This is a genomic window from Aristophania vespae (genome assembly GCF_009906835.1).
Taxonomy (GTDB): Bacteria; Pseudomonadota; Alphaproteobacteria; order Acetobacterales; family Acetobacteraceae; genus Aristophania; species Aristophania vespae.
Map to the genome: position 1 here is coordinate 541,028 of NZ_CP047652.1, position 693,973 is coordinate 1,235,000.

General features: G+C 42.4%; 576 protein-coding genes, 20 tRNA genes, 2 rRNA genes, 1 other RNA gene, 41 pseudogenes, 1 CRISPR repeat array and 1 riboswitch (1 of these 642 only partly in view). Of the genes and pseudogenes, 330 read left to right on the plus strand and 310 right to left on the minus strand.

All coding sequences use genetic code 11. The features are described 5' to 3' along the window. The first annotated feature begins 387 nt into the window (after positions 1 to 387). From GT348_RS02420 to GT348_RS02460, 9 genes are all read left to right on the plus strand, one after another. Complete coding sequence (locus GT348_RS02420; protein WP_160618357.1) at positions 388 to 1,269, plus strand: N-acetylmuramoyl-L-alanine amidase family protein; 882 nt, start codon at positions 388 to 390, stop codon at positions 1,267 to 1,269. Between the two features lie 234 nt (positions 1,270 to 1,503). Continuing rightward, positions 1,504 to 3,078, plus strand: a complete 1,575-nt coding sequence (locus GT348_RS02425; protein WP_160618358.1) for a 2-isopropylmalate synthase — start codon at positions 1,504 to 1,506, stop codon at positions 3,076 to 3,078. 67 nt (positions 3,079 to 3,145) lie between these two features. Beyond that, entirely contained in the window at positions 3,146 to 3,913 is a 768-nt protein-coding gene (locus GT348_RS02430; protein WP_160618359.1) for a sulfite exporter TauE/SafE family protein, read from the plus strand. 181 nt (positions 3,914 to 4,094) lie between these two features. Next, positions 4,095 to 5,138 (plus strand): rod shape-determining protein, encoded by a 1,044-nt coding sequence (locus GT348_RS02435; RefSeq protein WP_160618360.1) that lies wholly within the window; start codon positions 4,095 to 4,097, stop codon positions 5,136 to 5,138. A 27-nt stretch (positions 5,139 to 5,165) separates the two neighbouring features. Further along, positions 5,166 to 6,101, plus strand: a complete 936-nt coding sequence (gene mreC, locus GT348_RS02440) for a rod shape-determining protein MreC (protein ID WP_160618361.1) — start codon at positions 5,166 to 5,168, stop codon at positions 6,099 to 6,101. Positions 6,102 to 6,179: 78 nt separating this feature from the next. Beyond that, positions 6,180 to 6,680 carry a hypothetical protein gene (locus GT348_RS02445; protein ID WP_160618362.1) on the plus strand — a complete coding sequence of 167 codons (501 nt, stop codon included), beginning with the start codon at positions 6,180 to 6,182 and terminating at the stop codon, positions 6,678 to 6,680. A 77-nt stretch (positions 6,681 to 6,757) separates the two neighbouring features. Continuing rightward, positions 6,758 to 8,704 carry a penicillin-binding protein 2 gene (gene mrdA / locus GT348_RS02450; protein WP_160618363.1) on the plus strand — a complete coding sequence of 649 codons (1,947 nt, stop codon included), beginning with the start codon at positions 6,758 to 6,760 and terminating at the stop codon, positions 8,702 to 8,704. A gap of 57 nt (positions 8,705 to 8,761) precedes the next feature. After that, positions 8,762 to 9,904 (plus strand): rod shape-determining protein RodA, encoded by a 1,143-nt coding sequence (gene rodA, locus GT348_RS02455; RefSeq protein WP_160619413.1) that lies wholly within the window; start codon positions 8,762 to 8,764, stop codon positions 9,902 to 9,904. Positions 9,905 to 9,967: 63 nt separating this feature from the next. Further along, positions 9,968 to 10,624 (plus strand): LysE family translocator, encoded by a 657-nt coding sequence (locus tag GT348_RS02460; RefSeq protein WP_160618364.1) that lies wholly within the window; start codon positions 9,968 to 9,970, stop codon positions 10,622 to 10,624. 42 nt (positions 10,625 to 10,666) lie between these two features. Here the strand turns inward: GT348_RS02460 and glyS are convergent, their stop codons facing one another. Beyond that, positions 10,667 to 12,775: a glycine--tRNA ligase subunit beta gene (gene glyS, locus GT348_RS02465; RefSeq protein WP_160618365.1), complete on the minus strand. Its 2,109-nt coding sequence runs from the start codon at positions 12,773 to 12,775 to the stop codon at positions 10,667 to 10,669. After that, entirely contained in the window at positions 12,768 to 13,649 is an 882-nt protein-coding gene (locus GT348_RS02470) for a glycine--tRNA ligase subunit alpha (protein WP_160618366.1), read from the minus strand. The genes glyS and GT348_RS02470 overlap by 8 nt, the downstream gene beginning before the upstream one ends. A gap of 267 nt (positions 13,650 to 13,916) precedes the next feature. Here GT348_RS02470 and GT348_RS02475 point away from each other — a divergent pair, with 267 nt between their 5' ends. The 3 genes from GT348_RS02475 to aspS all read left to right on the plus strand — a co-directional run bounded on the left by GT348_RS02475 (position 13,917) and on the right by aspS (position 18,225). After that, positions 13,917 to 14,729: a DUF2076 domain-containing protein gene (locus tag GT348_RS02475; protein WP_160618367.1), complete on the plus strand. Its 813-nt coding sequence runs from the start codon at positions 13,917 to 13,919 to the stop codon at positions 14,727 to 14,729. A gap of 26 nt (positions 14,730 to 14,755) precedes the next feature. Further along, the gene (locus GT348_RS02480; RefSeq protein ID WP_160618368.1) at positions 14,756 to 16,309 is read left to right on the plus strand and encodes an FAD-dependent oxidoreductase; all 1,554 of its coding nucleotides are present in this window, start codon (positions 14,756 to 14,758) and stop codon (positions 16,307 to 16,309) included. 107 nt (positions 16,310 to 16,416) lie between these two features. After that, a complete protein-coding gene (gene aspS / locus GT348_RS02485) occupies positions 16,417 to 18,225 on the plus strand; it encodes an aspartate--tRNA ligase (RefSeq protein ID WP_160618369.1) in 1,809 nt (602 codons plus the stop codon). Positions 18,226 to 18,291: 66 nt separating this feature from the next. On the opposite strand, the gene xth (GT348_RS02490) is transcribed toward aspS, so the two are convergent. Together xth (GT348_RS02490) and erpA are read right to left on the minus strand one after the other, a co-directional pair. Beyond that, a complete protein-coding gene (gene xth / locus GT348_RS02490) occupies positions 18,292 to 19,062 on the minus strand; it encodes an exodeoxyribonuclease III (protein WP_160618370.1) in 771 nt (256 codons plus the stop codon). Positions 19,063 to 19,084: 22 nt separating this feature from the next. After that, positions 19,085 to 19,423 carry an iron-sulfur cluster insertion protein ErpA gene (gene erpA, locus GT348_RS02495; protein WP_160618371.1) on the minus strand — a complete coding sequence of 113 codons (339 nt, stop codon included), beginning with the start codon at positions 19,421 to 19,423 and terminating at the stop codon, positions 19,085 to 19,087. 164 nt (positions 19,424 to 19,587) lie between these two features. On the opposite strand from erpA, the gene GT348_RS02500 reads away from it, so the two are divergent. The 10 genes from GT348_RS02500 to GT348_RS02540 all read left to right on the plus strand — a co-directional run bounded on the left by GT348_RS02500 (position 19,588) and on the right by GT348_RS02540 (position 28,277). Beyond that, positions 19,588 to 20,766, plus strand: coding sequence for a deoxyguanosinetriphosphate triphosphohydrolase (locus GT348_RS02500; RefSeq protein ID WP_160618372.1), 1,179 nt, complete (start codon positions 19,588 to 19,590; stop codon positions 20,764 to 20,766). Between the two features lie 135 nt (positions 20,767 to 20,901). Then, positions 20,902 to 22,716 (plus strand): arginine--tRNA ligase, encoded by a 1,815-nt coding sequence (gene argS, locus GT348_RS02505; RefSeq protein WP_160618373.1) that lies wholly within the window; start codon positions 20,902 to 20,904, stop codon positions 22,714 to 22,716. 200 nt (positions 22,717 to 22,916) lie between these two features. Continuing rightward, positions 22,917 to 23,636, plus strand: a complete 720-nt coding sequence (locus GT348_RS02510) for an SPOR domain-containing protein (protein ID WP_160618374.1) — start codon at positions 22,917 to 22,919, stop codon at positions 23,634 to 23,636. Positions 23,637 to 23,646: 10 nt separating this feature from the next. Further along, entirely contained in the window at positions 23,647 to 24,393 is a 747-nt protein-coding gene (locus GT348_RS02515; protein WP_160618375.1) for a segregation and condensation protein A, read from the plus strand. After that, a complete protein-coding gene (gene scpB / locus GT348_RS02520; RefSeq protein ID WP_160618376.1) occupies positions 24,383 to 24,994 on the plus strand; it encodes an SMC-Scp complex subunit ScpB in 612 nt (203 codons plus the stop codon). Before GT348_RS02515 ends, scpB begins: the two co-directional genes overlap by 11 nt. Next, the gene (locus tag GT348_RS02525) at positions 24,987 to 25,445 is read left to right on the plus strand and encodes a twin-arginine translocase subunit TatB (protein WP_236646557.1); all 459 of its coding nucleotides are present in this window, start codon (positions 24,987 to 24,989) and stop codon (positions 25,443 to 25,445) included. The genes scpB and GT348_RS02525 overlap by 8 nt, the downstream gene beginning before the upstream one ends. After that, on the plus strand, positions 25,442 to 25,594 hold the full coding sequence (locus GT348_RS09320) for a hypothetical protein (RefSeq protein WP_236646558.1): 153 nt from the start codon (positions 25,442 to 25,444) through the stop codon (positions 25,592 to 25,594). The genes GT348_RS02525 and GT348_RS09320 overlap by 4 nt, the downstream gene beginning before the upstream one ends. Next, positions 25,587 to 26,408 carry a twin-arginine translocase subunit TatC gene (tatC, locus tag GT348_RS02530; protein WP_160618377.1) on the plus strand — a complete coding sequence of 274 codons (822 nt, stop codon included), beginning with the start codon at positions 25,587 to 25,589 and terminating at the stop codon, positions 26,406 to 26,408. Before GT348_RS09320 ends, tatC begins: the two co-directional genes overlap by 8 nt. 3 nt (positions 26,409 to 26,411) lie before the next feature. Continuing rightward, positions 26,412 to 27,674: a serine--tRNA ligase gene (serS, locus tag GT348_RS02535; protein WP_160618378.1), complete on the plus strand. Its 1,263-nt coding sequence runs from the start codon at positions 26,412 to 26,414 to the stop codon at positions 27,672 to 27,674. Between the two features lie 297 nt (positions 27,675 to 27,971). Then, on the plus strand, positions 27,972 to 28,277 hold the full coding sequence (locus tag GT348_RS02540) for a hypothetical protein (RefSeq protein ID WP_160618379.1): 306 nt from the start codon (positions 27,972 to 27,974) through the stop codon (positions 28,275 to 28,277). A 67-nt stretch (positions 28,278 to 28,344) separates the two neighbouring features. Here the strand turns inward: GT348_RS02540 and GT348_RS02545 are convergent. After that, positions 28,345 to 30,794 (minus strand): annotated as a pseudogene (locus tag GT348_RS02545) (helicase-related protein); the annotation flags it as partial. Between the two features lie 251 nt (positions 30,795 to 31,045). Here GT348_RS02545 and GT348_RS02550 point away from each other — a divergent pair. The 4 genes and pseudogenes from GT348_RS02550 to GT348_RS02570 all read left to right on the plus strand — a co-directional run bounded on the left by GT348_RS02550 (position 31,046) and on the right by GT348_RS02570 (position 35,492). Beyond that, positions 31,046 to 31,939, plus strand: a complete 894-nt coding sequence (locus tag GT348_RS02550; protein ID WP_160618380.1) for a ferredoxin--NADP reductase — start codon at positions 31,046 to 31,048, stop codon at positions 31,937 to 31,939. A 27-nt stretch (positions 31,940 to 31,966) separates the two neighbouring features. Next, positions 31,967 to 33,379 (plus strand): glutathione-disulfide reductase, encoded by a 1,413-nt coding sequence (gorA, locus tag GT348_RS02555; protein WP_160618381.1) that lies wholly within the window; start codon positions 31,967 to 31,969, stop codon positions 33,377 to 33,379. Between the two features lie 123 nt (positions 33,380 to 33,502). Beyond that, positions 33,503 to 34,368 (plus strand): annotated as a pseudogene (locus GT348_RS02565) (FUSC family protein). Positions 34,369 to 34,391: 23 nt separating this feature from the next. After that, positions 34,392 to 35,492, plus strand: coding sequence for an FUSC family protein (locus GT348_RS02570; protein WP_160618384.1), 1,101 nt, complete (start codon positions 34,392 to 34,394; stop codon positions 35,490 to 35,492). A gap of 57 nt (positions 35,493 to 35,549) precedes the next feature. On the opposite strand, the gene GT348_RS09160 is transcribed toward GT348_RS02570, so the two are convergent. Then, positions 35,550 to 35,987, minus strand: a complete 438-nt coding sequence (locus GT348_RS09160; protein WP_201740059.1) for a hypothetical protein — start codon at positions 35,985 to 35,987, stop codon at positions 35,550 to 35,552. Between the two features lie 205 nt (positions 35,988 to 36,192). Here GT348_RS09160 and GT348_RS02580 point away from each other — a divergent pair, with 205 nt between their 5' ends. The 4 genes from GT348_RS02580 to gltX all read left to right on the plus strand — a co-directional run bounded on the left by GT348_RS02580 (position 36,193) and on the right by gltX (position 40,675). Beyond that, positions 36,193 to 37,578 (plus strand): class II 3-deoxy-7-phosphoheptulonate synthase, encoded by a 1,386-nt coding sequence (locus GT348_RS02580; protein ID WP_160618385.1) that lies wholly within the window; start codon positions 36,193 to 36,195, stop codon positions 37,576 to 37,578. Positions 37,579 to 37,627: 49 nt separating this feature from the next. Next, a complete protein-coding gene (locus GT348_RS02585) occupies positions 37,628 to 38,809 on the plus strand; it encodes a nicotinate phosphoribosyltransferase (protein WP_160618386.1) in 1,182 nt (393 codons plus the stop codon). After that, positions 38,806 to 39,246 carry a hypothetical protein gene (locus GT348_RS02590; RefSeq protein ID WP_160618387.1) on the plus strand — a complete coding sequence of 147 codons (441 nt, stop codon included), beginning with the start codon at positions 38,806 to 38,808 and terminating at the stop codon, positions 39,244 to 39,246. The genes GT348_RS02585 and GT348_RS02590 overlap by 4 nt, the downstream gene beginning before the upstream one ends. A gap of 94 nt (positions 39,247 to 39,340) precedes the next feature. Beyond that, a complete protein-coding gene (gltX, locus tag GT348_RS02595; RefSeq protein WP_160618388.1) occupies positions 39,341 to 40,675 on the plus strand; it encodes a glutamate--tRNA ligase in 1,335 nt (444 codons plus the stop codon). Between the two features lie 279 nt (positions 40,676 to 40,954). On the opposite strand, the gene GT348_RS02600 is transcribed toward gltX, so the two are convergent. After that, entirely contained in the window at positions 40,955 to 41,728 is a 774-nt protein-coding gene (locus GT348_RS02600; RefSeq protein WP_160618389.1) for an RNA methyltransferase, read from the minus strand. Positions 41,729 to 41,731: 3 nt separating this feature from the next. Beyond that, entirely contained in the window at positions 41,732 to 43,102 is a 1,371-nt protein-coding gene (gene cysS, locus GT348_RS02605) for a cysteine--tRNA ligase (RefSeq protein WP_160618390.1), read from the minus strand. A 92-nt stretch (positions 43,103 to 43,194) separates the two neighbouring features. Here cysS and GT348_RS02610 point away from each other — a divergent pair, with 92 nt between their 5' ends. Beyond that, positions 43,195 to 44,577, plus strand: coding sequence for an MATE family efflux transporter (locus GT348_RS02610; protein WP_160618391.1), 1,383 nt, complete (start codon positions 43,195 to 43,197; stop codon positions 44,575 to 44,577). Here GT348_RS02610 and GT348_RS02615 read toward each other — a convergent pair. After that, positions 44,574 to 45,782, minus strand: a complete 1,209-nt coding sequence (locus GT348_RS02615) for an MFS transporter (protein WP_160618392.1) — start codon at positions 45,780 to 45,782, stop codon at positions 44,574 to 44,576. The genes GT348_RS02610 and GT348_RS02615 overlap by 4 nt on opposite strands. A 314-nt stretch (positions 45,783 to 46,096) precedes the next feature. Between GT348_RS02615 and rpsD the strand changes: the two genes are divergently transcribed. Together rpsD and GT348_RS02625 are read left to right on the plus strand one after the other, a co-directional pair. Continuing rightward, the gene (gene rpsD, locus GT348_RS02620) at positions 46,097 to 46,714 is read left to right on the plus strand and encodes a 30S ribosomal protein S4 (RefSeq protein WP_160618393.1); all 618 of its coding nucleotides are present in this window, start codon (positions 46,097 to 46,099) and stop codon (positions 46,712 to 46,714) included. A 102-nt stretch (positions 46,715 to 46,816) separates the two neighbouring features. Further along, positions 46,817 to 48,367, plus strand: a complete 1,551-nt coding sequence (locus GT348_RS02625; RefSeq protein ID WP_160618394.1) for a peptide chain release factor 3 — start codon at positions 46,817 to 46,819, stop codon at positions 48,365 to 48,367. Between the two features lie 3 nt (positions 48,368 to 48,370). Here GT348_RS02625 and GT348_RS02630 read toward each other — a convergent pair whose 3' ends face one another. The 7 genes from GT348_RS02630 to aroB all read right to left on the minus strand — a co-directional run bounded on the left by GT348_RS02630 (position 48,371) and on the right by aroB (position 57,809). After that, a complete protein-coding gene (locus GT348_RS02630; protein WP_236646559.1) occupies positions 48,371 to 49,192 on the minus strand; it encodes an exonuclease/endonuclease/phosphatase family protein in 822 nt (273 codons plus the stop codon). Positions 49,193 to 49,230: 38 nt separating this feature from the next. Beyond that, positions 49,231 to 49,914 carry a carbonic anhydrase gene (locus GT348_RS02635; protein WP_160618395.1) on the minus strand — a complete coding sequence of 228 codons (684 nt, stop codon included), beginning with the start codon at positions 49,912 to 49,914 and terminating at the stop codon, positions 49,231 to 49,233. A 167-nt stretch (positions 49,915 to 50,081) separates the two neighbouring features. Beyond that, positions 50,082 to 52,718, minus strand: coding sequence for an alanine--tRNA ligase (alaS, locus tag GT348_RS02640; RefSeq protein WP_160618396.1), 2,637 nt, complete (start codon positions 52,716 to 52,718; stop codon positions 50,082 to 50,084). 152 nt (positions 52,719 to 52,870) lie between these two features. Further along, positions 52,871 to 53,281 (minus strand): GtrA family protein, encoded by a 411-nt coding sequence (locus GT348_RS02645; protein WP_160618397.1) that lies wholly within the window; start codon positions 53,279 to 53,281, stop codon positions 52,871 to 52,873. Between the two features lie 99 nt (positions 53,282 to 53,380). Continuing rightward, positions 53,381 to 54,487 (minus strand): OmpA family protein, encoded by a 1,107-nt coding sequence (locus GT348_RS02650; RefSeq protein ID WP_160618398.1) that lies wholly within the window; start codon positions 54,485 to 54,487, stop codon positions 53,381 to 53,383. A gap of 341 nt (positions 54,488 to 54,828) precedes the next feature. Further along, positions 54,829 to 55,935, minus strand: coding sequence for an OmpA family protein (locus tag GT348_RS02655; RefSeq protein ID WP_160618398.1), 1,107 nt, complete (start codon positions 55,933 to 55,935; stop codon positions 54,829 to 54,831). A gap of 227 nt (positions 55,936 to 56,162) precedes the next feature. After that, positions 56,163 to 57,809, minus strand: a complete 1,647-nt coding sequence (gene aroB, locus GT348_RS02660; protein WP_160618399.1) for a 3-dehydroquinate synthase — start codon at positions 57,807 to 57,809, stop codon at positions 56,163 to 56,165. Between the two features lie 178 nt (positions 57,810 to 57,987). Here aroB and GT348_RS02665 point away from each other — a divergent pair, with 178 nt between their 5' ends. The 3 genes and pseudogenes from GT348_RS02665 to GT348_RS02675 all read left to right on the plus strand — a co-directional run bounded on the left by GT348_RS02665 (position 57,988) and on the right by GT348_RS02675 (position 60,155). Then, the gene (locus GT348_RS02665) at positions 57,988 to 58,176 is read left to right on the plus strand and encodes a hypothetical protein (RefSeq protein ID WP_160618400.1); all 189 of its coding nucleotides are present in this window, start codon (positions 57,988 to 57,990) and stop codon (positions 58,174 to 58,176) included. A 9-nt stretch (positions 58,177 to 58,185) separates the two neighbouring features. Next, positions 58,186 to 59,093, plus strand: a pseudogene (locus GT348_RS02670) (tyrosine recombinase). Positions 59,094 to 59,186: 93 nt separating this feature from the next. After that, complete coding sequence (locus GT348_RS02675) at positions 59,187 to 60,155, plus strand: acetyl-CoA carboxylase carboxyltransferase subunit alpha (protein WP_160619415.1); 969 nt, start codon at positions 59,187 to 59,189, stop codon at positions 60,153 to 60,155. Positions 60,156 to 60,179: 24 nt separating this feature from the next. Here GT348_RS02675 and GT348_RS02680 read toward each other — a convergent pair whose 3' ends face one another. Further along, on the minus strand, positions 60,180 to 60,929 hold the full coding sequence (locus tag GT348_RS02680) for a competence/damage-inducible protein A (RefSeq protein WP_160618401.1): 750 nt from the start codon (positions 60,927 to 60,929) through the stop codon (positions 60,180 to 60,182). A gap of 99 nt (positions 60,930 to 61,028) precedes the next feature. Between GT348_RS02680 and GT348_RS02685 the strand changes: the two genes are divergently transcribed. After that, positions 61,029 to 61,937, plus strand: a complete 909-nt coding sequence (locus GT348_RS02685; protein ID WP_160619416.1) for an SMP-30/gluconolactonase/LRE family protein — start codon at positions 61,029 to 61,031, stop codon at positions 61,935 to 61,937. Here GT348_RS02685 and GT348_RS02690 read toward each other — a convergent pair. Both GT348_RS02690 and GT348_RS02695 read right to left on the minus strand, forming a co-directional pair. After that, on the minus strand, positions 61,912 to 62,331 hold the full coding sequence (locus GT348_RS02690; RefSeq protein WP_160618402.1) for a (deoxy)nucleoside triphosphate pyrophosphohydrolase: 420 nt from the start codon (positions 62,329 to 62,331) through the stop codon (positions 61,912 to 61,914). The genes GT348_RS02685 and GT348_RS02690 overlap by 26 nt on opposite strands. 5 nt (positions 62,332 to 62,336) lie before the next feature. Then, positions 62,337 to 63,203 carry an ATP-binding protein gene (locus GT348_RS02695; protein WP_160618403.1) on the minus strand — a complete coding sequence of 289 codons (867 nt, stop codon included), beginning with the start codon at positions 63,201 to 63,203 and terminating at the stop codon, positions 62,337 to 62,339. A gap of 86 nt (positions 63,204 to 63,289) precedes the next feature. On the opposite strand from GT348_RS02695, the gene yajC reads away from it, so the two are divergent. Beyond that, on the plus strand, positions 63,290 to 63,637 hold the full coding sequence (yajC, locus tag GT348_RS02700; protein WP_160618404.1) for a preprotein translocase subunit YajC: 348 nt from the start codon (positions 63,290 to 63,292) through the stop codon (positions 63,635 to 63,637). Between the two features lie 86 nt (positions 63,638 to 63,723). On the opposite strand, the gene GT348_RS02705 is transcribed toward yajC, so the two are convergent. From GT348_RS02705 to GT348_RS02715, 3 genes are all read right to left on the minus strand, one after another. Next, entirely contained in the window at positions 63,724 to 64,332 is a 609-nt protein-coding gene (locus GT348_RS02705; RefSeq protein WP_160618405.1) for a superoxide dismutase, read from the minus strand. A gap of 103 nt (positions 64,333 to 64,435) precedes the next feature. Then, on the minus strand, positions 64,436 to 65,305 hold the full coding sequence (locus tag GT348_RS02710) for an NAD(P)-dependent oxidoreductase (protein WP_160618406.1): 870 nt from the start codon (positions 65,303 to 65,305) through the stop codon (positions 64,436 to 64,438). Positions 65,306 to 65,464: 159 nt separating this feature from the next. Further along, positions 65,465 to 66,004 (minus strand): LabA-like NYN domain-containing protein, encoded by a 540-nt coding sequence (locus GT348_RS02715; protein ID WP_236646561.1) that lies wholly within the window; start codon positions 66,002 to 66,004, stop codon positions 65,465 to 65,467. A gap of 287 nt (positions 66,005 to 66,291) precedes the next feature. Between GT348_RS02715 and rpoZ the strand changes: the two genes are divergently transcribed. From rpoZ to gloA, 19 genes and pseudogenes are all read left to right on the plus strand, one after another. After that, positions 66,292 to 66,657 (plus strand): DNA-directed RNA polymerase subunit omega, encoded by a 366-nt coding sequence (gene rpoZ, locus GT348_RS02720; protein WP_160618407.1) that lies wholly within the window; start codon positions 66,292 to 66,294, stop codon positions 66,655 to 66,657. A 109-nt stretch (positions 66,658 to 66,766) separates the two neighbouring features. Beyond that, complete coding sequence (locus GT348_RS02725; RefSeq protein WP_160619418.1) at positions 66,767 to 69,052, plus strand: RelA/SpoT family protein; 2,286 nt, start codon at positions 66,767 to 66,769, stop codon at positions 69,050 to 69,052. Between the two features lie 6 nt (positions 69,053 to 69,058). After that, positions 69,059 to 69,472 (plus strand): holo-ACP synthase, encoded by a 414-nt coding sequence (acpS, locus tag GT348_RS02730; protein ID WP_160618408.1) that lies wholly within the window; start codon positions 69,059 to 69,061, stop codon positions 69,470 to 69,472. Between the two features lie 73 nt (positions 69,473 to 69,545). Beyond that, entirely contained in the window at positions 69,546 to 70,385 is an 840-nt protein-coding gene (lepB, locus tag GT348_RS02735; protein ID WP_160618409.1) for a signal peptidase I, read from the plus strand. A gap of 2 nt (positions 70,386 to 70,387) precedes the next feature. Then, the gene (gene rnc / locus GT348_RS02740; RefSeq protein WP_160618410.1) at positions 70,388 to 71,134 is read left to right on the plus strand and encodes a ribonuclease III; all 747 of its coding nucleotides are present in this window, start codon (positions 70,388 to 70,390) and stop codon (positions 71,132 to 71,134) included. Then, a complete protein-coding gene (gene era, locus GT348_RS02745) occupies positions 71,127 to 72,032 on the plus strand; it encodes a GTPase Era (RefSeq protein WP_160618411.1) in 906 nt (301 codons plus the stop codon). Before rnc ends, era begins: the two co-directional genes overlap by 8 nt. A 93-nt stretch (positions 72,033 to 72,125) precedes the next feature. Beyond that, complete coding sequence (gene pyrH, locus GT348_RS02750) at positions 72,126 to 72,863, plus strand: UMP kinase (RefSeq protein ID WP_160618412.1); 738 nt, start codon at positions 72,126 to 72,128, stop codon at positions 72,861 to 72,863. 62 nt (positions 72,864 to 72,925) lie between these two features. Continuing rightward, complete coding sequence (gene frr, locus GT348_RS02755; protein ID WP_160618413.1) at positions 72,926 to 73,492, plus strand: ribosome recycling factor; 567 nt, start codon at positions 72,926 to 72,928, stop codon at positions 73,490 to 73,492. A gap of 10 nt (positions 73,493 to 73,502) precedes the next feature. Beyond that, positions 73,503 to 74,246 carry an isoprenyl transferase gene (locus GT348_RS02760; protein ID WP_272915582.1) on the plus strand — a complete coding sequence of 248 codons (744 nt, stop codon included), beginning with the start codon at positions 73,503 to 73,505 and terminating at the stop codon, positions 74,244 to 74,246. Further along, complete coding sequence (locus GT348_RS02765) at positions 74,243 to 75,055, plus strand: phosphatidate cytidylyltransferase (RefSeq protein ID WP_160618414.1); 813 nt, start codon at positions 74,243 to 74,245, stop codon at positions 75,053 to 75,055. The genes GT348_RS02760 and GT348_RS02765 overlap by 4 nt, the downstream gene beginning before the upstream one ends. Positions 75,056 to 75,068: 13 nt before the next feature. Next, positions 75,069 to 76,258 (plus strand): annotated as a pseudogene (gene dxr, locus GT348_RS02770) (1-deoxy-D-xylulose-5-phosphate reductoisomerase). Continuing rightward, complete coding sequence (rseP, locus tag GT348_RS02775) at positions 76,251 to 77,333, plus strand: RIP metalloprotease RseP (protein WP_160618415.1); 1,083 nt, start codon at positions 76,251 to 76,253, stop codon at positions 77,331 to 77,333. The pseudogene dxr and the gene rseP overlap by 8 nt, the downstream one beginning before the upstream one ends. A 179-nt stretch (positions 77,334 to 77,512) precedes the next feature. Next, a complete protein-coding gene (bamA, locus tag GT348_RS02780; RefSeq protein ID WP_160618416.1) occupies positions 77,513 to 80,107 on the plus strand; it encodes an outer membrane protein assembly factor BamA in 2,595 nt (864 codons plus the stop codon). Positions 80,108 to 80,154: 47 nt separating this feature from the next. After that, complete coding sequence (locus tag GT348_RS02785; RefSeq protein WP_236646562.1) at positions 80,155 to 81,069, plus strand: OmpH family outer membrane protein; 915 nt, start codon at positions 80,155 to 80,157, stop codon at positions 81,067 to 81,069. A gap of 20 nt (positions 81,070 to 81,089) precedes the next feature. Further along, the gene (lpxD, locus tag GT348_RS02790; protein ID WP_160619421.1) at positions 81,090 to 82,130 is read left to right on the plus strand and encodes a UDP-3-O-(3-hydroxymyristoyl)glucosamine N-acyltransferase; all 1,041 of its coding nucleotides are present in this window, start codon (positions 81,090 to 81,092) and stop codon (positions 82,128 to 82,130) included. Between the two features lie 116 nt (positions 82,131 to 82,246). Continuing rightward, positions 82,247 to 82,717: a 3-hydroxyacyl-ACP dehydratase FabZ gene (gene fabZ / locus GT348_RS02795; protein ID WP_272915586.1), complete on the plus strand. Its 471-nt coding sequence runs from the start codon at positions 82,247 to 82,249 to the stop codon at positions 82,715 to 82,717. A 14-nt stretch (positions 82,718 to 82,731) separates the two neighbouring features. Next, positions 82,732 to 83,582: pseudogene (lpxA, locus tag GT348_RS02800) on the plus strand (acyl-ACP--UDP-N-acetylglucosamine O-acyltransferase). Further along, entirely contained in the window at positions 83,576 to 84,415 is an 840-nt protein-coding gene (locus tag GT348_RS02805) for an LpxI family protein (RefSeq protein ID WP_160618417.1), read from the plus strand. Before lpxA ends, GT348_RS02805 begins: the two are co-directional and overlap by 7 nt. Positions 84,416 to 84,432: 17 nt before the next feature. After that, a complete protein-coding gene (gene gloA, locus GT348_RS02810) occupies positions 84,433 to 84,846 on the plus strand; it encodes a lactoylglutathione lyase (protein ID WP_160618418.1) in 414 nt (137 codons plus the stop codon). Here gloA and GT348_RS02815 read toward each other — a convergent pair. Beyond that, entirely contained in the window at positions 84,806 to 85,015 is a 210-nt protein-coding gene (locus GT348_RS02815) for a hypothetical protein (RefSeq protein WP_160618419.1), read from the minus strand. The genes gloA and GT348_RS02815 overlap by 41 nt on opposite strands. A gap of 141 nt (positions 85,016 to 85,156) precedes the next feature. On the opposite strand from GT348_RS02815, the gene rpmH reads away from it, so the two are divergent. The 6 genes and pseudogenes from rpmH (at position 85,157) to argB (ending at position 89,378) form a co-directional block, all read left to right on the plus strand. Continuing rightward, positions 85,157 to 85,291, plus strand: a complete 135-nt coding sequence (gene rpmH, locus GT348_RS02820) for a 50S ribosomal protein L34 (protein ID WP_160618420.1) — start codon at positions 85,157 to 85,159, stop codon at positions 85,289 to 85,291. 3 nt (positions 85,292 to 85,294) lie between these two features. Continuing rightward, entirely contained in the window at positions 85,295 to 85,648 is a 354-nt protein-coding gene (rnpA, locus tag GT348_RS02825; RefSeq protein WP_160618421.1) for a ribonuclease P protein component, read from the plus strand. Next, positions 85,645 to 85,866: a membrane protein insertion efficiency factor YidD gene (gene yidD, locus GT348_RS02830; RefSeq protein ID WP_160618422.1), complete on the plus strand. Its 222-nt coding sequence runs from the start codon at positions 85,645 to 85,647 to the stop codon at positions 85,864 to 85,866. The genes rnpA and yidD overlap by 4 nt, the downstream gene beginning before the upstream one ends. Before the next feature lie 157 nt (positions 85,867 to 86,023). Continuing rightward, positions 86,024 to 87,775: a membrane protein insertase YidC gene (yidC, locus tag GT348_RS02835; RefSeq protein WP_160618423.1), complete on the plus strand. Its 1,752-nt coding sequence runs from the start codon at positions 86,024 to 86,026 to the stop codon at positions 87,773 to 87,775. Between the two features lie 6 nt (positions 87,776 to 87,781). Further along, positions 87,782 to 88,435 carry a ribosome biogenesis GTP-binding protein YihA/YsxC gene (gene yihA / locus GT348_RS02840; RefSeq protein WP_160618424.1) on the plus strand — a complete coding sequence of 218 codons (654 nt, stop codon included), beginning with the start codon at positions 87,782 to 87,784 and terminating at the stop codon, positions 88,433 to 88,435. 26 nt (positions 88,436 to 88,461) lie between these two features. Further along, positions 88,462 to 89,378, plus strand: a pseudogene (gene argB / locus GT348_RS02845) (acetylglutamate kinase). 33 nt (positions 89,379 to 89,411) lie between these two features. Here argB and GT348_RS02850 read toward each other — a convergent pair. After that, positions 89,412 to 90,419, minus strand: a complete 1,008-nt coding sequence (locus tag GT348_RS02850; protein ID WP_160618425.1) for a GGDEF domain-containing protein — start codon at positions 90,417 to 90,419, stop codon at positions 89,412 to 89,414. Positions 90,420 to 90,544: 125 nt separating this feature from the next. On the opposite strand from GT348_RS02850, the gene dapD reads away from it, so the two are divergent. Together dapD and dapE are read left to right on the plus strand one after the other, a co-directional pair. After that, positions 90,545 to 91,375: a 2,3,4,5-tetrahydropyridine-2,6-dicarboxylate N-succinyltransferase gene (gene dapD, locus GT348_RS02855; RefSeq protein WP_160618426.1), complete on the plus strand. Its 831-nt coding sequence runs from the start codon at positions 90,545 to 90,547 to the stop codon at positions 91,373 to 91,375. An 8-nt stretch (positions 91,376 to 91,383) separates the two neighbouring features. Further along, the gene (gene dapE, locus GT348_RS02860; protein ID WP_160618427.1) at positions 91,384 to 92,526 is read left to right on the plus strand and encodes a succinyl-diaminopimelate desuccinylase; all 1,143 of its coding nucleotides are present in this window, start codon (positions 91,384 to 91,386) and stop codon (positions 92,524 to 92,526) included. Positions 92,527 to 92,533: 7 nt separating this feature from the next. Here the strand turns inward: dapE and truA are convergent, their stop codons facing one another. Genes truA through def form a run of 3 tightly spaced genes read right to left on the minus strand, consistent with a single transcriptional unit; the run spans position 92,534 to position 94,795 of the window. Further along, entirely contained in the window at positions 92,534 to 93,373 is an 840-nt protein-coding gene (gene truA, locus GT348_RS02865; RefSeq protein ID WP_160618428.1) for a tRNA pseudouridine(38-40) synthase TruA, read from the minus strand. Beyond that, positions 93,324 to 94,238 carry a methionyl-tRNA formyltransferase gene (fmt, locus tag GT348_RS02870; RefSeq protein WP_160618429.1) on the minus strand — a complete coding sequence of 305 codons (915 nt, stop codon included), beginning with the start codon at positions 94,236 to 94,238 and terminating at the stop codon, positions 93,324 to 93,326. Before fmt ends, truA begins: the two co-directional genes overlap by 50 nt. Positions 94,239 to 94,243: 5 nt before the next feature. Further along, complete coding sequence (gene def, locus GT348_RS02875; RefSeq protein ID WP_160618430.1) at positions 94,244 to 94,795, minus strand: peptide deformylase; 552 nt, start codon at positions 94,793 to 94,795, stop codon at positions 94,244 to 94,246. A 195-nt stretch (positions 94,796 to 94,990) separates the two neighbouring features. On the opposite strand from def, the gene GT348_RS02880 reads away from it, so the two are divergent. Both GT348_RS02880 and GT348_RS02885 read left to right on the plus strand, forming a co-directional pair. Beyond that, entirely contained in the window at positions 94,991 to 95,515 is a 525-nt protein-coding gene (locus GT348_RS02880) for an Hsp20 family protein (protein ID WP_160618431.1), read from the plus strand. After that, positions 95,508 to 95,756: a DUF1150 family protein gene (locus tag GT348_RS02885; RefSeq protein WP_160618432.1), complete on the plus strand. Its 249-nt coding sequence runs from the start codon at positions 95,508 to 95,510 to the stop codon at positions 95,754 to 95,756. The genes GT348_RS02880 and GT348_RS02885 overlap by 8 nt, the downstream gene beginning before the upstream one ends. 32 nt (positions 95,757 to 95,788) lie before the next feature. Here GT348_RS02885 and lptB read toward each other — a convergent pair whose 3' ends face one another. From lptB to GT348_RS02915, 6 genes are all read right to left on the minus strand, one after another. After that, positions 95,789 to 96,535, minus strand: coding sequence for an LPS export ABC transporter ATP-binding protein (lptB, locus tag GT348_RS02890; RefSeq protein ID WP_160618433.1), 747 nt, complete (start codon positions 96,533 to 96,535; stop codon positions 95,789 to 95,791). Continuing rightward, positions 96,535 to 97,452: an LptA/OstA family protein gene (locus tag GT348_RS02895; protein ID WP_160618434.1), complete on the minus strand. Its 918-nt coding sequence runs from the start codon at positions 97,450 to 97,452 to the stop codon at positions 96,535 to 96,537. Before GT348_RS02895 ends, lptB begins: the two co-directional genes overlap by 1 nt. Before the next feature lie 69 nt (positions 97,453 to 97,521). Beyond that, positions 97,522 to 98,211 carry an LPS export ABC transporter periplasmic protein LptC gene (gene lptC, locus GT348_RS02900; RefSeq protein WP_236646564.1) on the minus strand — a complete coding sequence of 230 codons (690 nt, stop codon included), beginning with the start codon at positions 98,209 to 98,211 and terminating at the stop codon, positions 97,522 to 97,524. Then, entirely contained in the window at positions 98,208 to 99,185 is a 978-nt protein-coding gene (locus GT348_RS02905; RefSeq protein ID WP_160618435.1) for a KpsF/GutQ family sugar-phosphate isomerase, read from the minus strand. The genes lptC and GT348_RS02905 overlap by 4 nt, the downstream gene beginning before the upstream one ends. An 11-nt stretch (positions 99,186 to 99,196) precedes the next feature. Continuing rightward, on the minus strand, positions 99,197 to 99,844 hold the full coding sequence (locus GT348_RS02910; protein WP_160618436.1) for a ribonuclease D: 648 nt from the start codon (positions 99,842 to 99,844) through the stop codon (positions 99,197 to 99,199). 59 nt (positions 99,845 to 99,903) lie between these two features. Continuing rightward, positions 99,904 to 99,990: transfer RNA gene (locus GT348_RS02915), tRNA-Leu, on the minus strand. Between the two features lie 351 nt (positions 99,991 to 100,341). Between GT348_RS02915 and GT348_RS02920 the strand changes: the two genes are divergently transcribed. From GT348_RS02920 to GT348_RS02935, 4 genes and pseudogenes are all read left to right on the plus strand, one after another. Beyond that, positions 100,342 to 101,757 (plus strand): NAD(P)-dependent oxidoreductase, encoded by a 1,416-nt coding sequence (locus GT348_RS02920; protein ID WP_160618437.1) that lies wholly within the window; start codon positions 100,342 to 100,344, stop codon positions 101,755 to 101,757. Continuing rightward, a pseudogene (gene gltB / locus GT348_RS02925) lies at positions 101,757 to 106,270 on the plus strand (glutamate synthase large subunit). Before GT348_RS02920 ends, gltB begins: the two are co-directional and overlap by 1 nt. A gap of 75 nt (positions 106,271 to 106,345) precedes the next feature. Further along, the gene (locus tag GT348_RS02930) at positions 106,346 to 108,181 is read left to right on the plus strand and encodes a M3 family oligoendopeptidase (RefSeq protein ID WP_160618438.1); all 1,836 of its coding nucleotides are present in this window, start codon (positions 106,346 to 106,348) and stop codon (positions 108,179 to 108,181) included. Positions 108,182 to 108,194: 13 nt separating this feature from the next. Continuing rightward, positions 108,195 to 109,562, plus strand: coding sequence for an ABC1 kinase family protein (locus tag GT348_RS02935; protein WP_160618439.1), 1,368 nt, complete (start codon positions 108,195 to 108,197; stop codon positions 109,560 to 109,562). A gap of 228 nt (positions 109,563 to 109,790) precedes the next feature. Here GT348_RS02935 and GT348_RS02940 read toward each other — a convergent pair whose 3' ends face one another. Next, positions 109,791 to 110,162: a hypothetical protein gene (locus tag GT348_RS02940; protein ID WP_160618440.1), complete on the minus strand. Its 372-nt coding sequence runs from the start codon at positions 110,160 to 110,162 to the stop codon at positions 109,791 to 109,793. A gap of 122 nt (positions 110,163 to 110,284) precedes the next feature. On the opposite strand from GT348_RS02940, the gene uvrB reads away from it, so the two are divergent. From uvrB to GT348_RS02975, 7 genes are all read left to right on the plus strand, one after another. Beyond that, positions 110,285 to 112,423 carry an excinuclease ABC subunit UvrB gene (uvrB, locus tag GT348_RS02945; RefSeq protein WP_160618441.1) on the plus strand — a complete coding sequence of 713 codons (2,139 nt, stop codon included), beginning with the start codon at positions 110,285 to 110,287 and terminating at the stop codon, positions 112,421 to 112,423. Between the two features lie 190 nt (positions 112,424 to 112,613). Continuing rightward, a complete protein-coding gene (locus tag GT348_RS02950; RefSeq protein ID WP_236646565.1) occupies positions 112,614 to 113,558 on the plus strand; it encodes an aldose 1-epimerase in 945 nt (314 codons plus the stop codon). Further along, entirely contained in the window at positions 113,555 to 114,046 is a 492-nt protein-coding gene (greB, locus tag GT348_RS02955) for a transcription elongation factor GreB (RefSeq protein WP_408865155.1), read from the plus strand. The genes GT348_RS02950 and greB overlap by 4 nt, the downstream gene beginning before the upstream one ends. A gap of 25 nt (positions 114,047 to 114,071) precedes the next feature. Further along, positions 114,072 to 115,058, plus strand: coding sequence for a glutathione synthase (gshB, locus tag GT348_RS02960; RefSeq protein WP_160618443.1), 987 nt, complete (start codon positions 114,072 to 114,074; stop codon positions 115,056 to 115,058). Between the two features lie 459 nt (positions 115,059 to 115,517). Beyond that, complete coding sequence (locus tag GT348_RS02965) at positions 115,518 to 116,162, plus strand: class I SAM-dependent methyltransferase (protein ID WP_160618444.1); 645 nt, start codon at positions 115,518 to 115,520, stop codon at positions 116,160 to 116,162. A gap of 128 nt (positions 116,163 to 116,290) precedes the next feature. Further along, positions 116,291 to 117,520 (plus strand): cbb3-type cytochrome c oxidase subunit I, encoded by a 1,230-nt coding sequence (locus GT348_RS02970; RefSeq protein ID WP_236646566.1) that lies wholly within the window; start codon positions 116,291 to 116,293, stop codon positions 117,518 to 117,520. 36 nt (positions 117,521 to 117,556) lie between these two features. After that, complete coding sequence (locus GT348_RS02975) at positions 117,557 to 118,489, plus strand: heme o synthase (RefSeq protein WP_236646602.1); 933 nt, start codon at positions 117,557 to 117,559, stop codon at positions 118,487 to 118,489. Between the two features lie 196 nt (positions 118,490 to 118,685). Here GT348_RS02975 and GT348_RS02980 read toward each other — a convergent pair whose 3' ends face one another. The 7 genes and pseudogenes from GT348_RS02980 to GT348_RS03005 all read right to left on the minus strand — a co-directional run bounded on the left by GT348_RS02980 (position 118,686) and on the right by GT348_RS03005 (position 126,162). Continuing rightward, complete coding sequence (locus GT348_RS02980) at positions 118,686 to 119,765, minus strand: Tim44 domain-containing protein (protein ID WP_160618447.1); 1,080 nt, start codon at positions 119,763 to 119,765, stop codon at positions 118,686 to 118,688. Between the two features lie 91 nt (positions 119,766 to 119,856). After that, positions 119,857 to 120,000: a metallopeptidase TldD-related protein gene (locus GT348_RS09655; RefSeq protein ID WP_369692623.1), complete on the minus strand. Its 144-nt coding sequence runs from the start codon at positions 119,998 to 120,000 to the stop codon at positions 119,857 to 119,859. Between the two features lie 114 nt (positions 120,001 to 120,114). Continuing rightward, positions 120,115 to 121,047, minus strand: a complete 933-nt coding sequence (locus GT348_RS02985) for a Tim44 domain-containing protein (protein ID WP_160618448.1) — start codon at positions 121,045 to 121,047, stop codon at positions 120,115 to 120,117. 3 nt (positions 121,048 to 121,050) lie between these two features. Beyond that, positions 121,051 to 122,397: a TldD/PmbA family protein gene (locus GT348_RS02990; protein ID WP_160618449.1), complete on the minus strand. Its 1,347-nt coding sequence runs from the start codon at positions 122,395 to 122,397 to the stop codon at positions 121,051 to 121,053. Further along, positions 122,397 to 123,659: a M16 family metallopeptidase gene (locus tag GT348_RS02995; RefSeq protein ID WP_160618450.1), complete on the minus strand. Its 1,263-nt coding sequence runs from the start codon at positions 123,657 to 123,659 to the stop codon at positions 122,397 to 122,399. Before GT348_RS02995 ends, GT348_RS02990 begins: the two co-directional genes overlap by 1 nt. A 24-nt stretch (positions 123,660 to 123,683) precedes the next feature. Then, positions 123,684 to 125,083 (minus strand): annotated as a pseudogene (gene thrC / locus GT348_RS03000) (threonine synthase). 20 nt (positions 125,084 to 125,103) lie between these two features. Next, positions 125,104 to 126,162 carry an L-dopachrome tautomerase-related protein gene (locus tag GT348_RS03005; RefSeq protein ID WP_160618451.1) on the minus strand — a complete coding sequence of 353 codons (1,059 nt, stop codon included), beginning with the start codon at positions 126,160 to 126,162 and terminating at the stop codon, positions 125,104 to 125,106. A gap of 101 nt (positions 126,163 to 126,263) precedes the next feature. On the opposite strand from GT348_RS03005, the gene GT348_RS03010 reads away from it, so the two are divergent. Beyond that, entirely contained in the window at positions 126,264 to 127,970 is a 1,707-nt protein-coding gene (locus tag GT348_RS03010; protein ID WP_160618452.1) for a tetratricopeptide repeat protein, read from the plus strand. On the opposite strand, the gene GT348_RS03015 is transcribed toward GT348_RS03010, so the two are convergent. The 3 genes from GT348_RS03015 to GT348_RS09660 are packed head-to-tail and all read right to left on the minus strand — an operon-like array spanning position 127,924 to position 129,613. Next, complete coding sequence (locus GT348_RS03015; protein ID WP_160618453.1) at positions 127,924 to 128,205, minus strand: hypothetical protein; 282 nt, start codon at positions 128,203 to 128,205, stop codon at positions 127,924 to 127,926. The two genes, GT348_RS03010 and GT348_RS03015, sit on opposite strands and share 47 nt — an antisense overlap. Beyond that, positions 128,202 to 129,272: a PepSY-associated TM helix domain-containing protein gene (locus GT348_RS03020; RefSeq protein WP_256375728.1), complete on the minus strand. Its 1,071-nt coding sequence runs from the start codon at positions 129,270 to 129,272 to the stop codon at positions 128,202 to 128,204. The genes GT348_RS03015 and GT348_RS03020 overlap by 4 nt, the downstream gene beginning before the upstream one ends. Continuing rightward, positions 129,227 to 129,613, minus strand: a complete 387-nt coding sequence (locus tag GT348_RS09660; protein ID WP_160618455.1) for a PepSY-associated TM helix domain-containing protein — start codon at positions 129,611 to 129,613, stop codon at positions 129,227 to 129,229. Before GT348_RS09660 ends, GT348_RS03020 begins: the two co-directional genes overlap by 46 nt. Positions 129,614 to 130,503: 890 nt before the next feature. On the opposite strand from GT348_RS09660, the gene GT348_RS09665 reads away from it, so the two are divergent. Beyond that, the gene (locus GT348_RS09665; RefSeq protein WP_369692624.1) at positions 130,504 to 131,883 is read left to right on the plus strand and encodes a TonB-dependent receptor; all 1,380 of its coding nucleotides are present in this window, start codon (positions 130,504 to 130,506) and stop codon (positions 131,881 to 131,883) included. Beyond that, positions 131,820 to 132,722: a TonB-dependent receptor gene (locus tag GT348_RS09670; RefSeq protein WP_369692629.1), complete on the plus strand. Its 903-nt coding sequence runs from the start codon at positions 131,820 to 131,822 to the stop codon at positions 132,720 to 132,722. Before GT348_RS09665 ends, GT348_RS09670 begins: the two co-directional genes overlap by 64 nt. Here GT348_RS09670 and GT348_RS03035 read toward each other — a convergent pair. From GT348_RS03035 to tsaD, 6 genes are all read right to left on the minus strand, one after another. Continuing rightward, entirely contained in the window at positions 132,694 to 135,450 is a 2,757-nt protein-coding gene (locus GT348_RS03035) for a [protein-PII] uridylyltransferase (protein ID WP_160618456.1), read from the minus strand. The genes GT348_RS09670 and GT348_RS03035 overlap by 29 nt on opposite strands. Before the next feature lie 96 nt (positions 135,451 to 135,546). Continuing rightward, the gene (gene mutS / locus GT348_RS03040; protein WP_160619424.1) at positions 135,547 to 138,183 is read right to left on the minus strand and encodes a DNA mismatch repair protein MutS; all 2,637 of its coding nucleotides are present in this window, start codon (positions 138,181 to 138,183) and stop codon (positions 135,547 to 135,549) included. 206 nt (positions 138,184 to 138,389) lie between these two features. Beyond that, complete coding sequence (gene murJ / locus GT348_RS03045; protein WP_160618457.1) at positions 138,390 to 139,946, minus strand: murein biosynthesis integral membrane protein MurJ; 1,557 nt, start codon at positions 139,944 to 139,946, stop codon at positions 138,390 to 138,392. 33 nt (positions 139,947 to 139,979) lie between these two features. Then, positions 139,980 to 140,471 carry a glutathione peroxidase gene (locus tag GT348_RS03050; RefSeq protein WP_160618458.1) on the minus strand — a complete coding sequence of 164 codons (492 nt, stop codon included), beginning with the start codon at positions 140,469 to 140,471 and terminating at the stop codon, positions 139,980 to 139,982. A gap of 86 nt (positions 140,472 to 140,557) precedes the next feature. Continuing rightward, positions 140,558 to 141,535 carry an NAD(P)H-dependent glycerol-3-phosphate dehydrogenase gene (locus GT348_RS03055; protein ID WP_160618459.1) on the minus strand — a complete coding sequence of 326 codons (978 nt, stop codon included), beginning with the start codon at positions 141,533 to 141,535 and terminating at the stop codon, positions 140,558 to 140,560. Beyond that, positions 141,532 to 142,647, minus strand: coding sequence for a tRNA (adenosine(37)-N6)-threonylcarbamoyltransferase complex transferase subunit TsaD (tsaD, locus tag GT348_RS03060; RefSeq protein WP_408865152.1), 1,116 nt, complete (start codon positions 142,645 to 142,647; stop codon positions 141,532 to 141,534). The genes GT348_RS03055 and tsaD overlap by 4 nt, the downstream gene beginning before the upstream one ends. 69 nt (positions 142,648 to 142,716) lie before the next feature. On the opposite strand from tsaD, the gene hemC reads away from it, so the two are divergent. Together hemC and GT348_RS03070 are read left to right on the plus strand one after the other, a co-directional pair. Then, complete coding sequence (gene hemC / locus GT348_RS03065) at positions 142,717 to 143,763, plus strand: hydroxymethylbilane synthase (protein WP_160618461.1); 1,047 nt, start codon at positions 142,717 to 142,719, stop codon at positions 143,761 to 143,763. A 1-nt stretch (position 143,764) separates the two neighbouring features. Beyond that, a complete protein-coding gene (locus GT348_RS03070; protein ID WP_160618462.1) occupies positions 143,765 to 144,445 on the plus strand; it encodes a uroporphyrinogen-III synthase in 681 nt (226 codons plus the stop codon). 25 nt (positions 144,446 to 144,470) lie between these two features. On the opposite strand, the gene secB is transcribed toward GT348_RS03070, so the two are convergent. After that, positions 144,471 to 145,013 (minus strand): protein-export chaperone SecB, encoded by a 543-nt coding sequence (secB, locus tag GT348_RS03075; protein WP_160618463.1) that lies wholly within the window; start codon positions 145,011 to 145,013, stop codon positions 144,471 to 144,473. A gap of 212 nt (positions 145,014 to 145,225) precedes the next feature. Between secB and GT348_RS03080 the strand changes: the two genes are divergently transcribed. From GT348_RS03080 to GT348_RS03110, 7 genes and pseudogenes are all read left to right on the plus strand, one after another. Next, positions 145,226 to 145,939, plus strand: coding sequence for a Tim44/TimA family putative adaptor protein (locus tag GT348_RS03080; protein WP_160618464.1), 714 nt, complete (start codon positions 145,226 to 145,228; stop codon positions 145,937 to 145,939). 34 nt (positions 145,940 to 145,973) lie between these two features. Continuing rightward, positions 145,974 to 147,161: a murein transglycosylase A gene (gene mltA, locus GT348_RS03085; RefSeq protein ID WP_160618465.1), complete on the plus strand. Its 1,188-nt coding sequence runs from the start codon at positions 145,974 to 145,976 to the stop codon at positions 147,159 to 147,161. Then, positions 147,158 to 147,979: a DNA-methyltransferase gene (locus GT348_RS03090; protein WP_160618466.1), complete on the plus strand. Its 822-nt coding sequence runs from the start codon at positions 147,158 to 147,160 to the stop codon at positions 147,977 to 147,979. Before mltA ends, GT348_RS03090 begins: the two co-directional genes overlap by 4 nt. Next, positions 147,980 to 148,552 (plus strand): Smr/MutS family protein, encoded by a 573-nt coding sequence (locus tag GT348_RS03095; protein WP_236646567.1) that lies wholly within the window; start codon positions 147,980 to 147,982, stop codon positions 148,550 to 148,552. Between the two features lie 139 nt (positions 148,553 to 148,691). Further along, a complete protein-coding gene (locus GT348_RS03100; RefSeq protein WP_236646568.1) occupies positions 148,692 to 149,822 on the plus strand; it encodes an ABC transporter substrate-binding protein in 1,131 nt (376 codons plus the stop codon). Positions 149,823 to 149,892: 70 nt separating this feature from the next. Next, a pseudogene (locus GT348_RS03105) lies at positions 149,893 to 150,908 on the plus strand (FecCD family ABC transporter permease). Continuing rightward, a complete protein-coding gene (locus GT348_RS03110) occupies positions 150,908 to 151,705 on the plus strand; it encodes an ABC transporter ATP-binding protein (protein ID WP_160618467.1) in 798 nt (265 codons plus the stop codon). Before GT348_RS03105 ends, GT348_RS03110 begins: the two are co-directional and overlap by 1 nt. Positions 151,706 to 151,775: 70 nt before the next feature. Here GT348_RS03110 and hemF read toward each other — a convergent pair whose 3' ends face one another. Further along, positions 151,776 to 152,690, minus strand: a complete 915-nt coding sequence (gene hemF, locus GT348_RS03115) for an oxygen-dependent coproporphyrinogen oxidase (RefSeq protein ID WP_160618468.1) — start codon at positions 152,688 to 152,690, stop codon at positions 151,776 to 151,778. 217 nt (positions 152,691 to 152,907) lie between these two features. Between hemF and GT348_RS03120 the strand changes: the two genes are divergently transcribed. Beyond that, on the plus strand, positions 152,908 to 153,792 hold the full coding sequence (locus tag GT348_RS03120; protein WP_160618469.1) for an S-methyl-5'-thioadenosine phosphorylase: 885 nt from the start codon (positions 152,908 to 152,910) through the stop codon (positions 153,790 to 153,792). A 63-nt stretch (positions 153,793 to 153,855) separates the two neighbouring features. On the opposite strand, the gene GT348_RS03125 is transcribed toward GT348_RS03120, so the two are convergent. Continuing rightward, positions 153,856 to 154,560: a dienelactone hydrolase family protein gene (locus GT348_RS03125; protein WP_160618470.1), complete on the minus strand. Its 705-nt coding sequence runs from the start codon at positions 154,558 to 154,560 to the stop codon at positions 153,856 to 153,858. Positions 154,561 to 154,795: 235 nt separating this feature from the next. Between GT348_RS03125 and groES the strand changes: the two genes are divergently transcribed. Both groES and groL read left to right on the plus strand, forming a co-directional pair. Beyond that, positions 154,796 to 155,086, plus strand: coding sequence for a co-chaperone GroES (gene groES / locus GT348_RS03130; protein WP_160618471.1), 291 nt, complete (start codon positions 154,796 to 154,798; stop codon positions 155,084 to 155,086). Positions 155,087 to 155,136: 50 nt separating this feature from the next. Beyond that, entirely contained in the window at positions 155,137 to 156,786 is a 1,650-nt protein-coding gene (groL, locus tag GT348_RS03135) for a chaperonin GroEL (protein WP_160618472.1), read from the plus strand. Between the two features lie 128 nt (positions 156,787 to 156,914). On the opposite strand, the pseudogene GT348_RS03140 reads toward groL, so the two are convergent. After that, positions 156,915 to 159,892: pseudogene (locus GT348_RS03140) on the minus strand (ATP-dependent DNA helicase). 104 nt (positions 159,893 to 159,996) lie between these two features. On the opposite strand from GT348_RS03140, the pseudogene GT348_RS03145 reads away from it, so the two are divergent. After that, positions 159,997 to 161,609: pseudogene (locus GT348_RS03145) on the plus strand (lysine--tRNA ligase). A gap of 28 nt (positions 161,610 to 161,637) precedes the next feature. Next, a complete protein-coding gene (locus tag GT348_RS03150) occupies positions 161,638 to 163,695 on the plus strand; it encodes a lysylphosphatidylglycerol synthase domain-containing protein (protein ID WP_160618473.1) in 2,058 nt (685 codons plus the stop codon). Here GT348_RS03150 and GT348_RS03155 read toward each other — a convergent pair. Then, positions 163,663 to 164,202, minus strand: coding sequence for a 2'-5' RNA ligase family protein (locus GT348_RS03155; RefSeq protein WP_160618474.1), 540 nt, complete (start codon positions 164,200 to 164,202; stop codon positions 163,663 to 163,665). The two genes, GT348_RS03150 and GT348_RS03155, sit on opposite strands and share 33 nt — an antisense overlap. A gap of 136 nt (positions 164,203 to 164,338) precedes the next feature. Here GT348_RS03155 and GT348_RS03160 point away from each other — a divergent pair, with 136 nt between their 5' ends. The 5 genes from GT348_RS03160 (at position 164,339) to cyoD (ending at position 169,494) form a co-directional block, all read left to right on the plus strand. After that, positions 164,339 to 165,103 (plus strand): Bax inhibitor-1/YccA family protein, encoded by a 765-nt coding sequence (locus GT348_RS03160; RefSeq protein ID WP_160618475.1) that lies wholly within the window; start codon positions 164,339 to 164,341, stop codon positions 165,101 to 165,103. A gap of 455 nt (positions 165,104 to 165,558) precedes the next feature. After that, the gene (cyoA, locus tag GT348_RS03165; RefSeq protein ID WP_236646569.1) at positions 165,559 to 166,515 is read left to right on the plus strand and encodes a ubiquinol oxidase subunit II; all 957 of its coding nucleotides are present in this window, start codon (positions 165,559 to 165,561) and stop codon (positions 166,513 to 166,515) included. A 14-nt stretch (positions 166,516 to 166,529) separates the two neighbouring features. Then, entirely contained in the window at positions 166,530 to 168,530 is a 2,001-nt protein-coding gene (gene cyoB / locus GT348_RS03170) for a cytochrome o ubiquinol oxidase subunit I (RefSeq protein WP_160618476.1), read from the plus strand. Between the two features lie 17 nt (positions 168,531 to 168,547). Continuing rightward, the gene (gene cyoC / locus GT348_RS03175; protein ID WP_160618477.1) at positions 168,548 to 169,159 is read left to right on the plus strand and encodes a cytochrome o ubiquinol oxidase subunit III; all 612 of its coding nucleotides are present in this window, start codon (positions 168,548 to 168,550) and stop codon (positions 169,157 to 169,159) included. Continuing rightward, the gene (cyoD, locus tag GT348_RS03180; RefSeq protein ID WP_160618478.1) at positions 169,159 to 169,494 is read left to right on the plus strand and encodes a cytochrome o ubiquinol oxidase subunit IV; all 336 of its coding nucleotides are present in this window, start codon (positions 169,159 to 169,161) and stop codon (positions 169,492 to 169,494) included. Before cyoC ends, cyoD begins: the two co-directional genes overlap by 1 nt. A gap of 153 nt (positions 169,495 to 169,647) precedes the next feature. Here the strand turns inward: cyoD and fdxA are convergent, their stop codons facing one another. The 4 genes from fdxA to GT348_RS09325 all read right to left on the minus strand — a co-directional run bounded on the left by fdxA (position 169,648) and on the right by GT348_RS09325 (position 172,856). Next, positions 169,648 to 169,980, minus strand: coding sequence for a ferredoxin FdxA (fdxA, locus tag GT348_RS03185; protein ID WP_160618479.1), 333 nt, complete (start codon positions 169,978 to 169,980; stop codon positions 169,648 to 169,650). A gap of 100 nt (positions 169,981 to 170,080) precedes the next feature. Continuing rightward, positions 170,081 to 170,350: an RNA-binding S4 domain-containing protein gene (locus GT348_RS03190; RefSeq protein WP_160618480.1), complete on the minus strand. Its 270-nt coding sequence runs from the start codon at positions 170,348 to 170,350 to the stop codon at positions 170,081 to 170,083. Positions 170,351 to 170,370: 20 nt separating this feature from the next. Further along, entirely contained in the window at positions 170,371 to 172,293 is a 1,923-nt protein-coding gene (locus GT348_RS03195) for a helicase-related protein (protein WP_236646570.1), read from the minus strand. Continuing rightward, a complete protein-coding gene (locus GT348_RS09325) occupies positions 172,290 to 172,856 on the minus strand; it encodes a DEAD/DEAH box helicase family protein (RefSeq protein ID WP_236646571.1) in 567 nt (188 codons plus the stop codon). The genes GT348_RS03195 and GT348_RS09325 overlap by 4 nt, the downstream gene beginning before the upstream one ends. Positions 172,857 to 172,933: 77 nt before the next feature. Here GT348_RS09325 and GT348_RS03200 point away from each other — a divergent pair, with 77 nt between their 5' ends. The 4 genes from GT348_RS03200 to GT348_RS03215 all read left to right on the plus strand — a co-directional run bounded on the left by GT348_RS03200 (position 172,934) and on the right by GT348_RS03215 (position 176,576). Then, positions 172,934 to 174,358, plus strand: a complete 1,425-nt coding sequence (locus tag GT348_RS03200) for a leucyl aminopeptidase family protein (protein ID WP_160618481.1) — start codon at positions 172,934 to 172,936, stop codon at positions 174,356 to 174,358. A gap of 173 nt (positions 174,359 to 174,531) precedes the next feature. Continuing rightward, the gene (locus tag GT348_RS03205; RefSeq protein ID WP_160618482.1) at positions 174,532 to 174,945 is read left to right on the plus strand and encodes a MarR family transcriptional regulator; all 414 of its coding nucleotides are present in this window, start codon (positions 174,532 to 174,534) and stop codon (positions 174,943 to 174,945) included. A 54-nt stretch (positions 174,946 to 174,999) separates the two neighbouring features. Next, entirely contained in the window at positions 175,000 to 176,142 is a 1,143-nt protein-coding gene (locus tag GT348_RS03210; protein WP_160618483.1) for a DegT/DnrJ/EryC1/StrS family aminotransferase, read from the plus strand. Beyond that, positions 176,139 to 176,576: a hypothetical protein gene (locus GT348_RS03215; RefSeq protein ID WP_160618484.1), complete on the plus strand. Its 438-nt coding sequence runs from the start codon at positions 176,139 to 176,141 to the stop codon at positions 176,574 to 176,576. Before GT348_RS03210 ends, GT348_RS03215 begins: the two co-directional genes overlap by 4 nt. 51 nt (positions 176,577 to 176,627) lie before the next feature. On the opposite strand, the gene GT348_RS03220 is transcribed toward GT348_RS03215, so the two are convergent. Both GT348_RS03220 and GT348_RS03225 read right to left on the minus strand, forming a co-directional pair. Then, positions 176,628 to 177,812, minus strand: coding sequence for an AI-2E family transporter (locus tag GT348_RS03220; protein ID WP_160618485.1), 1,185 nt, complete (start codon positions 177,810 to 177,812; stop codon positions 176,628 to 176,630). Between the two features lie 44 nt (positions 177,813 to 177,856). Then, positions 177,857 to 179,746 (minus strand): ABC-F family ATP-binding cassette domain-containing protein, encoded by a 1,890-nt coding sequence (locus GT348_RS03225; RefSeq protein ID WP_160618486.1) that lies wholly within the window; start codon positions 179,744 to 179,746, stop codon positions 177,857 to 177,859. Positions 179,747 to 179,858: 112 nt separating this feature from the next. Here GT348_RS03225 and ndk point away from each other — a divergent pair, with 112 nt between their 5' ends. After that, complete coding sequence (ndk, locus tag GT348_RS03230) at positions 179,859 to 180,281, plus strand: nucleoside-diphosphate kinase (RefSeq protein WP_160618487.1); 423 nt, start codon at positions 179,859 to 179,861, stop codon at positions 180,279 to 180,281. 85 nt (positions 180,282 to 180,366) lie between these two features. On the opposite strand, the gene purN is transcribed toward ndk, so the two are convergent. Then, positions 180,367 to 180,966: a phosphoribosylglycinamide formyltransferase gene (gene purN, locus GT348_RS03235; protein ID WP_236646572.1), complete on the minus strand. Its 600-nt coding sequence runs from the start codon at positions 180,964 to 180,966 to the stop codon at positions 180,367 to 180,369. Beyond that, a complete protein-coding gene (purM, locus tag GT348_RS03240) occupies positions 180,967 to 182,022 on the minus strand; it encodes a phosphoribosylformylglycinamidine cyclo-ligase (RefSeq protein ID WP_160618488.1) in 1,056 nt (351 codons plus the stop codon). A 124-nt stretch (positions 182,023 to 182,146) separates the two neighbouring features. Between purM and GT348_RS03245 the strand changes: the two genes are divergently transcribed. From GT348_RS03245 to GT348_RS03255, 3 genes are read left to right on the plus strand one after another with little or no spacing between them, the layout of a single operon-like run. Then, a complete protein-coding gene (locus tag GT348_RS03245; protein WP_160618489.1) occupies positions 182,147 to 182,866 on the plus strand; it encodes a DnaA/Hda family protein in 720 nt (239 codons plus the stop codon). A gap of 2 nt (positions 182,867 to 182,868) precedes the next feature. Next, positions 182,869 to 185,082, plus strand: coding sequence for an RNA degradosome polyphosphate kinase (locus GT348_RS03250; protein WP_160618490.1), 2,214 nt, complete (start codon positions 182,869 to 182,871; stop codon positions 185,080 to 185,082). After that, on the plus strand, positions 185,066 to 186,559 hold the full coding sequence (locus GT348_RS03255) for a Ppx/GppA family phosphatase (protein WP_160618491.1): 1,494 nt from the start codon (positions 185,066 to 185,068) through the stop codon (positions 186,557 to 186,559). The genes GT348_RS03250 and GT348_RS03255 overlap by 17 nt, the downstream gene beginning before the upstream one ends. Positions 186,560 to 186,585: 26 nt before the next feature. On the opposite strand, the gene GT348_RS03260 is transcribed toward GT348_RS03255, so the two are convergent. From GT348_RS03260 to GT348_RS03285, 7 genes are all read right to left on the minus strand, one after another. Continuing rightward, a complete protein-coding gene (locus GT348_RS03260) occupies positions 186,586 to 189,249 on the minus strand; it encodes a DUF4175 family protein (protein ID WP_160618492.1) in 2,664 nt (887 codons plus the stop codon). 13 nt (positions 189,250 to 189,262) lie between these two features. After that, positions 189,263 to 190,585, minus strand: a complete 1,323-nt coding sequence (lysA, locus tag GT348_RS03265; RefSeq protein WP_160618493.1) for a diaminopimelate decarboxylase — start codon at positions 190,583 to 190,585, stop codon at positions 189,263 to 189,265. A gap of 479 nt (positions 190,586 to 191,064) precedes the next feature. After that, positions 191,065 to 191,424: an MFS transporter gene (locus tag GT348_RS09330; protein ID WP_236646573.1), complete on the minus strand. Its 360-nt coding sequence runs from the start codon at positions 191,422 to 191,424 to the stop codon at positions 191,065 to 191,067. Continuing rightward, entirely contained in the window at positions 191,415 to 192,251 is an 837-nt protein-coding gene (locus GT348_RS03270) for an MFS transporter (protein WP_236646574.1), read from the minus strand. Before GT348_RS03270 ends, GT348_RS09330 begins: the two co-directional genes overlap by 10 nt. A 133-nt stretch (positions 192,252 to 192,384) precedes the next feature. Continuing rightward, positions 192,385 to 192,461, minus strand: a tRNA-Arg gene (locus GT348_RS03275). A gap of 26 nt (positions 192,462 to 192,487) precedes the next feature. Continuing rightward, positions 192,488 to 192,564: transfer RNA gene (locus GT348_RS03280), tRNA-Arg, on the minus strand. A 67-nt stretch (positions 192,565 to 192,631) separates the two neighbouring features. Next, entirely contained in the window at positions 192,632 to 193,009 is a 378-nt protein-coding gene (locus GT348_RS03285; protein ID WP_160618494.1) for a hypothetical protein, read from the minus strand. A gap of 141 nt (positions 193,010 to 193,150) precedes the next feature. Here GT348_RS03285 and guaA point away from each other — a divergent pair, with 141 nt between their 5' ends. Continuing rightward, the gene (guaA, locus tag GT348_RS03290; protein WP_160618495.1) at positions 193,151 to 194,746 is read left to right on the plus strand and encodes a glutamine-hydrolyzing GMP synthase; all 1,596 of its coding nucleotides are present in this window, start codon (positions 193,151 to 193,153) and stop codon (positions 194,744 to 194,746) included. A gap of 97 nt (positions 194,747 to 194,843) precedes the next feature. Here guaA and GT348_RS03295 read toward each other — a convergent pair whose 3' ends face one another. After that, a complete protein-coding gene (locus tag GT348_RS03295; protein ID WP_160618496.1) occupies positions 194,844 to 195,926 on the minus strand; it encodes a zinc-dependent alcohol dehydrogenase family protein in 1,083 nt (360 codons plus the stop codon). A 307-nt stretch (positions 195,927 to 196,233) separates the two neighbouring features. Here GT348_RS03295 and GT348_RS03300 point away from each other — a divergent pair, with 307 nt between their 5' ends. Both GT348_RS03300 and pyk read left to right on the plus strand, forming a co-directional pair. Next, positions 196,234 to 197,100: an SH3 domain-containing protein gene (locus GT348_RS03300; protein WP_160618497.1), complete on the plus strand. Its 867-nt coding sequence runs from the start codon at positions 196,234 to 196,236 to the stop codon at positions 197,098 to 197,100. 16 nt (positions 197,101 to 197,116) lie between these two features. Next, positions 197,117 to 198,544, plus strand: coding sequence for a pyruvate kinase (gene pyk / locus GT348_RS03305; protein ID WP_160618498.1), 1,428 nt, complete (start codon positions 197,117 to 197,119; stop codon positions 198,542 to 198,544). A gap of 61 nt (positions 198,545 to 198,605) precedes the next feature. On the opposite strand, the gene GT348_RS03310 is transcribed toward pyk, so the two are convergent. After that, a complete protein-coding gene (locus GT348_RS03310) occupies positions 198,606 to 199,496 on the minus strand; it encodes a prephenate dehydrogenase/arogenate dehydrogenase family protein (RefSeq protein WP_160618499.1) in 891 nt (296 codons plus the stop codon). Positions 199,497 to 199,509: 13 nt separating this feature from the next. Then, a complete protein-coding gene (locus GT348_RS03315) occupies positions 199,510 to 200,535 on the minus strand; it encodes a lysylphosphatidylglycerol synthase domain-containing protein (RefSeq protein WP_160618500.1) in 1,026 nt (341 codons plus the stop codon). Positions 200,536 to 200,672: 137 nt separating this feature from the next. On the opposite strand from GT348_RS03315, the gene hpnA reads away from it, so the two are divergent. The 13 genes and pseudogenes from hpnA (at position 200,673) to cls (ending at position 216,228) form a co-directional block, all read left to right on the plus strand. Then, positions 200,673 to 201,662, plus strand: coding sequence for a hopanoid-associated sugar epimerase (hpnA, locus tag GT348_RS03320; RefSeq protein WP_160618501.1), 990 nt, complete (start codon positions 200,673 to 200,675; stop codon positions 201,660 to 201,662). 22 nt (positions 201,663 to 201,684) lie between these two features. Beyond that, a pseudogene (locus GT348_RS03325) lies at positions 201,685 to 202,838 on the plus strand (glycosyltransferase). Beyond that, a complete protein-coding gene (hpnC, locus tag GT348_RS03330; RefSeq protein WP_236646575.1) occupies positions 202,816 to 203,703 on the plus strand; it encodes a squalene synthase HpnC in 888 nt (295 codons plus the stop codon). The pseudogene GT348_RS03325 and the gene hpnC overlap by 23 nt, the downstream one beginning before the upstream one ends. Positions 203,704 to 203,795: 92 nt before the next feature. After that, the gene (gene hpnD, locus GT348_RS03335) at positions 203,796 to 204,674 is read left to right on the plus strand and encodes a presqualene diphosphate synthase HpnD (protein ID WP_160618503.1); all 879 of its coding nucleotides are present in this window, start codon (positions 203,796 to 203,798) and stop codon (positions 204,672 to 204,674) included. A 2-nt stretch (positions 204,675 to 204,676) separates the two neighbouring features. Further along, positions 204,677 to 205,966 carry a hydroxysqualene dehydroxylase HpnE gene (hpnE, locus tag GT348_RS03340; protein WP_160618504.1) on the plus strand — a complete coding sequence of 430 codons (1,290 nt, stop codon included), beginning with the start codon at positions 204,677 to 204,679 and terminating at the stop codon, positions 205,964 to 205,966. 90 nt (positions 205,967 to 206,056) lie between these two features. Then, the gene (gene shc / locus GT348_RS03345; protein ID WP_236646603.1) at positions 206,057 to 208,000 is read left to right on the plus strand and encodes a squalene--hopene cyclase; all 1,944 of its coding nucleotides are present in this window, start codon (positions 206,057 to 206,059) and stop codon (positions 207,998 to 208,000) included. After that, entirely contained in the window at positions 208,000 to 208,623 is a 624-nt protein-coding gene (locus tag GT348_RS03350; protein ID WP_160618506.1) for a phosphorylase family protein, read from the plus strand. Before shc ends, GT348_RS03350 begins: the two co-directional genes overlap by 1 nt. Positions 208,624 to 208,770: 147 nt before the next feature. After that, complete coding sequence (gene rpsB, locus GT348_RS03355) at positions 208,771 to 209,559, plus strand: 30S ribosomal protein S2 (RefSeq protein WP_160618507.1); 789 nt, start codon at positions 208,771 to 208,773, stop codon at positions 209,557 to 209,559. A gap of 114 nt (positions 209,560 to 209,673) precedes the next feature. Then, on the plus strand, positions 209,674 to 210,579 hold the full coding sequence (gene tsf / locus GT348_RS03360; RefSeq protein WP_160618508.1) for a translation elongation factor Ts: 906 nt from the start codon (positions 209,674 to 209,676) through the stop codon (positions 210,577 to 210,579). A gap of 71 nt (positions 210,580 to 210,650) precedes the next feature. Further along, complete coding sequence (recO, locus tag GT348_RS03365) at positions 210,651 to 211,373, plus strand: DNA repair protein RecO (protein WP_160618509.1); 723 nt, start codon at positions 210,651 to 210,653, stop codon at positions 211,371 to 211,373. A 125-nt stretch (positions 211,374 to 211,498) separates the two neighbouring features. After that, complete coding sequence (locus GT348_RS03370; protein WP_160618510.1) at positions 211,499 to 212,389, plus strand: alpha/beta fold hydrolase; 891 nt, start codon at positions 211,499 to 211,501, stop codon at positions 212,387 to 212,389. Positions 212,390 to 212,583: 194 nt separating this feature from the next. Continuing rightward, a complete protein-coding gene (gene parC / locus GT348_RS03375) occupies positions 212,584 to 214,785 on the plus strand; it encodes a DNA topoisomerase IV subunit A (RefSeq protein WP_160618511.1) in 2,202 nt (733 codons plus the stop codon). Between the two features lie 31 nt (positions 214,786 to 214,816). Continuing rightward, positions 214,817 to 216,228, plus strand: a pseudogene (cls, locus tag GT348_RS03380) (cardiolipin synthase). Between the two features lie 123 nt (positions 216,229 to 216,351). On the opposite strand, the gene GT348_RS03385 reads toward cls, so the two are convergent. Beyond that, the gene (locus tag GT348_RS03385) at positions 216,352 to 217,020 is read right to left on the minus strand and encodes an endonuclease/exonuclease/phosphatase family protein (protein ID WP_160618512.1); all 669 of its coding nucleotides are present in this window, start codon (positions 217,018 to 217,020) and stop codon (positions 216,352 to 216,354) included. A gap of 91 nt (positions 217,021 to 217,111) precedes the next feature. On the opposite strand from GT348_RS03385, the gene metC reads away from it, so the two are divergent. After that, positions 217,112 to 218,329: a cystathionine beta-lyase gene (gene metC, locus GT348_RS03390; RefSeq protein ID WP_160618513.1), complete on the plus strand. Its 1,218-nt coding sequence runs from the start codon at positions 217,112 to 217,114 to the stop codon at positions 218,327 to 218,329. A 106-nt stretch (positions 218,330 to 218,435) separates the two neighbouring features. Further along, positions 218,436 to 219,668: a pyridoxal phosphate-dependent aminotransferase gene (locus GT348_RS03395; protein WP_160618514.1), complete on the plus strand. Its 1,233-nt coding sequence runs from the start codon at positions 218,436 to 218,438 to the stop codon at positions 219,666 to 219,668. Positions 219,669 to 219,717: 49 nt separating this feature from the next. Here the strand turns inward: GT348_RS03395 and GT348_RS03400 are convergent, their stop codons facing one another. From GT348_RS03400 to GT348_RS03410, 3 genes are all read right to left on the minus strand, one after another. Continuing rightward, the gene (locus GT348_RS03400) at positions 219,718 to 221,229 is read right to left on the minus strand and encodes a YifB family Mg chelatase-like AAA ATPase (protein WP_160618515.1); all 1,512 of its coding nucleotides are present in this window, start codon (positions 221,227 to 221,229) and stop codon (positions 219,718 to 219,720) included. A 6-nt stretch (positions 221,230 to 221,235) separates the two neighbouring features. Beyond that, positions 221,236 to 222,513 (minus strand): phosphoglycerate dehydrogenase, encoded by a 1,278-nt coding sequence (gene serA / locus GT348_RS03405; RefSeq protein ID WP_160618516.1) that lies wholly within the window; start codon positions 222,511 to 222,513, stop codon positions 221,236 to 221,238. Between the two features lie 88 nt (positions 222,514 to 222,601). After that, positions 222,602 to 223,393 carry an inositol monophosphatase family protein gene (locus GT348_RS03410; RefSeq protein WP_160618517.1) on the minus strand — a complete coding sequence of 264 codons (792 nt, stop codon included), beginning with the start codon at positions 223,391 to 223,393 and terminating at the stop codon, positions 222,602 to 222,604. A 70-nt stretch (positions 223,394 to 223,463) separates the two neighbouring features. Between GT348_RS03410 and GT348_RS03415 the strand changes: the two genes are divergently transcribed. The 4 genes from GT348_RS03415 (at position 223,464) to smpB (ending at position 226,517) form a co-directional block, all read left to right on the plus strand. Continuing rightward, the gene (locus GT348_RS03415; protein WP_160618518.1) at positions 223,464 to 224,204 is read left to right on the plus strand and encodes a 3-deoxy-manno-octulosonate cytidylyltransferase; all 741 of its coding nucleotides are present in this window, start codon (positions 223,464 to 223,466) and stop codon (positions 224,202 to 224,204) included. After that, on the plus strand, positions 224,192 to 225,031 hold the full coding sequence (locus GT348_RS03420) for a prephenate dehydratase (protein ID WP_160618519.1): 840 nt from the start codon (positions 224,192 to 224,194) through the stop codon (positions 225,029 to 225,031). Before GT348_RS03415 ends, GT348_RS03420 begins: the two co-directional genes overlap by 13 nt. 74 nt (positions 225,032 to 225,105) lie before the next feature. Continuing rightward, positions 225,106 to 226,005: a 4-hydroxy-tetrahydrodipicolinate synthase gene (dapA, locus tag GT348_RS03425; protein ID WP_160618520.1), complete on the plus strand. Its 900-nt coding sequence runs from the start codon at positions 225,106 to 225,108 to the stop codon at positions 226,003 to 226,005. Positions 226,006 to 226,019: 14 nt separating this feature from the next. Next, positions 226,020 to 226,517, plus strand: coding sequence for an SsrA-binding protein SmpB (gene smpB / locus GT348_RS03430; protein ID WP_160618521.1), 498 nt, complete (start codon positions 226,020 to 226,022; stop codon positions 226,515 to 226,517). 95 nt (positions 226,518 to 226,612) lie between these two features. Here the strand turns inward: smpB and GT348_RS09615 are convergent, their stop codons facing one another. Then, complete coding sequence (locus GT348_RS09615; protein WP_272915649.1) at positions 226,613 to 227,308, minus strand: cold-shock protein; 696 nt, start codon at positions 227,306 to 227,308, stop codon at positions 226,613 to 226,615. Positions 227,309 to 227,559: 251 nt separating this feature from the next. Beyond that, positions 227,560 to 229,659, minus strand: coding sequence for an ATP-dependent DNA helicase RecG (recG, locus tag GT348_RS03440; protein ID WP_160619430.1), 2,100 nt, complete (start codon positions 229,657 to 229,659; stop codon positions 227,560 to 227,562). A 113-nt stretch (positions 229,660 to 229,772) separates the two neighbouring features. Between recG and mfd the strand changes: the two genes are divergently transcribed. After that, positions 229,773 to 233,258 carry a transcription-repair coupling factor gene (gene mfd, locus GT348_RS03445; RefSeq protein ID WP_160618523.1) on the plus strand — a complete coding sequence of 1,162 codons (3,486 nt, stop codon included), beginning with the start codon at positions 229,773 to 229,775 and terminating at the stop codon, positions 233,256 to 233,258. Positions 233,259 to 233,688: 430 nt separating this feature from the next. Here the strand turns inward: mfd and GT348_RS03450 are convergent, their stop codons facing one another. Together GT348_RS03450 and hmpA are read right to left on the minus strand one after the other, a co-directional pair. After that, positions 233,689 to 233,886 carry a hypothetical protein gene (locus tag GT348_RS03450; RefSeq protein WP_160618524.1) on the minus strand — a complete coding sequence of 66 codons (198 nt, stop codon included), beginning with the start codon at positions 233,884 to 233,886 and terminating at the stop codon, positions 233,689 to 233,691. 928 nt (positions 233,887 to 234,814) lie between these two features. Then, positions 234,815 to 236,029, minus strand: a complete 1,215-nt coding sequence (hmpA, locus tag GT348_RS03455; protein ID WP_160618525.1) for an NO-inducible flavohemoprotein — start codon at positions 236,027 to 236,029, stop codon at positions 234,815 to 234,817. Positions 236,030 to 236,263: 234 nt separating this feature from the next. Between hmpA and GT348_RS03460 the strand changes: the two genes are divergently transcribed. Next, positions 236,264 to 236,725 carry an RrF2 family transcriptional regulator gene (locus GT348_RS03460; RefSeq protein WP_160618526.1) on the plus strand — a complete coding sequence of 154 codons (462 nt, stop codon included), beginning with the start codon at positions 236,264 to 236,266 and terminating at the stop codon, positions 236,723 to 236,725. A 15-nt stretch (positions 236,726 to 236,740) separates the two neighbouring features. Here the strand turns inward: GT348_RS03460 and GT348_RS03465 are convergent. Continuing rightward, positions 236,741 to 237,510, minus strand: a pseudogene (locus GT348_RS03465) (RlmE family RNA methyltransferase). Next, positions 237,507 to 238,685 (minus strand): Ppx/GppA phosphatase family protein, encoded by a 1,179-nt coding sequence (locus GT348_RS03470; RefSeq protein WP_160618527.1) that lies wholly within the window; start codon positions 238,683 to 238,685, stop codon positions 237,507 to 237,509. Before GT348_RS03470 ends, GT348_RS03465 begins: the two are co-directional and overlap by 4 nt. A gap of 147 nt (positions 238,686 to 238,832) precedes the next feature. Between GT348_RS03470 and GT348_RS03475 the strand changes: the two genes are divergently transcribed. From GT348_RS03475 to GT348_RS03495, 5 genes are all read left to right on the plus strand, one after another. Beyond that, a tRNA-Gln gene (locus tag GT348_RS03475) sits at positions 238,833 to 238,906 on the plus strand. A gap of 550 nt (positions 238,907 to 239,456) precedes the next feature. After that, the gene (gene guaB, locus GT348_RS03480) at positions 239,457 to 240,947 is read left to right on the plus strand and encodes an IMP dehydrogenase (RefSeq protein ID WP_160618528.1); all 1,491 of its coding nucleotides are present in this window, start codon (positions 239,457 to 239,459) and stop codon (positions 240,945 to 240,947) included. Between the two features lie 46 nt (positions 240,948 to 240,993). Continuing rightward, on the plus strand, positions 240,994 to 242,301 hold the full coding sequence (locus GT348_RS03485; protein WP_160618529.1) for an RsmB/NOP family class I SAM-dependent RNA methyltransferase: 1,308 nt from the start codon (positions 240,994 to 240,996) through the stop codon (positions 242,299 to 242,301). 93 nt (positions 242,302 to 242,394) lie between these two features. Next, positions 242,395 to 244,227 carry a cation:proton antiporter gene (locus GT348_RS03490; protein WP_160618530.1) on the plus strand — a complete coding sequence of 611 codons (1,833 nt, stop codon included), beginning with the start codon at positions 242,395 to 242,397 and terminating at the stop codon, positions 244,225 to 244,227. A 205-nt stretch (positions 244,228 to 244,432) separates the two neighbouring features. After that, positions 244,433 to 245,137 (plus strand): response regulator transcription factor, encoded by a 705-nt coding sequence (locus GT348_RS03495; protein ID WP_160618531.1) that lies wholly within the window; start codon positions 244,433 to 244,435, stop codon positions 245,135 to 245,137. A 59-nt stretch (positions 245,138 to 245,196) separates the two neighbouring features. Here GT348_RS03495 and xth (GT348_RS03500) read toward each other — a convergent pair whose 3' ends face one another. Beyond that, positions 245,197 to 245,991, minus strand: coding sequence for an exodeoxyribonuclease III (xth, locus tag GT348_RS03500; protein ID WP_160618532.1), 795 nt, complete (start codon positions 245,989 to 245,991; stop codon positions 245,197 to 245,199). A 95-nt stretch (positions 245,992 to 246,086) separates the two neighbouring features. On the opposite strand from xth (GT348_RS03500), the gene GT348_RS03505 reads away from it, so the two are divergent. From GT348_RS03505 to rpmG, 5 genes are all read left to right on the plus strand, one after another. After that, on the plus strand, positions 246,087 to 247,130 hold the full coding sequence (locus tag GT348_RS03505) for a dipeptidase (RefSeq protein ID WP_160618533.1): 1,044 nt from the start codon (positions 246,087 to 246,089) through the stop codon (positions 247,128 to 247,130). Between the two features lie 432 nt (positions 247,131 to 247,562). Beyond that, on the plus strand, positions 247,563 to 249,461 hold the full coding sequence (gene uvrC, locus GT348_RS03510) for an excinuclease ABC subunit UvrC (RefSeq protein WP_160618534.1): 1,899 nt from the start codon (positions 247,563 to 247,565) through the stop codon (positions 249,459 to 249,461). Between the two features lie 102 nt (positions 249,462 to 249,563). Next, positions 249,564 to 250,139 carry a CDP-diacylglycerol--glycerol-3-phosphate 3-phosphatidyltransferase gene (gene pgsA / locus GT348_RS03515; RefSeq protein ID WP_160618535.1) on the plus strand — a complete coding sequence of 192 codons (576 nt, stop codon included), beginning with the start codon at positions 249,564 to 249,566 and terminating at the stop codon, positions 250,137 to 250,139. 117 nt (positions 250,140 to 250,256) lie between these two features. After that, on the plus strand, positions 250,257 to 251,354 hold the full coding sequence (locus GT348_RS09165) for a hypothetical protein (protein WP_201740061.1): 1,098 nt from the start codon (positions 250,257 to 250,259) through the stop codon (positions 251,352 to 251,354). Positions 251,355 to 251,523: 169 nt separating this feature from the next. Continuing rightward, positions 251,524 to 251,691, plus strand: a complete 168-nt coding sequence (gene rpmG / locus GT348_RS03525) for a 50S ribosomal protein L33 (protein WP_160618536.1) — start codon at positions 251,524 to 251,526, stop codon at positions 251,689 to 251,691. 65 nt (positions 251,692 to 251,756) lie between these two features. Here the strand turns inward: rpmG and GT348_RS03530 are convergent, their stop codons facing one another. Together GT348_RS03530 and eno are read right to left on the minus strand one after the other, a co-directional pair. After that, positions 251,757 to 252,086, minus strand: a complete 330-nt coding sequence (locus tag GT348_RS03530; RefSeq protein WP_160618537.1) for an FtsB family cell division protein — start codon at positions 252,084 to 252,086, stop codon at positions 251,757 to 251,759. A gap of 110 nt (positions 252,087 to 252,196) precedes the next feature. After that, entirely contained in the window at positions 252,197 to 253,483 is a 1,287-nt protein-coding gene (gene eno / locus GT348_RS03535; protein WP_160618538.1) for a phosphopyruvate hydratase, read from the minus strand. 113 nt (positions 253,484 to 253,596) lie between these two features. On the opposite strand from eno, the gene GT348_RS03540 reads away from it, so the two are divergent. Beyond that, positions 253,597 to 253,887: a hypothetical protein gene (locus tag GT348_RS03540; RefSeq protein WP_160618539.1), complete on the plus strand. Its 291-nt coding sequence runs from the start codon at positions 253,597 to 253,599 to the stop codon at positions 253,885 to 253,887. 198 nt (positions 253,888 to 254,085) lie between these two features. Here GT348_RS03540 and kdsA read toward each other — a convergent pair. The 4 genes and pseudogenes from kdsA to tpiA form a co-directional block, all read right to left on the minus strand. Beyond that, positions 254,086 to 254,909: pseudogene (kdsA, locus tag GT348_RS03545) on the minus strand (3-deoxy-8-phosphooctulonate synthase). Next, positions 254,906 to 256,563 (minus strand): annotated as a pseudogene (locus GT348_RS03550) (CTP synthase). Before GT348_RS03550 ends, kdsA begins: the two co-directional pseudogenes overlap by 4 nt. A 64-nt stretch (positions 256,564 to 256,627) precedes the next feature. After that, entirely contained in the window at positions 256,628 to 256,954 is a 327-nt protein-coding gene (gene secG / locus GT348_RS03555; protein WP_160618540.1) for a preprotein translocase subunit SecG, read from the minus strand. Positions 256,955 to 256,991: 37 nt separating this feature from the next. Beyond that, positions 256,992 to 257,762, minus strand: coding sequence for a triose-phosphate isomerase (gene tpiA / locus GT348_RS03560; RefSeq protein WP_160618541.1), 771 nt, complete (start codon positions 257,760 to 257,762; stop codon positions 256,992 to 256,994). A 148-nt stretch (positions 257,763 to 257,910) separates the two neighbouring features. On the opposite strand from tpiA, the gene GT348_RS03565 reads away from it, so the two are divergent. The 12 genes and pseudogenes from GT348_RS03565 (at position 257,911) to GT348_RS03615 (ending at position 271,118) form a co-directional block, all read left to right on the plus strand. Continuing rightward, complete coding sequence (locus GT348_RS03565) at positions 257,911 to 259,863, plus strand: peptidylprolyl isomerase (protein ID WP_160618542.1); 1,953 nt, start codon at positions 257,911 to 257,913, stop codon at positions 259,861 to 259,863. Continuing rightward, complete coding sequence (gene trpE, locus GT348_RS03570) at positions 259,863 to 261,344, plus strand: anthranilate synthase component I (protein WP_160618543.1); 1,482 nt, start codon at positions 259,863 to 259,865, stop codon at positions 261,342 to 261,344. Before GT348_RS03565 ends, trpE begins: the two co-directional genes overlap by 1 nt. Further along, positions 261,341 to 261,904: pseudogene (locus tag GT348_RS09345) on the plus strand (anthranilate synthase component II); the annotation flags it as partial. The gene trpE and the pseudogene GT348_RS09345, both read left to right, overlap by 4 nt. Further along, positions 261,893 to 262,987: an anthranilate phosphoribosyltransferase gene (gene trpD, locus GT348_RS03575; protein ID WP_236646605.1), complete on the plus strand. Its 1,095-nt coding sequence runs from the start codon at positions 261,893 to 261,895 to the stop codon at positions 262,985 to 262,987. The pseudogene GT348_RS09345 and the gene trpD, both read left to right, overlap by 12 nt. A gap of 93 nt (positions 262,988 to 263,080) precedes the next feature. Then, positions 263,081 to 263,941, plus strand: a complete 861-nt coding sequence (gene trpC, locus GT348_RS03580; protein WP_408865156.1) for an indole-3-glycerol phosphate synthase TrpC — start codon at positions 263,081 to 263,083, stop codon at positions 263,939 to 263,941. A 132-nt stretch (positions 263,942 to 264,073) separates the two neighbouring features. Beyond that, positions 264,074 to 265,078 carry a pyruvate dehydrogenase (acetyl-transferring) E1 component subunit alpha gene (pdhA, locus tag GT348_RS03585; RefSeq protein WP_408865157.1) on the plus strand — a complete coding sequence of 335 codons (1,005 nt, stop codon included), beginning with the start codon at positions 264,074 to 264,076 and terminating at the stop codon, positions 265,076 to 265,078. Positions 265,079 to 265,083: 5 nt separating this feature from the next. Beyond that, the gene (locus tag GT348_RS03590) at positions 265,084 to 266,439 is read left to right on the plus strand and encodes a pyruvate dehydrogenase complex E1 component subunit beta (protein ID WP_160618545.1); all 1,356 of its coding nucleotides are present in this window, start codon (positions 265,084 to 265,086) and stop codon (positions 266,437 to 266,439) included. Positions 266,440 to 266,446: 7 nt separating this feature from the next. After that, positions 266,447 to 267,706 carry a pyruvate dehydrogenase complex dihydrolipoamide acetyltransferase gene (locus GT348_RS03595; RefSeq protein WP_160618546.1) on the plus strand — a complete coding sequence of 420 codons (1,260 nt, stop codon included), beginning with the start codon at positions 266,447 to 266,449 and terminating at the stop codon, positions 267,704 to 267,706. Positions 267,707 to 267,708: 2 nt separating this feature from the next. After that, positions 267,709 to 269,115 (plus strand): dihydrolipoyl dehydrogenase, encoded by a 1,407-nt coding sequence (gene lpdA / locus GT348_RS03600; RefSeq protein WP_160618547.1) that lies wholly within the window; start codon positions 267,709 to 267,711, stop codon positions 269,113 to 269,115. Between the two features lie 4 nt (positions 269,116 to 269,119). After that, on the plus strand, positions 269,120 to 270,091 hold the full coding sequence (gene lipA / locus GT348_RS03605) for a lipoyl synthase (RefSeq protein WP_160618548.1): 972 nt from the start codon (positions 269,120 to 269,122) through the stop codon (positions 270,089 to 270,091). Further along, positions 270,091 to 270,540 carry a type II toxin-antitoxin system RatA family toxin gene (locus GT348_RS03610; RefSeq protein ID WP_160618549.1) on the plus strand — a complete coding sequence of 150 codons (450 nt, stop codon included), beginning with the start codon at positions 270,091 to 270,093 and terminating at the stop codon, positions 270,538 to 270,540. The genes lipA and GT348_RS03610 overlap by 1 nt, the downstream gene beginning before the upstream one ends. 149 nt (positions 270,541 to 270,689) lie before the next feature. Beyond that, positions 270,690 to 271,118, plus strand: coding sequence for a hypothetical protein (locus GT348_RS03615; protein ID WP_160618550.1), 429 nt, complete (start codon positions 270,690 to 270,692; stop codon positions 271,116 to 271,118). Between the two features lie 519 nt (positions 271,119 to 271,637). On the opposite strand, the gene GT348_RS03620 is transcribed toward GT348_RS03615, so the two are convergent. The 10 genes from GT348_RS03620 to GT348_RS03665 all read right to left on the minus strand — a co-directional run bounded on the left by GT348_RS03620 (position 271,638) and on the right by GT348_RS03665 (position 282,639). Then, positions 271,638 to 271,820, minus strand: coding sequence for a hypothetical protein (locus GT348_RS03620; RefSeq protein WP_160618551.1), 183 nt, complete (start codon positions 271,818 to 271,820; stop codon positions 271,638 to 271,640). A gap of 1,054 nt (positions 271,821 to 272,874) precedes the next feature. Beyond that, the gene (locus tag GT348_RS03625; protein ID WP_160618552.1) at positions 272,875 to 273,054 is read right to left on the minus strand and encodes a hypothetical protein; all 180 of its coding nucleotides are present in this window, start codon (positions 273,052 to 273,054) and stop codon (positions 272,875 to 272,877) included. Positions 273,055 to 273,675: 621 nt separating this feature from the next. Next, positions 273,676 to 274,605 carry a hypothetical protein gene (locus GT348_RS03630; protein ID WP_160618553.1) on the minus strand — a complete coding sequence of 310 codons (930 nt, stop codon included), beginning with the start codon at positions 274,603 to 274,605 and terminating at the stop codon, positions 273,676 to 273,678. Between the two features lies 1 nt (position 274,606). Further along, complete coding sequence (locus GT348_RS03635; protein WP_160618554.1) at positions 274,607 to 275,863, minus strand: ATP-grasp domain-containing protein; 1,257 nt, start codon at positions 275,861 to 275,863, stop codon at positions 274,607 to 274,609. A gap of 91 nt (positions 275,864 to 275,954) precedes the next feature. Further along, positions 275,955 to 276,914, minus strand: coding sequence for a phosphotransferase (locus GT348_RS03640; protein ID WP_160618555.1), 960 nt, complete (start codon positions 276,912 to 276,914; stop codon positions 275,955 to 275,957). Positions 276,915 to 276,919: 5 nt separating this feature from the next. Next, positions 276,920 to 278,059 (minus strand): trans-sulfuration enzyme family protein, encoded by a 1,140-nt coding sequence (locus GT348_RS03645; protein ID WP_160618556.1) that lies wholly within the window; start codon positions 278,057 to 278,059, stop codon positions 276,920 to 276,922. A 76-nt stretch (positions 278,060 to 278,135) separates the two neighbouring features. Beyond that, positions 278,136 to 278,915 (minus strand): 2OG-Fe dioxygenase family protein, encoded by a 780-nt coding sequence (locus GT348_RS03650; protein WP_160618557.1) that lies wholly within the window; start codon positions 278,913 to 278,915, stop codon positions 278,136 to 278,138. 36 nt (positions 278,916 to 278,951) lie between these two features. Continuing rightward, on the minus strand, positions 278,952 to 279,254 hold the full coding sequence (locus tag GT348_RS03655) for a hypothetical protein (RefSeq protein ID WP_160618558.1): 303 nt from the start codon (positions 279,252 to 279,254) through the stop codon (positions 278,952 to 278,954). A gap of 904 nt (positions 279,255 to 280,158) precedes the next feature. Further along, complete coding sequence (locus GT348_RS03660) at positions 280,159 to 282,018, minus strand: lytic transglycosylase domain-containing protein (protein WP_160618559.1); 1,860 nt, start codon at positions 282,016 to 282,018, stop codon at positions 280,159 to 280,161. A gap of 30 nt (positions 282,019 to 282,048) precedes the next feature. Further along, entirely contained in the window at positions 282,049 to 282,639 is a 591-nt protein-coding gene (locus tag GT348_RS03665) for a YjbE family putative metal transport protein (protein ID WP_160618560.1), read from the minus strand. Positions 282,640 to 282,770: 131 nt separating this feature from the next. Between GT348_RS03665 and purB the strand changes: the two genes are divergently transcribed. From purB to GT348_RS03710, 9 genes and pseudogenes are all read left to right on the plus strand, one after another. Continuing rightward, positions 282,771 to 284,105, plus strand: coding sequence for an adenylosuccinate lyase (purB, locus tag GT348_RS03670; RefSeq protein WP_160618561.1), 1,335 nt, complete (start codon positions 282,771 to 282,773; stop codon positions 284,103 to 284,105). 102 nt (positions 284,106 to 284,207) lie between these two features. Further along, positions 284,208 to 284,972 carry a phosphoribosylaminoimidazolesuccinocarboxamide synthase gene (gene purC / locus GT348_RS03675; protein ID WP_160618562.1) on the plus strand — a complete coding sequence of 255 codons (765 nt, stop codon included), beginning with the start codon at positions 284,208 to 284,210 and terminating at the stop codon, positions 284,970 to 284,972. Next, positions 284,969 to 285,211 (plus strand): phosphoribosylformylglycinamidine synthase subunit PurS, encoded by a 243-nt coding sequence (purS, locus tag GT348_RS03680; RefSeq protein ID WP_160618563.1) that lies wholly within the window; start codon positions 284,969 to 284,971, stop codon positions 285,209 to 285,211. The genes purC and purS overlap by 4 nt, the downstream gene beginning before the upstream one ends. After that, positions 285,208 to 285,633 (plus strand): Rap1a/Tai family immunity protein, encoded by a 426-nt coding sequence (locus GT348_RS03685; RefSeq protein WP_160618564.1) that lies wholly within the window; start codon positions 285,208 to 285,210, stop codon positions 285,631 to 285,633. The genes purS and GT348_RS03685 overlap by 4 nt, the downstream gene beginning before the upstream one ends. Next, entirely contained in the window at positions 285,630 to 286,331 is a 702-nt protein-coding gene (purQ, locus tag GT348_RS03690) for a phosphoribosylformylglycinamidine synthase subunit PurQ (RefSeq protein WP_160618565.1), read from the plus strand. The genes GT348_RS03685 and purQ overlap by 4 nt, the downstream gene beginning before the upstream one ends. After that, positions 286,328 to 288,532, plus strand: coding sequence for a phosphoribosylformylglycinamidine synthase subunit PurL (gene purL / locus GT348_RS03695; RefSeq protein WP_160618566.1), 2,205 nt, complete (start codon positions 286,328 to 286,330; stop codon positions 288,530 to 288,532). The genes purQ and purL overlap by 4 nt, the downstream gene beginning before the upstream one ends. Further along, positions 288,532 to 288,761 (plus strand): annotated as a pseudogene (locus GT348_RS03700) (BolA family protein). The gene purL and the pseudogene GT348_RS03700 overlap by 1 nt, the downstream one beginning before the upstream one ends. 111 nt (positions 288,762 to 288,872) lie before the next feature. Next, positions 288,873 to 289,208 (plus strand): Grx4 family monothiol glutaredoxin, encoded by a 336-nt coding sequence (gene grxD, locus GT348_RS03705; RefSeq protein WP_160618567.1) that lies wholly within the window; start codon positions 288,873 to 288,875, stop codon positions 289,206 to 289,208. 169 nt (positions 289,209 to 289,377) lie between these two features. Further along, entirely contained in the window at positions 289,378 to 289,683 is a 306-nt protein-coding gene (locus tag GT348_RS03710; protein WP_160618568.1) for a hypothetical protein, read from the plus strand. Positions 289,684 to 289,701: 18 nt separating this feature from the next. Here GT348_RS03710 and GT348_RS03715 read toward each other — a convergent pair whose 3' ends face one another. The 5 genes from GT348_RS03715 to GT348_RS03735 are packed head-to-tail and all read right to left on the minus strand — an operon-like array spanning position 289,702 to position 295,585. Then, positions 289,702 to 290,094 (minus strand): YraN family protein, encoded by a 393-nt coding sequence (locus tag GT348_RS03715; RefSeq protein WP_337251989.1) that lies wholly within the window; start codon positions 290,092 to 290,094, stop codon positions 289,702 to 289,704. Then, the gene (gene hemB, locus GT348_RS03720; protein WP_160618569.1) at positions 290,090 to 291,082 is read right to left on the minus strand and encodes a porphobilinogen synthase; all 993 of its coding nucleotides are present in this window, start codon (positions 291,080 to 291,082) and stop codon (positions 290,090 to 290,092) included. The genes GT348_RS03715 and hemB overlap by 5 nt, the downstream gene beginning before the upstream one ends. Before the next feature lie 21 nt (positions 291,083 to 291,103). Beyond that, a complete protein-coding gene (locus GT348_RS03725; RefSeq protein WP_160618570.1) occupies positions 291,104 to 292,576 on the minus strand; it encodes an APC family permease in 1,473 nt (490 codons plus the stop codon). 37 nt (positions 292,577 to 292,613) lie between these two features. Then, complete coding sequence (locus tag GT348_RS03730) at positions 292,614 to 294,074, minus strand: APC family permease (RefSeq protein WP_160618571.1); 1,461 nt, start codon at positions 294,072 to 294,074, stop codon at positions 292,614 to 292,616. Between the two features lie 41 nt (positions 294,075 to 294,115). Further along, positions 294,116 to 295,585, minus strand: a complete 1,470-nt coding sequence (locus GT348_RS03735) for an APC family permease (protein WP_160618572.1) — start codon at positions 295,583 to 295,585, stop codon at positions 294,116 to 294,118. A gap of 115 nt (positions 295,586 to 295,700) precedes the next feature. Between GT348_RS03735 and glyA the strand changes: the two genes are divergently transcribed. After that, complete coding sequence (gene glyA, locus GT348_RS03740) at positions 295,701 to 296,996, plus strand: serine hydroxymethyltransferase (RefSeq protein ID WP_160618573.1); 1,296 nt, start codon at positions 295,701 to 295,703, stop codon at positions 296,994 to 296,996. A gap of 79 nt (positions 296,997 to 297,075) precedes the next feature. Here glyA and GT348_RS03745 read toward each other — a convergent pair whose 3' ends face one another. Further along, positions 297,076 to 298,257, minus strand: coding sequence for a DEAD/DEAH box helicase (locus GT348_RS03745; protein WP_160618574.1), 1,182 nt, complete (start codon positions 298,255 to 298,257; stop codon positions 297,076 to 297,078). 62 nt (positions 298,258 to 298,319) lie between these two features. Between GT348_RS03745 and GT348_RS03750 the strand changes: the two genes are divergently transcribed. The 4 genes from GT348_RS03750 (at position 298,320) to GT348_RS03760 (ending at position 301,304) form a co-directional block, all read left to right on the plus strand. Continuing rightward, complete coding sequence (locus tag GT348_RS03750; RefSeq protein ID WP_160618575.1) at positions 298,320 to 299,276, plus strand: mitochondrial fission ELM1 family protein; 957 nt, start codon at positions 298,320 to 298,322, stop codon at positions 299,274 to 299,276. Further along, on the plus strand, positions 299,273 to 301,015 hold the full coding sequence (locus GT348_RS03755) for a hypothetical protein (protein WP_369692627.1): 1,743 nt from the start codon (positions 299,273 to 299,275) through the stop codon (positions 301,013 to 301,015). The genes GT348_RS03750 and GT348_RS03755 overlap by 4 nt, the downstream gene beginning before the upstream one ends. Next, on the plus strand, positions 300,984 to 301,160 hold the full coding sequence (locus GT348_RS09680) for a hypothetical protein (RefSeq protein WP_369692628.1): 177 nt from the start codon (positions 300,984 to 300,986) through the stop codon (positions 301,158 to 301,160). The genes GT348_RS03755 and GT348_RS09680 overlap by 32 nt, the downstream gene beginning before the upstream one ends. Before the next feature lie 69 nt (positions 301,161 to 301,229). Continuing rightward, positions 301,230 to 301,304: transfer RNA gene (locus GT348_RS03760), tRNA-Val, on the plus strand. A gap of 1,031 nt (positions 301,305 to 302,335) precedes the next feature. Here GT348_RS03760 and GT348_RS03765 read toward each other — a convergent pair. The 4 genes from GT348_RS03765 to GT348_RS03780 form a co-directional block, all read right to left on the minus strand. Beyond that, positions 302,336 to 302,587, minus strand: a complete 252-nt coding sequence (locus GT348_RS03765) for a hypothetical protein (protein ID WP_160618576.1) — start codon at positions 302,585 to 302,587, stop codon at positions 302,336 to 302,338. 198 nt (positions 302,588 to 302,785) lie between these two features. Then, entirely contained in the window at positions 302,786 to 303,073 is a 288-nt protein-coding gene (locus tag GT348_RS03770; RefSeq protein WP_160618577.1) for a hypothetical protein, read from the minus strand. A 165-nt stretch (positions 303,074 to 303,238) separates the two neighbouring features. Next, complete coding sequence (locus tag GT348_RS03775) at positions 303,239 to 304,915, minus strand: hypothetical protein (protein ID WP_160618578.1); 1,677 nt, start codon at positions 304,913 to 304,915, stop codon at positions 303,239 to 303,241. 80 nt (positions 304,916 to 304,995) lie between these two features. After that, entirely contained in the window at positions 304,996 to 305,217 is a 222-nt protein-coding gene (locus tag GT348_RS03780) for a hypothetical protein (RefSeq protein ID WP_160618579.1), read from the minus strand. Positions 305,218 to 305,455: 238 nt separating this feature from the next. On the opposite strand from GT348_RS03780, the gene GT348_RS03785 reads away from it, so the two are divergent. The 4 genes from GT348_RS03785 (at position 305,456) to GT348_RS03800 (ending at position 310,014) form a co-directional block, all read left to right on the plus strand. Next, on the plus strand, positions 305,456 to 305,605 hold the full coding sequence (locus tag GT348_RS03785; RefSeq protein WP_160618580.1) for a hypothetical protein: 150 nt from the start codon (positions 305,456 to 305,458) through the stop codon (positions 305,603 to 305,605). Positions 305,606 to 305,742: 137 nt separating this feature from the next. Then, on the plus strand, positions 305,743 to 306,072 hold the full coding sequence (locus GT348_RS03790; RefSeq protein WP_160618581.1) for a helix-turn-helix domain-containing protein: 330 nt from the start codon (positions 305,743 to 305,745) through the stop codon (positions 306,070 to 306,072). Positions 306,073 to 307,923: 1,851 nt separating this feature from the next. Next, positions 307,924 to 308,340 carry a hypothetical protein gene (locus GT348_RS03795; protein WP_160618582.1) on the plus strand — a complete coding sequence of 139 codons (417 nt, stop codon included), beginning with the start codon at positions 307,924 to 307,926 and terminating at the stop codon, positions 308,338 to 308,340. 1,314 nt (positions 308,341 to 309,654) lie between these two features. Next, positions 309,655 to 310,014, plus strand: coding sequence for a hypothetical protein (locus GT348_RS03800; RefSeq protein WP_160618583.1), 360 nt, complete (start codon positions 309,655 to 309,657; stop codon positions 310,012 to 310,014). A gap of 1,225 nt (positions 310,015 to 311,239) precedes the next feature. Here the strand turns inward: GT348_RS03800 and GT348_RS03805 are convergent. Further along, positions 311,240 to 313,603: a TonB-dependent receptor gene (locus GT348_RS03805; RefSeq protein WP_160618584.1), complete on the minus strand. Its 2,364-nt coding sequence runs from the start codon at positions 313,601 to 313,603 to the stop codon at positions 311,240 to 311,242. 504 nt (positions 313,604 to 314,107) lie between these two features. Then, positions 314,108 to 314,890, minus strand: coding sequence for a 5'/3'-nucleotidase SurE (gene surE / locus GT348_RS03810; RefSeq protein WP_160618585.1), 783 nt, complete (start codon positions 314,888 to 314,890; stop codon positions 314,108 to 314,110). A 152-nt stretch (positions 314,891 to 315,042) separates the two neighbouring features. On the opposite strand from surE, the gene GT348_RS03815 reads away from it, so the two are divergent. From GT348_RS03815 to GT348_RS03830, 4 genes are all read left to right on the plus strand, one after another. Then, positions 315,043 to 315,117 (plus strand) — tRNA-Val (locus GT348_RS03815). Positions 315,118 to 316,088: 971 nt separating this feature from the next. Next, positions 316,089 to 316,934, plus strand: coding sequence for a DUF1460 domain-containing protein (locus tag GT348_RS03820; RefSeq protein WP_160618586.1), 846 nt, complete (start codon positions 316,089 to 316,091; stop codon positions 316,932 to 316,934). 766 nt (positions 316,935 to 317,700) lie between these two features. Next, on the plus strand, positions 317,701 to 318,099 hold the full coding sequence (locus tag GT348_RS03825) for a S24 family peptidase (protein ID WP_160618587.1): 399 nt from the start codon (positions 317,701 to 317,703) through the stop codon (positions 318,097 to 318,099). Between the two features lies 1 nt (position 318,100). Then, entirely contained in the window at positions 318,101 to 319,357 is a 1,257-nt protein-coding gene (locus tag GT348_RS03830) for a Y-family DNA polymerase (protein WP_160618588.1), read from the plus strand. A 133-nt stretch (positions 319,358 to 319,490) separates the two neighbouring features. On the opposite strand, the gene GT348_RS03835 is transcribed toward GT348_RS03830, so the two are convergent. Together GT348_RS03835 and GT348_RS03840 are read right to left on the minus strand one after the other, a co-directional pair. Next, positions 319,491 to 320,798: an MFS transporter gene (locus tag GT348_RS03835; protein ID WP_160618589.1), complete on the minus strand. Its 1,308-nt coding sequence runs from the start codon at positions 320,796 to 320,798 to the stop codon at positions 319,491 to 319,493. Between the two features lie 1,481 nt (positions 320,799 to 322,279). Next, positions 322,280 to 322,681 (minus strand): hypothetical protein, encoded by a 402-nt coding sequence (locus GT348_RS03840; protein ID WP_160618590.1) that lies wholly within the window; start codon positions 322,679 to 322,681, stop codon positions 322,280 to 322,282. Between the two features lie 229 nt (positions 322,682 to 322,910). Here GT348_RS03840 and GT348_RS03845 point away from each other — a divergent pair, with 229 nt between their 5' ends. The 3 genes from GT348_RS03845 to GT348_RS03855 are packed head-to-tail and all read left to right on the plus strand — an operon-like array spanning position 322,911 to position 325,481. Further along, entirely contained in the window at positions 322,911 to 324,314 is a 1,404-nt protein-coding gene (locus tag GT348_RS03845; RefSeq protein WP_160618591.1) for a cytochrome ubiquinol oxidase subunit I, read from the plus strand. 11 nt (positions 324,315 to 324,325) lie between these two features. After that, entirely contained in the window at positions 324,326 to 325,345 is a 1,020-nt protein-coding gene (cydB, locus tag GT348_RS03850) for a cytochrome d ubiquinol oxidase subunit II (RefSeq protein WP_160618592.1), read from the plus strand. After that, on the plus strand, positions 325,332 to 325,481 hold the full coding sequence (locus GT348_RS03855) for a DUF2474 domain-containing protein (protein WP_160618593.1): 150 nt from the start codon (positions 325,332 to 325,334) through the stop codon (positions 325,479 to 325,481). The genes cydB and GT348_RS03855 overlap by 14 nt, the downstream gene beginning before the upstream one ends. Positions 325,482 to 326,761: 1,280 nt before the next feature. On the opposite strand, the gene GT348_RS03860 is transcribed toward GT348_RS03855, so the two are convergent. Genes GT348_RS03860 through GT348_RS09350 form a run of 3 tightly spaced genes read right to left on the minus strand, consistent with a single transcriptional unit; the run spans position 326,762 to position 328,025 of the window. Next, positions 326,762 to 326,998: a hypothetical protein gene (locus tag GT348_RS03860; protein ID WP_160618594.1), complete on the minus strand. Its 237-nt coding sequence runs from the start codon at positions 326,996 to 326,998 to the stop codon at positions 326,762 to 326,764. 2 nt (positions 326,999 to 327,000) lie between these two features. After that, on the minus strand, positions 327,001 to 327,627 hold the full coding sequence (locus GT348_RS03865) for a hypothetical protein (protein ID WP_160618595.1): 627 nt from the start codon (positions 327,625 to 327,627) through the stop codon (positions 327,001 to 327,003). An 8-nt stretch (positions 327,628 to 327,635) separates the two neighbouring features. Continuing rightward, the gene (locus GT348_RS09350) at positions 327,636 to 328,025 is read right to left on the minus strand and encodes a hypothetical protein (protein WP_236646577.1); all 390 of its coding nucleotides are present in this window, start codon (positions 328,023 to 328,025) and stop codon (positions 327,636 to 327,638) included. Positions 328,026 to 328,313: 288 nt separating this feature from the next. Here GT348_RS09350 and GT348_RS09355 point away from each other — a divergent pair, with 288 nt between their 5' ends. After that, the gene (locus tag GT348_RS09355) at positions 328,314 to 328,634 is read left to right on the plus strand and encodes a hypothetical protein (protein ID WP_236646578.1); all 321 of its coding nucleotides are present in this window, start codon (positions 328,314 to 328,316) and stop codon (positions 328,632 to 328,634) included. Between the two features lie 53 nt (positions 328,635 to 328,687). On the opposite strand, the pseudogene GT348_RS09685 reads toward GT348_RS09355, so the two are convergent. The 6 genes and pseudogenes from GT348_RS09685 to GT348_RS03895 form a co-directional block, all read right to left on the minus strand. Further along, positions 328,688 to 328,825: pseudogene (locus tag GT348_RS09685) on the minus strand (helix-turn-helix domain-containing protein); the annotation flags it as partial. Between the two features lie 53 nt (positions 328,826 to 328,878). After that, entirely contained in the window at positions 328,879 to 329,265 is a 387-nt protein-coding gene (locus tag GT348_RS03875) for a hypothetical protein (RefSeq protein ID WP_160618597.1), read from the minus strand. A gap of 1,568 nt (positions 329,266 to 330,833) precedes the next feature. Continuing rightward, positions 330,834 to 330,924 (minus strand) — tRNA-Ser (locus GT348_RS03880). A 35-nt stretch (positions 330,925 to 330,959) separates the two neighbouring features. Next, a complete protein-coding gene (locus GT348_RS03885) occupies positions 330,960 to 331,529 on the minus strand; it encodes a phosphoribosylanthranilate isomerase (RefSeq protein ID WP_236646579.1) in 570 nt (189 codons plus the stop codon). Positions 331,530 to 331,599: 70 nt separating this feature from the next. Continuing rightward, a complete protein-coding gene (gene pyrF / locus GT348_RS03890; protein WP_160618598.1) occupies positions 331,600 to 332,313 on the minus strand; it encodes an orotidine-5'-phosphate decarboxylase in 714 nt (237 codons plus the stop codon). After that, the gene (locus GT348_RS03895; RefSeq protein ID WP_160618599.1) at positions 332,310 to 332,660 is read right to left on the minus strand and encodes a lipopolysaccharide assembly protein LapA domain-containing protein; all 351 of its coding nucleotides are present in this window, start codon (positions 332,658 to 332,660) and stop codon (positions 332,310 to 332,312) included. Before GT348_RS03895 ends, pyrF begins: the two co-directional genes overlap by 4 nt. Positions 332,661 to 332,906: 246 nt before the next feature. On the opposite strand from GT348_RS03895, the gene GT348_RS03900 reads away from it, so the two are divergent. The 4 genes and pseudogenes from GT348_RS03900 (at position 332,907) to GT348_RS03915 (ending at position 339,199) form a co-directional block, all read left to right on the plus strand. Beyond that, positions 332,907 to 336,065, plus strand: coding sequence for a glycosyltransferase (locus GT348_RS03900; RefSeq protein ID WP_160618600.1), 3,159 nt, complete (start codon positions 332,907 to 332,909; stop codon positions 336,063 to 336,065). A gap of 17 nt (positions 336,066 to 336,082) precedes the next feature. Next, positions 336,083 to 337,491: pseudogene (locus GT348_RS03905) on the plus strand (dipeptidase). Beyond that, positions 337,455 to 338,504, plus strand: a complete 1,050-nt coding sequence (gene pdxA, locus GT348_RS03910; RefSeq protein WP_160618601.1) for a 4-hydroxythreonine-4-phosphate dehydrogenase PdxA — start codon at positions 337,455 to 337,457, stop codon at positions 338,502 to 338,504. Before GT348_RS03905 ends, pdxA begins: the two are co-directional and overlap by 37 nt. Then, positions 338,501 to 339,199: a pyridoxine 5'-phosphate synthase gene (locus tag GT348_RS03915; protein WP_160618602.1), complete on the plus strand. Its 699-nt coding sequence runs from the start codon at positions 338,501 to 338,503 to the stop codon at positions 339,197 to 339,199. The genes pdxA and GT348_RS03915 overlap by 4 nt, the downstream gene beginning before the upstream one ends. 5 nt (positions 339,200 to 339,204) lie before the next feature. On the opposite strand, the gene GT348_RS03920 is transcribed toward GT348_RS03915, so the two are convergent. Then, complete coding sequence (locus GT348_RS03920; protein ID WP_160618603.1) at positions 339,205 to 339,840, minus strand: hypothetical protein; 636 nt, start codon at positions 339,838 to 339,840, stop codon at positions 339,205 to 339,207. 166 nt (positions 339,841 to 340,006) lie between these two features. Here GT348_RS03920 and GT348_RS03925 point away from each other — a divergent pair, with 166 nt between their 5' ends. Further along, on the plus strand, positions 340,007 to 340,231 hold the full coding sequence (locus tag GT348_RS03925) for a DUF3126 family protein (protein ID WP_160618604.1): 225 nt from the start codon (positions 340,007 to 340,009) through the stop codon (positions 340,229 to 340,231). A 66-nt stretch (positions 340,232 to 340,297) separates the two neighbouring features. On the opposite strand, the gene GT348_RS03930 is transcribed toward GT348_RS03925, so the two are convergent. The 3 genes from GT348_RS03930 to GT348_RS03940 are packed head-to-tail and all read right to left on the minus strand — an operon-like array spanning position 340,298 to position 345,213. After that, positions 340,298 to 342,058: an aminopeptidase P family protein gene (locus GT348_RS03930; RefSeq protein ID WP_160618605.1), complete on the minus strand. Its 1,761-nt coding sequence runs from the start codon at positions 342,056 to 342,058 to the stop codon at positions 340,298 to 340,300. A 6-nt stretch (positions 342,059 to 342,064) separates the two neighbouring features. Then, positions 342,065 to 342,997, minus strand: coding sequence for a 50S ribosomal protein L11 methyltransferase (locus GT348_RS03935; protein WP_201740073.1), 933 nt, complete (start codon positions 342,995 to 342,997; stop codon positions 342,065 to 342,067). Beyond that, positions 342,997 to 345,213 carry an ATP-dependent helicase gene (locus GT348_RS03940; protein ID WP_236646608.1) on the minus strand — a complete coding sequence of 739 codons (2,217 nt, stop codon included), beginning with the start codon at positions 345,211 to 345,213 and terminating at the stop codon, positions 342,997 to 342,999. Before GT348_RS03940 ends, GT348_RS03935 begins: the two co-directional genes overlap by 1 nt. A gap of 28 nt (positions 345,214 to 345,241) precedes the next feature. Here GT348_RS03940 and GT348_RS03945 point away from each other — a divergent pair, with 28 nt between their 5' ends. Together GT348_RS03945 and GT348_RS03950 are read left to right on the plus strand one after the other, a co-directional pair. Then, entirely contained in the window at positions 345,242 to 345,952 is a 711-nt protein-coding gene (locus GT348_RS03945) for a JAB domain-containing protein (protein ID WP_160618606.1), read from the plus strand. After that, positions 345,927 to 346,613, plus strand: coding sequence for a JAB domain-containing protein (locus GT348_RS03950; protein WP_160618607.1), 687 nt, complete (start codon positions 345,927 to 345,929; stop codon positions 346,611 to 346,613). Before GT348_RS03945 ends, GT348_RS03950 begins: the two co-directional genes overlap by 26 nt. Positions 346,614 to 346,616: 3 nt before the next feature. Here GT348_RS03950 and GT348_RS03955 read toward each other — a convergent pair whose 3' ends face one another. The 5 genes from GT348_RS03955 to rpmE all read right to left on the minus strand — a co-directional run bounded on the left by GT348_RS03955 (position 346,617) and on the right by rpmE (position 349,978). After that, entirely contained in the window at positions 346,617 to 347,741 is a 1,125-nt protein-coding gene (locus GT348_RS03955) for a 5-(carboxyamino)imidazole ribonucleotide synthase (protein ID WP_160618608.1), read from the minus strand. Further along, on the minus strand, positions 347,738 to 348,232 hold the full coding sequence (gene purE, locus GT348_RS03960) for a 5-(carboxyamino)imidazole ribonucleotide mutase (protein WP_160618609.1): 495 nt from the start codon (positions 348,230 to 348,232) through the stop codon (positions 347,738 to 347,740). Before purE ends, GT348_RS03955 begins: the two co-directional genes overlap by 4 nt. A gap of 12 nt (positions 348,233 to 348,244) precedes the next feature. Continuing rightward, entirely contained in the window at positions 348,245 to 348,850 is a 606-nt protein-coding gene (locus GT348_RS03965; protein WP_160618610.1) for a DUF1013 domain-containing protein, read from the minus strand. Between the two features lie 215 nt (positions 348,851 to 349,065). After that, positions 349,066 to 349,563, minus strand: a complete 498-nt coding sequence (locus GT348_RS03970) for an Hsp20 family protein (RefSeq protein WP_160618611.1) — start codon at positions 349,561 to 349,563, stop codon at positions 349,066 to 349,068. A gap of 187 nt (positions 349,564 to 349,750) precedes the next feature. Continuing rightward, positions 349,751 to 349,978 (minus strand): 50S ribosomal protein L31, encoded by a 228-nt coding sequence (gene rpmE, locus GT348_RS03975; RefSeq protein ID WP_160618612.1) that lies wholly within the window; start codon positions 349,976 to 349,978, stop codon positions 349,751 to 349,753. 234 nt (positions 349,979 to 350,212) lie between these two features. On the opposite strand from rpmE, the gene mscL reads away from it, so the two are divergent. Together mscL and GT348_RS03985 are read left to right on the plus strand one after the other, a co-directional pair. Beyond that, on the plus strand, positions 350,213 to 350,683 hold the full coding sequence (gene mscL, locus GT348_RS03980) for a large-conductance mechanosensitive channel protein MscL (RefSeq protein ID WP_160618613.1): 471 nt from the start codon (positions 350,213 to 350,215) through the stop codon (positions 350,681 to 350,683). Next, positions 350,683 to 351,027 (plus strand): hypothetical protein, encoded by a 345-nt coding sequence (locus GT348_RS03985; protein ID WP_160618614.1) that lies wholly within the window; start codon positions 350,683 to 350,685, stop codon positions 351,025 to 351,027. Before mscL ends, GT348_RS03985 begins: the two co-directional genes overlap by 1 nt. A gap of 7 nt (positions 351,028 to 351,034) precedes the next feature. Here GT348_RS03985 and secF read toward each other — a convergent pair. Continuing rightward, positions 351,035 to 351,963: pseudogene (gene secF / locus GT348_RS03990) on the minus strand (protein translocase subunit SecF). 5 nt (positions 351,964 to 351,968) lie between these two features. Continuing rightward, a complete protein-coding gene (gene secD, locus GT348_RS03995; RefSeq protein ID WP_160619436.1) occupies positions 351,969 to 353,504 on the minus strand; it encodes a protein translocase subunit SecD in 1,536 nt (511 codons plus the stop codon). Positions 353,505 to 353,653: 149 nt separating this feature from the next. Between secD and GT348_RS04000 the strand changes: the two genes are divergently transcribed. Then, positions 353,654 to 354,640, plus strand: a complete 987-nt coding sequence (locus GT348_RS04000) for a Gfo/Idh/MocA family protein (RefSeq protein WP_160618615.1) — start codon at positions 353,654 to 353,656, stop codon at positions 354,638 to 354,640. Here the strand turns inward: GT348_RS04000 and GT348_RS04005 are convergent. Beyond that, positions 354,626 to 356,440, minus strand: coding sequence for an ABC-F family ATP-binding cassette domain-containing protein (locus GT348_RS04005; RefSeq protein ID WP_160618616.1), 1,815 nt, complete (start codon positions 356,438 to 356,440; stop codon positions 354,626 to 354,628). The two genes, GT348_RS04000 and GT348_RS04005, sit on opposite strands and share 15 nt — an antisense overlap. Positions 356,441 to 356,599: 159 nt before the next feature. On the opposite strand from GT348_RS04005, the gene cydD reads away from it, so the two are divergent. The 4 genes from cydD (at position 356,600) to recQ (ending at position 362,288) form a co-directional block, all read left to right on the plus strand. Next, positions 356,600 to 358,285: a thiol reductant ABC exporter subunit CydD gene (gene cydD, locus GT348_RS04010; protein WP_160618617.1), complete on the plus strand. Its 1,686-nt coding sequence runs from the start codon at positions 356,600 to 356,602 to the stop codon at positions 358,283 to 358,285. Continuing rightward, a complete protein-coding gene (gene cydC, locus GT348_RS04015) occupies positions 358,282 to 359,919 on the plus strand; it encodes a thiol reductant ABC exporter subunit CydC (protein WP_160618618.1) in 1,638 nt (545 codons plus the stop codon). The genes cydD and cydC overlap by 4 nt, the downstream gene beginning before the upstream one ends. Before the next feature lie 84 nt (positions 359,920 to 360,003). After that, positions 360,004 to 360,417: an OmpA family protein gene (locus tag GT348_RS04020; protein WP_160618619.1), complete on the plus strand. Its 414-nt coding sequence runs from the start codon at positions 360,004 to 360,006 to the stop codon at positions 360,415 to 360,417. A gap of 20 nt (positions 360,418 to 360,437) precedes the next feature. After that, positions 360,438 to 362,288, plus strand: coding sequence for a DNA helicase RecQ (gene recQ, locus GT348_RS04025; RefSeq protein WP_160618620.1), 1,851 nt, complete (start codon positions 360,438 to 360,440; stop codon positions 362,286 to 362,288). On the opposite strand, the gene GT348_RS04030 is transcribed toward recQ, so the two are convergent. Then, positions 362,279 to 362,776: a copper chaperone PCu(A)C gene (locus GT348_RS04030; RefSeq protein ID WP_160618621.1), complete on the minus strand. Its 498-nt coding sequence runs from the start codon at positions 362,774 to 362,776 to the stop codon at positions 362,279 to 362,281. The genes recQ and GT348_RS04030 overlap by 10 nt on opposite strands. A gap of 180 nt (positions 362,777 to 362,956) precedes the next feature. On the opposite strand from GT348_RS04030, the gene nrdR reads away from it, so the two are divergent. The 3 genes from nrdR to thiL are packed head-to-tail and all read left to right on the plus strand — an operon-like array spanning position 362,957 to position 364,873. Further along, the gene (nrdR, locus tag GT348_RS04035; RefSeq protein ID WP_160618622.1) at positions 362,957 to 363,439 is read left to right on the plus strand and encodes a transcriptional regulator NrdR; all 483 of its coding nucleotides are present in this window, start codon (positions 362,957 to 362,959) and stop codon (positions 363,437 to 363,439) included. A 2-nt stretch (positions 363,440 to 363,441) separates the two neighbouring features. Beyond that, entirely contained in the window at positions 363,442 to 363,924 is a 483-nt protein-coding gene (gene nusB, locus GT348_RS04040) for a transcription antitermination factor NusB (RefSeq protein WP_160618623.1), read from the plus strand. A 4-nt stretch (positions 363,925 to 363,928) separates the two neighbouring features. Then, entirely contained in the window at positions 363,929 to 364,873 is a 945-nt protein-coding gene (gene thiL / locus GT348_RS04045) for a thiamine-phosphate kinase (RefSeq protein WP_160618624.1), read from the plus strand. A 16-nt stretch (positions 364,874 to 364,889) separates the two neighbouring features. Here thiL and GT348_RS04050 read toward each other — a convergent pair whose 3' ends face one another. After that, positions 364,890 to 366,071, minus strand: a complete 1,182-nt coding sequence (locus GT348_RS04050) for a hypothetical protein (RefSeq protein WP_160618625.1) — start codon at positions 366,069 to 366,071, stop codon at positions 364,890 to 364,892. A gap of 63 nt (positions 366,072 to 366,134) precedes the next feature. On the opposite strand from GT348_RS04050, the gene GT348_RS04055 reads away from it, so the two are divergent. The 4 genes from GT348_RS04055 to xylB all read left to right on the plus strand — a co-directional run bounded on the left by GT348_RS04055 (position 366,135) and on the right by xylB (position 370,581). Next, positions 366,135 to 366,947 (plus strand): SDR family NAD(P)-dependent oxidoreductase, encoded by an 813-nt coding sequence (locus GT348_RS04055; RefSeq protein ID WP_201740062.1) that lies wholly within the window; start codon positions 366,135 to 366,137, stop codon positions 366,945 to 366,947. Between the two features lie 97 nt (positions 366,948 to 367,044). Further along, on the plus strand, positions 367,045 to 368,022 hold the full coding sequence (glk, locus tag GT348_RS04060) for a glucokinase (protein WP_160618627.1): 978 nt from the start codon (positions 367,045 to 367,047) through the stop codon (positions 368,020 to 368,022). Between the two features lie 226 nt (positions 368,023 to 368,248). Then, on the plus strand, positions 368,249 to 369,064 hold the full coding sequence (locus tag GT348_RS04065; protein WP_160618628.1) for a hypothetical protein: 816 nt from the start codon (positions 368,249 to 368,251) through the stop codon (positions 369,062 to 369,064). 59 nt (positions 369,065 to 369,123) lie between these two features. Beyond that, the gene (gene xylB, locus GT348_RS04070; protein WP_160618629.1) at positions 369,124 to 370,581 is read left to right on the plus strand and encodes a xylulokinase; all 1,458 of its coding nucleotides are present in this window, start codon (positions 369,124 to 369,126) and stop codon (positions 370,579 to 370,581) included. A 4-nt stretch (positions 370,582 to 370,585) separates the two neighbouring features. Here xylB and GT348_RS04075 read toward each other — a convergent pair whose 3' ends face one another. Next, entirely contained in the window at positions 370,586 to 371,461 is an 876-nt protein-coding gene (locus tag GT348_RS04075) for an N-formylglutamate amidohydrolase (protein ID WP_160618630.1), read from the minus strand. 311 nt (positions 371,462 to 371,772) lie between these two features. Between GT348_RS04075 and GT348_RS04080 the strand changes: the two genes are divergently transcribed. Further along, the gene (locus GT348_RS04080) at positions 371,773 to 372,951 is read left to right on the plus strand and encodes a Gfo/Idh/MocA family protein (protein ID WP_160618631.1); all 1,179 of its coding nucleotides are present in this window, start codon (positions 371,773 to 371,775) and stop codon (positions 372,949 to 372,951) included. Between the two features lie 19 nt (positions 372,952 to 372,970). On the opposite strand, the gene ruvX is transcribed toward GT348_RS04080, so the two are convergent. Then, positions 372,971 to 373,453 (minus strand): Holliday junction resolvase RuvX, encoded by a 483-nt coding sequence (gene ruvX, locus GT348_RS04085; protein ID WP_160618632.1) that lies wholly within the window; start codon positions 373,451 to 373,453, stop codon positions 372,971 to 372,973. Positions 373,454 to 373,524: 71 nt separating this feature from the next. Here ruvX and gatC point away from each other — a divergent pair, with 71 nt between their 5' ends. The 7 genes from gatC to GT348_RS04120 all read left to right on the plus strand — a co-directional run bounded on the left by gatC (position 373,525) and on the right by GT348_RS04120 (position 380,349). Next, a complete protein-coding gene (gene gatC, locus GT348_RS04090; RefSeq protein ID WP_160618633.1) occupies positions 373,525 to 373,812 on the plus strand; it encodes an Asp-tRNA(Asn)/Glu-tRNA(Gln) amidotransferase subunit GatC in 288 nt (95 codons plus the stop codon). Beyond that, complete coding sequence (gene gatA, locus GT348_RS04095) at positions 373,812 to 375,299, plus strand: Asp-tRNA(Asn)/Glu-tRNA(Gln) amidotransferase subunit GatA (protein WP_160618634.1); 1,488 nt, start codon at positions 373,812 to 373,814, stop codon at positions 375,297 to 375,299. The genes gatC and gatA overlap by 1 nt, the downstream gene beginning before the upstream one ends. Further along, on the plus strand, positions 375,296 to 376,753 hold the full coding sequence (gene gatB, locus GT348_RS04100; RefSeq protein ID WP_160618635.1) for an Asp-tRNA(Asn)/Glu-tRNA(Gln) amidotransferase subunit GatB: 1,458 nt from the start codon (positions 375,296 to 375,298) through the stop codon (positions 376,751 to 376,753). Before gatA ends, gatB begins: the two co-directional genes overlap by 4 nt. 92 nt (positions 376,754 to 376,845) lie before the next feature. Next, positions 376,846 to 376,938 (plus strand) — tRNA-Ser (locus GT348_RS04105). A 1,067-nt stretch (positions 376,939 to 378,005) separates the two neighbouring features. Continuing rightward, positions 378,006 to 378,428, plus strand: coding sequence for a hypothetical protein (locus GT348_RS04110; RefSeq protein WP_160618636.1), 423 nt, complete (start codon positions 378,006 to 378,008; stop codon positions 378,426 to 378,428). Between the two features lie 476 nt (positions 378,429 to 378,904). Beyond that, a complete protein-coding gene (locus tag GT348_RS04115) occupies positions 378,905 to 379,210 on the plus strand; it encodes a hypothetical protein (protein ID WP_160618637.1) in 306 nt (101 codons plus the stop codon). Between the two features lie 413 nt (positions 379,211 to 379,623). Continuing rightward, complete coding sequence (locus GT348_RS04120; protein ID WP_160618638.1) at positions 379,624 to 380,349, plus strand: hypothetical protein; 726 nt, start codon at positions 379,624 to 379,626, stop codon at positions 380,347 to 380,349. A 600-nt stretch (positions 380,350 to 380,949) separates the two neighbouring features. Here GT348_RS04120 and galE read toward each other — a convergent pair. Together galE and GT348_RS04130 are read right to left on the minus strand one after the other, a co-directional pair. Next, the gene (galE, locus tag GT348_RS04125; protein ID WP_160618639.1) at positions 380,950 to 381,945 is read right to left on the minus strand and encodes a UDP-glucose 4-epimerase GalE; all 996 of its coding nucleotides are present in this window, start codon (positions 381,943 to 381,945) and stop codon (positions 380,950 to 380,952) included. A gap of 102 nt (positions 381,946 to 382,047) precedes the next feature. After that, positions 382,048 to 382,121: transfer RNA gene (locus GT348_RS04130), tRNA-Cys, on the minus strand. 182 nt (positions 382,122 to 382,303) lie between these two features. Here GT348_RS04130 and GT348_RS04135 point away from each other — a divergent pair. Then, positions 382,304 to 383,770 carry a TolC family outer membrane protein gene (locus GT348_RS04135; protein WP_408865153.1) on the plus strand — a complete coding sequence of 489 codons (1,467 nt, stop codon included), beginning with the start codon at positions 382,304 to 382,306 and terminating at the stop codon, positions 383,768 to 383,770. Between the two features lie 94 nt (positions 383,771 to 383,864). Continuing rightward, a complete protein-coding gene (locus GT348_RS04140) occupies positions 383,865 to 386,570 on the plus strand; it encodes a valine--tRNA ligase (RefSeq protein ID WP_160618640.1) in 2,706 nt (901 codons plus the stop codon). A 165-nt stretch (positions 386,571 to 386,735) separates the two neighbouring features. On the opposite strand, the gene ilvD is transcribed toward GT348_RS04140, so the two are convergent. Further along, positions 386,736 to 388,589 (minus strand): dihydroxy-acid dehydratase, encoded by a 1,854-nt coding sequence (gene ilvD, locus GT348_RS04145; protein ID WP_160618641.1) that lies wholly within the window; start codon positions 388,587 to 388,589, stop codon positions 386,736 to 386,738. A gap of 146 nt (positions 388,590 to 388,735) precedes the next feature. Here ilvD and msrA point away from each other — a divergent pair, with 146 nt between their 5' ends. After that, positions 388,736 to 389,299: a peptide-methionine (S)-S-oxide reductase MsrA gene (msrA, locus tag GT348_RS04150; protein ID WP_160618642.1), complete on the plus strand. Its 564-nt coding sequence runs from the start codon at positions 388,736 to 388,738 to the stop codon at positions 389,297 to 389,299. 52 nt (positions 389,300 to 389,351) lie between these two features. Here the strand turns inward: msrA and GT348_RS04155 are convergent, their stop codons facing one another. The 5 genes from GT348_RS04155 to ubiE are packed head-to-tail and all read right to left on the minus strand — an operon-like array spanning position 389,352 to position 394,755. Continuing rightward, the gene (locus tag GT348_RS04155) at positions 389,352 to 390,677 is read right to left on the minus strand and encodes an ABC transporter ATP-binding protein (protein WP_160618643.1); all 1,326 of its coding nucleotides are present in this window, start codon (positions 390,675 to 390,677) and stop codon (positions 389,352 to 389,354) included. Beyond that, on the minus strand, positions 390,674 to 392,239 hold the full coding sequence (locus GT348_RS04160; protein ID WP_160618644.1) for an ABC transporter permease subunit: 1,566 nt from the start codon (positions 392,237 to 392,239) through the stop codon (positions 390,674 to 390,676). The genes GT348_RS04155 and GT348_RS04160 overlap by 4 nt, the downstream gene beginning before the upstream one ends. Before the next feature lie 48 nt (positions 392,240 to 392,287). Then, a complete protein-coding gene (gene dut / locus GT348_RS04165; protein ID WP_160618645.1) occupies positions 392,288 to 392,767 on the minus strand; it encodes a dUTP diphosphatase in 480 nt (159 codons plus the stop codon). Between the two features lie 16 nt (positions 392,768 to 392,783). Beyond that, on the minus strand, positions 392,784 to 393,968 hold the full coding sequence (gene coaBC, locus GT348_RS04170; protein ID WP_160618646.1) for a bifunctional phosphopantothenoylcysteine decarboxylase/phosphopantothenate--cysteine ligase CoaBC: 1,185 nt from the start codon (positions 393,966 to 393,968) through the stop codon (positions 392,784 to 392,786). Between the two features lies 1 nt (position 393,969). Beyond that, complete coding sequence (ubiE, locus tag GT348_RS04175; RefSeq protein ID WP_160618647.1) at positions 393,970 to 394,755, minus strand: bifunctional demethylmenaquinone methyltransferase/2-methoxy-6-polyprenyl-1,4-benzoquinol methylase UbiE; 786 nt, start codon at positions 394,753 to 394,755, stop codon at positions 393,970 to 393,972. A gap of 30 nt (positions 394,756 to 394,785) precedes the next feature. Here ubiE and mutM point away from each other — a divergent pair, with 30 nt between their 5' ends. From mutM to glmS, 10 genes and pseudogenes are all read left to right on the plus strand, one after another. After that, positions 394,786 to 395,637, plus strand: a complete 852-nt coding sequence (gene mutM, locus GT348_RS04180) for a bifunctional DNA-formamidopyrimidine glycosylase/DNA-(apurinic or apyrimidinic site) lyase (protein WP_160618648.1) — start codon at positions 394,786 to 394,788, stop codon at positions 395,635 to 395,637. 104 nt (positions 395,638 to 395,741) lie between these two features. Next, positions 395,742 to 396,008, plus strand: a complete 267-nt coding sequence (gene rpsT / locus GT348_RS04185) for a 30S ribosomal protein S20 (protein ID WP_160618649.1) — start codon at positions 395,742 to 395,744, stop codon at positions 396,006 to 396,008. 325 nt (positions 396,009 to 396,333) lie between these two features. Further along, entirely contained in the window at positions 396,334 to 397,761 is a 1,428-nt protein-coding gene (dnaA, locus tag GT348_RS04190) for a chromosomal replication initiator protein DnaA (RefSeq protein ID WP_236646609.1), read from the plus strand. 87 nt (positions 397,762 to 397,848) lie between these two features. Then, complete coding sequence (dnaN, locus tag GT348_RS04195) at positions 397,849 to 398,973, plus strand: DNA polymerase III subunit beta (RefSeq protein ID WP_160618651.1); 1,125 nt, start codon at positions 397,849 to 397,851, stop codon at positions 398,971 to 398,973. A 21-nt stretch (positions 398,974 to 398,994) separates the two neighbouring features. Beyond that, positions 398,995 to 400,137, plus strand: a complete 1,143-nt coding sequence (recF, locus tag GT348_RS04200) for a DNA replication/repair protein RecF (RefSeq protein ID WP_160618652.1) — start codon at positions 398,995 to 398,997, stop codon at positions 400,135 to 400,137. 257 nt (positions 400,138 to 400,394) lie between these two features. After that, a CRISPR array of direct repeats spans positions 400,395 to 400,666; the repeat unit is 28 nt; unit sequence GTGTTCCCCGCGCGTGCGGGGATGAACC. Positions 400,667 to 402,693: 2,027 nt separating this feature from the next. Next, positions 402,694 to 403,110: a hypothetical protein gene (locus GT348_RS04205; RefSeq protein ID WP_160618582.1), complete on the plus strand. Its 417-nt coding sequence runs from the start codon at positions 402,694 to 402,696 to the stop codon at positions 403,108 to 403,110. Between the two features lie 1,802 nt (positions 403,111 to 404,912). Continuing rightward, positions 404,913 to 407,356: pseudogene (gene gyrB / locus GT348_RS09620) on the plus strand (DNA topoisomerase (ATP-hydrolyzing) subunit B). Positions 407,357 to 407,746: 390 nt separating this feature from the next. Continuing rightward, the gene (locus tag GT348_RS04215) at positions 407,747 to 408,685 is read left to right on the plus strand and encodes a DUF3108 domain-containing protein (RefSeq protein ID WP_160618653.1); all 939 of its coding nucleotides are present in this window, start codon (positions 407,747 to 407,749) and stop codon (positions 408,683 to 408,685) included. A 27-nt stretch (positions 408,686 to 408,712) separates the two neighbouring features. Beyond that, positions 408,713 to 410,044, plus strand: coding sequence for a bifunctional UDP-N-acetylglucosamine diphosphorylase/glucosamine-1-phosphate N-acetyltransferase GlmU (glmU, locus tag GT348_RS04220; protein WP_160618654.1), 1,332 nt, complete (start codon positions 408,713 to 408,715; stop codon positions 410,042 to 410,044). Between the two features lies 1 nt (position 410,045). Further along, positions 410,046 to 411,871 (plus strand): annotated as a pseudogene (gene glmS, locus GT348_RS04225) (glutamine--fructose-6-phosphate transaminase (isomerizing)). Positions 411,872 to 412,041: 170 nt separating this feature from the next. Here the strand turns inward: glmS and GT348_RS04230 are convergent. Beyond that, the gene (locus GT348_RS04230; protein ID WP_160618655.1) at positions 412,042 to 412,653 is read right to left on the minus strand and encodes a LysE/ArgO family amino acid transporter; all 612 of its coding nucleotides are present in this window, start codon (positions 412,651 to 412,653) and stop codon (positions 412,042 to 412,044) included. 274 nt (positions 412,654 to 412,927) lie between these two features. After that, complete coding sequence (locus GT348_RS04235) at positions 412,928 to 413,635, minus strand: GNAT family N-acetyltransferase (RefSeq protein WP_160618656.1); 708 nt, start codon at positions 413,633 to 413,635, stop codon at positions 412,928 to 412,930. An 887-nt stretch (positions 413,636 to 414,522) separates the two neighbouring features. Here GT348_RS04235 and GT348_RS04240 point away from each other — a divergent pair. The 4 genes and pseudogenes from GT348_RS04240 (at position 414,523) to GT348_RS04255 (ending at position 422,404) form a co-directional block, all read left to right on the plus strand. Then, on the plus strand, positions 414,523 to 415,758 hold the full coding sequence (locus GT348_RS04240; protein WP_236646580.1) for an MFS transporter: 1,236 nt from the start codon (positions 414,523 to 414,525) through the stop codon (positions 415,756 to 415,758). A gap of 251 nt (positions 415,759 to 416,009) precedes the next feature. Beyond that, complete coding sequence (locus GT348_RS04245; RefSeq protein ID WP_160618657.1) at positions 416,010 to 416,513, plus strand: GlcG/HbpS family heme-binding protein; 504 nt, start codon at positions 416,010 to 416,012, stop codon at positions 416,511 to 416,513. Between the two features lie 143 nt (positions 416,514 to 416,656). After that, positions 416,657 to 418,732, plus strand: a complete 2,076-nt coding sequence (locus tag GT348_RS04250; protein ID WP_160618658.1) for a DUF262 and DUF1524 domain-containing protein — start codon at positions 416,657 to 416,659, stop codon at positions 418,730 to 418,732. Positions 418,733 to 419,864: 1,132 nt separating this feature from the next. Continuing rightward, positions 419,865 to 422,404: pseudogene (locus GT348_RS04255) on the plus strand (cation:proton antiporter). A 9-nt stretch (positions 422,405 to 422,413) separates the two neighbouring features. On the opposite strand, the gene GT348_RS04260 reads toward GT348_RS04255, so the two are convergent. Further along, positions 422,414 to 423,799: a peptide MFS transporter gene (locus tag GT348_RS04260; protein ID WP_236646581.1), complete on the minus strand. Its 1,386-nt coding sequence runs from the start codon at positions 423,797 to 423,799 to the stop codon at positions 422,414 to 422,416. Positions 423,800 to 424,040: 241 nt separating this feature from the next. Here GT348_RS04260 and bfr point away from each other — a divergent pair, with 241 nt between their 5' ends. Beyond that, complete coding sequence (bfr, locus tag GT348_RS04265) at positions 424,041 to 424,529, plus strand: bacterioferritin (protein ID WP_160618659.1); 489 nt, start codon at positions 424,041 to 424,043, stop codon at positions 424,527 to 424,529. A gap of 1 nt (position 424,530) precedes the next feature. Here bfr and GT348_RS04270 read toward each other — a convergent pair whose 3' ends face one another. Both GT348_RS04270 and alr read right to left on the minus strand, forming a co-directional pair. After that, positions 424,531 to 424,791 (minus strand): (2Fe-2S)-binding protein, encoded by a 261-nt coding sequence (locus GT348_RS04270; protein ID WP_160618660.1) that lies wholly within the window; start codon positions 424,789 to 424,791, stop codon positions 424,531 to 424,533. 267 nt (positions 424,792 to 425,058) lie between these two features. Continuing rightward, positions 425,059 to 426,141, minus strand: a complete 1,083-nt coding sequence (gene alr, locus GT348_RS04275; RefSeq protein WP_160618661.1) for an alanine racemase — start codon at positions 426,139 to 426,141, stop codon at positions 425,059 to 425,061. Between the two features lie 330 nt (positions 426,142 to 426,471). Here alr and GT348_RS04280 point away from each other — a divergent pair, with 330 nt between their 5' ends. The 3 genes from GT348_RS04280 (at position 426,472) to spt (ending at position 429,743) form a co-directional block, all read left to right on the plus strand. Then, the gene (locus GT348_RS04280; RefSeq protein ID WP_160619440.1) at positions 426,472 to 428,226 is read left to right on the plus strand and encodes a fatty acyl-AMP ligase; all 1,755 of its coding nucleotides are present in this window, start codon (positions 426,472 to 426,474) and stop codon (positions 428,224 to 428,226) included. Between the two features lie 66 nt (positions 428,227 to 428,292). Beyond that, positions 428,293 to 428,541: an acyl carrier protein gene (locus tag GT348_RS04285; RefSeq protein ID WP_160618662.1), complete on the plus strand. Its 249-nt coding sequence runs from the start codon at positions 428,293 to 428,295 to the stop codon at positions 428,539 to 428,541. Positions 428,542 to 428,543: 2 nt separating this feature from the next. After that, entirely contained in the window at positions 428,544 to 429,743 is a 1,200-nt protein-coding gene (gene spt, locus GT348_RS04290; RefSeq protein WP_160618663.1) for a serine palmitoyltransferase, read from the plus strand. A gap of 128 nt (positions 429,744 to 429,871) precedes the next feature. Here the strand turns inward: spt and GT348_RS04295 are convergent, their stop codons facing one another. Then, entirely contained in the window at positions 429,872 to 430,804 is a 933-nt protein-coding gene (locus tag GT348_RS04295) for a hypothetical protein (protein WP_160618664.1), read from the minus strand. Next, positions 430,797 to 431,759 (minus strand): diacylglycerol/lipid kinase family protein, encoded by a 963-nt coding sequence (locus GT348_RS04300; protein WP_160618665.1) that lies wholly within the window; start codon positions 431,757 to 431,759, stop codon positions 430,797 to 430,799. Before GT348_RS04300 ends, GT348_RS04295 begins: the two co-directional genes overlap by 8 nt. 160 nt (positions 431,760 to 431,919) lie before the next feature. Here GT348_RS04300 and GT348_RS04305 point away from each other — a divergent pair, with 160 nt between their 5' ends. Genes GT348_RS04305 through GT348_RS04325 form a run of 5 tightly spaced genes read left to right on the plus strand, consistent with a single transcriptional unit; the run spans position 431,920 to position 436,646 of the window. After that, positions 431,920 to 432,849, plus strand: a complete 930-nt coding sequence (locus GT348_RS04305) for a metallophosphoesterase family protein (protein WP_160618666.1) — start codon at positions 431,920 to 431,922, stop codon at positions 432,847 to 432,849. Further along, positions 432,849 to 434,006, plus strand: a complete 1,158-nt coding sequence (locus GT348_RS04310) for an LptF/LptG family permease (protein ID WP_160618667.1) — start codon at positions 432,849 to 432,851, stop codon at positions 434,004 to 434,006. Before GT348_RS04305 ends, GT348_RS04310 begins: the two co-directional genes overlap by 1 nt. After that, complete coding sequence (locus GT348_RS04315; protein WP_160618668.1) at positions 434,003 to 435,091, plus strand: LptF/LptG family permease; 1,089 nt, start codon at positions 434,003 to 434,005, stop codon at positions 435,089 to 435,091. Before GT348_RS04310 ends, GT348_RS04315 begins: the two co-directional genes overlap by 4 nt. Continuing rightward, on the plus strand, positions 435,088 to 435,894 hold the full coding sequence (locus GT348_RS04320) for a sterol desaturase family protein (protein ID WP_160618669.1): 807 nt from the start codon (positions 435,088 to 435,090) through the stop codon (positions 435,892 to 435,894). Before GT348_RS04315 ends, GT348_RS04320 begins: the two co-directional genes overlap by 4 nt. Beyond that, complete coding sequence (locus GT348_RS04325) at positions 435,891 to 436,646, plus strand: nucleotidyltransferase family protein (protein ID WP_160618670.1); 756 nt, start codon at positions 435,891 to 435,893, stop codon at positions 436,644 to 436,646. Before GT348_RS04320 ends, GT348_RS04325 begins: the two co-directional genes overlap by 4 nt. Here the strand turns inward: GT348_RS04325 and GT348_RS04330 are convergent. Both GT348_RS04330 and GT348_RS04335 read right to left on the minus strand, forming a co-directional pair. Further along, a complete protein-coding gene (locus tag GT348_RS04330; protein WP_456304171.1) occupies positions 436,632 to 437,420 on the minus strand; it encodes a glucosamine inositolphosphorylceramide transferase family protein in 789 nt (262 codons plus the stop codon). The two genes, GT348_RS04325 and GT348_RS04330, sit on opposite strands and share 15 nt — an antisense overlap. Continuing rightward, positions 437,333 to 437,521: a hypothetical protein gene (locus GT348_RS04335; protein ID WP_160618672.1), complete on the minus strand. Its 189-nt coding sequence runs from the start codon at positions 437,519 to 437,521 to the stop codon at positions 437,333 to 437,335. Before GT348_RS04335 ends, GT348_RS04330 begins: the two co-directional genes overlap by 88 nt. A gap of 105 nt (positions 437,522 to 437,626) precedes the next feature. On the opposite strand from GT348_RS04335, the gene GT348_RS04340 reads away from it, so the two are divergent. After that, a complete protein-coding gene (locus GT348_RS04340) occupies positions 437,627 to 438,436 on the plus strand; it encodes an inositol monophosphatase family protein (protein ID WP_160618673.1) in 810 nt (269 codons plus the stop codon). Positions 438,437 to 438,487: 51 nt separating this feature from the next. Continuing rightward, complete coding sequence (locus GT348_RS04345) at positions 438,488 to 439,219, plus strand: lipid-binding SYLF domain-containing protein (RefSeq protein WP_160618674.1); 732 nt, start codon at positions 438,488 to 438,490, stop codon at positions 439,217 to 439,219. 113 nt (positions 439,220 to 439,332) lie between these two features. Here GT348_RS04345 and mltG read toward each other — a convergent pair whose 3' ends face one another. The 8 genes from mltG to GT348_RS04385 all read right to left on the minus strand — a co-directional run bounded on the left by mltG (position 439,333) and on the right by GT348_RS04385 (position 447,760). Further along, entirely contained in the window at positions 439,333 to 440,148 is an 816-nt protein-coding gene (mltG, locus tag GT348_RS04350) for an endolytic transglycosylase MltG (protein WP_160618675.1), read from the minus strand. A 265-nt stretch (positions 440,149 to 440,413) separates the two neighbouring features. Further along, the gene (gene fabF / locus GT348_RS04355) at positions 440,414 to 441,706 is read right to left on the minus strand and encodes a beta-ketoacyl-ACP synthase II (protein WP_160618676.1); all 1,293 of its coding nucleotides are present in this window, start codon (positions 441,704 to 441,706) and stop codon (positions 440,414 to 440,416) included. Positions 441,707 to 441,811: 105 nt separating this feature from the next. Further along, positions 441,812 to 442,054: an acyl carrier protein gene (locus GT348_RS04360; RefSeq protein WP_160618677.1), complete on the minus strand. Its 243-nt coding sequence runs from the start codon at positions 442,052 to 442,054 to the stop codon at positions 441,812 to 441,814. 159 nt (positions 442,055 to 442,213) lie between these two features. Further along, positions 442,214 to 442,957: a 3-oxoacyl-[acyl-carrier-protein] reductase gene (gene fabG / locus GT348_RS04365; protein WP_160618678.1), complete on the minus strand. Its 744-nt coding sequence runs from the start codon at positions 442,955 to 442,957 to the stop codon at positions 442,214 to 442,216. 12 nt (positions 442,958 to 442,969) lie between these two features. Beyond that, the gene (gene fabD, locus GT348_RS04370) at positions 442,970 to 443,914 is read right to left on the minus strand and encodes an ACP S-malonyltransferase (RefSeq protein ID WP_160618679.1); all 945 of its coding nucleotides are present in this window, start codon (positions 443,912 to 443,914) and stop codon (positions 442,970 to 442,972) included. 36 nt (positions 443,915 to 443,950) lie between these two features. Then, a complete protein-coding gene (locus GT348_RS04375) occupies positions 443,951 to 444,676 on the minus strand; it encodes a glycine betaine ABC transporter substrate-binding protein (protein ID WP_160618680.1) in 726 nt (241 codons plus the stop codon). Between the two features lie 117 nt (positions 444,677 to 444,793). Further along, positions 444,794 to 446,899, minus strand: a complete 2,106-nt coding sequence (locus tag GT348_RS04380) for a M13 family metallopeptidase (protein WP_160618681.1) — start codon at positions 446,897 to 446,899, stop codon at positions 444,794 to 444,796. Positions 446,900 to 446,932: 33 nt separating this feature from the next. After that, positions 446,933 to 447,760: an acyl-ACP desaturase gene (locus tag GT348_RS04385; RefSeq protein WP_160618682.1), complete on the minus strand. Its 828-nt coding sequence runs from the start codon at positions 447,758 to 447,760 to the stop codon at positions 446,933 to 446,935. 133 nt (positions 447,761 to 447,893) lie between these two features. Here GT348_RS04385 and bioB point away from each other — a divergent pair, with 133 nt between their 5' ends. After that, a complete protein-coding gene (gene bioB / locus GT348_RS04390) occupies positions 447,894 to 448,901 on the plus strand; it encodes a biotin synthase BioB (RefSeq protein ID WP_160618683.1) in 1,008 nt (335 codons plus the stop codon). Between the two features lie 41 nt (positions 448,902 to 448,942). On the opposite strand, the gene GT348_RS04395 is transcribed toward bioB, so the two are convergent. The 7 genes from GT348_RS04395 to GT348_RS04420 are packed head-to-tail and all read right to left on the minus strand — an operon-like array spanning position 448,943 to position 454,500. After that, positions 448,943 to 449,713: a hypothetical protein gene (locus tag GT348_RS04395; protein ID WP_160618684.1), complete on the minus strand. Its 771-nt coding sequence runs from the start codon at positions 449,711 to 449,713 to the stop codon at positions 448,943 to 448,945. Next, the gene (locus GT348_RS04400) at positions 449,710 to 450,666 is read right to left on the minus strand and encodes an MlaD family protein (RefSeq protein ID WP_160618685.1); all 957 of its coding nucleotides are present in this window, start codon (positions 450,664 to 450,666) and stop codon (positions 449,710 to 449,712) included. The genes GT348_RS04395 and GT348_RS04400 overlap by 4 nt, the downstream gene beginning before the upstream one ends. 2 nt (positions 450,667 to 450,668) lie before the next feature. After that, positions 450,669 to 451,382, minus strand: a complete 714-nt coding sequence (locus GT348_RS04405) for a P-loop NTPase family protein (protein ID WP_160618686.1) — start codon at positions 451,380 to 451,382, stop codon at positions 450,669 to 450,671. 7 nt (positions 451,383 to 451,389) lie between these two features. Beyond that, positions 451,390 to 451,980: an MlaE family ABC transporter permease gene (locus GT348_RS04410; RefSeq protein ID WP_236646410.1), complete on the minus strand. Its 591-nt coding sequence runs from the start codon at positions 451,978 to 451,980 to the stop codon at positions 451,390 to 451,392. A gap of 14 nt (positions 451,981 to 451,994) precedes the next feature. Continuing rightward, the gene (locus GT348_RS09370; RefSeq protein ID WP_236646411.1) at positions 451,995 to 452,198 is read right to left on the minus strand and encodes a hypothetical protein; all 204 of its coding nucleotides are present in this window, start codon (positions 452,196 to 452,198) and stop codon (positions 451,995 to 451,997) included. Beyond that, entirely contained in the window at positions 452,195 to 452,971 is a 777-nt protein-coding gene (locus GT348_RS04415; protein WP_160618687.1) for an adenylate/guanylate cyclase domain-containing protein, read from the minus strand. The genes GT348_RS09370 and GT348_RS04415 overlap by 4 nt, the downstream gene beginning before the upstream one ends. Beyond that, on the minus strand, positions 452,971 to 454,500 hold the full coding sequence (locus GT348_RS04420; RefSeq protein WP_160618688.1) for a cache domain-containing protein: 1,530 nt from the start codon (positions 454,498 to 454,500) through the stop codon (positions 452,971 to 452,973). Before GT348_RS04420 ends, GT348_RS04415 begins: the two co-directional genes overlap by 1 nt. A 128-nt stretch (positions 454,501 to 454,628) precedes the next feature. Here GT348_RS04420 and ygfZ point away from each other — a divergent pair, with 128 nt between their 5' ends. Both ygfZ and hisI read left to right on the plus strand, forming a co-directional pair. Next, positions 454,629 to 455,462, plus strand: coding sequence for a CAF17-like 4Fe-4S cluster assembly/insertion protein YgfZ (gene ygfZ / locus GT348_RS04425; protein WP_160618689.1), 834 nt, complete (start codon positions 454,629 to 454,631; stop codon positions 455,460 to 455,462). Further along, positions 455,459 to 455,884: a phosphoribosyl-AMP cyclohydrolase gene (hisI, locus tag GT348_RS04430; RefSeq protein WP_160618690.1), complete on the plus strand. Its 426-nt coding sequence runs from the start codon at positions 455,459 to 455,461 to the stop codon at positions 455,882 to 455,884. Before ygfZ ends, hisI begins: the two co-directional genes overlap by 4 nt. Positions 455,885 to 455,904: 20 nt before the next feature. Here the strand turns inward: hisI and fghA are convergent, their stop codons facing one another. Together fghA and GT348_RS04440 are read right to left on the minus strand one after the other, a co-directional pair. After that, positions 455,905 to 456,762, minus strand: coding sequence for an S-formylglutathione hydrolase (gene fghA, locus GT348_RS04435; RefSeq protein ID WP_160618691.1), 858 nt, complete (start codon positions 456,760 to 456,762; stop codon positions 455,905 to 455,907). 2 nt (positions 456,763 to 456,764) lie between these two features. Further along, positions 456,765 to 457,880 (minus strand): S-(hydroxymethyl)glutathione dehydrogenase/class III alcohol dehydrogenase, encoded by a 1,116-nt coding sequence (locus GT348_RS04440; RefSeq protein ID WP_160618692.1) that lies wholly within the window; start codon positions 457,878 to 457,880, stop codon positions 456,765 to 456,767. A gap of 101 nt (positions 457,881 to 457,981) precedes the next feature. Here GT348_RS04440 and GT348_RS04445 point away from each other — a divergent pair, with 101 nt between their 5' ends. The 4 genes and pseudogenes from GT348_RS04445 (at position 457,982) to GT348_RS04460 (ending at position 462,012) form a co-directional block, all read left to right on the plus strand. Then, positions 457,982 to 458,857 carry a bestrophin family protein gene (locus tag GT348_RS04445; RefSeq protein ID WP_160618693.1) on the plus strand — a complete coding sequence of 292 codons (876 nt, stop codon included), beginning with the start codon at positions 457,982 to 457,984 and terminating at the stop codon, positions 458,855 to 458,857. Between the two features lie 69 nt (positions 458,858 to 458,926). Next, positions 458,927 to 459,517 (plus strand): CarD family transcriptional regulator, encoded by a 591-nt coding sequence (locus GT348_RS04450; protein ID WP_160618694.1) that lies wholly within the window; start codon positions 458,927 to 458,929, stop codon positions 459,515 to 459,517. Between the two features lie 91 nt (positions 459,518 to 459,608). Beyond that, positions 459,609 to 460,408 (plus strand): annotated as a pseudogene (locus GT348_RS04455) (SDR family oxidoreductase). Positions 460,409 to 460,425: 17 nt separating this feature from the next. Beyond that, positions 460,426 to 462,012, plus strand: a complete 1,587-nt coding sequence (locus tag GT348_RS04460; RefSeq protein WP_160618695.1) for a tetratricopeptide repeat-containing glycosyltransferase family protein — start codon at positions 460,426 to 460,428, stop codon at positions 462,010 to 462,012. A 365-nt stretch (positions 462,013 to 462,377) separates the two neighbouring features. On the opposite strand, the gene GT348_RS04465 is transcribed toward GT348_RS04460, so the two are convergent. Together GT348_RS04465 and GT348_RS04470 are read right to left on the minus strand one after the other, a co-directional pair. Beyond that, positions 462,378 to 466,556, minus strand: coding sequence for a translocation/assembly module TamB domain-containing protein (locus GT348_RS04465; protein WP_160618696.1), 4,179 nt, complete (start codon positions 466,554 to 466,556; stop codon positions 462,378 to 462,380). Next, on the minus strand, positions 466,556 to 468,526 hold the full coding sequence (locus GT348_RS04470) for an autotransporter assembly complex protein TamA (protein WP_160618697.1): 1,971 nt from the start codon (positions 468,524 to 468,526) through the stop codon (positions 466,556 to 466,558). The genes GT348_RS04465 and GT348_RS04470 overlap by 1 nt, the downstream gene beginning before the upstream one ends. Before the next feature lie 170 nt (positions 468,527 to 468,696). On the opposite strand from GT348_RS04470, the gene GT348_RS04475 reads away from it, so the two are divergent. The 15 genes and pseudogenes from GT348_RS04475 (at position 468,697) to GT348_RS04535 (ending at position 484,955) form a co-directional block, all read left to right on the plus strand. Further along, a complete protein-coding gene (locus GT348_RS04475; RefSeq protein WP_236646412.1) occupies positions 468,697 to 469,446 on the plus strand; it encodes a lysophospholipid acyltransferase family protein in 750 nt (249 codons plus the stop codon). Positions 469,447 to 469,502: 56 nt separating this feature from the next. After that, on the plus strand, positions 469,503 to 469,679 hold the full coding sequence (locus tag GT348_RS09375; protein ID WP_236646413.1) for a hypothetical protein: 177 nt from the start codon (positions 469,503 to 469,505) through the stop codon (positions 469,677 to 469,679). A 60-nt stretch (positions 469,680 to 469,739) separates the two neighbouring features. Then, the gene (gene miaB / locus GT348_RS04480) at positions 469,740 to 471,101 is read left to right on the plus strand and encodes a tRNA (N6-isopentenyl adenosine(37)-C2)-methylthiotransferase MiaB (protein WP_160618698.1); all 1,362 of its coding nucleotides are present in this window, start codon (positions 469,740 to 469,742) and stop codon (positions 471,099 to 471,101) included. 63 nt (positions 471,102 to 471,164) lie between these two features. Next, positions 471,165 to 472,216, plus strand: a pseudogene (locus GT348_RS04485) (PhoH family protein). After that, entirely contained in the window at positions 472,185 to 472,673 is a 489-nt protein-coding gene (gene ybeY / locus GT348_RS04490; RefSeq protein WP_160618699.1) for an rRNA maturation RNase YbeY, read from the plus strand. The pseudogene GT348_RS04485 and the gene ybeY overlap by 32 nt, the downstream one beginning before the upstream one ends. Continuing rightward, positions 472,670 to 473,593 carry a hemolysin family protein gene (locus tag GT348_RS04495; protein ID WP_160618700.1) on the plus strand — a complete coding sequence of 308 codons (924 nt, stop codon included), beginning with the start codon at positions 472,670 to 472,672 and terminating at the stop codon, positions 473,591 to 473,593. The genes ybeY and GT348_RS04495 overlap by 4 nt, the downstream gene beginning before the upstream one ends. Before the next feature lie 65 nt (positions 473,594 to 473,658). Next, positions 473,659 to 473,841: a hypothetical protein gene (locus GT348_RS09380; RefSeq protein ID WP_236646414.1), complete on the plus strand. Its 183-nt coding sequence runs from the start codon at positions 473,659 to 473,661 to the stop codon at positions 473,839 to 473,841. Further along, positions 473,817 to 474,293, plus strand: a complete 477-nt coding sequence (locus GT348_RS04500) for a DsbA family protein (RefSeq protein WP_236646415.1) — start codon at positions 473,817 to 473,819, stop codon at positions 474,291 to 474,293. The genes GT348_RS09380 and GT348_RS04500 overlap by 25 nt, the downstream gene beginning before the upstream one ends. A gap of 16 nt (positions 474,294 to 474,309) precedes the next feature. Continuing rightward, on the plus strand, positions 474,310 to 478,860 hold the full coding sequence (locus tag GT348_RS04505) for an AAA family ATPase (RefSeq protein ID WP_160618701.1): 4,551 nt from the start codon (positions 474,310 to 474,312) through the stop codon (positions 478,858 to 478,860). Positions 478,861 to 478,909: 49 nt separating this feature from the next. Further along, entirely contained in the window at positions 478,910 to 479,647 is a 738-nt protein-coding gene (locus tag GT348_RS04510) for a metallophosphoesterase (RefSeq protein ID WP_236646416.1), read from the plus strand. Continuing rightward, the gene (locus tag GT348_RS04515) at positions 479,637 to 479,966 is read left to right on the plus strand and encodes a chorismate mutase (RefSeq protein ID WP_160618702.1); all 330 of its coding nucleotides are present in this window, start codon (positions 479,637 to 479,639) and stop codon (positions 479,964 to 479,966) included. Before GT348_RS04510 ends, GT348_RS04515 begins: the two co-directional genes overlap by 11 nt. A 136-nt stretch (positions 479,967 to 480,102) precedes the next feature. Beyond that, positions 480,103 to 480,480 carry a glycerol dehydrogenase gene (locus GT348_RS04520; protein WP_160618703.1) on the plus strand — a complete coding sequence of 126 codons (378 nt, stop codon included), beginning with the start codon at positions 480,103 to 480,105 and terminating at the stop codon, positions 480,478 to 480,480. A 1-nt stretch (position 480,481) separates the two neighbouring features. Beyond that, on the plus strand, positions 480,482 to 482,677 hold the full coding sequence (locus tag GT348_RS04525; RefSeq protein WP_160618704.1) for a pyrroloquinoline quinone-dependent dehydrogenase: 2,196 nt from the start codon (positions 480,482 to 480,484) through the stop codon (positions 482,675 to 482,677). A gap of 175 nt (positions 482,678 to 482,852) precedes the next feature. After that, positions 482,853 to 484,127 (plus strand): citrate synthase, encoded by a 1,275-nt coding sequence (locus GT348_RS04530; RefSeq protein WP_160618705.1) that lies wholly within the window; start codon positions 482,853 to 482,855, stop codon positions 484,125 to 484,127. A gap of 357 nt (positions 484,128 to 484,484) precedes the next feature. Next, the gene (locus tag GT348_RS04535; RefSeq protein WP_236646417.1) at positions 484,485 to 484,955 is read left to right on the plus strand and encodes a hypothetical protein; all 471 of its coding nucleotides are present in this window, start codon (positions 484,485 to 484,487) and stop codon (positions 484,953 to 484,955) included. Positions 484,956 to 485,020: 65 nt separating this feature from the next. On the opposite strand, the gene GT348_RS04540 is transcribed toward GT348_RS04535, so the two are convergent. Then, positions 485,021 to 485,257, minus strand: coding sequence for a hypothetical protein (locus GT348_RS04540; RefSeq protein ID WP_160618706.1), 237 nt, complete (start codon positions 485,255 to 485,257; stop codon positions 485,021 to 485,023). Positions 485,258 to 485,462: 205 nt separating this feature from the next. Between GT348_RS04540 and GT348_RS04545 the strand changes: the two genes are divergently transcribed. Then, entirely contained in the window at positions 485,463 to 486,212 is a 750-nt protein-coding gene (locus GT348_RS04545) for an orotate phosphoribosyltransferase (RefSeq protein WP_160618707.1), read from the plus strand. Between the two features lie 75 nt (positions 486,213 to 486,287). Further along, positions 486,288 to 487,060, plus strand: a pseudogene (locus GT348_RS04550) (glutamate racemase). Between the two features lie 609 nt (positions 487,061 to 487,669). On the opposite strand, the gene GT348_RS04555 reads toward GT348_RS04550, so the two are convergent. The 5 genes and pseudogenes from GT348_RS04555 to fabI form a co-directional block, all read right to left on the minus strand. Further along, positions 487,670 to 488,617, minus strand: a complete 948-nt coding sequence (locus GT348_RS04555; RefSeq protein WP_160619443.1) for a polyprenyl synthetase family protein — start codon at positions 488,615 to 488,617, stop codon at positions 487,670 to 487,672. A gap of 306 nt (positions 488,618 to 488,923) precedes the next feature. Then, positions 488,924 to 489,946, minus strand: a complete 1,023-nt coding sequence (locus tag GT348_RS04560; protein WP_160618708.1) for a ribonucleotide-diphosphate reductase subunit beta — start codon at positions 489,944 to 489,946, stop codon at positions 488,924 to 488,926. Positions 489,947 to 490,006: 60 nt separating this feature from the next. Beyond that, positions 490,007 to 491,874, minus strand: a pseudogene (locus tag GT348_RS04565) (ribonucleoside-diphosphate reductase subunit alpha). Positions 491,875 to 492,184: 310 nt separating this feature from the next. Continuing rightward, positions 492,185 to 493,273, minus strand: a complete 1,089-nt coding sequence (gene aroC / locus GT348_RS04570; RefSeq protein ID WP_160618709.1) for a chorismate synthase — start codon at positions 493,271 to 493,273, stop codon at positions 492,185 to 492,187. Positions 493,274 to 493,278: 5 nt separating this feature from the next. Then, entirely contained in the window at positions 493,279 to 494,130 is an 852-nt protein-coding gene (fabI, locus tag GT348_RS04575) for an enoyl-ACP reductase FabI (protein WP_160618710.1), read from the minus strand. A 176-nt stretch (positions 494,131 to 494,306) separates the two neighbouring features. Between fabI and pdxH the strand changes: the two genes are divergently transcribed. The 6 genes and pseudogenes from pdxH (at position 494,307) to GT348_RS04605 (ending at position 499,675) form a co-directional block, all read left to right on the plus strand. Next, positions 494,307 to 494,954: a pyridoxamine 5'-phosphate oxidase gene (pdxH, locus tag GT348_RS04580; protein WP_160618711.1), complete on the plus strand. Its 648-nt coding sequence runs from the start codon at positions 494,307 to 494,309 to the stop codon at positions 494,952 to 494,954. Positions 494,955 to 494,979: 25 nt separating this feature from the next. Next, the gene (locus GT348_RS04585; RefSeq protein ID WP_160618712.1) at positions 494,980 to 495,885 is read left to right on the plus strand and encodes a universal stress protein; all 906 of its coding nucleotides are present in this window, start codon (positions 494,980 to 494,982) and stop codon (positions 495,883 to 495,885) included. A 127-nt stretch (positions 495,886 to 496,012) separates the two neighbouring features. Then, entirely contained in the window at positions 496,013 to 497,074 is a 1,062-nt protein-coding gene (locus tag GT348_RS04590) for a 3-deoxy-D-manno-octulosonic acid transferase (RefSeq protein ID WP_160618713.1), read from the plus strand. A gap of 225 nt (positions 497,075 to 497,299) precedes the next feature. Further along, positions 497,300 to 498,285, plus strand: a pseudogene (lpxK, locus tag GT348_RS04595) (tetraacyldisaccharide 4'-kinase). Further along, a complete protein-coding gene (locus GT348_RS04600; protein ID WP_160618714.1) occupies positions 498,252 to 499,193 on the plus strand; it encodes a lysophospholipid acyltransferase family protein in 942 nt (313 codons plus the stop codon). The pseudogene lpxK and the gene GT348_RS04600 overlap by 34 nt, the downstream one beginning before the upstream one ends. Before the next feature lie 125 nt (positions 499,194 to 499,318). Continuing rightward, positions 499,319 to 499,675, plus strand: coding sequence for a hypothetical protein (locus GT348_RS04605; protein WP_236646418.1), 357 nt, complete (start codon positions 499,319 to 499,321; stop codon positions 499,673 to 499,675). A gap of 57 nt (positions 499,676 to 499,732) precedes the next feature. Here GT348_RS04605 and GT348_RS04610 read toward each other — a convergent pair whose 3' ends face one another. Together GT348_RS04610 and GT348_RS04615 are read right to left on the minus strand one after the other, a co-directional pair. After that, entirely contained in the window at positions 499,733 to 500,872 is a 1,140-nt protein-coding gene (locus GT348_RS04610; protein ID WP_160618715.1) for a penicillin-binding protein activator, read from the minus strand. After that, positions 500,869 to 501,051, minus strand: a complete 183-nt coding sequence (locus GT348_RS04615; protein ID WP_160618716.1) for a hypothetical protein — start codon at positions 501,049 to 501,051, stop codon at positions 500,869 to 500,871. The genes GT348_RS04610 and GT348_RS04615 overlap by 4 nt, the downstream gene beginning before the upstream one ends. Between GT348_RS04615 and rsmI the strand changes: the two genes are divergently transcribed. Then, the gene (gene rsmI / locus GT348_RS04620; RefSeq protein WP_236646419.1) at positions 501,036 to 501,941 is read left to right on the plus strand and encodes a 16S rRNA (cytidine(1402)-2'-O)-methyltransferase; all 906 of its coding nucleotides are present in this window, start codon (positions 501,036 to 501,038) and stop codon (positions 501,939 to 501,941) included. The two genes, GT348_RS04615 and rsmI, sit on opposite strands and share 16 nt — an antisense overlap. Before the next feature lie 6 nt (positions 501,942 to 501,947). On the opposite strand, the gene GT348_RS04625 is transcribed toward rsmI, so the two are convergent. From GT348_RS04625 to GT348_RS04635, 3 genes are all read right to left on the minus strand, one after another. Beyond that, positions 501,948 to 502,553 (minus strand): LolA family protein, encoded by a 606-nt coding sequence (locus tag GT348_RS04625; RefSeq protein ID WP_160618717.1) that lies wholly within the window; start codon positions 502,551 to 502,553, stop codon positions 501,948 to 501,950. A 32-nt stretch (positions 502,554 to 502,585) separates the two neighbouring features. Continuing rightward, the gene (locus GT348_RS04630) at positions 502,586 to 503,974 is read right to left on the minus strand and encodes a glutamate--cysteine ligase (protein WP_160618718.1); all 1,389 of its coding nucleotides are present in this window, start codon (positions 503,972 to 503,974) and stop codon (positions 502,586 to 502,588) included. A 132-nt stretch (positions 503,975 to 504,106) separates the two neighbouring features. Further along, on the minus strand, positions 504,107 to 504,856 hold the full coding sequence (locus tag GT348_RS04635) for a 16S rRNA (uracil(1498)-N(3))-methyltransferase (protein ID WP_160618719.1): 750 nt from the start codon (positions 504,854 to 504,856) through the stop codon (positions 504,107 to 504,109). A 72-nt stretch (positions 504,857 to 504,928) separates the two neighbouring features. Here GT348_RS04635 and ubiA point away from each other — a divergent pair, with 72 nt between their 5' ends. Next, positions 504,929 to 505,843 (plus strand): 4-hydroxybenzoate octaprenyltransferase, encoded by a 915-nt coding sequence (ubiA, locus tag GT348_RS04640; protein WP_160618720.1) that lies wholly within the window; start codon positions 504,929 to 504,931, stop codon positions 505,841 to 505,843. Here ubiA and GT348_RS04645 read toward each other — a convergent pair. From GT348_RS04645 to GT348_RS04665, 5 genes and pseudogenes are all read right to left on the minus strand, one after another. Next, positions 505,840 to 507,252 carry an MFS transporter gene (locus tag GT348_RS04645; protein ID WP_160618721.1) on the minus strand — a complete coding sequence of 471 codons (1,413 nt, stop codon included), beginning with the start codon at positions 507,250 to 507,252 and terminating at the stop codon, positions 505,840 to 505,842. The two genes, ubiA and GT348_RS04645, sit on opposite strands and share 4 nt — an antisense overlap. 7 nt (positions 507,253 to 507,259) lie before the next feature. Further along, positions 507,260 to 508,521: pseudogene (locus tag GT348_RS04650) on the minus strand (sugar porter family MFS transporter). Positions 508,522 to 508,754: 233 nt separating this feature from the next. Beyond that, positions 508,755 to 510,122 (minus strand): ribosome biogenesis GTPase Der, encoded by a 1,368-nt coding sequence (gene der, locus GT348_RS04655; protein WP_236646611.1) that lies wholly within the window; start codon positions 510,120 to 510,122, stop codon positions 508,755 to 508,757. Further along, positions 510,115 to 511,560, minus strand: a complete 1,446-nt coding sequence (locus tag GT348_RS04660; protein ID WP_160618723.1) for a PQQ-binding-like beta-propeller repeat protein — start codon at positions 511,558 to 511,560, stop codon at positions 510,115 to 510,117. Before GT348_RS04660 ends, der begins: the two co-directional genes overlap by 8 nt. Next, positions 511,560 to 512,255 carry a hypothetical protein gene (locus GT348_RS04665; RefSeq protein WP_160618724.1) on the minus strand — a complete coding sequence of 232 codons (696 nt, stop codon included), beginning with the start codon at positions 512,253 to 512,255 and terminating at the stop codon, positions 511,560 to 511,562. The genes GT348_RS04660 and GT348_RS04665 overlap by 1 nt, the downstream gene beginning before the upstream one ends. 110 nt (positions 512,256 to 512,365) lie before the next feature. Here GT348_RS04665 and GT348_RS04670 point away from each other — a divergent pair, with 110 nt between their 5' ends. Next, the gene (locus GT348_RS04670) at positions 512,366 to 513,286 is read left to right on the plus strand and encodes a glycosyltransferase family 2 protein (RefSeq protein WP_160618725.1); all 921 of its coding nucleotides are present in this window, start codon (positions 512,366 to 512,368) and stop codon (positions 513,284 to 513,286) included. A 4-nt stretch (positions 513,287 to 513,290) separates the two neighbouring features. Here GT348_RS04670 and GT348_RS04675 read toward each other — a convergent pair whose 3' ends face one another. The 6 genes from GT348_RS04675 to GT348_RS04700 are packed head-to-tail and all read right to left on the minus strand — an operon-like array spanning position 513,291 to position 518,497. Then, complete coding sequence (locus tag GT348_RS04675) at positions 513,291 to 514,610, minus strand: dihydroorotase (RefSeq protein ID WP_160618726.1); 1,320 nt, start codon at positions 514,608 to 514,610, stop codon at positions 513,291 to 513,293. Positions 514,611 to 514,635: 25 nt separating this feature from the next. Continuing rightward, the gene (locus tag GT348_RS04680) at positions 514,636 to 515,550 is read right to left on the minus strand and encodes a glycosyltransferase family 9 protein (protein WP_160618727.1); all 915 of its coding nucleotides are present in this window, start codon (positions 515,548 to 515,550) and stop codon (positions 514,636 to 514,638) included. Further along, a complete protein-coding gene (gene dnaQ, locus GT348_RS04685; RefSeq protein WP_160618728.1) occupies positions 515,547 to 516,245 on the minus strand; it encodes a DNA polymerase III subunit epsilon in 699 nt (232 codons plus the stop codon). Before dnaQ ends, GT348_RS04680 begins: the two co-directional genes overlap by 4 nt. Positions 516,246 to 516,257: 12 nt before the next feature. After that, positions 516,258 to 516,878: a dephospho-CoA kinase gene (gene coaE / locus GT348_RS04690; RefSeq protein WP_160618729.1), complete on the minus strand. Its 621-nt coding sequence runs from the start codon at positions 516,876 to 516,878 to the stop codon at positions 516,258 to 516,260. 6 nt (positions 516,879 to 516,884) lie between these two features. Beyond that, complete coding sequence (gene aroE, locus GT348_RS04695; protein ID WP_160618730.1) at positions 516,885 to 517,727, minus strand: shikimate dehydrogenase; 843 nt, start codon at positions 517,725 to 517,727, stop codon at positions 516,885 to 516,887. Next, positions 517,727 to 518,497, minus strand: coding sequence for an N-formylglutamate amidohydrolase (locus GT348_RS04700; RefSeq protein ID WP_160618731.1), 771 nt, complete (start codon positions 518,495 to 518,497; stop codon positions 517,727 to 517,729). Before GT348_RS04700 ends, aroE begins: the two co-directional genes overlap by 1 nt. A gap of 126 nt (positions 518,498 to 518,623) precedes the next feature. Here GT348_RS04700 and argH point away from each other — a divergent pair, with 126 nt between their 5' ends. Further along, complete coding sequence (gene argH, locus GT348_RS04705; protein ID WP_160618732.1) at positions 518,624 to 520,057, plus strand: argininosuccinate lyase; 1,434 nt, start codon at positions 518,624 to 518,626, stop codon at positions 520,055 to 520,057. Between the two features lie 4 nt (positions 520,058 to 520,061). Beyond that, the gene (locus tag GT348_RS09170) at positions 520,062 to 520,202 is read left to right on the plus strand and encodes a hypothetical protein (protein ID WP_201740032.1); all 141 of its coding nucleotides are present in this window, start codon (positions 520,062 to 520,064) and stop codon (positions 520,200 to 520,202) included. 801 nt (positions 520,203 to 521,003) lie between these two features. Here GT348_RS09170 and GT348_RS04710 read toward each other — a convergent pair. The 8 genes from GT348_RS04710 to GT348_RS04745 form a co-directional block, all read right to left on the minus strand. Then, the gene (locus GT348_RS04710; protein ID WP_160618733.1) at positions 521,004 to 521,504 is read right to left on the minus strand and encodes a hypothetical protein; all 501 of its coding nucleotides are present in this window, start codon (positions 521,502 to 521,504) and stop codon (positions 521,004 to 521,006) included. A 26-nt stretch (positions 521,505 to 521,530) separates the two neighbouring features. Continuing rightward, positions 521,531 to 522,325, minus strand: coding sequence for an MBL fold metallo-hydrolase (locus GT348_RS04715; protein ID WP_236646420.1), 795 nt, complete (start codon positions 522,323 to 522,325; stop codon positions 521,531 to 521,533). Beyond that, positions 522,322 to 523,104 carry a TatD family hydrolase gene (locus tag GT348_RS04720; RefSeq protein WP_160618734.1) on the minus strand — a complete coding sequence of 261 codons (783 nt, stop codon included), beginning with the start codon at positions 523,102 to 523,104 and terminating at the stop codon, positions 522,322 to 522,324. The genes GT348_RS04715 and GT348_RS04720 overlap by 4 nt, the downstream gene beginning before the upstream one ends. After that, positions 523,101 to 524,639 carry a methionine--tRNA ligase gene (gene metG, locus GT348_RS04725; protein ID WP_160618735.1) on the minus strand — a complete coding sequence of 513 codons (1,539 nt, stop codon included), beginning with the start codon at positions 524,637 to 524,639 and terminating at the stop codon, positions 523,101 to 523,103. The genes GT348_RS04720 and metG overlap by 4 nt, the downstream gene beginning before the upstream one ends. A gap of 19 nt (positions 524,640 to 524,658) precedes the next feature. Next, positions 524,659 to 525,612, minus strand: coding sequence for a DNA polymerase III subunit delta' (locus GT348_RS04730; RefSeq protein WP_160618736.1), 954 nt, complete (start codon positions 525,610 to 525,612; stop codon positions 524,659 to 524,661). After that, entirely contained in the window at positions 525,609 to 526,277 is a 669-nt protein-coding gene (gene tmk, locus GT348_RS04735; protein ID WP_160618737.1) for a dTMP kinase, read from the minus strand. Before tmk ends, GT348_RS04730 begins: the two co-directional genes overlap by 4 nt. Beyond that, positions 526,261 to 527,523, minus strand: coding sequence for a D-alanyl-D-alanine carboxypeptidase family protein (locus GT348_RS04740; RefSeq protein ID WP_408865141.1), 1,263 nt, complete (start codon positions 527,521 to 527,523; stop codon positions 526,261 to 526,263). The genes tmk and GT348_RS04740 overlap by 17 nt, the downstream gene beginning before the upstream one ends. Positions 527,524 to 527,592: 69 nt before the next feature. Further along, positions 527,593 to 528,627, minus strand: coding sequence for a lytic murein transglycosylase (locus tag GT348_RS04745; protein WP_160618738.1), 1,035 nt, complete (start codon positions 528,625 to 528,627; stop codon positions 527,593 to 527,595). 154 nt (positions 528,628 to 528,781) lie between these two features. Here GT348_RS04745 and GT348_RS04750 point away from each other — a divergent pair, with 154 nt between their 5' ends. Further along, entirely contained in the window at positions 528,782 to 529,348 is a 567-nt protein-coding gene (locus tag GT348_RS04750; protein WP_160618739.1) for a DedA family protein, read from the plus strand. A gap of 6 nt (positions 529,349 to 529,354) precedes the next feature. Next, entirely contained in the window at positions 529,355 to 530,416 is a 1,062-nt protein-coding gene (locus GT348_RS04755; RefSeq protein ID WP_160618740.1) for a D-alanine--D-alanine ligase, read from the plus strand. A 3-nt stretch (positions 530,417 to 530,419) separates the two neighbouring features. Here GT348_RS04755 and GT348_RS04760 read toward each other — a convergent pair whose 3' ends face one another. Next, entirely contained in the window at positions 530,420 to 530,878 is a 459-nt protein-coding gene (locus GT348_RS04760; protein ID WP_236646421.1) for an MlaD family protein, read from the minus strand. Between the two features lie 156 nt (positions 530,879 to 531,034). On the opposite strand from GT348_RS04760, the gene GT348_RS04765 reads away from it, so the two are divergent. The 3 genes from GT348_RS04765 (at position 531,035) to GT348_RS04775 (ending at position 533,868) form a co-directional block, all read left to right on the plus strand. After that, positions 531,035 to 531,877: an undecaprenyl-diphosphate phosphatase gene (locus GT348_RS04765; protein WP_160618741.1), complete on the plus strand. Its 843-nt coding sequence runs from the start codon at positions 531,035 to 531,037 to the stop codon at positions 531,875 to 531,877. A gap of 120 nt (positions 531,878 to 531,997) precedes the next feature. Next, a complete protein-coding gene (locus tag GT348_RS04770) occupies positions 531,998 to 533,548 on the plus strand; it encodes an APC family permease (RefSeq protein WP_160618742.1) in 1,551 nt (516 codons plus the stop codon). Between the two features lie 245 nt (positions 533,549 to 533,793). Beyond that, positions 533,794 to 533,868 (plus strand) — tRNA-Met (locus GT348_RS04775). A 136-nt stretch (positions 533,869 to 534,004) separates the two neighbouring features. On the opposite strand, the gene GT348_RS04780 is transcribed toward GT348_RS04775, so the two are convergent. Together GT348_RS04780 and prmC are read right to left on the minus strand one after the other, a co-directional pair. Further along, positions 534,005 to 534,454, minus strand: a complete 450-nt coding sequence (locus GT348_RS04780) for a DUF4167 domain-containing protein (RefSeq protein WP_160618743.1) — start codon at positions 534,452 to 534,454, stop codon at positions 534,005 to 534,007. A gap of 190 nt (positions 534,455 to 534,644) precedes the next feature. Beyond that, positions 534,645 to 535,490, minus strand: a complete 846-nt coding sequence (gene prmC / locus GT348_RS04785) for a peptide chain release factor N(5)-glutamine methyltransferase (RefSeq protein WP_160618744.1) — start codon at positions 535,488 to 535,490, stop codon at positions 534,645 to 534,647. A 43-nt stretch (positions 535,491 to 535,533) separates the two neighbouring features. On the opposite strand from prmC, the gene GT348_RS04790 reads away from it, so the two are divergent. Next, positions 535,534 to 536,007 carry a hypothetical protein gene (locus GT348_RS04790; RefSeq protein ID WP_236646422.1) on the plus strand — a complete coding sequence of 158 codons (474 nt, stop codon included), beginning with the start codon at positions 535,534 to 535,536 and terminating at the stop codon, positions 536,005 to 536,007. Between the two features lie 3 nt (positions 536,008 to 536,010). Here the strand turns inward: GT348_RS04790 and prfA are convergent, their stop codons facing one another. The 6 genes from prfA to GT348_RS04820 all read right to left on the minus strand — a co-directional run bounded on the left by prfA (position 536,011) and on the right by GT348_RS04820 (position 543,103). Beyond that, entirely contained in the window at positions 536,011 to 537,078 is a 1,068-nt protein-coding gene (gene prfA / locus GT348_RS04795) for a peptide chain release factor 1 (protein WP_160618745.1), read from the minus strand. A 12-nt stretch (positions 537,079 to 537,090) separates the two neighbouring features. Then, positions 537,091 to 538,332, minus strand: a complete 1,242-nt coding sequence (gene hisS / locus GT348_RS04800) for a histidine--tRNA ligase (RefSeq protein ID WP_160618746.1) — start codon at positions 538,330 to 538,332, stop codon at positions 537,091 to 537,093. Continuing rightward, entirely contained in the window at positions 538,332 to 539,474 is a 1,143-nt protein-coding gene (gene ispG / locus GT348_RS04805) for a flavodoxin-dependent (E)-4-hydroxy-3-methylbut-2-enyl-diphosphate synthase (RefSeq protein ID WP_160618747.1), read from the minus strand. Before ispG ends, hisS begins: the two co-directional genes overlap by 1 nt. Positions 539,475 to 539,543: 69 nt before the next feature. After that, positions 539,544 to 540,743 carry a helix-turn-helix domain-containing protein gene (locus GT348_RS04810; protein WP_160618748.1) on the minus strand — a complete coding sequence of 400 codons (1,200 nt, stop codon included), beginning with the start codon at positions 540,741 to 540,743 and terminating at the stop codon, positions 539,544 to 539,546. A gap of 87 nt (positions 540,744 to 540,830) precedes the next feature. After that, positions 540,831 to 541,880, minus strand: coding sequence for an NAD(P)H-dependent flavin oxidoreductase (locus tag GT348_RS04815; protein ID WP_160618749.1), 1,050 nt, complete (start codon positions 541,878 to 541,880; stop codon positions 540,831 to 540,833). Further along, positions 541,880 to 543,103: an aspartate kinase gene (locus GT348_RS04820; RefSeq protein WP_236646613.1), complete on the minus strand. Its 1,224-nt coding sequence runs from the start codon at positions 543,101 to 543,103 to the stop codon at positions 541,880 to 541,882. The genes GT348_RS04815 and GT348_RS04820 overlap by 1 nt, the downstream gene beginning before the upstream one ends. A gap of 206 nt (positions 543,104 to 543,309) precedes the next feature. On the opposite strand from GT348_RS04820, the gene ubiG reads away from it, so the two are divergent. Continuing rightward, the gene (gene ubiG, locus GT348_RS04825) at positions 543,310 to 544,077 is read left to right on the plus strand and encodes a bifunctional 2-polyprenyl-6-hydroxyphenol methylase/3-demethylubiquinol 3-O-methyltransferase UbiG (protein WP_236646423.1); all 768 of its coding nucleotides are present in this window, start codon (positions 543,310 to 543,312) and stop codon (positions 544,075 to 544,077) included. Between the two features lie 68 nt (positions 544,078 to 544,145). Here ubiG and GT348_RS04830 read toward each other — a convergent pair whose 3' ends face one another. The 7 genes and pseudogenes from GT348_RS04830 to GT348_RS04860 all read right to left on the minus strand — a co-directional run bounded on the left by GT348_RS04830 (position 544,146) and on the right by GT348_RS04860 (position 549,971). Next, complete coding sequence (locus tag GT348_RS04830) at positions 544,146 to 545,393, minus strand: lactonase family protein (RefSeq protein WP_160618750.1); 1,248 nt, start codon at positions 545,391 to 545,393, stop codon at positions 544,146 to 544,148. A gap of 371 nt (positions 545,394 to 545,764) precedes the next feature. Then, positions 545,765 to 546,304: a DUF2147 domain-containing protein gene (locus GT348_RS04835; protein ID WP_160618751.1), complete on the minus strand. Its 540-nt coding sequence runs from the start codon at positions 546,302 to 546,304 to the stop codon at positions 545,765 to 545,767. Next, positions 546,276 to 546,542 carry a glutaredoxin 3 gene (gene grxC / locus GT348_RS04840; RefSeq protein ID WP_160618752.1) on the minus strand — a complete coding sequence of 89 codons (267 nt, stop codon included), beginning with the start codon at positions 546,540 to 546,542 and terminating at the stop codon, positions 546,276 to 546,278. The genes GT348_RS04835 and grxC overlap by 29 nt, the downstream gene beginning before the upstream one ends. Positions 546,543 to 546,563: 21 nt before the next feature. Next, positions 546,564 to 547,292, minus strand: coding sequence for a ComF family protein (locus tag GT348_RS04845; protein WP_160618753.1), 729 nt, complete (start codon positions 547,290 to 547,292; stop codon positions 546,564 to 546,566). A gap of 8 nt (positions 547,293 to 547,300) precedes the next feature. Beyond that, positions 547,301 to 548,703 (minus strand): annotated as a pseudogene (gene pgmG / locus GT348_RS04850) (phosphoglucomutase/phosphomannomutase PgmG). Positions 548,704 to 548,712: 9 nt separating this feature from the next. After that, the gene (locus GT348_RS04855; protein ID WP_160618754.1) at positions 548,713 to 549,582 is read right to left on the minus strand and encodes a UTP--glucose-1-phosphate uridylyltransferase; all 870 of its coding nucleotides are present in this window, start codon (positions 549,580 to 549,582) and stop codon (positions 548,713 to 548,715) included. A gap of 303 nt (positions 549,583 to 549,885) precedes the next feature. Continuing rightward, a tRNA-Leu gene (locus GT348_RS04860) sits at positions 549,886 to 549,971 on the minus strand. An 85-nt stretch (positions 549,972 to 550,056) separates the two neighbouring features. Between GT348_RS04860 and lipB the strand changes: the two genes are divergently transcribed. Continuing rightward, entirely contained in the window at positions 550,057 to 550,734 is a 678-nt protein-coding gene (gene lipB / locus GT348_RS04865) for a lipoyl(octanoyl) transferase LipB (RefSeq protein WP_160618755.1), read from the plus strand. On the opposite strand, the gene GT348_RS04870 is transcribed toward lipB, so the two are convergent. Together GT348_RS04870 and GT348_RS04875 are read right to left on the minus strand one after the other, a co-directional pair. Then, positions 550,715 to 551,356 (minus strand): LolA family protein, encoded by a 642-nt coding sequence (locus GT348_RS04870; protein WP_160618756.1) that lies wholly within the window; start codon positions 551,354 to 551,356, stop codon positions 550,715 to 550,717. The two genes, lipB and GT348_RS04870, sit on opposite strands and share 20 nt — an antisense overlap. Further along, on the minus strand, positions 551,353 to 551,700 hold the full coding sequence (locus GT348_RS04875) for a BolA family protein (RefSeq protein WP_160618757.1): 348 nt from the start codon (positions 551,698 to 551,700) through the stop codon (positions 551,353 to 551,355). The genes GT348_RS04870 and GT348_RS04875 overlap by 4 nt, the downstream gene beginning before the upstream one ends. Positions 551,701 to 551,771: 71 nt before the next feature. On the opposite strand from GT348_RS04875, the gene GT348_RS04880 reads away from it, so the two are divergent. From GT348_RS04880 to GT348_RS04895, 4 genes are all read left to right on the plus strand, one after another. Further along, complete coding sequence (locus GT348_RS04880; RefSeq protein ID WP_160618758.1) at positions 551,772 to 552,356, plus strand: J domain-containing protein; 585 nt, start codon at positions 551,772 to 551,774, stop codon at positions 552,354 to 552,356. A gap of 115 nt (positions 552,357 to 552,471) precedes the next feature. Continuing rightward, positions 552,472 to 553,416, plus strand: coding sequence for an AAA family ATPase (locus tag GT348_RS04885; protein WP_408865158.1), 945 nt, complete (start codon positions 552,472 to 552,474; stop codon positions 553,414 to 553,416). Next, a complete protein-coding gene (locus GT348_RS04890; protein WP_160618760.1) occupies positions 553,413 to 555,251 on the plus strand; it encodes a cobaltochelatase CobT-related protein in 1,839 nt (612 codons plus the stop codon). The genes GT348_RS04885 and GT348_RS04890 overlap by 4 nt, the downstream gene beginning before the upstream one ends. Positions 555,252 to 555,331: 80 nt before the next feature. After that, positions 555,332 to 556,246 (plus strand): hypothetical protein, encoded by a 915-nt coding sequence (locus GT348_RS04895; RefSeq protein WP_160618761.1) that lies wholly within the window; start codon positions 555,332 to 555,334, stop codon positions 556,244 to 556,246. On the opposite strand, the gene dnaE is transcribed toward GT348_RS04895, so the two are convergent. The 16 genes and pseudogenes from dnaE to GT348_RS04975 all read right to left on the minus strand — a co-directional run bounded on the left by dnaE (position 556,243) and on the right by GT348_RS04975 (position 575,462). Continuing rightward, the gene (gene dnaE / locus GT348_RS04900; protein ID WP_160618762.1) at positions 556,243 to 559,671 is read right to left on the minus strand and encodes a DNA polymerase III subunit alpha; all 3,429 of its coding nucleotides are present in this window, start codon (positions 559,669 to 559,671) and stop codon (positions 556,243 to 556,245) included. The genes GT348_RS04895 and dnaE overlap by 4 nt on opposite strands. Positions 559,672 to 559,688: 17 nt before the next feature. Beyond that, the gene (locus GT348_RS04905; RefSeq protein WP_160618763.1) at positions 559,689 to 560,405 is read right to left on the minus strand and encodes a CBS domain-containing protein; all 717 of its coding nucleotides are present in this window, start codon (positions 560,403 to 560,405) and stop codon (positions 559,689 to 559,691) included. Positions 560,406 to 560,422: 17 nt separating this feature from the next. After that, a complete protein-coding gene (locus tag GT348_RS04910) occupies positions 560,423 to 561,124 on the minus strand; it encodes an ABC transporter ATP-binding protein (RefSeq protein ID WP_160618764.1) in 702 nt (233 codons plus the stop codon). Continuing rightward, positions 561,117 to 562,364: a lipoprotein-releasing ABC transporter permease subunit gene (locus GT348_RS04915; protein ID WP_160618765.1), complete on the minus strand. Its 1,248-nt coding sequence runs from the start codon at positions 562,362 to 562,364 to the stop codon at positions 561,117 to 561,119. The genes GT348_RS04910 and GT348_RS04915 overlap by 8 nt, the downstream gene beginning before the upstream one ends. Beyond that, positions 562,364 to 563,680, minus strand: a complete 1,317-nt coding sequence (proS, locus tag GT348_RS04920) for a proline--tRNA ligase (RefSeq protein WP_160618766.1) — start codon at positions 563,678 to 563,680, stop codon at positions 562,364 to 562,366. The genes GT348_RS04915 and proS overlap by 1 nt, the downstream gene beginning before the upstream one ends. Before the next feature lie 12 nt (positions 563,681 to 563,692). Continuing rightward, a complete protein-coding gene (locus tag GT348_RS04925; protein WP_160618767.1) occupies positions 563,693 to 565,351 on the minus strand; it encodes a ribonuclease J in 1,659 nt (552 codons plus the stop codon). A gap of 26 nt (positions 565,352 to 565,377) precedes the next feature. Next, positions 565,378 to 566,198, minus strand: a pseudogene (locus GT348_RS04930) (type III pantothenate kinase). 10 nt (positions 566,199 to 566,208) lie between these two features. Continuing rightward, positions 566,209 to 566,943 carry a biotin--[acetyl-CoA-carboxylase] ligase gene (locus GT348_RS04935; protein WP_160618768.1) on the minus strand — a complete coding sequence of 245 codons (735 nt, stop codon included), beginning with the start codon at positions 566,941 to 566,943 and terminating at the stop codon, positions 566,209 to 566,211. Between the two features lie 28 nt (positions 566,944 to 566,971). Then, positions 566,972 to 567,046, minus strand: a tRNA-Val gene (locus GT348_RS04940). 84 nt (positions 567,047 to 567,130) lie between these two features. Then, positions 567,131 to 567,418 (minus strand): HU family DNA-binding protein, encoded by a 288-nt coding sequence (locus tag GT348_RS04945; protein ID WP_160618769.1) that lies wholly within the window; start codon positions 567,416 to 567,418, stop codon positions 567,131 to 567,133. Between the two features lie 142 nt (positions 567,419 to 567,560). Then, positions 567,561 to 569,897, minus strand: a complete 2,337-nt coding sequence (gene lon / locus GT348_RS04950) for an endopeptidase La (protein WP_236646615.1) — start codon at positions 569,895 to 569,897, stop codon at positions 567,561 to 567,563. Between the two features lie 353 nt (positions 569,898 to 570,250). After that, a pseudogene (clpX, locus tag GT348_RS04955) lies at positions 570,251 to 571,518 on the minus strand (ATP-dependent Clp protease ATP-binding subunit ClpX). A 90-nt stretch (positions 571,519 to 571,608) separates the two neighbouring features. Further along, positions 571,609 to 572,247, minus strand: a complete 639-nt coding sequence (locus GT348_RS04960; RefSeq protein WP_160618770.1) for an ATP-dependent Clp protease proteolytic subunit — start codon at positions 572,245 to 572,247, stop codon at positions 571,609 to 571,611. 153 nt (positions 572,248 to 572,400) lie between these two features. Beyond that, the gene (tig, locus tag GT348_RS04965) at positions 572,401 to 573,729 is read right to left on the minus strand and encodes a trigger factor (RefSeq protein WP_160618771.1); all 1,329 of its coding nucleotides are present in this window, start codon (positions 573,727 to 573,729) and stop codon (positions 572,401 to 572,403) included. 58 nt (positions 573,730 to 573,787) lie between these two features. Further along, positions 573,788 to 573,872 (minus strand) — tRNA-Leu (locus tag GT348_RS04970). Between the two features lie 129 nt (positions 573,873 to 574,001). Beyond that, positions 574,002 to 575,462 carry an NAD(P)H-hydrate dehydratase gene (locus GT348_RS04975; protein WP_160618772.1) on the minus strand — a complete coding sequence of 487 codons (1,461 nt, stop codon included), beginning with the start codon at positions 575,460 to 575,462 and terminating at the stop codon, positions 574,002 to 574,004. Positions 575,463 to 575,612: 150 nt separating this feature from the next. On the opposite strand from GT348_RS04975, the gene GT348_RS04980 reads away from it, so the two are divergent. From GT348_RS04980 to GT348_RS04990, 3 genes are all read left to right on the plus strand, one after another. Next, entirely contained in the window at positions 575,613 to 575,975 is a 363-nt protein-coding gene (locus tag GT348_RS04980; RefSeq protein ID WP_160618773.1) for a hypothetical protein, read from the plus strand. A 376-nt stretch (positions 575,976 to 576,351) separates the two neighbouring features. Continuing rightward, entirely contained in the window at positions 576,352 to 578,223 is a 1,872-nt protein-coding gene (locus GT348_RS04985; protein WP_160619453.1) for a DEAD/DEAH box helicase, read from the plus strand. Then, the gene (locus GT348_RS04990) at positions 578,220 to 579,515 is read left to right on the plus strand and encodes a class I SAM-dependent RNA methyltransferase (RefSeq protein ID WP_160618774.1); all 1,296 of its coding nucleotides are present in this window, start codon (positions 578,220 to 578,222) and stop codon (positions 579,513 to 579,515) included. The genes GT348_RS04985 and GT348_RS04990 overlap by 4 nt, the downstream gene beginning before the upstream one ends. 9 nt (positions 579,516 to 579,524) lie before the next feature. Here the strand turns inward: GT348_RS04990 and GT348_RS04995 are convergent, their stop codons facing one another. The 8 genes and pseudogenes from GT348_RS04995 to GT348_RS05030 all read right to left on the minus strand — a co-directional run bounded on the left by GT348_RS04995 (position 579,525) and on the right by GT348_RS05030 (position 586,890). Continuing rightward, positions 579,525 to 579,881, minus strand: a complete 357-nt coding sequence (locus GT348_RS04995; RefSeq protein ID WP_160618775.1) for a HesB/IscA family protein — start codon at positions 579,879 to 579,881, stop codon at positions 579,525 to 579,527. A 27-nt stretch (positions 579,882 to 579,908) separates the two neighbouring features. Next, positions 579,909 to 580,304 carry a DUF59 domain-containing protein gene (locus GT348_RS05000; RefSeq protein ID WP_160618776.1) on the minus strand — a complete coding sequence of 132 codons (396 nt, stop codon included), beginning with the start codon at positions 580,302 to 580,304 and terminating at the stop codon, positions 579,909 to 579,911. 7 nt (positions 580,305 to 580,311) lie between these two features. Further along, positions 580,312 to 581,522 (minus strand): annotated as a pseudogene (locus tag GT348_RS05005) (aminotransferase class V-fold PLP-dependent enzyme). Beyond that, on the minus strand, positions 581,515 to 582,708 hold the full coding sequence (gene sufD / locus GT348_RS05010; RefSeq protein WP_160618777.1) for a Fe-S cluster assembly protein SufD: 1,194 nt from the start codon (positions 582,706 to 582,708) through the stop codon (positions 581,515 to 581,517). The pseudogene GT348_RS05005 and the gene sufD overlap by 8 nt, the downstream one beginning before the upstream one ends. A 2-nt stretch (positions 582,709 to 582,710) precedes the next feature. Then, a complete protein-coding gene (gene sufC, locus GT348_RS05015; RefSeq protein WP_160618778.1) occupies positions 582,711 to 583,481 on the minus strand; it encodes a Fe-S cluster assembly ATPase SufC in 771 nt (256 codons plus the stop codon). Between the two features lie 3 nt (positions 583,482 to 583,484). Further along, positions 583,485 to 584,968: pseudogene (gene sufB / locus GT348_RS05020) on the minus strand (Fe-S cluster assembly protein SufB). Between the two features lie 12 nt (positions 584,969 to 584,980). Then, complete coding sequence (locus tag GT348_RS05025; protein ID WP_160618779.1) at positions 584,981 to 585,445, minus strand: SUF system Fe-S cluster assembly regulator; 465 nt, start codon at positions 585,443 to 585,445, stop codon at positions 584,981 to 584,983. 170 nt (positions 585,446 to 585,615) lie between these two features. Beyond that, positions 585,616 to 586,890, minus strand: a complete 1,275-nt coding sequence (locus GT348_RS05030; protein WP_160618780.1) for a DUF445 domain-containing protein — start codon at positions 586,888 to 586,890, stop codon at positions 585,616 to 585,618. Positions 586,891 to 587,018: 128 nt separating this feature from the next. Between GT348_RS05030 and GT348_RS05035 the strand changes: the two genes are divergently transcribed. Further along, positions 587,019 to 589,811 (plus strand): phosphoenolpyruvate carboxylase, encoded by a 2,793-nt coding sequence (locus GT348_RS05035; RefSeq protein ID WP_160618781.1) that lies wholly within the window; start codon positions 587,019 to 587,021, stop codon positions 589,809 to 589,811. A 59-nt stretch (positions 589,812 to 589,870) separates the two neighbouring features. Here GT348_RS05035 and GT348_RS05040 read toward each other — a convergent pair whose 3' ends face one another. The 7 genes from GT348_RS05040 to GT348_RS05070 all read right to left on the minus strand — a co-directional run bounded on the left by GT348_RS05040 (position 589,871) and on the right by GT348_RS05070 (position 597,344). Beyond that, on the minus strand, positions 589,871 to 590,185 hold the full coding sequence (locus GT348_RS05040) for an AzlD domain-containing protein (RefSeq protein WP_160618782.1): 315 nt from the start codon (positions 590,183 to 590,185) through the stop codon (positions 589,871 to 589,873). Beyond that, complete coding sequence (locus GT348_RS05045) at positions 590,182 to 590,931, minus strand: AzlC family ABC transporter permease (RefSeq protein ID WP_160618783.1); 750 nt, start codon at positions 590,929 to 590,931, stop codon at positions 590,182 to 590,184. Before GT348_RS05045 ends, GT348_RS05040 begins: the two co-directional genes overlap by 4 nt. Positions 590,932 to 591,006: 75 nt before the next feature. After that, complete coding sequence (locus GT348_RS09560; protein ID WP_160618784.1) at positions 591,007 to 591,600, minus strand: chloride channel protein; 594 nt, start codon at positions 591,598 to 591,600, stop codon at positions 591,007 to 591,009. Positions 591,601 to 591,608: 8 nt separating this feature from the next. Continuing rightward, positions 591,609 to 592,289, minus strand: coding sequence for a chloride channel protein (locus tag GT348_RS09565; RefSeq protein ID WP_160618785.1), 681 nt, complete (start codon positions 592,287 to 592,289; stop codon positions 591,609 to 591,611). Between the two features lie 37 nt (positions 592,290 to 592,326). Further along, a riboswitch (Fluoride riboswitch) is annotated at positions 592,327 to 592,408 on the minus strand. A 427-nt stretch (positions 592,409 to 592,835) separates the two neighbouring features. After that, complete coding sequence (fusA, locus tag GT348_RS05060; RefSeq protein WP_160618786.1) at positions 592,836 to 594,941, minus strand: elongation factor G; 2,106 nt, start codon at positions 594,939 to 594,941, stop codon at positions 592,836 to 592,838. A gap of 153 nt (positions 594,942 to 595,094) precedes the next feature. After that, positions 595,095 to 595,391: a 50S ribosomal protein L28 gene (gene rpmB, locus GT348_RS05065; RefSeq protein ID WP_160618787.1), complete on the minus strand. Its 297-nt coding sequence runs from the start codon at positions 595,389 to 595,391 to the stop codon at positions 595,095 to 595,097. 159 nt (positions 595,392 to 595,550) lie between these two features. Next, positions 595,551 to 597,344, minus strand: coding sequence for an ABCB family ABC transporter ATP-binding protein/permease (locus tag GT348_RS05070; RefSeq protein ID WP_160618788.1), 1,794 nt, complete (start codon positions 597,342 to 597,344; stop codon positions 595,551 to 595,553). Between the two features lie 66 nt (positions 597,345 to 597,410). Between GT348_RS05070 and GT348_RS05075 the strand changes: the two genes are divergently transcribed. Further along, positions 597,411 to 598,259, plus strand: coding sequence for an NUDIX hydrolase (locus GT348_RS05075; protein ID WP_160618789.1), 849 nt, complete (start codon positions 597,411 to 597,413; stop codon positions 598,257 to 598,259). A gap of 65 nt (positions 598,260 to 598,324) precedes the next feature. Then, positions 598,325 to 599,440 carry an AI-2E family transporter gene (locus tag GT348_RS05080; RefSeq protein WP_160618790.1) on the plus strand — a complete coding sequence of 372 codons (1,116 nt, stop codon included), beginning with the start codon at positions 598,325 to 598,327 and terminating at the stop codon, positions 599,438 to 599,440. Between the two features lie 18 nt (positions 599,441 to 599,458). On the opposite strand, the gene GT348_RS05085 is transcribed toward GT348_RS05080, so the two are convergent. The 7 genes and pseudogenes from GT348_RS05085 to GT348_RS05115 form a co-directional block, all read right to left on the minus strand. Then, positions 599,459 to 599,535, minus strand: a tRNA-Pro gene (locus GT348_RS05085). Positions 599,536 to 599,603: 68 nt separating this feature from the next. Beyond that, positions 599,604 to 600,380, minus strand: coding sequence for a MerR family transcriptional regulator (locus GT348_RS05090; RefSeq protein ID WP_160618791.1), 777 nt, complete (start codon positions 600,378 to 600,380; stop codon positions 599,604 to 599,606). Positions 600,381 to 600,394: 14 nt separating this feature from the next. Further along, positions 600,395 to 600,685 (minus strand): integration host factor subunit alpha, encoded by a 291-nt coding sequence (locus tag GT348_RS05095; RefSeq protein ID WP_160618792.1) that lies wholly within the window; start codon positions 600,683 to 600,685, stop codon positions 600,395 to 600,397. A gap of 68 nt (positions 600,686 to 600,753) precedes the next feature. Further along, positions 600,754 to 601,731 carry a beta-ketoacyl-ACP synthase III gene (locus GT348_RS05100; RefSeq protein ID WP_160618793.1) on the minus strand — a complete coding sequence of 326 codons (978 nt, stop codon included), beginning with the start codon at positions 601,729 to 601,731 and terminating at the stop codon, positions 600,754 to 600,756. A gap of 11 nt (positions 601,732 to 601,742) precedes the next feature. Further along, positions 601,743 to 602,842, minus strand: a pseudogene (gene plsX, locus GT348_RS05105) (phosphate acyltransferase PlsX). A 71-nt stretch (positions 602,843 to 602,913) separates the two neighbouring features. Then, positions 602,914 to 603,120 (minus strand): 50S ribosomal protein L32, encoded by a 207-nt coding sequence (gene rpmF, locus GT348_RS05110; RefSeq protein WP_160618794.1) that lies wholly within the window; start codon positions 603,118 to 603,120, stop codon positions 602,914 to 602,916. 192 nt (positions 603,121 to 603,312) lie between these two features. Next, positions 603,313 to 603,915 (minus strand): DUF177 domain-containing protein, encoded by a 603-nt coding sequence (locus GT348_RS05115; RefSeq protein WP_160618795.1) that lies wholly within the window; start codon positions 603,913 to 603,915, stop codon positions 603,313 to 603,315. Positions 603,916 to 604,259: 344 nt separating this feature from the next. Here GT348_RS05115 and GT348_RS05120 point away from each other — a divergent pair, with 344 nt between their 5' ends. Beyond that, on the plus strand, positions 604,260 to 604,712 hold the full coding sequence (locus GT348_RS05120) for an outer membrane protein assembly factor BamE (protein WP_236646424.1): 453 nt from the start codon (positions 604,260 to 604,262) through the stop codon (positions 604,710 to 604,712). 27 nt (positions 604,713 to 604,739) lie between these two features. On the opposite strand, the gene GT348_RS05125 is transcribed toward GT348_RS05120, so the two are convergent. After that, positions 604,740 to 605,210, minus strand: a complete 471-nt coding sequence (locus GT348_RS05125; RefSeq protein ID WP_160618796.1) for a MarR family winged helix-turn-helix transcriptional regulator — start codon at positions 605,208 to 605,210, stop codon at positions 604,740 to 604,742. 188 nt (positions 605,211 to 605,398) lie between these two features. Between GT348_RS05125 and rpsU the strand changes: the two genes are divergently transcribed. Further along, positions 605,399 to 605,602: a 30S ribosomal protein S21 gene (gene rpsU, locus GT348_RS05130; RefSeq protein WP_007283570.1), complete on the plus strand. Its 204-nt coding sequence runs from the start codon at positions 605,399 to 605,401 to the stop codon at positions 605,600 to 605,602. Between the two features lie 80 nt (positions 605,603 to 605,682). Here the strand turns inward: rpsU and GT348_RS05135 are convergent, their stop codons facing one another. After that, positions 605,683 to 607,080 (minus strand): glycosyltransferase family 39 protein, encoded by a 1,398-nt coding sequence (locus GT348_RS05135; RefSeq protein ID WP_160618797.1) that lies wholly within the window; start codon positions 607,078 to 607,080, stop codon positions 605,683 to 605,685. Then, a pseudogene (locus GT348_RS05140) lies at positions 607,077 to 607,546 on the minus strand (Lrp/AsnC family transcriptional regulator). Before GT348_RS05140 ends, GT348_RS05135 begins: the two are co-directional and overlap by 4 nt. 175 nt (positions 607,547 to 607,721) lie before the next feature. Between GT348_RS05140 and trxB the strand changes: the two are divergent. Together trxB and GT348_RS05150 are read left to right on the plus strand one after the other, a co-directional pair. Next, positions 607,722 to 608,705: a thioredoxin-disulfide reductase gene (gene trxB, locus GT348_RS05145; RefSeq protein ID WP_160618798.1), complete on the plus strand. Its 984-nt coding sequence runs from the start codon at positions 607,722 to 607,724 to the stop codon at positions 608,703 to 608,705. A 153-nt stretch (positions 608,706 to 608,858) separates the two neighbouring features. Next, entirely contained in the window at positions 608,859 to 609,752 is an 894-nt protein-coding gene (locus GT348_RS05150; protein WP_160618799.1) for a LysR family transcriptional regulator, read from the plus strand. 119 nt (positions 609,753 to 609,871) lie between these two features. On the opposite strand, the gene GT348_RS05155 is transcribed toward GT348_RS05150, so the two are convergent. Together GT348_RS05155 and GT348_RS05160 are read right to left on the minus strand one after the other, a co-directional pair. Next, positions 609,872 to 610,165, minus strand: a complete 294-nt coding sequence (locus GT348_RS05155; RefSeq protein ID WP_160618800.1) for an HU family DNA-binding protein — start codon at positions 610,163 to 610,165, stop codon at positions 609,872 to 609,874. A 269-nt stretch (positions 610,166 to 610,434) separates the two neighbouring features. After that, positions 610,435 to 610,884 (minus strand): MucR family transcriptional regulator, encoded by a 450-nt coding sequence (locus GT348_RS05160; protein ID WP_160618801.1) that lies wholly within the window; start codon positions 610,882 to 610,884, stop codon positions 610,435 to 610,437. Positions 610,885 to 611,008: 124 nt separating this feature from the next. On the opposite strand from GT348_RS05160, the gene GT348_RS05165 reads away from it, so the two are divergent. Further along, entirely contained in the window at positions 611,009 to 612,277 is a 1,269-nt protein-coding gene (locus tag GT348_RS05165) for a UdgX family uracil-DNA binding protein (protein ID WP_236646425.1), read from the plus strand. 27 nt (positions 612,278 to 612,304) lie between these two features. Beyond that, a complete protein-coding gene (locus tag GT348_RS05170) occupies positions 612,305 to 614,566 on the plus strand; it encodes an FUSC family protein (protein ID WP_160618802.1) in 2,262 nt (753 codons plus the stop codon). Here GT348_RS05170 and GT348_RS05175 read toward each other — a convergent pair. Beyond that, positions 614,531 to 615,193, minus strand: coding sequence for a LabA-like NYN domain-containing protein (locus tag GT348_RS05175; RefSeq protein ID WP_160618803.1), 663 nt, complete (start codon positions 615,191 to 615,193; stop codon positions 614,531 to 614,533). The genes GT348_RS05170 and GT348_RS05175 overlap by 36 nt on opposite strands. A gap of 155 nt (positions 615,194 to 615,348) precedes the next feature. Continuing rightward, positions 615,349 to 615,438 (minus strand) — tRNA-Ser (locus GT348_RS05180). A 392-nt stretch (positions 615,439 to 615,830) separates the two neighbouring features. On the opposite strand from GT348_RS05180, the gene rplU reads away from it, so the two are divergent. From rplU to obgE, 3 genes are all read left to right on the plus strand, one after another. Next, entirely contained in the window at positions 615,831 to 616,145 is a 315-nt protein-coding gene (gene rplU, locus GT348_RS05185) for a 50S ribosomal protein L21 (protein WP_160618804.1), read from the plus strand. 29 nt (positions 616,146 to 616,174) lie between these two features. Continuing rightward, a complete protein-coding gene (gene rpmA, locus GT348_RS05190) occupies positions 616,175 to 616,441 on the plus strand; it encodes a 50S ribosomal protein L27 (protein WP_160618805.1) in 267 nt (88 codons plus the stop codon). Positions 616,442 to 616,546: 105 nt separating this feature from the next. Then, positions 616,547 to 617,548, plus strand: coding sequence for a GTPase ObgE (gene obgE, locus GT348_RS05195; RefSeq protein ID WP_160618806.1), 1,002 nt, complete (start codon positions 616,547 to 616,549; stop codon positions 617,546 to 617,548). A gap of 136 nt (positions 617,549 to 617,684) precedes the next feature. Here obgE and GT348_RS05200 read toward each other — a convergent pair whose 3' ends face one another. The 5 genes from GT348_RS05200 to budA all read right to left on the minus strand — a co-directional run bounded on the left by GT348_RS05200 (position 617,685) and on the right by budA (position 623,140). Further along, the gene (locus tag GT348_RS05200; RefSeq protein WP_160618807.1) at positions 617,685 to 618,290 is read right to left on the minus strand and encodes a LutC/YkgG family protein; all 606 of its coding nucleotides are present in this window, start codon (positions 618,288 to 618,290) and stop codon (positions 617,685 to 617,687) included. Then, complete coding sequence (locus GT348_RS05205; RefSeq protein ID WP_160618808.1) at positions 618,287 to 619,705, minus strand: lactate utilization protein B; 1,419 nt, start codon at positions 619,703 to 619,705, stop codon at positions 618,287 to 618,289. The genes GT348_RS05200 and GT348_RS05205 overlap by 4 nt, the downstream gene beginning before the upstream one ends. Continuing rightward, positions 619,702 to 620,445, minus strand: a complete 744-nt coding sequence (locus GT348_RS05210; RefSeq protein ID WP_160618809.1) for a (Fe-S)-binding protein — start codon at positions 620,443 to 620,445, stop codon at positions 619,702 to 619,704. Before GT348_RS05210 ends, GT348_RS05205 begins: the two co-directional genes overlap by 4 nt. A gap of 188 nt (positions 620,446 to 620,633) precedes the next feature. After that, the gene (alsS, locus tag GT348_RS05215) at positions 620,634 to 622,328 is read right to left on the minus strand and encodes an acetolactate synthase AlsS (RefSeq protein ID WP_160618810.1); all 1,695 of its coding nucleotides are present in this window, start codon (positions 622,326 to 622,328) and stop codon (positions 620,634 to 620,636) included. A 62-nt stretch (positions 622,329 to 622,390) separates the two neighbouring features. Beyond that, on the minus strand, positions 622,391 to 623,140 hold the full coding sequence (budA, locus tag GT348_RS05220; RefSeq protein ID WP_160618811.1) for an acetolactate decarboxylase: 750 nt from the start codon (positions 623,138 to 623,140) through the stop codon (positions 622,391 to 622,393). Between the two features lie 130 nt (positions 623,141 to 623,270). Between budA and GT348_RS05225 the strand changes: the two genes are divergently transcribed. After that, positions 623,271 to 624,170, plus strand: coding sequence for a LysR family transcriptional regulator (locus GT348_RS05225; RefSeq protein ID WP_160618812.1), 900 nt, complete (start codon positions 623,271 to 623,273; stop codon positions 624,168 to 624,170). A gap of 118 nt (positions 624,171 to 624,288) precedes the next feature. Here the strand turns inward: GT348_RS05225 and GT348_RS05230 are convergent, their stop codons facing one another. After that, complete coding sequence (locus GT348_RS05230) at positions 624,289 to 624,543, minus strand: DUF2312 domain-containing protein (protein WP_160618813.1); 255 nt, start codon at positions 624,541 to 624,543, stop codon at positions 624,289 to 624,291. 315 nt (positions 624,544 to 624,858) lie between these two features. Between GT348_RS05230 and zwf the strand changes: the two genes are divergently transcribed. The 26 genes and pseudogenes from zwf (at position 624,859) to GT348_RS05355 (ending at position 654,836) form a co-directional block, all read left to right on the plus strand. Continuing rightward, entirely contained in the window at positions 624,859 to 626,331 is a 1,473-nt protein-coding gene (gene zwf, locus GT348_RS05235) for a glucose-6-phosphate dehydrogenase (RefSeq protein ID WP_160618814.1), read from the plus strand. 85 nt (positions 626,332 to 626,416) lie between these two features. Next, positions 626,417 to 626,875, plus strand: coding sequence for a hypothetical protein (locus GT348_RS05240; RefSeq protein ID WP_236646426.1), 459 nt, complete (start codon positions 626,417 to 626,419; stop codon positions 626,873 to 626,875). Between the two features lie 50 nt (positions 626,876 to 626,925). Then, positions 626,926 to 627,323: RNase P RNA component class A (gene rnpB / locus GT348_RS05245), an RNA gene on the plus strand. A gap of 283 nt (positions 627,324 to 627,606) precedes the next feature. Then, positions 627,607 to 628,095: a division/cell wall cluster transcriptional repressor MraZ gene (gene mraZ / locus GT348_RS05250; protein ID WP_160618815.1), complete on the plus strand. Its 489-nt coding sequence runs from the start codon at positions 627,607 to 627,609 to the stop codon at positions 628,093 to 628,095. Next, on the plus strand, positions 628,088 to 629,029 hold the full coding sequence (gene rsmH / locus GT348_RS05255; RefSeq protein WP_160618816.1) for a 16S rRNA (cytosine(1402)-N(4))-methyltransferase RsmH: 942 nt from the start codon (positions 628,088 to 628,090) through the stop codon (positions 629,027 to 629,029). Before mraZ ends, rsmH begins: the two co-directional genes overlap by 8 nt. Continuing rightward, positions 629,026 to 629,820, plus strand: a complete 795-nt coding sequence (gene ftsL, locus GT348_RS05260; RefSeq protein WP_160618817.1) for a cell division protein FtsL — start codon at positions 629,026 to 629,028, stop codon at positions 629,818 to 629,820. The genes rsmH and ftsL overlap by 4 nt, the downstream gene beginning before the upstream one ends. Positions 629,821 to 629,856: 36 nt before the next feature. Further along, a complete protein-coding gene (locus GT348_RS05265; RefSeq protein WP_160618818.1) occupies positions 629,857 to 631,821 on the plus strand; it encodes a peptidoglycan D,D-transpeptidase FtsI family protein in 1,965 nt (654 codons plus the stop codon). A gap of 30 nt (positions 631,822 to 631,851) precedes the next feature. Further along, positions 631,852 to 633,341: pseudogene (locus tag GT348_RS05270) on the plus strand (UDP-N-acetylmuramoyl-L-alanyl-D-glutamate--2,6-diaminopimelate ligase). Then, entirely contained in the window at positions 633,338 to 634,777 is a 1,440-nt protein-coding gene (locus tag GT348_RS05275; protein ID WP_160618819.1) for a UDP-N-acetylmuramoyl-tripeptide--D-alanyl-D-alanine ligase, read from the plus strand. Before GT348_RS05270 ends, GT348_RS05275 begins: the two are co-directional and overlap by 4 nt. After that, the gene (gene mraY, locus GT348_RS05280; protein WP_160618820.1) at positions 634,762 to 635,853 is read left to right on the plus strand and encodes a phospho-N-acetylmuramoyl-pentapeptide-transferase; all 1,092 of its coding nucleotides are present in this window, start codon (positions 634,762 to 634,764) and stop codon (positions 635,851 to 635,853) included. The genes GT348_RS05275 and mraY overlap by 16 nt, the downstream gene beginning before the upstream one ends. Before the next feature lie 5 nt (positions 635,854 to 635,858). Then, a complete protein-coding gene (gene murD, locus GT348_RS05285; protein WP_160618821.1) occupies positions 635,859 to 637,184 on the plus strand; it encodes a UDP-N-acetylmuramoyl-L-alanine--D-glutamate ligase in 1,326 nt (441 codons plus the stop codon). 5 nt (positions 637,185 to 637,189) lie between these two features. Next, positions 637,190 to 638,398 carry an FtsW/RodA/SpoVE family cell cycle protein gene (locus GT348_RS05290; protein WP_160618822.1) on the plus strand — a complete coding sequence of 403 codons (1,209 nt, stop codon included), beginning with the start codon at positions 637,190 to 637,192 and terminating at the stop codon, positions 638,396 to 638,398. Position 638,399: 1 nt separating this feature from the next. After that, a complete protein-coding gene (locus GT348_RS09690; protein WP_369692585.1) occupies positions 638,400 to 638,726 on the plus strand; it encodes a glycosyltransferase in 327 nt (108 codons plus the stop codon). A 173-nt stretch (positions 638,727 to 638,899) separates the two neighbouring features. Continuing rightward, a complete protein-coding gene (locus GT348_RS09695; protein ID WP_369692586.1) occupies positions 638,900 to 639,505 on the plus strand; it encodes a glycosyltransferase in 606 nt (201 codons plus the stop codon). A gap of 45 nt (positions 639,506 to 639,550) precedes the next feature. Then, the gene (gene murC / locus GT348_RS05300) at positions 639,551 to 640,957 is read left to right on the plus strand and encodes a UDP-N-acetylmuramate--L-alanine ligase (protein ID WP_160618823.1); all 1,407 of its coding nucleotides are present in this window, start codon (positions 639,551 to 639,553) and stop codon (positions 640,955 to 640,957) included. An 11-nt stretch (positions 640,958 to 640,968) separates the two neighbouring features. After that, positions 640,969 to 641,883, plus strand: coding sequence for a UDP-N-acetylmuramate dehydrogenase (gene murB, locus GT348_RS05305; protein ID WP_160618824.1), 915 nt, complete (start codon positions 640,969 to 640,971; stop codon positions 641,881 to 641,883). Positions 641,884 to 641,935: 52 nt separating this feature from the next. Continuing rightward, entirely contained in the window at positions 641,936 to 642,916 is a 981-nt protein-coding gene (locus GT348_RS05310) for a D-alanine--D-alanine ligase (protein ID WP_236646427.1), read from the plus strand. A 12-nt stretch (positions 642,917 to 642,928) separates the two neighbouring features. Continuing rightward, positions 642,929 to 643,891 carry a cell division protein FtsQ/DivIB gene (locus tag GT348_RS05315; protein WP_160618825.1) on the plus strand — a complete coding sequence of 321 codons (963 nt, stop codon included), beginning with the start codon at positions 642,929 to 642,931 and terminating at the stop codon, positions 643,889 to 643,891. Next, positions 643,891 to 645,228 (plus strand): cell division protein FtsA, encoded by a 1,338-nt coding sequence (ftsA, locus tag GT348_RS05320; RefSeq protein ID WP_160618826.1) that lies wholly within the window; start codon positions 643,891 to 643,893, stop codon positions 645,226 to 645,228. Before GT348_RS05315 ends, ftsA begins: the two co-directional genes overlap by 1 nt. Before the next feature lie 62 nt (positions 645,229 to 645,290). Continuing rightward, complete coding sequence (gene ftsZ / locus GT348_RS05325; RefSeq protein ID WP_160618827.1) at positions 645,291 to 646,745, plus strand: cell division protein FtsZ; 1,455 nt, start codon at positions 645,291 to 645,293, stop codon at positions 646,743 to 646,745. Between the two features lie 73 nt (positions 646,746 to 646,818). Beyond that, entirely contained in the window at positions 646,819 to 647,757 is a 939-nt protein-coding gene (gene lpxC / locus GT348_RS05330) for a UDP-3-O-acyl-N-acetylglucosamine deacetylase (RefSeq protein ID WP_160618828.1), read from the plus strand. A gap of 103 nt (positions 647,758 to 647,860) precedes the next feature. Further along, positions 647,861 to 648,961 (plus strand): outer membrane protein assembly factor BamD, encoded by a 1,101-nt coding sequence (locus GT348_RS05335; protein ID WP_160618829.1) that lies wholly within the window; start codon positions 647,861 to 647,863, stop codon positions 648,959 to 648,961. A gap of 69 nt (positions 648,962 to 649,030) precedes the next feature. Further along, positions 649,031 to 650,752, plus strand: coding sequence for a DNA repair protein RecN (gene recN / locus GT348_RS05340; RefSeq protein WP_160618830.1), 1,722 nt, complete (start codon positions 649,031 to 649,033; stop codon positions 650,750 to 650,752). Then, positions 650,749 to 652,836 (plus strand): NAD-dependent DNA ligase LigA, encoded by a 2,088-nt coding sequence (ligA, locus tag GT348_RS05345; protein ID WP_160618831.1) that lies wholly within the window; start codon positions 650,749 to 650,751, stop codon positions 652,834 to 652,836. Before recN ends, ligA begins: the two co-directional genes overlap by 4 nt. 57 nt (positions 652,837 to 652,893) lie before the next feature. After that, complete coding sequence (locus GT348_RS05350) at positions 652,894 to 654,273, plus strand: hemolysin family protein (RefSeq protein WP_160618832.1); 1,380 nt, start codon at positions 652,894 to 652,896, stop codon at positions 654,271 to 654,273. 2 nt (positions 654,274 to 654,275) lie between these two features. After that, complete coding sequence (locus GT348_RS05355; protein ID WP_160618833.1) at positions 654,276 to 654,836, plus strand: isochorismatase family protein; 561 nt, start codon at positions 654,276 to 654,278, stop codon at positions 654,834 to 654,836. A 41-nt stretch (positions 654,837 to 654,877) separates the two neighbouring features. Here GT348_RS05355 and GT348_RS05360 read toward each other — a convergent pair whose 3' ends face one another. The 11 genes and pseudogenes from GT348_RS05360 to ispH form a co-directional block, all read right to left on the minus strand. Beyond that, on the minus strand, positions 654,878 to 656,350 hold the full coding sequence (locus GT348_RS05360; protein ID WP_160619457.1) for a glucoamylase family protein: 1,473 nt from the start codon (positions 656,348 to 656,350) through the stop codon (positions 654,878 to 654,880). A gap of 381 nt (positions 656,351 to 656,731) precedes the next feature. Continuing rightward, entirely contained in the window at positions 656,732 to 657,055 is a 324-nt protein-coding gene (locus tag GT348_RS05365; protein ID WP_160618834.1) for a hypothetical protein, read from the minus strand. 2,280 nt (positions 657,056 to 659,335) lie between these two features. Beyond that, positions 659,336 to 664,011 (minus strand): annotated as a pseudogene (locus GT348_RS05375) (type ISP restriction/modification enzyme). Positions 664,012 to 664,064: 53 nt separating this feature from the next. After that, complete coding sequence (locus GT348_RS05380) at positions 664,065 to 664,514, minus strand: restriction endonuclease (RefSeq protein WP_160618837.1); 450 nt, start codon at positions 664,512 to 664,514, stop codon at positions 664,065 to 664,067. Positions 664,515 to 665,281: 767 nt separating this feature from the next. After that, positions 665,282 to 665,358 (minus strand) — tRNA-Arg (locus GT348_RS05385). 21 nt (positions 665,359 to 665,379) lie between these two features. Continuing rightward, positions 665,380 to 665,456, minus strand: a tRNA-Pro gene (locus GT348_RS05390). Between the two features lie 80 nt (positions 665,457 to 665,536). Then, positions 665,537 to 666,048 (minus strand): annotated as a pseudogene (gene gpt / locus GT348_RS05395) (xanthine phosphoribosyltransferase). A 100-nt stretch (positions 666,049 to 666,148) separates the two neighbouring features. Then, positions 666,149 to 666,224: transfer RNA gene (locus GT348_RS05400), tRNA-Asn, on the minus strand. Positions 666,225 to 666,301: 77 nt separating this feature from the next. Beyond that, complete coding sequence (gene rnhA / locus GT348_RS05405; RefSeq protein ID WP_201740079.1) at positions 666,302 to 666,733, minus strand: ribonuclease HI; 432 nt, start codon at positions 666,731 to 666,733, stop codon at positions 666,302 to 666,304. Positions 666,734 to 666,797: 64 nt separating this feature from the next. Beyond that, positions 666,798 to 667,748, minus strand: a complete 951-nt coding sequence (locus tag GT348_RS05410) for a homoserine kinase (RefSeq protein ID WP_160618839.1) — start codon at positions 667,746 to 667,748, stop codon at positions 666,798 to 666,800. A 5-nt stretch (positions 667,749 to 667,753) separates the two neighbouring features. Beyond that, positions 667,754 to 668,788, minus strand: coding sequence for a 4-hydroxy-3-methylbut-2-enyl diphosphate reductase (ispH, locus tag GT348_RS05415; RefSeq protein ID WP_160618840.1), 1,035 nt, complete (start codon positions 668,786 to 668,788; stop codon positions 667,754 to 667,756). Positions 668,789 to 668,946: 158 nt separating this feature from the next. Between ispH and GT348_RS05420 the strand changes: the two genes are divergently transcribed. Next, positions 668,947 to 669,549, plus strand: coding sequence for a hypothetical protein (locus GT348_RS05420; RefSeq protein ID WP_160618841.1), 603 nt, complete (start codon positions 668,947 to 668,949; stop codon positions 669,547 to 669,549). 69 nt (positions 669,550 to 669,618) lie between these two features. Here the strand turns inward: GT348_RS05420 and GT348_RS05425 are convergent, their stop codons facing one another. The 6 genes from GT348_RS05425 to GT348_RS05450 form a co-directional block, all read right to left on the minus strand. After that, positions 669,619 to 671,034 (minus strand): hypothetical protein, encoded by a 1,416-nt coding sequence (locus tag GT348_RS05425; protein ID WP_160618842.1) that lies wholly within the window; start codon positions 671,032 to 671,034, stop codon positions 669,619 to 669,621. Continuing rightward, complete coding sequence (locus GT348_RS05430) at positions 671,031 to 672,395, minus strand: hypothetical protein (protein ID WP_160618843.1); 1,365 nt, start codon at positions 672,393 to 672,395, stop codon at positions 671,031 to 671,033. The genes GT348_RS05425 and GT348_RS05430 overlap by 4 nt, the downstream gene beginning before the upstream one ends. Beyond that, a complete protein-coding gene (locus tag GT348_RS05435) occupies positions 672,392 to 673,726 on the minus strand; it encodes a hypothetical protein (protein ID WP_160618844.1) in 1,335 nt (444 codons plus the stop codon). The genes GT348_RS05430 and GT348_RS05435 overlap by 4 nt, the downstream gene beginning before the upstream one ends. Positions 673,727 to 673,924: 198 nt before the next feature. Beyond that, entirely contained in the window at positions 673,925 to 675,007 is a 1,083-nt protein-coding gene (locus GT348_RS05440; protein ID WP_160618845.1) for a glycosyltransferase, read from the minus strand. A gap of 46 nt (positions 675,008 to 675,053) precedes the next feature. Next, the gene (locus tag GT348_RS05445) at positions 675,054 to 675,683 is read right to left on the minus strand and encodes a hypothetical protein (RefSeq protein ID WP_160618846.1); all 630 of its coding nucleotides are present in this window, start codon (positions 675,681 to 675,683) and stop codon (positions 675,054 to 675,056) included. Between the two features lie 217 nt (positions 675,684 to 675,900). Further along, the gene (locus GT348_RS05450; protein ID WP_160618847.1) at positions 675,901 to 676,452 is read right to left on the minus strand and encodes a DUF4142 domain-containing protein; all 552 of its coding nucleotides are present in this window, start codon (positions 676,450 to 676,452) and stop codon (positions 675,901 to 675,903) included. A 36-nt stretch (positions 676,453 to 676,488) separates the two neighbouring features. Here GT348_RS05450 and GT348_RS05455 point away from each other — a divergent pair, with 36 nt between their 5' ends. Beyond that, positions 676,489 to 676,884 (plus strand): DUF423 domain-containing protein, encoded by a 396-nt coding sequence (locus tag GT348_RS05455; protein ID WP_160618848.1) that lies wholly within the window; start codon positions 676,489 to 676,491, stop codon positions 676,882 to 676,884. Between the two features lie 272 nt (positions 676,885 to 677,156). Here the strand turns inward: GT348_RS05455 and GT348_RS05460 are convergent. From GT348_RS05460 to ffh, 10 genes and pseudogenes are all read right to left on the minus strand, one after another. Beyond that, a pseudogene (locus tag GT348_RS05460) lies at positions 677,157 to 678,358 on the minus strand (pyridoxal phosphate-dependent aminotransferase). Then, a complete protein-coding gene (locus tag GT348_RS05465; RefSeq protein ID WP_160618849.1) occupies positions 678,358 to 679,560 on the minus strand; it encodes a pyridoxal phosphate-dependent aminotransferase in 1,203 nt (400 codons plus the stop codon). The pseudogene GT348_RS05460 and the gene GT348_RS05465 overlap by 1 nt, the downstream one beginning before the upstream one ends. 41 nt (positions 679,561 to 679,601) lie before the next feature. Beyond that, positions 679,602 to 680,705, minus strand: coding sequence for a 3-isopropylmalate dehydrogenase (gene leuB / locus GT348_RS05470; protein WP_160618850.1), 1,104 nt, complete (start codon positions 680,703 to 680,705; stop codon positions 679,602 to 679,604). After that, a complete protein-coding gene (leuD, locus tag GT348_RS05475) occupies positions 680,705 to 681,331 on the minus strand; it encodes a 3-isopropylmalate dehydratase small subunit (RefSeq protein ID WP_160618851.1) in 627 nt (208 codons plus the stop codon). Before leuD ends, leuB begins: the two co-directional genes overlap by 1 nt. Further along, positions 681,331 to 682,758: a 3-isopropylmalate dehydratase large subunit gene (gene leuC / locus GT348_RS05480; RefSeq protein ID WP_160618852.1), complete on the minus strand. Its 1,428-nt coding sequence runs from the start codon at positions 682,756 to 682,758 to the stop codon at positions 681,331 to 681,333. The genes leuD and leuC overlap by 1 nt, the downstream gene beginning before the upstream one ends. A gap of 18 nt (positions 682,759 to 682,776) precedes the next feature. Then, positions 682,777 to 683,169: a 50S ribosomal protein L19 gene (rplS, locus tag GT348_RS05485; RefSeq protein WP_160618853.1), complete on the minus strand. Its 393-nt coding sequence runs from the start codon at positions 683,167 to 683,169 to the stop codon at positions 682,777 to 682,779. Positions 683,170 to 683,191: 22 nt separating this feature from the next. Beyond that, a complete protein-coding gene (gene trmD, locus GT348_RS05490; protein WP_160618854.1) occupies positions 683,192 to 683,899 on the minus strand; it encodes a tRNA (guanosine(37)-N1)-methyltransferase TrmD in 708 nt (235 codons plus the stop codon). Positions 683,900 to 683,957: 58 nt separating this feature from the next. Further along, on the minus strand, positions 683,958 to 684,437 hold the full coding sequence (gene rimM, locus GT348_RS05495) for a ribosome maturation factor RimM (protein ID WP_236646429.1): 480 nt from the start codon (positions 684,435 to 684,437) through the stop codon (positions 683,958 to 683,960). A 25-nt stretch (positions 684,438 to 684,462) separates the two neighbouring features. Beyond that, complete coding sequence (rpsP, locus tag GT348_RS05500) at positions 684,463 to 684,807, minus strand: 30S ribosomal protein S16 (RefSeq protein ID WP_160618855.1); 345 nt, start codon at positions 684,805 to 684,807, stop codon at positions 684,463 to 684,465. Positions 684,808 to 684,858: 51 nt separating this feature from the next. Then, a complete protein-coding gene (ffh, locus tag GT348_RS05505; protein WP_160618856.1) occupies positions 684,859 to 686,277 on the minus strand; it encodes a signal recognition particle protein in 1,419 nt (472 codons plus the stop codon). Positions 686,278 to 686,447: 170 nt separating this feature from the next. Between ffh and GT348_RS05510 the strand changes: the two genes are divergently transcribed. Then, a tRNA-Ser gene (locus GT348_RS05510) sits at positions 686,448 to 686,538 on the plus strand. A 913-nt stretch (positions 686,539 to 687,451) separates the two neighbouring features. Here the strand turns inward: GT348_RS05510 and GT348_RS05515 are convergent. From GT348_RS05515 to GT348_RS05555, 9 genes are all read right to left on the minus strand, one after another. Beyond that, on the minus strand, positions 687,452 to 688,030 hold the full coding sequence (locus GT348_RS05515; RefSeq protein ID WP_160618857.1) for a DsbA family protein: 579 nt from the start codon (positions 688,028 to 688,030) through the stop codon (positions 687,452 to 687,454). 60 nt (positions 688,031 to 688,090) lie between these two features. Then, a complete protein-coding gene (locus GT348_RS05520; RefSeq protein WP_160618858.1) occupies positions 688,091 to 689,383 on the minus strand; it encodes a DEAD/DEAH box helicase in 1,293 nt (430 codons plus the stop codon). A 503-nt stretch (positions 689,384 to 689,886) separates the two neighbouring features. Beyond that, positions 689,887 to 690,486, minus strand: a complete 600-nt coding sequence (gene metW / locus GT348_RS05525) for a methionine biosynthesis protein MetW (RefSeq protein ID WP_160618859.1) — start codon at positions 690,484 to 690,486, stop codon at positions 689,887 to 689,889. After that, positions 690,476 to 691,654 (minus strand): homoserine O-acetyltransferase MetX, encoded by a 1,179-nt coding sequence (gene metX / locus GT348_RS05530; RefSeq protein WP_160619458.1) that lies wholly within the window; start codon positions 691,652 to 691,654, stop codon positions 690,476 to 690,478. The genes metW and metX overlap by 11 nt, the downstream gene beginning before the upstream one ends. 47 nt (positions 691,655 to 691,701) lie before the next feature. Then, positions 691,702 to 692,154 carry a hypothetical protein gene (locus GT348_RS05535; protein ID WP_160618860.1) on the minus strand — a complete coding sequence of 151 codons (453 nt, stop codon included), beginning with the start codon at positions 692,152 to 692,154 and terminating at the stop codon, positions 691,702 to 691,704. A 128-nt stretch (positions 692,155 to 692,282) separates the two neighbouring features. Next, positions 692,283 to 692,933 carry an oxygen-insensitive NAD(P)H nitroreductase gene (gene nfsB, locus GT348_RS05540; RefSeq protein ID WP_160618861.1) on the minus strand — a complete coding sequence of 217 codons (651 nt, stop codon included), beginning with the start codon at positions 692,931 to 692,933 and terminating at the stop codon, positions 692,283 to 692,285. Between the two features lie 406 nt (positions 692,934 to 693,339). After that, positions 693,340 to 693,416: transfer RNA gene (locus GT348_RS05545), tRNA-Met, on the minus strand. Between the two features lie 31 nt (positions 693,417 to 693,447). After that, positions 693,448 to 693,562, minus strand: a 5S ribosomal RNA gene (gene rrf, locus GT348_RS05550). 85 nt (positions 693,563 to 693,647) lie between these two features. Beyond that, positions 693,648 to 693,973: ribosomal RNA gene (locus GT348_RS05555) — 23S ribosomal RNA — on the minus strand; it runs 2,416 nt beyond the window's last position.

Sequence of the window (693,973 nt, forward strand, 5' to 3'; positions counted from 1 at the left end):
GGAGAAAACGAAATCTGAATATGTTATTTTAACATACCCAAATTATATTAAGCATTCTGGAACGTATCGAATCATAGTGAATGAAGAGACTATTAAATAATCAGCCTCTATCCTTTCAGATCCAATATGCTACCTTTTAAGGTCAGTGATGCAGGGTTCTTAGCCACATCGGAGCGCAATTTTGTCCGGGGCTTTAAGGATCATCTGCATAGACCAAACCTTCTTAACACGAAAATGGCCTAAAAGCAGAGCAATAGCAAGCGAGCAAACTAAAACTCTTATTCTTACTAATCGTTTAGTCGTTTGAAAGGCTAACTATCGCCTATTATCATCTTACTATTAAAGGAATCGTCTTTAGATTTTGGGCTTGGTGAGGAGAGAAGATTTATGCTGACGAGGCGCTTTTTAGTCAGCTTTTTAACAGGGGGGTTATTTCTACCCCAAACATTGTGGGCACGCGTACGAAAGGCGCGTCGAATAAAGCACCGTAAGGTCGTAAAATCTCATCATGTTGCCCACCCTGTAAAAGCAAAAAAAATACTTCATGCGCCGGCTGTACACCGCAATGCCCCTCCGCCCAAACCTGTTATCATGCTAGATCCTGGTCACGGTGGTAAGGATCCTGGCGCGATTGGCGTTTCTGGTGCTTATGAAAAGCATATTGCCCAGGCAGCAGCACATAGCCTTCATAATTTGCTCCAGGGTTCAGGGCGTTACAATGTTGTCATGACACGCTCTGAAGATAAATTTATCCCTCTTCAGGGCCGGGTTGAGCTTGCACATAAACACCGTGCCAAGCTTTTTATTTCTATGCATGCTGATGCTTTGCTCAATCGTAATGTAAGAGGGGCAAGCGTTTATACTCTCTCTAGTGGAGCATCAGACCGACAAACGGCTTTCTTGGCTCAAAGAGAAAATAGCGCTGACCGCTTTGCTTCTGCTTCTTTTCATGGTTTGTCACCAGAGGTGCAACAAATTTTAGCAAGCCTTGTGCATGAAGAAACAAGACGGGGCTCAGCCCACATGGCGGCAAGTGTTGTGAAATCATTTCGAAACCGAATAAATTTATTAACGCATCCCGCTCGTCATGCAGGCTTTATGGTGCTGAAATCAGCCGATATTCCTTCTGTGCTGGTAGAGATGGGTTTTATGTCCAACAGGTTAGATGAAGCCGCTTTGAAGCAGGCTAAACACCGCCAACAAGTTGCCCTAGCAATGAAGCACGCAGTCGATGCTTATTTTGCTTCACAGAAGCATCCCTTAGGTTAAAACAGACAAATAAAAATCTTTTCTTTGAAAATATCTTGGTAAAGTTAAAATGATCTGCTTGCGTTAAATAAAATCGTTGTCTATCAATGTCAGTGATATGAAATTTTTTAACTGCCTTCTTCTTCGACTTATTAGCCCCTGAACGCTGAGCTGTGCAGGTAATGGCCGGCTGCGTTCAGGGGACGAGAAACAAAAATTTCCTCAACGTAGTCTAGATAAGGCAGTTACCTGATAATGACATTTCAACATCCTTCATTTGGTTTAATTTCTGACGATCGCGTTGTCATATTTGACACAACCTTGAGAGATGGTGAGCAATCTCCTGGCTTTTCTATGAATATAGATGAAAAGCTTCGTGTTGCTCATGCTCTGGCAGAGCTTGGGGTTGATGTGATTGAAGCAGGTTTTCCTGTTGCTTCAACGGGTGATTTTGAAAGTGTCCAGACAATTGCCGACAATGTGAGAGGGTCTGTTATTTGCGCTCTCGCACGTAGTGGTGGCAAACGCGATATTGAAGCTGCTGGCGAAGCTTTAAAAAATGCAGAACGCAGCCGTATTCACAATTTTATTTCAACCTCTCCTCTCCATATGAAATATAAATTACGTATGGAGCCTGAAACTGTTTTGGAGATCATTGCCAAAGGCAACCAGCAAGCCCGTCATTTTACAAATGATGTTGAATGGTCAGCCGAAGATGGTTGTCGTACTGAGCCTGATTTTTTATGCCGCTGTGTAGAAATGGCTATTAAAAATGGCGCAACGACAATCAATATACCTGACACTGTAGGTTTTTCTACTCCTGAAGAAATTCAGGCTATTTTTGCAATGTTGCGTGAACGTGTGCCAGGCGCAGATGAGGTGATTTTTTCAACTCATAATCATAATGATTTGGGGCTGGCCGTTGCCAACACGCTGGCGTCTATTGAGGGGGGCGCTCGTCAGATAGAATGTACCATTAATGGTATTGGTGAACGTGCTGGTAATGCTGCTTTAGAAGAAATAATCATGGCGCTTCGTACGAGGCGTGACCGTTATGGCAAGAGCAATAACATCAAAACCGAAAAACTTTTGGGTTTGTCGCGCCTACTAGCCAGCATCACCGGCTTTGACGTTCAACCTAATAAAGCCATTGTGGGGCGCAATGCTTTTGCTCATGAAAGCGGCATTCACCAAGATGGTGTTTTAAAACATGCTGGCACTTACGAAATTATGACACCAGAAAGTGTCGGCTGGACAAGTTCCTCAATGGTAATGGGAAAACATTCAGGTAGGGCCGCATTTCGCGATAAACTTCAGTCAATGGGGTACAAGCCATTAGAAGAAGCGGCTTTTAATGAAGCGTTTCAGCGTTTTAAAGATCTGGCTGATCAGAAAAAAATAGTATTTGAAGATGATATCCGGGCTTTGATTGATGAAAATGAGCGTGGTCATAATCAGCTGCAATTAGTGGAGCTCGAAGTCCAGGCCGGCACAACTTCCCCATCGAAAATTACGCTTACACTATCAGATAATGGCGAGATCAAAAAAGTGTCTACACAGGGTAATGGTCCTGTTGATGCTGTCTTTAAAGCCATTAATGAGGCGTTTCCACATCAGGCAACATTGGGGTTATTTTCTGTTGCCAACGTAACTCAGGGGACTGACGCTCAGGCGCGCACAACTGTACGCCTAGAAGAAAACGGCCGGTTGGTCGATGGTCAAGGCGCCGATGTAGATACGGTTGTTTCGGCAGCAAAAGCTTATTTGCATGCTTTAAACAAGCTTCTAGTCAAAAGGCAACGGACAGCGCCAGAAGAGATAATTTCCTAACTAGATAATTTAAAGGTGTCTTTTTACTATGAAGAGGCACCTTTTTTTATGCCCAGGAGATAGGAAAATGGTTCATGGATGGGTCTATACAATCTTTGGGCTACTTGTCGGTTTTTTAGTAGGAATGACAGGGGTAGGGGGTGGGTCTCTAATGACGCCACTCCTTATTTTATTTTGTGGCATTAAGCCCCATATGGCTGTTGGGACTGACCTTTTTTATGCTGCCATTACAAAGTTATCGGGCACAGCCCTTAATCGACATTTAGGCACAATTGATTGGAAAATTGTTCTATGGCTGATGTTGGGAAGTGTGCCAGCATCTATATTATGTTTGACGTTTATAGATAATATAGATGGTTCGGACTTTTTAACGCATATTATTCGTATTGTTCTTGGCTTTTCGCTGCTTTTAACAGCTCCTGCCGTTATTTTTCGTCCCCAGCTTCATGATTGGGCTCAACGCCATGCCTTAAATGGCATTGCAAGAGTAAGACTCCTAACTTGCTTGTTAGGGTTTGTTTTGGGTGTAATGGTGACTCTCTCTTCTGTGGGGGCCGGCGCCATTGGGATGGCGGTTTTGCTGATTTTATATCCTGCTTCTTCTTTCCGGGTCTTAGTTGCTACAGATATTGCCCATGCTGTGCCGCTTACCCTCATAGCGGGAGGTGGTCATTGGCTAACTGGAGCCGTGGATATTGGAGTCTTATGGCGTTTACTAGCAGGATCTATTCCTGGTATCATGTTGGGAACAATTTGCGTGGGACGCTTAAATGAGACTTTTCAGCGCTGGTTTATGGGAATTTTGCTTATAATCATAGGCTTACATATAATTTAACAAATTATTTTTCACTTTCTTACGTGAAAGACTTGATTAAGCAGGGGGCGTTGAGGCTAATACTGTCTCAACTGGTTGCCAGTCCGACTTTAGCACAAGCATTATAAGTTATGGGTAGGTAATCGGCGCATAAATATTTTCCATCGCCTTACATGTTAAGGTGTTCTGCCAGGAGTTTCGGATGTTCTCTCGTCTGCTGGGTCTCATGTCGGCTGACATGGCAATTGACTTAGGCACAGCCAATACACTCGTCTATGTTAAGGGGCGGGGCGTTGTGCTCAATGAACCCTCAGTTGTAGCTGTTACTGATATAAGAGGTCGTAGACAGGTTTTGGCCGTCGGGGACGAAGCGAAACAAATGGTCGGGCGTACTCCTGGAAATATCACGGCTATCCGTCCTTTGCGTGATGGTGTTATCGCTGATTTTGAAAGTGCGGAAGAAATGATTAAATATTTCATCCGCAAAGTGCATAACCGTAAGTCATTTTTTAGTCCTCAAATTGTTATTTGCGTGCCTTCTGGTTCTACAGCCGTTGAACGGCGTGCCATTCAGGAAGGGGCTGAAAGTGCAGGGGCACGGAAGGTCTATTTAATTGAAGAGCCAATGGCGGCTGCTATTGGTGCCGGTTTGGCAGTGACCGAGCCATCAGGCAGCATGATTGTCGATATTGGTGGTGGTACAACAGAAGTTGCCGTAATTTCACTTGGGGGCATCGTTTATGCTCGCTCTGCCCGCGTTGGTGGAGACCAGATGGATGAGGCCATTATAGCCTATATTCGGCGCAACTATAATTTGTTAATTGGTGAGAGCTCGGCTGAACGCATTAAAATTGAGCTTGGTGCTGCGTCTCTACCTCCAGAAGGTGGTGACGGTCCTACACAGACCCTCAAAGGTCGGGATTTAGTTAATGGTGTACCGCGCGAAGTGACAGTCGGACAAGCGCAAATTGCCGAAGCTTTAGAAGAGCCGGTCAGCCATATTGTAGAAGCTGTTGCGACGGTTCTTGAAAATACGCCTCCCGAATTAGCAGCGGATATTGTCGAAAAAGGTATCGTACTGTCAGGTGGTGGTGCACTTCTTAATCGTTTAGATGATGTTTTGCGTGATGCGACGGGCCTGCCTGTTTTTGTTGCAGAAAATACGTTATCCTGTGTAGCATTAGGTACAGGTCGTGCATTAGAAGAAATGCCACGCCTTAAAAATGTTTTGAGTAGTATGTATTAAGTGTCTGTGAGGTTTGTTCAATAGAGAATGCTCTCAATTCACGCAAGACAGGTTCTGGCCGGTATATTATTACCTATTTTGATTGTATTAACGATCGGAATAGTATTTATCGGGCAAGTATGGCCATCGGGTTTTTCTTTCTTACGCTTAGGCGTGATGGAAAAAATGGCTCCTGTCTATGCGGTTTTGACTTATCCTCAAAAGCAAGTCGAGATGTGGCTTACCGATCTAAAAGGCGTTACTGATCTTGCCGCTGAAAATAGTCGCTTGCGGCAAAAAAACCATGATTTGCAGTTGCAAATTGAGCTGGCTCAAAAAGTTGCAACAGAAAATAAGCGTCTGAAATCCCTTTTACATTGGGGCACTAACCTTAAAATTACTTATGTTGCAGGCCAGGTTATTCGTGATGAAACAGGGCCTTATTTACGTGCCGTATTACTTGATATAGGTCAGCAACATTCCCTGCGCTTGGGTAGTATAGCCGTTGATTCTTTAGGGCTTGTTGGTCGCGTTAGCGAGGTGGGACCACATGTTGTCAGAATTCTGCTTATTACGGATGCGGCAAGCCGTATTCCTGTGACTATGGCTTCGTCACAGGGAGATGCCATTATGGTGGGGGATAATTCGTCTTTGCCTCGTTTGCTTTATTACTCCTCTGACTATAGACCTCTGGAAGGTGAGCAGGTTGAAACACGCTCACAAAAAGGGATAATAGGTGGTGTCCTTATTGGTCACGTTCATTACAGTAAATTAGGGCGGCCTGTTGTTGTACCTGTTGCTGATATGGCTCATCTTTCTTACATTCGTGTTTTTGACGAAGGTGAGGGGGTAGAAGCGCCCCCCGCAGAGGGTAGGGTCCGTGAGCGTGTGCCGATTCAGCCTGTATCACCAAGATATAGACCATCATCAGGGTGGCATGGATTAGATAAATTTTGGCCGTTTACGCACACAAGTAATGGTTAAATACAGGTCGCATCAAAAATCTTAAAAAGAGGTAATACCGCCTTGTCTCCGCTTTTCCTCTTGAGGTTATAAAAGATTATGAGAAGGTTTTTTAGGAATAGAACAGTTCCTTCCCTCGTTATAATCTTTACAGCTATTTTTTTCTCTGCGCCTTTTGCCCTTCCAGGGCAAAGTGAAATACAGACGGCCATTATATTAGGTACAGTTTGGTTTTGGTGTTTATATGCGCCATTATCACTACCTCTATTATTTTTGTTTTTTAGTGGCTTGATAGCTGAGCTTTTTCGTTCTGGTCCGCCAGGTATATTGCTTTTATGGATGTTAGCGACATACGGGGTTGCGCATGGATGGCGCTTTAAGTTGGCCCAAGGGCGGTTTTTGGCTTCTTGGGGAGCATTTTCACTGACGATGATAGGCGGGGTTATCTTAGAATGGATGCTTATGTCCTTAAGAGCAGGGACATTGCTCTCGCCTTTGGTGGCTTTGTTCCAATTTGCACTAACGGTGGGTATCTATCCCTGTTTATACGTAATTTTTATATGGGAGCGTCGTATTTTTAACAGTGATAAAGATCTATAAAAAAGTTTGCAGATTGACCTACGAGTCGTTAAATTAGCTAAGTGTTGAACCCCCCATTGATCAAGCATTTTGTCTGAATGTTTTTTAAGCGCTCTCCAAAGCGTCCAAAAGCCTCAAAAAGGTCGGGACATTTTTCTCTCAGTCGTGAGGATGGCGCTTCACGGGCAGGGCGAAGTGTGTTTACAAGGCGTGCCCTGCTTTTAATAGGCGGGCAGATTGCTGTTGTAGGCACTCTTGCAGAACGCCTATATTCTCTTCAGGTCATTAAAGGCGACACCCTTAAGGAAAAAGCACGCCGAAATAGAATTAGCAAACGCCTTCTCGCACCACCACGCGGTACGATTTATGACCGTAGTGGCATTTTGGTTGCCGGTAATCGTGTTAACTGGCGCGCTTTGCTTATGCCTGAAGAAACGACTGATATTGACGCTGTCGTTCACCATTTTTCCAAAATTATTCCTCTTGATGAAAATGATCGTGCTCGCATTGAGCGCGATAAAAAACATCTCAAGCGATATGTTCCCCTAACTTTAAAAGAGTTTTTAAGTTGGGATGATATGGCCCGTATCGGGCTTAATGCGCCCCGCTTGCCAGGGGTGCTGATCGATGTTGGCACAACGCGGGAATATCCGCATAAAGACTTGATGGCGCATATTGTTGGTTACGTGGCACCGCCAAATGAAAAGGATGTGCAGCGTGATAGTACACTTGCTTTGCCGGGTATGCGTGTGGGAAGGGCCGGACTTGAGCTGACACAGGAGCCTGATCTTAAAGGCGAACCTGGTTCGGTAGAAATGGAGGTTAATGCTTTAGGGCGTGTTATTGGCGAGATTGAACGTGTCGAAGGTGTGCCTGGTCATAAGGTAGGTTTGACAATTGATACTGTGCTACAGGCACAGGTTCTGTCTCGTTTGGGAGAGCGCATTGCAAGTGCTGTCGTTATGGATTGCCGTAATGGCGAAGTAATGTCTTTAGTTAGCACGCCCTCTTTTGATCCTACTTTATTTGATTCAGGCGTAAGTCATAAGCAATGGAAAGAGTGGATTACTGATCCACGCACGCCACTTGTTGATAAAGCCGTTGCAGGTGTTTATCCCCCTGGATCGACTTTTAAGCCAGCTGTAGCGTTGGCAGCACTTAGCTCAGGAAAAGTTTCACCAACAGAACGTTTTAATTGCCCTGGTCATTACGATATGGGTGGCGTGCGCTTTCATTGCTGGAATCGCTATGGCCATGGCCAACTTACCATGCATGAAGGGCTAAAATATTCGTGTGACGTCTATTTTTATCAAGTAGCACGCCGCTGCGGTATGGAAGAAATCAAAAAAGCAGCTGAAAGTTTAGGGTTAGGTACTAAATTATCTATTGAACTTCCGCATGTGCATGCCGGGCTTATACCTACGCCACAATGGCGTAGAAAACACGGTTTTCACTGGAATGGAGGTGATACTGTTAATGCAGGGATTGGGCAGGGTTTTGTTCAGGTCACGCCTTTAGCTTTAGCTACTTATGTTTCAAGTATTGCCTCAGGTAAACGTGTTCATCCTCATCTTATTCGCACATTAGATGATAGGGGTCTTACTAACAGAGACCATTTGCTTCCCTCTGAATTACCATTTTCAAAAGAGCAGCTTGATGTAATTCGGCGTGGCATGTTTGCTGTTGTTAATGAACCACATGGAACAGCACCCGCTGCCCGACTTGGTTTGCCAGGAATATTAATGGCTGGGAAAACAGGCTCAGCTCAAGTCAGGCGTGTATCAAGAGCGATGCGGGAGAGTGGGCATTTTAATTCTATGAATTTGCCCTGGCAGTATCGCCCGCATGCACTTTTTATATGTTTTGCGCCTTATGATAATCCCCGTTATGCTGTGTCAGTTGTTGTTGAACATGGCAATGCTGGCGCAAGAGAAGCCGCACCTTTAGCACGTCAGATTATGACCGATACTTTATTGAGAGATCCGGCAAGTCGTTCGACATTGTCGCGTGGCGTTGTTGCGAGTGCTGATCCGTTCGATGATTGAAGAAAAGGACGCTCTTTTAGGAGGATTACTGTGGTAAATACGACCATACCTAAAACGATGCGTCGCCTTTTACGCTCCGAGCCAGACTTACATATTTTGTCGCGATTATGGCGAATAAACTGGTTTTTTGTATTATTGGTGTGCCTTTTGGCAGGTGTTGGCTATGTAGCGCTATATTCTGCCGGAGGCGGTAATGCTAAACTTTTTGCAACACCGCAAATCATACGGTTTGGCTTTGGGTTAATTATGATGCTGTGCGTGGCATTTTTTCCTCCCAAAATGCTACGTATGCTTTCAGTCCCCATATATGGCTTTTCTATTATATTACTGACATTAGTGCTCAAAATGGGCCATGTGGGTAAGGGGGCAGAGCGCTGGATTAATTTGGCCGGGTTTCAGTTTCAGCCTTCTGAATTTGCTAAAATTGCACTCGTTTTAATGTTGGCGACGTGGTTCCAGAGAGTAAGCCGTAAGGAAATGGGCAACCCCTTAAGGCTTATTATTCCTGCTATCATAACGCTTTTACCTGTTATATTAGTGCTTAAAGAGCCTAATTTAGGGACAGGGGCTATTATAGGCACTATTGGGGCCTCTCTATTTTTTGCGGCGGGTATGAGGTGGTGGCAAATTTTTATTCTGGCAGCCCCAATACCTTTTTTAGGTAAATTTATTTACGCGCATTTGCACGATTACCAAAAAGCACGGATCGACACATTTTTACATCCTGAGCATGACCCGCTCGGTGCAGGTTATAATATTATTCAATCCAAAATTGCCTTAGGTTCTGGCGGAATGTGGGGTGAAGGTTATCTGCATGGCAGCCAGGGACAACTTAATTTTTTACCAGAAAAACAAACTGATTTCATATTCACAATGATTGGTGAAGAGTGGGGTTATGTAGGCTGTATAGCCGTTATCGCTCTTTTATCGCTAATTGTCTTAAGTGGTATGTTTATGGCTTTGCGTTGTCGTAATCGCTTTGGGCGGTTAGTGGCACTGGGCATTTCAATGGATTTTTTCCTTTATTGTGCTGCCAACCTCTCAATGGTTATGGGGGCTATTCCAGTGGGAGGGGTGCCGTTACCACTTATTTCTTATGGTGGTTCGGCTATGCTCACAATGATGTTTGGCTTTGGACTTTTACTTTCAAGCTGGGTACATCGTGATGAACCTGATCCAGAAAATACAAAGTTTTTCTAGTGCGTTTTATTTAAAAGGTGTATTGGAGCAATTTATTTTATAAAGCATTAGGGACTAGGACCGGTGCATCAATATATCGTTCCACTTATAGCATTTTTAGCGACGTCTATCGTTTTTACTCTCACCCCAGGGCTAGATACTGTGATGATTCTCCGCACTGCTGCTGGAGATGGGCGTAAAATGGGGATGGGTGCTGTATGCGGAATTGCTATAGGGCTTGGAATTTGGGGGTTGGCAGCTGCCTTAGGGTTAACAGCGCTTTTAGAAGCCTCCAAAACGGCTTTTTTTCTTTTAAAATGTGCTGGTGCTGTTTATTTAACGTGGCTCGGTCTGCACTCCTTAATCAGGCCAAGAACCAGCTTTGCTACAGAAATTAAAAAAGTTTCACCGCGAGTGTCAAAAATCAAAACTGGCCCGTTTGGTATAGGCATACGCAGAGGCCTTATGACGGATTTACTTAATCCAAAGGCTGGTATTTTTATTATGACGTTTTTTCCACAATTTATACCACCTCATACCAATGTTGCTCTTTTTACGCTTATTATGACAGCCATTCAGATGATTCTTGCGTTTCTGTGGCTGAGCTTGCTGGTTATTTTGACGGTGCCTCTAGGAGGAATTTTGAAAAAACCAGCTGTAGTGAAATGCTTGGACCGTCTGTCAGGAATTGTGTTCATTGGTTTTGGTATCAAAATTTTTATGACACGCAACCCTATCTAAAAAGAATGAGCTAGGAGGCCTTAAAACCTCCTAGCTTTTTACCTAACCTTCGATTTTATTAAAATCAGCGATAGAGTGAGCCTCCTGGCAAAATGCTGCTAATAAAAGGAGTCTGTTCTTACGCTGTTCTGGCTCGTTTGCATTGACAGTTACATTTTCGAAAAAGCTGTCCATGACAGGGCGTAGGGTCGCTAAATGCCGCATTGCGCCCCTAAAGTCATCTGCTTTGAGGCATGCACTAATAGATGGCTCAACAGTTTGAATGGCTTTTTCCAGGTTTCGCTCCTCATCTAATGTAAAGAGAGTGGAATCAGCCTGACCTTTATGCGGTCCGTCTTTTTTATTCTCAATACGCAAAATGTTAGCCCCACGACGGTAAGCTGCGAGAAGATTTTTGCCCTCTTCATGCTCAATCATTTCAGATAGAGCATCAACCCGGCTTAAAAGCCTGACGAGATCACCATCAAGGTGCTTTTCAAAGAGGGTTTCGCCTTTTTGAGCAGAGGTAACAGCTAAGGTTGCGTCAAGAATATCATGACGTTTCCCTTCTGTTTTGAGCTGTACTTTCAAACGTTCCGTAAAAAAGCCTTCGAGATCTTTTAAAGCATTATTTTCTGTAAGCTGCCGCTCAGAAAGATTCTGTGCTGCCTGGAAAAGAAGTGCTCCCAGATCAATACGCAAATTATTATCACGAATAATTCGTATCACGCCTAACGCTGAGCGCCGCAATGCATAGGGATCCCCAGAACCTGAAGGGACTTCCCCAATACCAAAAAACCCTGCAAGCATATCCAGGCGGTCAGCCAGCGCAACGGCATTTGAAACGGAGGCTGTTGCAGGGGTGTCGTCTTGCCCGCGAGGCTTATAATGCTCTGCTATAGCTTGGGAAACGGCTATGTCTTCACCATCATGAGCAGCATAATAGCCCCCCATAATGCCCTGTAGCTCAGGAAACTCTCCGACCATACCTGTTGTCAGGTCAGTTTTGGCCAATAAGCCTGCTCTTTTAGCCTGGTTTATTTGGGTCTCAGAAAGTCCCATAGCCTTAGCAACAATACCAGCCAATGCGCTTATGCGCTGTGAGCGCTCTTCTTGCGTGCCTAATTTTGCATGAAAAGTGACAGCTTCAAGATCTTGAACACGATCAGCCAGAGGTGTTTTACGGTCTAGATCCCAAAAATGTCGTGCATCTGCAAAGCGTGCACGTAAAACACGTTCATTGCCGGCAATACACAAGCTGCCATGATCGTCAAATGTACGATTTGCGACAAATGCAAAATAAGGTGCAGCTTTGCCCTCTTGTGTTTTTAGCGCAAAATATCGCTGATTTACCCTCATGGAAACTTGCATCACTTCAGCTGGTAAATCCATAAATTGAGACTCAATCGTCCCAAGTAGGGGGACCGGATATTCAACCAGGCCACTTATTTCTTCGGTAAGAGCATCATCTTCAACAAGCTTTAAAGATTTTTCCTGGGCTAAAGCAGCTACGCCTTTTTGGATAATGTCTCTGCGCTGAGAATCATCTGTAACGACAAAGCGTTTTTGTAGCTCTTCTCGCCAGTGTGATGCATTTTTAACAGTAAATGTTCCCGGTGCCAAAAAGCGGTGCCCCTCCGAAATATTACTCGAAGTAAGACCGTGCGCATCGTCGTCTTCTCGCATTAAGGAGAAAGGTACAATCTCACCATCAAGAAGACAGGTGATATAATGCAGAGGGCGGACCCAGGAAAAGAGAGAGCCTTTTCCCCATCGCATGGCTTTGGGCCATGGGAAATTCCATAATAAATCAGGAAAAGTTTCAGCAATAAGGTTTGCAGCTGAGCGGGCAGGAAGCTCGCGCTCTAAAACCCAAAATCCATTGTCCTTTTTAAGCTCATCCTGAGTAATATTATGTTTACGCATAAAACCGGCTAAAGCTTTTTCAGGAGCCGTTTCACGCGGACCGCGTTCACTATGAATGCGCGCAGGGATTTGTGTGTCAATAGTTAGGCTTAGAGCAAGACGTCGCGTGCCGTAGGTAGAAAAAACCTCTTTAGGATTAAGATCGGCAAGGGCCTTGTGAACGAGTTGAGATAAATCCCGCGCGGCACGGGCCTGCATTCCAGCAGGTATTTCTTCGCTCAAAAGCTCAAGAAATAATTCAGCCATGAGCGTCTTCTCCCTCTTCTATAGTGAGCCAGGCTTCACAGGCCGCCTTAGCAAGAACACGTACACGGCCAATATAAGATGCGCGTTCTGAAACAGAAATTACACCACGTGCATCAAGTAAGTTGAAAAGATGAGAGGCTTTTAAACACTGGTCAAATGCGGGCTGAGCGACGCCGGCTTCAGAAAGACGAAGGGACTCTTTTTCGCAGTCATTAAAGTGGTTTAACAACATTTTTGTGTCAGCAAGCTCGAAATTATAGCGTGAATAATCTTTTTCAGCACGTAAAAAGACATCGCCATAAGTTAGGCCCTGACCATTAAAATCAAGGTCATAAACATTTTCAACGCCCTGAACATACATAGCCAAGCGTTCAAGCCCATAAGTTAGTTCGGTCGAAGGCATAACAGTTGGAATGCCACCTACTTGCTGGAAATAGGTAAATTGTGTGACTTCCATCCCGTCGCACCAAACTTCCCACCCTAGACCCCAGGCACCAATTGTGGGGTTTTCCCAGTCATCTTCAACAAAGCGAATATCATGTTTTTCGGGGTCGATACCGATAGCACGATAGCTTTCCAGTAAGAGATTTTGGCTTTCCTGCGGTGTGGGTTTAAGTAAAACCTGATATTGGTAATAATGCTGGAGACGGTTGGGGTTTTCTCCATAACGTCCGTCTGAGGGACGACGGCAAGGTTGCACATATGCCGCAGCCCAGGGCTTACGACCTAATGCACGTAACGTTGTATAAGGAGAGAGAGTGCCCGCTCCAAGTTCTGTATCATAAGGCTGTAATATAGCGCAGCCTTTTTCTGCCCAGAATTGATGGAGGCGTAAGATAAGATCTTGGAAGCAAGGAGGCCGGATTAAAGACAATTCACTAGGCTCCGTTTAGAGATATAATTCAGTCTATCTTAGCCTATGAAATATCATATCTCCAGAGTGTGAAATATGTTGATATTTAATTGCTGAGAATTAATAAATCATCGTGCAAATTAACGTTAAGTTAACAAGCTTATTAAGCTTCACCTATAAATGGCCTTAGAGAAGTCCTGTTATCTTGCGGTCGAAGGTGATAAATATCATATCTAAGATCAGAATAACTGCTTTTTGCTAAAGTGGTGAGAAAAGGATGGCATTCTTATGAACTCTGAAGAACGGGATCTCATTAGTCGCTTTGTGGCACGCGTGGGGGCTGGTCATTCAGCTCCAGGTGCTCAGGGTGGACAGGTTGCCCTAGCCCCTATTGATCCGGAAGCTGATCGCTTTATTGCTGAAAATTTTGAAAAATATCCAGAGGCACGTTATCGTATTACGCAGCTTGCTGTTGTTCAGGAAGCGGCTTTGTCTCAGGCCCAGAACCGTATTCGTGACCTTGAGTTTCAGCTTCAGCAGGCTCGCTCACAGCTTATGCAAAATAATCAGCAGCAGCAGCAATCAGGTGGGTTTTTGGGTGGCCTTTTTGGGGGGCGCAAAACACCACAACAGGCTCCTAATGCTTACCCACCAGGATGGGGACCGCAGGCAAATATGGCACAAAGACCGCCAATGCCCCAGGGTGGTTATCAAAATGGATATGCGCCACCACCAGGGTACCAGCCTGGTATGTTTCAGCGTTCTGGCTCAGGATTTTTGGGCTCGGCCTTGTCAACTGCCGCAGGTGTTGCTGGTGGTATGATGGCGGCTAATGCGCTCGAAGGGCTTTTTAGCGGTCATCACGGTGCTGCCGCCGGTGGTGCAGATAACGCGGCCGGTTTTGGCGGAGATAATGCTGCTGGAGCGGCTGGTGGCTTCGGAGGATCCGATCCTTTTGATGGTGCCGGGACAGAAGGGTCAGGCTTTAGTGATGGTGATTTTTCACAAAGTGGTTCTGACGATTTCTTTGGTAATGATAGCGGCGGCTTCGATGGTGATTTCGGTGGTGACTTCGATGGCGGCGGTTTTGACGATTTCTAAACTATAAAAGAAAAAAGGAGGGCAGAATGTCTGATAGCGTCGAAGGCCAAACATTTCATGATGTCGCAGCATTAAACAGTCTGGAAGAGGGGAAAATACACCCTCTTTCTGTGGCTGGTCACGCCATAGTTTTAGTGCGCCGAGGTGATGAGGTGCAGGCTCTCGGTGGTAGATGCCCTCATAAAGGGGCTCCCATTGATCAGGGAGCCCTATGTCACACAAAAGCAAATGGTGACGTGCTGGTTTGCCCATGGCATAAGGCTGTTTTTTCAGCAGCAACGGGTGAGCTTGTTGAGCCAATCGCTTTTGCGCCCTTACCGACTTATCCCGTCGAGGTCATTCAGGGACGTGTTTTGGTTGGAATCAGGCCGAAAGAATTACCCCAACCTGCTCCTATCAAGAAAGACGAGTCCGTATTAATTATCGGTGGTGGTGGGGCTGCGGCAAGCGCCATCTATACCCTTCGGCAAGGTGGTTATGCGGGTAAAATTACGATGATAAGCAGAGAAAAAATTCTCCCTTATAATCGTACAGCCTTAAGTAAAACGGTCATTTTGAGCGACCCTGAAAAGCTTAAATTACCGTTCTTGCTTGATGAGTCCTATTATCAACAGAATAATATAGAAGTTATTTACGATACTGTTGTTGCTTTTGACCCTGCCACGCACATAGCGACGTTGAAAGATGGTTCAACGAAGCGTGGAGACAATGTTATTTTAGCCATGGGTGCTAAACCTAATCAGCTTGACGTTCCTGGCGCCGATCTTGAAGGCGTTATGACACTACGCAACCTCAAAGAAGCCCAGCATATGGCAGAGGTTATCAAGCCCGAAGATGTCGTTGTGCTCGTTGGCGGTGGGTTTATCTGCCTAGAAGTAGCATCGGCATTAAGACAAAAAGGTGTGGGCGTTACAGTTATCTTAGCCGAATCTGTTCCTATGGAATCGCAGTTCGGACGTGAATTGGGGCTTATGCTTTTGCATCTTCATGAAGAAAATAGTGTAGCCTTTATCCGTGACAGTAAATTGGTCAAGATTCATGGTGATAGCAAAGTTAATGCCATAGAGCTTGATGACGGCACGGTTATACCCTGCTCGCATGTCTTATCAGCAGTGGGTGTCACACCTGATTCCGATTTTATTGAGGGCCTTCCCAAAGACAATGACGGCTCTTTGATTGTTAATGATGAGATGAAATTAACGGACAAAATATATGCCGTTGGTGATGTCTCTGCTATGCATCGTAATGGCAGAAATTGCCGCTTTGAGCATTGGCGTCATGCACAGATTCAGGGGCGTATTGCTGCTAAAAGCATTATGGGCGCTCCACTGGATGGCGTACCCACTCCATGGTTCTGGACACAACAATTTGGTAAAAAGCTGGAATATTTGGGCTGGGGTGAGCCTTTTGACCGTGTTATCATTGAAGGCGATATGAGAAAATATGATTTCATAGCGACCTTCAGAGCAAAAGAACGCATCGTAGGAATAGTCAGCTCTGGCCGGGCTGCCGCAATGGCAGAGGCCGCTGTAAATTACGACCAATTCATAGAAGATGACTCAGATAATTCATCCATGTGATATGATTTAAACGGACAGGGCTTGACATAAGGGGGTTGGCTCGGCTTCCTGCCCATCTTAAATCGTGGTTAATTTTATATAACAGCCGAGGAATAAGGGTAAGATCCATGCACCAGTACCGTACACACACATGCAGCGCATTACGCGCAAATGATGCAGGGAAGACCGTACGGCTCTCTGGATGGATCCATAGTAAGCGCGACCACGGGGGCTTACTTTTTATAGATCTGCGTGACCATTACGGTATGACGCAGATTGTTATCCCTGAAGAAGGGGAGCTTTTAAAGCAGGCTGAACGTTTACGGGTAGAAAGCGTTATTACTGTTACGGGCGAAGTTGTTGTGCGTGAAAATGGCCAGCGTAACCCGCAACTACCCACGGGTGATATTGAGCTGCGTGCCAAGGATATTACTGTTCAGTCGGCTGCCGAAGTCCTACCTTTCCAGGTGGCAGGGCAAGAAAATTATCCAGAAGATTTACGTCTTAAATATCGTTATCTCGATCTTCGTCGTGACAAAATGCAGCGTAATCTTTTATTACGCAGCCGCGTTATTGCAAGTATGCGTAGGCGCATGCAGGAGCAGGGCTTTGTAGAGTTTCAAACCCCTATTCTTACAGCATCTTCACCAGAGGGAGCACGTGACTTCTTGGTGCCAGCCCGTTTGCATCCTGGCAAATTTTATGCTCTTCCGCAGGCGCCTCAGCAATTTAAGCAGCTCGCTATGGTGGCAGGTTTAGAGCGCTATTTCCAAATAGCACCCTGTTTCCGTGATGAAGCTTCCAGAGCCGATCGTAGTCCTGGTGAATTTTACCAGCTCGATTTTGAAATGTCATTTGCCACTCAGGAAGATGTATTTGGCGTTTTAGAACCTGTCTTAGCTGGGCTTTTTGAAGAATTTACGCCAGAAGGCTGGAAAATCTCAGACGGAGCTTTTCCTCGTATACCTTTTGCTGATGCCATGCGCGATTATGGTTCTGATAAACCTGATTTACGTAACCCTCTTATTCTGAAAGACGTGACAAAAGTCTTTGACGGTTCTTCTTTTGGTTTATTTGCCAAAATTGCAGCTTCAGGTGGAAAAATTAAAGCAATTCCAGCTCCAAATGCTGGTGATAAGCCCCGTACATTCTTCGATAAATTAAATAACTGGGCACGTGAGCAGGGTGCTGGCGGCCTTGGTTATGTTATTTTTGAAGCAGAAGGCGGCAAAGGCCCGATTGCGAAAAATCTGGAAGCTGAACGTTTGCAGGAATTGCGTGATATTTGTGGCCTAAAAGCTGGTGATGCTGTTTTCTTCGCTGCGGGCACAGATAAAGATTATGCTGTCTCAAAATTTGCGGGAACTGTTCGCACCAAAATTGCTACAGAACTCGACCTTATTGAGAAAAATGCCTTCCGTTTCTGCTGGGTTGTTGATTTCCCAATGTATGAGCATAATGAAGAAACGGGGAGAATTGACTTCTCACATAATCCATTCTCAATGCCGCAAGGCGGCTTAGATGCTCTTAACAACCACGATCCTTTGACCATTAAGGCTTATCAATATGATATTGTCTGTAATGGTGTAGAGCTGTCTTCTGGTGCTATCAGAAACCACCGCCCGGATATAATGTTGCGTGCTTTTGAAATTGCAGGTTATGGCCCGGAAGTCGTTGAAGAGCGTTTTGGTGGTATGTTAAATGCGTTCCGTTATGGCGCTCCTCCTCATGGTGGTGCAGCTCCAGGTGTGGATCGTATTGTCATGTTATTGGCTGATGAACCAAATATCAGAGAAGTTATTTTATTCCCACTCAATCAGGGTGGTGAAGACTTGATGATGGAAGCACCAGCTCCAATTGAGCCAGCACGTTTAAAAGAGCTTTCGCTCAAGCTCGACTTGCCTAAACCTAAAGTCACAGCGGCGCCTCAGAACTAGGATAGGGCGTTAAGATAGTTTCAAGTCCTCTCTTTGAAAAAGAGAGGACTTTGTGGCCAGTCTTTATTAACGGACTGTTACAATAAGAGGAACGTGGTCAGAAGGTTTTTCGCGAGCACGTTCTTCACGATCAACCACCACTTTTTCTAGCCTATCGGCTAATGTGGGTGATAATAAAGCGTGATCGATACGCAGGCCCGAGTTTCTTTGAAAAGCGGCAGCCTGATAGTCCCAAAAACTATAAATTCTTTCATCAGGGTGCAGGGCGCGCAAAGCATCGGTCAGACCTGCCCATAAAAGACGCCGAAATCCCTCGCGGCTTTTGGGGTGTGTTAAGGCGTCATCTGGTGATAGGGCTCCAGGTGCTAAATCTCTGTCGTGAGGGCAGACATTATAATCACCAATAAAAGCAAAAGGCTGACCAGCCTCTAAAAGGGTCTGAGTTCTTCTATATAAAGCATCGAAAAAAGAAATTTTGGTCTTAAAGCCTGCTTCTCCACCTGAATTTCCGTTAGGAAGATAAAGATTACCCAAAGTTAGTCCGTTTATAGATGCCTCAATATAGCGAGCCGCTGGGTCATCAAAACCCGGGAGATGATCGGTCACTAAAGTTAAGGGAGTGCGGCTTATAAAAGCCACCCCATTATAAGATTTTTGCCCTTTAACGAGACAATGAAACCCTTCCTCTTCGAAAAGAGAAGGGAACTGCTCTGTCTCACATTTTATTTCCTGTAAGGCGAGGATCTGACAATCAGGATGTTGTTTCAACCACTCTAAAACCAAATGGGCACGCATTCGGATAGAATTTATGTTCCAGGTGGCAAAACTAAATGACATTGTCAGAAACCTTTAAAGCGTTTTAGGCAAGGGAAAAGCTGCTACCGCATCCACAGGCAGAGGCAGCATTGGGATTATGCACAACAAAATGGGCTCCCATTAATTTATCAATAAAATCTAGCTCAGCATCTTCTAGAAGGGGCAGACTAGCAGAATCAACTATAACGCGCGCCTGACCTTGTTCGAAAATCTGGTCATCCTCATTTTGCTGGCGGTCTAGCTTGAATTGATATTGAAAGCCGTTACAGCCTCCAGCATTTACGGCCACGCGTAAGGCTAAACCTTCTGTCTCATTTTGGGCTTCAATGATCTCAGCAATGCGTGCAGCCGCAGAAGCAGAAATTCGAAAATTATCAGACATAAAATTTCTCTCAGAAAAACTCTGTGGCAGGTCGTTTTTAAAAAAGGAGCGATACGTCCCTTAACTTGACTATAGTTTATGAAAAGAGAAGAATCGATGCTTAACTGGAAAAGACCTTTCATTGATAAAGATGGGAAGTCTGTCAGGAAGAGAGAAGAGGACTTATGACAGCACCTTATGCCGTTCAGCTCGAAGAAGCACGCGGGCGCTTTTATAGTGAGGTAGAAGCCTTGTCTCCTTTCCGTTCTCCCTGGCAACGAGACCGAGACAGAGTGCTTCATTCAACCGGTTTTAAGACACTGCAATATAAGACTCAGGTCTTTCTCAATCATGAGGGGGATTTTTTCCGAACACGCCTGACTCATTCGCTGGAAGTTGCGCAAATAGCACGTTCTGTAGCGCGTAATCTTGGAGTCAATGAAGATCTGACTGAGGTGATCGCTCTAGCTCATGATTTAGGGCATACGCCTTTTGGTCATGCAGGAGAAGATGCTTTGGCTCATGCCATGAAAGAGTGGGGAGGATTCGACCATAATCTGCAATCCCTAAGGCTCGTGACAGAAGTTGAATCTCGTTATCAGGCCTTTGATGGTCTTAATTTGACATGGGAGACATTAGAAGGTCTTGCCAAGCATAATGGCCCGGTAAAAAAACCATCTTCCTGGCTTGTGGATTTCGATCAGGCCTATCCTCTAAAATTGACTAGTTATGCTTCAATAGAAGCTCAAATTGCTTCTATTTGTGATGATATTGCCTATCATGGTCACGATTTAGATGATGGGTTAAGAGCAGGTCTCTTAAAATTTGAAGATTTAGAAGAAGTGCCCCTTCTTAAAACATATCTTGATGAGGTGCGGGCTTTAGATTGGAAGAAGAGAGATCCGGTTGATCGTGATCAACGTATACGTCATGAATTAGTAAGGCGTGTTATTAATGCCCTGATCAGTGATCTTACGGAAAATAGCCTTCTCACACTTAAAGACTTAGCTCCACAAAGTGCTGATGATGTCAGGTATGCAGGCAGGGCCATTATTGGTTTTTCTATGGATATGGCAAAGAAGAACAAGGAAGTGAGAAAATTTCTTTACGCTAATATGTATCGTCACTGGAGAGTATTGCGTATGGCACGCAAGGCTCGCAAAGCCTTGACAGAAATTTTTTCAATTTTGGGAGATGATCCAAGGTTATTACCAAGCTCATGGCGCGAAAAGGCGATAATGAAGCAGAAAACCGGAGATGAAACGGCCTGTAGGCGTGTTGTCGCTGATTATATTGCAAGTATGAGCGACCGTTATGCCATGGAAGAGCATGCTCGTTTGACAGATCTGTCAATTCTCGTTTGAGTCTGACATGCTTCAGCACATATCATTCAGGCTGAAAGAGATGATTTAAAAAATATCATACTATCTCTATAAGCAGATTTATAATTTATTATTCTGTCATTATTCAGTTTAACGGCCCTACAGGAATCTATGTCTATGCCAACTTCCTCTGAAATCTCTAAAGCCTCTGATTGTCTTTTTTCGCAGATGTTAGAGAAGGTGGTAAACTGCCTGGAAAGCATTGAACCTACCCTGCCAAAAGAGATTTTAGGACGTATCGAAGTTACGCCAACGCGTGATCCTGCTCATGGTGATATGGCAACCAATGCAGCTTTATTGGTTGCTAAACCAGCTCGTTGTAAACCACGTGATATCGCTGAAAAGTTAGCTCATGCACTCAGAGATATTCCTGAAATTGAAAAAGCAGAAATTGCAGGGCCTGGCTTTGTTAATCTCACCCTCAAGGTATCTGTTTGGCAAAATGTCGTTTCGAACATTTTGTTAAAAGGGGATAAAGACTATGGCCGCTCCCGGTTAGGGCAGGGAAAACGGGCTAATGTTGAATATGTTTCGGCTAATCCGACTGGCCCTATGCATGTTGGACATTGCCGAGGTGCCGTCGTTGGTGATGCTCTAGCAAATCTCCTGTCTAAAGCAGGTTATGAGGTTACAAAAGAATATTATATTAATGATGCTGGCACCCAAGTCATTGCTTTAACTTGGGCAACTTATTGGCGTTACCTCCAGGCCATTAATATCGATATTCCTGCCGAGGATTTTGATAAATTAGCACCTAATGGGCTTCAATATCAGGGTGATTATTTAATCCCTGTCGGTAAATTTTTGGCAGATAAATTTGGGCGTTCTCTAGCTGGTGATAATAATGGGGTTGGCCCTGAATCATTGTGGTTTGAGACAGTGCGCCAGACAGCACTTGATCACATGATGATGGCCATTAAAGAAGATTTGGCAGCCCTTGGTATTCATCATGATATTTTCTCAAGCGAAGCTTCGGTTCTGGCAGAGGGTGATGTGAATCAAGCCATCACAAAGCTTCAGGATAAAGGGCTTTTATATGAAGGTGTGTTAGAGCCGCCTAAAGGAAAGCTACCTGATGACTGGGAAGCTCGTCCTCAAACTTTGTTCCGGTCAACTGATTTTGGCGATGATACTGACCGTGCCCTGCGTAAGGCTGATGGGACCAATACATATTTTGCGAATGATATAGGATTTCATGCGCGCAAAGCACAACGTTCTGATTTGCTGATTGACGTTTTAGGGGCTGATCACGGGGGATATGTTTCTCGTATGAAGGCGGCCATCTCGGCCCTAACTGACGGTAAAACAGAGTTTGAAGCTGTATTATGTCAAATAGTGCGGGTGGTAAAAGACGGCGAACCAGTTCGTATGTCTAAAAGAGCAGGCACCTTTATAACATTGCGTGACCTTCTGGATGAAGTGGGACGTGATGCCGTGCGCTTTATTATGCTCACGCGTAAGGCCGATGCTCAAATGGAGTTCGATCTTAACGCAGCCGTTGCGCAGACACGCGATAATCCTGTTTTTTATGTTAATTATGCTCATGCGCGGTGCTGCTCTGTCCTGCGGCATGGCATAGAAATCTATGGTCAGGAGCGTGTCAGTGAAAAAGCTCTTTCGCAAATAGATCTGTCGAGCTTAACAGCGCCAGAAGAAATAGCAGTGCTACGTCGTCTTGCCGCGTTACCGCGGCAGATAGAGGCGGCAGCTTCGGTGCGTGAACCACATCGTATTGCAACATATTCCATCGATCTGGCATCTGATTTCCATGCTCTGTGGAATCGGGGCCGTGAGAACGCAAGTCTCCGCTTTATTCAGGAAGATGCACCTGAGCAAACTTTTGCTCGCTTGGCACTTGTGGCTGCGATTGCCATAACCATAAGAGCAGGTTTGAATATTCTCGGAGTACAGGCTCTGGAGGAACTACGCTAAAATGTTCGACCGTGACGATGATAAGATGCCCAATATTACCCCCCTCAAGCAGATGATCGCCTTCATGGCGCCAATTATGCTGATGGGCCCCGTCAGAGATTAGGGGGGAGAGGCTCCCCCCTGGTGAAAGACCAACTTATGGTCGGCAAAATGGGATTCTTACAAGTTTATTGGGCCATGACCCTGCGACTAGAAAATTGATGGGGGGTGCGCTGATCATTGTCGTCCTTCTGCTTTTGGCTGTTGGAGGGTGGTCTCTTATCGGAAATCGTCACCACGGGGTGCCTGTGATTGCGCCACCGCCTTTAGCTGTGCGTGATCGTCCGGCTGACCCAGGTGGAATGCAGGTTATGAGTGATGATACGGTTAAAAGTGATGTTACTGGTAAAGGGCAGGTGCATCTTGCTCCTCCTACTGAGCAACCAGATGAACGCGTTTTAGCTCGTAAAAGTGAGCAGCCCGTTCAGTCACAATTCCCTGTAGATAAAATATCAAAACCGTTACAAAGCGATATTCCGCCTGTTCAATCGGTGCCTGGTCCTTCTGCTCCGTCAGAGCCCGAATCGGCATCTGTATCCAAAATCCAAAAAAGCGCGCCAGTGGTTAAAAAAGCTGAGGTTAAAACCTCGCAAGAAGCGCGTCATTTACCGCCGCCTAAGGCAGTAACTCATACTGGCTCCTTCCAGGTTCAGCTTGTTGCGCTGGAGGGTAAAGAAAAAGCACGTCAAGCGTGGCAGCAGCTTCAACGGCGTGTTCCAAATATATTGGGCCATAAAACGCCCCTTTATAGTCAGGTTTTACATAATGGCCGCAGCTTTACACGTGTAAGGATCGGTGGTTTCGCTGATCTTAAAGCGTCAAAAGCTTTTTGTGCTCAATTAAAAGCTCATTCTGTTACCTGTGCCCCTGCGTCTTTTTAGGGAAAGCTAGGTGACAGAAAAGCTTCACCTTTCTTTAGATGGTTATGAAGGTCCGTTAGATCTTCTATTGGAGCTTGCGCGACAGCAGAAGGTCGATTTAGCTCAAATTTCGGTCCTGCAACTTGCAGAACAGTTTTTGGCTGTTGTGGAAGAGGCCAAACGTGAAGCGCAACTTTCACGTTTGGAGCTAACAGCTGATTGGCTTGTTATGGCAGCCTGGCTCACATGGCTTAAGTCTCGACTTCTTCTCCCTCATCTGGAAGCAGAAAGTGAAGAAGCTGCTGAAATGCTCCATGAGCGTTTGGCAGAACTTGAATATATGAAGGCGCTTATAAAATGGCTAGAAAATCAGCCTCAATTGGGAGTTTCCGTTTTTGAGCGGCCTATTTCTGAAAATCATAACCATATAGATCGCTCGTGCCTTAAAGCAGAATTTTCGTCTCTTATTGCATCTTACTTAACATCTCGGAGAAGAACTCACAAAAAGCGCGTCTATAAGCCACGTGCTTTTAATTATTGGAGTGTTCAAAAAGCACGAGATATTTTGTCGCGCTTACTAGGGCAGCCTTATAGTGATAAATGGCAGTCATTGACCATGTTGCTACCTACTTTATCTGAGCTAAGCGCAATAGAAGCAAAAGCTGCCATTGCTGGAGCCTTTATGGCGGGGCTGGAAATGGCCAGGTCAGGAGTATTGGAACTAAGGCAGGAAACTAGCTTTGCTCTCATTGAGTGGCGGGGTTGCAATGACGTTTAGAGATGAAGACAAAAACCATATTATAAGTTTGGTCGAGGCTTATCTTTTTGCGAGTGCTGACCCTATTTCTAGTAAAACGCTGCTTTCTTATTTGGCAGCACAGAATTATCATTTAGAAAGTGAAGAGCTTTCTCTTATTCTTGAGGGGCTTGAGGAGCGTTTAAATGGTCATGCCTTTGAGCTTTGCGCTGTGGCACGTGGCTGGCAATTCCGTACCAAAAAAGAATTTGCTTCTGCTTTGACAAAAATAATAGAAAAACCGCGTCGTTTAACGCGCGGGGCTATGGAGACATTGGCCGTGGTCGCTTTTCATCAACCTTGCACAAGAGCCGAGATCGAGGCTATCAGGGGGGTAAGTCTTGGTCAGAATATTCTTGATACTCTCATTGAAGAAGGATTGATGACGCCGAAAGGACGTAAAGAAGTACCAGGACGGCCTGTTTTATGGGGTACAACACCAAAATTTTTAAAATTATTTGGTCTTAATTCTTTAAGCGATCTTCCTAAAAAAGAAGAACTTGTTTTGGACCCGGCTACAGCCGAAAATAACGAGGTTATTATGCCTGTTATTGCTCAGGCCAGGAAAAACAAAGATGTTTGACTTTAGCTGGACTGAAATTGCGCTTTTCGCTGTCGTCGTTCTGATTTTTATCAAGCCCAAAGATTTGCCAATAGCGATGAGGACTTTATCCAAAGGAATCAAAGCTCTTAGACGGATGGCAGGCGAGTTTCAGCAGCATATTGATGATATGGTGCGAGAGGCTGATCTTTCAGAAGCGCGAGATCAACTCAAGGAACTGCGTCAATTTAATATTAAAGACCAGGTAACGCGCGCGATTGATCCTGATAAAAAAATGAGGCAATCGCTTGATTTAAATGAGTCCGAGCTAGATTATCATCACGTAGAGGCTTCGCCTCCTTTACCTAAAGTGCCAGAACCAGATAGCCATAAGCCTGGGGGAGAGCTTCCTTATAATGCCAGGCTTCAGGCTCAGGCGGAGGCTTTGGAAAAAGCACCTGCCATTATCCCCCAACCACGGCTGTCCGTTTGATCGAAGAAGCAGATTACTGGCAGACACCTGCTATCATTCCGCCTGAAATAGCTTTACATCATGGCAAACGTATTCGGATTTTATCCGACCCATCATTTGACCTTAAAGAGTCTAATGGCGCGCTTGAGGGTGAGAAACGAAATGACTGACGATCAAAACCCGATTCATGATAAATCTATGCCGCTCATAGATCATATTATTGAACTAAGACGTCGGTTAATCTGGTCACTGGCAACATTTATTATTGCCTTTGGTATTTGCTATCATTTTTCTGGCGATATTTATCGTTTTTTAGCGGCACCTTTGGCTGAAATAATGCGCCAAAAGGGCGAGCAGCCTCATCTTATTTATACAGCTTTATATGAAGCCTTTTTTACCTATGTTCGCGTAGGTGTTTTTGGCGCTTTATTTTTATCTTTTCCCATGATTGCTATCCAGATCTGGATTTTTATTGCTCCAGGTCTTTATCGCAATGAGAAAAAAGCTTTTGCACCTTTTTTAGTGGCAACACCTGTCTTATTTTTACTGGGAGCAGCCTTAGCTTATTATTTAGTATTTCCCTTTGCATGGAAGTTTTTTCTCTCCTTCCAGCAATCAGGGGGGACAGATCAAATGGGCATTGAGTTACAGGCTCGCGTTTCAGAATATTTAAATCTGGTGACAAAAATGATTCTGGCTTTTGGTGTCTGCTTCGAATTGCCAGTTGCCCTAACATTAATTGTCAAAGCTGGGTTGGTAAAAACGGCTTCATTAAAAAAGGTGCGCCGATATGCTTATGTTGCAGCCTTTGCTGTAGCGGCCGTTGTGGCTCCACCCGATGCAATTACAATGTTGAGCCTCGCAATCCCGTTAGTCTGTTTATATGAATTTTCAATCCTTGCGGCCAAATTAGTTGAGCCGCGTCGTCTGGAGGACGAAGAAGAAACGTCCTCAGAAAGTAATATAAGTGGGGGAGTTCCTTAATTTATGCATGACCTCAAAATCCTGCGGGCTGATCCAGACGCTTTTGATGCCGCTCTTAGTCGCCGAGGCATTGCTCCGGTTGCTCAAAGTTTGGTACAGGAAGATGAAATGCGCAGAGCGGCTTTGGCAGAGCTGCAAAAAGCGCAGTCTGAACGTAAAATTATTGCTCGTGATATCGGTCAGGCAAAAAGACAGGGCCAGGATAGCGCAGAGTTAGAAGCAAAGGCCATTGCCTTGCGCGACCATATTGCCACTCTTGAAGCACGCGCTAATACGCTTCAGGAAGCTATAGATAATGTTTTAAAAACTCTACCTAATCGTTTAGATGACTCTGTTCCCGATGGGCGCGATGAAAGTGAAAATCTTGTCATTCATCAAAAGGGGGAAGTGCCCAAATTTACATTTACGCCTAAGCAGCATTTTGAATTAGGCGAAGCTCTGGGGATGATGGATTTTCCCACAGCAACCAAGATCTCGGGTGCGCGCTTTGTCATGTTGCGCGGTGCATTGGCAAGGCTTGAGCGTGCGCTAGGCCAGTTTATGCTTGATACACACACGCAAGATTTTGGGTATGAAGAAACAACAGTGCCACTGCTCGTAAATGACGCGGCCATGTATGGCACTGATAAATTACCTAAATTTGCTGAGGATTCTTTCCATACAGAAGATGGAAGGTGGCTTATTCCAACGGGTGAGGTGCCTTTAACGGCAACCGTTATGGGAGAGATGCTTTCTGCTAATATGCTGCCCAAAAGGCTCACAACCTTATCGTCTTGTTTTCGGTCTGAGGCTGGTTCGGCAGGAAGAGATGTGCGCGGTATGTTGCGTCAGCATCAATTTACAAAATGTGAGTTAGTTTCAATAGTAAAGCCCGAAGAGAGCGAGGCAGAACATGAACGCATGACGCGTGCTGCCGAAACAGTGCTTGAGCGGCTCGGCCTACCTTTCAGACGTGTGTTATTATGCGCTGGAGATACAGGCTTTGGTGCTGCTAAAACATATGACCTTGAAGCATGGCTCCCTGGTCAAAATGCCTGGCGTGAAGTGTCTTCCTGTTCCAATACAAAAGACTTTCAAGCACGCCGGATGAATGCGCGTTATAGAGCTGAAACGGGTCCTGCTTTTGTTCATACACTTAATGGATCTGGATTAGCAGTAGGCAGGGTCATGATCGCCCTGATGGAAGTTTATCAAAATGAGGCAGGTCAAGTTACGATCCCTGAACCTTTGCGTCCTTATATGGGCGGATTAGAAATTATCGGTTGAGGTTTATATGCTCAGTACGCTCCCATGAAGCGGCTGAGCATATCTAACATGCCAGACAATTTTTGTAAGTTATGGCGTTCATTACGATAAAAGAACGTTAACTTAATAAAATACTAACAGAAAAATATTTCATAATTTTGTGTTTATTATTGACCATATTATGAAACAATTAAGAAAAAATCAGCACAATAAATCAGATTAATATTATTAATCCTCTTAATTACGGCGCTTTTTCTACAAAAAGAGAGACGTGCTTCAAATTGAAATGAATTTTACCAGACTCATGAAGGAGGGTTCATGAAAAACGCTGTATCGCTGGGTATTTTTCTTGTTTTTGCTGTGGCTATTTTAGGGTTAGTGCAGCTTTATCTAACTTTTGTGGGTATTTGGCATGTATGGGGGCTTATAGCGGCTATCATCGCCATTGTCGTTACATTTGTCTTTAGAACGTCAGTTCTGCTTCTTATAGGTACTTACATGGGAGCGGTACATGTTTGGGGTTGGCCCTGGTGGGGTGCGGTCCTTATCGCTATCCCTGCGGTTTTCTTCCTCATTCCTGGAGCAATTTTAATTTTCTTCAAAAAATTCGGAATGAAAAATTAACATCTTCCATATTTAAGATGCATTTTAAAAAGAGGGTCCAAGTTTTTCTTGGCCCTCTTTGCGCATTTTACGAGCGAGATTTACCAAATGGCTTCTTTTTCTTTTCAGCGCCTTTTTTATTTTTTGAAGTAGGACCACTATCCTTAGATTGGTCTTTAACTTTACGGCTCTTAAAAGATTTTGGTGCTCCATGCCTCTTTAAACGCCGTGAGCTTTCTTTCATTCGACTTTGTGTGCGCAGAACGCTTTCAATCCAGTCATTAAGCTTGGTGGCATTATATTCTGCATCTTCCAATGCTGGATAATAGTCAGGAAAACGCATAGCCAGCCAGCGCCAGCTAACAAGCCTTTTATGGCGTTTTTCAGCGCGTTCAAGCTCAGTGTTATCGGCTTTTGTTGGAACTGGTAGGCGGCCAGTTCCAGGGGATGAACTATTTTTCCACTCGCATGGTTGGCAGCCCAGTCAATCAGGCGTTGAATGCCATTATCACGCATATCTACCGGGCACATCGCATAGGTCCATCGAGTGATAAGATCGAGATTTTCAACACCTTCTAATGAAGCTGCAATTTCAAGGGCCTGTTCCATATCTGCCAGACGATAATTTGGGTCATCAGGACGAAGAACGGCGCGCTTAATGCGGGTGAGTACACCATAAAGACTATCTGAGCCGATTTCCTGTGCAACAGCTTGTACAATGTCAGCATCAGGTTGCACAAAAGGCCGCAAATCTTTCATTGTTTCAGGTGGGGCTTCTAGCATATGACGAATAAAAGAAGGACTACCACCTCCTTCTAAAACACAAACTAACCCATCTTCATGTTTGCCAAAGCGTCCGGCGCGACCACCAATTTGCTTCACTTCCTGAGAGGTAAGATTGCGTGTATTACGGCCATCATATTTGCGTAACGTACTAAAAATTACGCGTTTTATAGAAAGATTTAATCCCATACCGATAGCATCTGTTGCAATCAGAATATCGGCCTCTCCATTATTAAAACGCGCTGCCTCTGCACGTCTCACCTCTGGACTAAGAGCGCCATAAATAACGGCAACGCGTTTATTGCGCTCAAGTAACTGGGCCCGGTAATCCAATACTTCACGGCGAGAAAATGCAATTAGAGCATCGCCCTGACGCAAATTATCTAATGATAAAGTGCCACCAGTTCTTAAAGGACTTTTACGTTCAAGGTGAATTTCATCTACCGGATCGTTACATAAAGCAGCAATACGTTTGACGAGCGGGATACAGTCAGCAGCGCCTAGAATGAAAATATGGCGCGCTGGTACTCCCATGATAGCAGCCGTCCATGCGGCACCCCGATCGGTATCTGTGAGCATTTGCGCTTCGTCAATAATGGCGACATCGACGGGATTATGAAAAGGGCACATTTCAACCGTCGCGGCGAGATGGCGTGCTGTAGGGTCTATAATACGCTCTTCACCAGTGGTGAGAGATATTGGGACATTGCGACTTAACATAGCCTCGCGAAATTCATGTGCCAAAAGCCGCAAGGGTGCTAATGCAATACCAGATTTAGCTTCTGCCAGAGCGGCCAGGGCAGTGTAAGATTTTCCCGAATTTGTGGGGCCTGTTACCAGCGTAATCCGTCGTTTAAGGGCGCGCGCTGTTCGGAAATGACCGGCAAAACGATCTAAGGCAGCAACGCGGGCAATAGCTTCGTTTCCGGTGCCGGTCTCATTTAAAATAATTTTATTAGATTTGTCTTTTTTAGACAGACCTTTGCGCCATAAAGATACTTCAGGCCGTAACTTTTTGATTTCTGTAGGGTCAAAAAAGAAAATTTCTAGACCATCAGGCTGTGTCTCGCGTTTGGCGATAGGAAGGCGATTTTCGGCAATCCATTTTAGAACTTCACGTCTTGAGCAATGAAGAAGAGAGGGTATCTCTTCATAGCCAATAAGTGTTTCTTCCCATTTCTGAAGATGAATAAGCTCTTGTTGGCGCCGTTTTTCAGCACGTAAACGGATGGCCTCCTGTTCCTGCTGGCGCTTTTCTTCTGAAAGTATAAGTTCATCTTCAAAGCCCAAATCCACAGCCCCAAAAGCACGTGCGATGGATTGGGATAGTCGTTCAAGCTGTTTTGCAGAAGGAAATGCACCCGAATCAATTAGATCAGCTCTGACTTCTTCCAAAACTTGTTTGGGGTTGTCCCCAATATCACGCCACCTCTCTTCTAATACAGACTCGAGAAGTTCCGAGAGAGTCTCTCCGGTGATAAGGGGATCATTGACGCGTTCAGCAGCACTTAAGACATCGCTCTTACTGACCCATATATCGCCAGCTCTTTGGGCGCTATTCATAAGATTATTGGCCCATTGCCTCCGCCTTACCTGACATAGAGCCTGTATAAGTTCTGGGACACTGATTGTGTCTTTGTCAGTGCCTAAGCGTCTTGCAACCTGGCGGAGCAGGGCCGGTCTTTCTTTTGGTGTTATTTTAAGATCAGTCCCTAACCCTTTTTCAGCAAGTGAAAGAGCGTGTTCTGCGGGTGAGGGGTATAATCATGCATATGCTAGGAGACCTGTTTTGGCGAAATACCAGCAAAAATTAACATCAGTAAAAAATTCTAAAAAACCAGAAAATGAGTATTATCAAGCTTTTTTATAACAATTCTTTGTTGATGATGGGTTTGGGTGGCTTTCCGTGAGCTGTGACAATGCGATAGAAACATGTCACACTTAAAGTAATAGGCCTCTGCCTTAATTCCTTTTCTTCTTATTGTCCAACGGAGACTAAGACGGATATGACAACTCCATTTCCAGCTGATGCAGCCCCAACCCCAACTATGGATGCTCCATTAAGCGGGCTTGTTCCACATGAAGGGCATGAGCGCCAATATCGTTTGGAAAAGCCGAGCAAAGAATACGGCCATCTTTATCCAGCTGAAGTAAAGCAGGTTCATCATTGGACCAATCGTCTTTTTAGTTTTACGACGACTCGTGATCCAGGTCTGCGCTTTGAAAATGGCCAATTTACAATGATTGGCATTGAAGTTGAGGGTAAACCCCTTTTGCGTGCTTATTCCATTGCTTCTGCCAATTATGAAGATGAAATGGAATTTCTTTCTATTGCCGTAGAAAATGGTCCTCTCACATCACGCTTGCGCCACGTTAAGGTTGGAGACACTGTTCTCATTGGTCGTAAACCTGTCGGGACGCTGCTTTTAGATAATTTAAAGCCTGGTCGTAACCTATATTTTCTTTCTACCGGCACGGGCCTGGCTCCTTTTATGAGCCTCATTAAAGATCCCGAAGCTTACGATCGTTATGATAATATCATCCTCACTCACACAGTGCGTGAAAGAGGAGAGCTTGCTTATAAAGATTTTATTGAAACGATTTTACCTGAGCATGAATTTCTGGGAGATGACATCAAGGCTAAGTTGAAATATTATCCTGCTGTCACGCGTGAAGATTTTCCCGTGCAGGAACGTATTACCAGCTTGATCCAGAATGGACGTATTTTTCGTGATCTAAACATTCCTGGGCTTGACCCAGAACATGACAGAGTCATGATTTGTGGTTCACCTGAAATGCTTGCTGACACAGAAAAATTGCTTGAAGAACGTGGTTTTGTAGAAGGCAACATGAATAACCAAGGTTCTTATGTTGTCGAAAAGGCATTTGCTGAACGCTAACTCTTAGCCAGTAAGGAACGAAAAGTGATGCAGGAATTTGACCTCTTTGTCATTGGTGCAGGCTCTGGTGGTGTGCGGTGCGCACGCATTGCGGCACAGAATGGCGCTAATGTTGCTATAGTTGAAAGACAACATTGGGGAGGGACCTGTGTTAATCTTGGATGTGTCCCTAAAAAGCTAATGGTTTATGCCTCCGAAATGGGGCAATCTTTAAAAGATGCGCCCTCTTATGGCTGGGATGTCCATATAAACGGCCATGACTGGGCGCACTTTATTGAGGCTAAGGATAAAGAAATAGCGCGCTTAAATGGGGTATATGTTTCTTTGCTTAAGCGTGCAGGCGTTACTTCCTTTACAGGTAATGCACGCCTGAAAGCGGGTAATATTATCGAAATTACCCCATCCCCTTTAGAGCCTGATGCACCTACCCTTATAGTTAAAGCCAAAAAAATTGTTTTGGCGACTGGTTCGACCCCGGTGCGCTTAGATATTCCTGGTGCTGAGCACGCTCTTGTTTCAGATGATGTTTTTTCTTTAAAAGAGCGTCCACAACATATAGCAATTATTGGTAGTGGCTATATTGGACTGGAATTTGCCAGTATTTTCAATAATCTTGGGTCCGATGTTGAGTTAGTTTATCGCCAAAATCTACCCTTAAGAGGGTTTGACACAGATTTGCGCGAACATATGCATGCCCTGATTGATATGAAGGGCATAGTGCAACATGTTGAAACGACACCCAAAAAAATTGAAAAAACTGACGCGGGCTTAGAGCTTACTCTCTCTACGGGTAAAGTGCTTAAAGTCGATGCTGTATTAATGGCAACAGGCAGGCGTCCTGCGATTGATGAGTTAGGGCTTGAGGAAGCGGGTATAGAAACTGATAAAGGTGCTGTTAAAACAGACTCTTCTTTTGCTACATCAGTGCCCTCAATTTATGCTATTGGCGATATTACAAACCAGTATAATTTGACGCCAACGGCTATTGCAGAGGGTCATTTATTAGCTGAGGCTTTATTTAATCCTCAGGGAAGAGACTGGTCTTTTGAGACAACGCCTAAAGCTGTATTTTTCTCCCCACCTATGGCGAGTGTTGGTTTGACAGAGCAAGAAGCTGTTAAGCAACATGATCTTGAAATTTACAGTTCACAATTTACGCCTATGGCGCAAACACTTCCCGGCCGTCCTGGCAAAACATTTATGAAATTAATTGTTGATGCCCGCAGTGGTGTGTTGCTTGGAGCACATATGATTGGCCCTGATGCGCCAGAAATCATACAGATGTTAGCCATAGCCGTAACAGCGAGCTTAACTAAAGCTGAGCTTGATCGCACTCTGTCACTTCATCCAACCTCAGCCGAAGAATTTGTGACCATGCGTACACCAGACCGAAAAGTGCCGAGAGCAAAAGCTAGTACTTCGTCAGGTGAGGCTCCTTGAAAAATAAAAAGAATTAAAAGGATGATGAAGCAATCGTTGTTGAAGCCTAATAATTACAACGCTGTTTTTTTTGCATTACGCACAACGATTGTTTCACTTATTGCTCTTGGCATAGCTTTTTGGATGGAGCTAGGAGAGCCACAATGGGCGGCTATGACCGTTTGGATTGTAGCACAGAGCTCTCGTGGCATGAGTCATTCCAAAGGGAAATGGAGGATTATCGGGACATTAGGGGGGTGATCGCAGCAATCATTCTCATTGCATCATTTCCGCAATATCCTTGGCTTTTCTTTATTGCTCTCGCTTTATTATCAGCCCTTTGTACGGGGCTTTCTTCTGTTACGCATAACTTTCGAAGTTATGCCCTTGTACTAATTGCCTATACATGCGCCATCATCTCATTAAGTGCCCTTGAAAGACCTGATCAGGTCTTTAATGTTGCTGTAGCACGGGGAACCTACATTATATTGGGTGTTGTGTGCGAAATGGTAGGAGGCATGATCTGTGTGCCAAACTCGGCGCGTAATGCCTTAGAGGATTTGCATAAGCGTTTATCAAACTTGATGGGTGATTCTGCCAAAGCAATAGCTGGTGTACTTCGTGGAAAAGAAGGGTCGGTAGATAAACTCAGTACTCTGTTAAGTTCCCTGCAAGGTTTTAATGACGGGCTTGAATTTATCCGTAGTGCGACGCAGCGGGCAGGGGGTGATACTGATCGTGCTCATATTGTCCTAACCCTGGTTGCGGTTGTCTTATCGCGGGGCCTAGGTTTGCACTCACGCATTATGTCAGTGGGTGATTTGCCCGAAAATATTAAAAATGATCTTGATTTTTTGGCAGATAAATTGGAGGAGCTACCTGATATTCTTGCCATTCGAGGGCAGGGCGCTATTGCAATTGATAAGTTAGAGGAATTAAAAAGTTATAGTAACAAAAAGCTAAAGCAATATTTAATGAAAGATGATGATGCCTCCTTAAAGGGGGCATAATTTTTTCGGGTGTTGAGTTTTTTGTGAAGGATTTTATTGTTGCCTTATCCGGGCATCATTTCGATAAAAAACAATATCCTCTTACCCAATATCATAAATTAAAACGCCAACCTGACTGGCGACTTGCTATTGCAAATGGGTTAAGGACAATAGTTGCCATATTATTAGGGGCTTTGATATGGGAGGTTACGGCATGGAACGAAGGAGCAGCTTATCTTAGTCTGATTGCCGTTGTCTGTACTCGCTTTGCCACTTTTGATAATACTGTTTTAATTAGTCGTTTATTTTTTTACGGGGCGTTATTGGCTGTAATAGCCAGTATTATACCTGTATTTTTTATCATACCCCTTACATCAAGTTTTGTTCTTTTTGGTACGTTTGTTGGGTTTATGATGTTTTTGGGCGGGCTTGCCCTGCGTTATCCTCCTACCTCCGTAATTGCAGCGTCTTTTTCAAATTTCTTCCCCTGGGTTTTAGGGCTTGATAATCAAACACGACTGAATGAGCTAAACTGGTTTAATACGTCTGCGGTTTTGCTATTAGCTCTATGGAGCGGTGTGGTGGTTTTCCAGATAATTTTGCCGTTTTCGGCCCCTCAGGCATGGCGCACTTTAAGGCGTCATTTGGTTGGAGGGTTGAAACAGCTTATTGTCCGGTCAACGCATGTTCCTAAAATGGCCCAGATAGATTGGGTTGCAGATACGGCATCACGTATGGAGCAAGTCTTTCGCTATGCTGGGCAGCTCCCAGAACACCACTTAAATGCCATGGTGAAAGGAACCCTCTCTATTATGACCGTAGGTCGTAATCTTTTGGTGCTAGAGAATTTTGCCCAAATGGGCCGTCTGCCCCAGGAAGTTGCTCAAGAAGGTGAAAAGCTCGTACGTGAGCTTATTAAGCCTGTCTCTGATGAAAGCATAGCAGGCCCACCTTCAGCGTTGGATCTTCATTCTAGTCTTTCATATTTGCGAAAAATTCTTATAAATTCACAAAGTTTTTCAGAAAGGCGGGATATTGTTTTGGCGTTAGGGGCGCTTATTATTGTGCGTTTTGAATTTTCTGCCAGTCGCATTTTTCTGACAGAAACAGTCATATTTACCGGAAAATCAGAAGGGCTAGGCTAATATTTGGATCTCGTTAAGAAGCGAGAGCTCTGTGAGATGCTCTCGCTTTAAATAAACTTAATATTGAAATCCATTACCACGCGGGGCGACCCACCCATTTCCAGTTGCATCACCTAGTTCGCCACTTTGGGTAGGGTTACTGTCCTGGTAGGCAGTGCCAAACTTGCTAAGATCAGCTCCTGTGGTTTTGTCGCGTTGCACTTTTGCCTGGTGGTCAGGGTCTGGGCCGTTTTGAAATTCCATCGAAGGAGCTTCCTGATAACCTGGCGGTGGTGGACGGTTGCCACGGGCGCGGTAGTGCTCACCACCATGAACAGTTTGTTTTTTAATGGTTGGGCTTGCTTTTGATGACGTTCTATCCTGTTGATAGGGGGCGCTGAACTGAACTTCCTGCGCTACAGCATTAGAGCTGAGGGGAGCAGTCTGAGCGAGTCCGAGGATCAACCCAGTGGCGCTGAGTAGAGAAAGTTTATTACGGCCAATAATTAGTTTCATGATTCTTCCTGAGTGAAGAGAAAGCATAATTTGTTTTATAATTGCCTTCTAAATTAAAAGGTTCAACCCCTTTAACTTCAGGAAAAAATCTTATCTTTAGAAACTCGTAAAGAAATGTTAGCGCGTACATAATGTTTTAGGGCATAAAGGTTATGCCATTTTTTAAAATACGGGGTGGGCCCCCTGACTACATTTGGAGGAAATAATGTCCCAGGCAGATGAGTCCCTTCATCTTATACAGAAGGGATGGGCATTAAATAGCTGGCGTAATAAGCCAATTCGTCAGGCGCCTGTTTATGCAGATCAGGCTGCATTAGAGGCTGTAGAGGCGCGCCTACACCGTTATCCACCACTCGTTTTTGCAGGGGAAGCACGGCGCCTTAAAGCAAGATTAGCGCAAGCTGGACGGGGAGAGGCCTTCGTCCTGCAAGGTGGAGCCTGCGCTGAAAGTTTTAATGAATACACAGCCGATGTAGTGCGTGATACATTCCGTGTATTACTGCAAATGGCTGTTGTATTGACTTTTGGGGCCAAGGTACCAGTCATCAAAATTGGGCGTATGGCAGGGCAGTACGCCAAGCCGCGTTCTTCTGATGTTGAAAAGAAAAATGGCCTGGAGCTTCCTGCTTATCGTGGGGACATTATCAATGGGCCAGAATTTACGGCCCAGGCTCGTGAACCCGACCCAGCCCGTATGGAAACAGCTTATTTCCAGTCAGCTGGGGTAATGAATTTACTCCGGGCCTTTTCGCATGGTGGCTATGCTAATTTACACCGCGTTCATGGGTGGAACCTGGATTTTGTAGCGCGTTCACCAATGGCGGAACTTTACCAAGATTTGTCAAATCGGATTGATGAGACATTATCATTTGTTAAAGCATGCGGTCTAAATAGTGAATCAGCTCATATTGATGAAACCGAGTTTTACACATCTCATGAGGCGCTTTTACTCCCCTACGAGCAGGCACTAACGCGAATTGATAGCACATCTGGGCATTATTATGACTGCTCGGCGCATTTCCTATGGATTGGGGATCGTACACGCCAACCAGACGGGGCTCATGTTGAGTTTTTACGCGGGGTCGAAAATCCAATTGGGATCAAAGTTGGGCCTACAACCACAATTGAAGATCTTGAACTTTTATTAGAGCGCCTTAACCCTCAGGATGAAGAGGGCCGCATTACGCTCATTTCTCGTATGGGGCAGAGCAAAGTGCGGGAGTTCTTACCTCCTTTATTAGAAGCTGTTCAGCGCACAGGTCGTCATGTCACCTGGCTCTGTGACCCTATGCACGGAAATACAACGACAACTTCAACCAATGTTAAAACACGTTCTTTTGAAGATGTTTTAGCGGAGGTTATTGGATTTTTTGATGTATTTAATAAGGCTGGCTTGCGGCCCGGTGGTGTTCATTTCGAAATGACAGGCCAAAATGTTACGGAATGTATCGGAGGAGCTCATTGTCTATCAGAAAATGATCTTGGCCAGCGATATGAAACATTTTGCGACCCTCGTTTAAATGCAGAGCAGTCATTAGAAATGGCGTTTTTACTCTCTAAGGCGCTCACAGAGGCAGTTGCTACGAAATAATGACTCCATAAGGGTTTTCCAGCCTAAACGTGCGCAAAGGAACGTGTATATGACATCTCCCATACAGGAATTAGTTCAGGCAAGCGGTCCTTTGCAATCGCTGCAAGAAAAAGAAATTTACGACAGAACTGATGCTTATTTTGTAAGAACGCGAGAAATTGTTAAGCATTTTGGTGACGTTCGCGTAACTTATGCAGTCTTTATTCGGCGCCCTGTTCTTGCAGCCTATGGGTTGGCATTAAGCTGGTTGCGTAATGTTGCTAAAGCGCAGGGTTTTTCTTTTGACTGTCAGGAAAATTACGCCGAAGGAGAGTGGGTCGGAGCAGGCGAAGCTTTATTTTATCTCACTGGCCAGTTTTCTGAGCTTGTGATGTTAGAAACCCTGCTTTTACAAAAAGTCGGCTCAGCATGTGTTGCGGCATATAATGCTTATCAAATGGCAATAGCTTTACCCGAAGTTCCTTTTCTTGCCATGGAAGCACGCCATTGTGCCGGGGCAGAAATGCAGGAACTCATGGCTTATGCGGCTGCCGTAGGTTCACGCTCTGCTCAAAAAGAGGGGGCAAAAGGCTTTATAGGCAATGCTAATCACGGCACAGCTGGTTTCTTTGGCCGTGAAAAAGGGCTTGGCACTATGCCGCATGCTCTTATAGGTTATGCAGGTTCTACGCTAAGAGCGGCCGAAATGTATGTTAAAGTTTATCCAGATGAGCCTCTTGTCGTGCTTGTCGATTATTTTGGCCGTGAAATTTCAGATGCGATAGAAGTATGCCGTCATTTTCCTGAATATGCCGCCCGCGGTGATTTAAGCGTGAGAATAGACACTCACGGTGGGCGCTTTATGGAGGGTTTGACAATGGCCTCATCTTACGAAGTGCTAGAGCGTCACAATCCGGGAATCATTCGCCATTATTGCTCGGATAAAGAGCGGCAATACTTGGTAGGTATGGGAGTTTCTGCTGCCGCTATCTGGCGCATGAGAGAAGCACTGGATGAGGCAGGTTTTCCTAAAGTTAAAATCATTGTTTCATCGGGTTTTAGTATTACAAAATGCATTACGATGAAGCAGGCAAAAGCTCCAATAGATGTTGTAGGCACTGGCTCTTTTTTGCCTAAAAGCTGGTCAGAAACTTACGCTACGGCTGATATTATCGCTTATAATGATAAGCTACGTGTAAAAGTAGGCCGCGAATTTTTACATCATAAATTTTGTCAGAAGCAGGACATATGAGTACATCAGAGACAGCGCCAGCAGCTCAGGAATGGGTTGTAAAAATCATTGATCAATCCGGTGCCACAGAAGATAATATTATTGAGCAGGTTAAGGGATTTCTTGACCTCGCCCATGCCAATGCTTTTGCACGTGCTTATGTGCGCGATAGCATCGAAAGATGCCGCGTTCCGGGCGCTTCTAGTAGAGAGGTGCTGGAAAGTTGGTTCTCTTTTGGTGAAAATGCCGAAGTTATCGATGCGGGAGATGATGGCTGGAAGGCTAACTCCGAACTTGATGATTTTGTCTCATCACCTGCAACGCCGATGGAACGCGATTGGCGCAGTCTTGATCCACGTCGTTTAGTTGAGGAAGACGGGGTATTTTTTGACGATAAGACCATAAATGATCACAATGATGAGGATGATTCTGAAGTGTCAGAAATTATCCGTCATTAAAAGCTATTACAATGTCTATAAGGGTCTATAAGAAATACTCTTTTTCAAAATGTCCCTTTTGAACTTTCTTTGAATATACTGAGACCATCCTGATATGAAACTTCGTTTTGCACCTTCTCCTACAGGTTCTCTCCATGTTGGTAATGCCCGCCTGGCCGTTGCAAATTACCTTTTTGCTCGCAAGCATAAGGGAACATTCCTGCTGCGCATGGATGATACTGATACACAACGTGGTAGAAAAGAATATGAAGAGGGGATTAGACGCGACCTAAAATGGCTTGGTCTGGAATGGGACGAAAATGAGTGGCAGTCTAAAAGATTAGAGCGTTATGCCGAGGTTGTTGAAGAGCTTAAAGCATCAGGCCGCCTTTATCCCTGTTTTGAAAGTGAGCTAGAGCTTAAAATCAAGCGTGAGCAGCGTTTAAGAGCAGGTAAACCACCTATTTATGACCGTGCCATGCTCAAAATGACCCAGGAACAAAAAGAAAGGGCAGAGGCTAACGGTAAAGTCCCTTACTGGCGCTTTAAACTTACAGATAATATTCGCCACTGGCATGACCTTGTCATGGGTGATACGAGCGTTAAATTAACAGCAGTTTCGGATCCTGTTCTGATACGGGCAGATGGAAGTATTCTTTACACTTTAGCCTCTGTTATTGATGATCTTGATATGGGTGTTACTCATATTGTTCGTGGTGAAGATCATATTACCAACACGGGCGTACAATTAGATATTGCCGAAGCTCTGGGAGCTAAGCCAGATCACTTTACCTTTGCCCATTTGCCACTTTTGCTTGGTAGTGCAGGGGAAAAACTTTCAAAGCGTATTGGAGCTTTGGCTCTTTCTACATTGCGTCATGATGGTATTGAGCCGCAGGCTATTGTCGCTTATCTCGCTCGTTTAGGCACTTCTGATGACCCGGAAGTAGCTCCTATGGATGTTTTGATACGCGATTATGATCTTGGGCATGTTTCAAAATCTGCTGCACGTTTTGATATGTCTCAGCTATTAGCTCTAAATCGGCGCACTTTGCATAGCCTTCCTTTTGATGAAGTGCGTGATCGTCTTCCTCAGGGAGCAGACGAAGCCTTTTGGCTAGCTATTAGAGGCAATATTGATCTTATCTCCGAAGTTTCTCACTGGTGGGATGTTTTTCATGGTTCAATCGTCCCTCCTTCTTTGACTGAAGAGCACGAATTTCTTTCCAAAGCTAAAGATCTTCTTCCTCCAGAACCATGGGATGAAACTTTCTGGAAAACATGGATTGGTAGCCTCAAGGCCGAAACAGGTCGTAAGGGTAAAACCCTGTTTATGCCTTTACGCTTGGCCTTAACGGGTGAAGATGCTGGCCCTGAATTAGCTCATATCATGCAGGTAATGGGGCGCGCTAAAGTTATTCAGCGCCTTGAAGATGCTCTTAATAGCTAGGACGATTGTCAGACAAGTTACTCAGTAAAAATAAAAAAAGCGCCTTTGTGAAAAGGCGCTTTTTTTATTAAGAAGTTTTTCGCAGACTACCAGACTACCAGACTACCAGACTACCAGACTACCAGACTACCAGACTACCAGACTACCAGACTACCAGACTACCAGACTACCAGACTACCAGACTACCAGACTACCAGACTACCAGACTACCAGACTACCAGACTACCAGACTACCAGACTACCAGACTACCAGACTACCAGACTACCAGACTACCAAATTTATTGATCCTGCCGCCCATGGGCCAAGGCCCTTACGACTCCATGAAGGGTACGGAGCTCCTGCTCAGTCACTTCTCCACGGGCAAAAAGATGTCTGATATTACGTACCATGCCCGGCTTCTTTTGTTCATTACGTAAAAAACCTGTTTTTTCCAAATCATGAACAAGGTGATTCACAAAGTTTGTGACTTCCCCTTTTGTCGCAACATGAGTCTCATTTGTCATAAGTGAGCGCTCAGGGGTTTGGTCGTGGGTTAAATACCATTCATAAGCCATGACGAGCACAGCTTGGGCAAGGTTGAGCGACATAAAATCGGGGTTAAGAGGGTAGCGAATGAGCGTGTCAGCACGCGCCATGTCCTCATTATCCAAACCTGCTCTTTCAGGACCAAATAAAATACCTGCTTTTAAGCGACGCTGGCTTACGGCACGTAGCTCTGTAGCGGCTCCACGGGCTGTCAAAAGTGGTTTTATGATATGACGAGGGCGTGGGCAGGTCGCAAAAACACGATGAAGATCGGCAACAGCCTCATCAACCGTATCAAAAACCTTTGCTTCTTCTAAAATACGGTCAGCCCCAGAAGAAGCAAACCAGGCTCGCTCTTGTGGCCAGCCATCACGGGGCGCTACCAACCTAAGGTGAAACAGCCCCCCATTAGCCATCGCACGGGCAGTCGTGCCGATATTAACAGCTAATTGAGGGCGCACGAGGATGATAACGGGGTCAAAAGGACCTAAAGGAGCAATGTCAGCTCCACCATCGCGTCCGGTCATGCTTTATCCTTTACGCCACGTTGTGCCATGGGGGCCATCTTCTAATAAAATACCTTGCTCTGCCAGAGCATTGCGAATGGCGTCAGCTTTGGCAAAATTCTTGTTTTTCTTTGCGTCTAAACGTTCGGCAATGTGGTTTTCAATAATTTCTGGGGAGAGAGACACATCACCTTGAAACCATTCACTAGGTGTTTGGTTGAAAAGCCCAAGAAGTTTGCCGCTATTATAAAGCTCATTTGCAGCATTCTGGTCACCTCCAATAGCGAGATCAGCAAGCCTATGGAGGTCAGATAAAGCGAGAGATGTGTTAAGGTCGTCGCACAGGGCTTTAAGTAATGGAGCTGAAAGAGCGTTACTATTTTTAATAGGGGGTGTTTTCTCTAGGGCTCGGTAAAAGCGATCAAGAGTTTTCTTGGCCTCTTCAAGTTTTTCCCAGGAAAAATCAAGTGTCGAGCGGTAGTGGGATCCAAGATATAGAAGGCGTAATGCTTCTGCTGGTGAATGCTCGAGGGCTTCTCTAATTGTATGGAAATTGCCTAGTGATTTAGACATTTTCTCTCCATTAGAGAGTAACATTCCCACATGCACCCAGTAGCGTGCAAAATCACCATGAGGGTGAGAGCATAAAGATTGTGCTCTTTCATTTTCATGGTGAGGAAAGAGCAGATCATTACCCCCCCCATGAATATCAAAGCTCTCACCCAAATAATGATAGGCCATTGCTGAACATTCTATATGCCAGCCCGGTCTGCCACGTCCATAGGGGCTTTCCCATCCTGGTTCTGATGGGGCAGATGGTTTCCAAAGAACAAAATCACCAGGATCACGTTTATAAGGGGCAACCTCAACACGAGCACCAGCACGCATGTCATCTAATGAGCGCCCTGATAAATTGCCATAACTCTCAAAAGAATGGACATCAAAAAGAACATGTCCTTCAGCCTCGTAAGCATGGCCTTTTTCGAGAAGTTCGCCAATCATGACGAGCATATCATCAATATGGGCTGTGGCGCGGGGTTCTATATCAGGAGGCAGAATGGAAAGTTCCTGCAAATCCTTGTGAAAATCTGTAGTTGTTCTATTTGTAAGGCAGGCAATATCCTCACCTAATGTTTCAGCCCTTTTTATGATTTTATCATCAATATCAGTTATATTACGGACATAGGTAACATTTTTGTAAAGCGTTCTAAGAACACGGACTAATATATCCGCACAGAGCATGGCTCTAAGATTTCCAAGATGAACCCGGTCATAGACAGTAGGGCCACAGAAATAAAGACGAACATTTTCCCGATCCAGAGGAACGAATTCTTCTAGAGTGCGGCTGTGGCTATTATAAAGATAGAGCGTAGGGATTGGGTTTTGTTGATTCATAAGCTGTTCAATGCGCCAGAGATGCGTTTAGTGCAACAGACTTCATACATCAAAACATTTGTTTTGTATAAGAAGCGCGTTATGAGAGAATAATGAACTTGCAGACCTCATCAAATCCGAATCAAATTCCTTATAGCAAACATGCATCATCTCTGATTCGTGTAGGATTGCCGCTAGCTCTTTCTCAACTTTCAGAAATGGCTATGGGAGTCACCGACACAATTCTTTTAGGTGGCTTAAGTGTCAGTGCCGTAGCCATAGGCGGTATTGCTAATAATTTCTTTTTTTCAACAATGGTGATTTTTCAGTCTCTTTTGGGAGGGGTGGGCGTTATGCTCGCTCATTCACGAGGGGCACAGGATCACGGCCACGAAATCTCTCATGATGGGCGTAGCGTCATGAGTGCAGGGTTTATTCTATCGCTCTTTGCTTTTGTGCCGTGTTTGCTTATTTTATTATGTTCGTCATGGCTGTTTAGCATCATTGATGAGCCTACTGAAGTGATGACGAACAGCACACATTTTATCAATATTTTACTTTATTCCCTCTTCCCACAAATAGCTATTGTAGGCTTGTTTCGTGTTGCCCTTCCTTCTTTGGGGGCCGAATCATTGCTTTTATGGATCATGCCAGCTATGGCCCTGTGCAATGGCATAATGAATGCAGCGCTCATTCATGGGTGGTTTGGCTTTCCAGCTTATGGGCTTTTTGGTTCTGCTCATGCAACAAGCCTGACAGGGTGGGCAATTGCCTTAGCAATGGTCTTTTTATGTTGGCGCCGCCCCGAAGTGCGCTATGTGATGCACCCTGTAGCGGTAAAATTATCGGTTTTTAAAGAGTTGCTGCGTCTGGGGATACCCATGATGGCTGCCACAGCAGCTGAGCTGCTTATGTTTCAAATAACAACTTTAAGGGCAGGGACTTTAGGCACGCAGAGCTTGGCTGCCCACCAAGTGGCCCTGAATACAGCTTCGCTCTTATTTATGGTGAGTTTAGCAATTGGGCAGGCGGTCAATGTTCGGGTGGCTTACTGGCGTGGGGCCGGAAAAATGCCTCAGTCACGACGGTCAGCTGTTACAGCTATGGGGTTAGTGTTTATTTGGACAGCTCTCTCAGGCGCAGTTCTTATTTTCTTTCCTCAATATATTGTGGATCTGTTCTTCTCAGGAGCTCCAGCATCGCCTGAGACTGTGACTATGACCATTACCCTGCTTAAAATCGCCGGTATTTTCCAAATGGTTGATGGTTTTCAGACTGTTTTTGGTGGAGCTTTGCGTGGCTGCGGAGATGTTTATGGCCCTATGCTCATTACAGTTTGCAGCTATGGTGTTGTTGGAATTGGGTTAGGGGAATGGTTGGCCTTTCATCATCATGATGGTGTGGCCGGTTTATGGATTGGTCTTGCTGTAGGGCTAGGTGTGGCAGCCCTTGCTTTAGGGGCAAGGACTTACCGTATTATGCACCGTCCTATTTAATGAGCGGCAGAGCGTTTCATCAGATACATTGCGACCAGGTAAATCAGGAGACCACCGGCTGAAAGTAGGGCTCCACCCCAACCTACTGAGCCAAGGCCAAAGCCAGATTCAATAAGCTGAGCAGCAATCCAGGGACCTAAGGCATTAGCCATGTTAAAGGCTGAGTGATTGAGGGCAGCAGCTAACGTCTGGGCCTCACCAGCCACGTCCATAAGACGTGTTTGCAAAGCGGGGCTCAACATGATGCAGGCAGCAGGAAGCAAAAAGCAGAATATAAGGGCCAACCAGGCGTAAGGTAGGGTAAGCCAAAAGCCGATCATAAAAATGATGCTCGCTATAAGGGCTATTAGAACTGTTTTATTAAGGTTGCGGTCCACCATAATGCTGCCAAAGGCATTACCAGCAACCAGACCCAGCCCATAAATCACCTGATAAATGGAAATGATCCAATGGTTGAGGTGGGTTACTTCAGCCAAGGCTGAAGTAAGGAAGGTATAAACGCCGAATAATCCCCCAAAACCAATAGCCCCTGTTAAAAGAGTAAGCCAAACCTGCCCGCTTTTAAGAGCATTAAGTTCAGAAAGAGGGTTAATATCAGGGTGTGGTTTGTCTTTGGGAATGTAATAAAGCACGCTGAGAATGCAAATAAATCCCAGAAAGGCGATAAATCCGTAAATGATACGCCATGAAACATATTGCGAAGCTACACCAAAAGCAGGCGCTCCAATAAGGGTAGAAAGCATTATGCCAGAGAAAACAAACCCAATGGCCCGACCGCGATGTGCATGATCAACAAGTGATGCGCCAATGAGGGCGGCAATGCCAAAAAAAGCGCCGTGAGGTAGCCCCGTAATAAAGCGCATTGCTTCAATATAAGGAAGTTGGGTGCATAATATAGTTGCAATATTGCCAATGATAAAAAGACATAATAGGGCCAGTACCATAGAGCGACGGGATAATTTTGCCCCTGCAACGGCAAGTACAGGGGCGCCAATAACCACTCCCAAAGCATAGCTTGATATAACAGGTGTAGCCTGCTCAATGGTTAGATTGAGAGAATGAGCAAAGGCAGGCAAAATGCTCATAATACCAAATTCGCCAGCTCCGACAGCAAATGTGCCTATAGCCAGCGCAGTTAAAGCTGGCTTGACGCCATGAAGAGGACGTACGCGCTCTACCGCATCATGTGTAATTGCAGCGTCCATAATTAAAATAGTCCAGTATGGAAAAAATGAAAAAGATAGATAATCGACGCTTACAAGAGAGGATCTTATCTGCCAAGAGTAAAGATAAAAATGAAGATAACTTGACAAAATAACCTTACTGCTGTAACCGCCCATCTATTGCTGGGAAAGTGGGTGTCTCGGCGGTTTTAGCGTAGATAGACTGTGTATCTGCACTTTAACTGTAGCGTGATATTCCGTTCTCCTCCGATGAGGGAGGAGAAACTACCAGCGCAACAAAATGATGTGCCTCTGCACAGTTTAGGGCATATCTGATCGAGAATTAGGGATAACCTATGTCTAAACGTCTCGCCAGTAAGTATAAAATTAACCGTCGCCTTGGTGTTAACCTTTGGGGTCGTGCAAAATCTCCAGTTAACCGTCGTGAATATGGCCCAGGTCAGCACGGTCAGCGCCGCCGCTCAAAACCATCTGACTATTCTGTTCAGTTAATGGGTAAGCAAAAGCTTAAAGGCTATTACGGTAATATCAGCGAGAAGCAATTCCGTCGTTATTATGATGAAGCTGTTCGTCGTAAAGGTGATACATCTGAGAACATGATCGGCCTTCTTGAGCGCCGTCTTGATGCTGTTGTTTATCGCCTGAAATTTGCAATTACGCCATTTGCTGCACGTCAGTTCATCAATCATGGTCATATTCTTGTTAATGGCAAACGCGTTAACATTCCTTCCTACCTTCTAAAAGAAGGTGACGTTGTTGAAGTGCGCGAAAAATCCAAGCAACTGGCCATCGTGCTTGATGCTGTTCAAAGCGCAGAACGTGATACACCAGACTATCTGGAAGTTGATCATCGTCAGATGAAAGGTACATTCATTCGCGTACCTCAGCTTTCTGACGTTCCTTATCCTGTTCAGATGGAACCAAACCTGGTCGTCGAGTATTACTCCCGTTAATATCGGTTTTTATCGATTACCGGTTTATTTGGCTACGGGACGCCGGACGGGATTTATCCGTCCGGCGTTTTTCGTTTTAAGTTTTTTTCATTGTAGGCCTTCATGTCTGACCAATCTCATCCAACTGATATAACGCGTGAAATTTCAAGACGGCGGACATTTGCAATCATCTCCCACCCTGATGCTGGTAAAACAACACTGACAGAGCGCATTTTGCGTGCTGGTGGGGCTATTCAAATGGCAGGTAATGTGCGCGCCAAAGGCGAGCGCCGTCGTACACGTTCTGACTGGATGGGTATTGAACGTGACCGTGGTATTTCAGTTGTGACATCGGTCATGACCTTTAATTATGGCGGTTGCGTATTTAATTTGCTTGATACCCCAGGCCATGAAGACTTCTCGGAAGATACATACCGCACTCTTACGGCTGTTGATTGTGCCGTGATGGTTATTGATGCCGCTAAAGGTATTGAGGCACGCACCCGGAAGCTTTTTGAAATTTGCCGCCTGCGTGACATTCCTATTGTGACATTTATCAATAAAATGGACCGTGAAGCGCAGGATTGTTTTGCTCTTCTCGACGAAATTTCGAGCACGCTGGCTTTGGATGTTTCACCAGCAACATGGCCAGTTGGTCGTGCCGCCAAATTTATTGGCACATATGACATTCGCACAAAAAAACTTCACACAAAGGAGCCTTTGCCTGAAGGTGATCCACGCCGTGTAGAATTAGAAGAAGAATGTGCTTTAGCAGAGGGGGTTTTACCAGCCTTTGACAAAGACTCATTTGATGAGGGGCATTTAACGCCTGTTTTCTTTGGTTCTGCCATGAAAGAAATTGGCGTTACCGATCTTCTTGATGCCCTTGTTGCTTATGGTCCACCACCTCGTGCACAGCAAACTGAAACGAGAGAAGTGCGGGCAGATGAGGAAAAAGTCACGGCCTTAATTTTTAAAATTCAAGCCAATATGGATCCTAATCACCGTGATCGTATGGCGTTTGCACGGGTGTGTTCTGGGCGCCTGACACGCGGTATGAAGCTTAAACATGTGCGTATCAACAAACAATTTGCACTTCACACACCTCAATTTTTCTTTGCTCAAGACCGGCAATTAGTGGAAGAGGCTTTCGGTGGTGATGTTGTTGGTATCCCAAACCACGGCACTCTACGTATTGGTGACACGCTCACAGAAGGTGAGGATTTACGTTTTACAGGTGTGCCTTATTTTGCTCCTGAAATATTAAGGCGTGTGCGTTTGGATGATGCTATGAAAGCTAAAAAGTTACGTCAGGCTCTTGTGGAGTTGGCCGAGGAAGGTGTTGTTCAGCTTTTCCGGCCCCAGGATGGGGCTCCACCAATTGTGGGTGTTGTAGGGACATTGCAGCTTGATGTGCTTCAGTCTCGTCTGGGTGCTGAATATAACGTGCCTGTAGGGTTCGATAGTACGCCCTTTAATTTGGCTCGCTGGGTGACTGGGGATAAAACTGCACTTGAAGACTTTGCGTCTCTTAACCGCACAGCCATGGCTGATGATGTGGATGGCGACCCGGTCTTTTTAGCCAGCTCTTCTTTTATGATGAGCCGCGCTGCCGAGCAAAACCCTAAACTTAATTTTCATGACATTAAGCAAATAGGGTTGGCAGGAGAATAAGACCTATAATGGGTCTAACTTGATAGAGACAGGGCAGTGGTCACTTAAACGCTTTGTGTCTCTATCAAGTTGATAGGTCATTACGCGTAAACTATCAGGCACGAGCCATTTTTGTGCTTTGCCACCAAGAATAATATGATCAATAAAGCGTGACCCGCCCTGACAGGGACTAGCTAGGCCGGCTGTGACAAGTGTTAGGGGTGCGTCCTCTCTCAAAGAGATAAAGGCCGGATCTTGCAGAGTAAAACGGCGGTTGAAATCACCTAAAATAGCGTAAGGAACAGCTTCATCTTCACGCTCTAAAATCCAGTTTTCCAAAATAGAAAATTGCTGTGCAAGGATAGGGCAGGAATGTTTTTTCTCTGTTAAGCGGCGCGCCCAACATCCTGTTTTTAAATGCACAATCAGCAAGCGTAAACTTTGATTATCCCAATGGAGGGTAATGTCCAGGCCTGTTCTTAGGGCGTGTTTCGCACCTGGAGGCGCAACGTTAAGGGCCGTTACTTCAGGATTTACGGTAAATGAAATTGGCTTTTTAATAACCAAACCGACACGCTGCACTATAGGTTCTGATGAAAGAACAATATTATATTGTGCAGGATCAAATATTTTTTCTAATGCCTCTTTCGTCTCTACTTCTTCTACAGCGATGACATCGCTATCGAGATGAGTGGCATAAAATTTTAAGCGTGAAAAATCTTGTTCGGAACGAAATGGAATATCGTCAGGAACATTTAAGTCACCGCGATGGCGTAAAGTGAGCCACTCTAAATTCCATGTTGTTAATTTCAAAGGGTGGGCAAAAGAGGGATATGCCCACCCCAATATGCTTAAAACAAGAAAGCAAAATCGGAAAATAAGCACTATTCTTTAGAATTTTTCCGCGTTTTAAGGATTTTAAGCATTTCTTTTGATGGAATGAATTTACCAGTATCTTCATCAATAACGGAAATTTTTCCGTTTTTAATATCGTAATACCAACCTTCAATGCTCACTTCATTGCGTGACAAAGCTTTGGCAACGGCTGGATGAGTTTTAAGATGGGTCAATTGAAGCAAAATATTCGCTTCAGTCAGAGACTGCACATCTTTGGGGCCAGCATCTTCGGCACGTAAATCACTAAATTGCGCCCGTGCCGCTTCGGCACTCATAAGCCAGCGTCGCACTGTGGGCATCGTATTTAGTTTTTCGCTATTAAGGTCTAATAGCGCATGCATGGCGCCGCAGTTCGAATGCCCACAAATAATAATGTTCTTAACTTTAAGAATGCCAAGAGCATATTCTATGGCAGAAGAAACACCACCTACCATTTCGCCATAAGCAGGCACGATATTGCCGACATTACGAATAATAAAAAGTTCACCAGGTTCAGTCTGGGTAATCATCCCTGGGCTGATACGACTGTCTGCACATGTGATAAAAAGGACAGGAGGAGACTGATCGTAAGCAAGGCTCTGAAAAAGATCTTTATTCTGAGGATAAACTTCATCCTCAAACTTACAAACTCCTTCAAGAACTTCTATGAGAGAATTTTTATTAAAAGCCATGTATAGTTCCTCTATCAGAGTGTTTTCACTTGCTTAAAGGATGCAATCCTTCACAGGCTTTTAAAACTATGCGCGGAAACAGATAAATAAACACCTTAAATTTTTGTAAGGCATTGTTATTTAAGGCGCTTTACAGAACTTTTTTGCCTCTAAAGCGCCCCTAATATCTAGGCCTGTTTCAATTTTTCGCGGATCATATCAAAGACAGCATTTTCTGCTGTTTCTGTGCCGCCAGCCTGTGCCATGTTGGGGCGACCGCCGCCACCTTTTCCGCCCATTAGAGGCGATGCTTCCCTGACTAAATCGACGGCATTAATACGATCAGTCAGGTCAGGTGATATGGCAATAATTAGACTGCCGCGATCATTAGCATTTGAAAGAAGCGCAATAACACCACTTTTAACTTGTTTGAGAAGTGTTTCAGCTAACCCTTTGAGATCACGAGGATTAATGTCGCCTAATAAACGACCCATAAATTTTATATTATTGATTTCTTCCAAAGCTTCTGACGCATTAGCCATTACGAGCTTTTGTTGTAATGAAGAAATCTGATTATTAAGAAGCTTGCGCTCTTCTAACAGGGACTCAAGCTTTTGGGGCAATTTTGCTGGCGTTACTTTTAGAAGATCAGAAACTTGCTGCAATAAAGCTTCATTTGAATGAGCAACATCCTCAGCAGCCTTACCACATACAGCCTCAATGCGTCTTACACCCGATGAAATTCCCGTTTCTGAAAGAATACGAAAAAGTCCGATTTCACCCAAACGCTTTACGTGCGTGCCACCACAAAGTTCAATAGAGTAAGCAGAACGTTTCTCATCTCCATCTCCCATTGTAACAACGCGTACTTCGTCGCCGTACTTTTCTCCAAATAGTGCCATAGCTCCTTCAGCAACAGCCTGCTCTTTGGTTAAAAGCCGGGTTTTGACTTCACTATTAGCACGTATCAGGGCATTGACTTCCTGCTCAACAGTGTGAATTTCTTCAGCTGTTAAAGGACGTGGTTGGCTAATATCAAAACGCAAACGGTCAGGTGAATTTAAACTTCCCTTTTGCGTAACATGCTCACCAATTTGGCGCCTAAGGGCTTCATGTAATAAGTGCGTAGCTGAGTGATGAGCGCGCGTTTGTGAACGACGGTCATGGTCAATATCTGCATGTACGGTCATGCCGGGTTTAAGTATGCCCTGGACAACCTTACCGTAATGTACAATGAGATCACCGTTTTTCTTTTGAGTATCGGTAATCTCCACTAACAAATTATCAGCTTTTAATGTGCCATGATCCCCAACCTGACCGCCACTTTCACCATAAAAAGGTGTTTGGTTAAGGACTATGGCAACATCTGTGCCTTCAGGGGCTTCAGCAAGTTCATTTTGGCCGTTAAAAACCGCCTGTACCTCGGCTTCAGCACTTTCAGAGACGTACCCTAAAAATTCGCTGGCACCGAAACGATCACGGGCATCAAACCATATGGTTTCAACATCTGTATCTCCAGAGCCAACCCAGGCAGCGCGAGCACGCTTGCGCTGCTCAGCCATAGCGGCTTCAAACCCTTTTTCATCAACACCGTGGCCACGTTCGCGGAGCACATCCTGTGTCAAATCTAGGGGGAAACCATAGGTATCATACAGTTTAAAGGCGACATCGCCAGCCAGAATTCCCTTATCAGAAAGACGTGAAGCTTCGTCATCAAGCAGGGCAAGGCCTCGTGTTAGAAGAGCAGCAAAGCGTTCTTCTTCACCGCGGATAGTTTCTGTAATAAGGGCTTTATGTTGAGCAAGCTCGGGATAGGCATTACCCATCTGCCCAATCAGGGCGGGTAATAGGCGATAAAATACCGGTTCTCTTGCGCCCATTATATGAAGATGTCGCATGGCTCGGCGCATTATGCGGCGCAACACATAACCACGACCTTCTCTTGAGGGGAGAACGCCATCAGCAATCAGGAATGCTGTAGAGCGTAAATGGTCAGCAACCACGCGGTGGCTTGTTTTAAAACTCCCATCAGCATCTTGGTTTAAGATGTCGGCTGATGCTTCTATTAAAGCGCGCAGCGTATCAGTGTCGTAATTGTCACGCTTGCCTTGCATCACAGCGGCGAAGCGTTCTAATCCCATTCCTGTATCAATTGAAGGACGAGGAAGATTTGTGCGTTCGCCAGAACTTTGCTCGAAATATTGCATGAAAACCAAGTTCCAGATTTCAACAAATCTGTCACCATCTTCATCCGGGCTTCCAGGAGGGCCACCTGCTACTTCTGGGCCGTGGTCATAAAATATTTCGGAGCAGGGGCCGCAGGGGCCAGTATCTCCCATACGCCAGAAATTATCTGATGTAGAAATACGTATGATTTTATCGTCGGAAAAGCCTGCAATTTTTTTCCAAAGCGTAGCGGCTTCTTCGTCTTCTGCATAAACTGTAGCAAGGAGCTTGTCTTTAGAAAGACCAAAATTTTTCGTAAGCAGGTTCCAGGCAAACTCAATAGCCTCAGCCTTAAAATAATCACCAAAGCTGAAATTGCCCATCATCTCAAAAAAAGTATGATGTCGGGCTGTATAACCTACATTATCAAGGTCATTATGCTTACCACCGGCACGCACAACCTTTTGAGCTGTTGTAGCTCTTTTATAAGGGCGCGTTTCCTGGCCCGTAAATATGTTTTTAAAGGGCACCATACCTGCATTCGTAAAAAGCAGAGTAGGGTCATTTTGCGGAACTAATGAGGCTGAAGGCAGAATCTGGTGCCCTTCAGCGGCAAAATGATCAAGGAAAGCGGAGCGAATGTCGTTCGTGCTGGTCATGGGCTTGTATTTCTGGTTCCAGACATAGAGGTGAAATTTCCTATGTTCCTAACTGATTGTTACGGTCTTGGAAATGGAAACGGCACTGAGTTGGAAAATGAGGTTTATATTTAATAGAGAAAAGCTGGTATTTTCAAAGATTTTACAAAAATTTATGGTTTATTTGTAGCAAAAAATACACAACGTCGCGTTAGTAAAAAATTAGCTATCATCCCACCTAATGCCCCGCAAAAGAGAATTAACAAAGTCTCGTTTCTCATATGGGGTACATAATGGTGCAAGATAAGTGTAATACCCCGGTTTATAAAAAAACCTGGTATATTTGCTAAAATAAAGCGTACCCACTGAAAAGCTGGTTTTTGGCTGTCTCGTGAGCTTTTTCGGAAGGTCCAAATTCGGTTTAAGCACCAATTCCATGAGGCAGACGTAAAATAGGCGCACAAAACTGCAATATGAAAGGGGCTAAATTCTAGGCATAAATTTAGTGTTAACCAGTCAATTAAAAGACCGGTTGTTCCTACAAGACCAAAGCGAAAAAATTCTGTCAAAAAAGCCCAGTTCATGGGCGTTTATGTCATTCATTTCCTTGGTGATCAACACATAAAAAAGGGTATCTCTATCTCTAGAGACACCCTTTTTTGTGAACTAGAAGTCTGAGGAGATTATTTTAGAATGATCTCGACGCGACGGTTCTGAGGCTCACGAGTGTTAGGAGCTGTAGCTACGAGCGGATGAGCTTCACCATAACCGTGAATATTGATCGCTGTAGCAGGGACGCCATCACGTACGAGCTCAGCTTTTACGCTGTTAGCACGACGGAGGGATAGACCCATGTTGTATTTCTGACCACGTGGACCAGGATGAGCAGCGGAGTTATCGGTGTAGCCGTTAACTTCGATGCGTGTTGTCTGGACGTGAGTAGAAGCCTGAGCTGCCTGAGCTACGATCTCACGAGCGCGTGGTGTGAGGTTAGCTTTATCCCAGTCGAAGAAGACGAGATATGTGCGAGCAGGCGTTCTCTGAGGAGGAACGACAACATGTGCTGGTGGAGGAGGTGGTGGTGGTGCATTATCAAAGGCATAACGCAGACCGAGGATGAACTGGTGCTGGTAACGCGTGCCAGTTTTGACCTTGTTGCCTTTAATGTCTTTGTATGTGCCGATATTAACACCGGACTCGCTGCCTGTTTGTGTCAGGAAGCGGTATTGTGTTGTAACAGCAAGACCTGGAACACCTGGGATGTCATATGCTGCACCGACGATTGCCTGTGCTGCAAAGCCACCGCCTGTGCGTGACATTGAGTTTTGTCCGCCTGGAACGTCATGATGCAGACGGTATTTTTCCCACATATAACCAGCACCGATACCAACGAACGGTGTGACAGGGACATCAATGCCGAACTGAGCAAGATCAATGTCATAAAGAACATTGATTAATCCGCCATAGCCCTGGTTTGAGCCTCTTGTATAACCTCTTGGTGAGCCGTTTTTGCCACCAAAGATTTTGTTATATGACTGAGCATAAACACCTTCGACTTCAAGACGAAGGCCGTTGCCAAAGCCCCAACCAGCAGACAGGAAGCCTGTGTAGCCATCAAGCTGATGCTGACGCCCTGTGTTGCCTGTCGCAGGGGTTGTCATGCGCTGATGCTGAGTAAGGTTGTAACCAGCCCCTAAGTCGATGTATGGGCCTGTGATTGTGCTAGCCAAAGCAAGCGATGGTGCCGCAACCATCGACGTCACGGCGAGAAGTGCAGTGCGTATACGCATTTCTTACTCGTCCTTATTATGAATTATTCATAATTTGTTCACCACATATAACCAGCATATCATAATGCCTTAAAGGGTGACCAACTAGCCTCTTTCTTAAAGTAAACAGTTTATTAGTCAAAGGATATTTTTGAAGTCCCTGCCTATCTACCAAGATGTTGTTGCATAAAAGGCACGCATCGATTTTCATGCTTATAAGTATTACAAACCTTGCTTATTACAGCTGTGGCCTTACTCGTGCAGGTCAATAAGTTTTGGAAGTAAATTGATTTATCACACATAAAAAAGGGTATCTCTATCTCTAGAGACACCCTTTTTTGTGAACTAGAAGTCTGAGGAGATTATTTTAGAATGATCTCGACGCGACGGTTCTGAGGCTCACGAGTGTTAGGAGCTGTAGCTACGAGCGGATGAGCTTCACCATAACCGTGAATATTGATCGCTGTAGCAGGGACGCCATCACGTACGAGCTCAGCTTTTACGCTGTTAGCACGACGGAGGGATAGACCCATGTTGTATTTCTGACCACGTGGACCAGGATGAGCAGCGGAGTTATCGGTGTAGCCGTTAACTTCGATGCGTGTTGTCTGGACGTGAGTAGAAGCCTGAGCTGCCTGAGCTACGATCTCACGAGCGCGTGGTGTGAGGTTAGCTTTATCCCAGTCGAAGAAGACGAGATATGTGCGAGCAGGCGTTCTCTGAGGAGGAACGACAACATGTGCTGGTGGAGGAGGTGGTGGTGGTGCATTATCAAAGGCATAACGCAGACCGAGGATGAACTGGTGCTGGTAACGCGTGCCAGTTTTGACCTTGTTGCCTTTAATGTCTTTGTATGTGCCGATATTAACACCGGACTCGCTGCCTGTTTGTGTCAGGAAGCGGTATTGTGTTGTAACAGCAAGACCTGGAACACCTGGGATGTCATATGCTGCACCGACGATTGCCTGTGCTGCAAAGCCACCGCCTGTGCGTGACATTGAGTTTTGTCCGCCTGGAACGTCATGATGCAGACGGTATTTTTCCCACATATAACCAGCACCGATACCAACGAACGGTGTGACAGGGACATCAATGCCGAACTGAGCAAGATCAATGTCATAAAGAACATTGATTAATCCGCCATAGCCCTGGTTTGAGCCTCTTGTATAACCTCTTGGTGAGCCGTTTTTGCCACCAAAGATTTTGTTATATGACTGAGCATAAACACCTTCGACTTCAAGACGAAGGCCGTTGCCAAAGCCCCAACCAGCAGACAGGAAGCCTGTGTAGCCATCAAGCTGATGCTGACGCCCTGTGTTGCCTGTCGCAGGGGTTGTCATGCGCTGATGCTGAGTAAGGTTGTAACCAGCCCCTAAGTCGATGTATGGGCCTGTGATTGTGCTAGCCAAAGCAAGCGATGGTGCCGCAACCATCGACGTCACGGCGAGAAGTGCAGTGCGTATACGCATTTCTTACTCGTCCTTATTGATAAAAGACTAAAACTTAAGTCAAAGGTTCCGGGCTTTATTGCAAATTCACGACCCGGCACGCATCACCAGCAATAGCGGGTAAAAAGTAAATATTTTCTAGCTAAACAAATATTTCTTTGGATTTAAAACTTAGAAGACAGCCACATGTTACATAAAAGACACAGTTTGTAACATGTGATCATGCATTTTCTGACCCTATTATTACCTTAGTCGACGCAGCCTTCTTCCAGGTAAAGCTCCCTGACCAGGGTCTGATCAACATCTCTACACGTAAAGGCCTGACCAATACCATGTAGTAATATGAAACTTAGCTTTCCGTCGCGCATTTTTTTGTCATGTGCCATGTGATTAAGAAGAGTTTTTGCACTTAATGTTGCGGGAAGTTCGCTGATTTTTGAGGACATAGCTAGAGTTTTTAGATGGCTATCTAGGCGTTTTAGATCATCTTTTTGTGCCAGACCCATTTTGACAGAAAGAGAGAGGGCCAGGTGAAGGCCAATGGAAACAGCCTCTCCGTGCAAAAGGCGACCGTCATAATGAAACTCTGCTTCAAGAGCATGGGCAAAACTATGACCAAGATTGAGTAAGGCTCTTCCTCCCTGATGAGCCTGTTCACGCTCATCAGCGCAAACTATCTGTGCTTTAAAGCTACAGGCTCTTTTTACGGCTTCTGTCAAAATGGCTGTATTTCCGTCTAGCAGATCGGCGCCATTAATTTCACACCAGGAAAAAAGTTCAGGATCCGATATTAGGCCAGCTTTAAGAATTTCAGCATATCCGGCAATGAGCTGGCGTCTAGGAAGCGTTTTGAGAGTTGAGATATCAGCAAGAACAATTTGAGGTTGCCAAAAAGCACCGACCAAATTCTTGCCGGCTTTTGTGTTAATGCCTGTTTTGCCGCCTACAGAGCTATCAACTTGAGATAATAAAGTTGTTGGAATTTGGATAAAATTAATTCCTCGCATGGCTGTTGCTGCCACAAAGCCAGCCAAATCACCAACGACACCACCACCCAAGGCAATAATGGTTGTACCGCGTTCAATCCCCAGAGCCAGAACATCTTCCATAACGCGTTGATAGGTTGAAAAAGATTTACTCTCTTCTCCAGGTGAGACGCAAATGACATCAAGCCTTATCTCGCTTTCAGCAAAAGAGTCTCTGGCCGTTGCGAGATGAAGTTCAGCTACGTTGGAATCGGTAATGATGATGGCATGCTTATTTTTTAAATGAGGACGGATGTAAAAAGCTGCTTTTTTTAATAAGTTAGGCCCAATGATAACTTCATAGTGATGAGAGGGAAGAGTGACGGCAACCTTTTGGACGGGGTTAACGGACTCAAGAGCGGTGGTTAATTTCTTCACAGCTTCATCCACGGTTTCATCTCCAAAAGTAATAACAATATCAGCTTGTGCATAAAGCGGATGGCGTTTGGTTGCGAGGCGTTTGAGCGTATCATGTAAATTTCCCTCACGAAGTAAGGGTCGTTTTGCTCTGCTGTGGGTAAGGCGTGCATGTAAGGTTGTTAGCGGAACATGAAGCCATATTGTGCAGGCGTGAGGTGTTTTTCTTATAAGATCGCGTGTGCGTTTATCCATCCATGCACCGCCACCTGTTGCCAGGACACATGCTTCTTCTTTCATAAGGCGTGAAATAACCTTATGCTCACCTTCACGAAAATGGGCCTCTCCATGCTTTGAAAATATTTCTGCTATGGAACATCCTGCCGCCTTCTCGATTTCAGCATCAAGATCAATAAATTTTGTCCCTAAAACCTGAGCTAATTTGCGACCCAGAGTCGTTTTGCCAGCGCCCATATGGCCAATTAAGACGATGATACATGGCGATACTGGCATGAAGGCAGTCCCTGATATAAAAGAAAAACTTAATATAAAACTTATCTATCATGAAGCATCAAAGAAGCCATAATTTTGTTATCAGGGTTTTATTAATGTTCTAACGGCCATAAACGAGGCTGAATTAATATGATTCAGTCGGTGTTGTAATGGTTAAAAATAATATGAGGGCGTTTAAATGCAGCGGTCATCAAAATTGGTTTTTACGTTTTTGGGTCTTATCATTATAGCAGGCTTGGGCGGTGCAGCTGCTTACTTGGGTACAGCAAGACCACCTGCACCAACCATGACTCATCATGTTTTAGCAAAACCTCATCAATCAAGCACACCGTCAGGACTGCCTGATTTGCCTTTTCCCAAACCGTAAGACTCGTTCATGAAGAAAGATTTGCCGCCTTCTTCAGAAGCACTCATTGAAGCTTTTCTTGAAATGTTTGCTTCAGAAAGGGGGCGGCTCTGAAAACGCGCCTTGCTTACAAAGCTGATTTGGAAAATTTTGCCTGTTGGCTGTCACCGCGCTCAGTATCAGATGGGCGACGCAAAGATATTCGTGATTATTTAACGCAGCAGGGCAGTGAAGGATTAACCGTGCGGTCATTAGCGCGGCGTTTATCGAGTTTGAGGCAGTTTTATCGCTTTTTACTTCAGGAAGAGGTTATAAAAGATGATCCAACTTCTGATCACCCTGGGTTTCGGTATAAAAGCGGTTTACCTCATCCATTGACTGAAGAAGAAGTAAAACGTCTTATTGAAGTTGGTACGTGTCATCATGATGATCCAAGGCGCGATAAAGTTTCAAAAGCTGCTTTGGAGCTTCTCTATACCACTGGGTTACGTATTTCAGAGCTTTTAGGTTTGTCAGCAAAGGCTGTGCAGCGTGATGGCCCTATGTTGCTTGTTAGGGGAAAAGGGGGGAGAGAAAGACTAGTTCCTTTCTCCGAAGCTGCACGGGATGCAGCAATAGAGCTTGTAAATTATGACGCTGTTTTAGATAGTCCTTGGCTTTTCCCTGGAAGAGATCCGAGGCGACCTTTAACACGTCAGGGGTTTGACCGTATTTTATATGCTTGTGCTTTAAAGGCAGATATAGATCCCAAAAGGGTAAGCCCTCATGTTTTGCGGCATTCTTTTGCAACACATCTGCTCAATCGCGGCGCTGATTTACGAGCTTTGCAAGTGCTTTTGGGTCATGTGGATATTGCCACGACACAAATTTATACTCAGGTCATGAGCGAACGGCTTAAGGAAATTGTGAATAATTACCATCCTTTGGCGGTGTCGTAATTTGTGGCGTTTAAGAGTCACAAGTCACAAATTTTATGTCTCTTTAAAAATTAGGACTGTTTCTTGAGCGATGGCCATGCTATCGCGCAATCTATGCGCCAGTTTCTAGATTTTGAGAAATCAGTCGCCGAGCTTGAAACAAAGATCGACGAATTACGTCAAATGGGTCGTCGCGATGATGGCTTCGGCTTAGATGGTTTGAATATTGATGAGGAGATTGCTCGTCTGTCAGACAAGGCAGATAAGCAGCTCCGTAATTTATATGGCAAACTAACACCGCTGCAAAAAGTGCAGGTGGCACGCCACGCCCAGCGTCCGCATGCACTTGACTATATTTCAGCCTTGACCACTGATTTTACGCCATTGGCTGGGGATCGTGTTTTTGGAGACGATCAAGCCATGGTTGGTGGCCTTGCCCGTTTTCGGGGGCAGTCAGTTGTCGTGATCGGGACTGAAAGAGGGTCTGATACCGAAAGTCGGCTAAAACATAATTTTGGTATGGCCCGGCCAGAAGGTTACCGTAAGGCACAGCGCCTGATGGAGCTTGCAGCTCGCTTTGGTTTGCCTGTTTTAACCTTTGTGGATACAGCAGGGGCCTGGCCTGGGATTGATGCCGAAGCCCGCGGACAGGCTGAGGCTATAGCACGCTCTATTGACGTTTCATTGCAATTGCGTGTGCCGGTTATTGCAACAGTGATTGGAGAAGGTGGCTCTGGCGGGGCCATTGCTATTGCTTCGGCCGATCGTGTTTTTATGCTTGAGCATGCAATATATTCGGTTATCTCCCCTGAGGCAGCCGCGTCAATTTTATGGCGTGATCCTAAATTAGCACCCGCAGCGGCAGAAGCGTTAAAATTAACGGCCCAGGATCTTAAAAAGTTAGATCTGGTTGATAATATCGTTGCTGAACCAGCAGGAGGAGCACAGCGCCAGCCTGAGCTCGTTATGGAACGGGTTGGGGATTTGATCGAAGCAGAATTGCCCACTCTTTTGGCACTAACTCCTGAAGCGTTATTGGAAAAAAGACGTCAGCGTTATCTCGCTATGACGAGGCCGAAATAACGCTTTTCAAAAAGATAAAACTTATTACGGGTCACCCTCAAAAGGGGTGGCCTTTATATTTTGTAAAATCAGTTTAATTCTTTTTCCTGCTTCCTGAACAGATTGAGCATCATATCCTTTAGCGACTAATGCGACTCCTTTTTTCTCTCCTTTTTCGAAGGGATAAGAGCCAAGATCGAGCGTAGGATATTCTTCCTGTAATTTTGTTAGAGGCTCAGCGATGGAGCTTTCATAAACATTAAATCCATACCAGGATAGGGATTGTAGGGGTTTCCCTTTAGGGAGGCGCGGTACAAGCCAATTAACCATGGAATGAAAAATACTCGGCACGCCAGCCATGACGTAAATATTTTTGATAGAAAAGCCTGGAGCTACAGAAATATCGCTTTTAATTGGTTCTGCCCCCTGGGGAAACCAGGCCATACGTTGTCGCGCTTTATTAAAACTTCCCGGCTCAAAACATTTTTCAAGAAGAGTGAAGGTTTCTTCGTGGCATGTAAGAGGCAAGCCTAAAGCATCAGCGATAGAGCTACTTGTAATATCGTCGTGAGTGGGGCCGATACCGCCGCTCGTAAATATGAAGTCAAAGCGTGTACGGCACTCATTCAGCGTGCTGATAATACGCTCTCTTATGTCTGGGATAGTACGGGTTTCCTCAAGTTTAATGCCCTGGCAATTTAAGGCATGTGCGAGCACCACTGTATTGGCATCCTGTGTACGCCCAGAAAGTATCTCGTTGCCAATGACAATAAAACAGGCAGTTTGCGGAGCCATGAGCTTATCCCACTATCATTATTTTTAAACAATCAATCTAGTGTAAGCTTAGTTTATGTAAGATGAAACTCCATACCAGTTTTGAAGAGTGAGATTTTGATGAAAACATCAGAGAAAAATAAGCCAGCCTGTGTCCTGGATCTCAAAGCTCAGCTGGGTGAAGGGCCTATATGGATAGCTAAGGAAAAAGCTTTATATTTTGTTGATATAATTGGGGAAACACTTCATCGTTTTAACCCGACAACTCAAGATCTGACATCCTGGAAGGCACCATCTCGCATTGCGTTTATATTGCCTGTGAGTAATGGTTCTTTTCTGGTTGGAATGCCCGATGGATTGCATCATTTTGATGCTCAAAAGGGCGCATTTTCTCAAGCCTGTTTTATAGAGCCAGATAAGCCGGGTAATCGCCTTAATGATGGTTGTGTTGACCAGCAAGGTCGGATTTGGTTTGGCACAATGGATGATGATGAGGAAAAAAAGACCGGCTCAATTTACCGTGTAGAGCACAAAGAAAATTCTTTGCAGCTTAGTCATTGGGATGAGGGTTATATTGTATCAAATGGCCCTGCTGTCTCACCTTGTGGGACAGTGCTTTATGTTTCTGATAGTCCCCAGCAGCGCATTTATGCTTTTGATCTGGATAAGAGCGGAGCACTCAAGGGTAAACGGTTATTTGCTACATTAGATCACGGTTACCCTGACGGATTAGTAACGGATTCACAAGGTAATTTATGGTGTGGAACATTTGGTGGAGGGCGTATTGTGCGTTTTAAACCAGATGGAACAGAACTTCCTTTCATTCCAATGCCAGTTTCAAATGTAACTAAAATTGCGTTTGGGGGCGATGATTACCGCACGGTTTTTGTCACCACCGCCCGAAAAGGTTTGTCTAGTGAAGAGCTGGCCAAAGAACCACTAGCGGGCGGTCTTTTTGCCTTTAGAACTGATATTGCAGGGACTCCGCAAAAGTCTTTTTTGCTTAATCAAACTGCAAAAGAGCTTTGAGCTTAGGAATTAAGGGAAGGTCAGGTTTGGGCATAGGATAAGAGTCAAGTTCAGAAGCTCTTATCCATCGAAATTCCTGCCCTTCTTTTCCTTCAATCGTGCCTTTCCATTTTTTAATGATGTAAAGAGGCATAAGCAGATGAAATCTTTCGCAATCTTCACTGATAAATGTGAAAGGTGATAAATCCTTTTCTTGCGCAATGATGTTTAATTCTTCAAATAATTCACGCGTAAGTGCTTTTTCCGGGCTTTCTCCTGGCTCAATTTTTCCTCCGGGAAACTCCCATAATCCTTCTTGTGGTTTTCCTTTAGGTCTTTGAGCCAAAAGAATATTTTGTTGTTCGTCAATTAATATAGCGGCCGATACTAAAACCAGTTTTTTAGAAGATGTCATCGGGGCTAAGCCTTTAATTCTGAGGAAAGAGCCGTAATAAATTGAGCGGCAACCCGTCCAGACCGGCTTCCCCGTGCTAAAGACCATTGAAGGGCTTTTTTAGTCAGTGTTTCTTCATCAATAGGAAGAGACTGGGCGCTTGCATAAGTTTTGACAATTGCAAGATAATCATCTTGCGAGGCACTATAAAGCCCAATCCACAAGCCAAACCGGTCAGAAAGAGAGACTTTTTCTTCAATGGCCTCCCCTGGATTAATAGAAGAACCTGTCTCATTTTCTATCATATCGCGGGGCATAAGATGCTTACGATTTGAGGTGGCATAAACCACAACATTGTCTGGTCGACCCGCAATGCCTCCATCTAAAACAGATTTGAGTGATTTATAGTCTGCATCCTGAGATTCGAATGAAAGATCATCACAAAATAAAATAACGCGGCGTGATGATTGGCGTAATATAGCAAGTAATTTTGGCAGGGTAGATAATTCGTCACGGGGAATTTCTATTAAGGCCAAAGGGGGCAAATTTTTTGAACGTTGGGTTTTATTGACCTCTAAGGTGCATGCTTTGACGAGCGACGATTTACCCATACCGCGCGCGCCCCAAAGCATGACATTATTTGCCTCTAGCCCTTGTGCAAATTGTTGCGTATTTCTGAGTACGATGTCCCTTTGTCTTTGGATGCCACATAAATGTGATAATGGTACAGACTGCACTTTGGGAACAGGAAGGAGAGTACTTATAGCCCCCTGCCATAAGAAAGCATCAATATCATAGCTTTCAAGTAAGTTTGCATCTTGTTGGGGCGGGGCCAGGCGCTCAAGACTGTCAGCTATACGGTTTAAAATAGGTAACAAATCGGATTGTGACATAAGAGACCTTTTTATGAGCGCTTGACGTTAATTCTCCTGACGATATGGTTCGTTACATTAATTTTCAAGATGGAAGCAAGAATCCCATGAATACAATATTTTTCTCAACGGCTTATGCAGCTGACACAGCAGGAGGGGCTTTTTCTGTTGCAACCCTTATGCAATATGGTCCCCTAATTCTAATTTTTGTCGTCTTTTATTTCTTGCTTATCAGGCCACAGCAAGTGCGTCAGCGTCAGCTGCGTGAGAAACAGAACTCTCTTCGTCGTGGAGATAAAATTGTTACAGCAGGCGGAATTGTTGGTGTTGTGCAGGCAACACGCGAAGATTCACCAGAGGTAGAAGTGGAAATTGCTTCAAATGTGCGTGTAAAAATTGTTCGTACGACCATAACAACAGTTATTCCACGCGATAAACCTGCCAATGATGCCTAAGGTTTAAAACTGTTAAAAAAGCCCTGCATTCGTTAAGAATGCAGGGCTTTTTTGTTTAATGCCAAGCTTAAAAAGTTACTTGCTCATTAAGCTGTTTGGAGCAAATGCTCAGCTAATTCATAATTAGCCAGGCGGTCGAGGAAGTTTGTTGTGTAATCAGGACGGCGGTTGCGGAAATCAATGTAGTAAGCATGTTCCCAAACATCAAAGGTCAGAAGGGGACGGTCCTGTTTTTCAGCAATTGGTGTGCCCGCATTGCCTGTTTTCGTGATTTTTAATTTGCCTTCTGGGCTAAGAACCAGCCATGCCCAACCTGAACCAAATTGTGTGGTAGCGGCCTGTTTGAAAGCAGCTTTAAATTCATCGACAGATCCAAAATCTTCAATGATCTTTTTTTCTAATTTAGCAGGAATCTTGCCACCTTTAGGGTTTAGACATTCCCAGAAGAAGCTGTGATTCCAGTGCTGCCCGGCATTATTAAAGACAGGTGTCAAATCAGCATTATTGTGAGAGAGCTGGACGAGCTCTTCGAGAGACTTACCCTGCAGGGAGGCATTACCTTCTACAAGGGTGTTAAGCGTATTGATATAAGCCAGGTGATGTTTGCCATGATGAAATTCAAGAGTTTCTTGGCACATGCCTGCTTCTGCCAAAGCGTCTGCTGCATAAGGTAAGGACGGCAGTGAAAATGACATAATCAGCTCCTAATATGGGTGAGAAATATAAGGTTCGTATCAGACTAGCTATGGAGCCTAAGCCACGGCGTCAAGCACTACGTGGCTATAAGATCGTTGTAAATTATGAAAGTTCTGCTTCTATCTGGCCAATTAGTGCAGAATAATCCTCATCTTTATGAATCTCATTTAAGTGCTCAAAGGCTTGAGTGGCAATGGCCATACCTAAAAGGCTCGCACTGTGATTGCGCCCAGAATCTAACAATAACAACATGTCTTTAACCATTAAACGTGTTGGAAATTGTGATGAAAAAGATTTTTCCTGCGCCATTTTTAATTTGCGCTTGTGGTGAGGACTTATAACGGCAACTTCTTGCAGGGTATTAAATAGAGTATCGCGTTTAATGCCGGCTGCCAGCCCGTAAGATACAGCTTCACCAATAATGCTCATAGTTGCGCCCATAATGCCATTAATGACTAATTTGAGCCGTGCCGCGCTGCCTCTACCGCCAGTGTGAATAGTAACACGGCCAATAATGTCCAAAATAGGTTTTGCCCTTTTAAGGTCAGCTTCATGACCACCTGCTAATAAAATAAGGTCACCTTTTTCAGCTTCAGGCGTGCTGCCAGACATTGGGCAATCAAGGCTCTGAACCTCATAACCACTTAATATAGAAGCCAGATTATCAGCCTGTGCCGGCGATACTGTTGATGTATCCAAAAGGAGCTGACCAGCTTTTAGCCCTGCCAAAAGACCATATCGCCCCTCTAAAACATGTTTTTCTGCTTTGTCATCAGGTACGCAAAGGATGATAACGTCTGATTGCTCAGCCACTTCGCGGGGGGATGTGAGCATTGATACGGCTTTATCGTCACTTGGGACTTCACCTGAAGGTGTGTAAGCGAGAATCTCGTAACCAGCCTTAGCAAGATTTCTGCCCATAAGTGACGCCATTGCGCCATATCCTATAAAGCCAATGACTCGATCATGCATCTTTTGCGCTCCTGACTAAATCTCTCAAAGAGTTATTTTTTATTTAGACTGCTAAGCCAAAGATAAGATTGGTCTAGCTATCTCATTTTATAACTCTTTTTTGCGAGGGATTTCTTTATATTAAATGCCATTAAAAGCGTTGTTAGCGTGATTGTGATCTTAACCAGTGCGGATAAAATGATGAGCAATATCATTTAACTCAATAAATTGGTCAGCTTGACGGCGCAGATCATTGCTAATCATGGGTTGGGGCGTTTTAATTGTAGAAATGAGCGTGACTCGTATGCCTTTATCTTGCAAGGCACTAACAGCGCGGCGCAAATCAGAATCGCCACTCATAATTACGACATGGTCTAACCTCTTGGATTGCTGGAGCAAATCTACCGCCAAATCAACACTGACACCGCCTTTAATGCGTTTCTTGCCACAGTGATCAGTATATTCTCGCGCCTTTTTAATAATTAAGTGATATCCATTATAAACGAGCCAGTCTGCCAGGGGACGTAACGGCGAGTGCTCGTCTGATTCGATCATGCTGGCATAATAATTAGCTCTTATAAAATGAGTATTTTCGACAAAGAACTGTCTTAACCCTTTGAAGTCAATTTCAAATCCCAAAGCACGACTCGCGTGATAAAGATTTAATCCGTCTATAAAAAGCGATGTCTTGTCATTACGGCTAAAAAGCACATGTTTCATATTTCTTAATTTTCTCAGTGTATGTGATATAGTGGGTTATTGTTTTTATATTTTATGAACGCTAAGTATTTAAGCACTAATATGAGTCTATTTCATCCTCAAAAATGCATGAGCATAATTTATTTGATCATAGTTTAGGTTTGATGAGATAGTTTGAGAAAGCTGGCTTTTGACAAGATTGCGTTAGATAGCTGAGTCGTGATATCTATGATACTCAAGCTATGGGATTTTTTCAGATATATGATAATCCCGCCATTATTCGAATGCGATAAAAGGATTTTAGCCCTATGGCGCGCGTAACCGTTGAGGACTGCATTGAAAAAGTTTCTAACCGTTTCGAGTTGGTTCTCCTTGCTGCCCAGCGTGCAAGAGGTTTAAGTCGGGGCGAAGAACTGACTATTCATCGTGAAAACGATAAAAACACGGTTCTAGCTTTGCGTGAGATTGCTGATGAAAGTGTCTCTCTCGAAGGACTTCGTAACGGTATTGTTCGTTCAATGGGGCATCAGCCAGAAGTTGAGCCTGCTGATGAAGAAGTTATGGATCTTATTCCAACAGATCAAAATATCTTCGGTCTTCAGGACGTGACCGCTGAGGAAGAAGCAAGCTACATGGCTTCTGACGATGCTTCTAGAGGGTCTAGAAGACGTTAAGCAGGTTTTCACACAACCTGGCTTAAGTCTTTCTCCTTTCTGATGAGTGAGGTGAGTTATGACTGCGCATTCCTCATCTTTACCTCATGGAAAAAGTGAAACAGGAAAAATGAGGGCAGATGGCCCTCAGCCTGACGGCCCCCACGCTGCTGAAAAAGATTTTCATCCTCCGATCACGGGGCTAATGAGGCGGCTGGAGGGTTATCTTTCTCAAACTGAAATAAACGAGATTAAAGCCGCTTATGATTTAGCGGCAGAGGCACATGACGGCCAGTGCCGCGATAATGGTGAGCCATATATCTCTCATCCTATTGCTGTTGCTCATATTCTTGCCGGCTTCAGGATGGATAAGACCTCTATCATAGTCGGTTTGCTCCATGACACGATAGAAGACACTAATGTAACTTATGAACGTCTTGAAAAGCAGTTCGGACGTGATGTTGCTGTTATTGTTGATGGTGTCACAAAGCTAACACGTTTAGAGCTGCAATCAGACCGTACAAAGCAAGCGGAAAATTTTCGTAAGCTTGTTTTAGCAATGTCGCGAGATATACGCGTCCTCATCGTTAAGTTGGCTGACCGTCTGCATAATATGCGCACTCTGCATTATGTGCAGCGTGTCGATCGCCGGCAGCGCATTGCTCGCGAAACCCTGGATATATATGCACCTCTTGCCGAGCGTATCGGTATGGATCGTGTTAAGACCGAGTTACAAAATATTGCTTTTGTTAATCTTGAGCCAGAAGCTGATGCTTCTATCAGGGCAAGATTAAATTATCTGCGTGGGCAGGGCGCAGATATGATTGAAGAAATTTCTAAAGAACTCAAAAATTTATGCATTGAAGCTGGGATAAAAGAGGTTGAAGTTACAGGGCGAGAAAAATCGGCCTATTCAATTTGGGAGAAAATGAAACGCCGTAATGTCGCTTTCGAGCAGCTTTCTGACATTATGGCTTTCAGAATTTTTGTACCGACAAGAGAAAGCTGTTATCTCGCACTAGGGGCGGTCCATGCTGCCTATCCTATGATTGCGGGCCGCTTTAAAGATTATATTTCTACTCCCAAGGCCAATGGCTATCAGTCGCTTCATACAGGCGTAACGCTTTATAGGCCGCATAGTCAGAAAATCGAAGTTCAGATTCGAACTCCAGCAATGCATGATTTGGCAGAAAATGGTGTTGCAGCGCATTGGGCCTATAAAGAGAATCCTCAAGATGGCGATGAAACGGCCATGCTTTCAGAGGGCTTTAGCAGTTACACAAGAAAGCTTCGTTGGGTTCAGGATCTTCTCGATATTTTAGAAGATAGTCAGGAACCTGATGAATTTTTAGAAAATACAAAGCTTGAACTTTATCAGGATCAAGTTTTTTGTTTTACGCCTAAGGGTGAGCTTATTTCTCTCCCTCGTGGTGCGACACCCGTTGATTTTGCCTATGCTGTTCATAGCCAGGTAGGGGATCGATGTGTAGGTGCAAAAGTTAATGGCCGTTTAGTCCCTTTGCGTCATATTCTGGAAAATGGCGATCAAATTGAGATTATGACGGCCAGGGGAGGGGTGCCTTCTCCCTCTTGGGAACGTTTTGTTGTTACAGGTAAAGCAAGAGCCCGTATTCGCCGCTTTGTGGCGGCGCAGCAGAAGCAGATAAATTTAGATAATGGGAAAGCAGCCATTGCCCGTGCCTTTAGGCAGGAAGGTGTCAAAGGCACTGAGAAAGTATTAGAGGGACTGTTAAGCTCTTTAAAACAAAATTCTCTGGCTGATCTTTATATTGCTGTTGGTAGTGGGCAACTTAATCCGAGAGATATTGTTGGTGCTGCCTATCCAGAATTAGGGCGTCGCGGGCGGGCACCGCGTATGGTGCCTGGTTTGTCGGGTAAGCAGTCTTCTTTAAAAGAAACTCGTTCCGAGCGGCGCGATGATCATTTTGAAGCAGAAATATTAAGTGGTATTGGTCGAGGCATAGAGATCAATTTTGCTGGCTGTTGCCGGCCACTCCCTGGAGATAATATTATAGGGATTATTTCGCAGGGGAAGGGTATCTCGGTCCATCAAAAAACCTGTCATAATTTAAGCGCTTTTGCTGATACGCCTGAGCGATTAATGGAAGTCGAGTGGAGTGCTGATGTTCTCAATGCCAAGGGTAAAGAAGGGCGAAAATTTATAGCGCGGCTAACTGTTGTCGCTGGTAATGATCCGGTAGTGTTAGCCTCCCTGACAAATATAGCATCTCGTCACGAAAGCAGTGTTGTTAATTTAAGAATAACGCAGCGTCAGCTTGACTTTATGGAGATAGTTGTAGATGTGCAGGTATGTAATTTGAGGCATTTGATGAATATTCGAACGGCTTTTAATACAGCCGAAGGCGTTATTCACGTTGAACGAGCTAAAGGATAATCGGGGATGATCCTCGGAATAGGTGCCGATATTTGTCTTATATCGCGTATAGAAAAAGTGATAAAAAGGCATGGGGATCTATTTTTGAAAAAGATTTTTCTTCCTGAAGAGCGTTTATATGTTGATCAGTTAAACCCTAAAATGCGTTTAGGGGGTTATGCCAAACGCTGGGCAGCAAAGGAAGCCTGCACAAAAGCGCTAGGAACGGGCTTTACGAATGGAGTGCATTTTCACGATATTTTGGTAACAAGACAGGAAAATGGTGCCCCAGGTTTAGTCTTGCAGGGAGCAGCAGCAAAGGTACTTGAGCAGCTCGTTCCAAAAGGACATGAAGCTCATCTTTTGCTCACATTGAGCGATGATCCACCTTTTGCAATGGCCAATGTCCTTATTCAGGCTTTGCCAATAAAGACAGTCTAAACAGCATTATATTACAAAGAAATTTGTTTTAACGACGATTTTAACTATGACCGTGTAAGGATAAAAAAGCACAATGAGTAAGGCCAAAAATTCAGCTTCTGGAAAAAAAGAGGAAAGCTTAGGCGATTTTATACGTCAATGTCTTATTATCATTGTCGGTGTGTTCTTTATTCGTTCGTTACTGATAGAGCCATTTAACATTCCGTCTGGTTCTATGATTCCAACGTTACAAATAGGTGATTTTGTCGCTGTCTCTAAATATAGTTATGGTTATTCACGATACTCTTTTCCATTCTCATTGCCGCTATTTGAAGGGCGAATTTTTGGATCCACGCCTCATCGTGGCGATGTTGCCGTGTTTCGCTATACGCAGGATACATCTATTGATTATATAAAAAGAGTTATAGGCCTTCCTGGCGATCATATCCGTTTGGAAGACGGTAAACTTTACATTAATGACAGAGAAGTGCCACGCGATAATCTTGGCCATTATGCTGTTAATGATGAAAATGACCGTTTATTAAGCGGCACGCGCTATCTCGAAAATCTACCTCGTGAAGATGGCAAGAAAATAGTCAAACACGAAATATTAAAAATGCGCGAAGATGATGAGGCAAATAATACAAAGGAATATGTTGTTCCTGCAGGATGCCTCTTCATGATGGGTGATGATCGCGATGATAGTGCCGATAGCCGCTTTCAGGGTGGTCGCGAGACAGGAAAATGTGCAGCCCCGGCGGGTAATGATTTTTTAAAAGCAACAGATAAAGATTTAGGTTTTGTGCCGACAGAAAATCTTATTGGGCGTGCACAAAGAGTCATGTTTTCTATAGATTTAAAACACCCTTCCTGGGCTTTTTGGTATTGGCCAACTGAGATCCGCTGGGGGCGTACATTTCACGGTATCAATTAATTATGGATTATAACGAGAAAATTATAGCGCTCCAAAAAAGACTAGGGCATGTTTTTATCCATTCCTCATTATTGCAGGAAGCCTTAACTCATCGATCTGCTTTAGTGCGCCGAACATCTCGTCGCGCTAAAAGAGTTGTGCAAGAGCAGCATTTTGGAAGAGCCTCCCAAAATTCCAATGAGAGGCTCGAATTTATCGGTGACAGGGTCTTAGGACTTGTTGTTGCAGAATGGTTATTTGAGCGTTTTCCCAAAGAGCAGGAAGGGGCATTAGGCGCGCGTCACGCTCATTTGGTGTCACGACCAGTTCTTGCTGCAATTGCTGAAAAAATAGGTCTTTCAGAGGCTCTTTTAATCGCACAGCATGAAGAAAATGCCGGTATCAGAGAGCTTGCAAGTGTGAAAGCTGATGCGATGGAAGCTATTTTGGGGGCCCTTTACCTAGATGCGGGTCTTGAAAAAGTTAAAAAGCTCATTCATCGGTTTTGGAAAAATGAAATTGACCGTGAAAAAACACCGCATAAGGAACCTAAAACACTCCTTCAGGAATATGTGCTAGGTAAAGGAAATGATCTTCCACGTTATGAGCTTCTTTCTTCTGAAGGACCCTCTCATGCACCTATTTTCCGGGTAGAAGTAACAGCCTTGAATCATGTTGGAAAAGGCGAAGCTAAGAGTAAACGACTAGCTGAAAGTGCAGCAGCAGTCGATCTTCTCAAAAAATTAGGGCAGGAAACAAAAAGTGTCTGATCATAACCAAACCCATTGTGGTTTTGTAGCGTTAGTTGGTGCACCAAATGCTGGAAAATCAACACTTCTCAACCGTATGGCCGGTGCTAAACTCTCTATTGTAAGCCCAAAAGCGCAAACAACGCGCTTTCGTACATTAGGCATTGTTATGAGAGAGCAAAGCCAGATTATTTTTGTGGATTTACCAGGAATTTTCAAACCAAGGCGCCGGTTAGATCGGGCGATGGTTAATGCTGCGTGGAACGGGGCTCAAGATGCAGATATCACTCTTTTCTTAATTGATGCACGTAAAGGCCTGCAAGACGATGTGCTTGAAATTGCCGAAAAGCTAAAAAAGAGTGAGAAACGTGTTTGGGTGGCAATTAATAAAACAGATTTAGTATCACCAGATCAGTTATTGCCTTTAACTAAAGAAATATCTCAGCTTTTAAACGCAGAGCATATTTTTATGATCAGTGCTCAAAAAGGAAGTGGTGTCGATGATTTGCTGAATTCATTGGCAAAAACTTTACCACTAAGTCCTTATTTATATCCTGAGGATGATCTTACAGATTTACCCGATCGCCTGCTTGCTGCCGAAATTGTTCGTGAACAAGTGTTTTTTCAGACGCAGGAAGAGATACCTTATCAAACAACAGTTGAAACTGAATCATATAAAGACCGTCCCGATGGTTCAGTGCGGATAGATATTACTATTTATGTTTCACGTCCCGGGCATAAAGCCATTTTAATTGGAGAAAAAGGGCATCGTATCCGTGAGATTGGTATGAAGGCCCGTCAGCAGTTGGAATCCCTTTTAGGGCACCCTTGCCATCTTTTTCTTAATGTCAAAGAAAGAGCAAAATGGGATGAGGAAACAGCCCGCTTAAAAGCTCTTGGCCTTGCAGATTTTGCGTAAGTAAAAAAGAGAATAGTGGCTTTCTCTTGTTGAGTCTAAATGAGGGCTGTAAGAGGAAGCGAAGAACAAAACTTTATGGGGGAGTGGAAAATTATGAATGACATTAACACAAAAGAGAGCCTCCCATATAAGAGAGTCTTGTTAAAGGTTTCGGGTGAAGCCCTCATGGGCAAGGGCAGTTTTGGTGTTGACCCAGAAATGGTAGAAATGGTTGCGGCTGATATCGCACATGTTGCCGAAAATGGCGTGCAAGTATGTCTTGTTGTGGGTGGAGGAAATATCTTTCGTGGCGTAGCCGCTGCCACAAAAGGGATGGACCGCGCTCAGGGTGATTATGCTGGCATGCTGGCAACGGTTATTAATGCTCTGATGCTGCAAAATGCTCTCGAACGCCGCGATGTTGGAACGCGCGTTATGTCAGCCATTCATATGGCCTCTATTGCCGAGCCTTATATACGTCGTCGTGCCGTGCGTCATATGGAAAAAGGGCGCGTTGTAATTTTTGCTGCGGGGACGGGTAATCCATTTTTTACAACAGATACAGCGGCAGCCCTAAGAGCAAGCGAAATGGAGTGTGATGCTCTTTTCAAAGGCACACAAGTTGATGGTGTGTATTCTGCCGACCCACGTACCAACCCAGATGCCAAACGTTATAACGAACTGAGCTATACAGAAGTTTTAACACGGGATTTGCGTGTCATGGATGCAACAGCCATTAGCCTATCGCGAGAAAATGCATTGCCGATTATCGTGTTTAATATGCATGCCCCAGGCGCTTTTTCTGCTGTTATCCGTGGTGAAGGGGCTTTTACAAAAATCGTGGAATCTTAAGAGATTACCTTAATTATTTTTATGAATGCGGTTAATCAAGCTAACCCAGAAAGGGATATATCATGACTGTGGAGCTTAACGATCTTGTAGCTGACCTAAAAAGGCGAATGGAGGGTGCACTTGAAAGCTTAAAGCGCGATTTTTCTGGTTTGCGCTCTGGTCGTGCAAGCCCCAATTTATTAGAGCCAGTGCGTGTAGAGGTTTATGGTTCTGTCGTTCCGTTATCTCAGGTGGGATCTATTGCTGTACCTGAAGCGCGTATGCTGACAGTCTCAGTATGGGATCGTAGTGCCGTAGGTGCCGTTGAAAAAGCAATTCGTGATAGTGGTTTAGGCCTTAATCCAGCTGCTGATGGACAAACTGTTCGCGTTCCTATTCCTCAATTAACTGAGGAAAGGCGCGTCGAACTTGCCAAAGCTGCAGCTCGTTATGCCGAAAATGCCCGCATAGCTGTGCGGGGTGTCCGTCGGGATGGTATGGATAAAGCCAAATCATTCGAAAAAAAGAGTGAAATCAGTCAGGATGACCTAAAAGGGTGGAGTGACTCGATCCAAAAATTGACTGACGACTATATCAGTAAAGTCGATACACTTTTATCTGAGAAAGAACGCGACATTAAACAGGTTTAATGGCTTAGTTTTGTCAGCTTCCCTTCCCGATAGCCTTAAATTTACATCTGATTTTACCCCTCGTCATGTTGCCATCATTATGGATGGTAATGGGCGATGGGCGCGTTCGCGTGGTGCTTCAGTGGCTTATGGCCACCGGGAGGGGGTTGAAGCTGTACAACGTTGTGTGCGGGCTGCTATCAAACAGGGTGTGCAGTTTCTAACGCTTTATGCCTTTTCTTCAGAAAACTGGAAGCGCTCGGAAGAAGAAATTGGAAATCTGACAGCTTTATTGCGCTTTTATTTACGCCATAAACTTTCAGAGCTTCATGAGCAGAATGTTAAGCTCCAAATTATAGGTGAGCCGGAACGTTTCGGTAAGACTCTGAATAAAGAACTACAAGAGGCCCAGGATAAAACTGCAAATAATAAAGTTTTAACCTTAACACTGGCTTTGTCTTATGGCGGTAGAGCTGAGTTGGTGAAAGCCACCAAACTTTTGATAGAAGAGGTGGTTAAAGGGCAGTTATCTCTTGATGATATCAATGAGCAGCATTTATCAAATTGCCTGCAAACTGCCTCTATTCCTGACCCCGATATTTTGGTGCGCACGAGTGGGGAACATAGATTATCGAATTTTCTTTTATGGCAGTCTGCCTATTCAGAACTCTTATTTCTAGATGTTTTGTGGCCTGATTTTCAGGAAAACCATTTTTCTGAAATTATTGATCATTATGGTCGTCGTAATCGTCGTTTTGGAGGCCGTCCACGATGAAGCCATTTTCACAATGGTCCGAATTTCATAAGCGTGTAGCCTCAAGCATCGTGCTTATTCCTGTTGCTATTTTGTGCCTGTATTATGGGCAATGGTTATATAATACTCTTATTCTTCTCGTTATGGTTGGTCTGGTATGGGAAGGAGAGACCCTGTTAGGTCAGAAAATGACCGGTTTAAGGGCTGTTCTTTTTCTTTTATGGCCATTGGCGGGAGGATTAATTGCCCTTAAAGGTGATTATTTATCATTACTTTATTTATGTGGCGGCGCCCTGCTTTTTGGATTTCAAGCTTGGCTTCCGGTGATTATTTCTATTGTGGGGGGCACTTCACTTTTATTACTGAGAATGCGCCCAGACGGATTGTTAGAAGTTTTTTTCGTTTTAGGAACAGTTATTGCCAGTGATAGCGGTGCCTATATGGTAGGGCGCTTAATAGGCGGTCCTAAACTAGCCCCTAAAATATCCCCTGGTAAAACGATCTCAGGCTCTATTGGTGGTATTTGCACCGCTATTCTGCTCTCGGCAGTTATTGTGAGGTTAGGGCTAGGAAGTTGGTCGATAGAGGCGCTTATTTGCGGTGCAATATTAAGCATAGCCGCTCAGGGCGGTGACCTTTTGGAAAGCGCTTTTAAAAGGCGGCTCGGGGTAAAAGATTCAGGAAAACTTATTCCAGGGCATGGCGGATTATTGGACCGGTTTGATGGGTTGTTAGCAGCTGCCCCTTTGGCAGCTATATTTGCATATTTATCTGGCCCACATCCTTTTTGGCAGTTTTGGCATTATTTTGAACAGGTCTTTGGAAGATAAGAGGAACATTTAAATGGCGGTTGGTTCTGGCACACAGAGACGGCGTATCAGTGTTTTGGGTAGTACGGGCAGTATTGGAGTCTCAACGGTTGATCTTCTCAAAGATTTAGGCGAGAGCATCGAAGTCCGTGCGTTAGTAGGGGGACGAATGCGTCTCTTTTGGCGCAACAGGCGCGCGCCCTTAAAGCCGAGCTGGCGGTCATTCACGATGAATCGCGCTTTAATGAACTTAAAGAGCTTCTTAAAGGCACTTCAACAAAAGTAGCAGCTGGTCGTCAGGCTGTTATTGATGCTGGTGCGTTAGAAGCAGATTGGACAATGGCTGCCATTACCGGCGCTGCCGGATTGGAGCCTACATTAGCAGCAGCCCGCAATGGAAAAGCTGTCGCTTTGGCCAATAAAGAGGCGCTCGTTTGCGCAGGCAACATAATGCTCAAACTGGTTGCAGAAGCCGGGGCGCAGCTTCTCCCTGTTGATTCTGAGCATAATGCCATTGCTCAGTCTTTGGCTGGTTGTGATATTGAGCTTGTTGATAAAATCATTCTCACAGCATCAGGTGGGCCTTTTAGAAGAGCTTCCTTAGAAGAAATGGCTCAGGCTACTCCCGAAAAAGCGTTAAAACATCCGACCTGGTCTATGGGCGCTAAAATTACCATTGATTCTGCGTCTATGGCTAATAAAGGTCTTGAGGTTATAGAAGCGGCACGCATTTTTGGGCTGACTGATGATAAAATAGATGTCATCGTCCACCCTCAATCCGTTGTGCATGGTATGGTTGCTTTTAAAGATGGGAGCTTTGTCGCACAGCTAGGAAGTGCAGATATGCGTATTCCTATTGCTCATTGCTTAGCGTGGCCTACACGTATGAGAACGCAATGCGAGCGTCTTGATCTTGCCAAATTATCGAAACTTGATTTCGAACCAGTTGATGAAACACGCTTTAGACCACTGGCCTTAGCACGTCAGGTTCTTAGAGAAGGAGGAGTAGCACCAACTGTTTTTTCTGCTGCAAATGAAATAGCAGTTGATGCTTTCCTTAGTGGAAAAATCCGCTTTCTGGGAATTGGTGAATTAATTGATGCGTCTTTGCAAGCAATGCCGGAAAATCCTGAGCCAAAAAATTTAGAAGACGTTTTATATTGGGATAAGAAAGGCCGTGAATTAGCAAAAGAGCAAATTGCGAGGATTAATGCTCATGCATAGTCTCTATAGCATTATCGTCGGATTGTTGGTTTTTGGCGTGATCGTTTTCATTCACGAGTTAGGTCACTATCTAGCGGCGCGCTGGTGCAAAATTCGTGTAGATGTCTTTTCAATCGGTTTCGGGCCAGCTTTATGTAAGTGGCGTGATCGGGTTGGAACGCAGTGGCAACTTAGCGCTTTTCCACTAGGGGGATATGTAAAGCTTCATGGCTTTGAAGCTGATGCCACTCAAGAAAACCCTGAAGGCGATGAGCAAGCCTTTCATCGTAAACCCGTCTGGGCACGCGCATTAGTAACTGTTATGGGGCCTGTTTTTAATATTGTCCTGACAATATTATTATTTATCGTTATTTTTAGCCTTTATGGCCGCCCTGAAGTTAAGCCCGAAATCAGCATGATTGCCCCGCAAAGCCCGGCCGAACAGGCTGGACTGCAAAAGGGAGACAATTTTGTAAAATTTGATGGAAAAAAGATTTTGGGTGCTGCTGATTTGCAGTCATTGATTTTTTCTCATCCTGGTCAAAAGGTTACTTTATCAGTTAAGCGACAAGAGAGCACGATAGATATCCCTGTTACTTTGGGAACACAGATGCAGGGTGATAAAAAACACGGCCAACTTGGTGTTGGATTCGCTGTTACACAGGCGCACCCCATGCCGTTTTATAAGGCAATTCCGGCTTCATTTATCAGCACTGGAAAGCTTTTTTCACAGATTTTTGAAAGTTTGTGGCAGATTATTAGTGGCCAGCGAAGCCCCCGCCAATTGGCTGGAACAATTGGTATTATCGCCATGTCTGGTCAGGCAGCAGATAGCGGGACAGCAAGTTTGCTTTTCTTTGTGGCTATGCTTTCAGCCAATCTAGGTCTCATTAATCTGTTTCCTATTCCGATGCTGGATGGCGGACATTTGGTATTTTATGCAGCAGAAGCCATTAGAGGTAAGCCTGTGTCTCTGAAAGTAAGGGAAATAGCTTTACAGGTAGGTTTTTTCCTGGTTATGGCGCTGTTTCTTTATACGGCCTTCAATGATGTAACGGGACTAGGATGGATAAAATGGTTAACAACACATTTATAACTAAAAACTAGTTGTACACTTTTGAATTAGAGAGGTTGGAAAGATCACATCTTTTGTCTAAAAGAGACAAGCCCTTATAAGGGCAGCTCTTGCATAAGAAGGAGATTTTTGGGTATTTCTCCGTAACATGTGAATGTTATGAAATATCTGCAAGAATCTGGGAACGAGGGATACCGATTTTGTCAGGATTGCGCTCTAAAGGTTTCCGACCCGTAGCTGTTCGGTTGGTTTTACTGGCTTCGGTCTGTTTGTTTCCGGCAGCCACGAATGTGGCGGAAGCACAAACATCTCAGCAGCATAAGACTGTTCATCGCAAGGCGACCCGTAAAAAGGCGTCTCATGGACATGTGCAGTCAGCAAAGAAAGTTGCTGCAAGGCATAGTGCTTCCAGAGCCAAAAAAACCCATACTGCGCAGTATCTGCCTGGCGGTATTATCCAGTCTATTCTGGTTAAAGGGAACTCCCGTATCGAGACAGGTACGGTTCTTTCTTACATGGTTGTGCAGCCTGGAGATTCGTTTAACAAAAACGGCCTTAACCGTTCTCTCAAAACACTTTATGCAACGGGATTATTCCGCGACATAACGATAGAGCGACAAGGTTCAACTCTGGTGGTTAACCTTGTTGAAAATCCTGTCGTGGATAAGATCGTCTTTGAGGGGAATCATTCACTCAAAGATAATGATATTTTAAAAGAAGTTGACCTCAAGCCGCGTGCGGTTTTCTCCTCTCAGACAGTTGCCTCTGATCGCCAAAAAATTCTTAATCTTTATGCGAAACATGCACGCTATGGTGCAACGGTTACGCCACAGATCATTCGTCTTTCAAATAACCGTGTTGATGTCGTTTTCCGCATAAATGAAGCGCGTCAGACTTTGGTGAAAAAAATTGCCTTTGTCGGCAATAAGTCCTTTAGTGAATCCGCTCTATCTAGTGTCATTTCTTCTAAAGAAACAGCCTGGTATCGCTTCTTCTCATCGGCTGATGAATATAATCCAGAACGTATGCGTTATGACGCTGAGCTGCTAAGACGATATTATCTGCATAATGGATTTGTTGACTTCAAATTAATTGATGCAACAGGTGAGTTATCGCCTGATCACAAGACGTTTTATATTACCTTTACGATTAAAGAAGGTCCACGTTATAGGCTCGGTAAGATTGATGTGCGTTCAGATGTGCATGGTGTTACTAAAAAGATGCTGAAAAAGCATATAGAGCTGTTTAAGAATCAGTATTATGACGGCACTGCAATTCAGAATAATGCCAATGATATGCAAGAATGGTTGCAGGAATCGGGCCATCCTTTTGCGTTAGTGCGCACAGAAATTGCACGTAACCCTGAAAAGAAGATTGTTAATCTCTTATATGATGTAGTGCAGGGTCCACGTGTATATGTCGAACGTATAGATATTAATGGCAATACTGTTACACGAGATCCCGTTATTCGTCGTAATTTGCCAATGGCAGAAGGTGATGCTTACACACCTTATGACCGGAAATATGCTAAACTTGGTTTAAAAGATTTAGGTTACTTTAAAACCGTTACGATTGACCAGACGCAGGGCTCAGCCCCAGATAAAGCTAATCTTGCTGTTAATGTGACTGAAAAGCCAACTGGTGAGTTCTCTCTAGGGGGTGGTTACTCAACAGACGTCGGTGTTCTGGGTAATTTAGGGCTAAAGCAGCATAACTTACTGGGCACAGGCCTCGATGCAGGTTTCTCTGGAACAGTTGCTTATTACGAGAAACAGGCTGATCTTTCGATTACTGATCCAAATTTCTTGGGTCGCAACTTTGTTGCCGGCGCTGATATTTATTACATGCAAAATAATTATCAGACTTACCAAAGCTATAACGAAGATCAGTACGGTCTTTCATTACGTTTGGGATATGCATTTAACCGCTATCTCTCGCAGTCATGGACCTACTCTTTGGTTAATCGTAAAGTCGGTAATGCAATGCCAGGGCGTAGATATTGTTCTTATGACCCTCAGGGCTGTCTTGATGATACCCCATCTATTTATGTGCAAGACGCAGCTGGATGGTCATTATTATCGCAGTTAAGCACGACAGTGACTTATGATCGCCGCGATAATCGTGTTAACCCCCGTTCTGGTTATGTTTTGCGTGCGACGGGTGATTTTGCAGGCTTAGGTGGAAACACAAAATATCTGCGTGGTAAATTTAGTGCTGCTTACTATATCCCTCTTGATTCCATAACAGCCAGCCACGACTGGACCATTCAGTTAAAAAGTGGTGTCGGTTATATGGGAGACTGGAGTTCTAGCGGTCATCGTAGCATTATCGATAACTTCTATCTTGGTGGCGACAGTTTGCGTGGCTTCTTACAGGGTGGTGTTGGACCTCGCTCAGGACATTATAGAGGCAGTGGTGCAAACTGTTCTAATGGATGGTGTCCTGGAGCAGGGCAGGAAGATCTGCTTGGTGGCCGCTTTATGTACACAGCCTCAGCCCAGCTAAATTTCCCCTTCCCGTTTGGAGATAAGCTGGGTATGTCAGGGCGTGGCTTTATTGATGCCGGTAGCTTAACGGGTGTCCGTGTAAAACGCCTTCATACGAGTGCAAGCCAAGATGGCAAGGATTACACACCAATTACGGGTAATACATACACGCCTCGCGTTGCTGGCGGTCTAGGTCTTTCCTGGAGGAGCCCATTTGGACTGGTTAATATTGATGGTGCTGTACCTATTCATAAAGAACGTGGTGACAGACTTTACCCAATCCGTTTCGGTTTTGGTCAGCAGTTCTAATACTAAGCTTCCTTATCGTCTCCAGCTTAAAGGCTAAAGAGGTTTTTATGTCTATGCGTTTTAAGTCTTATTTATCTGTCGCATACTCCATGGTTGCTCTGGGGAGTGTGTTAGTCGCTTCTTCAGCACAGGCAGATTCTGGATCAGATAAGGCAAAATCAAGCGGTGCGGGCTGGTTTATGCCCAAATCTGAGCAGCCTGCCGCATCACATGCTCCTGTGTCTCATCGCAAGGCTGCGCCTGTCGTATCAAGAAGTGAGAATCAGGCTACAGATCCAGCTCTTAAGGCCCCACCAGTTCTGCCCTTGCCGCCTGTTCCTGCGACGCCGGCAATTGCGAAAAAATCGCCTCCGCCAGCAGCTGTGATTGGCGTTATAAGTGTTCCAGGCGTTATGCAGCTTTCAACAGCCGCTCAGGAAATGCAGCAGGTTTTGGGCGCGCGTCGTGATCATTTAGCAAGAGAAGTTCAAAAAGAAGAAGCGTCTTGGCGTGCAGAGCAGCAGAAGTTACAGGTCCAAGCGCGCAAGCTGACATCTGACCAAATCCAAATCCGTGAGCGCCATCTGCAAGAGCGTCGTGCCAAAGATCAGAGAGATTTTGGCAATAAGGCACGCATCATTCAAGAAGCCTACCAGGTTGCTTTTCATCAGCTCGAGCGTGAACTTGAGCAAAGAGAAGGAATTATCGCTCGCGTGGCTGCAGCCCATGGCATGAACCTTATTTTACATGCCGAGCAAACTGTTCTGCATGTAGGTGAGCAGGACATTACCGAGGAAGTTGCCGAACAGCTTAATAAAATTCTGCCTCATGTTTTTATTCCAGGAGATGGTGTTGACCCTGAGGTGTTAGCTAAATCTGGAAAAATGCCAACAACAGCAGATGAAGAAAAGCAAATGCAGCAGGCATCAGCTCCGCAGGTGGTTAACTCACCAGCTAAATCTGTCGTGCGTCAGAAGCAATAAGTTTGGTTGTTCCTAATCTTATGAACCAGACCGAATCGCATACGGGGGATCCACGTTTTTTTCAAAGACGTGGTCCTTTTGCCTTATGTAAAGTTGTTAAACAGCTCGGTTTGGAAATTGACCTTGATACAGAGCACGCTCAGAAAAATTTTATAGGTGTTGCGCCTTTACATAGTGCAGGGCCCAATGAGATCAGCTTTTTAGATAATCGACGTTATATTGATTTATTGAAAGAGACGCGTGCAGGTGCGGTTATTGTAGCAAAAGCCTTTGCAGATAAGGTTCCTGAACATTCTGTGGCGCTTATAAGCAAAGATCCCTATCAGAGCTGGGCCTGTGTTGCGCAATTTTTCCACCCTGCAGCTCCTTCAACCGGAAAAATTCACCCAAGTGCGGTTATTTCTGAGAATGCTATTATTGGAAATAACGTTGAGATCAGTGCACTTGCCGTTATTGGTGATAAAGTCAAAATTGGTGATGGGTGTATCATAGCTAGCCATGCTGTAATTGAGACAGGTGTGGAGATAGGGGCTAATTGTCGTATTGGTGCGCATGTAACAATCTCACATGCATTACTGGGTGAGAGGGTAGTTTTATATCCCGGTGTCCGAATCGGACAAGATGGTTTTGGTTTTGCTGTTACGCCTGAAGGTTTTGAAACTGTTCCGCAATTAGGTCGTGTAATTTTGGAAGATGGTGTAGAAATCGGCTCTAATACGACAATTGATCGGGGTTCAATGAAAGACACAATTATCGGTGCGGGCAGCAGGATCGATAATCTCGTGCAAATTGGGCATAATGTCCAAATGGGGCGTTGTTGTATTGTCGTTTCTCAGGCGGGTATTTCAGGTTCAACGACCCTGGAAGATTTTGTTACCATAGCTGCTCAAGCGGGTTTAATTGGTCACATACATATTGGCAAAAAAGCACGTGTCGGCGCGCAATGTGGTGTGATGTCTGATGTAGAGGCTGGCTCAGATGTGATTGGTAGCCCCGCAATGCCATTTAAAGAATTTTTCAGAAATGTGGCGACGCTGCGTAAACTATCTCGCAAGTCTTAATCATAATGGTATTTTAGTAAGAGTTTTGATAGAGAGTGATGCTACTCCTTACAAAATGCTCTTTGAGCATGATGTGTAAGAGGGCTTGGGAGTTAAGCAAGGGAAGGTTGTAATAAGTGAACTTAAAAGCTGAGCAAGAACATACTGTTCCCGAGAGTGTCGATATATTGCAGATAATGCAGGCAATACCGCATCGTTATCCTTTTCTTCTTCTCGATCGGATGGAAGAGATTAAGGCCGGCGAGTCTGCTGTCGGGATCAAAAATGTAACAGCCACAGAACCTTTTTTTCAAGGGCATTTTCCTGCCAGACCTGTCATGCCAGGGGTGTTAATAGTCGAGTCCATGGCTCAGACTGCTGCAACATTGGTTGTTTTAACACTTGGTAAAGAATTTGAGGGAAAACTTGTTTACTTTATGACCATTGAAGGTGCAAAATTTCGTCGTCCGGTAGGACCTGGCGACCAATTGCGCATTCATGTTCAAAAAGAAAGGGCTCGGGCAAATGTCTGGCGCTTTCATGGTGTAGCCAAAGTAAATGATGTTACAGTGGCTGAAGCAACATTCAGCGCCATGATTATGGGCTAAGCTTAATGGAAAACATGACGGCGGATTTAACAGGCCTTTTTATACATCCTACGGCACTTGTTGATCCAAAGGCATCATTGGGGGCTAATGTATATATTGGTCCCTGGTGTTCGATAGGGCCTAACGTCGTGTTACATTCAGGTGTCAAGCTCCATGCATCTGTCATTATTGATGGGCATACGACGCTTGCTGAAGGGGTAGAAATTTATCCCTTCACAACAGTGGGTTTGGCGCCACAAGATCTTAAATATAATGGTGAGCCTACAAAGTGCGTTATTGGGGCTCACACTATTATACGTGAGAATGTTACTATCCATCGTGGAACGATACAGGGATTAGGCATTACACGTATAGGTAGCCATAGTTTGATTATGGCTAATGCACATATTGCTCATGACTGCACATTAGGTAATGACGTCATTATCGTAAATAACGTTGTTATGGGCGGGCATGTATCGATTGGTGATAATGCGCGTGTTATGGGGTCAGCTGCCATTCATCAATTTGTAAGGATTGGCCAGGGGCTGTCATAGGCGGCCTTTGTGGTGTGGAAATGGATGTTTTACCCTATGGAAGTGTTTTGGGTAATCGAGCACGGCTTGTTGGTTTAAACTGGGTAGGTTTAAAGCGTTCTGGTGTTAATACCGAGGAAATGCAAATTCTTCGTCGCGCTTTTCGTCATTTATATCCGCGATTGGGTAATAACAAAGAGGTTTTGAGCCAAAGAATACGGGAAGTAAGGGAGCATTACGGTCATATGTCTCGCATTCGTGAAATGCTTGATTTTATGGAAGCCCCTAGTCAGCGTGGTTTGACCCGAGCAGCACAAAAGGACTCTGACGATTATGCTGAAGGTTTATGTTAGCGCATAATATCGGTATTTTGGCTGGTGGTGGCCCACTACCTGCGGAGTTGGCCCTTAAACTTACTCAGCAGGGTTATCAGGTTTTTATTATAGGGTTTCAGGGATTTGCTGAAGCTGAGCTTATTAAAAAATACCCTCATCGATTAATTCGTTTAGCTGCCGCAGGTGAAATATTGCGCGCCCTGAGAGCGCATAATTGCAAGGATATTATTTTATTAGGTCCTGTAAAAAGGCCATCATGGAGAGATTTACGACCAGATGCTGAGGGAACCAGAATCCTGGCACGCCTGGGTAAAGCAATCTTTAGAGGAGATGACGGCCTATTAAGCTCTATCATCTCAATATTAGAAGAAGAGGGTTTTCGTGTAAGGGGAGCTCATGAGTTTCTTAACACTGAGTTAAGTCAAGAAGGCGCTCTTGGCTTATTGGAGCCTTCTTTATCGGCCTGGGAAGATATTAAGCGTGCTGCACATATTTTGACGGTTATGGCACCTTTGGATGTTGGCCAAGCTTGTGTTGTGCGCAACGGCCTTGCCTTAGCGATAGAAGCTCTTGAAGGCACCGATAAAATGCTGGAACGCTGTCGGTTTTTAGACCAGGAAAATTGCGGGGGTATCTTGCTAAAGATGCCGAAATTAGGGCAAGATTTAAGGGCTGATATGCCTACCATAGGCCCAATGACTATAAAAAATGCAGCTCTTGCGAAATTAGACGGTATTGCTTTTATCGCTGGAAAAACTCTTTTTTCGCATAAAGAAAGCTGCATAAAGGCAGCTGATGAAGAACGTTTATTTCTTTACGGGCTCTCTGATAGCCTGATTAAAGAGTGTTAGAAAAAGGAATATATAAAGTGAGTAGTTTTTTACACACAATGGTGCGCGTTCGTGATTTAGACCGTAGCCTATCATTTTATAATTTACTGGGTATGCGTGAATTACGGCGCACAGAAGTGAGAGAAGGGCGCTATACACTCGTTTTTATTGGATTTGCCGATAACAAAAATGGCCAGGCTGAAATTGAACTTACTTATAATTGGGACCAGAAAAATGATTATGAGGTAGGAACCGGCTTTGGCCATTTTGCTATTGGAGTGCCAAACGTTGCTGATGCAGTTGAAAAAGTACGTTTAGGCGGTGGAAAAGTGACGAGGGAAGCGGGTCCAGTAAAATTCGGAACCACGGTTATTGCTTTTGTCGAAGATCCAGATGGTTATAAAATGGAGCTTATTGAGAAACCCGAAGCTTCTGAAGCTCATTCAGAGTAGCTTCAAGAGAGTCGATGATAATCTGAGCTTTTTGTTTAACATCTGCCTGCTGATGGTTGCTGAGTGAGTCAGCGATCATCATGGCTGGTGTTAGTTTATTTCGTAAGTCATGACGAAATTTGGACAATAAATTTTCAATATCTGTTTGATTGAGTAGAACATCAGTCATAAGTGTTTCCTTAAGTTAGGATTGACAGTTTACACTGAGCTGCTTAAAAGCACCATCAAATGGGTGAAGAGCGCGTTAAATGCGCTCTGTTCTTATATGCTTTTTTTAGAAAAGCGTATCAGTTTTTAGAGGAATGAGATCATGAAGCGCACGTATCAACCCTCACGTTTAGTCCGTAAACGCCGTCACGGGTTCCGTACGCGTTCTGCTACTGTAGGCGGACGCCGCGTTTTGGCTAATCGCCGCACAAAAGGACGTAAAAAACTTTCTGCTTAACCTATGATACAGCCGACGCGCCTTAAAAAAAGGTCACAATTTTTGAATGTGGCCAAAAGGGGAGCCAAGGTTGTGACCTCTGGTCTTATTGGTCAGGTTCTGCCTCATAATAATGAGGGTGAATTACGGGTTGGGTTTACGGTTACAAAAAAAATCGGCAATGCCGTGATTCGTAATCGTGCAAGACGACGATTAAAAGAAGCTGCTCGTCATGTGATGCAAGAGAGTGTCCTTGTTCCTGGAGATATGGTTCTTATTGGTCGAAGCCAGACCCTGGCACGGCCATTTGAACAGTTAAAAGGGGATGTAAGGCGCACTTTAAAAAAGATGCATGAGGGTAATGGAGAAAAAAAGTGAGATCTGTTCTCACTTTTTTCTTTTTATTTTTGATAAAACTTTATCAAATAACAATTAGCCCGTTTATAGGGCGTAATTGCCGCTTTTATCCTACATGTAGTGCCTATGCAGTGAGTGTTATTTCCCGCTATGGTCCATTTTATGGTGGGTGGCTAACATTAAAGCGCCTGCTCAAATGTCATCCATTTCACAAAGGTGGCTTTGATCCTCCACCTTAAAATTAAAAATTAGGGTTTAATACACCCTCAATCCGTTTTAAGTGTTGAGGGAAATTGTACTTTGTGAAAAAAACCCTTTTAGTCGTTTAGAGGGTAATTTTTCCGCCGCCAAGGGGAAAATAACCCCTCAGCATGATGAAAGAGTGGCTTCAGCTCGATGGAAAATAACAAGCGTATTATTCTGGCCGTAGTGATATCTGCTGCGATTCTCTTAGGCTTCAACTTCCTTGCTCCCAAGCAGGCCCATCATGATGTCCCTGCTGCTGAGCATAATACCTCTCATGAGATTGTGACCTCAAAAGACTCTGTAGCCCAGCCTGCTCGTGTAGCTGGTGAGGAAAAATTGGAGTCAGGTCAGTCAGATCAAATTGAGCATCGCCTTGCTATAGTGGGGCGGGATGTCAGAGGTTCTATTAATCTCAGGGGAGCACGTTTAGATGATTTAGTGCTCACTGGTTATAAAGAGACACTCGCTAAAGATAGTCCTCAAGTGCGTCTGCTAGAAAAAGCAGGAGCTGCAAAACCAAGCTATGTTTATGTGGGCTGGGAAAATGACGCAGGTTCTGCTGTTAAACTGCCAACACTTAATACAGTTTGGTCAACGCAAAGTGAGCAATTAACGCCAGAACATCCCGTTACCTTATCCTGGGATAATGGTGAGGGGGTAGAGTTTTTAATTCATTTAAAGCTTGATGAACATTTTCTCTTTACAGTTCAGCAAGAAGTTAAAAACCACTCTCAAAAAGCCATTTCTCTCCGGCCTTTCCAACGTGTGCAGCGCGACTATTTACCAGAAGAAACAGGGTCTTTCACAGCATATGAAGGACCTATCTCGGTAATGAATGGCCGTTTGGCTGATAAAGGTTACAAAAGCTTACGTGAAGGCGTGGGAGAGCCGGGTCATATTTCGTGGTCAGCTACTGGCAAAGGTGGCTGGGGTGGTATTACTGACAAATACTGGCTGACATCAATTGGGGCCGACCCATCATCGTTAGTAACGGCACAATATTCATATTTGCCTGAAAATAGAGGCATTTATCAGGTTACATTTAAAACACGCGATGCCCTAACCATCGAGCCTAATGCTTCTTTAGGGCTAGGAAGCTATATTTTTGCAGGAGCGAAAGTTCCTAGCCTGCTTCAGAGTTATAGCAAGCAGCTCTCTTTACCTGATTTTGATAAGGCGATTGATTTTGGCTGGTTTAGCGTCTTAACCCGGCCCATCCTTTATCTTCTGCACTGGTTATATGTGCATATAGGTAATTTTGGTCTTGCTCTGATGGCTTTGACCTTAATCGTAAAGATTGTGCTTTATCCTCTCGCATCTAAAGCCGCCGTTTCGTCTGCTCGTATGCGTCTTTTGGCGCCTAAAATTACTGAAATCAGAGAAAAATTTAAAGACGACCCTATGGTCATGAATCAAAAAGTCATGGCTCTTTATCGGGAAGAAAAAGTTAATCCGGCTGGTGGCTGTCTGCCTATTCTCATTCAGGCTCCAATCTTTTTCTGTCTTTATAAAATGCTGAATCTAAGTATCGACGAACGTCATGCACCATTTTTTGGCTGGATCCGTGATCTGTCTGTGCCTGATCCGACCAATTTGCTCAATCTTTTTGGATTGATTCCTTATGATCCAACACATATTGCCTCTTTCCTGCATTTAAGCATTTGGGGTGCGGCGCTAGGTATTACATTCTGGATTTTACAGCGTCAGAGCATGGTCAGCATGGACCCTATGCAGGCCCGTATTATGCAGTTCATGCCGTTGGTTTATGTGTTCGTAATGTCTAGCTTTCCAGCGGGACTTTTAGTCTATTATACTTGGAACAACGTGCTGACATTTATTCAGCAAGCCATTATCGGACGTAAAACAAAACTTCCGGTACCCATAAACAAAATTAAAAAGTAGAGTGTGATGGTAAAAGAAATTCCAGGTCCTCCATCACCTGAGCAAATGGAAGAAGGACGCAAACTTTTTGCAGGAGACTGTGCTTTCTTCTTTGGGGCTCAGAAACTTGAGCAGTTATTTGAAGGAAACAGGCCGGAACTTGCTTTTGCCGGACGCTCTAATGTAGGAAAATCGAGTCTTATTAATGCTCTGACAGGACGTAAAGCGCTTGCCAGAGCCTCATCCGAACCAGGACGGACGAAACAGCTTAATTTCTTTAATTTAGCTGATAGACTGACGTTGGTTGATATGCCTGGTTATGGTTTCGCCAAAGCTTCCAAATCTGTGAAGGAAGACTGGCAAGGTATGATGTTTGATTATCTGCGTGGACGTCCTAATCTAGTAAGGGTGGTTCTTCTTATTGATAGTCGGGTAGGGCTCAAAGCTTCCGATCGCGAAATATGTGATCTGCTTGATAAGGCAGCAGTTGTTTATCAGGTAGTTTTAACAAAGTGCGATGCGATTAAGGAAAATGAGCTTAAAAAGAGACTCGAGGAAATACAGAGTTTTTTAAAAACGCATCCTGCTGCGTTCCCGTTTATTTTGCCTACCAGTAGTGAAAAATCGCTAGGTATTGCAGAATTAAGGGGCATTTTGTCGCAATTTTCTGAACCTGTATAACGGCTTTAAGGGGAGCTTTTGTGCTCATGTCTGAAAAATCTCTGCCAGAGGAACTGTTAGCGGCTGAATGTTTAACAGAGCAGCAAAAAGCTGCTGTGTTGGCTGGAGCTCTCCCTTATTTACGTCGTTATGCGGGAGATACGATCGTCGTTAAATATGGCGGTCATGCGATGGTCAGGGATAATCTTGCTGCAACATTTGGGCGTGATATCTCCTTGCTTAAGCTTGTTGGTGTAAATCCCATTGTTGTGCATGGTGGGGGCCCCCAGATAAGCGCCGTTTTGCAAAAGCTAAATATCCAATCGCAATTTATTGACGGCTTACGTGTCACTGATCAATCAATGATCGAAGTGATTGAAATGGTCTTATCAGGAACGGTTAATAAGCAAGTTGCTGACCTAATTAATCGAGCTGGGGCTTTGGCTGTTGGAATATCTGGCCGTGACGGTAAACTTATCCAGGCCCGAAAATTAGAACATGTCAGTCAATCAGAAGATGAAAGTAAAACCGTTGACTTAGGTTTTGTGGGCACCCCGAAACCGTTGATCCTCGAGTTTTATATGCTTTGCTAGGTGCCGGGCTTATCCCTGTTGTTGCGCCAGTCGGAGCAGGGGATAATGGCGAAATTTATAATATAAATGCAGACACAGCAGCTGGCGCCATAGCGGGAGCTGTTAGAGCGTCTCGTTTATTAATGCTGACTGATGTTCCAGGTGTTTTGGACGAAAATGGTAAGAGAATCGAGGAACTTACGGCTGATGAGGTGAGGTGGCGTATTAAAAAAGGCCTGATTACCGGAGGCATGATTCCCAAAGTTGAAACATGTTTAAAGGCTGTTCAGGCTGGCGCCAAAGCTGCAGTTATTCTTGATGGCCGAGTCCCGCATACATGTTTGCTAGAGCTTTTTACTCACGCAGGACCAGGAACTCTTATTAAGGGATAAATTCTTCTACCTAGAATTATCCCTGTTAGAAAATCAGGCATTTTGGTGAGCAAAATACCAGGGTCTACCTTTTTTGTCAGAAGTGGTCTTTCTAAGCGCTAAGGTTGCCTGCTCAAGCAGATCCTCAATAGTGTCTGGGCTGTCTGCCTCACGGCAGGCTAGTCCCATCTGGAGCGATAGGGTCGTGTGTTTAAGGAATGGCAGCATAATGCCATGACGCGTCATTACTTCTGCACGTTCTGCCGAGGCAAAGCGATCTGCTCCGTCTAACCATAAAGCAAAGAGTGAGCCACCAATTCTTCCGATAGAATCGGTGGGTCTTACAGCATGTTTTATGACAGAAATACTATGGCCTAAGGCACGGTCTTCAATGTCAGGACCATGTGCTTTGGAAAGAGAAGATAAACCATTAATTTGTATGAGAATAAGTGTGCCTGCCAGGCCGTCACGATCAAGGCGAGGAAAAGAGCGGGAAATCCTTTCTTTTAAACCTTCCCATGTGAGGGCACCTGTAGCAGGGTCATGCAAAGTGCGTTTAATGGCTGTGAGATAGATATTTTCCATTTCCAGTATCAACGCGACGGTTTTCCAGAAATAGGAAACGATCTTTTTTTCGCTATTGTGCCATGCTTTTTCGCGCCAAAGTAACAAAATAACCCACTCATTTTGGCGTAGAGCCTGGTAAGTGACCAGAGCCTCTAATTCTTCAACATTAAAGGTAAAAATATCTTCTTTGGGTACGCCTGGGGCAGTCAGATGTTTCATAATCGTTTGATCTATGAAACCTGATAAGGAAGAGGCCATTCCAAAAGGATCATGGAAAGGCGTTACATTTTCTTCAAATGTAAGCTCAGCTTCCTCTGAAATATTATAGCTTCTTAAAATAGCACCCTGACTATTAAATGATCTGAAAAGCAAATCAGAGGCGGTGCGAATGCCTTGTTGAGGTGTTACGCTCGTGCGCAAGGCTTCTAATAAGGCAGAAAATATGTCTTTCTTTCCTGAAGGAGAATAAGAGGTGGTGAGAGGCTGTTGAATCATAGACTCTATATTCTTCCTTTAACCTTAAAAAGAATGTTAACGCCTGACAGACGTTGACTTCCTGAGCTAGGGCCCTCATGGTCCAGACGTTTGTTCTATTATTAGATAATTTGGGTTAATACGTCATGCAATATGATGAACTTCGACAATTGATTGAAAAATTATGGGAAGAGCGCGAAACGCTTACTCCTTCAACATCTGGCAAATCTCGTGAAGCTATCGAAGCGGCTTTACAGGGGCTTGATTGTGGAGAGCTACGTGTAGCAGAAAGTAACGAGAATGGCACGATAGTTAATGAATGGCTTAAAAAAGCTGTTTTAATGTCATTCCGGCTTTATGATTCAGAGCCTATGGCGCAAGCCTGTGGTGGTGCCCCCGGTTTTGATAAAGTGCCCTTAAAATTTCAGGGTTGGACAAAAGAACAATTCGCTCAGGCAGGCTTTAGAGCTGTGCCAGGTGCTATTGTTCGCCGCTCTGCTTATATTGCCCCAGGTGTTGTTTTAATGCCTAGCTTTGTAAATTTAGGGGCTAGAGTTGATAGTGGCACGATGATCGACACATGGGCTACTGTTGGATCTTGTGCTCAGATTGGTAAAAACTGTCACATTAGCGGCGGTGCCGGTATTGGTGGCGTTTTGGAGCCACTTCAGGCGTCACCTGTAATTATTGAAGATAATTGTTTTATCGGTGCCCGCTCTGAAGTAGCAGAAGGCGTGATTGTTGAGCGTGGTTCGGTGCTTTCAATGGGGGTCTTTTTAGGGGCCTCAACAAAAATTATTGATCGCGCTACTGGTGACGTTCATATGGGTAGAGTGCCAGCTTACTCAGTTGTAGTGCCTGGTAGTTTACCACCTAAAACACCAGGTGGACCTTCTTTGGCATGCGCTGTCATTGTTAAAAAGGTTGATGAACGTACACGTTCAAAAACATCAATTAACGACCTCTTACGTGATTAAAAGTGATTATGCCCATATCTTCCTCAACTGATCCTATTTTACTGCTCCAGTCACTATTGAAGTGCCGCTCTGTCACACCGGCTGACGATGGTGCTCTAGGCATTGTGGCATCTATTTTGGAAGAAATGGGTTTTATAGTCACTTTACTTCACTTTGGCCCTGCCGAATCGCCGACACCTAATCTTTATGCACGTTTGGGTGCCGGCAAGCCGCATTTATGCTTTGCAGGGCACACTGACGTAGTGCCTCCTGGAGGTAACTGGTCTCACGATCCATTCTCAGGGGAAATTGACGGCAGCTATATTTACGGTCGCGGTGCTGCCGATATGAAAGGGGGTATTGCCTGTTTCTTGGCAGCAATAGCGCGTTACCTCAAAGAAAACCCTCTTAAAGGAAGTCTCTCGCTTCTCATAACAGGTGATGAAGAAGGCCCAGCTCATTTCGGGACAAAAAAGGTGCTTCAATGGATGGAGACGCAGGGAGAAATACCTGATTTTTGCCTTTTAGGTGAACCAACAAACCCTCAGGAAATGGGTGAGGTTATTAAAATAGGCCGGCGCGGAAGTTTAAATGCCACTATAACCATAAAAGGCATGCAAGGTCATGTTGCATACCCTCATCTCGCTGATAATCCTGTTCATAAGTTGATTCCTTTGCTTCAGGCCTTAACACAGGATCCACTAGACCAAGGCAGTGAATGGTTTGCACCGTCCTCATTACAAATAACGTCTATTGACGTAGGAAATAAGGCAACTAACGTCATACCTGCTCAGGCGGAAATAAAGCTTAATATACGTTTTAATGACCTACATTCAGGCTCAAGCCTCTCAGCATGGTTAAAAGAGCTTGTTGAACGTCATGCAGCGGGTTCTGAAATTGATATTTCAGTCAGTGGAGAGGCTTTTCTCACTAAGCCGGGTATGTTTGTTGAACATATAAGCAAGGCCGTTGAAGACGTAACTGGTCGTAAGCCACGTCTTGATACAGGGGGGGGCACATCAGATGCCCGCTTTATCACGCATTATTGCCCTGTAGCAGAATTTGGACTGGTGGGCGCAACCATGCATAAGAGTGATGAATGCGTATCACTATCTTCTTTGGAGAGCTTAACGCGGATCTATCAAAATATTCTACAGCGCTTAGGGCTGTAGAGCTCTGTCAGGGGCTTTTAAAAGGATTTTCGGGGTAGCCTACCCCTATAAAGCATAACCCACTTGCAGGAGCTGTAGGTCCTGCAACGCAGCGGTCACGGGCCAGAAGAACATCTTTCATTTTTTCTGGTTGCCATTGGCCGCGCCCAACCAAAGATAGACTTCCGACCATATTTCTTACCTGATGGTGCAAAAAAGAGCGTGCTTGTGTTTCAATAAATATAAGCTCACCCTGTTTTATGATCGTTAACTCATCGAGAGTCCGTAAAGCATTTTTTGCCTGGCAGGCTGCGGCCCGAAAAGAAGAAAAATCATGCTTACCCAATAAATAATTGGCGGCTTTCTGCATAGCCTCACAATCAAGAGGGGGTTTAACGTGCCAGACAGTTCCTTCATTGAAAGTAGGGCGAGAAGGGCGGTTTAAAATAGTATAACGATAACGCCGCCATAAAGCAGAAAAACGTGCATTCCAGTCTAATGACACAGGGGCTGCGTCTAATATGACAATTGGATGCGGTTTGAGATGAAAATTTATGCCGTCTCTCATAGACCGTGCATTGATATTTGCATCCGCCGGAATATCCATATGGGCGACCAGACCCGCACTATGTACTCCAGCATCTGTTCTTCCTGCTGTAATGGTAGAAACAGAACGCCCCCCAAATAGTTTTGACGCAGCCTCTTCTAGCAGCTGCTGCACAGAAAGGTGATGGTCTTGTTTTTGCCAGCCAACATAATTTTGACCATCAAACTCAATGCGAAGGGCCCATCGTTTTATATTTAGGGAAGCTGCATCATTATTCAAAACAGGCTCCTTTAGCGACCATGAAGCCGCGTAAAAACGCATCAGCATCCATCATGGCGCGACCAGGCTTTTGAAGAGTTGTTAAGCGCAACAGACCCTGGCCGCAGGCAATTGTAAGAGCGTCATCCAAGATAGTGCCTGGAGGCGCTATTTTTTGGTTTGGTTCAATTATTTCAACAGAGCCAATGCGTATAGTTTGTCCATTGAGAGTGGTGAAATTACCAGGCCAGGGTGTAAAAGCACGTATCTGGCAATCAATTTCCTGCGCTGTGCAGCTCCAATCGATGCGGCCATCCTCACGATATAACCGGGGAGCATAAGTGGCGCCATTTTCAGCTTGTGCAATAGGGTGAGGCTGCTCAATAAGGCTTTTTACAATAAGTTCAGCACCGAGAGCTGATAGGCGATCATGGAGTGTGGAGGCGGTATCAGCAGTTGTTATATCTGTTTCAGCCTTTAAGAGAATATCTCCTGTATCGAGCCCTTCATCCATTTGCATAATGCAAATACCGGTTTTTTTATCACCAGCACGGATGGAGGATTGTATTGGAGAGGCGCCACGCCACCTGGGCAATAAGCTGGCATGAATATTGAGACATCCTTTTTGAGGAAGGGAAAGGATGTCCTTAGGTAAAATAAGCCCATATGCAGCAACGATAATCGCATCAAGCTTACTGTCTTTTAGAAATTCAATTTCCTCTTTATTACCCTTGAGTTTCAGAGGGGTTCTTACGTCGATATTGTAACTTTCAGCCGCGAGATGCACCGGTTGGTAATGTAATGCTTTCCCTCGTCCTGCCGGGCGCGGGGGTTGGCTATAAACCGCAATAATTTCATGCCCTGCATCTATCAGTGCTTTAAGAGCAGGAACGGCAAAATCGGGTGAACCCATGAAAACAAGGCGCATAAATTTTAGCGCTTTCTTTTTTGTTCTTTGGCAAGCTTACGCAAAACCATATTTCGTTTTAGGCTCGATAGATGATCAACAAATAAAATGCCATCAAGGTGGTCAAGCTCATGCTGAATACAGGTTGCTAATAAACCAGATGCTTTGAGATTAACTGGCTTACCATCCTGATCAATGTAATTGACTACTATTGATTCTGGGCGTTCTACTTCTGCAAATTGATTGGGGAGAGAGAGGCAACCTTCCTCATGAACAGAAAATTCTTCGCTCTCTTTCACAATCTCAGGATTAATAAGTACCATGGGTTCTGGTGGAGCATCTTTTTCAGAAATATCCATTATAAAAAAACGCTGACTTATGCCCACCTGGGGAGCTGCCAGACCAATGCCTGGTGCTTTATACATGGCAGAAAACATACCTGGTAAAAGCGAACGTATCTTTTCTAAATCCTCTTTAGGGACTTCGCTAGCAACTTGCTTTAACACAGGATGGGGCGCCACCAGAATGGGCATAGGGGCGATTTGATCGATGTCTTCGAGAAATTTAAATGTGCTCATATAGCGCTATTTACCGGGAGATTAAGGTTAGTTCCAGCCTTATAAGTAAGTAATCTTTTAAAAAATGAAAGAGAAAAGAGATAACCCCGCTCTTGCATGTTGGTGGTAAAGCTCACTATTTAAGTAAGGTCTGAAATGCCTTTGGTGAAAGGATTTCATACTTGTGTCTCGCTCCTGGAGGAGGCTTTTTGCTAAGTGTCTAATCGTCTTTTTACGTCGCCTATGTTTTTAGGCTTTGATCATCTTGAGCAAATGCTCGAGAGGGTATCGAAATCAACTTCGGATGGGTATCCCCCCTATAATATTGAGCAACTCAGCCATACAGCCCTGCGCATAACACTTGCTGTGGCGGGGTTTGTTATGGATGATCTTCAGATCACGCAAGAAGATAATCAGCTTGTCATTCGTGGCCGCCAGGCTGATGATAGTCAGGGGCGTGTATTTTTGCACAGAGGGATCGCTGCACGCCAGTTTCATAAGGCATTTGTTTTAGCCGAGGGTATAGAAATTAGCGGTGCGTGGCTTGATAATGGCTTATTACACATTGATTTAATGCGCCCTAAGCCCGAAGTGCGCGTTAAGCATATTGCAATCTCACAAGGTCAGCAAAAGTCGCATATTGCGGCTAAACCTCCAGTCTCAAAACCGGTTGAACGGAATCAGACTGTGCGTAAGCTGGATATTTACGATAGAAAAAATGAAAGTGACGAACGTGGATAAAATTTCTCGGAAAGTTCCTGGTTCTGTCGATCGTAAATCTCAAAATAAAATTATGACAGGACAGGAATTTAAAGGGTTAGGCATGGCTCAAACGGCTTATCTCAGGCCAGCATGCCATGATGGGGTTAATGTTGTGGCTATTCATGCGGCTGATGGCACACCTATTGCGGTTGCTGAAGATGAGGCTAGTGCCGTAGAGGTTATTTTGCAGTCAAAGCTTATACCCAGCTTTTTGCAATAAAAATATTATGCCCTTGAAAAAGGGCATAATAATTACATCGTGAAATGTTCGCCTAAATAAACCCGCCTTACATCTTCATTAGCGACAATCTCTTCAGGTGTTCCTTCCATTAAAACCTGGCCGCTATGAAGAATATAGGCCCTATCTATAACCTCTAATGTTTCTCTCACATTATGGTCTGTGATGAGTACGCCAATGCCCCGATCCTTAAGATGAGAAACAAGACTACGAATTTCGCTCACAGCAATAGGATCAATACCTGCCAAAGGCTCATCAAGTAAAATATAATTAGGTTGGCTTGCCAAAGCGCGTGCAATTTCCAGGCGCCGGCGCTCGCCACCAGACAGGGCCAGGGCAGGGGCGTGGCGTAAATGAGTTATGCCAAATTCTGCCAATAGCCCATTTAACATATCATGGCGCTTTTCAGTTTCAGGCTCTACGACCTCAAGGGCTACCATAATATTTTGCTCTACATTTAAACCACGAAAAATACTGGCTTCTTGTGGCAGGTAACCAACACCCAAACGTGCACGGCGATACATGGGGAGTTGCGTTATATCTGTTCCATCTAACATAATCGCGCCGGTATCAACCTGTACAAGCCCTACAATCATATAAAAGCTTGTCGTTTTTCCAGCTCCATTTGGCCCAAGCAAACCGACAGCCTCACCACGCTGAACGTGTAGAGACACGTTTTTAACGACGGGCCTTTTTTTATAAGTTTTACCAATGCCGTGAGCTACAAGGCCTGGCCCGTTATACAAGCTTTGTGAGTCCATTATTGGCTGGCCTCGTTGGGAACAATCAGCCCTTGAATGGGAGAATCATGGCCCGGTAGCATAGTCGCGATTCCTGTTTTCATATTAACAACCGCCTGAGACCCGTTATTTTGGTTCTGACCTTGTGTGATATGGACATGACCAATCAAACGTGCAAGCTCTGGACCAAAGAGATAGACACCACGATCTCCAGTTGCAACCTGTTTGTCAGTTTTAATAATGACATGACCCCAGCCATAAGCCCGGTCTAATTTTGAAGCATTGCTGTTTGTATTATTCTGTTTTTGCGCTTTTTGATTGTTAGATAAACCAACCGATTTTAAAATATCTGCTGTAACGCGTCTGCCATCATCATTTGTGACTGTTGCATCGCCTCGGCCAATAGTGACATGGTCTTTTGGGTAATATTCAACGAGGTCGCGTGCTGTTAAAACTTGATGAGGGGTCGTGAATTTCATGTTTTTGCCCGTCATGAGCATGACATTTTTATCAATGTCATAGATCCCGTGATCCCCCCAGCCCTGATTGGCTTTATTATAGACATGCACATGTCCTATAGCCTCAACACGGTATAGTTCCATATTACCGCCCATGACATCATTAGTCTTTTTTGAAGACTGACTTTGATCAGCTGACGAAGCTTTGTGTCTTAAATATCCAATAAGGACATCAGCATCCAAAGTAATATCGCCTCTTACAGCGCGTGCCCCTCCCGTTAAGGTAACCGTTTGTTTATTGCGGTCATAAATTTCTTCTTTTTTCCAATAAAGATGAATCGGTTCCCCATGTGATTGATCTGGCGGAGAGTCAGCTTTCGTTTGATAATCTGACTGAGGGGCAGTTGTCTGCTGTGCATAGCCCGAAACAGGCAGCAAAAGTGAAGCAGTGACGAGCAGTGCGCTTAAATGCTGAGACATTTACTTATTATGTCCCTTTCTTTGAAGAAGCAGAAGTTGCTTTAGGGGCTATATCGTTAAAATGCGTCGTTAATCCTGGACCAATAAATTGGATTGTACCAGCATTTTGGTCAAGAAAAGCCCCTGTGCATCCTGAACACCAAAAGGTCCCTCAGCATGTACCCAGTCAGAAGTAGCAATGACATTCTGTTTAAGGTCAAGATCAGCTGACGGACCATTAATGATGATCCCATCATTACGATAAAGCACAACATGGCCAGTAAGATTCAGCGTTTGCTCCTGTCTCATATAGACTCCTTTATCAGCCCGTATGAACAGCCAAACATTATTATTCATTAATATATCGGCTTTGGGTTTGGTGAGATTAATGCGATCTTCACCAATTTGCTGCGCATTTTCTGAAGTTAGCATATAAGGGCGGCTTTTAGCATCAATATCGCGATAAATAGCCTGCTCAATCGTGCCTTTTTGCTGCCTGAAACGTTTCATATTTTTCATGACCTCACTATTTTGATGAATTAAGTGAGTAATTTCAGGCCATGCAGCTAAAGAGATTAGAATAAAGGCAGCAATAGAAGGAAGCGCCCATCGTGCCAATTTTAAATTTGCCTGTCGGCGAGCCATTTCCTCTGCATTGGGGTGGCGACGAACTCTCTGAAAGGCTTCATCACGCAATTTGTTTAATTTAGAGAGTTCCTCAGAGCTTTTCTTGGCAAAATCGTCCCTTTGCGGTGGAGGGGGGGGCTTTATTTCGCTCATAAAACACCAGTACGCAAAAGATCATGTAAATGCACAATACCTAAAGGACGGTGGTTTTCATCAACAATAAATAAACTGCTGATAGGTGTGTCTCGGTGCGTCATAAAATGCAAAACATCCTGAACACGCATATCAGTTCTGGCTGTTGCCGGATGTCTATTCATGACATCTTTTGCAAGCGTCTTTTCCAGATCTTTTGATAAAGCAGGCCTTAAATCGCCATCTGCGATGAGTCCGATTAAAATACCATCTTCATCTATCACGCCCATGCAGCCAAAAGCCTTTCGTGTCATTTCCATGACAACTTGTTTCAAAGGCATAATAGCACTTCCTAAAGGCATTTCTTTAGATTTGTGCATAATATCGCTAATAGGTCTTAAGCGGGCGCCAAGCTGGCCTGCGGGATGAAACTTGCTAAAATCTTCATAAGAAAACCCTCTTTGGGCCAGTAAACTCGACATAAGGGCATCGCCTAAAGCAAGTTGCATAAGGCTTGATGTCGTGGGAGCAAGTCCTATTGGGCACGCTTCAGAGGATTGAGGAAGACATAGGCAAAATTGTGAGGCACGAGCGAGAGTCGATTCTGAATTGCTCGTGACAGCAATAAGAGGAATGTTCTGAACTTTTGCATATTGGAGCAAAAGAGCAAGTTCAGCTGTTTCACCAGAGGTTGAAAAGGCAAGGAGATTATCGTCTTTTTGTATCATCCCTAAATCCCCGTGGGCGGCTTCGGTGGGATAGATAAAAAAAGACGGTGTTCCAGTTGATGCTAAACTAGTTTGGATTTTTCTGGCTATATGCCCAGATTTGCCAACACCCGTCACTGCCACGCGCCCTTTAGACGCTATAAGGTGGTCAACAACTTGGCAAAAAACCTTGCCAAGCGGCCCTTTAAAGGCAGTTTCAAGTCGCTCTAGCCCTACACGCTCTTTGGCAAGAGTAGTTTGAGCCGTAGTAAGAGACGAGTGTGACATAGATATTCTAATCAGCCTTTATGCGAAAAAATATCCGGGTCAGTATAACCTAAAAGATCCAAGTTGGCACGAGCTGGTAAAAAATCATAGCAAGCTTGCGCTAAATCGCGGCGTTTTTCGCGAATAAGCAAAGCTTCAAGTTTTTCCCATAAGGCATGAAGATGAAGTACGTCTGAAGCTGCATATGTCTTTTGAGCTTCTGTGAGGGTTTGCGCACCCCAATCTGAACTTTGCTGTTGTTTTGACAGATCAACGCCTAATAAGTCACGACATAAATAAGCAAGACCATGACGGTCTGTGAATGTGTAGACTAAACGCGCAGCTATTTTTGTGCAGATGACAGACGACACTGTAATTTTAAAAGCATGCTGTAAAACGGCGACATCAAAACGTGCAAAATGCATTAATTTTGTGATTTTATCATTCTGCAATAAGGCTTTAAGGTTGGGACTATCGTAGCCTTTACCGCCTAAATCAACTGGTCTGATCTGAACAAGATGTGCCTCTCCATTGCCACTGGAAAGCTGTATAAGGCACAAACGGTCGCGATGGGGGTTAAGTCCCATTGTCTCAGTATCAATAGCAACTAATGGGCCCAAATCTAGCCCATCCGGTAAGTCTCCGTCATAGAGATGGACGAGATTTTGCGGATTATTCATAATGCACCGGAAATAAATATTACAGACATACCGATACCAGACTAAGCCGGTGTATGCTTTGGTGCCCAGAAGAAGACTCGAACTTCCACGTCCTTGCGGACACAGGTACCTGAAACCTGCGCGTCTACCAATTCCGCCATCTGGGCAAAGAGACTCCGGTTAACTTCTTTAAAAAAAGAGGAACCGGTATTGGTGGGTTTTCTCTAGCGGTCAGATAAGAAAACGTCAACTCATAAAAAGAGCCATATAAAGCCCAAAATATATTTAAGTCCGAAACGGACATAATTTTTATAAGTGATTAGCATTACAATTTTTAAAAAGAGTTTTATTTTTTAAAATATGTAAGCAATGCTGACTATTATTTAATATGAAATTATAGTCATCTGCTTTAAGCAATCTTTAGTGATTTTATCATTCAAACCATAATTATGGCTCGTTAGTTGTCTGCTCATATAGAGTTTTCAGCTCAAGGGCGCATTAAAGGAGGACTTAATTTTATGACTGAGCCTATGCTTAGATTTGTAAGTCAACCTCAAAAACGTCCTACAAAACGGCCAGCAATTAAGAGGCGTGCCGATTTCAAGGAAATATATAAAGGTTTTTCTATTGCTCAGGCGGAGGAGCAGTCTTCACGTTGTTCGCAATGTGGAATCCCTTTTTGTTCTGCCCACTGTCCTTTAGGTAATAATATACCAGACTGGTTACGTCTTGCTGCAACGCATCGATTAAAAGAAGCTTATCTTTTATCGTCCGCAACCAATAGTTTTCCTGAAATTTGTGGCAGAATCTGCCCACAGGATCGGCTCTGTGAGGGTAATTGTGTCATTCATAAAGGTTTTGAGAGCGTTACAATTGGGGGTGTAGAGCGTTTTATAACAGAAACGGCTTTTCAAAATGGTTGGGTTGAACCGAATTACCCTGAAAATGAACTGGGAAAAAAGGTAGGTATTATAGGTTCTGGTCCTGCCGGTTTGGCATGTGCAGAAAATTTGCGTGCTAAAGGTTATGAAGTCCATATTTATGAGCGTCAGGCTCAGGCGGGAGGGTTGTTACGTTACGGCATACCCGGCTTTAAGCTCGAAAAAAATATCGTAGACCGCAGAATTGAGCTTTTAAAAAAACAGGGCGTTATTTTTCATCTTGGGCAGGAAATAGGTGAAGGACCAAAAGCATTATCTTTTGATTCAATTCGAAATCGTTACGATACGCTATTCATAGCAACAGGGGTTTATCAGGCACGTAGGGCTCACGTGCAGGGTGAAGATCTGAAGGGCGTTGTTAAAGCTCTAGAGTTTTTAATACAGGCTGAAAATCCAGAGCCAGATTACAATGCCAAAGGGAAAAAAGTTGTCGTTATTGGCGGGGGCGACACGGCCATGGATTGTGTGCGAAGTGCCATTCGGCAAGGGGCACAAAAAGTAACCTGCGTCTATCGCCGGGATCGCGAAAATATGCCTGGTTCACGTCAAGAAGTTATGAATGCGGAAGAAGAAGGTGGCATATTCCATTTTCTTGCTGCTCCAGAGGCTTTTATAGGTCATGAATCTGTTGAAGCTGTGCGCTTAAAAGAAATGCGTCTGGGTGTCATGGACGCCAATGGACGGCGAGCTGTTGACCCGACGGGAACTCATACTCAGCTTGACGCCGATATGGTCATTTGTGCCTTAGGCTTTGACCCCGAAGATTTACCTTCCAAATGGAATGAACCTAAACTTGCTGTTACATCCTGGAAAACGCTCTCAGTGAAAGACCAGCATTATGAGACCAGTCTTCCCGGCGTATTTGCCGGTGGAGATATTGTCAGAGGTGCAAGCCTTGTAGTCTGGGCCATTGCTGATGGCCGTGGGGCAGCTGAGGCGATGCATAAATATCTTGTTAAACAAGCAGCTCAAGAAATAGAGGAGGCCCTCTAATGTCAGCACGTCTTTTTGTAAAAGAATATCAAGAAAATCTTGAGCGCTTAAAAGATGTATATTCGCCTGAGCAAGAGCATGACGCCTGTGGTGTAGGTGTTATTGCATCACTTAATGGCGAGGCAAACCGTAATGTTGTTGAAGCTGCCATTGAGGCCCTTAGTAACATATGGCACCGTGGAGCTGTCGATGCTGATGGCAAGACAGGGGATGGTGCTGGCATACATGTAGAAATTCCACAGGATTTCTTTGCCGAAGCAATCCATAGCACTGGTGTCAGTAAAATTGATGGCATCATTTCTGTAGGAATGGTGTTTCTGCCACGTAATGATTTAGCGGCTCAGGAGCGTGGTCGCCAAATTATTGAAAGTGAAATTCTGGATTTCGGTTATGAGATCTATGGTTGGCGACAAGTTCCCATTAATACGGCCTGTATTGGTGAAAAAGCGAATGAAACACGGCCAGAGATAGAGCAAATCATGATCCGCAATGCGTTGGGTCATGAGGCAGATATTTTAGAGCGCAACCTTTATATTATACGGCGCCGTATAGAAAAGGCTGTGACAAATGCCCATCTGGATTTGTACCTTTGCTCCTTATCTTGCCGTTCAGTTATTTATAAAGGCATGTTTTTAGCAGAGAATTTGACAGATTTTTATCCTGATCTTCTTGATAAAAGATTTGTCTCACGTTTTGCTATTTATCATCAGCGTTATTCAACAAATACGTTTCCAACCTGGAAGCTGGCGCAGCCTTTTCGCCGTATTGCCCATAATGGTGAAATCAATACCCTTTCCGGTAATATCAACTGGATGCGCGCTCATGAAACGCGCTTATCTAATCCAGATCTCGATCCTTATATGGACTCTCTCAAGCCTGTTATACAGGCAGCAGGGTCAGACACGGCTGCGCTTGATAATGTGTTCGAGCTTTTAACTTTTGCGGGTCGGGATGCGCCTATGAGTAAGGCGCTGCTTATCCCTGCTTCAATAGGGGCAAGTTCGTCCATTTCTCCCAAAATAAAGGCATTTTACCGTTATTGTTATTCTGTCATGGAACCTTGGGATGGGCCTGCGGCAATTTGTGCAACAGATGGTAACTGGGTTATTGCCGGACTTGACCGTGCTGGTTTGCGCCCCTTGCGTTATAGCATTACCAGAGATGGTCTTTTGGTGGTCGGATCTGAAACAGGCATTGTCCGCCTTCCTGATGAAATTATCATTGAGCGTGGCCGCTTAGGTCCAGGGCAGACACTGGCACTTAATCTTCAGGAAAAGCGTCTTTATAAACCACATGAGCTGGAAGAGGCCCTGGCTTCACGTGATAATTTTGAGAAATGGGTTAAATCAACACGCAACGTTCAGCCTCTTATTGCCAATGCAGAAGAAGAAAGTGATTTATCAGAGACAGAGCTTTTTCAGCGCCAAAAAGCGATTAGCCGTACTTATGAAGATTTAGAAACAATTCTGCATCCTATGGTAGCCAATGGTTCCGAGGCTATTGGCTCCATGGGTGACGATACGCCTCTGCAAATTCTTTCTTCTTATTATAGGGGCTTGGGTAATTATTTTCGCCAGGGTTTTAGCCAGGTCACAAATCCACCTATCGATAGCTTGCGTGAAACAAGGGTTATGAGTCTTGTTACGCGTCTGGGAAATTTGGGTAATATTTTGGCGCAATCACCAAATCAGTGTGATTTATTACAGCTTCCAAGCCCTATTTTAACTAATGGCGAATTTGATCGCTTGAGAGCCCTTTGTGGAGATCAAGGGGCTATCATAGATTGTACTTTTCCCATTGAAGCAGGTCAGTCAGGTTTAAAATCCGCTCTCAATTCCATTTGCAATCAGGCCGAAGACGCAGTGCGTGGTGGCTGTGCGCATATTTTCCTAACTGATGAACATAGCTCCGCTGATCGTGTAGCGTTACCGATGGTTTTGGCAACTGCTGCCGTACATATTCACCTGGTACGTTATTCTTTACGCACTTTTACGTCGCTCAATGTCCGTAGCTCAACAGTGCTTGATGTGCATAGCATCGCTGTCAGCATTGGCGTTGGGGCTACCACAGTTAATCCTTGGCTGACCCAACATTGTATTGCCGACAGACTTAAGCGCGGCTTGTTTGGAAATATGACCCTTAATGAAGCCATGAAGCGTTACCGCACGGCTTTAGATAAAGGCTTGCTTAAGATCATGTCCAAAGCGGGCATTTCGATTGTCTCTTCTTATCGGGGCGGTTATAATTTTGAAGCTATTGGCCTATCCAGAGCGTTAGTTGCAGAATATTTTCCCGGTATGTCATCGCGTATTTCTGGTATTGGTTTACCCGGCATTGCGCGTAATGTTTTGAAAGCGCATCAAAAAGCCTGGTCTGATTCTAAAATTGAGATGCTTCCCATTGGAGGGCGGTATAAATTACGGGTAAAAGGAGAAGTTCACGCTTTTAGTGCCTCTGTTGTGCATATGTTGCAGATGGCCGTAAATGCCAATAGCTATAAGCTTTATCGCCGCTATGTCGAGGCGCTAGAGGCCCAACCTCCCATATCGTTACGTGATTTATTGGAGTTCAAGCCCGTTGCTCAGCCAATATCTGTTGATGAAGTTGAGGGCATTACCCAAATTAGGCGCCATCTTGTTGCACCAGGAATATCTTTAGGTGCTTTAAGCCCCGAAGCTCATGAAACCCTGGCTATCGCCATGAACAGGATTGGTGCGAAATCAGATTCAGGTGAGGGGGGTGAAGATCCTGCTCGGGCCTATCCTCGCCCTAATGGTGACAATGCCTCTTCAGCAATTAAGCAGGTTGCTTCTGGTCGCTTTGGTGTTACAGCTGAATATCTTAATAATTGCCGCGAAATAGAAATTAAAGTTGCTCAGGGAGCTAAACCTGGTGAAGGCGGTCAGCTTCCTGGTTTTAAGGTAACAGAGCTTATTGCCCGGTTACGTCATGCAACACCGGGTGTAACCCTGATTTCGCCCCCTCCGCATCATGACATTTACTCAATTGAGGATTTGGCTCAGTTAATTTACGATCTTAAACAAATTAATCCCGATGCAACTGTAACTGTAAAGCTTGTTGCGCGGACAGGTATTGGCACCATTGCCGCAGGTGTGGCCAAAGCCAAAGCAGATGCTATTTTAATTTCTGGTCATTCTGGTGGAACAGGAGCAAGCCCTCAATCTTCTATCCATTATGCTGGCCTGCCATGGGAGATGGGTTTAAGTGAGGCACATCAAGTGCTTATGCTTAATCGTTTGCGACATCGTCTCACCCTTCGTGTCGATGGGGGATTAAAACGGGGCGTGATGTAGTGATAGCCGCTATGTTAGGGGCTGAAGAATTTGGTATTGGTACAGCTGCTCTTGTTGCTATGGGGTGCATCATGGTGCGCCAGTGTCATTCTAATACGTGCCCTGTTGGTGTTTGTGTTCAGGATGAAGCTTTAAGGGCAAAGTTTGAAGGCTCGCCTGAAAAAGTAATTAATTTATTTACGCTTATTGCTGAGGATGTGCGTAATATTCTGGCCCAGCTTGGTGTGCGTTCACTTAAAGAAATTATTGGTCGCACTGATATGCTGCACCAAGTCTCACGTGGGGCAGAGTACCTAGATGATCTAGATTTAAATTCGCTTTTGGTTCAGGCCGATACAGGTGGATTTGCGCGTTATTGCACACGTAAAGGGCGCAATGAGGTGCCTGATACACTTGATGCTGAGATTATCGCTGATGCACGGCCTCTTTTTGACCGTCGTGAAAAGCTGCATCTTCATTATATTGTACGTAATACGCACCGTGCGATTGGAACACGTATTTCCTCGCTTATTACACGTAAATTTGGAATGAGCAGCCTACCTGAAGGCCATTTAACCCTCACATTGAAAGGATCTGCGGGACAGTCTTTAGGGGCCTTTGCTGTAAAAGGTATGCGCCTAGAAGTCGAGGGTGATGCGAATGATTATGTTGGTAAAGGATTATGTGGAGCAACAATCATCATTCGCCCCAATCGTAATTCGACACTCCTGACATATGAAAATGCTATTATAGGCAACACCGTACTTTACGGGGCAACTTCTGGAGCACTCTTTGCGTCTGGTCAGGCAGGAGAACGATTTGCAGTTCGTAATTCTGGAGCCGTGGCTGTGATTGAAGGCTGTGGGTCTAATGGATGCGAATATATGACCGGTGGTACTGTTGTTGTGCTCGGTGCTGTAGGTAATAATTTTGGTGCCGGCTTTACGGGCGGAACCGCCTATGTGTTTGATGTTGATGGTGAGTTTGAAGCGCGCCTTAATACAGAAAGTGTCACATGTAATCGTGTGTCGTCTCCTCGATGGGAAAATGAACTTCGTGGTTTGGTAGAGCGGCATGTAGAAGAGACTCAGAGCCAATATGCGGCTAGTTTGCTCAATAATTGGGAAGAGGTTCTCCCTAAATTCTGGCATATTGTCCCCAAAGATTATGCCAAAATTATTGGTTATGCAGAGGAAGATTTAACGCGTCTTTCAGCGTAAATTTTTAGTTAAAAAGGTAATGTTTTTGTAAGAAAAAGTGTTTTCACGCGCTTCCTGGCAAGGTAAGCTGAATATATGACACATATTCAGCTTGCTTTTTCATATCCGCTTATGTCTTCAAAAACTTCATCTGCTGGGGGGGCCGTAAATTCAGCACCACGGTGGGACTTGTCCGATCTTTATCAGTCCCCACAAGATTCTAAAATTGAGGACGACTTTGCTCGGCTTGAAAAAGAGGCGCAATCTTTTGAAAAACGCTGGAAGGGACAGTTAAAAGTTTCTTCAGCGTCAGACCTAGTTCAGTCTCTAAAAGATTATGAAGCTATAGAAGAAGGCTTAGGCAAAATTGCATCTTATGCGCAGCTCCTTTTTGCTGCCCACACGACTGATGCAGAAATTGGACGTTTTGCTCAGGGTGTTCAGGAAAAAGTAACATCCTTATCAGCTCATCTTCTCTTTTTTGCTCTAGAGCTTAACCGCTTAGATGATGAGTTTATTAATTCCCTTTATAAAGATGCAGAACTTGCAAAATGGGAACCATTTATCCGTGATCTTCGTGTATTTAAGCCCTATCAGTTAAATGATGACGTAGAACGCGTTTTATTAGAAACGTCAGTAACGGGTCGTCAGGCCTGGGTCAGGTTATTTGACGAAACAATGGCTGCCATGACTGCCAAAATTGGTGATGATGATCTCCCTTTAGGTGAGGTCTTTAACCGCCTGACAGAGTCTGATCGGCATAAACGGCATGAAGCTGCTCAGGCTATTAGTGCATCTTTGGCAGATCAGCAGAAATTACTTGTGATGATCACAAATAATTTAGCCAAAGATAAAGCCACAATGGACAAGCTGAGAGGCTATCCACGCTCTGTCAGCAGTCGCAACCGTGCGAATATGGTTGAAGATGAAGTTGTTGATGCGCTCGTTGAAGCTGTCGATTCCTCATTTTCTAAATTGTCGCACCGTTATTACAGCCTCAAGGCAAAGTGGCTGGGGCTTGATAAGTTAGAGCATTGGGACCGTAATGCTCCGCTTCCTAAAAGTGATGATAAAATCATGAGCTGGGAAGAGGGAAAGAAAATTGTCCGTAAGGCTTATAGTGATTTTGATCCAGAGATGGGATCATATGCAGGAAAATTTTTAGACAATCCCTGGATTGATGCTGCTGCAGTGCCAGGCAAATCTTCGGGGGCTTTTGCTCATCCCGTTGTGCCCTCGGTCCATCCTTATCTTTTAATGAATTATCATGGGCGTGCACGTGATGTTATGACTTTGGCCCATGAAATGGGGCACGGCATTCATCAGATTTTGGCAGCACAATCACAAGGTTATTTGCGCTCATCTACCCCCCTGACTTTAGCAGAAACAGCGTCCGTCTTTGGAGAAATGCTGACATTCCAGTCACTCTTGGAACAAGAAAAATCACCTGAACGGAAACGCCATTTAATTGCGTCAAAAGTTGAAGACATGCTCAATACGGTAGTAAGGCAAGTTGCTTTCTATCAATTTGAAGTTAAGCTCCATCAGGAGCGACAAAAAGGCGAGGTGTCTGCAGAGCATATTGGCCAGTTATGGCGCGAAGTGCAGGAACGTAGCTTAGGGCCAGCTTTTAATTTTACATCTGATTATGATTTATACTGGTCATATATTCCGCACTTTATTCACTCTCCTTTTTATGTATATGCCTATGCATTTGGAGATTGTTTAGTAAATGCGCTGTATGGTGTTTACCGTGAGCGTCCCGAAGGTTTTGCTGAAAAATATAAAAATATGCTCGCAGCGGGCGGTACACTCCGCCATAAAGAACTTTTAGCCCCATTTGGTCTTGATGCAGGTGATCCAGCTTTTTGGCATAAAGGGTTGGATGTGATTAGCAGCCTCATAGATCAGCTTGAAGCTGACCCTGCTTAAAAGGAGCATTATAATGGCACGTGAACGTGATCTCGATAAAACCGGTTTTATCGACAATGTCGGACGTGTCGTTCGCGCGTCTGGAGCAATGGGCGGAGTGGCTGCTCGTTTGGCAGGCCATAAATTTGGATTTAAATCTGATAAAGAAAGCCATGCTGAAGGGCTGCGCCTTGCTTTAGGCAATCTTAAAGGCCCTTTGATGAAAGGGGCACAGCTTCTTTCTACAATCCCTGGCGCTTTGCCTGAAGAATATGCCGACGAACTTGCCCATCTTCAGTCAAATGCGCCTCCAATGGGATGGAGTTTTGTCCAGCGTCGTATGAGGGCAGAGCTGGGTGGAAACTGGGAAAGCCATTTTCGCTCTTTTAGTCATGAAGCTGTTGCAGCCGCCTCTTTAGGGCAGGTTCATCGGGCTGTGTTGAATAGTGGGCAGGAAGTAGCGTGCAAACTGCAATATCCTGGTATGCAGGGCGCTATGGAAAGCGACTTGAGACAGTTAAGAACTGTTTTGGGTGTTTATGGTTTTTTTGGAAATACGATTCGCCAGGACGAAGTTTATGTCGAGCTGGCTGAGCGCATGCGCGAAGAGCTTGATTACCACCGAGAAGCCAGTCATCTGAGGCTTTACCGCCTTATGCTCAAAGGTATTTCGGATGTCACTGTCCCAGAACCCATTTCAGAGCTGACCACGACGCGGCTTTTGACTATGGAGTGGGTGCAGGGACGGTCTATGAGGACTGTTCTGGAGAGTAATTTATCTCAGGAGCAGCGTAATAATATAGCGCGTGGCTTATTTTACGCCTGGTACCGCCCTGTTTATCATTTTGGAATTATTCATGGTGATCCTCACATGGGTAATTTTACAATCAGGGAAGATGACGGGATTAATCTGCTAGATTTTGGCTCTGTTCGTGTGTTTTCGCCACGTTTTGTGGGCGGTGTCGTCAGTCTTTTTAAAGCGTTACAGGAAGATGATGAAGAGGGCGCTTATGAGGCTTATCAGGATTGGGGCTTTCGCAATCTTTCGCGTGAAACGGTGAAAGTTCTCAATGAGTGGGCACGTTTTTTCTATCGCCCCCTCATGACAGACCAGGAATGCTCTATGCAGGAAAGTAACGACCCTGCCGAAGCTCGTGCAACCCTAGAAAAAGTATATGACGGTTTAAAACGTACAGGGGGTGTTACCCTGCCAAGAGAATTTGTCATGATGGACCGTTCTGCCATAGGTTTGGGAAGTGCCTTTTTACGCCTTGGCGCGCGACTGAACTGGCATAAAATGTTTATGGAGCTTATTGAAGGTTTTAGCGTAGATGCTTTAGCTTCGCGTCAAAGAGAAGTTTTGGAACGAGCCGGCGTAAAACCAACACGCTCTAATATTTAATAAATAGTTATTACGAGGGAAATTCCATTTTTTAAAAGTCAGTTCACGAGATTTTCTGCCAAATTCTTGCGATTTGAAGCGTGACTGAACTGGCTTTGAATGTTTATAAATGTCAGATAATATTTAAAATCTGGATGCTTTAGCTCTACGTTACAAAGACGTTTTAGAGCGTGCTGATGTAAAACCAGCACGCTCTAATATTTAGTAAGTGGCTATTATAGAGAGATTTTATTTTTTCAAAAACTTGTTCAGAAGATCTCCTACAAGGTTTTCGTTATTACCGCCTTTTTTGTCAGACCCACTTGAAAGAAATGTGTCTAAAAGGCTTGAAAGGCCAGAATGGCGGTCCTGTCCTTCTTCCTGATTTTCATTTCCGCCCAAAAATCCTTGGATCTGCTCTAAAAAATTGCCAATTTCACTATGGCCGCCTTTGAAACTTTCGGCGATGCTGTGCAGATCCTGAGACCATTCCTGGGCCTTTTGATTACCCTGACTAGAAGCATCTTGAAGCTTGTTTAGAAGGTTTTCTAATTTTTGAAATCCATCTTGAATTTGATCATTAAATTGAGAGTAGCTTTGTGAAATGTTTTTAAGGTCCATAAGAATGTGATCCTCACTCAAAAACTGCGATGAAAAGAAATATAACATTCATTTTGTTAAGAAGAGGAATATAAGCCAAATAGAACTTGCATAGAGTTTTTTTTATCCCCATCTTTGACTAGATGACTGCAAAAAAATCCCGCACCCGTAAAAAAATAATTGCGCCCCGCCAGACGGATTTTTTTCCTGAAAGGCAACCAATCAAGCCTAAAACAAGGCGCCTTGTTGTGCGCTCTGATTATGAGCCATCAGGCGATCAGCCACAAGCTATAAAAGAACTTGTAAAAGGGCTGGAGGCACAGGAGCGTGATCAGGTGCTTTTAGGTGTTACAGGTTCGGGTAAAACTTTTACGATGGCAAAGGTTATCGAAGCCGTTCAGCGTCCTACCCTTATAATGGCGCCTAACAAAACTCTGGCTGCTCAGCTTTATGGGGAAATGAAACAGTTTTTCCCTGATAATGCGGTTGAATATTTTGTCTCTTACTATGACTATTATCAGCCAGAAGCTTATGTGCCGCGCTCAGATACATTTATTGAAAAAGACAGCCAACGTAACGAGCATATAGACCGTATGCGCCACGCGGCAACGCAGGCTCTGCTAGAGCGCAATGACGTTGTTATAGTGGCATCTGTTTCTTGTATTTATGGTATTGGCTCTCCAGAGCTTTATGCTGCTATGACGGTGCATTTGGAAGTTGGCGGAACTATAGAGCGAGACTCTCTTATTCGCTCGCTGGTAGAGCTTCAATATGTCCGTAATGACCTCGCTTTTGAGCGTGGCTGTTTTCGTGTTCGGGGTGAGCAGATTGATATTTTCCCCGTTCAAAATGAAGATAGAGCCTGGCGCATCAGTCTATTTGGAGATGATATTGAATCTATTTCTGAATTTGATCCACTTACTGGGCAAAAGACAGCAGAATTAGAAGAAGTCACTTTATACGCAAATTCTCACTATGTAACGCCACGTCCTACACTTAACCAGGCTATGGAGGGCATTCAAAAAGAACTCGATGAGCGGCTTAAACTCTATAATGAAGAAGGGAAACTTCTCGAAGCCGAGCGTTTGCAACAGCGCACGAATTTTGACCTTGAAATGCTGGAAACAACTGGCGTTTGTAAAGGTATTGAAAATTATTCTCGCTATTTGACGGGGCGCCGGCCAGGCGATCCACCTCCAACGCTTTTTGAGTATTTGCCCGAAGATGCTCTGCTTATGATTGATGAAAGCCACGTTGCTGTGCCCCAAATTGGGGGTATGGAGCGAGGAGATCACGCCCGGAAGGAAACTTTATCAAATTACGGTTTCCGGCTGCCATCTTGTTTAGATAATAGACCGCTCTCTTTTTCTGAGTGGGATGCGTTCAGACCTCAAACCATTTTTGTTTCAGCCACACCAGGACCGTGGGAAATGGAACAAACCGGAGGTGCTTTTGCAGAACAGATTATTAGGCCAACAGGCTTAATTGACCCTGTGACAATCGTGCGTCCGGTTGAAGGACAGGTTGATGATTTGCTGCATGAGGTGAAGCAAACGATAAAAGAAAAGGGGAGGGTTCTTGTAACAACGCTGACAAAAAAAATGTCAGAGGAGTTAACAGAATATCTTTCAGAAAATGGGGTGAGAGTACGTTATCTTCATTCTGATATTGATACATTGGAGCGTATCGAAATTATACGTGACCTCCGTTTAGGCACGTTTGATGTGCTTGTGGGCATTAACTTGTTGCGTGAGGGGCTTGATATTCCCGAATGCGCACTTGTTGCTATTTTAGATGCTGATAAAGAAGGATTTTTGCGTTCCAGAACGTCTCTCATCCAGACAATTGGCCGCGCTGCGCGGAATATTGAGGGGCGTGTTATTCTTTATGCTGATAAAATGACTGATAGTTTGCGTTACGCAATTGAAGAGACAGCACGCCGGCGTGAAAAACAAATTGCCTGGAATGAGGCTCACGGCATTACGCCCCAGACGGTAAAAAGTCGAATTGCAGACTCAATCCACACTGAAGAAATAGCTCTTGCACATGAAAAAGATGTTGAAAAAGATAGTAAAATATCACTTGATACATTACGCAAAGAGATGCGTCAGGCGGCTTCAGAGCTCGACTTTGAAAAAGCGGCCAAACTCCGTGATGAGATTTATCGGCGTGAATCCGAAGAACTGGGTATTCCAGTTTCACAGTTAGATAAAACAAATTTCTCCCATGCTTTAAAGCTGGCACCTCAAAAAAAGCAGCGTGGCCGTAAGAAAAGAGATTAAATCGTGACAGAGACCGGAGTTGCTCACATAATTAAGCTTAAAAAGGGTAACGCACCTCTCACGTTTTTTCTTGAAAAAAGTGGAGCTATTGTTGGCTGACAGAGTGACTGGAGAGAAATTTTCGACCCTTGTGAGAATAAAAATTTAGGACCTGAAAAAATAGCGTGGTCGTAAGAAAAGGGATTAAATCGTGACAGAGACCGAAGTTACTCACATAATTGAGCTTAAAAAGGGTAACGCGCGTCTTACGCTTTTGCCTGAAAGAGGCGGAGCTATTGGTAGCTGGCAAAGTGACCAGAGAGAGATTTTTTATCCCTGTGAGAATGAAAATTTAGCAGCTCAAAAAGGGGCTCTCATTGCGGGATATCCCCTTTTCCCTTATTCCAATCGTATTGATCAGGGGCGTTTTTCTTTTGGGCATCGTGATTACCAATTATCGCCTAATATGGTAGGTTGTCCTCATGCTATACACGGTAATAGTTGGGAAAATCCCTGGAAATTGTCACATAAAACTGACTCTCACGCCATTTTAACATTTGATTTTAAACCTGATAATAACGAAAAATCTGACCCTCACTGGCCTTTTGCTTACCGAGCCACCCTGGTTTATCAATTGTTTGAGAAAAAACTAGAGATCAGCCTCGTCATTGAAAATCGTGACCAGATTGATCAGCCTGTTGGATTTGGCTTTCATCCTTTTATAAAATGTGATCCAGCTTCCACTTTGTCTTTTAAGGCAGATAATCTCTGGCTTATGACAGAAGACGGCCTTCCTCTTGAGTTGATAGAGAATAAAGACGAGTGGTCTTTCTCAAAACCAAATCACTTTTATGAACGTGACTTTGATCATGTTTATAGTGGATGGGAGGGGGATATTATTCTTAACAGAGGCGATAATAATCCTTCAGTCATGGTCAAAGCGGATCCTGTATTTAGTCACCTTGTTATTTTTTCTCCTAAAGAGAGTGATTTTGTAGCTATTGAACCTGTTACAATGATGACGGATGCTATTAACCACCCTGAAATTGTTGAAAGAGGTCTGCATGTTTTGTCCCCCGGTAAACGTATGGGAGGGACAATTTCTTTTGAAATTCTTGAAAATGTGCAAACGTCCAGAAGAAAAAAAACGACATAATGGAAAAACCATCTTTAAAGCGTTATCTCTCTCCCAAAGGGGCGGAGGCAATGCGGGCCGAGCTGAAGCATCTTTCACAAATTGAGCGCCCTCAAATTGTAGAAATTGTTTCATGGGCTGCTAGTAATGGAGATCGTTCTGAAAATGCCGATTATCAATATGGAAAAAGGCGTTTAAGGGAGATCGACCGTCGCCTGCGATTTTTAACAAAACGCCTTGACGAGGCAATTATTGTTGACCCCTCGCAGCAAACAAATCGTGAGCGGGTTTTTTTTGGCGCCACAGTTTGTTACGTCGATGAAAATGACCATGATCATAAGGTTACTTTATTAGGTGTTGATGAATCCTCTCTCGAAAGGGGAGAGGTTAGCCTAGTTTCACCTATTGCAAGAGCATTAATGCGGGCACGTGTTGGTGATGAAGTGACTTTGCAAACACCTTCAGGCCCTGTACTAATAGAAATAACTTCGATAACGTACCCAGACTGATTGTTATTTTAGAGGAAATAAGGCCATGGCATCCCATTCACCATCTCTTCGCGTTGCAGTCCAGATGGACCCATTAGAGGGGGTGAACATTAAAGGGGATTCCACCTTTGCGTTAATGTTAGAGGCACAGCGTCGTCATTACGAGTTATATGAATATCATCCGACGTCTTTGGCTTTAACTGAAGGGAAAAATATTGCAGGTCAGGGCAGGCTTCAAGCAAAAGCCCGTCAGGTAAAAGTGCAAGCAGTTTTGGGTGACCATGCTCACTTTGGTGCCACTGAGCTGATAGATCTTGGCCAGACTGATATCGTACTCATGCGCCAGGACCCTCCGTTTGACATGGGTTATATCACGGCAACTCATTTATTAGAGCATGTTCACGGTGTAGGTGAGGGCAAGACACTGGTAGTTAATGACCCCGCTGCCGTGCGTAATGCTCCTGAAAAATTACTGGTTACACACTTTCCGCATTTAATGCCGCCTACTCTCATAACGTGGGATAAAGACGCGATAGCCTCTTTTAGAAAGGCTCATAAGGATATTATCTTAAAGCCGCTTTTTGGTAATGGTGGTGCTGGTATATTTCGCGTTAAAGCTGATGATGAAAATTTCAGTTCTCTTTTAGAGGCTCATTTCTTCCACTCCAGAGAGCCTTTGATGGTGCAACGTTACGAAGCAGCAGTCCGCAAAGGTGATAAACGCATTATTTTAGTCGATGGTGAGCCTATTGGCGCCATCAACCGCGTGCCTGCAATGGGAGAAGCTCGCTCAAACATGCATGTTGGTGGTCGGGCAGAGCGTGTTGATCTGACAAAGAGAGATCAAGAAATCTGTGAGGAAATTGGGCCATATTTGAAAAATAATGGGCTGATATTTACTGGCATTGATGTGATTGGTGACTGGTTGACGGAAATCAATGTTACCTCGCCAACAGGTTTACAGGAGCTTGATCGCTTTGATGGAATTAACAGCGCCGCCCTGATCTGGAATGCGATAGAGAAAAAGCTTTAAGCAGAAATAAAGAAATATAATTTTTGCCCAAAATAGAGTCTATCAGGAGTCGTCCTCGGATGCCTTCTCTTCCTTAGGGGGGCGAAGGTCATCATATTTTAGAGGGAGAGAAATGGTGATATCCTTGCCATCCTGTTGTAGCTCGGTCGGAGTTTTATCACGTGTAAAACGGTTGATAAACCAAGGAATTATACGACTTTTATAGTGGACAAAAGCCAGACCACCCCATGCTAAAAAGGTAACCATACCAATAGCAAAATTTAAAAAAGAAAAGTGAAAAATGTTTTCTTCCCTTTACTTCTATAGGTTTACTTTGCAATCACACTATTTCATTAAATTATATCACGTCAATCTTGCCAGGCGGATCATCTGAGGGGCAAGAACGAAATATGGATGAGCGTAATAGCGCTGATACAAGCCCTCTTGTTATAGGGCAGAGATAATAAGGTCGGGTGGTCTATGAAGTCTTCCAATCAACCTCGGAATGCTCTTGATGCTGAAAGCGTAAAAGAGGCTTATCGGCGCTGGGCAGGGGTGTATGATACAGTTTTTGGTGGAGTTTCAGCTTTTGGGCGGCGTAGAGCTGTTGCTGCTGTAAATTCCCTGCCAGGGAAAAAAGTGCTGGAAGTTGGTGTGGGCACCGGATTGGCTTTGCCCTTATATAATCGCGACAAACAAATCACAGGCATAGATCTTTCCAAAGATATGCTTAAAAAAGCCCGCCAGCGTGTTATTAATGCTGAGCTGCATAATGTAGATGACCTCCTTGAAATGGATGCAGAAGCGATTAGCTTTCAAAATGATAGTTTTGATATTGCTGTTGCCATGTTCGTTGCTTCGGTCGCACCGCATCCTAAAGTTTTGCTTGAAGAATTAAAAAGAGTCGTCAAACCTGGCGGTCATATCCTTTTTGTAAATCACTTTCTTGCTCAGGGAGGTTTTAGGCTAAAAATAGAGCAGCTTATGGCAACAGCTTCCAAGGCATTAGGGTGGCACCCAGATTTCGCTTTGGAAAACTTACTTTCAGAGCAGGATTTGCAAAAAGCGACAATTATGCCTGTGCCACCTGCTGGACTTTTTACCCTCGTGACATTACCTCAATAAAGAGTTAAAAGACTGGCGTAGTTTTTTTAGAAAAAACTGTCAGTTTATGTGTCACTAGCCTTTTTAAAGGGCGTAGAAACGTTTTTCTTTGTGAGAAACGTTTCTGGTGAGTAATTTAGAGATCGAGTATGATCGACTATTCAAAGAAATACCCTAAGTTTTTTTTCACCCGCGATAGCCTTATAGGCGCAGCTTTTTTGATATTGGCTTTATTTGCGGGATTATTAGGCGGCGCTATGATGCTTCCTTTTATAGAAATTAGGCCTAGTTCTGGGATAGTCGTTAGCCATATGCTGCTTATGGCCTTTTTTGTTATTACACCCGGTATTTTAGGAGGCATGGCTTACTGGCTTTTGCCGCAGTCATTAGGAGCGCAGAAAATGGCGCTCCCTGTAGCCTCCTTAATAGCATGGCTGTTATTGGCTATAAGCGTTATTATTCTTCCTTTAGTGCCAGTTTTGGGCCTGATTTTGTGGTCTATATCCATGGTTGCATTGTCGATTGATCTTATTGCGACAATTTTAGAAGAGCGTGTGAAAAAATTTAGGCAGCTTTCACCAATAGTGTGGTCTTTTCTTTTCAGTGCTATTAGCCTGCTTCTTATGGCGCCTATAATATTGGCTCTTATTGTTAAAGGGAAAATTGACTTTAACTCAGCATATTCTCTGATGTTATTTTTCAAAATTCCCGAAATGAGCTTTTTACTTTTGCCTGCTCTTGGAGTAGTGGCGGAAGCTCTTTCGCCTTTTAAAGAAAATTTAACAATAAAATTAGCCCCTTATATAATGGGTATTATCGGTCTGGTTGCACCGACTTTATGGATTCAGACGCTATTTTGTGCTTTGCCGCATGGTTTCCTGAATTATATTATGCCTTTATCTCAGATTGTGCCTGCAATGGTTTTTCTGGCCTGTCTGTGCAGCTCTCTATGGAATGCTTCATTCAAGCGTGGCGCTGCTCCATTCTGGGCTCTTAATGCTATGATTTTGCTATTTTTGGGGGGAATGTGCTCACTTTTTATTCCACCTTCATATACAGCATTATCTGTGCTGGGAGATATAAGCCACGGCCATCAGGCCATCATATTTGGTAGTGTTATGGCGCTCTGTGCTGGGTTCTATGCCTGGCTCTCTCAGCTATTTTCTGAGATGTCCAAAAGCTTTACACAAGCTGGCATTGCTCATGCTTTTCTCACATTATCTGCAATGCTCTGTTTTATGGTGCCTCAAATTCAGTGGCTTGCTATTACTTTGGCCGGCATTAGCTTACTGGGCTTTAGTATATTGGGTTTTCAGGCCTGCTTTATAATTAAGAAAAAGCAAATTATTTCTTTACAAAGGTCCTTTCCGAAAGGCTGAAAAACTGTGGCACACTCTGTAAGCTCACTATCTTATATAGCTCGTTTGAAAGAGCTTTTTAAAATTGAGGGGCAGGATGGAGATGCCTCACTTAAAGAATGGGTGAGCTTATTGAAGCCACGCGTTATTTCTTTAGTTGTGTTTACAGGATGGGCGGGTATGGCCGTTGCCCCCCATCAACCGTCTTTTATGATTGGTCTTATTACCATTACATGTATTTGCCTTGGTGCCGGAGCGGCAGGGGCTATTAATATGTGGTATGACCGCGATATAGATGCAGTGATGAAGCGCACGTCAGTAAGACCGGTGCCATCTGGGCGTGTATCTCCTGAAAGCACATTAATTTTTGCAATTGTTCTTTCTGTTATTTCTGTGCTGATGCTGTGGTTTGCTACTAATCTTTTGGCAGCCTTTATTCTTGCTTTTTCGATCTTTTTTTACGGTGTGGTTTATACAATGTGGCTTAAACGCCGCACACCTCAAAATATTGTAATTGGTGGTGCAGCTGGTGCGTTCCCGCCCATGATTGGGTGGGCAGCAACAATGAATTCGCTTGATGTGCTGCCGATAGCCATGTTTGCAATTGTTTTTTTATGGACTCCACCTCATTTCTGGTCCCTTTCGCTTTATGCTTGTAAAGATTATGACCGGGCAGGTATTCCTATGCTACCTGTCATAAAAGGGGCTCGTTATACACGGTGGAATATTTTTATATATACATTAATACTCACTGTTGTATCATTAGTACCAAGCGCTGTTGGGCAATGTGGGTGGTTTTATACTGTCTCTGCTTTACTGCTTGATGGTGGTTTTATTTTGTTTGCGTTAAAAGTTCTTCTTGACCAACAGGACGAAAAAGGGGTTAGCTTAACTGCGGATAAACCGGCGCGTTTTGCATTTAGATATTCTTTGGCTTATCTATTCTTCCTCTTTAGCGCCCTGCTTATTGATAGGATGTTGTTATCATGATGAGCGAGCATGATCTGTCAACACGTCGCAGAATAAGTCGGCTTTTGGGAATAGTAATAGGGCTTTTGATTATTGCCCTGGCTCTTTTTAATATTGCTCTGTCCCGGCTCTGCTAAGTGTTTTTTGTGTTTTTCATTTAGGGTAAACTTGTTCTGTTTTTGCAAAAAGGCCCCGCATGATGGGGCCTTTTTTAGTCTTATCCAGCCTGTTGAATAGCAGAGAGAACCCAATTTCCTCTTCTATAAGTACGGACAAAAGTCCATAATTCGGTAATGGTTTGCGGCTCAGTGTGGCTACCATCAATGACATTACCCAAGCTATCTATAGTGACATCAAAAAGAGAATAACGCATCGCGACTGTGGCATATGTAAAGCGACCTTCACGCCACGTTTCTGATAAATCACCATGTAAGAATTGCACGTTAGAAACTATATTACGTGCACCGCGATTTGCTAAATCGGCAAGCTGCTCGTTGAAATATTGTGCCATTTCGGGGGTTGTCATGGCTCTAATGGCGTTTAGATTTTGAGCACTCCAGGCGGCTTGTATATTTAAAAGCAAAGCCTGAAACGTGATGTAATCTTGGAACTTTATTGAAAGGAGCATATCAAGTTTTTGTTCAAGATTTTCCTTAAATGCATTCAGACTTTGCGTTGCAGCGTTAGATTGGTCTGACCCTTTGCGCATTTCTATAACAAAGGTAACGAAGAAAATGATAACCAAAAATTGAGTTAAAATTCCAAAAACTGACCACCCGTTAGAAAAGCCTCCAAAGAGACCATCTCCACTTAAAAGGCCAAATAAACCGGCACCAAAAAATCCTCCAGTAAATCCTGCCCTAACTGGATGACGATCAGCATAAGAGGGGCGATGAGCCTTAGTTATGGAAAAGCGTTCCAGCATTTCTGGTGCGCTAGAATTAGTTCCATTGCTGGTTTCAGTATCAGATTGACGAGGTGAATCTAAAGGCTCCGTGCGATGAGAATGAGAACGCGGAAGAATTGGCGTTGTTTTAGGGATGATTCGTGTGTGCGAGCGTTCCACCGTGCTAGTGTCATGTGGCGTGTCTATAGTGGGCTGGCGCGGTGTTACCGAACGCTCTATGGGAGCTGACCAATGTGGGGTGCTATATGTCCTACTAGGAGAACTCCATGTATGAGAGCCCCGGCTTCCAAAAGAAGATCCCCTGCCTGCACGGGCTAAACTATAGGGTGACTGAATGAGCAGAAGTACTGTTAGCAAGCCTAATATAAAAAAACATGAAAATTTACCCATGGATTAAAGTTCCGCAATAGTCATTTCTGTCAATTTGGACAGAAGGGGCGTTGATGATGTATTTAATAAAAAGATCACTGCCTGGTTATAATTAAGTGAGTAAATTTTTTAAATCACCAGCAATGATAAAACCAGAAAAAGACTCAGAAACTTTTCCGTTTCTCATCATGAACCCAAAAGCACCACAGTTATAATCTTTAGTTAGAAGATTAACTACATGGTTCATCATTTTCATATTTTAATATTGTTATTTTTCGACTTCGCTAAAGCGTTTTTTTTATTTTTGCGTCTAGGGTAAACTTGTTCTGTCATTGTAAAAAGGCCCCGAGTAACGGGGCCTTTTTTAGTCTTATCCAGCTTGTTGAATGGCAGAGAGAACCCAATTTCCCCTTCCATCAGCACGGACAAAAGTCCAAAGCTCGGTAACGGTTTGCGGTTCAGTCTGGCTGCCATCAATGACATTACCCAAGCTGTCTGTAGTGACATCAAGAAGAGAATAACGCATTGCAACTGTGGCATAGGTAAAGCTACCCTCACGCCATGCTTCTGATAAATCACCCTGTAAGAATTGCACGTTAGAAACTATATTACGTGCACCACGACTTGCTAAATCAGAAAGTTGCTCGCTGAAATATTGTGCCATTTCAGGGGTTGTCATGGCCTTGATGGCGTTTAGGTTTTGGGCACTCCAGGCTGCCTGTATGTTTAAAAGCAGCGTTTGAAAAACATTGTAATCTTCAGCCCCTAATGAAACTGGCATAGTCTGCTGTGGCTCAAAGCCTGTATTTGGCATGTTTGTCATAGTGCTAGGTTGAGATGGCCTTCTCCATAACCGTCTGATTAGTGAAATAAAGAAGACGATAATCAGAACCTGAATTATGATTCCAAAAAAAGACCAGCCATTGGAAAAGCCTCCCAAAAAACCATGTCCGCTTAAAAGACCAAATAAACCAGCTCCAAGAAAGCCGCCAGCAAGTCCTGTCATAATAGGGTGACGGGCTGCAAAAGAGGGGCGGTAGGCGCCGGCCATAGGAGAGCGTCCCATCATGCCAGGGCCAGCGCCATATGGAGCTCTTGTAGCAGGTTGGCGCGGTGTTACGGAACGCTCCATGGGCCGTGACCAGTTAGGGGTAATGGAGGTTCTTTTGGGAGCACTCCATGTATGTAAGCCGCGGCTACCGAAAGAAGAACCCCTGCCTGCACGGGCCAAACTATCGGGTGTCTGAATGAGCAGAGGTACTGTCAGCAAGCCTAATAGAAGAGAGCGTGAAAATTTACCCATGAATTAAAGTCCTGCAATAGTCATTCCGTCAATTCGGACAGAAGGGGCGTTGATGATGTGTTCAATGAAAAGGTCATTGCCTGGTTCTAGCCGAGCAAACATATCATTTAAATTACCAGCAATGGTAAACCCGGAGAGAGGCTCGGCGATTTTTCCGTTTCTGATCATAAAACCAGAAGCACCGCGGCTATAATCTCCGGTTAAAAGATTAACTGCATTGCCCATCATTTCCGTGATTAATATGCCTTCACTAACGTCGTTCATTAATTGTTCTGGTGAAAGTGAACCAGGGCGTAATGTCACATTACTGACCCCAGGATGAGGCATTGATTTATATGATCTAACTGCATGACCATTAGATAGTAAGCCCAACTGGCGGGCACAACGTGTATCAAGCAGCCAATTTTTCAGTGCGCCATTTTCAACAAGATTTAAATGAGTAGTATGGTTGCCTTCCATATCAAAAGGCCGAGAACCAAGCCCTCTAAGGCGTAATGGATTATCTTCAATCGTGACAGAAGGTGAGAAAATATCCTGTCCCATTTTTTCTGTTAAAAAAGAAGTTTTTTGAACAATTGCGGCCCCATTAAGCGCACTGACTAAATGCCCTATTAAAGAAGGGGAAACACGTCGATCAAATATAAGGGGTAGAGAGGCTGTTTTAGGTTTTTTTGGATTTAGCCGGCGTAAGGCGCGTTCTGCAGCCTCACGACCAAGCTCTTCGATTGATCTGAGATCAGAAAAATGAAGGGCGCTATGGCTCGCATAATCACGCTCCATTGCCTCACCATGACCAGCAACGACACTTATGGCCCTACTAAAATGAGTGCGTTTAAAATAATGCTGGAAACCATTGGTAGAGGCATATCCCGTCAGGCTCGAACCATAGCCAGCGGATGAGCCATTACTATTGGTGATATTCTTGTGATCAAGAGCAATTTGTTCCATCTCATAGGCTTGCTCTACTAAAGATTTTGTATCTAAGGCTGTTTCTCTATCGACCAAATCAAGCTGATCAACAGCATGAGCATCAAGTTTTTTTGGTGAAGCTTCTGGAAGACCATCATAAGGAGAGTCAGGGAGAGCATCAGCCATGGCACAGGCACGCTCTGCACAGTGGCGAAGAGCTTCTTTTGAAAGGTCATTACTGGATATTAAAGCCAGCTTTTTTCCTTTAAAGACACGCAACCCCAGACCGAGCTGTTCTGAATGTTTGATACCTTCAATAACGCCTTTGCGGACGAGAGCGCTATTGCTCTCACTTTGTGATATCATAGCATCAGCTTGATCGGCGCCACAAAGTCGAGCCTGTTCAAGAGCCTGGTTAAGTAGCGTGTCAATATTCTTCATTAAGAAAGTATCTCGTGAATTTCTTGAGGTGTGGGGATATTTTCTGCCAGGCCCATCGTCGTGACTGTTGGCTCTGCACTAAAAATTTTATGGGCAATACGCACGATGTCAGCATCTGTAACATTATCGATGCGTTCAACAGTTTCTGCTGTGGGGATGACGCGGCCATAAAGCTGTAATTGCCGCCCAATTTGTGCACAGCGGCTTCCAGCACTTTCTAGAGACATAAGTAGCGAAGCTTTTAGCTGAGTGCGCGCGCGTGCAAGTTCTTCGGTTGTGACCCCATCAAATAGCCGGCGTAATTCATGTAATATGGCTGGCACAAGCTCACCTGTTTTTTCAGGGCCAGTACCTGCATATAGACCGAAAATGCCATTATCATCAAAGGGACTTGCAAAACTATATACGCTATAAACTAAACCGCGCTTTTCACGAATTTCCTGAAAAAGACGTGATGACATGCCTCCACCGAGCAAAGTGGAAAGAACCATAGAGCCATAATAATCATCATTTCTATAGCCAGGGCAGGGGAACCCTAACAGAAAATGAACCTGGTCTAATTTACGTGGCGTTTGATGTATGCCCCCAACATATTGAGACGGTACAGCCTGAGGAGGGATATGTGTTGCCAGATCAGCAAAATGCTTTTCAACTAGTGCAACGACCTGTTTATGTTCGAGGTTGCCAGCAGCAGCAATAACAGTGTTATGGGTGCTGTAATGCTCATTCATATAAGAAATGAGCGTGTCCCGGCTCATTGATTGAACAATTTCCTCACTTCCTAAAATGGGGCGCCCCATTGGTTGGTTGGGAAAAGCCTGTTCCTGGAAATAGTCAAAGATAATATCGTCTGGTGTATCGTTAGCTTGCCCTATTTCTTGTAAAATAACGCCTCTTTCGCGCTCAATTTCATCGGGACTAAAAACACTATGTGTTAAAATATCTCCGAGAATATCAATGCCTAGAGCAAGATCTTCTTTTAGCAGTTTAACGTAATAGGCTGTATTTTCACGTGCTGTATAGGCATTAATATGCCCACCGACATTTTCTATCTCTTCAGCAATTTGAGCTGCTGTCCGGCGTTTTGTGCCCTTAAAAGCCATATGCTCTAAAAAATGAGCAACACCATTATTAGAGGCGTTTTCATGGCGTGAGCCAGAAGCGACATAAACGCCAAACGAGACTGTTTCTACACGTTCGATGCGCTCTGTTACAATCCTCAGGCCATTGCTAAGGGTCGTTTGTTCAATAAGTGGACTCATGAATGCCTATTTTTCAAAAATAATTTATTGGTTTTGCACATGCGCTTTTATTGCATTTTGCACAGCAGCAAGATCATTAGGAAGAGTAATAAAGCGCTCTTGACGTGCAAATAAATCTGCTAGATGTGGCGGTAAGGCTGCATCTTGTCCTGTTGCTTTTTTGACTGCGTCAGGAAATTTAGCAGGATGTGCGGTCGCGGCGACGATCATAGCAATGTCAGCCTCTTTAAACTGACGTCCTGCTTCCAGGCCTATAGCACTATGAGGGTCGGCAATATAATGAGAGTTTTCGAAGAAGTGACGCATTGCCTGAATAGTCTGCTCGTCATCTAGGCATGTTGCATTAAAGTTTTCGCGAATTTTTTCCCAAGCATCATGCGGAACAGCCATGCGGCCCGTTTGTCTGAATTCCTGCATGATCGCATTACAGCGATGCGGATCTTGCTCAAGCATTTCAAATAAGAGACGTTCAAAATTAGATGAAACCTGAATGTCCATTGAGGGTGACAGGCTAGGTTCAACGACTTGAACACTCATGTCATTACTCAGTAAAAAGCGGGTCAGAATATCATTTTTATTAGAACCAACCTGCAATTTTCTAATGGGTAACCCCATCTGGCCAGCTGCCCATGCGGCTAATATATTGCCAAAATTACCTGTAGGCACTGCAAAAGAGACTGCGCGTTCTGGGGCACCTAATGTCAATGCCGAGCGAATATAATAGGGAATTTGGCAGGCGATGCGTGCCCAGTTAATAGAATTTACAGCAGAAAGAGAAACGCTTTGCCGGAAGTTTGAATCAGCAAACATGGCTTTGACCATGTCCTGACAATTATCAAAATCGCCTTCAATGGCGATATTGAGAACGTTATCATCCAGCACAGTTGTCATTTGTCTGCGCTGTACTTCTGACGTACGTCCTAGGGGTGCAAAATAACGATATTTACGCGTTTTTTGCCCTTAAATGCCTCAATGGCTGCCGAACCCGTATCACCAGATGTAGCACCTACGATCGTGACATATCGGTCTTCTCTTTCCAGCACATATTCAAATAGCTGGCCAAGCATCTGCATGGCCATGTCTTTGAAAGCCAGAGTTGGACCATGAAATAATTCAAGCGAGAAAAGACCCGTTTCGACTTCGTTTAGCGGAACAATTGCTGCGTGGGAAAAATTCTTATATGCCTCTCGGCTCATAGCTTTAAGAGCGTCAAGCTCAATGTCGCCAGCTGTGAATAGAGACAAAATTTCAGCGACCAGGTCGGGGTAGGAAAGACCGCGCCAATGGTTAAATGTCTCGCGTGAAATTTGAGGCCATGAAGTTGGCAGATATAAACCACCATCAGGTGCAAGGCCGCTAAGGAGGATATGAGAAAAAAGCAGGGCACTATGATTATCAGTGCCGCGCGTAGATCGATAATGCATAAGATCTCTATCGGTAGCAATCATGAAGGGAGGTCAATTTCAAGTAACTGAGGTGCTGCTAAAGAAGAATTGGCAGGGCTAGCTGAGTTTTTGTCACGCGCTTTAGTTAACACAATAAGCCCGCTTTTTGAATGAGGGTGCGTTGTACAAAGTGTCATGTCCTCTGCCTGAGTCAGTCTGGAATCATGTGCCAGGCGTGTAGGATGTTGATTTTTGATAATTTCAATTAAATCGCCATGCTCAACATCGATCATATATAAGGTGTCATCTTTTGTGATTGTCAGGCCACCTATACTATATTTATTGCGCCATTTATCCATGGCCTCAAGCAGCTCAGCAGGGCTTAATGAAGGGTCAGTCAGCAAGGCTGTGTCGATAGAGTAAAAGGGCCCTGCAGGTGTTTGATAAAAAAGCCTTTTACCATCATGGGTGAGTGCAAGATAACGGACATTTCCACCAGTTTTGACCTGCCCTTTGGCTGTTTTTTCAAGCTGGCCATCACGTTTATAGGGTCTTTGAGCACTCAGACTTTGGGACCATTCCAATACACGGCGTGCCTTGCCTGATTTTAGGTCAATAATAACAAGGGCAGGTGATCCTTCATCAGCCAAAAATGCAAATTCATCATTGACCTGAAGCGCAGAAAAACGGCTTTTTTCCACAATAACATTATGAAGGGAAATATGCCTTAAAACCGTACCATTGCCGGAAATGTTGTAAAGTTCGATCTCCGGGCCTTGAGAAACTGCCCACAGGCTTTTGTCATTCCCAGTGATAGCTGAAAAGCCCGGCAAGGTTGAAAAATTGCGAACTTGCCCATTTTTGAGGTCAATATTTGTAATTTTACCTTCTTTGTCTAGGCTATAAATTGTGCCATCGGCAAGAGATGTAATGACCGGCGATATTATATCAGAAACTTGAGGAAGCTCATAAATATGTAAGGTTTGTGACGTCCGGTCTGGCGCTTTTGCCGCGGTCAATGCCGATGTTTGTGTAGCAAAAGCCGGCGTTCCATAAAGGACAAATAAACACGCTAAAGGTGCAAATGATGAGCGAAATAGCAATGAAGGCATAATCATACTACTATGTTTGTGTTTTTTGTATCATTTGGCAAGGTCAATAAGTCATTCTAAATGATTATTAAGATCCTTTTTGTTCATTTTTAAGGGTACATTCCATAATGACAAATTTCTTGGAAAAAGCCCGCCAGGCTTTTAACGATGGAACCCTTGATCAAGCTGCTCAATATACGCGTTATTTTTTGGCCCAAAATCCCGATGACCCTCAAGGGGTGCATCTTTTGGCAACAATAGCCCTTATTCAGAAAAAACCAGCAACTACCATAGCTCTTATCGGACGTATTTTACCCTCTCTGTCAGATCGTGATCCAATTTTGGCAGGCAGATTATATCAAACTCTGGGCCGCGCTTTATTGATGGAAACTCATTATGAGGCAGCTCGTTCAGCTTTTGTACTTTCGGTTACCTATTTTCCAGAAGAGGCAGCGGCACATGCGGGGCTGGGAGAAGTTTTTCTTCAAATGGGCAAATATGAAGAAGCAGCCAATGCTTTATCTAGGGCAGTCAGATTAGCTTCAAAAGAGCCTGTTATTTGGGGCTTGCTTGGTGAGGCTTATGCTCAAGCGCAACAATATGAGCAAGCTGCTTCAGCCTATAAACAGGCCATTAAATTTTGCCCTTCTGAAACAAGCTTTTATGCCAATCTTGGTGCAGTTCTTTTTCATCTCTCACAATGGGAAGATGCTAAAATCAATTTGGAAAAAGCGGTTTTATTAGGCAATGAAAAATATGAAACTTTCTTATCATTAGCCCTTACTTTGCTATCGCTAGGTAAAATTTTAGAAGCGCAAAATATTTTTGAAAATTTATTAAAAAAACATCCTGAAAATCTGCACATACGTCTTAATATCGGTAGTTTTTATTACGAAATTGGAGAGCGTCATAAAGCGGAGGAAATATTTTTATCAATTGAACAAAAGGCACCAGATTCAGAACTTGCATTACAGGCAAGTTTCAATCGTAGCGCTATTCTCTTAGAAAAAGGCTTATGGCAGGAAGGATGGGATTGTTATGAAAAAAGACATTTTTTCACGCAGTCGAAAGTGAAGTCCAGCCTGCCTCTTTGGGATGGTGCAGAAGGAGAAGGGGCCGTTGCTTTATCACTAGAAGGGGGGCTGGGAGATAGTCTGACCTTTTTGAGGTTTCTTCCTTTGGCGGCTAAAAAGCGGCGTCTAAAACTTGAATGCCCGGCAGAATTTCAAACATTATTGTCATTTATGCCAAATTTGGACTTAAAAAATCTAGCTTCTCCCAAAGATAAAATTGTCGCACGGCAAAGCCTTAATAGCCTGCCTTATGTACTGCACATTAATGAAGCTCCATCGTCAGAGCCTTATTTTAATATCCCGGGAGAAAAAGAGACAGATTTAATTGGTCTAAGCTGGTCTGGTAATCCTCAATATGCTTTCGATAAAAGGCGTTCATTATCTCTTGAACTATTAGAACCTTTAAAAGACATTCCTCATATTCGGTTCTTAAATTTACAGCGTGAAGGTGAGTGCCCAACATGGATGGAAAAACCGCCTCTTCATAATATTACTGACCTGGCTCGTGCTGTTAAACGATGCGCCTTAATTATTTCTATTGATAGTTTGGTTGCTAATATGGCGGGTGCAATAGGTACGCCTTTATGGTTATTGCACCGACGAGGAGGAGACTGGCGGTGGAAGCATCATTTTTGGTATCAAAATGTAACACTATATGAGTCATCTTCTGATGAAACATCTGACCAGACGAGATGGTTCGTTGCCATAGAAAAAATCAAAGAGGCTCTTTGGGCTTGGTCCAGACAAGGAGATAGGCATTGATCAGAGTTAAAATAATGGTTACGACCGGCCAGGCAAAAAACCATAAGAAAAGGGCATTCAGATCTTTATTTACGACAATGATGGATAAGCTTGTAATGGGGCAAATATAAAGACCTAAATTGGCTATTTTAGGCGGTATTCTAGCAAGAAAATATAAAATTGGCCTGTGAGCAGGGGCAAGGCGTAAGCGTGATATTCCCCATAAAACCCAGCATATAAAAATTGTTAAGCTCACAGTTTCTGGCTCTTTTTTACTAGATTTTTCCTGAAAAAACATAGTTTCAGCAGGGGATAAAGCCCAATTAGACCTATAATGAAAGCAGCCATATCGATCATAATAAAAACGGCCAAATGAGGTGAGATAAAACCGCGCGTTATTATATCTATAAAAAAGAGTCCAAGTCCCGATAACGCTAGGAAACTATTTAATATGTAAAACCCGTTTTTAAAAATAAGAGCAATAAGATAACTACTAATCCAAATGCTTGAAAAAACAAGAATTTCCCACTGATCATGGTTAGAAAAACTTGGAGCATCAAGCCGTGCGCTCCATAAAAGCGCTAAACTTGCTAAAGGAAGTCCAATAAGAGTGCCATTATTAAGGGCACGATATATTAAAGGCGAAATAAATAAAAAGGGTTTTCGGTTTTTATTATATTTTTGATTATAATTTTTATTGTAAAAAAGAATTAGGCCACTTCCAATAAGAGCAGACCCTATAAAACCCAATATTCCATAGATTATTCTTAGGCTGCTATCAGCCCAGTGCAAATCATGCATGCCCAGAAAGAAATGGCGCAGAGTAGGGCATTTGAGCCGAACGGGGCTTGAAAGACCATTGGCACTAATGTGAGGTCTATTCGCACAAAAATTTGTATCATCCCCCCGAATAAAATTTATGCCTTGAGGTGTAAGCAGAAAAAAACTTCCTTCACTATTGCCCCATTCTTTTTCACCTTTTTTAAGAAGCTCATTTAAAGAGCTATCATGAATAGCTTGTATGGGAGTTGTCGTAATGGGCGGGCTGGCTTCGAAATAGGCACTAATTTTATAATATTGTAAAAAAATCCCGGAAAAACTTATGATTATAAGTGCAGGGAGAGAAATACACCCCATAATTAAATGGAAATCCAGCCACCGCCTTATTTTCTGAGCCGACGGGCGGAAAAGACATAAATCGGAAATGAATTTTTTAATATGAAGCCAGGTGCCTGTAATTAACGTAATAAATAATCCGATTGATACGATAAATATAATCAGAGATCCCCATAATGCCGGCAAATGTAAATTATCATGTAAGATAACAAAAAATACCCCCCGATATTGTCACTTTGAGGAATGATCTTTCCTGTATTTGGGTTTAGGGCAGGCCCATGAAATATATGACCATCAAAATGCCATATGCGTATGACCGGATCTCGACGAGAAGGAAGACGTAAAAAGCTGAATTTATTTTTTTCTAACTCTGAATAAAAAATTTTTTCGGCTTGCTGTAAGCCTTGTTTGGTTAAGTGGGCTTTAAGAGCCGTTTGAGGTTGCATCCACTGCTGAAGTTCGAGGTTAAATGTAGCCAGGCTGCCTGTAAAAAATAAGACAAAAAGAATCAGACCTGCGTAATAGCCAACCCATTTGTGACAAAACACCAACCATGATCTGACTTTGGGGGCATAAGTAACCTTGAAGAAAAATTTCCGTAATCATTATAGAGGATGATTAGTTTGTTCAAGATAAAAATATAAATGAAGAGTTGTAATATATGCTTAGTATAACTAAAGTAATTTACAAATAAAGTAATAATATTTGTAACTATAGAAAAATAATTTTTTTATAGTTGTTTTTTCAATAAGATTTTTTTATTATATTTTAAGCTAACCAGCTAACCAGCTAACCAGCTAACCAGCTAACCAGCTAACCAGCTAACCAGCTAACCAGCTAACCAGCTAACCAGCTAACCAGCTAACCAGCTAACCAGCTAACAAACAGCTAACCAGCTAACCAGCTAACCAGCTAACCAGCTAACCAGCTAACCAGCTAACCAGCTAACCAGCTAACCAGCTAACCAGCTAACCAGCTAACCAGCTAACCAGCTAACCAGCTAACCAGCTAACCAGCTAACCAGCTAACCAGCTAACCAGCTAACCAGCTAACAGCTAACCAGCTAACCAGCTAACCAGCTAACCAGCTAACCAGCTAACCAGCTAACCAGCTAACCAGCTAACCAGCTAACCAGCTAACCAGCTAACCAGCTAACCAGCTAAAGATATTTTTAGTGAAGCTCTGCCGCCGAAATTTATATCCATTCATTTCCAACATGGCCTTTTATTTAGTTATTAAGCCAAAAAACACTGAAAACCTTTAACTTATCGGTTTTAGTAATATCTATCTTATTTCTTATAAATAAAATTTGATAATTTTTTTTAATGGGTGAAACGAAATTTTAAATAAATCATTAATTTCCCATTTTAAAGTTGCAATTAATTCTCAATATCAATAGGAAAGCCTGACGGTTTATCTAGCTGAGTTTAAGTAAAATATGTCCATGCTTTTGTTAGTCCCTGTGAAAAAACATAGTGCTTTTTTCTTTTTGTCACTTTTAGTTGGAAGCAGTATGTGTGCTTTCACGGCTATATCTTATGCCAAGCCCACTCTGGCTGATGAAACAAAAATTGATGCCAGGAAAACCAAAGAAGAGCCTGCAATTAAGCCAGAAGATAGAATTATTGTTCATGCTCGTAAGCAAGAGCAAATGGAAGTTCGCTCCTCTGGTCAATTAGGGGTGTTAGGCAACAAAAAAGCTTTGGATGTCCCTTTTAATATTAAAAGTTATACATCGAGCTTGGTTGTTAATCAGCAATCACAAACATTAGGTCAGGTACTGCAAAATGATCCGGCAGTGCGAACGACTTATGGTTATGGCAATTTTTCAGAACTTTTTATCATTCGCGGCTTTCCCGTTTACGGTGATGATGTTGCTATTAATGGCCTTTATGGTATAGCGCCGCGCCAGCTTGTTTCTCCTCAACCTTATGGTCAAATCCAGCTTTTGAATGGAGCTAGTGCGTTTTTAAATGGTGCTGCTCCTGGTGGTACTTCCATAGGGGGCACAATCAATTTGCAATATAAACATGCCGAAGCAACGCCAATTGCGCGTATTACGGGTGACTATACTGGTACTGGTATTGGAGGAGGGAGTATCGATATAGGGCAGCGTTTTGGAGAGCATAAAGCTTTCGGGATGCGCCTTAATGTTGCAGGTCTTTCAGGTCAGACTTCAATAGATCATGAGCGCCGTCACTCAACAATTGTGAGTTTCGATACAGATTGGCATGATGATAAAACACGCATTAACCTTGATATGAATTATCAAAATCAAGGTGTGAAATGGGGGCGTCCTTCAGTCATGATGGCCGCAGGCAGTACGCATGTGCCACGCCCCGTAAAGCCTTCTCACAATTTTGGTCAACCTTGGACTTATAATGAGCTAAATTATATTTCAGGTATGCTTAATATTGAGCATGATTTGACTGATAATATCATGCTCTATGGAGCGTTCGGTGGATTAGGGGGTGATGAGGCAGGGGATTACTCAACCTTTACGCTTACTAATCCCGAAACCGGGGCCGGCACAACAGGTGTAATGTATGTGCCCTATGTTCAAACAAATGAAAGTACGCGTGGTGGTATGCGCGCTCATTTTAATACTGGCCCTGTAAAGCATGAAGTTAATCTAGGTGGTTCTGCTTTATGGAGGAAGTTGCCACAGCATGGTCTATGGGGAGTTCCAGTCCTAGTAATATTTATGACCCTCATTATGTTCCTCGGCCAGATCATAATTTTGTTGGGGGAAATATTAATAACCCTAAAAAGAAGTCAACCGAACGTCTTTATAGTCTTTATTTCTCAGACACTATGACGTTTTTAAACGGCTATGTTGCGCTCACAGGTGGTTTCAGGTTTCAAAATATCATGACTAATAGTTATGATTATAATAGTGGATTGCGTGACCAACATTATGACCGTAATGCAATTACGCCTGTTGTAGGATTAGTGGTTCATACAACACGCCATTCATCACTTTATTTTAATCGTATAGAAGGTATTGCTCCAGGTCCGCAAGCTTCGGGAAATGTGGTTAATGTCGGGCAAATGTTTGCACCTTACCGCACGGTGCAATATGAAATTGGTGGTAAATATGATCTCGGCACTTTAACGGCGTCATTAGCCTTTTTTAGAATGTCACAACCAAATGCCTATGCTCAACCTTATGGCGATACAGGGCAGAATATCTTCACAACAAATGGCCGTCAGCGTAACCAAGGGCTAGAATTTAATTTTAATGGCCAAATTATAAAAGGACTGAGATTTAACGGGGGTACTGCTATTACAGATGCCGTGCAAAGACGTACAGCCAATGGCAAATATGATGGTAATAAGGCAATAGGCGTTGCCGGCTATACAATTAATGGCAATATTGAATATGACATACCCCATGTTCAGGGTTTAACTTTAACAGGGCGCGTTACGCATACAGGCCATCAATATGCTGATAATGCAAATAAAGCGCGCGTTTCTAACTGGACCAGTTTTGATGTTGGCAGCCGCTATACATTTTTGCTGGAAAAACATCCTATGACTTTGCGCCTTGGTGTCGAAAATCTTGCCAATACGCGTTATTGGGCCTCAGCCTATGGAGGTTACCTTACAGAAGGGCTGCCACGAACCTTTAAGTTTTCTGTAACGGCTGATCTTTAAGAACCGTTAATAAGGCCGATCGTAAACGCTTTTGATCGGCCTCTTGAGTAAATTTACGTCCTTCTTTATCGCAAATATAAAAAACATCCACAGCTCTTAATCCATAGGTTGCGATATGAGCTGACGAAATCAAAGCGTTTTCTTTATGCAACACAGATGTGATGTCATGCAAAAGAGCAGGCCGGTCTCTGCCATTGACTTCCATAATCGTAAAACGTTCTGACGCATTATTATCAAATATGACACGAGAAGGAATGTAAAAAGCCCCCATACGCCGTGTTTCAGGCAGGGTAGCATGTGATAATGCCTCTTCTAGCTTGATATTTTGAGTGAGTACATCGTGAATTGTCTGGTGCAGACGCTCAATTTGCGAGTTTTCCTCAAAAGCTTCGTCATGACTGTCCTGAACCCAAAATGTATCCAAAACCATATTATTAGAAAATGTATGGATGCGGGCATCAGAGATTGTTGCACCACACAAAGCTAGGGCCCCAGCAATTTTGGAAAAAAGACCGTCCTGATCCGGGCAATAAATCGTAAGTTCAGTGATGTCACGACTGGGTAATGGTAAAATATCGATCGTAATATCGTTATCACCATTAGAGCTACTTATTAAATGGGCATGCCTTATGAGGGTGTCTTGATCAAAGCTTAGCCAGTAGCTTGGGCGCCCCAGAGACATGAATTTATGAATTTCAGCCTCATCTAAAGTTGCGCTCATTAAAGGAATGAGAGGTTTTTTTATTTCATTAACACGATTATCGTCTTCTCTTGCCTTTAAGCCACCATCAAGAACATCTGATATTCTAGAGTAAAGTCTGTGTAAAAGTGTTGCTTTCCAGGCATTCCAGGCTCTGGGGCTTACGGCGCGTATATCTGCAATTGTAAGAAGCAGTAAAAGACGTAATCTTTCAGGCGACTGGATAATATCAGCTAAATCTAAAATGATATTGGGGTCATCAATATCACGTGTAAAAGCTGTGTGTGAGAGCAAAAGATGGTGTAGTAAAAGCCACGAAACAGTATCACTATCTTCTTGGCTGAGGCCAAGCTGGGTGCAAATCTGCATGGCTATGTCAGCCCCCGCACTGGCGTGATCTCCACCAAATCCTTTGCCTATATCATGAAATAAAACAGCAAGGTACAGCTCTTGTCTGGCTTGGAGATTTTGTACCAGGCTGTAGGCGAGAGGGATTTCGTCCGCCATTTTTCCTGCTTCGATTTGGCGGAGGATACGTACAGACTCAATACTATGTTCGTCCACAGTGTAAATATGATAGCTGTCAAATTGTGTCCGTCCCACAATGCGAGACCAGTAAGGCAAAAAACGCCCTAGCAGGCCGGTTTCGTTAAATAAGGGGAGGATAAAGGGCCGTTCAACAGCATTAGGTAACCTTTGTGCCAAATTTTCATAAGCAGGGTCGCATAAAAGATTAAGAAAAATTTCAGTAATTTCTGGGTCACCGCGTAAAATTGCGGCATAGCGTTCATTATTAATTAAATGCTGAATAGCTGAAGGATGTAATTCGATTTGTGTGCGTCTTGCACAATCAAGAATTTGAAAAAGTTCTTTATGTTTGGGAGACGGAAATTTGTTATTAAAAGCCAGTCGCCCATTAATGAGGAAAAATCCTTCTGGCCCTTCTTCAATAAGAGGGGGTGTTCCATTTTGCTGGTTCAGAACATGAAGCATGATGGCAGGTTGCAGCACGCGCCCCAAGCGTAAGACTATGCGAGCCATTAAAAAATAGTGGCGCATAAATCGCTCTACGCCTTTTTGGTTCCCGTGAGCTGCATAGCCCATCCGTGCGCCTATAATAGGCTGAACATCAAAGGTAAGACGTTCTTCTCCTCGACCAGTGACATAATGAAGATGGAATCGTACTGTCCATAAAAAGTTCCACACTTTTTGTGCACGGTAGCTTTTACGAGGTGATAAAAGTCCTAAAAGAATGCAGCTTGGTGCTAACTCAAATTCGCGATCAATAGGGTCATGTTCAGGGATCAAAACACCCAAACTGGCACGACTAATCCAGTTGAGTACTTGCAGGTCACGTAACCCACCGCGCCCTTCCTTTAGGTTGGGCTCAACCAGATATGGTGTCTCACCATAACGTTGGTGGCGGATTTCTCTTTCCCTGATTTTTGCTTCTATAAATTCCGTTAAATACCGACCAGTAAGATAATTTTGTATTTCAGAGCGCAATTTTGACGCTAATGAAAAATCACCATAAAGCGGACGAAGATAGAGCAATGTAGTGCATATCGTCTGGTCATGCTGAGCGCTTAAAATGCACCCCTTAATGGAATGTGTGGCATGTCCAACCTTTAAGCCCAAGTCCCATAAGCTATAAAGAATATATTCTATCTGTTTTAAAAGCGTAGATGATGGGTCATTATTAGTAATAAAGAGGAGATCGACATCGCTAAAAGGCGCTAGGAGACCGGCTCCATAATTCCCAGTAGCGCAAAGACAAAAACTTTCCTTAAAGGCTTCATCTTCGATACCAGCATATTTTGCCAGGCGAATCAGTGTTTCATCCATAGCGGTTGCTAAAGAGCGACCAGCAGTTACACCTGAAAATGCTCTATCTTCAAATTGCTGACGTATCTGCTCACGCCTTTGCCCTAAGTCCCGCCTTATAAGAGTGACAGCCTCGTTACGGTGGCACTTATATGGTTCTGTTGCTGAAAAAACATCAGAAGTTTTAGGCGGGGACAGGGGCATATGGAGCAGTGCCTAATAATAGAGTTATAAAAAATAAAACACTAACTTAGCTATTAAGAACTTCGCGCTAATATCTATCAAGTTCAAGATAGGAGATCAGGAAAAAGTTTTTTTAGCCAAATCTTTTAACCGGTAGAGTATTTCATGAGCCTGGCGCGGGGTCAGAGAGTCGGGTTCAAGTAGGGTCAGGCTTTGTTCCAGCTCTTTAAACTGAGGAGATGTTTCTGCTGCCCTATTATTGGCTAGATCGCCAAAAAGAGGCAGAGCTTCGGGTGTATCCTGTCCCAGTTTTGTTTGGTCTTTTTCCAGCTGAGCAAGAATTTTTTGCGCTCTACCCAGAACAGTTTTAGGTATACCTGCAAGTTTTGCCACATGTAAACCCCAACTTTTGCCGGCTAATCCTGTTTTAACCTCATGCTGAAAAATTACTTTCCCTTCCCATTCACGCACAGCCATGGTGTAGGCAGCCAGTTTTGGCAATCGACCCACTAAATGGCCTAATTCGTGAAAATGTGTTGCAAAAATTGTGCGAGATTGCAGTTGTGAGTGTAAAGTTTCTAACGTAGCCCATGCAATGGCCAGGCCATCTAAAGTAGATGTACCACGACCGATTTCATCTACAACGACCAAAGAATAGGGGCCAGCCTGGTTCAAAATAGCAGCTGTTTCAGTCATTTCAACCATAAAGGTTGAACGTCCTCTTGCTAAATCATCGGCAGCACCGACGCGTGAGAAAAGCCGATCTACTAATCCAATTTCAGCAGATTCTGCGGGAACAGGTAGTCCCGCCTGAGCTAAAATTACTGCCAAAGCGGTTTGGCGTAAAAAAGTAGATTTTCCTGCCATATTAGGCCCTGTAAGCAAAGCGATATGCTTTTCAGGGGGAAGATTGCAGTCATTTGGTATAAATCTAACTTTTGGGGATGATTTCTGCTTCAAAGCGTCTTCTACGACAGGATGACGGCACGCTTTAAGAGAAAACTCTTTGCCATTTGACAGTTTGGGGCAACACCATGTGCCAGAATTATATAATTTTGTGCAGCATAACAATACATCCAGTTTTGCTAAAGCTACGGCTACTTCATCAAGGGCTGGTGTTGAAATAATATGGTCGCATAAATCGTCAAAAAGATGACGCTCTAGAAGAGCAGCTTTTTCTCCTGCCTCCGAAATTTCCTGATCAAGCTTTGACAGTTCTTCTGAAGAAAAGCGCGCTAAATTAGCTGTACCCTGGCGGAACGTAAATTCACTTTGATTTTTCAATTTACCAGAGGCTGCGACTGTCACTTCAATAACGTAGCCAAGCTGATTGTGATATTTAACTTTTAAATTAGGAACTCCATATTTTTCGGCCAGCTGTACTTGAAGCTGAGCTAATTTACGGCGCCCTCCATCACGTAACTCTCTTAATTTATCTAATTCCAAGTCAAAGCCTGGAGCTATAACGCCACCATCTTCAATTTTGGAAGGAAGTTCAGTCGATAATGCACCAATCAATCTGTTTAGTAATGTATCAGCACGTCCATAAAGCGTTGAAGCAATAGAAGCGATATAAGGCGGTAACCCCTTAGCTTTATAAGATGTTAAAAGTTCCGTAATGCTTTCGGCTGCTCTGAGCGTATCACGTACAGTAGCTAGGTCACGCGGCAGGGTTCGTTTGCTTGAAATACGGCCCAAAGCTCGTGCGCAATCGGGCGTGTGCTTAAGGATATTACAAAAAGCTTCAGTCAACTCAGGGTGTTTTTGCAACCAAAACCAGCCATTTTGTCGTTTCTGTATAACTTCCAGATTACTACTTGGCGCAGAAAGCTGACGCGCTAAAAGCCGCATACCTGCGGCAGTGAGGGTTTGGTTGACGCTATTAAAAAGTGTATGCTCAGAGCCGCCATCACGCGATTGTAAAATTTCCAAACTTTGCCGCGTTGCAGGGTCAATACCCATAATATTTTTTAAGCCTTCTTGTAGAGGTCGGCTTAATCGAGGTAAGCGCCCAGCCTGGCTACGTTTTACGTAATGAATAAGAGTTGCGCAGGCGGTAATTTGTTCATCAGGAAAATCTCCCAACGCGCTTATATGTGATATTTTATAAGCTTCTGAAAGAATTTGCTCCGTGTCTCCAGCTGTAAGCCGACGAGGGGGTGGAGTAAGGCGTTTATGATAATCCTCTGGAATCAAGTTAGGTTGTGCCAAAATTTCTGAAGGATCCAGGCGGGCAAGAAGTTCGCTCAGGCTGGAAAGAGTGGCAGAGACTGTCTCTATTGTGCCTGTTGAAATATCGATCCAGGCTGCACCAATAACAGGATTATTTTTTTTACCAATATCGATAGCGCATAAAAGAATATTAGCTCTTCCCGCTTCAAGAAGTTCATCTTCAATCAGTGTGCCGGGCGAAACTATACGGACAATTTCTCGTCTTAAGGGGCCTTTTTGCCCTTTTGTTGGTTTCTCTGTTTGCTCAGCAACAGCAACGCGGAAACCTCTTTTGATAAGACGGGCTATATAAACCTGCACCGTATTGGCAGGTACTCCACACATAGGAATAGGTTTGTCATTATGGGTGCCGCGACTTGTCAGGACAATATCAAGAGCCATTGACGCCGTTTGGGCATCGCCAAAAAAAAGTTCGTAAAAATCACCGACGCGCAAAAAAAGCAAGGCGTCGGGTTCCTGTTCTTTTAGTGCAAACCACTGCGCCATACTGGGTGTTGCATTTTCTGGAGATGGAATGGGCATTGGAGTAAAATCTGCACTATTGAGAGACATGCTAGTAAAGACCTACGTAATAAATTTAACTATGAAACAGACGGATTTCTAACGTTTTATCAATTTAGAAAAGCGTCATTATAATATGTGAAAAAGCTAGGATGGGCATGGTTTTCCATTTTGGTTTTATAAAATCATATTCCCATTTTTTAGTTTAAGGGTCATATAAACATCAATTAGTTTTTAGAAAGACGCCTTTTGAGAATAGCTTTAATGTCTTTTAAATTAAGTAACTTAAAGCCAATGAGTAAAACTCCGTAAAAGATGGCACCGCCTATAATTAATATAAAAAGTGAAAAAATTCTGGGAACAGGTGACCAAGTCAAAGCCCCTGAGAGTGTGAATTTATAAGTCAAATGAATAGTGACCGCCATTATAATACAGGCTGCACTTATTTTTCCTACACGCTTAATATTATATATTGTAAGTAGCAATATGTCTTTACGCCATAAAATAATTCCCATGATAACAAGATTGGTAAATCCTGCCAGGGCACTAGCAAGTGGGGGGCCGATATGAGCAAGTGGGCGGTAAAGAAGTAAATTTAGGATCAAATTCAAGGCTAATGTCACAAAGCCAATTTTAACAGGTGTGGCTGTATCGCCCTGTGCAAAAAAGGCTGGGGCCAATAATTTAATAAGCACAAAAGCAGGCAAACCTATTGCAAAAGCTTGCAAAGACTGGGCTGAATAAATGATGTCTTTTTGTGTGAAGTGCCCATAGCCAAATAAGCCTCCCATAATAAGGGGGGCTAGTGCAATTAACCCAAATGAAGCTGGTAATATTAATATAAGGGCGTAATCAAAGGCTTTATTTATGCTAGCCTGCATGCCTGTCTTATCATTAGCGACAACATGCTTGGTAAGCAAAGGGAGTAGGGTCGTGCCTAAGGCGCTACCCAAAACACCTAGTGGTAATTGATTAACCCGGTCAGCAAAATAAAGCCATGAGATTGAACCTGTAGGAAGCAATGTTCCAATGATTGTATCAATGGCAAGATTAAGTTGTGTCACACCCGAACCAACAAGCCCGGGGATCATTCTTTTAAAAAGAATCTTAATGTCAGGGGTAAAATGCGGAAAAGCAAAATGTGGTAATAAATTAAATTTTTTTGCTGCCCAACATAGCGCCCCTAACTGGACAACACCCGAAATAGTAATTCCCCATGCGCTGCTTAAGGCAACGTTGTGAGTAACATAGGCACCAAAAATTATGGCGCTAATACCCACTATATTAAATGTGACATAAGCAGCAGCTGCTGCGCCAAAGTGGCGCCGTGCATTTAATATTCCGGCAATAAGGGCCGCTGCGCAAATAAACACCATATAAGGCATTGTCACGCGAGTAAGAGAGACGGCCAACATAAACCGTTCTGAAGAGCCATGCTTAAAACCTGGGGCGATAAAGCTAATGACCCAGGGCATAAAAATCTCGCAAATTGTTGCGAAAATCACGAGTAAAGTAAGTAAACAGGTTAAAGCTTGGCCAGCAAACTTTAAGGCATTAGAGGCCCCTTTTTGCTCATAACGTGCTGCAAAAAGGGGTAGAAAAGCGGCATTAAAAGCACCTTCTCCCAAAAGGCGGCGAAACATATTAGGAAGCCGAAATGCAATTTGATATGCATCTTGCAGAGGGCCTGCACCAAGAAAAATCGCTAAAAGCTGGTCTCGTACAAGCCCTAGCAAACGCGAGAGCATTGTCCAGCCACCTACAGTGAGAAGGTTACGCAGCAAATGGGCATCTCTTTTAAAGAAGGGTTAAAAAGTTTAATCTGTTACACGCTGAATAGCTTTAAGAAACCGTGTGGATTTGGGGCTCGTAAGTGGAGTGAACCATTTTACTAACTGACCTTCACGGTTAAAGAGATATTTGTAAAAATTCCAGCGTGGTAATGAGAAATATCCACCTTCTTGAGCTAACCACTGGAAAAGGGGGATTGCCTTTGTTCCTTTTACGTTTGATTTTGCGGCAAGAGGGAACGTAACGCCATAATTTTTTTCACAAAAACCAAATATTTCTTCTGAACTTGCTAATTCCTGTTTGCCAAAATCACTGCTCGGAATCCCAATAATGACAAGACCTTTTGGAGTCTTTTTACTTACGTCTTCCCATAATATTTGCAGGTCATCATACTGGGCGGTATAGCGGCATTTCGACGCCGTATTGACAAGAAGAATTGGCCTGTTTTTCCAGTGAGATAATTTTATCTCACCACCATTAAGAGCGGGCAGCGTAAAATCATAGACCGTTCTGGTCATAAGTCACTCCCTAAGCAAAAATAGATTTTAAAAAAGAAAAAGAACTTTTCATGAAAATTCTGATTATTAAAAATAAATTAAATTGCTTATTCTAATCGGGAAGGGCGATCAAGCAGCTCGTCACGTGCCTGTTCTGGCGTTAATTCGCCTTTTAAAAGGCGATAAACAGCATCCATGATAGGGGTTTCGACTCCGTAGCGAGGACCGAGATCGCAGATAGTCGCTGCAGAAAGAGCGCCTTCTGCTACGGTGCTACGTTGTGCCAATATCTCTGAAAGAGAATTCCCTTTGCCCAAAGCTACGCCAAGACTGTAATTGCGTGATCCTGCTCCAGTGCATGTCAGGATGAGATCTCCAACACCTGCTAGGCCATAAATTGTCCTGCTCTGGCCTCCCATAGCCTCCACTAAACGCCCCAACTCAGCTAGTGCCCTGGTAATAAGGGCTGCACGTGCATTTTCGCCTAAGTTTGCACCTATCGTTATGCCAGCCCCTATGGCAATAACATTTTTGGCGGCTCCGGCAAGCTGCACGCCGATAGGGTCAGTGCTTGCATAAAGCCGCAAGTTTGGTGTGGTGAGTTTTCGTGCTGCTTCTTGCACAAAAAGCCGGCTTGATGCAGCCAGGGTGGCTGCTGTTGGTAGTCCTTCTGCAACTTCAATCGCAAAATTGGGACCAGACAAAACCGCCTTAGGATGGTGCGGCATTGTTTGTTCCATAATTTCAAGCGGAAAAAGAGCAGTGTCTTTTTCCAAGCCTTTACAGCAGGCGATAACCGGCACAGAGGCAGGTAAGATGTCATTTAAAGTTGTGCTGATTGTTCTAAGAGCTTGAGTAGGGACAACCAAAAACGCCACATCAGCTTCACGGGGTAGTGTTGTTGTTACGTTAATCGATGCAGGTAATTTAATTTCGGGTAAGCGGGGTAAGCGTCCGGTTTCTGCTAGTTTACCAGGCTCTGAGCGCGACCATAACGTTACATTTCCAATACGGCTATAGGTGCAGGCAAGACCAATTCCCCAGGCACCAGCACCAATAACGGCAATATTTAAAGATTTGCTCATAACATTGCCTCAGTAGCAGCTATGGTTTTTTGCCCTAAACTGGCAGAAAACACTTTTCTTTCAGAAAGGGGCCAGCGCGGTCTGGGGGGGAGGGCAATATCCCGCGGACGTTCACCTTGTCGCAAACGCTCTAATGCAGCCCAGCCAATCATAACGGCATTATCAGTGCATAAAGCGAGAGGTGGAGCAGAAAATGCTATATTGTGACGGGATGCAACAGCATTTAATGTAGCTCTTAGTTTTTTATTAGCAGCAACACCACCAGCAACGACGAGAGTTGTAACGGGTGGAGCCATTTGCAAAGCGTGCTCTATACGGTCTTCCATAATGTCGGATACGGCTTGTTGAAAACTGGCAGCGATATTGGCAGCTATAAGGCGTGGCAGGGCTTGCTGGCCATAAGGTTGTATGATTCGGGCAACAGCCGTTTTTAAACCTGAAAAAGAAAAATCGCATCCTTCACGGCCTTTTAAGGGACGGGGTAAAGGAAATGATTTTGGGTCACCTTCTTGAGCTAGAGCTTCCAAAGCAGGGCCTCCTGGCCACCCAAGCCCTAGCATTTTGGCGACTTTATCAAATGCTTCGCCGGCGGCATCATCGATAGTGCGCCCTAAAGGGCGATAGGCTCCAATGTCTTCAATCAGCAAACACTGACAATGTCCTCCAGACATGAGCAGGGCAAGGTAAGGAAATGTTAACGACTCGATCTCCTGCTTTTTTAAAGCATAAGGAAGGCGCGGGGTTAGGATATGGCCTTCAATATGATTTATGCCAATAAAAGGTTTTTTTTGAGCGATTGCTAGTCCTTTTGCATAAGAGCTACCAACGATAAGACCCCCAATTAAACCGGGGCCAATCGTTGCTGCAAAATAGCGAATATCTTGCAAAGAGAGTTGCGCGCGCTGAAGTGTAAGATCGACAAGTTGAGGCAAAACCTCTAAATGCGCTCTTGCGGCAATTTCAGGAACAACGCCACCGAGAGCGGCGTGGCTTTCTTGCGATAAAACAGCCTGGCTCAAAATAGTGCCTTCACTATCTAAAATAGCACAAGCTGTATCGTCACAAGAAGTTTCGATGGCTAACAGAGGAGTAACGCTGGAAAGGTCGTTCATAACGGGCATATTATGACGAATTTTACGCGCTCATGACAGCCCCTAAGTAAACGGGTAGATGTATTAATTATGAATTCTTTATTGTCATCCTCAAAATCTCTCCAGGCTGTGGCGGCTGAGGCTGTCAAGCGTTCTCACGCGCGCACGCCTCCTACATCTAGCCATTTACCTTTACGTGTTGGCACGCGAGCGTCTCCTTTAGCTCTTGTGCAAACGCGTAATTTCTTAACGCGCCTTACCCGTTTTTGTCCTGTTTTGAGGGATATGGGGGCCTTTCAGGAATTTCAAATTAATACTTCTGGTGATCGAAGCGCTCTTAGATTGGCTGATATTGGTGGTAAGGGACTTTTTTCTAAAGAAATACATGAGCGTCTTTTAGAAGGTGGAATTGATTTTGCTGTCCATAGTCTGAAAGATTTAGAAACTAACCTTCCTGAAGGTCTCGTTTTGGGCTGCACGCTAAAACGTGAAGATGCCCGTGATGTTCTGCTTCTAAAAGACCGTAAAATTACCTTTAATCCTGACGATCCTTTATCGTGTCTTCCTAAGGGGGCCAAGATTGGTTGTGCCTCAGTGAGAAGACAGGCTCAGCTTCTTCACCTGCGTCCTGACCTCAAATTTTGTCTGATTAGAGGAAATGTACAAACAAGACTCGATAAAATGAATGCAGGGCAATGTGATGCAACATTACTCGCTCTAGCAGGGTTACGGCGTTTGGGCATGGAAGACCGTGCAGATGTCATATTAGAGCCTTCAGTTATGGTTCCAGCCTCAGGGCAAGGTATTGTTGGGGTAACAATCAGGGAAAGTAACGTAGAATTAAGAGAGCTGCTTTCTGCTATTGAAGACCCTGAAGCACGGGCTGTAGCCACGGCAGAGCGAGCTTTACTTGCTGAGTTAGACGGTTCATGTCGCACGCCCATCGGGGGTTATGCCCAGCTTAAAAATAATGAACTCCATATGATCGGTTTAATTGCGAGTGAAGATGGTTCATTTTTACTACGACGTGAGACAAAAGGTGCTTTACATGAGGCGGCAGAATTAGGACGAGAACTAGCCATAGAGCTTAGGCGTGATACACCGTCTCATGTGTTTGACGCTATGACACGGGATTAAAATGGTTCTAAAGCGCACTATTTTAGTGACACGTCCTGAGCCTGGCTTAGCAGAGTCAGTTTCTGAGCTTGAAAATAGGGGATGGGACGCTATTGCATGCCCATCTCTGATTATTCATCATAATCAGCCTTTTTCTAATATTGATTGTGATGCTTTACTCATCACCAGTGCCCAGTCTTTGCCAGCTTTGGCGATGCAATCGCGAGACCAATTTTTACTGACTGTGGGAGAAAAAACAGCTTTTAAAGCGCGACAACAGGGCTTTAGAAATGTCTGCTCTGCTAAAGGGAATGCTCTTTCTCTTATACAGTTATGCAAGGAAAAAGGGCTTATTGGAAAAAAGCTTATTTTAGCTTGTGGGCAAGGATGGCGAGGCCAAAATTATGGAGACTCTCTAACAGAGTCTCTACAGGCTCAAGCTATGATAGCCTATAAAGTTGAACGAGCTACTCTTATGCCTTTAAAAGCTCAATTGGCTTTAAAAGAGCAAAAAGTAGCAGCCATATTATTTTACTCGGCGGAGACTCTGTCGGCTTTTATGAATTTATGTCCAAAAGAGCTGCATGAGACTTTAAAAAATGTAAGGGCAATTTGTTATTCAAAGGCGATAGCCGATAAAGCCGCTTTTTATGCGTCTTGGGCTGCTATTGAAGTTGCCACTTATCCCTCTATTCAGAGCTGAAAAGAGGGATAAGAAATTTTAAAGCTTAAGCTTCGCCAGCTGGCTCTGGGAAGTTTTGAGCGCGTTTTGCCTGCCAAAGAGACACGAAATCAATTGGCTGTAATACGATGGGAGGGAAACCGCCATCACGCGTTACATCGCTGATAATCGCACGGGCAAAGGGGAAAAGTAGGCGAGGAACTTCAACGAGCAGAATAGGCTCAATCAGTTCTTGGGGCGGATTATCAAGTGTGACAATGGCTGCATAGGTTAATTCAGCAATAAAGACTACACGCTTGCTGTTACCATCTTCAGCTGCCTGCGGGTCAGTTGCTTCTGCACGAATAGAAAGTGCAACTTCAAAAACAGCCTGTTCCTGTTCAAGACGATTAGCCTGAACGTCAATATTAACGTTAACTTCCGGTGCGCTTCTTAATGTGGCAAAGGTAGCGGCGCCTTGCGGAACTTCAAACGAAAGATCTTTGGTATATTGTAAATTAATTGATAGAGGCATAGCTGGCGGAGCAGCAGTCTCTTGTGTTGATTCAGTAGTATTTTCTGATAAGGGTGAGTTATCTTGCGTAGACATAAGTTTTAACGCTTTCTCAATGATTGTCTTAGTCTCAGATTATGGCCTAGCATGTATAAAAGAATTGGCCAAGTTGTGTATTCTTTATTACATTTCGTTTAGATTTTTTCTGAAATGGTTGAGATTAAATCGTAGTCAGCTTAATTTATAAGGCGATGCATTACAGTATGGCTCTTAAGAATGTGCTTAAGGGCCAGATATTAGGACCGAAGATGACAAACTTCCCTTGGGATATTGTTTTACTGGCTATTATAGCCCTGCTAATGGGGGCTATTCTTTTTTATGTGTTGGGTCGCCGCATAGGAGCTCAAAGTATGAAACAAGAATCTGCACCAGTTGTGCGTCATCCATCGCCTCAGCAGGAAAATCAGAAAGAGTCACGCCTTCGGCCGCCGCCTTTGCCCCAAAACAATGCTACGGAAGAAGAAAAAACGGACTACGCTTTACCTGCCGAGAATACACCTTTGGCACATGAGCTGAAGACGCTGCAAATGGGTGTTTCAGATTTTTCAGCCGAAGGTTTTTTACGTCAGAGTGAAATTTTCTTTCGTGAAGTTCTTTCTGCTCTTGCTAAGGGAGATCAGTCTTTCCTTCAGTCTCGTTTAACGCCCGAGGCCTATGACGCTTTTAAGGCTGTTTTGGAAAATAGACAGAAGCACGGCTATCAGGCGCATTGTGAAATCAAAAGGATTGAGCGGCTGGAATATAATAGTCTTGCTATTATTCCTTCTAACCATGAAGGGACTGAGTCAGAAGATTATCTGTTTCAGATCCGCATTACATCCTGGCAAATAAATTATGTTGCAGATGATAAAAAAACCATCATTGAAGGCACGGAAGCTTTGACCGAATTCCATGATCAGTGGGGGCTTATTTGCTCAAAGCATAATGGTACATTGAAACTTGCGTCAGCAACAATTTTCTAATTTTAAAAAACGGGGCAGAACTCTGGTAATATTTATGAAGCGTTTTCTTTTTCTTTCTTTTTTATTACCTCTCATAGCTGCTTGTACAACCCAAAGAACAGGTGATAATGGGTTATTAAAGGCAGTTAGCTATAATGAGCTCTCCGGCTGGGAAAATGAGGATTATAAAGCCTTACTTCCCATTATTTTAAAAAATTGTCGCAGATTAGCTTCACTTCCTAAAGAAACATCCTTAGGAGGCATGGCTTCTTTGCCTTATGGTTTAAAAAGTGGGGATTGGGTCGGAGCATGTTCTGCCGCGCCCAAAAACCAGACTGTAACTGAAGAAGAAGCTAAAGCATATTTCGAAAGCTGGTTTCAGCCATATCTTGTAAACCAGGAGGCACTTTATACAGGCTATTACGAGCCGCAAATTAGTGCTTCACGGCGTAAGACATCTAAATTTAATGTGCCTCTTTATCGGCGCCCCCTTGATTTAATTCGTGCCACTGCAACAAATGGTGACACGGTCTATGGGCGATGGGTTGGTAAAGAATTTAAACCTTATGACGACCGTGCCAAAATTGATAATGGCTCCCTGAAAAATAAGGGACTAGAAATAGCCTGGCTTAAAGACCCCGTTGATTTGTTCTTTCTGCAAATTCAGGGTTCAGGCCGCCTTTTATTGCCTAATGGTGACGTTATAAGAGTAGGCTATGATGCGCGTAACGGACAACCTTATGTCCCTATTGGGCGCGTGCTCGTTAAGCGGGGTGCAATGGCCAAAGAAGATGTGACAATGGAGTCTATTCGCGACTGGCTTTCTGCTCACCCAGGTGAAATTAAGAGTGTTTTAGAAGAAAACCCTAATTATATCTTCTTCAAAACCCTTCCTACCCCTGCACAAGAAGGGCCGATAGGTGCGTTTGGTGTAGGATTGACTCCAGGAAGGTCAGTGGCGATTGACCGTCAGATTGTTCCTTTTGCTGCACCTATCTGGGTTGAGACAGGCTTTCCAAGCAGTGATGGCTCATCAGAAATTTGGCAGCATTTAACCTTTGCACAGGATGTCGGTAAAAATATCCAGGGTGTTGGTCGGGCGGATCTTTTCACTGGTTGGGGAGAGCAGGCAAGATTTGTAGCAGGGGCCCTGCGTCATCATGGGCGCATGGTAATCTTATTGCCTCATCCCTCTACCGAAATATTAGATTGGTCTGTTTTCACGGATTCTACAGCTCAATGATCCGTACACGTCGTGAGACGGTAGGAAAGCACCAGCTCATACGCGGTGATTCAGGGCGCGTGTTAAAGCGGCTTGCCAAAGGGAGTGTAGATGTAATTATTACATCTCCTCCCTATAATATTGGTCTTGGTTATCGTAGCTATAAAGATCGCTTAAGCGAAGAAGAGTATTTATCGTGGATGGAGGAGATTTGCTCTCTCCTACATCGTATTTTGAACGATAAAGGCTCTTTCTTTTTAAATATTGCTGGCTCAAGCACTCAACCATGGTTGCCATTTGAGCTTGTTGTCAGATTGCGAAAATTTTTTATTCTGCAAAATCATATTTCATGGGTTAAATCTATTGCTGTTAAAGACGTAACTCATGGCCATTTTAAGCCCATAAATTCAAAGCGTTATCTAAATCGGAATCATGAGCATATTTTTCATTTAACAAAAATGGGAGATGTTCCGTTACGGCGCGTTGAAGCTGGTGTTCCTTTTACAGACAAAAGTAATATTAATCGTCGCCAGCATGAGCAGGATAAACGCTGCCGCGGGGATACATGGTTTCTGCCTTATGAGACAGTGCGAAGTAAGGAAGGAAAATTCAGTCATCCTGGCACTTTTCCAGTATCTCTTCCTCTGACATGTTTGCAACTTCATGGTGTGCGTCCTGATTTAACTGTGTTAGATCCTTTTATGGGTACAGGCACAACGCTCGTTGCTGCGGAAAAATTGGGTTTACAAGCTATCGGTATTGAAGCTGATACAGCTTACGTCAAAATAGCGCGGGAAAGATTGCGTGAGCTCGTGACGCTTGATCAAAAGGCTTCATGAGTGGCCAAGAGATTTCTAAAAGAAGATGAACTAAAATTGTGGCGTACTGTCATGCAAGACGTGATGCCCTTACATTGTGCATCTCAAAAGAATCTTCCTGAAAAGCGTCTTCCAGAAAAACCTTCTCAGCCCAAAATTGAAAACTTTCAGACAGTTTTGCAAGAAGTAAAACCGTTAAATCTTCATTCCGCTTCATCGTCCATATCGACGCTTCGCTCAAAACATCATGAATTATTTGTTGGAGTCCGAGCTCCTGGCTTGGATAATACTCAGTGGCGCAAATTGTCTCGGGGCAAAATAGCGGTCGATGCGAAGTTAGATTTGCATGGATATACTGTTCAGGAAGCTTTTGACCATCTCAATTCTTTTATTCATAGGGCTAAAATACTGCATTGGCGCTGTGTCGAAATCGTGACGGGCATGGGAAGTGGTGAGCGAGGGGGAATGATCAGGCGAGAATTACCATTATGGCTACAAAGAAAAGATATTCGTCCTCATATTTTAGCTGTGGTTCATCCACATAAAGGTAATCAAGGTGCTGTTCGTGTACTTTTGCGAAGAAAACGCAGCTAAATAATCTTTAGTTCAGATGATGAGGGGCCTAATAATAAAGGAAGTTTTATCTTGGCTTGGAATTTCCGTATCATTATAAAGAGATAACGCGAATGATTATCATTCTGAGATTCTTTTGCAAAAATGTTAGGAGCACATTGTGTCTTTAAAATCTGTTTTGCATGCGGTTACGATTGCTTCATGTTTTTTGGGAGCTAGTGCCTTAAATGTAGCGCAAGCACGTAACGTAACAGATATTACAGGGCATGTTGTGTCCTTGCCTGACCATCCCAAGCGTATCGTCTTAGGGGAGGGGCGGCTAATTTATGCTTTAGAACCTCTTGAGGGGGAAAACTTATTTAAGCGCATAGTGGGATGGCAGGGCGAATTTCGCTCTGCTGATACTCAATATTACGATCAAATGCTTAAAAAATTTCCTGAAGCTGGGAAGGTTGCTGTTATTGGTCGCAGCTCTGCTGATACGGTTAGCCCCGAAAAAGTCCTTGATCTACACCCTGACCTTGTCATTTTCACAACAACAGGTCATGGTCCCGGGCAATCTAGCGATGTTGTAAGGCGTCTTAAATCAGCTCACATACCGATTATTTTTGTAGATTTCAGAAAAGATCCCATAAAAAACACAGTTAAAAGCATGACAATTCTTGGTCAGGCTTTAGATCGGGAGAACGAGGCCAAAGCGTTCACTGATTTTTACGAAAATCGTCTTAATCAAATTGAAAATATCGTCAAAGATATTCCGGCTTCTGAAAGACCACGTGTTTTTATTAACATGCTAGCAGGTGCCCGCCAAACATGCTGTCATACAGCAGGAAAAGGCAATATGGGGTCCTTTATCGAAGCTGCTGGTGGTCAAAATGTTGCAGCTAATATGCTACCCGGTTATTTGGGTGATATTTCAGCCGAAGCCTTGATTTCACTTAATCCTGATGTGTTAATTCTGGATGGGACACGTGGTCCCGGGGCTACGGCACCTGGTTTGAAAATGGGCGCACAGGTTACGCCTGAAATCGCACGTCAGTCATTCTTATCGTTGCTAAAAGCGCCAGAATTAGCCAATTTACAGGCAGTAAAAAATAAAAAAGCTTATGGAATTTGGCATTCTTACTATGACAATCCCTTTAACATTTTAGCTGTTGAAGTCATGGCAAAATGGTTCTACCCCGAGCGCTTTAAATCTCTTAATCCTGATGCAGATCTGAGTGAAATGCAAAAGCGTTTCACAGCCCTTCCAGTTGGTGGTACCTACTGGATCGATACAAATGCTCTCTAAAAACCAGCATCCAGAACAAGCTGATTTATCGCCTGAACATACGCAAAAATTGCTGTCTCATCTTGTAGGGATGAGACAGTCATATGCTGGCTTGGTCAAACACCGTATTTTGGTTTTGAGCATATTACTGGTGCTTATTTTAGGCTCGCTGTTGCTAGACTTTTCGTTAGGGCCAGCAGGTCTAACACCTTCTCAGCTTATTCATGCATTATGCCATCCTTCTGATGGTACAGCGTCCATCATTGTATGGCAGTTGAGACTTCCTTACGCTTTGATGGCGATCTTAGTAGGGCTTTCATTAGGCATTTCTGGTGCGGAAATGCAGACCATTTTAGATAACCCCCTTGCCAGCCCTTTACCTTAGGTGTTTCAGCAGCGGCGGCTTTTGGGGCTTCACTGGCCATAGTGTTAAATTGGCGCATTCCTTATGTACCAGAAAACTGGATGATACCCATTGAGGCATTTATATTTGCTGTGGGATCAGCCTTATTATTAGAGCTGGTGTCTCGTACGCGCTCCTGCTCAACATCTGTAGTGGTTTTGTTTGGTATTGCGCTTGTATTTACGTTCCACGCTTTTGTAGCGCTTATGCAATTTGTTGCAGATGAGGACTCACTCCAGGAACTCGTTTTTTGGACAATGGGTAGTTTAACGCGTGCTGACTGGGGAAAAATTCTCGTCCTGACTGTAGGGTGCGCTATTGTTCTTCCTTTTTCGTGGAAATCAGCTTCAGCCATGACAGCCTTGCGATTAGGTGAAGATCGTGCAGCGAGCTATGGTGTGAACGTCCAACGTTTGCGGATGATGTCGCTTTTACGCATTAGCATCCTGTCTGCTTTGGCAGTCTCTTTTGTGGGAACAATTGGTTTCGTTGGTCTTGTAGCCCCGCATATTGCAAGGCGGCTTTTAGGTGAGGATCATCGTTATTATCTTCCCGGTGCTGCTTTATGTGGCTGCCTCATTATGTCACTATCTTCCATTGCGGCTAAAAATTTAATTCAGGGTGTCGTTATTCCTGTTGGTATTGTTACAGCTCTGGTTGGCATTCCATTTTTCTTAGGCGTTGTATTGCGGAGGCGCATTTAATGTCTGGCTCTGCTCATTCTACACGCGAGAGTTCATTATCTGTCGAAGAGTTAAGTGTTAAGTACGGAACACGACAAGTTATTGATAATCTAACATTGGCACCTATTAGAGCAGGTCGCATTACCGCTATTTTGGGACCTAATGGTTCAGGAAAATCGACATTATTACGCGCTATTGCCGGTTTAACGCCGTCACATGGAAAAATTTCATTAGGTGAGCATAAGCTTTCATCTTTAGCTCAGGCTAAGAGGGCACAGCTCAGTGCATATCTTCCGCAAACATTACCGCCTACAGTTCATTTACAGGTCTTAGAAGCTGTTATGGTGGCTCGTAGGGCAGGGGATGCTGTTTCAGCAGAATTGGCATTAGATGAAAGTGTTGCAATTTTAGAGCGACTTGGAATAGCGGCTTTGGCTCTGCGTTACATGGATGAGCTTTCAGGTGGACAACGCCAACTTGTTGGGCTTGCTCAGGCGCTGGTAAGAAGACCTTCTCTTTTGTTACTTGATGAGCCTTTAAGTGCTCTGGATTTGCATTACCAGATCGCTGTTATGGAGGCGGTTCGTCATGAAACAGAAATGCGTAACTTAGTGACACTTATTGTCGTGCATGACCTCAATATCGCACTGCAAAGGGCATCTGATGTGGTTTATGTCAAAGAAGGGAAACTCATTGCGCAAGGTGGTGTAAAGACAGTAACAACCCCCAAGATTTTGGCAGATATTTACGGCGTTAAGGCACGGATCGAAATGTGCTCACGCAATAATTTGCATATTTTGGTAGATGAGGTTGTTTAAAATATTTTTGCTGAAAATAGTAGAAAGGCCCATTTTCGTATGAAAAAAGGGCCTTTTTTTAATTAAGAGCTTATGGCCAGCGAAGGTCAGGAGGAAGGCTCATTAAAATGGCTTCGGTGTTTCCACCAGTCTTTAGTCCAAAGACAGTTCCCCGGTCGTAAAGAAGGTTAAATTCAGCATAGCGACCCCGGCGAATAAGCTGAGCTTCGCGATCTTCTTCAGTCCAGGGTGTAAAGAGGCGTTTACGTACAACTTCTGGATAGGCTTTATAAAATGCCTCACCAACATCTCTAGTAAATGCGAAATCTTCTTCCAAATCTTCAGAGCGTAACCAATCGTAAAAAATACCACCTAAACCGCGTGGTTCTTTGCGGTGGGGTAGATAAAAATATTCATCGCACCATTTTTTAAAACGCGGATAATAAGACGGGTCGTACTTGTCACAAGCTGCTTTAAAAGCTGCATGAAACTCTTCTGCATCTGAAATGGCGCTCTCACTTTTTGGGAACATTGGTGTAATATCCCCTCCACCTCCGAACCAGCCACGTGATGTTACAATCAGGCGCGTATTGAAATGAGCGGCTGAGACATGGGGATTACATGGGTGAGATACGAGAGAGATGCCCGTAGCAAAAAAACGGGGATCTTCTTCGGCTCCTGGAATTTGTTTTCTAAATTCCGGAGAGAATTCTCCCCAAACTGTGGAGACATTAACCCCTACTTTTTCAAAAACACGACCGCGCATGACGGACATAACACCGCCACCACCGCTTGAGCGTGTCCAGGCTGTTCTTTCAAAGCGTCCTGCCTCATGGCGGTCCTTCAGGACCTGAGACTGACCAGCGACAGCCTCATCTTCAAGCTGTTCGTAAGAAGCACAAATACGGTCTCTTAAAGATTCGAACCAAGCTTGTGCTTGCTTTTTAAGAGCGTCATGAGGAACATCTTGTCGTATTAAGTCTTTGAAGCTCGGCGTCGTGGTCATGAAGTTTATCCTTCTGTCTCGCCTTAATCTAATATTGATATAGCCAGAGGACTGCCCTGGCGCTGATAATGACTATACAAGATTGCACCTCACAGAAAAGGGAGCATGTGTTGCAAATTATTAAAACCAGCTATCACCTTTTCTAAAATTCTATGTGCATTAAAGGGTTTAACCGTTATGAAAAGCTGGTCTTTTGTTAAAATAAGGGGTCGTAAACATGGCTGAGAATAAAATGGTTAAACCTGTCATTGGCGTTATTGGTGGCTCAGGATTATATGAAATTGATGGTTTAAAAGACCGCCAGTGGCGCCGTTGCGAGACTCCGTGGGGTGAACCGTCTGATGAGCTACTTTTTGGCACATTGGATGGAGTCTCTTGCGTATTCCTTCCACGCCATGGGCGCGGCCATCCAATTCCACCTTCAGAGCTAAATTTTCGGGCTAATATCGCAGCACTTAAAAAAGCTGGCGTTACCGATATTTTGTCACTTTCAGCAGTTGGATCGTTAAAAGAAGAATTAGAGCCAGGTCGCTTTGTATTGGTAGATCAGTTTATTGATCTTTGCCAAAATCGTAAGCGTTCCTTTTTTGAAAAAGGCTGCGTTGCCCATGTCGGTATGGCCGACCCTGTTTCCCACCGCCTATTGGATGTGCTGGAAAAGGAAGCGCATGATCTTTCTATTCCTTTAAAACGCGGCGGTACTTACGTTGTTATTGAGGGACCGCAATTTTCTACAAGAGCAGAGAGTGAACTTTATCGCTCATGGGGCTGCTCAGTCATTGGCATGACAAATATGCCTGAAGCCCGTCTCGCTCGGGAAGCAGAAATGAATTACGCAACAGTGGCAATGGTCACAGATTATGATTGCTGGCACGACGAACATGAGGCTGTTACGGTAGAAGCTGTCATTAAAATCATGCAAAAAAATGCCGATCATGCTCGTGCATTAATAAAAGCCGCAATTCCTGTTTTGGGGCAAGAAAGAGAGCTTTGCTCAAGCGGGGCAGAGAGAGCACTTGATAATGCCATTATTACGGCACCTCAGGCTCGTGATGAAAAAGTGGTCGAGACATTAAAATTTATAGCTGATCGCGTTTTGTAAAAATAACGTCTGAAAATGGTCGGATATTAGGGGAGTTTTTGAACACTCCCTAATATTGGGCTTTTAATGAGCTTCTAATTTTTCTGAAAAGAAAGCCAGTGTCCTTTCCCATGCTAATTCACTAGCCTCTGCATTAAAGCTGGCGCGGTCGGTGCACCCAAAACCATGCTCGGCATTTTTATAAACATAGAGTGGAATGTCAGGATAAGCGTCAAGAATCATGTCTAAATCTGCTTCGGAAACATAAGCATCATTATCTCCAAAATGAAGCTGAACAGGGCACCGAGGTTCAGGAGAGGTGTTTTGTGCGATTTCACCGCCATACCATGCGACAGAGGCATCAACCTTTAATGACTGCGCTGCTTTCCAGGCAAGCGAGCCACCAAGGCAAAAACCTATAATGCCAATAGGTCTCTCAGGATTTTCATGACGCAAGGCATTGATGCAGGCTTCGATATCCTCAAGGGCCTTTTTCTGATCAAGTTGTGCATATATTTCCATGCCTTTTTTCAGGCCGTCTTCATCATAAGGGAAAATAGCTTCAGGTTGCACGCGGTCAAAAAGGGCAGGGGCAATAACCTGGTAGCCAACATGGGCCAGCTGTTCGCTAACATTACGAATATAATCGGTAAGCCCAAAAACTTCCTGCACAACAATCAGTCCTGCTTTGGGTTTGCCGGTTTTTTGTACGGCCTCAAAAACATCAAATGAGTGACCGTCAGCAGATGTAAGTTGTGCTGTTGCTGATAGGATTGGGTTAGAGGGCATAATCAACCTCCTCGAATGGTTATAAGACTAACAATGAATCAGACATTAATGAGTATGGTTAAAAAAAAATCTTTTTAGAAGAGGGGACGCTTCTTGACGCGTTGATAAGGCGATATTATCTCTCAGATGCGCCTCTTATGATAAAAAGAGACGCACAGAGGTGCGCTGCTGTTTTTGAGCGCAATAACCCGGCCACGCTGCTTTGAACAAGGGCTGGCCTAGAATGGAGCGATCCATGACGAAGTTTCGTCCTCTACATGACCGTGTAGTCGTCCGTCGTTTGGACGGTGAAGCAAAAACTGCTGGTGGAATTATTATCCCAGATACCGCTAAGGAAAAACCAATGGAAGGCGAAGTTGTCGCTGTTGGACCTGGCGAGCGTAATAATAACGGGCAGCTTGTCCCGCTGGATGTAAAAACAGGCGACCGCGTTCTGTTTGGCAAGTGGTCTGGCACTGAGGTCAAGGTTGATGGTGAAGAGCTATTGATCATGAAAGAAAGCGATATTCTGGGCGTTGTAGGCTAATTTAGGCTTTTCCCCTTCGCTTGTTTTAAACCTCAAAGGAGTTGAGTGTTATGGCTGCTAAAGACGTAAAATTTGGTGCTGATGCACGCGAGCGTATGCTCCGTGGTGTTGATATTCTTGCTAATGCTGTGAAAGTGACATTGGGTCCAAAAGGCCGCAATGTTGTTCTTGATAAAAGCTTTGGCGCACCACGTATCACAAAAGATGGTGTTTCAGTTGCTAAAGAAATCGAACTAGCTGACAAGTTCGAAAATATGGGCGCACAAATGGTGCGTGAAGTTGCTTCTAAAACCAACGATATTGCTGGTGATGGTACAACGACAGCCACTGTACTGGCCCAGGCAATTATTCGTGAAGGTGCAAAAGCTGTTGCTGCTGGCATGAATCCTATGGATTTAAAACGCGGCATTGATAAAGCTGTTGGCCAGGTTGTTGAAGAGCTAAAAACACGCACCAGCAAAATTTCTTCTCCAGCTGAAATTGCTCAGGTTGGTACAATTTCTGCCAATGGTGAGTCCGAGATTGGTGAGATGATCTCCCAAGCTATGGAAAAAGTTGGCTCAGAAGGTGTTATCACTGTAGAAGAAGCACGTGGTCTTCATACCGAACTTGATGTTGTCGAGGGTATGCAGTTTGATCGCGGTTACATCTCTCCTTATTTCGTGACAAATACAGAGAAGATGACAGTGGATATGGATAACCCACTTATCCTTATTCATGAAAAGAAAGTTTCTTCTCTTCAGCCAATGCTTCCACTTCTTGAAAGTGTTGTTCAGTCTGGCCGTCCACTTCTTATCATTGCAGAAGATGTTGATGGTGAAGCCCTTGCAACTCTCGTTGTGAACAAGCTTCGTGGTGGTCTGAAAATTGCCGCTGTTAAAGCGCCTGGTTTTGGTGATCGTCGTAAAGCTATGCTTGAAGACATCGCTATTCTTACAGGTGGCCAGCTTGTCTCCGAAGATATTGGTATCAAGCTTGAAAACGTCACTGTTGATATGCTTGGTAACGCTAAAAAGCTGCATATTGACAAAGAAAACACCACAATCGTTGAGGGTGCTGGTCAGACAGATGCTATCAAAGCACGCTGCAACCAGATTCGCGCTCAAATTGAAGAGACAACATCTGACTATGACCGTGAGAAGCTGCAAGAGCGTCTTGCTAAATTGGCAGGTGGTGTTGCTGTTATCCGTGTTGGTGGTAGCACAGAAGTTGAAGTTAAAGAGCGCAAAGACCGCGTTGATGATGCATTACATGCAACACGCGCCGCTGTTGAAGAAGGTATCGTCCCAGGTGGTGGTACAGCTCTTGCCCGTGCAAGCCTCAACCTAGGTAACCTGACATTCCATAACGAAGATCAACGCGTTGGTGCAGAGATCGTTCGTAAGGCTCTTCAGGCTCCACTTCGTCAAATTGCTCACAATGCTGGTGAAGATGGTGCGGTCATTGCTGGTAAAGTTCTTGAGAAATCAGACTATACAACTGGCTTTGATGCTCAAAAAGGCGAGTATAAAGACCTTGTTGCCGCTGGTATTATCGACCCAACTAAAGTTGTTCGTACTGCGCTTCAAGATGCTGCTTCTGTTGCCGGGTTGTTAATCACAACCGAAGCTATGGTTGCCGAGCGCCCAGAGAAAAAAGCGCCTGCAATGCCTGACGAAGGTATGGGCGGAATGGGTGGCATGGGCGGAATGGGCTTCTAATGTGAAGCACACCTTATCTTTCATATTGTGTGAAAGATAAAAGCTCATAAAAAAAGGCTTTCACTCTTTAATGAGGGTGAAAGCCTTTTTCGTTAAAAACCAATTTTTAATAAGACTACCCTGAAAAATTAAGTAGAGAGGTCTGAGTTTAAAAATTCAGCAATTTCTTCAAGAGCTTCTGACAGGGGTAAACGTTTCACGTCCACGCCTTCGGGAAAAGCAGAGAGAAGACGTGTTGGTAAACGGCGATCTAGCATGACAAAAACGCCTTTATCATTTTTGCGGCGAATAAGACGTCCAAAAGCCTGACGTAAACGTATACGTGTTACAAAATCGTCATATTCATATGAGTTTCCGTTAGAAAGATAACGCCGCCTTTCACGGTGTAAAATATCTGGCCGCGGCCATGGGGTACGTTCAAATACCACCATGCGTAAAGCATCCCCAGGAATATCGACACCATCTCTCATGGCATCAGTTCCAAGAAGGCAGCTATTACGTTCAGTGCGGAAAATATCAACTAAAGTTGCATTATCCATCGCATCTATATGCTGAGCATAAAGAGAAATATTTTTACGCCCTAAAGGCTCTTCTATATGCTTATAAACCGCTTTAAGGCGGTTAATAGCTGTAAAAAGACCTAAAGCGCCGCCATTGCTTGTTTCAAAAAGAGCCTGGAATGCCCTGCTCAAAGACGTTATTTCCGAAGATATATCTGTAATAACATAAGCCCTCGTTTGCTGAGCATAATCAAAAGGACTTAACAAGGCGGCCCGCACAGGGGGCTTTAAAAAATGGGGTATTCCTACTCTTTGCTCTGCACGGTGCCAGGCTTCCTCGTCATTTCTCTGCTCTCTTTGATCGCGCAATGTTGCAGAGGTAATCAATAAGCCATGGGTTGTAGTTTGTAGAATGCTTGCAAAGGGTATGGTGGGATCAAGCCAGTGACGATGAAGAGCTATATCAAACCCCTCAGATCCTAATCTTGGAACAGAAAAGCGATCGCGTCTTATAAAATCAATATAAAGTGGCAATTCATTTTGCTGAGGTGGCACGGCTAATGCCCTCAGCATAGAGAGCCAACCCTGCACGGGCGTAAAAGCGCGTCGGTAAAGGCTGCGGGTTGTGGCCTCAACTCTTTGTATTAGAGCTGGATCTAGCTCGTCTTCCTGCTCAATTATGCTTGCAAAATAATTTATAAGCCGATCAAGAGGGGACAAAACTTGTTGTAAAGCCTCAATAAGAACCTCTGCTTTATGCAAAACGTCCTCACTTGCCGGGTGCAGGTCAATTTCCTGACGATTATAATATTGTTCAGCGTCTTTTGTTTTTGTATTTTGAATAAGTCTTGTTTCAAGAAGATGATCCAGAGCATGAAGAAAATTTTCTGCCGGATTTTCGAGTGGTTCTTGTGAAAACTGCGAGTTAACTGCCTCTTCTGATAAAGTTTCTTCATCGGTCTTAAGGGCCGCAGATGCCCGTGCATCCCGTGCTTCCTGAAGTCTAATGCTCCAGCGGGGTTGTGGTAAAGCCAACGTGGCAGATGTAAGGAGTGCCTGTAAAATATCTTTAATAGGGGGGAAGATTTCTATTAAATCATCCATACGGCGCTGTAAGCCGCGTGCCCGGGAGCGCCCCCCTTCAGCACCTAAAAGCCAGCGTCTTAGCTCAGCAGCTTCCAGTCCCGAAAAAACATGAGCAAAAGCGTTATCACTGGCTTCAAAAATATGATGTCCTTCGTCAAAAATAATATGAGTGGGAACACCATTTTCATCTGTTAAATCTGCCGGAGCCAGGGACTTTGGCACTAAAGCATTCCATGCTGCCTGAGACAGTACAAGGGCATGATTTGCTATAACAAAATCAGCATGACGGGCTTTGCGGATAGAATTTTCTATAAAGCAGCGTTGATAATGCTGGCATGCAGAATGAATACATTCGCCCCGTCTGTCAGCAATCGTTGTGATAAGGCTATGGCCAAATAAATCTCCAAACCAGCCTGGCAAATCACCTCCCTGTAAATCTCCATCAGACGTAACTTCAGCCCACCTGACCAGAAGAGAAAGAGCAATCAGTTGAGGATTGTTTTGAGTGGGGCGGTTGAGGGTGCTAACAGTAATATCTTCTAAATTTAAAAGACAAAGATAGTTTTCTCGTCCTTTTCGAATAACGACCTTTTTTCTGCGGATCGTAGGATCAGGATAAAGCTTTGTGATTTCTTGTTCGATCTGGCGTTGCAGATGGCGCGTGTAAGTACTAATCCAAACTGTGCCGCTATTGGTTTCGGACCATATACTTGCAGGAGCAATATAGCCAAGAGTTTTGCCTGTTCCCGTCCCTGCTTCAGCTAGCACAATATTGGGTGCATTGATGGCAGTACGAGGTTGAAAACTATAACTAGCTACCGAAGAAAAATCTGCCTGACCTGTACGCGTCTCTGCATCAGGCCCAAGAATTTCTGCCAGACGTTTGCGTGCGTCCAAAACTGATACAGATTGAGAGCCAGGAGGAGGGCGGGGCGCTTCTTCTTCCCACTGAGGGAGGCGCTGCCAAATTTTGAGCACATCCCCAAAATAAGGCTCAATCTTATGGCTAGAGAGATTTTCTGCTTCGTCTGAATGAACATTAAGCGCTAATTTTACTGTTTCAGCCCAGCTCCATCCAGCCTTGCTTAAAGGGCAAGGGCAAGCGTCAGGTTTTTATGGAGGAGAGGATCAGTTCCATATTCGCTTAATTGTGAGAGCAAATGATGCGTTATATTATAAAGAACATTAGCTTCAAGATGAGGGTTTTCCTCTTCTTTCAATAACCCCAGTGCCAGAGAGAGACCTCGTGGTGTTGGTGTTAAAGATTGAGCTGGATGAATAAATAAAAAGAGCTCTAGCAAATCCAGCCATGGTACAGGCTGTGTTTCAGGAGGGAGATCTAATAAGCGTAGTGTTTCTGGCCCATGAACTAATAATGGAGGGGGATAATCTTTTAGAATTGGTCTTAATTCATGGTTTGGTAAACGCAACATTTCACCATCTGGTGTCACAAAAGAAGAGACACCAGGCTTTGCAATCAAAGCAGGAAGATCGAACGGAGAGAGAAACGTTTCAGACATTTGCAGTATTTTATCTGTAAAAGTCGTTGATGCCGAGAGTTTAATCTCTTAGAACAATCAGCACTTCTTGACCCTGACTTAAAGGGTTACTATTTTTTAGGTCTATGCATAATATGTTAAGCCACGCTTTGCCTGATTCTTCTTTGCTTAAACTCTGGCCTTTTGAGGAAGCACGAAAATTAAGCGAGAGGGTTAAAGATAGAGATTCTGAAAAGCCCATTTTATTAGAAACTGGGTATGGTCCTTCTGGTTTACCACATATCGGCACATTTGGCGAAGTGGCTCGTACAACCTGGGTTCGTCAGGCTTTTGAAGCTATGACAGGCCGTAAAACACGGCTTTTAGCTTTTTCTGATGATATGGATGCGCTCCGTAAAGTTCCAACCAATGTTCCACAGCAGGATATGTTGCAACAGCATTTAGGGTTGCCGCTTTCTTGCATACCAGACCCTTTTGGAACACATGAGAGCTTTGCAGCGCATAATAACGCCCTTTTATGCGAATTTTTAGATAATTTTGGTTTTGACTATGAATTCGCCTCAGCTACAAAATATTATAAAAGCGGCACATTCGACAAAGCTCTAAAGCGCGTTCTGGAAGTTCATGACAAAATTATAGCCGTTATTGCTCCTACTCTAGGTGCTGAGAGACGTGCGACTTATTCTCCTGTGTTACCGATCCATCCAGAAACGGGTCGTGTAATGCAAGTGCCCATTTTAGAGGTAAACCCTGAGGCTGGCACAGTTGTTTGGGAAGATGAAACCGGAAAGCGTTTTGAGACCTCCGTTTATGGTGGGCAGGCCAAAATGCAGTGGAAGGCAGATTGGGCCATGCGCTGGTATGCGCTGGGTGTCGACTATGAGATGTCAGGCAAGGATCTTATTGAGAGTGTAAAGCTTTCTTCAAAAATCTGCCGTCTGTTAGGTAAAGAGCCACCTGTTACGCTCACTTATGAGCTTTTCTTGGATGCTCAAGGGCAAAAGATTAGCAAGTCCAAAGGCAATGGGTTGTCTGTAGAGGAATGGCTACGCTATGGCACGACGGAAAGTCTAGCCCAATACATGTTCCAACAGCCAAGCCGGGCTAAACGTCTATATTTTGATGTTATTCCCCGTGCAACAGATGATTACCTGACGTTTGTTCAAAAAAGTGAGCAACAAGAGGGGCTGATCTTTATAATAACCCAGTGTGGTTTTTACATAATGGTGAAATACGCCATAAAGATACAAGCCCTATTTCTTTTACAGCCCTTCTTAACTTGGCAAGTGTAGCAAATGCTCATGAAGCGGCAACATTATGGAAGTTTTTGGGGCGTTATGACAGCTCGCTCTCTCCAGAAACACACCCTTATCTAGACCGTTTAGTCTCTCATGCCCTGACTTATTTTAACGAGCGCGTAAAACCAACAAAGGTTTATCGTGCGCCAACAGAACGAGAAAGAAAAGGTTTAACGGATTTAGCCGCAGCTCTTGAAGGCATTCCTGCCAACTCAACCCCAGACGAAGTCCAAAATGTCGTTTTTGAAGTTGGAAAAAGATATTTTGAGAAGTCTGAATTAAGAGCCTGGTTTGGGTGTCTTTATGAAGTTTTGCTAGGACAGAGTGAAGGACCACGTTTTGGTGTTTTTGCTGCTTTATTTGGCTTAGCTGAAACAATTTCTTTAATTAAAGAGGCCTTGGCGCGCCCTGAGGTAAAATTAGGGGAAGCAGAAGATTAAACAGGGGACGGGTAAATCATAGGGTTTTATGTCCAAAGATTATTCTTCTAAACCCATAAAGCACGCTCTCCCACAACAGACAAAGTGGAGGCGTTTTTTTAAGCATTTGCCTGCTTTTTTTGGTCTAGTGCTTTTATTCGCTGCTGCCATAGTGATTTGGCGGCAGCTAAAGCATCTTTCTATTCATGATGTAATAGCCAGTGTTAAAGCCCTGCCTGCTTCGTCCTTATGGGCCGGGGCCGGGGCTACCTTTTTGGCTTATGCTATTCTGACATTTTATGATGGTCTTGCCTGCCGGCAAGTAAAAGCCAAAATTTCCTGGTTAAAAGCCTCCTTTGTTGCTTTTTGTGCCTATGTTTTGTCTCATAATTTAGGCTTTGCAGCAATTTCCGGTACAGCGGTTCGTTATAGATTATATCGCAATTGGGGTGTACCTGGACAAAAAATAGCGTCTATAGTTGCTTTTTGCTCTGTAACTTATTTACTGGGTACAACAGGTTTAGTTGGAATAGTTCTATCCTGGCAACCCAATACTATTCCTATATTATCTCACTACGGCACCTGGTTTCCAAGATTATTGGGTGCAGCTTGCTTTAGTGTGCTGTTACTTTATGTCGTTCTGTCATGCTGGTATAAAAAAATCACTTTTTTTGGACATGAAACTGAGCTGCCAGGTTGGAAAATGGCTCTGGGGCAAATATCAGCCAGCATGGCTGATATGTCGGCAACGGCATTGATTATCTGGTGCCTTATTGGGCCATTACCGCCAGAAACGACGTTAACTTTTGGCAGCTTTCTGGGTATTTATCTCGTTTCCTACACGGCTGGTTTGGTAGCAAATATTCCTGGTGGGTTAGGGGTGTTTGATGGGGCTATGATTGCCGCTCTTTCACCATGGTTGCCAGTTTCACATATCATGGCAACTATTCTTGTCTTTCGTATCATGTATTATTTGGTGCCTTTGATTTTGGCAGGTTTTTTATTTGCTTCGCACGAAGTCCTTTTACGTAGCAAATATTTCTTACCCAAAAATCGATTGACTGAGGGGTCAGGGCAGGCTTTGCGGGAATTTGAGGCTGACTTTAGTATAAGAGCTGCTTGCGTTATACAAATTCTGCTAGGTATAGCAACAATCTGTTATGCTCTTTTTGCACCATTACCTACATCACTTTCGTCAGTCTATACTTTTTTTATTCAAATTTCTGCACTACTTTTAATTATATTTGGAGTTGTATTAATAGCCGCTGCCATGGGGCTAATGCAACGCGTGCTATTGGCATGGCGTGTATCTGTATTGTTACTACTATTTATAGAAGCCATATTAGTTTTTCGTCATGATTCCTGGTTTGTGTGTCTTTTGATACTGAGTGCTTTGCTTGTTTTACTGCCTTTTCGCTCAAGTTATTATAGGCGGGCTTATTGGCGCTCTGAGCCACACTCACCATTACTTTTTTTCTTTTTAAGTTTATGTATCGTGAGTTTAATTGGTTTACGCTGGATTGCCGTAAATGAGCATTTAGGTGTGATATGGTGGCATCCATTACTCTTTGATGCTCGCCTGATAAAAGCCCGTTTACTCATGTTTTGTGTGTTGTTTAGTTGTTTTATTGGTTTTTGGTTGGCATTAAGAAAAGCAAAGTTACATCCTTATCACTGGAGTACTCAGTCAGCTGCTTTATATGCCTGCCTAGCACATGACGAGCCTGCTGAAATTATTATGGAAAAGCTCGGTGTAACGCCAAACGGCCTATTTTATGACGAAACTAAACAAGCTGCACTGGCTTTTGTAAAAAAAGACTTTTTTGTTTTGGCAGTTGGAGAGCCAGTAGGGGCTGCTCATAAAGCAAGGGCAGCGATTTTGCGCTTGAGAGATTACGCTTTGCAAGAAAATTGTATGTTGGCTTTTTTGCAGTCAAGTGATCGTTTTAATGAGCTCTATAATAATCTGGGACTGACGTGCCTTTATATTTCTAGAGATAAAATATTATTTTGCTCTCTTGAAGATTTTCTTATGCTTAAATCTTATGTTGAAGAATTTTCTAAAAATAATGGGTCAGATAGCTGGTCCGTAACTTTCCAAAACTGATATTAAACCGTAGTTTTTTGAGTCGTACACTTCGATTAAGTTGATTTGGTCAACTTTAGAGATTGAAGCTGAAAATAATCCATTAAGCTCTAACCAGGACATAAGTTCTCGTTCCTTGCCAGAGGGTAATATTCCTAATTCCAAAAAAGGTGCAAACCGCCTTCTTGGTGTTGAGGCTCCTGCACGTTGGAGCGCGAAATCAATTTTTTGTTTTAATCTGATAAGCTCAGATGAAGCTACAATAGAAACGCCGATTTTATAATTCTCATTATAATTTTGGAACGCTACACTTTTTACGGCAACTGAAAAAGCAGGCCAGGTAAGGCGTGACAATTCATAATCAATTTCTTCTAACAATATAGAGTTATCAATATTCCCCAGACAGCGGAGCGTGATGTAAGAGCTATGTTTTTCTTTCCATTGAACTCCCTCCAAACTGCTCTTTAATATTGCGAGACGTTGCTCTAATGCTGGTGAAGCAGGAATAGTGACAGCCAAATTAACCATATGTAATGATTGTGCCTTTATTTATGATCATTATGTGGGACGCTCTTGACAGGTCAGGAATAATCCCCACATCGTTGTATAACTAAAAAGCCTTTTGTAATAGGTTTTTACCAGCTTTTTCCGGATAATAGGTAATATGGCATTTCATTACGATTATAACTCTACTGGAAGCCAGCAAGGCTATGCTGCTATGGACGCAGGATTGCGTTCATATATGCTCCGTGTTTACAACTGGATGGCTGTTGCCCTTGCTTTAACTGGGGTTGTAGCTTTCGCAATCATAAATACATCTCTTAAAGAGGTGTTTTTTCACGTTGCACGCACCTCTTCAGGATTTGCTCTTGCGCCAACTTTGTTAGGTTACGTTGGCATTTTTTCTCCACTGGTCTTTGTTCTTGTCCTTTCTTTTGGCGTAAACAGATTGTCGCGCTCCACCGCTCAGCTTCTTTTTCTTGTTTATAGCGCGGTGATGGGGATAAGTCTGGCTTGCATATTCTTTGCATATACAGGTGCTTCAGTCGCACGAACCTTTTTTATAACGGCTGGTTTATTTGCGGCTGTTTCTCTATGGGGATATGTGACAAAACGCTCATTAACGGGCTTTGGCGCCTTTTTGACCATGGGACTGATAGGCCTGCTAATAGCCATGGTTGTGAATATGTTTTTTGCCAGCTCCATGATGTCGATGATTATTTCTTTTGTTGGGGTGTTGGTCTTTACGGGCTTTACAGCTTACGACACACAACGCATTAAGTTTTCTTACCAGCAGCAATATGCTTATTTAAACCCTGATGAGTTAGCAAAGAACAGCATCTATGATGCCTTATCCATGTATCTCAACTTTGTTAACCTTTTTCAGTTTCTTCTTCAGTTTATGGGTGTCAGATCAGACAATCGCTGACCGTAAACATTTGAATTCTTTGGTGTGAAGAATGAAAAAAAGAAGGCAGAGCAACCAAACTGTCTTCTTTTTTTGTGCTTAAAATAAACTGTGTTTCTGGGTTATTGTACCCAATATTAAAAAACCGTAATTCACGTTTACATTTGCGTGAAATCCGATAAGATACGAATCAGACCAAACGTTTCCTGTAATGGCCTAAGCAATTACCGTTTGTTCTCGCTTAGTTTTCCCTTGTAATGATTAAATACAAGAGAATGAGTCTAGGGAAACATAAGGGGAATTGTCCCCGAAACATTGGTAAATAAGTGCAGGGGCGAGAAGTCTCACCTCTGCCGTCAGGACTGGAACGAAGGAAGGCAAAAAATGACGACGTTCTCATGCGCTAGGGCGGTCCTGACAGTGTCAAATTGTTATCTGGTTATTTTTGGCCAGAACGACAGATAAAGGCAGGATCCATGAAAAGACTCTGGCGATTTTTCCCGGCGTTGCCTGCATTGATGCTTTCTGGGTGTACGGTTGATCTTCTTCAACCGCGCGGCCCGATTGGAGATGGCAATAGCTTTATGATGGTGCTTGAATGGGCCGTCATGATGTGTGTTGTCGTCCCTGTCATCATCGCAACATTGCTGATTGCTTGGAAATATCGGGCATCAAACAAAAAGGCTGAATATTGGCCAAACTGGTCATTCTCACACAAAATTGAAACATTTGTGTGGGGTATTCCAATTGTAATAATTCTCATATTGAGTGTTGTTAGCTTCTGGAGTACACATTTTTACGACCCATATAAGCCTTTAACGCATGACCAGCTTGTTAAAGAACATGCTGAAAATCAAAAGCCTCTAAATATTCAGGTTGTTTCACTAGATTGGAAGTGGCTCTTTATTTACCCTGATCTGGGTATTGCAACAATTAATGAACTAGATGTACCGACAAAGACGGAACTTAACTTCCACATCACATCTGATGCAGTTATGACATCCTTCTTTATCCCGCAGCTTGGTTCTCAGATCTATGCAATGGCCGGAATGCAAACAGAGCTTCATTTGCTAGCTCGTGAGCCTGGCATTTATAAAGGTATGGCAGCTCAATATACGGGTAAGGGCTTCTCAGACATGCATTTCCAAACAATTGCAATGCCTGTCGATCAGTTCCAGTCCTGGGTTGAGAATGTTAAAAACGGTGACAGCAAATTTGCTTCTGGTGAGCCTCTAAATGGTTCAACATATGCAAAATATTCTGCGCCACAGGTTAACGCGCCAGTGACATATTTTGCTGATGCACAGTCTGATCTTTTCCAGTATATTGTAGCTAAATACAATAACGGTGCAGTTAAAGATCGTGCCACAGGCAAGATTATGCACATACAGCCTGCTTCCAACAGTGCTGCTTCTGACGACACCGGCATGTAAGGAATTACCGAAAGATGCTCGGAAAACTTAGTTTATCTGCTATTCCATATGATGTGCCCATTTTGGTGGGAACATTTATTGGCGTGGCAGTCATAGGAATCGCTGCTTTGGCAGTGATCACCTACTTCGGCAAATGGGGATATTTGTGGCGTGAGTGGTTAACAACTGTTGACCATAAAAAGCTCGGCGTCATGTATATCGTGTTGGCAATTGTTATGCTTCTGCGTGGCTTTGCTGATGCTGTTATGATGCGTACGCAGCTAGCGCTCGCTTATGGCAATAACCCTGGCTATCTTCCTCCTCATCACTATGACCAGATCTTCTCTGCTCATGGCACCATCATGATTTTCTTCATGGCTATGGCGTTCATGACAGGTCTGTTCAACTTTGTGGTTCCTCTTCAGATTGGTGCACGTGACGTTGCGTTCCCATTCTTGAACTCCGTGAGCTTCTACATGACTCTTGTCGGCGCTGTGCTGATTAACGTGTCATTGTTCATTGGTGAGTTTGCGAATGTGGGCTGGCTCGCTTACCCACCTGTATCGGAACTAGCATTTAACCCTGGTGTTGGTATTGATTACTACATTTGGGCTGTGCAGATATCTGGTGTAGGTACGCTTCTTACAGGTGTGAACTTCTTCACAACTATTGTTAAGATGCGTGCTCCAGGCATGAAAATGATGCAGATGCCAATCTTTACATGGACGGCATTCTGGGCAATCGTCATGATCCTGATTACCTTCCCTGTTCTGACAGTTACACTGGGTCTGTTAAGTCTTGATCGTTATTTAGGTATGCATTTCTTCACCAATGATGGTGGTGGTAGTGTCATGCTTTATATCAACCTGATCTGGGCTTGGGGTCACCCTGAGGTTTATATCCTCATTCTGCCAGCTTTTGGTGTCTTCTCCGAAATTGCAGCTTCGTTCTCTGGTAAGCCACTCTTTGGTTATAAAACCATGGTTTACGCAAGTGGAGCGATCAGCGTTCTCGGTATGCTCGTATGGGTTCACCACTTTTTCACCATGGGAGCAGGGGCAGACGTCAACACCTTCTTCGGCATTGCAACAATGCTGATTGCGGTTCCGACTGGTGTGAAGATCTTTAACTGGCTCTTCACCATGTATAAAGGTCGTGTCCGCTTTGAAGGGCCAATGAACTGGATCGTTGGCTTTATGATCACCTTCTCAATTGGTGGTATGACCGGTGTTATGCTGGCTATGCCTGCTGCTGACTGGGTGCTTCATAACTCATTGTTCTTAGTGGCTCACTTCCATAACGTGATTATTGGTGGTGTGTTCTTTGGCTATGTAGCAGGTATGAATTACTGGTTCCCAAAAGTATTCGGTTACAAACTGAGTGACGCTTGGGGCAAGTGGGCATTCCGCTTCTGGTTCGTCGGATATTACGTTGCTTTCGTACCACTATATATTGTGGGCCTTGAAGGCATGACACGTCGTTTGAACCACTATAACAACCCAGATTGGCATCCATGGATGTTGGTTGCGTGCGTTGGTGTGTTCATTCTTGCTCTTGGCGTTGTTTGCCAGGTTGGTCAGCTTGTCACAGCTATTATTGATGCTGTAAAAGGTAACAAAGCTGATGCTAATGATCTTTCTGGTGATAACTGGGGATCAGGGCGTACACTTGAATGGGCAATCTCATCACCTGTACCTTCCTACAACTTTGCGCGTATTCCAGTCGTTAGAGGTATGGATACATTCCATATCGATAAAGAGCTTGGTCGCCCAGCTGCTGTATCTGAGCTTGCGCCAATCCATATGCCTAAAAACACGGCTGTTGGTGCGGTTATCGGGTTCTTCACGTTCCTGGTAGGCTTTGCTCTGGTCTGGCATATTTGGTGGTTGGCTGCTATTGCCTTCGTCGGTATTATCATTTCCACGATTTACCGCAGTGCTGATCTTGATGTGGATTATTATGTCCCAGTATCTGAGATCAAAGCTAACGAAGATGCATTTGCCAAGCGCATCGCCGCTGCGCAAGCAGCTGAATAAAGGGAGAGATGATCACTATGTCTCATGACACGACTCACTCGCCCTCAGTAGGTCACGAAGAACACGAGGATCATGGTTCCACCACGGTCTTCGGCTTCTGGATCTACCTGATGACGGACTGTATCCTTTTTGGAACACTCTTCACTGTTTTTGCTGTGATGTGTCATCAGTTCGCTGGCGGGCCCACAGGTAAAGAACTTTTTGACATTAAAAATGTCGAGATCGAAACAGCGATTCTCTTGGTGTCTTCGATCACTTACGGCTTTGCAATGCTTAGTGCATTTGCACAGCGTAAATCCGGCGTTTTAGTCTGGCTGTTCATTACCTTCCTTCTTGGACTTTCCTTCGTAGTGTTGGAAGTCAAAGAATTTGCTGAACTTATTGCCGATGGAAATGGTCCTGATCGCTCTGCGTTCTTGTCCTCTTTCTTTACGTTGGTGGCTACTCACGGCCTTCACGTAACCTTTGGTCTGATCTGGATGGTTGTACTGTTCTTTCAGGTCATGGGTAAGCAGGGACTTGGCAGTCGGATGGTAACCAAATTAACGTGCCTGAGCTTGTTCTGGCACTTCTTGGATATCGTTTGGATTTGCGTCTTTTCCTTCGTTTATCTTGGGAGTGTGATGTAATGAGCCATTCGCACAATGTAACTCACGAAGGTGAGAGCCACGGTTCTTACGGTTCCTACATCACAGGCTTCATCCTTGCGGTGATTTTGACAGTAGCGGCTTTCGCTGTTGTCGTAACCAAAGCCTTTGACTTTTGGACAACATTAGTTGTTGTGAGTGCTCTGGCTGTAGTTCAGATTGTTGTTCATGTGGTGTTTTTCCTTCACATGAACACAAGCTCTAAACAGCGTTGGAACTTAATGACGTTTATTCTCACAGTTTTGTCTGTGTTAATTATCGTTGCTGGTACGCTGTTTGTTATGTGGAATACACAAATGCACATGATGTCTCGCTAAGAGAAGCAGGCATTTAGTCTATTCTGAAAAAGGCCGGTAAGTTTTCTTACCGGCCTTTTTTTATGCTCCATTTATGAAATTATAAGACGTAAAAAAACCTGACATCTTATAAAAAGATGCCAGGTCTAAAAGGGAAAAATAAATTATAGAGGCTTAGTCCTGATGTGGGGCTTCTGAAAGATATTGCGCCTTATCTGACTTGCCATTCCATTCTTCTGCATCTGCCGGTGCAGTGCCCTTTTGGCTAAGATTTGGCCAAACTTTTGCAAATTTAGCGTTAGTTTCCATCCAGGGGCCTGATCTCTCATCGCTATCAGGGAAAATAGCCTCTGCCGGACATTCAGGTTCACACACGCCACAATCAATACATTCATCAGGGCTGATAACAAGAAAATTTTCACCAGCATAAAAGCAGTCTACCGGACATACTTCTACGCAATCCATGTATTTGCAGCGAATGCAGTTTTCTGTGACCACATAGGTCATTGCCGTCTCCAATTGTTATGTAGGCCCGCAACAAGCCTAAAGTCGAGAAATTTAAGAATGATATGCCGAAAGTTGGGGGTAAGATGCAAGCTTTAATCACTCATTCTTTTATATCGAGATATAATTGCATTGCTTCGGGTGCAGGCCCTCGACGATTACCAAGTTTTAGAACTTGCCATACTTTAATAGTCATAGGAGCAGAGGGCAAAGGAAAAGTGAGAATATCTCCCACCCTAACTTTGCTGTGCGCTTTCAAAATGCGTTGTCCATTTAGCCTTACAGTTCCTTTTTCTATGAAATTTGAACAAAGATTTCGGCTTTTGGCAAGGCGAGCATAAAAAAACCATAAATCAAGTCGTTGTGCATCCATATTATGTTTAGATGTAAAATTTAATGCTTAAGTGTATGTAGTATAGCAAAAGGTGAATCACTTTTCAGGATTTTGGGGTTTTGTTTTTTACGAGAATATTTTTTTCTTCTAGCTTTTACCTCTTGAGATATTAGCATTAAAGGCATAGCCGGCCCGTATAAGGTTGGAGAAAGAGCACATGGTTTTTTATGAGCAATTCCTAATATTTTAAGCATATGTGATAGATCTTTTTGCTTTACACCCATAAGTGAACCAAGATTAGAGGGTGCTGGAGCATAATGTTTATGTCTCAACGTTTTAGACAAAAGCTTAAAAACATTTTCGAGTTTGTTAATCAAAAATATTTTGCTTCCTAAAGCTACGGTGCCAGGAGGTGCGATCATTTCATCACTGCGGGTTGAATTCCACAAATTATGAAGCTGTGTCAGTATTTGGTAAGCGTCTTGTTTGAAAAGAAAGGGGCAAAAAATATATCTTTGTCCCACTTCTATACCTAAATGGAACAAATATTTTCTGTCTTTTTTCGTGAATGACGTATCACTTAAAAGTAAGGGTGTAATGCCGCCATCTTCATAAAGACGATGTATAAGCCCTCTAAATTTAGGTTCAGCGTCAAGTTTCTCTTTAGCTACGAACAAAGAACGAAATATTAACTTGATTTGTTTCGTAATAAGAAAGTTTAAATGCTCTAAAACGGCTTTGCGTTGGTTCGTATCCTGAAATTCACCATCTAAAAGTACTAATTCGGGCGAAAAATACGTATCTCCACGTGTTAATCGCGCAATAGCAGATCCGTTCCATGTAATAATATTGTCTTTTTCGATAGTAATTGATGATTCGTCTTCATCTAAAAAGCGCCGTATTTGCCGAGGTATTTCTTGTAATAAGGCGCGTCTGGCTGTTTTTAATAATATTGGTTTTTCTGCTTTAGATGTTAGAGGATCCAATTCAATGGAAAAGCCTTTAATATAGGCAATTTCATGTCCTTCAACGATAATGCGATTTTGATCAGTAATTTCATATAGAAAATCTGTTTTGTTATTTGTGAAATTGCGCTTCATAAGCATGGCAGCGCGCTTATTAACAAAGCGCGCCGTAAGGCGCTCATGTAAAGCATCAGAAAGTTTATTTTCAACGTCGTGACTACGGTCTTGCCAATAATGGTTTTTACGTAACCAATGGGGATGAGAGGCGATATATGAGCAAATTCGCACACCTAAAAGGCGCTGCATAAGAGTATCTATGCCACCTTCGCTTTGATTAAGGCCTCGTAATTGCCCTTCAATCCAGGAAGCAGGTATTTTTCCTTCTTCTAATATATACTGGAAAAGCTTTGCACAAAGTTGTGCGTGGCTGCCATCACCAATTTTTTTAAAATCGGGGATTTGACATATTTCCCATAAAAGGCGCGTTAGGCGCGAATGACGTATTTTTTTGATAATGTCATGAGAGGAAATAAGTGTTTCAAGAACATCTAAATCAGATGAGGCACGACCTTTTACAAGCTCAGAGCGGGGCGGTTTAGTCTGTAAACTATGCAATAAAGTAAAAGGCGTGCTGAAATCCAAATCTGTTTCGCGCCAGTAAATTTGTTTTAAGGGAGTGAAGTCATGATTTTCAATTATTTTGACCATGTCGGAAGGTAACTGAGGGCAGCTTCCTTCCAGAGTCCCGAAAGTCCCATCCTTCATACCGCGCCCAGCCCGACCGACAATTTGAGCAATTTCCTGTGCTGAAAGATGACGATAATTAAAGCCGTCAAATTTTCTTAGAGAGGCAAGGGCGACATGGTCAACATCCATGTTAAGACCCATACCAATCGCATCTGTTGAAACCAGATAATCAACTTCACCTTTCTGATAAAGCTCAATTTGGGCATTACGCGTGCGGGGGCTTAGCCTTCCCATAATAACGGCGCAACCGCCTCTTTTTTGACGCATCATTTCAGCAAGAGAGTAAACTTCTGCTGCGGAAAAAGCGACAAGAGCCGTGCGTGGGGGAGGCGTGTTAAAGAAAGAGGGCCAATAAAATGAAGTTGAGAAAGGCGTGGGCGGGTTTCTATTGTGATATTGGGAATTAATTTACGCAATAAAGCGCGTATGGTGTCTGCACCTAAAAAGAGTGTTTCTGCCTTACCCCGTGCATTTATAAGGCGGTCGGTAAAAATATGGCCACGGTCAGGATCACCTGCAAGTTGAATCTCATCTATTGCTATAAAATCTACTTTTCGGTCCACAGGCATGGATTCAACAGTGCATGAAAACCACTGTGCTTTAGGTGGGATAATTTTTTCTTCACCTGTTATGAGCCCGACTTTATCTTCGCCTTTTATTTTGACAAGTCGTTCATAGTTTTCGCGTGCTAACAGTCTTAAAGGAAAACCAATAATACCACTTTCATAAGCAACCATTCTGGTTAAAGCATAATGAGTCTTACCAGTATTGGTTGGTCCCAATATAGCGTGTACGAGACTAGCTGGTTTTGATAAGAAAGACGTATCGTGCATCTATTTCCTGCAACGCGTAAAATTAAGTAAGATTAACTGAAAAAACTTTTTGTTTATAAATTTATTAAAGGTGGTGAATGATTATTAATAGATCTATCCCTCTTATTGAGGAAACAAACGCAAAAGAGTCACGCCCTCTCTATTTTGTCAAAAAAGGTGATAACGATAGATTAAGAGAGCTAAGTGGGGATCACTGGCCTTACCTTAAAGCGCAGCGTGCTGAAATCAAACAAAAAGAGTTTTTCCTGCTTCCCTCAAATGAGGGAATATCAGGTGCTATTTTTTGCTATGATAACGAAAAAAATCCTGATGCCTATGGTTGCTTAGCGCAAAAATTACCTGAGGGTGCATGGTTTCCTCACGCACAGGATGAAACAATTCTTGAAGCTCTCTTTTTAGGATTTTGCCTGGAAGCCTATCGTTTTTCTTTATCTCATAGATCATCGCATGATGCTATGGATCAAAAAAAACCAGCTGGGTGTCAGCTTATTGTTCCTTCATTTTTTGCAAGAGACAAACTTAAAAATCTCAAAAGCCTGGTTCAGACAATCTGGCTAGGGCGTGATCTTATTAATATGCCTGCTAATCTTCTAGGGCCGCAGGAACTAGCCCAAAAAGCGGCAAAAGAATTACGAAAACGAGGTGCCGAAGTTGATATTATTCAGGGCGAAGCCTTAGAAAAAAATTACCCATGTTTGGCAGCTGTTGGGGCTGGGTCAGACAGGAAAGCAGTCGTGTTATCTGCAAAATGGAAAGCAAGGGATAATGCACCCCTTATTGCTCTGGCTGGAAAAGGGGTTTGTTTCGATACAGGCGGGTATGATCTTAAACCTAGTGCCTCCATGCTTAAAATGAAAAAAGACATGGGGGGAGCAGCCTTAATGTTGGGGCTTGCCTGTGCACTTATTGATACCCATCAGGATGTTGCAATTGAACTGCGTATAGGGTGCGTAGAAAATAGTGTTTCTGGTCGTGCTATGCGCCCTGGAGATGTTTTAAAAACGCGGCAAGGCCTGACTGTTGAAATTGGCAATACAGATGCTGAAGGCCGATTAGTGCTGTGCGATCTCATTACTGAGTTGGGGGAGTTAAAGCCTGATGTCATTGTGGATGCTGCAACCCTCACTGGTGCTGCCAGAGTGGCTCTGGGCCCCGATTTGCCAGCATTATTTTGTAATAACGAGATCTTGGCCAATCAAATCATAATTATTGGAGGAGAAATATTTGATCCATTATGGCGTCTGCCTCTTTGGCCTGGCTATGAATCTTGGCTGAAAAGTAAAGTTGCAGATTGTAACAATATTTCCATGCGTCCTATGGCTGGTGCCATTACGGCATCGTTATATTTGCAAAAATTTGTCCCAAATAATCAAAAATGGGTTCATATTGACAGTTATGCATGGAATGATGATGACAGACCTGGCCACCCTCAGGGGGGAGAGATGATGGCGATGAGGACGTTATTTTCGCTATTTTCAGGTAATTTTACAGTAGAGTCATAAATAAAGGGCATAGCTGGTGAGTGGATAATGCAATCCAAAAATTGTTACGGTTCCCGTATACTTGCAAAACCGTTCCAAATAGGCGATAGGGACGGCGTTTTTATAGGTCAAAAAAGCTGCCTTGAAGTGAGTGAAATTTCTTAGGCTAGTTTGTAGTAAGGTAAAATGATTTTATGAATCGTAACAAGAAAACTAACCAGTCGCTTATTTTATTGCGTGATACAATCGTTGAAAGTGTAAGACGTGAAGGCCCTGATCTTTCAGCACGGCAGCTAGCTGTGTTTTTGACTTGTTATTTAAAAGAGGGGGCTCACACTGTACGCGGTTTGGCGCAGCTTTTAAATGTGTCAAAACCTGCTATTACCCGTGCGTTAGATCGCCTGGGAGAATTAGATTTAGCGCGTCGTAAAACAGATCCTCTCGATCGCCGTTCAGTCCTTGTGCAGCGCACGTTAAAAGGGGCAGCATATTTGCGCGAACTAGGGCATATTATGAATGAGGCTGCTGAGGGAAAACTGTCTTTTGAGGAAGAAAAAACGGTTAAGTTACAAAATGTAACGGCTTTTCGTTCTTTAAAAGTTGGCTAAAACTCTTAATTCAAAGGTTTATTGTCACTATAAGTAGTTATTTAAGGTAATTTTATGTCTGGGTCTGTTCCGTTTTTAAACCTATCTGCACAACGGACCCGCATAAACTCTTTGCTAAAACCCAGACTTGACCGTGTTTTTGAGCATTGCCAGTTTGTATTAGGGCCAGAAGTTCAGGAATTTGAGCAAAGGCTTTCTCATTATTGTCATGCTCGACATGCTATTGCGGTTTCCTCGGGGACCGATGCTCTTTTAGCTGTGTTAATGGGTGAAGATATTGGCCCAGATATGGCAGTTTTTTTGCCATCTTTTACTTATACGGCTACGGCTGAGGTCGTTCTATTACTTGGGGCAACACCAATTTTTGTAGATGTTGATCCTGAGACATTCCAAATTGATATAGCCTCTTTAAAAAAACGCTATAATACCGTTCTATCCCTAAAAAAATTAGTGCCCAAGGTCATCATAGCTGTAGATTTATTTGGCCAACCAGCACCTTGGGACGAGTTGAAAGAATTTGCAGCGTCAAGAAAATTAACGCTTATTGCCGATTGTGCTCAGTCTTTTGGGGCAGTCTATAAAAATAGAAAATTAGGGTGTGAAGCTCTGGCAACAACGCTTTCTTTCTTTCCATCAAAACCTTTAGGCGGTTATGGAGATGGGGGCGCTATTCTCACTAATGATGACGAAAAGGCAGCTCTTTATCGTTCTTTAAGATCTCATGGAGAAGGAAAAGAGCGCTATAATGTGCAGCGAATTGGTTTGAATGCCCGCTTAGATACGCTGCAAGCCGCCATTTTGCTTACGAAATTAGACGTATTTGAGCAAGAATTGCAAAAGCGGGAAGAAATTGCGCGCTATTATGACAAACATCTTCCACTAAATATTACACCACCTCAACGTGTTCCTTACAGTAAAAGTGCGTGGGCAATTTATTGTGTGACCTTGGAATCTCGCGAAAAGCGTGATTCTTTGAGACAAACCCTTACAGACAATAATATAGGTTCAGCTATTTATTATCCAAAGCCGCTTCATTTTCAGCCGGCTTATAAAAAATACCATGATGGCACAGCTTTGCCCGTTTCTGAGTCTAAAGGGGGGTATGTACTTGCTTTACCTATCTATCCCGATCTTAAAGATGATGAGCGTAGTCAGGTTATAAAAGTAATTAAGAAATGGGCGAAAGATAATTCATGAAACTAAAAAATCTTCTTTTATTGGGCTATGCAGTCATAGTTCTTGTGCCGGTTATTCTCGTATGGACAATGGCTTGGCCTATTTTAAAACCTGTTCCGTTTCCTGTTATAGACTCAGGAAGGTTAGTTGTACCCGTTGAACGCTCTCTCAATAGCGAGGAAGTTCGGTTTCTTGACCAGTGGGTAAGGCAGCATAAAACAGCCTGGGGCACAAAAGGTGAGCAGGCACCAGGTCTTGCTTCAGCTCGTTTTGTTCTTGAAGGAAAAAATCACGAGAAGTTTTATCTGTCTCTCTGGCATTTTCGTCATGGTGATGACGTTGCTGGTTTTCAAAATGCCGCTACAGGCCCTTACAGAATGAGATCTCTTAATAAAGGTGAACTCGCTCCTCTTATGAAGCTTTTTTCTGACTTACCCTGGAAAGCGAAAAAGTAACAAGAGATGAAATAATAAAAAGGGAACCTGGCCGGGTTCCCTTTTATGTATTTAGGATTTGTCATCCTCTTTATCTTCTTTTTTCCGATCCTGTTCTTTTTTCTGAGCTTCAAGTTCTTCTTTATTCACTTCTGAAACGGCAATTCGTGTGCGTTCACCATCTTCTAAAGGGGGCATGGCTTTGTCAAAAACAGCGAGTAAGGCTGCTGTGATGGGTGAAGCTAGAACCAGTCCCGGAACACCTAGAATTGAACCAAAAACCGTTTGGGACAAAACGGCCAGAGCTGGCGGCATGTGAACAGCTCTACGTTGGATGAAGGGCGCGAGTACATTGCCTTCTAAAAATTGAATCACGCTATATAAAATTGCGACAAAAAGAGCTTCTTTCGTACTAACTGAAAGACTGATCAGTAAGGCAGGTATGGCGCCCATAATGGCGCCAATATAAGGGATGAAGTTACATAATCCTGCAACAACGCCCAAAGCGAGAGCTAAAGGGACACCAATTAAAGAAAGACCCAGCCAGGAAAAACACCCAACAACAAACATATCAAGTGCTTGTCCAGCCGTCCAAGCCCATAAGGTGGTTCCGGCAGAAAAAAGAAGTGTTCTTGTGGCTTCACGTTGTGCTGGAGGTACAAATCGTAAAAAGCCATTAATGTAAATAGAAGGAGAGATGGCAAAATAAAATGCCGCAATCAGGACAACAAAGAGCGTGCCTAGCAACCCAAAAGCACTGCTCAAAAGACCAGTTACCGAACCAGCCAGACCAAAACCTAAACTACCCAGAGGGTTATTATTGTCGTTCCCTCCTATAGAGGCGGGAAGATGATCAAGAATAATTTTACCTAATGTCGTATGAGATAAATGCTCTTTCAGATCTCCAGATTGCGTTATAAGCGCTGATTTCAAGCTTAAAAACTGATCTCCAATAGCCGGGCCATTGCTCCAGATGAGGGCTGTCAGTAGAGCAATAATAATCATTACGACAATACTAACGGCAGCAGTATAGGGTATGAATCGTAAATGCTTGCGTAAAAGTCGTGCCAAGCCGTGCAGCACAATAGCTAATAAGGTTGCAGCAAATAAGACAGTGATAACGTCTCCCACAAGCCATAAAGCGACTATAATGAGGGTTAGCACTGTTATAAAACGAAAAATTGTGACTAGTTGCCCTAAAGCGCGCGAAGGGGTTTCTTGTTCCGGAGGGGGAGAGCGGTAAAAGAAAAAAGCCATAAAACGCAGCCTTACATAAGGGTCAGAAAGGAGAAAAGAAGCGTTTAATTATCGCTCTTTTCAAGTTCATCTTGTGCTTCAAACCATTCAAGTTCGGTTTGTTCTAATTTGTCCGTGATTTGAGCTAACTCGCTATTCAAATTGACTATGTCATCATTTTTGCCTGAAACATATAGTGAGGGTGAGGCGAGTTTTTCTTCAAGTCTTTTTTTCGCTTCTGTGAGTTTTGTTATACGGCTTTCGGCCTCTTTAATCTTACGTCTTATTGGTGCCAGTAATTTAGTTTTCTCTTTTTGTGTCACTCTTTTTTGAGCATTATCCGAGATCTTTTTAACCGTATTTGGTGAAGATTCCGTTTGTGCACGGCGTGCTCTGTTTTCTAGCCAGTTTTTATAGTCCCCCATATCTCCTTGAAACGGAGTTATGGTCCCGTTTTCGGCAATCCATAAATCATCAGCTACAGATTCAACCAGATAGCTATCATGGCTGATGAGAATGACAGCCCCTTCAAATTCGCACAAAGCGCGGATTAAAGCGTCACGTGCATCAAGATCCAAATGGTTGGTCGGTTCGTCTAACAAAAGTAAGTGAGGGGCGTGGCGTGTGGCCAATGCCAAAACAAGGCGCGCTTTCTCACCTCCTGAAAGGCTGCCCACAGCTGTTTCTGCGCGTTCTGAATCCAAACCAAAGCGAGCAAGCTGTGCCCTGATCTCTGTTTGTGTCGCTTTGGGCAGAGCGTGAGCCATATGGTCAATGGGACTATTTTGAGCGATCAATTCTTCACTTTGATGCTGTGCAAAATACCCTACTTTAAGGCGGGGATTAGCAGCAAAGTCACCTTTAAGTGGCTCTAATCTTCCTGCTAAAAGCTTGGCAAATGTTGATTTTCCATGCCCATTTTGCCCCAAAAGAGCAATGCGGTCCTGCATATCAAGCCGTAGGTTAAGATTGCTTAAAATGGCTTTTCCGTCATAGCCCACTGCAACATTTTCTAGCCTAATCATGGGAGGTGGCAAAATTTGAGGTTCAGGGAACGAAAAAGTGGTAGGCGTTGCCTCTATAACGGACTCAATTTGAGGTAGTTTTGCCAGAGCTTTGAGGCGTGCCTGAGCTTGCCGTGCTTTTGTCGCCTTGGCCCTAAAGCGCGCTACAAATGATTCCATTTTAGCGCGTTGCTGAGAAATTTTTTCTGCCGCTCGATTCTGCTGTAAAGCCTGTTCAGTTTTTATTTGTATAAATCGGTCATACCCACCCGGTGTGAGAGAAAGCTTTCCCTGATCAAGATGAGCAATGGCCTGCACGGTATTATCAAGCAAAGACCGATCGTGACTTACCATAAGGACGGCGCCAGGATATTTTATAAGCCAGTTTTCAAGCCAGAGTGTTGCTTCAATATCAAGGTGATTTGTAGGCTCATCAAGTAAAAGTAAGTCTGGAGCCAGAAATAATGCACTTGCCAGAGCAACACGCATGCGCCACCCACCAGAAAAGTCAGAGACGGCTCGCTGTTGGGCTTCCTGGCTAAAGCCTAACCCTGCCAGAATGATACTGGCGCGTGTTGGTGCTGTATAAGCATCAATAGCAAGAAGACGTTCATGAATCTCTGCCAGGTCATGAGGATTATGAATCGTCTCTGCTTGATGAAGAAGAGCGGTGCGCTCTTCATCACTTGCTAATACTGTTTCAAGGAGGGATTGATCTCCTGAAGGGGTTTCTTGTTTGACGCGCCCCATAGTTGCGCGGTTAGAAAGGGTAATTGTTCCATCATCAGGAGCAATATCTCCCGCTATAGCCGCTAAAAGAGTCGATTTTCCTACGCCATTGCGTCCGACCAAGCCAACTTTGCGTCCAGGATCAATATTGAGTGAGGCTCCTTCAAGAAGGGGGCGTCCAGCAATGCGGAGTGTGAGATTATTGATAACAAGAAGGCTCAAAAGGGGACCTCAAGCGCTTTTAGCGGTAAAAAAGTGATCTGCACCCTATCAGACTCTTCTTTTTTCCTCTAGTGAAACCTAGAACTTTCCCTTTTAAAGAAAGGATTATTCCATGGCCTTAGAACGTACACTTTCTATTATTAAGCCTGACGCTACTGAGCGTAATTTAACAGGTAAAATTAATGCCGTTTTCGAGGATGCAGGTTTACGCATCGTTGCTCAAAAACGTATTCAGCTTTCAGAAAAAGAGGCAGGTGCTTTTTACGAAGTGCATAAAGAACGCCCTTTCTTCGGTGAGCTAGTTTCTTTCATGATTTCGGCACCTGTTATTGTGCAGGTTCTCGAAGGTGACAACGCTGTTGCTCGTCATCGCGAAGTTATGGGCGCTACAAATCCTGCCGAAGCAGCAGAGGGAACAGTGCGTAAACTCTTTGCAAAAAGCATTGGCGAAAATTCAGTTCACGGTTCAGATAGCCTAGAAAATGCTAAACGTGAAATCAGCTTCTTCTTTGCTGAAACTGAAATTCTTCCATAAGAATGATTTTACAGGCGGTGTTATGTAACACCGCCTGTAATCTTCAAAAATTTAAAAAGATTAAAAAAGCCCAAAATGCTTAAGATTATGAGCGTTTTTCAGTAATGAAACGAGCCAAAGTTTCGGGATAAAGACGGTGTTCTTGCACAAGAACGCGTTGGGCTAAATCGTCGGCTGTGTCATTTTCAAAAACAGGTACTTTGGCCTGTGCGAGTATTGGGCCTTCATCCACACCCGGCGTGACTAAGTGAATTGTGCAGCCATGTTCTTTAACGCCAGCTTTTAAAGCAGCTTCATGAGTATGAAGCCCGGGAAAGGCTGGGAGTAAACTAGGGTGGATATTAAGCATGCGGCCAGACCATTTTGTCACAAGGTAAGGCGTTAAAACACGCATATAACCAGCGAGACAAACTATTTTAACGCCCGTTTTTTCCAAAATCTGGTTAATGTCTCTTTCGTGAGCTTCACGGTCGCGTCCATAGGATTTGTGATCGACAAAAGATGTCTCAATCCCAAATTTACGGGCGATATCTAAGCCAGGGGCATCGGGTTTATTGCTCAATACCAAAGCAACGCGCGCTGGGTAGTCAGGCTGAGCACATGCCTCAAGCAGGGCCATCATGTTACTGCCCCGACCGCTAATTAAAATAGCAATCGGGGTTTTTTCAACAATGTTTGCCATCATTTAAAAAGAAACCGGCTTGCTAAAATGAATGCCCGGCTCTGTGGTAATGTGTCCCATAATAAAAGCTGGTTCATTTAGTGTCTTTAATTGTGTCATAACCTCATCTGGATTGCGCGTTACCAGCACCATGCCAACACCACAATTAAAGACTTTAAGCATCTCTTCTTGTGAAACAGGGCCTTCTTTGGCAAGCCAGCCAAAAACATCGGGGCATTGCCAGGCGGAGCCGTCAATAGTGGCACCTAAACCTTCAGGGAGCACGCGTGGTAGATTTCCAGGAAGACCACCACCTGTAATATGGCTGCATCCTTGCAGTAAATTATTCTGGTGGAGGTGCAGCACAGTTTTAACATAAAGCCTGGTTGGCTCTAAAAAGGCCTGAGCCAGTGTCTTACCCTGAGCAAATGGAGCAGGATCGTTCCATTTTAATCCCGTTTTTTTTACAACACTGCGAACCAGAGAAAAACCATTGGAATGAACCCCTGATGAAGGCAGCCCAATTAGAGTATCTCCGGCTTTGATATCAGCAGGGAGTAACTGCCCACGCTCTGCTGCGCCAACACTAAATCCAGCCAGGTCGTAATGACCGCTCTCATAAAGTCCTGGCATTTCAGCTGTTTCGCCACCAACCAGGGCACAGCCACTTTCCTTACAGGCACGTGCTATGCCTTCAACAATGCGTTTAGCTACATCTACAGTAAGATGGCCCGTAGCCATGTAATCAAGGAAGAAAAGAGGCTGAGCGCCCTGAACAATCAGGTCATTGACGCACATGGCAACAAGGTCGATACCAATATCATCATGCTCTCCGCTTTCTACAGCGAGCATAAGCTTTGTACCGACCCCATCAGTACAGCTAACAAGAACAGGGTCTTTAAACCCTGCTTTATTAAGGTCAAAAAGAGCGCCGAATCCACCAAGACCTCCCATAACACCGGGGCGTGACGTTGCTTTAGCTGCTGGTTTGATGGCTTCGACAAGTGCATCTCCTGCCGCAATATCAACTCCAGCTTCGGCATAAAGTGCACCGTGTGAAGTTTCGGAAGTCGAGGTCATTAGAAAAGAGCCCTTATAAAGAGTTGATGCTGGCGCTATTCTAAAGCATCCTATGAAAAGACGGAATAGCCAGATGTGCGGGCTATGGAATGAAATAGTTTGAAAAGAGCAGGAAAGAGGGTTTATGAGCGAAAAACAGGCGCAATTAACGCTAGATTTTCAGCATAAAAGCCGTTTTTCCAAGCGTAGTTTTATTAACGGCTCGTCAAATGCTTCGGCCCGAACTTGGCTGTCTCGCAATTCATGGCCAGAAAATCGCCTATGGTTATGGGGCCCACCAGGAACAGGAAAGACACATTTATTACAAATTTGGTCACAAACCCACCATGTTCCTTTTTATGAAGCAAGTGAGTTTGATCATGCAAAACTAAGTGAAATTTTAGAATTTGATGAAAGCAGAACACCCATCAAAGCCATTATAATTGATCATTTAGATGACCTAAAAGATGAAGTTTCTTTGCTGCATTTAATCAATCGTGCTTATCAGAAAAAAATTAAAATATTAATGGCAGCGCGTCAGCCACCTGCATGGGGGCGCTTTACTCTTCCTGACTTAACAAGTCGTTTAAAGGCAACATTAACAACTTATATTGAAGAGCCTGAAGATAAGCTGCGAGCGACTTTACTGCTATCTTTGCTGGCTGAGCGTCAGCTTGTTGTTCCCCAACCAGTAACTGACTGGTTGTGGCGAAGATTGCCCCGTACAGGTGAAGCACTTGTCGAGGCTGTTTCGCGTTTAGATCAGGCTGCTTTAGCCAAGGGTGTGTCAATTTCACGGCCACTCGCTCTGGAGGTTTTGGCCGATTTACTGAACCCTGAGAGTCAACCAAAAGAGGAGAAATGATCATGGAACAGGCCACAACAAAATTACATGATTTTTCGCCTAAGGCTCAGGAATCGGAAATTACCACTATTCGCACTTCGCCAAAACGCTTTGTAAATAGAGAACTTTCATGGCTCGATTTTAATCAGCGCGTTATTGAAGAATCTGAAAATAAACGTAATCCCTTACTTGAGCGTGTACGCTTTCTTTCTATTAGCGCCAGAAACCTGGATGAATTTTATTCAGTTCGTGTGGCTGGGCTTGTAGGACAGGTAAGAGAGGGTATTTCGACCTTAAGCCCTGATGGTGCAACGCCGGAACAACAGCTCGAAGCTGTGCGTTTTAAAGCACGTCATCTTAAACAAGAGCAGCAACGTATCTGGCAAAATTTACGTAATGAACTTGCTGAAACAAATATCAAGATGCTGGAAGCTGCTTCTTTAAAAGCCGATGATAAAGAATGGCTTTCTGATTATTTTGATGAGCAGGTTTATCCGGTTTTAACGCCTTTAGCAGTTGATCCTTCTCATCCTTTGCCTTTCATACCTAATATGGGTTTGACTCTTGTTTTATGTCTGAATGATCCACTTAGTCATAAGCATGTAATGGATGGGATTGTTTTACTTCCTGGACAAGTACCCCGTTTTTTACGCTTGCCCAATAAGGGAGACGAAATAAGATTTGTCCTTTTAGAAGAGATTATCACATTATTTGCATCACGTTTATTTCCAGGTTTAACAATTACGTCTTCTGGTGTTTTAAGAATTATCCGTGATACTGACGTTGAATTTGAGGATGAAGCGGAAGATTTGGTCAGCGCCTATGAAACAGCTTTAAAACAAAGACGTCGTGGTGTTGGCATTCATCTTGAGTTGGAGGGTACTCTACCCGAAACTCTAGGGCGTGAACTTTATAAGGAAATGGGAGTAGGGCCTAGCGACGTTGTTGTACTTCCCGAAATGGTCGGTATGGTCGATCTTGCCCAGCTGGTTGTTAAAGACAGACCAGATCTGATTTTTCCTCCCTACACACCGCGCTTTTCTCAAAGAGTATTGGATTTTGATGGTGATTGTTTTGCCGCAATCAGATCTAATGATTTTATCGTCCATCACCCCTTTGAGAGTTTTGATGTTGTTGTGCAATTTTTGCAACAAGCTGCTTTAGATCCGAATGTTTTAGCAATTAAGCAAACACTTTACAGAACGTCACGTGATAGTCCGATTGTGCATGCTCTTATTGAAGCCGCCGAAGCAGGAAAATCTGTTACTGCTGTAGTCGAATTAAGGGCACGTTTTGACGAAGAAGCTAATATACGCCTTTCTCGCTCGCTAGAGGCGGCCGGGGTGCAGGTTGTTTTTGGGCTGGCACATTATAAAACTCATGCAAAACTTAGTCTTGTTGTACGGCGCGAAGGCAAAAAATTACGCTCTTATGCCCATTTTGGAACAGGAAATTATCATCCTGTAACGGCTAAAATTTATACAGATTTATCGTTTTTTACCTGTAACAGTGCCCTGGTAGATGACTCTGCACGTCTATTTAATTACGTAACTGGCTGTATTGTTCCTGAAAACATGGAGGCCGTGGCTTTTTCTCCCGTAAATATTAGGCAGTCCCTTGAAGATTTGGTCAGGGAAGAAATTGAGCATGTAAAAGCGGGTCGACCTGGCCATATCTGGTTAAAAATGAATAGTCTGGTCGATCCCCAACTGATCGACTTGCTCTATGAGGCGTCTCAGGCGGGTGTTAAAATTGTCGCCATTGTAAGAGGAATGTGCTGTTTACGCCCTCATGTGCCAGGTCTGTCTGAAACAATTCAGGTGCGTTCAATTGTCGGTCGGTTTTTGGAGCATTCTCGTATTTTTGCTTTTGGCAATGGCCGTCATTTGCCTTCTCGTCAGGCCAAGCTTTTTATTTCCTCTGCTGACTGGATGCAGAGAAATATGAATAAGCGCGTAGAGGTTATGGTGCCAATTACCGACCCCACAGTACACGCGCAGATATTAGGCCAAATTATGACGGTTAATTTACGAGATACCCTCCAAACGTGGAAGATGACCTCACAAGGAAGTTGGCATCGTCTATCTACTGATCAAAGGCAGTTTTCTGCGCATGAAAATTTTATGAAAAATCCGTCTTTGTCTAAAGGTGGCAATAGTAATAGCCGTACCAAGCCTGAACCCTATATTGTTCCTGAATTAAACTGGGAGGAGACCAGTCATGGAGCTTCATCATAAAAAACGTGCTGCAATTGTTGATCTTGGCTCTAACTCAGTACGTATGGTCGTGTTTGAAGGCGTTACACGTAACCCTGTCATTAGTTTTAATGAAAAACATACACTTCGTTTAGGAAAAGGACTGGATAAAACGGGCCTCCTGAATGAAGAAGGGGTCAAAAAAGCCAAAAACGTATTAGCACGCTTTGCCATTATCGCTCACGCTATGAGAGCTGATCCCTTTCACATTGTAGCGACAGCCGCTGTACGTGATGCTACTAACGGAGCTGCTTTTATCAAAGAAGCCCAGTCATTGCTGCCTAATGCACAATTTCGCATTTTAAATGGCGAGGAAGAAGCAGATTACGCTGCTAATGGTGTTTTATGTGCATTGCCAGAAGCTAATGGTTTGGTCGCTGATATTGGGGGAGGGTCTTTAGAGTTAATTCACATTGCACAGCAACGTTACCATAAGGCAACGAGCACACATTTAGGTGTGATACGTCTTAGAGAACGCTCCGAGGACTCGGTTAAAAAGGCTTATTCTCTTGCTCAAGACTGTCTGAAGCAGGTTGATTGGCTCGCCAAAATGAAAGGCAAGGCGTTATATCTGGTAGGAGGAGGTTTTAGAACGCTTGCACGTTTAGATATTGCTCGCAGAAATTACCCTTTAAATATCGTACATCTTTTGCGTTATTCTGCTCAGGAAGCGAATGATCTTGCTTTATGGATTTTTCAATCTTCTTCAGAAAAATTAGAAAAACTAGGCAATGTTTCGCGTAAAAGAGTTACTGACGCCCCTTATGCTGCTGCCGTCTTGCTAAGTTTAATTAAGGAAATGGCACCTTCCGAAATTATATTTAGTGCTAATGGTTTGCGTGAAGGCTGGTATATGCAGCACGTAGCAGAGTCATTATGGAAGCAAGAGCCCATGGTGGCGTTGCTAGAAGAACTAGCCGGGCGTTTTAGCCGCAATGTAATGGCCCCCGAACTTTTATATAACTGGACTACACCTTTATTTAAGGGACCAGAGGGGCTAGGAGAAACAGGCTATTTAGCAAGATTGCGTTATTTCTCCTGTCTTGTTTCTGATATTGGAGCTTTTGCTCACCCTCAATATAGAGCTGAACAATCCTATCGCCTTATTCTTTATAATCAGGGCGTAAGTTTTGATCACCAGACAAGGGCATTTTTAGCGTTAGTGATCGGGATTAGATACGGTATCTCTCGCAAAGACCCATTACTCGATATTTCGAGAGACATATTGGATGAAAATTTATTTACTCACGCCCTGACATTGGGCACGCTTTTAAGGCTTGCTTATAGTTTATGCGCAGGAACCGATTTTCTGCTAGGTGCATGCCACTTATCTTTGCAAAAGAACGTTCTTTCGCTTGATCTCAAGGCAGGATCAATTCGTTCAGTCGGTAGTGCCGTTGAACAGCGTCTAAAACGTTTAGCCACTGAGTTAAATAAGCCGTTTGCTATTGTGACTTAGTAAATCTATCTCAATAAAGCAGCTTCTTATAAATCAGGATGAGAAAAAGGCCTCAAAAGTCGGTTCAGATAATCCAGCTCTGCTTTAGGCCGTGTTTGGTCAGAAGCACGTCGACGCAATTCCTGCTCTAGTAATTTGTAATTTTTGTTTTTCTGACTATCAGGAATATGCGCATCTGATGCTGTTCCCTCATCTAACTTACGCCCCAAAGGATCGCGGTTTTTGGACTGCGAGCCATCTTTATCATCATCCATGTCATCGTCATCCTGATCTGAACTTTGATCTGACGAGCTAGAACCATCATTTTTCTGGTGTTGTTCCTGCGGAGATTGTGGAGGTGGAATAAACCCAAGGCGCCCTTTAGATGATTTTTGAAGAGATTTCAGATTATCCTTCATATCTTTCTTAGCTTGAGACAGATCTTCCAGAATTTTCTGCTCCCATACAGCACTATCATGATCGTGCCGTTGGGCAATGGCCTGTAATGCTTTTTTCATGTCTGAGAAAGCATTATTAAACCCGGCATTCTCTTTGTGCGTTAGCGTCTTTCCTCGTGTAATAAGAATGTGAGTTAGCGTTTTAAGAGCCTCTTGTACCTGGTAATTCTCTTGACGTTCATCTGCAAAACGTTGCTTTAAAAGCGGATCTTGTGGTTCGGGGGTAGGGGCTTCTGTTAATGTAGGAGGCGGTGTTATACCTAGCTGCCGTAACAATTCGGCAGTTGAAAGCTGAGATATATTCTGGTTCTGAGGCTGAGATTTTGGTTGTGAGCTGGAAATGCGCATATGGGCAGCATTAAGAAGTAGTGTTTCTTTTCTGATTAAATCACGCAAAGCAGCATATTGATCACGTGCTTCTTCTTTTGCCTGCATTTGTAGCGATAAAGATTTTAAATCCATAGGCTGGGCCTGGCGCATTTGCTCGGCCATATCAGCCATCTCAGCAAGGTAGTTTTTAGCTTTATCTATATTTCCCTGCACTGTTTCTCGCTGTATCTGATGAGAAAGTTTTTGCCAGGGAGCCCCTTTTTCGGAGGGCATGGGCATGATAATTCCCGTTTGGCTAGCCTGTAGAAACATAAGTTTCATGCGATAATCTAGCGCATTTTTGAGCCTCTCCAACCTTGTATGAAGCTCTTCCTGTTGCGCTATGGATGAGGGGTGTTTTTCCCCCATATCATTGATTTGTAATAAAACATCTTGTTGAGCGGCCCTAAATTCGGCCATAGAGGCGGCAACATTAAGCCCTGCTTTATCACGATCCTCGACATATAGAGCTAAAAACCATAATTCATTGGTTAAATCAGAGCTTATTTCTTTATGTTTTACATGTTCAATAATATTAATCAGGCCAACTAATATATCACGTGGCATTGGCAGGGCACTTAGAAGAGTCAGGTCGTTCAAAGCTTGAGAGCTTGTTTCTTCATGCAAAGCTAATCTTCGGCGAATATCCAGTAATGACCGTGATAGAGCATTATGAAATGGTCTTGCTGCAATCTTTATCGTCTGCGGTGTTGTTTCTGAAACGAGGCCAGAAACACTTTCAGCGCGCAATTTTGCACTAACATTTTGGCCCGCAAATGGATCACTAGAGAGATCTAGAATTGCTTTGCCCTGAGAATTTTTGGGCGTGCCTTTAAGGGGTAAATCCCAGTGCGCTATACGCGGTTTTTGTCCTGAAATAGGATGCTGATTTGGTAATGTTAAAACAAGTTGAAGGGACTTTAGCCCGTTTGCCTGTTCTGCTTCCCAGGAAATTACTGTCCTCCAGCTTTCTTTTAAAGTCTTGGCCTTTTCTTTCCAGGCTATGAAAGGGGGGAGGTCTTTTTCAAATTTAATGTTCCACCACGCTAATTTACGCCCTCTCATACGTAGCGCAATTTTGCTGGTGTGAATGACGCGTCCCTCTATTTTCCAGCTTTGGTGCTCAAGCTTTTTTAGGTGTAAAAGCTTTGCTCCTTTTAGATGTGGAGTGGCGCTACTGCCCGTTATGACAGCAAAAAAACGCGCTCCTTGAAGAATAGGGGCATCTATTTTGTGAAGATTTTGTTGCAGAAATATAGTTGGAGCGCCTGTAAATGAGGGCGGATCTATCCAAGCCTGTACATGGGCGAGAGGAACGGCATCATCATCCATTCCCGGAACAAAACCTGCCTTGAGGCGCAATAAGCTTTCAGGAGCAGTGTGAAATAAAGAAAACCCCACAATAAAGATGAAAAAAAGAGCACATAAGGCTTCACCAGAGTTTTTAAAAAAACGAGGTGCTCTAACTTTAAGACCTTTAATGTTTTTCTTAAGGCGTTTTTGATGTTCAAGCCAAATATAATTTTGGGCAGTAAAAGCGTCTTTTTGCTCTGTCGTGACAGGATGGTCTTTTAAGTCAGATAAAGGATAGCCATGCAGGTGCGTAGAGCGCTCAATAACACGATCAAGCTCATCAATAGTGGGAGGCGTGATTTGTTTTTTGCGATAGCGAAAAATAAAGACCAATAGAGCAAAATATAATAGCTCTAAAATAGCATGAATAATATCAGGAAGTTTTTGAGGAAGATGAAATAAGGAAGCAAGGAGCCATAATAATATGAAAAAAATTGGCCAGCACAATTTATACCAAATCTGCTCTAATTTTATAACACGCTTAGCTTTTAAACGCGCTCGGGTCAGTTCTTTGGAGAAGAGGCCGGCCATATTTTAAAAAACTTTAGCTTTCAAGCCATTCTGGTAAGCGCTCCGTGCGGAGAATGTCATCAAGTGTCTGTCTTTCACGAATGACGGCCCATTTATCATCTTCAACCATAATCTGAGCAGCTAATGGGTGTGAGTTATAAGTAGAGCTCATAACAGAACCATAAGCCCCTGCATCTAGGAAGGCAACCAAGTCACCTCTATGAAGCTCGGGAAGAAGGCGGTTATGTGCAAAAACGTCGCTGCTTTCACAAATAGGTCCGACAACATCATAATGTGTAAGGGGGGTATCTTTTGCAAAGGCTTTTAAAGGAAGAATGCCATGCCAGGACTCATACATGGCAGGGCGGACCAGATCATTCATGCCAGCATCAACAATGGCAAAGTTTTTTGTGCCTTTTTTGATATCTATAATTTGTGAAAGTAAAATCCCGGAGGGAGCAGCCAGCCAGCGTCCGGGTTCTAACCGTAATTTAACGTCCAAATTTCCAAGCGTGTTATAAATAACATTGGCTAACATTGAAGGTAATGGCGCTTTTTCATTACGGTAACGTATGCCTAACCCACCACCGCAATCTAATTCTTCTACCGTAAGGTTGGCTTGACGGAGAGAGCGCACAATATTCGCTAATTTCTCAAAACCGGCCAAATAGGGGTGCTCAGTTATAATCTGGCTTCCTAAATGAACAGCCAGTCCAATAACATGGAGCCCCTTAAGTTCGGTCTGGGCTTTGCGATAAAGAGGAATAATATCGTGATACTGAATGCCAAATTTATTTTCGGCACGGCCTGTTGTAATTTTTGCGTGAGTTCCTGCATCAACATTAGGATTAACGCGTAAAGCTACGCGAATTTTTTTACCTGAAGACAGTGCTAGTTCATTTAAGCGAAAGAGCTCTTCGGCACTTTCTACGTTAACTTGAGCAATTGATAGTGAGATTGCCTGCCTAAGTTCATCATCTGTTTTGCCAACGCCAGAAAAGACAATGTTTTCTGGTTTAATGCCTGCGGCTAAAGCGCGGTTGAGTTCTCCACCACTAACAACATCAGCCCCATAGCCAAGATTACGGAGTAAAGTGAGGCAGGCTTTGTGATCCTGGGCTTTTACAGCAAAATGGAACTGAATGGGGAGATTACGTTCTTTAAACGCCTTTTGAAACTCTTGCGCACGCTGTCTGAGGGTCGTAGCACTTATGACCCAACTAGGAGTACCCACCTTTTGAGCAATCTCACTCAGGGCCACTTTTTCCATCATTAACCCTTTATCGGGGTCAATAGAAAATTGAGGGCGGCTAGAGAGCAGAGAAAAGGGGATGGGATCAGTTGCAGAAGATATCATATAATAAATGCTGGCCACAATGGAGATGGAAAGGCGATTTAGAGACTGCTTACATCCTATTAATCACAATTAATAGATTTTTTTAAGACGCAAAAGTTAGCATGACCCTGGTTTGAAGAGCCAGTAATATTAGGTGAAATTATGTCCGCTTTTGTAAAAAAAATTCATCCTTATAATTCTAAATGAAAATCTTTTTTATTTTTTCTAAAAAATACCTTTTATATATCGCATTTAAGTCAAGGCGACAGATTAGGAAATCATGCCATAATTTGGCTATGCAACTCTGGCACAGTTATAGAAAAACGCTGGATTAACCGCAGAATGCGGTAAAAGCTGTTTTCATGATTGAGAGAGTTTTTGTCTTATCCTTATTATCTGTGCAGGCTATCTACATCACGCACATGGTAAAAAATAAATTATGTGATCTCTGCTATAGAAAAGCAGCATTAACTTTTGGCGTCTAATGAATGGTGCAGTGATTATGCAGGATGTTTATGCTTGTTAAACCGCAATATAACAGCAAGACCAAAACCTAATATTGATGTTGCAGCTCCTAAAAGAAAAATAGTTTTATATCCGAGTATGTCAGCCACTAACCCTGCAACTGGGCCGGTAAAACCATAAGCCAAATCTTGAAAAGCTGAAAAACCACCTAATGCAGTCCCTCGAAGATGAGGTGCAACAATACGTACGACTTCGCGTCCCATTCCTGGAAATACCATCGAGCAGCCTAGCCCGGTAAAAAAGGTCCCGGCCAGGGCAATATAAGGGTTTGAAGCATCCCAAATCAGGGTTTGACCTAGCGCTTCTATAAGGAGTGAACCGATCGTTACAGACAAACCCCAATACGGTCGGGTAAATTGCCACAGAGCATACGAACTAGCACAAATCCTACACCAAAAAATGTAAGTCCCAGCCCTGAGTGAGGCCAGTGATTGGCATGAAAGTAAAGAGAGAAAAAAGCACCAATAACAGCAAACCCTATCCCCTGAAGGCACACAATAGTCCCATAAGGCCAGATTTGCGTTATGATTGTAAAAAATGATGGTCTTTTTAAATCAGGGTGGGCAGGTACAGGTGGAATAGGCCAGATTGCCATTAAGCCTAGGCTAGGCAGAATGAGGCTGATCAACATGGCTCCGGAAAATTGGACATGGTTAAATAGGTAAATTCCTAATGGTCCTCCTATGGCAAGAGCGCCATACATGGCTACTCCGACTAAGGCCATAGCTTTGCCCGAACGCTCAGGCCCGACAAAGCCAATACACCAGCCTATAATGCCGACCATTACAAAGCTTTCGCCAATACCCAGAACAATGCGCCCAACGATTAGAATGGTATAAGCAAGCCATGGATCGTTAGTGACGAGCCCAGAGCAAAAAGAAAAAGTAGCACCCAATAAATAAAGACAGAGCCCGCGACTGACTGATAATTTTGCGCCTTGTTGATCAGAAAAACTTCCTGCTAAGCCGCGTGTAAGGATTGTAACAAGAAAGGCGCTTCCAACGCTCAAACCTGCCCAAACATTATTTAATTTTAACGTGTGAGCTACAAAAAGAGGTGTAACTGAAAGCGATATGCCCACATATAAATAGCATATAAAAAGAATAAATGTGAGAATCAGTAATCTTTTATGATTAATATCTTGCGGTAGCATATTTGGCATAAAAGTCTCTTTATCATTCTTTAAAGGGAAGAGACATAACAAATATTTTACGCTTATTGTGACACAAAAAATGTCACTTCATATTAAGGCACTAACACATAATACCTTAAATTTAATAGTTTTGAATAGAGAATGGTGCACCCGAAAGGACTCGAACCTCTAACCCCCAGATTCGTAGTCTGGTGCTCTATCCAGTTGAGCTACGGGTGCCAGGCATGAAAACATGCTTTATATTATGGTGCACCCGAAAGGACTCGAACCTCTAACCCCCAGATTCGTAGTCTGGTGCTCTATCCAGTTGAGCTACGGGTGCGTTGTGGGGCGCTTTCTAGCTTCAATTCAAAGACTGTGCAACCCCTTTAATAAAAGTTTTTAATTTTTTATCGACGTATCAATGTAACACGGGCGCGACAACGGGGAGATGCATAGGTGCCGCCAATAGCCTGTCCAACAGGGTAGGCATCAAAAACCTGACGATAAACCGAGTTATTCATGCTCTTTTCATTAAGTTCAGCATGAAAATTCTGAGACCCTTTTTTGTAATGTCCTCTTAAAACTTTAGGACCCATGCCAGGGTTAAAAATGAGATGATCTCCTCTTACTTTCAGCATGGAGAGATCATCCTTGGGGCATGATCCTTCTTCGGTAACAAGTTTGCCTGTCCAGGTCCCGTAGGCATTTTGAGCGGGGTCGGTAGCGGCACAGCCGGCTAGAAATGTCATTCCGATTGCGGAAAAACAAAAAAACGAAAAGCGCATGACTAATCCTGTAAGTTGAGAGAATGCTCAAAGAAACTTTTTAATAGTTATCACAAAAGGATGACGTTTTAGTTTTCAGGCATTATAAATAAGCCATATCCGTAAAGAATTAAGCCATATCCCAGAGGCGAGGTCAGAACCTTGACGCAAAAAAGCGCAGAAAACCTTCACCATCTTGATGAAACTCTTCATGAGGATAGAATCCTTATACTTGACTTTGGAAGTCAGGTAACGCAGCTCATTGCGCGTCGCGTGCGTGAAAGTGGCGTTTATTGTGAAATATGGCCCTTCACGGCGAATGATGAAAAAATCAAGGCATTCAATCCCCGCGGTATCATTTTATCAGGCAGCCCTGCCAGCGTGCATGATGAAAAAGCGCCGCAAATCCCTTCGGCTGTTTTTGCCTTAAACCGTCCTATCTTGGGCATTTGCTATGGCCAGCAAGCACTATGTCAAAAGCTCGGTGGTAAAGTAGAAACGCACGAACACCGCGAATTTGGCCGGGCTTTTATCACCGTTGCGGAAGAATGCTCCCTTTTTCATGGTTTATGGGCCGTAGGCAACCGCGAGCAAGTTTGGATGAGCCACGGTGACCGTGTGACATCACTACCTCCAGGCTTTAAGGCTGTTGCTTATTCTGAAGGGGCACCTTTTGCGATTATTGCTGATGAGTCGCGCAAAATATACGGGGTTCAGTTTCACCCAGAAGTGGTTCATACCCCTCATGGTGCTGCCTTGATTCGCAATTTTACCCATGATGTTGCTGGTTGTTCAGGATCCTGGACAATGGCAGGCTTTCGTGATCTCGAAATAGAGCGGATTCGTGAGCAGGTCGGTGATGGCAAAGTTATTTGTGGCCTGTCCGGTGGGGTAGATAGCTCTGTTGCAGCGAAATTAATACATGAAGCAATTGGCGATCAGCTTACATGTATTTTCGTTGATCCAGGTATTTTACGCTCTGGAGAAGCCGATGAAGTTGTACGCACATTCCGTGATGAATTTAATATCAAATTAGTTCATCGTGACGCTTCTGATCTCTTTTTAGGTGAGTTAGCTGGCGTTACTGATCCTGAGATCAAACGCAAAACAATTGGCCGCCTATTTGTTGAAGTCTTTGAAGAAGAAGCTCTTAAGCTTGGCGGCGCTCAGTTTTTGGCACAAGGCACACTTTATCCTGACGTCATTGAAAGTGTGAGCTTTACAGGTGGGCCTTCTGTTACAATCAAGTCACATCATAATGTTGGTGGCTTGCCAGAACGCATGAATATGAAGCTCGTTGAGCCTCTTCGTGAGTTATTTAAAGATGAAGTCCGTGCCCTTGGCCGGGAGCTTGGTATTCCAGAAGTGATTGTTGGCCGTCACCCATTCCCGGGTCCAGGACTTGCGATTCGTATTCCTGGCGATATCACACGCGAAAAGCTTGATATTTTACGCAAAGCTGACGCGATCTATCTCGAAGAAATTAGATCAGCAGGGCTTTATAATGAAATCTGGCAGGCCTTCGCAGTTCTTCTACCCGTTAGAACTGTTGGTGTCATGGGCGATGGCCGTACTTACGACCAGGCTTGTGCGCTACGTGCCGTTACAAGCACAGATGGCATGACCGCCGAAGTCTATCCTTTCAGTTTCGAATTTCTAAACCGCGTATCAGGCCGCATTGTCAATGAAGTCCGCGGCATTAACCGCGTTACATATGACATTACCTCCAAACCACCTGGTACGATCGAGTGGGAATAAGATAGCAACTATCTGAAAATAATAAAAAAGCCTGTGTTAGCAAAACACAGGCTTTTTTATTTGTAAGGGCATTACTGCACGTTATAATAACAACCCATCACAAGTTAATAATGACCTTCATTGCTTTTTCATCTGCTGCGTGTTTGAAGACATCATAAGCTTTGGGCAATTCATCAAATTTGAAATGATGAGTGGCGAGTTTGTCCATGGGGAGGGTGCCTGAGCAGCATGTTTTCATTAACATACCGGTAGTATTGGCATTAACGAGGCCTGTGGTGATGGTCAGGTTTTTGATCCAGAGTTTTTCGAGTGAGAAATTAACTGATTTCCCGTGAACACCAACATTGGCAAGATGCCCGCCTTCTTTTACAATTTTCTGGCAAACATCCCATGTAGCTTCAATACCAACAGCTTCAATGGCACAATCAACGCCGCGGCCATTAGTAAGTTCGCGAATTTTTTCTACGGCATTTTCTTTGCCGGAATTAATAACCTGGGTGGCACCCATTTCTCTGGCCATGGCGAGGCGGTTATCATCTACATCAACCAAAATAATTTCAGAAGGGGAGTAGAGCTGAGCTGTAAGTAAGCACCCCATACCAACCGGGCCAGCCCCTATAATGGCTACGGAGTCACCTGGCTTAACGTCACCATACTGAACACCAATTTCATGGGCAGTGGGTAGAGCATCTGACAATAAGACAGCTACATCCTCATTTAAACCCTCAGGAAGAAGATAAAGCGAATTATCGGCATATGGGGTGCGGACATATTCAGCCTGGGTGCCGTTTATCATATAGCCCAAAATCCAGCCGCCGCCATTTAAGCAGTGAGCGTAAAGCTGTTTTTGACAATTTTCACAAGTTCCGCAGCGTGAAATGCAGGAAATAATAACCTTATCGCCTTTTTTAAAGTTGGTGACAGCGGCTCCAACTTCTTCAACAATCCCTATGCCTTCATGTCCTAAAATACGGCCAGAGAAGTGTTTTTCTTTTTTCTTAGCTGTTTCCTCAATTTCGGGGTTTTTGCCTTTTAGAATCCCTAAATCTGTTCCACAAATAGTGGTTTTGGTTAATTTAATAATAGCATCAGTGGGGTTTAGAATTTTTGGTTTAGGACACTCTTCAAAGCGGAGGTCATTGGCACCGTGATAAACCATTGCTTTCATAGTATTAGTCATAGGAGTCTCTCCCAAATTAGAGTGTTAACCTATAGGTAGGATATTGCTATTTTAAATTATCTAAGTAAATTAAAAGTTTTTTTGTTTTTAAGATAAAAGCATGATGACTGACATAACCAGTTTTGTCTAATGGTTTATAATGTAATTTTTAAACTATTTATTTCTCCTACCTGATCTAATAAGAGAGACAGGTTAGCCTAACCATTTGGAGGCGTGTTTTTAGTTCATGTCTTGTTGCTAAAAAATTTTTCTAAAATAAAATAAACTTAACTTGCTCCAAAGGCTAACCCTTGGCAGGGATAACAATATGAAGTTGCTGCATTTTCATCATGTTAAGCTAGTCTCATTGGCAATACTGCTTTTAATGACAGTAATGCTTTGTTGTTCTTATGAGACATATGCAGTTACCGCTCATCATAGCTCTCATGCAAAACTACGTTCAAAGAAAATAACACCTCATAAAAACAAGAAAAAACACAGAAAAATTCGTGTTTTGAAAAAGCATTCTCAGCCTGTTTCTGCTGGCCCCAAAGCGGCTGCGATAACTGCTGGAACTGCCGCAGTAGCCGCTGGGGCCGTGGCTCAAAAACCTGCGCAGGCAGAAGCACAACCAGCCTTGCCTGAACTGGAAAAAGGAACCGAAACGGGGTATCCAATTCCACGTTTTGCTTCTTTAAGGGCTGACCGTGTTTATATGAGGAGAGGACCGGGCGAACGTTACCCCATAGACTGGGTTTATCATCGACGTGGTCTTCCTGTGAAAATAGAGAGAGAATTTGGGGTCTGGCGTCTTGTTGAGGACTCTGATGGGCAAAAAGGATGGGTGCATCAGGTCACTCTTCGTGGAAGCCGGACCTTTGTAGTTATGGGGCCAGAAAAAGCGCTCAAAGGAGAACTTAACGGAGCAAAACAAAAACATGCTGACCCGCTTATAGTGGGATATCTTGCAGAGCAAGACGTTTCTCATAAAGATGAGCATGATATTTATCTTGTGAATTCGACTGGGACAGGTCAGAAGATAATAGCTATTTTAAAACCAGGTACGGTCGGCCGGCTTATTGAGTGTCCACAAGGTACGCTATGGTGTCATGTTTCTGTAAGTAACTATGATGGTTGGCTTGATCGGCGTCTCATCTGGGGGCTGTTACCAAATGAATTTATACAACCTAGCTAAATAAATTGAGGATTTTATGACTAAAAATATGCATCATCGTCGTACTAAAATAGTTGCAACGCTGGGGCCGGCATCATCTTCGCCCGAAATGATTCTGACTTTAGCGCGCGCTGGGGTGAATGTATTCAGGCTCAATTTTTCTCATGGATCGCACGAAGAACACGCTGCTCGTCACAAAGCAATTCGTGAGGCCGAAAAAGTAGTTGGTCACCCTATCGCTATCCTGGCTGATTTGCAGGGTCCCAAGCTGCGCGTTGGTGTTTTTGCTGCCGGGCCAATCATGCTTAAGCAGGGTCAGCGTTTTCGCCTAGATTTAGACAGAACTCCTGGAGATCAAAACCGTGTTTGCCTGCCGCACCCAGAAATTATTCAGGCAGTAGATGTCGATCACCGTCTTTTATTGGACGATGGTAAATTGGCTCTGAAAGTCATCTCTAAAACAATTGATTCTCTGGAAACAGAAGTCCTTGTGGGAGGCAAATTATCAGAGCGTAAAGGTGTTAACGTTCCTGACGTAATCCTCCCGATTCCTGCTCTAACCGAAAAAGACCGTGCTGATTTTGATTATGCATTGTCTTTAGGTGTTGATCTGGTTGCTCTTTCTTTTGTGCAAAAACCAGAAGATGTAAAAGAAGCGCAGGAAATTGCGAAAGGGCGTGCCTGGATCGTTACGAAGCTTGAAAAGCCACAAGCTGTAGATGCCCTTGAAGAAATTATCCATCACTCTGATGCTTTAATGGTGGCTCGCGGTGATCTTGGTGTAGAACTTCCAGCCGAAGAAGTACCTGTTACGCAAAAACGGGCTATAGCTGAAGCACGCCGTCAGGGGCGCCCTGTGATTGTTGCGACTCAAATGCTTGAAAGCATGATTGAGAGCCCAACACCTACACGAGCAGAAGTTTCCGATGTTGCTAATGCCGTGTATGATGGAACTGATGCTGTTATGCTTTCAGCAGAAAGCGCAGCGGGCAGCTATCCGCAAGAAGCTGTCGAAATGATGGTGCGCATTGTCTCTCGTGTTGAACGTGATCCACATTGGCGTGCCCGTATGGATAAAATGCGTCCACAAACAGAGCATACCATTCAGGGTAGCCTTGCACAGGCAGCATGGGATGTTGGTCATTCCCTAAATGCAGCGGCTCTGGCTGTTCATTCAAGAAGTGGTCGGGGTGTTATTACAGTGGCGCGCGAACGGCCTCATAACCCTGTCGTTTCTCTCACAAACGAAACAGTAGCACGTCGTCTAGGCCTGGTTTGGGGTGTTTATCCTGTTGTCATCAATATGAGTGATGAAGCCATGGGTATTGAAGATTTAGACGGCCCAACCGCAGCTATTGTAAAAGACAACCATATGGCTAAAGAGGGCGAGCATGTTATTTTGCTTGCTGGTTTACCTTTTGGTCATGCAGGTAGCACAAACACACTACGCGTTATTAAAATCTAACGCGCAATATGTTGTTTGAAAAAGCCCGGCTATCATAGCCGGGCTTTTTTGTTTTGGCTTCTTAAGCTTGATGATTGGCAATAAGAGTTTGTCTAATGCGTCTGCCGCGTTTGATACGGTCAGTAATATCCTCGCTTTTTTCATCACGAATAGCCTGAGCCATTTTTTCTGTTTCTTTTTGAAAACGCTCAAGGATTTCAAGAATTACATCCCGATTTGCCAGGAAAATATCCCTCCACATAATCGGATCTGAAGCTGCGATACGTGTAAAATCGCGAAAACCCGATGCAGCATATTCCAGAACATCTGCTCTTAAATCACTCGAAAGGCGGTCGGCGGTGTCGCAAATTGTAAAAGCAAGAAGGTGAGGAAGATGACTGACCATAGCGCACACATGGTCATGATATTCGTCTGTGATACGCCGTGTTCTGGCACCGCATTTTTGCCATAAGAGTTCTATTTTAGAAATGGCACTTTCTGATGAATTTTCGGGGGGAACTACCAAGCACCAGCGATTTTCAAATAAGGTAGAAAATCCCGCATCGGGTCCTGAAAATTCTGTGCCAGCCATAGGATGGGCCGGTATGTAATGAATGTTCTTGGGCAATAAAGAAGAAATTTTCGGCCCTAACTTTCCTCGAACAGACGCCACGTCGCTTAAGATGCTACCTGGTTGCATATGCTTTAGAGCATCTGATGCTAGTGTTTCAATTGAACCAGTAGGGGTACAAAGTATTACGGCATCAGCATTTTTTACACCCGCGGCAAGATCGGTTGTGTAAAAATCGGCAAGCTCAAGCTCTTTTGCACGTTTGACCACTGAAGGATCATGGTCAATAGCGATTAAATATCGGGCAATATCTCCATTTTCTTTAGAGCGACGAAGAAGTGAGGAACCTATTAAACCAGGTCCTACAACTGCCAAACTCTCAAAAACTGGAGATTTATTCATGCTTTTATAAGCCTTATTTGGAAGGTGACGTTTCTTTTAAATTGCGAATATGCCTTATTTCAGCAATTTGCCATAGTAAAAGTACAGGCACACCAATAACGATATCACGGCCGCGTCTTAAAAGTGACAAACTAAACGAAATATCAGTGCTGACACCAAAAACGAGGCCGAGAGCTATGTAAGCTCCTTCCTGCACGCCAAGTGCTGCTGGTACTAAAAATCCTACAGTCATCATACCGCACACGACGCCTTCAATGGCTATCGCATTAAAAATAGAAATATTTGCTCCTAAAAAATGAAGTCCGACCCAGGTAATAACAGCACTGCCCAGCCAAAAAATAAGATGTATAAAAGCACCATAAGCAATGTTTTTAGGATGTTTCCATAAGTCATCAAGGGCGTTTTGGAATGAGTCGGATTTATTTTTGAAACTTTCATGCCAGCTTGCGGCAATATGGCGAGATAAAAAATAGCCTATTTTTGCTAAAATATTGCCGCTTTTATGCTGCGACCAAATAAAACTTGAAATACCAATAGTAAGTATAAGAATGCCAGCAATTAAGGGGATAATAAATTTACCGGCGTCCTGATGCCCAATAAGGCATAATATTGCTAAAATGATAAAGACGATCTGTCCTAAAGTTTCGCTAGTAATATCAATGATATTGGATGCTATGGCTTCTGCCCAGCTGACCCTGTTTTTAGGGTTGGCAGGATGCTCGCAAACTGTTGCTTTAAGTCCGGCTAACATACCGCCTAATTGTGAAAATGGTAAACAGGTAGAGGCAGCATCCCTTACAAAGCGCGCCATGGTCAGGCGTGATAAGGCGATTTTGGGTGTGCTTGCCTTCCAGGAAACGCCCAGGCCAAAGTTAATGATAAGCTGAATGATTACAAGAGCGAAAAACCCCAATAATCCCACTTTTTTAAGTGCAACATAAACTGGGTCGATACCTGCTTTTGCGCTCAAAAAGGTAAATAATAAAATTCCCGCAAAAGTGAGAAGGTATGGAAGGGTTTTCTTAACATTAAGAGCCATAAATTTATCAGCATTTCACTCTATTTAAGGTGGATGAAGGTAAATACCATTAAATGCATTAAGCTGTATTTTACAGGAGAGCATAAGCGTATTATACCCTACCAGGTGGAAATTACTAATTTTGATATGAGATTAAAATGGCCTCTGATATAACACTCGTTACAGGTGCAACAGGGTTTGTAGGATCTGCCGTAGCGCGTGTTTTGCGGGGCAGGGGCCATAATTTACGATTACTTGTGCGTTCGACCTCTGATAGAAGTAATATCAACGATCTTGAGGCAGAAATTGTTGTAGGGGATTTATCAGAACCCGCAACACTGACCGAAGCCTTTAAAGGTGTTCGTTATCTTTTTCATGTTGCTGCTGATTATAGATTATGGGTTCCTGATCCAGACGTGATGATGCGTGCCAATGTTGAAGGCACAAAGCAGCTCATGCTTATGGCTCAGAAAGCAGGCGTGGAAAAAATCGTTTATTGTTCTTCGGTTGCTGCATTAGCTACGGCTCATGATGGTATTCCAGCTAATGAAGATAGCCCTGTTACAGAAGATCAAATTGTTGGGGCTTATAAACGGTCTAAATATAGAGCCGAACAGCTTGTGCTAAAAATGGCCAAAGAAGAGGGGCTGCCTGTTATTATTGTTAATCCCTCAACTCCAATTGGACCTCGTGATATTAAGCCTACCCCTACAGGGCAAATGATTTGGGACTGTGTCAGAAAAAGAATGCCTGCTTATGTTGATACAGGGTTAAATATCGTTCACGTTGATGACGTTGCTGAGGGGCATGTCCTTGCCTTGGAAAGAGGCAAATTAGGAGAAAAATATATTCTTGGCGGTGATAATCTTATGTTAGGCGATTTTTTTGCCTTGATTAGTCGCGAAGCTGATATTGCCCCGCCAAAAATTAAATTAAATCAGTCCCTTCTTTATCCAGTTGCCCTTATTTCTGAAGGTTTGGCAAGGGCTTTTAAAATTGAGCCACGTGTCACAAGAGAAATGCTGGCCATGTCACGAAAATTAATGTTTTTTTCGAGTGATAAGGCAAAAAAAGACTTAAATTATACGCCCAGACCTGCGGAAGAAGCTGTCGCGGACGCAGTTGCCTGGTTTAAAAAGAAAAATTAATCATCCTAAAGTGAAATCTGTAATGGCTGCATTAATATCATTTATAACGTGGTTATACCTTATATTTTGTCGCGGCTATTACTGGGTAAGTGGGCCATGGCTTGAAAAAGTCAAAGGTGAGGATGCTCAGCTTAAATTAAAAAAATTACCAAAAGTTTCTATTATCATTCCAGCCAGAAATGAAGAGAGTTCTATTGAAGCCTGTTTGAATTCTTTGTTAAATCAGGATTATAAAGGCTTTTACAATATCATTCTTGTCGATGATGAGAGTGAAGATGCGACATCAGCTATCGCTAAAGTTGTGCCTGATCCTCAGAAGCGCCTAACGATTATAAAAGGTGCTAAGCGTCCTGATGGTTGGAGTGGTAAACTCTGGGCTGTGTATCAAGGTCAGAAAAAAGCTTTTGAAATAATAGAAAATGAAGATTTTGTTTTTTTGACTGATGCAGATATTGTACATGCACCGGATCATATTTCCAGTCTTGTTACAAAGGCTGAGAAAAACCATCTTGATTTAGTTTCTGAAATGGTAATGCTAAATTGCACAGCCTTTTGGGAAAAATTGCTCGTACCAGCTTTTGTATATTTTTTCGCACTCCTTTATCCTTTTCGTAAAATAGCCGATCAGCAGTCATCTATAGCAGGTGCGGCGGGCGGGACTGTTTTACTTAGATGTGAAAAGTTAAAGGCCATAGGTGGTATTGAATCTCTACGTCAGGCGCTTATTGATGACTGCACATTAGGTGCTTATGTCAAAAAGGCCGGTGGCCGCCTATATCTGGGCATGAGCCGACAAGCCTGGTCTGTTCGTGAATATAATAAGCTAGGCGATATTTGGCATATGATTGCACGTAATGCTTATGTGCAACTTCAATTTTCTCCCTTGCGCCTTTTATTAGCCATCTTGGGTATGTCTCTTATTTGGATCGTCCCTCTTATGTGCTTCTTTTTTGGCAAAAAAAAGACCCGCTGGGTGGGGGGACGGTTTACGCTATAAGTTGTGCTAGTTTTATACCAACTATTCGTTGGTTTAATCTCTCTATATGGCGAGTGCTACCTCTGCCATTTGTTGCATCATTTTACATGCTGGCAACGCTTGGGTCGGCTATGCAACATTATCGCGGTTCTGGAGTGACGTGGCGGGGTCGCTCATATGAAAGAAAAAATAATGGTTAAAATTGATGATAGCGTTTGGGGTAAGGAAGATGTTACCTCCTCAAAAGGCATGAAGGATGAAAACTTTCCAGTAGGGTCCTTTCTGATAGCGCCTATTCACCGTCCTATTGTGCATCACTATTATCATTTTGCTCGTGTCGCTGATGATATGGTTGATAACGTGTCTCTTACGTCTGAAGAAAAAAAGGCTCGTCTTGTCGCGTTGAGAGAGGTTCTTTTAGGCCTTAGGGAGGCACCCAACCGCGCTGATGCGCAGTCTGCGGCTAAGCTGCGCCAGAGCCTTATGGCAAGAGACCTGCCTCTTTCTTTGGCTTCAGATTTAATTACAGCCTTTATAATGGATGCAGAAAAAAACCGTTACCAAAGCTGGGATGAGCTGCTTCATTATTGTCGTTATTCAGCAAATCCGGTAGGGCGCTTTTTGCTTGCCTTGCATCATGAGAGTGAAGAAACATTAGAGGCCTCAGATGCGCTCTGTACTTCATTGCAAATCATTAATCACTTACAGGACGTGCAGTCTGATTTAAATAAGTTAGATCGGTGCTACGTTCCTCTTGAGTGGCTGAATGAAGAAAAAGTCACACTTAAAGATTTAACACTAGCTCGTTCCAAACCCGGAGTCAGGCGTGTTTTTGACCGCATGTTGGCAAAAGTTGATGGGTTAAATACAAAAGCGAAACGTCTGCCCTCCTTAATTCGTGATAGACGTATGCGCCTTGAAGCAGCTGTGATTGTTAATTTATGTGTGCAGTTAACAAACCATTTGCACTATAATGATCCAATTGAAAAACGTGTGGCTCTTACGCGCAAAGATGGTGTTTATGCTTTGCTGAAATCAATAAAATATTTTTCGGTCTCAGCTTAACAATCTCCTAATTTGTTGATGGGCTAAAACTGAAAAATAGCATAGAATGTCAAAAGCGGTTTAGCTCAAACGGGGTGAGAAAGAAGAGAACAATGAGTCCTGGTTATAAAAAGGAAGCTCTTGGGTTAGTTTGTGCTCCTGCTGATCTAGCCCATGTCGAAGATATTGTTATTTCTTCAGGCACGTCTTTTGGGAAAGGTATGCGTATTCTTTCTCCGATGAGACGCCAGGCTATGTTTGCCATATATGCTTTTTGCCGTATTGTTGACGATATAGCCGATGGTGATAGTGGTGATAAAAATCCTGCTCAGGCATTAGAAGCGTGGTTTGGGCGGCTTGAGGCTATTTATCAAGGCAAAGCGTCAGATGCCCTGGATCGTGTTTTAGTGGCTGCGATTGAGCGTTTTCACTTAAAAGAAAAAGATTTCCGTGCTGTCATTGATGGTATGTTGATGGATTGTCGCGGCCCCATCATTGCCCCTGATGAAGTTACTTTAGATTTATATTGTGATCGTGTTGCCTCGGCTGTTGGACGTCTTTCTGTAAGAATATTTGGTACACCTCAAAAATATGGAGAGATACTTTCTCATCATTTAGGTCGTGCCCTGCAACTTACAAATATTTTGCGCGATATTTCTGAAGATGCACGTAGAGGAAGGCTCTATCTTCCAAAAGAATTACTAGATCGGTTTGATATCCCTGCTGATCCTTTCGAGGCCTGTTATGCACAAGGTTTGGAAGGGGTGTGCCAGATTCTGGCTGCAAGGGCCCATGACCATTTTCGAGCTGCTGAAATGATTATGAAAAAATGTCCAGCTCACACAGTTAGACCAGCGCGGCTAATGGCGGCTTCTTATAAAGTGACCTTATCAGCGCTTGAGAAAAGAGGTTGGCGTAACCCTGAAGCCTCGTTGAAAATCAACAAGCTAAAGAAAAAAGTTCATTTAGCTATAGCCTTTGCTGGAATTTAATTGTGAGCCACGTTCATATTATTGGTGGAGGGTTGGCCGGCCTGTCGGCAGCTGTCGAATTAGCCCCACAAGCGCAAGTCACCTTATATGAAGCTGGCCCTGTTTGTGGCGGTAGAGCCCGTTCTTATTATGATCGCACGTTAGAAGTCACAATCGATAACGGCAATCATATGCTGTTATCTGCTAACCCTTATAGCTTTCGTTACCTTGATCTTATTGGTGCCAGAAATACACTTAAAGGCCCTGGAAAGCCCATCTTTCCTTGGTATGATTTAGATGATGGTTTAAGATGGTGCCTGCGTCTTTCAAAAGGAAAAATTCCATTTTGGCTGCTTAGCCGGCGGTCGCGTGTGCCTGGAATGGATCTGAAAGAGGTCCTTTCTTTAAGACGCCTCATGAAGGCCAATGACAAAATGACCGTGGCTGAGTGTTTGAGCTCAGGTGAATTCACGCGTCGTCTTTTAGCGCCTCTGGCAATTTCGGCACTTAATACTGACCTGGAAAGTGCTAGTGCTGCTTTATTGGGAAATATTATTAAAAAGACTTTAGCTCAGGGTGGGCAGGCTTGTTGTCCGTGGGTAGCAAAAAATGGTTTATCTGAGTCATTTGTAAACCCGGCACTAACTTATCTGGAAAAATTCTACAGCAGAATATTATTTGGTACACGTGTCTCTGCTTTGAGGCGGGAAAATGGCAGAGTAATATCCTTTAGAACGTTTGACCGAGAAATTGTACTGGGGGCCGAAGATTCAGTTATTCTGGCTGTGCCTGCGCCGGTCGCGTCTAGCTTATTGCCTGAGCTTGAAGTGCCTAATGCCTTTGAAAGCATCGCAAATGCTCATTACCGCCTCCCTTATAAAATTAAGGCAAAAGGTGATGTTGGAAAGGCTGGTTTTATTGGTCTTGTCGGCGGGATGGCTGAGTGGGTGTTTTTACATGACAATGTTCTATCAGTCACTGTAAGTGCTGCTAATCGTTATTCAGAATATTCAAATGAAACTATGCTTGATATGATTTGGGAAGAGATTTCTCAGGCTCTGGGAGCTGTAATTGAAGGATCTTTACCGCTAACAACGCCTGCCAGTAGGTTTATAAGAGAAAAACGGGCCACATTTGCAGCGACGCCTGAGCAAAATAAACGCCGGCCAGGAGCCAAAACATCAAGTGAGAACTTGGCATTGGCAGGAGATTGGACCGATACCGGTTTTCCCTCTACAATTGAAGGTGCCATCCAGTCAGGATTAGAGGCTGTGGCAGCCCTTGGTTTTCGTTCAGCTCTAAAACGCTCTTGACGCCGTGAAAAATATTTTCTCAATAGCGGCATTAATGATCATAAATCAGCGAAGTGTGAGATGACTAAGGAGAGATCAGTGAGTGAGACCATGTCTTATCCAGGTGACCTAGGTAATGTCGTCGACCGCGCGATCAAAAGTGCTCACGGCGCCTTAAGTAACCGTCAGCACGAAGATGGTCACTGGGTTTTTGAACTGGAAGCAGATGCGACAATCCCTGCTGAATATGTTCTTTTGGAGCATTTTCTGGATCGGATTGATCCAGAAAAGCAAAAGAAAATTGGTGTTTATCTAAGAAGAATACAGGGTAGTCACGGCGGTTGGCCTCTTTATCATGATGGGGATTTTGATATCTCTGCCACGGTAAAGGCCTATTTTGCCCTAAAAGCAATTGGGGATGACCCTGAGGCGCCTCATATGAGACGCGCTCGCAAAGCTATTTTAGCACGTGGTGGTGCTGAAAGAACAAATGTTTTTACACGGATTCAGCTTGCTTTATTTGGAGAAGTTCCCTGGGATGCCGTTCCGGTCATGCCTGTTGAACTTATGTTACTGTCGCGTAAAGCCTATGTTTCCTTATGGAACATGTCTTACTGGTCGCGTACGGTCATTGCTCCCTTACTTGTGCTTGGTGCTTATAAGCCTTTAGCAAAAAATCCTAAAAATATTCATGTGCCAGAATTATTCGTTACACCGCCAGCACAGGTTAAAGATTGGATCAGGGGACCTTACCGCTCTCATTGGGGACGGTTTTTTAAATATTTGGACTCAGTGTTACGTAAAATTGAGCCTCATTTTCCTAAAAAAACTCGTAAAAAGGCGATCAAAAAAGCGATTGCTTTTATTGAAGAGCGCTTAAGTGCTGGTGGTTTAGGGGCAATTTATCCTGCTATGGCCAATGTTGTGATGATGTATCGCATACTCGGCGTTTCAGATAATGATCCTAAAGTTGTGCAAGCTTGGCAGTCTATTCAAGATCTTCTTATAGAAAAAAATGGTGAAATTTATTGCCAACCCTGCGTGTCTCCCGTGTGGGATACAGGCTTGTCTGGTTTAGCCATGTTAGAAGCGGCAACAGGCCCTAAAGCTGTTGAACGTGAGGAAACCTTTAAAAATTTAAAGAAAAGTGCTTCCTGGCTAAGAGATCGGCAGATTTTGGATGTAAAGGGTGATTGGGCCATTAACACACCTCATTTACGTCCAGGGGGATGGGCATTTCAATATGAAAATGACTATTACCCTGATGTTGATGATACTGCCGTTGTTGGCATGCTACTTCATCGTCTTGATCCTGAAGAAAATAAAGAAGCCATTGAGCGGGCACGGGAATGGATCATTGGCATGCAAAGCACCAATGGCGGTTGGGGCGCTTTCGATATCGATAATGACCTGGATTTTCTAAATCAAATCCCCTTTGCTGATCACGGTGCCTTACTTGATCCACCAACTGTAGATGTTTCAGCTCGTTGCGTTTCGTTTCTTTCGCAATTAGGTCATCCTGAAGATCGTGCCGTTATTGAAAAGGCCATTACCTATATACGTAAGGAGCAGGAACCAAGCGGAAGCTGGTTTGGACGTTGGGGCACAAATTACATTTATGGCACATGGTCTGCTTTATGTGCCCTAAATATTGCCGGCGTCGACCATCAGGATCCTACAATTCTTCGGGCTGTAGAGTGGCTCGAATCTGTTCAGCGTGAAGATGGTGGTTGGGGAGAAGATTGTGCCAGCTATGAAGGTGCTGCGCAGGGCGTCTATAAACAAAGTCTTCCAACTCAGACAGCATGGGCAGTTTTAGCGCTCATGGCTGTTGGCCGTCGAGACACTGAGGCAGTTAAACGTGGCATAGCTTATCTGACTAAAGAGCAGGATGAAAAAGGAGAATGGAACGAAAATCCATATAATGCGGTTGGATTTCCTAAGGTTTTCTATCTGCGTTATCATGGCTATAAGCAATTCTTTCCGCTCACGGCTCTTTCACGCTATCGCAATTTGGAATCGAGCAACTCTGGTCGTGTAGAGTTCGGGTTCTAATGCTTGGTATTCTTACGGGTTTAAGAGAAGAGGCAAAACTCGCTGTTAAGGCTTTTCCTGACGCACTCATCGTCATGAGTTTGGCAGATGAGGAAGGTGCTAAAAAAGCCTTACAGACTCTTTTAAACTATGGCGTTACTGAACTGCTTTCTTTTGGGTGTGCTGGTGGTTTGGATCCTTCCTTGCCACCAGGTACAATCATTGTGCCAGATCATGTTTGGCACAAAGGTCAGGCTTTTTACTGCACACCAAAAATGAAAGCGCGCTTTAGTAATGAAAATAGCTTAAATGGAGGAATTCTTCATAGCCCTAAAATAATCGAAACAGCGGCAGAGAAAAAAAGCCTTCATGAGCAAACTGGTTGTTCTGCTGTAGATATGGAAAGTGGTATAGTCGCCCAGTCCGGTCTTCCTTTTGCGGTTTTGCGTGTCATATGTGATGATGCTGCTCAGGATTTGCCTCCTGCTGCTTCGGAGGGACTGAAAGAGGGAGAGATTTATATTCCTGGTTTATTGGCTTCTCTTTGCCGTAAACCCTCTCAGCTAGGCACTTTGATTAAATTAGGGCAAGATGCCACTAAAGCTCGAAAAAGAATGGCTGAATTTTTGCTTGAATTAAGTTAAAGAGAGCTTGTTTTTTCCACTATAAAAAGCTAGGAAGAGCCGCTTACCTCATAAGAGGTGAGTATTTCACACGCATAGTCCAGATATTCTGGTGTCCATATAGGGCCAAACTATGCGGAGGATTAACCAGAGAAGAGGTTGCTTATTATGGCAATGCCTAATTTTACAATGCGTCAGTTATTAGAAGCTGGTGTGCATTTTGGTCACCACACGCGCCGCTGGAACCCAGCAATGGCGCCTTATCTTTTTGGTGTGCGTAACCAGGTTCATATTATTGACCTTCAGCAAACAGTACCTTTGTTAGACCGCGCTTTAAAGCAGGTTCGTGATACTGTTGCTTCAGGTGGTCGTGTATTGTTTGTTGGCACAAAACGTGCTGCATCCGAGCATATTGCAGAAGCTGCACAACGTTGTGGCCAGTACTATGTCAACCATCGTTGGCTCGGTGGGATGCTGACAAACTGGAAGACCATCACCGGCTCCATCAAACGCCTTCGCGCTATTGATGAAATGCTTTCTGGTGACACATCTGGTCTGACAAAAAAAGAAATCCTTGATATTACACGTGATCGCGAAAAATTAGAGCGTTCACTCGGTGGTATTAAAGACATGGGCGGTTTGCCTGACCTTCTTTTTGTTATCGATACCAATAAAGAAAAATTGGCTGTTGAAGAAGCAAACAAGCTTGGCATTCCTGTTGTTGCTGTCCTTGATAGTAACTCAGATCCAAAGGGTGTTAACTTCCCTGTTCCAGGCAATGATGATGCTATCCGCGCTATTACCCTTTATTGCGATCTAGTTGCTGGTGCTGTGCTTGACGGTATTTCTGCTGAATTAGCTGCTTCTGGTCAGGATATTGGCGCTTCTGAAGAGCTTCCAATCGAGGCTGTTGTTGCTGAAAGCACCGCTGCTACCGAAGAAGCTCCTGCAAGCTAAATAGCAGAAACATGCTTTACGTGCTTTTGTAAAAAAGTACATTCAAAAGACTGAAACCATGCAACCGGCTATTATTTAGTTGGTTGCATGGATTTTTACATAAAAGGTGATGATATGGCTCAGATCACAGCAGCCCTAGTACGCGAGCTTCGCGAGGCAACAGGGGCAGGCATGATGGACTGCAAAAAAGCCCTAACAGAAGCAAATGGTGATATTGAAGCCGCTGTTGATTGGCTTCGTAAAAAAGGTCTTTCTCAGGCAGCTAAAAAATCCGGTCGTGTTGCTGCTGAAGGTCTTGTTGGTGTTGCGTCTGGCAAAAACAAAGCAGCGATGGTTGAAGTCAACGCTGAGACAGACTTTGTTGCCCGTAACGAAGCTTTCCAGAATGCTGTAGAGCAAATCGCTCACGTTGCTTTGGAAGTTGGCGATGATGTTGAGGCGATTAAAGCAGCTAAATTGCCTTCTGGTCGTACAGTTGCAGATGAATTAACACACCTTATTGCTACAATTGGTGAGAACATGACATTGCGGCGTGCCGCTGTTCTGACTGTTCCATCTGGTGTTGTTGCCAGCTACGTTCATGGTGCTTTGCGCCCTGGTATTGGTCGTATTGGTGTGCTTGCTGCTCTTGAAGCGCCTTCAGAGTCAGAAGCTATTCAAACACTGGGCCGCCAGGTTGGTATGCATGTTGCAGCTACACGTCCGTCAGCTTTAGATATCGTCAGTGTTGACGCCGATGCCTTGGAGCGTGAACGCACAGTTGTTGCTGAGCAGTCACGTGCTTCTGGCAAGCCTGAAGCAATCATTGAAAAAATGGTCGAAGGCCGTATCCGCAAATTCTATGAAGAAGTTGTTCTTCTTGAGCAGGTATGGGTACATGACGGTGAAAGCCGTGTGAAAAAGGTTGTAGAAAAAGCAGGGGCAAAATTAGTTGCCTTTGAACGCTTCCACCTTGGTGAAGGTATTGAAAAAGAAGAAAGTGACTTTGCTGCTGAAGTAGCAAAAGCTGCTGGAAACTAAGTTTTTCTTGACCTTCTTAAAAGGCTCCCATGAAATAGTGGGGGCCTTTTTTGTTTGGTGAGGAATAAATTATGGAGTGGGAAGCTCCCGCAATTATTTTGCGCTCTGAATTACAAGGTGAAACGAGCCTTATTGTAACGGTTTTTACCCAGACTCACGGTGTGTCGCGCGGTATGGTCAAAGGCGGTAATTCTTCTCGCCACCGTTCAATATGGCAGGTTGGTAATATTATTATGGTGCGCTGGAAAGCCCGCCTGGCTGAACAATTAGGGAATTTCACCGCAGAACCCGTAAAAATAATTGCTGCCCGTTTGCTAGATTTTCCTTTATCTCTGGCATTAATGACAAGCTCTTGTGCTTTGCTCGTAAGCACCTTGCCAGATAAAGAGCCTTATCCAGATTTGTTCAATCATTTAGTACGTTTATTTAATGCTATGGCAGTCTTTCCGAATGAACCTCCATTTGCTGATTACATAAGATGGGAAGTGCTTCTTTTAGAGCAATTAGGTTATGGTCTTGATTTAACGCAATGCACTGTAACTGGACGTAAAACAGATCTTAAATTCCTGTCTCCCAGAACAGGTAAGGCTGTAAGTGAGGAAGGAGCGGGAGAGTGGAAAAGTAGGTTGTTTATTCTACCTTCTTTTTTGCTAAATGATCATGAAAGCGGAACGTTGGAGCAATGGAAACAAGGACTTTTAATAACAACACATTTTTTGGAAAAAGCAGTATTTGGCTCTTTTCATAGAGATTTACCTGCTGCCAGAAAAAGATTACTTGAAAAATTATCGTAAAATATTTCTTGAAACAACTTGTAATTTAACGAACTGCAACACATCTTGCATTGAAGCAAGAGGCTATCTCTTGCTGATTTATTTTATATTTATTTATCTATTTATATTTATGCGAGATTTATATTATGTCATATGAAGAAGAACTATGTTTTTCAAGCCCTTCTATTGAAGTAGTTGAAAATTCACTTTGGTATTACGCTGATAGACCTGTTGCAGATAAAGTAAAAGATATTGTTCTTTTATTACACGGGAAAAATAATACTGGATTTGGAGTGTGGTCCTGGTCTTATTTTAATTCAATGCCCCGCGATGGATTTTATCCTGTTGCATTAACATTACCTCACTCTAATACAGCTGATTTAAATATATCAGGCAAATATGTAGCCGCTGCAATTTATATTTTGCGTCGGAAATTTCCAGCACATCATATTCATATTGTGGCCCATAGTATGGGAAACATATCAGCTGCGTGGGCTTTTCATTACCGTCCTAGCTTTATGTCTAAGCATGTAACTAGTTTTTGTAGTATTGGAGCTGTTTATGCAGGTGTAGCAAATTTATATCCTGGCAAACCAGCTACACCAGCCGATCTTCAGGTTATTGCTGGCTCAAATTTCCTTAAAGAAATTAACTCTGCACCATTTCCTGATCCTGTTCGTTATCTTTCTATTATTTCAGAAACAGACGAAGTGACAACAGGTAACGCTCTGACTGCGAAAGAAATAGCGACTTTCCCGGCAGGGACAAAGGGAAAGGTTGTAACGCCTCAGGAAGTTTTCGGTTTGAATACAAAAATTAGTCACGTTGAAGAAGTTGCTGTAAGCTCTGTTTATGAAATAGTCAGAGCATTTTTACGAAATAAAGAAATTAATTTATTAAAGGTTAAAAATTTATATTATGAAGGCATGCAAATAGACGGATTAAATCTTACCTTAAATTCTGGTGATAAAATTTCTCATCATGGTGATAGTCCGTTAGTGACTCAAGAGCCGCCTCTTAATGACGTCGTTATTTAAAAAATAATATTACCTGGAAAATTTAGGGGGAGTATAGCTTTTGCTATATTCCCTCATCTCATTGACATAAAAAAACGGACTTTTGTACAAAACAAAATTATGGAAAGCCTCTTTTAGTGTTAATGATAGACCTCACCGTACTTAAAGACTAATTTACTTGTGTTACATAATCTAAATAAAAGCGGAAAACGAGAATGGATCATGCAGGCCACATTGAAGATACGCGCTTAGCAGAGGCTCTGAGCGAGCGTTATGTAGCCTATGCGTTATCAACAATCATGTCACGTTCTTTGCCAGATGTGCGTGATGGTTTAAAGCCAGTACATCGGCGTTTGCTTTACGCCATGCAGCAACTTAAGCTTGATCCAAGTTCTGGTTTTAAAAAATGTGCCCGTGTCGTGGGTGATGTTATTGGTAAATATCATCCTCATGGTGATGCTTCAGTCTATGATGCTTTGGTTCGCTTGGCCCAGGACTTTGCCGCGCGTTACCCCCTGGTTGAGGGGCAGGGTAATTTCGGTTCAGTTGATGGCGATGGCGCGGCGGCTATGCGTTATACAGAAAGCCGCATGACCGAAGTGGCTAAGGTTATGTTAGATGGCATTAACGATGATGCTGTCGATTTCCGACCCACTTATGATAATGAAGATCATGAACCTGTTGTTTTGCCTGGGTTCTTTCCCAATCTTTTAGCTAACGGCGCGGCAGGTATTGCCGTTGGCATGGCAACAAGCATTCCCCCTCATAATGCGGCTGAAATTTACCGCGCTGCCTGCCTTCTAATTGAAAGGCCTGAAATTTCAATTCAAGAGCTTTTGGATGTTATACCAGGGCCAGATTTTCCTACTGGCGGAACCTTGGTTGAAAGCCGGGAGGCTGTTCTTCAAGCTTACGAAACAGGAAGAGGTTCTTTTCGTACGCGGGCAAAATGGGGTGTTGAAAAAAATCGTAACGGTACATGGTGCATTATCGTTACCGAAATTCCATACCAAGTTCAGAAATCAAAGTTAATTGAACAGATTGCAGCATTAATGGAGCAGAAGAAACTTCCGCTTCTTGGTGACGTGCGAGATGAAAGTACAACAGATATTCGTTTGGTTTTAGAGCCAAAAACGCGCCAATGTGATGCCGAAGTGCTAATGGAAACACTCTTCCGTAACACAGCACTTGAAACCCGTTTTAGTTTAAATATGAACGTCCTTAATCATGACCGTGTGCCGGGGGTCATGTCGCTTAAAGACGTTTTAAAGGCGTGGTTAGATCATATTCATGTCGTGTTTGTCCGTAGATCGCAACATAGGCTAGATGCTGTATTAAAGCGTTGTGAAATTTTAGATGGCTTTTTGCTGGTTTATTTAAATCTTGATGAAGTTATTCGTATCGTTCGCGAAGAGGATGAGCCCAAAAAAGCGCTTATGGTAGCATTTGATCTTACTGAGTTGCAGGCAGATTACATTCTTAATATGCGTTTGCGCTCACTAAGAAGATTGGAAGAACTGGAAATTAAGCGGGAAAGAGATAGTCTTGCCAAAGAACAAGCTTCGCTCGAAAAATTATTGGGATCAGAAAAACGACGCTGGAAAAAAATCTCTGGAACGCTGAAGATTTTGGAAGAACGTTTTTCAAAAGGAACTTACGGTTCACGTCGTACAATTATTTCTGAGCCGCCTGCAGAGATTGACACATCGTTGATTTTAGAAACTGAGCGTGAACCCGTGACGGTTCTTTTGTCGAAAGAAGGGTGGGTTAGAACAATTAAGGGTCATGGCATTGACCCCGCTACTCATCGTTTTAAAGAGGGAGACGAAGCAGGTTTTACCCTGGAGTGCCAAAGCACTGATAAATTATGCTTGGTAGGACAGGCAGGAAGAGCATTCACATTAAAGGTATCCGACCTTCCGGGAGGAAGAGGATTTGGGCAGGCTGTTCGAACTTTATGTGATATGGCGCAGGATGATCAGCCTCTGGCCTTATTTGTTTTGGGACAGGAAGAAGAAAAATGGCTGCTCGCCACAGCACGAGGCCGCGGCATGATTGTTTCGACCAAAAATTTGGCTGCTGAAAAAAGAACAGGACGCCAGGTTTTTAACCTCTCTGAAGGAGAAGAGCTGGTAAGTTGTATTAAATGTGACGGAAGCCATATTTTATGTTTAAGCGAAAATAAGCACGCTCTTATATTCCCGCTTGAGCAAGTGCCTGAAATGACAAAAGGCAGGGGTGTCTCCCTGCAAAAAATGGAAGATAGCCCTCTCAAGATTATTCGTATTTTTTCACTTGATGAAGGACTTATTTGGAAAGAGGGGCAACGCGTTAGACCTGCAAGTGATTTGTCAGGTTATTTATCTCGTCGTGGTGCCAAGGGACGGTTAGCACCCCAATGGATGTTAAGAAAATAAAAAAGGGTTTTATTAGCCTTTAGGCAGAAGCATGAATCATATAACGCTATTAACGATTTGCTACGGGGTCATAAGCCTAATATGTTCTATTAGCGTTACGATTCATATCCTTTTAACGAAAAGAGACACAGCCTCATGTGCGGGGTGGATCGGCGTCTGTTGGCTGATGCCTCTTTTTGGGTCCGTACTTTATCTCATGTTCGGAATTAATCGTGTCCATCGTCGTGCCCAAAAAATGATGGATGAAGAGGGCACCGAACATTATCTCCCCCTCAAAGAGCTGCGTCACGAGGTAAAGGGCCAGTTTCTTCCATTGGTTAAAATGCTTGACCGTTTGACAGGTCACCCGCTTTTGGGGGCAATATTGTACGCTGTCTTCATGATGGTGATAATGCCTACCCAGTTATGCTGGAGGCGATAAGCCAGGCTCAGCATTCAGTGCTTTTATGCTCATATATTTTCAGACATGATATTATTGGTGAAAAATTTGTAGAGGTTTTATCTGAGGCCAAAAACCGTGGGGTTGAGGTCCGTGTCTTAGTTGATGGTATTGGTAGCGGCTATATTTATAGTGATATTCTCCGTTCTTTGGACGAGAAAAACATAAAATGTGCACGTTTTATGCATTCTTTTTTGCCTTGGAGAATGCCTTTTATTAATCTAAGAAATCACAGAAAAATTCTTGTTATTGACGGCAAAATTGGCTTTCTTGGGGGCCTCAATATAGGCGCCGAAAACCTTTTGCGTGTGACCACTCATCAACCTGTCGCTGATACGCATTTTCGCTTTGAAGGACCTGTTATTACACAATTAACAGAGGCTTTTGTGAAAGACTGGGCCTTTACAACTAATGAGGTTCTTACCGGTCCTCGTTATTTTCCTCAACCAGTTCCTATTGGCAATGTGCCAGCGCGTATTGTGACGTCTGGTCCTGACGCTGATATGGAAAAAATTGAATATGCCATGCTTCAGGCCATAATTTTGGCCAAAAAAGAAGTATGGTTTATGTCTCCTTATTTCATTCCGGATAATCGCTTTGCAACTGAGCTTGGCCTGGCCGCCTTAAGAGGGGTTGAGGTCAATATACTAGTTCCCAAAGAGAGTAATCATAAATTTACTGATTATGCCCGTAATGCCTGCTTACCACGTCTCATAGATGTTGGGTGCCATATTTGGCTTGGAGGCCCACCATTTAACCATTCTAAGCTAATGGTTGTGGATAGAAATTGGAGCTTTGTTGGAAGTTCTAATCTTGATAGACGGTCTTTAAGACTGAATTTTGAAATTAATGTTGAGATTCATGATTTTATTACGGCTTCACATTTAGAAGGCTTTATAAAACGTCATTGCAGTGAAAAACTTACCAAAGAAGATTATCAAGCCTGGTCATTGCCGGTAAGGCTGCGTAATGCCGTATTAAGATTATTTACACCTTATCTGTAACCGGTAAAGTTTCCGGCTCTAATGTGAGTGTTATAGGTCGGTGGTCAGAGCTTAGGCGAGGGAGAGCCCTGGCTTTTAAGCGTCTAAAACCGCGTGCCAGGCAATGATTAAGCTTCAGATTATTTACGCTTTATCTGTAACTGGTAAAGTTTCTGGTTCTAATGTGAGTGTTATAGGCCGGTGGTCAGAGCTTAAGCGAGGGAGAGCCCTGGCTTTTAAGCGTCTAAAGCCGCGTGCTAGGCAACGATCAAGGCGTAAAGGAATACGGTTGAGCATTAGATGAGTTTTCTCTCTCGGTCCAATATCGCGAAAGCCTTTAAGCAAGGGAGGACCGACAATATTAAAATCACCTATAATGATCGCACGTTCAGTTAAATGGCTACGTATAAGGCGTAATTGTCGACGATTTAGCATTGGTCCATGAGAGAGATGGACATTCGCGATTGAAAACATTCCAAAACCAGTTTCAAAAGTTAAAATTTGAGCTGATCGAAGAGCACATATGCCTGGTTGTAACGGTAATAAGGTAGGTGTTTCAAACGGAATGCGGCTCCAGCAAGCCGTGCCATGGGGGCGCCCGGGCAGAACAGACCGGTGATAATATCCACCAATAAGACCCGGAAGTTGATCAACGCCAAATTTCACTTCCTGTAGTAAAACTATGTCTGGTTTTGTAATGCGGATTAAAAGAATAATATCCTCTATCGTTGCTCCCTGTTCATGCAACAGGTTCCAGCTCACTAAAGTGAGAGACTGCAAAGAGGCGGGAGAGGGAATATATTCATTAAACATAAAATCTACTATGCGTAATAAAAAGGCAGATAAAGGTTAAATTCTTTCAGAATTTTGCGAATAAATTTAAAATTAGAAAGAGAACTCTTCTATGACGCAGAAAAATGGCAAAAAATTGGACAATACAGGGTGGTCCCGTCTTTCGACCCTGCTAACTCATTCAGCCCGGCCCAAACCGCCATCAGAAGGTGTTTTCGTCAATGGTCCTGTTACGCGTGGATCGACGGTGCTTTTTCCGACCGTTAAAGATTTAAATAGTAATGATGAAAAGCGCTATAACCATGAGCTGACATATGGAGCCATGGGTAATGATACTCAGTTTTCGTTAGAGGCACTTATAGCAGCCATAGAAGGGGGGCAGCATGCGCAAATAGTGGGTTCAGGCTTATTGGCCTGCACATTTGCGTTGCAAGCTTTTTTAAAATCAGGTGATCATCTGCTTTTGCCTGACTCTGTTTATGGTCCTACACGGCGCTTTGCTCTTAAAACTTTGTCGCGTTTTGGAATTGAAACAAGTTTTTACCCTCCTTTAGCTGGTGAAGAAGAATTAAAATCCTTTCTAAAACCAAATAGTGCGGTCATTTTTGTCGAAAGCCCCGGCAGTCATACTTTTGAAGTGCAGGATATAAAAATGATTGCACGTTTGGCGCACGAAAATGGGGCAAAGCTTCTTTTGGATAATAGCTGGGGTATAGGAGCCTTTCAGCCTTTTGAGCATGGGGTAGATGTTTCTATTCAGGCTCTCACAAAATACCCCTCAGGTCATTCAGATGTCGTATTAGGGGCGGTGACAGTCGCTGATAAAGCAGATTGGAAGTGTTTGCGTGACGAGGCCATATATATGGGACTTTGTGCAAGTTCGGATGATTGCTGGCTCACATTAAGGGGGCTTAGAACAATGGCCTTACGGTTAGAGAAACAGTCAGAAACAGCTTATGATCTGGCTGTCTGGCTCAAAAGCCGTCCTGAGATTTCTATGGTGCGCCATCCTGCTTTGCCTGAGTGCCCAGGGCATGAATTTTGGAAAAGAGACTTTCATGGGGCAAGCGGCGTTTTTGGCGTAGAGCTCCAGTCTGATGTCTCACTATCTGCCATGGAAAATATGCTCAATAATCTGCATTATTTTGGCATTGGTGCAAGTTGGGGAGGGTATGAGAGTCTCGTTTTGCCAACTCAAGGCAGTATCACACGTTGTTATAAATCGGGTGTACCGCAAAATGCGGCTTTTCGCCTACAAATAGGGCTGGAAAGTTATGAAGAACTTCGTCAGGATTTGGAAAGAGGTTTAGAGAGTTTAAAAACCAAATAAGTATTTCCTGAATAATATTAGTATGTCCTATTTAGGATGAGTACTTTATTAGTCATAATTAACCAAAAAGGACCATTATGCCTTTGCTGTCAGAAAGAAAATTTTCATGAAAATTTTGAAAAAATCGAACAAGCTTAATCATGTGCTTTACGATATTCGTGGCCCTATCATGAATCGCGCAAAGCAAATGGAAGAAGAAGGCCAGCGGATTATTAAGCTTAATATTGGCAATCTGGCTGTGTTCGGTTTTGAAGCCCCTGAAGAAATTCAATTAGATATTATTAGGAATTTGCCTAATTCAGCCGGCTACTCAGATAGTAAAGGTATTTTTGCAGCGCGCAAAGCCATTATGCATTACTCTCAGGAGCAAAATGTCCAGGGCGTGACATTAGATGATATTTATTTGGGAAATGGTGCTTCCGACTTAATAAATATAGCTACTAATGCCCTGCTAAATGACGGTGACGAATTACTTTTACCAGCCCCCGATTACCCTCTATGGACCGCAGTCACAAGCCTGTCAGGTGGCACTCCTGTGCATTATCTGTGTGATGAAGAAAAAGGGTGGATTCCTGATCTAGACGATATACGGTCTAAAATTACACCCCGCACCAAAGGTATTGTTGTTATAAATCCCAATAATCCTACTGGTGTGCTATATCCTGACGATGTTCTTAAAGACATTATTTCTATTGCTCGTGAACATGGCTTAGTCATTCTCTCTGATGAGGTCTATGACAAAGTGCTTTATGACGATGTTAAGCATACGGCGCTGGCAAGTTTATCTACAGATGTGCTGACACTGACATTTAATTCTTTGTCAAAGAGTTATCGTGCCTGTGGTTATCGTGCTGGATGGATGGTGATTTCTGGTGATAAAAGCGGGGCTCAGGATTTTATTGAAGGCCTGAATATGTTGGCCAATATGAAATTATGCGCCAATGTACCCGGCCAATGGGCTGTTCAGACAGCATTAGGTGGGTATCAAAGTATAAATGATCTGGTCGGGCAAGGGGGACGATTGCGCCGCCAGCGGGATTTGGCTTATGAGCTCATTACAGCCATTCCTGGTGTAAGTTGCGTAAAGCCGCAGGCAGCACTTTATATGTTTCCAAGGCTCGATCCTGATATTTATCCTATTAAGGATGATCGTCAATTTTTCTTGGAGTTGCTCGAAGCCACTCGTGTTATGTTGGTGCAGGGCACAGGGTTTAACTGGCCACAGCCTGATCATTTCCGTATTGTGTTTTTGCCTCATGAGGCCGATCTACGTGAAGCCATCAGGCGCATTGCAGAGTTCTTAGAAGAATATCGTAACAAACATGCAAAGAAAAAGTGATTCTAATCTGGTTTAAGTTACACGGTAAAAGAGGGCAGAGATTGTAAAATCACTGCCCTCTAAGGCGGTAGCTTAGGGCTTCTGCAATATCAGCCCGTCTTATGGAATTTGAACCATCTAAATCAGCTATCGTACGAGCGACACGAAAAAGCCGCGTAATAGCTCTGTTAGACAAGCGCATTTTGACTGCTGCTTGCTCAGCTAATGATTGTGCATCTTCTTCTAAATTAAATTCTTCAGGCAAAGCGATGGCATTACAAACACCTTGGCGTTTTAATTGTCTTTCTCTTGCTTTGCAGACGCGCTTACGAACAGTTTCGCTATTTTCTCCCTGAGGAGCACGACTAATTTCAATAGGAGAGACTGGCCTTATTTCAACTTGTAGATCAATACGATCTAACATAGGCCCTGAAATGCGAGAAAGGTAATCAGCTCCACAACGTGGTGCTTTATGACATGCGCGCTCACTATCACCTAAATAGCCACAACGGCAGGGATTCATGGCGGCAATAAATTGAAAACGTGCTGGGTAAGTTGCATGTCGGGTTGCACGGGCTATGGAAACAGACCCCGTTTCTAAAGGCTGCCTTAAGGATTCAAGGCATGAGCGTGAAAACTCTGGAAGTTCATCTAAAAAGAGAACGCCATTATGCGCTAAACTTACTTCACCAGGTTTTGCTTTTGCGCCGCCTCCAATAATAGCAGGTAAAGTGGCACTATGATGGGGAGCTCTATATGGTGGTCTTGTGACGAGACGCCCTGCTTGCAACATGCCACTTATACTGTGAATTTGACTCGTTTCTAATATTTCCTCACGTGTCAAATCTGGCAGAATTCCTGCAAGGCGATTTGCCAGCATCGATTTTCCTGTTCCCGGTGGGCCACTCATTAATAATGAATGGCCACCAGCAGCGGCAATTTCCAAAACACGTCTACCTAATTTCATGCCTTTGACATCGGCGAGATCAGGACCGTAATCAGGTTCTTGAAATTGAGGTTCTGAAACAGGTGTTAAAATTTGTTCGCCGCGAAAGTGGGAAAGAAGGGCTAAAAGATTATCCGCTGCCAAAATATCGATATTAGGATGTCCCCAACGTGCTTCCACACCTTGAGACTTTGGACAAATCAGGCCTAAATCTAGAATGGCAGCTCCTAATGCTGCGCATAAAACGCCATTAATGGGATTGAGGCGCCCATCAAGAGAAACTTCACCGATTGCTGCGTAATTTATTATGCTTTCGGAAGGAATAACACCCATAGCCACGAGTAAACCAAGTGCTATAGGAACGTCAAAATGAGCACCTTCTTTGGGTAAATCAGCAGGAGTCAGATTGACTAAAATACGCTTGGGAGGAAGAGCCAAGCCCATGGCAGCCAAAGCAGCTCTGACTCGCTCGCGTGCTTCTCCCACTGCTTTATCTGCCATGCCAACAACTAAGAATGCAGGCAACCCATTCGATATTTGAACTTCTACCGTAACAGGCACCGCCTCAAGACCAGAAAAAGCAAAGCTTTGTATTTTTGCAAGAGTTGGGGCGGTGACGTTAGAGGAAGAAGACATTAGCTTTTATCGAGTAACTGCCCTGATAAGGCGCGTGCGTAATGTGCCTTCTAGTTGGCGTAATTCTTTTAATATAGTTTGTTCAATGGCTGATTTATCTTGCCCGTCATAAGCTTCTGCTTCCACGACAACGTAACCAATCTCACCATCTGTTTGCAGGAACTGAGCCGTCACATTGCACGCAGCTTGTGCAAAAATTTCGTTAATGTGACGTAATGTGCCAGGCCGGTTAGCATGAACATGCATAAAGCGCATGCCACCTGGGCGCTCGGCAAGCTGAACTTCAGGAAAGTTAACGGCACCGAGAGTGGATCCAACATCGGAGTAGCTTACAAATTTGCTAGCGACTTCTACACCTATGCGTTCTTGAGCCTCGATTGTTGACCCACCAATATGAGGTGTTAGAAGCACGTTTTCTAACCCCTGTAGAGGAGTAGAAAAACGCTCTTGCGGGCTTTTAGGTTCTACAGGAAAAACATCGACAGCAGCGCCCATAAGATGGCCGTCTTTTAGGGCAGCAGCGAGAGCATCTACATCAACAACATTACCGCGCGCATTATTAAGTAAAATGCTGTTAGGCTTCATAGCCCGTATTTCAGCTTCTCCAATCAAATTATTTGTATCAGCAGTTTGTGGGACGTGCAGCGTTACAATATCAGATTGTGCTAAAAGCTCATGAAGGCTGGAGACTGCAACAGCATTACCGTGGGGTAAACAAGGCACTGTGTCATAATAAATGACACGAAGGCCAAAAGCTTCCGCCAAAACAGAAAGTTGTGAGCCGATAGAGCCATACCCAACAATACCGATTGTTTTGCCACGAACTTCCCAGGAATTTTCGGCAGACTTATCCCAGCCACCCTCATGGCACTTGGCGGAGCGGGAAGGAATCCGTCGTAAAAGCATTACAATCTCGCCCATTACCAACTCGGCAACAGAGCGTGTATTGCTGTAGGGTGCATTAAAAACGGGGATAGCAGCCATACGTGCTGCGCTGAGATCGACCTGGTTAGTGCCGATACAGAAGCAGCCAATAGCCATTAATCTATCTGCTGAATCTATAACATCTTTTGTAAGCTGTGTGCGGCTGCGAATACCAACCATATGCACGCCTTTGAGGGCCTCTTTTAAAGCGTCACCTTCAAGAGCTTTTTTAAGATGAGTTACCTCAGTGTAGCCGCGTTCATTTAAGTAAGAAACAGCACTTTCATGAATACCTTCTAAGAGCAAAATGCGAATCTTGTTTTTAGGAAGTGAAAGCTGTTGTGAAAGCGCTGTATCCATTTCCATGCATCCTCGTGAAAGCTTTATCTGCTTATTAAAAGTGAATATTGCCGGTGTTAATTATTTTAAAGTAAATTATTAAAAGCAATCAGGAAAGAGCTTTTACAGCTTCTCCTAATAAATTAGGTGACCCACAGGCCAAAACATTGCCCTTGCTCTCTAATGTTAGGGCGTGGCCATTCCAGTCAGTGATAGTGCCCCCAGCTCCTTTAATGACTGGAACTAAAGCCGCCCAGTCCCATGGTTTGAGAGTGTCTTCGGCGATAAGGTCGATATGACCCAGGCTTAACAGCCCGTAAGCATAGGCATCTCCACCCCATGATGTACGTTTCACACTATTTTGTAGCTTTTCGAAACGACTTTTATTTTCCTGACTAATAATTTCGGGAGAGGTGCAGGAAAGTTCGGCCCTGCTAATAGTGTTGCATTGCCTCGTGCCGGCTGAACCAGTGATATTAGGAGACATAAATTGTGTTTTTTCTCCTTCTATGCCGATCCATCTTTCTTCAGTAATAGGTTGGTCAACCAGCCCTAATACGGGTTTTCCTTTATGGAAAAGAGAAATTAATGTGCAAAAGCTCGGACGTCCCGTAACGAAAGATCGTGTTCCATCAATGGGATCCAAAATCCAGAGCCATTCACCTGATAAATGCCCCTCTTGTCCTTCTTCTTCACCTAAAATGCTGTGAGAAGGGTATTTGCGCATTATAATTTCACGCATAGCCTGTTCTGCTTTGCGATCAGCCATTGTTACAGGACTATTATCCTGTTTAGTATCTATTGTGATATTTGCTCTAAAATAAGGCTTGATGCATGCTCGTGCAGCGTCAGCGCAGTCCCGAGCAATCGGTAAAAATTGTGAAAAATTATCGACTATCATGATAAACACTTAACCCCTAATATTTAACCTTTATTGAAGCCCCATTAGAGACATAGCATCAAGAGTTTTTATGCGCCCTATCGTCATTATACCATCCAGACTTGCCTCAACACGCCTGCCGCGTAAGGCGCTAGTTGATATTAACGGCGTTTCTATGATCGAACGTGTTATAAAGCAGGCCCTCTTTGCTCAAATAGGTCCGGTCATTTTAGCGTCAGGTGATGAAGAGATCATCACAGCAACACAGCATATTAAAGGTGTGAGGGCTGTTTTAACGGATCCGGCCCTGCCCAGTGGGTCTGATAGAGTGTGGGCGGCCTTACAAGAAGTTGATCCTCATAATGACTATGACGTGGTTATAAATTTACAGGGTGACCTTCCTCTTTTTAACCCAGATGATTTAAAAGCCGTTTTAAAACCGCTTGAAGACCAAGCCATTTCAGTTGGGACGTTGGTTGCTCCAATTTATGATCTAAATGAGTGTAACGAGTCTTCTATTGTAAAAGTTGCATGTGCTTTTCCAGAAAATAATAATTTGGCGCGTGCCCTTTATTTTTCACGACAGCCCATTCCATGGGGTGAGGGGCAATTCTGGCATCATGTTGGTGTTTATGCATGGCGCAGAGAAGCTCTGGCAAAGTTTGTCACCCTGCCACCATCTCTTTTGGAGCAAAGAGAAAAATTGGAACAATTGCGTGCTTTGGAATCTGGTATGATAATTGGCTGTCATTCAATTAAAGAAGCCCCTATGGGTGTTGATACAGAAAAGGATTTGGCTTTGGTTAGAAAGATTGCACAATGTCAGTCATAGCGTTTCAAGGGCGTCCTGGAGCTTATTCAGATCTGGCCTGTCGTGCAGCGCGGCCTGGATGGCGTAGCCTGGCCTGTCGTACTTTTCTGGAAACGATTGAAGCTGTAAAGCTGGATCAGGCTCAGGAAGGGCTTTTACCTTGTGAAAATTCACTTGCCGGTAGAGTGCCTGAAATACACACATTATTACCAGAATCAGGCCTCAAAATTGTTGGTGAGCATTTTCAGCGCGTAGAGCACGCTCTGTTAGGGGTAAAAGGGGCTAAATTATCAGATATAAAGCGCCTTCACACGCATCCCGTTGCTCTTGGACAAATTAGAAATTTTGTTAAAGACCATAATTTAGAGGCTGTTGCTGAATTTGATACAGCAGGATCTGCTGAGCTAGTAGCCGAGTGGAATAATAAAGAAGATGCCGCAGTCGCTTCTACATTAGCAGCAGAACTTTATGACCTGACCATTTTACAAGAAAATATTGAAGACGCTGCTCATAATACAACCAGATTTTATCGCGTTTCAAAAAACGCACAAAATTTTGATTATGATCCTGGCTTTCCATTGATGACGACGCTTCTTATTCAGGTAAAAAATATAGCTGGGGCACTTTTTAATGTGCTGTCATGTTTCAATGAGCAAAAAATAAATATGACTCGCCTTGAAAGTTATATGTTGGATGGAACATTTACAGCCACGCAATTTTTAATAGATGTGGAGGGCGCTCCAATAAATGACAATCTTAGAAAAGCATTGTCAGATTTGAAAAATGTTAGTCAGGAGTTACGTGTTTTGGGCGTTTACCCTCGTAGCCCTTTACGCGATAAGCTCTAAAAGTTATGGCTCTGTCACAGATAGTTGCAGAGCTTTATAAAATTTAAAAAGCCAAAATTGAGTGAGACAGAGTTATGGGACAAACAATCAACAATATTTACCGCGGCTCCTTTACCGCTCTGGCAACCCCAATGAATAAAGATAAAACTCTTGATATTGGGGCTTATACTGCAATGATTGAGCGCCAGATCGAAGCAGGTACTCAGGGTTTAATACCAGCCGGGACAACAGGAGAAAGTCCCACTCTTTCTCATAAAGAACATGGCCATATTATTGAGCATTGCGTTAAAACGGCAAATGGCCGTGTCAAAGTGATGGCTGGAGCAGGGTCTAACAGCACAAACGAAGCTGTTAGTATGGCCAAACATGCAGAATCTGTTGGAGCTGATTCCTTGTTGGTTGTCGTGCCTTATTATAACAAGCCAACGCAAGAGGGCTTATATCGCCATTTTATGGAAATTGCAGATTCAGTCTCAATTCCTATTTGGTTATATTGCGTCCCTGGCCGTTCTGTTGCGGATTTGACACCTCAAACAGTTGCACGCTTGGCTAGCCATCCCAATATAGTTGGCACAAAAGACGCAACAGCAAATTTAAGCCGCCCCATTGAAGTGCGTCGTTTAGCTGGAGAGGATTTTAATCAACTTTCTGGTGAGGATAATACGATAGTTTCCTTTCTGGCTGCAGGTGGTCATGGCTGCATTAGTGTGACCTCTAACGTTGCACCACATTTATGTGCTGATATGCATCTTGCTTGGCAGGAAGGGCGCGTTCAGGAGGCCATTGACATTCAGGATCGTCTGACGCCTCTTCATAATGCTTTATTTGCTGAAACCAATCCTGGACCGGTGAAATATGCTCTTTCGCGTATAGGGTTATGTAACTCTGTTTTGAGATTACCCTTGTATGAGCCTTCTGAGGCAACCAAAGCACAGATTGACGAGGCTTTAAGAACCTTGGACCTTCTTGATTAACAAAGGAACCAAGCATGTCGGCTAAAAAAACAAAAGGAGGGATGGTATCTCGCGGTATTGTTGCACAAAACCGCAAGGGCCGTTTCAACTATACTATTAAAGAAACTCTTGAGGCTGGAATTGTCCTCAAAGGCCCTGAGGTTAAAAGCTTACGGCTCGGACGTGCAACATTGTCAGAAGCATATGCATCGGAGCGCAATGGTGAATTATGGCTTTTAAATTCCTATATTCCTGAATATCAAGGTGGCGTTTTATCGCGCTTTGATACGCGCGCTCCCAGAAAATTGCTTGTTCATAGAAAACAAGCCAATCAGTTAATTGGTTCTATTACGCGTGATGGAGCTTCTCTCATACCGCTAGATATTCATTTTAATGATCGCGGTATCGCTAAAGTAACCCTTGGTTTAGGGCAGGGGCGAAAGAAGGAAGATAAGCGTCACGCTATTGCAGATAGAGATTGGCAGCGTGACAAAGCCCGCCTGATGCGCAGCAAAGGTCGGGATTACGGCTAATAAATTCTAAGCATGATATAAAAAAAGCCCTTCTTTTTAAAGAAGGGCTTTTCTTTTGCCAAAACGCCGTAAGACCGAAGTCTTACTAAGCTATCTTAAGCAAGTGTGAGTTCTACAGCCTCAGGGCCTTTATTACCCTGAACAACTTTCATATTGGTCTGTTGACCTTCCATGAGAGTGCTTAAGCCAGAGCGACCTAAAGCGGAAGCGTGGACGAAAACATCTTTGCTGCCATCTTCTGGTGTGATGAAGCCAAAGCCCTTTGTGGCATTATACCACTTAACAGAACCACACATTTCGGCAGCATTTGTCAAATCTGGTGCTGGGAAAGAGCGGTCCTGGCGAGGCGGATTGCTGCGTGGAGCTGGTGCCAATTCTGCAGTGCTTGTATCAACAGAAAGAACTTCTGCGACTTGGCGCCCTTTAGGCCCTTGTCCGATACGAACAACCAAAGTTGTGCCAGGAGCAGGAGCTGTATGCCCGCTATCTGTTAAGGTATTGGCATGTAAAAATACATCACCACTACCATCGCTCAGCCCAACAAAGCCAAACCCTCTTTCGGTGTTAAACCACTTAACTGTAGCACCGACCTCTGGGCCGGTTGGTGTAACTGGTGCACTTGCACCACGGCCACCACCGCCGCCGCTAAAGCGGCGAGGACCACCATTGCCGCCTCTAGGAGCGCCGTAGCCTCCACGATCGTCAAAGTAAGAAGGTTGGCTTGTAAAATCGCGGTCAAATCCGCCGCGGCGCGGGGTATAAGAGCTGCGGTCGGTTCTATTATTTCTCAACTGTCTCGTCCCGATAAACTGGGTCATGGAAGGTACAAACTAGTCTTTCTAGTCTGCATTTGATTTTCTTGTAGAGAACCATTTGGCTCCCTAAGATTTACACTAGCACGCTTTTTTCTTTCGTCACCATATAAATTATTAAAAATTGAAATAAAATCGATAAATTTTATTTTACAGGTAGCAATTTCGTGAAACGTGACCAAAATTTAATTAAGTTTTAAGTAAGAAAAGGCATTTTATTTACTTGCTTTTTAGCCTGAACGAAAAAGTCGTTCAGGTGAAGCGCGATCAAAAAGATGTACTAGTGATATATGAACTTCTTTTAACTTATGATTTTCTTGATCTTTTTTTAACAAAATCGTTTCGGCTTCTTTGCTCATGCTGTCGATCAGTAGAGGAAGTCTCATCTCATCAGCAAGCCGAAATCCTGGCAATCCCGATTGTCGACTACCAGCCAAGTCGCCACCGCCGCGTATTTTAAAATCTTCATCAGCAATATGAAAGCCATCTTCTGTCTCTCGCAAAAGGCTTAATCGCCTGCGGGCTGTAAAGCTTGCAGCATGATTATGCAGAAGAAGGCAGAATGAATCTTCGCTTCCACGTCCGACACGTCCTCTTAATTGGTGTAACTGCGCTAGACCAAAGCGCTCAGCTTCTTCAATAACCATGATTGTTGCGTTAGGTATGTCGACTCCCACTTCTATAACGGTGGTCGCGACCAAAAGACGTGTTTGTCCTTCTTTAAATGCATCAAGAGCTTCTTGTCTGACAGTATGATCCTGCTTTCCGTGAGCAAGCCCAACTATGGGACCAAATCGGCTGGTCAGACAGGCCCAACGATCTTCAGCCGCCGCTGCGCTTTGCGTTTCGCTATTCTCAATGAGAGGACATACCCAAAATATTTGCTTTCCTTGATCAAGACTTCTTTGAATGCCGCTTAAAATATCATCCAAGCGGCTCATATCATGGAGTGTTGTACGGATAGGGCGACGATTTGCAGGTTTTTCTTTTAAAAAGCTCACGCCCATATCTCCCCATTCGGCGAGTTGCATTGTGCGCGGGATTGGAGTTGCCGTCATGACCAAAAGGTCTGTGTTAGTGCCTTTATTGCCAAATTTAATACGCTGCTCGACTCCAAAGCGATGCTGTTCATCGATAATGGCCAAACCAAGGTCTGAAAATTCTACCCCTTCTTGAAATAGCGCATGTGTGCCAACGATGATTTTGGCATGTTCTTGGGCAATTTCATTAAGCACATGCTGGCGCTCTTTCCCTTTAACGCTACCACTTAAAAACACAGAAGACACAGGACAAAGACGCGAAATTGTTGCAAAATGCTGACGGGCTAAAATTTCTGTAGGAGCCATCAATGCGGCTTGAGCACCTGCTTCATTGGCTTGCAGCATGGCCATCATAGCCACAAAAGTTTTGCCTGATCCTACATCTCCCTGCAAAAGCCTCACCATTTGAGTGGGAGATGCTAAATCGCGAGAAATTTCCGCGATTGCCTGTTCTTGGGACATAGTAGGTTCATAGCCGAATCGCTGACGCAATTCAGCTTGGTAAAGGCCATTACCTTTTAATGATCTGCCTGAACGCTGTTGAAGGGAGCGCCGAGCGAGGGCCAGGCAAAGTTGATCTGCTAATATTTCATCAGCAGCCAAGCGCATTTTAGCTCTTTCAATAAGAGGTTCGTAATGCGCTACATCCTTTAATTTTTCAGGTTCATGTAAAATTGTGAAAGCCTGTTTGAAACTGGGCCATTGGCGCCGCTGGATAAGCTCAGCATTGTGCCATTCGGGCAAATCAGGCAATCGCGCTAAAGCCCCTTTCATGGCGCGGCGCACAATAGAAGGAAACAAACCTGCTGTTAAAGGCCAGACAGCCTCAATTTGAGGGAATGAAAAGCGCTTTTCCCATGGAAGAAAATAGTCAGGTTGTGAAATTGATACCTTATTTTGATAAAAACTAATTTTTCCTGAAATAATAATGTCGGAGCCTATTTCGGGTAAGGTGATTTTGCCTTTACGAAATAAGGCAACTTCGAGCCTGCCAGTTTCATCTTCAGTATGGATGATGAAGGGTTGAGAAGGTTTTGTCGGTTTTTTAAAACTAATAATCCTAATATGACCGGTAAATATATCACCTTGGTTAAGGCTATAAGCCTCACTGACTGTAGAAATTTTGCGACGGTCTATATAGCGTTCTGGTAGCGTGAAAATAAGATCGGAAATTTTTTTCCCACCGCTTATTTTACTTAATAAACTAGCATGATGAGGCCCAATTCCAGAGAGGCTCGTTAAAGGCTCTAAAAGTGGGGTCAGAAGAGGAGGGGGCTGAGATATAGGCATGGAAATATAATGATTATGTCTTAAAAACTGGAAGAGATAGCCTTTAAAGCTATAAAGTAATAAAACCAAACATGAAAACCATAGTTTCTTTTAGGGGGCAGGGCTTCAGACTTATGGCGCATGAAAACGATCATATCTCTTCATTTGGTCCAACTATATGGGGGGTACCTGATGGGAGTATCGCTTTTCTCTTACGACATCGTCTTTCTGAACATTCTGGCCCAGTTTTACATATTGCCCGTAATGATTCTGAACTAGCAGAATTAGGCGATATGCTTGCTTGGCTTATGCCTGAGGTTGAAATTTTACGTTTTCCTGCGTGGGATTGTTTGCCTTATGATAGAATATCGCCAAATCCGACTATTACAGCCGAGCGCGCTGCGACCTTAAGTCACTTATTACAGCCTGCGCCCAAATGTGGCAGGATCGTTCTTACAACGGTTAATTCATTAATTCAGCGTGTACCGCCACGCAAGAGTTTTGAAGGACAGGTTTTATCTGTAAAATCTGGTGATCAGTTAGAGGCTACTCATCTTATTAATGTGCTTATAGGAAGAGGTTACAGCCGCGTCGATACAGTGATGGATCGTGGAGAATTTGCGACAAGGGGAGGGATTTTTGATTTATTTCCTGCTGATGCGCAAGATCCTATTCGCTTGGATTTTTTTGGTGATGAAGTAGAGAATATACGGTCTTTTGACGTTGCTACCCAACGGTCTACCAATGAGATAAAATCATTTAGTCTAGGGCCTGTTTCTGAATATTCGCTCGATCCTGCCAGTATAAGCCGGTTTAAAAATGGTTGGCGCGATTCTTTTGGCGTTAACGCGCTACAAGATGTGCTTTATCAACAAATTACCGAAGCCAGACGTGCGGCCGGTGCAGAGCATTATCTTCCTCTCTTTCATGAAGGGGATGGTAGTTCAATGGAAACCCTTCTTGATTATTTGCCTAATGTAGCAATCAGTTTTGAGCGTGATGCGGCTGAAATGTTTAAAGCACGTCTTGAAATGATAGCCGATCACTATCAGGCGCGCCTTAGTGCCGTTCATGAGGGAGAGCTTCCTTATAGGCCGCTGGCACCTCATAGATTATATCTGGACCAACATGGCTGGGACAGCATGTTAGCAGATAAATTTAAGGTGCAGCTAAGTCCCTTTGCCAAGCCAGATGGAATGGAAGGTGTTGATCTTAAATACCGCCCTGGCCCAGTATTTTCCAGTTTGGGAGGTACTGCAAAAGAAAAGATTTTTGATGTTTTTGGTGAACAGGTCAAAAATTGGGCCAAAGAAGGTAAACGCACATATATAACAGCCTGGAGCCGGGGGTCACGCGAAAGAATAGCGCATATCCTTAAAGAACATGGCATTGAAACCCAGCTTTATGATGACTGGCATCAGGCAGCTGGTATGGATAAAAACTATATTGGCATGTTGGTGTTGTCACTTGAGCGTGGCTTCGTTACCGACCGCCAAGCTTTTGTTTCTGAACAGGATTTGCTTGGTGAACGTTTAGCAAAACCTCCAAGACGCAAACGCAAGACGGGTGATTTCATTACCCAAATTGGTGAAATTGCTGAAAATGATCTCGTAGTGCATGAAGAATATGGCATAGGTCGTTATGTCGGCTTAGAGACCGTTAAAGAAGATCGTGTTGCTCATGATTATCTCTCAATCCTTTATGATGGTGAGCAAAGGCTTTTACTTCCTGTAGAAAATATTGATCTTCTTAGCCGTTACGGTTCTGAGCAAGATGGTGTTCAGCTCGATCGTTTAGGGGGAGCTTCATGGCAAGCGCGTAAAGCCAAAATGAAAACACGTTTGCGTGAAATGGCAAGCGAATTAATACGCACTGCTGCATCACGTGCCATGAAAGAAGCACCTTCCATGTTACCTGCAGAAGGGTTGTGGGACGAATTCTGTGCACGCTTTCCTTACATCGAAACTGATGACCAATCACGCGCCATTGCTGATGTTTTAGAAGATATGGGTAGTGGCCGCCCCATGGATCGCCTAGTTTGTGGTGATGTTGGATTTGGTAAAACAGAAGTTGCTTTAAGGGCTGCATTTGTTGCAGCGTTGTCAGGTATGCAGGTTGCTGTAGTTGTGCCAACAACTTTGCTTGCAAGACAGCATTATATGAGTTTTACAAAACGCTTTGAAGGCTTGCCTGTTAATATAGCTCAATTATCACGCTTATTGACGGCAAAACAGGCTAGTAAAGTCAGAGAGGGCCTGAGTGACGGTACAATTGATATTGTCATAGGCACACACGCTTTGTTAGCCAAAACTATTTCATTTAATAGACTTGGTCTTCTCGTTATTGATGAGGAGCAACATTTTGGTGTTTCTCATAAAGAAAAGCTCAAAACATTATGTGAGGATGTACACGTCCTGACTCTTTCTGCAACGCCATTGCCGCGTACATTACAGCTTTCACTGTCTGGTGTGCGTGAAATGAGCCTTATTGCGACACCTCCTACTGATCGTCTCTCAGTTCGTACATTCATTACACCGTTTGATCGTGTGATGATTCAGGAAGCTATCCAGCGTGAGCGCTTTAGAGGGGGGCAGATTTTTTGTGTTGTACCTCGCTTGTCCGATATGGGGCCTTTGTCGGAGCGTCTTAAGGAAATTGTTCCGGATGCTACAATTGCAGAAGCGCACGGGCGTCTTTCTCCTACTGAGCTTGAAAAAGTTATGACGGAGTTTTCTGAAGGGAAATTCGACATTCTTCTTTCAACTAATATCGTTGAGAGTGGCCTCGATATGCCGGGGGTAAACACAATTATAATTCATCGGGCAGATCGATTTGGCCTTGGCCAGCTTTATCAGCTTAGAGGGCGTGTGGGGCGCGGAAAGCAAAGGGGCTATTCATATTTGACCTGGCCGCAAACTCACCCTCTTTCAGCCGCATCAATAAAACGTTTGGAAATTATGCAAACGTTGGATTCATTGGGAGCGGGATTTGTTTTAGCGTCTCATGATTTGGATATGAGAGGTGCGGGCAACCTCCTGGGTGAAGAACAATCCGGTCATATTAAGGAAGTTGGTATAGAATTATATCAACAAATGCTTCAGGAAGCTGTCATTGATTTACGTAAAGAAAGGGGCAAAGCAGTTACGGAAGATGAGAAATGGACCCCTATTATTTCTCTAGGACTTCCTGTCTTATTACCTGAAACGTACGTCACTGATTTGTCAGTTCGTTTAAGTCTTTATCGTCGTATTGCAAATTTAAAAGATGAATCTGAGCTTGATGCCATGAGGGTAGAGCTTGTTGATCGTTTTGGACCATTACCCACAGAAGTCGAAAATCTTTTAGAGATTGTTATTCTTAAAAAATTATGTCTGGAAGCTGGTGTTGAAAGGTTGGAAGCAGGTCCTAAAGGGATGGTGTTGCAGTTCCGTAATAACCGTTTTGCCAATCCCGAAGGGCTTTTAAAATGGATTGATCGCAACCAGAAAGCAGGTGTTAAAATCAGATCTGATCATAAATTAGCGATGATCAGAGAAATGAAAAATGCTGTCAGGCTCTCTATGGCCCGTAAAATACTTACCTCGCTCTGCAAGTTGGTTGAAAAAGCGAATGAGGCATAAAATGACTTAGATGAGGGAAGCTTGTTAAATTACAAAGCTGCATGAAAGATTAAGCTTAGTACAAACTTAAGCAGCTATAGTTATTCACTTTAGTTTTTAATTTAGGTGATTATAGGAATGTACAGCGTCGAAATGGGTATTGTTTTTTAATTAAAACAAATTCCTGTTCGGAAGTGTGCTGCTAAATTACTTTTTCCTTGTTAATTTTTCAAAACTACATTTGAGGAGTTTTAAAATAAGCTCCTTACTTTTTTTGGGGGGCTGGCTGGTATATGTCACCCATTTGATAATATTTGTCTGTAGAGAAAAGTTCCGTTTTTAAAAATTTTCTTTCAAATTTGAGTTGATAAGGCCGACAACCAAACTCTTAACTCTTAACTCTTAACTCTTAACTCTTAACTCTTAACTCTTAACTCTTAACTCTTAACTCTTAACTCTTAACTCTTATAGCTGCTTGATGGTCGTTTACGGCATTAGCTTCTGAAGCGGCTAGTAGTAAAATTGGCCGTTGATAAAGACGATTCGTGCTTTGTGGCCAAAGACAAATTGTTTCATTATCTAGAATTTGCAGCCCTTTCACCGTGATTTCAATCTCAGCAATATGCGAAATTTGACGGTGAACAACCACATGATCCCCAGTTTGGGATCATCTGCTGGTATCGTTAAAATCAACGACAAAATTGAAGGATTCTGACGGGAAAATTTGATTCATGCTATCGTCGCGAATCTCTAATTCATAGCGGTATAATTGCTTGTTATAACCGTCATTTGTAGGGATCATGATTGTAAAAATTTCATAATCCCGCCGAATTTTCGATAAAAAACACCTGATTGAATCGCGTCTATAATACTGATCTTTTTAAATAGCTGGCGTAAAATCGGAACCGCCGATTTAGAGATATTAGCGTCCCTCTCATGTTATGTCGTGTTTTGCAAAATAGTCAGGGTCGGAATGGCTTTTATATATAAAAGGCCAACATCTTTAGGTGGAAATCCAAAAGCTTTTCCAAAGAGGAAAGGCAATTTCTGTCAAAAGTTTACGCTTGCTATTGGCCGGGTGAGAAAGGCCGGCGGTTGTTAAATTTAATCGATTGTCTGCTTTTTCATATGTTATCTTAAAGCGATCAAATAGGCTCTGAGATAATTAGAAAAAAATTATGAAAATTGCGTTTTTTGTCATGATTCCATTATTGCACTTATAATAAAAAATTATTTTTCATCAGGGAAAAAGTTGCCATTTTTCCTTAGGGCAAAATATCAATATGGGATTAATTTGATATAGGGCAATAAAACAGAGCGTAAGGTAAAATAGACTCTAACTAGAAAAATAGGTCAGAGTTAGAGGATAATTCTTTATCACCTATCTTATTTGTTCAACCGGGTAATGGCAGCTCTTCTATATATGGACCTATATATTCCGGTTCGCAGCTACATGCTGCATTTTGAATGTGATTTGTTACGTCAAAAAAAGAGGGGTCAAAAGGATATTACTCCTTTTACCCCCTTTTTGTTGAGCATTATGTCACAATTAATGTTTCATAATGTCACCATCAAAATTAAGCGCTTGCAACAGCCAAATAAGGATCAGAAGCTGATCCGAATAATTCGTAACGCACTTGATCTTTGGGTAAGCCTAATGCTCTAAGGCGCTCAACAGTGTCTCTCATAAAGTCCATTGACCCACAAATATAGTAAATGGCTTCAGGGTCTAAAGTAGCCTCGATCCAGTCAAGTGTAATACGACCTTTATGGAAGGTAATATTGGTAGCCTGTTCTTGCGGCTCTTCAATTGTGTAAAACAGATCGGCTTTAAGCACATTGCGAGAAGCAAGCTCTTTAATACGATCAGCAAAAATATCGCTCTGAACGTTATGAGCCCCGTGAATGTAAGTTATAGAACGGTCCGTCGTTTTAACAACGAGTTCTTCAAGCATTGAGATCATGGGTGTCAGGCCAACACCAGTACTTAAAAAGATAATGGGGCGTTCTGAAGCTTCATCAATGTAAAAATCGCCAGCTGGGGCAGAAACTTCAAGTATAGCGCCTACATCGCATGATGTATGAAGCCAGTTTGAAACAACACCTTTATCATGACGTTTTACGGTGATTTTGTAAGACTCATTTGAAGGGGCAGAAGAGATGCTGTAATTGCGTCTTTGTGGGCCGTGACCAGCAATATTAAATTTAAAACTTAAATATTGCCCCGGTTTGTGAAGCATGACGGCTTTGCCATCTTCTGGAACAAGCACTAGGGAAATGACATGATCATTTTCGCTAATACGTTTTGCGACTTTAAAGCGGCGCCAACCAACCCAACCGCCAAGCTGAGATTCATGATCACCGTAAATCTGAGCCTCACGATTAATAAGAACATCAGCTAAGAATGTGTAGGCTTCAGCCCAGGCAGCCATAACCTCTGGTGTGGCTGCATCGCCTAATACGTGTTCAATTGCTCCCAAAAGAGCTTTGCCAACGTATGGGTAATGCTCAGGTAAAATGTTTAAACCAACATGCTTTTCAGCAATGCGCTCAAGCATACCCTGAAGCGAGCCTGGGTGATCAATATGTTTGGCGTAAGCCAAAACAGCTAGGGCTAAAGCTTTAGGTTGTTCACCATCTTTTTGGTGAGACATGTTGAAAAGATTTCTGATCTCCTCATTGGCAAGCATGCGTTTATACATTTCATGAGTAATGTCTAACCCTTTGGCACTTAGGGATGGAACACAAGCTTTGACAATTTCACGTGTTTGGGGAGAGAGGGGGGCAACCATAATAAGCAACTCCAAATATGTATATGATTTACATCTTTGTAATAGACCTTTATAGAAACTTGTCAATCTAAGAAAATTAAAATTTTGATAACCTTTCAAAACGCTTTTTGCGGCGAGGTAGGAAAGACCAGCATCCGTTAGAGTGGACTTTTTTCTCTTAGAAACGATAAAGTAAGTCTCAATTGTTCGGTGATAGGCTGGTCTATGATAAAGATGAGTAAGGAGGAATAGATTTTGAGATTAACGCTTCACACTGATTATGCGTTAAGGACGTTAATTTATTTAGCGATTAAAAATGAACGTCTTGCTTCCATAAAGGAAATTGCTCGTATTTATTCAATTTCAGAAAACCATCTTGTGAAGGTTATTCATCGCCTTGGTAAGGCAAAATTTATCCAAACGCATCGTGGGCATAAGGGGGGGATAAAGTTAAATTATCCCGCTGAGCAAATTAATATTGGTGACGTTATACGCTTTACTGAAGAAGATTTGGCGATAGTTGCATGTATGCAGTCCGATGAAGCATCTCCTGCTTGTTTGTTAGAAGGGGCCTGCGTTTTAAAAAGAAGCATGCAGGAAGCTCAGTCAGCTTTTTTAAATGTTTTCGATAAATTATACTTATCTGATATCGCAACACCTTTAGAAAGTGCACGTATAAACGCAGCTGAAAAAGCCCTTGCTTTGGAAGTTGAATAATGGCTGTGTGTGAAATTAGGTTTCTGGCGAAGCTTTAAAGCCTGTAGCAACAACGTAAAGCTCGCTTGATTCCTTGCGAGAAGAGGGGGGCTTTACATGTTTTACAGTCGCAAAATTGCGCTTCATGATATCAAGCATGGTTTTTTCTGAACCACCTTGAAAAACCTTTGCAATAAAAGTGCCATTTTCAGCAAGAATCTGTATGGCAAAATCTAACGCGTTTTCTGCCAGTCCTATAATACGTAAGTGATCAGTTGCGGCGTGTCCTGTCGTATTAGGTGCCATGTCAGACATGACAATATCGGCTGGACCCCGAGCATATTTTTCAAGGTTTCAGGCATGTGTGAGGCCATGAAATCACCGACAATAATTTCAGCACCAGAGACAGGGTCAACCGGCAGAAGATCAACCCCTACAATTTTGTCTGCTCCTCTTTTCACAGCAACCTGAGACCATCCGCCAGGGGCAGCGCCTAAATCAACAATTTTCAAACCGGGGCGGATAAGGTGAAAGCGATCATCAATTTCTATTAATTTAAAAGCAGCTCTTGAGCGCCAGCCTTGTTGGCGGGCGGCAGCAACGTAAGGATCATTAAGTTGCCTATTTAACCACCGTTGCTGAGACGCCGTTTTTTTTCGTGCTGTTTTGAGAGTCTCGGTTTTAGTTCTTAAAGTACGGGAAGCACCGGCATCATCTGTGCTTGAGCGCATGCCTGGAGTTGAAGACTGTTTTAAAGGCTTACCTGGAATACGTGACTGTGCGGGGGGCTTTTTACTCGAACTCATATAGAAAGGGCCAGGGCTCCTGAGCGTGGTTGCTCATTAAAATAATGTTTGTTGTTATCTTCCCGCCTTAAGCGGAATTGATGATCGCGAGCCATACGAATAACTAACCCATCACGCAACCCTCTATCAGCTACTGTTATCATATCAGTTGGCCACATAGCCTGAATTGCTTCGTAAATTGCACAGCCTGCGAGCACTAAAGAGGCGCGACTTCGGCCAATGCAGGGGTGCAATTCCAGCGCCGTTTGCGACATAGATTTAATTTTGTGAATAGATTGCGCTAAGGCATTACAGCTTAAAATAGTGCCATCAATTTGGTAGCGATCATATCGTTTAAGATCAAGAGCAATACCTGCCAGAGTTGTTATAGTGCCAGAAATGCCAATCATATGTACGTTTTGTTGAGCAACTTCACGTTTGATACAATATATAGACTCGAAACTCTCTAATTTGCTCGTTATATAACGAACTGCTGCATTATAAGCTTCTTTTAAAGTTAATTGGTCAAAAAGCTCTGTAAGGCTGACTATGCCATGTTTTAAGCTGGTCATGCCAGATAGAAAATATTTTCGAGAGGTGTGGTCAGTCCTAACCCAGGAAATCTCTGTCGAACCTCCGCCAATATCAAAAATTAAAGCCCGGTTAGGACATGGTTTTCTTGCATAAAGAGAATGGTGCATGTGCTGATTATAGTAACGAGGGCTTGATAAAAGCGAACCACAGCTTTCAAGGGCGAGTTCGGCTTCTTCTCTGTCAGAAATAACATCTATTCTCAGGCCAGTTTCCTCAAAAACACGTCTCAAAAATTCTTGCGCATTCGCCGCCTGGCGGCAAACTTCGGTTGCAATGGCAGAAATATTTGAAACAGGCCAATTATGTATTTTCTTAACAAAAAGGCGTAAAGTTCTAATAGTGCGGTTGATAGCGCACTCATCAAGCAGTCCTGTCTTGCTTAAACCTTCTCCTAAAAGAACAGAAGAGCTATAACGTTCAATGATTTTAAGCGCGTCTCCTGTGTCTTTGACAACTAAAAGCCTGCAACTTGTTGTCCCTAGATCAATCGCAGCATAATAAAATGGCGTTTTATAAGGCGTTATGGGCGTTTTAATTTTATGAGAGTGCACATAATGAGGAAACGATTTTCTCTTCTGATATGTGAGATTCGTTTTCATCATTAATCCCCTCCCTTTATTATTCACCTTAATCTAGGCATATTCGGCTCCAGAAAGGGCATTATAGAGCAATTTTACGGAGTAAAAGTAAAATTTTTGAGACAGCTCTTGCCAGATGCTTCAGATATAGCTAAAAACCCTTTCACCGCTTGGGAGATAGTTTAGCGGTAGAACTACCGGCTCTGACCCGGTCAGCCCTGGTTCGAATCCAGGTCTCCCAGCCATTCCAGAAAATACAACTTCTATAGAGCCCTTTAAACTGCATGGGCTTATTTTGCTGTCCTATAAAGGCATAAAGAGCGGTGGAAGTCTTTTAATCATCTGGGTAAATCAGATTTAAACGAGTAGATTAATTTTAAGCTTAAAAAATAGCTTACGAAACTTGAAATGATTTTTTTTCAAAATAGGCTTGATGTTGTTCAATTTTTAGCAGTTAAGCCAAAAAATATAGCAGTGAATCTAATAGCACCGTGAGCGAGCACGTAGATCTGATTTAATTAAGCGATCAAAAACTAAGGTAAGCTCTTAAATCGTAAAAAGACTGCAAATGTAAATATTAAACAACTAAATAATATAGTAAAATAAGATTTTTCATTTTTCCACTGTAATTTTTTTCGCATAATGCAGTTTTTTAAAAGAAAATAAAATCTGTTTTGCGGAATTCTCTTTTCATAAGAGGTGAATGTAAGCTATGTAGTCTTGCCAACGGCCGGCGCGGCTTATTGGCCCCCGGTTATACCGCATTTATAGGTATTTATTGTTCGGGGGCAGTCTATGAGTAGTTTTTTAAATAACAACGCGCTTTATGGTCGTATCAGAGATGCATTAGCTTTTGATGATGTTCTTGTCGAACCTGCTGCGTCTTCTGTTTTACCTGCTCAAGTCTCGCTTGCAACGAATTTAACCCGCAAAATCAAGCTCAATATACCGTTACTTTCTTCTGCGATGGATACGGTTACAGAAGAGGCTATGGCTATCGCTATGGCTCAGCAAGGTGGCCTTGGGGTTATTCACAAAAATCTTTCTATCGAAGAACAGGCTGAGCAAGTTCGTCGTGTTAAAAGATTTGAATCTGGCATGGTGGTTAATCCTGTCACTGTTGGACCTGATCAAAGCTTGGCCGATGTTCATGCCATTATGGCTCATCATAGAATTTCGGGCTTGCCAGTTGTTGAGGCTGATGGACGGCTAGTTGGTATTTTAACCAACCGCGATATGCGTTTTGCTACTGATCTCTCTATCCGCGTTCGTGATCTCATGACGCATGATAATCTGGTGACAGTGAAGCATGGTGCCCCGCATGAGCAAGTCAAAGACCTACTTCATAAACATCGCATTGAAAAATTGCTTGTTGTTGATGACCAGGGCCGTTGTACTGGTTTAATTACAGTGAAAGACATGGATAAAGCCATTGCCCACCCATTAGCTGTTAAAGATGAGCAGGGTCGGCTTCTTTGTGCGGCGGCTATCGGAGTAGGTGATGATGGTCTCAAACGGGCAAAAGAGCTTGTTAATGCAGGTATTGACGTTTTAGTTGTTGATACGGCTCATGGTCATTCTCAGGGCGTATTAAAAACGGTCTCTCATCTAAGAAATCTATATAAAAATGTGCAGATCATCGCAGGTAATGTCGCAACGCCTAAAGCCGCTCATGCCCTTATTGATGCAGGGGCTGACTGTGTCAAAATTGGCATAGGCCCAGGATCAATTTGTACGACTCGTGTTGTTGCTGGTGTAGGTGTGCCGCAATTCTCAGCAGTGCTGGAGACGGCTGCTGCCTGTCACGAAAAACAAACACCCGCCATTGCAGATGGTGGTATTCGAACATCTGGTGATATCGTTAAAGCTATCGGTGCTGGGGCAGATATCGTTATGATCGGATCACTTTTAGCTGGGTGTGAAGAAAGCCCTGGCGAAACTTTCTTGCATCAGGGACGTACTTATAAAGCCTATCGGGGTATGGGGTCGTTAGGAGCCATGGCACGTGGTTCGGCAGATCGTTATTTCCAGGCTGAAGTAAGTGATAGCCTTAAATTAGTCCCAGAGGGGATTGAGGGACAAGTTCCCTATCGTGGTGTTATGGCAGCGGTTATTCATCAGCTTGTTGGCGGGTTGCGCGCTGGTATGGGTTATACAGGTTCAGCCAATATTGAAGCCTTACAAACCAATGTCCAGTTCCGGAGAATCACAAATGCGGGCTTGAGAGAAAGCCATGTGCATGATGTGACAATCACACGTGAGGCGCCAAATTATCACTTTGACTAAATCTTCCCTCTTTTCATAATGCACTAAACAGGGTAGGCGAGGGATTATGACCCCTGCTGCCCGACTTTCTGGGGCGATTGATCTGCTTTGCGCGATTCAAAACGCCCCCTTTCGCCCCGCTGACGCTACAGCTAATAATTTTTTTCGTGATCGCCGTTATATAGGTGGCGGCGATCGCCGCTTTATTTCCACGTTAATCTGGGACGTTTTACGTGGCTGGAGGCGTTTACATTGGCACTTGCGGGCTATTCCTGGTGAACGCAACAGCGATATTTCACCCAGATTATTATGTGCCGCGCAGCTTATTTTTTCTGGGCAGGAATGGGGAGACGTTAGAGAGCTATTTTCGGGTGATCGTTATGCTCCTCAATCTTTGACTGAGCGTGAAACGGCTATTTTAAAAGAGCTTTCTGGCAAGACACTTAGCGATGTAAAGCAACCTAAAGCGGTGAAATTTGAGCTACCCGATTGGGTTTTGCCTTATTTCGAAGATGATTTTGGTGAAAAATTAGAAGAAGAAATGAGTGCCTTGCTCACTCTTCCTACACTTGATTTACGTGTTAATCTTTTAAAAACAACGCGTGAAAAAGCAAAAATCTCACTTAGAAAAGAGGGCTTTGAAGCGACTGAAACCCAATACTCCCCTTGGGGATTACGTTTAAGAGGGCGCCATCCCATTACGTCATCCAGAGCATTTCAGGATGGATTAATTGAGATTCAGGATGAAGGTAGTCAACTTATTGCAGCGGCTGTAGAGGCTAAGCCGGGCCAGAGAGTACTTGATTACTGCGCAGGAGCGGGAGGTAAAACACTGGCTCTTGCTATGACAATGGAAAATAAAGGTCAGGTGATTGCCTGCGATGTGTCTCAGCCAAGATTGGAAGGGGCAATTAAAAGATTGCGCCGCGCTGGTGTACATAATGTGACACGCCATTTACTAGCTGAAGGTGATAAATGGGTTAAACGCCGGGAGGCCAGTTTTGACACTGTGCTTGTTGATGCTCCTTGTTCAGGAACAGGAACATGGCGCCGTAATCCTGATGCACGTTTAAGGTTTTCAGAGCAGGATTTAAAAGAATTAACGGTAAAACAGGCCAAGATATTAAAAATTGCATCAAAATTGGTGCGTCCCGGTGGGCGATTAGTTTATGCAACCTGCTCATTATTATCTGCCGAAAATGATAAGCAGAGAGATCAGTTTTTAACTGAAAATGATCAGTATGAATTAGCTCAACCAGAAGAAATGTCATCTTGGTTAACGGAGAGCTTGAAACAAAAGGCAAGTTTTTCTTTGACCCCAGCTCAAAATGGAACTGACGGCTTTTTTGTATCTGTCTTTAAAAGAAAAGCATAATTTTGCTTTATCTTTGTAATTTTAATAGATGCTCTGTTTTATCACGAAGAAAATAGCATCAAATTAGTACCGAATCCGGAGGATGGAGCTGTAATGAAGTATGAAGTTCTGCTTGGTTTAGCAACAACTTTCGGTGCAGGTATGTTGGCACAATGGCTTGCATGGCGATTTCGCTTAGCAGCCATTGTGATTCTTTTTGCCTTAGGTCTGTTATTTGGTCCCGTATTTGGCATACTTCATCCATCTGTAACGTTAGGATGGACGTTTCGTCCCATTATTTCTCTTCTTGTAGCGCTTGTTGTTTTTGAAGGCGGCATGGCGCTTGATATCCGTCAGTTAAGAGAGGCGGGAGAGGGCATATTACGCCTGACAATGATCGCTCTGCCTATAAATTGGATCTTGGGTAGCCTGGCAGCTCATTACGTTGCGCATTTTGACTGGGGGACGGCCTTTTTATTTGGGGCTATTGTTGTTGTAACAGGGCCTACTGTTGTTTTGCCTTTGTTGCGTCATACAAAATTACAGCCAAGAATTGCTGCTTTTTTGCGCTGGGAAGCCATAATTAACGACCCTATTGGTGCAATTTTAGCGGCTATCATTTTACAAATTGTTATTTTGAAAACCGATAATGGTACGGCTTTTTTCTTCACCCAAACTGTTCCCGATATGCTGGTTGCTGGGGCAGAGGCTATAGCAGCGGGCATCATACCAGCCTATTTAGTACGCTACCTTTTTACGCGGGACTTAATGCCGGAAATCATGAAAGTACCCGCGCTTTTAACGATTGCATTACTTATTTTTCAGCTTTGCACCATAGAAATGGATGGTGCGGGTCTTATAGCAGTAACAATATTTGGTATGGCTGTTACTAATCTTCATATTCCAGGAGGAAATGAACTCAGGCGAACAAAAGAATCACTTGTTGTGCTGATTGTATCTGTACTTTTTATTCTTCTTACGTCTGATCTGCAACGTTCTGTATTGGCGCGTGTCTCCTGGCCTATTTTATTATTAACTTTAGTCATGCTGTTTGTTGTGCGGCCAGTGGGTATTTTTATTTCCACATTAGGCACAAATATGTCTTGGCAAGAGCGTCTTTTTCTTGGCTGGATTGCTCCAAGGGGGATTGTAGCTGCCTCTGTTGCTGGTGCGATAGGTATTCAGTTAACCGATGCCGGATTTAAATCTGGCGAACTCATTATGCCGGCTGTTTTTGCTCTAATCGCCGTGACTATGATTTGCCATGGTTTTTCGCTAAGGCCATTTGCACGTTATTTAAAATTAACACTTTCAGACGAGCCGGCTTTGGCGCTTTTGGGAGCTAATCGCATTACTGTTGACTTGGCAGATTGTCTCAATAAAGAGTCAATTCCGGTCCTGATCGTAGATAATAATGTGACCGACCTAATGGCGGCAGCCAAGGCAGGAATTCCTGTCCTTAAAGCAGAACTGCTCTCAACTTATGGACAAGTCTCTTTAGAGGAAAGACCAGCTGATTATCTTGTCGCGATGACGGGTGATAATATTTATAACGGCATGGTTTGTGGTCTTTTGGCACCTAATATGGGGCGGCAAAGAGTTTACCAAATCAGCCCTGGTGTTGCACGGTTAGATTATTATAGAGGTGTCTCGCGGGATGCTCGTGGCAAAATTGTAGGTGAGCCTTCCTGGAGTTATTCATTTTTTGACACGCTCTATAGTCGTGGCTGGCGGTTTGTAGCCAAAAAAATTGAAAAAGACGAAGAGTATGAATTTGGTGTAGATGAAAATCGCTACGATATTCTGCTTGTAAGACGTGGCAGTGCGATCATCATTCGTTCGGCTGAGGATATTGATCAGCCAACATCTATGAAAGGTGACTATATTGTAAGTTTACAACCCGTCGAACAGGAAGAAGCAAAAGTAAGTCCTCAAGATCAAAGTTAATAAAAGCAGTATTATCAACAAAAAATGAACACACCCTTTTGTTTTTAAAAACCATATTATTCTCGCTTCAAAGGTTAAAAAGATGTATTATCGTCGAAAATAGCGGATATAATAGCTAATCTTACGTTTATAACGTTTTAAACTGAGTGAGAGAAAACACCTTGGTGCTCACATAAACTTTTATATTTAGAACGGGGTTTTTTTTATGGCAGGACAGCGCCCAATTTTAGTTGTTGATGACGATGAAATATTTCGTCGCATATTGGCTGAACAACTTAAAGAGGGAGGCGACTTTGACGTCAGCGAGGCTGCTAGTTTGAAAGAAGCTCAATCGTGCTTTGATGTCAAAGATGTGCGCTACGATGCCGTTTTGCTCGATGTCACACTGCCAGATGGTGATGGTCGTGATTTTTGCAGTGAGTTGAGAAAAAAAGGGCATAAAATGCCCGTTATTATGCTTACTGGTTCTGATGAGGAAAAAGATGTTATTCGTGGCCTGGACGCTGGGGCTAATGATTATATTGCCAAGCCTTTTCGCCCAGCAGAGTTAATGGCGCGTTTAAGAGCCCAACTTCGTATTTTTGAAAATAGCGAAGATGTTGTCTTTGAAATTGGTCCCTATATATTTCGACCTTCCCAAAAACAACTTATTGACCAAGCTGCCAATCGTCGTATTCATCTAACAGAAAAAGAAACAGCAATTTTAAAATTTCTGTATCGTTCAGGAAAGCAGCCTGTCGTACGTCAAGTCCTTTTAAATGAAGTTTGGGGTTATAATGCTGGCGTAACAACCCACACTTTGGAGACGCATATTTATCGCCTGCGTCAAAAAATAGAGCAAGATCCTAGTACTCATGCACACCTTCTAATAACAGAAGGTGGTGGTTATAGACTTAATATAGAACCTTAATATTTAGAGTTCATTGCCGCCTTAATGTTAAGTGGCAATGAACTTCGTTTTTGCCTTTATCAAAGAGTGAGTTCTGCGATTACGGGCACATGATCTGATGGTGGTGCCCAGTCACGGGCGTGAGCTAAAATTTCTATAGCTTGTAGGTTTTCTTTAAGATCATTAGAAATCCATATATGATCCAGCCTTCTGCCTCGATTAGATTTTTTCCAATCGCGATTACGATAAGACCACCAAGTATATAATTTTTGTGGTTCTGGGTAGATCAGACGCATAGCGTCAAGAAAGCCTTGCTTTTCCCATTGATTATGGCGTTCTGTTTCTGGAGGTGTGTGGCAAACAACTTTTAAAAGCTGTTTATGGCTCCAGACATCATGCTCTAAAGGGGCGGTGTTTAAATCACCGACTAAAATACTTCTTTTGGGTTGGTTCTTTTCAAACCAGGCCGTTGCTTCTTCTATAAAGGCAAGTTTGTGGGCAAATTTTGGGTTGGTTTCTGCATCTGGAATATCACCACCAGCAGGAACATAAAAGTTGTGAATTGTGATTGGGCCGGAAGCAGTTTTTAATTGAGCGGCTATATGACGGCAATCAAGCCTTCCGCACCAATCGGGGGTGTCTGCGACATGAATTAATTCATGTTTTGAAATAATAGCTACCCCATTATATGATTTCATGCCCTTAAAATAATAATGAGGGTAACCTAGCTTTATAATGTCTTCAAACGGAAATAAGGGATCAGGAACCTTTGTTTCTTGAAGGCAAATAACATCGGCCTGTGTCTCATTAATAAGCTCTTTTAAAAGAGGAAGGCGTAGTCTTAAGGAATTGATATTCCAAGTAGCAATTTTCATAATGTAAAGGTGCCTTTAAGTAGTCGCTTCATACTGACCAATAGGATAGGGTAATTTTTCCACTCTAGAGAGATAGTGAAAGATTGCTGATCGTAATGTCTAAAATTCTTACATTTGATACGCATATAGATATTCCTTGGCCAGAAAAAACCGCGGAGGGACTTCCTGCCTGGAAGATAACAGATCCAGATGATCTTTCTAGCTTATGGCAAAGCGAAACAAAACGACGTTTTACGCTTCCTAAAGCGCAGGAAGGAGGGCTAGATGCCGTATGTCTTGTTGCTTACTCGCCTCAAGGCCCTTTAACCAAAGAGGGGCATGAAGCAGCGTGGAAGCGCGTAAATGCGATGTTAAAAACGATCCAAGAAATTCCTCTTTCATCTTCTTCTTATAAAGTTAAGCTTTGTTTGTCTGCTGATGATGTTAACCAGGCTTTTAATGAAAAATATTTCTCCATCACACCTGTTATTGAAAATGGGTATGTTATCGGTGAAAATATAGAAAATATTCAGATTTTGAGTGAGGCTTACGGCGTTCGTTATATAACCCTCACCCATAATGGTCATAATCTTTTAGCCGACTCGGCCATTCCTAAAGGAAATGATAAAAACATAATGCATGGTGGTCTTTCTGAATTGGGGAAAGAAGCCATTAAAAGCATGAATCAGGCTGGTATCGTGGTCGATATCTCTCATGCCTCACGCGATAGTATGATGCAGGCCGTCTCTCATTCTGATGTACCTGTCGTAGCTAGTCATTCATCTATAAAGGCTTTGTGTGATCACCCGCGAAATTTAGATGATAAACAGTTACAGGCTTTGGCTGAGGCCGGAGGAGTTGTTCAGATAACGGCAATGAGCCCTTTTTTAAAAAGAGGCGGTGGGGCTACATTGGCCGAGTTTATGGCTCATATTCGTTATGCTGTTGACCTGATTGGTATTGATCACGTTGGACTATCTTCTGATTTTGACGGAGGTGGCGGGATAAAAGGGTGGTCTGATGCCAGTCAAACAGCGCAAGTTACCAAGGCTTTAGAGATAGCAGGTTTTGATAATAGCGAAATTAGAGCTTTATGGGGTGGAAATATGTTGCGCTTATTAAAACAGGCTGAAATTTATTCACAAACGGCAAAAAAATAATCTTGGGGGTTGTAATGTCATGTTGAAATTCCAAATTTTATTTGGAGTTTCAACTATTGATATCGGTAATAATTTTATTGCTGGTGTCTTTTTTAATTAATTATTTTAGAAATTTTTGTGTCTACAAAATTACAGAGTCGTGACGAAAAAAGTCCCTGGTATAAAAGCTTTAGAATTGGCAAAGAAAAAAGAATAAATTGTCCACTATTTTTTGAAAAGTGGGGTTGACAGAAAGAATCGGTCAAAAATTTAAAGTTTTATTTGGTTAATCAGAAATCTCTTTTAAGAATTCTTGTTTTTCAATGAGTTATATTAATTGTCTAAATTTTGTGCAATCTAATGAGACTAGAGGTAAACCCTAGTCTGTGAGCGTTTGCCCCGCAACTATCCACAGCCTTCTCCACAAGAATAGTGGATGAGTGAGACCAAGGAATGTCATCACACGATAACGACTTAAAAAATCAGAATTCTGGGCAGGAGATTGGCGTAAAAGCCATTCGGAAAGCATTAAAAACAATTCCCGATAATCCTGGTGTGTATCGCATGCTAGGTGAAAAGGGGGATGTTCTTTATGTCGGCAAGGCGCTTAATTTAAAAAAGCGTGTTTCATCTTATACGCGTCTAAATCAGTTACCAGATCGTTTAAAACTCATGGTTTCGCTCACAGCTTCCATGGAAATTGTGTTAACGACGACTGAAGCCGAAGCTCTTTTGCTAGAAGCAAATTATATTAAGAAGATGAAGCCAAGATTTAATATCTTGTTGCGAGACGATAAGAGCTTTCCTTGGTTAATGTTGACAAAAGACCATAAATTTCCGCGTTTATTAAGACAAAGAGGGAAACCAATACCAGGTGCTCTATATTGGGGGCCTTTTGCTTCGGCTTGGGCAGTGGACCAAACACTCCAATTATTGCAACGTGCTTTTTTGCTGCGAACTTGCTCTGATAGTGTTTTATCTTCGCGATCAAGGCCTTGCTTGTTATATCAAATCAAACGTTGCTCAGCTCCATGCGTCGATCGCATTAGCAGTGCAGAATATGACAAGTTAGTAACACAAGCACGAGAGTTTTTGTCTGGAGGGGGGCAGGCCTTACAGCAAAAATTAACGCAGGAAATGGAAAAAGCTTCTGAAGATATGGCTTTTGAAAGAGCTGCTCTTATTCGGGACCGTATCAGAGGTTTTACATCTATTCGGGCTTCAAATGCGATAAATCCCACAAACACTCAAGAAGCTGATGTCATAGCAATATGGCAAGAAGCTGGTCAGAGCTGTGTGCAGGTCTTTTTTATTAGGGGTGGTCGTAATAACGGAAACTGCGCTTTTTATCCATCTCATGACGCAACTGCACGTGCTGAGGATGTGTTGCCAGCCTTCATAATGCAGTTTTATGAAAATAAAATGCCGACCTCTCTCATTTTAACGAATGTTGAGCTGCCAGATAAATCATTGGTTGAAGAAGCTTTGACTTTAAAAAAAGGGAGCAAGGTCCAATTAAATGTTCCTTTAAAAGGTGAAAAAAAGACTGTACTTGATCATGCTATTTTAAATGCCCGTGAAGCACTTGAGCGTAAATTGGCGGAAAGCACGGGTCAGGCTAAATTACTTGCCAAAGTAGCTGAATTATTTGATTTAGAAGCTCCACCACAGCGTATAGAGGTTTACGACAACTCCCATATTATGGGACAAGCACCTTATGGTGTAATGATTGTTGGCGGTGCTGAAGGGTTTGATCGTCGTTCTTATAGAAAATATTCCATTAAGGGACCCGTAGCACCAGGCGATGATTTTGGCATGATGCGCGAAGTCATGACACGGCGCTTTTCTCGTCTTGTGAAATCAGAAGGTAATAAGAACGATAGTGCTCTTCAAAAACCTGATTTACTTCTTATTGACGGCGGAAAAGGGCAGGTTAGCGCAGTGAAAGAAATCTTGGAGACATTGGGCATCACTGATATTCCTCTCGTTGGTATTGCAAAAGGTGTAGACCGCAATGCGGGGCGTGAATGGTTTTTTGTACAAGGTAAGGAGCCTTTTCAGTTACCAGAGCGTGATCCAGTTCTTTATTATCTGCAACGTCTTCGCGATGAAGCCCACAGATTCGCGATTACAACTCATAGAGCAGGGCGTTCTAAAGCTTTGATACATTCAAAATTGGATGATGTGCCAGGTATAGGTGCTGTACGAAAAAAAGCTCTTTTAGCCCGGTTTGGATCTGTTAAAGGTGTGAAACAAGCCACTATTGAGGAACTGAGATGCGTGCCTGGTATCAATAAGGAAACAGCTAGCGTGATTTATGGATATTTTCATCCAGAAGTTGGGCGATCTTAGGTTATTAAAAAGATTATCTATGGTAGAACTTTGTTGCCTTTCACTAGCTTATTAAAGTTGCTAATTTTGAGAGCCCTAATTTGAGCCACTAGGTGTAAATGGATGCTGCTTAATCTTCCTAATATTCTGACATTTTTTCGTATAGTCTGTATTCCGCTTTTAGTGGTCTTGCTAGCGGTGCAGACTGGATTGTCAGATGTGTTAGCTCTAATCGTTTATTTTTTGGCTTGCGTTACTGATTATTTTGATGGGGCTATTGCGCGAAAAAGAAACCAGCTTTCAGAGTTGGGGCGCATGCTTGATCCAATTGCGGATAAATTACTCGTAGGGGCTCTTTTAGTGGCGCTGGCGGGGCTAGGACATCTGAAGTTTTTTTCGCTTTATGCGGCTATTATTATATTGCTGAGAGAAATCGCTATTAGTGGTTTGCGCGAGTTTATGGCGACGCATCAAGATAAAATACCCTCAACGCGACTGGCTAAGTGGAAAACAGGCTTGCAAATGTTGGCTCTAGGTTTTCTTATTATTGGTGAAAAAGGAATAATAAGATTGCATCTTGCTTGGCTCCCAGCTTCTATGTTAGGCGCAGTTTTGCTTTGGATAGCGGTTGTGCCTACTATTATGAGCGGTTGGGGTTATTTAAAGGCTGGAGCAAAACGTCTTAAAACGGTACAATAATATAAACCGTTATTTTTTGATAAAACATAAAGCTGTTGGTCTATACATATTGTAATTAAGCGTTATGTTCGTTTATTACGATTATTACAAAAGGCGACTTAAACGAGAGGAAGAGGAATGAAGAAAGTCGCCACATGTATGGTATGGCTTACTTTAAGTGCATGTTCCGGCTTCGTTAAGCATACAGAAGACACTTTTTGGCCGTTTGGTAATCCTAATGCGCCTAAAGGTCAGAGCGAGAATATGCGCCGTGTCAGGGGAGATAGCGTTATAGCGCGCCCCATAGTTGCCGAAACAGACGATATTTGGCCTGGTCAGCCTGACCCGATGCCAACCTTGCAAGATGTTAGTAACCCAGATAGCCACTTTAATGCGTCTTTCCATCGTTCTCTTAAAACACTTAATGACGATTTAGACCAACAGCAATTTGAAGATGGAGAGAGTTTATCTATAGGTGAAGAAGTCAGTACCCGGACAGGAGTACAAAGACGTAGTTCATCCATAGGAGCCCCTTTACCATCTAGCGTTCCTGATAACGCGCCTGCTTATTTAAAGGGGCCTAATCGCGATACAGTGGCCATCCCTAATGGTGATGGGACTACAACGCTTGTTGCTCCTGACGGCTCTGTCAAAGTAGTACGTGGCAATGCCAGTACAGCTCTTGAAAATGCGAAACGGGCAGCCTCAAAGGCCAGTCAAGAGCACCGTATAGCCCCTAGTTCTTCAGCCGCTAAGCCAAGAGTGGCACCTACTGTAAAGGCAAAGGCTGGTAGGGCAAAAAAAAAGATCTCCAGTCATCCTAAAGCTACAAGAAAAAAAATTACCAGAGCTGCGAAAAAAAAGACTTTGAGCCGCCGCAGGGTTGTAAGGAAAAAGCTTAATAGGGCGGCTGTAAAAAAGAGGACTGTGAGCCGCCATAAAGTTACAAGAAAAAAAATTACTAAAGCTGCGAAATCAAATCGCAAAACGTTAAATAGAAAAACGGCAACCCGCAAAAAGATCATTAGACGCAAAAAAGTAACGCGCTCTGCGGCCCGTAAAAAGGTGTTAAAACGTAAGACATATTCTTATAAGAATCATGTCCGCACAAAAAATATCAAAAAATCTTTGCCTCGAAAAAGAAAAAAGAGTGCGGTTCAACATGTGAAAGCGCAGCATAATGTGCGGCATAAAAAAGTGATTAAGCGAAAAACGAGAAAAATTCGTAAGAAATAAACGTTAGAAAAGAAATAATTTTAATTTTTTTGTGAATTACGTTTATTCTATTGAGAGAAAGACTTGACCTCAGAGGCACAAGATTGCATTGTTCGCCCCAAAGAGGAAACTATGCTGCTTCGGGAGTTCAGGCGGCATTCCATCATGTTGCAGCAATCCGAGGGTGATTATGGCTAAAACAAACGTTATTAAAATCCGTCTCGTTTCATCTGCTGATACGGGCTATTTTTATGTCACAAAGAAAAATGCACGTTCAGCTACTGGTAAGTTAGAAGTGCGTAAATACGATCCTGTCGCACGTAAGCACGTTCTCTTCCGTGAGGCGAAAATTAAATAATCTCTTTAAAGAAAGAGTTTTTTAAGCGGCCTTTTTAGGCCGCTTTTTTTTTATGTTTGTTATTCTCAATAAAGCTTATCATGTTCACTATAAGGAACGATAATATCGTTTTTTTCGCTCATATTGAGCATTGTACGGCTGCGTTCATCGAGCAAATCTTTATCAAGTGCATTTTCGCTTAAGGCCGTAACGCGCCTTTTCCATATATTTTGCTCTTTATGAGCATCTTCCAGGGCTAGCTCAGCTTGGTGCTCTAATTTTAATTGCGTCTGGTAAGCTTTTATCCCATGGTTGCCATGAAGAGCATTCCAGATGAAATAACCCGTCATCAGAATAAAAAGCGAAGGGGGCAGAATAGCGCTAAAAGCCCGTTTGATAAAAATAATCATTTTCATACTCGGCTCACTCTCTCTTATGCTGCGCTATTTTATAAAGCATAAAAGATAATAAAAACCCCCCTTCTTTGTAGAAGAGGGGTTTTATTAAAGAAAATAATGTCTTCGAGTTAGGCAAGATTTGCTTTTAAAATAGAACGTCCTGCAAATTTTGCGCTTTTGCCAAGTTGCTGTTCAATGCGAATAAGTTGATTATATTTCGCCATACGGTCTGAACGTGACAAAGAACCTGTTTTAATTTGACCACAATTCACAGCAACAGCCAAGTCAGCAATTGTGCTATCTTCTGTTTCGCCCGAACGGTGGCTCATGACACAGTGATAACCAGCTTTGTGAGCCATTTCTACAGCATGTAATGTTTCGGTCAATGTGCCAATTTGGTTCACTTTAACCAATAGAGCATTAGCAACATGCTTTTTAATACCATCAGCAAGGCGAACAGGGTTGGTTACAAATAAATCATCACCAACAAGCTGTACGCGATGGCCAAGGCGTTTTGTTAATTCAGCCCAACCTTCCCAGTCATCTTCAGCAAGGCCATCTTCGATTGAAACAATCGGGAAGCGATTTGTAAGATCTTCGAGATATGAAATCATACCCGACGAATCAAAAGTTAGACCTTCACCTTTAAGGACATATTGTCCATTTTTATAAAACTCGGTGGAAGCGCAGTCTAAAGCGAAGACGATATCTTCACCAAGTTTGTAACCTGCATCTTCTACAGCTTTAGAAATATATGAAAGACCTTCTTCAGCTGATTTTAAGTTAGGAGCAAACCCACCTTCATCACCTACGTTAGTGTTTAAACCATCTTTATGAAGGTTCTTTTTCAGGCAGGTGAAGATCTCAGAACCCATCCGGACTGCTTCAGCAAGTGAAGAAGCACCAACTGGCTGAATCATGAACTCCTGAAAATCGATCGCATTATCAGCATGTTCACCACCATTAATGATATTCATCATGGGCACTGGTAGGGTATGAGCAAATGTGCCACCGACATAACGATAAAGCGGTAATTCAAGCTCTTCGGCCGTGGCACGTGCAACAGCAAGAGAGACTCCGAGAAGAGCATTTGCACCCAAACGGCCTTTATTAGGTGTTCCGTCTAGATCAATCATAGCTTGATCGATAGCAATCTGGTCTTCAGACTCCATGCCAAGCAGAGCTTCAGCAATTTCTGAGTTAACGGCGTTAACAGCTTTTAAAACGCCTTTACCATGGTAACGTGCTTTATCACCGTCGCGAAGCTCTACGGCTTCATGAGCTCCTGTAGAGGCGCCTGAAGGAACAGCTGCACGACCGACAACGCCAGAAGCTAGCTCAACATCGACCTCAACCGTTGGATTTCCACGGCTGTCAAGGATCTCGCGAGCTGTGATATCAACAATAGCACTCAAAGGAATTCTCCTAATTAGGACAAAGGGTAAAAGACTAATAATTAATTTGTAGCCCAGTTCCCTTATTATATGTTTATTTCAACATCTTACAGCATAGCTCAAGGTTAATGAATGTGAAGCCCTTTCCGTTTTTTGGAGCCTTAATTTTTCTTTTATTAGGCATTGTAATCTTTTTTATGGGAGGCTGGATGTTTCTGGCTGGCGTTTTGATGCCACTTCCTCATCTTAGTATAATCCTACTTACCTTGTGTGGGTGTTTAATTGCTTTTCAAGGTGCTTATCACTGGGGAATGATAGGTCAGATTCCGCTTATTATTCTCCCGCAAAGAGAAGGAAGAGCTGACTATATTCGGATGCTACTAGGAGGGGGGCACTATTATGGGCCTGGTTTTCCCTTTGTTTAGGACTTCTTGCCACGGTCCAAACTGGGTACTGCCTGGAATTACTGGGATTTTGGGGAATAATAGCCAGTGAGCGTAGCTTGAAGCGTAACGCCAGCTTGCCCCCTAGCTATTATTTAATCAAAGTTATTTTTGTTTTTTTAACAAGTCTAGGATTGATTTTTGCCCTTATATCACCGCAAGGACGTTTTTAAACGAGGGTTAAAAATCATTTCCCTTAACAAGAGTATCAATCGTCTTTAATCTTTTAAGAAGAGACTTCAGGTCACGTAGCGGGATCATCGTAGGACCATCACTTGGTGCATGGTCCGGGTCTTGGTGAGTTTCAATAAATAGGGCCGCAACGCCTATGGCTGTTGCCGCTCTTGCTAAAGGCTCGACAAATTCTCTTTGGCCACCTGTAGCATTTCCCAGGCCTCCTGGCTGTTGGACCGAATGTGTAGCGTCAAACACAATCGGGCATCCAGTTTGTGCCATAATAGGAATGCAGCGCATATCATTGATAAGCGTGTTGTAACCAAAGCTTGTGCCTCTGTCACACAGCATGACACGTTTATTACCAACAGAGGCTAATTTAGCGACTGCATTTTTCATATCAGCTGGTGAAAGAAACTGCCCTTTTTTAATATTAATCGCCTTATTTGTTCTGCCTGCGGCTAATAAAAGGTCAGTCTGACGGCACAAAAAGGCCGGTATTTGAAGAACATCTACAGCTTCAGAAACCGGTGCACATTGTTCTGGCAGATGTACATCCGTCAAAACAGGTAAAGCTAACGTCTCGCGGATTTCAGCTAAAATTGGCAAACCGTCACTAAGCCCAACACCACGGGCACCGTCAATCGAACTACGATTTGCCTTGTCAAAGCTGCTTTTATAGATCAGGCCTATTTCCAGCTCTGAGCAAATTTCTTTGAGAGCTGTGGCCATTTCAATAGCATGGGCACGTGATTCAATCTGACAGGGCCAGCGATTAATGTAAATGGCTGAGTCTGTCCAACTTTGAGAGATCCAATATTAAAACTCATGATTCAGTCTTTTCATCTAAAAAAGGTGCTGTTTCATGACGTTCGACCGCAGCCCCAACAAATCCAGCAAAGAGGGGATGGGGGTCAAAAGGTTTTGAAAGAAGCTCAGGGTGATATTGCACGCCGATAAACCAGGGGTGATCGGGATATTCTACAATTTCAGGCAAAATCCCATCTGGTGACATGCCAGAAAAGCGCAAACCGGCGGCTTCAAGCTGACTTTTATAATGAAGATTAACTTCCCAACGGTGGCGATGACGTTCCTTAATTTCAGTTTTGCCATAAATCTCTGCTACGCGAGACCCGTCAGCAAGTTTTGCCGTATAGGCGCCAAGTCGCATCGTGCCACCGAGATCGTCACCTTCACGGCGGCGCAGTAGCTCATTACCCTTAGCCCATTCGGTCATGAGAGCGACAAGGGGTTCTTCAGTAGGGCCAAATTCTGTTGAAGACGCTTTAGGAAGATTAGCTAAAGAACGAGCACATTCAATCACAGCCATTTGCATACCAAAGCAAATGCCTAGAAAAGGAATTTTATGCTCACGGGCAAAGCGTATGGCATTAATTTTGCCTTCTGAGCCACGCTCACCAAAGCCACCAGGCACTAATATTCCGTCTAAATCTTGCAAGATAGAAGAAACATCGTCAGTTTTTTCAAGTGCTTCTGAATCAATCCACTCAATTTTAACGCGTGCGTCATGAGCTATACCGCCATGAAGCAGGGCTTCAGTCAGAGATTTATAGCTATCAAGCAGAGCGGTATATTTTCCTACAACGGCTATGCGTGCTTCTTTTTTAGGATGACGGATCGTTTCTACTATTTTTTCCCATTTCGTAAGATCAGGCGATTCTTCGAAATCTAGGCCAAAATAGCGTAATACTTCTCTGTCCATACCCTGCTGATGATAAGCAATAGGGCAGGCATAAATTGTATCAACATCTAAAGCGGCTATAACAGCTTCTGGACGAACATTGCAGAAATTGGCAATTTTCTGGCGTTCATTTTTAGGAATGGGTCGGTCAGAACGACATAAAAGAATCTGTGGCTGAATGCCTACATTTTGCAGTTCTTTAACAGAATGTTGAGTCGGTTTTGTTTTAAGCTCACCAGCAGAGGGGATATAAGGCAGCAATGTCAGATGCACACACATTGTGCGATCATAGCCCAGATCATTACGTAATTGGCGAATAGCTTCTAAAAAAGGAAGGCTTTCAATATCGCCAACTGTGCCGCCAATTTCTACCAACACAAAATCATAGCCATCTGTGCCATTTACAACGGCTTCTTTGATAGCGTCAGTAATGTGAGGAATGACCTGAACGGTAGCACCCAGATAATCACCGCGTCGTTCCCGAGCGATAACGTCAGAGTAAATACGCCCTGTCGTCGTATTATCTGAACGGCGTGCATGAACGCCTGTAAAACGTTCATAATGGCCTAAATCTAAATCTGTTTCAGCTCCATCATCGGTGATGAACACTTCTCCATGCTGATAGGGGCTCATCGTGCCCGGATCCACATTAAGATAGGGATCCAGCTTACGAAGGCGGACATTATGCCCCTAGCTTGAAGAAGAGCAGCCAATGCGGCTGAAGCAATACCCTTGCCGAGTGAGGAAACAACCCCACCAGTAATAAATACAAAGCGCGTCATGGGAGTTCTTTATATAGTGAAGGCCAAATTGGGAAAAGCGTCTTCTTTCATGCTCGTGAAATTATTATTTAGCTGGGGGTGAAACTGGTTCTTTGTTAGTTGTCTGTGATGCAGCATTTTGAGAGGGGTGAGCCAGAATATCATGTTCATTCTTACCCCCTGATGCACCACGATTCATGATGTCCAACACCAAACAAAGAACCATAAAAAGAGCAGCTAAAACGGCAGTTGCCCTGGTTAACAGATTTGCAGTGCCTCGTCCCGTCATAAAGGAACCAACACCTTGACTGCTTCCAATGCCTAACCCGCCGCCTTCGCTGCGTTGAATAAGAATGACACCAATCAGAGCGAGGGCAACCAAAGTATTGAGAACAAGCAGTAAAGTGGTCATGAAAAAAATCCTAAAAGCGTAACGAGACTAAATTAATTTAATCTTTTGGGGCAGACTGAATAATCTTTATAAATTCATCGGCTTTGAGGCTAGCCCCACCGACAAGAACACCATCTACACCATTAATGGAAAAAATGTCTGCTGACTGATCCGATTTTACAGAGCCACCATAAAGCAGTGGAGTCTGTGAAGCGGTTTTAGGCTGATGTTTTTCCAGTAATGTCCTGATAATGGAAATATTTTCCTGTAATTCATCCATTGTTGGAGTGATGCCAGTTCCAATAGCCCATACAGGTTCATATGCAATAATGCCTGAAAAATTTTGTGGTAAGGAGCCTAGAATCTGCTCTTCGAGAATCTGAGCTGTTTTTCCTTCCTGTCTTTCTGCAAGTGTTTCACCAATGCATATAACGGGGATCAGCCCAGCTTCTAAAGCTGATTTAACCTTTTCACAAATAAATTCATTGCTTTCATGGTGTTTCTGACGTCGCTCGGAATGTCCTATAATCACGTAGCGAACACCAATGTCACTCAACATGGTCGCAGAAACATCACCGGTAAATGCCCCTTCTTTCGCTGGGTAACAATCTTGAGCCCCTAAAGCGAGAGAGTCTGAAGCAATCTGCATTTCTGAAATAATTTTTTCTACGCTTACAAGTTGTGTAAATGTAGGGCAAATGACAGTTCGGACAGAGTGATGAGATTGTTTTTTGCAATATGATGCTAAATCACGCGCTAAAAGAAGTGCGTGTTGCTGCTGGGACAGCATTTTCCAGTTTCCAATAACGAATTTTAATGTGTTTCTCATTAAATTTTTCCTTGTGAATCTCTCATAGGACGGTCTGGAGAAATGAGTGATACTAGCAAATCTAGCGCATGAGCGTTATGTTGTCGCAAATTAGCAAACATTCATCGTTTGCACCATCCAAACTTTGATAAAGAGACGTTGGGCCTCCATGATCACTGTATTACGGCATTTTTTTGTTGATACCTGGCTGGGCCGTGCTGCGGCTCTTATCGTATTCTTATCTTTTATCGGCCTAGGCGGTACGTTTGTAGGTCTCGGTGGAGGAGGTTTTGGCGATACGGGTAATCATGTTGTCAAACTCGGCAAACTGAGCGTAACGCCACAAGAACTGGCTCACAGCATCAACCAGCAGGTTGTTTTTCTGCAGCAAACCGGTATTGCACCAGAAGCAATGCAATCTCCTGCTGCACAAAATGAAATTAGTCATACAGCGTTACGCAATATTATTGTTGCTAAAGAGGCCGAACTGGCCGCACGCAGAAATGGTATTTTCTTAAGCGATGACACGATCGTTAAAACCGTTCATGAAATGCCTGAGTTTAAGGATGAAAAAGGCCAATTTGATTCTGTCAAAATGGACAATATCCTTAATCGCAACGGACTTGATCATGCCTTTTTAGTCAGTCAGACGAAGAGACTTCTTTACTCACAAGCAACCATGCTGGGTTTTGGAGGAATGGTAACTGTTCCTACTTCTGTTGTGGACCACATAACGTCATATTTTACAAAAATTAGGTCCGCTGATATTGCCGAATTTCCTTTTGCTGCCGGACCTGGTGCTACCTCTGTCAATGATAAGTCACTAAAACGATTTTATAGTAACCATCTGGATTTGTTTAAAGAACCCGAATTACGTCATGCGCGTATAGTGGCCTTAACACCTGAAAGTGTATCTAAAACGTTGGAAGTGCCTGATTCCGTTCTGCAAAATCTCTATAAAGAACGCAGTCGCGATTATAATGCACCAGAGACAAGAACCGTTCAGGTTTTAGCGTTTCACAATGAAGCTGACGCTAAACAAGCATCTCAAAAATGGGGTTCATCTCAGAACTGGGATGCAGTCCAAAAGCTGTTTCCAAAAGCTATACCTGCCTCTTTGGATGATGCTCGCCAAAGTGACTTCCCTGATGAAGATTTGGCAAAAGCTGTTTTTGCGCTCAAGGTTAATGTTACGAGCTCACCTGTTAAAACAGCAGCAGGGTGGAGTGTGGTGCGGGTATTAAAAATTACGCCGCCGCGTCATGTCAGTTTTGAGCAAGTGCGTGATAAAATGCGCGACGAAGTACGTCAGGGCGAAGCAAATGTAGCTCTGAGAGCCCGACTTAAATCTTTTGAGGAGGCAATAGCAGGGTCTACTACTTTAGACAAAATTCCTGACAATATTGGTGCTATTCCTGCTGAAGGTAGTCTGGATGAGCATGGTTTAACACAATCTGGTTCGCCAGCACCGTTACCTGGTAATGAAGAGCTTCAAAAGGCAATCATAAAGCAAATTTTTAGCCAAAAGAAAGGGGAATATCCTCGCGTTATTTCTCTAAAAGATGGCAGTGCTTTTGCTATATTGGTTGAAGATATTATTCCTGGGCGCCAAAAAAGTTTTGAAGAAGCTCACACGCAAGTTTTACTGGCATGGCAGGCTGATCAAAAAAAACGTGAGGCTAATATAAAAGCGACTGATTTCTATCAAAAAGCCAAAAAAGCACAAAATTTAGAAGAAGTGATTGATAATAAAGATAAGGCTATCCATTTCAGAAGGGATATGAAATTTTCAGTCACTCAAACTCATAAGGATTTGCCAGCTCTTGTTTCTCATGCCGTTGTACGGATGAAGAAGGGCGAGATTGTCATGCTTGAAAGTGCTGATTCATTTTGGCTTATTCACTTTAAAGGTGAGCAATTACCTCCGCAAAATGAATATGTGGCTGTGCAACAGCGCCTAAAGCAGCAACTTGCCCAGGGACTACAGGACGATATAGCTGAAACGATTGGAATGGATTATACACGCCAAATTCCGCCAAAAAAATTCAATCCGACCTTATTTAATCAGGTTAGTCAATCAGCTCTTCAACAGGTTCTGGCGACAATTGGACGCACGCAATAATGTCTGAAATAGCCTATTTAACAGTTGCAGCAGACCTGCTTACACCGCTTTCAGCTTTTATGAGACTTTCGCATATTGATGAAGGGCCATATCGGCTTTTCTTTGAAAGTATAGAAGGTGGAACAGCAAGGGGACGTTACTCTATTATAGCCCTCAAGCCTGACACGGTGTGGATGTGCCAAGATGGCAAAGCCACACGCGATGGTATTGAGCAGCAAGAAGGGCCGCTTGCCTCTTTAAAATTATTGGTGGAAGAAAGTCAGATCGATTTGCCTGACGAATTGCCTCCAATGATTGGTGGTGTTTTTGGGGTTTTGGGGTACGATATGGTACGCCAAATGGAGCATTTACCCCAAATGCCTAAGAATGATCTCTCTATCCCTGAAGGGGTAATGATCAGGCCTGGGTTATTCATTATATTTGATACGGTTAAAGACGAGCTTGTTATAGCTGTTCCAGTCCGAAAAAATCAAACAACTCCAGAAGCAGAAGCTCTTATCCGGCGCGTTTATGAGGCACTGACAGGACCTCTTCCTGTTGAACAGGAAAAAACAGCACCTTCCACTGGAAATTTGGCTGAACCTCGTTCAAATATGACTCACGAAGCTTTCTTGCAAAAGATAGCTCAGGCCAAAGACTATATTGCAGCGGGTGATGCTTTCCAAATTGTTCCCAGTCAGCGTTTTGAGACAGAATTTCCTCTTTCGCCTTTAGCGCTTTATCGTAGCCTGCGTCGTGTAAATCCTGCTCCTTTCCTTTTTCTGATGGAACTTGGTGTTTATTCTTTGGTAGGATCGTCACCAGAAATATTAGTTCGTTTGCAGGATGGTGAAATTACGGTAAGGCCACTTGCTGGAACGCGCCCTCGTGGTCATACGCGTAAAGAGGATGAAGCGTTAGAAAAAGAGCTTCTTGCGGACGAAAAAGAACTTTCCGAACATCTTATGCTCATAGATCTAGGGCGCAATGATGTAGGGCGAGTTTCTCAGCTCGGTACGGTCAGTGTGCCAGAAAAATTCATGATAGAGCGTTATAGTCATGTAATGCATATTTCTTCTACGGTTACTGGCCGTGTGCGTCCTGAATTAAGCAATCTGGAAGTTTTATCGGCAGCTTTTCCTGCTGGGACCCTTACAGGAGCGCCTAAAATCAGGGCTATGGAAATTATTGATGAGCTAGAGCCTACACGCCGTGGCCCTTATGCTGGCTGTGTAGGATATTTTAGCGCAGATGGTCGGATGGATACCTGCATAGGTCTACGTATGGCCCTTTTAAAGGAAGGGAAAATGTATGTTCAGGCTGGTTGTGGCGTTGTTGCCGAATCTGATCCAGAAGCTGAATATCAGGAGACCCGTGCCAAAGCGCGAGCATTATTTAGAGCAGCAGAACTTGCTCTGCAGCAGGCCACTAATGGTCAGGATTTGCAAATTAAAACAACACAGACTGGTCGTAATCCACAGCCATCAGGAGGGGTGAAATGATCTTTCTTATAGATAATTATGACAGTTTTACATTTAATATTGTTCATCACTTCGGTGCGTTAGGTGTTGAATGTGATGTACGGCGCAATGATGCTCTATCTGTTGAAGAAGCAATAGCTCTAAATCCCGACGCTATTGTTATATCTCCAGGACCCTGTGACCCTGACAATGCCGGTATATGTTGCGATCTTATTGAAAAAGCTGCCGGCAAAATTCCTATTCTTGGAGTTTGTTTAGGGCATCAGGCCATAGGGCAGGTATTTGGTGCTAAAGTCGTGCGTTCACCTGTGCCGATGCACGGTAAAATAAGTGCCATTACTCACGATAGTAGCGGTGTTTTTACCAATTTGCCACAATCAGTAAAAATGGTTCGTTATCACAGCCTTACATTAGACCCAGAAACTATACCTGCTGAGCTTATTGTGAATGCAAAAAGCGATGATGGTGTGATTATGGGAGTAAGGCACCGTGACTATCCGGTGCATGGTGTACAGTTTCATCCTGAGAGTATTGCGTCTGAAGCAGGGCGTGATTTACTAGCTAATTTTCTGGCTATAGCTGGAATAAAAAGAGGTGAAAAAAAAGGCTCTTTCTCCCAGATTTTAAAACAAGCAGCAACTGGTAAATCCTTAACATCTTTGCAGGCAGAGTTAGCCTTTGAAGATATTATGAAGGGACATGTTCCTGAAAACCAGCTCGCTTCTTTTCTGACAGCATTATATATCAGAGGGGAGACAAAAGAAGAGCTCTTAGGCGCTGTGAAAGCTGTCAGGCGCTGCATGCTTAAGGTAAATAATATAGCTGAAAATGCTATAGATGTGTGTGGCACTGGAGGAGACGGGCTTGGAACACTTAATGTTTCAACGGCTGTATCATTTGTTTTGGCTGGATTAGGTATTCCCGTAGCAAAGCATGGAAATCGGGCACTTTCCTCTTTGTCAGGTGCTACAGATGTTTTGGAAGCACTAGGTATTCCTTCTGATTCCGACATAGATAAACAGGAAAACCGCCTGCGTGAAGATGGTATAGCGTTTTTAGCGGCTCCTCATCATCACCCAGCAATGAAATTTGCCCTGCCAGTGCGTAAAGCATTAGGTTTTCGCACCTTATTTAATCTACTAGGCCCTCTTTGTAATCCTGCTCAGGTAAAGCGCCAGCTTGTAGGTGTTTTTGATGAAAAATGGTGCGAACCTATTGCCGAAGTTCTTGGTGCATTAGGTGGAACGCATATTTGGGCTGTCCATGGTAAAACTGACGAAGGCGGTATTGACGAAGTTACATTGGCCGGCCCAACCAAGGTAGTCGCCTGGGAAGAAGGGAAATTATGTCATTTTACTCTTGAGCCAGAAATGGTAGGTTTACCAAATATGCCCATTCATCTTTTGCGTGGTGGTGGTGCTGAAAGTAACGCTCAGCGTATGATCGCTTTATTTGAAGGTGAAAAAGGCTGCTATCGTGATACAGTCTTATTTAATGCCGCTATTGCACTCCATATTGCAGGCCACGGCAATGTGATAGAAAATGGAAATATTTCGTCGAAAGTGCTGAAAGAAAATATGGAGCGAGCTTCTTACTCGCTGGATAAAGGTCTGGCACTTAAGACACTTAACCGTGTTAAAAAATCTTTTTTGACTAACGCTTGAATGCGCTAGTGTTATTGTCATTCTAGTTAGAAAACCAGGACAAGTATGATTTTCTTTAAACAGCAACCGACAGTCGCTTTTGCCCCACCAGAAATGAGTGAATCGTCTTCGGTTTCTGGCGTAGAATCGGCCAGTTCCTCTTGCGAAAATTCGTCTAAGGGAATGGATGTTCTTGAGCGCATTTGTACACGTATTCGCCTAGATGTTGAGCAACGCTCACAGCTAATGCCGTTAAAAGAAATAACAGCGAAGGCAAGAGAGGTTACGACACCAACAAGAGGGTTTGGCCAAGCGTTACAGCATGTGACGGCGGACCGACGTATCGGGTTAATTGCAGAAGTTAAAAAAGCATCCCCCTCTGCGGGAATTTTACGCCCTGACTATGATCCGGCCAAAATTGCCCAGTCTTATCAGGCAGCAGGTGCAACATGTATTTCTGTTTTAACAGAAGGTTCATGTTTTCACGGTAGCGTCGAAGATCTGCAAAAAGTTAAAGAAGCTTGTAGTCTTCCTATTTTGAGGAAAGACTTTATTTTAGATCCATGGCAGGTACATGAAAGCCGTTTGATTGGTGCTGATTGTATTTTGTTAATCATGGCTATCTTGCCAGAAAATCAGGCTGCCGATCTTATCGCATTAGCACGAGGACTAGAAATGGACGTGCTGATCGAAGTTCATAATGAAGAAGAGCTAAATCGGGCTCTTGCTTATGATAGTTCGCTTATCGGTATTAATAACCGCAACCTTAAAACGCTCGAAACAGACCTGCAAACGACCCTTGATCTGGCACCTCTTGTGCCACCTGATAAGCTGGTTGTTTCTGAAAGTGGCATTAAAACGCATGCTGATTTAGAAAAACTGGGTGAGGTCGGAGCTACTGCTGTGCTTGTTGGGGAAACACTTCTTAGAGAAGATGATCCTGGCTTGGCGGCGCGTCGCCTTTTAGGATTTTAGTCTCGTAGGCTCTGTAATATAGTGCTTTAAGATTACAATCTGTCATACATATCTGCCATAATAAGCTTAGAGCATTATTAGTCTATTATGAGCGAACAAATATTAATGTGCTGTAAGTCCTGGGAGGCTGCTGTGGGTACAAAGAATAAAGAGCCGTCTGCTCCTGAAAAATCCGTGTTAACGTTTGATCAAAAAAAACAAGCTCTTAAGGATATGCTGCTTATAAGACGCTTTGAAGAAAAAGCAGGGCAGCTTTACGGTATGGGTCTGATTGGTGGATTTTGCCATCTTTATATCGGCCAGGAAGCCATTGTCGTAGGGATCGGCCTGGCAATGAAAAAGGGCGATCGTTCGGTAACGTCTTATCGTGATCATGGTCAAATGCTTGTTGCTGGTATGTCGGCACGTGGTGTTATGGCAGAATTGACAGGACGTTCAGGCGGTTACTCTCATGGTAAGGGTGGCTCTATGCATATGTTTTCCAGTGAAAAAGAATTTTACGGAGGACATGGTATTGTAGGGGCGCAGGTATCTATTGGCACTGGTTTGGCCTTTGCCAGTAAATACAGACAGGATGATAAGGTCGCCATTGTGTATTATGGCGAGGGTGCAGCTAATCAGGGCCAGGTTTATGAGAGCTTTAATTATGCTGCTCTGCATAAACTTCCCTGCTTATATGTTCTTGAAAATAACCGATATGGTATGGGTACCTCAGTTGAGCGTGCCTCTGCTTCTAAAGACTTTTCTAAAAATGGGGAACCTTGGGGCATTCCAGGCCAAAAGGTTGATGGCATGAATGTCGCAGCTGTGTTTAAAGCGGCGAAAGAAGCGCTTGAGCATTGCCGTTCAGGAAAAGGCCCTTATTTGCTGGAAATGGAAACATATCGCTATCGTGGGCATTCTATGTCTGACCCGGCAAAATATCGTCAGCGCTCTGAAGTAGAGGATATGCGTAATACGCGTGATCCTATAGAGGCGCTTAAAGCAGAAATGCAGCAAGAAGGTTTTAGCGAAGAGTCTTTTAAAGCTCTCGATAAAGAAATTAAAAGTGTCGTTCAGGATGCTGTAACCTTTGCACAAGAAAGCCCTGAACCAGACGAAAAAGAATTGTGGACTGATATTTTGGTGGAGGCATAACTTATATGGCAACTTCTATCTTAATGCCCGCCTTATCACCTACAATGAAAGAGGGCACCTTAGCGCGTTGGCTTAAAAAAGAAGGTGATGCGATTTCTTCGGGTGAAGTTATAGCTGAAATCGAGACTGATAAAGCTACAATGGAACTTGAGGCCGTAGAAGAAGGTATTTTAGGGCGTATCTTAATCCAAGAAGGTGCATCCGAAATTGCTGTTAATACGCCAATTGCTATTATCGTAGAAGAGGGAGAAGAGGTCCCGGCTCTCGATAAAGTCGTGAATGAGACAAAAGAGAAAGCGCCTGATTCTTCTACATCTCATAAAAAGCCTTCTGTTAGCCCGATTAAAGCAGCTCAGATAAATGAGCCTGAATGGGGTGAAACGCGGGAAATGACCGTTCGTGAAGCGCTTCGCGATGCTATGGCCGAAGAAATGCGCCGTGATCCAGATGTCTTTTTATTGGGTGAAGAAGTTGCTCAATATCAAGGAGCCTACAAAATTAGTCAGGGTTTGCTTGATGAGTTTGGTGAGCAGCGCGTTATTGATACACCTATAACGGAGCATGGTTTCACCGGTATGGCTACTGGTGCAGCTATGACAGGGCTAAAGCCTATTGTAGAATTCATGACAATGAATTTTTCGCTTCAGGCTATAGATCATATCATTAATTCAGCAGCCAAAACGCGTTATATGTCAGGCGGACAAATGTCCTGCCCGATTGTTTTTCGTGGGCCAAATGGTGCAGCAGCCCGAGTAGGGGCACAGCATTCACAGTGTTTTGCAAGCTGGTATGCTCATGTACCAGGTTTAAAGGTTGTTGCTCCCTGGTCTGCGGCTGATGCTAAAGGTCTGCTTAAAGCGGCTATTCGTGACCCTAACCCGGTTGTCGTTTTAGAAAATGAAATTTTATATGGGCGCCAATTTGAAGCTCCTGTAGATGAAAATTTTGTCCTGCCTATTGGAAAAGCTAAAATCGAGCGAGAAGGTAAAGATGTAACCCTCGTTGCTTTTTCTATTATGGTTGGTGTTGCCCTGGAAGCTGCCGAGATTCTGGCAAAAGAAGGAATTGAGGCAGAAGTTATAAATCTTCGTTCTATTCGTCCATTAGACAAAGAAACGATTATTTCCAGCCTTCGTAAAACCAACCATATTATATCAGTTGAGGAGGGGTGGCCTGTTGCCGGGATTGGAGCTGAAATATGCACAATCGCTGTCGAAGAGGCGTTTGACTGGTTAGATGCACCTCCAGCACGTGTTTGTGGCCTTGATATACCGCTCCCTTATGCGGCCAATCTTGAAAAATTAGCTTTACCTAAAGCTGAATGGGTTGTCGAAGCCGTGCGCAAACAGTTTGGAGGGTAAACTTTCGATGGCTACATCAATTTTAATGCCTGCTTTATCCCCGACGATGACAGTTGGGACACTAGCCCGTTGGTTAAAGAAAGAAGGTGACAATGTCTCTTCTGGTGACCTCCTTGCTGAAATCGAGACTGATAAAGCAACTATGGAACTTGAAGCCTCAGATGAAGGTATTTTGGGGCGGATATTAGTACAGGAAGGCACAGGAAATATTGCCGTTAATACCCCCATCGCCATTTTAGTTGAAGAGGGCGAAGAGGTTCCGGCTGATTTACCGGTGACGGGTGAAATTAAAAAAACCCCAGAACCTTCTAATCAGTCTGATATTAAACAGCATGACAGGAATGGTTTATCTGCGAAAAACTTGTCCGAAAAAAAAGAGGGTGAGGCAAAAGGAAAAAGATTATTTGCTTCTCCTCTGGCCCGCCGCATAGCAAAGGAGAAAAACCTTTCTCTTGATCACGTAAAAGGATCTGGCCCTAATGGTCGTATTATCAAACGTGATGTTGATGAGGCGGCTCAAAAACCAGCTCATAATGCTTCTCAAAGCACGGCTAAGCAAAGTGAGAGCTCAGCTTTGGGTAAAGTAGAACGCATTAAGCATTCTACAATGCGTAAGGTCATTGCACGGCGTTTAACTGAATCTAAGACGCAAGTGCCGCATTTTTATGTATCAACTGATATTGAGCTTGATGCTTTATTAGCCTTAAGAAGCAAGCTAAATGCGTCTTTAGCCGGAGAAAATATCAAGATCTCGGTTAATGACCTCATGATCAAAGCCGTAGCTTTGGCCTTAAGAAAAAGGCCAGGCTTGAATGTTCAATATACTGACGATGAAATGCTTCATTTTGAAGATATCGACATTTCTATGGCGGTTTCGATCCCAGATGGTTTGATCACACCAATTATTCGCAAAGCTGACCAAAAATCTCTACGCCAAATTAGCCGAGAGGCGAAAGATTTGGCAGGGCGTGCCCGTTCAGGGAAATTAACGCCTGAAGAGTTTCAGGGGGGGACATTCTCTATTTCAAATATGGGAATGTTTGGTGTGCGTGATTTTGCAGCTATCATTAATCCGCCACAAGCCGCAATTTTAGCCATTGCTGCGGGGGAAAAACGTCCTGTTATTCGGGATAACCAAGTTACTGTGGCCACGATTATGACGGTAACACTCTCTGTAGATCATAGGGCAGTGGATGGTGCTCTTGGTGCACAGTGGCTTAATACTCTTAAAGAACTTGTTCAAAACCCATATGCATTGGTGCTCTAACTATGTCTGACTTATTTGATCTCATCGTCATTGGCGGTGGCCCAGGTGGATATGTAGCAGCTTTGAGAGCAAGCCAGCTAGGGTTAAATGTGGCCATTGTTGAAAGTACTCATTTTGGTGGTGTTTGCTTAAATTGGGGCTGTATTCCAACCAAGACGCTTTTACGCAGTGCTGAAATCTTTCATAACTTACAGAATTTGAAAGAGTTTGGCCTCGCAGCTGATAATCCCACTTTTGATCTTGAAAAAATTGTTGCAAGGTCGCGGGGTGTAGCTGATAGAATGCGCAAAGGTGTTGCTCATCTCTTAAAAAAAGCAAAAGTCACTACTTTTGATGGGCGTGCTAAACTTGCGGGCCGTTCGGGAGAGGCTCACAAGGTTGAGGTTACAAAAGAGGGGCAAGTAGTTGCAACTATTCGTGCACCTCACGTTATTCTGGCTACCGGGGCTCGCGCCCGTCAGCTCCCTGGTTTGGAAACTGACGGAAAATTAGTGTGGAGCGCCAAAGAAGCTATGGTGCCAGATAGTTTCCCAAAAAAATTACTCGTGATTGGGTCAGGTGCTATTGGGATTGAGTTTGCTTCTTTCTATCGTGACTTAGGAAGTGAAGTAACGATTGCGGAAGTGGCAGATCGCATTTTAATTGCTGAAGACCCAGAAATTAGTGCACAGGCGCAAAAAGCTTTTGAAAAGCGCGGTATAAAGATTTTAACCTCAGCCAAAGTCGGCGCGCTTAAAAAAGACTCTAATAGTGTTTCGACTACGATTGAAACCCCAAAAGGCAAAACTGCTCTCACTGTCGATCGTATAATTTGCGCCGTTGGTATAGTCGGTAATGTTGAAGATCTTGGCTTAGAATCTACTAAAGTAAAAATTGATCGTACACATATTGTGACTGATGAATTTTGCCGCACAGATGAGCCCGGACTTTATGCCATTGGTGATGTCGCTGGTGCGCCCTGGCTTGCTCATAAAGCAAGTCATGAAGCTGTAATATGTGTTGAAAAAATCTTAGGAAGAACACCAGAGCCACTTCATGCTCTCTCAATTCCAGGATGCACTTATTCTCGTCCACAAATCGCTTCTGTCGGGATGAGCGAAGAAAAAGCCAAAGCAGCTGGTAAAACAGTTAAAGTAGGCCGCTTTCCTTTTCTGGCAAATGGCAAAGCCGTGGCAATGGGTGAGCCAGATGGCATGACAAAAGTTGTTTTTGATGCCACAACGGGTGAACTGCTTGGTGCTCACATGATTGGGGCTGAAGTGACTGAAATGATTCAGGGTTACGTTATAGCTCGTGCTGGTGAATTAACCGAAGCAGAGTTGATGGAAACGGTTTTTCCTCATCCCACAATTTCTGAAACCATGCATGAGTCGGTTTTGGCAGCTTTTGAGGGTGCATTGCATATTTAAATTAATGTCTACTCGCCTCGTCATTAATCATCAAAACAAGCTTGTGTCTCTTCGCCACCCTGAAAAGGCACATAAGCCCGATAATCCTATTCAGCGCAAACCAGAATGGATTCGCGTAAAAGCGCCCACTCATCCCATTTATCATGAGACGAGAGCGCTTATGCGTGAGCATAAACTGGCTACTGTTTGTGAGGAGGCTGCATGCCCTAATATCGGGGAATGTTGGTCGCAACGTCATGCGACTATGATGATTATGGGCGAAATCTGCACACGTGCCTGTGCATTTTGTAATGTTTCGACCGGGCTGCCTTTAGCGCTGGATGAAGCTGAGCCAGGACGTGTTGCAGAAGCTGTAGCAAAATTAGGACTCAGACATGTGGTTATTACGTCGGTTGATCGTGATGACCTGAAAGATGGAGGAGCGCGTCATTTTGCTAAAGTGATTGAAGCTGTTAGGGAAATGTCTCCGACGACGACAATAGAAATTTTAACACCGGATTTTTTGCGTAAAGAAGGTGCATTAGACATTGTCGTTGCTGCAAAGCCTGATGTTTTTAATCACAATATCGAGACTGTTCCGCGTCTTTACCCAACAATAAGGCCTGGAGCCCGCTATTTTCAGTCACTTCGTCTTTTGAGCGATGTTAAAAGACTTGATCCTATGATGTTTACAAAATCAGGATTAATGCTAGGGCTAGGTGAGGAAAAAGCTGAGGTAGGACAGGTTATGGATGACTTTCGTATAGCGGATGTCGATTTTTTAACATTAGGTCAATATCTTCAGCCAAGTGTCAAACATGCGGCGGTGAAACATTTTGTGACCCCAGAAGAATTTAAAGATTATGCTGCAACAGCCCGTGTGAAAGGCTTTTTGCAAGTTAGTGCTTCTCCTTTGACACGATCATCTTATCATGCTGATCAAGATTTTGCTTTGTTAAAGAGTGAACGGGCACGTCGGTTGGGAGAGGTTGCCTAATGCCCACACACGCTGAACAAAGACTCATTCCTTATACGCCAGAGCAGTTATTTGATCTTGTCGCTGATGTCGGAAAGTATCCTGATTTTTTACCATGGTGCATTAAAGCCGTTGTAAAATCTAAAACAGAGACGGAGTTGGTTGCAGATTTGAGTGTAGGATTTGGTCCTTTTAGGGAGTCTTATACCAGTCGAGTGACATTAGAACGCCCAAATAAAATATATGTTCGTTATGAAAGTGGGCCCTTCAAATATCTAAAAAATATTTGGACTTTTGCGCCACATCCAAATGGGTGCATGGTAGATTTTTACGTGGATTTTGAGTTTAGATCGCGTTTATTACGTAATGCGATTGGCATTGTATTTAATGAAGGTATTCGCCTAATGGTTAAAGCCTTTATCACGCGTGCTCGTGAAATTTACGGTCCCCCACAATTCCCTTCTAAATAGGATGTTAAATAAAAATTAAGAATATATAAAAGATTACTTAGATTTTTTAATATATAACTAATCCTACCTAAAGTGATTGTTTTCTCTTTTTATTCGCTTTAGAATAATTTTGGTTTCACTTATAAAGTGAATATTATTGGAGGATAGTAATGAAAAAACTTTCTCTTACAGCTTTGGCAGCTGCAAGTGTTTTAGCTATTTCTGCACCAGCTTTTGCAGCAACAGCTCACCATACTCATCATGCTAAACATCACAAAGGGCATGCTGCTAGACATAAGCATCACCATCAAGCCAAGCAGGCTGATCACTCAGTTTCAGCTGCTGATGATCTAAACGGTGTTTCGCTTCAAAAAGCTCGCACACCTGTCATGACACCTCCAGCAGTTGTAACTGTTCCGCAAAAAGACGCAAAAGCTCTTTCTAAAGAAACAGGCAATAAAATGATGCCTGTAGCTCCAGTAACACAACCAACGGCTCCAGTAGTACAACCTGCTGTTCCAATGGCGCAGCCTGCTGCTCCAGTACAGACGCCTTCTGCTTCTGTAATGCCAGCTCCAATGCCTGCAGCTCATCCATAATTAAATTAACTGATTAATTGCTTATGGAGAGGGGCGGTCCTGAAATAGGGCCGCCTTTTTTTATTGTGAGGTAATATATTTTAGTCTGTCACAATTTTTATAACCAAAAAAATTTGCTACACAAAAAGAGCGATAGTAAAAGAGACGTTTTGATTAAAATATAAAAGAAGCCAGCTTATAATTTATAGTAGGCTTCTCCTGACTAATTTCCTTGCTTTCTATTATAAAAATCTAAATATCGAGCTGATGTGCCTCAAAGCCCGTTACAGTAAACTCAGTAGCTCTAAACCAGCATCTAGGAAAAAAATTATTAAAAAATGTGCAACAGCACCCTGTTATTTAAGATTGGTTATTTACAGTCAGTGAGGCTAGGGTGTTTAGGTGTTTAGGTGTTTAGAAAAATTAAATTTTTTAACGCATAGTGTCGTATTGATTTGAAAGTTTTATTCAGAAATTCCTTTGAGACTTAAAGGGGTGCGTATCAGCACCCCTTTAGCTGTTACGTGGTGATATAAAGTCTTATTTACTTTTTTGTAGCGTCTCGCTTATATCAGCTTCATCCACTGTATTTTTAACCGCACGTAATACAACATTCAGGCCATAAAGGGCTTCATTACCAAGATCTAGCTCAGGACGGGTTGTCATACTGTCTAATAACAGGGCAATAACTCCCGAGGCTTCGCATAGTGATAAATCAGTCATTTTATTTACCCACTTTCGTAACAAATACAGAGTATAAACTGCTATATATTTGGTATATGGCAGCTTAATTTATATTAAGACGAACAAATTATTAACAATTTGTTTAAAAATACTTTGAAGCTAAATTATTTACATTGTCAATTAAGTTTAAAGAGAAATGAACTTAACGTTACGATTTAATGAATTTTTCTCGTGTAAGTAGTATTGAGTTAGATAAAACACATTAATTGATATAATATCAATTTAGGGTTGTATTTTTGGTAAATATTTAAATTATTTTTTATAAGTAATAAAATTTTATTTATAAGTATTAATATCATAAAAAATAATTAAATATTACAAAAATTCTAGAATAAAGTACCATTTACATAGCCTGTTTGTTAATTCTTACAGTTAACCGGCTAGCCACAAAGAATCCACTATGAGACAGATCCAGTGTTAAAGTGTTTTGTGCTCGATCTGTGCGTTAAATCATTTGCACAATCTTTGTGAGTTAAATGGGTACGTAAGCACATATATTTTTTAAGAAGCTGATACCATTGATAGTCTGTATCATCTTTAGTGGCGCTGATTTGACGATTATAAAAAATGATTATGGGTCACATCAGACTGCCTCAAAGATAAATTTTTAATAGCTTGTAATTGCATAATTTTTATCGTTTCAACTCAGACTGCCCGAAATAAAGAATATGAGTATGGTCAATGCAATTTAAACGCTTTCTTTCTTCATAAGTACGTCAAAGACGTAATGTTTATAGTAAAGTTGCATATCTAAACGTATAAATGAGCAAATTTTATGGCAGATTATGCATTTATATAGTCCCTGCATATATGGGAACATAAGATAAGGGTAGGTGAGGGGATAAGGGAAGGGGCATAGTAACGTGCCCCCAGTTGTTGATAAACAGACAAAAAATTGACTATTTTTTTGTAAGAAAACTTTTTTCGAGAATGGTAAGACAAAATACTTATTACCATAGAATGTTAAATTTTAAGGCTCGTTTGGTCTTATTTAAGATCAAAGTTCTTTTAAAAACAAAATTATAAGTGATGTTTATTTTTTTTGGCGATCAATTTCTGTAGCGGCCTGGTCAAGTGTTTTCTTTAAAGCTTTTAAAATGACAGCAAGACCCATAATGGCTTCGCTACCGAGATCAAGATTTTTTCTCTTTGTCATACTATCAAGTAAAAGGGCTATGACAGCTGAAGCTTCCATTAATGATAGGTTAGACATGATCCTATTCTCTCATCTTATTATAAATAAGAATTATCATAATTCACTTCATAAAAAAGTCATGAAGGATTTTCTAACTATTACTGAAAAAACTAGATTTTCTTTGATAAAAATCTGTTATTTTTACTCTAAATACTTAATCATATAATAGTTATAAGTATTTTTAGTGATTTTGTGAGATAAAATTTATACTAATACTTTTTATGCAGATTTATAAATTTATTTAATAGAAAATTATTAATAAAAATAACAATATTTTAAGAAATAATAATTAAATATATAGTTATTAGGTAAATATATGTAGAATAATTTATTTATAACTTATCATTTCAATAACCAAGAGCTGGTTGCACCTCAAAAAGCAATAATAGTAAGCTATGTTTGCAAGGTTTATAAAAATATTTAAAATTTTATAATTTAAATTATAAGATAAAAAAACTTAGTAGTTACTTTTGATTATAAATTCAGTAAATTATATAATAACATTATTATATATATGGTGAATATTTTTTATAATATCTATAGTATTTATATTAACATTATTTAAATAATTACACGTTTTTCGTAAAAATACTTATTGTTCTATAGTTATATCATTAAAATAATAACTTATTGTAATTATTATTTTAAATATGTACTTAATTTTTTCATTTTGTTTATAGCAAATTTACTAACATCATTGTTAGATAAAGAAGTTGTTAAGATGAGAAGTAATAATACAAATAATTTCATGTTGCTAAATTTAATAGAAGAATCTAAAAGTTCTAAAAGTAGTGTGATACAAGGAGAAATATTAATAATAATGTTAACTGTCAAAGGATTTGTTAATTCTATTCCTTTTTGAAGCATCCATAATGGTAAAATATTACCTAATATAACTATTATCTGTAGGTACATCCAGAAATTAGACTGAACCGTTATCAACATGGTTTTATTTGGTATTAATAGGTAGCACACAGCTATAAGTAGTGGAAATCTGAATGACTGTACATTTACAGCACTAAATCCCTTATTTGAAAGTGATTTTGATATATATGTGCCCAGGGTCAAACTTGTTGAGGTAACAATACATACAAAACCAAGGACCAAAGCAAATATATAATTTGAGTCAAAGGGGTTAGAGCGCTGTTTTTGCACAGCTAAAATCATTAAAAGTGCAACTGAAAGTAACAAAATTACAGCTGTGATAATGTTTTTCTTGTCTATAAAGTTTCTTTGACTAATTTCTATCAAAACTGAAATAATCGGACTGAGGGCGAAAATTATAGCCACCATAATAGATGGCTCGGTCCATTTTAAGCCAATAAATAATCCTGCCCAAGAACCTAAAGTAGATATATTTAGCAACAGAATTAACTTACGAGACTTTATTATACTTTCTAATTTTATAGATGAAAATATAATAGTATTTAAAAAGAACCACCCCCAGGTAAATATAAAAGTCCAAAATAAGAGTACAAACAAGTTTATACTCTGTAATAAGTTAGAGAGGAACACATCTATGGTAGCTCCAAAGACGCAATATCCAAGAATGTAAGCTGGGCCTTTCACTTTAATAAACTTCGAACATACCTTTTTTTTCAAGCTCAACTATATATTGGTAGTCAGCATTAATTTGATGGATGTCACTATGACATAAGGCGATCCAGCCCGGCGAACTGCAAACATCTTTTGTAAGTCTGATATTCTGCCCAATGCTAGGTATGTTTGACTTTTTATAAGACGCCAAATTAAAAATAACGTCTAAATATTTAACTGATTTAACAATCCCTGACCTGGAAGATATTAGCTCTTTAATTTTTAGAAATTTTTGCGGTCTGTATTCTTCTGAAATGGTTTTTAAAAAGCTTTCTGTAGAGCAGATACTCGATATAAGCTCATCGATTTGTGTTTTTTTCAATGCGAGGGATGACAATAGGGGAAAACCCGCCCCGTGTAGTCGAGCTCCTGTCTCAATTAAGGTCCATCCATCATGAGTTAAAAAAACTTCAGAATGGCCTGCTCCAAATTTGATATTAAGAGAATCCAGGCAGTTAAAAACGTAATTTTTAAGCTTTAACTGTTCCTGCTCATCTAGTGAAGTTAACTCCGTAAATTCACATACTGAGTTGGAACCATTATGTTTGCCTTTTCCCATTTTCCATATGGCGCAGATTTTATGATGTCCATCATAACTAACGGTATCAACTACATATTCTTCACCTTCAATGAGAGGTTGCAGAATAATAACTTCATTCTTTAAATTAAGCTGATTTCTTGTTTCAAACAAATTCTTTGAGTAATTTTTTACATCCTCAATAGTGCTGCAAACAAAGACTGAGTCTGTCCCGCCGCTATCAACAGGTTTTAATATAAGTTTATTATAATTTTTAAGTAATTTTGACGCATAATCCGTAGCTTCATTTATATTCGTTATTTTATAAGTAGGAATATGATTAATATTGTTGTTTTTTAAGCATTCCTGCATAAGATATTTATTGCGTCTGGTAGAACTTGATTTTGTTTCATTTCCTGCAAGATCGAGAAGTTCTGCCAAATTATCGGCAAGTTCGATCCCTGTTTCACAACCAGCAATGACAGCGATAATATCATATTTTTTTAATTCTTTGACGGTATCTAGCCCTGCATATTGCAGGCTCATGAAAAAATCATCTTTTTTATAGCTGTTTGTTATTACTTGCGGTATGTCACTTCTACTTTGGATATGTAGGCATCTATATCCTTCTTTGTTAAATGCAGGAGCGAGTTGATTTCCCGATGAATAAGCGTCAACGAGAACAACGATCTTTTTTGCGTCTTTAATGTTCATACGGCTTTAGTTACTCCATAGTATAAATAACGTATTAAATGCTCACAATTTACAACTTGTTTTACTGACAAGCTTGATAATTAGTGTTTAATCATGTTTTAGCTGGAAAAATATTGGTGAGTTCAGCAAAATCTGTATTCTGAATACTTTGAGCTGACTTCATCATTTCAAGGTATTTATCAGCCTTATTTTCGTTTGGTTGATATATTTTATATCTCCAATATCTCCATAACGACGTAAGTATGGCAGCATATTCTGTATATCTTTTTAAAACTTTTATTTCATTATTTTCTAATATTCTTGCAGAATAATAGCCAGAAATCAGATATTTTGATTTTTCAGGCGATAATATTCCATTGACGCAACAAGTGCCGACTAAAGCCATAGCAATGTCAAAAACAGAATGGTAAATGCATGCTAACTCAAAATCTATCATGCCAACAAATTGATCACCATTGACAAGCAAATTATCAAAGAAAAGGTCAGAGTGAATAAAAGAAGTAGGTAAGTCTTTAATTTCACTTATGGCAAGAGCTTTAAGTCTATTCTTTGCCCAGCCTTCATAATTCTTGTCAATATTTGCATTAAGAGCGGCCATGAATTTGTCCTGCTCATAAAATAATGAATTTGTTAAAAAATTAGGTGCAGGGAGGGTGTGCAACTTTGCCGTAGCAGCTCCAAGTTGCATAAGCATATTTTTACTAAAGTCATGGCAGATTGTGCCGTCTATGTAAGTTCTTAATAGGGAGGGTTTCTCCCTTAATATAACAGAATTTCTTTTTTGTATTTTAGGCTTGATGAGTAAAGATGTCTTGTAGTGATGCGCTTCAAGCCACTCAAGGGTTTTTGCCATGAGTTCAACGTCTTCACGGCTTTGCTCTTCGATAATGCTAAAAACACAATGACCAATATTAGTTTCAAGGAAATAGTTCGTATTTCCCGAACCTTTTCCCAAAAAAGAACTATCTTCTACAGTTATACCGTAAAAAGCTTCTATATGCAGCACTTCGTCATCGCTTAATGTTAAAGTGCTTTCTGTTTCTTTACTCATATTGTTCACTTAAGTGCCTGATGCAAATCTTCATACAAGTCATCGACATCTTCGATCCCGACTGACATTCGTATTAATTGCCGTGTAACACCTGATTTTTTTTGTTCCTGCTCGCTTAGGCTTCTAAATGAAGATGACGCCTGATAGGGAGAGTTTAATGTCGTTTCTAGATCGCCTAAGCTATTTGAAGGAATAATTAAATTTAGCTTTTTCTGAAAGCTTGTCGTGTCAAATTTTTGAGCAATTTCAAAGCTCACTAACCCACCAAATCCGCGCATCTGCTCGCGCGCAATTTCATGATTGTGATGGCCTGCTAGGCCAGGGTAATAGACTTTTGTAACATTTGGATTTTCATTTAAGCGGGAAGAAAGTTCCATCGCATTGTGATTAACCTTGGCCATGCGTATTGCCAAAGTGCGCAAACTTCGTTCTAGAAGATGGCATGATTGAGCATTCAGACATCCTCCAAAATCATTCATATATTCAGTCATTAAAGAAATGGATTTTTCACTTCCTACGGCAATACCGCCTGATATATCACCGTGGCCACCTAAAAATTTTGTAGCGCTGTGCAAAACCAAGTCGATACCATATTCAAGGGGATTTTGGTTTATAGGTGTTGCTATAGTATTATCTATAACTGTAAATAAATTTTTGCTTTTAGCGAACTTCGCCAATAACTCAATATTTATAATTTTGAGCATTGGATTGGTAGGAGTTTCAATATATATTAATTTTGTATTTTGTTTTACACAATCAATAACGCTATTTACTTCACAATTTTCTGATATGGTATAAGTTATCCCAAGTTTTGTAAGGTGGTTCTGAACAAATTTAAGGGCCCCGGAGTAAACACCATTTTGTAAGACGATGTGATCACCCGATTTTAAATGAGCAAGCATGGCGGTGGAAAAAGCCGCCATGCCAGAACTAAATACTAAAGCAGCTTCGCCACCGCTTTCTAAGGCACACATTTTATTTGCAACAGCCCGTTGATTGGGCAAATTGCCATGTCTTGGATACACATCCTCTTTCATATCGAGGTGCTTATGCGAGCTTGCTGGAAATAATGGAGACAAAATGCCTCCATTCATCTTGTCGATAATTGTTCCGCTGTGAACCGCAATAGTTTCTTTAGATAACACTGTAACTGCCTGTTTTCTGATATTAAAAACGCGCTAGTACCATCACATTAATGATACCCGACACATAGAGTTTCGATTATGAGGGACTGTTTGGCTTTGCAAACATAGGCGTAAAATCAATAAGTATAACATCGCGATAGCCGACATTTGTGTGTCCACTAACGCTTACTGGCTTTACCTGGTGCCATACCTGGTCATCGACTATGCCAATTGAATCCAGCGGATTTAGCAGAGTATGTTCACAAAGAATATTGTCCTTGCTGTTATCTGTAATGATATTTTCACCGCCAGATAATCCTTCGCGATTGATCAAATGTATCCAGGTGCAGGGTTCACCGTCCTTATGAAGTCGATTGGGTACAGCAACACCCGGAGATCCCGTCATTGCTTTTGTTCGAATGAAATGAATACCCACTTCCATAGGAACAGTTGATGAATAGTGAGCTAAGGGAGAATTTTTAAAATCGTGTAAGATAAAGGATGTAATGAGATTATTTAACAAAATATCGTTAGGAACAGGCTGAAATTTTCGTGCTTCATCTATAACTTCGTCATTAAACTTTATATCCTGCTTATAGCAAGAAGCATGCTCAGTACAATGAGGGATTAAAAGATTTAAGCAGGGTAAAAATACATATTTACTATGTTGCCGGTAACGACCAGAATCTTCACCATATGGATCGCGTTGAAGCGTATCAAAATGTTTTTGAATAATGTCCAAGTCGGATTTTTGTGTGTCTGAAAGGCTAAAATCGTCTGAATCTAATTTGCAATATCCCAGATTTTTCATACTTAAATATGCATCTACACGGCATGGTAATGCGTTTTCGAGTTTTTTGCTGTTTTGATTGATCATTGTGTTACCCTCCCTTATTCTTCTGGCTGCAACATTTCAGGACAAAAATCCGGCTTTATAAAAGTTAAGCGGTTCTTCCTTAGTGTCATGCAGAAGACGCGCATCAGTCACAGCAGCATTTTCGGGGTATTTATCAATTTTACATATATGAGCTGTTTTGACATGAAACGCATGAACAAGCTGATGTTTAAGGTTTATTTTAAAATATAGATATGTGCTATTTTTATTGTGACTGTTTTTTTCTTCAATATTCAAAGTAAATATACTAGAATATGAAGTGAAAGTTATAGGTAAACAAACCAACAAAAACACTACATTATAAGAACCATAAACTTCCATAAGTCATGCCTTTTATATGCACATTTTTGTTTTATTTTGTTGTCGCCACGCTTTTTTTAGAAAAGAAATAATTATTAAAACTATTCCAATAAATAAAAAAAACTTCAGTGACTTCAAACAAAAAAAACTCTATGGAGGTAACTTAGTAAACAGGTATGAATTAATTATTAAGATGAATAAAAAAATATTTATCAAAATAAAAATTTTACTTAACATTATGTTATTATTTTGATGAGAGCATAGAAAGTTTATTTGAGATTTTATATAATAAAGAGTAAATATTTCATTTTATGTAAAGTTATATTTAAAAAATAACCAAATATCATCTTAATAACTGCCTTTTTTTATTAGAAAAGATAAATATTTTTTATTATTTTAATTTTAGCGTCTAATTTTCATAAATTGTCTAATATGAGTTTTGTAAAAAACGTGCAAATTCATCAAAATCTGACTTTATTGGATTACTTCGATTAAAGAGACTTGTGAAACAAGACATAATATTGGCGAGTATTAAAGCATTTTATATATTAAAAAATAGCACTTAAGACCGTGATTTTACTATGTAAGATATGTTTCCGTAGAGGAAATATGGTGGTCAAAAAGCTATAAATATAAAAGCCACCTTTAACTGTGTAATTTTTTTGCAACCGATTGATTTTCAAACTGATAGAAATAAGCAGCGTTTTAGCTTGGACATAGTCATTACCATAAAAATGTTAGAATCCAGCTTTGATGCACATAACAAAATAATATGCAGTAAATGCGGTAACGAGAAAAAAAGAAACTCCAAATTTTTGCATAACCACAAAAAAAGAAATGACGATAGATAGTCGTCATTTCTTCATAAAAAATAGCCTAGGGCTTTGCGTTTTAAGGGTTTCGCTATGCCGTAGCAGACAAATAATTACTCATAAAAAGCCACGTCAGTCATAATATGTTCAATATATAAACGCGTTTCTTTGAGTGGAAAATTAATAGTCCATGTCAGCAAATTTTCATCATCTGTCTGAGGCATTTTGGAAATGTTATCGTTGGTTACAGCTTGAGAGGCATTAAGGCGGCTTACTCTTGTGGGGCCTGCATTATAAGCTGCAAGAGTATAAGGAATAATGCCGTTAAAGCGGGTTAAAAGCTCAGAAAGATAAAAACTGCCAATTAAAAGATTAGTTTGAGGATCAAGTAATAAAGGTGCACTAACAGTTCCTACATTGTGTTTTCGGCTTACTTCTTGAGCTGTAGGTAGCCGTAACTGTGTTAGCCCATAAGCAGGAGAGGGACTTATGGCTTGTGGATCACCGCTACTCTCCTGCCTTACTAAAGCAGGTAACAAACCTTTAGGAAGTGAGACCAGCTTTTGGTTTTCAAGAGCCAGGTTCTGATTATAGGGAAGAGGATGTCCTTCTGGATATAAAATCTCACCTGCTCTGGCTAATTTTCGAGAGGCTAAGATGGCAGCTTTAGGCACATTTAAAGATAATGAAAGATGAGCAACTGATACTTGCTCACTCAAATGAGGGGTGTGAGCATATAAGTAAGTCATAAAGATTGTTGAATTTTCCGTATCGCCTTGCGCAGCAAGTTCACGGGCAGCGTTTGACAAATCAAGTCGGCTAATAGTCGTGCCCTGAAGTGCCTTAAGCTGAGTAAGTTTACTATGTAATATTGATTTAAAGCGTGTTGAGCGTTGCTCAATTGCAAAAAAAGGAGAATGCGTTATGTGGGCCAAGGCATATTGCCCATAAAAACTAGTGGGATAGGCGGCAGCCTGATTAAAAAATGACTGGGCCTGAGAGCTATTATTTGTAAATTCAGCACATCTACCAAGCCAATAAAATCCCTTGGCTCGTATATTAACTGACGCGTCTTGAGCCAAATGCTGAAAAAATATTTCTGCCTGAGCAGGATTTTTTAAAGAAACAAGACTGACATAACCACTCAGGAAAAATGCTTCATGCTGAATGGGCATTTTGGGAAAAGTGAGAAGTGGGGCAAGAAGATTAAGGGCTTTTTCGTTATCAGTTGTGTTATTATTGCCCATAAAATAACGCGCATAGGCCAAATTTTCAAAGGCCCATAATGTGGGATCTTTTAAAGTAGTTTTTTCAAGTTTCAGACCTTTTTCCTGCCATAGATTAAAGCCTTCATCAAATCTATTATTGCGACGCAAATAATTTAATCTAAGCCTTATAAGTGTAGGATCTTGCTGTTGTGAATCAACAATTGCAAAAAGCTGATCTGCGTTATTAAGCGAAAAACGCTGCGAAAAACGTGCCTGAGCCAGCGTCTGCTGAGGTAAAGTTAAGCGCTTGATCTGCCTAGAAGCAGCAAGTTTCAGGCCCTTTTTTTCCAAATTCTGATAACGTATCCAGTTATCTTTAATAGTCAGGTTTGTTCGATAGGTTTTAAGAAAATTTTGCTCATTATTATTATCGCTTAGCCCTTCACGCCAAAGCTTTCGAGCCTGATCTGCTGCATTATGCAGAAAAGGGTCACAATGGATGATGGTAGAAAGTTGCGTAAGTGGAAAAATAGGGCAGTATTTTTTTAAAACTGATGGATCAGTTTCGTGATTTAAGGCATTTTCAAAGCGCCATACTATGCGTGTCTGCAACGGCCATTCAGGCTTTATTTTTAAAAAATCTCCATATTTCTGGACAGGAAATCCTGTTGCTCCTGGAGATGTAAGAGTTAACCATTCTGTCAGGCGAGGTGAATAGGGGCTTGCTTGGGCCATAAGAGGAGGGGGGAAAGCGACTAACCCCACCCCCAAAAAACGTGCTTAGTCCGAAGAAATCTAAGAAAGTTTCCAAATTTCATAAATACCTTGCATGAATAATTTCAGCCCGACCACTAACACAATAAAGAGCCCAACCCAATTTAACCATTTAAAACGCTTTAAAAACCAGGTGGTAATATTAGCAGCTAGAGCAATGATTATGACCGAAATAATTAAGCCTATGGTCATAATAAGGGGGTGTTTTTCCGCTGCTCCTGCTACAGCAATTACATTATCAAAGCTCAAGGCTAGATCGGCTATAATAATTTGTAAAATTGCTTCGCCTACCGAAGAAGAATCCGAGATTCTTAAATTATCCTGCGAGTTTCTGAAATTTATAAATGTTTTCCAGCATATCCAGAAAAGCAAAAGCCCACCAATTAATTTTAATCCTTCAAATTTTAAAAGGTGATTGGCGATAAGGGCCAAGGCGATGCGCAAAACAGCGCCTGCAACTGTGCCAGATAAAATGGCGGTCCATTTTTGCTTTTCATTCAGCCGCTGAACAGAAAATGCGATAATGGCTATATTTGAACCAGCTAAGGCAAAATCTATAAGAAAAACTGCGATCAGGGCTGAAAGAGAGTTTAAAAAAGTTACAATTGTCAAAGTCGTACCTCTCCAATCAGAAAAAAACGAACCTATATTAATATGGAGTAATATATTGCCTGACTCTGGGCAAAAGAGAGTTAATTAGCTAAGCACATCCTCAAATTTGTTTTTCTATTGGAGTTGCCCTCATGGTCCCTCGTTATTCTCGTCCTCAGATGACAGCGATTTGGTCGAATGTTAACCGTTATCGCATCTGGTTCAAGATTGAGGCTTTAGCCTGCGAAGCAATGGCTGAAAAAGGCGATATTCCTTTGGAAGCAGCTAAAATTATCAGAGAAAAAGGCGATAAGGCTATGGCCGCTTTTTCTGATAAGGATGTTGCTCGCATTGATGAAATTGAGGCCGAGACTCGCCATGACGTTATAGCATTTTTAACATGGTTGGCAGAAAAAATTGGCCCTGAGAGCCGTTTTGTTCATCTAGGCATGACCTCATCAGATGTGCTCGATACCTGCCTAGCAGTGCAGCTTACGCAAGCAGCAGACCTTTTATTAAAAGATCTTGATTCTGTTTTGGCGGCTTTAAAAAAGCGTGCGATAGAGCATAAGCAAACTGTTACAATAGGCCGTAGCCACGCTATCCACGCTGAACCAACCAGCTTTGGTCTGAAACTGGCAGGTCATTATGCTGAATTTAAACGCAATCGTAAAAGGCTTTTAGCCGCACGTGAAGAAATTGCTATTTGTGCTATTTCCGGTGCTGTGGGGACATATGCTCATATTGATCCATCAATTGAGGCTTATGTCGCAAAAAATCTTGGCCTTAAAGTAGAAGACGTATCAACACAGGTTATACCGCGCGATCGCCATGCAGCTTTTTTCTGCACATTGGGTGTAATTGCGAGTGGTATTGAGCGTCTCGCTACTGAAGTGCGCCATTTACAGCGTTCTGAAGTTAGAGAAGCAGAAGAGTTTTTCCATGCTGGCCAAAAAGGCAGCTCGGCCATGCCTCATAAGCGTAATCCAGTCCTGTCAGAAAATCTGACCGGTCTTGCCCGCCTTGTTCGGTCATATGTTGTGCCGGCTCTTGAAAATGTCACTCTTTGGCATGAACGTGATATCAGCCATTCTTCAGTAGAAAGAAATATTTGCCCTGATGGCACGATTGTTTTAGACTTTGCGTTAATGCGTCTTTCATCAATGATGGAAAAACTTGTTATCTATCCTGATCAGATGAACGCCAACCTTGAAAGTCTGGGTGGTGTTGTGCATTCTGGCGAAGTGCTTCTGGCGCTGGCACGCGCAGGTTATACGCGTGAAGAAGCTTATAGTGTGGTTCAAAGAGCAGCTATGGCAACCTGGACAAAACTTAATACACCAGAGGGTAAAAGCTTTAGAGAAAATCTGGAATCTGACCCTGCCGTTTCAGGACGTTTGGATAAAGAAGTCATTGAAGATGCCCTTGATCCAGCACGTCACCTCAAAGCTCTTGATATGATTTTTGAGCGTGTATTCGCTGATTAAACTTTTTAAGGGAGGTAGGAACATGATAACCCTCCCTTTCTTCCACCTCTCTATGCTAAGAGAGACAATTAATAGTCATTTCTCGAACAAGGATTAGATTTCATGGCCCGTGGTCGGCAAATCTATGAAGGTAAAGCTAAAATACTTTACGAAGGACCAGAAGCAGGTACCATCATCCAATATTTTAAGGATGATGCCACTGCTGGGAATGGGGCCAAAAGTGGGATTATTACAGGGAAGGGTGTCCTAAATAATCGCATTAGTGAATATTTAATGCTCCGTCTTAAGGAGATTAATATTCCTACCCACTTCATCCGTCGCCTCAATATGCGTGAACAGCTTGTTCGAGAAGTGGAGATTATTCCGCTTGAAGTTGTTGTTCGTAATGTTGTAGCGGGGTCTCTGGCAAAACGTTTTGGACTAGATGAGGGAGCTCGTTTACCCCGCGCTCTTATTGAGTTCTACTATAAAAATGACGCACTTAATGATCCGCTAGTTTCAGACGAGCATATTATTACGTTTAATTGGGCCTACCCCCATGACCTAGATGAAATTAGTGCCCTTAGTCTAAGAGTGAACGATTTTCTTACAGGGCTTTTTGCCGGTATTGGCATTACGCTCGTTGATTTTAAATTAGAATTTGGTCGTTACTGGGAAGGCGACGAAATGCGCATCGTCCTTGCCGATGAGATTTCACCTGATAATTGCCGCTTGTGGGATTCTCGCACTAACGAAAAATTAGACAAAGATCGCTTCCGGCGCGATATGGGCAAGGTTGAAGAGGCTTATCAGGAAGTTGCGCGTAGGCTTGGCATTTTGCCAGAGTCTGGAAATGGGGAAAATATGACCTCGGAGGGAATGCTGTGAAAGTTCGCGTTTTTGTTTCATTAAAAGAAGGCGTTTTAGACCCTCAAGGAAAAGCTGTCGGACATGCTCTTGAAGCGCTGCATTTCAAGGGTGTCAAAGACGTTCGTATTAGTCGCGTTGTCGACCTTGAGTTAGATACTTCTTCAGTAGAGGAAGCAAAGAAAGAGGGTGAGGCCATGGCCCATGCTTTGCTTGCCAATGAGGTGATTGAAGATTTTAATGTAGAGGTGCTTTCATGAGAGTGTTGACATCTGCTTTATTCGCTGGGGCTCTGGCGGTGTGCTCTTTTTCTGCTTTGCCAGATTCAGCCCATGCTCAGCGCGTTTCCAAACTGACTGGTAAGGCTCTGGGGCAAATGTGCACCAGTAAAAATGGCCAAAAATTATGTAACGCTTATCTGACAGGCATATTAGATAGCGAGGTTTGGTCACGTGACTACGCTGTTTTCAATAAAGATGCGGCACCAGTTGCTTTTTGTGTAGCTCCTCAGAAAACAATGTCTCAAATACGCGATACAGTCGTTTCATGGTTGAAAGGGAATAATGACGCTCTTTCTCAACCAGCAGGCAAGGCTGTTTATCGTGCTTTACACGAAACTTATCCTTGCGGCGCAAAGGTGAAAACAAACACACCTTCTGCAAAAGGGGAGATGTCTAAATGAAAGCAGGTATTGTCGTCTTTCCCGGCACGAACCGGGAGCGCGACATGGTCCATGCCCTGACAAGTGCGTCGGGCCAGGCACCTCAGATGTTATGGCATCAGCAAGACACGATCGAAGGGCTTGACCTGGTTGTGCTTCCTGGTGGCTTTAGCTATGGAGATTACCTCCGTAGTGGGGCAATGGCAGCGCATTCTCCCATTATGAAAGCTGTTCGCTCTTTTGCAGAAAAGGGCGGTTATGTACTCGGCGTATGTAATGGTTTTCAAATTTTGACAGAAGCCCAGCTTTTGCCTGGGGCATTGCTGCGTAATGCGGGCATGCGCTTTCTTTCTCAGGATTGTCATTTAAAAGTTGAAACAAATGACAGTGCTTTTACACGCAATTGGGCAAAAGGGGATGTGTTTAGAACTCCTATGGCTCATGGCGATGGTAATTACACTGCATCATCTGAAACAATCAAACAATTAGAAGACGAAGATAGAATAGCTTTCCGTTATTGTTCTTCCGCAGGTGATGTTGACCCTAATAATCCTTCGGTCAATCTGAATGGAAGTGCACAGGCTATTGCAGGTATTTTGAGCAAAAATAGACGCGTTTGTGGTCTTATGCCTCATCCAGAAAACTTAACTGATCCTCTAACAGGTGGCACGGATGGTTTGCCTCTCTTTAAAGGGCTTATGGAGACGCTGAGCGTATGAGCGTAACTGTGGATGTTAATCTTGCTCAGTCTTTTGGATTGACCAATGATGAATATGAAAAAGTTCTTTCCATCATGGACCGCACACCAACTCTGACAGAGTTAGGTATTTTTTCGGTAATGTGGTCAGAGCATTGCTCTTATAAATCTTCACGCCTTCATCTAAAAACGCTTCCTACAAAAGCGCCATGGGTCATTCATGGTCCAGGTGAAAATGCAGGTGTGGTTGATATTGGCGACGGGCTTGCCGCTGTTTTTAAAATGGAAAGCCATAACCACCCCTCTTTTATTGAACCCTATCAAGGGGCTGCAACTGGTGTGGGTGGTATTTTACGCGACGTTTTTACAATGGGTGCCCGCCCTGTTGCTAACCTAAATGCTTTACGCTTTGGTGATCCCAAACATGCCGATACACGCCGCGTTGTTGACGGTGTTGTCAGAGGTATTGGCGGTTACGGAAATTGCGTTGGTGTGCCTACAGTAGGTGGGGAGGTTAATTTCCACTCTGCTTATAATGGTAACCCTCTTGTTAATGCCATGACAGTCGGTATTGCTGCGCAAGATCGTATCTTCCTTTCTGCTGCTGCTGGTGTGGGTAATCCTGTCGTTTATGTCGGATCGAAAACGGGTAGAGACGGAATTCATGGGGCAACCATGTCTTCGGCAGAATTTGACGAAGAATCCAGCTCTAAACGTCCGACAGTTCAGGTAGGCGATCCTTTTACAGAAAAATTGCTTATTGAAGCCTGCCTTGAATTGATGGCTACCGATGCTGTGGTTGCCATTCAGGATATGGGGGCAGCAGGACTTACGTCGTCAGCTGTAGAAATGGCCAGCAAGGGTAGTGTCGGTATCGAGCTGGATCTTGATCACGTGCCTCAGCGTGAAACGAATATGACAGCCTATGAGATGATGCTGTCAGAAAGCCAGGAGCGTATGCTCATGGTCCTTCGTCCTGACCGAACAGAAGAAGCTCGCCGCATTTTTGAGAAGTGGGAACTCGATTTTGCCGTTATAGGTCATTTAACGGATACTGGTCGCATAACTGTGCGTCACCTCGATAAAATTGAGGCTGACATTCCTTTGGGCCCTCTGGCTGATGAAGCACCTATTTATGATAGGCCCACTCAGCGCCAAACCCCACCTGAAAAACTTGATGTTCCAGAGTCTTCTGTTACTCTCGAAGAAGCACTGAAAACATTAATCGGTTCGCCTGATCTTGCATCTCGTGCATGGATTTGGAACCAATATGACAGCACTGTTGGTGGTCAAACGATCAAACGCCCAGGTGGAGCTGATGCAGCCATTGTGCGTGTAGAGGGCACAAATAAGGCACTGGCGCTGACTACCGACTGTACACCGCGCTACGGCCAGGCCAATGCCTATAATGGTGGTGCACAGGCTGTTATCGAAGCTTGGCGCAACATTACGGCAACTGGTGCTACACCTTTAGCCGTGACCGATAATCTTAATTTTGGTAGCCCGGAAAACCCTGCCATTATGGCTCAGTTTGTTGATGCCATAAAAGGTATGGGAGAGGCTTGCCGAGCATTAGATTTTCCTGTGGTTAGCGGAAATGTGTCTCTATATAACGAAACACGCTCCGAAAATGGACGGGCGCTGGCCATTCAACCCACACCTGCTATAGGTGGTCTGGGTGTTTTAGAAGATGTTACAAAAGCCATTGGACTAGCCTTTCCTGAACAGGGCGAGTTGTTTTTGGTTGGCGACACTGAAGGTGAGCTGGGTCAGTCTCTTTGGTTGCGTGAAGTTTGTGGCCGTGAAGAGGGAGCGCCTCCCACAATTGACCTAAAAGCAGAAAAACGTAACGGCGATTTTGTTCGTGAACAAATTTTGCAAGGAACTGTCAAAGCCTGCCATGACGTCTCGGATGGTGGCCTCCTTGTAGCTCTTACAGAAATGGCTCTTGCGAGTGGGCATGGTTGTGCGCTAACTGAAACGCCTAATAATGTTGCTTCACATGCTTTTTGGTTTGGTGAAGACCAAGCGCGCTATGTTGTTGTAGTCAATGAAGGGGAAGCCTTTATTAAAACAGCACAAAAAGCCAATGTTCCCGTAAGGCATTTAGGCAAAATCGAAGGTGATCATATTTCGGTCGCTTCGGAATTTTCTCTAAATATTGAGACCTTACGTAACCTCAATGAATCCTTTCTTCCTAGCTTAATGGGAGAGACGCTATAATGCCGATGTCCGCAGAAGAGATTAAGGATATTATTCGTTCAGCTCTGCCAGACGCCCAAATAGAAATCCAGGATCTGGCTGGAGATGGGGATCATTATGCATGCCAAGTCATTAGTGAGTCTTTTCGGGGCTCACAATGGTGAAACAGCATAAGCTGGTCTATGATGCGTTTGGTGGCCGCATGGGTACAGAACTACATGCCTTGTCAGTAAAAACGAAAGTTCCGTAGCCACTAAATAGTGTTGTGGTCTAAGGACTTGACGTTTTGCCTCAGTCACCCAATCTTTTGGCCATCATTGATACCGTGTCTCTAATGAGAGATGCATAAGGATAAAGTTAAATGCCCGATACAGTTTTTCAAAACATTCAAAACATGGTCGATTCAAACGACATCATGCTTTTTATGAAAGGAGATAAGCTGTTTCCTCAATGCGGTTTTTCGGCACGCGTTGTGCAAATCCTAAACCATATTGGTGCTCCTTTTGAGACATGTAATGTTTTAGACGATCCTGCAATTCGTCAGGGAATCAAGGATTTTTCGCAATGGCCGACTGTGCCCCAGCTTTTTGTTAAAGGTGAGTTCATAGGAGGATGCGATATCGTGACTGATATGTACCAGAATGGTGAACTCGAAACTTTATTGATTGAAAAAGAAATTTTAAAAACAAATCAGTAAAGTAACAAAGAATTTTTGATAAAAGCGGTGTCCAGCACCGCTTTTTTCGTAGTTAGCTGTTAAGATTACAAAAAATTTTAATTTTATTTTCTTTTTTTTGATGTAAATCTTGCTGCTGACGCCAAAAATTTTGTAAATTTTTCAAAATTATTGGCTAGGGAGTCCTTGAATGTCTCATTCGCGCTTACTAAGAGGGTTTGTACTCGTTGGGATAATGAGCATTGCTCTCTTAGCGGGAACTTCAGCTAAAGCTGCGCGCGAGATTAACGATTTTGAAGCTAGAAAGCTTACATTTAGTGCTTTGATAGCTCCTCCAGTCCGCCATCACTATAAATCACGCTCAAAATATCATCGTTCACGTCGCTCTTATGCCCTAGCCAGTCGCAAAAAGAATCGTTCAGTGATCCGTAGAGTAACGTATCGTGGTCGTGTCGTAACGCATCACAAACGCAATAGACATCATCGTCGTGGCTAAGAAAATATTTTAGAACAGTTAAGAAAGTCGTATGGCATCTTTAATGTGTTCTATCTGGCCGGACCAATCCGTAATGATGACGTCAAAACGGATATTAGGTCTGAGCCATTCTGGTTTTAATTGTATAATATAATCGAAAGCAGCCAGTAAGCGCCGGGCTTGCTTCTTGCTAAGAGCATATGCGCCTTCATAAAGACTGCGTCTATGCTTTACTTCAATAGCAAGAAGCCACTCGTCATTGGCAACTAAAAGGTCGATTTCGCCTAAAATTGTACGATACCGGTGGGCCAAAAGCTTATAACCCAATTTTTCCAGAAATAGAATCACGTCCTTTTCCGCTTCGAGGCCAGCTTTATAAGCAATGGCCCCTTTGCGACATTTATATGTTTTTATGTGAGATAACGGGTTAATGTTGGTCTCTTATAAGACGAGCAGCTTCAAGGGCAAAATACGTCAAGATACCGTTGCACCCAGCTCTTTTAAAGGCAAGGAGGCTTTCCATAATCGTTTTTTCACGATCAAGCCAACCATTTTGAATAGCAGCCATCATCATCGCATATTCACCCGAAACTTGATAGGCAAAGGTCGGAACCAAAAAAGTCTCTTTAACACGGTGAATGACATCAAGGTATGGCATGCCTGGTTTAACCATGATCATATCGGCGCCTTCATTCAGATCAAGCTCAACTTCTCTTAGAGCTTCGTCTGAATTAGCCGGGTCCATCTGATAAGTCTTTTTATCGCCTGATAATAGCTCACCCGAACCTAGTGCCTCTCTAAATGGGCCATAAAAAGCTGACGCATATTTTGCAGCATATGACATGATACGTGTATTAACGTACCCATTATCATCCAAAATTTTACGTATAGCTCCGATACGTCCATCCATCATGTCAGAAGGAGCGATAATATCAATGCCTGATTTAGCCTGATTTAAAGCTTGCTGACTCAGGACCTCAACTGATTCATCATTCAAAACATAGTTATTAACAACGATACCATCGTGACCATGTGTCGTATAAGGATCAAGTGCAACATCCCCGATTAAGCCCAGATCGGGATAGGCTTCCTTTAATATTCGTGCGGCACGGCATATTAAATTATCAGAGTTAAGAGCCTCAGTCCCTTTTTCGTCACGAACAGAAAAAGGTGTGACAGGAAAGAGGGCAATAGCCGGAATAGAAAGATCAACAGCTTGTTTTACATGCTCAACAAGCAAATCTAAACTAACACGCTCAACACCAGGCATAGTTTTGACAGCCTGACGCTGGTTTGTGCCTTCACATACAAATATAGGCCAAATAAGATCATCAATATGAAGTTTATTTTCAGAAACCAGACGCCGTGTAAAGCCGTCATGGCGATTGCGTCTAAGTCGTGTGTGAAGGTCGTTAGTCATGTAAATAGTTCTTTCTAAGACTTATTCATGAGAGGCTTTGGCAGCAGCTTTTTTAACTAGTCTGCTGTTATTCATGCCATAAAAAAAATAAATTACAATTCCGATTAAGAGCCATATGACTAATCTTAGCCATGTTGCACCATCCATCGAAACCATGACAGCACCGCAGCATATGATGCCTAATAGCGGCACTGTGAAACTTCCCCCTGGAACACGAAAAAGACGTGGCATTTCAGGGGCACGTATTCTTAGTACCATGACCCCCAAACAAACAATGATAAAGGCGAGTAATGTGCCAATAGAAGTCATTTTTCCTAAAATACTGATAGGAAGGCATGCTGCTAAAATACTACTCGTAACCCAGGTAAGAATATGGGAGATTATCGGGGTACGGGTAAGAGGGTTTAGCTTTTGAAAGGTGTTGGGAATAAGCCCATCATGTGACATTGATAATGCCACTCGGCTTTGTCCAAGTAAAAGGCCATAGAGCACAGAAATATAGCCTAACATGATGCCAATTTTAACTAAAACACCAAACCATGTAATGTGGATTTTGTTCAAAACAGTAGCGACAGGGTTAGGGTCATTAGCCAGTAAATGATAATCTACAACCCCGACAAGCACAGAAGAGAACACGGCATAGATAATTGCTGTTACAATTAGACTTCCTAAAATACCAATAGGTATGTCTCTTTGTGGGTTGCGGGCATCTTGAGCGGCTGTCGAAACGATATCAAACCCAATATAGGCAAAAAAGATCATTCCAGCAGCACGCATTACCCCACTAAAACCAAATTCACCATAAGTGCCCGTATTAGCAGGAATAAAAGGATGAAAATTACTGCCTTGAATATGAGGTATGCAAATAATGGTTACACTAGCGATTATGAGCAATTTGATTGCGACAATAAAAGCATTAATGCGGCTGGATTCAGCCACCCCCATCATTAATAAACCAGTGACCAAAAAAAGAATAAAAACGGCTGGAGCGTTAAACCATGCCTGTACGGTTGATCCATCAGCTAAGGTAACAGGGGAGAAAGTAGATGCTGTAAAACGTGGATCAAGCACTATGCCCCAATCACGCAAAAGAGAGGCGAAATATCCGGACCAGCTTGAAGCAACAGCAGATGCATTCACTGTATATTCTAAAAACAGATCCCAGCCTATGATCCAGGCGGCCCCTTCGCCCATCGCAACGTAAGCGTAAGAATAAGCTGATCCTGCAATAGGAATCATGCCCGCAAGCTCAGCATAGCAAAGTCCTGCAAATCCGCAGGATATAGCGGCAATAATAAAAGATAATGTTACAGCTGGGCCGGCATGTTGGCCCGCTGCGACACCACTAAGAGAAAATAAGCCCGCACCAATTGTTACCCCTACGCCAAGAGCAATTAATTGCAATGGACCAAAGACGCGTTTTAATTCTGGGGTAGAGGTCTTTTTTGAGGCTAAAGAATGAAGCGGTTTAGTGCGCCAAAAGGGCTGTTTCATTAATTATGCCTCCTGATATTTTGATATCATAATAAAATCACTTTCGACCCGATAAGGTCTCGCGTCTTAATAAACTTTTTTTTGCTCCATAAAAAGCATAGAAAATCATGCCAGCAACCCACCAGACAAATAGCCTGGTCCATGTTCCTATATCCATAGAAACCATAACAGCGCAGCAAGATATAATACCCAGTATAGGAATTAAAAAAGTGCCGCCAGGAACTTTAAAAGAGCGAGTAATATCAGGTTTTCTTAGACGCAAAGCCAAAACACATATACAGACTACAATAAAAGAAAATAACGTAGCTATAGATGTTAGATTACCTAGTAAACTTATAGGAAATATACCTGCTAAAATCGCACTTACCACAAATGATATAATATGCATGTTCCATGGTGTGGCTGATTTTTGATGCACTTTACCAAAAAAACCAGGTAAGAGCTTGTCTTTGGCCATAGATAGACCAACGCGACTTTCTCCCAAAAGTATTCCATATAAAACAGAAATATATCCTAGCGTCACACCCAATTTAACTAACGTTGCCAGCCAAGGCATGTGCGCAATATCTATGGCTGTAGCAACTGGATTAGCATCATGTTCCATTAGGTGGTAATTAACCACACCAACCAAAACGCCTGCAAAAACCACATATATGATAGTACAAGCTATTAAAGTACCTATAACTCCAATGGGAATATCACGTTGAGGGTTTTTGGTATCCGCAGTCGTTGAGCACACAACGTCAAAGCCTAAATAGGCAAAAAAGGCCATACCTGCGGCTCTCATGACGCCACTAATCCCAAACTGACCAAATTCACCGCTATTAGGCGGAATAAATGGCTGATAGTTACTCAGCTTGATATGAGGGAAACAAACAATCAGAACACTTGCAATGACAAGCACCTTGATTGTTACAATAACAATATTAATGCGGCTAGACTGCGTCATACCGCGCATTAAAAGGAGCGTCACAAGAAATAAAATAACAACAGTGGGAAGATTGAACCACGCTTGTGCAATAGACCCATCTGATAACGTAACTTTTGTAAAAGTAGAGGCAGTAAGGCGAGGATCAATGAAAATACCCCAGCCCTTAAGAAGAGAATTGAGATAACCAGACCAGCTTGATGCGACTGTTGCGGCGGCTAATGTATATTCTAAAATTAAATTCCACCCTACAGTCCACGCAGCAATTTCTCCTAAAGCAATATAGCTGTAGCTATAGGCTGCTCCTCCTGATGAGATCATCCCAGCAAGTTCTGCGTAGCATAACCCAGAAAAACCGCAGGCTATGGGGGCAATAATAAATGATAAAATTACGGCCGGCCCTGCATGTTGTCCAGCAGCAACGCCGGTGAGAGAAAAAAGTCCCGAACCGACAGTTACCCCTACACCCAGCATAATTAAATGCCAGGGGCCAAAAATACGTTTTAAGCCCGTATCATCCTGTGACGCAAAGGACTGAAGAGGCTTTAAGCGCCCAAAAAGCTCTTTCATTTATTTAAAACTTCCATTCAGACCTTGCTGTTATCAAATGATTATGTGTCAGTTAAATTTTTAATTGCTGCATTTTTAGGGTTAAGTAAACTTTTTTTAGCCCCATAAAATGCATAAATAACCATTCCAGCAACCCACCATAGACCAAGCCTTATCCAGGTGCCTTTATCCATCGAAAGCATAATCGTTCCACAGGTAATAATACCCAGCACCGGAACAAGAAAAGTCCCGCCCGGAACCCGAAACCAGCGCTCTAAATCAGGTTCTCTAATACGCAGGGCAATGACACCCAGGCACACTACGATAAATGCGAATAATGTGCCGATAGAGGTCATGTTACCCAACATACCAATGGGAAGCGTTCCGGCCAGAATGGAGCAGGCGATAAAAGAGAAAATATGAGCTGTCCAGGGGGTTTTTGTTTTTTGATGTAAGTGAGCCAGTTTTTTGGGAAGTAGCCCATCATTGGCCATGGTTAAACCTATACGGCTTTGACCAAGAAGCATGCCATATAAAACAGTGATATAACCAATAGTCACACCTAATTTTACCAGGCTTGCAAGCCATGGCATGTGAACTTTATCAATAGCCGTTGCGACAGGGTTAGCATCATTAATCATAGTGCGGTAATCAACCACACCAATTAACACGGCTGCAAAAACAACATAAATCAAGGCGCAGGCAATAAGGGTTCCAATCACACCTATGGGAATATTGCGCTGAGGATTTCTTGTATCTGTTGTAGCAGAAGATACGATATCAAAACCAACATAGGCAAAAAAGGCCATACCAGCCGCTCTCATAACGCCACTAAAACCAAAATGACCAAATTCTCCTGTGTTAGGTGGAATAAAAGGTTCATAATTGGTGTGCTGGATATGAGGGAAACAGACGATAATAACGCTGGCGATAACCAGCATTTTAATTATGACAACAACAGCATTAATGCGGCTTGATTCAGTCGTTCCACGCATTAAAAGAAGTGTAATGCATAATAAAATAAACGCGCTTGGCAGATTGAACCAGGCTTTTTCTATTGAGCCATCTGCCATTACAACATCAGTAAAACTGGCGTGTGTCAGACGAGGGTCAAGTGTAATACCCCATCCACGAAGTAAGGATGAAAGATAACCCGACCAGCTTGAAGCTACAGCTGCGGCCCCAACTGTATATTCTAAAACCAGGCTCCACCCAACAGACCAGGCAGCAGTCTCGCCCAATGTGACATAGGTATAAGAATAGGCAGAACCTCCAGATGAAATAACACCTGCGAGTTCAGCATAACAGAGACCAGCAAATGCACAGGCAATAGGGGCAATGAGAAATGAAAGTATGACAGCCGGTCCGGCATGTTGTCCGGCAGCAACACCTGTGAGAGAAAATAGACCCGACCCGACGGTAATACCAACGCCAAGTATGATTAAATGCCAGGGACCAAAGATGCGCTTAAGGCCTGTTTGATTCGACGCATTACTTTCTATGGATTTCCTACGCAGGAAAGCATGGCTCATAAAGTGGTCCCTTGGTAACAAAACAAAATAATATTTCCTTTATAGTAGAGAATAGACTGCCTTTGCGTGTAAGCATATATAGTACGGGCCAATTTTTTCGGAGATATTAATAACAATGGCTGAACATGCTGATCAGTTTGACCTAAAATCCTTCTTTCATCAGTCACTTTCTAAAAGAGATCCTGACATAAATGCTTTACTCGGAGCTGAACTAAAACGCCAGCAAGACGGCATTGAGCTTATTGCCTCTGAAAATATGGCGTCTTTTGCAGTGATGGAAGCGCAAGGTTCCGTTCTGACGAACAAATATGCCGAAGGTCTTCCAGGGCGCCGTTATTATGGTGGCTGTGGAGAAGTCGATAAAGTTGAAGAAATCGCTATTGAGCGCCTGAAAAAACTTTTTGGTGCCGAGTTTGCTAATGTGCAACCTCATAGCGGAGCCAATGCTAACCAGGCCGCTTTTATGGCTCTTGCAAAGCCAGGAGACACTATTTTAGGCATGAGCCTCGCAGCAGGTGGTCACCTTACTCATGGTGCTGCCCCTAATTATTCTGGGAAATGGTTTAACTCAGTTCAATATGGCGTCCGCGGCGAAGATGGCCTGCTCGATTATGAGCAAATGGAACAGCTAGCTCGTGAACATAAGCCCAAAATCATCGTAGCAGGTAGCTCAGCCTATCCACGCGTGATTGACTTCCCCAGATTCCGTAAAATTGCTGATGAAGTCGGCGCTTATTTAATGGTTGATATGGCCCATTTTGCAGGGCTTGTGGCTGCTGGCCTTTATCCAAGCCCTGTTCCTTTTGCAGACATCACAACCACGACCACTCATAAGACATTAAGAGGGCCTCGTGGCGGTGTTATTATGACAAATAACCCCGAACTAGCCAAAAAAATTAATTCTGCTGTTTTCCCTGGGCTTCAAGGTGGCCCATTAATGCATGTTATTGCTGGTAAAGCCGTTGCTTTTGGTGAAGCCCTTCAGGCTGACTTTAAAACTTACCAACAAAATGTGCTTAATAATGCACGCGCATTAGGTGATGAGTTAAAGAAACTAGGTTTCGACATTGTTACGGGTGGCACTGACAGCCATTTGGTTCTAGTGGATCTTCGCCCCAAAAAAGTAACTGGCAAACAAGCCGAAGCTTTGCTTGAAAAAGCAGGAATTACGGCAAATAAAAATGCCATTCCTTTTGATCCTGAAAAACCTTTTGTTACATCAGGTATTCGCCTCGGTGCTCCTGCTGCAACGGCTCGTGGCTTTGGCGAAGTTGAGTTCCGTAAAGTGGCAAACATGATCAATGATGTTCTCAGCGCTGAAGAAGGTGATGAGGCTACGATTCAGCGTGTAAGGGAAGAGGTACTGGAACTTTGCCGTCGTTTCCCAATTTATGATCGTGCTTCAGCATAAAATATTTTAGAAACTATGTTGGGATGTAATATCCCAACATAGTAATCTTGATATACTCTGATTTAGACGTGTTTAAAAATTAGCGTGTTAAATCGTCAGGCGTAATAATGCGGATGCGGTGCTGAATATTTTTTTCAATATCACGCAATAAATGACGTTGGTCAAAGGTAATGAGAGAAAGAGCTTTTCCTTTTTTACCTGCCCTTGCAGAGCGTCCTATACGGTGAATATAAATTTCACTGCTTTTAGGAAGATCGAAGTTAATAACGATACTGACATTATCAATATCTAAGCCACGAGCAGCAATATCGGTAGTGACAAGAATAGAACATTGTTTGCCTTGAAAGTGATCCAAAACTTTTTTGCGTTCTCCCTGAGAACGTTCACTATGGAAAGATTCGGCTTTAAATCCCCAACTTCTCACTTTTTTGGCCAATTCATTGGCACTTTTTTTTGTATTAACAAAAACTATAATTCGCTCTTCTGTAGCAAATTGCGTTAAAATATTTTGAACCGTGCTTTCTTTTTCCTCATCATGAAGAAAAATGGCGCGCTGCTGTAAACGGCGCGGTGTCTTTGTTTCTTCTTCAATTTCAATTTGCACCGGGTTGCGGGTCACTTTTTTGGCAAGTGCCATGACCGTATCGGGCAATGTTGCTGAGCAAAAAATTGTTTGAGGATGATCAGCCAGATAAGGGATGAGAGCTGTCATACTCTGACTAAATTCTTCATCAAGTAAGCGATCAGCTTCATCAAGAACCAAATATTCAATATGACTTAGATCAAGCTGGCCATTTTGCACAAAATCAAGCAATCTTCCGTGGGTGGCAATGATAATTTCAACGCCTCCCTCCAAAGAACGAAGTTGCTGTTCTCTGGAAGTGCCTCCACAAATGAGCCGTGTCTTAACACCAATGTCGCGCCCTAATTGACGACATACACCAGCTGTTTGAGTAGCCAAATCACGTGTTGGTTCCAAAATAAGAATCTGTGGGTAAGGTTGATAAAACTCACCCTCTTTTTGTTTCTTTTCTGCTAGTTTCTGTAAGGCGGCTAAAAGAAAAGTTGCTGTTTTTCCACTGCCTGTTTGGCTGGGCAAAAGAACATCTTTATTTTTAAGTAAAGCAGGAAGCCCTTTTTGCTGAATTAAAGTTGGCTTGTTAAAGCCTAGTCTCTGCACAGCTTTGCAAAGAGCTGGGAGAAGTCCTAATGCTTCAAAATTTTGGAGTGGAGCGGAAGAAAGAGCTGTATTTTGTGTCATAAAATTACTATTACACTTATGATAAAGGCGTTTAAAGCATAGCCATTAAATAAAGAGTATATATGCACGCAACGCTTATAGCCGAAAATTATGCCGGTATGCTTTCTCAGGGAAGGGGTCTGCTTGAGCGGGCAGGGTTTAGCTGGGATTTCCAGCCCGTTAATTTTAAAAAAAACTCTTCTTTTTCATCCTTAAAATTTCGCTTAGGTGCTGACCCTCTAAAATATGTTAATCCACTTACAGTTAAAGCTGAAAGTGACTTCCTTGTCAGCATTGGCGGTAAAGGGGCCATTATTGGTAAGGCTTTAGGGTCTATCTGTAAGTTACCTGTTATTCAAATACAAAATCCTCGCATATCACTTAAGAACTTTGCTTTAGTCATAGCGAACCATCACGATAAACTTAAAGGCGAAAACGTTTTTGCTATTCGCACAGCTTTGCATGGCGTAACAGATCAGGCTCTTTCGCAAGCTCGTCATAGATGGTCTTCTCGCCTCATTGGAGGAGAGAGCAAAATATTGGGTGTTCTTTTGGGAGGTTCAAATGGACGATATGTGTTTGGAGAAAAAGAGGCCGTTTTTATCGCACATCAAATACAGGCTTTTATAACAGCGCATAATATGAGCTGCATTATAACGCCATCAAGGCGTACAGATCCCAAAGCTCTTAATAGGATGGAAAAAATATTAACACCTTATAATGTCAGAATTTTAAAAGGTGAGGGAGAAGATAATCCTTATCTTGGCATTCTAGCCTGCTCAGACTGCCTTGCCGTCACAGAAGATAGCGTCTCAATGATTTCGGAGGCCATAGCAACAAGATTGCCGGTAGGGATATTGCCGTTATCAGGTCAGTCTAGCCGTCTAAAATATTTTATTAATATTTTAAAAACGGAAAATCGTGTTACGTCTTTTGGGGTCAACATGAAAATTAATCATACCGAAAAACTTGACGATACCCCTCTAGCCGTTGAAGAAATAAAAAGACGGATATTTTTATTAAGAAAGAGTTTAGCATGATCAATGTTTCTACATTTGGCCCTCAAGGTGGGAACATTCTTTACAAAGCTCTTTCTCATCCTTTAGCTGTCGAACCTCTCAAAGCGTTAGAAAATTCTTTAAAAGGTAAGAAAATAGCGCTTTATGACCCAGAAAATTACTTTGACAGTTTTATTGGGCTTTATCCGAATTTCGAGATTAGTACATTTTTAACACATGATACAGAAAAATTAGGTCAAGCGGCACCTTATGGAAAAGTGTGGCGCTCTTTATTAGATCTGCCATCTTGTGAAGAAAATCATGTCTTAGTGCTTTCTTTTGAGAAAGCAAAAATGGAAAATCGTTTCACTAATTTGCTCAATGGCCGTAGCTTATACACACTTGAAGCGGCACGCTTACCGGCAAAATTTCTTCAGGCTGGACTTCCATATTTAGATAAACGCAATTTTGCGACAAATTTCGCATTTTTTCGTGATAATGATAATTTTTCTACCCGCTTATTTACGGCTAATTATTGGTCAAATTACGGAGCGGATAAAGTTTGTTACTGGTTTCAGCTTTATGATGAAAATGGTCGGGTTATCGCCCAATGGGACCAGACTATAGAAGAAGCTGGAGCCAGTGTTACTATTGATAGTAGAGATATTCGCAAGCGTTTTTCATTGCCCGCCTTTACAGGCCAATTATTTATTCACGTTATTGGCGCGCGAGGGCATGATGTTGTCAAATATGCGCTAGATACGACTGGGCAAGGCGATAATCCTAGTCTTTCAGTCACACATGACGCTAATGCATGGCCATCTAATCATTATGCTTCTCTTCCGGCGCCAGGTGAAAATGAAAAGCTTTGTGTATGGCTTCAAAATAGCCATGGCGTCTCAATAGCACCAAAGACATTATCTTTTAGAGTGATGGGAACAAAAGAAGAGCGCACATTTGATCATAAGCTAGAGCCTTACCAAACTTATGGTTTAGATATGGCTGCTCTTTTTCCAGAGGTAAAATGGCCTGCCCAGTTTGAAATGAAAGCAGCCAAAACCATGGTACGGCCGCGCTATGAAATAATAGAGGGTGAGCGAACAAGAATTGCACATTTAAATGTGATGCGGTCTGATCTTGTGCCTGAACCTCAAATAAAAGATTTGCATCCCTCTTTAGGCCGTGGGTTCTTACTTCCTTTCCCAATTTTAGATCCAAAATATTTTGAAAATTTTATACAGCCTAACCCCATGTCTGAGGCACTTGAAACAATGCCTTTACGTCTGGATTTGTTTGATCGGCAAGGTAATATTTTAGGAGCGCATTTTTTAGGAAATCTCAAGCGTGATCATAAAAAAGCTGTGGCTATTAATGAGCTGGTAGAAACCGCGGGACATGGTGAGTTAGTTTACGATTTTAGAGAAGGGGGTATTGCTGATGGTTGGCTTCATGCCATGATGCGATATCACAATGTCTCTTCGGGTCATAAGGCTGAAACAAGCTTTGGTGCTCATATTTTCAATACACTCATGACATGGCGGTCTGAACCACAATCTTATTCTGGTCCTGCTCCAGGCTTATCAACGCGCTTATTTTTAAAATTGGGTCGGAATCTAGAAAATCAAAAGCTAAAAACATTTTGCCACCTTATCTATCCTTGCTCTGCCTCAAATAGATTTCCTTCAGTAACGGTTTTATACTTATTGGCCCAAAATGGGAGTTATGTTACCGAAAAAAACGATTTCTGTCGTGCCCTCTGGCTCTTTGTTTTTCTATCCTAACAATATTTTTTCCAGTGATGATTTAGAAAAAGCAGGTGAGGGCGGATATATTATTATTCGTGACTTAACATGTCGCCTTTTTGGATATCATGGCGTTGAAAATGAGCAGGGTGGATTTTCTTTAGATCATATGTTTGGCTTTTAATGACCTTATTCATCTCGTGGCCTATTGCCGCGAGAATAAGAAATTGTTAAAAACCTGGCTGCAAGAAAAGGATGCGTAGCTCAGCGGTAGAGCACTGCCTTCACACGGCAGGGGTCACAGGTTCAATCCCTGTCGCATCCACCATATTTTTTCTTAAAAATGGTAGTTTATAGCGGGTTGTAGTGTTTGGGGGCTGTCTCCTCTCTTGTGTATCATTTCCCGTTTTGTCCCGTTTCTTATCATTTTTTCTCGTTCTTTCTTGTCCATTGATTTGAGGCTCAGTAAAATATGAAGCGGCGATAGCGTGCGGGTGCAGAGCCCCATTAGGTTACTTAATTGAGATATTTAGGCATTTCTTCTTGCTCTGCTTCACGTTCTCTGTCTTATTTTTTCATCACTGCGCGTGCTCTGGCCCCATCTTCTGCTGCATTTGGCCCATAATATAAAACTTCCTCATATTGTAATCCTGTCTAGACAGACAATAGAGGTATTGAAAGTTATGGGATTAGCTAAACGGCGCTATCTTCTCATTTATGATGGTATAATAGGGAAATTCTGATAACGTGAGACTGCCGTTTTTTGAGTAAAACGGAAAACAGGAAATTGCCTAAAGAATGCCGATATAATGGTAATCTGTATACCTATGTTTAGCCCAATAAACTTATCTTCAAGGATCATATTCAGTTTTGCCTCCGTTGTTTCCAAGAGGTCGGCCGGTGTTCATTTAGGAGGATGGGCCTGGTGAAGATCAAGACGTTGGAGGAAGCGATGTTTCGGTTTTTTGAATAACCCCATAATGAAAGATGGGGTAGAGCGAGTTAGTGATTACGGAGACAGGCGCTCTTGTCAGGTAGTAAAAAGTAAGACATTTCCGCTCTTTTTTATCAAAAGATGAGAAGACTGTACGATGATCTTAAAAATCTGTTTGAAGACGCTTCAATTGATAAAATGCCAATACGGAAAAGGATAGTGACGAAACTATCGTGGGAAAAACAATATGAAGGGTGCGGTCTCGGGTCTGTCCTAGCCACATATTGCACACACTAAGAGTTCTTCCCGTTACAGAGATCCTTACGATGGTATAGGGGCTGATGCAACCCACTTCAATCGTTATGCTTGAGACGCGTTGGAACGGGGAAATCTCTCGCACCATTATTATATTATCATTCTGACTATCAATGCCCGAATAACCATATGAACTGTTTACAAATGCCCAAGCTGATGATTGTGCTCAGGCTGGCGCTGTCAGATGCTACATAGAGGCTATCAAAAATGTGCTGTTCTCTGTCAGCAAACTGTGCGGGGGATATATACCAGTTCGTGGTTCCGGGATTGATGAATAAGAAGAATGTATCAAGAATATCAATGGTAGGCGAGCCGTAAAAAACAGGATTGGTTCGTGCAACCAGAGCTCTATATGCTGTCATAAAGACGGCTGTTACATCCAGTTAGGTGGCCGCATCCGGTGCTTCAGTTACGGAAGCTGAAAAGCTGAGATTAGTATAATCGTTATTTGATGGGTTGGGGGAAGCGGAAAGGAACGTTATTCTATCTGTTATTCCCTTGTCAGTTATCTGGTAATTATATCCTCCGGCAGTAATGAAGTGCGATGAGATCGTTATGGTCTATGTATCAGAACTGACAGCTTCTGAAGGGGTGAAGTCATAGCTGGTTGAAACGCCGGCTCTATCTGCAGAGCCGGGCATGGCGTAGTAATATCCCCCATTTCTTGAACTATTTATGATAAAAAAGCATCTGCCATTATCAGAAATCCTGATAGGTCTGGCGCCAGTAGCGACGCCGCCTATTTTGTAAATCCTGCCGCATTCGCAAATATGAGCCAGAATGCCACCAGCAAAGGCAATTAGATCCCCATTACCGGCCTGATTGAGATAATCGATTGGCCCGGACATCTGCGCATAGGCGCTGAGACCAGGCGTTAGATAATAAGTAAAACGAGCAGCTTTTTTCTCTTTTGAGGGAAGGGGTCTGCACAGAGATTAAGGCAGCGTTGCGTGGCGACTGAGGCGCCGCGCATATCATAGATTTGCCAGATAATGCGAGGTGCCGGAGAGGCATTATTTTGCCATAACAGTCCAGTTTGTGCCGTTACAGAAGGCGACAATCACGAAAGAGCCGCCGCCAGAAACGATATCGCCCCAATTATTGACAGCGCTATCATTGACGCTTTGTATCTGTCCCCCTATAGCGGCAGAGCAGGCGGGCAAAGAGGCATATTTGACGCCTTTAAGTTTCAGTCCGTCATTAAGGGTTGTAAGCCCGTTTTGCCTGTTGATCTGTAACGGAAAATCAAGGGAAGCTCCAGAATCATCTTTGCGGGCGATATAGAAATCGGAGCCGGCATTATTTCCGCTCTCAGCCGTTGAATCGGTTCCGGCTTCCCATCGTGTTGAACCGGCACTTTCGAAATTGACATAACGCCATGTTCCCGCAGCGTCGTTAACTCCTAGTGAAGTGCCGCGCACATTACCCATTTTATCGACCCAGAACAGATTACGACCTTCTGCATCAGTGCCCCGGAAGAAATTTCCGCTTTCTCCATTTATGAACTCACCTGCCACGTAATTATCGACAGCAGCTGTGACTGACATGCCGCGTGTCCATCTTGCGCAGATATTATAACGCGCATTACTTCCAACACCATTTGTCTGGTAAACGGTTTCGCCGTTTCCGTTTTTAGCTGGTGCAGGTGCTGTTATGCTTTCAAAGGGCGTGCAGTTTATTTCAATCCCCTCAGACCATTCAGAACCAAGACCCCAAGGGCTATGACCTGCCAATATAGAGGACTGGGCGCTGCCTGTGGCATATGAGAGGATAAAATGGTCGCGTGTGATCCCGCCATCTCTTGGCGCATTAATCAGATTGACATTATCCTCAACCATAATCCCCGAGTTTGAATTGACATTAAGCGCCCTGTTTTCAAGTTCTGTGCTGATTGAAGAACCGAACCCGTTGCCAGAACTGCTGGTCTGACCATCCTGTCCTGTATCAGCGGCGAGATAGAGGCAGGCAATCCAGTTTCGGAACTTTCCATTATTGGTAAGATTATTGCTATTGGGCGACTTGTGGTTGGGCAGACATTCAATGTCCATGCCGATATTAGTTGTACTTGGTCCTTGCCAAACACTGGCAGGATCCATGATGAACTTATAGTTTGTCGCAATCAGGCACGGTTGGGTGTAAGGGGAGAAAATATTACCCGTGCAATGAGACGGATCTCCGATGGCAGTCCCTTGGAATCTGTTATTACCCAGAAAATAAGTGCCTATTGGAGAATAGACCTTTGTATTTGAAGGCCATGCCCAGTTATAGTTGGGATATATGCCTCCATAAAACTCACCACTATTTAACATATAGCCGGCAGATGTCTTAGGAAAAAAGATCGGAAGTGTCCCAGCTGATTTGACGGCGTCAGAGATTACAGTGCCATCATCGGTTGAACCATCGCCCACAGCGCCGTAGTCCATAACGGTTGGTACCGTTTTGAAGTGGGTGAGCGGAGACGTGAGGCTTGCTGGCGATCCCGTTCCAGAGACGCGCTGATTGCCATCAAGCATAGCGCCCTTGATTGCCGGACTATTTAGGGTTGCATTCTGGACACCTGCCTTGACTGCAAGGGCATTTTTCAAGCCCGTGGGGCCTTCAAGAGAAGCGTGTGACGTTAATGTTGGAGCAGATTGCGCCAGTGCGAGGGAGGGAAAAAAGACACAGCCTATAATAAAAAAGCGTTTCATAGATTTTATATTTCCATAACGGGCCAATAGAGTAATTGACCTAAAAAAAAGAGAGGGGCGAAAAGGCCCATAAAGGGAACTTATGTGTTGGCTGTCCTGATTATATTCAGGGCAGAAAATGAGAGAGAAACAATAAATGGCGATGCGTCCTGCTCGTTAGAAAAAGCAAGGCGCACTGTGAGACACCACATAATGGCGTCCCAATATTCAGGGGTAGAATCAGTGCATCTTCTGGTCTGAAACTGGTAAGCAAGTGTTCTTTGAACAAGCGCATTCTGGTTGCGGCGGAGCGTCAATGCCATGCAAGTGATCATTATATTATTGATGATATTTTTGGCCATGTTATTACCTGAAAGATCAGGGGATTAACCTCGTTTTCTGCCAGTCACGCTATAATGCTGACCGTGTGCCAGTTAGGCTCCGGAAAAAGCTAGATTTCATACCAACCACAAAATAGTAACTGAAGATTATATCATAATAAAAGAGAATAAGCAATATGATTTTCTTTGAATGATAAATCTAAAGTGTTTCATTCCACATATGAAAATTGAAAACATTACATATAAAGGCTTAAAGCGTTTCTTTACGATAGGAAATGCAAAAGGGTTTTTGGATGATGTAACTCTTATCCGTCTTGTGCTTGTAAATCTTCAGGCGGCTTCTTTCAGGAAGATATTATCAGCCACTTAATTTCGACGTCCATTTTCTGAAAAAAGATCAGGCCAAATATTGGTTCATGACTGTTTCTAAGAACTAGTGCCTTATTTTTTTGTCGTTCATGATAAAAAATTTATTAACCGAATCTGAAAATTATTGTGGCTTTTAAAATGCACTCTTCCTTGGCCATGCCTGCCAGAAAGCGACAGAAGGAAGCCGTTATCACTCCTGAAAAAACATTTTTTAAAAAACTTGCTGAAAGCTTGTTTATTTTCCGCCAAGCTCTTAGTGCCGTCTTAAATGGCCGCTCTGACTTGATTCTTTTTCTGGCATTAAGACTTGAGAAAACACAGAGTGTTAAGGCTAATGCGCTAATGAAAATACTGACCACTTATGAGATGGCAGTAGCTCGTGAGAGAAAAAAATATTTTCAGGTGAAATCATTATCTACGAGGAATAGGAGGGCCAAGATGAGGCTTTCAGTTGAGAGGCTTATATAGAAATATTGTGAAGTTAATGGGGTGGTTCAGCCCCGCACGTAAAAGAAGCTCATAGCCCAGAGTTTATGAGGCACGATTCATGGCTCATTTCCAATCAGTGGCTTTTTTAGACGCATTAGTAAAAGCACAAGAAAATGGTCAATTTTTTTGGTAATAATTTATTTTATTAAATGGGTAAAATAGCTTGATCTATTTTGCGTAAATTTTTCTAAATCATTGATAATTATGTATTTACTTAAAATCTCAATATAAAATTAACTTAAACTGTCTCAATCTTTTATAAGTCAAACTTTATAAATATGTCTCTCAAAAAGCCTCATAATGAAAAATCATATTTCATCTCATCACCAGTAATGTAGCAACTTAAAATTGTGTCTGTTTTTTACGGTTTTACTAACGCTATAACAAACTTAAGGCTCTAATCAGACTTAATTTAAAGAAAGTTAGTCACAACCTATAAGGGCATTATTACCCCATCATAAATATGCAATCACGCTTTGTTTAAAAAATTAACAAACTCTCAAAATTAAGAAATGATTGTTATAGAGAAAATTATCATCACTTAATAATTGCAACTTACTAACCCTTGACTTTACAAAAAATAAGGGCGTGTTCATAATAAACGGGCCATAGTGGCTGCCACCACCATGGTTTTATCATAATCTAAGTCAGTCTAAGAAAGAAAACTTAGATTATGACTATTTACGTTATGAGCATGTTAAGTCATGCAAATGCTAGTCTATTAAATTATACCAGTATGGTGGGTATCAGGCCGGTGCTTACTTTGCGTCTTGCTCTAAAAAGGCAAATTGTAAAGTTAAAATGCTGCCTCGCACGCCTATTACACAGATTTTTTATATATACATTTTCGCACAAAAGTCATAGCTTCGCAGAACCGGTGAATATAGGCAGGGGTCATTTATTGCCTTTTTATCAGGCACCCTGGCCATCAGTTCTGAAAGAGGTGACCGCCATGTTACAAGGGTAGCATAGCGTCATGAGGCCTAATACGGACTATGAGCAGTGCATCGAAGGTCACTCCGCCGCTCATAATCTAAACAAAATACACAAATTTTCTTTCTTAATCCATAGTTTTAATGTTTTTAAAATTAAAAATTAATGCCAGACTTTAACCCTAAACCAACTTATTTGTTATCAGTATAACAACCTATAGTTGTTTTTTTCATTTCGAGCTCTTACTAAAAACAGAATAAAATATTGCTTCTAATCCAATCTGATCCAAGAAAGATAATTACAACTTATAAGTGTATAAACATTTTTTATAAATTTATATTCACGTCTTATTTAAAACATTAATAAAGTCTCAATAAAAAATAAATAGCTTTGTCTCTGCACATGCTGGAAACATTGTATTTCTGTAGTCACACTCTGATAAGAGCTCAGCTCATTCTCTCATGTGCAAAAATATTTTCCACTCTGACACGTTTGGCCATAAGCAAGCGGTCCATCCATCCACTTACGCGCGAAAATTATCACGTAAAACAACTTTAGGTTGAGAACGCTGCCGACTCATCTTCGCATATGTAAAAAATATAATCTCTTAGATGTTACTCTATTTTTCTTGGCCCTTTTTATAGCCTCTTTATTGTGTTTTTTTTGGCATATTTTTTAGTCCGACTTAGTTATTTTCCTAATGTTTAGCAAATTTTTAATAATGACCGCTAAGTATAATTCTAATAAAAATAATTTAAGCTTTGTTAAGCGCAAAAGAAAAAAACGCCCTTGACGAATAGGAAATAATAGTTCTATCCAAAAAGCAGGCCGCAAGAGTGTTGACGCACTCAAGCGGCCCTAACCGCAACCGTCCTTTAAAGCAGAAAGGAACTGGCCATGGCTAACCCTGGTGGTAGCATGTCTTATAGTGTCATTTCTAGTGGCTTTTCACCATTAGAGCGCTATTCATCACAATTTTACGATGCCCCTGCAAATTTATTTTCCTATTACGTAACAATTTATATTAAGACACGCATCTACTTCCGAACGAAAAAAGAGGTTTTAGAAAGGCGCTATGGTCGCGGCGCAATCTCTTTATTTCGGTTTCTTCGGAAGTCAGACATAATCCCACATTCATCTTTTTCAACTCATGGTTGTAAAATGGCAAGCCACTTTACCAAACTCGCTGTTCAAGCCATTAGCGCAGGCTCGTTTGGTGTTTGGCAAGACTCTTATAGAAGGCTCTACTTCTCTAAGATTTTTGAGCCATTTAAGGCCTATGAGCAAAAAAAGATGATGAAAGGAATTTCATAAGATAAGGCGGTTATCGTAAAATTGGGCCATGAGAGATAGTCTCTCTCATGGTCTGGGTTGCTGATAAACGCCTTATCTGGACTGAAATATTATTTAAAATTAGAAAAATAATGTGAATTTTTAAAGAAGATTTCCGTAGGTTTGAGGTAGTTTTGAATTCCCAAAGAAATTGTCATGTTTTTAAACACAAACCAGCCTTTTAATGGAGCATCCAGTGTTTAAAGCGTATATTTCCTTGGTATGAGGTAGGCTTTTAACTACCAAATAAATAGAGGCCTTTTTTCTTAACTCAGCGTGGCCTTCTAAAAAAGCATTCTATTGTTTAAAGCAGGTTTGAATTTTGCAGAGCTTAAGCGAATAAAGGCAATATTTTAAAAGCTGTATTTCGAAAGTTTGATGCAATTCCTAGCCATAAAAAGAATTATCAAAGTCTCTTTTCAATGCGTGATAGTTTTTTGAGTAAGTGTCAGTTTTTCAAAAGCAGCTTTAATATTTGCAGAGTTTGAGCGGGCGAAAATAAAGTTCACAACCAATATTTTCAGGCTTAAGGCAGTTTCCAAATATAAAAAAACAATTTTCTTTTTTAACGTGGAGTAGTTTCTAAAAAGAGCGTCAAATTCTCAAAATCAAGCTTAAATTTTTTAGAGCCCAAGTGGGTGAAGGCAAAGTTAGAAACATATATGTCTCAAAATTGAGATAGTTTTTAAATATGTAAAAATATTACTGTCTTTTCTAAACCGTAATGGCTTTTGAAAAAGTGTTTAGCTTTTGAGATGAGTTTGAATTTTGCGAAATTAAAGCGAATGAAAACCCGTCTCTAAAATAAATTTCACAGGATTGAGGAAGTTCTTAGCTTTAGAAAATTCCCCCCATTTTTCAGCACGAAATAGGTTTTGAAAAGTGAGGTAGCTTTTCAAACTAGATTTGAATTTTGCAGAGATTAAGTGGATAAAATGAAATTAAAACACATATTTTGCGAGCTTTAAAATAGCTTTTGGTCATAAAAAAATTGCCATTGTTTCTTTTCTATAAAAAGCAGCCTTCTAAAAGTAGCCCGGTAGCGTGAACTTTAGAATTTATTTGTGCGCAAATTAACCAGAGTAAGGCTTATAGTATGGAGTGAAGCAAATGAAATACTCATAAATGCTGCATATGCCCAAAATGTTAAGCAGCTATTCATTAAAAGTATCTTTTCGTTGCTTCATTTAAGACAAAAAATAATTATAAATATTAATTTCTAAATTAGAAAAATATCTAGAAGTTAATTAGAAAGAATGATATTAAAATTTCGTTAACAGTTATTAAGGTTATATTATGAAACATTTATTTGTTGGTCTTGTTCTCGCTTTTAGTTTTTGTAGTACTGCTTTTGCAAGTAAAGGTGGAAGTCTTAAATATTTTCTTATAGGATATGGCCATGATAGTTGTGAATCTTATTTAAATTCAAACGATAAAATCACTAATCTCAGTGTCAAAAATTGGGTGGCTGGTGCATTCAGTGTATTAGACTTCGCGATGGTATATCAAACAAAAAAAGAATATCTTATGAAAAAAGGATATTCAGGTAGCGAAGTATTAAGCCATTTTGAAGATACTTGTAGAAAACACCCTAAATATATTATCCATCAAGCAGTAGGAGCTACTTACAAGGAATTAATTTCAGGTATAGATTAAGTAAGTAAATTTTTCTTCAATGTCTGAATTTTATTAGCAAATGTTGTACGGTTGTACAAAGGAAGAGCGTAAAGCGCTAAACTATTTAGCGTTTCTATGATACTTAATGAAGTGAACGTAGCATTTACGCTATAACTTCCTTTGTACGATTATGAATTTTTAAGTTTTTCAAGAATGGGCCAAAAGCAGATTTGTTCTGCCAGCCCGTTCTGCGTAATTAATGGTTTAGACTGTAGATTATCTATGTTTAAGCTAAGTCGATTTCTTTTTTATAGTTTTGTCTGAAAAATGTGACTGGCGCGTCATAATTATATATGGCATGTCAATTTCGTTTAATGATGTAGATGATGTGCTTGCAGATAAAAAAGGGATTTATAACATTATTTTTTTCTAGACAGCTCTTTTATGTTTTGATTTGGAATGCCTAATCATATACTAAAAATTTATTTATTATTAGGCTTGCATATAAAGACTTTGTATATAAAAAATTAGCTAAAATAAGAGAGCTCTGACACGCAGTTGTAGGATTTTATAATTTCCTATCAGCGAGTTAGCTTTATAAAATTTTTATATGCTTATCAATTATTACCTTGTAATCTATGGATGTTTACAATTTTAGTTATTTGTGAATTGGGAAATCTACATAATTCAATTCAGTAAAAATTTTTTGAGTATCAAATTTAATTTATTGTGCAGCTCATTTGAATTTGATGAATAAATAAAGTTATATTTGAAATTCAGAATAAAATTATTGAGTAAAAAATCGCCTCTTAATTGTATTGAGAGGTGAGGATAGTTCGATGCTCTTTCTAAACGTGCTTATTGATGCTTTTTTTTAATATGAGACTAGTTATGTAGAACCTGCAATGTGAGATGTGGCGTCATTGACTCTTGGTTGTCATGTTGCGGGTGAGCAAATCGTTATGACTTATAATTTTAAAATAGCTGATTGATGACCACTAGCTTTGCTCCTTTAATACTTTAAATGGTTGATGCATAAAAATATTATCGCATATGGTAGTGACGCAAGATAGAAGTTAGTGGTAATTAAGGTCAATAATTTTTATGCATAAATAAACTGCAATCTATAGCTGAAGCTATAAAATAACAAGTATGTTATTTATTTAAAAATAATTTTTAAAATCATTTTATAACTTTATATAAAAAAATATCCCGCAATCATTACGGGATATTTAAGTAACTATGGCTACAAGATTTTTTCTAATTAATAATTTGCACTCAGATTAAATAAGAATGACCTGCCAAGTGAAGGTGTGACGCGGTTGCTAAATAAGTTGCTATAATTTAGGCGATTAGCAAGGTTATAGCCATTCATTGCAATACGCCAGTGATCTCCAAAATCGTGAGAAATTACAGCATCGAAGTCAACTGTTGCGGGCACTCTTGCCGTATTGGGGGCATTGAGCCAAACACCTTCTCTCCATGTAATGCCACCACCAAAGTTGAGATTATAGAGTGTATGAGGGGCAATAGTGTAAGTGCTCCATAATGTGGCTGAATTTTTAGGCACATATTGAATGCGCTTGCCTACATTAGCTGCCGATTTAGAGTCTGTGACGCGGCTGTCATAAAAGGCATAAGTTCCGATTATGCTCCAGTTTCTTGTAATATTGCCCGACGCACTTAATTCAATACCTTGGTTTCTTTGACTGTCTGATGATGAGCTAACATCACCTGTAGCGGGATCGGTAATTGTGGAATTGCTTTTTTCTAGTCGGAAAAAGGCTGCGGTAAAGCCCATACGGCCATTAAAGGCATTATATTTTGTACCAAATTCATAAAGGCGACTGCGCTCTGGTTTAAAGTCAGTGCTTGTCATAAAGGGCGCATTGCTGTTTGTGACATAAAGACTTGTTGGGGTCGTTGATTCTGCCCAGTTAAAATAAACCATAATATCGTCAGTTGGGGTGTACATTAGACTGACGGTTGGATTAATTGTAAATTGGTTTTGAGTAAAATGGCTGTCAGGCGTTGTTGCTACACCGCCAGTTGCGTCATATGAGCTATACCATTGATCAAGACGAAACCCACCTTTGATAGAAAACCAGTTTGTTAACCAAACTTGGTCAGAGAAGAAAAAGCCAATATCTGTCGCATTTCCGTCTTTATAACATTTTCTGCCAACCCCACCGGGGATATTAGCTAAGCCCCCTGGATTTTGCGCGCAAGTTAACCGTTCTAAACCCGGTACGTCTTTTGAGGGGTTTACAAGATTTGTACCGCCGCGCGTATGATTATAGGGGTAGTTTTGGCGATGATCTTCTATATGCTCAATATCAAATCCCGAAATGACTTCATGTCTAATACTGCCAGTTTTAAAGCGGGCAATTGCCGAAAATACATCCTGGATAGACCAGTCGCTCTGGCGATAGGGGTTAGGGCCACCTAAACCACCATTACGGGAAATTTCAGCGCTGGAAGGATTTGAAGAGAAAAACGCTTTTTGGCATTTAACGTTACAATTAGGCTGAGAAGCAGAATAATAACGGTGATATATACCGCCTTTAGTATCGTTATAAAGCGTAAGCCAAGGGGCAACTTTGGCGGTGAGGCGGCCCGTGATCATATCAGTACTAATATCATCATGATCAAAAGTTGTGCCATACCAGTTTTTACGATTAATACCATATTCAGTAATGGGCTTAGCAACAGAAGCCCCAGGTTTGTTAACGACCCACACACCATAATCAGGTATGCGATTATCATTTTGATGGAAATAATCGAGTGTATAAGAGATATCTTGTCCCATTCCAAAAGTTATGGAAGGCGCGATACCCCAGCGGTGTGAATGAACTTGATCTCTACCAACAACATTATTTTCATTGCCCATGGCAGAAATTCTGACGGCTGTGGTTTCGTTTAATTGCCGGTTAATATCTAATGTACCGCGATAATATGAGCCAGAGCCACCAGAGAAACCTGCCTGATAACTATTTCCGGCGTGAGGGGCCTTTGTTACGATATTTATGGCGCCGCCTGTAGTGCCATTACCAAAAACTTCAGAAGAGGGGCCTTTAATGACAGAAACATGGTCATAATAAAAGCTGTCTCGCGTATAAACGCCAAAATCTCTCAAGCCATTTTCATAAATATCATTCTGTGCCTGAAAACCACGAATAAGAAACTGATCTCCTGACATCCCCCCTTCGCCTTCACCAACGGAGGCCGTAATGCCGGGAACATTGCGCAAAGCTTCATCTAGTGATTTGACATTTTGCTGCTTCATTAATTCTTGTGGCACAACATTGACAGCTTGCGGCGTGTGCATAGCATCTTGAGGCATGCGACTTAGCCCCATAGATTCATGCAAAATATTCATGTCACTGGGACGATGTGCCTGTACTGTCAGATGTTCTTCATGCTCTGATTTGATGGCTGTTGTTTTGTTGTTTTGAGTGGAAGTTTCTGCCTGTGTAGTCCCAGCTTGCTGAGAAGATAATAAATTGTCCTTATCCCTATCAGAAGCCGCATCTGCTGGTTCAAACGGTAAGCCTGAACAAAGAAGAGTAATCATTCCCGTGGCAATTGGCGCAGGGCGGAGATAACGGCGGATAGGGGAGGGACTCATGATTAAAATCGTTTCATATGATGAAAAACACGTCCTTTGAAGACCACAGTTGCGAACAATTTGCAATTGCAAATTGAGATAATTTTTAGAATTATGTTGAGAGTTTGAAATATGTGACAGTGAGAAAATCTTAAATAAGAGAATTATAATGATTTTTTACCAACCGCGGTTTTAAGCGGAATTCTCTAGGAGATATCACAAGGTGGTTCTAAATTGAGCTGGTTCACGGCCTAATAAACTGGCCTATTACCCCAATAAATTTAATCATTAAATTTTGTTGCCAGCAGGAAGTTTTAGGAAGGGAGAAGCTTTTTAAGCTCGTCCCTTCAATTTACATTTTCAAGAAATAATTTGTTGCTAAATTTGCGTAATTAAATCAGTTATCCAGCCTATCAGCCTATCAGCCTATCAGCCTATCAGCCTATCAGCCTATCAGCCTATCAGCCTATCAGCCTATCAGCCTATCAGCCTATCAGCCTATCAGCCTATCAGCCTATCAGCCTATCAGCCTAACTGTTGTTCAATTTGTTCAAGAGTATCATGATGAGTGCGCTCAAATTGTAGCGGAGAGATTGTAATATAATTTTGCGAAAGATTATAAGCTTCTGAACTTATATTATCGTCTTTTTTGTCGTCTTTATGACGTAATTGGAGCCAGAAATAATCTTTATTGCGTGGGTCAGTCTCGGCTTGGACATCAGCTCCGTTTAATAAACCTTTGCCTTGCGTTGTAAATTTGCGGTTTTTTACATTTTCATTTCCACAATTTGGAAAATTAACATTGAAGCAGACTTTATGTTCAAGTTTGAGTTTTAGAATTTCGCGAATAATTTGAGCACCATATTTGCGTGATGTTGCCCAGGGAATATTGTCTGGATCTGCATAGGCCTGACTTAAAGCAATAGAGGGTATATCAAGAAGCATGCCAGTCATCGCAGCCCCGACAGTGCCTGAAAAAAGCGTTTCAGTGCCTAGATTAGCGCCGGAATTAATGCCCGAAAGGATTAAATCAGGAGGATGTGTTTTCATAAGGTGCTTGGCACCCATAATGACACAGTCAGCAGGAGTGCCGGTAACAGCGTAATCTTTTTCGTCTTTTTGTATAAGACGAAGAGGATCATGAATGCTAATGCTATGTGAAACACCGCTTTGGTCACGAAAAGGCGCTACAACCCACACTTCGCGTGCTAAAGATTGGGCAATTTCCTTCAAAATCATTAATCCGGGAGCCCCATAGCCATCGTCATTTGTCACAAGAATTCTATTAAAAACGTAATCAGATGGCATGTTTTTTTCTCCTATAAGGGGTGTGTCGTCCCTAGTTTATAGCGACAAAGGTAAAACCAAAAATTATAATCTTTTAAGAAATGTAAAAATTTGAATTTTCCCTCTTGTCATATGCCGTGGAGTTATATAGAAACTGCCTCACCAGATGGCGAGGGCGCATAGCTCAGCGGTAGAGCACTACCTTGACATGGTAGGGGTCACAGGTTCAATCCCTGTTGCGCCCACCATCTGTTTTCATAAAAATCGGCGGTTTAAAGCAAATTGTGGCGCTAAATAGCTGCCTTTTTCTGCGTTTTTCGTTTTGCCTCATATTTTATTGTAATTCTCCACCTTTATTTTGACTGATCTCTGTTTACTTACTTGAAGGCAAAAAATGGAAAACCCCCTACAAATTGTAAGTTACATTTACAGGTGAAGATGCAAGTCAGGTCACTAGAAAGATTTTAAAAGGACATTTCTGCTCGTTTCGGGTTTAGCCGAAATTTTGGCACAATTTTTCTTATGTTCATTTCCGTGCGCGTGGGGAACAGTGGGGGAGTGGCACCCGCACAACGCCTACATAATTGTCTCTGAACAGCTTTAAGTGTTTTTAAAGGAAAAGCATCAGTTTTTTTCTTTATGGGGGGCGAGTAGGGTCAGTGACAAATTTACCGTTACTCAAGACAATATTGCCGCAATCAATTGTTTATGTAATAGCGGGACAAAGATAGAGCATTAAGAAACTGTTTTCAGACTGGCTGACGATGAAAGCGATAAAGGTGATTACGTCCGTTACTATGGATGTCCTTTTTGTGTAAGTAAATCGATCAACGAACAGGCAAGGGCGGTGCCGATCGCTGCTTAGATGCTTGTTTCCAGCTGGGCCAGTTTATTTTGCTTATAAAGGGTATGGAGTTTATTGCCAGCAAGTAGGGTCGCGCTGCCACTATTTTTTACGTCTTTCAGCCTTAAGCTTTTGCGTCTAGAAATCATATAATTTTACCAAAGTCTCTTCACATACTTTGGAGGCTTTTTATTTTGGGATGATTCATCTTTAAACGCATGGGAAACACATTTGGTTTTTTAAATAATAGGATGCTGACTAAGAAAAAATTATTTGGAAAAGCTATGTAAAATAAACTTGTATATGGTAACTTTGCTCCAAACATGTTTATTAGTTAAGGTAATTAATTAGTTCACAAGCTTTTAGGAGAATGGAATGTATAAGCGTGCCGTGCTGTTGATTGCTGTTTTCCTCAGCGGATGCGTAGAACATTCTGTTATTTCCAAAACCGCTACTCTACCCAATAATGAAATTGTTGATATAGCGGGCACTAAGGCAAATATAGATGCTGGCACACTAGAAAAATTACATAATCTTTTTGCGTATCGTGCCAGCTGGCCCACTGCGCTAACTCATGGCCGTATCGTTGAGCTGGTCTCTCGAGAATTTCTTGGAACCCCTTATCTCAGCAATCACCTTATAGGTTCGCAAAATACGCCTGAGCAGTTGGTCATTGACTTGCGTGTTTTCGATTGTTTCACCTTTATTGATTATGTTGAAGCATTAAGCACCTCTCATAACGTAGATGAGTTTGTGCAACGACTCATAAATATACGCTATGCTGACGGCGAGATTACCTTTGCCCAACGTAAACATTTTTTTACTGACTGGGCAGAGAAGAACCAGTTAGTAGCAAAAGATATTACTGCTCAAATAAGCCCAGATGCCGTAAGCGTGGTAAAAAACCTTAATCAAAAAGCCGATGGCAGTAGTTATTTACCTGGTTTGCCTGTTATACAGCGTGATATCACATATATTCCTAGTGCCAAAATTAATGATAAACTGTTAGCCAGGTTGCGTACTGGGGATTACATTGGAATTTACACCAATTTACCTGGTTTAGATGCCTCGCACACCGGTATTTTTATCATGACCCAAAATGGTCCCGTCTTTCGCAATGCTTCTTCGCGTAAAGAAAACATGAAAGTGGTTGACTATCCATTTATGAATTATGTCAAAACGACACCTGGTATAATCGTTATGCGATCTTTAAGTAAATAAACTGAATTGCATTTGGCAATATGTGTTTTAGTTCTGCTTTGCTAAGTCTTACAAAAGCATGTAATATTTATAACGTGTTAAATTAACAAGATGTATTTTGTTAGTTATATTTAAATTATTTTATAAATAAAATTCAATATATTTTTTAACTATAGTTGTATAGTTGTATAGTTGTATAGTTGTATAGTTGTATAGTTGTATAGTTGTATAGTTGTATAGTTGTATAGTTGTATAGTTGTATAGTTGTATAGTTGTATAGTTGTATATTACAATAAGGATTATACTGCTTATATTATCGTATTTTTTGTTTTAAACGCGAGCTGCTAACGGTTTTGTGGTAATATCCAGTCGAATGATTCTGGCGTTCCCTTAAGGTAATATCGACTTAACCTCTTTAGCGTATTTTTTGCTTATGCTTCTGGTGTTATTTTGATCGTGTTGGTCAGATTATTATATAAGATATAATATTTTTATATTGTTTATATTTAAGTCAATAAAACTACATAAGAGCGGCGCTATTAATATTATATCTTACTAACGTAATTATAAATTTTGTCAGATATAATATTAAAAAGGTAGCATATTACATCAGTATGACTTAATCTCATTTAAGAGGTTTCTAAAATTTATACTTAAATAATTTTTAAAGTATTATAATATTAAATACATACATGAATAATATTAAAAATAAAATTATTTTATTTTATGGTTAATAATTGATTAATACCTGTTGATTTCTTGAAAAACTCCCCTTATTCTTCGGTTTATGGCGCAAAAATCAGGTAATGATAATTATAATGGTGATAAAACCACAGGGTTTGCATCACCAGCTCAAGACTATGTTGAAAATACGATTGATCTTACTGACACGCTGGAGTTGCGTCGTCCGAGCCGATATCTCGTGCGTGTCACTGGTGATGAGCTAGATCATAGAGGGATCCGACATAATGATATTATTGTCGCAGATTCTGCTCGCGCTCCTCGTGCTGGAGGGGTGGTTATTGCCTGTGTGAGTGGTGAAATGCTTGTCTGTGAAATAGGTCAGGATAAGAGGGGCTGGTATTTACGCCCTTCCAGGGCGTTAGATATGCCTGTTTATCTTTCTGAACATATAGATGCCTCTATCTGGGCTGTGGCTGTTAGTCTTGTAAGAGAAGAGCTTTAAGGTGCCTGTTTTTGGTTTAATTGATGGAAACAGCTTTTACTGCTCATGTGAGCGTGCTTTTAAGCCTTCTATACAGAAAAAGCCCGTGGTGGTGCTTAGTAACAATGATGGTTGCTCAATCGCCAGAACTGCTGAAGCCAAGGCTCTTGGTGTAAAAATGGGTGAACCTTATCATGTTTGTAAAGAGCGTCCTGAACTTTCCGATGTGGTTTGGTTTTCTAGTAATTACGTTCTTTATGGAGATTTATCGCGGCGCTTTTATCTTAGTCTTGCAGAGAGGCTTCCAAAGGTAGAGCCTTATAGTATTGACGAGATGTTTATTGATTTAAGCGGCTTTGACGATGTAGCAGGGCTGTGCGCATTGCTTCGATCTGAGGTGATGCGTGTTGCGAAAATACCAACCTGTATAGGGTGGGGGCCAACAAAAACACTAGCAAAACTTGCTAATGCGATTGCAAAAAAACATACTGAACTAAACGGCCTTTGTGATCTGACCAACGAACAGACACGTAAGAACTGGTTGGACCGTTTGGATATTGATGAAGTATGGGGGTTGGGAAAGCAGAATTGTGCAAAATTGCACAAGCTTGGTGTCAGAACAATTGCAGATTTTGTAGCACTGCCACCAGAGCATGTTCAAAAGTTGCTTTCTGTTGTAGGAAAACGCCTCCAATTAGAGCTTAAGGGGCAGTCATGTCTTTCTTTTGCAGATATGGAAACCAATAAGAAATCTATAGCAACAACAAAGAGTTTTGGCCGGGTTGTAACGCAATGGAAAGAAATGCGTGAAGTGATAGCCACTTATGCAACGAGAGCGGCCGAAAAATTACGTGCAGAAGGATTACAGGCAGGTTATTTGTCGGTATTTATCCATACAAACAGACATAGCGGAGATCCTTATTATTCCAACCAAAGAGGTGCAGTTATTGAGCCTACTTATGATACGGCAGTGCTCATTACTGAATCTATCAGGCTACTGAAACCCTTATGGAAAAATGGATATCGCTATTATAAAGCAGGTATCATCCTTAATGATTTGTCGTGTCTGTCAAATCAGTCTGACTTATTTAGCACGTATGATAAAGAAAAAAGCGGTACGCTTATGCAGGTTTTAGATGACATTAATGCACGTTATGGGCGCGGCACATTAAGGCCCTCATCAACGGCTCTTCGCCCATCCTGGGGAGCACGCTCGGCTATGCGTTCGCCACGTTATACAACTCATTTAGACGAGATAGTGAAAGCCAGGAGCTGGTAGTAAAGTAAAGTTTGAAAAGGCCACTTAATCATCACAATGGACAAAACAATGGACAAAGTGGTGAATTATGACATGTTTTGAAACTAAAAAAGCCGCCTCTTTTGGAGAGGCAGCTCGTTTTAGCGGGCTGATTTTATTCAGCAGCTTGAACAGTTGTGATTTCTTTTTGTTGTTCTTTTAAGTGACGGCGTGCTTCAGGAGACACTGTCAGCGCCATGGTTAGGCCAGCAGAAATCAGATAAATAATGGCAAATGCCCAAATAACGTAAGTTAAGCTGGACCCAAAAAGGACGCCGCATAGGCTCACAATAGCCGGACCAACCCATGTTGACGCTCCAGCACCCAGGCCAAGGACAGCAAGGGCTGCGGCTTTTTCTTTTGGGCAAATCTGGGGCATAAGACCTGAAAGCGGAACAAATGAAGCAATGGCCGCACCATAAAGTACACCAACACCAGCAGCGGCCCAGAAATTTCCAGGAAACCAGAGTGGAACATAGTAGAAAAGTGGAATTGTAATAAAGCCACCAATACCACCAAAAATTGCAATAACGTTCCTATAACCAAATTTGTCAGCCACCATACCAGAAGCAAGATTAAAAATAATATTGCTTAAAAAAACGATGGATAACAGATTAAGCCATTGCCCTAGAGAAAATCCTAAATGATCTACGAAAAATGCCGGCATGATAGCCAAAAATGCATATTCTGAGGATGTATCAATTGTTCTAACAATACCAGCAATAAAGGTTTTTGGTTCACGCCACATAATTGAAAGTGAGCCAAAAAAGATCTGACGTGTAGGAACATGGTCAGGCAAAAGGCGTTTGGAGCCAGTAGGTTCGTGAGTGAAAAGTAGAGCAATTAAGCCGCCAATTACCACTAGGCCAAGTGAGCACCAGAAAGTGTTCAGTTCGCCAATTTCAGGAATAGCATAACGGGCAAACTGTGAGCCAAGAGTAGGGAGGCCGGCTGCAAAAGAAAACCAGAACCAGCCAGCGGCTGAACCAAGCATGCGGGCGGGTGTGGCAGCTGCAATCCAGACTAAAAAACCATAGGCGAAGAGAGGATAGGCAAACCCTCTGAGGGCGTAAAAGAAAAGGATTAATGGGCCATTATTGGGACCAAGGCCAAAGACAAGAAAGCAAACTTCAATGGCAGCCCATAAAACAAGGCCTAACCACATGACTTTCTTGGGTCCCCATAAATCAGAAAGAGGGCCAGAGAGCCATGCGGCCAACATGACGGTAATACCATAGAAAGTGAATAATTGGTTCACAAATCCTTGAGTATGACCATTATGAAGCATATAGGTATCAAGATACCCTGCCTCAACACCATCACCAATCATAAAAAGAAGTAGACCGACGAACGCCCATAGAAGAGGTGCAGGAATCCCTATACGTTCAACCAAGGCGCGTTTTTCAGTCGTCGCGACGGACATAAATTGTCTCTCCACCGAAGAGGGCACGTCACAGGCGGGGCTCTTTGCCTCATTGCCAAGAGAAGGCGCGGGACGTGGCATTAATAAAAGGCCCTACGAGAGTGCTCGGACCTATGTAAAAAAAGCAAACGTCAGGTGTAGAAATAAAATTCTAAAACATTCCCGTAAAAAAATTGGGAAAGACGCTGCGAAGTTGGTTAATCAGATATTACAAAAAAATAATTTTGTAAAGAGAATTTAATAAAAATTTTCTAATTATAATTTTAAGATGGTTTACTTATTATATATAATAATTATAAATTATATATACCTATAAATTTTTTACATTATTAATAAATATTATCTGTTACTTAAAAATAAAACTATTATTATGTTTATTATCTAAAAAATATTGATCATATAGCCTTAAAAAGAATTTTATAAAAAATTTTAAAGTTTCGTTCTGCTAAGGTAATTATGCGCCGTAAGATATATCTTGGCTAAAAGTGAATTTTGGCAAAAGTTGGCAAAACTTAGGAACGTTTTGTGTCAAAAGATATATCTAAAAGTACGATTAAAGTTCAGGCACAGAAAATGCATAACTCTTATTTTAGAAACGGGGTATCTATTAAAACTGTTAGAGGACTAATTCTGTTCGAAAAATAAATAGGCTGGTTCAAACTTGCCTATTTATATTACACTTATTGACTTTTTGGGGTCGTAATAACCGGCATCCAAAATAGCTTTAGCTTTTTTAGGAGACGTTGAGACTTTAGGGGGTTTCTTTCAGAAAAGATCAACAGGCCAATCTGTATAGTTTTGTAAGACAAGACTTTTTGGCGATAACAAACTCATATTACGCAATCTTTTAACTAAAAAAACCTTATCGCATGTCTCTTCTGTAAGATGGGTATAAACTCAATCTTAACAGATGTAATTTAGGTAAAAGCGTTCTGAGCAAGATAAAATAATAATTTCATATTTTATATATTTTAAGCGTTTGCGCAGCTCATCCGAAAATAAGATTTTCGAGATTTCCAATGTCTCTAAGATAAAAAATAACCTTTTAAAGCAATTATTGATAAGATATTTAGTTATTTAAAAGATTTTTAAAATGATAAAGTTAATTCTTTACATATTTAGTAATTTCCCCAAAATAGTGAAATAGTGAAATAGTGAAATAGTGAAATAGTGAAATAGTGAAATAGTGAAATAGTGAAATAGTGAAATAGTGAAATAGTGAAATAGTGAAATAGTGAAATAGTGAAATAGTGAAATAGTGAAATAGTGAAATAGTAACTTATAATAATAATTTAAAATTGATATAATTTTATAATTTATAACATGTTTTGTTAAAATATGAGATAAAATTCTGTTTAGAAAATAACGACTATAATTCTACTATCAGTGCAAAAAAAACTTCATATTTGAAAATATATCCAAATATGAAGTTTAATCTAAGCTTGATTTTTATTTTGTAAGGTAAAATGTAGGACAGAGTTTTATAGGTGACGGCCAATATGGTGTGCCTGTATTTCAACGTCTTTTTTAAGCTTATCATAAGCCATGAAAAGAGGTGACTGGGCTTCTGTACCTAAAATTGCCCAAATCGTGTCTTGATCGTGAAAATTGGGGTTGCGGTATTTTTTATCTTTTTCGCTTTCAGGCAATAATTCTTCCAAGCGATTAGGTTTTTTTATAAGTGCCGCTTCATAGGCTTTTTGTGCTTTTTGAGGAAGATTTTCAGATTCAATGAGTTCGGTAAGCTTGCTGTCAATCTTTTCACGAATTGATGCAGCATTTTCGTGAAACCATCTTATCGCTTTATTATCATTATTTTTGCGAACCTTTTCTAAAAGCTCTTTAGTTTCAACAAAAAATTGATCGTTAATCTTGTCAGCCATAAGTTCTTTCCTTTTTATGACAAGAAAAATTATTATAAAGATTACTTTATAAAAAAGTTAAATTTTTGTTTTTATTTTTGTAGAAAAAGCTATATTTTATAAACAAATTAAGTAATTGTTAATTATATTTATAAAATATTTTGAAAGCGTTAATATTTAATTATACTATGCAAGTCTAATTTGCTTGTTACATAAAGTTAATTTTTTCATTCTGTGCATGTGAGGCAATATGCAACATCCTCATGAGATAGCACTTTTGTTAGCGCGCTGGCAGTTTGCGTTTACTATTGGGGTGCATATCGTTTTTCCTGCCTTTTCAATTGGTTTAGCGGTTTATCTTGCTGTGCTAGAGGGCATTTGGCTCAAAACAAAACAGCAGGTCTATCTTACTTTATATCGTTACTGGGTGAAGGCCTTCTCTCTGGTTTTTGGCATGGGGGTCGTTTCCGGTGTTGTCATGGCCTATGAATTTGGCACAAACTGGTCGGGTTTCTCCATGAAAGCGGGCCCGATAACGGGTGTGCTTTTATCATATGAAGTTCTTACAGCGTTTTTTTTAGAGGCAGGCTTTTTGGGTATCATGCTTTTTGGCATGAATAAGGTTGGCAAAAAGTTGCATTATGTAGCCACGTGCACCGTTGCGTTAGGAACATTAATTTCTGCAACTTGGATTTTAAGTTCCAATTCCTGGATGCAAACACCACAAGGTTATAAAATTGATCCTGTAACAGGGCGTTTTTTGCCTGAGGACTGGTTAGCAATTATCTTTAATCCTTCATTTCCATATCGTCTTGTCCATATGGGGCTTTCTGCTTTTTTGTCAGTGGCTTTTGCAGTAGGGGCTGTAGGGGCATGGCATTTATTAAAAAGTAAAAAGACAGAGCAGTCAGATAATCATCCTGCACGTGTAATGTTTTCTATGGCACTTTGGATGATTACGTTTGTAGCCCCATTACAGCTTATTGTTGGCGATATGCATGGGTTAAATACGCTCAAATATCAGCCTGCTAAAATTGCTGCCCTTGAAGGGGACTGGGAAACAGAAAGCCGGGCCCCCGAAATATTATTTGGCATACCTGATATGAAAGAAGAACGCACAAAATATGCCATTAAAATACCTTATGCTGGTTCTCTGATTTTAACGCATAGTCTGGATGGAAAAGTCCCAGGTTTAAAAGATTTTCCTGCTAATGAGCGGGCTCCATCTCCAGTAGTTTTTTTCTCTTTTCGCATCATGGTCGCTTTAGGATGCTTAATGATATTAGTGGGTTTTGGCTCACTCTGGCTGAGATGGAGAAAGAAACTTTTTAAAAGTTCATTCTTTTTAAAATTGGTACTGTGCATGGCACCTGCCGGGTTTGTGGCCATGTTATGCGGTTGGGTTACCACAGAAGTGGGGCGTCAGCCCTGGACAGTGTATGGACAGTTACGCACTGCAGATAGTGCATCGCCCGTTTTAGCATCGAGCCTGACTTTTTCCTTAATTCTGTTCGTAATCATCTATTGTTTTGTTTTTGGAACCGGGTTCGTCTTTCTTTTACGTATGCTGAGAGTGTCACCCGAAACTCCGAATAATCAAGACGGAAAGGTGCGCATTGGTATGCAACCTCACAAAGTAGATAGCTCTAAATAAGGAAGCACAAAATGCATGATTTATCATATTGGCTTCCTTTAGTTTGGGCCGCGATTGTTGTTTTTGCCATAAGTACATATGTGGTGCTTGATGGTTTTGATCTGGGAGTTGGCATGTTATTTGCCATAGAAAAAACTCCAAATCACCGAAATATAATGGTCAATACCATTGCTCCAGTATGGGATGGTAATGAAACCTGGATGGTTTTAGGGGGAGCAGTGCTTTTTGGAGTGTTTCCAGGGGGCTATTCCACATTGCTACCAGCGTTTTATATTCCTATAACCGTTATGCTTTTATCTCTCATTTTTAGAGGCGTTTCCTTTGAATATCGCTCATTAGCTCACACAGATAGTCAGAAAAAATTCTGGAATTCTGTTTTTTGGATAGGATCAGCAATAGCTACATTCTGTCAGGGGGCGATCCTGGGTGGATATGTTCAGGGAATTTCGGTCACAAATGGTGTTTTCTCAGGTCATGCCCTGGATTGGTTGAGTCCCTTTTCTATTCTTTGTGGCCTGTCAGTTATGTGCGGTTATGCTTTATTGGGAGCAACATGGTTAGTATGGCGAACTTCAGACGAGTTGGAAGAAAAAAGTCGTAATTGGGCCAAACTGCTATCTGTAGCCATGTTTTTGTGTATTGTAGCTGTGAGTGCATGGACACCTTTTTTACAGGCTCCATATTTACGCCGTTGGATTGTCTGGCCTAACATAATATTTGTGAGCCCAGTTCCTGTGCTCGTGCTTGTCACTGGCATTGTCATGTGGCGTTCTCTGCAAAAAGGCGGCGTAAAATCACCTTTTTTCTGCGCCATAATCTGGTTTTTACTATCTCTTTTGGGGCTTGCTATAACAATCTGGCCTTATGCCGTACCACCATCATTAAAAATCTGGGATATCGCATCTCCCGTTTCAAGCCAGATATTCGAGCTTGTGGGAACGGCTTTTTTAATCCCAATAACCTTAGCTTACACTCTTTATTCTTATCATATTTTTCGCGGAAAAGTGACGAAATCTGATGGCTATCATTAAAATTGTCCAACAGGAAGATGAAAAAACACCTCAATCACTTTGGAAAAGATTGGGGTGGTTTGTGCTTATATGGGGCAGTGGCACAGCAACAATAATGATTATAGCCTCTTTGCTACATTTTATCATTCCTAAGTAAATAATAGGAATGACTGAGTTGCGGGCATTTATTGTGATCGTCATTTGATAATATTAACCAGAATATTTTAACAAAAGAAGTTACCTAATATGTAAGTTTTAAATGACATTCATTGCTCTATAATAAAAAAGGCTATTATCTGTAGAAATTGTAGCAGATCGCGTTTGTAAGAAGATATTTTCTTGCATATTATAATCTCACTTTCTGAAAAGGTTCTGATAAGTGAGATTATAGTAATAAAAATATCTTTATAAATTTTGTAATAAAACATAAAAAACTATTATTACTATGGTAAAACTCAAATAATTATATTATTTAACTAAAGAAAAATAAAATAATATATCTTTATATTATGATATAGAAGTTTACTATATGCAAATAAATATAGTTTTCTCAAAATGAAATACCTAAATAATTAGTTTTTTATTTATAAAAAATGTAGAAGGCTTATAATTTTCTATAAATTATGTTTCATGAGTGTGCTTAAGAGCCATAGTGAAAAAAAATAGCTGGGTGTAAAGACACCCTTTAATCAGTTAATGTTTAAAATTCTCTAGCTCGATTATATTAACTTATGGTCCAAAGCGGTAAAGCTTACAAATAAGTTCGAAAAATTATGTGGGACAAATAACATATTAGGCGCCCCTTACATGGTTTATCTGCAATCAGTATAAATCCGAATGAATAGTTACGTTTGATTTTGTGTTTTTACAAAACTGGTCTTCATTTATCTTTAAAATTATCCCTCATTGTTTCTAAAGAATGATTTCATCTTGATAGAAAGCCATGTGAAGCAATTCTTGTTAAAATTATATAATATTGTAAAATTTATTTTTATAAATTTGTTTTGTATAATGTATGAAGAAAGAAACATATATTATGATTTTAGATAAACATATTTTTAAATAAGATTATAAATATGATGATAAATAATTATTTTAATATACTTTACATATATATTAAAATAAATCCCATAAGTTTAATTTTTGTATATTATAATACTAAGTTATTCAAAATATAACTACATAACATATCCATTTTTATTTAATTTATAAGGGTTTAATAAAAGTCATATTAAAGCTTTTTTTTCGTGACTTGAACTTGTCTCGTCTTGTCATCCCATATAATCGACTATTGATTGCACAATTTGAGTTCGTCGCTTTGTTGTGGCGGTTCGGCACTGAGAGTCTATCGATCAGCCCGCGACTGCTTTACTAGCATAAAGCAGATGGGGCTTAATCTAAGAGCCGATCAGGCTTTTACAACCAGTAATGTTATCATTATGATTTTTTGTTATTAAGCCGATTTATCAGTTCTTCGGCTGTATTGGGCTTATCGGCCTCGGCTTGAGCCATGTTCTGTACCACTCTTATGGTCTGCTGAGCCAGAGATAAAGCCTCGTCATCTGCCTTGAGCTGTGCGGCATTGCGGCCTGACCGATTGGCATACCAGATCAGCCCTCCGAGGGAGCCTATAATCAGAGACAATATTGCCAGCCCTATGTTTATGCCTACCATAACTAGCTCTGTCGCTCGCTTATAGCATAATTGTAAATAGGCGGGATGTTCAGAATTCCATTATTAATGATTCTATCAAGAACACTGATTAAAGAGCTGTCCCAGTCGCCAGGCGTAATGGTAATTGCCACGATGCGCCCTTTGACCTTCACATCGACATTCTGGCAGCTATTAAAGCGCCATACTTGTCCTTCATTGCCTGTTAAAAAGCGCATAATACGTCTTTTTAGCCATGGGATAGTAAAGCTAAGGCCATCTCCCTTATAGAGGTTCCACGTCAAAATACGTTTAAAGAGATCATCATTGATAGTTGTGCCAAGATAGTTTTTTTGAACTATAATTTCGTCAATTGCTATGCGGTTAATATCCTGATCATTCAGGGCACCGCCATATTGTTGTAACTGCACATAGCTGATTTTATATCGAAATTGCCCGTAAAGACAGTAAGCGCAATAATCAAGAAAGCCACCAGTGAGGTAGGACCCAATATAAAGAGGGAAGGGATGCTCAGCCAGCCACGTAAGTGTTTCTGTCGCCATCTGGTTAAAGGCATCGAAAAACGCAACAATATTACTGTCATCAGTAAATTGCTGATAGGCATAGGCCGGGGCTATAAGTGTTTTTTTCATGCCGTGCCTCAGTTTCTTTCAAGAGAAATTTTGTCCGTAGTGGTCACGAAGTAACTTTCTGGGTTACCATGAATGATATGACTATTTTTGAGAGGGGAACTCAGAACACCATCCAGATAGACGTCAAATGAAAGTTGAGTAATCAGGTTAGCTGGAATGAGCTGCAAGATGGCGGCCTCAAAAACGGTTCCCAACTGTAAAAGATTGATTGGTTCTCCGCACTGAATGGCGTTGATGTAATCAGCAAGCGATGGTGCACAGAGCTGTGTGGCGGCGTCATTATCAATGATATTGACCGCTGAAGTTTGCCAGTGACAGACAATTTTGACATTTTGTTGCAAGGGCCGCACCCAGGGAATGTCAATTCGTGTTGTTCCGTCCAAAAGTGTTGCGGACATGGTGCGCGGGTTGGTTTCGAGTATGCCACCACCCTTATAAAGAGAACTTTCTGAGCCATGGGGTCACTCTCAAACTTATCGCACCATTGCTTATCAAACCCTGCAAATGGGTTTAATGGTGGTTTGTGTTTCGTTTTAAATGAGGCACATTCTCTTGGTTCAAATACACCTGTCCATCCACGTTCTGTGCTGGTATCGAGGATTGAACCCACATTGTAACCCTGTTTTTGAAATTCTGAGAGTTTACGAAGAGTCAGTTCAATAGCTCTAGGGGTTAGAGGTGTTTTTTTGCGTTTGCGCATCTCCAGCCACCCATTCCAGGCATCAAGAGGAAGCCAGTCAGGAAGCTTCATTTCTAATTCTGAAGATGAAATATTTTTTGTTGTGCAAAATATAGGCGATATATTGAGGTTATTAGGCGTTATTTCAGGGTTATATAAAGCAGCGGAATTTAGTGCCGCTTTTGAGGTATTACAGTCCGGTTTATTGGCACGTGATGCCGCTAGAAAGCCGGCACCTAATTCCGTTTTTTCGTCATATCCTGCCATTTTATTTTCAGTGATTAATTTAAAACAATTTCTGCAAAATTCGCGAGATGGCTTTATATAACCTTTCAAAGTCAGGTCATTTTTTGCTTTTCTGATTGTCCGCTCGCTCAAACCTGTCGCGTTAACTAACAATCTAGTAGAAGGCCATGCGTACCCAGCATCATTGGCAAAATTGGCTAAAACTAGGAGCAAATGTTTTTGAGTAGGGGAGGCAGGAACCTTAATAGCCCAGTTAATGGCTTTGTTACTCATAATACCCGCTCCTTTTTTCCTAAAAAGAGCTCGTAATCTGGCTTGGTTACTGTTCAAGCATGGTTGAAACCTTCAATAAATAAAAGCTTGCCAATATGTACTGGATTTATTGAATAGATTTTAGACCATGTAATGTTTGTTATTGTTGCAATCAAAGTTGCTTTTTTCCATCTTTGAAAGAACATTATTTTGCAAAGTGTTTTTGGCGTAATGATTACGCTTTGAAATATGTTTTTTGCCCAAGCGGAAAGGAAAGTATATATATTATTTCCAGAAAAATAAGTTTTCACTTTCTCTATATAAGCGTAGCTTGATTTCAGACGATTTTTCAGGACATTAATTGCGCAAATTTTGCTTTTATAAAGGCTTTTTTTACCGCTTAAGTCTTTGTTAATGAAAATATCAGCTATGGTCAAAAAAGCATAAAAGCTCTGTGTCAAAAGATAAGAAATCCTGAGCTCAATTATGAAAAAGGAAGTCATAGTGAATAACTCCCAAAATTATTATGTTTACGTTTGTTTTTAACAAATAAATAAGCAGGCGCAGTTGTAAAATTAAGATGATGCTAGTGTTCTGACTGGGTTCCTTTTATAGAAGATACGTATCTATTCGGCAGATAGTGCAAATGAAAAGAAAATATATTCATCTCAGTTGCAGCTTGATATGAACTAACTAATTTTTTTTCTTGTTTTATTTGGCTTTTGCTGGAAAGTCTTAAAATTTCCCCCAATTATTCTAACAATATTATTATAGACTTCGTACTTTCCATCTAACCGCTCAATAATTGGGCGCAAATGGTCGGCTACAATTCTGCTTGTTGTTGTAGTTTCATTATTCATGATAAACTGATTGCCTTCATTACATGAAGCGCGCGGAATGGGTCGCCAAACTTCGTTCCGCGTGTCTCAATTGTGATATTTTTGTTCAGTAATCATATATATTACAAATATAGGTATAAGAAAATTTTTTTAAAAGTTATGTTAGAATTTAAAATTAAAATTCAGTTATTAATAATTACTTGAAAACCTAAATAGTTTGGATGAATATGTTGTTTCATCATTACTCTGCCTGCCTTTAAGCGACCAATTCATGGCCGCGAATATATAATCAACAGGCGAGGAAAAGCACCAGCTTATGGTCGGTTAAGAAATTTTCCCTCTTGGTATAGGCCTTGGTGCTTAGGCAATAAGCGCTCTTTCAAATCTATTCATATTTTGCCAAATGGCTGCGTTGGTGAGGCTACCAGGAAAGAAGGTCTTTGGCACAAAACCTGCCTATTGAAAACTTTTCTTAATTGTATGTTACTGATGCGCATTAGAGCTTTTGCCACACGATAGGCATAAAATTACCTTAATTATATACCAAAAGATGAAATAATTATAGACAAATCGTTACTTTTGCCACAAAAGCAGTTCCAAAGCGTAACGAATAGCACAGAGTTAAAAAATTGAAAAAATGGACTGAAAGAATTACGGACGAAATTATTGAAAGGACCGAGACATTTGCCCTGACCTCTGTCCAGGCATTAAAGACCCGGGAAAACCAGCTTTCGTCAATTCAAAAAATTAAGGAGTTTTTGGCATGAATGAGGCCAAATTAAAATCGCGCCTAGTTAATCATGCTGTGAACTTAACTTTAGGGGCGTTAGTTGCTTTATTTTCTATAGCCGCTGTCATGATACTGGGCCTAAATTAAGAAAATAAAGTAAGTGAAGTTTTTTTTCATATTGATGGACGCATTAGCGAAAAAACAGTGCGCAACGAAGTGCATCTTTTAAGATATATTAAGGGTTTTGGCGCACTGTTCGTAATGGCTAAAAACTAGTCAATCTCGGCAAGTTTATCATCACTGACATTTTGGCACACCAGCAATGTTAGATGGGACTAGCAAAAAAATTTGTGGTGCATTTATATGCATCAAAATGAATAAACCTGAATAAATGCCTGCGTCAAAAACCGCAGTTAAATGCGGGTTTTGCAGCTACTTACTTCATTTTACATAAGAGATATGGCGGAAGGAGTGGGATTCGAACCCACGGTACGCTATTAACGTACACACGCTTTCCAAGCGTGCGCCTTAAGCCGCTCGGCCATCCTTCCGTATAAGGCTTGGGGAACATAGCAGGGTTTTGATATCATGCAACCCCATTAAGGGCATTTAAGACAAATTTTTCTATTTTTTCCAATGATTTGATGCCTTTGCTTGATTCAACCCCCGATGAAACATCAACAGCCTGAGCTTTGCTTATTTTAATAGCTCGGGATACATTTTCGGGAGTTAGTCCACCTGCTAAAAGCCAAGGCGCGGGGGAGTGCCATTTTTCGGTTAATGTCCAGTCAAATGTGCGGCCCAGCCCTCCTGGTTGGCTGTCTTTGCTACTTGATGGGGCTTCTATAACGTAACCATCAATAAGTGTTTTTTGAGTTGGTAGGTCGGCTAAGGAGTCAATACCTTTGGCCTGCCAAACTGGAATGTTGAATTGTTTCCGAAATAATTCAGCTTGCTCAGTTGAGGTATAAAGCTGCAATATATCTAAATTTACTTTTCTAAGAATTTTTTCGACATCTTCAAAGGTTGGTTTTACAAATAAGCCAACTCTTTTAGGCCCTCCTTCATGAGAGGAGGGAGCGGATTTATGTAAAATTTGAGCATGATCTGCGGAAATAGAACGCGGAGAGGGGGGTAAAATACATACCCCACCCATTGCACCTTAAGCTTTGCACAAAGCTGCATTTCTTTTGGTTGTTTTAAGCCACAAATCTTAACCTCTGCCATTATAGCTGTAACTCAGCTTTAATGGCTCTGGCTGCCTGTGCGGGGTCCGCTGCTTTGGTAATAGGGCGTCCTACCACAATCCAGTCGGCTCCTGCTTGTGCTGCCTGTGCGGGTGTCATGACTCTCTGTTGATCGTCAGCCTGATTACCTTTAGGTCTAATTCCTGGCACAACCAACAATGCATTCTCACCTAAAGCGTCACGCAAAGCTGTAATTTCGTGTGCAGAGCAAACAAGTCCATCCGCTCCCGCTTTAATTGCCATTTTACCAAGTCTTATGACCTGATCTAAAGGCGTATCAGCTATACCAACAGCATTTAGAGTTTGTTGGTTCATACTGGTCAATATTGTTACCGCCAACAATTTAGGTCTCGTTTGAGAGGTAGAAGTTTTTTGTTCTATCGCTTCTCGGGAGCGTTCGATCATTTCGGGTCCGCCAAGAGCGTGAACCGTCAAAAGTTCGGGTGATAGATTATTTAAAAGAGAACGAAGTCCAGAAGCTACAGTATTAGGGATATCATGAAGCTTCAGATCTAGAAAAAGTCTCTGATTTTGCGAAAGATCTTTAACAGCTTCCAGGCCGCAGCCATACGTAAATTCAAGGCCTAATTTAATGGCATCTACTGAATCTTCTAAAGCAGAAACCCACTTTCTGGCTTGGTTGATATCAGCTGTATCAATGGCTGCGATTAATTTAGTAGAACGCGATGTCATTTGAGAGTACTTTTATCTTGTGAAATGAATTCATGATCTACATTAGATGTAGAGTTGGGGACAGATATTTGCAAAGAGGCAACTTTATCCTGAAGTTCGCTATTTTGTTTTTCTAAAGAACGAATTTGATTTTCAGCCCGGCGGGCACGTCTTCTTTGCTGAAATTCGCCAGCCCATCCAACGATTAGCCCTACAAATAAGAAAAAGATAGAAAGCCCAAAGGCAAGCAGACCAATTGAAATATGGAAGCCTTTAGAGATAATCCACATCTCAGAAGGAGAGGGATTAGACAAAGAAAAAACGGTAAGAAGTGCTAAAAAACACACAATAATGAGAAGTCTGATCATGTTTCATCCTAGAATAATGATAAGAGAGTTTAACAAAAAGGAAAAAAAAAGTAATTTTTGATGTTTAAGCTTTTTTGAAATTCTTTCTCAGAAAGTGAAGTTTTTGCATAAGCTACCGTTACATAAGGCAGAGTGTTTTTTGTTTTTGTAAATATAGCATGCTTGTCCTATAAATTTCCTAAGATAATTTTGTTATTAAACTGGCTTAACTGCTCGAAAATAAGCTCATAAAGGATTTTTGCATCTGTGACACGATACCATAGTGAAAAGAACATGCATCCTACTGAGAAAAAAGAAATTGGCCCACCTCTTTGGTGCCAATTTGATGCAAAATGGTATTGCAGACGTTATTGCATGCTTTTGAGCGATGCCGAGAAACAGGCAGATGACCAAGCGTTAGAAGCAATTTGGCAAGAAAATGCACGGGAAAATAAACGTTCACCTAACCGTTTTTTTGATGAAGAATGGTATTTGCAACATAATGGAAATGTCTATCAGCATGTTCGTCCCGGCGGTATTTTTGAGACAGGTTTCCAACATTATATAGATATTGGGGCCAAAAGCTGTACGCCTCACTGGCTTTTTAAAGAAGAAGATTACTTCAGAAAAAATCCTGACTTAAGTTACAGAAAAATTTCATCATATGGATTTTTAAACAGCTACGATCATTATTTAAAAATTGGTGACAAAGTTGGAAAAAAAGCTAATCGTTTTTTTGATCCAAGCTTATTTATAAAAGAATGTTTAAAAGATAATATTGATATAGATCTTAATGAAGGGGCTTTTTGTCAGTTTTTATCTCTCAATAATCCACTAGTTTCATTAGTAAGAACGTCCTGGTATTTTGATCCCAAATGGTATATTTCAGCTTATCCAGAAGTAAATACGTTAATTGAGCGTGGAATTTATGCTTTCCCGTTGCAACATTATCTCTGTAATAATGAGCCAACGCGCTTTGACCCTAATCCATATTTTAGTGAATCCTATTATCTGACGCTCTATCCTGATATTGCACGGGCTGTAGATGAGGGACATTTCAGAAACGGCTATGAGCATTTTTTAAGGTCTGGTCTTTATGAAAGACGACGCCCCAGAGCTGAAATAGAGCTCGATCTTTCTTTAAGCCAGGGGAAAAATGCGCACTTTTTAATTGAGCATGAAGTTGAAGATGTTTTTGCGCTTTATATAAAACAAAAAGAAGAAAATTTTTCTATAAAGCCAGCTAGTTGCTCTATAGAGGAAGCAAAGCTGCTTTCAATTAAAAGAATTGCAGCTCTTTTACCCTCATTATATCGCGAACCTCTCTGTTTTACTAAAACATCTCTACCTCAATTGAGCGTTATTATTATTTCAGAGGGGGACTATCTCTCAACTATTGCAACTCTCGCTTCTCTTTACCATAATTTTACTGGCAAAGAAGAAATCATAGTTGTTAGTAATGGCAATCCTACTGAAAAAGCTTTGTTAAAGCAGGCTTTTCATGGTGTTCGTTTAATTTATCCGTCAGAATGGCAAAATGATAAAGCCCTATTTAATATCGGATTAGAAAAATCTAACGCTGATAATATAGTAATGCTTTATAACGGGGTAACTTTTCATAGTGGCGCCATCTCAATTATTTTATCTGCTTTAGAAAATGATGAAATTGATGGAGGTGGCGGACAGGTTATTTCATCTAAGCATTCTGTAATTGAAGCGGGTTGTTATATAACTCGAGATAGTGCTGTTACTGTTAATGGGCTGGGAGAAAAGCCTTTTGCCCCCAAGCTCAACTTTAGACGCAGGGCTGATGCTTTTCAGCGTGGCGTATTTTTTGGCCGCAAACATGATTTACAACCAATTTTAGCTAAAATAAGCTCTTTAATTGATAAAACAGGCTTTTTAACACTTAGTGCGACTTTGAGTGCACTAGGAAAAAAGCTTGTTTATATACCGGAATTACTCGTTAATGATCTGGAAATGAGTCAAATATCATTTCCGCGGACTCAATCGCTGCCATTACATTTCAGGCAAGATTTTGCGTCTTATTTGGTGACTAAACCGCTTAATATAGAACAGGAAATAGCTGTAAATGTGCAGCAAAGCGGGAAAAAAGCTTTATTAATTTATCCTCGCTTACCTCTGAAAAAAGAAGGTGGGCATTCCCGTCGTGTTTTTGATCTTATAAAGATACTTTGTCAGAATAACTGGTCTGTAGTTTTTGTCGCTCTTAATGATGGAAATGAAGACCGGCTGACAATTTTCTCAGATTTCCCTCAAAATGTAAGTTGTTACATTGGGAAAAACTATGTTGATGAATTTTTGGAGCAGGAAAAAGCGCCCTTTGATCTAGTCTGGGTAAATGGCGCTGATACGCTCACACTTTTAGCGCCTCAGCTAAAATCGAAAATCTCACCCACACAAGCTCTTATCTTAGATATAGCTTCATTAGAAGGTAATGGGTTGAAGGCTTCAGAAACCTATTTAAGAAGGTGTGTAGGAGCAGAATATGACAAACAACGTTTGTATGAGGAGCTGCGCAGAGAGTTATCTGAAGCATGGATTTGTCAGGCCATTTTAACTGATAATAAATGGGAGGCTGACTTAATAAAGCCACTAGGAATATCTAATGTTTTGGCTGTTCCAAATGTTTATCATGATACTTTAAGTTCATCGTTAAATAGCGAGAAAAAAGGGCTTCTTTTTCCAGTTCCTTTGTTAGCATCAGGCGATGCGGCTCATGATGGCATTGATTGGTTCTGCTTACATGTGATCCCGCATTTAAAAGAACTTTTGCCTGAAGAGATACCGATCTGGATAGGTGGATATCATCATCCCAGTGTTAATTTAGAATTTTACGAACGATTTGCGTGGTTAAGAGGACTTACTAAATTTGTAAGCTTTGAAGATCAACTTGCACAGTCACAATTAATGATTGTTCCGACCCGTGTTATGAATACGGTCCCACCAGAAATATTGGATGCAATCAAAGCAGGATTGCCCGGTGTTATGGGCTCATCCATTATGAAATGCCTAGAATTTGAAGATGGTAAGACCTGTCTTGATGGTGGATTTAACGATCCACAGCATTTTGCGTTAGCCATTGCAGAACTCTACACAAATGACACATTATGGAAAGAGATCAGTCAAACAGCTTCTAATAAAATAGCGGAAACACATAGTTTAAAACAGTTTGAAACGGCAATATTAAATATTATAGAGCCTTCTTCAAATAGAATTCATTTTGATCATAAATCAAATCTTGTTCAAAACGAAAAGAAACGTCGCTTTAAACCTGCGCCACTTTTTTTAACCGTAAAATCTAAATCAGAAGAAAAAATAGAATCCTCTTTATTAGAAATAGAAGAGGAAAATAATCCAGATATAGCACCTAAAATTCGGCTGGGTGTCTCTCTCAATACATAATTTAGGAATAAATCATAATGTCTCATATAAATGATATTAAAGACGTTTTACATCATGTAGATGCTCAACTGGATCATGCCCTTGAGAGACTAAAAGCCCTCTTAAAAATCCCAAGTATTTCTACCCAGCAAAAACATCGCGGTGATTGTCGTAAGGCAGCTGAATGGTTGCGTAACGAACTTGAAACATTAGGGTTTGATGCGAATTTACGTGATGTTTCATGGGCTGCTCCAGGACATCCAATGGTGCTTGGATTTAATCATGAAAAACTGCCTCAAAAAACGCGGGTTTTATTTTACGGCCATTATGACGTTCAGCCTATTGATCCTGAAAATTTGTGGGATACGCCCCATTCGAACCTGTAATTAAAGAGATAGATGGCAGAAAAGTGATTATCGCCAGAGGGGCAAGCGATGATAAGGGGCAGGTTATGACCTTTATTGAGGCTTGTCGTGCCTGGAAAGAGGTAAAAGGCGCCTTACCTGTAGATGTCACTATTTTACTAGAAGGAGAGGAGGAATGTGGGGGGGAAAATTTAAACCCCTTTTTAGAGGCGAATAAAAATGATTTAACGGCTGATCTTGCCTTAATTTGCGATACATCAATGGTAAATCGTACAACACCTGCTATCACAACGTCCTTACGTGGATTATTAGCAGAGGAAGTTGTTATTCGTTGTGCGAAATTAGACCTACATTCGGGCATTTATGGCAATGCTGCTACTAATCCGATTGCGGTATTGAGCACTATTTTAGCAAAAATCAGAGATGAAGATGGTCGCGTTGTCTTGCCCGGCTTTTATGACGGTATAAAAAAAATTACTGACCATAAACGCACTCAATGGAAAAAACTTTTTCCTAATGATGGAGCTTTATTGCATGAAGTTGGCCTTTCCACTGCCGCAGGGGAAAAGGGATATTCAGCTATAGAGCAAGTATGGGCACGGCCAACTTTTGAAATAAACGGCATATCAGGAGGTTATGAGGATGAAGGCTTTAAAACGGTTATTCCCGCACAGGCAATGGCTAAAATATCATTTCGGTTAGTCCCTGGCCAGGACGCCCATAAAATACGCGATAGCTTCAGAAATTTTATACGTCAGAACCTACCCCAAGACGCTGAAGCTAGTTTTACAACTTATGGTGCATCTCCCGCTTTTGCGCTTTCTGAACATAATCCCTATCTTTCCAATGCTCTTGAAGCGTTAGGAGAAGAATGGGGCACAGAAGCCGTAGAAATAGGCTCAGGCGGGTCTATTCCAGTAGCAGGCGATGTACGTCAGACTTTATCTATAGATGCATTAATGATTGGGTTCGCTCAAAATGATGACCGTATCCACTCTCCTAATGAGCAATATGGTATAGAGTCTTTTCATAAAGGAATACGCTCATGGGTGCGAATTTTGGCAAAGTTGGCACAGAATTAAACTTTCTCGCTCAAAAGGCACCATTAGCTCTTACAATGGGCGACCCTTCGGGGATTGGGCCATGTTTGACAATTAAAGCTTGGAAGCATTTTAGAAAAAAAGGCCCAGTATTTTTCTGGGTAGGAGATGTAGAGTTAATTGAAGGAGAAATCCCTGTAAAAATAATTAACTCTCCTTATGAGGCTTTGGAGATTTTTCCTCATGCTCTGCCTATCATTAATATTCCGTGTGCCGTTCAGGTAAAGCCTGGCCATCCTTGTTTTCGCAATGCTGGGGCAGTTATTAAGAGCATTGATTATGCTGTTGAAGCTGTCAAAAAAGGAGAAGCACAAGCTATAGTAACTAATCCTATAGCCAAATATATTTTATCAGAGGCTGGCTTTAAATATCCTGGCCATACCGAATATCTTGCTCATTTATGCGATCTTTCAGAAAGAGAAGTGATGATGTTGGCATGTCCCTCTCTTAAGGTCGTTTTAACGACCATCCACGTGTCATTACGACAGGCTATGGATGATCTTAATACTCAACATATTATTGACGTAACGCTCACAGCTAATGAGAGCTTAAAGCGAGATTTTGGAATTAAAAATCCTCGTATAGCCATGGCTGGGTTAAATCCTCATGCAGGTGAAAAAGGACTAATGGGCGTTGAAGAAGGATTTATTATTTCACCTGCAATCAAGTTTTTGCAGGAAAAAGGCGTAAATGTTTTTGGCCCTTTGCCACCTGATACAATGTTTAGTTCTATAGTGCGCCCTCAATATGACGTGGCCATATGCCATTACCACGATCAAGGGCTTATTCCCATCAAGACGTTAGATCAGGCTCATGGCGTAAACGTAACGCTTGGTTTGCCCATTATACGAACTTCACCAGATCATGGCACTGCCTTTGATTTGGTAAGAGGAAAAGGGGATTGTATGGCAGATCCGAGTAGTCTTTTTTCAGCAATAGAAATGGCTGCTGAAATGAGTGCTAAAAAACAAGCTTTTGAGGAAGCATTAAAGTGATTCGTTTAGGTGTTAATATCGACCATGTTGCTACTCTTCGAAATGCGCGCGGTGAATTTTATCCTGACCCATTTGAAGCAGCCCAATATGCTATCAAAGGTGGAGCAGACGGCATTACAGCGCATTTACGTGAAGATCGGCGCCATATACGTGACGAAGACATAATTCGTTTACGCCGTTTATCGGTGCCGCTTAATTTTGAAATGGCTGCCACAGAAGAAATGGTTGCTTTTGCCTGTGATATTAAGCCGCATGCTTGCTGTTTAGTACCAGAAAAGCGTCAGGAGCTCACGACAGAAGGCGGTCTTGATGTTTATAGATTTAAAGAAGACTTAAAATCTAAGATTGAGAGACTAAAAGAAGCACATATCCGGGTTTCTTTATTTATTGATCCTGATCCTCTGCAAATTGAAATAGCAGCTAAATTAGGTGCTCCTGTGATAGAGTTACATACTGGGTCTTATGCCCAGGGAGCAGGTGGCGAACTTGAGAGATTGCATAATGCCGCTCTATTCGCTCAAAAATTGGGGCTTGAAGTTCATGCCGGTCACGGCCTTACTTACGAAAATGTAGGTCCTATTGTCTCTTTACCGGGGTTAAAAGAGCTTAATATAGGGCATTTCCTAATAAGTCAGGCCGTATTTTTAGGAATTGAAGAAGCTGTTAAGCGAATGAAGACTTTGCTAACGCGCTGACTTTTTCACTTAGCTGATTGTGTATCCGTCTTAGTTTCTGGAGGAGGAGCTGGACGGATAACAGGTTTAGTCTGATCATCATCAAGATACGGTACATATTTCCCAGATTGATCGGAATAAGTAGCCGTAGTGCTTTGTGGCGGTGTTCTAGCAGCATGAAAGGCAGAAATGGGGCCAAGAGGCCATATACCAGGTGCTACATGCATAGTTGATTCACGCTGGCGCGCACAGCCGCGTGTGATCATAGAACAAATACCGTCTGTTCCTATATATTCGTCATTATTACCTGAATAATGAATTTCAGAAACGCGATCATGATCCATGCGAACAATCATGCGGCAGCTTGATCCTGCTCCCCCCATAAAGGTCTGGTAAAGCTGAATAATTCCCCCAATAGGAATTAACGTAGAATCTTGTGGAACTGGAACAGTTCTGGAAATTTCATATTGCCAAATTTCGGTACTATCATTTAGCTTTTTTGAACTATTCGGTGTCCCAGCACATGCTTGTAAATCGTAGCCGGTCATTCCTACCATTTCAAATTGAGCGCGATGCGCTTCTCTCGAATCAAAATAGCCACATCCTACGAGCGTGAAGGGAATAGTGCCTAACAAGGCGTATTTTTTCATCAGACGATGCATGCAACTATCCAGGGTTGTAATGAGTAAGGCTTGAGCAAAAGAAAAAGATATATTTATCTAAGTGCCTTATCATAAAGATATGAGTTTGGAAAAGAGCTGTCTTTCTATGAAAGCCTATATGCGGTAAAAGTTAGGTTCTGAAATAAATTGAATAATGAGAAATGATATGGCTGATATCAGTGCCGCAGAAATCCCCCGCCTTCAACAAACTTTGCAACGTTTGCTTGGTTCTCCTAATCTAACAGTCAATAAGCCAGCGCGCAAAGGTATGAGCGTAGAAATTGCGGTTGCTGGTGAAGTTATTGGCACTGTTTACCGCGATGAAGATGAAGGAGAGGTTTCTTACGCAGTTAATTTAACCGTTCTAGAAGAAGACCTTCCTCCCGCGTAATTATAGACCCAAAAAATTTACGTCTTTTTCACCTAAAGCTTGTTTTTTGGGTTTTATAGTGCCCCTTCAATAAAGAGGGGCACAGTTCCTAATAAGCCACGGATGTAATTCTTTTTCTAATAACGGAAGCAAGGTTTTGCGTACCTGGCTATGATAGCCATTTAGCCAGGCAAGCTCCTGTTGAGATAAAAGTTTTACATCAATTAATTTTCCATCAATTGGTGCAAACGTTAAAACCTCAAATTCTAAAAAATTATTTTTTACTTCACTCGAAAAAGTTTCTTTAACCAAAAGCAGATTTTCTATGCGAATGCCATATTGGCCTTCTGCATAATAGCCAGGTTCATTCGAAATAATCATACCTGGCTGTAATCCAATCGTTCTGGGTGCAGGCGAAATAGACTGCGGACCTTCATGAACAGAAAGATATGACCCGATCCCGTGGCCTGTACCATGATCATAGTCAAGCCCTGCCTGCCATAAAGCATAGCGAGCCAGACTATCTAGCCGATAACCAGGAAGATTTTGAGGAAAACGCGCCTGAGTAACGGCAATATTTCCTTTTAATACTCTTGTATAAGCATCTCGTAATGAATCAGGAGGATCATCAGGCCCTAACCATATTGTACGGGTTATATCTGTTGTACCAAATGGATATTGTCCGCCACTATCAAATAAATAAACATTATTAGGAGTTAAAACCTTATCCTGCCCTTTTACAGCCCGATAATGAGGATAAGCACCATTTGACCCTACCGCAGAGATAGTTTCAAAACTTTCTTCTTTAAAGTGCTCTGACTGAGACCTAAATTCATGTAGTTTTTCGGCCAGTTCAGTTTCTGTTTTGCCAATGCCACTATGTTCAAGCCAATGTAAAAACCGCACTATAGCAACGCCATCTTCTAAATGAGCGTTACGACTGCCTCTTTGCTCAATCGAGTTTTTAATAGATTTTGGTAGTGTGCAAAGATCAGGTAAATAAACGATATTTGCGTTTGTTAATTCTAACGAAAACCAAAAAGGCGTTGTCGAAGGATCAATTCTGACTATGTGCCCATTTAGCTCAGTTAATTTTGCTCTTAACTCAGATGGCGGAAAAACCCGAATATCTTCATCTAATTTCTGAGTGATTCTCGTTGGTTCAACAAAAAAATCTACGGTATTATCAGCATAAAATATGCCATATCCATGTGCTATTGGCGTCATGGGAATGTCAGAGCCACGAATATTAAGCAGCCATGCTAGTGAAGTGCCATCAGCTAGTATCATAGCATCCTGACCAGCTTCTTTTAAGGCGTCAGCTAATTTTTCGCGTTTTGAGAGGCTACTTTCTCCAGAAAAAACTAACGGATGTGGCTGGATTGGGTTCTGAGGCGGTTTGGGCTGATCTGACCACGCCATATCAATGGGATTTTCTTGCAGAGGAACAAGCTCTATCTCTTGGCACAACCATGATTCATATTGTGCTTTACTGACAAGACGCGGATCAAAACCAATTTTGAGGCCGCAAGCCTCTTTTTTCAGCCAGTCCTTAGGAGGTGAAAGGCTTATATGGCGTCTTTCCCATAGATGATGATCTACCTGCTGTTCTAACTGAACAGTATAACGCCCATCAGAAAAAACGCAGCCTTTATCTTCTAGTAAAATGGCAAGACCCGCACTTCCTGTAAAGCCTGTTAGCCACGCCAGACGCTCAGCATAAGGGGCCACATATTCCCCCAAATATTCATCACCACGTGTGATGATGAAACCAGAAACACCGAGCTGTTTTAAGCTCTTGCGTGTTTTTTCTAAGCGCTCTGAATGACTAAGTGCAGCATCTTGCATTGATACCTAACCTTTAACGTTAAATGGTTTTCTAAGAATAAGCGTTGCCCATGGACCTTCTGTAAGCATTTCCTCTAAAATTAGCCCTTGTCTTTGATGGGCCTGATGCACCATACGGGCTTGTGTTTGTAATAAACCTGCTAAAATAGCCGTCCCACCTGGAGCTAATGAATGACCAAGAGAACGGGCCATTCGGCATAAAGGGCGCGCCAATATATTGGCAAAAACTAAATCATAAGGCGCATTTTTACGCACAGACTCTGTATGCCACCCATTGCCAAAACGACAATCAAGGAAGGGGCCAATATTATTTAATTTGGCGTTTGAAGCCGCAACACGCACCGACCAGGGTTCAATATCAACTGCTAAAACAGGCCGCTTTAATAGCTTTGCTGCCGCCATAGCCAAAATTCCAGAACCACACCCCATATCAAGAATTTTATGCGGTTTTCTGTAAGCAATTTTTTCTAAAGCTCTTAAGCAGCCCCGTGTAGAGCCATGTTCACCAGAACCAAAAGCAATGCCTGCATCCAAAGTAATGGTTAAACGGTTTGAAGAAGGTTCTTTTTGAAGGTGCGTTCCTCGAATAGAAAAGAATTTACCAACATTTTGAGGAGGAAAAGCCTCTTGAGTGCGGGCAAGCCAGCCTTCAGCTTCTGTTGGTTGGCGCAAAAGCTTTGCTTCAACACCTGTAAGAATTCTTGCTACCTCAAGGGCAGATTCCAGCTCCTCATCTTTTTGGCCAATTTCTTTTACACCCTCAAGGCGCCAGAAAATTTGCTCGTCATCTTCCTCAAATATACCAACTGTTTCGCAGGCTGTCATAAGAGCTTGCTCAAAGAGTGGAGCAAATTCTTCTTCTACCGTGATAGACACAGTTTCTAACGCTATGGCACGACGCGACCCAATATGACGAGGCGCTATAGAACGGGCAGTCATCACTTCATGATCTCCACAAAGCTGGCCAATATGCGTTTGGGACCAGTTTCTTCAAAGTTAATTAACAAACTATCACCATCTACATCTAGTACAATACCTTCACCAAAGCGAGGATGTTTTACAGATTTTCCTATAGATATGGTGCTGGCTCTAGGTGTAAATTCTGTGTTGAAAGACGTTGCTTTTTGCCCGAATTTCATGCGTTGCCATGCGCTGCTTCCAAAAGAGGAAGTACGCTGTTTAGGCGCAACACGCTTTATTAAATCATCAGGAAGCTCTTCAATAAAGCGGCTAGGTATAGAATCTTGCCAGTTCGCATAAATGCGCCTACTAGCTGCATGCAAAATTATGGCCTTTTTCCGCGCTCTCGTTAATCCAACATAGGCAAGGCGCCGTTCTTCTTCCAAAGCAGCATTCCCCCCTTCATCCAGAGAACGTTGAGAAGGAAAAATACCTTCTTCCCATCCAGGCAAGAAGACAATATCAAACTCTAACCCCTTAGCGGCATGAAGAGTCATGATACTAACGCGCTCTTTATTTTGATTTAGAGCGTCTGAATCCATGACCAGGGCAATATGTTCTAAAAAAGCTTCAAGTGTTGGAAAATCGGCTAATGCTCTAATTAACTCATGAAGATTATCCAAACGCCCTGGAGCTTCTACAGAGCGATCATCCCGCCACATTTGTAGATAGCCAGACCGCTCAAGTAACTGCTCAGCTGCCACGACATGCCCTTCTTTAGAAAGCGTCTGTCGTGCACGTTCAAAACTGTCTAAGAGATCAGTCAGGCTATCAGCAGACTTACCCTTAAGTTTCTTTTCTCCAAGAAGCTGAGTTAAGGTCTCTTGCAAGCTATTTTTTCTTAATGTGGCCTCATTACGTAATTTTGAGAGGGCAACATTACCAAAACCTCTTTTGGGAAGATTGACAATGCGTTCAAAAGCCAAGTCATCTTGAGGTTGTATTAAAGAGCGTAAATAGGCAATGGCGTCTCTAATTTCTGCCCGTTCGTAAAAACGCAGTCCACCTATCACCTGATAAGGCAGATTTGCACGAAGAAGGGCTTCTTCGATAGGGCGGGTTTGAAAACCAGCCCTTACTAAAACAGCCATTTCAGCATAGGAATTATTTTCTTTATGAAGATTTTGAATTTGCTGCGCAATCACACGTGATTCTTCATCAGAATCTAACAGACTTATAACGTGAATTGGTTCGCCTTCTTCGCTGCTGTTAGCAGCATGAAGTGTTTTTCCAAGTCGGCCTTCATTATGCAATATAATGCCTGCTGCGGCGGCTAAAATACGCGGTGTAGAGCGATAATTACGTTCTAGCCTGACAATACGCGCCCCAGGAAAATCTTTTTCAAAACGTAAAATATTTCCTATATCAGCGCCACGCCATGAATAAATGGACTGATCATCATCACCGACGCATGCTATATTTGCGGCTTCGTTATTATCTCGTTTTGCTAAAAGACGTAGCCATAAATATTGTATGGTGTTTGTATCCTGATACTCATCAACCAGAATGTAGCGAAATCTTTTATGATATAATTTTAAAACTTCGGGATGTTGGCGGAAAATCGTGACCATATGAAGCATGAGGTCACCAAAATCACAGGCATTAAGGTCTCTTAAGCGGTTTTGATAAGCTTCATAAAGTGACACATCATAATCAGCTGACAGATTTTTTTGATGAGCCGACGTAATATTTTGCGGAAGAAGTGCCTGGTCTTTCCAAACCTGAATTTGGTTAAGAAGCTGAGCTGGTGGCGTATTTTTTATATTAATACCACTCGCTATCATTATTTGCTTCAAGAGTCGTAGTTGGTCATCTGTGTCGATAATAGTAAAGTTATGGTTAAGCCCGACCAGATCCGCATGGCGTCTTAACATTCTAGCACAGAGAGCATGAAACGTGCCCAACCACAGTCCCTCGGCAGGAGAGCCCAGAATAGAACTTATACGTTCTTTCATTTCCCGTGCAGCTTTGTTTGTAAAAGTGACTGCTAAAATTTGATCGGGCCATGCTAGTTTTTGTATAAGGATATGAGCAAAACGTGCTGTCAAAACGCGCGTTTTGCCAGTCCCGGCACCAGCGAGGATAAGAAGAGGACCTTCAGTCGTTTCGACTGCCTGCTTTTGCTCTATATTGAGCTTAGACAGATAGTCAAATGACAAAAGATCAGAAGGAGGGGTTAAATTTTTATCACACACGATGCGAATATACTGCGGAGTAGCCTGAATGGCCAAGAGTAATCCTTCATCTTTATCTCCAAAATTACTGGCTACAGGTCATAGACAAAGAATGCGCCAACGCATTCTTGATCATGGAGCGTCATCCTTTGCTGATTACGAGTTAGTTGAGATGTTGCTTTATCCTGCAATTCCACGCCGTGATACAAAGCCTCTTGCCAAGTCACTCATTGATCATTTTGGCTCTTTTCTAGCTTTATGTCAGGCAACGCCAGATGAGCTAACAAAATTTAAGCTTAATGCAAATGCGATAACGCTTTTAATGTTACCACGCATTTGTGCTGTTTCTTTAGGATCGAAGGAAACAAAGAATTTATACTGCTTTGATGACTGGTCCAGGTTAATGACCTATGTCAACCGCTATACAAGTAACAATATTACGACGGGCACTTCTATTCTCTATATGAATAGCCGAAACGAACTTCTCTTGGATTCATTATTGCCTGCAGGAAGTGAAATCTCGACATTGCATCGTTATATAGCAGAGCAAGCACTGCACCTAAATGCAACAGCTTTGATAATTGTTTATATCAGCCCCAAAAGACCGGCCAATGTTATTTCACAACATGTGCAAGGATTAAAACAAGCTTTATCACCCCTGTCAGTAAGTATTCATGACGTTCTTTTGTTAGGAGAGGGATGGACATCAAGTTTACAGCAAGAAGGTATGTTAAATGGCGATTTTGAAAAAAGATTATAGCATTGAAACTCTGCTTGATAAAATGGATAGTGGCGAATTTAATGCAGAAGACAAAACTCTCTTATTTCGGTGCGTGGTTAGATTATTTAGTCAGAATAAAAAGAATTCTGAAAAATTAACAACTTTGTTATTAGCAAAATTTGATACTCTTGCTGAGTTAATTTGCATTACCCGTTCTGAATGGAAATCCTTTAATTTTAAAGATGATCAATTTTATTGTTCATTAGTTTTGCTTAAAGAATTTGCCCAACGTTTTTATCAGGCAAGTTTGCCGATTGGAGATGTGCTTCAAAATGAGGACCTGCTTATCGCCTATCTCGTAACCTGTATGGCAAGAGAACGTGTTGAACAATTTCGGGTTTTATTTTTAGATAAAAAGAACACGCTTATATTAGATGAAATACAAGGGAAAGGCACAGTAAACCAAACACCTGTATATCCAAGAGAAATAGCGCGGCGTTGTCTGGAGTTAAAAGCCACTTCAGTTATTTTGGCTCATAATCATCCCAGTGGTTCTTCTGTTCCTTCAAAACCAGATATTTTAATGACTCAAAAAGTCCAACAAGCCTTAAATCTTATAAAGGTAAAAGTAATTGACCACTATATTATAGCCCGAACAACACATAGTAGTTTTCGTGAGTTAGGATTGCTCGAGCTATAAATCTTACAGATTGGGCAAAAACTCAGAAAGGACCAATTCACCAGGCAAACCACCTTTAGGAAATAGCCTGTTAATATGCCCCATTTTACGTCCTGGCTTGACTTCTTTTTTACCATAAAGATGTAAGCAACCATCGTCTTCTTTTAATAAAAAAGGCAGTAAAGACATATCTTCGGGACCGATAAGATTATGCATTACAGCATCAGAATGACGACGTGATGAGGGTAGGGGTAAACCGGCAACGGCACGTATATGCATTTCAAACTGGTCAACTGCACAAGCATCCATCGTCCAGTGTCCAGAATTATGGGGACGAGGTGCGATTTCATTGATGATGAGTTGACCTTTATGGTCGTGAAACATTTCAACGCCCATAATACCAACTAAATTCAGCTTTTCGGCCAGCTTTATTGCCAAATTCTGGGCTTGTTGCGCCAGGTCGGGACTAATGGGAGCAGGGGCTAATGAAATCCGTAAAATGCCGTCTTTATGTCGATTTTCGCTTGGATCAAAAACGCGGTAGTTTTCTGAGTTCTGTCTCACTACCATAACGCTAATTTCACGCTGGAAATCTACAAATTTTTCTGCCACCAAAGGGTAAGAAAGTGTGTCGGCTTTTGACAATAAAGCTTCAAAATCACTCTCTTTATTAAGACGATATTGCCCTTTGCCATCATAGCCTAAGCGAGCTGTCTTAACGATACAGGGAAAACCAAACTCTTTTAATGCTGCTAAATCAGCCGCAGAGTGCAGGGCTATCCAGGGAGCTACTGGTAGTTCTAACTCAGTAAGGGTCCGTTTTTCGCTAATGCGATCTTGACTAATCTCTAAAATAGAGCTGGCTGGATAAACGACGCAATTTTCTTCAAGCTTGCGTAAACCTGCTGCACTGATATTTTCAAATTCAAATGTGATGACATCGCAATCCCGGGCAAAAGCTTCTAAAAGCGTTGCATCGTCATATGATCCAACTGTGCAGGCAGCCGCAACTTCCCCAGCAGGAGACGGCATGGTGTCAGTAAAAATATGAACTCTAAAGCCTAGTTTAGCGGCGGCCATGGCTCCCATACGTCCAAGCTGACCGCCTCCAACAATACCTATTGTTGAACCAGTTTTTAATGTCTTCATAATACCGGACTTTCGGCCACACTTGCCGTTTGTTTTTGACGGTAATCTTCCAAACGATGTCTTAGAGCTTCGTCATTTATTGCCAAAATAGAAGCCGCAAGCAAGCCCGCATTTATGGCCCCTGCCTTTCCTATAGCTAATGTACCAACGGCAATCCCGGCAGGCATCTGCACAATAGAAAGTAAGCTATCTTGACCTTTAAGGATGCGGCTTTCTACTGGCACGCCTAAAACAGGTAGAGAAGTCCAGGCAGCACACATACCGGGCAAATGAGCCGCACCGCCTGCACCTGCAATAATAACTTTTAACCCACGCTCCAGAGCAGTTTTTGCATAATTAGCCAGACGATCTGGAGTACGATGCGCTGAAACAATTCTGGATTCATAGGGAATTTGCAGCCCATCCAGCAGCTCACACGTATTTTTCATCGTCTCCCAGTCAGACTGGCTTCCCATAATTACGCCGACCAAAGGTGAGTCACTTACTGACATAAAAGTAACCTTTTATTCTTCTTCTTCTTGTCGTGAAGGCGTGGAGAAAAGTTTCTCAGCGGCTGAGAAGGGATCTTCCTCAATTTCGTCTTCAGATGGCATATGCTGTGTGGCTTCGGCAACGGCTGCGTTGAGATCAGTCTGCGTACAGAGTCCCAAAATTACAGGGTCACGAGGCTTAATATTAGCGCTATTCCAGTGTTGCTTATCGCGAATTTTAGCAATTGTATCTTTTGTTGTGCCGAGCAAACGAACAATTTGTGTATCGGAAAGCTGAGGAAACTGACGTAATATAAAGGCAATGGCATCGGGGCGATCATTACGCTTAGAGACTGGCGTATAACGAGCCCCTTTAGCACGTCTTGCAACAGGGTTAGCTGTAGCAATAATCTTTAATTTGGCTTTTGGATTAGCTTCACATCTCTTAATTTCGCTCATTGTGAGCTGATTATTTTTGATGGGGTCATATCCATTAATACCGGCGGCAACCTCGCCATCGGCTATAGCCTGAACTTCGAGAGGGTGCATGCCGCAAAATTCGGCGATCTGGGTAAAAGTCAGACCAGTTTTTTCAATAAGCCAAACGGCTGTGGCTTTAGGCATCAAGGGCAAGGTCATGTCGGCTTATTCCTTCATAGCGGAGCAAGTACGGGCCGGCAGAGCGCAGGCACCACTTGGGCCACTCTGAAATTTACCTGCTTATAATATCTCAAATATTATAAGCGCGGCACCTGCATTAAGCACGGCGACGAGGCGTAAAATGCGTCAGAGCTTCTCAACGGTCAAGAGGTTAAACAAGCTTTATGTTGTTTAACCTCTTAAAAATTCGCTTTTTAAGCTGCTTGGATGGTAGAATTATGAGCTAACTGACTATTTTGTTCATCTGTGAGATCACGATTGTAATGACCGGTCGCCACATTTAAAATAGGAATGCGCCTTGGTTTAGTAGCTTCTGGCAATAAGCGCCGAAGCTTAATCGTTAAAAGCCCATTTTCAAGACACGCTTCTTCTACCTCTGTATGATCAGCTAAAGTAAAGCGTCTTTCAAAAGCTCTGGTCGCAATGCCACGATAGAGCCAATTATGCTGCTTGTTATTTTCTGGAATATTACCGCGAATAACAAGGTTATTATCTTCTAGCGTTATATCGAGATCATCAGAGCTAAAACCAGCTATCGCCATAGTTAAAGCGTAATCGGTTTCGTTAGTTTTTTCTATATTATAGGGTGGATAACTAGAGGGAGACTGTGCATTAGCTGCGTTACCCGCAAGCCTGATCATGCGGTCAAAACCAATCGCGCTTCTAAAAAGCGGGGCGAAATCATAATCCATTATTTCCTCCTTAACTGGCAGGATTACTTCATGCTTTCCCGTAATAAGGCAAAAGCACCGTAACAATGTAAAACCCATATCCCTAGAGGCTATACAGGTCTTAAAAAGGAGATAAGATGGATTAAAATTTTTTCAAGAGGTCAGAAAAAAAGGTAATTTGCTTAAGCAAATTACCTTTAAAAACGTCTTATTTCTTAATGGCACCAATGCCGGCAAAACGCTTATTAAATTTAGCGACCTGGCCCCCTGTATCTAGCATACGCTGTACGCCTGTCCATGCAGGATGAGTTTTAGGGTCAACATCCAAGCGGAGAGAAGCGCCTGCTTCACCATAGCATGAACGTGTTTTAAATTCTGTTCCGTCAGCCATAATGACGGTGATTTCGTGATAATCGGGGTGAATGCCGGATTTCATAGTTTTTTACCTCGTTAAGAGCTCCGATGCCGACCGGAGCGGAATAAGCAGCTCTCATAACGGATTTTGTATAAAATTAAAAGGAAACAAAAGCATAAAAATGACATAAATAATGCTCTTATTATCTTTTAATTGGGGAAATTATCTTAAAAATATCCCTTCGTTTAAGCTTCGAGGTCAATAAGATTAAAATAGCATATTTGCTTTAAAACCTAGAGAAGGATACCGTTAGTTATGGATATTAAGAAAGATTTAAAGTCAATTAGAACACCCGGATGGATTGGTGATTTTCGTAAATTCATCATGCGCGGCAACGTTTTAGATCTAGCCGTTGGTGTGGTTATTGGTTCTGCCTTTACAGCTATTGTAAATAGTGCAGTCAAAGATCTATTAACCCCAGCATTAGGTGCAGTGACAGGGGGAGTGGATTTTTCTAATATCTTTGTCACCCTCAAAGGCCCAGTTAAGGCAACTTTGGCCGAAGCACAAAAAGCAGGGGCCGTTACTATTAATGTTGGTGTTTTCTTAAATGCTGTTATACAATTTTTAATTGTTGCTTTTTGTATTTTCTGGCTCACACGTATTGTAGCTAAAATTGTGCGCAATGAAAAAGAAACAGCTAAAACAACTGAGCCACCAGCACCAAGTCGCGAGGAAGTTCTTTTGTCAGAAATAAGAGATATTTTAGCATCACGGTCGTCTTAATGGGTGTAACTAACCGTCTGTTAAAAAATATCATTGTCACTGCGGCTCTTTCATTAACCGCAGTGACAATGAGTTGCAGTTTTACGCCTAAAACAGCCCAACAATTTCAATATACCACTTCACCAAATGCTAGGTTTTATGCCTATTTGATGATTAACGGGATTGCCCAAGGTGCTTTCTTGACAGGAGAGCTCGATAAAAACATCCTGCCCGTTATAGATGCTCAAGACAAAAAAGCACGTTTAGCTGTTTTAAATTATATGAAACATAAAAGGGGACAAAACGCATTTCAGACAGACATCGCTTTAACACGCTATCTGTCCGAAATACGAAACCCATATTAAAACGGCTTTATTTACGCCCTCTCATTCTTTCCATAAAGAGAAGAAGAGGAGCGGCGATAAAGATCGAAGATGATGTTCCAACAACAATGCCAAAAAGCATGACTGTTGCGAACCCCATCAATGTACTTCCGCCAAATAACGCAAGTGGCAGAGCAGCCAAAAAGACTGTCATTGACGTGCCCAATGTGCGATTCAGCGTTTCGTTAATGGAAAGATTCAGCAAATCCTTAAAGGGCATTTTACGATATTTACGCATATTTTCACGAATACGGTCATAAACAACAACTTTATCGTTTGTTGAATAACCCAAAATCGTAAGCAGAGCGGCAACCATAACAAGATCAAACTCAATTCTTGTTATAGCTAAAAATCCTATCGTTTTTGTCAGGTCAAGGATAAGCGTGATGACAGCACTTAAAGCGAACTCGCGTTCAAATCGGAACCAGATATAAATGAGAATCATGCCCAGGCTGAAGAGAAGGGCTAACATTCCATTGCGAAATAATTCAGAAGAAACAGAGGCACCTACAGCATCAGCACGCTGAATTTGTATATCCGGTATAGCCTGGACTAATGTCTTTTTAACATTATCGACCAAATTTTGTGTCTTTTTTTCTTCTCCACTGCCTTTGCCACGAGGAAGATTGATCGCAATACGAACATCATTAGGAGACCCAAAGGTCTGAACAGCAGCAGTGTCGATTTTTGCTTTATCAAGCAATTGTCTGACATGCTCAGGCTCCTGAGGGGTAGGGGCATGTGTTTCAACCACAATCCCCCCCTAAAATCTAACCCGAGATTCAGGCCAGGCGTAAAGAAGAGAACTACAGAAGCGATAGACAAAATTGCCGACACAATGAGGCCAGCATGCCGGCCCCGCATGAAGTCAATCTTCCGATTATCGCGAACAAATCGAAGGAGAGGACGAGAAAGCATAGCGTTTATACCGGCAATTCTTTAGGACGGGTATGCGCATACCATCTGATGATGAGCAAGCGCGAGAGGACAAGAGTTGTGAATAACGTTGTGACAATACCTATCGTAATCGTCAAAGCAAAGTTTCTAACAGCCCCTGTGCCAAACACAAAGAGCATTACGTGGGCTAAAAAGGCTGTAGCATTACTATCAATAATAGTGCTTGTAGCCCGCTCAAAACCAACCTGTAATGCCTGAAGTGGAGCACGTCCACGAGCAACTTCTTCTCTGATGCGCTCATTAATCAAAATATTCGCATCGACAGCCATACCTAAAGTGAGAAGAATACCAGCCATACCTGGTAATGTCAGCGTTGCTTCAAATAAAGATAATATGGCAAGCATGAGAACAAGGTTTGCAAGCAAAGCCCAATCTGCATATAGGCCAAAACGTCCATAAAAGAGCAGCATAAAAATTACGACCAGAACAAAACCAGCCGCTAAACTGATCATGCCAGCATGAATTGAAGCTTCTCCCAGGCTTGGACCTATGGTTCGTTGCTCAATGACACTTAAAGGAGCGGGAAGAGCTCCAGCCCTGAGTAATAAGGCAAGGTCAGAAGCTGTGCGTGCTGTGAAATTACCTGTAATTTCACCTGTACCACCAGTGATTGGGCTATTAATGACTGGATCGGTAATAATCTTACCATCCAGGACGATGGCAAAAGGTTTTCCAACATTGGCTGTTGTAATACGAGCAAAGTCGTCAGCACCCTTATTGTCAAACTTAATATGCACGGCCCATTTGCCATCGCTCATAGTTGCAGCCGCATCAGATAAGTTTGCGCCATCAACCTCAATCTGATCCATGACAGCTAATTTACCACGTCCATCAGGGGTTGGGAGCATGGTGGACCCTGGCACCTGTATTGTAGGATTAGGGGCCATAAGGTGAAAGGTCATGCGTGCTGTAGTGCCAAGAAGCTCTTTAATACGCTCAGGGTCACTAATGCCCGGTAGCTCGAGAACGATGCGATCATCCCCTTCACGTGCAATACCTGGGTCAATAGCACCTGTGCTGTCGATACGACGGCGCACAATCTCGATTGAACGGGTAACAGCTTCACGAGCTCTCTGTTTAACTGCCTCAGCTTTTAAACTGAGCGTTAAACGTTTATCTTCTTCACCTACTGTAAATTCGTCGGGTACAGCCTGGGGAATAGAAGCCAAAACTTTTTTGGCTGCGTCTCTTTCGCTTTCACCTCTTGGCAAAAAGCTGACTGTGCCTTCTGCGTCATTGCGCTTAATCCCAATAAAGCCTAGCTGCTTGGCAATAAGGCTTTGACGAATCTGCCCTTCAAGTGACTGAAGACGATCATGCTTAAGCGTATCAGTATCAAGCTGAAGAAGTAGATAAGACCCCCCTTTAAGGTCCAAACCGAGATGAACTTGATGCCAGGGGAGAGCAGATGTTGGGTTTTTAAAAAAATTGGGGACGCAAAGCACAAGGCCAATTAAGCAAACACCCAAAACACCCAGCATTTTTAGACGACTATAGTACATCATATATGGATGAATAACCTTAAGGGGTTTTAGAAAATATAAATTTACGCTGCGAAAATGCCTCTTCCTCGCACGAGATGCAACCTTTAAGCATGAAATAGCTTTGAGTTCTTGTTTATTCTTTTTAGGAACGTAGTAAATAAGGCTGTATGAAAACTGCACATTCTCTCAAAATTGGCATTATAGGCTCAGGACATTTTGGTCGTTTCCACGCCCTGAAATCTCAAGAAAATAAAAAAGAAACGCTTATTGGCCTTTATGATATTGAACAAAAATCCAGCCAAAAACTGGCCAAAGATGTTTGCTCAAAATCTTTTTTGACATATGAAGCTTTATTATCAGAAGTTGAAGCTGTCATTATTGCGACCCCCGCCGAAAGCCATTTTAAGCTAGCTTGCGAGGCGCTTGAAGCTGGCAAGCATGTTCTTATAGAAAAACCTATTGCCTCAACTCTTGAGCAGGCACGTGTCTTAATTTCTCTTGCTGAACAAAAAAGGCTTGTGCTTCAGGTTGGGCATTTACTGCGTTATTCTGCTGAGCATAATGCTATTAAACAACGTATCAAAAAACCTCTTTACATAGAGGCCACACGTATTGCTCCCTATAAAATGCGCGGCACAGATGTATCAGTTGTTTTAGATCTGATGATCCATGATCTTGATTTTATTTTGTCACTTATTGATAGCGAAATTTTAACAATAGATGCTTTAGGGGCGGCCGTATCAAGCACATCTGAAGATATAGCAAATGCCAGAGTTAGATTTAAAAATGGTTGTGTTGCAACAATTACAGCAAGCCGAATTTCTTTTAAAACAGAAAGAAAAATGCGTATTTTTTCGCAAGAAGGATATTTATCTGCTGATTTTATGACGCGTCAGCTCACCTACATTAATCGTGAGCGTGGGTTAATGTTACCTGGGACAAATGGCTATAAGCGCGAATCAGTCACGTGGCGTGACCATGACAATCTTTTAGCCGAACATGAAGCTTTTATAGCGTCTTGCCTGGAAGGTAAGCCTGTAATTGTCGATGGTTATGCTGGCCTGCGCGCTTTAGAAGCGGCTTTAAAAGTGTCGGAAAATATTGCTCATTCTTATCAATTAATGAAAGAATCGCAGCTTTTAAGCCAGCCTTAACTCTTCTTGTTTGGCTTCAAGCTCCAGCCATCTTTCTTCGGCGTGAGTTAGTTCTGCTTCTTTTTGTTCGAGCAAAAGGGTAATTTTCTCAAATTTATGAGGATCACGCGTATAAAGATCTGCGTCACTTAAGGCCCGGCGACATAATTTTATATCAGCCTCAAGTGAGGCTATTTTATCAGGTAAGCCATTGAGCTCACGCTGCTCTTTATAGCTTAATTTGGTAATTGCCTTGTTCGATGAAGTCGCAGCATTTTTAGCTTCAGTCTCTGAACGAGCTTCACGCAAAACTTTCCTTTCATTTAGCTCGGTGCCCCTTCTTTGAGCTAACATGTCTGAATAACCACCAGCGTAATTGACCCAAACTCCGTCTTCTTCTGGGGTTATGACCGAAGTTGCTAAACGATCAAGAAAGTCACGATCGTGACTTACAAGCAGAATTGTGCCGTTATAGTCACTCAACATTTCTTGCAATAAATCGAGCGTTTCCAAATCAAGGTCATTTGTGGGTTCGTCTAAGACAAGAAGGTTCGAGGGTTTTGCTAAGGCACATGCCAAAGCCAGCCGGCCTCGTTCTCCTCCGGAAAGGTGACTCACTGGGGTCCTGGCCTGTTCAGGGCGAAAGAGAAAATCTTTCATATAGCCGATCACATGCCGCTTTTCTTGACCTATTTGGATTATGTCACCATGTCCGCCAGTTAGCACGTCAGCTACGGAACGATCACCTTCTAATATTGATCGTTGTTGATCTAGCGAAATAAGTTTTAAGGAAGGACTTAATGTTACTTCGCCAGTTTGTGGTGTGAGCAAACCAGTCAAAAGTTTTAAGAGAGTCGTTTTACCAGCTCCATTAGCGCCACAAAGCCCAATAGCTTCGCCTTTAAGCACTTTAAGAGAAAAATCTTTTACGAGGGTTTTTGTCCCGTATGACCAGGAAATATTCTGTGCAGAAATGACAATTTTGCTTGTATTATCAGCCTCCTGGGCCTCAATTTTTAAACTGCCCTGCTTTTGTGCATTAATTTCACGCCGTGCCTCTCTTAGCTGCGCTAATTCAGCAACACGACGCACGTTTCTTTTGCGACGAGCCGTGACGCCATAGCGCATCCAATCTTCTTCCCGGGCAATTTGCCGAGATAATTTATGAGCTTCACGCTCAGCTAACTCTAATTGTTCATCACGCCATTGTTCGAAATGAGAAAAATTTGCCTCTAAAGTCCTGGTCTCTCCTTGATGGAGCCAGAGAACTGACTGACATATGGTTTCAAGAAAACGACGATCATGGCTAATGACCACAATCGCAGCTCCTAAAGATAAGAGTTCTCGCTCAAGCCACATGATGCAAGGTAAATCAAGATGGTTGGTTGGCTCATCGAGCAAAAGAAGATCTGGTTTTTTAGCTAAAGCCTGAGCCAGGGCGCAACGACGTGATTCGCCTCCTGATAAAGCCCGACAATCTTCATCACCTGTAAGACCTAATTCTGTTAATAGGCTACGTGCCTTATAATGCTCTTCTTCGGGCAGGCCATCACAAACGGCGTCGTAAGTCGTTTTCCAAACCGTGAAATCTGGCTCCTGAGGAAGATAATGAATTTTAATACCAGGTTGAATAAAACGCTCGCCATCATCACAGTGGATTTCGCCCGCAGCTATACGCAATAACGTTGATTTGCCGCTTCCATTGCGTCCTACCAGGCACAGGCGATGTCCTGGCTCTATCGCAAGATTAGCGCCCTCAAGAAGGGGGCGACCACCCAAGGTATAAGAAATATTTTGTAGATTAAGGATCGGAGCTGACATGATAGAAGTGTGAACGATAAAAAGGCACAAAATTCAAGCGCAAAATTTAATTAATTATTTTATGTCTTGCAAAGTCGCTTGCCTTATTTCGCTAATTTTTTTTAACAGGTTATAAAATACCCCTATTTATCCTGTAAAAGAGCTTTTATATGGAAGGCTATGGTTGCTGATAAAAAAGAAGCTAAGCTTTGGGTCCGCCAACAAAATGCGCTGTATAAGAAGGCCGTTTGGGGCGTCGTTTTTTTGGGTTTCCTCAATGTCATATTAGGCTGCATACAGGCCTGGTTTTTGGCAAGTGCGCTTGCGCATATTCTTGATTCGTCAATGGACGGATTTGTGCAGGCAGTTTTGTGGTTTTTTGTTACCTGCCTTTTACGCATCCTTCTCAATTTTACACAGCAACTTATTGCCAATTCCCTGGGACAAAAGGCAAGGAGCCAGCTTAGAAAAAAACTTTTGTCACAAATTTTTGCAGCCGGACCAGCTTTATTAAGGTCTCACCATAGCTCTAAAGTAGCAGGTCTTTTGGTAGATAATGTAGAAATGCTGGAAGGCTATTTTTCGCGCTGGCTTCCTTCATCATATTTATGGGCTTTAGCGCAATGGTTTGTAGTAGCCGTTGTTTTTTGGCAAAATCGCAGTGCAGGCATAATCCTAGCTACTGCCAGCCTTTTTTTACCTATATTTCAGGCCATTTTTGGTATTGCGACAGCACGTACATCGCGTAAACAATTTCTTGCTTTAAGCCGCTTGCAAGGAAGGTTTTTGGATAGATTAAGAGGCCTGGCCACTATTGTAATGGCAGGACGATCAGAGCAAGAAGCTGAGGCTTTGCAAAAATCAGCAGATGAGCTTCGTCAGCGTACTATGAAAGTCCTTCGTGTGGCTTTTTTGACATCAGCCACAACGGATCTTGTCATGATTGCTGCACTGGTTGGTATTGTCATTACAGAAAGCCATTTTTTGCTTCATACAGGTAATATATCTCAGGCAACAAATGCCTTATTTGCTGTTTTTATGGTGCCCGAAGCATTTGCCCCTTTTAGAAGCTTTTCCGCAGCCTATCAGGATCGGGCTCGAGCTACAGAAACAGCTGAGGTAGCGTTATCTCTACCAAAGCCACAATATGATAACGAACAGCACGAATTTAATTTAGGTGACTCCGAGGCTGTGGAGCTTAAATTTGATGATGTGAGCTTTCACTGGTCCGATGATAGAGAATGGGTGTTAAATCATATTAGTTTTACGCTTCGACCCAATGAAATTTTGCTGCTTAATGGTCCATCTGGAGCTGGTAAATCTACTCTTTTGGAGCTGGTTTTAGGTTTTATAAAACCAACGAATGGCACTATATTTTTTAATAATGAAGATATTACAAAAATTAAGCCAAAAGAGCTTGCTCACCATATAAGTTACTTAGGTCAAAAACCTCTATTATTTTTTGGAACGCTGAAAGAAAATATTCTTTTTGCTCGTCCAGATGCATCAGAAAAAGAGCTTCAATCTGCCATTAAAGCGGCTGCGATAGATAAATTCCTGCCACAACTTCCTCATAATATTGATACAATGATAGGTGAGGGCGGGTTTGGACTTTCGGGGGGACAGGCTCAACGTGTTGCCATAGCAAGAGCCTACCTTAAAAATGCTCCTCTTATTTTAATGGATGAACCAACAGCCCATTTAGATAAAGAAACGGAAGCAGAAATACTTTCCTCTTTAACGAATTTAGCTAAAAATCGTACAGTTATTATTGCAACACACTCTGCCCAATTTACAGCTCTTAAAGACGTGAAAACTTTAAATCTTCCATTACATCAATATGTGACAGAAAAGGGAAAATCATGAAATCTCTTTTCACAATAATCAGCCTGTGGCGCCCTCATTTAGGTCGTCTTTTGCTTGGTGTTTTAGTGTCTTCTTTTTCACTTTGGGCTTCGCTACTGCTGATGGGACAATCTGGATCAAGATTAACGGGCGCTATTTTAGGTTTTGGTGCAAGTTTTTATTTGCTTCGTCTGGCTGGTCTTTCTAGAATCATCTTGCGCTATGGTGAAAGATATATAACTCACGATGCCTTATTTAGGGCTTTGGCTGACTTGAGAGTATGGTTTTTCCGCAGGTTAGCGCGCACTTCGGCAATGGGAATCGGACAAAAACGTTCAGGAGATCTTTTATCAAAGTTAGTGGCTGATATTCAAAGTCTTGATAATTTATATATTCGCGTATTTGTGCCGCTTATAGTTGCATTTTTTTCGGTGCCTTTGCTTTTTATATTATGTGCCAAGGGAAGCATCCAACTGGCATTCATAATTACGGCTTTATTCTGCCTTTTGGTGTTTGTTGTGCCATTCATCACAGGGATATTATCTTACAAAATGGGGCCACTACTGCTTGAGGCTCGTTCATTGCTTTATTCGCAAATTTTGGATTTAGCTTCAGGTTTACGCGAAGTACACTTATTTGGAGCAGAAGAACGCCTGAAGAGCGCGATAGAAAAAAAAGAACATAAATTATATCAGCTACAAAAACGTGAAAATATGCATATGGCTCTCTGTAACGGTTTAGCCAGTCTTATTTCACGCTTAGGGGTTTTAGTTGTTCTCGGTTATGCAGGGGGGCTTTATTTTCACCACCCTGACATGCTGCATAATTTCATGCTCTTTTTTGTCGTTATTACATTATTTGACCAATTTGTAGATCTGCCACGAGCAGGATTTTTAGCCGGGCAAATTTTTCACGCTGCTCATAGGGTAACAGAACCTGCTATGAGTAAAAACCTCATTGAAGATCATGATGGGCAGACAGCCCCGTCATCTTATGAGCTTGTTGCACGTGATCTAAGTTTTGGTTGGGATGATCTTCATATTTTATATGAAAATGTTCATTTTTCTTTAAAAGAGGGTGAACGTGTCGCCCTTATGGGGCCCTCTGGAAGCGGGAAGTCTAGCCTGGTCGCTCTTATTATGGGGATTGTAAAACCCAAAAAAGGCGAAATTTTATTTGGGGGTGTTTCGCTTTCCAGCATTAAAACTGAATCACTTCGTCACAAGATTGGGTGGTTATCTCAAGCCAGTCATCTTTTTAGCGATACAATTCGCAATAATCTTCTTTTAGGGCAAAAAAACGTACCCGATAAAGCTTTGTGGGATGCCCTTGAAAAAGCTCAGATAGCTGATTTTGTCCGCTCTTTACCAGAGGGGCTTGATAGTTGGATTGGTGAAAATGGCTCTACTCTTTCTGGCGGACAGGGTCGTCGAATTGCTTTGGCGAGAGTGCTTTTAAAGCAAACACCCATTATTATATTAGACGAACCCACCGAAGGGCTTGATAGGGACACTCAAAAAGAATTTATCAAAACTCTTAATCATCTTGATCCCAAAATTTCTGTTTTACTCATTACGCATAGCTTAACAGGGGCAGAGAAATTAGACCGAGTCATTATGTTGGAAAATAAAAAACTGACCAATCGCCTGGTTTAATCGTTTATATGCATGATTAAAGATTGACCAATGAGGCAAGGAGGGGCACTTAGTAAAGAAGATTTCTAATCAGGAAGACGCAATATGTCTCGTCGTTTCGATATTTTTCGTGCCTCTTATCTTAAAGCGGCTATTCCTCTTATGGCAATTGGCCTGCTGGCTGGGTGTGTGTCATCTACTCCCAGAGATAGCTATGTCGTGTTTTTTGAACGCGATTCTGTGACTTTAAGTGATGCTGGACAGGAAGTTGTTCGTCAGGCAGCAAAAGCCGCACACAACATGCATGCCCGGCATATTTATGTACTTGGTTCAGCCGGCAAAATGGGCGACCCCGATGTGCTTCATGAGCTAGCCACGACGCGTGCATTAGCTGTTGTGGAAGTGCTTGAAATTGATGGCGTAGACCCGAAAATTATTTCCAAAGATAAATTTCCTTTAAAAGATATTGATGATTCCCGTTTAGCTCTGCGACGCGTTTCAATTAAAATTGCCAAGTAAGTTTTATAAGAGGTCTCTTTTTGTCATTTGATCATTTATGCGAAAATCCTTCTCCTAGAGAAATTTTAAAACAAGTTTTCGGATTTGATGACTTTAGAGGCCTTCAGGAAGAGGCTATTTCCACCTTAATGCAGGGCGAGGATGTACTCGTTCTCATGCCCACAGGAGGTGGTAAAAGTCTTTGCTACCAGGTTGCTGCTTTATGCAGAGACGGAATGGGACTGGTTATCTCCCCACTTATAGCCCTTATGGAAGACCAGGTTACAGGGCTTAAACAGGCAGGAGTGAGAGCGGCTGCTCTCCATTCAGAGCTAGATTATAATGAGCGTATTGACCTCTGGAATCAGCTAAAAAGAAATGAAATTGATCTTTTATATCTTTCTCCAGAAGGGCTTTTGACACCTTCTACGCTTGAATTTCTTAAGCACAGATCAATTTCTCTTATTGCTATAGATGAAGCCCATTGTGTTTCAGCCTGGGGGCATGATTTCAGGCCGGAATATAGGGAGTTATCTTTATTAAAAGATCAATTTCCTTCTACTCCCAGAATTGCCTTAACAGCTACTGCTGACGAACGCACCCGAAATGATATTTTAAGTGTGTTAAAAATGGAGCGGGCTCGTATTTTAACAGCTAGTTTCCATCGAAAAAATTTATTTATTCAGGCTCAACCTAAATATTCCGAAACACGTCAATTATTAGCAACGCTAGAGACAAAATTTAAAGAAGGATCGGCTATAATTTATTGCGGTAGCCGAAGAAGAACAGAGCGTATTGCTACTTATTTAACTGATCGGGGTTATACAGCCTTACCATTTCATGCTGGTTTGTCGCCCCTTGAAAAAAAAGCGCTTTTATTACGCTTTCGCTCAGGTGAATCAATGATCGTTGTGGCGACCATTGCTTTTGGCATGGGAATTGACCGCCCCGATGTGAGGGTCGTTATTCACCTCGATATGCCACATTCACCTGAATCATATTACCAACAAATTGGCAGGGCAGGGCGCGATGGCGATCCTGCCTATACTTTGCTGCTTTATGGGGGAGAAGATATAGCTAGGGCACGTTATTGGCTTGATCAATCTGCCGCGCCTGAAAGTGAGCGCCACTCAATGCGTTCACGCTTGGAAACTATGATTGCTCTGACAGAAACTGTGAATTGTCGAACACAAACTCTCTTAGCCTGTTTTGGTGAAGAACTTACTCACAAATGTAATCATTGTGATAATTGTGTTAACCCCATTGCTACATTTAACGGTGTTGAAGCCGCTCAAAAAGTTCTTTCAGCCATTTATCGCACCGGAGAGCGTTTTGGGGCTGTAATGATAGCCAATGTTTTACGAGGGCGAAAAACAGAACTTGTGGAGCGCCATAATTTAGAAGCTCTTTCTGTATTTGGAATTGGTAAGGATAAAAGTGAGCAATGGTGGCGAATGGTTATTCGCCAGCTTATCGCCAAAGGAGCTGTAAAATTAGGCAATGATCATGGAGGCTTGGCACTTAACAGAGACATTGCTCGTCCTCTTCTGAGAGGAGAAGAAGAACTTGCCTTAAAAGAAGATGAAGGTTTGTCTAAAACACTTGGACAAGCCAAGAAACAGGCTTTTCAGGAAGATGATCTTTCAGATTACGAAACTGAACTTTTTCAGGCTTTAAAATCATGGAGACGAGGAGAAGCTTTTGAACAAGAAATCCCGCCTTACATAATTTTTCATGATACAACCCTGCGTGAAATTGCCCGACATAAGCCCCAAAAACTTGATGACCTTGAAGGTATAAAAGGTGTAGGCAAAAGTAAGTTGGAGCGCTATGGGCGAGCAGTTATTGACGTGATTAAAAATCCTTCAATTGTTAATCAGCTTCATTCATGATTTTGATATGAAAAATCTGCTGTTACATTTAACCCGCCCAGAAAATGGAATGTAAAAGGTGCTGTGTCCTTAACCGGCTCTTGTTGTTTTAATTTATAACATACAAGATGGTAGCCTTCTTTAGGAAAAACCATGACAGAGGCATGTGGGACGGCCAAATGTTTAAAAATATCAAAATTGGCTGATTCGTTAGATGTTTTTACTTGATCACTATGGTTGGCTGAAATGCGATCGCATATTGGGGACGTGATATTTTGCAATAACATATCATTCGGACTTTTATTTTCGATAATAAAAAAACCTTGCAAAATTTCAGGACTATTGCTTGAGGGCATAATAACCCCATCTCTGACCACGAGATGTTTATCTATATTTGATTTTTCCTGAGTAGATGAAGTTTTAACAGGAAAACTGGCACTTTTGGCCATAGACGGAAAAATTAACATCGATATCGCAACAAAAATATAAAGCCGGGGTGTCATTTTCATAAATACTCCTTCATAAGCTATATAATGTTTAAGTCATCAAACGATAGTAACATTTTCTGAGATTAAAATAGTAAAATTCAAAATGTAAGTTCAAAATTTATAATGGTCTTAACGCAAAGCTAAGATTAATTTTTTATAAACGTTAGTAAAGCGTATAAATAGGGAACTGTGAATTAAGTTATGCATTGTCCATTCTGTGGAAATCAAGAAACTTTGGTTAAGGATAGCCGCCAAAGTGAGGACGGCGCCGCAATTAGGCGCAGACGCTATTGCCCAGAATGTTCACAACGTTTTACAACTGTTGAACGCGTTCAGCTTAGAGAAATAACAGTTATAAAAACGGATGGAAGGCGTATTCCTTTTGACAGGGACAAATTAGCACGTTCTATAAAAATAGCTTTGCGTAAAAGGCCAATTGATGAGGTCAAGCAGGAGCGTCTTGTCAATGAGCTGGTCAGAAAATTAGAATCTTCTGGAGCTCAGGAAATTTCTTCACAATTTATTGGTAAAATAGCCATGAATGCATTGCGTAAAGTGGATAGTGTGGCTTATGTCCGTTTTGCAAGTGTCTATCAAGATTTTCGTGAAATTGAAGCATTCTCAAAAATTCTTGCTGACATGACACCCAATTCTGTATCCATTAAGGAAACATCTCAGGAGTAAGCATGAAATCTTCCCCTCAGGAACATTCTGTTACAGATCGTAAAAGAAGCCGTACAATCGCGCGCGTCGCAGCCGTTCAGGCACTTTATCAGTGTGAACATAATAAAACTGGTGCCGAACCTGTTTTAAAAGAATTTGCTTCTTTTCGTCACGTTGTTCCCAATGCTGACTTTGCTGATGGTCATATACCAAATGCTGATCTGTCACTTTTAAATAAGATAGTGCGCCAGGTATTAGCTGAACAAAGTTTAATTGACGATGCCATCAAGGCTTTATTGCCAACTAATTGGCCTTTAGAACGCCTTGACCCAGTATTACGCTCGCTCCTGCGTGCGGCAATATATGAGTTACAGGCAGGAACTCCCAAAGAAATTATAATTAATGAATATTTAGATGTAGCCCATGGCTTTTTTAGTGGTGATGAGCCTAAAATGGTTAATGGAATTTTAGATAGCTATAAACGGCAAGATGGTAATATAAGCTAAGCTTATGGGTGAGTTCGATTTTATTGGCCGTCATTTTAAGTCATTAGCTGGTGAGGGGGCTTTTGATTTGAGAAATGATGGCGCTGTCATCTCTCTCACGCCTAACCATGAGCTTGTAGTTTCAACTGATACAATGGTTGAAAACCGGCATTTTTTGCCTTTTGACCCACCAAAAACAATTGGTCAAAAATTATTGCGGTGTAATCTTTCTGATCTCGCCGCAATGGGAGCTGAACCTCTCAGCTATACTCTAAATGTGACAGTACCCTTAAGCCACAAATATAGTGACGAATGGTTTAAAGCTTTTGCTGAAGGACTGGCCGAAGATCAAAAGCGTTTTAAACTCTTTTTGCTAGGGGGAGATACCACAGCTAGTGACGGCCCTATGGTCTTTACCCTAACTATTTTTGGGCGGGTTTCAAGCGGTAAGGCCTTAAGGCGTGATATGGCAAAAGAAGATGATAGCGTTTGGGTAACAGGAACATTAGGCGCTGCCGCCTTAGGGTTACATGCCCGTCTTAAAGAGTTGGACGATCCCTCACATTTACTTACAAAAGCCTATTTATTGCCAGAACCCCGTCTTGGTTTGTCTCTGCATGGAATAGTTAGTGCTTGCATGGATATTTCAGATGGTGTCTTGCAAGATGCAAATCATATTGCCGAAGAATCAGGGGTACATATAGACTTATATGAATCCGAGCTTCCCATGATAGAAGCCACACGTAACGCTCCCTCTCAGTGGGAAAAAACACGTTTATTGGGAGGAGATGATTATGAACTTCTTCTTACATGTCCTAAAGACAAGGAAGATGATTTAGTTAAGGAATGTCTTAAACATCAGGTTAAAATAACCCGTATTGGACGTGTATCAAAGGGGCATGGGGTGCAGATGCTGGCTAAAAATGGTCAGCCTATAAAATTTGATAAACTAGGCTGGCAGCATTTTTAACAATTTTTTCTAGAGTTTATCTCTTTACAAGTGGCTTTTCATAAAGTCTGTGGCGTTTATGCGGGTGAGGGACCAAAGCCTCAGCCAGGCTGCGCATGCCTGTGTCAGATTCCTGAATCCACCCTAATTCTACCCATCTATAAGGCTGTTTTTTGCTTCTTTGCATCAATTCACGAATGGCAAGAGACGGTAAAAGCGAGCCCAAAATGGTGCCTCTTAATTTACTACTCACCCCTAAAAGAATAACACGGGCTGATTTAAAACGATGAGTGAATAGTCTGTGGGCAAAACGCAACCACCCACTTAAAGAAGGCGCCCCCCCTAAGTCGGCAGTGATGTCATAGATATTTGGTATCACCATAGCCATAGCGACTGGTTCACCATTTTGATCAATTTGGACGTAATGCTCAGGCCTTAAAAGTGGCTTTATTTGCTTAACCATGGCCTGCATTTCATAATCCTGCATCGGAACAAAATTATATTTATGTGCCCAGGCATCATTATAAAGTTTTCTTAAAATCTCACTTTGAGCAACTATTTCTTTTTTCGAGAGCGAACGTGTCGTAATTGATTTAAGACGACCTTTGCCAATTTGCATTCCCCCTGGCACAGGAAAATGCTCTTCAATCTCAGGCGTTATTTCAAGGCTGTAGCTAAGAAGGTCTTCAGTTTTTTCATAACCATTTTTTTCAATTAAACGACTTAATTGAGGAGGATGCCAGGGCATTGCGACCATGGGAGGCGTTTCTTGCCCTTCAACCATGCAGCCTGTCTCACCATTACCACTAAGAGTGACTGGACCACGCACTCGTACAGCTCCACGATCAATCAGCCAATTTTCTGCTGCCTGGAGAAGGGCTGCAACAATCAGAGAATCTGGCACACAATCTAAAGCGCCAAACTGACCGATCTTGGTTTGCCAATATTCTATCGCACGCTGGTCCAATATAGCAGCAATTCTTCCTACGGGAGTTTTGCCTCTCCAGGCTAAAAAATATTGAATATCAGCATGACGAAATATCGCAGCTTTTCTGGGGTCTAAAAGTCCCTCTTGCTCCATATCAAATGGCGCTACAAAACCCTTCATATTTTTATAAAGTAATCTGGGCAGTGTTATAAACGTTCGCAATTCGCGCCGCGATGTAACAGGACGAATTTCGATCTTATCAGACTGAGAATGAGAAGCTTCACGTTGCATGAAAGAGGCTATACGCGTACAGAAGAAATCAGACTAGAGGGTAATAGGAGATAAATGGGCATTATGAGTAAAAAAGAAGAAAAGACGATTCCTAACTCCGTGAAACATCACGTTCTTATTACAGGTGGTTCAAGCGGCATCGGAGCTGCTTTAGCATCTTATTATGCCCGTCCTGGGGTCCATATAACTTTATGGGGCCGCAATGAAGCCCGCCTCCAGGAAACTGCAAGAAAAAGTCAGGAAAAAGGCGCCAGCACTTCTATTCTGGCAATTGATTTAAGCAATGCTGCGCAAGCAGTACAGGCCCTGATAGAAGCTGACAATATTAATCCTGTTGATATTTTGATTTTATCGGCTGGCATGGCCGATATACGCCCAGCAGGAGCCAAGACAGAAACATCTGAGACAGCTTTGCAAATGTCATTGGTTAACTTTGCGACTCCAGTTGCCATGGCTACAGAGGCGGCAAGTAGGATGGCAGAACGCCAAACAGGTAGAATTGGCATTTTGGGATCAGTAGCTTCTTTTCATGATTTACCACTAGCAACGGTATATAGCGGATCAAAAGCCGGATTAGGCAGATTTAGCACTGCTTTAAGAGCTGCCATGGAACCCTATAACGTCAAAGTTACGCTTATTGCACCCGGTTTTATCGATACGCCTATGAGTCAGCGCCTTGAAGGTAACCAACCTTTTCTCGTCCCTGTAGATAAGGCTGCGCGCCAAATTGCGCGATCAATTAACAGAGGACAAGCAAAACTAGTATTTCCGTGGGTATTTCAGCTAACACGTTTGTTAGAAGCTCTACTTCCAAGTGCTATTTCTCATAGAATTTTAAGAGCATTAGATATTATGCAACATCCACCTGAAAATTGATCCTGCTAATATTTTACGAATATGGTAATTTCATCTGTAAGACAGTTAATCCTTTATTAGAACAGCTATAACGGATCATGAGAGGAGATTACTAATTATGAAAGAGATTGTAGTCGTCGATATTGGTGGCACTCATGCTCGCTTCGCTATTGCAACAGTAGAAGACGGAAAAGTTGTGACCTTAGAAGAGGCGACAACGCTTAAATGTGCGGAACATGCTTCCTTAGCTTTAGCATGGGAGGCTTTTGGTCGAAAACTTGGTCGTCCAATTCCGAATGAAGCTGGCATAGCCATCGCTTGTCCGATCTCGGGTGACATTTTGAAAATGACTAATAATCCGTGGGTTATTCAGCCATCCCAGCTAGCTCAACGTCTTAATCTCAATAATTTTGTCGTAACTAATGATTTTGGGGCTATAGGACACGCTGTTGCACAGATTGGATCTGATTACATGCAACATCTATGTGGTCCTAATATTGATCTACCCAATGAAGGCGTGATCAGTATCATCGGGCCAGGAACGGGCTTAGGTGTTGCGTGCGTCTTACGACAAAATGGCCATTACCACGTTATGGAAACAGAAGGGGGACACACTGACTTCGCCCCTCTCGATTCATTAGAAGATCGGATATTAGTTGCTCTCAGAGAGCGTTTTCGCCGCGTTTCTGTTGAAAGAATAGTTTCCGGGCCGGGGCTCACAAATATTTACGAAGTTATTGCCGAGCTCCAAGATTTACCAATCACTCTCAAAGATAATCGTCTCCTTTGGACTACAGCCATTGAAGGCACAGATACGATGGCTTCAGCTGCGCTGGAACGCTTTTGCCTTAGTTTAGGTGCTGTTGCTGGTGATATAGCCCTCACTCATAAAGCGAGTGGTGTGGTTATTGCCGGTGGTTTAGGATTGCGCCTGGCCCATACTTTGCCTCATTCTGGTTTTGCTGAACGCTTTGTCGCTAAAGGGCGGTTTGAAGCTATGATGAGTGACATACCCGTAAAAATCATAACTCATCCACAACCTGGTCTTTATGGGGCTGCTGCTGCTTATGCCTCTAAGTTTAAAGACGTCTCTTAAGCGAATTACACTTAAATAAGAGTCGTTTTATTTTGCCTTTTCAAAGAGGCTATTTAATTAACCTCTTTGAAAAGTTCTATTACAAAATTAACTGTTCTTGACAATTTTTAAATAAATTAATCAAATTTTCGTTATTATTCATCATTTTTAAAAAATACTTAACGATTTTACAAAATATTTAGGTGTATATAATAAAGCGTAAACCTTATCGTCATCCGCAGAGGGAATGATGGCTATTATTGCATCTCATTTATTATGGCCTGGCTCATCGCTGGACGTTCGCCCTATATCTAGTTCTACAACTGAACATTTTGTTAAAAATAATGCAGATGACATGCAATTTGCGCCTGAAAAATACTCTCTTGATAAAGATTTCAAAGATAGTGTTACGCTGTCAGAACATGCACAAACATATTTAAATAGCCAACAAAGTAAAAGTGCAGAAAAAATTTATCATGTTCTAGAAGCAGCTTCACAGGTCATTTCAAGCAGTACAACGTCCGATGCAGAAAAATTTGCAGCCATATCTACCGCCTATCACCTTTTTTTTGAAAATAGCAATATAGGTAATGTAACAGGAAGTTTTGCCGTTGCTTGGGGTAAATTTAAGGCGGCTACAGCTGATAGTGACTTTATGAAATATTATAGTGTGCAACAGCAATTTGTACCTAGTATTAGTCCGACCAATGATGCTTCAATTCAGGATGATCACTCTAATTCATGGGCTCAATATTTTGTAAATTCAAAAAATACAGAGAATTTGCATGATAAAACGTCGCCATTAGATTCAATGTTCTCTGGTACAGAGCATAGATATCATGCACTTTTTCCAAAAATGAGTTCACAGGATATTAAGCGTTTTATGGTGGCGCGAAACAGTATTTATGCGCGAGATCAGCATAAACAACGTGGTGAAGCTTTATTTTCTTTTGTAAAAGTTAAAGCAGCACATACACCTCTGGAAAAGAAAATTTTAGGAAAGCTGTTAAATTTATCTGAGCGCGAATTAGACGGCTCACTGTTAAGTTCTCATAAGCTATAATAGGTTATTTTTTTTAATAATAAAAATAATGATATCGCTATAAATAAGGCTTTTTTGTTATGTTTATCGGCATTGATATTGGAACTTCTGGCATTAAAGCTCTTTTGGTTGATGAAAAGCAAAATATTATAGGTTCATGGACAGAACCTCTAACTGTTCGACGTTTACATCCAAGCTGGTCAGAGCAAGATCCTGATCAATGGTTAAAGGCCATTTATCATACTTTAGACATGTTACAAGATCAGTATCCTCAAGAGGTATCTTTAGTAGAGGCAATAGGATTATCAGGTCAGCAACATGGGGCCGTTTTTTTAGACGAAAAAGGCCAAGTTCTACGCCCATGTATTTTATGGAACGACACGCGAGCTGATAAAGAATGTGCCATATTTGAAAATCGCTTTCCTGATGGTCCCAAAATTCTTGGCTCTATCACAATGCCAAGTTTTACAGCACCTAAAGTGCTTTGGGTTGCAAAAAACGAACCAGAAATTTTTTCCAAAACGCGTCATGTTTTGCTGCCTAAAGCTTGGGTGCGGTATGCTCTAACGGGCATAATGGCCGAAGACATGTCGGATGCTTCAGGAACAGCATGGCTAGATGTGAAAAAGCGGAGCTGGTCTGAAGCTGCTTTAAAAGCCTCGGGCATAAATATGTCTTACATGCCTGATTTATGTGAGGGAACTGACCGGGCTGGTTATTTAAAAGCAGACCTTGCTTCACGATGGAAAATGAAAAAACGCCCTATTTTTGCTGGCAGTGCTGGAGATAACGCGGCAGGGGCTATTGGGTTAGGCGCGATTAATAAAGGAGACAGTTTTGTTTCCTTAGGAACGTCAGGTGTTTTATGGATGACGACGGACTCATATTGTCCCAATCCTGAAACAGCCATTCACACCTTTTGTCATGCATTACCAAATAGATGGCACCAAATGGGCGTTATGTTGTCAGCTGCTGCTTCTTTTAAATGGTGGGCTGATCTTTGCCATGAAAAAGAAGAAACACTTCTGGCTGAGCTGCCTAAAACTATTAAAGAACCTTCACCTGTTTTATTTGCGCCTTATTTGGCAGGAGAACGTACTCCCTATAATGATGGGCGTGTAAGAGGTGGGTTTGTCGGCCTTACGCAAGATGCAACACGTGCTCAGATGACACAGGCTGTTTTGGAAGGTGTAGCTTATTCATTCCGTGACGCTTTTGAAGGTTTTTTAAAGACAGGACAGGCACCTCTAACCGCCGATGTAATAGGGGGAGGTTCCAAAAGCACATTATGGGTAAGCATAATTGCATCTGTCCTTAATATGCCTCTTAACAAAATTAAACATGGAGAGCAGGGAGGTGCTTTTGGGGCAGCACGATTAGCGCGTTTAGCTCTTACAGGTGAAAAAATTGAAGAGGTCTGCACATCGCCAGAGCGCATAAACTGTATAAAGCCTGATAAAGAATTAAAGCAGGCTTACGCAGAAAATTATAAACGTTACCGTTTACTTTATCCTGCTTTGAAAGCGTTTAGAAACTGAAATATTATAAAAATAACTTACGGTTTTCTTCATTTAACAACCATCTTGAGACATTACATAATATAGATGTCATATCATCTTTGATGGTTTGAAAGTGACGTGTTAACGCTAAAGTTGCATGATTTAAATAAAGAGAGCGACATATTTCAATTTGCAAAGAATGAAAATGTTTATGAGGCATTCCATAATAATGCGTTATAAAACCACCAGCATAGGGTGAGTTAATCTGCACATTATAGCCTCTTTCTTCAAACGCCAACTGAACAAACCTTAAAAGTGCTGGTGAACACGATCTGCCATGACGATTACCGAGAACGATGTCACATTTTCGCGTCTGAAAAAGAGGTGGCATTGAATGGATATCAAATAAAACAGCAAAACCAAATTTTTGATAAATAACACTTAGAGCTTCATACAATTTTGTATGAAAAGGTGACCAATATAACCCTAATCGTTTTTCAGCGTCTTCTACAGGTAAAGTATGACTGTAAATTACCTTACCAGGGCCAACACAACGCGGAATAACTCCATATCCTGCCTGAACGCGCTGTGTAATTAAAAGATTTTTTGCATCAAGAGGAGGCGTAAATAAAATTGGGTCTAATTCACGCCAGTTTCTATTTACATCACAATAGCTTCGCGCAAAAAGGGCTTTTATCAGCCCTATATCATTATGGGGCACATCTTCCAAAATCTGATCAACAAAGCGATCTTCCATTTTTTGTAAATCAAGAAAAGGAAGCTTTGTCTGGTTTATAAATTGGCTAGGATAAACACGCCCCGAATGTGGTGACGATATAAAAAGCGGGGACTCAGTCGCTTCTATAAAAGAAAAAGAGTCGTGAGATATGTAGCTCTCTTTTTCTATAGAAAAAATCAATTATAGGCTCCGTTCAAAAATCCCTACATAATTTTATTAAAAATTTGCTATCACAACATGGTATTTGAAACAATTTATAGATTATTTTGCAAAAAATCCGATCTTAAAATGTTTATAATATTATTAACTATTATTCCTTTTTTTCAAAAAGAATAAAATAAATTATAATGTTAAATAAATTAAACTAGGTAACAAATATGTTATTAATTGTGCAGAAAAAATTTATATATTTAGTTTATGAGAATGTCCCTAACACCATTCAAGCTGGATTGATTACTCCAGGATTTTAAAAATGAGGAGGGGTTCATTCAATGAGAATAAACTTAAATCAAGAAAATGCCTCTAAAAATAAACAACAATCAGGCACTCTTCCTCCACTTTCCAATAAAGTAGCTGGCCGGGTTTTTCCTAACTTTACCCGCCTCCTGGCCTGCGAACCTCGCAAATTTGGTTATGCTATTGTTGGGTTGGGAAATTATGCCATAAATCAAATTTTGCCAGCTTTTTCAGAGTGTCAGCACGCCTGTGTTACCGCCTTAGTCAGTGGCAATAAAGAAAAATCCAACCGTATTGCAGAACAATATGGCATCGAAAAATCTCATCTCTATTCTTATGAGGATTTTGACAAAATTGCCGATGATCCCGAAATAGATGCCGTATATATTATCCTTCCAAACTCACTTCATGCCGAGTTTACAATACGCGCTTTTAAGGCTGGCAAACATGTTTTGTGCGAAAAGCCTATGGCTGTGACAGTTGAAGAATGTCAAAATATGATAAAGGCCGGGAAAGAAGCCGGAAAGAAATTAATGATTGGCTATCGCTGTCATTTTGATCCGGTAACTCAAAAGGCCATTTCTATTGCTTGCGGTGACCAGCTAGGCAAACTTAAAATTATAGAAACGACTAATGCTCAGATGCTCAACCCGACTGACTCTGCCGGCCAATGGCGTTTAAATAAAAAACTCGCTGGTGGAGGATCATTAATAGATAATGGAATTTATGGTATTAACGGAAGCCGATATCTTCTAAACGAAGATCCAATAGAAGTTAAAGCTACATTTGTTCCCACTGACAACCCTATCTTTAAAGAAGTTGAAGACAGGATCTTGTGGGCAATGTTCTATCGCTCTGGTGTCGTCTCTCATGGGATTTGTTCTTATAGTACAAATGTAACATCACATTTTAGCTTGATAGGCGACAAAGCCACTTTATTGCTAGATCCCGCAACAACTTATTGGGCTAATAAAGTTAGCTTACGTCAATCCATGCATCATATCTCATCGTTCAAATCAACATTTAAGTTTGATCAACTAAACCAGTTCTCCGCTCAATTAGACCATTTACCTATCTCTATTGCTCGAAAAAGTGAAACTCTGGCAACCGGAGAAGAGGGTATGCAGGATTTGCGTCTCATAAAAGCTATATATGAAGCCGCCTATAATAATAGTTCAGTTTCGACTGACTGGGGCGATTGGCGTCAAGCTTGAAAATTAATTCAGCCCCAGCTTAATAAGCTGGGGTTTTCCTTTGAGCCGTGGCATCTAACCAGCCCTGTAAAATATAAGAGGCGGCTAATTTATCGACGACTTCATTACGCTTTTTACGCGTAAGGTCCATTTCTTTAACCAAAAATCGATTTACAGCACTGGATGAAAGTCGCTCATCCCATAAACTATAGGGAAGGTTTAGTCTTTCTGCTAAATCTTTTCCCCAGTCCCGTGCAGCATGTGCAGCTGGTCCGTCTGTGCCATCTAAAGAAAGAGGCAAGCCTATTACCAAGGCTGCCACATCTTGAGCCTTACAAATATTATTAAATTCTTGTATTAGAACTGATAATTTCTGCCTTTTAATGGTCTTGAAAGGAGACGCTAAAATTAGCTGAACATCAGTTAGAGCAAGGCCAAGTTGTTTGGAACCTGGGTCTATGCCCAAAATACGGCGCGGTGCTTGCACCTGCTGGCGGAGATCGTGTGGATTGAAATATAACATATTCAAGCTTTATGATCTATAAACATGCTGAAAAGCTACCTTAATTTTATTTCTTATTCTTAGGACCACCCATGTCGCTCGATGCGAAAACAGTTTCAAAAATGGCGAGGCTTGCACGGATTGGCCTCTCATCAGAAGAAATCTCAACATATCAGCAGGAAATGCAAGGCATTTTAGGCTGGGTTGAACAATTAAACGAAGTCGATATCACCAACGTTAAACCTATGGTTGGGACAGATCTTGCCCGTGCCCGGTTACGTGAAGATCGCGTTACAGATGGCAACTGTCAGGAAGCCGTTCTTTCAAACGCGCCTGACCGAGACGGACCTTTTTACACAGTGCCCAAGGTGGTTGAATAATGTCTTATCAGTTTGACCTTACATTAACTCAAGCACGTGATGCCTTAAAGGCAAAAAAATTAACAGCTCAAGAGTTAATAAAATCACATAGCGAAGCTATTGAACGCCTGGATGGCCGTTTAAATAGTTTTATAACCCGCACATTAGACCAGGCTCTTGAAAAAGCGAAAGAGGCCGATCAAGCCTTACAACGCGGCGAGGGAGGATCTCTCACGGGCATTCCGCTCGGAATTAAAGATCTGTTTGCAACACATAATGTTCGCACAACAGCAGGAAGCAATATTCTAAAAAACTTTATTCCACCATATGAAAGCACCGTTACAGCTAATTTGCTCAAAAACGGCGCTATCTTTATGGGTAAGTTAAATCTTGACGAATTTGCTATGGGGTCAACCAATCTGACTTCAGCATTTGGTGGTGTCGAAAACCCTTGGAAAAAAAAGGGTTCAGATAAGCGTCTTGTAGCTGGTGGTTCTTCAGGTGGCTCAGCTGCTGCTGTGGCAGCTGGTCTGGTTCTTGGTGCTACGGGCACTGATACAGGCGGCTCTATCCGTCAACCTGCTTCATATTGTGGTATTACAGGCATTAAACCAACATATGGGCGTTGCTCACGTTTTGGCACCATTGCTTTCGCAAGTTCACTCGATCAGGCAGGGCCAATGGCACGTAATGTGAGCGATTGCGCTATTATGCTTGAAGCAATGGCAGGGTTTGATCCAAAAGATTCTACCAGTGTTGATGTCAAAGTTCCTCATTACGAAGCGGCACTGGGTAAAAGCATCAAAGGCCTGCGGGTTGGTGTACCCAAAGAATATCGTACTAATGGACTATCAGCCGAAATTCAGGCTTTGTGGGATCAGGGTATTAGCTGGCTTAAAGACGCTGGTGCTGAAATTATTGAGATTTCATTGCCTCATACCAAATATGGACTACCCACATATTATATTGCAGCCTTGGCAGAAGCATCCTCCAACTTAGCGCGTTATGATGGTGTTAGATTTAGTGAGCGCGTGCCAGGTAAAACTCTAGACGAGCTTTACGAAAACACACGCGGCACAAATTTCGGTAATGAAGTAAAACGCCGTATCCTTCTTGGTACCTACGTGCTTTCTTCTGGTTATTATGACGCTTATTATTTACGCGCTCAAAAAGTCAGATCTCTCATAAAGCAGGATTTCCTCAATGCTTATGAGAAAGTGGATGTTATTTTGACACCAACCGCACCATCAGGTGCTTTTGCATGGGATGAAAGCCCTACAGATCCCGTGCAGGTTTATCTCAATGACATTTTCACAGTACCCGCCAGCCTTGCCGGCGTTCCTGCATTATCTGTTCCTGCTGGGCTAAGCAGCGAAGGCGTACCGCTTGGGCTACAGTTAATTGGCCGCTACTTTGATGAAGAGACCCTTATTTCAGCAGGTTACGTGCTAGAACAGGCTGCGTCATTTAATCATCGTCCCACACTCCACGCAGGAGTTACAGCATGAGCGCTTATCGTATCCAAGGTGAGACCGGAGAATGGGAAGTCGTCATCGGCCTAGAAGTCCATGCTCAGGTTGTCAGTAAATCGAAGCTATTTTCTGGTGCTTCGGCTGAATATGGTGCTGAACCTAACACGCATGTAAGTCTGGTTGATGCTGCTTTTCCGGGAATGTTGCCTGTTTTAAATCAGGAATGCGTTGCTCAGGCTGTCAGAACCGGATTAGGTCTAAAAGCAGAGATCAATCTTTTTAGCCGTTTTGATCGTAAAAATTATTTTTATGCTGACCTTCCTTTTGGTTATCAAATTAGTCAATTTGAATTTCCGATTGTTGGTAAGGGCGTTGTCGAAATTGAGCTTGCTGACGGCACGAAACGCCAAATTGGTATTACACGCCTTCATCTGGAGCAGGATGCAGGCAAATCCATTCACGACCAGGATCCGACACGCTCTTTTATTGATTTAAATCGTGCTGGCGTTGCTTTAATGGAAATTGTCAGCGAACCTGACATACGCTCACCAGAAGAAGCCGGGGCTTATTTACGCAAACTTCGTCAAATATTACGCTATCTCGGCACTTGTGATGGCAATATGGAAGAAGGCTCAATGCGTGCAGATGTTAATGTATCTGTTCGTAAAGAGGGTGAAGAATACCGCACAAGATGTGAAATTAAAAACGTCAACTCCGTGCGTTATGTCATGCAGGCAATTGAGGTTGAAGCAACACGTCAGGTCGAAATTTGGGAATCTGGTGGCACTGTAGATCAAGAAACACGCCTCTTTGATCATTTAAAAAGTGAGACACGGTCTCTTCGTAATAAAGAAGACGCTCACGATTACCGTTATTTCCCTGATCCTGACCTGCTACCCCTCGAAATTGAGCAGAGCTGGGTAGATGAACTTAAAGCGGCCCTCCCTGAGCTACCAGAAGATAAAAGAGCACGCCTTGAAAAAGAATATGGTGTCTCTGCATATGAATCAGCTGTTCTGACTGCTGAACAAAATGTAGCTGATTTCTATGAAGAAGTCGCAAAAGATGCTGACGCCCGTTTGGCAACTAACTGGATATTAGGCGATTTCTTCGCAGCTCTAAACCGCACAGGTCGTTCTATTGAAGATAGCCCTGTTAGTGCCCAGGGCCTGCGTGAATTGCTGAGTCTCATTAGTGATTCGACAATTAACGGAAAAATCGCAAAAGAAGTCCTTGAAGACATGGTCGAAACTGGTGAATCAGCCAAAGAGATTGTGGAACGTAAGGGTCTTAAGCAAGTTACAGATACTGGTGCTATTGAGAAATCAATACAAGACATCTTGGATGCAAATGCTGATAAGGTTGCCGAGTACAAAAGCGGAAAAGACAAGCTTTTTGGCTTTTTCGTTGGACAAACGATGAAGGCAATGAAAGGAAAAGCTAATCCTGCCATTGTAAATGAACTGCTCAAAAAACTATTAAATGCATAAAAATTAAAAAATATGTTCTTAAGGGTTTGACGAATAAGCATTTTACCCTTAAGAACAGTTTTGCAAACGCCGTGTGATCTGCGTGACAAAGCGGAGGGGTGGCCGAGTGGCTGAAGGCGGCGGTTTGCTAAACCGTTGTACGATGTCAAGTCGTACCGTGGGTTCGAATCCCATCCCCTCCGCCAGCAGTTCTAAAAAGACACCCGAAAATTATATTATGATCTGGAGTTTTTTAGATAGCTTTGTTTATATTAAAAATTTGCTCCCTTCTGTCTAACATTTGTGTTTTTGGTTTTTAGATTAAAATTTAGAATTTTTGCTAAAAGCCTTTTATATCAGCCAGAAATCAAGCATTCGTGAAGAAAATTTTTATCGAACAATGTCACTACCAAAATATGTGCTTAATCAACTGAATAATGCACATTTTTACATGTAGACTTTATAATCAAATAAAGCTTGTCAGTTGCATAACTTAAGCTATCAAATTAAAAACACGATAAACTATTATAATATTAAAAAACTCAATTTTTATGATTAGTAGTTACACATTGTCAACTTATATTTAAAAATATTTACATTTAGTAAGACAAAGGGTTTAAAGTTTCATTAAACTACGTCTTGAGGCTTTTACGAAAAATATTATATACTGCAATCACTATGAGTGCTGTAATATTTCCTCTGCAAAGCCTCACCTAAAACCTAACACCAGAAGAACATTAATCTGGCCTTTTATACACTATGGAAACTAGAAAATATTAAGTTGTCATTTTATGATGCAGATGGAGTCAAAGAAGTTTGTAATGCTAGATTCAGTTTAGCAGGAGTAAACATAAATAATAATTGATTATTGTGTTTCTAAAAAACTACGGAAACTTACAGTATTTTCTTAAAAAGAATGCTACCTTCCTTATCTAGAACAATCATACAATGGCATTATAACAAAATATACAGAATAGGATGTTATAAATCATGAAATGGTTTTATATTTACTGAAATTAACCGAAGAATCCTATAAATATCTAAAAAATTTAATATAACTATGTGACAATTTTTAACTACGCAAAACGAGAAAATATTTATTAATCCATACAGATTTTATTTTTTTACAAAATAAAAATTTTAGTTCAGTTGACAATTTTTTAAAAAAAAGTAATTAATCCAAAATTATGATTTAAAAGGGTGAAATCTCGTAATTACAAGACTAACTCTAGATTAATTCCGACATATTCGGGGTTTCTTATAAGGTGAAGAAATGGCAAACAATTTAATTTATGATGACAAAAGAATCTCTATCAACAAAAGCATAGTTTCTATAAAAAAAATACCTTACTTAAAAAAGGAAAAATCTATTTCAGTTAGAGCTATAAATACTGTCTATATAAAGATAGGAAAAAGATATCTTTATATATTAGGTGTATTCTTATGGGGAGCTTTTAGCTGGGGGATGCTTAAAAGTTTTTTTGGAGATCTAAATGGAGTCCAATCTATTTTATGTGTATATTTGTCAGTTTTCTTTATAATAATGTTTGGTAAATGCCTTGTCGGTTCCATCGTACCATTCAAATGGCTCATTTTGCAGACATCCAGCAAACGGGTAAAAGCAGTAAAAAGTCTAAAACTTGACTATGTTGATACTCTTAAAAAGAAAATTGAAGAAGCCATTTCTGAGCACTGATTTTTGTAAATATATATGTTATTGTTTTTGTTCAATCTGTTCTTTCCTTTATAGGAAATAATTAGTTATTATTGGACTTAAAATAGCATAATTATTTATTACTTTAGATTTTGGTAATCATGTCACTATTTGCTATATTTTCATACATTATGTCATGATTACCAAAAGCAAATGACTGCTAAACCATGATTTAGCTTTTTTTGTAAATTTAAGAAATCTTTAAATTGCTTTTTAGAAGCTGTTGAAGTTAGGGTTACTAATAAGCGGAAAAAAAATCGAAACTTAGATTAATTTTTTCAGTTTAACTATAATTAATATTTTTTTATTCTAATTAACTATTTTTATATTTATTAAGAAAATATTGTAACTTGTCTAAATTTTATACAGAGCATTTAAATTAACATATTTTTTATTGCTTTTTGATTTAAATAGCAGAATACCGGATTATCCGTCCAACCTTCGGGAAGTTTAAACTTATGGGCACACATGACTTTGTAGAAAATGCATTACAAGAAGTTTACGACTGGGTTGCGAGTGAAGGGGATACTCGTATTCTCAAAACAGACTCTATTTTGCATGAAATGGTCAAAATTGCAATTTACTCCGCAGAGAGATCTGATTGCAGGATAGCCGCTTTTGGATTGCTACTTCTTGGTAAAAAGCCAACCAGAGAAGATATTCTTTGGTTAGTGAATGATGACAGGCTCGGTCCAGTTCCTGATTTCCCTAAATGGACCGAAAAAGATGTGGTTCGTAATCCTTTTAAAGCAGGAAGTCATTAGTCAATAAAATTAAAAAAAGACGTTTTACAATACTTAATTTTATCCAAGATTTGCATAATTATATGTATGAACACTTGGCGAGAAATTGAGTAAAAACGAGGTAAAATTTTGTTAAAACCTCTAATTGTGAGAGTGAATAGATCTAAATATATAATAAGCAAGCTGTCATAAAAATTTAATTCATGATATTTAGATCAATACAGCTTTCACTCTCAATTAAGCAATCAAAAATAAAAAAAACTTTTTAATAATTTTATTATAATTACATAAATTTTTAAAATTTTAATTTACTTTAGTTTTTTTAATTGCGATTTTTTTAACAAACGTTTCAAATACAGTTTTAAATTATATGGCTAAGCTTGACTTTTTACCTTATTTAAGCAAGCAGGTTGCTTGAATTTGGAGTGAAAGATATGTCTAAAAATTTCGTTATACTAGGAATACTAACTTTATCCTGCTTAGCTTTTTCACAAGCGCAATCAAAAGATGTTATGCTTGATACTCCTTTTATTCCTCTTCCAACTCATATATCAAAAACCAGTTCAAGCACATTAGCTAAACTGGAAACGCCTCATTCAAAGTATATTACGGCTCTACATTCTCGACGAGCCAAAGATGAACAGCTTTTGACAAAAAAAGGCCTTTCAACTCATACAGCACGTTTAGCAATTTGGGCCATAGCTCACAAACCACAATCTAATTGTGCTATATATGCAATGCATTTAGCTGGGTATCATGAAATGAAATTTGTGAGGCCCGATCTTTTTAAAAAGTTTGCCTCAAATGATGTTGATAATGCCCTTGTTAAGGAAATTACAGATAAGCATTTATGTGAGAGAAAAAATTTAAATATAAAACTTTCATCACCCCCGCCATATGTTCACGCAAACTCTTTAGCCTCTTTATTTAAAAAACAGGACAAAAAAGCGGTAGCACTTTTAAGACATGCAGGAGTTACACAAAAAAACGCTGAAGAAGCCGCCTGGGTGGTTTCTCACCATCCTAACTCTTCCTGTGCGTGGCAAGTAGAAAGAATTTTAGCTGATGAAAAAGAAGGCTATCATAATTCAGATGATGAAAAAGACGCTGTTTTTAAAATTGAACATAATAATGAATGTGCAAAAATTTATTATAAATAAGCAGGGATTACATATTTAAAAACATTTCTTTTTAAAAAAGCCTTTTTTAAGCAATTTTGGCTCGCTTTTTGTGTAATGCAACTTAAAGCGGGTTAAAGATTATAAGATTTTACATCGTATTAATGTATTTAAATTGGAAAAAATTTTATGATTAACTTTCAAAATAGCTTAATAAAATTACTAATATATTTTGCACTTTGATCATTATCATGTTTTTAAAATTTACATATATTTATAAAGCTAAAATTATTATTTTTCATTATTTAAATCAGTATGCAATCTAACTTCCTGAATAGACGTATTTATTTTTAATATATATAATATCGAATAAATGTTCTGATTTTTTACTTAAAGAAATTATTTTTACAAATAAAGTTAATTTTTATAAAAATTCGTATTTAATAAATTTTTTGCAATATTTACAATTTTTCTGAAATAACTATTAATACATGGTCACTAATTAAAGTTAGTTTTTAAAATAAAATTAAATATTTATTTTTTACTTAATTTTCAAGTTTCATTTCGAATATTATAATTTAATTTCTTGATAAAATTAGCTGCTAATTTCACTAAATATTAGATAATCAGTTCAAGTTTATATTATCTGTGACCTGTTTTATAGCCATACGGATTATTTTTTCTCCAATTTAAAGCAGATTCAATAATAACGCCTATATCACCATTACGAGGTTGCCACCCACATTCTGATTGAAAAGCTCTTGAATCTGCAACTAAAAATGCAGAATCACCTGGGCGCGGTTCAGCCCATGACCAGGGGAGCTTTTTGCCCGAAATACGCTCTATTTCTCTAATAATTTCTAAATTACTGAACCCTTTTCCACTCCCAAGATTATACGTAACGGAACCATATTTTAATTTTTCAATTACGCGAATATGAGCATCAGCTAAATCAGTAACATGAACATAATCGCGTATGCATGTTCCATCATGTGTTGGATAGTTATTGCCATATAACTTTAGGGGAGGACGTAGTCCTAAAAGAGCATCTATAGCAAGTGGTATAAGGTGAGTTTCAGGTTGGTGATCTTCACCTAATCTTCCTTCTATATCAGCACCGGCTGCATTAAAGTAGCGCAGGCACGCATAACGCATATTATAGACACGATCTGCCCATTTTAAGACCTGTTCAATGTAAAATTTACTTTCGCCATAAGGTGAGGAGGGGCGAATAGGCGCAGTGGCAGGAATAATTGAAGAAAAATTTTCCCCACCGAATATAGACGCTGTAGAGGAGAAAACAAAATTTTTTACGTTATATCTTATGCAAGATCTAATAAGATTTAGTGATGTTATAATGTTGGCACGCAAATAATGCGTAGGGTGCTTAATTGAATCCGCAACTGAAGACAAAGCTGCAAAATGTAGCACCACATCCCAGGGGCCTTGTGAAAGAACACGATCTGTTTCTTTTGCATTATTAAGATCAACCCGCTCAAGCTTTACATTTGGCGGCAAGGCCATTTCGTGGCCTGTTAAAAGATTATCAATTACAACAACTTCATGACCTGCTTCAACAAGACCAAGCGTTACGTGGCTGCCGATGAATCCCGCTCCTCCCGTAACCAAACAACGCATAAAGCAAGACTTTTATCGAAAAAACTATGTTGAACCCGTCACTCATTCAATTATGCAGAGTGGTCTCAATTTTTAGAGACAAACAATAATATGACAGATTTTTGGAGGTCTGGGCGGGAATCGAACCCACGTTCGCGGATTTGCAGTCCGCTGCATCACCATTCTGCCACCAGACCTAGAAAGGTGAACGTTGTATTACCTTTTATAATCGTTTCGTCAAGGGGAATTTGACAAAATAAGGTGCTTTTTGAAAAAGAATAAAATCCTCATCTAAATTAAATGACTTTATATTTTATTCCTTGTGCTTATAGCGTAAGGTTCAGTCATTATGAGCACGGACCTGAAAAGAATTGTTTTTATGCGTTTTTCATTCAAATTTGGTTTAGGCTTATATTCTGCCCTGGTTAGTCAAAATCTTATGGCGCAGACTTATGACGGGAAGGGGTCGCCAGACTTTGTGCCCCATACTCTACGCCAGGCCCTGGCTACGGCTTATTCAACTAATCCACAATTAAGAGAAGCTCGAGCACAATTACGATCTATTGATGAGCAAATGCCTGCTGCTCAAAGCGGGTGGCGTCCTATAATTCAAGGATCAGGAGCCCTAAGTTATTACGAAGGTAATAATGATAGTGTCTCGATGCAATCTGTTAATATACCAGGCCAAAAACCAATCCAAATGCCGATACATAGCGGCCAAAGCTATGCGACGCCTGGATATTCCGCAGGAGTGACAATAACCCAGCCCATTTATCAGGGTGGTCGTACTATTGCAGGCATTCGGCTGGCCAAAAACCAGATTATGGCGCAAAGGGCACGCTTAATTGCTACCGAACAAGAAGTTTTATTGGCGACAGTCAATGCTTATGTAAGTGTGGTACAAAATGAGCAACTTCTACAGATCAGCTTAAATAATGAAAAAGTACTAAGACAGCAGCTTAATGCCACAAATAAACGTTTTCGCTTAGGTGAGCTTAGCCGCACTGACGTTGCTCAGGCTCAGGGCGCCTTGGCAACTGCCTCAGCACAAAGGCAGGAAGCCGAAGGTATTTTACAGCAGTCCCAGGCAACATATGCTCAAACGGTAGGTGTCCCGGCTGCCCCTAATTTAAAACCACCGCAAGCTTTAATTTTACCTGTTAAAAATGAAAAAGAAGTCATTTCTCAGGCTGTGCATAACAACCCTAGCGTTATTGCTGCCCTTTTTACCGAAGCACAACAAAAAGACTCTGTTTCGGTTCAGATGGCGGCAATTTTACCTAAGGTTAGTGCTGAATTAGGATATCAAAATACACGCAATCAGGGTTCAGGTCATTCAAGTGCTGATAATAAATATGCCCAGCTTGCCTTTCAGATTCCAATTTATCAAGGTGGAACGGAATATGCCGCCGTCAGGCAGGCACGACAAAATGCAGAAACAGCTCACCATGAAGTCAATGTGCAAAGAAGGTTAGCCTTACAGAAAGCTGCGGCTAGCTGGCAACAAATGCTTGCTTCAAAAGAAAGCATTAAAAGCAACAAACTTGCTGTTTCAGCCGGGGTTGCAGCGTTAGCAGGGGTTGAGAGACAGGCACTTTTAGGCACAAGCAGTACGTTAGAAGTTTTGCAGCAACAGCAAACACTTTTGCAAGCTCAGCAAACATTGGTGCAAAATATTGCGACCTACGTTTTTAGTTCATATTCAACAGCAGCAGCTATTGGCCGTTTAACAGCGATAGATCTTAAACTGAATGTCCCTTTATATGATGAAAAAGCTTATTTTAAAGCTGTTGATGGTCGTCTATGGGGAACGGGAGATTACGCTGTTAATCAACCAGGACGTTAAATTTTGCCATCATTTTTAAAAGAGCTCTTCGATTAAAGTTCAAGCTACGTTAATCTAAGCCAACCATAAATTTGACCCTAATTATTGGAAAACCATGTCAGAGCAATATAACTCTTCACTCAAAGAGTCTCAGTTAGAAAAAAATTTCATACCTCAAAATTACGAGGCCGAGTGCTATCGAATTAGTGAAGAAAGAGGGGACTTTAAAGCCGATCCGACAAAAGAAGGAGACGCTTTTTCTATAATGTTCCCGCCACCAAATGTTACAGGCACACTTCACCTAGGTCATGCTCTGACCTTTACTTTACAAGATATATTAATTCGCTGGAAACGCCAGAAGGGTGCTAATGTGCTGTTTCAACCTGGAACAGATCATGCGGGCATAGCCACACAAATGGTGGTTGAACGTGCACTCGATAAAGAAGGCATTAGTCGAAAAAAAATTGGCCGCGATGCTTTTACAAAGCGTGTATGGGAATGGAAAGAAGAATATGGCGGCACAATTATCAATCAGCTTCGCAAATTAGGCATTTCAGCTGATTGGGAGCGTGAACGCTTTACGATGGATGAGGGCCTTTCAAATGCTGTAAAAAAGGTTTTTGTTCAGCTCTATAATGAAGGCTTTATCTATCGCGATAAGCGCCTTGTAAATTGGGATCCGGAATTTCGCTCAGCTATTTCTGATTTAGAAGTCAATAACCGTGAAGTAAAAGGATCAATGTGGTATATTCGCTATCCTTTAAAAGATAGTGATAAGTCGATAACCATTGCGACAACACGCCCCGAAACCATGTTGGGTGATGTCGCCGTGGCTGTTAATCCACAAGATGAACGATATAAAGATCTTATCGGACAAACATTAATTCTACCTCTTACAGGTCGTGAAATAGTTATTATTGGAGATGAGCATTCTGATCCTGAAAAAGGCACAGGCGCTGTAAAAATTACACCTGCTCACGATTTTAATGATTTTGAAGTTGGTAAACGTCACGATCTTTCGGCCATCACAATCTTAGATGAAGGCGCTTTAATATGGTTAGACGAGATTGAAAATGACCTTCAGTCCGTTGAAGGTTTGGCCGACCCAGCCTTTGTAAAAGCTTTGGCTGGGTTGCATCGTGATGAAGCACGCAAAAAAATTGTAGCCGAACTGGAACGTCTCGAATTTCTGGAGAAAATAGAGCCCCATACCCTTCAAGTGCCGACGGCTGACAGGGGCGGGGCCATTGTGGAACCGCGCCTTACATTGCAATGGTATTGTGATGCTGCCAAATTGGCTGTTCCGGCTATAAAAGCTGTCGAAACAGATAAAATTGTTTTTGAACCTCGTCAGTGGGAAAATACATTTTTTGCCTGGATGCGTGATTTGCAACCATGGTGTATTAGCCGCCAGCTTTGGTGGGGTCATCGTATTCCGGCATGGTATGGCTCTGACGGCAAAACTTACGTAGCTGAAACTAAAGAAGAGGCACAGGCACAGGCAGGTGAATCTATTGTCTTGCAACAAGATGAAGACGTGCTTGATACATGGTTCAGCTCAGCTCTTTGGCCGTTTTCAACATTGGGATGGCCAGAAAAAACCGATAGCCTGAAACGTTATTACCCAACATCAGTCCTTGTTACAGGTTTTGATATCATCTTTTTCTGGGTCTCAAGAATGATGATGATGGGATTACACTTCATGCAGGAAGTGCCATTCCATAAAGTCCTTATTCATGGCTTAGTGCGTGATGAAAAAGGGCAGAAAATGTCCAAATCAAAAGGCAATGGTATCGATCCACTTGATCTTATCGCAGAATTTGGTGCGGACGCCACTCGTCTGGCTATTTGTGCCGGGGCAGGACCTGGACGTGATATTAAGTTAGGCCGCACTCGCGTTGAAGAACATCGTGCCTTCATTACCAAATTATGGAATGCAGCTCGTTTCCTTCAAATGAATGGAGCCGCGTTTGACTCAAGCTTTAATCCTGAAACAGTTCAAACTACTCTTGGACGATGGATTATTGAAGAAGCACGTCAGGCAGCCGACACTGCCAACGCCGCGTTAGAGGCTTCGCGTTTCGATGATTACGCCCGTTGCTGCTATCATTTCATATGGAATATTTTCTGCGACTGGTTCCTCGAGCTTTCAAAGCCGCTTTTAAATAGCACTGGCAGCCAAACAGAAGAAATTAAAAAAGTCAGCGCTTACACACTCTCTATTATACTGCGTATGATGAGCCCAATTACCCCATTTGTAACATCGACTTTATGGACAAAACTGGGCTATGAGGGTGCTGTAGAAGAAACAAAATGGCCAGTTCTACCTAAAATTCTACACGCAGAAGACGCTCGTGAGGAAGTAAACTGGCTTATAAAACTGATTACAGAAGTACGGGCTGTACGTTCAGAAATGAATGTTCCTCCCTCTCAGAAAGCACCTATAATTTTAAAAGATGCTGCTCAGCATAAATTTGCATGGGCTGAGCAATGGGAAGAGGCTCTCAGCCGCATGGCAAGAGCATCATCCATAAAAAGTCTGACAGGTGAAGCGCCAAAAAGTTCTGCCCAAATCGTGCTGGATGAAGCTACAATCATTATTCCACTAGAAGGATTAATTGACCTGGATGCTGAAAGAGCGCGCTTAACAAAAGAAATATCTCGCCTTGAAGGAGAGATTGATAAGGTAGAGCGCAAATTAAGCAATGAAAATTTCGTAGCGCGCGCTAAGCCAGAAGTTGTTCAAGAAAATCGTGACAGACTTGAAATATTTCAAGCAGAAATTACCAAACAGAAAGCCGCTTTAACGCGCTTAAGCTGACTGTAAATTATAGCCAGAAAGAACATTGTGATGACTTTCTGGCTATTGAACCACCAATGTGAAGTAAGAACCTTTTAGTAAGCCACTAAATTTTAACATTAATGCTAAATTTAGTGGCTTATACTCAGTCAAAATACGCTAAAATATTCTTTCTTCAAAAATATACTAACGCTTTTTAACAATAATCTGACTCAGATCACGAACTGCGCCATGTGCTGCACTTGTGGTCATGGCTGCGTAAGCTTGCAGGGCACGAGACACTTGACGTTCACGTTCTGGCTGCCACGCATTTTTGCCTTTCTGATTCATAATATCACGGCGTGCTGCCAAAATATCTTCAGATACTGAAAGATGAAGGCGGCGTTTTGGAATATCGATTTCGATAATATCACCTTCTTCAACCAGACCAATAAGTCCACCTTCAGCAGCCTCTGGCGAAATATGTCCAACTGAAAGTCCTGAACTTCCGCCAGAAAAACGTCCATCAGTAATAAGGGCACATTCAGCACCTAACCCGATAGATTTTAAATAACTTGTGGGGTAGAGCATCTCCTGCATGCCAGGGCCACCTTTTGGCCCTTCATAACGAATAACAACAACATCTTTGGCAATAATGGATTTTGACAAAATGGCCTTTACAGCATCTTCCTGGCTGTCAAAAACGCGTGCACGTCCGGTAAAATTGAGAATAGATTCATCTACACCGGCTGTTTTAACAATAGCACCATCTTCGGCCAAATTCCCATAAAGAACAGCTAAACCACCATCTTGAGAAAAAGCATGGTCCTTGTCACGAATAACACCATTGGTGCGATCAGTATCTAATTCTTTATAGCGATTTGCCTGAGAAAAAGCCTCGGTGGTACGAACACCACCTGGGGCTGCCTTAAAGCGTTTAACAGCTTCTGGGTTACCATGTGTAATATCCCATTGCTGCAAAGCCTCATCTAAAGAAGAACTATGAACAGAGAATACATCTTTATGGAGTAAACCGGCACGGTCTAATTCTCCCATAATGGCAGGGATGCCACCAGCACGGTGAACATCTTCCATATGCACATTTGCTTTGGCAGGAGAGACTTTGCACAAATTAGGCACTTTACGAGATAAGCGATCAATATCACTCATTGTAAATTCAATTTCAGCCTCATGTGCTGCTGCCAAAAGATGAAGAACCGTATTAGTAGATCCTCCCATGGCGATATCCAGGGTCATGGCATTATCAAAAGCATGACGCGTTGCTATTGATCGTGGCAGTACTTTTATATCATCCTGCTCATAGTAACGTCGTGCCAATGCCACAATTGAACGACCAGCTTCTAAAAATAATTCGCGTCTGTCAGCATGTGTCGCCAGCAAAGACCCATTTCCAGGCAAAGACAGGCCCAAAGCTTCGGTTAAACAATTCATTGAATTGGCAGTGAACATTCCTGAACATGAACCACATGTAGGGCAGGCTGAGCGCTCAATTTGCTCAGATTCAGCTTCTTGTACACGATCATCCGCAGCAGCAACCATTGATGTCACAAGATCAACGGCTTTTTCTATACCATCAATATTAGTGCGCCCTGCTTCCATCGGACCACCAGATACAAAAATAGTTGGAATATTAAGGCGTAAAGACGCCATTAACATGCCCGGAGTAATTTTATCGCAGTTGCTGATACAAATTAAAGCATCAGCACAATGAGCATTAACCATATATTCGACGGAATCAGCAATAAGCTCACGTGAAGGGAGAGAATAGAGCATCCCTCCATGTCCCATGGCGATACCATCATCAATGGCTATAGTGTTAAACTCACGCGCAATACCGCCAGCCTCTTTAACAGAAGACGCAACTAAATCACCAAGATCTTTTAAATGTACATGCCCCGGAACAAATTGCGTGTAAGAGTTTGCAATTGCGATAATGGGCTTGCCAAAATCTCCCTCTTTCATCCCGGTAGCGCGCCAAAGAGCCCGTGCACCGGCCATGTTACGTCCGTGAGTACTGGTGCGTGATCGGTAAGCGGGCATAAAGAACCTCATTCTAAAAGACTATTTTTGGTAATAAAAAACTAAAATTTTACGGTTATCAAGCAATATATGAAAAAATAATATATCACTAGCTATAAACTTATTTTAAGCACATAATTAATATCGTTATCAAAAGGAGATTTATCATGCCTGAGTCTGCGACTAAAAAAGCAAAGACTAAGTCTATAATTTTAGGTGGTGGCTGTTTTTGGTGCGTTGAAGCAATTTTCAATGGCCTTAGAGGTGTAATATCTTCAAATCCTGGTTATGCTGGGGGGCATTTAAAAAATCCTTCTTACGAAGCCGTATGCACTGGTCAGACAGGCCATGCCGAAGTTGTTGAGGTCATGTTTGACCCGCAAGAAATTTCGCTTGAAGATATTTTACGTGTATTTTTTACAACACATGACCCAACCCAGCTTAATCGGCAGGGAAATGACATTGGCACACAATATCGCTCTGTTATATTTGGCGATGAAGAGCAAAAGAAAGTCGCTCAAAAAATTAAAGAAGAAATTGAGGCTGAAAAATTATGGCCCGATCAGATTGTGACATCTATAGAAGGGCCCGCACAGTTTTGGGAAGCCGAAACAAAGCATCACGACTATTTTGCACGTAACCCAGATACGGCCTATTGCGCCGCTGTCGTTGCTCCTAAAGTGGCAAAAGCACGTAAATTATATAGAGATCGTCTTAAAAAAGCAGATTAATTCTTGCCAAAAGCCTTGTTTTCTACTGACAAGGCTTTTGGCAAATATAAAATTAATCTTCATCTTCTAGTAAAAGTCGATCGGATTCTTCATCATAAATGAAAATCCCGGCATAACGCCCCCACGAAATTACAGTGTTTAATGTCTGGCGCGCGTAATTCTCTGACATTGTCTTTTCAAGCAAAGCTCTAATAGGCTCTGCGCTTAAACTATGATTTGAGCGCTCATCAAGAATATTGCGAATATGTCTAAGCAAGGGAAGAGCATGAAGAAGGGCGGTCCTCATAATATCGCGACGCGCATCAGCATCACCTTCAACAAATAACCTACCTCTATGAGTCAGAATTATATCACCATCTTCTAGCTCAGCTAATTCTAAAAGCTGCAATGTTTCACCAAGGGGAAGAAGATCATCCAACGTCATTTGTAAACGTTGGGCTAGTTCGGGTAAGTCAGCATGAGCAGAAAAAGGCTCATTTCCCAAAACCTCAATCAACCCCGCTAAAGTTTCGATTGAAAGATCCGGCAAGGGGATAAAGTTTTCATCTTCAAGCTCTTTGGCCGAATTGTTAGCTGAAATCTCCAAAATTTCAGCTTCAGAAATAGTTGGAGCCCGAGGCGTCATAAGTGAATAAACCTGATCTACAAAAGCCCTGAAAGAAGCATCTTGCCGGTTTCTCGGATGGGCAAAAGGAACAGGAATTTCAAACGAAATTTTCCCCGGGGATGTAGAAAAAAGCAGAATTCGGTCACACATTAAAACAGCCTCTTCTATAGCATGGGTGGCTAAAACCATTGCTTTAAGAGGCTGTAAGCGCCGTTCGCTCCATAATTCAATTAAGTCTGTACGTAAATTTTCTGCACTTAAAAGCTCAAGATTTAAAAAAGGCTCATCTAAAAGAAGCAAATCTGGATTACGAACCAGGGCACGGGCAAGGGCCGTTCTTTGACAAAAGGCCTCTGATAATTCACGGGGGAAAGCGCCTTCATAACCATCAAGATCCATAATTTCAGTAATATGGGCCACACGCTCGTCTTTTTCCTTGGCACTTAAAGAAGTCGCTTCAAGCGCAAGACGAATATTTTCACTAATGGTCAGCCAGGGAAAAAGAGCATCATTTTGCAATACAATTGAAACATGCTCAAAATCTTTAGGTTTAACAGGCCGGTCTTTCCAATAAATTTGCCCTCCAACAGGTTGATCTAACCCGCCCATAATATCTAATAAGCTTGACTTTCCTGAGCCTGAACGCCCAACAAGGCCAAGAATTTCGCCCTCTTTAACAGCTAAACTCACTTTTTCTACAACAACAATATCTTGCACCCGAGACTTACGCGAGGCTTGTGTGCAATCTTCCAAACGAAGAAGAGTTGTCATGAGTGCATCCTAAATCTACGATGAATATGAAAGCAGAGTGGTAATAAAAAGAAAAAAGTTAGCCCGTAAGACAAAGCCGTAACAAAAGCAAAAATACCGAACTGGCTCCAGTAATTGCCTGTTCTAACAGCATTGAGCAAAATAGTACCTAAACCATGCTCCCATAAAAGATGGTGAGACGGAAGCATAATCCCTGTAAGCAATATAAGATTCCATAAGGGATATGAGGCTAATAAACATCCTCTAGCTAAACTTGGCAATAAAAGAGGCAGTTTAACCCGAAACCAGATAACATATTTGCTTAAACGTAACCTATAAGCCATTTCCAGCAATTTATTACGCGTTACATCTTCATCTCTGTAAAAAACACTTTCTCCGTAAGCACCCTGCACCGCCAAGGCTAAGAGGAAAACGCTTGGTAAAAAGCTTCCTAATAAAGGAAATAATATAAAGCAGGGGAAAATTAAGCTGAAATAAGCCCAGTGACGGGCTCTAAAACGGAAATTTCTGGAACTCGTTAACGTTAATCCACCAACCATAACCCATAAGGCAAGGGCTAACCCCAGAGACACAGCCCATAAAATTAAACTTGAAAGGCCATTGAGCAATAAAGGCAAGACCGAGCCCGAGCCCATAGAGAACGCGATAAGTGAAATTAACAGACATAAAATGAATATTGTGAGATTAGACCATGATTTACCAAGCTCACGGGAATAAAGCTCAATATTAGTTAGTTTTATAAGCGAAGATGACAGAACATCATAACGTTTTACACGCTTTAAAAGAGGCTTTACAAATAATCTGTGAAAAAAGGCAACAAAAATAATAGTTGCTGCAGTCGTTTTACAAAAACCAATCAGATCAGATGCTTTAAAAGAAGCCAGAACATGGCCGCCTATACCGCGCTCTCCTGATGCTCCCCAAGAAGAAATAAGCCATTCCGCACCAAGAAATCTAACCCAAAAATTTGGCATGTCCAAAGCAATAGCCCGCGCCATGGCCGGATAAGCTATCGGGATTTGCAATCTCCAAAATTGCTGCCACGGTTTTAAACGTAATGCCCTGGCACTTTTAACCAATAAAGGTGGAATTTGCCCCTCAATATTAAGAACAGCCGCCACACAACGCACGATCAAGCCAGAAGAAGCGATAAGGGCTACAGTCCAAAACCCATTAAAAATAAAAGCAAAAAAACCAACTAACGCTATAGCTGGGATGATAGATAATATTTTAACAAAAAACCGTAATGAAGAACGAAAGAAAGCTGAAAAGGAAGAACAAATAAGGAGGCCCAAAACGACAATAATGGCCGAAAAAAAGGCCACACAAGCTTCTAAAAAGCTTGTGGCACAGTCATACCAAAAAGAATGCTGCCAAAAAAGCGAGAGTTCAGTAAAAGGCCAGGTAATGCCTAAAAAAGGGAGCCAGTAGCGGGCACTAAAAATAATGACCGCAAAAACAGAAAAGACGAGAAAAGCGCCGTTTTTTATACTGCGCTCCCTTATCATGAGATAGTGACCAATTCGCCTTAAATCCGACGAAAAATCTAAAGAACGTCTCATAACATATTTGTAGGTGACCGGCTGATCATTTATCAGGTCTTTCTAAAGTTAAGACCTTTTTAAATGGCCAGTGCTGCCAAACCCTTTCTCACCTCTCTGAGTATCATCCAATGTCTCGCATATTTGCCATGCCAGCCTAACAACTGGAGCTAATATACCTTGGGCGATACGCATTCCCCTTTCAATCGTAAAGGGTTCTGAGCCGCCATTCATAATGATGATACCAATTTCACCGCGATAATCTTCATCAATAGTACCTGGCGTATTAGGTAACATAATTCCATGTTTGAGAGCCAAGCCTGAGCGAGGTCTTATTTGCAGCTCATAACCCGCAGGGATAGCAGCTTTTAAACCAGTGGGAATAACAGTCCTTTCACCAGCCTTGAGGGTTACAGAATCTGTAATTGCGGCAACAAAATCAACGCCAGCAGCACCAGAAGTTGCATAATGAGGAAGATCAAGCCCCTCAAAATGAGGCAGAGTGACTACGTTAACTTTAACAAATGAAGAATTATCGTGACTATCCATATTTATAAAACACCATTTATAACTGACTAAAATAAGCGGAGATTTTCTGCGCCAATCGCGCTGCAATTTCTTTTTTAGTTTGCATAGGCCATGTTTCTATAGCGTGACCATCAAGAATTGATACCTGATTTCGGTCTGATCCAAAAACACCTGCTTTTACATCATTGGCTATTAACCAGTCACATCCTTTTCGCTCTCTCTTTTCCCGAGCATAATCCAAAACATTTTCTGTTTCAGCGGCAAAACCAACAACTAATGCAGGACGCTTTTGATGGCGACAAATTGTGGCTAAAATATCAGGATTTTCAACAAGCTTGAGCTTTGTCAAATCCTGATGACCCTTTTTAAGCTTTTCACTATGTTCCTGCTCTGCACGCCAGTCACTTACCGCGGCAACAGCCACCATACCATCGGCAGGAAGTGCCTTGAGGCACTGATCAAGCATCTCACGTGCTGTAACAACATTAACACGATCTACATGCAAAGGCGTTGCCAAAGAGACAGGCCCACTCACCAAAGTGACTTTTGCCCCTAATTTGGCCAGGGCCTCTGCAATGGCATAACCCTGCAAACCAGAAGAATGGTTAGAAATGTAACGAACTGGGTCAATAGGCTCGCATGTTGGCCCCGCCGTAACAAGAAAATGTTTATTCAAAAGCGGTGCAGGTAGCTTTAAATGGCCCTCTAAAACACAAATAATGTCTTCAATAGGCGATAAACGCCCCAAGCCATAGTCTCCACAGGCCATTTCACCTTCAGCAGGGCCTATGAAATGAACATCTCTTTGCTTTAAAAGCGCTATATTGGCCTGAGTAGCAGGATGCTCCCACATACGGACATTCATGGCCGGCGCTACAAAAATAGGCGCCTTAGCAGCTAATAAAATTGTCGTTGCAAGATCATCTGCCAATCCATGAGCCATACGCGCCAGAAGATTAGCCGTAGCAGGGCAAACCAAAATAGCATCAGCCATACGCGCCAGAGCTATGTGGTTTATTTTACTCTCCTGGCCAGGAGCAAAAAGCTCACTATGAACTTCATTTCCACAAAGAGCTTCTACAGATAATTTGGTGACAAAAGCTTCGGCAGAAGCCGTCATCACCGGAATAATGTCATAACCTTTTTTCTTTAATTGGCGTGCTATTTCCAGCGATTTATAGGCTGCAATCCCACCACCAATGATTAAAAGGATATGCTTCATTTTATAGACGCCATCCTGAATGAATAGCCACAATCCCACCAGATAGATTTTGATATTTTACATTTTCTAATCCAGCCTCACGCATCATATCAGCTAATCTATCCTGATCGGGAAACATGCGAATACTCTCAGCCAAATATTGATAGCTTTCCGAATCTCCAGCAATCATTTTCCCCATTTTTGGCAAAATCTGGAATGACCAGAGATCATAAACAGGGGAGAGGGCTGCTACAGCGACTTTTGAAAACTCTAAACAGCAAAAACGGCCACCAGGCTTTAAAACACGCCTTACCTCACGTAATACAGCATCTTTGTCAGTGCAGTTACGCAAACCAAAAGCTATGGAAACACGGTCAAAAGAAGCATCTGGAAAAGGAAGAGATTCGGCATCAATTTCTTTAACATCGAGTCGATCAATCAACCCTTCTTTAATCGCTCTTTCGCGTCCAACCTCAAGCATGGCAGGGTTGATGTCAGAAAGAATAGCGTGCCCACCACCGCGCTTAAGCCAGCCAAAGGTGATATCACCCGTACCGCCAGCAAGATCAAGCAGCTTCAAATTAGAGCGAGGCGCTAATTCCGTTATAAAAATTCGCTTCCAGATACGATGAATACCAAGCGACATAGCGTCGTTCATGATATCATATTTGCCAGCGACACTCTCAAAAACCTGCCTGACGAGGGGCTTTTTTTCCTCTCGTGGGACATGTTTAAAACCAAAATCCGTCATATCTTCATGAGAAGAAGCGGAAGAGGAGGAAGAATTTGTATGAGCACTATCAATCATAGAACCATCGTTAGCTTATCCTAAGCCATTATGCCAGAATTGCCTGAAGTAGAAACCATAATGCAAGGTTTGGTCCCTGTTTTAAAGGGAAAAACCATCACGCATATTGCTATTAATCGCCCGGATTTACGCAAACCTTTTCCGCCTGGGTTAAAAGAAACGCTTGAAAAACATAGTGTCATTCAACTCAGGCGCCGGGCTAAATATATATTGATAGATTTTAGCAGCGGCCACAGCTTACTTATTCATTTAGGGATGTCAGGGCGAATTTTTATTGATCACCCGCCTTTGCCTCCCAGTTTACGTAAACATGAACATTTTAGCCTGACCACTCAGGATGGCTTAAAAATCGCTCTGATTGACCCACGGCGATTCGGTTTGGTGACTTTTTTTGCCACAGAAAAAGAAAAAACTTTTCCTCTATTAGCTCATTTAGGCTTGGAACCTTTGGAACCAGAAGCCTTAAAAACAGAAATTTTAGCGGCTAAAATAAATCACAAGCGCTCTCCCATAAAATCTATATTGCTGGATCAAAGAATAATCGCTGGTTTAGGTAATATCTATGTATGTGAGGCTCTTTTTCGCGCTTCTATCCACCCCGAACGTTCAGCTTCAAGCCTCAAAGAAACAGAAATCGAAGCCCTTTGTAACGTTATTCCGGTCATTTTGCGCGAAGCACTAGCAGCAGGGGGATCAAGCTTGCGTGATTATGTAAAAACCGATGGGCAAAAAGGAGGGTTTCAAACGTTGCACCAGGTTTATGGTAAAGAGGGAGAACAGTGCCCGTCCTGTCCTGGACTTCCATCTTGCGAAGGTATTAAAAGACTCTTACAATCAGGCCGATCAAGTTTCTATTGCCCATATCACCAGAAATTATTTTAATATTAATGGTTATAACGCACTAAAAAACTTGACGCCTTTCTTCTCAGAGAGTAGATGGCAAGCATTATTGAAGAAACTTTTTCGTAGGAAGACCGGGAAGACACATGGCAAATAACCCTTCGGCTCGCAAACGCATCCGTCAGAACGTACGCCGCCGTTTGCGTAATACAGCTCGGCTATCCCGTATGCGCACTTTCGTGAAAAACGTTGAGAAAGCCATTTTAGCAGGCAATAAAGAAGCTGCTTCTGAAGCACTTCGTCTTGCTCAGCCAGAAATGCAGCGCGCAGCAAGCAAAGGTGTAATTTCTAAAAACACCATTAGCCGCAAAATTTCTCGCCTATCTGCTAAAATTAAAACTTTGGCAGCATAAGGCCCCCAAAAAATGGGTTTTATATGACACGATCTCTCTGTTTTATGAGACGTGTGGCGCGCCCTTTTTAGGGCGCGTTATTTTTGCACGGTTTTTTTTCGTTCTGTCTTAATTAGAGATTAAATCTTAGGCCGCAGAGTAGAGAAGAAGCTTGCGTCTCATGAAGTGTGTGATTAATCATACAAGATGAGAATAAAATAAGAGTCTAGTCAGGCAGTATTTAATTATGTGCCAAAACAGCAATGGGGCTGTTTTGCAAAATATTGTCGCATTTGATCGGGAAGCGGAGAAACAGAAGGTGGAAAAGACACAGTCCCAGGACGTCATGACCTCTTCTGCAAAGTCTCTTTTAGAGGCAGCATGGGCGCGTATACGCGAAAAATTAAAAACTGAAGTTGGTGAAGTCGAATATCGCACATGGCTACGCCAGATTGTGCTTGGCCCGTTAGATGAAAATGAGATCGTACTTTATATGCCGTCCCGCTTTTTGCGTGACTGGGTACGTGAACAATATGGCGAGAGATTGCAAACGCTCTGGCGCCACGAAACACCAATTGTTCAGCGCGTAGAGTTACAGGTCAAAAAAGAGTCTTCCCAAACTCTGGGTGCTGCACCGTCTTCAGAGTCTACAGAAGGCGCACCAGCCTTTATTATAGCGGATGACGATCATGATGGCGCCGTGACAGGTCAGGATTCAAACCTGCTTCATGCCCATGAAGCAAAAAATGACCTAGCAGCACCGCTTGATCCACGCTTTACTTTTGATAGCTTTGTTGTAGGCAAGCCAAATGAGTTTGCCTATGCCTGTGCAAGACGAGTAGCAGAAAAACCTTCTAGCCCCGGTTTTAATCCACTCTTTCTTTATGGCGGAGTAGGGCTGGGTAAAACGCACTTAATGCACGCAATTGGCTCAGAATTAACTAAAACGGGAACTGTCTCTGTTGCCTATATGTCAGCAGAAAAGTTTATGTATCGTTTTATTGCATCAATTCGGTCGCAATCAACAATGGAGTTTAAAGAACAGCTCCGTTCGGTTGATGTGCTCATGATTGATGACCTGCAATTCCTTATTGGAAAAGATAATACCCAAGAGGAATTTTTCCACACCTTTAATGCATTGGTCGATGCAGGTCGACAAATTATCGTGAGTGCTGACAAAAGCCCTTCTGACCTTTCAGGACTAGAAGACAGACTGCGCACAAGGCTGGGTTGTGGTATGGTGGCCGATATCCATGCCACAACATTTGAATTGCGCCTATCTATTTTAGAAGCAAAAGCGCGGGCTTCTGGCACGCCTGTTCCCAGTAAGGTGCTGGAATATCTAGCACATAAAATTACGTCAAATGTTCGGGAGCTAGAAGGGGCTTTAAATAGACTTATTGCCCATGCAGATCTTGTAAACCGGCCAGTTACCCTGGAATCTACGCAAGATGTGCTTAAAGATATGCTTAAAGCACATGAGCGCCGCGTAACAATTGATGAAATTCAACGCAAAGTTGCAGAACATTGGAATATCAGACTGACTGATATGTCTTCTGCACGGCGGGCCCGTGCTGTTGCGCGTCCACGACAAGTTGCCATGTATTTAGCCAAAAATCTTACAAGCCGCAGCTTGCCAGAAATTGGACGTAAATTTGGTAATCGAGATCATACAACAGTAATGCATGCTGTAGCCCGTGTTGCAGAACTTATGGAACAAGATCCTTCTTTTGCAGAGAGTGTAGAGCTTTTAAAACGCATGCTTGAGAGTTAAAGCTAGTTTCTGGACAAATATTTCCATATTACTTAAGATCTGCTATGATTTCGGAATAAAAATTTTGCGTAAGGACTTGGGATAAAGATGAGATTCAAGGCTGACCGTGCACCATTGCTCCGTGCACTTGCCCACATCCACGGTGTTGCCGAAAAGCGTAATACCATACCCATTCTCGCCAATGTTTTGCTAAATTACGATGGTAACACCCTCAAATTAACCGGCACAGACATGGAAATTGCCGTTGTTGAGGAAATTCCCGCCCCTGGTGGTGAAAAGGGATCAACCACTGTTCCGGCATCTGTTCTTTTTGAAATTGTGCGCAAATTGCCAGATAGTGAGTCCATCGAATTTACACAGGGCGAAACTGACACACCCTTGACCTTAAGAGCAGGACATTATGCGACTGAGCTTAATGTCCTTCCAATAGATGATTTTCCTGCCATGGTTGCAGGAGAATTACCGCATAATTTTAAAATTCCCGTTTTGGCCTTACGGTCTCTCATTGATCGCACAAAATTTGCGATGTCCAATGAAGAAACACGTTATTATCTAAATGGCATTTATCTGCACGTTAAAGATGATAACGGCACAAAAAAACTTCGCTCCGTTGCAACAGATGGCCATAGATTGGCACTTGTTGATGCTGAGTTACCTGAAGGGGCAAGCACCATCCCCGGTGTTATTATCCCTCGTAAAACAGTGACAGAACTCAGAAAACTTCTGGACGAAAATGATGCAGAAGTGGAAGTAGCACTTTCTGACACACGCATTCAGTTTAAAGTCTCTTCCGTGCTTCTTACATCTAAACTCATAGATGGTAATTTTCCAGAATATGAGCGCGTCATACCAAAAGATAATAAACGCTGCCTTCGTATTTCAAAGCAAGCTCTGGCCTCTGCTGTTGGCCGTGTTGCGGCCATTAGTCAGGAACGCTCACGCCCTATCAAATTAACTTTAGGGCAAAATCGCCTTACTCTTTCTGCTACCAGCCCAGATCAGGGCATTGCGCAGGAAGAATTGGGTGAAAATAGCGTCACTTACAATTCCGAACCATTGGAAATTGGCTTCCAGGCACGTTATTTAACTGACATAACAGACCAAATTGATGCAGAGGCCGAGTTCTCATTTGCTGATAACGCCTCTCCAACACTTATTCAGGATACGCAGCATTTATCAGCACTTTTTGTGCTGATGCCAATTCGCGTATAACTTACTCTTTATGAGAGACTATTGAGGCTTAAACGTCTTACCTTAACTGACTTTCGCAATTATGAAAGATGCGTATGGGAGCCTAAAGCTCCCATCGCTGTCCTTACAGGCGAGAATGGAAGCGGGAAGACAAACCTCTTAGAGGCTATTTCGCTTTTATCTCCCGGGCGGGGGTTGCGTAACGCGCCTTTAAACCAATTTTACCGACAAAATGCGCCGCACTCTCAAACAGTACAATGGGGCATTGCAGCACAGCTTGAAAATAGGGGGCAAGAATTTTCGCTCTCAACTGGCTCTCAACCGCGTGCCACAACGCAGCTTTCACACACTAAAAATGCCAGACGTGTTTTTTTAATTGATGGTGAAGCCAAACGGAACCAAAGCGAAATAGCCGCAATAGCCAGATGCGTTTGGCTAACGCCTCAAATGGACCGCTTATTTACAGAAACAACCTCTGGGCGAAGACGCTTTTTTGACAGGCTTGTAATGGGCTTATACCCTGACCATGCCTCTCAAATGGCCGCACATGAGCGTTCTGTTATGAGCCGGAACCGACTATTAACAACGCCTCATCCCGATGCGCTATGGCTTAATTCTATTGAGGAATCAATAAGCCGCCATGCCGTTGCGGCTACGGCAGCACGCATGTCCTTTATAGAACGCATGAATGGTCTCTCTCTTTTTGAAAAAGACTTTCCCTGCACAAATATCATTATTCATTGCGAAATTGCAGCACTTTTAAAAAATCATCCTGCTTTATATGTTGAGGACTGGTTACGTGAGCAGCTAAAAACCTCACGCGAGACAGATGCCGAAAAAGCTTCAACCTCGTACGGGGTTCATAAAAGCGACTTTTCATTAATTGACAGAGCAACAAAGCGATCTGCTGCATTATCCAGCTCTGGACAACAAAAATTAATGCTTCTTGGCGTTATTTTACATCAAGCTTTGTTAGTGCATGAAACATGGGGAACAATGCCTTTTCTCTTGCTTGATGAACCTTTGGTGCATTTGGATAAAAGCAAAAGAGGCGCTTTGCTCACCACGCTCACTCACCTAAAAAGCAACGTCTTTTTAACCGGCACTGAATATGAAAATTTTGAGCCAATAAAATCACAAGCCGCATTTTACACCGTTAAAAATGGTTTTATTCAGTCTCGATAAGATATTTATCGCTGCTCTAACCCCCTTAAAAATTAAAGGGAAAATTAGCTTTTTCACCCCCTTAGCCTTTGCAAAATTCAGACTCATCTTACGAACTTAATTTTTTAAAACTCACTTCGTTAAGAAGAAATTTCAACTTTCTTTATAGCTGATAACAGCCTTAATCCTGCAAAATATCTGCCTTAAAAACAGGCAAAATAATCGGTAACTTTCTTGACAAGGAATTTCCCTTTATATAACAATAATTTCCAGCAAGAGTGTTCCCCGCGCGTGCGGGGATGAACCGGGTAACGATCAGGAGCGCGGGAGTTTGTAGAGGTGTTCCCCGCGCGTGCGGGGATGAACCTTTCTGTGCCAATAGTGATGCGTTGTATTGAGCGTGTTCCCCGCGCGTGCGGGGATGAACCACTGACACTAGACGCAACGGAAGACGCGCTCTGGTGTTCCCCGCGCGTGCGGGGATGAACCTTTAATCCGTTTTTCTCCCGGTAATCCTCAAAAGTGTTCCTCGCGCATGCGGGGATGAACCAAACTCATTGCTGGTTACGCGTCCACAACTGGCATGTTTTTCGCTTATGCGATGATGAATCTTTTTCACTGGAAAATGGGTTAAATCCCTCATCATGTTCTAAATTACCATTTTTATTTTGCTATACATAAACAAGTTTCATAGTTTGAACAAACAGACCACGAGCAGAGTGGCCTAAAGAAGCTGCTATAATTTATGTCTGACAAAATATTTTTTAAATCTCGCAAAAAACAAAGGTAAATAGCTATTTTTATGGCCATAATTTAATGGCCTTATGTGTAATGAAAAGCACAAAGCACAAAGCACAAAGCACAAAGCACAAAGCACAAAGCACAAAGCACAAAGCACAAAGCACAAAGCACAAGAATAAAATGCTTAAAACTAATTAAAAGCAACAAATTACTGAAAAGCAGCTACAAAAAAGCTTCTGAAAAACAACTCTAAATCACATTTTTTTGCACTAAAAGAATCAGCCAAAACTAAACTGTTGCCCGCACATTTTGCAGAGCCATTTACCTGCCTGACAAAACCATCTTTCACGTTTCAAATCAGGAAACGAAGTAGCACTTTGAGCTAGCGAAAATAATACCAGCTTTTAAAAAGAACTACCCTAAACCTAGCTGTTGACCGCACATTTTGCGGGGCTATTTACCCGCCTGACAAAACCATCTTCCACGTTTCAAATCAGGAAACGAAGCAGCACTTTGATCTAGCAAAATTATTACCAGCTCTAAAAAGAATTAGCCTTAACTTAGCTGTTAATTGCACATTTTGCAGAGCCATTTACCTGCTTGGAAAAACTAACCTCCACGTTTCAAATCAGGAAACGAAGCAGTGCATTGAGCTAGCGAAAATAATACCAGCTCTAAAAGAGCTACCCTAAACTCACCTGTTAACCGCACATTTTGCAGGGCTATTTACCCACCTGACAAAACCATCTTCCACGTTCCAAATCAGGAAACGAAGTAGCACTTTGAGCTAGCGAAATTACTACCAGCTCTAAAAAGAACTACCCTAAACCTAGCTGTTGACCGCACATTTTGCGGGGCTATTTACCCGCCTGACAAAACCATCTTTCACGTTTCAAATCAGGAAACGAAGCAGCACTTTGATCTAGCAAAATTATTACCAGCTCTAAAAAGAGCTACCCTAAACTCACCTGTTGACCGCATATTTTGCAGGGCTATTTACTCGCTTAATAAAACTAACCTCCACGTTCCAAATCAGGAAACAACGCAGCGCATTGAGCTAGCAAAATTATTACCAGCTTTAAAAAGAACTGGCCTAAACTTAGCTGTTAATTGCACATTTTGCAGGGCCATTTACCTGCCTGATAAAACTAACTCACACGTTCCAAATCAAAAAATAACGCAGCACTTTGACCTAGCAAAAATTATTACTAGCTTTATTGGGCCAGAATAATTTTTGAATTTTTTATAAAACAAAAATGGAATATTCATTTGATGGCGATGATTTATGAGTCATTTTCAAAAGAAAACCCCAAAAGAGGGAGTTTTCAAAACAAGCGATAATTAATTACGAAAAATTCAGCCTCCAAAATTGGAGCTGCAAAAAACAAAACACTAAAAAGTGATATTCAAAAAACAGCAAAAAACAGACCCGAGTACATCATTCATAAAAAAATGAGAATTTTATAAAACACAAAAAACAGGCAGCTTAACATTGGCAACATCAAAGCTTTTTTAGACATATTTGTTCTTGAAATAAAAAAGACTTGGGCTGTGTAGGGGGTGTTTTTGAGGTGTTTTATAATGTGGTTTTTATCTGCCATGCCGAGTTAATTTTTTGCACGAATCGGTATGTTTTTGGATGTTTAGCAAATTTTTAATAATGACCGCTAAGTATAATTCTAATAAAAATAATTTATGATTTGTTAATTTTAAAAAGAAAAAACGCTCTTGACGGATATGAAGTAATAGTTCTATCCAAAAAGCAGGCCGCAAGAGTGTTGACGCACTCAAGCGGCCCTAACCGCAACCGTCCTTTGGAATAGAAAGGAACTGGCCATGGCTAACCCTGGTGGTAGCATGTCTTATAGTGTCATTTCTAGTGGCTTTTCACCATTAGAACGCTATTCATCACAATTTTACGATGCCCCTGCAAATTTATTTTCCTATTACGTAACAATTTATATTAAGACACGCATCTACTTCCGAACGAAAAAAGAGGTTTTAGAAAGGCGCTATGGTCGCGGCGCAATCTCTTTATTTCGGTTTCTTCGGAAGTCAGACATAATCCCACATTCATCTTTTTCAACTCATGGTTGTAAAATGGCAAGCCACTTTACCAAACTCGCTGTTCAAGCCATTAGCGCAGGCTCGTTTGGTGTTTGGCAAGACTCTTATAGAAGGCTCTACTTCTCTAAGATTTTTGAGCCATTTAAGGCCTATGAGCAAAAAAAGATGATGAAAGGAATTTCATAAGATAAGGCGGTTATCGTAAAATTGGGCCATGAGAGATAGTCTCTCTCATGGTCTGGGTTGCTGATAAACGCCTTATCTGGACTGAAAAATCATTCTGAATTGAAAAAGAATGATGCCGTTTTTTAAGACAAATTTTTCTCAAAATTAAAGTGGTTTTCAACCACCACAAAAATTATCACTATTACTGCTCAGTAATACGTCAGCTTTGAAAAAATGTTTAGCTTTTCACGTTAGGTGTGAGTTTCGCTAAGCTTGAACGAGTGAATACGAAGTTAGAACCATATATTTCTTATAGCTGAGATAGTTCTTAGATATAAAAAAATCACCATCGCTTTTTAACCCGAGTGGTCTTCGAAAAAAGCGTTAGCTTTGGCGAAGTAAGTTTAGATTTTGCAAAGCTTGAGCGGGTGAAAAAAGCTATTTTACACCTTTTATTTTTTTACTAAATTAAACTAGTAATAAATATTCTATTACACTAAATAAAAAAGTTTTTTTACAATGTAAAATGTGGAATGCGTTTCATGTAAAAATTTTATTTTAATATAGGTTAATATCACGCTGTTTTTTACAGTAGAGAATTCTAATTTAACGAAGTTAAGTCATTTAAAATAAGGAATTTTGAGCAGAATAACAGTTTTTTCCTTTATGTAGTCTGTGTTGACACTAAAAGGCTAAAATAAAAGATCGATGATAAAAAATTATATTTATAAAAAAGAATTATCCTAAACTTCCATAACTGGCTCTTTTTGTTTTTATATGCCGATAAAAGAAACAATGTCAGCGCGTGAGGCAAGAGCTAAGACAAATTGAGTAATTAGCGGCTATAGAAGTTCCACGATGTTTTATATCTAAAATGAAATGCGGCCCATTTAATGGGAAGTGGGATATAAGATGTAAGATATGGGATATACTGGTTATCCGACCTCCTATGAGACCGGCTCCAATTATTGGAGCTTTGAGGATAGCAGTTCTAAAATTTAAGCGACTATAGAGTATGGATTCCAAAGAAATTGAGGTGGCAGGGCTTCTGGTAATTTGGTTAATCTCATTTTAGCCCAGGAGCGTTGCGATTTGGTTTTGGCTTTTATTAAAGCAATGCACAAGCAAGGTAAGGGTATAAGGGTATAAGGGTATAAGGGTATAAGGGTATAAGGGTATAAGGGTATAAGGGTATAAGGGTATAAGGGTATAAGGGTATAAGGGTATAAGGGTATAAGGGTATAAGGGTATAAGGGTATAAGGGTATAAGGGTATAAGGGTATAAGGGTATAAGGGTATAAGGGTATAAGGGTATAAGGGTATAAGGGTATAAGGGTATAAGGGTATAAGGGTATAAGGGTATAAGGGTATAAGGGTATAAGGGTAAGGCAATAGGTGAAAAAGCTTTTTAATCAAAAATAATATTATTTCTTTTAAATAAAAATAAAGTACTAGAAACGTCTTTGTGAAAATGCTAACAATATTGTTAGCCGCAATGATATATATATTTAAAATCGAGAGAAGATTGCGGTTAGGGCCGCTTGAGTGTTGCTGCACTCTTGCAGGCCTGTTTTTTATAAATTTATTGCTTAATAGTCAGTGAGTGGCTAATGCTTTTTTCTCTTACCTGATTTTAAAAATATTTTTACTAGGGCCATATTTGCCGACATCATGGCGGCTTTGTCATACTGACAGGCCAAATGAGACATTAAGTTGCGTTATGAAAGCCGGCTTAATTAAGCGGGCGAACAGACTGGCTAAAATATAAAAATCACTCTATATTGAGCGTAATTTTTGGACCGTTATTGGAGTGATGCGCAGGCATGACAGAAACGCAAAATCAGCCAGGAAACTCTTCCAACAATGAAGAGGATTACGGAGCTTCCTCCATATCTGTATTAAAAGGATTAGATGCCGTTCGTAAAAGACCAGGCATGTATATCGGTGATACAGATGATGGTTCTGGCCTTCATCACATGGTGTTCGAAATTATTGATAATGCCGTTGACGAAGCACAGGCTGGCTTTGCGACCTATTGCATTTTAACCTTAAACGAAGATGGGTCTGTCTCGGTAAGAGATAATGGGCGCGGTATTCCTACAGATTTGCACGAAGAAGAGGGGATTAGTGCTGCCGAAGTTGTGCTGACCAAACTTCATGCAGGCGGTAAATTTAACCAAAACTCCTATAAGGTTTCGGGCGGTTTGCACGGTGTTGGTGCCGCTGTGGTGAATGCTCTGTCTGAATGGATGGAAGTACGCATTTGGCGCCAGGGTAAAGAGCATTTTATTCGCTTTCAGCATGGTGAGCGCGTTGCTCCACTGTCTGTTATTGGTGAATCAGAAGAAGAGCGGGGCACATTAGTCACGTTTTTGCCAAGTACTGGCACTTTTACAAAAACAAAATTTGAGCTTTCTATTTTAGAACGCCGGGTAAGGGAGCTTGCTTTCCTCAACTCCGGTATGAAAATTATTTTACGCGATGAGCGTACGAGTGAGCCTAAGGAAATTACCTTCCACTATGAAGGCGGTTTGAGTGCTTTTGTCGAATATCTCGATAGCTCAAAAAATTCACTGATTGCGGCGCCTATTACTGGTGAAGTTGATGAGCCTAATAGCGGCATCAAGGTAGAATTTGCTCTTTCCTGGAATGATAGTTTCCATGAAACTATGCTTTGCTTTACCAATAATATTCCCCAGCGTGATGGGGGGCTCACTTAGCTGGTTTTAGGCAAGCTCTTACGCGCGCCGTGGGTAAATATGCTTCGGAAAATTTTAAGAAAGAATCAGCTAATCTGACTGGTGAAGATATGAGAGAGGGCATGACGGCTGTTCTTTCAGTCAAAGTACCCGATCCCAAATTCTCTTCTCAGACCAAAGATAAGCTTGTTTCATCAGAAGTGCAGCCTGTTGTGCATTCTGTCGTGGCTGATGTGATTAACCACTGGTTTGAAACACACCCCAAAGAAGCACGTTCTATTGTTTCTAAAGTTATAGATGCTGCAAGTGCGCGTGAAGCAGCCCGTAAGGCACGTGAGTTAACACGGCGCAAAGGTGTGCTGGATGTTTCATCTCTGCCAGGTAAGTTAGCCGACTGCCAAGAACGCGATGCCTCTAAAGCAGAAATTTTTATTGTTGAGGGAGATTCGGCAGGGGGTACAGCCAAGCAGGGGCGTGATAGACGCTTTCAGGCTATTTTGCCTTTGAGGGGTAAAATTCTCAATGTGGAGCGCGCCCGTTTTGACCGTATGCTTGGCTCTGCTGAAATCGGCACGCTCATTACAGCTTTAGGAACAGGTATTGGTCGTGGCGAGGTAGATCAGGGCGGTTTTAGTGCTGAAAAACTGCGCTATCATAAGATTGTCATCATGACAGATGCTGACGTTGATGGCTCTCATATTCGCACATTGCTTTTGACATTCTTCTTTAGGCAAATGCCTGAACTCATTGAGCAAGGTTATTTATATATTGCTCAGCCGCCATTATATCGTGCAAAACGTGGGCAGGAAGAGCGTTATCTTAAAGATGATGCCGCATTAGAAGAGTATTTGTTTGATAAAGCGCTCAATAATGCAAAACTCACCTACCATAATGACCACGTTTTAGAAGGTGAGGCCCTAAAAGAAGAAGCCCAGCGCCTTTCTATTATTGCTCATGACATACAGGCTCTTTCTTCGCGAATTCCGCTGTGGATTGTGGAGCAGGCCGCTAATGCGGGTGTATTATCGACCGATCTGCAAAAGCGTGAGGCCCATATTCAGGACTTCCAAAAAAGGCTTGATGAGCATTCGACAGAAAATGAGCGTGGCTGGAAAGTTACGACAGATGAGCATAGCCTGACATGTGCGCGTTCTGTCAGGGGCGTGGGTGAAATTTACAACTTTGAGGCTTCTTTCCTCCGTTCTACAGAGGCTAGACGTTTGGCCTCTCAATATGAACATCTTGCCGAATTATTTGAAAAGCCAGCAATACTCTCTATGGATTCCAAAGAGGTTGAGGTAGCAGGGCCTGGTAATTTGGTTAATCTCATTTTAGCCCAGGGGCGCCGCGGTCTGACCTTCAACCGCTTTAAAGGCCTTGGTGAAATGAATGATGAACAGCTTTGGCATACAACCTTGGATCCTTCCACACGCACCTTATTACAGGTTAAAATTGGCGACCTTGAAGAAGCGGGGCAGGTTTTCTCTACCCTTATGGGTGATGTTGTTGAACCAAGACGCGAATTTATTGTCGATAATGCGTTAAAGGTTGCTAATCTTGACGTTTAAGCCACAGCATTAGGGTTTAACTAGTTCGATACCAAAAAACATGCTCTGTGAGACAATGTCAAAAGGACTAATGGAAGAGCTTAATAAAGTTCTGAAATTAGGCCTGTTAGGCTGTTATCTTGCGGAGCCTTTTATAGATTATGGCACTCTCTTTAATCTACCCCGCTGGCCTTACCTGGCTAAATGTTAAAAGACATGTTCTGTAAGGCTAGCTTAAAGAGACTGATGGACTTACTTAAGAATAAAGTTTTGAAACTGGACTTATTAGGCGGTTATCTTGCGGGATTCTTTATAGATTTCGGTGCTGTTTTTTAATCTGGCTAGCTGGCCTTATTCGGTTAAATGTTAAAAGACATGCTTTGCAAGGCGACTTTAAAAGGACTAACGGAAGTGCTTAAAAATAAAGTTCTGAAATTAAGCCTATTTGGCTGTTATCTTGCAGGGTCTTTTATGGCTTCAGCTGCTGTGTCTCGCAGTTTTGCACAGACGATGCCCGCTCATATAACAAATTCAAAAGTTCCAGAGACAGACTCACAAACTAAAAATAGTGCTGTCACATTACGCTATGCAGTATTTGTGCATGGCCTTCATGTTTTGGATGCAGAAGGCGCTTATGTTCTCAAGCCTTGGGGATATGGCGGTAATGCACATTTAAAAACTGTTGGTTTAGCAAGCTGGTTTTTACAGCTAAATATTTCTGCTCAGGTTGAAGGACGGTTTGACGGTACTATGGCTGTACCGCTTGATTATAAAGCTCATGGTCTTTCACGCAAAAAAGAACGTAGCGTTCATATTAAATTTGACGATTCCGGCCCTCATATCGTTAGTCTGGAGCCCAAGGACAAAGAGCGTGATCCTTTGCCAGAAGCAGAGCTAAAGCATTCCATTGATATGCTTAGCGGTCTTGCGACCCTGTTCCAGTCTTTAGCCGTAACGGGCAAGTGTGATCTTTCTGGTACTTTATATGATGGTTTGCGTTTAACTCATATAGAGGCGCATGGTCCTTTTGCTGATAAAGTTCCCGATAGTCATGGGTCTTATTATTCGGGCAAAGAAGCGCAAAGATGTGATTTTGAAGGTCATCAAATTGCAGGATTTGTAAAAACCTCTCATCACAAAGATCTTTTACGCACGCCACAACCTGGAAAAGCCTGGTTTTTAACCTTAAAAGATTATGGCATTGTGCCAGTAAAAATTGAATTTCATCATCCTAAAATTGGGAATGTTGAAATGGTTATGCAATCAGTTCCGTCTTCGGCCAAAATGGATGTTCCTGGCAAAAAAGGGCAGATGACATCTCCTTCTGAAAAGCCTCAGACAAAGCCCTAAATTTTCTTCGCTAAAAGGATGAGAGTTATGACGCCTTCTTTAACCGCTGTTATTTTGGCTGCTGGTAAAGGCACGCGCATGCGGTCATCTAAGCCAAAAGCTATGCAGCCTTTGGCACATAAACCGATGGTAGCGTATCTTATTGACTCAGTTGCCCGCCTGACTGACAAAATTATAGTTGTTATTGGCCCGGATATGGCTGATTTGGAGCAGGCTGTAGCGCCCCATAAAGTCATTATTCAGACTGAGCGAAAAGGCACAGGACATGCAGCCCTCACAGCTTCTGAAGCATTTGGTGAGGGAGATGTCATTATCTTAAATGCTGATAATCCTCTTGTATCTTCTGAGACGCTAGCCTCTCTGGTTAAATTACGCCGCACTGAAAAAGCGGCTCTGACCGTCATTGGAATGAATTTAGACGACCCTGCGCAATATGGTCGTTTGGTTCAAAATCAGCATGGCGAGATAGAGCGTATTGTTGAATATAAAGATGCGACAGAGCAGGAACGGTCTATCACGCTTTGTAATGCTGGCATGATTTGTGCACCGGCGTCTTCTCTACGGAAGTGGCTGAAAGACATTACACCACATAATGCCCAAAATGAGCTTTATTTAACTGACATTGTCGGCTTTGCCGCTAAAGAAGGTTCTGTACTCTGCCTACAAGCAGATCAAGATGAATTAGTTGGCATTAATTCCAGGGCAGAATTAGCCCGCGCTGAGCAGTTATTACAAAAAAAGCTTCGCTTAAGGGCCATGGATAATGGTGTAACCCTCATTGATCCTTCGAGTGTTTATTTTAGTGCTGACACCATTATTGAGCCAGACGTACTCATAGAACCTAATGTTTTTATAGGGCCCGGCGTTACTATTAAAACAGGAGCGCATATAAAAGCTTTTTCACATCTTGAAGGGTGTGTTGTGGGAGAAAATTCCCTTATTGGCCCTTATGCGCGCCTGCGACCTGGCACAATTTGCGAAGAAGGCACACATATTGGCAATTTTGTTGAATTAAAAAATACAACTCTTGGTAGAAAGAGCAAAGCTAATCATCTTACTTATTTGGGTGATAGTGAAATTGGCCCCAATGTTAATATAGGTGCCGGCACCATTACGTGTAATTATGATGGTTACTTTAAGCACAAAACCACAATTGGTGCTCATTCTTTTATTGGGTCTAATACCATAATGGTTGCCCCACTAAAAATTGATGACAATACGCTTATTGCAGCAGGAAGTGTCTTGACCAAAGATGTTCCTTCGGGTGCTATGGCTTTTGGTAGAGCGCAACAGGTTAATATTGAAGGGCGCGGTTCAGCCTATAAAGAAAGGCTGAAAGCTAAAAAGGATCAAAGCTAATATGTGTGGTATTTGTGGAGTTATAGGTCACCGTCCGGCAACGCCTCTTGTTTTTGAAGCTTTAAGGCGGTTGGAATATAGAGGCTATGATTCAGCGGGTATTGCTACGCTTGACAACGCAAAACATATTACACGCTGTCGCGCAGCCGGTAAGTTAGATAATTTAGAAAATGCCCTCAAAGAAACGCCTCTCGAAGGTTCAATTGCCATAGGTCACACAAGATGGGCCACTCATGGTTTACCCACAACCAATAATGCTCATCCTCATCAGGTAGGGAAGGTAGCCATTGTTCATAATGGCATTATTGAAAATTTTGCCTCTCTCAAAAAAGAACTGGAATCTTTAGGGCGTCATTTTACAACTGAGACAGATTCCGAAGTCATTGCCCATCTTCTTGATCTTTATCTTCAGGAAGAAAATGACCCCAAAAGGCTGCTTTCAGGACATTAAAACGCCTGGAAGGGGCATATGCCCTGGCCATGATTTTTGAGGATTATGATAATCTTCTCATTGGTGCCCGTCATGGTGCTCCTTTAGCCATAGGTTACGGCGAGGGTGAAATGTTTTTGGGCTCTGACAGCCTTGCTCTTGCTCCTTTATCTTGCCAGATCACCTATTTAGAAGATGGCGATTGGTGTGTGCTAACCCGCGAGGCTGTTCAGATTTTTGATTTTGATGGTCAAAAGGTTGAACGCCCTATTCAAACAGCCTCTTTCTCTTCTGGCTCAATTGGCAAAGACGGCTATAAGCATTTTATGGAGAAAGAACTTCATGAACATCCTGTTGCTATTGGCCAGACCCTCCAGCGTATTATAGACCCTGTCACAAGGCGTATTACTTTACCTAGCCCTCCATTTGACCCTGCCTCTTTACCACGCATTACCATTACGGCATGCGGCTCAGCATATTATGCAGGGCTCGTTGGGCGCTATTGGCTTGAATCAATTGCAAAGCTACCTGTTGAAAGTGATGTTGCCTCTGAACTTCGCTATCGCGATGTGCCGCAACCCAATCAGGGCATGGCGTTGTTAATTTCTCAGTCAGGTGAAACGGCTGATACTTTGGGCGTTTTACGTTCCCTAAAAGCTCAGAACCAGCATATTGTTTCCATATTAAATGTTGAGCACTCCACAATGGGACGCGAAAGCGATGTTGTGCTTGGCATGGTTGCTGGCCCTGAAATTTCAGTTGCTTCAACTAAAGCTTTTACAGCACAATTATCAGTTATAGCGGCTCTAACAATTACCCTTGCGCGCCTGCGCGGTACTATTGATGACAAGAGAGAGGCTGAGCTTACATCTCATTTATTGGATTTACCTTCTAAAGTTGTAGATGTTCTAAGCCATATTGACTCTATTAAATCTATGGCGCGTGTTATTTCACAGGCGAGAGATGTTTTATTTTTAGGACGTGGCAGCTGTATGCCCATCGCCCAGGAAGGTGCCCTCAAATTAAAAGAAATTACGTATATTCATGCTGAGGCCTATCCTGCAGGGGAATTAAAGCATGGTCCCATAAGTCTTATTGATCAGACTGTTCCGGTGGTGGCTATTGCTCCTTCAAACATTCTTTTTGATAAAATGATCTCTAATTTGCAGGAAGCAAAAGCAAGAGGAGGGCGCATTCTTGCCTTTACTGATGAGGCAGGTGCATCTCGCTTAGAGGCAATAGCTGATGAAATGGTAATTTTACCAACTGTTGATGCTTTTGTTGCACCAATTCTTTATGCCGTTCCTGTGCAATATCTTGCTTATGAAGTGGCCCTTCTTAAAGGCACTGATGTTGATCAGCCCCGTAATTTAGCCAAATCCGTGACAGTGGAGTAAATGAGGCGCTCTTCAGCTCAAATACTGAGAACTAACAAAGCAGCTCTAACAAGTTAGACAAAAAAGTCCGGCCATATCGTAAAATTGGATATGATCGGACTTTTTTATAAGAAAATCTCACTGATTAATTTTTAAGCATCAGATTAGTCGTCGGAAAATTATTTTTAAAGTCAAAAATTAAATATTAAGACGGCACTTAAAAACAGCATAAATAATGCAGTCGCTGCATCGAGCAATTGCCAGGCTGCGGGCTTACGGAATATTGGCTGAAGAAACCGTGCTCCAAATGTGAGAGCGGTAAACCAGACGACACTAGCAATACAGGCGCCTAATCCGAACATCCATTTACCGGCTCCTGCATAATGTGTGGAAAGACTTCCAACAAGCACCATAGTATCCAGATAGACATGAGGATTAAGAAAAGTGAAAGCCATACAGGTTAACAACACTTTTTTACGGCTACCGGCACTTTCATTAGCTGGTTTAAGTGCGTCAGCTCCTATAATAGCCCGTCTAGCGGCCATGAGGCCGTATATAGCCAAAAACGCAGCACCGGCAAATCTGAGCACTGGTAAAATAACTGGCCATGTCCGCACAAGGTGACCCATTCCGGCCACACCTGAAAAGATAAGAACAATATCGCCCAAAGAGCAAATTGCTACAACCAGCCATACAAAATTACGTTGGATTCCTTGCCGGAGGATAAATGCGTTTTGGGCACCAATAGCCATGATGAGGCCAGCACCGGTAACAAAACCAGCTAAAATTGCAGATAAATACATAAACCCCTATTTAATAAAATAAGCAAAAAACAAGTATTTTTAGGCAGTTACAACGCTCTTAGAGACAAAGCCGATAAGAAACAACCGCCAACAAATTGTCGCTAAGTGGCTCAGGCAGAATTTTTGGAAAAATACGCATTTCGATTAGGAACATTTAAACTCATTCTCACGCTCCCTATCACACACAAAGGCATATATTTTCATAGGCGATAAGTAAAGCTACTCTTAATGAAGCTCTCTAACGATGAGACAATAATTTTTTGCGTTTTTTCCTTTACGGTTTCACTCTGGCAAGAGGTGTTTTTTGCTGGCCATTATCATCAAAATTTGAGGGGTCAAGCCAGTTATTATAAGCCTTGGAGATCTCTGGATATTCACTATCTAGCATAGAAAACCAAGCTGTATCTCTGTTACAGCCTTTTGTAACCAAAGCTTGACGAAAAATGCCTTCAAAAGAAAAGCCAAAACGTAATGCGGCTGCGCGAGAAGGTGCATTAAAGGAATTACATTTCCATTCCAAACGGCGGTAACCAAGTTCTTTAAATACGTAATGAGATAAGAGGGCCATCACTTCAGTCGATATACGGGTGCGCTGCATTTTACGAGAATAAGTAACGCTTCCTATCTCTACCACGCCATTAGCAGGATCTATTCTCATAAGAGCCACGGTGCCGACTGGCTTTTTCGTTTCAGCGTCAATGACTGCGTAATGAATTGCATCTTTTAAATGCTCGTTTTGACGAACAAAACTGACATAACTTTCTAAATCAGGAAAAGGACCGTAAGGAAGATAAGTCCAATCACGCTGATCTTCTGCCTCTTGATATGCATTAAAAAGTTCACTTGCATGTTTTTGGGCAATAAGAGGCTCTAAAATAGAATAATTACCAATTAATGATCGACGATCAGGATATTTTGCGCCTTTCCATTTGGGAAGAGCAGCACCTATAGGCTGATTAAATTCATTAAAATGAGTAGTCATTTCGGTTCCTGGTTTTTTAAACTAAACTGTAAAATTTTAAGCCGTAAAATATATTAGACTAAATTTTAAAATTATCACATTAACCAAAAATCATATAAAGAGAACATTTTATACTATGTTACTAAAAGCTATTTTTAAAATAGGCTTATTAAGTAATGACCATTTTTCAGCGTTAAGAAGAATATTATATTGTGATTTTAATTAGGAAACAGACATAGTATTACAAAAAATATTTTAAATAATTCTATCTCAATTTTTTAAAATTTTATTACAATGAAATTTCTGATTTTGAATATTGTTGTATATTTTTAATCTGTAAATTTATTTTTGGTAATTTCAATTTATTACTATGATTATAAATGATATTGATATTCATTCTTTCTTTTAATCTAAAGCCTAAACTTACTATTTTGTTGCTCTTTATATTCACGGTTAATTTAGCATCAAGATATAATTATAAACCCTTGTCATAGTTATTATCTTTATTTTTCTGCTAATTTCTAAAATAACCAGAGGCTAATTTAACTCTAACCTTGGCGCTTCTGACATATTCAAGCATGCATTAAGGCTATAAGGCTATAAGGCTATAAGGCTATAAGGCTATAAGGCTATAAGGCTATAAGGCTATAAGGCTATAAGGCTATAAGGCTATAAGGCTATAAGGCTATAAGGCTATAAGGCTATAAGGCTATAAGGCTATAAGGCTATAAGGCTATAAAAACGCAAATTTTCTTTAATGCAACTAGCCTGCTGAAATATTTTGCAAAAAGTTAATTTTATAATATCGCCATATCTATCTTAAATTTTCCTTTTAATTTAAATAACACTCGATTTGGAGCTTAAGCATCCTCTTCCTGCGTTTTATCTGCCATTAAAAGGTTACATCTTTGTCCTCGAACAATATAAATCAGCCAGATTTCACTACTACGCAGGGCGAACATGATGATGCAAATAAGCTTATTGTTTCAGTTCTTGTTGGTGTGGCTGTTACCCATGCATGTAGTGACTTTATCCAATCGGTCTTACCGTCAATTTATCCATTATTAAAAGATAATTATGCCCTGACCTATGCACAAATAGGTATGATTTCGCTTATCTACCAGCTTGTTGCTTCTATCCTACAGCCATGGATAGGGCTTTATGCAGATAAACATTCAATGCCTTTTCTTCTACCAGGTGGTATGATTATCACCCTTTTAGGTATAGGCTTATTGGCTGTTGCACCTACTTATCATATTTTACTTCTTGCCTGTGCCCTAATTGGGGTAGGTTCGGCTACATTCCATCCTGAAGTATCGCGCATTGCCCGCATGGCCTCCGGGGGGCGATTTGGTACGGCTCAGTCTGTCTTTCAGGTTGGTGGGTATGTAGGTAATGCATGTGGCCCTCTTGCTGCAGCTCTTATAATCATTCCTTATGGGCAAGTTTCAGTATCATGGCTGATGCTGGTAGCTCTTTTGGCTATTTTTATACTTCATTATATGAGCCGCTGGGCCAAAACCCATGGCCATGCCAAAATGAAAAAACATATCAGCTCTAATTTACGTCAACTTTCACGTAAAGAAATATGGACAGCTTTAAGTGTTGTCGGGCTTTTAATGTTTGCAAAATTTACCTATATCGCTTCGATAAGTAATTACTACACTTTTTATCTTCTTGAACGCTTTAAAACACCGCTTCCTACAGCGCAGCTTTATCTTTTTACTTTTCTCACATCTGTAGCTGTTGGCACAGTCATAGGCGGTCCTATTGGCGACCGCATTGGTCGGAAAGCAGTCATTTGGGTTTCCTTTATTGGGGTTATTCCTTTTTCAATCCTTATGCCGCACGCTAACTTATTTTGGACAGTAATTTTAACAGTCTGTATTGGTTTGGTAATCTCATCCGCTTTTTCTGCTTTGCTCGTTTATGCTCAGGATGTTTTTCCTACCCGCATTGGTATGGTAGCAGGAATGATGTTTGGCACTATGTTTGGTATTAGTGGAATTTCTGCGGCAGCACTCGGTAAATTTGCAGATTATTACGGCATTGTTACTGTTTATGATGCCTGTGGTTTTTTACCATTTTTGGGTTTTGCAACATATTTAATGCCAGAAACTCATATCAAAAAGATAAAACTGTAAAATTTTAGGACATGCTGCCAAAATATAATTGGCAGCAAAATTCCTTTTTCTTATTTTAGTAAAAAGAAAATGTTCTTTACATACAGAATTAAACAATAGACTACTAATTCACATTTAAATTTAGTTTAAAAATAATAAAGTTATTTTAATTTCTTATTTTATTCATTGTCAGACCATTGCTCGCAAAAACGTGTATAGTTTTTATAAAGACTATCTTTATAAATTACTCATATGAAAAGGAGAACATTTGAATGAAAAAAACTGCTTTGGCTTTAATATTCGCTGCTAGTTCGTTTGGATCAGCATACGCCGCTTCTGGGGTTGTCAATATTCCTAGCATCGAGGCTAATATTGCAAACAAGCTTGTTGCAGAAGCTGTTAACGCTTGTGCGGCAAAACATTTAGCGGTTACGGCAACTGTTGTTAATGCAGCAGGACAACGTGTTGCTATGCTAAGCGGTAATGGCGCGCCAATCGATACAGCTTCCATCTCCTATCGCAAAGCTTACACAATTTATTCATGGGGAACAGCAAAACATAAAAATACAACAAGTGAATTATTAGCTGCTAAATTAGTTGGACCAGAAGATGGCTCACTGACAACAGTAGCCGGTATTCTTGTATTACCAGGTGGCGTCATTCTTAAAAGCAATGGTCATACAATAGGTGGGTTAGGGGTATCTGGCGCTCCTGATGGTATGGATGATGAAGGTTGCGCCAAAGCTGCTGTCGAAAAATACAAAAGTCAGTTTTAATTATTTTTCAAAAGTTTGTGTTTCATTTTTTAATGTAACATAATAAAAACTGGCTTGTTTAAAAATAAGCCAGTTTTTTGTTATGAAAAATATATTTATTTTTTAAAAATTATTAAGAAGTTCTTTTTAAAAGAGACCATATTATGAAAGCCAGAGAAACCAATCTCCTTAATTTATTAAAAAATACACCTCAATTTATTATACCCATTTATCAAAGAACATATTCATGGACTGAAAAACAATGTGAGCAGCTATGGAATGATATTATTGATGCTGGCTCAGATGAAAAAATATTATCTCACTTTATTGGTTCAATTGTATATATTGAGAGTGATTTACAACAAATATCGAGCCAATCTTCTTACCTAATCATAGATGGTCAGCAAAGACTAACAACATGTGTATTATTGTTAGAGGCTTTGTCACGTCACCTTAATAATAACGAACCTTTGGATGGTTTTTCATCCAAAAAAATACGCAATTACTATCTTCTAAACCCATTAGAAGATAATGATATGGCATTTAAATTAATCCTGACACAGCTTGATAAAGAGACTTTATTAACATTATTGGAGCAAAAGCCTTTACCTAAAGATTGTTCTATAAATATAGCCAATAATTTTTCTTTTTTTGACAAAAAAATTAAATCTTTAGACGGAAATTTAAAGGCTGTTTGTAAAGGTTTATCGAAGTTAGTCATTGTTGATGTCGCCTTGGATCGCAGGCAAGATAATCCTCAGTTAATATTTGAGAGCATGAACTCCACAGGAAAGGCACTCAGTCAGGCAGATTTAATTCGTAACTATATCTTAATGGATTTAGACCAGAAGAAGCAAAAATATTCATATGAACAATACTGGCATCCAATGGAAACTGCTTTTGGACAAGAAAATTACAACAATTATTTTGATAGTTTCATGCGTCATTATCTTACTATGAAAACAGGGAAAATTCCTAAAATTGATGACGTTTATGAAGAGTTCAAAATTTATGCCAGAAAAAAGAAATTTGCCTCAGTTACAAATGAGTTGCTGTTAGAAGATATAAAATTATTTTCTGATTATTATTGCGCAATGGCTCTAGGACGAGAAGAAAATAAGGATTTATCTCTTAGTTTTCGTAATTTACGAGAGCTTAAAGTAGATGTTGTGTATCCATTTCTTCTTGAGCTTTATGATGACTATAAGTCTAAAATATTATCTTATGAAGATTTTTTAGAATCTTTGCGTCTTATTGAGTCTTATTTATTCCGCCGTTCAGTCTGCGGTTTGGCTGCCAATTTTCTTAATAAGGCTTTTGCCTCATTTGGAAAATCTCTTAAAAAACATAAATACCTTGAAAGCATCAAGGCTCACCTTCTTCAATTAACGTCGCAGCAGCGTTTTCCCACTGATGCAGAATTTAAGGAATGTTTTTCAACCAGAGACCTTTATAAATTTAGAAATAAAAATTACTGGCTTCGTCGGCTTGAAAATTTTGGCCGTAAAGAATGCATCTTTGATGAAGAATATAGTATCGAGCATATTATGCCACAGAATAAAAATTTATCTATTCAATGGCAAAAGGACCTTGGTCCAGATTGGCAAGTAATCCAAGAATTATGGCTTCATAATGCAGGTAATTTAACACTTACAGCTTATAATTCAGAATTTAGTGACCGACCTTTTCTTGAAAAGCGCGAGATGGAAGGGGGATTTCGACATAGTCCGTTATGGTTAAATCAGGGTTTAGGTCAGGTCGAAGTCTGGAATGAAAATGAAATTAAAAAAAGAGGGAAGAGGCTTGCAGAGCGTGCTGCAACATTATGGCCTTATCCTTTTTTAAAAGAAGATATTTTAAAAACTTATCAGAAAAAAAATGCCGCATATAGCCTGGATGACTTTAACTCTCTAACAGAAGGATCTTTTACCCGTTCTTTATTTGATCAACTACGTAAAGAAATTTTACTCATTGATCCAAGAGTAAAAGAAAAAATTTGCAAAATTTATATTGCTTACAAAGCCAAAACGAATTTTGTTGACATTGAAGCTGATTCAAAAAAATTACGATTATGCTTAAATATGAAATTTGAAGATTTAATTGATCCTAAAAATATGGCCCGAGATGTTACTCATATAGGCCACCATGGAAATGGTGATGTTGAAATTTTATATAACTCACCATCAGAGCTAGATGATGTAATGAAGCTTATCAGGCAATCTTTTGAACGAAATAGTTAAGCCATCAGAAAAGTTTTTGATTATATAGCCCTTTTTCATATTAAGGCTGTAAAAATAATTATAGTTATTTATAATATTTTTTTTGCGTAATATGAAAAAGTTGTTATTTAATAAAATATATATGACAGACAAGCTAAAGATGCGATATTTTTTTATTATATAACTGTAGGATTTTTCAAATTACGCATTACAAAATTAGTCTTACTTTAACTTTTACCTGACGATTTAAATCTGATTTCTGTCTATAACATTACCATAATAAGGGTAACATAATCTTTTTCTAACTTAATACTCTAAATTCTTGTTCTGAGGAGAGCATTAATTTTAGGCTGTTTCTTTAAAAGCTATTTTTGTGTTATTTCAGTATATATTTTAAACTTACAAAGCAGACTCAAATAAAAAAATATTTTATTTATAGAAGAATTATATAATCTGTTCAGAATGAAAATTGGTGAAAAACAGTATATATATATTGAACTCTAAAATATAACATAAAATTCTAACAATATAGAATAATAAATCTTGCTTCACATTATACAAAATTGCAAATGTCTTTATGGTTGAGACAAAAATTTGCTATATTTTTGGCTATATAACAAAATTGATATTTTAAAGAAACTACAACACATTGATAAAATTCTTGTTTTATTATTCATTTTTACTACAAAGTCTAAGATGAAAGAAACGTTAAATCTTTTCCATCTTTAAAAGTTGTATCTAGCCTCAATGAAAAATTTTTGATAGCTCATCACATATTAGAATTATTCATTCATAACAAAGGTTAGTAAGAGCAAAAAGTACTTGATTTTTTTAGCATAAATGTCAAAATTGCTGTGACTAAATGTTAAGGCTTGCTGGATGGTTTGGTCGCATAAAATAAACTAATTTTTGTCAGAAAAGATTTTTTCTGTGAACTGGAAAGAACATGTTAACACAGAGCTGTTAGCAACTGGCTTATTGCATTGTTGCCAAACCATAAGAGTAGCATAGGACTTCATATTATATCTTGTGCGACTTTTAGACTATTATAGAGAAAATGAACTAAAATTATCATTTTCTAACGTCTTATAAACGATAAAATGTGTTATAAGGCTGATGTAATTGAATTAAAAAAAACTGCGAAAGAGAGCACATAATGGAAACAGGACTGGCAGCTATCATTCTTACGCTTGCATTCCTGCTTTTATTGGTAAGCTTCATTCAGCCTCTTGCAAAAAAAATTCATATGCCCGACACGGTGCTTATTGCAATTGTGGGCATTATTTTAGGTGCTGTAGCCTCAATTGTGGTTAACTCAATGGGACTAGACCTATTTGAGGGGGCCGCAGAAACTCTCATCTCATTCCCTATTAATAGTGAAGGGTTTCTCCTTATTTTCTTGCCTATTCTGGTTTTTCAGGGAGCCATGAATATTGATGTAAGGAGCTTAGCCCATGAAACAGCAACCGTGCTGCTTTTGGCCGTTGTTGCTGTAGTTGTGTCAACTGCGACAATTGGCTTGGCACTTTATCCTTTCGCTCAGCAATCACTTACGGTCTGCCTTTTATTAGGTGCAATTGTTGCGACAACTGACCCATCTGCTGTAGCAGGTATTTTTAGAGAAATTGGCGCAGCTTCGCGGTTAAATCGTTTGGTTGAGGGTGAGGCGCTTCTTAACGATGCGGCGGCCATTGCTATTTTTTCTATTTTAGTAACAGCTGTTTCAGCACATCATCAGATACAATTTGAAGAAGCTATTATAGATTTCTTTAGTGAATTTGTGGGCGCTATGATTGTTGGCGTTGCTGTAGCTCGTCTTACCTTATTAGTTATATCAGCCATAAACGGTTTTCCTGCAGCCGAGGCCACGCTCACCATTGTTCTTCCTTATGCCGTTTATATTTTGTGCGATGATATGTTTGGATTTTCTGGCGTCGTCGCAACAGCCACAGCAGGCTTGACCGTCTCTGCTTATGGTCCTTCAACCTTTAGACCGCAAATCTGGAACTTTATTAAAGAATTATGGGAGCAGTTAGTATTTTGGGCTAGCTCTCTGGTCTTTATTTTATCGACCATGCTTGTCCCTAAGCTCATGTTTGGGATAACAAAATGGGACGTAATATTAATTCTCATAGTTACGTTCGCGGCTATTTTTGCTCGGGCTGCCGTTATTTTTGGTCTTTTGCCAGTACTTAGCTTTACGCGCCTTTCTCCACCAGTTCCAACACGGTTTAAAACTACTATGGTTTGGGGTGGCTTAAGAGGGGCTATTACCCTGGCTCTTGCACTGGCTGTTACTGAAAACCCTAATATTAATTCTCCGATCACCCATTTTATTGGGATTATTGCAACTGGCTACGTGCTGATCACCTTATTGGTAAACGGCACAACATTGCGGTGGCTTGTAATCTTTTTGAAACTTGACCGCCTTTCACCAGTTGATGAGGCTATGCGCCACCAGATTATTGGTATTGGCTTGGGTCATGTTGCAAAAAGAGTTGAGGAAGTTTCTAACGAACTTGGTTTTAGCAAGCGTACTCGTAATGGCGTTATTGGTCAGTTAGAACGCAGAGCAGAAAAAGAAAAAGCTGCTAATGAATTTGAAACAGCTTTAAGTGACCGTAACAGGGTTACTGTTGCGCTCATTACCATTGCTAACCAAGAACGAACCATATTACTCGATCTTTTTAGAGTACAGGGCCTTTCAAGCCGTCGGGTAATGGAAACATTACTCCGCACTGCTGAAGCCATGATTGACGGGGCTCGCCTGGAAGGACGTTATGGCTATGTAAGAGCTCGTAAAAAACGCTTACCTCCTTCATATCGCTTTCAGATAGCACAATTTTTACATCAGCATTTTCATATTGATCGTCCTCTCATGTACTGCATGATGGAACGTTTCGAAATGCTTATCATTGCTCACTTGGTGTCAACGTCATTAATACGCTTTGTACATGAACGTATGGAACCTATTCTTGGGCTTCGTATTACCGAAATTGTGTCTGAAGTTTTAGGAAGACAGGGAAAATTAATTGACGATGCGCTTGAAGCCTTAAGATTGCATTATTCTGGTTATTCAGAAGCTCTTGAAAGTCGTATTTTACGTCAGGTTGCTCTGCGTTTTGAAGATGATGAATATAATACCCTTTCTCGTGAAAATTTAATCTCTGACGAATTATTACGTGAATTGCATAAGTCCATTGAGCAACATAAAGCCCGTTTACAAACACCTTTACGCTTTAATTTACGTAGTGGTATTGAGCAGCGTTTAAGAGCATTTCCAGCTTTTAATGGCGTCCCTGATGCCGCTCTTCACAAGCTTGCTGACAAAGTTTCTATCAATTTTCTTTCTCCTGGGGAATTGCTATTAAAAGACAAGCAGCGTGTCACGACTATTTATGCACAGGTGGCTGGCATGATGGAGTTTCATTATGAGGGTCGTGATATACGCTTAGGGGCGGGGACCTTGTTGGAGCTGCAAGTTTATTGCGCGGTGACAGAGCCGTTGCTTCTGTTCATTCTCTGCAATTTTCTCACCTTTTGGCTATTCCAAGAGCTGATTTTGAACAATTAATGAACGATTATCCCATTGTTAAACGACAAGTCATCAAACGTGATGATATGCGTTTGGAAGGGAAACTCACTCCCAAAGTGCTTGTCACAGATAATGGCCAGGCCATAGAAGCGGCTTAATAGCCTGTGCTAAGAAACATTTTTGGGAATTAAAAGCTTTTTGAAATAAAGAGCACAAAACAAAAATATTAGCGTTGCGCATAACGCTGCCATGGCGTGTATAAACCAAAATAAAATCCCTGGCATGACAGCAACTTGCGACGCTAATTTTCCTACCATAAGATTGGAAAAGGTAAGGTGAAGCGTAAAAAATGACACAAGTAGGGTATTTAAGCTCACCGGAGCAACGCGAGAAAATAAAGCGAGCCCGATAGAAAATACCATTGAAAAACCAATATCGTTAATTGTATGAAAAACTACACCCCACCAAAGGCTAATGGTATGAGGGGCGGGGTAGAAAAATTGAGCTAACACAAGGCAAAGCGGGCCCAAACTAGCAATCAAACTTCCCCAAAAAACCTTCCAAATTTCGGCTACCGGATTATGTTTTTTCTCGAAAAAACGCCAGAACCATAAGACAAAAATGGCAGTTGCTGAACTTATAAGCCCGTCAAGTGACAATAAAGTACTTACAGGAAAGTCATAGCCCCAAAAAGTCAGCTGATAATGCTCTTTTCCCCAAAGAAGATATCCGTCAAATATTTCTTCATTGGGAATGGCTCCGATAGCAAAAACAAAAACGAGCATTATGAGTAAAAATACGCGTTTTTTTTCTATCGCTGATAAAATAATAACCTCTTTTTTATGCTGTTTTTTCGTTTCTGGTGGCAACCATTTTCGCCCCATTAAATAGCATATCAATCCCGCAGCCATCCCTATGCCAGCAGCTAAAAACCCCCAATGCCATGCTATTTTCCCTAAAAATGCGCAAAGAATGGGAGAGATAATAACTGCAATTTGCACGCCCAAAGAATAAAGCTGATAAGCATCAGCGCGCCTTTTATCATCTTGCGCATAAAGGGCACCGACCTGTGCTTTCATAGTGCTGCTACAGCTACTGCCTATTAAAAGACATAAAAGAGCAAAAACAAAGCTACTTTCAAAGCTCATGAGTCCATGGCCAAAAGTCATAAGAACGGCACCAATAATTATGATGCGTGTTCGACCTATAAAACGATCAGCAAGCCAGCCACCAAGAAGAGGTAAAGCCGAAACGGCAGCCATAAACAGCCCCATAATACTAGCTGCAAGAGCAGGGAGGCCTATAGGATTATAAAGATATTTAATTAATGTAAGGAGGGGATTTATGCCCCATACATGTTCTAAATGTTCTGGCTTAAGAATATAATCTTGCATGTAAATGACAAGAAGAGCCAGCATTCCATAAAGAGAAAAAGCTACCCATGCTTCAGCAGCAACAATAACCCACAAACCTTTTGGATGACCCCATAAAACTGTAGCTTGAGGCAATGTAGTTTCTTCTGGATCAGGCAAATTTTCAAAAGTTTGAGTCACAATCTCTTATCTTTCGTCTCAAAAATAAGTTTTAGTCCAAGGAAACAGAAATATTAACAAGTAATTAAAAATATAAATTCCATTATTCTCAATTGATAGTAATTATGATAATTATTCTTAACTAGTAAGATGTAATGTATTTTTTATTATTTTTATGGACAAATAACAATTGATGTTTTAACTATAATAAAAATTAGCTCCTTATTTTGAAATTCTTGTCTTGACGCTATGAGAGGGTATTATGGCCATTAGAGACCCAAAAGTTATTGAATATCTTAACACTCAGCTAACAAATGAGCTTACGGCTATCAATCAATATTTCCTTCATGCTCGCACCTTGCAACATTGGGGTGTGACTCTGCTTGGGAAAAAAGAATATGCCGAATCTATTGAGGAAATGAAACATGCTGATTGGTTAATTGAACGTATTTTATTTCTTGGTGGCTTACCAAACGTTCAACGTTTAAACTCAATTTTGATTGGGCAATCTGTCGAAGAAATTCTTAAATGTGACCTAAAATTAGAAGAAAAGGCCATAGCAGATTTAAGAGAGGGAATCGCATATTGCGAAAAAGTCCAAGATTACGTTTCAAGAGATCTTCTATTAACCATCCTTAAAAATGAGGAAGAGCACGAAGACTTCATTGACCGTCAATTTGATCTTATTAAACAAGTTGGGATTGAACGTTACATTCAAAAAAATTCAGCCCCGGCAACCGAACAAGAATAAACTACCGCTCTTTGTCGTGAACGATACACGGCGAGGCGGGTTTAACAGCATGATTATCGTAAAGTTCAATAGGCGCACCATTTATTATGGTGCGCTTTTTTTGTAATTCTTCCTTAAAAAGGCATTTCACATTTTTAAGGCAGTTGCCACACTTAACCTGACATTTCTTGCGTGCATATAATTCAGCAAGCTTCGAGGCACCATCGTGAATGACAGTTTCGATATCACGATCTGACAAGCCATTGCATGAGCAAATGATCATTAGATTGCCTTAAACAAACTTGAATGCTTTATATTTAATGCAACTAATAATTGTTCGCAAGAAATTTTAATGATTTCTTTAAAAAAATATCGCAGAAAGAGCCATCACTAAAAGTCGTATAATATTTATTATGCCAACTCATATTCTTTGAACCTTAGCTTTGAACCTTAGCTTTGAACCTTAGCTTTGAACCTTAGCTTTGAACCTTAGCTTTGAACCTTAGCTTTGGGCTTTGGGCTTTGGGCTTTGGGCTTTGGGCTCAAATAGCTAGTTTCTATATATACGGTCAAATCTATGGCCTAATGATGTCAAAATCTCATACCCAATTGTATCAGCACTAGCGGCTAATTGATCCAGGTTTTGGTTAGGCCCCAAAATTGCTACATAATCCCCTTCTTCTAATTTGACTGTTTCTAATTGACCAATATCAACCGTCACACTATCCATTGAAACACGGCCTATAATTGGCAAAGCCTTATTATGAAGCCAAAAAGATCCTTTTGAGCTTAAATATCTAAATAACCCATCTGCATAACCTATTCCTATCGTCGCTAATTTTGTCTCTTTCTGAGCCTGCCAAGTAAGACCATATCCAACAGAAGCACCTTTTGAAATTTGCCTAATTTGGCAAATCGGTGCTTCTAGCGTCACAACTTGAGAAAAAGGCTGAAAACCTTTTTGCGGTGCTATTCCATATAACGCTGCACCAGGACGCACTAGGTCATAATGATAATCTTGTCCTAAAAATATTCCTGACGAGGCTGATAGTGACCGTGGAATTTTAGGAAAATAGGACGACAACTCGTCAAAAAGTTTTTTTTGCGCCTCATTTGCAGGATGCTCAGCAATATCAGCGCAAGCTAAATGACTCATGACAACAATAAGAGGTAATTCTTTCAGCCATTTTTCCTGTTTAATATCTTGCTCTGACAAACCAAAACGAGACATGCCCGTATCAAACTGTAAAGCAGCCGGAAATGCTTTTTTCCGCAGCCTACAGATCTCAAGCCACTCTTTCGCTTGGCTAAGCGTATTAATAACTGGAATAAGCCCCTCTTCTGCCAGATAGTCTCCTTGACCTAACAAAAAACCATTAAGAACAAAAATGCGTGCTTTAGGCGTAATTTTTTTTAGCTGTACACCTTCTTTTGGTAAGGCGACAAAAAAACTATCAACATAACCACTAAGTGTTTCTGCAACTGGCTCAATGCCTAACCCGTAAGCATTGGCTTTTAGCACCGCACCACATTCAGCATTATGGGCTAAAGAACGCAGTTTTACATAATTTTGTCTTAACGCAGAAAGATCTATCGTTAACCGTGCCGCATTAGATTCAAAATTATATTCCACAAAAGACCTTTTTTAACTTATAATAGTCCGCGATAGTGAGAAGGACACTCAGAATCATGGATAATAGTGTTTGACAATGTTTAGATTTTAAAAATTATCTTTTAAAAGATTGAAAAATCCTGACAAGTCATAAAGTTTCTTACTTTATATAATGAAAAGCCTCTGATCTGCCTTGAGCTTGAGAGGGTTTATGTATTAGAGACATTTCAGAAAATGGAACTTTCTTCGTTTGAAGGGTTGTTTGCTTTTTACCCATGAGGGTAAAAGGCCGTATTAGATTTTAGTATAAGGTCCACTTTTAGAGTGGATCAATTTGGAGCTAGTCAAGGTTTGACAGAGGCTAAGCACACTTCCACTAGCCCTCTTTGTGCAACACCAAGCCGGTCAGGTTTAGTGCGGCGCTATGGGGATTTTTCAAGCTTTCCAGAAGCATTAGATTATGCTGCCCAGGGTAAAACAGGCTTTAACATTTACTCCGGTAAAGGAACTTTACTGGAAGCGCTGCCGTACAGTCTGCTTCGCAGCCAAGCGCTCTCTGTGGCTAAGCGCCTTCTAAATCAAGGGTTAAAGCCGGGTGATAGAGTTGCTTTAGTCGCTGAAAGTGACGGGGACTTTGCTCGAATTTTCTTTGGCTGCCAATATGCAGGCCTCGTTCCCGTCCCTCTTCCTCTCCCCGTCGCTTTTGGCGGAAAAGAGGGTTATATACAAACCCTGCGTGGCATGATTGAATCTGCTCAGGCAAAAGCAGTTATCGTGCCAGATATCATTGGAAGCTGGCAAGACGAGATACTTGCTGATTTAAAGCTTATTTTTGGTGGCTCTCCAGCAAAACTTCTTGCCCTACCAGATGCAGATATTGCTTTGCCAACAATCAAAGCTGAGGATCTTTCTTACCTACAATTTTCCTCAGGAAGCACACGGTTTCCAATGGGCGTCAGTGTCACACAAAAGGCTGGAATGGCCAATGTGTCAGGCATAGCCCGTGACGGCTTAAAGGTTTTTCCTTCAGAATCTACAGAAGATGACCGATGTGTGTCCTGGCTACCACTTTATCATGATATGGGGCTTGTCGGATTTTTCTTAACCCCGATGACATGCCAACTTAGTGTTGATTTGCTTCCAACGCGTGAGTTTGCAAGACGTCCTCATATATGGCTCGAACTGATATCACGCAATAAAGGTACCCTCGCCTATAGTCCTTCTTTTGGGTACGAGCTATGTGCAAAACGCGGTGCCCGTGAAGATATTGATTTATCAAAATGGCGGGTCGCTGGAATTGGTGGCGATATGATAAGGCCACAAATTCTAGCCGAATTTGCTAAAACCTTTAGTAATAAAGGGTTTGACAAAAGAGCTTTTGTCGCAAGTTATGGCATGGCTGAAACTACGCTCGCCATCAGTTTTGCTCCTCTTAATAGAGGGATTGAAACAGACACAATCGATTTACGTTATCTTGAGGAAAATAATTTAGCACGTCCAGTTTCTGCTGAGACAGAAACATCTCGTACTTTTGTACTTTGCGGTGAAGCACTTCCTGGTCACAAAATTGAAGTTCGTTCACCAGAAGGCAAAGTCCTACCCGAAAGAGCAGTCGGGACAATTTTTGTACATGGGCCAAGCCTCATGTGCGGTTATTTTAACAGACCAGACGAGACAAAATCTGTTTTAGCCGATGATGGTTGGTTAAATACCGGAGATCTTGGTTATTCTCTTAAAGGTCAAATCGTTGTTACAGGTCGTGCCAAAGATTTAATTATCATTAATGGTCGTAACATTTGGCCACAAGACCTCGAATGGTCTGCCGAGCATGAAATAAATTCTCTTCGCTCACGTGACGTTGCTGTTTTTTCAGTTAATAACGCCGATAAAGGTGAGGAGGTTGTCGCTCTTATTCAATGCAGGCTAAGTGAAGAAGAAACACGTGCTGCGCTTAAAGCTGACGTAACAAGCCTCTTCCGGCGTCTTCATGGCGTGGATGTAAATGTCATTTTAGTTCCGCCACGCACTTTGCCTCAAACTTCATCTGGCAAATTAACCCGTGCAAAAGCAAAGGCCATGTTGCTTGCAGGTGATTTTGGCAAATAGAAAAATTAGGTCTAATATAATACGTAATAACTAAATTATGAGTTGAGACCGAAAAGGTTTAAAAACATGACAGACAGCGTAGCCGATCTTGCCGAGATGATTACACAAAAACTTTTGGCTAACCCTAAAGTTCCACGAGATATTAATGGGAACAGCCGTATCGTAGAAGATCTTGCTTTTGACAGTCTAGCAGTGATGAACTTTGTCATGGAAATTGAAGACACGCTTGACGTTTCAGTTCCCCTAGACAAACTTGCTGATATTCGCACGATTAATGATCTTGCTGCTTGTCTGCATGACATTAAGGCTCAATAAATATGACCAAGCTTTTTGAGAAGCACGCTGCCCTGAAAGCTGCTTATGACAGCTTAAATAAGCTTAGCCCGCGTAACCCTTTCGGTGTTGTCATTGACCGTCCTCTTTCCGCAAGTGTTGGACTTATTGAAGGGCGAGAAACCCTTCTCTTTGGTACTAACAACTATCTTGGGCTTAGCCAATCAACCAAAGCGCAGGAAGCAGCTATTGAAACTGTGCGCACAATGGGCGTGGGTACAACAGGCTCTCGGATAGCCAACGGGACTTTCTCACTCCATCAAAAGCTTGAACAAAAATTAGCTGAAGTGTTTCAACGTCGTCATGCCATGGTTTTTTCAACCGGCTATCAGGCTAATCTTGGCACAATTTCAGCATTAGTAAATAAAGATGATACACTTTTTTTAGATGCTGATAGTCATGCCAGCATTTATGATGGGGCCAAATTATCTGGTGCTCAGATCATACGCTTTCGTCATAATGACCCTGCTGATCTGGACCGTCGTCTAACCCGCGCTAAAGATACACCAGGTGCCAAGCTTGTTATCGTTGAAGGTATTTATTCAATGACTGGCAACGTTGCACCATTAAATGAGTTTGTCGAAATCAAAAAGCGCCATAATGTAGCTCTTATGGTTGATGAAGCTCACTCTTTTGGTGTGTTAGGCGAGAATGGTCGTGGCGTTGCAGAAATGCAAAACTGCGAAAAAGACATAGATTTTATTGTCGGAACCTTCTCTAAATCATTGGGCACTGTTGGTGGCTATTGTGTCACTGACTATGATGAAGTTGATCTTATGCGACTTTGCTCTCGCCCTTATATGTTTACAGCGTCTTTACCTCCCGAGATCATGGCTGCGACACTTTCTGCCCTAGATGAGATTCGCACACGCCCTCACCTTCGTCAGCAATTACAGCTAAATGCTGCAAGGCTTCACTCAGGGTTTAAAGAGCTTGGTTTACCGACGGGTGAATCTGTTTCTCCTGTTGTTGCCGTTACATTAGAAGATGTTCCAACAGCAATCACTTTTTGGAATATGCTTTTGGAAGCAGGAGTTTACGTCAACCTCTCGCTTCCGCCTGCCACACCAGACAACCGTCCTTTACTCCGCTGCTCTGTCATGGCAGCTCATAGTTATGGACAAATTGAACAGGCATTAGAAGCTTTTGGAGATATAGCCCGTAAGCTCAACGTTATATCCTGATTTTTGCTTAAATATTTTTATAATGCGGCCTGAATCTTTATTAAGGTTTCAGGCCGCATTATTTTACAATTGCGTTACTATATGAATAACGCTGGCGTTACGTAATTTTGTGCAAATTCAAAAAATTATTATGTTTGTGAGCGCAATTTTCTGAGACGCCAAATGATTAAAGGCAAACAAATTATAGGGTGTTTTTTTTCAAAATCAGAAACTATAATTTTCTTGCCCGTATGACGTTCTATTTTCCATAAAATATAAGATAAACCATTCTCAAATGTAAAAGCCGCTTTTATCAGACGCATTACATTAAGAGGACGCCCCAATCTCTCAATACGATTCCAGGATTTTTTAGCCTTTAACCGATTTCGTTTAGTAATATAAGGTTGCAGCTCAGCGCTGTGAAATTCGACACTAATATGCGCCTGCTTCCAGGCCGCTAAAAGGCACTCAGCAAAGCGGGCCTCTTGTCCTTGTAAAATATTATGGCTTCTTCCTTTTTTTTCTACACGCAACTCAGCTTTGTAGGTATGCGCAAAAAGGGTATGCCAGTAAATTTCTGCTGGGGCTCTCTCTGGCCCTAACAAAGCTGCCCAGCATGAAGCCGTAATAATGCAGCGTTCAATGGCTTCTAAAATCTTATCTGCGGAATGGGTATCACGAACCCAAAGGAGCCTGACTGGTTGGCAAAAACGTGCCCAAATGGTGGTATCAGTTGTTGAAAAAGAACTACGTGCTAAAAATTGTTCATAAGATAATGTGGCAATTTTAGCCCTATATATTTTTCCCTGATGAGTTGTTTCTGCATAACGAACATTAGGAGGAAGGATTTTATTAGCATATTGATTAAGCGAGGAACCTGAAAAATCCGCGCTTGATTCTGTAATAATATAAAAATCCAAAATCCCTGTTGGGTCAGAATCTCTTAAAAGAGAGCCGTAAAAAAGAACCCCCATGGGCAATTTTGGCAGCTCATTAGCTAAGGCCTCAGCAAAAAGAGCTACAGGCTCAGCTACAGAAGTCGTAAGCTCGCTAACTAAAATTTCTTTTAACAAATTAGACATGAAGAAACCTGAAGCTAGGCCCCTGCTCTAAAAGCAATTTCGAATCAGAAGGTGGATGAAAAACCTCACCATCCAACACGAAATCACTATCAGTTTCAATGCTCATCGAGGTGGTCATCTGACTAATATAATCGGGATGTTGTCTTAACCATTGTGGCGCTTTACCGCGCAAAAGATTACAGATTGCCGAAGGCAGGTTAGCAGGAAAGCATGACACATTTAAAAAATGAAACCCCTTGGCGTTTCCACCGGGACTCCAGAAAGGCCATATACCATGAGAAATTTTTTCTAAGCCTGTTGCCAGAAAAAGGAAACTTGCATCATCATGTGTCAGCAATCCTTCTGAAGTCTGGGCTGACCAGCTCAATTTGTTACCATTAAGCCATTTTTGCCTAGATTTTTTTATAAATAAGCTCGCCACACTCGATAAAATAGTCAAAAAAACAGCCAAATCATGCGGGGCAAATTTTAATACGGTTGGAGAATGGGCAATACGAACGGCTCGAGCATATCCCGTGCAGCCTCCAAACATACCTAATACAGGCGTACGATCATCACCTGGCCAGGAAAGACGAAGAGGTGAACGCCTTTTATAAGCTAATGATTGCGGTTTGAAGAGACGATCAAGAGCCTCGGTTCCTCTTTTTCCAAACCCGACATCACCAGCAATTAAGTTTGTATTACCCGAAGGGATAACAGCAATATTAGGAAGATTTTCTTTGGGGTAAACGGACTCAATCGCCGTTAAACACCCACTAACAGTGCCATCACCGCCATTAATCACAATTGTCGTCACACCCTGCTCATAAAGAGCACGCATGTCTCTAACAAGATGTTCATCGTGATGAGACCGAATACAGAAATCTCCAAAGATGTTTTTTGCTTTGGAAAGAAACTGCTCGCCATCAATGCGATTTTTACGACTGTTCGGATTATGTATAAAAGCAGGCTTCACGTGGCGATAAGTCTTTATTCTTAAAAGGATCCAAAAAAGTAAGGGAAGTCATACCCTGCCTGCTCCATAAAAGCTAGGTGACTTGATCTATCATAACCTTGCTATAACAGCTAGAAAGGATCTGTCTATGGTTTAGTAAATATTTTAAGTGATCCGTACCATGCTTACCGATTCATCCGCCTCACTACCGTTACCCAAGCAAGAGGCAAGTGTACGTTTTGCCCATATTTCCGACCCTCACCTCCCTTTGCCCAATATTCCCATAGGGTCCTTTTTCAATAAACGTTTATTTAGTCTTGCCCTATGGAAAGGCGAGCGACAAAAACAGCATCTTTTTGAAATCACCCAGAAAATTATTGCAAATATTAAGAAGCAAGCAAATATAGACTCAATTCTTATAAGCGGTGACCTCACAAATTTTGGTACAAAACAAGAATTTTTATCATGTTCAAACTGGCTTCAAAGCTTACCTATTGAGCCAATTTTGGTTCCAGGTAATCACGATGCCATGATGCCTGAAAATTTTGATAATAGTCTCTCTCTATGGACAAAATGGACAGGCCCTCAATTTCCTTTCGTGCGCTGTATAAAAAATGTAGCTATTATCGGCCTTAATTCGGCTGTACCGACACCTCTTTTTAAAGCATATGGCCGTTTGGACCAAAGCCAGATTAGAAAACTCTCTTATTTACTTGAGGATCTCGGACAATCTGGCTATTGCCGTATTGTAATGATACATCATCCTCCTCATTCTAAACTTATGTCCAATTCTAAGTCTTTGCGAGAAACCCACGAATTTTCCGAAGTTCTTAGGAGCAAAGGTGCAGAGCTTGTTTTACACGGGCACAGCCATAAAGCGACATTCACACACGTAGAAGGATGCAATGTACCCCTACTTGGCACTAGCTCTGTCTCTATGAAACGAGAAGATGAGTTGCATGAAGCAAGTTGGAATAAAATCGAATGTACCAAAATTCCTGATGGCTGGAATTTAAAACTTACGCGTATAAATATAAAAGGGGACTCTCTTTGGGAGCATCAATGGAACACTTATAATCAGACTGCCTCCAGCTTTCAGGAGTCTTGTTAGTGAACCGCCTACCCACCCTCGATCGCTATCTCTTTAGGCAGCTTGTACCGCCATTTGTGGTAGCTTTAGCAACAATGCTCATTGCGTTATTGCTTGAGCGTCTTTTGGTTTTGTTTAACCACCTTGCTAGCGCGGGAAGTTCTCTGGCAACTTTGGTGAGCCTGCTCACTGATCTTTTGCCTCATTATATGGGATTAGCATTACCAGCCGCTCTTTGTATCTCGGTTTTTTTAACTATTCACAAAATGAGTGAAGGCAATGAAATAGATGCACTAGCTGCGGCACAAGTTCCTTTATTGCGTGTAACGACTCTCTATATAAAAGTGGGTGTAGTATTAGGAATTCTAAGTGTTTTCCTTTATGGATACATACAACCCGTGGCACGATATGATTACCGCCAGGGATTTTATTTCGCACGCCATACAGGCTGGGCGCCACATCTACAAACAAAGATGTTTGCTACCACCTCAAAAAAAGCAATGCTTACTGCTGATTTTGTAGATCATGGAGGATCATATCTCCATCATGTTTTCATTCGAGACGTAAAAAATGACGGCAGCACCCAGCTTATTACAGCAGCAAAGGGCATTTTAACGATATCAGAGCAGGTTCGGGCCACCCAGCTTGATTTATGGAACGGCCAAATTATGACAATTAAAGAATCAAATACTATTGATTCTCCTGTCACTATCACCCATTTCGACCATGTTACGCGTGTTCTTGATAGGGCTAAATCTACAAAATCTTTTCGTGTTCGAGGGCGTGATGAGCGTGAACTAACGATGTTTGAGCTTGTTCATGACCTTCGAAATGGAAATAAAACAATCTCGCACTTATCTCTACGCTCTGAGCTTGATTTTAGGCTAACGCGTGCGCTTGCCATACCATTCCTACCGCTTATTTCAGCAGCCTTTGCTGTAGGACAAAAAAGGCGGCGTTCCGCACTTGGTCAGATTATTTTAGCGCTTATATTAGTGGGGTTTGATGAGATATTACTTTTTGGTCATAGTTTAGCAGCAGAGGGTGTAATTCCCGTTTGGCTTGCTCTATGGGTCCCTGAATTTATTTTTTGCACGGGCTGTGTTGTTGCTTTACTCTCTCGTTCGCAATTAACATGGCGAAAATCAAAGCAACCTCAGAATAAGGCTGCGTCGTGATTTTATATAAACACCATGTACTCACTAAAGCGTTTGTTAAGCCGCTTTTGGGACGCATTTTACTATGTTGTGGCGTTTTAACAGCATTGCTTGAGGTACTTGCCCTTTTGGATGAAGCCTCAGATATTTTAGGGCGACATTTAGGTATTCAGGGTATTTTAAAATTTCTTATTTACCATTTACCTGCTTTAGCTACAGAAATAATGCCTCTTTCTGTAATGATTGGCGCGCTTTTTACGTTACTTCAAATGGCCCTTTCCAATGAAATAGCCGTAATGCGCGCTTCTGGGCTTTCAACTTTTGAAATGTACAAATATCTTTTACCAGCTCCTATAATAGTTGGTATTTTAACCACTATAGTTCAATTTTGGGTCGTCCCGCCCTGTGAACAGGCTCTTAACACCTGGTGGAATGTAACTGATATAGCTGGAGATGACATTCCAAACCTTTGGTTTAGAGACCAAAAAAACATTGTACGAGTTGAACAAATTACAAAAGGCGGGGAAATTTTAAAAGAAGTTACATTTTATCAACGCAACCCAAAAACCGGCATCTTATCTAAAACAATTTACTATCATCAGCTTTTAAGACAAGATGGTATTTGGGTCGCTTCTGAAAAGGGATTATCAACTTTTGTTGACCAATCGCAAAATAGTGCACAAGTTGTCAGTTATGAAGGAAAAATACCACTGCTTGCCACTCCAAAACAGATTATGAATATGACACTTAAAGATGCCTATTACACACCTGGGCAAATCTGGCGTGCCATAACGCATAAATCGCCCAGTAGCTTGCCACCTTCAAATTATTTGATGGCTTTTTTCTCAGCAATTTTTCTTCCCGTTGAAATGGCTGTAATGCTTTTAATTGCCTTTCCCGTAACCTACATCCCCCCGCGTGCCGGGCTAAGAAATCCTCTTCCAGTTTATGTTATGGCAGCAGGTTTAGGGATTGTTATTTTACAAGGTATGATCTCCGCCTTGGGCAACGCAGGTTCACTCCCTATATTTATTGCAGTTTCTGCCGGTCCCGTTATTGCCACTCTATTCAGTCTTGCCTGGATCTTAAGATTGGAGGAAAGATGAGCACGCTAAAAACTTTTTTACAAAATACCACTTTGCTTCGTAAAGGTCGGAGCTATGATTTAGGCAAAATGAACCTGACTCAATTATGGGCGGCTTATCTTACCTATCCGACTATTTTACTATATTTTGCTCTCATTCTTTTGACAGCTTACCTAAGCTTAAAAGATATAAGCAATATATGGTTGTCTCTCATACCCATTCCTGTTGTTGTGGTGATTTATCCTTTAGCCTGGTATCTCATCCATAAGTACCTGCTTCATGGTCGTCTTTTTTATCGCAATCCCTTGACCGCCTCTTTGTGGAAAAGAGTTCATTTTGATCACCATCAGGATCCCCACCTTTTAGAAGTGCTTTTTGGATCTCCATTTAATACTGTGCCCACTATGGCAGTTATTACAATGCCTGTAGGAGCGTTAATTGGAGGATGGAGCGGTGCCTGGTCTGCTCTTTCGACTGCTCTGGTCATGACCTGTATTTACGAATTCTTCCACTGCATTCAGCATTTAGCATACAAACCGCGCTGGAATTGGGTCGTCTATATCAAGCAGCTTCATGTCCTTCACCATTTTCATGATGAAGATGGCAATTATGGCATCACTAATTACCTGCCTGACAGACTTTTCAAAACTTTTTATCGCGAGGCCAAAGAACGGCCCAAAAGCCCTTATGTTTTTAACCTTGGCTACACAATTGAAGAAGCCAAACGGTATCCTTGGGTTATGAAAAAAACGGGCTCTCCTCCTCGTGATAAACCCGATCCAGCACGTGCTCCCAAAAAAGATGAACTGTCTAAAAGAGCATGAAACTTCCAGTTATTATTCTTGCAGGGTCACGCTCAGGTGAGCGTGATCCTCTAGCTCTTCATGGAAATGTCACGCATAAAGCTTTGTTAAATGTGGGTGGAAAACCCATGATTGAGCGTGTTGTAGAGACAATTGAGACGATTGATGAGCTAGGGCCAATTTGGGTCAGTATTGAAAATACAGAATGTTTAAATTTTCTGGGCAATCGAATTAACATCATTAAATCTCAACCCTCTCCTAGTGAAAGCGTGTTAGACGCACTTACTAAGGTAGGCTTTCCATGCCTTATCACGACGGCTGATCATGCTTTATTACAAAAAGAATGGGTGAAAGAATTTCTTGATAAAAGCGCCAAATCTGAGGGTGACTTAACTGTCGGCATTGCCACAGAAAAAGTTATTAAACGCGACGTACCGGGGACTAAAAGAACTTACATCCCTCTTTCTAATTTTTCATTTTCAGGGTGTAATCTGTTCTGGATGAGGTCTGAAAAAGCCAGTGCTGTAGTTGCTTTATGGAAGAAACTCCAGCAAAACCGCAAACATCCTTTTAAAATGGCATCTACGCTTGGTTTTTTGACATTATTTAAAGCCCTAATTCGGTGCTTGAGCTCTAAAGGACTGGAGAAGCGTCTTTACCATTTAACGGGAGCATCCGTCCGACTAATTACCTTATCAGACGGACGAGCTGCTGTAGATGTTGATAAAGTTGAAGATTTGCAACTTGCTGAAAAACTCTTAGCTAAGCTTTAAGGCCTTTTTGAAAAGATTGACGCTTTTACGCAAAGAATATCTTTCTTTTTTAACATCGACCAACGTCACGGACCCGGCCGCAGATAGAGTATGCATACCATCGGGATAAGCAGGCTCTAAACTGGGAGGTAACCCTAAAGACCGCCCTCCTATTAATAGAGGCCGTGTATTACCAAAGCCTTCAAAACGCAAAAACCTCAGTCCGCCACCTTCTGTGCGTCTATTTTGTCTTACAGGAAGCAAAAGAGCATCTTCATCAATAATAGGAGATCCACCAGGAAGGGCACCACCCAAATCAGTTAAGAAACATCCCATATCTGCCCATGGCCCTAATAAATCTTCGGCAATGGCTATATGAAGACTGTCACGTTTTTTCTTAACTGACATTGCAGGTGACCAGAACATCCACCACCGACCTGCATGGTGTAAAATAGTGGCATTCATCACACTAAGGGGAAAATTAAAGCCTTCTAATTTTTCCCATTCATAGGGAAAATTCTGTGCACGATAAAGAGTTAACCTTCCTGATTCATGTGCATCGGGCAGCATATAAATCTCGCCTTTATGTTCAAATACATAAGGATAGGCAAGGTTCCATTTTTCTTCTAAAACACTACGCGTTTCGAGCAAATTAAAAGCTGAGTCGTAGATTAAAACATAAATCCCACTTTTAAATGTCTGCTCATTCAAGGCTTTGACAAATACATATAATTTGTCATCTTGCCATATACCAAAAGGGTCTGAAAACGAACACCCTTCTCTACTTTCAGGCAATAGCGATAAAGGTAACCCCCAAAGCCATATTGAGAGATAATTTCTTTCATAGGAGCATTGATAATGGCACTACGCCAGTGATCAGCTTTGTAAAACGACATAACGAGCTTTCCTTATGTAATAATCCAGAATGCCACTAAATGCTTTTATCGTTACCTATAGTCTATTAATGATCATAACAGATTGATAATTATGGTGGCAAATTCATGAAAAAAACTGAATTTTTTGAAAAAAATGAGATTTCTCTTCGATTTTATGCCGCTAAGGCTATCATTGAAGAGGCTGCTAGTCTTGCTTTATCCATGCGTCCATCTCCAGGAGGACCCTCAGCAACATTAAAGGGGCGTCAAGATTACGTCACAGAAGCTGACCGTGCTGTAGAACTCATGGTCTATAATCGTCTTTCAACACTTTTCCCTGATGATGGTTTTATCGGGGAAGAACGTGGTGAGCAAGCCCAGGGTACTTATAGATGGGTTTTAGATCCTATTGATGGGACTTCCAATTATGCTCGCGGTCGTAATCGCTGGTGTATTTCTCTTGGTCTTATGAAAAACGATCTTCCTGTAGCAGGTATTATTAATGCCCCTGCTCTAAAAGAAATATTTACTGCGATTCGTGGGGAGGGCGCTTTTTTAAATGGCAAACCAATATACGCTGCCAAAACCAAAAACTTAGACGAATCTATGGTAGAAATTGGATGGTCGCCTTTTGTTCCTCTGGAATGGTGGCAGGAGAAAACAACAGCTATTTTAAATCTTGGCTCTATGCCTCGATCATTAGGATCTGGAGCTCTTGCATTAGCTGATGTAGCTTGTGGGCGTTCTGATGGTTATTTAGAAAAAGTAATATATATCTGGGATGTTGCCGCTGCACTTGTTATTCTAGAAGAAGCTGATGCAAGAATATCACCTTTTATAAAAATGGGTGGCATCGAAAAACGCACAACCATTTTAGCTACAGCCCCTAATATAGCTTCGCAGCTATCTAAAGCACTTGGCGTTGAACTCGGATAAAGTCTAATATTTTATTAAACTTTAAAAACTTTTTTTTAAAAGAGGATCGCAATGTCTCGCCTGAAAACTCCTTTATGGCTGGGTACTGTTTTGTTTGCGGGATTACCTGTGTTATCCGCCTGTTCGTCTGAAACGCAGACTTCTGCTGCCGAGCAACAAATTCTTGTTGACCAGGCTACTGTTACGGTACAGAGTTTTTTTGTAAGTAATTCAACAAATTCACGCACACACACTTTGCTTAAAAAAGCCAAAGCTGTGATGATATGCCCTTCAATTACCCATATGTCAGTAGTTTTTGGTGGTTCTGGGGGAAAGTGCGTTTTACTTAGTCGTGACGCACGTAATTCATGGTCTGACCCTGCTTTTTACAGCTTAAGTTCTGGTTCTTTTGGACTTCAGCTAGGTTACCAAAATTCTCAGATAATATTTTTTATCATGACACTTAAGGGCTTACAGGCCTTATTAGATCATCAGTTTAAATTTGATGCCAGTGCAGGAGTGTCTTTCACAAGCTTTAGCAGTAATGCTCAAAGCGGCGGAACAAGTGCTATAAAAAATGATATTTACGCCGCACAAAAAGCTAATGGCATTTTTGCTGGTCTTGCACTTGGAGGAACTAAATTATCCGTCGATAGTGCTGCCAATCGTGCTTATTATAGCCAAATTGTCGGTCCAGAAGATATTGTTATTAATATGCGCGTTAATAACACTTCTGCTGACCCCTTAAGACGCGTTTTAATGAGTTCCAGCTCCGCTACATCTTCTGAAACAGACGAGAAATAAAATTCATCACAAAAATTAGTGCTGATAATGTAAATGAGAAAGAATTAAGGATCTAAAGCTGAATTTAAACAGAAAAGCCTAATGCGAAGATATTAAGGCTTTTCTGTATGCTTTTATGTAATGAATATGCTCTTTAAGAGTTTTAGCAAAGTAATGGCCACCCTGCCCGTAGCCACAAAATAAAGCTCGTCTCCATTCGCAGGATGAGCCGCTGCCTGCAAAGATGCAACACCGGGGGAACAAATTGGACCAGGAGGTAAGCCAGCAACCTGGTAAGTGTTATATGGACTTTGGAACTGTAAATCACGACGTGTAAGAGAATGATCCAGGCCCTCTTTTCCTTGATTAAGGGCATAAATAACAGTGGGATCAGTCTGTAGCTTCATATTTTTTTTCAGGCGGTTTAAAAATACCCGTGCAACACGTGGTCTCTCTTCAGGTAAAGACGTTTCACGTTCTATAATGGAAGCAAGCGTCACAAGTTCCTGAGGTGAATGAACAAGCCCTTCCAAAGCAATTTTGTCTCGTTCATTCCAAATTTTGTCTAATGTAATATCCATAAGACGTTGCATTCTTTGCAACAAAGCAGAACGTTGTGTATTTTTTAAATAATAAAAAGTTTGCGGCAGTACACTTCCTTCTCTAAAAGGCTGTACTTCTCCATCTAGTAATTCATCATTTTGCAATATTGCCCGAATTTGGACCGCTGTAAGACCTTCTGCAATAGTAATACTATGCTTAATGGCTTTCCCATGCCGCAAAATAGCTAAGCTATGAGCAATCGAAACACGCTTTGGAAAAGAAAATTCTGCGGCCTGAATAGGACCTTCTTTTGAAGTTAGTCGAACAATGATTTGAAAAAATAACGAAGATATTCGGCCAGGACTAATTATATTTTCTTTTTGCAGCGTATTTATAACACTTTTCATTCCTCCATGCGGAATGACTACATTTTTTGTCTCTTGAAGCGGGCCTGGATCAGTATAATGTCCATAGCCTGCAATGACCGTTGATAAAACCAACAGGAAAAAGAGAAAAACCCCATATTTGGCTTTAAAAAAACGCCGCCACGATGCCTTCCCTCTGATGGTTCTAATAAATCATGAGAGATATTCTCTCGTTTATCACCAGAAGGAGAAGGCTTCATTTTGAGGCTCACCTCACTTTTTTAGCTGTCAGTAAGTGACTGTAACTTTATCCAACAAACCGTTTTAGCACGATGCTTGCATTCGTCCCGCCAAAACCAAAGCTGTTAGATAAGGCAAAGTCAACTTTACGTTGCTGTGCTTCATGGGCGACACGATCAATAACGCTTGTTGTTTGCGGATTATCCAGATTAAGCGTGGGAGGCACAACTCCATCTCTAATAGCCTGTAAACAGAAAATAGCTTCAACCGCACCAGCCGCACCCAGCAAATGGCCTATGGCTGACTTTGTCGATGACATTGCTAGCTTACGGGCATCATCACCAAATAAACGTTCTGTTGCTGCAAGTTCAAGGTCATCAGCCATAGTAGACGTACCATGCGCATTGACATACTGAATGTCAGCCGCCGTAACACGCGCATCTTTCAAAGCCGCAACCATGGCTCTGTACGCCCCCTCATGATTTTCAGCTGGGGCTGTAATATGGTGTGCATCGCCTGAAAGACCATAACCACCAATTTCGCCGTAAATTTTGGCGCCACGCTTTTTGGCATGTTCATACTCTTCAAGCACAACAACACCAGCGCCCTCACCCATAACAAACCCATCACGATCCTTATCCCAAGGACGAGAGGCCTGTTGAGGGTTGTCATTGAAACCTGTTGATAAAGCACGTGCTGAGCAAAAACCTGCAATACCTAACGCACAAATAGCAGCTTCTGCACCGCCAGCAATCATAACATCAGCATCACCATGCTGAATTAAGCGTGAAGCATCACCAATAGCATGCACACCGGTCGCACAAGCAGTCACCGCTGCATGGTTAGGGCCCTTAAATCCATAACGGATGGATAAATGCCCAGAAATCAGGTTAATCAGTGCTGAAGGGATAAAGAAAGGAGATAACCGCCTTGCTTTACCACTCGAAACAGTGAGTGATGCTTCATAAATTGTTTGCAGTCCGCCAATACCAGAGCCAATCATCACACCTGTAGCACAACGATCTTCTTCATTCTCTGGCTTCCAGCCCGAATCTTCTACTGCCTGAACAGCCGCAGCAAGCCCAAGATGGATAAACCGATCCATCTTTTTCTGATCTTTTACCGGTACCCAGTCCGATAGGGTTAGTTTCCCTTCCGAAGTAGGACCTTCAGGCACCTGCCCTGCAACTTTAGCCGGCAAGTCAGAAGGACTATTTGGGTCAAAATGGGTAATGCGATCAATGCCCGAGTGGGACTCAATAAGGCGTTTCCAGGTGAGTTCCGCACCGACAGCAAGTGGGCTTACAACCCCTATACCCGTGACAACAACACGTTTTTTATTTGTTCCAGCCCCGCTCATCGACGCCCCATCCTGTACTCATCTTGGAAGGCGGAGCTGTTTTTAAACGGCCCCGCTTTAATTAAACTGGGAGTATAAAACTCCCTTCCTCTAACTTTAGAGAAATTAAGCAGCTTTTTGCTTGCTGATATAGTCAATTGCATCTGAAACCGTAGCAATTTTCTCTGCTGCATCTTCAGGAATTTCGACTGAAAAAGCTTCTTCAAAAGCCATTACCAACTCAACTGTATCGAGGCTGTCTGCACCAAGATCATCAATGAAAGAAGCCTCAGCTGTGACTTTGCTTTCTTCAACGCCGAGATGTTCAACGACGATTTTTTTTACTTTGTCAGCAATTTCGTTGCTCATTTGCCATTAATCCTTAACTACCCTTGAAGGGTTCTGAGAAAAAACTCTGTCCGCTATCAATTAAGATAAAGATAGCATCGTTGCGTGACGGAGCGAAAAGGGCCCTATCAAGCAAAGCTGCACGCGCTTAGCACGCTTTACCCACAAAGGCCAATCTTTTCAGACCATCGCCATGCCACCATTGACATGAAGTGTGGTACCAGTGACCCACGAAGCCTCGTTAGAAGCAAGGTAAAGCACCGCTGAAGCAATATCTTCAGGTTTACCCATCCGCCCCAAAGGAATCGAGTCTAAAAGTTTCTGCTTAACAGAATCAGGTAAGACATCGGTCATGGGTGTTTCTACAAATCCGGGAGCAACTACATTGACAGTAACACCCCGAGACCCAGCTTCTTGCGCTAATGCTTTACTCATACCAATGAGACCCGCCTTAGCCGCAACATAGTTTGCCTGACCTGGATTGCCCGTTACACCAACAATTGATGAAATTGAAATAATACGCCCTGAGCGCCTGCGTAACATTCCTTTTAATGCGGCACGCGCTAAACGGAATGGACTTTCAAGGTCCAATGTAATGACATCGGTCCAATCTTTATCTTTCATTCGAATAGCAAGCGTATCACGGGTCAATCCGGCATTATTCACCAAAATATCAAGTTTCTGGCCCGCCAATTCTTCGGCACGGTCGAGCAGATTATCTGCTTGCTCTGCCTCTGACAGATTGGCAGCCAGGCAAAAAATCCGTTCCCCTCCCAAAGAATCAGCCAAATCTTTAAGGGCGTTTTCTCTCGTGCCTGTAATAACGACATGAGCACCAGCTTGGTGAAGCTGTTTTACAATTGCAGCACCAATACCGCCAGTTGCGCCAGTCACTAAGGCGAGTTTTCCAGAAAGTGAAAACATGACAGTTAATCCTTAAAGCGTTTTCAACATTGTTTCAATTTCGGCAGGGGTGCCTGCAAAATCGGTCGTTAGATCAGGAGCAATACGGCGCGCCAGACCTGTCAAAACTTTTCCTGCCCCTAATTCATGGTGATGCGTTATACCAGACTGTGCAAAAAGTGACACTGTCTCGCGCCATCTTACCTGCCCTGTTACCTGCTCAACCAAACGGGTACGGAAAATTTTTGCCTCTCGTGTAAATTCTACACTTACATTGGGAACGACATCAATTTTAGCATCTTTTAAATCTGCCCCCTCAAGAGCTTCTGCCATTTCTTTTGCAGCTGGCTGCATGAGAGAACTATGAAATGGTGCAGAGACTGGTAATTTGACAGCACGGCGTATGCCCTTGGCCTTTGCCAGCTCAATAACCCGATCAATAGCCTCTATTGATCCAGAGACAACAATTTGTCCCCCTCCATTGTCATTCGCAATTTCTAAAATAGAGTTCTGAGCTGCCTCTAGACATAATTCTTTTGCCTGCTCTGTCTCAACACCCAGTAAGGCAGCCATTCCCCCCTTACCTGCCGGGACAGCACGTTGCATTGCCTGGCCTCTCAAACGTAATAAACGAGCTCCCTCTGCAATGGTCAGAACCCCTGATGCAGCAAGAGCAGAATATTCTCCTAGTGAATGACCAGCTACATAGTCGGCTTTTTCACTCAATTGAAAACCGCCCTGCTCCTCAAGAGCACGCACTGTTGCAAGAGAGACAGCAAAAAGAGCCGGCTGAGCATTTTCTGTTGCTGTAAGCTCCGAAGCATCGCCTTCAAACATTAAGCGAGAAAGATGTTGATTTAGGGCATCATCAATTTCATCAAAAACAGATTTTGACACGGGAAAGGCTTTAGCAAGCTCAAGCCCCATACCAATAAACTGACTACCCTGTCCTGGGAAAACAAAAGCGTGACGTGTCATGCCATTCCTTGCTTTAAAGCTTTTTTAAAAAATTAATTATCGCCCGATTAAGCGTCCACGCTGCCATGATTCTGCGGCGCTTTCAGGATCAGTTCCATCAACTGAAATAGCATAATCCAAAGCACTCATCACACGATTACCAAGCATCATACCAGAAAGTTCATGAAACAAATCATCATCCATATTCTGCCTTATACCAGCTCTTAAAACAAATTGAGCTTTTAATTCTTCGCCCAGCAGAGATGTGTCATCAGGCAATATTTTCAGCAAATCCGTATGAAAAATAGCATGAGGCTGCCAGGTAATAATCAATGGGTTTTGATGATCATTTTGAGCCTGTTGTACTTTTTCAATCAAAGCCCCTTCACCTATGACCTCTAAGGGTAAAGCTTTTAGGTCATCTCGTGAAGAAAAAGCAGTTTTGGCTTGTTCTAGTGCTTCGTTAGTCACAATGATTTTAGAAAAATCAGATGCGTTCCATTTACTTTCAGTTTTATGCCGCTCTAAAGCAGCAAAAACAGCTTTAGGTCGATAAACATCGCCAAAAAATTCTCCACCCCCTTCACCTAATGCATTATCGCGTGGTGTCCAGGCAGATATAAGAAGATCAATTTCAGCATTTTCCAGAGCTTCCTGACGCTCATCTTCGCTCAAATCTACGTAAGATACTTCTAATCCATGCGCTTCAATAATACGGGCCACTGCACTCGCACAGGCTGCATGAAGAGCAGTATAGAGGTGACCAATTGAAAGATGAGACATGAAGGCCTCTCCTGATTTTAAAAACTTTTATGAGGGATAAACGTCTTATCCCTCTTTTTGTAAAGCCTCTTAAATTTAAAACATTAAATGGACTCTGTCTTAAAACGCGCTATCGACTTACCAAATTGTTACACGTTCTGTCTTTGGAAGATAAAGTTTTTGATCAGGCTTTACACCAAAAGCAGAATACCAAGAGTCAATGTTACGAACAGGAATATTTACACGTAAAATAGCTGGAGAATGCTCATTAGATAACACCTGACGTTTTAAAGCGTCGGGTCTGTCTTTTTCTCTCCATACCTGCGCCCAACCAAGATAAACTCTTTGAATACCCGTTAAGCCATGTCTGATGTCAGGATTTTTATTGTGAGCTGACTCCTGATAAGCCTGTAAAGCCAGATTTAGCCCTCCCAAATCAGCAATATTTTCTCCCATTGTCATGGTTGGATTAACATGCAAACCAGGCAATATCTCAGGAGCAGCATATTCTTTGCCCAAACGCTGCGCTAATTTATCAAAAGCATCAGCCGATTTTTTTGTCCACCAATCATGTAAACGGCCTGTTTCATCAAAATGACGGCCTTGGTCATCAAAACCATGGCTCATTTCATGTCCTATCACACCGCCAATAGCTCCAAAATTGACAGCCATATCACCTTTAGGATCAAAAAAGGGTGGTTGTAATATAGCTGCCGGAAAAACAACCTCGTTCATTGTAGGGTTATTGTAAGCATTGACCGTCTGAGGCGTCATATCCCATTCATCACGATCGACCGGACGATCCAAACGCTCAAGGCGATGTTGCCAATTAAAGACAGCAGCGCGCTTTACATTGCCGTAAACATCATTTTTTTGAACAGAAAGCTTGCTATAGTCCCACCATTTTACTGGATAACCAACCTGAATGGCAAAATGGTCCAATTTATTTAAAGCTGCTTTACGCGTTGTCTCGTCCATCCAACGATTACGCTCTAAACGCTTTTTGAAAGCAGATTTTAAATTTTCTGCCATTGCCGTAATTTGTTCTTTGGCACTGGCAGGGAAATATTCTTTTACATAAAGTCGGCCGAGAGCCCAGCCCATCGCCTCGTTGGTAGCTCTAACAGCCCTCTTCCATCTTACAGGCTGTTCCTTGATGCCAAGAAGCGTTTTACCGTTAAAGTCAAATGAAGCTTTTGCAAAGTTTTGAGAGAGATAGGGAGCTGCATTATCAATTAAGTGAAATGCTAACCATGATTTTAAGGTAGGCATATCTGTTTGCGCCAAAACATCGCTCATAGCAGCAATGGCTTTTGGTTCCCGAACGTCAATTTCTCTTTTATCGAGATCTTTTTTCGGTATGCCCATTGAAGTGAGAAGCATATCCCAATCAAATTTAGGAGCGAGCTTTTTAAGCTGACTGACTGTCATGGGGTTAAAAGTTTTAATTGGATCTCTTGTTTGGTCACGTGGCAGCTCAACCCGTGCCAATTTTGTTTCTAATGCCAAAATAGCTGCTGCATTTTTTTCGGGGTCTGGCCAGTTAGCAAGAGCAAGCATATGCGATATATAATCCTGATATGCTTTTTTCTTATCCGCTAATTTAGGATCCGTATAATAAGAGATATCCGGCAAACCTAAACCACCACTAACGCCTATGCTCATTCCCTGATCAATTAAAAGCATATAACGGCTAGGGTCGCGCTGATCCTGCTCAATATCTACAGCAAATGTGCTGAACATAAGAGAATGAGCTGCCTCACCGAAAATCTTTGCAATATCATTACGGGATGTAAGGGCTTTAAGGCGAATAAGATCAGGATTTAAGGGCTGAATACCTAAATGATCTATTTTATCCTGATCCATAAAGCTTGCATAATAAACGCCTAATTTTTCCATTTCGGAAGAAGAAGCATTAGATGTAGAGGCAGCTTTTTCTAATAATGACTTTTGTCGTGACAGAGACAGTTCTGCCAAAATATGAAAAGCACCATAGCTGCTCATATCATCGGGAATTTTTAAATGATCAATATAAGTACCATTAGCGAAATTATAAAAATCATTCCCCGGTAAAATATTAAGCTTCATACCGGACTGATCGAAACCCCAGCCATTTTGGTAAGGACGAGCCTCGTCCAGCGGCTGAGGTGCCGCCTCTACCAATGGTGCTGCAAAGGCGAGCCCTGCGCCAAGAGCTAAAAAACTACAACCATGCTTTAAAGAACGCTTAAAATAGCTAAACATTATAGATATTGCCTTTTTATAAAATTGTTTAAATTACGCTGCCAAACCAACTTTGCGGGCATATGATTTTTGCCTCCATTTCATGAGACGAAAAACAATATGGGCTATCATTTTCTGTATTTTAGAATGAGGGGTAATGCCTGTTGTTTTAAAAATCATGGCTGTAACCCGATCCAAATGTTTTTGCTGATAAAATTTCATCGCACGGGCCATATAGGCAGCAATATAGCGCTTATGATCATAAGCTACATTAGAGGATTTATTTGTTATATAATAAGCCGTTGCCAGCTCGTCATCTTCGCTTTCCATAACGCGACTGAGAGCAATTTTTAACCGGGACCATCTACCGAGATTTTCACGATCAAGATATCTGTGCATGTGGTCATAAAAAAGCTTAAAGTGACGATATTCATCAGCGGCGATCTGTTTACATAAGGCTTTTAACACAGGCTCATCAGTCGCATCAGCTAATGACGTATAAAATGAAGATGTACCTGTTTCCACCATACAACGTGCAATCAACTCACCTGAGCGCGATCCACGAATAGAGGAAGAGACATCTGTATCAATCTTATAAGCAGTGCGATAACGCTCAAAAGCGTCTTTATAATCCCAAGATGGATCTGCTAAAGACGCCCATTTTCCCAATGCATCACCATGTTGAATTTCTTCTTCTGCCCAATGTTCTGCTGCTTTGCTAAAATCAGGATCCTCTGAAAAAACATGTTTGAGATATTCTGTGTAATCACGTGCATTACGCTCAACGACAGAAGCTGCCTTAATGAGGGAAACAATATCAGGATTTACTTTTGTGGGATCAAAAGCTTCCCAGTTCATTTGTTCAATACGCCAATGTTTCATAAAATTTCCCTCATTTTAAAACTCACTTAAATTATGACAAATCACGCTGTTTTTGTGCTAGGCACTGCTTTTCTACTGACATAATACAACAATTTTAGGTAAGTGTAGGCCCTCAAATGGAGACAATCTTTTCATGACTTCTGATTCACCCAGTTTGGTAAAATTAAAAGACACGCTTCGCCATGACTGGAGCCGTGCCGAGATAAACGCTATTTTTACACTTCCCTTTCCCGAGTTAATTTTTAAAGCTCAACAAGTTCATCGTCAGCATTTTGACCCAACAAAAATACAAATATCTACCTTACTTTCTATCAAAACAGGTGGGTGTCCTGAGGATTGTGCCTATTGCCCGCAAAGCGCACATCATGAAAAATCTGTAGAACGTGAAAATTTAATGGCTCTGGATAAAGTCATCACCGAAGCCAAAGCCGCTAAAAAAGCAGGCGCTGAACGTTTTTGCATGGGCGCCGCCTGGAAAGCACCTAAAGACCGTGATCTTGACCCTGTTTGTGAGATGGTTAGGGAGGTTAAAGCTCTTGGACTTGAAACATGCTTAACCATAGGAATGCTAACTCCCACTCAATCAGCGCGTCTCAAAGAGGCAGGTCTAGATTATTATAATCATAATCTAGATACATCCGAAGAATTTTATGGCTCTATCATTTCAACACGCACTTATCAGGATCGTCTAGACACACTTTCTAACGTGCGCGATGCCGGTATTAATGTCTGTTGCGGGGGCATTATTGGCATGGGTGAAAATGAAGAAGACCGCGTGGGTCTGTTAATGACACTCGCTAACTTACCCAAACATCCTGAAAGTGTACCTATTAATCTGTTAGTACGCGTTGAGGGTACTCCTCTTCAGGATGCCTCTAGCGTAGATATCATTACCTTCGTAAGGGTTATCGCAACTGCACGTATTTTAATGCCAGCCAGCCATGTGCGCCTTGCGGCCGGTCGTGAAACCATGTCAGAGGCAGATCACGCCCTTTGTTTTCTTGCTGGGGCAAATTCTATTTTTTGGGGTGAAAAATTACTTACCACACCCAACCCTGTAAAAAATAAAGATCAACGCTTATTAGATCTTTTAGGCATGAACCCTGTTGAGCCTTCATGTGCAAGCTCTGCCCACGCCTAAAACTATCTCCTCTCTCTAATCAAGAAATGAGAGAGGAAAATTTATAGGGGCTTTTCGTCCCTATCCTGACTATCTTTAATTTGTTGACGCACACGATCTGCCTCTTGCGACTGACCATTACCGCTAAAGGCTTTAGCCTGTAACTCTAAAGCCCGACGCATCGCTATATAATCTCCACTAACCTGCCGGTAACGTGTAAGATTTTGAGCTAAGGTCAAAGCCTGAGACCATTGCTGATGCGACAGCGCATAAAGTGTCTGTAACTCCATAAGATTAGCCTGGTTGCGTTTCTTCTCAGCCTTAGACAGCCTATGAATAGCATTTAAAAGATGGGTATCATCTTTTAAGGCCGCTGCATTATAACCTTCAAAAGCAATTGCTTCTTCTTGCGTCGGTTTATCGGATGATTTCTGAGCAGTTTTTGCTGCCCGTAAAGATTCCTGATAATTTTTTTGCCTATAAAGCGCCGCTGTTTTTATGAGATATAAATCTTCTATGTGATGATAGTGCCTGGTTTTTAAAGCATCTATGGCCTTATCAATGGTCTTTAAAGCCTGCGTTACATGGTTTTGACGTAACTGTGATGTTGCTAAATTAAAGCCAGCATCATGAATTGAGCCTTCATCATCAATCAAAAAAGCCCTTTGAAAAGCTGAATCATATTTAAATTCAGCCTGAGCTAGTCGCCCATTTTCAAACACTGTGCGCCCGACTTCCATATCATTGACATAGTCTGAATCTTCCCACGGTCCAGAAGAATGGCTACAGCCAAAAAGAAAAAAAGGCACTATTAATAAGGCTGCTCGCTTCATGGACGCACCTCTTTTGCAGGCAGACGGTGAGAGACTTTCGCGCCGTCACCCCCTCCTAATAACCAAAGCCCGCGCAATTGTTCCATAAGCTTTCTCAAACTCGTGGCACTTGCTTCTGCTTCAATAATAAGATCAGGCAGGTCTTCAGAGGTTAGACTTGCATTATGCAAAATTTTCTTAACATCAGGCGTGGAAGATTTAAGATCACCCGACATTTTGTGCACATTTTTCATGGTGCCATTAGCTTCATTAAGCGCTACGTGCAGCTTTTTTTCCAAAGGCTGAATATTATCTATCGCCTTATTCAAACTACCCAACACCAAATTCGCACGGTCATAAACCTGACGTTCTGTAATAAAGGCTCCGGCAGACCCTTTACCTGCACGTAAATCTTTTATTAGCCCATCGACCTGCGCCGTAATATCTTCGACATTATTCATGGCAGGAACAAGACGCTCACGAATGTCAGATACTATTTTGGCAATTTGATCGGCCGGGTTAGCTTCTACATTGGCATGTACAACAGCATAACCCCAGTCCAAATTCTCTTTATGGCCACGTGTTAATTCAATATAACTTGCCCCAGCTACGATAAATCGGCGCCGGATTGTAGCAACACTATCCTTGCGAATAAAGCGCTTAAATTGCGGTTCAATCGTTCCTTCTGCATACATACGTCCGGAAGGATTAAGCTCTAAGGCACGAATTTCACCAGCATGCACACCCATAACTTCAATATCATTTCCAACCGCCAAGCCAGCAACGCCGCTTCTGGGTAAGACAAAATGAATTTTTAAAGATGGTGCAAGCCACTGCTTTAAAAGACCTGTTTCAATAACTGCCGCAGCAAAAATAACAATTGCTGCAAGCACAAGCAGCCCCACCCATTCATCAGTATACCGATTACGAAACAGGGATTTTGCTGTATCAGAGTCTTTACGTAAACGGAGCATAACTAACCTCTCATCGTGATAAGGCCACTATCACTTAGGCGAAATTTTTGCATGTCACTTTGCTCATAATCTTTCCAGACACTCGCGTCAGAAGAGATCCATATAACGGCACAGCCACGTTCGCGCACAGCTGTTAACTCACCGAGAAAAGCATCATAAAGTTCACTCGGCTCTATTGTGACAGGTTCTTCCAAAAGCATTAATGACGGATTACCCATAAAGGCTCTGACATATTCTGCACGACGCAAGTCCAAACTGGATAATTTACCCGGAAGCTGGGTAGGTAACCCAGGTAAACCAAAGCGAATTGAAAGTTTCACGGCTTCTTTAATAAGCTCATTTAAACTCGTTTTTGAGTGATAAAGGCGCTGCCATAGGATATTCATCTGCATTGGATAAAGCTCTATCCATTCATTGCCCTGAAATATTCGCCCTATACGCCCCCTCAAGGCCGAAGCACGCCTATCTTCCAGATCTTTCCATTCCAGACCCAGGCATCTTACGCGTCCTTCTCCTATTGGAGCCAAACCAGAACATATATCTGTAAAAAGAGAAGCTTGCTGTAAATCACGACACTGGATTAATGCGCATTCACCAGCATTAAGACTTAAATTATAGCGCGCATAAGAAAGGCCAATTTCATTGAGAACAGGCCTTGCATCATTTAGCTCAAGAACAGGTCCCAAAAACTGCAATGAGGATAATGGATTTGTCATAACAGTCCTAAAAAACCATATCCAGGACCACATTAATGGCCATGACTGACATAATTCCCCGTGAGAACCCTCTGGGTAGTAAAGTGGTCAAATTATCTTCAGTGGTAATATCCATTCCTGATAGGCAACAACTTAGGCCAACAGCAAAACCGCTCAGTAAAAATTTTAGAGGAATACTAATATAATCTGTAGGATGAACCGAATTAATGACCTGGAACATAAAAGACCAAATGGGCATTGTTACGATGTTTTTCAGCCAACAAACAACATAGCCTGTCCCAAGCGCGATGACGCTAAAGATCATTCCTAGCGTAAAGCCGCTAACAGTCATGGCTAGACTACGGGGTAAAATAAACGCAATAAATGGATCAATTCCCTGACCATTTAAAATGCGCAGCTGGCCTTGCAATGTCAGGTTCCCAAGGTCGGTGAGAATAAGCATTCCTGAACGACCTAGCAAAATAATACCAACTAAAACGGGCGCAATTTCTCTGACCAGCACGGTAGAAAGAATACTACCTGTCATTTGGGCTATGCCGGCAAAACCAAGCCAGAAAATAGCTTGAGCCACAATACCTAACCCGGTGAGAACAGCCACAACAAGTACGCTCGTCAGCCCCCTCCTGTCATCTGACGCAAATTACGCCAAAACTCCATTTGAACCGGGCGCCGCCAGTTTGAAGGGAAAGACGCCTCTTTTAAAACACCCCAGGCTGCACCAACCATAATTAACATAAAACGGGGCATGCCACGCGTTACATGACCTATAGTCGCTAAAGTGCGCTGTATGAGGAAAAAACGCTCCGAATTATTCATCTCCGGCCCGCCATAATGTAACTGCGTGTAATACCCTTGTTAGGGAGATAAAAATCACCTCTTGGCCTAAAGAGGAAATATTCTCTCAACAATCTGTAAGCCTGCTCTGAAACCTGTATTTGTCCTCCGTCCGGAGCATTATGTGCCATCAAATCAGCGACCGAAAGAGCATCTCCCCACACATTAAAGACGCTTGGATTTTCACCAATCTGAGCAGCGATCACCGGACCAACATCTATACCGATGCGAAACATTAATCTTGTTGACAAACCGGTCAACGCATTAAGACAGATTTCACGAATATTTACCGCTGCATCAGCAAGGCGTAACACACTACCTATATCGAGTTCCTGACTACAGCTACCCAGTAAATTCAATCTATTGCCAGCAACCTGCATTGAAAAAAGACCGGCATCTTTCGCAGCATTTTGGATCTGCTTGGAAAGATCATTAATCAAATCGAGATTACGCTGGGCCGTATCTTTCTGGGTTGTATAAGATTCAACAAATTCCAAAACCATTAGAGGAACAAGCGGATAAAGACCATCTTGCGGCAAACCATCTTCCTGGTCTTTTGGATCTAAAAGAAAACCCTTGTCGATTTTAAGAATATTAGCTTCATGAGAGGCACTGGCTTCTTCAAAGCTCTTCTGTTCTTTGTAATTATTTTTGTTGAATCTTTTATTGCGCTCGGTAAAGCGCACTGCCTCAATTGATGAAACAAGGGCTATTGTACGCTCCAGCATATTATGATCTTCAGGATCCTCAATCATTATAGCCCAACGGGATTATGCTGGTCCAGAATGGGAACAAAAAGAAGATGGCTGGAATCGATCGTTCTCATTACAACGCGTTGGACAGACCGAAACCTATCATCTTCCTCTGCATTAGGAACATCAATGAGCTGTGAATCTCTTAAACACTCAAATAAAGCTGGATGAGAATGCTTTGCTAGCTCAATGCCCGAGCCATGAATATCTTCTGTACGATCAAACATATCTTCACACAGTAAGCGCTGCCCATCGGGTAATAAACGCCAGAGGCTTGTCCTTTTTGCCTTTGCCCGCTCAGCCAGAACTTCAGTCATGGCGGGAATTTCTTTTTCAGGATTCAATAAAGAAGGCGTATTAGCAATCGCCAAAAGACCAGCACTTTCTTCGCGAATCTTTTTCTGGCCTTTTTTCAATCTTTTTTGAAAAAAGACCACACGCCGGCCCTGATAAATAAAGCCTACAGCAAGCAAGAGAGACAAAACTATAACAATTAATGAAAAGTAAATATTTTGCTTTTGAACAATTTGAGCAAAATTGGCAAAATCACTTTCCGGCGCATTAATTAGCAAAACCCACGATTTTTTTGCCAAAGCCATGGCAGAAGCGATTGTGACGTAATTTTGATCCTTAATATGTACTAGCCCCGTGCCAGGTCCTTGAATTTTAAAAATATTTAGAGCGCGTATGAATACTGACTGTGTTGCGGGATCTAGCTTTACTTTTGTAGTATCAAACTTGGCAGCTCTCATTGCCTCCATATTATGGCCGGCAATGATATGACCACCAACATCAACAATAACAGCTTGCCCATTTTTGCCAATTTTCAAGCTATTTACAAAATGTGAAAGCTGGTTCAGTGCGATATTGATCGCAAAAACCATACGGCGCCCATCAATTGTTTTAAACGTTGTAGAAGCCGTTATGATAAATTGATTAGTAGAAAGATAGGGCACAGGGTCACGCCAAAAAAGACTTAGTTTTCCTGGTTGCTGTTCTTTTTTTAACGCTCCTAAATACCAGTTTTGTCCTCTAGGATCATAAGGATCAGTTTTTAAATCATCCTCACTAACAAAGCGTCCTTCAGAATCCCTGATTTCATGATGAAAAACGTGTTGCCCATTTTCTATTTTATAGGTCGTTTCTTCATAATTTCCATCACGCGGGGCCATCATCCAAAAATGTCCCTCGTCATCAGCTAAATAAAAGCTGGCTACTTGTGGAACATTTTTAAGTACAGAACGCCCCAAAAGCATGAAATTAATGACGTCTTTATCAATATCAGGGCCGTTTAAAAGGTCTTTCGCCACAACTGAAGATGAGCGCGCGGGGGAAAGATAATTACTCACTTCTTGAGTGATATAACGTTGCTCACTATTCAGCAGACTTCTAGAAAGCTGGATAGCCCCCTCTCTTGTAGAGTGATAATTATGGAGAGAAACCAAAATTATCGCACCAATAACAAGGACAACCCCAAAAATGGGCGCTAGGAATTGGGCAATCTGCCACCGTCTGTTAGACGGACTTGACATAGGATTGACGATCTCTTCACTCGACAAGAGCCTTATTCCCCTCAAAATGGATAACAGTTTCTAAGCGGGCCACTATAAAATTTAAATAATTTGCCCTTCTGATGAACTTAATTATCATAATATACCTAATGAATAGCAACCATCTTTCCCATCGCCGCGTTCTTTCTGTAACTGGAAAAGATCGATTTACCTTTCTTCAGGGGCTAGTTACCGCCGATATTTTGGCTCTTAAGCCCGGTGAAATGAGTTTTTCGGCCTTTCTGACGCCTCAGGGCAAAATAAGAACGCTTTTTTATGTTTTTCATGCACAAGAGACTCTTTATCTCGACTGCTCGACTCATGAGGCTGATTCTTTTTTAAAACATTTGAGTCTTTTTAAATTAAGAGCTGATATTTCTCTTACTTTAACGGAACTTCATGTTTATGCCGGCGGACCAGCAGACACACCGCCCCACGATGCCATTATTACGTCCCCAGATAAAAGGGCCCCTTCAGCAGGATGGCGCTCTTTAAGTGCGACCACTCCTTCAAAATTAGGGGGCGGAGATCAAAACTGGCTGGAACGACGTTTGGAAAATGGCCTGCCAGAAAATGAAGACATTATTTTAGGTAAAACCATAGCTTTGGAAGCTAATTTGGATGGTCTCAACGCTGTTTCCTGGAGCAAGGGATGCTATATGGGGCAAGAAGTGACTGCACGTTCACATTATAGAGGGCTGATCAAAAGAAGAATTATTCCTGTCACCCTTCAAAGCGGTGCGTTTCCACCAGAAGGCGGGTACCTTTCTCTAAAAGATTCAGAAGATATTCCTCTTCTTTCTAGAAAAGAAAATAAGGCGTTAGTTATGTTACGAAGAGATTTCTGGACAAGTGAGTCTATCTCTTTCAACCATATTCCGGTTAAGGTCACGCCTGCCGACTGGTTCTTTAAAATCGTGTCTTCTGAAAGTTCTTCTTCATGACCTGGCAAGCCCCCGATGAAATGAGCCTAAATTCCATTTTGCAAAATGTCAGATTTGACCAAAATGGTCTTATAGCAGCCATAGCTCAGGACGAAAATAAGACAATACTTATGCTTGCCTGGATGAATTTGGAGGCTTTGAAAGAAACATTATTAACGGGACGCGTCTGCTATTATTCAAGAAGCAGACAGACATTATGGCGCAAGGGTGAAAGCTCAGGCCAGGTGCAAAAGTTACTTTCCGCTGCGCTTGATTGCGATGGCGATGCTTTACTTATGACTGTTATGCAAAAAGGTGTCGCCTGCCATACAGGACGCAAAAGCTGTTTTTATCAGGAAATTACCTCTCGCGGCCTAAAAGCTAACACAGCTCCAGAAATTGACCCCTCTGAACTTTATGGTTCAGAGGACATCAAAAGGTAACAATCAAAACGACATCGTCATTATAAAGCCGTTAATATGGAAGCATGATGGGCTATATGCTCTTCTATAAAACTTTGCACAAACCAATATGAATGGTCATAATTTTGATGCCGCCGCAACGTTAATGGCTGGTTCACCTGGCGTGCTGTTTCTTCAAGAGCCTCTGGCTGAAGAATGGTAAGAAATTCATCATTCAGCCCTTGATCAACCAGTATTTTACAAGGGTGACTATGCCCTGCTTTGAGCAATAAACAGGGGTCATAATGCTGCCATTCCTGTTTATTACCGCCAAAATAGGCTGCTGTTACTTTTTGCCCCCACTCTGTACGTGACGGTAAGCAAATAGGTGCAAAGGCTGAAACGCTTTTCCACTTTTCTGGTTGACGTAGGGCAAAGCCAAGAGCCCCCATTCCTCCCATTGAATGGCCCATTATACCGCATAATGCCGGATCTAAGGGGAAATTTTCTTCCAGAATTTTGGGTAATTCATGCCCCACAAAGCTGGCCATTTTATAATGATGTGCCCAGGGCTCGGCCGTAGCATCAAGATAAAATCCAGCCCCTGTCCCCAGGTCAGAACTTTCATTTTCTTCTTTAATGTTTGTATCACGTGGAGATGTGTCAGGCGCTACAAGTGCTATACCCCATTTGGCAGCAAAACGTAGGGCATTTGCCTTAACCAGAAAATTCTCATAATTACTGGTCAACCCGGCAAGGGCATAAATCACTGGTACCTTATGACCATCTTGCGCCTGGGGTGGGAGATAAAGGCCAAAATTAGTTTTTACGCCCAAAGTTTTTGAGTTGAAGCGCAAAAATTGAAGCGTTCCGCCAAAACTAAAATGAGATTCAATAATTTCAAAATTATGCCTATTCATGATCAATACTCCACGACTGTACGAATACCCTCACCGCGCTCCATCATGTCAAAGCCTTTATTAATATTGTCCAAAGTCAGTTTCTGGGTGATTAAATCATCAATATTGATGCGCCCTTCCATATACCAGTCAACAATTTTTGGTACATCAGTGCGCCCTCTTGCTCCACCAAAAGCCGAGCCAATCCAACGTCGCCCCGTTATAAGCTGAAATGGTCTTGTACTAATTTCCTGTCCTGCGCCAGCAACACCAATTACACAAGACACTCCCCACCCTCTATGAGCACTCTCAAGAGCCTGGCGCATGAGCTTTACATTTCCGACACACTCAAATGTATAATCCAGCCCACCATTTGTCATCTCTATGAGATGGCCTACTAATTCATCTTCACTGTTCAGATCTTTAGGATTTACAAAATCTGTAAGGCCAAATTTACGCGCTATGGCTTCACGCTCTGGGTTTGTATCTATGCCAATAATACGTTTGGCCCCAGCCATTTTAGCGCCCTGAATAACGTTAAGGCCAATACCGCCAAGTCCAAAAACAGCCACGCTAGACATAGGTTCAACCTTTGCTGTGAAAAGTACAGCACCGATACCTGTCGTAACGCCACAACCAATATAACATACTTTGTCAAACGGAGCGTCGGAACGGATTTTTGCCAAAGCAATTTCGGGCATTACGGTGTAATTAGCAAATGTGGAGCAGCCCATATAATGGTGCACCGGCTTACCTTTATAGGAAAAACGCGTCGTGCCATCGGGCATTACACCCTTTCCCTGGGTAGAGCGAATCGCAGTACATAAATTTGTTTTTCGCGACAAGCAGGAAGGGCACCCCCTGCATTCAGGGGTATAAAGCGGAATAACATGATCACCTGGCTTTAACGCCTTCACACCAGCACCAACCTCACGGACAATTCCAGCACCTTCATGACCCAGAATTGAAGGAAACAAGCCTTCCGGATCTTTTCCTGAAAGCGTGAATTTATCTGTGTGACACAAGCCTGTTGCTTTAATTTCGACAAGAACCTCACCCTCTTGGGGACCTTCGAGCTGGACCGTATCAATAATTAGAGGTTTTCCGGCTTCAAGAGCCAGAGCTGCACGTACGTCCATAAATTGCTTTCCTTTCCGATATGTAACTATTGATAAAGGCCTTCTGCGTGTAAGCTACAGACCTGTTCATATAAACTGATAACATAGAGAGGAGAGCGCATTTGGTTGTTAAACGTCGTTATGGGCTGACAATTCTCATCAAAGAAACACTACCCTCTCTCATAATACTAGCATTATGGGACTTTGTTGTGGTGATTCTCTTTCAGATTTACCACCAAACTTGGATGGAACAACCCGCCCTTCCCATCTCTCTTATGGGATCAGCTTTGGCTTTGTTTCTCGGTATTAGAAATAATGCAGCATATGCCCGCTGGTGGGAGGGTCGAACCTTATGGGGTTCCATTACAAATAACTGCCGCTCTTTTGGGCGAGAGGTTGCTTCGCTTCTTAACGGACGGCCTGACCTTGCAAAAGCTATGGCAGCCTATCCTTACCTTTTAAAAGCCGCCCTTAGTGAAAGTGAAATTGGTGAAGAGGTGGGCACTTTATTATCCAAAGATATGCAACAACGGGTTTTTTCTTGCTCTAACAAGGCAAATGCTCTGCTTTATGAAATTGGAATAGAGGTCAGGAAAGAAGTTGATAAATACCACATAGATGGCGCTGTGCATGGCACGATTGATCGTATTTTATCCGACCTTGCCAATGCCCAAGGAGGGCTGGAGCGTATTCAGAAAACACCCCTGCCCATACAGTACTCGGTATTACCTAACATTGTAACACATCTTTTTTGCATTATGTTGCCAATTACAGCAGTGCAAACTTTGGGATGGATTACTCCTTTAGGCTCAAGCATCATTGGTCTTTTATTCCAAATGCTTGATAGAAGTGGCCGTGATTTACAGGAACCTTTTAAAAGCACATCCCATGCCTTGCCGATGCTCAATATGTCACGAACCATAGAACGTGACCTTCTGGAACCTCTAGGTTTAAAATCTCATCCTATGATACAACCACGCAACGGGGTACTACCATAAAAGTAGTTTTGGTAAAGTACGAATAACCATTATGCAGACAAGACCCAATTTTTTTGCTATAAAGGCACAATGAACAGCAATTTTAGAATGCCTCAAAGAGGCGGTGTAACCGAAGCTATGGCCCGCGCTGCTGCTGAACATACGGCACAACAAAAAGATCCCGGCCTAAAAAGCGATCCCTTTCAGGTTGGGGATTCGATTGTCTATGCGGCCCATGGTGTTGGGCGCGTTGAGAGTATTGGTCAAGTCGAAGTTGCAGACACCATGATTGAGATGATTGAGATCTCTTTTCCTGGTAACCAGATGACCCTGCGTATCCCTTTAGCCAAAGCGCGCAAATCCGGCCTACGCAAGATAGCTTCACGCGCTATTGTTGATAAAGCTATGGCTGTTGTGAAGGGCAAACCACATGTCAGCCGTGGTATGTGGGCACGCCGTGCAATTGCCTATCAAGAGAAAATTAACTCCGGTGATCTTATACAGATTGCAGAAGTTTTACGCGACCTAAGACGTAACGTTGATAGTCTCGATGGTAGTTTTTCTGAACGCAAACTTTTTGAGGCTGCACAGGAACGTTTTGTTGCTGAGCTTGCCGTCCTAGAAAATAAAGACCCGGACACGGTTTTAAGAGACCTAACAGAGACCATGAAAAGCGCCTAAATTGTGCTTAGAGGTTGTGCCTTTTTACTGTGATCAGAATTATATTTGGCTTCTAAAATAACCTTTATCGGACTAAGGAGATTTTATCGCTATGACGCTTTCTTTAAAGCCACGATTTAAAGGCCAAAAAGTTCTGATCACGGGTTCTTCTCAAGGAATTGGTGAAGCTATAGCGCATTTTTTCGCGAAAGAAGGTGCGCGCGTCGCCCTGAATGCGCGTCAGGAAGATAAACTTCTTGCTCTTAGAAAAAAGCTGGCCAAAGTACCAGAAGGTGAACATGTCATTGCTGCAGGTGACATATCTAAAGAAAAAGATGTAGAAGCCCTTTTTGCTAAAGCAATTAAAGAGCTTGGTGGTTTAGATATCATCATTAATAATGCCGGTTTTCTTATTAACGCCCCTTCTGATGAAATGACCTTATCAGACTTTGAAAGCGTCATGGCTGTTAATGTGACCGGCGTGATGCTTTCTTCCCGCTATGCTCTTCAATATTGGCTCAAACACAACGTCAAAGGGCGTATTGTCGTAACGTCTTCAGTACATGAAACGATACCAAAACCAGGTTATTTGGGATATTCAGCCTCTAAGGGGCTGTAGGAAATATGGTCAGAACTTTGGCACTTGAATATGCCAGCCGTGGCATAAGGGTAAATAGCGTTGCCCCTGGAGCTATTGTAACACCCATGAATGATGCTTGGACAAAGGATCCAGAGCAATATAAAGCTGTTTCAGATCATATTCCAATGAAAAGACCTGGTAATAGTGACGAAATTGCAGCTGCTGTCGCCTTTCTGGCTTCAGAAGAAAGTAGCTATATAACAGGTCAAACACTTTATGTTGATGGTGGTTTGACGCTTTATGGTGATTTTGAGAAAAACTGGTCTTCATAATAATAGCAAAGACCTGGATGGACTCTCATTTTTCAAATAATAACGTTTTAACTGCTCAAATTTCGTCTTTATTACATGACGGCCAAAAAGAGAGAGCCTCGATCTTAATAGAGCGCATTCCCCAGGAAGAAATACGCTCTTACTGGGAAGCCTGCCTGTTCTTTTATGAAAATTCCTATCACAAAGCCGCTCAACATTTTAGAGCGGCCTCTCAATCAGGGTTTTCTTCGCCTTTAAAACATCTTCAACAACAGTTACAAAATAACAATGAAGAGGAAGATTTTTTAAAGCTATTAGAGCATATTGAGGCTTCTGATGATATTTCACCTCACCTTATTGAACTAAAAGCAATGTCACTTATTCAGCTTCATCATCTTGAAGAGGCTGAAACTCTGATAAGACGTTCATTGAAGACTGGAAAATCCTCTTATCTTTTTCAGAGTGTTTTAGTCAGAATCTTGTGTGAAGAGGGTGCTTTTGGTGAAGCAATTTACCTACTCAATAAAATGCGGCAAGAACTCCCCCTTAATTGGGAAATACTTAATAATTTAGCCTGTATTTATAATAATATTGGCAAGATGGAAGTAGCTCTTACGCTGTACGGCCACGCTATTCCTCTTGCGCCACAAGAAGCTCAATTAAGGCTTAATCATTCTATTGCCTTATTAAAATCTGGACGTTTCTCTCAGGGATGGCAAGAACATGAATGGCGCCTGAAACTGCCATTTCATTCTAATCTTCCTCGAAAGAAAATTTTGCCTACCTTGTTGCCTGGGCAATCTTTGGCACATAAAAAAGTTCTTGTAACACAAGAAGAAGGGCTCGGTGACGGGCTCATGTATGCACGCTACCTCCCTCTTTTAGCTCAGACCGGCGCTATTATTCATGTTTGGGGAAGCGATCAGCTAGCTTCTTTAATTGAGCGCATTGAAGGTGTTTCTGTTTCGCAGGTTGGAGGCACCTGCCCGCCTTATGATTATCATTGCCCTTTTATCAGTTTGCCAAGGGCACTAAGTTTATATCCGTCAATGCCTTTTAATATATCTACGCCCTATCTTACCCTTTCTTCAAAGAAGAAAAATTATTGGCAAAAGAAGCTGCATTCAGTTCCAAAACACAAATTGCGTGTAGGGCTCGTATGGGCGGGCGGGATCCATAAAGATGACCGCGCTTCCAGATTACTCGATTATCACCGTTCCATAGATTTAAAAACGCTTAAGCCCCTTTTTGGTGATCCTCTTATCCAGTTTTTTAGTCTACAAAAAGGCGAAAGAGCTTGCCAGCAGGCAGAATTCTCGGATCATATCATTGATTATATGAGTGAGTGTGAAACAATGGAGGATACCGCGGCCTTTATTGAAGCACTTGATATTGTAATTACAGTCGATACCTCAATAGTTCACCTTGCCGGCGCCTTAGGTAAAGAAACTTTTTTAATGGATCGCTTTTGTAACTGTTGGCGCTGGGGATTTAACCAATCTCAAACCCCTTGGTATCCTTCTGTAAAAATATACCGCCAACCATATTTTAATGACTGGCCTAGTGTCGTAAACCTCATTAGCGCTGTTTTAACAAAGAAAGCTTTGGATAAGGCTCTTTCTTAATAATCAATGCCATAAAATAACCAAACAGACGAGCCAGGATCATTATTTTAATGACTAGCCCGGTGCCGTTAACCTCATTAGCACTGTTTCAACAAAACCCTCTTTGAACGAGGTCCTCTCTTAATAATCAATGCCATAAAATAACCAAACAGACGGGCCAGGATCATTATTTTAATGACTAGCCCGGTGCCGTTAACCTCATTAGCACTGTTTCAACAAAACGCGCTTTAGACGAGGTCCTCTCTTAATAATCAGTGCCGTAAAATATTCCAACAGACGGGCCAGGATCATTATTTTAATGGCTGGCCCGGTGTCGTTAATCTCATTGCCGCTTTAACAAAACGCGCTTTAAACAAAGTCCTCTCTTAATAATCAGTGCCATAGGATAACCCAACTGATGAGCCTGGATCATTTTCAGGTGTTGTAAAACCAGTAATTTGGCCGCCTGTTCCAACCGTGGTGTTAAGTTTTAAATGTTTTGTCAGGTCAATACGTACTTCTGCTTGTGTGTTACTGCCTGATAGGCCCTCTTTCGCACCAACATATACATTTTTAAAAATATATTTTCCTGCTGTAAGAGTAGATTTACTTTTGCCATTTCCGTCATCTCCTCCTCCTATCGAAAGCTCATCTAAGCCAAGGCCACTTCTAACAGTGCCTAATGGATCAAATGATGTACCACCACCTAACTGAACAACCGCTGCGCCTAAAGCTGCTAACTGAGTAGGTGATAAGCTTGCTCGGGAACTACCAAATAAAAGGACAGACAAAACCTCATCTTTTGGCCGTTCTGGGACAGACATAAAGTTTATTTTAGGTGCACTTGCATAACCCGTTACAAGAAGGCTTGCTAAAATACCCTCTGCACTTCTGTCAGCTTTAAAATCAAGAGTAGGATCCAGGCGATGTCCGACACCACTGCCATTAAAAGCGACAAGTCCCTTGGTAAAGGTCAGGTTGACACCAGCCAGGTTAAATGTTCCTTGCTTCAAATTAAACCCACCAGAAATAACAGGTGCGCTACTGACACCACCAACATGAAGTTTACCGTTCATCTCAGCAAACAGCCCATGCCCTCTTACAAAGAGTTTACCTGGAGATATGACATCAAGATTTAGACCAATCACCATAGGCGGGTCGAGTTTTTGAGCTTGTTTTTTAACAGGTTGTACTATCTCTAATTCTGGCACTGAAGCAGGCATGGAATTAGGAATTGAGATTGATGCCTGAGGGATTTTGATTTTCCCATCAATATTTAACTTTGACGTTGCCTGCCCATAAATATGAATCGCCGCATCAAGTGTTTCTTCTAAAATATCACTGATTACAGGCTGAGCTTTATCCATTTTAAACTCTAAATCTATAGGTATAGCTGGCCGCAAAGCCCCTATTTGGCCTGTAAGAGACATAGTGCCCTTGCCTGCCTGCAGAGTTAAATCCTGGATCGTTAACTTATCGCCTTGCGCTAAAATATCTCCGTGCAACTGAGTCAGATGCACTCCCTGGGCATAATGGTCAAAGGCACCATCTCTAAGGTGAACTGCCCCAGAAAGCTGTGGTTGAGGCAATTTACCCTGGGCTAATATGTCTAAGGCCAAATGACCTTTTAAGCCCATACCACTCGCTCCCAAAATGGCATTTGCCATTGTCAAATCGAGCTTTCCCTTTGATCGTAATGAAATTGCACCATCTTTGCTTAAAGGCACACTACCATCAGCATTTAGTGAAAGTTTCTGGCCAGCCGTAGCTGTAGCCTTGATAACTGCCTTTTTATGATCAAGCTGAGTACGCACATCAAAAAAAGCAGCCGGAAGAGATGCCCCAGGCCCACTTGTTAAACGAAGATTTTTGCCTGAAAGAACAATATTTCCGGTTGGATCTTCTACCGACCCCTTTAGCACGCCCTTCGCTCTGATAATCCCCTCCGCTTTTAATGAAGGAACAAAAGGATTAGCCAGGGTAGGTGTTAAGTTATCAAGCCCAAAAGAAAGATCCAACTTGGGTTTGATTGTGCCATTTACCGATAATTGTGCTGCTTTGCTGTTTCGAGCTGAAACAGATAATTTTAGATGCTCAATTGCTAAAGGAACTCCATATTTTACTGCCGCAGGAGACAGTAAACGCATTGTTTCCCCTTTTACGAGAGCACTAAATTTCTGAAGCTTGACGTAAGAGTTTGTTAAATCAGCTAGAGCAGAAAGATCAAGCTGTGCAGGTGCCTTTAAAAGATTTTGGAAGCGCCCCGAAACATTCAGAGAAAGAGCATTTTGTGGCCCTTTCACGGTCGTTTTTAGATTACCTGTTATATCCTTAGCTTTAAGGCCTTCTAACTGGGCCATAAGGTCAAAATTAGGTTCCTCAGATAAATGGGTCGCTTCTCCCCTAATTTTTAAGCTGCGCACACCATAATCAGCCATTGCAAGGCGGGATGACAGATCAAGCCTTACATTATTGGCCCGTAATTCGCCGTCATTTTTCTTTTCAGTATGAAGAGCTAATGTCAGGGCTCCCTTTATAGGCTGACCAATAATGGGAGCAAATGCCTCTAAATGAGGGATAGAGAGGGCCAAATTTCCCCTAGGTATTTTCTTTCCATAAGGTAAAGCAATATCGCCTTTCCCCTTAAGAGATTTCCACCCTAATTCATTTAATGAAAAGGCCAAATTACCTTTGGAATCTTTATCAAATAATGCATCAAGCGTTAAAGGCGCGTTATCAAATGTTCCTGTTAGGTTAAGCTTGCCTTTAGGCGCATTGGGAAGATGATCAATCTCTGCCTTAAGAGTCAGCGGACCTTCTTTAATATGGGCCTGTGTATGATCTACGCCTAATTTCCCGTTAAGGGTTAAGTTCGTTTTTATATCTTTTAAAGGGCCACTCGTTTTAACATTAAGATCAACCCCACCCCGCAAAGCAGGATGAAGAGCTTTAAGTTGTGGCAAGTTTAATGAGATAGAAGACTCTACTGCGCCAGCGTTTTTTAAATCAAACTGACCTAACCCTTTTAAATCAAGAGCCTGCCCCGTTACATGGAGAGTTTTAAGATCAATCACACCTTGTGCATTACGCTGCACATGCAGATTTAACTCACCTTTTTTACCAATTAAATCAACCGCCTGGCTCAAACCCGATTTAATATTGATGTGCCCAGCGGCAACAATATCAAGAGGATCATTTTTAAGCTGAGGAAGTACAATATCAGAAGTTAGATGTGTCGATCCCTCTAAATCAATTTTTCCTAATTTAGCAAAAGGACGAAGTGAGGGTAAGGCAAGGTCAAGATGTGCTTTGAGAGCTGGTGCGAGCGTACCATTAAGATGTAACTGAGCCAATTCATGTGAAAGTTGCACTTCAAAAGGCTGAGTTTTGTTAAAAGGCTTATAAATAGCTTTTAATGTTAAAGGCGAGCTCGCTAATAATAAGGGTTCATTTCCAGGTATTTTTAAAGCTGAAACAGCCCCTAATAAAGAAATCTTTTCTTCAATATGGCCAGTTTTTTGCGAAATTCCTTTAAATTGTAAGTCTATCGAACTTGCCGCAATGGATGACGCAGCAAGATTAGTGATTTTAACAAAGGCCTGGCCCTGAGGTGCTGTGAGTGATCCTTTTAAAGCAGCCTCGACATCAAGTTGATCCCATCCCAGATCGGATCGAAGATTCATGGATGGCGCTTTTAGAGTAAGAGCCAATTGACCTTCTTTTTTATAGAGATTTACCATTCCCGCGCTATGAGCGCTGAGCTGTGCCTTATCTTTATCTCCAGCAAGCAAACTCAAATTTATTTTGAGCTTGCGAAAAGGACCATCAATCATAATGTCCGTTGTCAGTGGATCTAAAGCAGGCATTTGCCCAAATAAACTGACAAAGCCATTTTTACCTTCATCAAAATGAATAGTGCCCGTTACATGATGGCGCTTTTTATCCAAATTGAGAAATAACTGCCCTGGTTCATCCAGCCTTTTGGACTGAATGTCGAACCTCATATTAGGCAAATTCTTAAGGCTTATATTATGAAAAAAAGGATTAATGCTTTTAATATAAGCTTTACCTAATAAGGAAAGCATAACCCTTTTTTTAGCAAGTTCTGGCCCTATCTCTATATGGGGCGCAACCAGCCTATCAATTCTAATACCTAAAGGAAGATTGAGAGGTTTTTTATGAGGATCCTCAGGTGGTTTAGGTTTACTTGAATAAGGAAGCCGCTCAAAAATAAAGCGCTCTGCCTTAAAATCATTAACCTTAGCTTGTAAATGTAACAGGGCTAAGGGAGACCATTTTAAGTCTGCATGATCAAGTTCAAGCCATATTCCTTTTTCATCTTCAAGTGTTAATTTTTCAACACGAAGATGAGCTGGCAAAAATCCAGAAACCCCTTCTAAATGAACCATATTACCAGTCAGAGAAGGTAATTTTTGTTCAATTATATTTTGCACATTAGGAAGATTTAGAGCAATCAATAATGCTGATACGCTCATTCCTAAAAGCATTAATGGAATACCAATTAACGCAATGAAAGCGAGATAAAGTCGTTTATGCAAGCGCATCAGAAGCTCTCTCCCAAACCAATATAGAGCTCCCATTTATCTCCACGTGGCGGACGTTTATAAGGCAATGCGATATCAAGCCTTACTGGACCAATAGGAGTAAAATAGCGCACACCAGCACCATAACCTACGCGTAACTTCCCATGACCAGGCATAGACCCTTTTCCAACCTGACCAGCATCAACAAATAAGGCAGTTCCGAAACTTTTAAAAAGTCTCTGGCGATACTCAATCGTAGCTGCATCCATAGAACTGCCCCCGATAGCATATTTCGAGTTGCGAAATTGCGGACCAACCCCCTGATATCTAAAACCGCGCACTGTAGACTGACCACCTGCATAAAGGCGTTGATCTGGCGGAATATCCCACGTTGTGGCCCCTTGAATAGAGCCAACAATCCCCCTTAGGGCAATGATACTTCTGCCTGGGCGGGTTAAACCAAGATTATGTATATCAAAGTAAGTCGATATCTGTCCGTTCAAAATAGCGAAAAATGAAGTTTGATGTTCAAGAGATTCAGAAGGCGTGACAGAGATAGAAATTTTTACACCATGAGTAGCAGGATCAATAGGGCTAGTACGACCAGTACCGTCATAATCAACGCCAAGAGGGAGAGACGCTATAAAATAATTGCGTGACTTGCCAAATTGCTTAATATTTTCTTGTTCAAGCGATATGGCGCCATTTAGTTTCCACTCATCATTAATTGGCTGGGAAAAACCTCCCCGCAAAATAAGCGCTGTTTGGTGGTAAGAATATAAAAGCTGCCTGACCCCTTCAGCTCTTAAATTAAGAACACGCCCACGATCTAAAAAATCGGGCTTACTGAAATCGACATAACCATCATAACCAAGACCTTGCTGGGCCGATCCGCCCAGACCTGTTGCAAGAGCCGAAATTTTAAGCTGCTCTCCCCTGCCCAAAAGATTACGATGTAACCAGCTTGCCCCCAAACGTCCTCCCAAATCTGTAGAAAACCCGACTTCTCCAGCAACGCGATGACGTTTCCCTTCAGTAAATGAAAAATTCAAAGGCATAGCCTGAGATACATTTTCAACTTCACTTTTATCAGGTGAAATGGATATGACTGGTGGCGCATTTTCGATTTGGATTGCCGAAAATAGCCCCGTACTACCAAGATCCAGGCGAGAATTTTCAATTGAAGACGGCTTATAAAGCTCACCTTCATGAAGATGAATACGGCGCGCAACATAATCCTGCTTTACATGCTTTAACCCTTTAAAATGAAACGGCCCCACAACTAATTTAGGACCTTTATTCACATAGGTTCTGACTGTAATTTCATGACGATCATGATTAAGGATTGCTTTTGGCCGTGATACTGAAGCAAGGCCGTAACCCTCTTCATGCAAATAATCTTCTAATCTCGTCTGTGAGGCTAAAATATTTTTTGCAATTGCTTTATCGCCAATTTTAACACCAAAAGCTTTTTTTTCCTCACTTGTAAGCGGGATAGCTTTTAAATCAACGCGATGGGCCTCATCATGAGCAGAAAGCAGCTCTATTGCTCCAACATGATAACGGCTAGCCAAAGTGGCTGACGCTGTTATTTTTACGGTTTTACCCTCTGGTAACTGGCTTAAAATTCCTGCAAGGGCCGGATCTCTGCCATCGTACTCTTGATCCAGCACAAAAACCTTAATTTCGACAGAACCACCATAAAATCCTTCAGATCTGAGGCCCCCTTCTAATCTTCCATAATCACTACGGATACGACCTGCCAGAGCATAAGGCCCAATATGATGGGTTTTTTGTAAAGCCACGAGCTGAGATGCAGCCTGCAAAGCACTATCGACATTACTATCAGCCGTTTTTTTAATATTTATTTCATAGGCCAGACTCTGCTCTTTTTCTTGCGACGTTGCCGTTTCAGAAAAAGCTTGCTGTACGCCTAAAAAATGACTGATCACAAGCGTTAAGCATAAACTTAACGTCCTAACAGGCTTCACCCCGCCCCCTTATTTTACAATAAAATCTTGCAGTTATTCATGGCTAATGAGGTATTTTTATACTGCAAAATCTGACATAGATATGGCATAACATACATCATTCGTTATTTTTTTATCTCTTAAAACAGAGTTTCTTTCATCTTCTGACCTGTTTGAGATTGTCTCAGACGATGAAAACTTTTATCACAAAAACCATCATGCCTGCTCCTACACCTTTACCCAATAAACATAGTCGTGGGTCATCATCCCGCCCTGTTTTTGACCCCGAAGCTCTTTTTGACAAAAATGAGCCTACATCTCCACGCTCCTTAGGGCGCAGCATTCGCTGCACTTTGCGGCTTATCGCCATATTTTTTTGGGGCCTTATATCCTGTTGTTTCCAGGCAATACTTATTCATGCCCCAGGACGGCTACATGTGCAATTCCCCTGTTTTTTTTGGAAAATAGTTTGCACTATTATGGGGATCGATATTCACACAAAAGGTCAGCGCATCGGAGAAATTTATTCCGATAAAGACATTAATCTGGGAAAAAGGCCAGTTCTCTACATCGCTAATCACAGCTCATGGCTTGATATTTTAGTTTTGGGAACTGTTCTGCCCACTCTGTTTATTGCTAAGCAGGAAGTAAGAACCTGGCCACTTATTGGTGTTCTTACCCGATTAGGTGGAACAATTTATGTTAGTCGTAATCGTCAGGGAACAGGCCAAGAAGTTTCTGATGTCACAAAAAGATTGCGCGAAGGTTATAACATCACTCTATTTCCAGAAGGCACATCTTCTGATGGTATGAGAGTTCTCCCTTTCCTCTCCTCTCTTTTTGCCATTGCAAAACCCGTAAAGAAACGCGATATGATAGAGGATGAAAATGTACCTCCCCTCTATTTGTACAGCCAATTTCCATTGTTTATGACCGATTAGAAGGGTTACCAGTAGGCCGAAACAGACGTTCATCGGTTTTTTCATGGTTTGGAGATATGGATTTGGCTCCCCATTTATGGGCTTTGGGAAAATGGCGCTCTATGCGCGCTAGCATCTATTTTCATCCTCCCCTAAATCCGGATGATTTTTTATCCAGAAAAAGCTTGGCCGTTAAAACTTACGACATTATCACCCAAGGTAATGAAGATCTTAGACAAAACCGTCTTGATTAAAACTTAGCCTTCACTCTAATTAAGTTTTTTTGCTCCTTTAGGATATAGCGTTCATAATTTATGTCTCAGCCTGCTCTTTCTCCAAATACACGCGGTCTTCATATCATCACTTGGGGTTGCCAGATGAATGTCTATGATAGTGCGCGCATGGCTGATGTATTACAGCCACTGGGTTATAGACCTGTTGAAACAGCAGAAGAAGCTGATATGATTATTCTCAACACATGCCACATACGTGAGCGTGCTGCCGAGAAAGTTTTTTCAGAGTTGGGACGGTTACGTCTTATTTGCGAGGCACGTAAAGCAGAAGGACATAACACGCTGTTAGCGGTTGCGGGTTGCGTTGCCCAGGCAGAAGGCGAAGAAATTCTTGCACGCGCCCCTTATGTCGATCTTATTCTGGGGCCGCAAACCTATCATCGCCTCCCCGAAATGGTAGCACGTGTCGCCCGCGCGGGGAAAACAGTTATTGAAACTGACTTTCCAGTCGAAACTAAATTTGATTTCCTGCCCGAAGATGCAGCACCGCAGACAAATGGCAATTTAACAGCGTTTTTGACCATTCAGGAAGGGTGCGACAAATTCTGTTCTTTTTGCGTTGTGCCTTACACACGCGGCGCTGAGATAAGTCGTCCTGTTTCTTCAGTTATGGCAGAAGCATCACGATTAGTTCAAAGTGGCGTAAAAGAAATCACCCTTCTTGGGCAGAATGTAAATGCTTATCACGGACTGGAAGATGACAAAATAGTCGGACTGGCCGGACTGGCTGAAAGATTACGCACCATTCCCGGCTTAGAGCGCGTACGCTACACAACCTCTCACCCTCGGGATATGGATCAGAGCCTTATTGATGCTCATAAGAATAATCCTATCCTCATGCCTTTTATTCATCTACCCGTACAAAGTGGTTCTGACCGTATATTAAAAGCTATGAATAGAGGCCATACGGCAGAAGAATACCGAGATATTATCAGAAAACTTCGCCAGGCAAGGCCCGATATCGCACTCTCCTCTGATTTCATTGTTGGTCACCCAGGTGAAAGTGATAAAGATTTTGAAGAAACATTGCAGCTCGTCCGTGACGTTACTTTTGCGAGTGCCTATAGTTTTAAATACTCTCCTCGCCCTGGCACACCAGCTGCAGGACAGCCATTTCAGGTTGATGAGGACGTAAAAGACAAAAGATTAGCTATTCTTCAGGCTCTCTTGCGTGAGCAGCAAGATGCATTCAATGCGTCTTTGGTGGGAACTGTTCAGGATATATTAGTGACAAATACGGGCCGAAAAAAAGGGCAGCTTAATGGCCGCTCTCCTTATTTACAGCCTGTTCATTTTGAAGGTGATATATCCATTATAGGACAAGTTGTTAAAGTCAGAATTACCGATCAATTAACGAACTCTCTTAGTGGGGTTCTTCTTTAAGGAGATAGCGGCCTTTTGACCACCACTTCCTCAAAAAACACCTCACAGCCCCGCTCAGACAATATTGTACGGACAGCGAGCTTGCGCTTTGATAATAACGCGCTTTTACAACGCATTTTAGGTGAGCATGACAGGCACTTGGTCAGATTAGAACAAGGTTTGCATGTTCGACTTTCCTGTCGGGGCAATCGTGTTGCAATTACAGGTGCCCCCAGCGATGTTGCTCAGGCACAAGCAGCATTTGAGGCGCTTTATCGTTTAGCGGAACAAGGTCATATTATCGACGCTGAGCAGGTTGCGGGGGTTATCAGACTCAGTGGCTCAATGCCTGTTGCTCCAGCTTCGTCATCACAACGCTCTTCAAAAACGGAGCCTGATGTAGGAGATTTAAAAACTCTACCCGCTTTTCAGACAAAACGCGGCATTATTACCCCCCGCTCACCTGGACAGGCAGCTTATATGAATGAGCTGGCCCAAAAAGAGCTTGTATTTGGGCTAGGGCCGGCCGGAACAGGCAAAACTTATTTAGCCGTAGCTCAAGCCGTATCAATGTTTCTTTCTGGGCAGGTAGAACGCATAATTCTGTCTCGCCCCGCCGTTGAAGCCGGTGAGAAACTGGGATTTCTACCCGGTGATATGCGTGATAAAATCGACCCCTACCTACGCCCACTATATGATGCCCTGCATGATATGATGCCAGGTGACCAGATTGCACGCCGTATCGCTGCGGGCGAAATTGAGGTTGCACCACTAGCTTTTATGCGAGGCCGCACACTGGCTCATGCCTATGTGATTTTAGACGAGGCTCAAAATACGACTTTAGCTCAAATGAAAATGTTCCTCACCCGTATGGGAAACGGAACTCATATGACAATAACTGGAGATCTTAGTCAGATTGACCTCCCCCCGGTGTGCCTTCTGGCTTAAAAGATGCTGTTGCAACTTTAGAGCACGTCCCTGAAATTGCTTTTTGTCATTTATCTTCGGCAGATGTCGTGCGTCACCCCCTTGTAGCCCGTATTATAGACGCCTATGACAAAGTATCTCGCCCTCAACGCTTCAACAACGGACCTTTAAATTATCATGGCTCTACAAAGCCCTCAGCAACGCGTTAATCTTTTAGTTGAAGACAAGCGCTGGCACAGGGCCGTACCCCAGCTTGAGCTTCTTGTTTCAAGAGCCTTTAATACGACTCAGCGTTTTTTGGGAAAAGAAACCAATATTACGTACCCTAATTTAGTTTTTTCAAATGATCGTCAGATCAAAAAACTTAATGCTCATTTTCGTGGACGTAACAAACCTACAAATGTCTTAACTTTTGATCCAACTTACCCTGGTGAGGGTGGTGATATAATTTTAGCTTATGAGACGATGAAACGTGAATCTACAGAATCACAACGCTCGATGAAAAGTCATACAGCTCATTTAACCGTTCATGGCCTACTACATCTTGCAGGCCATGATCATTATCACCCCGGAGAAGCCAGAGCTATGGAAACGCTAGAAACGCGCATATTATGTGCAATGCACTTTGCCGACCCCTGGAAACAGGGACGGAGACTAAACCGATGAGCGACATGACGAGCTCGTCCGAACGGCCTAATTTACTTACTTTATTTAGCCGCAAACCCCGTGCGCAAAATTTACGACAATCTATTACTGCTTTAGTTAAAGAAGCCGCAAAATTATCGAAAGATACACCTGAATCTGCTGAACTTGACCGCCAAGAAAGAGCATTAATTTTAAACGTATTGCGTCTTTGCGATATCACGGCTGACGATGTCATGATACCAAGAGCTGATATTGTCGCAATGCCTGATAATCTCTCTTATGATGAGGCCCTAAACCTCATGAAAACAGAGCATCATTCTCGTTTGCCTGTTTATCATGAAGAGTTAGATGAAACTATCGGGATGATTCATGTAAAAGATCTGATTTCTTACGAGGGCCCCCGTGACGTTCTCGATCTTCAATCACTTTTGAGACAACCTCTTTTTATTGCCCCTACTATTCCCGTTTTGGATTTAATGCTGCAAATGCGACAGCTCCGTACTCATATGGCGCTTGTCATTGATGAATATGGCAGCATTGATGGGCTTGTTACTATTGAAGATCTTATTGAGACGATCGTAGGTGATATTTCAGATGAGCATGACGAGCCCGTAACAACCCCTTGGCGAGTACGCGCTGATGGCTCAATAGATGTAGATGCTCGCCTCCCTATAGAAGTTCTGGAAGAAAAATTAGGTCCTGTTCTTACTGATAGTGAAAGAGAAGCAGAAATTGAAACAGTCGGTGGACTGGTTTTTCGTCTCGCTGAGCATGTCCCAACACGTGACGAAGTCATTATTCACCCTAGCGGGCTTGCTTTTCGAGTTTTAGATGCTGATACGCGCCATATTTTAGCTTTAAGAATGCGTGTACCTGATGATTGGGCAGAAAAACAAAAAAACATAACCCCACAAGGCAATGATCATAACTCTGCCACTTGACGTGAAAGGTAAATCTTGCCTTTTTAGGACTGTTTCATTGACTAATCTTATTTTAGGATATTTTTATGAATAAAATTTTTATATCTCGTCGTTCTTTATTAAAAACTGTTCCTACTCTTTTAGTTGGATCGGCTATTGCGCAAAGCCCATTGGCCCACGCAGCTGAAACTACAAAAGATAGCCGCTTAAGCCCCGTATTATTGGAAACCCAGATGCTCCTGTTTTGGTTCAAGAATGGTTTTCTCTAACCTGCACGCACTGCGCTCATTTTGGAACTGAAGAATTCCCCAAAATTCGCAAGGAACTGATTGAAACAGGTAAAATTCGCTATCAGTTCCATGATTTTCCTATGGACCGCGTTGCTTTAGTTGCAGCAATGATTGCGCGTTCATTACCCGAAACACGCTATGAAGCCTTTATTAGCTCACTTTTTTCACGTCAAATGAAATGGGCTTTCTCTGAAGGTGATCCTTTAGAGCATTTACGGCAGGAAGCAGCTTTAGCTGGCATCTCTTCCAGTCAGTTTGATGAAATTCGCAATGACCAGAATTTCATCAAAGCTATTTCTGACAAAGTTGATAGCGACACCAAAAAATATGATATTCAGGGCACACCCTATTTCCGGTTCAATAATGTCGCTTATGCTCAGGATCCCGAGACATTTGAGACATTCGCAGATCTCGTTAAAAAGGCTTCATAAGTCTATTATCTGCTAAATGTCTTCTTCTTATAAAGCCCACTTCGCCCGCTTAAAAATAGTCGGGTTCAAAAGTTTTGCCGACGAAACAACTTTGGACATTCTCCCTGGTCTAACTGGTATTGTCGGACCTAATGGATGCGGAAAATCCAATATTGTTGAAGCGATCCGCTGGGTTATGGGCGAAGTGTCAGCCAAAACGCTGAGAGGCGGCGAAAGTGATGACCTCATTTTCGCCGGTTCTGCCAGCAGGCCAGCACGCAATATAGCGCGCGTTACCCTACAGCTTGAAGATGCAAAAGGCTTGGCACCCGCCCCTTTTGAAGAAAGCGAGGAACTGGCTATCACCCGCCAGGCTGAACGTGGCTCTGGCAGTATTTACCGCATTAATGATCGCATAGTCCGTGCCCGTGATGTGCAGACTCTTTTTGCCGATCTGGCTACAGGGGCCCGCAGCTCTGCCATTATTAGCCAAAATCGCGTTAGCCAGCTTATAGGAGCAAAGCCAGAAGAACGGCGTGCCATTCTTGAAGAGGCAGCCAATGTCACAGGATTGCATGTTCGCAAGCATGATGCTGAGCTTAAATTAAAACAGGCTGAAAATAATCTTGAGCAGGCTGAGTTACATGCAACTCAGCTACATCAACGGTTGGAACTGCTTACACAACAGGCAGCGCAGGCACGGCGTTACCGGGAACTCTCACAAGATATAAGACGGTTCGAATCACGTTTACGCCGCTTAAAGCATATGCAGGCACAAAATAACGTTAGTGCAACAAGCCAGGAAATTACCCAAACTCAAAGCCAACTAGCTGACCTTGAAAAAACACTTCAAGAAAAAAATGTTGCTGTTGCTGATCTAAAAAAAGAATATGACGAGCAGTCGCTTCAGCTCAATGCGCTTCGTCCTCGTTTAGAAGAACAAAAGCTTCAGCTTGAAATTGCACAAAATAATCTATCTCATATTCAAAAAGCATGGGATGAACGCTTAAAAACAATTATAGACATTAACGCTGATCTTGATCGCGCTGAAAAGCGTTCTGCAACGCTTCATGAAGAAGAAAAACGCTCTCAAGAATTACTGACTCAGCTGGAAAAAACACTTGAAACTGAGTTCAAAAATCTACCTGACTTAAAAACCCAGTTAGAGCAAGAAGAACAGGCTCTTTCTCAGCGTAAAGCACAATATGATGACGCCAAAGAGGATTATCATAAGGCAAATTTGAGCTATGAAACGGCCCGCAACCTTTATGAAAACCTCACACTGCATCATAAGCAAAATTTATCTTCACTAGACCGTATTCAGTCTGAACTATTACAGATTGAAAAATCACGTTTTGAGTTAGACTCTCTTACAGAAGCGGAAGAAAGAGTTAAATCCACAGCTCAGTCTGTCTCTGAGGCAGAAAAAGAAAAACAAAATTACGCTGACATTAGTCAAAATAAAAAAATTGAGCTTGAAAAAGCTCGGTCTGCTTTAGAAAATACGTTACGTGTCCAAAAACATCTAACATCTGAAATACAGTTAGTATCAAAAAAATTAGAGGCCCTTAAAGTTCGATACGACCGCTTTTTATCTGACAAGCATAATATTGAAAATTCTTTGATCACTCCAGAAATACTGACCACTAAAAAACAGGAAGTTGACAAAGCACAGTCTTTATTACTCGAAACAGAAAACAAAGAAAAAGAACTAAGAGAGCTTAAAGATAAAGAAGAAGAAATTTGGTATAAAGCAAGAACTGACCATAAGGAAAAAACCCAGAAGAGAAATATCATTTCTCTGGAAATAGAGCGGCTGAAGTATGCTCAACAAACAACCGCACAGCAAATTTTACAAGCTAAAAAAACTCTGGATGAAGCCAAACAAAATGTCACAAACTTTGAGCAGGTAGAACAATTACGCTCAGAACTTGTTGAAAAAGAAACATTATATTCTACAGCTTCAGAAGAGCTTCAAAACTGGCGTAAAGAACTCAAAACATCTTTTGGGGACTTAAATAAAACGCGCCAAAAACTCCATAATGAAGAACTTCAGCTTCTTAGACTCAAAGGCCAAATACAAAGCTTAAGAAATTCTCTTTATAGTAGGACTATAGATGCAGAATCTTCTATGCTTGAAACTTTAGATTTTCCGGCAGAACTTAACCAAGCCCTTGCTATGGCTTTAGCTGAAGGTCTCGAAGCGAATTTATTGGCCGAAAACGATACAGCTTCGGATATAACAAAGTTAAAACGTGCCTGGCGGTGCCTCCCTCCTTTCAAAGAGACTCAAACTCCACCTTCAGATCTCAAACCCCTTGCAGAATTTGTAAAAGCCCCTCCTGCCCTTACGCGCGCTTTGGCTTCGATTTACCTTTTAGAAAATGAGCAGCAAGGCGCAGAGCTCCAGCAACATTTATTGCCTGGCCAATCACTCGTAACACGAGAAGGCGCCATTTGGCGTTGGGACGGTTTTATTCAGAGTGCCCAACAACATTCTTCTGAGGTTAAAAAACTTGAAAATCTGCAAAAACTTAAAGAGTTGGAGCCTAAAAAAGAAGCTGTAAAAAACTCAATAAGTGAGACTGAGCTTGAGCTAAAAAACGAAAAAGACCGTAATGACTCGCTTCAGGAAAAAATTGATAAAAAACGCGCTTTTATCGAGACACTTGTTAAACAGCTCCATAATCTGCGCTTTAAAGTGCAAGAGCAGGAACATGGCAAAGAACTCTCTCACCGCAAAATTCAGCACGCTCTTGAGCATATAGAAAAAAGCACAGCCCACGCAGAGGAAATTAAAAATAACCTTACCTCTTTGCAAAATTCTCTTTCAGAACTTGATATAACTCTTAAGACTATAGTGCCTAATCAGGATAAAGTCGCTCAAGCAAGAGAGGCTTTATCGCAGGCGCATCAAAAACATCAAGAAGCATTTAAGTCTTTCAACGCTATTGAACGACATTACTCTCAGTCAGAGCTGGTTTATGAGAATTCTTTAGCCCGGCTGAAAGATCTAGCCTCTTCTATAACGCATCTGGAAGCTGAACTGGAAAGCGCGAAACAGCAAAAAGAAAAACAGCAAAAGCAGCTTCTTGAACTTGATTTAGAAGGCCCTAAGCAAGCTGTTGCAGCAGCGCAAACAAGACTTGATGAGAGTATAAAAACTCTCTCACAGTTAGATGCACATTATCAAAATTTACGTCAGGAACATTTACGGGCGCAGCAAAAATTTAACATCCTTACGCAGCAGCAGGCATCTACATCTGGGCGTCGAGACACTTTACGCAACCAGCTTGAATTGCAAAATAAAATTTGTCAGTCCCTTGATAGCGAAGTCAAAGAAGCTTTATCCCGTTTAGAGTCTCTTGCTCCTTTAGAAGATCAAATTAAAAAACTTGACGCTTTAAAAGTTAAATTTGATGAAGATAGCAGGAACTACCAGCAAAAACGCAAAGATTTTGTTGAATGCGAAAGAAAAGCTCGGTCTCTAGAAGAACAGATTTCTACCATAAAATTCAAATATCAAGCCGCGAGTGCTGAAAAAGAGCATATTCTGGCAGAGCTACAAACACTACAACAACGTAAACACGCTTTCGAACTTTCACAGGACTCTCAGGTCAATCCCAAACAGCTGACCGCACAAGTAGAAAAACATAAGTCGCTTTATACAGCACTAAAAGAACAATTTGATTCAGCTACTCAAAAAACCTCATCGCTACAAACAGACTTAAATTCTAAACAGAAAGAATTTGCTGACCTGCAAGATAGACGCACTATTTTGCGCGAAACGTTGAGCGGTTTAACTGAGCGTTTAAAGCAGGTTCAGCATGTTTTAACACAACTCCAAACACATGATCCTTTAGAAGAGTCTCAACAAGATGATTCTGAAGATGATGATTTGGCTGGAAAGAGTGTTACGAGCTTGCGGCACCTTCTTGCCCGCACACAACAAGAGCGAGAAAATTTAGGCGGCGTTAATCTTGGCGCAGATGACGAATATAATAGCGCTAAGGAAGAATCAGACCAGCTTCATAAAAAGCTTACCGAATTAACAGAAGCGATTAGTCGTTTACGCAAAGCCATTAGTTCTATCAATAAAGAAGGCAGAATGCGTATTAACAAAGCCTTCTCAGAAATGGATCAGCATTTTCAAACATTATTTTCTCGCATGTTTGATGGGGGAAAAGCCCATTTAAGCTTTGTTGGAAGCGACGACCCATTAGAAGCAGGGTTAGAAATTTATGCTCAACCCCCAGGAAAAAAACTTTCAACTCTGTCTTTGCTCTCTGGCGGTGAACAGGCTTTAACAGCTCTCTCTCTCATATTTGCAGCCTTTTACTGTACGCCAGCTCCAATATGTGTTTTGGATGAAGTAGATGCGCCATTAGATGATGCCAATGTCGAACGATTTTGTCGCCTTATTGCTGACCTTCAAAAGCAGGCAAACACACGTTTTCTGGTCGTAACACATCATCAAACAACAATGGCACATATGAATCAGCTTTTTGGTGTTACAATGCAGGAAAGAGGCGTAAGCCGACTGCTTTCGGTCAACCTTAATGATGGCTTAAAATTTATAGGGAGTTGACGAGACCTTTTTTCAAGCAGAAGAATAGAACAGAATTTTAAATTCTGCTTTGAAAGGTCATCTCATTTTTACCGTACCAACCTTAAGTGCAGCCATTTTAAATCGCATCAAAAAATTTGGTGTTAGGGTGGTGGGCGACGTGCATGGCGATTCTAACGCTTTCAAGCATGCATTAGCCACTGAACGCTACATTATTCAACTTGGTGACTTAACCGATTATGGCCCAGATAATGTTGGTGTTTTAAAGCAAATTCTTCAGTTATTAAAAACTGAAAGAGGCATGTTTGTTCTTGGTAATCATGACAGAAAACTGGCTCGCTCTTTAGCCGGACGTCAGGTAAGACCAGACAAAGCCCTCGAAAAAACATTAGAAGAAATATTTGCATTAGGAAGCCAGGAATTCCCTTACCAAATCCATAATGCCATCGAACAAGCTCCTGCCTGGCAGCGCATTAATCAAACATTTTTCATACATGGTGGGTTTCATAGCTTTATGCTCACCAACCCTCCCCCCAAAACAGGCATTAATAAAATTTCTGCAGCCCTGGCCAGAGCACTTTTTGGTGAGGTAACTAATAAAATACAGCCAGACGGCTATCCTGAACGGCTTTTAAACTGGGTTGATAGAATCCCCGAAGACATTACAGTCTATGTTGGCCATGATCGACGCTCGACTGATGGACGCCCTTGGGTTAAAGAAGGCAGGCTCGGTGGGAAAGCCATTTTCATGGATCTGGGTGCCGGGAAAGATGGACATTTAGCATGGGTTGACCTTGATGAGCTCTAAAAACTTTCAAGATTCACACGATGTAGATCTTCTAAACGAACTTCGTCATAGCATTGATAATATCGATGCTGCCCTCATCTATATGCTCTCTGAGCGTTTTAAATGCACCAGACAAATTGGCTTTATCAAAGCTCAAACGAACCTGCCAGCCACAGATAATAAAAGAGAATCAAACCAAAAGCAGCGCCTGCGCGCATTGGCAAAAGACTCGTCTTTAAATCCAGATTTCGCAGAGCAGATTTTTGATCTTATTGTCTCAGAGGTAGTAAAAAATCACAAAGATATTTCTCGACAACTAAATAATAAACAACAAAAATAATAATTTATTCTTAAGAAAACCGGGATAATTATCAATACACAAAAAAGTGTTTGCTTAGGAATTTTATCCTCTTCCCTAGAAGAGAAAAATACTTCACAAAGAGCGGCAGGTCTAACACCCGTTTTGAGGTGCCGATATGCTTTCTTCTTCGAATTCTTCTCGACAGCCTGTAACCCTGGGCACAGGGTTGGCTATGCTTGTCGGGTTTGTAGTTTTCCTCTTCGGCCTTTTCTTCATTATTGAAGGTGGAGTTTTGGTTTCTTACGGTGGATCATGGTATTATGTCCTTGAGGGTATTCTATTCCTCACACCGGGCGGTCTACTCATGATGATGCGTAAGCCCTTGGGTTGCTGGCTCTTTTTATTAGGATGGGCATTAACAATCCCCTGGACGATCTATGAAGTAGGTTTCGATTGGATTGGGTGGTTACCTCGCCTTTTTGGCCCTACAGTAATCGCTATCCTTGTCGCTATCAGCCTGTTTGCCCTTAATGGGCGGAAAAGGAGCGCATAACATGCAGAAATCAACGATTTTTAAGGCGCTCTTTTTAAGCACCGCTCTTGGAGCTGTGCCCGCTTTAGCGCAGGTTCCTCCTACAACTGTAACACCTGGACCAGGTGAAGCAGGTGACCCAAGTCATAAGGTAACGAAGTCAACTATCTATACTTCGCCAGACCCTTCGACGCCGCAGCCTCCAGGCATCAACCCGGCTCATTTACCTAATATTGATGAGATTCCGGCGTCTGAAATTCCTGACATGGTCCCTCAGCAAAGTGCTAATCCGAAGCCGGAAGATTGGCCAGCTTATGGGCGTGACGACCGTCAGAACCGTTATTCACCCTTAAAGCAAATTACAGCTGAAAATGCTAAGCACCTGAAAAGGGCGTTTGTTTACCACACAGGTAGCCTCGTTCCTAAAGGCAAAACCAATAAATGGGCTGCTGAAACAACCCCCATTAAAGTTGGTGATTCGCTTTATCTTTGCTCTGCCCTTAATGACATAATGCGTGTCGATGCAGCTACGGGCAAAGAAATCTGGCGGCATAAAGCTGGTGTTAAATATGAGAGCATTCCATATACAGCAGCTTGTAAAGGCGTAACTTACTTTACGTCATCAACAGTGCCCGAAGGGCAACCTTGCCATAACCGTATCATCGAAGCGACGCTTGACATGCGTCTTATCGCTGTTGATGCAGAAACAGGTAAGCTGTGCTCATCCTTTGGGTTTGGCGGGCAGGTTAACCTCATGCAAGGCCTGGGATACGCTGTTCCTGGCCAGGTCTCAATGACAACTCCTCCACCAATCATTAATGGTGTTGTCGTTGTAAACCACGAAGTTCTCGATGGTCAGCGCCGCTGGGCTCCATCAGGCGTGATCCGTGGTTATGATGCCGAAACTGGTAAATTTGTTTGGGCATGGGATGTTAATAATCCGACAGACCATCATCAGCCTGGCCCCGGAAAATTCTATAGCCGTGGCACACCCAATTCATGGGCAGCAATGGCTGGTGATAACGAGTTAGGGTTGGTTTTTGTTCCAACAGGTAACTCGGCCGCAGATTATTACAGTGCCCTGCGCACACCTGAAGAAAACAAAGTTTCTTCAGCGCTGGTTGCTATAGATGTTAAAACTGGCGAGCCTCGCTGGGTATTCCAAACCACTCATAAAGACGTTTGGGATTATGACATTGGTTCACAGGCCACTCTTTTTGATTACCACGGTAAAGATGGGTCTGTTACCCCAGCAATCATCATGCCTACAAAGCGTGGTCAGACTTATATCCTAGACCGCCGCACGGGTGAGCCACTTCCTGACTTCCCCGTTGTAGAAAAACCAGCACCTCATCCAGGTAATGTTGCTGACGATCCACGCTCACCTACACAACCATGGTCAGTTGCCGTGCCAAGACTTGGCTTTAAAGATCTGACTGAAGCCAAAATGTGGGGTGTTTCACCTCTCGATCAGCTTGCTTGTCGTATTAAATTCCGCAAAGCAAACTATGTTGGTGAATTTACGCCGCCAAGCCTTGACAGACCTTGGATTGAATATCCTGGCTATAATGGTGGTAGTGACTGGGGTAGCATCTCCTACGACCCTAACACAGGTATTATGTTAGCAAACTGGAATAATACACCTATGTATGACCAGCTTGTAACACGTAAAAAAGCCGACCAACTCGGTTTGATACCTGTTGACTCTCCACAATTTAATCCAAGCGGTGGTGGAGCTGAGGGTAATGGTGCTCAAGGTGACACACCTTATGGTATTGTTGTGTCTCCTTTCTGGAACGACTTTACAAAAGTGCTTTGTAACCAGCCTCCATTTGGTATGATCACTGCAATCGACCTGAAAGAGCATAAAGTTCTGTGGCAAAAACCATTAGGAACTGCTCGTGCCAATGGTCCATTCGGCCTACCAACAGGATTACCTTTGAATATTGGTACACCTAATAATGGTGGCCCAATTCAAACAGCCGGTGGTGTTGCTTTTGTAGCTGCCGCAACTGACAACCAAATTCGTGCAATTGACATGAAAACGGGTAAAGTCGTCTGGAGTGATGTATTACCTGGTGGTGGTCAGGCAACGCCGATCACTTACTCTGTAAATGGTCGCCAATATGTTGCTATCTTTGCAGGTGGACATCACTTTATGGGCTCACCAATTTCTGATGCGCTTGTAGTTTATGCCCTGCCTGAAGGTACAAAATAAAATATTTAAACCATTATGGTTTGAATAAGAAAAAGGTGGCGAGGCCTCAACCTCGCCACCTTTTTTAATTTCGTGTTATTTTTTTATCTTGCATTAATATGTTTCTTATCCAAAACTTATTGGTGCAAATCTGTAGATTTTTACAGAATAACCGCATCGTTAGAAGGCTCATTAAATGACAAAAGAAAAATGTGAATCTTTTTCATTCGCCTTTCCCGTCATGCATGGAACAATGGGACCTTCAGTTTTAGACCAAAGACGTTTGGCTCAAGAAACAGGAATGTTTACTTTCGATCCGGGCTTTGGTTCTACAGCAGCATGTGAAAGCAAAATTACATTTATCGACGGTGAGAAAGGCATTCTCCTTCATCGTGGATATCCTATCGAACAGCTAGCCTTACATACTGACTACACCGAAACAGCCTATCTTTTGCTGTACGGGGAGCTCCCTACCAAAGAGCAATATGACGTATTTTGTGAAGACATGGCTTCTCAACGCTTGTTAAATGAGCAAATACGCAATTTTTTTAATGGTTTCCGTAGGGACGCACACCCTATGGCAATATTATGCGGTACTGTAGCGGCCTTATCGGCTTTTTATAGCGATGTACTTCAGACAAAGCCTTGTCATCATGATCTGTCTGCAAGGCGCCTTATTGCTAAAGTACCGACTATTGCTGCATGCGCTTATAAATATACAATTGGCGAACCTTTTATTTATCCTGATGAAACTTTGCCATTTTCCGAAAACTTACTTTATATGCTTTTTTCAAGGCCCGGCCGTCCTTATAAAGCAGACCCTGTACTGGCCCGAGCATTAGACCGCATTCTTATTTTACATGCTGATCATGAGCAAAATGCATCAACAAGCGCTGTCAGACTCGTAGGTTCAACTGGCTCAAACCCCTTTGCCTGTATTTCTGCTGGAATAGCAGCTCTTTGGGGGCCCTCTCATGGAGGTGCTAATGAAGCTGTTTTAGCAATGTTTGACCAAATTGGCTCACGCGAAAACATTCCTGCTTTTTTAGAACGGGTCAAAAATAAAGAGTCTGGTGTAAGGTTAATGGGCTTTGGGCACCGGGTTTATCGTAATTTTGACCCACGTGCAAAACTCCTTCAGGCAACTTATCACGAAGTTATCGATACTCTTGGATTAAAGCGCGATCCTTGTTTAGATCTTGCAATGGAGCTCGAGCGCATTGCCATAGAAGATGATTATTTTATACAAAGAAAGTTATATCCTAACGTAGATTTTTATTCAGGGCTCATTCTTAAAGCATTGGGCATTCCTACTTCTATGTTTACGGCAATTTTTGCAATTGCACGTACAGCAGGATGGGTCAGTCATTGGATAGAAATGATTTCTAATCCCACGATGCGTATTGCGCGCCCACGTCAGCTTTATACAGGAAAGATTCAAAGAGACGTTCTTCCTATGGAAGAGAGATAAAATCTACTTCAGCTTAGAAAACGAAATTCTTCAGATAAATTTGCTCTTTATTGGCAAGTTATAAAGACTTTTTTTCTGAAGATTTACCGAGGTCTAAAAGTGTCTTTATTTAAAATGACAAAGAGTATTCGAGGATTATAAAAACCAAAAATATACTAATTTTTTATAATGTATCATTTTTTTTAAACATACGCTTATATGTATAGCCAAATTTATTATATTAAAAAATTAACTATAAAATAAAATTTTAGATTTACCCTTATGGCTGTGACACAATATTATTCTTTAACGTTTAATTTTCTCTTTGTGTCTAAGCCTAGAAGCTTACATTATTTTAAGCCAATGAAAGGTTTAACAATGTCACGTGCATATTTCGGCTACGGTCTAGCTCTTATCTCCGCTTTAAGCATGGGTGTAGCAATTCCAGCTGCCTCTTATGCTGCTGAGCATCATGCTAAAGATGTCGCTAAGCCTGTAGGTCATATCCATCTTAAAACTCACTCCGCTGACTTGGGTGTTGGTTATACCTGGGGCGATGGCACTTTGGTTTATCGCGGTAAGACACATCACTTTAAAATTAGCGGCGGAAATATTGCTGCCCTCGGTTACGCTAGCATCGAAGCCAATGGAGAGGTATATAACCTTAAGCACCTTCATGACTTTGACGGCGAATATGGCTCATTAGCTGGTGAAGCAACGGTCGCCGAAGGCGTCGGTGGTGCGCTCCTTGCTAATAGTAATGGCGTTCGCTTAAAAATTACCTCTAAGGCCAGTGGTGCCCATCTAACAGCAGGGCTACAAGGGCTGAAATTTACGCTTAAAGACTAATAAACATCAAAAAACCCCGCTTTTTCAATAAAGCGGGGTTTTTTGTCATTATTTTATAAAATATATCAACAATTACAGCCACGTGTATGGCCGTGACTTCTTTTTACAAGATGGTGATCAATCCATTCAGACACGAGCAAACGCGCTTCGGGCAAAGAAGATTCTGGATGGTAAATACGATAAAGCGTCGTACAGGCGGTAAAAGCCTGCATATCGTCTTGCCCCATATCCTTTAATTCCTGATAGGCTGTAATCACAGCTCTCTCACATTTACGCCCAATATAGCGGGTGTCGATTGTCATTTTACTTCGTCCCTAGAAACCCGCCACTCATTAAGGCGACTCAAGTACCCAACGGCTTGTTGACCGTGAGTTGAGTGCTATTTAGGCACAATTTTGTGATTATGTTCAAACTATTTATCTGCAAAATAGGAATAAAGTTTTTTGCACTACCCTCAAGCCTCTCTAAAGGCTAAATGTTTAAGAGGAATCTATTTTGGAGATCGATATGACCGCAGATGCTGTTCCAGCCAATAATATTCGTCTAACTCAATGGGACCGCGATGCAGCATTAATGACAGCCCGCATCCTACTTGAAATTAAAGCTATTAATTTCCGCCCAGATGAACCTTATACGCTGACTTCTGGTTGGAAATCACCTGTTTATATCGATTGCCGGAAGATTATATTTTTTCCTCGCGCTCGCACAAAAATTATGGAGCTCGCTGTTGAAAAAATTGAACGTCATATTGGTTATGAAAGCCTAGATGCCGTTGTGGGCGGTGAAACTGCTGGTATTCCGTTCTCAGCCTGGATTGCCGACCGTCTTATGACACCTATGGCTTATGTGCGCAAAAAGCCCAAAGGGTTTGGTCGTAATGCCCAAATTGAAGGTGATGTGCCTGAAAATATGCGCACTTTGCTTGTCGAAGATCTTACAACAGACGGTGCCTCTAAAATCCGCTTTGTGAAAGCTTTGCGTGAAGCTGGCGCCATTGTTGATCACACTTTTGTTGTTTTTTATTACGGCGTCTTCCCTGGAGCACAAAAATCCCTCGCTAATATGGGAATCAATCTCCATGCTTTATGCACTTGGTGGGATGTTTTAGAAGCCTGCGCTGATGGTAAATATTTTTCTGACAAAGATAGCGCAGAAGTAAGACGCTTTTTAGAAGATCCCTGCGCCTGGTCAAAAGCACATGGCGGCGTTGGCAGCGTAGAGGAAGCTTTGGCCTATAAAACTGAAGAAAAGAAGTAAAATATTATGAAGGGCTCCCATACTCCACCACGAGTCTCGCCAAGAATCTTGGTGTTTGATTCAGGTATTGGTGGAATGGGAGCTGTTCAAGCTCTGAGACATTTGGCGCCAATTCTGCGTATAGATTATCTTGCTGATACAGCCTTATTTCCATATGGCGAGCAGGAAGATGAATTTCTTACAAAAAGAATTGTTTCTCTCCTTTCATCAGCAGAAAAAGAGCTTAAACCTGATTTACTTATTGTTGCCTGCAATACAGCCAGTACTTTAGCCCTCACCCCCTACGTCAAACTCTCAATCTTCCTATCGTGGGATGCGTTCCTCCTATTAGATGGGCAGGGCGGGTTTCAGTGTCACGCACCATCGGACTTCTTGCAACATCGGCTACCATTCGGCGCCCTTATATTTCTCAGCTTTGGCACGATTATGCTGATGATTGTCAGCTCTTGGTTCATGGAGCTAGAAATCTAGCCGATCTAGCTGAGCAAGCTTTTAGAGGTGAAACTCCAGACCCTGCCTTGGTTAAACATGAGTTGGACCAGCTCTTTAATCAGAAAGGCGGAGAAAAAATTGATACAATCGGGTTAGGCTGCACACATTACAGCTTTTTATTACCCAGCTTTCAGAGAGTAGCCCCAGCCCACATAGCATGGCTGGATCCCGCCCCCGCTGTTGCTCAGCAAGCCCTAAGACGCTTAAAAGAAAACTGGTCCTTCCCCTTATATGCTGACAAGGAAGCGACAGCGCCGCGCTTTTTTATGACGTCTCTACCAGCAGATAAAGACCGCCTCACAGAGCAGGTAAGATGGCTTGGTTATAACTCTTGTGAGTTATTTCCAACCCCGTAAACACTTCAAGTTTGCTAGCTGAACCGTGTTTTTTTATTTCAGAGCCGCTGCGATTTTAGGGCATGGATAGAATATTTATGAGCCAGCCAGGGCATTAGAAAAACATATTGCCAGCTTGATGTACGACGCAGAAATCAAGCCTAAGTGACTAAAAGAAATACAAAAAATACTAATGTAAGATTTATAATGTGGCCTGAACATTATAAATAATCAATTAGATTGGAATTAGAAACGTTTACAGACATAAACCAGATAACTTTGGTAAGATTCAGCCATTTATCCAAAATTGAAACTGATAAAAACTGATCTCATAGTCTGTCATCACTGCTCTTATTGGCCCTTATAAAGTCTCGCTCAATTAGATCAGATTCGGCAATTTTTTATTTATTATTGATCCAGTTGGCTGCATGGCTCAAAATTTCACAGAAATAGCTTTTCTTAAAATCATGGCAACGCATAACCTAAGAAAAGCTTGGAAATTGACATTCTGTTGGCTGACAAGGTGTCGCTAACTGGTAATAATTCGAGATAAACTATATAGGCCAATTCTAAAATTTTTAGCCTTACATTAGAAAAATGACAGACAACCGCGCCTCTTCACTAATTTTTTCAATGTGCCCTATGAACTGTATAGAGAACAGTCCGAGCTAATAAGTCTTTTAATTCAGAATCAGGGAAAATCTCCAAAGCCTTAACAGCTGCCTCGGCATATTCTGCTGCTTTATCAAGAGTGGCTTTGATGGCACCAGTTTGAGTGATTAATTTCAATGCATGATCAAGATCAGATTCTTCCTGATCACTGGCTTCAATAACACGCTCCCAGAATTTTTTATCCTCATCACTTCCGGCAGCATAGGCAGCCAGCACGGGCAGAGTGATTTTACCTTCACGCAAGTCATCACCAACCGTTTTACCTAGCACCTGCTGATCTGCCGCATAATCAAGAGCATCATCAACAAGCTGAAAGGCCATACCTAAATTTGTACCAAATATCTCAAGAGCAGATTCTTCTTTTTTTCCTTTTCCGGCAACAACAGCCCCTACTCGGCAGGCTGCCGCAAATAAAGCTGCCGTTTTTCCATGAATAACTTCAAGGTAGCGTTCAACAGGCGTCGAAAGGTCGTTCTGTGTGGTCATTTGCAAGACCTCACCCTCAGCAATCGTTGCTGAAGCATCTGACAAAATTGCCATTACCTGCAAAGAGCCATCAGCTGTCATAAGCTGAAAAGAACGAGCAAATAAGAAATCTCCAACCAGGACAGAGGCCTTATTGCCAAAAAGGGCATTAGCCGATTCAAGACCGCGGCGAAGCGTGCTTTCATCAACAACATCATCATGTAACAACGTGGCTGTATGAATAAATTCTACACAAGCAGCCAACCCTACGTGACGCTGATGGTCTGGTCCCGCTTCATATCCACATAAACGTGCAGAAGCGAGAGTCAAAAGGGGTCGTAATCTTTTACCCCCTGCCGCAATAAGATGAGCTGCCAACTGAGGAATAAGCGCAACAGGGCTTTGCATCCGCTCTAATATGGCCCGGTTACAAGCCTGCATGTCCTCATCAAGATAGGCAGCTAAAGCGTGAAGAGCATCCTCACCTTTGGCACTTCCCCCTTCCGAGCCAGAATTTGTTGTTGTTTGATAATCTGGTGAGAAAGAAACCAAGGGTCACTACTCCGCTGTCCATAACCTAGTTAGGGCACTATAACACGATAAAGTGCCACATATCTTTAATTGGATATGGAGTCACTTTCGCAATAGATAATAGCAAAAATATGGGCAGCTAAGAAGAGGCGGTCAAGCGTTGATTGACCGTCTGCAACCATTAACGACCCATATTTTAGAATTTATACGCTAATATCAGCTAAAAACACCGCTTTCAAAAGCATCTTCCCAGCTACCTTGCGTAGAAGCTCGAGAATATTCTGTCGCACGATTTTCAAAGAAATTAGTATGCTCAACGGCATTAAGCATATCATCAACCCAGGGTAGCGGGTTGTCTTCAATTCCGTAGACTGGATCAAGCCCCAATTGGGTCAGGCGACGATCAGCAATAAAGCGAATATATTTTTTAACCTGTTCTGCATTTAACCCTTCGACAGGCCCCATTTCAAAGGCAAGATCAATAAATGCATCTTCATGTTCTACTGTTTCCCGACAGATCTGAACAAGTTCTTCCTGAAAATCTTCTGTCCAGAGTTCGGGGTTTTCACGAATAAAGGTGCGGAATAATCTGATCATTGAAAGACAGTGAAGTGTCTCATCACGAACAGACCATGAAACAATCTGCCCCATACCTTTTAATTTATTAAAGCGTGGGAAGTTTAATAAAATGGCAAAAGAGGCAAAAAGCTGAAGTCCTTCCATAAAAGCGCCAAAAGCAGCCATAGTTTTGGCTATTTCGCGCTTATTATCAATGTTGAAAGACTGCATGAAATCATATTTGTCCTTCATCTCTTTATATTTGAGGAAGGCAGAATATTCGACTTCGGGCATCCCGATCGTATCAAGCAGATGCGAGTAAGCTGCAATATGAATTGTCTCAATGTTAGAAAAACATGAGAGCATCATAAGCACTTCGGTAGGTTTAAAAACCTGAGGATAATATTTCATATAAGCAGAGTTCACTTCCACATCACTCTGCGTAAAGAAACGGAAAATCTGCGTGACAAGATTACGTTCTGTATCACTCAGCTTGCGATGCCAGTCTTTTACATCTTCTGACATCGGCACTTCTTCGGGTAGCCAATGTAAACGTTGCTGGGTCAACCATGCATCATACGCCCACGGATAGCGGAAAGGTTTATAGACAGGATTATCAACCATTAAATTGGCTTCAACAGCCGATTCAGGGGCTTCTGGAAGTGGCTTTTTCTCTGTCATAACCGTCTCATTCCTTTTCATTATGTTTCCAGAACATAGTCTCTTTATTGTTTATGTGACCTATTGGCAGGACAGGCATTCTTCGTAATCGCTATTTTTCTGCTCTGCTGTACGCTGCGTTGCCTGAGGTAAATGATTGTCATCGCCATCCATAATGTTGCGTTTAATAGCCACATTAGACACTGTATCGGCACGCTGAATGGAAAGAGAACGGCAATAATAAAGAGATTTTACACCCTTCTTCCATGCTTCATAATGCACGCGTACCAAATCACGCTTATGTACGTCTGCCGGCAAGAAGAGATTAACTGACTGAGCCTGACATATAAAAGGTGCTCTGTCAGCTGCATGTTCAATGACCCATCTCTGATCAATTTCAAAGGCCGTTTTAAATACGTCTTTTTCTTCCTGACTCAAAAAGTCCAGATGCTGAACAGAGCCTTTATTTAGGGTAATCGAAGACCAGATTTCGTCGGTATTTTTGCCGTACTTATCTAAAATATGGACAAGATGACGATTACGCACTGTAAAGGAACCTGAAAGCGTTTTTTGCAAGAATACATTAGCGCTAATAGGATCAATTCCCGGGCTTGCATTACCAGCAATGACAGAGATGGAAGCTGTAGGTGCAATGGCTAGTTTATTGGAAAATCTTTCTTTAAAGCCATATTCTTCTGCATCAGGACAAGCCCCTCTTAGCTCCGCAATATCCTTAGAAGCTTGATTGGCCCGCTCTGAAATATGAGCATAAATCTTTTTGTTCCATACTTTTGCCATCACACTGCCAAATGGAATCATGCGGGCCTGCAAAAAGGAATGGAAACCCATCGTTCCCAATCCTACAGAACGCTCCCTCATTGCAGCATAACGGGCATTATCCATTTCGCTTGGTGCATTATCAATAAAGTCTTGCAGGACATTATCGAGAAATAGCATCACATCTGGAATAAACTGCTCATTATCCTTCCAGTCGTCCCAATATTCTAAATTGAGAGAAGAAAGGCAGCAAACAGCCGTGCGCCGTTTACCATGATGATCTATCCCTGTAGGCAGCGTAATTTCAGCGCATAAATTAGAGGTTTTGACCTCTAACCCTGCTAAACGATGATGCTCTGGCCGTGCACGATTCACCGTATCAGAAAAAACAATATAAGGCTCACCCTGCTCCATACGGGCTGTAAGCAACCTGATCCATAAGGAACGGGCTGAGACTTTACGAATAACACTATGATCTTTTGGTGAAATCAGCGCCCATTCATCATCAGCAACCAGGGCACGCATAAAATCATCTGTAACGAGCACGCCGTGATGAAGGTTTAAAGCCTTACGATTTGGATCCCCTCCTGTGGGGCGACGCATCTCTATTAATTCTTCAATTTCAGGATGCCAAATAGGAAGATAAACAGCTGATGAACCACGACGCAAGCTACCCTGGCTAATGGCCAAAGTCAGACTATCCATCACACGAATAAAGGGAATAACGCCTGAAGTACGACCGTTACGGCCAATTTTCTCACCAATTGAGCGAAGATTACCCCAGTAAGACCCTATTCCCCCCCTTTGGCTGCAAGCCATACATTTTCATTCCAGAGATCAACAATTCCTTGCAGACTATCATCTGCCTCATTGAGAAAGCAGGAAATGGGAAGACCACGCTTAGTGCCGCCATTTGATAGGATAGGCGTCGCAGGCATAAACCAATGTTGCGACATATAATCATATAAGCGCTGAGTATGGGCAGCATCTGCGCCATAGCGAGAAGCAACACGCGCAAATAACCCCTGATAGGTTTCATTTTCCAACAAATAGCGGTCATCAAGAGTGGCGCGGCCGAAAGCTGTTAAAAGTGCATCACGTGAAGGATCAATATGAACTGCGTGACGATGAGGAAGTTGGACATCCTTCTCGAAAAGTTCAGGATCAGCCATATCAGCTGCTCCACGAGATGTTGTCTGGGCTTCCTGGAAGGTCATGGTACGAAACCTCTAATTGGACTCTAAGCGTCGTTAATTTGTGGCCTTAACATCCACATATTCATTTATTGAATCAAGCGATAAATTATTAAGTTTAATATCGCGCCAAATCACATATATATGGTTAACGGATGCTGATATCATACTATATATAGTAAAAACAGTAGAAAATAATTTATAATGATAACGAAACAAATAACGCCAAAAATCCTGCAATAATAGGCAGTTAACAAGGCTTGGCAAGCTTTTGAAAAGTTAGTTTACGTCACCCGCACTGAGCACGATTACGTAAAAAATGATCAGCTAAAATACAAGCGATCATCGCTTCGGCAACAGGCACTGCACGAATCCCAATACAAGGATCATGACGTCCTTTTGTCATGACATCTACCTCCTGCCCTACTGCATTAATACTGGGAACGGGAACAAGAATCGAGCTTGTCGGCTTAACAGCCATGCGACTTACAATTGGCTGCCCGGTAGAGATACCTCCTAAAATGCCACCTGCATGATTCGATAAGAATTTTGGATGTGTTGCAGACCCTTCACTGCGAATAGGATCAGCATTTTCTTGCCCTTTAAGAGCAACAACACCAAAGCCTTCTCCAATCTCAACAGCTTTTACACCGTTAATTCCCATAAGGGCTGAGGCAATTTCAGCGTCTAATTTCCCATAGATTGGAGCCCCAAGCCCAGCTGGGACATTTTCGGCAACAACTTCTACCAGTGCTCCTATAGAAGAACCTTCTTTACGAATAGCATCAAGCTGCTGAGCCCAGCGCTCTACAGAAGTAACATCTGGACACCAGAAAGGATTTTTATGAGTTTGTGACCAGTCCCATAATTCACGATCAACGTGTTGAGAGCCTATGGCCGTGAGAGCACCTCTAATTATTAACTGAGGCCCAATGAGCTCACGCAAGATAACACGAGCCACGGCACCCGCCGCTACACGCATAGCCGTCTCACGCGCTGAGGACCGCCCGCCCCCTCTATAATCGCGAATGCCATATTTTAAATCATAGGCGATATCTGCATGACCTGGACGGTAAGACTGGGCAATGTCGCCATAATCTTTTGAACGCTGGTCAGTATTTTCTATGAGTAATGAAATGGGCGTTCCCGTTGTTTGCCCCTCAAAGACACCGGAAAGAATTTTAACCTGATCGGGCTCACGACGTTGAGTGGTATATTTTGATTGCCCCGGCCTGCGTTTATCAAGCCAGGGTTGAATATCATTTTCAGAAAGTTTCAGACGAGGAGGACAGCCATCTATAACACAACCAATGGCTGGGCCGTGACTTTCTCCCCATGTTGTTACTCTAAAGAGCCGTCCAAAACTATTTTCTGACATTGATATTATTCTCCAGAGTCTAAAGTAATATCAGGAGCATCAGGGTTTTTCATTCCGATGATATTGTAACCGCAATCCACATGGTGGATTTCGCCTGTAACACCAGAAGAAAGGTCGGAAAGGAAATAAAGCCCAGACCCACCAACATCCTTAAGCGACACATTACGCTCTAGAGGAGAATTTAACTGGTTCCACCGCAGGATATAACGGAAATCGCCAATACCATTTGCAGCAAGTGTCATGATAGGCCCGGCAGAAATACCATTAACGCGAATATTATCACGCCCAAGATCAACTGCCATATAACGCACAGAGGCCTCCAAAGCGGCCTTGGCTACACCCATCACATTATAATGAGGCATAACGCGCTCTGCCCCGAGATAGGTCAGTGTCAGTATTGAACCACCTGAATTCATCATAGCCGAAGCACGACGAGCAACGGCTGTGAATGAATAACATGAAATATCCATAGCCTGAAGGAAAGCCTGACGAGGTGTATCTACATAACGACCGCGTAGATATTGTTTATCAGCCCAGCCAATTGCATGGACGACAAAATCAATTTTGCCCCATTTTTTTTCAATTTCATCAAAAGTAGTGTTGATCGCTGCATCATCGCTTACATCACAAGCAATGACCATATCTGAGCCAACACTTTCAGCTAAGGGCCGAACACGCTTGCCTAAAGCTTCACCCTGATAGGTAAAGGCAATTTCCGCCCCTTGAGCAGCACAGGCGCTGGCAATGGCCCAAGCTATAGAATTTTTATTTGCCACTCCCATGATGACACCGCGTTTACCCGCCATGAGTGTCCCCTTTACAGGAGTGAGCTGCTTGTTATCTTCCATTTCAGACATGTGTTTAGCATCCTAGTCATGTTGAGTACACTTACTCTTTTGTTACACTTGGTTGCATAAGCGCCAGTCATGGGCAAGAGTAGTCTGTTCAATATATCGTTGATTCTATCTAAAATAAGAAAAAGAACAATCTTTATATCCGCCTGTCTTGAGGGACCTTATTAAGGGGATAAACCATGTCACACTCTCAGTTCTCGCCACTCCCACAAAATCTTTTACTCGATTTAAAGGCTGACCCCTTTGTGCTTTTTGCAAGCTGGATGAAAGAAGCAGAGGAAAAAGAGCCTTCTGACCCCAATGCTATGGCCGTTGCAACTGCCACAAAAGAGGGCAAGCCATCAGTACGGATTCTGCTGCTTAAAGATTTCAGTAAAAAAGGTTTTGTTTTTTACACAAATAAAAATAGCCGAAAGGGTGGAGAACTAGAGCAAAATCCTCATGCAGCCCTCTTATTTCACTGGAAATCGCTCAGACGCCAGATCCGTATTGAGGGTAAAATCGAACCTGTTACAAAAGAAGAAGCCGACGCTTATTTTGCTAGTCGCTCTTATCTTTCACGTTTGGGCGCAATTGCCTCTAATCAGTCACATAAACTCCAAGAACGGCATATATTTGAAAAGCGTTTAGAAGACCTTCAGAATAAATATGCTAAAAATGACGTAATTCCTCGGCCAGAAAATTGGTCGGGATATCGTGTCATCCCAGAGAGTTTTGAATTTTGGCAAGAACAGCCTTATCGCCTGCATGATCGTGCCACATGGGTAGCTGAAAAAGATCCTGGTTCAGAAGAAATTCGCTGGAACACAACACGACTTTATCCTTAAGCCTGAATAACAGGAAGTCATTACTATGAACGTCGAAACAAGAAATATTCTTTTGCCTTTGACGACTAAGAGTTCTTTAGAAGCAGTATTTCACTCTGGTTTTTTACTCGCAAAGCGTTATCGTGCTCGCATTAGTTGCATCTTTTTCAGTGATAGACCTGGTGAGATTGCCGCCATGGCTGGCGAGGGTATGGCAGCCGGTGCCATGGGAGACATGATCGAAAATGCAGTACAGCAGGCTCAGCAAAATCTTGAAGGCGTACGTCATTATCTTAACGAATTGCAGAAAAAGGGAAAAGTACTCTGGTTTGACCAAACCGATCCTGAAAATGAAACCGCCCTTCCATCTTTACAGGCTTCAGCCGCCCCACAAGTTACATTAAAATTCATGGAAGGTACTGTTGAAGATGTCCTAACATGGCAGTCGCGTTTAGCTGACATTATTTTAGTACCGCATCTTGTACCAAGCGAAGATCCTAATGCTTCGGATATTTTACATGCAATGCTATATGATGGCAGTCAGCCCGTAATTATTTCTCCGCCACATGCACCAAAACATATAGGCAATCATATAGCCATTGCTTGGAACGGCACGGCTGAATCGGCTTTAGCTTTACGCAATGTTTTACCATGGGCGCGTCGTGCTGAAAAAGTTACAGTTCTGAGTAGCCCAGATTATCAACGTATTGGCCCTGCGGCCGAGGCTGCAATAGACTATCTTAATTTACACGGCGTGGTTGCAGACTTAAAAATAGTTAAAGGTAAAAAAAGAAAAATAGGAGAAAGCCTTTTACAAGGGGCTCATGAAGTTGGTGCCGACTTACTGAGCATGGGGGCTTACTCTCACTCACGTTTAAGGCAGCGTTTATTGGGTGGCGTTACACGCTATATGCTTGAAAACGCGGACATGACTATAATGATGAGCCGATAAACCCGACCTTTTATAATTTTATGGAAAATAAAATCATGAATTAAACCGTGTCTGGACTAGAGAAAACTTCCTTAATCCTTATGATAACAATTTCAACCCAGGGTTATTGCAAGGATCTTTAACTTTTATGCCTCGCCCACAAAAAGTTATAGAATTTAGAACGTTTATTTTTGCGTTCTGGGACTGGGTCGGCTGGTGTTTAACGCCAGCCCTCATTTTTTATTGCCTGGGACGTTTAAAAAAAGGAAAAGAACAAAAAGGACGTTTAAAGGAACGTTTTGGATTTATCTCCGCAGACCAGCATTTATTTTACAAACAACATAACAATAGATTTATTTGGTTCCATGCTGCCAGTGTTGGCGAAACTCTGTCAGCTTTCTCGCTTATTGATATGCTTTTAGAAAATGATAAAAACATATCAATATTATTTACGACAAATACGATCACAGGTTTTTCTATAATTTCTACACATGTTGCTTATGGTAAACGCCTTATCCATAGTTTTATGCCTTATGATATACCAGCAGCAAGAAAGCGTTTTTTAAATTACTGGCAACCATGTGGGGCTGTCTTTATAGAAAGCGAAATTTGGCCAGGATATATAAAAGATTGTGCAAAAAGAGCCATACCCTTTATGGTCGTCAATGCCCGTTTATCTCAAAAAACTGTCAAAAAATGGCTAGCCTTTAAATATTTATTTAGGCTCATTCTTTCAGAAATAACTTGGATTATGCCCCGGGGTAAAGAAGATCAACGCTCTTTTGAACCATTTGACCCCCCTATACTAACGCCTATTGGTGATTTAAAAGAGGAAGCACCTCCCCTCACTTATGACAGAAAAGAATTCACCTTACTTAAAAAACTAGTAGAAAAGAGAAAAGTTTTTGTCGCAGCTTCAACTCACAAAGGAGAAGAGGCGATCATTATCGAAGCCCTCAAACGCGCACGTTGGGAAGAACCTGATCTTCTTGGTATTATCGTACCTCGTCATCCAGAACGGGGTGCCGAAATAGCAACCCTCTTTCAAGCCCCAAGACGGTCTTTAGGTGAGGTTCCTTCTGAGCAGGATTTTTTATGGGTTATTGATACATTAGGGGAGTTAGGTCTCTTCTTTAAACTTGCTGACCTGGCTTTTATTGGCAATTCGCTATGCCCCCAGGGGGTGGTCATAACCCTTTTGAGCCTTTAAAGTTAGGCTGCCGGGTCGCCCATGGGCCTTATATGGAAAATTGGAAGGAAGCAACTGACAAGCTTCAATATAAAGTTAGTCAGCTTTCCAATGTTCGAGATATCACTTATTGGCTATTAACGGATAAAGTTTTGTCTACTCAATTTTTTTCCTCTGAACTTTATATTTCTTCGAGATTATCGCGCCTTATCCTGACCACAATTTCCTCGAAGAATTAATATGGTGATGAAAGTGCATCAGCCACATTTTTGGAAAGATTCTAAGCCGAATTTTTATACGTTCCTTTTGTCGCCTTTGGCGTTCTTCGTTTATTTTTTCACGCGCAAAAAGCTGATTAAACCGTCCTGCCATGTTGACGTGCCAGTATTATGTATCGGCAATATTACGGTGGGAGGAACTGGCAAAACGCCTTTAGTCATTGACATGGTCAACCGGCTGAAATGGCGTGGCCATACACCTCATATCATTACCAAAGGATATGGAGGTCTGAGGCATAAATCCCACAAAGTTGATAGACGACGAGATAATTCATCAACCGTTGGTGATGAAGCCCTGTTATTGGCCGCAGAGGCTCCCACTTGGTGTGGAGAAGACCGCGTTCAAAGCGCTCTCAATGCTATTATTCAAGGGGCAGATTGCCTCGTTATGGATGATGGATTTCAGGATCCGTCTCTTTTTAAGGATGTCTCTTTATTGGTTTTTGATGGTGGCTTTGGCGTTGGAAATAATCTTCTTTTTCCTTCTGGCCCCTACGAGAACCTGTAGACTCTGCATTGCAACGTGCCCATGGCGCAGTCATTATTGGAGATGACCAAACAAAAATAACCAAAATTTTGCCACGAAGCTTACCTCGTGCTCATTTATCTTTTTATCCCCGACCAGAAATAAGAGCTTTACAGGGAAAACAGCTTATTGCTTTTGCTGGTATTGGGAGGCCTGATAAATTTTTTGATATGCTTCATGATGCAGGGTTATTCTTACTTCACACCATTTCTTTCCCAGACCATCATGTTTATAGCGCTACTGACATTTATAAATTAGATCTCCTTGCCAAAGATCCTGGCACTCAGCTTGTAACGACCAAGAAAGATGCTGTTAAACTTCCAGAAGATTTTTTGAAAAAGGTGACTGTTGTTAAGGTTGATCTTTACTGGCAAAAGCCCAAACAGGCTGATCAATGGCTAGATCTACTATTCAATATAGAATTGTGAAATATTATCTTTATTGGGCACAAAGCAGTGCCTTAAATTTTCTGATTTTTATTTTAAGCTATCTGCCGATACAGCTAAGTTCATTTCTTGTCGGTTATATATGTCGATTTATAGGCCCTTTTTTAAGTCTTTCAAAAATTGCGCATCGTAATCTTGAGCTTGCTTTTCCTCAAAGCAATGTTCAGTGGCGCCAAAAAATCATTCATTCAGCCTGGGAAAATTTAGGGCGCACATTTGGCGAATTCCCACATATTCATTCTTTACAACAAAATATGCCTTCAGGCCCGAGCTGGCGCATTATTGGCGAAGAATTTCTGCACCAGGCAAAGAGCGAAAATCGACCTGTTATTTTTTTTTCTGGTCATTTTGGCAACTGGGAACTACTACCTGCCATTATTGCGCAATATGGACTAGCTTTTGCTCCATTTTACCGCAGCCCCAATAATCCCTTTCTCGACCAAACAATACGCAAATTACGCGCTAAAGCCCTGGGATTTGAAGGACCAATTTTTCCCAAAGGCGCTAAGGGCGCTAAAGAGGCTATAAAACATATTATGAAGGGTGGTCACCTTGGTATTTTGGGGGACCAGAAAATGAATGACGGTATCGAAATAAGGTTTTTTAATTTACCCACTATGGCAGCACCAGCCGCTGCAACATTAGCACTGCGTTATAAAGCACTTATCATTACCGGTCATATTTTGCGCGAAGATTCTACAAGATTTGTTCTTAAAGTCGATCCTCCTCTCGATTTGAAAAAATTTGCAGAAACTCACCCTGATTTTAATCACCAGACTATAGTGCAAGAAACCACCCAGACTCTTAATGACCGCCTTCAAGAATGGATAGAAGCGCAGCCATCTCAATGGTTATGGTTCCATAGGAGATGGGATAAAAGGAACTATTGAGAAAAACGAGCATACCTCATCACGAAAATTTAGGTTGAAAGCAATTTTTGATATTCGTTATAAGCATATCAGTATTGCATAATATGAAAAACAGAATCGCAGAACCTGTTTTGAGGATTTTCGTAATGGCGAAAACTATTTTACGTAACAGCTCTTCCCGCCCTTTTGCTGTTAAAGCTCAGGCTCATAACATCGTGCCATTTCGCCAAAAAATTCTTCCTCGCCATAAAGATTATCTTTCGCAATGGCTGGAAGCTGGTCTCACAATGGGGCTATTAGACGCATTAATTGACCCTCTTTCTCCCAAAGCAGACCATATTCTTATATGGGTTAGAGAGAACACAGAACCTGCCTATGCCGTCAGCCCTTTGGGCGGGAAATGGGTTTTAACAGACCGTTTAAATGAATATGAGCTAGGCCGTTTTTCATCATTGGACAAAGCCCTTAATAAAATTCGTCCCGTGCTCCCATTACATCACTAAGGCAAAATCGCTGTTAAATTAAAAAGGCTGGATTTTTTCAAATCCAGCCTTATCTTTTTATTTTTTTTGATGACTTCCAGAAGCTTTTGGCACGATCATACGCGCCCCACCGCCTGGCAATATCTGGTAGATAACGAGATTTCTTTTAACGTGACCATTTTCTTTAAGCCAGAATGTCCCGTTTAGGCCCATAAAACCATTTTTACGTGTAAGATTTGCTTTATCAAGTTTGTGCTCCCGTGTCAGGGCACCCGCAAGCGCTGCCGCATCATAGGCAAAATCTGTGACTGGTGAGGGCTGCGTATGGTAAACTTCTACATATTTCTGAATGTAGCGTCCTCTCTGACGGTCATCGAAAGCAGGGTACCAGGCTCCTTTAAGAGCTCCCAGTTTTCCGTCAAATGCTTTCCATAACATTGGCCCCATAATACGCACTTTGGAAGTGGAAATATCATATTTTTGTAGGATATTGATTATGTGGCCGAGATTTAACCCTGTATCACCTAACAACAAAGCATCAAAAGCTGGTTTTAAAGGTTTTTTACTATCATCAGTTTTTTCTGAAATATCTCCACCAAGAGGATCAATAGCCGAAGGTTGAGTATTTTCCTGCGGTTTAGCATCCGCATTAGGATCATTTTTAATATCAAGAAGTGTTTCAAAACTACCATTAATAGAATCGATATTATCTGTATGATAAACGACCTGAGGGACATTAAGCCCTTTTTTCTGGCAAATTGCTGCCAGGGCTTCACCCATAGCATGGCCTAGAGCATTATCAGGCAAGAACGCTGCAAAAGATTTTCTACCCTCACTTAATGCAGATTCAACTAAACGATTTACCTGCTGTTCAGGTGTTAAACCCATAACCCAAACACCGGGTCGCGCCTGCCTTATGTCACTTGTAAATGCTAATTCCGGCACATTTGAAACCTGCAAAACATCAGCTACTTTTTCAGTAGAACCAGATGTTATGGGACCAAGCACAATTTTGTCACCAGCTTTGACGGCATTAGAGGCTGCCTTGACAGGCCCGCCTTCTTGAGTCTCATCATAGACATCAAGAATAACGCCTTTATCAGCTGGTAACGCCAATTGAGCGGCATCACGCATACGGGCACCAATAGACGCCATTGGGCCAGTAAGAGGAAGAATTAAACCTATACGCTCTTGCACTGTCTCAGGCGCTGTAATCAAACTTTTTCCTGAAGAAGGGCAAGGCCCTCATTAGGTGAAAAAAAACTGCATCCTGAGAGAGCAACCGTAGTACTTGCTGCAAGCACTAATGAAATACGCTTTCTCTTGCCGTTAGTGCCATTTTGACGGCAATAATGGCCAAGATGACTAACCGAGGAAAGTAATGTCCGAACAACCATATATGCCCCTCCCAGGCAAAGACCTAACTGCATCTAACGGGCTACTTGTTTTAGTAGCAACGCCCATTGGTAATCTAGCTGACATTAGTGCCCGTGCTCTCGATACCCTTAGAAATGCCAATTCTATCCTTTGTGAAGATACGCGTGTGACCAGTAAGCTACTACGTCATTACGGAATCACGAACACGCTACTGACATTGCATGACCATAATGAAGAAGAACGACTTTCTTTTTTACTTACAGAACTGAAAAAAGGTAAGATATTTGCTCTTATTTCAGACGCAGGAACACCTGTTTTTTCTGATCCTGGCTACAGACTTGTAAGAGCAGCCCTGCAAAATGACATAAAAGTCACAGCATTACCCGGCCCTAATGCTGCTATTACAGCACTCGTTCTGTCTGGTTTTCCTCCTGCTCCTTTTATGTTTCTTGGTTTTCCTCCTCGTGGAGAAGCACGAAAATCTCATTTTGTAATGTTAAAAGCAGCAGAACAGACCGGGTTAAAAGCTACATTATCCTGGTACGAATCACCACGCCGCCTTGTTGGTACATTAGAAACCTTGGCCGAAGTATTTGGCCCTGACCGCGAAGCTTCTGTTGGGCGCGAACTCACAAAATTATATGAAGAAGTCAGACGCGGCCCACTATCAACCCTTATATCCCATTTCAAAGAAACAGACCCTAGAGGAGAAATTACCCTTCTTCTCGCCCCCGCAGCAGAAGACGATAATAAAGAGCAGGATCTCGAACCCTTGCTTCTAAAAACCCTAAAAACGCATTCTTTAAAGGATGCTGTTACGCTTATTGCTGGTAGCACAAATTTACCACGTAAATTTGTTTATAAAAAAGCGCTCGCCCTTTCGCAAAAAAACACGACTAAAGCAGAATAAATAATTTTACTCTGCTTTAGGAAGCGTAAAAATTTGCGGGTCTACATTAATGCCCGTCTGAATATCAGAAAGCTGTATGTGTGTAGAGGCTCCCTGTGCATCCAAAACACTCCATCCCAACAGGGCTAAAGGCGTTTTAGAGAAATATAATGTTAATTCCCCTTCCTGTGGGGCCGCAGTACGCACGACACGAAGCTGGATTTGTCCTTTTATTTCACGAAATGACGTAATGGTAACATCACCTGTTAAATGAGGATCAGGCCTGAGTAAAAGCCCTAAAGGAGTACGCTTCAGCGGCAAAGTTGTTATTTGGTCAATAGACCGATCCTGAAAAACAACTTTACCCTGATTAGCTACTAAAAGAAGCGGACTTGGCGCGTCATAGTTAAATCTTACCCGACCAGGCCTAACCAATATAACAGTACCAGAGCTGCTCTCTCCTTTTGGAGAGGTTTGCCTAAAGCGTGCCTGAAAGCTCTGTATTTGGGTAAGGTTCTGCTCAATTTTAGACACCCAGACTTGTTGAGCAGAAGATAAAACCGCTTTAGCCAAAGCGGGATTTAGCCCCATTATAAAGAATAAAAAAAACGCTAAACTAAGACGCCTTATCATAAATCTCTCACTATGCCGGCCATTACAGGCTTTTAAGAATGGGTAACCGAAGCTTCATCAAAGATAGGACGAACATCTCCATTCCACACAGTTTTATAACGCTCAAGCCAATATTCTGCCTGGTTAGGGGCACCTTCGGCAATTTTTGTGAGTGGATCTAGATAACGCCCTTCTCCTAAGCCCCTTTGCTCCAACCCTTTTTGAGCAAGTTTTACAATATCCTGGGCCAGTTTTCTCAAACCTCCAGGAAACTCGGCATCAAGACCAAATTGTGCAACCTTTGGTCTTAGGGCTTGATAAATATGCCAAGGATGTTTTTTGACTAATTTTTCTGTTTCTTCCAGCACATCAGCATCATAGAGAAGACCAACCCAAAATGCAGACTGTGCCAGCATCATTTCTGGGGTGCCGGCGTCAGCACCACGCATTTCAAGATATTGTTTAAGACGCACGTCAGGAAAAACCGTTGTCAAATGGTCTTCAAAATCCCCAATAGTTGGGGTCATATGCCTCAAAGGTTCCTGATCTTCACCGTTAATCCATTTTCTGAAAGAACAACCAGCAACATCGTGATAATTTCCATCACGATTCACAAAATACATGGGCACATCTAGTACCCAGTCAACATATTGTTCAAAACCGAAATTTTCTTCAAAAAAGGCTGATGGCTGCCCGCATCTCTGGTTGTCAGTATCAAGCCAGATACGGGCACGATTAGAGAGCCAACCATTTGGTTTTCCCTCTATAAAGGGAGAATTTGCAAAAATTGCAGTTGCAAGTGGCTGTAACGCCAATGAAACTCTCATTTTTTGCGCCATGTCAGCTTCACTTGAAAAATCAAGATTTACCTGGACGGTGCAGGTGCGCTTCATCATATCGAGGCCAAGAGTACCCACTTCGGGCATATAACGGCGCATAATGGCGTAGCGGCTTTTGGGCATCCACGGCATTTCGGCGCGAGACATTAAAGGATGAAATCCCAAAGGTGCAAAGCCAAGACCCAAAGCTGATGCAGGCTCTTTAATCAGCGCAAAATGAGCTGACATTTCTTTTTGAGTTTCATGTAAATTTTCTAACGGCGCCCCTGATAGCTCAAACTGTCCTGCCGGTTCTAAAGAAATAGAGCATCCTTTTTGCGAATTTTTTCCTGCCAGGCCAATAAGATTACCTTTATCAAGAATAGCTGACCATTCTGGGCCAGAAAGCCGCTCTAAAAGTGCTTCAATACCATTAGATTTATAATCTGGCGGCGCATAGGCTGCACGATTTACAGATGCATAATGAGGCAGGGTAAAACCAAATTTTTCATGCTCAGTCCCTATCCTCCAGTCATTTTTTTGCTTGCAGCCACTAGAAATTACATCGATAAGCTGTGCCCGATTCTTAATGGGCGTCATGTTGCTTTGACCAGGATTAGACATGGGCTAGGAAGCCTTATTATGAGTAACAAAATTTATAAGAACAAATGACATAAGACATTATTATCATTGTTCGACGAACATTGAACCCCACTAAAATGAAACAATCAGGTTTCATCTTAAATGGTTTGTAACTTATAACGCACAGCTACTATACTGAGTGTTAAGAATACTCAGCCCTGCGCATACTGCCGTCTCTGCTCTTAAGATACGAGGTCCCAAAGAAAAACCTTTAATCGCCTTATGCTTATTAAAGCTGTCAATTTCCTGAGGAGAAAAGCCCCCTTCAGGGCCAATAATAAGTCCTGCAATATTTTTAACGACCGGCTCACAGCTTTGTCGCTCCAATGCAACTGCCAGATTTTTTTCAGAAGGCCAGTGCACTAGCAAATCAGCCAGGGGCTCTAGTGGTCTAATATTTGGTATGTCCAGGCGCTCACATTGTTCAGAAGCCTCTTGAGCAATGAGCATAAGACGGTCACTATTTATTTTATGATTATTCGTTCTGGCAGAAATTACAGGACGAAAACATGTTACGCCCAACTCTGTTCCCATGCGAATAACAAGCTCTGTTGCGTCTCTTTTTAAAAGAGAAAAAATCAGCTCCAGACCTTGTGTTTTAAGTTGTGGTCTGAGGGAATGAGATAAAGAAATTACAGCCTGTGAGCGCTTTACAAATTCAATTTTAGCAAGCCATTCGCCATTAACACCATCAAAAACGCGTAAGTTCTGACCTGGCTTACGCCTCATCACATTGCCGATATAATGTGCCTGTTGCGGGGATAGACTTATTTCTGCCCCTTTTTGAAAAGGCATATTGTCTGTCAAAATATATAAGCGAGGATCTGTATGATTCATAATTTTCGCATAGCGCGGATAGCTCATAAGCACTAGAAGTCTTTTTTCAATATTTTTTAAATCGCTCTTTTTATCCTCTAATACGACTGAAACTGAATAATGTCTGCTAACAGCTCTCACACCGATATCCGTTTGGATGGAATAATAGCTAAATTGTCCGAACCCTGGCGGTCTTATGCTCTCTTAGCCAGATTAGACCGACCTGTAGGTACGTGGTTGCTGTTTTTACCTGGTGTATTTGGAATTTTTCTGGCCCAGGAATCTGATCTCCTAGAGCAGTGCCTTTACGTTATTTTATTTGCTATCGGCTCATTACTCATGCGCTCCGCAGGGTGCGTTATTAATGACATCTGGGACAGAAAAATTGATGCTCAAGTCACCAGAACAGCCCTCAGACCCCTAGCAAGTGGTGCCCTTAAACTCCACCAAGCATTTTATTTACTTACCCTGCTACTTTTGGGTGGGTTATTGGTTCTATTGGCCTTACCACCCATATGTTGGAGTTTGGCCCCAATCGCCCTTTTATTTGTAGCACTCTACCCCGCGGCAAAACGCTTAACCTGGTGGCCTCAGCTCGTTATGGGGTTTACCTTTGGCTTTGGCGCTCCCATGGGCTACGCTGCCAGCGAAGGTAAATTAGATGCCGTTAGCCTCACACTTTATGGTGGGGTTATTTTTTGGCAATTAGGATTTGATACAGTTTATGGCTTCCAGGATATGGAAGATGACTCCCGCATTGGCGTGAAATCCACATCTCTGAAAATGCATCACAGAGCACGCTCATTTATTGGAGCATGCTATGGGGCCGCACTTTTCCTTTTTTTCCTTTGTGCTTTCAGCGCCGGGCTAAGCCCCTGGTTTTATTGCGGTTTCATCCCCGCAACTATTCTTTTGGCCCATCAGGTTTTTACGCTAGACCCTTTAAATGCCCCTGCCTGTCTAAAGGCTTTTCGCAGAAACATTCCGATTGGAATGCTTCTTGCATTAGCCTTTATTTTAGGGCGTCTTGCTTAAGGTGCTGAGGGTAAATGGCGCGGGTGGAAAAATGACCGTCCCGCGCTCAAAAAAGCACCTATAAGAGCCACAATAGCTGCAGCCCCAAGGCAGATAAAACCAGGATGGGAAAAGACTGTAAAAAGACCTGCTACCATTAGGGCACCTGAAGTCTGACCCGCTAAACGTGATACTGAAAGCATACCACTCGCCCCTCCCTCACGGCCAGAAGGTGCAGTGACCATAATGGCGCGGTTATTGGGAGGCTGAAACAAGCCAAATCCCCATCCTGCCAAAAGTGTTCGCCACGCAATATCCAAATTTGATGCATCTACAGGCAAACACCATAGCAAAATGAACCCCAGCGCTGTGACAAATAGCCCCATAGATGACAAAAGTGAGGCTGAAAAACGATCTGAAAAGTGTCCTATAAAAAAGGACATAGATGCTGTGCCAACGGCCCAGGGCGCTATGAGAAGCCCAACTGTGGCGGGATTTCTATGAAAAGCTTCTGCTAGCGTAAATGGCATGGCAACAATATAAAGATTAGACGCTATAAATCCGCAATAACTAACGAAACAAGCAATAAAAAACGGACGCCTTTTTAGCAAATCCAGAGGAACAATAGGCTCTTCGTGGCTTTTTTGCCATTTAAGAAGAGCATACCAGCTTAATAGGCTAAAGCTTGTTAATGAAATACCCAATTCAAAATCGCCATGCATAAGCCCATCAAGACCAACACCTAATGTGGCAAAAGATGTGATGGTTAGTAATGAACCTATAACGTCAGTTTTAACGTGAGATCTGGGTGTTTGAGGTAGTGCCATATAAGATAAAATAAGGGCAATGCCACCAAGAGGAAGATTTACCCAAAATATCCACGGCCATGAAGCAACTGATAAAATAAAAGACCCAATAGTAGGGCCCAGAGCTACGCCTAACCCGACAAAAAAGCCATTAATAGCAATGCCTTTTCCTAATAACTTATGAGGGTAAATAAAGCGTACAAGCGCAATATTTACGCTCATAACACAAGACCCACCAACACCCTGCAAAGCACGAGCCAGGGCAAGTTCAAGCATATTTTGTGAAAGAGCACAGAAGACAGAGGCAATAATAAAAAGAGCAATCCCGAGCTGGCTCATTCGCCCAAACCCGACGCGTGCACCCAAGGCAGCAAGAGGAAGCAGGCAAGAAAGGCTTGCTAGCTGGTAGGCATTAACAACCCAGATTGCTCTAGATGGGTCTGAGTGCAGATCCGTTGCAATTGTTGGTAAGGCGACATTTGCAATTGCGTAATCAAGGACTGAGAGTAATAAAGCCAGAAGAACAGCTGACATTGCCTTTACACGTTGGATTCCATAAAGACCAGCATGACGAATGGGATCGTATTCCTCTTCGAGGCTACGATCAGCTGTTCCTGAACTCATGAGTTATTTAGTCCCCTAATTTCCGCAGTGCTTTACCTGCAAATAAATTGGCTTCAATCGACTCTAAAGTGACACCTTTAGTTTCCGGCACGAACCATAATGTGAATAAAACGAAAAGGCCATTACATGCAGCAAAAACAACAAATGTCCAAGACGCTCCAATAACACTCATAACGACAGGGAATATGGCTGAAATGGCCATATTTGCGGCCCAATTCATGAGAGTTGAGCAGCCAATACCAAAATCACGGCCACTTGTTGGCTGTACTTCAGAGCAAAGTGTCCAAACAAGAGGGCCTGCTCCAATAGCAAAACCAGCCACAAACACCAAGATCAGGCCGCAAAGGATAGATTCTATCAAGACACTATCAGCGCCACTTCCCATAATAATGGCGACACCTAACAAAGAAAGACCGGCAATAACGCAGCTTGTAATTAGGAGAGGACGCCGCCCCAACGGTCAGCACATATGATAGCAACGCCTGTAGCTGCCATATTTGTAAGGCCGACAAGTGTTGTTGCCCATATAGCCGCATGAGTACCAAAATGTGCCGCCTGAAACACTTTTGGAGCGTAATAAAGCAGCGCATTGATACCTGTCAGTTGTTGCATAATTTGAAGCATTAACCCTAAGGCAACAGACCGACGGAAATTTTTATTATGACGGAAAAGCGCAAATCCTGGCTCATGGCTTTTTTCGAGGCGCGTTTGTATTTCTTTTAATTCAGCATCGGCTAATTCGTCATCTGAGCGCAGCATGTACAAAACATTACGTGCTTTATCACGCTGCCCTTTAATCATTAGCCAACGAGGACTTTGTGGTAAAATATAGACTGCTAGTAAAAATATAACAGCCGGTACAACCATGATCCCCAGCATCCAGCGCCAGTGACCTCCAGCTGAAAGCAGACCATCAAAAACAAAAGCCAGGAAAATACCAAGCGTTACCATGAGTTGGTAAAATGAGATCATGGCTCCGCGAGAAGATTCTACGGTAATTTCGGAAATATATAACGGAGCCGAAAAAGCCGCGATTCCTACAGCAAGACCAAGAAAAACACGCCCAACATACATAACCTCTACATTAGGTGCCAAAGCACATAATAATGAGCCTACTATGAATAAAATGCTCGCCCAGAGCATTGCTCCTGTCCGGCCAAACTTAAGCGAAATCTTCCCAGCTATGAATGAACCAACAACCGCACCACCCATCATGGTAGATACGATCCACCCTTGAGTTGCATTGCTGGCGTTAAAATCTTCTGCAATAAAAGGGAGTGCCCCGAAATCACGCCAGTATCTAAACCAAACATAAGTCCGGCCATACTCGCTATAATTCCAAGGGCTGTTGCTCTCCCTTTGCCGCCTTGATGAAGGTCCACTCCACCGTTAGTAGGTTTATGCGTACTCATTACTTTCTTATCCCAAGACAATAGTATTGAGGACTGACATACCCTAGCTTAAACGACTCCGTCTACCAGTTTTAAGACTGTTTGAACGTCTTATTTCTGGTCCTGATTGGCAAATGGATTACGTGTCCCTCTTAATTGCAGCCTTATAGGGGTGCCAGGAAGATGAAATGTCTCCCTAATGCCATTAATGAGGTAACGCTTATAACTATCTGGCAGTTTCTCAACTCTTGTTCCAAAAATAATAAAGGTCGGAGGCCGAGATTTAACCTGCGTGATATAGCGTAATTTTAGACGCCGTCCATCAACCAATGGCGGTTGGTGCCGTTCAAGAGCCTCCTCAAACCAACGATTTAAATCACTTGTACCGACGCGAGCATTCCATATTTGGCTAACTCTTCTAACAGCTGGAAGGAGGCGATGAAGGCCAGCTCCCGTTAATGCCGAAAAGGGCACAACCGAAATACCACGCATTTGCGCAAGAGAAGACTCTATGCGGTCTGTTATAGCCGTCCGAACCTTCTGGTGGTTCTCTACAGCATCCCACTTATTAAGCGCTAGTACACAGCCGCGCCCTTCACGTTCAATTAATCGTGCTATTTGCAGGTCCTGTTCGTCAACGCCACGTGTCGCATCAAGCACTAAAATGACTATTTCAGCCATTTTCAGGGCCTCAATCGACGCAGAAACTGACATGCGCTCAAGGCCTTTATCAACACGAGACCGTTTTCTCATTCCCGCTGTATCAACAATCTCGATAAGCCCTTCATCATCTCTGATAAAAGCGCTAACAGCATCTCGGGTTAATCCGGCTTCGGGGCCGGTAATCATACGCTCTTCACCTAGCAGACTGTTAAGAAGCGTAGATTTTCCTGCATTAGGACGTCCAACAATTGCTAAACGTAGAGGACTTTCTTGCTCAGATTCCTCTTTATCTTCCTCTTTAGGAAGGCGTGCTACGATCTCACTCATAAGATCAGCAAGCCCTTCCCCATGTTCAGCTGAAAGAGCTAATGGAGTGCCTAATCCAAGAGAATAAGCTTCGAGCGCGGCCTCGGTGCCAGCTTTGCCCTCTGCCTTATTGGCAACTAACAAAACAGGGCGGTTCTGTTTTCTAAGCCAAGATGCAAAATGAGCATCTATAGGTGTGATGCCAGCGCGTGCATCTATGCAAAACACAACAAGATCAGCCTGCGCTACACCTTGTTCTGATGAAGATCTCATACGGCCAAATAAAGTTTCTGGAGCAGCTTCTTCTAACCCTGCCGTATCAATCAGACGGATGTGACGCCCCCTCACCAGGGCTTCACCTTCTTTACGATCACGCGTAACGCCTGGTTCGTCAGAGACAATAGCCTGGCGCCGGCCTACAAGCCGATTAAATAATGTAGATTTACCAACATTAGGGCGCCCTGCAATAACAACTACAGGGCGCCTTATTGAAGAATTTTTTTCAGCTATAGGCACGCAATACCCCATCCTGACTTAACGTCAGAACGCTTCCATCACATATAATTGGTTGTACTTGGCACGAGGCCGGAATAGAGTTCATTTGCTCTACCTTGCCCGTCGCAGCATCGATAACGACCATACCGTTTTTGGGAAGAGAAGAGAAGCAAACAAGTTTATTATTGGCTAATAGAGGCCCAACCCACTCAACTGAACCTTTTTGTTTTTTCTGATTTTCAAAGCGGCGAAGCTGGGTAATCCAGCGGACGCGACCAGAAATACGGTCAAGACAGGCTAATTGTTGATCTAATGAAAGAACAAATAGCCAGTCTCCACAAACACAAAGCGGGTTTTGACTGCTGACTTCACGCTCCCAGAGGCGACGACCTGAACGCAAATCAATAGCAACCATAACCTGAGACATTGAAACCGCATAAGCTGTCCCGTCTTTGATGACAGGGGCCCCACGGATACAGGCAAAGTCAAGCATGGCCCCGCGCCCGTTACCGCCGCCCAAGCTGTCACTCCAGACTAGCTCGCCTGATGTAGCACGCAAGGCAACAAGCTCTCCGCTTCCAAAACCAGCGAGTATGATGCCATCAACAATAGCCGGTGCTGCAGCACCAAATAAGCCTGTATTGATATCAGTAGCCTGATAGGTCCATATCTGACGACCCGTTTTAGCATCAAGCGCGTAAAGACGCTGATCTATGGTTGTAAAGACGACAAGTCCATTTTTTACTGTAGGAGCTGAACGACCGGGAGTAACAATATTTGCCGTCCATTTAATGCGTCCCGTTGCTGCATCTACAGCTAAAGCCTGTGCAACACCATCAACGATATAGAGCGTATCGCCCTCTAAGGCGATTCCCCCGCCAAGATTAGTAGAACGTGTATGTTTTGCAGGCTGACGGCGCCATAATAACTCGCGCTCTGGCCAGCTAAATGCACGAACAACCCCTTGGGCATCTGTTACAAAAAGGCGTCCATTCGCAATGAGAGGAGGAGACTGAAGAGCACCCCGATTATTAGGTGTAATCAGCACCCAGGAAAGAAAACTAACAGGGTCAACCTCAGCCCCGATAGACCTATTCCATTGAAGTTTTGTTCCGCCATGCCACTTAGCGTTAACAGCCTGGTGAGATGCTACGCGACCATCCATTTTCCACTCATGCACCTCTTGTACAGGAGGAAGGGAAATAGGCATGGTCTCATGATGATCAACTCTCAGACCAGCACCTGTAGACAACACATCAAGGCGATGACCACGAATAGCGGGCTTTTTATCATCAGTGCTGAAAATTCCACAACCAGCAAGGGCTGTAAGAGCACTGCCTGAAAAAGCGACTTTTAAGAGTTCACGACGATTAAAGAAAGACGTTCCAGTCTTGGGCTTTTGATCATTTTGAGAGAGTTTTTCTTTATCATTATGGTGAGGAAAATCACGCATTACTCAACATCTCCCAAAGTTTTTATTAATAAATTTGCCCGCTGGCGTAAAGCATCGCTCGAATCTGGTGAAGACTGGATTTCTACCAGTAATCTCTTGGCTTCTTTATGTTGCTCTGCCGTAGAGCCTGACTGGAGGTCAAGTGCCACCAATCCTTCTCTTCCCAGAGAGGCCCAACTCCCTCCCTGCTGAATCAATTTTTGATATCCCTGACGCAAATCATCAGCTGCTAATTTGCTGAATTGAGAATTGAGCGAAAGATAGGAAGCTAGGTTTTTAAGCGCAGAATCAGCTTTTTTATTTTTTTGTACTTTATTCCAAAGCTCAAGAGCAGCCTGCTGATCTCCCTCTTGCTCTTTAAGGTCAGCTAATCTCATTTGAGCGTAACTTTTCACGCCTTCGGGTGAATTATCAGCCAGATTTGTGAGAATCGCTTCTGCTTTCTTTTTTAGACCAACATTATCTGAATTATTACTTTCAGAATGATTATCTAAAAAACGCAGCGCTTCGAAATAACGCTCCGAGGCTCTATGCTGGGCAACCTTTAAATTATGGTTCTCCCATAGCCATACCCCCCCGCCAATAACGGCCAGGATTAATAGAACCACTGCTACAACGCCGTATTTTTGCGCTGCTGCCTTGAGGCGCTGATTACGGAGCTCCTCGTTCATCTCTTGGATAAAATCGTCCGTCACGCTGCTTTCCTGCTGGATCAGTCTGTCAAATTGGTGCAAGCATACGTGACATTTCCTTTCCAGCAAATAACCTATACCATTATTCAGTAAGAAAAACGGGTTTTGGGGCTATGCTGACTATTAAAATTATCATGATGCAAAAAAATGAAGGACCGGCTTTAGCACGCTGGTTAGCTCATTATGGCGCAATCTTTGGCATACCAAATCTCATTATATTGGATAATGGCTCTACAGATCCTTTAACCCTCTCCTTGCTTAATGAAGCAGAATATCGCGGGGCCGTCATAGAGAGAAACCTCACAAACCCTGAAGATTTTCAACATAAAGGACGACATCTTACAGCCTTGATCCATGCTCTGGATCATGACGAAGAGTACGATTTTGCGATTCCTGTTGATTGCGACGAAATTCTGGGAATTTTTACTCCAGAGGGTCTTTCTATAGAAAAAAATACCATTCTTGCTGAATTTGCAGCCTTGAAATCCCATCGCGGGGCTTTTGCTATTTCACCCTCACTTTTTAATGTTCCTGAGAAAAAAGGCTGGTATTCCCCTAATCGCCATTTTCCAAAAGGTTTTGTTCCCTCACGCTGTGGGGCTGTCATTGATGACGGTCACCATTTTCCTAGTTCAATGGAAATTGCTGGCCAACTTCCAACAAAATTTACTTATTTTCATCATCACAATCGCCCTTATCACGAGATGCAAAATTATTCTCGTGCTAAATTAAGTTTAGAAATTGAAGATGTTAATGATATTGAAAAATTGCGTGAACGAGAAAGACTCGCTCTGCCTGGAGGGCATTTAGTCCGGTCTCTTCTTTTAACCGAAAAAGAGTATGGAGCTATTTACGAAAAAGAAGTGCAGCTCTTTTTTGAAGGAAATAGCGTTATTTTACGCACCCCCAAAGGAGTGCGCCTATGGGATGCCAATTTATATCTTAAACGCCATCCCGATACGCATCATTATGGCCCCGGCCCCCTTTGCCATTATCTTATGCATGGCTTTTTAGAGGGCAGAGAACTTCCATAATTATTTATGGAAGGAATGAAACAATTTTCCCTTTATTGTTGGAAATAATTTCATCATCTTTCATAACAATATTGCCACGAACGACTGTCGCAACAGGCCATCCTTTTACTTTTGTGCCATCAAAAGGAGTCCACCCTACTGGAGAGGCAATCCAGTCATTTGTGATTGTCCGCTCTTTTTTAAGATCAACCAAGGTAAAGTCAGCATCAAAACCAACCCCCAAACGCCCTTTGGTAGGAACGCCATAAATGCGTGCCGGTCCTGCTGCCATAACGTCAACAAGATGAGTAAGCGTTAATCTGCCTTCGTTAATGTGATTAAGCATTAAAGGAACAATTGTTTGCACACCTGTTAGTCCGGACGGACATTCAAGCCATGGCTGTCTTTTCGCACCAAGGGGATGAGGTGCATGATCTGATGATACAACATCAATGCGCCCATCAAGCAGAGCAGCCCAAATAGCGGCATGATGGTGAGCGTCACGAATAGGAGGATTCATAACGGCAAGCCCTCCCAAACGCTCATAACATTCTGGTCCCACTTGTGTGAGGTGATTTGCTAACACCTCGGTAGAGGCTACATCACGATGCTGAGCTAAAAATTCGAGTTCTTCAGCTGTAGAGACATGCAAAATATGGACAGGACGGCCGGTTTTATGGGCTAGAGCTACAATGCGTTTTGTGCCACGGAAAGCACATTCTGCATCTCGCCACTCAGCATGCATGGCATATGGTTGCCCTTTGTGGAAAAGAGGCTTTCTTTCCTGCAAGCGATATTCATCTTCTGAATGAAATGCTACTCGACGACGCCCTGAACGCAAAACGGCTTCTATGCTTGCGTCATCTTCAATCATAAGATTTCCGGTTGAAGACCCGGCAAAGACTTTGACCGCACAAACGCCAGGCTCTTCTTCCAGGGCCGCTAATTGCGGTGTATTTTCACGAGTCGCACCGATATATATACCAACATCAATATTAGCGACGTTATTTATATGCTCCCTCTTCCATTTTAGCATGGCAGAATCGGTAACAGCGGGGTTTGTATTTGGCATATCAAATACCGTTGCCACCCCACCGAGAGCAGCAGCACGTGTACCTGTTTCTATCGTTTCGACTTCAGGTTTACCCGGATCACGAAGATGAACGTGAGAATCGATCAAGCCAGGTAGGACATATAAATGCGTTGCATCAATGATCTCATCAGCTTCATCTTGCGATGTTACGGTAAGAGAAGCGATACGCCCGTTTTTCACACCTATATTCGCTTGCCCCTCTCCCCAGGGGAAAACACATTTTCCATTACGTATGATCAAATCATAATGCATTAACTTAATCTCCTGCTCCCTGATTTTAAGAAGAACTATTAATTTTAACTGATTGTGAAAGCAAAGATTCTGCTTTTTCGATAACATTGGCGATAGAAATATGCTTCATATTTCCCTCCCCTTCACACCCGGGAGCAGAAAGTGCCATGGCATAAGGGCCTGATGGTGCATATTGAGAGGCCTTGCTCGGTCCAAAAAGCCCCAAACTTGGCACAGCCAAAGAGGCTGCAAGATGCATCAAACCAGAATCGTTCCCAATAAAAAGACTACAATAAGATAAACAAGCAGCCACTTCAGATAAGACCTTTCCACCACCAAAATCAAAGGCTTGTGGTAAAGCCTTTAAGAGCGGTTCAGCTCTATTATATTCTTCAGTTCCGGCACCATAAAATATGATAATTTTATAACCGCGCTTTGAAAAAAGCCTTCCTATATGGGCAAAATTTTCGGGTGGCCATATTTTATAGGCTGTACCGGCAGTTGGTGCTAAAGCAACCCACTTGTCATTTTGCGACAATAAAGCTCGTGCCACTTCATAACGCTCTTTTTTAAGCCAGACGCGTGGATATTCATAAGAGGAAAAACCGAGCGCCTGTGCCTGTTGGGCAATTTTCAGACCAGCTCTTCGCCCCCCTTTAACAATAAAGCGTTTTTGGCTCCAAAGCCCCAAACTGACTAGTGATGATCGCAGATCAACCACCATGGACCAGCGGTGAAGCACGGTCTGTTTCCAAAGCTCTAACCAGTGACGATTATGCTTTTGTTTTTCTAAAGGAATTAATCTTTCACAATTAGGAAAAGCTTCAAATAATGGCTCAATATTTGGGCTACATATAATCGTAAATTTCGCAGTTGGATAACGCTTTAAAAGAGCAGCCAATAATGCTGTTGATATGACAGCATCACCTAATCTGTGAGAGCCTATAAAAAGGATTTTCATCCTTCTTTAAGCCAAAGAGGGTCGGTTATGGTTGCCAAAAAAGCAGCATGACGCGCTAAACTTTCCTGATCGGGTTCAGCCATAGGACGCGGGGTTCGGTCATAATTTACTGGAGTTCTTTTTTGTCCTGTGGAACCAGTTGTTCTGGTCTCTAAACCTGCTAGTCCTAACCCCCTTTGTCGTCCACCAATTAGCTCTACATAAACGTCTGATAATAAACGGCAGTCAAGTAGCGCGTTATGTGTTCCACGTTCAGATAGATCTATACCAAAACGTCGACAGAGTGCATCCAGGCTTGCAGGCATACCAGGATATTTTTTCCGTGCCATGATGACAGTATCAATAGCACGGCTTTTATAATCTAGGGGTGAGCGGCCACAGAGTTTTAATTCAGCATTAATGAATTTAAAATCGAAGGGCGCATTATGGGCGATCATTTTATCATCGCCAATAAATTCTAAAAACTGATCTGCGATTTCGGCAAATTTTGGCTTACCCAATAAATCTTCGCGTTTAAAACCATGAACTCGGGTTGCTTCGGCAGGAATATCACGCTCCGGGTCAATCAAAACATGAAAATTACGGCCAGTTCTCAAATCATTTTCAAGCTCAAGAGCCGCTATTTCAATGACACGATCGCCTAAATCTGGATCCAAGCCAGTCGTTTCAGTATCAAAAAGAATAGAGCGTGTCATAATATTTAGGCCTCAAACAGAATTATATAAACGAGAATCATGTAAAATTTTAATAAGGTAAGACACTTGCTTCATTGTTTCTCCCATAGAAAGGCCTGTTTTTATAATAATGTCGGCCCTGTGAGATTTTATGGCCTCTGGCAATTGCCGAGACATCAGCTTAAGTGCCTCTTTCGGGGTCATTTTCTTTTGTTTTTCAAAACGGTCTTGCAAACGCTTAAGTCTAATTCTTAATGGAGCCGAAGCCACAATAACGAGATCACAGTCTCTTTGAGCGCCCGTTTCCCACAAAAGTGGAATATCAAGAACGCATAATTTAGCCCCCTGTCTTCGACATGAATGAACAAAATCTTTGCGTTCTTTACGTACTAAAGGATGTATGATTTTTTCCAGCCGTCGCAACAATTTAGGATCGCGTGCAATGAGTGTGCGCAATTTCTCACGATCCAATTGATTATTATGCACGACACCGGGAAATGCTTTTTCTATTTTAGGTAAAGATTTCCCATGTGGCTTTTGCAAATTCCGCACACATAAATCAGCATCAAATACTGGAACATGGAAATAACGGAAACAGGAGGCTACGGTGCTTTTGCCCGCTGCCATTCCCCCTGTTAATCCTATGACATACATGACGTCTTAATGGTCACTTTGCTTATTAAGATCGGCATTGAGGCGCTCAATCAATTCATCATCAAGCTCTGGCTTAACACCAAACCATAAATGAAAACCTTCAATAGCCTGATAAATAAGCATACCAAGACCATCTACGGTTTTTAGCCCCTTCTCCTGCGCTGCCTTAATAAAAGGGGTTTCTCGTGGTGTGTAAACAATATCAGCAACGCATAAATGTGCCGGGGCCAAAGCCATAGCTTTTTGCCAGTCCAGACTTGGCGCACCATGCATTCCTAGAGATGTTCCATTAATCAGTAAATTAGCTTCGGGCAAGCGTGCGGGCCACTCATCCCAACCAATAACGTCTCCACCTTTTAATGCTTTAACAAGAGCCTTGGCCCTATCGACTGAGCGGTTAGCAATTAATACTTTGCAGCCTTTATCTAAAAGTGCCGCTATGATCGCTCTCGCAGCCCCTCCTGCACCTAAAATAATGACAGTGCCTTCTATAGACCCACCATGCGCTAGAACATTCTCACAAAATCCTGTTCCGTCCGTACAATCACCTATAATACGGCCATTTACAAATTTGAGCGTATTGGCGGCCCCGGCCCGCAAAGCAGTGGGCGTTAATTCATCGCATATTGTATAAGCGGCTTCTTTATGAGGAATAGTGACATTTACACCTTTAAAGCCGGAAGCAGCTAAACCACGCAGAGCCATTTCAACCTGCCCTGGCTTTACAGCTAACGGAACATAAGCCGCATTCACATTATATTTTTTACACCAATATTGATGCATTAATGGAGACCGTGAATGACTGACTGGCCAACCAACAAGCCCTGCTAATTCCGTTTTGCCATCCATTAGAGATTTCCTCTTCTTTTTCTTTCATCCCACACTCTCGGCAATAAATTTGCCAAGCGCTCAGCCCATTCTTTTTGACCTGTTTCGTGAGCTATAAGATCCTGACGTATCTCAATTTCGAGTGCAGGCATTTGCCGCCGTGCTGCATGATAAGGTACTGTATAATCATTTACACTATTGAGAATATAAGGCTCATTATCACCCACGCATAATGTCTTATCTTCTTTTAACATATCAATCATGATCTGTGCAGTTAATGGATCATGATCATGGAGCAGACCAATATGCCAGGGGCGCTTGAAACCGTTCATTTCGGACGTAAAGCTGTGCAAAGAAATTAAAATATTATCGCTACCCTTCCTTTGATCTATCTCTCTTTCAATTACATCATGATAAGGGTGTAGTATGGCTCTTTCCCTGGCGCGTCTTTCATCTTCACTTACGGACTGATTTGCTGGAATGTTAGTATTGTCACTAACAGAGGCTATTGAAGTTGGATGACCTGGTGAGCGGTTACAATCAATCACCAGACGTGAATAAACCTGCTCTATCAGTACTGAACCGCATAATTTATGTAAATAATGCCCTACTTCTTTAATACCAATATCATGAGAAATATGCCTCTCCCAATCATCGCGACTAACCCCCATATCACCTAATTTTTCGGGAACGATACGGCCTGCATGGTCACTGACCAAAATAAAAGGTGAGTCTTTTAAGGCATCCCTTTTTATATAGGGCAATGGATCACGATCTGAGAGAAAAGCCATTTTCTTTCCTTTTACGTCATGACGTAATAATTTTGAGTGGAATTGAACGAAATGTTCTTAACAGATAAGATCATTTAACAAATATTATAACCGTTCCTAACCCACTTTTTCAGCATCACGGGCCCCATGAATAACAGCAAATCCGATAATAACACCCAATCCACCTCACAAATGGCTAACCCGCAATGGGGTGGGCGGTTTTCTGGCGGTCCTGCCGCTATTATGGGAGAAATTAATGCCTCTATTGCTTTTGATAAGCAATTATGGCGCCAAGACATTCAAGGGTCTTTAGCTCACGCTGCCATGTTATGCAAAGTGGGGCTTTTAACTAAAGAAGAAGAAAATGATATTCGCAAAGGGCTAGGTGAAATAGCTGCTGATATTGAAGCCGGGCGTTTTGAATTTTCCGAAGCTCTTGAAGATATTCATATGAATATTGAATCACGGCTTTCGGACAAAATTGGGGAAGCAGGAAAAAGACTACATACCGCTCGCTCACGCAATGACCAGGTTGCTACTGATTTTCGCCTTTGGGTCAGAGAAGCTATTGATGGTATTATTGAGCAAACAAAAAGTCTGATGCTTTGTCTGGCACGTCAGGCTTTGGCATATCATAATGTGCCCATGCCTGGTTTTACGCATTTGCAAGTTGCCCAGCCTGTAACATTTGGTCATCATCTTCTTGCTTATGTTGAAATGTTAAAACGTGACGTTTCTCGGCTTGAAGATACGCGTAAGCGCCTTAATGAATGCCCACTCGGCTCGGCAGCATTGGCAGGCACTTCATTTCCTATTGATCGCCATATGACTGCCGAGCTTCTTGGCTTTGATCGCCCTACGGCTAATTCATTAGATGCTGTATCAGATCGCGACTTTGCTTTGGAGTTTCTTTCTGCTCTTTCAATACAAGCAATGCATCTTTCACGTTTGGCAGAAGAAATTGTTCAGTGGGCCTCTGCTGCTTTTAATTTCATCAGTCTTTCTGATGGTTTTACAACGGGGTCTTCTATTATGCCCCAAAAGCGCAACCCTGATGCCGCTGAGTTGGTGCGCGCCAAAATTGGCCGCATTACGGGAGATTTTATAGGGCTTTTGACCGTCATGAAGGGTCTTCCCCTCGCTTATGCAAAAGATACACAAGAAGATAAAGAACCTGTATTTGATGCAACGCGCGCCATGACCTTATCTCTTGCCGCCATGGAAGGCATGATCCGCGATCTTAAACCTCACGAACAGCGTATGAGAGAATTGGCTGGAGCTGGATTTTCCACTGCAACAGATTTAGCTGACTGGCTTGTGCGTGAATTGCGTCTCCCCTTCCGCACGGCCCACCATATTACGGGTAAGCTTGTTAGTCTTGCTGAAGCCAAAAATTGTGATCTTGCCGATCTTTCTCTTGAAGAAATGCAAACTGTTGAACCTCATATCAATGAAACAGTTTTTTCTGTACTCACTGTAGAAGCCTCACTTTCTTCCCGCACAAGTGTGGGAGGCACTGCTCCTCAAAATGTTAAAGCTCAAGCTGAACATTGGCTCTCTCACCTTAGCTCCAAAGGATAAAGAAATGAAATTTTCTCGCGCTTTATTGTTTCTTGCAATTTTCTCTTTGCCACTTATATGCGCTGCCTGTGGCATGAGAGGCGCCCCGCAACCTCCCGGCCCCAAAAAAGATATAACTTACCCCAAAATTTATCCGCCAGAATAAAGCTTTAAAACTAGCTTATTTTAAAGATGGTGTAGTATGTCCCACACGGAAGGCTACTACGCCATCATATGGGCTTTCCACTCCAGATGGTGTAATAAATCTTTTTTACATTACAGCGAAATTTTCATGCAAAGCCCTGGGTTTATTTATAATCCAAAGCAAGAACAACTAGATTTTTTACTTATAGGCAATAGACACCTATATTTGAAGTAACTTTTCTTTTTTTTCTAAATATGTCATCATTATTGACATAGACTATGTATAAATTTGTACTATTTCTACAAAAAACAAAAATTTTAAGAATCATTACACTTAATGACGCCCGATTTAATCGCGGTGGTAAATAAGTACTGCTTTAACTCCCGCTCATCTCCTCGATCAGAAGCATTTTTCTGCCCTGTACAGATTGGGCCAGCCACAATTTGAAAAAAAAGCGGTACCTAGTCTTTTACTGAATCTGAACGCTTCATACCAAGCCCCCTCTGTAAAAGAGTTTTTTAGTTGTAGAGAGCATCATGACAGAGACTATCGTAATCACACATAGCAAGTTCAGGGCCGCGGTTAGTCAGCTTATTAGCAAGCAGAAAGACCAGAGCTGATTCATCTAGATTAAAAAACCACAGATTGGCGAAGATTTCTTATTGGTTAGTAATATCTTACTTATTACACAAACCATTAAAAGTTAGACTATGAGGGAGGTCACTAGGGTAAGACCAGCATCATTTATGTTCTGCCTAATATATTTAGCATGAAGAACATTTCTGACATGCGACACCATCTAGCCAGCAACCTCGAAGCAATTTAGCCTTTTTTTGAAACAAGCTTTAATGATTCCAAAATAGATTTATAGCTGTCTTCTTTGTAAGTAAAAAAAAGAACAACCCCTCCTTTTTCTCCTACTGAAAAGGTTAGGTTACTATTTTCTGTAATTATGCCCCCTTCTCCCAGGCTTAAAGGTGGCTGTTCTCTTAGATTTTCCAAAAATTCAATATGATCTTTTTCAGAATTCCATATTTTATCAACGCCATCGGATTCACTTAAAATATGGCCGCTTAAATATCTCAATATGGTTTTTTGACCAGGCACTAATTTCGTTGCAAATTTGTGGGAAGCTGGTTTGCCTATAACAAGCTCAACCTGATATGCCCCCTTGCGATATAAAGTAATGGCAGTCAAATTCTCTAGCGCGTAATAGAATTCTTGCGATGGCACAGAGAATAACTGATAGAGCTTTGAGGAAGAAGAAAACCACTCAGCAAACTCTTCCAAAGTTTCAAACTGATTTAATGTCTCTTCAGTCATAATGTGCCTTGTCATTTGTAAGATTACTAAAAAACGACAACTTCTCCATCCCAGGCAGGTTCGATCCCCTTAGGAAGTTGATTGCAGAGTTTATTATAATCCATTTTCTCACCCATATGGGTAAGAATCGTCTTTTTTGGCAAAACTGTTTGTTGCCACTCAAAAACACGAGCGACCCAGGCATGGGCTGGGTGGGGCTCATATTGCAAGCAACCCACAACCCATAAATCAAGATCTTTCAAAACAGATAATGACTGAGCAGGAAGATCACTTACATCAGTTGAATAGGCAAAATTTTCAAAGCGAATACCTAAAGATTTTATACGCCCATGGTGCTGTGTAAAAACCCACCCGTCAAATGGACCAATTTTAAGTGGCGCATCATACTCAATGACATGCTCTATAAAAACAGGACGAAAAAATCCCTCACCATTCCAAGGTTGAAAAGCATAGTTAAAACGGCTTTTAACTTCTTTCATGACCTCTTTAGGGGCGTAAATAGGAATAGGTCGTTCTATTTCTCTATTAACTGCTCTTAATTCATCTAAGCCAGCAATATGATCACTATGGGCATGTGTGATAATCACGGCATCAATTTTGCTTAGGCCGCAATTTAACATTTGAGAGCGAAAATCTGGCCCGCAATCAATTAAGATCCTAAAATTATCTTTTTCAATCACCACTGATGAACGGCTGCGCCGATTACGTGGCTCAGTGGGGTCACAATCTCCCCAAATACCCGGGGCTGGTCCTCCCTCTGCTCCTCCAATCATTGGCACACCAGGAGAGCTTCCGCACCCTAAAATTGTCAGTTTCATCATTTGAGTTTGCTAAAGAGCCTTAAACTATTGGCTCTTGTTATATCGACAATGTCTTCATAACTGACGCCACGTTCCTGCGCTAAGCGCTCAGCTGTAAAACGGACATAGGCCGGCGTATTTTCTTTTCCTCTTTTAGGGACAGGGGCCAAAAAAGGACTATCTGTTTCAACTAATATTCGATCAGCAGGAGCCTGACGCGCTACATCACGAATTTCAGTGCATTTGGGAAAAGTTAAAAGCCCAGAAAAGCTTAAATAACCCCCTAATTCCAAAACGGCTTTGGCTAAAAATTCACCTGAAGCAAAACAATGAATCAGAAAGGGAAAAGCGCCTTTTTCCTGCTCTTCCTGCAAAATAGACACCATATCTTCATCAGCCATACGCGTGTGAATGATAACGGGCAATCCTGTTAAACGAGAAGCTTCAATATGACGCCGAAAATATGCTTTTTGTTGAGGTTTTTTATCTTCACTGCCATGAAAATAATCCAACCCCGTTTCTCCAATAGCAACAACGCCTGGTTTTTCCAGGTCAGATACCATTTCTGAGCAGCTTGGAACTGGCTCTTCGTGAGCATGGTCAGGATGAGTCCCGAGCGAGCACCAAATGCGCATCGACTCTTGATCGTGGCGCAATAAATCTAATTGCTTTTGCCGTTCTGCCCAACTTGTACCTACGGTAATCATACCGCTTAGCCCCAGATCTTTAGCAAGTTCCAAAGCTGGTTCAATCTCTTTGAGGCGGTCAAGATGACAATGTGTATCAATTAAACCTTTCACGCCTTTTCCTCTTCAATAAAACGAGGGAACAGACCTTGTGGCTTTGGTAAGTGACGACCACCTGGAATAATGACTTTTAGGCTGGCAAACTCACGCTCATTTTCCAAAATTGCAAGCTGATCAAGCATTTTACTCATGGTATCAGGCATATAAGGCTGCAACATAGTCGCAATTGAGCGAATGACATCATAAAGAACACGCAGCACATCGCTCATACGTTTTTGATCAGTCTTTTTCAAAGCCCAGGGAGCCTGATGATCAATATAAGCATTTGCAGCTCGTATTAACTTCCAGACTTCTTCCAGAGCATCACTGATTGCCAATCGTTCTATTTGTCCACTCATTAAATCAGGTAATAAATCAGCCTGGCGTAAAATGGCTTGATCCTCAGATGTCAGCTCACCACGATCGGGCAAAATACCATCAAGATTTTTTGCGATAAGGCTTAAAGTGCGCTGCGCTAAATTGCCTAAGTCATTAGCAAGCTCAACATTCATACGCGTCATCATTGAACGGCGGCTAAAATTTGAATCTCCACCAAAAGGTACTTCTCGCATTAAAAAGAACCGTAATTGATCAAGTCCAAATTCGTCCGATAAAGCTTTGGGGTCGAGTACATTACCCAAAGATTTGCTCATTTTCTCGCCTTCAACGGTCCACCAACCATGAGCGAAAACTTTTTTAGGCAAAGGCAAATTAGCTGCCATTAAAAAAGCAGGCCAGTAAATGCAATGGAAGCGAACAATCTCTTTACCCACAACATGTACATCAGCAGGCCAGTAATGTGCTTTTTCTGCGTCTAAATCTGGGTAACCCACAGCTGTGAGGTAATTAGCTAAAGCATCAAACCAAACATACATGACATGATCAGGGTCATTAGGGACTTCTATTCCCCATTTAAAGCTTGTTCGACTTACTGAAAGATCACGCAGGCCTTGACGCACAAATGCTTCAATTTCTCTTTTAGGACCCATTGGCCCGATGAAATCGGGGTTTTCTTCGTAAAATTTAAGAAGACGATCCTGAAATTCTGACAATTTAAAGAAATAAGAAGGCTCTCGCACCCATTCTACAGGCGCTCCTGATGGGGCCGTACGTGTCCCATCAGCATGAAGCTTTACTTCATCTTCGCCAATAAAAGCTTCATCTCTTGTTGAATACCAGCCTTCATAAGCGCCAAGATAAATATGGCCATTCTCAGCCACTTTTTCCCATAAAGCGCGTGCTGCCTTTTTGTGGCGCTCTTCTGTTGTGCGTACAAAATCGTCGGAAGAAACGGCCATTTCTTTTTGCATTTGACGAAATTGCGCCGAAACTTTATCGGCAAATTCTTGCGGGGCAAGACCTTGCGCTATGGCACTTTGTTCAACTTTCTGGCCATGTTCATCTGTGCCTGTGACAAATAAAACATCATCTCCGTTAAGTCGATGAAACCGCGCAACAACATCGCAGGCAATAGATGTGTAAGCATGGCCGATATGCGGTGCTCCATTTACATAAAAAATGGGGGTCGTAATGGTAAAGCGCCGCATCATAATTTTTCCTGTTACGTTGTCACACATTATAAAATTTATAGTCTTTTGCTTTTATTAGCGCAAAAGCTTCTCTTATGGATTCGGTTTTATCAAGATTTAACTGGTCGGTCTTTTGCCACAGAGACTGAAGATCAGAAAGTTTTTGTGCTATTAAAGCAGCCTGAGCCAAATCGCCCTGCGTGACATGCTTTTTAGCCTCTATAGCCAAAGCTTCACTTAATTGGTCAAAGAAAAAGGTAAAACTTTTATTATCGCGCGCAATTTTAGCAGTAAATTGCCAAACTTCACCCGTCATAAAAATGTCACCACGGGCAAGCTTGTCAACCAATGCTTCAATGTCGCTATTTTGCCCCTGAGATAAAAAAAGCGCTCGTCCAGGTGAACCGTGTGATCTTTTAATAATAGTTTCTTCGATAGTCGGGAGCAAACGTCGCATATTCTCATCAGAGAGAGGTGACAATGCTAATAATCGGCAACGGCTTTTTAAGGTAGGTAACAACATACCAGGTGAAGACGTTGTCAAAAATAATATAGCCTTGGCTGGTGGTTCTTCCAAAATTTTGAGCAACGCATTAGCCGCAAAGCGATTTAAATATTCTGCGCCGTCAATAATAACTACGCGCCAGCCTCCCTCTCCTGCTGTTTGGTGAAAAAAGCTTTGAATAGGCTGCACATCAGCAACCGTAATTTCACTTTTAAGCCGGTCTTTCTTGCTATCATATTGGCGCGAAATTTCTAATAAATCACCATGAGTTCCAGCCGTGACCCGCCGTCCGGCAGGTGAAGAAAAATCTTCGGCCCCTAGGATAATGCGCGCTAAATAATAAGCCAGGCTTGCTTTACCTATGCCCTGTGGCCCCGTAATGAGCCAGCCATGATGCACTCTTCCGGCCGCATAGGCTTCTTGAAATTGAGCCATGGCTTTTTGATGGCCAAGAACAGTTTTTACAGTACGCGGTGATAGTTCCGTCACATTTTTTTACGCACTAAAAGAGCCTTTACATGATGATAAATCTGCTCTTGCACGTCCTCCTCACATGGTGACGCATCAATAGGAATAATACGCTTTGGCTCAGCCTGATAAATTCTTTCAAAACCCTGTTTGACACGCTCATGAAAAGAGATTTCCTGTCTTTCATAACAATCTTTAGGGTTACCTCTTTTACTCAGCCTCTCTTGCGTTTTTTCTAAAGCCATATCGAGCCAGAAAGTGGCATCGGCCTCACAATTAATAAAACAGCGCAGAGTTTCAATAAGAGCTAAAGCGTCTTTATCCCCTCCCTTAATACCAAAGCCCTGATAAGCCAGGGTAGAATCATGATAGCGGTCACAAATAACAATTTTGCCTTCAGCCAATGCAGGTCTGATCATCTTTTCCACGTGATCAAGACGCGCGGCCATATGAAGAAGAATTTCGCTATAGCAAGAAAAATTGGCACCACCAAAAAGAAGTAACTCTCTGAGTTGTTCTGCCCCTTTTGTTCCTCCTGGCTCTCTCGTTAAATAAACTTTAAAACCTGATTTTTCTAACGTTTCAGCCAAAAGGCGGGATTGGGTAGATTTACCGACCCCCTCGCCCCCTTCCAATGTTATGAAAAGACCTTTTCTGTCTTTTGAAATATTATTGACCGAAGCCATAACCCACTCTTGATAAAATACGCCCCATAAACCCTAACGCATCGACTGATGTTCCTATAAGTAAAGGATATTCTCGCTCAGTCGGTACAGAAGACCCATTAGGAAGCGTAATTTTTAACACACCATAAGGCTGACCTTGTTTTAATGGGGGCATCAGAGGTGCAGGATAATCTGCACTCACTGTTGCTTTTTCGCGCATACCTAAAGGCAAGGTCATTTTAATGTCTTGTGATGCTATTAGCGAAACTGTGTTATGATTTCCCATCCAGACCGGAGCTTGCGCTTCAACAACTTGGCCTTTTTTATAGAAGCTCACAGTTTCAAAGTTTGAAAAAGCCCAGGACATAAGCCGCTCACCCTCTCGGGCACGTTGATTACTAGAAGCTAGTCCATTTAGCACAATGATAACGCGTGTACCGTTGCGCAATGAACTTGCACATAGCCCAAATCCACCTGCATCAGTATGGCCCGTTTTGAGCCCATCAGCTAACCCCTTATCTACAAGGACATTTCGGTTACCCTGACGGATGTGATTAAAAAGAAACTCTTTTTCATTGAAAAAATGATAATATTGGGGGAAATCACGAATTAAATGCGCCGCTAACAAACCTACATCATGCGCCGTCATATAGTGGTTATCGACGGGCCAGCCTGTCGCATTCATAAAATGAGACCCTGTAAGCCCCAGACGCTGGCCCATTTCATTCATCATAACAGCAAAACGTTCTTCTGAACCGGCTAGATGTTCTGCAAGCACAATGCAGGCATCATTACCAGACTGAATGACCATCCCTTGAATAAGATCACTAACAGAAACAGTTTTGCCAAGGGGCACAAACATTTTTGACCCCTGCATGCGCCATGCTTTTTCACTAACAGGGAGCTGTTGGTCAAGTTGAAGCCTCCCTGCCGCAAGAAAGGCAAAAACAATATATGCCGTCATCATTTTTGTTAAAGATGACGGCACCATACGCTCATTTGAAGCCTTTTCGAGTAAAACAGTATTTGTTGTTACATCGATTATATAGGCCCATCGTGCTGGTATAGGCATGGGCCCAAGCAATGTTTGAGCCATACCATCCAAGCTGGTTGCTGATTCGGCCTGAGCGTTACGTTTTTTTATTTGTGTGCGAGCAGAAGCAGCCAAAGCCCGTGCTCCAAAGTCTTTTGGTGCCAAACCAAGTCCGACAGTAAAGGCACCTATTCCCCCCATAAGAGCACGTCTTGTCTGCACGCTAGTCCCCATTTTCGCTAAAAAACCTATTACTCTTTTCAGAGTTCATTTTATTCGTCTACGCTGGCTTTATGGATTCGTCTAGAAGCTTCGTAATTCTGTTGACCTTTGTCCCAAAATTCCCACAGCCAAAGCATAATAATCAGAAGGGTTATAGGCCCTTATGGCTCTAAAGTTGGAATAAGCCAAAAAGGCGTCTGTGCCTGCACCATCAGGCTGTATTAACCTGGCAGAAGGCAAAGTTTCATCAAGTGCTGAGCCGTCAGGACGCGTAACACCAAGACTAACCCACTCACTAATAGAACGACTTTGTGCCTGTTTATAATTTTTTGAGCCTAAAGATACAAACCGACCATCTTCTCCAATTGGGACAATAACCTGCTCACCCCAGGGTTGGCCAAATTTCCACCCAGAGTGACTCAAATAATTAGCGATCGAGGCAAAGACATCGGGCAAAGAATTCCAAATATCTTTTTTTCCATCCCCGTTACCATCAGCGCCAAAACGCAAATAAGCACTTGGCATAAATTGGGGCTGCCCCATAGCACCAGCATAGCTCCCTAGCATGAGTTCAGGAGAGATATCGCCCCGCCCCAAAATAGTTAGGGCTTTTAAGAGCTCGCTACGAAAAAATTTCTTGCGACGTCCTGCATAAGCCAAACTTGCCAAAGCATCGATTACATTAAACTTGCCTTGCGTTTGACCAAAAGACGATTCCAGACCCCAGATACCCATAATGATAGAGCTGTCACACTGATATTGCTGAGCAATTGGCTCTAAAATTTTGCTAACTTCACTATAGGTTTGAACGCCTTTTTGAAATCTCTGCGCGCCTAAAACACGCTGCTGATATTGTTCCCATGTCAAAGTAAATTCTGGCTGATGTCTGCTTCTATCCAAAACCTTTTGGTTAGGCGCTGATAAACTCATTAAAGCCTGTTCAATGACATATTCTGGAACATTTCGGGCAATAGCTTGCGCTCGAACAGACTGTAAAAAGCTTCGATAAGTCATAGCCTTATTGCCAGGGCTACTCATAACTGGCCCTGCTTTTGTCATGACCGGAATGGACAGACTTCCTGCTGCTAATAAAGAAAGGAAGTTACGTCTTTCCATAGGGCTCACCTTTTTAGCGTAATAGAATTAGAAATCTGTCAGGCAGCAAAATTATAAAAATCTCTAGCCGTCTCATTCTTAAACAGCTAGAGATTGCACAACATATAACAGCATGGCAAACTTCGTTTGCTTATAACTGGAAATTCACTGCCTAGTGTTTAACTTTACTTCTTTTATCACATCGCAATCCGCTTGGGTTAAAGCGCTGAGTATTATTATCGGCACTTTTATCTTAGAAGACGTGGCAACTGTCTTAACCGCCATAGCAACACAAGCGCATGAAATTTCAATTATATTGGGACTTGTCTCACTTTATATTGGCATTGCCGTTGGTGATGTTGGGCTTTATGGCCTTGGATGGGCTGGAGCAAAGTGGCCTAGGGTAAAACGTTTTTTAACACTACCAAGCCAGAAACAAACTCAAAAATGGTTCGATAAAAACGTTATTAAAATTGTTGGTATATCGCGTTTTGTCCCCGGAGCGCGTTTACCACTTTATACGGCATGTGGCTTTTACCATGCACCTTTTTGGCTTTTTACCGTCACTGCTGTTTTTGCCACCCTTATTTGGACATCCTTTTTATTTTATCTTTCACTCCACATTGGAGGCTGGCTTTTAGCGCATAAAAGTGGCTGGCGTTGGGCTGGATTAGCCGGTTTTGTTCTTTGTATTTTCGTGATCGGGCGTTTGATTGCCCATTTTCAAAAAGTGAGTCGCTAAATCACTATGTCGTCTTCTAAGCAGACCAGCACCCTTTCTCTATTTGAATTTTGGCCAGATACGTTTTTTTACACCCCAATAGTTTTATACTGGATCTTTATGGGGCTTAAATATCGTGATCTCAGCATAGCGACAGCAGCTAATCCCCGTATAGAAACAGGGGGCCTCTGCGGAGAAAGTAAAAGCTCAATTTTGGATGATGCTGGTCCAGTTGCTAAAAGTGCTATCGCACCTTACGTCATTTTCCAAAGTGGGTCTTTGGCTTTTCGTAATGCTCTTGCTGCCATGAAGCATGGTAATATTTCTTTTCCGGTTGTAATAAAGCCTGATATTGGCTGCAATGGTACTGGGGTTAAGCTTGTTCCAGACCAAGAGACTCTTAAAAAGACTCTCCCACTTTTCCCTCCAAATATTATGCTTATGGCTCAAGCTCTTATTACTCACCCGCTTGAAGCAGGTATTTTTTATATTCGTCACCCCGATGATGAAAAAGGACATATTTCCTCAATCACCTATAAGGAATCGCCTGTTCTCGTAGGAGATGGAACTTCAACCATTAAAGAGCTTATTCATAAAGACCCCAGAATGGCTCTTATCCCTCATATTTATCTTCCTCGCCTAGGTCACCGCGAAAATGACATTTTAGCGAAAGATGAAAAATTATCGCTGGTTTTTGCAGGGAATCATTGTAAAGGCGCTATTTTTAGGGATGCACGCAGTGACATCACAAAAGCCCTTTCGCAACGCGTTAATGACATTATGACAGATATTCCCGATTTCCATTTTGGGCGCATTGATGTCAAATTTTCATCTATTGACGCTTTAAAACGTGGTGAAGATTTTCAGATTATAGAAATAAATGGCGTAGGTTCTGAAGCAATCCATATATGGGACCGACAAACCAGCCTCTGGGAAGCCTATCGTGCTCAATTTTACCATTACCGCCAGACTTTTCTTATAGGTGCCGCAAAGAAAAAAGCTGGTTGGAAAAGTTCAGGTGCCTTTTCGCTGCTTCGCTCATGGCTAAAACAAAGGCGGCTTTTGGCCTCTTACCCAATGAATGACTGAGCCTTACAACCCACCAACATTGAAGATGTAGTTACTAATTTGTTGCTCAAGCGATAGCAGTGGGCGTGCATCATTAATGGTGCTCCCTGCTGCAAGAGACTCATGACTTTTTCCGATCAGCAACTTTAGGGCATTTTCACCTGTTAATGTAGATGAACCAATTGTAACGGCGGTATCAGCCGGTAAATGGAACTGCGAATCAACGCCAAAAGCCACAAGAACCTTACCCAAAACAGGGTTTAGTGTGATGGAGTTAACCCGCCCTATAACAACACCCCCTAAAGTCACTTTTGCACCAGCGGCAAGTCCATTAGCTGAAATGAAAGAGGCTTTATAAGACGTTAATGAATTTGTATCACCCTGGCTTAACCTTAAAGCGTACAAAACGAAACTGATTGTTAGTACTAACACACCAGCACTTGCAATAAATGCGCCAACCCGGCCCTTAATAATGCTTTGCATAGTGACCTCGAATTTCGTTTTAAGCTTTGCTAATAAGCTTGGGGTAAAGATCTCTTATAAAAGGGTCAAGCTTTTTAGAAAATAAAGATTTTATGGAATTTTTAAGGCTAGCCTTTTATCAGATGACTATCAACTTTTAAGGAGCTTAGAAAAAGCATGACCTACTTACAAGCGCTCATCCTTGCCGTAATTCAAGGAATAACGGAGCCTTTCCCTGTGAGTAGTTTGGGTCATGCCGTATTAGTACCGGGCTTGCTTCACTGGTCGTTTGATAAAAATAGCGACTTTTTCCTTCCCTTTCTCACAATGCTACATGTAGGCACGCTTATTGCTCTGGCAGGTGTTTTTTGGAAAGACTGGATGGGCATTTTGCGTGGTCTGCTAGGATATTCAGGCAAAACCGGCCGACAAAAGGCTATAAAAATTTGTGCAGCTTTAATTATTGCAACATTACCGGCTGTGGCTATTGGCGGTCTTTTTGAGCATAAACTTAGGATATTATTTGCTACTCCAATAATGGTAGCCCTATTTTTAACATTAAACGGCATTTTATTGATCGCCACCGAACAATTACGAAACCGTACCAAAGAACGCGGTGATCAAGAGTTGAATAAAATTACCTTCAAAGATGCGTTTATAATAGGTGTCTGGCAGTGTCTGGCTTTGCTCCCTGGTTTTTCACGCTCAGGCGCAACAATGAATGGCGGCCTTTTGAGAGGTTTAACGCATTTAAATTCTGCCCGTTTTTCGTTGCTTTTGGCACAACCAATTATTTTAGCCGCTACTGCAAAAGAATTATGGGAAATGCGTCATGTTAGCCTGACATCAACTATTATTTATCAATCCTTGTTAGGCGCTGTTGCGGCAGGAGTAACGGCTCTTATATGTTCCAAACTACTTTTACATTTTTTTCATAAAAAAGATCATCAGGCCTTAACACCTTTTGGAATTTATTGTTTATGTGTCGGTATTGGATCAGCTCTTTTTCTTTCATTTTAATCTCACCCTTTCCTTAGAAAGATTTCGCAGCTAACAAGAGACAGAATTAAATTTTTACCAAGCACGATTTTGCCTTCCTCTTTGCGAAGGCTTTTTCATTACTGAGCCCTAACGGAAAATATGACCTTATCCGCTCCGCCCACCCCGTCAAAACATGATCCAAGACGTAAAAGTTTGGCACAAGTTACGGCGGAAAATAAAAGCCACGGTTTGAAAAAAAAGCTCACCGCCTTCCAATTATTATTAATGGGTGTAGGCACAACTGTGGGAGCGGGTATTTATGTCATGACAGGCACAGCAGCCGCGGAATATGCTGGCCCTTCTGTTTTACTCTCTTTTCTTGTTGCGGCTTTAGCCTGCCTTTTCACGGCTCTTTCCTATGGTGAATTGGCTTCGACCTTTCCAGTTTCGGGCTCAGCCTATTCTTATGCTTATATTTCTATGGGCGAAAAAGCTGCATGGACAGTGGGATGGCTGCTTTTATTAGAATATGGCATTTCATGCACTGCTGTAGCGGCCGGACTATCTGGCTATGCCACATCACTTTTAAGCTCATTAGGCATACATATACCTGAATTTTTGCACCAATCTACATTTCAACCTGTCCCTGGTTCTGATGGGACGCGTCTTTCAGTTGCTTGGCGTTTTGATGCTGTGGGCTTTATTGCCATTGCTTTTATTACGTGGCTTTTGGTGCGTGGTATTGAAGAAACTGCCCGTTTCAATACGTTAATTGTAGTTCTCAAAGTTGGTGTTTTATTTCTTTTTATGATTGTCGGCTTTAAGGCGATTCACCCAAGTAACTGGCATCCCTTTATTCCTCCTTCAAAAGGAAATTTTCATTACGGGGTTGCTGGTATCTTTAGAGCTGCCTCTACTATATTTTATGCCTATGCAGGTTTCGAGGCTGTTTCAACAGCCTCTTCAGAGGCGCGCAACCCTACGCGTGACGTCCCGATTGGCATTATTGGCAGCCTGATTATATGCACATTAATCTATATTGCCGTTGCTGCCGTATTACTCGGGATCGTGCCTTATCAGCAATTAAACGTTGCTGACCCTATAGCCGTTGCCACACGTATCATGAACAAACCATGGCTGGCTTTACTGGTTAATATCGGTGCGACAATCGGTCTATGTTCAGTTTTATTAGGGTTGATGTATGCACAGTCACGTGTGCTTTTAACCATTGGTCGCGATCAACTTATTCCCAAAATATTTTGCCGCGTTCATCCTAAGCGCCGCACCCCCTGGATTGGCACGATTATTATAGGTGCCATTATTGGCCTTATGACAGCTACTATGCCAATTGATATTATTAGCGACCTTGTTTCTATAGGAACGTCAGCTGCGTTTGGTATCGTCTGCTTTACTGTCATTTGGCAGCGTAACAAACACCCAGACACACCCCGCCCCTTTAGCGTTCCTTTTGGCGGTATCCGTATTAAAGGCATATGGATTGGATTTGTACCCGCTATAGGTATCGGATTTTGCTGCGTGATGGGCTTTCCGCTAATTGCAAATATGATCCATTCACTTGTGGGTGGTAATGCTATCCCCTTACTATTATTGATAATTTACAGCACCCTTGGTGTTTTAACTTACGCATTTTACGGCAGAAAAAACTCATCAATGGCCCCCCATAACAAAAAGCCTTTATCTTCTAAATAACATACCATTTTACACCTTAGAGATCGTAAGCCGGCTTTACACAAGGCCGCTTAGGATCATGAGAGATTCTTAGTTCTTTCATACAAAATGAGACCTCATAGAGGTTTTTTTGGCGGTAATAAGAATTGAAATTCAAGTTTTTACGGCTCATGCTTAAAAAAGGTAAATTCTTCTGCTTATCCCCGTTGACACTATTCTCATCCTGGCTTAGAACCCACCCATCGCCTCGCAATGAGGACTGATATGGCGGCGTAGCTCAGTGGTAGAGCAGGGGAATCATAATCCCTTGGTCGGCGGTTCAAATCCGTCCGCCGCTACCAATCTCTTTTAAAATCAGAAATATTATTGCTTTCATCTTTATTTTATAAATAAAGAACGTCAGAGCTTTTTGTCATTTTAAGCATAAAAAAAGGGGGCCTAATTACGCCCCCTTTTTAACAAATTTTTTAAATTTGATTATTCTTCTTCCTGGTCATCAATGTCATCACGATCTTCGTGAGGCTGATGACGTGTTTCCTCTTCTTCAGAGGAAGCATCTCCTCGTTCACGACCATCACGCATTGACTGCTCACGACGCTCCATACGTGCCTGCTCATATGAGCGTTGGCGCTCCGCTCTTTCCTGCTGGGCTGACTGAGCAGCAAGATTCATCGCATTTAATGTACGGAAATAATGCTCTGCATGTTGAAAATAGGCTTCAGCCTGAATCCGGTCACCCGTTCCGGTCGCATCACGCCCTAACTGTAAATATTTTTCAAAAAGTTGCTGAGCAGTGCCACGAACGCGTAGATCGGGCCCGTTACTTTCAAAGACATGGTTTCGGTTAAGGGGCATCTGGCCATTGCTATTACGTGATGATCCCCCACCGCTTCCTGTGCGATGATGACGGCTTCTCATACGCTTCATATCATTCTTACCCGCTAATCTCTGGTTTAAGGGTCTTTCCGAGGCAGCTTATCTCTTGACCTTATAAGCATAATACCCGCTTACCAGGCTGCAATTTCTAATCTTTGGAGAGATAAGCTAGGAGAAAAATTTTCTCATCTCCTAATACACCTTGATCCTCTTACCAACTTTATGACGTTTAGCCAATATATTAATTACACTTCTCGAGCACCAAAGCTCTTTTTATGCCATTCAAATCTCTTTTGACCAGGCACTTTCCAAGATGGGCTTTTGAAGCAATTTCCAGAACATCTTTTTCCTGCCCCAAACCAAGCTCAAAAATAATGCAACCGTCATCTTTCAGCAAAGCCGGTAAACTTGAACATAAAATACGATAAGCATCTAATCCATCATCACCCCCATCTAAAGCCCGATGCGGCTCATAATGTGATACTTCTGGCATTAATGTTCCAACAACAGAACGTTCAATATAAGGTGGGTTTGATATAATGACGTCAAAGGTCCCTTCTACGGCATCTGCCCAGGTGCTTAGCTTAAAACTGGCACGTTCTGAAAGCTTATTAAGGGCTGCATTACGCTCTGCAAGTTTTATAACGTCTGGGGCTATATCAACACCTAACCCTTGTGCATCTGAGTATTCGCTTAAAGCAGCCAAAAGCAGGCAGCCTGTCCCTGTCCCTAAATCTAAAATAGACTTAATTTCGTCCTTTTTGGGCCGAACTTCTAATAAAGCCTCAATAAGGGTTTCACTATCTCCTCGTGGGATTAATGTTTCAGGACTGACCTCAAAATCTAATGTCCAAAATGGCTGCTGGCCAATTATGTAGGCAAGTGGCTCCCGTTGAGCACGACGCTCTATAACGTGATTAAAGCTCTCTGCTTTTTCATCAGCTACCTCTTGACAGTTCATTAACGCCAAAGCATCAAAGTTAAGAACCCACTTTAAGATGTGATTAATTTCAGTTCTCGGATCATCAATGCCAGCTTCGTCTAGTTTTTTCAGGGCTGCGTCGATAAGTTTTTTTTTACTGATCATAAAAACTTTGCACTATAATTTTAAAAATGGGGGGGTAATGAACATGCGACGACTAATTATCTCTAGCTTAATTTTAGCTTATTTCACATATTTCAGCCCGGTTTCTGCTCAGACAGCACCCCAAATTAATGGCCCGACTGGAGGCAGTTTTACGGTCATTGATCGCCGTGCTGAAGATGAAATTTCTGAGGTTTCACGGCTTTATATCAATGGGGCTTTAGTTTCAACATTTGCGCTTTCCATCAATCATGACAGTAAAGCCATCACTGTCCCTGTTCCTCTTGGTCGGCTGGATGTTCCTTATGTTCTTTGTGGAGAAATCACAGTCAATCATAACGGTCATATAGAAAGCCATAGAGTTAGTAGTGAAGGCGTGCTCCATAATCCTGACAGCCATTATTACGAGGCCGTTGGGACAGAAAATTTTAACGATTTCTATCTAACAGATTATGCTGATCCTGGTGCAGCAGAACATCAGCCAGGTCATTCTGCAAAATGTGCTGCACCAACATCGTAATAACTAGCTGTGAAAGCCTTCTGCCGCTAGTAATTCTGTTTGTTCATATTGAGTCAGAGCATCAACAATCTCTTCAAAATCTCCCGCCATTATTTGAGCGATTTTATAGAGAGTTAAATTAATGCGGTGATCAGTAACGCGCCCTTGCGGAAAATTATACGTTCTGATCCTTTCAGAACGATCGCCTGTCCCTACCTGGGCTTTACGGTTGGCAGCACGGTCATTATGCACTCTTTGACGTTCCTGCTCATAAAGGCGTGAACGCAAAATTTTCATAGCCTTTTCACGGTTACGGTGCTGACTCCGTTCTTCCTGCATGGCCACAACAACACCCGAAGGTATGTGGGTAATACGAACGGCACTTTCTGTTTTATTGACGTGCTGCCCCCCTGCTCCAGAAGCACGATAAACGTCTATACGTAAATCTTCTTCATTAACATGAACATCAACGTCCTCAGCTTCAGGCAAGACGGCAACCGTAACAGTTGAAGTATGAATACGTCCCTGGCTCTCTGTAGCCGGCACACGCTGAACACGATGCACGCCAGATTCATATTTTAACTTAGCAAACACACCTGCGCCGGATATGGTGGCAACACCTTCCTTAAGGCCAGCAAGCTCACTCTCTGTCAAAGACATAATTTCAAAGCGCCAGCCATGCTTTTCGGAAAAACGCCTGTAAGCATCAAAAAGTTCAGCCGCGAAAAGCCCGGCTTCATCACCACCAGCTGCGGGTCGGATTTCCAAAATAGCACTACGTTCATCTGCTGCATCTTTTGGAAGCAGCGCTAAACGCATTGCATGTTCTAAAGAAGGCAAATTCTTTTCAACTTCGTGAATTTCATTTTCAGCCAATTCTTTAAAATCTGGATCTTTTAAAAGTGCCTGTGCCTCTTCACGCTGCTGAATAGCACTTTGCCAGGCACGAATAGCAGAAACAGGCCCTTCTAAAGCCGCATAGTCACGGGATAATTGAGCAAAATCTTCCCCAGCCCCTTCACTTGAAGACATAAGGGCCTGTAATTCCTCAAAGCGGGCAATAATTTGCTCTAGCCTATGATCAATCGACACTATAGATAACCTTTAAACCTGCTTAAATGTCTCGACAAGCTGAGAAACTGGGACTTCTCTCTGCTCACGTTGAGCAAGATCGCGCAATTGGACGACATCTCGTGTTAAATCTTCGTCACCCAGAAATACAGCGTGGCTAGCCCCTGACTGTAAAACACGATCCATCCTTTTTTTCATATTACCTTTAACTTCAAGCGCAACCTTTATACCTGCTTGGCGAAGTTTGTGAGTAATTTCTATAGCACGCAAAAGAGCTTTGTCTCCTAAAGGCAGTAACGCAACCCCTCCTTTAGCAGCCTCATCTAAGGTCATAAGTGAAGAAAGACGCTCAATTCCTGCAGCCCAACCAATAGCAGGAATTTGAGGACCACCCATCTCTTCTATTAAACCTTCATAGCGACCACCGGCCAAAACAGTGCCTTGAGCACCCAACTCAGTTGTAACAAACTCAAAGGCTGTATGGCTGTAATAATCAAGCCCACGCACAATACGAGGATTTTCTACAAAAGATACGTTAAAGGCCGTGAGATAATTTCTTAGCTCATCCCAGAATTGACGGGAATTATTATTTAGATAATCAGCATATAATGGGGCCTCACCCAAAAGCTGCTTATCCTGCTCTGCTTTACTATCAAGAATACGCAGGGGATTAATATCTAAACGTGTTTGGCTATCTTTTGAAAGCTGATCTTTATAACGGCTGAAATAGGCAATAAGTGCCTCTCTCCATGCATGACGGCTTTCTGCATCACCCAACGTATTCAGTTCAAGCGTTATCTTATTTTCCAGCCCTAATGAGGCCAGAAAATCTTTCGCCATAGCAATGGTTTCGGCGTCTCTTAAAGGGCCATTAGCGCCTATAAATTCTGCACCAATTTGGTGAAATTGACGAAAACGACCTTTTTGAGGCCGTTCATAACGGAACATGGGCCCATGATAAAAGACTTTTTGTGGCAAAGTTTGTGTCAGTGAATTAGACACAAGCGCCCTACAAATAGCCGCAGTCCCTTCCGGGCGAAGAGTTAGGCTATCACCCCCTCTGTCAAGAAAGCTGTACATTTCTTTGGAGACAACGTCAGATGTTTCCCCCAAAGATCGGGCAAAAACACGCGTATCTTCAAAAATGGGCGTGGCCCATTCCGAAAACCCATAACACCGAAAAATATCTCTCGCTTTTTCGATAATATGAGCATAGCGACGCATTTCTTCACCCAGAAGGTCATGCGTTCCACGAGGGGGTTGTAGTTTTGCCATTATTTTGCCGCTAGATCAGAAGTTTTTTCAGCCTGCTCTGCTTTGTTTTTCTCAATAGCAGCCACACGCTCTTCCACAAGCTCTACAATATGATCAATCATATTTTCTGCAGGGGTCGTATGATCTTGCTTCCCAGCCATATAAACCATGTGACGCCCCTGCCCACCACCTGTAACGCCAACATCGGTCATTAAGGCTTCACCTGGGCCATTTACCACACATCCAATAATGGAAAGTGTAAGGGGGGTTTTAATATGCTGCAGTCGGTCTTCAAGTGTCTGAACAGTCTCGACAACGTTAAAGCCCTGGCGTGCACATGATGGGCATGAAATAATTTTCACGCCACGATGTCTTAAGCCCAGTGACTTTAAAATATCCCAACCAACCAAGACCTCTTCTTCAGGAGGGGCTGAAAGAGAGACACGCATTGTGTCACCCACACCGGCCCATAAAAGATTTCCCAGCCCGATAGACGATTTGACCGTGCCAGCTCTTTTTGAGCCGGCCTCTGTAATACCAATATGAAGAGGATGATCGCAGCAATCAGCAAGCTGTTGATAAGCCGCTACAGCCATAAATACATCAGACGCTTTTACGCTAATTTTAAATTCATGAAAGTCATGATCCTGAAGTATTTTGGCGTGTTCAAGAGCACTCTCAACAAGCGCCTCTGGATTAGGTTCACCATATTTTTCAAGAAGATGCTTCTCAAGAGAACCTGCATTAACGCCAATACGAATAGAGCAACCATGCTCGCGTGCAGCATTCACCACTTCACGCACACGTTCCGCACTACCAATATTTCCTGGATTGATTCTCAAACAGGCAGCTCCAGCCTGAGCAGCCTCAATGGCTCTTTTATAATGAAAGTGAATATCAGCCACGATAGGCACATTCACTTCTTCAATAATCGTTTTAAGCGCCGTTGTGCTTGCCTCATCAGGACAGGAAACACGAACGATATCAACACCAGCAAGCTCAGCTTTACGAATTTGCGCGATTGTCGCTTCAATATCCGTGGTGAGCGTATTCGTCATGGTTTGAACGGAAATGGGAGCATCTCCCCCAACAGCGACTTTACCCACATGGATCTGACGCGATTTGCGGCGCTCAATATGTTGGTACGGACGATAACTGCTCATGGAAAACCTTTCTGAGTCACACTATGACAACCCATGAATAAAAAGCGAATTTTCTAAACAAAACTTTATTTAATGCGTAACGCTGTCTTGATCTAGGCCTTTGGAAAAAGAAGGTGCTTTCTTTTCTTCTTTCAGCTCCGAGGTTTTATCTGGTTGTTTCTGACTATTATGACCAAAATCGCCTTTAACAATCATATCCTCACTCAGAACAATATTACGCTTGACCTGCCCTAACTGTCCTAATGGAGCACTTGTTACATCTCCAGCTTTAACAACAACACCGCCTGCATTTCCTACAGTAATTTTATAAGGTGATGCCGCTTTTTCACCATGCCAGTTCTCGCCGGCTTTAAAGACCCTAGACTCCAATGTTTTTCCGTTCACATCGGTAATTTTGGCCCAACTATCTTGCACGAACTGCAAATCAAACCCTGTAGCAGAAGCTTTATTCTCTTCGGAGGTCGTTTTTTCTTCAGTAACCTTAGGTAAGGGAGCCACAAAAGGTGATACTGGTTGTTGCGGTTTTGCCACTTCAGTATCGGCAGTATCAGACGATGACGCTTTAAGATCATCCGAAGAAGCGTTTTCTGCTAGCGCTGGTTTTAACGCCATATTATTTTGCGCTTCACTCTGGGACTCACCCTGCGTTTCACTTTGTTGTCCAGAAGAAACAGTTTCTGAAGAGGCAAAATTTTGCTCAGGAACCTTACCAGCTAACTCGCTATTCTTTATTTCATCATGGGGAGCATCGTGAGAAGGCAAGGTTTGAAGAGGCATATTGCGATTAATGCTATTATTAATGCCATCTTCTATTTTTATTTCGGAAGAATTTATCGCCTTTTTTATAAGCTCATCATGTGGCGTGAAATGGTACCAACCCGCATAGGCAGCTCCCACAACACCAAGACCGAGCAATATGAGTAACCATTTAGGGACGGAGTGGTCATCTACAGCTTGCGGGAAGCTAAGCTTGGGTTTTTCTAATCCAGACTCACGCCGTTTTGAATGTTCACCTGCAAAATTAGCAATGACATCTTCGACATTAAGCCCCAATAAGCCAGCATAGCTCTTTAGAAAGCCAATTGCATATGCTTGACCAGGTAGAGCGTGATAATCATCACGCTCTAACGCTTCCAAAACTGGGGCACGAATTTTTAGATGCTGTGCAACAGCGTTCACACTCCACCCTAAGGCCTCACGCTTCGAGCGCAGCATTTCCCCAACTGTTGGTTGTACGGGGACCTTTTTGTCAGAATAGGGTTCAGACATGCTTACTACCTTCTTTTATGGATTAAAATGTGAACGAAATGAGCATTACTTATTCAAAGAGCTACCCAAGACATTTATAGCAACAACTCACGAAAAAAGTGTTTCACGCTTTTCAAGAGCTTCTACAGCCTGATCAACTAGCACAGACATAATCTCAGAAACAGGTTTGATTTCTTTAACCATACCCACTGACTGACCTGCCATGACAGAACCATTTTCCACATCGCCCTCAATGACAGCTTTACGTAAAGCCCCAGCCCAAAAATGCTCAATTTCGAGCTGCGCTTTCTCACGTTCAATTTCACCATTCTGAAATTTATTGAGCATATCAGCCTGGTGCTTCATGAAAGAGCGACTTGCTGCATTTGTTAGCCCACGGACAGGAATAACAGGGAAGCGTTCATCTAATTGCACTGACACAGCAGCATCTCGAGCATTGGCGCGGCGGAAAGCATTTTTGAAATTATCGTGAGCAATACTTTCGGATGAAGCCGCAAATAAAGTCCCTAGCTGCGCTCCAGCGGCTCCCATTTCTAAGTAAGAAAGAACAGCATCGCCACGTCCCAATCCACCAGCAACAAATACAGGAACCTCAGAAATATGCGGCAAAATTTCCTGAGCCAGAACGTTGAGTGACACGGGGCCGACATGTCCCCCGGCTTCTGATCCTTCAATAACCAGGGCTTCGATACCTAATTTAATGAGGCGACGTCCCAAAGCTAAAGCAGGAGCAAAACCGATTGCACGAGCTCCTCCGTCACGCACACGGCGAATCGTAGCCCCCGTGGGTACGCCACCAGCTAAAACAATGTGAGACACATTATGGGCTAGACAGACATCCACAAGCTTATCAAGCTCAGGATGCATTGTAATTAAATTAACCCCATAAGGGCGCTTTGTTAGTGCTTTTGTCGCGATGATTTCTTCTTCTAATCTTTCGGGAGACATCGCACCACATGCTATGACACCAAACCCCCCGGCATTAGAAATGGCTGATACCAGATTTCTCTCGCTCACCCAGGACATGGCCCCTCCAAGGATAGCGAATTCTGTACCTAAAAAGTCGCACCCTGGCTTCCATAATTGGTTAAGAGCTTTACGAGCGTCATCTCGCTTGCTCTTGGATGAGTCGTTCATCAACAGTCTTCCTTCTCAGCATCAAGCCCGTAAGCTGCATGCAATGCCCGCATAGCAAGCTCGGTATATTCTGCATTTATTAAAACAGAAATCTTAATTTCGCTTGTAGATATAACCTGAACATTAATACCACGCTCGGCCAAAGTTCTGAACATTGTTGCCGCAACGCCAGTATTTGAGCGCATACCTACCCCAACAACGCTGATTTTTACAACATCGTGAGATGTGCTCACTTCACCAAAATGTATTTCTTTACGATGTTCGTCTAAAATCTGACAGGCACGATGTTCTTCACCTTTACTCACTGTAAAGGTCATGTTCGTACTTTGATCAATACCAATACTCTGAACAATCATGTCCACATTTATGCCAGCACCAGATAGAGAGCCAAAAATCGCTGCTGCTACTCCAGGCTTATCGGGAACATTACGAATACTGATTTTAGATTCATCTAACGAGTAAGCAATACCAGCTACGAGCTCTTTTTCCATGCCTTCATTCTCATCTACAACAATAGTACCACTGCTATCATCTGTTTTATCAAATGAAGATAGCACACGAACACGCACTTTTTCCCGCATTGCTAAGGCAACACTACGTGTTTGTAAAACTTTTGCACCAACCGAGGCTAATTCCAGCATTTCCTCATAGGTAATTGTATCTAGTTTTTTAGCTTTGGTAACTATACGGGGATCGGTCGTATAAACGCCGTCAACATCTGTATAAATGTCACATTGGTCAGCTTTAATTGCCGCAGCAAATGCAACAGCTGACGTATCAGACCCACCACGCCCTAGTGTGGCAATCCGACCTGAACGGTCAACACCCTGGAAACCAGCAATAACAGGCACAATATCCTGATCCAAACAGGCTTTTATGGCAGTTCCATCAACTGTTTCAATACCGGCCTTACCATGGGCATCATCGGTGATGAGAGGAACTTGCCAGCCCTGAAAAGAGCGCGCCGGAACACCTATCTTATTTAATGCTATGGCTACCAGACCACTCGTCACTTGTTCACCCGAGGCCACAACAGCATCATATTCTTCCATTGCCGGCATGGTGTCGAGGTCAAAACAATATTTGACCATTTGGTTCGTAACGCCAGCCATGGCCGAAACAACGACAGCCACTCGATTACCTTGATCATGTTCGATCTTAATCTTTTGGGCAACGTTACGAATACGCTCTAAGTCGCCCACAGATGTACCACCAAATTTCATGACGATAGTACGCGACTTATGAGGATGATTATTTTTAAGCGGGCTGCTAGGATCACCCTGAGAGGGATCAAGCGTGGACATTAGGACGATAGCTCCGATAGACACAGACTTATCTGCATAGAAAGAATTAATCACATACTCATCTTGTTAAGTGACGTCTAGCAAGAGCTGTTTATCAAATTTTATTTTCAATAGAGGAATGAGCCATGAAAGCCATGCCTGAGAAAGGTTCTGAGGAAACTTCTAACCTTAAAGACACTTCGGTTGTAAAAGAAGAAATTGACCGTTTTAGCGCCCTTGCAGAGCAATGGTGGGACCCAAAGGGCCCAATGGCTCCGCTTCATGCTATGAATCCCGTACGCACAGAATGGGTGAAAAAAAATTTTATTTCAAAAAAAAATATTGCTTCAGAACTACCAACTTTGCTTGATATTGGGTGTGGCGCTGGCCTTGCTAGCGAAAGTTTTGCCCGTTTAGGATTCGAGACTCTGGGGGTTGATGCAAGCGAAGAAGCCATTAAAGCGGCCCAAGCTCACCTTAAATCATCACCACTCCCCTCATCAGCAGCGCCTCTTTCTTACATGGCAGGTCAGGCAGAACATTTAGTCGAAGATAAACGAAATTTTGATGTCGTATGCGCTTTGGAAATTATTGAACATGTCAGGGACCCTCAGGAATTTTTAAAATTACTGGCTCAGTTAACAAAACCAGGGGGACAAGTTGTTATATCCACTCTCAGTCGCACCGTACGCTCATTTCTCGTAGCAAAACTGGGTGCAGAATATCTATTGCGTCTTTTACCCATCGGCACGCATGATTGGAAAAAATTTATAAAACCCGCAGAACTTGACCAGATGTCGCGTCAGGTTGGATTGCAGCTCACTCATATAAATGGCCTATCTTACAGACCGCCACATTGGCGCGTCAGCCATGATTTGAGCATTAATTATATCGCTTTATTTAAGCGTAATTAAAAATTAAGCGGAGATTAGTTCAAACTAACCTCCGCTTAAAATGCATCCCTAAATTTTATAATCTGATTTTAAAATTCAGGATCAGTGTTCATAAAAGCAAAGGTTGTGGGGCTACCGACCGCTGTAAAGTGATTGGTGAAAGTCAGCTCACCAGTGGCTTTATTGACACGGAAAGACGTAACTGCATCTGAACGCTGATTCGCGCAAAAGAGGAAATTGCCGCTAGGATCAAACATCATCGCCCGGCCGTAATCGGCATGCATCCAAACTTCGTCTTGTAATGTGAGGGTACCGTCCCGGCCAACTTCAAAAACAGCCAGAGAATCCCCTAATCGGTTTGACACATATACGTGTCTACCATTTTCGGAAATCAAAATTTCCGCAGCCAGTGTTGAACCTTTAAAATGTGAGCTTACTGTACTAACATTTTGAATGACAGAAATCTCTCCCGTTTCCGGGTTAAATTTGCAAACATCAACTTTTGAGTTTTGTTCGCAGAGATTATACATGATTCTGCCAGAGTGATCGAAAACAAAGTGCCTTGGTGCAGAACCGGGTTTCATATCAAAATATGGTGTCTTGGCCGGAACAAGCTTTCCGCTCTTTAAATCCAGCGTCCAGACATAGACACGATCTAATCCAGCATCATCTGCAATTACAAAGCGGCCACTTGGATCGGTAGCAATCATATGAGGGTGAGAACCGCTATGATCTGAAATCGCAAAATTGCCAGGAGGATTATCATCTGCACGATCTGGCTGGCGTGGTCCTGTGTTATGCACAACGTCTGTTGCCTGTCCTAAAGACCCATCTTTACGAATAGGAAGAACACTTACGCTGCCACCAATATAATTTGCGACAAGTAAATATTTACCAGAAGGATGAATACTTAAATGCGCAGGGATTGCGCCACCCGAACTAACAGCATTTAATTTTGCCAGCGTGCCCGTGCGTGTATCAACAGCAAAGGCTGTAACACAGCCATCTCCTGCTTTGTTGAAATCGTCAATTTCACTTAAAGCATAAAGAAATTTGCGGTCTTTAGAGAGTGTAATAAATGACGGACTAGCAATATCTGTAAATGTTGCAATCTGCGTTAATGACCCTGACTCTTTGTCCATCTCGAAAACAGCAATACCTGAGCCATTTCCTTCACCACCTGGGGGGCCATGTTTTGTATAGCCACCGACAAAGCAAAGTGTCTTGGACTGACCGCGCAAACCAGCGGCCTTTGCTCTTAAAGGATAAGTCGCAGCCGCAGTACCTAAAGCCGTAAGCCCCAAAGCAAAACTACGTCGGGAAAAATGCTGTGACATAATGCGCGTATACCCCTTCCAATTCGGAATATTAGACTATTCCGTCGTAAAAAATTATTGCAAGGTGAGTCTATTATAAACTCACCAAAGCTTTATGAAACCTAATAACAAGATTACTTTGAGTGATAGCGCAGCTTTCAAGATTTGACCAACTAAATCAGGTCAGATTAAAAATTCAACTTAGGAAGTGAACAAAGTTCGAAATCGTAATAATCTTGAAACACTCAGGACTCTTTCACGAATTATCAAGCGAAATTCCCAAAAAAACTGCTTTTGCCTCATTTTATCAATTATATACATAAAGAAGGCCAAGCAGAATTTTTGAATTTCCAATGACATATTGAAAATTTTATACGGTTTTAAATGTCGACTTACTTTTTATTTTGCGCAGTCATCTTACATTTTGGCCCGATAGCAGGACCTTTATAACGGGTCCAATTTTGGCTCTCACCAAATATAGGAAGAAGCAGATAGCCTCTTAATTGCAATTGACCATTTTTCTCTAACTTAATTCTTGCCTGGTATTTTCGTCCATTCCTTGGATCAAGAATAGCTCCATACCATGCACCATCATCATCACGTTTTAAGTTTTGAATAATGGCCAGGCCACATTCAGAGCGCCCCCAATAATCAACAGCAGGTTCACCCTCAGTATAACTCATACCAACAAGCCAGCCACAAAGACGTAGATCTTTAGAATTTTTGGATTTATCGCAAGCACCAATACGAAAAATGCCGTCTTTGGATTCCACCAGCCAAAGACCTTCCTCTTTAATGGTGGAAGAGTCCGGAGCAGATTTTGCGTAAGCTGGTGTTAGGCTCAAAAGCAGAAAACATAATCCTAACCAAAAGCCTAATTTTTTATGACGTAGCTCTTGGTGGTTAATTTTGCTTCCCTCGCAATAAAGCATCTAATTTTCCTTCTCTTTCGAGTTGCATAAGATCGTCACACCCACCAAGAGAAACATTATCTATAAAAATTTGAGGGACGGTCCTTTTCCCTCCGGAGCGACGGATGGACTCTTCACGTTCTACTGAACCATGAGGAGCGTTAATTTCTGTAAAATTTGCGCCTTTTTCTTTCAAAAGAACGACAGCTCTTACGCAGTAAGGACACCCATATTGTGTAAAAATTTCTATCTTTGGCATGTTTAAAAGTCCTTAACTTACTTACAATGTTTGTTCACAAGCACGCGCTACGACTAAAAGACTAATTTTTTCGCAACCAGCTTCTTTTAATATTGTTACGCAAGCTTCAGCCGTGGCTCCGGTAGTTAAAATATCATCAATTAAAACAACAGGCCTTTTTCCTATTTTCTTAAATTGAGTTTTATTAATCTGAAAAGCGCCCTTAAGTTCCTCATGTCTTTGCTTAACAGAAAGATGTGCTAGTGGCCTAGTTGAACGACAACGAATTAAAGCGTCTGGCACAACATCTAATTGCAGTAACTTACCAAGTTTTTGAGCTAATAAAGCTGACTGATTATATCTTCGTGACCATAATTTAAAAGCGTGAAGCGGTACTGGTACTAAAACTGGATGGTCTGCAAAAAGATCTTTTCCAAACTTGCTCATAAGCTGGGCAAGCGGGCTTATATTTTCAAGACGGTCAGCATATTTCAGTGGTAAAATTAGTTTTCGCGAGGCGTCATCATAAACAAAGACAGCTCGTGCTTGTTGCCATGGCGGTGGATTTTCTTCGCATGACAAACAACATTTTTCTTTGCCTCCCAAATGTTCGCAGGCAAAAGGCTCTCCACAATACTGACAATAAGGATCAATAATAAAGCGGAGTGATGCAAAACAGTCGGCACAGAAAAAACCTCTCCCATCTGCTATTTCTTCTTTGCAAAGGAAACAAACAGACGGAAAGAGGAAATCTAAAATACGTTTTTTCAAATTAGTCTTTAATGTGAGGCAGGGGCAGAAAAATCAGGTGCCTTTAAGCCTGAAGCCTCAAGCTGTTTTACCAAAGCATTTTTCAACTGCTCCAATCCTTTTTCACTAAAGGCTTCTGCACGTGCAACAAGCACAGCCTGAGTGTTGGAGGCACGAAGCAGCCACCACCCGTCAGAAGTAGAAACACGGACGCCATCAATCTCTGACACTTCAGCGCCTTCGGTTTTCAAGCGTGCTGCTACTTCTTTGATGACATCAAATTTACGGTTATCATCACAGGGGAAACGTAATTCGGGAGTGCTTACCATTTTAGGCAGCCCTTCGCGCATTTGCGAAAGTGTTCCCTCTAACTTACTCACAACACTAATGATGCGGATCGCGCCATAAATGGCATCATCAAAGCCATACCATTTATCTGCAAAGAAAATATGACCCGACATTTCACCCGCTAAAGGTGATTTTGTTTCAGCCATTTTACTTTTGATAAGTGAGTGTCCTGTGCGCCACATAAGAGGTTTCCCCCCGCTTTGGCTATCTCGTCAAAGAGCACCTGACTTGCTTTGACATCAGCGATAATTGTTGCACCAGGATGATGCTGCAATACCTCTCTAGCCAAAAGCACTAAAATTTGGTCGCCCCAGAGAATATTACCTTCATTATCCACAACGCCAACGCGGTCAGCATCACCATCGAAGGCAATACCTACATCGGCTTTTTGCTTACGGACTTCTGCAATGAGGTCTTGTAAGTTAGCTTCAACAGTCGGATCAGGGTGATGGTTAGGGAAATGCCCATCAATTTCTGGGTAAAGAACAATATGTTCGCCAGGCAGTTTTTTCACCAGACGTTGTAAAACTTCACCTGCTGCCGAATTGCCATTGTCCCACACAACTTTTAAGGGACGTTTTCCGTCATAATCCTTAAGAAGACGTTCAATATAGGCCTCTGAAGGGTCATAGGACTCTATTTTGCCCTCAGCTTGCGCTACTACATCCCCCTGAGCCGCTAAACGGCCTAATTCACGGATCTGCTCGCCAAAAAAGGGCTTGCCCTTTAGCATCATTTTAAAGCCATTATGATCTGGTGGATTATGGCTTCCTGTGACCATAATCGCGCCATCTGCATGACCTGTTACGGCCGCAAAATAGAGCATGGGCGTAGGCCCACGTCCAACCCGGCGCACTTCTACTCCCGATGCAGAAGCTCCTTTTACAAGAGCCTCTTCTAATGAAGGAGAAGAAACCCGGCCATCATAGCCGACAATAAGTGTTTTTCCACCATTGCGAATGATGATACTGCCAAAAGTGCGGCCAATAGCATATGCATCTTCAAGGTGGAGGGTTTTACCTACAATCCCGCGAATATCATATTCACGCAGATTAGTCGGCTCAAATTCATATTTAAATGTCATAACAGCTCCTTAGATATATTTTTTAAGGAATGCACGTACGTCATCACCTAGATCACTGCGCTCAATTGACATTGCAATCTGTGCTTCCAAGAAGCCCACTTTGCTACCACAATCAAAGCGAGTGCCTTCATAGCGTAAACCATGGAAAGGTTGCTTGCCGATTAATTGCGCCATAGCATCAGTGAGCTGAACTTCTCCACCCACACCTGTTTTGAGCTGTGACAAAGGCTCCAGCACATCAGCCGTCAGCACATAACGGCCAATAATAGAAAGATTTGAGGGGGCGTCAGCAGGAGCAGGCTTTTCAACAAGGCCTTTAACTTCTACCAATTTGCCGTCATCTTTACCTGTTTCCAAAATACCATATTGATTTGTCAGGTGCTGCGGTACTTCGTTTACTGCAACGACATTTCCACCTGTCTGATGATAAATATCGGCTAATTGGCCAATACAGCTGCGATCACTTTTGACAATATCGTCAGGAAGTAAAATCGCAAAAGGGTCATTGCCAATAAAGCTGCGTGCACACCAGATAGCGTGCCCTAAACCTAGTGGCATGTTTTGCCGCACAGCCACCATGGAGCCCGCGCTGATAGCACTTGCTTCAAGAGCCGCTAAAGTTGAGGTTTTACCACGATCCTGTAGTGTCTTTTCCAACTCGGGAGCAGCATCAAAATAGTCAATAAGATTATCTTTCCCCCTTGCTGTAACGAGGCAAAATTCCTCGATCCCTGCTGCGCGCGCTTCGTCAATCGCATATTGAATGAGCGGCTTGTCAACAACAGGAAGCATTTCCTTAGGCATGGCTTTAGTTGCAGGTAAGAAACGTGTTCCAAGACCGCCTACAGGTAAAACAGCTTTACGCAAGGGTTTAATCATAAACTTATTAACCTTTCTAATAAAACGTATTTCCCGATAATATTGCGCCATCTATGTGACAAATTATTATTCACACTTATTTAAACGTCAGAAAATACCATGTTTTCGTCATCAAAGATAAAAGTAAGATAAGGAAAGGGCAAATTACCTTAAATTAATTCTAACTACATCTTTGAAGAACAAAGGACATAAAAGGCAGGTTTTATCGCGTACACGACTATAGATTTCTCTAAATGAGAAATCGTTAAAATGACTAAATTATATTATGGGAAATAAAATTCACCTATCAGTTCAGGTGAAATATGGTGCGGCCGAGAAGACTCGAACTTCCACAGGATTGCTCCCACAAGCACCTCAAGCTTGCGCGTCTACCATTCCGCCACGGCCGCCCCGTAGCTACGGAGCAGTGTCTTTTTTGACGTGACCGCTCCGGTGGGACGGCGTATAGCCCATACAAACAAAGAGGGCAACACCATGACTAACTTTTCTGAAGAAATATTTTTAAAGCGAGATTTAAATCTCTGCCCCTACCAAGCTGCCATCGATAAAATGCAGCATATTGTAGATGGAATACAAAAGGGCACGAATCGACAGACAGCCTGGTTTACGAGCCATCCTCCTCTATTTACGGCGGGAACTTCAGCCAAAAAAGAAGATCTGCTTAACCCCAAAAACTACCCTACTTTTAACGCCGGACGTGGCGGACAATGGACTTATCATGGCCCTGGGCAAAGAATTGCCTATTTAATGATGGATTTAACAAAGCCTCATGGCGTCATTGCGCCTCGTGATATACGCTCATATGTCACGGGATTAGAAAATTGGCTTATAAATTCATTAAAACTTCTTAATATTGACGCTTTTACGCGCGAGAACCGCGTTGGGGTATGGTGCTATGACCCCATAACGAAGGAAGAGTCAAAAATTGCTGCGATTGGGATTCGCATTAGCCGTTGGGTGAGCTGGCACGGAATTTCTTTAAATGTCAGGCCAAATTTAGAAGATTTTGAAGGTATTATACCCTGTGGAATCCGCGAATTTGGCGTAACAAGTCTTGAGCGTTTTTACCCTGACATTCAAATGGATAAAGCCGATTCTGCCTTAATAGAATCCTGGCCTCATATTTTTGGCTCTAATTTGAAGGAAATGTGAAAATCTCTTTTGATACAGGCACATTTTCATGCACATCGTACAAAGAAAGCCCAAAATGCCGATGTTGAGCATCTGTGCCTCGTATCCCGACCAGAGAAAGCTTTCCTCTTACATCAGAAAATTGCAAAGTGAGCAGCCCTTGAGAGGGATTATCAGCCTGGGCCAAAGAAATTTGCACAGTATCGCTGCCATAACGCACATCACTTACTTCAACATTTTCATTAAAATTAAGTGGGTGTCTAAGCAGATATCCAAGGGGGTTTTTTTTAAGAGATAGCTGTGTCACAGCTTCACTTTTACTATCAATCATCATGAGTTTTTCATCATGAGCAAGCACTAAAAGCCCTGCCGGAATCTCATAATCCATTCTTAAGGCGCCAGGAACATAGACAAAATGTCCATCTCCCTGCTGGTTACTCCCCAGGCCATTTTGCGCAAAACTTGCTTCAAGCGAGTGAAGGTTATTTAAGTAAGTTTCTATTCTTTTGACATCAGCCTGTTTCGTTCCAGAAAGCTGGGAATAGCCACTTACAGCACAACCAGAGAGCGCAAGTGGTAAAGCGCAAGGAACTGCCGCGGCAAAAAAAGCGGATAAAAATTTTGCACGAAAGACCGGTTTCATTTTTCCTTCTCTCCCTTCAACGTAAGCGTTAGAGCATGAAGACCGCTCTCAAATTCTGTTTTTAACAGCTCATTAACCAGGCGATGCCGGGCCAGTCTTCCTAAATCATCAAATTTAGAGCTGACAATGTTTATTCTATAATGAGTTTGCCCTTCTACACTAGGGGCCCCACTTTCGTCGCGCACGAGCATTTTTTTTATATGATGGGCATGACGCTTACTTTCATCTATAATTTCAATTTGTGAAGGCCCTAATGCTTCTTCTAAAATAAGGCGCATGCGCTCATCACGATTTGTCACAGGCTGGTTAGCTATAGGTGTTTTGTTAAAAGATTCTACTGTCATGCCACTTCTTTCTTAAGAAAATGCTTTATATCTCTTGAATATGAGAAAAACTCTCCCCCATATGCCTCTTTATGCAACGAAGAACGTCTAAATTTAAAGCTTTTGATCCCGACCCAGAAGCCCCCAACAAGCTTTGTGATCATCCTGATTGCGATGAAGCCGCAGGTTATCGTGCTCCAAAGGGGAGAGATAACTTGCGTAATTATTATTGGTTCTGCTTGGAGCATGTGCGCCAATATAATTCGAAATGGGATTTTTATAAGGGTATGACGCCTGGCCAAATTGAAGCTCAATTACGTGCTGATACTTCCTGGCAACGTCCTTCATGGAAATTAGGTTCAATTGGTGGAGCTGCCAAACCAAACTTCACGATTGATGATCTTGATGATCCTCACGACCTACTTCGTGAGCACCGCAATGCAAGACGTACTAAAAAACCGGTAGAAAAAATTAAAGAGCCTATAAAGCAGGCACTTGCTACTTTAAATTTAGTATGGCCGACAACCCTGGAAGACGTGAAAATCCGCTATCGCCATTTGGCGCGACGTTACCACCCTGATGCTAATATTGGTGACAAAAAGGCGGAGGAACATTTTAAAGCTGTAGGAACAGCTTATACAACTTTAAAAGAGCATTTCTCGTCTTCTTCATCTTAAAAATTGAAGTTTATTTATTACCTTTAAGTAGCCGCTTTCACAGAACACACCACCTTGATAGGTTAATTGCAGGAGTGCCGCCGTGACTTTTTCAACTGATTCTTCTTTGGACAACATCCTGCCGAGCAAGCCTGATAGTGTTAAACCTGCCAGAGAGCTTTTTCATCTGGACCTTGATTTTGACGTTCCCGTCTGGTCTCAGCGTACTGATTATGTCCCTCAGATTGATAATGCTTATTGCTTTGATATTGATACGACCCGCGCTATTTTGGCAGGGTTTATGTATAATCGCAGGGTCATGATACAGGGCTATCACGGCACAGGAAAATCTTCTCATATTGACCAGGTTGCAGCACGTTTAAATTGGCCATGCGTCCGTATAAATCTTGATAGTCACATTTCACGTATTGATCTTATAGGCAAAGACGCCATCACCCTGCGAGACGGTCTTCAGGTTACAGAATTTAAAGAAGGTCTGCTCCCCTGGTGTTTACAAAATCCATGCGCCCTTATTTTTGATGAATATGACGCGGGGCGTCCTGATGTCATGTTTGTTATTCAGCGCGTGCTTGAGACAAATGGCGCTTTGACTTTGCTTGATCAAAATCGTGTCATTCACCCTCACCCCTCTTTTCGCCTTTTTTCGACGGCAAACACGGTCGGCTTAGGTGATACGACAGGCCTTTATCACGGAACGCAACAAATTAATCAGGGCCAAATGGACCGATGGAATATTGTTGCCTCGCTAAATTATCTTCCTCCCTTGCAAGAAGAGCAGATTATTTCATCTCGCCTAGCTTCAAAAATTGAAAATGATCTTATAGGCAAAATGGTTGCCCTAGCTAATTTAACGCGTACGGGCTTTATGCAGGGTGATATTTCAACTGTCATGTCACCTAGAACAGTCATAAGCTGGGCAGAAAATTATCTTATTTTCAAAGATCTCGCTTTTTCGTTCCGTCTTTCATTTCTGAATAAATGTGACGAGATTGAGCGCGAAATTATCGCTGAATATTACCAGCGCTGCTTTAATGCCTCACCTTTGCCGTTAACATCATGACAGTCAAAAACGAGCTTTTTCATAAGGCTGCCCTGGCGACTTTACGCACTTTAAGCCTTGATCACGATATCACTGCCCCCGCTGAGTTGCAGATCGAAAATTTTCACAAATTTTCATCAGAACAACAGGCGAAGATGCGGGGGTTGGTTGATTCTTATGCTCTTAGACATCGGTACCATAATGAAGCATTAGAGCCTTCTTTTTCCGAACCTGATGCAAGACTTATTTTTGATGGTTTAGAACAGGCACGATGCGAAATTTATGGTTCACGTCATTTCGCAGGTGTAAGAGCCAATCTTTTTCAACGTCTTCACGATAGATCTCTTCAATTAAAAACCTCAGAAATGATTCGTCGTGATGACATGCCGCCTAGCCTTGCCATAGAATTACTGGCAAGAGAGGCTATGTTAGGCCACAAACTTGATGAGACTATAACTGCTCCAGCACTTGAGAGGTGGCGTGAGACCCTTACGCCTCAGGCAAAAGCGGCTTTTAAAGCTCTGGCAAACTCTCAAAGTGACCAAAAAAAATTTTCTGAAGCGGGCAAAGCTCTCCTCGCATCTTTTGGTTTAACAAAAGACCAAAAACCAGGGTCAGGTTCTGACAGTAACAACCTTGAGCAAGGCACTGATGAATCACAAGGCTCTGAATCTTCTACAGAAAGCTCAGGCACTGACGAAGGGCAAAGCTCTGAACAGCAAATTGTCAAAACGGATCAGACTGGTGAAGAATCATCAGCTTCAGGAGATCTCAGTTCTGAAGAGATAGAAGCATTACTAACTCAGGGTGAACATGGAGACGAAAAAGCTGCCGGCCCCTCTGACAATGATGAAACTTCACTTTCTGAGCCTATAAAATTTGCTGATGGATACCAGATTTTCACACGTGAATTTGACGAAATTATCGCCGCAGATGATTTATGTGACCCTGAAGAACTGCATTTTTTACGAGAGCAACTTGATCACCAATTAGAGCGAACAAAGGATTTTGTTTCTCGTCTGGCTCATCGACTACAACGTCGTCTTTTAGCCCAGCAACAACGTCATTGGAGTTTTGATGAAGAGGATGGCATTTTAGATGCTGCCCGTCTTCCTCGTATTGTAAGTAACCCGTCGCTACCTCTTTCCTACAAGCAGGAAAGCAACACTGAATTTAAAGAAACTGTTGTGACGTTACTTATAGATAATTCTGGCTCTATGCGTGGGCTTCCTATCACCACGGCAGCAATTTGTAGTGATATTTTAGCACGCACCCTGGAACGTTGCGGCGTTAAAGTCGAAATTTTAGGTTTTACCACCAGAACGTGGAAAGGCGGACAAAGTCGCTTTAAATGGATGCAAGAAGGTCGCCCTCCTCAGCCTGGGCGTCTTAATGACCTACGACATATTATCTATAAATCAGCTGACCAACCGTGGCGCCATGCCCGCTTAAACTTAGGTCTTATGTTGCGTGATGGTCTGCTGAAAGAAAATATTGATGGTGAAGCTCTTTTATGGGCTTCTCGTCGGCTTAAAATGCGCCCTGAACATCGGCGTATTTTAATGGTTATTTCTGATGGTGCACCAGTTGATGACAGCACCGCTTCGGCCAATATGCCTGATTATCTGGATGTTCATTTACATAAAGTCATAGCACGACTTCAAGCTGATCGTGCTATTGAATTATTAGCCATTGGGATTGGCCATGATGTTACACGTTATTATGCCAATAGCGTGACGATTGGCTCTGCGGAAGATTTAGGCGATACAATGGTCACACAGTTAAGTACCCTTTTCACACCCTCAAAAAACACAGCCAAAACGCGGGTTAATAATCGTAAAAAATTGGCTTTATGATTTTTAAACTCGTAATAACAGATCCAAACACATTTTTTTAACTAAGTTTTTATCTAATAGCGGAGCTTTGTAGGTAAATTATGCATCTCATTACTCTTCCAAAGTTTTGCTTTTTGCCCAGGGCAAAAATCGCAACCTTTATAGCCCTGACAACAACTTTAGCCGGATTGAGCCTTTCTAATTCTTACGGTCGCACCTTGGCGCCTTTGCCTGATAGTTGTTTTCGCTATTCAGCCCAAGAGGAAGTAGGAAAAGGTAGCAGTCTTTCAGTTAAGAAATTTCACGCTGAACTTGTTGGGACTGGCTATGAAATTAATGTCGCCACGTCAGCTTTATCGGATCCTAAAAGAAAACTGGATAAAGATGCCCTGATCAGAATAAACGCTGCCGCCGCTTATGGTGTTTTGGTGTCTTACCACCATGAACTACCCGCAGCATGCGGAAATTCTAATATTCCCGAAATTGAGGAAGTTAAAGGTAGCCTTCCAGAAGCAACATGGCAAAATATTGAGATTATAAGACCGGACCGCAAATTATTTGTTCGGTCTTTTCACGTAAAATTAATCAGCACTTCCCCGCTTATTCGTGCCCAGTTTGAGGCAAAAGGCCTTGATGGAAGAGCTTATCCGCTTTTTCCACAAAATGCATCTGGTGACGTAAGTTTAGTGCCCTCTACGACCTTACCTTTTAACTTCACCATTAATAATTTTCACACTTCAATTGGCGTAAGTGAAATTGATGGTCATGGCACGGTCCATGCTGCAAAAGATCTTCCTAACTCAACTGCCAATATTCACCTTAGTATTAGCAAAATCGGTAAATTAATTGATGAGCTAAGCCGTGCTGCCCCTGTCAAAGTTACGGCTGCATTTCTTGTAGCACGCTTACTTGGCGACAGAGAGCCTAATCATCGTACGGGATGGAACGTAGAGCTCAGCAATGCCAAGGTCAAAGTGAATGGGAAGGTTATGCCAATCAATCTTCAACAGCATTAATTATGCTCTAGTTTTTTTATTCCTTTTAAAGTCAATAATTTTTCAACAAAACGTGGTGTAACTTTATAATGGTTGGGTAATATAACCTCTACATCACGTGTCTCTTGAAGGGTCGGTAATAATGTAACCCGACCTTTTCCCCCTATGCTGTTTTCGAGCATAGTTTTTAAGGGTTCTAAAAGAGCTTGATCATCGAACCACAAACGAACTTCAGCTTTTTCCGTTTCTGCTGCCTTTTCAAGATCCATAACACTCTGGGCAGTAATACGCAGTGCATCACCATCTAATCTAAGTTCAGCATTAACTAAAATAGCTTGCCCAGCAACTAATAAATCGCGACATGTATTTAGCGTTTCTGAAAAAAGTGTAACCTCACAACTGCCTGTACTGTCAGTTAATGTCACCCAAGCCATTTTTTTGCCTGTACGTGTTGGTCGTTCTTTTTTATCAACAACACAACCTGCAATTTTAACTCTGGTTGTTCCGGCCTGAGCTAATGCCTCTAATTGCACTGCTGGATTACAGGCCAAACGTCTTAACACTGGCTGATAGGTATCAAGCGGGTGTGCACTCATATGAAACCCAATAACTGTGGCTTCATGAGAAAGACGTTCAAAATCTGGCCAGGAAGAAACAGGCTTTAAATGCAGTGTTTCTCGCATGGTAGTGTCGTTCTGACCACCAAAGAGACCGGCCTGACCCACCTGGCGTTCTCTCGCTTTTTCCTGGGCCCTGCGTATTATTGTCTCAGCATTAGCAAAAACTAAATGACGATCATCAATGAGTGAGTCAAAAGCCCCTGCTCTAGCCAAGCTTTCAATCTGAATTTTATTAATATTTTTCGAATCAACACGCTCGGCAAAATCGGTAAGATCCTTAAAGTCCTCATTCCCCCTATCTTTTACCAAACCCTCCATAGCCACAGCACCAACGCGCTTAATAGCTGAGAGCGCATACCTAATGCCCAGCTCTCCATTTTCCAGCCGTTCAATAGAAAAATCTGCTTGAGAGCGATTAATATCGACAGGAAGAACCTTAATGTTCATTCGCTTTGCTTCCTGACACAAAGCAGCAAGTTTTTCGGTTTTTTCCCGAGCCAGTGACAGGCAACCTGCCAAAAAAGCAACAGGGTGATTCGCCTTCATCCAGGCTGTTTGGTAAGAAACAAGGGCATAAGCCGCTGCATGGGATTTATTAAATCCGTAATCGGCAAATTTCGCCATAATATCGAAGACTTCTTCGGCCTTCTCAGCAGAAATGCCTCTTTTGGTTGCCCCTTCGCGAAAAATAGCCCGTTGTTTTTCCATTTCTGAGGCAATTTTTTTCCCCATGGCACGGCGTAAAAGGTCAGCACCTCCAAGACTATAGCCGGCCATTTTTTGAGCAATTTGCATCACCTGCTCTTGGTAAACCATTATTCCGTAGGTTTCTTCAAGAATAGGGCGAATTTCTTCGTGAGGTGGTGACCATGGAGCACCATGCTTACGCCGGCAATATTCAGGAATATTAGCCATTGGTCCCGGACGATATAAAGACACTCCGGCAATTAAATCTTCAAGCCTACTTGCGGCCATTTGCTTGAGCATATCACGCATGCCCGCACCCTCGAACTGAAACACGCCAGCCGTATCACCCCGCGCCAACATATCAAAAGTTCGTTCATCATTAAGCGGAATGCGGGAAAGATCGACTTCCACACCCAGATTTTTAAGAAAGTCGACCCCTCTTTTAAGAATTGTGAGGGTTGTTAGTCCCAAAAAGTCAAATTTAACGAGACCCGCCTGCTCCACATATTTCATGTTATATTGGGTAACGAGCATATCACTGCGCGGATCTTGATAGAGAGGCACGAGCTTTACAAGCTCTCTATCACCAATCACCACACCAGCGGCATGTGTTGAGGCGTGCCTATAAAGGCCTTCCAGCTGCAAGGCAATTTCCATGAGACGTTTAATAGTCTCATCCGTATCGCGCATTTCCTGTAAGCGCGGCTCTTCGTCAATCGCCTTGGCTAAGGGTGTCGGTTTGGCAGGGTTATTAGGAATAAGTTCTGCAACACGGTTAACCATACCATAAGGCAACCCCAAAACGCGTCCTACATCACGAATTGCCGCTTTAGCCTGTAATTTACCAAAAGTGATAATTTGAGCGACCTGATTTGTTCCATATTCACGACGCACATAACGTATAACCTCGTCACGCCGGTCCTGACAGAAATCAATATCAAAGTCTGGCATGGAGACACGCTCTGGATTCAGAAAGCGCTCAAACAATAATCCAAAAGGAAGCGGATCAATATCAGTGATGGTCAGAGCATAAGCAACCAGAGACCCTGCACCAGAACCACGACCAGGCCCTACCGGAATGCCCTGAGATTTTGCCCATTGAATAAAATCAGCAACGATGAGGAAGTAACCCGGAAATCCCATTCCGACAATAATATCAAGCTCTGTCCTTAAACGTTCTTCATATTCAGCACGCTTATCCTCACCATCGGACATGACAGAAAGGCGCTTTTCCAGACCCTCCCATGACATGGCACGCAAAGTTTCTTCTTCGGTGCTTCCCTCTCTGACTTTAGGACAGATTGGCAGGAGTGGTTTGCGTGTTGAAGCTGATACGGCACAGAGCTTAGCGATGGTAACCGTATTGTCGCATGCATCTGGCAGGTCACTAAAGACCTCACGCATTTCAGCTTCGCTTTTAAACCATGCCTCTGAAGAAACGCGCCACCGATCTTCTTCGGCCATGGTACAGCCCTGAGCAATGCATAAAAGAGCATCTTGTGCTTCGTGCAATTCTGGACGCGGAAAAAAACATTCATTTGTTGCGACCAGAGGTAAGCCCATTTCATCTGCCAAGCGCACCAAAATAGGTTCTGAAACAGATTCACCACTTTCATTGAGCCGGTTTAACTCTACGGCAATGCGACCTTTAAAGTGCTCCTGCAATTTTATTAATAAAGATCGAGCCTTTTCTTGCTGATCAGAAACCAAAAGCTGATTTAAAGTACCCCTGTTCCCTCCAGTGAGCAAAAACAGGCCCTGAGCATGAGAGCATAATACATCTAGCGCCACACTTGGATCAGCCGGATCTCCATTTAAAAACCCAGCAGATGAAAGGAACTGAAGATTTTCCAATCCCTCTTCAGTTTGGGCAAGAACCACCAAAGGTTCTGCTGGGGCACCGACTTTTTCACTATGTGAGGGTAGTGCCAACTGACAGCCTATAATGGGCTGTATGCCAGATTTTTTACAGGCTAATGAAAATTCCAGGGCTCCAAACAGGTTTCCGCTATCTGTCAGTGCCACAGCAGGCATATTATTTTTAGCAGCAAGGGCCACCAAATCCGTTACACGAATAGCCCCCTGACTTAAAGAATAAGCAGAATGATTCCGAAGATGTATAAAATTTGCGTGGCTCATAAAATCTTTATATCACGCTAATACCATTCGTCCGGAAGCAAATCTTTCGGGCGAGCAAATCCCACCCCAGGTTTAAGTAGAAATGTCCGATCTTCGACTGCTCTAACGCCTGGAATATCTTCGGCTAAAGCCCGCATAGCGTGCAGGTCAGTCACATCACGTGCTGCCCCTTCCCAAATGACAGTACCGTTTTCGACCTTAAAGGTAACATCTGCTGCCCATTTGGCTTTACTCAGAATGTCATGAAGTTTTTGGGTAATTTGCTCGTCATTTAGGGCTGGTTTTTTCTCAAGAAGCTTTTCACGCAAAACATGCATGACATCACGCCCACTTAAAACACCAACTAATTTAGAGTCTTCTGTAACATATAATCTATGAATTGATTTGTGGCGCATAATTTCAATGGCCTCATTTAGAGGCATATCAGGAGAAATGGAGATAGGATCACGCGTCATGACATCGCACACCTGACGGCCATAAAGATGAACAAAGGTGCGTGCATTATCTTCATGAGTAAAACGCGTAAAAAAACCTTCAGGGACGGTTCCCGTATCGAGTTCAGAGCGCCATAACAAATCAGTCGAGCTCACAACTCCTGTAAGCGTACCATCCGCTCTTAATACAGGTAGAGCCCCTAAACCGTGTTCAAGCATGATCTCTATGGCATTTACCAGGGACTCTGTTGGCCCAACATGGATTGCCCCTTTGTGCATTACTGATCTGACATCACGCATTTAAGGAATCCCCTATCTCAAATTGTCGCTATTTTACCATCCTTTAACGTTACCGTACGATCCATTGCCGCGGCTAGAGATTCGTTATGCGTAGCAATCAAGGCTGCAACGCCTTCTTCTCTTACAACGCGCATCAATTCTTTAAATACAAGGCTAGCAGTATACACGTCCAAATTGCCTGTTGGCTCATCGGCTAAAAGTAAAGCAGGACGATTAGCCAAAGCCCGTGCGATAGCCGTACGCTGCTGCTCCCCTCCAGACATCCGCCCTGGTAAAGCATTTAATCTATGCTTTAACCCAAAGCGGGACAGTAAATTTTCGGCTCTTGCACGTGCTTTATTGCGGCTAACACCAGCTGCCATTTGCGGCAACATAACATTTTCGCAAGCTGTAAACTCGCCTAAAAGATGATGAAATTGATAAACAAAACCGATTTCATCACGACGCAAGGCTGTGCGGTTTTTGTCATTAAGTTTATCGGTCAAAAAACCTTCTATGATGACACTGCCTTTTGTCGGGGCCTCCAATAACCCTGCCAAATGCAAAAGAGTTGATTTTCCTGTTCCACTGGGGGCAACGAGGGCGACAATTTCGCCCTTTTTAATGCCAAAATTTAAGCCAGCAAGAACATTGATCGTTTCTTCCCCTGACTGAAAAGAGCGGGCAAGATTTTTAAGTTCGAGAACATAATCTTGAGACTGGTGTGAAAAATCATTCATGACGCAACGCTTCCACAGGATCAGTTTTAGCTGCACGCCAAGAAGGATAAAGTGTCGCAAGGAGTGAAAGCACGAGGGACAGGATAATCACCTCAATCACCTGTGACCAGATTAAATGAGCTGGTAGGCGTGAAAGAAAATAAACTTCAGGATTAAACAAATTCGTCCCTGTCAACGATTCTAAAACGTGGCGGATGCGCTCAATATTGAGTGAAAAAGAAATTCCCAAAATGGCTCCGATGACCGTGCCCAAAACTCCAACAGAAGCACCGCACATCAAAAATATACGCATTACAGCGCCCCGACTAACGCCAAAAGTACGCAACACAGCAATGTCGCGTGTTTTATCTTTCACCATCATGATAAGTGAAGAAATGACATTAAACGCTGCCACCAGAATAATGAGAGTCAAAATCAGAAACATGACATTTTGCTCAACATTGACGGCATCAAGAAAACCATTAGCGCTTTGTGTCCAGTCCAGGACACGTAATCTCGGGTCATTAAGCATATCAACGACACGGCGCGTTATCTCCTGAACATGCACAGGATCAATTGTATTTACCTGAATGAGAGATACGCTATCGCCCATTAGCAAAAATTTCTGGGAAGCTAGCAAAGGCATGATGATAATATTGCTATTATAATCATTCCAATTGGCATCAAATATCGCTGCAACACGTACTCTGCGCACGCGGGGCATGGTCCCAAAAGGTGTTGCCTGACCGTTAGGCGATAAAATAGTGAGCGTAGACCCTACGTGAGCTCCAGAACGCTCAGCCATTGTTATCCCAATAGCAACTGCATCATCACCTTTTACATCGTCAAAACTTCCTTCAACAATGCCACTACTTAATGCGGTCCATTTTTTTAAATCTGCAGGATCAACACCCTCTAATTCTGCACCAGTTGAATAATGTGGTGCTTCAACCAGCACTGTTCCCTGTGTCATGGGAACAGCTTGTTTCACACCAGGAACCTGACGAATAATCATTGTCGCATCACGATAATCTTTAAGCGTTTGACCATATCCATAAACGCTCAGATCACCATGCAGACCTAATATGCGCCCCATAAGATCTGCTTTGAAGCCATTCATTACCGCCATGACGATAATTAATGTCGCAACCCCTAAGGCGATTCCAATAAGTGAAAAGAAGGCGATAATAGAAGCAAAGCGTTCCCCCTTCCTGGCACGGAGATAACGCATCGCAACGAGACGCTCAAAGCGACCAAACATTATTTCAACCCAAGTTTCGCAATAGCGTCATCAAAAGTAAGTTCTAGTCTTTCACCTGATGCACGGTTTTTAAGCTCAATAGTGCGTGTTTTAGCACCACGTGGCCCAATGATAGCCTGCCAGGGATGTCCCATTAAATCAGCATCATTGAATTTTACGCCAGCCCTTTCAGAACGGTCATCATAAAGAATCGCATCGGGCTTTAAAGCATAAAATTCTTCGCAAAGCTGGTCACATACTTCATCTCCAGGACGAAGATTTAACAAAGCAACCTTATAAGGCGCCACCTCTTCTGGCCATATAATGCCAGCGTCATCATGAGACGCTTCAATGATCGCCCCAACTAAACGAGAGACCCCAATCCCATAGGAACCCATATGGGGATGAAAAGCAGCTCCATCAGCACCGCTGACTTCTACGCCCATAGATTCGGTATATTTGGTACCAAAATAAAAAATATGACCAACTTCTATACCGCGTCCTTCACGACGTTTTTCATCTGGCAATTTTGCCCAGGATGCTTCATCGTGTTTTTCATCTGTTGCGGCGTAGCTATTAGCCACAAGATCTTTTAATTTATCTAAATCTTCGTCTTTTTTCGGATCAAGAGGCAAGCTATTCCAGTCTATGGAATCCCAGTCATTATTATAAAATACGCCGCTTTCTCCTGTAGGAGCGAGTACTAAGAATTCATGACTTAAATTACCACCAATTGGCCCTGTATCGGCCGCCATTGGCACAGCTTGCACCCCTAATCTGCGGAAAATACGCAGATAAGAGAGCATCATACGATAATAGCTCTTTTCAGCATCTTCATATGACGCATCAAAAGAGTAAGCATCCTTCATATAAAATTCACGACCGCGCATCACACCAAAGCGTGGACGAATTTCGTCTCGGAATTTCCACTGAATATGATAGAGCATTTTTGGCAACTCACGATATGATTTTACCGTAGTGCCAAAAATATCTGTGACCATCTCTTCATTCGTTGGTCCGTATAATAACTCACGTTTATGCCTATCCTGGATGCGCAGCATCTCTGGTCCATAAGCATCATATCGCCCAGAGCGCTTCCATAATTCTGCCGACTGTAATGTAGGCATAAGAATTTCTTCAGCGCCAATGGCATTTTGCTCTTCACGCACTATCTGGGCAATATTACGCAGCACCCGAAGCCCAGCCGGCAGCCAGGCATAAATTCCGGCAGAGGTTTGGCGGATAAGACCTGCCCTTAACATCAGACGATGGGAGGCAATTTGAGCCTCGGCAGGAACTTCTTTTAACGTAGGTTGGTAAGCTTGACTTAATCGCATAAAAAGCGGTCCTTAAACACGCAGAAGGTGAACATCAACTTGGGGCCGCTTTTGCAGCTTACGGCCTAAGGCATGACGTAAAGCCGTGCGAGCTGCGTCTTGAAAAGCATAGTCATCATGCCTGAGCTCATCCGGAATTTCATCAATAGCCTGGGCAAATTCATCTCTAATGCGCACATTTATAGGATCCTGGTCATCTAATAAACCTGGAGCACTAATACGCGGCTCACCTATGACGTAACCTTCTTCGTCAACTGCAAAACTAGCGATAACCATACCGTTAAAGAGCATGCGCCGCCGTGCCGCAAGCACACCCCCAGATAAAGGTAATAACCGGCCTGCATCTACGGCCCAACGTCCTGTGGGAGCAGTATCAACAACCTCGACCTTATCAGGGCTCAGATTAAGAATATCGCCATCTTCCAGCAAAACAACTTCAGATCCTGCCTCATGTGCCAAAGCAGCATGAGCCGTCATATGACGCCATTCACCATGTGTTGGAATACTATAACGTGGCTTTACCAGGCTATAAAGGTAACGGATATCTTCGCTCGTTGCGTGACCTGATGTGTGGACAAAAGCATCTTTATCAGTAATGACGCAAACCCCACGACGTGTAAGATTATCTTGCACATTGACTACAGCATGCTCGTTGCCTGGGATAACACGAGAGCTATAAATAACCGTATCCCCCTCACCCAGAGAAATAGTTTGATGAACATCGGCTGCAATGCGAGAGAGAGCTGAGCGAGGTTCACCCTGACTTCCCGTTACGATCATTAAAAGATTATCGTCTGAGACATCTTGTGCATCATGCTCAGTAAGGAAGTAAGGCACATCGGTTAAATAACCACATTCACGCGCCGCAATTTCAAGATTTTTGAGTGAACGCCCTACAATCATAACCTGGCGTCCTGCTGCCTTGGCTGCTAGGGCGATTGTCTCAATACGTGCAACGTTACTGGCAAAACACGTTACTGCAACGCGCCCCTTTAGACCGGCAATAAGCTTAAATAAGCTATCACGCACCTCTGATTCTGATCGTGAAGGACCTTCTTTCAAGGCATTTGTGCTATCGCCAATTAGCGCCAAAACACCTTTTTTACCCAGTTCTTTCAGAGCCTCTAAATCAGTTACTGGGCCGATAAGAGGGTTAGGATCGAGCTTCCAGTCTCCAGTATGTAAAATAAGACCAAAAGGCGTATGGAGCGCGAGGGCCTGCGCCTCAACAACAGAGTGGGTTACAGGTATGAACTGTAGATCAAACGGTCCCACACTGAAAAAAGAAGCAGGTCGAATTACGTGAATCGTAACACGATTACTTAAGCGTGCTTCTCCAAGTTTCCGACGCAGCACAGCAGCGGCAAAAGGCGTTGCATAAATCGGGCACTTTAATCGTGTCCATAAATACGCAACAGCACCTAAGTGATCTTCATGAGCGTGCGTTATAACAAGCCCACATAATTTGTGAGCATGTTCCTCTATATAAGTAGGGTCCGCAATTAAAATATCTGCTTCTGGTGTATCATTTCCTGAAAAACCAATACCGCAATCAACCGCTAACCAATGCTCCTCACCCTCAAGCCGCATACGATAGAGATTAAAATTCATCCCTATTTCGCCCGTTCCACCCAAAGGCAGAAAGGCTAGACTATCTTTCATTTCTGTCATTTTTAAACCTTCATATTATTAAAAAGTCATTTTTCTAAGCTGCCCGGAAATAATATGGTTTCCGAAGAATTCTGTGAGAGTTGCGGCCTGTTTCTATCCGCTAAAATTCGTAAACCTTCTAAGGTTAGCTCAGGTGCTATATGGTCAAAACGCTTTGTACCTTCTGAAAAAAGCTCTGCTAATCCACCTGTGGCAATAACCTTAACGGCACAATTCATTTCAAATTCGATACGACTAAGAATATTTTCTACGAGCCCGATATATCCCCAATAAAGGCCCGAGCGCATGGCTGTATTAGTGTTGCGTCCGATTGCTTCACTGGGGCGCCCTATACTTACACGCGGTAAGCGTGCCGCAGCCCTATGAAGCGCATCCATAGAGAGATTGACACCTGGTGCAATCGCTCCACCGCAATAATTACCCTCTTGGTCAACAACGTCAAAGGTTGTTGCGGTCCCAAAATCAACGACGATAAGGGGCCGCCATAAATATGATGAGCCGCCAGCCCGTTTAAACGCCGGTCTGCGCCCAGTTCTTCAGGATTATCGATGAGAGCGTCCAGACCCCAGCATAAGTCGTTATTGGCTATTAATGGCTCTATCTTAAACCATTCGCGGCATAAACGCCTTAAATCATATAAAGTTGCAGGAACAACTGTTCCGATGATGGCTCTTTTAATTTGGGTTGTATCTATGTTTTTTCGCTCCATTAACCCAAAAAGCCAAACGGCATATTCATCGGAAGTGCGACGATCTTCAGTTGATATGCGCCAGCGCCCTACCCATGACCTACCGTCATGAAGAGCAAAAACCACATTGGTATTGCCCGCATCAATGACGAGAAGCACCCTCTATCCTTTACAAACAAAATACATCACCAGTTGCGACAGGAATGATATACCCATCCTCTTGTTGCAAGAGTAACCGACCATGAGAATCAATACCGTTAAAAAAACCACTTAAAATATCATTAGATCTGCTAACTCTAATCCTAGAACCAACAGGATGTGCGTAACTTAACCAGGATCTATAGATAACGTCATTTCCCTCATCTTGCCAACGCTTAAGCCACTTCGTAACAGATTTTATGATAAGCTTGGCAAAGGTAACGTTATATGGCGGTGGAACAATTTCCGAAAATGACGCTGTAGCACGGTCAGATAATTGTGGTGCCGAAACCAAATTAACCCCGATTCCGACATTAACCCAACGACCTCTTTCATTATAACCTGATTCGATAAGTATGCCCGACAGCTTACGACCATTTAAAAGTAAATCATTTGGCCATTTCAACTGAAACTGGCTTGCAATTTTATGTGAAATAGGAGCGCTTTCTATACATGCATCATAGAGAGCTAATGCCGCTATAAATGGAAGAACGGAAAGAAGTTTTCCTTCTTCATCTTCATATAATAAGAAAGTAAGAGCAAGATTGCCGCGGTCACTAGACCATTTACGCCCTCGGGTACCACGGGCTGCGCTTTGCTCATGCGCTATAACGACCAGACCAGCTTTTTCATTTAAAGACGCTCTTTTACGACAAAAATCCAGCGTCGACGTAAGAGTGTCGTAAATTTCAAAGCGCCAGGTCATAAGGCCTCGACGATAATAATTTGTCAGATGGTGGGCAATGACGGGATCGAACCGCCGACCATCTCGGTGTAAACGAGACGCTCTACCTCTGAGCTAATTGCCCGAAGCAGGGTATACGCTAAAACGTTCCCCTACGCAACCAGGCTGCAACATTATTTTTTAATAAATTTGCAGCCTGATCCATAAATTAGCGGCTTACCGCTTCTTTTAAGCCTTTACCGGGCTTAAAGCGAACAGATGTAGAAGCTGGAATATCAATTTCTTCACCTGTGCGTGGGTTGCGACCCTTTGCAGCTTTACGTGTTGCTGTGACAAAGCTACCGAAACCGACAAGACGAACTTCTTGCTTACGGGCAAGGGTTTTTTCGATGGTTGTAAATACAGCATCGATCACTTCGCCTGTTTTTGCTTTCGGCAGATCAACAACTTCCGCAACAGCAGCAATCAGTTCCTGCTTATTTAATGGTTTTTCCATGGTAAACCTTTCTAGTGTTATTATGATGGTCCGCCCTTTAATAAACAATAAGCGAACCATCTTCGGAAATTAGTGTCAACGCGTGCACTATGAAGCGGTTTTTTTTTCGCGTCAACCGGTAGAATCGCACAGATTAACTAACTCAGTGTTGAAGCGGCTGAGAAAGCACAGTTTTCCCTTTATTGGCAGCCTTTTTTAGTAAGGTTTCTGCAATAATTGGCTCTGGCCTCCTCACAAGAGCAACATCTAACACTTCATCAACATGACGCACAGGGATAATCTCTAATCCTTTGCGCACTGTTTCAGGAATATCAGGAAGATCTTTCATATTTGCTTCAGGGATAAGCACTTTTTTTATACCAGCCCTTAAAGCAGCCAGAAGTTTTTCTTTTAAACCGCCAATTTCAAGCACGCGACCCCGCAAAGTAACCTCACCTGTCATAGCAACATCATGGCGAATAGCTATGCGGCTTAATACGCTTACAAGCGAGGTCACCAGGGCAATCCCCGCAGAAGGGCCATCTTTAGGCACAGCTCCTTCTGGAAGATGAATATGCACATCGTTTTTTTCTAATATACTCGATTCTATGCCAAAATCGGCTGCTCGAGAACGAACATATGAGAAAGACGCCGCTACGCTTTCTTTCATCACATCGCCTAATTTACCCGTCTGTTTGACCTGACCTTTTCCTGGCACCAAAAGAGACTCGATCGTAAGAATTTCGCCTCCCACCTGGGTCCAGGCGAGGCCTGTTACGATTCCCACCTGATCTTCCAAATCAATTTCACCATGATGAAATTGTGGCACTCCAGCATATTTTTCTAGAGTCTCAGCTGAGATTTTGACATGCTCTACGTCCTTATTTGTAAGGATTTCGCGCACGACTTTCCGGGCCAGTCGGGCAATGAAACGCTCTAAATTACGAACACCAGCCTCGCGTGTATAACGTCTGATAAGAATCAGAAGGGCTTCGTCTGTAATTTCCCATTCAGACTCTTTGAGATTATGTTCTTCAGCCTGCTTTTTGATGAGATGACGACGAGCAATTTCAAATTTTTCTTCTTCAGTGTAGCCAGAAAGGCGAATCACTTCCATGCGGTCAAGCAATGGCTGAGGCATATCAAGCGAGTTAGCTGTTGTAACAAACATTACATCAGATAAATCGTACTCGACCTCAAGATAATGATCGGCAAAACTGTTATTTTGCTCCGGATCCAACACCTCTAACAAAGCAGAGGCAGGGTCACCTCTCCAATCGGCACCAAGTTTATCAATTTCATCAAGCAGGAAAAGAGGATTAGACACACCCACTTTTTTCATACCCTGAAGAATTTTGCCCGGCATAGCACCAATATAAGTGCGTCTATGTCCTCTTATTTCCGATTCGTCACGCATTCCACCCAGGGCCATACGCACGTATTTGCGCCCCGTTGCACTAGCTATAGAGCGCGCGAGAGATGTTTTACCTACACCAGGAGGACCAACAAGACACAAAATTGACCCTTTAAGTTTGCGGGATCTACTTTGCACTGCCAAATATTCTAAAATACGCTCTTTGACTTTATCCAGGCCGTAATGATCGGCATCCAGGATAGCTTCAGCCTTTTCAAGAGAGGTCGTAATTTTAGAGCGTTTCTTCCAAGGAAGATCAACAAGCCAATCCAGATAGTTCCTAACGACAGAACTTTCTGAAGATGCGGAACTCATATTACGCAATTTTTTTAGCTCAGAAAGAGCCTTATTACGCGCCTCTTCCGAAAAGCGAGTCTTGCCGATCTTTTCTTCAAGTTCAGTAAGCTCATCACGGCCATCTTCACCGTCATCAAGTTCTTTCTGAATCGCCTTTATTTGCTCATTCAGATAATATTCGCGCTGTGTTTTCTCCATCTGTTTTTTGACACGGCCACGAATACGCTTTTCAACATGGAGAATATCAATTTCTGCCTCCATGTGAGCAAACACCCGCTCGAGGCGTTTTTCCACTGAAACCATTTCTAACAAAGTTTGTTTGTCAGAAACCTTAAGATTAAGATGACTCGCAATTGTATCAGCAAGACGAGAAGGATCATCTAACTGCGTAATAGAGGTGACAATTTCGGGTGCAATTTTCTTATTTAAAGACGCATAATCTTCAAAACGCGAAATCACAGAGCGTAATAAAGCTTCACGCTCACTCTCTGATTTTTCATATCGGTCAGCAAGTACTTTTGTCTCTGCGGTAAAATAATCTTCTTCATCACGCAGTTTCGAAAGTTTTACACGATCTGCACCTTCAACGAGCACTTTCACTGTACCGTCAGGCAGTTTTAAAAGTTGCAGAACCGTCGCTAAAGTTCCGGCACGATAAATATCATCTGCTTTTGGCTCATCAAGAGAAATATCTTTTTGAGCGACAAGCAATATTTCATGATGCTCATCTTCGAGGGCTTCTAGTGCCTTAACCGATTTTTGGCGCCCCACAAATAAAGGCACAATCATATTCGGAAATACGACTATATTGCGCAGAGGCAAAACCGGATAAGTCTTTACGCTTTTAGCATCCCCGGTCGCTTTTTTAGACGTTGTTTTCTTACGGGGAGCACGCTTGACCTTCGACTCGGCTTTAATATCTGTCTGTTCAGTTTTTTTGTCCTGAACAGACTTACCTCGTTGAAGTTTGGATTTCTTTTCTTCACTCATAATATGAGATCTCCAGAAAGGACGATCAGTCAATCTTTGCCCCTTTATGAGCACAAAGATTGACGCTTTAATTACTACCTTACTACGTTGGAAAAGAGACCGATTACACCCTTATCTTTTTAAAAAACCAATCAAAGATTAGCTTTTTAAAACTAAGCGGTTTTTTCTACTGTCTCTTTACCATCTTCAGCATCGTAAACATAAACCGGATCTGTTTTGCCCTCAGCCACGTCACGATTAACGACAACTTTTTTTACCTCGTTGCGTCCTGGTAGATCATACATGGTGTTCATTAGGATCTTTTCCAAGATAGACCGCAAACCACGGGCACCGGTTTTACGTTCTATGGCCCGTGCAGCTATAGCTTTGAGCGCATCTTCCGTAAAAGATAGCTCAACATTTTCCATTTGGAATAAGCGTCCATATTGCTTAATAAGCGCATTACGAGGTTCGCTTAAGATTTGAACCAACATGGCTTCATCAAGATCTTCAAGCGTTGCTATCACTGGCAAACGCCCAATAAATTCTGGAATAAGCCCAAATTTCATTAAATCTTCTGGTTCAATATCGCGCAGCACGTCACCTAGGCAACGTTCATCATCTGAACGCACGTCAGCGCCAAAACCTATAGCTTTACCCTTACCTCGAGCTTTAATAATCTTGTCTAATCCAGCAAAAGCACCGCCGCAAATAAACAACATATTTGTTGTATCAACTTGCAAGAATTCCTGCTGAGGATGCTTCCGCCCCCCTGAGGTGGAACAGAGGCTACAGTCCCTTCCATTAACTTTAAAAGAGCCTGCTGAACGCCTTCACCTGACACGTCACGCGTTATTGACGGATTTTCAGCCTTTCGAGAAATTTTATCTATTTCATCGATATAGACTATGCCACGTTGTGCCTTTTCGACATCATAATTAGCCGACTGAAGCAGCTTGAGGATAATATTTTCTACATCCTCACCGACATAACCTGCTTCTGTCAAAGTAGTGGCATCAGCCATTGTAAAGGGCACGTCCAAAATACGTGCTAAAGTCTGAGCAAGCAGAGTTTTACCTGAACCTGTCGGCCCAATCATTAAAATATTAGATTTGCCAATCTCAACTTCAGATGATTTTTCGGACTGATCAAGACGTTTATAATGGTTATGAACAGCGACAGACAAAGCTTTTTTAGCTTCTGACTGCCCTATGACATAATCATCTAAAACCTTACAAATTTCTCTTGGGGTTGGCACGCCATCTTTGGGCTTTATAGGTGCAGTCCCATGTTCTGCACGAATGATATCCGTGCACAGTTCAACGCATTCATTACAGATGAAAACCGTTGGACCTGCGATTAGCTTGCTCACTTCGTGCTGGGACTTACCACAGAACGAACAGTATAAAGTGTTCTTGGAGTCGCTATCTTTTTCGCTCATCACAGTTCCTTAAAGCTGACAGTTCGGTCAAAAACCGAAATGCCAACCAAATCAAACCAATTCATGCAATTTTTTATAAAGCTGATTTGTTCAACTCTTTTGCTCTGCCGGGTGTCGACGAACGACCTCATCAACAAGACCAAATTCACGCGCTTCATCAGCTGACAAGTAACGGTCACGTTCAAGTGCCTGTTCAATTTCCTCTAATGTCCGACCAGTATGCTCACGATAAATTTCGTTAAGACGACTTCTGATTACAAGGATCTCGCGTGCCTGAATTTCAATGTCCGATGCCTGGCCTTGTGCACCGCCAGATGGTTGATGAACCATAATACGAGCATTAGGCAGACAAAAACGCCGCCCCTTCTCACCACCAGCCAAAAGCAGAGACCCCATAGATGCAGCCTGTCCTACGCAAACAGTACTAACAGGGCAGCGTATATATTGCATCGTATCATACATGGCCAAGCCAGCAGAAACCACGCCGCCAGGGCTATTTATATAAAATGAGATCTCTTTAGTCGGGTTTACGCTCTCTAAATAAAGCAATTGTGCACAAATAAGAGAGGAAACCTGATCATAGACAGGCCCCGTTAAGAAAATAATTCTCTCCTGTAAAAGGCGAGAATATATATCAAAAGCACGCTCACCCCGTGACGTCTGCTCGACGACCATGGGCACGAGTGCATTATTAAAGATATCAATAGGGTTTCGATCCCCAATATCCATTGCTTGTTTCCTTTACGCCTCCCCTCGTTTTAAGTGCGGGGTAAGCTTCTGTCCATACAAGATGGTGCAGGAAACATCTTCCGTCAAAGGGGAATCGATCAAAAAAAAGGAATAAAAGGAGTTCTTTTGAAAGAACTCCCTTTTAGAAAAAGATTATTCGGCCTCTGGCATGTCTGCCAGCTCTTCAGGTGAAACTTCTTTTTCCGTTACGTTAGCAAGTTCTATAAGATAGTCGATGACCTTATTTTCTAAAATCGGACCTCTTAGATTTTCTACCGCCTGGGGATTCCGAGAGAAGAACTCATAAACCATCTGTTCTTGACCAGGGAATCGACGAATCTCTTGCTGCATAGCTCCAAGAAGCTCTTCACGAGAGACTTGAATATCTTGCTTACGTCCAATTTCAGCAAGTAGAAGCCCTAATCTTACGCGACGTTCGGCAATCTTACGGTAATCCGACCGAAGAGTCTCTTCATCTTTAGATGCTTCTTCTTCGTCTAGACGTCCCGCTTTACGTTCTTCTTCAATGCGTGCCCAAATTTGAGCAAACTCAGCATCTACCAGGCTTGAAGGAACTTCAAAATCAACTTTGTCGGCTAAAATATCAAGAAGCTCGCGTTTAATGCGCATACGAGATAGTTGCGAATATTCGCCTTCAACCTGCTCGGTCAAAATTTTGCGAAGCTGCTCTACGCTTTCTAAACCAAGAGTTTTTGCAAACTCATCGTTAATTTCTGGATCAATGGCCTTTTTAAGCTCTTTGGCTTTAATATCAAAGGTCGCTTCTTTACCAGCAAGCTCTGCAGCTTGGTAATTTTCTGGGAATGTCACTGTGATAGTGCGCTCTTCACCAGGAGCAAGGCCTTCCATTTGTTCGGCAAAACCAGGAATAAATCCTTCACCACCGATTTCGACATTAACATCATCTGCTTTGCCGCCATCAAATGGCACGCCATCAACTTTACCAAGGAAATCGACGCATAGTACGTCGCCTTTTACGGCTGGCCGTTTTTCATCAAGAGTTTCGAATTTGCGGTTTCTGCGTGCAATTTCATTAACAGATTTTTCAATCTGCTCGTCAGAAACCTTACTGGTTAACCGTGTTAGACTAAGACCCGTTAATTCAGGCACTTCAAACTCTGGAAGAATTTCCATCTCAACAGAGAATTCAAGGTCTTCGTTCTCACCGCCATTTTTAGCAATATCAACCTTTGGTTGAGTGGCTGGACGAAGCTTTTGTTCTTCAAGAAGATTTGTAACGCTATCTTGAACAAGCTTTTCTACAATCTCAGCCTGCACAGACTCGCTATAACGCTGCTTTACAACTGTTGTAGGCACTTTACCTGGACGAAAGCCAGGAAGGCGAATTTCTTTGGCAAGTTCTTTTAAACGGGCGTCTTTACGGGCCTGCAGGTCAGCAGACGGAACAACGACGGTGAAGGCGCGCTTTAGTCCTTCATTGAGCGTGGGCTTAACCTGCATGTGCCAGGCGATCCTCTCGGTCGAATAGTTAGTGAATTATAAAATAAAAGGCCAATTTTGGTACGGGCGGAGGGACTTGAACCCCCACGGCTTTCGCCACCAGAACCTAAATCTGGCGTGTCTACCAATTCCACCACGCCCGCATACCCACGGCCTTTTGACCTTTCTAAACCGATCATAATGTGTATCGGTTTAAGGTGAGAGATGAATTAGCGCATGATTGCGCTCTCGGCAAGTCATTATGAGCACAAACTATTAAATTCATGCATTTTTTATTGTTTTTTCATTTTTTGCTCTGCCACATGCCGTGATTTTCCTAAAAAAGTGACCACATCTTCAGCTAAAGGCCATCCCCCATATTCTTTTGCGGCCATTTGTCCGGCCTGGCCGTGAATCCAAACAGCGGCACAACTTGCTTCCCATGGATGCATCCCCCCAGACAATAAGGCACCTATAACACCAGTAAGGACATCTCCTGTTCCTGCCGTAGCTAATGCTGTACTTGCGTGACTGTTAATGGCGACGCGTCCATCTGGGGCAGCTATAATTGTGTCTTCCCCTTTTAAAACTATTACAGAATCGAGCTCTTTTGCTGCTGAGATGGCAGCTTTCAGACGTGTTTTATCTCCAAGTGGAAAAAGCCGCGCGAACTCACCAGCATGAGGGGTGATAACTTTCACACCTTTAAGGCGCGACAAGTCACCAGCAGCCCAGCTTAACGCGCCGGCATCTGCTATGATGCTTTTTCTTTTATCTAATAATTTTTTCAGAACATTTCCTGCTTTTTGATGAGGCAAGCCAGGGCCACAAATCCAAACTTCACGGCGGGGATCTTCTAAGCTGGTATCAAGATCATCATCAATAATAAGCCCCGCTGAACCAATACGATAATAAGGAGCCTCTTCAGGGGAAGTTACGATTCTAACCATACCTGCCCCTACGCGTCGTGCTGCCGCCGCTGAGAGGTGGGCTGCTCCTGGCATGTCTTTCCCGCCTACAAGACTAACGACTCCTCGTTTATATTTATGGTCGTCAAAATGCTGTGTGGGAAGCTGCCATAAGCTTGGGTCATTATGCCAAATATGCGGAGAAACCGCTTTGAGTGCAGAGGTCGGCATAGCGATATCAGCACATTTAATTTTGCCACAAATTTTAAGCGCTGGTGAAAGATAATGGGCCGGTCTCGGACGAACAAAGCAGATACTCATCTCGCAGGGAGCCACCTTACCCATAAATAAACCCGTCTCCCCCTCGACTCCAGAAGGAAGGTCGATTGCGATTCTCCGCTTTGCGGCTTCCAAAAATTTTTCAACAATATGAGGAAGTGCTCTATTCATACCTGCTCCAAAAAGAGCATCTATGACTAGATCAAAGCGCTTTGCCTCTTCGGGCACAAAAGGGATAATTGGGTCATCCCATTTAGCCAGCATCTTTTTTGTCAGATAAGAAGAAGGCTCTGATTTCAAAAGTGTTACAGAAACTGGCCATCCCTGATTTTTTAAAATTGATGCCAGAACTAGTCCATCTCCGCCATTATTACCTGGTCCGCAGGCAACCAGAATTTTCAATGGTTTATAATTTTGCCTGATAATGCGGGCTGCCATTGTACCTGCATTAACCATAAGGTCTTCGATGTTTAATGAGGCGGCTTGATCCATCTCTCTTGTTTCCGCCGGCGTGAGTAAGGCCCTCGGGTGAAGAATCGGAGCTGATAACGATAGAGAATGAGACATAATGCAATCTTTCCTCTTATCTTTTATAAGATATGACAAAGTTGTTTTTAACACATTGTCGAGGTCAGTATGTGGATATCCATTTTGTGGTGTGGCGTTTTAATAATTCATTTAATAAGCATAATTTACTGGGTTGGAGCCGGTATTTTTGTGCTTCAGACTAAAAAAGTTACTTATTTACTGGACACTGCGCAAAGAAATTCTACTCAAATTCAAGCCTATGCGCGATATTTTAGAGCCTTATGGCACGTCGTTCCTCTAGCCTTAATAACCGGGGCCTGCCTGTTTATTCATGATGGCCAGGGACTCGGCTGGCCCTTTCACCTTATGGCAGGGTGTGGTGTTATAATGGCACTTATTTTTGCCCTTACTTTTTTTGGCCCCTACCAAAAAGCACGCCGTTCTATTCGCCCTCAACAAAATTTATTTAACAGCATGTCGCGCCGCATTTTGCTTATGTCCGTTTTAGGAATCATCGCTGCTTCATCAAGCGCTATAGCGCGTTTTTTTTAGGAAAACTTCAAAAAGTAAAAACTATTTTGCAAGCGTGATCATCATCTCATCATGCTTGCAATTTAGGTAAATTTCATGTAGATTTTCAGCCAAAAGAAAGTTGCTTTTGCAACTCGTCTATCGGCCCAATAACGCAGTTGTTATAAGTTATCTATGTAACAGCGCGTTTATTAAGAAATGCTTTGAGAGTCTTTTGAGCGAAAAAAAAACTTCTACACCTTCGGTTACTCGTTCTAAAACCCCTCGTGCGCGAAAAAAAACCGCGCAGACAGAGGTAGAGATTAACCAGGATTCTCAAGTTCAAGAAATTATTCCTGAGCCTAAAGCTGCTGCTAAGCGTGGCCGTAAAGCTGTCGTCCGAAAGTCATTTCCTATTATGACTGATGAGGAAAAGCTGCCTTCTGTGGATCAGGGCAAAGAAGAAAAACCTGCTCCTAAAAAGCAACGCGCGACACGAACAAAGTCGACCAGCTCTACGAAAAAAACAAAAAAAACGGCGGCTTTAGACATTGACCAAACGGCATCAGCTGATGAACCAATAGAGCTTCCCTGGTTTTCGGACGAAGTTAGCGAAGAGCCTAAGCCTAAAAAAAGCCGCACATCTAAAGCAGCAACTAAGCCCAAAAAAGAGACGACACTTTCTAAAGCACCATCAAAAGCCCCCTCTCGCCGGAAAAAACAGTCAGCAGCGCAGGATATTTCTAAAGAAGTCGTAGCATCTGTCGATCAGGAAATAATTCAGGATGCCACACAAAATAGTGAGCAAAAGAGCGCTGAGCCTGGCAATCTGCCTGAGGACGTTAAAGACGTTACAACAAAATCAACCGCTTTTGACGCTTTAGGATTATCCCAACCTATTTTAAACGCCATTATTGATATTGGTTATACTAACCCCACCCCCATACAAGAACAGGCTATTCCTCAGGTTTTAGCAGGGCATGATGTTTTAGGCGTTGCCCAGACGGGAACAGGAAAGACTGCTTCTTTCACACTCCCATTACTAGAAAAACTTTCTAATTCTCGTGCAAGAGCACGCATGCCACGGTCTCTCATTTTAGAACCAACGAGAGAGCTTGCTCTGCAAGTCGCTGATAATTTTAAACTTTACGGTAAAAATCTCCGCCTTAATCATGCTTTACTTATTGGCGGTAATAGCATGAATGACCAACGTGACCTTCTTAATCGTGGTGTAGATGTTTTAATAGCAACACCAGGACGATTGATTGATCTTTTCGATCGCGGTGGTTTACTCCTCATGCAAACTGATTTGCTCGTCATAGATGAAGCAGATCGCATGCTTGATATGGGATTTATTCCTGACATTGAGCGTATTGTTTCTTTGCTGCCTCGTTCAAGACAGACACTTTTTTTCTCTGCTACAATGGCTCCCGAAATTCGCCGTCTTGCAGATGCATTTCTTACTAACCCAAAAGAAATCACTGTTGCTCGTCAATCCTCGGTAGCAACGACCATTACAGAGCGGCTTTGCATAGTTGATAAAGCGAATAAGCCAAAAGCTCTAAGAAAGGCCTTGCAAGATAAAAACGTTGAAAATGCGATTATTTTTTGTAATCGCAAACGTGATGTTGACGAGACTCTGGCTTATTTAAAGCGCAATCGTTTTTCTGTGGGACATTTACATGGAGATCTGACTCAGTCATTGCGTTTTTCAACTCTTGAGCGTTTTCGCGCAGGAGAGATTAAAATCCTCGTATGTTCTGATGTCGCCGCTCGTGGCATTGATATTAGCGGATTATCGCACGTTTTTAATTACGACTTGCCATTTAACGCCGAAGATTACGTCCACCGTATTGGTCGAACAGGAAGAGCTGGAAAAGAGGGTTTTGCCCTTAGCTTTGCGCTTCCCGATGAGCATCATCTTCTAGAAGCTATTGAGCAACTTACAGGGAAAGTCATTGAATATACCACTTTAAAAGGTATCCCAACGGCAGAATGGCATGATGATTCTGTGACGGCTGTGCCCAAAAAGAAAAAAGAGCCGACAAAAGCTCTCAATGACAAAGAAGATAATATTGACGTAACGCGTGATGTGTTGCCAGAAAATGTTCCTGAGACTCGATCTTCCGGCAATGGAGAGAAGAAAAACCACCGGACTCAGTCTCGCAAAGGGCTTTTACCACCTATGCCGGAACATGATGGGCCTCAAATTGGCTTTGGTAGCGCCATACCCGCCTTTATGAAAATAAGCTTTACGCTAGATCCTCAAATTCTTTCTTCTAACGAATGACCATAAATAAAAGCCAGAATTGGCACGTTATTGAACGCTTGGGATCTTCGGGAGATGGAGCGTGCCTTATTGATGGCACGCTCCATTATGTTCCTGGCGTTTTACCTGGAGAGAAAGTTCGTCTTTCTTTTGATGGCCATATTAAAAGCATTTTAGAGCTCCAAAACGCGTCTCCTGATCGCGCAACTCCATCTTGCTCGCTCTTTGGGCTTTGCGGAGGGTGCTCGCTTCAGCATGTAAGCCTACCTGCACTCTTAAAGTGGAAAACTGAACGTATCGTTGCTGCATTAAAACAGGTTGGTTTTACTAATCTGCCAGATGCTGAACAATTTCAATCTCAGCCAAAGACGCGGCGGCGCATGGATTTTGCTCTTCAGCGCATAGATGGAGGCATAATTTTGGGCCTGCATCAACGTGCGGGCAATCCGGTCAATATGACAGAGTGTTCTTTATTACACCCTGATCTTTTTAAATTATTAGATCCTCTAAGAGAATGTCTTGCACAAATTGGCGCTTTGACTGGTTCAGGCGGCTTGTTTGTTAATTTATTAGACACTGGACCAGATCTCTTATTAGAAATACCAGCCCAGCTTTCAAGCTCTGATAAAGCGAAATTAGCCGATTTTGCTCGGCAAGCTAATATTGCGCGTATTTCATGGCGTTCGAAATTAGGTGACGAACCTGAAACTATCGTTCAGTGGAAACCTGTTTTTCATCATTTTGGCTCTGTTAAAGTTGCCATCCCTCCCGGTGCTTTTTTACAGGTGTCACAAGATGCAGAAAACGCTTTAGTTTCGGCTGTTTTAAAAGGGCTTCCCAGCTTTAATAAAAAAGATATCGCTCATGAGCTTTATGCTGGGAATGGTACTTTTTCTTTCGCTTTAGGTGAAAGAACTCGTGTTTTTGCCTATGAAGGTAGCAAAGATGCTTTTGAAGCTCTTAAACTCGCTTCACACGGAACGAGAGTTGAAGCGCATCACCGCGACCTCAAACGCCAGCCTCTTTTACCTCAAGACTTAAAGACATCTCGCGTTGTTATTTTAGATCCCCCTTTTGTAGGGGCTGGAAAACAAATGGATTTTCTGGCGCAATCGGCAGTTAAAGACGTGATTTATGTAAGCTGCAATCCAAATATTTTGATTAAGGATTTAATGCCACTCCAAAAGTCAGGGTTTGAAGTTTTACAGGTAAGCGTTATTGATCAATTTTTATGGTCTGCTGATACTGAAACCGTCGTTACACTCACGCGGGATCAGAAACGCTTGAAAAAAGCTAGAAAGAATGCTTGCTAAAGCATTCTTTCACACGTGAAAACTTTCTCCACAACCACAGCGTCCTTTTTCATTTGGATTTGTAAATGTAAAGCCTGATTCGAGCTCTTTCGTTTCATAATCCATTACTGTGCCGATCAGAAAAAGTGTCGCTTTTTGGTCGATATATAAAACCAGATTTTTATCTTCTACTTTTTCATCTGTTGGCAAAGAATCATCGACGAAATTCATTTCATATGAAAGACCTGAGCAACCCCGCGTGCCAACACTAATACGCAGAACTTTACCTTTTTCTGCACCTTCATAAAGTTTATTGAGGCGTGAAGCTGCCCGATCGGTCAGAGTCATAATCGGTGGTAAAGATCGAGAATTCTTTATATCAGCCATATTAAATTTCCTTTTGGAAAAGCTCACTCAAAATAAATTAAGCGCCAGACGCGCATCATCACTCATACGGCTCATATCCCATGGTGGGTCCCAAACGATTCTTACCTCTACTGACGAAACTTTAGGTGCTGCCAAAACAGCTAGTCTAATCATTTCAGGGAGCTCTTGTGCGCTTGGGCAATTAGGCGCTGTGAGGGACATCTCAATTTCAACACGCCCATCATCATGCAAATCAATTGTGTAAATCAGCCCTAATTCATAAACATTAACTGGAATTTCGGGATCGTAAACGGTCGAAATAGCTGCAATGACGTCATCTTGATCAGGCAAACCAATTTCTTTGGAAGACTGATCATTATTCTCCAAAACAGGCTTATCTGATTCCACATTTTCATGGAAAGCTTCCGTATTTTTATCCGTCATTATGACCTCACACCAGCATAGCTCGTGCTTTTTCTAATCCAAGCATGAGAGCGTCAATGTCACTTTCTGTTGTATAAAGTGCAAAGCTGGCGCGTGTGGTTGCCTTAACACCAAGACGGTTTATTAAAGGTTCGGCACAATGTTGCCCTGCACGTACAGCAATATTTTGCTGGTCAAGAAGCACGGCCAGATCATGGGGGTGCGCTCCCTGCATTACAAAAGAAAAAACTCCACCACGTTTTTGCGGAGCTCCTAAAACTGTAACATCTTTAAGATGCCCAAAAGCTTCAGACGCATAAGAGACTAAATGAGTCTCATGATCCAGGAGCGCTTGTCGGCCAATTTTATTAAGAAAATCAATTACAGCCCCCAAACCAAGAACCTCTAAAATGGGTGGGGTTCCTGCTTCAAAACGATGTGGGATAGAGGCCCAGCTCGCACTCTCGAAAGAAACTGTTTCAATCATTTCCCCTCCCCCATAAAAGGAGGAAGTTCTTCTAAAAGCTCAGAGCGACCCCATAAAACCCCAACACCTGTGGGACCGTATAATTTATGGCCTGTAAAAACTATAAAATCTGCTTCTAAGTCCTGAACATCTACAAAACTGTGAACAATAGACTGAGAGGCGTCGAGTAGAATTTTCGCACCATATTGATGAGCAAGCTGGGCTAGTTTTTTAGCTGGCGTAATTGTCCCTAGCACATTTGACATATGCGTCACGGCCACTAAAGCAATATCACCTTTAGCAAGCTCAGCCTCATAAATTTCCAGGTCAATATCACCCTTATCATCGATAGGGACCACCCGGAATTCCACACCATGCCTGTCTCTTAGCATTAACCAAGGTACGATATTAGCATGATGCTCCAGCTCGGATATAAGTATTTTTTGGCCTGGTTTTAAGTTTGTTCCTAATGTATTTGCTAAAAGATTGATCCCGGCTGTACTATTAGACGTAAATATAATTTCTTTTGCGTCATAAGCATTAATAAATTGTGCTATTTTACGTCTGACATTTTCATATGCTTCTGTAGTTTTTTCACTCATGGCATAAAGCCCGCGGTGAATATTCGCATAGCAATGATGGACAGACTGGGTCATTGCCTCAAGCACAGAATTGGGCTTTTGTGCTGAAGCTGCACTATCTAGAAAAATAAAAGGTTTGCCATTTACCTTTTCAGATAAAATCGGAAATTCGGCACGGATTGATTTAAGCATGAAAGGCCAGACTCCCAATAAGATATTCCCTTAAAAGAGACTCATTCAGTAGTGACAAACTCTCATGAAGGAAGGCTTGAATAAGTATAGAACGGGCTTGATCTTTAGGAATACCACGTGACTGTAGATAAAAAAGCTGTTCTTCATCCAGAGCACCAACCGTAGCACCGTGAGAGCAGCGCACATCGTCAGCATAAATTTCGAGCTCGGGCTTGCTATTCATCTGAGCTGTTTCAGAAAGCAGCAGGGCCTGATTCATCTGATAGCCATCAGTTTTTTGAGCTTTCTGCTCAACAAAGATTTTACCCTGAAAAACCCCTGTCGCCTTATCAGAAAGAACTGTTTTAACTGTCTGACGTGACTGGCAATGCGGCGCTTCATGAATAATGAGAGAGGTCAAATCATGGTGTGTTTGCCCTTCTCCAAGCTGCACACCATTAACATGAGCTATCGCATGTTCACCTAAGAGCCTAGCTTTGACTTCATGTCTTGCAAGTTTGGCACCTTGCTGCTGGGTAAAGCTTTCATAGTTACCCCCCTCATCAATAGAGGCTGAAATGAAAGCAAGATGGTGTGATTCTGGTCCTTCTTTTTGTAGTTTTATATGTTTGAGATGTGCGTCTTTAGCACATTCAATTAAAAAAACAGGGTTGGAGACATAAGCCCCATTTCCATAGCTCAAATCTAATAATGTAAGGGAAGCCCCCTCTTCCAGAATTATTTTATGCCTTAAATGGGTCGAAATCTCACCGCCTTCAGTTAGGCTCACTAATATCAATGTGCCTGCCTTCACATGAGCCGGAACAATGATATTCAATCCTGATTGAGACAAAGAGCTATTTAAAAGAAAAGAAAAATTTTCAGGTGAGACAGAAATCTCTTCTTTCAATGCCAGGTCTTTTTTAAAAGAAAGCGAAGGGGTAAGTGTTGTATGACTATCAGCCCTATGCCCATTGGCAAAAACTACAAGACTTTCCGCCTGGGGAAGCTTAAGCTCATTAAGCATTGTTTGTATAAGCGTGTCATTTAAGCGCTCAGCTTCATTTAAACAAGCAGAACTCAAAGACTGCATTGGCGTATAGCGCCATGACTCAGTTTTACGCTTTGGTAAAAAGTTATCACGGGTAAGAAGCGCTTTTTTGCCAGCGCGCCTTTCAAACGAATCCCAGGCTAAAGCATTTGACATGGTCACCCCGCTGCCTCAAGAAATTCTTTATAACCGTGCTTTTCTAGCTGCTTAGCAATTTCTGGCCCGCCGCTATGAATAATACGCCCCTGTGCCATCACATGAACACGATCTGGCACAATGTAATCTAGCAGACGTTGATGATGTGTAATAACCAAGGCAGAAAATTCTGGACCACGAAGCGAGTTGACTCCCTGTGCAACAATGCGCAAAGCATCAATATCTAATCCGCTATCAGTTTCATCAAGAATAGCTAAAGAAGGCTTTAGCAACCTCATTTGCAGAACTTCATTACGCTTTTTCTCACCGCCTGAAAAGCCGACATTAACCGCTCTTTTGAGCATTTCAGGCGACATTGTGAGATGGCGTGTTTCTTCTCTGACTAGTTTCAAGAAAGAAACTGCATCCATTTCTTTCTCGCCCCGTGCTTTAAGCACTGCATTAACCGCCGTGCGTAAAAAATTCGCATTATTAACGCCGGGAAGCTCTATTGGAGACTGAAAAGCCAAAAATATTCCTAATGCAGCACGCTCTTCAGGTGTGCAGGCAAGAAGATCCTGTCCTTTAAAATCCACTCCACCTGCAGTGACTTCATAATCTTCACGCCCTGCAAGCACGTAAGAAAGAGTAGATTTTCCAGAACCATTAGGCCCCATAATGGCATGCACTTCACCTTTGGGAAGGTCAAGATTGATACCTTTAAGGATCTGCTTAGTGCCCTCATCAGCTTCAATCTGTGCTCTAAGATCACGAATGTTGAGAAAACTAGTCATGAGTTACCCTACACTTCCTTCAAGGCTAATTTGGAGTAATTTTTGGGCCTCAACAGCAAATTCCATCGGTAGTTCCTTTAGAACCTCCCGACAAAAACCGTTCACAATTAACCCAACAGCTTCTTCTTCTGATAAACCACGCGAGCGGCAATAAAATAACTGATCTTCAGAAATTTTCGAGGTTGTTGCTTCATGCTCAATACGGGCACTCATATTTCGGTTTTCAATATAAGGCACAGTATGGGCACCACATTGATCACCAATAAGCAAGCTATCACATTGGGTAAAATTACGGGCCTTCGCAGCCTTGGGCTGCATACGTACCAACCCGCGATAGGTACTATCTGATTTTCCAGCAGAAATGGTTTTGGCAATAATCGTTGAACGCGTTTCAGGCCCCAAATGAATCATTTTGGTACCCGTGTCAGCTTGCTGATGGTTGTTTGTTACAGCAACAGAATAAAATTCCCCAACAGATCCTTTTCCTGCCAGAATACAGGAGGGATATTTCCACGTTATAGCTGAACCTGTTTCAACCTGGGTCCATGAAATACGGGAGCGTGCCCCCGACATAAGCCACGCTTTGTAACAAAGTTATAGATTCCGCCTTTGCCATTTTCATCCCCAGGATACCAATTCTGTACTGTAGAATATTTGATGGCAGCATCATCCATGGCTACAAGTTCAACAACAGCGGCATGGAGCTGATTTTCATCACGCTGAGGTGCAGTACATCCCTCCAAATAGGATACATAAGATCCTTCTTCGGCAATGATGAGGGTGCGTTCAAATTGTCCTGTATTACGCGCGTTAATTCTGAAATAGGTTGAAAGCTCCATAGGACAACGCACGCCCTTAGGAATATACACGAATGAACCATCTGTAAAAACAGCTGAATTCAAAGCTGAAAAGAAATTATCCCCAATTGGCACAACAGAGCCGAGATACTTACGTACTAACTCTGGATGCTGACGGATAGCCTCTGAGATAGGGCAAAAAATTACGCCCGCCTCTTCTAGCGTTTTACGAAAAGTTGTCGCAACAGAAACGCTATCAAACACAGCATCAACAGCCACAGGGGCCTTTTGCAATTCTGCCCCTTCTACTCCTGCTAAAAGCGCTTGTTCATGTAGCGGGATGCCTAGTTTTTCGTATGTGCGTAAAAGCTCGGGATCAACCTCTTCCAAGCTCTTGGGACCAGGTGTTTTTTTTGGCTGGGCAAAATAATGAGCATCTTGATAGTCAATAGGAGGATGGCGCAATTTCGCCCATTGTGGCTCTTTCATTGTTTGCCATTGGCGAAACGCTTTAAGGCGCCATTCTAACATCCAGTCAGGCTCATTTTTTTTCTTGGAAATTAGCCTAACGATATCCTCATTAAGCCCTTTGGGAGCGATATCCATTTCGATATCAGTCTCAAAGCCCCATTCATAAGTTGAATGAGCAAGCTTTTCCACAGTTTGCCTGGTTTCCGAAATGGCCGCCATTCCTATCTCCTATTATTCCGAGATCTCTAGCTCAGTTTCTTTCAGCACTTGGCTAGGCTCCATTGCCGCTGGCATTGTGAAATTGGGGTCGCACATATCTGCTAAGCTAATGCTTTCTAATACATGGCGCAAAATAAAGTTAACCCTATCCCATTGGGCAGAAAGGCCGCATCTTACTTCATGAGAGCAGTAATTATTGTCGCAACATGCTGTGATCATAACGGGACCATCAACAGCAGCAATAACCTGCGCTATTGAAATCTCAGTCAGTGAAGAAGCAAGACTATACCCTCCCCGTGCCCCACGAGAAGAATTGATGATACCCTGACCGGCCAGACCCTTTAAAAGCTTTGCAACTGTAGGTTCTGGCATGCCTGTTTCAGCAGATAGAATTGAGGCTGTTGTCAAACCTTCCATCTGACCAAGTTTAATGAGAACAACAACAGCGTAATCTGCAAGCTTTGATAGTCTGAGCACTAACCCTCCCCAAAGGTTATATCATCAAATCAGGACTATTTTAGTCCATATTGTGAGAAATGGCTTATACGCTTAAAACCGTCAAGAGGACAACTCGTAAGAAATTTAATTTTTTACAAAATGACATTTTTGTAACATGGCTTTAAAAGTTAATTTTTACAACTTCAACGCTATAAATACCCTATTAAATTTAATATTATCTCGAGTATAGCCCCTATAAAAAAACCTACAATCGTTCCATTAATGCGGATAAAAGCCAGATCCTGACCAACACCATTTTCAATTCTGGCTGATAATGTCGGCCCGTCCCAATTATTGACCACCCTTGGAATAAGAGTAGAAATTTCGCGCCGAATACTAGGAAGAAGACCTAAAATCACAGCATCAATGGTTTGATTAAGCTTTGTAGCGAGCCCAGCTTGTGTCTCTAATGCCTCAATCATCTGGCATAACAGAGCATCAAAGGATTGTGCACTCCACCCATCAGGGCGGCTGCTATCCTCTTCAACCATGTCACGCAGCCTTACCCATAAGCTACCAGCCCAAACTCGCAGACTTTCATGGGTAAAAAACGTTCTTAATTTTACAATTAATTTTTGTGCCTGGTCAGGATCCTTTTCCAGTTCAGAAATTTTACCTCTTATCCAGCTGGTAAAACTATGTCTTAGATCAGAATCCATTGGGTCAACGCGCTCTAATTCAACTTTTAGAGCATGTAGAACCTGGTTTGCTACCGAAGAACCAATAGCCCACCCTACCAAACGACCGCCTTGTTCTCTGACACGGGCCTCAACAAAATCTCGCAATTCGGTTTCGCGTGTCATAACCATTTCGCGAAACTGAACCAATATGAAGGAAAAAACTTCCTGATGAATATCTCCATCCACCATGACTTTTAAAATACGGATGATCAGCGGTGCAATATCATCTCTTTTAATAAATACATCGAGCACACGAGCCAGAAAGGTTGCCCCGCGCCCGTCACTTAACCTTGTTAGTAAACTTGGTATAATGACTCTTAATTGCTGCGATATGGATGAAAAATTATCTGCGTCATTAAGACTCTGGGACAATAATTTAGCAAAATCAAAGCGTTGAAGTGCAGCAGCAACATCTTTTTCTGAAAAAAAATGCTCTGCAATAAATCGTCCTAAAGCCTCACCAATCTGTTCTTTTTTACGCGGTAAAATAGCTGTATGAGGAATGGGCAAACCTAAAGGATGACGAAACAAAGCTGTTACTGCAAACCAATCAGCAATGCCACCAACAAGACCCGCCCGACTCCCAGCCTGTATGACGTCCAGCACTAAATTCTGGCCATAAAGCCGTCGCCAAATTGGCAGACTTGCCGTTACAGCTACACTTCCCATTCCAACAAGGAGGGAGGTTGCTAAAAAACTTGGGGTGCATTTCCTAACTTTTTCTTGGCCGTTTTCAGCCATCATACTTACACCTTAGGTCTTTAAAATACATTTCCATATACGCTTTCTAGCTGTAAAATGGTTGCAGTTCTAATTCGAACATGAAACATTCTTCTTATTCTACTGACAACCCATATTGAGATCACTGCCTTATGACTGAGCGTGAAAACGTGCCAGAAGTTGATGCTGCCGAGCTAATCAAGAACCTTAAAAATAATCTTGAGCAAAAAAAATGCACTTTACCAGAGATTACCAAAACTCTCGCAGAAAAATGCATTTCAGCTAACGGATTCAACCTTCTTGAAGAAATGGTCCGCATTTTACGCGACCGAAACTTCGAGACACGTGCCGAAGCCTTAAGGCAATATGTAGAGCTACCACACTCTGCAGCAGAAGCGCATTCTGAAGAAAGATTAGCACAATCAGCCTCTCACCTGGTAAAACAGGCTTCTTCTAGAGAAACACTTTCTACTCCCAGTATGGCTGCTGTCTTTACGGCTCATCCAACCTTTGCCCTTGATCCTCAAATTTATGATTTACTGTCTCAAAAAGCGGAGCAACCTGCTCTTGCCATAGGACATTATTCTACTCATCGTCGGGCTCATCCTCCGACATTAAATGAAGAAAACCGCCTCGCTACAACAGCTATCACACGTGGACGCGACGCATTAGATAAACTTAATTATCATATTATCAGAGAATCAGAAAAGAAATGGGGTGACAGTTCAGATTTTAATCCTGCACCTATTATACTTTCCAGTTGGGTCGGTTTTGATACTGATGGGCGCAATGACATTCATTGGCACGATACATTTCGTATACGCCTGGAACTCAAAATTGCTCAGTTAACGCGGCTTTATAGTGCGTTAAGTCAAATTTCTCTTACTGACAGTGCTTTAGGTCAGAAAGTTGAAAAGGCGTTGAAAGCAACGAAGGCTCAGCTTAGTTACTGCCCGAAAAACACCGATGGCCAACCTGCTGAACCTGTTGATGTTGCTCTTTTTGCCCAGCAACTTATCACCTTTGAAAAAGAAACAATTTTAACAACAAGTGAATTATCTTCTTTATTTGAGCAGGCGCGTCAGGGTCTTTCTAAAAAAGATAAATTATCTCTTGATGTCATCCGCTCAGGTTTTGTGGCTCACGGCCTTGGGCTTTCTCATATTCATACACGACTAAACGCAGCACAAATTTACAATATTGCCCGAACACGCCTTGGCTTAACAGATGATCCAACATCTCCAGCCCACCGGCGTATATTGCTGTCACGAATTGATCAAGCCATGGATGAGCTAGAACCTCTTTCAGTCAATTTTGGTAGCCTGCTCATTGAACCCAGTGCTGCTGCCAGATTAATGATGACAATGAGGCAGATCCTTAAACATATTGATTCTGACACGCCAATCCGCTTTCTGATAGCTGAGACTGAAAGTGGCTATACTCTCCTTGCTACATTATGGCTTGCCCGCCTTTTTGGCATTAAAGATGAGCAGATAGAAATCTCTCCTCTATTTGAAACTGAATCCGCGCTGGAAAATGGCGAAACGATTTTACGCGAAGCCATGCGTTCCAAACATTGGCGTGATTATATACGCGCCAATGGCAAGCTTTCTCTCCAATTTGGATATTCTGACTCTGGTCGTTATGTGGGCCAGCTTACTGCTGGAACATTAGTTGAAAATTTACGCCTCAAAGCCATCTCCATTTTAAAAGAGCATGATTTGGAAAATGTTTCTCTCATCATGTTTGATACTCACGGAGAAAGCATAGGCAGAGGTGCGCATCCTTTTAGTTTTAGAGAAAGGCTAACCTATTTTTCTCCTCCTCGTACCTATAAAGCTCTTGAAAAAGCACACTTACCTTGCCGGTTTGAAACAGCTTTTCAGGGTGGAGATGGCTACACCTTATTCGGGACAGAAACTCTAGCTCAAGCCACAATCTCTATTATGGCTGAGCAGGTAGCACGTCATTACAACCCAGAGGATGAGATAAAATTACACGACCCGCTTTATGATTACCCCAACTTCCCGTTAGATTTTTTCACAACAATCGCAGTTAAAATGGGTGATCTTGTCAATGATCCCGGCTATACGGCACTTTTAAGCGCTTTTGGGCCTTCTCTCATTGATAAAACTGGTTCACGTCCTTCTGCCAGACAAAGCGATACAGCCCGTGTAACGCGCATTACTCACCCAAGTCAGATAAGAGCCATACCCAATAATGCTATTTTACAGCAGCTTGGTTGGTGGGCCAATATTCTGCATGGGCTGGGAACTGCGGCAAACCGTAACCAAGAAGTATTTACGCTTCTCCGTACAGAATCTCCCCGTTTCAAGCAGTTAATGGATTTCGCTTCCCAGGCCTTATCTCATTCTGATATCGAAATATTGCGAGAAACTGTCCTCTTTTTGGATCCTGGCACCTGGCTTGATCGTGCCGAAGAAAGCAAAAATGAGGATGACCGAGCTCGTTTTCTTCATATTGCACAAGGACTTGAAGAGCTGGAATTTTGGAAAAGAGTGCCTGCTTTATTCCGTCGCATACATAGAGAGCATATTGACCTCACAACAGCATGGCCTGATGCCCCACAAATGGCGACAGAAGAAAAACTTCTTCATGCAATCCGCTTTGCCTTAATTGAACATATATGGCGTCTTTCAACAGACATTCCGTATTTTGGACCACGAGGGTCTTTAACAAGAGAAGCCATTGCTAATTTAATTCTCTGTCTGGATGTGCCACGGGCTTTACGACTTCTAGAAGAGCTATTTCCTATTACGGCACCAAAGATCGCGGATTTAAATTTTGGCGAAACTGGAAATGCGGCTATTGCTCAAGGCTTTGTGCGTGAACATGAGCAGCTCTTCCGTCCATTGCAAAAAAGCTTTGACCTGCTACGTGAGATAGGTATCGCTATCATGCATGCAAACCATGCTTTTGGCTAAAAATATTAAAACTGTCTCTGCCCTCTCTATAAATATCTCAAAAGAGAGGGCAGATAGGGCTATAATATTGTTAAAGCAACAAAATAAGCACTCATCCCGGCAATAACTGTCAAAAACAAACTGCGGCTTTTATAACATATAATGAAAGAAAGAGCCGTTGCTATTATCATGCTTACAGCGTCTTTTGTGCTCTGAAAGTGACCTGAAATTTCACTTAAAATGAGTGCTGAGATTATCGTAGAAGGGATAAAGCTCAGCCAATTTTGTACTATGGGCGAAAATTTTTTATCAGCCAGCATAATGAGCGGGGCTGCTCTTAGCAAAAGAGCAATCACACTTGATATGATGATAAGCCAAGTCAGATGGTAATTCACAATTTTGAATTTTCTTTTGTGCGAATTGTAAAAAAGAAAGATGTTATGCTTGTTGCCACTATGGCTGCTAAAATTAGCGAGATATTGGCGTTAAAATACATAAAAGAAAGCCCGAAAATACAACAAGATAAACAAATGGCCATTAATTCATATTTTTTATGGATGCTACCAAAATAATTGAGTGTCAGTAATCCAACAAACATAGCCGTTAGGCTAAACATTAAGCCTTGAGATAAATGATCAGGCAGTAATTTTCCAAAAATTGTTCCTATTAAGCATGCTACGGACCAATTGAGATAAGCCGCTAGATTCAGGCCCAAAAGCCACCAGAATCTTACTTCATGGCTCTTTCTTATTTCCTGGATTGTTATACCGAAAGTTTCATCCGTTAATAAGCAGCCATGAATAAAGCGTTTTAATAAAGAAAGATTTTGACAGGAACGTGCAAGATAAGAACTCATCAGCACATATCTTACATTAATGAGCAATACCGCACCGATTATAGAAAGACTTTCAGCTCCAGCCACCCACAAAGAATAAAATATAAACTGTGCGCTAGCTGAATATAAAAAAACCGAGAGTGCCATTACGGCAAAAAAACTAAAGCCACTGACTATGCCAATAGCGCCAGCGGCAAAGCCAATGCACCAATATCCTAATATAGTGGGCAAGCACGCTATGGCACCTTTTTTAAAATCAGCAAAAGGGGTTAAAGGCTTTATTTCAGAGGGTGCGTTTACAGACACGCTCATTTATCCTTTTCATTAATTATCTTAATTATAAAAACCACTCTGACAAAACTCATTTGAAGTATATTTTACCTAAAGAAAAGCTTTTGGCATTTTAACAGATTGTGACGTGTAAATTCCCTTATGGCCTGACACTAAATAAGCTATAGAACAACCAAGAGCGTAATATATAAGCCCGGCACTACCAAATAGTTCCACGCCCATAATAGTGCATGCTAGTGGCGTATTGGACGCTGCTCCAAAAACAGCAATGAAACCCACAGCAGCCAAAAGTTCTGTCGGCACACCTAAATAAATAGCCAAACTATTGCCTAAGGCGGCACCAATAAAAAATAATGGTGTTACTTCACCTCCTTTAAATCCTGCTCCTAAGGCTGTGACCGTAAATAATATTTTGAGCAGCCATGCCCATCCATAATAGTGATCAGTAAAAAAAGAAACTAAAGACGCTCCATGAAGTTCAGGGGCTATTATACCAAGACCCAAATAATCTCTTGTCTGAAAAAGCCATACGAGCAAAATTGTTGCTATGCCTCCCATGAAAGGACGCATCCAACTTTTTGGAAATAATTTTTTAAAAATTGGCGTTACATAATGCAAGGCTTGAGAAAAAAGCCTGCTAGCCAAACCAAAAGCTACTGATGCTAGGCAAATTTTTACTAACAAAATAGCATTTACAGAAAAATACCCCCCTCTCTTTGAGCAATATTACCAAATACAACGTGATAAACAGTATGTTGTATTCCCCATTTCTGGCAGACCCAATCTGCCGTAACGGAAGCAATAAGGGCAGGGAATAAGGCTCCATATTCAATATTGCCGATTGCCAAAACTTCCAACGCAAATACGGCTCCTGCTATGGGCGTGCCGAAAACTGCTCCAAAACCAGCTGCTAGGCTTGCAATAAGATATAAGCGGGTTGTTTTAGAGTTAAATTTAAATAATCGAGCTAGGAAACTCGCAGTAGCGCCCCCTAACTGCAAGGCTGTGCCTTCTCGGCCAACAGAAGCACCACATAAATGGCTTGTAACTGTACCAATAAACACTAACGGAGCCATTCTTAGAGGAACTCTGTTTTGTGGGTCATCAATCTCTTCAATTAAGAGGTTATTTCCTTTTTCAGATGCCCCGCCTATTTTAGCATATAAATAACCTATAGCTGCCCCTATAAAAGGCAAACCATAGAGTAAGGCAGGATGGAAAAAGCGAAGCTCTGTTGCCTTTTCCAAACTCCAAAGAAAAACTGCACAAAAACTACCTACCAGCCCTGCCATAATCAACAAGGCCAAAAACCACGTCATATAGTCTTTCGGCTTAGACATTGTTACATTAAGTTTTAGTCTTGATTTAGCCACAACTTCCCCCCTCACCCAGCTATATCTTTAGCTTTAATGCAAGATAGGAATCATCAGTCTTTTCTAAAAAGAAAGACGGTTTGGCTTAAGCCTGGCGGAAATCCATCGCCATTTTGCAGAAAAGCTTATTTTACAGAAAAAATCAAGAAAATGACGTGAGACAAGGAGCACGGAGCACGGAGCACGGAGCACGGAGCACGGAGCACGGAGCACGGAGCACGGAGCACGGAGCACGGAGCACGGAGCACGGAGCACGGAGCACGGAGCACGGAGCACGGAGCACGGAGCACGGAGCACGGAGCACGGAGCACGGAGCACGGAGCACGGAGCACGGAGCACGGAGCACGGAGCACGGAGCACGGAGCACGGAGCACGGAGCACGGAGCACGGAGCACGGAGCACGGAGCACGGAGCACGGAGCACGGAGCACGGAGCACGGAGCACGGAGCACGGAGCACGGAGCACATTATACCAAATAAAAATACTGTACAACAAAAACCTCTGCCAAATTTGACAGAGGTTTTTGCGTGTAGCAGTTCTTTTATATTAGCTGCGTGAAGCCATAATTTCTTCAGCAACATTACGAGGAACTGGATCGTAATGATGGAACTGCATCGTAAAGGATGCGCGCCCCTTTGTAGCAGAACGCAGGTGAGAAATGTAACCAAACATTTCTTTTAGCGGAACCTGTGAACGAATCAGAACCGTAGAGCCTGATGTCTCCTGATTCTGAATAATACCACGACGACGGTTAAGGTCACCAACAACGTCACCAACGTGATCGTTTGGCGTTGTGATCTCAACATCCATGATAGGTTCAAGAATAACTGGGCCGGCTTTTTTCATACCTTCACGGAAACAAGCTTTAGCAGCAATTTCGAAGGCAAGAGCCGATGAGTCGACATCATGGTATTTACCGTCAAGGAGGGTAAATTTGAAATCGACTGTTTCGAACCCAGCTAACACACCTGTAGAAGCCTGGTTACGAATACCTTTTTCAACCGCTGGGATATATTCTTTTGGAACAGCACCACCGACGATTTTGTTTTCGAAAATGATCTCGTCTTTTGTACCTGAAGGCTCAAATTTGATTGAAACTTCAGCGAACTGACCAGAACCACCAGACTGTTTTTTATGTGTATAAGTCTCTGTATGTTCCTGCGTGATTGTCTCACGATAGGCAACCTGAGGAGCACCAACGTCAGCCTCTACGCCATATTCACGGCGAAGACGGTCAATGATGATATCCAAATGTAGCTCGCCCATACCAGAAAGAATGGTTTGGCCTGTTTCCTGATCTGTACGAAGATGCAGTGATGGATCTTCCGCAGTAAGTTTCTGAAGAGCCAATGTCATTTTCTCTACCGCATCTTTTGTTTTTGGCTCTACGGAGATATCAATAACAGGCACAGGGAACTGCATACGTTCCAGGATCACAGGATCTGTAGGATCAGCAAGAGTATCACCTGTTACAGTGTCTTTCAGACCAACAAACGCAGCGATGTCACCAGCACCAACAGACTTAACTTCCTGACGCTTATCCGCATGCATTTGGAACATGCGGCCAACACGCTCTTTTGTTCCTTTTGTTGTATTCAGAACTGTGTCACCAGAGTTCAGAACACCACGATAAACACGAACAAAGGTCAGTGTGCCATATTTGTCAGAAATGATTTTAAAGGCGAGACCAGCAAACTTACCTTCTGGGTCAACCGGAACGATGGGAAGGAAGCTTTCATCAACTTCTTCATCTTCTGGTGGTGCAATACGAATACCTTCAACTTCATCAGGAGCTGGAAGATAATCAATAACCGCATCAAGAAGAGGTTGGACACCTTTGTTTTTAAACGCTGTTCCGCAAAGCACTGGACGGAACTCGCCAGAAATAGCGCCTTTTTTAATGCAGCGTTTCAGTGTGGAGATGTCAACATCACCCTTCTCAAAATATTCTTCCATTGCTTTTTCATCAACGGAAAGAGCAATATCAAGAAGATTTTGGCGTGCTTCAGCAGCGCGTTCCTGAAGTTCTGCTGGAATATCCTCGTAATGGAATTTGGCGCCTAATTCGCCACCTTCCCAAACGATAGCGCGCATCTCAACAAGATCAACAACGCCAACGAAGTTTTCTTCAGCACCAATTGGTAATTGAAGAGGCACTGCAACGATATCAAGCTTTTCTTTTAACGTATCAAAAGCGTAGTAAAAATCTGCGCCAGTACGATCAAGCTTGTTGATGAAAATAATGCGGGGAACGTTATAGCGATCTGCTAGGCGCCAGTTTGTTTCTGACTGGGGCTGAACACCGGCCACACCTTCAATAACAAAGATGGCACCATCAAGCACACGCAAAGAGCGGTTCACTTCAATGTTGAAGTCAATATGGCCTGGGGTATCAATAATGTTAATGCGGTGGTTATCCCACTCACACGTTACCGCCGCAGAGGTGATGGTGATACCACGCTCACGCTCTTGAGCCATGTAATCGGTTGTGGTGTTACCATCATGCACTTCACCGATACGATGGGACATGCCGGTATAGTACAGAATACGCTCTGTCGTCGTTGTTTTACCCGCATCGATATGCGCAGTAATACCAATGTTGCGGATCTTCGAGAGAGCGGACTTCGCGCCCTGGACGGTATCGTCGGTCACGGGAATCTCCAAAATGCAATGAAAGGTGTCTCAGCCTATGCTGAAACACCCTCGTAATAACCCTGTTATTCGATCAAAAGAGGTTCTTTGTTTTCCAGCAGGGATACCCCGGAAAAATGAGCTTAATTAAGCCTTAAGAACTCTTTTAAAGCTTTAGGAAGCAGCTTTGCGTTCCTGCACTTTCAAAATGCGGCGCTTAATCACAAGGGCTTCGGGAGGAAGCTTACGATTAGGCGTGCCGAGAAGGAAAGAATCCAACCCGCCATTATGCTCAACAGTGCGCAGACCGTTTGCTGTTAAGCGCATACGCACAGGGGCTCCGAGAATATCGGAAAGTAATGTCGTCTCCTGAAGGTTAGGAAGAAAACGACGGCGGGTTTTGTTGTTGGCATGACTGACGTTGTTGCCCGTCAGTACTCCTTTGCCCGTGACATGGCAACGGCGAGACATAGAATTTCCTCGATGCTGTGAAACGTAGGGCCCAAAACCCGACGTATTCCTAAGTCAATATGTGCCGGCTTATCGCTTAGATTGAAGGAAAGGTCAAGTCTTTCGTGACATTCTTTAAGAAAGAACTTCCAAAAATTCCTTTTTATGCACTCAATATTTTTAAAAATGGTTCGTATCCTGCCCCGACTGAGCAGCCCACAAGGCACTATAATAGCCATTTTTCTTTAATAACTCGTCATGCGTGCCCTGTTCTTTTATCTCTCCATGATCAAGCACAATTATTTTATCCGCCTCCTGAATCGTAGAAAGTCGATGAGCGATAATGAATGTTGTTCGGCTTTGAGAGAGAGCTCTAAGTTCTTTTTGTATGGCAAGCTCGGTTTTTGTATCTAACGCACTACTTGCCTCATCCAGGATCAAAAAACGTGGGTCTTTTAAAATAACACGCGCAATGGCAACGCGCTGCTTCTCACCTCCAGAAAGCTTTACCCCTCTTTCTCCAACGATAGTGTCGTAACCTTCGGGCAATGAGTCAATAAATTGGTCTATATGCGCTTTTTGAGCGGCCTCTTTAACATGTACAAAGTCTGACCCCACCCGACCATAAGCAATATTTTCCCCAATTGTCGTATTAAATAAGGGAGTATCTTGTGGGACGATACCTGTGATTTGGTGCAGATTTTCTAAGGCTATTTCACGACAATCAATATTATCAATGAATATTGTTCCCTCTATAGGGTCATAAGCACGCGATAAAAGGCGACTTAAAGTTGACTTTCCTGATCCTGTTTGCCCAACCACGGCAACTATTTTACCTGCTGGTATTTCAAAGCTAATGTTTTTGAGTATTTTTTTCTCATCAGAATAGCCAAAACTGACATTCTGACAAATAATACTCACCCCTCCTGCTTTTTTAAAAGAAGTTGGTAGCCTTTTAGCAGAGGGTGCCTCTTTGATCTCTGGCTCAAGTGCCATTAACTCTAAATAATTTTCGAGATCGACGCGAGCATTACGCCACCCAGCACCCACATAATTAAGTGATCCAACAGCAGCATAAACACTGCGCAAATAAGTGCCAATCAGTACAAATTGGGCAACTTCGAGAGTCTGATCATAAATATCCCATCCTGCCCATCCTAAAAGAGCAATCGTTGTTATTGCGATTAAGACATTTCGTGTAACTTGCGAAAAACTGACAAGATATTGCAGTTTTAATTCTGCTTTTTGGAGTTCTCTACGAACAGTATCATGACGTTGCAGCTCATAGTCCTGATTACCAAAAACACGGACCATATCGGCATTTAAAAGACTATCAACCAAGTGATGATGAGCCTCACCATTAAGCCTATTACGCTCCCGCCTTGCTTTCATACGCTTTTTTGTAAAAATATAAGAAATAAAAGCATATAAACAGAGTGTAAAACTTAGTAAAAAAATATAAGCTATGTTATATACTTTTAAAATGACTATAAATGTAAGTACTAGGCTAAAAACATTTGGCAGAACATTTGAAAGTAAAAGATCCAGTATTGTACTGATTGCATCAACGCCGCGATCAATTATACGCGTTAAAGCACCTGTCTGACGATTAACATGAAAGCGGGCGCTTTGTTTGTGAATTTGCTCAAGCCCTAATAAGGCTACACGACGTTTTAACCAAACTCTCAAAGGCGCTATAATAATGTCTCTTAAAGGGCCGGCTATTCCGCTTATGAGAGATATCAAACCATATTGAGCTATAAGAGCCATGAAGGCGGCTAACACACGCTCGGAACCTGATAATTGCCCCACCATTTTACTAAAAAGCCACGGCGTGGCTACAGAAGTACCACTTTCAACCAGAAGCAGAAAAAAGGCTATTAAAAGCCTGATAACATCTGGCATTAGCTTTACGGGCTTTAGATGTTGCCATAAATCTCTTAGAGATAATCGTAAAATGGCACTTTGTGACATAAGCTTATTATTAAAACCTTTTCTTCTTAATAGATCACTCTTTTTGGATATTTAAGTGTTTACGCTATGAGACAAGTTTCTGACCAGGCTATGCCTTTCCTCCGTCATATCAAACGCTGTCACAACGCACTACTTCCGGGAGGGCGCATAAATTTACGCTTAAATGATCAGCTTATTGGCTATATTGATCCTGCTTTTACTAAAGAGCTAGAGGACAATTCATTATCTCCCTATCTCCATATAGAGAAGAACGGGATAAGACTAAAAACTGGAGAAGCATTTCGCATTATCAGTGAGAGTCTTGGTAAGAAAAATGCTTATCTGCCTTTTGATGAATTATTTGACGTTCGCACGATTCAAGGCGACGTTGTAGGCCAAGTAGATCGCGCCCTTATTCCCCTTTTGGGATTGGAAGCTCAAGGTGTGCATGTAAATGGCCTTGTAAAAAAAAATGAAAAAATATTTTTATGGGTGGCTAAAAGGAGCGCCCATAAAAGATTAGATCCTGGCAAACTTGATCATATAGTTGCCGGAGGCATGAATGCAGGGGGAACCCCTGATGAAACGGTCAAAAAAGAAGCTGCAGAAGAAGCCTCTATCCCTTCGGAACTGGCAGAGAAAGCTTATAAGGCCAGTATTATTCATTATGCTATGGCGCGTTCAGAAGGGTTGAGAAGAGACCGCTTACATTGCTATGATTTATATCTACCCGAAAATTTCATACCACGAGCAGCAGATGGCGAAGTCGAATCATTCGCTCTCTGGCCTTTGGAAGATGTTTTTGATCATGTCAGGAATAGTGATAATTTTAAGTTTAACGTTAACCTAGTGCTCATAGACTTATTTTTGAGACATAATTTCTTTCAACCTGACGATGAAAGGCTTTTAAGAGACGCTCTCTTTTTTAAAAACTAAGTCAAAAGGCTTGGTTATAACAGTTTCCTAATTTTCCATATTTTCAAAAAACAGAGTTAAAAGCTATGTCAAACCCCTCATGCCCTATTCCTCAAAAAGAAGAAGAGATACCAACGCCCCCTATACGAATACAAAGGCGGGCAAGAGGCATTTTAGCACTCTTCTTTGTTATAGCGGGACTATATACCATAAAGAATTTTCTTCCTGCTTTATTGTGGGGAGGGGTTTTCGCAATTTCCCTATGGCCACTTTATCATAAGGTGGAAAGAAAATTCGGGACATCAACATGGCTCCCTTTAATCTTTACGTCTCTACTGGCTCTTATATTTTTAATTCCCGTCACCTTTATCGGCTATAAAATTATTGATGAAATGCATAGTGCCCTTCAATGGATAGAAAATGTAAGGCACACGGGCTTACCAGTCCCCAGTTGGGTTGATGAATTACCCTTTGGCTCAGGCCAAATACATAATTGGTGGCAAAATAACCTCTCACAATCTGAGAAGATACAAGATTTTTTACATTCCTTAGATTTAGGCCATAGCGTGCAGGTTACGCGTCAGGTTGGGTCTCAATTAGCCCATCGGTCAATTTTGTTTGTTTTCTCACTACTGACATTATTTTTTCTGCTCAAAGATGGTGAGGTTATTATAAAAAAATGCCTGAAAGCATCACATCGTCTTTTTGGCTCCCAGGGCGAATCACTCGCTGCGCAAGTCGTGTCTTCGGTACATGGCACTTTGTCAGGCTTAGTCCTCGTTGGTTTGGGTGAAGGCGCTGTAATGGGCGTTGCCTATGTCGTTGCCGATGCTCCTCAGCCTCTTATCTTTGGATTTGTTACCGCCATATGCGCCATGATCCCCTTTTTGGGGTGGGTTGCTGTCACACTTGTTTCTCTACTTATCGCAGCAAAAGGCAGTATGATAGCTGCCATCGTTGTCTGGGTCGTTGGCGCCATTGTTTTATTCTTAGCCGACCACTTTGTGCGCCCTGTCCTCATTGGAGGAAGCACAAAAATGCCTTTTCTCTGGGTACTGCTCGGTATTTTAGGAGGTGCTGAAATTTGGGGGCTGCTTGGTCTCTTCCTCGGCCCTGCTATTATGGCCTCATTACATCTCTTTTGGTCTCTATGGACCGAAGGTGCCACAAGAGAAAATGTAGGAAGAAAACTTCATCGTTAAGGGAATAAACCGCAGGACTGGTCGGGCAGGCGGGATTCGAACCCACGACCCCCAGTCCCCCAGACTGATGCGCTACCAGGCTGCGCTACTGCCCGTTGTCCTGCGGTTGATGGTTATTTAGCAGGCTCTAACTCTTGCCGCAATGGCTATAAAAAAATTTCTCTCAGGAAACGAAAAGTTTTTTTAGCTCAGACAATTCACTTAAAATATTTTCCAACCCAGAGCGTAGCCTTGCAATTTCTGCGTCCTGACGTTTGGCTCTGGAAAGATCCTGATGTTGCTCAAGCTCCTGAACTCTCATACGCAGATTTTTATTGTCATCTTCTACTGAGTTATAATGAGCAATAACGTCTTTATCGTGAGCATGGAGCTCCTCAGCACATTTTAGCTCTGTTGTCAGGCGTGACACTTCCTCTTCAGCGCTATTAAAAGACTCTTTATATTTGCGCGCTTCTTCCAACTCTGTCTGAAGTTTAGCATTTTCTTGTCCCAGAATAGACAGCGCCTCAGACAACTCAGCTTGTATGGTCTGGTGCTGATGCTCCTGCTCTTCTAGCTTTTCCTGAAGAGCAGCATTTTCCTGACGAAAATGGTCATTTTCTTTAGAAAGCTCCTCAATTAAAGGCGCTTTTTCTCCAGCCTTAAACTTAGAGTCTGCAAACTTATGATCAGAAATATTTTGCCCTAATTCCTCACGCAAAATAGGCATAATTTCGTGGCTTTTGCGTCCCTCTTTATAAAGAAGCTCGGCAATGCGCTGAATGACCGAAATATCACTTTCAGTATAATAGCTTTGCCCATCTTCCGACCGTGAGGCTTTAAAAACCGGATAAAAATTTTCCCACGAGCGCAGTCGGTAAGTTGGAATACCTAACCCTTCTGCAATTTCCGAAAGAGAATAAGTCTGTTCGGCTTGCACCATATCGGAAGCTGCACTCATGGTCTTATCCTATGTCACTTCGTGTAATTAACACGATCACGTAAGGTTTGAGAGGGGCGAAAATAAGGCACACGTCTTGCCGTAATAAGTGCCTCTTCACCACTTCTCGGGTTACGGCCCATTCTAGCCGCTTTTTCACGAGTGCCAAACGTGCCAAAACCGACAATTTTGAGATTATCGCCCTGTATAAGCGTTTCTATAAATAAGCCAAGCATAGCTTCGACAAAAGAGCTGGCCTGAAGACGGCTTAACCCGACTTCATGCTGAAGCAGCTCAACCAAAGAGTTTCGCGTAACTGTACCCATAATTAATGGCTAGCACGGTTCTCTTAACAGTCAACACATGAAAGATGTTTTTTTTAAATAAAATAGTTTTAGAAGCGCAAAAGTGCAGAACCCCACGTCAAACCGCCTCCAAGTGCCTCCATTAAAATGAGGTCACCTTTTTTTATGCGCCCATCTTTAACCGCTTCTGAAAGCGCCAAAGGGATAGACGCAGCAGATGTATTTGCGTGACGATCAACTGTGACAACAACCTGGTTAGCATCCAACTGCAACTTACGAGCAACACCATCTATGATACGCTGGTTAGCCTGGTGAGGGACAAGCCAATGAATATCAGCACCTGTCAAACCCTGCTCGCTTAAAGCTTCTTCTACAGCATCAGCCAGGTGCGTGACGGCATGGCGAAAGACCTCACGGCCATTCATTTTTAATTTGGCTTTGCTATCCGAATTTCCAGCAGCGCCATCTACGTACAAAATATCGCCATAACGCCCATCAGAATGAAGTTTTGTCGAAAGCAGACCCTCACCCTTTTTGGCGTTTGCCTCTAAAATAACAGCTCCAGCACCATCGCCAAACAAAACACAGGTAGTACGGTCACTCCAATCGAGCAAACGGGAAAAAACCTCTACCCCTATAACAAGGATTCTCTCAGCCTGTCTTGCTTTAATGAAGTTGTTAGCTGTCGAAAGAGCGAAAATGAAACCAGAACACGCTGCACTCAGATCAAAACCGAATCCCTGCGTCATGCCCAGCTCAGCCTGAACACGCACTGCTACTGAAGGGAAAACCTGATCTGGGGTCGATGTAGCAACAATAATACCGTCTATATCTTCTGGCTTAAGCTGCGCATAGTCGAGAGCGGCCAGGGCAGCTTTTTTTGCCATAAAAACAGACGTTTCTTCTTCAGATGCTAAATGACGCTGGCGGATTCCTGTACGAGTGCGAATCCATTCATCTGATGTATCTATACGGGTGGCAAGTTCGTCATTTGTAACGATTTTTTGCGGTAGATAAGCTCCTACGCCAGTTAATTTGGCATTAGCAAGCGTTACAGAGTTTGACATGACAGCCTGCCCTATTCTTTCTCGGTTTTTTCGGCGGGAGATATAGCCCCTACCTGTTCTAATCTTAAGCGAATCTTTTGATTAAGATCATTAAGGACAGCATCAACAGCTACATCAATAGCAGAGGCAAAACCTTCGCCATCTGCTCCACCATGAGATTTTACGACAATACCATTTAAACCGACAAAAAGGGCACCATTATATCGGCTTGGGTCAATCCATTCTTTCATACGACGAAGTCCGGGACGCACGAGCATGTAACCTAACTTCGTCAACCAGCTTGTTTCAAAGACCGAGCGCAAAAGACCGAAAGCTAATTTAAGGGCACCTTCACCCGTTTTAAGGGCAACATTGCCTGTAAAGCCATCTGTTACAACAACGTCAACAGTCCCTGCTGTAATATCGTGGCCTTCAATAAAACCGGCATAATGTGAGGCCAGAACACTTTGCTTCAAGCGTTCAGCCGCTTCCCTCAAACGTTCGTCGCCTTTTAACTCTTCTGCGCCGACATTTAGGAGGCCTATTTTTGGCTCACGCAGCCCTAAAGCTGCCTGGGCAAAAGCCTCTCCCATAACTGCAAACTCAACAAGATTGCGTGCATCACAGGCTATATTAGCCCCCAAATCCAGCATAATAACATCGCCACGGGCCGAAGGCTGCACAGCAGCCATTGCAGGACGAGATATGCCAGGAAGGGTTTTTACAATAATTTTTGCCAGAGCTAACATGGCGCCACTATTGCCGGCAGAAACAACGCCGAGAGCTTCGCCGCTTGCAACAGCATTCATAGCAAGGCGTAACGATGAGTTTCTTACGCGCAAGGCAGCTGTGGGCTTCATTTCCATAGCGATATGCTCGGGAGCATGCCGAATATCGCAAATAGCTGCCGCTTTTTTATGACGTGCCAAAGCCGGTTTTAACACAGCCTCGTCACCTATAAGGAGGATACGAATATTGGGATGACGCACCGCTGTCATTTCGAGACCTTCTAAAACGATCTCAGGCGCACGATCCCCCCCATAGCATCAACAGCTAGGGTATAAGGCTGTGAAGAGGAGTTATTATCTTTAACTGCGCCAGCCTGTGGCTCGACAGCAGAAACCTCATTCATAGACGCAGTTCCCAACTCTTTACACAGCCTTATAATTTGCCCTTTTAAATTCAGGCAAAAATAGTTTTATCTTAAGCGCGAACCGCTGTTTTAAGGGCTTTACCCTCAGCAGACACAACTTCACGCCCATCATAATGACCACAATGGCTACATACATGGTGAGGGCGTTTAACTTCACCGCAGTTAGAACATTCTGCATAAGCTTCTGTGCGCAATGCAAGATGACTGCGACGCATACCACGACGGGATGGCGTAGTTTTTCTTTTAGGAACGGCCATTCTTCTCTGCCTCTTTCACTAGGGTTCATAACCCACTCTTAGGAACCGCCTTGCTCAGCGGTTATCCAAGCTTGGCAACTCTAATATCTTTATCTACCGTCTAAACACGGCGCTTAAGCCGGCCGCTCTAGCAGACACAGCGTTTCTTCGCAAGTCATTAAGCATTAATTGAGCGGCTTTCAACCTCTTTTACTATTTTTTATCTATATCTTTCAACTGGCTTAATACAGCAAAAGGATTTTCCTGTTTTTTCTCTACTGGTTCAGGCTCTGTAGGTGTTACGTCCACAAACTGATCCAGACCTTCTCCTTTTTTGCGTGGGTAAGGGTTTAAACAGAGTGCTAATTGCTCTGCTGCCGCCTCTCCAAGGTCGATTACACGCCCATTATAAGGGACTTCATCATACTCTTGAGCAAGTAAAGCCTCTATATCTAGCGATTCATCAGGAACCATATCACGGCGTGGTATAAAGCGAAGCTGAAAATGATCTTCTATATCTTCTTCAACATCTTCGCCCGTTATAATACAGCTTTGCACAACTTTGGCATGCAATATGCCTGTAGCAACAACCCTGTTTTCAGCTAAGGCTGTTAGCTCAAAAACGCATTTTAGCATTTTTATCTCTGGCAAATAAAAACGCTGAGCAAGTGCTTTTCTTTCATCTGGTGTTGCTATTATTGTTTCTTCTAAAGCGCGACCTATTTGTGAAAGCAGCCTTTTGCGCGAGAATTCCACTTCAACGGTGCTAATTTTCTTTATATCTCCCTGGGATTGAGAAGATTTTTGTGAAGACATGATAGTTATTCCTAAGCGCTAAAAAGGTCTCATACCTGATTTAGCTATTTTATATGCTGGACGAAGAGCTGTAAAAAATGTCTTATTATGAAAATAGATTGACATAAAGCTGTTACTAGGGCACCCGAAACCCTTAATTGATCGCTTTCAAATATTCAGGACGCAATGCCGCTTATGACCAGCGAATCCCCTGTCGTGATTTTACAAAAACAAGACTCTAACTCTTGTCAGACTCATCATGCCAAGCGGATGAAACGCTCTCGCTCGGCTTTGTTATTGACAGCTATGCTACTGACAAGTGGCTGCGCCGTGTTTGAGCCCCTCCGATTCCGCGGGGATCGCTGGTGGAAAAATATGAATATAAAAAACTTATTCCAGGCACAACAACGCGTGACGATGTTGAAAACCTCATTGGTTCACCAACCGTACGCGGCACATTTAATGATAATGCCTGGTATTATGTTTCTCTCACAAAAAATCTTGTTCCTCTAGGGTTTCCTGCAACTGACAAACAGAGCGTTTTAGTACTGAACTTTGATCAGAACGGTATTTTGCGCGACATGCATGTCCTTAAACGCAAAGATAGCATACAAGTTGCTATGGTTAGCGATGAAACCCCAACACCAGGCACAGAAGTTTCCGTTATCCAGGAATTATTGGGTAACGTAGGCAAATATAACCCTATGAATGCTATGGGAAGTGCATTCGGTATGGGAGGTGCAGGAAGTGCCGCCAATAATATGGGTGGACTTGGTGCCGGCACGGGCAATGGTGGCGTGGGTAACTCTTTAAACTAATTACAAATTAAATAGAGCTTTTGACACTTACGGCGTTGAAAGCTCTTTTAAAACGCGTCTAAAGCCTTCTACGGCTCTCCCATCTAGTTTTTTATAAGCTTGGCTCAAATTTTCTTTAATAAGCTTAAATAATTCTTTTTCCAGCTCTTCTCCCTGTGGGGTAAGCTGCAAAGGGCGTTTTCTTTTATCCTGCTTATCTTGGGATTGCTCTATAAGCTTTAGGGATTTTAACTCAGTTAAGGCTCTATTTAAGGACTGTTTTGTTATGCCAAGCATTGATTGCAAGCGCCCAGGCGTTAATCCAGGATAGCTTTTAACAAGAAAAAGAATACGATGATGTGCCGCTCCAATATCATGGAGGGTCAGATAAGCATCACAGTCAGCACTAAGACGCCGCCATGCTAACAAAAATATTTCATATGAAGCTCGGACTGATTCTTCTCGTAAATAAAGCTGACTTTCTGCACCAGAATTTTCGTTTAAAGGGTAACTTGTCACATTAAACTCACACTATTCTGTTAATTTGGCCTTATAAACAAGGAATAACGAAGATATAGTTCTAGAAAGTGTTGTTTCCAAGACAACAATATGATACCGATCCTCAACTTGTAATTGCACCTGCCCTCCGTGAGTGTTTGCATACTCACTGGCTGGGCACCCGACCGCTTTAAGGAGATGACGCCACCGTGCAGGTTCTCGTTCGTGATAATAATGTTGACCAGGCGCTCAAAGCGCTTAAGAAAAAAATGCAGCGTGAAGGAGTATTTCGTGAAATGAAACTCCGCCGCCATTTTGAAAAGCCTTCAGAGCGTCGTGCTCGTGAGGCCGCGGAAGCTGTTCGCCGCGCTCGTAAAATGGAGCGTAAGCGTTTAGAGCGCGAAGGGTTCTAAAAACCCTCGATATCCGAGTGAGAATGAGCCGCTTTTTTAAAGCGGCTTTTTTCTTATTTTCGTTTCTAAAAATAATATTTTTATTTAACAAGAAAACCGCTGCGCATAGTGCCACTCTCATAACTATAAGACCGTAGCTCGCGTTTATTAAAATATCTTGTTACGACACCCTGCACCTTTGTTAAAGCTTTCCGTTTTTCAGCAACAACAAGCACATTCTGATATGAATTTTTGGGGCGTGCTCCCAAATAATGCCATCTTTTATCTGGACTGATAATGGGAAAATTCAGCTTATCATGATAGGCTAAAATAGAGGCTAAAGCGTAATCTTTTACGTAAAGTGCCTGACTATGGCTGGCATGAGCCTGACTAACGAGCTCTTCTGTCAAAGCCTCCCACCCTCTTACCTGCCGCGCTATAGGATCCCAGTGAGCTGATAAAGCAAGGGGGGCAAATAAGGCCTGAATCACTATAGTTAAAGCGCAAATTACCCCTATAGAAATAACCCATCTCTGAAGCCATAAAATAAGGCCGGCTGACAACATTAAGGCTGGATAAAGAATTGCAGGCCAGTTTGCCTGCACCCTGTCTCCAAAGGCATGGAATAACAGGATAATTATTCCTGGACTGACTAGCCAGAATAAAGCCGGCTTTTCTTTTCGGGACTTCATGAAGCCCCCAACACAGATGAGCGCTATAAGTGGCGTTGCTAAACCAATTTGACCTGCCACTAATTCACTAATAAAGGTTAGTGCTCTATGAGGATGCCAGTCACCTACCCGACTACCTTGTTTAAAAAAACTGATCCAGTGATGGTTTGCGTTCCATATTATCACCGGGCTTATTGTGATTAAACACGTTAAAACCCCTATCCAGGGCCCTATTTTCAAAAAAAGCTTTGGGCGGCACATAATAGCGTAAACGACCATACCCAGCCCTAAAAAACAGGCCGTATATTTCGAGTCAAAAGCTAAACCAAGACATAAACCGACACATAGCCACCATAAAATTGATGGTAAGGGCCTCTTTTCATCAAGCACCTGTATAAAGGCCCAAAGCGTTAAAATAGAGAAAAAGAACAAAGGCGTATCGGGAGTCATAATGACCATCCCCAAGCCAAACATTAATGTGCAATTTAGTAGAATTGCACCATATAAAGCTCTTTTTTGAGAGTAAGGAAAAAGCTTTTTTCCCGTAAGACTTAGGAAAATTGTGCCAAGGAAAGACGCTAAAGGCCCTAAAAACCTAATAGCTAATGGGCGGTCACCAAAAAGTAGAGTCCCTGCTTTTATCCACAGCGCGACCATTGGAGGATGATCCATATAGCTAAGCTGAGGAGATTTTGACCAAAGCCAATAATAGGCTTCGTCAGGTGACAGAGGCAAAAAAGCCGCCAGAACAAGGCGCAGAGCTATAACGCATAATAGCCCTCCGCCTAAAATTATCTTTAAATGAGATGTTGAGAAAAAATCTTTCATTCCGTTAAAGGAACACCAGAGCGGTCACAACTTGTACGGATGGTTTGAAACGTTTGAACACGCGCTACATACTGATTATCAATAAGATTGCGTGTTAGCTGATTTTGGTGGTCAGCGTCGCGTGCAATTAAACGGAGCAGAAAATCCTCTCCCCCCGAATCATATGGCACTCACGTGTCTCAGGCCAAGATCCAACTTCATTTTCAAAGGCTTCCAGAACCGTACTTTTTTGACTGACTAACCCAATAAGCACGTAAAAAGTAATGGACCAGCCCAAACGAGAAGGCACAATATCAGCATAAAAGCCTTCGATAATACCAAGCTCTTCTAGCCTTCTGACGCGCCTGAGACAGGGAGGTGCAGATATACCTACCCGGCGTGCAAGTTCTACATTTGTAATACGACCATCTCGTTGCAACTCAACAAGGATATGACGGTCAATTTCATCCAATTCGATCGGTTTCATAATTTACATCAAAGCTTTCGCAAGGGATTGAATCGGATCTTCCAAAGTTAGATATGTGATTCATAGGGTTAGATTAACAAAACATGAGAGATAGATCTCTCTTCATGATATGATAATGTCACTCTATATGTAACTTTTTGACGTTTAAAAAATCATTTTAGAAGGTTCGATTCATATGCCTAACAGTCACCGCACGAAAGTACTTGTTGTAGGGGCGGGACCCGCAGGCTACACAGCCGCCATTTATGCGGCTAGAGCAGGATTAGACCCTATTCTTGTTACAGGACTACAACCTGGCGGGCAATTAACCATCACTGATGATATTGAGAATTTCCCCGGCTTTGCGGCCCCCGTTCAGGGACCGTGGCTTATGGAGCAAATGCGCGAACAGGCTCAACAAGTCGGTACTCGTATTATATATGACCTTATTACAGAAGCTCACCTTAAAAAAGGACGTGATGCTGAGGGGTATTTTCATCTTAAAGGTGATAGTGGCGATGACTATTTGGCGCAAACCGTCATTATTGCAACTGGAGCACAGGCAAAATGGCTAAACATTCCTTCTGAGGCAAAATTCCAAGGAAGTGGGGTTTCAGCCTGTGCCACATGTGACGGTTTTTTCTTTAGAGGAAAGGTCGTTGCCGTTATTGGTGGCGGTAATACCGCTGTTGAGGAAGCCTTATATCTCACCCACCATGCCAGCACAGTCCATCTCATTCATCGTCGGGATAGTTTAAAAGCAGAACATATTTTGCAAGAACGCCTTTTTGCAAACCCCAAAATTAAAATACACTGGAATCGCGCCGTTAGTGAAATCAAGGGAAGTGGCACCCCAGAAGTTGTTTCGAGCATCGTATTAACCGATACTCAAAATCCTCAAAAGACGGAAATTCTATCTATTGATGGTGCCTTTATTGCAATTGGACACACACCAAGTATTGGACCATTTCGCGACGAAGTAAAATGTGACCAAGAAGGGTATATCCTAACAAAACCTGGAACAACTCAAACATCCATAGAGGGTATTTTTGCAGCTGGTGATATTCAGGATAAAATTTACAGGCAAGCTGTGACCGCCGCTGGCACGGGGTGCATGGCCGCTTTAGAAGCTGAAAGATTTTTGGATCATAACCTCATAGTAACTCTTACTGGGCAATAAAGTGAATTAGCCTTGAACCAATTTATACAATGGATTAAATCCGGCTGATAAAAGTCAGACGTCTTTTGAGCCTCACTAGAACAAAACGCAATGGTAAATAACATGGGCAAAAATAATAACAACTATTGCGACGGGCTTTACGAGTCCTCTACCATGGACTGGGACAAATTGCGGATTTTTCACACCGTGGCAGAAGCAGGCTCTTTTACGCATGCAGGTGACCGGTTAAATCTGAGCCAATCCGCAGTTTCCAGGCAGATTTCTGCCCTTGAAGATGTTCTTGGAGTTCCTCTTTTTCACCGGCATGCACGCGGTCTCATTCTAACTGAGCAAGGTGAAATGCTGCACCGTACAGCAAGAGAGGTTTTTTCAAAATTAGCGCTAGCCCAAGCTTATTTGAGTGAAAATCGTGAACATGCAAAAGGTAAGATTAAAGTTACCACGACAACAGGTTTTGGATTTTCGTGGCTAACGCCCCGCCTCCACCGTTTTCTTGAAACGCATCCTGATATTGATGTAACCGTTTTACTTGAAGATAAAGATCTGGATTTAAGCATGAGAGAGGCTGACGTTGCCATTAGGCTACACCCTCCTACTCAGCCTGATCTTATTCAACGTCATTTAGCCAGTTTTAGCCTGCCAATTTATGCAAGCCGTTCTTATCTTGAAAAAGCTGGGACACCAGAAAAACTTGAAGATTTGGAGCACCATAATCTTATAGGGTTTGCTGGTCGTCATTTGCCCCTTCCAAATGTGAACTGGCTCGTGGAACGGCTGGTAAAAGAAAAGACTTTTCCCGCATTAAAAGTGCGCATGGCTGTTAATAATATTTCTGCTGTTGGAAATGCTATATCTACAGGAATAGGTATAGGAGTTTTACCTCAATATACAGCGCAGGCTTACCCGGATTTAGTGCGTATTTTATCTGATGTGCACTGCCCACAAATGAACGCATATTTTGTTTACCCAGAGGAACTCAGAACCTCAAAGAGGATAGCTGCCTTCCGGGATTTTCTTATCACTGAGCTTAATGAAACTCATAAATAATACTATACGACCTAAAAGCTTTTCTAAAAAATAAAATTCTAGTTTTAGAAAATAGGCATAAATTTTATGATGGTTATTCCGCTGCCATAAAATCGCAAAATAAAATCTATTATTTGAATTTATGTATCTTTATGTAATTGGTCGACAACCTTTTTAAGTTTTTTCCCCGCACGAAAATAGGGAACTTTTTTTTGTTCAACAGTAACCTTGGCACCAGTTTTAGGATTCCGCCCTTCATGAGCTGAATGTCCTCTAAGGCCAAAACTACCAAAACCACGTAATTCGACACGGTTTCCATCAGCAAGATTTTGAGCGATTATATCCATGATTTTTTGAAAGGCCGCTTCTACCTGACGAGGTGGCAAAGATGGCAGATCATTTATTAATCGTGCTATTAATTCTGCCCTCGTCATACAACACCTCGGTTTCAGAATGCTCATTCGACTCCGACAAGTGAAGCTCCTAGACCTTAAATATCAGAGTTCCAAATCACATTTTACTATAAGATACATCAAACAAAATGTTTGTATTCAGACCAATATAAATATACTTAAAATTTGAATATATCGTTAATATTAAAAGTGAATATATAAATAGTATCAATTAAGTCCTTATTGAAAATAAAAGTCTGATGTCACACTTTACTTTTCAATAAGGAACTTAATTACTATTGTGAATGTAATTAATCTGCTTTGCGTGCGCCACGGACACCATCTGGAGCAGAACCAATATTACGTCCCAGTCCAATTTCACGCGCTAAGTAAGAGCGGCGCTTTGCGTAATTAGGTGCAACGAGTGGGTATTCTGGAGGAAGGCCCCATTTCTCGCGATATTGCTCGGGCGTCATGCCATACGCACTTTTTAAATGTCGCTTAAGCATTTTAAGTTTTTTGCCATCTTCTAAGCAGATGATGTAATCAGGATAGACTGACTTTCTAATAGTTACAGCAGGCTGCTGGGTCAAAGCAGCTTCAGATTTCTTATTAGAATGATCCTGGCCGGCCAGAGCTGAGTAAACATCTTTGATGATTTTGGGAAGGTCTTCTACTGGTAAATGAGAATTTGAAACCTTCGCTATTACAATTTCTGCTGTTAATTGCAGAAGCTGCTCACGGCCATTATGCTCTGACATCAATGTAACCTTTTGTAATTTAATAATAATAAACAATTCACGATAGAACATGTAGAATAAATAGCCGACAAAGAAAAGTTTATTTTGTAGAATTTAAAATCTTTAAATTACTAGGACATTATTTATGCCGACCATAATGCTCGTTACAGAAAGTGATTTTCTAGGATGGCACGCTTGGACAAAATCGTTACTAGCGCAACATATTTCCAAAAATGAAATTAAGTGGGTTATTAAAAGTACCGATATTATTTATAAGAACAACTTTACGAGAGACCTGCCTGAAACAGAATTTTTACTAAATATTCCTAGGAAAATTGTCTCTTTAATCATTGCGGTATTTTATTCGGGAAATGATGAGCGTTTCTCCCTTCTCTATGAGTTATTAGAAAAAATCAGGGATAAAGAACCTCTTGATGAAAAAAAAGATCCTCTTTTGCTAAGGCTCATAGATATTAGTCACAGGGCCAAAAAAGAAGCTTTACAAATTAGGCAAAAACTCCCTCATACGCGTTTTACACATCATTCTGTTATCAGAATAAATAGCCCAGTTGCTCTTTTGGACAGCCAGGCCTATGCCCTTTTTGCCCAGAGACCAGAGGCATGGTTAATAAGAACACCAGGTCGCATTATATGCTCATACCAAAAACAATTATTCTTTTCTCCAGATGCCCCTGAGTCGATTTTAAATAATGATGAAGCTTTATTCGAGTTTGCTCAAACACACGGTATAAGAAGTGATCAGAATGATTTATGGCGTTCTCTTATTCCTTTTCGCATAAGACCTCATGCAGAATTTATAGAAAAAGCACCAAATTTGACAGTATTACAAGCTTACGCAGCTGACTGCCAATTATGTGAACTTTGCACACCTGCATCACGCACAGTATTTGGCGAAGGCAATCAGGAAGCCAGGCTTATGTTTGTCGGTGAGCAACCAGGTGACCAAGAAGACCTACAGGGCCGCCCTTTTGTTGGACCGGCTGGGCAATTATTTGATAATGCTCTCAATGAATGTGGCTTTGATCGAGAAAAAGCCTGGGTCACAAATGCCGTAAAGCACTTTCGATTCACCCCTCGCGGTTCCAGACGTATTCATCAAAAACCAGAAGCAAAACATATTCATGCTTGTGCACCTTGGCTCAAAAGAGAGCGCGATATCATCAGACCAAAAGTAACAATTATGCTGGGTGTAACAGGAGGTTCTGCAGTTTTGGGTCGCCCAATCACTGTTTCTCGTGAACGTTCAAAAATTTTAACTTTGCTTGATGGCTCGATCGGGCTAGTGACAGTTCATCCATCTTATTTATTACGTCAACCTGACGAAGAATCCCGGTCTAGGGAATATGCTCATTTTATTGCTGACCTCAAACTTGCTTTTTCAGCATTACCCTAACGCTTCACTAGCCAAGGTTAGCACCACATGGCCATAATCAACGCTGCCATAAAAAGGTTTTCTGTTCCTTTAAAACCTGTCACGAAAAAGCGGCCTTTTCTTTCTTGGATATATGCCCCTTCTCCAGAAGGTTTTATTTTTGCTTTACGAACAACGATCGCTTCTTGCATCGCTATTGGTATCGCTCTTTGGATGGAGCTTGATAGCCCTGCCTGGGCAGGCATGACTGTATGGGCTGTCGCACAATTAAACCGTGGAGAAAGCCTATCGAAAGCCCGGTGGCGTATTATAGGCACCCTCATAGGAGCCTTGGCAGCGTTTGTCTTTATGGGACTGATGCCTCAATCTCCCTGGCTCTTTTATCCTGTTATAGCAAGCTGGGTTGGCGTCTGTAGCGGCTTTGCTACTTTTTGCAGCAATTTTCGGTCTTACGCTTTCGTTTTGGCAGGATATACATGTGCCATTATCTGCATGGCTGCTGTGCCAGACGGTAACGACCTCTTCATGTTTGCTGTTTCGAGAGCAAGTTATATTATTCTTGGCGTTGTCTGTGAAACTGTTATAGCCACGATTTTTTCAACTGACCAAGAGCAGCACGCTCACCTTAAAATGAGACAAAAGCTGGAATCAGCTCTGATTCTTGTGTCTCAAACACTGGTATATGTGCTTGGCCAGGATCGTATTGCTTTAACCTCTGCCCGTAAACAATTTGGCACTATTTTACGAATCAACGATGAAATTGAATTTTCTGAAATAGAAATGGGAGCATATGGTCACGAAGGTGACCATGCTCGTGCAGCCCTTGCTTCGGTTTCAGCACTTTTATCACGTGGTTTTGGAATGGCCACACGCCTCCAGCTTTTGACTGACGAGCATCCTGATTTTGAGGTCATGACGCAGGAAGTCCTGAACTTTCTGAGTAAATTTCCCAAACGGCTTGTTAAAGAATCAGAACTAGCCCTCCTTCTTGAAGAACTGCAACATTTGCGTGATACCTGCCGCCAATATGCGTCTCCCATGCGGCTTTGTGTAGAAAATCCTTACCAGGGACAGTCTGTTCTTACCTTAGCTGAAGCTGAACTTCTATCGTCAGAAGACGGTGTTGAAGTAACCACTCCAGAACTTGATGAACGTGTACTTTTTGTGTCTTTAGGTGAGTTATTAGGAGATTTTGAGCAGGCAATTACGCAGTACCATGCCAGCATGCATCCAATTTATGGTGACCATTTTCGGTTTAACCGCCATCCCTCTTATGACACTAAAATTGCTTGGCATAACGGTATTAGAGGCGCATTGGCCATTATCATTACCGCTCTTATTTATGAAGTGACAGCCTGGCCATCAGGCACAACCTTTATCAGCCTGACATCGCTCATATGTGGTTTATATGCCACGCAGGAAAACCCCGTTCTTGGCACAACAAATTTTCTGAAAGGGACAATCGTAGCGTGGATTGTAGCCTGGTTTTTAGGTTTTGTTTTTATGCCTATGGTCAAGACCTATGAACCACTTGTCATTATTTTGGGCACCGCCATGTTTTTGGGAGGGCTTGCAAAAGCGAACCCATCAACACGTCGCGCGGCGGCAGCTTATTGCCTGTTAATGCCCCTTATGTTGGGCCTGCATAACCACCATGTAATGGATGAAGTGACCTATCATAACACCAATCTGGCTATAGTTTTAGCCGCAGTTGTCAGTGTTGGTGTTTTTCGCAGTATTTTACCATTTGATCGCGACGATGAACGCTTTAGGATGCGTAAGACGATGCTAAAAGAATTACGCTCTTTGGCTAATCCAAATATTGCACCACAAATTGGCACGTGGATCAGCCATAGTACCGATCGATTCTCTCGCCTTATTAATCATTCAGAGCCGTCCGGTTCTCCGCTGACCGAGGCCACAATTCAGGGAACTCTGGCGACTCTTACGCTCGGACTTAACATTATCCGCTTGCGGGCTCTGATGGACCGTGAATATTTGCCTGAAAGTGGAAGGCGCCCTATTAGTCTAGTATTACACTATATTGAGCGTTCAACACGTAATCATGCTCGTGCAGCCCGCATAGCCCGGGCTGCTGTGAGGCGGTTAAGAGAACTTGATACATCAGAGCATGACATCATTACACGGCTGGAGCTTACCAGGGCTCTAACTTATCTCGTCGTTATAGCCCATTCACTCAAAACAAATAGCAACTTCCTTGACGAGAGCAGGCCCTTTACAGGTGAAGGCCCACGCCCCTCAGTCCACCGCCATTCATTCTTTTTCAAAAAGAATTCTCAGATCGTCTAAGTCAAGAAAATTATCGGCTTGGCGTCTTACTTCATCAGCTACGACAGGTGGATAAGTACGTGCTGTAGAAATAACACTGACTTCTTTACCATTTTTCTGCAACTGCTCAATAAGCATACGGAAGTCACCATCACCTGATACTAAAACAATGTGATCAGCGTGACGGCAATATTCGAGAGCATAAATTGTAAGTTCCACATCAACATTACCTTTTATACGTCTAAAAGGTTCTGCTGCTAGGCGACTACCTGCATCAGTAAAGACCTCCGGCTCTTCAATAACTTCCAGAGCATCAGGCGCATCAATATTAAAATGTCCTTTAGTTTCCTTACGAATAACGCGATAACCATTATATTCTAAAAATGAAATAAAACCGCCACGTTTATAGTCATTAGGAATATAAGATATGAAACAATATACGCCTTTTAAATTACCGACCTCTTGAAAGTCATGCAAAAACTTCTCGTAATCAAATCTAAATCGAAGTTTTTTTAAAGCAAACTCAAGATTAGCATGGTCTATTAAAATAGTAACGCGCCCTTTACTAAATAAACGCGATAGCTCATTTCTTAAAAAAACTCGCTGCTTTTCAATTTGTTCATCAGAAATATCAAAATCAGGATGCATAATTCTATCCTTTTAATGGTACACGAATCAATTACTACCTATAAAATCTACGCAAAATAGACAGTATCGGCTCGAGGCCACTTAAATCTAAGCTATTTAAAGTTAAATAATGAACTACAGTCACACAAAATAAGTAGGGAGCCTTACTCTTCATTTGGCGGAGAGGGTGGGATTCGAACCCACGGTACACGTAAGTGCACAACGGTTTTCGAGACCGTCCCAATCGACCACTCTGGCACCTCTCCGGGGAAATGCAGCTCGCGCTATCCTGGCAAGCTGAGTCGCTTATTTGGCTTATGACGATCTTTCATCGTGAATGCAAGAGCTATATGCACATTTTAGTGAACTAAAATGATTAAAATAACTTAACAAACATCCTTATCTTTTTCTGTTTGTCCTAATTCGTCAAATTATGACCCAGGAATTATCTAAAAATTCGTCCTGGTAACCTATTTAGGAATCCGTAAGATTTATCTTGACGTTAAGGCCTTAAACTAGTAATTCAAACCCTGCTTTAAGGCCTTATGAGACTACCAAGCTAGCTTATCGGGTAATAAAGCCAATGAAAAAAAGCGAGTAGAATTCATATTTTCCTAAAATATGATCTTTCAGACTTCGGTAATAGGAAGAATTTTGCATGTTTGCAGTCATCCGCACAGGCGGGAAACAATATCGCGTTGCTAAAGACGCTGTTCTCAAAGTCGAAAAACTCGACGCTGAAGCTGGCAGCACAGTTACATTTTCTGACGTTCTTATGGTTGGTTCAGAGGGTAATCTTCAAGTTGGTGCCCCAACAGTTGCAGGCGCAACTGTTACAGCCGAAGTGATTGCTCAAGATCGTTTAGCGAAAGTAATCATTTTCAAAAAGCGTCGTCGTCAAAATAGTCGTCGTAAAAATGGTCATCGTCAACACGTGACCGTGCTACGCGTCACGGCAATTAACGCCGCCTAAGCGGCCTTTGTTGAAGGAGAGATCACAAAATGGCACAAAAAAAGGCAGGCGGTTCTAGTCGTAACGGACGTGATAGCGCCGGACGTCGTTTAGGCGTGAAAAAATTTGGTGGCGAACACGTTATTGCTGGCAATATCATTGTTCGCCAACGTGGCACGAAAGTGCATGCGGGTGAAAATGTCGGTATTGGTCGTGACCATACACTTTTTGCTTTAACTGAAGGCCGCGTTAAATTCCAACGCCGCGCTCAGGGTAAAGTACATGTTTCTGTAGCTTTGGCAGAAGCTGCTGAATAAATAGACTTTTGCGTTTTATTAGCGTTAAAAGGGGGCTGACTTCTTTTTAGAGGTAGCCCCCTTTTCTCTTGCCCTTTTTTACACTTTTAAGTAGCGAAATTAGCTATGAAATTTCTTGATCAGGCCAAAATTTATATTCGCTCTGGCGACGGAGGGGATGGCGTCATCGCCTTTAGACGTGAAAAATACATTGAATTTGGCGGCCCCGATGGCGGTGATGGCGGTAGAGGCGGTCACATCTATTTTCGCGCTGTTCCAAGCCTGAATACCCTCATAGATTTTCGCTATACTCAGCATTTTCGCGCTCGTAAGGGAGGCAATGGTGCAGGTTCAAACCGAACGGGCGCTGCTGCAGAAGATATTATTATTAATGTCCCTATAGGCACACAGATTCTCGATGAAGATAGAGAAACGCAAATAGCTGACCTTGATGAAGAAGGTAAAATAATTCTTCTTTGTCGTGGTGGTGACGGAGGGCATGGCAATAGCCATTACAAAAGCAGCACAAATAGAGCTCCTCGCCGCGCTGATAAAGGCTATACAGGAGAAGAACGCTGGGTCTGGCTACGTCTAAAGCTCATTGCCGATGTTGGGCTTGTTGGCCTCCCTAATGCAGGAAAATCCACTTTTCTTTCTGTCGTATCCCGGGCTCGCCCCAAAATTGCAGATTACCCCTTCACAACCCTTCACCCACAATTAGGTGTTGTCCGTCTCAATAATGTTGAAGAGTTTGTTATTGCAGATATCCCTGGCCTTATTGAAGGTGCCAGCGAAGGACAAGGATTAGGAGACCGTTTTTTAGGTCACGTTGAAAGATGCGCCGTTTTATTACATCTCGTTGATGGAACGCAGGAAGACCCTGCTGCAAACTGGGAACTCATACGCCGTGAATTACAAGCTTATGACCCTAATCTTGCAGCTAAAAAAGAAATCTTAGTTCTTAATAAATGCGACGCCCTCACCGAAGAAGAAATCGAAATTAAACGGAAAAATCTATCTGAACTATCAGGCCAAGAAGTTCACCTTCTTTCTTCTGTTAGTCGTGATGGATTAGATGAGCTGCTTCGCCTTTTGCAAAATGAGGTGAATGAAGGCAAAAAGTCCTAACCATCATAAATTTCCCGCCTCATAGTAATGAAGCGGGAAATTTAATTCTTTTGGCCTCAAAATTTTAGACCAAAATTACTTATTTCAGCTCTACCTATATTTACGAAGCCTGAATTTTTGAATTGGCTTTTCCAGCTTAGTCAGTCCAAATAACCGTTAGACTTCTTACCCCCTGGGCCCCTCTAATCAAAACACCTTGAATATCTGCTGTCGCAGAAGGGCCGCTCATCAAAACACCATAAGCAGCGCTTTTAAACTCTTCCCGCTCCTGGTAAGCTGTATGCATATTGGCTGTTAAGTCACTTTTGGACAATAAAACAATGAGATGTTGTGCTAAATGCACATCTGCCAAATGATCGCTAAGCTCCTTTTCACTTAAGAAAATAGCGCCCATTTCAGCAATACCAAAAGGTGAACGCACAACCATTACATCAACAAGATTGGCTTCTTTTAAGCTACGAAGATCCGTAATTTTAAAAGACGCCTTAAACTCATCTGTTGCTGAGCATATTTTGACGTCTGGAAATTTACGACGAACTGCCTCTTCTAAGCTCTCCCCCTCTTCACGCGGCCATAAACTTCCACCCATGCGCAAAAGATTATCTTCAAAACGTTTTGGCGATGCATCGAGATCACCAAGAGTAACCACATCAGGTAAAGGAAATTGCTCTGGCTGGGGTATTTTTTTCTCCCGTAACTTGGCTAAAATAACATCACGGGCATTTTGATGAATTGTCGTCATTGAACCTGCCCTCCTTTTTCAGACTGTTTTTGGGCAGATTTTAGCCTGTTTTGGCGATACCAACTATTGAATGTCTGCTTTACAGGGTGAGGTAATTCCCTATGTTTTCCCCACGGATTAAGATAATTATATAATATAAAACGTGGCATAGTACTTAAAGCTACATTCGTCCCTTTAATAGCAGCCCGGTAAAGACGTGGACTTGCAAGTAATCTTCCAGCCATTTTCATGATTTCTTTTTTTACAAAAGGAATTTCATGTTCTTCTACTAAAACGCGGCGCCATTTAAATATTTGCTCATGTATATTAATTTTAACAGGGCAAACATTTGTACAACTGCCATTTAGTGTTGAGGCAAATGGAAGAGTGCTATATTTTGTTTTATTAAAAGTTGGGTCAATAATCGCCCCAATAGGTCCCGAATAGACAGCTCCGTAAGATTGTCCACCGGAACGACGATATACGGGACATGTATTCATGCATGCACCACAGCGAATACATTTGAGAGATGACCAGAAATCATCCATTGCCAGCCGGTCAGAACGCCCATTATCAACTAAAATAATGTGCATTTCGCCGTTCTTTTTAGGCTTTCGAAAATGGGTCGTATATTGTGTGATAGGAGAGCCCAGGGCACTACGCGATAATAAGCGAATAAAGACACCAAGGTCAGACATACGTGGTACGATACGCTCAATACCTAAAGTTGCAATATGAAGCCCTGTAACATTTGCGCTAAGATCAGCATTACCTTCATTTGTGCAAACAACAAAGCTACCAGTTTCTGCAACCAGGAAATTACCACCCGTCATACCTGCATCAGCATTTAAAATAATTGGACGCGCGGCCTGTCTTTGTGCCTCGGTTAGACTGTGAGGGTCATTATCATTGGGATCTGTATTATAGTGTTTGGCAAAAAGAGCAGCGACGTCACCAGTTAATTTTTGCACAGCAGGTAAAACAACATGGCTTGGTAGCTGATTATCGAGCTGCTGAATGCGCTCTCCCAAATCAGTTTCTGTGACTGTAATACCCTGTGGTTCCAAATATTCACGCATTTCACATTCATCAGTAATCATTGATTTGCTTTTAATCAGTGATTTGGCATGATGAGACTGTAATATTTCATTCACCAGACGATTATGTTCTTCTCCATCGCGTGCCCAATGAACATAAATTCCATTGGCTTTGGCATTTTTCTCAAACTGTTCAAGATATTCAGGCAAATTAGCCAGTGTGTGTTCTTTTATCTCTGAAGCTTTTTGACGCAATTCCTGCCATTCTGGCAAAATATGCATTTCTTGATCGCGTTTTTGTCTTACGTCCCAAAGACGTTCATCATGAAAGTGATAATGTGCTTTTTCTTCTAAAAATTTAGCACCTTCATGAGCATGGGCAACAGGCTTTACACTCATGACCTTGCTCCATTCAATATTTCAGCAATATGAATAAATTTTATATTTACATTATTTCGTTCAGCACAACCTTGTTGATGCATCATGCATGACGTATCAGCTGAAACAATATAATCTGCTCCAGCATCATGATGGTCCCTGACTTTATCAAGCCCCATCTGAGCAGAAATAGCCTCTTCCGTAACCGAATAAGTACCGCCAAAACCACAACATTCATCGGGCCTTTGAGGTTGAGCAAAGCTTATACCCTTAACAGCAGATAAAAGCGTTTTGGGTTTTGAAAAAAAGGGTTCGCCTAACTCGGACATACTTGCCGTGCGCAATGATCTTAAAGTCGCACAGCTATTATGGATGCCAACTTTATGAGGGAATTCTGCCCAGGGAAACTCGCGCACTTTCAAAATGTCATGGATAAATTCAACAAGTTCATATGTATTTTGGCGCACATGTTTCACTTCTGAAGTTTGTTCAATCGCGTCAAAATTATCACGAATATGATGCACACAACTCCCCGTAGGGCCAACAATAACGTCACAATCAGAAAAGTTTTTTATAAATAGTTCTTCTGTATCATGTGCATCTTTATTGCAGCCAGAATTTGACATTGGCTGTCCGCAACACGTTTGATCTAAAGGATAATAAACATCTTGACCTAGTTTTTCTAACAGTTCCAATGTTGCTATAGCTGCATTTGGAAAAAATGCATCCATATAGCACGGGATAAATAATCCAACTTTCATTTAATCTTGCTCCAGTGGGATAATTTTACCATATTACTTAGAAATACTAATAAATTTGGTACAAAATCCCTCTTAAATATTGACATAATCAATATTTATTATAGTTTTCAATTTTTTATTTATTTTACACCTCCTATATTAGATGATACTATTACAATCATCTAATATAGGAGAATTTTTATTTAAAGTTACGCTGATGCTTTAGTTGACCCACCAAGTACAGGAAGTGGCTCCATAAGAAGCTTGTTATCTGTGTAATCGACAGCAATGGCTATTACAACAGGTCCCTCTGTCTCCATGCCTACTTTTAAAGCGGCTTTCAGCTGATCAACAGACGTGACATTAATACCTTTTGCGCCGCAGGACTGTGCGTATAAGGCAAAATCAATGTCACCGAACGAAACAGCAGCATCGCGTCCATATTTCTTTTCTTCTTGGATTTTGACCATATCATAATGATGATCAACCCAAATGAGATGAATAAGGTTCGATTTCAAGCGAACTGCCGTTTCAAGCTCCATTGAAGACATCATAAAGCCCCCATCACCTGAAACTGAAATAACTTTCTGTGCAGGATTAACTAGGCTTGCCGCAATACCCCATGGCAATCCGACGCCCATCGTCTGCTGACCGTTACTAATAAGGATTTGACGTGCTCTAAAAGCATGAAGATAGCGAGCAAGCCAAATATGGAAAGATCCCATATCAAAGCAAAGCGTAACATCCTGTGCGACGAACTGCTCAAGAGTACGCACGATTTCCAAAGGATGCAGCATGTTTTTATGATGGCTTTTGGCCTTTGCAAAATCGCGGCTCTGATCAGCTCTATAAGATTCTAAAATTTGCTGTAAGTCAGATGTTAAACCGATCTTTCCTACTTTTTTAAAAAGCTGTCTGGTGGTCAGAGCAATATCACCAATTAACTCACAATGCGGTGCATAAGCATTATCGATTAATGCAGGAACAACATCGATATTAATGATAGGACGATCAGCTTTGTGATTCCATAATACAGGATCATATTCAATTGGATTATAGCCAATGGCAATCACCAAATCAGCTTCATTCAGCAAATGATCGCCATGCTGATTACGAAATAGACCAATACGTCCACCAAATTGAGGCAATAAATCACGCGAAATGGCACCTGCCGCCTGGAATGACCCAACAACAGCACAACCAGTATGTTTTACAAATTCGCGCACTGCCTGAGCGTTTTCTGGTGTGCTTGCAAGCATGCCTAATAAAATGACAGGCTTTTTAGCTTTTTTGATTTCATTAGCCGCTTCACTAATGACATCTTCTGGAGCTGGCCCCATTTTGGGAGCTTTGCGTGTTGCCAGAACTTCTTTATCAGCTGTCTGTAAAAGCACATCCATTGGCGTACTAACAAAAGCAGCACCAGGACGGCCTGATTCCGCGGCACGAAGAGCATTTGTGATAATCTCAGAAGTTGCCTCTGGAGCACAAATTTCAGCACTATATTTTGTCACTGGCCGAAGCATGCTGACAGTATCCATGCTTTGATGAGTGAGCTTTACCAAATCTGCACGACCAACAGCACCACCAATTGCCAGAACCGGGTCACCTTCTGAAGTAGCTGTTGCCAAACCTGTTGTCAGGTTGGAAACACCTGGCCCTGATGTCACAATAGCAACACCGGCTTTGCCTGTAATGCGCCCCAAACCACCAGCGATGAAAACCGCATTTTGTTCATGACGAGCTGCAATTGTCTGTATTGATGAATCTTCTAAAGCTTCGAACAGTCGATCAATCTTGGCTCCTGGAATACCGAACACATGTTTAACGCCATGGGCTTCGAGATTACGGACGATAAGATCAGCAGCCGTCTGATCAGATGATTGATTTGGTTTTTTTGTCATAAGGGCAACCTGTTGTGAAAATATTAAGGGTAATAATAAAAATATGAATAGTTAGAACTGGCTTAGCCGCCTTCAGCTGTCCTGATGGACTCACTTAAATTTTCTGGCGAAAGATCAGCCTCAGCAAATTCTTTTGTGCGAGGAAGGGCGATTTCTAAATCCGAAATACGGGCTATCTCAAGCTTGCCCTTTTTCACAATATAGTCTGTGACATGCCCACCATGTTTGCCGTCATCACTCAGGACATGAAGATGATAACCAGCAACATTAATTCCCTGCATGTAAGACGGGGTTCGGAAACCTAACATCGTCCCAGAGATATTATTCATCGTAAAAGTAGGTTGTTTGGCGACCACATCCAACATATGAGGATAAGGCTTGCACTGACAAAAGACTGTGCGTGTATCAACAGTCTCAAACTCACCGGTAAAACGTATAGCTCCAAAAAGATTTGGGTTAGCCAATAATTCATTCACTTTGGCTTCAAACGCTTCTTTATTGCAGGGCTTATCCAGAGTGACAGTAATTTCTGGCTCAAAGAAAGTAACGCTAGCAAAGGGCGTTTTTAAATCGCCAGAAGCACTTGAAGCAACACCCTCTGCACGAAACTGCTTCACAACGCCTTCAGCGACAATCATTTCTCCATCAAGAGCATTAAAGGTGCCCAAGCCGAAATCACCGTGCTCCAAAAGGCTATCAAGTGTCATATCACCATCATAAACGGCATCTAATAAAGCAGCCATTGTTGATGTTTGATAAAGCCGATTTTTCACACGAGGTAAATTTTTCTTTTGGCTAACAGGCTCTGTCATAAGACCCCCTAATTTATTCGGACTCAATTATGATAAAGAGATGTTGACCCTATTACAAATATATAGTTATCACTATATCCATACTTAAAATATATACCTTACACCATTAAAAGCCGTTCGATGTGAAATTATGGATATAAGACACTTTAAATATTTCATTGCCGTAGCTGATGCTGGCAGCATTACACTTGCCGCTAATCGCCTGGGCATGGAGCAACCTCCTTTGAGCCAACAATTACGCAAATTAGAAGAAAATCTGGGGGTTTCTCTTTTTATACGCCAAACGCGCGGTGTGGCCTTAACAGAAGCTGGGCGCATGTTGCTGCCACAAGCACGGCTTCTCCTAGAACTACGAGAACAATTTATAGAAAACGCCAAGAGTTTAGCAGAAGGTAAAAAGGGCCATTTACGCATTGGCCTGGCCGGATCTGTGCCCCTACTTCCTGCCATCCCCTATGCTATTCGACAATTTAGCAGTATGGCGCCCGATGTTATTCTTTCTTTGGAAGAGAGCAACACGCCAGCTTTATGTAATGCTTTGGTCAATTATAAAATTGATATTGCTGTCATACGTCCTCCCGTCATTCAGGCCGAACTTATTGACGTTATCCCTTTATTTAATGAACCAACATTAATTGCTTTACCGCATGGACATCGTTTTTCACATTATGAGAAAATTCACCTCAAAGATATGGCTAACGACCCGCTCATTATTTTTCCAAGAGAATTAGGGCCAGGACTTTACGACTCTATCGTGGCTGCCTACCAGCATGCTGGTGTTACACCGCCCCTCGGCCAACAGGCTCCCCAGGTTGCAGGAACAATTCCTTTGGTTGCTGCAGGATTAGGTGTTTCGGTTGTACCGCGTTCTTTACAACAATTACATGCAGGTGGCGTAACCTATCATGAAATTGCAGAGCCTGCTCCTTATGCCAATTTAGCGATAGGTGTGCGAAAAAAACAGAACAGGCCCTTAGTGCAACATTTTAGTAAATTACTAAAAGATATTTGCACAAATTACACGCTCTAGAAGTTCAGACTTCTCTCATCATGCGTCTTTTTAAAAAACGAAAAGCGTGAAAAATTTGTACAATAAATTGTCAAAACAGGAGAATATTTACATGGCCTGGTATTTTACGCTTCTAATTCTACATCCCTAAAGCACGACGATATATATCTAATAATGTTTCCTGCTCTTCAACCTCGGCAGGTTCCTGCTTACGAAGTTTAATAATTTGTTTAATAACCTTGACATCAAACCCGGCAGACTTTGCTTCTGAAAAAATATCTCTGATATCGCCACCAAGAGCTTTACGCTCTTCTTCTAACCGTTCGACCCGTTCAATAATTGAGCGCAAACGGTCAGCAGCAATACCACCTGTTGTTACAGTTTCTGAATCCATTGGCTCTATACCCTTTTAAATTTACCGACGAATGAACAAACGTTGCGGCTTATCGCGCCATTCTTTTATGGTCAATGACCTTATATTTGGCAACGCAAAAAACACTCTTTTTTCAAAGTCTTTTTGGCAATTTCCATTTTAAGATAGGAATTTTTTATATTATTAAATGGAAGAATTTATTGTCAATTCAGTTATTCTTGAATTAACGCACTCTTGACAGATTATAAGAGACGGGCGTTCTTAGGGACCTGGGATTAATTCCCTTTATATAGGCGCACCGCAGCTAGCGCCCCAATAGGAAAGGCCGTTCTCATTATGGTAGGTTCCCAGCAAACTGCCCCTTTTGATTATATTATTTTTGGTGCAACGGGTGATCTTACAATGCGTAAGCTCATCCCTGGTTTATATAATCAGCTGCGTATTGGTCATATTCCAAAAGATGCCCGTATTATTGGCACTGCCCGTTCGCACCATACACGTGAAGAATTTATCGAACTCGCCCACCAGGCTTTAGACCGCTTTATTCCTGAAGTGAATAAAGATGAAGCTATTATTTGTGAGTTCCTCAAAAAAATTGATTATGTTGTTCTTGATGGCACGAAAAGCGATAGTAACTGGAAAGAATTAGGAAGCAAACTTAACAAAGCTCCTGATGATCGCGTTCGTGTTTTTTATTACTCTACTGCTCCTCATCTATTTGGAAGCATTAGTAAAAATCTTTCTGAACATAAACTTATCACAAAAGAGTCTCGCGTTGTTCTGGAAAAGCCAATTGGCACTGACAGTGCATCAGCTAACGAGATTAATGAAAGTGTAAGTCGCTATTTTAGCGAGCACCAAATTTACCGTATTGACCACTATCTTGGAAAAGAAACCGTCCAGGATATTACAGCAATACGTTTTGCTAATCCCTTTATGGGAGCTGTGTGGTCCCACGAATATATTCAGAGTATTCAAATTACAGCTGCAGAGACTGTCGGTGTCGAAGGGCGCGCTTCTTATTATGATACGTCAGGCGCCTTACGCGACATGATCCAAAACCATCTGCTGCAAATATTGAGCCTTTGCGCAATGGAAGCGCCAAACTCTCTTGAAGCAGACGACGTCCGCAATGCAAAAGTGGCTGTTTTAAAAGCTTTGCGCCCTATTAAAGGCGAATCTATTCGCAATGAAACCATGCGTGCCCAATATACTAAGGGTGGCATAGGTGACCAACCTGTCCCAGGCTATCTTGAAGAGCTGGGTCATGACAGCAACACCGAGACATATGCTTTAATGAGAGCTTATGTAGATACACCACGCTGGAAAGATGTGCCTTTTTATCTTCGCACACTTAAGCGTTCTACAGTCAAAGTGAGCGAAGTTGTGGTAACGTTTAAGCCAAGTGCTAACGGTGTCTTTAAACACCGTGCCGGTCTAAACAAACTTGTCATTCGTCTGCAACCTAACGAAGGATTGGAGTTATTCCTTAACGCTAAGGATCCGTCTTCACCAATTTTCTCTTTCCAGCAACTACCTCTTTCAGGAAAATTTGCTACTGTAGATGGCTCGCCTATTCCTGATTCATATGAGCGCCTGATGCTTGACGTTGTACGTGATGACCCAACTCTCTTTATTCGTCGTGACGAAGTAGAAGCTGCATGGGCCTGGGTAGAACCTACCTTGCAGGCTTGGGCTGAAGATAAAGTTCCTATGGAACATTATGCTGCCGGCTCTCGTGGGCCAATCGCTGCCAAAACATTTATTGCAAAAACAGGCGATGAATGGCACGAAAATATGAAGCTTTAACAGGCTAGGCTCTTTATTTTCATTTCATATTCTTTCAAAAAAGAGGATGTAAATTCGCATCCTCTTTTTTAATGGACTTTGTTTTTTGACCCAAAAGCCTCAATCAAAGCGTTCAACGCTCTTCAGTAGTAAAAAACCACGCTCTATTAAAAAACACATTATTAGTCGTCTGGTCATTCTTGTTCCGCTGCTTCTGATCATGTTCTTCATGGCCCGTAACGGCGTATTAGATACAATTTATGACCAAATCACTTTTAAAAAAACGAGCTGGTTTGATAATAGCGCCTTAGTAGAACATTTACGTACTGTCATTCGAGATCAAAAACTCTCAACCTTGCCGCGCAAATGTTTAGTTTTTGTCATTAATGGCGATTCTTCAAATAATGAGCCGATCATCAATGTACTGGGACGACACGGAAATGGTTGCCCAGGAACAGAAGCTTCAGCGGAAGATTTATTTAAAATAAAAGTTAATCGTTTAGCACGTTATATTGCCACTGATGCCGGCTCTCCCGGTAATTTTCGCCCTCTTATTTCACGCTAGGTCATTCTTACTCTTGACCAAAGGTAAATAGAAAGGCAGTCTCCCCTCCGTCAGACGGTCGGGCGATCGCTAAGGTAATATTTACCTTGGAGGAAAGTCCGGGCTCCACAGAAAAACGGTGCCGGCTAACGGCCGGCGAGGGTGACCTTAGGGAAAGTGCCACAGAAACAAAACAGCTTGCCGGCTTTTTAGTTTTCTGAAAAGTGCAAGTAAAGGTGAAACGGTGCGGTAAAAGCGCACCGCGCTTTTGGCAACAAGAGCGGTCATGGTAAACCCCACCGGGAGCAAAACCGAATAGGAACAGCTGACTTAATTATAAGTCAGAGGATTCTGCCTCGCTGTTCGGGTTGGTTGCGTGAGACAGGTTGTAAAACCTGCCCTAGATGAATGATCGCCCCATTTCTTTCATGAAATTGGACAGAACCCGGCTTATAGACCGTCTGACTCTAAGACTCCGATATTCATATATTTGCAAATATCAATTCTAATATTTCATTCATAAATTTTTCACAAATATATAAATTTAATACTTTATTAACCTTAAAGAAAGTCTTTTTTAGGGCTTTCTTTATCTCTCTTAAATATTCCCAGTTTTACGCTAAATTTCTAACAAAGATTTTGACGTCCCATATTTTCCCATGTTATCCCAAAGAGTGAGATTTGTCCCCTTAGAGGGAAATATCGAGCATTTTCTATTTTTGTAAAGAATGGCAAAGGGAGCATCGGTCGCAATGAGCATGTTTTTAGGCACTCATTGTAACCGTTTCGATGCCAAGGGACGTGTCTCTATCCCCGCGCCATTTAAAGCTGCTTTAAAAGAACAAACACAACCAGGTGAAGCTTTGCTAATTTTGCGTCCGTCACATTTACATCCATGTATAGAGGGATGGACATCCCGTAGATTTTTATCACTTACAGCACCATTGGCTGAATATGATCCCTTTTCGGAAGAACATGAGGATCTTGCTACAAGTTTATATGCAGATGCTTATCCACTTGATAGTGATAAAGAAGGCAGAATTACCCTCCCCGATATTTTAAAACAGCATGCCCGACTTGAAAAAGATGTCACCTTTATGGGGCTAGGACGAATTTTTCAGATCTGGTCACCCGAGGCTGCCTTACAAAGACGAACTGAAGCCAATAAACGCGCGAAAACTTTAAGTTCTTGTTCCAATATTTCTGCTACAGCCATGCATAAAGGGAAAGATCATGCATAACGGTCATTACCCTGTCATGCTGAGTGAGGTTATAAAAAGCCTTCATATAAAGAAAAATGGCCGTTATTTAGACGGAACCTTTGGTGGAGGTGGCTATAGTCGTGCCATTTTAAGCGCAGAAGATAATATCGTTCACGCCATTGACCGAGACCCGGATGCCATAGAACGTGGGCATAAATTAGCAGAAGAATTTTCTCAGAGATTGCATCTTCATCAAAGCACATTTGGTGACATGTATACCCTCTTTAAAAATGAATCTCCTTTTGACGGTATTGTACTGGATTTAGGGGTTTCTTCTTTTCAGCTAGACCAGGCAGAAAGAGGATTTTCTTTCCGTTTTGACGGAAAATTAGACATGCGCATGAGCGCCAAAGGGCCCTCAGCTGCTGACATTGTTAATACTGAGAGCGAAGAAAATATAGCCGATATTCTCTACCATTATGGAGAAGAAAAGAGATCGCGCCATATTGCGCGGGCTATTATTCAAGCCCGTGCACAATCCCCTATTACAACCACTTTTGCCCTGGCTGATATTATAAGGAGCTGCGTACCGCGTGAGCGTCACAATTTTGACCCTGCAACACGCAGTTTTCAGGCATTGCGCATCGCTGTTAATGACGAACTTGGTGAGCTTGAACGCGCCCTTATATCCGCTCCCCAATTACTGGCCCCGGGTGGCATTTTTGTCGTCGTAACGTTTCATTCATTAGAAGACCGCCTCGTCAAACGCGCCATGGCTCAGCTAAGCGGTAAAACAGCACACAAATCACGTTATCTACCTGTTGAACTAGACGCAGCGAAAGAAAATCCTTTTTCGCTCCTTTATTCAAAACCTCTTAACCCCAGTGAAGAAGAACTTAAACAAAATACACGCTCAAGAAGTGCTCGTTTAAGAGCGCTGTACCGCCATGATAACGCAGGAGCACAAGTATGATTAGGCCTGTAACACTCATCTGCGCTCTTATGGCAGCAGTTTCTGGGCTATTTCTTTACGCGAAAAAACACGATACCCTGGTTTTAGAGCAAAAGATCACACAGCTTGTACGCGATACACACAAAGTACAGGAACAAACCGCTATGTTACGTACTGAGTGGGCTTTGCTTAACCAGCCTGATAGATTAGCGGCATTATCCGAACGGCTTTTACCTGATTTACAAATGATACAACCCAAACAGTTTGTAAAATTAGATAAGCTGGCCTCTTACCTACCACCCGTTAGTCATAAGCCTTTGTTAAATGTCGTGGCTCAAGCTAAAGAGCCAGATATTCATACGCCACCAGCAGACACAAATATTACTAAAAAAACTGATACGAATTCTAATCAGGTCAAAGATAATATAGCTAAAACAACGCCTGTAAGCACAGCCACAAAATTGGTGCGTAATGAAGAGCCTAAAACTAAGCGTCCTCAAAAACGCCTGATTGCTGAGAAAACGGCAAATCACACATCCAGTCATAAAACGTCATCGCTGGAACAGACGATCGCCATGATGACAAAACGCTCAAAAGAAAAACATGCTCAAGAGAGCCATAGTCTAAAAGCTTCTACAAAAAAGCCGCAACATAATGATGCCCTGCCTCACGATGATGTAGCGCGCTCTAACATCGAGACTGTTTCATGGACTAAGTCTCGTGACGACCATCCTCCTAAAAAGAAAGATCATATAGTGAGTGCAATAAAGGTTCAGGAACCCCTTCCCCCTCCAGTGCCTCTGACAAACTAGCTCTGCTGCAACAGCTTTATTTATTGAAATGACACAATGTCAGAGAATAATTTTTCTTCGCCCTCCCCTGGCTCTTCTGACCGGCTTGTAAAAGACGCGCCCATTTCTGCGTCTTCTAAAATATCTAATAAATCTGACAAAAAGAAATTTAATAAAAAAACACGCATTCCGAAGCAGAAAAAAGAAAAGCCTAAAGTTACACCTCTTGAACGTAGCCAGGGGCGTCTTGTTTACGTTGGGCTTGGATTTCTAATTTTATATGGGGCTGTCAGTTTTAAAGCTATTGTGGCAACGGTTTTGGCACCCATGGCCCCGTTACCGAATCAGATTGCGACAACGTTACCGGAAATTCCCACGCCAGACCCACAGGGCCTTATGGGAAGCGGCTTTTTACTTCCTAACGTAAAACGTGCCACAATTACTGATCGAAACGGGCAACCTTTGGCACTTTCCCTGCCAGTTGTACAAGTTTACGCCAATCCTATGGAGATTATAGATCCAGAAGATGTGGTGGAAAAATTATTATCTGTTTTACCTGACCTTAAAAAAAATATTCTTTTAAAAAGGCTTCATCAGAAAAAACAATTTGTTTATTTAGCTCGTAATATTTCTCCAACACAAGAACTTGCCATTAATAACCTTGGTATTCCTGGTTTATACTTTGAAAATGGCGAAAGACGCCATTACCCATTAGGCAATATTGGCGCACATGTCTTGGGTAGTGTCGATATAGATGATCACGGCATTGCCGGAATTGAACGCTATTTCGATAAACGTCTCATGAATGATAATACGCCTTTGCGTTTATCAATTGATGCACGCGTACAATCAGCCATTAGAGAAGAACTTAACAACGCCAAGGAACATTTTAAAGCAATTGGGGCAAGTGCAATATTAATGGATGTACGCACTGGCGAAATTATTGCCATGGTTAGCTTGCCCGATTTTGATGCTAATAATTTTTCTCACGCCCCTCCAAATGCCCGCTTTAACCGGGCTGTAACAGGCATGTATGAGCCAGGCTCCACTTTCAAGCTGCAAACGGCTGCCATGGCTTTGGAATTAGATGTTGCTCATATATGGGACAGCTTTTCTACCATACCAATCCGTGTCGGGCGCTTTAGAATAAAAGATCTTAGAACAGATCACTTTGCTCCCTGGCTTTCTCTGCCGGCTATTATGGCTTTTTCATCTAATCCAGCTTCAGCGCATATAGCTTTGGATGTTGGTGCAAAACGCCAAAGGGAATGGCTTGGTAATATGGGTTTTCTCGACCGTGTTCCGATAGAACTTCCCGAGACGGGACGCCCTATTGTGCCATCCTTAAAAAATTGGAGTTTAACCACCGTTATGACGGTCGGTTTTGGTCATGGTGTAGCAGAATCCCCTCTTGCTATTGTTCGTGGGACTGCCGCTACAGGGAATGGAGGCATTCTTGTGACACCCACCCTTGTTGCTCAAAACCATAGCCAGGATGATAACGACACCGTAATACCTAAAGGTAAAAGAGTCATTTCACAAAAAAACTCTGACATATTAAGGCGTATTTTACGGCTTGTCGTCAAAAAGGGTATTGGCCGTAATGCTGAAAGCCCAGGCTATTTTGTTGGAGGCAAAACTGGAACAGCAGAAAAAGTCGGTGCACATGGCACTTATTTAAAGCATGTTAACATTACTGCTTTTACAGGGCTTTTCCCAATGAATGACCCGCGTTATGCACTCTATGTCATGTTAGATGCACCACAACCCACTCCCGAGACGCATGGATGGACAACAGCAGGATGGATAGCAGCGCCTACATTTTCTAAAATTGTAACCCGCACTGCGCCAATGCTCGGGTTATTTCCACCTTCACCCGAGCGCGCGGAAGAAATTGAGCAAAGTCTTGCCATGCCTATGAATCCGCCCGTTCCAAGAGGAGTCAGACCTCTTGGCCCAGGCAATGACCCGGGTGAAATAAAAGCCAGAAGCCTTAACCGCTCACGCTCGAAAGGCCGTTAATTCACTTTCTCGTATATAAGGCCCTTTATCATGCTTCTTTCCTCTCTGCTTGGTCATTATGGCTTACATAATGTTCCCCAACATGATGTCACCATTACTTCAATTACAGCAGACAGCCGCAAAATTGAGCCAGGAAGTCTTTTTGTAGCCATTAAGGGCCTACATCATGATGGGGCAGCTTATATTCCACTTGCCATTTTTAACGGTGCCGCTGCTGTTGTTACGCATTCATCAGAGAATGACTTCAATATTATTGAGCAGCACGAAAATGGCCGTATAATTCCCATTATTAAAGTCTGTAACCCTGCTCATTTCCTGGCAATTGTCTCGATGAAATTGGCAGGAACACCACCTCATTATATTGCTGCCATTACTGGCACAAACGGAAAAAGCAGCACTGTCGATTTTTTGCGTCAAATTTGGCAATTTATGGGCTATCCCTCTGCAAGCATTGGCACTTTAGGGCTCATATCAGATACAAATCTCCCTCCTCTCCCAGCCCTCACAACGCCAGATGCTGTAAGCCTGGCTTACGGTATGGCTAATTTGAAAAAACACGGGATCGATCACGTTGCTGTTGAAGCATCTTCTCATGGATTAACGCAGCATCGTCTGGATGGTCTTCCTATTAAGGCCGCAGGATTTTCTAATTTAACGCGTGATCACCTTGATTATCACGGAACGTTAAGTGCTTATAGAGACGCAAAATTAAGGCTTTTTACTGAGCTATTATCACCAAAAGGCATTATTGCCTTTAATGCCGATATGGATCCAGAAACTGTTTCTATAGTTTATAATATTGCCCATGCACGTGGGTTTGATCTGCGCGATATCGGTCGCAAGGGAAGAGCAATAACGATTAATAATATTATCCCTAGTGCAACCGGGCAAATTTTAAATCTTTCACTATATGGCAAAGTTTTATCGCCAGTTCATTTGCCTTTGGTAGGATCATTTCAGGCAGAAAATGCTCTTTTGGCCGCAGCTTTATGTTGGGAAAAAGAGGAAGAAGCGTCAGAAATAATTTCTCTGCTTTCCCGGTTAAAAAGCGTTCCTGGTCGTTGTGAATTGGTAGCAACTCTTCCCCATGGCGCTACGGCCTATGTTGATTATGCACACACGCCTGACGCTTTAGAGCATATTCTTTTAAGTCTAAGGCCACACACTCAGGGCAAAATTATTCTTGTTTTTGGTGCTGGGGAGATCGGGATAAAGGTAAACGCCCTTTAATGGGACAAATTGCAGCAAGGCTCGCTGATAAAGTCATTATTACTGACGATAATCCACGCACCGAAAATGCAGCCACAATCCGTTCTGAAATTAAACTAGCCTGTCCAGAAGCTATCGAAATTGCTTCGCGCTATGATGCAATAAAAGCGGGCCTGACAGCCCTAGACGATGGAGATATTCTTTTAGTAGCAGGCAAGGGGCATGAAAAAGGCCAAATTATTGGCGATGTCACCAATCCCTTTGATGACCGGGATATAACACGTTCCCTAGCGCAAGATATTTATTCATGAAAATATTATCTCCCCTCTGGACAAGTGAAGACCTTAGAGCCGCAACAAAAGGGACTCTCAAAGCAGAGATAGAAGCTTTTGGTGTTTCTATTGATACAAGACAAATAAAGAAAAACGATCTTTTTATAGCTTTATTAGGTCATAATTCAGATGGCCACCGTTTTATCAAACAGGCTCTTGAGCAGGGGGCAAGCGCTGTAATGGCGCATGATCGTGATTTTCTGACAAAAGAAAATCTCATTCATGACCCACGTATCTTACTCGTGAAAGATACAATGAAAGCGCTGGAAGATCTTGGTCAATTTGCCCGTAATCGTTTTAAAGGCAGGACTATTGCCATAACAGGCAGTGTCGGTAAGACAACAACAAAAGAAATGCTCCGCCAAATTTTAGGCGCTTATGGGCTGGTACATGCGTCAGTTGCCTCTTTTAATAATCACTGGGGCGTGCCTTTAACGTTAGCTCGCCTTCCTCGCGAGGCTGATTTTTGCATTAGTGAAATTGGCATGAATCACGCTGGTGAAATCACGCCCCTCGTTGCACAAGTCAGGCCTGATTGCGCTATTATTACAGTTATTGGGAGTGCTCATATTGGCTATATGGGTAGTCAAGAAGCAATCGCCTTAGAAAAAGCCCACATATTTGAAAGGCTCAATCCAGACCATTCTACAGCAATTGTTGCTGAAGATGCGAATTATGAAGAGATCTTAAAACGCTTTTTACCTGCAAATACCACTCTTTGGCATTCTGGCTTTAGTGACAAAGCAGAGCTGCATATTTCGCAGTTAAATCTATCAGACACTGGCAGCACTTTTCTTTTCAGTACCCCACACCAAAAAGAACAGGTCACATTGTCAGTGCCAGGTGAACATTTCGTGCGCAATGCCGCACAAGCCTTGGGGGTTGTGGCCTCTTTTAATCTGGATCTTGCTCCCTCTATAAAAGCTCTCAAAAATTTTGTCCCTGAAGCCGGAAGAGGTCAGACGAAATTAATAAACGAAACTATTACCCTTATTGACGAAAGCTATAATGCTTCTCCCGAAAGTATTAGGGCAGCCTTAAAGTCTTTGTCTTTAAAGCCTGCAAGCCGTCATCTGGTCGCTCTTGGTGATATGTTAGAACTTGGGGATTATGCTCACATAGAACATACGAAATTGGCAGCCTCGCTCATAAACTGTCAGGCTCTGACTTTTTGTTGTGGGGTCCATATGAAAGCACTTTACGAAATTCTTCCACCTTCGCTCCAGGGTGGGTACGCTGAAAGTGCAAAAAGTCTTTTGCCTGTTTTGCAAAAAACACTCAAACCCTTTGATGTTTTACTTGTTAAAGGAAGCTTGGGTAGTCGCATGAAAGACCTTATAGAAGGCCTTGAAAATAATTTTTCCTCTATTGAAAAAAACCAAACCGAGGTTCGAGATACATGCTCTTCGATTTAATTGCTGCCCATACTTCACCTCATGGTGGTTTTTTCAACCTGTTTCATTATATTACGTTCCGTGCTGGATGCGCTTGCCTCACAGCTTTATGCATCACCTTATTTTTCGGGCGGCCTTTTATTGCCCACTTAAAGCGTATCCAGCGTGAGGGACAACCAATCAGAGCTGTTGGACCTGAACGGCATATTCTTGAAAAAGCTGGCACACCAACAATGGGTGGTTTACTGCTTTTAGGCTCTCTTGCAGTCTCCACTCTATTATGGACCGATTTACATAATGGCTTTATATGGGCCGTCTTGTTAACAACACTCTGCTTTGGTGCTGTTGGCTTTATTGATGATTACCAAAAATTAGCACGGAAAAACTCTACAGGCTTAACGAAGAAAACGCGTTTGGGAGCAGAATTTCTTGTCTCTATTATCGCAGGTATCTGGCTTGAAAGCCTGACACCCCCAGAAATCCGTAACGCGATTGCATTTCCTTTTGCCAAAAGCTTTATTCTACCTCTGTCCTATGCATTTCCTCTCTTTGCAATGATAACAATTAGTGGCTTTGGAAATGCCGTAAATCTGACCGATGGACTTGACGGCTTGGCCACTGTCCCCGTTATCATAGCGGCATTAGTCTTTGCTCTCATTGCATATTTAGTCGGTAACCGCGTATTTGCTGATTATTTACAACTTCATTACATCCCCGGCACAGGTGAATTAAGTGTATTTTGCGCTGCTCTCATTGGCGCCGCATTGGGGTTTTTATGGTATAATGCTCCCCCGGCAGAAGTTTTTATGGGAGATACGGGTTCGCTCGCTCTGGGTGGTGCTCTTGGTGCTATAGCTGTTGCAGTCAAGCATGAGCTCGTTTTATGCCTTGTTGGTGGGATATTTGTTGCCGAAACTTTATCTGTTATCATTCAGGTCTTTTGGTTTAAACGCACAGGCAAGCGTATTTTTTTAATGGCCCCTCTGCATCATCATTTCGAAAAAAAGGGCTGGCAAGAACCAAAAATTGTCGTACGCTTCTGGATCATAGCATTCATCCTGGGCCTGTGCGGCCTGGCAACACTGAAATTACGATGAAAATTATGCCCAAACTAGCCTGGCCAAAAGATCTCTTTAAAGACCATCGTTACGCAGTCTGTGGTTTAGGCCGCAATGGTATTTCCGTTGTAAAAACCCTTCTTACTATGGGTGCAGAAGTACAAGCCTGGGACGATCGATCACCGTCTTTTGAAGAAGCTCCCAACCTGACGCTCGCTCCCATAACGGATTTAAGGGAATTTGATGCCCTTATATTGTCACCGGGGATCCCGCATTATCTTCCTAGCCCTCATCCTACAGCTATTTTAGCGCGTTCACAGTCAATACCCATCTGGTCTGATGCAGAATTACTGTGGAGGGCTGTACGCAAAGCAGGCTCACAAGCTCATTTTGTCTCCATTACCGGTACGAACGGAAAATCGACAACCACTTCTTTACTTGCGCATATTTTAAAAGAAGCCGGAATCATTGTCGCCGCCGGGGGCAATTTGGGCACAGCCTCCCTTGCTCTACCCCTCCTAAATGATGATGGCATCTATCTTCTTGAAATGTCATCTTACATGTTAGAAAGACTTGATCATTATCATGCGCATTGTGCAATCTGGCTTAATACTACGCCAGACCACCTTGAACGACATGGCGATATGGAAGGCTATATAAAAGCCAAAGCTCATATTTTTGATAATATGGGGCCTGATGATCTTGCCATTTTAGGAGAAAGCGCTCCCTGGACCAGGAAAATATTGCCCCAGCTTGAAAAGAAAAATGTCCCAGTTAAAACAGTTTCTGTAACAAAATCTTATCCGTTTGAACTGGCACCTCATCTACCAGGGCTTCATAATGCGCAAAATATCCAAGCATGCCATGAAGCTGCACGTTTCCTTTCTGTAAATGAAGAGACTATTCAAAAGGCAATTATCAGCTTTCCTGGCTTAGATCACCGCTTAAAAACTGTGACCTCAATTAACAATATTACTTTTATAAATGATAGTAAGGCCACAAATGCTGAGGCCACTTCTCACGCTTTAAAAGCTTATGATAAGGTTATCTGGATTGCCGGAGGCATTGCCAAAGCGGGAGGTATTGAAAGCCTAGCCCCTCTTTTCTCTCATGTCGCTCATGTTTGTCTTATAGGACAAGATAGTGCTCTTTTGGCAGAAACTTTAGCACAATATAATGTGCCTTTTACGCAATGTAAGATTCTGGAAATTGCCGTAACAGAATCTTACAGATTAGCACAGGAACTAGGTGTTGATACGGTCCTTCTTTCTCCTGCTTGTGCAAGCTTTGATCAATATAAAAGCTTTGAAGAACGAGGGGCACGCTTTGCTCATTATGCCCGCTCTCTCTCGCTAATTGCTAAAAAGTGAGAGCCATGAAACCATTATCACGCACAGATAAATCTTCTTATGCTCAATGGTGGCGCAATATTGACCATGTCACTCTAACATGCGTCGGAATTCTTATGGGCTTGGGTTATATCCTCATGCTTGCTGCCAGCCCAGCCGTTGCTCATCGTATCGGCGCATCGCGCAATATGTTTATATTCAAGCAAGTTGTTTTTCTGCTTTTAGCAGGTATTGTGCTGCTCACGACATCACGCTTAAGCCCGCGTAATATAAAAAAACTCGCTATTATTGGTAGTATTATAGCGCTCGGTGCTACTTTCATGACTTTAGTTCATGGAATGGAAATTAAAGGAGCCCGACGCTGGATTGCACTCCCCTTAATGTCTGTCCAGCCATCAGAATTTTTAAAGCCTTTTTTTGCTGTCATTACTGGATGGCTTTTAAGCCTACGCAACACTGTACAACTTAGAAATGGTTTTAAATTTCCTGGTCGTCTAGTTGCGTTTTTTATCTTTCTTGTAATTGCAGCTTTATTACAGGCCCAACCAGATATCGGAATGCTTTCTGTCGTAACGGTTGTTTTTGCTGCACAGCTTTTTATTGACGGCCTTCCAATTATATTTTTTGTTGCGCTCGTTGCCTCAATGCTCGGTGCATTTGGTATAGCTTTTTTAAAGTTTAATCACGTTCGATCACGCGTTGAACGCTTTTTGCACCCTGACGTGGGAGACCATTATCAAATTGATACTTCTTTACGTGCCTTTGGAAATGGCGGCCTATTAGGCCGTGGCCCCGGCGAAGGACACGTTAAGGATCTTCTTCCTGATGCCCATGCTGATTTTATCTATGCCGTTGCTGGAGAAGAATATGGCTTGCTACTCTGTCTCTTCATCGTCTGTGTTTTTACAGTCATTGTGGTAAGAACACTTTTACGCCTGACCCGAAGTAAAGACCCCTTCATTATTCTTTCAACAAGTGGATTGATCACAGGATTTGGGTTACAGGCTTTTATTAATATGGGTTCAACATTACATCTCATTCCGACCAAAGGCATGACACTTCCCCTTATTTCTTATGGAGGAAGTTCCGCAATATCAATTGCCCTTGCTCTGGGTATGGTATTGGCTCTTACACGCCACCGCGTAGAACCTGGTTTATTTTCTCCTCAGCCTACAACAACAGCTGTTTCTTCTATTTCTTTACGCCTGGGTTCTTCCACCCCGAGAGGTCACTAATATGAAAGCTCCCATTATCATTGCTGCTGGTGGTACGGGTGGACATTTTTTTCCTGCTGAAGCTCTTGCAAGCTGCCTTCAAAAAAGAGGTCACGAGCTTGTTTTAATGACAGATCAGCGTAATACGCACCGCACGATTGGTGCATTTGCTTTGTCAAAACAATATGTGCTTTCTGGCTCTGGCGTTGTGGGCAAAAAGCCACGAGATAAACTCAAAGGGCTATTATCTCTTTTAAAAGGAATATTTGGTGCCCGCTCTCTCATTAAACAGATTAAACCTTCAGCCGTTATTGGTTTTGGGGATATCCCTCCATCCCTCCTCTTTTAGGCGGAAGTCTTTTTCTCTATGAAAAAAAACCCGTTCTTATCATTCATGAGGGAAATGCTGTTTTAGGGAAAGCAAATAGCTTAATTTCTCATTTTGCTACATCTATAGCAGTTTCATACCCAAATGTTGCGCGTATACCCCCTAATGTCCCAACAACACTTACCGGTATGCCCGTGCGTTCAACAATAGAAGCTCTTGCTTCCCAACCTTATGAAGCACCCAGTACCGAGGGCGATGACCCCATAAGACTACTTATTTGGGGTGGTTCTTTAGGAGCGCAGATTTTTAGTCAGGTTGTTCCTCAGGCCATAATAACCCTGCCCAAAAAAATTAGAAAACGACTTCATATTACTCAACAAATGAAAAGTGAGTTCATTGCTGATAACCAAGCTTTATATAATAAAGCTGGCGTAAAAGCCGATCTTTTACCGTTTATTGATAATGTTGCTGAAATATTGGGCAAGGCTCATTTAGTAATTGGCCGCGCAGGAGGATCTTCAGTGGCGGAACTAACAATGGCTGCACGACCAGCTATTATGGTCCCTCTTCCAATTGCCGCTTCTGACGAACAGGGAGCCAATGCAAGCGCTTTAGAAAAAGCTGGTGCAGGCTGGATGATAAGGCAAGCTGATTTTACAAGCGAAGCTCTTACAGAAAAACTTCAGATTCTTTTAACACAACCAAACATTTTAGAGAAAGCGGCTCAAGCCTCAGCACAATTACGCCATTTAAATGCTGCGGAAAAATTGGCTGATCTAATTGAAAGCTACCTTTTTTAAAATCGTTTTTCTTTTCTAATTTATCTTTTTTGGAGTTCATATCTTATGCGTACACTTCCCCTCAATATCGGAACACTACATTTTGTCGGTATTGGAGGGATAGGTATGTCCGGCATTGCAGAAGTCATGCACATGTTGGGCTATAAAGTTCAAGGCTCAGATATAAGCGAAAACAGCAATGTTTTACGTTTGCGCAAAGTTGGCATAACCGTTCATATCGGTCATGATGAAGCCAATCTGAGTGATGCTCAGGTAGTTGTCATTTCAACTGCGGTAAAAAGAGATAATCCCGAAGTCGTTGCTGCACGTTCCAGACTTATTCCTGTTGTCAGACGTGCTGAAATGCTGGCCGAGCTCATGCGCCTTCGCTGGGCTATTGCTATTGGGGGCACACATGGCAAAACAACAACAACAAGCTTGGTTTCATGCGTGTTAGAACAGGCAGCTCTTGATCCTACCGTCATTAATGGAGGGATTATTGAGGCATACGGCACCAACACCCGCATGGGGTCCGGTGACTGGATGGTTGTCGAAGCTGATGAAAGTGATGGTTCTTTTTTACGCCTACCCTCCGTCATTGCTGTCGTTACAAATATGGACCCCGAACATCTTGATCATTGGGGCTCAGATGAAGCAATGGAGGCAGGCTACAGACAGTTTGTCTCTAATATACCATTTTACGGCTTTGCGGTTTTATGTGTCGATCACCCTCGTGTGCAGCAAATGATACCTCAGCTTTCGGATCACCGTGTCATTACATATGGATTTAGCCCTCAGGCTGACGTCAGGGCAGAAAATATTATTATGGACTCACATGGTGCATCTTTTGAAGTTGTCATTACTAATCGCGCTAAAAATAACGACCGTAGAGCAGGTCCCTTCAAACTTCCCATGTTTGGACATCATAATGTTTTAAATGCCTTGGCTGCTATTGCCGTTGCAACAGAGATGGAAATTCCCGACCATCTTATTTCAGAAGGTTTGGCTGGTTTTAGGGGCGTAAAAAGGCGCTTTACCCGTACAGGTTCCTGGAACGACGTTGCTATTATTGATGATTATGGTCACCACCCAGTTGAAATTGCAGCCGTACTCAAAGCAGCCCGTCAGGCTGGTGCAGGGCATGTCATTGCCGTTGTGCAGCCGCACCGTTATTCTCGTGTCAAAAATCTATTTAACGATTTTTGTACATGCATGAATGATGCAGATACTGTCATTATCAGCGACATTTATGCTGCTGGAGAAGACCCAATTGAGGGTATAAATAAAGATACATTGGCACAGGGACTTCGCGATCGTGGTCATCGTAACGTGCTTAGCTTACCCTCTCCCGAAGCACTCCCTGCTGTCATCAAAGAGACTGCACAACCAGGAGATTATGTTGTCTGTCTAGGGGCAGGTAGTATCACTCAATGGGCTCAAAAACTGCCTCAGCAACTTGCTGAGCTCGGTTAGAGCGTAGCTATATGACTAACTTTTCGACACTACCCCCTGTACGTGGCCGTTTAAAAAGTAATGTAGCTTTAGGCCCCAGAACATGGTTTCGTTGCGGAGGGCAGGCTGATTGGCTTTTTGTGCCAGAAGACATTCAGGATCTTGCGTTTTTTCTAGGTGAATGCCCACCAGAACTTTCACAAACAGTCTTAGGGGCCTGTTCTAACGTCATCATCCGTGATGGGGGCATTGAAGGCGTTGTTATTCGCCTCGCTGGTGGGTTTTCTGACATTATAAAAGACGATGACGGCCTTATTATAGGGGCAGCTACACTTGATGTTAACATTGCAGAAAAAGCCGCTTCTTACGGTTTAGGCGGCTTAGAGTTTTTGGCAGGCATCCCTGGTTCTATTGGGGGCGCTGTTGCTATGAATGCTGGTGCTTATGGTGGTGAAATAGTTCAATGCCTGGATTGGATTGAATGCCTTGATAGACAAGGTAATTTAAAACGTTATCCGGCTTCTGCGTTAAATATGAGCTACCGCCATAGTGAGCTGCCAGAAAGAAGCATTGTTGTAAAAGCTCGTTTAAAAGCCACTCCTGAAGATCCAGAACTTATTAGACAGAAAATAACAGAAATTCGCACCGCCCGAGAAGACAGCCAACCTTTAAAAACCCGCACCGGAGGGTCTACTTTTCGTAATCCTGATGGCCATAAAGCATGGATGCTTATTGATCAGGCAAAATGTCGGGGTCTAAAAATTGGGGACGCACAAATAAGCGAAAAACATTGTAATTTTATGCTTAATCTGGGAAAGGCAAGCAGTGCTGAGCTGGAATTACTTGGTGAGACAGTAAGACAAAGAGTATTTGATCAAACTGGCATTTCGCTTCAATGGGAAATAAAGCGTATTGGACGCAACTTGCCAGTTTCAAATAAATTGTAAAATGACTAGATAAAATTGATCCTGAGATCTGATAACCATTTTTGGGGCAAATATGACTGGTGCGTCACATAATAAAAAAACCTCACACCCTTTGAAGGTTGCCGTCCTTATGGGAGGCATTTCCAGCGAAAGAGAAATCAGCCTGACAAGTGGTAAGGCCGTTAAAACAGCCCTTAGTCACATTGGCCATGACGCCCATGCAATAGATGTTAATTCTGACATCATCGAGACTATCACAAGCCTAAAAACTCTTAAGCCCGACGTTGTTTTTAACGCGCTCCATGGGCCTGGAGGAGAAGATGGCACCATCCAGGCTTTACTTGAGTGGCTTAAATTACCTTATACCCATTCTGGCGTTCTGGCTTCAGCCACTGCCATGGATAAAGCGGCAAGCCGTTTAGCCTTTGCTGCGCATAATTTACCAATCGCTCGCGGAATGGTCCTAACGCCTCAAGAGCTTGCTATGTCCGACCCGCTGGATCGCCCCTATGTGATCAAACCAGTTTCGGAAGGGTCATCTGTAGGGGTGACAATTTTACAACCAGGTGAATCCCGTCGCACTGAAATTGCCAATTCATGGGATCATGGAAAGCAAATTTTAGTAGAAGAATATATTCCTGGCCGTGAACTTACAGTTGGCGTACTGCGTGATACAGCTTTGGCCGTTACAGAAATTTTGCCCCTTTCAGGTGATTTTTACGATTTTGGTGCAAAATATCAAACTGGCGGCTCACGTCATATTATACCAGCTAATCTTCCTCCGCAGATCACAGAAAAAGCTTTTTACTATGCGTGTCAGGCACATAATGCCTTAGGGTGCCACGGCGCCAGCAGAACTGATTTTCGTTATGATGAGCAGACAGATCGTCTAGTTATTTTAGAGGTTAATAACCAACCTGGTATGACTCCAACATCTTTATTACCAGAACAAAGCGCTTGGCGGGGTCTTTCTTACGAATTATTATGTGATTGGATGGTAAAAGAAGCACTTGCGCTTAATACGCAACCTATTTTAAGCCTTTTAGAGAAGTAATCTGTTTCTTAGATGTATTCCGCCCCACCCCCTTCTAACCCCGCGCCAAGGCCCGTTGACGGTGATCGTCCTTCTCGCCTTTCGCTCTTTTGGAAACGGCATAAAGCCGGCCTAAGGCGCGGGTCAGTTCTGGTCATTATTTTGCTGACCTTAGGGGGTGGCAGCTGGATACTCTATAACATGCTTTCTGATGCTCAAATGGAGACAATTAGAAGGCAGCTTGAAAATATTGATCCCTTAAAAATTCGACATATTATTATAAATGGCAATAATCTCACTGATAAAAACGATGTTATTGCTCAGTTAGATACACATACCGGGCAAACTTTATTTGGTTTTTCAGTTGAAGAAGCACGTCTTCGTATCAATAAACTCCCTTTTGTTGAGCACTCAACTGTTGAAAGACGATTACCTGATTCTATTGTTATCACTCTTACTGAACATCTTCCCATTGCTATCTGGCAAACACACGGCCATTTTGTTTTAATTAACCAGGCCGGTGAGCGTATTTCGGAGCAGGAAATTTCGCGTAAAGATATAGCTATATTTCGCAAATTACCTCTTGTCGTAGGTAATGGGGCTAATAATAATGCTGATACTATCATCATGCTTCTTAAGAACTATCCTTCCATCACATCTCGCACCCTAGCTCTGGTGCGTGTAGGTAATAGAAGGTGGAATATAGTTTTAAGAAATGGAGCAACAATTTTATTACCTGAAGGCGCTGAAGAGGCGGCTCTCAAACGCCTTGACAATTATCAACAAAATTTCCGTCTTCTTGAACGTCCTCTTGCATCTGTTGATATGCGTTTAGCAGACAGAATGGTCATCCATCTTTCATCTGCTTCGCAAAATTCATCAGCTGGATCAAACAATTCTGCAGTTACATCACATTCTTCGCCACTAAATCGCTCCTCATCGAAGGAGAAAGCACTTGCGCCATCTAATGCGGCCCTCACTGAGAAAAAGCCTTAATGCCTTCTCTTCTTTATCCTTTCTCCAAGCCCCCTTCATCGTCTCTTACGGTAGAAAGAGAAAAAAAGGCAATTTTGCCTCTTTTACCAACAGAGAAACGCCCAGGCTTTGAGTGGCGATCTGGTATTAAAGCTGTTTTAGATATCGGCTCGACCAAAACAACATGCCTGATTGGCCGGGGCCTTCACAACGGATCCCTTCAGGTTTTAGGCTGGGGGTGGCGGCGCTCAGAAGGTATAAATTCTGGGGCTATTGTCGATACCAGACTGGCAGAAGCTGTCATTAGAGCTGCTGTAGGCGATGCAGAAAAACAAACAGGCCGCCATGTTGATGATCTTATCGTCAATCTATCTTGCGGCAACCCGCTAAGCCATCATACAGATGCTTCAATGATTGTTGGAGATCGGGAAGTTGTTGAAAATGATGTTCACCTCCTTATCGCAGATGCCCGGCAGCATATTTACAGAGAAGAACGCAATATTATTCACACATTACCACTCGGTTTTAATGTTGATGAAACACAGGCTGTTCCTAACCCGTGCGGGCATCTTTGCCATAATTTATTAGGTAAATTTCATCTGATAGATGCCAATGCTAGCGCCCTAAGAACTTTAAGTACTGTTTTACATAAGGCAGAATTACGCCTTTCTGGCTTGCTCTCAAGTCCATTTGCAGCTGGTTTAACAGTGCTGGATCATGATGAACGTGATTTGGGTGTAACCATTATCGAAATGGGCGCGGGCACAACATCTTTAGCTGTTTTTTCACATAATAAATTACTTCACACAGCCCAGTTACGTATTGGGGGGCACCATATTACCCGAGACATAGCTTCGGCGCTCAATGTGCATACTGATACCGCTGAATGGCTTAAAACCATGCATGGTGCTGCACAATTCATATCTGAAGATGAAAATTACACCATTCGTCTCCCTGTCGGGCAAAATCGTACTGTTGAGAGAATTTCACGCATGCGCCTTATCTCAATTATAGCGCCACGTGTTGAAGAAATTTTGGAAATGACTCGTCATAGCCTTGATAGTGCCGGGCTTGGACGCTTAGCTGATGGCCGTGTTGTTCTTACTGGTGGGGCATCACTTTTAAGCGATATTGGCCCCGTTGCAGCAAGAATATTTGGACGACAAGTTCGCTTGGGAAAACCAATAAATGTTCATAACCTTCCTGAGAACTCATCTATTTCGGCTGGTTTCTCTACAGCAGCAGGCTTATTAGCATGGGCTGCAGGAGCAGAAGACCAGTTTTGTTTCTCAGAAAAGGAAACACAAGGCAGAACTTGGATGAATCGCCTTGTTAATTTCATCAGCAAGCATGTATAGTGTTTCGCTAATAGATTTAATTACCTCCTTCCTCCACCTCTTTACCGTTCGGAGCCGTTAATATGACACTGAACCTTACTCCAACGACCCCCGGTGTAAGTACCGTAAATCCTCCTCGAATTACGGTTGTTGGCGTAGGTGGTGGTGGTGGTAATGCCGTTGATAATATGATCTCCACCGATCTTAAAAGTGTGGAGTTCTTGGTCGCTAATACTGACGCTCAGCAACTGGCTAATTCCAATGCTGATATTCGTGTGCAGCTTGGCCCCACACTGACACGCGGTTTAGGTGCAGGCGCAAAACCTGACATTGGGCGCCAGTCGGCTGAAGAAGTTGAAGAAGAAATTCGCCAACATCTAACAGGCGTAGATCTTGTTTTTATCACTGCTGGTATGGGCGGTGGCACGGGCACAGGCGCTGCTCCCGTTATTGCTCGTATTGCTCGTGAAAATGGGGCCTTAACGATTGGTGTTGTTTCCAAACCGTTTCAGTTTGAGGGAATGAGACGCTGCCGTGCTGCCGATGCAGGTATTATTGAGTTACAAAAATATGTGGATACATTAATCGTCATCCCTAATCAGAATCTTTTCAGCTGTGCAACACAAACGACGACTCTGATTGAAGCCTTTAAAATGGCTGACGATGTCCTTTATAAAGGCGTAAGAAGCATTACTGACCTGATGGTCGTTCCTGGAAAAATTAATCTGGATTTTGCCGATGTCAAAACCGTCATGGGTGAGATGGGCAAAGCCATGATGGGAACAGGTGCGGCTGATAGTGCTACAGATGGCCAAGACTGGGCGACAATGGCCGCTGAAAGAGCCATCTCTAACCCATTGCTGGAAGAGACATCTATTCGTGGGGCACGCGGGCTTTTAATTAATGTGACGGGTGGACCAGATCTAGGCCTGCATGACTATACCAACGTCATGGAACGCATTCGTGAAGAAGCACATGAAGAAGCCGAAATTATTGGTGGCTTACTCGTGCGTGACGATATGAGTGGAAGTATCCAAGTTTCTGTCGTTGCAACAGGCATTGCCATGCAAAATGAAACAGCCTCTATACAGCCTCCTGCCGCCCCCGCCACCGCGGAAACAGCCTCTAAAACAGAGTCATCAGAGACAGAGAGTCCTCAGCCTAAAAAAGCTGAAGAAAAAAAAGAAGAACTTCATCAGACTGCGTCTCACGCGAACGCCGCTCAGTCAGAAGACGTCATTCGCCCTGCTATGCCACAGCCCGTCCCGCAGCCAAGGCCTGTAGAGACCAGAAGAGAAGACACTGAGCCAGAAGAACATACTGAACGTGAAAATGGCTTTTTTAGTCGCTTTTTTCGCAGTCGTTCAGCTGTTACAGAACAAAGAACCCAAAGAACATCGCCTTTTATACGACCACAACAAGAGCAAACACACTCAGTTTCACAACCAACGACAGACAATCCCCACCAGCAAGAGTCTGCCGTTCAGCAAGATGAGGTTAATTTAGATATACCTGCTTATCTAAGACGACCTCAGTAATAAAACTGTAAAAATTATAGACTAGCGCCTAAGAGACAAAATAAAGTTGCTCTGGCGCTAGAAGGGGTTAAGGGTGGAAAATTATTTTCTACGTGCGCAGTCTGGACCTATTCAAACATTTGATAAAGGCTCAAAGCCGGCCATTGCACAGACAACCATTAAGAACCCGATTTTTTGCCGGGGCGTTGGCCTCCATAGTGGCAAAGATATAACTTTAAAGCTGCTTCCATCAAAAGAAGAGTCTGGAATCCAATTTCAAAGGCTTGATCTTAAACACTCTTTGCCGTTTCGTCTTACTCCGCAAAGCGTTATTGGCACAAAACTTTCTACTGTCATAGCGTCACCAGACTTTCCAGAAGCGCGAATTGCAACCATAGAACATTTAATGGCCGCGCTACATGCTTTGGAAATAGACAATATTTTAATACAGGTTGATGGCCCAGAAATTCCTATTTTGGATGGTGCTGCCCTAAATTTTTTGTTTTTACTTAATTGTGCCGGTAGACAAAATTTAAAGGCCCCACGTCATTTTATAAAAATATTACACCCATTGATGATTAAGGGTGAAAATGGCTCTTATGCCGCATTTAAACCACGAAAAAATCGTGAATTTAAACTAAAGATAGGAATTAAATTCGATAATGATCTGATCGGGCAGCAATACATCAAATTTATTTTGCAAAAGGAAACCTTCACACAAGAAATAGCTTTTGCCCGCACTTTTGTCGATTTTAAAGATATTGAAGCCTTAAAGAAACAGGGGCTAGCCCTGGGTGGGTCGCTTAAAAACGCACTTGTCTTTAAAGATAAGACAATACTCAATCCGGGCGGGTTACATACTCAGGACGAATTTGTCCGGCATAAGCTTCTTGACGCTATTGGCGATAGTTATTGTTTTGGCTATCAGATTATAGGAAAATTTGAAGGATTTAAATCCGGGCACACCCTCAATAACCGGCTCTTAAAGGCCTTAGCAACACATAAAGAAACATGGAGGCTTATTTCTGAATAATGAAAACTTGAGTCATCAGAAAATCAATATAGTATTGATGGCTTAGTCTTTATAATGACCAAAGCCCTCTTCCTCCTGTTATCTTCCATGCTATAAGGCAGATATGGTTAGCATCATCAAGCTTCACGCTGCAAAAAGTGTCTCCTCCCGTGCCGTTACCCTTGGTGTAAGCGGCCTAATCGGCTTGTCTTTTTTAAGCGGTTGTGCCGATGATGACATGCAAAAAAGCGTCCCTAAAACTACGGACGCTGAAACACTCTATAATTACGGTGTCGATTCACTTCATGCTGGAAAATATAGGCTTGCCAGTGCGGAGTTTGAGTCACTCCAACAAAATTTTCCTTATTCAGGCTACACCGGAAATGCGGAGTTATTAGAAGGTTATTCCTATTATCTTCTAGGTGAGTATGCCCTTTCAGTTCAGCAGCTTGAACGCTACTTACAGCTGCACCCTACCAGCCCTGATGCTGCTTATGCCTATTACTTACGTGCACTTTGTTATTATGAACGAATTGGTATCGTATCACGTGACCAGCTAGGCACTCTTGAGGCTATGGATGCCTTGCAGGAAGTTATCACACGCTTTCCGCAAAGTTCCTATGCACGTGATGCTCAGTTAAAAATTGATCTTTGTCGTGACCATCTAGCTGGTAAAGAAATGCTTGTTGGTCGCTTTTACGAGCGTGAAAAAGACTATCAAGCAGCCCTTGGACGCTATCAACGTGTTGTGCAGGACTTTCAGACCACAAATCACGTACCAGAGGCTTTGGAGCGTATTGTAGAAGTCAGTCTTCGCTTGGGCCTCGTAGATGAAGCCCGGCAAAATGCTGCTATTTTGGGTTATAACTACCCTGATAGTAAATGGTATCGTTTTGCTTATAACAAGCTTAAAAACCACCATCTCTTAACCAAAAAGACGCGCAAACCGGGCGTTAAGAGCACTCGAAAACAAAAAAACCTGGCAGCTGCATCTCAAAAAGCTGTTTCAACAAAAACAGATGACATTGCCGCTGTTACTATTCCCCCAATAGGCTCTCAGCACGCTCAAATCCCCGTGAAAAACACCGCTCATCAGGCGCAACAAGTTTCTACATTGCCGCCAAGCTCAAAACAAATGCCCGATGAAAAAAATAATGGCGGCTTTTTTTCTTTTCTTGACCCCGTGGGTGATTTTTTCTCTGATATGTGGAATAAAATTTTCTAAAATCCCCCTCATATTTAAGGAGAAATGCCTGCGAAACGATTGTAACCACGTGATTTTAAGGTGCAAGCCATGCTGACACAATTGTCAATTCGAGACATTGTTCTTATTGAAAAACTTGACCTTAATTTTCATGACGGACTAACCGTTTTTACTGGTGAAACTGGGGCAGGCAAGTCTATATTGCTTGATAGTTTGGGCCTGGCCTTGGGCGAGAGAGCTTCTGGAAACATTATTCGCACTGGGGCTGAACAGAGCAGCGTTACCGCTGTTTTTGATCTCCCTCCCCATCATGCTGTATTCCAAGTTTTACAAGAGCTTGACCTTTCTTGCCTAGAGGAAGAACCTCTGGTGCTCAGAAGGCTTATTACAAAAGATGGTCGCTCTCGTGCCTATATTGGTGACCAGCTCGTAGGTATTTCTGTACTTCGCAAAATAGCTGCCTTACTTGTTGAAATTCAAGGCCAGCATGAACAAATGGGCCTTGCTGACCAACGTGTACATTTAGATTTACTAGATGCATTTGGCTCTTTGAGTCACCTGACCCAACGCGTTAATATGGACTGGAAATCCTGGCAGCAAAATTTGCAAACTCTTGCTGAGGCCCGAAAGGCTATTGATCAGGCCGCACGAGAAGAAAACTGGCTTCGACAAACAATAGAAGAACTTTCTTCACTAGCCCCCCAAGAAGGTGAGGAAGAACAACTTGTTGCCTTGCGCCTTCAGTTACAGCAAGAGGAAAGACGCCGTGAGGCTGTTACCACCGCTTTAGCTGAGCTGACGCCGCGTGATAGAAAAAGTGCACATCCTGCCCACGCTCTACGATCTGCAAGCAGGGCTTTGGCAAGACTTCTACCCTCACCTCTTTCCAATAACGTCACAGAAGAACCAACAGCGCATCAAGTTCAGGCGCAAGAAGCTTTATCATGTCTGGAAAAGGCAGAAGAAACCCTTGCAGAAGCCGAGATGCTGTTATCACGCCTCGTTGCCGATACAGAAGTTGATAACCGCTTATTGGAGGAAACTGAAGAAAGGCTGTTTTCATTGCGTGCCGAGGCAAGAAAACACCATCTCACCCTTGCTGAGCTGCCCCATTTTCTTACGGAGTTGAAAGACCGTCTATCAAAGCTTGAAACTGGTATTGAAGCCATACATCATCTTGAGCAGGCAGCAAAACAGGCACAGAGTAATTATGAAGCAAGTTCGCAAGAACTGAGTCAGGGCCGCCGTAAGGCAGCAAAAGATCTTGAAAAAGCCATTATGTCCGAACTTAAGCCTCTTAAGCTTGAACGGGCTCAATTTATGGTGGAATTCACGTCACTACCATTTGAAAGCTGGTCTCAACGCGGGGTGGAAACTGTTTCTTTTTTGATAGCCGCCAATCCTGGACAGCCAGCAGGTCCTTTGGGCAAAGTTGCTTCTGGAGGTGAATTATCACGACTAATGCTTGCTCTCAAAGTTGTTCTGGCAGGTCGATCGAGCCTCACTACTTTGGTTTTTGATGAGGTCGATTCCGGTGTAGGTGGTGCTACCGCCTCTGCCATAGGAGAAAGACTTTATCGGGTTGCACAGGATGTGCAGGTTTTGGCAATCACCCATAGCCCTCAGGTAGCAGCTCAGGCAGCGCATCAGTTTCGTATAGAAAAAAAAGTTCTTAACCAAAGTACTGTAACAATAGCTGCACCCCTCTCTCCTACAGAGAGGCGTGAAGAAATCGCACGCATGTTAGCGGGTGATATTGTTACAGATGCTGCGCGCATAGCTGCTGATAGTCTTCTAGGGCAAAAACCATGAGTTCTAAACTTACACCAGCTGAATTATATAATAATCTTCAGGAGAAAATAGCCCGATGGGACGAGGCCTATCACGGTCACGATGAGCCAGAAGTTTCAGATGCAGAATATGACCATGCCCGTCTTGAATTATCGCGCTTGGAGCGCCTTCATCCTGAATTAAAAAATCAAAATAACCCAAGCGAGCGTGTTGGTGCCAAACCAAACCCTGCTTTTGGTAAAGTGAAACACCGCGCCCCAATGCTCTCTTTAGGTAATGTGTTTGCTGAAGACGAATTTGAGCAGTTTGTAAGCCGCGCCGGAAATTTTCTTGGTTTAAGCCCAGAGGATACGGAAAATCTTTGCTTTGTGGCAGAACCTAAAATTGATGGTCTTTCTATCAATCTAACTTATGAAAATGGTCAATTTACAGCCGGTACAACACGCGGTGATGGTTTAGTTGGCGAAGACGTTACGAACAATATTCGTACATTAAAAACACTCCCCCTTCACTTAGGCAAAAATGCCCCAGAATTTATTGAAATTCGTGGTGAAGTTTTTATGGAAAAATCACGTTTTTTTGAGCTTAATGCCGAGCAGGAAAAACGTGGTGAAAAGGTTTTTGCCAATCCTCGCAATGCCGCAGCAGGCTCTTTACGGCAATTAGACTCTAATATTACAGCAAAACGTCCTTTGGGCCTGTTTGTCTATGGTCTTGGTCATAGTTCGCACCCTGTAGCCAAAACACATAGCGAATTTCTAGATCAATTAAGAGAATGGGGGTTTGATGTTAACCCTTTATCTCAACGTATTGATCATGCTCGCGATATTCCTGCTTATGTTGAAAAACTAGCAAGGGAACGCTCCGGACTTGATTATGACATTGATGGTATTGTCTTTAAAATTAATGACATATCATTGCAAAATCGGCTTGGCTTTGTTGGACGCGCCCCGCGCTGGGCCACTGCATGGAAATTCCCTGCTGAACAAGCAATCACACATCTAAAAGATATTGAAATACAGGTAGGTCGCACGGGCGCCCTTACCCCTGTAGCTCATTTAGAACCTGTCAATGTTGGCGGGGTCATTGTATCCAGAGCCACACTTCATAATGAAGATGAGATCAATCGTTTAGATGTACGTGTTGGCGATCTTGTAAGGCTTCAGCGTGCAGGGGACGTTATTCCTCAGATTTTAAGTGTCATTTCACCTGATGACACAAATGAGCTTCCCTCTCGTGGTTCTAAATTTATCTTTCCAGATCACTGCCCTGTCTGCGGCGCCTATGCAGAACGTATCCAGGGAGAAGCTGTAAGACGCTGCACAGGTGGTCTCACCTGTGAGGCACAAACAGTAGAACGCCTTATTCACTTTGTCTCACGTAACGCGTTTGACATTGATGGATTAGGACAGCGCAGTATCAGAGCTTTTTATGATCTTGGATTTATTAAACAACCAGGAGATATTTTCCGCCTTTCAAACCACAAAGAAGAGCTTGTAAAATTAGAAGGCTGGGGCCCGCAATCAGTTGATAACCTCTTATCAGCCATAGAAGAACGACGGACTATACCTCTCTCCCGCTTCATTTATGGATTGGGCATTCGGCGTATAGGTGAACGCAATGCCGCACTTTTAGCGCGCCATTATGGTTCTTTTGAAAATTGGCTAAATGCCATGCGTGCCTTAAATAATGATGAAAAAGAAGAATATGAAACTTTGAGCGCCATTATGGGGATTGGACCTGCAATTGCCGATGAATTGACCGCTTTTTTTCACGAGCCCCATAATCAAACTGTTATTGATGATCTTGCGTCTCAATTAACAATTGAAGATGCAAGCTCTCCTATAGCTTCAGGGCCAGAAGGCCATAAACTTGCAGGTGAAACATTGGTGTTTACCGGGTCACTAACGACAATGTCACGCTCTGAAGCCAAAGCAATAGCTGAGCGTTTAGGGGCTCAGGTTACTGAAACAGTTTCTAAAAAGACTAGTTTTGTAATTTTAGGTGAAAAAGCTGGCTCTAAAGCTAAAAAAGCGCAAGAGTTAGGAATCCGCACTATTAGTGAAGATGAATGGATTAAGCTCGCCAATAGTGAAACTCAATAAATATAGACCAATAACCATATTGGTTTTTTCTAAAACTTAGCTTGAAAACTGCTGATCATGTATTTTTTATCCTCAAATCTTCATCCTTACTTAGTTTTTGCTATAGGAATTATCTTCACGATTGCCCTAATCGGGGTTTCTATTCTCATATCTCTGTCTGAGATTTCCTTTGCCGCCGCACGTGAATCTCGTATGCGAACCCTGGCAGAAGGCGGTGATATAAGGGCACAGTCTTTTTTAAAGCTGCGTCGTAATAGCGGCAAGGTTATGACCACCATTCAAATATGCCTAAATGGTGTGGGGGTTTTAGGGGGTGTTATTGGCGATGCCATGTTGAGCGACCCCATAGCGCTCTTTCTCAAAAATTTTGGCATAAATGACATACTTGCGGGAGAGTTGGGCTCTCTTATCGCCTTTATCTTGGTAACAGGCTTATTTGTTCTTTTTGCCGACCTACTCCCCAAAAGAGTAGCCATGAATGCACCTAACCAGGTTGCTTTAAAAATCTACTGGTTTCCTGCTCTTGCCTTAAAGTTTTTATATCCTGCCGTCTGGATCTTTTCGCACATATCAGACCTCATTTTAAAATTACTCCATATCCCAGCTGCTCCGCTGGTTGAGACAATGACACCCGAAGATTTACGCGCTGTGCTGGCCGCAGGAACAGCATCGGGCGTTTTGCTTAAACAAGAACACCAAATGATCCAAAATGTCATGGCCTTGCAGGATCGTTCAGTGACATCAGCCATGACGCCACGTGATGAAATTGTTTTTTTAGAGGTTAGTGAGGGTCTGGAAAGCCAACGTGATAAAGTACGCGTGCGCCCTTATTCCCGCTACCCTCTTTGTGATGGTGGTTTGGACCATGTCATTGGCTCTATAAGGGCAGAAGACGTATTAGTGGCTATAGTTGATGAACCTCACGCGCATAAGACCGGAGATCAACATAAAAAAGGCCAAATTTTTCAAATGCGGCGAGATGTCCTTTCCCTGCCAGACACGCTTAATTTATGGGAAACTCTAGCTCAGTTTGATACCCATGGCGCAGGATTTGCTCTGATAATCAATGAATATGGCCTGGTAGTTGGACTCATCACCTATAAAGACATTATGGGTGCGCTTATGGATGGTCTTGCAAACCCATTTGAAGAGCAGGCCATTGTCCGACGGGATCCTGATTCATGGCTGATTGATGGTGCCGCACCTATTGGCGATGTTGCCAGAGAGCTTGATATTCCACTTTTTGATGATGGACAGAATTTTGATACGATCGGCGGGTTTGTTATGCATCGCCTAAGAAGAATGGCACGCAAAGCAGATCGCATTGAAAATTCAGGCTTTTGCTTCGAAGTTGTCGATGTGGAAAGATTCCGCATTAACCAACTTCTTGTGACACGTATTTCTTCTCTCAAAAATAAGTCAAAAGAAAATCAATAACCATGCCTATTTCACACATTGGCTGTGATGACGCATTACTTATTATAGACCTTCAAAATGATTTTCTTCCCGGAGGAGCACTAGCTGTTAAAAACGGTCATGAGCTAGCGCCTCTGATTAATGACATTATAAAAAGGGGCTTTTCAACAGTCATTGCAAGCCGAGACTGGCACCCTCCCCATCATCAATCCTTTTCTACCCAAGGAGGGAAATGGGCTCAACATTGTGTTGCTGGTACACAAGGTGCAGAGTTTGACCCTCATTTAAATCTCACAAAGATAACGCATATTATCCATAAAGGGACTGATCCTAAATGTGAAAGTTACTCGGCTTTTGAAGACGAAAATGGCAGACCTACAGGATTAGAAGCTCTTTTAAAGGCCCGCTCAATTAAACGGGTCTTTTTATGTGGTCTAGCACTAGATTATTGCGTCAAAGCAACAGCCTTGGATGCTATAAAAGCTAAATTTGACACAGTCTTGCTCCACGATGCGACCCGTTCAATACATAAGCCAGAACTAACTTTAAATGATTTACAGAAAAAAGGCGTGAAGATTATTTAAAATCTCACGCCCTTTTCTAAAGACATAAATGTCTATTTCTATCACAGCTTTTTATTGTTTAACCATCCGCCTGTAAAACCTGCCTTTTTTAACCCCTGGCGAATAACAGGGTTTTTCTTCATAACATTCCATACAAACTGGCTACGATAATTTTCAATCATGAGCAAAATCGGCCCCTGATCGATGCTAAGCTGTTGCCCATCAACCCATATGCCATCTTTAGTTTTGAATGTCGGGTTAAAGGCATCAAGAAAGCCATATTGATTATAGATTTTGTCTCCAAATTTATTACGCATTGCTTTTAGCGCTGGAAAAGCAATTTCAGGGGCAATAGCTACCGAACCGCCAGCGGCTGTTGGAGCAATAGTTCCATCATCCAGAACATAATCTTTCCCCGCCCCTCTTGCACTATAAGCAAGGAAATGGCGCTTTTGTCCTTTATCATCCTGATAAACATCACCTGGACCATCACTTGCCGTTAAACCCCAGATATCTTTGCCATAATCCTCAAACTTGCCAGGGTTGGATTTGGCATAATCGCGCTGAGCATAAACGGCCTCACGGCTATTTTTGAAATAATCTGTGCCATGGCTTCGATTAAAGCCATCTTTAATGCCTCGAAAATCGACCCATGATTCAGAATATTGATGCCCAAAAAGAGGTGCAAAATTTAGAAAAGTATGACCCTGGAATTTTCCCCACTGTTTGTCATAGGTTTTCGTCCAGTTCTTCCAGGTATCTGGTGGAATAGGATGGGTAGGCGACGCTATGGCCAGTAGATAAATAATGAGCCCTTCATTATAACCCTTCCAGTCAACAGGTATAAAGCGATTAGGCGGATACCACCCCATACTGAGCCATGGCCCATTATTGCGCATCCATTGCCAGTCTATGCGGCGATATAATCTTTCTGCAATAGAGCGAATTTCTTTTTCTTGAGGGGTATTTCTGTCATAAAATGACTGAGAAAAAAGCACCCCTCCCATTAATAAGGCAGTATCTACACTCGATAGCTCTGACCAATCAGCCATTCTTAACCCCGTATTAGGGTCAAGAAAGTGGTAATAGAACCCTTTATAACCGGCTGCGCCACTAGCCATATCATTTTGAGGTAAGTTTGCTAGAAAACGCATAGTTGTTAAGGTGCGTTCGACAGCCTGCTCACGCGTAATATAGCCTCTATGTACCCCTATGCCATAAGCTGTTAGGCCAAAACCTACACCAGCAATACTAGCAGCACCATTAGGCAAAGGAGCCCTATCGGGAACTAACCCGTTTTTCGGATTAGCATTATCCCAAAACCATTTAAATGTGCGCTGCTCAAGGTCATTTAAAAATGCCTTATCGTGTTTATTTAAGGTCTTTATTGAAGAAAAATTGGTTTTTTTCGCTTGTGGTGTATTTTCTGGCGCTTGCGTTACAGCAAACGCACCTACATTACCCACATTAATGACAAAGGCTGTACTTAATAACCCAATAATAAATCTGTTAAATTTTATCTTTTTTTGAGTCATAATGTCAAAAAACAAAATGAATTCTCCTAGTTATTACTAATAATTTTCTTAAAATTATTTTAATCTTCAATAATTTATCTTTTCAAAAAGTTAAATTCTTAGGAAGATTACAAAACCATCTTAACTTTGCTATTATCACTTTTAATATATGTTTTTTTACTATCAAAACATGTTTCATTAAAGAAAAAGATTATTAATTATAAGAAATATAATCTTCATATTTCTCTAAGATAATTCGCGATATTTAAAATTCATATTAATAACAAAGAATAAATATTTAGGTTTAAATTATAAACAACAAAAAAAGGGCTGATAGCTGTAACTATCAACCCTCTCTAATGAGAAACGCACGCACATATATAGCAGAAGAGCTCTATAATATTAAGCAGCTACTGCTTCGTTCTCGTGAAGTAAGTAAGAGACATTTCTATAGGCTTCTTCTGCAATAAGAACAAGTTCTTGAAACGCCGATTTTAAATGAGAGTTTTTTAAAACATTCATCATATTATTTAAAATATTATTACAGATATTTAGTGAATATGGATCATTTTTATAGAAAGAAAGCTTAAAGCTCGCTAGAGCCTGACCAGTAAGAGCCATTACGCTCTGTACTAGATGTTGATGAGCTGATGTTTCGAACATCGTAGCCATTTGGCGGAATTGGCAATAAGCATCCAATTTTAATAAACTTTGCTCAGCGTTCATCGTAAGTCCCTGCCACAAAAAAGCCATAAACAACAATATGGCAATAACCTTAATCACAGACTCTTTAAATAATAAAACTGAAACCAACTCTTTCAGAAATTAACCAATTTTAAAAATTCTGTAATCAACCTCTCAACTGGGTTCACTTTATCGCCACATTTCGTCACAAATCAAGCTTTTTAAAGGGGTCCAGCGAATTAATGTGGATATTAATTTCGCCTTATTTGAACTACAATTTTATTTAGTAATATACTTCAAAAATGAAAAAAGCGCTTTTATGACATAATTACATGCCTTATTTGTGCCCTATTTTTGACAAAAAACAGCAGAATTTGGGCATTTTAGGTATAAAATAGTCACAAATAGGACCAAAATATGACTATTTTAATTCATAAATAATTTTATTTATTTTTGATTAGTTAAACCTATGAAACTCTCTTTTATTATAACCAAAAACTTAAAAAACTTATAAATGGCTACCTCACTTACCGCATATTAAGGACCGTTAAGGTCTTAATTACTGAATAAAGAAAATAATCAGATAATAAAAATAACAATAATACAAAAAATTATTATATTAAAAAATAAACTATCTATTTGTTATTATACACTTAAAAAATTAAATTTTATGTCAGTATTATCATTTTTATTATTGTCATATACATAACAATGCAAATCATATAAAATTTAAAATGATAAATATAAAATATAGGTTAAAATTTAATAGCCATTTATCTTTTTCTTGCTTTTTAAAAACCTTTATATTGTCATAATTCTATTCTAAATGGATTCGTTCAAATTATGGCAGTGTTTAGACAGAAATCGTAACCGACATACATAATCCAACCGAATCACTAAGATTAGCTTTTAAAAAACCGCGCCCTAATCACAAGGTGCTCATTTTCATAAAAGCTAAATTTCATAGAAAAATACTGGTGCGGTTTGGTGAATTCAAAATAGTGCTTTTGAATTTTAATAGAAAATTAGCCCCTGCTTTTCAGAAACTCTTTGGTGAGCAAGCATTTTAACTTTTCTGCCTTTTTTACAATCTCACCTTTTGGTCTCTATCCGGTTTTTTATTAAAGAACCACAAAATAGCGAGCATTAAAGGGCACTTCTCATATTACAACAGACTGTAAAAATTACACTTTGCTAAAACATTTTGCTTTATATGAGGCACGCACTTGCTTGGTTCAGGCAAAATAATATGTAAATGATCTTATGCAGCATTAACTGATTATCATATCAAAAAACTCATGATACGGGTTCTAAGCTGTAAAAAGAGTAGAAAGATGCCTTATTTAATCCATGAGTAAGTAAGGCTGTATCTAACGCAACTTTGCTTTAAGAGAAATATGAAACTATAAGTCAGCTATGCAAGTTAGAATTATGAATTATGGCAAATCAGGCTGCGACGCTTAAAGCTCTATAAAATGCCGTTCTTATTCACGCTCTTACTTTAAGCAAGCTTACACAGCACTACAAAAATAAGCACTCTCTTCTATGTCAGAATAAGGCACAGCCGTTCTAACGTAGAAATAAGAAGCCCCCGACGCTGTATTTAAGGCATATTGCTTCTCTCTTTATTTTTTGATGATCTCATCATGCTGCACTCACAAAATGCTCTCAATGATGTTTAGCATTAAAACAGCAACCCGTTATTATTAAGCCTGTCTTTAAAATGACACGCAAAAAGTAACTGCTATTCAGCTTTCGATAAAACTTAGACTTTTTTGAAAACAATTTTTATCAAGAATATTAGATCAGGCTATAAAACTATTCTTTTAATGTGTTTATTGTTTTAATATAATATAGTAATTAAATATCGAACATAACGGTAATTGCGTTTTTCATATTATTATCGCACAAAACGTTATATATTTTATTTTTTCATATAATTACAACAAACGTCAAAATATCTTAACTTATCTATATTTTGATTTAGATATAGTTCCATTTCCCAAAACAAGCGAAAATATAGTTTAAAGTTAAGATAGGACGCTCTTAAATGACGAAAAGTAAATGACACAATTTTCTAGAGACCAATTTTTCATCATTTCCTACAAAAATGGGCCGTAAAACCATTTAAAACTTTTTAAAAAAGAACATCCTTATTTTAGTGCCTCTTACCTATAAACTGGAGGATATCTCAAACTTGCCGAGTTATAATCTGTTTACTAACTCACATTTTCAAAATATCCGTCACAGCTTTGAAGGCTGTAGATTTTAAAATAACGGCCCAATCAAAGCTTATTTTAAACTTGCATCACATTAACTGCCCTAAATTTCCAATGCAGGCAAAGCATTAATAATCTTCATTGTATCCAGAGAAACTGTCACAACTTTAAGAAACAGCTCAAGCGGGTAACGAGGATTATGCATTTTTTCAATAGCCCAGCGATTAGCGTCATTCGTAATGCCGCTTTTTTTATCTGTGCTGATACATTGCCGCTCAGCAACCCAGTCTAATGCAGGCTTTCCATTGACAATATAATCATATGCTTCCAGTGGAATATTCGTGACCGTCACATATTGGTTATAAATAAGTGTTGTGCGATCTTTTTCCCGCGCTTTGCCATCTTTCTTAGGAGCATAAGCCATTTGCTTTACACGGAACGTTTGCTCAACACTTTCGGCCCTGGTAATCTGCACATTCTCGCTTTTATCAGGATCATAATAAGGCTTTTGCGTCTCATACTCCGTATGTAACACAGCTAACTTCCGTCCTGCTTGGGAAAACTGGCTAAAGGCCTCCCATGTTTTAACACAGGGTATGCGCGGTAATTCTTTGCTCAAAGATGTCGCATATTTCTGACGATATTCAGGCGAATGAAGAAGCCCATAAATATAGAAAAATATGTCTTCTTTATTTATGTCTTTTCCTGGATAGGTTTTTTGAAAATAAGCCAACGCCTCATCTGTAAGAGCATATTTGCGGCGGTAACCATTGAATGATGATGTGGTGTTTTCCAGACTTAAAAGATCAGATTGCTTGCCCTGCTCTGTTTCTTCTTTTTCATAGACGTAGAGGGGAAGCACTGGGCATGATGTACCAATTCAAGGTCTGTTACCACATTTGTCATAAGACATGAGAAATTAGGGCCCTTATCTACAACACAAATCGCCAAGTTTTCGGCATCTTCATAAGGAAAGAGTTTAGGCTGTTGACTGACCACTTCATTCAAGCGGCGACTAAAGAAAATATATTCTTTTGTAAAAGGACGATAACTCCCAAACCTCATTTCGCCCTCATGAGGTGAAAGTGACCTATTACACACAGCATCGTTACGCAGAGCTCGCGTCCAGCTCAAAGAATCTGTTTGTAAAGCTGGTGACTTTTTCAGTGCCTCTGTTAGCTTCTCGCGATTTGATCCCAGGCCGAGCCCGTGTAAACGCTGGCGTTCTTGTTCATAGCACGCCACCATATTATACACACTTTTTTCAACTATCTTTTGTGAGAAGTTCCAGACCCAGGCATCACGATTAGTTGCAATACCCAATGAACAAATCTCAAAAAGGGCAGATTTTTCTTCAGCTTTCTTACTGCCCATAGAGATAAATTGAGAAAAGCTTTCATCTCGCTGATTAATCCATTCGAAATATTGATTGGGTTCTATTCTCTGCCACAGCCCTGCTTTTTCAATCCCCTTTACAGACTGGAATGTCCTTATATGCTCTAATTTCTGCTCACGAGTTAAATAATCTCCAATGTCATGAAAGAAAATATTTCCACGCTCAGTACTATTGGAATTTTTCACTAAAATAGAAATAGCGATTGGCGACCGACTACCCTCTCCAAAGATTTTCCCGCCCTCTTTTCGCGATATTTCACCCGACGTGCGCTGGTTTCCTCGCAAATGGAACACATAAAGGTCAGAAAATTCCTCGGCTAAGCATTTCCGCACCCCAGCAGCTGCGGCTCCTTCTAAAAAGCCTGCTCCACTCACAAAGCCAATCACACCTTGCTCACCTATGCGATCAGACGACCATCTCAAGGCACGGATATAGGAATCATAGAGAGATTTTTTATTTGTGGATTGCGAGAATTGCACGTAACTTTCAGCAATGGCTTTATCTAAACGTGGATATTTTACCAGCTCTGTTCCATCATTAGCTCTGTTTGCTCCCGATGAATAAGGGGGGTTAGCAAAAATGACACGGATATTACTGTCATCTGCTTCATGACGAATACGGTCTGCGTTACCGCGCATTCCTGCCAGACGTTCGAGATCTTTATTATCCAGCATGAAACTATCAGTAAATACGCCACCTTTGAAGGCTGTCCATTCTCCTGTAAGGCGGGCATATTCTGTTTCGATATTAATGGTTGCAATATAATAAGTGAGCAACATGATCTCATTAGCCCAGATCATGCCATTTTCATATTTTTCTTTCATTTGTTCGGGTGACAAAATTCCCGAGGCTAGCAAGCGGGTAATGAAGGTGCCGGTGCCAGTAAAAGGATCTAGCACATGGACGTTTTTTGCACCCAATCCGTGGCCAAAATTTTTCTGCATTACGTCTTCTATAGAGTGCAGAATAAAATCCACTACTTCTATGGGTGTGTAGACAACACCAAAGGCTTTGGCATCGCGTGGAAAAGCGTTTTTTATGAACTTTTCATAAAGTGTTTTAATGAGCTTCTGGCGTCCAACCGCATTCATGCCTCTAACAGAACGCTGCACCTCGGCCCAAAATTCCTTAAGCTCTACCCCTTCAAACTGAGCAAGCCCAGCCTCACGAAAAGCCTGCACGCAAGGCTCTAACTCACGGGCAACGGGGTTTTTTTCTGTTCGATTGGCCTCACCATCACCAAATAGCGCCTCAAAAAGCGGCATAGTGACGATATGCTGAGCAAGCATGCCAGTCAGTTGATCTTCTGACACTGCATTATTTAGCGTTTTGCGAATATTTTTTAGCAGAGTAGAAAAAGCCTTACGGGCATTATCATATTCTGTATTTAGCGTGCTTTTACGTATGCGGGTAATTTCAGTAATGAGTTGTTGCGCTATAAAGCCGGCTTTTTTGGCCCATTCATCCCAATAAACGCCACTGCCCAAGCGCTTTACCAAGCGCGCCCTTACGGCCCCGGCAAAAGCATCCACTTCCTGGCGCGTGCGTGCCTCAAATTCCAGATTAAGATTTTGCGTAACATCTTGAGAAGAATATTGCTGTTCTCTTTCACGACGCTCTTTATTGGTTTTTGCTCGTGCCTCATATTCGGCCTGAGTGGCATCGCTTCCGAACATATCCGTGCCACCATCACTCACGCGCTCTTCATCGGTTTTTTTACGATGTGGCAAGGCTGTGACGGTCAATAAGTTAGTGATCGTTCTGCGTGCACCAATAGCGACTTGATTTGCATCTGCTTCAAGTTGTGGGTCATGCGAGCGCAAAGCTGCGGCAATTTTCCATAATGATGCAAAGCCAGAGCCACCTGCATCAAGATAAGTTTCAATTTCACTATCATTAATAAAGTCAGGAATAACAATTGGCACAATGATATAGCCTAGTGATTTTCCTGGGGCCTTACGCATGACGCGTCCAACAGATTGAATAATATCTGCTGTGGAATTGCGTGGAGACATAAACAGCACAGCATCTAGCGAGGGCACATCAATGCCCTCTGACAAACATTTTACATTTGAAAGAATGCGTGATGTTCCTTCTGGTGTCTCTGCCTTTAGCCAGCGCAGGGCCTCTTTACGCTCACTTCCTGACATAGAGCCATCAACATGTTTGGCCTCGGCTTTTTTGTCAGTTAAACCATTTTCTTGGTCATAAAGATTAGCGATATGAGCAAAACTACCCGCAATTTTTTTAGAAGATACTAAATTTGTATTTTCTTCGATCACACTACAAAATGCTACGGCCCGCTTCATTTGCCGAGGAATAGGCTTTTCAGCCTCTTCAGTCCCCGTTTCTGTCATAAGATCATGCCCTAGCATGGCTCGCCAGCACCCAATAATACGCGATGCATCATCAAGATGCACCCGCGCTTCTTCCGCCTCGCTTTTTGGTTTATTGCCCTGCTTGCGTCCTTTTTTCTCAGCCTGCTCTTCTGCCTTTACTTCTGAGGCTTTACGGTCTGCTTCATTTGATGAAGTGGCGAGTATTTTCCTTACGTCGCTTTGCTGAATACGCAGTACAACAAGGCGATAGTCACTTAAATATCCATCATCTACGGCTTGTCTAAAACTATATGAAAAAACCACAGAGCCATAGGTCTTTTCATCATCCATAGACGCCAGAACTAACGATCTTTGGCTGGCTCTCTGTTTTGTTTCACCTGCATAAATGCGCGGCGTCGCTGTCATATATAAGCGGTGCTTTGCACGTAAATAATCCGCATCATGCACCGCTTGAAACATGCCGGGATCGTCTCCCTGCTCTACAAGTCCTGTTGTGCGATGAGCTTCATCACAGACAACCAAATCAAATACAGGCAAACCATGTTCATATTTCTGTGCTTCATGCACGGTGGCGATTGACTGATAAGTCGCAAAAATCACCGTCATACTTGTTTGCTGTAATTTTTGACCTTTTTGAAAAGAGCTCGCAAGTGATGATGCATCTGTCGTCGCAGGATAAGACAGAGTCTGAATGACAAAACGTGATCCTTCACTATCCGTAACGCGTTTGCCAATATCTGAATCGGAACACACAACGTAGGGAGTGATGGAAATACTCGCTTCATTTGTCCAGGAATCGAGGGTTTGCTGTATAAGGCCAAGTGACGGTGCAAGAAAAAGAACCGTCTTACCAACGCCCACAATATTTTCTGCAATGGCTAGTGAAGTGAGCGTTTTGCCTGTTCCGCACGCCATATGAAGCTGCGCACGATCTTTTTTTTGTTCACAAAATGCCGCACGGCATGCCGCCACGGCTGACGTCTGATAGGCACGTAAAGAAAGTGTTTTTTTTGCCCCTTTTGCTAAAAGACCCTTCTTTGGCAAATAGCGATCCCAATCAAAACCACTTTCTTGGAGATCCTGACGGTTAATGACAATTAATTTATTTTCATAAGCCGTCTTTTGAGCATTAACCCTAATGGGGCTGTAGCAATAACTACACGTTCAGAAAAGCTATTCTCTCCTAAAGGACTAGCAGCAATAAACGAATCAATTTCCCTCTTGGAAACACGCGCTTCTGAAGTAAAAAATTTGCACTGTATTGCCGCAAAAGATCCATCATGCTTAACACCAACAAGGTCAATGCCTGTATCACGCCCATCTGGAACAGAGTTTTTATGGTCTTCGGCCCAATCCTTGTATGTCTTAACAGACTGAAAATATGAAACCCAACGAGGGCTGTTTTTCAGATAAATAAGGCATAAATTCTCAAAGTTCGTGCCTCTATCTCTGTTCGTCGGAGATGATTTATCAATCCAACTTAACACAGTTTCCAAAGAGGTTTCCTGAGAATCTGAAATGGTAGAATTAACGTTATTCTCAGTCATGAACACGGCCTTTGAGCAAGTACTTGCGGTAATAGGGCCACTATATCGCTGCATCTCATATCTGGCGAGATGCTCTATAATGAAAAACTCCCTTTAGCAGTACTTATTTTTCAAGCCCTGTCCTTTGCTTAAATAGCCGCTTTTAGGAGGGAGTGACTAATAACGCTCACTGTTTTTCAACTATATCTCCAGTCCCACTATAGAAATATGCCCTTATTCAAAAGCCACTCAGCAGAGATAATAATGGAATATTATGTACTAGGATTATTACATGTCTCTATTTTAAGACAATAAGCGTCAAAAATATTGAGTGCTTTATTAGGTCACGTTTCACTATGGTTAAAGGCAATAAAATAAACTTTTAAGGACCTAAGCTGCTCTCCTATATTGTCGCAAAAAGCTGATTTGTATTAAGATCTAACAAGATAAAATTGAGTCCAGATCAAATTTCAATGCCTCAAAAAATGGTTGCGCATAGCCACTTTATCTTTGATCGCTTTAGCGTATTTCCTTTTTTGAACGCTCATATGCAGTATTTACGCGCAACCTTAAGCTGGAAATTTGCTTTTTTAAGGGGGGATAAATACGGCTCTATAACTTATCTAATATCAGTTTGACCGAGTTTTGCGCCTTTATCCGACAATGCCTGTTAGATATAATCAACTTCACAGAGCATACGGATCTGCACCATATCCTGGTGGATATTTCATACAGAAAAAAGCTTTAATTTTAGAAAGAGAAATATACGTAAAACCGCAGTTTTAAACTGGCGCGCCCTGCTGGATTCGAACCAGCGACCCACAGCTTAGAAGGCTGTTGCTCTATCCAGCTGAGCTAAGGGCGCCTAGCCCTAGTGGATGATAGGTGGTCGGGGCGCCCGGACTCGAACCGGGGGCCTCTTGTACCCAAAACAAGCGCGCTACCAGGCTGCGCCACGCCCCGTCACCATGCGGGGCACATTAGTCTGGTCTTAACAAACACGCAAGGGGGTAAATGCGAAATTTGCTAATTTTTTTAATTATTTACTGCTTACCGCTTTTACTCAAAGGTGGAACGAATAATGGAGCTGTATCCCAGGGGAACAAAACCCAAGTATCTTGCGCAACTTCCGTCACGAAATGGTCAGCAAAGGGCGGCCATCGGGTTTGGCATAGAGACAAGCAAAAACCGCTTTGGGAAGCATTTCACGCACATAACGTGCTGTCACACCCGAATCAACCAAATCATCTACGATAAGAAAACCCTCGCCATTTCCAGCAGCTAAAGGTGCTTTTAAGGTTTTAGGCTCCTGTTGCGTGCCTTCTTCACCTTCATAACTAACGACGGAAATAGATTCGACAAGACGGCATCCTAATTCGCGCGCTAAAATAGCCGCAGGAATGAGTCCTCCCCTTGTAACAGCAACAATACCTTTAAAGGGTGCACATTCGCGCATAAGGCGTGCAGCAAGATCACGGGCATCTCTATGAAGCTGATCCCATGTAACAGTGGCGTAATTTACGCTCTGAGGCGTATTATTTTGTGATGCATTCATGCTTATTCATCTGCCTCCAGAGGAGGAAATTTGCAATAAGCCTATTTCAATGAATATAAAAAAGTCACAAAAAAACCCGCTCTAGGCGGGCTTTTGATACTGGCTCCCGAAGTAGGACTCGAACCTACGACCCAGCGATTAACAGTCGCTTGCTCTACCAACTGAGCTATTCGGGATCAGTGAGGCTTATCTACCCAAAAACTTTTGGTGCGTAAACCCCTAAAATGCAATTTTTTTAAATTTTTCTATAAATTCAGAGAGTTAACTCTTCACGCCCCTCTGTAGCCAAGACATCAACACGCTCATTTTCAACAATTCCAGAGTGTCCTTTAACCCAAAGCCATTCAATCTGGTGCTGTTTGGCCGCAGTCAGGACACGTTGCCACAAATCCATATTGGCTACAGGATCACCTGAGGCATTACGCCATTTACGGCGCACCCAGCCCTCATGCCAGCGTGTAATGCCATTTTTGACATATTCGCTATCTGTATAAAGCTTTACCTTACAAGGGCGTTTGAGAGTCTCTAATGCCTCTGCTGCTGCTGTAAGCTCCATACGATTATTTGTCGTTTCAGGATGCCCTCCTTTAAGGGTGCGCTCCTTACCACGATAACGAAGCAGAACCCCCCACCCTCCTGGGCCGGGATTGGGTTTACAGCCACCATCTGTCCAAATTTCTACGATTGATGCTGCATCTACTGATTCTGTTTCGAGGTGCCTGGTTTCTGTCGGCTCAGCTTCTAAATGATCAGACACTTTTATGTTCCAAAAAATAAGTAAGGCGTTTCTGATAGTCCCACGGATTTTTCTTCACTACCTTTGCTCCTGGAGGCGTGTGAATCCAGTCATAGAGCCGCGTAAGTAAAAATCTTAGCGCTGCTCCCTGGCATAAGACAGGCAATCTATTTCTTTCCAGGGGAGAGAGCGGACGAAACTCTTCATATCCTTGCAAAATCATAGCTGTGCGCTGAGGAAGATAATGTTCATTATTTTCAAAGCACCACGCATTTATACAAATGGCTATGTCATAGGCAAAGAAATCAGTGCAGGCGAAATAAAAATCTATAATGCCGCTCAGAGACTCGTTTTTGAAAAAAACGTTATCGGGAAAAAGATCAGCATGTATCTGTCCGCGAGGGAGCTCCTTAGGCTCTGGCCAGTGAGACAGAACTTTTTCCAGGTCACAATGTGTTTGAGAAATGAGTGCCTCAATTTTTTGATCACCATGACTGTCACATTGCGATAAAAGTGCTTTCCAGCCCTGTGCACCTAATTTATTGGAGCGCTCACTATCAAAGCCCTCCCCTGCCTTATGGAGCTTAGCCAGAGCTCTGCCTAATTCAAGGCAGGACTGCTCAGTAATATTTTTTACAGCCTGCCCATCCAAAAATGTAACAATTAGTGCTGGCCGATTGGCAAGTTGCCGCAAAGCCTGACCGTCTTTTGCCTTTATAGGCAACGGACAAGAAATATTATTTTTTGCCAAATGCCCCATATATCCGACAAACCAGGGAAGCTCTGCCGAATTCACCCTTTTTTCGAAAAGAGTTAAAATATAATTCCCGGAACTCAGTACGAGCCGATAATTGCTATTTTCAACTCCTTCCGTAATCCCTTCAAAAGAGATTAAACTTCCTAAATCATAGTCTAATAGGAAATTTTTGAGGGCATTTTCTTCTATATCCGTATAGACGGCCATAAAATTTAAGCTTCGTCAGACAGTGGGTGAGGAAGGCGGAAATTAATATTTTCCTCTTTTACGATTCGCTCTTCAATATGAAGATCATAACGTTTGGAAAGTTCCGTAATCATCTCCTGTACCAAACTTTCGGGAGCTGATGCACCAGCACTCATACCAAGTGTTTTAACGCCTTCAAGTTCATTCCACTCCATATCGGAAACCTTGGGAACCAAAAGGGCTTTTTTGGCACCAGAGCGTTCTGCAACTTCTCTTAATCTTTGAGAGTTTGAAGAGTTGGGAGACCCGATCACTATGACAAGGTCACATTCAGGCGCCAATTCTTTAACTGCCATTTGGCGGTTTGTTGTGGCATAGCAAATATCTTCGCGGCGTGGTCCTTCGATTTGAGGAAAACGCTTGCGCAAAATTTCTACAATTTCTGCTGTGTCATCAACTGAAAGCGTTGTTTGCGTAATAAAAGCCAGCTTGTCAGGCTCGGCAGGCTCAACAGTGCTCGCCTCTTTGGCATCATTAATTAACGTTACAGCTCCAGGAGGTAGTTGGCCCATCGTGCCTACTACTTCAGGATGACCAGCATGACCAATCATAAGAATATGACGTTGCTTTTCTCCTCCCCCTGCAAAGTGACGCTCTGCTTCACGATGCACTTTAGAAACAAGAGGACAGGTCGCATCCAGATAAAGAAGGTTACGACGTTCTGCCTCGGCAGGCACTGATTTAGGCACACCGTGAGCAGAAAAAACCACGTGTCCGTCTGCTGGAACTTCGTCTAGCTCTTCTACAAAAATGGCCCCTTTGGCCTCTAACCCTTCAACAACAGTACGGTTATGGACAATTTCATGGCGCACATAAACAGGTGCGCCATAACGGCGTAATGCTTCTTCTACAACGCGAATCGCGCGATCAACCCCAGCACAAAATCCCCTCGGCCCCGCAAGAAGAAGGCGCAGCGCTTGGCGCCCTTCTCCTGTAGTTATAATGCGGTCTGCCGCAGGATTTGCAGGTTGAGAGGTTGCAGGTCTTGTCTCTTCTGACATAGTGTTCCCCAGGCAGGCATAATTCGATACAAAGGAAAGACCGGTCTCAAGAAAGTTACAAGCTTATCTTTTAAACGGGCTTTCCTTAGTGCTTATATCGGATGTATCGGTATTTATCGCAATGTCCAGACCTTTTTCTTGCGGAGTTTCTTAAACTAATGACCATTCGCCGCACTTATATTCAGCCTCTATCCCGCTTTTTAGGCGGCGTTTTTGGTGTTCTCAGCTTTAGCAGTTTAATAGCTTGTTCAAGCGCTTCTAATGAGATTCTTATTGCTCCAGCCTGCCCCAAAATCCAGGTTCCTCATGCAACAGCAGATCTTTATGCCTTTGACGGCCAAGGCATAGACATAACTCACACCGCCTATCATGCTCAGATTTCGGGGGTTAATGGTGACTGTCGAGTAGGACCGCATGACGCTCATAAACGCCCTTTAACACGGGTGCGCGTTGGGCTTTCTATTAATGTTAAAGAAGGTCCCGCCGCTAATAAAAATAAACTAGAAGTACCTTATTTTATTGCCATAATGAGACATGGAAAAATTATTGATAAAAAAATCTTTACTGATGAATTTGACGTAAAATCTTCTCATGGCATGTTACAAACTCACACACCCTTACGATTTATTGACTTACCAACCGGAAATAATGAACTCGATAATGATTATACTTTGGCAGTAGGTTTGCAGCTTACTCATGAGCAACTAGACTATAATCGTTCTCATCTTTTACCAGCTCATTTTGAAAAAACCGGTCATTAGTACCTTATTGTTTCATCATAAAAAGGGGAGCTTTTTGCAGAGCTCCCCTTTTATAAATCATGCCGAAAATTAGTTTTCTTTATAACTCAATGAAGCACGATATTTTCTTATTCGTGCTAAATAATCTGCCATTAACCACCCTCTATCAGAAGATGATGTGCACCAGAAATGTACAAAACCTCTAGCGAGTGTGACATTCATGGCGCCGTAATGTTGAACGACCTCCATGCCGTTAAAGCCACCCACCTCGGTCAATTCAGTTACTAAGGCAAGGTCTGACGCCTGCATTTTACGTAAAGCGTAATTAAGTACATGTTGTTCTGGAAAAGGAATAACACCACGCCCGTAATAAGTTGTGTAACTCATATGAGTATAAAAAGCCCTGTCAAAATAGGCCTTATTTTGTGAAAAATTGGGCAAAAAGAAGATGCCGCTATTAAAGCCTCCTTCTCTCTTTTCAACAGGGTAAGGATCTTGGCTATATAAAAGCTGACCAGTACTCACAGCCTCTCGAAAATCAGGATGCCAATATTCTATCTGGGCACTAAAATATTTTTCTAAAGCCCCACGGCATAAAAGCCCCTCTAGCGGTACATTAATGACAACATCAATATCCATATAAAGGATAGGAGAATATTGATCTAAAATTCCTGAACTTATGATGGTCTGTCTTATCGCGATATAATCAGTATATTCATATGCTTCCATGTGTAAAAATTGGCACATAGGACGTAATTTGTGAGGAACGACCCTTTCTATTCCCTTATGAGCAACATTGGTCACGATAAATATATTGCCCTCAAAATCCCCAGGATCAGCTATGCTTTCCAGAGCAACAGATAGCTGGTTAACAACTTTTTCTCCAAAGGCTGCTAATAAAATGGCAGGCTTGAGCAAAACGGCCCGATAAATATTATTATGAGCAAGAAAAACAATTTCTTTTTCATAAGATGAGCGCTTTATAAAATTGAGAAATACCTCTAAGGATAAAGTTAAAGGGCCAAAATGAATTTCTTTGAAACTACTTTTAAATTCATTTAGTTCTATTGATATAGCGTCCGGGTCAAGCGCCCACCGATGTTTGGCAACATGCCATAAAATTTTCAAATCTGTGGGCGATAAAAAACGAAAAACATCTTTTTCGTCACAATAACTATCGTTCTTATTTTGATAAATAATTTCGCCCGAACTCTCTACTGTTAAGCAGCCCCCTTCGCATAATTTTAGGCGACAAAAAGACGGTTGTGCTTCAACCTCAATAGCAATAGCGCCAGCCGCAAAAGCACGATTTACACGCCTGGTCTGATTATCAAACCACAATTTTAAAGGCGAAGTAACAAGAAGGCTCCAATCTGCTCCTCTTTGAGATACATAAACTATATTATCAAGAGAGCTTAAGGAGCTTAGCGTAACTGCACATAATTGCCCGTTTGAATCTGCTTTGACGATTTTAAAATCATGGGTAAGAAGCGCGTAATTATTCATGAAAAAATCTCTGCACCAGAGTCACAATTTGAGGTGAACCATTTAGAGCGCTCTTCAAGAGACCAGGATGACACATTTTGAAAATAAACGCCTTCCCATGCTTCACGGTGCAAAATATTTTGGGATTGTGATGTAAAAAGGCCAAATTTATTAGCAATATATTCTAAAAAATCCGCTTCATATTCTTTCCAGAAAGGAAAATGCAATTCCTGGAAATAGGAAAAACAGGCTCTTAGTCCCACATTAACAAGGCCCTTTGCCTGAAGCGGTGCTAAAGAACCAATAACGTCTCTATTTCCAAAAAGACGATAATAAGTTTCTAGCGTTTTATCACTTTTAGGGAAAAAGCAATCTGCCTGTTTTGAGCCTGAAGAAAGTGAAGGGTGAAATCCACCTGATAAATTTAAGGCTTCATGGATTAAATAAGGACGTAATGTTTTTTTAATTAAAATATCCGGTGTCAGAACAATTAAAGGATAATAATGAGACATCTCCATATTTTTTAGTAAAGAAATAATAGGGACTAACTGATCAATAGGATCAAAATACCGAATCGATACAAATTTAAATTTTGTACGAAGTTCTCTGGGTACAAAAGATAAAATTCTATCGTAATCAATATCGGAAGCAATTATGAGTTGGCTTTCATAATCACCTTTTTCTTTTAAAGACTGCAAAGTAAATGGAAGTTTTTCTAAACCATCCATATCTTTAATAACATATAAAATAGCGGGCTGATATTTTACGAGTCTGTGTATTTTATCATGGGATGAACAAATTATTTCAAAATTATTGTCAGATACAGAATGATGTAACAGTCCTTTTAAACATGATTTGAAATCCAATATGAGCGGGCCAAGATGAATCTCCCATATTGTGCTATGGCGCAAATCAACATGATGGGGAGCGGTAGCCCCCTCGAATACCCAGCAGCTCTTTATAAAAAACTGTAGAGCTTTAAATTGATCTAACGTTATACGCCAAAATGCCCCTGACCTTTTATATGAATTAATCCCAGATGAGACGACACACCCTGTAGGTTGAACATTAAAATAATTGTTACTGTCTTCTATTATCTTATTACCAGGTACTTGCCGTTTTAAACGAATTGCGCCTTGATCTGATGGCTTTTCTTCAAGCGTAATCCATCCCCGCGGCACTGAACGCTGAAAAGATCCGGAATCAATATCTAACCAGTAATTGCCAGGAAGCTTAGTGTTAAAATTAGCACCCTGATCATTAGAGATTAAAAAAGCCAGTGAATCCAAATTTTTTAAACTATGGATTGGCTGCGCGACTAATTGGCCATTAGAACAGCATAAAACACGAAGATCATAGGAAAGGACAACAAAATTTGTCACCCTATCTCTCCTTCTGCTTTCTTGATCGTTTCAAGATAAGTTTTCATCTGAGCTGAACGTTTCTCTTCAGAAATAGGAAAACATATAATTTCTGAAATAACTCCATAGAAGCTTGGCACAAAACGTGTTGCCAAAACAGTTCTAGAAAAATATTGCGTTGAAAAATCTCGTACACGCCGCAAAGCATAATTAATGAGCGGTTGGCGTTCCTGCGGCAAGTTCTTAAGACCAAATTCTTTTATGAGTCGTTCCAACAAATCAAAAGCGGCTTCTAGATATATCCGATGATGAGCCATATTAGGCACCATCATGAGAGCCCCCCCCTCGCCGATTAAAAGATTTTGTGCACGTTTTTGTTCTGACTCAGAGCTTGGTGATTCGGGGTGGAAAAAATACTCCAAACCCTCAACCTGCCTAGAAAGAGCAACTTTTGTCATTAGCTGATCGAGAGGGGCCCCAAAAACGACACCAGATGAACAAAACAAGATTGGCGCATACTGGTCTAAAAATTGGGGATTTTTTATTAAACGTGCTCGTGGAAGCGGTGAAGATTGTGCTTCCTGTGACGAAACGTAAAAAAACTGAAGGGATAGCCCTATATCGCAAAATTTTTCTTCTAATAAGCGGTGATTTGCGTCAGTTAAAATAAATACTTTGTCTCTATATCCAGCAAAATCTTTTAAACTGCATAATGCAACTGAAAGTTCATCTACTGCATCTGGGCCATAAGCTTCTAAAATAATAAGTGGGTTATAGCGAACAAATCGCCACACTTTCCACTCTTCATTGACCAAAAGCTCACCAGTCTTTTGCGACTCAATAAGGGCTTCAAATAGCTGATCAAAACCTATTTTTGCTGAGCCAATATTAATTTCTCTTAAAGAACTCGTATGCAGATTTATCGAAACTATATCACCTTTAGTGCCGCGTACCCATCTATAAGAAATTTGTTTTAAGAAGATTTCAAATTTTTTACTATCAATGAGGCGAAATAAAGCGCTGTCTTCTTTGGATGAAGACGATAATTTAACTTTTCCATCCCAGTCTACGTATAAATACTGATCATCAACTTTGAGATTAAATATATTGAGACTATGAGCTATCAGGCCAATACCATTTAACGGCATGATCTCACTAAAGGTCTGTGTGCGGAGATCATACCAACGTGGCACTGTCTCTTTTGTGCGTAAGAACCATTCTCCTGCATATTGATATGCGTAGATAAGCTTTTCAGGAGGAATGTGGTTCGTCAGAAAACTTAATTTGAGACTGTCATTCTCTCCCAAACACAATATCTGGTAATCTGACGCCATAATAACCTGAAGAGACACAGATAATAATCTCCTAAAAGCGCTTCTATCTGACCAAGACCATTATAAATATCGGAAATTTACATTTTTCACACTGCATATTTAATTTTTTTCAAAAAATCATTAATAAGAAAGTATTTTAAATATTGTTTTAATAAAATTAATATAATATCGACGGAAAAAATAATATTTTAATATATAAACCTAATTATAAACAGTTTAATTGATAAATGTTTTACATCTCCATAAATACTCATCATCTCTAAGCAAACCTAAAGTTTCACGAATCATATAGTCTGCTACATTTCTTTCATTAAAAATCTGGCTATAATGCTCCCATCCCTTTCTAGCGCATTCTTGTCTTACTTCAGTGTGATTAGTATAGAATTTTAACTTATCAATTAGTTCATCAAAAGAATTAAAAAAGATCATTTCATCATCTGAAAAGATTTGATCATAACCTACTTGCCTCTCTATCGCGACCAATTGACCGTTTCCAATCATATGGGCAAGACGATCTGAACTATATAAGTAATGGTCAGCCTTTCGGCTAATATTAAGCCCAATAGCCGAATTTTCTAATAAATGAGTGTAAGATACGCCACTTTTATAGGGGTGGCCTTTAACACCGGCATAAGCGAATTTTGTTTTTTGTGGCAGCTCTTTTTCAAGAGCACTACAAAAATCATCCATTTGCCATTTTTTACCGCAAATATCTCTCAATCTATCAGGATTGCCACAAGAATAAAAAATATCATAAGGCAGGGCATTTACGCTAAAATTACGACCGCGCTCAACAGACATATCAACCGGGTTAGGTAAAAAACCAATAATTCCCCTATCACCCAACAAAAGACGCAACTGTTTTCCTGCCGTCGAAATAAAACTAGCATCCACAACCTGGTGGCGTTCTTTTATATTTTTTAAATTTTGTTCCACAAACAGGGCATCGATGTTCCACTGAATAATTATAATTCCAGGATTCTTGTCCTTTATATCAGTAATAATCTCTGGCGGAATTGAATAACCATGACCTAAAATAAGGATATCAGGTGAAAAAGACTTTATTGAGTTTTTTAAAGCACGCCACATTGCGTGACGACCTAAATAGTGACTATTAAAAAATCCTTTTGCTCTGGAAACATCTCTGTAAGAGAAATTAATAACATGGTGACCATTGCGAATAAGGCCGTTAGATAATTTACCACCTACACTTAATTGACTGACTGAACGTTTTTTTAAGCTATGGAAAAAATCACCTACATGTAAGATTTTAAGAGAGGGTAAAATCGCATTTTTCACAGCTATTTGTCCCTCTTAAAACCTCACATTACGCTTTAACAACGGATTACTCTTCCACCCACCATTTTACAGGTTGAAGATTTTCATCATTTGGCGTTTCAAAAGTTTTCTTTGTCCTAACTTTTTTTACAGGGCTAGGAGCACTGGGTTTTTCACGTTTTTCCAATAATAGTTTATATTTTAAATTTTCATTTTTTAATAAAGTAAGACTTTTTTCTAACTCTTCAACGCGAGTCCGATAATGAAAAAGATGAGTTTCCTGGCTTTTGATTTTATTTTTTAACTCACTATTATTTGTATCCATAGCCTGGCTACGCAGCTGCTCTTTTTGTAAAGAACGTTTTAACTGCCTAACTTCTTCCTGCTCTTCTGCCGCGTTAGAACGCTCAGGGTTATTTTTATATGATGTCAGAGCCTTCTTATTATTACGGCCCAAATCGTTGCGCCGTTCTACAACTACGCCCCCATCATTAACAAAGCGTCTCCGTCTTGTGATAGGATTAGTATTTGATAAATTCCCCGGATAATACTGCTTATTGGTCCCCTCAAGGCCATTATTATCTACTTTATTTTGTGAAGAAATTTTCGTTTTTGAGCCCAGTCTTTCCAAGGCTTCACGAAGTGATTTTTCCGTAACCTGCAAATCTTCCTGCATGACGACAGTTCTACAATCCATTATAAAAGGTCGAACGAACGGATCCCACGATCTTCCATCAGACACTCTATAAAGAAGAAAAATAATCTGACCAGCATATCTCGAAATGGAGAAATTCAATTACGTAGAAACGCGCTCTCTTTTTTACAAATAACGCATTTAAACGATACTGTCATTACCTTAATTCTTAAAAAAAAATTTTAATGTAACGTATGTTGTTTCGCTACCTTATTAATCATTATTCATATTTCATTAAATCTTGTGCTTGTTTACGATAGATATCGGCAGATTTTATAAGATTTTTCAGAATAGTCGCTACGTCACTACCAAGCTTTTTCTGCTCATTTTCTTTCGAAAATTCATTTAAAGTCTTTGGTAAAGATTTAGCCAATTCACGCTCAAAATACCGATCGAAACTTTTGCCATATCTTTTTTTAAGCAAAGTCAGCCGTTTTTGATAAGTCACTGGATATGAACTTGTAAGATTAATGCCTTTTTTACTTACAATATCAGAAATTGCTTTTTGCTGCTTTTGATAATCACTTAAGATTTCGGCACCGTAACGCTGGAAAACAGACTGATTGCTATGATTCGCAGCTAACCCAGATAGCGCAATCATCCATGAACACCATTGATTTGCTTCATCAAGAGCCTTTAAATCAGTTACTGTTAATTTAACAGCCGTGGCAGACGTTGTAGATGGTAAGGGCGGTGCTGGAGGAGGCGCAAGAGTAGAACAGCCGCACAAAAGCGCAAAAGCCAATGAATAGGTTATTTTCTTGGAGTTCATCCAGCGTCTATCCTTTTTTGATATAAAGAGCTTTTTATGAAAAATGAAACAATACTCAAATGTTGCTTTGCTTTAGGCGCCCTGTTTGCTGCAAGTGGCGTGATCTTTCAAGCTTTGGCCTCTCATCTTCCCTCTTCTTTTCTAACTAATCAAGATGGGCGCACTTTGCTTCACACCGCAGCCAATATGGCACTTTGGCACGGAATTGCACTATGCAGCCTTTCTATTTGCTCAGGCTTTTTGCACCCTGTAAGAAAAACTATCTCGTGCTGCCTCATGGTTTTGGGGACAATATTTTTTTCCGTTTCTATTATTTTACTGAGCTTTAAGGTTATCTCCCACGCTACCCTTGCCCCATTTGGAGGCTCTATGCTTATTTTAGCGTGGCTCATTATGGCAAGTGCTGTTTTTGGTCCAAAAATGCGATTTTAATGCCAGAAAAATAAGCTGCGCACATAATGCTATGATAAAGCAACCAAAAACCATTCCAAAAAGAATGACCTGTTCTTTGCCCAGAGCCGAATTTACGTGAAATATCCGGTAAAGAGTCTGCCAGAATCCTGTAGCTACAATTTGCTGTACCAAATGCCCTGCTGGCGACCAGAATCTAATTAGACTTAGCAAAATTATCGTCAAACTTACCAAAGCTAACGTGCGTAAAATCGTTCCTAATGGCGTTATAGTTTGCGACGCTAAGCGTGTCTTCATGAGAAACTTTCTACAAAGCGCTTTAATCTTTCATATGCCTCTGAAAGCTGTTGTTCAGAAGCTGCAAATGAGAGTCGCAAATGAGGCCCTAAACCAAAAGCCGAACCAGGAACGGTTGCAAGATGCTGCTCTTCTAATAAAGCTTCGGCTAGTTCAACGTCATTTGTTACCAAACGCCCTGAAGCTGTTCTTTTATTCATGATAGCTGCAAATCCCGGATAGGCATAAAAAGCCCCCTGCGGCATGGCACAGCTTACACCATTAATAGCGCGTAAAAACTCTACCGCACGGTTACGGCGTTTTTCATAAACATCTCTCATCGCCTCTACTTCGGTCAAATTACCGTTTAGAGCTGCACAAGCCCCCCCTGGGCTAAAGTACATATCCCTGAAGAGACATTGCCTTGCACTTTTATCATCGCTTTAATTAGTTTTTCTGGCCCGGCAGCAAAACCAACACGCCAGCCAGTCATGGCATAAGCCTTACTCACACCATTTACGATTAAAATGCGATCCATTAAATCAGGCGCAACCTGAGCAAGCGATAAATGTTTTTTTCCATCAAAAGTGAGATGTTCATATATCTCATCACTCATGACTAAAACATGTGGTGCTTTACGAATAACCTCAGCAATAGCTTTAAGATCTGACTTTTCTAAAATGGCGCCCGTCGGATTATTAGGAAAGTTAAGGACTATCCACCGTGTTTTAGGTGTGATCGCTTTTGCTAAATCTGCCGGGTCTAAACGAAAATTATTATGTTCATAGCAGGGAACATGCACCGCCTTGCCACCAAACATTTGAGCAATCAGCGGATAGCTCACCCAATAGGGAGATGGAACTATAACCTCATCGCCCTGTTCAATTGATGCCATAAAAGCATTGAAAATAATTTGTTTACCACCATTCGCCACCATAAGTTGCGAAAGAGAAACATCCAGCTCATTGTCACGTTTAAACTTATGTGCAACAGCCTCTAAAAGAGATTTTTGCCCAGGAATGGGAGGGTACCCTGTATGCCCTGCCCTCACTTCCTCAATAGCTCCTTCTAACGCCTGAGGAGGAGATGCAAAATCAGGTTGCCCCAAAGCTAATGAAATTATGTCTTTACCTTCAGCCTTTAATTCACGCGCACGTGCGGCCATAGCAATAGTCGCCGGTGATGCAATATTGGCAATTCGCGATGCTGGCTGAAACATTAACTTAGACTTTCACAAAACTGCTTAATGCGTGCACAGGCTTGCTCAAGAAGTTCTGTGCTTGTTGCGTAAGATACCCGAAAATAGCCCGGTGTTAAAAAAGCGGCACCATGCACTGCCGCAACGCCAGTTTCTTCAAGCAGGGCTGTAACAAAGTCTTCGCAGTTATGAAGTGTTTTACCAGTTTTGGTTGTCTTACCAATCAAAGCTTTAACAGACACAAAAGCATAAAAGGCACCCTCTGGTTTACCGGAATCCAAACCCTGGACCTGAGACAGAGCAGAAATAACAAGGTCACGCCTTTTTTGGTAAGTAGCGACCATCTCTTTAATAAAATCTTGTGGACCTGACAGCGCAGCTACAGAAGCTGCCTGCGCAATAGAGCATGCATTACTCGTGCTTTGCCCCTGTAACTTAATCAGCTGTTTTGTAAAACCTTCTGGCGCAGCCGAGAACCCTATACGCCACCCTGTCATTGCGTAAGCTTTACTCACACCATTCATCGTGACGGTGCGGTCTCTTAAACGTGGTTCTACCTGTACAATTGTTTTTGAAACATGCCCGTCATAAACAAGTTTGGCATAAATATCGTCAGTTAATATCCAGATATGAGGATAATCTAGTAAAACATCCGTTAGAGCCTTTAGCTCTTCTCCACTATAAGCAGCTCCTGTGGGATTACAGGGAGAATTAAGAACCAGCCACCGGGTACGGTCTGTAATTGCGCCACGTAACTGATCAGCCGTTAGACGAAAGCCATTTTCAGGACTGGTTTGGATAATAACCGGAGAGCCATCTGCAAGACGAACAATATCAGGATAAGAAACCCAGGCTGGTGCAGGAATTATAACTTCATCACCGGGATTAAGGCTTGCTGTCATCACATTATAGATAACCTGCTTACCACCTGTAGAAACGCAGATTTCTTCTTTACGATAATCAAGACCAAAATCTTCATTAAGGCGGTTCGCAACAGCCTGCCTTAATGCAACTGTGCCCGCAACATCTGTATATTTCGTCTCGCCCCGGTTAATGGCCTCTATCGCCGCCTGCTTAATAAATTCAGGAGTATCAAAATCTGGCTCACCAGCAGACAGGCTAATAATATCCTGGCCTTCAGCCTTAAGCTGGCGCGCTTTTTGTGTAATAGCGATGGTTTGGCTGGGAAGAATCCTATTCATCCGTTCTGCAACATTAGACATATTCATCTCCCCATAATCGCTTTACATAAATTTCAGAGTAATTACGCCAACTTTGCGAGTGTTTTCAGCACTGCCTCGCCCATTTCCTCAGTGCTCACAGCTTTAACACCATCTGTAGCAATGTCGGCAGTGCGCAACCCGCTTTCTAAAACTTTACTGACGGCCAGCTCAATTAGTGCAGCATCCTCTAGTCTCTTTAATGAATAGCGAAGCAACATTGCCAGCGAAAGAATTTGCGCTAGAGGATTAGCGATATTTTTCCCTGCAATATCGGGAGCACTACCATGAATAGGTTCGTAAAGTGCAGCTCTCTTACCATTCTCATTCACACTCCCCAATGTGGCAGAAGGCAACATACCAAGCGACCCCGTTAACATAGACGCTAGGTCAGATAAGAGATCACCAAAGAGATTACCGGTGACAATCACATCAAATTGACGTGGCGCCCGTACAAGCTGCATGGCACAATTATCGGCCAGCATGTGGGATAATTCCACATCTTTATAGTCACGCTGATGAAGGTCAGTGACAACTTCTTTCCAAAGAAGGCCGCTTTCCATTACGTTGCACTTCTCTACTGAACAGACACGCCCCTGACGCAGACGAGCAAGCTCAAATGCAACACGAGCAACACGCTCAATTTCAGAAGTAGTATAAACTTCTGTATTAATACCAACACGTGACCCGTCAGGAAGTGTTTTGATTCCCCTGGGCTCACCAAAATAAATACCACCGACAGTTTCGCGCACGATCATCAGATCAAGCCCGCGAACAACGTCAGGCTTTAAAGCTGAAGCCGAAAGAAGAGGGTCAAAAAGCTGCGCCGGACGTAAGTTTGCATAAAGATTAAGGTCTTTACGCAACTTTAAAATAGCAACTTCTGGACGACGGTCAAAAGGTACATCTTTCCATTTAGGATCGCCTACTGACCCAAAAAGAACCGCATCAACTTCTTTTGCTTTTGCAATGACTTCATCACGAATAGGGTGATTATGAACGGCTAGAGAGGCTCCACCAACAAGCTCTTCTTCCATCTCTAATTTTAAGCCGCGAGTGTCCCTCAGCCAGTTTAGGATTTTTACAGCCTGGGCCATGATTTCAGGCCCGATACCATCACCCGGTAAAAGAAGTAATTTATGAGCCATTATTCAGCACCTTCTTTTAATGTTGATGGAACCCACTGGCGCTCTGAGCGTTTTTCAAACTGAGCAATATCTTTTTCAAAATGTAAGGTTTGCGAAACGTCATCAGCACCATCTAGCAAGAGCTGACGGCGAAAAGGGTCAACCTCAAAATGAATAATTTGCCCATCAGGACGAATAATTTCCTGACGTTCCAAATCAATTGTAAAGCGTGCATTTGCCCCTGCCTGGGCATCTTCCATCAATGTTTCACATATTTCACGAGGAAGACGAATAGGCAGAATGCCGTTTTTGAAACAGTTATTATGGAAAATATCAGCAAAACTCGGCGCTATGACACATTTTATGCCAAAATCAAGCAGTGCCCATGGCGCATGCTCACGCGAAGAACCACAACCCAGATTATCAAGTGTTATAAGAATACCAGCATTGCGATAGGCTGGTTTATTCAACACAAAATCAGGATTTTCAGCACCATTTTCATCATAACGCTGAGCGGCAAAAAGATGCTCACCTAAACCTGTACGCTGCGTTGTTTTTAAAAAGCGAGCCGGAATGAGCTGATCAGTATCAATATTTTCCTGCGGTAGCGGCGCTGCAACAGATGTCAAAGTAGTAAATTTTTCCATTACACACCCTCCTGCATAATGTCACGCGCATCACATAGGCACCCTTTTATAGCAGCTGCGGCTGCCATCATTGGTGAACATAAATGGGTGCGCCCATTTGGACCCTGACGTCCCTCAAAATTACGATTTGAGGTTGAAGCAGATCTTTGAAATGGCTTTAATTTATCAGGATTCATGCCTAGGCACATTGAACATCCTGCTTCACGCCACTCAAAACCAGCATCAATAAATATCTTATCAAGGCCTTCTTCTTCAGCCATTTTACGGACGTTGCCCGAACCGGGAACAACCATAGCCCTGACATTTTCTGCAACTTTATGACCACGCACAATCTGAGCTGCTGAACGCAAGTCCTCAATACGGCTATTAGTGCAGGAACCAATAAAGACCACATCAATGGGGGTACCAGCTATAGCCTGGCCGGCTTCAAGACCCATGTAACTTAAGGCACGACGAGTACGCTCAGCCTTCGCAGGATCGGCAAACTCTTCAGGTCTCGGCACTTTTCCGGTAATGGGCAGCACATCTTCAGGGCTTGTGCCCCACGTTACAGATGGCTCAATGCTGGCAGCGTCTAACGTGATTTCTGTATCAAAAACAGCATTTTCATCACTGGCAAGTGTCTTCCAATAGGCAACAGCCTGTTCAAAAGATTCACCTTTAGGAGCAAAAGGACGACCTTTAACATATGCAAATGTCGTTTCATCAGGGGCAATCATACCAGCACGAGCACCGGCTTCAATAGACATATTACATAATGTCATACGCCCAGCCATATCAAGCGAGCGCACTGCTGAGCCCGTATATTCTATAACGTGACCAGTACCACCTGCTGTGCCTAATTTACCGATAATAGCCAGCATAATATCTTTAGCTGTAACGCCAGGCCCTACTTCTCCTTCAACGCAAACGCGCATATTTTTAGCACGTTTTTGCTGAAGTGTTTGCGTGGCCAAAACGTGCTCTACCTCTGAAGTACCAATCCCAAAGGCCAGAGACCCCAAAGCACCATGAGTAGATGTATGGCTATCACCACATACGATAGTCATACCAGGAAGGCAGACGCCCTGCTCTGGTCCTACAACATGAATAATACCCTGATCAGCTGAGTTTAGTGCAAAATATGGAACGCCAAAGGCTTTGACATTTTTTTCAAGTGTTTCAATTTGAAAGCGACTCTGAGGGTCTTCAATGGGTAAAGACCGATCAGATGTTGGCACATTATGATCAGCTACAGCCATTGTCGCATCAGGCCGCCGTACTTTGCGGCCTGCGGCCCGCAACCCTTCAAAGGCTTGCGGGCTTGTCACCTCATGAAGGAGGTGTCGGTCAATATAGAGGAGGCATGTTCCGTCATCGAGGGTTTTGACAACGTGATCATCCCAAACTTTATCATAAAGAGTTCGGGGGAATGACGGATTATGCATTCTCAAATATCTCCCAAATTAAGAAGCAGAGGCTTCTGCACCTTTATTAACATCGCGAGGACGTTCTGCAATACGAGCAGATTTACCAGAGCGACCACGCAGGTAATATAATTTCGCACGACGGACTTTACCGCGACGAACAACTTCGATGCCGGCAATGGCTGGTGAGTAAAGTGGGAAAACGCGCTCTACACCCTCACCGTTAGAAATTTTACGCACAGTAAAATTACTGTTTAAACCACGGTTTGAACGAGCAATTACGACACCTTCAAACACCTGCACACGCTCACGCGTACCTTCCACCACGCGCACACCAACGCGTAATGTATCACCAGCAGCAAAGTCTGGCACGCTACGAAGAGCAGAAAGGCGCTCTATCTCACGCGCTTCAAATTGTTGTACAATATTCATTAAGCTTACTCCTACAACTCACTCAATATAATGGCTGCTGCTGATACGCCGCCCATAAGTCTGGACGACGCTCACGCGTAACAGCCTCTGATTTTTCTTGGCGCCACTGAGCTATGTCACCGTGATGCCCAGTTAGCAAAACCGATGGAACTGGCCGCCCCTCCCACTCTGCTGGTCTTGTATATTGGGGATATTCCAATAATCCACCAGAGAAACTTTCATCTTCTCCGCTTAAGGATGACCCCATAACTCCCGGAAGAAGGCGTATGCACCCATCCATCAAAGCCAGAGCAGGAATTTCTCCTCCTGAAAGTACAAAATCTCCAAGACATAATTGCTGAACATTATGCTTTTCAAGCACACGTTCATCGACACCCTCAAAGCGCCCGCATAAAATGACCATCCCTGGACCTTGTGCAAACCGTGCAATATCTTTTTGCTCTGCACGTTTTCCTCTTGGCGTAGGATATATAATAGGCCGTTTCGCTTTGTCTTTTGCTGTAACATCTAATAAAGCCCGGTCCAGTACATCTGGACGCATCACCATACCAGCGCCACCACCAAAAGGCGTGTCATCCAAGGCGCGATGTTTTCCAAGCCCATAAGGCCGTAGATCATGCGCTTTAAATGACCAAAGTCCCTCCCTTAAGGCCCGCCCCGCTAGGGAAAAGCCCAATGGTCCCGGAAAAATTTCCGGAAAGAGACTTAATATATCAGCCTGCCACGTCACGCCCTGATTTTAACCTCGCCATCAAGATCGCCCTCAACTTCAACCTCATCAGGAAGGATTATAACAACTTCCTTTTTTTCAAGGTCGATTGTCGGAACGCAAGCACGCGTAAAGGGATAATGAAGCCAGAATCAAGCTCTAAGCTAGTTCCTGCTCCATAGTCATGGACAATTGTAACAGTCCCGAGAGAGTCTCCTTTGGGAGAAAGCGCTTTTAAACCAATCAGATCGATATGATAAAAATCTTCTTCCTCGGTAACTGGAAGAGATGATCTCAATATGTAAAGCCGTTTATTAACGAACTTTTCTGCCATAGTGCGATCTGAAAGAGCTTGCCCCTGTCCGTCGGTTAAAGCGGCTATATTTGGAGATACCCATTTTACGTGCCATTTCTGCCCTTGATCATCAAAAAGATGATCCAATTCCTCAAGCAATGAAGGTGTTTCCGTAAGAGAATGAAGGCGTACGAGTCCTTTCACTCCATGCGGACGTCCTATTGTTGCTATATGGATCTTCTGGTCAGAAGCAGAACGCGTCAAAGAAAATCTCCTAAAACAACGTTACTTAAGCTGAAGCGGCTTCAGCAGCTGCAGCTGCGCGTTCTTGAGCTTTTTTCTTTGGTGCAGATTTCTTTGGCTGCTCATTATAAGCAAATTTAGGGGCAATCCCTGCATGACCTAGGAAACGTGCAACACGATCAGTTGCCTGAGCGCCTTGTGAAAGCCAGTGCTTAATACGCTCATCATTTAGCTTAACACGCTCAGCATGATCGGAAGGAAGCATAGGGTTATAAGCCCCTACTTTCTCGATAAAGCGACCATCACGTGGGCTACGGCTGTCAGCAACAACGATATGGTAGTAAGGGCGCTTTTTAGCACCGGCGCGTGACAGTCGAATCTTTAGGCTCATAAAAACTCCTATTTACAAAAAACTTTAATAATGTGTGACTAAAGCCAGTTTCTAATGAAAAGACGAAGGCCCCTTTTGAGAGCCAAGCCCTTTCATCAGATTACCTAGTCCGCCAGCACCACCCGCGCCGCGCATTAAACCTGATAAGCCCATCTTGCTTACACGCTTCATCATGGTGGACATTTCATCAAACTGCTTCAACAGCCTGTTTACTTCTGGGACAGTCGTCCCCGAACCGGCTGCTATACGCTTTTTACGCGAGGCTTTAATAATACCTGGCGTTTTGCGTTCTTGTCGGGTCATAGAAGAGATAATTGCTTTGTGACGGTTAAAGATCGACGTATCAATATCTTTACCCTCAAGCTTCTCTTTTATTTTCCCCATTCCAGGCAACATGCCGAGAATACCTGATATAGAACCAAGTTTATTGATCTGATTGATTTGAGACACATAATCATCCAGATCAAATTTTCCGGCGAGCATTTTCTTCGCAACGCGTTCGCCTTCTTCTTGGTCTAACTGCTCTGAGGCTTTTTCAACCAAACCGGCAATATCACCAAGGCCTAATATGCGCCCAGCTACACGCTCAGGATGGAATTCTTCCAAAGCATCCAGCTTTTCACCAGAACCTGTAAATTTAATAGGCGCGCCTGTTACTGCCTTCATGGAAAGAGCCGCACCACCACGTGCATCACCATCCATACGACTCATAACAACACCAGATATACCGATCTGGTCCTTAAAGGCCTGGGCTGTATTTACCGCATCCTGCCCTGTCATGGCATCAACAACCAGCAATGTTTCTGCCGGTCTGGAAACATCACGGACCTCACGCACCTCATTCATGAGGGCTTCATCGATAGCCAAACGGCCTGCTGTATCTAAAATAACAACATCAAAGCCCTCACGACGAGCTGCCTCTAAAGCTCGCTGTGCAATCTCAACAGGTTGTTGCCCGGCTATTATAGGTAAAGAAGCAACGCGCCCTTCTGTCAAAAGAGCTGCCTGCTGAGCCAATTGCTGAAGCTGAAGCTGCGCTGCAGGGCGCTGGACGTCCAAACTGGCGAGCAGAATTTTTTTACGCTCACGTCCTGCCAGCCTTAAAGCGAGCTTACCGGCTGTTGTTGTTTTACCAGCCCCCTGCAACCCTACCATCAATAAAGGGACGGGAGCAGAAGCAGCCATATTGAGAGGGGCTACGCCAGCCCCGCCCAAAGATTCGATCAGCGCGTCATTAACGATCTTAGCAACAGCTTGACCAGGAGACACACCTTCAAGAATTTTTTCACCGACAGCTTTTTCTTTTACTTTAGCAACAAAAGAGCGCACTACAGGCAAGGCAACATCTGCTTCAAGCATAGCTAAGCGCACTTCACGCATAGCTTCCGAAACATCTGCTTCAGAGAGCTTCCCACCACGTGAGAGACCCTCGAAAACACGTGACATTCTGCTGGAGAGTTGCTCGAACATGAATTAACCCTTACCCCATGACAAACGCGCCACTGCGCGAACCCTCGCGGAGTGACGTGTCCGAAAACTAGATATGAGCAATAATGATAGAAAAGTTTTTGGTCAAGTGTTAATTATCACTTGACGTGGTGCTCATTTTGGGGTTTATGCAGTTCCACTCCTTGAGAGCAGGAGAGGTGGCCGAGTGGTTTAAGGCAGCGGTCTTGAAAACCGCCATACGTTAATAGCGTATCGTGGGTTCGAATCCCACCCTCTCCGCCAAGGCGGATTCTTAAATAATCATAATGCTAAGAAACCGAGCTTAGCACTGATATTCATCAATATAACTATTGCCTCTTGAATTGTTGCAACAAGCCAATTGATATCTGTAATTTTTTTCTTGGACAATTTTTCATCTTCATCCCAAGGTTTAGACCAGAACCTGAAATAAATAATATTAGTATGGCCGGAATTCACCAAGTATTCTTATAGTAATTTTTGTGTAATAACCCTGCCTTGAATCATCAGTAATCATATTCAGGACTGACTGAAATAATGTGCCTGATCTTTAGGTATTATGCTTAGAACGTATTAGCCAATATAAGCAGCAGGATTCTAAACAAACTTAAGATAAGTATCGCTAAAATTAAATTTTAAATCGTTTTGTTAGACTTGCAATAATATCTCATATTCAAAATAATCCATTCTCCCATAAATTGGCTAGTCTGTGTTACGACCTGCCAATATTGGATAGCCTATGCCTTTTAATAAGTTATAAAGTGCATTAAAATTGTAGTTTCATTGCGAATAATTAAATTTATATTTCAATAAAAGAATTCTTTATAATTTACTGCTTAGTTTTTTTAGTGGCGCTCATATGAAGTTAACCAGGTCAAATACTTTCTCACATCAAAAGAATTATATATGACTTGCCGCTATTGCATAGTTTATTTCTTATATATTGATAATCTTCGTTTAGAGTAATATATAATCTTACAAAACTATTTTGCAATTTTTCTATACAGAAAGTAGGGTTATAAATGCATAGTGTGCATAATTAATATTTGCAAAAAATCGTAAAAATTTAACTTAAATCCATTTTATTATTACCATTATACATAAAATGCAGTTCAAATTTCAAAAAAAGAAAAATCTGAACTGCATTTTATAAAGATGGTATAAAAATATTTAAATCTTAACTCAGCTTATTTTTTAACTCCGCACGTACACGCTCTACCCACTCAGAAATGTCTTCACCACTACTAAAGCGATTGTCAATCAACCCATTAACCATAAAGGTTGGAGAAACATGAATCCCGTTTTGGCGTGCAAATTTTGCATAACGCTTCAAGGAAGCTGTCACGTCTTGAGATTTAAAGGCTTCTTGTAAAGATAGGCCACTATATTGTTCTACACGGCGAACAATATCGTTTGGTGTTGCCTCCATATTTGGCCCCGAGGCATGATCTTTAAACTCAAATTCCTCGCGATGCTGTCCTATAATCTCTAGTACATGCCACGCTTTGTTTTTACCATCAGGTAACGTTGCCGCTGCTAAAATAGAACGCATGATAACGGGCGAAAATAAGTGCCAAGGCTGAGAATGAAGATGCAGCTCGACCATGACATTGCTTTCGCCAACTTCAGAAAGAAATGGCTTAATTTTGCCAAGCGTTCGGACGCAAAAAGGGCATGTAGGCTCAATAAATATATCAAGTTTAAGAGGGCCTGTGCCCCATATTAAAGACACAGGTTTAGTCGCTCTATTTGCCATGACATTTCTCCTTTTCTCTTAGAAAAGATAAAACGCCTTTTACAAACTGTCACGCAGAGTTTAGCGAGAAAATTTTCTCTGCCTGTTATGAGACATAGTTTTTTTTGGCTGTTTAGTAGAGCCATTCCCTTTTGGCCGACGTCCCCCAGAAGATCCTCTTGTATTTCGTCGTCCACCTCCCAAAACTGGGGGGCGCTGAGTCGAAAGTCGAGCTTCTTCTGAGTGATAAGGATGGTCTGTAATAGCAGGAACATCTTTACCAATACGATTTTCGATGTCTTTCAACCATGCTCTCTGCTCGGCATCACACAAAGAAATGGCCCAACCATCACGCCCTGCACGAGCTGTACGGCCAATACGATGAACATATGACTCTGGCACATTGGGCAAATCATAGTTAAAGACGTGAGAAACATCGTCAACGTCAATTCCGCGTGCAGCAATATCTGTTGCTACAAGAACACGCACGTTACCATCCCTAAAGCCGCCCATGGCACGTTCACGAGCACCCTGTGACTTATTCCCATGAATAGCCGCTGCACTAATTCCATTATCATTAAGATAATCAGCGACTTTATTAGCCTCGTGCTTCATGAGTGTAAAAACTACAGCACGTTCAACTTTATCATTATCAACCAGCATTAAAAGAGCAGGTTTTTTCTGCTCTGCTTTTACAAAAAGCACAGCCTGCCGAATACGATCTACCGTGCTAGATTCGGGTGTTACTTGAACAAGAGCAGGATCATTGAGCAGAGAATGTGCCAACTCCGAAATAGAATTGGGCATTGTTGCCGAGAAAAGCAGCGTTTGACGCTTTGCTGGAAGTTTAGCAATCACTTTTCGAATGTCGTGGATAAAACCCATATCCAACATACGATCAGCTTCATCCAACACTACAAATTCCGGTGTAGAAAGATCAATATAGCCCTGAGATACTAAATCCAGTAAACGCCCAGGAGCAGCTACCAGCACATCAACCCCCCGCTTCATGGCTTCTACCTGGCGATTTTGACCTACACCACCAAAGATAACGGCATGACGGAAATTCATATAGCGGGCATAAGCAGAGAAACTTGCATCTATTTGTGCAGCAAGTTCCCGCGTAGGCGCAAGAACGAGCGCGCGCATACCTTTAGGGGAAGGCCGTTTAGGATTTGATAAAATATGGTGCAAAATTGGCAGGGCAAAAGCCGCTGTTTTACCTGTTCCGGTTTGTGCCAATCCTAACAAGTCACGCTTCTTTAGAAGGTGCGGAATTGATTCTTCCTGAATAGGGGTGGGCTGCGTATAGCCCTCATCAATAAGGGCCTTCAAAATAGGTTCTGCGAGACCGAGTTCCGCAAAATTGGCCATATTATCTCCTTTGTAAGCGTTACCTGATCACGAAACCTAACGACGAGAAAGTTAAATAGTACTCAAGCAGTACTATTTACTTGGCATGCCTTAACACGGAACACAAGAGTAAGTGAGGGATTTTTTAACGTTTGTCACTTTTGCATAAAAAAGGGCTAAGTGAGTTTTAATCTGTCACTATAAATATGTCTGCTAAACTCAAAATAATTTAATTTCGCGATTTTATTTAAAAACAAGTACCAAAATTTATATCTGGGACGAGATTAATTTTGCCAATCTCACATAGATGACCAGCTCATCAATTTTAGGTAAATTAATATTTTTTTAAACTTTTGTAAAATTAAAACTACTCTTAAGGCACAATTATACCTTGCAGTGGTAATTATCGCCCTTATTGCAACATTCTCTGTTCTTTAAACCACGATTTTATTACAGTATCTCACCATATAGTTTTAGCGACATATTGCCCTATATATCGCTTTATATGCGTTTTTTAAAAAGCTCTAGGCTTTTCTTAAAAGAAACAGTGCTTGTTCACCAAAGAGATTGGCCAAACGAATTGAGCGATGCCACGGTAATGAGCAGCCATCTTCTTTTACAGCGAGCCATTTTTCAACTTTATAATTTTCAGCTTCACACAAGGCCATAAAATCATAAATTGTGCATGGGTGAATATTGGGCGTTATATACCAGGGTGTATTCCATACTGGTGTCATTGGCATACGACCTGTATGTAATAACTGCCATCTTAAGCGCCAGTGACCAAAATTGGGAAAAGAAACGACGGCGTATCGTCCAATTCTTAAAAGTTGTTTTAAAACCTCTCTTGGTTTTTCGACTGCCTGTAATGTGCGCTGCAAAACAACGTAGTCAAAAGTATGGGCCGGATAATCTGCAAGGTCATGATCTGCATCACCTTGGATTACAGGTAAACCATGAGCAACAGATTGTGTCACAGAGCGCATATCAATTTCTATGCCCTGGGCTTCACAGCCCTTATGGTTGAACAGATAGTCAATAAGATGTCCATCACCACTTCCAACATCCAAAACCCGGCTGCCATGAGGGATCATATCGGCTATAAGTTGTTGATCAACCCGCATGATAAGTCTCTTTCAGCCCTGCATGAGCAGCTGCACCTCTGAGGAATCCCCTCATTGTACGGTCAAAGTCTGGTTCTTCCAACAAAAATGCATCATGACCACGATCTGTTTCAATTTCTACAAAAGAAACATTGGCTCCGGCACGATTAAGAGCACGTACAAGCTGGCGAGATTGCATGGTTGAAAAAAGCCAATCAGAACTAAAAGAAATTACGCAAAATCTTGTAGAAGACCAACGAAATATCTCGGCAAGATCAGCATTATGATCGGCTGCAAGATCAAAATAATCCATGGCCCGGGAAATTGTTAGATATGAATTAGCATCAAAACGCTTTACAAAGCTTGAACCCTGATGCCTTAAATAGCTTTCAACTTCAAACATGCCGTCAAATAATAACGGCAAATCATTTTCTTTTGCAGGGACCGAATTTTGCCTCATGCGGCGCCCAAACTTACGAGTCAAAGCCTCTTCAGATAAATAAGTAATATGAGCCATCATACGTGCCACCCCTAAGCCACGAGCTGGCAGTGTGTTATGAACCCTATATTTACCGCCATGCCATTCAGGATCGGCAAAAATAGCCTGGCGACTGACTTCATTAAAAGCGATATTCTGAGCAGATTGATAAGGTGCGGTCGCTATAGGCATCGCGGCAAAAACACGTTCGGGATAATTTGCTGCCCAAGAAAGAACTTGCATCCCTCCCATAGAACCACCAATCACAGCAAATAAACGTTTAATATTAAAGTGGTCTATGAGTTTAGCCTGAGCAGCCGTAATATCGTGCATAGTAATTGCCGGAAAATCATTATCCCATGGCTGACCGGTCTCTCTACATATGGAAAGTGAACCGGTAGACCCCATGCACCCCCCTAAAACATTACTACAAATGACAAAAAAACGATTTGTATCAATGGGAAGTCCAGGCCCTACCATTCTAGCCCACCACCCTGGTTTATTGGTTATAGGGTGTGGATCAGCAACATATTGGTCACCTGTGAGCGCATGACAAATTAAAATGGCATTATCACGATCAGGCGAAAGAGTACCGTATGTTTGATAAGCAATATCAAGCGGCGCTAACATTTGCCCACATTGAAGTTCTAATCCCTCTTCGTGGGTATAAATCTGATGGCTCAAACGAGTTACCTCTTTCTCTCGGCTCAGTAATTACCTTTCATTTCTAAATAAGATTACTTTATTGGCAAGAGCTTTCATTCTGCTGCATATAACATTGTGTTTGCACTTTGCTCAGAAACATCCATTTTGAACACAATATTTTGACCACTATAAATTTCTTTTTTATTTTGTAACCAAAGACCTTTAAGCGCTAAAATGGCACTTAAATTTTCTAAAATTACATTTTCATAAGATCGAACCAGAAATTGATTATTAGCTAGCTGTATATGTCGCAGAATTGTAATAAAATTTATTTCCAAGTCATTACAGTAACAACAACTAGGATCATTAAAACTATCAATAGTAATATTCTTAGATAATTTTATTAGTTCTAAGGCTTCAGGACCCAAAAAAGAGACCATGGAAGATTGTGATTTAACCGTCATATTGGGCGTATAAAATAAGTGCCTTAAACACCACAGAGCCATCCGCTCTTCAAATGTCAGCCGAAAATAATCAAATCTTTCGTTTAAATGAATAATCTTCATAAGGAATCACCCTATCTTTGATGATCCTCTACTCTAAATGAGAACAACTCTCATTTGCAACATATTAAATGTGTTTTAGAAAAGGAAGGATGAGCTTTAAACCTCTATCCTTCCTTGAAAATTACAAATTAGGCGCGGGAAAATATTATATCTTGTGGAAGGCGTGATTTTGGCAGTTTTGCATTAAAGTCACCTTCGGCATGATAGCCAAGTGTAACGATTACGCAAGGTGTCAAACCCTTGGCTTTCAAATCAAATTCTTGAGAAAGAATATCAACATCAAAGCCCTCAATCGGCGTAGCATCTACCCCTAATAGACCTGCCGACAGTAGTAAAAAACCCAAAGCAAGATAAACTTGTTTTTGGTTCCAGACAGCTATGTCATGTTCTTTTTCGTGCAAAGATAAAAAGGCTTGCCGCCCTTGCTTTGCCCTATTAACTGCCTCTTCATTTGGTAAGCGGCCGTCTTTTTTTTCTTGATCTAATAAGGACTGAAAATAATCTTCAGATAAATTATTCCGTGCGCAAAGTACTATGGAATGAGAAGCTTCAATTATTTTTCCATGATTAAACTGGTACATATTGCTAGTTGATCTAGCAATTCTCTTTTTGCCTTTTTCGTCATCAGCGACAATGAAATGCCAAGGCTGATTATTTAAAGATGACGGGCTTAATTGCAAAGATTGTAAAAGTTTTGCCACAATGTCAGGCGGCAATGATTTATTTACGTCATAAGACTTGGCAGAGTAACGAGATTGTAAGGTATTTTGTAACGTCATAGATCACTCATTTAGGCAATTGGTTATAATTAAAACTAACAGGAAAAATGTTTTAAAGAGAAGTCTTTAAAAAAGAGCAACAGAGCGCCATGGTGATCTTGAGATAAGCAGCTTTAATGCAAACAATAAATTTAGGGACTTATTTTTCTAAAAAGGATCAGAGCTTTAGAGGCGCGTTGACCTCGAAAATGGAACGTAACTATATAATGAAACGGTAGTAAGGAAATTATTTTTTTAATTACAATCCCAACCCGGAGATATAATTTTAGTGATATGTGCTATGGGAGGTATTGTGTAATTTTTATATTTTTATACGGAAGTATTTTATTGGAAGTATATATAGATTGATAATAAGAGAGAGAGTAACAGATCATATAGATATGAGATAGGAATCTGTCAGAGCTATTGGATGCGGGGGTAGGATTTGAACCTACGACCTTCAGGTTATGAGCCTGACGAGCTACCGGGCTGCTCCACCCCGCGGGGGTGGGTAAAGAGTTGGGTGAGCGAGGGGACCTGGCGGCGACCGACTTTTCCGCACCTTAAGGTGCAGTATCATAGGCGCTAAGGGTTTTTACGGCCGAGTTCGGGATGGGATCGGGTCTAATCCCCTTGCCATAGCCACCAGGTCTTCCCGCTCACCCTAACAAAGTTAGGTCTGAGGAGAAGTTGTTAGTGTGTTTTTGAGTAAAAGATGACTGTGCATGTGTTTTGATGTGTGAGAGATATGAGCGATTAGGATCAGTTAGCTCAGCATGTTACCACACTTACACACCTGACCTATCAACGTCCTGGTCTTGGACGGCTCTATGAGACCTTGTTTTAAGGCTGGTTTCCCGCTTAGATGCTTTCAGCGGTTATCCATTCCGAACTTAGCTACCCGGCTGTGCCACTGGCGTGACAACCGGTGCACCAGAGGTTCGTTCATCCCGGTCCTCTCGTACTAGGGACAAATCCTCTCAAGTCTCTTACACCCACGGCAGATAGGGACCGAACTGTCTCACGACGTTCTAAACCCAGCTCACGTACCACTTTAATCG

Bases quoted from the DNA above. Each gene is read 5' to 3' on its own strand.
- GT348_RS02420 (WP_160618357.1), top strand. From the start codon at position 388: ATGCTGACGAGGCGCTTTTTAGTCAGCTTTTTAACAGGGGGGTTATTT.
- GT348_RS02425 (WP_160618358.1), top strand. From the start codon at position 1,504: ATGACATTTCAACATCCTTCATTTGGTTTAATTTCTGACGATCGCGTT.
- GT348_RS02430 (WP_160618359.1), top strand. From the start codon at position 3,146: ATGGTTCATGGATGGGTCTATACAATCTTTGGGCTACTTGTCGGTTTT.
- GT348_RS02435 (WP_160618360.1), top strand. From the start codon at position 4,095: ATGTTCTCTCGTCTGCTGGGTCTCATGTCGGCTGACATGGCAATTGAC.
- mreC (WP_160618361.1), top strand. From the start codon at position 5,166: ATGCTCTCAATTCACGCAAGACAGGTTCTGGCCGGTATATTATTACCT.
- GT348_RS02445 (WP_160618362.1), top strand. From the start codon at position 6,180: ATGAGAAGGTTTTTTAGGAATAGAACAGTTCCTTCCCTCGTTATAATC.
- mrdA (WP_160618363.1), top strand. From the start codon at position 6,758: ATGTTTTTTAAGCGCTCTCCAAAGCGTCCAAAAGCCTCAAAAAGGTCG.
- rodA (WP_160619413.1), top strand. From the start codon at position 8,762: ATGCGTCGCCTTTTACGCTCCGAGCCAGACTTACATATTTTGTCGCGA.
- glyS (WP_160618365.1), bottom strand. From the start codon at position 12,775: ATGGCTGAATTATTTCTTGAGCTTTTGAGCGAAGAAATACCTGCTGGA.
- GT348_RS02475 (WP_160618367.1), top strand. From the start codon at position 13,917: ATGAACTCTGAAGAACGGGATCTCATTAGTCGCTTTGTGGCACGCGTG.
- GT348_RS02480 (WP_160618368.1), top strand. From the start codon at position 14,756: ATGTCTGATAGCGTCGAAGGCCAAACATTTCATGATGTCGCAGCATTA.
- aspS (WP_160618369.1), top strand. From the start codon at position 16,417: ATGCACCAGTACCGTACACACACATGCAGCGCATTACGCGCAAATGAT.
- xth (WP_160618370.1), bottom strand. From the start codon at position 19,062: ATGTCATTTAGTTTTGCCACCTGGAACATAAATTCTATCCGAATGCGT.
- erpA (WP_160618371.1), bottom strand. From the start codon at position 19,423: ATGTCTGATAATTTTCGAATTTCTGCTTCTGCGGCTGCACGCATTGCT.
- GT348_RS02500 (WP_160618372.1), top strand. From the start codon at position 19,588: ATGACAGCACCTTATGCCGTTCAGCTCGAAGAAGCACGCGGGCGCTTT.
- argS (WP_160618373.1), top strand. From the start codon at position 20,902: ATGCCAACTTCCTCTGAAATCTCTAAAGCCTCTGATTGTCTTTTTTCG.
- GT348_RS02510 (WP_160618374.1), top strand. From the start codon at position 22,917: ATGGGGGGTGCGCTGATCATTGTCGTCCTTCTGCTTTTGGCTGTTGGA.
- scpB (WP_160618376.1), top strand. From the start codon at position 24,383: ATGACGTTTAGAGATGAAGACAAAAACCATATTATAAGTTTGGTCGAG.
- GT348_RS02525 (WP_236646557.1), top strand. From the start codon at position 24,987: ATGTTTGACTTTAGCTGGACTGAAATTGCGCTTTTCGCTGTCGTCGTT.
- tatC (WP_160618377.1), top strand. From the start codon at position 25,587: ATGACTGACGATCAAAACCCGATTCATGATAAATCTATGCCGCTCATA.
- serS (WP_160618378.1), top strand. From the start codon at position 26,412: ATGCATGACCTCAAAATCCTGCGGGCTGATCCAGACGCTTTTGATGCC.
- GT348_RS02540 (WP_160618379.1), top strand. From the start codon at position 27,972: ATGAAAAACGCTGTATCGCTGGGTATTTTTCTTGTTTTTGCTGTGGCT.
- GT348_RS02550 (WP_160618380.1), top strand. From the start codon at position 31,046: ATGACAACTCCATTTCCAGCTGATGCAGCCCCAACCCCAACTATGGAT.
- gorA (WP_160618381.1), top strand. From the start codon at position 31,967: ATGCAGGAATTTGACCTCTTTGTCATTGGTGCAGGCTCTGGTGGTGTG.
- GT348_RS09160 (WP_201740059.1), bottom strand. From the start codon at position 35,987: ATGAAACTAATTATTGGCCGTAATAAACTTTCTCTACTCAGCGCCACT.
- GT348_RS02580 (WP_160618385.1), top strand. From the start codon at position 36,193: ATGTCCCAGGCAGATGAGTCCCTTCATCTTATACAGAAGGGATGGGCA.
- GT348_RS02585 (WP_160618386.1), top strand. From the start codon at position 37,628: ATGACATCTCCCATACAGGAATTAGTTCAGGCAAGCGGTCCTTTGCAA.
- GT348_RS02590 (WP_160618387.1), top strand. From the start codon at position 38,806: ATGAGTACATCAGAGACAGCGCCAGCAGCTCAGGAATGGGTTGTAAAA.
- gltX (WP_160618388.1), top strand. From the start codon at position 39,341: ATGAAACTTCGTTTTGCACCTTCTCCTACAGGTTCTCTCCATGTTGGT.
- GT348_RS02600 (WP_160618389.1), bottom strand. From the start codon at position 41,728: ATGACCGGACGCGATGGTGGAGCTGACATTGCTCCTTTAGGTCCTTTT.
- cysS (WP_160618390.1), bottom strand. From the start codon at position 43,102: ATGAATCAACAAAACCCAATCCCTACGCTCTATCTTTATAATAGCCAC.
- GT348_RS02610 (WP_160618391.1), top strand. From the start codon at position 43,195: ATGAACTTGCAGACCTCATCAAATCCGAATCAAATTCCTTATAGCAAA.
- GT348_RS02615 (WP_160618392.1), bottom strand. From the start codon at position 45,782: ATGGACGCTGCAATTACACATGATGCGGTAGAGCGCGTACGTCCTCTT.
- rpsD (WP_160618393.1), top strand. From the start codon at position 46,097: ATGTCTAAACGTCTCGCCAGTAAGTATAAAATTAACCGTCGCCTTGGT.
- GT348_RS02625 (WP_160618394.1), top strand. From the start codon at position 46,817: ATGTCTGACCAATCTCATCCAACTGATATAACGCGTGAAATTTCAAGA.
- GT348_RS02635 (WP_160618395.1), bottom strand. From the start codon at position 49,914: ATGGCTTTTAATAAAAATTCTCTCATAGAAGTTCTTGAAGGAGTTTGT.
- alaS (WP_160618396.1), bottom strand. From the start codon at position 52,718: ATGACCAGCACGAACGACATTCGCTCCGCTTTCCTTGATCATTTTGCC.
- GT348_RS02645 (WP_160618397.1), bottom strand. From the start codon at position 53,281: ATGAACTGGGCTTTTTTGACAGAATTTTTTCGCTTTGGTCTTGTAGGA.
- GT348_RS02650 (WP_160618398.1), bottom strand. From the start codon at position 54,487: ATGCGTATACGCACTGCACTTCTCGCCGTGACGTCGATGGTTGCGGCA.
- GT348_RS02655 (WP_160618398.1), bottom strand. From the start codon at position 55,935: ATGCGTATACGCACTGCACTTCTCGCCGTGACGTCGATGGTTGCGGCA.
- aroB (WP_160618399.1), bottom strand. From the start codon at position 57,809: ATGCCAGTATCGCCATGTATCATCGTCTTAATTGGCCATATGGGCGCT.
- GT348_RS02665 (WP_160618400.1), top strand. From the start codon at position 57,988: ATGCAGCGGTCATCAAAATTGGTTTTTACGTTTTTGGGTCTTATCATT.
- GT348_RS02675 (WP_160619415.1), top strand. From the start codon at position 59,187: ATGCGCCAGTTTCTAGATTTTGAGAAATCAGTCGCCGAGCTTGAAACA.
- GT348_RS02680 (WP_160618401.1), bottom strand. From the start codon at position 60,929: ATGGCTCCGCAAACTGCCTGTTTTATTGTCATTGGCAACGAGATACTT.
- GT348_RS02685 (WP_160619416.1), top strand. From the start codon at position 61,029: ATGAAAACATCAGAGAAAAATAAGCCAGCCTGTGTCCTGGATCTCAAA.
- GT348_RS02690 (WP_160618402.1), bottom strand. From the start codon at position 62,331: ATGACATCTTCTAAAAAACTGGTTTTAGTATCGGCCGCTATATTAATT.
- GT348_RS02695 (WP_160618403.1), bottom strand. From the start codon at position 63,203: ATGTCACAATCCGATTTGTTACCTATTTTAAACCGTATAGCTGACAGT.
- yajC (WP_160618404.1), top strand. From the start codon at position 63,290: ATGAATACAATATTTTTCTCAACGGCTTATGCAGCTGACACAGCAGGA.
- GT348_RS02705 (WP_160618405.1), bottom strand. From the start codon at position 64,332: ATGTCATTTTCACTGCCGTCCTTACCTTATGCAGCAGACGCTTTGGCA.
- GT348_RS02710 (WP_160618406.1), bottom strand. From the start codon at position 65,305: ATGCATGATCGAGTCATTGGCTTTATAGGATATGGCGCAATGGCGTCA.
- GT348_RS02715 (WP_236646561.1), bottom strand. From the start codon at position 66,004: ATGAAACATGTGCTTTTTAGCCGTAATGACAAGACATCGCTTTTTATA.
- rpoZ (WP_160618407.1), top strand. From the start codon at position 66,292: ATGGCGCGCGTAACCGTTGAGGACTGCATTGAAAAAGTTTCTAACCGT.
- GT348_RS02725 (WP_160619418.1), top strand. From the start codon at position 66,767: ATGAGGGCAGATGGCCCTCAGCCTGACGGCCCCCACGCTGCTGAAAAA.
- acpS (WP_160618408.1), top strand. From the start codon at position 69,059: ATGATCCTCGGAATAGGTGCCGATATTTGTCTTATATCGCGTATAGAA.
- lepB (WP_160618409.1), top strand. From the start codon at position 69,546: ATGAGTAAGGCCAAAAATTCAGCTTCTGGAAAAAAAGAGGAAAGCTTA.
- rnc (WP_160618410.1), top strand. From the start codon at position 70,388: ATGGATTATAACGAGAAAATTATAGCGCTCCAAAAAAGACTAGGGCAT.
- pyrH (WP_160618412.1), top strand. From the start codon at position 72,126: ATGAATGACATTAACACAAAAGAGAGCCTCCCATATAAGAGAGTCTTG.
- frr (WP_160618413.1), top strand. From the start codon at position 72,926: ATGACTGTGGAGCTTAACGATCTTGTAGCTGACCTAAAAAGGCGAATG.
- GT348_RS02765 (WP_160618414.1), top strand. From the start codon at position 74,243: ATGAAGCCATTTTCACAATGGTCCGAATTTCATAAGCGTGTAGCCTCA.
- rseP (WP_160618415.1), top strand. From the start codon at position 76,251: ATGCATAGTCTCTATAGCATTATCGTCGGATTGTTGGTTTTTGGCGTG.
- GT348_RS02785 (WP_236646562.1), top strand. From the start codon at position 80,155: ATGTCTATGCGTTTTAAGTCTTATTTATCTGTCGCATACTCCATGGTT.
- lpxD (WP_160619421.1), top strand. From the start codon at position 81,090: ATGAACCAGACCGAATCGCATACGGGGGATCCACGTTTTTTTCAAAGA.
- GT348_RS02805 (WP_160618417.1), top strand. From the start codon at position 83,576: ATGTTAGCGCATAATATCGGTATTTTGGCTGGTGGTGGCCCACTACCT.
- GT348_RS02815 (WP_160618419.1), bottom strand. From the start codon at position 85,015: ATGACTGATGTTCTACTCAATCAAACAGATATTGAAAATTTATTGTCC.
- rpmH (WP_160618420.1), top strand. From the start codon at position 85,157: ATGAAGCGCACGTATCAACCCTCACGTTTAGTCCGTAAACGCCGTCAC.
- rnpA (WP_160618421.1), top strand. From the start codon at position 85,295: ATGATACAGCCGACGCGCCTTAAAAAAAGGTCACAATTTTTGAATGTG.
- yidC (WP_160618423.1), top strand. From the start codon at position 86,024: ATGGAAAATAACAAGCGTATTATTCTGGCCGTAGTGATATCTGCTGCG.
- yihA (WP_160618424.1), top strand. From the start codon at position 87,782: ATGGTAAAAGAAATTCCAGGTCCTCCATCACCTGAGCAAATGGAAGAA.
- GT348_RS02850 (WP_160618425.1), bottom strand. From the start codon at position 90,419: ATGATTCAACAGCCTCTCACCACCTCTTATTCTCCTTCAGGAAAGAAA.
- dapD (WP_160618426.1), top strand. From the start codon at position 90,545: ATGCAATATGATGAACTTCGACAATTGATTGAAAAATTATGGGAAGAG.
- dapE (WP_160618427.1), top strand. From the start codon at position 91,384: ATGCCCATATCTTCCTCAACTGATCCTATTTTACTGCTCCAGTCACTA.
- truA (WP_160618428.1), bottom strand. From the start codon at position 93,373: ATGCGTTTTTACGCGGCTTCATGGTCGCTAAAGGAGCCTGTTTTGAAT.
- fmt (WP_160618429.1), bottom strand. From the start codon at position 94,238: ATGCGCCTTGTTTTCATGGGTTCACCCGATTTTGCCGTTCCTGCTCTT.
- def (WP_160618430.1), bottom strand. From the start codon at position 94,795: ATGAGCACATTTAAATTTCTCGAAGACATCGATCAAATCGCCCCTATG.
- lptB (WP_160618433.1), bottom strand. From the start codon at position 96,535: ATGGACTCACAAAGCTTGTATAACGGGCCAGGCCTTGTAGCTCACGGC.
- GT348_RS02895 (WP_160618434.1), bottom strand. From the start codon at position 97,452: ATGTCTCAGCATTTAAGCGCACTGCTCGTCACTGCTTCACTTTTGCTG.
- lptC (WP_236646564.1), bottom strand. From the start codon at position 98,211: ATGAGCGAAATAAAGCCCCCCCCTCCACCGCAAAGGGACGATTTTGCC.
- GT348_RS02905 (WP_160618435.1), bottom strand. From the start codon at position 99,185: ATGTCACACTCGTCTCTTACTACGGCTCAAACTACTCTTGCCAAAGAG.
- GT348_RS02910 (WP_160618436.1), bottom strand. From the start codon at position 99,844: ATGAATAATCCGCAAAATCTCGTCCATCTCTATGACGGAGACTTACCG.
- GT348_RS02920 (WP_160618437.1), top strand. From the start codon at position 100,342: ATGACTGAGCCTATGCTTAGATTTGTAAGTCAACCTCAAAAACGTCCT.
- GT348_RS02930 (WP_160618438.1), top strand. From the start codon at position 106,346: ATGACACATATTCAGCTTGCTTTTTCATATCCGCTTATGTCTTCAAAA.
- GT348_RS02935 (WP_160618439.1), top strand. From the start codon at position 108,195: ATGGCACGTGAACGTGATCTCGATAAAACCGGTTTTATCGACAATGTC.
- GT348_RS02940 (WP_160618440.1), bottom strand. From the start codon at position 110,162: ATGGACCTTAAAAACATTTCACAAAGCTACTCTCAATTTAATGATCAA.
- uvrB (WP_160618441.1), top strand. From the start codon at position 110,285: ATGACTGCAAAAAAATCCCGCACCCGTAAAAAAATAATTGCGCCCCGC.
- gshB (WP_160618443.1), top strand. From the start codon at position 114,072: ATGGCATCCCATTCACCATCTCTTCGCGTTGCAGTCCAGATGGACCCA.
- GT348_RS02965 (WP_160618444.1), top strand. From the start codon at position 115,518: ATGAAGTCTTCCAATCAACCTCGGAATGCTCTTGATGCTGAAAGCGTA.
- GT348_RS02970 (WP_236646566.1), top strand. From the start codon at position 116,291: ATGATCGACTATTCAAAGAAATACCCTAAGTTTTTTTTCACCCGCGAT.
- GT348_RS02980 (WP_160618447.1), bottom strand. From the start codon at position 119,765: ATGGGTAAATTTTCATGTTTTTTTATATTAGGCTTGCTAACAGTACTT.
- GT348_RS09655 (WP_369692623.1), bottom strand. From the start codon at position 120,000: ATGAAAATGATGAACCATGTAGTTAATCTTCTAACTAAAGATTATAAC.
- GT348_RS02985 (WP_160618448.1), bottom strand. From the start codon at position 121,047: ATGGGTAAATTTTCACGCTCTCTTCTATTAGGCTTGCTGACAGTACCT.
- GT348_RS02990 (WP_160618449.1), bottom strand. From the start codon at position 122,397: ATGAAGAATATTGACACGCTACTTAACCAGGCTCTTGAACAGGCTCGA.
- GT348_RS02995 (WP_160618450.1), bottom strand. From the start codon at position 123,659: ATGAGTCCACTTATTGAACAAACGACCCTTAGCAATGGCCTGAGGATT.
- GT348_RS03005 (WP_160618451.1), bottom strand. From the start codon at position 126,162: ATGATTATGCCTTCATTGCTATTTCGCTCATCATTTGCACCTTTAGCG.
- GT348_RS03010 (WP_160618452.1), top strand. From the start codon at position 126,264: ATGACAAATTTCTTGGAAAAAGCCCGCCAGGCTTTTAACGATGGAACC.
- GT348_RS09665 (WP_369692624.1), top strand. From the start codon at position 130,504: ATGTCCATGCTTTTGTTAGTCCCTGTGAAAAAACATAGTGCTTTTTTC.
- GT348_RS03035 (WP_160618456.1), bottom strand. From the start codon at position 135,450: ATGCCCCTGTCCCCGCCTAAAACTTCTGATGTTTTTTCAGCAACAGAA.
- mutS (WP_160619424.1), bottom strand. From the start codon at position 138,183: ATGCCCATTCCATCTCCAGAAAATGCAACACCCAGTATGGCGCAGTGG.
- GT348_RS03050 (WP_160618458.1), bottom strand. From the start codon at position 140,471: ATGACCAGAACGGTCTATGATTTTACGCTGCCCGCTCTTAATGGTGGT.
- GT348_RS03055 (WP_160618459.1), bottom strand. From the start codon at position 141,535: ATGAGCAAATCTTTAAATATTGCCGTTATTGGTGCTGGTGCCTGGGGA.
- tsaD (WP_408865152.1), bottom strand. From the start codon at position 142,647: ATGAACGACCTTTCCAGCGTTACTCCTCTGTTAGCCATCGAAACTTCT.
- hemC (WP_160618461.1), top strand. From the start codon at position 142,717: ATGAATTCTTTATTGTCATCCTCAAAATCTCTCCAGGCTGTGGCGGCT.
- GT348_RS03070 (WP_160618462.1), top strand. From the start codon at position 143,765: ATGGTTCTAAAGCGCACTATTTTAGTGACACGTCCTGAGCCTGGCTTA.
- secB (WP_160618463.1), bottom strand. From the start codon at position 145,013: ATGTCTACGCAAGATAACTCACCCTTATCAGAAAATACTACTGAATCA.
- GT348_RS03080 (WP_160618464.1), top strand. From the start codon at position 145,226: ATGACAAACTTCCCTTGGGATATTGTTTTACTGGCTATTATAGCCCTG.
- mltA (WP_160618465.1), top strand. From the start codon at position 145,974: ATGAAGCGTTTTCTTTTTCTTTCTTTTTTATTACCTCTCATAGCTGCT.
- GT348_RS03090 (WP_160618466.1), top strand. From the start codon at position 147,158: ATGATCCGTACACGTCGTGAGACGGTAGGAAAGCACCAGCTCATACGC.
- GT348_RS03110 (WP_160618467.1), top strand. From the start codon at position 150,908: ATGTCTGGCTCTGCTCATTCTACACGCGAGAGTTCATTATCTGTCGAA.
- hemF (WP_160618468.1), bottom strand. From the start codon at position 152,690: ATGACCACGACGCCGAGCTTCAAAGACTTAATACGACAAGATGTTCCT.
- GT348_RS03120 (WP_160618469.1), top strand. From the start codon at position 152,908: ATGGCTGAGAATAAAATGGTTAAACCTGTCATTGGCGTTATTGGTGGC.
- GT348_RS03125 (WP_160618470.1), bottom strand. From the start codon at position 154,560: ATGCCCTCTAACCCAATCCTATCAGCAACAGCACAACTTACATCTGCT.
- groES (WP_160618471.1), top strand. From the start codon at position 154,796: ATGACGAAGTTTCGTCCTCTACATGACCGTGTAGTCGTCCGTCGTTTG.
- groL (WP_160618472.1), top strand. From the start codon at position 155,137: ATGGCTGCTAAAGACGTAAAATTTGGTGCTGATGCACGCGAGCGTATG.
- GT348_RS03150 (WP_160618473.1), top strand. From the start codon at position 161,638: ATGTCCAAAGATTATTCTTCTAAACCCATAAAGCACGCTCTCCCACAA.
- GT348_RS03155 (WP_160618474.1), bottom strand. From the start codon at position 164,202: ATGGTTAATTTGGCTGTCACTATTCCTGCTTCACCAGCATTAGAGCAA.
- GT348_RS03160 (WP_160618475.1), top strand. From the start codon at position 164,339: ATGGCATTTCATTACGATTATAACTCTACTGGAAGCCAGCAAGGCTAT.
- cyoA (WP_236646569.1), top strand. From the start codon at position 165,559: ATGAAAAGACTCTGGCGATTTTTCCCGGCGTTGCCTGCATTGATGCTT.
- cyoB (WP_160618476.1), top strand. From the start codon at position 166,530: ATGCTCGGAAAACTTAGTTTATCTGCTATTCCATATGATGTGCCCATT.
- cyoC (WP_160618477.1), top strand. From the start codon at position 168,548: ATGTCTCATGACACGACTCACTCGCCCTCAGTAGGTCACGAAGAACAC.
- cyoD (WP_160618478.1), top strand. From the start codon at position 169,159: ATGAGCCATTCGCACAATGTAACTCACGAAGGTGAGAGCCACGGTTCT.
- fdxA (WP_160618479.1), bottom strand. From the start codon at position 169,980: ATGACCTATGTGGTCACAGAAAACTGCATTCGCTGCAAATACATGGAT.
- GT348_RS03190 (WP_160618480.1), bottom strand. From the start codon at position 170,350: ATGGATGCACAACGACTTGATTTATGGTTTTTTTATGCTCGCCTTGCC.
- GT348_RS03195 (WP_236646570.1), bottom strand. From the start codon at position 172,293: ATGATGCGTCAAAAAAGAGGCGGTTGCGCCGTTATTATGGGAAGGCTA.
- GT348_RS09325 (WP_236646571.1), bottom strand. From the start codon at position 172,856: ATGCACGATACGTCTTTCTTATCAAAACCAGCTAGTCTCGTACACGCT.
- GT348_RS03200 (WP_160618481.1), top strand. From the start codon at position 172,934: ATGATTATTAATAGATCTATCCCTCTTATTGAGGAAACAAACGCAAAA.
- GT348_RS03205 (WP_160618482.1), top strand. From the start codon at position 174,532: ATGAATCGTAACAAGAAAACTAACCAGTCGCTTATTTTATTGCGTGAT.
- GT348_RS03210 (WP_160618483.1), top strand. From the start codon at position 175,000: ATGTCTGGGTCTGTTCCGTTTTTAAACCTATCTGCACAACGGACCCGC.
- GT348_RS03215 (WP_160618484.1), top strand. From the start codon at position 176,139: ATGAAACTAAAAAATCTTCTTTTATTGGGCTATGCAGTCATAGTTCTT.
- GT348_RS03220 (WP_160618485.1), bottom strand. From the start codon at position 177,812: ATGGCTTTTTTCTTTTACCGCTCTCCCCCTCCGGAACAAGAAACCCCT.
- ndk (WP_160618487.1), top strand. From the start codon at position 179,859: ATGGCCTTAGAACGTACACTTTCTATTATTAAGCCTGACGCTACTGAG.
- purN (WP_236646572.1), bottom strand. From the start codon at position 180,966: ATGATGGCAAACATTGTTGAAAAAACCCCGATTGCTATTTTAATTAGC.
- purM (WP_160618488.1), bottom strand. From the start codon at position 182,022: ATGACCTCGACTTCCGAAACTTCACACGGTGCACTTTATGCCGAAGCT.
- GT348_RS03245 (WP_160618489.1), top strand. From the start codon at position 182,147: ATGAGCGAAAAACAGGCGCAATTAACGCTAGATTTTCAGCATAAAAGC.
- GT348_RS03250 (WP_160618490.1), top strand. From the start codon at position 182,869: ATGGAACAGGCCACAACAAAATTACATGATTTTTCGCCTAAGGCTCAG.
- GT348_RS03255 (WP_160618491.1), top strand. From the start codon at position 185,066: ATGGAGCTTCATCATAAAAAACGTGCTGCAATTGTTGATCTTGGCTCT.
- GT348_RS03260 (WP_160618492.1), bottom strand. From the start codon at position 189,249: ATGGCCGGCCTCTTCTCCAAAGAACTGACCCGAGCGCGTTTAAAAGCT.
- lysA (WP_160618493.1), bottom strand. From the start codon at position 190,585: ATGATATCTTCTGCAACTGATCCCATCCCCTTTTCTCTGCTCTCTAGC.
- GT348_RS03270 (WP_236646574.1), bottom strand. From the start codon at position 192,251: ATGCCAAATATGCTACCGCAAGATATTAATCATAAAAGATTACTGATT.
- GT348_RS03285 (WP_160618494.1), bottom strand. From the start codon at position 193,009: ATGCGCTTTTCGTTTTTTTGTTTTTCCGCAATCGGAATGACATTTCTA.
- GT348_RS03295 (WP_160618496.1), bottom strand. From the start codon at position 195,926: ATGACTAATACTATGAAAGCAATGGTTTATCACGGTGCCAATGACCTC.
- GT348_RS03300 (WP_160618497.1), top strand. From the start codon at position 196,234: ATGAAGTTGCTGCATTTTCATCATGTTAAGCTAGTCTCATTGGCAATA.
- pyk (WP_160618498.1), top strand. From the start codon at position 197,117: ATGACTAAAAATATGCATCATCGTCGTACTAAAATAGTTGCAACGCTG.
- GT348_RS03310 (WP_160618499.1), bottom strand. From the start codon at position 199,496: ATGAATAAATCTCCAGTTTTTGAGAGTTTGGCAGTTGTAGGACCTGGT.
- GT348_RS03315 (WP_160618500.1), bottom strand. From the start codon at position 200,535: ATGGCTCTTAATGTTAAGAAAACCCTTCCATACCTTCTCACTTTTGCG.
- hpnA (WP_160618501.1), top strand. From the start codon at position 200,673: ATGGCCTCTGATATAACACTCGTTACAGGTGCAACAGGGTTTGTAGGA.
- hpnC (WP_236646575.1), top strand. From the start codon at position 202,816: ATGAAAGAAAAAATAATGGTTAAAATTGATGATAGCGTTTGGGGTAAG.
- hpnD (WP_160618503.1), top strand. From the start codon at position 203,796: ATGAGTCCTGGTTATAAAAAGGAAGCTCTTGGGTTAGTTTGTGCTCCT.
- shc (WP_236646603.1), top strand. From the start codon at position 206,057: ATGTCTTATCCAGGTGACCTAGGTAATGTCGTCGACCGCGCGATCAAA.
- GT348_RS03350 (WP_160618506.1), top strand. From the start codon at position 208,000: ATGCTTGGTATTCTTACGGGTTTAAGAGAAGAGGCAAAACTCGCTGTT.
- rpsB (WP_160618507.1), top strand. From the start codon at position 208,771: ATGGCAATGCCTAATTTTACAATGCGTCAGTTATTAGAAGCTGGTGTG.
- tsf (WP_160618508.1), top strand. From the start codon at position 209,674: ATGGCTCAGATCACAGCAGCCCTAGTACGCGAGCTTCGCGAGGCAACA.
- recO (WP_160618509.1), top strand. From the start codon at position 210,651: ATGGAGTGGGAAGCTCCCGCAATTATTTTGCGCTCTGAATTACAAGGT.
- GT348_RS03370 (WP_160618510.1), top strand. From the start codon at position 211,499: ATGTCATATGAAGAAGAACTATGTTTTTCAAGCCCTTCTATTGAAGTA.
- parC (WP_160618511.1), top strand. From the start codon at position 212,584: ATGGATCATGCAGGCCACATTGAAGATACGCGCTTAGCAGAGGCTCTG.
- GT348_RS03385 (WP_160618512.1), bottom strand. From the start codon at position 217,020: ATGTTTAATGAATATATTCCCTCTCCCGCCTCTTTGCAGTCTCTCACT.
- metC (WP_160618513.1), top strand. From the start codon at position 217,112: ATGACGCAGAAAAATGGCAAAAAATTGGACAATACAGGGTGGTCCCGT.
- GT348_RS03395 (WP_160618514.1), top strand. From the start codon at position 218,436: ATGAAAATTTTGAAAAAATCGAACAAGCTTAATCATGTGCTTTACGAT.
- GT348_RS03400 (WP_160618515.1), bottom strand. From the start codon at position 221,229: ATGTCTTCTTCCTCTAACGTCACCGCCCCAACTCTTGCAAAAATACAA.
- serA (WP_160618516.1), bottom strand. From the start codon at position 222,513: ATGGATACAGCGCTTTCACAACAGCTTTCACTTCCTAAAAACAAGATT.
- GT348_RS03410 (WP_160618517.1), bottom strand. From the start codon at position 223,393: ATGATAGTCGATAATTTTTCACAATTTTTACCGATTGCTCGGGACTGC.
- GT348_RS03415 (WP_160618518.1), top strand. From the start codon at position 223,464: ATGCGCCCTATCGTCATTATACCATCCAGACTTGCCTCAACACGCCTG.
- GT348_RS03420 (WP_160618519.1), top strand. From the start codon at position 224,192: ATGTCAGTCATAGCGTTTCAAGGGCGTCCTGGAGCTTATTCAGATCTG.
- dapA (WP_160618520.1), top strand. From the start codon at position 225,106: ATGGGACAAACAATCAACAATATTTACCGCGGCTCCTTTACCGCTCTG.
- smpB (WP_160618521.1), top strand. From the start codon at position 226,020: ATGTCGGCTAAAAAAACAAAAGGAGGGATGGTATCTCGCGGTATTGTT.
- recG (WP_160619430.1), bottom strand. From the start codon at position 229,659: ATGCCTATATCTCAGCCCCCTCCTCTTCTGACCCCACTTTTAGAGCCT.
- mfd (WP_160618523.1), top strand. From the start codon at position 229,773: ATGGCGCATGAAAACGATCATATCTCTTCATTTGGTCCAACTATATGG.
- hmpA (WP_160618525.1), bottom strand. From the start codon at position 236,029: ATGGTTGCCCCCCTCTCTCCCCAAACACGTGAAATTGTCAAAGCTTGT.
- GT348_RS03470 (WP_160618527.1), bottom strand. From the start codon at position 238,685: ATGATGAAAACGAATCTCACATATCAGAAGAGAAAATCGTTTCCTCAT.
- guaB (WP_160618528.1), top strand. From the start codon at position 239,457: ATGAGTAGTTTTTTAAATAACAACGCGCTTTATGGTCGTATCAGAGAT.
- GT348_RS03485 (WP_160618529.1), top strand. From the start codon at position 240,994: ATGACCCCTGCTGCCCGACTTTCTGGGGCGATTGATCTGCTTTGCGCG.
- GT348_RS03490 (WP_160618530.1), top strand. From the start codon at position 242,395: ATGAAGTATGAAGTTCTGCTTGGTTTAGCAACAACTTTCGGTGCAGGT.
- GT348_RS03495 (WP_160618531.1), top strand. From the start codon at position 244,433: ATGGCAGGACAGCGCCCAATTTTAGTTGTTGATGACGATGAAATATTT.
- xth (WP_160618532.1), bottom strand. From the start codon at position 245,991: ATGAAAATTGCTACTTGGAATATCAATTCCTTAAGACTACGCCTTCCT.
- GT348_RS03505 (WP_160618533.1), top strand. From the start codon at position 246,087: ATGTCTAAAATTCTTACATTTGATACGCATATAGATATTCCTTGGCCA.
- uvrC (WP_160618534.1), top strand. From the start codon at position 247,563: ATGTCATCACACGATAACGACTTAAAAAATCAGAATTCTGGGCAGGAG.
- pgsA (WP_160618535.1), top strand. From the start codon at position 249,564: ATGCTGCTTAATCTTCCTAATATTCTGACATTTTTTCGTATAGTCTGT.
- GT348_RS09165 (WP_201740061.1), top strand. From the start codon at position 250,257: ATGAAGAAAGTCGCCACATGTATGGTATGGCTTACTTTAAGTGCATGT.
- rpmG (WP_160618536.1), top strand. From the start codon at position 251,524: ATGGCTAAAACAAACGTTATTAAAATCCGTCTCGTTTCATCTGCTGAT.
- GT348_RS03530 (WP_160618537.1), bottom strand. From the start codon at position 252,086: ATGAAAATGATTATTTTTATCAAACGGGCTTTTAGCGCTATTCTGCCC.
- secG (WP_160618540.1), bottom strand. From the start codon at position 256,954: ATGACCACTTTACTGCTTGTTCTCAATACTTTGGTTGCCCTCGCTCTG.
- tpiA (WP_160618541.1), bottom strand. From the start codon at position 257,762: ATGAGAAACACATTAAAATTCGTTATTGGAAACTGGAAAATGCTGTCC.
- GT348_RS03565 (WP_160618542.1), top strand. From the start codon at position 257,911: ATGATCACTGTATTACGGCATTTTTTTGTTGATACCTGGCTGGGCCGT.
- trpE (WP_160618543.1), top strand. From the start codon at position 259,863: ATGTCTGAAATAGCCTATTTAACAGTTGCAGCAGACCTGCTTACACCG.
- trpC (WP_408865156.1), top strand. From the start codon at position 263,081: ATGAGTGAATCGTCTTCGGTTTCTGGCGTAGAATCGGCCAGTTCCTCT.
- GT348_RS03590 (WP_160618545.1), top strand. From the start codon at position 265,084: ATGGCAACTTCTATCTTAATGCCCGCCTTATCACCTACAATGAAAGAG.
- GT348_RS03595 (WP_160618546.1), top strand. From the start codon at position 266,447: ATGGCTACATCAATTTTAATGCCTGCTTTATCCCCGACGATGACAGTT.
- lpdA (WP_160618547.1), top strand. From the start codon at position 267,709: ATGTCTGACTTATTTGATCTCATCGTCATTGGCGGTGGCCCAGGTGGA.
- lipA (WP_160618548.1), top strand. From the start codon at position 269,120: ATGTCTACTCGCCTCGTCATTAATCATCAAAACAAGCTTGTGTCTCTT.
- GT348_RS03610 (WP_160618549.1), top strand. From the start codon at position 270,091: ATGCCCACACACGCTGAACAAAGACTCATTCCTTATACGCCAGAGCAG.
- GT348_RS03615 (WP_160618550.1), top strand. From the start codon at position 270,690: ATGAAAAAACTTTCTCTTACAGCTTTGGCAGCTGCAAGTGTTTTAGCT.
- GT348_RS03620 (WP_160618551.1), bottom strand. From the start codon at position 271,820: ATGACTGATTTATCACTATGCGAAGCCTCGGGAGTTATTGCCCTGTTA.
- GT348_RS03625 (WP_160618552.1), bottom strand. From the start codon at position 273,054: ATGTCTAACCTATCATTAATGGAAGCTTCAGCTGTCATAGCCCTTTTA.
- GT348_RS03635 (WP_160618554.1), bottom strand. From the start codon at position 275,863: ATGAACATTAAAGACGCAAAAAAGATCGTTGTTCTCGTTGACGCTTAT.
- GT348_RS03640 (WP_160618555.1), bottom strand. From the start codon at position 276,914: ATGAGTAAAGAAACAGAAAGCACTTTAACATTAAGCGATGACGAAGTG.
- GT348_RS03650 (WP_160618557.1), bottom strand. From the start codon at position 278,915: ATGATCAATCAAAACAGCAAAAAACTCGAAAACGCATTACCATGCCGT.
- GT348_RS03655 (WP_160618558.1), bottom strand. From the start codon at position 279,254: ATGGAAGTTTATGGTTCTTATAATGTAGTGTTTTTGTTGGTTTGTTTA.
- purB (WP_160618561.1), top strand. From the start codon at position 282,771: ATGGTCCCTCGTTATTCTCGTCCTCAGATGACAGCGATTTGGTCGAAT.
- purC (WP_160618562.1), top strand. From the start codon at position 284,208: ATGGCCCGTGGTCGGCAAATCTATGAAGGTAAAGCTAAAATACTTTAC.
- GT348_RS03685 (WP_160618564.1), top strand. From the start codon at position 285,208: ATGAGAGTGTTGACATCTGCTTTATTCGCTGGGGCTCTGGCGGTGTGC.
- purQ (WP_160618565.1), top strand. From the start codon at position 285,630: ATGAAAGCAGGTATTGTCGTCTTTCCCGGCACGAACCGGGAGCGCGAC.
- purL (WP_160618566.1), top strand. From the start codon at position 286,328: ATGAGCGTAACTGTGGATGTTAATCTTGCTCAGTCTTTTGGATTGACC.
- grxD (WP_160618567.1), top strand. From the start codon at position 288,873: ATGCCCGATACAGTTTTTCAAAACATTCAAAACATGGTCGATTCAAAC.
- GT348_RS03710 (WP_160618568.1), top strand. From the start codon at position 289,378: ATGTCTCATTCGCGCTTACTAAGAGGGTTTGTACTCGTTGGGATAATG.
- hemB (WP_160618569.1), bottom strand. From the start codon at position 291,082: ATGACTAACGACCTTCACACACGACTTAGACGCAATCGCCATGACGGC.
- GT348_RS03725 (WP_160618570.1), bottom strand. From the start codon at position 292,576: ATGAAACAGCCCTTTTGGCGCACTAAACCGCTTCATTCTTTAGCCTCA.
- GT348_RS03730 (WP_160618571.1), bottom strand. From the start codon at position 294,074: ATGAAAGAGCTTTTTGGGCGCTTAAAGCCTCTTCAGTCCTTTGCGTCA.
- GT348_RS03735 (WP_160618572.1), bottom strand. From the start codon at position 295,585: ATGAGCCATGCTTTCCTGCGTAGGAAATCCATAGAAAGTAATGCGTCG.
- glyA (WP_160618573.1), top strand. From the start codon at position 295,701: ATGGCTGAACATGCTGATCAGTTTGACCTAAAATCCTTCTTTCATCAG.
- GT348_RS03745 (WP_160618574.1), bottom strand. From the start codon at position 298,257: ATGACACAAAATACAGCTCTTTCTTCCGCTCCACTCCAAAATTTTGAA.
- GT348_RS03750 (WP_160618575.1), top strand. From the start codon at position 298,320: ATGCACGCAACGCTTATAGCCGAAAATTATGCCGGTATGCTTTCTCAG.
- GT348_RS03755 (WP_369692627.1), top strand. From the start codon at position 299,273: ATGATCAATGTTTCTACATTTGGCCCTCAAGGTGGGAACATTCTTTAC.
- GT348_RS03765 (WP_160618576.1), bottom strand. From the start codon at position 302,587: ATGACAGCATATAGAGCTCTGGTTGCACGAACCAATCCTGTTTTTTAC.
- GT348_RS03770 (WP_160618577.1), bottom strand. From the start codon at position 303,073: ATGTCCGGGCCAATCGATTATCTCAATCAGGCCGGTAATGGGGATCTA.
- GT348_RS03775 (WP_160618578.1), bottom strand. From the start codon at position 304,915: ATGAAACGCTTTTTTATTATAGGCTGTGTCTTTTTTCCCTCCCTCGCA.
- GT348_RS03780 (WP_160618579.1), bottom strand. From the start codon at position 305,217: ATGGCATTGACGCTCCGCCGCAACCAGAATGCGCTTGTTCAAAGAACA.
- GT348_RS03785 (WP_160618580.1), top strand. From the start codon at position 305,456: ATGAAAATTGAAAACATTACATATAAAGGCTTAAAGCGTTTCTTTACG.
- GT348_RS03790 (WP_160618581.1), top strand. From the start codon at position 305,743: ATGCACTCTTCCTTGGCCATGCCTGCCAGAAAGCGACAGAAGGAAGCC.
- GT348_RS03795 (WP_160618582.1), top strand. From the start codon at position 307,924: ATGGCTAACCCTGGTGGTAGCATGTCTTATAGTGTCATTTCTAGTGGC.
- GT348_RS03800 (WP_160618583.1), top strand. From the start codon at position 309,655: ATGAAACATTTATTTGTTGGTCTTGTTCTCGCTTTTAGTTTTTGTAGT.
- GT348_RS03805 (WP_160618584.1), bottom strand. From the start codon at position 313,603: ATGAGTCCCTCCCCTATCCGCCGTTATCTCCGCCCTGCGCCAATTGCC.
- surE (WP_160618585.1), bottom strand. From the start codon at position 314,890: ATGCCATCTGATTACGTTTTTAATAGAATTCTTGTGACAAATGACGAT.
- GT348_RS03820 (WP_160618586.1), top strand. From the start codon at position 316,089: ATGTATAAGCGTGCCGTGCTGTTGATTGCTGTTTTCCTCAGCGGATGC.
- GT348_RS03825 (WP_160618587.1), top strand. From the start codon at position 317,701: ATGGCGCAAAAATCAGGTAATGATAATTATAATGGTGATAAAACCACA.
- GT348_RS03835 (WP_160618589.1), bottom strand. From the start codon at position 320,798: ATGTCCGTCGCGACGACTGAAAAACGCGCCTTGGTTGAACGTATAGGG.
- GT348_RS03840 (WP_160618590.1), bottom strand. From the start codon at position 322,681: ATGGCTGACAAGATTAACGATCAATTTTTTGTTGAAACTAAAGAGCTT.
- GT348_RS03845 (WP_160618591.1), top strand. From the start codon at position 322,911: ATGCAACATCCTCATGAGATAGCACTTTTGTTAGCGCGCTGGCAGTTT.
- cydB (WP_160618592.1), top strand. From the start codon at position 324,326: ATGCATGATTTATCATATTGGCTTCCTTTAGTTTGGGCCGCGATTGTT.
- GT348_RS03855 (WP_160618593.1), top strand. From the start codon at position 325,332: ATGGCTATCATTAAAATTGTCCAACAGGAAGATGAAAAAACACCTCAA.
- GT348_RS03860 (WP_160618594.1), bottom strand. From the start codon at position 326,998: ATGGTAGGCATAAACATAGGGCTGGCAATATTGTCTCTGATTATAGGC.
- GT348_RS03865 (WP_160618595.1), bottom strand. From the start codon at position 327,627: ATGAAAAAAACACTTATAGCCCCGGCCTATGCCTATCAGCAATTTACT.
- GT348_RS09350 (WP_236646577.1), bottom strand. From the start codon at position 328,025: ATGTCCGCAACACTTTTGGACGGAACAACACGAATTGACATTCCCTGG.
- GT348_RS03885 (WP_236646579.1), bottom strand. From the start codon at position 331,529: ATGGGTGGGGTATGTATTTTACCCCCCTCTCCGCGTTCTATTTCCGCA.
- pyrF (WP_160618598.1), bottom strand. From the start codon at position 332,313: ATGACATCGCGTTCTACTAAATTAATCGCAGCCATTGATACAGCTGAT.
- GT348_RS03895 (WP_160618599.1), bottom strand. From the start codon at position 332,660: ATGATCAGACTTCTCATTATTGTGTGTTTTTTAGCACTTCTTACCGTT.
- pdxA (WP_160618601.1), top strand. From the start codon at position 337,455: ATGGGTGCGAATTTTGGCAAAGTTGGCACAGAATTAAACTTTCTCGCT.
- GT348_RS03920 (WP_160618603.1), bottom strand. From the start codon at position 339,840: ATGCATCGTCTGATGAAAAAATACGCCTTGTTAGGCACTATTCCCTTC.
- GT348_RS03925 (WP_160618604.1), top strand. From the start codon at position 340,007: ATGGCTGATATCAGTGCCGCAGAAATCCCCCGCCTTCAACAAACTTTG.
- GT348_RS03930 (WP_160618605.1), bottom strand. From the start codon at position 342,058: ATGCAAGATGCTGCACTTAGTCATTCAGAGCGCTTAGAAAAAACACGC.
- GT348_RS03935 (WP_201740073.1), bottom strand. From the start codon at position 342,997: ATGACTGCCCGTTCTATAGCGCCTCGTCATATTGGGTCGCGTCGTGCC.
- GT348_RS03945 (WP_160618606.1), top strand. From the start codon at position 345,242: ATGGCCAAGAGTAATCCTTCATCTTTATCTCCAAAATTACTGGCTACA.
- GT348_RS03950 (WP_160618607.1), top strand. From the start codon at position 345,927: ATGGCGATTTTGAAAAAAGATTATAGCATTGAAACTCTGCTTGATAAA.
- GT348_RS03955 (WP_160618608.1), bottom strand. From the start codon at position 347,741: ATGAAGACATTAAAAACTGGTTCAACAATAGGTATTGTTGGAGGCGGT.
- purE (WP_160618609.1), bottom strand. From the start codon at position 348,232: ATGTCAGTAAGTGACTCACCTTTGGTCGGCGTAATTATGGGAAGCCAG.
- GT348_RS03965 (WP_160618610.1), bottom strand. From the start codon at position 348,850: ATGACCTTGCCCTTGATGCCTAAAGCCACAGCCGTTTGGCTTATTGAA.
- GT348_RS03970 (WP_160618611.1), bottom strand. From the start codon at position 349,563: ATGGATTATGATTTCGCCCCGCTTTTTAGAAGCGCGATTGGTTTTGAC.
- rpmE (WP_160618612.1), bottom strand. From the start codon at position 349,978: ATGAAATCCGGCATTCACCCCGATTATCACGAAATCACCGTCATTATG.
- mscL (WP_160618613.1), top strand. From the start codon at position 350,213: ATGGATATTAAGAAAGATTTAAAGTCAATTAGAACACCCGGATGGATT.
- GT348_RS03985 (WP_160618614.1), top strand. From the start codon at position 350,683: ATGGGTGTAACTAACCGTCTGTTAAAAAATATCATTGTCACTGCGGCT.
- secD (WP_160619436.1), bottom strand. From the start codon at position 353,504: ATGTACTATAGTCGTCTAAAAATGCTGGGTGTTTTGGGTGTTTGCTTA.
- GT348_RS04000 (WP_160618615.1), top strand. From the start codon at position 353,654: ATGAAAACTGCACATTCTCTCAAAATTGGCATTATAGGCTCAGGACAT.
- GT348_RS04005 (WP_160618616.1), bottom strand. From the start codon at position 356,440: ATGTCAGCTCCGATCCTTAATCTACAAAATATTTCTTATACCTTGGGT.
- cydD (WP_160618617.1), top strand. From the start codon at position 356,600: ATGGTTGCTGATAAAAAAGAAGCTAAGCTTTGGGTCCGCCAACAAAAT.
- cydC (WP_160618618.1), top strand. From the start codon at position 358,282: ATGAAATCTCTTTTCACAATAATCAGCCTGTGGCGCCCTCATTTAGGT.
- GT348_RS04020 (WP_160618619.1), top strand. From the start codon at position 360,004: ATGTCTCGTCGTTTCGATATTTTTCGTGCCTCTTATCTTAAAGCGGCT.
- GT348_RS04030 (WP_160618621.1), bottom strand. From the start codon at position 362,776: ATGAAAATGACACCCCGGCTTTATATTTTTGTTGCGATATCGATGTTA.
- nrdR (WP_160618622.1), top strand. From the start codon at position 362,957: ATGCATTGTCCATTCTGTGGAAATCAAGAAACTTTGGTTAAGGATAGC.
- nusB (WP_160618623.1), top strand. From the start codon at position 363,442: ATGAAATCTTCCCCTCAGGAACATTCTGTTACAGATCGTAAAAGAAGC.
- thiL (WP_160618624.1), top strand. From the start codon at position 363,929: ATGGGTGAGTTCGATTTTATTGGCCGTCATTTTAAGTCATTAGCTGGT.
- GT348_RS04050 (WP_160618625.1), bottom strand. From the start codon at position 366,071: ATGCAACGTGAAGCTTCTCATTCTCAGTCTGATAAGATCGAAATTCGT.
- GT348_RS04055 (WP_201740062.1), top strand. From the start codon at position 366,135: ATGAGTAAAAAAGAAGAAAAGACGATTCCTAACTCCGTGAAACATCAC.
- glk (WP_160618627.1), top strand. From the start codon at position 367,045: ATGAAAGAGATTGTAGTCGTCGATATTGGTGGCACTCATGCTCGCTTC.
- GT348_RS04065 (WP_160618628.1), top strand. From the start codon at position 368,249: ATGATGGCTATTATTGCATCTCATTTATTATGGCCTGGCTCATCGCTG.
- xylB (WP_160618629.1), top strand. From the start codon at position 369,124: ATGTTTATCGGCATTGATATTGGAACTTCTGGCATTAAAGCTCTTTTG.
- GT348_RS04080 (WP_160618631.1), top strand. From the start codon at position 371,773: ATGAGAATAAACTTAAATCAAGAAAATGCCTCTAAAAATAAACAACAA.
- ruvX (WP_160618632.1), bottom strand. From the start codon at position 373,453: ATGTTATATTTCAATCCACACGATCTCCGCCAGCAGGTGCAAGCACCG.
- gatC (WP_160618633.1), top strand. From the start codon at position 373,525: ATGTCGCTCGATGCGAAAACAGTTTCAAAAATGGCGAGGCTTGCACGG.
- gatA (WP_160618634.1), top strand. From the start codon at position 373,812: ATGTCTTATCAGTTTGACCTTACATTAACTCAAGCACGTGATGCCTTA.
- gatB (WP_160618635.1), top strand. From the start codon at position 375,296: ATGAGCGCTTATCGTATCCAAGGTGAGACCGGAGAATGGGAAGTCGTC.
- GT348_RS04110 (WP_160618636.1), top strand. From the start codon at position 378,006: ATGGCAAACAATTTAATTTATGATGACAAAAGAATCTCTATCAACAAA.
- GT348_RS04115 (WP_160618637.1), top strand. From the start codon at position 378,905: ATGGGCACACATGACTTTGTAGAAAATGCATTACAAGAAGTTTACGAC.
- GT348_RS04120 (WP_160618638.1), top strand. From the start codon at position 379,624: ATGTCTAAAAATTTCGTTATACTAGGAATACTAACTTTATCCTGCTTA.
- galE (WP_160618639.1), bottom strand. From the start codon at position 381,945: ATGCGTTGTTTGGTTACGGGAGGAGCGGGATTCATCGGCAGCCACGTA.
- GT348_RS04135 (WP_408865153.1), top strand. From the start codon at position 382,304: ATGCGTTTTTCATTCAAATTTGGTTTAGGCTTATATTCTGCCCTGGTT.
- GT348_RS04140 (WP_160618640.1), top strand. From the start codon at position 383,865: ATGTCAGAGCAATATAACTCTTCACTCAAAGAGTCTCAGTTAGAAAAA.
- ilvD (WP_160618641.1), bottom strand. From the start codon at position 388,589: ATGCCCGCTTACCGATCACGCACCAGTACTCACGGACGTAACATGGCC.
- msrA (WP_160618642.1), top strand. From the start codon at position 388,736: ATGCCTGAGTCTGCGACTAAAAAAGCAAAGACTAAGTCTATAATTTTA.
- GT348_RS04155 (WP_160618643.1), bottom strand. From the start codon at position 390,677: ATGACAACTCTTCTTCGTTTGGAAGATTGCACACAAGCCTCGCGTAAG.
- GT348_RS04160 (WP_160618644.1), bottom strand. From the start codon at position 392,239: ATGAGACGTTCTTTAGATTTTTCGTCGGATTTAAGGCGAATTGGTCAC.
- dut (WP_160618645.1), bottom strand. From the start codon at position 392,767: ATGGATAGTCACGATAATTCTTCATTTGTTAAAGTTAACGTAGTCACT.
- coaBC (WP_160618646.1), bottom strand. From the start codon at position 393,968: ATGAAGCATATCCTTTTAATCATTGGTGGTGGGATTGCAGCCTATAAA.
- ubiE (WP_160618647.1), bottom strand. From the start codon at position 394,755: ATGATTGATAGTGCTCATACAAATTCTTCCTCCTCTTCCGCTTCTTCT.
- mutM (WP_160618648.1), top strand. From the start codon at position 394,786: ATGCCAGAATTGCCTGAAGTAGAAACCATAATGCAAGGTTTGGTCCCT.
- rpsT (WP_160618649.1), top strand. From the start codon at position 395,742: ATGGCAAATAACCCTTCGGCTCGCAAACGCATCCGTCAGAACGTACGC.
- dnaA (WP_236646609.1), top strand. From the start codon at position 396,334: ATGACCTCTTCTGCAAAGTCTCTTTTAGAGGCAGCATGGGCGCGTATA.
- dnaN (WP_160618651.1), top strand. From the start codon at position 397,849: ATGAGATTCAAGGCTGACCGTGCACCATTGCTCCGTGCACTTGCCCAC.
- GT348_RS04205 (WP_160618582.1), top strand. From the start codon at position 402,694: ATGGCTAACCCTGGTGGTAGCATGTCTTATAGTGTCATTTCTAGTGGC.
- glmU (WP_160618654.1), top strand. From the start codon at position 408,713: ATGACGCCTTCTTTAACCGCTGTTATTTTGGCTGCTGGTAAAGGCACG.
- GT348_RS04230 (WP_160618655.1), bottom strand. From the start codon at position 412,653: ATGTATTTATCTGCAATTTTAGCTGGTTTTGTTACCGGTGCTGGCCTC.
- GT348_RS04235 (WP_160618656.1), bottom strand. From the start codon at position 413,635: ATGACTACTCATTTTAATGAATTTAATCAGCCTATAGGTGCTGCTCTT.
- GT348_RS04245 (WP_160618657.1), top strand. From the start codon at position 416,010: ATGAAAAAAACTGCTTTGGCTTTAATATTCGCTGCTAGTTCGTTTGGA.
- GT348_RS04250 (WP_160618658.1), top strand. From the start codon at position 416,657: ATGAAAGCCAGAGAAACCAATCTCCTTAATTTATTAAAAAATACACCT.
- bfr (WP_160618659.1), top strand. From the start codon at position 424,041: ATGGCCATTAGAGACCCAAAAGTTATTGAATATCTTAACACTCAGCTA.
- GT348_RS04270 (WP_160618660.1), bottom strand. From the start codon at position 424,791: ATGATCATTTGCTCATGCAATGGCTTGTCAGATCGTGATATCGAAACT.
- GT348_RS04285 (WP_160618662.1), top strand. From the start codon at position 428,293: ATGACAGACAGCGTAGCCGATCTTGCCGAGATGATTACACAAAAACTT.
- spt (WP_160618663.1), top strand. From the start codon at position 428,544: ATGACCAAGCTTTTTGAGAAGCACGCTGCCCTGAAAGCTGCTTATGAC.
- GT348_RS04295 (WP_160618664.1), bottom strand. From the start codon at position 430,804: ATGTCTAATTTGTTAAAAGAAATTTTAGTTAGCGAGCTTACGACTTCT.
- GT348_RS04305 (WP_160618666.1), top strand. From the start codon at position 431,920: ATGCTTACCGATTCATCCGCCTCACTACCGTTACCCAAGCAAGAGGCA.
- GT348_RS04320 (WP_160618669.1), top strand. From the start codon at position 435,088: ATGAGCACGCTAAAAACTTTTTTACAAAATACCACTTTGCTTCGTAAA.
- GT348_RS04325 (WP_160618670.1), top strand. From the start codon at position 435,891: ATGAAACTTCCAGTTATTATTCTTGCAGGGTCACGCTCAGGTGAGCGT.
- GT348_RS04335 (WP_160618672.1), bottom strand. From the start codon at position 437,521: ATGTCGTTTTACAAAGCTGATCACTGGCGTAGTGCCATTATCAATGCT.
- GT348_RS04340 (WP_160618673.1), top strand. From the start codon at position 437,627: ATGAAAAAAACTGAATTTTTTGAAAAAAATGAGATTTCTCTTCGATTT.
- GT348_RS04345 (WP_160618674.1), top strand. From the start codon at position 438,488: ATGTCTCGCCTGAAAACTCCTTTATGGCTGGGTACTGTTTTGTTTGCG.
- mltG (WP_160618675.1), bottom strand. From the start codon at position 440,148: ATGAAAAGTGTTATAAATACGCTGCAAAAAGAAAATATAATTAGTCCT.
- fabF (WP_160618676.1), bottom strand. From the start codon at position 441,706: ATGAGCGGGGCTGGAACAAATAAAAAACGTGTTGTTGTCACGGGTATA.
- GT348_RS04360 (WP_160618677.1), bottom strand. From the start codon at position 442,054: ATGAGCAACGAAATTGCTGACAAAGTAAAAAAAATCGTCGTTGAACAT.
- fabG (WP_160618678.1), bottom strand. From the start codon at position 442,957: ATGTTTTCACTTTCTGGAAAACTCGCCTTAGTGACTGGCGCAACTGGC.
- fabD (WP_160618679.1), bottom strand. From the start codon at position 443,914: ATGACACGTCACGCTTTTGTTTTCCCAGGACAGGGTAGTCAGTTTATT.
- GT348_RS04375 (WP_160618680.1), bottom strand. From the start codon at position 444,676: ATGTCTCATCTTTCAATTGGTCACCTCTATACTGCTCTTCATGCAGCC.
- GT348_RS04380 (WP_160618681.1), bottom strand. From the start codon at position 446,899: ATGTTTAGCTATTTTAAGCGTTCTTTAAAGCATGGTTGTAGTTTTTTA.
- GT348_RS04385 (WP_160618682.1), bottom strand. From the start codon at position 447,760: ATGAAACATTGGCGTATTGAACAAATGAACTGGGAAGCTTTTGATCCC.
- bioB (WP_160618683.1), top strand. From the start codon at position 447,894: ATGACTTCTGATTCACCCAGTTTGGTAAAATTAAAAGACACGCTTCGC.
- GT348_RS04395 (WP_160618684.1), bottom strand. From the start codon at position 449,713: ATGAAGCGAGCAGCCTTATTAATAGTGCCTTTTTTTCTTTTTGGCTGT.
- GT348_RS04400 (WP_160618685.1), bottom strand. From the start codon at position 450,666: ATGCTCCGTTTACGTAAAGACTCTGATACAGCAAAATCCCTGTTTCGT.
- GT348_RS04405 (WP_160618686.1), bottom strand. From the start codon at position 451,382: ATGACAAATCCATTATCCTCATTGCAGTTTTTGGGACCTGTTCTTGAG.
- GT348_RS09370 (WP_236646411.1), bottom strand. From the start codon at position 452,198: ATGAATAATTCGGAGCGTTTTTTCCTCATACAGCGCACTTTAGCGACT.
- GT348_RS04415 (WP_160618687.1), bottom strand. From the start codon at position 452,971: ATGATTGAGGATCCTGAAGATCATAATATGCTGGAGCGTACAATAGCC.
- GT348_RS04420 (WP_160618688.1), bottom strand. From the start codon at position 454,500: ATGTCAAGTCCGTCTAACAGACGGTGGCAGATTGCCCAATTCCTAGCG.
- ygfZ (WP_160618689.1), top strand. From the start codon at position 454,629: ATGAATAGCAACCATCTTTCCCATCGCCGCGTTCTTTCTGTAACTGGA.
- hisI (WP_160618690.1), top strand. From the start codon at position 455,459: ATGACCTGGCAAGCCCCCGATGAAATGAGCCTAAATTCCATTTTGCAA.
- fghA (WP_160618691.1), bottom strand. From the start codon at position 456,762: ATGAATAGGCATAATTTTGAAATTATTGAATCTCATTTTAGTTTTGGC.
- GT348_RS04440 (WP_160618692.1), bottom strand. From the start codon at position 457,880: ATGGACGTACGTGCAGCTCTGGCTCTTGAAGCCGGAAAACCTCTAATT.
- GT348_RS04450 (WP_160618694.1), top strand. From the start codon at position 458,927: ATGAACAGCAATTTTAGAATGCCTCAAAGAGGCGGTGTAACCGAAGCT.
- GT348_RS04460 (WP_160618695.1), top strand. From the start codon at position 460,426: ATGGACTCTCATTTTTCAAATAATAACGTTTTAACTGCTCAAATTTCG.
- GT348_RS04465 (WP_160618696.1), bottom strand. From the start codon at position 466,556: ATGCGCTTGCATAAACGACTTTATCTCGCTTTCATTGCGTTAATTGGT.
- GT348_RS04475 (WP_236646412.1), top strand. From the start codon at position 468,697: ATGAAAACTTTTATCACAAAAACCATCATGCCTGCTCCTACACCTTTA.
- GT348_RS09375 (WP_236646413.1), top strand. From the start codon at position 469,503: ATGGATTTGGCTCCCCATTTATGGGCTTTGGGAAAATGGCGCTCTATG.
- miaB (WP_160618698.1), top strand. From the start codon at position 469,740: ATGTCTCAGCCTGCTCTTTCTCCAAATACACGCGGTCTTCATATCATC.
- ybeY (WP_160618699.1), top strand. From the start codon at position 472,185: ATGGCTCTACAAAGCCCTCAGCAACGCGTTAATCTTTTAGTTGAAGAC.
- GT348_RS04495 (WP_160618700.1), top strand. From the start codon at position 472,670: ATGAGCGACATGACGAGCTCGTCCGAACGGCCTAATTTACTTACTTTA.
- GT348_RS09380 (WP_236646414.1), top strand. From the start codon at position 473,659: ATGAATAAAATTTTTATATCTCGTCGTTCTTTATTAAAAACTGTTCCT.
- GT348_RS04505 (WP_160618701.1), top strand. From the start codon at position 474,310: ATGTCTTCTTCTTATAAAGCCCACTTCGCCCGCTTAAAAATAGTCGGG.
- GT348_RS04515 (WP_160618702.1), top strand. From the start codon at position 479,637: ATGAGCTCTAAAAACTTTCAAGATTCACACGATGTAGATCTTCTAAAC.
- GT348_RS04520 (WP_160618703.1), top strand. From the start codon at position 480,103: ATGCTTTCTTCTTCGAATTCTTCTCGACAGCCTGTAACCCTGGGCACA.
- GT348_RS04525 (WP_160618704.1), top strand. From the start codon at position 480,482: ATGCAGAAATCAACGATTTTTAAGGCGCTCTTTTTAAGCACCGCTCTT.
- GT348_RS04530 (WP_160618705.1), top strand. From the start codon at position 482,853: ATGACAAAAGAAAAATGTGAATCTTTTTCATTCGCCTTTCCCGTCATG.
- GT348_RS04535 (WP_236646417.1), top strand. From the start codon at position 484,485: ATGTCACGTGCATATTTCGGCTACGGTCTAGCTCTTATCTCCGCTTTA.
- GT348_RS04540 (WP_160618706.1), bottom strand. From the start codon at position 485,257: ATGACAATCGACACCCGCTATATTGGGCGTAAATGTGAGAGAGCTGTG.
- GT348_RS04545 (WP_160618707.1), top strand. From the start codon at position 485,463: ATGACCGCAGATGCTGTTCCAGCCAATAATATTCGTCTAACTCAATGG.
- GT348_RS04555 (WP_160619443.1), bottom strand. From the start codon at position 488,617: ATGCAGGCTTGTAACCGGGCCATATTAGAGCGGATGCAAAGCCCTGTT.
- GT348_RS04560 (WP_160618708.1), bottom strand. From the start codon at position 489,946: ATGACAGAGAAAAAGCCACTTCCAGAAGCCCCTGAATCGGCTGTTGAA.
- aroC (WP_160618709.1), bottom strand. From the start codon at position 493,273: ATGTCAGAAAATAGTTTTGGACGGCTCTTTAGAGTAACAACATGGGGA.
- fabI (WP_160618710.1), bottom strand. From the start codon at position 494,130: ATGTCTGAAATGGAAGATAACAAGCAGCTCACTCCTGTAAAGGGGACA.
- pdxH (WP_160618711.1), top strand. From the start codon at position 494,307: ATGTCACACTCTCAGTTCTCGCCACTCCCACAAAATCTTTTACTCGAT.
- GT348_RS04585 (WP_160618712.1), top strand. From the start codon at position 494,980: ATGAACGTCGAAACAAGAAATATTCTTTTGCCTTTGACGACTAAGAGT.
- GT348_RS04590 (WP_160618713.1), top strand. From the start codon at position 496,013: ATGCCTCGCCCACAAAAAGTTATAGAATTTAGAACGTTTATTTTTGCG.
- GT348_RS04600 (WP_160618714.1), top strand. From the start codon at position 498,252: ATGGCTAGATCTACTATTCAATATAGAATTGTGAAATATTATCTTTAT.
- GT348_RS04605 (WP_236646418.1), top strand. From the start codon at position 499,319: ATGGCGAAAACTATTTTACGTAACAGCTCTTCCCGCCCTTTTGCTGTT.
- rsmI (WP_236646419.1), top strand. From the start codon at position 501,036: ATGTCCGAACAACCATATATGCCCCTCCCAGGCAAAGACCTAACTGCA.
- GT348_RS04615 (WP_160618716.1), bottom strand. From the start codon at position 501,051: ATGGTTGTTCGGACATTACTTTCCTCGGTTAGTCATCTTGGCCATTAT.
- GT348_RS04625 (WP_160618717.1), bottom strand. From the start codon at position 502,553: ATGATAAGGCGTCTTAGTTTAGCGTTTTTTTTATTCTTTATAATGGGG.
- GT348_RS04630 (WP_160618718.1), bottom strand. From the start codon at position 503,974: ATGTCTAATCCTGGTCAAAGCAACATGACGCCCATTAAGAATCGGGCA.
- GT348_RS04635 (WP_160618719.1), bottom strand. From the start codon at position 504,856: ATGAGCTATCCGCGCTATGCGAAAATTATGAATCATACAGATCCTCGC.
- ubiA (WP_160618720.1), top strand. From the start codon at position 504,929: ATGTCTGCTAACAGCTCTCACACCGATATCCGTTTGGATGGAATAATA.
- GT348_RS04645 (WP_160618721.1), bottom strand. From the start codon at position 507,252: ATGAGTTCAGGAACAGCTGATCGTAGCCTCGAAGAGGAATACGATCCC.
- GT348_RS04660 (WP_160618723.1), bottom strand. From the start codon at position 511,560: ATGCGTGATTTTCCTCACCATAATGATAAAGAAAAACTCTCTCAAAAT.
- GT348_RS04670 (WP_160618725.1), top strand. From the start codon at position 512,366: ATGCTGACTATTAAAATTATCATGATGCAAAAAAATGAAGGACCGGCT.
- GT348_RS04675 (WP_160618726.1), bottom strand. From the start codon at position 514,610: ATGCATTATGATTTGATCATACGTAATGGAAAATGTGTTTTCCCCTGG.
- GT348_RS04680 (WP_160618727.1), bottom strand. From the start codon at position 515,550: ATGAAAATCCTTTTTATAGGCTCTCACAGATTAGGTGATGCTGTCATA.
- dnaQ (WP_160618728.1), bottom strand. From the start codon at position 516,245: ATGACACGCTCTATTCTTTTTGATACTGAAACGACTGGCTTGGATCCA.
- coaE (WP_160618729.1), bottom strand. From the start codon at position 516,878: ATGTATGTCATAGGATTAACAGGGGGAATGGCAGCGGGCAAAAGCACC.
- aroE (WP_160618730.1), bottom strand. From the start codon at position 517,727: ATGGATGGCAAAACGGAATTAGCAGGGCTTGTTGGTTGGCCAGTCAGT.
- GT348_RS04700 (WP_160618731.1), bottom strand. From the start codon at position 518,497: ATGGCTTTTCTCTCAGATCGTGATCCATTGCCCTATATAAAAAGGGAT.
- argH (WP_160618732.1), top strand. From the start codon at position 518,624: ATGAATAACAGCAAATCCGATAATAACACCCAATCCACCTCACAAATG.
- GT348_RS09170 (WP_201740032.1), top strand. From the start codon at position 520,062: ATGAAATTTTCTCGCGCTTTATTGTTTCTTGCAATTTTCTCTTTGCCA.
- GT348_RS04710 (WP_160618733.1), bottom strand. From the start codon at position 521,504: ATGACTGAAGAGACATTAAATCAGTTTGAAACTTTGGAAGAGTTTGCT.
- GT348_RS04715 (WP_236646420.1), bottom strand. From the start codon at position 522,325: ATGATGAAACTGACAATTTTAGGGTGCGGAAGCTCTCCTGGTGTGCCA.
- metG (WP_160618735.1), bottom strand. From the start codon at position 524,639: ATGATGCGGCGCTTTACCATTACGACCCCCATTTTTTATGTAAATGGA.
- tmk (WP_160618737.1), bottom strand. From the start codon at position 526,277: ATGGCTTCGGTCAATAATATTTCAAAAGACAGAAAAGGTCTTTTCATA.
- GT348_RS04740 (WP_408865141.1), bottom strand. From the start codon at position 527,523: ATGGGGACTAGCGTGCAGACAAGACGTGCTCTTATGGGGGGAATAGGT.
- GT348_RS04745 (WP_160618738.1), bottom strand. From the start codon at position 528,627: ATGGAAAGACGTAACTTCCTTTCTTTATTAGCAGCAGGAAGTCTGTCC.
- GT348_RS04755 (WP_160618740.1), top strand. From the start codon at position 529,355: ATGTCGTCTTCTAAGCAGACCAGCACCCTTTCTCTATTTGAATTTTGG.
- GT348_RS04760 (WP_236646421.1), bottom strand. From the start codon at position 530,878: ATGCAAAGCATTATTAAGGGCCGGGTTGGCGCATTTATTGCAAGTGCT.
- GT348_RS04765 (WP_160618741.1), top strand. From the start codon at position 531,035: ATGACCTACTTACAAGCGCTCATCCTTGCCGTAATTCAAGGAATAACG.
- GT348_RS04770 (WP_160618742.1), top strand. From the start codon at position 531,998: ATGACCTTATCCGCTCCGCCCACCCCGTCAAAACATGATCCAAGACGT.
- GT348_RS04780 (WP_160618743.1), bottom strand. From the start codon at position 534,454: ATGAAGCGTATGAGAAGCCGTCATCATCGCACAGGAAGCGGTGGGGGA.
- prmC (WP_160618744.1), bottom strand. From the start codon at position 535,490: ATGATCAGTAAAAAAAAACTTATCGACGCAGCCCTGAAAAAACTAGAC.
- GT348_RS04790 (WP_236646422.1), top strand. From the start codon at position 535,534: ATGCGACGACTAATTATCTCTAGCTTAATTTTAGCTTATTTCACATAT.
- hisS (WP_160618746.1), bottom strand. From the start codon at position 538,332: ATGGCAAAACTACAACCCCCTCGTGGAACGCATGACCTTCTGGGTGAA.
- ispG (WP_160618747.1), bottom strand. From the start codon at position 539,474: ATGAGCAGTTATCGTCCGTACCAACATATTGAGCGCCGCAAATCGCGT.
- GT348_RS04810 (WP_160618748.1), bottom strand. From the start codon at position 540,743: ATGTCTGAACCCTATTCTGACAAAAAGGTCCCCGTACAACCAACAGTT.
- GT348_RS04815 (WP_160618749.1), bottom strand. From the start codon at position 541,880: ATGAACGACTCATCCAAGAGCAAGCGAGATGACGCTCGTAAAGCTCTT.
- GT348_RS04820 (WP_236646613.1), bottom strand. From the start codon at position 543,103: ATGAAATTTGGTGGTACATCTGTGGGCGACTTAGAGCGTATTCGTAAC.
- ubiG (WP_236646423.1), top strand. From the start codon at position 543,310: ATGAAAGCCATGCCTGAGAAAGGTTCTGAGGAAACTTCTAACCTTAAA.
- GT348_RS04830 (WP_160618750.1), bottom strand. From the start codon at position 545,393: ATGTCACAGCATTTTTCCCGACGTAGTTTTGCTTTGGGGCTTACGGCT.
- GT348_RS04835 (WP_160618751.1), bottom strand. From the start codon at position 546,304: ATGCTTTATTGCGAGGGAAGCAAAATTAACCACCAAGAGCTACGTCAT.
- grxC (WP_160618752.1), bottom strand. From the start codon at position 546,542: ATGCCAAAGATAGAAATTTTTACACAATATGGGTGTCCTTACTGCGTA.
- GT348_RS04855 (WP_160618754.1), bottom strand. From the start codon at position 549,582: ATGATTAAACCCTTGCGTAAAGCTGTTTTACCTGTAGGCGGTCTTGGA.
- lipB (WP_160618755.1), top strand. From the start codon at position 550,057: ATGACTAACTTTTCTGAAGAAATATTTTTAAAGCGAGATTTAAATCTC.
- GT348_RS04870 (WP_160618756.1), bottom strand. From the start codon at position 551,356: ATGAAACCGGTCTTTCGTGCAAAATTTTTATCCGCTTTTTTTGCCGCG.
- GT348_RS04875 (WP_160618757.1), bottom strand. From the start codon at position 551,700: ATGACAGTAGAATCTTTTAACAAAACACCTATAGCTAACCAGCCTGTG.
- GT348_RS04880 (WP_160618758.1), top strand. From the start codon at position 551,772: ATGCAACGAAGAACGTCTAAATTTAAAGCTTTTGATCCCGACCCAGAA.
- GT348_RS04890 (WP_160618760.1), top strand. From the start codon at position 553,413: ATGACAGTCAAAAACGAGCTTTTTCATAAGGCTGCCCTGGCGACTTTA.
- GT348_RS04895 (WP_160618761.1), top strand. From the start codon at position 555,332: ATGCATCTCATTACTCTTCCAAAGTTTTGCTTTTTGCCCAGGGCAAAA.
- dnaE (WP_160618762.1), bottom strand. From the start codon at position 559,671: ATGAGCCACGCAAATTTTATACATCTTCGGAATCATTCTGCTTATTCT.
- GT348_RS04905 (WP_160618763.1), bottom strand. From the start codon at position 560,405: ATGCGTGATGTCAGATCAGTAATGCACAAAGGGGCAATCCATGTTGGG.
- GT348_RS04910 (WP_160618764.1), bottom strand. From the start codon at position 561,124: ATGAATGATTTTTCACACCAGTCTCAAGATTATGTTCTCGAACTTAAA.
- GT348_RS04915 (WP_160618765.1), bottom strand. From the start codon at position 562,364: ATGTTTGGTCGCTTTGAGCGTCTCGTTGCGATGCGTTATCTCCGTGCC.
- proS (WP_160618766.1), bottom strand. From the start codon at position 563,680: ATGCGATTAAGTCAAGCTTACCAACCTACGTTAAAAGAAGTTCCTGCC.
- GT348_RS04925 (WP_160618767.1), bottom strand. From the start codon at position 565,351: ATGACAGAAATGAAAGATAGTCTAGCCTTTCTGCCTTTGGGTGGAACG.
- GT348_RS04935 (WP_160618768.1), bottom strand. From the start codon at position 566,943: ATGACCTGGCGCTTTGAAATTTACGACACTCTTACGTCGACGCTGGAT.
- GT348_RS04945 (WP_160618769.1), bottom strand. From the start codon at position 567,418: ATGGAAAAACCATTAAATAAGCAGGAACTGATTGCTGCTGTTGCGGAA.
- lon (WP_236646615.1), bottom strand. From the start codon at position 569,897: ATGATTGTGCCTTTATTTGTGGGGCGCCAAAAATCGGTTAAGGCACTA.
- GT348_RS04960 (WP_160618770.1), bottom strand. From the start codon at position 572,247: ATGGATATTGGGGATCGAAACCCTATTGATATCTTTAATAATGCACTC.
- tig (WP_160618771.1), bottom strand. From the start codon at position 573,729: ATGCAGGTTAAGCCCACGCTCAATGAAGGACTAAAGCGCGCCTTCACC.
- GT348_RS04975 (WP_160618772.1), bottom strand. From the start codon at position 575,462: ATGTCTCATTCTCTATCGTTATCAGCTCCGATTCTTCACCCGAGGGCC.
- GT348_RS04985 (WP_160619453.1), top strand. From the start codon at position 576,352: ATGACTGATGAGGAAAAGCTGCCTTCTGTGGATCAGGGCAAAGAAGAA.
- GT348_RS04990 (WP_160618774.1), top strand. From the start codon at position 578,220: ATGACCATAAATAAAAGCCAGAATTGGCACGTTATTGAACGCTTGGGA.
- GT348_RS04995 (WP_160618775.1), bottom strand. From the start codon at position 579,881: ATGGCTGATATAAAGAATTCTCGATCTTTACCACCGATTATGACTCTG.
- GT348_RS05000 (WP_160618776.1), bottom strand. From the start codon at position 580,304: ATGACGGATAAAAATACGGAAGCTTTCCATGAAAATGTGGAATCAGAT.
- sufD (WP_160618777.1), bottom strand. From the start codon at position 582,708: ATGTCAAATGCTTTAGCCTGGGATTCGTTTGAAAGGCGCGCTGGCAAA.
- sufC (WP_160618778.1), bottom strand. From the start codon at position 583,481: ATGACTAGTTTTCTCAACATTCGTGATCTTAGAGCACAGATTGAAGCT.
- GT348_RS05030 (WP_160618780.1), bottom strand. From the start codon at position 586,890: ATGATGGCTGAAAACGGCCAAGAAAAAGTTAGGAAATGCACCCCAAGT.
- GT348_RS05035 (WP_160618781.1), top strand. From the start codon at position 587,019: ATGACTGAGCGTGAAAACGTGCCAGAAGTTGATGCTGCCGAGCTAATC.
- rpmB (WP_160618787.1), bottom strand. From the start codon at position 595,391: ATGTCTCGCCGTTGCCATGTCACGGGCAAAGGAGTACTGACGGGCAAC.
- GT348_RS05070 (WP_160618788.1), bottom strand. From the start codon at position 597,344: ATGTCACAAAGTGCCATTTTACGATTATCTCTAAGAGATTTATGGCAA.
- GT348_RS05075 (WP_160618789.1), top strand. From the start codon at position 597,411: ATGAGACAAGTTTCTGACCAGGCTATGCCTTTCCTCCGTCATATCAAA.
- GT348_RS05080 (WP_160618790.1), top strand. From the start codon at position 598,325: ATGTCAAACCCCTCATGCCCTATTCCTCAAAAAGAAGAAGAGATACCA.
- GT348_RS05090 (WP_160618791.1), bottom strand. From the start codon at position 600,380: ATGAGTGCAGCTTCCGATATGGTGCAAGCCGAACAGACTTATTCTCTT.
- GT348_RS05095 (WP_160618792.1), bottom strand. From the start codon at position 600,685: ATGGGTACAGTTACGCGAAACTCTTTGGTTGAGCTGCTTCAGCATGAA.
- GT348_RS05100 (WP_160618793.1), bottom strand. From the start codon at position 601,731: ATGTCAAACTCTGTAACGCTTGCTAATGCCAAATTAACTGGCGTAGGA.
- rpmF (WP_160618794.1), bottom strand. From the start codon at position 603,120: ATGGCCGTTCCTAAAAGAAAAACTACGCCATCCCGTCGTGGTATGCGT.
- GT348_RS05115 (WP_160618795.1), bottom strand. From the start codon at position 603,915: ATGTCTTCACAAAAATCTTCTCAATCCCAGGGAGATATAAAGAAAATT.
- GT348_RS05135 (WP_160618797.1), bottom strand. From the start codon at position 607,080: ATGAAAGATTTTTTCTCAACATCTCATTTAAAGATAATTTTAGGCGGA.
- trxB (WP_160618798.1), top strand. From the start codon at position 607,722: ATGCCTAACAGTCACCGCACGAAAGTACTTGTTGTAGGGGCGGGACCC.
- GT348_RS05150 (WP_160618799.1), top strand. From the start codon at position 608,859: ATGGACTGGGACAAATTGCGGATTTTTCACACCGTGGCAGAAGCAGGC.
- GT348_RS05155 (WP_160618800.1), bottom strand. From the start codon at position 610,165: ATGACGAGGGCAGAATTAATAGCACGATTAATAAATGATCTGCCATCT.
- GT348_RS05160 (WP_160618801.1), bottom strand. From the start codon at position 610,884: ATGTCAGAGCATAATGGCCGTGAGCAGCTTCTGCAATTAACAGCAGAA.
- GT348_RS05165 (WP_236646425.1), top strand. From the start codon at position 611,009: ATGCCGACCATAATGCTCGTTACAGAAAGTGATTTTCTAGGATGGCAC.
- GT348_RS05170 (WP_160618802.1), top strand. From the start codon at position 612,305: ATGGCCATAATCAACGCTGCCATAAAAAGGTTTTCTGTTCCTTTAAAA.
- GT348_RS05175 (WP_160618803.1), bottom strand. From the start codon at position 615,193: ATGCATCCTGATTTTGATATTTCTGATGAACAAATTGAAAAGCAGCGA.
- rplU (WP_160618804.1), top strand. From the start codon at position 615,831: ATGTTTGCAGTCATCCGCACAGGCGGGAAACAATATCGCGTTGCTAAA.
- rpmA (WP_160618805.1), top strand. From the start codon at position 616,175: ATGGCACAAAAAAAGGCAGGCGGTTCTAGTCGTAACGGACGTGATAGC.
- obgE (WP_160618806.1), top strand. From the start codon at position 616,547: ATGAAATTTCTTGATCAGGCCAAAATTTATATTCGCTCTGGCGACGGA.
- GT348_RS05200 (WP_160618807.1), bottom strand. From the start codon at position 618,290: ATGACGACAATTCATCAAAATGCCCGTGATGTTATTTTAGCCAAGTTA.
- GT348_RS05205 (WP_160618808.1), bottom strand. From the start codon at position 619,705: ATGAGTGTAAAGCCTGTTGCCCATGCTCATGAAGGTGCTAAATTTTTA.
- GT348_RS05210 (WP_160618809.1), bottom strand. From the start codon at position 620,445: ATGAAAGTTGGATTATTTATCCCGTGCTATATGGATGCATTTTTTCCA.
- alsS (WP_160618810.1), bottom strand. From the start codon at position 622,328: ATGACAAAAAAACCAAATCAATCATCTGATCAGACGGCTGCTGATCTT.
- budA (WP_160618811.1), bottom strand. From the start codon at position 623,140: ATGACAGAGCCTGTTAGCCAAAAGAAAAATTTACCTCGTGTGAAAAAT.
- GT348_RS05225 (WP_160618812.1), top strand. From the start codon at position 623,271: ATGGATATAAGACACTTTAAATATTTCATTGCCGTAGCTGATGCTGGC.
- GT348_RS05230 (WP_160618813.1), bottom strand. From the start codon at position 624,543: ATGGATTCAGAAACTGTAACAACAGGTGGTATTGCTGCTGACCGTTTG.
- zwf (WP_160618814.1), top strand. From the start codon at position 624,859: ATGGTAGGTTCCCAGCAAACTGCCCCTTTTGATTATATTATTTTTGGT.
- mraZ (WP_160618815.1), top strand. From the start codon at position 627,607: ATGAGCATGTTTTTAGGCACTCATTGTAACCGTTTCGATGCCAAGGGA.
- rsmH (WP_160618816.1), top strand. From the start codon at position 628,088: ATGCATAACGGTCATTACCCTGTCATGCTGAGTGAGGTTATAAAAAGC.
- ftsL (WP_160618817.1), top strand. From the start codon at position 629,026: ATGATTAGGCCTGTAACACTCATCTGCGCTCTTATGGCAGCAGTTTCT.
- GT348_RS05265 (WP_160618818.1), top strand. From the start codon at position 629,857: ATGTCAGAGAATAATTTTTCTTCGCCCTCCCCTGGCTCTTCTGACCGG.
- GT348_RS05275 (WP_160618819.1), top strand. From the start codon at position 633,338: ATGAAAATATTATCTCCCCTCTGGACAAGTGAAGACCTTAGAGCCGCA.
- mraY (WP_160618820.1), top strand. From the start codon at position 634,762: ATGCTCTTCGATTTAATTGCTGCCCATACTTCACCTCATGGTGGTTTT.
- murD (WP_160618821.1), top strand. From the start codon at position 635,859: ATGCCCAAACTAGCCTGGCCAAAAGATCTCTTTAAAGACCATCGTTAC.
- GT348_RS05290 (WP_160618822.1), top strand. From the start codon at position 637,190: ATGAAACCATTATCACGCACAGATAAATCTTCTTATGCTCAATGGTGG.
- GT348_RS09690 (WP_369692585.1), top strand. From the start codon at position 638,400: ATGAAAGCTCCCATTATCATTGCTGCTGGTGGTACGGGTGGACATTTT.
- murC (WP_160618823.1), top strand. From the start codon at position 639,551: ATGCGTACACTTCCCCTCAATATCGGAACACTACATTTTGTCGGTATT.
- murB (WP_160618824.1), top strand. From the start codon at position 640,969: ATGACTAACTTTTCGACACTACCCCCTGTACGTGGCCGTTTAAAAAGT.
- GT348_RS05310 (WP_236646427.1), top strand. From the start codon at position 641,936: ATGACTGGTGCGTCACATAATAAAAAAACCTCACACCCTTTGAAGGTT.
- GT348_RS05315 (WP_160618825.1), top strand. From the start codon at position 642,929: ATGTATTCCGCCCCACCCCCTTCTAACCCCGCGCCAAGGCCCGTTGAC.
- ftsA (WP_160618826.1), top strand. From the start codon at position 643,891: ATGCCTTCTCTTCTTTATCCTTTCTCCAAGCCCCCTTCATCGTCTCTT.
- ftsZ (WP_160618827.1), top strand. From the start codon at position 645,291: ATGACACTGAACCTTACTCCAACGACCCCCGGTGTAAGTACCGTAAAT.
- GT348_RS05335 (WP_160618829.1), top strand. From the start codon at position 647,861: ATGGTTAGCATCATCAAGCTTCACGCTGCAAAAAGTGTCTCCTCCCGT.
- recN (WP_160618830.1), top strand. From the start codon at position 649,031: ATGCTGACACAATTGTCAATTCGAGACATTGTTCTTATTGAAAAACTT.
- ligA (WP_160618831.1), top strand. From the start codon at position 650,749: ATGAGTTCTAAACTTACACCAGCTGAATTATATAATAATCTTCAGGAG.
- GT348_RS05350 (WP_160618832.1), top strand. From the start codon at position 652,894: ATGTATTTTTTATCCTCAAATCTTCATCCTTACTTAGTTTTTGCTATA.
- GT348_RS05355 (WP_160618833.1), top strand. From the start codon at position 654,276: ATGCCTATTTCACACATTGGCTGTGATGACGCATTACTTATTATAGAC.
- GT348_RS05360 (WP_160619457.1), bottom strand. From the start codon at position 656,350: ATGACTCAAAAAAAGATAAAATTTAACAGATTTATTATTGGGTTATTA.
- GT348_RS05365 (WP_160618834.1), bottom strand. From the start codon at position 657,055: ATGAACGCTGAGCAAAGTTTATTAAAATTGGATGCTTATTGCCAATTC.
- GT348_RS05380 (WP_160618837.1), bottom strand. From the start codon at position 664,514: ATGACTGAGAATAACGTTAATTCTACCATTTCAGATTCTCAGGAAACC.
- GT348_RS05410 (WP_160618839.1), bottom strand. From the start codon at position 667,748: ATGGCCGTCTATACGGATATAGAAGAAAATGCCCTCAAAAATTTCCTA.
- ispH (WP_160618840.1), bottom strand. From the start codon at position 668,788: ATGTCAGAAGAGACAAGACCTGCAACCTCTCAACCTGCAAATCCTGCG.
- GT348_RS05420 (WP_160618841.1), top strand. From the start codon at position 668,947: ATGACCATTCGCCGCACTTATATTCAGCCTCTATCCCGCTTTTTAGGC.
- GT348_RS05425 (WP_160618842.1), bottom strand. From the start codon at position 671,034: ATGAATAATTACGCGCTTCTTACCCATGATTTTAAAATCGTCAAAGCA.
- GT348_RS05445 (WP_160618846.1), bottom strand. From the start codon at position 675,683: ATGGATTGTAGAACTGTCGTCATGCAGGAAGATTTGCAGGTTACGGAA.
- GT348_RS05450 (WP_160618847.1), bottom strand. From the start codon at position 676,452: ATGAACTCCAAGAAAATAACCTATTCATTGGCTTTTGCGCTTTTGTGC.
- GT348_RS05455 (WP_160618848.1), top strand. From the start codon at position 676,489: ATGAAAAATGAAACAATACTCAAATGTTGCTTTGCTTTAGGCGCCCTG.
- GT348_RS05465 (WP_160618849.1), bottom strand. From the start codon at position 679,560: ATGTCTAATGTTGCAGAACGGATGAATAGGATTCTTCCCAGCCAAACC.
- leuB (WP_160618850.1), bottom strand. From the start codon at position 680,705: ATGGCTCATAAATTACTTCTTTTACCGGGTGATGGTATCGGGCCTGAA.
- leuD (WP_160618851.1), bottom strand. From the start codon at position 681,331: ATGGAAAAATTTACTACTTTGACATCTGTTGCAGCGCCGCTACCGCAG.
- leuC (WP_160618852.1), bottom strand. From the start codon at position 682,758: ATGCATAATCCGTCATTCCCCCGAACTCTTTATGATAAAGTTTGGGAT.
- rplS (WP_160618853.1), bottom strand. From the start codon at position 683,169: ATGAATATTGTACAACAATTTGAAGCGCGTGAGATAGAGCGCCTTTCT.
- rpsP (WP_160618855.1), bottom strand. From the start codon at position 684,807: ATGAGCCTAAAGATTCGACTGTCACGCGCCGGTGCTAAAAAGCGCCCT.
- ffh (WP_160618856.1), bottom strand. From the start codon at position 686,277: ATGTTCGAGCAACTCTCCAGCAGAATGTCACGTGTTTTCGAGGGTCTC.
- GT348_RS05515 (WP_160618857.1), bottom strand. From the start codon at position 688,030: ATGGCAAATAGAGCGACTAAACCTGTGTCTTTAATATGGGGCACAGGC.
- GT348_RS05520 (WP_160618858.1), bottom strand. From the start codon at position 689,383: ATGGCCAATTTTGCGGAACTCGGTCTCGCAGAACCTATTTTGAAGGCC.
- metW (WP_160618859.1), bottom strand. From the start codon at position 690,486: ATGCGGGTTGATCAACAACTTATAGCCGATATGATCCCTCATGGCAGC.
- GT348_RS05535 (WP_160618860.1), bottom strand. From the start codon at position 692,154: ATGAAGATTATTCATTTAAACGAAAGATTTGATTATTTTCGGCTGACA.
- nfsB (WP_160618861.1), bottom strand. From the start codon at position 692,933: ATGACGTTACAAAATACCTTACAATCTCGTTACTCTGCCAAGTCTTAT.